This window comes from Variovorax sp. WS11, assembly GCF_010499245.1.
Taxonomy (GTDB): Bacteria; Pseudomonadota; Gammaproteobacteria; order Burkholderiales; family Burkholderiaceae_C; genus Variovorax.
In genome coordinates this window covers 1,432,701-2,332,977 of sequence record NZ_JAAGOW010000001.1, presented here as the reverse complement: position 1 = coordinate 2,332,977, position 900,277 = coordinate 1,432,701, and the positions used below count along the sequence as shown (strand labels likewise).

General features: G+C 67.5%; 821 protein-coding genes, 8 tRNA genes, 3 rRNA genes, 18 pseudogenes and 2 riboswitches (2 of these 852 only partly in view). Of the genes and pseudogenes, 492 read left to right on the top strand and 358 right to left on the bottom strand.

Annotated elements, in window-relative coordinates; genetic code table 11:
* From GXN78_RS11470 to GXN78_RS11460, 3 genes are all read right to left on the bottom strand, one after another.
* Positions 1–1,647, bottom strand: partial view of an ATP-binding protein gene (locus tag GXN78_RS11470; protein WP_239142821.1) — the 5' portion only. 372 nt of this gene lie to the left of the window's left edge; 1,647 of the gene's 2,019 nt are visible here — the first part of the coding sequence; it begins with the start codon at positions 1,645–1,647; the stop codon falls past the left edge of the window.
* Between the two features lie 71 nt (positions 1,648–1,718).
* On the bottom strand, positions 1,719–2,534 hold the full coding sequence (locus GXN78_RS11465; protein ID WP_106556127.1) for a carbon-nitrogen hydrolase family protein: 816 nt from the start codon (positions 2,532–2,534) through the stop codon (positions 1,719–1,721).
* 42 nt (positions 2,535–2,576) lie between these two features.
* Entirely contained in the window at positions 2,577–5,297 is a 2,721-nt protein-coding gene (locus GXN78_RS11460; protein ID WP_343231020.1) for a YhdP family protein, read from the bottom strand.
* On the opposite strand from GXN78_RS11460, the gene GXN78_RS42190 reads away from it, so the two are divergent.
* The 3 genes from GXN78_RS42190 (at position 5,245) to GXN78_RS11450 (ending at position 10,586) form a co-directional block, all read left to right on the top strand.
* Entirely contained in the window at positions 5,245–6,588 is a 1,344-nt protein-coding gene (locus tag GXN78_RS42190; RefSeq protein ID WP_343231025.1) for a hypothetical protein, read from the top strand. The genes GXN78_RS11460 and GXN78_RS42190 overlap by 53 nt on opposite strands.
* A 142-nt stretch (positions 6,589–6,730) precedes the next feature.
* Complete coding sequence (gene glnE / locus GXN78_RS11455) at positions 6,731–9,532, top strand: bifunctional [glutamate--ammonia ligase]-adenylyl-L-tyrosine phosphorylase/[glutamate--ammonia-ligase] adenylyltransferase (protein WP_106556129.1); 2,802 nt, start codon at positions 6,731–6,733, stop codon at positions 9,530–9,532.
* On the top strand, positions 9,525–10,586 hold the full coding sequence (locus tag GXN78_RS11450) for a septal ring lytic transglycosylase RlpA family protein (protein WP_106556130.1): 1,062 nt from the start codon (positions 9,525–9,527) through the stop codon (positions 10,584–10,586). Before glnE ends, GXN78_RS11450 begins: the two co-directional genes overlap by 8 nt.
* A gap of 7 nt (positions 10,587–10,593) precedes the next feature.
* Here GXN78_RS11450 and GXN78_RS11445 read toward each other — a convergent pair whose 3' ends face one another.
* Complete coding sequence (locus GXN78_RS11445) at positions 10,594–11,538, bottom strand: RNA polymerase sigma-70 factor (protein WP_106556131.1); 945 nt, start codon at positions 11,536–11,538, stop codon at positions 10,594–10,596.
* A gap of 53 nt (positions 11,539–11,591) precedes the next feature.
* Positions 11,592–12,449, bottom strand: coding sequence for a ferritin (locus GXN78_RS11440; RefSeq protein ID WP_106556132.1), 858 nt, complete (start codon positions 12,447–12,449; stop codon positions 11,592–11,594).
* 129 nt (positions 12,450–12,578) lie between these two features.
* Here GXN78_RS11440 and GXN78_RS11435 point away from each other — a divergent pair, with 129 nt between their 5' ends.
* The gene (locus GXN78_RS11435; protein WP_106556133.1) at positions 12,579–13,190 is read left to right on the top strand and encodes a glutathione peroxidase; all 612 of its coding nucleotides are present in this window, start codon (positions 12,579–12,581) and stop codon (positions 13,188–13,190) included.
* Positions 13,191–13,570: 380 nt separating this feature from the next.
* Here the strand turns inward: GXN78_RS11435 and GXN78_RS11430 are convergent, their stop codons facing one another.
* Positions 13,571–14,182 (bottom strand): glutathione S-transferase N-terminal domain-containing protein, encoded by a 612-nt coding sequence (locus tag GXN78_RS11430; protein ID WP_106556134.1) that lies wholly within the window; start codon positions 14,180–14,182, stop codon positions 13,571–13,573.
* Between the two features lie 107 nt (positions 14,183–14,289).
* Here GXN78_RS11430 and GXN78_RS11425 point away from each other — a divergent pair, with 107 nt between their 5' ends.
* The 6 genes from GXN78_RS11425 to GXN78_RS11400 all read left to right on the top strand — a co-directional run bounded on the left by GXN78_RS11425 (position 14,290) and on the right by GXN78_RS11400 (position 21,853).
* Complete coding sequence (locus GXN78_RS11425) at positions 14,290–15,447, top strand: YjgN family protein (protein ID WP_106556135.1); 1,158 nt, start codon at positions 14,290–14,292, stop codon at positions 15,445–15,447.
* A 19-nt stretch (positions 15,448–15,466) separates the two neighbouring features.
* Entirely contained in the window at positions 15,467–16,525 is a 1,059-nt protein-coding gene (locus GXN78_RS11420) for a M48 family metallopeptidase (protein ID WP_106556136.1), read from the top strand.
* A 37-nt stretch (positions 16,526–16,562) separates the two neighbouring features.
* Positions 16,563–17,951 (top strand): adenylosuccinate lyase, encoded by a 1,389-nt coding sequence (gene purB, locus GXN78_RS11415; protein WP_106556137.1) that lies wholly within the window; start codon positions 16,563–16,565, stop codon positions 17,949–17,951.
* Between the two features lie 98 nt (positions 17,952–18,049).
* Positions 18,050–19,132, top strand: coding sequence for a PepSY-associated TM helix domain-containing protein (locus GXN78_RS11410; protein ID WP_106556138.1), 1,083 nt, complete (start codon positions 18,050–18,052; stop codon positions 19,130–19,132).
* A 49-nt stretch (positions 19,133–19,181) separates the two neighbouring features.
* A complete protein-coding gene (locus GXN78_RS11405) occupies positions 19,182–21,266 on the top strand; it encodes a TonB-dependent siderophore receptor (RefSeq protein ID WP_239142820.1) in 2,085 nt (694 codons plus the stop codon).
* 26 nt (positions 21,267–21,292) lie between these two features.
* The gene (locus GXN78_RS11400) at positions 21,293–21,853 is read left to right on the top strand and encodes a YaeQ family protein (RefSeq protein ID WP_106556140.1); all 561 of its coding nucleotides are present in this window, start codon (positions 21,293–21,295) and stop codon (positions 21,851–21,853) included.
* A 20-nt stretch (positions 21,854–21,873) separates the two neighbouring features.
* Here the strand turns inward: GXN78_RS11400 and GXN78_RS11395 are convergent, their stop codons facing one another.
* A complete protein-coding gene (locus GXN78_RS11395) occupies positions 21,874–22,182 on the bottom strand; it encodes a DUF2007 domain-containing protein (protein WP_106556190.1) in 309 nt (102 codons plus the stop codon).
* 16 nt (positions 22,183–22,198) lie between these two features.
* Entirely contained in the window at positions 22,199–22,663 is a 465-nt protein-coding gene (locus GXN78_RS11390; RefSeq protein WP_106556141.1) for a DUF3717 domain-containing protein, read from the bottom strand.
* A gap of 416 nt (positions 22,664–23,079) precedes the next feature.
* Here GXN78_RS11390 and GXN78_RS11385 point away from each other — a divergent pair, with 416 nt between their 5' ends.
* From GXN78_RS11385 to GXN78_RS11375, 3 genes are read left to right on the top strand one after another with little or no spacing between them, the layout of a single operon-like run.
* On the top strand, positions 23,080–23,817 hold the full coding sequence (locus tag GXN78_RS11385) for a TerC family protein (protein WP_106556142.1): 738 nt from the start codon (positions 23,080–23,082) through the stop codon (positions 23,815–23,817).
* Between the two features lie 21 nt (positions 23,818–23,838).
* On the top strand, positions 23,839–24,303 hold the full coding sequence (locus GXN78_RS11380) for a hypothetical protein (protein ID WP_106556143.1): 465 nt from the start codon (positions 23,839–23,841) through the stop codon (positions 24,301–24,303).
* Positions 24,304–24,325: 22 nt separating this feature from the next.
* Complete coding sequence (locus tag GXN78_RS11375) at positions 24,326–24,679, top strand: phage holin family protein (protein ID WP_106556144.1); 354 nt, start codon at positions 24,326–24,328, stop codon at positions 24,677–24,679.
* 289 nt (positions 24,680–24,968) lie between these two features.
* On the opposite strand, the gene GXN78_RS11370 is transcribed toward GXN78_RS11375, so the two are convergent.
* From GXN78_RS11370 to GXN78_RS11360, 3 genes are all read right to left on the bottom strand, one after another.
* Positions 24,969–26,639: a relaxase/mobilization nuclease domain-containing protein gene (locus tag GXN78_RS11370; RefSeq protein WP_106556145.1), complete on the bottom strand. Its 1,671-nt coding sequence runs from the start codon at positions 26,637–26,639 to the stop codon at positions 24,969–24,971.
* Positions 26,636–26,947, bottom strand: a complete 312-nt coding sequence (locus GXN78_RS11365; RefSeq protein ID WP_106556146.1) for a MobB mobilization protein — start codon at positions 26,945–26,947, stop codon at positions 26,636–26,638. Before GXN78_RS11365 ends, GXN78_RS11370 begins: the two co-directional genes overlap by 4 nt.
* Before the next feature lie 942 nt (positions 26,948–27,889).
* Positions 27,890–29,446 carry a M48 family metalloprotease gene (locus tag GXN78_RS11360; RefSeq protein ID WP_106556147.1) on the bottom strand — a complete coding sequence of 519 codons (1,557 nt, stop codon included), beginning with the start codon at positions 29,444–29,446 and terminating at the stop codon, positions 27,890–27,892.
* Between the two features lie 56 nt (positions 29,447–29,502).
* Between GXN78_RS11360 and moaC the strand changes: the two genes are divergently transcribed.
* The gene (gene moaC / locus GXN78_RS11355) at positions 29,503–29,997 is read left to right on the top strand and encodes a cyclic pyranopterin monophosphate synthase MoaC (protein WP_106556148.1); all 495 of its coding nucleotides are present in this window, start codon (positions 29,503–29,505) and stop codon (positions 29,995–29,997) included.
* 6 nt (positions 29,998–30,003) lie between these two features.
* On the opposite strand, the gene GXN78_RS41150 is transcribed toward moaC, so the two are convergent.
* From GXN78_RS41150 to sucC (GXN78_RS11190), 35 genes and pseudogenes are all read right to left on the bottom strand, one after another.
* Complete coding sequence (locus GXN78_RS41150) at positions 30,004–31,041, bottom strand: Wzy polymerase domain-containing protein (RefSeq protein ID WP_343231019.1); 1,038 nt, start codon at positions 31,039–31,041, stop codon at positions 30,004–30,006.
* A gap of 719 nt (positions 31,042–31,760) precedes the next feature.
* Positions 31,761–32,198: a type IV pilin protein gene (locus tag GXN78_RS11345; RefSeq protein WP_106556150.1), complete on the bottom strand. Its 438-nt coding sequence runs from the start codon at positions 32,196–32,198 to the stop codon at positions 31,761–31,763.
* A gap of 20 nt (positions 32,199–32,218) precedes the next feature.
* Complete coding sequence (locus GXN78_RS11340; RefSeq protein ID WP_146163021.1) at positions 32,219–36,877, bottom strand: PilC/PilY family type IV pilus protein; 4,659 nt, start codon at positions 36,875–36,877, stop codon at positions 32,219–32,221.
* Entirely contained in the window at positions 36,874–37,428 is a 555-nt protein-coding gene (locus GXN78_RS11335; RefSeq protein WP_258186976.1) for a PilX N-terminal domain-containing pilus assembly protein, read from the bottom strand. Before GXN78_RS11335 ends, GXN78_RS11340 begins: the two co-directional genes overlap by 4 nt.
* Positions 37,429–37,430: 2 nt before the next feature.
* On the bottom strand, positions 37,431–38,345 hold the full coding sequence (locus GXN78_RS11330) for a PilW family protein (RefSeq protein ID WP_106556153.1): 915 nt from the start codon (positions 38,343–38,345) through the stop codon (positions 37,431–37,433).
* The gene (pilV, locus tag GXN78_RS11325; protein ID WP_181360526.1) at positions 38,342–38,926 is read right to left on the bottom strand and encodes a type IV pilus modification protein PilV; all 585 of its coding nucleotides are present in this window, start codon (positions 38,924–38,926) and stop codon (positions 38,342–38,344) included. The genes GXN78_RS11330 and pilV overlap by 4 nt, the downstream gene beginning before the upstream one ends.
* A 10-nt stretch (positions 38,927–38,936) precedes the next feature.
* Complete coding sequence (locus tag GXN78_RS11320; RefSeq protein ID WP_106556154.1) at positions 38,937–39,527, bottom strand: GspH/FimT family pseudopilin; 591 nt, start codon at positions 39,525–39,527, stop codon at positions 38,937–38,939.
* 254 nt (positions 39,528–39,781) lie between these two features.
* Positions 39,782–41,143: an IS1380 family transposase gene (locus GXN78_RS11315; protein WP_106561504.1), complete on the bottom strand. Its 1,362-nt coding sequence runs from the start codon at positions 41,141–41,143 to the stop codon at positions 39,782–39,784.
* 471 nt (positions 41,144–41,614) lie between these two features.
* Entirely contained in the window at positions 41,615–42,232 is a 618-nt protein-coding gene (locus GXN78_RS11310; RefSeq protein ID WP_106556155.1) for a sugar transferase, read from the bottom strand.
* Positions 42,232–43,395, bottom strand: a complete 1,164-nt coding sequence (locus tag GXN78_RS11305) for a DegT/DnrJ/EryC1/StrS family aminotransferase (RefSeq protein WP_106556156.1) — start codon at positions 43,393–43,395, stop codon at positions 42,232–42,234. Before GXN78_RS11305 ends, GXN78_RS11310 begins: the two co-directional genes overlap by 1 nt.
* Before the next feature lie 4 nt (positions 43,396–43,399).
* The gene (locus GXN78_RS11300; RefSeq protein ID WP_239142670.1) at positions 43,400–44,128 is read right to left on the bottom strand and encodes a class I SAM-dependent methyltransferase; all 729 of its coding nucleotides are present in this window, start codon (positions 44,126–44,128) and stop codon (positions 43,400–43,402) included.
* Positions 44,129–44,155: 27 nt separating this feature from the next.
* Positions 44,156–44,962, bottom strand: a complete 807-nt coding sequence (locus GXN78_RS11295; RefSeq protein WP_239142818.1) for a glycosyltransferase family 2 protein — start codon at positions 44,960–44,962, stop codon at positions 44,156–44,158.
* 46 nt (positions 44,963–45,008) lie between these two features.
* Entirely contained in the window at positions 45,009–46,277 is a 1,269-nt protein-coding gene (locus tag GXN78_RS11290) for a hypothetical protein (RefSeq protein ID WP_106556159.1), read from the bottom strand.
* A gap of 134 nt (positions 46,278–46,411) precedes the next feature.
* Complete coding sequence (locus tag GXN78_RS11285) at positions 46,412–48,004, bottom strand: hypothetical protein (protein WP_146163023.1); 1,593 nt, start codon at positions 48,002–48,004, stop codon at positions 46,412–46,414.
* The gene (pseI, locus tag GXN78_RS11280) at positions 48,001–49,056 is read right to left on the bottom strand and encodes a pseudaminic acid synthase (RefSeq protein WP_106556161.1); all 1,056 of its coding nucleotides are present in this window, start codon (positions 49,054–49,056) and stop codon (positions 48,001–48,003) included. Before pseI ends, GXN78_RS11285 begins: the two co-directional genes overlap by 4 nt.
* Before the next feature lies 1 nt (position 49,057).
* Positions 49,058–50,350, bottom strand: coding sequence for an MBL fold metallo-hydrolase (locus tag GXN78_RS11275; RefSeq protein ID WP_106556162.1), 1,293 nt, complete (start codon positions 50,348–50,350; stop codon positions 49,058–49,060).
* 5 nt (positions 50,351–50,355) lie between these two features.
* The gene (locus GXN78_RS11270; protein WP_106556163.1) at positions 50,356–51,255 is read right to left on the bottom strand and encodes a class I SAM-dependent methyltransferase; all 900 of its coding nucleotides are present in this window, start codon (positions 51,253–51,255) and stop codon (positions 50,356–50,358) included.
* Positions 51,252–51,959 carry a WbqC family protein gene (locus tag GXN78_RS11265; protein ID WP_164255418.1) on the bottom strand — a complete coding sequence of 236 codons (708 nt, stop codon included), beginning with the start codon at positions 51,957–51,959 and terminating at the stop codon, positions 51,252–51,254. Before GXN78_RS11265 ends, GXN78_RS11270 begins: the two co-directional genes overlap by 4 nt.
* Positions 51,960–51,970: 11 nt before the next feature.
* Entirely contained in the window at positions 51,971–52,495 is a 525-nt protein-coding gene (locus GXN78_RS11260) for a GNAT family N-acetyltransferase (protein ID WP_164255417.1), read from the bottom strand.
* Positions 52,488–53,525: a UDP-2,4-diacetamido-2,4,6-trideoxy-beta-L-altropyranose hydrolase gene (gene pseG, locus GXN78_RS11255; protein ID WP_106556166.1), complete on the bottom strand. Its 1,038-nt coding sequence runs from the start codon at positions 53,523–53,525 to the stop codon at positions 52,488–52,490. Before pseG ends, GXN78_RS11260 begins: the two co-directional genes overlap by 8 nt.
* On the bottom strand, positions 53,525–54,223 hold the full coding sequence (gene pseF / locus GXN78_RS11250; protein ID WP_106556167.1) for a pseudaminic acid cytidylyltransferase: 699 nt from the start codon (positions 54,221–54,223) through the stop codon (positions 53,525–53,527). The genes pseG and pseF overlap by 1 nt, the downstream gene beginning before the upstream one ends.
* A complete protein-coding gene (pseC, locus tag GXN78_RS11245; RefSeq protein WP_106556168.1) occupies positions 54,220–55,386 on the bottom strand; it encodes a UDP-4-amino-4,6-dideoxy-N-acetyl-beta-L-altrosamine transaminase in 1,167 nt (388 codons plus the stop codon). Before pseC ends, pseF begins: the two co-directional genes overlap by 4 nt.
* Positions 55,386–56,384 (bottom strand): UDP-N-acetylglucosamine 4,6-dehydratase (inverting), encoded by a 999-nt coding sequence (pseB, locus tag GXN78_RS11240; protein ID WP_106556169.1) that lies wholly within the window; start codon positions 56,382–56,384, stop codon positions 55,386–55,388. Before pseB ends, pseC begins: the two co-directional genes overlap by 1 nt.
* Before the next feature lie 9 nt (positions 56,385–56,393).
* Positions 56,394–58,352, bottom strand: coding sequence for a nucleoside-diphosphate sugar epimerase/dehydratase (locus tag GXN78_RS11235; RefSeq protein ID WP_181360527.1), 1,959 nt, complete (start codon positions 58,350–58,352; stop codon positions 56,394–56,396).
* Positions 58,353–58,412: 60 nt separating this feature from the next.
* Positions 58,413–60,158, bottom strand: coding sequence for an O-antigen ligase family protein (locus GXN78_RS11230; RefSeq protein WP_146163024.1), 1,746 nt, complete (start codon positions 60,156–60,158; stop codon positions 58,413–58,415).
* A gap of 64 nt (positions 60,159–60,222) precedes the next feature.
* Complete coding sequence (locus GXN78_RS11225; protein ID WP_106556172.1) at positions 60,223–60,687, bottom strand: pilin; 465 nt, start codon at positions 60,685–60,687, stop codon at positions 60,223–60,225.
* A 197-nt stretch (positions 60,688–60,884) separates the two neighbouring features.
* Complete coding sequence (locus GXN78_RS11220; protein ID WP_164255416.1) at positions 60,885–61,697, bottom strand: 3',5'-cyclic-nucleotide phosphodiesterase; 813 nt, start codon at positions 61,695–61,697, stop codon at positions 60,885–60,887.
* Between the two features lie 20 nt (positions 61,698–61,717).
* A complete protein-coding gene (locus GXN78_RS42185; RefSeq protein WP_308812401.1) occupies positions 61,718–61,972 on the bottom strand; it encodes a hypothetical protein in 255 nt (84 codons plus the stop codon).
* Between the two features lie 48 nt (positions 61,973–62,020).
* Positions 62,021–62,263: pseudogene (locus tag GXN78_RS42180) on the bottom strand (adenylate/guanylate cyclase domain-containing protein); the annotation flags it as partial.
* A 115-nt stretch (positions 62,264–62,378) separates the two neighbouring features.
* Positions 62,379–63,989, bottom strand: a pseudogene (locus GXN78_RS11215) (CHASE2 domain-containing protein); the annotation flags it as partial.
* A gap of 39 nt (positions 63,990–64,028) precedes the next feature.
* A complete protein-coding gene (locus tag GXN78_RS11210) occupies positions 64,029–64,682 on the bottom strand; it encodes an FHA domain-containing protein (protein WP_106556174.1) in 654 nt (217 codons plus the stop codon).
* Between the two features lie 53 nt (positions 64,683–64,735).
* Positions 64,736–65,566: a Stp1/IreP family PP2C-type Ser/Thr phosphatase gene (locus GXN78_RS11205; protein WP_106556175.1), complete on the bottom strand. Its 831-nt coding sequence runs from the start codon at positions 65,564–65,566 to the stop codon at positions 64,736–64,738.
* Positions 65,567–65,598: 32 nt separating this feature from the next.
* The gene (locus tag GXN78_RS11200; protein ID WP_106556176.1) at positions 65,599–66,282 is read right to left on the bottom strand and encodes a TerC family protein; all 684 of its coding nucleotides are present in this window, start codon (positions 66,280–66,282) and stop codon (positions 65,599–65,601) included.
* An 89-nt stretch (positions 66,283–66,371) separates the two neighbouring features.
* Positions 66,372–67,265, bottom strand: coding sequence for a succinate--CoA ligase subunit alpha (gene sucD / locus GXN78_RS11195; RefSeq protein ID WP_106556177.1), 894 nt, complete (start codon positions 67,263–67,265; stop codon positions 66,372–66,374).
* Between the two features lie 9 nt (positions 67,266–67,274).
* The gene (gene sucC / locus GXN78_RS11190; protein WP_106556178.1) at positions 67,275–68,441 is read right to left on the bottom strand and encodes an ADP-forming succinate--CoA ligase subunit beta; all 1,167 of its coding nucleotides are present in this window, start codon (positions 68,439–68,441) and stop codon (positions 67,275–67,277) included.
* A 196-nt stretch (positions 68,442–68,637) separates the two neighbouring features.
* Between sucC (GXN78_RS11190) and argC the strand changes: the two genes are divergently transcribed.
* Positions 68,638–69,567 (top strand): N-acetyl-gamma-glutamyl-phosphate reductase, encoded by a 930-nt coding sequence (argC, locus tag GXN78_RS11185; RefSeq protein WP_106556179.1) that lies wholly within the window; start codon positions 68,638–68,640, stop codon positions 69,565–69,567.
* A 21-nt stretch (positions 69,568–69,588) separates the two neighbouring features.
* Here the strand turns inward: argC and recX are convergent, their stop codons facing one another.
* On the bottom strand, positions 69,589–70,038 hold the full coding sequence (gene recX, locus GXN78_RS11180; protein WP_106556180.1) for a recombination regulator RecX: 450 nt from the start codon (positions 70,036–70,038) through the stop codon (positions 69,589–69,591).
* Between the two features lie 9 nt (positions 70,039–70,047).
* Positions 70,048–71,115, bottom strand: a complete 1,068-nt coding sequence (recA, locus tag GXN78_RS11175; RefSeq protein ID WP_106556181.1) for a recombinase RecA — start codon at positions 71,113–71,115, stop codon at positions 70,048–70,050.
* Positions 71,116–71,263: 148 nt separating this feature from the next.
* Between recA and GXN78_RS11170 the strand changes: the two genes are divergently transcribed.
* The 5 genes from GXN78_RS11170 (at position 71,264) to GXN78_RS11150 (ending at position 75,793) form a co-directional block, all read left to right on the top strand.
* Complete coding sequence (locus GXN78_RS11170; RefSeq protein WP_106556182.1) at positions 71,264–71,749, top strand: MarR family winged helix-turn-helix transcriptional regulator; 486 nt, start codon at positions 71,264–71,266, stop codon at positions 71,747–71,749.
* Positions 71,750–71,809: 60 nt separating this feature from the next.
* Positions 71,810–72,481 (top strand): response regulator transcription factor, encoded by a 672-nt coding sequence (locus GXN78_RS11165; protein WP_106556183.1) that lies wholly within the window; start codon positions 71,810–71,812, stop codon positions 72,479–72,481.
* A gap of 19 nt (positions 72,482–72,500) precedes the next feature.
* Complete coding sequence (locus GXN78_RS11160) at positions 72,501–73,949, top strand: sensor histidine kinase N-terminal domain-containing protein (RefSeq protein ID WP_106556184.1); 1,449 nt, start codon at positions 72,501–72,503, stop codon at positions 73,947–73,949.
* A gap of 1,219 nt (positions 73,950–75,168) precedes the next feature.
* Positions 75,169–75,435, top strand: coding sequence for a hypothetical protein (locus GXN78_RS11155; protein WP_164255415.1), 267 nt, complete (start codon positions 75,169–75,171; stop codon positions 75,433–75,435).
* Positions 75,407–75,793 (top strand): hypothetical protein, encoded by a 387-nt coding sequence (locus GXN78_RS11150; protein ID WP_164255414.1) that lies wholly within the window; start codon positions 75,407–75,409, stop codon positions 75,791–75,793. Before GXN78_RS11155 ends, GXN78_RS11150 begins: the two co-directional genes overlap by 29 nt.
* Positions 75,794–75,873: 80 nt before the next feature.
* Here GXN78_RS11150 and GXN78_RS11145 read toward each other — a convergent pair whose 3' ends face one another.
* From GXN78_RS11145 to GXN78_RS11135, 3 genes are read right to left on the bottom strand one after another with little or no spacing between them, the layout of a single operon-like run.
* On the bottom strand, positions 75,874–76,071 hold the full coding sequence (locus GXN78_RS11145; RefSeq protein ID WP_106558854.1) for a sporulation protein: 198 nt from the start codon (positions 76,069–76,071) through the stop codon (positions 75,874–75,876).
* 2 nt (positions 76,072–76,073) lie between these two features.
* On the bottom strand, positions 76,074–76,871 hold the full coding sequence (locus tag GXN78_RS11140) for a biotin--[acetyl-CoA-carboxylase] ligase (protein WP_106558855.1): 798 nt from the start codon (positions 76,869–76,871) through the stop codon (positions 76,074–76,076).
* Positions 76,872–76,873: 2 nt separating this feature from the next.
* A complete protein-coding gene (locus GXN78_RS11135) occupies positions 76,874–77,416 on the bottom strand; it encodes an SET domain-containing protein-lysine N-methyltransferase (RefSeq protein WP_106558856.1) in 543 nt (180 codons plus the stop codon).
* An 85-nt stretch (positions 77,417–77,501) separates the two neighbouring features.
* Here GXN78_RS11135 and GXN78_RS11130 point away from each other — a divergent pair, with 85 nt between their 5' ends.
* Positions 77,502–80,414: a DNA topoisomerase III gene (locus GXN78_RS11130; protein WP_106558857.1), complete on the top strand. Its 2,913-nt coding sequence runs from the start codon at positions 77,502–77,504 to the stop codon at positions 80,412–80,414.
* Positions 80,415–80,429: 15 nt separating this feature from the next.
* Positions 80,430–80,612, top strand: coding sequence for a hypothetical protein (locus GXN78_RS11125; protein WP_106558858.1), 183 nt, complete (start codon positions 80,430–80,432; stop codon positions 80,610–80,612).
* Between the two features lie 7 nt (positions 80,613–80,619).
* Here the strand turns inward: GXN78_RS11125 and GXN78_RS11120 are convergent, their stop codons facing one another.
* On the bottom strand, positions 80,620–81,501 hold the full coding sequence (locus GXN78_RS11120; RefSeq protein ID WP_106558910.1) for a type 1 glutamine amidotransferase: 882 nt from the start codon (positions 81,499–81,501) through the stop codon (positions 80,620–80,622).
* 170 nt (positions 81,502–81,671) lie between these two features.
* Here GXN78_RS11120 and GXN78_RS11115 point away from each other — a divergent pair, with 170 nt between their 5' ends.
* A complete protein-coding gene (locus tag GXN78_RS11115) occupies positions 81,672–82,730 on the top strand; it encodes a sugar phosphate isomerase/epimerase (protein WP_106558859.1) in 1,059 nt (352 codons plus the stop codon).
* A gap of 1 nt (position 82,731) precedes the next feature.
* On the opposite strand, the gene GXN78_RS11110 is transcribed toward GXN78_RS11115, so the two are convergent.
* A complete protein-coding gene (locus tag GXN78_RS11110) occupies positions 82,732–83,784 on the bottom strand; it encodes a S1C family serine protease (RefSeq protein ID WP_239142669.1) in 1,053 nt (350 codons plus the stop codon).
* 436 nt (positions 83,785–84,220) lie between these two features.
* Here GXN78_RS11110 and infA point away from each other — a divergent pair, with 436 nt between their 5' ends.
* The 4 genes from infA (at position 84,221) to GXN78_RS11095 (ending at position 86,500) form a co-directional block, all read left to right on the top strand.
* On the top strand, positions 84,221–84,487 hold the full coding sequence (gene infA, locus GXN78_RS11105) for a translation initiation factor IF-1 (RefSeq protein ID WP_068679401.1): 267 nt from the start codon (positions 84,221–84,223) through the stop codon (positions 84,485–84,487).
* 11 nt (positions 84,488–84,498) lie between these two features.
* On the top strand, positions 84,499–85,902 hold the full coding sequence (gene dbpA / locus GXN78_RS11100) for an ATP-dependent RNA helicase DbpA (RefSeq protein ID WP_106558861.1): 1,404 nt from the start codon (positions 84,499–84,501) through the stop codon (positions 85,900–85,902).
* A gap of 34 nt (positions 85,903–85,936) precedes the next feature.
* Positions 85,937–86,107, top strand: coding sequence for a hypothetical protein (locus tag GXN78_RS40805; RefSeq protein ID WP_181360622.1), 171 nt, complete (start codon positions 85,937–85,939; stop codon positions 86,105–86,107).
* A 69-nt stretch (positions 86,108–86,176) separates the two neighbouring features.
* Entirely contained in the window at positions 86,177–86,500 is a 324-nt protein-coding gene (locus tag GXN78_RS11095) for a hypothetical protein (RefSeq protein WP_106558862.1), read from the top strand.
* A gap of 13 nt (positions 86,501–86,513) precedes the next feature.
* Here GXN78_RS11095 and GXN78_RS11090 read toward each other — a convergent pair whose 3' ends face one another.
* Positions 86,514–86,750: a hypothetical protein gene (locus GXN78_RS11090; RefSeq protein ID WP_106558863.1), complete on the bottom strand. Its 237-nt coding sequence runs from the start codon at positions 86,748–86,750 to the stop codon at positions 86,514–86,516.
* 236 nt (positions 86,751–86,986) lie between these two features.
* Between GXN78_RS11090 and GXN78_RS11085 the strand changes: the two genes are divergently transcribed.
* The 4 genes from GXN78_RS11085 to GXN78_RS11070 all read left to right on the top strand — a co-directional run bounded on the left by GXN78_RS11085 (position 86,987) and on the right by GXN78_RS11070 (position 91,045).
* Entirely contained in the window at positions 86,987–88,015 is a 1,029-nt protein-coding gene (locus GXN78_RS11085) for a tripartite tricarboxylate transporter substrate-binding protein (protein ID WP_106558864.1), read from the top strand.
* Between the two features lie 97 nt (positions 88,016–88,112).
* Entirely contained in the window at positions 88,113–88,634 is a 522-nt protein-coding gene (locus GXN78_RS11080) for a tripartite tricarboxylate transporter TctB family protein (protein WP_106558865.1), read from the top strand.
* A 21-nt stretch (positions 88,635–88,655) separates the two neighbouring features.
* Positions 88,656–90,185, top strand: coding sequence for a tripartite tricarboxylate transporter permease (locus GXN78_RS11075; protein ID WP_106558866.1), 1,530 nt, complete (start codon positions 88,656–88,658; stop codon positions 90,183–90,185).
* Between the two features lie 23 nt (positions 90,186–90,208).
* Entirely contained in the window at positions 90,209–91,045 is an 837-nt protein-coding gene (locus tag GXN78_RS11070; protein WP_106558867.1) for a cytidylate kinase family protein, read from the top strand.
* Between the two features lies 1 nt (position 91,046).
* Here GXN78_RS11070 and GXN78_RS11065 read toward each other — a convergent pair whose 3' ends face one another.
* Complete coding sequence (locus GXN78_RS11065) at positions 91,047–91,655, bottom strand: Crp/Fnr family transcriptional regulator (protein WP_106558868.1); 609 nt, start codon at positions 91,653–91,655, stop codon at positions 91,047–91,049.
* A gap of 153 nt (positions 91,656–91,808) precedes the next feature.
* On the opposite strand from GXN78_RS11065, the gene oxc reads away from it, so the two are divergent.
* The 10 genes from oxc to pyk (GXN78_RS11015) all read left to right on the top strand — a co-directional run bounded on the left by oxc (position 91,809) and on the right by pyk (GXN78_RS11015) (position 102,466).
* Complete coding sequence (oxc, locus tag GXN78_RS11060) at positions 91,809–93,602, top strand: oxalyl-CoA decarboxylase (protein ID WP_239142668.1); 1,794 nt, start codon at positions 91,809–91,811, stop codon at positions 93,600–93,602.
* A gap of 25 nt (positions 93,603–93,627) precedes the next feature.
* A complete protein-coding gene (frc, locus tag GXN78_RS11055; RefSeq protein ID WP_106558869.1) occupies positions 93,628–94,890 on the top strand; it encodes a formyl-CoA transferase in 1,263 nt (420 codons plus the stop codon).
* 21 nt (positions 94,891–94,911) lie between these two features.
* Positions 94,912–95,352 (top strand): PAS domain-containing protein, encoded by a 441-nt coding sequence (locus tag GXN78_RS11050; RefSeq protein WP_106558870.1) that lies wholly within the window; start codon positions 94,912–94,914, stop codon positions 95,350–95,352.
* A complete protein-coding gene (gene frc, locus GXN78_RS11045) occupies positions 95,349–96,596 on the top strand; it encodes a formyl-CoA transferase (protein WP_106558871.1) in 1,248 nt (415 codons plus the stop codon). The genes GXN78_RS11050 and frc (GXN78_RS11045) overlap by 4 nt, the downstream gene beginning before the upstream one ends.
* A gap of 186 nt (positions 96,597–96,782) precedes the next feature.
* On the top strand, positions 96,783–97,112 hold the full coding sequence (locus tag GXN78_RS11040) for a hypothetical protein (protein ID WP_106558872.1): 330 nt from the start codon (positions 96,783–96,785) through the stop codon (positions 97,110–97,112).
* Positions 97,113–97,143: 31 nt separating this feature from the next.
* A complete protein-coding gene (gene sucC / locus GXN78_RS11035; protein ID WP_106558873.1) occupies positions 97,144–98,310 on the top strand; it encodes an ADP-forming succinate--CoA ligase subunit beta in 1,167 nt (388 codons plus the stop codon).
* A gap of 1 nt (position 98,311) precedes the next feature.
* Positions 98,312–99,211, top strand: coding sequence for a succinate--CoA ligase subunit alpha (gene sucD, locus GXN78_RS11030; RefSeq protein ID WP_106558874.1), 900 nt, complete (start codon positions 98,312–98,314; stop codon positions 99,209–99,211).
* Positions 99,212–99,218: 7 nt separating this feature from the next.
* The gene (locus GXN78_RS11025; protein WP_106558875.1) at positions 99,219–99,992 is read left to right on the top strand and encodes a fumarylacetoacetate hydrolase family protein; all 774 of its coding nucleotides are present in this window, start codon (positions 99,219–99,221) and stop codon (positions 99,990–99,992) included.
* A gap of 34 nt (positions 99,993–100,026) precedes the next feature.
* Entirely contained in the window at positions 100,027–101,037 is a 1,011-nt protein-coding gene (locus tag GXN78_RS11020; protein ID WP_106558876.1) for a 2-dehydropantoate 2-reductase, read from the top strand.
* Between the two features lie 10 nt (positions 101,038–101,047).
* On the top strand, positions 101,048–102,466 hold the full coding sequence (gene pyk / locus GXN78_RS11015; protein ID WP_106558877.1) for a pyruvate kinase: 1,419 nt from the start codon (positions 101,048–101,050) through the stop codon (positions 102,464–102,466).
* 36 nt (positions 102,467–102,502) lie between these two features.
* Here the strand turns inward: pyk (GXN78_RS11015) and GXN78_RS11010 are convergent, their stop codons facing one another.
* Positions 102,503–102,823 (bottom strand): type II toxin-antitoxin system RelE/ParE family toxin, encoded by a 321-nt coding sequence (locus GXN78_RS11010; RefSeq protein WP_106558878.1) that lies wholly within the window; start codon positions 102,821–102,823, stop codon positions 102,503–102,505.
* Positions 102,820–103,092: a YlcI/YnfO family protein gene (locus GXN78_RS11005; protein ID WP_106558912.1), complete on the bottom strand. Its 273-nt coding sequence runs from the start codon at positions 103,090–103,092 to the stop codon at positions 102,820–102,822. Before GXN78_RS11005 ends, GXN78_RS11010 begins: the two co-directional genes overlap by 4 nt.
* Positions 103,093–103,338: 246 nt before the next feature.
* Here GXN78_RS11005 and GXN78_RS11000 point away from each other — a divergent pair, with 246 nt between their 5' ends.
* Positions 103,339–104,268 carry a LysR family transcriptional regulator gene (locus GXN78_RS11000; protein WP_106558913.1) on the top strand — a complete coding sequence of 310 codons (930 nt, stop codon included), beginning with the start codon at positions 103,339–103,341 and terminating at the stop codon, positions 104,266–104,268.
* Positions 104,269–104,289: 21 nt separating this feature from the next.
* On the opposite strand, the gene GXN78_RS40800 is transcribed toward GXN78_RS11000, so the two are convergent.
* The gene (locus tag GXN78_RS40800; RefSeq protein ID WP_181360623.1) at positions 104,290–104,427 is read right to left on the bottom strand and encodes a hypothetical protein; all 138 of its coding nucleotides are present in this window, start codon (positions 104,425–104,427) and stop codon (positions 104,290–104,292) included.
* 277 nt (positions 104,428–104,704) lie between these two features.
* Between GXN78_RS40800 and oxlT the strand changes: the two genes are divergently transcribed.
* The 7 genes from oxlT (at position 104,705) to GXN78_RS10960 (ending at position 113,579) form a co-directional block, all read left to right on the top strand.
* On the top strand, positions 104,705–106,030 hold the full coding sequence (oxlT, locus tag GXN78_RS10995; protein WP_106558879.1) for an oxalate/formate MFS antiporter: 1,326 nt from the start codon (positions 104,705–104,707) through the stop codon (positions 106,028–106,030).
* A gap of 362 nt (positions 106,031–106,392) precedes the next feature.
* Positions 106,393–107,274 carry a LysR family transcriptional regulator gene (locus GXN78_RS10985; RefSeq protein WP_106558880.1) on the top strand — a complete coding sequence of 294 codons (882 nt, stop codon included), beginning with the start codon at positions 106,393–106,395 and terminating at the stop codon, positions 107,272–107,274.
* 208 nt (positions 107,275–107,482) lie between these two features.
* Positions 107,483–107,971, top strand: coding sequence for a formate dehydrogenase subunit gamma (locus tag GXN78_RS10980; RefSeq protein WP_239142667.1), 489 nt, complete (start codon positions 107,483–107,485; stop codon positions 107,969–107,971).
* Entirely contained in the window at positions 107,968–109,524 is a 1,557-nt protein-coding gene (locus tag GXN78_RS10975) for a formate dehydrogenase beta subunit (protein ID WP_106558882.1), read from the top strand. The genes GXN78_RS10980 and GXN78_RS10975 overlap by 4 nt, the downstream gene beginning before the upstream one ends.
* Before the next feature lie 23 nt (positions 109,525–109,547).
* Positions 109,548–112,415 carry a formate dehydrogenase subunit alpha gene (fdhF, locus tag GXN78_RS10970; RefSeq protein ID WP_106558883.1) on the top strand — a complete coding sequence of 956 codons (2,868 nt, stop codon included), beginning with the start codon at positions 109,548–109,550 and terminating at the stop codon, positions 112,413–112,415.
* A gap of 19 nt (positions 112,416–112,434) precedes the next feature.
* Positions 112,435–113,301, top strand: a complete 867-nt coding sequence (gene fdhD / locus GXN78_RS10965; RefSeq protein WP_106558914.1) for a formate dehydrogenase accessory sulfurtransferase FdhD — start codon at positions 112,435–112,437, stop codon at positions 113,299–113,301.
* Positions 113,302–113,327: 26 nt separating this feature from the next.
* Positions 113,328–113,579 (top strand): formate dehydrogenase subunit delta, encoded by a 252-nt coding sequence (locus tag GXN78_RS10960; protein ID WP_181360624.1) that lies wholly within the window; start codon positions 113,328–113,330, stop codon positions 113,577–113,579.
* Here the strand turns inward: GXN78_RS10960 and GXN78_RS10955 are convergent.
* Positions 113,576–113,866 carry a hypothetical protein gene (locus GXN78_RS10955; protein ID WP_181360625.1) on the bottom strand — a complete coding sequence of 97 codons (291 nt, stop codon included), beginning with the start codon at positions 113,864–113,866 and terminating at the stop codon, positions 113,576–113,578. The genes GXN78_RS10960 and GXN78_RS10955 overlap by 4 nt on opposite strands.
* Before the next feature lie 116 nt (positions 113,867–113,982).
* Here GXN78_RS10955 and GXN78_RS10950 point away from each other — a divergent pair, with 116 nt between their 5' ends.
* The 7 genes from GXN78_RS10950 (at position 113,983) to GXN78_RS10920 (ending at position 120,464) form a co-directional block, all read left to right on the top strand.
* Positions 113,983–114,759, top strand: coding sequence for a FadR/GntR family transcriptional regulator (locus tag GXN78_RS10950; RefSeq protein ID WP_106558884.1), 777 nt, complete (start codon positions 113,983–113,985; stop codon positions 114,757–114,759).
* Positions 114,760–114,912: 153 nt separating this feature from the next.
* The gene (locus GXN78_RS10945) at positions 114,913–116,226 is read left to right on the top strand and encodes an MFS transporter (protein ID WP_106558885.1); all 1,314 of its coding nucleotides are present in this window, start codon (positions 114,913–114,915) and stop codon (positions 116,224–116,226) included.
* 28 nt (positions 116,227–116,254) lie between these two features.
* On the top strand, positions 116,255–117,181 hold the full coding sequence (gene ltnD / locus GXN78_RS10940; protein WP_106558886.1) for an L-threonate dehydrogenase: 927 nt from the start codon (positions 116,255–116,257) through the stop codon (positions 117,179–117,181).
* Complete coding sequence (gene otnK / locus GXN78_RS10935; protein ID WP_106558887.1) at positions 117,178–118,452, top strand: 3-oxo-tetronate kinase; 1,275 nt, start codon at positions 117,178–117,180, stop codon at positions 118,450–118,452. The genes ltnD and otnK overlap by 4 nt, the downstream gene beginning before the upstream one ends.
* Positions 118,449–119,111 (top strand): aldolase, encoded by a 663-nt coding sequence (locus GXN78_RS10930; RefSeq protein WP_106558888.1) that lies wholly within the window; start codon positions 118,449–118,451, stop codon positions 119,109–119,111. The genes otnK and GXN78_RS10930 overlap by 4 nt, the downstream gene beginning before the upstream one ends.
* A gap of 21 nt (positions 119,112–119,132) precedes the next feature.
* Positions 119,133–119,948, top strand: coding sequence for a 2-oxo-tetronate isomerase (gene otnI, locus GXN78_RS10925; protein WP_106558889.1), 816 nt, complete (start codon positions 119,133–119,135; stop codon positions 119,946–119,948).
* Between the two features lie 294 nt (positions 119,949–120,242).
* Positions 120,243–120,464, top strand: coding sequence for a hypothetical protein (locus tag GXN78_RS10920; protein WP_106558890.1), 222 nt, complete (start codon positions 120,243–120,245; stop codon positions 120,462–120,464).
* A 78-nt stretch (positions 120,465–120,542) separates the two neighbouring features.
* Here the strand turns inward: GXN78_RS10920 and GXN78_RS10915 are convergent, their stop codons facing one another.
* Positions 120,543–121,220, bottom strand: a complete 678-nt coding sequence (locus GXN78_RS10915; protein WP_106558891.1) for a TetR family transcriptional regulator C-terminal domain-containing protein — start codon at positions 121,218–121,220, stop codon at positions 120,543–120,545.
* Between the two features lie 308 nt (positions 121,221–121,528).
* Between GXN78_RS10915 and GXN78_RS10910 the strand changes: the two genes are divergently transcribed.
* Positions 121,529–121,786, top strand: coding sequence for a hypothetical protein (locus GXN78_RS10910; RefSeq protein ID WP_106558892.1), 258 nt, complete (start codon positions 121,529–121,531; stop codon positions 121,784–121,786).
* A gap of 1 nt (position 121,787) precedes the next feature.
* Positions 121,788–122,564: a hypothetical protein gene (locus tag GXN78_RS10905; protein WP_106558893.1), complete on the top strand. Its 777-nt coding sequence runs from the start codon at positions 121,788–121,790 to the stop codon at positions 122,562–122,564.
* Positions 122,565–122,614: 50 nt separating this feature from the next.
* Here the strand turns inward: GXN78_RS10905 and GXN78_RS10900 are convergent, their stop codons facing one another.
* Positions 122,615–123,157, bottom strand: coding sequence for a GAF domain-containing protein (locus GXN78_RS10900; protein ID WP_106558894.1), 543 nt, complete (start codon positions 123,155–123,157; stop codon positions 122,615–122,617).
* 239 nt (positions 123,158–123,396) lie between these two features.
* Between GXN78_RS10900 and GXN78_RS10895 the strand changes: the two genes are divergently transcribed.
* A complete protein-coding gene (locus GXN78_RS10895) occupies positions 123,397–123,783 on the top strand; it encodes a VOC family protein (RefSeq protein WP_106558895.1) in 387 nt (128 codons plus the stop codon).
* Entirely contained in the window at positions 123,770–124,981 is a 1,212-nt protein-coding gene (locus GXN78_RS10890) for a geranylgeranyl reductase family protein (protein ID WP_239142666.1), read from the top strand. The genes GXN78_RS10895 and GXN78_RS10890 overlap by 14 nt, the downstream gene beginning before the upstream one ends.
* Before the next feature lie 12 nt (positions 124,982–124,993).
* On the opposite strand, the gene GXN78_RS10885 is transcribed toward GXN78_RS10890, so the two are convergent.
* From GXN78_RS10885 to GXN78_RS10845, 9 genes are all read right to left on the bottom strand, one after another.
* Positions 124,994–125,521, bottom strand: a complete 528-nt coding sequence (locus GXN78_RS10885; RefSeq protein WP_106558897.1) for an Rrf2 family transcriptional regulator — start codon at positions 125,519–125,521, stop codon at positions 124,994–124,996.
* Between the two features lie 136 nt (positions 125,522–125,657).
* The gene (locus GXN78_RS10880; protein WP_239142665.1) at positions 125,658–126,704 is read right to left on the bottom strand and encodes a tripartite tricarboxylate transporter substrate-binding protein; all 1,047 of its coding nucleotides are present in this window, start codon (positions 126,702–126,704) and stop codon (positions 125,658–125,660) included.
* Positions 126,701–128,107, bottom strand: coding sequence for a sensor histidine kinase (locus GXN78_RS10875; protein WP_106558899.1), 1,407 nt, complete (start codon positions 128,105–128,107; stop codon positions 126,701–126,703). The genes GXN78_RS10880 and GXN78_RS10875 overlap by 4 nt, the downstream gene beginning before the upstream one ends.
* Complete coding sequence (locus tag GXN78_RS10870; protein ID WP_106558900.1) at positions 128,088–128,753, bottom strand: response regulator; 666 nt, start codon at positions 128,751–128,753, stop codon at positions 128,088–128,090. The genes GXN78_RS10875 and GXN78_RS10870 overlap by 20 nt, the downstream gene beginning before the upstream one ends.
* Before the next feature lie 25 nt (positions 128,754–128,778).
* On the bottom strand, positions 128,779–129,798 hold the full coding sequence (locus GXN78_RS10865; protein ID WP_106558901.1) for a tripartite tricarboxylate transporter substrate binding protein: 1,020 nt from the start codon (positions 129,796–129,798) through the stop codon (positions 128,779–128,781).
* A gap of 103 nt (positions 129,799–129,901) precedes the next feature.
* Positions 129,902–131,530 (bottom strand): MFS transporter, encoded by a 1,629-nt coding sequence (locus GXN78_RS10860; RefSeq protein ID WP_106558902.1) that lies wholly within the window; start codon positions 131,528–131,530, stop codon positions 129,902–129,904.
* A gap of 30 nt (positions 131,531–131,560) precedes the next feature.
* Entirely contained in the window at positions 131,561–132,328 is a 768-nt protein-coding gene (locus GXN78_RS10855) for an amino acid ABC transporter permease (RefSeq protein WP_106558903.1), read from the bottom strand.
* Positions 132,329–132,408: 80 nt separating this feature from the next.
* A complete protein-coding gene (locus GXN78_RS10850) occupies positions 132,409–133,173 on the bottom strand; it encodes a basic amino acid ABC transporter substrate-binding protein (protein WP_106558904.1) in 765 nt (254 codons plus the stop codon).
* A 37-nt stretch (positions 133,174–133,210) separates the two neighbouring features.
* Positions 133,211–133,699 (bottom strand): Lrp/AsnC family transcriptional regulator, encoded by a 489-nt coding sequence (locus GXN78_RS10845; protein ID WP_106558905.1) that lies wholly within the window; start codon positions 133,697–133,699, stop codon positions 133,211–133,213.
* A 184-nt stretch (positions 133,700–133,883) separates the two neighbouring features.
* Between GXN78_RS10845 and GXN78_RS10840 the strand changes: the two genes are divergently transcribed.
* The 6 genes and pseudogenes from GXN78_RS10840 (at position 133,884) to GXN78_RS10820 (ending at position 143,481) form a co-directional block, all read left to right on the top strand.
* Positions 133,884–137,489 carry an indolepyruvate ferredoxin oxidoreductase family protein gene (locus GXN78_RS10840; RefSeq protein ID WP_106558906.1) on the top strand — a complete coding sequence of 1,202 codons (3,606 nt, stop codon included), beginning with the start codon at positions 133,884–133,886 and terminating at the stop codon, positions 137,487–137,489.
* A gap of 220 nt (positions 137,490–137,709) precedes the next feature.
* Positions 137,710–138,042: a preprotein translocase subunit YajC gene (gene yajC, locus GXN78_RS10835; protein WP_106558907.1), complete on the top strand. Its 333-nt coding sequence runs from the start codon at positions 137,710–137,712 to the stop codon at positions 138,040–138,042.
* Between the two features lie 47 nt (positions 138,043–138,089).
* Complete coding sequence (secD, locus tag GXN78_RS10830) at positions 138,090–139,970, top strand: protein translocase subunit SecD (RefSeq protein ID WP_106558908.1); 1,881 nt, start codon at positions 138,090–138,092, stop codon at positions 139,968–139,970.
* A 15-nt stretch (positions 139,971–139,985) separates the two neighbouring features.
* Entirely contained in the window at positions 139,986–140,936 is a 951-nt protein-coding gene (gene secF, locus GXN78_RS10825) for a protein translocase subunit SecF (RefSeq protein WP_106558909.1), read from the top strand.
* 131 nt (positions 140,937–141,067) lie between these two features.
* Positions 141,068–141,670: pseudogene (locus tag GXN78_RS41910) on the top strand (DUF1631 family protein); the annotation flags it as partial.
* Positions 141,571–143,481: a DUF1631 family protein gene (locus tag GXN78_RS10820; protein WP_275407582.1), complete on the top strand. Its 1,911-nt coding sequence runs from the start codon at positions 141,571–141,573 to the stop codon at positions 143,479–143,481. The pseudogene GXN78_RS41910 and the gene GXN78_RS10820, both read left to right, overlap by 100 nt.
* A 9-nt stretch (positions 143,482–143,490) precedes the next feature.
* On the opposite strand, the gene GXN78_RS10815 is transcribed toward GXN78_RS10820, so the two are convergent.
* The 3 genes and pseudogenes from GXN78_RS10815 to GXN78_RS10805 form a co-directional block, all read right to left on the bottom strand.
* Positions 143,491–144,000, bottom strand: a complete 510-nt coding sequence (locus tag GXN78_RS10815; protein ID WP_106560818.1) for a DUF494 domain-containing protein — start codon at positions 143,998–144,000, stop codon at positions 143,491–143,493.
* Between the two features lie 69 nt (positions 144,001–144,069).
* Positions 144,070–145,213: pseudogene (gene dprA / locus GXN78_RS10810) on the bottom strand (DNA-processing protein DprA).
* Between the two features lie 18 nt (positions 145,214–145,231).
* A complete protein-coding gene (locus tag GXN78_RS10805; protein WP_106560823.1) occupies positions 145,232–146,449 on the bottom strand; it encodes a LysM peptidoglycan-binding domain-containing protein in 1,218 nt (405 codons plus the stop codon).
* A 162-nt stretch (positions 146,450–146,611) separates the two neighbouring features.
* On the opposite strand from GXN78_RS10805, the gene def reads away from it, so the two are divergent.
* Genes def through GXN78_RS10780 form a run of 5 tightly spaced genes read left to right on the top strand, consistent with a single transcriptional unit; the run spans position 146,612 to position 149,694 of the window.
* Positions 146,612–147,145 carry a peptide deformylase gene (gene def, locus GXN78_RS10800; protein ID WP_106560817.1) on the top strand — a complete coding sequence of 178 codons (534 nt, stop codon included), beginning with the start codon at positions 146,612–146,614 and terminating at the stop codon, positions 147,143–147,145.
* On the top strand, positions 147,142–147,648 hold the full coding sequence (locus GXN78_RS10795; protein ID WP_106560816.1) for a hypothetical protein: 507 nt from the start codon (positions 147,142–147,144) through the stop codon (positions 147,646–147,648). The genes def and GXN78_RS10795 overlap by 4 nt, the downstream gene beginning before the upstream one ends.
* A gap of 8 nt (positions 147,649–147,656) precedes the next feature.
* On the top strand, positions 147,657–148,607 hold the full coding sequence (gene fmt / locus GXN78_RS10790; RefSeq protein WP_106560815.1) for a methionyl-tRNA formyltransferase: 951 nt from the start codon (positions 147,657–147,659) through the stop codon (positions 148,605–148,607).
* Entirely contained in the window at positions 148,607–149,347 is a 741-nt protein-coding gene (locus GXN78_RS10785; RefSeq protein ID WP_106560814.1) for an AzlC family ABC transporter permease, read from the top strand. Before fmt ends, GXN78_RS10785 begins: the two co-directional genes overlap by 1 nt.
* On the top strand, positions 149,344–149,694 hold the full coding sequence (locus tag GXN78_RS10780) for an AzlD domain-containing protein (protein WP_106560813.1): 351 nt from the start codon (positions 149,344–149,346) through the stop codon (positions 149,692–149,694). Before GXN78_RS10785 ends, GXN78_RS10780 begins: the two co-directional genes overlap by 4 nt.
* Positions 149,695–149,748: 54 nt before the next feature.
* Here GXN78_RS10780 and GXN78_RS10775 read toward each other — a convergent pair whose 3' ends face one another.
* The 3 genes from GXN78_RS10775 to GXN78_RS10765 are packed head-to-tail and all read right to left on the bottom strand — an operon-like array spanning position 149,749 to position 153,070.
* On the bottom strand, positions 149,749–151,389 hold the full coding sequence (locus tag GXN78_RS10775; protein ID WP_106560822.1) for an FAD-dependent monooxygenase: 1,641 nt from the start codon (positions 151,387–151,389) through the stop codon (positions 149,749–149,751).
* 8 nt (positions 151,390–151,397) lie between these two features.
* Positions 151,398–152,519: an alpha/beta fold hydrolase gene (locus tag GXN78_RS10770; protein WP_106560812.1), complete on the bottom strand. Its 1,122-nt coding sequence runs from the start codon at positions 152,517–152,519 to the stop codon at positions 151,398–151,400.
* The gene (locus GXN78_RS10765; RefSeq protein ID WP_106560811.1) at positions 152,516–153,070 is read right to left on the bottom strand and encodes a VOC family protein; all 555 of its coding nucleotides are present in this window, start codon (positions 153,068–153,070) and stop codon (positions 152,516–152,518) included. The genes GXN78_RS10770 and GXN78_RS10765 overlap by 4 nt, the downstream gene beginning before the upstream one ends.
* 90 nt (positions 153,071–153,160) lie before the next feature.
* On the opposite strand from GXN78_RS10765, the gene GXN78_RS10760 reads away from it, so the two are divergent.
* The 7 genes from GXN78_RS10760 to GXN78_RS10730 all read left to right on the top strand — a co-directional run bounded on the left by GXN78_RS10760 (position 153,161) and on the right by GXN78_RS10730 (position 160,655).
* Positions 153,161–154,069, top strand: a complete 909-nt coding sequence (locus tag GXN78_RS10760; RefSeq protein WP_106560810.1) for a LysR family transcriptional regulator — start codon at positions 153,161–153,163, stop codon at positions 154,067–154,069.
* Positions 154,070–154,155: 86 nt separating this feature from the next.
* Entirely contained in the window at positions 154,156–155,349 is a 1,194-nt protein-coding gene (locus GXN78_RS10755) for a phosphoglycerate kinase (RefSeq protein ID WP_106560809.1), read from the top strand.
* 95 nt (positions 155,350–155,444) lie between these two features.
* Entirely contained in the window at positions 155,445–156,893 is a 1,449-nt protein-coding gene (gene pyk / locus GXN78_RS10750; RefSeq protein WP_106560821.1) for a pyruvate kinase, read from the top strand.
* A 100-nt stretch (positions 156,894–156,993) separates the two neighbouring features.
* Complete coding sequence (fba, locus tag GXN78_RS10745; protein ID WP_106560808.1) at positions 156,994–158,058, top strand: class II fructose-bisphosphate aldolase; 1,065 nt, start codon at positions 156,994–156,996, stop codon at positions 158,056–158,058.
* A 175-nt stretch (positions 158,059–158,233) separates the two neighbouring features.
* The gene (locus tag GXN78_RS10740; protein WP_106560807.1) at positions 158,234–159,139 is read left to right on the top strand and encodes a phosphoribosylaminoimidazolesuccinocarboxamide synthase; all 906 of its coding nucleotides are present in this window, start codon (positions 158,234–158,236) and stop codon (positions 159,137–159,139) included.
* Positions 159,140–159,254: 115 nt separating this feature from the next.
* The gene (locus GXN78_RS10735; protein WP_106560806.1) at positions 159,255–159,920 is read left to right on the top strand and encodes a LuxR C-terminal-related transcriptional regulator; all 666 of its coding nucleotides are present in this window, start codon (positions 159,255–159,257) and stop codon (positions 159,918–159,920) included.
* Positions 159,921–159,998: 78 nt separating this feature from the next.
* Positions 159,999–160,655, top strand: coding sequence for a Crp/Fnr family transcriptional regulator (locus tag GXN78_RS10730; protein ID WP_106560805.1), 657 nt, complete (start codon positions 159,999–160,001; stop codon positions 160,653–160,655).
* Between the two features lie 18 nt (positions 160,656–160,673).
* Here GXN78_RS10730 and GXN78_RS10725 read toward each other — a convergent pair whose 3' ends face one another.
* From GXN78_RS10725 to GXN78_RS10695, 7 genes are all read right to left on the bottom strand, one after another.
* Positions 160,674–162,263, bottom strand: a complete 1,590-nt coding sequence (locus GXN78_RS10725) for an ABC transporter substrate-binding protein (RefSeq protein ID WP_106560820.1) — start codon at positions 162,261–162,263, stop codon at positions 160,674–160,676.
* A gap of 56 nt (positions 162,264–162,319) precedes the next feature.
* On the bottom strand, positions 162,320–163,873 hold the full coding sequence (locus GXN78_RS10720) for a S8 family serine peptidase (protein WP_106560804.1): 1,554 nt from the start codon (positions 163,871–163,873) through the stop codon (positions 162,320–162,322).
* A gap of 13 nt (positions 163,874–163,886) precedes the next feature.
* A complete protein-coding gene (locus tag GXN78_RS10715) occupies positions 163,887–164,222 on the bottom strand; it encodes a hypothetical protein (protein WP_146163197.1) in 336 nt (111 codons plus the stop codon).
* The gene (locus tag GXN78_RS10710; RefSeq protein WP_106560802.1) at positions 164,203–165,459 is read right to left on the bottom strand and encodes a phosphatase PAP2 family protein; all 1,257 of its coding nucleotides are present in this window, start codon (positions 165,457–165,459) and stop codon (positions 164,203–164,205) included. The genes GXN78_RS10715 and GXN78_RS10710 overlap by 20 nt, the downstream gene beginning before the upstream one ends.
* An 18-nt stretch (positions 165,460–165,477) precedes the next feature.
* Positions 165,478–167,274, bottom strand: a complete 1,797-nt coding sequence (locus GXN78_RS10705; RefSeq protein ID WP_106560801.1) for an adenylate/guanylate cyclase domain-containing protein — start codon at positions 167,272–167,274, stop codon at positions 165,478–165,480.
* A 154-nt stretch (positions 167,275–167,428) separates the two neighbouring features.
* Positions 167,429–167,872: an META domain-containing protein gene (locus tag GXN78_RS10700; RefSeq protein ID WP_106560800.1), complete on the bottom strand. Its 444-nt coding sequence runs from the start codon at positions 167,870–167,872 to the stop codon at positions 167,429–167,431.
* Between the two features lie 135 nt (positions 167,873–168,007).
* A complete protein-coding gene (locus GXN78_RS10695) occupies positions 168,008–168,928 on the bottom strand; it encodes a tetratricopeptide repeat protein (RefSeq protein ID WP_106560799.1) in 921 nt (306 codons plus the stop codon).
* A gap of 36 nt (positions 168,929–168,964) precedes the next feature.
* Between GXN78_RS10695 and purE the strand changes: the two genes are divergently transcribed.
* The 3 genes from purE to GXN78_RS10680 are packed head-to-tail and all read left to right on the top strand — an operon-like array spanning position 168,965 to position 171,688.
* Positions 168,965–169,507 carry a 5-(carboxyamino)imidazole ribonucleotide mutase gene (gene purE, locus GXN78_RS10690; RefSeq protein WP_106560798.1) on the top strand — a complete coding sequence of 181 codons (543 nt, stop codon included), beginning with the start codon at positions 168,965–168,967 and terminating at the stop codon, positions 169,505–169,507.
* A 2-nt stretch (positions 169,508–169,509) separates the two neighbouring features.
* Entirely contained in the window at positions 169,510–170,673 is a 1,164-nt protein-coding gene (locus GXN78_RS10685; RefSeq protein ID WP_106560819.1) for a 5-(carboxyamino)imidazole ribonucleotide synthase, read from the top strand.
* A gap of 10 nt (positions 170,674–170,683) precedes the next feature.
* Entirely contained in the window at positions 170,684–171,688 is a 1,005-nt protein-coding gene (locus GXN78_RS10680) for an L-threonylcarbamoyladenylate synthase (protein ID WP_106560797.1), read from the top strand.
* 3 nt (positions 171,689–171,691) lie between these two features.
* On the opposite strand, the gene GXN78_RS10675 is transcribed toward GXN78_RS10680, so the two are convergent.
* The gene (locus tag GXN78_RS10675; protein WP_106560796.1) at positions 171,692–173,041 is read right to left on the bottom strand and encodes a lipase family protein; all 1,350 of its coding nucleotides are present in this window, start codon (positions 173,039–173,041) and stop codon (positions 171,692–171,694) included.
* Positions 173,042–173,443: 402 nt separating this feature from the next.
* On the opposite strand from GXN78_RS10675, the gene ltrA (GXN78_RS10670) reads away from it, so the two are divergent.
* Positions 173,444–174,952, top strand: a complete 1,509-nt coding sequence (gene ltrA / locus GXN78_RS10670; protein ID WP_164255407.1) for a group II intron reverse transcriptase/maturase — start codon at positions 173,444–173,446, stop codon at positions 174,950–174,952.
* Positions 174,953–175,118: 166 nt separating this feature from the next.
* Here the strand turns inward: ltrA (GXN78_RS10670) and dacB are convergent, their stop codons facing one another.
* Positions 175,119–176,549, bottom strand: a complete 1,431-nt coding sequence (gene dacB, locus GXN78_RS10665) for a D-alanyl-D-alanine carboxypeptidase/D-alanyl-D-alanine-endopeptidase (protein WP_106561119.1) — start codon at positions 176,547–176,549, stop codon at positions 175,119–175,121.
* 76 nt (positions 176,550–176,625) lie between these two features.
* Between dacB and GXN78_RS10660 the strand changes: the two genes are divergently transcribed.
* The 9 genes from GXN78_RS10660 to GXN78_RS10620 all read left to right on the top strand — a co-directional run bounded on the left by GXN78_RS10660 (position 176,626) and on the right by GXN78_RS10620 (position 185,076).
* On the top strand, positions 176,626–177,612 hold the full coding sequence (locus GXN78_RS10660) for a DMT family transporter (protein WP_106561118.1): 987 nt from the start codon (positions 176,626–176,628) through the stop codon (positions 177,610–177,612).
* 5 nt (positions 177,613–177,617) lie between these two features.
* Positions 177,618–178,331 (top strand): tRNA (adenosine(37)-N6)-threonylcarbamoyltransferase complex dimerization subunit type 1 TsaB, encoded by a 714-nt coding sequence (gene tsaB / locus GXN78_RS10655; protein WP_239142664.1) that lies wholly within the window; start codon positions 177,618–177,620, stop codon positions 178,329–178,331.
* The gene (gene rimI / locus GXN78_RS10650) at positions 178,328–178,906 is read left to right on the top strand and encodes a ribosomal protein S18-alanine N-acetyltransferase (RefSeq protein WP_106561116.1); all 579 of its coding nucleotides are present in this window, start codon (positions 178,328–178,330) and stop codon (positions 178,904–178,906) included. Before tsaB ends, rimI begins: the two co-directional genes overlap by 4 nt.
* Positions 178,907–178,910: 4 nt before the next feature.
* The gene (locus tag GXN78_RS10645) at positions 178,911–179,642 is read left to right on the top strand and encodes a uracil-DNA glycosylase family protein (RefSeq protein ID WP_106561115.1); all 732 of its coding nucleotides are present in this window, start codon (positions 178,911–178,913) and stop codon (positions 179,640–179,642) included.
* Between the two features lie 44 nt (positions 179,643–179,686).
* Entirely contained in the window at positions 179,687–180,511 is an 825-nt protein-coding gene (gene pyrF, locus GXN78_RS10640) for an orotidine-5'-phosphate decarboxylase (protein ID WP_106561114.1), read from the top strand.
* 189 nt (positions 180,512–180,700) lie between these two features.
* Entirely contained in the window at positions 180,701–182,533 is a 1,833-nt protein-coding gene (locus tag GXN78_RS10635) for a DUF1800 family protein (RefSeq protein WP_239142663.1), read from the top strand.
* Between the two features lie 10 nt (positions 182,534–182,543).
* Positions 182,544–184,028: a DUF1501 domain-containing protein gene (locus GXN78_RS10630; protein ID WP_106561112.1), complete on the top strand. Its 1,485-nt coding sequence runs from the start codon at positions 182,544–182,546 to the stop codon at positions 184,026–184,028.
* 75 nt (positions 184,029–184,103) lie between these two features.
* A complete protein-coding gene (locus tag GXN78_RS10625; RefSeq protein ID WP_106561111.1) occupies positions 184,104–184,451 on the top strand; it encodes a GFA family protein in 348 nt (115 codons plus the stop codon).
* Positions 184,452–184,551: 100 nt separating this feature from the next.
* Positions 184,552–185,076, top strand: a complete 525-nt coding sequence (locus GXN78_RS10620; RefSeq protein ID WP_106561110.1) for a GFA family protein — start codon at positions 184,552–184,554, stop codon at positions 185,074–185,076.
* Positions 185,077–185,086: 10 nt separating this feature from the next.
* Here GXN78_RS10620 and GXN78_RS10615 read toward each other — a convergent pair whose 3' ends face one another.
* From GXN78_RS10615 to GXN78_RS10590, 6 genes are all read right to left on the bottom strand, one after another.
* Complete coding sequence (locus GXN78_RS10615) at positions 185,087–185,959, bottom strand: tripartite tricarboxylate transporter substrate binding protein (protein ID WP_164255412.1); 873 nt, start codon at positions 185,957–185,959, stop codon at positions 185,087–185,089.
* 116 nt (positions 185,960–186,075) lie between these two features.
* The gene (locus GXN78_RS10610) at positions 186,076–186,879 is read right to left on the bottom strand and encodes an enoyl-CoA hydratase/isomerase family protein (RefSeq protein ID WP_106561108.1); all 804 of its coding nucleotides are present in this window, start codon (positions 186,877–186,879) and stop codon (positions 186,076–186,078) included.
* Entirely contained in the window at positions 186,876–189,020 is a 2,145-nt protein-coding gene (locus GXN78_RS10605) for an acetate--CoA ligase (RefSeq protein ID WP_106561120.1), read from the bottom strand. The genes GXN78_RS10610 and GXN78_RS10605 overlap by 4 nt, the downstream gene beginning before the upstream one ends.
* A gap of 5 nt (positions 189,021–189,025) precedes the next feature.
* Positions 189,026–190,009: an MDR family oxidoreductase gene (locus GXN78_RS10600; protein WP_106561107.1), complete on the bottom strand. Its 984-nt coding sequence runs from the start codon at positions 190,007–190,009 to the stop codon at positions 189,026–189,028.
* 97 nt (positions 190,010–190,106) lie between these two features.
* On the bottom strand, positions 190,107–191,042 hold the full coding sequence (locus tag GXN78_RS10595; RefSeq protein WP_164255411.1) for a LysR family transcriptional regulator: 936 nt from the start codon (positions 191,040–191,042) through the stop codon (positions 190,107–190,109).
* Positions 191,043–191,137: 95 nt separating this feature from the next.
* A complete protein-coding gene (locus GXN78_RS10590; RefSeq protein WP_106561105.1) occupies positions 191,138–191,971 on the bottom strand; it encodes an IclR family transcriptional regulator in 834 nt (277 codons plus the stop codon).
* 126 nt (positions 191,972–192,097) lie between these two features.
* Between GXN78_RS10590 and GXN78_RS10585 the strand changes: the two genes are divergently transcribed.
* The 9 genes from GXN78_RS10585 (at position 192,098) to GXN78_RS10545 (ending at position 199,794) form a co-directional block, all read left to right on the top strand.
* Entirely contained in the window at positions 192,098–193,057 is a 960-nt protein-coding gene (locus GXN78_RS10585; RefSeq protein ID WP_164255410.1) for an MBL fold metallo-hydrolase, read from the top strand.
* Between the two features lie 25 nt (positions 193,058–193,082).
* The gene (locus GXN78_RS10580) at positions 193,083–194,741 is read left to right on the top strand and encodes an FAD-dependent oxidoreductase (RefSeq protein ID WP_106558472.1); all 1,659 of its coding nucleotides are present in this window, start codon (positions 193,083–193,085) and stop codon (positions 194,739–194,741) included.
* A 12-nt stretch (positions 194,742–194,753) separates the two neighbouring features.
* Entirely contained in the window at positions 194,754–194,960 is a 207-nt protein-coding gene (locus GXN78_RS10575) for a DUF2783 domain-containing protein (protein ID WP_106558473.1), read from the top strand.
* Positions 194,961–194,990: 30 nt separating this feature from the next.
* On the top strand, positions 194,991–195,947 hold the full coding sequence (locus tag GXN78_RS10570) for a tripartite tricarboxylate transporter substrate binding protein (RefSeq protein WP_106558474.1): 957 nt from the start codon (positions 194,991–194,993) through the stop codon (positions 195,945–195,947).
* A gap of 27 nt (positions 195,948–195,974) precedes the next feature.
* The gene (gene hmgA, locus GXN78_RS10565) at positions 195,975–197,288 is read left to right on the top strand and encodes a homogentisate 1,2-dioxygenase (protein WP_106558475.1); all 1,314 of its coding nucleotides are present in this window, start codon (positions 195,975–195,977) and stop codon (positions 197,286–197,288) included.
* On the top strand, positions 197,285–198,565 hold the full coding sequence (gene fahA, locus GXN78_RS10560; RefSeq protein ID WP_106558476.1) for a fumarylacetoacetase: 1,281 nt from the start codon (positions 197,285–197,287) through the stop codon (positions 198,563–198,565). Before hmgA ends, fahA begins: the two co-directional genes overlap by 4 nt.
* Before the next feature lie 61 nt (positions 198,566–198,626).
* Complete coding sequence (locus GXN78_RS10555; RefSeq protein WP_106558477.1) at positions 198,627–198,917, top strand: nucleotidyltransferase family protein; 291 nt, start codon at positions 198,627–198,629, stop codon at positions 198,915–198,917.
* Positions 198,918–198,935: 18 nt separating this feature from the next.
* Positions 198,936–199,247 carry a HepT-like ribonuclease domain-containing protein gene (locus tag GXN78_RS10550; protein WP_106558478.1) on the top strand — a complete coding sequence of 104 codons (312 nt, stop codon included), beginning with the start codon at positions 198,936–198,938 and terminating at the stop codon, positions 199,245–199,247.
* A 184-nt stretch (positions 199,248–199,431) separates the two neighbouring features.
* Complete coding sequence (locus tag GXN78_RS10545) at positions 199,432–199,794, top strand: response regulator (protein ID WP_181360602.1); 363 nt, start codon at positions 199,432–199,434, stop codon at positions 199,792–199,794.
* Positions 199,795–199,800: 6 nt separating this feature from the next.
* On the opposite strand, the gene GXN78_RS10540 is transcribed toward GXN78_RS10545, so the two are convergent.
* The 4 genes from GXN78_RS10540 to GXN78_RS10525 form a co-directional block, all read right to left on the bottom strand.
* Complete coding sequence (locus GXN78_RS10540; RefSeq protein ID WP_164255409.1) at positions 199,801–202,062, bottom strand: response regulator; 2,262 nt, start codon at positions 202,060–202,062, stop codon at positions 199,801–199,803.
* Positions 202,053–206,996: a HAMP domain-containing protein gene (locus tag GXN78_RS10535; protein WP_164255408.1), complete on the bottom strand. Its 4,944-nt coding sequence runs from the start codon at positions 206,994–206,996 to the stop codon at positions 202,053–202,055. The genes GXN78_RS10540 and GXN78_RS10535 overlap by 10 nt, the downstream gene beginning before the upstream one ends.
* 151 nt (positions 206,997–207,147) lie before the next feature.
* On the bottom strand, positions 207,148–207,594 hold the full coding sequence (locus GXN78_RS10530) for an acyl-CoA thioesterase (protein WP_106558482.1): 447 nt from the start codon (positions 207,592–207,594) through the stop codon (positions 207,148–207,150).
* Positions 207,595–207,661: 67 nt separating this feature from the next.
* Positions 207,662–208,576, bottom strand: coding sequence for a LysR family transcriptional regulator (locus GXN78_RS10525; RefSeq protein WP_106558483.1), 915 nt, complete (start codon positions 208,574–208,576; stop codon positions 207,662–207,664).
* A 132-nt stretch (positions 208,577–208,708) separates the two neighbouring features.
* On the opposite strand from GXN78_RS10525, the gene gtdA reads away from it, so the two are divergent.
* The 7 genes from gtdA to GXN78_RS10490 all read left to right on the top strand — a co-directional run bounded on the left by gtdA (position 208,709) and on the right by GXN78_RS10490 (position 216,206).
* Positions 208,709–209,782: a gentisate 1,2-dioxygenase gene (gene gtdA / locus GXN78_RS10520; protein WP_106558484.1), complete on the top strand. Its 1,074-nt coding sequence runs from the start codon at positions 208,709–208,711 to the stop codon at positions 209,780–209,782.
* Positions 209,783–209,863: 81 nt separating this feature from the next.
* Complete coding sequence (locus tag GXN78_RS10515; RefSeq protein ID WP_106558485.1) at positions 209,864–210,568, top strand: fumarylacetoacetate hydrolase family protein; 705 nt, start codon at positions 209,864–209,866, stop codon at positions 210,566–210,568.
* 31 nt (positions 210,569–210,599) lie between these two features.
* The gene (locus GXN78_RS10510) at positions 210,600–211,820 is read left to right on the top strand and encodes a 3-hydroxybenzoate 6-monooxygenase (RefSeq protein ID WP_106558486.1); all 1,221 of its coding nucleotides are present in this window, start codon (positions 210,600–210,602) and stop codon (positions 211,818–211,820) included.
* Between the two features lie 43 nt (positions 211,821–211,863).
* Complete coding sequence (locus GXN78_RS10505; RefSeq protein ID WP_106558487.1) at positions 211,864–212,823, top strand: tripartite tricarboxylate transporter substrate binding protein; 960 nt, start codon at positions 211,864–211,866, stop codon at positions 212,821–212,823.
* Between the two features lie 63 nt (positions 212,824–212,886).
* On the top strand, positions 212,887–213,846 hold the full coding sequence (locus tag GXN78_RS10500) for a tripartite tricarboxylate transporter substrate binding protein (protein WP_106558488.1): 960 nt from the start codon (positions 212,887–212,889) through the stop codon (positions 213,844–213,846).
* A 21-nt stretch (positions 213,847–213,867) separates the two neighbouring features.
* A complete protein-coding gene (locus GXN78_RS10495) occupies positions 213,868–215,214 on the top strand; it encodes an FAD-dependent oxidoreductase (RefSeq protein ID WP_106558489.1) in 1,347 nt (448 codons plus the stop codon).
* A 74-nt stretch (positions 215,215–215,288) separates the two neighbouring features.
* Complete coding sequence (locus tag GXN78_RS10490) at positions 215,289–216,206, top strand: acyl-CoA thioesterase II (RefSeq protein ID WP_106558490.1); 918 nt, start codon at positions 215,289–215,291, stop codon at positions 216,204–216,206.
* Positions 216,207–216,275: 69 nt separating this feature from the next.
* Here GXN78_RS10490 and GXN78_RS10485 read toward each other — a convergent pair whose 3' ends face one another.
* From GXN78_RS10485 to GXN78_RS10460, 6 genes are all read right to left on the bottom strand, one after another.
* Complete coding sequence (locus GXN78_RS10485) at positions 216,276–217,163, bottom strand: DMT family transporter (RefSeq protein ID WP_106558491.1); 888 nt, start codon at positions 217,161–217,163, stop codon at positions 216,276–216,278.
* Positions 217,164–217,198: 35 nt separating this feature from the next.
* Complete coding sequence (atpE, locus tag GXN78_RS10480; RefSeq protein ID WP_068684783.1) at positions 217,199–217,441, bottom strand: F0F1 ATP synthase subunit C; 243 nt, start codon at positions 217,439–217,441, stop codon at positions 217,199–217,201.
* A 139-nt stretch (positions 217,442–217,580) separates the two neighbouring features.
* Entirely contained in the window at positions 217,581–218,774 is a 1,194-nt protein-coding gene (locus GXN78_RS10475) for a tetratricopeptide repeat protein (RefSeq protein ID WP_106558492.1), read from the bottom strand.
* Positions 218,775–218,789: 15 nt separating this feature from the next.
* Complete coding sequence (locus GXN78_RS10470; protein ID WP_106558493.1) at positions 218,790–220,847, bottom strand: bifunctional metallophosphatase/5'-nucleotidase; 2,058 nt, start codon at positions 220,845–220,847, stop codon at positions 218,790–218,792.
* Positions 220,848–221,015: 168 nt separating this feature from the next.
* A complete protein-coding gene (gene uvrA, locus GXN78_RS10465; RefSeq protein WP_106558494.1) occupies positions 221,016–224,036 on the bottom strand; it encodes an excinuclease ABC subunit UvrA in 3,021 nt (1,006 codons plus the stop codon).
* 62 nt (positions 224,037–224,098) lie between these two features.
* On the bottom strand, positions 224,099–225,475 hold the full coding sequence (locus GXN78_RS10460) for a chloride channel protein (RefSeq protein ID WP_106558495.1): 1,377 nt from the start codon (positions 225,473–225,475) through the stop codon (positions 224,099–224,101).
* Positions 225,476–225,598: 123 nt separating this feature from the next.
* Between GXN78_RS10460 and ssb the strand changes: the two genes are divergently transcribed.
* Both ssb and GXN78_RS10445 read left to right on the top strand, forming a co-directional pair.
* Complete coding sequence (ssb, locus tag GXN78_RS10455; protein ID WP_106558496.1) at positions 225,599–226,135, top strand: single-stranded DNA-binding protein; 537 nt, start codon at positions 225,599–225,601, stop codon at positions 226,133–226,135.
* An 802-nt stretch (positions 226,136–226,937) separates the two neighbouring features.
* Positions 226,938–227,787 (top strand): annotated as a pseudogene (locus GXN78_RS10445) (polysaccharide biosynthesis protein); the annotation flags it as partial.
* Positions 227,788–227,809: 22 nt separating this feature from the next.
* On the opposite strand, the gene GXN78_RS10440 reads toward GXN78_RS10445, so the two are convergent.
* Entirely contained in the window at positions 227,810–228,274 is a 465-nt protein-coding gene (locus tag GXN78_RS10440) for an EVE domain-containing protein (protein ID WP_106558497.1), read from the bottom strand.
* Between the two features lie 103 nt (positions 228,275–228,377).
* Between GXN78_RS10440 and GXN78_RS10435 the strand changes: the two genes are divergently transcribed.
* Positions 228,378–229,358: an LLM class flavin-dependent oxidoreductase gene (locus tag GXN78_RS10435; RefSeq protein WP_106558498.1), complete on the top strand. Its 981-nt coding sequence runs from the start codon at positions 228,378–228,380 to the stop codon at positions 229,356–229,358.
* 39 nt (positions 229,359–229,397) lie between these two features.
* On the opposite strand, the gene GXN78_RS10430 is transcribed toward GXN78_RS10435, so the two are convergent.
* The gene (locus GXN78_RS10430) at positions 229,398–231,014 is read right to left on the bottom strand and encodes a wax ester/triacylglycerol synthase family O-acyltransferase (RefSeq protein ID WP_181360604.1); all 1,617 of its coding nucleotides are present in this window, start codon (positions 231,012–231,014) and stop codon (positions 229,398–229,400) included.
* 187 nt (positions 231,015–231,201) lie between these two features.
* On the opposite strand from GXN78_RS10430, the gene mnmA reads away from it, so the two are divergent.
* Positions 231,202–232,311 (top strand): tRNA 2-thiouridine(34) synthase MnmA, encoded by a 1,110-nt coding sequence (gene mnmA, locus GXN78_RS10425; RefSeq protein WP_106558523.1) that lies wholly within the window; start codon positions 231,202–231,204, stop codon positions 232,309–232,311.
* Between the two features lie 29 nt (positions 232,312–232,340).
* Here the strand turns inward: mnmA and GXN78_RS10420 are convergent, their stop codons facing one another.
* From GXN78_RS10420 to GXN78_RS42170, 4 genes and pseudogenes are all read right to left on the bottom strand, one after another.
* Complete coding sequence (locus GXN78_RS10420; protein ID WP_181360605.1) at positions 232,341–232,826, bottom strand: NUDIX hydrolase; 486 nt, start codon at positions 232,824–232,826, stop codon at positions 232,341–232,343.
* Positions 232,826–233,140, bottom strand: coding sequence for a DUF4019 domain-containing protein (locus GXN78_RS10415; protein WP_239142816.1), 315 nt, complete (start codon positions 233,138–233,140; stop codon positions 232,826–232,828). Before GXN78_RS10415 ends, GXN78_RS10420 begins: the two co-directional genes overlap by 1 nt.
* 140 nt (positions 233,141–233,280) lie before the next feature.
* Positions 233,281–233,424, bottom strand: a complete 144-nt coding sequence (locus tag GXN78_RS42175; protein WP_308812423.1) for a hypothetical protein — start codon at positions 233,422–233,424, stop codon at positions 233,281–233,283.
* Between the two features lie 295 nt (positions 233,425–233,719).
* A pseudogene (locus tag GXN78_RS42170) lies at positions 233,720–233,944 on the bottom strand (response regulator); the annotation flags it as partial.
* A 254-nt stretch (positions 233,945–234,198) separates the two neighbouring features.
* On the opposite strand from GXN78_RS42170, the gene GXN78_RS10405 reads away from it, so the two are divergent.
* The 5 genes from GXN78_RS10405 to GXN78_RS10385 all read left to right on the top strand — a co-directional run bounded on the left by GXN78_RS10405 (position 234,199) and on the right by GXN78_RS10385 (position 239,732).
* Positions 234,199–235,314, top strand: a complete 1,116-nt coding sequence (locus GXN78_RS10405) for a Re/Si-specific NAD(P)(+) transhydrogenase subunit alpha (RefSeq protein ID WP_106558499.1) — start codon at positions 234,199–234,201, stop codon at positions 235,312–235,314.
* Positions 235,315–235,341: 27 nt separating this feature from the next.
* Positions 235,342–235,668 carry an NAD(P) transhydrogenase subunit alpha gene (locus GXN78_RS10400; RefSeq protein WP_106558500.1) on the top strand — a complete coding sequence of 109 codons (327 nt, stop codon included), beginning with the start codon at positions 235,342–235,344 and terminating at the stop codon, positions 235,666–235,668.
* 2 nt (positions 235,669–235,670) lie between these two features.
* On the top strand, positions 235,671–237,158 hold the full coding sequence (locus GXN78_RS10395) for an NAD(P)(+) transhydrogenase (Re/Si-specific) subunit beta (RefSeq protein ID WP_106558501.1): 1,488 nt from the start codon (positions 235,671–235,673) through the stop codon (positions 237,156–237,158).
* Positions 237,159–237,256: 98 nt separating this feature from the next.
* Entirely contained in the window at positions 237,257–238,936 is a 1,680-nt protein-coding gene (locus GXN78_RS10390; RefSeq protein ID WP_106558502.1) for a long-chain-fatty-acid--CoA ligase, read from the top strand.
* A 13-nt stretch (positions 238,937–238,949) separates the two neighbouring features.
* Positions 238,950–239,732 (top strand): 5'-methylthioadenosine/adenosylhomocysteine nucleosidase, encoded by a 783-nt coding sequence (locus GXN78_RS10385; protein ID WP_106558503.1) that lies wholly within the window; start codon positions 238,950–238,952, stop codon positions 239,730–239,732.
* Here the strand turns inward: GXN78_RS10385 and corA are convergent.
* Positions 239,725–240,711, bottom strand: coding sequence for a magnesium/cobalt transporter CorA (gene corA, locus GXN78_RS10380; protein ID WP_106558504.1), 987 nt, complete (start codon positions 240,709–240,711; stop codon positions 239,725–239,727). The two genes, GXN78_RS10385 and corA, sit on opposite strands and share 8 nt — an antisense overlap.
* 212 nt (positions 240,712–240,923) lie before the next feature.
* Between corA and GXN78_RS10375 the strand changes: the two genes are divergently transcribed.
* The 4 genes from GXN78_RS10375 to hprK all read left to right on the top strand — a co-directional run bounded on the left by GXN78_RS10375 (position 240,924) and on the right by hprK (position 245,148).
* Positions 240,924–243,023 (top strand): ATP-dependent helicase, encoded by a 2,100-nt coding sequence (locus GXN78_RS10375; RefSeq protein WP_106558505.1) that lies wholly within the window; start codon positions 240,924–240,926, stop codon positions 243,021–243,023.
* 240 nt (positions 243,024–243,263) lie between these two features.
* Positions 243,264–243,593, top strand: coding sequence for a ribosome-associated translation inhibitor RaiA (raiA, locus tag GXN78_RS10370; protein ID WP_106558506.1), 330 nt, complete (start codon positions 243,264–243,266; stop codon positions 243,591–243,593).
* 93 nt (positions 243,594–243,686) lie between these two features.
* Positions 243,687–244,154, top strand: a complete 468-nt coding sequence (locus GXN78_RS10365) for a PTS sugar transporter subunit IIA (RefSeq protein ID WP_068681828.1) — start codon at positions 243,687–243,689, stop codon at positions 244,152–244,154.
* Between the two features lie 34 nt (positions 244,155–244,188).
* On the top strand, positions 244,189–245,148 hold the full coding sequence (gene hprK / locus GXN78_RS10360) for an HPr(Ser) kinase/phosphatase (protein WP_106558507.1): 960 nt from the start codon (positions 244,189–244,191) through the stop codon (positions 245,146–245,148).
* Between the two features lie 40 nt (positions 245,149–245,188).
* On the opposite strand, the gene fur is transcribed toward hprK, so the two are convergent.
* Positions 245,189–245,608: a ferric iron uptake transcriptional regulator gene (gene fur / locus GXN78_RS10355; protein WP_106558508.1), complete on the bottom strand. Its 420-nt coding sequence runs from the start codon at positions 245,606–245,608 to the stop codon at positions 245,189–245,191.
* A 91-nt stretch (positions 245,609–245,699) separates the two neighbouring features.
* Here fur and GXN78_RS10350 point away from each other — a divergent pair, with 91 nt between their 5' ends.
* The 4 genes from GXN78_RS10350 to GXN78_RS10335 all read left to right on the top strand — a co-directional run bounded on the left by GXN78_RS10350 (position 245,700) and on the right by GXN78_RS10335 (position 248,327).
* Positions 245,700–246,263, top strand: a complete 564-nt coding sequence (locus GXN78_RS10350) for an outer membrane protein assembly factor BamE (protein ID WP_106558526.1) — start codon at positions 245,700–245,702, stop codon at positions 246,261–246,263.
* Positions 246,264–246,347: 84 nt separating this feature from the next.
* Complete coding sequence (dapB, locus tag GXN78_RS10345) at positions 246,348–247,148, top strand: 4-hydroxy-tetrahydrodipicolinate reductase (protein WP_181360607.1); 801 nt, start codon at positions 246,348–246,350, stop codon at positions 247,146–247,148.
* 10 nt (positions 247,149–247,158) lie between these two features.
* Positions 247,159–247,857, top strand: a complete 699-nt coding sequence (locus tag GXN78_RS10340; protein ID WP_106558510.1) for a MotA/TolQ/ExbB proton channel family protein — start codon at positions 247,159–247,161, stop codon at positions 247,855–247,857.
* 17 nt (positions 247,858–247,874) lie between these two features.
* Positions 247,875–248,327, top strand: coding sequence for a biopolymer transporter ExbD (locus tag GXN78_RS10335; RefSeq protein ID WP_106558511.1), 453 nt, complete (start codon positions 247,875–247,877; stop codon positions 248,325–248,327).
* Between the two features lie 24 nt (positions 248,328–248,351).
* Here GXN78_RS10335 and GXN78_RS10330 read toward each other — a convergent pair whose 3' ends face one another.
* From GXN78_RS10330 to glgC, 3 genes are read right to left on the bottom strand one after another with little or no spacing between them, the layout of a single operon-like run.
* On the bottom strand, positions 248,352–250,823 hold the full coding sequence (locus GXN78_RS10330; RefSeq protein ID WP_106558512.1) for a glycogen/starch/alpha-glucan phosphorylase: 2,472 nt from the start codon (positions 250,821–250,823) through the stop codon (positions 248,352–248,354).
* A gap of 29 nt (positions 250,824–250,852) precedes the next feature.
* The gene (gene glgA, locus GXN78_RS10325; RefSeq protein ID WP_106558513.1) at positions 250,853–252,313 is read right to left on the bottom strand and encodes a glycogen synthase GlgA; all 1,461 of its coding nucleotides are present in this window, start codon (positions 252,311–252,313) and stop codon (positions 250,853–250,855) included.
* On the bottom strand, positions 252,310–253,599 hold the full coding sequence (glgC, locus tag GXN78_RS10320) for a glucose-1-phosphate adenylyltransferase (protein WP_106558514.1): 1,290 nt from the start codon (positions 253,597–253,599) through the stop codon (positions 252,310–252,312). The genes glgA and glgC overlap by 4 nt, the downstream gene beginning before the upstream one ends.
* Before the next feature lie 164 nt (positions 253,600–253,763).
* Between glgC and leuS the strand changes: the two genes are divergently transcribed.
* From leuS to gshB, 7 genes are all read left to right on the top strand, one after another.
* Positions 253,764–256,427: a leucine--tRNA ligase gene (leuS, locus tag GXN78_RS10315; protein WP_106558515.1), complete on the top strand. Its 2,664-nt coding sequence runs from the start codon at positions 253,764–253,766 to the stop codon at positions 256,425–256,427.
* Between the two features lie 8 nt (positions 256,428–256,435).
* On the top strand, positions 256,436–256,942 hold the full coding sequence (gene lptE, locus GXN78_RS10310) for an LPS assembly lipoprotein LptE (RefSeq protein ID WP_106558516.1): 507 nt from the start codon (positions 256,436–256,438) through the stop codon (positions 256,940–256,942).
* Positions 256,942–258,003 carry a DNA polymerase III subunit delta gene (gene holA / locus GXN78_RS10305; RefSeq protein ID WP_106558517.1) on the top strand — a complete coding sequence of 354 codons (1,062 nt, stop codon included), beginning with the start codon at positions 256,942–256,944 and terminating at the stop codon, positions 258,001–258,003. Before lptE ends, holA begins: the two co-directional genes overlap by 1 nt.
* An 88-nt stretch (positions 258,004–258,091) precedes the next feature.
* Entirely contained in the window at positions 258,092–259,384 is a 1,293-nt protein-coding gene (locus GXN78_RS10300) for a glutamate-5-semialdehyde dehydrogenase (RefSeq protein WP_106558518.1), read from the top strand.
* A gap of 101 nt (positions 259,385–259,485) precedes the next feature.
* On the top strand, positions 259,486–260,784 hold the full coding sequence (gene gshA / locus GXN78_RS10295; RefSeq protein ID WP_106558519.1) for a glutamate--cysteine ligase: 1,299 nt from the start codon (positions 259,486–259,488) through the stop codon (positions 260,782–260,784).
* 164 nt (positions 260,785–260,948) lie between these two features.
* Positions 260,949–262,817, top strand: coding sequence for a potassium transporter Kup (locus GXN78_RS10290; RefSeq protein WP_106558520.1), 1,869 nt, complete (start codon positions 260,949–260,951; stop codon positions 262,815–262,817).
* Between the two features lie 142 nt (positions 262,818–262,959).
* Positions 262,960–263,901 (top strand): glutathione synthase, encoded by a 942-nt coding sequence (gshB, locus tag GXN78_RS10285; RefSeq protein ID WP_181360606.1) that lies wholly within the window; start codon positions 262,960–262,962, stop codon positions 263,899–263,901.
* Between the two features lie 57 nt (positions 263,902–263,958).
* Here the strand turns inward: gshB and GXN78_RS10280 are convergent, their stop codons facing one another.
* A complete protein-coding gene (locus tag GXN78_RS10280; protein ID WP_106558521.1) occupies positions 263,959–264,969 on the bottom strand; it encodes an AraC family transcriptional regulator in 1,011 nt (336 codons plus the stop codon).
* 107 nt (positions 264,970–265,076) lie between these two features.
* Between GXN78_RS10280 and GXN78_RS10275 the strand changes: the two genes are divergently transcribed.
* Positions 265,077–265,289, top strand: a complete 213-nt coding sequence (locus GXN78_RS10275) for a DUF1289 domain-containing protein (RefSeq protein WP_106558522.1) — start codon at positions 265,077–265,079, stop codon at positions 265,287–265,289.
* A gap of 105 nt (positions 265,290–265,394) precedes the next feature.
* Here GXN78_RS10275 and ltrA (GXN78_RS10270) read toward each other — a convergent pair whose 3' ends face one another.
* A complete protein-coding gene (gene ltrA, locus GXN78_RS10270) occupies positions 265,395–266,903 on the bottom strand; it encodes a group II intron reverse transcriptase/maturase (protein WP_164255407.1) in 1,509 nt (502 codons plus the stop codon).
* A 402-nt stretch (positions 266,904–267,305) separates the two neighbouring features.
* On the opposite strand from ltrA (GXN78_RS10270), the gene GXN78_RS10265 reads away from it, so the two are divergent.
* The 5 genes from GXN78_RS10265 to GXN78_RS10245 all read left to right on the top strand — a co-directional run bounded on the left by GXN78_RS10265 (position 267,306) and on the right by GXN78_RS10245 (position 272,883).
* Entirely contained in the window at positions 267,306–268,955 is a 1,650-nt protein-coding gene (locus GXN78_RS10265; protein ID WP_106561417.1) for a fatty acid--CoA ligase, read from the top strand.
* A 351-nt stretch (positions 268,956–269,306) separates the two neighbouring features.
* Complete coding sequence (locus tag GXN78_RS10260; RefSeq protein ID WP_239142662.1) at positions 269,307–269,723, top strand: carboxymuconolactone decarboxylase family protein; 417 nt, start codon at positions 269,307–269,309, stop codon at positions 269,721–269,723.
* A gap of 37 nt (positions 269,724–269,760) precedes the next feature.
* Entirely contained in the window at positions 269,761–270,816 is a 1,056-nt protein-coding gene (locus GXN78_RS10255; RefSeq protein WP_106561416.1) for a 3-keto-5-aminohexanoate cleavage protein, read from the top strand.
* Between the two features lie 32 nt (positions 270,817–270,848).
* Positions 270,849–271,853, top strand: a complete 1,005-nt coding sequence (locus GXN78_RS10250) for a tripartite tricarboxylate transporter substrate binding protein (protein WP_106561415.1) — start codon at positions 270,849–270,851, stop codon at positions 271,851–271,853.
* A gap of 7 nt (positions 271,854–271,860) precedes the next feature.
* A complete protein-coding gene (locus GXN78_RS10245; RefSeq protein ID WP_106561414.1) occupies positions 271,861–272,883 on the top strand; it encodes a putative sulfate exporter family transporter in 1,023 nt (340 codons plus the stop codon).
* Positions 272,884–272,918: 35 nt separating this feature from the next.
* Here the strand turns inward: GXN78_RS10245 and GXN78_RS10240 are convergent, their stop codons facing one another.
* Both GXN78_RS10240 and GXN78_RS10235 read right to left on the bottom strand, forming a co-directional pair.
* Positions 272,919–273,683, bottom strand: a complete 765-nt coding sequence (locus GXN78_RS10240) for a class II glutamine amidotransferase (protein WP_106561413.1) — start codon at positions 273,681–273,683, stop codon at positions 272,919–272,921.
* A 27-nt stretch (positions 273,684–273,710) separates the two neighbouring features.
* Positions 273,711–275,157 (bottom strand): annotated as a pseudogene (locus tag GXN78_RS10235) (MFS transporter).
* Positions 275,158–275,278: 121 nt separating this feature from the next.
* Between GXN78_RS10235 and GXN78_RS10230 the strand changes: the two are divergent.
* Entirely contained in the window at positions 275,279–276,508 is a 1,230-nt protein-coding gene (locus GXN78_RS10230; RefSeq protein ID WP_106558965.1) for a putative zinc-binding metallopeptidase, read from the top strand.
* Here the strand turns inward: GXN78_RS10230 and GXN78_RS42165 are convergent.
* The 6 genes from GXN78_RS42165 to GXN78_RS10200 form a co-directional block, all read right to left on the bottom strand.
* Positions 276,403–276,768 (bottom strand): cysteine-rich CWC family protein, encoded by a 366-nt coding sequence (locus tag GXN78_RS42165; RefSeq protein ID WP_308812427.1) that lies wholly within the window; start codon positions 276,766–276,768, stop codon positions 276,403–276,405. The two genes, GXN78_RS10230 and GXN78_RS42165, sit on opposite strands and share 106 nt — an antisense overlap.
* Before the next feature lie 2 nt (positions 276,769–276,770).
* Positions 276,771–278,030 (bottom strand): 6-phosphofructokinase, encoded by a 1,260-nt coding sequence (locus GXN78_RS10220; RefSeq protein ID WP_106558963.1) that lies wholly within the window; start codon positions 278,028–278,030, stop codon positions 276,771–276,773.
* Positions 278,031–278,070: 40 nt separating this feature from the next.
* Positions 278,071–279,234, bottom strand: a complete 1,164-nt coding sequence (locus tag GXN78_RS10215; RefSeq protein ID WP_106558962.1) for an acyl-CoA dehydrogenase family protein — start codon at positions 279,232–279,234, stop codon at positions 278,071–278,073.
* Complete coding sequence (locus tag GXN78_RS10210; protein WP_106558961.1) at positions 279,231–280,031, bottom strand: enoyl-CoA hydratase-related protein; 801 nt, start codon at positions 280,029–280,031, stop codon at positions 279,231–279,233. The genes GXN78_RS10215 and GXN78_RS10210 overlap by 4 nt, the downstream gene beginning before the upstream one ends.
* Positions 280,031–281,209: an acetyl-CoA C-acetyltransferase gene (locus GXN78_RS10205; protein WP_106558960.1), complete on the bottom strand. Its 1,179-nt coding sequence runs from the start codon at positions 281,207–281,209 to the stop codon at positions 280,031–280,033. The genes GXN78_RS10210 and GXN78_RS10205 overlap by 1 nt, the downstream gene beginning before the upstream one ends.
* 130 nt (positions 281,210–281,339) lie before the next feature.
* The gene (locus GXN78_RS10200) at positions 281,340–281,651 is read right to left on the bottom strand and encodes a DUF2917 domain-containing protein (RefSeq protein ID WP_239142661.1); all 312 of its coding nucleotides are present in this window, start codon (positions 281,649–281,651) and stop codon (positions 281,340–281,342) included.
* An 83-nt stretch (positions 281,652–281,734) separates the two neighbouring features.
* Here GXN78_RS10200 and GXN78_RS10195 point away from each other — a divergent pair, with 83 nt between their 5' ends.
* Complete coding sequence (locus GXN78_RS10195) at positions 281,735–282,667, top strand: LysR substrate-binding domain-containing protein (protein ID WP_106558958.1); 933 nt, start codon at positions 281,735–281,737, stop codon at positions 282,665–282,667.
* Between the two features lie 6 nt (positions 282,668–282,673).
* Here GXN78_RS10195 and GXN78_RS10190 read toward each other — a convergent pair whose 3' ends face one another.
* A complete protein-coding gene (locus GXN78_RS10190; protein WP_239142814.1) occupies positions 282,674–283,279 on the bottom strand; it encodes a L,D-transpeptidase in 606 nt (201 codons plus the stop codon).
* Positions 283,280–283,354: 75 nt separating this feature from the next.
* Positions 283,355–283,657 (bottom strand): proteophosphoglycan ppg4, encoded by a 303-nt coding sequence (locus GXN78_RS10185; protein ID WP_106558957.1) that lies wholly within the window; start codon positions 283,655–283,657, stop codon positions 283,355–283,357.
* A 186-nt stretch (positions 283,658–283,843) separates the two neighbouring features.
* Between GXN78_RS10185 and GXN78_RS10180 the strand changes: the two genes are divergently transcribed.
* The gene (locus tag GXN78_RS10180; RefSeq protein WP_106558956.1) at positions 283,844–284,563 is read left to right on the top strand and encodes a ProQ/FINO family protein; all 720 of its coding nucleotides are present in this window, start codon (positions 283,844–283,846) and stop codon (positions 284,561–284,563) included.
* 75 nt (positions 284,564–284,638) lie between these two features.
* Here GXN78_RS10180 and GXN78_RS10175 read toward each other — a convergent pair whose 3' ends face one another.
* From GXN78_RS10175 to GXN78_RS10155, 5 genes are all read right to left on the bottom strand, one after another.
* Complete coding sequence (locus GXN78_RS10175) at positions 284,639–285,160, bottom strand: Rossmann fold nucleotide-binding protein (RefSeq protein WP_106558955.1); 522 nt, start codon at positions 285,158–285,160, stop codon at positions 284,639–284,641.
* Between the two features lie 188 nt (positions 285,161–285,348).
* Positions 285,349–286,113, bottom strand: coding sequence for an AAA family ATPase (locus GXN78_RS10170; protein ID WP_106558954.1), 765 nt, complete (start codon positions 286,111–286,113; stop codon positions 285,349–285,351).
* Between the two features lie 65 nt (positions 286,114–286,178).
* Positions 286,179–286,628: an SRPBCC family protein gene (locus tag GXN78_RS10165; protein ID WP_106558953.1), complete on the bottom strand. Its 450-nt coding sequence runs from the start codon at positions 286,626–286,628 to the stop codon at positions 286,179–286,181.
* A 23-nt stretch (positions 286,629–286,651) separates the two neighbouring features.
* Entirely contained in the window at positions 286,652–287,065 is a 414-nt protein-coding gene (locus GXN78_RS10160; protein WP_106558952.1) for a PaaI family thioesterase, read from the bottom strand.
* Positions 287,066–287,071: 6 nt separating this feature from the next.
* The gene (locus GXN78_RS10155; protein ID WP_106558951.1) at positions 287,072–289,249 is read right to left on the bottom strand and encodes a malate synthase G; all 2,178 of its coding nucleotides are present in this window, start codon (positions 289,247–289,249) and stop codon (positions 287,072–287,074) included.
* Between the two features lie 219 nt (positions 289,250–289,468).
* Here GXN78_RS10155 and hisC point away from each other — a divergent pair, with 219 nt between their 5' ends.
* The 5 genes from hisC to GXN78_RS10130 all read left to right on the top strand — a co-directional run bounded on the left by hisC (position 289,469) and on the right by GXN78_RS10130 (position 293,286).
* Positions 289,469–290,464: a histidinol-phosphate transaminase gene (gene hisC, locus GXN78_RS10150; protein ID WP_106558950.1), complete on the top strand. Its 996-nt coding sequence runs from the start codon at positions 289,469–289,471 to the stop codon at positions 290,462–290,464.
* Between the two features lie 38 nt (positions 290,465–290,502).
* Positions 290,503–291,459 carry a Bug family tripartite tricarboxylate transporter substrate binding protein gene (locus GXN78_RS10145; RefSeq protein WP_308812426.1) on the top strand — a complete coding sequence of 319 codons (957 nt, stop codon included), beginning with the start codon at positions 290,503–290,505 and terminating at the stop codon, positions 291,457–291,459.
* Between the two features lie 219 nt (positions 291,460–291,678).
* Entirely contained in the window at positions 291,679–292,110 is a 432-nt protein-coding gene (locus GXN78_RS10140; protein ID WP_106558949.1) for an Ohr family peroxiredoxin, read from the top strand.
* 116 nt (positions 292,111–292,226) lie between these two features.
* On the top strand, positions 292,227–292,655 hold the full coding sequence (locus GXN78_RS10135) for an Ohr family peroxiredoxin (protein ID WP_106558948.1): 429 nt from the start codon (positions 292,227–292,229) through the stop codon (positions 292,653–292,655).
* A gap of 166 nt (positions 292,656–292,821) precedes the next feature.
* On the top strand, positions 292,822–293,286 hold the full coding sequence (locus GXN78_RS10130) for a MarR family transcriptional regulator (protein ID WP_106558947.1): 465 nt from the start codon (positions 292,822–292,824) through the stop codon (positions 293,284–293,286).
* Positions 293,287–293,292: 6 nt separating this feature from the next.
* Here the strand turns inward: GXN78_RS10130 and GXN78_RS10125 are convergent, their stop codons facing one another.
* A complete protein-coding gene (locus tag GXN78_RS10125) occupies positions 293,293–294,033 on the bottom strand; it encodes an IclR family transcriptional regulator (protein WP_106558946.1) in 741 nt (246 codons plus the stop codon).
* A 120-nt stretch (positions 294,034–294,153) separates the two neighbouring features.
* Here GXN78_RS10125 and GXN78_RS10120 point away from each other — a divergent pair, with 120 nt between their 5' ends.
* Both GXN78_RS10120 and GXN78_RS10115 read left to right on the top strand, forming a co-directional pair.
* Positions 294,154–295,086 carry a hydroxymethylglutaryl-CoA lyase gene (locus GXN78_RS10120; protein WP_106558945.1) on the top strand — a complete coding sequence of 311 codons (933 nt, stop codon included), beginning with the start codon at positions 294,154–294,156 and terminating at the stop codon, positions 295,084–295,086.
* Positions 295,079–296,275, top strand: coding sequence for a CaiB/BaiF CoA-transferase family protein (locus GXN78_RS10115; RefSeq protein ID WP_106558944.1), 1,197 nt, complete (start codon positions 295,079–295,081; stop codon positions 296,273–296,275). The genes GXN78_RS10120 and GXN78_RS10115 overlap by 8 nt, the downstream gene beginning before the upstream one ends.
* A 30-nt stretch (positions 296,276–296,305) precedes the next feature.
* Here GXN78_RS10115 and chrA read toward each other — a convergent pair whose 3' ends face one another.
* Positions 296,306–297,667 (bottom strand): chromate efflux transporter, encoded by a 1,362-nt coding sequence (chrA, locus tag GXN78_RS10110; RefSeq protein WP_239142660.1) that lies wholly within the window; start codon positions 297,665–297,667, stop codon positions 296,306–296,308.
* A 58-nt stretch (positions 297,668–297,725) separates the two neighbouring features.
* Between chrA and GXN78_RS10105 the strand changes: the two genes are divergently transcribed.
* From GXN78_RS10105 to GXN78_RS10095, 3 genes are all read left to right on the top strand, one after another.
* On the top strand, positions 297,726–298,400 hold the full coding sequence (locus GXN78_RS10105; protein WP_146163112.1) for a hypothetical protein: 675 nt from the start codon (positions 297,726–297,728) through the stop codon (positions 298,398–298,400).
* 210 nt (positions 298,401–298,610) lie between these two features.
* A complete protein-coding gene (locus GXN78_RS10100) occupies positions 298,611–301,049 on the top strand; it encodes a hypothetical protein (RefSeq protein ID WP_146163111.1) in 2,439 nt (812 codons plus the stop codon).
* A 105-nt stretch (positions 301,050–301,154) separates the two neighbouring features.
* The gene (locus GXN78_RS10095; protein ID WP_106558940.1) at positions 301,155–301,934 is read left to right on the top strand and encodes a hypothetical protein; all 780 of its coding nucleotides are present in this window, start codon (positions 301,155–301,157) and stop codon (positions 301,932–301,934) included.
* 12 nt (positions 301,935–301,946) lie between these two features.
* Here the strand turns inward: GXN78_RS10095 and GXN78_RS10090 are convergent, their stop codons facing one another.
* The 3 genes from GXN78_RS10090 to GXN78_RS10080 are packed head-to-tail and all read right to left on the bottom strand — an operon-like array spanning position 301,947 to position 309,545.
* The gene (locus GXN78_RS10090) at positions 301,947–305,774 is read right to left on the bottom strand and encodes a filamentous hemagglutinin N-terminal domain-containing protein (RefSeq protein WP_106558939.1); all 3,828 of its coding nucleotides are present in this window, start codon (positions 305,772–305,774) and stop codon (positions 301,947–301,949) included.
* A 1-nt stretch (position 305,775) separates the two neighbouring features.
* On the bottom strand, positions 305,776–307,491 hold the full coding sequence (locus GXN78_RS10085) for a ShlB/FhaC/HecB family hemolysin secretion/activation protein (protein WP_106558938.1): 1,716 nt from the start codon (positions 307,489–307,491) through the stop codon (positions 305,776–305,778).
* Positions 307,488–309,545, bottom strand: coding sequence for a CHAT domain-containing protein (locus tag GXN78_RS10080; RefSeq protein WP_239142659.1), 2,058 nt, complete (start codon positions 309,543–309,545; stop codon positions 307,488–307,490). The genes GXN78_RS10085 and GXN78_RS10080 overlap by 4 nt, the downstream gene beginning before the upstream one ends.
* A 377-nt stretch (positions 309,546–309,922) precedes the next feature.
* On the opposite strand from GXN78_RS10080, the gene GXN78_RS41905 reads away from it, so the two are divergent.
* From GXN78_RS41905 to GXN78_RS10055, 5 genes are all read left to right on the top strand, one after another.
* Entirely contained in the window at positions 309,923–310,045 is a 123-nt protein-coding gene (locus GXN78_RS41905) for a hypothetical protein (protein ID WP_258187061.1), read from the top strand.
* A 68-nt stretch (positions 310,046–310,113) separates the two neighbouring features.
* Positions 310,114–310,545 (top strand): type II toxin-antitoxin system HicB family antitoxin, encoded by a 432-nt coding sequence (locus tag GXN78_RS10070; protein WP_146163110.1) that lies wholly within the window; start codon positions 310,114–310,116, stop codon positions 310,543–310,545.
* Complete coding sequence (locus GXN78_RS10065) at positions 310,542–310,775, top strand: hypothetical protein (RefSeq protein ID WP_106558935.1); 234 nt, start codon at positions 310,542–310,544, stop codon at positions 310,773–310,775. Before GXN78_RS10070 ends, GXN78_RS10065 begins: the two co-directional genes overlap by 4 nt.
* A gap of 84 nt (positions 310,776–310,859) precedes the next feature.
* Positions 310,860–311,333, top strand: a complete 474-nt coding sequence (locus GXN78_RS10060; RefSeq protein WP_106558934.1) for a PA2169 family four-helix-bundle protein — start codon at positions 310,860–310,862, stop codon at positions 311,331–311,333.
* A 134-nt stretch (positions 311,334–311,467) separates the two neighbouring features.
* A complete protein-coding gene (locus GXN78_RS10055) occupies positions 311,468–311,755 on the top strand; it encodes a hypothetical protein (protein WP_106558933.1) in 288 nt (95 codons plus the stop codon).
* Positions 311,756–311,833: 78 nt separating this feature from the next.
* On the opposite strand, the gene GXN78_RS10050 is transcribed toward GXN78_RS10055, so the two are convergent.
* Positions 311,834–313,054 carry an OmpA family protein gene (locus tag GXN78_RS10050; protein WP_164255406.1) on the bottom strand — a complete coding sequence of 407 codons (1,221 nt, stop codon included), beginning with the start codon at positions 313,052–313,054 and terminating at the stop codon, positions 311,834–311,836.
* On the bottom strand, positions 313,051–314,829 hold the full coding sequence (locus GXN78_RS10045; protein ID WP_106558931.1) for a serine/threonine-protein kinase: 1,779 nt from the start codon (positions 314,827–314,829) through the stop codon (positions 313,051–313,053). The genes GXN78_RS10050 and GXN78_RS10045 overlap by 4 nt, the downstream gene beginning before the upstream one ends.
* Positions 314,830–315,071: 242 nt before the next feature.
* Here GXN78_RS10045 and GXN78_RS10040 point away from each other — a divergent pair, with 242 nt between their 5' ends.
* From GXN78_RS10040 to GXN78_RS10020, 5 genes are all read left to right on the top strand, one after another.
* Positions 315,072–316,103, top strand: coding sequence for a LacI family DNA-binding transcriptional regulator (locus GXN78_RS10040; protein ID WP_106558930.1), 1,032 nt, complete (start codon positions 315,072–315,074; stop codon positions 316,101–316,103).
* A gap of 140 nt (positions 316,104–316,243) precedes the next feature.
* Positions 316,244–317,203, top strand: coding sequence for a tripartite tricarboxylate transporter substrate binding protein (locus tag GXN78_RS10035; RefSeq protein WP_106558929.1), 960 nt, complete (start codon positions 316,244–316,246; stop codon positions 317,201–317,203).
* Positions 317,204–317,214: 11 nt separating this feature from the next.
* Positions 317,215–318,549, top strand: a complete 1,335-nt coding sequence (gudD, locus tag GXN78_RS10030; protein WP_106558928.1) for a glucarate dehydratase — start codon at positions 317,215–317,217, stop codon at positions 318,547–318,549.
* A 23-nt stretch (positions 318,550–318,572) separates the two neighbouring features.
* On the top strand, positions 318,573–319,370 hold the full coding sequence (locus GXN78_RS10025) for an aldolase/citrate lyase family protein (RefSeq protein WP_106558927.1): 798 nt from the start codon (positions 318,573–318,575) through the stop codon (positions 319,368–319,370).
* Between the two features lie 12 nt (positions 319,371–319,382).
* Positions 319,383–320,267 (top strand): 2-hydroxy-3-oxopropionate reductase, encoded by an 885-nt coding sequence (locus tag GXN78_RS10020; RefSeq protein ID WP_106558926.1) that lies wholly within the window; start codon positions 319,383–319,385, stop codon positions 320,265–320,267.
* Between the two features lie 15 nt (positions 320,268–320,282).
* Here the strand turns inward: GXN78_RS10020 and GXN78_RS41900 are convergent, their stop codons facing one another.
* The gene (locus tag GXN78_RS41900) at positions 320,283–320,408 is read right to left on the bottom strand and encodes a hypothetical protein (protein WP_258187060.1); all 126 of its coding nucleotides are present in this window, start codon (positions 320,406–320,408) and stop codon (positions 320,283–320,285) included.
* 295 nt (positions 320,409–320,703) lie between these two features.
* On the opposite strand from GXN78_RS41900, the gene GXN78_RS10015 reads away from it, so the two are divergent.
* Positions 320,704–321,177 carry a PaaI family thioesterase gene (locus tag GXN78_RS10015; RefSeq protein WP_106558925.1) on the top strand — a complete coding sequence of 158 codons (474 nt, stop codon included), beginning with the start codon at positions 320,704–320,706 and terminating at the stop codon, positions 321,175–321,177.
* A gap of 18 nt (positions 321,178–321,195) precedes the next feature.
* On the opposite strand, the gene GXN78_RS10010 is transcribed toward GXN78_RS10015, so the two are convergent.
* Positions 321,196–322,632: a cytochrome P450 gene (locus GXN78_RS10010; protein WP_106558924.1), complete on the bottom strand. Its 1,437-nt coding sequence runs from the start codon at positions 322,630–322,632 to the stop codon at positions 321,196–321,198.
* A 63-nt stretch (positions 322,633–322,695) separates the two neighbouring features.
* Positions 322,696–323,349 carry a GNAT family protein gene (locus GXN78_RS10005; RefSeq protein WP_106558923.1) on the bottom strand — a complete coding sequence of 218 codons (654 nt, stop codon included), beginning with the start codon at positions 323,347–323,349 and terminating at the stop codon, positions 322,696–322,698.
* Between the two features lie 213 nt (positions 323,350–323,562).
* Between GXN78_RS10005 and GXN78_RS10000 the strand changes: the two genes are divergently transcribed.
* Together GXN78_RS10000 and GXN78_RS09995 are read left to right on the top strand one after the other, a co-directional pair.
* The gene (locus tag GXN78_RS10000; protein ID WP_106558922.1) at positions 323,563–325,107 is read left to right on the top strand and encodes a hypothetical protein; all 1,545 of its coding nucleotides are present in this window, start codon (positions 323,563–323,565) and stop codon (positions 325,105–325,107) included.
* Positions 325,104–328,880: an alpha/beta fold hydrolase gene (locus tag GXN78_RS09995; protein ID WP_106558921.1), complete on the top strand. Its 3,777-nt coding sequence runs from the start codon at positions 325,104–325,106 to the stop codon at positions 328,878–328,880. Before GXN78_RS10000 ends, GXN78_RS09995 begins: the two co-directional genes overlap by 4 nt.
* Here GXN78_RS09995 and GXN78_RS09990 read toward each other — a convergent pair.
* The 3 genes from GXN78_RS09990 to GXN78_RS40795 all read right to left on the bottom strand — a co-directional run bounded on the left by GXN78_RS09990 (position 328,849) and on the right by GXN78_RS40795 (position 333,952).
* Positions 328,849–331,467, bottom strand: coding sequence for a winged helix-turn-helix domain-containing protein (locus GXN78_RS09990; protein WP_164255405.1), 2,619 nt, complete (start codon positions 331,465–331,467; stop codon positions 328,849–328,851). The genes GXN78_RS09995 and GXN78_RS09990 overlap by 32 nt on opposite strands.
* Positions 331,468–331,594: 127 nt before the next feature.
* Positions 331,595–333,775 carry a catalase HPII gene (katE, locus tag GXN78_RS09985; RefSeq protein WP_106558919.1) on the bottom strand — a complete coding sequence of 727 codons (2,181 nt, stop codon included), beginning with the start codon at positions 333,773–333,775 and terminating at the stop codon, positions 331,595–331,597.
* Positions 333,776–333,811: 36 nt separating this feature from the next.
* Complete coding sequence (locus tag GXN78_RS40795) at positions 333,812–333,952, bottom strand: hypothetical protein (RefSeq protein WP_181360628.1); 141 nt, start codon at positions 333,950–333,952, stop codon at positions 333,812–333,814.
* A 297-nt stretch (positions 333,953–334,249) separates the two neighbouring features.
* On the opposite strand from GXN78_RS40795, the gene GXN78_RS09980 reads away from it, so the two are divergent.
* Positions 334,250–335,068 carry a transglutaminase family protein gene (locus GXN78_RS09980; RefSeq protein WP_106558918.1) on the top strand — a complete coding sequence of 273 codons (819 nt, stop codon included), beginning with the start codon at positions 334,250–334,252 and terminating at the stop codon, positions 335,066–335,068.
* Positions 335,069–335,071: 3 nt separating this feature from the next.
* Here the strand turns inward: GXN78_RS09980 and ligD are convergent, their stop codons facing one another.
* The 3 genes from ligD to GXN78_RS42160 form a co-directional block, all read right to left on the bottom strand.
* Positions 335,072–337,606 carry a DNA ligase D gene (ligD, locus tag GXN78_RS09975; RefSeq protein ID WP_106558917.1) on the bottom strand — a complete coding sequence of 845 codons (2,535 nt, stop codon included), beginning with the start codon at positions 337,604–337,606 and terminating at the stop codon, positions 335,072–335,074.
* A gap of 9 nt (positions 337,607–337,615) precedes the next feature.
* Positions 337,616–338,569: a Ku protein gene (locus tag GXN78_RS09970; RefSeq protein WP_106558916.1), complete on the bottom strand. Its 954-nt coding sequence runs from the start codon at positions 338,567–338,569 to the stop codon at positions 337,616–337,618.
* A 211-nt stretch (positions 338,570–338,780) separates the two neighbouring features.
* A complete protein-coding gene (locus GXN78_RS42160; protein ID WP_343231024.1) occupies positions 338,781–339,161 on the bottom strand; it encodes a hypothetical protein in 381 nt (126 codons plus the stop codon).
* Between GXN78_RS42160 and GXN78_RS09965 the strand changes: the two genes are divergently transcribed.
* Positions 339,061–340,110 (top strand): transposase, encoded by a 1,050-nt coding sequence (locus tag GXN78_RS09965; RefSeq protein ID WP_343231018.1) that lies wholly within the window; start codon positions 339,061–339,063, stop codon positions 340,108–340,110. The two genes, GXN78_RS42160 and GXN78_RS09965, sit on opposite strands and share 101 nt — an antisense overlap.
* Here the strand turns inward: GXN78_RS09965 and GXN78_RS09960 are convergent.
* From GXN78_RS09960 to GXN78_RS09940, 4 genes are all read right to left on the bottom strand, one after another.
* Positions 340,089–341,375, bottom strand: coding sequence for a hypothetical protein (locus GXN78_RS09960; protein WP_164255404.1), 1,287 nt, complete (start codon positions 341,373–341,375; stop codon positions 340,089–340,091). The two genes, GXN78_RS09965 and GXN78_RS09960, sit on opposite strands and share 22 nt — an antisense overlap.
* Before the next feature lie 512 nt (positions 341,376–341,887).
* Positions 341,888–342,571 carry a response regulator gene (locus tag GXN78_RS09950; protein WP_106561464.1) on the bottom strand — a complete coding sequence of 228 codons (684 nt, stop codon included), beginning with the start codon at positions 342,569–342,571 and terminating at the stop codon, positions 341,888–341,890.
* Positions 342,568–344,127 carry an ATP-binding protein gene (locus GXN78_RS09945; protein WP_106561463.1) on the bottom strand — a complete coding sequence of 520 codons (1,560 nt, stop codon included), beginning with the start codon at positions 344,125–344,127 and terminating at the stop codon, positions 342,568–342,570. The genes GXN78_RS09950 and GXN78_RS09945 overlap by 4 nt, the downstream gene beginning before the upstream one ends.
* 136 nt (positions 344,128–344,263) lie before the next feature.
* The gene (locus GXN78_RS09940; RefSeq protein WP_106561462.1) at positions 344,264–344,662 is read right to left on the bottom strand and encodes a hypothetical protein; all 399 of its coding nucleotides are present in this window, start codon (positions 344,660–344,662) and stop codon (positions 344,264–344,266) included.
* Between GXN78_RS09940 and bamA the strand changes: the two genes are divergently transcribed.
* Positions 344,661–347,078, top strand: coding sequence for an outer membrane protein assembly factor BamA (bamA, locus tag GXN78_RS09935; protein ID WP_164255403.1), 2,418 nt, complete (start codon positions 344,661–344,663; stop codon positions 347,076–347,078). The genes GXN78_RS09940 and bamA overlap by 2 nt on opposite strands.
* Here bamA and GXN78_RS09930 read toward each other — a convergent pair whose 3' ends face one another.
* The 5 genes from GXN78_RS09930 to GXN78_RS09910 form a co-directional block, all read right to left on the bottom strand.
* Positions 347,079–347,318, bottom strand: a complete 240-nt coding sequence (locus GXN78_RS09930; RefSeq protein ID WP_106560790.1) for a hypothetical protein — start codon at positions 347,316–347,318, stop codon at positions 347,079–347,081.
* A gap of 127 nt (positions 347,319–347,445) precedes the next feature.
* Entirely contained in the window at positions 347,446–348,498 is a 1,053-nt protein-coding gene (locus tag GXN78_RS09925) for a hypothetical protein (RefSeq protein WP_164255402.1), read from the bottom strand.
* Positions 348,499–348,553: 55 nt separating this feature from the next.
* Positions 348,554–348,907 carry a hypothetical protein gene (locus GXN78_RS09920; protein WP_106560788.1) on the bottom strand — a complete coding sequence of 118 codons (354 nt, stop codon included), beginning with the start codon at positions 348,905–348,907 and terminating at the stop codon, positions 348,554–348,556.
* A complete protein-coding gene (locus GXN78_RS09915; RefSeq protein WP_106560787.1) occupies positions 348,904–349,554 on the bottom strand; it encodes a HAMP domain-containing histidine kinase in 651 nt (216 codons plus the stop codon). The genes GXN78_RS09920 and GXN78_RS09915 overlap by 4 nt, the downstream gene beginning before the upstream one ends.
* 85 nt (positions 349,555–349,639) lie before the next feature.
* Positions 349,640–350,632, bottom strand: a complete 993-nt coding sequence (locus GXN78_RS09910) for a succinylglutamate desuccinylase/aspartoacylase family protein (RefSeq protein ID WP_106560786.1) — start codon at positions 350,630–350,632, stop codon at positions 349,640–349,642.
* Positions 350,633–350,723: 91 nt separating this feature from the next.
* On the opposite strand from GXN78_RS09910, the gene GXN78_RS09905 reads away from it, so the two are divergent.
* Positions 350,724–350,978: a hypothetical protein gene (locus GXN78_RS09905; RefSeq protein WP_106560785.1), complete on the top strand. Its 255-nt coding sequence runs from the start codon at positions 350,724–350,726 to the stop codon at positions 350,976–350,978.
* On the opposite strand, the gene rpe is transcribed toward GXN78_RS09905, so the two are convergent.
* Positions 350,968–351,666, bottom strand: coding sequence for a ribulose-phosphate 3-epimerase (rpe, locus tag GXN78_RS09900; RefSeq protein ID WP_106560784.1), 699 nt, complete (start codon positions 351,664–351,666; stop codon positions 350,968–350,970). The genes GXN78_RS09905 and rpe overlap by 11 nt on opposite strands.
* 51 nt (positions 351,667–351,717) lie before the next feature.
* Here rpe and apaG point away from each other — a divergent pair, with 51 nt between their 5' ends.
* The 7 genes from apaG (at position 351,718) to GXN78_RS09865 (ending at position 358,560) form a co-directional block, all read left to right on the top strand.
* Positions 351,718–352,113: a Co2+/Mg2+ efflux protein ApaG gene (gene apaG / locus GXN78_RS09895; RefSeq protein WP_106560783.1), complete on the top strand. Its 396-nt coding sequence runs from the start codon at positions 351,718–351,720 to the stop codon at positions 352,111–352,113.
* A 94-nt stretch (positions 352,114–352,207) separates the two neighbouring features.
* Positions 352,208–353,476: a cation:proton antiporter gene (locus GXN78_RS09890; protein WP_106560782.1), complete on the top strand. Its 1,269-nt coding sequence runs from the start codon at positions 352,208–352,210 to the stop codon at positions 353,474–353,476.
* Positions 353,477–353,630: 154 nt separating this feature from the next.
* The gene (locus GXN78_RS09885; RefSeq protein WP_106560795.1) at positions 353,631–354,749 is read left to right on the top strand and encodes a YbdK family carboxylate-amine ligase; all 1,119 of its coding nucleotides are present in this window, start codon (positions 353,631–353,633) and stop codon (positions 354,747–354,749) included.
* 16 nt (positions 354,750–354,765) lie between these two features.
* Complete coding sequence (gene thiL / locus GXN78_RS09880; RefSeq protein WP_106560781.1) at positions 354,766–355,734, top strand: thiamine-phosphate kinase; 969 nt, start codon at positions 354,766–354,768, stop codon at positions 355,732–355,734.
* Positions 355,735–355,876: 142 nt separating this feature from the next.
* Complete coding sequence (locus GXN78_RS09875) at positions 355,877–356,614, top strand: type IV toxin-antitoxin system AbiEi family antitoxin domain-containing protein (protein ID WP_106560780.1); 738 nt, start codon at positions 355,877–355,879, stop codon at positions 356,612–356,614.
* Positions 356,611–357,534, top strand: coding sequence for a nucleotidyl transferase AbiEii/AbiGii toxin family protein (locus tag GXN78_RS09870; RefSeq protein WP_106560779.1), 924 nt, complete (start codon positions 356,611–356,613; stop codon positions 357,532–357,534). Before GXN78_RS09875 ends, GXN78_RS09870 begins: the two co-directional genes overlap by 4 nt.
* A 108-nt stretch (positions 357,535–357,642) precedes the next feature.
* A complete protein-coding gene (locus GXN78_RS09865) occupies positions 357,643–358,560 on the top strand; it encodes an aspartyl/asparaginyl beta-hydroxylase domain-containing protein (RefSeq protein WP_106560778.1) in 918 nt (305 codons plus the stop codon).
* 144 nt (positions 358,561–358,704) lie between these two features.
* Here GXN78_RS09865 and GXN78_RS09860 read toward each other — a convergent pair whose 3' ends face one another.
* Positions 358,705–359,520: an isocitrate lyase/phosphoenolpyruvate mutase family protein gene (locus GXN78_RS09860; protein ID WP_106560777.1), complete on the bottom strand. Its 816-nt coding sequence runs from the start codon at positions 359,518–359,520 to the stop codon at positions 358,705–358,707.
* 109 nt (positions 359,521–359,629) lie between these two features.
* Here GXN78_RS09860 and GXN78_RS09855 point away from each other — a divergent pair, with 109 nt between their 5' ends.
* Entirely contained in the window at positions 359,630–359,833 is a 204-nt protein-coding gene (locus GXN78_RS09855; protein WP_106560776.1) for a hypothetical protein, read from the top strand.
* 3 nt (positions 359,834–359,836) lie between these two features.
* On the opposite strand, the gene GXN78_RS09850 is transcribed toward GXN78_RS09855, so the two are convergent.
* Positions 359,837–361,639 carry a hybrid sensor histidine kinase/response regulator gene (locus GXN78_RS09850; protein ID WP_106560775.1) on the bottom strand — a complete coding sequence of 601 codons (1,803 nt, stop codon included), beginning with the start codon at positions 361,637–361,639 and terminating at the stop codon, positions 359,837–359,839.
* Positions 361,639–362,253, bottom strand: a complete 615-nt coding sequence (locus GXN78_RS09845) for a response regulator transcription factor (RefSeq protein ID WP_106560774.1) — start codon at positions 362,251–362,253, stop codon at positions 361,639–361,641. Before GXN78_RS09845 ends, GXN78_RS09850 begins: the two co-directional genes overlap by 1 nt.
* Positions 362,254–362,443: 190 nt before the next feature.
* Here GXN78_RS09845 and GXN78_RS09840 point away from each other — a divergent pair, with 190 nt between their 5' ends.
* Both GXN78_RS09840 and yfcF read left to right on the top strand, forming a co-directional pair.
* On the top strand, positions 362,444–362,719 hold the full coding sequence (locus GXN78_RS09840) for a hypothetical protein (RefSeq protein ID WP_106560773.1): 276 nt from the start codon (positions 362,444–362,446) through the stop codon (positions 362,717–362,719).
* A gap of 75 nt (positions 362,720–362,794) precedes the next feature.
* The gene (gene yfcF / locus GXN78_RS09835; protein ID WP_106560772.1) at positions 362,795–363,412 is read left to right on the top strand and encodes a glutathione transferase; all 618 of its coding nucleotides are present in this window, start codon (positions 362,795–362,797) and stop codon (positions 363,410–363,412) included.
* A 14-nt stretch (positions 363,413–363,426) separates the two neighbouring features.
* Here the strand turns inward: yfcF and GXN78_RS09830 are convergent, their stop codons facing one another.
* Positions 363,427–364,341 carry a LysR family transcriptional regulator gene (locus GXN78_RS09830; RefSeq protein WP_106560771.1) on the bottom strand — a complete coding sequence of 305 codons (915 nt, stop codon included), beginning with the start codon at positions 364,339–364,341 and terminating at the stop codon, positions 363,427–363,429.
* A 93-nt stretch (positions 364,342–364,434) separates the two neighbouring features.
* Between GXN78_RS09830 and GXN78_RS09825 the strand changes: the two genes are divergently transcribed.
* A complete protein-coding gene (locus tag GXN78_RS09825) occupies positions 364,435–365,418 on the top strand; it encodes a tripartite tricarboxylate transporter substrate binding protein (RefSeq protein WP_106560770.1) in 984 nt (327 codons plus the stop codon).
* A gap of 4 nt (positions 365,419–365,422) precedes the next feature.
* The gene (locus GXN78_RS09820) at positions 365,423–367,084 is read left to right on the top strand and encodes an FAD-dependent oxidoreductase (protein ID WP_106560769.1); all 1,662 of its coding nucleotides are present in this window, start codon (positions 365,423–365,425) and stop codon (positions 367,082–367,084) included.
* Here the strand turns inward: GXN78_RS09820 and GXN78_RS09815 are convergent.
* Together GXN78_RS09815 and GXN78_RS09810 are read right to left on the bottom strand one after the other, a co-directional pair.
* The gene (locus tag GXN78_RS09815) at positions 367,078–368,049 is read right to left on the bottom strand and encodes an AraC family transcriptional regulator (protein ID WP_106560768.1); all 972 of its coding nucleotides are present in this window, start codon (positions 368,047–368,049) and stop codon (positions 367,078–367,080) included. The genes GXN78_RS09820 and GXN78_RS09815 overlap by 7 nt on opposite strands.
* A 2-nt stretch (positions 368,050–368,051) precedes the next feature.
* Positions 368,052–368,579: an OsmC family protein gene (locus tag GXN78_RS09810; RefSeq protein ID WP_106560767.1), complete on the bottom strand. Its 528-nt coding sequence runs from the start codon at positions 368,577–368,579 to the stop codon at positions 368,052–368,054.
* Between the two features lie 314 nt (positions 368,580–368,893).
* Between GXN78_RS09810 and GXN78_RS09805 the strand changes: the two genes are divergently transcribed.
* From GXN78_RS09805 to GXN78_RS09785, 5 genes are all read left to right on the top strand, one after another.
* On the top strand, positions 368,894–369,706 hold the full coding sequence (locus tag GXN78_RS09805; RefSeq protein ID WP_106560765.1) for a class I SAM-dependent methyltransferase: 813 nt from the start codon (positions 368,894–368,896) through the stop codon (positions 369,704–369,706).
* An 11-nt stretch (positions 369,707–369,717) separates the two neighbouring features.
* A complete protein-coding gene (locus GXN78_RS09800; protein ID WP_106560764.1) occupies positions 369,718–370,551 on the top strand; it encodes a methyltransferase domain-containing protein in 834 nt (277 codons plus the stop codon).
* Positions 370,552–370,621: 70 nt separating this feature from the next.
* The gene (locus GXN78_RS09795) at positions 370,622–371,440 is read left to right on the top strand and encodes a class I SAM-dependent methyltransferase (RefSeq protein WP_106560763.1); all 819 of its coding nucleotides are present in this window, start codon (positions 370,622–370,624) and stop codon (positions 371,438–371,440) included.
* A 63-nt stretch (positions 371,441–371,503) separates the two neighbouring features.
* Positions 371,504–371,992: a helix-turn-helix domain-containing protein gene (locus tag GXN78_RS09790; protein WP_106560762.1), complete on the top strand. Its 489-nt coding sequence runs from the start codon at positions 371,504–371,506 to the stop codon at positions 371,990–371,992.
* A complete protein-coding gene (locus tag GXN78_RS09785; RefSeq protein ID WP_106560761.1) occupies positions 371,985–372,689 on the top strand; it encodes a nucleotidyl transferase AbiEii/AbiGii toxin family protein in 705 nt (234 codons plus the stop codon). The genes GXN78_RS09790 and GXN78_RS09785 overlap by 8 nt, the downstream gene beginning before the upstream one ends.
* On the opposite strand, the gene GXN78_RS09780 is transcribed toward GXN78_RS09785, so the two are convergent.
* Complete coding sequence (locus GXN78_RS09780) at positions 372,682–374,133, bottom strand: FAD/NAD(P)-binding protein (RefSeq protein ID WP_106560760.1); 1,452 nt, start codon at positions 374,131–374,133, stop codon at positions 372,682–372,684. The two genes, GXN78_RS09785 and GXN78_RS09780, sit on opposite strands and share 8 nt — an antisense overlap.
* A 67-nt stretch (positions 374,134–374,200) precedes the next feature.
* On the opposite strand from GXN78_RS09780, the gene GXN78_RS09775 reads away from it, so the two are divergent.
* Genes GXN78_RS09775 through GXN78_RS09760 form a run of 4 tightly spaced genes read left to right on the top strand, consistent with a single transcriptional unit; the run spans position 374,201 to position 376,080 of the window.
* Complete coding sequence (locus GXN78_RS09775; RefSeq protein ID WP_239142658.1) at positions 374,201–374,761, top strand: phosphatidylglycerophosphatase A; 561 nt, start codon at positions 374,201–374,203, stop codon at positions 374,759–374,761.
* Positions 374,761–375,276, top strand: coding sequence for a CinA family protein (locus GXN78_RS09770; RefSeq protein WP_106560759.1), 516 nt, complete (start codon positions 374,761–374,763; stop codon positions 375,274–375,276). The genes GXN78_RS09775 and GXN78_RS09770 overlap by 1 nt, the downstream gene beginning before the upstream one ends.
* Positions 375,277–375,292: 16 nt before the next feature.
* Positions 375,293–375,778, top strand: coding sequence for a nuclear transport factor 2 family protein (locus tag GXN78_RS09765; RefSeq protein ID WP_106560758.1), 486 nt, complete (start codon positions 375,293–375,295; stop codon positions 375,776–375,778).
* Positions 375,775–376,080, top strand: coding sequence for a GNAT family N-acetyltransferase (locus tag GXN78_RS09760; protein WP_106560757.1), 306 nt, complete (start codon positions 375,775–375,777; stop codon positions 376,078–376,080). The genes GXN78_RS09765 and GXN78_RS09760 overlap by 4 nt, the downstream gene beginning before the upstream one ends.
* Before the next feature lie 8 nt (positions 376,081–376,088).
* On the opposite strand, the gene GXN78_RS09755 is transcribed toward GXN78_RS09760, so the two are convergent.
* The gene (locus GXN78_RS09755; protein WP_106560793.1) at positions 376,089–377,279 is read right to left on the bottom strand and encodes an MFS transporter; all 1,191 of its coding nucleotides are present in this window, start codon (positions 377,277–377,279) and stop codon (positions 376,089–376,091) included.
* A 37-nt stretch (positions 377,280–377,316) separates the two neighbouring features.
* The gene (locus tag GXN78_RS09750; protein WP_164255401.1) at positions 377,317–378,087 is read right to left on the bottom strand and encodes a YecA family protein; all 771 of its coding nucleotides are present in this window, start codon (positions 378,085–378,087) and stop codon (positions 377,317–377,319) included.
* 165 nt (positions 378,088–378,252) lie between these two features.
* Between GXN78_RS09750 and GXN78_RS09745 the strand changes: the two genes are divergently transcribed.
* Positions 378,253–379,167, top strand: a complete 915-nt coding sequence (locus GXN78_RS09745) for a hypothetical protein (RefSeq protein WP_106556984.1) — start codon at positions 378,253–378,255, stop codon at positions 379,165–379,167.
* Between the two features lie 6 nt (positions 379,168–379,173).
* Here GXN78_RS09745 and GXN78_RS09740 read toward each other — a convergent pair whose 3' ends face one another.
* A complete protein-coding gene (locus GXN78_RS09740; protein WP_106556985.1) occupies positions 379,174–379,581 on the bottom strand; it encodes a putative toxin-antitoxin system toxin component, PIN family in 408 nt (135 codons plus the stop codon).
* Positions 379,582–379,607: 26 nt separating this feature from the next.
* Positions 379,608–382,502, bottom strand: coding sequence for a C1 family peptidase (locus tag GXN78_RS09735; protein ID WP_106556986.1), 2,895 nt, complete (start codon positions 382,500–382,502; stop codon positions 379,608–379,610).
* Between the two features lie 254 nt (positions 382,503–382,756).
* On the opposite strand from GXN78_RS09735, the gene GXN78_RS09730 reads away from it, so the two are divergent.
* Positions 382,757–383,185: a CBS domain-containing protein gene (locus tag GXN78_RS09730; protein ID WP_106556987.1), complete on the top strand. Its 429-nt coding sequence runs from the start codon at positions 382,757–382,759 to the stop codon at positions 383,183–383,185.
* 7 nt (positions 383,186–383,192) lie between these two features.
* Entirely contained in the window at positions 383,193–383,759 is a 567-nt protein-coding gene (locus tag GXN78_RS09725; RefSeq protein ID WP_106556988.1) for a GNAT family N-acetyltransferase, read from the top strand.
* A 31-nt stretch (positions 383,760–383,790) separates the two neighbouring features.
* Here GXN78_RS09725 and GXN78_RS09720 read toward each other — a convergent pair whose 3' ends face one another.
* Positions 383,791–383,979: a hypothetical protein gene (locus GXN78_RS09720; protein WP_106556989.1), complete on the bottom strand. Its 189-nt coding sequence runs from the start codon at positions 383,977–383,979 to the stop codon at positions 383,791–383,793.
* Between the two features lie 362 nt (positions 383,980–384,341).
* Positions 384,342–385,586 (bottom strand): THUMP domain-containing protein, encoded by a 1,245-nt coding sequence (locus GXN78_RS09715; RefSeq protein WP_106557085.1) that lies wholly within the window; start codon positions 385,584–385,586, stop codon positions 384,342–384,344.
* Positions 385,587–385,694: 108 nt separating this feature from the next.
* Here GXN78_RS09715 and GXN78_RS09710 point away from each other — a divergent pair, with 108 nt between their 5' ends.
* The 6 genes from GXN78_RS09710 to GXN78_RS09685 all read left to right on the top strand — a co-directional run bounded on the left by GXN78_RS09710 (position 385,695) and on the right by GXN78_RS09685 (position 390,790).
* Positions 385,695–386,384: a response regulator transcription factor gene (locus GXN78_RS09710; protein WP_106556990.1), complete on the top strand. Its 690-nt coding sequence runs from the start codon at positions 385,695–385,697 to the stop codon at positions 386,382–386,384.
* Positions 386,384–388,282: a sensor histidine kinase gene (locus GXN78_RS09705; RefSeq protein WP_106556991.1), complete on the top strand. Its 1,899-nt coding sequence runs from the start codon at positions 386,384–386,386 to the stop codon at positions 388,280–388,282. Before GXN78_RS09710 ends, GXN78_RS09705 begins: the two co-directional genes overlap by 1 nt.
* A 157-nt stretch (positions 388,283–388,439) precedes the next feature.
* Complete coding sequence (locus tag GXN78_RS09700; RefSeq protein WP_106556992.1) at positions 388,440–388,718, top strand: hypothetical protein; 279 nt, start codon at positions 388,440–388,442, stop codon at positions 388,716–388,718.
* 221 nt (positions 388,719–388,939) lie between these two features.
* Complete coding sequence (locus GXN78_RS09695; protein WP_275407581.1) at positions 388,940–389,530, top strand: cytochrome b; 591 nt, start codon at positions 388,940–388,942, stop codon at positions 389,528–389,530.
* Between the two features lie 83 nt (positions 389,531–389,613).
* Positions 389,614–390,114 (top strand): YceI family protein, encoded by a 501-nt coding sequence (locus GXN78_RS09690; protein WP_239142813.1) that lies wholly within the window; start codon positions 389,614–389,616, stop codon positions 390,112–390,114.
* Between the two features lie 7 nt (positions 390,115–390,121).
* Positions 390,122–390,790 carry a YceI family protein gene (locus tag GXN78_RS09685; protein ID WP_239142657.1) on the top strand — a complete coding sequence of 223 codons (669 nt, stop codon included), beginning with the start codon at positions 390,122–390,124 and terminating at the stop codon, positions 390,788–390,790.
* A gap of 80 nt (positions 390,791–390,870) precedes the next feature.
* Here the strand turns inward: GXN78_RS09685 and GXN78_RS09680 are convergent, their stop codons facing one another.
* From GXN78_RS09680 to argS, 7 genes are all read right to left on the bottom strand, one after another.
* On the bottom strand, positions 390,871–392,475 hold the full coding sequence (locus tag GXN78_RS09680; protein ID WP_239142656.1) for a phospholipase D family protein: 1,605 nt from the start codon (positions 392,473–392,475) through the stop codon (positions 390,871–390,873).
* Between the two features lie 2 nt (positions 392,476–392,477).
* Positions 392,478–394,067 carry an RNA polymerase factor sigma-54 gene (gene rpoN / locus GXN78_RS09675; RefSeq protein WP_106556995.1) on the bottom strand — a complete coding sequence of 530 codons (1,590 nt, stop codon included), beginning with the start codon at positions 394,065–394,067 and terminating at the stop codon, positions 392,478–392,480.
* A 14-nt stretch (positions 394,068–394,081) separates the two neighbouring features.
* The gene (gene lptB / locus GXN78_RS09670) at positions 394,082–394,861 is read right to left on the bottom strand and encodes an LPS export ABC transporter ATP-binding protein (RefSeq protein WP_106556996.1); all 780 of its coding nucleotides are present in this window, start codon (positions 394,859–394,861) and stop codon (positions 394,082–394,084) included.
* Positions 394,862–394,875: 14 nt separating this feature from the next.
* Positions 394,876–395,496 (bottom strand): lipopolysaccharide transport periplasmic protein LptA, encoded by a 621-nt coding sequence (lptA, locus tag GXN78_RS09665; RefSeq protein WP_239142812.1) that lies wholly within the window; start codon positions 395,494–395,496, stop codon positions 394,876–394,878.
* 194 nt (positions 395,497–395,690) lie between these two features.
* Positions 395,691–396,335 carry a thiol:disulfide interchange protein DsbA/DsbL gene (locus GXN78_RS09660; protein ID WP_106556998.1) on the bottom strand — a complete coding sequence of 215 codons (645 nt, stop codon included), beginning with the start codon at positions 396,333–396,335 and terminating at the stop codon, positions 395,691–395,693.
* Between the two features lie 84 nt (positions 396,336–396,419).
* Positions 396,420–397,145 (bottom strand): SPOR domain-containing protein, encoded by a 726-nt coding sequence (locus GXN78_RS09655; protein WP_106556999.1) that lies wholly within the window; start codon positions 397,143–397,145, stop codon positions 396,420–396,422.
* A gap of 14 nt (positions 397,146–397,159) precedes the next feature.
* Positions 397,160–398,845, bottom strand: a complete 1,686-nt coding sequence (gene argS / locus GXN78_RS09650) for an arginine--tRNA ligase (protein ID WP_106557000.1) — start codon at positions 398,843–398,845, stop codon at positions 397,160–397,162.
* Between the two features lie 130 nt (positions 398,846–398,975).
* Here argS and GXN78_RS09645 point away from each other — a divergent pair, with 130 nt between their 5' ends.
* Complete coding sequence (locus GXN78_RS09645; protein ID WP_106557001.1) at positions 398,976–399,386, top strand: PsiF family protein; 411 nt, start codon at positions 398,976–398,978, stop codon at positions 399,384–399,386.
* A gap of 67 nt (positions 399,387–399,453) precedes the next feature.
* Here GXN78_RS09645 and GXN78_RS09640 read toward each other — a convergent pair whose 3' ends face one another.
* The 10 genes from GXN78_RS09640 to GXN78_RS09595 all read right to left on the bottom strand — a co-directional run bounded on the left by GXN78_RS09640 (position 399,454) and on the right by GXN78_RS09595 (position 413,303).
* On the bottom strand, positions 399,454–400,275 hold the full coding sequence (locus GXN78_RS09640) for a FecR domain-containing protein (RefSeq protein ID WP_146163051.1): 822 nt from the start codon (positions 400,273–400,275) through the stop codon (positions 399,454–399,456).
* 12 nt (positions 400,276–400,287) lie between these two features.
* Positions 400,288–400,755: a hypothetical protein gene (locus GXN78_RS09635; RefSeq protein WP_164255399.1), complete on the bottom strand. Its 468-nt coding sequence runs from the start codon at positions 400,753–400,755 to the stop codon at positions 400,288–400,290.
* Positions 400,756–400,850: 95 nt separating this feature from the next.
* Complete coding sequence (locus tag GXN78_RS09630) at positions 400,851–402,884, bottom strand: filamentous hemagglutinin N-terminal domain-containing protein (protein ID WP_164255398.1); 2,034 nt, start codon at positions 402,882–402,884, stop codon at positions 400,851–400,853.
* Positions 402,885–402,897: 13 nt separating this feature from the next.
* Positions 402,898–404,520, bottom strand: a complete 1,623-nt coding sequence (locus tag GXN78_RS09625; RefSeq protein WP_106557004.1) for a ShlB/FhaC/HecB family hemolysin secretion/activation protein — start codon at positions 404,518–404,520, stop codon at positions 402,898–402,900.
* A 151-nt stretch (positions 404,521–404,671) separates the two neighbouring features.
* Positions 404,672–406,711 carry a fused MFS/spermidine synthase gene (locus tag GXN78_RS09620; RefSeq protein ID WP_106557005.1) on the bottom strand — a complete coding sequence of 680 codons (2,040 nt, stop codon included), beginning with the start codon at positions 406,709–406,711 and terminating at the stop codon, positions 404,672–404,674.
* 2 nt (positions 406,712–406,713) lie between these two features.
* On the bottom strand, positions 406,714–407,172 hold the full coding sequence (locus GXN78_RS09615) for a DUF2214 family protein (protein WP_106557006.1): 459 nt from the start codon (positions 407,170–407,172) through the stop codon (positions 406,714–406,716).
* Complete coding sequence (locus GXN78_RS09610; RefSeq protein WP_106557007.1) at positions 407,169–408,128, bottom strand: LysR family transcriptional regulator; 960 nt, start codon at positions 408,126–408,128, stop codon at positions 407,169–407,171. Before GXN78_RS09610 ends, GXN78_RS09615 begins: the two co-directional genes overlap by 4 nt.
* Before the next feature lie 110 nt (positions 408,129–408,238).
* A complete protein-coding gene (locus GXN78_RS09605; RefSeq protein ID WP_106557008.1) occupies positions 408,239–410,233 on the bottom strand; it encodes an ATP-binding protein in 1,995 nt (664 codons plus the stop codon).
* On the bottom strand, positions 410,230–411,228 hold the full coding sequence (locus tag GXN78_RS09600; protein WP_239142655.1) for an ABC transporter substrate binding protein: 999 nt from the start codon (positions 411,226–411,228) through the stop codon (positions 410,230–410,232). The genes GXN78_RS09605 and GXN78_RS09600 overlap by 4 nt, the downstream gene beginning before the upstream one ends.
* Before the next feature lie 191 nt (positions 411,229–411,419).
* On the bottom strand, positions 411,420–413,303 hold the full coding sequence (locus GXN78_RS09595; RefSeq protein WP_106557009.1) for a hybrid sensor histidine kinase/response regulator: 1,884 nt from the start codon (positions 413,301–413,303) through the stop codon (positions 411,420–411,422).
* 166 nt (positions 413,304–413,469) lie between these two features.
* On the opposite strand from GXN78_RS09595, the gene phnD reads away from it, so the two are divergent.
* The 5 genes from phnD (at position 413,470) to GXN78_RS09570 (ending at position 417,460) form a co-directional block, all read left to right on the top strand.
* Positions 413,470–414,570, top strand: a complete 1,101-nt coding sequence (gene phnD / locus GXN78_RS09590; protein WP_239142654.1) for a phosphate/phosphite/phosphonate ABC transporter substrate-binding protein — start codon at positions 413,470–413,472, stop codon at positions 414,568–414,570.
* A 7-nt stretch (positions 414,571–414,577) separates the two neighbouring features.
* Entirely contained in the window at positions 414,578–415,582 is a 1,005-nt protein-coding gene (locus GXN78_RS09585; protein ID WP_106557010.1) for a phosphate/phosphite/phosphonate ABC transporter substrate-binding protein, read from the top strand.
* Positions 415,583–415,842: 260 nt separating this feature from the next.
* Positions 415,843–416,499, top strand: coding sequence for a hypothetical protein (locus tag GXN78_RS09580; RefSeq protein WP_106557011.1), 657 nt, complete (start codon positions 415,843–415,845; stop codon positions 416,497–416,499).
* 287 nt (positions 416,500–416,786) lie between these two features.
* A complete protein-coding gene (locus tag GXN78_RS09575) occupies positions 416,787–417,254 on the top strand; it encodes a hypothetical protein (protein ID WP_106557012.1) in 468 nt (155 codons plus the stop codon).
* Positions 417,255–417,256: 2 nt separating this feature from the next.
* On the top strand, positions 417,257–417,460 hold the full coding sequence (locus GXN78_RS09570) for a hypothetical protein (protein WP_146163053.1): 204 nt from the start codon (positions 417,257–417,259) through the stop codon (positions 417,458–417,460).
* 47 nt (positions 417,461–417,507) lie between these two features.
* On the opposite strand, the gene GXN78_RS09565 is transcribed toward GXN78_RS09570, so the two are convergent.
* The 3 genes from GXN78_RS09565 to GXN78_RS09555 all read right to left on the bottom strand — a co-directional run bounded on the left by GXN78_RS09565 (position 417,508) and on the right by GXN78_RS09555 (position 420,619).
* Entirely contained in the window at positions 417,508–417,864 is a 357-nt protein-coding gene (locus GXN78_RS09565) for a VOC family protein (protein WP_204162212.1), read from the bottom strand.
* A gap of 46 nt (positions 417,865–417,910) precedes the next feature.
* Entirely contained in the window at positions 417,911–419,131 is a 1,221-nt protein-coding gene (locus tag GXN78_RS09560; protein WP_106557014.1) for a hypothetical protein, read from the bottom strand.
* Between the two features lie 195 nt (positions 419,132–419,326).
* The gene (locus GXN78_RS09555; RefSeq protein WP_204162211.1) at positions 419,327–420,619 is read right to left on the bottom strand and encodes an alpha/beta fold hydrolase; all 1,293 of its coding nucleotides are present in this window, start codon (positions 420,617–420,619) and stop codon (positions 419,327–419,329) included.
* 184 nt (positions 420,620–420,803) lie between these two features.
* Between GXN78_RS09555 and tssK the strand changes: the two genes are divergently transcribed.
* From tssK to GXN78_RS09450, 22 genes and pseudogenes are all read left to right on the top strand, one after another.
* A complete protein-coding gene (tssK, locus tag GXN78_RS09550; protein ID WP_106557015.1) occupies positions 420,804–422,135 on the top strand; it encodes a type VI secretion system baseplate subunit TssK in 1,332 nt (443 codons plus the stop codon).
* Between the two features lie 47 nt (positions 422,136–422,182).
* Positions 422,183–423,514 (top strand): DotU family type VI secretion system protein, encoded by a 1,332-nt coding sequence (locus tag GXN78_RS09545; RefSeq protein WP_106557016.1) that lies wholly within the window; start codon positions 422,183–422,185, stop codon positions 423,512–423,514.
* Entirely contained in the window at positions 423,511–427,116 is a 3,606-nt protein-coding gene (tssM, locus tag GXN78_RS09540; protein ID WP_106557017.1) for a type VI secretion system membrane subunit TssM, read from the top strand. The genes GXN78_RS09545 and tssM overlap by 4 nt, the downstream gene beginning before the upstream one ends.
* The gene (tagF, locus tag GXN78_RS09535; RefSeq protein ID WP_239142653.1) at positions 427,113–427,757 is read left to right on the top strand and encodes a type VI secretion system-associated protein TagF; all 645 of its coding nucleotides are present in this window, start codon (positions 427,113–427,115) and stop codon (positions 427,755–427,757) included. Before tssM ends, tagF begins: the two co-directional genes overlap by 4 nt.
* Positions 427,754–428,728, top strand: a pseudogene (locus GXN78_RS41140) (serine/threonine-protein kinase); the annotation flags it as partial. The gene tagF and the pseudogene GXN78_RS41140, both read left to right, overlap by 4 nt.
* Positions 428,729–429,180: 452 nt before the next feature.
* On the top strand, positions 429,181–429,633 hold the full coding sequence (locus GXN78_RS41135; RefSeq protein WP_239142811.1) for a DUF4384 domain-containing protein: 453 nt from the start codon (positions 429,181–429,183) through the stop codon (positions 429,631–429,633).
* Between the two features lie 54 nt (positions 429,634–429,687).
* Positions 429,688–431,331: an MltA domain-containing protein gene (locus GXN78_RS09525; RefSeq protein WP_106557019.1), complete on the top strand. Its 1,644-nt coding sequence runs from the start codon at positions 429,688–429,690 to the stop codon at positions 431,329–431,331.
* Between the two features lie 17 nt (positions 431,332–431,348).
* Positions 431,349–432,131, top strand: coding sequence for a hypothetical protein (locus GXN78_RS41130; protein ID WP_239142652.1), 783 nt, complete (start codon positions 431,349–431,351; stop codon positions 432,129–432,131).
* Positions 432,132–432,165: 34 nt separating this feature from the next.
* Complete coding sequence (locus GXN78_RS09515) at positions 432,166–432,723, top strand: type VI secretion system tube protein Hcp (RefSeq protein ID WP_106557020.1); 558 nt, start codon at positions 432,166–432,168, stop codon at positions 432,721–432,723.
* A gap of 33 nt (positions 432,724–432,756) precedes the next feature.
* Positions 432,757–433,578 (top strand): type VI secretion system accessory protein TagJ, encoded by an 822-nt coding sequence (locus tag GXN78_RS09510; RefSeq protein ID WP_106557021.1) that lies wholly within the window; start codon positions 432,757–432,759, stop codon positions 433,576–433,578.
* Positions 433,571–434,086, top strand: coding sequence for a type VI secretion system baseplate subunit TssE (tssE, locus tag GXN78_RS09505; protein WP_106557022.1), 516 nt, complete (start codon positions 433,571–433,573; stop codon positions 434,084–434,086). The genes GXN78_RS09510 and tssE overlap by 8 nt, the downstream gene beginning before the upstream one ends.
* 9 nt (positions 434,087–434,095) lie before the next feature.
* The gene (gene tssF / locus GXN78_RS09500; RefSeq protein WP_106557023.1) at positions 434,096–436,000 is read left to right on the top strand and encodes a type VI secretion system baseplate subunit TssF; all 1,905 of its coding nucleotides are present in this window, start codon (positions 434,096–434,098) and stop codon (positions 435,998–436,000) included.
* The gene (gene tssG, locus GXN78_RS09495; RefSeq protein ID WP_106557024.1) at positions 435,964–437,064 is read left to right on the top strand and encodes a type VI secretion system baseplate subunit TssG; all 1,101 of its coding nucleotides are present in this window, start codon (positions 435,964–435,966) and stop codon (positions 437,062–437,064) included. The genes tssF and tssG overlap by 37 nt, the downstream gene beginning before the upstream one ends.
* A 43-nt stretch (positions 437,065–437,107) precedes the next feature.
* A complete protein-coding gene (gene tssH / locus GXN78_RS09490; protein ID WP_106557025.1) occupies positions 437,108–439,804 on the top strand; it encodes a type VI secretion system ATPase TssH in 2,697 nt (898 codons plus the stop codon).
* Positions 439,776–440,963, top strand: a complete 1,188-nt coding sequence (locus tag GXN78_RS09485; protein WP_146163054.1) for a hypothetical protein — start codon at positions 439,776–439,778, stop codon at positions 440,961–440,963. Before tssH ends, GXN78_RS09485 begins: the two co-directional genes overlap by 29 nt.
* Before the next feature lie 20 nt (positions 440,964–440,983).
* Positions 440,984–442,402: a tetratricopeptide repeat protein gene (locus GXN78_RS09480; protein ID WP_106557027.1), complete on the top strand. Its 1,419-nt coding sequence runs from the start codon at positions 440,984–440,986 to the stop codon at positions 442,400–442,402.
* Between the two features lie 17 nt (positions 442,403–442,419).
* A complete protein-coding gene (locus GXN78_RS09475) occupies positions 442,420–443,793 on the top strand; it encodes a tetratricopeptide repeat protein (protein ID WP_164255397.1) in 1,374 nt (457 codons plus the stop codon).
* A 24-nt stretch (positions 443,794–443,817) separates the two neighbouring features.
* Positions 443,818–445,458 (top strand): annotated as a pseudogene (gene tssI / locus GXN78_RS41125) (type VI secretion system tip protein TssI/VgrG); the annotation flags it as partial.
* 1,243 nt (positions 445,459–446,701) lie between these two features.
* Complete coding sequence (locus GXN78_RS41120; RefSeq protein WP_106557030.1) at positions 446,702–449,308, top strand: DUF2169 domain-containing protein; 2,607 nt, start codon at positions 446,702–446,704, stop codon at positions 449,306–449,308.
* Positions 449,305–450,357: a pentapeptide repeat-containing protein gene (locus tag GXN78_RS09460; RefSeq protein WP_106557031.1), complete on the top strand. Its 1,053-nt coding sequence runs from the start codon at positions 449,305–449,307 to the stop codon at positions 450,355–450,357. Before GXN78_RS41120 ends, GXN78_RS09460 begins: the two co-directional genes overlap by 4 nt.
* Before the next feature lie 23 nt (positions 450,358–450,380).
* The gene (locus tag GXN78_RS09455; RefSeq protein WP_106557032.1) at positions 450,381–451,055 is read left to right on the top strand and encodes a DUF3540 domain-containing protein; all 675 of its coding nucleotides are present in this window, start codon (positions 450,381–450,383) and stop codon (positions 451,053–451,055) included.
* 9 nt (positions 451,056–451,064) lie between these two features.
* Positions 451,065–451,460, top strand: coding sequence for a DUF4150 domain-containing protein (locus GXN78_RS09450; RefSeq protein WP_106557033.1), 396 nt, complete (start codon positions 451,065–451,067; stop codon positions 451,458–451,460).
* A gap of 20 nt (positions 451,461–451,480) precedes the next feature.
* On the opposite strand, the gene GXN78_RS09445 is transcribed toward GXN78_RS09450, so the two are convergent.
* Positions 451,481–452,089 carry a hypothetical protein gene (locus tag GXN78_RS09445; RefSeq protein WP_106557034.1) on the bottom strand — a complete coding sequence of 203 codons (609 nt, stop codon included), beginning with the start codon at positions 452,087–452,089 and terminating at the stop codon, positions 451,481–451,483.
* A gap of 57 nt (positions 452,090–452,146) precedes the next feature.
* Between GXN78_RS09445 and tagH the strand changes: the two genes are divergently transcribed.
* Together tagH and GXN78_RS09435 are read left to right on the top strand one after the other, a co-directional pair.
* A complete protein-coding gene (tagH, locus tag GXN78_RS09440; RefSeq protein ID WP_106557035.1) occupies positions 452,147–453,763 on the top strand; it encodes a type VI secretion system-associated FHA domain protein TagH in 1,617 nt (538 codons plus the stop codon).
* Positions 453,764–453,795: 32 nt separating this feature from the next.
* A complete protein-coding gene (locus GXN78_RS09435; RefSeq protein WP_106557036.1) occupies positions 453,796–454,566 on the top strand; it encodes a PP2C family serine/threonine-protein phosphatase in 771 nt (256 codons plus the stop codon).
* A gap of 85 nt (positions 454,567–454,651) precedes the next feature.
* Here the strand turns inward: GXN78_RS09435 and GXN78_RS09430 are convergent, their stop codons facing one another.
* Genes GXN78_RS09430 through tssA form a run of 4 tightly spaced genes read right to left on the bottom strand, consistent with a single transcriptional unit; the run spans position 454,652 to position 458,323 of the window.
* Positions 454,652–455,137, bottom strand: a complete 486-nt coding sequence (locus GXN78_RS09430; RefSeq protein ID WP_106557037.1) for a type VI secretion system tube protein Hcp — start codon at positions 455,135–455,137, stop codon at positions 454,652–454,654.
* Between the two features lie 46 nt (positions 455,138–455,183).
* Positions 455,184–456,683 carry a type VI secretion system contractile sheath large subunit gene (tssC, locus tag GXN78_RS09425; protein ID WP_106557038.1) on the bottom strand — a complete coding sequence of 500 codons (1,500 nt, stop codon included), beginning with the start codon at positions 456,681–456,683 and terminating at the stop codon, positions 455,184–455,186.
* Between the two features lie 40 nt (positions 456,684–456,723).
* Entirely contained in the window at positions 456,724–457,242 is a 519-nt protein-coding gene (tssB, locus tag GXN78_RS09420) for a type VI secretion system contractile sheath small subunit (RefSeq protein WP_106557039.1), read from the bottom strand.
* Positions 457,243–457,291: 49 nt separating this feature from the next.
* Positions 457,292–458,323 carry a type VI secretion system protein TssA gene (gene tssA / locus GXN78_RS09415; protein ID WP_106557040.1) on the bottom strand — a complete coding sequence of 344 codons (1,032 nt, stop codon included), beginning with the start codon at positions 458,321–458,323 and terminating at the stop codon, positions 457,292–457,294.
* A 71-nt stretch (positions 458,324–458,394) separates the two neighbouring features.
* Between tssA and tssJ the strand changes: the two genes are divergently transcribed.
* Positions 458,395–458,922 (top strand): type VI secretion system lipoprotein TssJ, encoded by a 528-nt coding sequence (gene tssJ, locus GXN78_RS09410; protein WP_106557041.1) that lies wholly within the window; start codon positions 458,395–458,397, stop codon positions 458,920–458,922.
* A gap of 14 nt (positions 458,923–458,936) precedes the next feature.
* On the opposite strand, the gene GXN78_RS09405 is transcribed toward tssJ, so the two are convergent.
* Positions 458,937–460,013 carry a type VI secretion system protein gene (locus GXN78_RS09405; protein WP_106557042.1) on the bottom strand — a complete coding sequence of 359 codons (1,077 nt, stop codon included), beginning with the start codon at positions 460,011–460,013 and terminating at the stop codon, positions 458,937–458,939.
* A gap of 18 nt (positions 460,014–460,031) precedes the next feature.
* The gene (locus tag GXN78_RS09400; protein WP_106557043.1) at positions 460,032–461,354 is read right to left on the bottom strand and encodes a DotU family type IV/VI secretion system protein; all 1,323 of its coding nucleotides are present in this window, start codon (positions 461,352–461,354) and stop codon (positions 460,032–460,034) included.
* A 256-nt stretch (positions 461,355–461,610) separates the two neighbouring features.
* Here GXN78_RS09400 and GXN78_RS09395 point away from each other — a divergent pair, with 256 nt between their 5' ends.
* Entirely contained in the window at positions 461,611–462,291 is a 681-nt protein-coding gene (locus tag GXN78_RS09395; RefSeq protein WP_106557044.1) for a response regulator transcription factor, read from the top strand.
* A gap of 52 nt (positions 462,292–462,343) precedes the next feature.
* Here the strand turns inward: GXN78_RS09395 and GXN78_RS09390 are convergent, their stop codons facing one another.
* Positions 462,344–464,362, bottom strand: coding sequence for a hypothetical protein (locus GXN78_RS09390; RefSeq protein WP_106557045.1), 2,019 nt, complete (start codon positions 464,360–464,362; stop codon positions 462,344–462,346).
* Between the two features lie 348 nt (positions 464,363–464,710).
* On the opposite strand from GXN78_RS09390, the gene GXN78_RS09385 reads away from it, so the two are divergent.
* Complete coding sequence (locus GXN78_RS09385; RefSeq protein ID WP_164255394.1) at positions 464,711–465,253, top strand: hypothetical protein; 543 nt, start codon at positions 464,711–464,713, stop codon at positions 465,251–465,253.
* A gap of 291 nt (positions 465,254–465,544) precedes the next feature.
* On the opposite strand, the gene GXN78_RS09375 is transcribed toward GXN78_RS09385, so the two are convergent.
* Both GXN78_RS09375 and GXN78_RS09370 read right to left on the bottom strand, forming a co-directional pair.
* Positions 465,545–465,967 carry a DUF4902 domain-containing protein gene (locus GXN78_RS09375; RefSeq protein ID WP_164255393.1) on the bottom strand — a complete coding sequence of 141 codons (423 nt, stop codon included), beginning with the start codon at positions 465,965–465,967 and terminating at the stop codon, positions 465,545–465,547.
* 78 nt (positions 465,968–466,045) lie between these two features.
* A pseudogene (locus GXN78_RS09370) lies at positions 466,046–466,755 on the bottom strand (autoinducer binding domain-containing protein).
* Positions 466,756–466,855: 100 nt separating this feature from the next.
* Between GXN78_RS09370 and gph the strand changes: the two are divergent.
* The 7 genes from gph to GXN78_RS09335 all read left to right on the top strand — a co-directional run bounded on the left by gph (position 466,856) and on the right by GXN78_RS09335 (position 473,056).
* Complete coding sequence (gph, locus tag GXN78_RS09365; protein WP_258186996.1) at positions 466,856–467,560, top strand: phosphoglycolate phosphatase; 705 nt, start codon at positions 466,856–466,858, stop codon at positions 467,558–467,560.
* 95 nt (positions 467,561–467,655) lie between these two features.
* The gene (locus tag GXN78_RS09360) at positions 467,656–468,729 is read left to right on the top strand and encodes an NAD/NADP-dependent octopine/nopaline dehydrogenase family protein (protein ID WP_106557050.1); all 1,074 of its coding nucleotides are present in this window, start codon (positions 467,656–467,658) and stop codon (positions 468,727–468,729) included.
* Positions 468,719–469,726 carry a 3-hydroxybutyryl-CoA dehydrogenase gene (locus tag GXN78_RS09355; protein WP_106557051.1) on the top strand — a complete coding sequence of 336 codons (1,008 nt, stop codon included), beginning with the start codon at positions 468,719–468,721 and terminating at the stop codon, positions 469,724–469,726. Before GXN78_RS09360 ends, GXN78_RS09355 begins: the two co-directional genes overlap by 11 nt.
* Positions 469,723–470,526: an alpha/beta hydrolase gene (locus tag GXN78_RS09350; protein ID WP_106557052.1), complete on the top strand. Its 804-nt coding sequence runs from the start codon at positions 469,723–469,725 to the stop codon at positions 470,524–470,526. The genes GXN78_RS09355 and GXN78_RS09350 overlap by 4 nt, the downstream gene beginning before the upstream one ends.
* Positions 470,523–471,392 carry a zinc-binding dehydrogenase gene (locus GXN78_RS09345; protein ID WP_106557053.1) on the top strand — a complete coding sequence of 290 codons (870 nt, stop codon included), beginning with the start codon at positions 470,523–470,525 and terminating at the stop codon, positions 471,390–471,392. The genes GXN78_RS09350 and GXN78_RS09345 overlap by 4 nt, the downstream gene beginning before the upstream one ends.
* Positions 471,393–471,456: 64 nt before the next feature.
* Entirely contained in the window at positions 471,457–472,383 is a 927-nt protein-coding gene (locus GXN78_RS09340) for a pseudouridine-5'-phosphate glycosidase (protein WP_106557054.1), read from the top strand.
* A gap of 160 nt (positions 472,384–472,543) precedes the next feature.
* A complete protein-coding gene (locus GXN78_RS09335) occupies positions 472,544–473,056 on the top strand; it encodes a hypothetical protein (protein ID WP_106557055.1) in 513 nt (170 codons plus the stop codon).
* A 144-nt stretch (positions 473,057–473,200) separates the two neighbouring features.
* On the opposite strand, the gene GXN78_RS09330 is transcribed toward GXN78_RS09335, so the two are convergent.
* Positions 473,201–473,698 carry a MarR family transcriptional regulator gene (locus GXN78_RS09330; protein ID WP_106557056.1) on the bottom strand — a complete coding sequence of 166 codons (498 nt, stop codon included), beginning with the start codon at positions 473,696–473,698 and terminating at the stop codon, positions 473,201–473,203.
* Positions 473,699–473,836: 138 nt separating this feature from the next.
* Between GXN78_RS09330 and GXN78_RS09325 the strand changes: the two genes are divergently transcribed.
* The 22 genes from GXN78_RS09325 (at position 473,837) to GXN78_RS09220 (ending at position 498,845) form a co-directional block, all read left to right on the top strand.
* On the top strand, positions 473,837–476,020 hold the full coding sequence (locus GXN78_RS09325; RefSeq protein ID WP_106557057.1) for an indolepyruvate ferredoxin oxidoreductase subunit alpha: 2,184 nt from the start codon (positions 473,837–473,839) through the stop codon (positions 476,018–476,020).
* A 4-nt stretch (positions 476,021–476,024) separates the two neighbouring features.
* Positions 476,025–477,524 (top strand): indolepyruvate oxidoreductase subunit beta family protein, encoded by a 1,500-nt coding sequence (locus GXN78_RS09320; protein ID WP_106557058.1) that lies wholly within the window; start codon positions 476,025–476,027, stop codon positions 477,522–477,524.
* 21 nt (positions 477,525–477,545) lie between these two features.
* The gene (locus tag GXN78_RS09315) at positions 477,546–478,529 is read left to right on the top strand and encodes a PDR/VanB family oxidoreductase (RefSeq protein ID WP_106557059.1); all 984 of its coding nucleotides are present in this window, start codon (positions 477,546–477,548) and stop codon (positions 478,527–478,529) included.
* A gap of 14 nt (positions 478,530–478,543) precedes the next feature.
* On the top strand, positions 478,544–479,857 hold the full coding sequence (locus GXN78_RS09310) for an aromatic ring-hydroxylating dioxygenase subunit alpha (protein ID WP_106557060.1): 1,314 nt from the start codon (positions 478,544–478,546) through the stop codon (positions 479,855–479,857).
* A complete protein-coding gene (locus GXN78_RS09305) occupies positions 479,857–480,342 on the top strand; it encodes an aromatic-ring-hydroxylating dioxygenase subunit beta (protein WP_106557061.1) in 486 nt (161 codons plus the stop codon). Before GXN78_RS09310 ends, GXN78_RS09305 begins: the two co-directional genes overlap by 1 nt.
* 7 nt (positions 480,343–480,349) lie before the next feature.
* Positions 480,350–481,972, top strand: coding sequence for an AMP-binding protein (locus GXN78_RS09300; RefSeq protein ID WP_106557062.1), 1,623 nt, complete (start codon positions 480,350–480,352; stop codon positions 481,970–481,972).
* Between the two features lies 1 nt (position 481,973).
* A complete protein-coding gene (locus GXN78_RS09295; RefSeq protein WP_106557063.1) occupies positions 481,974–483,146 on the top strand; it encodes a thiolase family protein in 1,173 nt (390 codons plus the stop codon).
* 85 nt (positions 483,147–483,231) lie between these two features.
* Positions 483,232–484,482, top strand: coding sequence for an SDR family NAD(P)-dependent oxidoreductase (locus GXN78_RS09290; RefSeq protein WP_106557064.1), 1,251 nt, complete (start codon positions 483,232–483,234; stop codon positions 484,480–484,482).
* 1 nt (position 484,483) lies between these two features.
* Complete coding sequence (locus GXN78_RS09285; protein ID WP_106557065.1) at positions 484,484–485,296, top strand: cyclase family protein; 813 nt, start codon at positions 484,484–484,486, stop codon at positions 485,294–485,296.
* Positions 485,297–485,315: 19 nt separating this feature from the next.
* Positions 485,316–486,047 carry an SDR family oxidoreductase gene (locus tag GXN78_RS09280; RefSeq protein ID WP_106557092.1) on the top strand — a complete coding sequence of 244 codons (732 nt, stop codon included), beginning with the start codon at positions 485,316–485,318 and terminating at the stop codon, positions 486,045–486,047.
* A gap of 138 nt (positions 486,048–486,185) precedes the next feature.
* On the top strand, positions 486,186–487,343 hold the full coding sequence (locus GXN78_RS09275; RefSeq protein WP_106557066.1) for an ABC transporter substrate-binding protein: 1,158 nt from the start codon (positions 486,186–486,188) through the stop codon (positions 487,341–487,343).
* Between the two features lie 2 nt (positions 487,344–487,345).
* Entirely contained in the window at positions 487,346–488,488 is a 1,143-nt protein-coding gene (locus GXN78_RS09270) for an ABC transporter substrate-binding protein (protein ID WP_106557067.1), read from the top strand.
* Between the two features lie 31 nt (positions 488,489–488,519).
* A complete protein-coding gene (locus tag GXN78_RS09265) occupies positions 488,520–489,836 on the top strand; it encodes an aromatic ring-hydroxylating dioxygenase subunit alpha (RefSeq protein WP_106557068.1) in 1,317 nt (438 codons plus the stop codon).
* A complete protein-coding gene (locus GXN78_RS09260; RefSeq protein WP_106557069.1) occupies positions 489,833–490,297 on the top strand; it encodes an aromatic-ring-hydroxylating dioxygenase subunit beta in 465 nt (154 codons plus the stop codon). The genes GXN78_RS09265 and GXN78_RS09260 overlap by 4 nt, the downstream gene beginning before the upstream one ends.
* A 31-nt stretch (positions 490,298–490,328) precedes the next feature.
* Positions 490,329–491,492: an ABC transporter substrate-binding protein gene (locus tag GXN78_RS09255; RefSeq protein ID WP_239142651.1), complete on the top strand. Its 1,164-nt coding sequence runs from the start codon at positions 490,329–490,331 to the stop codon at positions 491,490–491,492.
* A 40-nt stretch (positions 491,493–491,532) separates the two neighbouring features.
* Positions 491,533–492,585 (top strand): branched-chain amino acid ABC transporter permease, encoded by a 1,053-nt coding sequence (locus GXN78_RS09250; protein ID WP_106557070.1) that lies wholly within the window; start codon positions 491,533–491,535, stop codon positions 492,583–492,585.
* Complete coding sequence (locus tag GXN78_RS09245) at positions 492,582–494,432, top strand: branched-chain amino acid ABC transporter ATP-binding protein/permease (protein WP_106557071.1); 1,851 nt, start codon at positions 492,582–492,584, stop codon at positions 494,430–494,432. The genes GXN78_RS09250 and GXN78_RS09245 overlap by 4 nt, the downstream gene beginning before the upstream one ends.
* On the top strand, positions 494,429–495,160 hold the full coding sequence (locus GXN78_RS09240) for an ABC transporter ATP-binding protein (protein ID WP_106557072.1): 732 nt from the start codon (positions 494,429–494,431) through the stop codon (positions 495,158–495,160). Before GXN78_RS09245 ends, GXN78_RS09240 begins: the two co-directional genes overlap by 4 nt.
* Positions 495,150–496,754: an ATP-dependent acyl-CoA ligase gene (locus tag GXN78_RS09235; protein ID WP_106557073.1), complete on the top strand. Its 1,605-nt coding sequence runs from the start codon at positions 495,150–495,152 to the stop codon at positions 496,752–496,754. Before GXN78_RS09240 ends, GXN78_RS09235 begins: the two co-directional genes overlap by 11 nt.
* Before the next feature lie 4 nt (positions 496,755–496,758).
* Positions 496,759–497,526: an SDR family NAD(P)-dependent oxidoreductase gene (locus GXN78_RS09230; RefSeq protein ID WP_106557074.1), complete on the top strand. Its 768-nt coding sequence runs from the start codon at positions 496,759–496,761 to the stop codon at positions 497,524–497,526.
* 39 nt (positions 497,527–497,565) lie between these two features.
* The gene (locus GXN78_RS09225) at positions 497,566–498,342 is read left to right on the top strand and encodes an SDR family NAD(P)-dependent oxidoreductase (protein ID WP_106557075.1); all 777 of its coding nucleotides are present in this window, start codon (positions 497,566–497,568) and stop codon (positions 498,340–498,342) included.
* Positions 498,339–498,845 carry a MarR family transcriptional regulator gene (locus tag GXN78_RS09220; RefSeq protein ID WP_106557076.1) on the top strand — a complete coding sequence of 169 codons (507 nt, stop codon included), beginning with the start codon at positions 498,339–498,341 and terminating at the stop codon, positions 498,843–498,845. Before GXN78_RS09225 ends, GXN78_RS09220 begins: the two co-directional genes overlap by 4 nt.
* Here the strand turns inward: GXN78_RS09220 and GXN78_RS09215 are convergent.
* Entirely contained in the window at positions 498,842–499,432 is a 591-nt protein-coding gene (locus GXN78_RS09215) for a chalcone isomerase family protein (protein ID WP_106557077.1), read from the bottom strand. The genes GXN78_RS09220 and GXN78_RS09215 overlap by 4 nt on opposite strands.
* Positions 499,433–499,712: 280 nt before the next feature.
* Here GXN78_RS09215 and trpE point away from each other — a divergent pair, with 280 nt between their 5' ends.
* From trpE to GXN78_RS09085, 26 genes are all read left to right on the top strand, one after another.
* The gene (gene trpE, locus GXN78_RS09210; RefSeq protein ID WP_106557078.1) at positions 499,713–501,215 is read left to right on the top strand and encodes an anthranilate synthase component I; all 1,503 of its coding nucleotides are present in this window, start codon (positions 499,713–499,715) and stop codon (positions 501,213–501,215) included.
* The gene (locus GXN78_RS09205) at positions 501,212–501,796 is read left to right on the top strand and encodes an aminodeoxychorismate/anthranilate synthase component II (RefSeq protein WP_106557079.1); all 585 of its coding nucleotides are present in this window, start codon (positions 501,212–501,214) and stop codon (positions 501,794–501,796) included. Before trpE ends, GXN78_RS09205 begins: the two co-directional genes overlap by 4 nt.
* 4 nt (positions 501,797–501,800) lie before the next feature.
* Positions 501,801–502,850: a low-specificity L-threonine aldolase gene (gene ltaE / locus GXN78_RS09200; RefSeq protein WP_106557080.1), complete on the top strand. Its 1,050-nt coding sequence runs from the start codon at positions 501,801–501,803 to the stop codon at positions 502,848–502,850.
* A complete protein-coding gene (locus tag GXN78_RS09195; RefSeq protein WP_106557081.1) occupies positions 502,843–503,505 on the top strand; it encodes a LysE family translocator in 663 nt (220 codons plus the stop codon). The genes ltaE and GXN78_RS09195 overlap by 8 nt, the downstream gene beginning before the upstream one ends.
* Before the next feature lie 17 nt (positions 503,506–503,522).
* The gene (gene trpD, locus GXN78_RS09190) at positions 503,523–504,548 is read left to right on the top strand and encodes an anthranilate phosphoribosyltransferase (protein ID WP_106557082.1); all 1,026 of its coding nucleotides are present in this window, start codon (positions 503,523–503,525) and stop codon (positions 504,546–504,548) included.
* A 13-nt stretch (positions 504,549–504,561) separates the two neighbouring features.
* Positions 504,562–505,362, top strand: a complete 801-nt coding sequence (gene trpC / locus GXN78_RS09185) for an indole-3-glycerol phosphate synthase TrpC (protein ID WP_106557083.1) — start codon at positions 504,562–504,564, stop codon at positions 505,360–505,362.
* Complete coding sequence (locus tag GXN78_RS09180; protein ID WP_106557084.1) at positions 505,359–506,063, top strand: uracil-DNA glycosylase; 705 nt, start codon at positions 505,359–505,361, stop codon at positions 506,061–506,063. Before trpC ends, GXN78_RS09180 begins: the two co-directional genes overlap by 4 nt.
* Before the next feature lie 137 nt (positions 506,064–506,200).
* A tRNA-Tyr gene (locus tag GXN78_RS09175) sits at positions 506,201–506,286 on the top strand.
* Between the two features lie 120 nt (positions 506,287–506,406).
* Positions 506,407–506,480: transfer RNA gene (locus GXN78_RS09170), tRNA-Gly, on the top strand.
* Positions 506,481–506,522: 42 nt separating this feature from the next.
* Positions 506,523–506,597: transfer RNA gene (locus GXN78_RS09165), tRNA-Thr, on the top strand.
* Between the two features lie 74 nt (positions 506,598–506,671).
* Positions 506,672–507,865 (top strand): elongation factor Tu, encoded by a 1,194-nt coding sequence (gene tuf / locus GXN78_RS09160; RefSeq protein ID WP_106561522.1) that lies wholly within the window; start codon positions 506,672–506,674, stop codon positions 507,863–507,865.
* Between the two features lie 15 nt (positions 507,866–507,880).
* Positions 507,881–507,956, top strand: a tRNA-Trp gene (locus GXN78_RS09155).
* Positions 507,957–508,099: 143 nt separating this feature from the next.
* The gene (gene secE / locus GXN78_RS09150) at positions 508,100–508,483 is read left to right on the top strand and encodes a preprotein translocase subunit SecE (protein ID WP_106559729.1); all 384 of its coding nucleotides are present in this window, start codon (positions 508,100–508,102) and stop codon (positions 508,481–508,483) included.
* Complete coding sequence (nusG, locus tag GXN78_RS09145) at positions 508,483–509,079, top strand: transcription termination/antitermination protein NusG (protein WP_106559730.1); 597 nt, start codon at positions 508,483–508,485, stop codon at positions 509,077–509,079. Before secE ends, nusG begins: the two co-directional genes overlap by 1 nt.
* Before the next feature lie 141 nt (positions 509,080–509,220).
* The gene (rplK, locus tag GXN78_RS09140) at positions 509,221–509,652 is read left to right on the top strand and encodes a 50S ribosomal protein L11 (protein WP_007831051.1); all 432 of its coding nucleotides are present in this window, start codon (positions 509,221–509,223) and stop codon (positions 509,650–509,652) included.
* Positions 509,653–510,354: a 50S ribosomal protein L1 gene (rplA, locus tag GXN78_RS09135; RefSeq protein WP_106559731.1), complete on the top strand. Its 702-nt coding sequence runs from the start codon at positions 509,653–509,655 to the stop codon at positions 510,352–510,354.
* A 292-nt stretch (positions 510,355–510,646) separates the two neighbouring features.
* Entirely contained in the window at positions 510,647–511,177 is a 531-nt protein-coding gene (gene rplJ / locus GXN78_RS09130; protein ID WP_106559732.1) for a 50S ribosomal protein L10, read from the top strand.
* 42 nt (positions 511,178–511,219) lie between these two features.
* On the top strand, positions 511,220–511,597 hold the full coding sequence (rplL, locus tag GXN78_RS09125; RefSeq protein ID WP_106559733.1) for a 50S ribosomal protein L7/L12: 378 nt from the start codon (positions 511,220–511,222) through the stop codon (positions 511,595–511,597).
* Between the two features lie 251 nt (positions 511,598–511,848).
* The gene (rpoB, locus tag GXN78_RS09120) at positions 511,849–515,973 is read left to right on the top strand and encodes a DNA-directed RNA polymerase subunit beta (protein ID WP_106559734.1); all 4,125 of its coding nucleotides are present in this window, start codon (positions 511,849–511,851) and stop codon (positions 515,971–515,973) included.
* Between the two features lie 19 nt (positions 515,974–515,992).
* Positions 515,993–520,231: a DNA-directed RNA polymerase subunit beta' gene (gene rpoC / locus GXN78_RS09115; protein WP_106559735.1), complete on the top strand. Its 4,239-nt coding sequence runs from the start codon at positions 515,993–515,995 to the stop codon at positions 520,229–520,231.
* An 83-nt stretch (positions 520,232–520,314) separates the two neighbouring features.
* Positions 520,315–520,908 (top strand): lema family protein, encoded by a 594-nt coding sequence (locus tag GXN78_RS09110; protein WP_106559736.1) that lies wholly within the window; start codon positions 520,315–520,317, stop codon positions 520,906–520,908.
* A gap of 29 nt (positions 520,909–520,937) precedes the next feature.
* Positions 520,938–522,311, top strand: coding sequence for a 16S rRNA (cytosine(967)-C(5))-methyltransferase RsmB (rsmB, locus tag GXN78_RS09105; RefSeq protein WP_106559767.1), 1,374 nt, complete (start codon positions 520,938–520,940; stop codon positions 522,309–522,311).
* Positions 522,312–522,321: 10 nt separating this feature from the next.
* Positions 522,322–522,924: a DUF4390 domain-containing protein gene (locus tag GXN78_RS09100; RefSeq protein WP_106559737.1), complete on the top strand. Its 603-nt coding sequence runs from the start codon at positions 522,322–522,324 to the stop codon at positions 522,922–522,924.
* Complete coding sequence (locus GXN78_RS09095) at positions 522,921–525,248, top strand: ATP-binding protein (protein ID WP_106559738.1); 2,328 nt, start codon at positions 522,921–522,923, stop codon at positions 525,246–525,248. Before GXN78_RS09100 ends, GXN78_RS09095 begins: the two co-directional genes overlap by 4 nt.
* Positions 525,249–525,313: 65 nt before the next feature.
* Positions 525,314–526,012, top strand: coding sequence for a response regulator (locus tag GXN78_RS09090; protein ID WP_106559739.1), 699 nt, complete (start codon positions 525,314–525,316; stop codon positions 526,010–526,012).
* Positions 526,013–526,090: 78 nt separating this feature from the next.
* Positions 526,091–526,166: transfer RNA gene (locus GXN78_RS09085), tRNA-Phe, on the top strand.
* 74 nt (positions 526,167–526,240) lie between these two features.
* Here the strand turns inward: GXN78_RS09085 and GXN78_RS09080 are convergent.
* Entirely contained in the window at positions 526,241–526,924 is a 684-nt protein-coding gene (locus tag GXN78_RS09080) for a GntR family transcriptional regulator (protein ID WP_204162210.1), read from the bottom strand.
* A 146-nt stretch (positions 526,925–527,070) separates the two neighbouring features.
* Between GXN78_RS09080 and GXN78_RS09075 the strand changes: the two genes are divergently transcribed.
* From GXN78_RS09075 to GXN78_RS09035, 9 genes are read left to right on the top strand one after another with little or no spacing between them, the layout of a single operon-like run.
* Positions 527,071–528,486, top strand: coding sequence for an FAD-binding oxidoreductase (locus GXN78_RS09075; RefSeq protein WP_106559740.1), 1,416 nt, complete (start codon positions 527,071–527,073; stop codon positions 528,484–528,486).
* Between the two features lie 2 nt (positions 528,487–528,488).
* Positions 528,489–529,034 carry a TRAP transporter small permease gene (locus tag GXN78_RS09070; RefSeq protein WP_106559741.1) on the top strand — a complete coding sequence of 182 codons (546 nt, stop codon included), beginning with the start codon at positions 528,489–528,491 and terminating at the stop codon, positions 529,032–529,034.
* Positions 529,031–530,308, top strand: coding sequence for a TRAP transporter large permease subunit (locus GXN78_RS09065; protein ID WP_106559742.1), 1,278 nt, complete (start codon positions 529,031–529,033; stop codon positions 530,306–530,308). Before GXN78_RS09070 ends, GXN78_RS09065 begins: the two co-directional genes overlap by 4 nt.
* Before the next feature lie 24 nt (positions 530,309–530,332).
* A complete protein-coding gene (locus tag GXN78_RS09060) occupies positions 530,333–531,358 on the top strand; it encodes a TRAP transporter substrate-binding protein (protein WP_106559743.1) in 1,026 nt (341 codons plus the stop codon).
* Between the two features lie 15 nt (positions 531,359–531,373).
* On the top strand, positions 531,374–532,153 hold the full coding sequence (locus GXN78_RS09055) for an SDR family NAD(P)-dependent oxidoreductase (protein ID WP_106559744.1): 780 nt from the start codon (positions 531,374–531,376) through the stop codon (positions 532,151–532,153).
* Complete coding sequence (locus tag GXN78_RS09050) at positions 532,150–532,950, top strand: glucose 1-dehydrogenase (protein WP_204162209.1); 801 nt, start codon at positions 532,150–532,152, stop codon at positions 532,948–532,950. The genes GXN78_RS09055 and GXN78_RS09050 overlap by 4 nt, the downstream gene beginning before the upstream one ends.
* Before the next feature lie 5 nt (positions 532,951–532,955).
* Positions 532,956–533,819, top strand: a complete 864-nt coding sequence (locus GXN78_RS09045) for an isocitrate lyase/PEP mutase family protein (protein WP_106559745.1) — start codon at positions 532,956–532,958, stop codon at positions 533,817–533,819.
* A 51-nt stretch (positions 533,820–533,870) separates the two neighbouring features.
* Positions 533,871–534,788, top strand: a complete 918-nt coding sequence (locus GXN78_RS09040; protein ID WP_239142650.1) for a dihydrodipicolinate synthase family protein — start codon at positions 533,871–533,873, stop codon at positions 534,786–534,788.
* A 4-nt stretch (positions 534,789–534,792) separates the two neighbouring features.
* A complete protein-coding gene (locus GXN78_RS09035; RefSeq protein WP_106559747.1) occupies positions 534,793–535,713 on the top strand; it encodes a ribokinase in 921 nt (306 codons plus the stop codon).
* Between the two features lie 5 nt (positions 535,714–535,718).
* Here the strand turns inward: GXN78_RS09035 and GXN78_RS09030 are convergent, their stop codons facing one another.
* From GXN78_RS09030 to GXN78_RS09015, 4 genes are all read right to left on the bottom strand, one after another.
* A complete protein-coding gene (locus GXN78_RS09030) occupies positions 535,719–535,943 on the bottom strand; it encodes a hypothetical protein (RefSeq protein WP_106559748.1) in 225 nt (74 codons plus the stop codon).
* Positions 535,944–536,033: 90 nt separating this feature from the next.
* A complete protein-coding gene (locus GXN78_RS09025) occupies positions 536,034–537,143 on the bottom strand; it encodes a phospholipase A (protein WP_239142808.1) in 1,110 nt (369 codons plus the stop codon).
* 47 nt (positions 537,144–537,190) lie between these two features.
* On the bottom strand, positions 537,191–537,619 hold the full coding sequence (locus GXN78_RS09020) for a hypothetical protein (RefSeq protein ID WP_106559750.1): 429 nt from the start codon (positions 537,617–537,619) through the stop codon (positions 537,191–537,193).
* Positions 537,616–539,727: a UvrD-helicase domain-containing protein gene (locus GXN78_RS09015; RefSeq protein WP_106559751.1), complete on the bottom strand. Its 2,112-nt coding sequence runs from the start codon at positions 539,725–539,727 to the stop codon at positions 537,616–537,618. Before GXN78_RS09015 ends, GXN78_RS09020 begins: the two co-directional genes overlap by 4 nt.
* Before the next feature lie 106 nt (positions 539,728–539,833).
* Here GXN78_RS09015 and GXN78_RS09010 point away from each other — a divergent pair, with 106 nt between their 5' ends.
* Entirely contained in the window at positions 539,834–540,844 is a 1,011-nt protein-coding gene (locus GXN78_RS09010; RefSeq protein WP_106559752.1) for an AEC family transporter, read from the top strand.
* A gap of 3 nt (positions 540,845–540,847) precedes the next feature.
* Here GXN78_RS09010 and GXN78_RS09005 read toward each other — a convergent pair whose 3' ends face one another.
* A complete protein-coding gene (locus tag GXN78_RS09005) occupies positions 540,848–541,489 on the bottom strand; it encodes a hypothetical protein (RefSeq protein ID WP_239142649.1) in 642 nt (213 codons plus the stop codon).
* A gap of 201 nt (positions 541,490–541,690) precedes the next feature.
* Between GXN78_RS09005 and GXN78_RS09000 the strand changes: the two genes are divergently transcribed.
* Positions 541,691–541,897, top strand: a complete 207-nt coding sequence (locus GXN78_RS09000; RefSeq protein WP_106559754.1) for a hypothetical protein — start codon at positions 541,691–541,693, stop codon at positions 541,895–541,897.
* 23 nt (positions 541,898–541,920) lie between these two features.
* On the opposite strand, the gene priA is transcribed toward GXN78_RS09000, so the two are convergent.
* The 5 genes from priA to GXN78_RS08975 all read right to left on the bottom strand — a co-directional run bounded on the left by priA (position 541,921) and on the right by GXN78_RS08975 (position 549,305).
* The gene (gene priA / locus GXN78_RS08995) at positions 541,921–544,026 is read right to left on the bottom strand and encodes a primosomal protein N' (RefSeq protein ID WP_106559755.1); all 2,106 of its coding nucleotides are present in this window, start codon (positions 544,024–544,026) and stop codon (positions 541,921–541,923) included.
* 368 nt (positions 544,027–544,394) lie between these two features.
* Entirely contained in the window at positions 544,395–545,501 is a 1,107-nt protein-coding gene (gene hemE / locus GXN78_RS08990; RefSeq protein WP_106559756.1) for a uroporphyrinogen decarboxylase, read from the bottom strand.
* 40 nt (positions 545,502–545,541) lie between these two features.
* Positions 545,542–546,234 (bottom strand): redoxin domain-containing protein, encoded by a 693-nt coding sequence (locus tag GXN78_RS08985; RefSeq protein WP_106559769.1) that lies wholly within the window; start codon positions 546,232–546,234, stop codon positions 545,542–545,544.
* Between the two features lie 94 nt (positions 546,235–546,328).
* On the bottom strand, positions 546,329–548,512 hold the full coding sequence (locus GXN78_RS08980) for a thioredoxin family protein (RefSeq protein WP_181360655.1): 2,184 nt from the start codon (positions 548,510–548,512) through the stop codon (positions 546,329–546,331).
* Between the two features lie 49 nt (positions 548,513–548,561).
* The gene (locus tag GXN78_RS08975) at positions 548,562–549,305 is read right to left on the bottom strand and encodes an alanyl-tRNA editing protein (RefSeq protein ID WP_106559757.1); all 744 of its coding nucleotides are present in this window, start codon (positions 549,303–549,305) and stop codon (positions 548,562–548,564) included.
* Between the two features lie 140 nt (positions 549,306–549,445).
* Between GXN78_RS08975 and GXN78_RS08970 the strand changes: the two genes are divergently transcribed.
* Positions 549,446–550,792, top strand: coding sequence for a sorbosone dehydrogenase family protein (locus GXN78_RS08970; RefSeq protein ID WP_181360656.1), 1,347 nt, complete (start codon positions 549,446–549,448; stop codon positions 550,790–550,792).
* 12 nt (positions 550,793–550,804) lie between these two features.
* On the opposite strand, the gene GXN78_RS08965 is transcribed toward GXN78_RS08970, so the two are convergent.
* Positions 550,805–551,815 (bottom strand): zinc-binding alcohol dehydrogenase family protein, encoded by a 1,011-nt coding sequence (locus GXN78_RS08965; protein ID WP_106559759.1) that lies wholly within the window; start codon positions 551,813–551,815, stop codon positions 550,805–550,807.
* Between the two features lie 100 nt (positions 551,816–551,915).
* Here GXN78_RS08965 and GXN78_RS08960 point away from each other — a divergent pair, with 100 nt between their 5' ends.
* On the top strand, positions 551,916–552,842 hold the full coding sequence (locus GXN78_RS08960) for a LysR family transcriptional regulator (RefSeq protein WP_106559760.1): 927 nt from the start codon (positions 551,916–551,918) through the stop codon (positions 552,840–552,842).
* Positions 552,839–553,657, top strand: coding sequence for a creatininase family protein (locus tag GXN78_RS08955; RefSeq protein ID WP_106559761.1), 819 nt, complete (start codon positions 552,839–552,841; stop codon positions 553,655–553,657). The genes GXN78_RS08960 and GXN78_RS08955 overlap by 4 nt, the downstream gene beginning before the upstream one ends.
* 15 nt (positions 553,658–553,672) lie before the next feature.
* Here the strand turns inward: GXN78_RS08955 and GXN78_RS08950 are convergent, their stop codons facing one another.
* Positions 553,673–554,302, bottom strand: a complete 630-nt coding sequence (locus GXN78_RS08950; RefSeq protein ID WP_106559762.1) for a YbhB/YbcL family Raf kinase inhibitor-like protein — start codon at positions 554,300–554,302, stop codon at positions 553,673–553,675.
* Positions 554,303–554,431: 129 nt separating this feature from the next.
* Here GXN78_RS08950 and GXN78_RS08945 point away from each other — a divergent pair, with 129 nt between their 5' ends.
* The 3 genes from GXN78_RS08945 to cutA are packed head-to-tail and all read left to right on the top strand — an operon-like array spanning position 554,432 to position 555,382.
* On the top strand, positions 554,432–554,677 hold the full coding sequence (locus GXN78_RS08945) for a GlsB/YeaQ/YmgE family stress response membrane protein (protein WP_106559763.1): 246 nt from the start codon (positions 554,432–554,434) through the stop codon (positions 554,675–554,677).
* A gap of 23 nt (positions 554,678–554,700) precedes the next feature.
* Positions 554,701–555,033 carry a hypothetical protein gene (locus tag GXN78_RS08940; protein WP_106559764.1) on the top strand — a complete coding sequence of 111 codons (333 nt, stop codon included), beginning with the start codon at positions 554,701–554,703 and terminating at the stop codon, positions 555,031–555,033.
* 16 nt (positions 555,034–555,049) lie between these two features.
* Positions 555,050–555,382 (top strand): divalent-cation tolerance protein CutA, encoded by a 333-nt coding sequence (gene cutA / locus GXN78_RS08935; protein ID WP_106559765.1) that lies wholly within the window; start codon positions 555,050–555,052, stop codon positions 555,380–555,382.
* Here cutA and GXN78_RS08930 read toward each other — a convergent pair.
* A complete protein-coding gene (locus tag GXN78_RS08930) occupies positions 555,373–556,047 on the bottom strand; it encodes a histidine phosphatase family protein (protein ID WP_106559766.1) in 675 nt (224 codons plus the stop codon). The genes cutA and GXN78_RS08930 overlap by 10 nt on opposite strands.
* A 221-nt stretch (positions 556,048–556,268) precedes the next feature.
* On the opposite strand from GXN78_RS08930, the gene GXN78_RS08925 reads away from it, so the two are divergent.
* From GXN78_RS08925 to GXN78_RS08915, 3 genes are all read left to right on the top strand, one after another.
* Entirely contained in the window at positions 556,269–560,507 is a 4,239-nt protein-coding gene (locus tag GXN78_RS08925) for an autotransporter-associated beta strand repeat-containing protein (protein ID WP_164255392.1), read from the top strand.
* Positions 560,417–560,941: a protocatechuate 3,4-dioxygenase gene (locus tag GXN78_RS08920; RefSeq protein ID WP_239142807.1), complete on the top strand. Its 525-nt coding sequence runs from the start codon at positions 560,417–560,419 to the stop codon at positions 560,939–560,941. Before GXN78_RS08925 ends, GXN78_RS08920 begins: the two co-directional genes overlap by 91 nt.
* A 309-nt stretch (positions 560,942–561,250) precedes the next feature.
* Entirely contained in the window at positions 561,251–562,219 is a 969-nt protein-coding gene (locus GXN78_RS08915; RefSeq protein ID WP_106561203.1) for a cupin domain-containing protein, read from the top strand.
* 12 nt (positions 562,220–562,231) lie between these two features.
* Here the strand turns inward: GXN78_RS08915 and GXN78_RS08910 are convergent, their stop codons facing one another.
* Genes GXN78_RS08910 through GXN78_RS08870 form a run of 9 tightly spaced genes read right to left on the bottom strand, consistent with a single transcriptional unit; the run spans position 562,232 to position 569,492 of the window.
* Positions 562,232–563,209 (bottom strand): threonine dehydratase, encoded by a 978-nt coding sequence (locus GXN78_RS08910; RefSeq protein WP_106561202.1) that lies wholly within the window; start codon positions 563,207–563,209, stop codon positions 562,232–562,234.
* A 2-nt stretch (positions 563,210–563,211) separates the two neighbouring features.
* Complete coding sequence (locus GXN78_RS08905; RefSeq protein ID WP_106561201.1) at positions 563,212–563,853, bottom strand: LysE family translocator; 642 nt, start codon at positions 563,851–563,853, stop codon at positions 563,212–563,214.
* Positions 563,853–564,539, bottom strand: coding sequence for a VOC family protein (locus tag GXN78_RS08900; RefSeq protein WP_106561200.1), 687 nt, complete (start codon positions 564,537–564,539; stop codon positions 563,853–563,855). The genes GXN78_RS08905 and GXN78_RS08900 overlap by 1 nt, the downstream gene beginning before the upstream one ends.
* Before the next feature lie 8 nt (positions 564,540–564,547).
* Complete coding sequence (locus GXN78_RS08895; protein WP_181360704.1) at positions 564,548–565,459, bottom strand: PhzF family phenazine biosynthesis protein; 912 nt, start codon at positions 565,457–565,459, stop codon at positions 564,548–564,550.
* Between the two features lie 5 nt (positions 565,460–565,464).
* Complete coding sequence (locus GXN78_RS08890; RefSeq protein WP_106561198.1) at positions 565,465–566,106, bottom strand: glutathione S-transferase; 642 nt, start codon at positions 566,104–566,106, stop codon at positions 565,465–565,467.
* 2 nt (positions 566,107–566,108) lie between these two features.
* Positions 566,109–566,747 (bottom strand): LysE family translocator, encoded by a 639-nt coding sequence (locus GXN78_RS08885; protein ID WP_106561197.1) that lies wholly within the window; start codon positions 566,745–566,747, stop codon positions 566,109–566,111.
* On the bottom strand, positions 566,744–567,958 hold the full coding sequence (locus tag GXN78_RS08880; protein ID WP_106561196.1) for a PLP-dependent aminotransferase family protein: 1,215 nt from the start codon (positions 567,956–567,958) through the stop codon (positions 566,744–566,746). The genes GXN78_RS08885 and GXN78_RS08880 overlap by 4 nt, the downstream gene beginning before the upstream one ends.
* On the bottom strand, positions 567,955–568,896 hold the full coding sequence (locus tag GXN78_RS08875; RefSeq protein ID WP_106561195.1) for a DMT family transporter: 942 nt from the start codon (positions 568,894–568,896) through the stop codon (positions 567,955–567,957). Before GXN78_RS08875 ends, GXN78_RS08880 begins: the two co-directional genes overlap by 4 nt.
* Complete coding sequence (locus tag GXN78_RS08870; protein ID WP_106561194.1) at positions 568,893–569,492, bottom strand: LysE family translocator; 600 nt, start codon at positions 569,490–569,492, stop codon at positions 568,893–568,895. Before GXN78_RS08870 ends, GXN78_RS08875 begins: the two co-directional genes overlap by 4 nt.
* Before the next feature lie 102 nt (positions 569,493–569,594).
* On the opposite strand from GXN78_RS08870, the gene GXN78_RS08865 reads away from it, so the two are divergent.
* Positions 569,595–571,022 (top strand): PLP-dependent aminotransferase family protein, encoded by a 1,428-nt coding sequence (locus tag GXN78_RS08865; RefSeq protein WP_106561193.1) that lies wholly within the window; start codon positions 569,595–569,597, stop codon positions 571,020–571,022.
* A gap of 9 nt (positions 571,023–571,031) precedes the next feature.
* Here the strand turns inward: GXN78_RS08865 and GXN78_RS08860 are convergent, their stop codons facing one another.
* Positions 571,032–572,786 (bottom strand): phospholipase D family protein, encoded by a 1,755-nt coding sequence (locus tag GXN78_RS08860; RefSeq protein WP_106561192.1) that lies wholly within the window; start codon positions 572,784–572,786, stop codon positions 571,032–571,034.
* A 77-nt stretch (positions 572,787–572,863) separates the two neighbouring features.
* Positions 572,864–574,762, bottom strand: a complete 1,899-nt coding sequence (locus tag GXN78_RS08855; RefSeq protein WP_106561191.1) for an ATP-binding cassette domain-containing protein — start codon at positions 574,760–574,762, stop codon at positions 572,864–572,866.
* Positions 574,763–575,414: 652 nt separating this feature from the next.
* On the opposite strand from GXN78_RS08855, the gene GXN78_RS08850 reads away from it, so the two are divergent.
* From GXN78_RS08850 to rrf, 3 genes are all read left to right on the top strand, one after another.
* Positions 575,415–576,956 (top strand): 16S ribosomal RNA (locus GXN78_RS08850).
* A gap of 464 nt (positions 576,957–577,420) precedes the next feature.
* A 23S ribosomal RNA gene (locus GXN78_RS08845) occupies positions 577,421–580,301 on the top strand.
* 118 nt (positions 580,302–580,419) lie between these two features.
* Positions 580,420–580,532, top strand: a 5S ribosomal RNA gene (gene rrf, locus GXN78_RS08840).
* Together the 16S, 23S and 5S rRNA genes form the textbook arrangement of a ribosomal RNA operon.
* A 156-nt stretch (positions 580,533–580,688) precedes the next feature.
* Here the strand turns inward: rrf and GXN78_RS08835 are convergent.
* The gene (locus GXN78_RS08835) at positions 580,689–582,380 is read right to left on the bottom strand and encodes an AMP-binding protein (protein WP_106557651.1); all 1,692 of its coding nucleotides are present in this window, start codon (positions 582,378–582,380) and stop codon (positions 580,689–580,691) included.
* A gap of 104 nt (positions 582,381–582,484) precedes the next feature.
* Between GXN78_RS08835 and GXN78_RS08830 the strand changes: the two genes are divergently transcribed.
* Complete coding sequence (locus GXN78_RS08830) at positions 582,485–583,372, top strand: alpha/beta fold hydrolase (protein WP_106557652.1); 888 nt, start codon at positions 582,485–582,487, stop codon at positions 583,370–583,372.
* Between the two features lie 12 nt (positions 583,373–583,384).
* On the opposite strand, the gene phhA is transcribed toward GXN78_RS08830, so the two are convergent.
* The 3 genes from phhA to hppD are packed head-to-tail and all read right to left on the bottom strand — an operon-like array spanning position 583,385 to position 586,239.
* The gene (gene phhA / locus GXN78_RS08825) at positions 583,385–584,254 is read right to left on the bottom strand and encodes a phenylalanine 4-monooxygenase (RefSeq protein ID WP_106557653.1); all 870 of its coding nucleotides are present in this window, start codon (positions 584,252–584,254) and stop codon (positions 583,385–583,387) included.
* 20 nt (positions 584,255–584,274) lie between these two features.
* The gene (locus tag GXN78_RS08820) at positions 584,275–585,084 is read right to left on the bottom strand and encodes a transporter substrate-binding domain-containing protein (RefSeq protein WP_106557654.1); all 810 of its coding nucleotides are present in this window, start codon (positions 585,082–585,084) and stop codon (positions 584,275–584,277) included.
* Positions 585,085–585,111: 27 nt separating this feature from the next.
* Positions 585,112–586,239, bottom strand: a complete 1,128-nt coding sequence (gene hppD, locus GXN78_RS08815; protein WP_106557655.1) for a 4-hydroxyphenylpyruvate dioxygenase — start codon at positions 586,237–586,239, stop codon at positions 585,112–585,114.
* A 153-nt stretch (positions 586,240–586,392) separates the two neighbouring features.
* Here hppD and GXN78_RS08810 point away from each other — a divergent pair, with 153 nt between their 5' ends.
* The 10 genes from GXN78_RS08810 to GXN78_RS08765 all read left to right on the top strand — a co-directional run bounded on the left by GXN78_RS08810 (position 586,393) and on the right by GXN78_RS08765 (position 596,891).
* Positions 586,393–586,866, top strand: coding sequence for an Lrp/AsnC family transcriptional regulator (locus GXN78_RS08810; RefSeq protein ID WP_106557656.1), 474 nt, complete (start codon positions 586,393–586,395; stop codon positions 586,864–586,866).
* Between the two features lie 110 nt (positions 586,867–586,976).
* Positions 586,977–587,705 carry a GNAT family N-acetyltransferase gene (locus tag GXN78_RS08805; protein ID WP_106557657.1) on the top strand — a complete coding sequence of 243 codons (729 nt, stop codon included), beginning with the start codon at positions 586,977–586,979 and terminating at the stop codon, positions 587,703–587,705.
* Between the two features lie 84 nt (positions 587,706–587,789).
* Positions 587,790–588,668, top strand: coding sequence for a transporter associated domain-containing protein (locus GXN78_RS08800; protein WP_106557658.1), 879 nt, complete (start codon positions 587,790–587,792; stop codon positions 588,666–588,668).
* On the top strand, positions 588,665–590,239 hold the full coding sequence (lnt, locus tag GXN78_RS08795; protein ID WP_106557659.1) for an apolipoprotein N-acyltransferase: 1,575 nt from the start codon (positions 588,665–588,667) through the stop codon (positions 590,237–590,239). Before GXN78_RS08800 ends, lnt begins: the two co-directional genes overlap by 4 nt.
* A 150-nt stretch (positions 590,240–590,389) precedes the next feature.
* Positions 590,390–591,460 carry a type II asparaginase gene (locus GXN78_RS08790; RefSeq protein WP_106557660.1) on the top strand — a complete coding sequence of 357 codons (1,071 nt, stop codon included), beginning with the start codon at positions 590,390–590,392 and terminating at the stop codon, positions 591,458–591,460.
* A gap of 128 nt (positions 591,461–591,588) precedes the next feature.
* Positions 591,589–592,494: a glycine--tRNA ligase subunit alpha gene (gene glyQ, locus GXN78_RS08785; protein WP_106557661.1), complete on the top strand. Its 906-nt coding sequence runs from the start codon at positions 591,589–591,591 to the stop codon at positions 592,492–592,494.
* Positions 592,495–592,497: 3 nt separating this feature from the next.
* Positions 592,498–594,651 (top strand): glycine--tRNA ligase subunit beta, encoded by a 2,154-nt coding sequence (gene glyS, locus GXN78_RS08780; RefSeq protein ID WP_106557662.1) that lies wholly within the window; start codon positions 592,498–592,500, stop codon positions 594,649–594,651.
* A gap of 12 nt (positions 594,652–594,663) precedes the next feature.
* Positions 594,664–595,239 (top strand): D-glycero-beta-D-manno-heptose 1,7-bisphosphate 7-phosphatase, encoded by a 576-nt coding sequence (gene gmhB / locus GXN78_RS08775; protein WP_106557663.1) that lies wholly within the window; start codon positions 594,664–594,666, stop codon positions 595,237–595,239.
* Entirely contained in the window at positions 595,239–595,994 is a 756-nt protein-coding gene (locus tag GXN78_RS08770) for a lysophospholipid acyltransferase family protein (RefSeq protein ID WP_106557664.1), read from the top strand. The genes gmhB and GXN78_RS08770 overlap by 1 nt, the downstream gene beginning before the upstream one ends.
* A gap of 12 nt (positions 595,995–596,006) precedes the next feature.
* Positions 596,007–596,891, top strand: a complete 885-nt coding sequence (locus GXN78_RS08765) for a SprT family zinc-dependent metalloprotease (RefSeq protein WP_106557665.1) — start codon at positions 596,007–596,009, stop codon at positions 596,889–596,891.
* Between the two features lie 7 nt (positions 596,892–596,898).
* Here GXN78_RS08765 and GXN78_RS08760 read toward each other — a convergent pair whose 3' ends face one another.
* The 6 genes from GXN78_RS08760 to GXN78_RS08735 form a co-directional block, all read right to left on the bottom strand.
* Entirely contained in the window at positions 596,899–597,669 is a 771-nt protein-coding gene (locus GXN78_RS08760; RefSeq protein WP_106557666.1) for an SDR family oxidoreductase, read from the bottom strand.
* A gap of 56 nt (positions 597,670–597,725) precedes the next feature.
* Positions 597,726–599,546 (bottom strand): hybrid sensor histidine kinase/response regulator, encoded by a 1,821-nt coding sequence (locus tag GXN78_RS08755; protein ID WP_146163074.1) that lies wholly within the window; start codon positions 599,544–599,546, stop codon positions 597,726–597,728.
* On the bottom strand, positions 599,539–600,171 hold the full coding sequence (locus GXN78_RS08750) for a response regulator transcription factor (protein WP_164255391.1): 633 nt from the start codon (positions 600,169–600,171) through the stop codon (positions 599,539–599,541). Before GXN78_RS08750 ends, GXN78_RS08755 begins: the two co-directional genes overlap by 8 nt.
* A gap of 100 nt (positions 600,172–600,271) precedes the next feature.
* A complete protein-coding gene (locus tag GXN78_RS08745; RefSeq protein WP_106557669.1) occupies positions 600,272–601,165 on the bottom strand; it encodes a pseudouridine synthase in 894 nt (297 codons plus the stop codon).
* 12 nt (positions 601,166–601,177) lie between these two features.
* Positions 601,178–602,503 carry a leucine-rich repeat-containing protein kinase family protein gene (locus tag GXN78_RS08740; protein WP_106557670.1) on the bottom strand — a complete coding sequence of 442 codons (1,326 nt, stop codon included), beginning with the start codon at positions 602,501–602,503 and terminating at the stop codon, positions 601,178–601,180.
* A gap of 55 nt (positions 602,504–602,558) precedes the next feature.
* Positions 602,559–603,620, bottom strand: a complete 1,062-nt coding sequence (locus tag GXN78_RS08735; protein ID WP_106557671.1) for an MBL fold metallo-hydrolase — start codon at positions 603,618–603,620, stop codon at positions 602,559–602,561.
* Between the two features lie 97 nt (positions 603,621–603,717).
* On the opposite strand from GXN78_RS08735, the gene GXN78_RS08730 reads away from it, so the two are divergent.
* The 7 genes from GXN78_RS08730 to iaaH all read left to right on the top strand — a co-directional run bounded on the left by GXN78_RS08730 (position 603,718) and on the right by iaaH (position 611,412).
* The gene (locus GXN78_RS08730; protein ID WP_106557672.1) at positions 603,718–604,113 is read left to right on the top strand and encodes a MerR family DNA-binding transcriptional regulator; all 396 of its coding nucleotides are present in this window, start codon (positions 603,718–603,720) and stop codon (positions 604,111–604,113) included.
* A 39-nt stretch (positions 604,114–604,152) separates the two neighbouring features.
* Positions 604,153–604,869: a carbonate dehydratase gene (gene can, locus GXN78_RS08725; RefSeq protein WP_106557673.1), complete on the top strand. Its 717-nt coding sequence runs from the start codon at positions 604,153–604,155 to the stop codon at positions 604,867–604,869.
* A gap of 16 nt (positions 604,870–604,885) precedes the next feature.
* Positions 604,886–606,697, top strand: coding sequence for a bifunctional isocitrate dehydrogenase kinase/phosphatase (gene aceK / locus GXN78_RS08720; protein ID WP_106557674.1), 1,812 nt, complete (start codon positions 604,886–604,888; stop codon positions 606,695–606,697).
* 24 nt (positions 606,698–606,721) lie between these two features.
* Positions 606,722–607,906, top strand: a complete 1,185-nt coding sequence (locus GXN78_RS08715; RefSeq protein ID WP_106557675.1) for an acetyl-CoA C-acyltransferase — start codon at positions 606,722–606,724, stop codon at positions 607,904–607,906.
* A 106-nt stretch (positions 607,907–608,012) separates the two neighbouring features.
* Positions 608,013–608,531, top strand: a complete 519-nt coding sequence (locus GXN78_RS08710) for a hypothetical protein (protein WP_106557676.1) — start codon at positions 608,013–608,015, stop codon at positions 608,529–608,531.
* Positions 608,532–608,698: 167 nt separating this feature from the next.
* The gene (locus tag GXN78_RS08705; RefSeq protein WP_106557677.1) at positions 608,699–609,829 is read left to right on the top strand and encodes an acyl-CoA dehydrogenase family protein; all 1,131 of its coding nucleotides are present in this window, start codon (positions 608,699–608,701) and stop codon (positions 609,827–609,829) included.
* An 89-nt stretch (positions 609,830–609,918) separates the two neighbouring features.
* Entirely contained in the window at positions 609,919–611,412 is a 1,494-nt protein-coding gene (iaaH, locus tag GXN78_RS08700) for an indoleacetamide hydrolase (protein ID WP_239142648.1), read from the top strand.
* Positions 611,413–611,444: 32 nt separating this feature from the next.
* Here the strand turns inward: iaaH and GXN78_RS08695 are convergent, their stop codons facing one another.
* Entirely contained in the window at positions 611,445–612,179 is a 735-nt protein-coding gene (locus tag GXN78_RS08695) for a LuxR family transcriptional regulator (RefSeq protein WP_106557678.1), read from the bottom strand.
* A gap of 99 nt (positions 612,180–612,278) precedes the next feature.
* Here GXN78_RS08695 and GXN78_RS08690 point away from each other — a divergent pair, with 99 nt between their 5' ends.
* From GXN78_RS08690 to GXN78_RS08670, 5 genes are all read left to right on the top strand, one after another.
* Positions 612,279–612,707, top strand: a complete 429-nt coding sequence (locus GXN78_RS08690; RefSeq protein ID WP_106557679.1) for a YchJ family metal-binding protein — start codon at positions 612,279–612,281, stop codon at positions 612,705–612,707.
* Positions 612,708–612,893: 186 nt separating this feature from the next.
* Positions 612,894–613,739: a DUF3047 domain-containing protein gene (locus GXN78_RS08685; RefSeq protein ID WP_106557680.1), complete on the top strand. Its 846-nt coding sequence runs from the start codon at positions 612,894–612,896 to the stop codon at positions 613,737–613,739.
* Between the two features lie 2 nt (positions 613,740–613,741).
* Positions 613,742–614,722, top strand: coding sequence for a VTT domain-containing protein (locus tag GXN78_RS08680; protein ID WP_106557681.1), 981 nt, complete (start codon positions 613,742–613,744; stop codon positions 614,720–614,722).
* 27 nt (positions 614,723–614,749) lie between these two features.
* Positions 614,750–614,856: riboswitch (TPP riboswitch) on the top strand.
* A 77-nt stretch (positions 614,857–614,933) separates the two neighbouring features.
* Entirely contained in the window at positions 614,934–616,817 is a 1,884-nt protein-coding gene (gene thiC, locus GXN78_RS08675; protein WP_164255390.1) for a phosphomethylpyrimidine synthase ThiC, read from the top strand.
* Between the two features lie 30 nt (positions 616,818–616,847).
* Positions 616,848–617,540: an HAD family phosphatase gene (locus GXN78_RS08670; protein ID WP_106557683.1), complete on the top strand. Its 693-nt coding sequence runs from the start codon at positions 616,848–616,850 to the stop codon at positions 617,538–617,540.
* 27 nt (positions 617,541–617,567) lie between these two features.
* Here the strand turns inward: GXN78_RS08670 and GXN78_RS08665 are convergent, their stop codons facing one another.
* A complete protein-coding gene (locus tag GXN78_RS08665; RefSeq protein ID WP_106557684.1) occupies positions 617,568–617,765 on the bottom strand; it encodes a hypothetical protein in 198 nt (65 codons plus the stop codon).
* Positions 617,766–617,839: 74 nt separating this feature from the next.
* On the bottom strand, positions 617,840–618,904 hold the full coding sequence (locus GXN78_RS08660; RefSeq protein WP_106557685.1) for an AraC family transcriptional regulator: 1,065 nt from the start codon (positions 618,902–618,904) through the stop codon (positions 617,840–617,842).
* A 134-nt stretch (positions 618,905–619,038) separates the two neighbouring features.
* Between GXN78_RS08660 and GXN78_RS08655 the strand changes: the two genes are divergently transcribed.
* The 18 genes from GXN78_RS08655 to GXN78_RS40790 all read left to right on the top strand — a co-directional run bounded on the left by GXN78_RS08655 (position 619,039) and on the right by GXN78_RS40790 (position 637,462).
* Positions 619,039–620,211, top strand: a complete 1,173-nt coding sequence (locus tag GXN78_RS08655) for an isovaleryl-CoA dehydrogenase (protein ID WP_106557686.1) — start codon at positions 619,039–619,041, stop codon at positions 620,209–620,211.
* Positions 620,212–620,240: 29 nt separating this feature from the next.
* Positions 620,241–621,944, top strand: coding sequence for an AMP-binding protein (locus tag GXN78_RS08650; protein WP_106557687.1), 1,704 nt, complete (start codon positions 620,241–620,243; stop codon positions 621,942–621,944).
* Positions 621,941–623,554, top strand: a complete 1,614-nt coding sequence (locus GXN78_RS08645; protein WP_106557688.1) for a carboxyl transferase domain-containing protein — start codon at positions 621,941–621,943, stop codon at positions 623,552–623,554. The genes GXN78_RS08650 and GXN78_RS08645 overlap by 4 nt, the downstream gene beginning before the upstream one ends.
* A 16-nt stretch (positions 623,555–623,570) precedes the next feature.
* Positions 623,571–624,080, top strand: coding sequence for a DinB family protein (locus GXN78_RS08640; RefSeq protein ID WP_106557689.1), 510 nt, complete (start codon positions 623,571–623,573; stop codon positions 624,078–624,080).
* Complete coding sequence (locus tag GXN78_RS08635; protein ID WP_106557690.1) at positions 624,077–624,865, top strand: enoyl-CoA hydratase/isomerase family protein; 789 nt, start codon at positions 624,077–624,079, stop codon at positions 624,863–624,865. The genes GXN78_RS08640 and GXN78_RS08635 overlap by 4 nt, the downstream gene beginning before the upstream one ends.
* 18 nt (positions 624,866–624,883) lie before the next feature.
* On the top strand, positions 624,884–625,546 hold the full coding sequence (locus GXN78_RS08630; protein ID WP_106557691.1) for a DUF4126 domain-containing protein: 663 nt from the start codon (positions 624,884–624,886) through the stop codon (positions 625,544–625,546).
* Between the two features lie 184 nt (positions 625,547–625,730).
* The gene (locus tag GXN78_RS08625) at positions 625,731–627,122 is read left to right on the top strand and encodes an adenosylmethionine--8-amino-7-oxononanoate transaminase (protein WP_106557692.1); all 1,392 of its coding nucleotides are present in this window, start codon (positions 625,731–625,733) and stop codon (positions 627,120–627,122) included.
* Positions 627,106–628,338, top strand: coding sequence for an 8-amino-7-oxononanoate synthase (gene bioF, locus GXN78_RS08620; protein ID WP_106557693.1), 1,233 nt, complete (start codon positions 627,106–627,108; stop codon positions 628,336–628,338). The genes GXN78_RS08625 and bioF overlap by 17 nt, the downstream gene beginning before the upstream one ends.
* Entirely contained in the window at positions 628,335–629,033 is a 699-nt protein-coding gene (gene bioD / locus GXN78_RS08615; RefSeq protein ID WP_181360575.1) for a dethiobiotin synthase, read from the top strand. Before bioF ends, bioD begins: the two co-directional genes overlap by 4 nt.
* Before the next feature lie 26 nt (positions 629,034–629,059).
* The gene (gene bioB, locus GXN78_RS08610) at positions 629,060–630,061 is read left to right on the top strand and encodes a biotin synthase BioB (RefSeq protein ID WP_106557694.1); all 1,002 of its coding nucleotides are present in this window, start codon (positions 629,060–629,062) and stop codon (positions 630,059–630,061) included.
* Between the two features lie 31 nt (positions 630,062–630,092).
* Positions 630,093–632,090, top strand: coding sequence for an acetyl/propionyl/methylcrotonyl-CoA carboxylase subunit alpha (locus GXN78_RS08605; RefSeq protein WP_106557695.1), 1,998 nt, complete (start codon positions 630,093–630,095; stop codon positions 632,088–632,090).
* A 10-nt stretch (positions 632,091–632,100) separates the two neighbouring features.
* Complete coding sequence (locus GXN78_RS08600) at positions 632,101–633,030, top strand: glyoxylate/hydroxypyruvate reductase A (protein WP_106557696.1); 930 nt, start codon at positions 632,101–632,103, stop codon at positions 633,028–633,030.
* A 27-nt stretch (positions 633,031–633,057) separates the two neighbouring features.
* The gene (locus GXN78_RS08595; protein ID WP_106557697.1) at positions 633,058–633,978 is read left to right on the top strand and encodes a hydroxymethylglutaryl-CoA lyase; all 921 of its coding nucleotides are present in this window, start codon (positions 633,058–633,060) and stop codon (positions 633,976–633,978) included.
* On the top strand, positions 633,978–634,469 hold the full coding sequence (locus GXN78_RS08590) for a YbaK/EbsC family protein (RefSeq protein WP_106557698.1): 492 nt from the start codon (positions 633,978–633,980) through the stop codon (positions 634,467–634,469). The genes GXN78_RS08595 and GXN78_RS08590 overlap by 1 nt, the downstream gene beginning before the upstream one ends.
* On the top strand, positions 634,466–634,723 hold the full coding sequence (locus tag GXN78_RS08585; RefSeq protein WP_106557699.1) for a DUF1289 domain-containing protein: 258 nt from the start codon (positions 634,466–634,468) through the stop codon (positions 634,721–634,723). The genes GXN78_RS08590 and GXN78_RS08585 overlap by 4 nt, the downstream gene beginning before the upstream one ends.
* On the top strand, positions 634,720–635,364 hold the full coding sequence (locus GXN78_RS08580) for a 2-hydroxychromene-2-carboxylate isomerase (protein ID WP_106557700.1): 645 nt from the start codon (positions 634,720–634,722) through the stop codon (positions 635,362–635,364). The genes GXN78_RS08585 and GXN78_RS08580 overlap by 4 nt, the downstream gene beginning before the upstream one ends.
* Positions 635,365–635,504: 140 nt before the next feature.
* The gene (locus tag GXN78_RS08575) at positions 635,505–637,199 is read left to right on the top strand and encodes an MFS transporter (RefSeq protein WP_106557701.1); all 1,695 of its coding nucleotides are present in this window, start codon (positions 635,505–635,507) and stop codon (positions 637,197–637,199) included.
* Between the two features lie 116 nt (positions 637,200–637,315).
* On the top strand, positions 637,316–637,462 hold the full coding sequence (locus GXN78_RS40790; protein ID WP_181360576.1) for a hypothetical protein: 147 nt from the start codon (positions 637,316–637,318) through the stop codon (positions 637,460–637,462).
* 95 nt (positions 637,463–637,557) lie between these two features.
* Here GXN78_RS40790 and GXN78_RS08570 read toward each other — a convergent pair whose 3' ends face one another.
* From GXN78_RS08570 to GXN78_RS08560, 3 genes are all read right to left on the bottom strand, one after another.
* Entirely contained in the window at positions 637,558–637,731 is a 174-nt protein-coding gene (locus tag GXN78_RS08570) for a hypothetical protein (RefSeq protein ID WP_164255389.1), read from the bottom strand.
* A 59-nt stretch (positions 637,732–637,790) separates the two neighbouring features.
* On the bottom strand, positions 637,791–638,354 hold the full coding sequence (locus tag GXN78_RS08565; RefSeq protein WP_146163075.1) for a hypothetical protein: 564 nt from the start codon (positions 638,352–638,354) through the stop codon (positions 637,791–637,793).
* 174 nt (positions 638,355–638,528) lie between these two features.
* A complete protein-coding gene (locus GXN78_RS08560) occupies positions 638,529–639,641 on the bottom strand; it encodes an ABC transporter substrate-binding protein (RefSeq protein ID WP_106557703.1) in 1,113 nt (370 codons plus the stop codon).
* Positions 639,642–639,814: 173 nt separating this feature from the next.
* Here GXN78_RS08560 and uvrA (GXN78_RS08555) point away from each other — a divergent pair.
* From uvrA (GXN78_RS08555) to GXN78_RS08545, 3 genes and pseudogenes are all read left to right on the top strand, one after another.
* Positions 639,815–645,777, top strand: a pseudogene (gene uvrA, locus GXN78_RS08555) (excinuclease ABC subunit UvrA).
* Positions 645,777–646,823, top strand: coding sequence for a histone deacetylase family protein (locus GXN78_RS08550; protein ID WP_106557705.1), 1,047 nt, complete (start codon positions 645,777–645,779; stop codon positions 646,821–646,823). Before uvrA (GXN78_RS08555) ends, GXN78_RS08550 begins: the two are co-directional and overlap by 1 nt.
* Positions 646,824–646,923: 100 nt before the next feature.
* A complete protein-coding gene (locus tag GXN78_RS08545) occupies positions 646,924–647,880 on the top strand; it encodes a tripartite tricarboxylate transporter substrate binding protein (RefSeq protein ID WP_106557706.1) in 957 nt (318 codons plus the stop codon).
* 6 nt (positions 647,881–647,886) lie between these two features.
* Here GXN78_RS08545 and GXN78_RS08540 read toward each other — a convergent pair whose 3' ends face one another.
* Entirely contained in the window at positions 647,887–648,732 is an 846-nt protein-coding gene (locus GXN78_RS08540) for a GNAT family N-acetyltransferase (protein ID WP_106557748.1), read from the bottom strand.
* Positions 648,733–648,807: 75 nt separating this feature from the next.
* On the opposite strand from GXN78_RS08540, the gene trxC reads away from it, so the two are divergent.
* Together trxC and GXN78_RS08530 are read left to right on the top strand one after the other, a co-directional pair.
* Positions 648,808–649,245 (top strand): thioredoxin TrxC, encoded by a 438-nt coding sequence (gene trxC, locus GXN78_RS08535; RefSeq protein ID WP_106557707.1) that lies wholly within the window; start codon positions 648,808–648,810, stop codon positions 649,243–649,245.
* 119 nt (positions 649,246–649,364) lie between these two features.
* Positions 649,365–650,201 carry a DUF4399 domain-containing protein gene (locus tag GXN78_RS08530; protein WP_106557708.1) on the top strand — a complete coding sequence of 279 codons (837 nt, stop codon included), beginning with the start codon at positions 649,365–649,367 and terminating at the stop codon, positions 650,199–650,201.
* 6 nt (positions 650,202–650,207) lie between these two features.
* On the opposite strand, the gene GXN78_RS08525 is transcribed toward GXN78_RS08530, so the two are convergent.
* Positions 650,208–651,080: an HAD-IIB family hydrolase gene (locus GXN78_RS08525; RefSeq protein WP_106557709.1), complete on the bottom strand. Its 873-nt coding sequence runs from the start codon at positions 651,078–651,080 to the stop codon at positions 650,208–650,210.
* 92 nt (positions 651,081–651,172) lie between these two features.
* On the opposite strand from GXN78_RS08525, the gene GXN78_RS08520 reads away from it, so the two are divergent.
* From GXN78_RS08520 to GXN78_RS08510, 3 genes and pseudogenes are all read left to right on the top strand, one after another.
* Positions 651,173–652,168 (top strand): ABC transporter ATP-binding protein, encoded by a 996-nt coding sequence (locus tag GXN78_RS08520; RefSeq protein WP_106557710.1) that lies wholly within the window; start codon positions 651,173–651,175, stop codon positions 652,166–652,168.
* 59 nt (positions 652,169–652,227) lie between these two features.
* Positions 652,228–653,004, top strand: coding sequence for an ABC transporter permease (locus tag GXN78_RS08515; RefSeq protein ID WP_106557749.1), 777 nt, complete (start codon positions 652,228–652,230; stop codon positions 653,002–653,004).
* A gap of 1 nt (position 653,005) precedes the next feature.
* Positions 653,006–653,804: pseudogene (locus GXN78_RS08510) on the top strand (ABC-2 family transporter protein).
* A 7-nt stretch (positions 653,805–653,811) separates the two neighbouring features.
* Here GXN78_RS08510 and GXN78_RS08505 read toward each other — a convergent pair.
* Positions 653,812–655,440, bottom strand: a complete 1,629-nt coding sequence (locus GXN78_RS08505) for a peptide chain release factor 3 (RefSeq protein ID WP_106557712.1) — start codon at positions 655,438–655,440, stop codon at positions 653,812–653,814.
* Positions 655,441–655,535: 95 nt separating this feature from the next.
* Positions 655,536–655,603: riboswitch (S-adenosyl-L-homocysteine riboswitch) on the top strand.
* A gap of 62 nt (positions 655,604–655,665) precedes the next feature.
* On the opposite strand from GXN78_RS08505, the gene ahcY reads away from it, so the two are divergent.
* The 4 genes from ahcY to GXN78_RS08485 are packed head-to-tail and all read left to right on the top strand — an operon-like array spanning position 655,666 to position 659,398.
* Positions 655,666–657,093 carry an adenosylhomocysteinase gene (gene ahcY, locus GXN78_RS08500; RefSeq protein WP_106557713.1) on the top strand — a complete coding sequence of 476 codons (1,428 nt, stop codon included), beginning with the start codon at positions 655,666–655,668 and terminating at the stop codon, positions 657,091–657,093.
* Between the two features lie 19 nt (positions 657,094–657,112).
* Positions 657,113–657,910, top strand: a complete 798-nt coding sequence (locus tag GXN78_RS08495) for a TlyA family RNA methyltransferase (protein WP_106557750.1) — start codon at positions 657,113–657,115, stop codon at positions 657,908–657,910.
* The gene (gene metF / locus GXN78_RS08490; protein WP_106557751.1) at positions 657,888–658,721 is read left to right on the top strand and encodes a methylenetetrahydrofolate reductase [NAD(P)H]; all 834 of its coding nucleotides are present in this window, start codon (positions 657,888–657,890) and stop codon (positions 658,719–658,721) included. Before GXN78_RS08495 ends, metF begins: the two co-directional genes overlap by 23 nt.
* Entirely contained in the window at positions 658,718–659,398 is a 681-nt protein-coding gene (locus GXN78_RS08485) for a septal ring lytic transglycosylase RlpA family protein (RefSeq protein ID WP_106557714.1), read from the top strand. Before metF ends, GXN78_RS08485 begins: the two co-directional genes overlap by 4 nt.
* 12 nt (positions 659,399–659,410) lie before the next feature.
* Here GXN78_RS08485 and rlmJ read toward each other — a convergent pair whose 3' ends face one another.
* On the bottom strand, positions 659,411–660,313 hold the full coding sequence (gene rlmJ / locus GXN78_RS08480; protein WP_106557715.1) for a 23S rRNA (adenine(2030)-N(6))-methyltransferase RlmJ: 903 nt from the start codon (positions 660,311–660,313) through the stop codon (positions 659,411–659,413).
* Between the two features lie 78 nt (positions 660,314–660,391).
* Here rlmJ and GXN78_RS40785 point away from each other — a divergent pair, with 78 nt between their 5' ends.
* From GXN78_RS40785 to mdtD, 6 genes are all read left to right on the top strand, one after another.
* The gene (locus GXN78_RS40785) at positions 660,392–661,075 is read left to right on the top strand and encodes a hypothetical protein (RefSeq protein WP_181360578.1); all 684 of its coding nucleotides are present in this window, start codon (positions 660,392–660,394) and stop codon (positions 661,073–661,075) included.
* 11 nt (positions 661,076–661,086) lie between these two features.
* Positions 661,087–662,316, top strand: a complete 1,230-nt coding sequence (locus GXN78_RS08470; protein ID WP_146163076.1) for a S1C family serine protease — start codon at positions 661,087–661,089, stop codon at positions 662,314–662,316.
* Positions 662,317–662,485: 169 nt separating this feature from the next.
* Positions 662,486–662,917 (top strand): 50S ribosomal protein L13, encoded by a 432-nt coding sequence (gene rplM, locus GXN78_RS08465; RefSeq protein ID WP_028249522.1) that lies wholly within the window; start codon positions 662,486–662,488, stop codon positions 662,915–662,917.
* 12 nt (positions 662,918–662,929) lie between these two features.
* Entirely contained in the window at positions 662,930–663,322 is a 393-nt protein-coding gene (gene rpsI, locus GXN78_RS08460; protein ID WP_106557717.1) for a 30S ribosomal protein S9, read from the top strand.
* Positions 663,323–663,453: 131 nt separating this feature from the next.
* A complete protein-coding gene (erpA, locus tag GXN78_RS08455) occupies positions 663,454–663,819 on the top strand; it encodes an iron-sulfur cluster insertion protein ErpA (RefSeq protein ID WP_106557718.1) in 366 nt (121 codons plus the stop codon).
* Between the two features lie 63 nt (positions 663,820–663,882).
* On the top strand, positions 663,883–665,304 hold the full coding sequence (gene mdtD / locus GXN78_RS08450) for a multidrug transporter subunit MdtD (RefSeq protein ID WP_106557719.1): 1,422 nt from the start codon (positions 663,883–663,885) through the stop codon (positions 665,302–665,304).
* A gap of 21 nt (positions 665,305–665,325) precedes the next feature.
* Here mdtD and GXN78_RS08445 read toward each other — a convergent pair whose 3' ends face one another.
* The 4 genes from GXN78_RS08445 to GXN78_RS08430 form a co-directional block, all read right to left on the bottom strand.
* Positions 665,326–665,640: a hypothetical protein gene (locus GXN78_RS08445; RefSeq protein ID WP_106557720.1), complete on the bottom strand. Its 315-nt coding sequence runs from the start codon at positions 665,638–665,640 to the stop codon at positions 665,326–665,328.
* The gene (locus GXN78_RS08440; protein ID WP_106557721.1) at positions 665,606–666,736 is read right to left on the bottom strand and encodes an IS630 family transposase; all 1,131 of its coding nucleotides are present in this window, start codon (positions 666,734–666,736) and stop codon (positions 665,606–665,608) included. Before GXN78_RS08440 ends, GXN78_RS08445 begins: the two co-directional genes overlap by 35 nt.
* A 71-nt stretch (positions 666,737–666,807) precedes the next feature.
* Complete coding sequence (locus tag GXN78_RS08435; RefSeq protein ID WP_106557722.1) at positions 666,808–667,923, bottom strand: anhydro-N-acetylmuramic acid kinase; 1,116 nt, start codon at positions 667,921–667,923, stop codon at positions 666,808–666,810.
* Positions 667,924–667,944: 21 nt separating this feature from the next.
* Entirely contained in the window at positions 667,945–669,294 is a 1,350-nt protein-coding gene (locus GXN78_RS08430) for a M23 family metallopeptidase (RefSeq protein WP_106557723.1), read from the bottom strand.
* Between the two features lie 158 nt (positions 669,295–669,452).
* Between GXN78_RS08430 and tyrS the strand changes: the two genes are divergently transcribed.
* Complete coding sequence (gene tyrS, locus GXN78_RS08425; protein ID WP_106557724.1) at positions 669,453–670,685, top strand: tyrosine--tRNA ligase; 1,233 nt, start codon at positions 669,453–669,455, stop codon at positions 670,683–670,685.
* A gap of 12 nt (positions 670,686–670,697) precedes the next feature.
* Here tyrS and GXN78_RS08420 read toward each other — a convergent pair whose 3' ends face one another.
* Positions 670,698–671,309 carry an OmpA family protein gene (locus GXN78_RS08420; RefSeq protein ID WP_106557725.1) on the bottom strand — a complete coding sequence of 204 codons (612 nt, stop codon included), beginning with the start codon at positions 671,307–671,309 and terminating at the stop codon, positions 670,698–670,700.
* On the bottom strand, positions 671,309–671,782 hold the full coding sequence (locus GXN78_RS08415) for a FecR domain-containing protein (protein WP_106557726.1): 474 nt from the start codon (positions 671,780–671,782) through the stop codon (positions 671,309–671,311). Before GXN78_RS08415 ends, GXN78_RS08420 begins: the two co-directional genes overlap by 1 nt.
* Before the next feature lie 136 nt (positions 671,783–671,918).
* On the opposite strand from GXN78_RS08415, the gene GXN78_RS08410 reads away from it, so the two are divergent.
* Together GXN78_RS08410 and dtd are read left to right on the top strand one after the other, a co-directional pair.
* Complete coding sequence (locus GXN78_RS08410; RefSeq protein ID WP_239142647.1) at positions 671,919–672,863, top strand: cation diffusion facilitator family transporter; 945 nt, start codon at positions 671,919–671,921, stop codon at positions 672,861–672,863.
* Complete coding sequence (gene dtd / locus GXN78_RS08405; RefSeq protein WP_106557727.1) at positions 672,860–673,300, top strand: D-aminoacyl-tRNA deacylase; 441 nt, start codon at positions 672,860–672,862, stop codon at positions 673,298–673,300. The genes GXN78_RS08410 and dtd overlap by 4 nt, the downstream gene beginning before the upstream one ends.
* Here dtd and ybeY read toward each other — a convergent pair.
* On the bottom strand, positions 673,294–673,746 hold the full coding sequence (ybeY, locus tag GXN78_RS08400; protein WP_106557728.1) for an rRNA maturation RNase YbeY: 453 nt from the start codon (positions 673,744–673,746) through the stop codon (positions 673,294–673,296). The genes dtd and ybeY overlap by 7 nt on opposite strands.
* Positions 673,746–674,693, bottom strand: a complete 948-nt coding sequence (locus GXN78_RS08395; RefSeq protein ID WP_106557729.1) for a PhoH family protein — start codon at positions 674,691–674,693, stop codon at positions 673,746–673,748. Before GXN78_RS08395 ends, ybeY begins: the two co-directional genes overlap by 1 nt.
* A 34-nt stretch (positions 674,694–674,727) precedes the next feature.
* Between GXN78_RS08395 and ruvA the strand changes: the two genes are divergently transcribed.
* The gene (gene ruvA / locus GXN78_RS08390) at positions 674,728–675,300 is read left to right on the top strand and encodes a Holliday junction branch migration protein RuvA (RefSeq protein ID WP_106557730.1); all 573 of its coding nucleotides are present in this window, start codon (positions 674,728–674,730) and stop codon (positions 675,298–675,300) included.
* 83 nt (positions 675,301–675,383) lie between these two features.
* Here the strand turns inward: ruvA and GXN78_RS08385 are convergent, their stop codons facing one another.
* The 7 genes from GXN78_RS08385 to GXN78_RS08355 are packed head-to-tail and all read right to left on the bottom strand — an operon-like array spanning position 675,384 to position 681,534.
* The gene (locus tag GXN78_RS08385; protein ID WP_106557731.1) at positions 675,384–675,659 is read right to left on the bottom strand and encodes a type II toxin-antitoxin system Phd/YefM family antitoxin; all 276 of its coding nucleotides are present in this window, start codon (positions 675,657–675,659) and stop codon (positions 675,384–675,386) included.
* A gap of 54 nt (positions 675,660–675,713) precedes the next feature.
* Complete coding sequence (locus GXN78_RS08380; protein WP_106557732.1) at positions 675,714–676,661, bottom strand: phosphatidate cytidylyltransferase; 948 nt, start codon at positions 676,659–676,661, stop codon at positions 675,714–675,716.
* Positions 676,662–676,670: 9 nt separating this feature from the next.
* Positions 676,671–677,354 (bottom strand): lysophospholipid acyltransferase family protein, encoded by a 684-nt coding sequence (locus GXN78_RS08375; protein ID WP_106557733.1) that lies wholly within the window; start codon positions 677,352–677,354, stop codon positions 676,671–676,673.
* A 26-nt stretch (positions 677,355–677,380) separates the two neighbouring features.
* Positions 677,381–677,815: a hypothetical protein gene (locus GXN78_RS08370; protein ID WP_106557734.1), complete on the bottom strand. Its 435-nt coding sequence runs from the start codon at positions 677,813–677,815 to the stop codon at positions 677,381–677,383.
* Positions 677,808–679,139: a phosphatase PAP2/dual specificity phosphatase family protein gene (locus GXN78_RS08365; protein WP_106557735.1), complete on the bottom strand. Its 1,332-nt coding sequence runs from the start codon at positions 679,137–679,139 to the stop codon at positions 677,808–677,810. Before GXN78_RS08365 ends, GXN78_RS08370 begins: the two co-directional genes overlap by 8 nt.
* Positions 679,136–680,899: a bifunctional alpha/beta hydrolase/class I SAM-dependent methyltransferase gene (locus GXN78_RS08360; protein WP_106557736.1), complete on the bottom strand. Its 1,764-nt coding sequence runs from the start codon at positions 680,897–680,899 to the stop codon at positions 679,136–679,138. The genes GXN78_RS08365 and GXN78_RS08360 overlap by 4 nt, the downstream gene beginning before the upstream one ends.
* Positions 680,900–680,916: 17 nt before the next feature.
* On the bottom strand, positions 680,917–681,534 hold the full coding sequence (locus GXN78_RS08355; protein ID WP_106557737.1) for a CDP-alcohol phosphatidyltransferase family protein: 618 nt from the start codon (positions 681,532–681,534) through the stop codon (positions 680,917–680,919).
* Positions 681,535–681,642: 108 nt separating this feature from the next.
* Between GXN78_RS08355 and ruvB the strand changes: the two genes are divergently transcribed.
* From ruvB to GXN78_RS08335, 4 genes are all read left to right on the top strand, one after another.
* Entirely contained in the window at positions 681,643–682,698 is a 1,056-nt protein-coding gene (gene ruvB, locus GXN78_RS08350; RefSeq protein WP_106557738.1) for a Holliday junction branch migration DNA helicase RuvB, read from the top strand.
* A 12-nt stretch (positions 682,699–682,710) separates the two neighbouring features.
* Entirely contained in the window at positions 682,711–683,640 is a 930-nt protein-coding gene (gene dmeF, locus GXN78_RS08345) for a CDF family Co(II)/Ni(II) efflux transporter DmeF (protein ID WP_106557739.1), read from the top strand.
* An 88-nt stretch (positions 683,641–683,728) separates the two neighbouring features.
* Positions 683,729–684,607, top strand: coding sequence for a UDP-2,3-diacylglucosamine diphosphatase (locus tag GXN78_RS08340; protein WP_106557740.1), 879 nt, complete (start codon positions 683,729–683,731; stop codon positions 684,605–684,607).
* Positions 684,608–684,618: 11 nt separating this feature from the next.
* The gene (locus GXN78_RS08335) at positions 684,619–685,821 is read left to right on the top strand and encodes a glycosyltransferase (RefSeq protein WP_239142646.1); all 1,203 of its coding nucleotides are present in this window, start codon (positions 684,619–684,621) and stop codon (positions 685,819–685,821) included.
* A 9-nt stretch (positions 685,822–685,830) separates the two neighbouring features.
* On the opposite strand, the gene GXN78_RS08330 is transcribed toward GXN78_RS08335, so the two are convergent.
* The 3 genes from GXN78_RS08330 to GXN78_RS08320 all read right to left on the bottom strand — a co-directional run bounded on the left by GXN78_RS08330 (position 685,831) and on the right by GXN78_RS08320 (position 686,916).
* Positions 685,831–686,034, bottom strand: a complete 204-nt coding sequence (locus tag GXN78_RS08330) for a hypothetical protein (RefSeq protein WP_146163077.1) — start codon at positions 686,032–686,034, stop codon at positions 685,831–685,833.
* A gap of 89 nt (positions 686,035–686,123) precedes the next feature.
* On the bottom strand, positions 686,124–686,357 hold the full coding sequence (locus GXN78_RS08325; RefSeq protein WP_106557743.1) for a hypothetical protein: 234 nt from the start codon (positions 686,355–686,357) through the stop codon (positions 686,124–686,126).
* A 112-nt stretch (positions 686,358–686,469) separates the two neighbouring features.
* Positions 686,470–686,916 (bottom strand): hypothetical protein, encoded by a 447-nt coding sequence (locus GXN78_RS08320; RefSeq protein WP_106557744.1) that lies wholly within the window; start codon positions 686,914–686,916, stop codon positions 686,470–686,472.
* Positions 686,917–687,237: 321 nt separating this feature from the next.
* On the opposite strand from GXN78_RS08320, the gene GXN78_RS08315 reads away from it, so the two are divergent.
* Positions 687,238–689,316 carry a TonB-dependent receptor gene (locus GXN78_RS08315; RefSeq protein ID WP_239142806.1) on the top strand — a complete coding sequence of 693 codons (2,079 nt, stop codon included), beginning with the start codon at positions 687,238–687,240 and terminating at the stop codon, positions 689,314–689,316.
* Positions 689,317–689,404: 88 nt separating this feature from the next.
* On the opposite strand, the gene GXN78_RS08310 is transcribed toward GXN78_RS08315, so the two are convergent.
* The 3 genes from GXN78_RS08310 to GXN78_RS08300 form a co-directional block, all read right to left on the bottom strand.
* A tRNA-Met gene (locus tag GXN78_RS08310) sits at positions 689,405–689,481 on the bottom strand.
* 33 nt (positions 689,482–689,514) lie between these two features.
* Positions 689,515–690,540, bottom strand: a complete 1,026-nt coding sequence (locus tag GXN78_RS08305) for a VWA domain-containing protein (protein WP_164255388.1) — start codon at positions 690,538–690,540, stop codon at positions 689,515–689,517.
* 350 nt (positions 690,541–690,890) lie between these two features.
* Complete coding sequence (locus tag GXN78_RS08300; RefSeq protein ID WP_164255387.1) at positions 690,891–691,088, bottom strand: hypothetical protein; 198 nt, start codon at positions 691,086–691,088, stop codon at positions 690,891–690,893.
* 123 nt (positions 691,089–691,211) lie between these two features.
* Here GXN78_RS08300 and GXN78_RS08295 point away from each other — a divergent pair, with 123 nt between their 5' ends.
* Together GXN78_RS08295 and GXN78_RS08290 are read left to right on the top strand one after the other, a co-directional pair.
* Positions 691,212–691,880, top strand: coding sequence for a sigma-70 family RNA polymerase sigma factor (locus GXN78_RS08295; RefSeq protein ID WP_239142645.1), 669 nt, complete (start codon positions 691,212–691,214; stop codon positions 691,878–691,880).
* Complete coding sequence (locus GXN78_RS08290; RefSeq protein WP_106559670.1) at positions 691,877–693,214, top strand: hypothetical protein; 1,338 nt, start codon at positions 691,877–691,879, stop codon at positions 693,212–693,214. Before GXN78_RS08295 ends, GXN78_RS08290 begins: the two co-directional genes overlap by 4 nt.
* Position 693,215: 1 nt before the next feature.
* Here GXN78_RS08290 and GXN78_RS08285 read toward each other — a convergent pair whose 3' ends face one another.
* The 4 genes from GXN78_RS08285 to GXN78_RS08270 are packed head-to-tail and all read right to left on the bottom strand — an operon-like array spanning position 693,216 to position 697,686.
* Entirely contained in the window at positions 693,216–693,995 is a 780-nt protein-coding gene (locus tag GXN78_RS08285) for an enoyl-CoA hydratase (protein ID WP_106559669.1), read from the bottom strand.
* A gap of 49 nt (positions 693,996–694,044) precedes the next feature.
* Positions 694,045–695,838, bottom strand: a complete 1,794-nt coding sequence (locus GXN78_RS08280) for a M61 family metallopeptidase (RefSeq protein ID WP_106559668.1) — start codon at positions 695,836–695,838, stop codon at positions 694,045–694,047.
* Positions 695,838–696,548, bottom strand: a complete 711-nt coding sequence (locus tag GXN78_RS08275; protein ID WP_106559667.1) for a DsbC family protein — start codon at positions 696,546–696,548, stop codon at positions 695,838–695,840. The genes GXN78_RS08280 and GXN78_RS08275 overlap by 1 nt, the downstream gene beginning before the upstream one ends.
* A 28-nt stretch (positions 696,549–696,576) precedes the next feature.
* Positions 696,577–697,686 carry an FAD-dependent monooxygenase gene (locus GXN78_RS08270; RefSeq protein WP_106559666.1) on the bottom strand — a complete coding sequence of 370 codons (1,110 nt, stop codon included), beginning with the start codon at positions 697,684–697,686 and terminating at the stop codon, positions 696,577–696,579.
* Positions 697,687–697,755: 69 nt separating this feature from the next.
* Here GXN78_RS08270 and GXN78_RS08265 point away from each other — a divergent pair, with 69 nt between their 5' ends.
* The 3 genes from GXN78_RS08265 to GXN78_RS08255 are packed head-to-tail and all read left to right on the top strand — an operon-like array spanning position 697,756 to position 700,467.
* Positions 697,756–698,640, top strand: coding sequence for an MOSC N-terminal beta barrel domain-containing protein (locus GXN78_RS08265; protein WP_106559665.1), 885 nt, complete (start codon positions 697,756–697,758; stop codon positions 698,638–698,640).
* A gap of 58 nt (positions 698,641–698,698) precedes the next feature.
* Positions 698,699–699,790, top strand: coding sequence for a redox-regulated ATPase YchF (ychF, locus tag GXN78_RS08260; RefSeq protein WP_106559664.1), 1,092 nt, complete (start codon positions 698,699–698,701; stop codon positions 699,788–699,790).
* Between the two features lie 2 nt (positions 699,791–699,792).
* Entirely contained in the window at positions 699,793–700,467 is a 675-nt protein-coding gene (locus tag GXN78_RS08255) for a glutathione S-transferase (RefSeq protein WP_106559663.1), read from the top strand.
* A 22-nt stretch (positions 700,468–700,489) separates the two neighbouring features.
* Here GXN78_RS08255 and GXN78_RS08250 read toward each other — a convergent pair whose 3' ends face one another.
* Positions 700,490–700,960, bottom strand: coding sequence for a YqaA family protein (locus tag GXN78_RS08250; RefSeq protein ID WP_106559662.1), 471 nt, complete (start codon positions 700,958–700,960; stop codon positions 700,490–700,492).
* A gap of 167 nt (positions 700,961–701,127) precedes the next feature.
* On the opposite strand from GXN78_RS08250, the gene dusB reads away from it, so the two are divergent.
* From dusB to purH, 3 genes are read left to right on the top strand one after another with little or no spacing between them, the layout of a single operon-like run.
* Positions 701,128–702,186, top strand: a complete 1,059-nt coding sequence (gene dusB, locus GXN78_RS08245) for a tRNA dihydrouridine synthase DusB (protein ID WP_106559661.1) — start codon at positions 701,128–701,130, stop codon at positions 702,184–702,186.
* 29 nt (positions 702,187–702,215) lie between these two features.
* Complete coding sequence (locus GXN78_RS08240) at positions 702,216–702,452, top strand: Fis family transcriptional regulator (protein WP_068683508.1); 237 nt, start codon at positions 702,216–702,218, stop codon at positions 702,450–702,452.
* Between the two features lie 7 nt (positions 702,453–702,459).
* Positions 702,460–704,037, top strand: a complete 1,578-nt coding sequence (purH, locus tag GXN78_RS08235) for a bifunctional phosphoribosylaminoimidazolecarboxamide formyltransferase/IMP cyclohydrolase (RefSeq protein ID WP_106559660.1) — start codon at positions 702,460–702,462, stop codon at positions 704,035–704,037.
* A gap of 55 nt (positions 704,038–704,092) precedes the next feature.
* Here purH and GXN78_RS08230 read toward each other — a convergent pair whose 3' ends face one another.
* The 3 genes from GXN78_RS08230 to GXN78_RS08220 are packed head-to-tail and all read right to left on the bottom strand — an operon-like array spanning position 704,093 to position 706,856.
* On the bottom strand, positions 704,093–704,596 hold the full coding sequence (locus tag GXN78_RS08230; RefSeq protein WP_106559659.1) for a hypothetical protein: 504 nt from the start codon (positions 704,594–704,596) through the stop codon (positions 704,093–704,095).
* A complete protein-coding gene (gene hemL / locus GXN78_RS08225) occupies positions 704,593–705,894 on the bottom strand; it encodes a glutamate-1-semialdehyde 2,1-aminomutase (RefSeq protein ID WP_106559658.1) in 1,302 nt (433 codons plus the stop codon). Before hemL ends, GXN78_RS08230 begins: the two co-directional genes overlap by 4 nt.
* A complete protein-coding gene (locus GXN78_RS08220; RefSeq protein ID WP_106559657.1) occupies positions 705,894–706,856 on the bottom strand; it encodes a bifunctional hydroxymethylpyrimidine kinase/phosphomethylpyrimidine kinase in 963 nt (320 codons plus the stop codon). Before GXN78_RS08220 ends, hemL begins: the two co-directional genes overlap by 1 nt.
* A 109-nt stretch (positions 706,857–706,965) precedes the next feature.
* Between GXN78_RS08220 and GXN78_RS08215 the strand changes: the two genes are divergently transcribed.
* The 6 genes from GXN78_RS08215 to GXN78_RS08190 all read left to right on the top strand — a co-directional run bounded on the left by GXN78_RS08215 (position 706,966) and on the right by GXN78_RS08190 (position 716,953).
* Positions 706,966–707,136 carry a rubredoxin gene (locus GXN78_RS08215; protein WP_007838397.1) on the top strand — a complete coding sequence of 57 codons (171 nt, stop codon included), beginning with the start codon at positions 706,966–706,968 and terminating at the stop codon, positions 707,134–707,136.
* Positions 707,137–707,214: 78 nt separating this feature from the next.
* The gene (locus GXN78_RS08210) at positions 707,215–707,613 is read left to right on the top strand and encodes a response regulator (protein ID WP_106559656.1); all 399 of its coding nucleotides are present in this window, start codon (positions 707,215–707,217) and stop codon (positions 707,611–707,613) included.
* A gap of 1 nt (position 707,614) precedes the next feature.
* Positions 707,615–707,980: a response regulator gene (locus tag GXN78_RS08205; RefSeq protein WP_106559655.1), complete on the top strand. Its 366-nt coding sequence runs from the start codon at positions 707,615–707,617 to the stop codon at positions 707,978–707,980.
* 28 nt (positions 707,981–708,008) lie between these two features.
* On the top strand, positions 708,009–708,539 hold the full coding sequence (locus GXN78_RS08200; RefSeq protein ID WP_106559654.1) for a chemotaxis protein CheW: 531 nt from the start codon (positions 708,009–708,011) through the stop codon (positions 708,537–708,539).
* A gap of 40 nt (positions 708,540–708,579) precedes the next feature.
* Positions 708,580–710,910: a methyl-accepting chemotaxis protein gene (locus GXN78_RS08195; protein ID WP_106559653.1), complete on the top strand. Its 2,331-nt coding sequence runs from the start codon at positions 708,580–708,582 to the stop codon at positions 710,908–710,910.
* Positions 710,911–710,926: 16 nt separating this feature from the next.
* Positions 710,927–716,953: an Hpt domain-containing protein gene (locus tag GXN78_RS08190; protein WP_106559652.1), complete on the top strand. Its 6,027-nt coding sequence runs from the start codon at positions 710,927–710,929 to the stop codon at positions 716,951–716,953.
* An 18-nt stretch (positions 716,954–716,971) separates the two neighbouring features.
* On the opposite strand, the gene GXN78_RS08185 is transcribed toward GXN78_RS08190, so the two are convergent.
* Positions 716,972–718,474, bottom strand: coding sequence for a deoxyribodipyrimidine photo-lyase (locus tag GXN78_RS08185; protein ID WP_106559651.1), 1,503 nt, complete (start codon positions 718,472–718,474; stop codon positions 716,972–716,974).
* Between GXN78_RS08185 and GXN78_RS08180 the strand changes: the two genes are divergently transcribed.
* From GXN78_RS08180 to GXN78_RS08145, 8 genes are all read left to right on the top strand, one after another.
* Entirely contained in the window at positions 718,473–719,072 is a 600-nt protein-coding gene (locus GXN78_RS08180) for a YqgE/AlgH family protein (RefSeq protein ID WP_106559650.1), read from the top strand. The genes GXN78_RS08185 and GXN78_RS08180 overlap by 2 nt on opposite strands.
* Positions 719,069–719,506: a Holliday junction resolvase RuvX gene (gene ruvX / locus GXN78_RS08175; RefSeq protein ID WP_106559649.1), complete on the top strand. Its 438-nt coding sequence runs from the start codon at positions 719,069–719,071 to the stop codon at positions 719,504–719,506. The genes GXN78_RS08180 and ruvX overlap by 4 nt, the downstream gene beginning before the upstream one ends.
* 71 nt (positions 719,507–719,577) lie before the next feature.
* Positions 719,578–720,078 carry a bifunctional pyr operon transcriptional regulator/uracil phosphoribosyltransferase PyrR gene (pyrR, locus tag GXN78_RS08170; RefSeq protein WP_106559648.1) on the top strand — a complete coding sequence of 167 codons (501 nt, stop codon included), beginning with the start codon at positions 719,578–719,580 and terminating at the stop codon, positions 720,076–720,078.
* Positions 720,078–721,040 carry an aspartate carbamoyltransferase catalytic subunit gene (locus GXN78_RS08165; protein WP_106559647.1) on the top strand — a complete coding sequence of 321 codons (963 nt, stop codon included), beginning with the start codon at positions 720,078–720,080 and terminating at the stop codon, positions 721,038–721,040. The genes pyrR and GXN78_RS08165 overlap by 1 nt, the downstream gene beginning before the upstream one ends.
* On the top strand, positions 721,037–722,308 hold the full coding sequence (locus GXN78_RS08160; RefSeq protein WP_106559646.1) for a dihydroorotase: 1,272 nt from the start codon (positions 721,037–721,039) through the stop codon (positions 722,306–722,308). The genes GXN78_RS08165 and GXN78_RS08160 overlap by 4 nt, the downstream gene beginning before the upstream one ends.
* A gap of 16 nt (positions 722,309–722,324) precedes the next feature.
* On the top strand, positions 722,325–723,068 hold the full coding sequence (locus GXN78_RS08155) for a lysophospholipid acyltransferase family protein (RefSeq protein WP_106559645.1): 744 nt from the start codon (positions 722,325–722,327) through the stop codon (positions 723,066–723,068).
* Positions 723,069–723,450: 382 nt separating this feature from the next.
* Positions 723,451–723,831: a hypothetical protein gene (locus GXN78_RS08150; RefSeq protein WP_106559644.1), complete on the top strand. Its 381-nt coding sequence runs from the start codon at positions 723,451–723,453 to the stop codon at positions 723,829–723,831.
* Positions 723,828–724,175 (top strand): hypothetical protein, encoded by a 348-nt coding sequence (locus GXN78_RS08145; protein ID WP_106559643.1) that lies wholly within the window; start codon positions 723,828–723,830, stop codon positions 724,173–724,175. The genes GXN78_RS08150 and GXN78_RS08145 overlap by 4 nt, the downstream gene beginning before the upstream one ends.
* A 39-nt stretch (positions 724,176–724,214) precedes the next feature.
* Here the strand turns inward: GXN78_RS08145 and GXN78_RS08140 are convergent, their stop codons facing one another.
* The 10 genes from GXN78_RS08140 to GXN78_RS08095 all read right to left on the bottom strand — a co-directional run bounded on the left by GXN78_RS08140 (position 724,215) and on the right by GXN78_RS08095 (position 736,102).
* A complete protein-coding gene (locus tag GXN78_RS08140) occupies positions 724,215–725,297 on the bottom strand; it encodes an NUDIX domain-containing protein (RefSeq protein WP_106559642.1) in 1,083 nt (360 codons plus the stop codon).
* 188 nt (positions 725,298–725,485) lie between these two features.
* On the bottom strand, positions 725,486–725,824 hold the full coding sequence (locus GXN78_RS08135) for a hypothetical protein (protein ID WP_106559641.1): 339 nt from the start codon (positions 725,822–725,824) through the stop codon (positions 725,486–725,488).
* A gap of 199 nt (positions 725,825–726,023) precedes the next feature.
* Positions 726,024–726,098 (bottom strand) — tRNA-Arg (locus tag GXN78_RS08130).
* A 33-nt stretch (positions 726,099–726,131) separates the two neighbouring features.
* Entirely contained in the window at positions 726,132–730,172 is a 4,041-nt protein-coding gene (locus tag GXN78_RS08125; protein ID WP_106559640.1) for a translocation/assembly module TamB domain-containing protein, read from the bottom strand.
* Position 730,173: 1 nt separating this feature from the next.
* Positions 730,174–732,063, bottom strand: coding sequence for a BamA/TamA family outer membrane protein (locus tag GXN78_RS08120; protein ID WP_106559639.1), 1,890 nt, complete (start codon positions 732,061–732,063; stop codon positions 730,174–730,176).
* A gap of 68 nt (positions 732,064–732,131) precedes the next feature.
* Positions 732,132–733,052 (bottom strand): 2OG-Fe(II) oxygenase, encoded by a 921-nt coding sequence (locus GXN78_RS08115; protein ID WP_106559638.1) that lies wholly within the window; start codon positions 733,050–733,052, stop codon positions 732,132–732,134.
* Between the two features lie 157 nt (positions 733,053–733,209).
* The gene (locus GXN78_RS08110) at positions 733,210–734,397 is read right to left on the bottom strand and encodes a VWA domain-containing protein (RefSeq protein ID WP_106559637.1); all 1,188 of its coding nucleotides are present in this window, start codon (positions 734,395–734,397) and stop codon (positions 733,210–733,212) included.
* 6 nt (positions 734,398–734,403) lie between these two features.
* Positions 734,404–735,012, bottom strand: a complete 609-nt coding sequence (locus tag GXN78_RS08105; RefSeq protein ID WP_106559636.1) for a GNAT family N-acetyltransferase — start codon at positions 735,010–735,012, stop codon at positions 734,404–734,406.
* A 5-nt stretch (positions 735,013–735,017) separates the two neighbouring features.
* Positions 735,018–735,263: a hypothetical protein gene (locus GXN78_RS08100; protein WP_106559635.1), complete on the bottom strand. Its 246-nt coding sequence runs from the start codon at positions 735,261–735,263 to the stop codon at positions 735,018–735,020.
* Positions 735,260–736,102, bottom strand: coding sequence for a MoxR family ATPase (locus tag GXN78_RS08095; RefSeq protein WP_106559634.1), 843 nt, complete (start codon positions 736,100–736,102; stop codon positions 735,260–735,262). The genes GXN78_RS08100 and GXN78_RS08095 overlap by 4 nt, the downstream gene beginning before the upstream one ends.
* Before the next feature lie 160 nt (positions 736,103–736,262).
* Between GXN78_RS08095 and GXN78_RS08090 the strand changes: the two genes are divergently transcribed.
* Positions 736,263–736,946: a c-type cytochrome gene (locus GXN78_RS08090; RefSeq protein ID WP_106559633.1), complete on the top strand. Its 684-nt coding sequence runs from the start codon at positions 736,263–736,265 to the stop codon at positions 736,944–736,946.
* A 64-nt stretch (positions 736,947–737,010) separates the two neighbouring features.
* Here the strand turns inward: GXN78_RS08090 and pcaG are convergent, their stop codons facing one another.
* The gene (gene pcaG / locus GXN78_RS08085) at positions 737,011–737,616 is read right to left on the bottom strand and encodes a protocatechuate 3,4-dioxygenase subunit alpha (RefSeq protein WP_106559632.1); all 606 of its coding nucleotides are present in this window, start codon (positions 737,614–737,616) and stop codon (positions 737,011–737,013) included.
* 19 nt (positions 737,617–737,635) lie between these two features.
* The gene (gene pcaH, locus GXN78_RS08080; RefSeq protein WP_106559631.1) at positions 737,636–738,364 is read right to left on the bottom strand and encodes a protocatechuate 3,4-dioxygenase subunit beta; all 729 of its coding nucleotides are present in this window, start codon (positions 738,362–738,364) and stop codon (positions 737,636–737,638) included.
* 101 nt (positions 738,365–738,465) lie between these two features.
* Between pcaH and GXN78_RS08075 the strand changes: the two genes are divergently transcribed.
* The gene (locus GXN78_RS08075) at positions 738,466–739,425 is read left to right on the top strand and encodes a LysR substrate-binding domain-containing protein (protein WP_106559630.1); all 960 of its coding nucleotides are present in this window, start codon (positions 738,466–738,468) and stop codon (positions 739,423–739,425) included.
* Here the strand turns inward: GXN78_RS08075 and GXN78_RS08070 are convergent.
* Positions 739,401–739,835, bottom strand: a complete 435-nt coding sequence (locus GXN78_RS08070) for a DUF1841 family protein (protein ID WP_106559629.1) — start codon at positions 739,833–739,835, stop codon at positions 739,401–739,403. The genes GXN78_RS08075 and GXN78_RS08070 overlap by 25 nt on opposite strands.
* Positions 739,836–739,898: 63 nt before the next feature.
* On the opposite strand from GXN78_RS08070, the gene GXN78_RS08065 reads away from it, so the two are divergent.
* The 15 genes and pseudogenes from GXN78_RS08065 (at position 739,899) to yjjJ (ending at position 754,889) form a co-directional block, all read left to right on the top strand.
* Entirely contained in the window at positions 739,899–740,849 is a 951-nt protein-coding gene (locus GXN78_RS08065) for a LysR family transcriptional regulator (protein WP_106559628.1), read from the top strand.
* A gap of 142 nt (positions 740,850–740,991) precedes the next feature.
* Complete coding sequence (locus GXN78_RS08060; protein ID WP_106559627.1) at positions 740,992–741,504, top strand: hydroxyquinol 1,2-dioxygenase; 513 nt, start codon at positions 740,992–740,994, stop codon at positions 741,502–741,504.
* A gap of 27 nt (positions 741,505–741,531) precedes the next feature.
* Complete coding sequence (locus GXN78_RS08055; RefSeq protein ID WP_106559626.1) at positions 741,532–742,539, top strand: hydroxyquinol 1,2-dioxygenase; 1,008 nt, start codon at positions 741,532–741,534, stop codon at positions 742,537–742,539.
* Positions 742,540–742,606: 67 nt separating this feature from the next.
* Positions 742,607–744,355, top strand: a complete 1,749-nt coding sequence (locus GXN78_RS08050; protein ID WP_106559625.1) for an FAD-dependent oxidoreductase — start codon at positions 742,607–742,609, stop codon at positions 744,353–744,355.
* The gene (locus GXN78_RS08045; protein WP_106559624.1) at positions 744,352–744,723 is read left to right on the top strand and encodes a c-type cytochrome; all 372 of its coding nucleotides are present in this window, start codon (positions 744,352–744,354) and stop codon (positions 744,721–744,723) included. The genes GXN78_RS08050 and GXN78_RS08045 overlap by 4 nt, the downstream gene beginning before the upstream one ends.
* Before the next feature lie 16 nt (positions 744,724–744,739).
* The gene (locus tag GXN78_RS08040; protein ID WP_106559623.1) at positions 744,740–745,216 is read left to right on the top strand and encodes a nuclear transport factor 2 family protein; all 477 of its coding nucleotides are present in this window, start codon (positions 744,740–744,742) and stop codon (positions 745,214–745,216) included.
* 51 nt (positions 745,217–745,267) lie between these two features.
* Positions 745,268–746,731 carry an aldehyde dehydrogenase family protein gene (locus tag GXN78_RS08035; RefSeq protein ID WP_106559671.1) on the top strand — a complete coding sequence of 488 codons (1,464 nt, stop codon included), beginning with the start codon at positions 745,268–745,270 and terminating at the stop codon, positions 746,729–746,731.
* A 22-nt stretch (positions 746,732–746,753) separates the two neighbouring features.
* Positions 746,754–747,728, top strand: coding sequence for a tripartite tricarboxylate transporter substrate binding protein (locus GXN78_RS08030; protein WP_239142644.1), 975 nt, complete (start codon positions 746,754–746,756; stop codon positions 747,726–747,728).
* A 19-nt stretch (positions 747,729–747,747) separates the two neighbouring features.
* Positions 747,748–748,762, top strand: a pseudogene (locus GXN78_RS08025) (maleylacetate reductase).
* A 48-nt stretch (positions 748,763–748,810) separates the two neighbouring features.
* A complete protein-coding gene (locus GXN78_RS08020) occupies positions 748,811–750,067 on the top strand; it encodes an ABC transporter substrate-binding protein (protein ID WP_106555908.1) in 1,257 nt (418 codons plus the stop codon).
* Positions 750,064–750,783, top strand: a complete 720-nt coding sequence (locus GXN78_RS08015; RefSeq protein WP_106555907.1) for an ABC transporter ATP-binding protein — start codon at positions 750,064–750,066, stop codon at positions 750,781–750,783. The genes GXN78_RS08020 and GXN78_RS08015 overlap by 4 nt, the downstream gene beginning before the upstream one ends.
* The gene (locus GXN78_RS08010; RefSeq protein ID WP_106555906.1) at positions 750,783–751,490 is read left to right on the top strand and encodes an ABC transporter ATP-binding protein; all 708 of its coding nucleotides are present in this window, start codon (positions 750,783–750,785) and stop codon (positions 751,488–751,490) included. Before GXN78_RS08015 ends, GXN78_RS08010 begins: the two co-directional genes overlap by 1 nt.
* 19 nt (positions 751,491–751,509) lie before the next feature.
* Positions 751,510–752,370, top strand: coding sequence for a branched-chain amino acid ABC transporter permease (locus tag GXN78_RS08005; protein WP_106555905.1), 861 nt, complete (start codon positions 751,510–751,512; stop codon positions 752,368–752,370).
* A gap of 10 nt (positions 752,371–752,380) precedes the next feature.
* On the top strand, positions 752,381–753,418 hold the full coding sequence (locus GXN78_RS08000) for a branched-chain amino acid ABC transporter permease (RefSeq protein ID WP_239142643.1): 1,038 nt from the start codon (positions 752,381–752,383) through the stop codon (positions 753,416–753,418).
* A 97-nt stretch (positions 753,419–753,515) separates the two neighbouring features.
* A complete protein-coding gene (yjjJ, locus tag GXN78_RS07995; RefSeq protein ID WP_308812398.1) occupies positions 753,516–754,889 on the top strand; it encodes a type II toxin-antitoxin system HipA family toxin YjjJ in 1,374 nt (457 codons plus the stop codon).
* A 16-nt stretch (positions 754,890–754,905) separates the two neighbouring features.
* On the opposite strand, the gene GXN78_RS07990 is transcribed toward yjjJ, so the two are convergent.
* The 3 genes from GXN78_RS07990 to GXN78_RS07980 all read right to left on the bottom strand — a co-directional run bounded on the left by GXN78_RS07990 (position 754,906) and on the right by GXN78_RS07980 (position 758,232).
* A complete protein-coding gene (locus GXN78_RS07990) occupies positions 754,906–756,093 on the bottom strand; it encodes a YncE family protein (RefSeq protein WP_106555902.1) in 1,188 nt (395 codons plus the stop codon).
* A 62-nt stretch (positions 756,094–756,155) separates the two neighbouring features.
* Positions 756,156–757,142 carry a dihydroxyacetone kinase subunit DhaK gene (gene dhaK, locus GXN78_RS07985; RefSeq protein WP_106555901.1) on the bottom strand — a complete coding sequence of 329 codons (987 nt, stop codon included), beginning with the start codon at positions 757,140–757,142 and terminating at the stop codon, positions 756,156–756,158.
* Between the two features lie 58 nt (positions 757,143–757,200).
* Positions 757,201–758,232, bottom strand: coding sequence for a LacI family DNA-binding transcriptional regulator (locus GXN78_RS07980; RefSeq protein ID WP_146163016.1), 1,032 nt, complete (start codon positions 758,230–758,232; stop codon positions 757,201–757,203).
* 214 nt (positions 758,233–758,446) lie between these two features.
* Between GXN78_RS07980 and GXN78_RS07975 the strand changes: the two genes are divergently transcribed.
* Genes GXN78_RS07975 through dhaK (GXN78_RS07940) form a run of 8 tightly spaced genes read left to right on the top strand, consistent with a single transcriptional unit; the run spans position 758,447 to position 765,628 of the window.
* Positions 758,447–759,787 (top strand): extracellular solute-binding protein, encoded by a 1,341-nt coding sequence (locus GXN78_RS07975; RefSeq protein WP_106555899.1) that lies wholly within the window; start codon positions 758,447–758,449, stop codon positions 759,785–759,787.
* Between the two features lie 23 nt (positions 759,788–759,810).
* Entirely contained in the window at positions 759,811–760,758 is a 948-nt protein-coding gene (locus tag GXN78_RS07970) for a sugar ABC transporter permease (protein WP_106555926.1), read from the top strand.
* Entirely contained in the window at positions 760,755–761,702 is a 948-nt protein-coding gene (locus GXN78_RS07965; RefSeq protein WP_106555898.1) for a carbohydrate ABC transporter permease, read from the top strand. The genes GXN78_RS07970 and GXN78_RS07965 overlap by 4 nt, the downstream gene beginning before the upstream one ends.
* Complete coding sequence (locus tag GXN78_RS07960) at positions 761,699–761,887, top strand: hypothetical protein (protein ID WP_106555897.1); 189 nt, start codon at positions 761,699–761,701, stop codon at positions 761,885–761,887. Before GXN78_RS07965 ends, GXN78_RS07960 begins: the two co-directional genes overlap by 4 nt.
* 1 nt (position 761,888) lies before the next feature.
* Entirely contained in the window at positions 761,889–763,001 is a 1,113-nt protein-coding gene (locus tag GXN78_RS07955; RefSeq protein ID WP_106555896.1) for an ABC transporter ATP-binding protein, read from the top strand.
* On the top strand, positions 762,988–764,019 hold the full coding sequence (locus tag GXN78_RS07950; protein ID WP_106555895.1) for an ABC transporter ATP-binding protein: 1,032 nt from the start codon (positions 762,988–762,990) through the stop codon (positions 764,017–764,019). Before GXN78_RS07955 ends, GXN78_RS07950 begins: the two co-directional genes overlap by 14 nt.
* Positions 764,016–764,648: a dihydroxyacetone kinase subunit DhaL gene (gene dhaL, locus GXN78_RS07945; RefSeq protein ID WP_106555894.1), complete on the top strand. Its 633-nt coding sequence runs from the start codon at positions 764,016–764,018 to the stop codon at positions 764,646–764,648. The genes GXN78_RS07950 and dhaL overlap by 4 nt, the downstream gene beginning before the upstream one ends.
* Positions 764,645–765,628 (top strand): dihydroxyacetone kinase subunit DhaK, encoded by a 984-nt coding sequence (dhaK, locus tag GXN78_RS07940; RefSeq protein WP_106555893.1) that lies wholly within the window; start codon positions 764,645–764,647, stop codon positions 765,626–765,628. Before dhaL ends, dhaK (GXN78_RS07940) begins: the two co-directional genes overlap by 4 nt.
* A gap of 62 nt (positions 765,629–765,690) precedes the next feature.
* Here dhaK (GXN78_RS07940) and GXN78_RS07935 read toward each other — a convergent pair whose 3' ends face one another.
* A complete protein-coding gene (locus GXN78_RS07935) occupies positions 765,691–766,116 on the bottom strand; it encodes a nuclear transport factor 2 family protein (protein ID WP_106555892.1) in 426 nt (141 codons plus the stop codon).
* A gap of 330 nt (positions 766,117–766,446) precedes the next feature.
* Between GXN78_RS07935 and GXN78_RS07930 the strand changes: the two genes are divergently transcribed.
* Entirely contained in the window at positions 766,447–766,719 is a 273-nt protein-coding gene (locus GXN78_RS07930) for a hypothetical protein (protein WP_106555891.1), read from the top strand.
* Between the two features lie 67 nt (positions 766,720–766,786).
* Positions 766,787–767,359, top strand: coding sequence for a transcription elongation factor GreB (gene greB, locus GXN78_RS07925; RefSeq protein ID WP_106555890.1), 573 nt, complete (start codon positions 766,787–766,789; stop codon positions 767,357–767,359).
* 3 nt (positions 767,360–767,362) lie between these two features.
* On the opposite strand, the gene GXN78_RS07920 is transcribed toward greB, so the two are convergent.
* From GXN78_RS07920 to GXN78_RS07905, 4 genes are all read right to left on the bottom strand, one after another.
* Positions 767,363–769,618, bottom strand: coding sequence for a bifunctional (p)ppGpp synthetase/guanosine-3',5'-bis(diphosphate) 3'-pyrophosphohydrolase (locus GXN78_RS07920; protein ID WP_106555889.1), 2,256 nt, complete (start codon positions 769,616–769,618; stop codon positions 767,363–767,365).
* Between the two features lie 93 nt (positions 769,619–769,711).
* Positions 769,712–769,915 carry a DNA-directed RNA polymerase subunit omega gene (gene rpoZ, locus GXN78_RS07915; RefSeq protein ID WP_106555888.1) on the bottom strand — a complete coding sequence of 68 codons (204 nt, stop codon included), beginning with the start codon at positions 769,913–769,915 and terminating at the stop codon, positions 769,712–769,714.
* Between the two features lie 31 nt (positions 769,916–769,946).
* The gene (gene gmk, locus GXN78_RS07910; protein WP_106555887.1) at positions 769,947–770,567 is read right to left on the bottom strand and encodes a guanylate kinase; all 621 of its coding nucleotides are present in this window, start codon (positions 770,565–770,567) and stop codon (positions 769,947–769,949) included.
* Between the two features lie 22 nt (positions 770,568–770,589).
* A complete protein-coding gene (locus GXN78_RS07905; protein ID WP_106555886.1) occupies positions 770,590–771,504 on the bottom strand; it encodes a YicC/YloC family endoribonuclease in 915 nt (304 codons plus the stop codon).
* 92 nt (positions 771,505–771,596) lie between these two features.
* Between GXN78_RS07905 and GXN78_RS07900 the strand changes: the two genes are divergently transcribed.
* From GXN78_RS07900 to GXN78_RS07865, 8 genes are all read left to right on the top strand, one after another.
* Positions 771,597–772,604 (top strand): serine/threonine-protein kinase, encoded by a 1,008-nt coding sequence (locus GXN78_RS07900; protein WP_106555885.1) that lies wholly within the window; start codon positions 771,597–771,599, stop codon positions 772,602–772,604.
* Positions 772,601–773,515: a PP2C family serine/threonine-protein phosphatase gene (locus GXN78_RS07895; RefSeq protein ID WP_106555884.1), complete on the top strand. Its 915-nt coding sequence runs from the start codon at positions 772,601–772,603 to the stop codon at positions 773,513–773,515. The genes GXN78_RS07900 and GXN78_RS07895 overlap by 4 nt, the downstream gene beginning before the upstream one ends.
* A 25-nt stretch (positions 773,516–773,540) precedes the next feature.
* On the top strand, positions 773,541–774,269 hold the full coding sequence (gene rph, locus GXN78_RS07890) for a ribonuclease PH (protein WP_106555883.1): 729 nt from the start codon (positions 773,541–773,543) through the stop codon (positions 774,267–774,269).
* 16 nt (positions 774,270–774,285) lie between these two features.
* Positions 774,286–774,885 (top strand): RdgB/HAM1 family non-canonical purine NTP pyrophosphatase, encoded by a 600-nt coding sequence (rdgB, locus tag GXN78_RS07885; protein WP_106555882.1) that lies wholly within the window; start codon positions 774,286–774,288, stop codon positions 774,883–774,885.
* Between the two features lie 80 nt (positions 774,886–774,965).
* The gene (gene hemW / locus GXN78_RS07880; protein ID WP_106555925.1) at positions 774,966–776,147 is read left to right on the top strand and encodes a radical SAM family heme chaperone HemW; all 1,182 of its coding nucleotides are present in this window, start codon (positions 774,966–774,968) and stop codon (positions 776,145–776,147) included.
* A 16-nt stretch (positions 776,148–776,163) separates the two neighbouring features.
* The gene (locus tag GXN78_RS07875) at positions 776,164–776,865 is read left to right on the top strand and encodes a TetR/AcrR family transcriptional regulator (RefSeq protein ID WP_106555881.1); all 702 of its coding nucleotides are present in this window, start codon (positions 776,164–776,166) and stop codon (positions 776,863–776,865) included.
* 35 nt (positions 776,866–776,900) lie between these two features.
* Positions 776,901–776,988, top strand: a tRNA-Ser gene (locus tag GXN78_RS07870).
* 550 nt (positions 776,989–777,538) lie between these two features.
* Positions 777,539–777,916: a type I restriction endonuclease subunit M gene (locus GXN78_RS07865; protein ID WP_106555880.1), complete on the top strand. Its 378-nt coding sequence runs from the start codon at positions 777,539–777,541 to the stop codon at positions 777,914–777,916.
* A gap of 18 nt (positions 777,917–777,934) precedes the next feature.
* On the opposite strand, the gene GXN78_RS07860 is transcribed toward GXN78_RS07865, so the two are convergent.
* Positions 777,935–778,264: a helix-turn-helix transcriptional regulator gene (locus tag GXN78_RS07860; protein ID WP_343231017.1), complete on the bottom strand. Its 330-nt coding sequence runs from the start codon at positions 778,262–778,264 to the stop codon at positions 777,935–777,937.
* A 995-nt stretch (positions 778,265–779,259) separates the two neighbouring features.
* Between GXN78_RS07860 and GXN78_RS07855 the strand changes: the two genes are divergently transcribed.
* The 6 genes from GXN78_RS07855 to GXN78_RS07825 all read left to right on the top strand — a co-directional run bounded on the left by GXN78_RS07855 (position 779,260) and on the right by GXN78_RS07825 (position 787,105).
* Entirely contained in the window at positions 779,260–780,573 is a 1,314-nt protein-coding gene (locus GXN78_RS07855; protein WP_146163015.1) for a hypothetical protein, read from the top strand.
* A 195-nt stretch (positions 780,574–780,768) separates the two neighbouring features.
* On the top strand, positions 780,769–781,653 hold the full coding sequence (locus GXN78_RS07850; RefSeq protein WP_106555877.1) for a hypothetical protein: 885 nt from the start codon (positions 780,769–780,771) through the stop codon (positions 781,651–781,653).
* 41 nt (positions 781,654–781,694) lie between these two features.
* On the top strand, positions 781,695–782,012 hold the full coding sequence (locus GXN78_RS07845; protein ID WP_146163014.1) for a hypothetical protein: 318 nt from the start codon (positions 781,695–781,697) through the stop codon (positions 782,010–782,012).
* A gap of 2,246 nt (positions 782,013–784,258) precedes the next feature.
* Positions 784,259–784,840 (top strand): hypothetical protein, encoded by a 582-nt coding sequence (locus GXN78_RS07835; RefSeq protein ID WP_106555874.1) that lies wholly within the window; start codon positions 784,259–784,261, stop codon positions 784,838–784,840.
* A 45-nt stretch (positions 784,841–784,885) separates the two neighbouring features.
* Entirely contained in the window at positions 784,886–786,058 is a 1,173-nt protein-coding gene (locus GXN78_RS07830) for a hypothetical protein (RefSeq protein ID WP_146163013.1), read from the top strand.
* A gap of 159 nt (positions 786,059–786,217) precedes the next feature.
* Complete coding sequence (locus tag GXN78_RS07825; RefSeq protein WP_146163012.1) at positions 786,218–787,105, top strand: hypothetical protein; 888 nt, start codon at positions 786,218–786,220, stop codon at positions 787,103–787,105.
* A gap of 21 nt (positions 787,106–787,126) precedes the next feature.
* On the opposite strand, the gene GXN78_RS07820 is transcribed toward GXN78_RS07825, so the two are convergent.
* Entirely contained in the window at positions 787,127–787,408 is a 282-nt protein-coding gene (locus tag GXN78_RS07820; RefSeq protein ID WP_146163011.1) for a hypothetical protein, read from the bottom strand.
* 597 nt (positions 787,409–788,005) lie between these two features.
* On the opposite strand from GXN78_RS07820, the gene GXN78_RS07815 reads away from it, so the two are divergent.
* Positions 788,006–788,716, top strand: coding sequence for a hypothetical protein (locus GXN78_RS07815; RefSeq protein WP_106555870.1), 711 nt, complete (start codon positions 788,006–788,008; stop codon positions 788,714–788,716).
* Between the two features lie 169 nt (positions 788,717–788,885).
* On the opposite strand, the gene GXN78_RS07810 is transcribed toward GXN78_RS07815, so the two are convergent.
* Entirely contained in the window at positions 788,886–789,284 is a 399-nt protein-coding gene (locus GXN78_RS07810) for a hypothetical protein (protein WP_146163010.1), read from the bottom strand.
* A complete protein-coding gene (locus GXN78_RS07805; RefSeq protein ID WP_146163009.1) occupies positions 789,274–789,669 on the bottom strand; it encodes a hypothetical protein in 396 nt (131 codons plus the stop codon). Before GXN78_RS07805 ends, GXN78_RS07810 begins: the two co-directional genes overlap by 11 nt.
* A gap of 863 nt (positions 789,670–790,532) precedes the next feature.
* Between GXN78_RS07805 and GXN78_RS07800 the strand changes: the two genes are divergently transcribed.
* Entirely contained in the window at positions 790,533–791,279 is a 747-nt protein-coding gene (locus GXN78_RS07800; protein WP_164255386.1) for a hypothetical protein, read from the top strand.
* A 456-nt stretch (positions 791,280–791,735) separates the two neighbouring features.
* Here GXN78_RS07800 and GXN78_RS07790 read toward each other — a convergent pair whose 3' ends face one another.
* Positions 791,736–792,908, bottom strand: a complete 1,173-nt coding sequence (locus GXN78_RS07790) for a YeiH family protein (RefSeq protein ID WP_258186968.1) — start codon at positions 792,906–792,908, stop codon at positions 791,736–791,738.
* 87 nt (positions 792,909–792,995) lie between these two features.
* On the opposite strand from GXN78_RS07790, the gene GXN78_RS07785 reads away from it, so the two are divergent.
* The 3 genes and pseudogenes from GXN78_RS07785 to GXN78_RS41105 all read left to right on the top strand — a co-directional run.
* Positions 792,996–793,934: a LysR family transcriptional regulator gene (locus GXN78_RS07785; protein WP_106555866.1), complete on the top strand. Its 939-nt coding sequence runs from the start codon at positions 792,996–792,998 to the stop codon at positions 793,932–793,934.
* A gap of 230 nt (positions 793,935–794,164) precedes the next feature.
* Positions 794,165–794,479, top strand: a pseudogene (locus GXN78_RS41110) (H-NS histone family protein); the annotation flags it as partial.
* Between the two features lie 42 nt (positions 794,480–794,521).
* Positions 794,522–794,659, top strand: a pseudogene (locus tag GXN78_RS41105) (H-NS family nucleoid-associated regulatory protein); the annotation flags it as partial.
* Between the two features lie 88 nt (positions 794,660–794,747).
* On the opposite strand, the gene nadA reads toward GXN78_RS41105, so the two are convergent.
* Positions 794,748–795,863, bottom strand: coding sequence for a quinolinate synthase NadA (gene nadA, locus GXN78_RS07775; protein WP_106555864.1), 1,116 nt, complete (start codon positions 795,861–795,863; stop codon positions 794,748–794,750).
* Between the two features lie 77 nt (positions 795,864–795,940).
* Positions 795,941–797,989: a TonB-dependent receptor gene (locus GXN78_RS07770; protein ID WP_106555923.1), complete on the bottom strand. Its 2,049-nt coding sequence runs from the start codon at positions 797,987–797,989 to the stop codon at positions 795,941–795,943.
* 1,095 nt (positions 797,990–799,084) lie between these two features.
* Here GXN78_RS07770 and GXN78_RS07765 point away from each other — a divergent pair.
* From GXN78_RS07765 to GXN78_RS07740, 5 genes are all read left to right on the top strand, one after another.
* Positions 799,085–801,055 (top strand): acetoacetate--CoA ligase, encoded by a 1,971-nt coding sequence (locus GXN78_RS07765; RefSeq protein ID WP_106555863.1) that lies wholly within the window; start codon positions 799,085–799,087, stop codon positions 801,053–801,055.
* The gene (locus tag GXN78_RS07760) at positions 801,052–802,218 is read left to right on the top strand and encodes a thiolase family protein (protein WP_106555862.1); all 1,167 of its coding nucleotides are present in this window, start codon (positions 801,052–801,054) and stop codon (positions 802,216–802,218) included. Before GXN78_RS07765 ends, GXN78_RS07760 begins: the two co-directional genes overlap by 4 nt.
* Positions 802,219–802,678: 460 nt before the next feature.
* Complete coding sequence (locus tag GXN78_RS07750) at positions 802,679–803,830, top strand: thiolase family protein (protein ID WP_106555860.1); 1,152 nt, start codon at positions 802,679–802,681, stop codon at positions 803,828–803,830.
* A 71-nt stretch (positions 803,831–803,901) separates the two neighbouring features.
* Entirely contained in the window at positions 803,902–804,354 is a 453-nt protein-coding gene (locus GXN78_RS07745; RefSeq protein ID WP_106555859.1) for a MaoC family dehydratase, read from the top strand.
* A gap of 369 nt (positions 804,355–804,723) precedes the next feature.
* Positions 804,724–805,593 carry an IclR family transcriptional regulator gene (locus GXN78_RS07740; RefSeq protein ID WP_106555858.1) on the top strand — a complete coding sequence of 290 codons (870 nt, stop codon included), beginning with the start codon at positions 804,724–804,726 and terminating at the stop codon, positions 805,591–805,593.
* Between the two features lie 499 nt (positions 805,594–806,092).
* Here the strand turns inward: GXN78_RS07740 and GXN78_RS07730 are convergent, their stop codons facing one another.
* A complete protein-coding gene (locus tag GXN78_RS07730) occupies positions 806,093–806,446 on the bottom strand; it encodes a DUF202 domain-containing protein (RefSeq protein ID WP_106555857.1) in 354 nt (117 codons plus the stop codon).
* A 205-nt stretch (positions 806,447–806,651) separates the two neighbouring features.
* Positions 806,652–807,038, bottom strand: a pseudogene (locus GXN78_RS41100) (formate dehydrogenase); the annotation flags it as partial.
* 246 nt (positions 807,039–807,284) lie between these two features.
* On the opposite strand from GXN78_RS41100, the gene GXN78_RS07720 reads away from it, so the two are divergent.
* Both GXN78_RS07720 and GXN78_RS07715 read left to right on the top strand, forming a co-directional pair.
* Positions 807,285–807,761, top strand: coding sequence for a hypothetical protein (locus GXN78_RS07720; RefSeq protein WP_106555855.1), 477 nt, complete (start codon positions 807,285–807,287; stop codon positions 807,759–807,761).
* Positions 807,762–807,939: 178 nt separating this feature from the next.
* On the top strand, positions 807,940–809,664 hold the full coding sequence (locus GXN78_RS07715; RefSeq protein WP_106555854.1) for a sigma-54-dependent Fis family transcriptional regulator: 1,725 nt from the start codon (positions 807,940–807,942) through the stop codon (positions 809,662–809,664).
* Positions 809,665–809,840: 176 nt separating this feature from the next.
* On the opposite strand, the gene GXN78_RS07710 is transcribed toward GXN78_RS07715, so the two are convergent.
* From GXN78_RS07710 to GXN78_RS07700, 3 genes are all read right to left on the bottom strand, one after another.
* Positions 809,841–810,992: an alpha-hydroxy acid oxidase gene (locus GXN78_RS07710; protein WP_106555853.1), complete on the bottom strand. Its 1,152-nt coding sequence runs from the start codon at positions 810,990–810,992 to the stop codon at positions 809,841–809,843.
* Positions 810,993–811,149: 157 nt separating this feature from the next.
* Entirely contained in the window at positions 811,150–812,031 is an 882-nt protein-coding gene (locus GXN78_RS07705) for a LysR substrate-binding domain-containing protein (protein ID WP_106555852.1), read from the bottom strand.
* A gap of 354 nt (positions 812,032–812,385) precedes the next feature.
* Positions 812,386–813,291, bottom strand: coding sequence for a LysR family transcriptional regulator (locus GXN78_RS07700; RefSeq protein ID WP_106555851.1), 906 nt, complete (start codon positions 813,289–813,291; stop codon positions 812,386–812,388).
* Positions 813,292–813,329: 38 nt separating this feature from the next.
* Here GXN78_RS07700 and GXN78_RS07695 point away from each other — a divergent pair, with 38 nt between their 5' ends.
* The 7 genes from GXN78_RS07695 to GXN78_RS07665 all read left to right on the top strand — a co-directional run bounded on the left by GXN78_RS07695 (position 813,330) and on the right by GXN78_RS07665 (position 821,327).
* The gene (locus tag GXN78_RS07695; protein ID WP_204162206.1) at positions 813,330–814,883 is read left to right on the top strand and encodes an AMP-binding protein; all 1,554 of its coding nucleotides are present in this window, start codon (positions 813,330–813,332) and stop codon (positions 814,881–814,883) included.
* Between the two features lie 17 nt (positions 814,884–814,900).
* Positions 814,901–816,313 (top strand): lactate racemase domain-containing protein, encoded by a 1,413-nt coding sequence (locus GXN78_RS07690; protein ID WP_204162205.1) that lies wholly within the window; start codon positions 814,901–814,903, stop codon positions 816,311–816,313.
* Positions 816,225–817,682, top strand: coding sequence for a LarC family nickel insertion protein (locus tag GXN78_RS07685; RefSeq protein ID WP_308812397.1), 1,458 nt, complete (start codon positions 816,225–816,227; stop codon positions 817,680–817,682). Before GXN78_RS07690 ends, GXN78_RS07685 begins: the two co-directional genes overlap by 89 nt.
* Positions 817,672–818,487 carry an adenine nucleotide alpha hydrolase gene (locus GXN78_RS07680; protein WP_106555848.1) on the top strand — a complete coding sequence of 272 codons (816 nt, stop codon included), beginning with the start codon at positions 817,672–817,674 and terminating at the stop codon, positions 818,485–818,487. Before GXN78_RS07685 ends, GXN78_RS07680 begins: the two co-directional genes overlap by 11 nt.
* Positions 818,480–819,172 carry a nickel pincer cofactor biosynthesis protein LarB gene (gene larB, locus GXN78_RS07675; protein WP_106555847.1) on the top strand — a complete coding sequence of 231 codons (693 nt, stop codon included), beginning with the start codon at positions 818,480–818,482 and terminating at the stop codon, positions 819,170–819,172. The genes GXN78_RS07680 and larB overlap by 8 nt, the downstream gene beginning before the upstream one ends.
* Positions 819,172–819,759: a HupE/UreJ family protein gene (locus GXN78_RS07670; protein WP_106555846.1), complete on the top strand. Its 588-nt coding sequence runs from the start codon at positions 819,172–819,174 to the stop codon at positions 819,757–819,759. Before larB ends, GXN78_RS07670 begins: the two co-directional genes overlap by 1 nt.
* 113 nt (positions 819,760–819,872) lie before the next feature.
* The gene (locus GXN78_RS07665) at positions 819,873–821,327 is read left to right on the top strand and encodes an aldehyde dehydrogenase family protein (protein ID WP_106555845.1); all 1,455 of its coding nucleotides are present in this window, start codon (positions 819,873–819,875) and stop codon (positions 821,325–821,327) included.
* 61 nt (positions 821,328–821,388) lie between these two features.
* On the opposite strand, the gene GXN78_RS07660 is transcribed toward GXN78_RS07665, so the two are convergent.
* From GXN78_RS07660 to GXN78_RS07620, 10 genes and pseudogenes are all read right to left on the bottom strand, one after another.
* Positions 821,389–822,276 carry a LysR family transcriptional regulator gene (locus GXN78_RS07660; RefSeq protein ID WP_106555844.1) on the bottom strand — a complete coding sequence of 296 codons (888 nt, stop codon included), beginning with the start codon at positions 822,274–822,276 and terminating at the stop codon, positions 821,389–821,391.
* 36 nt (positions 822,277–822,312) lie between these two features.
* Positions 822,313–823,224: a branched-chain amino acid ABC transporter permease gene (locus tag GXN78_RS07655; protein WP_106555920.1), complete on the bottom strand. Its 912-nt coding sequence runs from the start codon at positions 823,222–823,224 to the stop codon at positions 822,313–822,315.
* A 91-nt stretch (positions 823,225–823,315) separates the two neighbouring features.
* Positions 823,316–824,200: a branched-chain amino acid ABC transporter permease gene (locus tag GXN78_RS07650; protein WP_204162246.1), complete on the bottom strand. Its 885-nt coding sequence runs from the start codon at positions 824,198–824,200 to the stop codon at positions 823,316–823,318.
* A gap of 52 nt (positions 824,201–824,252) precedes the next feature.
* The gene (locus GXN78_RS07645; protein WP_106555842.1) at positions 824,253–825,467 is read right to left on the bottom strand and encodes an ABC transporter substrate-binding protein; all 1,215 of its coding nucleotides are present in this window, start codon (positions 825,465–825,467) and stop codon (positions 824,253–824,255) included.
* A 62-nt stretch (positions 825,468–825,529) separates the two neighbouring features.
* On the bottom strand, positions 825,530–826,288 hold the full coding sequence (locus GXN78_RS07640) for an ABC transporter ATP-binding protein (protein WP_106555841.1): 759 nt from the start codon (positions 826,286–826,288) through the stop codon (positions 825,530–825,532).
* The gene (locus tag GXN78_RS41095; protein WP_239142804.1) at positions 826,285–827,070 is read right to left on the bottom strand and encodes an ABC transporter ATP-binding protein; all 786 of its coding nucleotides are present in this window, start codon (positions 827,068–827,070) and stop codon (positions 826,285–826,287) included. Before GXN78_RS41095 ends, GXN78_RS07640 begins: the two co-directional genes overlap by 4 nt.
* 792 nt (positions 827,071–827,862) lie before the next feature.
* Positions 827,863–828,561, bottom strand: a pseudogene (locus GXN78_RS41090) (FAD/NAD(P)-binding protein); the annotation flags it as partial.
* A 516-nt stretch (positions 828,562–829,077) separates the two neighbouring features.
* On the bottom strand, positions 829,078–829,716 hold the full coding sequence (locus GXN78_RS07630) for a cupin domain-containing protein (protein WP_146163006.1): 639 nt from the start codon (positions 829,714–829,716) through the stop codon (positions 829,078–829,080).
* A gap of 28 nt (positions 829,717–829,744) precedes the next feature.
* The gene (locus GXN78_RS07625; protein WP_106555838.1) at positions 829,745–830,509 is read right to left on the bottom strand and encodes a TSUP family transporter; all 765 of its coding nucleotides are present in this window, start codon (positions 830,507–830,509) and stop codon (positions 829,745–829,747) included.
* 64 nt (positions 830,510–830,573) lie between these two features.
* Positions 830,574–831,893: an MFS transporter gene (locus tag GXN78_RS07620; RefSeq protein WP_106555837.1), complete on the bottom strand. Its 1,320-nt coding sequence runs from the start codon at positions 831,891–831,893 to the stop codon at positions 830,574–830,576.
* A 61-nt stretch (positions 831,894–831,954) separates the two neighbouring features.
* On the opposite strand from GXN78_RS07620, the gene GXN78_RS41085 reads away from it, so the two are divergent.
* Positions 831,955–832,269 (top strand): hypothetical protein, encoded by a 315-nt coding sequence (locus GXN78_RS41085; protein ID WP_239142640.1) that lies wholly within the window; start codon positions 831,955–831,957, stop codon positions 832,267–832,269.
* A gap of 56 nt (positions 832,270–832,325) precedes the next feature.
* On the opposite strand, the gene GXN78_RS07610 is transcribed toward GXN78_RS41085, so the two are convergent.
* From GXN78_RS07610 to GXN78_RS07600, 3 genes are read right to left on the bottom strand one after another with little or no spacing between them, the layout of a single operon-like run.
* Positions 832,326–833,366, bottom strand: coding sequence for a 2Fe-2S iron-sulfur cluster binding domain-containing protein (locus GXN78_RS07610; RefSeq protein WP_106555835.1), 1,041 nt, complete (start codon positions 833,364–833,366; stop codon positions 832,326–832,328).
* 18 nt (positions 833,367–833,384) lie between these two features.
* Positions 833,385–833,846, bottom strand: coding sequence for an aromatic-ring-hydroxylating dioxygenase subunit beta (locus GXN78_RS07605; protein ID WP_106555834.1), 462 nt, complete (start codon positions 833,844–833,846; stop codon positions 833,385–833,387).
* A 47-nt stretch (positions 833,847–833,893) separates the two neighbouring features.
* Positions 833,894–835,111 (bottom strand): aromatic ring-hydroxylating dioxygenase subunit alpha, encoded by a 1,218-nt coding sequence (locus GXN78_RS07600; protein ID WP_106555833.1) that lies wholly within the window; start codon positions 835,109–835,111, stop codon positions 833,894–833,896.
* A gap of 474 nt (positions 835,112–835,585) precedes the next feature.
* Between GXN78_RS07600 and aldA the strand changes: the two genes are divergently transcribed.
* The 5 genes from aldA to GXN78_RS41895 all read left to right on the top strand — a co-directional run bounded on the left by aldA (position 835,586) and on the right by GXN78_RS41895 (position 841,213).
* The gene (gene aldA, locus GXN78_RS07595; protein ID WP_106555919.1) at positions 835,586–837,022 is read left to right on the top strand and encodes an aldehyde dehydrogenase; all 1,437 of its coding nucleotides are present in this window, start codon (positions 835,586–835,588) and stop codon (positions 837,020–837,022) included.
* A 42-nt stretch (positions 837,023–837,064) separates the two neighbouring features.
* Positions 837,065–837,940: an acetaldehyde dehydrogenase (acetylating) gene (locus GXN78_RS07590; RefSeq protein WP_275407564.1), complete on the top strand. Its 876-nt coding sequence runs from the start codon at positions 837,065–837,067 to the stop codon at positions 837,938–837,940.
* A gap of 9 nt (positions 837,941–837,949) precedes the next feature.
* Positions 837,950–838,966: a 4-hydroxy-2-oxovalerate aldolase gene (dmpG, locus tag GXN78_RS07585; protein ID WP_106555832.1), complete on the top strand. Its 1,017-nt coding sequence runs from the start codon at positions 837,950–837,952 to the stop codon at positions 838,964–838,966.
* A gap of 498 nt (positions 838,967–839,464) precedes the next feature.
* A complete protein-coding gene (locus GXN78_RS07580) occupies positions 839,465–840,982 on the top strand; it encodes a CoA-acylating methylmalonate-semialdehyde dehydrogenase (protein WP_106555830.1) in 1,518 nt (505 codons plus the stop codon).
* A gap of 102 nt (positions 840,983–841,084) precedes the next feature.
* Positions 841,085–841,213, top strand: coding sequence for a hypothetical protein (locus GXN78_RS41895; protein ID WP_275407563.1), 129 nt, complete (start codon positions 841,085–841,087; stop codon positions 841,211–841,213).
* Here the strand turns inward: GXN78_RS41895 and GXN78_RS07570 are convergent.
* Positions 841,192–842,568 carry an IS4 family transposase gene (locus GXN78_RS07570; protein ID WP_106561512.1) on the bottom strand — a complete coding sequence of 459 codons (1,377 nt, stop codon included), beginning with the start codon at positions 842,566–842,568 and terminating at the stop codon, positions 841,192–841,194. The genes GXN78_RS41895 and GXN78_RS07570 overlap by 22 nt on opposite strands.
* Here GXN78_RS07570 and GXN78_RS07565 point away from each other — a divergent pair.
* From GXN78_RS07565 to GXN78_RS07505, 13 genes are all read left to right on the top strand, one after another.
* The gene (locus GXN78_RS07565; protein WP_239142639.1) at positions 842,539–843,552 is read left to right on the top strand and encodes a fumarate hydratase; all 1,014 of its coding nucleotides are present in this window, start codon (positions 842,539–842,541) and stop codon (positions 843,550–843,552) included. The genes GXN78_RS07570 and GXN78_RS07565 overlap by 30 nt on opposite strands.
* Complete coding sequence (locus GXN78_RS07560) at positions 843,546–844,232, top strand: fumarate hydratase C-terminal domain-containing protein (RefSeq protein WP_106555828.1); 687 nt, start codon at positions 843,546–843,548, stop codon at positions 844,230–844,232. Before GXN78_RS07565 ends, GXN78_RS07560 begins: the two co-directional genes overlap by 7 nt.
* Positions 844,233–844,275: 43 nt before the next feature.
* The gene (locus GXN78_RS07555; RefSeq protein ID WP_106555827.1) at positions 844,276–845,109 is read left to right on the top strand and encodes an amidohydrolase family protein; all 834 of its coding nucleotides are present in this window, start codon (positions 844,276–844,278) and stop codon (positions 845,107–845,109) included.
* A gap of 120 nt (positions 845,110–845,229) precedes the next feature.
* On the top strand, positions 845,230–846,369 hold the full coding sequence (locus tag GXN78_RS07550; RefSeq protein WP_106555826.1) for an iron-containing alcohol dehydrogenase: 1,140 nt from the start codon (positions 845,230–845,232) through the stop codon (positions 846,367–846,369).
* A gap of 128 nt (positions 846,370–846,497) precedes the next feature.
* Positions 846,498–847,943 (top strand): NAD-dependent succinate-semialdehyde dehydrogenase, encoded by a 1,446-nt coding sequence (locus GXN78_RS07545; protein WP_106555825.1) that lies wholly within the window; start codon positions 846,498–846,500, stop codon positions 847,941–847,943.
* Positions 847,944–848,152: 209 nt separating this feature from the next.
* Positions 848,153–848,404, top strand: coding sequence for a hypothetical protein (locus GXN78_RS07540; protein ID WP_106555824.1), 252 nt, complete (start codon positions 848,153–848,155; stop codon positions 848,402–848,404).
* Positions 848,405–848,471: 67 nt separating this feature from the next.
* Entirely contained in the window at positions 848,472–848,762 is a 291-nt protein-coding gene (locus GXN78_RS07535; RefSeq protein WP_106555823.1) for a hypothetical protein, read from the top strand.
* 1,014 nt (positions 848,763–849,776) lie between these two features.
* On the top strand, positions 849,777–850,889 hold the full coding sequence (locus tag GXN78_RS07530; RefSeq protein WP_106555821.1) for an ABC transporter substrate-binding protein: 1,113 nt from the start codon (positions 849,777–849,779) through the stop codon (positions 850,887–850,889).
* A gap of 25 nt (positions 850,890–850,914) precedes the next feature.
* Positions 850,915–851,778 carry an ABC transporter permease gene (locus tag GXN78_RS07525; RefSeq protein WP_146163005.1) on the top strand — a complete coding sequence of 288 codons (864 nt, stop codon included), beginning with the start codon at positions 850,915–850,917 and terminating at the stop codon, positions 851,776–851,778.
* On the top strand, positions 851,775–852,551 hold the full coding sequence (locus GXN78_RS07520) for an ABC transporter ATP-binding protein (RefSeq protein WP_239142638.1): 777 nt from the start codon (positions 851,775–851,777) through the stop codon (positions 852,549–852,551). Before GXN78_RS07525 ends, GXN78_RS07520 begins: the two co-directional genes overlap by 4 nt.
* 8 nt (positions 852,552–852,559) lie before the next feature.
* Positions 852,560–853,126, top strand: a complete 567-nt coding sequence (locus GXN78_RS07515; RefSeq protein WP_106555819.1) for an SCO family protein — start codon at positions 852,560–852,562, stop codon at positions 853,124–853,126.
* On the top strand, positions 853,123–853,335 hold the full coding sequence (locus GXN78_RS07510; RefSeq protein WP_106555818.1) for a hypothetical protein: 213 nt from the start codon (positions 853,123–853,125) through the stop codon (positions 853,333–853,335). The genes GXN78_RS07515 and GXN78_RS07510 overlap by 4 nt, the downstream gene beginning before the upstream one ends.
* 185 nt (positions 853,336–853,520) lie before the next feature.
* Entirely contained in the window at positions 853,521–853,958 is a 438-nt protein-coding gene (locus GXN78_RS07505) for a copper chaperone PCu(A)C (protein ID WP_106555817.1), read from the top strand.
* Between the two features lie 156 nt (positions 853,959–854,114).
* On the opposite strand, the gene GXN78_RS07500 is transcribed toward GXN78_RS07505, so the two are convergent.
* From GXN78_RS07500 to GXN78_RS07490, 3 genes are read right to left on the bottom strand one after another with little or no spacing between them, the layout of a single operon-like run.
* Positions 854,115–854,345, bottom strand: a complete 231-nt coding sequence (locus GXN78_RS07500; RefSeq protein ID WP_106555816.1) for a hypothetical protein — start codon at positions 854,343–854,345, stop codon at positions 854,115–854,117.
* Positions 854,342–854,554, bottom strand: a complete 213-nt coding sequence (locus tag GXN78_RS07495) for a hypothetical protein (protein WP_106555815.1) — start codon at positions 854,552–854,554, stop codon at positions 854,342–854,344. Before GXN78_RS07495 ends, GXN78_RS07500 begins: the two co-directional genes overlap by 4 nt.
* Positions 854,551–854,745 carry a hypothetical protein gene (locus GXN78_RS07490; protein WP_106555814.1) on the bottom strand — a complete coding sequence of 65 codons (195 nt, stop codon included), beginning with the start codon at positions 854,743–854,745 and terminating at the stop codon, positions 854,551–854,553. The genes GXN78_RS07495 and GXN78_RS07490 overlap by 4 nt, the downstream gene beginning before the upstream one ends.
* A 19-nt stretch (positions 854,746–854,764) precedes the next feature.
* On the opposite strand from GXN78_RS07490, the gene GXN78_RS07485 reads away from it, so the two are divergent.
* A complete protein-coding gene (locus GXN78_RS07485; RefSeq protein ID WP_239142637.1) occupies positions 854,765–855,658 on the top strand; it encodes an SOS response-associated peptidase family protein in 894 nt (297 codons plus the stop codon).
* Between the two features lie 367 nt (positions 855,659–856,025).
* On the opposite strand, the gene GXN78_RS07480 is transcribed toward GXN78_RS07485, so the two are convergent.
* Positions 856,026–856,292: a DUF3606 domain-containing protein gene (locus GXN78_RS07480; RefSeq protein WP_239142636.1), complete on the bottom strand. Its 267-nt coding sequence runs from the start codon at positions 856,290–856,292 to the stop codon at positions 856,026–856,028.
* Positions 856,293–856,297: 5 nt separating this feature from the next.
* Between GXN78_RS07480 and GXN78_RS07475 the strand changes: the two genes are divergently transcribed.
* Entirely contained in the window at positions 856,298–857,017 is a 720-nt protein-coding gene (locus GXN78_RS07475; protein WP_106555812.1) for a hypothetical protein, read from the top strand.
* A gap of 70 nt (positions 857,018–857,087) precedes the next feature.
* On the opposite strand, the gene GXN78_RS42155 is transcribed toward GXN78_RS07475, so the two are convergent.
* The 3 genes from GXN78_RS42155 to GXN78_RS07460 form a co-directional block, all read right to left on the bottom strand.
* Positions 857,088–857,582 (bottom strand): H-NS family nucleoid-associated regulatory protein, encoded by a 495-nt coding sequence (locus tag GXN78_RS42155; RefSeq protein WP_106555811.1) that lies wholly within the window; start codon positions 857,580–857,582, stop codon positions 857,088–857,090.
* Positions 857,583–857,949: 367 nt separating this feature from the next.
* Entirely contained in the window at positions 857,950–860,001 is a 2,052-nt protein-coding gene (locus GXN78_RS07465) for a HAMP domain-containing sensor histidine kinase (protein ID WP_164255383.1), read from the bottom strand.
* Complete coding sequence (locus tag GXN78_RS07460) at positions 859,994–860,656, bottom strand: response regulator (protein WP_164255382.1); 663 nt, start codon at positions 860,654–860,656, stop codon at positions 859,994–859,996. Before GXN78_RS07460 ends, GXN78_RS07465 begins: the two co-directional genes overlap by 8 nt.
* A gap of 181 nt (positions 860,657–860,837) precedes the next feature.
* On the opposite strand from GXN78_RS07460, the gene GXN78_RS07455 reads away from it, so the two are divergent.
* Together GXN78_RS07455 and GXN78_RS07450 are read left to right on the top strand one after the other, a co-directional pair.
* Positions 860,838–861,098 (top strand): hypothetical protein, encoded by a 261-nt coding sequence (locus GXN78_RS07455; RefSeq protein ID WP_106555808.1) that lies wholly within the window; start codon positions 860,838–860,840, stop codon positions 861,096–861,098.
* A 157-nt stretch (positions 861,099–861,255) separates the two neighbouring features.
* The gene (locus GXN78_RS07450) at positions 861,256–861,735 is read left to right on the top strand and encodes a hypothetical protein (protein ID WP_146163003.1); all 480 of its coding nucleotides are present in this window, start codon (positions 861,256–861,258) and stop codon (positions 861,733–861,735) included.
* Between the two features lie 592 nt (positions 861,736–862,327).
* Here GXN78_RS07450 and GXN78_RS07445 read toward each other — a convergent pair.
* From GXN78_RS07445 to GXN78_RS07395, 11 genes are all read right to left on the bottom strand, one after another.
* Positions 862,328–863,269, bottom strand: a complete 942-nt coding sequence (locus GXN78_RS07445; protein WP_204162203.1) for an HNH endonuclease — start codon at positions 863,267–863,269, stop codon at positions 862,328–862,330.
* A 248-nt stretch (positions 863,270–863,517) separates the two neighbouring features.
* Positions 863,518–865,788, bottom strand: coding sequence for a phage/plasmid primase, P4 family (locus tag GXN78_RS07440; RefSeq protein WP_106555807.1), 2,271 nt, complete (start codon positions 865,786–865,788; stop codon positions 863,518–863,520).
* A gap of 29 nt (positions 865,789–865,817) precedes the next feature.
* Positions 865,818–866,054: an AlpA family phage regulatory protein gene (locus tag GXN78_RS07435; protein WP_106555806.1), complete on the bottom strand. Its 237-nt coding sequence runs from the start codon at positions 866,052–866,054 to the stop codon at positions 865,818–865,820.
* Between the two features lie 110 nt (positions 866,055–866,164).
* Positions 866,165–866,914, bottom strand: a complete 750-nt coding sequence (locus GXN78_RS07430) for a hypothetical protein (protein ID WP_146163002.1) — start codon at positions 866,912–866,914, stop codon at positions 866,165–866,167.
* Between the two features lie 338 nt (positions 866,915–867,252).
* Positions 867,253–868,242 (bottom strand): hypothetical protein, encoded by a 990-nt coding sequence (locus GXN78_RS07425; protein ID WP_106555804.1) that lies wholly within the window; start codon positions 868,240–868,242, stop codon positions 867,253–867,255.
* Positions 868,243–868,653: 411 nt separating this feature from the next.
* Positions 868,654–869,529 (bottom strand): hypothetical protein, encoded by an 876-nt coding sequence (locus GXN78_RS07420; protein WP_146163001.1) that lies wholly within the window; start codon positions 869,527–869,529, stop codon positions 868,654–868,656.
* A 131-nt stretch (positions 869,530–869,660) separates the two neighbouring features.
* Positions 869,661–871,700, bottom strand: a complete 2,040-nt coding sequence (locus GXN78_RS07415) for a DUF3732 domain-containing protein (protein ID WP_106555803.1) — start codon at positions 871,698–871,700, stop codon at positions 869,661–869,663.
* Positions 871,697–872,173, bottom strand: coding sequence for a three component ABC system middle component (locus tag GXN78_RS07410; protein WP_106555802.1), 477 nt, complete (start codon positions 872,171–872,173; stop codon positions 871,697–871,699). The genes GXN78_RS07415 and GXN78_RS07410 overlap by 4 nt, the downstream gene beginning before the upstream one ends.
* Positions 872,170–873,387, bottom strand: coding sequence for an ABC-three component system protein (locus GXN78_RS07405; protein ID WP_106555801.1), 1,218 nt, complete (start codon positions 873,385–873,387; stop codon positions 872,170–872,172). The genes GXN78_RS07410 and GXN78_RS07405 overlap by 4 nt, the downstream gene beginning before the upstream one ends.
* A 134-nt stretch (positions 873,388–873,521) precedes the next feature.
* Positions 873,522–874,346, bottom strand: coding sequence for an abortive infection family protein (locus GXN78_RS07400; protein WP_106555800.1), 825 nt, complete (start codon positions 874,344–874,346; stop codon positions 873,522–873,524).
* Between the two features lie 478 nt (positions 874,347–874,824).
* Positions 874,825–876,063 carry an integrase arm-type DNA-binding domain-containing protein gene (locus tag GXN78_RS07395; RefSeq protein WP_106555799.1) on the bottom strand — a complete coding sequence of 413 codons (1,239 nt, stop codon included), beginning with the start codon at positions 876,061–876,063 and terminating at the stop codon, positions 874,825–874,827.
* Between the two features lie 230 nt (positions 876,064–876,293).
* On the opposite strand from GXN78_RS07395, the gene GXN78_RS07390 reads away from it, so the two are divergent.
* On the top strand, positions 876,294–876,689 hold the full coding sequence (locus GXN78_RS07390; protein WP_106555798.1) for a hypothetical protein: 396 nt from the start codon (positions 876,294–876,296) through the stop codon (positions 876,687–876,689).
* 207 nt (positions 876,690–876,896) lie between these two features.
* Complete coding sequence (locus tag GXN78_RS07385; protein ID WP_106555797.1) at positions 876,897–877,106, top strand: hypothetical protein; 210 nt, start codon at positions 876,897–876,899, stop codon at positions 877,104–877,106.
* Positions 877,107–877,149: 43 nt separating this feature from the next.
* Here the strand turns inward: GXN78_RS07385 and GXN78_RS07380 are convergent, their stop codons facing one another.
* Complete coding sequence (locus GXN78_RS07380; RefSeq protein WP_106555913.1) at positions 877,150–877,587, bottom strand: Lrp/AsnC family transcriptional regulator; 438 nt, start codon at positions 877,585–877,587, stop codon at positions 877,150–877,152.
* Between the two features lie 121 nt (positions 877,588–877,708).
* Between GXN78_RS07380 and ilvB the strand changes: the two are divergent.
* Positions 877,709–879,468 (top strand): annotated as a pseudogene (gene ilvB, locus GXN78_RS07375) (biosynthetic-type acetolactate synthase large subunit).
* Between the two features lie 7 nt (positions 879,469–879,475).
* Here ilvB and GXN78_RS07370 read toward each other — a convergent pair.
* Complete coding sequence (locus GXN78_RS07370; RefSeq protein ID WP_106555795.1) at positions 879,476–881,281, bottom strand: acyclic terpene utilization AtuA family protein; 1,806 nt, start codon at positions 881,279–881,281, stop codon at positions 879,476–879,478.
* Between the two features lie 184 nt (positions 881,282–881,465).
* Complete coding sequence (locus GXN78_RS07365) at positions 881,466–881,735, bottom strand: hypothetical protein (protein ID WP_106555794.1); 270 nt, start codon at positions 881,733–881,735, stop codon at positions 881,466–881,468.
* A gap of 197 nt (positions 881,736–881,932) precedes the next feature.
* Between GXN78_RS07365 and GXN78_RS07360 the strand changes: the two genes are divergently transcribed.
* Positions 881,933–882,454 carry a hypothetical protein gene (locus tag GXN78_RS07360; RefSeq protein ID WP_239142635.1) on the top strand — a complete coding sequence of 174 codons (522 nt, stop codon included), beginning with the start codon at positions 881,933–881,935 and terminating at the stop codon, positions 882,452–882,454.
* A gap of 36 nt (positions 882,455–882,490) precedes the next feature.
* Here the strand turns inward: GXN78_RS07360 and ureG are convergent, their stop codons facing one another.
* The 3 genes from ureG to ureE are packed head-to-tail and all read right to left on the bottom strand — an operon-like array spanning position 882,491 to position 884,439.
* Positions 882,491–883,141, bottom strand: a complete 651-nt coding sequence (ureG, locus tag GXN78_RS07355; protein ID WP_106555792.1) for an urease accessory protein UreG — start codon at positions 883,139–883,141, stop codon at positions 882,491–882,493.
* Between the two features lie 15 nt (positions 883,142–883,156).
* Entirely contained in the window at positions 883,157–883,846 is a 690-nt protein-coding gene (locus GXN78_RS07350; RefSeq protein ID WP_106555791.1) for an urease accessory UreF family protein, read from the bottom strand.
* A complete protein-coding gene (gene ureE / locus GXN78_RS07345) occupies positions 883,846–884,439 on the bottom strand; it encodes an urease accessory protein UreE (RefSeq protein WP_106555912.1) in 594 nt (197 codons plus the stop codon). The genes GXN78_RS07350 and ureE overlap by 1 nt, the downstream gene beginning before the upstream one ends.
* Before the next feature lie 78 nt (positions 884,440–884,517).
* Between ureE and GXN78_RS07340 the strand changes: the two genes are divergently transcribed.
* Positions 884,518–884,742: an AbrB/MazE/SpoVT family DNA-binding domain-containing protein gene (locus GXN78_RS07340; RefSeq protein WP_106555790.1), complete on the top strand. Its 225-nt coding sequence runs from the start codon at positions 884,518–884,520 to the stop codon at positions 884,740–884,742.
* A complete protein-coding gene (locus GXN78_RS07335) occupies positions 884,739–885,125 on the top strand; it encodes a type II toxin-antitoxin system death-on-curing family toxin (RefSeq protein ID WP_106555789.1) in 387 nt (128 codons plus the stop codon). The genes GXN78_RS07340 and GXN78_RS07335 overlap by 4 nt, the downstream gene beginning before the upstream one ends.
* A 10-nt stretch (positions 885,126–885,135) precedes the next feature.
* Here GXN78_RS07335 and ureC read toward each other — a convergent pair whose 3' ends face one another.
* The 4 genes from ureC to GXN78_RS07315 are packed head-to-tail and all read right to left on the bottom strand — an operon-like array spanning position 885,136 to position 888,084.
* Complete coding sequence (gene ureC, locus GXN78_RS07330) at positions 885,136–886,854, bottom strand: urease subunit alpha (protein ID WP_106555788.1); 1,719 nt, start codon at positions 886,852–886,854, stop codon at positions 885,136–885,138.
* Positions 886,855–886,857: 3 nt separating this feature from the next.
* Positions 886,858–887,163 carry an urease subunit beta gene (locus GXN78_RS07325; protein WP_106555787.1) on the bottom strand — a complete coding sequence of 102 codons (306 nt, stop codon included), beginning with the start codon at positions 887,161–887,163 and terminating at the stop codon, positions 886,858–886,860.
* On the bottom strand, positions 887,160–887,756 hold the full coding sequence (locus tag GXN78_RS07320) for a HupE/UreJ family protein (RefSeq protein ID WP_106555911.1): 597 nt from the start codon (positions 887,754–887,756) through the stop codon (positions 887,160–887,162). Before GXN78_RS07320 ends, GXN78_RS07325 begins: the two co-directional genes overlap by 4 nt.
* A 25-nt stretch (positions 887,757–887,781) precedes the next feature.
* A complete protein-coding gene (locus tag GXN78_RS07315; RefSeq protein ID WP_068681614.1) occupies positions 887,782–888,084 on the bottom strand; it encodes an urease subunit gamma in 303 nt (100 codons plus the stop codon).
* A 69-nt stretch (positions 888,085–888,153) separates the two neighbouring features.
* Here GXN78_RS07315 and GXN78_RS07310 point away from each other — a divergent pair, with 69 nt between their 5' ends.
* The 3 genes from GXN78_RS07310 to GXN78_RS07300 are packed head-to-tail and all read left to right on the top strand — an operon-like array spanning position 888,154 to position 893,455.
* Positions 888,154–891,726, top strand: a complete 3,573-nt coding sequence (locus GXN78_RS07310; RefSeq protein ID WP_106555786.1) for an ATP-binding protein — start codon at positions 888,154–888,156, stop codon at positions 891,724–891,726.
* Complete coding sequence (locus tag GXN78_RS07305) at positions 891,723–892,736, top strand: response regulator transcription factor (RefSeq protein ID WP_106555785.1); 1,014 nt, start codon at positions 891,723–891,725, stop codon at positions 892,734–892,736. The genes GXN78_RS07310 and GXN78_RS07305 overlap by 4 nt, the downstream gene beginning before the upstream one ends.
* 50 nt (positions 892,737–892,786) lie before the next feature.
* On the top strand, positions 892,787–893,455 hold the full coding sequence (locus GXN78_RS07300) for a hypothetical protein (RefSeq protein ID WP_239142634.1): 669 nt from the start codon (positions 892,787–892,789) through the stop codon (positions 893,453–893,455).
* Positions 893,456–893,582: 127 nt separating this feature from the next.
* On the opposite strand, the gene GXN78_RS07295 is transcribed toward GXN78_RS07300, so the two are convergent.
* From GXN78_RS07295 to GXN78_RS07265, 7 genes are all read right to left on the bottom strand, one after another.
* A complete protein-coding gene (locus GXN78_RS07295; protein WP_164255381.1) occupies positions 893,583–893,882 on the bottom strand; it encodes a hypothetical protein in 300 nt (99 codons plus the stop codon).
* 520 nt (positions 893,883–894,402) lie between these two features.
* On the bottom strand, positions 894,403–895,008 hold the full coding sequence (locus tag GXN78_RS07290; protein ID WP_106555784.1) for a hypothetical protein: 606 nt from the start codon (positions 895,006–895,008) through the stop codon (positions 894,403–894,405).
* A 79-nt stretch (positions 895,009–895,087) separates the two neighbouring features.
* A complete protein-coding gene (locus tag GXN78_RS07285) occupies positions 895,088–895,867 on the bottom strand; it encodes an NUDIX hydrolase (RefSeq protein WP_164255380.1) in 780 nt (259 codons plus the stop codon).
* Between the two features lie 176 nt (positions 895,868–896,043).
* Positions 896,044–898,161: a sodium:solute symporter family protein gene (locus GXN78_RS07280; protein WP_106557919.1), complete on the bottom strand. Its 2,118-nt coding sequence runs from the start codon at positions 898,159–898,161 to the stop codon at positions 896,044–896,046.
* 1 nt (position 898,162) lies between these two features.
* On the bottom strand, positions 898,163–898,420 hold the full coding sequence (locus GXN78_RS07275; RefSeq protein ID WP_106557918.1) for a DUF4212 domain-containing protein: 258 nt from the start codon (positions 898,418–898,420) through the stop codon (positions 898,163–898,165).
* A gap of 95 nt (positions 898,421–898,515) precedes the next feature.
* Positions 898,516–899,079, bottom strand: a complete 564-nt coding sequence (locus GXN78_RS07270) for a tetratricopeptide repeat protein (protein WP_106557917.1) — start codon at positions 899,077–899,079, stop codon at positions 898,516–898,518.
* The gene (locus tag GXN78_RS07265) at positions 899,070–899,366 is read right to left on the bottom strand and encodes a hypothetical protein (protein ID WP_106557916.1); all 297 of its coding nucleotides are present in this window, start codon (positions 899,364–899,366) and stop codon (positions 899,070–899,072) included. Before GXN78_RS07265 ends, GXN78_RS07270 begins: the two co-directional genes overlap by 10 nt.
* A gap of 169 nt (positions 899,367–899,535) precedes the next feature.
* Between GXN78_RS07265 and GXN78_RS07260 the strand changes: the two genes are divergently transcribed.
* Positions 899,536–899,922 carry a hypothetical protein gene (locus GXN78_RS07260; protein ID WP_106557915.1) on the top strand — a complete coding sequence of 129 codons (387 nt, stop codon included), beginning with the start codon at positions 899,536–899,538 and terminating at the stop codon, positions 899,920–899,922.
* A 19-nt stretch (positions 899,923–899,941) separates the two neighbouring features.
* Here GXN78_RS07260 and recJ read toward each other — a convergent pair whose 3' ends face one another.
* On the bottom strand, positions 899,942–900,277 hold the end of the coding sequence (gene recJ, locus GXN78_RS07255; protein WP_106557914.1) for a single-stranded-DNA-specific exonuclease RecJ. The gene runs 1,467 nt beyond the window's last position; only the last 336 of its 1,803 coding nucleotides appear in the window; its start codon lies off the right edge, out of view; it ends in the stop codon at positions 899,942–899,944.

Below are 900,277 nucleotides of genomic sequence, written 5' to 3'. Positions count from 1 at the left end.
GTCGCACAGCACGCGCGGCAGGCGCTCCTCGTAGTGCACGTCGACCCGCACGCCGAGCTTGCGCGCCTGCAGGCGCACCAGCGGCAGCACGGCGTCGATCAGGGTGTGCGGCGCGACCGCCTCGCGGATGCGGTCGCGGCGGCGCACGAAGTCGTGCACGCTGCGGATCACCTGGCCCGCGCGATCGGCCTGCTCGGCGATGCGGCGCACGGCCATCGCGACCTCGCCATGATCGCCGTGGTCGCCGCCGGAGGCACCGCGCAGCAGGTTGAGCGAGCCGCTGGCGTAGCTCGCGATGGCGGCCAGCGGTTGGGTCAGCTCATGGCTCAGCAGGGAGGCCATCTCGCCCACGGTTGCCAGCCGCGCGCTGGCCTGCAGGCGCTCCTGGCTGGCGCGCGAGAGCTCCTCGATGCGGCGCTGCTCGCTGATGTCGATGAAGGCGCTCATCCAGCCGGTCTGGGCGCGCTGCGCGTTGATCAGCGGCGCCTCGAAGATCAGCACCGGGAAGCGCCGGCCGTCCTTGTGCATGAAGACCGATTCGAAGCCCTCGCGCGGCGGCACGCCGCCGGCCATGCGCAGGGCCTGGCGCTGGCGGTATTCCTGCGCCAGCTCGGTCGGCCAGTAAGGGACGTCGCCGACGTGGTTCATCAGCTCCTCGGCGTTGAAGCCCACCATCTCGCAGAAGGCCGGGTTGACGTAGGTGATGCGGCCCTGCAGGTCGCGTGCGCGCAGGCCGGTGATGACCGAGTCCTCCATCGCCTTGCGGAAGGCCAGCGCGTCGGCCAGGTCGTGCTCGGCGCGCAGGCGGCGGCGCGTGTCGCGCGCCAGCAGCACCAGCACCGACACCAGCGCGATCGAGATCGCCGTGACCAGCGCTGTCAGCAGGTTGGGAAAGAGGTCGGGCGCGGCACGCCAGCCGTCCACGCGCAGCATCAACGCGGTGCCGGGCAGGTCGACCAGCTGCTGCGCGGTGAAGACGCGCGTGCCCACGCGGCGCGCCGCGCCGACGGCGACCAGGCGCGTGCCGTCGGCCTCGGTGAAGGCGACTTCCTGGCCGCGCGTGAGCGTGGGCGCGACCAGCTCGATCAGCGTGTCGCGCAGCGAATAGGTGGCCACCAGGTAGCCGCCGCCGTCGACCGGCAGGCACAGCTCCATCACTTCGAGGCCGCCGCTGGGCACGAAGGGGACATAGTGGCTCGGCGAGTAGGCCGACGCGCCGGCCTTGCGCGCGGCGGCGCAGGCGAGCGCGACGTCGGACTGGTCCGGGCCGCGGCTCCTGTCGTCGAACAACCGCTGGCGGTAGGGCGTGTCGACCGTTGCCAGCGGACGCAGCGCGGCGTCCCGCCATTCGACGCGCAGCCATTCGCGATGCTCGCGCAGCAGCGCCGCGGCCTCCGTCGGCCAGCGCTCGCGGTTCATGCCGTTGGCCAGCGAGGCGCGCAGGCTCTGGGCATTGCGCTGCAGGCCGCTGCGCAGGTCCGACACGGCATCGGCGGTGTCGCGGTCGAGCGCGGTCTGCACCTGCTCGACCTCGTGGCGACCGGCCAGCCACACCACGGTGGCCAGGAGCGCGATCACCAGCACGGCCAGGATCACCCACAGGAACCAGCGCTGCCACAGCGAATGCAGCCTGCGCAGCGAGCGCAGGCCGGCAAAGGCCCCGCGGACCGTTCTTGCGATGGGCAGCGTGGTCGAGGACACCGGCTTCAGAAGGTATTTCAGAGCACGCGATGCGAAAGCGCCGGCAGCTGCGTGCGCGCGCGCTCGATCTGCTGGGCGTCGAGCTCGAAGCTCACCACGCCCTCCTCGACGGCACGCTGCGCCACCACCTCGCCCCACGGGTTCACCACCATCGACTGGCCCCAGGTCTGGCGCCGGTTCTCGTGGGTGCCGCCCTGGGCGGGCGCCACCACCCAGCAGAGGTTCTCGATGGCGCGGGCGCGCAAGAGCACCTCCCAGTGGGCCGAGCCGGTGGTGTGGGTGAAAGCGCTGGGCACCAGCAGCAGCTCGGCGCCCCGTCGGGCCAGCGCGCGGTAGAGCTCGGGAAAGCGCAGGTCGTAGCACACGCTCATGCCGATGCGCCAGCGATGTCCGTCGCGCGAGGGCAGGTCGAAACAGACGGGCTCGGTGCCGGGCGCGATCACGCGGCGCTCGTCGTAGCGCTCGCGGCCGTTGTCGTAGAAGAAGAGGTGGATCTTGTCGTAGCGCGCCACCTGCTCGCCGTCCGGCGAATAGGCCAGGGAGCTGTTGAAGACGTGGGTCTCGTCGCCGGTCTCGAGCGGCAGCGTGCCGCCGACGATCCACAGGCCGAACTCGCGCGCGGCGTCGGCCAGGAAGCCCTGCACCGTGCCGGCGCCGGCGGTCTCGCGCAGGCCCAGCTTGTCGGTGTCGCGCGCGCCCATCATGCAGAAATACTCGGGCAGCACGGCCAGCTCGGCGCCACCGGCGGCGGCTTCGCCCAGCAGCGCATGGGCGCGGGCGAGGTTGGCTTCGCGTGCGATGGCCGAGACCATCTGGATGGCGGCGACTTTCATGAGGGGCTCCGTCTTTCTCTTGTGCGCGTGGTTCGTCGTTCGTCAGCGTACCGCGGGCGCGGGCGCAGCCGGCGTGCCCAGCGCTTCCGTCCGCGGGCGGCGCGGCACCTTGACGATCTTCGGATCGGCCCAGGTGCCGTCGATCTGGAACTCCTGCGTGGTGGCGGCGATGAGCGGGCGGCTCAGCACCATCTGCGCGAGGAAGGTGCCCAGGCCGATCGCGGGGTTGATCGCGGTCGCCACCAGTGCGGCGGTACCGGCGTTGATCTCGGGCACCACGACCACGCGCAGCGCCTGCGTCTCGCGCGCGATGTCGGCCGAGCCGTCCATCAGCACCGCGGCGTTGACGCCCTTCATCTGCAGGTTGTTGGTGCTGGCCACGCCCTGGTTGATCTTGGCGTCGCCACGCAGGAAGTCGAAGCTGAAGCCCTGGCTGAACACGTCGCGGAAGTCGAGCGTGAGCCGCCGCGGCAGCGCCTGCAGGCTCAGCACGCCGAGCAGCTTGGCGATGCCGGGCTCGGCCTTGAGGAACTGGCCGGCCTCGACGTCGACCTTCAGCTGGCCGCCCAGGCTGGGGTAGTCGAGCGCGAAGGGCGAGCCGCTCCAGTGCACCTGGCCCTCGAGGCGGCCGCGGCCGGCGCGCACCACGTCCTTCATGCCGAAGCGCCCGAGCAGGCCGCCGGCGTCGGTGATGTCCAGCTTGAAGTCCATGGTGGTGCGGCGCGGCTCGCCGCGCCCGCGCGCGCTGCCGCTTCCCGCGGGCGCGGCGGCCCAGGCGCCCTGCGCCGTGAAGCTGGCTTCGGGCGTCGTGAAGCTCAGCTTGTTGAGCCGCCATTCGCGCCCGGCGCCGCCGCGGTTCACGGCATCGATCTCGGCCCGGCCCAGCCGCCGGCCCAGTAGCTCGAAGTCGTCGACCTGGATGTCCAGCGCGGGCAGGTCGCCCGGCTGCTCGTCCAGCAGCGATTCGACCGCGGTGGCGGTGCTCGGCGCGATCTTCAGCCGCGCCAGCCGCGCATAGAGCCGCCCGGCCTGGGCACTGCGGTACTCGGCGTAGCCGTTGAGCTCGGCGGCGTCGATGTTGGCGCGCCAGAGCGTTCCCTCGCGGGTGCCGCCCATCACCACGTCGTGCAGCGTGCGCCCGCCGACCGCCAACTCCTTGGCCCGCACCACGAGCATGGTGGGCAGGTAGGACGAGGCATCGTCGCCGCCCTCGCTCGCTTCGGCCGGCTTGCCGGTGGTGTCGCCGAAGAGGGCCTGCCAGGCCGGCACGTCGATGCGCGCGAGCTGGATGTTGGCGAGCACGCCGCGCTCGGGCGCGGCCGCGGATTCGCCCGCGGACAGGCCGATGCCGATGCCGCCGCGCAGCACCCGGGCCTCGCCGCCGGAGATGTCGCGCACGTAGGAGGCCGAGCCGACGCGCCCCAGTTCGATCGAGAACCGGTCCTGCAGCAGCGGGGCGCCGCTCGCGCGGGTCTCGCGCTGCACGATCTTCTTTTCGATCGACAGCGGCATCGATTCTTCGGCCGGCTTGGCCAGCGGCGCGGGCAGCTGAAGGCCCAGGCCCTGCAGGCTGCTGGCCAGCGAGAACTCGGAGGCGCCGTCGCGCATCGAGAAGGACGCGGTGTAGGGCGTGCTGCCGGTGGCGTGCTTGGCCAGGCGCGCGAGCCAGTCGACCTCGCGCGCCGCGCGCAGGCCCTCGGCGCTGGCGCTGCCCTGGGCGCGCAGGCTCAGCTCCTGCGTGGCGCCCCAGCGGCCCGCGCCCTCGACGCGCACGGCCCCGCCGAGCGCGCGCGCCTGCACGCCGGCCAGCGAGAAGCCGCCTTCGGTGAAGTTCAGCGTGCCGCGCGCCTGGCCCAGGGTGGGGGTCTCGGGCAGGATCTGGATGTCGTTGTCGGCCAGCGCGACGCTGGCCTGCACCTTGGCCTTGTCCATGGCGGCCAGCGGCAGCTCCAGGCGCAGCCGGTAGTCGGCGTTGCCGGTGGCGCGGGCGCTCGCCAGCGTGGGGCCGGCCTCGCCCGCCAGCGGCGCTCCGGCGCGCAGCAGTTCGGCCAGCGGGCCCTTGGCCTGAGCGTCGACCTTGAGCAGCGGCGCATGGTGGTCCATGTCGGGGATCTGGGCCTCGGCCTTGAGGACCTCGATGCCGGGCGCGCCCGCGAGGCGCCCGCGGGCATTGCGCACCTGCATGCCCGAGCGCTCGAAAACCAGCTCGCCGGAGAGGCCGGTCAGGGCCGGCCAGTTCTTGCTCGACCCGGCCACCGGCGGCGCGTAGGCGTACTGCACGTCCGCCACGCGCGCGGCGATCCGGAAGTCGCCGCGCTTGGGGTCCTTGAAGGGCATGTCCCACAGGTCGCCCTTGACCTTGAAGTCCACCGCGCTGGCGATGCCCTTCTGCACCGCGTCGCGCACATAGTCGCGCGTTTCCTTCGGGATGTGCTGCGGCAGGTAGCGGAACACGCGGGTGCCGTCGGCGCGCGTCAGCTTGCCCTGCAGGTCCAGCACGCCGGGAAAGCGCGAGCGGCTGCTGGAGCTGGCGGGGTCGCTGGTGCGCCAGCTGGCCTGCGCCTCGCCCTCGGCATCGGCGTTGGCAAACCGGAGGCCCGAGACCTGCAGCTGGGACTTGTCGCCGTCGACCTTCCACACGAGCTGGGCGGACAGCTGGTCGATCGGGATCACCGGGTCTTCGAAGACGCCCGGGAAGTCGAGTGCGCCGTTGGCGATGGTCAAGGCGGCGCTGCCGCCGGCCTGGGTGGCGTCGAAGTCGATGGTGGCGCCGCGGATGCCAGGCGCGCCGGCCGGCGGTGTTGGCGCTGCCGCTGCGCGCCGCCGCAGCGGGCGGAGGAACGCGGCGCGGGGCCGGCGGGGCTGCGGGCGCGGTCTCGACGGCGGCCTGCGAAGCGACACCGAAGGCGCTGACGCGGCCACGCGCCTGGTACCTCTCGGGCGCGCCCAGGGCGCCCTGCCAGCTCGCATCGATGCGCTCGATCAGGCCGCGCGGCGCCAGGTCGTCGATCGTCTTGCGGGCCTTGTCGTCCAGCGGCAGCCGGTCGGCGATCATGGCCAGCGCCGCCAGGTCGAGCCGGTCGGCGCGCAACGCGCCGCGCTCGGCGATCCGGCCCTTCGCAGGCAGGTGCTGGAACCAGAGGTTGCCGCCCGGCCAGCGCATGCCGTCGGGGGTCTGGAACTGCAGGTCGGTGGTGGAGAACTCCAGGGCCTCCGGCGTCATGCGCCCGGCCAGCCGGCCGGTGACGGCGCGCAGCACCAGCGGCTCGAGCGACTTGCCCAGCGAGGCGTCCACGCTCAGCAGTGCCAGGTCGGCCGTGCCGCCGGCGATCTGGCCGTCGTCGACATCGGCCCAGACCCGCAGCGCGCCATTGCCTTCGCGGATGCGGGCGTCGAGCGTCACGTACTGGCCCAGCTGGCGGATGTCGATGCGCGGCAGCTCGGCGTAGGCCACGCCGTCCCAGCTGTGCCAGTTGCCGGTGCGCACCGACAGCAGGGGCTGGCGGAAGGCGCCGAGCAGCCTGAAGCGCTCGCCCCAGCCGGCCGGCGGCGTGGCGTCGAGGCGCATCGTGTGGCTGCGGGGGCCGTTGCGGGCGATGAACTGCACGTCGGACAGCAAAAGCGGCGGGGCGCCGCGGCTCTCGTCGGTCCAGCGCACGGTGCCGCCCCGGATCACGAACTCGCGCTGGCCGAAGAACCAGTCGGCCCCGCGGCCTTCGCCGGTGGTGTCGGTGTCCATGCTGAGGCCGGCCACGTGCAGCTTGCCGGCGGCATCGCGTCGCACTTCCACCGCGGGATTCTCGATGTAGAGCTGCTCGAAGTTCAGGCGCCACAGCGAGCGCGGCGAGACGCTGGCCACCACCCGTGCCAGGCGCAGGGCCTCGCGCTGCTGGGAGTCGTGCAGCACCACTTCGCGCAGCTCGAAGCTCGGAAACAGGGTACCGCCCTTGGCCGTGATGGAGCCGATGCGCACCGGTACCCCGATGGCCTTGCTGGCCTGCGCCTCGAGCGCGCCACGGTAGTCGCCGATTCGCGGCACAATCCACGCGTGTAGGACTAGAACTGACAGCGCAAGCAGCAGCCATGCACCGATCAGCAAACCCAACAACCAGCGTGCCGCCACAGCGGTGATCTTGAGCAGACGTGAAGGGGAAGACGTCGTGTCGTTCATTGAGGATCGCGCTGTGACGGGAATTATGACTGCGAGCCTCCCAACGGGTTCCACCGATACCCAGGCCGGCGCAGCGGATGCGCCGCACGTGCCGCCGCTCGCGGCCTCCTCGCGTTTCGTGCAACGCCTGCGGCGCCGCTATGCCGGCGAGCTGGCGCTGCTGCCGGCCGGCGAACCGCGGCGTCCCGGCATGGCGCAGGCCTACGCCGCGCTGCGCGAGCGCGGCGACAGCGTGGCCGATGCGCTGCGCATCGTGCGTCAGCTGGTGATGGAGCGGCTGATCACGCTGGACTGCGAACAGCAGGCACCGCTGGCGGTGGTCACCACCGCCGTCACCGAGCTCGCCGAGTTCGCCCTCGACGTCGCCTGCCGCGAAGCCTGTGCCGAGCTCGAGACGCAGCATGGCGCGCCGACCGGCCCCACGGGACAGCGCGCCCAGCTCTGGGTGGTGGGCATGGGCAAGCTCGGCGCGCGCGAGCTCAATGTGTCGAGCGACATCGACCTGATCTACCTCTACGACCACGACGGCGAGACCGCGGGCGATGCGCAGGGGCGCGCGCGGCTGGCCAACCAGGAATTCTTCTCGCGCGCCGTCAAGCGCATCTACGCGATGGTGGGCGACACCACCGAGCATGGCTTCGTGTTCCGCGTCGACCTCGCGCTGCGGCCCAACGGCAACTCGGGGCCCAGCGTGGTCTCGCTGGACGCGCTGGAAGAGTATTTCCAGGTGCAGGGCCGCGAATGGGAGCGCTTCGCCTGGCTCAAGAGCCGGGTGGTGGCGCCGCAGGGCGCGATTGCCGACGGCTCGGCCCACGCGCTGCGCGGGGCGGTGCTGCCCTTCGTCTTCCGCCGCTACCTGGACTACAGCGTGTTCGACTCGCTGCGCACCCTGCACCGGCAGATCCGCGAGCAGGCCGCGCGCCGCAGCGCCGGACGGCCCGAGCGCGCCAACGACGTCAAGCTCTCGCGCGGCGGCATCCGCGAGATCGAATTCATCGTCCAACTGCTGCAGGTGGTGCGCGGCGGCCAGTTCCCTGAGCTGCGCACCCGGCCCACGCTCGATGCCCTGCAGCGCCTGGCGCGCGCCAACCTGATGCCGCAGGAAACGGCCGATGCACTGGCCGCGGCCTATGAGTTCCTGCGCCGCGTCGAGCACCGCATCCAGTACCTGGACGACCAGCAGACCCATGTGCTGCCGGTGCAGGACGAGGACCTGCGCTGGATCGCGCACACGCTGGGCTACGAGGGGTGCTGCCCCTTCCTGGCGCAGCTGGATGCGCATCGCGAGTTCGTGGCCCAGGAGTTCGACAAGCTGCTGGGTGGCAAGAAGCAGCCCTGCACGCGCTGCAACGGCAAATCGGCCGGTGCCGCGCCGGCCGACCTGAGCGACCTGATCGAGGAGTTGCCTGCGCCCTTTGCCGAGCGCATCCAGGCCTGGTCCGACAGCCCGCGCGTGCAGGCCCTGCGCGACGAGACCCGCGTCCGCCTGCGCCAGCTGGTTCAGCGTACCGGCCAGTGGCTGCGCGAACCCGACGGCGATGCCGCGGGCCAGATCGCCCGCCACATCGACGGCGCGCTGCGCTGGGCCGAATGGATCGAGCCGCTGATGCGGCGCGAGAACTACATCGCCCTGCTGGTCGAGCGGCCGGCGGTGCAGGAGCGGCTGCTGCGCCTGCTGGGCTCGGCGCGCTGGCCGGCGCGCTACCTGATGCAGCACCCGGGCGTGATCGACGAGCTGGCCAGCCCCGAGATGCTGGCCGGGCGCTTCTCGGCCGCCGAGTTCGAGCGCGAGCTGGAAGCGCGCCACCTGGCGCTGCGCCAGACCGGCGAGGCCGACGAGGAGCGCCTGCTGAACCTGCTGCGCCACGCGCACCACGCGGAGCTGTTCCGCACGCTGGCGCGCGACGTCGAGGGCCACATCACGGTCGAGCAGGTGGCGGACGACCTGAGCGCCCTGGCCGACGCGGTGCTGCGCCTGACCGCGCGCTGGTGCTGGCCGCAGGTGCGCAACCCGCATCGCGAGGCGCCGCGCTTCGCGATCGTCGGCTACGGGAAGCTGGGCGGCAAGGAGCTCGGCTACGGCAGCGACCTGGACATCGTGTTCGTCTACGACGACGACGACGAGCGCGCCGGCGAGGTCTATGCGGCCTACGTGCGCAAGCTGATCAACTGGCTCACGGTGAAGACCCGCGAGGGCGACCTGTTCGAAATCGACACGGCGCTTCGGCCCAACGGCAACTCCGGCCTGCTCACCACCAGCTTCGACGCCTACGAGAAATACCAGCTGGGCCGCGGCAGCAACACCGCATGGACCTGGGAGCACCAGGCCATGACGCGAGCGCGCTTCGTGGACATGGCGACGGGGCCCGACGACAGCGCCGACTGCTCGCTGTGCGGTCGCTTCGACCGCATTCGCGAGGCGGTGATCACGGCGCCGCGCGATCGAGACGCGCTCAAAGCCGAGATCGTCGCGATGCGCGAGAAGGTGCGCGCCGCGCGGCCGGTGAAGGCCGACCGCTTCGACGTCAAGCACAGTCCCGGCGGCATGGTCGATGCCGAGTTCGCGGTGCAGTTCCTGGTGCTGTCGGAAGCGAAGACGCATCGCGAGCTGATCCCGAACGTGGGCAATATCGCCCTGCTGATCCGCGCCGAGGAGGCGGGCCTGCTGCCCGAGGGCATCGGCCGCAACGCCGCGTCGGCTTACCGCGAGCTGCGCCGCGTGCAGCACCGGGCTCGGCTCAACGAAGAGCCGACGCAGGTGCCGATGAGCGCGCTCGCGGCCGAGCGCGAGGCCATGCTGGCCTTGTGGAAGGCGGTGTTTGGCTAGCCCGGCCGGCACGCGCGCTCTCGCGCTGGTCGCCGGCGCGGTGCTGGCGCTGCTGGCCGGCTGCGCCAGCGGGCCGCGCGGCGGCTCCGGCATCGGGCGCGACGGCGCCGACGCGAACCCGCCCTCCGGCCTGGGCCAGGTCGCCGATGCCGAACCGCGCGTCGAATCCATCCGCGGCAGCGGCGGCACCAGCAAGCCCTATGCGGTGCTGGGCCGCTCCTACGTGCCGATCACCGACGACCGGCCATGGCGCGAGACCGGGCTGGCCTCCTGGTACGGCCGCAAATTCCACGCGCAATCCACAGCCAGCGGCGAGCCCTACGACATGTACGCAATGACGGCCGCGCACAAGACCCTGCCGCTGCCCAGCTACGTGCGCGTGCGCAATCCGGCCAACGGGCGCGAGGTGATCGTGCGGGTGAACGACCGCGGACCCTTCCACGAGGACCGCATCATCGACCTGAGCTACACCGCGGCCTACAAGCTCGACCTGCTGCGCGGGGTGGCGCCGGTGGAGATCGAGCGCATCACGAATGCGGACATCCGCGCGGGCACCTGGCGGCGCGGCGACACCGCGCTGGCGCAGGCGGCGCCGGGCGTGCCGCCGACGGCGCTGGCGGCGAGCCCCGTCGCGGCGCCGATCGCGTCCGAGGCTGTTGCGGTCGCCGTACCCGCGGCGCTGACCTCGCCCGTCGTGGCCATGCCGCGCGCGGAGGTGCGCGAGCTCGGCGCCCTGCCGCCGCTGGCGCCCGAGGCGGCACCGGCACCGGCACCGGCCGCCACCGACGAAGCCGCGCCGAGGTCGCTGTCCGCGGCCACATCGGGCTTCTGGGTTCAGCTGGGCGCCTTCAGCCAGCGCGACGGGGTCGAGCGCTTCCAGCAGCAAGTGGCCCGCAGCATGCCGGCGCTGGCCGGCGCGCTCAACGTGTTCGCGGAGCGCGGCACCTACCGGCTGCAGGCCGGGCCCTATGCCTCGCGCGACCAGGCGCGCGACACGGCCGAGCAGGTGCGCAACGGGCTGCAGCTGGCGCCGATGATCGTCGAGCGGCGCTGAAACGCAGTCAGGCCGGGTCTTCTTCGGGCGGTGCGGCCGTCCGCAGCGCCTCGAGTTCGGCCCGCGTGATGGCCCGCGCCGAGAAGCGCGCGGCAACGCGCTCCAGCTTTTCCGGATTGCGCTGCGTATGGATGCGCAGGATGCGCTCGCCGTCGGTCTCGATGGTCTGCACCGACTCCAGGGCGCCGTTGAAGAAGCGCAGCAGCCCCGGTTCGCCGTTGACCTCGGCAAGCTCCAGCCGCAGACCCTCGCCGAGCAGGCGGGGGACGGCGTGGAAGTACTGCGCGATGCGCTGGGCGCCGCGCAGCATCTTGCGGAACGCGGGCACCTTGCCGCCGCTGTCGCCGACCAGCTCGACGTCTTCCGCCAGCAGTTCCTTCAGCCGCTGCATGTCGCCGCTGCCGGCGGCCTGCGCGAAGCCTTGCAGCAGGCGCAGGTGGGCATCGCGGTCCACCGCGAAGCGCGGGCGCTCGTCCTGGATCTGGGTCTTGGCCCGGTGCACCAGCTGGCGGCAGGCCGCCTCGCTCTTGCCCAGGGTGCGGGCCAGGTCGGCGTAGTCGGCGTCGAAGACCTCGCGCAGCAGAAAGGCCGCGCGCGCCTCGGGCGCGAGGCGCTCCAGCACGGCCAGGAAGGCGACGGAGATGTTGTCGGCGCGTTCCAGCATCTGCTCGGGCGAGGCCGGCGCCTCGCCCACGAGCGGCTCGGGCAGCCAGGGGCCTTCGTAGTGCTCGCGCTGCAGCTTGGCGGCGCGCAGGCGGTCGATGGACAGGCGGGTGACCACCGTGACCAGCCAGGCCTCGGGGTTGTCCAGGGCGTCGACGGTGGCGTCGTTCCAGCGCAGCCATGCGTCCTGCACCACATCCTCGGCATCGGCCGGCGAGCCGAGCATGCGGTAGGCAATGCCCAGCAGGCGCTTGCGGTGGAGGTTGAAGGTGCGGGTGGAGGCGTCCATGTCGACGAGACGGGCGGGCCGCCCTTCCTGTGACGGCCGCACGCCGCGGGCGCTCAGGCGCCTTGGTATTCGGCCCTGGGGCCGAGGGTGGCCGAGATTTCCTTGCGGTATCGGTTGAGTTCCTGCACGGTCTTGAAGCTGCGGTTCATCAGCAGGCTCAGGTTGTGCAGGATGCGCTCGCCGACCTTGTTTTCCCAGACGGCATCGAACTTGATCTGCTTGTCCAGCCAGTGCTCCAGCCAGTCCGGATCGGGCACGCGGCTCTGGATGGTGTCGTTCGGGAACAGCGCCTTGTTGACGTGCAGGTTGGTCGGATGCAGGGCCTGGGCGGTGCGCCGGGCGCTGGCCATCAGCACGCCGACCTTGGTGAAAGCGGCGCGGGCCTCGTCGCCGAACTTCTCGAGCGCGCGCTTCATGTAGCGCAGGTAGGCGCCGCCGTGGCGGGCCTCGTCCTGGCTCAGGGTGGTGTAGATGTGCTTGATGACCGGCTCGGTGTGCCACTCGGCAGCCCGGCGGTACCAGTGGTTGAGGCGGATCTCGCCGCAGAAATGCAGCATCAGGGTCTCGAGCGGCGGCGCCGGGTCGAAGTCGAAGCGCACCTCGTGCAGTTCCTGCTCGGTGGGGGCGTGCTGGGGGCTGAAGCGCTTGAGGTATTCCATCAGCACCAGCGAATGCTTCTGCTCCTCGAAGAACCAGATCGACATGAAGGCGGAGAAATCGCTGTCGTGGCGGTTGTCGCGCAGGAACATCTCGGTGGCGGGCAGGGCGGCCCACTCGGTGATGGCGTTCATCTTGATGGTCTGGGCCTGTTCTTCCGACAGGCGGCTCGCATCGAAGGACTGCCAGGGAATGTCCTTGTCCATGTCCCAGCGGACGGATTCGAGCTGTCTGAAAAGTTCCGGGTAGAGCATCAATGACTTTCTGAACCGCGCGATTTTAGACGCGGGGTTTGGCGCCCTCGTGACAAGCGCGCGATGATGCGGTATAGACGCCCGCGCCACCGCCCCGGCCGAGCCCCTTTTTCACTCTTGGAAACCGCCATGCGACGCCCCCTCCGACGGCCTTTTGTTGCTCCCTTTTTTGCGGCCTTCGCGGCGGCCGTCTGCCTGCTGCCTGCGGCCGCGGGCGCCCAAGATGCCGCAAAGCCCGCCGCCACGGCGGCCCCTGCCGGCTGCCCGCCCATCCTGCAACACACCTTTCCCCGCCTGCAAGACGAGAAACCCCAGGCCCTGTGCCAGTACACGGGGAAGGTGGTGCTGGTGGTCAACACCGCAAGCTTCTGCGGCTTCACGCCCCAGTACAAGGGCCTGGAGGCGCTGGACAGCAAGTACCGCTCGCGCGGGCTGGTGGTGCTGGGCTTCCCTTCCAACGACTTCTCGCAGGAGACGGGCTCCAACAAGGAGATCGCGGAGTTCTGCGAAAGCACCTTCGGCGTGAAGTTCCCGATGTTCGCCAAATCGTCCGTGCGCGGCGCGGAGGCCAACGCCCTGTTCAAGGAGCTGGCGCAGGTCTCGGGCACGACGCCCAAGTGGAATTTCTACAAGTACCTGATCAGCCGCGAGGGCAAGGTGGTGGAGTCGTATTCGAGCATGACCTCGCCGGACGACCGGGCCTTCGTGCGCGACCTGGAGAAGCAACTCGGGCCGCAGTGAGGCTGCGGATTTGGCCGGCGCGGCGAGTGCGCGGGGTTCGTTCACAAACGCTTACCACTGGCCGGGGAACCGGCCTGCGCGGGCCGGGCTCTTATCGGTTCGGGTGTGCAAAAACCCGAGCGTTTTTCATGTTGCGAGGCCTTCCGGACGCCTGACGTCCGGTCGAAATCCCGAGGCGATTCTTCTCCTCCTCCCTCCCTCCCTCCTTCGTTTCGGGGCGCCTCGCAACATCTTTATCTCGCCCCCAGGTTGGCCCACTTCGTGTGGCCGCCCACCCCCTACCGGGGGCAACACCGGCGGCCCGGCAAAGCCGGTTCCGCGGTGTTCACCAACAAAAAGCCCCGCAGTGCGGGGCTTTTGCTTTGGGAGGTTCTGGCTGCTCAGGGGGCAGTGTCGGCGAAGCTGGGGCGCAGCATCAGCTTGTCGTAGAGCTTGCCGAGGTTCGGGTGCTCGCCGCGCCAGTCGATATCGGGGAAGCGGAAGCCGATCCAGCCGAGCGCGCAGCCGACCGAGATGTCCGACAGGCTCAGGTGGATGCCGCTGCAGAAGGGCTTGTCGCCCAGGCCCTTGGCCATGGCGCGGATGCCGGCCTCGACCTTGGCGCGCTGGCGGTCGATCCAGGCCTGGCTGCGCTCGCCGTCGGCGCGGCGGGCCCAGGTGGCCTCGAGGCGCCAGAGGACGCCGGCGTCCATCACGCCGTCGGCCAGGGCCTCCCAGGTCTTGACCTCGGCACGCTCGCGGCCGGGCTGCGGAATCAGCTTGCCGACCGGGGACAGGGTGTCCAGGTACTCGACGATCACGCGCGAGTCGAACATGGCCTCGCTGCCGTCCATGATCAGACAGGGCACCTTGCCCAGCGGGTTGGAACTGGCGATGGACGTGTCGTCGGACCAGACGTCCTCGATCACGAACTGGTAGTCGAGCCGCTTCTCGGCCATGACCACGCGCACTTTGCGCACATAAGGGCTGGCTGCGGATCCGATCAGTTTCATGCGGGCTCTCTCCCCCTGGGGGTCGTCGTTGTAGCGTTTTGATTCTAGGGGAAGGCGCGCAGTGCAGAATCCGGCATCCAAGCCAACGAGGGAGAAGGTAGGAGAACATGGTCACAGAAGCGCCTGCAGATACCGCGCCCGAGCGCCATCCGATCGAGTTCACGGCCAGCGGCAGCGAGTACTTCCGCATCTGGATCGTGAACCTGCTGCTCATCGTCCTCACCCTCGGCATCTACCTGCCCTGGGCCAAGGTGCGCAAGCTCAAGTACTTCTACAGCAACACCTGGGTCGGCGGCGACGCGCTGGACTTCCACGGCGAGCCGGCCAAGATGCTGCGCGGCACGCTGATCGCCGCCGGCTTCCTGATCGCCTATTCGGTGGGCAGCAACTTCTCGGGCTGGGCGGCACTGCTGGCGGCGCTGGCCTTCGTGGCGCTGTGGCCGGCCCTGTTCCGCGCGGCGATGCGCTTTCGGCTGGCCAACACCAGCTGGCGCGGCCTGCGCTTTCATTTCGCCGGCGACACCGCGGGTGCCTACGCCTGCATGCTGCCGCCCCTGGCGCTGGCCCTGCTGCCGGTGGCCCTGGTGGGGGCGATGGCCGGCGCGCCGGTGGAAGGCAAGCCACCCGCCCTGCCGGCGCTGGCCACCGGCGTGGTCGGCCTGGGCATGCTGGCCTTCATGGCGGGGCTGCCCTATTTCCTCTGGCGCGTGCGGCGCTACCAGCACGACAACTACGCCATCGGCCCGCTGCAGACCCAGCTCAAGGCCGACCTGGGTGTGCTCTACGGCATCTTCATCAAACTCATCGGGATCAGCTTCGTTGCCTTCGCAGTCATGCTGCTGGCGGGCGGCCTCTTCGCCTTCATCGGGCGCAAGAGCGGCACCGGCGCGGGCTTTGTGGTCGTGGCGGCGCTCATGGGCTTCGGCGCGATCCTGCTCATCAACATCCTGCCCAAGTCCTACCTGCAGGTCCGGCTGCAGAACCTGCTGTGGTCGACCACCGGCAACGAGGTGCTGCGCTTCGACAGCCGCCTGAAGTTCGGCAGCTACATGGGGCTGCAGTGCAGGAACTACCTGCTGATCTTCCTTACGCTGGGCCTCTACTGGCCCTTCGCGGTGGTGAACACGCGGCGCGCCCAGATCGAGGCGGTCGAGCTGCAGACCCGCATCGGGCTCGATCAGCTCAGCCAGGCGGCGGGACGGGAGGATCCGGGCGCCACCGGCGACATGGCGGCCGATCTGTTCGGGCTGGACATCGGCTTGTGAGCGCCGCACGGCCGGCGGCATGAGCTCAGCCCTGGAGGTCCGCTTCTTCGACGGCCGCAGCAGCCGGCCCCAGGCCGCGCGCCTGCACGCGCAGGGCGACGTGCTGACCATCGCGCCGGCGCCCGGCGAAGCTTTCGCGGCGTTCAGCGTGCCGCTGGCACCGCTGCGCTGGCCCGAGCGCACGCGCCACGGCGGCCGCCTGCTGCAGTTGCCGCAAGGCGCCAGCGTGCAGGCCCTCGATGTCGCGGCCTGGGACGCCTGGGTGGCCCAACTCGGCCGCGGCGAAAGCTGGGTGGTGCGCGCGCAGCAGAACTGGCGCGGTGTGGCGCTGGCCCTGGTGCTGCTGCTGGCTGCCACCGCAGCCCTGTACCAGTGGGGCCTGCCCTGGGTCGCGCGCGGCGTGACCGCGGCGGTGCCCACCAGCGTCGACGCGATGATCGGCGCCGAGGTGCTCGAATCCATCGACCAGTCGCTGCTGGCGCCCAGCACGCTGGCCCCGGAAGAGCAGGAGCGTCTGCGCCGCGCCTTCGCGCGGATGGTCCACGCTGCCCATCCGGAAGGCGCGCCGGCCTGGAAGCTGGAGTTCCGTCGCGCCCGCGACAAGCGCCTCGGGCCCAACGCCCTGGCGCTGCCGGGCGGCACCATCATCCTGACCGACGAGCTGGTGGAGCTGCTGCCGGGCGACCCCGACGCGGTCCTCGGCGTGCTGGGCCACGAGTTCGGCCATGTGCGGCTGCGCCACGCGATGCGTCAGCTGGTGCAGGCCTCGGCGATCGGCTTTGCGGTGTCGGTGGCCTTTGGTGATTACGGCACGCTGATCGGCAGTGCGCCGGTGCTTCTGGCCTCGCTCGGCTACTCGCGCGATGCCGAGCGCGAGGCCGATGCCGAATCGGTGCGGCTGATGCGCGCCGCCGGCATCTCGCCGCGCGTCATGGTCGCCTTCTTCGAGGCCATCGAGCGCTGGCGCGCCGGCCAGAAGCGCGCCGGGGTGGACGACGACGCCATCGGCCTGGCCTTCTCCTCGCACCCGGCCACGGCCGAGCGCATCGCCTTCTTCCGCGAGGCTGCGGCCAACTGAGATTGAAGGCCCCGGGGCGGCACCTAAAATTCAGGGCATGAGTTTCTCCACCGTCTCCGCCCTCTCCCCCCTTGACGGCCGCTACGCGGCCAAGCTCTCGGCCCTGCGGCCGCTGATGAGCGAACAGGGCTACATGCACCGCCGGGTCCAGGTCGAGGTCGCGTGGTTCATCGCACTGTCGGACTGCGGCTTCCCCGAGTTCAAGCCCCTCACCGGCGGCGCGCGCAAGTACCTGCTGGGCCTGGTCACCAACTTTTCCGAGGCCGACGCGGTCGCGATCAAGCAGATCGAGAAAACCACCAACCACGACGTGAAGGCGGTGGAGTACTGGATCAAGTCCAAGTTCGAGGCGCGGCCCGAGCTGCTCGCGGCCTCCGAGTTCGTGCATTTCGCCTGCACCAGCGAGGACATCAACAACACCAGCCACGCGCTGCAGATCCAGGCGGCGCGCGAGAAGGTCGTGCTGCCCGCGATCGACGGCCTGATCGCCACCCTGCGCGAGATGGCAGGCCGCTTTGCCGAGGTGCCGATGCTGTCGCGCACGCACGGGCAGACAGCCAGCCCGACCACCGTCGGCAAGGAAATCGCGAACGTGGCGGTGCGCCTGGCCAAGGCGCGCGAGCGCATCGCCGGCGTGGCGCTGCTGGGCAAGATGAACGGCGCGGTGGGCAACTACAACGCCCACATGGCGGCCTGGCCCGAGTTCGACTGGGAGGCCTTCAGCCGCAAGGTGGTCGAGACGCCCGCGCCGCTGGGCCTGGGCCTCGCCTTTCAGCCCTACAGCATCCAGATCGAGCCGCACGACTACATGGCCGAGCTCTTCGATGCGGTGGCGCGGATCAACACCATCCTGGTCGACTTCGCGCGCGATATCTGGGGCTACGTGGGCCTGGGCTACTTCAAGCAGCGGCTCAAGAAGGGCGAGATCGGCTCCTCGACCATGCCGCACAAGGTCAACCCCATCGACTTCGAGAATGCCGAAGGCAACCTGGGGCTGGCCAACGCGCTGCTGCGCCACCTGAGCGAGAAGCTGCCGATCAGCCGCTGGCAGCGCGACCTGACCGACAGCACCGTGCTGCGCAACATCGGCGTGGCCTTCGGCTACGCGGTGCTGGCCTATGCGAGCCTGGCGACCGGCCTGGGCAAGCTGGAGCTCAACGAGGAGGCGCTGGCCGAGGACCTCGAGGCCTCCTGGGAAGTGCTGGCCGAGCCGATCCAGACCGTGATGCGGCGTTTCGGCGTGCAGGGCGCGTACGAGCAGCTCAAGGAGGTCACGCGCGGCAAGACGGTGACCGCCGAGGCGCTGCACAAGCTGATCCGTTCGCTCGAGATCCCCGATGCCGAGAAGGAACGGCTGCTGGCCATGACGCCGGGCAGCTACACCGGCAAGGCGGCCGAGCTGGCGCGGCGGGCGCAGACCCTCTAGTCGCCTGCTCCCGGCATCTTCTTCTTCACCTTTGACAGCCAGCGCCGCGTTCGCGTCGGTGCAAGCCAGCAACCCATGAGACAGATCCGCCTCATCCCATGCTGCGCCCTGCACTGCGACGCCTCTGGCTCCAGGCCCATCGCTGGACGGCCCTCGGCCTCGGCTGGCTTCTTGCGCTGACGGCGCTGCTCGGCGCCGCGCTGGTCGTGGCGCAGCCGCTGGACCGCTGGGCCCATCCCCGGCTTTTTGTTTCGGAATCGGCCGGCAGCGCGCCGGCGGCGCCGCTCGAACCGGTGCGCCAGCGCTTGCTGCGCGAGTTCGGCCCGCGCACCGGCCTCACGCTGCGCCCGCCGCGCGAGCCGGGTGAGACGCTCTGGGTGCGCGTGCGCGGCAGCTGGAACGGCACGGTGTACCTGGATCCGGCCACCGGGCTGGAACAGGGCCGGCGCGGCGAGCACGAGGGCGCCTTCAACCTGCTGTTCGAGATCCACAGCTCGCTGCTGCTCGAGGACACGGGCAAGGCCCTGCTCGCGGGCGTGGCGCTCGCTTATGCGCTGCTGCTTCTTTCCGGCCTGGTGCTGTGGTGGCCGACGCGCTGGCCGCCCTCCTGGCGGGTCGAACTGCGCCGGGGCCTGGTGCGCGGGCTGTTCGACCTGCATCGCACCGGAGGGGCGCTGCTGGGGCTGCTGGTGCTGGTGTCGGTGCTGAGCGGCGCGTACATGGCCTGGCCGCCGCTGCGCGTCTTCGTGAGTACCCTGGCCGGGTCGGCCCCCACAGCGCCGCCCGCCGTGGCGAAGAGCGCTGTCGAAGGCCCACCGGGCACGCTCGACACGCTGGTCGAGCGGGCCCGGGAAGTCTTCCCGCGCCAACCGATCGGCTACATCCTCCTGCCGTCGCAGCCGACGCGGCCGGTGCAGGTGCGCTTCAGGCTGGACGACGACCCGCATCCCAACGGGCTGAGCTCGGTCTGGCTGCATCCGGTCAGCGGCGAGGTGCTGGGCACGCGCCGCTGGAGCGCGCTGGACCCGGGTGCGCGCGCCGTGGCCGTGATCTACCCCTTGCACACCGGCGCGCTCGGTGGGTCCGCGCACTCGGTGCTCACGGCACTGACCGGGCTGGCCCTCGGCGGCCTGGGTTTCAGCGGACTCTGGCTCTGGTGGCGCCGGCGCCGTCGTCGCTGAGCCTGCCCCCCTTTTTTCTTTTTCTTTTTCATCGATCTCCATGAGCACCATGCACACCCATCCCTTGCCCTCGCGCACTATCGTCGCCGCAGCTTGCGGCCTGATGCTCGCGATGAGCGCCGCAGCCCAATCGAGCGTGACGGACGCCGAGGCGCCGACGCTCGGCACCATCCAGGTCAGCGGCGACTGGCTGGGCTCGGGCCTGCAGAACAGCGTGCAGGGCTTTGCCGGCGCACGCACGCTGGTCCAGCGCCAGGCCATCTCCGACACCGGCGCGACCAGCATCGGCGACGTGATGCGCACCATCCCCGGCGTGCAGGTGACCGACAACTCCTCCAGCGGCGGCAGCGCGATCTCGCTCAACATCGGCGTGCGCGGGCTCGAAGGCCGCTACTCGCCGCGCTCGACCGTGCTGCTCGACGGCATCCCGCTGGCGGTGGCACCCTACGGCCAGCCGCAGCTGTCCTTCGCGCCGGTGAGCCTGGCCAACATCGAATCGATCGACGTGGTGCGCGGCGGCGGCGCGGTGCGCTACGGGCCGCAGAACGTGGGCGGCATCATCAACTTCCGCACGCGCGCGATCCCGAACGAGCCGCTCGCGGGCGATGTCTCGTTGCGCTACAACAGCTTCGGCGAGGGCGGGCACAGCACGCAGTACAGCACCTTCATCGGCGGCCAAGTCACCAAGGAACTGGGGCTCGCGCTGCTCTATTCCGGCTCCGAAGGCAGCGGCTGGCGCGACCACAGCAAGGAAAGAATCGACGACGTGGCGCTCAAGTTCCGCTACGAGCTGAGCCCCACTTCCGAGCTGTACGGCAAGTTTTCCTACTACGAGGCCAGGACCGAGGTGCCCGGCGGCCTGACGCGCGCCCAGTACGCGGCCGACCCTTTCCAGTCGCAGCGCACGCGCGATCTCTGGAGCGGGCGCCGCACCGGCATCGACCTGGGCTACCTCAACACGATCTCGGACACGCAGGAGTTCGAGCTGCGCGCCTTCTACAACGACAGCTTCCGCCAGAGCCTCCTGGCCAACAACTTCGACGCCAGCGCCACTTCGGTGAGCAACCAGCCGCGCAACTACGGCGTGCTGGGCATCGAGCCGCGCTACACGCAGCGCTTCGCCACCGGCAGCGTGACGCAGGACGTCAGCGTGGGCTACCGCTACATCCGCGAGCGCGCGGACGAGACCAACGTGAACATCAACCTGCGCACCGCGCGGCCGACCATCGCGCGCCGCTCGGAGAACAGCACCGACGCGCACGCCTTCTACATCGACGACCAGGTCGCCATCGGCCGCTGGCGCGTGACGCCCGGCGTGCGCTTCGAGCGCATCGAGACCGGCCGCGAAAACACGCTCACCGGCTACGGCGAGAGCGTGAAGAACAGCAAGTCGCTGCCCTCGGTCAACGTGGCCTATCTGCTGAGCCGCGAGCTGACGCTGTTCGCCAACTACAACACCTCCTTCGGCAGCATCCAGCATCTGCAGCTCAACCTGAACCCGCTGGGCAATCCGCTGATGCCGGAAGTGGCGAAGACGGTCGAGGCCGGGGCGCGCTGGAAGAGCGGCAACCTGTCGGCCGAGGCCACCCTGTTCAACATGCGCTTCGACAACCAGCTGCTGTTCGTCGGCAGCTCCAACTATTTCCTGAACCTCGGCGAGACGCGCCACGAAGGCTTGGAGGCCAGCGTCGACTACGCCTTCGACCGGTCGGGGCCGCTGGCAGGCTTCAGCACCTACGCGACGCTGACCAGCACGCGCGCCAAGCTGCGTTCGGGCAGCTTCGCGGGCAACGACGTGCCCTTCTACTCGCGCCACACCGACACCGTCGGCGCGCGCTACGCGATCGGCGACTGGAGCTTCAATCTCTCCAGCACGCACCAGTCGAGCCAGTTCGCGGACGAGGCCAACACGGCGGCGGAGAACGCGGCCGGCACGGTGGGCGTGATCCCGGGTTTCCGGGTCTGGAACGCGCAGGCGCGCTGGAAGATGCCCGGCAAGCGGGGCGTCGAAGTGGCGGTGGGCGTCAACAACCTGGCGGACAAGCGCTACTTCACGCGCACCACCGACACCAACGCCGGCAAGCTGGTGGGCGCGCCGCGCACGGTGTACGTGCAGGGCCGCATGATGTTCTGAGCCGCGCCGCCTACACTCGCGACCCCATGGCCCTCAAATCCACCATCTTCAAGGCCACCCTCGCGGTGGCCGACATCGACCACGGCTACTACGCCGACCATGCGCTCACGCTGGCACGCCACCCGAGCGAGACCGACGAGCGGATGATGATTCGGCTGGTGGCGTTGGCGCTCAACGCCTACAAGCTGCAGGACGTCTGCCAGGGCGACGGCACGCTGGCCTTCGGCGCCGGGCTGTCGAACCCGGACGAGCCCGACGTGTGGCTGCGCGACTTCACCGGCGCGGTGCGGCTGTGGATCGAGGTCGGACAGCCGGAGGACAAGCCGATCATCAAGGCCTGCGGCAAGGCGGACGAGACCATCGTCTACGCCTTCCACCATGCGGCCGAGGTCTGGTGGCGCGGCATCGAGAACAAGCTCACGCGGCCGCAGAACCTGGCCGTCTATCGCGTGCCGACCGCCGCCTCGCAGGCGCTGGCCGCGCTCGCGCAGCGCTCGATGCAGCTGCAGGCCACCATCCAGGAAGGCACGCTGATGCTGGGAGACGGCACGCACAGCGTGGACATCGAGCCGCTGCGCTGGAAGTAAACCCTTCTCGCAGGCCCTCGTCAGGCCTCGCGGGGCATCATCGCGCCGCAGCGCCAGCACTGCTCGAAGCCACCCTCGACCAGCTCGCCGCAACGGCACTGCCAGCGCCGCTGGGGCCGGTGCTGCAGGGCATCGAGCAACTGCTCGGCGCGGTCGAACTGCGCCTCGTCCTCGACCCAGATCTCGGGCAGGCACTGGTCGGGCGGCAGCTGTCCGGCGGCCGCGCCGAGGTATTCGCGCTGCACGGAGACCGCGACGCCTTCTTCCCGCAAGGCATCGGCCCAGAGGGTGGCGATCGCCAGGTTGGGGGCTTGCGCGAGGCGGCGCATGGCGCGTGTGCCCTGTTCAGCGCGGCAGCTCGGCCGCATCGGCCGGCACGGGCTCGTCGTCCGGCCAGGCGGGCTCGGCCTCGCGCGCGCGTTCGGCATAGCGGTTGAAGCGCCAAGCCTTGTCCAACATGGTGATGCGGCGCCAGGTGGCGCGCTTCTGGGCCGGCGTCATCGAGGGCCAGTGCTGCACCTCGTCGAAACTGCGGCCGCAGCCCTTGCACTCGTCGTCGCCCTGGCTGGTGGAGCAGATGGCGATGCAGGGGGTGTCGGGGGTGCTCTGGTACCAAGCCAGCCAAGCGTCCCAGGCCTTGGGCGGAAAGCCGACCTCATCGGCCTCGTCCTCGTGGTGGAACACCATCAGCGCGTAGACCTCGGCCAGCGCGCGCAGCTCGGGCGCGAGGGTGATGCCGTCGGGCGAGGGCTTTCTGTCGCGCCAGTAGTTGATGGCGGCCTCGATGTCTGTGATGTGGATGGCGGCCATGAGAGGTCTGAAAAATGCGGCTGGGCATCATAGTGCCGGCAAAATCCGGCGGCGGGTGAAGGTTATGCCTTGCTCTTAAATCGATAGCGTCCAATGCCCTCGCGGCGCAACATACCGGCGCTTTTTCTTTAAGCCCCGAGAAAAATCCGGTTGCCAGCCCGGGTGCCTCGATGCTCTAATCGCCCCCACGAAGGGGAGTAGCTCCCACCCGTCCTCCACGAGGGCGGACTTCGACAGGTCGTCAATACGAAGACAACACTTCCGGCCTGTCGGGCAGTTCACGCTGCCGAGCAAGACCTTCGATTAGAGCTCGCGCGGGTTCGATCGAAGCGTTTGCATGTCCGGGACCCCTGGGGTCCTCATTCAGCCGCTTGATCCGACTCGCATGGGATGAAGCATCACGAACAGAGGACTCTATGGAACAGTTCCTGACCCCCGAATTCTGGGTCGCCGTCGGTCAGATCATCATGATCGACATTCTTTTGGGCGGCGACAACGCCGTCGTCATCGCGCTGGCCTGCCGCAAGCTGCCGCCCGCGCAGCGCACCAAGGGCATTCTCTGGGGCACGGCGGGCGCCATCCTGCTGCGCGTGATCCTGATCTTCTTCGCGCTCACCCTGCTGGCCATCCCCTTCCTGAAACTGGCCGGCGCGCTGCTGCTGGTGTGGATCGGCGTCAAGCTGCTCGCACCCGAGCATGACGATGCGCACGGCAGCATCGCCGCCAGCGACAAGCTGTGGTCCGCCGTCAAGACCGTCATCGTGGCCGACCTGGTGATGAGCGTGGACAACGTGATCGCCATCGCCGGCGCCGCTCAGGGCGCGGGCCAGGGCCACCAGATGCCGCTGGTGATCTTCGGCCTGCTGGTGAGCATTCCGATCATCGTCTGGGGCAGCCAGCTGGTCATCAAGCTCATGGACCGCTTCCCGATCATCATCACGGCGGGCGGCATGCTGCTGGGCTGGATTGCGGGCACCATGGCCGTGACCGATCCCTCGGTGGTCAACCCCGCTGCCTGGACCTGGGTGCCGAAGCTGCCGCAGACCGACACGGTGCGTTACATTGCCGGTATCGGCGGCGCGCTGCTGGTGCTGGCGATCGGCAAGTGGGTGGCCATGCGCCGGCCCAAGCCGCACGACACCGCCACCGCCTGATCTCGCCAACAAGGAGCATCCATGGAAAAGATCATTCTGTATGTCGACGATGCGGCCTATGCGCGCGAGCTGCTCTCGCGGCTCACGCCGGAAGCGGTCGGCACGGGTGCCCGCCATTGGGTGCTGGTGGCCTGCGCTCCGCGCATGACGCATCGCATCAGCAAATGGGTGAGCCACAGCGCGCGTGAGAACTGGCGCAACAAGTGGCTGGCGAAGACGCAGGACCAGCTCCTGCCGCTGCTGCAGCTGGAGAACAGCCAGGTGACTTCAGTCCTGGCCAAGGGCCCGCTGGCCGAGCTGACGCAGCGCCTGAAGATGGAGCACGGCACCGCCCGCGTGATCGACGCCCGCCGCCCGAAGATCGGCGTGGACCTCGAGCCGGTGGCGCCGGACGTGCAGTCGCCCGGCCAGTCCGGCTGGGCCCTGCCCGGCGCGGTGCTCGGCATGGGCGCGCTGCTGGTGCTGGCCAACGAGCTGACCGACTGAGGCGCGCGCCGCAACCGGACGCATGCGCCTCGTCATCAAGTGGCTGCTCAGCGCGCTCGCGCTGCTGGCAGTGACCTACATCTACACCGGCGTGCAGGTGTCGAGCTTCACCTCGGCACTGATCGCCGCCGCCGTGATCGGCCTGCTCAACATGGTGGTGCGGCCGGTGCTGGTGGTGCTCACGCTGCCGGTCACCATCGTCACGCTGGGCCTCTTCCTGTTCGTGATCAACGCCCTGCTGTTCTGGGCCGCCTCGGGGCTTTTGCAGGGCTTCCACGTCAACGGATTCGTGGCGGCGCTGATCGGTTCGCTGATCTACTCGCTGCTGGGCCTGGTCATCGAGGCCGCGTTGGGTGGCATGTTCTTAAAGCGTTGACTTGCCCGTCGTTCAGAGCTCGGAAGAGCGTGGCGCATTCGAGTGCTCGCTTGAGATCTCAGCGCTGTGGCATTGGAGCAGACGCGTCAACGAGAACGAATCTTCAGCAGTTCGCTGGAAAGCCCCATAAGTTCGGTGGAGGTCACGCCTCTCGCACAGGGTTCCGCCGCGCATTCGCGGAAGGTCGTGCGCGGTAGCGCTCGGAACACCCAGGATCGTCGACAGTCAAAAGCGTGGACCTCTCTCGATCATCTCTTGATCATCAATTCCCTCTTCAGGTTCGGATTCGTCAATCGTTGCGGGTTCCAGCGTCTGACGCCCGAGAAAGTCTCTTTCTGCCGCTAGCTCGGTTGCGTATGCAAAAGTGCTGCTGGCATAGTCGCTCCAACTGAGCTCTTGGGCTTCTTGTGGGGGGCGCCCCCCAAGCGCAGCAATAGATCGCCCATTCGATTTCCGATGGCAAATGACCTGCTTCGAGCAACTGCGCCGCAATCATTGCATCCAGCTGCGAAGCGTCCACCTCGTTCATACGGCTCGATAGATCCTCTTGGCAATGGTAGTAGGCGCTAAAAATGGCGGCCTCTGCAGCTGTGGTCAATGCAGGGCGACCTTGGCGTAATCGCACAAATTTCTCCGTAGCTCGGATCGCAATTTCGCCACCCGTTCCGTGTACGGATCCAGAGGCCATATTTCCTGCGCGGCGGATCCAACAGCGCTCGCCTGCCAACCGAAACCGCCAGTCGTTCGCGGCTCTTTCGTTGTTCTGAGACCGCAACCACTCTTCAAATCCAGGAACAGGCGGATATCGGCGGCCCAATTCCGCGCGTTGGCGCCCTTGGTGTTTGTTAAGTTCCGCCCGCGCGCCGGCATGCTCAGTGGCCATCGCGCTGCGCAGTGCGTTGAGCAGAATGCCGTGGCCCTTCCAGTTCCTGCTTCCGAACAATGCCGCTCGTTCTTTCTTCTGGCTGGTTACGAGTTGCTTGCGTTCTATGTCGTGCTGCTGATGTTGAGCCCCAACTTGCACGGTTTTCACCTTCCGGCGGGAACTTATGGCTTGAGCATAAGAGCTCCAGAGTTTATCGTTCTCGCGCAATGGCTCAGGCGCACGCCCCACGGGTTGCGTGGCAGGGCAAGCCGCTCGGTAAGCGCCCAAGTGTGCCGACAGGGCGGGCAGATTAACCGCGCGCGCCACGCTAGAAAACTTGATGGCCACTTCGCCAACCCAGAGCAGGGCACCTCTCGCGTGCGGCTCATACCTGATGCCTTCTGCAGCTAACCGTTCATGCAACTGCTGCCAGCTAGTCGAAGACTTCAGAATCCATCCGCCGACCTCGATCGCGATTCGCACGGCCGATTTCTGACCAGTTCTTCCTTCAGCGTCCCTCCTCGCGGAGCTTGGCCCCTTTGACCTGTCCAAACTGGGCTCAACGCGCCCCAATAGACCGTTGGCAAGCATTTGATAGCGTCGATTTTCCTCGTGCGCCCAGCCCTGAGCGTGCTCGATTTTTGCGATTGCCCTGTGGGTTGCATCATGATCAAAGCCATCGTTCGGTTTTATGACTTTTAGGCAGTGCGGGTGAACGCGGTTCACGACGATGTGCAAATGGACGTTGTCGGTGTCCGTGTGCGCCCCGAAAATGCACTGATGCCCTGCCAGTCCTAGTTCATCGAGCAGGGCAGTGACGGCTCCCTCGAGATTTGCGGGCGTTGGCTGCTCGCTCTCCTGCCAAGAGAGCACATAGTGATTTATGGGATCCACAGATCGCACGGCCTCTTGGCTCAGCGCTATCATTTCCGCAGTTTGAGTGGCCGGAGCAGGACTGAGAAATCCGCGGGAACCAAGGTACGAACACTTTTCTGCCGCGTGTACACGCTCTCCACGCACGTATGCGACGAGCGCGGCAATACGTACTGATTTCGAGCTAGCTCTTCGCGGATTGGGAATTTTCTTGCCGATCATGGATTGGTAGTCCGCTCATCCATGTAGGTGATGACGGAACGAAGGGCGGAAGCAATATCGCCGCTGCATAGCTCACCGTCCCGTTCGAGAAGCTGCTGAAGGTGACTGCCCAAACGGCGCAACTCCTTGATAACCACTTGGTCTTCTCTAACGGCGACTGGTCTGCCGAGACAGCGCCGGCGCACGAGCGCACTCACAGTGAGGCTCGCCAAGTCGGCATCTTCACGGAGTTGCGACTTTTCGCTTCCTGTCAGCCTTACGTGAACCACTTGATCGAGTTGATCACCCTCGAGGGACTTGAACTTCATACTTCAAAATGTTGACTTCGACATGCCGGCTTCGTGAAGCGACTTGGTGCTTCAAAGACGGCAGCGCATCGTGTGTCACACGGTCCATCCTGTAACGGTAAGACCCTACACGTATGTCGCCTCTGAAGTCTAAGCTCCGAGGAGATTGGAGCTACGAATTTTTACAGTCACTCCGAAAGAGAGCCAAAAAAAATCGCAAGCCCCCGCACATGTTGCCTACACTTGTGCAACACAGAAGCAGAAGCCTATGGCAGCACCACACAAACTCACTACCAGTAAAGTCGCGGAACTGACAAAAAAAATGCGAGAACTTCCGTCGCTGGAGCCAGCGGAGGCCCTCAGCAGAGCGAAGGCAATAAAAAGTATGACTCGTGATATATTGGCTTTGCGAAAGCGAGGGTACAGCTATACGGCTATACGCGATTTTTTCACAAGTGAAGGAGTCGAGATCAAGGAGACGACGCTCCGGACATATGTGATGAATGCGAAGAGAAAGCCTGCGCAAACCGTTAAGCAGGAGAACACTCAACGGAGTGTTGACGTTGTGCCTATTCGTCCACCAACTTTACCGGCGCCATTGAGTTTTAAGGGCGTTCGCACAAGCACAGAAGCGCGTTGAATCTGCTTCAATGATGGGCTGCTAGAAGATAACAGGCAATTGCTAAGGAATGCTTTTGCCTGCTGCAACGAGAGGCTCAAAAAATGGACTTCTCGCGTGCCGGCTCATCTCAGGAATTGGACTACAGCAAATGTGGCTTCAGCGCTTGGGCCAGGAAAGCCTCTTCACACGCCCAGCCTGATGTGGTCGAAGGTGAACCGTCAACCTTGGCTTGAACCTGACCGAGATATGGGCGCGCGGTCTGAAAAATTCTATTCCCCGCCGCAATTCGTGGGGTGCGGGTTCAGCAGCCTTCCACGTCATCGGCCACCTACTCAGATGATTCATCTAAGAGGCGGCTCGGCCGCCTGCTCCTTGACCAGCACCTCGATCGCCCGCGCGCGGGTGTCGATGATCGAGGCCTCGTAGTGGTCGATGGGCGCTCCGCCCTTGTGCATGAACTCCTGCGCTGCCTTGAAGCGATCGCGCGCACCCGGATAGTCGAGCACCGCCACGTTGGCCTCGGCATCGGCTCGGATGGCGCGCAGCGTGTCGTTCTGCGCGCCGTAGAGGCGGCCCAGCATGCGCCAGGCCGTCGCATCGCGCGGATGCGACGCCACCCAGTCGCGCAACGGCGCCACCATCGGCTTCGGACTGCGGGTGGCGGCAGCAGCCTGCGCGACCAGCAGCATCTCGGGCCGGTCCTTGGCTTGCAGGTCGAGCAGCGTGGCCGCCTTCGGCGCGTCGTCGGCCGCGAGCTCGATCTCGGCCGAGAGCAGGCGCGCCAGCCGCGCGGCCGGCGCATCTTCCGACGTTCGCGCCACCAGCCGCTGCACCAGCGCGCGGGCGGACTTGTAGTCGCGCAGCTCGTTGGTCGCCAGGGCCGCCGCGTAGAGCGTTCCGGCCTGCTGCGCCGGCGTGCTGCGCGCGAATTCGCCGCTGCCGGCCGCGTCGATCCACAGCCGCAGCACGTCCACGCCGGGGCGCACCAGCACGCGGGCGCGGGCGGCGATCATCGCGTGGTCCATAGCCAGCGGCATGGTGACGCCGCTGCCCGGCCTGAACTGGTAGCGGCCCTGCATGTCGGCCACCCGCTCGCTGTTGAGCGGATGGCTGCGCAGGTAAGGGTAGGAGCCGTTGTCGTTGAGGCGCGAGGCGTACTGCAGCTTCTCGAACATCGCGGCCGCGCCCTGCGGCGCGTAGCCCGCCTGCGTCATCACGCCGAAGCCGATGCGGTCGGCCTCGCGTTCCATGTCGCGCGAGAAGCTGAGCTGGTTCTGCATGAAGGCCGCCTGGCTGCCCATCAGCACGGCCTGGCCGGCATCCCCGTTGCGGCTCTTGCCGGCGGCGATCATGCCGAGGATCATGCCGGCCAGCAGCAGCGGCATCTGCCGGCTCTGCTTGGCCATGATGCGCGAGATGTGGCGCTGCGTGACGTGCGAGAGCTCGTGGCCGAGCACCGTGGCGAGCTCGTCGCGGCTGCCGGTGACCGAGATCAGCCCGAGGTGCAGGCCCAGATAGCCGCCCGGCAGCGCGAAGGCGTTGATGCTGCGGTCGCGCCCCAGCAGCACGGTCCAGGCGAAGCGCTCGTCGAGCTCCGGCGTGAGATCGCCGCGCAGGCGCGCCGCTGCCAGCAGGCGCTGCCAGATGTCCTGCACGTACTCGGCCAGCACCGGGTCGTCGATGTAGTCGGGGTCGCGGTACAGCTCGCGCGCGATCTGGTCGCCGAGCCGGCGCTCGGCGCTGGCCGTCATCTCGCCGCCGTCGCCCATGCCCGGCAGCTGGGCGCGCGCCAGCGGCGGCATCGCGAGCTGACAGGCGATCAGGACAGAGGCGCAGAGCGTTCGCAACAGGGGCTTCGGCTTGCGGGTCGGAGGGGGAGAAGAGGTCCGGCGCAGCATGGCATGGGTCGATGGCTGGGCCTCGTATGATGCTTCACTCCGTGGAACGTTCAAGCATGAGTTCTCTTACCCATTTCGACGCCCAAGGGCAGGCCCACATGGTGGACGTGGCCGCCAAGCCGGCCACGCATCGCGTGGCAGTGGCAACGGGCCGTATCGAAATGCAAGCGGCGACCCTCGCACTGATCGAATTGGGCACAGCGAAGAAGGGCGACGTGCTGGGCATCGCGCGCATCGCCGGCATCCAGGCAGCCAAGAAGACCAGCGACCTGATCCCGCTGTGCCACCCGCTGGCGCTGACGCGCGTGGCGGTGGATTTCGCCACGGGCGAGGGCGGCGTGCCGCACGTGGTGTGTACTGCCACCGTCGAGACGGTGGGACCCACCGGGGTGGAGATGGAAGCCCTGAGCGCCGTGCAGGTGGCGCTGCTGACCATCTACGACATGTGCAAGGCGGTGGATCGGGGGATGACGATCAACGGCGTGCATGTGCTCGAGAAGCATGGCGGCAAGTCGGGGAGCTACACCGCGGCCCCGCCCGCCAAGGGCTGAAGCGCGCTACTCCGACGGATCGTCCATCGACTCGTGGTCGAGCCAGCGCGCGTAGTCGCGCGGGAAGGCGATCCGGAAGCGCGTGGCCTGTGCGATGGCCTCTTTGTCGCGGCCGAGCAGCGTGGCGCTGTCGATGAGCTTGACGATCACGCGCGGCTCCGGCGAGAAATGAAGAAGGCGCTGCGCCAGCGCATGCACCTCCGCTGCGTTGGCCCGGTCGACCGTCGTGAGCGCGAGCTCTGCGAACTTCACCTGGTTGGCGAAGAGCCAGGAGTCCTGCACCTTGGCCAGCGTGTCGTCGCGCCAGACCGGCAGGCGGTCTTCGCGAGCGAGATAGAGCTGGCTGGTGCGGGTGTAGTCCCAGGCGGCGTAGGCGACGATGGCGATCAGGGCGAGGGCGGCGGCCAGGGAGGGCGCGAAGGCCGTCCGGCCTTCCGGCGCGGGAGCTGCCTTGCTGGGCGGCGAGGGCCACAGGAACCCCAGGCAGAGGCCGAAGACGAGCTGGAAGGGCCCGTACCAGAGCGGATATTCGAGCAGGCTGTGGAGCACGATCACGCCGAGCAGGCCCCAGGCCATCAGCCGCGCCGGATCGGTCTCGCGCCAAGGCCGCGCGGCCAGCACCAGCCAGCCGAAGCCGCCGCAGATTATCAGCGCCGCCGGAATGCCCAGCTCGACTGCGAGGTGCAAGGGCAGGTTGTGTGCGTTGTCCAGGATCTCGGTGAAGCGCGGGCCCTGGTAGAGCGTGCTGTAGTGCGCGAAGCTCAGCTCGCCCCAGCCCCAGCCCGTCCAGGGATGCTGGGCGATCAGCTCGAGGACATTGGCCCAGAGCACGAGGCGGCTGTGGGCGTCGGGCGCGCCCTCGCGCAGGCGATGCATCATGCCTTCGACGCCGGCGCCCGCGAGCAGGGGGAGTAGCCAGGCGGCGAAGAAGTAGGCGGGGATAAGGGCAAGGAGCGCCCAGGGAGGTGGCAGGCGGGTGCTCGCCGTGTCTCCCTGGCGGGGATGTCTTTCGCGCCAGGCGAGGCAGGCGGAGATGCCGCTGATCAGCAGCAGCTGGAGCAGCCCGGTGCGCGAGGTCGAGGCGGCGAGGGCGAAGCAGCAGGGCTGCGGCGGGGATCAGTGCGAGGCGGGCGCGGTGGGTGGCGCTGCCGTGCAGCCAGAGCGCTGCGATGAGGGCAAGTGCTGTCAGGGTGGCGAACTGATTTGGTGTTGGCGGAGGTTGCCGTAGGCTCCGGCTGAGGTCGGGGGTGGTGGTCCAGGGGACGAGGGCGGCGGCGAGGCCGTAGTACTGGAGGAGGCCTAAGAGGGCGCTGAGGAGGCCGGCGGTGAGGAGGCCACACGCGATGACGGTCGGCCGGGCATCGGTCCCCGGGCGAGAGAGGCCGGCACCTACGCCCGCAGCGACAGCAATGACGCCCAGCCCTGCGCAGGCCGGCAACCACGCTCCGAGTTCGCTGTGGTGGATCAGGGCGATGGCAGTGACGGCGGCAGCCAGCCACAAAAGCAGGAGGCGCCGGGGCCATCGCGCCGGCACCCACAGCAGAAGCACCGCCACGCAGGCCCCTGAAGCAAGCAGTTGCCAGACGCTTGCTGAAGGCCCGGCAGCAAATGGGAACAGAAAGGGCGTGGCGACCGGCAAGGCCCCGAGCAAGGTCAGTGCCTTCGCGCGCGTCTCGGCCGCTGCGGAGCTATCGGAAACTGTCCGGTAGACGATCATCTGCCGGCATTGTGCCGGCCTGTCCGCAAGCTGTGCTCGCGCACCCTCAGTTGAGACACCTCGAGCCGGTGCCGCTGTAGGCCAATGCACCCGTATTGGTCTTGGTATATGAACCGCACGCATCCCCGTTCAGGGGGCCCGCGGTCGTCGGCGCTGCGGTGATGGTGTAGCCCGCGCCCGCATTCTGGATCGCGAGCGTGATGGTGTACCGCGTGGTGGTTCCCGCGGGCACGCCCGTGAAGATGCCGGAAAACACCGTGTTCTGGGTGTTCGCCGCGTTGTTGCTGTAGCGATTGTTCTCCGTATAGAAGCGCTCCAGCCAGCCCTCTGCCCTCAGCACCTCTGCGCGCGCCTCGGCCCGCTGGGATCGCCGGGTGTACTCCCGATAAGACGGGATCGCGATCGCCGCGAGGATCGCAACCACTGCCACGACGATCATCAGTTCGATCAGCGTGAAGCCCTTCAGCAGCTTCCGACTTTTCATACACGCGTTCATTTGCAACCTCAGCGATTCCTGAAGATTTCGCGCCAGGTCAGACGCCCGCTGGTACAGGCTCCGCAGCGTTCCACCGTCTTGAGCGTGCCGTCGCCGGCAGAGATGATCGAGCGGAAGAGGCAAAGACCCTGACAGAGGGGTGGAGGGCTACCGCCACCGCCACCACCACCACCGCCGGATGACGCGGGCACCCGGAACTGCCCGCCGCCCGAACCTTCGAAGTAGTTCAGGTTGCTCATGCCGATGGCACCGGTCGTGGTCACGCCGGGCACCGCTTGGTCGATCGCCGTTCCCGTGATCGGATTGAGCACCATGTCGAACGAGGTGCCGTCGTAGCGGCAGCCATCGGAAGTGGACGAGGGCGCAAGCGAGCGAACGTTGACCCGGGCCGTGTCTTCCGCGAATGGATTGAAGACGACGCCTTCCGAACTCACCGGAAGATTCGCATACCAGCCGAGCTTTCCAGAGGCATAAGAGACGGAGTTGCTCGTGATGTACCGAACGCCGTCGGTAAAGGAGATGGTCTGCTGCACGAGGTCCGTCTTGCCGGTCGTCAGGGTCGATGTCGTCCCAGGCTTGTCGTAGATGGCGTACATCGTGTTGGTGTAGACGGACGACATCGGGTAGTCGGTGCTCTCCAGCGACTTGCCGGTCGCGAAGAACAACTGGTAGCCGCCCGACGGATGCGGGAAGGGCACGATCGGCGTCGTGATGGGCTGCGGCACGGTCGTCGTGCCGACCACCGTGGTTGCCTTGTAGAGCGGAACGCCCACCCCTGCCGTCGTGTTGAACACCTTCCAGTTGGCCGGATCGGCGCTGCTGACGTCGAACTTCCAGACATTGCCCTTCAGGTCGCCCGCGTAAATGCGATCGATGGTGCCATCGTTGTTCGTGTCGATGGCGGTGGGAGACGCCAGCCCGTTGTCGGCACCGTCGCCGGTGACCACAGGCGTCAGGATCTTGATGTATTGCGTTCCGGCGGTCCAGGTGGTCGATGAAGCCGAGGTAGGGCCATCCGCAAAGATGATGAACAGCGCCGCCCTGCCGCTCGTGCTGTTGTAGCCGTTCCCATAGATGGCGGCCCACTTGCCATTGGCCATGTAGCCAGTCTGGAAAGGTTGCCCGTTCGAGCGGCCATTGGAGCGGCCCGTGATGTAGCCCATGTCGCTGTCCGCGGCCTCGGTGAACTCCCACTTGACCACGTCGCTCGGGCTCGCCTCGGACACCAGGTGGGGCTTGGTCACGTCGAGCGCGTACACGCCCCGCGCGCCGCGGCCGAACGCGCCGAAGAGGTAGGTCGACCACGTCGTCCCCAGCTTGATGTCGGCCGCCATCACGCTGCCGTCCACGGTCAGGCGGTTCGTGCTCTCGCCCAGGTTGAAGTCCTTGGCCGTGATGGCCGCAAGTTTCGAATAGGGCGCCGCCGTGCTGGTCGTATACATGGCGCGCGGAACGTAGGCAAAGAGCTCCCGGCCGGTGGCGCCATCGAATGCATGCAGCATGCCGTCGTTGGCACCCACGAAGACCGCGGTCCGGGCGTTGCCGCCGTTCGCGGTGGTGATGGTGGTTCGGAAGTCCCCATAGCCACCGCCGTATTGCGCGTTGGTATAGCCGGCCGACGGCGGGCCAACGTACCACGGCGTCGAGTTGATGATGGCGCCGAGCACGGTCGTAGGCCGGATTCGCAAGCCGCCGAGCGTTGTCTCCTTGCTGCTGTCGCCACGCAGCCAGTTCAGCCGATTGGTGCCGGCAGTGATACCCGCAGTGATCAGAGGATCGAGCGCAACGCCAGTGGACGGATTCGTGCTCAGCGCTGTCTTCTGAGCCGTGGACAGATTGGCCCAGCGGAAAGCAATGGGTGCGGTGGCGGAAAGCGAGAGAACCTTGCGCGTGGTGTTCCAGCCGGAACCGCCGGTGTCCACCGTCAGGCGCGCACCCGCATCCCAATCGGACGTGGTGTTGACGGTTCCGTCGCTGGCAAAGCTGTAGCGCAGGAACTGGCCGCTGGCGTCCGCGTCGACGTCGTCGCCGACCACCTTGGCCTTGATGCTGTGCGTACTGGAATACACATAGCCGCCAGCCTGGGTGCGTGATGTGGTCGCGGCCGCGGGCGCCGCACCGCCTGCGCGCAGGATGGTCGAGAAAATGTTGTTCAGCGAGCGTTCGAGCTCGGCGGGGTCGATGGCATAGAAGTAGTTGTCAGGAACGCCATCGCTCCCCACGGAACCATCGGACTTCTTTGCATCCCATGCGGCGGTCGGCAAGACCGAGCCGGAGGTGTAGCTGGGCGCCGCCGTGCGGTCGAACCCGCCGTACTTGGCCGCATACCACATCGGGTCTTGCAGCGCCTCGCCCGTAACACCCGTCATGCCGTACACGGCCGTGGTCTTCGCCTGCTGGGAGTTGCAATTGTTGCAACCGCCGGTCGCGTTGACGTTGGCAGCAGGCGTGACCAATCCACCAATGCTCACCGGGTCGGTGAAATCGGCGTCGTTGATCCCGGAGTGGAAGTGGACGCCGTCCTTGCCGTTGGTGCCCGCAATTGCATAGCCAAAGCCCAGGACGTAGGGCGTCGACTGGAAGGCTGCATAGGTGCTGACGCTGATGTTGCCGCTCGCGCTGACAGAGTATTCGAGCGTGCCCCACATGTCCTGGTCGTAATCACCGCCTTGTTCGGAGTCTTCCCACTGCACGATGAACTTGCCGTAAGTGGGCGTCTGCGAAACAACTCGGAAATCGACCAGCGCGCCGCCGCCACCCGTCCCGGAGAACAGGCGCATGGCCGGTTGAATGACGACGTACTTGCCCGCCTGATTGGGCACCGGAACCTTGATACGGGGCGTCGAAGTCGCCAGCGCGACGCCATAGGTATCCACCTTGAAGGCTCGCGTGTTGGAGGTGGGCGCAGTGATGTCCGTCCTGATGCGATTGGTATGCGCATACTGTGCCGCGCCAGCCATCTTGAAGCCGCCGTAGCCCGTCGGCGCCTCGGGACAAATCCCGGCGCTGGTTGCCAGCGCACTCATGGACTTGTCGTTGCACAGATTGTTGGTGTCCGTCGCCGTCCGGCCGATCGACCATTTCTTGCCGGTCGCGTAGAGACCTTCCGCAGTGCCGATGTCGTTCGTGCGCGAGGTGACGATGGCGTCCGTCAGCCCGGCGACGCCATTTGCGCTGGCCCACTGATCGTTGTCATAGGAGCTGACGCTGGCGTTGAAATTGATCACGCTCGAGCGCCGGCAGGTGCGATCGCCGAATGAAGCAACGGTCGATGAGGCAAAGGGGTCGGACCAGGTGGCGACCGTCAAACCCAGCGCGGCATCCTTGCCCCCGGTGGTATTGAAGGCCGAGGTTGCCGCCGATGCGCCTGCCAGGTAGCGAAGAGACTCGAGATACATCTCGCCGATCGGATTGCCCCAGCTTCCGCACTGTCCTTCCGTCAGGCCGATCAAGCCGAAATTGCAGTTGTCGCCACCACCGGCTGTATACGTTCCATCCTCGTAGTCATAGCCGTAGATCCGTAGCTTGTTCATCGTCGAGACGATGCCGTCGACCGCGTTGAACTGCCCGGTGTCGACGTTCACCTCGGGCGCGAAGGATGAAACATTCTTGCGCAGCACCCCGCCGGAGATGTTCTTGGAGTAGCTCCCCGTGATCAAGCCGAATGCGGCTTCGTTGCGCTCGCCGTACTTCTGCAGCAAGCCGACCGGCTTGTACACCCCCGACGGATAGAGCTTGCAGCGGCTGCCTTCGTCGGTGGTGAACGAGGCAACACCCGTCGCCGCGCCGTCGAGCCCGGTCCTGCAGACTTCGACCCTGAGGGTGTAGGTGCCCTTCGCCAGGCCCGTTCCGAGGCCATAGGTCGCGCGGGATGGGTTGCTGCCGGCCGCGCTCAGGCCTGTGATGGTGGAGTTGTTCCCGTTACTCGCGCCCTTGTCTTCCGACCAGTAGCACTGCCAACGCTCATTCGAGTTCCACAACGAGAAGTTGCCGTTCGCGACCAGCATGGCCGGCGGGCCAACGGGGTCGTGCGAGTAACGGTTCGTCGAGCCGTTGCGGAACGTGGCATTGCAAATCGTGATTTCGTTGGTTCCCGAGAACGGCGTCAGCTGCGCGATGTCGGTGTTGTTGTAGTACTTCGCGAACGCGTGAGCGTCGGTCGGCAGATGCGCGCGCTCGAGCACGGTCGATGTGTCGCTGTCCGTGCTCCGCATGCCGCCGTAGAGGATGCGTCGAACCACATCCATCCGGGTCATCGTTGCCCAGTTCAGGAAGTTGCCGCTCCACTCGTTGACGATCGCGCCACCATAGTTGCAGTAGCGCGTCGTCGAATTCACCTTCCGCGAGGGCACGTAGGTGTTGGCCACGGTGCTGTAGGTGTAGCAGCGTTCGCTGTCGAAGTAGCCGTAATAGCTGTAGGCGTGGCTGTACTGCGTCTCGATCGTCCCGTCGCCGTCGAGGTCGGAGAACTCGTTGTAAGCCTTGTAGGAAAGCTGATGGTCGCGCGACAGGTTGAGCATCACCATCGGAGAGCCCTTGGTCTCCGTGAGATACGGGGGCAGCGGCGTGAGATTGACCGCCTGCGTCGACGTTGCGATCAGGCTGCTTGCTGCGAGCAGAAGAGCGCCGATCCAGCGGCTCAACGACTGAAAGTTTCGAGCCATCATTTCAATGCCTTCACAGAGGTTTGCAGCATGACTTGAGTCGAGCTGTTGGCGCCGTAGCCAACGGCGGTCACGCGGTAGATAAAGGTTTCACCGAGCTTGAAGTACTCGATGAGGTATTGGGGCTGCTGCGAGACCACGGGCAAGGCAGTGGCCCCTGTATAGGTCCCATAGCTTGCCGCTCGGCCGGAGGTCGTCCAGTTGGCCTTGGTCTCCCAGACGGGCGCCGTGCTATTGGGCAGGCACAGGCCCAGCGCGCAGGTCGCGGCAAAAATGTCCGCCGCTTCCGGGGAGATGGGCGTGCTCCGGCAATTGGCGGCCACGCACGAGCCGTTGATGTCCTTCTCGGCATCCCGCAGCGCGGACTCCGCGGCCTGGAAGGCCAAGGTGCGGTCGGCCTCATTGCCGGCGATGCGGGCGGAGAAGGTCGAGCTTTGAATGGCCGTCACGCCGATCACGCTCAGGATGACCAGGAAGATCATGACAATGAAGAGCGAGATGCCACGCTGGCTCGATGGGCCGCCGACGCAGGGGCGAATCGAAGGGCTTGGCATTTTCATAGCGTGGCGGTGTTTCGCAGCGCGACCGTGGTACGAAGGGCGCGGTAGCTTTCGGATGAGCCGGCAGTGATGGCCGTTCCATAGCAATCGGTGAATTGGGTGGTGGTGTCGTTGCCCGATGCCTGCACCGTTCTCGCCAGCACGCACAACTCGATCGCCGCAACATCCTTCCATGCAGCGGCGGTCGTGGGGGGCGTCGTGCTGAGCTTGCCGGCCGCGGAGATGTAGCCGACGTAGATCTGCTCGATGCCCGGGACCAGCGGCTGGACTTGCAGGGCGACGGTGCCGAGGACGCCGTCGATAACAGCTGTGCTGTCAGAAACGCAGCTCAACTGTCCCATCGACTTGGTGCCGGAGGGCGTTTGAGCGGTCACGTACGAAACAAAAAAATAGGAACGCACCTCGTAGGTCTGGACGCCGCTCACCTGCTTGCTGGCCGCTGCCTCGTTGGTGCAACCATAGCCTTGCTGCTTGCCGGTCGACGAAGCGAACTGGTCCGTCTCGTAGCGGGAGAAGATGGAAGCGGACTTCCGCTCCCCTGTGGGGGTTGCGGTGCGGCACGCAAGGTTGGCAAGCGTCGTCGGCGCAGTCGCATTGGTGTAGCCGAACTCGCAACCCGCCAGCTTGTCTTCCAACGGCAGTTGGGGCCCCGGCGCCGTGGGATCCACCATGGCAAACCCGGAGCTCTGGATGTACTTGGTGAGCAGATCCAGTGCAAAGCGGCCGTTCTCTTCCATCTGCGAGTTTTCGGAGACGGCGTTGTAGGACTGCTTGGAGTACAGATAAACGGATGAGGCGATGATGACCAGGACCAATCCGATCGTGACGCCGACCATCAGTTCGATCAGCGTGACGCCGCGGTTCCGGCCGCGAGGGGAGCGAGGGGTTGGCATGAGCGGAGCCTTGATCAAGGGATGATCGTGAAGCGACGGCAGCGCACACCAGCCGGAGCCGATGCGGTATCGGGGCAGCAGTTGCGCCAGTTCAGCCCGGTCGTGGTTGCTGTGCAGGTCGCCGACGCATCCAGGGTGCCATCGGCTTTCAGAAAGTCCTTGTCGAAGTACAGCGCTGTGATGACGAACCCGTTCGTGATCGTCCCTGTGATCTGCATCGAGCCCTGAGGCAATGAGTCTTGCGCTTTCTGCAGCAGATCGGCGAGGTCGTCGGCAGCGACCTGCGCGGCCGTGCAGGCTGTCGTGGAGGTGCGGCAGTTCAACTTGGTCAAAGTCGCCGCTTTGCCTGTCGTGTAGTTGGCCGTGTATTGATAGTCGGCGTCGACCGCCTTGGGATTCGCTCGCACGCGCTCGCCGAAGTTGCCGGTGAATTCGGCGACGCGGTGGGTGGACCATGCCGACTTCTGGAACCCCAGGGCGCCGGCCTGCAGACCTGCGAGGCCGAGCAGCCCGAACGACATGATGAGGATGGAAACAAGCGCCTCGATCAGCGTGGCGCCCTGTTGGGATCTGGAGCGGTGCGGGATGCTCATGGCCATGTCCACATTCCTAGAAGTCGGGGCAGCTCGTCACGGTGTAGGCGGCGACGCGAACGCGACCGGCCTTGCTGACGCAGACCGTTCGCCCGAAGCGGGCTTGATAGGCTGAATCCGACGATTTGGCGTAGATCTTGAAAGACAGCGCCGTGCGGGCGAACCCTGCGCTGCCGAAGATCACCTTGCTGGCGGCGGCAGAGCTGTCGAAGCCCGTTTGGGCATCGCCCGGATCCACGGCCGCGATGGTCTTGAGCAAAACCTCCGTGGCGTCGCGATCGCCATTGCCGTTCTCATCCACAAAAGCCTGGATGTCGAGGGTGTTCCAGCCGGTTTGGGAAACGCATGCGATGGTGCTGGAATTCTTCGGGCAGATCACCACGTCCTGGTTCCGGACGATGGCCTCGCTTCGTGCATAGTTGACCAAGCCGATGAAGCCATTGACGTTCGTGGAGAGTCGATTGCCCACCAAGAAGTCGCTCATGCCGGGTAGTGCCAAAGTAAGCAGCAAACCCAGAACCACGATCGTCACAAGAAGCTCGACCAAGGTAAATCCCCTGGCGTAGCCAGACGCGCGGTTCCGGGCGAGTGAGGATTCGACAGACATGTGACGAATTCCTGAATCCGTGAGCCCCAATGCTCTGCGGACCGATCCCGGGTGCTTTGTCGCACTGTGACCGAGCCATTCGACTGCCCGATGCTTGGCGGTGCCGAGATCGACGCGATGAAGTCGTCGCCATCACGACTCGGCGATCGACTTGCGTTGAGATGGGTGCGACTGGCCCACGCCGCAACCTCGCTCGGATGCGATTTTCTGGATTCGTGAGTGCGTGAATGAGGCCGGTGATAGGCCGGCTGCGCTCAGCAGCTGGTCAGCAGTTCGCCGTGCAGCCGCTGGAAGGCCTTGGCCGCGCGATCGTTGGCGCCCAGCCCGAGGATGATGCGCCGGCCATGCTCGATGAGACGGCCGGCGCGGTAGATGAGTTCCTGCATCACCGTCTTGATGCGCCTGCGTTTGGCCGCATGGCGCACGGGCGCATCGGACCCCAGCAGCCCGGCCTGGCCCATCAGGCGCAGGATATTCATGGCCAGCGCGGCGAGCTCGCACACCAGGTAGTTGGTACTGAACTTGCCCGAGGGCAGCCGCTCCAGATCGAGGTCGGTCTTGAATTCGGAGTGGAACTGCTCGTGCGTGCCGTGGTCGGCGTACAGCGCGATGATGGCCTTCCCATCGAACTGTTTGGCGCTCAGGCTCGTGGTCCAGCCATCCAACGTGAGCTTGGGCTCGATCAACAACTGGCCCTGCGCATCGATGGTGCGCTCGGTCAGGCGCAGCACGCGGCGCAGCGGCCGCTCGATGCCTTCGATCTCCAGCGCCTGTTCCCACAGCGTCACACGTTTGCCCGCGCGGGGATGCTCCCAGAGCGTGGTGGCGTCGGCCTCAAGCCGCTCGGCCAGCGCCGCCACGTTGGTCGTGCGCGGGTTCCACTTGATCAGCCAGTCCAGCTGCGGCACACCTGCACGGTTGTACGACTCGATCTCGCGCATCAGCGCCGCCGAGTCGAAGCCGGAATCCAGGCGCGCCAGGATCGGCGCCTTCGGACCCGCCGCACTCAGGCGCTGCGCCATCGGGATCACACGCTCGAAGTTGAATTGCGTCTCCGACGCCGAATGCTGCACGCCGGGGCGCAGCGCCAACTCAAGGCAGAACCCGTGCGAGCCCAGGTACGCGGCCAGCGGGCAGTAGCCATCGACCCCCGTGTAGGTACGACCTACGCCGTCCTTGGCAGTGCCGCCGTTGTTCATGGCGAAGGTGTCCACGTCCAGCGCCAGCCAGCCGCAAGGCAAGACGCCATAGTCGACTCGCGCGCCGTACAGCAGCGTCTCGATCAGCGTCGGCAGGAAGTCAAACAGTTCGTCCGCGCGGGCGTCCATGCGCTGGCGCAGCGTCGGGCTGGAGGGCAACAGCTTGATGCCCAGCGCCTGCTTGAAGAAGGCATCGCCGCGGAAGTTCTCGATCGCATCGAAGTCGCTCTTGCCCTGTACCAGCAGGCCCAGGTAGCTGCGCAGAATGTCGCTGTTGGCAACGCCATTTCGAACGGGCAAGGCGTCATCGAGCTGCTTGAATACCGGTGCGAGTCGATTCAGATGATGACCCACCAGCGCCAGACCGGCTACCGGGGTGAGGTCGTAGTCGAGTTGCTTGACGATGAAGGGGCGCATTGAAGGGAATCGGATACTGCGTTTGCAACAGCAGCATGAACGCCCTGCACCTGTCTCGCGTTTACCAAACTACCTCGAATCGCCCGCACCCGCAGGGTGAATCACTTTCGCTCGTGAGCTCACGGATCCAGGGAATTGTCACGAAATCTGGCGAGTATTGAGTGCCGCTCAGCCGCCACGCGGGGCCGTTCGTCCGTTCGTCGATCAATTTGATTGTGGATGTGTTTGCGCTGCCGAGGCTTGGTAGGACTGAGTCTTACTGGGCGCAAGGACTGGGGCACTCACATCGTTACGCGGGGCCAAGGGGCTATTTGCACCGGACCGGTGCTGCATTGTTGCGTTGGTGCCTAGAGCCGATGGCCGCTGGGGTGGACCCGCTGGCTGCGACCAGACCAGAAGTCCAAACGGGGATCGAGGCTTCGCCTGCTCCATCGGTTGCGTCGGAGATCGATGCCCGCATTCCACGGCTCACTAGCCCGAGCGCCGTGGCGAACCTTTTGCAAAGATCGCGACCGCCGTCCGCCACACAATAACCAAATCGAGCAACAAACTCTGTTCCCGAACATACTGACAGCAATGCTCCAGCTTGGCCGGCAAGATCGCTCGGATATAGAGCTCCTCTGGATCTCCTACCGCAGCAAGATCCATGCTTTCGTTTCTGTAGGCGATCGAAGCAAGGTCTGTGATACCTGGCCTCACGCTCAAAATCAGGTCTCTTGTTTCGTTCGGGTACAGCGCGACATACCGTGGCACCTCCGGCCTTGGTCCGACCACACTCATGTGGCCAATCAGTACATTGACGAACTGCGGGAGTTCGTCGAGCTTGTAGCGGCGCAGGAATGTTCCTGCTCGTGTGATGCGCGGGTCGGCCCCAATCGTGATCTGCAGACCGCCCTCGGCAGGGTCAAATCGCATGGTTCGAAACTTGCAGATAAAGAAGGATCGACCTCGCAAGCCAACGCGCTCTTGTCGAAATAGGATGGAGCCACGCGAATCCAGTTTGATCCATAGCGCGATGCCTACAAGCAGCGGTGCCGCTATCACCAAGGCGCACAGCGCAAATATGATGTCAAACACCCGCTTGACCATCAGCCCAACGCCTCGTGCAATGCGGCAATCACCCGGTCTTGGTCCCCATCGGTCATCGCGGTGAAAAGGGGAATGCTCACCATCGACTGGTAAGCCGCGTCGGAGTGCGGAAACATCTCGGGAGCGAGCCGGTAGCGATCGCGCCAGTAAGGCTGGCGATGCAGCGGAATATAGTGCACGCTGGTGCCAATGCCACGCTCCGAGAGCGCCTGTATCAGTTCGTCTCGCGTTACCTTGGCAACTGAAGCTAAGCGAATGACATAGAGATGCCATGCGTGGACATCACCGTTCGAAGGATTCGCCGGAAGGATCAGCGGTAATGAGCGAAGCGCGTCGTGGTAACGCGCTGCCAAGTACTGTCGACGCTCGAGGAAACGCTGCAGCTTGGTCAACTGCACCAGCCCGATCGCAGCGGCAATGTCCGTGAGGTTGTACTTGAAGCCTGGAGCGATCACCTCGTAGTACCAGGAGGGAGCCTTTGACCGGAAGCGATCGAAGGCGTCGCGGTTGATCCCGTGCAGACGCATGACCTTCATGCGCTCGGCCAGAGCGCTGTCGCGGGTAACGACCATGCCTCCCTCTCCGGTCGTGATCGTCTTGTTGGCGTAAAAGCTGAAGACGGTGATGTCGGATCCCAATGTGCCGATCACTCGGCCACCAGAAGTGGCAGGCAATGCATGGGCCGCGTCCTCCACGATCTTCAGCCCACGCCTCTCGGCAAGTGCGAGTAGGCTTTGCATGTCAGCCGCCAAGCCGCCGAAGTGCACCGGGATGATGGCTTTGGTCCGCGGCGTGATGGCCGCTTCTGCCGCCGATACATCAATGCAGAGCGTGTCGGGATCGATGTCGACCAGTACCGTGTCTGCACCGAGATACCGCACCACTTCGGCCGTAGCGGTAAAAGTGTGAGTGGTCGTGATCACCTCGTCGCCAGGACCGATGCCCAACGCTTCGAGCGCAAGGTGTAGCCCAGCGGTGGCGGAATTGACCCCCATGCAATGCAGCGCCGGGTCGCCGAGGAAGGCAGCGAATTCGACTTCGAAACGCTTTGCTTTCGGGCCGGTAGTGAGCCAACCCGAACGCAGCGTATCGACCACCTCGGCGATCTCTTCCTCGCCAATTTCGGGTAGCGCAAACGGGAGAAATGGAAGGTGATTTGACATAGCGTCAATCTTTAGCGATCCAGCACAATGCATGTGTGCGCAGGAATGGCATGAGGTTGAAGAGATGATAGGCGGCAGGATGAAAACGGCAGACGCGGCGGCTGATCGGAGGTGCTAGTGTCACGCGGCGCATGGTCATGCGCCCGTTCGGAAACAGCGCCCTCACGCGCTGTACCGGCACTCCGCGCACGTCGCTGTTGGAAGGATTGCCATAGACGAAGTCGTACCACAACACCCCGCCGCCCGGGCGCACCCACGACCACATTCGATCGGCGAGGTCCTCCTGGAAGGCGTCGTCCAGCAACGAGGAAAACACGACGGACTGGAACACGATATCCCGGCTTGCGGGCGCCACGTCGGCCGTGCTGGCATCGCCTTCGTACACCTTCACTGCATCCGGCAGCCCAGCGCGTGCGCCGGCGACGCGCTCGGGCAACAGTTCAATGCCATAGAGGTTTTGCGGCGCAAAACCGAAGCGCAGGAAGTCAAGCAGGTGTCCACCGTAGCCGCAGCCTACATCCACCAATTTCAGGCCGCGCAGGTCGCCTTGCGTGTAGCCGCATACCGAGCCGAACATGAACAGCATTTCTCTTTGCCATTCCTGGGTGCTCAGCACCACTTCCGGGCGCAGGATGCTGTAGAGATCGCCCGGCTTTCTGCGCGCATAGCGCTCCGCAACCGCCAGCGCCTCGGCCTTCGGTTCGGGATCTAGGTCGTTCGGCATGGTTTCCATGGCTCGTGGTCTCACAGTGACAGTGCGCTACAGCATTCTGCGAATCAAGCGCAGGTAGATCGATGCGAGGAAATGCGTAAAAGTGTAGACGTAGGCCATCGCGCCCAAGCCCTCTCCCGACCTGAGACGGTATCTCTTCAGCATCGTTAGATGCCGCCCCACCATCTTCCACTTGTTTCCGGAGATTTGGTTGGCCTGCTGTCGATAGAAGACCAGCGGATGAATGATCTTGATGCTGAACGGCATATCCTCGTGGACGCGGATGAAGCAATCGGTGTCCTCGCGTGCCTTGTAGGTCGGCTCTTCGTTGAACGGGTGTCGACGCATGAACTCGCGGCTGGCGACGATGCTCGAAGTCGGCGTGCGGTACTTGAGCAACTGCTGCGTCAGCGTGACGCGGCCGATCGGCAGCGGAACCGGCGGCGGTTCGAAAACGACCTGATCGCCATCGCGAAAATCCTTCATCTGCGTGCTACACATCAAAGCGCCGTGTGCGTTCAATGCCTGCATCTGCAGTTCGAGCTTGCGCGGGTGCCAGAGGTCGTCGGCATCAAGAAAGGCGACCCATTCGCCGCGTGCCTCGACCAGGCCCAGATTTCGCGGCGCTGCGGGCGCGCCAGCATTTTTTTGCATCCGAATGAGCCTGATGCGTGGGTCGGTCCGAGCGTAGCTCTCGACAAGCTCGGCAGACCCATCCGTTGACTTGTCGTCGACTACCATCAACTCGAAGCTCGAATAGGTCTGTGCCAAAACCGACTCGATGGTCTCGGCGATGAACCGGGCTGCGTTGAAGCACGGAATGATGACCGAGACGTGAATTGACGATGTGGCCACAGCGTTCAAGGCCGCGCGATCCAAAAAATGAGTCTTTGCGGACGCATCATCCGTGTCTCGCTCGCCGCGATGCTTCCGCGGCTGTCACGTACGCACCGAGCGTCAGCAACGCAGCCAGCCAACTCACCTGGTGAAGTGTCATCGGCTCGACATTCCAGAATCGCACGAGACCCAGCCAGCCCAGCAGGCCGAACGCCATCGCGCAAACATTGAGCTTGAGCAGTTGTGCCTCGAGGCCGGCAATCAACAGGAAGCTCGTCCAGAAATCAGAGACGCGCAGTACAGCGATCGCGAGGAAGAGCGGAATCAGCGCACGCGCGTCGCCGTAGCGCGGATACCAGCGGTCAATTCCGTAGTCAAGTATCAAATACAGTGGAACGGCCGTCACGGCACCGACTATCAGGATGGCCATCGAGACGCGCAAGCAGACGCCGAACGCAACTCTGCATCCGTGTTCTGCAAAACGCCGCGCCAACAGAGGATAGACCGATGCATTGACTACCGCTTGGGCCGATTGGGAGATGGACAGCACGATCCAGGCGAAGGAGTAATGGGCAAAGCCCTCTACGTCAAGACGATCGGATGCCACCCAGCGGTCGGCGTTCAGCAACCCGAATCCAATGACCATGATGAGCATCATGGTCAAGGCTGAGTTCCAGCGTACGAGCCGCAGTCGGCGAATCGCCAGTAGATAGACTGCAAGCGACCCGAACCGAACGCGGGCGAGTGCGCACTGGAAGAAGCCCAGCGACAGTGCGATTGTGACCAAAGCATCGATGGCCAACGCCAGTTCTGCGGAGCCGGTCCAGAGCGCCGCGGCGACGCTCAATGCGAAGGCTGCAACTGCGCGGAGCAAGTTCTGAATCGCAAACCGAAGCACATCTCCTCGGCTCCGACTCTCGACAGTCGCAACCAGGAACCATTGCTGAGACACGCCGTGCAGCAAGCCGACACCCAGCAGGGCCGACGTCGTTCCTGAAGGCAGTATCTTGAACGCTATCCCCACCAGCGCAATGAGACCGCAGCCGAGCGCGATGAGATTGCACTGCGCCGCTCGCACGAGCCCCCGCAGTTCCTGACGTCGCACGAGATTCACCGGCCATTCGCGCTGCAGCATGGATTGCAGACCAAGAGAGCCAATCATGCAAAAAGTACTTGAGATGAGAATGCCGCCGCTAAATTCGGCAAAGGCGTGGACGTCAAGCAGCCGTGCCATTACCAGGATGCGCAACATCATCAGACCCATCGAGAGAGCCAGAAGCGGCACATACCAAAGTTGTCGGATGCGACTCGGCGACAGCAGGGGCAAGCGCATGGTCCGGGTTACGCACTCATCCGCAAGCCGTTCGGAGCGCGGCGGTCGTGCATCACGCCGTGATCGAACATGCGGATAGTGCGTGCTACCTCTGCATCGCCACAGTGTCGGAGGTTCCAGCGATCCATGATCAATCAACGATCGCCCACAGGCATGCGCTGCCGGATGGCGTCGAGCGGCTGAAAAGGGAAGCGTCGATTCAACGGCTGCAACGCGAGTTCGTGCGGCTCGAGCGCATCGAGTAGGCCCTGCCAGTCCCGCGCAGTGACGCGCGCCAGCACGCCGTCTTCGTCATGGGCATCGGATGCATGGGTCTCGTCGTCGGCGCGCAGCACGCCGCTGCGTAGTAGTTCGATGAATCGCTTTGGGTCGGCATCGAAGTCGTAACGGAAGCGGGTCGTCGCATCAGCCTTCACGGCCTCCGTGTACTGCGGCACGCGGTGGACCATGGTGTACGCGAAGCGTAAGGTCTGGCGTTGCAGGCGACGCTGCTCAGCGTGGCGCTCCGGCTCAGACAGGTCTGCGTGCATTCGTAGAGTCTGCAGTGCGGCGGGCGAGGTGGCGTCGTCGCGAATGCCCGCATCATTGAAGAACGACGGCGCGACGGCAATGACCTGCTTGCCGAGCATGCCCGCCTCGAGCACGGCGCTGCCATTAGCCACGACGAGGGCGTCACACTGTTCCATCAGCCCGAGTGTGCTTGCAGAGTCGCGGCTCGCAATCGTGTGGATGCCACGTTGCAAAGCCCATTGGCTGTAGTGTCGCTCGCTCTTCTCGCCACCGGCAACGCCAATACGTTCACCCCAGTTGGGGTGGCAACGCAGCACCAGGTCTTCTGGCGCGAGCTGCAGCCGTTCAATGATCGCGTCGTACGCGACAAGCGCGTCGCCCCAGGCCGAAGCCCAGTCCGGGTGTCCCCAAACCTCGTTGCGGCTGCTCGGAATCAACAACACGCGCCGCCGAGCCCCCGCGATCGGCCAGGTGCCGATCTTGGCGTCGACGTTATAGGCGCGCCATTCCTTCTGGTTGAGGCGCAGGAATCGGCGGGCCGCGTACGACGCCGCGCGAATCGCCTGGGCGTGCGTCAGCGGCCGGTCGCGCCATTCGCGCATCAGGCGGTGCAGTGACTGCAGCCCGAGGCAATGCTCATCCGGGTAGAGTTGCAGGCCGTCGCCGAACCAGGTGCGCTCGACGCTAACGACTCGCACGCCAAGCGACTTCGCCGCCTCGAAGATCGCGCGCGTGGCGTCCATCCGACCATTGAAGACGCAGACTGCGTCGAGCTGCCGGCTTTCAATCCAGCGACGCGCCGCGACGTAGCTCGTCTGCACCGTGGGGTACAAGCGCTCGACGCGCGACTGGAATTCGGCACTTGCGTAGTCCGTGTCGGACTCGAATCGACCCAGGGTGCTCGCGCTTGAGCGCGCCCATTCGATCGGCGCCGGCTGCATATCAGCGGCGCTGACCTTCATCATCTGCCCGATCGATGAGACGTTGCGCGCCGTGTATGAGCGAATGCCTCCGACGCGGCACTGCAGGCATTCCTGCCAGGCGGGGCGGCTTCGCAGCTCGCGCGTATAGCAGTTGTCGAGATCTGCATCGCAGGTGAGGAAGTGGGCCTCGTGTCCCGCCTTCTCGACCATGCGCGCGAGAAAGGCCAGATGCTCGACATGCGGACGCCACGAATAGATCGAGGTGAAGCCGATCCTCATCGTCCCCGGCGTCATTGAAGTGACTTCCAGCTCACCGGTGTGCCGAACTCGACGTCGCACGCAACGGTGCGACCGAGTACGGCATCCAGATATTTAGGTGCCAAGCCATAGCCTGGGCGGACGCTGCGCACTGCATCGGCGCTGATGGTTTCGCCCGCCTTCAGTGCCCTGACGAAATACAGAGAGCGGCGGAACTTGAGGTTTCCTGCTTCGCTCGGCTTACGGCTGTAGTCGATCTGACCGAGCGACTCCCACGCGGTGCGGCTATCGCGACAGAGCGCTGCCAACTCGGCTGGCTCGAGCGAGAAGCTGTCGTCTGGCCCGCCCCTCGATCGGTCGAGCGTGAAATGCTTTTCGATCAGCGATGCGCCGAGCGCAATGCTCGCCAGTGCAGTCGTGTTGTCGAGGGTGTGATCCGAAAGCCCGACCGTGAGGCCCCAGCGCGCGATCATGTCAGGGATCGTGCGCAAGTTGTAGTCGGCAGCCGGTGCCGGATAGCCGCTGACGCAATGCAGCAACGCGAGCTGCCTGCATCCGCCCGAACGCGCCGCTTCGACGGCCTCTCCTATCTCGTCAGCATCCGCCAGGCCAGTCGAAATGATCATCGGCTTGCCGGTCGCCGCGACATAGCGGATTAGCGGCAGGTCGATTGCCTCGAACGAGGCGATCTTGTAGGCGGGCGCGCCGAGTGATTCCAACAGATCTACGGCCGTGGTGTCAAAAGGAGAACTGAAAATCGTGAGTCCGCGCGCGTTCGCATGATCGAAAAGTGGCCGGTGCCATTCCCAAGGCGTGTGCGCCCAATCGTAGAGCTGATGCAGTGTGCGCCCCGCCCATGGGCCGCTGGTGATATGGAAATCGGGCCTGTCGCTGTCGAGCGTGATCGTGTCCGGCCGGTAGGTCTGGATCTTGACCGCGTTCGCTCCGGCGGCCTTCGCCGCGTCAATCAGTTGGAGGGCTACATCTAGACTGCCGTTGTGGTTCGCCGACATCTCGGCGATCACGAAGGGCGGGGCATCCGCGCCGATACGCCACCCGCCCAATTCAAATCCGGCTGTTGTCGCCATCTCAGACCTTCAGGAAGTTAAGCAGAACGTAAATGGTCGGGTCGTAGCGGTTGGGTCGACGTTCGTAGTCGAGGAACAGCGCCGCGTCGGCGATGTTCCACGACATGTGCCCGATGAGCAGCATCACCATCAAGGTGTCGCTTCCGGCTATGCGCAGGAACGGCTCCTCGATTGGCGCGTCGATGCGGGTCTCCGCAACATCAGGGCACGCGAGGTCGATCTCAAACCGACGACCGCTGTCGGTGAAGTCGAGTAGCACGCGGTAGGACGGGAAGGTCTTGCGTCGCTCTTGTACGTTCCACAGGCGCTCGCGCGCGTGGCCGACCAGCCGGTCGACGGCGACTGACGGGCCGAATGTGACGCGCTCATGGTCATACCTCTCTTCAGCCAACGCCTGTGCGATGTGGTGCTCACGGTCTTCATCGGTGAAGGTGCGGTATGGCTCGCCGGGCGTCAGTGCCCGCGACTCGAGATCGAACGCCTGCCCGGAGTTGAGCAGCACAAGGCGATCCTGCAGGTTGGCCTCGACCATTTTGGGTCGCACGACAGCCGGCGAGGCGCCGTGTGATACATATCGGTTGAGGTGTGCGCGCGACCCGCCGACAACATACTGGTCGGCGAACGGCATCACGAACGTCGGATCGATGCATTTGGCGGTGGCCACGAAGCTGGCGACACGTTGGTTGAGGATGCGGTCGCGCTCAGCCTCCTTTTGCGCGTCGGTGAGGTTAACGTAGCAAGACGGATAGCCGGAGCCGCCCGAGTAGGGCAGCAGTGCAAGGTCGATGTGCGAATAGTTCGCCATCAGGTAGCGAAGACCGTCCTCGTGAGGTTGGCAGTCGTTCGCGTTGAATACAACGCGGTCGCCCCATTTGATAACGATGGAAGAGTCGATCAGATAGGACATCTCGTTTGTCGGATCGGCCTCGATCATGTCGACAAACAGGTCTTCCGTGATCTGCAGGCCCTTGCGCGGCGGAACAAGATGCACCTTGGTGAAGCCGAAGTCATGCGAGCGCAGGAAGTTCGCCACGAAATTGGGCTGCCGATCCATGATGATGATCTCAGCGTCGCGGTTGATGCTGCGGATCGTGCCGGCCGAGCAGTGATCCTCGTGAATGTGCGAAATATAGACGTAGTCGAAACGTCCCAGGTCCTCAATGTGCGCAGTCACTGGCGGCCAGTGGAACCATGACCCGTGGAATATCCCGTCGTCGAGCCAGGGGTCGAACAGCATGCGCTTGCCGCGATGCTCGAGGATGGCCGTGGCGCCGCCGAGATTGATGATGCGCATGGTGCTCAAGCTTCCACTGATGCGTAAGCGATGACCTGGCGACCTAGGTCAACCCGAGCCAGCGCCTCGTAGAACGAGTGCAACTTGTCGGCCATGCCCATCGCGCGCAGGTTCATCTCGAACGCCATGCGGCGTTCGTGGCAGGCCCGGCCAAGCTTGTTGTCGCCGACATACCTGTCGCCCATCAACAGAAACATTTCTATCGGGAACGAGGCCTCCATGTGACGCACGGCATAGCCCGTGCCACGCAGTGCGTTGGCCAAGGTCGACGCGCTGAAGTAGTTGAGGTGGGCCGGCGGCGCAACCCACCACGGCGGTAGCCCGTGCAGCTTCTGCCCAGCGACTTGGAACGCATTGAACTCGTTGGGCACCTCGATAACCAGGAGCCCGGTGGGCGTCAGTACCTTGGATCGGATCTCCTCCATCACCCCGATGGGGTCGGCGAGGTGCTCGAGCACGTTCATCAGCGTGACGACGTCGAAGCGACGATCACCAAACACATCCATCCGCTCCATGCCTGCGCGTACGCACTCGAGGCCACGCGAGCGCACATAGTCCACCGCTTCGGGGGCCGGGTCGAAGCCGAAACACCTGGCGCCCTTCGACGCGAAGTACTGCATGGCCTGTCCCCAGCCGCAACCCACGTCGAGCAGCGACTGCCCGGCAAGCCGGCGGCCCGCCAGCCGCTCGATGGTGTCGACGATGTCCTGGCGGTGTGCGTCGTGGAAATCTCGATCGGCCTCCTGAACCTCAAGTGCCGAATTGTTGAAGGCCTTGTACTTCGCGCTGTAAAACTCCTCGGCATAAAAACGGGTGATGTCCTCAGCAGACGGTGTCGGGGACACCTGGAGGAAGCCGAACTGCGCGTGCGGCTCGACGGTGTACTTGCCGCTGGCGTCACTCATGGTTGCTCCTGCAATTCCCTCACGCACGGGGCGGAGGGGTGGATGTAGCGACTGGCGCCTTGCCAGCCGAGATGCGCGACGACGTCCAGGATCGACAAATGGCTGACGAAGGACGCGGCGCCGCGTTGTGGATAGGGCGTCGGATGGAAGTCATGCACCAGTAATCGCTGTGGCGCTCGGCTGACGAAGTCGTCTTTGCGCAGGTACTCGAGCGCCCCCGGAGGCGTCACATACTCGGTGGCGCCCATATGGGCGAGGATCGCGATCAACCGGTCCGTCCGAACGCCATCGATGCCGAGTTCGCTGCTGCGCAACGTCGGCGTCGCAATGCCCAATCGATCTCTCAGCCGGTCGAGGATGGCGATGTTGAGAGTTGCCAGACGCGCAAGTGCCATGTCGCCGAGAACGTCGACCGCTTCCCTCATGTTGGTGGCGAACTCGTGGCGCGCATAAGCCTGTTGCAGCAGCATCGCGTGCTTTCGCCGCCAGAGGCGCTGGTCGTCGATTCGTACCTGATGGATCGGAGCACCAAGGAAGTCCCGCAAGACCGGCACGGTGAGCCAGGACGGCTGACCGGCGACAAGCACGCGGTTGCGGTTTTGCCAGGTCGCACGCTCGTATTGCGCATCGTCGAGGTAGATGAACAGGTCCACCTCGGCCATCAGGTTGAGAAACCCGGCCCACGGCATGTAGGTTGGCTGCATGATTGCACACCTCATGACTCTGACCGTTCGCGCAGGCGGCGCCATTCATCGGCGAGCTGCGACCAGCGGTTCTGGCTGATGAATCTGCCGTCCGCTTGAATTGCATCGCGTTCGATACCTTCGAGAACAAATCCGTGCTTGCGGTACAGCGCCTCGGCCGCGAGGTTGTCGGCAAAGGTATGCAGCCACACGCGGTGCAGCGCGAGCGTTTCGAACCCGTGCGCCAGGGTCAGGCGCAAGGCCGTCTCGCCCAAGCCGCGCCCACGAGCTGCAGGCTCACCGATGTACATCTGGAAGTAACCCGAGCAGTGGCGGGCATTGACGTGCAGCAAGGTGTTGCCGCAATGCACACCTCGCGTATCGAGAATCGCCCAGATGTACGTGTCCGGCGATGCCTCGACCCATCGGCGGTGCGACTCGACGCTGATCGCTCCCCGAAAACCGAAAGTCGCTCGCAGCTCGCCGGAGTCGAGCCAGCGGACGGTTGTGGCATCGTGCTCAGGTCCGTAGGGCCGCAGGGTCGCCGTCTCAGTCAACGCCGTGCTCCATACTGGTGAGGCGACGTGCGATGCGGTCCACGCCGCGCCCGTCGACGGCAGCAACGCCGCGTGCACGCATGTCGGCAAGGGCGTCCCTGTCGTCCAGGAAGGCGGCAACTCCTGCGGTGAAGCGTGCAGCATCGAGATCCCACACGCTACCGAGGAATCGACAAAACTTTGCGTCGTCGAGGGCCCGTAGAACGGGAACTTGGTTCTCGGAAGTGGCGACGAGCGCCGACGCCAAGCCCACGCAGGCGCGCTCCCACGTTGCGGAGCCCGGACCGCCGACCGCCACATCACATGTGGCCATGTGTGCCGCCATATCGTCGACTTGCTCCTGCCAGTCCAGCCGCGCCGCGTGCCGCTGTCCAAGCGCTTGCATTGGCTTGAGATCACCGCGGCCGATCGCGCACACTTGAATGTCGGGGAACGCGTCGAGCAGCCACTGGCAGTACTGGGCGAGCCACCGCATCGCAGTGGCGCCGCTGCCAAAAAACACGTGCACGCGCCGGCGCTCGAAGCGAAGGCGCGCCGTATCGTGGTGAGCGGCAAACGTGTGCTTGAGCAGCGCAAAGCGCGTTCCCAGCAGCAACTCAGTGGGAGGCGGAACCAATCCCGCGTAGTTCGCACTGTCACGCCCGTAACCAGGGTCAACGAGGATGTCGCAGTCATGGGAGCGATCGGCTAGGTCGTCAATCACGAGCACGTTCCGCGCACGCTCGCGCAGTGAGGTCTCCCAGCGATCGTCGAGGCCATAGTGGTCGACGACGAGCCAGTCGCATTCGGATTCGAGCGCCCTGGCGCTGGCTTGCGCATCGTCCTGGGGAGAGGCACCTTCCGGCACGTTCAGCACGAGCAATGCGTGTGCGCGCTCGGTTAGTGCCTCGGTGATGACTGGATGAGCCTGGTTCACAAGAAACCTCACACGGCCGCCTAGCGCCGCCACGCGATCCGCCAAGGCGAGGCACCGTGTGAAGTGTCCGGCTCCGATGGAGTCGGAGGCATCCGTCCGGATCGCCATCCGCATCAGAGACCTTCCGACGCGAAGGCGCGGTGAAGCGCCTCCGCCAGATCCCAGTCTTCGGGTGTGTCGATGTCGACAACCCGATGGCGTGGCAGCACCACGGCGACCGATGTTCCCGAGGATAGCGGCGAGACGCCGGCGAGGAATGCGTCTCGCGTACCCCAGCAAAACTGGCCGGCGTCGTGATAGGCTGGCTCGAGGTCCTGAGAGCGTGCCGTGGCGTGGCTAGGCTCGAACATGGAAACAATGCCGTCGCTGCCCAGGCGCAGCGCGCGCTGGATCGGATGGCCGTAGCTGGCCACGCCAAAGGCGAACGCCGTGCCCGCACTCACGAGCCGTTCGTAGGCCTCACGCAATGTCGTGGGCTGCAATAGTGGCGCTGTGGGGTATATGCAGCAGATGTGATCGAACGCCGGACCTTGCGTCTCCATGGCTTGGACGGCGTGAGCGACCACGGCCATCGTGCCGGTGTGGTCGTCGGCAAGCGCCACAGGTCGCATGAAGGGTGTTTCGGCGCCTTCGGCACGGGCCACCGCAGCGATTTCATCGTCATCGGTCGACACGACGATGCGATTGAAGCAGCCACTGGCGCGCGCCGCGGCGATCGACCAGGCGATGATCGGCTTGCCGCAAAACGGCTTGATGTTCTTGTGCGGGATTCGCTTGCTGCCACCGCGCGCGGGGATGATAGCCAGCCTCATGACGCAAGCGCATTGCGCAAAGATCTGACAACGCGATCCTGCTGTGCAGAACTCAACGTTGGGAACATGGGGATGCTGATCGCTTCGCGGTAATAGGCCTCCGCCTGCGGAAAGTCCGCCCGCCGGACGCCCATCCGCTCATGATAAGGCTGGGCGTAGATTGGGATGTAGTGCACATTCACCCCGATGTCATCGGAGCGCATTGCTTCGAAGACCTCGCGGCGCGACCGATCGATGCGTTCAAGCTGGAGCCGAATGACATAGAGATGAAAGGCCGATCGGCCTTCAGAGCGCTGAACAGGCACCGAGACAGGCAACCCGGCGAGGAGTTCATCGTACCTCTTCGCCAGCCGATGGCGAGCTTCCACGCTCTCGTCCAGTCGCTGGAGCTGACTCAGGCCAAGTGCAGCCTGGAGATCAGTCATGCGATAGTTGTATCCGAGCTCTAGCTGCTCGTAGTACCACGGCCCGTCGGACTGGTGCACCATCCGCTGCGCGTCTCGCGTGATGCCATGGCTTCGGAACAGTGCCACCTTGCGCGCAAGCTCGGGGTCGTTGGTCAGCACCATGCCGCCTTCACCTGTGGTGATGATCTTGACGGGATGGAAGCTGAAGACGACAGCATCGCTGAACTCGCAATTGCCGATGGGACGCTCGCGGTAGCGAGCGCCAATTGCATGGGATGCGTCCTCGATGATTCGGAACCCATAGCGACGGGACAGCGCATGGATGGCCGACAAGTCGCAGGGCTGCCCCGTCATGTGCACCACAACGACAACCTTGGGCAGGGAGTTTGTGCCTTCGGCCTGCTGCAGCTTGCGGGCCAGCGCTTCCGGGCACAGATTAAAGGTCTCTCGGTCGATGTCGACGAAGTCGACCCGAGCCCCGCAATAAAGGGCGCAATTGGCTGACGCGACGAAACTGATCGGACTGGTCCAGAGCATGTCGCCGGCTTTCAGGCCCATGGCGAGACAGGCGGCATGCAGCGCCGAAGTCGCGCTGTTTAGCGCCACGGCATGGTGTGCATCGACGCGGTCAGCGACTGCGCGCTCGAAGGCCGGAACAACCGGTCCCTGTGTCAGGAATTCGGAGCGCAGAACGTCGGCAACCGCCTCGACATCGGCCGGCGTGATGTTCTGGCGACCGTAGGGAATGCTTTCCATCAGAACGCGCCGATCTTTTCGCGATTGGCCTCTATCCAGTCCTGCAACTCCCGAGTCGTCATCCATTGCGCATTGGTGTCGCTGGCATAGATGAACTCGTCGGATACCTTGCGGCCATCCTTGATGCGATACGGATCCGAGCTCCAATTGTGGATCGCCGGAAGCACCTTGAAATGCGCTTCGTATTCGTAGGTGTAGCGCGCGTCTTCAAGCCCGATCATCTGCTCGTGCAACTTCTCCCCCGGACGAACACCGACCACCTCGTGCCTGGCCAACGGGGCGACCGCCTGCGCAATGTCGACGAGCTTCATCGACGGGATCTTCTTCACGTAGATCTCGCCGCCTTCCATGTCTTCGAAGCCATGCCAGACCATTTCCACGCCTTGTTGAAGCGAGATCATGAAGCGCGTCATGCGGTTGTCCGTGATCGGCAGGATACCCCGGTCACGCAGCGAGAGGAAATAAGGGATTACCGACCCGCGGGATCCCATGACGTTGCCATACCGCACTACCGAGAAGCGCGTGTCGTGCGCGCCGGCATACGAGTTACCGGCGACGAAGAGTTTGTCCGATGCCAGCTTGGTCGCGCCGTAGAGATTGATCGGGCTGCTCGCCTTGTCTGTCGATAGTGCGACGACACGCTTGACCGCCTTGTCGATGCAGGCATCGATGAGGTTCATCGCGCCGTTGATGTTCGTCTTGACGCACTCGAAGGGGTTGTATTCCGCGGTCGGAACGATCTTGGTTGCAGCGGCATGGACAACGTAGTCCACGCCGTCGAGTGCGCGGTACAGCCGCTCGCGATCGCGCACGTCGCCGATGAAGAAGCGGACTCGAGGGTCGCCCTGGTACTTCTTGGCCATTTCCCACTGCTTCATCTCGTCGCGGGAGTAGACAATGATCTTTCTGGGGTTGTACCGCTCGAGCGTCATCGGCACGAAAGTCTGGCCGAACGAACCCGTGCCGCCGGTGATCAGGATCGATTTGTCAGAGAGCATCGTGATAGTTCAGTGCCGCGCCAAGGCCACTTCAGGTTGTTCGGCGACAGTATCCGGTCTCTCGGCAGTAGGCCGCGCGATGTAACCGGGAACCAAGGTGCGCAATGCGTCCACGATCGCGTCGCGTTCGCCGCTTCGTGCGGCTTCGAGCAATCTCTGGACCCTTTGCGAGCAAGTCGGCCATTCGACGAATTCCTCACGCGCCAAGATGATGCGCGGGTGCTCGGTCGGCATCGGATTCTCCCCGATCAGGAGTTCCTCGAAGCGCTTTTCTCCTGCACGAAGGCCAGTGAAGGTGATGCTGATATCTCCCGTCGGACGGAACTCGTCGCGCACCGTTCGCCCGGACAGCGTGATCATGCGCTTGGCGAGATCCACGATCTTCACCGGCGCGCCCATGTCGAGCACGAAAAGATCCCCACTGCGAGCCATCGCGCCCGCATACAGGACGAGTTGCACCGCCTCCGGGATCGTCATGAAGTACCGCGTCACTTCCGGGTCCGTCACGGTCACCGGCCCGCCATTGGCGATCTGGTCGCGAAACAGGGGCACCACGCTACCGCTGGACCCCAGGACATTGCCGAAGCGCACCATCGAGAAGCGCGTCTTTGGGAGTGACTTCGAGTGTTCGGCGTTTCCCTCGTCGAAGGGGCTGGCTCCACAGTCGGCAAGCGACTGCAGAATCTGTTCGGCGATCCGCTTTGTGGCGCCCATCACGTTGGTCGGCCTGACCGCCTTGTCGGTAGATACGAGAACAAAGCTATCGACGCCCCACTTAAGCGCCGCGCGGGCCAGGTTGAGCGTGCCCAGCACGTTGTTGATGACGGCCTCCCCCGGATTGGATTCGACCATGGGGACATGCTTGTAGGCAGCCGCGTGGTACACCGACGCAGGCTTGTAGGCGCGGCAGATCTCCGAAATGCGATCGAAGTTGCACACGCTCGCAAGCAGCGGGACGGTGCGCATCACGAGCCCGCTTCGCCTTACCAGCAATTCCAACTCCATGTGAATTCTGTACAGGGCGAACTCGCTGTGATCGACCAGCAGGATCTGGCTCGGGCCTTGCTGCACGATCTGGCGGCACAGTTCACTGCCGATGCTGCCGCCAGCGCCTGTTACCAACACCACCTGGTGCGCGAGCTTGCGTGCCAGCAATTGGGGATCGGGTGCGACTGGCGGCCGGCCCAGCAGGTCTTCAATATCCAGATCCCGGAAGTCCTGCACCGTCACGCGGCCACTGGCCAGGTCGGCCAGGCCCGGCAGCGTACGGATGCGGACCGGTAGCGCAGATAGATGCTCGATGATCTGGTTGCGCCTTTCGCGGCTGGCGCTGGGCAGAGCCAGCAAGATGTCGGTTACCGCGAATCTGCTAGCAAAAGCCGGCACGGCGGCTGGCGACATGACCGACACGCGATTGATGGTGCGCCCTGCCTTGTGCTCGTCATCGTCAATGAAGCCGAGCAGCGTGTACTGCTGGGCGCTGGCCAGAGCGGCGGCGGTCTGTGCGCCAGCGCTTCCCGCACCGTAGATCAACAAGCGGTTGGTCGTACGAGCGGAGTTGGCCGCCAGCCAGTGCCAGGCCACCGTCCGGCTCCCGGCGATCAGCAGCAAGAGAATGAGCGGCTGCAGGACGCTCAGGCTCCGGGGTATGCCTTCCCATAGATAGAGTGCAATCACCGCGGGAAGAAAGAGCAGGCCATAGATCGCAACGGCTTTGCTCGTTGCAAGGATCGCGGCCAAACCGGTGTAGCGAAAAATCGCGCGGTACAGGCCAAACTTCACGAAGACGGGAATCGACAGCAGAGGCGCGACGGCATACACCGCCCATTCCATCCCAACGGGCCGGTGCCAAGTATCGAGCCTCAGCGTGAACGCCATCCAGGTCGCAGCCACGGCGAGGCAGAGGTCGAGGCAGATCACGACCATGCGCTTGCGGGAACGGGACCACCCGAGAACGATTTCTTGCACTTTGCCTTCAGGCTGAGTTGGGACTTGTATGGGGCAAGCTCAAAGGGCCGTAGCCAAACGTTAAGGCGTGGTTGCCGATGTCGACGTGCCTTCTTCCGGTGGCCATTCGACGGCAGCCAATTGTGGATGCAACTGCCGCGCCTGTGCCCATCTGGCTGGCGCTGACTCGCATTGATCGCGTGGAACAATGCGGCACATCTTGATCAGCCAATCGCGCGCTTCGCGCGGGTGCTGGTTCAGTCCCAACAGGACAGCCAGTGCCATGAAGTTGCGAGAACTGGGCGCCGTCTGAATCACATTCCTTGCCCATTGCAGCTCAACTGAAGTGACACCGGCAGTTGGCTCAAACTTCATAAACCGCTGCACTTCGCGCAAATGGTTCAGTGCCAGCACGTCAGGTAGAGCGACGGGACCACTGTTCTTGATGCCCGCATTTTCGATCTGAAGTGACATGTAGGCAGCTTCCACCTTGAAATAATCGCGCAAAATCACACCCAATATCATGATGCAGAGGCACCAGGTGCCGAGCAAACAAAAGCGCCCGTTCCATTGGGGAGCTCGGGCTAGCTGCCAGATTTTCAGTTCGCTGTTTAGGGCACCCATTACCAAGCCGATGGGCAGCAGACAGTATGCATAGTGCAGTGGGTATTCCAGCATTGCGTGAATTCCAACCACCAACACCATCAGAAAATAGAGTGCTTCTGGTGTGCGACGCACGCGGCGCGCGGCAGTCACTACCCAAGCCAAAACACACGCGGTCAAAAAAATTCCGACGGGAATTCCTGCCCACAAAATGAAGTCGAGAAACAGATTGTGCGACTGTGCAAATGGGTAACTGATTGTCGGATGACTTGCGGCGACATTGACCTGTGCGGGCACCACCTCGTTCCAGCCGTAGCCAAAAATAGGGCGCTCCCATGCAGCATCCAATAGCATGCGCCAAACTTTGGGCCTGAGGTCACCAGCGAGGCGGTCTGTCATCGAAGCAGGTGATTCGAGCATCAGCAGCCGGCTAAGCGGTGGCACAACCGCCAGCACGATCCCATAGAGAATTGCCAACCCTGTCACGTAGACTTGCACGTGCGTACCGAGCCACAGCGCTCGCCACCACCACACAGCCAACACTAATGCAAGCAACCCAAGCGCACCGCTGCGCGACTGCGTGAGCGCCAAACCCAAGATGAGGAACGCGCCAAACTGCAGCGCTGCCATACGCCCTATGCTCCCCCGCCAGACACCCCAACCACCGGCAAGCAAGCCCCATAGCAATAGGGTCGCGAGCTGGTTTGGTTGGCCCATGTTGGCATAGGGCCGGGCACCATGGGCGCTGGACACCCAGACGTCCAAGGCTCCGTCGAGGGCAAGCCCCAGCCACTGTTGCAATTGCAGGCCCACTGAAACCATCGAGGCAATTCCGATGGCCAAGAAGATGATATCGCCCATCCAAATAGGCCGCCAACCCTGCCATTGCTGGCCGACCAACAGGGCCAACAATAGGCCGAGCAAATAGGTGCACGCAATCCATGCTTGCCCCACAAATGGCAAGAGACCGGCTGCATGCTGCAAGAAGGGCAATGGAACCAGAAGCGCAACGAGCAGAGTCAAGCGATGCCAAACCGGCCGCTGGCTCGCACGCACCAGCACCACAAGGCTTACCCCGCTAAGAACAACGGCAGACCAAGCATCGGAATGAAATGACGACCACGGCCGCCCGTGATTTGGCAACAGCCAGCACAACGATAGCAGTACGGCAGCCAAAACTGCCCACACCGGAGCAAGAGAAACCTGGGAGAAACGATTGGTCAAAGTATTGCTCACGAGACCAAGAAAAAAAGCCCCAGAAGGGGCTTTTTTCAGTCAAATTCGTTACTTAGATTCGGCACTCTGCGGGAACAAACTTGTTTTTTGTCGCGTCGGTAACTGCGCAAGTCCAAGTAATCGTGCCGCCAGGAAGCGTGTTCGCAGCCAAGGCCGCGCCATTCGCCCGCGGAGTCAGATTAAGCGTCAATCCGCCGGCATTGGTAGTTGTAACCATGACAATTTGACCGGTCGTTGCGCTCGTCGTCATGCTGCTCACGTTTTTCGTTGCGGACGCAGATGTAAAGTCAGCAACCCCGAGAGAAAGCGAAGAAGCAGTATTGGCGGCATTTTCTGCAACGGTCGCCTTGTTACCGGACGCCAAGACCAACGCTTCCGACACACGTGCACGCACCGTGTAGTCCTGATAAGCCGGCAGCGCCACAGCCGCCAAGATACCAATGATCGCCACAACGATCATCAGTTCGATAAGGGTGAAACCCTTTTGCACATTGCGTGCGATGGAACGACGGTTCATTCAAGAAACTCCTGGTTGGTTGAGGGGCCCGAGGAGGGCCCCCGGTGCGTTCAACCTTCCGCAGCATCCGTGCCACCCTCGTTGCGCCTGCTCGACGCAGTCAAACCGTCTAATAGTTCACGCTCGGCTTACGTCGTGTGACATAACCTGTTGCGGCTTTGGCACAGCGACTGACAAATTTTGTCAGTCCCCGACGCTCAAGTCAGACCTGCAGCACCCCGGCAGCCTCCAGCCACCGAATGTCCCACCCCGTCCACCCCGTGCATCTGCGACCCATCCGCCAGTGCAGCAATCTGGCTCATGATCTCCTCGGTCTCCGCCGGCTTGGTATGCGTGATGTAGATCGGGTAGTCCTTGTCGCCCGCGATGTGCGCCAATTCATCCGCCAGCGTCGCCGGCGACAGATGCAGGCTCCGCTTTGCCAGCGCCTGCTCCCGATTGCTGAACGCCGTCTCGATCACCAGCATCGCCACGTCCAACTGATTCACCCGCTGCCAGAACGCCGGATTCCGCTCGGTATCCCCGCTGAAAATCCAGTGCGGTCCGCCCTTGGCGCAGCGCACGGCGTAACCGCAAGCTGGCACCGTGTGAACAGCCGGCAGCACCTCGATGTTCTTGAGCGCCTGCGTTCCCAACTGGAGCTCCTGCCCGACCACGATGTCGTGGAAGCTCACGAAGGGCGCCTCAAGGCTCGGAATACTCGAAAAGTCCGGCCAGATCACGTTGTTGAACACATGGGTCCGCAGCGCCTCGATGGTCGCGCGCAGGGCATGCACGCGCAGCGGCTTGTTGCGGCGGCTGGCCACCGCGTCCAGCATCAGCGGGAGGGCGGCCACGTGGTCGAGGTGGGAATGGGTGAGCACCACGTCGTCGATGGCGCCCATCTCGTCGAGGCTCAGGTCGCCCACGCCGGTGCCGGCGTCGACCAGGAGGTCGCTGTCGACCAGGAACGAGGTCGTGCGGCAGTCCTTGGCGATGGCGCCCGAGCACCCCAACACGCGCACCTGCATTTTGCGAGACCCTCTATTTTCTATTTGCTGTCGAACCGGGTTGCGCCGTCCCAGTCGGGGTCCTTGGCCTGCAACGCCAGCGAGGCTAAACGCTCGGCATACAGCCGGTAAAGGACTTTTTTGGCATCGGCGGCGAGCAGAGGGGCCAGCAGGTCTTGCGCTTGATGCCAATCCTGCGCGCGGTAAGCGTCCAGTGTACGAGCCCAACGCTCAAGCGCCTCATGCGACCCCTCTGCCGCATCGCCCATGCGGCCCAGGGGCGTGAAGATGCGCACCGCCCGCGCCTTGCCCTTGACGCGTACCAGGTCGAGTTCCTGCCACGCGAATTCCGGGGCGGCGCCTTGCGTGGCGGCGCTGGCCACGATCTCGACGCCATAGTGGCTGCCCAGCCCTTCGAGCCGGGAGGCGAGATTGACCGCATCGCCGACCACGGTGTAACTGCGCCGCACGGCCGAGCCCATGTCGCCGACGCTCATGAGGCCGGTGTTGAGGCCGATGCCCACGCTGATCTCCGGCCGGCCGCTTGCGCGATGCGCGTCGTTGAGCTCCTGCACGGCGGCGGCCATCTGCAGGGCGGCCTCGACGGCCAGGGCCGCATGGCCGGGCGTGTCGACGGGGCGCGCCCCAGAAGGCCATGACGCAGTCGCCCATGTACTTGTCGACGGTGCCCCGGCGCTCGCTGATGATCCGGGTCAGGCGGCTGAAGAGGGCGTTCAAGAAGGCCTGCAGCTCGACCGGCGCCATCTGCTCCGACATCTGGGTGAAGCCGCGCATGTCGCAGAACATCACGGTGAGCTCCTTGCTCTGGGCCCGCATGCTGTAGCGCCGGGGGTCGGCGCGCATCTCGTCGACCAGCTGCGGCGGCACGTAGGTGCCGAACAAGCCGGCCAGGCTGCGGCTGGCGCGCGCCTCGACGAAGTAGCCCCAGCTCATGTTGAACGCGAAGGCGAGCGGCACCATGGCCAGTGCGGCGGCCATCGGCAGCACCAGGCCGGCGCCGAGGTAGAGCCAGGTGTTCAACCCGACCAAGCCTGCCCCGGTGGCCAGGGCCAGCAAGGCTGCCCGCGGCGCCGACAGCAAGGACAGGCCAAAGGCCAGCAGCAGCCCCGCGGCCAGCATCGTGACCAGCTCGTAGCCGGCGGCGTAGTCGGGCACGACGAGCAGCCGCCGGTCGAGCAGGCCGGAGATGATGTTGGCGTGCACTTCCACGCCAGGGAAGACGGCGTCTACAGGTGTGGAGCGCAAGTCCTGCAGCCCAGGGGCCGTGGCACCGACCAGCACGATCTTCCCCTTGAGTTCGCCGGGCGCCAGCGCGCCGTCCAGGACCTGGGCCGCGGCCACATAGCGAAAGGACCCGCCGCGCGCACCGCCGCGGCCGCGAAAGGGCACCAGCATGCTGGCGCTCTGGTCGACTGGCACCCGCAGGTGCGAGGCGCCCGCGCCGAGCAGCAGGGCTTCCAGCACCGGCGATTCGTCCGGGGAGGCGGCCGGCGCAAACACCGGCATGGGGGTCGACGGCGACCCGTCGATGAGGCGGTGCACCGCCAGCGCGAGCGATGCGTAATAGCCCGGGCGCGCCGCGGCGCCTTCGTAGCGCGCGAGCAGCGGCACCGAGCGCACGACCCCATCCTCGCGCGGGTCGAGCACGACATTGAAGAAGCCGCCCTCCGGTGCGGCCGTCGCCAGCTGCGGGATGTTGGCGCCGAAGGCGTTCCAGCCCGTGACGTCCTCGCTCTCCGGCGGAAAGACCTGGAGCGGCAGCGTCGGCGGCGGCAGCTTTCCGGTGGCGCGCGCCTCGGCGGTCTGGGTGAAGTAGTAGCCCAGCGCCACGCGCCGCCCGGCGAGCGCCTTCGCGAACAGGGCGTCGTGGTCCAGACGCGGCGCGAGGCGCTCGATCTCGGCGGCGAATTTCGGGTCGTCATGCCAGGGGCCGGCGGCCAACTGCCGCAGAACGGGCAGCCCCGAACTGGTGTCGGGCTCGGCGAAAAGCACGTCGAAGCCCAGCACGGCCGCCTGCTGCCGGCCCATCAGCTCCTCCGTGAGACGCGCCAGCTTGTCCCGGCTCCACGGCCATTGGCCGAGCTGGTGCAGGCTGGGCTCGTCGATGTCGACGATCACGATGCGGGGGTCGAGCGTGCCCGGCATGGTGGCGCGCAGCCGGGCGTCGTAGATGAACTGATCCAGCCGAACCAGCAGGGGGAGCCGCCAGACGCCCGCGGCGTGCAGCAGCGCGAGCAGTACGGGCAGCAGGGTGATGGCGATGCGGGCGCCGTGTCGCCGCAGTCCGTTCATTCGGGTGGGCGGGCGCGGCGGCGCTCGCGCTTCACGCGCTCAGCTGGCGACGAACTGCATCCGCGTGCCGCCGAGCTCGAGCACGTCGCCGTCCTGCAGGGCGACGGCCTCGTTGCCCAGGGGCTCGCCATTGAGCGCCGTGCCGCCATCGATCGGCGCTACCACGTAGCCGTGTAGGCGCCTCGTGACGGCCGCGACGGCGACGCCGGGCTTGCCGATGGTGGTGACGACCTTCTGCAGCGAGAGCTCGCGCCCGGCGCCGCTGCCCGAGAGCACGCGAATGACGGCCACGCCCGTGGAGCCGCCCAGCGGCGTATGGACGGTCGGCGCGGAAGACAGGGGAATGGGTTCCGAGGACGCAGCGACGATGGTCGGGCCGTGCCCGGTGGCGCCTTCGGTCGCGCCGCCGCCCACCAGGTAGCGAATCTTGTACTTGCCGACCTCGATCACGTCGTTGTGCTCGAGCGCCTGCTTCTTGACGGCACGCCCGTTGACGTAGGTGCCGTTGGTGCTGTTGAGATCTTCCAGGTAGACATCGCCGCCGATCATGTGCAGCACGGCGTGCTCGCCGCTGATGGCGAGGTTGTCGATCACGATGTCGTTGTACGGCCGCCGGCCCATCGTGGTGCGGTCCTTGGCGAGCGTCACTTCCTTGATGACGACACCGTCGATCGAAACGATCATTTTCGGCATGGCCGACTCCTGGATCTCATTTGTTGTATCACGGCTGTCACCTGCAGTGAATGCTAGTCCGAGCCTGGCGATCCGGATGCCTGCGCCGCGTCGCTCGAACTCGAACCGGCCCTGGCCAGGACAACCGAAATGTTGTCCTTGCCGCCATTCTCGTTCGCAGTTGCAACCAAAAGTGTTGCTTTTTCAGATAGCCCCGTTTGTTGTAACAAAATCGTGAAAAGCTGCCCATCGGGCACCATTTCGCTCAAGCCATCGGAACATAGCAGGAAAACGTCCCCCGCCTTCACGTTGTGCTCGTGCATTTCGAGTTCGACATGGCGTTCGATCCCCAGCGCCCGCGTCACCAAGTTGCGGTGCGGCGAGAGGCTGGCCTGCTCCGGCGTGATGGCGCCTGCGTCGAGCTGCTCCTGCAGCAGGGAATGGTCGCGGGTGAGCAGCTCCAGCTTGTCCTCCCGCAGGCGGTAGCAGCGAGAGTCGCCGATGTGGCCCACGATGACGCGCCGCGGGCCGAAAGCGGCCAGCACGAGCGTGGTGCCCATGCCCTGCAATTGCAGGTTGGCCACCCCGGCTTCCAGGATGGCGGTGTTGGCTTCGTCGGTGCCGGCCTGCAGCGCGCGCCGCACGGCCCGCGGGTTGGCGCTCGGCCCGGCGTGGGCGAGCCAGCGGCCGAAGCTCGCCTGCAGCAGCGCGACGGCCATGCCGCTGGCCACCTCGCCGCCGTTGTAGCCGCCCATGCCGTCGGCCAGCAGCACGAGGCCCAGCCCGGGGTCGTAGGCGATCGTGTCTTCGTTGTTGGCGCGCACCCGGCCGGGGTCGGTCAGGGCGGCGAAATCCCAGGCGAGCGAGCCGGTGTCGGGGGAAACGGATGCGCCTAGGTTCGCCATGAATCAGTCAAATTGGGGTCAGGGGGGCGCGATCATTGCACGGCCGAGGCCGCGCGCTGACGCTGCCACTTGCCGTAGGCCACGACGAAGACGGCACCGGCCGCCGCGCCGGCGTAGTGGAGCCAGGGGTCAGCCGCCAGCACACCGCTCAGGGCGACGTCGCTCACGATGGTCTCGCCGCCGACCCAGCCGATCAAGGCGGCGCCGAGCATGATGATGATGGGGAAGCGCTCCATGAGCTTGATCATCAGGGTACTGCCGAAAATCACCAACGGGATGCTGATGGCCAGGCCCAGCACCAGCAGCACCATGCTGCCTTGCGCCGCAGCGGCGACGGCGATCACGTTGTCCAGGCTCATCACCAGGTCGGCCAGCAGGATGGTCCGCACTGCGGCGAACATGCTGCCGTACTGCTTTTCCTCGCCGTCATCCTCGTCCTCATCCCCCAGCAACTGCACGCCGATCCATAGCAGGAGCGCGCCGCCCAGGATCTGCAGGTAGGGCAGTGCCAGCAGCTTGGCGGCGACGACAGCCAGCGCGATCCGCAGCACCACGGCGGCGCCCGAGCCCATGAGCACGGCCTTGTTCTGCTGTGCAGGCGGCAGCGAGCGGGCGGCCATCGCGATTACCACCGCGTTGTCCCCGGAAAGAATGATGTTGATCCAGACAATCTTGACGAGCCCGATCCAGAAGTCGGCAGTTTGCAAATAATCCATGTCTCTTTTCCACTGTTATGTATTGAAAAAGCGCCCGCAACGTGAATTGCGAGCGCTTTTCTTCTGGTGTGGACGGGAGGGCGGCGGCTTTAGATCTGTGCCTTGAGAAGCTTGCCGAGCTCCGAGAAGTTGCGAGTGATCTTGAAGCCGCTTTCTTCCATGATCGCGAGCTTGGCTTCCGCCGTGTCCGCGCCGCCCGAGATCAGGGCGCCCGCATGGCCCATGCGCTTGCCCGGGGGGGCGGTCACGCCGGCGATGAAGCCGACCACCGGCTTCTTCATGTGCTCCTTGCACCAGCGCGCGGCATCGGCCTCGTCGGGACCGCCGATCTCGCCGATCATGATCACGGCGTCGGTGTCGGGATCGTCGTTGAAGGCCTTCATCACGTCGATGTGCTTCAGGCCATTGATCGGGTCGCCGCCGATGCCCACGGCGCTGGACTGGCCCAGGCCGATCTCGGTGAGTTGCGCAACCGCTTCATAGGTCAGCGTGCCGGAGCGGCTGACCACGCCGATGCGGCCCTTGCGGTGGATGTGGCCGGGCATGATGCCGATCTTGATCTCGTCGGGCGTGATCAGGCCGGGGCAGTTCGGGCCGAGCAGCAGCGTTTCCTTGCCGCCCGCGGCGACCTTGGCCTTCATCCTGTTGCGCACTTCGAGCATGTCCCGCACCGGGATGCCCTCGGTGATGCAGATGGCCATGTCCAGGTCGGCCTCGGCGGCTTCCCAGATGGCGGCGGCGGCGCCGGCCGGCGGCACGTAGATCACGGAGACGGTGGCGCCGGTCTGCGTGGCGGCTTCCTTCACCGAGCCGAAGATCGGGATGTTGAAGATCGACTCGCCGGCCTTCTTCGGGTTGACCCCGGCCACGAAGCAGTTCTTGCCGTTCGCGTATTCCTGGCACTTCTCGGTGTGGAACTGGCCGGTCTTGCCGGTGATGCCTTGGGTGATGACTTTGGTGTCTTTGTTGATGTAGATCGACATGGCGGTTCCTTAGGCTTTCTTGACTGCTGCCACGACCTTCTGGGCCGCTTCCGCCATGGTGTCGGCGCTGATGATGGGCAGGCCCGAATCGGCTAGCAGCTTCTTGCCTTCGACTTCGTTGGTGCCTTTCATGCGCACCACCAGCGGCACCTGCAGGTTGACCGCCTTGCAGGCCGCGATCACGCCGGTGGCGATGGTGTCGCACTTCATGATGCCGCCGAAGATGTTGACGAGGATGGCCTCGACGTTCTTGTTCTTCAGCATGATCTTGAAGGCTTCGGTGACCTTCTCGGGGGTGGCGCCGCCGCCCACGTCGAGGAAGTTGGCCGGCTCGCCGCCGAACAGCTTGATGGTGTCCATGGTGGCCATCGCGAGGCCGGCGCCGTTCACCAGGCAGCCGATGTTGCCGTCGAGGCTGATGTAGGCGAGGTCGAACTTGCTGGCCTCGACTTCGGCGGCGTCTTCTTCATCGAGGTCGCGCAGGGCCACGATCTCGGGGTGGCGGAACAGCGCGTTGCTGTCGAAGTTGAACTTGGCGTCCAGGGCGACGATGTTGCCCTTGCTGTCGCGGTTGAGCGGATTGATCTCGACCAGCGAGGCATCCGTTTCCATGTAGCAGGTGTAGAGCTTCTTGAAGATGTCGACGGCTTGCGCGGTCGAATCGGCCGGAATGCCGATGCCGTCGGCGATCTGCTTGGCCTGCGCGTCGGTCAGCCCGTCCTTGGGATCGGCGAAGACGGTGATGATCTTCTCGGGCGAGGAGTGCGCGACTTCCTCGATGTCCATGCCGCCTTCGCTGGAGGCGATGAAGGCCACCTTCTGCGTCGCGCGGTCGGTCACGGCCGAGACGTAGTATTCCTTCTGGATGTCGGCGCCGTCCTCGATGTAGAGCCGGCGGACCTTCTGGCCTTCGGGGCCGGTCTGGTGGGTCTTGAGCTGCATGCCGAGGATGTCGCCGGCGAGCTTCTTGACGTCGTCGATGCTCTTGGCGACCTTCACGCCGCCGCCCTTGCCGCGGCCGCCCGCGTGGATCTGGGCCTTGACCACCCACACGGGGCCGCCGAGTTTCTGGGCGGCCTCGACCGCCTCCTGAACCGTGTATGCCGGGATGCCTCGCGGCACAGGCACGCCGAACTTGGCAAGAATTTCCTTGCCTTGGTACTCGTGAATCTTCATGAGGGTGTCTCTCGGGGACGAGGGGTTGGGGAACGGGAGATTTCGTGTTGCCCTCGGGCCACGGCGCGCGGGGGGTGACCGGGCGGAGGACAGCAGGCGACTGTATCATGGTGCGCCGCACCAACGGCGAGCGGCCGCTGTGGTCACTACGTAGTTTTTTCTTACGTCCTTTCCCAGGCAATCCGAGGCTTCCACCATGCCCAAGGTCTTCATCGACGGCGAGGCCGGCACCACCGGCCTCCAGATCCGCGAGCGGCTGCAGAAGATGCCGCAGGTCGAGCTCGTGAGCATCGCCCCCGAGCTGCGCAAGGACGTGGCCGCCAAGCGCGAGCTGATGGCGGGCGTCGATCTGGTGGTGCTGTGCCTGCACGACGATGCGGCTCGCGAGTCCGTCGCGCTCATCGACCAACTCGAAGGCCGGGGCCGCCGCCCCAAGATCATCGACGCCTCGACGGCCCACCGCACGGCCGCCGGCTGGGTGTTCGGCTTCCCCGAGCTGGTGGCCGGCCAGAAAGATGCCGTGGCCAAGGCCGAGCGCGTGGCCAACCCCGGCTGCTACGCGACCGGCGCCATCGCCATCGTCCGCCCGCTGGTCGATGCCGGCCTGCTGCCGGCCGACCACGCCATCGCGCTGCCCTCCGTCAGCGGCTATTCGGGCGGCGGCCGCACCATGATCGAGGCCTACGAAAAGGGCGAGGCGCCGCTGTTCGAGACCTATGCCCTGGGCCTCAAGCACAAGCACATCCCCGAGATCATGAAGTACACCGGCCTGACGCGTCGGCCCGTCTTCATCCCTTCCGTGGGCAACTTCAAGCAGGGCATGTTGGTGCAGCTGCCGCTGCATCTGGACGAGCTGCCCGGCAAGCCCAAGGCCGGCGATCTGCAGGAGGCGCTGGCGGCGCACTACGCGAAGAGCAACACGCCGGAGCAGTTCGTGAGGGTGCTGCCGCCAACCGAAGACGGCAAGCTCGACGCGCTGGGCCTCAACGACACCAACAACCTGGAGATCCGCGTGTTCCCGAACGAGGACCACCGCCATGCGGTCGTCATCGCCCGGCTGGACAACCTGGGCAAGGGCGCCAGCGGCGCGGCGGTGCAAAACCTCGAGTTGATGCTGGGGCTCTGAGCCCGCGGCGGCGAGGCGGGTTCAGTCCTCGAAGTCGTCGCGCAGCACCTTCGCAACCACACCGGCGGCGAAGCCGCGCGCCAGCATGAAGCGCATCTGCTTCGCGCGCTCGGCCGCATCCTGCGGCGGCGTGCCGAAGCGCTGCTGCCAGACCTCGCGGGCCCGCTGGAGCTCGCTGCCCGCCAGAGCGGCAATCGCATCGGCCACCGCCTCGGGCGCGATGCCCTTGTGCAGCAGTTCCTGCCGCACGCGCGCCGCGCCGTGGCGGGCCGCGCGCTGGTGCAGCACCGACTGCACCACCCTCGCCTCGCTGATGAAGTCCTTGGCGGCCAGCTCGTCGAGCGCGCGCGCCAGCGTGCCGGGCTCTTCCTCGTACTTGGCCAGCTTGCGTTCGAGCTCGCTGCGGGAATGTTCGCGTTGGCCGAGCAGGCGCAGGGCGCGGCCCTTGAGAGAAGGAGCGCTGGGGGCCATCACCGGTGATCAGCCCCCGGAAGCGGCCTCGCCCGCGTCCTCGGGCAGGAGCGGAATGCCCAGCGATTCGCGCACCTTGTTCTCGATCTCGCGCGAGAGCGACGGGTTCTCGCGCAGGAATTCGCGCGCGTTGTCGCGGCCCTGCCCGATCTTCTCGCCGTTGTAGGCGTACCAGGCGCCTGACTTGTCGACGATCTTGGCGGCCACGCCCATGTCGATGATCTCGCCCTCGCGGCTGATGCCCTCGCCGAACAAGATGTCGAACTCGGCCGTCTTGAAGGGCGGCGAGACCTTGTTCTTCACCACCTTGACCTTGGTCTCGTTGCCGATCGCCTCGTCGCCCTTCTTGATGGTGCCGATGCGGCGGATGTCCAGCCGCACCGAGGCGTAGAACTTCAGCGCATTGCCACCGGTGGTGGTCTCGGGCGAGCCGAACATCACGCCGATCTTCATGCGGATCTGGTTGATGAAGATGACCATGCAGTTGGTCTTCTTGATGGTGGCGGTGAGCTTGCGCAGCGCCTGGCTCATGAGCCGCGCCTGCAGGCCGGGCAGGGAGTCGCCCATCTCGCCCTCGATTTCGGCCTTGGGCGTGAGCGCGGCGACCGAGTCGATGACGATCAGGTCGACGGCACCCGAGCGCACCAGCGAGTCGACGATCTCCAGGGCCTGCTCGCCGGTGTCGGGCTGGCTGATCAGCAGGTCGGACAGGTTCACGCCCAGCTTCTGCGCGTACTGCACGTCCAGCGCATGCTCGGCATCGACGAAGGCGCAAGTGCCGGCCTGCTTCTGCATCTGGGCGATGACCTGCAGCGTGAGCGTGGTCTTGCCCGAGGATTCCGGCCCGTAGATCTCGATCACGCGGCCGCGCGGCAGGCCTCCGACGCCCAGGGCGATGTCCAGGCCCAGCGAGCCGGTGGAGACCACCTGGATGTCCTCCAGCGCCTCGCCCTCGCCCAGCCGCATGATGGTGCCCTTGCCGAACTGCTTCTCGATCTGGGCCAGCGCGGCCTGCAGGGCCTTGGCTTTTTCGGTGTTGGCGCCGGCGATGCTGGTGCCCTTGACGACTGCGTCCATGCGGAAAATCTCCTGGAGGATCAATAGGTTGTAGGGGATTCATCCAGACTGCTTTTAACAACAGCCTGGATGCCTGAACAGTAGTGTAGAGGTCGATGGGCTTGAGTAAACCCAATTTTTGGTCAGCTTGGCTTACTATCGACCACCGGTGACAGACCCTGCATTCTCGATCGACCCCGACGCCTGGCGCCAGACCCACCTGGGCCGCCTGCTGGGCCACGCCATGCGCCGCTTCGACGAACGCGTACTCGCCCTGATGGCGCACGACGCCGACGTGCCGCTCGCGCTGTCCAACCTCGCGGCGCGCGCGCAGGTGAGTGCTGCCCACATCCACATCACGCGTCATCTGGCGCGCGACGGCTCGCGCCTGACCGAACTCGCCGAGCGCGCGGGCATGACCAAGCAGGCGATGGGCAAGCTGGTGGATCAGTGCGAGGCCTGGGGCCTGGTGACCCGCGGCCCCGATACGCATGACGCCCGAGCCCGGCGCGTGCTGTTCACCGCCGACGGCCTGGCCTGGCTGGAGGCTTTCCGCAAGGCGGTGGCGCAGGCCGAGGGCGAGTTCCGCGCGAGCGTCGGCGACGAGATCGCCACCGTGGTTTCCATCGGGCTCGAAGCCTATGCGGCCGCCTAGAATCCCGAGGGGGAGACGGCCCGGCGGCCCGCGCAAGCCCGCCATCTCTGGAGACGCGGCATGCGAATACTGATTGCGGAAGACGACCAGGTGCTGGCCGATGCGCTGCTGCGCAGCCTGCGCACCTCGGGCTCGGCGGTGGACCACGTGGCCACCGGCTCGCAAGCCGATGCCGCGCTGATGACCAACAGCGAATTCGACTTGCTGATCCTCGATCTCGGCCTGCCCAACATGCACGGCCTCGAGATCCTCAAGCGCCTGCGTGCCCGCGGCTCGCAGCTGCCGGTGCTGGTGCTGACCGCGGCCGACAGCGTGGAGGAGCGCGTCAAGGGCCTGGACTACGGCGCCGACGACTACATGGCCAAGCCCTTCTCGCTGCAGGAACTCGAGGCGCGCGTGCGCGCGCTCACGCGGCGCGGCATGGGCGCGACCAGCAACTCCATCAAGCACGGCCCGCTGGTCTACGACCAGGCCGGCCGGGTGGCGACCATCGACGGCAAGATGATCGAGCTGTCGGCGCGGGAGCTGGGCCTGCTCGAGGTGCTGCTGCAGCGCGCCGGGAGGCTGGTCAGCAAGGACCAGCTGGTCGAGCGCCTGTGCGAGTGGGGCGAGGAGGTGAGCCTCAACGCGATCGAGGTCTACATCCACCGCCTGCGCAAGAAGATCGAGAAGGGTCCGATCCACATCGCCACCGTGCGCGGCCTCGGCTACTGCCTCGAAAAAATCCCCTGATCCGTCTTCAAAGCGCTCGGTGAAGCTCTTCCAGCGCGCGCAGCGCTCCCTCTTCGGCGAGATCCTCGATTGGATGCTCACGCCGCTCCTGCTGCTGGTGCCGGTGAGCATCGGCGTGACCTGGCTGGTGGCCCAGGGCATCGCCAACGCGCCTTTCGACCGCACGCTCGAATACAACATCCGCGCGCTGGCGAAGGAGGTGGACGTGACGCCGGGCAGCGAGCCCTTCGAGTTGACGCCCTCGGCGCGCGAGATCCTGCGCGCCCACGATGCGGACCACATCTACTTCCAGCTGCAGAACGGCGACGGCCAACTGCTCGCCGGCGATCGCGACGTGCCGGAGCCCAACACCGACGAGGTGCCCGCGCCGGGCGTGGTCTACCTGCACAACGGCGAGATGCACGGCCAGCCGGTGCGCGTGGCCTCGTTGTGGATCGCCGGCCCGTCGCCCGAGTCGCCCCCGGCCCTGCTGCAGCTGGCCGAGACGCGCGAGAAGCAGTCGGTGCTGGCCGGCGAGATCATCAAGGGCGTGCTGCTGCCCCAGTTTGCGATCCTGCCGCTGGCGGTGCTGCTGATCTGGCTGGCGCTGGTGCGCGGCATCAAGCCGCTGTCGGTGATCGAGGCCCGCATCCGCGAACGCCGGCCCGGCGACCTGAGCCCGCTGGACGAATCGCTGGTGCCGTTGGAGGTGGTGCCGCTGGTGCTGTCGGTCAACGACCTGCTCAACAAGCTCAGCGACTCCATCGGCACGCAGAAGCGCTTCCTGGCCGACGCGGCGCACCAGCTCAAAACCCCGCTGGCCGGGCTGCGCATGCAGGCCGACCTGGCGCAGCGCGAGGGGGCCAATGCCGACGAGCTGAAGCAATCGCTCAAGCAGATCGGCCGGGCGAGCGTGCGCGCCACGCACACGGTCAACCAGCTGTTGTCGCTCGCGCGCGCCGAGGGCAGCGGTGCCGCCGTGGCACGCCAGCCCTGCGACCTGGCCAAGCTCACCATCGAGGTGGTGCGCGAAGCCGTGCCGCGCGCCATCGAGAAGCGCATCGACCTCGGCTACGACGGGGCGGAGGCGGGCGCGCCGGGCGTGGTGCTGGAAGGCAATGCCACCCTGCTGAAGGAGCTTGTGCGCAATCTGGTCGACAACGCCATCAACTACACGCCCTCGGTGCCCGGCCGCCCGGGCGTGATCACCGCGCGCGTGCTGGGCGACCCCTTCGGCCGCATCATCGTGCTGCAGGTGGAGGACAACGGCCCGGGCATCCCCGAGAGCGAGCGCGAGCTGGTGTTCGAGCCTTTCTACCGCGTGCTGGGCAACGAGGCCGACGGTTCGGGCCTGGGCCTGCCGATCGTGCTCGAGATCGCTCGGCAGCACCATGCGACCGTCCAGCTGGAAGACGCCCACGCAGGCCAGCAGCCGCCGGGCGCACGTTTCAGCCTGCGCTTCGACGCCAATGGACAGGGGGATGACTAGGCCGAAGTTCCTCGGTCACCCTGCGGCCTTTTGGCCGGTAACCCCTTTGAAATCAACGAGTTGAGCGGCCTCATGTGTTCCAAAATGTAGGCATGTTATTTACTTGATATTAGCTTGTATTTGACCTATTAATGTAGGCATGCACATCCATGTCGTGCCGAATCGTGGCTCACCGCCCACCGTGCTGCTGCGCGAGTCCTACCGCGAGGGCTCCAAGGTCGGCAAGCGCACGCTGGCCAATCTGTCGAGCCTGTCGGCCGCGCAGATCGAAGCCATTCGAGCAGCCCTGCGCGGCGAGGCCTTGCAGCCGCTCACGCAGTGCTTGGAGATCACCGCGTCGCGTTCGCATGGCCATATGCAAGCCGTTGGCGAGGCTATGCAGCGGCTGGGCTTCGCCTCGGTGCTTGCCTCCAAGCCCTGCCGCGAGCGCGACCTGGTACTGGCCATGGTGGCCTCGCGCATCGCAACGCCGCATACCAAGTTGGCCACCACGCGCTGGTGGCACACCACGGCGACGCTGGCCGAGGACCGGTGTCGCCGACGCCGACGAGGGACGACCTGTACGCGGCGATGGACTGGCTGCTCGCGCGCCAGGCCACGATCCAGAAGAAGCTCACCGCGCGTCGCGAGGGGCCGGCGCCCTGGTGCTGTACGACCTATCGTCGAGCTACTTCGAGGGGCAGCAGTTGCCCCCTGGCCAGGCTCGGCTATAGCCCCGCGACGGCAAGAAGGGCCTGCTGCAGGTCAACTACGGCCTGCTCACCGATGAAGGGGCTGCCCGCTGGCCGTGTCGGTGTACGAGGGCAATGTGGCCGACAACCTGACCTTTGCTGCCTGAGGTCAACGGCTGCGCGAGGAGTTCGGCGTCGAACAACTGGTGATGGTGGGTGACCGCGGCATGATCTCCAACAAGGCGATCCAGGAGATGCGCGAGTCCGGGCGTGGGCTGGATCAGTGCGCTGAAGAGCGTCTCGATTCGCGCGCTGGTCGGGCAGCCACCTGCAGCTTGGTTTGTTCGACGAGCGCAACCTGCTGAACCTGGAGCTCGCCGGACTACCCGGGCGCGCCGGTGGCGTGCCGCAATCCGGAACTCGCCAAGCTGCGCACGCACAAGCGCGAGGACCGCCTCGCGCCGCCACCGAGGCCAATCTGCGAAAGATCAAGGCCCGGGTGGATGCACTCAAGCTGGCTGGGCGCGACGAGATCGGCTCGACCGCGCGTGGGCAAGGTCGTCAACCAGTACAAGGTCGCCAAGCACTTCGAGCTGGTGGATTGGCGACAACGCCTTCCCTTCGCGCAAGACAGACGCCATCGCTGCCGGGCGGCACTGGACGGCATTTACATCATCCGCACCTCGGTGCCAACGACGCAGATGGACGCGTCCCGGTGCGTGCGCAGCTACAAGGCGCTCGCCAACGTCGCGCGCGTTCCGCTCGCTCAAGACGATCGATCTGAAGGTGCGCCCGATCCACCACCGCACCGCTGATCGGGTGCGCGCGCACATCTTCCTGTGCATGCTGGCCTACTACGTCGAGTGGCACATGCGCGAGGCTTGGGCGCCGCTGATGTTCGCCGACACGGATCAACAGGCCAAGGCCGCGCGTGACCCGGTGGCGCCGGCTACGCGATCCAAGGCGGCGCTGGCCAAGGTGGCCCGCCACATGCTGGATGACGGCACGCCGGTGCATAGCTTCTCGACCCTCATGGCCGAACTCGCCACCATCGTGCGCAACACCTGTCGCACGCCCAACGCCGGGGCCGACGCGCCGACCTTCGAGGTGCTCACTACACCCAACGTGCAGCAGCAGCGAGCGCTCAACCTCATCCAGCAGATCCGGTTGTAGACAGAAGCCGGACTCCCGAACTCACGCCAAGTGCTTGTCGTGCAAAGGCAAACTCGCTCGACGGCTTCAGGAACTTCGGACTAGGGCTTGGCCCCCGCCGCGCTCTCGTCCTTGCGGATCTGCAGCAGCTGGGGCCGGATCTGCTGCTTCAGCCGCTCCGGCTCGCTCTGGCCCAGGCGCGCGGGCACGGTGCCGAACATCGCGAGCCCGCCGCGGGCCCAGGCGAAGTAGAGCAGGTTCGCCAGCAGCAGGAGGACGACGAGCGCGCGCAGCCGCATGATCAGCCCTTCGACGGCGCCGGCCGCACGCTGACCTCGGCGCTGGTGATGGTCTTCACGCCCGCGGACGTCTGCACCAGCAGTTCGCCGCCCCAGCCGACGCCGGCGCAGCGCCCTGTAGTGCCGTCGCTGAGCTGCACCTCGCGGCCGCGCAGGGTGTCGCGCGCGGCGAAGCGCTCGGCGAAGGGCACGAAACCCCGCTCGCCGAACAGCAGCACATGCGCCACCAGCGGCGGGATGATCTCGCGCAGCAGCTGGGGCGCGCTGGCGTCGGGGCGCCATTGCGCGAGCCACGCCGGCGGTGTGCTCATGCCCGTGGCCTCGCGCGCGCCGATGTTGATGCCGATGCCGATCACCAGGTAGCGCTCGGCCGCTCCGTCCTGCGGCAGGGCGGTCTCGATCAGGATGCCGCCGAGCTTGCGGTCTTCGACCCACAGGTCGTTGGGCCACTTGAGCGCGACGCGGAGCTGGTGCGAAGGGTCCAGGCTCTCCGCCACGCTCACGCCGACCGCGAGCGAGAGCCCCGACCAGTCGCGGGGCATCAGCGGCAGGCCCAGCGAGAAGGTCAGCGAGGCGGGCTCGCCCGCGTCCTGCGCGCTCTGCCAAGCCCGCCCCATGCGCCCGCGGCCGGCGGTCTGGCGCTTGGCGACCAGCAGCACCGGCAGCGCGCGGCCTTCGCGGGCGCGCCGCATCAGCTCGCTGCTGGTCGAATCGATCTCGTCGACGACCTCGACCGCCAGGCCCGGCAGCAGCGGGGCCACGGCGGCGGCGATGTCGTCTTCGAACCAGGGGGCGGCCATGGTCAGTGCTTGTCGTCCTTCTTCTTGGCCTTCTTGTCCTTCTTGGCCTTTTTCTTCTTCTTGTCCTTCTTCTCGTCGTCCTTGGGCGCGAGCAGGGTGCCGCGGCACTGGCCGGAGCCGCACCAGCAGGGGAAATCGGCCTTGAGCTTCTTCGTGTAGGGCTCGTCGATGATCAGGCCGTAGTCGTAGCTGAGCTCCTCGCCCGCCGCGATGTTGCGCAGCGCCTTGATGAAGACGCGCCCCTTGTCCTCGTCGGCCTCGCAGTTGGGCTCGCAGGAGTGGTTGATCCAGCGCGCGGCGTTGCCCTTGACCCCGCCGTCGATCACGCGCCCGTCATCGATGTGGAAGTAGAAGGTGTGATTGGGCTGGGAGGGGTCGTGGGGATGGCGCTTGAGCGCCTCCTTCCAGGTGATGAGCTCGCCCTTGTACTCGATCAGCGTCTCGCCCTCCGAGATGTGCTGGACGGCGAACACGCCGTTGCCGTGAACGCCGGAGCGTCGCGTCTGGATGCGGCGACCGCCGTTTGTGGGGGATTTGGAGGGCATCGCCGAAGTCTGTTAGTTTGAATATGTACGCATGCGCGTGCGCGTGCGCACGCGAGAAGCCGCAGATTGTAAGGATGAGTTGTTCATGAAGACCTTGGTAATTGCAGAGAAGCCATCAGTGGCGCAGGACATCGTGCGCGCGCTCACGCCGGTGGCCGGCAAGTTCGACAAGCACGAGGAACATTTCGAGAACGAGCAGTACGTCGTGACCAGCGCGGTCGGCCACCTGGTGGAGATCCAGGCACCGGAGGAGTTCGACGTCAAGCGCGGCAAGTGGAGCTTCGCCAACCTGCCGGTGATCCCGCCGCACTTCGACCTGAAGCCGGTCGACAAGACCAAGACCCGCCTCAACGCGGTGGTGAAGCAGGCCAAGCGCAAGGACGTGAGCCAGCTGATCAACGCCTGCGACGCGGGCCGCGAGGGCGAGCTGATCTTCCGCCTGATCGAGCAGTACGCTGGCGGCAAGGTCCCGCTGGGCAAGCCGGTCAGGCGCCTGTGGCTGCAGTCGATGACGCCGCAGGCGATCCGCGACGGCTTCGAGCAGCTGCGCACCGAGCAGCAGATGAAGGGCCTGGCCGACGCCGCGCGCTCGCGCTCGGAGGCCGACTGGCTGGTCGGCATCAACGGCACCCGCGCCATGACCGCGTTCAACTCGCGCGACGGCGGCTTCTTCCTCACTACGGTCGGACGGGTGCAGACGCCCACACTGTCGGTGGTGGTCGAGCGCGAGGAGAAGATCCGCAAGTTCGTGAGCCGCGACTACTGGGAAGTGCATGGCAGCTTCCTCGCCGAGGCGGGCACTTATCCGGGCAAGTGGTTCGACCCGACCTGGAAGAAGCCGCCGCCCGGACCCGACGGCCTGGCCGATCCCGAGCAGCGCGCCGATCGCGTCTGGAACGAACGCGAAGCCAAGGAAATCGCCGAGGCGGCCCGCGGCAAGCCGGCCAGCGTCACCGAGGAAAGCAAGCCCACCACCACGGCCTCGCCCCTGCTGTTCGACCTGACCTCGCTGCAGCGCGAGGCCAACAGCCGCTTCGGCTACAGCGCCAAGACCACGCTTGCCCTGGCGCAGAGCCTCTACGAGCGCCACAAGGCGCTGACCTACCCGCGGACCGACTCACGCGCGCTGCCCGAGGACTACCTGCCGGTGGTCAAGCAGACCATGGGCATGCTCGCCAACAGCGGCATGAAGCACCTCGCTCCCTTCGCCAGGCAGGCGCTGGACGACAACTACGTGAAGCCGTCGAAGCGCATCTTCGACAACGCCAAGGTCAGCGACCACTTTGCGATCATTCCCACGCTGCAGGCGCCCAGCGGCTTGTCGGACGCCGAGCAGAAGCTCTACGACTTCGTGGTGCGGCGCTTCCTGTCGGTGTTCTTCCCGAGCGCCGAGTACCAGGTGACCACGCGCATCAGCACGGTGGAGCAGGGCGGCAAGAAATACCCCTTCCGCACCGACGGCAAGGTGCTGGTCAAGCCGGGCTGGCTCGCCATCTACGGCAAGGAAGCCCAGGACGACGAGAAGGAAGACGACAAGGACGGCAAGCGCCTCGTGCCGGTCAAGCCGGGCGAGATCGTGCAGGTCGAATCGGCGGAGCTCAAGGCACTCAAGACCCGCCCGCCGGCGCGCTACTCCGAAGCGACGCTGCTCGGCGCCATGGAAGGCGCCGGCAAGACCATCGACGACGACGAGCTGCGCGAGGCGATGCAGGAAAAGGGCCTGGGCACGCCTGCCACGCGCGCCGCGATCATCGAAGGCCTGCTGGCCGAGAAGTACATGCACCGCGAAGGCCGCGAGCTGATCCCCACCGCCAAGGCCTTCCAGCTGATGACGCTGCTGCGCGGCCTGGGGGTAGAGGAGCTGTCCAAGGCCGAGCTCACCGGCGAGTGGGAATACAAGCTCGCGCAGATGGAGCACGGCAAGCTCAGCCGGGCCGCCTTCATGCGCGAGATCGCCGAAATGACGGAGCACATCGTCAAGAAGGCCAAGGAATACGACCGCGACACCGTGCCCGGCGACTACGCGACGCTGGCCACGCCCTGTCCCAACTGCGGCGGCGTGGTGCGCGAGAACTACCGCCGCTATGCCTGCACCGGCAAGCCTGGCCAGGAAGGCTGCGGCTTCTCCTTCGGCAAGTCGCCGGCCGGCCGCACCTTCGAGGTGGCGGAGGCCGAGCAGCTGGTGCGCGACAAGCACATCGGCCCGCTGGAGGGCTTCCGGTCCAAGGCCGGCTGGCCCTTCACCTCGGAGATCATCCTCAAGTACGACGAGGAGGCGAAGAACTGGAAGCTGGAGTTCGACTTCGGCGACGACAAGAACGGCGAGACTGGCGAGATCGTCGACTTCAGCGACCAGCATCCGCTGGGCCCCTGCCCGAAGTGCGGCGCGCGCGTGTTCGAGAACGCCAGCAACTATGTCTGCGAGAAGTCCGTGCCCACCGATGCCCAGCCCACGCCCAGCTGCGACTTCAAGACCGGCAAGATCATCCTGCAGCAGCCGGTGGAGCGCGCGCAGGTCGAGAAGCTGCTGGCCACCGGCAAGACCGACCTGCTGGACAAGTTCGTCTCGATGCGCACGCGCCGGCCCTTCAAGGCCTTCCTGGCCTGGAATGCGGAGGATGGCAAGGTGAGCTTCGAGTTCGAACCGCGCGATAGCAAGTTCCCGGCGCGCAAGAGCTTTGCCAAGGCGGCGCCGGCGGCGGCGAAGAAGGCCGCTGCACCGGCCAAGGCGAAGGCGCCCGCGGCGAAGAAGGCCGCCGCGCGCAAGCCCGCGGCTGGCCTGAAACCCAGCGATGCGCTGGCCGCGGTGATCGGCGCGGAACCTGTGGCGCGCACCGAGGTCATCAAGAAGCTATGGGACTACATCAAGGCCCATGGGCTGCAGGACCCGGCCAACAAGCGGGCCGTCAATGCCGACGCCAAGCTCAGGCCGGTGTTCGGCAAGGACCAGGTGACGATGTTCGAGATCGCCGGTATCGTGGGCAAGCACCTGAGCTGACGAAAGGAAAACCCAGTGAAGAAATTCGTTTCCGCCTTGTGCCTCGTCGCAGCGCTGGGCGCCGTCGCGGGCTGCGCCTCGTCGCCCGCGCCCGCCGGCGGCGAGCGCCCGACCATCGGCAGCAGCAGTGGCGTGACGGTGTTCGGAACCATCGATGCGGCCGTGAGCGGCACGCGCAACCGCTCCTCGCGCGACTAGCGCCGCCCTAGCGCATCAGCAGCGCCTGCCGCAGCAGCCGCGCCGCGCGGTTGCGGATGCGGCCCGGCGCGGTGCGCAGCGGCCCCCTCGGGCTCACCTTCGCGGTCGCGCAGGCCCACAGGAAGTCTTCCAGGATCGGCGTGTCGTCCACCGTCTCGGTGCTGCCGTACTTGTGGAATTCCGGATGCCACTGGGTGGCGGCGATGTAGCTGCGCCCGCGCCCGTCCTTGCGGCGGATGGCTTCGGGCACGTGGTCGGGAATGCTCCAGGCCTCGACCTCGAAGCCGGGCGCCAGATCCTTCACGCCCTGGTGGTGGATGCTGTTGACCCGCGCGCGCTCGATGCTCGGATAAAGCTTCGCCAGTCGCGAGCCGGGCGCGAAGCCGATCTGGTGGAAGTTCTGGTCGTAGGTCACCGGGTCGCGGTGCCGCAGCGCGTTCGGGTGCTGCGCCTCGATGTCCTGGTAGAGCGTGCCGCCGAAGGCCACGTTGATGAGCTGCAGGCCGCGGCAGACGCCGAAGATGGGCTTGCCGGCCTCCTCGAAGGCCTCGACCAGCGCGAGGTCGTAGAGGTCGCGGACGCGGTCGCCGACCCAGGCGTCCTTCAGCGGCACCTCGCCGTAGCTGCCGGGCCAGACGTCGGCGCCGCCGTGCATCACCACCCCATCCAGCCATTCCGCGTAGTGCGAGAGCTTGGTGTCGCCGCGCGCCGTCTCGCCGGTGGGGCAGGGCACCATGACCACCATGGCACCGGCCGACATCAGCCAGTGGGTGATCGACTGCTCGACGTACTGCAGCGTCTTGTTGGTGAACAGCGATCGCGCCGGGTCGGCGTGGGAAAAACAGGCGGACAAGCCGATCTTCAATCGGCCGGAAACGGTTTGTGGCATCGCGATCAAGGCGCCGCGCTGGGGCCGCGCGCCTTCGGTAACGGTACAAGCATTGTGAAACGTTCCAAAGCCCCTCGCAGTGGACAGCACACCCCGCTGCTGCGTCGGACAGCGCCGCGGGGATAGGATCGCCCTCTTTGGCGTGCGACTCGACACACAGGAGTGACCGAATGAAGATCATCCAGGGCCCGGCCATCTTTCTGGCCCAGTTCGCGGGCGATGCCGCTCCCTTCAACTCGCTCGACGCCATCGCGGGCTGGGTGGCGGGCCTGGGCTACAAGGGCGTGCAGATCCCGAGCTGGGACGCCCGTCTCTTCGACCTGCGCCTGGCGGCGGACAGCAAGACCTACTGCGAGGAAGTGCAGGGCACGCTGGCGCGGCATGGCATCCGGATCACCGAGCTCTCGACCCACCTGCAGGGCCAGTTGGTGGCCGTGCACCCGGCCTACGACGCCGGCTTCGACGGCTTCGCGGCACCCGAGGTGCGCAACGACCCGGTCAAGCGCCAGGCCTGGGCGGTGGAGCAGCTGCACCTGGCGGCCAGGGCCTCGTCGAACCTCGGGCTCACGGCGCACGCCACCTTCTCGGGCGCGCTGGCCTGGCCCTACTTCTACTCGTGGCCGCCGCGCCCGCCGGGCCTGATCGAGGAGGCCTTCGACGAGCTGGCGCGGCGCTGGCTGCCGATCCTCAATGCCTTCGACGATGCCGGCGTCGATGTCTGCTACGAGATCCACCCGGGCGAGGACCTGCACGACGGCGTCAGCTACGAGATGTTCCTCGAGCGCGTGGGCCAGCACCCGCGCGCCTGCCTGCTCTACGACCCCAGCCACTTCGTGCTGCAGCAGCTCGACTACCTGGCCTACATTGACCACTATCACGAGCGCATCAAGATCTTCCACGTGAAGGATGCGGAGTTCAATCCGACCGGCAAGCAGGGCGTCTACGGCGGCTTTCAGCCGTGGATCGGCCGGGCCGGCCGCTTCCGCTCCCTGGGAGACGGCCAGGTCGACTTCGGGGCCATCTTCTCGAAGATGGCGGCCTACGACTTCCCCGGCTGGGCGGTGCTGGAATGGGAGTGCTGCCTCAAGCATCCGGAGGACGGGGCGCGCGAGGGCGCGCAGTTCATCGCCGACCACATCATCCGCGTGGCCGACCGGGCCTTCGACGACTTCGCGGCCGGCGGCATCGACAGTGCTGCCAACCGCAGGATGCTGGGCATCCCGGGCTGAGTCAGATCCCCGCCGGCTTGCGCAGCGTCTTCATGCGGTCCACCGCATGGATGCGGACCTTGCGCGTCTCCGAGCCCTGCTGCACCGTGAGCTCCACCTCGGCGTCGGGCGCGGCCCGCTTCCAGAGCTGCTTGTAGAAGGCCTCCAGCGTGGCCACCTGGATGCCGTCCACCTCCAGCACCACGTCCCCCGGCTGGAGCCCGGCGGCCAGCGCCGGCCCCTGACGGTCGACGCGCACGATCTGCACATGCCCGTCGCGCTCCGAGGACGAGAGGCCCAGCCAGGGCCGGACGCTGGCGCGCGTGTGGCCGGTGGCCTGCATCTCGTCCAGCACCGGGCGCAGCAGCTCGACCGGCACGAACATGTTGCCCGGGATCACCCGCGGTTCCTGGCCCTCTGCCGCCTTCTCCAGCACGAACAGGCTGCCGATGCCCAGCAACTCGCCGTGCCGGTTGAAGAGCGGTGCCCCGCTGTGGTTGGGAACCGGCGGACTGGTGAAGAGGGCCGACTCGATGTGGTACTCCCAATAGCCCGAGAAGGGCCGCACGGCCAGCAGCCGGGTGAAGCCCACCTCGGTGCCGCTGTTGCTGCCGGTGGCGACCAGCAGCGGCTCGCCGGGGGCCAGGCCGCTCACGCCCGCGAAGGGCACCGGCGTGATGCCGCGCAGGGGCACCAGCGGCCGCAGCAGGCCGAAGCCGGTCGCCAGGTCGTAGGCGACCTGGCGCGCGGGCAGGGTGCGGTCGTCCTGCGTGATGACCTCGATGGTCTCGGCCTCGAGCAGCAGGTAGCCGATGGTGAGGATCAGCCCGTCGGGCCCGATCACCACGCCGGAGCCGGAGCGCCGCGCGCCCAGGCTGTCGGCCGAGGTCGCGCCCTCGGTCACGGTGACGCGCAGGGCGACCACCGCGTCGCCCGCACGCTGCAGGGCCTGGACCTGGGCATCGGGCCGGGGCGGCGAGGCGGCCAGGGCCAGCGGGACGGCGGCAAGCAGGAGCAGCCAGAAGATCCCGGCGACCAGCATCTGGAGCCGCCGGGACGATGCTCGATCTTTCATGGCCGCGCTCCTTGGAACGATGGTTGATGCGATGGTGCGCCGCAGGCCGGGCGCTCGCAAGCGCGTTTCGCGATGTCGTTCCGGCGGCCATGGGCTTTGGCTCTGGCCGTGACCGCGTCGAGCAACAGTCATGCCAGTCCGGTTAGAATGCGGGGTTCGCTTCGATGTCGACGAAGCATTTCGTCACTCCCCGGCCGACCTGGGTTCCTCAGGCTCTCTTTCGGCCGGCTCGCGCAGTGTGTTGGTGCGCCAGGCCGGGTGCCCATGAATGCCGCCACTGCCTTCGTACTCCATTGAAGCGAATAGAGCGCGCTGTCCGCTCCGGTGGGCGCCATATCCGGCGGGCCCGCGCCCTTCTCACTGTTTCAGGCGCAAGGCGGTGTCGCCTTGCGCAGGCGCCCGATTCGAATCATCCACGCAACATTCAGAGGTCCTCATGCCCAAGGAAGAACTGATCGAAATGAACGGTGCAGTCACCGAAGTGCTGCCCGACTCCCGCTACCGCGTGACCCTGGACAACGGTCATCAATTGATCGCCTACAGCGGCGGCAAGATGCGCAAGCACCACATCCGCATCCTGGCCGGCGACAAGGTGTCGCTGGAGCTCTCGCCCTACGACCTGACCAAGGGCCGCATCACCTTCCGCCACCTGGAGCGCCGCGGCCCGCCGCCGACCGGGGGCAACAACGGCCCGCGCCGCTGAGCAGCGCTGCCGTGACCGGTCCCGCCGTCGACTTTTCGACGTTGCCGCTTTCGCCGCCCACGCTGGCGAACCTGCGGCAGCTCGGCTACCTGCAGATGACGCCGATCCAGGCGGCCAGCCTGCCGGCGGCGCTGGCCGGCGCGGACCTCATCGCGCAAGCCAAGACCGGCAGCGGCAAGACGGCGGCTTTCGCACTCCCCCTGCTGGCGCGGCTCGACCCGCGCCGCTTCGCAGTCCAGGCCCTGGTGCTGTGCCCGACGCGCGAGCTGGCCGACCAGGTGACGGCCGAGATCCGCCGCCTCGCCCGGGCCGAGGAGAACATCAAGGTGGTCACGTTGTGCGGCGGCGTCGCGCTGCGCGGGCAGCTGTCCAGCCTGGCGCATGGTGCCCACATCGTGGTCGGCACGCCGGGCCGCGTGCTCGATCACCTGGAGCGCAGCAGCCTGCAGCTCGACGCCCTCTCCACGCTGGTGCTCGACGAGGCCGACCGCATGCTGGACATGGGCTTCCTCGACGACATCGCGACCGTCGTGCGCCAGTGCCCGAAGGAACGCCAGACCCTGCTGTTCTCTGCCACCTATCCCGAGGGCATCGCCAAGCTCGCCGCGCAGTTCATGAAGAACCCGCAGCAGATCGCCGTGGCGGCGCAGCATGAGGAGGGCCAGATCCGCCAGCGCTGGTACGAGGTGAAGGACAGCGAGCGCCTGCACGCCGTCGGCCTGCTGCTGAACAGTTTCCGTCCGCAAAGCACGCTGGCCTTCTGCAACACCAAGCAGCAGTGCCGCGACCTGGCGCAGGTGCTCCAGGCCCAGGGCTTCAGCGCGCTCGCCCTGTTCGGCGAGCTCGAGCAGCGAGAGCGCGACCAGGTGCTGGTGCAGTTCGCCAACCGCAGCTGCTCGGTGCTGGTCGCCACCGATGTGGCGGCGCGCGGGCTCGACATAGCGCAGCTCGAAGCCGTGATCAACGTCGACGTGACGCCCGACGCCGAGATCCATGTCCACCGCATCGGCCGCACCGGCCGCGCCGGCGCCGAAGGCCTGGCGCTCAGCCTCGCCAGCCTCGACGAGATGGGCCGCGTCGGCAAGATCGAGCAGTTGCAGGGCCGCGAATGCGAATGGCATCCGTTGGCCGAGCTGGCTTTGGCCGCGAACGACGCCGAAGGCCCGCTGCAGCCGCCCATGGCCACGCTGCAGATCACGGGCGGGCGCAAGGACAAGATCCGCGCCGGCGACGTGCTGGGCGCGCTCACCGGCGAGGCCGGCTTCACCCGCGAGCAGGTCGGCAGGATCAGCATCAACGAGTTCTCGACCTACGTGGCGGTCGACCGGCGCATCGCGAGCGAGGCCCTCCACAAGCTTTCGACGGGTCGCGTCAAGGGCCGGGCCGTCAAGGTCCGGCTGCTCGATGTGGCCTAATGTCGCCCTTTCCTCTTTTTTCACCGAGCCTTCCATGACCCAGAAGATCCGCACCGAGGCCGACCGCAAGGCCACCCCCCCGCCCGTTCCCACGTCCGGCTACACCCTGCCCAGGATGGGTGGCGGCCAGAAGGTGAGCCTGGAGCGCGGCACCGCGACCCGCAGCAAGAAGAACCCGGGCAAGCGGGCCAAGAAGGGCGGCTGAAGCCCGACCGGCTTTTTTCTTCACACGAACGACGCGCCTACGGGCGCGTTTTTCTTGGGGCGCCAGCGCATGTCCGACGACTACCAGATCCACATCCCGCCTTCCTTCTTCGCGCTCTACACCGATGCGCGGCAGCGCCTGGCCGAACCCATTGGCACCGTGCGGGAGCGCTACGAGGTCTGCGAGGACCTTGCCAACCACCTCGTCTCGCACGCACAGGTGCTGAACCATGTCGAGGTGCCGTCGGAGGCGGAGATCCTCACGCGCATTCATGACGGCCTGAGCACGCCCGAGGCGGGCGTGTCGGCAGCCGAAGCCCGCTGGATCGTCCGGCGGCTGGCTGAACTGCTCGGCTGGAACGGCGAGCCCTTCGAGCACCAGCCCGCCGATTAGGGTCTGGCCAGCCTCAGCGCAGCCCGACGCGCGAGGCGTGCCAGCGCAGCACTGCCGCACGCTGCGGGTCGGTGGCCTCGAGGCCGTTCGCGCGCTGGTGCAGCGCGCGCATCTCTTCGACTTCTTCGATGATCCTGCCGGGGCTGAACAAGGCGTCGAGCAGCACGCCGGCTTCGTCGGCCAAGGCCTTCAACGTGCCGATCAAGCCGCCGGATGCGCGCGAGCCTGACGAGCGTTCGAGGGCTGACATGCGGGAACTCCTGGATTGCGGATGGGATGGGGCGATCTTATAGGGTTTACCCGAGACCCCCATCTCGCCTCAAACGCAAGCCCCTTCGCGCGCCCATCGCGGGCTAACCCGGATACGGAATCTCAGAAAAGTTGACCATGGTCAAGCCGCCTTTCGCGGCCCGCGCGCAGCATTGCCGCACTGGGATTTCGACTGCGATGCCAAGCAAGAAGAGCGCAGATTCAACAGGAGACAACATGATCGAAAGCATCTTTACGCGCGCCCGGACCCGCGGCACCCAAGCCCTGGCCGCCGCCCTGCTGGCCCTGGCCGGCACCACGCCCGCACTGGCCTGGGAGCCGACCAAGCCGGTGGAGTTCGTGATCCCTGCCGGCACCGGCGGCGGGGCCGACCAGATGGCGCGCCTGCTGCAGGGCATCATCATCAAGTACAAGCTGATGAAGGAGCCGCTGATCGTCGTCAACAAGTCGGGCGGCGCCGGCGCCGAAGGCTTCCTCGCGGTGAAGGAGGCCAAGGGCGATCCGCACAAGATCATCATCTCGCTGTCGAACCTGTTCACCACGCCGATGGCCACCGGCGTGCCCTTCAACTACAAGGACATGACCCCGGTCGCCATGCTGGCGCTCGACCAGTTCGTGCTGTGGACCAACGCCGAGCAGCCCTACAAGAACGCCGGCGAGTACATCGCCGCGGTCAAGGCCGCGGGCCCGAACAAGTTCAAGATGGCCGGCACCGGCTCCAAGCAGGAAGACCAGATCATCACGGTCGCGCTCGAGAAGGCCACCGGCACCAAGTTCATCTACGTGCCCTTCAAGGGCGGTGGCGAGGTGGCGGTGCAGCTGGTGGGCGGCCACGTGAACTCCACCGTCAACAACCCGATCGAGGCGGTCGCCCAGTGGCGCGCCGGCAAGCTGCGCGCGCTGTGCGTGTTCGACGATGAGCGCATGCCCTTCAAGACCAAGGTCACCGACACCCAGTCGTGGAACGACATCCCGACCTGCAAGGAAGCCGGCGTGCCGACCAAGTACACCATGCTGCGCGGCATCTTCATGCCCGCCGGCGTGACGCCCGACCAGCTCGCCTTCTACGTGAACCTGCTGACCAAGGTGGCCGAGACGCCCGACTGGAAGGAGTACATGGAGAAGGGCGCCTTCAACCCGACCTTCATGACCGGCGACGCCTTCTCCAAATGGCTCGCGAGCGCCGAGGTCACGCACCGTACGCTGATGACCGAGGCCGGCTTCCTCGCCGCCAGCGCCAAGTAGCCAGGTAGCAGCGGCAGGGCGCCGCGCGCTCGCGCGGCCGGCTGGATGGCGGGAAGCCCGCCTCCGATCTTTTCTCGACACACACGATGGGGGCTCCATGGAGCACAACGAGAATTCCGACAGCGCGGTGCGCACCGGCGTGCGCACCAATATCGTCGAGGCGGTGGCGGCGGCCCTGCTGCTGATCATCGGCCTGGCCGTGGTCTTCGAGAGCCGCAAGCTCGGCGCGGGCTGGACCACCGACGGCCCCGGCGCCGGCTACTTTCCCTTCTACATCGGCGTGATCATCGTCGTCTCCGGCGCCGGCATCCTCTACCAGGCCCTGCTCGGCAAGAACCGGAACACCGAGGTCTTCGTCGATTCGGAGCAGTTGAAGCGCGTGCTGTCGGTGCTGGTGCCGGCCACCGTCTACGTGCTGGCCGTCACCTTCCTGGGCCTGTACGTCGCCTCGGCCATCTACATCGCGCTCTTCATGGTGGTACTCGGCAAGTACTCCTGGGTGAAGAGCGCGGGCATCGCGTTCGCCGTCAACGCGCTCTTCTTTCTCATGTTCGAAGTCTGGTTCAAGGTGCCGCTCTTCAAGGGCTCGCTCGATCCGCTTCGCTTCCTCGGTTACTGAACTTCACGGAGCGAACCCGAAATGGATGAAATCAGCGCCCTGCTGCAGGGCTTCGCCGTGATCCTGACACCCATGAACATCGTCCTGATGTTCGTCGGGATCATCCTGGGTGTGCTGATCGGCGTGCTGCCCGGACTGGGCGGCGCCAACGGCGTGGCGATCCTGCTGCCCCTCACCTTCACGATGTCGCCGACCTCGGCGATCATCATGCTGTCCTGCATCTACTGGGGCGCGTTGTTCGGCGGGGCGATCACCTCCGTGCTCTTCAACATACCGGGCGAGCCCTGGTCCGTGGCCACCACCTTCGACGGCTACCCCATGGCCCAGCAGGGCAAGGCCGGCGCCGCGCTCACCACCGCCTTCACCTCCTCTTTCGTCGGTGCCTTCCTGGCGGTGGTGATGATCACCTTCCTGGCGCCGCTGGTGGCCAAGTTCGCGCTCAAGTTCGGCTCGCCCGAGTTCTTCGCGGTGTACCTCCTGACCTTCTGCAGCTTCGTCGGCATGGGCAAGGGCTCGCCCTTCAAGATCCTGGCCTCGATGGCGCTGGGCTTCGCACTCGCCAGCGTCGGCATGGACACCGTCACGGGCCAGCTGCGCCTGACCTTCGGCCAGCCCGAGCTGATGCGCGGCTTCGACTTCCTGATCGCGGTGATCGGCCTGTTCGGCATCGGCGAGATCCTGCTGTCGATGGAGGAGGGCCTCAAGTTCTCCGGCAAGAGCGCCAAGATCGATCCCAAGGTAGTGCTGCAGACCTGGAAGCAGCTGCCGCAGTACTGGGTCACCTCGCTGCGCAGCTCGCTGATCGGCATCTGGATGGGCATCACGCCCGGGGGCGCCACGCCGGCCTCCTTCATGAGCTACGGCCTGGCCAAGAAGATGTCGAAGAGAGGTCCCAAGTTCGGCACCGGCGAGATGGAGGGCGTGGTGGCGCCCGAGACCGCGGCGCATGCCGCCGGGACCAGCGCGCTGCTGCCGATGCTGGCCCTGGGCATCCCGGGCTCGCCGACGGCGGCGGTGCTGCTGGGCGGCCTGCTGATCTGGGGCCTGCAGCCCGGGCCGCTGCTCTTCGTCGAGCAGAAGGACTTCGTCTGGGGCCTGATCGCCAGCATGTACCTGGGCAACGTCGTCGGCCTGATCGTGGTGCTGAGCACGGTGCCGCTGTTCGCCTCGATCCTGCGCATTCCCTTCTCGATCATCGCGCCGGTGATCATCGTGATCTGCGCGATCGGTGCCTACACCGTGCACAACGCGATGCTCGACATCTGGTTCATGCTCGGCTTCGGCGTGGTGGGCTACGTCTTCAAGAAGCTGGACTTCCCGCTGGCGCCGCTGGTGCTGGCCCTGGTGCTCGGCGACAAGGCCGAGGACTCCTTCCGCCAGGCCATGCTGGTGTCGCAGGGCGACGTCGGGATCATGTGGTCGAACCCGCTGGTCGGCAGCATCACCACGCTGGCGCTGACCATGCTCTTCTGGCCGCTGATCTCCAAGGTGCTGGCGATGATCAAGCCAAAAAAAGCTGACGAGTTCGCTGCCGAGCGGCCAGTGGACTGAACCCATCACAAGGAGCCTGACTCATGCCCGTCATCGCCATGACCCAGGAAATGGGTTCCCTCGCCAAGGACGTGTCGCTGCAGCTCGCCGACGCGCTCGGCTTGGCCGTGATGCGTCACGAGGCCATCGAGCGCGTGGCCGATCGCGCCCAGGTGTCGACCAGCCTGATCGGCCGCCTGCGCGACGGCAAGGCCGGCCTGGTCGAGCGCCTGACCACGGACAAGCGCAGTGTTGCGCTCTACACCGCGGAGGAGGTGTTCTCGCTGGCCGATGCCGGCAACGTGGTGCTGCGCGGCTGGGGCGCGACCTGCCTGTTGCGCCCGGTGCCGCACGTGGTGTGCGTGCGCATCACGCGTCCCCTGAAGAAGCGGGTCGAATGGCTGATGGCGCACCTGGACACCGACGATGCGGAGTTCGCCGAGGCCGAGATCCGCCGCAGCGACCATGCGCATGCCGCGCGCATGCACGAGCAGTTCGGCGTCACCTGGGGCGATCCGGTGCTCTACGACCTGGTGCTCAACACCGACCGCGTGTCGGTCGACAGCTGCGTCGAGCAGATCCGGCGCTTGGTCAACTGCCCTGAATTCGCCGAGACGCCCGCATCGCGCGCCCTGCTCGCCAGCATGGCGCTGGAGACGCGCGTGCGTGCCGCGCTGAAAGAGCATGCCGACACGCGCGACACCAGCATCACGATCCATGCGAAGGAAGGTGCGGTGGCGCTGCGCGGCATCGTGCTCGACGCCGAGGAACGCGAGCAAGCCGAGAACGTGGCCGCCGCGGTGCCCGGCGTTTCGGGCGTTGCCAATGAACTGAGGCTGATGACCAGCTCGCGCCGCTTTGCCTCGGCGAAGCAGACCTGAGTCAGATCTTTCCGCGCTTCTTCAGGCGGCTCAGGGTTTCCGCCGAGAGGTTGAGGTACGACGCCAGCTCCTTGCTCGGAATCCGATCCACCAGCTCCGGATGCTTGCGTATGAAGCGGTGCACCCGCCCCGGCGCGTCCAGCAGGTGCAGCGTGATGGTGTGCGCCATGATTTCGCTCATCCCGCGCATCACGCTGAACTCGAACAGCTCCTTGGCAGCCGGGCGGCGGTTGAGGAAGGCGATCCAATCCTTCAGCGGCAAGCTGGCCACCCGCGCCTTGGTCACGCAGACGATGCCGTAGGGCGTCGGCGTGCCCAGCCGCAGGGCGGCATAGCTGGTTTCCATGTCGAACTCGTCGGCGAAGCGCAGGATCATCTCCTTGCCTTCCGGGTTGCTCACCACCCGCTTGAGGATGCCGTCGAGGATGAAGTACTGCTCCATCTCCCGCACGCCCTGGTGCAGCAGGAAGTCGCCCTTGTTGCCGTCCACGATGGCGAGATGCGCCTCCAGCTCGGCGCGGTCGGATTCGCTCAGGTCCTTGAGCAGGATGTTCTGCCGGAGCTGCGCACGAATGATGTTCTTCTCCGGGTGGTGTTCCAACGAGGTCATGGGTTCGCGTCTTGCTCCGTTTCGCAACGACACAGGGTCTTCGCGGGGGTGTCGTTTTCCGGAAAGTTGACCCAGGTCAACGGCTGGCAGCCGGGGTCCAAATCATAGTCTGGGCACGGCCACCGGCCATTCCACACGATCAGAAGGAGAGACATGTCTTCAGTCATCACAGCCAGGCAGTCAGGCGCAAGCGCCGGCGACACGGCCGCACGCGCCCTTCACAGCGTCCCGCTCGACGACGCCGGGGAAGAATCCAAGCTCACCGACGGCTTCCACCTGGTCATCGATGCGCTGAAGCTCAACGACATCGACACTATTTTCGCGCTGCCCGGCATCCCGATCACCGACCTCACGCGGATGGCGCAGGCCGAGGGCATGCGGGTGATCTCGTTCCGCCACGAGCAGCATGCCGGCAACGCGGCGGCCGCCGCCGGCTTCCTGACGCAGAAGCCCGGCATCTGCCTCACGGTGTCGGCGCCCGGCTTCCTCAACGGCCTGACGGCACTGGCCAACGCCACCACCAACTGCTTCCCGATGATCCTGATCAGCGGCTCCAGCGAGCGCGAGATCGTCGACCTGCAGCAGGGCGACTACGAGGAGATGGACCAGCTCGCCATCGCCAAGCCCCTGTGCAAGGCGGCCTTCCGCGTGCTGCATGCCGAGGACATCGGCGTGGGCATCGCGCGGGCGATCCGCTCGGCACTCTCGGGCCGCCCGGGCGGCGTGTACCTGGACTTGCCGGCCAAGCTGTTCGCGCAGACCCTGGACGCCGCGGCCGGCAAGAAGTCGCTGATCAAGGTGGTCGACCCGGCCCCGCGCCAGATCCCGGCCGCCGACGCGGTGAAGCGTGCACTCGAGCTGCTCAAAGGCGCGAAGAAGCCGCTGATCCTGCTGGGCAAGGGCGCGGCCTACGCGCAGGCCGACGCCGACATCCGCGCGCTGGTCGAGAAGACCGGCATCCCCTACCTGCCGATGTCGATGGCCAAGGGCCTCTTGCCCGACACCCATGCGCAGTCGGCCGCCGCGGCACGCTCGTACGTGCTGCAGGAGGCCGATGTCGTGCTGCTGGTCGGCGCGCGCCTCAACTGGCTGCTGTCGCACGGCAAGGGCAAGACCTGGGGCCAGGAGAAGGGCGCCAAGCAGTTCATCCAGATCGACATCGCGCCGACCGAGATCGACAGCAACGTCGCGATCGCCGCGCCGGTGATCGGCGACATCGGCTCCTGCGTGGCGGCGCTGCTCGCCGGCATCGACGGCCAATGGGCCAAGCCGCCTGCAGAGTGGACCGGCGCCATCGCCGAGCGCAAGGACAAGAACCTGTCGAAGATGGCCGTCACGCTGGCCGCCCGGCCTTCGCCGATGAGCTTCCAGAGCGCGCTCAGCGTGATTCGCGACCAGGTCAAGGCGCGGCCCGATGCGATCGTCGTCAACGAAGGCGCCAACACCCTGGACTTCGCGCGCAGCATCGTCGACATGTACGAGCCGCGCAAGCGCCTCGACGTCGGCACCTGGGGAATCATGGGCATCGGCATGGGCTTCGCCGTCGCCGCGGCCGTGGTCACCGGCAAGCCGGTGATTGCCATCGAGGGCGACAGCGCCTTCGGCTTCAGCGGCATGGAGGTCGAGACCATCTGCCGCTACAACCTGCCGATCTGCGTCGTCGTCTTCAACAACAACGGCGTCTACCGCGGCACCGACGTGAACGCGAGCGGCAGCGCCGACGTGGCGCCGACCGTGTTCGTCAAGAACGCGCGCTACGACAAGCTGATGGAGGCCTTCGGCGGCGTCGGCGTGCATGCCACCACCGCCGACGAGCTGGAGAAGGCCCTGAACGAGGCCGTCGCCTCCGGTCGTCCGACCCTGATCAACGCCGTGATCGACGAGACCGCCGGCACTGAAAGCGGCCGCATCACCAGTCTCAATCCGAGCACGGCGAAGAAGAAGTAATCCCAGGCAAACCAGGAGCTATCACATGAGCAGCAGCAACAAACCACTCAACGGCATCAAGATCATCGACTTCACCCACGTCCAGGCCGGTCCCGCGTGCACGCAGATGCTGGCCTGGTTCGGGGCCGACGTCATCAAGGTCGAGCGCCCGGGCTCCGGCGACGTCACGCGCACGCAGCTGCGCGACATTCCGGATGTCGACGCGCTGTACTTCACCATGCTCAACAGCAACAAGCGCTCGCTGACGCTGGACACCAAGCAGCCCGAGGGCAAGGTCGTGCTGGAGAAGCTGATCCGCGAATCCGACGTGCTGGTCGAGAACTTCGGCCCCGGCGCGCTCGACCGCATGGGCTTCACCTGGGAGCGCATCCAGGAGCTGAACCCCAAGATGATCGTCGCCTCGGTCAAGGGCTTCAGCGACGGCCACCATTACGACGACCTCAAGGTCTACGAGAACGTCGCGCAGTGCGCCGGCGGCGCCGCCTCGACCACCGGCTTCTGGGACGGCCCGCCGACCGTGAGCGCCGCAGCCCTGGGCGACAGCAACACCGGCATGCACCTGGCGATCGGCATCCTCACCGCCATCATCGGCCGCCAGCAGACCGGCAAGGGGCAACGCGTCGCCTGCGCGATGCAGGATGCGGTGCTGAACCTCTGCCGCGTGAAGATGCGCGACCAGCTGCGCCTGGACAAGCTCGGCTATCTGGAAGAGTACCCGCAGTACCCGCACGGCACCTTCAGCGACGTCGTGCCGCGCGGCGGCAATGCCGGCGGCGGCGGGCAGCCGGGCTGGGTGCTCAAGTGCAAGGGCTGGGAGACCGACCCCAACGCGTACATCTACTTCACCGTGCAGGGCCACGCCTGGGCGCCGATCTGCGACGCCATCGGCAAGCCCGAGTGGAAGACCGACCCCGATTACATGACCCCCAAGGCGCGCCAGCCGCACATCACCCAGATCTTCGCCACCATCGAGGACTGGCTGGCCGACAAGACCAAGTTCGAGGCCGTGGACGTCCTGCGCAAGTTCGACATCCCCTGCTCGCCGGTGCTGACGATGAAGGAGCTGCTGCACGACGAATCGCTGCGCAAGAGCGGCTCGATCGTCGAGGTGAAAGGCCACAAGGAGCGTGGCAACTATTTCACCGTCGGCAGCCCGATCAAGTTCTCCGACCTGAAGCCCGAGATCACCCCTTCGCCGCTCCTGGGCGAGCACAGCGAGGAGGTGCTGGCCGAGCTGGGATACTCGAAGGACCAGATCGCGACCCTGCGCGAAGCCAAGGCCATCTGAGGCCGGAAAGGGAGAGGCGCCTTGCAATCGAACGTTGACTTGAAGCAGCTCGTCGAAGGCGCCGGCGATGCCATCATGGTGTGCGACGCCGAGGGCGCGATCGTGCTCTGGAACGCGGCCGCAGAGCGCATCTTCGGCTTCACCGAAGCCGAAGCCCTGGGCCGCTCGCTGGACCTGATCATTCCCGAGCGCCAGCGCGGGCGGCACTGGGACGGCTATCGCACCACGATGGCCACCGGCATCACCAAGTACGGCGCCGACCTGCTGCGTGTCCCGGCGCTGCACAAGGACGGGCACACGCTGTCGATCGCCTTCACCGTGTCGATGTTGTTCTCCGAGGATCGCAAGGTGACGGGTATCGTCGCGTTCGTGCGCGACGAAACGGCCCGCTTCGCTGAAGATCGCAAGCTGCGCGCCCGGCTGGCGGAAGCCGAGGCCCGGATCAAAGGAGACACACGATGAGCAAGGCCCTCGAAGGCGTCCGCATTCTGGACTTCACCCATGTGCAGTCCGGCCCCACCTGCACCCAGCTGCTGGCCTGGTTCGGCGCCGACGTGATCAAGGTCGAGCGCGCCGGCGAAGGCGACGCGACACGCGGACAGCTGCGCGACATCCCCGGCGTGGACAGCCTCTACTTCACGATGCTGAACCACAACAAACGCTCGATCACGCTGGACACCAAGAAGCCCAAGGGCAAGCAGGTGCTCGACACGCTGATCAAGACCTGCGACGTGCTGGTCGAGAACTTCGCGCCCGGCGCGCTCGACCGCATGGGCATCACCTGGAGCCATATCCAGGACCTCAACCCGCGCATGATCGTGGCCTCCGTCAAGGGCTTCGGGCCCGGCAAGTACGCCGACTGCAAGGTCTACGAGAACGTCGCCCAGTGCGCCGGCGGCGCGGCCTCGACCACCGGCTTCGAGGACGGCCCGCCGGTGGTGACCGGCGCGCAGATCGGCGACAGCGGCACCGGCCTGCACCTGGCGCTTGGCATCATGGCGGCGCTCTACCAGCGCAACACCACCGGGCGCGGCCAGAAGGTGCTGGCGCCGATGCAGGACGCCGTGCTCAACCTCTGCCGCGTGAAGATGCGCGACCAGCAGCGGCTGGAGCGCACCGGCACGCTGCACGAATACCCGCAGTATCCGGACGGCAAGTTCGGCGATGCGGTGCCGCGCGCCGGCAACGCCTCGGGCGGCGGCCAGCCGGGCTCGATCCTGCGCTGCAAGGGCTGGGAGACCGATCCCAACGCCTACATCTACTTCATCACGCAGGGGGCCGTGTGGCCGGCGGTGTGCAAGGTGATCGGGGAAGAGGGCTGGATCGAGGACGAGGCGTACGCCACGCCGGCCGCGCGCCTGCTGCACCTCAAGCCGATCTTCGCGCGCATCGAGCAGTGGACCATGACCAAGACCAAGTTCGAGGCCATGGACATCCTCAACCAGTACGACATTCCCTGCGGGCCGATCCTCTCGATGAAGGAGATCGCCGCGGACGAATCGCTGCGCGAGAGCGGCACCATCGTCGAGGTGGACCACCCGGCGCGTGGCAAGTACCTGACGGTGGGCAATCCCATCAAGCTGTCGGACAGCCCGACCGAGGTGACGCGCTCGCCGCTGCTCGGCGAGCACACCGAGGAAGTGCTGCGGCAGCTCGGCTACGGCACGGATGACCTGGCGATGCTGAAGGCGGAAGGCGTGATCTGAGGCCACGGGCCCTGCCTCCCGCAGGGCCTGCGACCACGGAAAACCACGCGCCCAATGCATAACTCATAGCGAATGATTTTAATAAAATACTTTCACTATTAATTATTGATCGATCACCCTACATTTTGAATGCGCCGAGCGAAATCAGTTGAAAACGCAGCGGCATTCAATTTGAAGGAGAAGCACATGGTCAATGATTTGCCAATTCAATATCGGAACGATGAAGTGGAACGGAACGCCTACAACGCGGCTTTCTATGAATTGGGCTTCAGGTGGTATTGGGACAGCCACACCTATTACGAATTGCTGGGCGCCAGCCAGGATGCGGGAGAGCGCATCTGCCACTACCTGCAGACCCGCCAGCCGCATCTCCTGAAGGCCTACGACGCGGCCTTCCTGGTCGAGGTCATCCAGCAGAAAAAGGCCAAGCACATCGAGCGCTGCGCCGCACCCGGCGCGGCGGCTTCCCGGTATTTCGACTGGGCCCAGGCGCACGCCAGCGAGCTCGGCGTCTGAAATTCGAATTAACCCAGCCGGCCTGAATGCCATGAACATCCACGAATACCAGGGCAAGGAGATGCTGCGCAAATACGGCGTGGCGACGCCCCGCGGGTTCGTCTGCCTTTCCTCCGACGAGGCGGCCGAGGCGGCCCTGCAGCTCGGCGGCGAGGCCTGGGTGCTCAAGGCGCAGATCCACGCCGGCGGGCGCGGCCAGGGCGGCGGCGTGAAGGTGGCGCGGTCGATCGCGGAAGTGCGGCAGCACGCCGGCCGGCTGCTCGGCATGCGCCTGCGGACGCCGCAGACCGGCCCCGAGGGGCGCCTGGTGAAGCGGCTGCTGGTCGAGGAGGGCGCCGACATCGGCCGGGAGTTCTACCTGGGCCTGGTGGTGGACCGCGAGGCGCAGCGCGTCGCCTTGATGGCCTCGAGCGAGGGTGGCGTGGACATCGAGACGGTGGCCGCCCATTCGCCGGACAAGATCCACAAGCTTTGCATCGACCCGGGCGCGGGCCTGCGCTCCGCCGAGGCCGATGCGGTCGCCCGCGGCATCGGAATTCCGGAGAAGGCGATCCCGCAGGCGCGTGCCCTGATGCAGAACCTCTACCGCGCCTTCGACGAATGCGATGCCTCGCTGGCCGAGATCAACCCGCTGGTGCTGACCGGCGACGGCCGCGTGCTCGCGCTCGACGCCAAGTTCGACTTCGATGCGAACGCGCTCTTCCGTCACCCGGAGATCGCCGCGTTGCGCGACCTCGACGAGGAGGACCCGGCCGAGGTCGAGGCCTCGAAGTTCGAGCTGGCCTACATCCCGCTGGACGGCAACATCGGCTGCCTCGTCAACGGCGCCGGCCTGGCGATGGCGACCATGGATGTGATCCGGCTCTACGGCGGCTCGCCCGCCAACTTCCTCGACGTGGGCGGCGGCGCGACGGCCGAGAAGGTGACCGAGGCCTTCAAGCTGATGCTGCGCAACCCCCGGCTCGCGGCGATCCTGGTCAACATCTTCGGCGGCATCATGAAGTGCGACCTGATCGCGCAGGGCGTCATCGCCGCCGCGCGCGAGGTCGGGCTCAAGGTGCCGATGGTCGTGCGCATGAAGGGCACGCGCGAGAAGGAAGGCCGGGCTCTGCTCGCGCAGTCGGGCTTGCCGATCGTGAGCGCGGACGACATGGCGGACGCGGCCGAGTTGGTCGTCGCTGCCGCAAGGAGCCGATGAGATGTCGATCCTCGTCAACCGCAACACCCGCGTGATCACGCAGGGCATCACCGGCAAGTCCGCGCGCTTTCACACCGCGATGTGCCGGGAGTACGGCAACGGCAGGAAGTGCTTCGTCGCTGGCGTGAACCCGCACAAGGCCGGCGAGTCGTTGGACGGCATCCCGGTCTACGGCACCGTCCGGGAGGCGAAGGAGCGCACCGGCGCGACCGTCTCGGTGATCTACGTGCCGCCGCCTTTCGCGGCCGCGGCCATCGACGAGGCGGTCGATGCGGGCCTCGACCTGGTGATCTGCATCACCGAGGGCATTCCGGTGCGCGACATGATCCGCACCCGCCACCGCATGCAGGGCCGCAAGACCCTGCTGCTGGGCCCCAACTGCCCGGGCCTGATCACGCCCGACGAGATCAAGATCGGCATCATGCCGGGCCACATCCACCAGCGCGGCCGCATCGGCGTGGTGTCGCGCTCCGGCACCCTGACCTACGAGGCCGCCAGCCAGCTCGCGGCCTTCGGCATCGGCCAGTCGACGGTGGTCGGCATCGGCGGCGATCCGGTCGGCGGGCTCGCGCACATCGACGTGCTGAAGCTCTTCAATGACGACCCGCACACCGACGCCGTGGTCATGGTCGGCGAGATCGGCGGCGACGCCGAGGAGCGCTGTGCGCGCTGGATCAAGGAGCACATGCGCAAGCCGGTGGTCGGCTTCATCGCCGGCGCCAGTGCGCCGCCAGGCAAGCGCATGGGCCATGCGGGCGCCATCGTCTCCGGCGGCCGGGGCACGGCGGAAGCCAAGCTGGCGGTGATGAAGGACTGCGGCATCCACGTCACGCGCAATCCGGCGGACATCGGGAAGCTGCTGGCATCGCTGGTCATTCCGGATTACCTACCTTTCGACTGAAAAAGACATGCAGCAATCGCAACGATGGATCCGCTTCGAACGCGCCGGCAAGACGGGCTTCGGCACGCTGGACGGCAAGCATGTGCGCGAGCACCGCGGCGACATGTTCGCTGCGCCCGAGCCGACCGGCAGCGTGTTGGCGCTGGACGAGCTCAAGCTGCTCACGCCCACCCAGCCCACCAAGGTGATCGCGCTGTGGAACAACTTCCACGCGCTCGGCGAGAAGCTCCAGCTGCCGGTGCCGGCCGAGCCGCTGTACCTGCTGAAGGCACCCAACTCCTTCCACGCCGCCGGCGAGCCCATCCGCAAGCCGCTGTGCGAGGGCAAGGTGGTGTTCGAGGGCGAGCTCGGCATCGTCATCGGCAAGACCTGCGCCGCGGTGCCGGAGGACAAGGCGCTCGACCGTGTGTTCGGCTACACCTGCGCCAACGACGTCACGGTGGCGGACATCCTCAACCGCGACGCCTCCTTCGCCCAATGGGCCCGTGCCAAGGGCTTCGACACCTTCTGCCCGATGGGCCCGGTGGTGGCCACCGGCCTCGACCCGGCGACGCTCACCGTGACCACGCTGCTCGACGGCGCGGCGCGGCAGCACTATCCCATCAGCGACATGCGCTTTTCGGTGCAGCAGCTGGTCAGCCTGATCTCCGCCGACATGACGCTGCATCCCGGCGACGTGATCCTGTGCGGCACCTCGGTCGGCGTCGGCTCGATGAAGCCCGGCAGCCTGGTCGAAGTCGAGATCAACGGCATCGGCAGGCTGAGCAACCGCTTCGGCTAGCGCACGGAGAGATTCAACACTTCCAAGGATCGACATGAAGATAGCAGTCATAGGCGCCGGCGCGATCGGCGGCCTGGTCGGAGCGAAGCTCGCACTGGCCGGCGAGGACGTCAGCTTCATCGTGCGGGGAGCGAACCTCGATGCCATTGCGACGAACGGCATCCGGCTCATCTCCGCCGAGGGCGAGGAGCAGGTGGCGCGCAACATGAAGGCCACCGACCGCTACGATCAGGCCGGCCCGCAGGACATTGTCATCCTCGCGATGAAGGCGCACCAGGTCGAGGCCGTGGCGAACGAGGTGCCCAAGCTCTTCGGGCCCGAGACCGTGGTGGTGACGATGCAGAACGGCATTCCCTACTGGTACTTCCACAAGCACGGCGGGCCGCTCGAAGGGAGCACGGTGAAGAGCGTCGATCCGCACGGCGTGGTCGCCACCAAAATTCCAGCCGCGCGGGTCATCGGCTGCGTGGTCTACCCCGCCTCGGAGCTCGTGGCGCCGGGCGTCGTGAAGCACATCGAGGGCGACCGCTTTCCCGTCGGCGAGCTGGACGGCACCTCGAGCGATCGCGTGCATCGCGTCTCGGCCTGCTTCGGCGAGGCGGGCTTCAAGGCGCCCGTGCTCGACAACATCCGCGCCGAGATCTGGCTCAAGCTGTGGGGCAACCTCACCTTCAATCCCATCAGCAGCCTGTCGCATTCCACGCTGGTCGACATCTGCCAGTACCCGCCCTCGCGCGAGCTCGCCGCCGCGATGATGCGCGAAGCGCAGGCGGTCGCGCACAAGCTGGGCATCGAGTTCCGCGTGTCGCTGGACAAGCGCATCGCCGGTGCCGAGAAGGTGGGCAAGCACAAGACCTCGATGCTGCAGGACGTGGAGGCCGGGCGCGCGCCCGAGATCGATGCGCTGGTGGGCGCCGTAGTCGAGCTGGCCCGGCTCACCGAGACCCCGACGCCGCACATCGACACCGTGTACTCGCTGGTCAAGCTGCTGGCGCGCACGATGGAAGGCCAGCGCGGCCGGGTGCGTCTCCACGAGATGGCCTGAAAGCTTCGGCATGAGACGCACCCGACGCGCCCGCATCGTCGCCACGCTCGGCCCGGCCAGCTCCGACGAGGCCGCCATCCGCGCCCTGTTCGAGCGCGGGGTGGATGTGTTCCGGCTCAACTTCAGCCACGGCACGCAATCCGACCATGCGCGGCGACTGGAAACCATCCGTGCGCTGGAGCAAGAGTTCGGCCGCCCGATCGGCGTGTTGTTGGACCTTCAGGGCCCCAAGCTGCGCCTCGGCACCTTCGATGGCGGACGCGTGCAGCTCGAGGCCGGCGCGCGCTTTCGCCTCGACATGGACCGCACGCCGGGCGATGCGCGTCGCGCGCCGCTGCCGCACCTGGAGATCTTTGCCGCGCTGCAGGACGGCACCGAGCTGCTGCTCGACGACGGCAAGCTGCGCCTGCGCGTGGAGCGCCATGGCGCCGACTTCGCCGAGACCACCGTGCTCGTCGGCGGGCCGATCTCGGACCGCAAGGGCGTCAACGTGCCCAGCGTGCTGCTGCCCCTCTCGCCGCTGACGCCCAAGGACCGCGACGACCTCGACTTCGGCCTCGCGCTGGGCGTGGACTGGGTGGCCCTGTCCTTCGTGCAGCGGCCCGAGGACATCGAGGAGGCGCGCGCCCTCATCGGCAGCCGCGCCTGGATCATGGCCAAGCTCGAGAAGCCGGCCGCGATCGAGCACCTGGAGGGCATCGTCGCGCTGTCCGACGGCATCATGGTCGCCCGCGGCGACCTCGGCGTGGAGCTGCCGCCCGAGCAGGTGCCTCAGTTGCAGCGCCGCATCGTGCGCGCCTGCCGCCAGGCAGGCAAGCCGGTGGTGGTGGCGACGCAGATGCTCGAATCGATGATTGCCGCGCCGGTGCCCACGCGCGCCGAGGTCTCCGACGTCGCCACGGCCGTGTACGACGGCGTGGATGCGGTGATGCTGTCCGCCGAATCGGCCTCAGGGCGATACCCGCTGGAAGCGGTCGCGATGATGGACCGCATCATCGCCCGCGTGGAGGCGGACCCTTCGTACCGCAGCGGGATCGACGCCACCCACGCCGCGGCGCAGGCGACCACCGCCGACGCGGTTTGCGCCTCGCTGCGCGACGTGGCGGCGCTGCTCTCGCCGGCCGCGACGGTGACCTATACCTCCTCGGGCTTCACCAGCCTGCGCGCCGCGCGCGAGCGGCCCGCGGTGCCGATCCTGAGCCTCACGCCCGACATCGTCAGCGCGCGCCGCATGGCGATGGTGTGGGGCGTGCATGCGGTGCTGGTGGATGACGTCCACGATGTCGCGGAGATGATCGAGTGTGCGTGTCGCACCGCGCGTACCGAAGGCTTCGCGCATCCCGGTGACCACGTGGTGGTCGTCGCCGGCCTGCCCTTCGGACAGTCGGGTACAACCAACCTGCTGCATGTCGCACGCATCCCGCGCTGAGGCCGGCGCGCCCTCGTCGCGGCGCAACTGAGTTCTTCAGTGGTAGTCGTCTTCGAGCTGATGTCGAACGGCCAGGATGGTGATGGTCGTTCCATCTTCAATTTCGTAGAGGACGACGTATCCACTGCTGCGAAATGGAATGACCAGTTCTCGCAGGAAAGGGCTTTGGCCAGCCTTCCGAAAGATGAAGGGAGCGCGGCACAGGTGGCTTTCGACCTCTGTGGTGATGGTGTCGATCGCGATTTGCGCAGCGTCGAAATCTTCGGCGGTCCGGGCACGGTGGAGCAAGAAATCGAAGAGACGGAGCAGATCGTCGCGGGCTGTGTTGGTGTAGCGAACCTCGAAGTCACCCTTCATCCAAGCACCTGCTTGCGGCGGGCATCGAGCCTGCGCTGAAGTTCCCCGTGCACAGCCGTCGCTGAGTGGTACATGCCGGTGCGCTTGGCGTCCTCGCTCGACTTCAAGCCGCGAGCAAGGAACTCGGCCTGCATCCGGCGGCGGTGAATGGTCTCGCGCATCGCCGTTTCGATCAGGCTCGTCAGCGTCTCGCCTTCACGAAGTACGCTCTCGGCCGCCTCGCGCAGTTCGGCCTCGACTCGAAGGGATGGGAAAGTTGCGGTCTTCATGATGGTAATGCGTTGCAAATGCGATTCGATGAGTGTACCGATGTTCTCCCCAGCAGGTACACATCGTGGGTGTCGGTTTGACGTATACGGCCAGATGGGGTGGCGTCAGGGCGTTTGTCGGCCGGCCGCGTCTTGCGCGGCTGACTGCTGTCGCTGCCCTGCCCCAACAGAGTGGCCACGGTCGTGCTTACCGTGCCCAGCGCAGAGCTGGACGAACTGGCGCGCTGGCGCGCTTACATTTCCCGGATGAAGAACGCGACCCTGCGCCAGTTGAAAGTCTTCGAGGCGGTCGCGCGGCTCCTAAGCTTTTCGCGCGCGGCCGAGGAGCTTCACCTGACCCAGCCGGCCGTCTCGACCCAGATCCGCAAGCTCGAGGAGCATGCCGGCAACGTGCTGTTCGAGCAGTTCGGCAAGAAGATCTACCTGACGCCGGCCGGCACCGAGCTGCTCGGGATCAGCCGCGCCATCATCCAGCAGTTCGAGACAGCCGAGCATGCGATGACGCAGTTCCAGGGCGTCTCGGGAGGCCGGCTCAACGTGGGCGTGATCAGCGCGGGCGACTACTTCTTTCCGCGCCTGCTGGTGGAGTTCGCCGGCCGCCATCGCGGGGTGACGCTGAACTTCACCGTCCACAACCGCGAGGGCCTGCTGACGCACATCGCCGAGAACCTCACCGACCTGGCGATCATGGTGCGGCCGCCCACCGGCATGGACACGGTCCACCAGGCCTTCGCGCCGCATCCCTATGCGATCGTCGCGGCGCCGGGTCACCCGCTGGTCAGCGCCAAGAGCATCCCGCTGGCCACGCTGATGCGCGAGCGCTTCGTCGTGCGCGAGAAGGGCTCCGACACCTGGCACTCGATGGAGGAGGGCTTCGGCGGCGACCTGCGCGGCCTCAACATCGCGATGGAGATCCGCAGCACCGAGACCATCAAGCAGGCGGTGATCGCCGGCATGGGCGTGAGCTTCCTGTCGGCGCACACCATCAGCCAGGAGCTGCGCGCCGGCAGCCTGCGCGTGCTCGACGTGCAGGGCTTTCCGCTGATGCTGAATTGGTACGTGGTGCATCTGCGCACCAAGCGCCTGCCGCCGGTGGCGCAGGCCTTCAAGGACTTTCTGGTGAGCGACGGCGCGGGGCTGATTGCGCAGATCGTGCCGCTCGATTCGACGAGTTGAGGGCCTTCGGACAGGCCCTTCTCAGCGCTGCAGTGCGGCGCGCGCGGCCTTGAAGAAGATCACGATGGGCATCGCGGCGACCAGTTCGCGCAGGAGGGTGGCCGTGCCGCTCGCGGGCGTCGTCTTGATCGAGGTGGGATTCAGGGCAGCGTTGCTCATCAGGAAAACTCCGGGAAGGGTTGGGAATGCGCTTGCCCGCGATTTTAGGGTTTACCCCTAACCGTGACAAACCCAATCGCATGCGACCGCATTGCGATGCGGGGCTTGCGCAACACCCTTCACTCGATGCCATGCGCATGTGACGCGCAGTGCTCGTGCATTGCGTTTCATGGGAACTTGACTGCGGTCAAGAGCGTTTGCGCCGCTCGGGCGGACAGTCGTTCCCACACCGGTCCGGCGTTTCGATTCCGTCGGGCCAACGACAACAGGAGACCTCATGACTCGGCCAACGACCACGATCGCCGGTGCCAATCCGGCGGTGTATTCCACGACGGCAACCTATGGCGCGGCAACGACCCGATCGCAGACCTACCGATGGGGCCAGCTGCTGATCGGCATCGTGTGCATGGCGATGATCGCCAACCTGCAATACGGCTGGACTCTCTTCGTCAACCCGATCGCCGACAAGCACGGCTGGAGCCGCGCCGCGATCCAGGTGGCATTCACGATCTTCGTGCTCACCGAGACCTGGCTGGTGCCGATCGAGGGCTACCTGGTCGACCGCTTCGGCCCGCGTCCGGTGGTGCTGGTGGGCGGCGTGCTGTGCGGCCTCGGCTGGGTGCTCAACTCGGTGGCCGCCTCGCTGCCGATGCTCTACATCGCGGCGGCGGTCGGCGGCATCGGCGCCGGCGCGGTCTATGGCACCTGCGTGGGCAATGCACTGAAGTGGTTTCCCGATCGGCGCGGCCTCGCGGCGGGCATGACCGCGGCCGGCTTCGGTGCAGGCTCGGCCATCACGATCATCCCGATCTCCGCGATGATCCATTCGCACGGCTACGAAGCGGCCTTTCTCTACTTCGGCATCGGCCAGGGCCTGATCGTCTTCCTGCTGGCCTGGGCGCTGACCCGGCCGCCCGAGCACGCAAAGGCTTCGGGCACCCGCAATGTGCAGCAGTCCCAGCGCGACTACGCACCCTCCGAGGTGCTGCGCTCGCCGGTCTTCTGGGTGATGTACGCGATGTTCGTGATGGTGGCGGCCGGCGGCCTGATGGCCACGGCCCAGCTCGCGCCGATCGCCCAGGATTTCAAGATCATCGACGTCCCGGTCAACATCATGGGCTTGGTGCTGCCCGCGCTGACCTTCGCGCTGGCCATCGACCGCGTGCTCAACGGGGTGACGCGGCCCTTCTTCGGCTGGGTCTCCGACAAGATCGGGCGCGAGCAGACGATGTTCATTGCATTCGCGCTGGAATCGGTGGGCATCCTGATGCTCTACCACTATGGCCACAACCCGATCCTCTTCGTCGTGCTGACCGGCATCGTGTTCTTCGCCTGGGGCGAGATCTACAGCTTGTTCCCCTCGACCTGCGCCGACACCTTCGGCGGCAAGTACGCGGCCTCCAACGCCGGCATGCTCTACACCGCCAAGGGCACGGCCTCGCTGCTGGTGCCGCTGTCCAGCGTCCTGGCCGCGGCCACCGGCAGCTGGCAGGCGGTCTTCATCGCCGCCAGCGCGGTCAACCTGATCGCGGCGCTGATGGCGTGGTTCGTGCTGCGCCCGATGCGGCGCAGGCATATCGAGCGGAGCCGGCAGCACGCCTAGTTTGGGCGTTCAGCGCAGGCCGATGCGCGAGGCGCGCGCGCGCAGCCAGGCGGCGCGCGCCGCGTTGCTGGGCTCGACGCGAATCGCGGCGAGGTGCAGGGCACGCATCTGCTCGACTTCCTCGATGAGCCTGCCGGGGCTCAGCAGGGCCTTGACGAACTCACGGACCTCTGCGGCCCCAGCGCGCGGGCCCGGGGATCGGCGGCGCCTCGCGCGCCGAAGGGTCGTTGAAGGATGGACATGGCAGTTCCTTTGGAAGACGGGACGATGCTTTGATCTTCGGCCGGCCTTTCCAATAAGTACAACGAGATTTATTGCCAGTTGAATGCAAAAATAATGCACTCAACAACGCGTGACGCGCCGTGGACATCAACCTGGCCCGGACCTTCCTCGAGATCGTGGAGACGCGCAGCTTCCAGCGCGCTGCCGAACGCCTGCACGTGACGCAGACCTCGGTCAGTGCACGCGTGCGGACGCTGGAGCAACTGCTCGGCCGCAAGCTCTTCGTGCGCAACAAGGCCGGCGCCACGCTCACCACGGCCGGCGAACAGTTCCTGCCGCACGCGACCACGCTGGTGCAGGTCTGGGCGCGTGCCCGCCACCAGGTGGCGGTGCCGACCGGCAGCCGCGCGGTGATCGCGATGGGCTGCGAGATCAGCCTGTGGGACCCGCTGCTGCTGCGATGGCTGCTGTGGATGCGCGCCGCCGATCCCGACCTGGCCCTGCGCACCGAAGTCGGCGAGCCGCTCGACCTGCTCGACAAGGTCGCCTCGGGCGTGCTCGACATCGCCGTCGCCTACGCGCCGCAGCAGCGGCCCGGCCTGCGCGTGGAGCTGCTGATCGAGGAGAAGCTCGTGATGGTCACCACGGCCAAGCGGCCCCGCGTGCCGCAGCCGGCGGACTACGTGTATGTCGACTGGGGGCCGGAGTTCGCGGCACAGCACGGCCTCGCCTTTCCGGAGCTGTCCAGCGCAGCGGTGATGGCCGGGCTCGGGCCGCTGGGGCGCGAGTACCTGCTGGCCGCCGGCGGCACCGGCTACTTCCGGCTCGACGTGGTGCGCGGGCACCTCGAATCGGGCCAGCTGAAGCGCGTGCCCGGCACGCCGGAGTTTCTCTACCCGGCCTATGCGGTCTATGCGGTGGGCGCCGATCCGCGCATCGTCGAGCCCGCGCTGGAGGGCCTGCGGCGGGTGGCGCGCGCGGAGCCCCGATCGATCCAGAGCCCTGTTTCCCCTCGAAATTGACCGGGGTCAAGGGTCGGACCGGCCGATTCATCGACATTGCCTCTGTCATGAATCCACAAACGACACCGGGACACCACGCAGCCGCAGAAGCGGCCGAGGCGCATTCGATTGCCTTCGCGAATCGCTTCATTCCCCGAATAAATTGGACCGGGCTTGCGGCATTCCCGACACTGACAGAGCACCCCCCGGTGCACCCACGATGAACGCCATGGAAAACACACTCGCCGCAACTGCCGCCGTGCGCGCCGTGCTGGTCCGCCGCATGGACGAGCCCGGCGCGCTGCTGCCCATCCTGCACGATCTGCAGGACACGCTCGGCCATATCCCCCCGGACGCCGTGCAGGAGATCGCCGGCGCCCTGAACCTCTCGCGCGCCGAGGTGCACGGCGTCATTACCTACTACCACCACTTCCGCACCGAGCCCGCGGGGCGCCACGTGGTCCGGATCTGCCGCGCCGAGGCCTGCCAGGCCATGGGCGCCGACGACCTGCTCGCGCACGCGCAGCAGCGCCTGGGCTGTGCCGCGCACGGCACCACGAAGGACGGCGCCTTCACCCTCGAGCCCGCCTTCTGCCTGGGGCTGTGTGCCTCCTCCCCCGCCATGGCGATCGACGACGAGCCGCATGCGCGCATGACGCCCCATGCCTTCGATGCGCTGATCCATGAGACCCAAGGCCTGCAGGAGTCGAAGCGATGAGCATCACCGTGTATGTGCCGCGCGACTCCGCGGCCCTGGCCGTGGGCGCCGATCGCGTGGCCCGCCGGATCGCCGAGGAGGCGGCGCGGCGCGGCCTCGACGTGCAACTGGTGCGCAACGGCTCGCGCGGCCTGTTCTGGCTCGAGCCGCTCGTCGAGGTCAGCACGCCTGCGGGCCGGGTGGCCTACGGACCGGTCACGGTCGCCGATGTAGCCGGCCTGTTCGATGCGGACTTCCTTGCGGCCGCCGCACACGCCCTGCACCTCGGCCTGACCGACGAGATCCCCTACCTGAAGCAGCAGGAGCGGCTCACCTTCGCTCGCATGGGCATCACCGACCCGCTCTCGCTCGCCGACTACGAGGCGCACGAAGGCTACGCCGGCCTGCGCCGCGCACTCGCGATGGCGCCTGCGGACATCGTGCAGCAGATCCTGGACTCGGGCCTGCGCGGCCGCGGCGGCGCGGCCTTCCCGGCCGGCATCAAATGGAAGACCGTGCTCGCCACGCCGGCGGCGCAGAAGTACATCGTCTGCAATGCCGACGAAGGCGACTCGGGCACCTTCTCCGACCGCATGACCATGGAGGGCGATCCCTTCATGCTGATCGAGGGCATGACGATCGCGGGCATCGCCACCGGCGCCACGCAGGGCTATGTGTACGTGCGATCGGAGTACCCCCACGCCATCGTCGCGCTGAACGCGGCCATCGCGCGGGCCGAGGCGGCCGGCTTCCTCGGCGACGACATCCTCGGCTCCGGTCGCGCCTTCAGGCTCGAAGTGCGCAAGGGTGCCGGCTCCTACGTCTGCGGCGAGGAGACGGCCCTGCTCGAAAGCCTGGAAGGCAAGCGCGGCATCGTGCGCGCCAAGCCGCCGCTGCCGGCCATCGAGGGCCTGTTCGGCCGGCCCACGCTGATCAATAACGTGATCACGCTGGCCAGCGTGCCGCTGATCCTGGCACGCGGGGCCGAGTTCTACCGCGACTTCGGTGTCGGGCGTTCCCGTGGCACGCTGCCGATGCAACTGGCCGGCAACATCAAGCACGGCGGTCTGGTGGAGAAGGCCTTCGGCGTCACGTTGCGCGAGCTGCTCTACGACTACGGCGGCGGCTCCGCCTCGGGCCGGCCGATCAAGGCCGTGCAGGTGGGCGGCCCGCTGGGCGCCTACCTGCCCGAATCGCAATGGGATCTGCCGCTGGACTACGAGGCCTACGCCGCCGTGGGTGGCACGGTGGGGCATGGCGGCATCGTGGTCCACGACGACACGGCCGACCTGTCGACGCTCGCGCGCTACGCGATGGAGTTCTGCGCCATCGAGTCCTGCGGCAAGTGCACGCCCTGCCGCATCGGCTCGACCCGCGGCGTCGAGGTGATCGACAAGATCCGTGCGGACCAGAACCGGCCGCAGCAGGTGATCCTGCTGCGCGACCTGTGCAACACCATGGTCCACGGCTCGCTGTGCGCGATGGGCGGCATGACGCCCTTCCCGGTGCTGTCCGCACTCGATCATTTCCCCGAAGACTTCGGCATCGTCGTCCCCGACCGCGAAGCCGCCTGAGCCAGGAAGAAGAGGAACAAGACATGCTGGACCATCTGGAGGAAACCGACTGGGGCACGCCGAAACGCGAGTCCGAGCGCGAAGTCACGCTCGAGATCGACGGCAACGAAGTCACCGTGCCGGCCGGCACCTCGCTGATGCGTGCGGCCGTGGATGCCGGCATCCAGGTGCCCAAGCTCTGCGCCACGGACAGCCTGGAGCCCTTCGGCTCCTGCCGGCTGTGCCTGGTCGAGATCGAGGGACGCCGGGGTTTCCCTGCCTCCTGTACCACGCCGGCCGAGGCCGGCATGAAGGTGCGCACCCAGACGCCGAAGCTGCAGGACCTGCGCAAGGGCGTGATGGAGCTCTACATCTCCGACCATCCGCTGGACTGCCTCACCTGCTCGGCCAACGGCAACTGCGAGCTGCAGGACATGGCGGGCGTCACGGGCCTGCGCAACGTGCGCTACGGCGAAGGCGGCGCGAACCACCTGAACAGCAAGAAGGACGAGTCGAATCCGTACTTCAGCTACGACCCGTCGAAGTGCATCGTCTGCAACCGCTGCGTGCGCGCCTGCGAAGAGACGCAGGGCACCTTTGCATTGACGATCAGCGGCCGCGGCTTCGAGTCGCGCGTCTCGCCGGGGCAGGATCAACCCTTCATGGAATCCGAATGCGTAAGCTGCGGCGCCTGCGTCGAGGCCTGCCCGACGGCCACGCTGCAGGAGAAGTCGGTGATCTGGCTCGGCCAGCCCGAGCACAGCGTCATCACCACCTGCGCCTACTGCGGCGTGGGCTGCGCCTTCAAGGCCGAGATGAAGGGGAACGAGGTGGTGCGCATGGTGCCGTGGAAGGACGGCAAGGCCAACGACGGCCATTCCTGCGTGAAGGGCCGCTTCGCCTGGGGCTATGCGACGCACCAGGACCGCATGCTCAAGCCGATGATCCGCAAGAAGATCACCGATCCCTGGCAGGAGGTCAGCTGGGAGGTCGCGCTGGGCTATGCCGCCGGCGAGTTCAAGCGCCTGCAGTCCCAGTACGGCAGGGACGCCATCGGCGGCATCACCTCTTCGCGCTGCACCAACGAGGAAACCTACCTGGTCCAGAAGCTGGTGCGCGCGGCCTTCGGCAACAACAACGTCGACACCTGCGCCCGCGTGTGCCACTCGCCCACCGGCTACGGCCTCAAGCAGACGCTGGGCGAATCGGCGGGCACGCAGACTTTCAAGTCGGTGGAGAAGGCCGACGTGATCGTGGTGACCGGCGCCAACCCGACCGACGGCCACCCCGTGTTCGCCTCGCGCATGAAGAAGCGGCTGCGCGAAGGCGCGAAGCTGATCGTGATCGACCCGCGGCGCATCGACATCGTGAAGTCACCTCATGTGCAGGCCGCGCATCACCTCCAGCTGAGGCCCGGCACCAACGTGGCGGTGGTCACCGCGCTGGCGCACGTGATCGCGACCGAGGGCCTGATCGCCGAGGACTACGTGGCCGAGCGCTGTGACCTCGCCTCCTTCGCCGAATGGCGCGCCTTCGTCTCGAAGGCCGAGAACTCGCCCGAGGCCACCGAAGCGGCCACCGGCGTGCCGGCCCAAGAGATGCGCGCCGCGGCGCGCCTGTACGCCACGGCCGGCAACGGCGCGATCTACTACGGCCTCGGCGTGACCGAGCACAGCCAGGGCTCGACCACGGTGATGGGCATCGCCAACCTCGCGATGGCCACCGGCAACGTGGGGCGCGAGGGCGTGGGCGTCAATCCGCTGCGCGGGCAGAACAACGTACAGGGCTCCTGCGACATGGGCTCCTTCCCGCACGAGCTGCCGGGCTACCGGCATGTGTCGGACAGCACTTCGCGCGCCTCCTTCGAGGCGGCCTGGGGCGTGCGTATCGACCCCGAGCCGGGCCTGCGCATCCCCAACATGTTCGACGCTGCGATCGGCGGCAGCTTCAAGGGCCTGTACTGCGAGGGCGAGGACATCGTGCAGTCGGATCCGAACACCCAGCACGTGGCGGCGGCCATGATGGCGATGGAATGCGTGGTGGTGCAGGACCTGTTTCTCAACGAGACCGCGAAGTACGCCCACGTGTTCCTGCCCGGCTCCTCATTCCTGGAGAAGGACGGCACCTTCACCAACGCCGAGCGCCGCATCTCGCGCGTGCGCAAGGTCATGCCGCCCAAGGCAGGCTATGCGGACTGGGAGGTGACGGTGAAGCTGGCGCAGGCGCTGGGCTATCCGATGGACTACCGCAGCCCCGAGGAGATCATGGACGAGATCGCCGCGTTGACGCCGACCTTCCGCGGCGTGAGCTACAAGCGGCTCGACGAGCTCGGCAGCATCCAGTGGCCTTGCAACGAGGACGCGCCCGAGGGCACGCCCACCATGCACATCGACAGCTTCGTGCGCGGCAAGGGCCGCTTCATCGTCACGCAGTACGTGGCGACCGACGAGAAGGTCACGCGCAAGTTCCCCCTGCTGCTCACCACCGGCCGGATCCTGTCGCAGTACAACGTCGGCGCCCAGACGCGGCGCACCGACAACAACCAGTGGCACAGCGAGGACCGGCTGGAAATCCACCCGCACGATGCGGAGGAGCGCGGCATCCGGAACGACGACTGGGTCGGCATCCAGAGCCGCGCCGGCGAGACGGTGCTGCGCGCCACGGTGTCCGAGCGCATGCAGCCGGGCGTGGTCTACACCACCTTCCACTTCCCGGAGTCGGGCGCCAACGTCATCACCACCGACAACTCCGACTGGGCCACCAACTGCCCGGAGTACAAGGTCACGGCGGTGCAGGTCATGCCGGTGATGCAGCCCTCCGCGTGGCAGCAGGAGTACAGCCGCTTCAACGAGACGCAGCAGGCGCTGTTGACGGCCGCGGCGCGCGACGACGCGACGGTCGGGGCCAAGTGACATGAATGACATGAATGCCATGAGCATGGCTGCCTTGCCCTCCTCCGTCACCTATGCCGACGCCCCGTCCTGCGAAGGCGCGATGCTGCTGCCGGTGCGCGGCGTGCGCGGCGGCCTGGCCTTCGCGGTGCAGGACTGGGTGGCGCAGGAAGTGCCGGTCGCGCTGGAGTTCAACGGCATCTCGCACGCGGTGATGCTGGCGACGCCGCTGGACCTGGAGGACTTCGCGCTCGGCTTCTCGCTGACCGAGGGCATCCTCGACGGTGCGCACGAGCTCTATGGCGTGGAGGCCGAGCCCTCGGCGCTCGGCATCACCGTGCGCCTGGACGTGGCCAGCGCCGCCTTCGCCCGCCTCAAGCAGAAGCGCCGCTCGATGGCCGGGCGCACCGGCTGCGGCCTGTGCGGCACCGAGAGCCTGGCCCAGGTGTCGCGCGAACTGCCGGTGCTCGCCGACGGCATGCGGCTGGAGCGCCGGGCGATCGCGCGGGCGATGTCGCGGCTGCAGGCGCAGCAGACCCTGCAGCAGGCCACCGGCGCGGTGCACGCGGCCGCCTGGTGCTCGGCTGAGGGCGAGGTGATGTTCCTGCGCGAGGACGTGGGGCGCCACAACGCGCTCGACAAGCTGGTGGGCGCGCTGGCGGCCGCCGAGGTCGAGGCTTCGGCCGGCTTCATCGCCGTCACCAGCCGGGCCAGCTTCGAGATGGTGCAGAAGACCGCCATGGCCGGCGTCTCGCTGCTGGCCGCCGTGTCGGCGCCGACGTCCTTCGCGGTCCAGACCGCGCAGCGAGCCGGTCTGACGCTGGTCGGCTTCGCGCGCAAGGACGATCTGGTGGTCTATTGCCTGCCGGAGCGCCTGGCGGCGGCACCGGAAGCCCTGGCTCATTGAACGAAGAGGAAGAAAGGCAGCAGCGCATGCACGACCCGACGGCGCAACTGGTCAAGATGGCCAACCAGATCGGCAGCTTCTTCCAGGCCCAGACGCCGGCCGATCCGGCTGCGGCCGCGCAGGCGGTCGCGGCGCATCTGAAGTCCTTCTGGGCGCCCAGCATGCGGGGGCAACTGATCAGCGAGCTCGATGCCGGTGGCGCCACGCAGCTGCTGCCGATCGTCGCATCGGCAGTTCGGAACCATCGGGCGAAGCTGCTGCGCCAGGCGTCGAGTTAGCTCGGGTGCGGGACGCTGGAATCCTCGTGCGCCTTGAGCAGTGATTCGTAGTAGAGGCACAGCGGCATGGCGATGAACACCATGCCCGCGACGTAGATGATCAGGCTCGTCACCGGGAAGTCGGCCCGTTCCCAGTAGGGGATGGAGGCGGCCGCGGCGCCGATGGCGATGAGCGCGATCACGGTCTTCAGGGCCCAGCCCATGAAGGTGGTCCACCGGTCGCCCGAAAGGGCATCGCGTGCGCAGTCCCGAGGGTCTTCGCCCTTGTCGCCCTTGTCTTGGTCCATGGTGTCTCCTTGGTGAGGCGCTGCCTCTGACCATGCCACGGGCTCGGACCCCGGTCAACCTGGAAGCCCCGCGGTCGGCGCTGCGCTAAAGTCGTACGACCCATTTCACACGACCCATGACGGCCCGCTTCCAGTCCATCACCCCCGGCGCCCGCTTGTCCGACCGGGTGGCCGATGCGCTCGCGGCCGAGATCAAGGCCGGGCGGCTGGTCGCCGGCGAGAAGCTGCCGACCGAGGCGGCCCTGGTGGAGCAGTTCGCCGTCAGCCGCACCGTGGTGCGCGAGGCGATCTCGCGGCTCAAGTCCCTGGGCCTGGTGGATTCCCGCCAGGGCAGCGGCATGTACGTGTGCGAGACGGGCTTCGCGCCGCTCAGCTTCGACGCGCGTTACGCCGGCTCGAAGACGGCAGTGATCCAGATGGTGGAAGTGCGGCGCGCGCTCGAAGCCGAAGTCGCTGCGCTGGCCGCGCAGCGGCGCACGCCGGCCGACGTGCGTCGCATCCGCAGCGCCGTGGCCGCTTTGGCGAAGGCGGTGCAGGCCGGCGGAGACGGGGCGGAGCAGGACGTGGCCTTCCACCGCGCGATCGCCGATGCCGCGCGCAATCCCTTCCTGCTGGACACGCTGCAGTACCTGGGCCAGTTCCTCTACGGTGCCACACGGGTGACCCGTGCCAACGAAGCACGCCGCGCGGATTTCGCGCAACAGGTCGCCGACGAGCATCGCGCCATCGTGGAAGCCATCGATGCCGGCGATGCCGCGAAGGCGCGCCTCGCCGCGGCGGGCCACATGGACGGCGCCATCCGGCGCATCGAACAGGCGGACCCGGCCTTCTGGCAGCAGGAGGGCGAGGCCCTCGCCCGTCCGCTTACTGGCGGACTGCCCGTCACCTCCTGATTCCGCGCGTCTGCCCGGCGGGCTCGCGAGGGCCGTGCTCGGGTTATCCCTTGGTTTTCACATGGGTCTTAAATTTGTATGATGACCATATGAGATGACAAGATCCGACGGCAATCCGGCCGTCGAGACCACATAACACCCGGAGACCTGCCAATGACCGCATCCATCCTCGCCGGCGCGAAGCCGGCCGACGACGACCTCGAGCGCCGCGCCTACGGCAAGGTGTTCTGGCGTCTCGTGCCCTTCCTCATGCTGTGCTACGTGATCGCCTACCTCGATCGCGTGAACGTCGGCTTCGCCAAGCTGCAGATGGGGCAGGACCTGGGCTTCAGCGAAACGGTGTTCGGGCTCGGCGCGGGCATCTTCTTCCTCGGCTACTTCCTGTTCGAGGTGCCGAGCAACCTGCTGATGAACAAGGTCGGCGCGCGCATCTGGATCGCGCGGATCATGATCACCTGGGGCCTGCTCTCGGCCTGCTTCATGTTCGTGAAGACGCCCACCAGCTTCTACGTTCTGCGCTTCCTGCTCGGCCTGGCCGAGGCCGGCTTCTACCCGGGCGTGATCCTCTACCTCACCCACTGGTACCCGGCGCACCGGCGCGCCAAGATCATCGCGGTCTTCATGTCGGCGATCCCCGTCGCGGGCATCTTCGGCAACCCGCTGTCGGGCTGGATCATGGATGCCTTCCACGGCGTCTCGTCGCTGCAAGGTTGGCAATGGATGTTCCTGGTCGAGGCGGTGCCGGCGGTGCTGATCGGGCTGGTCGTCCTGTTCTACCTGGACAACGGCATCGCCAAGGCCAAGTGGCTCGACGCGGACGAGAAGAAGCTGCTGGCGCGCGAGGTCGAGCTCGACCAGCAGTTCGGCCAGCGCGGCCCGCACTCGGTGGCCGGCGTGTTCAAGGACGCCCGCATCTGGTGGATGGCGCTGATCTACTTCAGCTTCGTCATGGGCCAGTACGCGCTGACCTTCTGGCTGCCGACGCTGATCAAGACCACCGGCGTCAAGGGCAACCTGAACATCGGCCTGCTGAGCGCGGTGCCTTTCCTCTGCGCCATCGTGGCCATGAACCTGTTCGGCCGCAGCGCCGACAAGCGCCGCGAGCGGCGCTGGCACCTGATCGTTCCCGCCCTCATGGGGGCCGTCGGCTTCATCGTCGCCGCCTCGTACACCCGCAACACCGCCGTCTCGCTGGCCTTCCTCTCGCTCGCCGCGGCCGGCGTGCTGACCTGCGCGCCGCTGTTCTGGTCGCTGCCCACCGCTTTTCTCTCGGGCACCGCGGCGGCCGCCGGTATCGCCGCCATCAACTCGGTCGGCAACCTGGCCGGCTTCGTGAGCCCCTACCTCATCGGCTACCTGAAGGACGCGACCGGCAGCACGCAGGTCGGCATGTATGTGCTGGCGGGCGCGCTCCTGGTGGGCGCCATCGCGGTATGGTTGACGCCGAAGCAACTCGTCAATCGCTGAGCCGGTTTTCGCACAAGGAGTTTTTCGCATGACTTCCACCATCGGCCTGATCGGCCTCGGCGCCATGGGCGGCGGCATGGCGCAGTCGCTGCGCCGCGCGGGCTTCGCGCTGAACGTATACGACGTGCGCGCCGAAGCGGCGCGGGCCTTTGCCATGGATGGCGGGAACGCCTGCGCCACCCTGGCCGAGCTGGGCGAGAAGAGCGAGGTCGTGGTCTGCGTCGTGGTCAACGCCGCGCAGACCGAGGCGGTGCTGTTCGGCGCCGACGGCCCCGACGGCGCGCCCGGCTGCGCCGCCTCGATGAAGCCGGGCAGCGTGTTCGTGATGTGCTCGACGGTGGACCCCAGCTGGTCGATCGCGCTCGAGGCGCGCCTGGCCGAGAAGGGCATCCTCTACATCGACGCTCCGATCTCCGGCGGCGCCGCCAAGGCCGCCAGCGGCGAGATGACGATGATGACCGCCGGCTCGCCCGAGGCCTACGCCAAGGCCGGCGCCGCGCTCGATGCGATGGCCGCCAAGGTCTACCGCTTGGGGGACCGGGCCGGCGCGGGCAGCAAGGTGAAGATCATCAACCAGCTGCTCGCCGGCGTGCACATCGCCGCGGCGGCCGAGGCCATGGCGCTGGGCCTGCGCGAGGGCGTGGATGCGGCCGCGCTGTACGAGGTCATCACGCACAGCGCCGGCAACAGCTGGATGTTCGAGAACCGCATGGCCCACGTGCTGGCAGGCGACTACACGCCGCTGTCGGCGGTCGACATTTTCGTGAAGGACCTGGGCCTGGTGCTCGACACCGCGCGCGCCAGCAAGTTTCCGCTGCCGCTGGCGTCCACTGCGCACCAGATGTTCATGCAGGCCTCCACGGCGGGCTTCGCGCGGGAGGATGACAGCGCGGTCATCAAGATATTTCCCGGCATCGAGCTGCCGTCGCGTTCCAAGCCGCTGGAGTCCTCATGAGCGGGAAGATCCTGCTCGGCTGCATCGCCGACGATTTCACCGGCGCCACCGACCTCGCCAACAACCTCGTGCGCGCCGGCATGCGTGTGGTGCAGGCCATCGGCGTGCCGGCCAAGCCGCTTGCGGCCGAGGTCGATGCTGTGGTGGTCGCGCTGAAGTCCCGCACCATCGCGCCGGCCGAGGCGGTGGCGCAATCGCTCGAGGCGCTGCGCTGGCTGCAGGCCCAGGGGGCGCGGCAGATCTACTTCAAGTACTGCTCCACCTTCGACAGCACGCCCGCGGGCAACATCGGCCCGGTGACGGAGGCGCTGATGGAGGCGCTGGGCTGCGACTTCACCATTGCCACGCCCGCCTTCCCGGACAACAAGCGCACCGTGTTCAAGGGCTACCTGTTCGCCGGCGAGGTGCTGCTCAACGAGAGCGGCATGCAGAACCATCCCCTGACGCCGATGACCGACCCCAACCTCGTGCGCGTGCTGCAGGCGCAGACGCGGCACCGGGTGGGACTGATCGACCACGCGGTGGTCGCGCGCGGCGCGCAGGCGGTGCGCGAGCGCATCGCGCAGCTCCGGTCGGAGGGCATCGGCATCGCGATCGTCGATGCGGTCTCCAACGACGACTTGCTGCGCCTCGGCCCGGCGCTCGCGGACATGCCGCTGGTCACCGCGGGCTCGGGCGTGGCGATCGGGCTGCCGGGCAACTTCGGGATCGCTCCCTCGTTCGCCGCCGGCGTGTTGCCGCCTGCGGGGGGCTTGCAGGCCGTGGTCTCGGGCAGCTGCTCGCTGGCCACCAACCGGCAAGTGTTGAGCTTCATCCAGGCAGGCCGCCCCGCGCTCGCGATCGATCCGCTGCGCATCGCCGCGGGCGTCGACGTGGCGGCCGAGGCGCTAGCCTGGGCTGCGCCGCTGCTGGCGGACGGGCCGGTGCTGGTCTACTCCACCGCCGAGGCCGGCGCCGTGAAGTCGGTGCAGGGCAGGCTCGGCGTCGAGGAGGCCGGCGCGATGGTGGAACGCACCATCGCCGAGATCGCGCGCGGGCTGGTCGCGCAAGGCGTGCGGCAACTGGTGGTGGCCGGCGGGGAGACCTCGGGCGCCTGCGTGCAGGCCCTGGGCATCGCGCAGCTGCAGATCGGCGCGCAGATCGACCCCGGCGTGCCCTGGTGCCATGCCCCGGCCGAGGCAGCGGGCGGCGCCGGGCTGCATATCGCGCTCAAGTCCGGCAACTTCGGCACCGACGATTTCTTCTTCAAAGCCTTTACAGTTCTCGAATGACCGAGAGCCAGGCGCGCGAAGAAATCTGCCGTATCGGCCGCAGCCTGTTCGAGCGCGGCCATGTGCATGCCACGGCCGGCAACATCAGCGTGCGACTCGACGACGGCTTCCTCATCACGCCCACCGACGCCTGCCTGGGCTTCCTCGATCCGGCGAAGCTCGCGCGGCTCGACGTCGACTTGAACCAGAGCGGTGGCGATCGCGCCAGCAAGACCATCGCGCTGCATGCCCGCATCTACGCCGCCGCCACGCGCTTCGACGCCGGCACGCGCTGCGTGATCCACACCCACAGCACGCATTGCGTGGCGCTCACGCTGGAAGCGCCGGGCGAGGAGCTGCTGCCGGCCCTCACGCCCTACTTCGTGATGAAGGTCGGCCATGTGCCCGTGATCCCCTACCACCGGCCCGGCGCGCCCGAGGCCGCCGAGCGGGTCGCGCAAACCATCGCGCGCTACGGCGCGGAAGGCACGCCGATCCGCGCCGTGATGCTGGAGCGCCTCGGCCCCAACGTCTGGCACGACACGCCTGCCGCGGCCATGGCCGTGCTCGAGGAGCTCGAAGAGACCGCCAGGCTTTGGGCATTGAACAAGCAGTCGGCCCAGCCGCTGGCACCACCACAGATCGACGAGCTGCGCCGTCATTTCGGCGCGCGCTGGTAAGAGAACGAAGGACACATCCCCATGCCCCGATTCGCCGCCAACCTCTCCATGCTCTATCCCGAGCTCGATTTCCTCGACCGCTTCGAAGCCGCCGCGAAGGACGGCTTCCAGGCCATCGAGTACCTCTTCCCCTATCCCTACGAGCGGCGCGAGCTGGCCGCCCGGCTCTCGGCCAACGGCCTGCAGCAGGTGCTCTTCAACGGCCCGCCCGGCGACTGGGACGGCGGCGAGCGCGGCCTGGCCTGCCTGCCGGGGCGCGAGGCCGAGTTCCGCGAGGGCGTGCTGAAGGCGCTGGACTATGCCGAGGCCCTGGACTGCCCCCGCGTGCATGTGATGGCTGGACTGGTGCCCTCGGACGTGGAGCGCGAGGCCGTGCAGCCCACCTACATCGACAACCTGCGCTGGGCCGCGGCCGAGGCCGCCAAGGCCGGGCGCGATCTGCTGATCGAGCCCATCAACACCCGTGACATCCCGCGCTTCTTCCTGAACCGGCAGGACCACGCGCACGAGATCGTCGACCTGGTGGGCGCGCCCAACCTCAAGGTGCAGATGGACCTCTACCACTGCCAGATCGTCGAGGGCGACGTCGCGATGAAGATCCGCAAGTACCTGCCCACCGGCCGCGTCGGCCATTTCCAGATCGCCGGCGTGCCTGAGCGCCACGAGCCCGACATCGGCGAGCTGAACCATCCCTACCTGTTCAAGGTGATCGATGAGGTGGCGGCGCACTGCGGCTGGGAAGGCTGGGTCGGCTGCGAATACCGGCCGGCGCGCGGCGCGGTGGCGCGGGGCAGCTCCGACGGTCTGGGCTGGCTGCGCGAGTTGCAGCGCGGCTGAAGCAGCAGCGGGGCCGCAGCCGCCCCATCGCGCCCAACCGCCGGTTGACGCGCGGCCGATGGCCGCTGCGAGCCTGCACGCTGCGCGGCAACAAGTTGGCGCGCAAATCTGGCGAATCGTGGCATTCCACACAACCAAGCCTCGCCTTTTTGCGTAATCCCCTGCAACGCTGAACCGCGCGGATCGTTATTCAAACGAGCCCGGCACGATTGATGCAAGGCAATCGGCAAGCGGGGATTCCGTGTCAGCTGTTTGATCCAGTCATCCATTTTTTGCCGCCCGCAGGAGACGACCATGTCGCACAGTTCTTCTTCGATGCAGACTGCAGCCGCGTTCGAGATCCGGTTCCAGTCGCTGTTCAACCAGGGCCGCGCGCTGGCCTTCCCGTGCGACAGCACGGGCATGGTCAACCTCGACGCGATGAGCGAGAGGGCCCGCAACAACTATCTCTTCGCCCGCGGGATGATCGGCCGCGAGTACGCGACGCCCTTCGTCCAGGCCCGCGAGCCTCATTGAGCTGGCAGTGACGAAATCGTCAAGCCGCTGACGCGATTTGACGATTTGATGAACCGGGCGTGCCGGCCGCCACCGCCGTCAGCGGACCCCGGCCGCCTTCAGCAGGAAATCGGTCACGTTTTCGGTCAGATAGCGGCGGTCCTTCTCGTTGCTCATGGAGGCGTCGCGAAAGAAGGCCACCTGGGCCGCATGGTCGGCGTAGAACTGGGTCGAGGCCCAGAGGTGGAAGAGGAAGAGCAGCGGGTCCACCGGGTCCATCAGCCCGCGCTGGGCCCAGTTCCGGATGACGGCGGCGGCCTGCTCGGTGCGCTGCCTGCTCGTCCCCATCATTTCCCGGATCGCCGGCGCCCCTCGCATCATCTCGGCAGTGAAGATCCGCGAGCGCAGCGGGTGATCGAAGGAGAACTGCATCCTGCGCTGGATCAACTCGGTCAGCACCTTGCGCGGACCCAAGGCCTCGTCGCTGAAGCCGAAGACGCCGATCCAGTCGTTGACGATGTCCTGCAGCACCTGGCGGTAGAGCGCCTCCTTGCTCTCGATGTAGTAGTGCAGCTGCGCCTTGGACAGGCCGGCCTTGTGGGCGATCGCCTGGGTCGAGGCCCCGGCCAGGCCATCGGCCGCGAAGACTTCGATGGCTGCCTGGTGGATCAGGCCCAGCATCTGCGTGTAGTTGCGCGCCCGGCCCCGGGTGGCGCCGGCGAGGGCTCCGCCGGTCGTGCTGGGGGCCGCCTTGGCGCGGAGACGTGTCGCATTCATGAGACAGGGCCTGTTCGTGGAGCGAGCTTGGGCAAATTATCCATTCGAGTAAAAAAGAGCTGTGATGATTTTTCAGCCGGATAAAGAGATCGAAGACAGATTTGCTCAATCGGTCAGTTTTGAGTCTCGGTTTCTTGAGCGTCCACCCAGCCGGGTGAACTGACAACGACGGGCGCATCAGGCGTTGTCCGACAAGGAGCGGGAAGCCTCTGGTCAACAAGGAAGACTTCCGCCAACGAAGGCTTTCGCGCGCTGCTCAGATCGACGACAGAGATGCGCCGGGACCTTGCTGCCGCCAGGAGTCCGCCATGAACATTCCCATGCCTGTGCAAGCGACCGCCGCCTGCGCCGCCATGACCGCAACCCGGCTGCGTGAAGCCGCGCAAGCGCAAATCGTCCGTTCCTTCCGCGCGCAACTGGGCGGCGGGCCCGAGCCGTCGGACGAGCAGCTGATCCTTTTCGCCCGTCTTGCGGTGTCCGAGGTGCGGCTGCGGCGCCGGCTCCTGGCGTCTGCTGCCTCGGCGGAACCGCAGGACGGCGAGACCGCCCTCCGCTGGGAGCGCTGACATGAGCGCCGCCGCGATCTTCCCCGAGCGGCAGAGGCCGCCGGCTGCCGTCGCCTTCGGCAGCCTGCTCGATCTGGCGCGCTTCCACGGCGAGCCCGCGGAAGGCGAGGTCTGCGAAGCCTGCCAGACCATTAATGCGCGTCACGCACGCTTCTGCAAGGGCTGCGACGGCAAGCTGCCCGCCTATTTCGCGACCGTCGACGGCGAGACCCATCCCTCGCCCCTGATGAGCGCGGGCGACGCCGAGGTGCGCCGCTCCCGCTACGCCGTCTTCGCGCTGATCGGTCTCTGGGGCACCGTGGCCGCGGTGGCGCTGATCCTGGCCCGTGGGCCGCGGGAGGCCGGTGTGCCCACACGCCCGCTGGCGCATGCGGCGCTGCCGGCGCCCATCGAGCGCACGGTGGCGCGGGTCGATCCCACGGCCACCGCCGAAACCGCGCGGGTCGCGCAGAGCCTCGTGCCGGTCGTTGCAGCGCCCTCCGATGCGGCGCCGGCCCTGCCACCCACGCCAGCCGAAGAGAATGCGCCCGAGGTGTCATCGGTAAAACCTCGCGCTGCGCGCACGTCCGCGCCGCCGACCCCGAAACCGGGCGCGGTGCGAACCGCCAACGCGGCGAGTCCCGTGGCACGCTGCGAGGGCCTCGCGTTCATCGGCCGCGCCGTATGCATGAACAACCAATGCGCGCGGCCGGAAATGCGGCGCAGCGCCCAGTGTGCCGAGACGGTACGGCAGCAGAGGCTCGGCGAAGCGCGGCGCAATCCGAAGCTGATGGGCTGATTCGCAAACTACCAAAAAGTAGCTGCGGTCGGGCTCGCGCTCCCGGGCCTTCAGCCCGCCGCTGCGTGCCCCGCCGCCTGCGCCAGCACCCGCGCCGTCGCCTGGGCCGCGACCTCCAGCCTCTTCACGTCGCGCTCGGTCAGGTCGACGGTGCGCTCGACCGCAAAGCCGCACAGCGTCCCGTAGATGCTGCCGTCCGGCATCACCACCGGCACGCTGATGTGGGTGCCGATGGGCTTGGTCACCTCGGGCAGGGGCTGCCGGGTGCGCAGAACGCGCAGGTCGTGGGCGAGATTGGGAACGCGGCCGTCGAGCACCTGCTGGCAGATGCTGTCTTCCATGGTGTGGGAGTCGCCGACGTGGATGATGCCCATGGACGGGGCGGTGGCGACATGCCGGAACACGCGGTGCCCGTCGACGAATTCGGAGACGAAGAAAACGTCCATCCCGAGCTGTTCGCGGATCAGCTCCAGCATCGAGGACAGGGCCTGCACCACCAGCGGGCCGTCGCAGTCGAGCGTGCCGATGGCCGGCCTGCCGCTTGCCGGTGGGTTGCCGTCGAACCCGATGTCGTCCCCGCTCCTGCTGCGCATGCTGATCCCTCAAGCCAGGCCCCATCGTAAGGCTTGAGAGCGAAATTCATTTCCTTCAATAAGTAAATCGCTGTCGGGTCCACGCAACTGTTCACGCTGGGCCGGATTCCCTGCGGGTGGGCACGCGGCGCGCCCGGCGCCGGATTCGGTGCGCGGCCTGCGTGCGCAGGTCTTACCATGGGCGCTCTTCGCTCGGCAAGTGCGCGGCACGGCCCTTGCCGCCCTCGTGGAGGAACACCATGCCCATCCAGCTCAATCACACGATCGTTCCGGCGCGTGATCCGAAGGCCTCCGCCGTCTTCCTGGCGGAGCTGCTCGGGCGCAACGAGCCCACCACCTTCGGGCCTTTCCATTGCGTGCAGCTCGACAACGGCGTCACGCTCGACTACATCCGCAGCGAGGAGCGGATCCCGATCGAGCACTACGCCTTCCTGGTGAGCGAGGAGGAGTTCGACGAGATCTTCGGGCGCATCCGGGCCCGAGGGCTCCGCTACTGGGCCGACCCCGGCCAGCAGCAGCCCGGGCGGATCAACCACCACGATGGCGGCCGCGGCGTCTACTGGGACGACCCCGACGGCCATCGGCTCGAGATCATCACCCGGCCGTACGGCAGTGGCCGCGCCTGACCCCGCCGATTGCGAGGTGCTGGTGGTCGGCGCCGGGCCGGCCGGCAGCGCCTGCGCGCAGACGCTGGCGCGCGCAGGGTTGGATGTGCTGCTGGTCGACCGGCAGGACTTCCCGCGCGAGAAGGTCTGCGGCGACGGACTGATCCCCGACGCCCAGCGCGCGCTCGCGCGCCTGGGCGTGCTCGATGCCGTGTTGGCGCGCGCCGCCGTGGCCAGCCATGTGGGCTGCGTGGCGCCGCGCGGCGGCCGGCTGGAGGTGCCCGCCAGGCTGGCGGTGCTGCCGCGCCGCGAGCTCGACGAGATCGTGCGCCGCGCAGCGCTCGAGGCCGGCGCGCGCTGGTTCGCGCCGGCGCGCTTCGAGGCGCCGCTGGCCGATGCGAACGGGCGCGTAGCGGGCGGGCGGCTTCGGCTCGCCGACGGCACCGCGCGCGAGCTGCGGGCGCGCTGGACCGTGCTGGCCACCGGCGCAGCGGCCCCGCCGCTGCTGGCCGCGGACATGTGCAGGCGGCGTGTGCCTAGCGGCGTCGCCTTGCGGGGTTACGTGATGAATGAGGCGATGGCCGGGAGGCTGCGTCAGCTCGAGGTCGTCTGGGATCGAGCGCTGCGGGGCGGCTACGGCTGGATCTTTCCGTGCGGCGGGGGCGTGTTCAACATCGGCGTCGGTTCGCTGAAAGGCGAGGGTGGCAGCGAGCCGGATCTCAACCTGCGCGAGCTCTTCGCCGCCTTCACGCGCGTCCACGCGCCGGCGCGCGAGCTGATGCAGGGCGGCCGCCTGCAGGGCGAGCCCAAGGGCGCGCCGCTGCGCTGCTCGCTCGAAGGGGCGCGCTGGTCGCGGCCCGGCCTGCTGGTGGCGGGCGAGGCGGCGGGCAGCACCTATTCCTTCACCGGCGAGGGCATCGGCAAAGCGCTGGAGTCCGGCATGCTCGCGGGCGAGGCCATCGCTGGAGCGGGGGCCGACGACGCTGCGGCAGGTGCGCGGTACGAGGCCGCCCTGACGGCGCTGCGGCCGCGCTTCGCGGCCTACGAGCACGCCAATCGCATCAACAACCACCCCTGGATCGCGGACTTCGTGATCTGGCGCGCCCGCCGCAGCCCGGGCATCGTGCGCCGGCTCAGCGGGGTGCTCGAGGAAAGTTACAGCCCCGGCCAGCTCGTCACGGCGCGCGGGCTGCTGCGCCTGCTGCTGCCGGTCAGCTGAAGCGCGGAGGGATCAGCGCTTGGTGGCGAGCGCGCGGCCCAGCGCGAACACCGAGTTGGGCGCGTTCACGCGCGGCCGCTTGGGGGGTGGCGTGGTGGCCGGCACGCGCCTGACGGCCGGGCCGTCATCGACCTTCACGCCCTTGGCCAGCTGTTCCATGACCAGGCTCTGCAGCGAGACCGAGTCCAGGAACTCCACCGTGCGGCGGTTCAGCGAGGCCCAGAGCTCCTCGGTGCTGCAGCGGCCGTCGGCGCCGGCATCGGGCTCGCTCTTTTCCGAAGGCTCGTCCTCGATGGAGAAGATGATGTCCGCCACCGTGATGTCGGCCGCCTTGCGGCCCAGCGAATAGCCGCCGCCGGGACCGCGGGTGGACTCCACCAGCTTGTGGCGGCGCAGCTTGCCGAACAGCTGCTCGAGATATGAAAGGGAGATGCGCTGCCGCTGGCTGATGGCAGCCAGCGTGACCGGCCCCGTGCGCTCACGCAGCGCCAGGTCGATCATGGCAGTAACTGCGAAACGGCCTTTGGTGGTGAGTCGCATGAAAAGACTTTCCTGTTTGTTGTGCGGTGCAGGCTGCTGTTGTCGTGGCAGGCGCAAGGGCCCTTGTTGTGCAGCGGATCATGCCTTGGGAGTGTGAGGCCCGGATTAGGTTCCCCGCCCTGGCAGAAGCCCGATGCTACCGCGACCAGCGCCGCAGGCCCAGTTCCCCGGCCAGGCGCTGGTAATCCTCGATGCGAAGGCGCACGAAATCCTCCAGCGCGGCGCCGGTGAGCGGCTCGAAGGGGTGCAGGCCATGGCGCTCGCGCAGCGCGGCATAGCCGGGGCTGGCGACCGCCTGCCGGAAGGCCTCGGTCCAGGCGCGCACGGCGCTTTCGGGGGCGTCGGCGCCGAGGTACAGGCCGCGCACGGTCAGCCAGACCAGCTCGATGCCCTGCTCGCGCGCGGTCGGTATGCCGGCCAGGGCGCCGGACAGCCGGGCCTCGGCCAGCACCGCCAGGATGCGCAGCGGCGCGCCGCCGGCCTGGGCCTGCAGCGCCTCGGCCGCGTCGCCCGGGAACACGTCCACATGCCGGCCCTGCAGCGCCGCCAGGGCGTCGCCGCCGCCCTCGAAGGCCACGAAGCGCATCGCCTTGTGATCGCGCCCGGCGGCGCGCACCAGCAGCGCGGCCTTGACCCAGTCCTGGCTGCCGACGGTGCCGCCCGCGCCGAAGGCCAGGCGCCCGGGGTCCTGGCGCAAGGCGGCGACCAGGTCGGCGAGCGTCCTGAAGGGCGCGTCGCGGTGCACGGCGATCACGCCGTAGTCGGTGCCCAGCGTGGCGATCCAGCGCACGGCCGAGGGCGAATGCGGCCCGAAGCGGCCCTGCGCCAGATTGAGCAGCGAGCCGCTGGAGAAGGCGACAAGGGTCGAGGGCCCGCCCAGGCGGCCGGTCGCGACGCGGTCGAAGGCCACGGCGCCGATGCCGCCGGGCAGGTAGCGGCGCGCCAGCGGCGGCCGCGCCGGCCGCACCGCCTGCAGGGCTTCGCGGGCGAGCATGCAGCTCAGGTCGAAGCCGCCGCCGGGCTTGGCCGGGACCACGCATTCGGCGGGGCCGTTCGAGGGATCGTCTTCCGCCGCCAGGGCGGTGCGCAGGGGCGTGCCGCCGAGGGCCGCGAGCGCGCATAGCACGCGCAGCGTTGCGCGGCGTGAGCGGGCAAAGGTGGGCACGCCTTGCATGGGGCTCATCTCATCCTCGGCCACCACAGGATGGCATGCAGCCCGCTGCCCGCCTCGCGCGCTTCCAGCCGCAGCGCACCTTGATGGCGCTCGGCGATCGCGCGCGCGATCGCCAGGCCCAGCCCCGAGCCGCCGCCGGCCGCGCGCTTGCCGCGCCGGAAGCGCTGGCCCAGCAGGGCGCGTTCCTCGGCGCTCAGGCCGGGGCCGTCGTCCTCCACGTTGAGGCTGAAGCCCTGCGCGTCGGCCGCGGCGAACAGGGTCACGGTGCCGCCCGCGGGCGTGTTGGCGATCGCGTTGGCCACCAGGTTTGCCAGCGCCTCGCGCAACAGGCCGCGGTCGGCCACTGCCGGAAATTCGGGCGCGGGCGTGTGGATACCGAGGTCGATCTGCTTTGCGCGCGCCTGCGGCAGGAAGTCCAGCGCCACCTCGCGCAGCAAGGCCGCCAGGTCCAGCGGCCCGGCTTCCAGCGCGGCGGTGTCGCTGCGGCCCAGCGCCAGCAGCTGCTGGGTGCTGCGGGTGGCGCGGCCGATCTCCGCGCCCAGCGCGCGCAGCGCGGCCCGCACCTGCTCGCCGTCCTGCTCGCGCTGGGCGTAGTCGGCCTGCATCTGCAACGTCGTGAGGTGGGTGCGCAGCTGGTGCGAGGCATCGTCGAGGAACTGCCGCTGCTGCGTCGCCAGCGCCTGGGTGCGCGCCATCTGCTGGTTGACTGCCGCCACCAGGGGCCGGATGTCGGCCGGCAGCCCGGCGTCGGCGATCGGGGCCAGGTCCTCGGGCCTTCGGGTCTGCACCTCGCGTGCCAGCCGCGCCAGCGGGCGCAAGGCGGCGGCCAGCGCAGCGGCGGTGCTGCACACCAGCAGGGCCAGCACCAGCGCATCGCGCAGCGCCGCGCGGCGCACGAAGCGGCGCGTGAATTCCTGGCGCGAGCGCGTGCTCTCGCCCACCTGCACGAGCACGCTGCGCGCCTCGCTGCCGGCCGGCGCCTGCTCCAGCGCGCGCCGGTAGGCGGCGAAGCGCACCGGCTCCTTGAAGTAGGGTGCGTCGTAGAACACCGGCACGCCGCTCGCGAGCGTGCCCGGCGGCGCGGGCAGGTCGGCACTGCCCAGCTCCACCAGCCCGTCGGAGGTGGCGACGCGGAAGAAGACCTGCCCGCTCGCGGTGAGCTCGAAGAACTCGAACATGCGATAGGGCAGCTCCACCGACAGGCCGCCCGAGGCGGTCGAGATGTTGGCGTCGATGGATTTGAGCGCGCCCAGCAGCGAGCGGTCGTAGGCGGCATCGGCGGCCTCGAGCGCGTCGTGCCGCGTCATCCAGAGCTCGAGCGCGGTCACCGCCACCAGCACCGGCAGCAGCAGCCAGGCAAGGCGCTGCCACAGGCTGGCCTCGCGCAGCCGCTCAGGCCACTTCCAGCGCATAGCCGAGACCGCGCAGCGTCGTGATGCCCACGCCGCGCCCGTCGAGCCGCTTGCGCAGGCGGTGGACCAGCACCTCGACCGCCTCCGGCTGCACGTCCGCCTCGTCGGAGAACACGCGTTCTAGGATCTGCTGCTTGGAGAAGGGCTCGCCGCTGCGCTGCACCAGCACGCGTAGCACGGCCTGCTCGCGCGGCGTCAGCGGCAGCGGCTCGCCGTGCAGCAGGAACTGGCGGCGCGCGGCGTCCCAGGCCAGCGGTCCGCAGGCCAGGCGCGGATGCTCGATGCCGCGCGCCCGCCGCACCAGCGCATGCAGCCGGGCTTCCAGCTCGGCCAGCGCGAAGGGCTTGGCGAGGAAGTCGTCGGCGCCGGCGTTGAGGGCGCGCACCCGCTCGTCCACCGAGTCGCGCGCCGTCAGGATCAGCGCCGGCAGCCGCTGGTCGCGGGCGCGCAGGCGTTGCAGCACCGTATGGCCGTCCAGGCCGGGCAGGCCAAGGTCGAGCACCAGCGCATCGTGGTCGTGCTGCTGCAAGGCGCGGTCCGCCAGCCGGCCGTCGTCCACCCAGTCGACCTGGATGCCGGCATGCTCCAGCGCCTTGCAGAGCCAGGTGCCCAGCGTGTGTTCGTCTTCGGCGAGCAGGATGCGCATGCCGGGATGCTATGCGCGGACGACGTCAATCGGGCTTGATGTTGGCCCGGGTGATGACCTTCTTCCAGCGCGCCTGCTCGCCGGCGATGAACTTGGCGAACTGCTCGGGCGTGTCGCCTATCGCCTCGGCGGCGTCGCCCTTGAGCCGCTCCATCGCGGCCGGCGCCTTCACCGCCTTGATGGTTTCGCCCGACAGCTTGGCCAGATTCGCGGCCGAGAGGTTCGCCGGCGCGAGCAGGCCGTACCACTGCGTCATTTCGAAGCCGGGGAAGCCCTGCTCGGCCACGGTGGGCACTTCGGGCAGCTGCGGCAGCCGTGCCGACGAGCCGGTTGCAATGCAGCGCAGCTTGCCGGCCTTGATGAAAGGGAGGACCGCCGCCGCGCCGATCGCCGAGGCGTCGAGCCGCCCGGCCATCAGGTCGGTCAGCATCGGGCCGGTGCCGCGGTAGGGCACGTGCAGCATGAAGATGTTGGCCGTCATCTTGAGGTACTCGAAGGCGAGGTGGCCGGCGCTGCCGTTGCCGGCCGAACCGTAGCTGAGCTTGCCGGGTTTGCCCTGCGCATAGGCGATCAGCTCGCGCAGGTTCTTCGCCGGGACGTCGGGGTGCACGACGTACAGGCTGGGCACCTTGGCCAGCAGGCTGACCGGCTTGAAGTCCTTGTTGGCGTCGTAGGGCAGCTTGTCGAAGATGTAGGGGTTGACGGCCAGCGTGCCGATGTGGCCGAGGATCAGCGTGTGCTGGTCGTCGCTGCGCGCCACCTCGGCCATCGCGATGTTGCCGGCGGCGCCGGGCTTGTTCTCGACGAACACGTTCTGGCCCAGCGTGCGCGAGAGCTCGGCCGCGACCGAGCGCGCCACGATCTCCGAGCTGCCACCCGGCGCGAAGGGCACGACGAAGCGCACCGGCTTGCTCGGCCAGGCCGCCTGGGCCCGGGCGCCGTGCGGCCAGAGGGCGGTCAGGCTGAGGGCGCCCGTCAGGCCCAGCAGGCGGCGGCGCGTGGCGGCGGAAGCGGGCGCGGGCCCGGCGAGTTGCGGATCGTTCATGCTTGTCTCCATCGCTGTGGTTCGAAAGGCGCCCATGCTGCCGGCGACAAGCTTTCGGGAAGCTGTCAGCCCTAGGACGCCGGCAGCCCTTCCTCCAGCAGGATCAGCGCCGCACCACGTAGCGCGTCACCACCGGCAGCGTCTCGCCCTGGTGGAAGGCCAGGCGCCGGTCGCGCAGCGCCATGTCGGCGGCGGTGGCGCGGTGGAAGCGGCGCAGGTGCTCGGTCCAGGACTCGTCGACGACTTCCTCGATGTAGCGGCCCGGCTCGGCGATGTCGTGCAGCAGCTCCCAGCCGATCGCGCCTTGGCTCAGGCGGGTGCGGCGGGTCTGCTGCATCACCACGTGGAAGGCGGCGGCGCGCGCCGGGTCGATCAGGTATTCGACGGTGACCACCACGCGGCCGTCCTCGTCCGGCGCCTCGGCCGGCGGGCCCTTGACCCAGCCCTTGCGGGCGGGGGTGGTGTCGTCGTCCTCGCCGACGCCGTCGGTCACGTAGCGAAGCGCCAGCAGCATGAAGGCGGTGCCGCTGACCGCCGCGATGCTGAGGGTGATGGAAAGCGAGGAGAGCTCCGCCACCTGGCCCCAGATCGCCGCGCCGAAGGCGCTCGCGCCCATGATCGCCATCTGGTAGATGGACATGCCGCGGGCGCGCACCCAGTCGGGCAGCGCCAGCTGGGCCGAGACCGAGAGCGAGTTCGCGACCGTGATCCAGGCCATGCCGCCGACCACCATCGCCGGCACCGCGATCCAGGCGCTGGGCGCCACGGCCATCACGGCGGTGGCGGCGGACTGCAGCAGCGTGCCGCGGATCACCAACTGGTCGCGCGCCAGAGCCTGGCGCAGGCGCGGCAGGAACATCACCGCCACGATCGCGCCGGCGCCCATGGCGGCCAGCAACAGCGTGAAGGTGCCGGCCCCGCCGCCGCGCAGGTTGCGCGCGAGCAGCGGCAGGAGCGCCAGCAGCGCGGTCGAGTGCAGGAAGAAGATCGAGATGCGCGTGAGCACCGCGCGCATGCGCTGCGACTGGCGCACGAACTGCACGCCGACCCGCATCGCGCTGATCAGCCGCTCGCGGCCCAGCGGGTTCGGCTTGTGCTCGCGCCGCCACCGCAGCACGATGAAGCCCGAGACCACGCACAGTACCGCGTTGAGGCCGAAGACCCAGACCGTACCCGCGCTCGCGATCAGCGTGCCGGCCAGCAGCGGCCCGACGATGCGCGAGGCGTTCATCGCCAGCCCGTTGAGCCCGAGCGCCGCCGGCAGGTGGGTGCGCGGCACCAGCTCGGGCACGATGGCCGAGAACACCGGCCAGCGCAGTGCCAGGCCGATGCCGTTGGCGAAGGTCAGGGCCAGCAGGAGCGGCGCGCTCATGAGATCGAGGACCACGGCAGTGCACAGCACGATCGCGGCACCGGCCAGCCAGAACTGGGTGGCGACCAGCCAGCGCCGCCGGTCCAGGATGTCGGCCAGCGCGCCGCTGGGCAGTCCCAGGAGGAACACCGGCAGCGTGGAGGCCGACTGCACCAGCGCGACCCACATCGGCGAGGTGGTCAGCGAGGTCATCATCCAGGCCGCCGCCACGTCGTTCATCCACATGCAGATGTTGGCGACCAGCCAGGTGCTCCACAGCATGCGGAACACCGGCAGCTTGAGCGGCTCGAAGGGCCCGATGCGCGGCGGCTGCGCGCGCTTCGGGGCGACGGGGGTTTCCTCGGGCGAAATCGGTGGCATGTGCCGCTATTGTCCGGTCGCCGGCGGCCCTCAGCCGCGATCGCTACGTGCCAGCCGGTATTCGAGGCGGCGCAACAGGGTCGTGAGTGCCAGCGTCATGAACCAGTAGACCACGGAGATGGCCAGGTAGGGCTCCCAGTAGCGCGCGTAAGCGCCGGCCACGGTGCGGGCGGCGTAAGCCAGTTCGGCCAGGCCGATGGCCGAGACCAGCGAGGTGTCCTTGAGCAGCGCGATCGCGTTGTTGCCGAGCGGCGGCAGCATGCGCCGGAAGGCCTGCGGCAACACCACATAGCGCATCACCTGCGCATGGGTGAAGCCGAGCGAGCGGCCGGCATCGACCTGGCCGCGCGCGATCGACTGGATGCCGGCGCGGAACACCTCGGAGATGTAGGCGGCCGAGTTCAGCGTGAGGGCGACGATGCCGGAGATCAGGGCGCCGTGCTCCTGCTTCAGCGTGCGCGCGAGATCACCGGTCACGATGAGGCCGGTGGCTGGATGGATGAACAGCGGCATCACCGCGAAGTGGATCAGCAGGATCTGCACGAACAGCGGCGTGCCGCGGAAGAAGCTCACGTAGACGGTCGAGGGCCAACGCAGGAAAAAGCGCGCCATCCACGACCAGGGCGCGTGGCGTGCATTGGCCAGGCGGGCCAGCGCGAGGCACAGGCCCCAGCTGGCGCCAAGCAGCACGCACAGCACCGTCATGCGCAGCGTCATCCAGGCGCCTTCGATGAACAGGCTCTTGTATTCGAGCAGGATGTCGACCCGAAACCAGCCAAACCACACGATCGGTTCCATCGAACCCCTCCTCCAAAGTCGTTGTCAATGGAAAACGGCCGCGTGCGGCGGCCGTGATCCTCGTGCGCGAGCCGCCGGACTCAGCGTGCGCCGGGGTCCTTGTCGAACCACTTCTTGTAGATCGTGTTGTAGCTGCCGTCGGCTCGGATGGCCGCCAAGCCGGCGGCGAGCTTGTCCTGCAGCGCCTTGTCGCCCTTCTTCACCACGATGCCGAAGGCCTCTTCGGGGAAGGACTTGTCGTCAACGGTCTTGAGGGCCGGATTCTGGGCCACGCGATAGGCGATCACGCCGTTGTCGCCGACGGCCGCGTCGACGCCGCCGCCGGCCAGCTCGGAGATGATCAGCGGCGTGCTCTCGAAGCGGCGCAGGTTGGGATTGGTCTTGCCGAACTCGCGCGAAACCACGTCGTCGGCGGTCGAGGCATTGACCACGGCGATCTTCTTGCCGGCCAGGTCCTTCAGCGAGGTCACGCTGCTGGCCTTGGGCACCGCGATCAACTGCTTGGCCGCGAAGTAGGGCGGCGAGAAGTCATAGCTCTGCTTGCGCTTGTCGTTGATGGTGACGCCCGAGATGATCAGGTCCACGTCGCCGTTGTTGAGCGCCGCGAAGATGCCGCTCCAGGGCGTGTTGACCAGCTTGATCTTCAGGCCCTGATTCTTGGCGATGGCGTTGATGATGTCGATGTCGAAGCCGACGATCTGCTTGTCCTTGTTCTCGAAGGCGAAAGGCGCGTAGGTGGCGCTGGAGGCCACGGTCAGTTCGCGGTTCTGCGCATTCGCGCCGAGGGCGAGCGCGGCGGCGAACAGGCCGAGCGAGAAGGAGAGCGTGCGGCGGAAACGGTTCATTCTTGATGTCCTTCTGGGCTGGCAGGGGTCGCCGATTCTAGGTCTTGGTCTTCTTCGCCAGATGGCCCAGCGGCAGCGCGCGGCTGGCCTTGACCTCGCCGAGCGAGAAGCTGGTGTGCAGGTCCTTCACGTTGGGCAGATGCATCAGGCTGTTGAGCGCGAAGCGCGAAAAACCGTCCAGGTCCTCGGCCACCACCTGCAGCTCGAACATGCCGGTGCCGCTGATGTAGTGGCAGGCCACCACCTCGGGCAGCTTGCGGATCGCCTCCTCGATCTTGCGCGTGACCTCGCCGGTGGCGCGATCGGTGTCCAGGCGCACGAAGGCCAGCACGCCCAGGCCGATCTTGTGGCGATCGATCTCGGCGTGGTAGCCGCGGATGTAGCCGGCTGCCTCCAGCGCGCGCACCCGGCGCCAGCATGGTGCGGCCGACAGGCCCACGCGCTGCGCCAGCTCGGCGTTGGTGAGCCGCGCATCGGCCTGCAGTTCTTGCAGGATGGCGAGGTCGAACTTGTCAATGCTTTCCATAGGAGGGCATCTTAAGCAAGATCCTTTCAAAAAGGGGGCTTGAATGGGCAAAGAACGCAAACACCTATCAAGGCGCCAGGCATACACTTTGCGAGCATGATGGCTGCGGGGAGTGTTCCTACCCGATCGCCTCGCCCCCCACCAACCGCCACGCCCACAAGGCACAGCCACGGAGACAACGACGATGAACGCACCGCTGCCAGAGCACATTCGCAAGGCACTCGAAACGGTCACGCTCGACGACAAATATTCACTGGACTACGGCCGCGCCTTCATGAGCGGCGTCCAGGCCCTGGTCAAGCTGCCGATGCTGCAGCGCCTGCGCGACCAGCAGGCCGGCAAGAACACGGCAGGCTTCATCAGCGGCTACCGCGGCTCGCCGCTCGGCGGCTACGACCAGGCGCTGTGGAAGGCCAGCAAGTACCTGAAGGAACAGCACATCGTCTTCCAGCCGGGCGTGAACGAGGAGCTCGCCGCGACCGCGCTATGGGGCACGCAGCAGCTGGGCTTCGCGCCGCCGGGCACCAACAAGTACGACGGCGTGTTCGGCATCTGGTATGGCAAGGGGCCGGGCGTGGACCGCTGCTCCGACGTCTTCAAGCACGCCAACATGGCCGGCACCACGCCCTGGGGCGGCGTGATCGCGGTGGCCGGCGACGACCACATCTCCAAGAGCTCGACCGCGGCGCACCAGAGCGACCACATCTTCAAGGCCTGCGGCACGCCGGTCTTCTTCCCGACCAACGTGCAGGAGATCCTGGACCTCGGCATCCACGCCTTCGCCATGAGCCGCTTCGCCGGCATCTGGTCGGGCATGAAGACGATCCAGGAGATCGTCGAGTCGAGCGCCACCGCGATGATCGACCCCGAGCGCGTCGAGATCGTGATGCCCACCGATTTCCAGATGCCGCCCGGCGGCCTGCACATCCGCTGGCCGGACCACGCGCTGGAGCAGGAAGCGCGGCTCATGCACTACAAGTGGTATGCCGCGCTGGCCTACATCCGCGCCAACCGGCTCAACCACAACGTGATCGAAGGGCCCCACGACCGCTTCGGCATCATGGCCAGCGGCAAGGCCTACAACGACACCCGCCAGGCCCTGATCGACCTGGGCCTCGACGACGCCGCCTGCCGCCAGCTGGGCATCCGGCTGCACAAGGTGGCGGTGGTGTGGCCGCTCGAAGCGCAGCTCACGCGCGACTTCGCCACCGGCCTGCAGGAGATCCTGGTGGTGGAGGAAAAGCGCCAGGTCATCGAGTATCAGCTCAAGGAAGAGCTCTACAACTGGCGCGCCGACGTGCGGCCCAACGTGGTCGGCAAGTTCGACGAGGGCGAGGTGCATGAGGCCGAGGGCTATTCGGGCGGCGAATGGTCGATGCCCAATCCGACGGCGCACACGCTGCTGCGTGCCAACGCCGACCTGAACCCGGCGCTGATCGCCAAGGCCATCGCCAAACGGCTGAAGACGACTGGCATCTTGGCTGCGGCCGGCGCGGACATGGCGGCGCGCATCGACGCCCAGCTCGCCATCCTCGAGGCCAAGGAGCGCGCGATGGCGGCGCCGCAGACCGTCGGCGTAGCCGATGCCGCGCGCCAGCCCTGGTTCTGCTCCGGCTGCCCGCATAACACCAGCACCGTGGTGCCGGAGGGCTCGCGCGCGATGGGCGGCATCGGCTGCCACTTCATGGCGACCTGGATGGACCGCTCCACGATCGGCTTCACGCAGATGGGCGGCGAGGGCGTGCCATGGGTGGGCCAGCAGCCCTTCACGACCGATCCGCACATCTTCGCCAACCTCGGCGACGGCACCTACTTCCACAGCGGTCTGCTGGCGATCCGCCAGAGCATCGCGGCCGGCGTCAACATCACCTACAAGATCCTCTACAACGACGCCGTCGCCATGACCGGCGGCCAGCAGGTCGGCGAGCGGCCCGAGGGCCACTCGGTGCTGCAGATCGCGGAGAGCCTGCATGCCGAGGGCGCGGTCAAGGTTGTGATCGTGACCGACGAGCCCGAGAAGTACGAGGGCGTGAACGTGCCCGGCCAGGACGTGAAGGTGCGCCACCGCGACGAGCTGGACGAGATCCAGCGCGAGTTCCGGGCGATCAAGGGCACGACCGCCATCATCTACGACCAGACCTGCGCCACCGAGAAGCGCCGCCGCCGCAAGCGCGGCACGGCGGTCGATCCGGCCAAGCGCGTCGTCATCAACGAGCTGGTCTGCGAGGGCTGCGGCGACTGCAGCGTGAAGAGCAACTGCCTGTCGGTGGAGCCGCTGGAGACCGAGTTCGGCCGCAAGCGCACGATCAACCAGAGCACCTGCAACAAGGACATGAGCTGCCTCAAGGGCTTCTGCCCCAGCTTTGTCACGGTGGAAGGCGGGCAGCTCAAGAAGAAGGCGAAGAACAAGGCGTCCACGCCGGCCGAACTGGGCGCACTGCCCGATCCGGCGCTGCCTTCGCTGGCCGGCGGCAACGTCTGGGGCATCGTGGTCGCCGGCGTCGGCGGGACCGGCGTGATCACCATCGGCCAGCTGCTGGGCATGGCGGCCCACATCGAGGGCAAGGGCATCGTCACCCAGGATGCGGCGGGCCTGGCGCAGAAGGGCGGCGCGACCTGGAGCCATGTGCTGATCGGCGACACCCAGGACGATATTCGCACCACCCGCGTGGGCACGGCCGCGGCGGACCTGGTGCTGGCCTGCGACCCGCTGGTCAGCGTCAACGCCGAGACCATGGCGCGCATGCGCGAGGGCCGCACGCACGTGGCGCTCAGCAGCCACAGCACCCCCACTGCGTCCTTCGTGCGCAACGCCAACTGGCAGAACCCGCAGGAGGCCTGTGCCGCCGAGATCGCGCGCGCCGTCGGGACCGCGGGGCTGGGCGCCTTCGACGCCGATGCCGCCGCGACCTCGCTGATGGGCGACACCATCTACGTCAATCCGATGATCCTGGGCTATGCCTGGCAGAAGGGCTGGATCCCGCTCGAGCATGCTTCGCTGATGCGCGCCATCGAGCTCAATGCGGTCGCGATCGACAACAACAAGGCCGCCTTCGAATGGGGCCGTCAGGCGGCGCAGCGGCCGGAAGATTTGCGCAAGCGCGTCTCGCCCGGACAGGTCGTCGAGTTCAAGAAGCGTGACACGGTCGAGAGCCTGGTGGCGCGCCGCGTCGAGTTCCTCACGGCTTACCAGAACGTCGCCTATGCCGGGCAGTACAAGGCCTTCGTCGCCAAGGTGCAGCAGGCCGAGGCGGCGCTGGGCAAGACCAGCCTGGCCGAGACGGTGGCGCGCTACCTGTTCAAGCTGATGGCTTACAAGGACGAGTACGAGGTCGCGCGCCTGCACAGCGACCGCAGCTTCCTCGATCGCGTCGAAGGCATGTTCGAGGGCGACTACAAGCTCAACTATCACCTCGCTCCGCCGATCATTGCCCACCGCAATGCCAAGGGCGAGCTGCAGAAGCAGAAGTTCGGCCCGGCGATGCTGACCGGCTTCCGCCTGCTCGCGAAGCTCAAGGGCCTGCGCGGCACGGCGCTCGATCCCTTCGGCCGCACCGAGGAACGCAAGACCGAGCGCGCGCTGATCGGCGAGTACCGCGCGAGCATCGAGGAGCTGCTGTCCGGCTTGAATGCCGGCAATCATGCGCTGGCCCTGGAGATCGCGAGCCTGCCCGAGCAGATCCGCGGCTATGGCCATGTGAAGGAGCGCAACCTCAAGGCGGCGCGCACCCGCTGGGCCGACCTGATGGCCAAGTGGCGCGACCCACAGGGCGCCCGAGCGGCAGCCTGAGCTCCCGCCGGGGCCGTCCGGCGCGGCGGCCCTGAAAGCCCTGCCCGGCCTGCCGGCTTAGCGCCGGCGGGCCGGACGCCGCCGAATACAATGCGCGATGCTGTGCGGGGCCCGGCCCCGCTTTAGTGCGCCTGTTCCATGGCCCGTGCCATGCGCTGCGCGGAACCGCGAACCCCGCCGGGGTGCGCGCTCATACCTTCCTCTCTTGCTGGAGACTCCCTTGTTCATTTCCTCCGCTTTCGCCCAGACCGCGCCCGCTGCTGCCGGTGGTGGCGACATGATGTCCTCTCTCGGCAGCATGCTGCCGCTGGTGTTGATGTTCGTGGTGCTGTACTTCGTGATGATCCGTCCGCAGATGAAGCGCCAGAAGGAGGCGCGCACCATGATCGAGGCGCTGGCCAAGGGCGACGAGGTTGCGACCGCCGGCGGCCTGCTCGGCAAGATCACGCAGATCGGCGAGCAGTACCTGACGGTCGAGATCGCCAAGGGCGTCGAGGTGCAGCTGCAGCGCAGCGCGGTCGTGCAAGTGCTGCCCAAGGGCGCGATTAAGTAGGGCGATAACGCGGGTGCTGCGCATCCGCGTCCTTCGAGGTTGACTAGATGAACCGTTACCCGGTCTGGAAGTACGCGATCATCGTCGTCGTGCTGCTCGTGGGGCTGATCTACGCCCTGCCCAATTTCTTCGGCGAGGCGCCTGCAGTGCAGGTGTCTTCGGGCAAGTCGTCCGTCAAGATCGACGCCGGCACCCAGAGCCGCGTGGCGGAAGCGCTGAAGGCGGCCGGCCTCGCGCCGGACCTGATCACGCTCGACGCCAACTCGGTACGGGCGCGCTTCGCCACCACCGACGACCAGCTCAAAGCGCGCGACGTGCTGCAGCGCACGCTGGTGCCTGACCCGAACGATCCGCCCTACGTGGTGGCCCTCAATTTGGTGTCGCGCTCGCCGTCCTGGCTGGCCGCGCTGCGCGCCTACCCCATGTACCTGGGCCTGGACCTGCGCGGCGGCGTGGACTTCCTGCTGCAGGTCGACATGAAGGGCGCCATCGACAAGAAGGCCGAATCCTTCGCCAACGACCTGCGCTCGGGCCTGCGCGACAAGAACGTCCGCGGCGCCGCGGTCACGCGCAACGGCCAGACCATCGAGGTGCGCTTCCGCGACGCCGCCGCCCTGGAGGCGACCAAGGCACTGATCCAGGACCAGTTCACCGACCTGGCGACCACCGACAGCCAGGAAGGCAACGAGTGGCGCCTCACGGCCACCATCAAGCCCGAGGCGGCGCGCCGGCTGCAGGATGCCGCGCTCAAGCAGAACATCACCACGCTGCACAACCGGATCAACGAACTGGGCGTGGCCGAGCCCGTGATCCAGCAGCAGGGCCTGGACCGCATCGTGGTGCAGCTGCCGGGCGTGCAGGACGTGGCCAAGGCCAAGGACATCCTGGGCCGCACCGCCACCCTCGAGATGCGCCTGGTGGACGAGTCCGCCGAGGGCCGCGCGGCCGAGACCGGCAGCGGCCCGGTGCCCTTCGGCTCCGAGAAATTCCTCGACCGCGAAGGCCGCACCGTCATCGTCAAGAAGCAGGTGCTGGTGACCGGCGAGAACCTGACCGACGCCCAACCCGGCTTCGACTCCCAGACCCAGCAGCCCAAGGTCGACCTGACCATGGACGCCAAGGGCGGCCGCATCATGCGCGACGTCAGCCGCGAGAACTTCCGCAAGCGCATGGCGATGCTGATCTTCGAGAAGGGCAAGGGCGAGGTGCTGACGGCCCCGTCGATCAACGGCGAGCTGGGCAACCGCTTCCAGATCTCGGGCTCGATGAACGTGGTGGAGGCCAACGACCTCGCGCTGCTGCTGCGCGCCGGCTCGCTGGCCGCGCCGATGGAGATCATCCAGGAGCGCACCATCGGCCCCAGCCTGGGCGCCGACAACATCCAGAAGGGCTTCGACAGCGTGATGTACGGCTTCGCCGCGATCATGGTGTTCATGTGCGTGTACTACATGCTGTTCGGCCTGTTCTCGTCGATCGCGCTGGCAGTCAACCTGCTGCTGCTGGTGGCCATCCTGTCGATGCTGCAGGCCACGCTCACGCTGCCCGGCATCGCGGCCATGGCGCTGGCGATCGGTGTGGCCATCGACTCGAACGTGCTGATCAACGAACGCGTGCGCGAGGAGCTGCGCAACGGCGCCTCGCCGCAGGCCGCCATCCACGCGGGCTACGACCGCGCCTGGGGCACCATCCTGGACTCCAACGTCACCACCCTGATCGCCGGCATCGCGCTGCTGGCCTTCGGCTCCGGGCCGGTGCGCGGTTTCGCGGTGGTGCACTGCATCGGCATCGTTACCTCCATGTTCTCGGCCGTGTTCTTCTCGCGCGGCCTGGTGAACCTCTGGTACGGCCGCAAGAAGAAGCTCAAGAGCCTGTCCATCGGCACAGTCTGGAAGCCGGACGCCGACAAGGCCGCGGCCGGCGCCAAGTAAGGGAGCACAAGAAACATGGAGTTCTTCCGAATCCACCGCACGATCCCGTTCATGCGCTACGCGCTGGTGCTGAACGCGATCTCCGTCCTCACCTTCCTGCTGGCGGTCTTCTTCCTGTTCCACCGCGGGCTGCACCTGTCGGTGGAGTTCACCGGCGGCACCGTCATGGAGGTCGCCTATCAGCAGTCGGTCGACGTCGGCAAGGTGCGCGAGACCATCGCCAAGCTCGGCTATGCCGACGTGCAGGTGCAGAACTACGGCACCTCGCGCGACGTCCAGATCCGCCTGCCGGTGCAGAAGGGCCAGACCTCGGCCCAGCAGAGCGAGCAGGTGATGGCGGCGCTCAAGGCGGTCGACGCCAGCGCCAACCTGCGCGGCAACGAGTTCGTCGGCCCGCAGGTGGGCGAGGAGCTCACCACCAACGGCCTCAAGGCGCTGGGCATGGTGGTGGTCGGCATCATGATCTACCTGGCCTTCCGCTTCGAGTGGAAGTTTGCGCTGGCCACGGTTCTGGCCAACCTGCACGACGTGATCATCATCCTGGGCTTCTTCGCCTTCTTCCAGTGGGAGTTCTCGCTGGCGGTGCTGGCGGCGGTGCTGGCGGTGCTGGGCTACTCGGTCAACGAGTCGGTCGTGATTTTCGACCGGGTGCGCGAGAACTTCCGGCGCTACCGCAAGATGTCGACCCGCGAGGTGATCGACAACGCCATTACTTCCACCATCAGCCGCACCATCATCACCCACGGCTCCACCCAGCTGGTGGTGTTGTCGATGTTCTTCTTCGGCGGCCCGACGCTGCACTACTTCGCGCTGGCCCTGACCATCGGCATCCTGTTCGGCATCTATTCATCCGCCTTCGTCGCGGCGGCGATCGCGATGTGGCTGGGCGTGAAGCGCGAGGACCTGGTCAAGGCAACCCCCAAGCAGGGCGATCCGGACGATCCGAACGCCGGCGCCACGGTGTGAACGGCACGGGGCTTGCCCCTGCCGCTGCGGATTCGGGTTGCCGAGCAGCATCCGGTACCCTTGTGCGGTTACGCTTCGCGATGCAAGCTCGGACTTGTTGAAACGTATTAATTGCCGTCCTCGCCCTTCCCATGATCTCGCGGTCCCCCGCCTCCTCCCAGCAGCTCGCCCGCGAGACCCGTGAGCGCTTCGTCGCCGCCACCGAAGGAGCGATCGTCCCGGTCGCCAATGCAGTGCGCGAACGTCTCGCGGCGCTGGCCGGGATGACCGCCAGCGCGCGCGACATGCAGCAGCATCGCGACGACTACCTGGCCTTTCAGGCCCAGGGCTCCAACTGGGTGCCGATGTCGCGGACCGCGTGGCGCAAGGCGCTGGGGGGCAGCACGCAAGGCGGCCCAACGGGTGGCCTGCGCCTGGAGCTGATCGGCGACGAGGTGGTGGAGACCAGCATCCTGTCCTCTCGCCTGGCGCAGTCGATCCAGGACAAGGCCCAGTTCGAGCTCAACGACCTGCGCCTGCGGATCCAGCACCTGGAGGGCACTGCCGAGCTTGACGCCAAGGACGTGCTCAAGCCCGAGGCGCTGGCCCGGACCCTGGTCGACCAGTGGCTGGCCGTGGGCCTGAGCCGCGAGACCTGGGCCCGGGTGCAGGACATCGTCCAGCAGCGCCTGGTCGAGGTGGTCGTCGCAGCCTACAAGGATGCCAATGCCTTCCTGATCGAGCGCGGGGTGATGCCCGAGATCGACCTCAAGAGCTTTGTCAAGCGCACCGGCAGCGTCAATTCGGCGCCAGCGGCGCTGGGCGGCAGCTTCGCGCACGCCTCGCAGGCCGGCACCACCCTGCCCGGCGTCGGCGGCGCGGCCCGCGCCATGCCGGGCGGCTTCGGCGCGCCGCCGGGCAGTTTTGCGCCAGCGGCGATCGGCGTCGGCCGCGGGCCGGGCCAGGTGGGCGGCGACACCCTGGTCGCCACCGGCGGCTCCCCGCTGGTGTTGGCACGCCAGCGCGCCCAGGGCGTGCTGCTCAATCTCAAGCGCTTCGTGACGGCCCGGATCGGCGGCGACCTGAGGCACTGCTCGCCGGGGCCTGCCCGGCGGCCGCCGCCAGGGCGGAGAAGAAGAACTGGTTCGGAGGCGGTGGCTTCTTCCAGTCGGCGTCGGGCGCGCCGGCCTTCGCCGCGGCCATTGCCGACGCCGAGGCGGCCTACCAGGTGATGGCCTCGCAGTACGTGGTCGGCGACGAGGCAACGGCCATCCATCAGACCGCCGCCGAGTTGCGCCGACGCACCAGCGAGCTCAAGAAGAAGGCGCCGACCACGGCCGACAAGGCCACGGTCGAGATCGTGGCGCTGATGTTCCAGGCCATCCTGGCCGAGGAGCGCATCCCTTTCTCGGCGCGCGTGTGGTTCGCGCGCCTGCAGATGCCGGTGCTGCGGGTGGCGATTGCCGAGCCGGAGTTCTTCGGCACGCTGCAGCACCCGGCGCGGATGCTGATCGACCGCATGGGTTCCTGCGTGATGGGCTTCGATGCCGCCGCCATCTCGGGCAGCGCGCTCGAGGGCGAGATCCGGCGCGTGGTGCAGGTGATCGAGCAGTACCCCGAGACCGGCCAGCGCGTCTTCAAGCTGGTGTTCGACGAATTCGTCGCCTTCCTGAACAAGTACCTGACGCAGAGCGACGCCACCCAGCGTCTGATGAGCGTGGCGCAGCAGGTCGAGCAGAAGGAGACGATGGCGATCCAGTACACCATCGAGCTGCGCAAGATGCTCAACGACATGCCGGTGCGCGAGGAGATCCGCGAGTTCTTGTTCAAGATCTGGGCGGAAGTGCTGGCCATCGCCGCCCTGCGCTACGGTGCCCAGGACGAGCAGACCGTCACCCTTAAGCGCGCGGCCTCCGACCTGGTGTGGGCCGCCAGCGCCAAGCCCAACCGCAACGACCGCGCCCGCGTGATCCAGGACCTGCCCCAGCTGCTGCAGCGCCTGCGCCAGGGCATGAGCCTGCTGGGCATCGAGGGCGAGCCGCAGGAGGCGCAGATCAAGACCATCGGGTCGACGCTTTCCGATGCCTTCCTCTCCAAGACCGAGGCCATCCCGCCGGCCAAGATCGAGGCCATGGCCAAGCGCCTGGCCAACCTCGAGGACTTCGTCACCGACGAGGGCGATGCCACCGACCTCCCGCTGGACGCCGCCAGCATCGAGCTTCTGCTCGGAGTGGATGCCGCCTCGCTCGAGATCGTGCCCGACACCGGCAACAAGGTCGGCGAGGACATGCTCCAGTGGGCGCACGAGCTGCAGGTGGGCACCTGGTTCATGCTCGACCACAACGACCGGGTGAGCCAGGTCCAGTTCGTCTGGCGCAGCGAGCGCAAGCAATTGCACCTGTTCGCCTCCAGCGATGGGCGCAGCTTCCTGATTCAGGTGGGGCGGCTGGCTTCCTACCTGCAGGCGGGGCTGCTGGTGCCGGCCGAGGAAGAGACGCTCACGGTGCGCGCCACCCGCGAGGCGCTGGCCAAGCTGGACGCGAATCCCGAACGCCTCTTGAACTGAGCGCGGGGCTCAGTGCGCGACGCGATTCAGGGTGTCATCGCAGAGCTCATCCAGCACCAGCGCATCGGGCTCGATGCCGGTGCTCCAGTGGACCATCAGCACGATGATCTTGAGCTCGTCCAACTCCAACGGATCGCCCGTGGTGGCCATCGCGCGCTCGACCACGATCTCGCGCAGGCCGGCCGGCAGCACGCCCGAGGACTCGAGGAAGCTGATGAAGCCCAGGCACTCTGCGCCCAGGTGCTCTTGCTCGGCCCTCGAGTAGACACGCATCGACCCGGGTGATTGGGGCAGCGCGGTTGGGCCTTCCAGGCCCACCGTGGCGCTGGTGCCGTCGGCATGGCGAGTGAGGTGGATGCCTTGCGTGGCGAGGCTCAAGCCGTCGAGCCAGTGCAGGGCGTCGCGGATCTCCTGCGGGTCGAAGCCCTGTGCGCTGAGCTTGCGGCCCAGCTGGCCGGACTCGGGGCAGGCATCGCCGCGCCAATAGTTTTCGTACACGTACACGAGCACTTCGAACATGGGCCCAATATAGCCCAGCTCGGCGTCGGTGCGGTTGCGTTGTCGGAATGCAGTGCCGGAGCGACGCACTCAGCCTTGGGCGATTTGCTGAAACAGGCCGCCGGGCAGCCGGGCCACGCAACCGGCCAGCTCCAGCTCCAACAGCTGAACCTGCAGCGCGGCGACCGGATGGCCGGTGCGCGCGCACAGCGCGTCCAGGCTCACCGGGTCGTGGCCCATGGCCTGCAGCAGGCCTCCGGAGGGCGAGGCGGGCTCGTTCTGCGGAGCTGGCGCTGGCGCGGGCGGAGGGGCGGCCGCATCGAAGCGCAGCTCCTCGAGCACATCGCTCACCGTCTCGACCAGCTTGGCGCCCTGGCGGATCAGGGCGTGGCAGCCGCGCGACTGCGGCGAATGGATGGATCCGGGGATGGCGAACACCTCCCTGCCCTGCTCGCTGGCGAGCCGTGCGGTGATCAGCGAACCCGACTGCAGCGCCGCCTCCACCACCAGCGTGCCGCGCGACAGGCCGGCGATGATGCGGTTGCGCTTTGGGAAATTCTGGTTGAGCGGCGGCGTGCCCAGCGGGAACTCGCTCACGATCAGCCCGCGCTCGGCGATGCGCTGCGCGAGCGCGCGGTGCCGGGCGGGGTAGACGCGGTCCAGCCCCGTGCCGACCACCGCCACCGTCGACGGCCAGAGCGGGTCGATTGCGGCATCCAGCGCGCCTTCGTGGGCCGCGCCGTCGATGCCCAGCGCCAGCCCCGACACCACCGCGATCCCAGCCTCGCCGAAGGCCCGTGCGAAGGCGCGCGCGTTCGAGACGCCCTGCGGCGTGGGGTTGCGGCTGCCCACCATCGCGACGCTGCGCGCCAACTGCGCGAGCTCGAGCCGGCGCCGGCCCGATCAGGTAGAGCATCAAGGGCGGATCGGCCATCTCGAGCAGAGAGGCCGGATAGGCAGCGTCCCCCAGCGTGAGGATGCGGTGCGTCGCGCCCTGCGGCTCGATGCCCTGAAGCCATTCGAAGGTGCGGTCGAGCAGGGCGCCGAGCTCGTCCGGCGGCTGCAGCAAGGCGTTGGCCTGCGCTTCGGGCACGATCTGCCGGAGCGCCCCGGCCGGTTGCGCGAAGACCTCCGAGGGAAGGCCGAAGGCCGCCAGCAGTCTGCGCGCGGCCGTGTTGCCGATGGCCGGCGTCAGCGTGAGCCGCAGCCAGCCTGCGAGTTCGTCACGTTCCACGCGACGGTCGGGCCGGCGTCAGGGGTTGATCAGCAGGTCGCCGATGCGGGGTGCGTCGTTGATCTCGAGCACCAGCGCGTAGGAGACCCGCTCGAAGGGACGGAACACCATCAGAAGGCCGATGCGCTCGTTCGGCAGCTTCAGCATCTCCTTGGCGGCCCCGGTCTTGTCGATGATGGTGTCGCCGTTCTTGAGGATGGCCAGCACATGGCCGTTCTCGATGCCGTCGATGGTGCCCTTGTTGATGGCGACCACCTGGTTCTGGGCCGCGAACTGCACCGCGTTGCCGTAGACCGAGACGATGCGGCCGTCGGCGATGGTGTGCGCCGGAGCGCGCGGCACGTAGCTCAGCAGCTGGCGCGGCGGCTCGGGCAGCAGGCGGTCGCCGGCTCGGATCTCCTCGCGGGCGGCGCTGATGTCGATGGTGGCCGGCACCGGATACACGACCTCCTTGCCCTCCACCTCTTCCTTGACGCTCGATTCGCCGCGCTGCAGCTGGGCCTTGCCCACGTATTGCGCCTCGTAGCCGAGGATCTCGCCCGTGCCCGGGTCCTTCAGCGGGGTCGCGTTGCGGAAGACGCGGTAGGTCCGGATCGGGCCGGGCGCTTCCATCAGCGGCGCGTTGGGTTCGCCGCGCGCATAGGCTCGGTCGCCGCGCGCCAGCACCACGCGGCTGTCGTTGCCGGCCACGATGCGTGGCGCGATCGCCAGCGTCTCGGCGTCGACCACCACCGGCTCGGCAAGGAAGGGCTCGATCACGCTGGGGTTCAGCGTGGGAAGCGCCATGTCCGACAGGGACTCGTAACGCGTGCGCGGGGACAGCTTGATGGTGCCGCCCTCCGGCATGCCGCTGCCGCCGCGGCGCAGCGCCAGGCGGGCGCGGCCGCCGCTCTTGTCGAGATAGAGCACCTGCCCGGGGTAGATGCGGTGCGGGTTCTGGATCTCGCCCATGTTCATGCCCCACAGCTCGGGCCAGCGCCAGGGGCTGCGCAGGAAGAGACGGGAGATGGCCCACAGCGTGTCGCGCGGCTTGACCGTGTACTCGTCGGGGGCGTTCGGCGCCAGCTCGGACAGCGGGACGCCGGCCTGCGCGGTCTGCTGCGCGGTGCCGCGCTGCTGAGGCGTGACGGGATAGTTCTGCGCCTGCGCCGTTGCGCCCAGGCCCGCCATGGCGATCGCCGCCAGCGTGGCGAGAAGGTTCGGACGCAGGCGGTTGTTGATGCGATGTTTCTTCATGGTCGGATGGTGTGCGCGCACGGGGCCCGGGAGGGCGTACGAATACTCACAATTTGAAACCAATTTTGCGCTGAAGCCCTTGATCGGGCAACGTTTATCAAGTCGCGGGACCTCTGGGCGTCGCGGAAATGGCGAAAATAACGACAATTTTTCCTCCCGTTCATGGCCAAAAGAACCATCCTGAGCTATCCCGACCCGCGCCTGCACAAGGTGGCCAAGCCGGTGCAGGGCGTCGATGCACGCATCAAGACCCTGGTTGCCGACATGCTCGAAACCATGTACGACGCCAACGGCATCGGCCTTGCGGCCACCCAAGTCGACGTGCACGAGCGTCTGGTCGTGGTCGACGTATCCGAGGAGCGTAACGAGCCCCTGGTTTTGATCAACCCCGAAATCGTCTGGGCCAATGATGAAAAAGTCCTCAATGAGGAAGGATGTCTCTCGGTTCCCGGCATTTACGACGGCGTGGAGCGTTCCACCGCCGTGCGCGTCACGGCACTCGACGCCGAGGGCGAGCTGCGCACCATCGAGGCCGAGGGCCTGCTGGCCGTCTGCATCCAGCACGAACTCGACCACCTGCTGGGCAAGGTGTTCGTCGAATACCTCTCGCCCCTGAAGCGCAACCGCATCAAGAGCAAGCTGCTCAAGCAGCAGCGCGAGGACCAGCGCCTCGACCAGCGGGAAGGCCGGCGTTGACCCTCGCCCTGCGCCCCGGCCCGGCTGCGCTGCTTGCGGCAGCGCTGCTGGCCGGTTGCGCCGGCGAGCCGACGCGCCTCGCCATGGGCAGCTCGCGCGACCAGACCTTGCGCGAGCTCGGCGCGCCGACGGCCGTCTATCCCCTGTCCGGCGGCGGGGAGCGCCTGCAGTACTCGCGCGCACCGGCCGGCTTCGAGGTCAACAACGTCGACCTCGACGCAGGCGGCCATGTGGTCTCGGTCACGCAGGAACTCGACGAGCGCCTGTTCGACCGAACCATCCAGCCCGGCGTCGGCCGTTGGCACGTGGCCGACGTGCTGCGCATCTACGGCCGACCTTTCGAGGTCACGAAGGTGAGCTCGTTCGACGGCAACATCTGGACTTGGCGCTACAAGTGGCAAAACACGCCACGCCTGCTCTACATCTACGTCGATCCCACCGGCGTGGTGCAGCGCTACCACACGGGTGACGACCTGATGCTCGAATTGCTGGCGCCGCTGTGAGGGGCCGCATGAAGGTCGCATTCGCGGGCACCCCCGAGTTCGCCCGCGTCGCGCTGGAGGCGATCGCCGCGGCCGGTTTCGAGATCGTGCTGGTGCTGACGCAGCCCGACCGCCCCGCGGGCCGCGGCATGAAGCTGCAGGCCTCGCCGGTCAAGCAGTTCGCCCTCGCCCGCAACTGGCCCGTGGCACAGCCGCGCAGCCTGCGGCTGGACGGCAAATACCCGGAGGACGCGGTCGCGGCGCGTGCCGCCATCGTCGACGCCGGGCTCGACGTCATGGTGGTCGCGGCCTACGGCTTGATCCTGCCGCAATGGGTGCTCGATGCGCCGCGGCTGGGCTGCCTCAACATCCATGCCAGCCTGTTGCCGCGCTGGCGCGGGGCGGCGCCCATCCACCGCGCCATCGAGGCCGGCGACGAACAGACCGGCGTCACCATCATGCAGATGGACGCGGGCCTGGACACCGGCGACATGCTGCTTGGCGAATCGCTCGCAATCGGCGAGGACAGCACCGCGCAGCTGCACGACCGGCTGGCCGCGCTGGGTGGCCGGCTGATCGTGGACGCGCTGAAGCATGCGGAGGCCGCAACGCTGCGCCCCGAGCCCCAGCCCGCCGAAGGTGTGAGCTACGCGCACAAGGTCGAGAAGCAGGAGGCGCAGATCGACTGGACGCAGGCGGCCGCGACCATCGTGCGCCGCATCCGTGCCTTCGATCCGTTCCCGGGCGCCAGCAGCACCGTGGACGGCGAGACCCTCAAGCTCTGGGCCGCGCGGGTCCAGCCGGAGCCCTCGACGGAGCCGCCCGGAACGGTGCTGGCGGTCAACCCGACCGGCGTCGCCGTGGCGGCCCAGGATGCGATCGTGGTGCTTACCGAACTGCAGCGCGCCGGCGGCAAGCGCCTGCCGGTGGCCGACTTCCTGCGCGGCTTCGACCTGAAGCCCGGGCAGGTCTTCGGCTGATGTTCTTTCTCTCGTCAATCCGCCGCCTCCCCGAGTTCCGCCAGGGCGCGCGCGACATGTCCTCGGTCGCCTTGGGCACCGGCGCCTGGGGCCTGATGACCGGCGTGGCGATGGTCAAGGCGGGCATGAGCGTCTTCGAGTCGGTCGCGATGACGCTGCTGGTCTATGCCGGCAGCTCGCAGCTGGCGGCCATCCCGCTGCTGATCGCCGGCGCCCCGGCGTGGGTCATCCTGGCCACCGGCTTCTGCGTCAACCTGCGCTTCGTGGTGTTCAGCCTGCACCTGCGGCCCTATCTGATGCACATGCCGCGCTGGCGCCGCATGACGCACGGCTACCTGACGGCCGACATGACCTACGCCTTTTTCACCCGGCAGTACGCGCAGCCGCCCGCCAACGCGGCCGAGGAGCGCGCGCAGGAGGCTTATCTCACCGGCAACTACTTCGTGGTCTGGTGCTCGTGGATGGGCATGAGCGTGCTCGGCGTCCTGCTCGCGAACCTGATCCCGCAAAGCTGGGGGCTGGGCTTCGCCGGCGTGCTCTGCCTCGTCGCCGTGGTCTGCTCGATGGCGACGACGCGGCTGCGCATTCTCGCGGCATTGATCGCGGGCGTGACCGCCGTGGCGGCCTACGCGCTGCCCTTGAAACTCAACATCGTGGCCGGCATCGGCGTGGCGGTGCTGTTGTGCTTCTGGCTCGAGAAGCAGTTCGGGCTGGACCCCGACGCGGAGGACGATAAATGACCCTGGGCAGCGGCGGCACCACCGATCCCTGGACCATCGCCGTGATCGTCGGCCTGGCCTGCGTGACCGTGCTCACGCGCTGTTTCTTCTTCATCCTCGACCGTCCCTGGGGCCTGCCCGACTGGGCGCACCGCGCACTGCACTACGCCCCGGTGGCCGCGCTCGCGGCGGTGATCATTCCCGAGATCGTGATGGCGCAGGGCCACCTGATCTCGACCTGGCAGGATGCGCGCCTGTACGGCGCGGCGGCCGGCGCCGCCTACTTCTTCCAGCGCCGCGGCGTGCTGGGGACGATGCTGGCCGGCATGGCGGTGTACCTGCCGCTGCATCTGGGCCTGGGCTGGTGAGCTGGCGCCGTCCAGAGGCTCGCGGTCGCGCTCGCGGGTGATTCCTGGGGCCCCTCAGCCGTGGGCCAGGGCGGTGTGGACAGCGGCGGCGATGGCCGCCGGCGTGGGATCTTGCAGCAGCGCGGCGCGGTAGGCGTCGGGACGAATCAGGCAGAGGCTGCCGGGCGCGTGCGCGCCCAACTGCGTGCCCAGCGCGTCGTCGGACTCGAGCGTAGGCAGGCCGCTGTCGCCGCCGATCGCGACGAGCTGCAGCGGCAGAGACGCGGCCGTGTCGGCCACCGCCTGGACCTGCTCGCGCGTCGGCGCGAACCACAGCCCGAGGCAGTGCGTGCCTTCGGCCAGCAACTGCATCAGGGTGCAGGGTCTGCCGTCGCGCCAGCGCAGCGGCAGGTTCTGCACGCTGCGTGCGCCTTCGAGCAAGTGCCTGCCCGCCGGGTAGTCGTTGGCCACCGACATGCGCCCCGTGTTCACCAGCGCGCGCGCAAACGGATAGCGCGGGGCGAGCGCGAGCACGGCGCGGCGTATCGTGTGCTCGGCCTGCGAGCGGGGCGCAAGGAAGCGGGCGGTGCGGCTGGTGACCTTCAGGTTCTCGGCCGCGGCGGGCCGGCGCTCGGCATCATAGGTGTCGAGCAGCGCCTCGCCGGCCAGGCCCTGCGCGACCAGCGAGAGCTTCCAGCCCAGGTTGGCCGCGTCCTGGATGCCGGTGTTGCCGCCACGCGCGCCGAAGGGGCTCACCACATGCGCTGAATCGCCGATGAAGAACAGGCGTCCATGGCGGAAGCGGTCGAGCAGGTGGTCGCGGTAGCCGTACGGCCCGATCCAGACGAACTCGAACTCCACGCCCGGCCCGAGCTGCTCGCGCAGCCGTGCGCCGGCCACCTCCGGCTTGCTGATGTAGGCCGTGTCGCAGTCCTCGGGCATCTGGTAGTCGATGCGCCAGACGCCGTCGGCCATCAGGTGCTGCCACACTGCGCGGCCCTCGTTGAACGGTGCGTCGACCCAGGTCCAGCGCTCCACGGGCAGCGGCTTCCTGAAGCGCACGTCGCTGATGCACCAGCGGTCGGTGCTGCGCGAGACGTGGGCGTCCAGGCCCAGCTGCGCGCGGATGGGGCTGCTGGCGCCGCTCGCATCGATCAGGTAGCCGGCCTCGATGGCGTAGGCGCCGGCCGGCGTCTCGATCTCGACGCGAACGCCTTGCTCGCCCGGCTCGATGCGGGTCACCCGGTTCTTCCACCGCAGATCGACCACGCCCAGTTCGAGGAGGCGGTCGACCAGGAACCATTCGAGGTAGAACTGCTGCAGGTTGATGAAAGGCGGCTGCGCAGAGACGCTGCTCGCCTGCAGATTGAAGTTGTAGACCTCGGTCTCGCCCGAGAAGGTGCGGCCGAAGGACCAGGTGATGCCCTTGTCCGCGATGCGCTGATAGATGCCCAGCCGCTCGAAGATCTCCAGGCTCTTCTGTGCGTAGCAGATGCCGCGCGAGGACGCGCCGCGCACGCCCACGGTGTCGTCCTCGTCCAGCAGCACGGCGGGCACTCCGCGCTTCGCCAGGTCGCAGGCCAGCGTCAGGCCGGCGGGCCCCGCGCCGACGATGATGATCGGATGGCGAACAACCGCGTCGCTGCCAAGCTCGGGCGGCGGCACGAAGGGCCAGTGCGGCAGCTGGTACTCGGGGGTGAAGTGGAATGCTTCCACGGCTGTGCTCACAGCGCTTGGGCCCATTCGGCGATTGCGTCAGCCGCGCGCGGCACCAGCTCGGGCTGGCCGGCGAGGTAGTGGTTGCCACCGACGATGTCGACATTGCGTATGCGTTCTCCGCCGGCCTTCATCCACGCATCGCGCGTACTCGGGAAGGTGGACTGGTCGGCCGTGTAGGTCAAGAGCAGCTTGGGGCAGGTGGTTCGGGCGAGATTCGACGGACCGTCGGCCTGCGAGCGCGAGGACCATTGCGACAGGAAGGCTGTCAGCGAGGTCGTGCGGCCCATCGCGTTCGCCGAGTAGTTGACCTGCCGCGCATCGCCCCAGACGCTGCCGGGTGCTCGGTCGTTGGCGTCGATGGAGAGGTCCACGCAGCGCGGATCGGCGTGCGTGCGGTAAACGACGAAGGCCTGGTCGCGCGGCGCACCGGGCGTGCTGCGCAGCAGCCGCAGCCGTTCCAGCGCCCAGGCCTCCAGCCGGTCGAGGCGAGCCTTCTGCGCGGCGCCGAAGCGGGAGAGGAACTCGGCGCTGTAAGGCGCGCGATGGCGCGCGTCGTACATGTCGAGCTCGGGGTCGACCGAGAGCAGGTCGTGCTCGTCGGTGACGGACGGATCGATCCAGTCGCGCATCAGCTTCGAGCGGCCCTGGTGCGCCGCGCACAGCGCGATGCCGTCGGCCGGCGGCAGGTCGTCCGAATGCAGATGCGTGGGGTCGCCATCGGGGAAGTGGTGGGCGGTGAGCTTCTCGGCCTGCGCCTGGTAGAAGCTGGCAAGCGCTGCGCCGCCCGAGTTGCCGATCAGCACCACCTTTTCGTAGCCCAGGCCGCGCAGGAACTGCACGCCCGCGCCCAGGTCCTGGATCGCGCGCTCCATCAGCAGCACCGTGTCGTTGCCCATATAGCGTGAGTTGAGGCCCATGCAGCAGATCCCGCGCTCTGCCAGCGGCGCGATCAGGTAGTGGCCCATGAAGTTGCTCGTGGGATGCATTACGATCGCGGCGATCTTCTTGCGGCTGGCGGGCGCGCGGTAAGCGCCGTAGATGCGCGGGCGCAGCATCTGCAGGCCCGACTGGCTCTCCATCGCCGCGCCGGGCTTGACGTCGATGACGGCGAGTTGCAGCTGCGTCATGCCGCCGCCTTTCCGCGCAGTTCCGCCTTGCGCAGGGTCCATGCGTCCAGCTCGGCGTGCGCGCGCCGCGCATGCGCCTCCATCTCGGCCAGCGGCACCGTGGGCGTGGTCAGCTCCACCCGGATGCCATTGGGGTCGAAGAAGTAGATCGACTCGATGATGTGGTGGTCGGTCACGCCCAGCACCTCGACGTCGGCCGATTCGAGCCGAGCCTTGGCGGCACGCAGGTCGGCCACCGAATCCACCCGCAGTGCGATGTGGTTGACCCAGGCCGGCGTGTTGGGCGAGGGCAGGGCGGCCGTGTCGTCGCCCAGGTCGAAGAAGGCGATGTACGAGCCGTCGCGCATCTGGAAGAAGATGTGGACGTAGGGGCAGTACTCGCCGGTGCTCGGCACATGGTCGCTCTTGATCACGTGCACCAGCGGCAGGCCCAGCAGGTCCTCGTAGAAGCGGCGCGTTTCCTCGCTGTCGCGGCAGCGCCAGGCAAAGTGATGCAGGCCGCGCACGGGCACGGGGGATGGGGCGAGCGGCACGGTCTCGGCAGGGGGCATGGCATGTCTCCGGAAGGAACAGGCCGGATTGGGCCTTTGTTCTTCTTATGATTCAATCGAAATAAATTCATCGATTGATGAAAAATGGCAATGAATCTCACCCTGCGCCAGCTGCGCGCCTTCGACGCCGTGGCCGAGACCGGCAGCTTCACCGCCGCCGCCGCCCGCCTGCATCTCACGCAATCGGCGCTGAGCGTGCTGGTGCGCGAGCTGGAGCGCGAGATGGGCGTGCAGCTCTTCGACCGCCACACGCGGCGCGTGCTGCTGTCGGAGGCCGGCCGCGCCTTCCAGCCCTCGGTGCAGCGCCTGCTGGCCGACCTGGCCGGCGCGGTGGCCGGCGTGACCGAGTTGCGCGACCAGAAGCGCGGCCTGCTGCGCCTGGCCGCACCTCAGCTGATGGCCTGCACGCTGATGCCGCGCGTGATCGCGGTCTACCGCGCGTGCTATCCGGACATCGAGGTGCGGCTGGCCGACACCCTGCCCGAGCACCTGCTGACGGGCCTGGCCTCGGGCGAGGCGGAGCTGGCGGTGGGGCAGGACGTGGAAGTGGATCCCGCCGCGGTCGAGCGCCGCACCCTGTTCCGCGATCGTCACTGGCTGATCTGCCCATCGGACCATGCGTTTGCCCGCCGGCGCAAGGTGCGCTGGAGCGAGCTCGGGCCCTACACCTTCATCGCGCCCACGCGCGACTTCCGCCAGCGCGTGCTGCCCGAGCTGGAGGCCGATGCGCGCGCCTTCCTGCTGCGGGCCTCGACGCAGGAGGTGTCGTACATGACGACTGCGCTCGGCATGGTGGCCTCGGGCCTGGGGCTCACGGTCTGCCCGACCTACTCGGCCTCGCTGGTGCGCGCGCATGGGCTGCAGATGGTCAAGCTCGACCGACCCGACTTCCATCGCGAGGTCTGCGTGTACGTGGCGGCGCGGCGTTCGCTCTCGCCGGCGGCGGCGGGCTTTGTCCAGATCCTAGAGCGTTTCGCGCAGCCCGGGCTTGCGGGCTGATACAGGGCGCCCCGCGGCCAAACCTACAATCGCCCTTCGCCTTTTTCGAGGCGCCCTCCCTCGCTTCCATCCTCTCGCTCCTACCCATGAACGTCCTTCGATTCACCGACCTCGCAGCGCAAGGCAAAGTCGCCGGCCAGCGCGTGTTTATCCGAGCCGACCTCAACGTGCCGCAGGACGATGCCGGCAACATCACCGAAGACACGCGCATCCGTGCGTCGGTGCCCTGCATCCGGCAGGCGCTGGATGCAGGCGCGGCGGTGATGGTCACCTCGCACCTCGGTCGCCCCACCGAGGGCCAGTTCAAGCCTGAGGATTCGCTGGCGCCGGTCGCCAAGCGCCTGGGCGAGCTGCTGGGCCGCGAGGTGCCGCTGGTGCCGAACTGGGTCGACGGCGTACAGGTCGCGCCGGGCGAGGTCGTGCTGCTGGAGAACTGCCGCCTCAACAAGGGCGAGAAGAAGAACGACGAGGCCCTGGCGCGCAAGCTGGCGGCGCTGACCGACATCTACGTCAACGACGCCTTCGGCACTGCGCACCGCGCCGAGGCCACCACCTACGGCATCGCCCAGTACGCGAAGATCGCCTGCGCCGGCCCGCTGCTGGCGGCCGAGATCGATGCCATCACCAAGGCCCTGGCCAACCCGAAGCGGCCGCTGGTGGCGATCGTCGCGGGCTCCAAGGTCAGCACCAAGCTCACCATCCTCAAGAGCCTGGCCGACAAGGTCGACCAGCTGATCGTGGGCGGCGGCATTGCCAACACCTTCATGCTGGCTTCCGGGCTCCCGATCGGCAAGTCGCTGGCCGAGCCCGACCTGCAGGACCAGGCCCAGGCCGTGATCGAGGCCATGCGCGCGCGCGGCGCCGCGGTGCCGATCCCGGTCGACGTGGTCACCGCCAAGAGCTTCGCCGCCGACGCGCCCGCCACGGTGAAGGCCGCGAACGCGGTGGCCGAGGACGACCTGATCCTCGACATCGGCCCGAAGACCGCGGAGATCCTCGCTGCCCAGCTGCGCGAGGCCGGCACCATCGTGTGGAACGGCCCGGTGGGCGTGTTTGAGTTCGACGCCTTTTCCAAGGGGACGGAAGCCATCGCGCGCGCCATCGCCGACAGCAGTGCCTTCTCGATCGCCGGCGGCGGCGATACGCTGGCGGCGATCGCCAAGTACGGCATCGAAGACCGGGTCGGCTACATCTCCACCGGTGGCGGCGCCTTCCTCGAAGTGCTGGAGGGCAAGACGCTTCCGGCTTTCGAGATCCTCGAAAAACGAGCGGCCGGCTGAGCCCAACGCGGGAGGCGCCGGAAATCGCGCCGGCGGGGCTATCGCCGGGCTCGAAAAGTGTATACAGTATGGAATACAAACCGGAGACCCGCAGCATGAGCACGACCCGCCCTCCCCGCCACGCCACCAAGATCGTCGCCACGCTCGGCCCGGCCTCGAGCACGCCCGAGCTGCTCGAGCAGATGATCAACAACAAGGTCAGCGTGGTGCGGCTCAACTTCAGCCACGGCACGGCGCAGGACCACATCAACCGCGCCACCATGGTGCGCGAGGCGGCGCGCAAGGTGGGCCGCGAGGTGGCGATCATGGCCGACCTGCAGGGCCCGAAGATCCGGGTGGGCAAGTTCGCCGAGGGCAAGGTGTGGCTGGAGCCGGGGGCGAAATTCGTCCTCGACGGTGCGCGCACCGAGCTGGGTGACGTCGATGCCGTCGGGCTGGACTACAAGGACCTGCCGCGCGACGTGAAGGCGGGCGACAGCCTGCTGCTGAACGACGGCCTCATCGTGCTCACGGTCGACGCCGTCAAGGGCGAGGCGGTGCACACCACGGTGCGGCTGGGCGGCGAGCTCTCGAACAACAAGGGCATCAACAAGCAGGGCGGCGGCCTCACGGCGCCGGCGCTGACGGCCAAGGACATGGAGGACATCAAGACCGCCATGAGCTTCCAGGCCGACTACGTGGCGGTGAGCTTCCCCAAGAACGCCACCGACATGGAGATGGCGCGCCAGCTGTGCAACGTGGCGGCGGCCGAGTTCGGCCACAAGCCGGGGCTGATCGCCAAGATCGAGCGCGCCGAGGCCATCCCCAAGCTCGAGGAAATCCTCCGCGCCAGCGACGGCATCATGGTCGCGCGCGGCGACCTCGCGGTCGAGGTGGGCAACGCCGCCGTGCCGGCGCTTCAGAAAAAGATGATCCGCATGGCGCGCGCGATGGACAAGGTGGTCATCACGGCGACGCAGATGATGGAGTCGATGATCAGCAACCCGGTGCCCACCCGCGCCGAGGTGAGCGACGTGGCCAACGCGGTGCTCGACGGCACCGACGCCGTGATGCTCTCGGCCGAGACCGCCTCGGGCCGCTATCCGCTGGAGACGGTGCAGGAGATGAGCCGCATCTGCGAGGCCGCCGAAGCCGCCGAGGACCTGCAGCTGGACGCCGATTTCAGCGGCCAGGCCTACAGCCGCATCGACCAGTCGATCGCCATGGGCGCCCTCTTCACCGCGCACCACCTCGGCGCCAAGGCGATCGTCGCGCTGACCGAATCGGGCTCCACCCCGCTGTGGATGAGCCGCCACCGCGCCCACATCCCGATGTACGCCCTGACCTCGCGCCTGGCGACCCAGCGCAAGATGGCGCTCTACCGCAACGTGCGCCCCCTGCTCATGGATGCCGAGAGCGACCGCGACACGGCGCTGCTCCAGGCCGAGGCCCACCTCAAGAAGCGCGGCATCGTGCAGACCGGCGACATCTACGCCATCACCTGTGGCGAGCCGATGGGCGCCCCGGGCGGCACCAACATGCTGAAGATCTGCCGGGTGGGTTGAGGCGCAGCCGTGCCGAACGGGGCGTCGGAGCCGTCCGACAGGGGTGCTCAGTAGAATCGCGGTAGTTTTTACTTCTTAATCTTCCCCGCGAGGTACACCCATGGCACTTGTCTCGATGCGCGAACTGCTCGACCACGCCGCGGCCAACGGCTACGGCATCCCGGCCTACAACGTCAACAACCTGGAACAGGTGCAGGCCGTGATGGAAGCGGCCAAGGAAACCGGCGCACCGGTGATCCTGCAGGCCAGTGCAGGCGCACGCAAGTACGCGGGCGAGCCCTTCATCAAGCACCTCATCCTGGCGGCCGTCGAGGCTTACCCAAACATTCCGCTGGTCATGCACCAGGACCACGGCCAAAGCCCCGACGTGTGCCAGGGCGCGATCAACCTGGGCTTCTCCTCGGTGATGATGGACGGCTCGCTGGAAGGCGACGGCAAGACCATCGCCAGCTACGACTACAACGTCGACGTCACCCGCAAGGTGGTCGACATGGCGCACAAGGTCGGCGTGACCGTGGAAGGCGAGCTGGGCTGCCTGGGCTCGCTCGAGACCATGAAAGGCGACAAGGAAGACGGCCACGGCACCGACGCGACCATGACGCGCGAGCAGCTGCTGACCGACCCGGAGCAGGCCGCGGACTTCGTCAAGAAGACCCAGCTCGACGCCCTGGCCATCGCCATCGGCACCAGCCACGGCGCGTACAAGTTCACCCGCAAGCCCACCGGCGACATCCTGGCGATCGACCGCATCAAGGAGATCCACCGCCGCATCCCCAATACCCACCTGGTGATGCACGGCTCGTCCTCCGTGCCCCAGGACCTGCTGGCCATCATCCGCCAGTACGGCGGCAACATGAAAGAGACCTACGGCGTGCCGGTCGAGGAGATCCAGGAAGCCATCAAGTACGGCGTGCGCAAGATCAACATCGACACCGACATCCGCCTGGCGATGACCGGCGCCGTGCGCAAGTTCATGGCCGAGAACCCCGAGAAGTTCGACGCCCGCGAATGGCTCAAGCCCGCGCGCGAGGCCGCCAAGCAGATCTGCAAGCAGCGCTACATCGAGTTCGGCTGCGAAGGCCAGGGCGCCAAGATCAAGGGCGACACCCTGCAGGTCGTCGCCGCCAAGTACGCCAAGGGCGAGCTGGCGCAAGAAGTGCTCTGATCTCATCGCCTTCCTGCGGAAGCCACCCTCGCGGTGGCTTTTTTCATCGCCGGGCCGCCCCAAGATGAAAAACCCCCTCGGGGGGCAGCGACCACACGAAGTGAGGGAGCGTGGGGGCCATTTTTCACGCGCACAATCTCGGTCGTCCCCCGTTTCCGCTGTTCCATCACCCGCCATGACCACCGTCCACACTTCCTCCATCCAGAGCCTGCCCCTGCTCGCGCGCGGCAAGGTGCGCGACAACTACGCGGTCGGCGAGGACCGCATCCTGATGGTCGCGAGCGACCGCCTCTCGGCCTTCGACGTGATCATGGGCGAGCCGATCCCGGGCAAGGGCGTGATCCTGACGCAGATGGCGCTGTGGTGGTTCGACCGGCTGGGCCACCTGTGCCCCAACCACCTGACCGGCGAGGCGCCCGAGAGCGTGGTGACGGCGGCCGAGGTGCCCCAGGTCCGCGACCGCTCGATGCTGGTCAAGCGCCTCAAGCCGATCCCGGTCGAGGCGGTGGTGCGCGGCTACCTCGCGGGTAGCGGCTGGAAGGAATACCAGGAGAGCCGTTCCGTTTGCGGTGTGCCGCTGCCCGAGGGCCTGGGCAATGCCAGCAAGCTGCCGCTGCCGATCTTCACGCCCGCAGCCAAGGCGGCCGCGGGCGCGCACGACGAGAACATCAGCTACGAGCGCGTGGTCGAGGTGGTCGGCCCCGCGCTCGCGCAGCAGATCCGCGACACCAGCATTGCGATCTACGAGGCGGCCGCCGCCATCGCGTTGACCAAGGGCATGATCATTGCCGACACCAAGTTCGAGTTCGGCCTCGACGAGGCCGGCACCCTGGTCCTGATGGACGAAGTGCTCACCCCCGACAGCTCGCGCTACTGGCCCATCGAGGGCTACCAGGCGGCGCTGGCTGCCGGCGCCAACCCGCCGAGCTACGACAAGCAGTTCGTGCGCGACTGGCTGGAGGGTGTCAAGGTCAACGGCAAGCCCTGGGACAAGACCCCGCCGGCGCCGCGGCTGCCCACCGACGTGATCGAGAAGACGGCCGCCAAGTACCGCGAGGCGCTGCAGCGGCTGACCGGCTGAAGCCTCTCGGGGCCGCAGGACGTGAATAAATCACAAATCCGCCGGCAATAGTCACCGCCCGGCGAAGCCACGATTTCGCACACTTGTCCTCATTACAACGGATGAGGAAAGTGCCATGAACCTGATTGCCGAACTGCTCGCTCCCCCCTGCGAAGCCCGCGCCGATAGGCCCACGTCAGACTCCCTGCAAGCCGGCCTGCTGGCGCGCGTGCTCGACGAAATGGACCACGGCCTGCTGCTCGTCGACCTGAGCGGCCGTATCCTGCATGCCAACCGGCCGGCGCGTCGCGAGCTCGTGGGCGGGCGCGCGCTGCGGGATGTCGATGGCACCCTGTCGGCGGCCCAGCCTGCCTGGCAGGCCAAGCTGCGCCAGGCCCTGAAGGACGCGGAGCGCGACTGCCGCAGCATCGTGGAGCTCGACCCCGAAGGCGAGACGCTTTCGCTGGCCTTCGTGCCGCTGGCCGTGCTGCACGCCACCGCGGCGGTCGACGCCGTGCTGATCATCTGCAGCCGGCGCTCGAGCTGCGAGACCCTCACGGTGCAGATGTTCGCCCGTGCCAAGCGCCTGACGCCGGCGGAGCAGGCCGTGCTGACGCAGCTGTGCGCGGGCCGCGGCGCCCAGGAGATCGCCTGCGAGCAGGGCATTCGCGTCTCCACCGTGCGCACCCACATCAAGAACGTGCGGCAGAAGACCGGCCGCGGCAGTGTCCGCGAGATCGTCCGCGAGCTCTCGCGCATGCCGCAGATCGTCTCTTCGCTGCGGCTGGTGGGGCAGGACTGAACAGGGTGCGCGCGCGGGCGGCTCGCCCGCCGCGTCGGCGAGTCGCGCCGGGAGGGATGCGGGCCGTATAGTCCGCGCATGCCGCTGAAGCCCGCTGCACCCCGCGCCGACCCCCTCGCCGAACTGCCGCCACAGATCCAGAAGCTCGCGGCGCTCGGCGTGCAGCGCCGCTATCGGAAGCACGCCATGCTAATCGAGGAAGGCGACCAGGGCGGCACTGTCTACATCGTGCTCTCGGGCCGGCTGCGCGCCTTCGTCTCCGATGCGAGGGGCCGCGAAGTGACGCTGGGCTTGCACGGGCCGGGCGAATACGTGGGCGAGATGTCGCTTGATGGCGGGCCGCGCTCGGCCAGCGTGCAGGCGATGGGGTCGACGCTGTGCGCGGTGGTGACGCGCGAGACCATGCTGCGGCACTTGGCACTCGATCCGGAGCTGGCACGCGAACTGATCATTCGACTGATCCGACGGGCCAGGCTTGCGACGGAGAGTGCGCGCAGCATGGCGCTGCTCGACGTTTACAGCCGGTTGCGGCTCCTGCTCGAGGGACGGGCCGAGGCGCAGGCCGACGGCACGCGGGTCGTCATCGAGCGGCTCACCCATCAAGCCATCGCCAGCGAGATCGGGTGCTCGCGGGAGATGGTGAGCCGGTTGCTAAAGGATCTGGAAAATGGCGGCTACCTGCTTGTGCAGCACAGGACCCTGATATTGCAACGACCCTTGCCACAACGCTGGTGAGGGCGTCACTCCGGTTCGTCAGCTTCCGCCGGGAGGCTTGATGGTGATCCATGGCCATTCCAGCCAGTTGTCCGCGCGGTGGACCACGTCCACATTGCTGCGCATCGCCCAGGGAATGACCTGACGATGCAAGGGAATGTGATGGACCTGAGCGTTATGTTCCAGAAGCGCCGACTTGATGAGCAATTCGCGCTTGGCCGGGTCCGCTTCGTTGGCAGATGCCACGGCTAGCTCGTCGAGCCTGTTATTGCTGTATCCACCGAAGTTGTAATAGCCCACGCCGCCTTCGCCACGCGAGCGCAGAACCGGCGTGAAGGTGGCTTCGGCGTCGGTGATCGCGCTACCCCAGCCCAACAAATACATCGAGACATCCTGCTTCTCCAACTTGGCAAAGTAGAGAGTTCGAGGCTGCGCCTTCACTGTGACTCGAACGCCGACTTGGGCCCACATGCCTGCCAGGGCGACGCAGATTCTCTCGTCGTTGATGTAGCGATTGTTGGGGCAGTCCATGGTGACGTCGAAACCGTCGGGATAGCCCGCTTCTGCCATGAGAGCGCGAGCGCGGGGCGGATCGAATGGAAGTCTCGCCTCGATCTCCGGACCATTGAAACTGCCCAGTGGTGATGGCGTGATGGAGCCGGTTGGCAGGGACTGTCCTCGCATCAGTCTGGATCGGAGGCCCTCGATGTCGACAGCGTGGTACAGGGCCCTGCGAACTCGGAGGTCCTTGAAAGGGTTCCTGCCTTTGACGCCGCTGTAGAGCAACTCGTCGCGCTGCTGGTCCATGCCCACGAAAATGATCCGGTTCTCGACGCCGTCCTTGACCTTGATCCCCGGCGTGCTACGCAGGCGGTCGATGTCCTGCACAGGCGGATCCAGTACGAAATCGAGATGGCCCGAGAGCAACGCTGCCGACCGCGTCGGGTCGCTTTTGATCGGCGTGTAGATCACCTCTTGGACATTTCCGTCGAAATGGCCCCACCAGTTGTTGTTGCGCTTGTAAACAGTCTGTACGTCCGGCTGACGCGAAACGAGAGCGAATGGACCGGTCCCGTTCGCGTGCAGCGCCGTATGCCTGGCTTCCTTGTTCTTGAAGTCCTGCGGGTCGCGAGCGTCATGCTTTTCACACCAGACTTTGCTCATGATCGGGACCAGGCTGGCGTGCTGCAGAAAAATGGGATTGACCCTGGCGAGCTGGAACTCGATGGTCTGAGCGTCGACCTTGCGCGGCTCCCCCAGGCCCATCGCCGATGATCGGATGCCGGAACTCGCTGTCTTGGCCCGCGCGACCGAGAAGATCACATCGTCCGCATTGAAGTCGGTACCGTCGTGGAACTTGACGCCTTCGCGGATGACCATGCGCCACACTGTGGGGCCGGTCTGCTGCCAGGAGACGGCCAAAGCCGGAGCCAGGCCCAGATCCTTGTCACGTTTCACCAGCGTTTCGTAGACCTGACCGTTCATCGAATTGGTGAGCAACTCATTGTGAGAGTGCGGGTCCATTGTTTGGGGATCGCCTTGAGCAGCCCAGTGGAGTGTTTGCGCAAGAGCGCCGGTCGTGGCAACCAGCAATGCAAAAGCCAGGACAGTTCGCGTGCCGGTCCGCATGCCGCTGGCGAGAGGTGAGCGAACCCAGACACGGCGACTCCAGAACTCGAACATGGCTAGATCCGTTTCTCGGCGACTAGCATCCGAGTGACCACGGCAGCGGCCATGCTGGTGCCACTGAGCCGGCTTCCGTAGCCGATGACAGCCGCCGCGGCCAAGCCTGGCTCGGCGGGGCTCTCGTCGCTGATGGCCAATATGTCAGGGCGGGCCTTGGCAATCCCCTTCACCGAACTGCGAAGGTTCCGCGATGTCGGAAAGCAACGCAACGGCCCCTGACCGGAATAGGACGCTTCCCCGCCACCCAGACCCATGCCGACTATTCCCCCGACGATCACCGTCTGCTGCCCGTGGGCGATGCTGTTGAGCGTCCCGGTTTCATTCGAGTGCTGAAATCGGGCTTGTCGGGGAGAGCCGCCGGAGCCGAAAACCGGGTCATCGCGCTCGCACCACGCGTTGACCGTCACAGGCTCCGTACCCGTGTTGCGTATTTCGAAGGTCCAATCGCCATAAGGGGCGGGGGCACGATTTCCGAGCGGGCCTGTCGGCGCCACCGCCACCAGAATCATTCGACCGTTAGGGCTCTGACATACACGTTCGGGCGCAACGACCATGGCGATCAACTCATTGTTTTCCTCAATGCGTGCCATCTGCCCGACTTCTATCCAGCCGTCCTGCGCAGCAGGCCATGCTTCTTGAGGCTTGCTCACGCGGATCTGGCAGTCGTGCGGGTTGCCGGCCGTGTCGAGCCAGATCTCTATGAATTGAGTGGTTGGGTTGTGTGGAATGTTCTGCCAGATGATCTTTTGTAGCTCGTCCTTGCCTACTTCGAGCCGCATGTGCAGGTCCTGATTGCGCGAGTTGCCGGCCGGAATCACGATGTCCGTGCTGCCGCCTCGCGCGCGGCGTGCTTCGATGGCGTCGTCGAGCGCGCGCTCAAGCAGCGAGGATCCGTCGTGCGGTCCGGCGTTCGATCCGTAGCTCAGGTTGATGGTCACGGCGGCATGGTCCGCGGCACGGCTGAAGATGTAGCGAATCGCATCCACCACTTGGGCGCGCAAGAGGCCTGCGGTCTGCCGGCCGTTGAAGTGACGCGGCAACTGGACGAACACGATGTCCTCGTCTGTAGGGGGAGGAGCGGGCATCTTGCCCGGTGGCAGGAGGGGGTCGGGGTAGCCTGCTGCAAGGTCCATCACATGGGTGCCATGGGTGGTGGCTGCGTTCAAGGCTCCGTAGCCGGAGTCGGCATAGCATCGACGTTGGTCGACCTCGCCCTCCTTCACGTACTGGGCGATGAAATCGCCGAGACGCAGTCCTTCTTCTGCGTCGCTGGGTGGCCAGTCGCGCAAGACCTCCGCGCCATAGCCAAAGCATTCAGGGGTTCTCCACGCGGGCGGCCGCAGCCCAGAGCCGCTGGCGCCTGCTCGATTGCCCTCTGGGGTTCCTTCCTGGTCCCACAGTGCGAAGACGCGCGTCTCTGGCCCAGCCCCGGCATCCTGCAGGCATCGTCGGAACTGAGGATGGGCAAAAGCACAACCGAAGTCGACGAAGCCGATGATGTTGGGGCAGGTCGAGCGAATCGACGTCGGCGCATGTGTAGCGCTGGTGACCATTCCGGGCCTCGTTTCAGGGGCTGGCGAAGGGCAGGCTCAATTCCCACCGCGCCTCGTATTCGGAAGCAATGGTCCGCGTCTTTGCAAGCGCGTCGTTGCCGAGCCGCTCGTACGCCGTGAAGTACTTGGAACCGCAGCCATCAGCATCCAAAGGAACTCGGACTCCTGCGTCCCGCAACTTTTTGATCATCTGTCGCGTTCGTTCGGCATCCTCCGGACCTTCGATCAGTATCGGTACCTCGTTCTCCTTGTTCAGGGGCAGATCCGCGAAGTCGGTGCCGACCGCCCAAAAAAAATAGGGGTCCACCATGCCATTCGCCAATTCGCGATCATGGGTTGGCTTGTACATGCGGCGTCCCTCCTGCCTCTTTCGCGGCGTTCACTCTCGGCGCGCTCGCTCGCCTCTTTCGCTTCTGCGAGTGCGTCAGTGCAGGGCCGGCAGCCTTTGTCTTGCCATGACGCAAGGGGCGGTAGCCGAGCTCTTCGAGCTCATTGGCGGCTCGGGCCCACAACTCCGCCAGGGTCGGATTGAAGGCCAGCGGCGAGGGGATGGCCTTACCAACGAGATCCTTAAGGTCAAGGTCTGCGTTCATCAGAGCTTGGCTGTCGCTGGCATCGAACTGGCGCGATTGCCACATGGTGCCCGTGCAGCGAGCAGCCACGTATTCCGCCAGCGTCACACCGAGCAATCGGCCTGCAATGCCGTCGACGGGATAGTGGAGGCCTGCGAAGACCCTGTTTTCCGCAATCCGAAGGGCCTGCTGCTGAAGGGCCTGGCTCATGTCGTCACCGTCTTGCAGCGAGAGCAACGACTTCATGAGACGTGCAAACATGAAGGCCTCGGTCGCGTGGCCGCTGGGAAAGGCTGCCCATCCCGGTACCAGGAGAATCGGCTGGATCCGAGGTGAAAGTTCGTGCGGTCTTGGAACGGCGAACGCGTGCTTGAAGCGGTGCACCACCTGCATGCCGAAATGCAATGAAGTGCCGACGAGTTCCCACGTCCAGGGGGTGCGCCAAGGGCTGAGTGGAACGACAGTGCTCCAGTATGGAACCTGTGGCACCGTTTGAGTCAGGATCTCAGGCGCCCTCTTGCGCCGCAGATCTGTTCGCGTATGCGCTTGAACCTTGCTGAGTTGAGCATCGAACACGTCTCGCGTGGGTCGGCCGATGGAAATGAGGGGCCGCTCCACATATTTGCCCGCCGCTTGTCGATCGACGTGCAGAAGCTGCGCAACAGGACGGTCTGGCTTCATTTCGGCGATCAATTGCAGACCGCACTGCAGTTCCTGCGAGCAAATATGCGCCCGCACTTCGGGTTGCCACCAGCCCAGCCGCCGTTGATTCCTCAACGCCGGCAACTGACCCGGCTGAAAATCTCCATACCGCTGCACGGCTGCCGCCCCTGGGGATATCGATTGCTCGCCCTGTGCGTTGAGCAGTCCATCTGTCAGCAAGGGTTCGCCAAGCAAGCCCGACAGCGCCGCGATGCCTGCAACTCCGGGCCTTCCCCCCAGATTGGACATGGAGCTCATGCTGGACATCGAACTCATGCTCGACATCGACGACATGCTGGAAAGTTCACTCATGGACCACCTCCGAGTTCATCACAAGCTCTTTGGCTCACCTGTCGGTGCGCCGGCGCGCAGCAACGCATCCGCATAGATCTGCGCATGTGGATGACCCTGCCCTGGATAGCGATCCAGGTACTTGGTCACGTTGAATCCAGGCTCCAAGCGCATCATGGACGCGATCGTGTTGTGGGCACCCACTATGTCACCAGTCAGCACCTGTGCAATCCCCAATACGCGGTAGGTCGCGGTGTGGCACTGGTTGGCTCGCAGGGACCGCAGGCACAGCTGGATGGCCTGCTCATGCCGTCCGGCCGAGAGCATGGCCGCTGCCGCAAGCGAATCGAAGTAGTATTTCAGCGGGTCGAACGGTGATAGAGCGAGTGCGTTCTCAGCGGCTCGAGCCGCCTCGCTGCCCCGCCCTTGCCAGGACAGCAGGGTACCCATCAGCAGCCATGCCAGCGGCTCGTTGGCATTGAGTGCAAGTGCCTTCTTGTACCGGGCTTCTGCCTCATCCAGATTCTTCTGAAAGAGGCCCGCGACCAGTCCACTCATTGCATGCGCCAAAGCGCACTGCGGTGCATTCTCGACCGCCCGGCGCGCGAGTTCAGCCGCTCGTTGATGGTCTTCAGAGGGATTCGGCGACAGCCCGCGGATGACGCGCAGTACATGCCACTTCACGAGCCATGAGATCGTTTCACCCGAAGTCGGATGTCTTTCCGCGAGAGTCCCCAAGATGCGATAGCCGTCATTGAAGCCGTTTGGTGAAGACCGATGCAGGCCGACGATTCCGCTGAGCAGGAGCGAATAGCTCTGAAGGGTCGGCAGTGGCTTGATCAGTGCGGCTTGAACTTCGGAATCGAGAATGGCCTTGTGACAGCCGGCAGCCACTGAATTGCACAGCTCGCTCTCTTTTTCCAGCAGATCCGCGAGATCACCCGACACCCTGGCGCTGTCCAGGACATCCCCGGTGGCGGCCTTGGCCAACTCGGAAGTGAGGAGAATGCGGCTATCGTGCACCGCGTAGCTCCCCGAGAGGACGTAGTCGGCACCGAGATGGCCTTGCACCTCCTGGGCGCTCATCGGACGGTCTCTGAACGCGGTAGTGGACAGGCGGGAGATGACCCTCAGGTCCGCGGTTCGGCTCAACTGGCCGATGACGCCGTCGGCGATGAGCTCTCCGATTGCGAAGTGATCCGGCGCATTGCTGCGTGATTGGAATGGGATTACTGCGATCGTCGCCTTCAGGGGCGTGGCGTAGTCCCTCCTTGCAATCACGACGGGCTGCTGCCCGGCTGCGCCCAGACGCCAGACTCTGACAGGCTCATCGAGGTGCTTGAGATAACACTCCCCCAGATCCTCCAAGGTCCCGTCCAGGCCGTCCGTCAGGCTGTCCCTGACCTGCGCGGTCAGCACCGTCTCGCCAGGCCCCGCGAGTGTCGCAATACGCGCCGCGAGGTTGACGCCCTTGCCGTAGATGTCATGCTCGTCCGCGTAGACCTCTGCGCTATGCAGGCCTACGCGCAAAAACATGGGCGTCGGCAGCCCGTCGCAGGCTGTCCTCATCCACGCATGCATGGCCAGGGCGACGGCGGCGGCTCGCGGCGCCGTGTTGAACTCAAGCATGAGGCCGTCACCGAGGCTCTTCACCATGCGGCCTCCCGTGTCGGGCGTCAGTAGGCGGCTCACATGGGCGACGAATGCCCGCCACTGCGTGATGACGCCGGCCTCGTCGCGCTGCATCAGGCTGACAGATTCGACCAGGTCTGCGACCAGCACCACGGTGGGATGGTGCGGCAGACCAAGGGTCGCGCCCGGCGCGGCGATCAGCATTTGTGGATTCGCGCTCAAGTTCCTCCTCGATGGGTGCAGAACCTGCTGGAGCGAGCCCCAGGGGGGCCGGCGTCGCAGTGACGCGGCGGCGCCTGATGTTACGGCGAGTCAGTCATTAGCACTACATGTTTTTGGGCGCTGCGAGGGGCCGCGGCTATCGCGCCGCACTCCCGTTACTCAGCGTCGCCACCGTCCGCCCGCTCGCATCCAGCAGCGACAGCCTCGAACTCCCCTGAAGCCGGTAACTGGCCGTGGCCTGCAACGCCGCGAAGAACTGGGTCTCGTTGATGGTGCTCGCCTCGTTGGGACAGGCCATGCGCGTCGCGCCAAGCTGGCGCACCCGCAGCGTGCTGCCGCTGCGCTCGTAGGTGCCGGTGACGCGATTGCAGCCGCCCGAGCCGCTCACCCGTCCGCTGCTGCGGTCGAACTGGATCTGGGCGTTGCGCCGCGGATCGCTGCTCGGCTCGATCAGCTCGCTGCCCAGCTGCTCCAGTTGCCAGACCGGTCCTTCGATCGGCTCGTCCAGGTTGATGCCGCTGCCGCAACCGCTCGCCAGCAAGGACGCGAACAGGGCCGTCGTCAAGAAGAGAAAGCGCATGGCCGGACTTTTCCTTTGCAACATATCGAAACCCGCCAATCGTATGTCAGCCCGTTCAGTGCGCCAACGCCACGCCCGGCCGGCTCATCTGCTTCGTCGATGCCAAAGATAAGCCTGCGCTCACTTTGTCGCTAGCTAGCTCAGCACCACGCTGCTGAGGCGGCGGCGGTAGGTCGCCACCGTCGGATCGTCCGGCGGGATCTGGCCGTCCGCCACCTTGGGCTTGGGCGGCTCGATGAGCTCGAGGATCGCGATGTAGGTCTTGCGCGCCAGCTCCTCGTTCCAGCTCTTGTCACGCATCAGGATGTCGAGCAACTCGTCCATCGCGTCGGTCCAGCGCTGCGCGGCCATCAGCAGGCGCGCCCGGTCGAAGCGGGCCTGGAAGTCGCGCTTGTTGGCGGCGATGCGCGACTCGGCGTCGGCGATCGTCGGGGCCGCGCCCGTGGCCGGCGCCGCGAAGTCGATCGCATCCATCCAGCGCTGCAGGGCGTCGAGGCGGCGCACCGCCGGCGCCTTGGCGATGACCGGCGCGAAGGCGACCTTGGCATCGTCGATGCGGCCTTCCTGCAGCAGCAGCTTGATGTAGTCGAAGCGCGCGTCGTCATTGGCCGGGTCGGTTGCGACCGCATGCTGCAGCCGCTCCAGCGCGCCCTGGGTGTCGCCTTCGGCCAGCGCATCCTGCGCGGCCTCTTCATGCTCGGCGGCCTCGAGCTCGTCCTGGCCCGGTACGTGCTTGTCGAGGAAGGCGCGGATCTGGTCGGCGGGAATCGCGCCGACGAAGCCGTCGACCGGCTGGCCGTCCTTGAACATCACGCAGAAGGGGATGCTGCGCACGCCGAACATCTGGCTCAGCTGCTGCGAGATCTGCGGCACCTTGTCGGCGTCGAGCTTGGCCAGCGTGAAGCGCCCGCCATACTCGACTTCGAGCTTCTCGAGCACCGGCCCGAGCTGCTTGCACGGCCCGCACCATTCGGCCCAGATGTCGAGCAGCACCGGGGTGGTCATCGAGCCGTCGATCAGCTCGGTCTGAAAATTTTCGAGGGTGATGTCGATCATCGCGGGAAGCTGAGGGTGAAACGTAAAATTGAAACCATGAAGCAAGCCATACAGGTCGGCGTGGTGATGGGCTCGAACTCCGATTGGGAGACGATGCGCAACGCGGTCGAGATTCTCCAGCAATTCGGCATCGCCCACGAGGCGCGGGTGGTCTCGGCCCACCGCATGCCCGACGAACTGTTCGCCTACGCCGAGCGCGCCGCCCCGCGCGGCCTGGCGGCCATCATCGCCGGTGCGGGCGGGGCGGCCCACCTGCCCGGCATGCTGGCGGCCAAGACCACAGTCCCCGTACTCGGCGTGCCGGTCGCGAGCCGCCACCTGCAGGGCGTGGATTCGCTCTACAGCATCGTGCAGATGCCCAAGGGCGTGCCGGTCGCGACCTTCGCCATCGGCAATGCCGGCGCCGCCAACGCCGCCCTGTTCGCGGTCGCGATGCTGGCCGTGACCGATCCGGCGCTGCGCGAGCGGCTCGACGCCTTCCGCGCGAAGCAGACCGAGGCCGCGCAATCGATGACGCTGCCGCCGCCCGATGCGCAGGACGTGTCGCCCTTCTCGCCCCAGGGCGGGGGTGCGTTGTGAGCGTGATCCTGCCAGGCTCCACGCTCGGCGTGGTGGGCGGCGGGCAACTGGGCCGCATGTTCGCGCATGCAGCCCAGCGCATGGGCTACCTCGTCGCGGTGCTCGACCCCGATGCCGACAGCCCCGCCGGGCGCGTGAGCCACCATCACATCCACACCGACTATGCCGACGTCGACGGCCTCGCCCGGCTCGCCGGCCTGGCCGATGCGATCACCACCGAGTTCGAGAACGTGCCCGCGCCTTCGCTGGAGCATCTCGCGGTGGCCCGGCCCGTGCGGCCGGCCGCCGCCGCGGTGGCGATCGCACAGGACCGCGTCCGGGAAAAGAGCCACTTCGTCGGCTGCGGCGTGGACTGCGCGCCCTACGCGGTCATCGAGTCGGCCGAGCAGGTCGTGCTGGTTCCGCCCAACCTGCTGCCCGGCATCCTGAAGACCGCGCGCCTCGGCTACGACGGCAAGGGCCAGCAGCGCGTGAACACCCGCGAGGAGCTGGCCGCGGCCTGGGACCGCGCCGGCCAGGTGCCCTGCGTGCTCGAGAAGCTGCTGCCGCTGGACTACGAATGCTCCGTCATCGTCGCGCGCGGCCAGGACGGCCAGGTCGTGCACTTCCCGCCTCAGCGCAACCTGCATCGCGGCGGCATCCTCGCCGTGACCGAGGTGCATGCGGACAACGTCCCCGAGGCGGCCGGGCGGCTGGCGGTCGAATCGGCCGTCGCGATCGCGGAAGGCCTCCAGTACGTCGGCGTGCTGTGCGTCGAGTTCTTCGTGCTGGCCGACGGCGCGCTGGTGGTCAACGAGATGGCGCCGCGCCCGCACAACAGCGGCCACTGGACCCTGGATGCCTGCGACGTCTCGCAGTTCGAGCTGCAGGTGCGCACCCTCGCCGGCCTGCCGCTCAACGCGCCGCGCCAGCACAGCCCCGCGCTGATGCTGAACCTGCTGGGCGACCTGTGGTTCCCGGACGACGACTCGAAGCCCGTCGAGCCGCGCTGGGCCGACGTACTCGCCCTGCCCGGCGCGCACCTGCACCTCTACGGCAAGACCGAGGCGCGCCGCGGCCGCAAGATGGGGCATCTCACGATCACAGGCGGCAGCATCGACACGGTTCGCGGCACGGCCGACTTCGCCGCCGCGCTGCTGGGGCTGCCGATCCCCTTGTCTGAATAAGCCAGGCGCGATGACAGTTCGCGACGGCCGCACGCCCGATGCCATCCAGGAAGCCGCGCGCGTGCTGCGCGCCGGCGGCCTGGTCGCCTTTCCGACCGAGACCGTCTACGGCCTGGGCGCCGACGCGACAAGCGACGATGCCGTGGCCGGCATCTTCAAGGCCAAGGGCCGGCCCAGCAACCATCCGCTGATCGTGCATGTGGCGGCCGGCGCCAAGGGCACCGAGTCGCTGTCGCGCTTCGCCCAGCCGCTGCCGCCCTTCGCGCAGAAGCTGGTGCAGGCCTTCTGGCCCGGCCCGCTGACCCTGATCGTCACACGCCAGCCCGGCGTCGCTGCGGCCACGGCTGGTGGGCAAGACACGATCGGCTTGCGCTGCCCGGCCCACCCGGTGGCGCAGGCCCTGCTCGTGGCCTGTGCCGAGCAGGGTGTGCCCGGCGTGGCAGGCCCCAGCGCCAACCGCTTCGGCCGGGTGAGCCCGACCACCGCCCAGCATGTCCAGCAGGAATTCGGCGACGAACTGCTGGTGATCGATGGCGGGCCTTGCGAGGTAGGCATCGAATCGACCATCGTCGACTGCAGCCGCGGCCAGCCGGTGCTGCTGCGCCCGGGCGCGATCACCCGCACCCAGATCGAGGCCGCCTGCGGCGAGCCGCTGCGCGACAGGCACGAGCTCGCGGCACCCGACCCGCGGGCCTCCGGCACGCTGGAGGCCCACTACGCGCCCACCGCCAAGCTGCGGCTGATGGAGGCCAAGGCACTGCAGGCCGGCCTCGACGTGCTGGGCGCCAATGCCGCGCACCTGGCCGTGTGGTCGCGCAGCCTGCTCAAGAGCCGCTCGCAGCGCGTGCTGCTTCGGCGCATGCCCGACGACGCCGCGGCCGCCGCCCAGCAGCTGTTCGCAGTGCTGCGCGCCTTCGATGCCGAAGGCGCCAAGCTGATCTGGGTCGAGACCCCGCCCGCCGGCCCCGAATGGGAAGGCGTGCGAGACAGGCTGCAGCGCGCTGCTGCAGCCTGAGCCTTACTTCACCGTATCGAAGAGCGCCCTGGCCCGCACGTGGCAGAAGGGCGGCTCGTAGGTGCCGTGATAGGCGCCGAAATAGGTGGCGTAGGCGGCCGTGGTCGGATCGGTCGGCGCCTTGCCGCCCGGCCCGTAGGTCGCCTGGATCTGCGCATCCACGTCTACCGTCGTGACCGTGGTCACGCCGCGCGCATCGAAGTCCGCCTTCGCCGCCACCATGTGCAAGGCCGGCGGCACCGTGGGATCGCCGGCGCCGCCGCACAGCAGCGTCTTGGCGCGCGGGCTCCAGCCCAGCAGGTCGTTCTTCTTGGCATCCAGGAACAGCGTGTTGTTCGGGTTGGTCTGCACATCGGTGAGGAAGGCGCTCTGGAATACCGCATCGCGCGCCTGGTTGGGCGTCTCGCCGTTGGCGCCGGGCAGGGCGCCGCTGGTAACCAGCGTGGTGTAGTTCAGCGTCGGGCTCGGCAGCAGGTTCTCGATGTAGCCGGCATAAGGCTGCTTGTAGACCGTGTTCACGTCGGTGTAGATGTCGCCGTATACCTTCTGGTAGGAGTTCACGATGAAGGGCACGAAGAACTGGTAGCCCGCGATCGCCTGCGTGAGCTTGAAGGACCCCGAGAGGTTGTAGGGCCCGGCCAGGTGCGCGCCGGCCACCACGTTGAACTCCGAGGCGTTGTCGCGCTCGGCGGCACGGTGCGCGGCCATCGAGGAATGGCCGCCCTGCGAGTAGCCGGTGAACATCACCTTGCCCGACAGCGAGCCGCCCGCGCTGACCGCCGCGGAACGGGCCGCCCGCACCGAGTCGAGCACCGTGCGTGCTTCCGAGTCGGCATGCAGGTAGGGGTGGTAGGGGAAGGTGGACTTGGCGTAGCCCAGGTAGTCGGTGGCCACCACCGCATAGCCCTGGGCCGCATACATCGCGGTCAGCATGAAGGTCTCCGGGTCCTGCGGATTGACCAGCGTGCGCGGCTTCTGCACGTCGGTGCCCTTGGCATACGCCACCAGCGGCGCTGCGTTGCCGCAAGTCCCCGCCGGCATCAGCAGCACGCCCGAGGCGTTGGTCACCTCGCCCTTGGGGCCCACGGTGCTGTAGTTGAGCGAGATCACGTTGACGTCGCACCTGGCCTTGCCGCTGAGCGCCTGCAGGCCGCTCTGGGCGCTGCCGCCGTCGATCTGCGCCGTCGTCAGCGTGGTCACGATGACGGGCGGCTCCTTCAGTGCGCCGGTACCGGGCCCGGTGGTCCCGGTGCCGGTCCCGATGAAGGCGAAGCCGCCGCCATCGCCGCCGCCGCCGCAGGCAGTGAGCAGGCTGGCGGCCACGATGGCGCTCAGAAGGTGCAGACGATTCATGCGTGTCTCCGGTGCGCCGGTCAAAACCGGCGAGGTGTTGTGAATGAAAGAGTCATACGTTGAAGGCTTAGCCAGCTACGGCGGCCCCGAGTCATGCGTACACATTCGTGAGGGTGTGGGCGAAGCGTTGACAGGGGTACGCGCGGGCCGGGTATCGAGCCGCGTAATACATGCCCCGCGGCGAGAGCTGCGGGTGGTCCGGGGTGCCGAGGTTGTCGGAGAAAGCCGAAGGCCACACCGATGCTGCCGCTTTGGCGAGGCGGCATCGGACCCCGCGCGGTCAGAGACCCCGCGCACGCGCGGAAACACCTCGCACGGGAACCGGGAGATCCCGCGTCCTTCTGCGCAGCGCTGGGAAGCGCTGGCTGCAGAGCGCATCGTGAAGCCCAAGGGCGTACGACGATGAGCCACGGGCGCGGGAAGTCGGACTGCTGCGTAGTACCGAAGAAGCTGCCGAACAAGGCCGCGGGGGAAGCCCCTGCGGCGGCGGAGGCGGTGGAGGGAAGGCGGCAGGCCAAGGGCAATGCCATCGCGGCGCGCATGTCCCGCAGATCGGTGCGGGTCTATGACATGGGAACCGCGCTCGATGGCATACGACAGACGGCAAAGGGCCGTCGTGGTGCGAGGTTCACTGGACTGCTGCATCACATCTACGCGGTCGAGCGCCTGCGGGCGGCCTACCTTGCGCTCAAGCGCGATGCGGCCGCCGGGGTGGACGGCCAGACCTGGCAGACGTACGGGCAGGACCTGGAGGGCAACCTCCTGGAACTGTCCGAGCGGCTGGCCCGAGGGGGCTACCGGCCCCAGCCTGTCAAGAGGGTGTACATCGACAAGGCCGACGGCAGCAAGCGCCCGCTGGGCGTGCCGGCGCTGGAGGACAAGCTCGTGCAGCGCGCCACGGTCGAAGTGTTGAACGCCATCTACGAGCAGGACTTCCTCGGGTTCAGCTACGGCTTCAGGCCCGGCAAGAGCGCGCACAACGCGCTGGATGCCGTGGCGGTAGGTGTGAGCAGCAGACGAGTGAACTGGATACTCGATGCGGACATAGCCAAGTTCTTCGACACGATCGAAAGGGACTGGCTGGTGAAGTTCATCGAACACCGCGTGGCTGACGCGCGCGTGGTGCGGCTGATCAAGAAATGGCTGCACGCGGGCGTGCTGGAAGACGGCAGGCTGACGCAAAGTGAGTTGGGTACGGTTCAGGGTGGGAGCATCAGCCCGCTGCTGGCCAACATCTACCTGCACTATGCGTTCGACCTGTGGGTCAAGCAGTGGAGGGGGCGCCATGCCCGAGGCGACGTGATCGTCGTGCGCTACGCCGACGATTGGGTTGCCGGGTTCCAGTTCCGCGACGATGCCGAGCGCTTCCAGCGCGCGGTGGCCGAGCGGCTGGGCCAGTTCGGGCTGAAGCTGCACCCCGAGAAGACGCGGCTGATCGAGTTCGGGCGCTTCGCCCGCGAGAACCGACGCCGCAAGGGACAAGGCAAGCCGCAGACCTTCGACTTCCTGGGGTTCACGCATTGCTGCGGGACGACGAGGAAGGGCCACTTCATGGTCCTGCGACTCACCAGTGCCAAACGCCTGCGAGCCAAACTGCAGGTGGTCAAGCTCGAACTCAGAAGGCGCATGCACCAACCCATCCCGGAGCAGGGCCAGTACCTGCGGGCGGTGGTGACTGGGCATGCGCGCTACTTCGGCGTGCCGTGCAACGGCGCGCGGCTGAGGGCATTCCGCTTCCAGGTCGTCGGGTTGTGGCACCGCACGTTGTGCCGCCGCAGCCAGCGCCACGACCTGCCTTGGCGACGCATGTATCGCTTGATGGCGCACTGGCTGCCTGTTCCGACCATCTGCCACCCTTACCCGAACCAGCGTCTGATCGTCACGACCCAAGGCAGGAGCCGTATGCGGTAGCTCCGCACGTACGGATCTGCGGAGGGGGTGCTGGGTGACTGGCATTCCTACTCCTACTACTGTTTGTTGTCGGTGAAGAGGCGCACGATCCTAGGCCCGCCCTCCCCGAAGCAAGACAAGGGAAACCCCAAGCCGCAGCGGCGCTCCAGTCGCCTAGGCGACGCGCTCAGTTGTCCTGCGCCGCCCAGTCGACCAGCGCATCGAAGGCCGGCCGCGCGGCGCCCGCGCTGCCGTGGTTCGCGATCGCGACCACCACCCAGCGCCGGCCGCTCGCGCCATGCACATAGCCCGCGATGGCCGCCGAATCGCGCAGGCTGCCGGTCTTCAGGTGGGCCGCGCCGCCGGAGCGCAGCGTGCGCTTGCGCAGCGTGCCGTCCACGCCCATGGCCGGCAGCGAGGACGCCAGCTCGGGCATCAGCGGCGAGCGCCAGGCCACCTGCAGCATCTTCGCGAGCGCCGCCGCGCTGATGCGCTCCTCGCGCGACAGGCCCGAGCCATTGTCGAACACCGGCTGACCCTCGCCCGTGCCGATGCGCTCGTTCCACCATTGGCGCAGCGCGGCGCGCGCGCCCTCCAGCGTGCCGCGCTTCTTCTGCTGCAGCCCGAGCGTGAGGAACAGCTGCTGCGCCATCACGTTGTTGCTGTACTTGTTGATGTCGCGCACCACCTCGGCCAGCGGCGGCGACTCGAAGGCGAAGGCCGGCTTGAGCCCGGCCGGCACCGGGCCCTCGCGCACCTGCCCCTTGAGCCTGGCGCCCATTTCGGCCCACATCCCGCCGATCGCGCGCACCGCATAGCTGCGCGGCTCCGCATAGGCCACCGCCCAGGTCTTCTCGCCGCAGGCGGCCGGGTAGCTGCCTGCGAAGCCCATGCGCGCCGGGTCGCCGAAGGCCGGCGCCAGCGCGGCGCGCCAATCGCCGCACTCGCCGGCGGACAGCGGCACCGTCGACTGCGTGCTCACGCCGCTCAGGAAGGGCTCGAAATTGACCTGCGCCGTCTGCCCGTCGCGGTTCGGCTGGAAGGTCATGACGACCGACTTGAAATTGATCAGCAGCGCATCGGGCGAGGCGTTGTAGGGCCGCTGGCCCTCGCCGTCGAAGGCGGCCGGATCGGTCTCGGCCACTTCGAAGGCGCTGCGGTCCAGCACGATGTCGCCGGCAATGGTGTGGATGCCCAGCCCCTGCACCCGCCGCAGCAGCAGCCACAGGCGCTCCAGCACCAGCTTGGGGTCGCCCTGGCCCTTGATGTAGAGGTTGCCCGCCAGCACGCCGTCGCGCACCGGCCCGTCCACGTACACCGGCGTGGTCCAGGTGAAGGCCGGCCCCAGCAGGTCGAGCGCGGCGTAGGTGGTGACCAGCTTCATGACCGAGGCCGGATTGACGGGCACCTGCGTGCGCCAGGCCAGCCGCGGCGGGCGCGCTGCGTCGGCATCGGCCACCAGCATCGTGACGGCCTCGCGCGGCACGCGGGCCCGGGCCAGCGCGGCCTCCACCTCGGGCGGAAGCGTCTGGGCCAGGGCGGGCGCCGAAGCCAGCGCGGCGAGCAGGAAGAAGAGGCGGACGGCGCGCTGCGCCAGGAGCTTCGGGGCGGGAGGCATCGCGCGATTATCCCGAGCCCAAGTCTCCATAGGCCCTGGGCAGCGCGGTGCATGGCCGGCCCGGGATAATCGCGCGATGCCCGCCGCTCCCCGTTTCTCCCCCCGTACCCTCGGCATCGGCGCGGCGATCGTCACCGTCCTGGTCTGGACGGCCTTCATCGTCATCGCGCGGGCCTCCGCCGGCCGCTCGCTGACCCCCTTCGACATTGCCTTCGCGCGCATCTGCGGCGCCAGCCTGGTGCTGGTGCCCTGGGGCGCCTGGCTGGTGGCGCGGGCGCGCCGCAGCGATCCGGCGCAGGGCTCGCTCTTCGGCCTGTCGCCGGTCCCGCTGCGCGCCACCGTCGTGGCCGGCCTCTTCGGCGGCCTCGCCTATGCCCTGCTCGCCTACAGCGGCTTCTTCTATGCGCCGGCCACCCATGCCTCGGTGCTGATGCCCGGCAGCCTGCCGCTGTGGACGGCGGTGCTCGCGGCCGTGGTGCTGCACGACCGCCTGACGCCGGCCCGCGTGTGCGGTCTCGCGCTGATCGTGCTGGGCGACCTGCTGGTCGGCGGCGCCAGCCTGCTGCACGCCTTCGAGGGCGGGCAGATCTGGAAAGGCGACCTGCTGTTCATGAGCGCCGCCTTCTGCTGGGCCTGCTACAGCGTGACGGCGCGGCGCCACGGGCTCGAGGCGGTGCGCGCCACCATCGCGATCACCGTGTTCGCCTTCCTGGCCTACGTGCCGGCCTATGCGCTGCTGGCCGGGCTCGGCGTGGCGGGGAGCCGGCTGGCCAGTGCGCCGCTGGGCGAGATCGCCTTCCAGATGCTGTTCCAGGGCGTCGGCTCGGTCGTCATTTCGGGCATCACCTTCACCCGCATGATTCAGTACTTCGGACCGGTGCGCTCCACCATGATCACCGCGCTGGTGCCGGGCCTGTCGGCGCTGGGGGCGGTCGTCTTCCTGGGCGAGCCGATGCACTGGAACCTGATCGCTGGCCTGCTGCTTGTCACCGCGGGCATCCTGTTCGGCGTGCAACGCATGCGCCCGGCCGGCGTGGCGACGGCCGCCGTCGCGCGAGGGTGATGGGAATGTCGGCAGAAACGAAGCTCCTTGCCTTCGACACTAGCACCGAGGCGCTGTCGGTCGCGGTGCGTCGCGGCGACCGTGTGTTCTCGCGCAGCGGGCCCGGCGGCGCGCAAGCGTCGAGCAGCCTCATCCCGCTGATCCAGGACCTGCTGACCGAAGCCGGCTTGGCCATGGCCGAGCTCGACGCCATTGCCTTCGGCCGCGGGCCCGGCTCCTTCACCGGCCTGCGCACCGCCTGCTCGGTCGCGCAGGGGCTGGGCTTCGGCGCCGGCGTTCCGCTGCTGCCCGTCGACACCTTGCATGCCGTGGCCGAGGAAGCGCGCCACCGCTTCGGCGCCACGCGCGTGGTCGCGCTGCTCGATGCGCGCATGGACGAGCTCTATGCCGCCCACTACGACTTCAACCAGCCCGCCCAGGCCGCCGAACCCGATACCGAGCCTCGGCTGATGTCACCCGAGCAGGTGTACGTACCGCCGGGCTGGGTGCTCGCCGGCAACGTCTTCTCTGCCTACGGCGAGCGCCTGCCGGCCGCCGCGGCGCGCCACGAGGCGCTGCCCGGCGCCGAGGCGATGCTGAGGCTGGCCCCCGAATTGCTTGCTGCCGGACGGGCGGTTGCGCCGGCGCAGGCGTGGCCGTTGTATGTTCGCGATAAAGTCGCACAAACCACGCAAGAGCGCGCCGCCTTCAAGGCGGCGCAAGCCCCACAGTCCTCATGAGTGCAGTCCTGCAGCCGCGTGAAGCCCGCCTCGAACCGATCACGGTCGAGCGGATCGCGGCCGTGTGCACCATCGAACGCAGCGCCTACACCCATCCCTGGACGCCGGCCAACTTCAGCGATTCGCTGGTCGCCGGCTACCACTGCCAATGCCTGGTGGCCCCGGCCCTGCCGTCCGGCGACCCGGCGCCGTCGCGGCGGCCGCGCGCGCTCTGGGGCCGGCCGGCGGCTCAGATCGGCGGCGAGACGCTGATCGGCTATTTCGTCGCCATGAAGGGCGTCGACGAGGTGCACCTGCTCAACATCACCGTGGCCCCGGCCTTCCAGGGCCAGGGCTGGGCGCCGCTGATGCTGGAAGCGCTCTCCGGCTGGTCGCGCGGCCAGAACGCCCAGTGGCTCTGGCTCGAGGTGCGGGCCAGCAACCTGCGGGCGATGGCCATCTACGAGCGCCAGGGCTTCCGCCGTGTGGGCGTGCGCAAGGGCTACTACCCGGCCGAGGGCAACGCACGCGAGGACGCGGTGGTGATGAGCCTGCGGCTGAATGAATCGACCAGCGCCTGGGGCACCTTGAAGTAAAGACATGGAAGGCACGCTGAACCTGGACGCGCGGCAACGCGCGATGCTCGACGAGATGGGCATCAAGCTCTTCTGGCCGGCTGCGGTGTCTGCCGCGGCGCCCGCCGCGGCGCCGGTGGCGGCGGACGCGCCTTCGCCCCGCACCGCGCCCGAGCAAGCTGCCGCTGCGCCGGCACCGGTGTCCGCGCCACCGATCGCAGCCCGCCCCTCGGCCGTCCCCTCCGGTGCGAGCGTGCTGATCGACGCGCCGCGCCTTCTCTACGGCTCCGAAGCGGCGGCGGGGAGCGGCTGGCTCATCGTCGCCGACATGCCGCCCGAGCTCGATGGCCGCCATGGCGAACCCTTCGCCGGCGAGGCCGGCCGCCTGTTCGAGGCCATGCTGCGCGCGCTGCAGTTGCAGCTCGGCGCCGTGCCCGTCCACCTGATGCGCACCCACCGCGGCGTGGCCTCGGGCCAGCCGGGCAGCCCGCGCCCCATCGCCGACGCCTTTGCCGAAGCGGCGCCGGCCGCGCAGGTGGTCCTGGCCATGGGACCGCTGGCCGCGCAGAGCCTGCTGCAAAGCACCGAGCCCCTCGGCCGCCTGCGCGGCGAGCCGGCGCGCATCGCCGTGCCGGGCTGGGAGGACGTGCCGGTGGTGGTGACGTACCACCCGGCCTACCTGCTGCGCAATCCGGCCGACAAGGGGCGCGCCTGGGTCGACCTGTGCCTGGCCGCCGCCCAGTTGCCGCAGAGCTGAAGAGCTAAAGGCTAAGAAGGGGCGGGCGCCTAGAATTCCGCCCCATGATCTTCCTGGACAAGCTGCGCGCCGCCGAGCGCCGCAACGGCTCGCTGCTGTGCGTGGGCCTCGACCCCGAACCCGCCAAGTTTCCCGCCCGTCTGAAGGGCGACGCCGGCAAGATCTACGACTTCTGCGCCGCCATCGTCGATGCCACGGCCGACCTGGTGATCGCCTTCAAGCCGCAGATCGCCTACTTCGCCGCGCACCGCGCCGAAGACCAGCTCGAAAAGCTCATGGAGCACATGCGCCGCAACGCGCCGCAGGTGCCCGTCATCCTCGACGCCAAGCGCGGCGACATCGGCTCCACCGCCGAGCAGTACGCGCGCGAGGCCTTCGAGCGCTATGGCGCCGATGCGGTCACGCTCTCGCCCTTCATGGGCTTCGATTCGGTCGAGCCCTACCTGCGCCACGAGGGCAAGGGCGCCTTCCTGCTGTGCCGCACCAGCAATCCCGGCGGCGACGACCTGCAGGCCCAGCGTCTCGCCGGCGTGGAGGGCCAGCCTTTCCTGTACGAACACATCGCGAAGCTGGTCCAGGGGCCCTGGAACCTGAACGGCCAGCTGGGCCTGGTGGTCGGCGCCACCTATCCGGCCGAGATCGAGCGGGTGCGCGCGCTGGCGCCGACCGTGCCGCTCCTGATCCCCGGCGTCGGCGCCCAGGGCGGCGATGCGGTCGCCACCGTGCGCGCGGGCTGGCGCGCCGATGCGCCAATCGTGGTCAATTCCTCGCGCGCCATTTGTTACGCGTCGGCCGGCGAAGACTTCGCCCAGGCCGCCCGGCATGAGGCCATTCGTACTCGCGACGGTCTCGAGCAAGCGAAGAACTGAGACGACCTTCCTCGGCGCCGCCGAGAAACAATTGTGTCCTGATGACAGAAAAAGTCACATTTCAGAACAATTGTTGTCCTTGCTTCTGCCTTTAAGCTCCTGCGCGGCCGGTTGGGGGCCGGCATGGCACTTGCCTCGAAGGGCACGGCGTCACAGCGCCGAGGAGCGAGGAACACATGGTGGAAGACATTGCGACCGGTCGCGTCGAAGCGACCGACGTGCCGTTGCGCGCGCCCGGAAACGCACGCGGACGGCCCCGAGGCTGCGCCGCGCAACCCCCTGCCGCTGGCGGTTTCACTGGCCGCCGCGGCCGCGCCTCGCAGCCTGTGGTGGCGGCGGTGGTGGTGGCGGTGGCGGAGGCGTCTTCGCCGGTTCCGGCAAGCGGCAGCGGCGACAACCATCCAGGCCGGCAGCCTGACACCGCTGGCCAGCACGCCGAGCGCGCAGACCTACGTCTACACCCAGGCCAAGACCGACGACGAGGCCGCGCGCTTCCTGCTGCAGGCGCAGTTCTCCGCCTCTGAGGCCGAGATCGCCGCCGTGCGTGCCCAGGGCTACCTGCCCTGGCTCGGCGCGCAGATGGACCGGACGCCCACCGAGACCGGGTGGGCCTGGGTCGCCGGCAAGCCCTACGACACCGTCAACAGCGACGACATGATCTGGAGCCAGCTCATGACCTCGGCCGACGGCGCGCGCAAGCGCATGGCGCTCGCGCTGTCGGAGATCTTCGTGGTCTCGGCCAACGACATCAGCTCCAACTGGACCGCCCACATGTTCGCCCAGTACTGGGACATGCTGGTCGCCGGCGTCACCGGCAACTTCCGCCAGCTGTTGGAGAACGTGTCGCTCAACCCGGCGATGGGCTACTACCTCAACACCAAGGGCAACCAGAAGGAGAACGCCCAGGGCCGCCAGCCGGACGAGAACTACGCCCGCGAGGTCATGCAGCTCATGAGCATCGGCCTGTACCAGCTCAACGCCGACGGCTCGGTCCGGCTCGGCGCCGACGGCGCGCCGCTGGAGAGCTACACGCAGGACGACGTCACCAACCTGGCGCGCGTGTTCACCGGCTACGACCTCGACATTCCCTCGGCCGAGCGCAGCGCCTTCACGCCGCCGGGCCAGAGCTTCACCATCGAGAGCAATGCCTGGACCACGCGCCCGATGGCCCTCACCGCCTCGCGCCACTCGATGCTGGAGGCCAAGTTCCTCGGCACCACCGTGCCCGCCAACACCGAGGGCAAGGCCGCCCTCAAGACCGCGCTGGACACGCTGTTCAACCATCCCAACGTCGGCCCCTTCATCGGCCGGCAGCTGATCCAGCGCCTGGTCACCAGCAACCCGAGCACCGCCTACGTGAAGCGCGTGTCCGACGTCTTCGCCGACAACGGCGCCGGCGTGCGCGGCGACATGAAGAGCGTGTTCGCCGCAGTGCTGCTGGACAACGAGGCGCGCAGCCCCGCGGGTCTCGCCGACCCGAACTTCGGCCACCTGCGCGAGCCGATGCTGCGGCTGGTGCAGTGGGGGCGCACCTTCGGCGCCAGCTCGGTGGCCGGCACCTGGAAGATCGGCAACCGCTCCGACGCGGCCAGCTCGCTGGGCCAGAGCCCGCTGCGCTCGCCCTCGGTCTTCAACTTCTTCCGCCCCGGCTATGTGCCGCCGTCCAGCGCGATGGCGAGCGCCAAGCTGGTCGCGCCCGAGTTCCAGCTGGTCAACGAGACCAGCGTGGGCGGCTACCTCAACTTCATGCAGAACGTGGTGCCCAACGGCTTCAACAGCAAGGACGTGATCGCGAGCTACGCCGCCGAGAAGGCGCTGGTGCTCGACCCGGCCGCGCTGGTGCGCCGCCTTAACCTGCTGATGGCGGCCAACCAGCTCGACGCCGACACGCTGGCGCTGATCAACAACGCCCTGGCCACCCCGGCCGTCACCGCGGCCAGCAGCGACACCCTCAAGAACAATCGGGTCTACGCCGCGGTGCTCATGGTGATGGCCGCGCCGGGCTACCTGATCCAGAAGTAAGGAAAGCGCGATGCACCTGATCGATCCGAAGGCCCACACCCGCCGCGCCTTTCTGCGCCGCTCCGGGCAACTCGCCATGGCCGGCAGCGCGCTGCCCTTCGCGCTCAACCTCGCCGCCATCGGCGAGGCGGCCGCGCAGGCCGCCCCCGGCGACGACTACAAGGCGCTGGTGTGCGTCTTCCTGTTCGGCGGCAACGACTACGCCAACACCGTCGTCACCTACGACGACCCCAGCTACAACGCCTACAGCGCCATCCGCGGCGGCGGCGCCGGCCAGACCGCTGGCGGCGTCGCGCTGGCCAAGGCCGATCTCGCGCCGACCCTGCTCAGCCCGAGCACGGCCCTGGCCGACGGGCGGCAGTACGCGCTGCACCCGTCCATGACCGCGCTGGCGGGGCTCTTCAACACCGATGCCAAGATGGCGGTGCAGCTCAACGTCGGCCCGCTGGTGGTGCCGCTCACGCGCGCCCAGTACAACAGCGGCAACAAGAAGCTTTATCCGGTGCCGCCGAAGCTGTTCTCGCACAACGACCAGCAGTCGACCTGGCAGTCGTCATCGCCCGAGGGCTCGACCGTGGGCTGGGGAGGCAACATCGGCGACCTCGTGCTCACGCAGAACAGCAACTCGCTGTTCACCTGCATGTCGGTCTCGGGCAATGCGGTGTTCCTGTCGGGCGACACGGCCCTGCAATACCAGGTCAGCACCGGCGGCGCGGTCAAGATCGGCAGCGTGACGGGCGGCAACGTGTACGGCTCGAGCTCCGTCAAGGCGGCGATGGCGCAGCTGGTGCAGCAGGCGCGCGGTCATGCGCTGGAGAACGAATACAACAAGGTCACCAAGCGCGCGGTGGACGCCGAAGGCGCCATCACCTCGGCCATCGGCGGGGCATATGCCTTCGGCGCGTACCCCGCCACCACCTTTCCCGATACCGGCCTGGGCAGGCAGCTCGCCATGGTGGCCCGCCTGATCCGCGGCCGCGCAACGCTCGGCACCAAGCGCCAGGTGTTCTTCGTCTCCATGGGCGGCTTCGACCTGCACGACAACCTGATCGCCAACCAGCCCGGCCTGATGAAGCAGCTGAGCGATGGCATGACGGCCTTCTACCGCGAGATGGTCGTGCAGGGCATGGGCGACAAGGTCACCGCCTTCACTGCCTCCGACTTCGGCCGCACGCTGGCCTCGAACGGCGACGGCTCCGACCATGGCTGGGGCGGCCATCACTTCGTCGTCGGCGGCGCGGTGAAAGGCAAGCAGATCTACGGCACGCCGCAGGTGGTCAGCATCAACAACGACTCGAAGCTGGCCGGCTACGACGGGCATGTGGGGCAGGGGCGGCTGATTCCTTCCACCTCGGTCGACCAGTACGGCGCCACGCTGGCGAGCTGGTTCGGTGTGCCGGCGGGCGACCTGGAGAACATCCTGCCGAACCTCAGGAACTTCGGCGGGAACGTCAACGGGATCAACTATCCGAAGAACATCGGTTTCATGGTTTGAGGCCGGCGGCCTACAGGCGGTGCGCCGCGCGTTGCGCATACTCCGCGGTCCGCACATCTTCTTTTGGAGGCAACGATGAAACACCAAGGCAGCTGCCACTGCGGCCGGATCGCCTTCGAGGTCGAGGGCGAGATCCAGGGCGCCATGGCATGCAACTGCTCCATGTGCCAGCGCAAGGGTTCCCTGCTGTGGTTCGTGCCCCACGACAAGCTCGAGCTCAAGACCCCGCCCGAAGACATGAGCACCTACTTGTTCAACAAGCACGTGATCTCGCACCGCTTCTGCCCGGTCTGCGGCATCCACCCTTTCGGCGAGGGCACCGACCCCAAGGGCAACAAGATGGCGGCCATCAACATCCGGTGCCTCGAGGGCATCGACCTCGAATCGGTGCCGGTGCAGCATTTCGACGGTCGCTCCAAGTAAGTCCGGCCCGGCTCGGGGCCGACTCGCGGCTCCGGGCGCGGCGGCGGCGCGAAGCCGCCATTTGCCTTTCGTCCGCGGCCGCGCCACAGTACGGCGCACCATGACGACCGATCCCTTCCCGCTCGAAGGCGGCTGCACCTGCCGCTCCGTGCGCTACCGCATGAGCACCCGCCCGCTGTTCGTCCACTGCTGCCATTGCCGCTGGTGCCAGCGCGAAACCGGCAGCGCCTTCGCCCTCAACGCGATGATCGAAGCGGACCGCTTGCAGCTGCTGCAAGGCGAGGTCGAACTGGTGCTCACGCCTTCGCTCAGCGGCAAGGGCCAGAAGATCGCGCGCTGCCCGCACTGCCGGGTTGCGCTGTGGAGCCACTACGCGGGCGCCGGCGACGCCGTGTGCTTCGTGCGCGTCGGCACCCTCGACATGCCGGACCACCTGCCGCCCGACATCCACATCTTCACGATGTCCAGGCAACCCTGGGTCCAACTGCCGCCCGGCGTGCCCGCGGTGCCCGAGTACTACCGCAGCGCGGAGCACTGGCCGGCCGAGAGCCTGGAACGCGCCCGCGCCCTGAAGGCCGCGCGCGCTGCCGCGAAGTCGCAACCCGCCGGGGCCGACAAGGGCTGATCGCCGCGATTCACTCGATCGTGATGTTGGCCGTGCGCACGATCTCCGACATGCGCCGCGTCTCCTTGTGCACGAACGACTTGAACTCCGCCGCATCCATCTCCTTCGGCCGCAAGCCCTGCTCCTCGACCTTCCTCCGGATCTCCGGCTCGCGAAGCGCCGCATAGAAGGCCTGTCGCATCTTCTCGGCGAGCGCAGCCGGCGTCTTGCCGGACACTATGAAGCCGTACCAGGACGTGAACTCGGCGCCCTTCAGGCCTGCCTCGGCCAGCGTGGGCACGTCCGGCAGCAGCGGGCTGCGCTGCGCGCCGGTGACCGCGATGACATTCAGCTTCCCTGCCTTGGCCATGTTCGCCGCGTTCTGCACGAAGGTGAAGGTCATCGGCACCACGCCCGCCACCACATCGTTCAGCGCCGGAATTCCGCCCTTGTAGGGGACGTGCAGAAGATCCACGCCCGCCGCCATGCGGAAGCGCTCACCGGCGAGGTGCGTGCCCGCGCCGTTGCCGCCCGAGCTGAAGCTGAAGGTCCCGGGCTTTTCCTTGATGCGCGCCAGAAGCTCCTGCAGGGAACGCGCGTTCACCGACGGATGCACGACGAGCGCGAACATCTCCTCGCCGATGTAGGCGAGCGGAGCCAGATCCTTCTCCGCATCGAAGGGCAGCGACTTGAAGAGGCTCGGGTTGACGGCGATCGGCCCGGCGGCGCCGACCAGCACCGTGGCGCCATCCGCCGGCGCGGCGATCACGTACTCCGTGCTGATGTTGCCGCTCGCGCCGGGCCGGTTCTCCACGATGAAGGGCTGGCCGAGCCTGCGCTGCAGGTTCTCGGCGACCATGCGCGCCACCGAATCGGTCGGGCCGGGGCCGGGCGTATAGGGCACGACGATCCGGACGGCCTTCTCAGGCCATGCAGGCGCCTGGGCCGAAGCGCCCGAGGTCGCGAAGCAAAGGGTTGCGCAAATGCCAAGGGCAGCAAGGATTCGCATGGCAAGGCCTTTCAGGCAAAGCGGGCGTCGCGCCACTTGAAGGCGGCCTTCAGGCCATCCTTCGCGGCCACCTCGAAGAATTCGCGTCCTTCCTGCGACTCGGACATGTGGACCAGTGCGAACATCTCGGCGCCGTAGTCCATCGTCGACTGGTAGCCGCGCAGGTCGTAGGCCCGGTTGATGCATTGCTTGTTCATCTGCATGGCAGGCGGCGCGATCATCGCGAAGCGCATCGCGAGCCGGTGCGCCTCGGCCATCAGCTCCGCGGCGGGCACCACGCGGTTGGCCAGGCCGATGCGCACCGCCTCCTGCGCATTCACGCGGTCGCCGGTGAGCAACAGTTCCTTGGTCTTCTTCATGCCCAGGACCCAGGGCATCACGGCCAGCGGCGGCGCCGACTGGAACTGGATCTCCGGCTCGCCGAACTCCGCGCCATCCGCCGCGAGCGTGATGTCGCACACCATCGACAGTTCGCAGCCGCCGCCCAGGCAGAAGCCGTTGACCGCCGCGATGACGGGCAGACGCGAGCGCCAGATCCGCTCCCAGGTGTCGTTGCCGAGCTTGGCGTGGTCGCGCCAGTCCTTGACGGTCCTGAAAGGCTGCTCGCGCGGGCTCAGGTCGAAACCGGCGCTGAAGGCGCGGCCGGCGCCGGTGATGATCAGCGCGCGCACGGATTCATCGGCCTCCAGTCTGTCGAGCGCATGCTGCATCTCGATCAGGATGGCATCGTCGAGCGCGTTCATCTTGTCCGGCCGGTCGAGCGTGAGCGTCGCGATCCATCGGTCGATGCTCAGTTGGATGTTCTGGTATTTCATGGGTGTGCTCCTGGAGTTTGCTGAACGCGAGAGGGGTTGCGAAGGCCAATCCATGCATCGAGCACGCATGCGCCCGATGGAAGGACCGCGACCGGGTTGAGATCGACGGCTTCAATGCAGTCGCCATACAGCTCGCCGATCGCCGACAGTCGGGCGACGAGCGCTTCGAAGGCCGCGCGATCGGCCGGCGGCGCACCGCGAAAGCCATCGAGCAGCTTCGCCGCCCGTGTCCGGTCGACCAGCGTGCGTGCGCTGGCGGCGTCGACCGGCACCAGCATCAGGCTGCTGTCGCGAACCAGCTCGACGAACACGCCGCCGCTGCCCACGACCACCGCATGGCCGAACGGTGCCTGGTGCGACAGGCCCGCGATCATCTCGACGCCGCCCGTCACCATCTCCTGGATCAGAACGCCGTCGATGCGCACGCCGGGCGCGCGTTGCCGCACCGTCGCCGTCATCGCCTCGAAGGCAGCGCGCACCGCCGCTTCGGTCGCGAGCCCGAGATGCACGCCGCCGGCTTCGGTCTTGTGGACGATGTCGGGCGAATCGATCTTCATGGCCACCGGAAAGCCGATCGCGGCCGCCTCGTGCGCGGCCTGCAGCGCATCGCCGGCCCGCGCCTCGCGGGTGACGCGAATGCCGTGGTCGCCGAGGAAGCGCTTGGCCTCGTACTCGGACAGGGGCTGGCCGCTCGCCAGGCGCCGGCGCCACACCGGGTCGGCATCGAAGGGCGCGGGCGCAGCGGCCGCGGCGGGCGTGTGCGAATGCCATTCGACGAAGTGGCGGATCGCCGCGAGCGCGGCGCGCCCGCCTTGCAAGGCGGCGACGTCGGTGCCCGCCAGCGGCGCGACCGTCGTCGGATGAAAGCCCCCCGCCACGTTGCTGTAGAAGACGATGGGCTTCTGCGCATCGCGCGAGAGCTCCGCCGCCGCGCGTGCCAGCCTTCCGTAGTTGTGCGCCGCCAGCGGGCTCAGGCCCGGCGGGCAGTCCTGCGACACCGCCAGCATCGCCACGCCGGGGTCGTCGAGCAGGATGCGCATCGCCTGCGCGTACATGTCCGGGTTGCCGATCGAGGTGCCTGTGGCATCGAGCGGATTCCCGGGCGTGGCATAGGAGGGCAGGCACTCGCGCAGGCGCGCGAGCGTCGCACTGCCGAGCGGCGCAAAGCTCAGGCCCGCCTCCTGCCCCAGGTCGCAGGTGAGCGCGACTTCGCCGCCGCTGATGTTGATGACGGCCACGCCATCGCCGGCCGGCCGCTTCGTGGCCTGGGCCATGAGGGCGCAGGTCTCGATCAGCGTGTCCATGTCGTCCACCAGCACCACGCCCGCGCGCCGGAAGAAATCGACGGCAGCCGCATGCGAGCCCGCCAGCGAGCCCGTGTGCGCCGCGGACGCCGCGGCGCCGGCCGAAGAGCGGCCGACCTTCAGCACGACGACCGGCTTTCCTGCCGCGCGCATGCGCTGCGCCGCGGCCGCGAAGCGTGCGGGATGCCGCACCGATTCCATGAACATCGCCGCCACGCGCGTTCCGGGGTCCGCGGCAAAGAAGTCGAGGTAGTCGTCCACGTCGAGCACGGTGGCATTGCCCACCGAGACCACATGGCTCAGGCCCAGCCGGCCCGTGCTGGAGAGCGCGACGCAGGCCGAGCCCGAATGCGATGCCACCGCAACGCCGCCGGCCAGCGGCGGTTGCGGCAGCGGCGCGCTGTACAGCGCGACGCCTCCCTGCACGTTGCTCAGGCCCAGGCAGTTGGGGCCGCACACGAGCAGGCCGGTGCGCTCGCACAGCACCGCGAGCCGCGCCTGCAGCCCGGCGCCGGCTTCGCCGGTTTCCGCGAAGCCGCTGGCGAACACCACGGCGGCGCGAACGCCGCAGGCCGCTGCTTCCTCGAGTGCGTCGATCACCTTGTCGGCGGACAGCGCGACCGCGACGCAGTCGGGCACTTCCGGCAGGCCGCGCAGGCCGGAGAAGCAGCGCAGTCCTTCGACTTCCAGTGCCGTCGGATGAACCGGAAAGATGCGCCCGCGGTAGCCGGTGGCCACCAGGTTCTTCATGACCCGGTTGCCCAGGGACTCGGGCCGCTCCGAGGCGCCGAGCACGGCGACCGACGCAGGCCGCATCAGGGGCGTGAGATCGCGCATCGCCTTCATCCCTCCACCCGCACCACCGTGCGGCCTCGCACCTGGCCCGCCAGCAGCGCCGGCGCAAGCCCGATCGCTTCGTCGAGCGTCACTTCGCGGGAGATCGCCTCGACGCGCTCGCGTTCGAGTTCCTCCGCGAGCTGCTGCCAGGCGGCGAGCCTGGCTTCGCGCGGCGCCATCACCGAATCGATGCCGATCAGGGTCACGCCGCGCAGGATGAAGGGCGCGACGCTGCCGGGCAGGTCCATGCCCTGCGCCAGGCCGCAAGCCGTCACCACGCCGCCGTAGCGCGTCGTGGCGCAGGCGTTCACCAGCGTGTGGCTGCCGACCGAGTCGACCACGCCGGCCCAGCGCTCCTTGCCGAGCGGCTTTCCGGGCGCCGACAGCGTTGCGCGATCGATCACCTCGGCCGCGCCGATGCGCTTCAGGTAGTCCGCTTCGGAGGCGCGGCCCGTCGACGCGACGACGCGAAAGCCGCGCCCCGCCAGCAGGCTGATCGCGACATTGCCCACGCCACCCGCGGCGCCGGTGACGAGAATCTCGCCGTCGTCCGGCCGCACGCCCGCGCGCTGCAGCGCCTGCACGCACAGCATGGCGGTGTAGCCCGCGGTGCCGATGGCCATCGCGGTGCGGGCATCCAGGCTGGCCGGCAGCGGCACCAGCCACTCCCCCTTCAGCGCCGCACGCCCGGCGAGGCAGCCCCAATGCGTCTCGCCGGCGCCCCAGCCGTTGAGGATCACGCGGTCGCCGGCTTTCACGTGCGGATGCGAGCTGTGCTCCACGACCCCCGCGCCGTCGATGCCCGGCACCATCGGCCAGCGGCGCACCACCGGCGCCCGGTCGGCGATCGCGAGCGCGTCCTTGTAGTTGAGCGATGAATACTCGACGCGCAGACGCACGTCGAAGTCGGGAAGCTCGGCGTCGTCGAGTTCGCGCACCGACGCGTCGAACTCGGAGCCGTGCCGCTGGAGCACGATGGCTTTGAACATGGATTCGTCCTTTCAGGGCACGAATCTATAGACGCTCAATGCCTCCAGCAATTGCCGAATAGTTCGATTTGTGTTCTCGCAGCGAGAACACAAACCATCAAGGGCCGGCCTCGTCCTTCAGTGCGCTTTCCATCTGCGCGATCATCGCCAGCGCCGCGCCGGAGAGGTGCCGTCCCTTGCGCGCACAGCACGCCAGCACCTGCGGACCGATGAGCGCTTCCCGGATCGGCACGAAGGCGGCGCCGCGCCGCGCATGCGCGTGGTGGAACAGGTGCTGCGTCAGGATCGCGATGCCGACGCCGGCCTCCGTCGCGCTGCGCATGATCTCGTAGGAGTTGGTCGTGAGCACGACGCGCGGCTTGATGCCGGCGCGCGCGAACATCTGGTCCAGCGTGGCGCGCAGCGCGAGCGAGGCGTCGGGCATCACCAGGTCGTAGGCCGCGCACTCGCTCAAGCGGATGGACTTCCGCTTCGCCAGCGGATGCGTGCGCGGCACCATCACGCCGCTTTCGACGTTGCGCTTGACCAGCACCTCCAGCCCTGCATTCAGCTGCGGATTGAAGGCCAGTGCGAAGTCGATCTCGTCCTCCTGCACCAGCTCGACCAGGCGGCTCGAGTTGCCGACCGTGATGCGGTAGTCGATGTCCGGATGCGCCTTCTTGAAGCCCAGCAGCAGGTGGGGCAGCAGCTCGCGCCAGATGCCTTCGTTGACGCCGAAGTTGACGGTTCCGCGGTGCAGCCCCCGCAGTGCATCGAGCTCGCTGCTGGCGGCCGCGAGCTCGCTCATCGCGCGCTTGACGTGGTGCAGGAAGATCTCGCCCGCCGCGGTGAGCCGAAGGCCGCTGCGCCCGCGTCCCCGCTCGAACAGCAGGATGCCGACCTGGTCTTCGAGGTGCTTGACGTGGCGGTTGATGGCCGACACCGCGATGTGCGTGTGCTCCGCCGCCTGCCGAAACGATCCGGCCTTGGCGACCTCGTAGAAGTAGCGCAGCGCGGCCGGATGCTTGAGGGAAAGAGCAGTTTCGTGGGGCACGGGGACCTCGGCGGGGTGGCAGGCGGACAGCCGGAATCTAGCGCGAGTGCGGGAGGTCCGAGGCGGCCCGGCGCGCTGGGGTCCAGCGCCTGGCCTCAGCGCCGGGCCGCGCCCAGCCGCTGCGAGACCTCGCCGGCGCAGCGCTTCAGCGCCTGCGCGACCGGGCCCTCCCAGCTCGCATCGAAGATCGCCGTGGTGCCGATCGACGTGATCGCCAGCGCGATCGCGCCCGTGTGGTCGAAGACCGGCGCCGACATCGCGCTCACGCCCGGCACGATCTCGCCATCGGAGCGGCTCATGCCGTGCTCGCGCACCGCATGCAGCTGCGCCTCGAAGCTCTTCCAGTCCGGCAGCGGGGGCGCCGGCGGCATGCCCACGTGGCGCGCGGGCTCGGCGATGCTGCTCTTTTCGCGCCGCCGCTCTTTCTCCAGCATGCGCTTGACCTCCTCGGGCGGCAGGTAGGCGCCGAACAGCCGGCCCGAGGCGGTGCTGGTCAGCGAGAACACCGTGCCGTGCCGCATGCTCATGTGCAGCGCGGCCGGCGACTCGGCCACCCGCACGATGGTGGCGCCGCGGTCGCCCCACACGGCAATGGCGGTGGTATGGCCGATCTCCTCGACCAATGCCGCCACCAGCGGCGTGGCGACGTGCACCGGGTCGGCCTGCTGCAGGCTGATCAGCCCCAGTTGCAAGGCGAGCGGACCGAGCAGATAGTGGCCGCTGGAACGGTCCTGCTCGATCAGCCCCAGCCGGCTGAAGCTGACCAGGTAGGGATGCGCCTTGGCGGGCGACATCTCGGCCTCGCGCGCGAGGTCCTTCAACGCCATCGGCCGGCCGTGGTGCACCAGGGCACGCAGCAGTTGGCCGCCCACCTCGATGCTCTGGATGCCGCGCTGCGCGCGGTCGCTGCTGCTGTCGTCCGTGGCCATGACCCTGTTCCCGCGTTCGTTAATGCAGAAAGCATTAGACATGATCCGAATCGCCCACTACACTCCGCGTCATTCGTTCAGAGCAAATTAATTCGGTTTAGACGAATTTTTTCCAGGAGACCCCCGATGAGCCAGACCAAGGTATTCGCCAGCCAAGCCGACCTCGAAGAAAAGAAGGTCACTTTCAGCCAGATTTCCGAGCACGCCTGGGCCTACACGGCCGAGGGCGACCCCAACACCGGCATCGTCATCGGCGACGACGCCGTGCTGGTGGCCGACACGCAGGCCACGCCCGCGATGGCGCAGGACGTGATCCGCCGCATCCGCGAGGTGACCGACAAGCCCATCAAGTACGTGGTGCTCACCCACTACCACGCCGTGCGCGTGCTCGGCGCCAGCGCCTACGGGGCCGAGCACATCCTCGCGAGCCAGGACACGTATGACCTCATCGTCGAGCGCGGCGAGCAGGACAAGGCCAGCGAGATCGGCCGCTTCCCGCGCCTGTTCGCAGGCGTCGAAACGGTGCCGCCCGGCATGACCTGGCCGACCATGACCTTCACCGGCAAGATGACACTGTGGCTGGGCAAGCTCGAAGTGCAGCTGCTGCAGCTCGGGCGCGGCCACACCAAGGGCGACACCGTCGTGTGGCTCCCGCAGGAGCGCGCGCTGCTGTCGGGCGACCTGGTCGAGTTCGGCGCCACGCCCTATGCCGGCGACGCCTACTTCAAGGACTGGCCCAAGACGCTGGACAACCTCGCCGCGCTGCAGCCCAAGGCGCTGGTGCCCGGCCGCGGCGCCGCGCTGACCACGCCCGAGGACGTGGCCAAGGGCCTGACGGAAACGCGCGACTTCATCGCCGATGTGTACGCCAGCGTGCAGAAGGGCGTCGCTGCGGGCAAGGACCTGAACGCGGTCTACAAGGACACCTTCGCCGCGCTCAAGCCCAAGTACGGGCACTGGGTGATCTTCGACCACTGCATGCCCTTCGACGTGACGCGCTGCTACGACGAGGTCACGAAGCATGCCGATCCGCGCATCTGGACCGCCGAGCGCGACGTCGAGATGTGGAAGACGCTCGAAGGCTGAGCCCCCACAGAACCCGGAGACCAGCATGAAGCTGAACGACCTCGCGTCGGTCCGCGGGGAACCGCTCGACTACCAGAAGCTCACCTTCGACTACGTCCGCCATGCCGACCAGGCCGCCGCCACCCCGGTGCGCCACCCGGTGGTCGTGGTCGGCGCCGGCCCCGTCGGCCTCGCACTCGCCATCGACCTCGCCCAGCAGCAGATCCCCGTGGTCCTGCTCGACAACGACAACCGCCTTTCGACCGGCTCGCGCGCGATCTGCTTCGCCAAGCGTTCGCTCGAAGTCTTCGACCGGCTCGGCTGCGGCGACCGCATGGTCGACAAGGGCGTGTCATGGAACGTGGGCCGCGTCTTCTTCCGCGACGAGCAGATCTACGAATTCGACCTGCTGCCCGAGCAGGGCCACGAGCGGCCGGCCTTCATCAACCTGCAGCAGTACTACGTCGAGGGCTACCTGGCCGAGCGCGCCGCCGCCCTGCCGCTGATCGACATCCGCTGGAACAACAAGGTGGTCGGCGTCGAGCAGCACGAGGACCACGCACTCCTGAGCATCGAGACGCCGGACGGCAGCTACCGCCTCGCGGCCGGCTACGTGGCGGCCTGCGACGGCTCCCGCTCCAGCGTGCGTCAGCTCATCGGCCAGGAGAGCAAGGGCCGCATCTTCAAGGACCGCTTCCTGATCGCCGACGTCAAGATGAAGCTCGCCCGGCCGGCGGAGCGCTGGTTCTGGTTCGACCCGGAGTTCCACCGCAACCAGAGCGTGCTGCTGCACATGCAGCCCGACAACGTCTGGCGCATCGACTTCCAGCTCGGCTGGGACGCCGACCCGGAGGAAGAGAAAAAGCCCGAGAACATCGTCCCGCGCGTCAAGGCGCTGCTCGGCGAGGACGTGCAGTTCGAGCTCGAATGGGCCAGCGTCTACACCTTCGCCTGCCTGCGCATGGACCGCTTCCGGCATGGCCGCGTGCTGTTCGCCGGCGACTCGGCGCACGGCGTCTCGCCCTTCGGCGCACGGGGCGCCAACTCGGGCGTGCAGGACGCCGAGAACCTGGCGTGGAAGCTGGCGGCCGTGCTGCGCGCCGACGCGCCGGACGCGCTGCTCGACAGCTACGCCACCGAGCGCGAGTACGCGGCCGACGAGAACATCCGCAACTCGACCCGCGCCACCGACTTCATCACGCCCAAGAGCGAGGTGAGCCGGCTGTTCCGCGACGCGGTGCTGGCGCTGGCCAAGCGCCACGGCTTCGCACGCACGCTGGTGAACAGCGGCCGGCTCTCGGTGCCGGCCACGCTGCACGGCTCGCCGCTCAACACGCCCGATGCGGATGCCTTCGGCGGCCGCATGGTGCCCGGCGCCGTGGCCGCGGACGCGCCGCTCGCCCTGGCCGGCGGACGCAGCGGCTGGCTGCTGCGCGAGCTCGGCGGCAACGCCTTCACCGCGCTGGTGTTCGGCGAAGGCGAAGCGGCGGAAAGCAGCGCCCGCGCCATTGCCGAGGCCGACGACGCGCTGCGTGTGCTGCGCGTGCCGCTCGCCGAGGCGAATGCGCTGGCCGCGCAACGCTACGACGCGCAGCCCGGCACCGTCTACCTGCTGCGGCCGGACCAGCACGTCTGCGCCCGCTGGCGCGCCCCGGCGCCGTCCGCCATCCGCGCCGCGCTGGCGCGTGCCCTTGCCAAAGCCTGAAGGAGAAGCGCCGTGCCGCAAGCGACAACGCACCACCTGATCACCGACTCCCACCTCGATGCGCCGGACGACTTCTACGAAGCGCTGATCGAGGCGCACCAGGGCCTTTCCACCGACGAGAGCCATGCCTTCAACGCACGCCTGGTGCTGCTGCTGGCCAACCACATCGGCGCCATGCCGGTGCTGCGCGAAGCCCTCGACGCAGCGCGCGGCAGCTGATTCCATCCATCCAGATCCACCGGAGACACCATGATTCGTTCCACCCTCGCCGGCCTCGCGCTGGCCGCCGCCAGCCTCGTTGCCGCCGCCCAGGACGGCAAGCCCATCGAATGGGTGGTCGGCTATGCCGCCGGCGGCGGCTCCGACTCGGTGGCGCGCGCCACCGCCGAGACCATGAGCAAGAGCCTGGGCGCGCCCATCGTCATCAACAACAAGCCGGGCGCGGCCACCAACATCGCGGCCGAGTACGCGGTGCGCGCCAAGGACGTCGAGCACACCCTGCTGACCGCCGACTTCGCGACGCTGGCGGCCAACCCCTTTCTCTTTACCAAGCTGAGCTACGACGCCGAGAAGAACCTCAAGCCGGTCGGCCTGCTGGCCCGCTTCCCGCTCGTGCTGGTGGTCGGCCCGCAGGTGCCGGCGAGCAACTGGAAGGAGTTCGTGGCCTGGGCCAAGGCGCAGCCGGGCGGCGTCAACTACGGCTCGGCCGGCGTCGGCAGCCCGCACCACCTGGCGACCGAGCTGCTGCGCGAGAAGGCCGAGCTCAAGCTCACCCACGTGGCCTACCGCGGCGCGGCGCCGGCCATGCAGGACGTGCTGGGCGGGCAGGTGCCCTTCATGCTGGTCGACACGGCCAGCGGCAACCAGTTCGTGCAGGCGGGCAAGGTCAAGGCCATCGGCGTGGCCAGCGCGAAGCGCATCGCCTCGCTGCCCAACGTGCCCACGCTGATGGAGCAGGGCCTGGCCGGCTACGAGGCCTATGCCTGGCAGGGCCTCACCGTGCCCTCCGGCACGCCCGACGCCACGGTGGCACGCTATGCCAAGGCGCTGCAGGAGGCGCTGGCCTCGCCCGCGGTCAAGGCGCGCTTCGACGCGCTCGGCGTGGAAGGCCTTCCCGGCTCGCCGGCCGACATGGCAAGCTATGTGAAGGCCGAGCGCGAGCGCTGGGGGCGCCTCATCAAGGCCAACAACATCCGCGTCGATTGAAGACGCCGGATCCAGAAAAGGAAGCTCATGAGCAGCACCGACGCATTGCGCTACCAGAGCGGCTTCGGCAACGAATACGCCACCGAGGCCGTCCCCGGCGCCCTGCCGCAGGGCCGCAACAGCCCGCAGCGCGCGCCCTTCGACCTCTACCCCGAGCTGATCTCGGGCACCGCCTTCACCGCGCCGCGCCACGAGAACCGGCGCAGCTGGATGTACCGGCGCCAGCCCTCGGTGGTCTCGGGCCGCTACGAGGCCTATGCGCAGCCCGCCTGGCAGACCGGGGCCGACCGCAGCATCGCGCTGGCGCCCGAGCCGATGCGCTGGCACCCCTTGCCCTTCAGCGGCGCCGAGGCCGACTTCGTCGACGGCATGCACACCCTGGCCGCCAACGGCGATGCCGAGGCGCAGTGCGGCCTGGCCGCCCACGTCTATCTCGCGAGCAAGTCGATGGCGCGCCGCGCCTTCGTCAATGCCGACGGCGAGCTGCTGGTCGTGCCGCAGCAGGGCCGGCTGGTCATCACCACCGAGATGGGCGTGCTCGAGGTCAAGCCCGGCGAGATCGCGCTGCTGCCGCGCGGCGTGGTGTTCAAGGTCGCGCTGCCGGACTCGGAAGCCGGCGCGGGTCCTTCGCGCGGCTACGTCTGCGAGAACTACGGCGCCCAGTTCCGCCTGCCCGAGCTGGGCCCGATCGGCTCCAACGGCCTGGCCAACGCGCGCGACTTCCAGGCCCCCGTGGCTGCCTTCGAGACCGAGACCGGCGGCTACGAGCTGGTCAAGAAATCTTCCGGCCGCCTGTGGCGCGCGCCCATGAAGCAGTCGCCCTTCAACGTGGTCGCCTGGCACGGCAACCTGGCGCCGGTGAAGTACGACACGGCCCACTTCATGACCATCGGTTCGATCAGCTTCGACCACCCGGATCCGTCGATCTTCACCGTGCTGACCTCGCCCTCCGACACGCCCGGCACCGCCAACTGCGACTTCGTGATCTTCCCGCCGCGCTGGCTGGTGATGGAGGACACCTTCCGTCCGCCCTGGTACCACCGCAACCTCATGAGTGAGTTCATGGGCCTGGTCTACGGCGAGTACGACGCCAAGCCCGGCGGCTTCAAGCCCGGCGGCGCCAGCCTGCACAACGCGATGGTGCCGCACGGCCCGGACGAGGAGGCCTTCGAGAAGGCCAGCGGCGCGGACCTCAAGCCGCAGAAGCTGGACAACACGCTGGCCTTCATGTTCGAGAGCCGTTACCGCTTCATTCCCACCGCCTGGGCCCTGCAGAGCCCGGCGCTCGACAACGACTACGCCGACTGCTGGGCCGGCCTCCAGGACAAGTTCAAGCCATGACCACATCGAACGCCACCCACGACCCCCAGCTGCGCAGCTGGGTCGCATCGGCCAACCAGGCCGGTTGCGATTTCCCGATCCAGAACCTGCCCTTCGGCCGCTTCCGTCCGGCCGGCAGCGCCGAGGCCTTCCGCATCGGGGTCGCGATCGGCGACCAGGTGCTGGACCTGAAGGCCACCGGCCTCATCCACACCGAGGACATGAACGTGTTGATGGCCAAGGCCCCCGCCGAGCGCCAGGCCTTGCGTGCCGCCATCTCCGCCGGCCTGGCCGAGGGCAGCGCGCAGGCGGCCGAGTGGGCCAAAGTGCTGCTGGCCCAGTCGGCCGTCGAGATGACGGTGCCTTGCCGCATCGGCGACTACACCGATTTCTACACGAGCGTCCACCACGCCACCACGATCGGCAAGCAGTTCCGCCCCGACAACCCGCTGCTGCCCAACTACAAATGGGTGCCGATCGGCTATCACGGCCGCTCCTCCTCGATCGGCGTCAGCGGCAGCAGCTTCAAGCGGCCGCGCGGCCAGACCAAGGCGCCCGACGCCGAGGTCCCGAGCCTCGGGCCCTCCAAGCGGCTCGACTACGAATTGGAACTCGGATGGTTCATCGGCCAGGGCAACGCACAGGGCGAACCGATCGACATGGATCGCGCCGAGTCGCACCTGTTCGGCGTCGCGCTGTTCAACGACTGGTCCGCGCGCGACATCCAGGGCTGGGAATACCAGCCGCTCGGCCCGTTCCTCTCGAAGAATTTCGCCAGCACCCTGTCGCCCTGGATGGTGACGATGGAGGCGCTGGCGCCCTTTCGTGCGGCGTTCGAGCGAGCGTCCGGCGATCCGCAGCCGCTGCCGTACCTCGACTCGTCCGCCAACCGTGCCCAGGGCGCCCTGTCGATCACGCTCGAGGTGCTGCTGCAGACCGCGAAGATGGGAGAGGCCGGCGAGGCGCCTGTGCGCCTGTCGGGCACCAACACCACGCGCGCGGCCTACTGGACGCCGGCGCAACTGGTCGCGCACCACACCGTCAATGGATGCAACCTGCAACCCGGCGATCTGCTGGGGTCGGGCACGCTGTCCGGTCCCAACGCCGACGAGGCGGGTTCGCTGATGGAGCTGACAGGCAGCGGCAAACAGCCTGTCGTGCTGCCCAACGGCGAGCGCCGCAGCTTCCTGGAGGACGGCGACACGCTGATCCTGCGCGGCTGGTGCGAGCGCGAAGGCGCGGTGCGCATCGGGCTGGGCGAGGTCAGCGGGACGGTCGAGGCGGCGCGCGGGACCTGAGTTTGCTTTTCGGCACCTGACGAGATAGAGATACGATGAAGATCTTATTGTCGGAGAACGCATGAAGCCTTCTGAAGCCTTGGCCTCGAATCGTGCCGCGATTCGGCATGTGGTCGAGTCTCATCGCGCCTGCAACGCTCGGGTGTTCGGTTCCGTGTTGCATGGCCAGGACACGGACAGCAGTGACCTCGACATCCTCATTGACCCGACACCTGAGACAACGCTGTTCGACATCGGCGCTATCCGCCATGAGCTGGGCAAGCTGCTGGGCGTGCAGGTGGACGTGCTGACGCCCAATGCCTTGCCCGACAACTTCCGGGCCAAGGTGCTCGCGGAGGCTTGTCCGGTATGACCCGCGATCAGCAATGACATGGATCAGGTGGCGTTCCTGAACAACCAGTTGGTGCAGGACGCTGTACTCCGCAACTTCGAGATCATCGGCGAGGCCAGCAACAACATCTGGAAGCACTACCCCGAGTTCGCGACTGCCCACCCTGAATTGCCGCTGTCTTTCGCCTACGAGATGCGCAACGCCGTTGCCCACGGCTACTTCAAGGTGGACTTTGAAATCGTCTGGAAGACGATCCACCGCGATCTTCCTGGCCTGCACTCACGGATTCAGGAGGTGCGGGCCCTCAAACCGGGCAATCAAGACATCGTTGAGACGGGGCGCCCGGGGTAGGCCACCGAGTGGCTGGCCGGTTTCGTTTCTGGGCGACCCGGTTGCACGCAATCAGTTTTCGCCTGCATTCCCCCCGTAACGGACAACCTGCAGGCGTCGCGCCGTAGCCGGACGGCGCCTTTTCCTACGCAGCGCCGCAGGGCGGCTGCCCATACTGATTTGCCTGCTTTTGGGGGAGCTTCCCGTGAACGTGCTCATCGTCGACGACAACAGGGCCGCAGCCGACCTGCTGCGCGAACTGCTGACGCTGCAGGACCACGAGGTGCAATGCAGCTACTGCGCGCAGGACGCGATGGACGCCGCCGCCGCCACCCCTTTCGATGCGGCGCTGGTCGACTTGGTCCTGCCCGATTTCTCCGGCGCCGAGTTGGCGCGGCGCATGCGCGCCGGGGCCGCCGGCAAGTCCCTGCTGCTGGTGGCCGTGTCCGGCTACGGCAAGGAAGACGCCGGCGACGCCGCGGCGCCTGGCCTGTTCGACCACCACCTGCAGAAGCCCATCGATTTCGAGGTGCTGGACCGCATCCTGGCGACCGCCACCGCCCGATAGGGCCTGCTACGACGCGGCCCTCGAGGGCTGCCGGTTCCCGGCGCCGCCCTGGGCGCGCTGCCCGGACCACTGCCGGATGCAGCCCAGCAGGGTCTCCGGATCGGCCGGCTTGACGAAGTGGTGGTCGAAGCCCGCGTTGTGCGCGGCCTGTCGATCCTCGTTCTGCCCATAGCCCGTCACCGCGATCAGCAGGGCGCCGGCCAGCTCGGGCATGGCGCGCATCCGGCGCGCGACCTCGTAGCCGTCCACCAGCGGCAAGCCGATGTCCAACACCACCACCACGGGACAGTGCGCGCTCGCAGCGGCGAGCGCCTCCTCGCCGTCGTGGGCGGTGCGGACCGCGTGGCCTTCCAGTTCGAGCATCGCGGCGATGCCGGTTGCCGCGTCGTGGTTGTCGTCGACGACCAGGATGCGCAGAGCCTCGACGCGGTGCGCCCCCGCGGCCTCTTGCGGCAAGGCCTGGCCGGCGGCCGGCGCCACCGTGCCGACACGCGGCAGCCGCAGCCGGAACTCGGAACCCCGGTCCCGGCCCTCGCTGAAAGCCTCGATCCGGCCGCCATGCATCTCCGTCAGCCGCCGCGCCAGCGTCAGGCCGACGCCCAGTCCGCCCTGGGCGCGGTCGAGGCCGCGCTCGCCCTGCTCGAAGAGATCGAAGATGCGCGGCAGCAGCTCGGCATCGATGCCGATCCCGTTGTCGCGCACCGACAGCATGATGTCTTCCTCCTCCAGCCAACAGACCAGCTCGATGCCGGTGCCCTCGGGGCTGTACTTGGCGGCGTTGTGCAGCAGGTTCGCGATCACCTGCGTGAGCCGGGCCATGTCGCCGAGCAGCCAGGCCGGCTGCTGCGGCACCACCACCTTCAGGGCCTGGCGGCGGCCGTCGATGAAGGGCTGCACCGTCTCCACGCTCTGGGCGACGACGGCGTTCAGGTCCAGGGTCGCGTGCTTCAGCACGATCTTGCCCTGGCTGATGCGCGCCACGTCCAGCAGCTCCTCGATCAGGCGCGTCAGCTGCTTGAGCTGCCGCTCGGCGATGTCGAGCGCCCAGGCCACCTTGGGATGGGGCGCCGCGACGCGGCGGATCACCTGCACCGCGGTGTGGATGGGCGCCAGCGGGTTGCGCAGCTCGTGCGACATCATCGCCAGGAACTCGTCCTTGCGCCGGTTGGTGCGCTGCAGCTCCTCTTGCGCGGCCTGCCGCTCGAGCATCTCGCGCTGCAGCACGAGGTAGAGGCGGGCGTTCTCGAAGGCTGTCGCGGCCCGCGCGGCCAGCTCGCCGAGCAGGCCGGCCTCGGCGGCAGCGCGCTCGATCGCACCGCTGCCGGCGATGAGCACCGCGCCCAGCATGCGCTCGCCGAAGATCAGCGGCACCACCTGCGCCGAACGCAGCGGCGGGAAGGCGTCGCCCGCGGCCGCGAGGCCGAAGTCCGCGGGGACCAGCGCCGCCAGCGCTTCCTCGTCCAGGCGGACGGACTGCCGCCCCTGCGCCGCATCGCGCAGCGCGCCGCGCAGGCGCTCGTGCAGGCGGGCTTCGGGGCCGGTCGACAGCTGCAGCGGCGCGCCGCCGGACGGCTGCGCCGCGGCCAGCATCTCGCCGGCGCCGAGGTCGGCATCGAGCAGCAGCACCACGGCCAGCGGCGCCAGCTCGGGGACCAGCAGCTCGACGAGCTGGTTCATCGCCACCGTGATCTGCAGCGAGCCGCTGAGCACGCGGCTCGCATGCGCCAGGAAGGCCGAGCGGCGGTCGTTCTCCTCGGCGACGCGGCGCGCCGCCTGTGCCGCCATCACCGCCGCGCGCGCATCGGCCTGCCGCCGCACCTGGCGCCGCATCTGGTGGAGCGCGACGAAGACCGAGACCTTGCTGCGCAGGATCTCCGGCACCACCGGCGACAGGATGTAGTCGACCGCGCCCAGCGAATAGCCGCGCGCGGTCTGCATCTCGTCGGCGTAGGAGGTGATGAAGATGATCGGGGTGTGCCTGCAGCGCCGGTGCTGGCGGATCAGCGTCGCGGTCTCGAAGCCGTCGATGCCGGGCATGTTGACGTCCAGCAGGATCACCGCGAACTCGCGCTGCAGGATCTCGCGCAGCGCGTCGGCGCCCGAGCGCACCAGCACCAGGTTCTGGCCCAGCTCCTCGAGCACGGTGCGGAACACCAGCAGCTTCTCGGGCAGGTCGTCGACCACCAGGATGTCGGCCTTCTCCACGGCCGTGCCATCGGGCTCCGGGTCCGGGTCTTCGGGCGGCAGGGCGAGGTCGTCTATTTGCACAGCCACCCCCGCAGGACCATCAGCAGGTAGGCCGTGTCCACCGGCTTCGACAGGTAGTCCCAGGCGCCGGCCTCGATGCATTTCTCGCGGTCGCCCTTCATGGCCTTGGCCGTCACCGCCACCAGCGGCAGCTGCTTGCCGCGCGGCAGGCGGCGCAGCTCGCGCATGGTCTGCATGCCGTCCATCTCCGGCATCATGATGTCCATCAGCACGATGTCGATGGTGTCGTCCTGCTGCACCAGGCGGATCGCGTCGCGGCCGTTCTCCGCCGACACGATATGCATGCCCTGCGCGTCCAGCACGGCCGCCAGCGCGAAGATGTTGCGCATGTCGTCGTCGACGATCAGCACCTTGCGGCCCGCCAGCGAGCCGGCGGCCTGGTGCATCGCCTCCACCGCGCGCCGCTCGGGCTCGGACATGCGGGCCATGCCGCGATGCAGGCAGAAGGCGGTGGCATCGATCAGCGCTTCGAGCGAGTCGGCGATCCGCGGCACGGCGCCGCCCGGGCCATGGTCCCAGCCGGGCACGGGGCCGTCGGGGCCGTAGAGCAGCACCGGCAGCTGCCGGGTGGTGGCGGGGCGCCCTTCCACGAACTCGGCCACGTCGCGCCGGCCGAGGCCGGGCAGGCGGCCGTCGGTCGCGAGGGCATCGATGTCGTTATGCGCCAGGGCGCCGCGGGCCGCATCGGCGCTCTCCGCGATCACGATCTCGACCTGGTCGGGCGGCAGGGCGGCGACATAGCTGTCGCGCAGGGCCGAGGGCGGCATCGCGACCAGCAGCCTGCGGGCGGGTGCCTCGACGAAGCGGTGCAGCTCGCCCAGCGCCGCATCCACCTCGTCGATCGACTGCAGCGGCTTGGCCAGGAAGCCGATGGCGCCGGAGGCCAGGGCCCGCTCGCGCGAGTCGTCCGTCGAGACCACGCAGACGGGGATGTGCCGCGTCGCCAGGTCGGCCTTCAGCCGCTCCAGGATGCGCCAGCCTTCCATGTCGGGCAGGTAGATGTCCAGCGTGATGAGCATCGGCCGGTGGTCGCGCGCCAGCGCCAGGGCGCCCGCGCCGCTGGCGCTCACCAGGCCCTTGAAGCCGGCGCGCCGCGCCGCGTGCAGCAGCATCCGGGCGAAGCCGAGGTCGTTCTCCACGACCAGCAGCACCTTCTCGCCCGGCAGGATGCTGTCGCGGTCGTCGTCGGCGATGTTGAGCGAGGACAGCAGCTCGGCCGTGGCTTCGGCCTCGGCCGGCGGCGCGGCCACCGGCTCGCCGGCGGGCGCGCTGCGCCGCGCCGGCCTGCGCGCTTCGGTCCGTGCTTCGGCGGGCTGGGCCGGTCCGGCCGCGGCGGGGCGGCCCAGGCGGGCGCCGCGCGGCGAGCTGTAGCTTTGCGGCAGGTACAGCGTGAAGGTGCTGCCCTGCGCCGGCACGCTCACCAGGCGGATCTCGCCGCCCAGCAGCCGCGCCAGCTCTCGGCTGATCGCCAGGCCCAGGCCGGTGCCGCCGTACTTGCGGGAGGTGGAGCCGTCCGCCTGCTGGAAGGCCTCGAACACGATCTGCTGCTTGTCGGCGGAGATGCCGATGCCGGTGTCGGTGACCGAGAAGGCCATCACCCGCCCGGCGCGGTTGAGGCTCTCGTTGTCCGCGGACCAGCCGCCGTCCACCGAGGACACCGTCATGGCCACCGAGCCCTGGTGCGTGAACTTGAAGGCGTTGGACAGCAGGTTCTTGATGATCTGCTGCAGCCGCTTGACGTCCGTCACGATGGTCTCGGGCAGCGGCCCCGCGGCGCGGATGTCGAAGTCCACATGCTTGGCCTCGGCCACGTGGCGGAAGCTGCGGTCGACCGAACGCTGCAGGTCGTCCAGCCGCAGCTCGCTGAGCTCCACCGCCACCGTGCCCGACTCGATCTTCGACAAGTCCAGGATGTCGTTGATCAGCATCAGCAGGTCGTTGCCCGAGAGGTGGATGGTCTTGGCGAACTCCACCTGCCGGGCCGTCAGGTTGCCCTCGCTGTTCTTGCACAGCTGATCCGACAGGATCAGCAGGCTGTTGAGCGGCGTGCGCAGCTCGTGCGACATGTTGGCCAGGAACTCGGACTTGTACTTGGAGGTGAGCGCGAGCTGCTCGGCCTTTTCCTCCAGCGCCTGGCGGGCCTGCTCCACCTCCTGGTTCTTGCGCTCCACCTCCTGGTTCTGGTGCACCAGCAGGCGCGCCTTCTCCTGCAGCGCCTCGTTGGTCTGCTGCAGCTCCTGCTGGCGGCTCTGCAGCTCCTCGGCCAGCGACTGCGACTGGGTCAGCAGGTCCTCGGTGCGCATGTTGGCCGAGATCGTGTTGATCACGATGCCGATGGACTCGGTCAGCTGGTCCAGGAAGGCCTGGTGCGAGGGATTGAAGCGCTCCAGCGAGGCCAGCTCCAGCACGCCGCGCACCTCGCCCTCGAAGATCACGGGCAGCACGATCACGTCCATGGCCGCGCCCTCGGAGAGCCCGGTGGCGATGCGGAAGGCCGTGCTCGGCACGTTGGTCAGCAGGATCTTGGTCTTCTCGACCGCGCACTGGCCGACCAGGCCCTGGCCCAGCTCGATCTCCTTGCCGTGCGCGTGCTGGCCGCCCGAGGCGTAGCTGGCGAAGAGCTTCAGCTTCGGCGTGCTGCCCGTGGTGGTCAGCAGGTAGAACTCGGCCTGCTGCGCGCCCACCACAGGCGCCAGCTCGGACAGGATCAGCTGGCCCACGGTCAGCAGGTCCTTCTGGCCCTGCAGCATGCGGCTGAACTTGGCGAGGTTGGTCTTGAGCCAGTCCTGCTCGGTGTTCTTCTGCGTGGTGTCCTTCAGGTTGCGGATCATCTCGTTGATCGTGTCCTTCAGGGCCGCGACCTCGCCGCGCGCTTCCACCGTGATGGAGCGCGTCAGGTCGCCCTGCGTCACGGCGGTCGCCACCTCCGCTATGGCACGCACCTGGGTCGTCAGGTTGGCGGCCAGCTGGTTCACGTTCTCGGTCAGGCCCTTCCAGGTGCCGGCGGCGCCGGGCACCTTGGCCTGGCCGCCCAGCTTGCCCTCCACGCCCACCTCGCGCGCCACGGTGGTCACCTGGTCGGCGAAGGTGGCCAGCGTGTCGGTCATGCTGTTGATGGTCTCGGCCAGCGCGGCGATCTCGCCTTTGGCCTCCACCGTCAGCTTCTGCTGGAGGTCGCCGTTGGCCACGGCGGTCACCACCTTGGCGATGCCGCGCACCTGGCCGGTCAGATTGCCGGCCATGAAGTTGACGTTGTCGGTCAGGTCCTTCCAGGTGCCCGAGACGTCGCGCACCTGGGCCTGGCCGCCCAGCTTGCCCTCGGTGCCCACCTCGCGCGCCACCCGGGTGACCTCGGCGGCGAAGGAGGAGAGCTGGTCCACCATGGTGTTGATGGTGTTCTTCAGCTCGGAGATTTCGCCCTTCACGTCCACCGTGATCTTCTTGGAAAGGTCGCCGGCGGCCACCGCGGTCGTCACCTCGGCGATGTTGCGCACCTGGCTGGTCAGGTTGCCGGCCATGAAGTTGACCGACTCGGTCAGGTCCTTCCAGGTGCCGGCCACGCCCTGCACGTCGGCCTGGCCGCCCAGCTTGCCCTCGGTGCCCACCTCGCGGGCCACCCGTGTCACCTCGGCGGCGAAGGAGCGCAGCTGGTCGACCATGGTGTTGACGGTGTTCTTGAGCTCGAGGATCTCGCCTTTCACGTCAACCGTGATCTTCTTGGAGAGGTCGCCGGCGGCCACGGCCTTGGTCACGTCGGCGATGTTGCGCACCTGAGAGGTCAGGTTGCCGGCCATGAAGTTCACCGACTCGGTGAGGTCCTTCCAGGTGCCGGCCACGCCCTGCACGTCGGCCTGGCCGCCCAGCTTGCCCTCGGTGCCCACCTCGCGTGCCACGCGCGTCACCTCGGCGGCGAAGGAGCGCAGCTGGTCGACCATGGTGTTGACCGTGTTCTTGAGCTCGAGGATCTCGCCCTTGACGTCCACCGTGATCTTCTTGGAGAGGTCGCCCGCGGCCACCGCCTTGGTCACGTCGGCGATGTTGCGCACCTGCGAGGTGAGGTTGCCGGCCATCGAATTCACCGAGTCGGTCAGGTCCTTCCAGGTGCCCGAGACGCCCTCGACCCGCGCCTGCCCGCCCAGCGAGCCCTCGGTGCCCACCTCGCGCGCCACCCGCGTCACCTCGGAGGCGAAGGAGCGCAGCTGGTCGACCATGGTGTTGATCGTGTTCCGGAGCGTCAGGAACTCGCCCTTCACGTCCACGTCGATCTTCTTCGACAGGTCGCCCTTGGCCACCGCGGTGGTCACGTCGGCGATGTTGCGCACCTGGTCGGTCAGGTTGCCGGCCATGGAGTTGACGGAGTCCGTCAGGTCCTTCCAGGTGCCGGCCACGCCCTTGACCTTGGCCTGGCCGCCCAGCTTGCCCTCGGTGCCCACCTCGCGCGCCACCCGCGTCACCTCGGCCGAGAAGTTGCCGAGCTGGTCGACCATCTTGTTGATGGTCTTGGCGGTGCGCAGGAACTCGCCCTCCAGCTGGCGCCCGTCCACTTCCAGCGCCATGCTCTTGGAGAGGTCGCCCTGGGCGACGGCGCCGATCACGCGGGCGACCTCGGTGGTGGGGTGGACCAGGTCATCGATCAGCGCGTTGACGCATTCGACCGATTCGCCCCAGAAGCCGCGGGTTTCGCTGAGGACCGCGCGTTGCTTGAGCTTGCCCTCCTTGCCGACCACCTGGCGCAGCCGAACCAGCTCGGCGGCCAGCGTCGCGTTCTGCTCGACCAGGTCGTTGAAGACATCGGCCACCTTGCCGGACAGGCCGGTCCAGTGCAGCGGGAGACGGACCTTCGCGTCGCCCTTGCGAAAGCGGGTCAGCGCATCCAGCAGGATGGCCATCTCCTCGAGCGACCCCGTCGCGATGGATTTGTCCAGCACGTTCATCTCTCTCGCCTCCGGTCGTTATCGGGTAAGGGTCGCGGTAGATGCTGCCCAGCCAGGGCTTGCCGGGGCAGTGTATCGACCGCCGTCCCGAAACGGCGTCAGACGAGACGTACAAGGATTCCCGGCGCCGAGCGCGCGGGAAGGCGCCGAATCAGATGCCGGAGGCGGCGCGGGAGGCTTCCAGGTGCGCCTTGGCCCGCGCCGCCAGCGTCTTGGCCTCGTCGGTGGCGGGCACGTAGGGCGCGATCGGCAGCGGCCGGCCGTGCGAATCGACCGAGACGAAGACGATCAGGCACTCCGCCGTCTTCTGCATCTCGCCCCCCTTCATGTCGCCGCTGCGCACCTCGACCGCGATGTTGATGCTGCTGTTCCCGGTGTAGGCGAGCTTGGCCTCGACCTCGACCAGGTCGCCGATCATGATGGGATGGTGGAAGCGGATGCTGCCGATGAAGACGGTCACGCAGTAGCGCTTGGACCAGCTGGTCGCGCAGGCGTAGCCGGCCTCGTCGATCCACTTCATGACGGTGCCGCCGTGGACCTTGCCGCCGAAGTTGACGGTGCTGGGTTCGGCGAGGAAGCGCAGGGTGATGGAGCTCATGGCGGCCTCGAAGGGGGTGGAAATCGTAGGAATCGTGGGGATCGCGGGAAGGGCGCGATGGCGCCGATTATGCGAGGCCCGCCGCCTGCCCCGGGCCGAAAAGCTGGGCCACCGTGCGCCGCAGCCACGCATTGCCCGGATCGGCATGGAAGCGCTCGTGCCAGTGCTGCTTGACCGCGTAGGGCGGCAGCGCGAAGGGCGGCTCCAGCAGCTTCACCGGCTCCTGCGTGACCAGCACCTCGCCCAGGATGCGCGGCACGATCACGATCAGCTCGGTGTGGGCGACGATGCGCGCCACGCTCAGGAAGCTGGACAGCGCCACCACCACGTTCCGCCTCAGGCCCAGCCGCGCGATGGTCTTGTCGACGATCGCATGGCCGGTGCCCGAGGAGGAGATCACCGCATGCGCCTCGGCCTCGAAGCGCTTGCGGGTGAGCCGCTCGCCGATGCGCGGATGGTTGCGCGCCGCCACGCAGACGAAGTTCTGCTTGAAGAGCGTCTGCTGGTAGAAGCCCGCGTCCAGCTGCGGCATGAAGCCCACCGCCAGGTCCACCTCGCCGTCGGCCAGGCGCCGCCCGCTGTCGGTCGAGATGATCTCGGTTTCGAGATGCACGCCCGGCGCCGTGCGGCGCAGGTGGTCGAGCAGGCCGGGCAGCAGCACCACCTCGCTGATGTCGGTCATGCAGATGCGGAAGTTGCGCTGCGCCCGGCCGGGGTCGAAGCTGCTGCGGCTGCCGCGGGCCTGCTCGATCTGCGACATCGCCTCGCGCACGTGCGGCAGCATGCGCTGGGCGTAGGGCGTGGGCTGCATGCCCTGCGCGGTGCGCGCGAACAGCCGGTCGTCGAAATGCGCGCGCAGCTTGTTGAGCATGGTGCTGGCGGCCGCCTGCGCCATGCCGAGCCGCTCGGCCGCCTTGGAGACGCTGCCGGTTTTGTAGATCTCGTCGAACACGGTGAGCCATTCGAGATCGAGCTTGGCCATGGGATGTCCTTCTTCGGTTCGGCCACCATTATCCGAAAACGAGATGCGAAGTATTGGCTACAGGGCTTGAGGAAATAGTGGTCGCGCCCAACAATGCACCCCAAGGCGCAGAACGCCTGGAGACACGACCCCATGAACACCGCCCCCCAGACCCCCGCGCACGGCAACGCCGCCGAGCGCCGCGACTACTACGAACGCATCCGCCCGCTGAACCTCACGCCCCTGTGGGAATCGCTGCACGCCCTGGTGCCGCGCGAGCCGCAGACGCCCTGCGTGCCGGCGCTGTGGCGCTACGACGAGATCCGCCCGCTGCTGATGGAGTCGGCCGCGCTCATCACGGCCGAGGAGGCGGTGCGCCGAGTGCTGGTGCTGGAAAACCCGGCGATCCCCGGCCGCTCCTCGATCACCCAGTCGCTCTATGCCGGCCTGCAGCTGATCATGCCGGGCGAGGTCGCGCCCTCGCACCGCCATGTGCAGTCGGCGCTGCGCTTCATCGTGGACGGCAAGGGCGCCTACACCACGGTGGGGGGTGAGCGCACCACCATGTACCCGGGCGACTTCATCATCACGCCCTCGTGGGCCTGGCACGACCACGGCAACGAGGGCATCGAAGGCGTGGCCGAGCCGGTGGTCTGGCTGGACGGCCTGGACATCCCGATGCTGCGCTTCTTCGACGCCGGCTTCGCCGAGAACGACGACGCCAAGGTGCAGCACGTGGCCCGGCCCGAAGGCAACAGCCTGGCGCGCTTCGGCCACAACATGGTGCCGGTGCGGCATGACCACGTGGCGCCCACCTCGCCGATCTTCAACTACCCGTATGCGCGCAGCCGCGAGGCGCTGGCCCAGCTGCAGAAGCAGGAGGCGCCGGACGCCTGGCTGGGCCACAAGCTGCGCTACGTCAATCCGCTGACCGGCGGCGCGCCGATGCCGACCATCGGGACGAACCTGCAGCTGCTGCCCAAGGGCTTTGCCGGCAAGACGCATCGCGCGACCGATGGCACGATCTACAGCGTGGTCGAAGGGCGCGGCACGGCCGAGATCGGCGGCCAGCGCTTCGACTTCGGCCCGCGCGACACCTTCGTCGTGCCGTCGTGGGCGCCGCTGCGGCTCTCGGCCGCGGAAGACGCCGTGCTGTTCAGCTTCTCCGACCGTCCGGTGCAGCTCGCCATGGGCGTGCTGCGCGAGGCCTTCCTGCAGGACGCCTGAGTTCGCGCCGCCCGCACGGCGGCACTCTCTTTTTTCCCTTTTTTTCTTGAACCACATGCCGCCCCGCGGCAGGAGCCAGCCATGTCCTATGTCGTCACGCCGCCGGCCACCGTCGGCCTTCCCATCGTCGGTTCGTCCGACCTGTTCCCGGTGCGCCGCGTCTACTGCGTCGGCCGCAACTACGCGGCCCATGCGCGCGAGATGGGCTTCGACCCCGACCGCGAGCCGCCCTTCTTCTTTTGCAAGCCCAACGACGACGCCTCCATCGTGCCGGTGCCGGCGGGCGAGACGGTGGGCATCCCCTACCCGGACCAGACCGTCAATTACCACTACGAGGCCGAGCTGGTGGTGCTGATCGGCCAGGGCGGCCGGAACATCGCGGTGGAAGACGCCGCCAAGCACATCTACGGCTACGCGGTCGGCCTGGACATGACGCGCCGCGACCTGCAGATGAAGATGCGCGAGCAGGGCCGGCCTTGGGAGATCGGCAAGGCCTTCGATTTCTCGGCACCCATCGGGCCGGTGCGCAAGCTCGCGGATGCGGGCGAGATCGCCGGCGGCGCGATCGCGCTCGAAGTGAATGGCGAGACGCGCCAGAAGAGCGACATCCGCAACCTGATCTGGTCGGTCAACGAAGTGATCGCCAATCTGTCGACGCTGTTCGCGCTGCAGCCCGGCGACCTGATCTTCACCGGCACGCCCGAGGGCGTTGGCCAGGTGCAGCGCGGGCAGACGATGAGCGTGCGCATCGACGGCCTCGATCCGATCTCGGTTCGGATCGATTGAATTCCTGAGCCATCGCGACAGGAGACAAACCATGAGCACCCCACGACAAGAGAAGCCCTCCGTGCTGCTGGTCGGCGGCGGCATCGGCGGCATGGCGGCAGCGCTGGCGTTGGCGCGGCTGGGCATGACCATCGACCTGCTGGAGCAGAGCGCCGCGATCGGCGAGATCGGCGCCGGCCTGCAGCTGGGCCCCAACGCCTTCGCCGCGCTCGATGCGCTGGGCGTGGGCGAGGCCGTGCGGCGCGGCTCGGTGTTCACCGACCGGCTGGTGATGATGGACGCGGTGGACTGCAGCGAGGTCGCCTCGGTGCCGGTGGGTGAAGCCTTCCGCGCGCGCTTCGGCAATCCTTATGCGGTGAGCCACCGCGCCGATCTGCATGGCGCGATCCACGAGGCCGTGAAGCAGCATCCGCTGATCCGCTTCCACACCTCCGCCCAGGTCGAGCAGCTGGACATCGGCGAGCGTGGCGTGACTGCGGTGACGCGCGACGGCCGGCGCTTCCAGGCCGACGCCATCGTCGGCGCCGACGGCGTCAAGTCGGTGGTGCGCAGCAAGCTCATCGGCGATGCGCCGCGGGTCTCGGGCCATGTGGTGTATCGCGCCGTGGTGCCGGCCGCCGACATGCCCGAGGACCTGCGCTGGAACGCGCCCGTGGTCTGGGCCGGCCCCAACTGCCATCTGGTGCACTACCCGCTGCGCCACGGCGAGCAATACAACCTGGTCGTGACCTTCCACAGCCGCTACGACGAGACCTGGGGCGTGACCGACGGCAGCAAGGAGGAGGTGCTCTCCTACTTCGAGGGCATCCATGCCCGCCCGCGCCAGCTGCTGGACCGGCCCACCTCCTGGCGCCGCTGGAGCACGGCCGACCGCGAGCCGGTCGCCAGCTGGAGCCGGGGCCCGGCCACGCTGCTGGGCGATGCGGCCCATCCGATGATGCAGTACCTCGCGCAGGGCGCCTGCATGGCGCTGGAGGATGCGGTCACGCTGGGCGCTGCCGTCGAGGCCTGCGACTTCGACCTGCCCGCGGCCTTCCAGCTTTACAGCGATGCCCGCGTGGCACGCACCGCCCGCGTCGTGCTGTCGGTGCGCGAGATGGGCCGGCTCTACCATGCCAAGGGCGTGGAGCGGCTGGTGCGCAACAGCCTGTGGGTCGGCCGCACGCCGGAGCGCTTCTACGATGCGGTCGAATGGCTGTACGCGTGGAACCCCGCGCACTGTCTCGCCGACGCGCAGGGCGCCACAGGCTGAACCGCACATTGCATTTCAACGACATCCACGGAGACAAGTCCTCATGAAGCCCATCCTCTCGCTGATCGCCGGCGTCCTCGTCACCACCGGCGCCTGGGCCCAGGCCGACTACCCCAGCAAGCCCGTCACCCTGGTCACGCCCTTCGCTGCCGGCAGTGGCCCCGACGCGGTGCTGCGCCTGGTGGCCGATAAGCTCGGCCGCCTCTGGAACCAGCGCGTGGTGGTGGACAACAAGCCCGGCGGCGGCGGCTTCATCGCCATCGAGCAGGCGCGGCGCGCGGCACCCGACGGCTATACCCTGCTGCAACTGGACAGCGAGCACATCGCCGCGCTGCCCCATCTCTACAAGTCGCGCAACTTCGTGACCCTGCAGCATTTCGACCCGGTGGCCTCGCTGTTCCGCACGCCCTTCTTCGTCGCGGTGCCCACCGATTCGAAGTGGAAGAACATGACGGATCTGGTCGCCGCGGCCAAGGCTGGCCCGGTGAGCTACGGCTCGTGGGGCGTGGGCAGCCCGGGCCACCTGGGCGCGCAGCAGTTGGAGGCGCTGACCGGCGTACAGATGCAGCACGTGCCCTACCGCGAGGTCTCGCAGCTCTACGCCAACGTGGGCTCGGGCGAGGTGCCCTGGGCCTATGCCAGCATCCCGTCGAGCCAGGGCATCTACAAGGCCGGCAAGCTGCGCTACATCGCGGTGGCCGCGCCGAAGCGCATTCCGCAGATGCCCGACGTGCCCACCATGGCCGAGGCGGGCGGGCCGGCGGGGCTGGAGGTGAATTCCTTCGTCTCCATCCTCACGCCCAAGGGCGTCTCGCCGGCGATCCAGTCGAAGATCAACGCCGACGTGGCCAAGGTCATCGCCGACCCCGAGATCCGCGCCCGCTTCGACACCTTCGCCTTCGAGCCGCTGGCCTGGTCGCCCGAGGAGATCCGGCGCCAGGCCGAGGCCAAGTCCAAGGTCTATGGGGAGCTGGTGAAGCGGGGGAACATCAGCCTCGAGTAACACGTGGTCACAGCTCGGCTTTATCCTCGGGCTCTCCCTTTCACTTCGCATCTCGTCCATCCAATGCATCTGTCCAAGAGAGCTCTCCTGATCGCCGCCTGTGCGCTGCCTCTGGCCGCCGGTGCCCAGGCCACCTGGCCCACCAAGCCCGTGCGACTGGTCGTCGGATTCCCCGGCGGCTCCACGCCCGACATCGCCGCGCGCACCATCGCCGAGCCGCTGGCCAAGGCGCTGGGCCAGCCGATCGTGGTCGACAACAAGCCCGGCGCCTCGGGCAACATCGCGGCCGACCAGGTGGCCAAGGCGACCGACGATCACACCCTCGGCGTGGTGATCAACGGCAACCTGACCTCGTCGAAGATGCTCTATCCGAAGCTGCCCTACGACCCGGGCAAGGACTTCACCTACCTCTCGCTGCTGACCACCGCGCCGCTGGTGCTGGTGGCGCAGAACAGCCTGCCTAGCGGCGCGGCCTTTGTCGACGCCGCGCGCAACAGCGCAGACAAGTGGAGCTACGGCTCGGTGGGCGTCGGCTCCGTGGGCCACCTGGGCATGGAACTGCTCAAGAGCCGCGTGCCGGGCCTGAAGGCAGTCCACGTGCCCTACCAGGGCAACCCGCAGGTCATGACCGACCTGATCGGCAACCAGATCCAGATGGCGCTGATCCCCCCCGGCATCGCCATGCCCCAGGTCAAGGCCGGCAAGGTGAAGGCCATCGGCCTCACCAGCGGCCGCAGCACGCTGGTGCCGGAGCTGCAGCCGCTGGCCGATGCCGGCGTGAAGGACTTCAGCCTCGAGGTGTGGACCGCGCTGCTGGGCCCGGCCAATCTTTCCAAGCAGGCGCAGGAGCGCATCACGCGCGAGCTGGCCGTGGTGATGAAGTCGCCGGAAGTGCGCCAGAAGCTCTTCGAGCAGGGCTGGCAGGCGGTGGGCACCTCGCCCGACGGCATGCGCACGCGTGTGAAGGAAGAGGCCGCCGTGATGACCAAGATCATTTCGACGCAAGGCATCAAGATTCAGTAGCCCTTGTTCAGGTTTCACCAAATGACTTCGACCCTTCGTGAACCGGCGCGCGATCTCCCCATCTTCGGCGAGTACGACGTGGTCGTGGTCGGCGGCGGTCCTGCCGGCATTGCGGCGGCGGTGAGCGCGGCGCGCCACGGCGCGCGCACGCTGCTGGTAGAGCGCTACGGCTTCCTCGGCGGCATGGGCACGGCGGGCGGGGTGACCAATTTCGCCGGCCTCTACGGCAAGCGCGGCGGCGAGATGACGCAGCTGGTACACGGCGTGGTCGGCGAGCTGCTGGCGCGCATCGATGCGCTGGGCGGGCTCAACAAGCCGCAGGACGGCATGCAGGGCCGCATCCGCGTGCGCTCCTACGACACCTCGGTCTACAAGTGCGCCGCCGACCAGCTCCTGCTCGATGCCGGCGTCGAGCTGCTCTTCCATGCGCTGGCCGCGTCGGTCGTGATGGACGGCGCGCGCATCGCCGCGCTGGTGGTCGAGACCAAGTCGGGCCGCGTGGCCCTGCGCGCCAACGCCTTCATCGACGCCAGCGGCGACGCCGACGTGGCGGCCTTCGCGGGCGTGCCCTTCGCGGTCGGCGACGGGCAGGGCAGCGGGCTCTTTCCCTCCACCATGTTCCGCGTCGGCCACGTGGACGCGCCGCGCGCGCTGGCCGCGGTGGGCGAGTTCAAGGCCATCAACGAGCTGATGGCGAAGGCGCTCGAGCGCAGTCCCGAGGCCTACCGCTTCCCGCGCGAGGGCGCGATCCTGCGGCCGCAGATCGATCCGCGCGAATGGCGCGCCAACGTCACGCAGATCCGCAACGCCAGGGGCGATGCGATGAACGGCGTGGATGCGCGCGAGCTCAGCGAGGGCGAGATCGAGGGCCGGCGCCAGATCGGCGAGTACTTCCGCTTTCTCAAGGCCGAGGTGCCGGGCTTCGAGCAGTCGGCCATCGTCGAGATCGCGCCGCAGGTGGGCATTCGCGAGACGCGGCGCATCGAGGGCGCCTATGCGCTTTCGGGCGAGGACATCCTGTCCTCCGCGCGTTTCGACGACTGCATCGGCATCAACGCCTGGCCGATGGAGATGCACGCCGCCGGCAAGATCGAATGGGCCTTCCCGCGCGACCAACAGCGCACCTACAACCAGCTGCCCTGGCGCATGCTGGTGCCGCGCGGCGTCGACAACCTGCTGGTGGCCGGCCGCTGCGCCTCGATGACGCACGAGGGCCAGTCGGCCGCGCGCGCCAGCGGCGGCTGCTTCGTGATGGGGCAGGCGGCGGGCACGGCGGCGGCTTCGCTGGGCGCTTCGCGCTTCGCCGAGGTGGATGTGGCGGCGTTGCAGAAGAGGCTGGCGGCCGACGGCGTCGATCTGGATCGCTGACAGCCCGGAGACACACGGCGGGCAGGCTCTTTGCTATCGTCGATGGTTCCTGTTTGCCGCGAACCGCCCCCACGATGACCGATCCCGCCACCGCCGCCCGCCTCGTCGGCGAGCTTGTAGCCCTGATGCAAATGCAGCCGCTGGGCGAGGACCGCTTCCTCGCGCAGAGCGAGGACATCGGCACCCCGGCCGTGTTCGGCGGCCAGGTGCTGGGCCAGTCGCTGGTGGCTGCCAGCCGCACGGTGGGCGCCGACCGGCCGGCGCATTCGATGCATGCCTACTTCCTGCTGCCCGGCGAGCATGCGCCCATCGAGTATTCGGTGGACCGCGTGCGCGACGGCCGCAGCTTCACGACGCGGCATGTGGTGGCGCGTCAGCGCGATCGCATCATCTTCGAGATGTCGGCCTCTTTCCAGACGGTGGACGAGGGCATCGAGCACCAGCTGGAGATGCCCGTCGAGGCCGGCCCCGAGGGCCTGCCGAGCGAGCTGGAGCAGCGCCACGCGCTCGGCGACCGGCTGCCCGAGCGCTGGCGCAACGCCGCCCTGTCGCCGCATGGCATCGAGTACCGCCGCGTCGATCCCGACGACCTGCTCGATCCGGCGCCGCGACCGTCACAGGCTGCCCTCTGGATGCGCGCGATCGCGCCGCTGCCCGACGACCCGGTCGTGCACCGCGCGCTGCTGGCCTATGCGTCGGACCACGGCCTGCTGCGCGCCGCGATGCTGCCGCATGGCCTGAGCTTCATGAGCGGCCGGGTTCGCCCCGCCAGCCTCGACCACGCGATGTGGTTTCACCGCGATTTCCGGATGGACGACTGGCTGCTCTACGTGATCGATTCGCCCAGCGCCGGCGGTGCCCGCGGCTTCTGCCGGGGCAGCCTGTTCACGCGCGACGGACGGCTGGTGGCGTCGACGGCACAGGAAGGGATGCTGCGGGTGCTGCCCGAGGGAAGCCCCTGGTCGACGGCGGGCGGCGCGGCGCCGATCTGAGCGCTACGCGCCGTAGCGAGCACCCTCGCGAGTCAATGCACGAGCCGGGCTGAGTCCCGGCCTACTTCCTCAGTCGCCGCCGGCCCGGGCCGGCCACAGCACGGAGGCGATGGCCACCATCATCAGCACCACTGCGGCCCAGTCCTGCCAGTAGACGGTCTCGCCCAGCCACAAAGCGCCGCTGAACACGCCCAGCACCGGGATCAGCATCACGCTGAGCGTGGAGGCCACCGGTGGCAGGCTGCGCGCGAGGTAGAACCAGACCGCATGCGCAAAGCCGAAGATGAGCACCGCATTGAAGAGGATCGCGCCCCAGGCGGCCGTGTTCGGCGCGCGCCACTGCGGGCGTTCGAACAGCAAGGTCAGCAGGCTCGTCACCACCGCGGTGAGCGCCGTCATCCAGAACGAAAGCGTGAGCGTGGGCAGCTCGATGCGCGAGTGCCGCAGCAGCTGTGTGCCCAGCGCCCAGGTGGCCGCCGCCATCAACGCCAGCGCAACGTAGCCGGGCCGCCCCGCGAGGTGCGTGAGCTCGTGCCACAGCAGCAGCGCCACGCCGAGCGTGCAGGCGCTCACGCCCAGCCACCCGCGCCGCGTCAGCGTGGCGGAAAAGAGCATGGCGCCGATCACGGCCGAGAACACCGGCATCGTGTAGCCCAGGATCGCCGCGCGTCCGCTCGACAGCGCCTTCACGGCGAGGATGATGCAGGCGTGCCAGACGAACATGTTGGTGGCCGCCAGCCACAGCAGCTGCGGCCAATGCCGGCGCGGCACGCGAAACGGCACCTTCATCGCCACCAGCGCCAAGGCCAGCACCGGCAGGCCGAGCCAGAGCGAAAGGCTTCGAAAGGCCAGCGGCGGATAGTCGGCCACCCCCAGCTTCATCACCGGCCAGTTGATGCCCCAGATCAGGGTCAGGGGAACGAGCAGGGCCAGCTGGCGCAGGGTAAAGGCGTGCATGGGCCGGGATTGTGGCCTGCACGCCTGCAGCTTCTTCAGCGGAAGGGATTCGCCGTTGCGAACCAGAGGCCGATGCCGGTGGCGATGATGAAGGCGCCGTCGGTGACGCCCGCGATCAGGAAGAACAAGGTCTGCAGCTGGTCCTTGAGCTCGGGCTGCCGCGCCGTGCCTTCCAGCAGCCTCGACCCGACGATGCCGATGCCGATGCAGGAGCCCACGGCGGCGATGCCGATGAGAAGCGCGACGGCGAGGGGGAGGATGTCGAAGCCTTGGGTCATGATGCTCTTTCGTGGCCTTGGGAGTTGGGCCTGGTGACTGCCGGAACCCCCTTGGCTCCGGCTTGCCTCCACTGTCGCCGAGGGGGTGCGCGGCGTCGATGACCTCGGAGGTCATGGCGGCTGGCGTACGTCGCGTACTTCAGCGCAGGGCGATGACCTGGAGCGCGAGGCGCAGCGCGCTTTCGTAGGCCTGGTCGGCGGGCAGCGTGCCGGAGGGCCGGGCGGGCGCGGCGGGGCTGGCCGCATCCGGCGCCGAGGTGGGCGTCGCGATGCCCGGGAGGTCCTGCCAGCGCGAGGCGGGCAGCATCACGGCCTCGCGCTCGACGCCCGGCAGTGCGATGCCTGCGAGTCGCCCCTGGGCGTCGAGCACCGGCCCGCCATGCGGTCCGTCGGCCAGCTCGATGCCCAGGCGCCGAAGGCCGTTGCTCGGGAGCGCACCGAAGAAGCCCTGGCTGAGCCACGGCCACGCGGGAGCGGCGCTGCTCGATTCGGCATATTCGACCGCGAAGCCCGGACTCCCCGCGAAGGGCTCGCGCGGCGCCACGGCGAGCGAGGGCGGCGGCTCCAGCGCGGCGTCGAGGCGCAGCAGCGTGACGCCGAAGGCCTCCAGAACCTTCGAGTTCTCATCGACCCGCGCCCGGGTGGTCTGCCCCAGGCCGTTGCGCACCCACAGCATGCCGGAGGGCGCCGAGCGCACCGCGGCGTTGGGCACCAGGGCCAGCGTTCCATCGCGGATCAGCACGCCGCTGGAGACGATGCGCGCCGTCTCCGGAATCGCGTCCTGCCCTGGCGCCATCACGGCCTGCGGGGCCAAGCGATGCGGCGTCTGCAGCAAGGCGCCCGCCGCCATCGGCCGGGGCGTTGCGAACGCGCGGCGGACCTCGAGCGATACGGGGTCTTGCGGCGAGCGCTCGAGCGTCTCGTTCAGTACGCGCTCGGCGAACGCACCCTGGCCGCCGGCCCCCAGCAGCCACGCGTACAAGGCGCCGGCCGAAGGCGACTCGCGGTGCGTGCCGGCGGTATGCGCACAGAAGGCGAGCGCGCGACGGTACTGCCCGGCCTGCAGGTAGGTCCGCACCAGGCCCATCTCGGTGTCGGGCGCGTGCAGCATCATCGCGGCACGGTCGAAGCTCTCGTTGGCCGCGGCGGCGTCGCCCCGCGCGAGCTCCGACTCGGCGCGGCGCAGCAGGGCCGTGCGGGCGTCCATCAGCGCCGGATCGTTCACGCGAAAGTCCGTGATCGATGCCGCGGAGCGCGGCGGCGTGGCCGGCTGTGCAAAGGCCTGCGTGCCGGCCAGGCCCAGCGCGATGCAGGCGGCTGCGATTCGCTTCAAGCTCGAACCGTCAGGTCAAGGCAGCTGCGTGATGCGCGGGATCGCCAGGGCCGGCAGCGCCGGGTCGTAGGCGGGCTTCGGCGCCTTGTAGCCGGCGTTGAGGTAGGCGGTGAGCGCATCGATGTCCTGCGCGCCGCCGAGCACGTTGGTGCCACCCAGCAGCACCGTGAAGCCGTCGCCGCCGGTGGCCATGAAGTTGTTGACGGTGACCCGGTAGGTCTTGGTCAGGTTCAGCACCTGGCCGTTGGCCACGAGGGTCTCCGGCGCGCCGGTCACGGCCGGCGGCGTCACGGTGACGTCGGTCGGCGTCAGCACCACGTCGAGGATCTTCGAGCAGGGCGCGGCGGCTGCGCTCCACGAATACTTCAGGCCGTTCGACACCTGCATGATGCGCTGCTGCACCTGGCCCTGGCAGCCGACGAACTGCTGCTCCAGCAGGTTCTTGATCTGCAGCGCGGTCAGCGTCATCGTCACCAGGCTGTTGCCGAAGGGCTGCACCGTGAAGGCGTTGCCGTAGGTCACGTTGTACGGGTAGCCGGCGCCGGCGATCGCGAAGCCGGGGTTGCGCACGCCGCCGGCGTTCATGAAGGCCATCACCGCGCCGCCGAGGGCGGGCGGCTGCGTGGCCTGCAGCTGGGCGTCGGCGATCAGGCTGCCGGCCGGCATCTCGCCGGCGCTGTTCGCGGAGTTGGGCAGCGGCGCGGCGATGGTGCCGATCACCGCGTTGGCCAGCGGCGACACCAGCGCGTTGTAGCCCTCGACGATGTTCTTCACGCTGGGATCGGTGGCGATCGCGTTGTTGATCGCCACGTCCGTGCGGTCCACCAGGCGGTTGGTCGGCAACACCGACAGCACCTTGTGCGATTTGGGATGGAAGCTGATGTCGATGTCGGTCAGGATCCGGCCGAAGGCGCTCGCGCTCGTGACCGGGATCAGGCGGCCCTGGCTGTTCGGCAGCCCGGTCGGGCGCGGCGTGCTGACGGCCGTGCCGTTGACGTTCTTCACGTCGACCGTGTTGGCGGAGCAGTTGTAGGCGGCGTGCGTGTGGCCGCTGATCACCAGGTCGACACCGTTGCGCAGGCGCTTGACGATGTTCGCGATGTCGGAGTCGGTGCCGTCGGCGTTCTTCAGGTTGCCGTCGCAGCCGTTGATGTCGCCCACGTTCGGGCTGGTCTGGAAGCCGCCCTGGTGCACCAGCACCACGACCGCATCGACGCCCTGCGCGCGCAGGCGCGGGATCAGCGCGTTGACCGTGTCGGCCTCGTCGCGGAACTCGAGGCCGGCGACGCCGGTCGGGGTGACGATGGCCGGCGTGCCCTTCAGCGTCATGCCGATGAAGGCCACCTTCACGCCGCGGAAGTTCTTGATGCCGTAGGCCGGCAGCAGGGTGCGGCCGGTCGCGGTCTCGAACACGTTGGCCGACAGCCACTTGAACCTGGCGCCGTCGAAGGTGCCCGGTGAATTGGAGCCCAGGCCCTTGCAGCTGTTCGGGTCGGGGACGCTGTTGGTGAGCTTGCAGCCGCCGTTCTGCAGGCGCTTCAGTTCCACCGAACCCTTGTCGAACTCGTGATTGCCGACGGCGTTGAACTCGACGCCGATCCTGTTCAGCGTCTCCACCGCGGGCTCGTCGAAGAACAGGGCCGAGATCAGCGGCGAGGCGCCGATGAAGTCGCCGGCGCCGACGACCACGTTCAGCATGTTCTGGGACTTCAGCTTGGCCACATAGGCCGCCAAGTACTCGGCGCCGCCCACCGCCGGGCGCTGCGCCGCGGGGACCACGGTGTTGATCCCGAAGGTGCCGGGCGACTGCAGGTTGCCGTGGAAGTCGTTGAAGCCGATGACCTTGACCTTGATGGGCTCGCGCGGATGGCCGTGGTGGCCGCGATCGTGGTCACGGTCGTCGTCGTCGCGATCATGGCCGTGGTCGTTGCGGTCATGATCGTCGCGGTCGTTGGCGGCGACGATGATCTTCCCCGGCTCGTCCGGACGGGCGCGGGCGATGGTGGATGTCAGGCCGATGCCGGCGGCAACGGCAGTCAGTGCGCAGCTCAGCGCCAGGCGGCGGATCGTCATGGCAAGGCCCTCCAGGTCGTTGGAATCGAATCGCGGGACAGCGAGTCCGCCCAGGCGCCGATCGCGCGAGGGACTCGGGTGCACCGCGGAACTATCGATGTACCTGGTGACGGGTCTGTGACGGCGCCGAAGCGCCGAACCGCCGACGGGGCGCGGAGCCGGCGTGCCTCAGCCGGGCAGCAGCCGCTTCAGGTAGTGCCCCGTGTAGCTCGCCTCGTTGGCCGCCAGTTCCTCCGGCGTGCCCGCGCCCACCACCGTGCCGCCGCCCGCGCCGCCTTCAGGGCCCATGTCGATCAGCCAGTCGGCGGTCTTGATGACGTCGAGGTTGTGCTCGATCACGACGATGGTGTTGCCTGCGTCGCGCAGCTGGTGCAGCACCTTCAGCAGCAGCTCGATGTCGGCGAAGTGCAGGCCGGTGGTCGGCTCGTCGAGGATGTAGAGGGTGCGGCCGGTGTCGCGTTTGCTGAGCTCCAGCGCCAGCTTGACGCGCTGCGCCTCGCCGCCCGAGAGCGTGGTCGCGGACTGGCCCAGCTTGATGTAGCTCAGGCCCACGTCCAGCAGCGTGCGCAGCTTGCGCTCGATGGTGGGCACGGCCTTCAGGAACTCGTAGGCGGCCTCCACCGTCATGTCCAGGATCTGCGCGATGTTGCGGCCCTTGTATTGGACCTCCAGCGTCTCGCGGTTGTAGCGCTGGCCCTGGCAGACCTCGCAGGGCACGTAGACGTCGGGCAGGAAGTGCATCTCGACCTTCACCACGCCGTCGCCCTGGCAGGCCTCGCAGCGGCCGCCGGCGACGTTGAAGCTGAAGCGCCCGGGGCCGTAGCCGCGCTCGCGCGCGGTGTTGGTCTCGGCCATCAGCTCGCGGATCGGGGTGAACAGGCCGGTGTAGGTGGCGGGGTTGCTGCGCGGCGTGCGGCCGATGGGCGACTGGTCGACGTTGATGACCTTGTCGAAGTACTCGATGCCCTCGACCGCCTCGTGCGCGGCCGGTTCCTCATGGGCGCGGTAGAGGGTGCGCGCAACCGCGGTGTAGAGGGTGTCGTTGACGAGCGTGGACTTGCCCGAGCCCGAGACGCCGGTCACGCAGGTGAAGAGGCCGACGGGGAAGGCCACGCTGACGTTCTTCAGGTTGTTGCCGGTGGCACCGACCACGCGAATCTCCTGCAGGTCGGTCTGCGTCGCGAGATGGGCGGCCTCGCGCGCCGCGCGTCGCTCGGCTGCCGGGCTCGTGGGGAAGCGCGAGGCCTTTTTCGGCTCGGCGGCGTCCGGCTTGGCAACCACCGGCAGCCAGGGGGTGCGGCGCTTGGGCACGGCGATTTTCCTGGCGCCCGAGAGGTACTGGCCGGTGAGCGATTCGGGGTGGCCCGCGACCTGCGCGTAGCTGCCCTGCGCCATGACGCGCCCGCCATGCACGCCGGCGCCTGGGCCCATGTCGATCACGTGGTCGGCCGCATGGATCATGTCCTCGTCGTGCTCGACCACGATCACGCTGTTGCCGATGTCGCGCAGGTGCTTGAGGGTGCCGATCAGCCGGTCGTTGTCGCGCTGGTGCAGGCCGATGCTGGGCTCGTCCAGCACGTACATCACGCCGGTGAGGCCGGAGCCGATCTGCGAGGCCAGGCGGATGCGCTGCGCCTCGCCGCCCGAGAGGGTTTCAGCGCTGCGGTCCAGGCTCAGGTAGTTCAGGCCCACGTCGTTGAGGAACTTGAGCCGCAGGCCGATCTCGCGCACCACCTTGTCGGCGATCTCGGCCTTTGCGCCCCGCAGATGCAGCTGCTGGAAGTACGCCAGGCTCTCGCGCAGCGTCGCGCGGCTGATCTCGTAGATCGCCATGCGCCGCGTGCCGCTCTCCGATTCGTCGGCCAGGAACACATGGCGCGCTTCGCGGCGCAGGCGCGTGCCGCCGCAGTCGGGGCAGGGCTGAAGATTGCGAAAGCGCGAGAGGTCCTCGCGCACCATGGCCGAATCGGTTTCGCGGTAGCGCCGCGCCATGTTCGGGATCACGCCCTCGAAGGGGTGCTTGCGCACCAGCTTCTTGCCGGCCTGCTGGCCGCTTTCCATGGTGTAGCTGAACTTGATCTCTTCTTCCGCCGAGCCGTGCAGCACCGCCTGCTGCACCGAGGCGGGCAACTCTTCGAAGGGCGTGTCGACGTTGAACTTGTAGTGCTTGGCCACGCTCTCCAGCATGCTGAAGTAGTAGCCGTTGCGCCGGTCCCAGCCCTTGATGGCGCCGCTGGCCAGGCTCAGCGATGGGAAGGCCACCACGCGCTGCGGATCGAAGAACTCGCGGTGGCCCAGGCCGTCACAGCTCGGGCAGGCGCCCACCGGCGAGTTGAAGGAAAAGAGGCGCGGCTCGAGCTCGGCCAGCGAGTAGTGGCAGATCGGGCAGGCGAACTTGGCGTTGAAGAGGTGTTCCTTCGCGCTGCCGTTCTCGTGCATCTCGAGCGCAATCGCGCGGCTCTCGGCCAGGCGCAGCGCGTTCTCGAAGCTCTCGGCCAGGCGCTGCTGCATGTCGGGACGGGCGCGCAGCCGGTCGATCACGACGTCGATGTCGTGCTTCTCGGTCTTCTTGAGCTTGGGGAGGTCGTTGTACTCGTAGGTCTGGCCGTCGACGCGGAAGCGCACGTAGCCCTGGGCCTGCATCTCGGCGAAGAGCTCGAGGAACTCGCCCTTCTTCTCGCGGGCGACGGGGGCCAGGATCATCAATCGGGGCTCGTCGGGGATGGCGAGCACTGCATCCACCATCTGGCTCACGGTCTGCGCCTGCAGCGGCAGGTCGTGGTCGGGGCAGTAGGGCGTGCCGGCGCGCGCGTAGAGCAGGCGCAGGTAGTCGTGGATCTCGGTCACCGTGCCCACGGTGGAGCGCGGGTTGTGGCTGGTTGCCTTCTGCTCGATGCTGATCGCCGGCGACAGGCCCTCGATCAAGTCGACGTCCGGCTTGTCCATCAGCTGCAGGAACTGGCGCGCATAGGCCGACAGGCTCTCGACGTAGCGGCGCTGCCCCTCGGCGTAGAGGGTGTCGAAGGCCAGGCTGGACTTGCCCGAGCCCGACAGGCCGGTGATCACCACCAGCTTGTTGCGCGGGATGTCGAGGTCGACGTTCTTGAGGTTGTGGGTGCGCGCGCCGCGGATGCTGATGCGCTGCTGGGCGAGCGCGGTGCCGAGGTAGGCGCCGCTGGCGCTATCCATGAGGGTGGAATTCACTGGACGGTCGTTTCTGGACAACCGAGCATGATAAATCCCCTGGGATTTCAGGGCACGCGGGCGGTTTCGGTGGGCGGCTGCGGGGATTCGGATGGCGCCACCACTGGCGAGGGCGAGCCGATAGCGGCCGCCACCATGTACTCAGCCAGCGACTCGTACAGCGGCCGGCTGATCATGCGCGACAGCAGGCTGGCGAGCATGGCCGAGGCCATCAGGCTCAGCACCATCGAGTGGCCGTCGACCATCTCCATCACGATGATGAAGGCCGTGAGTGGGGTCTGCGTCACCGCCGCCAGGAAGCCGGCCATGCCCAGGGCGATCAGCGCCGGGCCCAGACCGGCGCCGGTGAGCTGCGAGATGCTGTTGCCGATGCCCGCGCCGATGGTCAGCGCCGGCGCGAAGATGCCGCCCGGCACACCGCACCAGGCCGTCAGCCAGGTGGCGATGAACTTGAGCAGGGTGTGCAGCGGCGAGAGTTCCTCATGGCCCGTCAGCATGCCCTTCACGGTGTCGGAGCCGGCGCCGAAGGTGGCGCCGCCCGTGACCAGACCGATCACCGCGATCAGCAGGCCGCCCACGGCGGCAAAGCGCAGCGGCCAGCGAGCGCGAGCCTGGTTCAGCCGCCCCGGCGCACCGGTCAGCGAGGCAGCCAGCAGGCGCGAGAACAGCCCGCCCGCCACGCCGCTCGCCAGCGTGACCGCCAGCCCCGGACCCACGGCTGACCACCCCAGGTCCGGCACCCGGATGACCCCGAAGTAGCTGAGATTGCCGAACATCGAGACCGCCACCAGGCCGGCCAGCACGATGGCGGTGATGATCAGGCCGCTGGCGCGCGTTTCCAGCCGCCCATAGAGTTCCTCGATGGCGAACACCACGCCCGCGAGCGGTGCATTGAAGGCAGCCGCGATCCCGGCCGCGCCGCCCGCGACCAGCAGCGCGCGTGCATCGATGGTGGAGGCCGGCGAAAGCCAGCGCCGCGCATGCTGCATCACACCGGCAGCCACCTGCACGGAAGGCCCTTCGCGGCCGATCGACAGGCCCGCCGCCAGGCCGGCGACCGCCAGCCCGATCTTGGCGACGGTGAGCCGCAGCGACACCAGCCGGCCGCGGCGCTCGGGCGGCAGCGCCGGATGCAACGCGGCCTTGACCTGCGGAATGCCGGAGCCGGCCGCCCCGGGAAACCACCGGCGCGTGGCCCAGACGATGGCGACCGTGAGGGCTGGCGTCCACAGCAGCACGGCCCAGGGCTGCGCCTGGTGCAGCCGATGGAACAGGCCGAAGGCCCGGTCGCTCGCGAGCGTGAAGCCGACCACGAACAGGCCCGCAGCCACCGCATAGGCCAGCACGATGGCGCGATCGAGCCAGAGACGGCCGCTGGAAAGCTCGGCGCGCAGGTTCTCGAGGAAGTCGGGTTCGCGGTTCATCGGAGGCGGCCCATTCTCGCAGCAGGGTTGGCGACATCCGCCAGCAAGACGGATGCCGGCCTCGTTGCGGCACAATGTCCCGTTTTCCGTCTTCAGTCCATTCATCACCCAGGGGCAGCACATATGGCATCGGTCAACAAAGTCATCCTCGTCGGCAACCTCGGGCGCGACCCCGAAACCCGCACCTTCCCGAGCGGTGACCAGATCTGCAACGTGACCCTGGCCACCACCGACAAGTGGAAGGACAAGCAGAGCGGCGAGATGCGCGAGGCTACCGAGTGGCACCGGCTGGTGTTCAACGGCCGGCTTGCTGAGATTGCCGCGCAGTACCTGCGCAAGGGCTCGCAGATTTACGTCGAGGGCCAGATTCGCACGCGCAAGTACACCGACAAGGACGGCGTCGAGAAGTACGCCACCGACATCCGCGTCGACCAGATGCAGATGCTGGGCAGCCGCCAGGGGCAGGGCGCGCCTTCGGGCGAGGACGATGGCGGCTATGGCGGTGGTTATTCGCAGGGTGGTGGTGGCGGCGGCGGTGGCGGCTACTCGCGCCCGCCCGCCGCGGCACCGCGCGCACCCGCCGCGTCGCCGGCTCCACGCCAGGCGCCGGCCAAGTCCTCGTCAGGTTTCGACGACATGGACGACGACATCCCTTTCTGACGAGATCCTTCCAGGTCGCCTCAAAGGCGCAGGGCTTGACGGCCCTGCGCCTTTTTTGTTTTTCCCCTTCGGCCGATCGAAGCCCAGGGGTTGCGAGTCGTCGTGAAGTAGTTGCAAGCAAGCGGGCGCAGGCCTTCGCAGATCCTGATGAATTGTCGCGGCAATTGTTTCCGGCGATGACTCTTCAGCACCATACGCATCGCTGGCTACAACCCTTACCAACCCGCGATGATTCAGCTTTTCCGATGCGCATTGATCTGCACGGCCGCAGCCCTGAGTGGCTGCGCGCTCGCACCGGGTGCGAACTTTGGTGCGACTGTCGCGGGCCCGTCGGCAAGTCTCAACCAGTCCCCTGACGCCGCAGATTTGCCGCCGCCCGGGGCATTGCAAAGCATTACACCCGAACTGATCCGCCGCCAACGCGCGGGTCAGGCCACCGTGGTGGGCTCGGATGTCAAGCGGCTGTTCGGTGTTGCGCAGCCGTACCGCATCGGCAGCGGTGACATCCTGAACATCGTCGTGTGGGACCACCCCGACCTGGCCCTCGCGCCGGCAGGCTCCCTCACCACGGACGCCGTCACCGGCTCTCCCATCAGCAACGGCTACAACGTGGCCGCAGACGGCACGATCCAGTTTCCCTACGTGGGCAGCTTCAAGGTGGGTGGGCTCACCGAGACGGAAGTGCGCGACCGCCTGATTGCGCGTCTCGCCAAGTACTTCGCCGAGCCGAAGATCACCGCCCGCATCCAGTCCTATCGGGCTGGCCGGGTGTACGTCGATGGGGAGGTGCGCGCGCCCGGTCTGGCATCCGCACACCGTCTACCATGCCGCGGCCTACAAGCACGTGCCCCTGGTGGAGCACAACCCGGCCGAGGGGGTTCGCAACAACGTGTTCGGCACGCTGATCACGGCCGGGGCCGCGTCCGCGCACGGCGTGCGCGATTTCGTGCTCATCAGCACCGACAAGGCCGTGCGGCCCACCAACATCATGGGCTGCAGCAAGCGCCTGGCCGAGATGGGCCTGCAGGCCCTGGCGGAGCAGGCGGCACGGCGGCCCAACGGCACGCGCTTCTCGATGGTTCGCTTCGGCAATGTGCTGGACTCCTCGGGCTCCGTGGCGCCCCTGTTCCGCCAGCAGATTCGCAACAGCGGTCCCATCACGCTGACGCACCTCGACATCACCCGCTACTTCATGACCATTCCCGAGGCTGGTGATCCAGGCAGGAGCGATGGCGAGCGGCGGCGATGTGTTCGTGCTGGACATGGGCGAGCCGATCAGGATCGTCGATCTCGCCCGCCGCATGGTCGAGCTCTCCGGGATGACCGTGCGGGACGCCGACAACCCGGCCGGGGACATCGAGATCCGGGTGGTCGGCCTGCGCCCCGGCGAAAAGCTCTACGAAGAGCTGTTGATCGGCGACAACCCGATGCCCACCTTGCACCCGCGCATCCTGAAGGCGCGCGACGATTTCCTGCCCTGGGGCGAGCTGTCGCCGCAACTGGAGCGCTTGAAGGCCGCACTCGAGATCAACGACGCGCCTTCGATCCGGCAGCAGCTGCAGCACATGGTGCTCGGCTATCGGCCGCGCGGGGAGGTGGTGGACTGGGTCCACCTCGAGCAGCGCGCCGAGCTCGCCGTCGTCGCGGTCTGAGGCGATCGAGGGCCGCCGCCCCTCAGGCCAGCATCTTGTCCACGATCAGATGCCAGTGCACCGGATCGACCGGCGTGATCGACAGTCGATTGCCCCGGCGCAGCACCACCATGTCCGCCAGCTCGGGTGTCGCGCGCATCTCTGGCAGGCCCAGCAGCCGGGTCTTGCGCAGCGCCTGCACGTCCAGCAGTACCCAGCGCGGATGCTCGGGCTTCGATGCCGGGTCGTGGTAGGGCGACTCGGGATCGAACTGCGTCGGATCGGGCCGGGTGCCGGAGGCCACGCGCGCGATGCCCACGATCCCCGGCTGCGGGCAGCTCGAGTGGTAGAACAGCACGCCGTCTCCCACCTGCATCTGCTTGGCCATGTAGTTGCGCGCCTGCCAGCCGCGCACGCCGGTCCAGGGCACGGTGGCATCGGGCGCGGCCAGCGCGTCGTCGATCGAGCAATCGTCGGGTTCGGACTTCATCAACCAGAAATTGGACATGGCGGTATCAGCTTCGGTGGATGGCGATAGCGCGCGTTTTATCAGAACCCGGAATTCGCCTGCGCCAGCACGACCATCGCGATCAGGCCATGATGCCGCGACCATGGTGCCCTTCTCCATCCTCGACCTCTCCCCCATCACCGAAGGCAGCGACGCCGCGCAGTCCTTCCGCAATTCCCTCGGCCTCGCCCGTCATGGCGAGAAGCTGGCTTACCGGCGCTACTGGCTGGCCGAGCACCACGGCATGCCGGGCATCGCGAGCGCGGCCACGGCGGTGCTGCTGGCCCACATCGGTGCCGGCACCTCCACCATCCGCATCGGCGCCGGTGGCGTGATGCTGCCCAACCATTCGCCGCTGGTGATCGCCGAGCAGTTCGGCACGCTGGAGTCGCTCTACCCGGGGCGCATCGACCTCGGCCTCGGGCGGGCCCCGGGCTCCGACCAGCGCACTGCGCGGGCCTTGCGGCGCGACCTGCAGTCCGATGCCGACCAGTTCCCGCAGGACGTGGTCGAACTGATGGACTTCATGGCCAAGGAGCCGCAGCAGGTGGTGCGCGCGGTGCCCGGCATGGGGCTGGAGGTGCCGGTGTGGATCCTCGGCTCCAGCACCTTCGGCGCGCAGCTCGCGGCGCACCTGGGCCTGCCCTATGCCTTCGCGTCGCATTTCGCGCCGCAGCAGCTGATGCAGGCGATTCGCCTCTACCGCGACACCTTCAAGCCCTCGAAGCAGCTCGCCAAGCCCTATGTGATGCTGGGCTTCAACGTGTTCGCGGCGGAGACCGACGAGGAGGCCGAGTTCCGCTCGAGCTCCTGGCAGCAGGCCTTCGTCAACCTGCGAAGCGGCCGGCCGGGCCGGCTGCCGCCGCCGGTGGCGAACTACCGCGCGCGCATCGGGCCGGCGGAGAACGCGCTGCTCGACTCGGTGCTGTCCTGTGCGGCGGTGGGGTCGAAGGAGACGGTGCGGGCAGGGGTGAAGGCCTTCATCGAGCGGACGGGAGCGGATGAGCTGATGATCACCTCGCAGGTGTTCGATCACGAGGCGCGCTTGAAGTCCTACGAGATCCTGGCTGCGCTACGGGATTGACTCCCTCTCCCAGGAGAGAGGGAGCAAATCCGGGAGTGCTCAGTTCAGCGCAGCGGCGCGCTTGGAGGCGGTGGCCTTGTGTGGCGCCTTCGGCGTCGCGGGGCGCACCGCCTTTGCCGCGACCTTCTTCTTCGCCACCACCTTCGTTGCCGCCCGCTTCTTCGCGGGCGCCTTCGGCACGGCGGCAGCGGCCGGTGCAGCCACCGGCACGACGGCGGGCGCAGCAGCCGCAGCCTGCGCCGCGTTCCCCATGATCAACCCGAACAGCTTCTTGTGCTCGGCCACCACATGGTCCCCCAGGTCCGCCACGTCCGGCACCGCGCGCCGGCAAGCCGTGAGGCCGAACTCGAGCGCGCCGTTGTAGCTCTGCACCGTCATGTTCAGCGCGAGCCCGTGGCCCGGGATCGAGACCGGGAAGTAGGCCGCCACCTTGGCCCCCGCGAAGTAGAGCGCGAAGGACGGCCCGGGCACGTTGGAGATCGCCACGTTGGCCGCCGGCGGCAGCTTGTCCGCCAGGCCCGAGCGGCCGTAGAGCGAGGCCAGCCCGGACATCAGCGAGGGCACGCCCAGCGAGGGGAAGTCCGTCGGGATCGCTGCCTTGACGTTGCCGGTGAGCTTCTTGCCTTCGCTGGAGGACTCGTGGATGGCCGCCAGCCGCTCCAGCGGATCGGCGATGTCGGTGGCCAGGCTCACCAGCATCACCGAAACCTGGTTGTTCAAGTCCGTGTTGCCCTCGCTGCGCAGAGACACCGGCACGCCCGCGATCAGCGGCTTGGCCGGCTTGCAGCCGTAGTCGGCCAGGTAGCGCCGCAGCGCGCCGGCGCAGATGGCCAGCACGATGTCATTGAGGCTGGTGTCGGTGGCCTTGGACATCTGCTTGACCTCGGCCAGCGACACGCTGCGCGCGGCGAAGGAGCGCTGGTTGGTGATGGAGACATTGAGCGGCGTCCGCGGCGCGGTCCGCAGCGCCTTGGGCAGCTCGAAGGCGCGCTGCCCCGTGCTTTCGGACACCGGCATCAGCACGTTCGTGATGGCCTTGGCCGTGGCCGGGATCGACTGGATCAGCTTCACGTACTGCTGCACCGCGTTGCTCAGCGCGGCCGTGGCCAGCTCGGCCATGCCCAGCTGCGATGAATCGGGCCGGCGCGTCACCCGCGGGGCTTTCACCGGTGCCGGCGTCTCCGAGATGTCGAACAGCGCCTTGGCCACCGCGACTCCGGCCTGGCCGTCGATCGCGGCGTGGTGCATCTTGCTGTAGAGCGCCACCTGGCCGGTCTGCAGGCCCTCGATGATGTGCATCTCCCACAGCGGGCGGCTGCGGTCCAGCAGCGAGGAATGCAGTCGCCCGACCAGGCGCTCGAGCTGCGCCAGGGTGCCGGGCCGCGGCATGATCACGTGGTGGATGTGGTGGTCCAGGTCCAGGTCGTCGTCGTCCACCCACACCGGGTTGGCGAGGTCGAAGGGCATCATCGCCAGCTTGCGCACGAACACCGAGGCCAGGTGCAGGCGCCCGCTCAGGTACTTCTTGGCGTCTTCGGCGAAGTCGCCCTCGTAGCCGGGCGGCAGGTCGATCAGCTGAAGGCTGCCCACGTGCATCGGCGACTCGGGGGTTTCGAGGTGCAGGAACGAGGCGTCCATGCCGCTGAGGTGATCCATGCGTGTCTCCTGGGTGGCGCTTTCCGCGCGCGCCCGCGTTGTTGTGCTTCCGGTCGGCGTTGCAGTGTGAACCTCGGCGCTGCTTCTTTCAACTCGATGAAGACCCGCAGGCGACGCGCGTCGCTCCACGCTCCGTGATTACCCGGACACGGGCACCGGCATGACCGGCCTGGGACAATCGCCGCCCATGGAAAAGCAGCGCATCGTGGTGGGCCTGAGCGGCGGGGTGGACTCCGCGGTCACGGCGCACCTGCTCAAGCAGCAGGGCCACGAGGTGGTCGGTATCTTCATGAAGAACTGGGAAGACGACGACGACAGCGAGTACTGCTCGTCGAACATCGACTTCGTCGACGCTGCCAGCGTGGCCGACGTGCTGGGCATCGAGATCGAGCATGTCAACTTCGCGGCCGACTACAAGGACCGCGTCTTCGCCGAATTCCTGCGCGAGTACCAGGCCGGCCGCACGCCCAACCCCGACGTGCTGTGCAATGCCGAGATCAAGTTCAAGGCCTTCCTCGACCACGCGATGCGCCTGGGTGCCGAGAAGATCGCCACTGGCCACTACGCCCGCGTGCGCTTCAACGCCGCGAGCGGGCGCCACGAGCTGCTCAAGGGGCTCGACCCCGCCAAGGACCAGAGCTACTTCCTGCACCGCCTGAACCAGCAGCAGCTGGCGAATACGATGTTCCCCGTGGGCGAGCTGCACAAGACCGAGGTGCGCCGCATCGCCGACGAGATCGGGCTGCCCAACGCGAAGAAGAAGGATTCGACCGGCATCTGCTTCATCGGCGAGCGGCCCTTCCGCGAGTTCCTCAACCGCTACATCTCGAAGGAGCCGGGCCCGATCCGCGACGAGCGCGGCCGGCGCATCGGCGAGCACCAGGGCCTGAGCTTCTACACCCTGGGCCAGCGCCAGGGCCTTGGCATCGGCGGCCTGAAGTCCAAGGGCGCGCAACGCGGCGCCGGCGACCATGCGCCCTGGTTCGTCGCGCGCAAGGACATCGAGAGCAACACGCTCTGGGTGGTGCAGGGCCACGACCATCCCTGGCTGCTGTCGCCGGCGCTGGAGGCCGACGATGCCAGCTGGGTAGCGGGCGAGGCACCCGACGCCGGCGCCTATGCGGCGAAGTCGCGCTACCGCCAGGCCGATGCCGGCTGCGTGCTGGGCGAGGGCGCCAACGGCGCGTTCCGGCTGGCCTTCGCCGAGCCCCAGTGGGCGGTGACGCCGGGGCAGTCGGCGGTGCTTTACGACGGCGAGGTCTGCCTGGGCGGCGGGGTCATCTCGCGGGCCGGCTGAGCCTGACCTTCGGAACGGCCGGGCGAGGCTCAGGCCTCGTCCTCGCCGGCCACCGAGGCATGCACGTGGATGAGGTCCAGCGGGTGGCGATGGCCCGCAAGATAGTCATCCACGCACTGCAGCAGCAGCGGGCTGCGATGCCGTTCGCGGCTCGCGCGCAACTCGTCGGCCGTCATCCACAAGGTGCGCACGATGCCGTGGTCCAGCGCACGGCCCGGCTCCAGAGCACCCAGCGTGCCGCAGAAGGCGAAGCGCATGTAGGTGGTGTCCTCGCCCCGCGCGCCGCGCTGGCGCGCCATGTAGATGCCCACCAGCGCGGTTGGCGTGAAGCGGTGCGCGGTTTCTTCCAGCGTCTCGCGCGCACAGCCTTCGGCTGGCGACTCGCCCGGGTCCAGATGGCCGGCGGGCGAGTTCAGCCGCAGGCCGTCGCTCGTCTCTTCCTCGACCACCAGGAAGCGGCCGGCCTGCTCGATCACCGCGGCGACGGTGACGTTGGGCTTCCACCGATGCGCCATCAGCGCAGTACGTAGCCCGAGAAGCGCCAGACCCGGTCGTCGCCCAACTGGAAGGTCACCAGCTCGCGCACGGTGGCGTTGGCCTTGTTGGCGAAGCGGGTCTCGTATTCGACGCTGACGTACTGGCCGGCCAGATCCTGGTTGCCCTCGCCGACCACCTGCCGGTTGATCGCGACCCAGGTGCGCTGCTGCGCGGCACCCAGCGGCGCGCGCGCCTTGGTGACCTGATTCACGAAGTCGTCGCGGCCCACGCGCTTGCGGGCGGCCGGCGTGGCGCCGTCCCAGAGCTCGCCGGTCTTGTTCTGGTCGATCATCTGGATCGCCTGCAGCCCGCCGCGCACCATGTCGCTCGGCTCGACGTCCTGCGCGAATGCGAACTGCAGCCAGCTGCCCAGCAGCGCGGTTGCCAGCAGGCTTCGAATCATCTTCTTCATCGTTTCCACTCCTTGGTTGATCATTCTGCTGCGCCTGCCAGGGCACAGGGCAAGCCGGCGACCTCGTCGGGGAGAACCTCCAGCCGGTAGCCCATGCCGTACACCGAGGCCAGCACCATGCCATTCTCGGGGCGCAGCGCCAGCCGGACGCGCAGCCGAGACACATGCGTATCGAGCGAACGTGAACCGGTACCCAGTTCCTGGCCCCAGATGGCCGTGCTCGCGCGACAGCAGCCGGCCGATGTTGCGGAACAGGAGGAGTGCCAGCTCGTACTCGCGCTGCTTCAGCCGCACCGGTTCTCCGTGCAGGCGTACCGTTCTGGTGAGCGGGCAAAAGTGATAAGGGCCGTAGGCCAGCTCTCTTTCGAAGCGGGTCGGGTAGGCCCGGCGCAGCAGGGCCTGCACGCGCGCCTGGAGCTCGGCGCTGCCAAGGGGCTTCACCATGAAGTCGTCCGCGCCGGCCAGCAGCGCCGTGGCCATTCGGGTCTTGTCTTCCGGGGCGGCCGTGAGGAGCAGCGGGAGCCGGTTGCCGAAGCTCTCGCGCAGCTTCCGGATGACCTCGATCCCGTCGACATCCGGCGGTCGCCAATCGAGGACCAGCAGGTCGAAGACCTCGTCGCGGAGTCCGCGCAGCAAGGACTTGCCGTCGGCAAAGCCGTGGCACTCGTGGCCGATCACCGCCATCACGCGCTGAATCGACTCGATCTCACGCGGCTCGTCGTCGAGCATCGCTATTCGCATGGCAACCCCCTGAAGATTTTTTGCTTCTTGGTCCACGCCGCCGGCCATCTGGGCGCCGGTCGTGCGCGGAGTGCGAATGTACAGGAAGTGGATGTGGGTGGGGAAGGGGGCTGGTGCGGGACAGCGCGAACGGCCTGCTGTTGTCATCTTCATGTAAGCTCGGCGCGAATTCCAACGCTGCCCCGAGGAGAAACCCCATGCTGATAGGCGTGCCGGCCGAAACCGTGCCCGGCGAAACCCGAGTGGCCGTCACACCCGAGACGGCCAAGAAGCTTGTCGCGCAGGGGCACACCGTGCGCGTGCAATCCGGCGCCGGCATCACTGCCGCCATCACCGACGCCGCCCTCCAGGCGGCCGGTGCCGAGATCACCGATGCCGCGGGCGCCTTCGCCTGCGAGCTCGTGCTCAAGGTGCGCTCGCCCTCCGATGGCGAGGCCGCGCTCATGAAGCCCGGCACCGCGGTGGTGGGCATGCTCAACCCCTTCGATGCCGAGGGCCTGCAGAGGCTCGCGGCCGCGGGCCTCACCTCCTTTGCCCTGGAGGCCGCCCCGCGCACCACCCGCGCCCAGAGCATGGACGTCTTGTCCTCCCAGGCCAACATCGCCGGCTACAAGGCCGTCATGATCGCCGCGGACAAGTACCAGCGCTTCTTCCCCATGCTGATGACCGCCGCGGGCACCGTCAAGGCCGCCCGCGTGGTGATCCTGGGCGTCGGCGTGGCCGGCCTGCAGGCCATCGCCACCGCCAAGCGCCTGGGTGCCGTCATCGAAGCCTCGGACGTGCGTCCCTCCGTCAAGGAGCAGGTCGAATCATTGGGCGCCAAGTTCATCGACGTGCCCTACGAGACCCAGGAAGAGAAGGAAGCCGCCGAAGGCGTCGGCGGCTATGCGCGCCCCATGCCACAGAGCTGGATGGACCGCCAGAAAGTCGAAGTGGCCAAGCGCGTGGCCGCCGCCGACATCGTGGTCACCACCGCGCTCATTCCCGGCCGCGCCGCGCCGGTGCTGGTCACCGAGGAAATGGTGCGGGCCATGAAGCCCGGTTCGGTGATCGTCGACATGGCCGCCCCGCAAGGCGGCAACTGCCCGCTGACCGAGGCCGGCCGCACCGTCATCAAACACGGCGTCACGCTCGTGGGCGAGACCAACCTGCCCGCCCTGGTGGCCGCCGACGCTTCCTCGCTCTATGCACGCAACGTGCTCGACTTCCTGAAGCTCGTGCTCCCCAAGGAGGGCGGCTTCAAGATCGATCTCGAGGATGACATCGTCGCCGCCTGCCGCATGACGCAGGACGGCCAGGTCACGAAGAAGTAAGCCAGCAAGCAAGCGAGGAGAAGCCCCATGGATCCCGTGTCCCACACCGTCATCAACCTCATCATCTTCGTGCTGGCCATCTACGTGGGCTACCACGTGGTCTGGACCGTCACGCCCGCGCTGCACACGCCCCTGATGGCGGTGACCAACGCCATCTCGGCCATCGTCATTGTGGGCGCCATGCTGGCGGCCGCGCTTACCACCAGCTGGCTGGGGAAAGGCATGGGCGTGCTGGCCGTGGCCTTGGCCGCGGTCAACGTCTTCGGCGGCTTCCTGGTCACCCGGCGCATGCTGGAGATGTTCAGGAAGAAGGACAAGAAGGCGGCGGCGCCCGCCAAGGCGGAGGGCCACTGACCATGTCGATGAATGTCGTCACTCTGCTGTACCTGGTCGCCAGCATCTGCTTCATCCAGTCCCTCAAGGGCCTGAGCCATCCCACCACCTCCATCCGCGGCAACCTCTTCGGCATGGTCGGCATGGCCATTGCCATCCTGACCACCGCCGCGCTGATCGTGCAACTCTCCGGCGGCAAGGCCCAGGGCATGGCCTGGGTGCTGCTGGGCTTGGTGGTGGGCGGTGGCTACGGCGCCTACCGGGCCAAGACGGTCGAGATGACCCAGATGCCCGAGCTGGTGGCCTTCTTCCACAGCATGATCGGCCTGGCGGCGGTCTTCATCGCGGTCGCCGCGGTGGTCGAGCCCTGGGCCTTCGGCATCACGCCGCCTCCGGTGGCAGCGGAGATCGGCGCCAACACGCCCGAGGGCGCGTACGTGGTCGACGGCCTGGCGCGCTTCGCGATTCCCGCGGGCAACCGGCTGGAGCTGTTCCTGGGCGCGGCCATCGGCGCGATCACCTTCAGCGGCTCGGTCATCGCCTTCGGCAAGCTCTCGGGCAAGTACAAGTTCCGCCTGTTCCAGGGCGCGCCGGTGCAGTTCAAGGGCCAGCACATGATCAACCTGGTGCTGGGGCTGCTGACCATCGGCCTGGGACTGGTGTACATGGCCACCGAGAGCTGGACGGCCTTCTTCCTGATGCTGCTGCTGGCCTTCGTGATGGGCGTGCTGATCATCATCCCGATCGGCGGGGCCGACATGCCGGTGGTGGTGTCGATGCTCAACAGCTATTCGGGCTGGGCGGCCGCGGGCATCGGCTTCAGCCTGAACAACGCGATGCTGATCGTGGCCGGTTCGCTGGTGGGCTCCTCGGGTGCGATCCTGAGCTACATCATGTGCAAGGCCATGAACCGGTCCTTCTTCAACGTGATCCTGGGCGGCTTCGGCGGCGAGACGGCCGCGGCCACGGGCGGGTCGAAGGAGCAGCGGCCGGTCAAGAGCGGCAGCGCGGACGACGCGGCCTACATGCTGAGCAATGCCGACACCGTGATCATCGTGCCCGGCTACGGCCTGGCGGTGGCGCGTGCCCAGCACGCGGTCAACGAGCTGGCCGAGAAGCTCACCCACAAGGGGGTGACGGTGAAGTACGCGATCCACCCGGTGGCCGGGCGCATGCCCGGGCACATGAACGTGCTCCTGGCCGAGGCCGAGGTGCCCTACGACCAGGTCTTCGAGATGGAAGACATCAACGGCGAGTTCGCGCAGGCCGACGTGGCGATCATCCTGGGGGCCAACGACGTGGTGAACCCGGCCGCGCTCACCAAGGGCACGCCGATCTACGGCATGCCGATCCTGGAAGCCTACAAGGCCAAGACGGTGATCGTGAACAAGCGCTCGATGGCTGCGGGTTATGCCGGGCTGGACAACGAGCTGTTCTACATGGACAAGACCATGATGGTCTTCGGCGACGCCAAGAAGGTGGTCGAGGACATGGGCAAGGCGATCGAGTAAAAAGAAAGAGGAGCGCCAAGCGCCCGCCGCCCGGTGCCATCGAGGCCGGGCGGCGTTTTCGTGAGCAGAAACCAGAATTCGTTCGAGGAGACAGATCCATGACAGACCGCCCCTGGCTCAGCAGCTACCCGCAAGGCGTGCCGGCCGACATCGATGCTTCGCGCTATGCCTCGCTGGTCCAACTCATGGAGGAGAGTTTCTCCAGGTTCGCCGACCGCACCGCCTACAGCTTCATGGGCAAGGACCTGGGCTACGCCGAGGTCGACAAGCTGAGCCGCGCCTTCGCCGGCTACCTGCAGGGCCTGGGCCTGGCCAAGGGCGACCGCGTGGCGGTCATGATGCCCAACTGCCTGCAGTACCCGATCGCGGTCTGCGGCATCCTGCGCGCCGGGCTGATCCTGGTGAACGTGAATCCGCTGTACACGCCGCGCGAGCTGGAGCACCAGCTCAAGGATTCGGGCTCCAAGGCCATCGTGATCATGGAGAATTTCGGCAACACGCTGCAGCAGTGCATCGCGGCCACGCCGGTCAAGCATGTGGTGCTGAGCGGCATGGGCGACCGCCTCGGCCTGTTGAAGGGCGCGCTGGTCAACTACGTGGTGCGCAACGTCAAGAAGATGGTGCCCGAGTACAGCCTGCCCGGCGCCGTGCGCTTCAACGATGCGCTGGACAAGGGGGCGGGGCGCAAGCTGCAGCCGGCGCCCATCGGGCCCGACGACGTCGCGGTGCTGCAGTACACAGGCGGCACCACCGGCGTCTCCAAGGGCGCGGTGCTGCTGCATCGCAACGTGATCGCCAACGTGCTGCAGTCCGAGGCCTGGAACGACCCCGTCATGCAGAAGGTGCCGGCCGGCGAGCAGCCCACCAGCGTGTGCGCGCTACCGCTCTATCACATCTTCGCCTTCACCGTGAACATGATGCTGTCCATGCGCACCGGCGGCAAGCTGATCCTGATCCCCAATCCGCGCGACATCCCAGCCGTGCTGAAGGAGCTGTCGAAGCACACCTTCCACAGCTTCCCGGCGGTCAATACGCTCTTCAACGGGCTGGCCAACCACCCGGACTTCAACACCGTCAACTGGAAGAACCTCAAGGTCTCCGTCGGCGGCGGCATGGCGGTGCAGGGCGCGGTCGCCAAGCTCTGGCTCGACAAGACCGGCTGCCCGATCTGCGAGGGCTACGGCCTGTCGGAGACCTCGCCCTCGGCCACCTGCAACCCGACCACGAGCACCGCCTACACCGGCACCATCGGCGTGCCGCTGCCCAGCACCTACCTGAAGCTGCTGGACGACGACGGGCGCGAGGTGCCGGCCGGCCAGCCGGGCGAGATCGCGATCAAGGGCCCGCAGGTGATGGCCGGCTACTGGCAGCGTCCCGACGAGACCGCCAAGGTCATGACGGCCGACGGCTACTTCAAGTCCGGCGACGTGGGCATCGTCGACGAGCGGGGCTACTTCAAGATCGTCGACCGCAAGAAGGACATGATCCTGGTCTCGGGCTTCAACGTGTACCCGAACGAGATCGAGGAGGTGGTGGCGCAGGTGCCGGGCGTGCTCGAATGCGCGGCCGTCGGCATCGCCGACGACAAGACCGGCGAGGCGGTCAAGCTGGTGATCGTCAAGAAGACCCCGGATCTCACCGATGCCCAGGTGCGCGAGTTCTGCCGCGCCAACCTCACCGGCTACAAGCAGCCCAGGGTGATCGAGTTCCGCACCGAGCTGCCGAAGACACCGGTGGGCAAGATCCTGCGTCGCGAACTGCGCGACAGCAAGAAGTAGGGGGGCATCTGCCGTGGCGGCGCCGGTCGCGATCGTGGCTGCCATGCAGGAAGAGCTGGGCGCGCTGCTCGCCGCGATGCCCGACGAGCGGCGCGTGCGTGTCGCCGGCCGCGATTTCTGGGTCGGGCACCTGCAGGGCCAGACCGTGGTGGCGGTGCTGTCGCGCATCGGGAAGGTCGCGGCGGCCACCACCGCCACCGTGCTGCTGGAGCGCTTCGGCGTGCGCGCCATCGTCTTCACCGGCGTGGCCGGCGGGCTGGCGCCCGGGGTGCGGGTGGGCGATGTGGTGGTGGCGAGCCGGCTGCTGCAGCACGACCTGGATGCCTCGCCGATCTTTCCCCGTTACGAGGTGCCCCTGACCGGGCACGCGCGCTTCGCGACCGACACCGCCATCAGCGATGCGCTGGCGGCCGTGGCCGAAGGGCTGCTGCGCGATCCGATTGCCTTGCTGGGTCAGCAGGTGGTCGACGACTTCGGGCTGCATGCGCCGCGCCTGCACCGCGGCCTGGTAGTCAGCGGCGATCGCTTCATCGCCCGGGCGGTCGACAGCGAGACGCTGCGCCACGAGCTGCCCGATGCGCTCGCCTGCGAGATGGAAGGGGCCGCGGTGGCGCAGGTCTGCCACGACTTCCGCGTGCCCTTCGCTGCGGTGCGCACGATCTCGGACCGCGCAGACGACCAGGCCCATACCGATTTCATGCGCTTCGTCTCCGCGGTGGCGAGCCGCTACAGCCTGGCGCTGATGAACGGCTGGCTGGCCGGGCTGCCCGGCGCGCAGGTGGACGAGGCTACTTGAGCCAGCCGCGCCGCCGGAAGTACCACATCGGCACCAGCGCGCTGGCGATCATCAGCACGATCGCGTAGGCGTAGCCGTAGCCCCATTCCAGCTCCGGCATGAGCTTGAAGTTCATGCCGTAGACGCTCGCGATCAGCGTGGGCGGCAGCAGCGCCACGCTGGCCACCGAGAAGATCTTGATGGTCTTGTTCTGGTTGATGTTGATGAAGCCCACGGTGGCGTCCATCAGGAAGTTGATCTTGTCGAACAGGAAGGCCGTGTGGTTGTCCAGCGACTCGATGTCGCGCAGGATCTGCCGCGCCTCCTCGAACTGGTCGGCGTTGAGCATGCGGCTGCGCATCATGAAGCTCACCGCGCGGCGCGTGTCCATCACGTTGCGGCGGATGCGCCCGTTCAGGTCTTCCTGGCGGGCGATGGCGGCCAGCACCTCGCCGGCCAGCTCGTCGCTCACGTTGCCTTCCAGCACCTTCTTGCCCGCGACTTCCAGCTCGTCGTAGATGTTCTCCAGCGAGTCGGCCGAGTATTCGGCGTCGGCGTCGAAGAGCTTCAGCAGCACTTCCTTGGCGTCCTCGATCAGCCCCGGCGCGCGGCGTGCACGCATGCGCAGCAGGCGGAACACCGGCACGTCCTCGTCGTGGATCGAGAAGAGCACGCCGCGGCTGCGCAGCTCGGTGTTGTGCTGGTTGAGGATGAAGGCCACGCGCACCGAGCGCGGGTTCTCGTCGTCGTCGATCAGGAAGTCGCTGCGCACATGCAGCTCGCCGTTGTCTTCCTCGTAGAAGCGCGCCGACTCCTCGATGTCCTCGTCCATCGCATCCTCGGGGATGGACAGGCCGTAGTACTGCTTGATCCAGCGCTTTTCTTCCAGCGTGGGCGATTCGAGGTCGACCCAGATCGGCTGGAATTGCGACAGTTCCTCGAGCGCCTCGATTTCTTCCTGGACGAGGCGCCCGTTGGCGAGCGTGAAGATGTTGAGCATGGCTCACTCCCGGGTGGTGCTTGTGGCGGTGGGCGAGGGGTGGGGGCGCTTTCAAATCCCCGGCCAACGACGCGCGTCACAGGGGAGTTGAAAGCTGCCGAGGCGGAACGGTTTCCATCCGAGTCTCCGGTTGCAGCGAGGCGCGATTATGTCACCGGCCTCTTGCATTTTCCTGATGGGATCTGGATGGATATCCAGTAAAGTGGCGCCCGATGTCCAGCGTCGCGATCCCCGTCCCCCTGCGCCAGGAAGAGCGTCTTGCCGCGGTCCTCGCCGAGCTCAACGAGGCGCAGCGCGCGGCCGTCGAGCATGGGACCGGCGAGGCGCAGCCGGACCCGCGGCCGCTGCTCGTGATCGCCGGCGCCGGCTCGGGCAAGACCAGCACGCTGGCGCACCGCGTGGCCCACCTGATCGCACGCGGCGCCGATCCGCAGCGCATCCTGCTCCTGACCTTCTCGCGTCGCGCGGCGCAAGAGATGGAGCGGCGCGCCGGCCAGGTCCTCGCGAAGGTGCTCGGGCTGCGCTCGGAGGCGCCGCCGGCGCTGCCCTGGGCCGGCACCTTCCATGGCGTCGGCGCCCGGCTGCTGCGCGAATACGCGGCACAGATCGGCCTCGACGCCAGCTTCACCATCCACGACCGCGGGGATGCCGAGGACCTGATGGGTCTGGTGCGCAGCGACATCGGCCTGGCCGCCATGGAGCGCCGCTTCCCGCGCAAGGGGACCTGCCTCGCGATCTACTCGCGGGTCGTCAACAGCGGCGCGCCGCTCGCCGAGGTGCTGGCGCAGGCCTTCCCGTGGTGTGCCGAGTGGGAGGCCGAACTCAAGCGCCTGTTCGGCGCCTACGTCGAGGCCAAGCAGGCGCAGCAGGTGCTCGACTACGACGACCTGCTCCTGTACTGGGCCGAGATGGTGGCGGAGCCCGTGATCGCGGCACAGATCGGCGCGCGCTTCGACCACGTGCTGGTCGACGAGTACCAGGACACCAACCTGCTGCAGGCCGCCATCCTGCGCGCCCTCAAGCCTGACGGCTGCGGCCTCACCGTGGTGGGCGACGACGCCCAGGCCATCTATTCCTTCCGCGGTGCGACGGTGCGCAACATCCTCGACTTTCCCGGCCAGTTCACGCATCCGGCGCGCATCGTCACGCTGGAGCGCAACTATCGCTCGACCCAGCCCATCCTCGACGTCTCCAACGCCGTGATCGCGGCCGCTGCCGAGCGCCATGCCAAGACCCTGTGGACCGACAAGCCCTCGGTGGGCCGGCCGCAGCTGGTGCTGGTGCCCGACGAGGCCCAGCAGGCCCGCTTCGTGGCCGAACGGGTGCTCGCGCACCGCGAGGGCGGGCTGGCGCTGAAGTCGCAGGCGGTGCTGTTCCGCACCTCGAGCCACAGCGCGGCGCTCGAGCTCGAGCTGGCGCGGCGCAACATCCCCTTCGTCAAGTACGGCGGCCTCAAGTTCCTCGAGGCCGCGCATGTGAAGGACCTGCTGGCGGTGCTGCGCTTCGCGCAGAACCCGCGCGGGCGCATGGCGGGCTTTCGCGTGACGCAGCTGATCCCCGGCATCGGTCCGGCCACGTCGACGCGGCTGCTCGATGCGATGGCCCAGGCGGAGGACCCCGGCGCCGTCGTGCAGACCTTCCAGCCGCCGGCCGCTGCGAAGGAGGAGTGGGCGCGCTTCGCGGCCATCTATGCGCAGCTGCGTGCTCCGGAACTTGCCTGGCCGGCCGACATGGAGCTCGCCCTGCGCTGGTACCTGCCGCACCTGGAGCGGCTGCACGACGATGCCGGCCTGCGCCGTGGCGATGTCGAACAGCTGGCGCGGCTGGCCTCGGGCTATGCCTCGCGCGAGCGATTCCTCACCGAGCTCACCCTCGATCCGCCCGAGGCCACCAGCGACCGGCCCGGCCCGCCCCTGCTCGACGAGGACTACCTCATCCTCTCCACCATCCATTCGGCCAAGGGGCAGGAATGGCGCTCGGTGCATGTGCTCAACGTGGTCGATGGCTGCATCCCCGCCGACGTGGCCCAGGGCGCGCAGGAGCTGGAGGAGGAGCGGCGACTGCTCTACGTCGCCATGACCCGTGCGCGCGACCACCTGCACCTGATCGTGCCGCAGCGCTTCTACGTCACCCAGCAGGCAGTGCGCGGGGACCGGCATCTCTATGCCGGCCGCACGCGCTTCATCACGGCGGCCGAGGCCCGGGGCTTCGAGCAGCTCACCTGGCCGCCGCCGCCCGAGCGCGCCCCCGCCGTGCCGCCGCCCGCGGCCGTCATCGATCTGCAAAAACGCCTGCGCGCCGCCTGGCGCTGAGCGCAGCGCGCGGTCTTTAGCACTACAAAATTCATAGCGTCCGGGCCATGACCCCAGGGCCGTGCGGGGGTTTGCGCCCAGAGGGATTGCAATTCGATGACAGCATGGGCATAGTGAACCGAAGCTTCCCGTCTCTCTCCCTCTCCCTCTCTTCCCCACCCCCATTCGTTTTCGCCGGCCAGGCTTCACCTCCATGAAGCAGGGTCTTTTTCCCCAACCGTCAGTTCCAGGAGGTCATTCATGAATTTGACGATCAGCGGTCATCACCTCGACGTCACCCCCGCGCTTCGCAATTACGTCACGAGCAAGTTGGACCGAATCACCCGCCACTTCGACCAAGTGGTCGATATCAAGGTGATCCTCACGGTGGAAAAGCAGAAGGAAAAGGAAGGGCGCCAACGGGCCGAATGCAATATTCACGTCAAGGGCAATGACATGTTCGCCGAGTCGAGCCACGCTGATCTCTACGCCGCCGTCGACCAGTTGGTCGACAAGCTCGACCGCCAGGTCGTGCGCCACAAGGAGTCCCTCAAGAACCACTTCCACGCAGCGCCGAAACGCGTGATGTAGTGCCACCTCGGGCAAACACTCTTGCGGGCCGCCTTCGGGCGGCCCTTTGCTTTTTGCCGGGCGGGTGCATAATCGCCCCCGCCCTGCCCCAACATGAACCGACTCGCGTCCATCCTGCCGCCCGCTCAAGTCCTCGTGAGCGTTGACGCCACCAGCAAGAAACGAGCTTTCGAAGAAGCGGGCTTGCTGTTTGAAAACCTGCATGGCCTCGGCCGCGCCCTCATCACCGACAGCCTGTTCGCCCGCGAACGCCTGGGCTCCACCGGTCTGGGGCACGGCGTGGCCATCCCGCACGGCCGCATCAAGGGCCTCAAGTCGCCGATGGCCGCGGTCTTCCAGCTGGCCAACCCGATCGGCTTCGACGCCCCGGACGAACAGCCGGTGGTGCTGCTGATCTTCCTTCTGGTGCCCGAAGCGGCCACTCAGAAACATCTTGAAATACTATCCGAGATCGCCGAACTGCTGAGCGATGCCGGCCTGCGCGAGCAGATCAAGTCGAGCAACGACGCCGCCCAGCTGCATGCCCTGATCGCAGGATGGCAATCGGCCCAGGTCGCTTGAAGCGCGCGTTTCGTCGTCCGGGACCGTCTGGCGCATGAAGCCGACCGTCATCAGCGCCGACGCGATGTTCGAGGAGTTCCGCGGGTCGCTCCGCTGGGAGTGGCTCGCCGGCCTGGGCGCCTCGGAGCGCCAATTCGATCCCGGCGTCATCAGCCGCGCCCAGTCGGCCGCCGACCTGGTCGGCTACCTCAACTACATCCATCCGTACCGCGTGCAGATTCTCGGCGCACGCGAGGTGGCCTACCTCACGCGCGGCTCGCCCGACGACTGCGTGCGGCGCATCGCCCGCATCGTGACCCTGGAGCCGCCCATGCTGGTGCTGGCCGACGGCCAGACGGCGCCCGACCAGCTGCTGTCGATCTGCGAGCGGGCGCAGCTGCCCCTGTTCGCGACGCGGGAATCCTCCGCCTTCGTGATCGACCTGTTGCGCGCCTACCTGTCCAAGCATTTCGCCGAGCGCACCTCGATGCACGGCGTGTTCATGGACATCCTCGGCCTGGGCGTGATGATCACGGGCGAGTCGGGGCTGGGGAAGAGCGAGCTGGGCCTGGAGCTGATCTCGCGCGGCAACGGCCTGGTGGCCGACGACGCGGTCGACCTCTACCGCATCAACCAGGCCACGCTGGAAGGGCGCTGCCCCGAGCTGCTGCAGAACCTGCTGGAGGTGCGCGGCATCGGCTTGCTGGACATCCGCGCCATCTTCGGCGAGACGGCGGTGCGTCGGAAGATGCGGCTCAAGCTCATCGTGCACCTGGTGCGGCGCGACAGCTTCGAGCGCGACTACGAGCGCATGCCCTCGGCGCCGCTGACCCAGGACGTGTTGGGCATCCCGGTGCGCAAGGTGATCATCCAGGTGGTGGCCGGCCGCAACATCGCCGTGCTGGTGGAGGCGGCGGTGCGCAATTCGATCCTGCAGCTGCGGGGTATCGACACCTACGCCGACTTCGTGGCGCGCCACCACAAGGCGATGGAAGGCGCACGGGAGGATGACTAGGCGACTAGGCGACTAGGCGACTAGGCGACTAGGCGGGGCTCTAACGCTTGCTTGCGCAGTCGGCACACAGGCCGTACAGCGACATCGCGTGGTCCTGCAGGATCCAGCCCTTGTCCTTCGAGATCATCTGCTGGCGGCGCTCGATCTCGGCGTCGTAGAACTCCTCGACCTTGCCGCAGCCGGTGCACACCAGGTGGTCGTGGTGCTTGCCCTCGTTGAGCTCGTAGACCGCCTTGCCGCTCTCGAAGTGGCTGCGCTCGAGGATGCCCGCCTGCTCGAACTGCGTCAGCACGCGGTAGACCGTGGCCAGGCCGATGTCGGAATGCTCGTTGAGCAGCACGCGGAAAACGTCTTCCGCGGTCATGTGGCGCTGGCCGCCGTTCTGGAAGATCTCGAGGATCTTGAGGCGCGGCAGCGTGGCCTTGAGGCCGGTGTTCTTGAGTTCGTCGATATTGGCCATGATGGTTCCTGCGCCCGTCCCTGCGAGGGCCCACAAAGGGCCAGCCGCTACAATGGTCCGATCATATCGCTTGCCCTCCTGGCCCTTTTCCATGCCTGAGTTTTCCCAAAGCCGCCTCTGGCTGCTCGTCGGCGCCGTCGCCGCCACGCTGAGCCTGGGGGCCTGCAGCAGCTTCACCGAGCGCTCGCGCAGCGCACTCAGCGCCATCACCCCCTACAAGGTCGAAGTGGTGCAGGGCAATTTCGTTTCGAAGGAGCAGGTCGAGCTGCTCAAGCCCGGCATGCCGCGCCAGCAGGTGCGCGAGATCCTCGGCACCTCGCTCCTGACCGACGTGTTCCATTCCAACCGCTGGGACTACGTCTTCACCATCCGGCGGCAGGGCGTCGAGCCCCAGCAGCGGCGGCTGACGCTGTTCTTCAACGGGGAGCTGCTCGACCGTTTCGAGGGCGACCCGATGCCCAGCGAGCAGGAGTTCGTCGCTGCCGTCGATGCCCGCGGGCGCGCCGGCAAGGTGCCGGTGCTGGAAGCCACCGAAGACCAGCTCAAGAAGTTCGAGCCGGGCAAGGACAAGGGCAAGGAGGCTGAAACCGAGAGCTCCTCCGCGTCCCTGCCGCCGCTGCCCCCCAGCTATCCGCCGCTCGAAGCGACGCGCTAGCACGCCGATCCGCCGGCCGCACCGGCCGGCATCTCACGAAGGTTCCCTCGCGTGACCGATTCCTCTTCTTCCTCCGCACCGGCGCTGCGCCGCATCGCCATCGCCGGCGCCTCCGGGCGCATGGGCCACATGCTGATCGAGGCCGTGCGCGAAGCCCAGGACTGCCGCCTGGCCGGCGCCCTCGACATCGCGGGCAGCCCCGCGCTCGGCAGCGACGCTGCCGCCTTCCTCGGCGCCGCCAGCGGCGTGCCCATCGTGTCCGACCTGCGCACCGGCCTGCAGGACGCCCAGGTCCTGATCGATTTCACCCGCCCCGAAGGCACGCTGGCGCACCTGGCGGTGTGCCGCGATCTGGGCGTGCAGGCCGTGATCGGCACCACCGGCTTCAGCGAGGCGCAGAAGGCCGAGATCGCCTCCGCCGCCAAGGACATCGCCATCATGATGGCGCCCAACATGAGCGTGGGCGTCAACGTCACCTTCAAGTTGCTGGAGATGGCGGCCAAGGCCCTGTCCACCGGCTACGACATCGAGATCATCGAGGCGCACCACCGGCACAAGGTCGATGCGCCCTCGGGCACCGCGCTCAAGATGGGCGAGGTGATCGCCGGCGCGCTGGGCCGCGATCTCAAGGACTGCGCGGTCTACGCGCGCGAGGGCATCACCGGCGAACGCGACCCGTCCACCATCGGCTTCGCCGCCATCCGCGGCGGCGACATCGTGGGCGACCACACGGTGCTCTTCGCCGGCACCGGCGAGCGCATCGAGATCACCCACAAGTCCGCCAGCCGCGCCACCTACGCGCAGGGCAGCCTGCGCGCGGTGCGCTTCCTGGCCGAGCGCAAGACCGGGCTGTTCGACATGTTCGACGTCCTCGGGCTGCGTTGACCTCCCCCGCATGACGATCCTGGAGCTGCTCACCCACGGCGATGGCGTCAGCCGCTCCGTGGCTGCGCTGCTGCTGCTCATGTCGGTGGCGAGCTGGGTCGTGATTCTCTGGAAAGCCTGGCTGCTGCGCGGCGGCACGCACGACGTGGTGCGCAGCATCGCGGCCTTCTGGCAGTCGGCTTCGCTGGGCGACGCCGAGCAAAGGCTGCGCAGCTTCGACCGCGCGGCCCTGGTCTGGCCGGCGGTGAGCGCGGTCCGCCAGCTCGGCGCGCAGCCCGATCCCGCCACGCTCGGCGGCGCGGTGGCCCGCGCCCAGCGCCTCACGCGGGTGCTGCGCGACGCCCTGCATGCCGCCCTGCGGCGCCTGCAGTCCGGGCAGATCCTGCTGGCCACGGTCGGCGCCACCGCGCCCTTCGTCGGCCTCTTGGGCACGGTCTGGGGCATCTACGGCGCGTTGACGGGCATAGCCGGCGAGGCCGGCGGCTTCACCATCGACAAGGTGGCCGGCCCGGTGGGCGAGGCGCTCATCATGACCGCCTTCGGCCTGGCGGTGGCCATTCCGGCCGTGCTGGCCTACAACGTGTTCGGCCGCGTGGTCAGCCGCATCGAGGCCGAGCTCGAGGGCTTCGCGCACGACCTGCTGGGCGCCCTGGGCGAAGACCCGGCGCGCGAGGCGCCGCTGCCGCCGGCCCGGGCGATGCCCGCGTAGCCGGCCTGGACGCTTCCATGGCCTTCGGTCGCACCTCCCTCGGCAGCAGCGCCACCGGCGGCCGCGCGATCGGCGCCGGCGGGCAGCGGCCGCTGTCGGACATCAACGTCACGCCGCTGGTGGACGTGATGCTGGTGCTGCTGGTCATCTTCATCATCACCGCCCCACTGATGGCCAGCTCGATCAAACTCGACCTGCCACGCACCGATGCCGGCCAGCCGACCGACACGCCGAAGTTCGTGAGCCTCTCGGTCGATGCCGCCGGCGGGCTCTTCCTCAACGACCAGCCCGTGACGCCCGAGGAGCTCGCGGCCCGGCTCCAGAAGGCCGCCGCCGACAGCCGCGACACCGAGGTCCAGCTGCGCGCCGACCAGACCGTCCCCTACGGCCGGGTGGTCGAGCTGATGGGCATCGCGAACAAGGCGGGCCTGAGCCGCATCGGTTTCGTGACCCAGGCGCCGGCCAAGTAGCCGCCCGTCACGGACCCGCCGGGATCAGCCCAGCCTGACCGGCCGGGTATGCCAGATCTCGTGCGCGTACTGCGCGATCGTGCGGTCCGACGAGAAGTCGCCCATGCCCGCCACGTTGAGGATCGCCATGCGCGTCCACGCGTCGGGATGGCGATACAGCGCGTCGACCTTGTCCTGCGTCTTGACGTAGCTCGCATAGTCGGCCAGCAGCAGGTACGGGTCGCCCCAGTTCACGAGGGCCTCGTAGATTTCCTGGTAGCGCGCCGGCTCGGCAGCCGAGAAGACGCCGTCGCGAATGCTGTCCAGCACGCGGCGCAGCTGCGGGTCGGATTCGTAGATCGTGCGTGGCTGGTAGCCGCCGGCGCGGATCTCGGCCACCTCGGGCGTGGTGTTGCCGAAGATGAAGATGTTCTCCGCGCCCACGCTCTCGCGCATCTCGACGTTGGCGCCATCGAGCGTGCCGATGGTCAGCGCACCATTGAGCGCGAACTTCATGTTGCCGGTGCCGGAAGCCTCGGTGCCGGCTGTCGAGATCTGCTCGGACAGGTCGGCCGCCGGCATGATGACCTCTGCCAGGCTCACGCTGTAGTTGGGCACGAACACGACCTTCAGCAGCTCGCCCACCCGATCGTCGTTGTTGACCACCTGCGCCACGTCGTTGATGAGACGCACCACGAGCTTGGCCATGTGGTAGGCCGAGGCGGCCTTGCCCCCGAACACCACCACGCGCGGCACGTGGTGTGCCTGCGGCGCGTGCAGGATGCGGTGGTAGCGCGTGATCACATGCAGCACGTTGAGCAGCTGCCGCTTGTACTCGTGCATGCGCTTGACCTGGACGTCGAACATGGCGTCGGTGTCGACGACGATGCCCAGGTTCTGCTCGATCCAGTTGGCCAGGCGCAGCTTGTTCTCGCGCTTGGCATGGCGAAAGGCGCGCACGAAGGCCGGCTGCTGCGCCATCGGCCTCAGCGCTTCGAGCTGCGACAGCTCGCGCCGCCAGCCGCGGCCGATGCGCAAGTCGAGCAGGGCCGCCAGCGGCGGATTGGCCTGCGCCAGCCAGCGACGCGGCGTCACGCCGTTGGTCTTGTTGTTGAAGCGCTCCGGGAAGAGGCGCGCGAAGTCCGCGAAGATCGACTGCTTCATGAGCTCCGAATGCAGGGCCGAGACGCCGTTGATCGAATGGCTGGCCAGCACTGCCACATAGGCCATGCGCACGCGCCGCTCGCCGGACTCGTCGATGAGCGACATGCGCCGCATGAGCTCCACGTCGTGGCCGTTCGCGTGCGCCACGACGTGGAGGAATCGTGCGTTGATCTCGAACAGGATCTGCAGGTGGCGCGGCAGGACGCGCCCCAGGATCTCGACCGGCCAGGTCTCCAGCGCCTCGTGCATCAGCGTGTGGTTGGTGTAGCTGAACACCTTCTGGGTGTGGGACCATGCCGTGTCCCACGACAGCCCGTGCTCGTCGATGAGCAGGCGCATCAGCTCCGGGATCGCCAGGACGGGGTGCGTGTCGTTGAGGTGGATGCTGATCTGCTTGGACAACGTGTCGAAGCCGGTGTGGTTGCGCAGATGGCGGTGCAGCATGTCCTGCACGCTGGCGCTGACGAAGAAGTACTCCTGGTGCAGCCGCAGCTCGCGCCCCGAGGCCGTCGAGTCGTCCGGGTAGAGCACGCGCGAGACGTTCTCGGAGTGGTTCTTGCTCTCGACCGCCGCCATGTAGTTGCCGCGGTTGAAGGCCGACAGGTCGATCTCCTCGGTGGCGCGCGCCGACCACAGGCGCAGCGTCTGGGTGGCCTGCGTACCGTAGCCCGGGATGATGGTGTCGTAGGCCATCGCCAGCACGTCATGCGTGTCGATCCACTTGGCCGCGTCGTGGGAGGCGCCCTTGCCGTCGAGGCGGTGGACATGGCCGCCGAAGCGCACGCGGTAGGTCACCTCGGGGCGCTGGAACTCCCAGGGGTTGCCGCGCGTGAGCCAGTAGTCGGGCGTCTCGACCTGCTGTCCGTCGACGATCCGCTGCCGGAACATGCCGTACTCGTAGCGGATGCCGTAGCCCATCCCCGGCACCCCGAGCGTGGCCATGGAGTCGAGGAAGCAGGCCGCAAGCCGCCCAAGGCCGCCGTTGCCGAGCGCGGCGTCGGGCTCGCGCTCGGCGAGCGCCTGGATGTCGACGCCGAAATCGGCCAGCGCCTCCTTCACGGTGTCCTGCAGCTCCAGCGCGAGCAGGGCGTTGGTGAAGGTGCGCCCGATCAGGAACTCCATCGACAGGTAGTAGACCCGCTTGAGTTTCTGGGTGTATTGAGCGCGCGTCGTCGCCATCCAGCGCTCGACGAGCTGGTCGCGCACCGCCATTGCGGTTGCGTGCAGCCAGTCGTCGGGGCTGGCGGCCACGGGGTCCTTGCCGACCGCGTAGATCAGCTTGTTGGCGACGGAGCGCTTGAAGGCGGCGACGTCGCGGTCGGGATGGTCGTACGAGAATTCGGCGAGGGACATGATTCGGAGATTGGGGTGGTGTTTGTCGCTCAGGCCAGCGCCTGGGCATAGATGTCGAGATAGCGGGCGGCCGCGCTGCCCCAATCGGCAGGGCGGCGCATCGCGCTGGCGCGCACCGCGTCCCAGTCCGCCGGGCGGCGGTAGAGGGCGAAGGCGCGGCGCAGCGCGCGCCCGAAGCCGTCGGCGTCGAAGCTGTCGAAGCAGAAGCCGGTGGCCCGGCCGTCGGCCATGTCTTCCAACGTGGCATCGACGACCGTGTCGGCCAGGCCGCCGACGCGACGCACCAGCGGCAGGCTGCCGTACTTGAGGCCGTACATCTGCGTCAGGCCGCAGGGCTCGAACAGCGAGGGCACCAGGGTCACGTCGCCGGCGCCGAAGAGGCGGTGCGCGAGCGGCTCGCTGTAGCCCAGCGTGACGCTGACCGACCGCGACGCGGCCGTGGCCTGTTCGCGGAATGCGCGCTCCAGCCCGGCATCGCCGCTGCCGAGCAAGGCCAACTGGCCTCCCTGCGCCAGCAGGGCGTCGAGCCCGCCGAGCACCAGGTGCAGGCCCTTCTGCTCGGTCAGGCGGCTCACGACCACGAAAAGCGGCGTCTCGGCCTCCGGCGCGAGCCCGAGCTGCGCCTGCAGCGCCGTCTTGCAGCGCATCTTGCCGGCCAATTGCCCGGGCTCGAAGCGGTGCGGCAGGAGCGCGTCGGTCGCCGGGTTCCAGACCTGGTCGTCGACCGCGTTGAGGATGCCGCTGAGAACGCCGGTGCGGCGACGCAACAGGCCGTCCAGCCCGCAACCCTGCTCGGGCGTCTGGATCTCGCGGGCGTAGCTCGGACTCACGGTGGTGATGCGGTCGGCGAAGCCCAGGCCGCCCTTCATGAAGGAGAGCTGGCCGTGATACTCCAGGCCATCCATCCCCCAGGCGGTAGCCGGCAGGCCGAGGTCGGCGAAATCCCAGGGCGCGAACAGCCCCTGGTAAGCCAGGTTGTGGACCGTGAAGACGCTGCCGACGCGCGGATGCCCGTGGCGGGGCGCGAACGCCATGTAGGCCGGCGCCAGGGCGGCATGCCAGTCGTGCGCATGAACCACCTGGGGCTGCCAGGCCGCATCGAGCCCGTGGGCGATGCGCGCCGCGGCAAAGCCCAGCAGCGCGAAGCGCCGGTGGTTGTCCCCGTAGGGCTGCCGCTGCGCATCCTCGTACGGATTGCCCGGGCGGTCGTACAGCCACGGCGCGTCGATCCAGTAGGCCTGGAGGTCCGGCGCGCCTTCGGTCCTGATGCGCCCGAGGCGCAGGCGCACGCGCTCGCCCCAGGGAGCCGCCAGCTCCGCCACCTGGACCGCGTCGGCAACGCCATCCCGGATCGCCGGAAAGCCCGGCAGCAGCACCCGCACGTCCTGCTCTGCGGCCAGCAAGGCCCGCGGCAGCGCGCCGGCAACATCGGCCAGGCCACCGGTCTTGAGCAGCGGGAACAACTCGGCGCTGACCTGGAGGATCCTCATTCGAGCCGCTTCAGCATCTCGCGCGTGATCAGCACCACGCCGCCTTCGGTGCGCTCGAAACGCGCCGCGTCGGCCGCCGGATCCTCGCCGACGACGATGTCCTCGGGAATCACGCAGCCGCGGTCGATCACGACCTTGCGAAGCCGCGCGCCGCGGCCCACCTCGACGTCCGGCAGCAGCACCGCCTCCTCGATCCTGCAGAAGGAATGCACCCGCACACCCGAGAACAGCACCGAATCCTTGACGTGCGAGCCGGACACGATGCAGCCGCCCGAGACGATGGTGTTGACCGTCATGCCATGCTTCCCGTCGCGGTCGAGCACGAACTTGGCCGGCGGCAGCTGCCGCTGGTAGGTCCAGATGGGCCAGTCGGTGTCATAGATGTCGAGTTCGGGGGTGATCGAGGCCAGATCGAGGTTGGCAGCCCAGAATGCATCAATCGTGCCGACGTCGCGCCAGTAGGCTTTGGCGTCGCTGCCGTGGCGCGCGCGCGTCACGCAGGACATGCCGAAGGGGTGCGCCGCCGCCCGCCCCTGGGAGACCGAGCGCGGGATGATGTCCTTGCCGAAGTCATGGCTGGAGGCCGGGTCGGCGCTGTCTTCCTCCAGCAGGCGGTACAGGTACTCGGAGTCGAAGATGTAGATGCCCATGCTGGCCAGCGCGACATCGGGCTTGCCGGGCATGGCCGGCGGGTCGGCCGGCTTCTCGAGGAAGGCGGAGATCCTGCGTTCGCCGTCCACCGCCATCACCCCGAAGGCGACGGCTTCCATGCGGGGCACCTCGATGCAGCCGACCGTGCACCCCCGCCCATGCGCGACGTGGTCGCCCAGCATGATCGAATAGTCCATCTTGTAGACGTGGTCGCCGGCCAGCACGACCACGTAGTCGTGCGGCGTCGAGCGGGTCTGGATGATGTCCAGGTTCTGGTAGACCGCGTCGGCCGTGCCGCGGTACCAGTGCTCCTCGCCGACGCGCTGCTGGGCCGGCAGGACGTCCACCATCTCGTTGAGCTCGGCGCGCAGAAAGCTCCAGCCGCGCTGCAGGTGGCGCATCAGGGAGTGCGACTTGTACTGGGTGACCACCGCCATGCGCCGGATGCCCGAATTGAGGCAGTTGGAGAGCGCGAAATCGATGATGCGGAATTTGCCGCCGAAGTACACCGCCGGCTTGGCCCGGCGGTCGGTCAATTGCTTGAGGCGGGAGCCCCGTCCGCCTGCCAGCACCAGTGCAATGGTGCGGCGAACGAGCTGGTGGGCCTGAAGATTCGGTTGCGTGCTGCTTTCCATCTCTTGCCTCCGTCGTCTTTGTCGTCGGTGTGCCAGCCTAGCATTTCTGGCGTGTTCGTGGCTGCTTCGCTGCCTGGGTTCGCAGCCGGACGCCGCCCCGGCGCCGCAGCCGCGATAATCCGCCTTCCCCCGGCCAGCCGATGCCGGGCTGTTGTCGAAGTCCCATGAACCCCAGCTACAAACCCAGCGATGTCGAGTCGTCCGCCCAGGCGGCCTGGACGGCCGCCGATGCCTACCGCGTGACCGAGGACGCGAAAAGGAAGAAGTACTACGCCTGCTCGATGCTGCCGTACCCCAGCGGCAAGCTGCACATGGGCCACGTGCGCAACTACACCATCAATGACATGCTCACGCGCTACCTGCGCATGAGCGGCTACAACGTGCTGATGCCGATGGGCTGGGACGCCTTCGGCCTGCCGGCCGAGAACGCGGCGCTCAAGAACGGCGTTCCCCCGGCCAAGTGGACCTACGAGAACATCGGCTACATGAAGGGCCAGCTCCAGGCCATGGGCCTGGCGATCGACTGGAGCCGCGAGATCGCGACCTGCGATCCCAGCTACTACAAGTGGAACCAGTGGCTGTTCCTCAAGATGCTCGAGAAGGGTATCGCCTACCGCAAGACCCAGGTGGTCAACTGGGACCCGGTCGACCAGACCGTGCTGGCCAACGAGCAGGTGATCGACGGCAAGGGCTGGCGCACCGGCGCGACCGTCGAGCGGCGCGAGATTCCCGGCTACTACCTGAAGATCAGCGACTACGCCGAGGAACTGCTCGACCACACCCAGCACAAGCTGCCGGGCTGGCCCGAGCGCGTCAAGCTGATGCAGGAGAACTGGATCGGCAAGAGCGAGGGCGTGCGCTTCGCCTTCCCGCACGACATCAGGGACGAGAAGGGCGAGCTCATCCAGGGCGGCCGCATGTACGTCTTCACCACGCGGGCCGACACCATCATGGGCGTCACCTTCTGCGCCGTGGCGCCGGAGCATCCGCTGGCCCTGCACGCCGCGAAGCTGGACCCCAAGGTCGCCGCCTTCGTCGAGGAATGCAAGAGCGGCGGCACCACCGAGGCCGAGCTGGCGACGCAGGAGAAGAAGGGCGTGCCCACCGGCCTGCACGTGCGCCACCCGATCACCGACGAGCCGGTGCCGGTCTGGGTCGGCAACTACGTGCTGATCGGCTACGGCGACGGCGCCGTGATGGGCGTGCCGGCGCACGACGAGCGCGACTTTGCCTTCGCCAACAAGTACGGCATCGAGATCATCCAGGTGGTGCTGGTCGACGACGAGCCGCACTTCGACTACCACCGCTGGCAGGACTGGTACGGCGACAAGCAGCGCGGCGTGACCATCAACTCCGACAACTTCAGCGGCATGTCCCATGCCGAGGCGGTCAAGGCGGTGGCGCATGCGCTGGACCTGAAGGGCCTGGGCGAGATGCAGACCACCTGGCGCCTGCGCGACTGGGGCGTGAGCCGCCAGCGCTACTGGGGCACGCCGATCCCCATCATCCACTGCGATGAGCACGGCGCGGTGCCGGTGCCCGAGAAGGACCTTCCGGTGGTGCTGCCCACCGACTGCGTGCCTGACGGCTCGGGCAATCCGCTGCACAAGCACGAAGGCTTTCATGCCGGCGTGGTCTGCCCCGTCTGCGGCAAGCCCGCGCGGCGCGAGACCGACACCATGGACACCTTCGTCGACAGCGCCTGGTACTTCATGCGCTACTGCGATCCGAAGAACGACCAGGCCATGGTCGCCGAGGGCGCGAAGTACTGGATGCCGATGGACCAGTACATCGGCGGCATCGAGCATGCGATCCTGCACCTGCTCTACGCGCGCTTCTGGACCAAGGTGATGCGCGACCTCGGGCTGGTGAAGGTGGACGAGCCTTTCAGCAAGCTGCTCACGCAGGGCATGGTGCTCAACCACATCTTCTACCGGCGCAACGAGAAGGGCGGCAAGGAGTACTTCCCGCCTTCGGAGGTGACGCAGGCGCTGGACGCGCAGGGCCGCATCACCGGCGGCACGCTGGCCGACGGCACGGCGGTCGAGTACGGCGGCGTGGGCAAGATGGGCAAGAGCGAGCGCAACGGCGTCGACCCGCAGGACCTGATCGAGAAGTACGGCGCCGACACCGCGCGCCTCTACACCATGTTCACCGCGCCGCCCGAAGCCACGCTGGAGTGGAACGACGCCGCGGTGGAGGGCAGCTTCCGCTTCCTGCGCCGGGTCTGGAACTACGGCGTTGCGCTCGGCACGGCACAGGCGGCCGTGCCTGAAGGCACCGAGATCGACATCGAGACGGTCGATCCGCGCTCGGCCTTCGGCAAGGAAGCCAAGGCGCTGCGCCGCGAGGTGCACACCGTGCTGCGGCAGATCGACTACGACTACCAGCGCATGCAGTACAACACCGTGGTGTCGGGCGCGATGAAGCTGCTGAACGCGCTGGAGGGCTTCAAGTCCGACGGCAGCCCGGGCGACCGGGCCGCCGTGCGCGAAGGCTTCGGCATCCTGCTGCGCTGCCTCTACCCGGCCACGCCGCACGTCACGCATGCGCTGTGGCATGCGCTCGGCTACGACAAGCTGCACGGCGCGCTGCTCGACGCGCCCTGGCCGGAGGTCGATACGGTCGCGCTCGAGCAGGACGAGATCGAGCTGATGCTGCAGGTCAACGGCAAGCTGCGCGGCTCGCTGCGCGTGCCGGCCAATGCGACCAAGCCGGAAATCGAGAAGATCGCGCTGGCGAGCGAGGCCTTCGTCAAGCACGCCGAAGGTGCCACGGCCAAGCGCGTGATCGTGGTGCCCGGGCGGCTGGTCAACGTGGTGATATGACAGTGGACATGAACAGATCCTTCCCCCGGCGCCGCGCCCTGCTCGCCGGCGCGGCAGCCACGCTCTTGCTGGCCGGCTGCGGCTTCCAGCTGCGCCGCGCGCCGGACTTCGCCTTCAAGTCGCTGGCGGTGCCGGGCAAGTCGGCCTATGTGGTGGCGCTGCGCCGGCAGTTCCGCGCCGCCGGCAACGTCGAGCTGATACCCGAGGAGGAGAAGGAGCGGGCCGAGGCGATCCTCGACGTCCTGTCCGAGACCCGCGGCAGCGCCGTGCTCTCCACCAACTCGTCCGGCCAGGTGCGCGAGCTGCAGCTGCGCCTCACGATGCGCATCCGGCTGCGCACGCCCGGCGGCAAGGAGCTGCTGGGCCCGATCGTGATCGAGCAGTCCCGCGACATCACCTACAACGAAACCGCCGCCCTCGCCAAGGAAAGCGAGACCGAGCTGCTGTACCGCGACATGCAGGCCGACATCGCCCAGCAGACCCTGCGCCGGCTCGCGGCCGTCAAGAGCCTCTGATGCAGCTCGCGGCGGCCCAGCTCGAGGCCCACCTGCAGAAGGGGCTGAAGCCGCTCTACGTCATCCATGGCGACGAGCCGCTGCTGGCACAGGAGGCGGCCGACGCGATTCGCGCGGCGGCGCGGCAGCAGGGCTACACCGAGCGCAGCTCCTACACCGTGGCCGGCGCTCATTTCGACTGGAGCGCGGTGCTGGCGGCCGGCGGCTCGCTGAGCCTGTTCGCCGACCGGCAGATCGTCGAGATCCGCATCCCCTCGGGCAAGCCGGGCAAGGACGGCAGCGCCGCGCTGCAGCAGATCGCCGAGGCCGCCGTGGGCAACGACAGCACCCTGACGCTGGTCCTGCTGCCGCGGCTGGACAAGGCCACGCGCACCGGCGCCTGGTTTGCCGCGCTCGAGACCCATGGCGTCACCTTGCCCGTCGAGACCATCGAGCGTGCCGCGCTGCCGCAGTGGATCGCGCAGCGGCTGGCACGCCAGGACCAGCGCGTGAAGGGCGGCGAGGAGGGCCAGCGCACCCTGCAGTTCTTCGCCGACCGCGTGGAGGGCAACCTGCTGGCCGCGCACCAGGAGATCCAGAAGCTCGCGCTGCTCTACCCCGCGGGCGAGCTCGGCTGGGAGCAGGTCGAGGCCGCGGTCAACAACGTGGCGCGCTACGACGTCTTCAAGCTCTCCGAGGCGGTGCTGGGCGGCAACCCGCAGCGGGTGGCGCGCATGCTCGACGGCCTGCAGGCCGAGGGCGAGGCCGAGGTGCTGGTGCACTACACGCTGGCCGAGGACATCCGCGCGCTCAAGCGGGTGAAGGACGCCATGTCGGCCGGCCGCCCGCTGCCCATGGCGCTGCGCGAGAACCGCATCTGGGGCCCGCGCGAGCGTACCTTCGAGCGCGTGCTGCCGCGGCTGGACGATCGCGCGCTGGCCCGCCTGCTGCGCGCCGCCCACGTGGTCGACGGCATCGTCAAGGGCCTGAAGCAGCCCGACTGGCCGGCCAGCGGCTGGCAGGCGCTGCAGCGGCTGGCGCTGATGCTGTGCCGGGCCTGCGCGGTGCCGGCGCGCGGTTGAAGCCGTCCGCCCGGCGTTGCTTTTTCAGGAACCCGGCGTTTCCATGCGCCGCCCAGTCCTGCGGGCCTCGCGTGGGAAAATGCCGTGCATGAACGCCTTCAACGTCAACGAACACATGCAGGCCCTGGGGCTGCAGGCCAAGACGGCCTCCGCCCGGATGGCGAAGGCCCCCGCGGCGACCAAGAACCAGGCGCTCAAGGCGCTGGCGCGGCGCCTGCGCGAGAGCGCCGAAGCCCTGGCACCCGCCAACGCGCGCGACATCGAACGCGCCCAGGCCGCCGGCCTCTCGGCCCCGATGGTCGACCGCCTCAAGCTCACGCCCAAGGCCATCGAGACCGTGGCGCTGGGCTGCGAGCAGCTGGCCGCCATGCCCGACGTGATCGGCGAAGTCATCGGCATGCGGCAGCAGCCCAGCGGCATCCGGGTGGGCCAGATGCGGGTGCCGATCGGCGTCTTCGGCATGATCTACGAGAGCCGGCCCAACGTGACCATCGAGGCCGCCAGCCTCGCGATCAAGAGCGGCAACGCGGCCATTCTGCGCGGCGGCTCGGAGGCCATCGAGTCGAACAAGGCCCTGGCCGCGCTGGTGGGCGAGGCGCTGGCCGAGGCCGGCCTGCCGGTGGAGGCGGTGCAACTGGTGCAGACCACCGACCGCGAGGCCGTGGGCCGGCTCATCGCCATGCCCGAGTTCGTGGACGTGGTCATCCCGCGCGGCGGCAAGGGCCTGATCGAGCGCATCAGCCGCGAGGCCAAGGTGCCGGTGATCAAGCACCTGGACGGCAACTGCCATGTCTACGTCGACGACACGGCCGAACTCGACATGGCGGTGCGCATCGTGGACAACGCCAAGACGCAAAAGTACAGCCCCTGCAACGCGGCCGAGGGCCTGCTGGTCGCGGCCTCGATGGCCGAGAGCTTCCTGCCCGAGATCGGCGTCATCTTCGCGGCCAAGGGGGTCGAGATGCGCTGCGACCCCGCCGCTGCGCGCATCCTGCGGGCCGAGGGCGCGCTGCCCCCGGGCGCCAAGGTGGTCGACGCGGTCGAGTCCGACTGGTCGGAGGAGTACCTGGCGGCCGTCATCAGCATCAAAGTGGTGGAGGGCGTGGACGAGGCCATCGCCCACATCAACCGCTATTCCAGCCACCACACCGACGCCATCGTCACTCGCGACCACATGCACGCCCAGCGCTTCCTGCGCGAAGTCGACTCGGCCAGCGTGATGGTCAATGCCAGCACGCGCTTCGCCGACGGCTTCGAGTTCGGGCTGGGGGCCGAGATCGGCATCAGCACCGACAAGTTCCATGCGCGCGGGCCGGTGGGGATCGAGGGGCTGACCTCGCTGAAGTACGTGGTGCTGGGGCAAGGCGAAGTTCGGAGCTGACGAAGGGCCGCGAGCAGGCGCTTGTCATCCTGGCGGGCGCCCTCAAATCCTACAATTCCACTCCACCTTTCGTCGCAGAACACGCATAACAAGGCCGCCTCATGGTTCCCCACCTCGTCACCGCCCTGACCGGCCCGATCAACGAACTGGAGCAGCGCATCCTCGACTCCATGCCGGCCATCGAGCGCTGGTTCCGGCTCGAATGGATGGAGCACACGCCGCCGTTCTACAGCTCGGTCGACATCCGCAATGCCGGCTTCAAGCTGGCGCCGGTCGACACCAGCCTCTTTCCGCGCGGCTGGAACAACCTCACCGACGAGATGCTGCCGCTGGCGGTGCAGGCCGCGCAGGCCGCCATCGAGAAGATTTGCCCCGAGGCGCGCAACCTGCTGGTGATCCCCGAGAACCACTCGAAGAACACCTTCTACCTGGCCAACGTGGCGCGGCTGGTGCGGATCTTCCACATGGCGGGGCTCAACGTGCGAGTCGGCTCCATCGACCCGGCCATCAAGTCGCCCAAGAAGATCGAGCTGCCGCACGGCGAGAGCGTTTGCCTGGAACCGGTGGTGCGCAGCCGGCGGCGCCTGGGGCTCAAGCACTTCGACCCCTGCACCATCCTGCTCAACAACGACCTGTCGGCCGGCACGCCGGGCATCGTCGAGGACCTGCACGAGCAGTACCTGCTGCCGCCGCTGCATGCGGGCTGGTCGGTGCGCCGCAAGAGCAACCACCTGCACAGCTACGAGGAAGTGTCCAAGCGCTTCGGCAAGCTGCTGGGCATCGACCCCTGGCTGATCAACCCCATGCACGCGCGCGCCGGCGGCGTCGACCTGGCGGAAGGCAAGGGGCTGGACGTGCTCACCAGCCACGTCGATGCGCTGCTCACCAAGATCCGCCGCAAGTACAAGGAATACGGCATCAACGAGAAGCCCTTCGTGGTGGTCAAGTCGGACAACGGCGCCGACCCCATGGGCGTGATGACGGTGCGCGACGTGAAGGACCTGGAGGCCTTCAACCATCGCGCACGCACCCGCGGCGCCGCCGCCAACGACGAGGTGCGTGCCTCGGGCGACCTGATCGTGCAGGAAGGCGTGCTGACCAACGAGCGCGTGCACGACGGCGTGGCCGAGCCGGTGGTCTACATGATGGACCGCTACGTGGTCGGCGGCTTCTACCGGGTGCATGCGGAGCGCAGCCCCGACGAGAACCTCAACATCCCAGGCGCCAGCTTCGTGCCGCTGGCCTTCTCGGAGAGTGCGCACTTACCGCAGCCGGGCGCCAAGCCTGGCGCGAGCGCCCCCAACCGCTTCTACATGTACGGGGTGATCGGCCGGCTGGCCATGGTGGCGGCCAGCTATGAAATGGAAGCCACCGATCCCGACGCCGAGACGTACGAATGATTTCTTAATCGCCCCGGTCTTGCGGCGGGTCCGGGTGGCGGCAAAATAGCGACCCCACAGCAACGCAAAACCCCGAGGGCGGAGGGCAACGCGGCGGGCCGCATGAGGCCGTCGAGGCGCCGGGGCGTGAAGATCACGCCGCACACCCTTGTGCATCGATTTCCGTGTCCCCCACCAAATCCTCTTCCGCCGCGCTGATCCTCGCGGCCATTGGCGTCGTCTACGGCGACATCGGCACCAGCGTCCTGTATGCGGTCAAGGAGGTGTTCGGCCACGGCCATGTTCCGTTCACGGTCGAGAACGTCTACGGCATCCTGTCGATGTTCTTCTGGACGCTGACGGTGATCGTCTCGCTCAAGTACGTGGTGCTGGTGCTGCGCGCCGACAACGAGGGCGAGGGCGGCCTGGTCGCGATGCTGGCGCTGGCCTCGCAGGCGGTGGTCGACAAGCCCCGGCTGCGCAACGTATTGCTGGTGGTCGGCATCTTCGGCACCTCGCTGTTCTATGGCGACGGCGTCATCACCCCTGCCATCTCGGTGCTGTCGGCGGTCGAGGGCCTGGAGGTGGTGTCGCCGCACTTCAAGCACTACGTGATCCCGATCACGCTGGTCGTGCTGTTCTGCCTGTTCGCGGTGCAGAAGCACGGCACCTCGGGCATCGGCCGTTTCTTCGGGCCCATCACGCTGGCCTGGTTCTTCGTCATCGCGCTCCTGGGCGTCTCGCAGATCGTCACCCACCCGTCCATCCTCAAGGCCGTCAGCCCGCACTTCGCGCTGCGCTTCATGTGGGACAACCCGGGCACCAGCTTCATCATCCTGGGCGCGACCGTGCTGTGCGTGACGGGGGCGGAGGCGCTCTACGCGGACCTGGGCCATTTCGGCAAGCGGCCGATCCGCGTCGCCTGGTTCTCGGTCGTGATGCCGGCGCTCACGCTCAACTACTTCGGGCAGGGCGCGCTGCTGCTGGAGAACCCGGCGGCGGTGAGGAACCCCTTCTTCATGATGGCGCCCGAGTGGGCGCTGATCCCGCTGGTGCTGATGGCCACCGCGGCCACGGTGATCGCCTCGCAGGCGCTGATCACGGGCGCCTTCAGCGTCACGCGCCAGGTGATCCAGCTGGGCTACCTGCCGCGCCTGAACATCGAGCACACCAGCGTGCGTGCCGCGGGGCAGATCTACATCCCCTTCGTCAACTGGGGCCTGTTCGTCGCCATCGTGCTCGCGGTGGTCATGTTCCGCTCCTCCAGCAACCTGGCCGCGGCCTACGGCATCGCCGTCACCACCGACATGCTGATCACCACGGTGCTGACCTTCTTCGTGATCCGCTACGCCTGGAAGTACCCGCTGGCGCTGTGCATCGCGGCGACCGGTGCCTTCTTCGTGGTCGACTTCCTGTTCTTCGCCTCCAACCTGCTCAAGCTGTTCGAGGGCGGCTGGTTCCCGCTGCTGATCGGCGGCTCCGTCTTCATGCTGATGCTGACCTGGAAGGAAGGCCGCCGCCTCATGGGCCAGATGCAGATGGCCGAGGCCATCGACCTGCGCGGCTTCCTGGACTCGGTCTTCGTCAATCCGCCGGCGCGGGTCGACGGCACCGCGGTGTTCATGACCGCCGAGCCCGGCGTGGTGCCCAATGCGCTCCTGCACAACCTCAAGCACAACAAGGTGATGCACGAGCAGAACCTGTTCGTCACCGTGCGCAACCACGAGGTGCCGTGGATCCCGATGGACAAGCGCATCGAGATGGAGGCGCTCGGCCACCACTGCTGGCAGGTGATCGTGCACTACGGCTTCAAGAACGACGTCGACCTGCCGCGCGCGCTCGAGCATGCGCGTCTGCGCGGCTGCCAGCTGGAGCCGATGACCACCAGCTACTTCCTCTCGCGCGACGTGGTCATTCCCACGCTCGGCAGCGGCATGGCGCCGTGGCGCGAGAAGCTGTTCGCCCAGATGCACCACAGTGCGAGCGGTGCGGCGGGCTTCCTGGGCTTGCCGAACAACGCGGTGGTGGAGCTCGGCTCGAAGATCGAAATCTAGCCAACCCCCGGGCCATGCAGCTCCCAGGCCGCAAACCCTTCGCCGGCAAGGACATCGCACCTGCCTGCAAGATCAAGCAAGACGCCCGGGCCGCAGCGGCAGACGCGGCTCGCCCTTCATCGAACGCTGGAAAGACATCCTGATGCACATCCTCTTCATTGCCGATCCGCTCGAGCAGTTCAAGATCTACAAGGACACCACCTTTTCGATGATGCGAGAGGCGCAGCGCCGCGGCCACAAGCTCTCGGCCTGCGTGCCGCAAGACCTGACCTGGCAGCGCGGCCACCCCGTCATCGCGAAGGTGCGCGAGATCACGCTGACCGGCGAAGCGGCCTGGTTCCGCGAGGAAGCCGTGATCGAGCGCCCCCTCCAGGCCTTCGACGTGGTGCTGATGCGCAAGGACCCGCCCTTCGACGCCGAATACATCTACGCCACCCACCTGCTCGAGCAGGCCGAGCGCGAGGGCGCGCGCGTGATCAACAAGCCGCGCTCGCTGCGCGACCATCCCGAGAAGCTCGCGATCATGGAGTTTGCGGAGTACACCACGCCCACCCTGGTCACGCGCGATGCGGCCGCGGTGCGCGCCTTCCATGCCGAGCACCAGGACATCATCCTGAAGCCGCTGGACGGCATGGGCGGCATGGGCATCTTCCGCGTGCGGGCCGACGGGCTGAACCTCGGCTCCATCGTCGAGACGCTCAACAAGAACGGAGCGCAGACGATCATGGTGCAGCGCTTCGTGCCCGAGATCACGCAGGGCGACAAGCGCATCCTGGTGATCGGCGGCCAGGCCGTGCCCTACAGCCTGGCGCGCATCCCCCAAGGCAGCGAGGTGCGCGGCAACCTCGCCGCCGGCGGCAAGGGCGTGGCGCAGCCGCTGACGGAGCAGGACCGGCGCATCGCCGAGGCCATCGGCCCGGTGCTCAACGAGCGCGGGCTGCTGCTGATCGGGCTGGACGTGATCGGCAACTCGCTCACCGAGATCAACGTCACCAGCCCGACCTGCTTCCAGGAGATCACGGACCAGACCGGCTTCGACGTGCCGGCGATGTTCATCGACGCGCTCGAGGCCGAGCTGCGCTGAGCCGCTGGCGGGCGCCCAGGCCACGGGCCACGCGCGCCAAAGGGTCACCCTCCTTCGCTAGTATTTTGTTCGGCTCCCTGCACGGCGCCGCCGACCTGCGACCTCGCCAAACTGCTGCTTGTACCAACGAGAGAAAGCGCTGAGCGCCGAGAAGCCCAGCAGATCGGCCACCTGCGACAGGGGGCGCGTGCCGTCGTCGATGTACTGCGCTGCCAGCTCGCGCCGGATGGTGTTCATCACCTCGGTGAATGTCGTTCCTTCACGCAGGAGCCGCCGATGCACCGTGCGCCGGTCGACGCCGAGTTGTTGCGCCACCTGGTCGATGGAGCACTGGCCTGAAGGCAGCAGCACGAGCAGGATGTTGCGCACGCCATCGACCGCGTTCATGCTGCCCGATCCACCGGTGGCATCGAGAAGCTGCCGCGCATAGCGCGCCATCACCGGATCGGCCATCGGATTCGGTGCATCCATGTCGCGCGTGGTGCAGACGAGCCCGTTGAAGTCCTGTCCGAAGTCGACGGCATGGCCGAACATGCGAATGTGCAGGCTCGGATCGCGCGGCGGTGCGTGCGCGAAGCACACCCGCAATGGGTTCCACGTCGGGCCGAGGAAAAACTTGAGACTGCGGAACATGACGCCGACAAGCAGCTCCATCGCTTGCCGCGATGAGCCGGCGTGGCCGACCAGCAACTCGTCCCGGATCACTGCAATGCCTTCCGCCTCGTCGAGCCTCATGAAGAGCGATTCGTTCAGCATGCGGCTGTATCGCACCAGCGCACGCACGACGCGCCGCACTGTGGGTTCCTCGCGCACCACCAGCGCCACCGGCCCGAGGTTGGACAGGAGCCGCGTTTCGGCCATGCGCAATCCGAAGTTGTCCAGGCCGCTGGCAATCGCCGAGGCCTCCAGCAGGGCTCGCACCGCGTCGCTCGGAATGCGCAGGTCGGGATCGTGCAGGCAGGCCGGGCTGAGCCCCACATCCGCCAGCAAGACCAGCGGATCGAGTCCGGCCGATCGCGCCACCTCGGCGTAGTGGGTCAGGCTGGCGCTGCGAACGAGGCTCGACATGGGGTTGGTACCAGGTGTCCCGTCAGGTTAAATGCACGTCCCCGTTCGTCAATCGGCGTATCCCCCCAATCGAAACAATCAGCCGTCGCAGCTACCCGCTGATCCCGATGAGCCCATTCAAACCCATTGCCGACCCTTGCATCAATGTTTGCAGGATGGACCTGGACGGAAGGTTCTGCCAGGGATGCAAGAGAACCCAGCTGGAAATCGGCGGCTGGGCACGGATGACCGAGCAGCAAAGGGCCGACGTTGCCACCTTGATCGAGCAGCGCGTGGGCCGGAGGGTCACGCTCGACGCGACGGTGCGGGCGGCTCCATAGACCGGCGTTTGCCACGCGCCATTCGAAAACCAACCCCTGTGACGAAAAGTAGGAGTAGGAATGCCAGTCACCCAGCACCCCCTCCCCAGATCCGTACGTGCGGAGCTACCGCATACGGCTCCTGCCTTGGGTCGTGACGATCAGACGCTGGTTCGGGTAAGGGTGGCAGATGGTCGGAACAGGCAGCCAGTGCGCCATCAAGCGATACATGCGTCGCCAAGGCAGGTCGTGGCGCTGGCTGCGGCGGCACAACGTGCGGTGCCACAACCCGACGACCTGGAAGCGGAATGCCCTCAGCCGCGCGCCGTTGCACGGCACGCCGAAGTAGCGCGCATGCCCAGTCACCACCGCCCGCAGGTACTGGCCCTGCTCCGGGATGGGTTGGTGCATGCGCCTTCTGAGTTCGAGCTTGACCACCTGCAGTTTGGCTCGCAGGCGTTTGGCACTGGTGAGTCGCAGGACCATGAAGTGGCCCTTCCTCGTCGTCCCGCAGCAATGCGTGAACCCCAGGAAGTCGAAGGTCTGCGGCTTGCCTTGTCCCTTGCGGCGTCGGTTCTCGCGGGCGAAGCGCCCGAACTCGATCAGCCGCGTCTTCTCGGGGTGCAGCTTCAGCCCGAACTGGCCCAGCCGCTCGGCCACCGCGCGCTGGAAGCGCTCGGCATCGTCGCGGAACTGGAACCCGGCAACCCAATCGTCGGCGTAGCGCACGACGATCACGTCGCCTCGGGCATGGCGCCCCCTCCACTGCTTGACCCACAGGTCGAACGCATAGTGCAGGTAGATGTTGGCCAGCAGCGGGCTGATGCTCCCACCCTGAACCGTACCCAACTCACTTTGCGTCAGCCTGCCGTCTTCCAGCACGCCCGCGTGCAGCCATTTCTTGATCAGCCGCACCACGCGCGCGTCAGCCACGCGGTGTTCGATGAACTTCACCAGCCAGTCCCTTTCGATCGTGTCGAAGAACTTGGCTATGTCCGCATCGAGTATCCAGTTCACTCGTCTGCTGCTCACACCTACCGCCACGGCATCCAGCGCGTTGTGCGCGCTCTTGCCGGGCCTGAAGCCGTAGCTGAACCCGAGGAAGTCCTGCTCGTAGATGGCGTTCAACACTTCGACCGTGGCGCGCTGCACGAGCTTGTCCTCCAGCGCCGGCACGCCCAGCGGGCGCTTGCTGCCGTCGGCCTTGTCGATGTACACCCTCTTGACAGGCTGGGGCCGGTAGCCCCCTCGGGCCAGCCGCTCGGACAGTTCCAGGAGGTTGCCCTCCAGGTCCTGCCCGTACGTCTGCCAGGTCTGGCCGTCCACCCCGGCGGCCGCATCGCGCTTGAGCGCAAGGTAGGCCGCCCGCAGGCGCTCGACCGCGTAGATGTGATGCAGCAGTCCAGTGAACCTCGCACCACGACGGCCCTTTGCCGTCTGTCGTATGCCATCGAGCGCGGTTCCCATGTCATAGACCCGCACCGATCTGCGGGACATGCGCGCCGCGATGGCATTGCCCTTGGCCTGCCGCCTTCCCTCCACCGCCTCCGCCGCCGCAGGGGCTTCCCCCGCGGCCTTGTTCGGCAGCTTCTTCGGTACTACGCAGCAGTCCGACTTCCCGCGCCCGTGGCTCATCGTCGTACGCCCTTGGGCTTCACGATGCGCTCTGCAGCCAGCGCTTCCCAGCGCTGCGCAGAAGGACGCGGGATCTCCCGGTTCCCGTGCGAGGTGTTTCCGCGCGTGCGCGGGGTCTCTGACCGCGCGGGGTCCGATGCCGCCTCGCCAAAGCGGCAGCATCGGTGTGGCCTTCGGCTTTCTCCGACAACCTCGGCACCCCGGACCACCCGCAGCTCTCGCCGCGGGGCATGTATTACGCGGCTCGATACCCGGCCCGCGCGTACCCCTGTCAACGCTTCGCCCACACCCTCACGAATGTGTACGCATGACTCGGGGCCGCCGTAGCTGGCTAAGCCTTCAACGTATGACTCTTTCATTCACAACACCTCGCCGGTTTTGACCGGCGCACCGGAGACACACATGAACGCAAATCTCATCGCCCCCACGCCGTCGGCGTACGCGTACCCATTGCTCATCAAGCAATTGCTGGTCAACTCGCTGAGCCTGTACGGCGACCAGGAGATCACCTATCGCGGCGAAATGCGCTACAGCTTCCGCGAGTTCCGCCAACGCATCGGCCGGCTCGCGTCGGCGCTGGGCGCGCTGGGCACCCGGCACGGCACCACGGTGGCCGTCATGGACTGGGATAGCCACCGCTACCTGGAAAGCTACTTCGGCATTCCGATGATGGGCGCAACGTTGTTCACGGTGAACGTGCGTTTGTCGCCGCAGCAGATCCTTTACACGCTGAACGATTCGGAGGCCGAGATCGTGCTGGTGCACGCGGATTTCGTGCCGATGCTCGAGCAGATCAAGGACGGGCTCAAGGGCGTGCGCCACATTGTCGTGATGGCAGACGGCCAGCCCGTGCCGCAGACGGCACTGCCGCTGGCGGGCGAGTACGAGAACTTGCTCGGGCAGGCCTCGCCCGAATTCGAGTTCCGCGACCTCGACGAACAGACCAAGGCGGCAACCTTCTACACGACCGGGACCACGGGCGACCCGAAGGGCGTGAGCTATAGCCACCGCGACATCGTCCTGCATGCCCTGGTCGCGGCCACGAGCCTGGGTGCGCAGAAAGACGGCCAGCGCCTGCACCGCGAAGACGTCTACATGCCCATCACGCCGATGTTCCACGTGCTCGCCTGGGGCCTGCCTTACGTCGCCGTCATGCTGGGTCTCAAGACGGTTCTGCCGGGCCGCTACGTGCCGGAGCTCCTCCTGAAACTACGCCAGTCGGAGCAGGTCACCTTCTCCCATTGCGTCCCGACCATCCTGCAAATGCTGTTGCAGGCGGCACCCCAGGATGGCGCGCCGGACCTCTCGGGCTGGAAGATGATCATCGGCGGCTCGGCGCTCTCCCCCGTCCTGTGCGAGGCGGCGCTCGCCCGCGGTCTCGATGTGTTCGCCGGCTACGGCATGTCGGAGACCGGCCCGATCGTGTCGCTGGCACAGCTTCCGCCCGGATTCAAGGCTGCCGATCCGCGCGAGGAGGTGCGGATGCGATGCTCGCCCGGTCGTCCCGTGCCGCTGGTGGACTTCCGCATCGTCGACGAAAAGATGCGCGACATGCCGCGCGACAGCAAGAGCCAGGGTGAGATCGTCCTGCGCGCGCCCTTTCTCACGCAGGGCTACTTCAGGAAGCCCGAAGCGTCCGAGGAACTGTGGGCGGCAGGCTATTTGCACACGCAAGACATCGCGCTCATGACGCCGGCCGGATTCGTCCAGATCGTCGATCGCATCAAGGACGTGATCAAGACCGGTGGCGAGTGGGTCTCCTCCATCGAGGTGGAAGGCCTGATCGCCGAAGTACCTGGCGTTCGGGAGTGCGCCGTGATCGGCGTGCCCGACGCGAAGTGGGGCGAGCGGCCCATGGCCTTCGTCGTTTGCAAGCCCGGCATGGAACTCGAGCCGAGCGCCATCTGCGAACGACTTATGGGACATGTCGAATCGAAGCGGATCAGCAAATTTGCCGTCCCGGACACGGACCGCATCGCCTTCATCTCCGAGATCCCGAAGACAAGTGTCGGAAAGATCAACAAAAAGGCGCTGCGCGAGCTTTCGGCCTGAGCTGATTGATGAACGTCCCCAACAAAGAGCGCACCAAGAGCATCGGCGGCGAGGAGCTGCTGCTGCCTGACCAACTCCGGCGATAACTCGAGCCGCCTCTGTTTCCGTGGCACCGAAGACCTCGGCGGTGGCCTGGCAGCCAGATTTGAAGCCACCCGACGAAAGCCGGGTGGCTTTTTTTCTGAGCGTCATTCGTCCGACACGGCGCAACGGTTTTAGGCCCCGCGACGCAACCCGAATGGGCTTTCCCGCATGTCCCGGAATGGCAAGTCGGTGTCTCCATCAGTCAACTGGAAAAACGACCCGACGCGCAAACTTCTTCCCATCCCGGAGACACAAGGAACCCAAGCAATGAACGCACCCGACAAGCCAGCGCCCAGCACCCCGGCGTGCGACCGCATGCGCAGCAGCGGCAATTGGAACCCCAACTGGGAGCCCTTTGCCAAGCTCGATCCGGAATGGACCGAGAAATTCATGTCGATGGCCATCGCACCGATCGCGTCGGGCGTGCTCGACGCCAAGACCGTCGAATTCCTCTCGATCGCCGTCGACGCCTCGTGCACCCACATGTATGGGCCGGGCGTGCGCCGCCACATCCGCAAGGCGCTCGACCTGGGCGCGACGCAGGAGGAAATCGCCGCAGTACTCCAGTGCGTGAGCGTGCTGGGCATCCACACGATGAGCCTGGGCGCACCGATCCTGCTCGAAGAATTGGCCGCGCACGCCGAACGCCAGGGCCCGTCCGCCAGCGACCACACCCCCACCTGACCCCACTCAACCCAGCTCACATCCAACGGAGACAAACATGCACTTCCTCGACGATTCCCTCTTGCCCGAAAACCAGCGGAAACTGGTGATCCAGGTCGCGCCCTACGGGCCCCAATGGGCCGCCAGCGATTCCGACGACATCGCCGTCACGATGGACCAGCAGGTCCAGAAGGCCGTCGACTGCTGGAACGCCGGCGCCACCGTGCTGCACGTTCACGTGCGCGAGGACGACGGCAAGGGCAGCAAGCGCCTGTCGAAGTTCAACGAGATGCTGGCGCGCCTGCGCGAAGCCGTGCCGCAGATGATTCTGCAGGTCGGCGGCTCGATCTCGTTCGCGCCCGAGGACGATGGCCAGGCGGCGAAGTGGATGACCGACGACACGCGTCACATGCTGGCCGAGCTCGACCCCCGGCCCGACCAGGTCACGGTGGCGATCAACACCCAGCAAATGAACGTGATGGAGCTGATGACCGAGGCCGACGTCGCGGGCACCTCGCTCGCCAACCCGACGCTGCAGGCCGCCTACCGCGACATGATCGTGCCCTCCAACCCATCGTGGCACGTCGAGCACATCCGCCGCCTGGTGGCCAAGGGCATCCAGCCGCACTTCATGATCGGCAACATGACGGGGCTCGAAAGCCTCTTGCGCCTGGTGCGCCGCGGCGCCTACAGCGGCCCGCTGGTCCTCAACTACGTGGCCATCGGTGGCGGCTCGGCAGGCCTGCATCCGGCCGACATGCTGGAATTCGCGCGCCGCACGCCCGATGGCGCGGTGCTCACGCTCGAGACACTGAATCGCCACATCTACCCGATGAACGCGATGGCCATCGCGATGGGCATGCACGTGCGTGTCGGCATCGAGGACACCCTGTTCGGGCCCCGCGGTGAACGCATGAGCTCGGTGGCGCAGATCGAGATGATGGTCCGCCTGGCGTGCGAGCTCGGCCGCGAAGTGGCCACCGGCGCCGAGGCGCACAGCATCTACGGCATCGGCGAGTCCTGGGCCGGCACCGACGAGGCGCTGGCGCGCCTGGGCCTGCCGCCCAACCGCGTGCCGGGCCAGCGCGGCGTGCCGATGCGCGCCATGGCCTGAGCCCGAATCTCGTCCAACACAAGGAGACACACATGAAGAATGCGATGACACCTTTCGGTCGCGCGCTGCGCGATGGCCTGCTGCTGACCGGCGCCGCGCTGGCGCTGTTGCTGGTCGCCCCCTCGGCATGGGCGCAGGGCTTTCCCCAGAAACCCGTGCGAGTGCTCGTCGGCGCGCCAGCCGGCGGCACCTCCGACATGGTTGCGCGCATGGTCGCCGAGGGACTGGCGCCGCTGCTCGGCCAGCCGGTGGTGGTCGAGAACAAGCCCGGCGGGCTGGGCGCCATCGCGATGCAGGATCTGCTGTCGTCGCCACACGACGGCCATACCCTGATCGTCGCGCCCAACGCGCTGGTGAGCGAGGTCCCGCACACGCTGAGGCCGAAGTACGACCCGTTCAAGGACATCACGCCGCTCGCCGAGCTGGCGCGCAGCGGCCTCGTGCTGGTGAGCAACCCGTCGCTGCCCGCGAAGAACCTGAACGAGCTGATCGCCCATGTGAAGGCCAACCCCGGCAAGATCAGCTACGCGTCCTACAGCGCGGGCACGCTGTCGCATGTCCTGGGGATGCAGATGAACGAGGTCGCCGGTCTGGAGATGAGCCATGTCGGCTACAAGGGCTCGCCGCCCGCGCTGGTGGACGTGATGGGCGGTCATGTGCCGCTGATGTTCGACGGCGTTGCGACCTCCCTGCCGATGATCAAGGGCGGCAGGCTGAAGGCCCATGCCGTCAGCGCGCCGAAACGCCTGAGCGTCCTGCCCGAGGTGCCGACCTTTACCGAGCTCGGCTTCCCGCAGCTCGAGGCGATCGGCTGGATCGGACTGTTTATCGCGTCCGACGCGCCCGCAGCCGCGCAACAGAAGCTGCGTGAGGCGACGCTGAAGGTGTTGCAGCAGCCGCAGCTGCGCGAGCGTTTGAGGGAGCTCGGCCAGGAAGTCGGCCAGCCGCTCACTTCGGACGAGTTGTCCGCCGGCCTGCGCAAGGACTCCGCTCGCGTCGGCGAGGTTCTGCGCTCGGTCAACTACAAGCCCGAGTGAGCGCGGCATGAACTCTCTGACGGCGACCGGCTGGCGCGAGCCCGCGCGCACGAACTTCCACGGCATCCTGGTGTCGGTGGTGGTGGCAGTGGCCTCCATCTCGCTGGCCGAGCACTACCACGTGTCGGCGATGCTGTTCGCGTTGCTGCTCGGCATGGCACTGAACTTCCTGTCGACCGAGGCCCGCTGCGCTGCCGGCATCCGGTTCTCCGCCAGCACGCTGCTGCGCATCGGCGTCGCGCTCCTCGGCGTACGCATCACGCTTGGGCAGATCACGGCGCTGGGCGCGCTGCCGATCGCGATGGTCGTGGGCTCGGTGGCACTGACCATTGGCTTCGGCATCCTGCTGGCGCGCCTGATGGGCTACCGAACCCGCTTCGGCGTCCTGACGGGCGGCGCGGTGGGCATCTGCGGCGCCTCGGCGGCGATGGCGATCGCCGCGGTGATCCCCACCCATCCCGAGGACAGCGCGAAAGAGCGCGCCACCATCTTCACGGTCATCGGCGTCAGCACGCTCTCCACGGCCGCGATGGTGCTCTACCCGATGATCGCCACGGCGCTCGGCTTCGGCCGCGAGCACGCCGGCGTCTTCCTGGGCGGCACCATCCACGACGTGGCGCAGGTGGTCGGCGCGGGCTACGGCATGTCGAAGGAAACGGGTGACGTCGCGACCATCGTGAAGCTGCTGCGGGTGGCGATGCTGCTGCCGGTGATCCTGGTCATCACGCTGGCGTACCGCAAGCAGCATGCCGGCTCGTCCGATGCGCCGAAGCCGCCGCTGCTGCCCTGGTTCGTGGTGGCCTTCGCGCTGATCGTCGCCGTCAACAGTCTCGGCCTGATTCCCGCAGTGGTGCAGCAAGCGCTGCAGACGCTGTCGACCTGGCTGCTGGTGGTTTCCATGGCGGCGATCGGCATGAAGTCTCACCTGAAGGACATTGCCACCGTGGGCGTCAAGCCGATCGTGCTGATGGTGAGCGAAACCGCATTCCTCGCGATCCTGGTGGCCGCGTTCATCGACCTGGCCCGCTGAGTCGACCTGGCGAGGTGCGCGCCGATCGACACCCCTCAGGACCTGCGCTGCCCGTCGACGAAGACCGCCAGTTCGCCGGGCGCGAAGGCGGTCCAGGTCTCGTTGACGGTCAGCGGCGCGGTCACCACCACCGCCACGCGGTCGTCCGGGGTGGTGTGCTGGGCGAAGTCGATGGACAGGTCTTCGTCCGACAGCTCGGCCGTCAGGAAGGGATGGCGCCGCTCGATGTACCAGAGGTTCGTCGACGCGTGCGACCACAGCGCCTGTCCGTTGGAGAGCATGAAGTTGAAGCTGCCGTGGCGCAGGAAGCGCGGCGCCAGCTCGCGCAGCGTGAGCGTCAGCTCATCGACCGTGGGCACGTCGGCGTGCGACTTGGCCAGCTCCTGCATGATCCAGCAGAAGGCATGTTCGCTGTCGGTGCTGCCCACCGGGTGGAAGTTGCCGTGCAGGCGCGGGCGGAAGTCCTTCAGGTCGCCGTTGTGGGCGAACACCCAGTAGCGCCCCCACAGCTCGCGCACGAAGGGATGGCAGTTCTGCAGGTTCACCGCGCCCTGCGTGGCCTTGCGGATGTGGGCGATGACGTTGCGGCTCTTGATCGGGTAGCGCCGGATCAGCTCGGCCACCGGCGACTCGCAGGCCGGCTGGTGGTCGACGAAGTGCCGCAGGCCCCGGTCCTCGAAGAAGGCGATGCCCCAGCCGTCGGCATGGTGGTCGGTGCGCCCGCCGCGCTGCGCGAAGCCCGAGAAGCTGAAGGTCACGTCCGTCGGCGTGTTGCAGTTCATTCCGAGAAGCTGGCACATGCGGGTGATTAGAACGCAGCCAAGGGCTCAAGGCTCGCGCTTTTCCCGGAGTTGCCAAGCCGCGCAGATCGCCAATGCGCACAGCCCGGCCAGCAGCATGAACACCTCGTCGAAAGCCGCCAGCCGCGCCGTGCTGGTGGCGGCGTTCGCCAGCGAATCGCCATGCGCGGCCAGCCGCCATTCGAGCACGATCGCGCACAGGCTCACGCCGGCGGCGCCGCCCAGCATGCGCAGGAAGTTGATCGCGCTGGCCCCCTGCGGGATCAGCGGCTTCTCCAGCGGGCGCATCGACCCCAGGTTGAGCGAGGGCAGGATGAAGCCCCACCCGCCCGATCACCGCAAAGACCGCCAGCAGCCAGATGGCGCTGTCCAGCTGCAACACCAGCATCAGCGCGAAGGAGGCAGCCAGCAGCGCCAGGCCGATGCACACCAGCAGCCAGGTCGGATGCCGGTCGGCCAGCCGGCCGACGCCCGCGATGGTGAAGGCCAGCACCAGCCCGGCCGGCAGCAGGATGGTGCCCACGTGCGAGGCCGACAGATGCAGCCCGACCTGCATGTAGACCGGCAGCAGGTAGGTCGAGCCGAACAGCGCCGTGCCGTAGATGAACGCCACCACGCTGCCCATCGCGAACTGCCGGTGGTGGAACAGCGCCAGGTTCATCAGCGGCGTGCCGCCCGCAGCCGCGACGCGCCGCTGCCAGGCGATGAAGGCGCCGAAGGCCGCCCCGGCGCCGGCCAGCAGCGCCGCCGCCTGCAGCGGCGTATCGCCCCGCAGCTCGACCAGGCCGTTCAGCAGGCACAGCGTGCCGACCGTGCCCAGCGCCAGCCCGCCCCAGTCCAGCGCCCCGCTGCGCGCGGCAGTGACGCCTCCCGGCGCGGTGACCGGCACGAACTTGTAGGCCAGCCAGATCGAGGCGACGCAGAAGGGCACCACCATGAAAAAGATCGAGCGCCAGCCGAACAGGTCGACCAGCACGCCGCCGATGCTGGGCCCCACGGCCGGTGCCAGCACCACGCCCATGCCGAAGATGCCGCTGGCGCGGCCCTGCTCGTGCGGCTCGAAGGCGCGCAGGATGATGATGGCCGGGATCGGCTGCACCACCCCGGCCGCCAGCCCCTCGGCCACCCGCGCGGCCAGCACCAGCGGGAAGTGGTTGGCCAGGCCGCCGCTGATGCCGCCCGCCAGCAGCAGCACCATGGTGCCCACGTAGGTGCTGCGGTAGCCGTAGCGCGCCAGCAGCCAGGGCGTGGTGAGCATCGAGACCGTCATCGCCACCATGAAGCCCGAGCTGACCCACTGCGCGCGCTCCTGCCCCAGCGAGAAATAGTGGCTCATGCCCGGGATCGCCACGTTGACGATGGTGGAGGACATGATCGAGGCCATGACCCCCACCATCACCGAGAAGAGCAGCAGCCAGCGGTAGCGCGACCCGTAGCGGGCGCTGAGGGAGAGAGGCGGGGGCGTGTCGATCATCGTGGGGCAGCCTGTTCGGGCTGTCCTACAAGGATACGGGCATTGCACGGCCGGCCGCCGCGGCGGCCGCCTCGACAATGGCCCGTCGTTCTTCCGCAGGTCACGCAAAGAGAAGAGAGACATGGAATCCGCCATCGACGAGAAGACAACCACCGGCACCGAGGCCGCGCCCACGCTCGCCGCCGAGCTGAAGGCGCCGACGGTCACCCGCGCCTACCAGTGCCAGTGCGGCCGGCCGGTGTTCCTGCGCAACAGCCAGTGCCTGGCCTGCCACACGCCGCTCGGCTACGTGGTCGACCATCTGGGCGTGGTGCCGCTCGCCCCCGACACCCGCGAGGGCGCCGAGCCCGATACCTTCACCCTCTTCGGAGACCCTGACGGCAAGGCCTACCGCCGCTGCGCCAACCTGCTGACGCCCGGCGCCTGCAACTGGATGGTGCCGGCGCCGCGCGAGGGCGACGATCCGTCCTTCAACACCGACGGGCTGGTGCCCGGCCTTTGCCTGGCCTGCAGCGTCACGCGCACCATCCCCGACCTCTCGATCGAGAGCAACGGCGAGCTGTGGCGCAAGCTGGAGCTGGCCAAGCGCCGGCTGGTCTCGCAGTTGCTCGCGCTCGAGCTGCCCGTGGTCACGCGCCTGGCCGATCCGGTGCATGGCCTGGCCTTCGACTTCCTCGGCAACCTCCCGGGCGGCCCGCACGTGATGACCGGCCATCAGATGGGCGTGATCACCCTCAACGCCGAGGAGGCCGAGGACGCGGTGCGCGAGCGCATCCGCGCCGAGATGCGCGAGCCCTACCGCACGCTGGTGGGCCATTTCCGCCACGAGATCGGCCACTACTACTGGGACCTGCTGGTCCACCCCACCCACTGGCTCGAGCCCTTCCGCGAGCTCTTCGGCGACGAGCGCGCCGACTACGCGGCGGCGCTGCAGGCGTACTACGAGAGCGGCCCGCCGCCCGACTGGGCCAACCGCTTCGTCACCAGCTACGCGAGCTCACATCCGTGGGAGGATTGGGCCGAGACCTGGGCCCATTACCTGCACATGGCCGACACCGCGGACACCGCCATGAGCTTCGGCGTCGACGCGCAGAACGTGGAGCTCACCAGCGACCTGTTCGAGCTCTCGGACCTGTGGCAGCCCGAGCACCCCGAGGCCGGCGAGTTCCTCGACTTTCTCAACGGCTGGGTGCGGCTGACCAACGTGCTCAACGAACTGTCGCGCAGCATGGGCCAGCCCGACTACTACCCCTTCGTGCTGCCGCGCGTGGCGGTGGGAAAGCTGCAGTTCATCCACGAAGTGATCTCGGAGCAGCGCGCCGGCTCGCGCGACCCCACCCCGGAGCGATAGGGCTTACTCCCTCTCCCAGGGGGAGAGGGAGTTAAAACGGGCTCCGGAGCAACTGCATCCATAGCGCAGCGCGCGCAGATGCAGGCCAGGCCCCGTGCCTCGGGCGGCACGCGCGCAAGTGCCTCACGGCTGACGCCGGCCTGCATGCACCAGCAGGGCCTCTGCGCCTGCCCGGTCTCGCGTTCGAGCTCGATCGCGCAGCGATTGGCTTCGCCGCACACTGGGCAGCGCGAGGCGTCGAGGCTCGGCTTCGCGCCCATCATCACTTTGCGATCTCGAAGGCCGGCAGCTTCTTCTCGACCGGATGGTTCTGCAGCGTCACGTACACCGGCAGCCCGTCGCGGTAGGCGGGATAGTCCTCACCCTGGATCAGCGGCAGCAGATACGCACGTCCCTTGTCGCTGATGCCGTAGCCGTCGGGCGAGATGTAGTCGCGCGGCATGAACTTCTCGGCATTGGCCACCTGGTCCAGCGGCGCGCTGCCGATGCGGTAGGCATACGGCGTGTCGGAGGTGCGTTCGATGGTCGGCATCACCGAGTTCTTGCCTTCGAGCGCAAGCTCCACGGCACGCTGCCCGAGTTCGTAGGCCTGCCGCGCGTCGGTGGCCGAGGCGATGTGGCGCGCCGAGCGCTGCAGGTAGTCGGCCACCGCCCAGTGGAACTTGTAGCCCAGCGCCTCCTTCACCATCTGCGCCACCACCGGCGCCGCGCCGCCGAGCTGCGCGTGGCCGAAGGCGTCCTTGCTGCCCTGCTCGGCGAGGAAGCTGCCGTCGGGATGGTGCGCGCCTTCCGACACCACCACCGTGCAGTAGCCGTGGTGCTTGACCAGTGCATCGACCCGCGCCAGGAAGGCCGGCTGGTCGAAGGGGATCTCGGGGAACAGGATCACGACCGGGATGCCGTGGTCCGCCGCCAGCCCGCCGGCCGCGGCGATCCAGCCCGCATGGCGGCCCATCACCTCCAGCACGAAGACCTTGGTCGAGGTCGCGGCCATCGAACGCACGTCCAGCGAGGCCTCGAGCGTGGACACGGCGACGTACTTCGCGACCGAGCCGAAGCCGGGGCAGCAGTCGGTCAGCGGCAGGTCGTTGTCGATGGTCTTGGGCACATGGATGGCCTGCAGCGCATAGCCCATCGACTGCGACAGCTGGCTCACCTTGAAGCAGGTGTCGGCGGAATCGCCGCCGCCGTTGTAGAAGAAGTAGCCGATGCCGTGGGCCTTGAAGACCTCGATCAGCCGCTCGTACTCGCGGCGGTTCTTCTCCAGCGACTTGAGCTTGTAGCGGCAGGAGCCGAAGGCGCCCGCGGGCGTGGTGCGCAGCGCCGCGATGGCCTCGGCCGATTCGAGGCCGGTGTCGATCAGGTCCTCGGCCAGCGCGCCGAGGATGCCGTTGCGCCCGGCATAGACGGTGCCGATGCGGTCGGCGTGCCGGCGCGCGGTTTCGATCACGCCGGCCGCCGAGGCGTTGATCACCGAGGTGACGCCCCCGGACTGGGCATAGAAGGCATTGAGGGTAGGCATGCGGGCATTCTCCCGCAGGCCCCCGCCGGATGCCAGCGCTTCAGCGCCCCGGCAGCCCCATGGCCCGCGTGATCACCTCCTTCATGATCTCGTTGGTGCCGCCATAGATGCGCTGCACCCGCGCATCGGCATACGCGCGCGTCACCGGGTACTCCCACATGAAGCCGTAGCCGCCGTGCAACTGCACGCACTCGTCCATCACCTTGCACTGCAGGTCGGTGGTCCAGTACTTGGCCATGCTGGCGGTGGCGGTATCCAGCTTCTGCTCCATCAGAAGCTCGATGCACTTGTCGACGAAGACCTGCGCCACCTGCACCTCGGTCTGAAGCTCGGCCAGCGTGTAGCGCGTGTTCTGGTAGGCGCCCACGGGCTGGCCGAAGACCTTGCGGTCCTTGACGTAGGCGACGGTGTGGTCGATCGCCGCCTGCGAGGCGGCCACCGCGCTGATCGCGATCTGCAGCCGCTCCCAGGGCAGCTGTTCCATCAGGCAGACGAAGCCGCGGTTCTCCTGCGCTTCGCCGCCGAGCAGGGCGTCGGCCGGCAGGTGCACGTCGTTGAAGAAAAGCTCGGAAGTGTCTTGCGCCTTCAGCCCCAGCTTCTTCAGCCGCTGGCCCTTCTCGAAGCCCGGCATGCCACGCTCCACCAGGAACAGGCTGGTGCCCTTGGCGCCGCCCTCGGGGTCGGTCTTGGCGACCACGATCACCAGGTCCGCATGCCAGCCGTTGGTGATGAAGGTCTTGCTGCCCGAGAGCCGCCAGCTGCCGTCGGGCTGCTTGAGCGCCGCGGTGCGCACGGCCTGCAGGTCGCTGCCGGCGCCGGGCTCGCTCATCGCGATGGCGCCCACCATCTCGCCGCTCGCCAGCTTCGGCAGGTAGTTGTTCTTCTGCGCCTCGGTGCCGTAGTGCAGGATGTACGGCGCCACGATCTCGCTGTGCAGTCCGAAGCCGACGCCGGTGAAGCCCCGCGCCCACAGCTCCTCGAACTGGATCACCGAATAGAGCAGGTCGGCGCCCGCGCCGCCGTGTTCCTCGGGCAGCGACATGCAGAGAAAGCCGTTCTCGCCGGCCTTGTTCCAGAGCGCCCGGTCGACATAGCCGTGCGATTCCCAGTCCTCGTGGAAGGGCGCGATCTCCTTGTCCATGAAGCGGCGGAAGCTGTCGCGAAAGGCCTCGTGGTCGGGGGTGAAGAGGGTGCGTTCGATCATGCTTGTCTCCCCGGAAATTCCGGCGCGCGCTTCTGCAGGAAGGCGGCGACGCCCTCGGCGAAGCTGGGACGGTTCAGGAGCTCGCGCTGGCGCTCGCTTTCGTAGTGCAGCTGCTCGGGCAGGGTGTGGCGCGCCGACGCCTCGAAGGCGCGGCGCGCCTCGATCACCGCATGCGCGGGCAAGCGCGCCAGGCGCTGCGCGAGCTGCTGCGCCTCGAGCAGCAGCACATCGTCTTCCACGCAGGCCCAGATCAGCCCCCACTGCGCCGCGCGTTCGGCGCCCAGGCGCTCGTCGAGCAAGCTCATGCCCATTGCGCGCGCCGGGCCCACCAGCCGCGGAATGATCCAGGTGCAGCCCAGGTCCGGCACGATGCCGAGCTTCGGCAGGAAGGACAGGTAGAAGTAGGCGCTCTTCGCCGCGATCGTCACGTCGCCGGCCAGCGCGAGGCCCACGCCGGCGCCCGCGGCGGCGCCGTTGACCGCGCACACCACCGGCACCGGCAGCGCGCGCAGCTCCTCGATCAGCGGGTTGCTCACCGACTGCATCCACTTCGCCGTCTGGTCGCCCAGCGTCTCGTTGGCTTCGGGCGGGCGCATCGCGCTCAGGTCCGCACCCACGCAGAAGGCCTTGCCGGCGGCGGTGAGGACCACCGCGCGCACGCCGCGGTCCTCGCGCACGCGGGCAAGCGCTGCGCGCAGCTCGTGCTGCAGGTCGAGCGCGATCGGGTTGAGCTTGGCCGGCAGGTTCAGCGTCAGCGTCGCCAAGCCTTCTTTGGCTTCCCAGAGGACGGCGGCCATCAGAGCCGCTCCACGATCGTCACGTTGGCCATGCCGCCGCCTTCGCACATGGTCTGCAGCCCATAGCGCTTGCCGCGCTGGCCCAGTGCGTGGACCAGCGTGGTCATGAGCTTGGTGCCCGAGGCGCCCAGCGGATGGCCCAGCGCGATCGCGCCGCCGTTCACGTTGAGCCGAGCCGGGTCGGCGCCCAGCGCCTGCAGCCAGGCGATGGGCACCGGCGCAAAGGCTTCGTTGACCTCGTAGAGATCGATGCCCTCGATCTTCAGGCCGGCCTTCTGCAGTGCGCGCTGCGTGGCGGGAATGGGTGCTTCCAGCATGATCACCGGGTCGTGGCCCAGCACGCTCATGTGATGGATGCGCGCAAGCGGCTTTACGCCCAGCGCCTTCAGCCCGCGTTCGTTGACCACCAGTACGCCGCTGGCGCCATCGCAGATCTGGCTGGCCGTGGCGGCGGTGCAGCGGCCGCCCTCGGCGATCAGCTTCACGCCGGCGATGCCCTCCAGCGTGACATCGAAGCGGATGCCTTCGTCCACGGCGTGCATCTCGCCCGCGGCGCTGCCGTCGGCGAGGCGCGCCTCGACCGGCAGGATCTCGCCGGCGAAGGCGCCCTCGCGGGTCGCGGCGATCGCGCGCCGGTGGGTCTCGAAGGCATAGCGGTCCAGCGCCTCCTTCGTGATGCCGTAGTTCTTCGCGATCATCTCGGCGCCGGTGAACTGGCTGAACTCCACGCCCGGGTAGCGGCGCTGCATGGCCGGGCTGGTGTAGCCACCCAGGCCCGCCTTGGCCGGCAGCGCGTTGGGCGTGAACATGGGCACGCGCGTCATGCTCTCGACGCCGCCCGCGATCACCGCGTCCATGCTGCCCGACATCACGGCCTGCGCCGCGAAATGCAGTGCCTGCTGCGAAGAGCCGCACTGCCGGTCGACCGAAGTGCCGGGCACCGATTCGGGCAGCTTCGACGCCAGCACCGCGTTGCGCCCCACGTTGCTGGCCTGCTGGCCGACCTGGCTGACGCAGCCGAGGATGACGTCCTCCACCGCCGCCGCGTCGATGCCGCTTTTCGCGACCAGTGCGTCGATCACCTGTGCCGCCAGGTCGGCCGGATGCCAGCCCGCCAGCCTGCCGCCGCGGCGGCCGCCGGCGGTGCGCGTCGCGGCCACAATGTATGCCTCTGCCATGTGATGTCCTTGTCCGGGGAAGAAAAAGCCATGGCCGGCGCAACCAAAAGCAAAACGCCGTCACCTGGGGTGACGGCGTCGCTGCGTCAGGGCCACGAGCGTCGATGGTTCAACGCCCGGGGCTGCAAGGTCAAGCCGGGGACATCCCGTGGGGCCAGAGTCGCCAAGGCGACCGCGCGGGCTCTTCCCGCACCGGCAGCGCCGCGGGCCGCGAGCCCGAGACGGTGATGCACGAGGGCTCGAGCGCCGACACCAGCATGCGCCGGTGCTGGTCGCCTTCGAAGCGCTCGCCCGGTGCCAGCACGATGTCGCGCGGATCGTGGTCCAGCGTGACCCACACGCTGCCGCTGCGGCATTCGATGCCCACGCCGGCGGCGTCGGGCAGGGTGAAGATGGTGCGCTTGGCCAGGCTCAGGTGGAAACGGCTGGTAGCGGTGTTCATGGCGGACTCCTTTTGCATTCGGCTCTGGAATGAATATAGTGAGCCAGAGAGCCGTAGTCACACGGTCAAATGGAACTCGTAGCATGCGTGTAGAGAATGCGAAACCCCTGCCCGCGGGCGCCGAGCTGCCGCCGCTGGAGCTGCTGCGCAGCTTCGAGGCCGCGGCCCGCACGCTGAGCTTCACGCAGGCGGCGGGCGAGCTCTTCCTCACACAATCGGCCGTCAGCCGGCAAATCCAGCAGCTCGAGGCCAGCCTGGGCGTGTTGCTGTTCGAGCGCCGCCATCGCGCCCTGGCGCTGACCGAGGCCGGCGCCGTGCTGCAGCGCGCGGTGGTCGAAAGCCTGGAGCGGCTGCGCGACGCCACCGCCCGGCTGCGGGCGGCACCGATGCTGCGCCAAGTTGCGATCACCTGCACGCCGGGCTTCGCTTCCTTCTGGCTGATCCCGCGGCTCTCCCGCTTCACCGCGGACCATCCGCGGGTCGACGTGCGGCTGTCGGCCACGCTGGAGGTGCTGGACCTGGAGCGCAGCCGCATCGACGTGGCGGTGCGCTTCGTGCCCATCGAGCGCGGCACCGGGCCCGCGCTCTTCGAGGAGTCCGTGATCCCGCTGTGCGCGCCGAGCATCGCCGGGCAGCTGCGCTCGCCCGACGACCTGGTCGACCAGACGCTGCTGACCATCGATGTGCCCAAGCACAGCGAGGCTCCCACGGTCGACTGGGAGCCCTGGCTCGAGGTGATGGGGCTCACCGAGCTGCGCATGAAGAATTCCTTGCGCTTCACCCAGTACACCGACGCGGTCGGGGCCGCGGTGGCCGGCCAAGGCGTGGTGATCGGCCGCCTGCCGCTGCTGCGCGATCTGCTGGAGAACGGGAGCCTGGTGGCGCCTTTCGGCACGGATGTGGCTTCGCGCCGGGCCTATTTCATCGAGAGCTCGCGCCGCGCGGCCGGGAATGCGGATGCGCAGGATTTCGTGCGCTGGCTGCGCGCCGAGGCCGAGGCGGCGCAGCGATCTTGAGCGCCTTCAGTGCGGGTCGGCCGCGAACTCGAACAGCGCGCCAACCGGCCCGCTCTCGGGCAGCACATAGACCACGCCGCGCGCGGCACCGACGACGGGCTTGAGCTGCGCGTCGTAGAAATCGGCCGGCACGTTGATGCAGCCGTAAGAGATTCGGTTGTCGTCGACGCCGGGCGACGCCAGGCGTTCCAGCCGGCGCTCAGCCGGATTGGTGGCGCGCACGCGGTGCATCGAGACCGCTGCGCCGTAGTCGATCCAGGTAATGTCCTCGCCCTGCAGGTTGCGTCCCGGCTCGGACACGAAGCGGCCGGCCGGTGTGATGCGTTCTTCGGGGCGGATCTCCGACATCTGGCGCTCGCCGATGCCGGGCACCGAGCGATCGCCGTGGGCGAGCCCCAGCAGCACCGGTGCCGTGCCGCGCAGGCGGCCATCGGCGCCGAAGACAAACACGCGCGCCTGGCGCTTGTCCACCACCGCGAAGGGGCGCTGCACGCTGTCGCCCGAGGCCACCGCGCGCTGGGCGAAGCGCTGGATGTCTGGTGGCGTTTCAGGCGCGGCCGAAGCGGCGCACGCCGCGAGGCCGAGGAGGGCTTGCGCGAGCAGTTTCTTCATCATCGGGGCATGGGCTCAGGGCGGCACGAAAGAGCCGGGCACGCGGCCCGGCTGCTTGCTTGGGTCGCCAAGTCCTCAGTTGCGGTCCGCGCGGGCGGGGCGCATCGGCTCTGTCGTCTGCGGTTGCGCCGCTGGCGTGCTGCTGGTGTCGGGGGTCGTCGAGGGCATGGCCGCGGGCGCCTGGCTCGGGGTCGTCGTGCCGGGGCTTGTGCTCTGGCTGGGGCTGGCCTGGGCTACGGTGCTCGATTCCATCGGGGTGCCGGCCTGGCTCTGCTGTGTCGTGGCGGGCGGTGAGACCGTCGGCGCCGTGCTCTGGGCAAAGGCGAAGCCACTGGCGCCCAGGGCTAGGACGGCGAGAAGATGCTTGCGTGCGTTCATTGATGACTCCTTGAGGGTGCTGAGGTGCAAAGGGAAATGCCGGCTCGGTGACCGACTGCGTCCAACTTAGGCGCTCCGTTTGCGCCTGCCGGGTCGGTGGTCGGCGCGGCGTCCTGTAGGAGCGAGACCACGAGGGTCCGGCGCGGCATTACAGTCCGGGCAACCGTTTTGCAGAAAAAAGCTTCGATGACCGACACCGTTCCCGCACCGACCGCCGCCGAGAAGGAAGGCACCCCCGCACGCCGCAAGAAGAAGACCCAGGCCCGGCAGGCCCAGGCGCCGAAGGGCGCGCCATCGCCGGCACGCAAGGTGAATCCTGTGCTCGAGCGCCTTTTCGAGCTCTATCCGAAGATGTTCGGCGCGCGCTTCCTGCCGCTCAAGCTCGGCGTGTTTGAGGACCTGCTGGCGCTGCACCCCGACGAATTCAAGCGCGAGGACCTGAAGATCGCGCTCGGCCTGCATGCGCGCTCGACCCGCTACTTGGAGGCCGTGGCTTCGGGCAAGCAGCGCCATGACTTGAACGCCGTGCCGGTCGACCCGGTGGCCCCCGAGCATGTGCACCACGCCATCCTCGAGGTGTTCCGCCGGCGCCAGGCGCGCAGCGCCGAAGACCTGCGCCCGCAGCTGCGTGCGCGCCTGATGGAGGCCATCGAGGCCTCGGGCCTCTCGCGCGAAGACTACATGCTCGTCGTGCGCAGCAACGACGAGACCGCCAACGCCGTGCTCGACGAGGCCTTCGCCGAGCTGGGCGCGCGCAACGCCAAGCGCGAGGCGTTGCGCCGGGCCTTCGAGGCCAGCGGGCGCAGCGTCGCCGAGTTCGCGGAGATGTACGGGATGGATCCGGCGGAGGTGAAGCGAACGCTGGCCGCCGCGCGAGCGCGTCCCGAGACCTCGGACCCCGTTTGACTTCCTCTCCCTTTGGGAGACGGCGGGGGTAAGGGCACCGGCCCTTCGATCGGCCCTGAGCGCTTCATGCGCCCGCTACGGAGCCCGAACCAGACCCAGGCCCCGGAGCTGGGCCTCGAGCTCCGCGACCGAGCCCCAAGGCAGGATGGGTGAGTTCTGCCGCTCATCCGGAGGATTCGACGGCAGTGCATCGGACCAGCCGCCGCAGCCCACCAGCGGCAGCAACGGCCGCTTGTGGAGCCAGGCCAGGCAGACTTCGGAGATCGTGCCTGCTCGCCCGCCGATGACGATGCATGCGTCTCCGGCAAGCGCCATGAGCAGGTTGCGTGCATCGCCCATGCCGCAGGGGATGACCACCGTCGCAGGCCAGTCCGGCGGAGGCATCTCATCGGGCGGGACGATGCTGAGCACCAGGCCGCCGGCCTCGATGGCGCGCTCTGCGGCGACCTTGGTTGCCGGGCTTCCGCAGCCACTGACGACGGTGATGCCAAGGCGTGCCAGCAGCGCCCCGGCTTCACCTGCCAGCTCATGGGCAGCAGAGCCAGGTTCGGCGCTGCCGAGAACGCAGACCTGGGGGCGGCGGTGCGAGGGAGTCATGTGCGGAGTTCCGTTGCAATTCGGGACCCGGATTGTCTACGCCGCTGCCAAGCGGCGGCTCAGCCGTCGGAAGGCGCAGGCGCGACTTGGCGACGAGCGTTGAGAGGCGTCACTGCGCGAGAGCCTTTGCATTCAATGCATGTTCGAAGAGGCTGATCGCCTTCTGTCATGTCATCGCTCGCCACGGGTCAGGCGTCATCTGGTTCGCGCTCGAAAAGGACGCGCAGCATTCTCGCCGGATCGGCGAGAAAGTCCCGCGTCACTTGAAAGTGCTCGGTGTCTTCGTACGCTATCGGCGCAATGCCATCGCTCGCCAACTGATAGATCCGGGCATCGGGATAGGCCATCAGGATCGGGGAGTGTGTGGCGATCACGAACTGCGATCCATCGAGTATGAGGTCGTGAATGCGTGAGAGCGCTGCGAGCTGGCGCTGAGGCGACAGGGCAGCCTCAGGCTCGTCAAGCAAGTACAGGCCTTGGCCGCCGAAGCGGTTCGTGAGCAAAGCGAGGAAAGACTCCCCATGCGACTGCTCGTGAAGCGACCGACCACCGTAGGAACTGATGACCGGCGGTCCGAAGGATGGTTCCTCGTCGAGTCGCTCGATCTCTGTTGCGACATTGAAGAAACTTTCGGCGCGCAGAAAGAAGCCGTTGCGAGGCCGCCGAATGCCTTTGGCTACGCGAAGGAATTCGTGCAGCTCGGAGTGAGATGCTCTCGTACCGAATGCAAAGTTCTTGGTGCCGCCTTCCGGATTGAAGCCGAGCGACACAGCGATGGCCTCGAGCAGCGTTGACTTGCCGGATCCGTTCTCGCCGACGAGAACCGTCATTTTTGGATGCAACTCCAAGCGGTCGAGGCCCTTCACCGCGGGGAGGCTGAACGGGTAGCGATCGAAGGACGCGACCCTGTCCCGGAGCAGGGTGACGTGACTGACGAACGGTGTCGTGATCATGACGGCCAACGTGCTTCAGGCAGATGCTGCCAGCTTCAACCCGATGATGCTTGTGATGGCACCGCCTACGTGACGTTGAGGACCTCATTGGCAAGGCGGGTCAGATTCTGCTCGTTGGCTTCGGCCACGACGCCCGCTATACGCTCCTTGTGAGCCGGGGTGTCGAACACTTGCCGCCAGCCAACCAGGGTCTTGTTTCCCTGAGGCGTGAAGGTGATCGTCATCAAGAAGTGGTGGTCCTCGGAGAGGTGATCGAGTACCAGCCGCTCCGGCGCCACGACCTCGATGAAGACGTTCTCGTTTGGATAGTCGGCGCCGTCGGGCCCATGCATGACGAAGCGCCAATGGCCACCGGGCCGAAGCTCGAAGGTCTGGAAGGTGCTGGTGAACCCGTTGGGACCCCACCACCGGGCGAGGTGTTCGGGTTCGGAGAAAGCCTTGAAGACGCGCTCGCGCGGCGCATCGATGAGCCGTGAATGGATGAACGCTCGCTCGTCGGTTGATTCATTGCGCATACGTGGAGACCTCGTGTCGTGGCTCATGTTGCCCGTGCCGGAATGGAATACGTCCCCACGGCATGGGCAACGATGTCGCTGCGCCCCTCCGAGTACAGGCTGACCTCGCCCACCGCCAGGGAGCGCCCCAGCTTGATGAGCTTGCACACGCCGATGACGCGTGCCCCCGCCTCCGGCTTGCGAAGGAAGTTGATGTTCAGACTGGTCGTCACCGTCAAGGGAACGATGCCGATCTCAGCGAGGATCGCAACGTAGAGCGCCACGTCGGCCGTGGCCATGAGAACGGGCCCGGAGACCGTGCCTCCGGGCCGCAACTCGGCGGGGCCCACCTCGTGAGCCACGGTCGCGCCGGCATTGCCGGCTTCGAGGACAGCGCACTTCGTTTGCGGAAACTCGCGTGCGATGAAGGCTGCGATTTCTTCCCTGGTGGCCGGCATGGCGCGTCAGGCCTGCCCGGCCTTCACCTTCAAGCGCCACGCATGCAGCAGCGGCTCGGTGTACCCGCTCGGCTGCTCCACGCCCTTGAACACCAGCTCCTGCGCCGCCTTGTACGCCGCCGAGGTGCCGAAGTTGCCGGCCATGTTCTGGTAGAGCGCATCGCCTGCGTTCTGCTGGTCCACCACCGCCGCCATGCGCTGGAAGGTGGCGTCGACCTCTTCCTTCGTGACCACGCCGTGCAGCAGCCAGTTGGCGATGTGCTGGCTGGAGATGCGCAGCGTCGCGCGGTCTTCCATCAGGCCGATGTTGTGGATGTCCGGCACCTTGGAGCAGCCCACGCCCTGGTCGATCCAGCGCACCACGTAGCCGAGGATGCCCTGCACGTTGTTGTCCAGCTCCTGCTGGCGCTCCTGCGCCGTCCACTTCGCCTCGGCTGCGACGGGCACCTTCAGCAGGTCGGCGAGGATGTTGTCGCGCTCCGCATCGGCGTCGATCTTCTCCAGCTCCTTCTGCACCTCGGCCACGTTCACGCGGTGGTAGTGCAGCGCATGCAGCGTGGCCGCGGTGGGTGAGGGCACCCAGGCGGTGTTGGCGCCTGCCTTCGGGTGGCCGATCTTCTGCTCGAGCATGGCGGCCATCAGGTCCGGCATGGCCCACATGCCCTTGCCGATCTGCGCCTTGCCGCGCAGGCCGCACGAGAGGCCCACCAGCACGTTGTTCTTCTCGTAGGCCTGGATCCAGGGCGTGGTCTTCATGTCGCCCTTGCGCAGCATCGGGCCGGCGCGCATCGCGGTGTGCATCTCGTCGCCGGTGCGGTCCAGGAAGCCGGTGTTGATGAAGGCCACCCGCGCCGCCGCCTCGGCGATGCAAGCCTTGAGGTTGACGCTGGTGCGGCGCTCCTCGTCCATGATGCCCAGCTTCACCGTGTTGGCCGGCAGGCCCAGCATCTGCTCGACACGGCCGAAGAGCTCGCTGGCGAAGGCCACCTCGGCCGGGCCGTGCATCTTGGGCTTCACGATGTAGACGCTGCCGGTGCGCGAGTTGCCCTTGCGCTTCAGGTCGATCGTGGCGATGGTGGTGGTGATCACCGCGTCCATGATCCCCTCGGGGATCTCCTTGCCCTCGCCGTAGAGGATGGCCGGGTTGGTCATCAGGTGGCCGACATTGCGCACGAACATCAGCGAGCGGCCGTGCAGCTTGACCGGCTGGCCGCCGGCGCCGGTGTACTCGCGGTCCGGGTTCAAGCCGCGGGTGATGGTCTTGTCGCCCTTCTTCACGTCCTCCGTCAGCGTGCCCTGCAGGATGCCGAGCCAGTTGGAATAGGCGAGCACCTTGTCCTGCGCATCGACCACCGCCACCGAGTCTTCCAGGTCGAGGATGGTGGACAGCGCGGCTTCGAGCACCACGTCGCTGATGCCCGCGGCGTCGGTCTTGCCGATCGGCGTGTTGCGGTCGATCCGGATGTCGAGATGGATCCCGTTGTGCCTGAGCAGCACCGAGCCCGGCGCCGCCGCGTCGCCCTGGTAGCCGACGAACTGCGAGGGGTTCGCCAGCGGCGTGCTGCTGCTCTGCAGCGCGACCATCAGCTGGCCGTCCTTGACGGCGTAGCCGGTCGCATTCTTGTGCGAGCCGTTGGCCAGCGGCGCGGCCTGGTCCAGCACCTCGCGCGCGAACTCGATCACCTTCGCGCCGCGCGCCGGGTTGTAGCCCTTGCCTTTCTCGGCGCCGCCGGTCTCGGGGATGACGTCGGTGCCGTAGAGCGCGTCGTAGAGCGAACCCCAACGCGCATTGGCAGCGTTCAGCGCATAGCGGGCATTGAGGATCGGCACCACCAACTGCGGGCCGGCCTGCAGCGCGAGCTCGGCGTCGACATTGGCCGTGGTGGCTTTCACGCCCTGGGGCTGCGGCAGCAGGTACCCGATCTTTTCGAGGAAGGCGCGGTAGGCCGGCATGTCCGTGATCGGGCCGGGATGGGCCCGGTGCCAGGCGTCCATCTCCGACTGCAGCCGGTCGCGCTCGGCCAGGAGCGCGATGTTCTTGGGCGCGAGATCGCCGACGATGGCGTCGAAGCCCTTCCAGAAGACATCGCCGGCGACGCCGGTGGCCGGCAGCACCTGGTCTTCGATGAAGCGATGGAGCTCGGTGGCGACCTGGAGGCCGTGGACGGTCGTGCGGGCGGTCATGGTTATCTACTCCTTGAATTCAAGACGGAAGAATGCAGTCGGTGACTTTATTCGATACCTCGTTGATGAGTAAGAGCCTCAGGAGCGATTGATCAATGACCAAATTGGAGGTAATCGTCCGCGCCGAGGCCGGCAAGGGCACAAGCCAAAGGGTAGGCCCTGATAGGCAGTCTGCAAGCGCTCCATACATTTAACTTCTTAAATAAATCGGCCCTCGCGATGATCCTGCTGGCTTCCAACGAAAACCCGCTCGGCATGCCCGAGTCCGCGCGCCGCGCCGCGGCCGCCGCGCTCCAGGGCGCGGGCAACTACCCCGACAGCAACGGCACGGCGCTCAAGCACGCGCTGTCGGCGCGGCTCGACGTGCCGGCCGACTGGCTGGTGCTGGGCAGCGGCTCCAGCGAGATCCTCGAACTCGCGGCCCAGGTCAGCGTGAAGCCGGGCGAGCATGTCGTCTACTCGCAGTACGGCTTCGTGGTCTACGGGCAGGCGGCCGCGCATGCCCATGCGCGCAGCACGGTGGTGCCCGCGCAGGACTTCGGCCACGACCTCGGCGCCATGCGCGCTGCCATCGGCGAGGACACGCGGCTGGTCTTCGTCGCCAATCCCAACAACCCCACCGGCACCTTCATCGAGGCCGACGCACTGCTCGCCTTCCTGGAGTCGGTGCCGCCTCAGGTGACGGTGCTGCTCGACGAGGCCTACGGCGAGTACCTCGCGCCGGGGCAGCGCTACGACAGCATCGCCTGGGTGCGGCGCTTCCCCAACCTGATCGTCGCGCGCACCTTCTCCAAGGCCTATGGGCTGGCCGGCCTGCGCATCGGCTACGGCGTTGCCCAGCATGCGCTGGCGGCGCGGCTGAACGTGCAGCGGCCGCGCTTCAACGTCAGCACGCCGGCGCAAGCCGCGGCGGCGGCGGCGCTGGGCGACGGAGCCTTCCTGGCGCGCAGCTACCAGCTCAATATCGCCGGACGCGCGCGGCTCGAGGCGGGCTTGCACGAGCTTCGCCTCGCCTCGATCCCCTCCGCGGGCAACTTCCTGATGGCGCAGGTCGGCGAGGGCCGCACCGTGCATGCACGCCTGCTGGCCGCCGGCATCGAGGTTGCGCTGCTCGACAACTACGGCCTGCCGCACTGGCTGCGCATCACGGTCGGCCTGCCCGAGCAGAACGAGGCCGTGCTGGCCGCGCTGCGCGACCACGCGCCCGCGCGCTGAACGCAGAAGAGACCGAACAACAACCCGAGGAGACCGTCTTGATCAAACGCCGCCACTTCGCTGCGCTCGCCGCCGGCGCGCTCGCCATGCCCCTGGCCCTGGCGCAGGAGCGCAACACCCGCATCCTGGTCGGCTTCCCGCCCGGCGGCTCGGCCGACGTGGTGGCGCGCCTGCTGGCCGACCGGATGCGCGTTTCGCTCGCGCAGAACGTGATCGTCGACAACAAGCCGGGCGCGGCCGGCCGGCTGGCGCTGTCGGAGCTCAAGCGTTCCGTGCCGGACGGCAGCACGCTCATCTTCTCGCCCAGCGGCGCGATGGTGATCCATCCCTGGCTCTATGCGAACCTGGGCTACGACACTGCGAAGGACTTCACCCCGATCTCGCTGGTCAGCACTTTCGACTTCGCGGTGACCGCCGGGCCCGGCGCGCCGGCGGGCGACCTCAAGACCGTGCTGGCCTGGATGAAGGCCAACCCCTCCAAGGCCAACTACGCGACCTCGGGCGCCGGCACCGTGCCGCATTTCGCCGGCCTGCTGCTCTCGCAGGCGGCCGGCGTGCCGATGACGCATGTGGCCTACCGCGGCGGCGCGCCGGCCGCGCAGGACCTGATCGGTGGGCAGGTGCCGCTGATGGTGGATACGGCGGTCGAGACCATCGAGCACCACCGCGCCGGCAAAGTGCGCATCCTGGCCGTCACCGGCGCGCAGCGCAGCAAGGCGCTGCCGGATGTCCCCACGCTCAAGGAGTCCGGCATCGATATCACGGCCGACGCCTTCTTCGGGCTCTACGGCCCGCCCGGAATGCCGCCGGAGCTGGTGCAGCGCATCGACCGCGCCGTGGCCGACGCATTGCGCGCGCCCGAGATCCAGGAGCGCATCTACAACCTCGGCCTGGTGCCGGCGCATGCCGGGCCGGCCGAGTTGGCGGCCGTCCAGGCGGCGCACCTGAAGCGCTGGGAAGCGCCCATCAAGGCTTCGGGCTTCAAGGCGGAATAGATCGCCTATCTCGCCCGGGGTCGTGCCGCACGTGAAAAGGGCGCAGCCGGCCTGTGACAAATTACCGTGGATTCAGCTCGCTCGTGCGTATCATCCATTCCATCGCATCCGCTGCACTCGTATGCGATTAGCTGATACTCTGATATGATAGATAAATCGCATGCGATCATAGCGCATACGTTTTTGACAATCTCACCACCTCAACTTCAAGGAACCATCATGAGCAAAATCGAAAAAGTCCTCCTCTCGGGCAAGACCCACACCCGCGTCAGCGGCCCTGGCGATCGCGTCGACCTCCGGCTCTCGTCGCCCGGCGACGCGAACCCCGCGCACGTGTTCTCGGCCGTCCAGGCGCACCCGACCGCGGAGCAGCTCTTCGCGGGCGCCTGGTCCGCTTGCTACATCTCGGCGATCGGCCTGGTGGCCAAGCAGAAGAAGGTCGCGCTGCCGGCCGATCTCTCTGTCGACATCCAGGTCGACCTGGGCCAGACCGGCAAGGCCTACTTCATTCAAGCGCGCTTCGATGTCCGCGTGCCGGGTGTGGCGCAGGAGGTGGCCGAGGCCCTCGCACACGAGGCGCACGAAATCTGCCCGTACTCGAAGGCCGTGCACGGCAACATCGACGTGGCCCTGAACGTCGTCGGCTCGTGAATCAGACGCGGCATTCACGTCCATTTCCAAGCTTCTCCATCTCCATGATGTCGCATGCGATGTAATCGCATTCGTTGTTTAACGTCAGCCTCTCCCAACCTTAAGGAAAACAACCCATGAGCAAGATCGAAAAAGTCCTGGCCTCAGGCAAGACCCACACCCTCGTCAGCGGCCCTGGCGACCGCGTCGACATCCGGCTCTCGTCGCCCGGCGACGCGAACCCCGCGCACGTGTTCTCGGCCATTCAGGCGCACCCGACCGCGGAGCAGCTCTTCGCGGGCGCCTGGTCGGCTTGCTACATCCTGGCGCTCGGCCTGGCGGCCAAGCAGAACAAGGTGGCGCTGCCGGCCGATCTCTCGGTCGACATCCAGGTCGATCTGGGTCAGACCGGCAAGGCCTACTTCATTCAAGCGCGCTTCGATGTGCGCGTGCCGGGCGTGGCGCAGGAAGTCGCCGACGCCATCGCCCACGCGGCGCACGACATCTGCCCATACTCGAAGGCCGTGCACGGCAACATCGACGTGGCGCTGAACGTCGTCACCTGACGCCCTCCGCGTTCTGACCTGAACAGCCCCGCAGACACGGTCTGCGGGGCTGTTGCTGCAGCAGACGCCCGGAACTGCGGAAAGGGTTCGCATTCTTGCGATACGATCGCATGCGATTTATAGTTCAGCTCAGACGAGACGCGGGTCTCCGGCAAAGAGGACGCAAATGAAATCCACCGACAAGACAACCATCCCCGAGGATCTGAAGCTCTCGGACTACCTGTGCTTTGCGGTCTACTCCGCGAACCTGGCCTTCGGCAAGGCCTACAAGCCGCTGCTCGAGAAGCTTGGGCTGACCTACACCCAATACATCACCATCGTCGCGCTCTGGGAGCAGGACGATCAGACCGTCGGCAGTCTGGGCGAAAAACTGTTTCTCGAATCGAACACGCTCACGCCGATCCTGAAGAAGCTCGAGGCCATGGGCTATGTGGAGCGGCAGCGCGATCCTGCGGACGAGCGCCAGGTGCGAATCAGCGTGACCAAGAGCGGTCGACGGCTGCGCGAGAAGACCAGGGAAGTGAGCCTCGCCCACGCGACGGGCCTGGCGCCGGACGAGTTCGTGCGATTGCAGAAGACGATCGTGACGATGCGCAACAACCTCATCGAGTCGGTGCATGCCGGGGAATGACGGGCCCTAGACCCGTCCCGTGAGCCCCCGCGCGGCCTCGCGCACCGGACCGATGTGCCGCTCGTCGTAGCGATGCGCCGGCATGGTCAGCGTGAGCGCCGCGGCCAGCTGGCCATCGGCATGGAACACCGGCGCCGAGATGCCTCCCAACTCGGCCGAGCGGTCGCCGACCATTGCGCAGTAGCCCTGTGCGCGGATGGCGTCGTAGAGCTTGCGCTCCTTCGCGCCGCGCGGGCGCTCGGCCTCGGGTCCGAAGGCGATCAGGATGCGCGCACCTGAACCGCGATCGTTGGGCAGCAGGTCGCCGGCGCGCACGTGGTCGCGCACCACGTGCGGCGAGTCGACGCGGTAGAGGCAAAGCCGCGCCCAATGATCGCCCTGCGCCTGCCGCACGTGGTAGGCCGCACTCTCTCCGGTGACCGCGACCAACTCGCGCAGCACCGGCGGCACGATGCGGTCGAGCGAGAGCGAGGCCGCGTACAGGCCGTGCAGCCGCGCGATCTCCATGCCCAGCGCATAGCGGCCGTCTTCCTGCCGGCGGATCAGGCGCGCGTGCTCCAGCGAGGCGAGCAGGCGCAGAACGGTGCTCTTGTAGAGCTGCGTGCGCTCGGCGAACTGCGCCAGGCTCAGCGCCTCGTCGCCGGCCTGGAAGGAAGACAGCAGGCTCAGCGCGCGGTCGACCGCTGCGGCCCCGCCGGGCGCGGCGTTGAGATCTGAGACCGACTCGGTCTGGGCTTTGCGTGGCATGGGTCTGGCTTGACAGTCGAGGGGGCTGCGTGGTCTAATTCTGTAACACAGAATTTAGTTCTGTTAGATAGAACTGTCAAGTTCATGCCTCCCCAAGACCTTCCCCAGGAGACAAGCCCGATGCCAAGCCCCGATGTGCTGATCAGCGAGGTCGGCCCGCGCGACGGCCTGCAGTCCGTCAAGGCCACGATGCCCACGGCCGACAAGTTGCGCTGGATCGATGCCCTCCACGCCGCCGGCGTGCGCGAGATCGAGGTCGCCTCTTTCGTCCCGGCCCGCCTCCTGCCGCAGATGGCCGATGCCGCCGAGGTGGTGCGCCATGCCGTCACGCTGCCCGGCCTCACCGTCATGGCGCTGGTGCCCAACCGCAAGGGCGCCGAGGCCGCGCTCGCCGCCGGCGTGCACAAGCTCACCATGCCGGTGTCGGCCAGCGTTGCCCACTCGCTGGCCAATGTGCGCAAGACGCGCGAGGAGATGGTCGAGGAGGTGCGCGCCATCGCGCAACTGCGCCGCGAGATCGCGCCGCACGTCAAGCTCGAGGCCGGCATTTCCACCGCCTTCGGCTGCACGCTGCAGGGCGAGGTGCCGGAGGACGAGGTGATCCGCCTCGCCGTGCAGTGCGTGGCAGCTGGAGCCGACGAATCGGGCCTGTCCGACACCGTCGGCTACGCCAACCCGGCCCAGGTGCGGCGGCTCTTCAGGCGCCTGCGCACCGAGTTGGGCGACAAGGCCGGCGCGGCCCACATGCACAACACCCGCGGCCTCGGCCTCGCCAACTGCCTCGCGGCCTACGAGGAGGGCGTGCGCACTTTCGATGCCTCGCTCGGCGGCCTGGGTGGCTGCCCCTATGCGCCCGGCGCTTCAGGGAACGTGGTGACCGAGGACCTGGTCTTCATGTTCGAGGCCATGGGCGTCGCCACCGGCATCGACATCGCCAAACTCATCGCGGCCCGCGCGCCGCTCATCGCCGGCTTGCCGGGCGAACCGGTCTACGGCATGACGCCCGAGGCCGGGCTGCCCAAGGGCTTCGTTCAAGGAACTGCACATGTCTGACAGCACGGAGAAGCAACTCCCCTACGCCGGCGTCCGCGTCGTCGAGTTCACCCACATGGTGATGGGCCCCACCTGCGGCATGCTCTTGGCCGACCTCGGCGCCGAGGTCATCAAGGTCGAGCCCATCGAGGGCGACGCCACGCGGCGCCTGTTGGGTTCCGGCGCCGGCTTCTTTCCCACCTTCAACCGCAACAAGAAGAGCATCGCGCTCGACCTCAAGCAGCCCGAGGGCGTGGAGGCCGCGCTGCGCCTGATCGCCGGCGCCGACATCGTGAGCGAGAACTTCAAGCCCGGCACCATGAAGAAGCTGGGCCTGGACTACGAGAGCCTGAAGAAGCTCAACCCGCGCCTCATCTACGTGAGCCACAAGGGCTTCCTGCCCGGCCCCTACGACCACCGCACCGCGCTCGACGAGGTGGTGCAGATGATGGGCGGCCTGGCCTACATGACCGGGCGCATCGGAGACCCGCTGCGCGCCGGCACCAGCGTCAACGACATCATGGGCGGCATGTTCGGCGCCATCGGCGCGATGGCCGCGCTGCGCCAGCGCGAGCAGACCGGCGAGGGCTGCGAGGTGCAGTCGGCGCTGTTCGAGAACAACATCTTTCTGGTCGCGCAGCACATGATGCAGTTCGCGGCGACGGGGAAGGCGGCCGATCCGATGCCCAGCCGCATCTCCGCCTGGGCGGTGTACGACGTCTTCACCGTCAAGGACGGCGAGCAGATCTTCCTGGCCGCGGTCAGCGACAAGCAGTGGACCATCTTCTGCAAGGCCTTCGGCCTCGAGGACATGTTGGCCGACCCGCGCCTGAAGACCAACAACGACCGCGTGCTCGCGCGCGACTGGATGATGCCCGTGCTGCGCTCGCACCTCGCCGGCTACAGCGCGGCCGAGCTCAGCGCCGTGTTCGAGAAGAATGAGCTGCCCTTTGCGCCCATCGCCAAGCCGCACGAGCTCTTCGACGACCCGCACCTCAACGCCACCGGCGGCCTGGCGCCGGTGCGCATGAACGACGGCAGCGAATCGAAGGTGCCGCTGATGCCCTTCACCCTGGCCGGCGAGCGGCCGGGCATCCGGCTGCAGCCGCCGCTGCTGGGCGAGCACACGGGCGAACTGCTGCGCGAGGCCGGGTATACCGATGACGACATCGCGGGGCTCACGCAACGGGGGATCGTTGCGGGGCACTGAGGTTCGGAAAGCGGTCATCCCTACCCGCATTCAGCCCCGGCCCAACGTGACGGCGAGCCCAGCCAGCGCACAGGCGCCGAGGAGCGGCATCACGCCGATTTTGAAGCGGAAGAGGGCGACGGCCGCGGCCACGGCGATGAGGGCGGACACCCCATCGAAGCGGCCGGTGAAGCCCTGCGGCCACAGCACGTGGTAAGCGAAGAACAGCGCCAGGTTCAGGATGACTCCCACCACCGCCGCGGTGATCGCCGATAGGGGCGCGGTGAAGCCGAGCTTGCCGTGCGTGGCCTCGACGAGGGGACCGCCGGCCAGGATGAAGACGAAGGAGGGCAGGAAGGTGAAGAAGGTGACGACGGTGGCTGCCAGCGCACCGCCGAGAAAGAGCGCCTCGGGCCCAAGCACCTGCCGCAGCCAGCCGCCGACGAAACCCACGAAGGCCACCACCATGATCAGCGGTCCCGGCGTCGTCTCGCCGAGCGCCAGGCCATCGATCATCTGCGCGCCCGACAGCCAGTGGTGCTGCTCGACCGCGCCCTGGTAGACATAGGGCAGCACCGCGTAGGCGCCGCCGAAGGTCAGCAGCGCCGCCTTGGTGAAGAACCAGCCCATCTGCGTCAGCGTTCCCTGCAGGCCCTGCGTCGCGACGAGCGCGCCCATGGCCACCGCCCACATCCCGACTCCGACGGCCAGCAGCCTTGCCAGCCGGCCGCGCGAGAAGCGCGCGTGAGGCGGTGTCGGCGTGTCGTCGTCGATCAGCGCCGGCCCGTAGCGCTCCTGTCCGTTCCCGTGGCCACCGCCGAGCGCGAAGACCGCGGGTGCGCGGCGCGCGCCGAAGTGGCCGATCAGCCCGGCCGCGACGACGATCGCGGGAAACGGCGTGTCGAACGCGAAGATGGCCACGAAGGCCGCCGCCGCGATGCCCCACATCCAGGGATTCCTGAGCGCCCGCGTGCCGATGCGGTGCGCCGCGTGCAGCACCAGCGCCGTGACGGCCGGCTTGATGCCGTAGAAGAGGCCGGCCACCACCGGGACGTCGCCGAAGCGCAGGTAGATCCATGACAGCGCGATCAGGATGAACAGCGAGGGCAGCACGAACAGCGCGCCCGCGACGATGCCGCCCCAGGTCCGGTGCATCAGCCAGCCGATGTAGGTGGCCAGCTGCTGGGCTTCGGGGCCGGGCAGCAGCATGCAGTAGTTCAGCGCATGGAGAAAGCGCTTCTCGCTGATCCATCGGCGGCGCTCCACCAGCTCGGTGTGCATGATCGCGATCTGCCCTGCCGGCCCGCCGAAGCTGATGAAGCCGAGCTTGAGCCAGAAGCGGAAGGCTTCGGCGAAGCCGACGCGGGCGGGTGGGGCGATCGCTTCGTCCACCTTGTCCGGAACGGCGCTCACGAGGCGTGCCCCGCCAGGGGCGCTTCTGCCTCGCTTGGACCGGGGCGGCAATTCATCCTTGGGGGGCATCGACGTCTCATGGCTCTCCGATTTCAGGCTGGATCAGGGCACGCATCATGGATCGCGGCCTTCTTCGCCGAGTCACGTCATCTTCCGCCGTGATGGAACCAAAGCGAAAGATCCGTTACTCAGCGGCATAACCATTCCCCAGAGGAGCGACACCAAGATGACGGCTCTATTAGGTCACAGCCTCGATTTGTATCTTGCTTCGATCCAGCAGGCGCCAACGTGCGTCAGCGTCGAGGGCAGCCTCGTGTTCGAGGCGGAAGGGCGCCTGCAGGTCCACGCCGCCATGCTGCCGGACGGCCGGGTCGAACTGTTCGCCGGCGCAGGCTACGTGCGCGCCGAGTTGCTGCAGGCCGTCGTGGAAGCCGACGAGGATCGCGACTTCGACGAAGACGAGCCGCGCCACGTGCAGGACATCATGGCGCGTTGGACGGGCGAAGGTGCGCACTGGGCTGTCGACGTTCATCGACAGACGGGCTTGCTGACCTTGTCCATGATCCTTGCGGCCATCCCCGGCGATCCGGGCGAATGGGCCGGGGTGATGGATGCATTCAAACGAACCGGCGAGTCGTGGACCGTCCGCCTCCATCCCGAGCCACCCGATCCGTTGCCGCACGCCGGCGTCGGGCTGGCCGAGATCGGCTGGGGCGCATTCCTGCGCTGCTGAGCTCAGCAGAAGCCGGCTTGCTTGCAAGCGCTTCACATTTCCAACTTACTCAGATTGGCAATTACCGTGAACCGGAACCGTTTCTCCACGCTATTTGGGAAGAGGCAAAGCGTTGTCCCGACCGAGTCGGCCGAATCGACCAAGCGTTCAACAGTCGAGACAAGCCCTCTGCCAGTCGTTTCGCCACGGCAGGGCAAAGGCGGAACGCATGTGACCAAACCACTTCCGTTTCTGACGAAAAAGGATTGCGCCGGTCAATGGGGGCGTGTGCAGTCGCTGCTGGGACAGGTCACCGGCGTGAAGATCGTGGGCGACCGCATCGTTGTGCTTTCGAGGCTTGGCGAGAAGGGACTGGACCACGTTGCCGAAGCCATCGTCATCCTCGTGGACGCGGATCGCCTCGTGGCAGCATGCACAGTTTTTCGTATGTGCGAGCCGTCGGTGCGCCTCAAGCTGCTGAAGCTGTGTGGAAGCGAGCGCGTCAACCGTTGGAGGAGCAGCGATGATCCACAAGTCTGCAAGCCCCTGGACAGGGCGCTGGACGCCGCGGCCCACGAAGCGTTGGGCAGCAAAAAATATGGCGAGGTGCGCGGCCTGTGGCCGTGGTGCTCGCCAGCGACAAGGAAGGGCGTGGCGACGTTGCTTCCACGGCTCACCGTGCAGATGCTCAGCAAGCTGAGCGGCGACGAGCTCGTCGAGGCCGTGCGCCTGACGCTGGAATGCGGTCGGGAGCTGGGTACGGCCAAATGCCTCGTGGAAATCCCCTTGCTCCTATCGGTCGTCGACGAGCTCAAAACCACCAATCCGCTAAACACGAATCTTCCCCGCGCAGCGACGATGATGTCCATGATCTGTCTCGCCGTGGACGAGCTATCGCCTGGCGCAGACGAAGGTGAACTCAAGGAATTCGCCGCCAAGCTGAAAGGCATGGCTCGGCTGCCGGAACTGACACGCGACCTGGTCAACGGCTGCCCGGACATCGTGCGAGACGAAGTCCTGCGCGTTGCAGTGGTGCAGGCGGCGGCGAAGGAGTCCCCTGGCGTGTGCGTGACCCACCTGCTTGGGCTTGCAGCGTTGAGCGACCAGCTCGGCGAAAGCGACGCCGACCGGCTGAGATTCCACATCATGAGCGCGGTGAGCAGGCTGCTTGTGCGGTGGGACGAATCGGTCTATCAGGCCCACAAGGGCGCGCTCCTGGTGGTCCTGGCAACGCAGGATCGAATCCCGAGGGGCCGCTTTCTGAGTTCGGTAGTAGGCAAGACCGGCAACACGGTCGAAAAGCCTGCAGACACGCTCATCCAGTTCGCCGACGACTTTCGGCGAGCTGTCGACACTGATGACTTGCGCACGGCCGCGCTTCTCATTCGTGACTGGCCGTACCCGGAGTTCGGCAACCCGGCACGCGAGAGACTTTCCGAGGCCGTGATCGACAAGCTCGCAGTGGCCGGATACAAGGCCGAGCTGCGGCCTTTCAGCTTCATGGTGCTGGCAGAGATGAGCACGGATGTCGAGCAGGAAGAGCAGCGTTCGGTCGCGCTGCAGATGGCCGTGGTGCTCGCCGCGACCGGCGACCCGGAATGCTCGCAATTCGCCGGCACGATTCTTTCAATCGTCTTTCCGATGCCGGAAGACCCGCAGTGGGCCATCCAGTGGATAGTCGGAGAGCCCAAACCGGACATCGTCGGCGCAATCCCCACGCTGATGATCAATGCGTTGCCGCTGCTCTGCACGGCCGAGCTTTCCCCGGAGCTCGACGTCGTTTTGAAGATGGATGAGGGTCAAAAGCTGGTCGCGGAAGCCGCGATGGACGGCTTCTTGAACGGCAAATGGAACAACGCCAACAAAGCCTTGTTGTTCAACGCACTCGCGCATCGCGTCGACCTGGGTCCCGCTTTGCCGGCAATCAAGACCACAGTGCGGCTTGAGGATGGTGGAAAAGCTCGTATCGAGCAAGTCTTGGACGGGCGGCCGTTGACCGCCTTGAAGGAGTTGGAAGGTTGGAGAATGTTTTTCAACCTCTCTGCTGGCCAAGTCCAGCACGTCCATCCGTGGGCCCGCGGGTGGAGATTTTTGTGGATCATGCTCGCTACGAAGACCGCATTCTTGAAAGAACCCATGTTCATGATGGGAGCGATTGCGATCGATGCTGCCGCCGCAGACGGACTGCGCGGCGGGGCGGATGAACTGTTGCATCGATTGAAGTTCCCCTGGGCTCAGGAGGCCCTGGATGCCATGCTACAAATTCAAGTGGATGACAAGCCTTTGCTGTCGGACGACGACTTGCAAAACGTCTTGCGCGCCATGCTGAGCGACGAGCAACTGGGACGCGACATGTTCATATGGATGGGACAAGTCGATGATCCGATCAGAAAGGTGGAGCTGCACGCGGAAGCGGCACAAGCGCTCATCAGCCTTGCGGGCGATTCGTCTCCGTGCAGGTTCTATCCGAAGCGTCGTGCCGACCATGCCGTAGGCGAAATGGTGCGCATGTTCGAGTTCCGCCTGCGCTTCCTGAATATCGGCAAGGACGTCGAGACGAAGATGAACAAGGACGCCAAGACGAAGGCGGGCAAGAAAGCGTGGCGTGAAATCTCGTCGATGTTTCCCCCCAGCCGACGCGAGATGGAACCAGGCCTTGGCCAGGACTAACACAGGCTCGCGGATCGCCCGGTGGGCATCACGTCCGGCGCATTCCTGCGCTGCTGAACGCAGCACCACCTTCCCGTCCCCGCCGCCACAGCCCACAATGCGCCGATGCTCGACTCCTCCGCCCTGAAGAACATTCGTCCCTTCATCGCGACGCCGAGCTACGGCGGCGCGCTCAGTTCGATCTACGTGCGCAGCCTGCTCGGGCTCGTGAATCTGGCCTGGACCCACGGCTTCGCGATGCAGACGCGCTTTCTCGACGGCGACAGCCTGATCCCGCGCGCACGCAACCGGCTCGCGGCGGAATTCCTGGCCGATGCGCGCTGGACCCATCTGTTCTGGATCGATGCCGACATCGGCTTCGAGCCCGAGGCCGCGCTGCGCCTGCTGCTGGCCGGGCGCGAGGTGGTGGCCGGGGTCTATCCGGTGAAGAGCGAGGGCTGGCCGGCCGAAGGGCTGCACGCGCCGTTGCCGGCCGGTACCACGCGCGAGCAGTTCGAGGCGGCACATGCGCGCTTTCCGGCCAATGCCTTGCAGGCGCCTGGCGCGGTGGACGAGGACGGCTTCCTCGAAGTGCTGGACGCACCCACCGGCTTCATGCTGATTGCGCGCAGCGTGCTCGAGCGGATCGCGGCGGCCTGTCCCGAACTGCGCTACACGCCCGACGCGCATCCCGATGACCCGGCCTCGCGCGCCTGGCCGCACTACCGCTTCTTCGATGTCATGGCCGAACCCGGCAACGGGCGCTACCTGAGCGAGGACTACGCCTTCTGTCGGCGCTGGCAGGCGGTGGGCGGCAAGGTGTTCGCCGATGCGCGCTCGCGCCTGGCGCACCAGGGGCTGCGCACCTACACCGGGGACTTCGGCCGCGCGCTGGCCCGGCGATGAGCTCGCGCGGAATCAGAAGTCCCCACACCCATTGCGCCGCTCCGTATCGATGCAGTTCGTGAGATTGGGCCGCGAGCGCACGCGCGACCATTCGCGCGCCAGCACGTCGCCGCCCTGCGCGGCACGGTCGCCTTCCAGCGGTCCGGTGGCCAGGCAGATGGGCGTCGGCCCGATGTTGCGGTCATAGAGCCAGGTGCTCGGGTTGTCGCGCACCAGGTCGGGCTTGATCAGTTCCACCAGCCCGCCCACCGTGAGCACGCCCGGCACCACGGTGACCGCGTAGCCCTCGGCCGAGCTGAAGCTGCCGTTGATCGGGTACGTGCCCCTCAAGCTGAAGGTCGTGGCCGGGCTGCTCAGCGTGCCCGCGAAGCCCGCCCCGGTGTCGCCGAGGATCAGGCCCGTGATGCTGTAGGTGAACAGCGGATTGGGAAAGCCGCCGGGCCGCGCTACGCTGTGGACCAGCACCGTTGCCGCGGGCTGCTGCGCGTAGATGAAATGGTTGTCGGCGGCCGTCACCGTTACCGTGCACAGGCCCAAATAGGCACAGTGGTAGAGGTTGGGCAGCAGGCCCGAGCCGAACAGCCCGCCGCGGCTTTCGCCGACCCAGGTGTCGGCCCACACGCGCCAGGGCGCGCCGGTGATGGTGTAGGCGCCCAGGTTCTGGAAGCGCGCAGCCGCCACCAGGTCGGTGCTGGTGGTGCTCGTGACGTCGGTGCCGAGCGAGAGGTCGCCGCTCAGCGTGCGCACCAGGACCCGGCCGGCGCTCACGGTCGTGCCGAACACCGGCTGCGCCAGGTTGGTCGCGGCATTGAAGCTGGTGACCACGGGCGAGCTCAGCGCCAGCGCATCGGCGTCGGTGTATTCGAAGCGCCCGGCCGCGCCGCCGCCGAGCACGGCGACGTTGTTGCCCGGCTGGGTGAGCAGCACATTGCCGCCGCTGGAGCGCGCCAGCAGCGCGCCGGCCGTGATGGCCGTGCCCGCGGCCTGCGTGATGTCGCCCGCGCTCAGCAGGCCCAGCTGCGGCGTGGACACGGGTGCAGCGAGGCGGATGTTGCCGCCTCCGCCGTTGTGCAGCGTGAGCGCCGAGGCCAGCGCCAAGGGCCCCACCACGGTGATGTCGGCCGCGTGCGTGTCGCTGCCGGCCACCAGCGTCGGCGTGGTGATCAGCCCGAGCTCGGCGGCCGAGACCGCGAAGCCGGTGTTGACGGTGCTGCCGATGGTGATCGGCAGGTCGGTTCGGTCGAGCGCGTTGCCTGCGAGGTCGACGCCGCCCGGCCGCAGGTCGAGCGCATTGCCGGCGTGCACCGTGTCGCCGATGACCAGCGCATCGGTACTGCCATCGTTGACTGCGCGCAGCACCACGTTGTGGCTGCCGTCGATCTGCCCGCCCGGCCCTGAGGTGGTCGACGCCGGGGGCGCGATGTTCACGCCGGCGCCGATGCCGTCGTACTGCCCGGTCACGACGATGTCGCCGCCGCCGGTGGTCTGCAGCAGCGCGCCGTCCTGCAGCAACACGCCCGAGCCGGCCACCGGGCCGCCTGCCAGGCGGCGGCCGGTCACCGTGATGTTGCCGCTCGCGGTGCGCAGCGTCTCGCTGTTGATCTCGACGCCATGTCCCGGGGCTCCCGCGACGTTGGTGTTGAAAGTGCCGATGCCGGTCACGGAGATGTTGCCGCTGGTGGTGCTGAGCGTGCCGACGCTCTGGAAGTTCTCGAGCCGCACGCCGCTGCCCGTGCTGTGGCTGCCGAAGATCGAGATGTCGCCGGTCGCGGTGCTAATGGTGCTGTTCTGCAGGTAGACCGCGCCGACGCTGGTCTGGAAGGTATCGCCGAGAGTGCTGATGCCCCGCAGCTGCACCGCGCCGCCCAGGCCCGCGTCGCTGCCGCCGGTGTACGCGCCGGGCACGCCGGGCGTCAGCTGCTGGTTGCCGGTGCGTGTGTCGATCAGCGCCGTCGTCAGGCAGATGCTGCACATGCCGTTGCTGGCATTCGCCCACGCGCCATGCATCACGACGTTGCCGCCGTTGCTGTAGATCGCACCGCTGTAGCTGACCAGGCCGCCGCCCACTGCGGCGCCGGCGCCATTGACGTCGGCGTTGAAGATCACGTTCAGCGGATCGCCGATCGAGGCGATCACCGAGGCGGTATTCCCGCGCACGCTGCGGTGGGCATCCAGCTGCAGGGTGAGGGGGCCCTTGTTGCCCGTGTACTCGATCTGCACGTCGTCCATGACGATGTCGCCGAGGAACGCCGATCCGACGCCCGGGTCTCCGGTGGTGATGCGCACGCTGGTGCCGCCGTTGAGCGCCGCGTTGATGTCGCCGTCCTGAATGGTCGACGTGGCGACCGGCACGAAGGGATTGCCGGTCAGGGTGCCGGAGGCGGCGCCGTTGACGATGGTGACATCGAAGGGATCGACCATCCACTGGCCGGCCGTCCCGTTCGGCGCGGAGGCATCGGTGCTCAGGCCCGCGAGGTCGATGCCGCCGTTGTTGTCGCCGGCGGGCACGGCATAGCCACCGGAGGTCTCGATGAAGCCGCCGTTGCCGCCGGCCGGCCCTCCCCGCGCCGCGATCGTGCCGTAGGCGCGCAGCGTGCGCTCTCCCAGCAGGCGGATGTCGCCGCCGTTGCCGGCGATCGTGGCATCGGCGCTGATGCGGCTGCCGGCGGCAACCGCGATGGCGCCGGTCTGCGCGTTGCCGCCCACCGCCGTGGCATGCAGCCGGATGCGCCCGCCGCCCGCCGCGCCGCTGGCGTCGACGATGCCGCTGTCGTTCGGCAGCGGAACCAGCGCGGCCGCCACCGGCGGCACGTAGGGCTGCAGCAGGACGGTGCGGCCGGTGACATCGATCGTGCCGCCCTGCAGTCCGGATTCGTTGCCCCTGGCCGAGAGCAGGCCGCCGTTGATGGTGACGCCGCCCGCCGAACTGCCGCTGTCGAGCACGATCTCTCCGTTGCGCGATGACAGCGTGTCGGCGCGCAGCACGCCTCGGTTGTTGACCACGCCCTGCCCCACCTCGCTGCCACCGGTGGTCATCAGCACCACGCGGCCGCCGTCGGCCTGCACCAGGCCGTTGTTGCTCACGCTGCCGAAGAGGCCCGGCGAGACCTTGAAGGTGGTGAGGCCGTCGCCCGCGAAATCGACCGTCACCGTGTCGGCCGACACCAGCGCGGCCGTGCCGCCCTGCGCCACCATGCTGCCGCTGTTGCCGGCGCTCCCGCCGATCAGCGCGACGGTGCCGCCGCCGACGGCGGTGATGCTGCCGCGGTTCTCGACCGTGCGCAGCACGTTGCCCTCTTGCTGGAACACCAGCCGCTCGCTGCCGCCCATGAAGTCCGCGTCGCTGGTGCCCATCTTGAGCGTGGAGGCGACCAGCCCGCCGACGTTGACCGCCGAGCCGCTCGCGAACAGCACGCCGTTGGGGTTGACCAGGAACACGCGGCCGTTGGCGGTCATCGAGCCGGCGATGGTGGAGAGGTCGTTGCCGGTCACGCGGTTGAGCAGCACGCTGCGCGGGCCCGCCTGCTGCGCGATGTTGACGGCGTTGCCCGGCCCGATCGAGAAGCCCTGCCAGTCGATGATGGCGCGCGCCGTGCCCTGCGTGATCGGCAGGATGGTGCCCGCGGCCGAGGGCACGCCGGCGGCCGTGATCGGCAGGTTGCCCGGCCCGCTGCCCACTGCCACGGTGCCGCCGCGCACGATGAAGTTGTTCCACGTCGGCAGCTGCGCCAGGGCGGGCGCCGCGACGCTCATGCAGGCCAGGGCCAGCGCGACCGGGCGCAAGGGGAAATGCGCAGGCCGTGTGCGCTCGGCTCGCCTCGGCTTCGGTTGGGAGTTCATGTCAGAAGGCCTTCTGTGCTTGCACGTAGAGCCGTGGATTGCGGCCGCCGCCGTCGGTCTGTGCCGGCCGGGTGCCGTCGCGCCAGGCGAGCGTCGCGTTGATGGAGAAGTTGCCGGGCCGCGACCATGAGACGCCGACGCCGTAGCCCCGCAGGCTCAGCTTGTTCTCGCCATCGAAGAGGGTGGGATCGCGCGTGAGCTTGCCGCGGGCCGCGTCGTAGAACACGAAGGGCGTGAACTCTTCGTTGTAGGACCAGCGCCATTCGACCGTGCCGATCCAGCCCTCGTCGGCCAGCACCTCGCCCGAAGGGTAGGCCCGCACCGCACGGGCGCCACCGAGCGCCAGCTTCTCCGAGGCATCGAGGTTCTTGTTGGCCCACTGGCCGCCCACCGAGAGAAACAGCGAGTGCCGCGGGATGATCGACTGCAGCCGCGAGAACAGGAAGCTCGCCTTGGTGAAGCCGCCGTCGGTGCGATGGCCGCCGATGCCCTGGTCGAAGGCCAGGGTCTGCGGATCGCGGATGTCGAGCTTGCCGTGGTAGAGCGTGCCGGAGCTCGCCCAGTAGCCGCCGCCCAGCATCTCGTCGCGCCGCTCCCAGGACCAGCCCAGGCCGAGGCCGCGGATGCGCTTGTCGGAGGTGAGGTTCACCGCTCCGAACTCGTCCTCGAGTTTCTTGTGGTCGGCCGACAGGCGCAGGAACAGGTTCTGCTGGCGCTGGCGGATCAGCGGGTAGTTGAGCGAGACGTCGAACACATCGGCGCGGCCTCGCGCATCCAGGTCGGCGAACTGGCCGCCCAGCTCGTAGCGCACGCGCGCCAGGCCGATGCCGGCGCGCAGGCCGCTCGCGCCGATGGGCGCCTCGTAGGAAGCGCGACCGAACCAGAGGCCGTCGTCCGACACCATCGCGCGCAGATCGAGGTTGTCGCCGATGCCGGCCGGGCTGAGCCAGCGCGCCGTGCCGCCCACGCGGTAGCGGCCCGACTCCTTGGTGCCGTGGTTGTCGGCCTCGGCGCTGAAGACCCAGCGCGGGCCGGCCGCAACCTCGACCGTCAGGTCGGTGGTGCCGGGCTGGGTGCCTTCCTGCAGGCCGGAGGAGACGCGAATGCCGGGCTGGTCCGACAGCAGCAGCATCGCGCGCTCGTAGCGCTGGCCGTGGATCGCCTCGCCGGACTGCACCGGCGCGAGGAAGGCGCGCACGCGTTCCTCGCTGATGGGCGCATCGGGGGCGACCACCACCTCGACCTTGCCGAGCCGGCCTTCGATCACGCTGATCTCGACCACGCCGCCCTGCACCGTCTGCACCGGCACGACGGCCTGCGCGAGGAAATAGCCGCGCTCGCGGTACCTGGCGGTGATGGCCTGCGCGAGCGACTCCAGGTCGGCCAGCGTGACCTCGCGGCCGATGTAGGGGCGCGTGATGGCCTGCAGCTCCTCGCTGCTGAGCGCCCGCGCTCCGTTGAGCCGCAGGTCGTTGAGCCGGAAGCTGGCCACCGGCGCGGGCGGCGCCGGCAGGCCCTGCGGCGCGGCGGGTGCCTGGGCCACGGGGCGGTCGCAGCTGCCGCACGGGTCCTTGGTGGGCGCGAGCGTGACGGGCGCATCGCCGGCTGCGTGGACACGCGAGGCGGCCAGCGCCAGCGCCACCACCACGAGCGACGAGGCGGCGAGTGCGACAGGGCGGATCTGCGAGGGCCTCGACCGTGCGTTCGCCCCCCTCATGCCGGGCTCCCCACCTTGAGCCGCCAGTTGCCGATCAGGTTGAACGGGGCCCAGAAGAAGGGATGCGACATGCGGGGTTCCTTCAATACGGCCAGCTGCCCGGCCTGCATGGCCTGCTGGATGTCCCTGCCCTTGGCCAGTTCGGCGTAGAGCGTGCCCATCAGGATGGCGGTGGCGTCGTCCGAGACCGGCCACAGCGAGGAGATCAGGCTGCTGGTGCCCGCCGACAGAAAGGAGCGTGTGAAGCCCAGCACCTCGTCGCCCTGCGCGACGCGGCCCAGGCCCGACTCGCAGGCCGAGAGCGTGACCAGCGCGCTGCCCTGCATCGGCAGGCCCAGGATCTCGTGCGCCTCCAGGAAGTTCTGCTTGCCGTCCTCGTTGGCCAGCAGGATGCGCGAATAGAGCGGGTCGACCTGGTCGGCCTCGGCATGGGCGGCCACGTGCATCAGCGGCGCGCGCGCGGCGACGTCGCGGAACTGCGTCTTGGTGGCGGCAGCGCCCATGTAGACGCTGTTGCGCGGGAACAGCCGGGCCAGCTGCTTGACCTCGGTCTCGGCGCCCGGCAGGTCGTACTTGTCCTCGATGCGTGGATTGCCGAAGGCGGTGAGCACTGCTTCAACGCGGGGCGAGCGCTGCGCCAGCTGCACCGCGATGCTCATCGACGGCGCGACGGAGACCGGGTGGGTCTCGATCAGGTAGCGGCCGTCGACGCGCAGCGCCTGGAAGGGCAGGTAGTGCAAGGGGCCGTGCGGCACGATCACCAGGCGCTCGCCGGCCTTCAGGCCCAGCGGGCCGATCAGCGCGGCGCCCAGCTTGTCGGCATTGCCGATGGCGGCGCGCCGCCCGCGCACCACCGAGTTGCGGAAGGTCTCGACCAGCTCGATGAGGTCGTCGCGCTTGATCGCGATGCTCTTGGCCTCGATGCCGGTCGGGCTCACCACCCAGGCCTGCAGGCGGTCGGGCAGCGCATGGAACTGCAGCACGCGCTCGTCCGGCGCCAGCGTGCGCTGCAGCGTCGCCAGGTCCACCGTCGCGGCCGCCTCGCTGTTCAGCCGCGCCCGGCCGCGCACCGCGTCCAGCAGCGCGCGCGAACGGCTGCGCTCGCTGAGCTCGAAGGCCTGGCGTGAATCGCCCACATCGCTGTAGAGGCCGACCCCGCGCTCGAACACCGACTGCAGGTCGGAGAACAGGCCCATCTTGAATTCCTCGCTGCGGAACTTCGCGCGCACCGCATCGACGCTGCCGAGCGCGCGGCCCACCGCGTCGGCCGCCGCCTGCTTCTGCCCCAGCGCAAGCTCGCTGCGCGCCACGCCGTCCCAGGCCCAGAGCCGGTAGTAGCCGCTGTCGGTGCCGACGGCGCGCGTGGTCAGCTGCATGTAGAGATCGCGCGCCTCGGCCGGCTTGTTCTCGGCCAGCAGCAGCCGCGCGCGGGTGCGCTCCAGCTGCGCGGCCAGCGGCGCCTCGCGCGGCGTCGGCAGTGTGCCGAGCAGCTGCCGCGCGCGCGAGGTATCGCCCGATTCGATCAAGGCATTGACCAGCGAGGACTGCACCAGCGGCGCGTAGCGCTCCGAGCTGTTGGCCAGCGCGGTCTCGTAGGTGGCGACCGCGCCGGCGTAGTCGCCGCGCCGCGTCTGCACGTCGCCGATGACCTTGTTCGCCGGCCCGACGACGAGCTTGGGGTCGCGGGCCTCATGCTTAAGCGCTTCGCGCGCGAATTCCTCGGCCTTCTCCAACTGGCCGGAATAGCTGTAGACGATGGCGAGGTCGCGGTTGGCCATCGCGAGCAGGTTGGGGTCGCGCGTGGTGTTGGCCAGGTGCAACGCCTTGCTCGCCGCCCGCACGCTCTGGCGGAACTCGCCCGCCTCGGCCAGCGCCACGGCCTGGCTGCAGTACTGGTAGCCCGAGAGCTTGGGACTGTCCTGCCCGTAGAGCAAGGCGCCGTCGTTGCTGAGCGCGAGCAGCGTGTCGGTGTCGGCAAGCCGCGCCTGTTCCTGCTTGCTGGCCGCGGCCTCGGCATCGGGCGCCTGTGCCAGCGCCCATGGGCCGCCAAACAACGACGCGATTCCGAGAGCTCCTGCGCCGATCCACCTGCGCGCAAGGTGCGCCCGTCCGAACCCCGAAAGACTTTGCATTCGACCCCCGCGCGCGGTCGTCGCGGCCCGCGCTCGCGTGCCGCCGACGCGCGAAGTGCGCGCCCCTCAGACCTCGTCGGGGGCGAGTCTAGGAGGGGGGTGGGGGGCAGGCTATTCGCAATACGGTCTAGCGCGAAGGGAGTAGGCGTGGGCTTCGCCTATCATTTCGCGCCGCGCCCTTTGGGCAATGGCCGCGAAACTCAGCGTCAACGGCCTTGGGGCCTAGCGTCCTCGATGCTCCGGCCCGCTCGTCCGCACAGGGCTTTCCAAACGGACGTTTTCGTCCGAGAATTGAACAAGTGACCGGCAACGAATTCATCCGCAAATTGAAGATGCTCGGAAAGGCGCGACGAGTGCGCGTAACGTTGAATGCTTCGCGCGGCAAAGGAAGCCATCAAACGCTTTATTACGGCGCGGCTTGAAGACCGGCATGTTCCATGCAATGTGCAGCCAGCTCGGAATCAAACCAAGCGACCTGTGAGGTGCTCCAATGAAACGCTTCCAATATCCCGTATTGCTCACGCCGGCCGAAGAGGGTGGTTTTGTCGTCACCTCTCGTGACCTGCCCCAACTTGTCACGCAGGGCGAGGACGAGCATGACGCGCTGGCACAAGCAGCCGATGCAATGGACGAGGTGTTCGCCACCTACATGATCAATGGCATCGACTTTCCCGAGCCGAGCAAAGCCCGGCGTCACGAACGGCTGGTCGCTCCGCCGGCCGAAACAATGGCGAAAGCTGCGCTGTGCGTGGCGATGCGAGAAGCGGGCATCAGCAAGATGCAACTGGCCAAGCAGCTCGGCGTGAATGAGAAGGAGGTGCGCCGGCTGCTTGACCCGCACTACGGTTCGAAGCTCCCCCGCATTGCCGAAGCGATTGGCCTCCTTGGCCAGCGGCTCGTGATCGGTCTGGAACCGGCATGACCAGGAGACGTCCCGCGCCGCTGACCCGCAGCTACACGAAGACCGTGAGCGCCCGGGCTCATCGCGACCCGAGCTTCGTTGAGGCGCTGCTGAGGGAAGCAGCTTCGGCGCATGCGCAAGGCGAGTTGGAGGTCGCGTTCTTGCTGGTGCGAGATCTGTACCCGGGCAACGGCCTGCGGCCTGAGCCGCGCGGGCGGCACCGCCCTACAGGCGCCGTCAGGCGAGGCTGACGCGGCGGGCGCCTCAGCCCTCAATCATGAAAGCACCAGCAAGCGTTCCCGCGTCGGGGACCGCTGATTCCAAGGAGTACTTTCATGGCAGTGGATACCGAAGTCCTGGCCGCCGGCGAGGTGGTGGACATCCTGAACGACCTGCTCGAGAACGCGCGCGACGGCGAATACGGCTTTCGCACCTGCGCGGAGGAGGTGAAATCGCCCGAGATGAAGCGCTTGTTCAGCGACCGCGCCTCATCCTGCGCGCAAGCTGCCAGCGAGCTCTCGCAGCTGATCCAGGCGCAAGGCGGCAAGCCGGCCCAGGGCGGCACCACCACCGGCGCGATGCACCGCGGCTGGGTGCATGTGAAGGGGATGGTGGGCGCCAACAGCGATCTCTCGATGCTCGAGGAATGCGAGCGCGGCGAGGACGCGGCCATGGCGCGCTATCGCAAGGCCCTGAAGTACAACCTGCCGGCCGATGTGCGTGGCGTGGTCGAGCGGCAGGCGGCCGGCGCGCAGCGCAACCACGACCAGGTGAAGATGCTGCGCGACCAGGCGCGCGCCCGCAGCTGAGTAAGGAGGAGGCCGCCCAGGCCGGGCGGCCTCCTCAAGATGAAGGATCCAGGCGGCAAAATTAGACCAATGGCCAGTTCCGCACGGGCCGCCTGCTCGCCAGAATCGCCCCAGCGAACTCTGGGAGAACAGCAATGCAACCTGCCGTCGAAATCACGAAACGCGGCGAGCGAAACTTCAACTCGTACATCGGCATCGGCGATGGCACCCGTCGCTATGCGCGCGAAGGGCTGCCCACGGTGGCCCAGTGCCTGCAGGATGCGGCGGCCGCCCTGGGCCGCGAATTCAGCTATGCCACCGTCAGCTTCGACAACATCGTGATCGGCAGCTATCCGGTCGCGGTCATGGAACACCGCGCAGTCGAGGTGGCTGACGAGCTGCTGGTGAAGCTGTCGAACCGGCGCGTGCGCTACGTTGCCTGAGCGCCCCCGCGCGGCGGGGGGCGGCAGCGCAGGGCCATTCGGCGCAGGCCAGGTCCTCGCGCATGAAGACCGCGGCGCTCAGCCGCAGCCCACGATCCTGAACTCGACCCGGCGGTCCAGCGCGTCGACCGCGTCGTCGGTGCCGCTGCCGATGATGTTCTCGCGAAAGCCTTTGCCGCTGGTCTTGGTGCGATCGCTCAGCTCCATGGCTTCGCCGATGAGCCGCTGCCGGATGTAGCGCGCCCGCTGCACCGACAGCGTGTCGTTGAAGGCCGCCGGGCCCGTGCGGCTGGTGTGGCCGACGATGTCCATGCAGACATTGGCACCGGCGCTGGCCTTGGCGATCTCGCGCAGCCACATGGGGTAGGGGCCGCTGACCTTGGCGTCGGACCAGAAGGCGGTACCGCCCGGATTGAACAGGAACTTCACGCCCAGCTGCTGCTGGGCGATGCCGTAGGCGACGATCCTGCCGAATGCCTGCTCGGCCTCGGCCGTGCGGCCCAGCTTGGCCGAGCTCAGGTAGATGCCGTTGAGCACGCGCAGCTGGGCGTCGCTGGCCGTGCCGCCGGCGGCGCTGTTGTACTGCGTCAGCGCGTCCTGGTAGCGCTCGGCGTTGTAGTGCGTGGTGGCGTCCTTGATCACCGGTGCGACAGCGATGCGCTCCAGGTAGTACGGGTCGGCCCGCTGGCCCGCCGGCGTGGCGGTGGTGCGCACGTAGCTTTCGATGATCGGGTCCTTGAGGGGCACCGGCGTGTCCTGGTAGTAGGGCAGCGGCGTGTGGTCCAGCCCGTCGTCGCGCGCCACCACCGAGGACTGGGCCACCACCATGCCGCTGGCCAGCTCGGTCAACGCCAGGTCGATGCGCAGCGGGCTGCGCGCCTGCTCGACCGACAGCCGCGTCATGGTGCCGGTGAGCAGGTAGCGGGCCTTGGCCAGGTTCGCGCGGTGGAAAGGCAGGATCTCCATCGACTCGTGCTTCGAGCCGATGCGCTCGCTGACCCGCTCCTGCAGCTGCTGCGTCGCGACGGTCTGCTGAGCGCTGCGGGCATCGATCATCGGGTCGAGCACCACGCCGCGCTTGGCGCTCATCCGCGCGATCAGGGCCGGCTGCTTCGGCGTCTGCATGACCAGCCCGTCGGTGGCCTGGGCGACGGCCTGGTCGAAGGGCAGCTCGGCCTTGGAGGGCGGCGGCGGCGCGGAGGTCGCGCAGCCGGCCAGGCCGGCGAGGCCAGCCACGAGCAGCAGGACGGCGGACAGGGACAGGGCCCCGCGGCAGCGGGTGAAGGTCGAGGTCATCATTCGCATCCCTTTTTCAGAACGGCCGCCTCCCCGGCGCCCAGAGGTTCGAGTGAGGCGCGCAGCAGCAGCTCGCTGCAATGGCCGTTGCGAGCCGGCGCGGCCTCGGCTACCACGCTGATCGGCGGCTCGGCCGCCGGCATGCGCGTCTCGCGCCGGGCCGGCCGCGTCGGCTCCATGGGCTGGCGCGACGCCTGGACTGGAGCGCGCGACGCCTTGGCGGACAAAGGATCGACGCGCGCCGGTGCAGCTGCGACGGCCGGCAGCGCAGCGCGGCCAGGCGATGGCAAGGCCTCGACGATCGCGGCAGGCTCCGGTGCATCCAGCGGCGCCGATGGCACGGCGACAACGCGCAGGGGCTGCACCTGGGCCGGCGCAGGTGCCGGTGTCGCCGGTGGGATCGCTGCCACCCGCACAGTAGGGGCCGTGGGCGCCGCAACCGCAACCGCAGCCGCGGCCGCCGGCGCTACCGCGGCCGTCGCAGGCAAGGTGGCCAGCACGGCCATCGGCGGTTCTGTCCGGGTCGGATCGCCGATGCGGTAGTGCCCGGCGGTCACCAAGCCGACCAGCACGGCCGCCGTCGCCGCCAGCGCCGGGAGCTTGAAGCGGTTGCGGCGCGCCGGCGTCGTGCGCGGGCGCGGCGGCATCGCCGCAAAGAACTGGACTCTGGACATTGGCGGCCGGGCGATCGCAGGCACGAAACTCCGGGCCGAGGCGTGCAGCGCCGGCGCCTTCGCAACCTCCACCGCCGGCGGCTCGCTGGGCGCGCAGGCCGCGGCATCGCCGCCCGTCTCGCACGCCGGGGCATCGGCGCCCATCCGGGCCGCGAACTCGGCCGCGCTCTGCGGGCGGTCCTGCGGAAGCACCGACAGCGCCGCGTCGATGACGGTCACGAAACGCTCGCCATAGCGGCCGTGCGCGAGTTCGCGCAGCGGCTGCAGGGGGTCGTCCGGCATGCGTTCCATCGACGAGATCGGCGGCTGTCCGGTGATCGCGGCATACACCACCGCCGCCAGCGCATACAGATCGGTCCAGGGCCCCTGCCGCATCGAGGCGAGTTCGCCGTACTGCTCGATGGGCGTGAAGCCGGGCTTGAACACCACGGCCGACGACTGCCCGGCGCTGTCGATCACGCGCCGCGCGGCGCCGAAGTCCAGCAGCACGGGGCCGGTGTCGGTGAGCAGGATATTGTCGGGCGCGACGTCGCGGTGGAAGCAGCTCAGCGCGTGCATCGTGCCGAGCGCGTCGAGCAGCGGCCGCAGCCACGCGCGCAGCTCGGCCTCCTCGGGGGGGCGCCCCAGCTCGGCCAGCGCGTGTGCCAGCGTCGGGCCCTGGTAGTAGGGCATCGCCATGTAGGCCGTGCCGTTGTCTTCCCAGTGCTGCAGCACGCGCACCAGCGAGGGGTGGTCGAAGCGAGCCAGTATGCGCGCTTCGTTGACGAAGGCGCGCAGCCCGATGCGGAAGCTGTCCTGGTGGCGCGGCGACTTGACGACCACCGCGTTGGAGGCGCTGGCGCGTGCGGCCAGCACGGCCGGCAGGTATTCCTTGATCGCGACGTGGCACTCCTGCACGTGGTCCCAGGCCAGGTAGACGACGCCGAAGCCGCCTTCGCCGATCGGCCCGACGATCTCGTAGTCGTGCAGGCGCAGGCCTTCGGGCAGGGCGCGCGCGCCGTCGCGTTCGAACTCGGCCCAGCCAGCCTGCTGCGTGGGCCAGTCGCTGCTCACGGTCGCTGGGTCGGGCGCGACGGGCAGGGTAAGGGTGGCAAGGCTGTCCATGGCATTCAGGCCGCGCCGACCGGCCGCCCGCTCCGATTGCAAGCCCCGAGTCGCGTGATGTAGATCTGCTTGGCCATGGCGTCCGATCCCCTAGGTGAGCATTGACTCTACTGCGTGTTGCAAACAGAAGCATTCACCAGAAGCACTAGCCGAAAGGAGGCTCCGGCGCCACCCGACCCTCGTCGCCAAGCCTGTGCAGCAGCGCATGACGGTAGCGCTATCGCCGCTCTAGAATCGCCCGAATGAAAGCCGAGGCTCCTCCCGCACGCCGCAGCCGCCGTGGCAGCGGCGCCGTCACGCTGCACGACGTGGCCAAGCTGGCCGGCGTCGCGCCCATCACGGCGTCGCGGGCGCTCAACACGCCGGCCCAGGTCTCGCCCGAGGTGCTCAGGAAGGTGACGGATGCCGTCGCCCGCACGGGCTACGTGCGCAACGTGATGGCCGGCGGGCTGGCCTCGACGCGCAGTCGGCTGGTGGCCGCGGTCGTGCCGACGATCGCCGGGCCGGTGTTCCTGCAGACCGTGCAATCGCTCACCGAGGCGCTGGCCGAGCACGGCTACCAGCTGATGCTGGGCCAGAGCGGCTATGCCGAGTCGCGCGAGGACGCGCTGCTCGAAGCCATCATCGGCCGCCGGCCCGACGGCATCGTGCTGACCGGCATCCTCCATTCGGCCGAAGGCCGGCGGCGCCTGCTGGCCGCCGGCATCCCGGTGGTCGAGACCTGGGACCTCACGCCCACGCCGCTGGACATGCTGGTGGGCTTCTCGCATGCCGAAGTGGGACGCGCGGTGGTCGATTTCCTGCACGCCAAGGGCCACCGCCGACTGGCGGTGGTTGCCGGGGATGACGAACGCTCGCGGCGGCGCCATCAGGCGTTTTGCGACGCGGCCCGCGCCGCCGGCCTGCCCGAGGTGCCGCTGATCTACGTCCCCGCGCCGACCACGCTCGGGAGCGGGCGCCGCGCGCTGGGCGAGTTGCTCGCCGGCACCCCTAGCATCGATGCAGTGTTCTGCAGCTCCGACCTGCTCGCCCTGGGCGTGATGACCGAGGCCCAGGCGCGCGGCATCGCGGTGCCGCAGCAGCTGGCCGTGGTCGGCTTCGGCGACCTGGAGTTCGCGGCCGACCTGCATCCAGCCCTCAGCACGGTGCGCATCGACAGCACAGCCATCGGGCGACAGGCGGCGCGTTTCATCGTGGAGCGCGCCGAGGGGCGCGCGGTGGCCGAGCGGGTGGTGGACATCGGCTTCTCGATCGTCGAGCGGGCCAGCGCCTGATCCGTAGAAACCCTTAGCAATTGGCACTTGACGTCGAAAACGGTAGCGCTACCATTCACGTCATTCCACGGTAGCGCTACCACGCGTCCGCGCCCAGGTGGAGATCCTCCCCTTTTGATATTTTTCCGGAGACAAGCCCAATGAAGAAACTGCTCGGCGCCCTAGCCATCGGCCTGACGGCCTGCCTCGCCCAAGCCCAGGAATGGCCCCAGAAACCAGTGACGCTGGTTGTCCCCTTCCCGGCCGGCGGCTCGACCGACATGGTGGCGCGCGCCATCACCCCCAAGCTCGCCGAGAAGCTCGGCCAGCCTTTCCTGGTGGACAACAAGGCCGGCGCCACCGGCACCATCGGCGCGACCCAGGTCAAGCGCGCCGCCGCGGACGGCTCCAGCTTCCTGGTCACCTCGCTCGGGCCGCTGGTGATCGCGCCGCACCTGATCAAGGGCCTGCAGTACGACGCGCTGAAGGATTTCGACCTGATCACCGTGGCGGTGCAGGCGCCCAACGTGCTGGTGGTGCCGGCCAACTCGCCGCACAAGACGGTGGCCGACGTGATCGCCCACGAGAAGAAGAACCCCGGCAAGACGACCTTCGCTTCCTCCGGCAACGGCTCCAGCGATCACCTCACGGCCGAGCTGTTCTGGCAGGAGACCGGCACCACCGGCCTGCATGTGCCCTACAAGGGCGGCGCGCCGGCCATCACCGACCTGCTCGGCGGCCAAGTCGAGGCGTCCTTCCAGAACGTCAACGCGGTGTTCCAGCACATCAAGAGCGGCAAGCTCAAGGCGCTGGCGGTGACCGGCGCGAAGCGCTCGCCGGTGCTGCCCGACGTGCCCACCATGGCCGAAGCCGGCGTGAAGAACGTCGAGGTGTATTCGTGGCAAGCCATCGTCGCGCCGAAGGGCCTGCCCCCGGCCGTGCGCACCAAGGCCAGCGAGGCGATGGTGGCGGCGCTCAACGAGCCGGCGGTCAAGCAGCAGTTCAACTCCATCGGGCTCGAAGTGGTCGGCAACACGCCGGCCCAGTTTGCAAGCTTTCAGAAACAAGAGTTTGATCGCTGGAAGAAAGTCATCGAGACCGGCAAGATCACCATCGATTGATTGAGGCCCCCATGTCCAACAACACCACCCCCGTCATCACCGAACTGCGCGCAATCCCGGTCGCCGGCCGCGACAGCATGCTGCTCAACCTGAGCGGCGCCCACGGCCCCTTCTTCACCCGCAACCTGCTGGTGCTGACCGACAGCGCCGGCCGCACCGGCGTCGGCGAGGTGCCCGGCGGCGAGAAGATCCGCCAGACGCTGGAAGACGCGCGCGAGCTGGTCGTCGGCCAGCCCATCGGCGCCCACCAGCGGGTGCTGCAGCAAGTGCAGAAGAAGTTCGCCGACCGCGACAGCGGCGGCCGCGGCCTGCAGACCTTCGACCTGCGCACCACCATCCATGCGGCGACGGCCATCGAGGCCGCGCTGCTCGATCTGCTGGGCCAGCACCTGGACGTGCCGGTGGCCGCGCTGCTCGGCGAGGGCCAGCAGCGCGAGGCGGTGGAGATGCTTGGCTACCTCTTCTACGTCGGCGACCGCGACAAGACCGACCTGCCGTACGCACGCGAGGCCGATGCCGCCGACGACTGGTCGCGCCTGCGCCACGAGAAGGCGATGACCCCCGAGGCCATCGTGCGCCTGGCCGAGGCGGCCAAGGCCCGCTACGGCTTCAACGACTTCAAGCTCAAGGGCGGCGTGCTGCGCGGGGACGAGGAAGTCGATGCCGTGGTCGCGCTGCACGAGCGCTTCCCCGAGGCGCGCGTGACGCTCGACCCGAACGGCGGCTGGCTCCTGAAGGATGCGATCCGCCTCGGCCAGCGCATGCGCGGCGTGGTCGCCTATGCCGAGGACCCCTGCGGGGCGGAAGAGGGCTTCTCCGGCCGCGAGGTGATGGCAGAGTTCCGCCGCGCCACCGGCCTGCCGACCGCAACCAACATGATCGCCACCGACTGGCGGCAGTTGAGCCATGCGCTGGCGCTGCAGTCGGTCGACATCCCGCTGGCCGACCCGCATTTCTGGACCATGGCCGGCTCGGTGCGCGTGGCCCAGAGCTGCCGCGACTGGGGGCTGACCTGGGGCTCGCATTCCAACAACCACTTCGACGTCTCGCTCGCCATGTTCACGCACGTGGGGGCCGCGGCGCCGGGGCGCGTGACTGCCATCGACACGCACTGGATCTGGCAGGACGGCCAGCGCCTCACCAAGGAGCCGTTGAAGATCGAAGGCGGCCTGGTGCAGGTGCCGAAGAAGCCCGGGCTGGGCGTCGAGCTGGACATGGCCGAGGTCGAGAAAGCGCACCAGCTCTACAAGCAGCATGGCTTGGGCGCGCGCGACGACGCGGCCGCGATGCAATATCTGATCCCCGGCTGGACCTTCGATCCGAAGCGCCCCGCCTTCGTCCGCTGACCCACCCTCCTGAAGGAAGCCCCATGAGAGAGAACCGCCTGCGCACGCTGTGGAAGTCCGGTGGGGCCGCCGTCAACGGCTGGCTCGCCATCCCCAACGGCTTCTCGGCCGAGACCATGGCCCACCAGGGCTGGGATTCGCTGACCATCGACCTCCAGCACGGCGTGGTCGACTACCAGGCCATGGTCGGCATGCTGCAGGCCATCTCCACCACCGACACGGTGCCGGTGGTGCGCGTGCCCTGGCTCGATCCGGCCGCGCTGATGAAGGCGCTGGACGCCGGCGCCTACGGGCTGATCTGCCCGATGGTCAACACGCGCGAGGAAGCGCAGCGCCTGGTGGCCTACACCCACTACGCGCCGCGCGGCACGCGCAGCTTCGGCCCGGTGCGCGCCCTGCTCTACGGCGGGGCCGACTATCCGCAGCAGGCGAACGACACCATCGTCACCTTCGCGATGATCGAGACCGCGCAGGCGCTGGACAACCTGGACGACATCCTGTCGGTCGAGGGCCTGGACGCGGTCTACATCGGCCCCTCGGATCTTTCGCTGGCACTCGGCTGCCGCCCGGTCTTCGACGACGTGGACCCGCCCGTGGCCCAGGCCATCGACCACATCCTCGAGCGCGCCAAGGCCCATGGGCTGGTCGCCGGCATCCACAACGGCACGGCCGAGGGCGCGCTGGCCCGCGTCGCCAAGGGCTTCCAGTTCGTCACCGTGAGCTCGGACGCGCGCCTGATCGCCGCCGGCGCCCAGCAAGTATTGGCCAAGATGCGCGCCACGCCGCCGAGCGCGACGCCCTCCAACTCCTCCACCTACTGAAAGGACATCGACATGAAGATCGGATTCATTGGCCTGGGCATCATGGGCGCGCCGATGGCGCAGAACCTGATGCAGGCCGGCCACGAGATGATCGTGCGCACCCGCAGCAAGGTGCCGGATGCGCTGAAGGGCGCCACCGTGTGCAAGACCAATGCCGACGTGGCGCGCGCGGCCGAGGTGGTGATCCTCATGCTGCCCGACACGCCCGACGTCGAACAGGTGCTTCTCGGCGAGGAGGGCGTGGCGGCCGGCCTGTCGAAGGGCAAGCTGGTGATCGACATGAGCTCGATCTCGCCCATCGACACCAAGCGCTTCGCCGCGAAGATCAACGCGCTGGGCTGCGACTACCTGGACGCGCCGGTCTCCGGCGGCGAGGTGGGCGCCAAGGCCGCCAGCCTGACCATCATGGTGGGCGGGCCCGAGGCCGCCTTCGAGCGCGCGAAGCCGCTGTTCGAGAAGATGGGCAAGAACATCACCCTGGTCGGCGGCAACGGCGACGGCCAGACCACCAAGGTGGCGAACCAGATCATCGTGGCGCTGAACATCGCCGCGGTGGGCGAGGCGCTGGTGTTCGCGAGCAAGGCGGGCGCCGATCCGGCCAAGGTGCGCCAGGCGCTGATGGGCGGCTTCGCGGCCAGCCGCATCCTGGAGGTGCATGGGGAGCGGATGATCAAGCGCACCTTCAACCCGGGCTTCCGCATCGCGCTGCACCAGAAGGACCTGAGCCTGGCGCTGGCCGGCGCACGTTCGATGGGGGTGTCGTTGCCGCAGACGGCTTCGGCCGCGCAACTGATGCAGTCCTGCGCCGCGCACGGCTGGGACCAACTGGATCACTCGGCCCTGGTCAAGGCGCTCGAGCAGATGGCGGCGCACCCGGTGGCGCCGGACGGGGAGTAGACGCGGCGGGTCGCGTCAGCCGCGCAGGTACGACAGCGCGAAGAGGATGGCGGCCAGTGCGATCCCGGCGCGGGTGATGTAGGTCCCGAGCTTGGCGGCGACCGGGTCTTGCGGCTGAAGGCTGGCGTGTTTGGTGTCCATGGCGTCGAACTCCCAGAGAGAAGATGCGATGTCATGCTAGGCCCGAAGTGCGCGCTTGCCTATCCGCCGAACGGCCCACCGGCCGATTGGCCTGGCGCCAATCGTGCAATGCGTCACCATTGCGCAACAAGCTTGCCATCTGCGCCCGCAGGTACGGGGCTGGCGCGCCCGGCGACAGTGCTTGTCAGGCGCGCGGCGTGCGCCTTACATTCGGGCCAGCTCATGAGGATCGGTATCGGATGATGACTGCGCGACTGATCGATCAAGCCAAGGGCAAGGACGCGAGGCAGGTCGCATGACGAGCAGCCAAGCCCAGCCCGACGCGAACGCCTTCGAAGGGGAAGCACCCGGCCTGCTGTTCGGCCTGGCGATGCCCATGGCGCGCGCCATGGCCCTGCGCGGCGAGGCCATCGGCCACGACCGGGCCCGGATCCGCATGCACTACCAGGCTGAACAGACCAACAGCCGCGGCGACGTGCATGGCGGCGCCATCGCATCGCTGCTGGACTGCACCCTGGCGGCCGCCGTGCGCTCGCACGATCCCGCCGGCTTCGGCGTGGTCACCATCGACCTCACGCTGCACTTCGTCTCGGCCGGCGGCGGCGACTTGGTCGCAAACGCCCATTGCGACCGGCGCGGGCGCTCCATCAGTTTCGCGCGCGGTGAAGTCCACACCGAGGATGGCACGCTGGTGGCGATGGCCACCGGCACCTTCACGCTCCTGGCGCGGGCCGCCGCGGCGCCCGCGTCGAACGCAACCGGTGCGTGACGGTGTGAACGAAGTGCGCTAACTGCGCGCTCGCAGCTGCAGCCTCAGTCCCACCGGCGACATCGTGAACGCCAGCCGCTCCTGCACGTCCGTCCCGTCGGCGTTCGAGACATCCGCGATGTCGAATGTGCGCAGCAGCATGGCGGCCACCATCTTCATCTCCGACAGCGCGAGGTAGCGGCCGGGGCAGGTGCGCGGCCCGGCGCCGAAAGGCATGGCGACGCGCTTGGCCGAGCCCGCGGCCCGGCCCGGGCCATCCCCGGCGAGCCAGCGTTCAGGCCGGAAGGCCTCAGGGTCGGCGAAATGCGCGGCATTCACGGCCCCGGGGCGCATCAGGCACATCACCGGCGTGCCGGCGGGCACTGCCACGCCGCCCACCACCGTGTCGCGCACAGCCTCCTGGATGAGGAGCGGGGCGACCGGCTTCAGCCGCATCGTCTCGTGTGCGCAGGCTTCCACGAAATCGAGCTGGCCCAGCTGCTCGTGGCTGGGATGGGCCTCGGTGCCGAGCACGCGGCGCACTTCCTCGGCGGCCCGTTGCGCGGCCTCGGGATGGCGATGCAGCAGCCAGATCATCCACGCCAACGTGTTGGCCGTCGTGTCCTCGCCGGCCAGCAGCATGGTCAGCATGTTGCCGGAAACGTCTTCGTCGGTCAGGTCGGAGCCGGGCCGGTCGCGTTCGGCGACCATGGCTTCGATGAGGTTGCGCGGGTGCTCGCGCAGTTCAGGCTCGTCGGCGAGCCGCTGCCGCGCGGCGGCAATGAAGCCGTTCACGGCGCCGTGTACCGCGGCCAGGTCCGCTTCCACCGCCCGGTCGCGCCGCGTCAGCCAGCGCGGCAGCGGCGACAGCACGCGCTTGGCCAGCGCGGGCAGCAGCTTGTCCAGGTGCTGCTGGATCACCTCATCGTCCGACTCCAGCGTGTTGATGTCCGTGCCGAACGCCAGGCCCGCCGTCACGTCGACGGTGTAGCGCATCAGGTCGGCCTGCAGGTCGATGGCCTGTCCGGCCTCCATGGCCCGGCGCCAGCGGCCCTCGAAACGCTGCGTGACCTTCACCAGCGTGGGATGGAAGGCCTTGATGTGGGTCGGGTCCAGGCCGCGCAGCACCATGGGCCGGTGCCGCCTCCATTCGTCGCCGTTGACGGTGAACAGGCCATTGAAGCCGAGCGAGCGGGCCGCCGCGTTGAGCTTGGCGCCGCGCTGGAATCCGTCGGGCCGGTCGCGCAGCACCGCGGCGACCGTCGCCGGGTTGGAGATGACGACGAACTCGCGGGAGGCGATGCGGAAGCGGTAGATCTCGCCGTGCTCGCGCGCCCATTGCTCGACCTTCTGGTGCAGGCGCTCGCGCTCGATCTGGAGGGCGTTGCCCAGCACGGGCAGCCCGCGCGGCCCCGGCAGCTCGCGAATGCGCCGCACGGGTGCGCCCGCACGCGGTCCATCGGTGGTGATCGCCATGTCGGTCCCTTCGTGCGCCGGCGCGCCAAAAGCGCGGCATCTTATCTCGGCCCGCAAGGCCGTTCAGAAGCCGAACTGGAAGAACTGGTTGCTCAGCCAGCGCCGCAGCACGTCCACGGGCCGCGGCGCGGGCGCCTCCGGCATCCGCGCGACCACGCTGCGCTCCATGTGCAGCACCGGCCGATCGGCCCCTTGCGGGCCTGCGACGAAGCCCATGCGCTGCATGAAGCGGATCGCCCGGCGGTTGGAGGAAGGCACCTCGCAGACAAGCCGGCGCAGGCCGGCATGGCGCGCCGAGTCGAGCAGCAGATCGAGCAAGTGGTCGGCCAGCCCCTGGCCCTGCCAGGTGTCGCCCACGATGAGCGTCAGGTCCGCGCAGTCGCCCTGAGCGCTGACCTCGTAGCGCGCCTCGCCGATCACCTCCTCGTCGTGATCCAGCCGGAGCGTCGCGACGAAAGCGACATGGCGCACGCCATCCACGTTGACCAGGTCCACCAGCATGGCCGGCGAGCAGATCCCCAGGCCGCGTCCGAAGCGCTCGCCGCGCGAGGCGGCCGGCAGCCTGGCGACGAAGGCGCCGAAGCGTCTCGCGTCGTCGGAGCGCACGGCGCGGATCTGGGCGGGCGCGCCGTTGCGCAGCCGCACGTGCCGGGGCACTCCCACGGCACGACGCGTCGCGGCGATGGCTGCAGCCGGGCTGGTGTTCACGTTGGGCATGGGCTCTTCCGTTGGCTTGGTGAAAAAGGAACGCAAGCATCTCGCGCCGGGCCCCGTCCGGTCCTTAAGTACTACTGAAGCGTTCTGAAGTCCGCTTCAGGCTGCCGCCGACGCACGAATTCAGAACGTTTAAGGGCCGCATTCATGATTCCGCGGCTGCCTTCGGCGACAGTTCGGCACGGGCCCCGCCGGGTCCGACCGACCCTAAGAGCCATGGCCCTCAAAGCACCGCGTTATGTCTGCCTGTCCGACCTCCACCTCGGCGCGGCCTACAGCATCCTGACCTACGCCGACGCGCAGGGACGGCCCGACCCAGGCCGCCCCAGCGACACCCAGGTCGCCTTCGGCAGCGCCTTGCGCGAGCTGCTGTCCACCATGGACGGCCCGCCCCCGACCCTGATCCTGCTGGGCGACGTGCTCGACATGGGCCTGTCGCCGATGGGCGACGTGGCGGCGGCCTTCCGCTGCTTCGTGGAGACGGTGATGCAGGACGGCGGCCGTCCGGTGTTCGCCCCGCGCGTGCTGTACGTGCCCGGCAACCACGACCACCACCTCTGGCGCATCGCGCAGGACCAGCAGTTCCAGGACGCGCTGCAGCAGGGCCGCGTCGAGGACGACCTGATCAAGCACACCGCGCTGTTCGACCCTGCGGGCGAAGAGGCCGAGGCCTCCCGGATCGGCTCGGCGATGCTGACGCGGCTCGCCGCCGGCTGCCCGGGCCTGGCCGACGCGCGGGTGGACATCGCCTACCCCAACCTCGGCCTGCTGGATGCGTCGCGCAAGCGCTGCGTGGTGCTGCACCACGGGCACTACATCGACCCGATGTACCGGGTGATGACGATGCTGAATGCGCAGGCCCCGGGCCGCAGCGCCGGACGCAACCCCGCCGCCGTGACCGTCTCCGACCTGGAGGGCCAGAACGGCGCCTGGGTCGACTTCATGTGGTCCGATCTCGGCAGCTCCGGCCTCACCGGGGCCGGCGCCGGCAAGCTCTACGAGGTGATGCGCGATGCCGCCGCATCGCACGACTTCTCGCAACGGCTGGCCGCCTTGCTGGTGGCCAAGCTCGACCAGAACTTCGGCATGAGCGGGAGCACGGACGTGTTCCAGGGCGTCACGGTCAGTCAGCTCGTGCTTGGCGCGCTCGACGCCACGCTGGGCCGGGGTGCCGAGTCGCAGCGCGACGGCTATGCCGAGGTGATGAGCACCGACGACGTGGCGGACCTGCGCTGGTACCTCTCGGGGCCGGTGAAGCTGCAGCTCGAGCAGGCCGGGCTCCAGCCCTCGGAGCTGGATTTCAGCTTCGTCTTCGGCCACAGCCACAAGCCTTTCGAGGACGAGCTGCCGGTGCCGGGCTACGACCGGCCGGTCGGCATCTTCAACACCGGCGGCTGGGTGATGGACCAGCCCACCATGACCAGCACGCAGGGCGCTTCGGCGATGTTCATCGACGATGCGCTGAACATCGCATCGCTGCGCCTGTTCAACGATCCGGTGAATGGGCGCGTGCCCCCTGTGCATGCCTGCGGCATCGGCGGCTTCCGCGACCGCGACAACCCGATGCTGGCGGCGCTGGCGGCCGGCATCGAACGCAGCGCACCGGCCTGGGAGGCGTTCTCGCGCCACGCGCAACAGGCCACGCAGAGCCGCGCCACGCTGCTGCTCGACGAATTCTTCACCGCTTCGGTTTCGGTGATTGCGGACGCACGGGCCGGGATGGCAGCCCGGACCAGGACGACGGCGAGGACCAAGGCATGACGATGAAGCCCATTTCCCGCCCCCTCGGCGAGATCGCCTCGCATTACACGGTGGTCGTGGTCGGTTCCGGCTACGGCGCCGGCGTGGCGGCTTCGCGCCTCGCGCGGGCCGGCCAGACGGTCTGCGTGCTGGAGCGCGGCCGCGAGATCCTGCCCGGCCAGTTCCCGAACGACATCGCCACCGCGCAGGCCGACATGCAGATCGACGGTGCGCGCGGCAAGCTCGGCGCGGCCGACGGCCTGTACAACCTGCACCTGAACGACGACATGCTGGCGATGGTGGGCTGCGGCCTGGGCGGCACCTCGCTGATCAATGCCAACGTCGCGCTGGAGATCGACCCGCGCCTGTTCGACGCCACGCCCTGGCCGGCCGAGTTCCGACGCGACCCGAAGCTGCTCGACCCCTACATCGCACGGGCCCGGAAGATGCTCGACCCCTCGCCCTATCCCGAGGATTCGAAGGACTTCCCGCCGTTGAACAAGCTGCTGGCGCTGCAGAAATCGGCCGCGACGATGAAGAAGCCGTTCAAGCGCCCGCCGATCGCGGTGAACTTCGTCGACCAGGTGAACCCCTTCGGCGTGGAGCAGCCGCGCTGCAACCTGTGCGGCGATTGCACCAGCGGCTGCAACGTGGGTGCGAAGAACACCACGCGCATGAACTACCTGCCCGACGCGCATGGCCACGGCGCGCAGATCTTCACCGGCGCGCGGGTCAGCCATGTCGAGCGCGACGGCGCGCGCTGGCGCGTGTTCTTCGACGAGGTCGTCCTGCGGGGCGCCGAAGGCCCGGCCGCACAGGGGAACGCCGGCCGGCGCAGCGTCACTGCCGACGTGGTGATGCTCGGCGCGGGCGCCCTGGGTTCGACCGAGATCCTGCTGCGCTCCAAGGCGAAGGGCCTGCCGCTGTCGGACCGCGTCGGCCAGCGCTTCTCCGGCAACGGCGACGTGCTCGCGCTGGGCTACAACAGCTACTGGCAGTCCGGCACCGACGCGCAGGGCCAAGCGGTCCAGCGCAACATCAACGGCGTGGGCACGGGGCGCAACGAGGTCGCGCCGGCCAATCTGCCGGGGCCGTGCATCACCGGCGTGATCGACATGCGCCAGACGCCCGAGGTGGGCGACGGGCTGGTGATCGAGGAGGGCGTCATCCCCGGCGCCCTGGCCCCGTTGCTGACGCCGGCCCTGTTCTTCGCCGACGCGATGCTGGGCGGCGAGTTCGCCTACGGCGCCTCGCAGGCCAAGCCCCGCCTGCTCGATGCGCAGGCCCTGGGCGAGGCGGTGCAGAGCGATCCCGGCAGCCTGACCCGCCTGGCCTACACCGGCGCGGTGGCCCGCACGCAGACCTACCTGGTGATGAGCGTGGACGAGGCGGCCGGCCGCCTGCACCTCGAGGAAGACCGGCTGCGCATCGATTGGCCGAAGGCCGGCGCCAGCCCCACCATCGTCAAGGACGACGCGTGGCTCCGAGCCGCGAACGACGCCATCCAGGGCCAGTTCATCCCGAACCCGCTGTCCAGCGAATCGCTCGGCCGCAAGCTGATCACCGTGCATCCGCTCGGCGGCTGCGGGATGGGCGACAGCGCGGGCGAGGGCGTGGTCAACCACCAGGGCCAGGTGTTCTCCGGCAACGAAGGCGAAGCGGTGTACGAGGGCCTGTACGTCTGCGACGGCGCGGTGCTGCCGGGCGCGGCCGGCGTGAATCCGCTGCTCACCATCAGTGCGCTGGCCGAGCGCACCTGCCAGGCGCTGTGCGACGCCCGGGGCTGGGCGATCGACCTCGGCCTCCAGCCGCGCCAGGCCTTGCCGGCGGGCGGCAGCGCATCCGCATCCCCCGCAGCACTTCCCGCCGCGCCGCCTTCGGGCCTGCTGGAGCGGATGGCGCGCGAGATCTCGTCGATCGCGCACGACGCCGAAGCGCTGCTCCAGAACGCGACCGGCCATCTCGAAGCGGGCGCCATCGAGCTGGCGAAGCACGCGATCAAGCTGCTGATCGAGAAGGACCCGGCGCTGCTCAGCCCGAGCTTCCAGTTCACCGAGACCATGCAGGGCTGGATCAGCACCGAGGCGGTGGTCGCGCGCCCCGACACGGCACGCCGCATCGCCGACGACTACGAAGTCGCGAGCGCCTGGGGCCGTGTGCGCAACCAGGCGATGCGCTTCGAGCTGACCATCCAGACCCACGACCTCTACCAGATGGTCACGGACCCGACCCACGCCGCCACCATCTCCGGCACCGTCACCTGCCCGGCGCTGTGGCACGAGCCGATGCCCGTGCAGAGCGGCGTGTTCCACCTGCTGCCGGCCGACGCGCAGCGGGTGGAAACCTGGACCATGACCTACGAGATGATGCTGCAGCGCGGCGACTCGCGGCTGCGCTTCAAGGGCCACAAGGTGCTGCACCAGCGGCCCGGGTCCTCACCGTGGACCGACACCACCACGCTGTTCGTGCGGGTGCACGACGCGGAAAGCGCCCAGAGCCCGCTGGTCGCGCAGGGCATCCTGACGCTCGACCTCGAAGACCTTCTACGGCAGGCCTTCTCCATCCGCCTCGAGCCGCCGACGAACCTGCTGGGCGCGCTGGAGCAGCAGGTGCCGGCGGCGCGTGACGCCATCAACGCCGTGTACTTGGCCAAGTTCGGCGGCTTCTTCGGCACGACGCTGTTCCGCGCCTACGGCGGCCTGCTGGCGGACCTGAACAACTTCCCGGCGCTCGATCTCCCCCAGCTGCAGCGGCGCGCATTGCGCGCACCGGTGCCGGTGGCGCACAGCGTGGACGTCGGCGATGGCTTCAAGATCAAGCTCACCCGCTATGCCGGCGGCGCCCGCGGGCCGGTGGTGCTGGCGCCGGGCTTCTCGGTGCGGGCCTCCTCCTTTGCCACCGACACGGTGGAGCAGAACCTGGTGGAAGCGCTCTGCGCGCGCGGATACGACGTGTGGCTGTTCGACTACCGGGCCAGCGCCGACTCCGGCAGCCCGATCGCTCCCTTCACCATCGACGACATCGCCCGCATCGACTGGCCGGCCGCGGTGCGCTTCATCCTCGAGACCACGGGCGCGCCGGACCTGCAGGCGATCGCGCATTGCGTCGGCTCGATGAGCCTGCTGATGGCCCTGCTCGACGGCATGACCGGCGTGCGCTCGATCGTCTCCTCGCAGCTGACGCTGCATCCGGTGACCAACTGGCTCAACTACGCCAAGGCCGACCTCGGTCTGGCCCGGCTGCTGGAAGGCTATGCACCGCTGGAGGACCGCTTCGACTGCGTGCCCGGCACCACCGACCTCGACCGCGAGATCGACACGCTCGCCTGGAAGGTGCCCGTTCCCGACGGCGAGGAATGCAAGAACCCGCTGTGCCGCCGCGTGTTCTCCATCTTCGGCCCCTCGTACACGCATGCGCAGCTGAACAACGCCACCCACACGGCGCTGGCGGAAATGTTCGGCTGCGTGTCGCTGCGCCCCTTCGAGCAGTTGAGCCTGATGATGCAGCAGGCCAAGGCGGTGGACAGCGAGGGGCGCGACGTCTACGTCGTGCCGGAGAAGGCAAAGCGGCTTGCGCTGCCGATCAGCTTCGTGGCGGGCGCCGGCAACGAGCTCTTCTTTCCGGAGACCTGCATCCGCACGCAGCGCTGGCTGTCGGCCTTCAACGACCCGGCCCTCTACACGCGCCACATCTTCGACGGCTACGCCCACATGGACCTGTTCATCGGGCGCGATGCGGCGCGGGACGTCTTCCCCTACCTCATCACGCAGCTCGAGCGTGCAGACCCGCGTTGAGAAGGTGCTCACACACCAGCGCCACGACGGCGTCCTCGTCGAGCCCGGCCCCTTCGAGGCGCCAGACCTCGACGCTGGCCGCCGGGTGCGCGCTGCCGATGAGCGCCATGGCAGCCGTCATCGTGCGCTCGTCGCTGGGCGAGCGGCGCTCGCCGCGCCGCTGGCGCGCGGCGTCGTCGCAGCCGACCAGCAGCGCGGCCTCGCGCAGCCGGCCCTGGCGCGCCGCCAGCAGCGCCAGCATGCCGGAGAAGTGGCGCAGCCCCAACGAGCGGCGGCAATGCGGCAGGCTTCGCAGCACCTGGGCCCGGGCCGCCTCGAGCGCGCCCTGGCCGGTCAGCGCATGCGCGTACCAGTTCAGCGCGAAGGCCATCATCTGCGCATCGGCCAGTGGCGAGCGCTGCAGATGGTCGATGAGCCCGCGGAACTGGGCCACCGCTTCGTCGACGTGCCCCAGTTCCTGGTGCATCGCGGCCAGGTTGTTGAGCACATGAAACAGCGTGCGCGCGTTGCCCTCCGAGCGCACATGCGGCAGCGCCTGGGTAAAGGCCGCCAGCGCCTGGACCGGCTGGTCCTGGTAGCGCCGCACCATGCCCGTGCAGTACAGCAAGGTGCCCTTGAAGGCGCGCAGCCCGGGCTGCTCGACCAGCTTGCGGCATTGCGCCAGCCTGCGCTCGGCGCCCTCGAAATCGCCGCTCACGGCGGCCACGTAGGCGCTCGAGCACAGGCTGAGGGCCAGCAGGCCGTCCGGCGGCTGCCGCTCGAAGATCTCGCAGGCCCGGTCGAGCAGCTGCACGCGCCGCTGCACGCCGATGCCGCCATGCAGCCCGACCAGCGCCAGGCCCAGGCTGAACTCGGCCACCACCTGCGCCGGCGTGGATTCGTCGATGAAGGGCTCGGCCATCAGCATCCAGCGAAGGCACTCGGGGTAACGGCCGGCCTGGTACATCAGCACGGCGGCGACGTTCACCAAGTCGAGCGCCACGGCGGCATCGCCACCGGGGCCGCAGGCCCATTCGATCGCGCTGCGCAGGTTGTCGATCTCGGGCGTGCAGGCCAGCACCCACTGGTCCACCGTTTCGGCGGCTTGGCGCCCCGCATAGACGCGACGGTCGAGCGCCGCGTGCATGCAGTGCGCATGCCATTGCCGCAGGGTGTCCCATTCGCCGGCCGCCTCGAGCTGCTCGCGGGCGTAGGCGCGGGCCGTCTCCAGCAGGCGGTAGCGAGGCACCGGACCGGCATCGACCACGACAATCGACTTGTCGACCAGGTTGCCAAGATGATCCAGCACGGCCCAGATGTCGATGTGCTCGTCGCACGCCACCTGCTGCGCCAGTTCGAGGCCGAAGCCGCCGACGAACACGCCGAGCCGGCGGAACACCTTCTGTTCGTCCGGGCTCAGCAGCGCATGGCTCCAATCGAGCGTGGTGCGCAAGGTGCGGTGGCGCGTGGGGGCGTCGCGCACGCCGTTCTTCAGCACGTGCAGGCGCTGGGCCAGGTGCTGCCGCACGCCCTGCACGCCCAGCAGCGGCACGCGCGCCGCTGCGAGCTCCAGCGCCAGCGGCAGGCCGTCGAGCTCGCGGCAGATGTCGACCACCGCGCCCAGGTTGCCTTCGTCGAGCCGGAAGTTCGGCTGCAAGGCGCCGACGCGCGCCACGAACAGGGCCACCGCGCCGTGCGTCGCCGCATCGGCCAGCACGGCATGGTCCGGCACGGCCAGGGCGCCGAGCCGGAGCGGCCGCTCGGTGGCCAGCTTCAAGGGCTCCTGGCTGGTGACCAGGACATGCAGTTTCGGCACGGCATCGAGCAGGTCGCTGACCAGCGTGGCCACGGGCTCGATCAGGTGCTCGCAGTTGTCCAGCACGAGCAGTTCGTGGCCGCGCAGGCGCTCGGCCAGCTCGACGCTCGCGTCGGCCCGCCCCGGCAGATGGATGCCCAGGGACAGCGCCACCGCGCCAGGCAGGGCGGCCGGGTCCGAGACAGAGGCCAGCTCCACCATCCAGGCGCCGTCCCGGAACTCGTGCGCCACCTGGCGGGCGACGGCGCGCGCCAGGCTGGTCTTGCCGATGCCGCCCGGCCCCAGCAGGCTGAGCAGCCGATGCTGCTGCACCAGCTCGCGCAGCATCGTCTGCTCGGCATCTCGGCCCAGCAAGGGGGGCAGCAGGGCGGACAGGTTGCCGGTGTCCGAGCGCAGCGCCCGGACGGCGGATGAAACGGGAGCGGCCCTGGGGCTCGGTGCAGGCGTGGCAGTTCGCGCGGTGGCGCCCGCAGCCGATGCGGGAAGGGCGTCCAGCGCGGCCGCGAAGCGATAGCCCCGGCCCGGGATCGTGACGATGGCCTTGGGCCCCAGCAGCTTGCGCAGCGCGCTCACGTGCACCTGGAGGTTGTTTTCTTCCACCACCACGTTCGGCCACACCATCTCGAGGAGCTCGTTCTTGGTCAACATCCGCTCGCGATGCGCGATCAGGGCCGAAAGCACATCGAAGGCCCGGGCTCCCAGAGTGGCGGGCTGGCCTTCTACCAGCAGTTGCCGGGTGGAAGGATGCAATTCGATGTTGTCGAAGCGGTAGATCGAATCATTGGGAAGCACTAGCGACCTCAAGCGGTATTAACACTGGCAAACCCAGGGTTGTAACCGCGTCGGTCGAAAGTAACAACTCCGGTAACAATTTTTGCCGAAGTCCCGTGCCGGGCTGCCCGCGGCGCGGCGCGTGAGTTTAGGCCGGAACGGCGTCGATATTCACCCGATCCCAATGCCGGTGCTTGGCGATCGCCGCGATGAAGTCATGCGCGATCTTCAGGGCGGCGGTGTTGTCGCCCAGGTTGGTGGTCGGCGTCGAGGCCACCACCACGCCGGCCGGGTAGGCCTTGGCGTCGCCGCCGATGCCCAGCGTGGCCAGCAGCTGCACGCCCTCGCCCACGGTGCAGACGGCCTTGCAGTGCTTGAAGGCCTCGAGCACGAAATGCACGGCGTCGCCGTTGTGCGCCAGCGCCTCGGCACCCGGCGCGCCGGCCGGCACCAGCACGGCGTCGAACATCACGGAGGGCGTGTTCTGGAAGGTGGCGTCGACCTCCAGCTGCCGCCGGGACGCGCTGGTGACCGTGCCCAGCCGCGGCCCCACCACCTTGCACTGCGCGCCGGCCTGCTCGAGGGCCTCGCGGATCGGCTTGAGCGAGGCCGAGTCGATGCCGTCCATCGCCAGGATCGCGACCTGGCGGGTCTTGATCGAGCCGTCGCCGCTGTCGACCATGCGCAGCGCCGCCGATTCCTCGATCGGCAGCTTCATCCGGTGCTCGCGAAAGCCCGCGCGGCCGGCGGCCGCCTTCGGGTCGGGCGCGCCGATGCCCAGCGGCTCGGCCACGCGGCGCGCCAGCTTCTCGTCGACATGCGCGAGGTTGTCGACCATGCGCTGGCGTATGGTCGGCGCCGTCACCTTCGAGAGCTCGAAGCGGAAGGCCGCGATGATGTGCTCCTTCTCGGCCGCGCTCTGGCTGTTGAAGAACAGCCGCGCCTGGGTGAAGTGGTCGTCGAAGCTGGGGCTGCGGCGGCGCAGCTTGGGCGTCTCGATTTCCTCGGGGAAGGACTGGAAGCCGGCGCTGCCGCCATCGATGCGGAACTCCTTGCCGTCGTTCAGCGAGTGCGGCTCGTAGGCCACGTGGCCGCGCGCGATGGTCTGGCGGTGCATGCCGTCGCGCTGGAAGTTGTGGAAGGGGCACACGCTCTTGTTGATCGGCAGCTCGTGGAAGTTGGGCCCGCCCAGCCGCGAGAGCTGCGTGTCGGTGTATGAGAACAGCCGCCCCTGCAGCAGCGGATCGTTGCTGAAGTCGATGCCGGGCACCACGTGGCCCGGATGGAAGGCGACCTGCTCGGTCTCGGCAAAGAAGTTGTCGGGGTTGCGGTTGAGCACCAGCCGCCCGATGCGCTGCACCGGGACCATCTCCTCGGGAATGAGCTTGGTCGGGTCCAGCAGGTCGAAGGGCAGCGAATGCTCCTTTTCCTGCGGAATCATCTGCACGCCCAGCTCCCATTCGGGGAAGTCGCCGCGCGCGATCGCCTCCCACAGGTCGCGGCGGTGGAAGTCCGGGTCCTTGCCGGCGATCTTCTGCGCTTCGTCCCAAGCCAGGCCGTGGATGCCCAGCTTGGGCTTCCAGTGGAACTTGACGAAATGGCTCTCGCCGCGCGCGTTGACGAAGCGGAAGCTGTGGACGCCGAAGCCCTCCATCATCCGCAGGCTGCGCGGAATGGCGCGGTCCGACATCGCCCACATCAGCATGTGCGTGGTCTCGGGCATCAGCGAGGCGAAGTCCCAGAAGGTGTCGTGCGCGCTGGCCGCCTGCGGCATCTCGTGGTGGGGCTCGGGCTTGACGGCGTGGATCAGGTCGGGGAACTTGATCGCGTCCTGGATGAAGAACACCGGGATGTTGTTGCCCACCAGGTCGTAGTTGCCCTCGCGCGTGTAGAACTTGACGGCGAAGCCGCGCACGTCGCGCACCGTGTCGGCCGAGCCGCGCGAGCCGGCCACGGTCGAGAAGCGCACGAAGACCGGCGTCTTGACCGAAGGGTCCTGCAGGAAGTCGGCCGAGGTGAACTGCGACATCGACTTGTAGACCTCGAAGTAGCCGTGGGCAGCCTCGCCGCGCGCATGCACCACGCGCTCGGGAATGCGCTCGTGGTCGAAGTGCGTGATCTTCTCGCGCAGGATGAAGTCTTCCAGCAGCGAAGGGCCGCGCACGCCGGCCCGCAGCGAATTGTGGTTGTCGGGGACCTGGACGCCCTGGTTGGTCGTGATCCGCGGCGCGTTCTCGGCGGTGGAGGCCGCCAGCTGTTCCTGCTTGTCGTTGCTGCCGTTGGCCGGCTTGGCGCGGCGGCTGCCCGCGGTCTTGTTCGTTGGCGTCATCGGGAGTTCCTTTGGTGTTCCCGGGGCGCCCCGGCATCAGCCGGCATCGAAGAAGACGTCCAGGGCGTTGACCACGACCGCCAGGGCGACGATGCCGGCCACCGCGGCCACGGTCCAGACGATGACATCGTCGAACCAGGGAGCATCGAGGACGCTGAGCAACGAGGAAAGCTCCATGATTCGCTCCGTGTCATTGTGGTTGGCAGGTCGCTGGGTCGCGGGTCGGGAGGCACGGCCGGCAGTGCGGCCGCGTGCAATGCTTCAGCTTAGGCGGCACGCGGCAGACACCCCGTAGTGGCCGCACGCCGACGTCTGTGGGAAGGGCCAGCGGTCGGCGGTAGGACCGCACTGACGGATTTGAAGGGCGGCCTACGCGCGTTCGCGCGCCGGCCCACGCACGGTTCTTGCGTCGCACCTTAGGATTCATCGTCGCTCGCGCTCCGCGCCCACACCTTTCCACGCCACACCCACCCCATGCTCATCCGAATCGGCTACGACATCGAACTCGGCGTGAGCCCGCCGACCGCCCTGATCTACATGCTGCAGGTGCACCCCTCGCGCGCCGGCGACGTCGTCGGCGGCGAGAACATCACCATCAGTCCGCCGCTCGCGACCGACTTCTACAGCGATGCCTTCGACAACCAGTGCGCACGCGTGCGCGTGCCCGCCGGCGTTACGCGGCTGCGCCTGCGCAACGAGGCGCAGGTCTTCGACACCGGCTGGCCCGACGCGGTCGACCTCCGCGCGGTCGAACACACGCCGGACCAGCTGCCGGTGGAGACCCTGCGCTTCCTGCTGCCCAGCCGCTACTGCGAGGTCGACGGCGAACTGCTGGCCTTCGCCTGGCGCAACTTCGGCCAGGTGCCCAAGGGCTGGCCGCTGGTGCAGGCGATCTGCGACTATGTGCACCAGCACCTGGTCTTCGACTATCCGAGTGCGCGTCCCACGCGCACGGCGCTGGAGGCCTGGCATGAGCGAAGGGGCGTGTGCCGCGACTTCACGCACCTGGCGATCACGCTGTGCCGCTGCATGAACCTGCCGGCGCGCTACGTCACCGGCTACCTGGGCGACATCGGCATCCCGCCGGTGCCCTACCCGATGGACTTCAGCGCCTGGTTCGAGGTCTACCTCGGCGACCGCTGGTGGTCCTTCGATGCGCGCCACAACAAACCGCGCATCGGCCGCATCATGATCGCGCACGGCCGCGACGCGGCGGACGTGCCGATCACCATGGTGTTCGGGGAGCACACGCTGGAGCGCTTCGAGGTGGTGACCGAGGAAGTGGCGGGCTGAGGCTCAGGGCGCATCCGGCGGCGCGTAGCCCAGCCTCTTCATCGCCGCCGCCACCCCCTTGCGACTTTTCTCCATCGCCGCCCACGGCTTGTTGCCCACGGCCAGGCGCTCGCCGATCGTGCGCACCGTCCATTGCGCGGCGTTCTGCAGCATCGGCAACTCGTCCCATTCGATCGGCACGGAGACGCCCAGGCCCGGCCGCGAGCGCACGGACCAGGCGCTCACGGTGGTGGCGCCGAAGCCGTTGCGCAGGTAGTCGACGAAGATCTTGCCGACGCGGTTGCGCGGGCCGCTCTTGGCGACGAATCGCTGGGGGATGGTCTCGGCCAGGTGGATCACCATGGCCTGCGCGAATCCCTTGACCGCATCCCAGTCGTAGTGCCGCCGTATCGGCACCACCACGTGCATGCCCTTGCCGCCGCTGGTCTTGACGAAGGCGGGCAGTGCCAGCTCGTCGAGCAGGGTCCGCACCAGCAGGGTGGCCTCCTGCATCGTCGCCCATTCGACGCCTTCGCCGGGGTCGAGGTCCAGCGTGATGCGGTCGGGCCGGTCGATGGCGCCGGACGTGGCGTTCCAGGTGTGCAGCTCCAGCACGTTCATCTGCGCGGCGGAGAGCAGCCCCTGCACGCTGTCGATCTGCAGCAGCGGCTCGTGATCGGGGTCGAGCGCGGGGTCCAGCAGCTTCACGCCCTGCATCTCGTTCTTGCTCGCATGCTTCTGGAAGAAGAGCTCGCCGCCCACGCCCTCGGGCGCACGCACCAGCGCGACCGGACGGCCCTTCAGGTGGGGCAGCATGAGCTCGCCCACCTGGTCGTAGTAGGCGACCAGCTCGCCCTTGGTGACGCCGCTGGTCTTGTCGATCACGCGCTCGGCGTGGGTGATGTTCAGTTCCTTCATCGCGGGGCTCGCTCGTTGGGCCTGTCGGATGGCTGCCGGGGGCTGCGCCTGCTCGCGCCGGATCTGCGACGCGGGCTTGTCGCTGCGCAGTCCCTGGAACACGGCCTGGCGCACCCGGCCGTCGCGCGTCCATTCGCCGAAGGCGATCTCCGCCACCAGCTTCGGCTTGACCCAGTGCGCCTCGACGCCCGCGGGCCGCTTCTCGAAGGGGCATTCGTCGCTCGCCAGACGGTCGAGCTTCGCCTTGATGTCCGCCAGCCGGCCGGTGTCGAAGCCGGTGCCCACGTTGCCGCAGTACTGCAGCCGGCCCTCGTTGTCGTACACGCCCAGGAGCAGCGAGCCGAAGCCGGTGCGCGAGCCTTTCGGGGCCGTGTAGCCGCCGATCGCGAATTCCTGGCGCCGCTGGTTCTTGAGCTTGATCCAGTCGGGCGAACGGCGCGACACATAGGCCGAGCCCTTGCGCTTGCCGATGATGCCCTCGAAGCCCAGGTCCACCGTGGAGGCCAGCAGCTCGCGCGGCGTGGCATCGAACGCCTCGGAGAGCCGCAGGCCGGCCGGCGGCTTCTTGCCCAGCAGCTGCACGAGCCGCGCCCGCCGCTCTTCCACCGGCAGCGCGCGCAAGTCCTCGCCGTCGAGGAAGGGCGCATCGAAGAGCCAGTACACGATGTCGGCCGTCGCGCGGCGGTCGAAGGCGTTCTGCAGCGCCTGGAAGTCGGGCGCGCCGTTCTTGCCGGCCACCACGATCTCGCCGTCGAGCCAGGCCGAGCGCGTGGACAGCTTGGCCAGCGCCTTCGCCAGCGCCGGCAGCTTCGATGTCCAGTCGTTGCCGTTGCGCGTGATGCACTGGACTTCGTCGCCTTCGATGCGGGCCAGCACGCGGTAGCCGTCGAACTTGAGCTCGTAGAGCCAGTCGTCGGGCACGGGGGGCGGCGACGAGGCCAGGGTCGCGAGCTCCGGCTCGAGGCGCTCGGGCAACGCGGCCCGGCGGGGCTTCGGTGCCGCGGCCTTGCGAGGCGCGGGCGGCGTGGCGGGTTCGGCCTTGCGGCCGTAGGTCACGTCCGGTGGGTGGTCGACGTCGCGGCCGGTCAGCACGCTGTCGGGCTCGGCCTCGACGACGTCGTAGTCCGCGAGCGGCCGCGCCTCCGCGTCCTGCTCCTTGATCAGCAGCCAAGGCTCCTGCTTCTCGCCCTTGCCGCGCATGCGCACCAGCGTCCAGTGGCCGCGCAGCTTGTCGCCGTGCAGCTCGAACTTGAGCTTGCCCTCGGCCAGGCCGCGGCGCGCATCGCCCTCGGCCTCCCATTCGCCGCGGTCCCAGACGATCACGGTGCCGGCGCCGTACTGTCGGGGCGGGATGGTGCCTTCGAAGTCGGCATAGGAGACCGGATGGTCCTCCACATGCACCGCCATGCGCTTGACCGAGGGATCGAGGCAGGGCCCCTTGGGCACGGCCCAGCTCTTGAGCGTGCCATCGAGCTCCAGGCGGAAGTCGTAGTGCAGCTGGCGGGCGTGGTGCTTCTGCACCACGAAGGCATGGGCGCCGCGGCTCGCGCGGCCGACCTGGCGCGGCTCCGGCGTCTTCTTGAAATCGCGCTTGCGGCGGTAGGGCGCCAGCGCTTCGCTTGCACGGGGCCTGCTTGCCACGGCCGTGCCTCAAGCCGCCTTGCGGCGCGCTGCCGCCTTCCGGGCTGGGGCGCGCTTGCGGGCCGCGCGCTTGGCGGCCGGCTTGCGCGCCTTGGCGGGCGCTTCCTCGTCGGCCTCTTCGTCAGCACTCGCCGCCTTGCCGCCCTTGCGCAGGCTGCGCTGCAGCAGCTCGGTGAGGTCCAGGATCTTCGCGCTCGGGCGTCCTTCCTGCTCTTCCACCGGGCCGAGCTTGGCCACGGCTTCGGTCTTGCCGGCCTCGATCTTGCGGTCGACCAGGCGCAGGATCTCGTCCTTGAAGGAGTCCTTGAAGGACTCGGGATCCCAGTCCGAGCTCATGTCCTCGACCAGCTCGGTGGCCATCTTGATCTCGCGCTCCGCGAGGCCGGCCTTCTTCGCGTTCTCGGCGGGCAGCGGCAGGTCCTTCCAGGGGCGGATGTCGGCGCCCCAGCGCAGCAGGTTCAACACCAGCCCCGGGCCGACGGGCACCAGGGCCGCGAGGTGCTGCTTGGTCTGGATCACCACTCGCGCCACGCCGATGCGGCCGGTGCGCTCCAGGGTTTCACGCAGCAGCGCGTAGACCTTGCCGCCGCGGTTGATGGGCGCCAGGTAGTAAGGCCGCTCCAGGTAGACGAAGGGAATGCTGTTGGACGGGACGAAGGTCTCGATCTCGATAGTCTGCGTCATGCGCGGATAAGCGTCGGCGATCTCCTTGTCGCTCAGCACCACGTACTGGCCGTCCTCGACCTCGACGCCCTTGACGATCTGCTCGCGCGCGATCTCCCTGCCCGTCTTCTTGTTGACGCGCTTGTAGCCCACCGGGTCCATGCTGCGCTTGTCGAGCCAGTCGAAGTCGATGCTGTGGTCGACGGTGGCGGCGTAGAGCGCCACCGGGATATGGACCAGGCCGAAGCTGATGGCGCCCTTCCACAGGACGCGCGGGGCGGGGGTCTTGGATGCGGGCATGGCGATTCTCCGGGAGGCACCTTAGGGTGAATGGCACTTACTTTGGGCCGCTGAGCCGTCGGCGAGGCGTAAGTGCTTGATTGCAAAGGGAGGGTGGCTGACCCTGGATCGATAGGATGGTTGGTTACGAAGCATCCAAACCATCTCACCAAAGGCCAGCCAGCATGGATCGTAAAGCCCGAAGCGATTTGCATCAACGCCGCAGAGGCATTCAACGGCGGGCACGCACGACCGAGGCGGTGGAGTTCTTCAACATCCTGACGAGCCCGCAGTTGCTCGAGACGACCGAAGCGCTGCTGCCCGAGCATCGCGAGCGGCTGTATCCGCCGACGGTGACGCTGTCGATGTTCATGCGCCAGACGCTGGAGGCCGATGGCTCATGCCAGAAGGCGGTCAATGGCTGGGCGGCGCAGCGCGCGGCCGACGGGTTGAGCGCGTGCAGCGTTCGCACGGGCGCGTATTGCAAGGCTCGCCAGCGCTTGCCCTTGGAGATGGTCACGGCGCTCACACAGCAAACGGGGCGCGAGCTGAGCGCAAAGGCGTTGGCGCCCTGGAAGTGGCGAGGCCGCGCGGTCAAGTTGGTGGACGGCACGGGCCTGTCGATGCCCGACACGCCCGGAGAACCCAGGCGGTGTATCCGCAGCCCAGCACGCAGGCACCGGCGTGGGCTTCCCGCTGGCGCGGCTGGTGGCGGTGATCTGCCTGGCTACTGGAGCAGCCCTGGACGCGGCGATTGGCCCGTGCCAGCGGCAAGGGCAGCGGAGAACTCCGCGCTGGTGCGCCGCCTGCTCGAAGGCTTTGGCGCGGGCGATGTGATGCTCGCCGACGCTGTACTGCAACTACTTCCTGATCGCCGCGCTGCTGGACAAGGGCGTGGACGTCGTGTTCGAGCAGCACGGAGCGCGGATCACGGACTTCCGCCGCGGCCAGCAGTTGAGCACGCGCGATCACATCGTTGCTGGCCCAGGCCGGCGCGTCCCGAGTGGATGACACACGAGCAGTACGCGCGCGTGCCCGAGGACATCATGCTGCGCGAAGCCAAGGTGGGCCACCAGGTGCTGGTCACCACGCTGCTGGAGCCTCGAGAGGTGAGCAAGAGTGATCTGTCGGCGCTCTACGCACGCCGCTGGAACGTCGAGCTGGACCTGCGAAACCTCAAGACCACCACGGGCATGGAGGTGCTGAGCTGCCAGACGCCGCAGATGAACGAGAAACAGATGTGGGTGCACCTGCTGGCCTACAACGTGATCCGGCTGCTGATGGCGCAGGCCGCTTGCAAGGCCGGCGTCGATCCGCGCGGCCTGAGCTTCAAACACACGGTGCAACTATGGACGGAGTGGACCACGCGCGGACTATGCGCCGCGAAGGACAACCAGCGGCTGTTCGCATTGATCGCTCAATCCAAAGTCGGCCACCGCCCAGGGCGCATCGAGCCGCGAATGCGAAAGCGACGGCCCAAACCGTACCCATGGCTGAAGACGCCGCGCGAGCAGGCCCGTCGACATGTGCAGCGACACGGTCACGCGTGCAGGCCAAAGTAAGTGCCATTCACCTTAGGGTGGCTTGGCCGGCACACATGTAGGAACGCGGCGGGCCCCCGCGTCAGGGCCGGCCGTTTACGCGGCGCCGAAGCCGTAGAGCTCGGCCGGGTTGCCGACGAGCATGCGTCGGTGTCTGTGTTCGTCGCCTTCGAAGCCGCCGTTCGAGCATTCCGGTAGCGGCGCAAAACTATTCCTTGGACGATCCTTCGTTGAGGCGTGCATGGCTTCACCTCCAGCCAGCGAGCGACGCAAGGTGCGCGCAGTTCGTCGATGTCGCCAGGCCATTTTTCAGGCAGCAGATCGGTGAGTTCAAGCGCCGCGAAACTGAAGGGCAACCCGCGGTAAGTGAAAAGGAACAATACCGCCGCCAGACGTGCGGCCTGGATGTCCCGCGGCGCCGGGCTCAGCCGCAGCGCTCGACTCACCCGCAGCAGCGTCTCGGCAAGAGACTGCAGCGCACCTGACGGGAGAGTGGCGACATAGTCCACCATGCCGTGGAATGAAGCTTTCTCTTTCAACTCCACGAGGTGCATTGATTCACTGCCATTGCCGCTGCTCTCCCCGTAATCGCGGAATCCCTGCGCGAGCACAGTGCCGGAGTCCTCCTGGCGCCGCCGCTGCGGGGCAGGGATGCGGAAACTTGGTGAAATGGCTTTCGAAAGCCCAGGCCTACCGCTCTGAATGCACTGTGGCTTTTCTTCTACAAAGGTCCAGGCTCGCCGCTCGCCGAACTGCCCAGGCGCCGAGGAATCGACGCCGCGCTCCTGCTGCGCGCGGGAGAATTGCGGCGGCCGGGGATGCAGGCTTTCGTGATACACGTGGCGCAACTGCTCGGGTGACCACTCATCCGCGATGGCGCCACTGCTCTTGGGCGCGGTTTCCTCCGTGCGCCGCCGCTTGCTCGAATGGAGTTCCTGGTCCGGGAGAGGCGGCAACTCACGAGGTGCATATTCGAGTTCGTCTTCATACGAGGGTTCGTCTTCCGCGGGAATGAGAGGCCTTAGGCTTAGGTGCGAAGGCACATACGGCAGACGTGGCGGAAACCAGGGCTGACCTTCGCTCGGCACGAATTCCACGACGGGCTCATGAGTGGGAATCGCGGTGGGCAAGACATACCCCTGCACATGATGGGCGCCGACGCCAGCCGGCAACCCTGGAACATAAACGACTGGGAGCTGATGGTGCTGCTGCCGTGTCGCGCCCGGGTCGGGATGCCGCGAGACAGGCGTCGCCCAGCCGGAGCGGTTGAAAGTGCCCTTATCCATGGGCCGAACGCGACGGTGAATCGATGGCTGATACCAAGACATGCTCCTCGTGTTGTCTCCGGCAAGCACACCGGCCGTTCTTGGTAACGCATTTGTGCCGAGGGTTCCACTCGCCGGCGCCCGAGGAGCGCGACCTCAGTGCGCGCCATCGGGCCGCGGCACCAGCCGGCCGTCGGGGCCGCGCTCGCAGGTGCCGGCGAGCATGTCGCCGCGCCGCCCCGGCATCTCGAGCGCGCGCCTTCAGGCTTTGCCGGCGCAGAGCTCGAAGGGCCTCGGGCGGCGGACCGCGCGGTACGCCACGGGCGGCATCGCCCGCCGGGGCCGGGGCCACATCGCTTGGGGCGGGGGCGGCCCGTGGGGCGGCAGCGGGGAGCAGCATGATGCAGCCGCTCAGGCCGGCTGCCAGTGCGAGGGAGGCCAGGGCAGGGGATCGTTCTCATGGGGGCGTCCTCCGAATCAGGTCGGCCCAGTGTGTGGGCCGACTTGGGAGAAAGCTGGGAGGCGCGCGCCGCTCAGTCGAGCGGCGTTTCGAAGGCGAAGCCCACGCCGTAGACGGAACGAATCCAGTCGTGCGAGGGATCGGCCGCGGACAGCTTGCGCCGCAGGTTCTTGATGTGGCTGTCCACCGCGCGTTCGGAGACGTCGGCATCGTCGTCGTAGGCCAGCTCCAGCAGCCGGGCGCGCGAGAAGATGCGTCCCGGGTGCCGCGACATCGCCTGCAGCAGCCGGAACTCGCGCCGCGTCAGGTTCAGCGGGACGCCGCCGAGCGTCGCGCGCCAGTGCGCCTCGTCCAGCACCACCGGGCCCTCGGCCTTGCCGGCGGCCGCTGCCAGGCCCTCCGCGCGCCGCAGCACGGCGCGCACGCGGGCCACCACCTCGCGCGGCGAGAAGGGCTTGCACACATAGTCGTCGGCGCCCAGCTCCAGGCCCAGCAGGCGGTCGACCTCCTCGATCCGCGCGGTGAGCATGATGATCGGGTGGTGGGTGTGCACGCGGGCCTGCCGCAGCACGCTCAGGCCGTCCAGCCCGGGCAGCATGATGTCGAGCAGGCTCAGGTCGGGCGGCGCCTCCAGCATGCGCGCCAGCGCCGTGCGGCCGTCGGCCACATGCTCGGTCTCGTGGCCGGCATGGCGCAGGTAGTCCTGCAGCACCGAGGCGATGTCGGCTTCGTCCTCGACGATCAGAATGCGGCTCACTGACTGGTCTCCAGGGGAAGCCAGAACGTGATCCGCAGGCCGCCCAACGGCGAGGCCGAGGCATCGATCTCGCCGCCGTGCGCCTCGACCATGGTCCGGCAGATCGACAGGCCCAGGCCCGAGCCGCCGAGTGCGCGGCTGCGCGAGCCTTCGGCGCGGAACAGGCGCTCGAAGACCAGCGGCAGCTCGTCGGGCGCGACGCCCGGGGCGCTGTCGTCGAAGCGCAGCACCAGACGCTGCGCGCCGGCGCTGCCTTCGACCGTGGCGCCGATGCGCAGCATGCCGTCCTCGTCGGTGTAGGAAAGGGTGTTGTCGAGCAGGTTCATGAACACCTGGTGCAGGCGCTGGGCGTCGCCTTCGACCATCGGCTGTGATTGTGCGGCCAGGGCATCGACCTGCGCCACCTCCACCGCGATGCGGCGCTGCACGAAGCGATCGCGCGTCGCGGCCAGGGCCTCCTTCAGCAGCGCGAGCGGGAACACGGGCGCGCGGGTGATCGATTCGGCCTGCGGCTCGCGCATGCTGCTGCGCAGGTCCTCGACCAGCTGGTTGAGCCGCATGACCTGGCGATGCAGCCGCAGCGCAGTGCGGTCGTCGAAGCTGCGCACGCCGTCCTGCAACGCCTCGATCTCCGCGCGCATGGCCGCCAGCGGGGTGCGCAGCTCGTGCGCCACGTCGGCCAGCCAGGCGCGGCGCGAGGCTTCGACCGTATCCAGGCGCTCGGCCATGTCGTTGAAGGTGCGGCCGAGCAGGGCCAGTTCGTCCGAGCCCTGCACCTGCACGCGGGTGCCGAGCTTTCCGCGCGCCACGTCCTGCGCCCCTTGCGTGAGCGCGTCGATGGGGCTGAGCCAGCGCCGCGCCAGCAGCCACGAGAGCAACAGGGCCAGGGCCAGGCCCACCACGCCCGTCAGCGCGATGAAGCCCGACTGGCGGGCGACGAAGGCACGATCGGCCTCGCTGTCGAGGCCCTCCATCGGCGCCAGAACCAGCTGGCCGATCTCGATGTTCCCGCGCTTGATCGGCAGATGGGCGGCCGAGGCCGGGTCGACGGTGGCGCCGACGACGCGCTTGCCGTGGGCGTCGATCACGCCAAGCCGCCGGAACATCGAGTTGGCCACCTCCCGCAGGCCGCCAGGGAACATCCAGGGCGGCGGAGGCGCCAGGTTGCGCCGGGGGGGCAGCAGTTCCACCATCGGTGGCGGATCGGCGCCGTCGCCGGGCGGCGGCTCGGGGCGAGGCCCTCGGGCATACCAGGGCGGCAGGCGCGCGTCCTCCGCGTCCTGTCCCTCGGTGCGGGGCAGGCCGGCATCGCCCATCTGCAGCCGGCGCCAGGTCTCCTCGCTGTTGCGCAGCTTGTCCCAGTTGCCGTTGCCCGCGTAGTGCTCCTGCAGCAGCTTCGTCAGCCACTCCATGCGCCGGATCTCGATCTCCGCCAGGTAGGGGCCGAGGCCGCGCTGCAGCGCGAAGATCGAGAAGCCCGCCCAGATCAGCAGCAGCGCGACCAGGAGCGCGGCCAGGGCGAAGAAGATTTTTCGGGTGAGCGTCAGGCGTGGCATGGGAGGGGCGGTCGGCGCAAGGCCGCATTCTGCGACACGCACTTGCGCGCCCCGGCGAGCGGCGATGCCATGTGCGAGATGAAGCGCGGAGGAAGACAGAGCGGACGGCCGGGTGCTCGCGACGGATGGCAGCGGCTCAGCGCTGCTCGGCGCCCTGGCGCCGGCGCGCGCGACGCTCGCGCAAGAGATCGACCAGCGTCCACGCATGCGCCACCAGGACGAGGAGCACGCTGGCCACCATCAGCCCCTGCTCGAAGCCGTCGCGGGCGCCGCGGTCCCCCTCCGGCTCGCCGAAGAACAGCAGGCCGAGCACGGCCGGCGGAAGCACCAGCAGGGCGACGATGGCGCCGACGCTGCCGAGGCGGGCCCTGCGCGGGCGCGGCACTGCGTTCGCGCGCGGCGCGGGGTCGACGGGTAGGCCCATGGGATCGAGCAGAGTCCTCATGCCCTGGATGATCGCGAGCGAATTGGTAGAAATGATGGAGCCGCGGGCGCTCACATTTCCTCCGAAGTTGCGGCCGACCATCGCGGCCATGAATGAGCGATCCCGCATCGCGCCCGGCCTCGCGGCCGTGGCGCTGGCCGCCGTGCTGGGCACGGCCATCCCCGCCGCCTGGGCCATCGAGCCCTTCACGGTGCGCGACATCCGAGTCGAAGGCCTGCAGCGCATCGAGCCCGGCACCATCTTCGCCTCGCTGCCCTTTCGTGTAGGCGACACCTACAACGACGAGCGCGGCTCCGCCGCCATCCGCGCCCTGTTCGACCTGGGCCTGTTCAAGGACGTGCGCATCGACGTCAGCGGCAACGTCCTGGTGGTCATCATCGAGGAGCGTCCCACCATCGCCGACGTCGACTTCGTCGGCACCAAGGAATTCGACAAGGCAGCCCTGCAGAAGGCCCTGCGCGAAGTGGGCCTGGCCGACGGCCGCCCCTACGACAAGGCCCTGGCCGACCGCGCCGAGCAGGAGCTCAAGCGCCAGTACATCAGCCGCAGCCTCTACAACGCCCAGGTGGTGACCACCGTCACCCCCATCGAGCGCAACCGCGTCAACCTCACCTTCACCGTCACCGAGGGCGACGCCGCGCGCATCCGCGAGGTCCACATCGTGGGCAACAAGGCCTTCAGCGAGGGCACCCTGCTCGATCTGTTCGACCAGGACTCCGGCGGCTGGATGAGCTGGTACACCAAGAGCAACCAGTACTCGCGCGCCAAGCTCAACGCCGACCTGGAGACCCTGCGCTCCTACTACATCACCCGCGGCTACCTGGAGTTCCGCATCGACTCCACCCAGGTGGCCATCTCCCCGGACCGCCAGGACCTGAGCATCACGGTGAACCTCACCGAGGGCGAGAAGTTCGTCGTTTCCGGCGTCAAGCTGGAGGGCAACTACCTGGGGCGCGACGACGAGTTCAAGTCGCTGGTGACCATCCGTCCGGGCGAGCCCTACAACGGCGAGCAGGTCACCGAGACCACCAAGGCCTTCACCGACTACTTCGGCACCTTCGGCTATGCGTTCGCGCGGGTGCAGGCCGAGCCGGAGATCGACCGGGTGAACAACCGCGTCGCGCTGACCCTGAAGGCGGAGCCCTCGCGGCGGGTGTACGTGCGGCGGGTGGCGGTCGGGGGCAACAACAAGACGCGCGACGAGGTGATCCGGCGCGAGTTCCGCCAGTACGAGGCCTCGTGGTACGACGGCGACAAGATCAAGCTGTCGCGCGACCGGGTGGACCGGCTGGGCTTCTTCACCGACGTGAACGTGGAGACGCAGGAAGTGCCGGGCTCGCCGGACCAGGTGGACCTCGCGATCAATGTGACGGAGAAGCCCACCGGCAGCCTCCAGCTCGGCGCGGGCTACTCGAGCACCGACAAGATTTCGCTGAGCTTCGGCATCACGCAGGAAAACGTGTTCGGCTCCGGCAACTACCTCGGGCTGCAGATCAACACCAGTTCCTACAACAAGACCATCTCCCTCACGGCGACGGACCCCTACTTCACGAAGGACGGCATCTCCCGCACGCTGAACGTCTTCCACACCGTGACGCGCCCCTACTACGAGGCCGACGGCAACTACAAGCTGGTCAGCGAGGGCGGATCGGTCAAGTTCGGCGTGCCCTTCGGCGAGCTGGACACGGTGTATTTCGGCGCGGGGCTGGAGCGCTATGTCTTCACGCCGGGCAGCAACGGCAGCTACACGCTGGTGAACGGCAGCTATGTCTACACGGCCACGCCGCAGGCCTACCTCGACTACTTCGAGTGCACGGGCACGGCGCCGAGCGTCACCTGCGCTAACAACAGCCGCTTCGCCGTGCCCTTCACCATCGGCTGGTCGCGCGACGATCGCGACAGCGCGCTGGTGCCGACGCGCGGGCGGCTGCAGAGCGCAAACGTCGAGCTGGGCGTGGGCAAGGACTTGCGCTACATGAAGAGCGGCTACCAGTACCAGCAGTACTTCCCCCTGTCGAAGCAGTACACGCTGGCGATCAACGGCCAGCTGGGCTACGCCCGGGCGCTGGGCGACACGAGCTTTCCGATCTTCAAGAACTTCTATGCGGGCGGGCTGGGTTCGATCCGCGGCTTCGAGCAGAACTCCCTGGGGCCGCGCGACGCGGTCACGGCGGGCGCGCTCGGCGGTACGCGCAAGGCCATCTTCAACATGGAGTTCAGCACGCCATTCCCCGGCGCCGGCAACGACAAGACGCTGCGGCTCTACGGTTTCTTCGATGCGGGCAACGTGTTCGCCGAACGCACGAGCGGCTTGACGGATGCGCAGTGGCGCGCGCAGAACAGGATTCGCACGTCGGCGGGCATCGGGATCAGCTGGATCTCGCCGCTCGGGCCGCTGCGCCTGGCCTATGCGATTCCGATCACCTACCAGAAGCAGGACGACGCCAACGGCATCGCCGCGGACCGGATCCAGCGGGTGCAGTTCCAGATCGGGACGTCGTTCTGACTAACGCGCGCCTCGTCCCTGTCCGCCCCTGCGACCGGGGTAGGCGGGGCCGGCCCGCACGGGCGTCGGCAGCTCCGCCTCGTAGACGACCGGGAATCCCAGGGCTTGCTTCTCGACGCTCTCGATCGGCACCGTCGCGTCTGCCGGCACGGTCACGTAGACCGCCCAGCGACCATCGGTAGTGGTGGTGATCCCGGCTTGCGTGACCTGCGGGTCGTTGATGGTTTCGGCGACGGTCATGAGGCGCTCGGGAGGCTCCGGAGTGCGGGGCTCCCCCGGGCGATGTAGGCGGGCGGGCTTCATGGATCGATCCTAGGCTTAGCCAAGGATCTTACGCGCTGGTCGGCGGGCTCGTGACCGCGTGCGCTTAGACAGGGTGCACGTTGAAGCGTGCGCAGGCCACGGAGACATCGCAGGCGGTGGTGGTAACGCCATCGCCGGCAAACAGCAGCGCCACCGGACGGCCCGAGGCTTGGTCCAGGATCACCGAACCCGAATCGCCGGGGTTGCTGAACGGCAGACCACCATTGCCTGTGATGGTGATCGCGTTGTCGAAGGTGGCGATGATCGGGGCCTGCTGCGTGCCGTAGTTCACCTGGACTCCGCGCACGCGTATCGCACGGATCATGCCGCCCGTGACGCCGGTGGTGCGGCCCGCCTTGGTCACGACCATGCCGGGCCGCGGCGCCAGCAGGTGCGGCGTGTACTTCTTGATGTTGAGCATGCTGCCTGTCTTGACCTTCTTCGGCTCGGTCACGACGGCGATTGCTGCATCGATCACGTTGCGTGGCTGCGACCCGGGCGCCGGGAACAGGATTGGCTCGAACGAACTGAGCGTCGCGATCGTGTCCGCTGCACCAGCCGAGAAAGGCTGCGTGAACGGGGTGCCAATCGGGAAGCGATTGACATTGGCGAGCACATGGTTGTTGCTCAGGATGAACAGCGGGCCCGCGCCGTCGCCGCCGCGCACGAAGCAGCCGAGGGTGCCGACGAATTTGCCGCCCAGCGGCCCGATCTCGACCCCGGCCGGCACCGGCCGATGACGCGCCTGGTGCTGCGCGGGGTTCGCGATGGCGGCGGCCACGCTCTTGCGGGCCGCGGCGCGATCGAACGCGACCTGGATCGGCAGATGCTCGACATCGACGCTCACGCCCTGCATCGGCTTGCTGAGTACCGGCACGGAGGCGGCCGATTGAACGGAGGGGACGTCGAACATATAGACCTTGACGACGAATTCGCCGTCGCCTCGAATGCCCACGCCGGTCGCATGCACATGGGTCAAGGGATCGGCGCTTGCTTCGCCGGCCTGGGCACGGAATGCCATCGCCTGGGCACCGGGAACCGCTACGCTCATCTGCGATTGAACCAACTCGGCTCGAAATTCCTCGAGTGCTTCGAGTGCTTCACCAAACGTTGCCATCACGCGCTCCTAGAGGTTGGGGACGACGCGAAGCTACGCCGGCCCGCCTCGTGCGTCATCCTTCGGCGAGATGAGAGCTGCGTGTGCAGCCGGCTGTGCCCAGCTCTGCATCGACCGTGCGCGCGCGCACGGTCGCGGACGGCTTCGCGCTGGAGCGTATGCCCTCTGGCGCCGCCGCAGCCCGCCCGCTTGCCAAGATCGGCGCCAGCGTACCGGCCGCCGCGCTCCTCTCGGCCTGCTCGCGGGCCTCGCAGCGGGCCCCGTCCCAGCTCGCAACCAGGATCGCAGCGATGAAGCACAAGCCCGCGATCCAGGGCAGCGCGGCCTCCAGGAGCCGGTCCCCATCGGGCAGCTCTTCCACCGCCGGGCCGAGCGCAAAGGCCGGCCGATGCAGCTCGCCGCCCCTCATGACAGCGTCCCCCGATTCACGGCGGCCTGCGCGGCCTGGTGGATGTCGCCGGCAGCGGCCAGGGGCATGCGCAGTGTGAGCCCCATCCCGCCCAGCGCCGAGGGTGCGGCATACAGGCGGCCGCCGAGGCGATCGACGATGCGCCGCACCAGCAGCACGCTGGCGCGCAGCTCACCCTCCTGCGCGGCGAGCGCCTGCCGGGCGGCGAGGAGGCGGTCGAAGAGCGCCGCCAGGCAGGGCTGATGCCCCGACGCCAGGCTGGAATCCATGAAGCTCACCACCGCCTGGCCGTTCTCGCGGCGTGCCAGCGTCTTCAGCACGCCGCCGCGCGGCATGGCGTCGCAGGCGAGGCGGACGATGTGCCCGAAGGCCTGCCGCAGCTCGCCCGGGTCCGCCCACACGCCGAGCGCGAGCTCGGGCAGCCGGTGCTCGAGCTCGATGCCGGCCGCGCGCAGCATCGCGCCGCAGGAACGGGACATGTCCTCGAGCGGCGCCCGAAGGTCGAGCCAGCGGCGCTCGACGGGCTCGGTGTCCTCCGGGAGGATGGGGCCGGCGGGGCGCGGCCGGCGTGCCGCAAGCGCGCGTGGCAGCGCGACGAGAGAAAAGCTCAGGCCGAGCCCGAGAACGACGGCACGCGAGAGTTCCATGAAGAAGACCTCCGAAGGATGATGGCCCGATGCTGGCCGCCAAATACGGAGGAATCTGGGAACGCGCCGGTCGCGGCGCCGCGCTTCAGGCGCCGGGCCGGCGCAGGTCGCGCTCGCTCTCGATGGCGAAATAGAACCACTCGGCGCCGGGCAGCGCCTCCGCGTTCGGGAACACGATGAAGCCGTCGCGCTCGGCCGCCAGCACCCTGCCGTCGGCGCGCACGCCGATGGGCTCCCCCTTCGCCACCGGGTCGAAGGTGGCCCATTCGCGCACGAACTGGTCCTCTTCGCTGTCGCGATCCGTCACGCTGACCAGCCGCAGCAGCGAAGGCGCCGCCGGCGGCTTGGCCTGCGGATCGGGCGCGACCATGCCCAGCAGGCGCAGCGCCGCATGGATGGCGCGGCGCGCGACCTCGGGCGCCGCCGGGTCCTGGTGCTGGCCGCATTCGAGCGTGACGCCGTAGCCGCCGCGGCTGCGCATGTATTCGTTGGTCCCCCAGCCGAAGGCCAGCGCGGCCTCGTCGGCCGGCTGGCCGCCGGCACGCTGCGCCAGGCCGGCCGCGTAGATGTCGAGCCAGCCCTCGACGACGCGCGGCGTGCCCATGTGCAGCGCGAGCAGCCCTTCCTCGAACGCGCGAGCGAAGGGTTCGAGCGTGCCGACGTTGTCGCGCGGGCCGATCATCGCGAAGGCCTCGCCCGCGCTCTGGAAGGAATGCAGGTCCAGCAGCACGTCGTGGCGCTCCAGCAGCGGGCACAGCAGATCGGTGATGCGGGCCTCGTAATCGGCCGGCGCTTCGCCCGCCGGGGTGGGCTTGAACAGGCGGTTGAGGTTGCGTTCGCCCTCGCGCCGCATCAGTCGGCGCGCCAGCGGGTTGGCCACCGGCACCAGGGTGAGCTCGCCGCGCAGCACCTGCAGCGCGCCGCTGTCAAGTTCGGCCAGGGTGCGCTCGATGCCCGCCGTGCCGCAGGTCTCGTCGCCGTGTACCCCGCCCAGGACGATCAGCCTCGGCCCGGGCTCGAGGGAAGTGAATCCGTGGATGCGAAGAAGGTCGGGGACTGGTGGCTGCTGCTCGCTCATCTCGCCGCTGATCCTACAGGGCGGCGCATGGCGGTCCTACCGGGCTTTCCGCGATGCCGTGCCACAAGCAGGAATGACCAAGGAGCAAGCAATGGCCAGCAAGAAGGCGCCCGCGAAGACCGACCCGCTGAAGGACGCCGGCGGCGGCAAGACCAAGGTCGGACAGGGCGGCGAATCCGCGCCGCGCCTGCCGCACGAGCGCGACCAGTCCTCGGACAGCCAGCAGAACCAGGGCGGCTCCGCCGAGCAGGGCCGCAAGGGCATGGAAGACGTGGAGCGCGGCGTGGTCGACACCGACCGCGGCCCGGTGGCCGACCGGGTCTACAACGAGAAGCTCAAGCGCTAGCAGCCTTGAGCTGCGCGCGCATCTCGGCGATCACGCCCGCGTAACTCTTCGCATTGAAAATCGCGCTGCCAGCCACAAAGGTGTCCGCGCCGGCGCTGGCCACGCGCGCGATGTTGTCGGTCTTGATGCCGCCGTCGACCTCCAGGCGGATGTCGCGCCCGCTGGCCTCGATGCGCTTGCGGGCGAGCTCGATCTTGCGCAGGGCCGAGTCGATGAAGCTCTGACCGCCGAAGCCCGGGTTCACGCTCATGATGAGGATCAGGTCGATGTCGTCGATCGCCCAGTCCAGCGGCTCCAGCCCGGCGCCCGGGTTGAACACCAGCCCCGCCTTGCAGCCGGCCGCCTTGATGGCCTGGATGCTGCGGTGCGTGTGGGGCGAGGCATCGGGGTGGAAGCTGATGTAGTCGGCGCCCGCCTGCGCGAAGGCGGCGGCCAGCGCGTCCACCGGCTCGATCATCAGGTGCACGTCGATCGGCACCGGCGTGCCGCCGGCCGTCTTCGCGTGCGGCTTGAGCGCCTGGCACACCATGGGGCCGAAGGTGAGGTTCGGCACGTAATGGTTGTCCATGACGTCGAAATGAATCCAGTCGGCACCGGCGGCGATCACATCGCTCACTTCGGCGCCGAGGCGCGCGAAATCGGCCGAAAGGATGGAAGGGGCGATGCGAAAGGTGCTGCTGCTGCTCATGGGGGCGAATTGTCGCAGGCTGTTCCTTCACCAATTGTTAACATCGCGCCGATGTCCAGCCCTCCGATCAACATCCAGGTGGAGCCACGCTACCTGCCGGACCAGTCTTCTCCCGAAGACCGGGTCTATACCTTCGCTTACACGATCACCGTGACCAACACGGGCCGCGTGGCGGCGCAGTTGATCGCGCGGCACTGGCTCATCAACGACGCAAGCGGACAGACGCAGGAGGTCAAGGGCCTCGGCGTGATCGGCCAGCAGCCGCTGCTGGCGCCCGGGCAGTCCTTCCGCTACACCAGCGGATGCCGGCTGCAGGCGCCCAGCGGTACCATGCATGGGAGCTACTTCTTCGTGACCGAGCGCGGCGAACGCTTCGACGTCGCGATTCCCATGTTCGTGCTGGAAGCCGACACGGGCGGCGCCCCCGTCTCGCGCGTGCTGCACTGAACGCAAACCTTCTTTCCCGAGCCATGAACGCCCTGTGCGCTCTGCTCGACGCGCGATGCCTGCCCGGCGCTCGCGTCCCTAACAGATTGGCCTGATGAGTTCTTTCATTACCAACGACCTGCTGGGCTTCTGGTCCGAGTGGCTGCGGCCCTCGGCGGGCTTGCCCACCGTGCTGTGGTCGCTGCTGCTGGCCGCCGCGGCCGCGGCCGGCCACCTGGTGCAACGCTATGCGGGCATGCCCAAGGTGGTCGGCTATTCGATGGTCGGCACCGTGGTCGGCCTGGCCGGCTTCGAGGGCGTGATGTGGCCGCTGCAGGGCATCAGCCTGTTCCTGCTCGAGCTCGGCGTGGCCATCGTGCTGTTCGAGGCCGGCGGCCGGCTGCCGCTGCGCTGGTTCCGCCACAACCCGATGGTGCTGGTGCAGAGCCTGCTGGAAGCCACGCTGACCTACTTCTTCGTGTTCTGGGTGCTGCACTGGATGGACGTGCCCGACCCGGTGGCCAACCCGATCGCGCTGATGGCCGTCGTGGCCTCGCCGGCGGTGCTGAGCCGGGTGGTGATCGACACCCGCGGCTCCGGCCCGGTGACCGAGCGGGCGCTGACGCTGGCCACGCTCAACACCTTCTATGCGCTGACCCTCGGCTATGCGCAGGCCGGGCTGATCGAGCGTGCGCCGCTGGGCCTGTTCCAGAAGCTCTATCCGGTGGCAGTGGTGCTGGGCCTGTCCTTCGTGGTGGGCGCGCTGATGGCGCTGTCGCTGCGCTCGGCCCTGCGCGTGATGAGCCCGACCAGCGAGAACACCTCCATCCTGCTGCTCGCGATCATCGCGGCCGGCGCCGCGCTGGCCGCGCACCTGGGCGGCTCGGCCCCGCTGGCGGCGCTGATCGGCGGCGTGCTGCTCAAGGCCCTGCATCCCAAGCCCTGGGTCTGGCCGCGGCAGCTGGGCACCGCCGCCTCGCTGCTCACCATGCTGATGTTCGTGCTGGTGTCCGTGGTGGCGGCCCAGGCCGACTGGAGCCTGCCCATCGCCAGCGTGGTGCTGGCCGTGATCGCCGTGCGCACGGTGGCCAAGATCGCCGGCGTGGCGATCGCCAACCCGGGCAGCGGCGCGAGCTGGCGCCAGGCCCTGTGGGTGGGCTGCGCGATGGCGCCGCTGTCCTCCATCGCGCTCCTGATCACCTCCGGCTTCGTCACCGCCTCGCCGCTGCTGGGCGCGATGATCACGCAGATCGCCCTGCCCGCGATCCTGCTGATGGAGGTGCTGGGCGCAGTGCTCGCTACCGTCGCCATCCACGGCGCCGGCGAGAGCTCCAGGCCCTGGATGCCCGAGGCCTTCAGCATCACGGAGGAGACGCAGCGATGAGCGCAGCGCCGGGCCGCCCCAAGCAAGCTGGCGCCCCCTCGGGGGGCAGCGATGACACGAAGTGCAGAGCGTGGGGGTCGATATGAGCGTCTTCAACGCCGGCCTGCCGCCTGAGGGAACGCCGCCCGTGCCCGACTCCCCCGAGGGCCGCGTGCTGCCGCTGGAGCCCTTCAACAAGTCGGTCGCCCTGTCGCTGGGCGTCGAGCTCGAGCTGCAGCTGGTCAACACCCACGACTACGACCTCGCGCCCTATGCCGAGGACATGCTGCGCCTGATGGCCCAGACCCCGCTGCCCGGCAGCGTGGTGCCCGAGATGACCTCGAGCATGATCGAGATCTCGACCGACATCTGCCACTCGGCCAAGGACGTGGTGGCGCAGCTCACGCCCATTCGCGACGCGCTGGTGAAGAACGCCGACAAGCTCAACATCGCGGTGGTGGGCGGCGGCACGCATGCCTTCCAGCAGTGGCACGAGCGCCGCATCTACGACAAGCCGCGCTTTCGCGAGCTGTCGGAGCTCTACGGCTACCTGTCGAAGCAGTTCACCATCTTCGGCCAGCATGTGCACATCGGCTGCCCCGATGCCGACGGTGCCCTGCTGATGCTGCACCGCATGTCGCGCTATATCCCGCACTTCATCGCGCTGTCGGCCTCCTCGCCCTTCGTGCAGGGGCAGGACACGCAGTTCGACTCGGCGCGGCTCAACTCGGTGTTCGCCTTCCCCTTGTCGGGCCGCGCGCCCTTCACGCTGTCCTGGAAGGAGTTCGGCAACTACTTCGAGCGCATGACCCGCACCGGCGTCGTGCGCAGCATGAAGGACTTCTACTGGGACATCCGGCCCAAGCCCGAGTACGGCACCATCGAGATCCGCGTGTTCGACACGCCGCTCACGGTGGAGCGCGCCGCGGCGCTGGCCGGCTACGTGCAGTCGCTGGCGGCCTGGTTCCTGCAGGAGCAGCCTTTCACGCCGACCGAGGACGACTACCTGGTCTACACCTACAACCGCTTCCAGGCCTGCCGCTTCGGCCTGGACGCGCTCTACGTCGACCCGGCCACCGGCAGCCACATGCCGCTGCGCGACCACATCCTCATGACCATGACCCAGCTCGAATGGCACAGCGAGGCGCTGGACGCCACCCAGGCCCTGGGCCAGCTGCGCACCAGCGTGGAGGCCAACCGCAACGACGCGCGCTGGCTGCGCGAGCGCCAGGCCAAGGAGCGGCTGCTGGCCGAGGTGGTGCGGCAGGCGGCCATGCGCTTCCGCAACGGCTGAGAAGCCGAGAACGACGATGGGCGAGTTCGACCTCATCGAGCGCTACCTCAGGCGCCCCGCCACGCGCTCGCCGCTGGGCGTGGGCGACGACTGCGCGCTGCTGGCGCCCGCGCCCGGCATGCAGCTGGCCGTGTCCACCGACATGCTGGTGGAGGGCCGTCATTTCCTCTCCACCGTCGACCCGGGGCGCCTGGGGCACAAGGCGCTCGCGGTCAACCTCAGCGACCTGGCCGCCTGCGGCGCGAAGCCCCTGGCCTTCACCCTCGCGCTGGCGCTGCCGGCCATCGACGAGGCCTGGCTCGAGGCCTTCTCGCGCGGCCTGTTCGCGCTGGCCGATGCGCATGGCTGCGAGCTGGTCGGCGGCGACACCACGCGCGGGCCGCTCAACCTCTGCATCACTGTGTTCGGCGAGGTGCCGGCCGGCGCGGCGCTGCTGCGCTCCGGCGCGAAGCCGGGCGACGAGCTCTGGGTCAGCGGCACGCTGGGCGATGCGCGCTTGGCGCTGGAGGTCTTTCGCGGCACCCTGGCGCTGCCGCCCGAGGCCTTCGAACAGGCGCGCCGGCGCATGGAGCAGCCCGAACCGCGCGTCGCGCTGGGCCAGGCGCTGCGCGGCATCGCCAGCGCCGCGGTCGACCTGAGCGACGGGCTGGTCGGCGACCTCGGCCACATCCTCGCCGCCAGCGGCGTGGGCGCGACGGTGGATGCCGATGCCGCCTGCGCCCTGATCGGCATCCCCGCCGCAGCCGCGCTGGATCCGGCGCTGCGCCGCACCTGTGCGCTGGCGGGCGGCGACGATTACGAGCTGCTCTTCGCCGCGCCGCCCGCCGCCGCGGACGCCGTGCTTGAAGCCGGGCGGCTCAGTACGACGCCGGTCGCGCGCATCGGGCGTATCGAGGCGGCGCCGGGGTTGCGCATCGTCGATGCCCAGGGCGCGTCGATTGCGCAAGCTTTCGCGGCCTTCGATCATTTCCAGGCAAAGGCGTAGCTCGCTGGCCGGGACAGGCACGACGCAGAGCCCAGCGGCGGGCGGTCGAGTTTGAGTTTGTGTTGGTTATCGTAGTTTCGCTACGACAACTCAGGCAAAACGAAATCTTGCACGCGCTTGGAAATATCAAAATAATCGTAGCTTGACTACGATAAAACGATCAAAACTAAATTCTCTGCTGACGCAGGTTCCCAGCGGCACGCCCGTGACCAGCGAAGATCTGGCCCTGGAAGGCGTCTCTGCCGACTTGGCAGTTCACTACGTTCGCGCAGGGTGGCTCAAGCGTCTCGCGCGTGGCGTGTACATGCGTCCCGACGCTGCGCTGCAGCGCGACCCCAGCCTGTGGCTGCTCCAGCGCCAGATCCCAGGCCTCCACGTCGGCGGTAAGACCGCGTTGGACTGGCATGGTGTGCGCCACTATGTTTCCCAGGTCCCCAAACTGCAGCTCTATGGCTTGAAGTCGGCCAGACTGCCGGCGTGGTTCACCGACTCCTTCCCCGCGGAATATCGCCGCAAGCAGCTCTTCAGCAGTGACGCGACCGGCATGAAGCACGTCGGCCCCTTCGAGGGCCGCGCAAACGGGCCGAACGTGTCCTCCCCCGAGCGTGCGTTCCTGGAGCTGATGAGTGAAGTGGGCGTGCGGCAGCCGCTGGCCGAAGCGCGCGAGTTGGCTGAAAGTGCTTACGGCCTTCGCGCGTCGGTCCTTGGCGAGCTGCTGCGAGAGTGCACGAACGTGAAGACGGTTCGCCTGTGCCTGCAGCTCGGGCGAGAGCTCACCCTGCCCTGGGCAAAAAAGCTGGACCCGGCAAGCCTGCCGGCCGGCGCCGATCGACCCTGGGTCTCTCGAACCAACGAAGGGCTGCTGGTCCTCAAGAAGTGAACGACATCTACCTCAAGACCGCGCGCCTGCTGACCCAGGTCGCTCCGTTCGTCCTTGCCGACGACACTTTCGCCCTCAAGGGCGGCACCGCCATCAACCTGTTCGTGCGCGACATGCCGCGCCTGTCGGTGGATCTCGACTTGGTCTTGCCGGACCACACCTTGTCCCGCGCCGCAGCGCTCAAGCAAATCAAAGCGTCGCTTGGGCGAGCTGCCGACCAGCTGAAGTCGAAGGGGTTTCAGACGCATCTCGCCGGCGCACCCGATGCGGGCGAGACAAAGCTTCTGGTGAAACGAGACGGAATCGAAGTCAAGATCGAGGTGAACTACGTGATGCGTGGCACCGTCAGGCCTGTCGCGATGGCGGGGCTGACGGCCAAGGCGCAGGAGATCCTTCAGGTCGATCTCGAAATCCCGGTGGTTTCGCTCGACGACGTCTATGGCGGGAAGCTTGTCGCAGCGATGGACCGGCAGCATCCGCGCGATCTCTTCGACGTGATGCACCTGTTGACCAACGGCGGCATCACCGACGGTATTCGGCGTGCGTTCGTCGTGTACCTAGCAAGCCACAACAGGCCGATCCATGAGGTCTTGTTCCCGCCGCTGCACGACGTGACCTACGAGTTCGAGGCCAACTTCAAAGGGATGACCACCGAGCCGGTCGAACTGGATGCGTTGCTCGCTGCCCGGAGACAGATGATCGCCACCCTGCACGAAGAGCTGGATGTGAATGAGCGAGCCTTCCTCATGTCCCTGGCCAACGGCGAACCGGACTGGAGCCGGATGGGCGTGGGCCATCTCAATGCATTGCCGGCGATTCAGTGGAAGCTGCACAACCTGGCGAAGCTGAAAGAGGCAAACCCGGCAAAGTTCAAGGAGCAGTCGCAGGAACTGGCCGAGAAGATTGCGGCGCTCGAGTGATGTGCAGGAGGTCGGCCTTCCCAGGCCGAGGCTGCGCGCCGTGCGCGATTCGGCGAGAATTCCAGGTTCCGCTTCATCCCGGCGACGACCCCAGTCTCGCCCGCATCGATGTCCAGCTTCCTGTCCTACAAACTCCTGATCCCCCTCGTCTTCCTGGCCTCCGGCCTCTACGTGCATTTCCGCGGCCAGGTGCGGCACCGGATCGGCCGGCAGTTGAGCGACCACTCGACTTTCCTCGCGCCGCTCAACGTGCTGATGTACTGGTTTTCGTCGGTGCCCTCCAAGCCCTACATCGACGTGAAGCAGTTCCCGGAGCTCCAGGTGCTCGAACAGAACTGGCAGACCATCCGCGACGAAGGCCTGGCGCTGTTCGACGAGGGCCACATCAAGGCGGCGGCGGGCTACACCGACATTGGCTTCAACTCCTTCTTCCGCACCGGCTGGAAGCGCTTCTACCTCAACTGGTACGGCGACTTCCTGCCCTCGGCCAAGGGCCTGTGCCCAAAGACCACCGAACTGCTCGCAGGCATTCCCTCCGTGCGTGCGGCGATGTTCGCCATCCTGCCGCCGGGCAGCACGCTGGTGCGGCACCGCGACCCCTTCGCCGGATCGCTGCGCTATCACCTGGGCCTGAAGGTGCCGCAGGATGCGCCGAGCTGCCGGATCTTCGTCGACGGCCAGTCCTACTACTGGAAGGACGGCGAGGCGGTGATGTTCGACGAGACCTACATCCACTACGCCGAGAACCTTACCGACGAGACCCGGCTCATCCTGTTCTGCGACATCGAGCGCCCGCTCAACAACCCGATCGCGCGCTGGATCAACCGCGAGATCGGCTGGCGCATGATCAAGGCCGCCGCCACGCAGAACGAGGAGGGCGAGCCGATCGGCGGGCTGAACAAGGCCTTCGCACAGGTCTACAAGATCCGCGTGCTGGGCAAGCGTCTGAAGGCCTGGAACAAGCCCAGCTACTACCTGGTCAAGTGGGCGATCTTCGGCGGGCTGTTCTACTGGCTTTTCTTGTGAGCGGCTGGGCTTCTGAGCGGCCGCGCGCAGCGTCGCCGACGCACACCGCCCCCGCTCACCCGGCAAGCAGTTCAGCGATGCGCTGATCGCCTGGTCGCGCACCGCCTCGAATCCGAGCGGCCGCGCCGCCCGGCGCTGAACCGGTCAGCGCATCAGGCCGTTGAGCTCCACGCCCGAGGCGGCATCGGCGAACCCGTCGAAGCGCCCTTCCTGCAGCGTGCGGGCCGCGCGCATGAAGCCGCCCCAGGCCGCGCGCGCCAGCGCGCCGCCGACGCTGACGCGCCGCACGCCCAGCGCGGCGATGTCCTGCAGCGTGAACTCGCTGGTGGCGCCGACCAGCAGGTTGACCGGCTTGGGCGCCACCGCGGCGACCACCGCCGCGATCTGCTCGCGGGTTCGGATGCCGGGGGCGTAGAGGCAGTCGGCGCCAGCCTCCGCATAGGCCTTGAGCCGGGCGATGGTGTCCTGGAGGTCGGGGCGGCCCTGGAAGAAGTTCTCCGCCCGCCCGACCAGCAGCGTTTCGCCGCCCTCCTGGTCGATGGCCGCGCGCGCGGCGCGCAGGCGCGCCACCGCTATGTCGATGTCGTACAGCGGATGGTCCGCATCGCCCGTCGAGTCCTCGATCGACAGCGCAGCGACGCCGGTGTCGATGGCCATGCGCACGCTCTGGGCGACGCCTTGCGGATCGGCGGCGAAGCCGCTCTCGAAGTCCGCGTTCACGGGCAGCTCGGTGGCGGCGACGAGCTCGCGGAGGTGGGCCAGGATCTGCGCGCGCGAAAGGGCGCCGTCGGCATGGCCGCGCGACCAGGCGAAGCCGGAGCTGGTCGTGGCCAGCGCCTGGAAGCCCAGGCTTTGCAGGAATCGTGCGCTGCCCAGGTCCCAGGGGTTGGGCAGCACGAAGCAGCCCTCGGCGTGGAGCTGGCGGAAGAGGGCGCGCTTTTCGGCGACGGTACGGGTCATGGAAACCTCGGCTTGAGAGGAGGGTGGTCGGTTTTCGGATGAAGGCCCGCCCCGGGTTATAGAGCCGCGCGGCGGCGGCGGGCCCGCGGAACTACTGCAGAATACCCGGATGAACTGGCTCGCATCCCTCTCCATCGCTTTGCTCATCGCCGGCTGCGGGGTGCCGCCCAACCAGGTCGTCCCGCTGCGCGACGGCACGCTGCGTGCCATCACCTACGTGCAGGCCGGCGACCATTGCCGGGAGAAGGGGTTGACCGCCCGCATGCTGGGCAAGGCGCCGGCGGAGCAGGGCGTGCTGTTTCGCTGCGAGTGAGGCTCAGGCCCGGCGCATTTCGAGCCCCGCGAAAGAGGAATCGAGCTCGCGCCCCATCAGCACCGCGCTCATCGCCCGGTAGAGCTGGCTGGGCAGCACCGGCTTGTGCAGCAGCGGCACGCCGGTCGCGCGCGCCTCGCGCAGCCGCTGCGGCGCGGTGTCGCCGGTGATCAGCAGTGCCGGCAGGTCCGCGCCGAACTCCGCGCGCAAGGCCGCGATGGCCTCGGCGCCGGTGCGCAGCTCGCGCAGCCGGTAGTCGCTGATCACCAGGCCCGGGCGGTGCGCACGCGCCAGGGCCTGCGCTTCCTCGATGGAGTCGGCCACGTCGCAGACGCAGCCCCAGGCGCCGAGCAGCTGGCGCATGCCGGTGCGCACGGATTCGTCGTCGTCGATCACCAGCACGCGCAGGTCGAACCCGCGCGCCGAGCCCGGAACCGCTTGGGCGGCGCCTTCGGCCACCACCCCGGCGCGCGCCGCAGGCAAGGCCAGCCGGAAGACGCTGCCGCGCCCCGGCGTCGACACCAGCGCGAGCGGCTGCCCCAGCGCCCGTGCCAGGCCCTGTGCGATGGCCAGGCCCAGGCCCAGGCCCTTGCGGCGGTCGCGCTCGGCGTTGCCCAACTGGTGGAACTCGCGAAAGATCGCCTGGTGCTGCGCGGGCTCGATGCCGATGCCGGTGTCCCACACCTCGATCAGCATCTGCTCGCCACGCGCGCGGCAGGCGACCAGCACGCCGCCCTGCTCGGTGTAGCGGATCGCGTTCGACACCAGGTTGCGCAGGATCAGCGCCACCAGCGCCGGATCGGAGCGCACCGCCGCGTGGGTCTCGCGCGAGCGGTAGACGATGCCCTTGGCATCGGCCTGCGGCGCCAGCTCGTTCTCGATCTTGTTGAGCAGAGGCTGCAGCGGGAAGACCTGCATCTGCGGCTCGACCACGCCGGCCTCGATGCGCGAGAAGTCCAGCAGCGTGTCGAGCATCTCGGCCGAGGCCTGCCAGGTGGCGCGCGCGTTGGCCAGCGCGTCGTACTGGTCGGCCGAGAGCTTGCTGCGTGCCAGCACCTCGAGGAACAGGCCCTGCGCGTGGATCGGCTGGCGCAGGTCGTGGCTGGCAGCTGCGAGGAAGCGGGACTTGGCGAGGTTGGCCTCCTCGGCCGTGCGGTGCGCGGCCTGCGCATGCTCGGTCTCGATGCGCAGGCGCTCGATCAGCTCGTGGTTCTCGAAGCGCAGCCCGATGGCCCGGCGCGCCGCGCGCGAGCCGTTGCGCGCCTGCCCCACCAGGGCCGCGCTGTAGATGATCGCGGCCACCCCGAGGGCGTCGTAGGCCGGGTCGCCCATCGTCCACAGCTTGGAGCCGAGCACGATCAGCTCGGTGGCGCCGAAGATGATGAATGCCGGAAAGATCGGTGCCAGCGAAGACATGGAGCTGCCGGCGACGCCCGCCAGCACTGCCAGCACCAGCACGTTGCCGGCCATCGTGGTGGTGCCCAGTGCGGCCCAGGCCAGGGAGCCCCAGGCCGCGCCGTCGATGAGGTTGAGCACCAGCTTGCGCATCAGCAGCCCGCGTGCGCTCGCGGGACTGATCTCGGTGGCGAGCAGCCGCCGTGCATCCCGGGCGAGGTAGAGCTTGATCAGGATGATGACGCCGGCCCAGGCCCGCATCGCGAGTGCGTTGGATTCGTTGGAGAGCACCCAGACCAGCAGCAGCGCCAGCAGGATGGTCGGGATCACCGAGGCGCCGATGTTGCCCAGCTGCAGGCGCAGCTGTTCCACCAGCATGCGGTCCTCGGGCAGGCGCGACGCCTTCACCATCAGGCCACGAGCCCGCGCTGCCGCGCCGCGAAGCCGGCTTCGGAACGGCTGGAGACCTGCAGCGCCGCCAGCACCGCCTGCACATGGCCGCGCACGGTGTTCTCGGACAGGTTGAGGCGCCGGCCGATGAGCTTGTTGGACAGGCCCTGGCACATCAGGTCGAGCACCTCGCCCTGGCGCGGCGTGAGCAGCGGCTGCGAGCCCTCGCCGCACGCGCCCGCCGGCAGGCCATCGGCCGCCACGGGCAAGCCCTGGCGCAGCTGGCCGATCACCGCCAGGATCTTGGCGGCCGGTTCGGCCTTGGAGACGAAGGCGGCGGCGCCGCGCTCCATGGCCAGCCGGACCTTCTGCGGCGAGACCTCCGAGGACAGGATCACCACCAGCGCCTGCGGCCACTTGCGCCGGACCAGCGCGATGCCTTCCAGGCCGTTGAGCCCGTGCAGCTGGATGTCCAGCAGCACCAGCGCCGGCTCCTGCATCGAGGTGCGCAAGGCCTCCTCGAGCGAGGCGGCCTCCGCCACCTCCAGATCGCCGATGCCGGCGGCAAGCACCATGCGCAGCCCGCTGCGGAACAGCGCATGGTCGTCGACGAGGAGGATGCGGGGCGGCAGCATGGAGGCAAACAGACAGGGAGGCAGACAGGCAGAAAGGCAGGCAGGCGGCAGGGCAGGGGAGCGTCCAGGCATTCTGCCCAAGTCCCCCCTCTCTGCGCCCGGTCCAATTGGACTATTTACGCAATCCGGCGCAGCGGCGACCATCAGGCTCCCAACAATTTCACGCTCCTGTCCCTTCGCCCGCAGTCGAATGAAGCCCCTGGTCGAAATCCAACGCGTCGGATCGAACGCCTTCAGCTACCGCATCAGCGCCTTCGTCGCCGGTGCGGGGCCGGCGGGCGACAGCGGCACCTACGATTCGCTGGCCTATTGCCTGTTCGACGCCGGCGCTTCGCTGGGACCCTATTTCGCGAGCGTGGAACTCAATGTGAACGGCCTCTTCGTGGGCTCTTACCCCATCGACGCGCTGTGCCGCCACCCCAAGCGGCTGGCGCAGCGCATCCAACAACATTTCCAGCCGGCCTGAGCGCGGCGCGCCCGGCGGCACCGGCGGTCGCCGGATGCGCTATGGTCGCAGCCTCCCGGCCACCACGGAAAAGTCATGCTGCTGTACGTAGATTCCCAGTTCGCATCGCCTTACGCCATGTCCGCCTTCGTGGCGCTCAAGGAGAAGGGGCTCTCCTTCGACGTCGAGGCGCTCGATCTCGGTGCCGGCGCAAACCAGGCCCCATCGTTCGCAGGCGTCTCCCTGACGCGCCGCGTGCCCACGCTGGTCGAAGGCGACTTCGCGCTGTCCGAATCCTCGGCGATCGCCGAGTACCTGGACGAAGTCTTTCCCGGCCCGCTGCTCTTTCCGCGGCACCCCCGATCGCGGGCCCGCGCGCGGCAGGTGCAGGCCTGGCTGCGCAGCGACCTGGGGCCCCTGCGGCAGGAACGGACCACCGAGGTCGTCTTCTACGGACCGGTTTCGCGGCCGCTCTCGCCGGCGGCGTTCGATGCCTCCCAGAAGCTCATCGCGGTCGCTACCAAGCTGCTGAGCCATGGTGGGGACCACCTGTTCGACCAATGGTCCATCGCCGATGTCGACCTCGCGCTGATGCTCAACCGGTTGATCCTGAATGGCGACGAGATGTCGCCGCGCCTGGCCCGCTATGCCAAGGCGCAATGGGCACGGCCTTCGGTCCAGCTCTGGGTCCAGCGGCCGCGCCCTGCGCTGTAACGAGGGCGCCCGGCTCAACCCTTCTTCAACGCCCGCTGCAGCGTCTCGATGAAACTGCGGCTTGCCGCCGACAGCGAGCGGCCCCGCTTGGTCACCACGAAGACGTCGCGCGACACGCGCGGCGCCGTCAGGCTGCGCACCACCAGCGCGGCATCGCCCGCCGCCCGGGCAAAGGCCGAGGGCATGATCGACGGCCCCATGCCGCTGGCCGTCATCCACAGCGCGGTCGACAGGAAGGACACCTCGTTGACCACGTCGAGCGCCACGCCGGCCTGCGCGGCCGTGGCGTCGATCAGGGGCCGGATGCCGTAGCCCGGCCGCACGGTGATGACGGGATGGCCGGCCAGGTCGGCCCAGCGCACGGGCTTCTTGCTTCCCGCCAGCACGTGGCCGCGCGCGCAGACCAGGCTTAGATGGTCGCGCATCAGCGTCTGGGTCTCGACCTCGGCGCCGGGCCGCTCGGGCGTGCCGATGCCGAAGTCCACATGCTCGCCGAGGATGCGCGGGACGAACTGGTCGGGCGCGCAGTCGTCCACCACCACGCGCACGCCCGGATGCGCCTCGCCGAAGCGGCGGATCGCGTCCGGCAGCAGGAAGGAGGCGAGCGTGGGCGTGATCGCCAGGCAGATGCGGCCGCGCTGCAGCTGCGCGAGCTCGCGGAAGTCGGCCGAGAGCGAATCGACGTCGCGCAGGATGCGCTCGGCCGCGGGCAGCATTTCGTTGGCCGCCGCAGTGGCCTGCAACGAGCGCGTGGTGCGGTCGAAGAGCCGCGTGCCCAGCCCTTCCTCGAGCTGCCGGATCAGCATGCTGACCGCCGACTGCGTGACGAACAGCTTCTCGGCCGCCGCGCTGAGCTTGCGCAACTGATGCACCGCGACGAAGGCGCGCAGCTGGCGGATGGTGGGGCTGAACTTGGGCAGAGGATTCATCAGGTCGAATCATATTTCGTTCGGAATTTATTGATTTACGAATGAATGGCGCTGCCGTCCAATGCGTCCCGGAGACATCGACAAGGAACACGCATGAAGACACTCGCCCGCGCCCTGGGCCTGCTCGTCGCGGCCGCCGCGCTGCTCGCCGGACCCGCGCGCGCCCAGGCGCCCGCCGACTTCCCTCACAAGCCGATCCGCGTGATCGTCACCTTCCCGCCCGGCGGCAGCGCCGATGCGGTGGTGCGCATGCTGGTGCCGAAGCTCAACGACAGGCTCGGCCAGCCGGTGGTGGTGGACAACCGTCCCGGTGCCGGCGGCAACGTCGGGCTCACGGCGGTGGTCAAGTCGCCGGGCGACGGCTACACGCTGGGCGTGGGCGCGGCCGGGGCGCTGTCGGCCAACAGCAGCCTCTATGCGCAGATGCCCTTCGATCCGCAGAAGGATCTCAAGCCGGTGGCCATGCTGGCCGCCATCCCCTTCGTGATCGTGGGCCATCCCTCCATCGGCGCGAAGACGCAGGCCGAGCTGCTCGCGCTGGCGCGCGCGCAGCCGGGCAAGCTCTCGATCGGCCACGGCGGCAACGGCACGGCCATGCACCTGTCGGCCGCGCTCTTCGCGCAGATGGCGGAGGTGAAGCTGGTGGAGGTGCCCTACCGCGGCTCCGGCCCGGCGGCCGTCGACGCGATGGCGGGCCAGATCCCGCTGGCGGTGGTGGACCTGCCCTCGTCGCTGCAGCAGATCAAGGCCGGCAAGCTGCTCGCCTTTGCGGTGAGCAGCCCGCAGCGCCTCCCCATGCTGCCGGAGGTGCCGACGGTGGCCGAGGCCGGGCTGCCCGGCTACGACTCCACAGGCTGGTTCGGCGTGGTGGCGCCGGCCGAGACGCCCGCGCCGATCGTGGCGCGCCTGAATGCCGAGATCAACGCCGCGCTCAGGGACGAGCAGATCCAGGCCGCCATGCGCAACCTCGGCGTGGAGCCCGCGCCCGGCACGCCCAAGGCCTTCGACGACTACATCCGCGCCGAAACAAAAAAATGGGCCCAAGTCATCAAGGCCGCCAACATCAAGCTGGATTGAGGACATGCACGAACAGGAAGAACTGAAGGCCGACGTCCTGGTCGTCGGCGCCGGCCCGGTGGGCCTGACGCTGGCAATGGACCTGGCCTCGCGCGGCGTGAAGGTGCTGGTGGCCGAGACGCGCCGCTATGCCGAGCCGCCCAACGTCAAGTGCAACCACGTGGCGGCGCGCACCATGGAGCAGTTCCGCCGCCTGGGCGTGGCGCAGAAGCTGCGCGATGCGGGGCTGCCGGCCGACCATCCGAACGACGTGGTGTTCCGCACCAGCGTGACGGGCATCGAGCTCACGCGCATCCCCATCCCTTGCCGGCGCGACCGCTACACTGAGACCGAGGGCCCGGACGCCTGGTGGCCCACGCCGGAGCCGCCGCATCGCATCAATCAGCTCTTCCTGGAGCCGATCCTGCTCGAGCACGCCGCCGCGCTGCCGAACGTGCGCATGCTCAACCGCACGCAGGTGGGCGACTTCGAGCAGGACGCCGACGGCGTGACGGCCGATGCCACCGACCTCGACACCGGCGACACCCGCCGCATCCGCTGCCGCTACCTGGTGGGCTGCGACGGCGGCAGTTCGGGCGTGCGCAAGCGCATCGGCGCGAAGCTGGAAGGCACGGCCGTGATCCAGCGCGTGCAGTCGACCTACATCCGCGCGCCGCAGCTGCGCGCGCTGATCCCCGGCAAGCCGGCCTGGTCCTACTACTCGGTCAATCCGCGCCGCTGCGGCACGATGTTCGCCATCGACGGGCACGAGACCTGGCTGGTGCACAACCATCTGAATGCCGAGGAGCCGGAGTTCGATTCGGTGGACCGCGACCGCTCGATCCGCGAGATCCTCGGCGTGGGCGAGGACTTCGACTACGAGGTGATCAGCAAGGAGGACTGGGTGGGCCGCCGGCTGGTGGCCGACCGCTTCCGCGAGCGCCGGGTGTTCATCGCCGGCGACGCGGCGCACCTGTGGGTGCCCTACGCGGGCTACGGCATGAATGCCGGCATCGCCGATGCGATCAACCTCTCGTGGCTGCTCGCGGCCTGCGTGCAGGGCTGGGCCGACGAACGCATCCTCGATGCCTACCAGGCCGAGCGCCAGCCGATCACGGAGCAGGTCTCGCAATTCGCGATGGACCATGCGCAGAAGATGATCCGCGCGCGCCGCGCCGTGCCGAGCGACATCGAGGCGCCGGGGCCCGAGGGCGATGCGCTGCGCGCCGAGATCGGGCGCGAGGCCTATGACCTGAACATGCAGCAGTTCTGCTGCGCCGGCCTCAACTTCGGCTACTTCTACATGCGCTCGCCCATCATCGTGGCCGACGGCGAGCCGGCACCCGCCTACACCATGGGCGACTTCACGCCCTCCACCGTGCCGGGCTGCCGCGCACCGCACCTGTGGCTGGCCGACGGGCGTTCACTCTACGACGCCTTCGGCCCCGGCTACACGCTGCTGCGCTTCGATCGCCGCGTCGAGATTGGCGCGCTTGAGAAGGCGGCCCGCGAAGCGCGCTTGCCGCTCGCGGTGCTCGACGTGGACGCCAGGGAGATCCCGCGTGCCTACCGCCATCGCCTGGTGCTGTGCCGCGCCGACCAGCATGTGGCCTGGCGCGGCGATCGCGTGCCGGCGGACGCCGTGGCCTTGGTGGCTCAGCTGAGGGGCGTCGCGCCGCCTCAGTGAACCACCGGGCGCGCCGATCGATTGCGCCGCCACGCCGCCGGCGGGCAGCCGTACTCGCGCCGGAAGGCGCGGCTGAAGGCGGTGTCGGTCTGGTAGCCCACGTCCTCGGCGATGCGCGCCAGCGGCGCGTTGCTGCGGCACAGCAGGTTGGCGGCCAGCAGCATGCGCCACTGCGTGAGGTACTGCATGGGCGCGGTGCCCACCAACTGCTGGAAGCGCTCGGCCAGCACCGAGCGCGAGCTGCCGGCCGTGCGCGCCAGCTCCTCCAGCGTCCAGGCCTGGGCCGGGCGGCTGTGCAGCGCGGTGAGGGCGCTGCCCACGATGCGATCGCCCATGCCGGCCAGCCAGCCGGTGCGGCCCTCCCCCTGCTCGCTGGTGTACAGGCGCAGCACCTCGATGAACAGCAGCTCGGCCAGCTTGGCCAGTACGCCGGCGCCGCCGGGGCGCGGCGAGCGCGCCTCGGCCAGGGCATAGCGCACCGAGCTCTCCAGCCAGATGCCGGCATTCGATCCACGCACGTTGACGCGCAAGAGCCGCGGCAGCCCCGCGAGCAGCAGGCGCGCCAGCCGCGCATCGCAGGCCAGGTAGCCGCAGACCAGGCGCGTGGTCGCACCGCCGCCGCCGTAGGCCAGCATGCGCGGGCGACGCGACAGCACTTCGTCCAGCCGCGCGCCGGTCGCCGGCGGCAGGCCGGGCTCGGAGGTCATGCGGTGCGCATCACCCTGCGGGAAGATGATCGCGTCGCCGGCGACCAGGCGCATCGGCGGTTCGCCGGCCAGCTCGACGAAGCACTCGCCTTCGGTGATCAGGTGGAAGATCACCACCCGCTCCGCGCCCGGCTCCAGGAAGGGCGCAGCGGCGTCGGCGCTCGGCGACTGGTAGCACCAGGGCGCGGTGAAGCGGCCATGGATGAAGATCGCGCCCACCAGGCGCACGACACGCAGGACTTCGGACAGCGCGTCCATGCTCAGGCCACCTCGACCTGCAACGCCAGCGGCGTTGCGTTCTGGGTCGCGTTGGGGATGGGCGAGCGCCGCACGCCGGCCTCGGCCAGCGCGCGCAGGCGCTCCGGCGAGACCCCCTCGGCGGCGATGCGCACCTGCAGCTGCATGTCGCGCGGCCCGGCGTAGATCTCGTGGCCGTCGGCGCCTGCCATGCCGATCACGCCGCGCGTGTCGGACCGGCTGCTCACGCGGACCTCGAGCGTGCCCAGCGCGATGCCCTCGGCCGCCGCGGACATCACGATGGAAGTGGCGGCGCAGGACGCGATGCCGGCGCGGAACAGCCAGCCGGGCGTGACGCGGTCGCCGCTGCCGCCGAGCTCGCAGGGCATGTCGGTCAGCATGGCGGTGCCGTTGGCGTGGGTGGATTCGACGCGCACGCCGCCCTGCCAGCGGGCGGTGGCCGGCGCGTCGTCGTGAAGGCCCATGTCGGGGCGGCGCTCCAGCGCCGCTTCCGCGCGCTGCATGGCCGCAGCGATGTCTTGCATGCTCATGTCCGTTGCTCTCCGGGTCGGCCGAGGACGATGCGGAAATTGTGGGCGCCTGGCCCCCGGAGGCCAACTAGGCCGAACAGCCGATGCCTTCGCGCAGACGCTGGGCCAGCAATCCCGGACGCTGCGCCAGCTCCACGGCCGCCAGCGCACAGTCGAGGACGATCGGGCAAGCACGGGCGACGCAGGGGCAGGACGCGGCGGCCCGCGCGGTGGTCCAGTAGCGGCAGGACGGGAGCCGGGGAGCGGCCACCGTCCGTTCCAAGCCCGCAGACCCTTTGCCGGACCCCCGGCCCATCCCCAAGGAGCCATTCGCCATGAACGCACCCGTCGATCTCAACGCCGTCAAGTCCCGCCAGCAGGCGGCCTGGTCCAGCGGCGACTACGCCATCATCGGCACCACGCTGCAGATCGTCGGCGAGCAACTGGCCGAGGCCTGCGACCTGCGCTGCGACGAAGCGGTGCTCGACGTCGCGGCCGGCAACGGCAACGCCACGCTGGCGGCGGCCCGCCGCGGCTGCAGGGTCACCTCCACCGATTACGTGGCCGGCCTGCTCGACCGCGGTGCCGAGCGTGCCAAGGCCGAGCGCCTGGAGGTGAAGTTCCAGGCCGCCGACGTCGAGGCCCTGCCTTTCGACGACGGAAGCTTCGACGCCGTGCTTTCCACCTTCGGCGTGATGTTCGCTCCCGACCATGCGAAGTCCGCCGCCGAGATGCTGCGCGTGTGCCGCCCGGGCGGCCGCATCGGCATGGCCAACTGGACGCCCGAGGGCTTCATCGGCCAGATGTTCAAGACCCTGGGCCGGCACCTGCCGCCGCCCGCAGGCGTGCAGCCGCCCTCGCTGTGGGGCACCGAAGCGCACCTGCGCACGCTGTTCGGCGACCAGGCCGCTTCGATCCAGGCGACGCCGCGCCTCTTCAACTTCCGCTACCGCTCGGCCGCGCATTTCATCGAGGTGTTCCGCACCTGGTACGGGCCGGTGCTCAAGGCCTTCGCCAGCCTGCCGCCGGACAAGGCCGTGGAGCTGGAGAAGGACCTGGGCGAGCTGCTGAACCGCCTGAACCGGGCCGGGCCGGACTCGCTGGTGGTGCCCAGCGAATACCTCGAAATCGTCGTCACCCGTCGCTGAGTCTCCGAGCCATGGAGCCGCGGCTGCAGCGAAGGATCCAGCGCTACGGCTGGGACCTGGCGGCCGCCGTCTACGAGCCGCGCTGGCAGGCGCAGCTGGCCCCCGCGCACGAGGCCCTGATAGCGCTCGCCTCGCCACAGCCGCAGGAACGCGTGCTCGACGTGGCCTGCGGCACCGGCCTGGTCGCGCTGGCCGCGGCCGAGGCGGTGGGCCCGCAGGGCCATGTGCTCGGCACCGACCTGTCCGATCACATGGTCGATGCGGCGCGGCAGCGCGCCGCGCAGCGCGGCCTGCGCCAGCTCGGCTTCGCGCGCATGGACGCGGAGCAGCTGGCGCTGCCCGATGGCGGCTTCGACCTGGCGCTGTGCGCGTTGGGCCTCATGTACGTTCCCGACACCGCACAGGCCCTGCGCGAGATGCGGCGCGTGCTGCGTCCGGGCGGCAGGGTGGCGCTGGCGGTCTGGGGCGAGCGGGCGCGCTGCGGCTGGTCGGCGCTGTTCCCCATCGTCGATGCCGAGGTCCGCAGCGAGGTGTGCCCGCTCTTCTTCCGCCTGGGGCAGCAGGACGCGCTGGCCCGCGAGTGCACCGAGGCGGGCTTCGAGTGCATCGCGCAGCAGCGCATCGCGAGCACGCTGTGCTACGCCGATGGCGAGGAGGCCTGCATCGCAGCCTTCGCCGGCGGGCCGGTCGCGCTGGCCTGGTCGCGCTTCGGCGACGAGACCCGCGCGCGCGTGCAGGCCCGCTACCTCGATGCGATCGAGCCGTGGCGCCAGGGCGGCGGCTACCGCATCCCCGGCGAGTTCGTGATCGTGACGGGCGCGGCGCCGGCACATCCCTCCCGCTGAGGAGGGCGCCGCTTGCAGAAAGCGCGGCCCGGTCGGACCATGGGCGCCAGCGCCGACCCAGGAGACGCGAATGAACGAAGGCTTTCGCGATTTCGAGCACGCGGGCTGGACCGACCCCGAGGTCTGCGCCGCCTATGACCGTCACCTGGCCAGCCTGACGACGCAGTCCATCGGCGCACTCCTCGACGCCGCCCGCGTGGGCGCCGGCAGCGCGGTGCTGGATGTGGCGACGGGCGCCGGCTATGCGGCCGCCGCCGCGCTGGACCGCGGTGCCCGGGTCACCGGCTGCGACTTCTCGGCCGAACAGGTGCAAGCGGCGCGCCGACGCTATCCGGAGCTGCGCTTCCTCGAAGCCGATGCCGGGCAACTGCCCTTTGCGGACGCCGCCTTCGACGCAGTGGTGTGCAACTACGGCGTGCTGCATTTCCCGGAGCCCGAGCGCTTCTTCCGCGAGGCCTGGCGCGTGCTGAAGCCCGGCGGACGCCTGGCCTTCACCGCCTGGGACGCGCCCGAGCGGACGAAGCTCTATGGCGCCGTGCTCGGCGCCATCGCACACTGCGGCGCGATGGACGTGGGCCTGCCCGCCGGGCCGAACATGTTCCAGTTCGCCGACCGCTCGGCCTGCGCGCAGGCCATGGCTTCCGCCGGCTTCGAGGACTGCACGGTCCGTTCGGTTGCACAGACCTGGCGCCCGGCTTCCGGCGAGCAGCTGCTCGCTGCCGTGAAGACCGGCACCGTGCGCATGCGTGGCACCCTGGCCCGGCAGCGCGACGCGAACGCCGGCGCCATCGACGAGGCCATCCTGGCGGCGCTCGCGCCGTGCCGGAGCGGGCAGGGCTACGAGGTGCCGATGCCGGCGGTGCTCACGGCGGCGAAGCGACCTTCATGAAATCATTAAAAACGTTTCTCATTCTTGACATTTCATCGATTTTGTCAACAATGAGAAACGTTTATGCCAGCCTCCGGTCCTGATCTCACCGCCCAATCCGCAGGTGCCCTGTCCGCCATCGGCGCCACGGTGCGGCGGCGCCGCAAGGACCTGGGCATCAGCGCCGTGGCCGCGGCCGAAGCGGCCGGCATCTCGCGCGTGACCCTGCACCGGATCGAGAAGGGCGAGCCGGCGGTCACCATGGGCGCGTATCTGCGGGTGCTCGTGGCGCTGAGCCTCCAAGTGGCAGTCCTGCCGCAGGAGGAGGCTGTTGAGCCTCACGAAGCAACGCGCCGCGAAGGCTGGCTTCCCGCACGCGTCCGCATCGCCGACTACCCCTGGCTCAAGGAACTCGCCTGGCAGGTTCACGGGGCGCAAGAACTGACGCCGCGCGAAGCCCTGGGCATCTACGAGCGCAACTGGCGGCACGTCGACCCCGCCACACTGTCCGCAGCCGAGCGCGAGCTGGTCGATGCCCTGCGACTGGCACTCGGGAGCGATCCGGTTGTTTGAGCGGCAGCATCACCGCCGCGTCGCGCAGGTCCTCGAGGCGCTCGACGGGCCGCAACTGCGCGCACGAGCTTGCCTGTTCGGAGGCGGCACCGCCATCGCACTGCGCTTCGGCGAGTACCGCGAATCGGTGGACATCGACTTCCTCGTGTCGGACCTCGGGGCCTACCGCGAGCTTCGGCAGGCGCTGACCGGCATCGACGGACTGGCAACCCTCCAACGGGCAGGGGCCCGGCCGCTCGAGTTGGTCGGCGAGCTGCGCGCCGACCAGTACGGCATCCGCACACGCGTGCGCGTCGATGAGCAGCCAATCAAGCTCGAGATCGTGTTCGAGGCACGCATCGCGCTGCAGGCACCCGGCAAGACCGATGAAGTCTGCGGCGTGCCCACGCTCACGCCTGTGGACATGGCCGCGAGCAAGCTGCTCGCCAATTCCGACCGCTGGCCCGACGACGGCGTGTTCAGCCGGGACCTGATCGACCTCGCGATGATGAAGCCGTCCTTGGCGTTGCTGCGCCAGGCCGTTGCCAAGGCCGAGGGCGCCTATGGCGCTGCCGTGCGCCGCGACCTGCAGCGGGCCATCGACCGCATGCAGGCGCGCACGGGGTGGCTGGAGCGCTGCATGAAGATCATGGGCATGGCGGGCACGCAGGCGCAGGTGTGGCAGCGCATCCGGGCGTTGAGGCGGGTGCTCATCTGAGCTGCGTCGATGCGGCAACAGGCGCAAAAGAGGTGATGGCCTCCAGCAGCCCCGGCAGCCGGGCGGCGGCCTGCCTCGCGCCGGCCTTGTAGCGCTGCAGCAGCGCCTGCCGGTCGGCATCGTCCTCCCTCACGGCGTGGACCAGCGCGGTCATGCTGTCCAGGCGCGAATGCGCCACCCATTCCATCAGGCCCGGGTGCTTGCCCCAACGCTGGCGGTTGCCTAGGGAGACAACCCACACCCGGATCCAGTCGGCCGGCACCACCGGCGTCGGGACGACTGCGCACAAGGCGTTCTTCTCGGCCTGGTCGGCGAAGTGGCTTTCCACATACGCGATCAAGGCCGCACTGAAGACCGGCTGGCAGCTGCGCACCATCAGCAGGTTGATGCGGCCGCCGTCGAAGATAGGCAGCGCGGGCGCCGCCGTGATTCCGGCGGCGCTGCAATCGACGACCAGCCAGCCGGGCTCGATCTCGTGGCTGCCCTGCTCGAGGACGATGCGCGCCGCCTCGATCGCCTTCACGCGCCCGAGGCGCACGATGTTGCGGATGCGGCGCAGCTCGCGCAGCTCGGCCTGCGTGACGGTGGCGCAGCGGTACATGGTGGGCTCGACCGCCGGGTCGAGCCGCAGCAGTTGGCCTTGCGCCTCGAGCCGCGCGAACAGGTCCGGGACGGAGGTCGCCGTGGCGATCGCGTCGAACTGGGCGACCAGGCTTCCGATCGCCTGGTCGAAGAAGTCCATGTGAGGCTGGAAGTTGGCACGGTCGAGCAACCAGGCATCGCGCGGCGCGATCCAGCAGATGCGCTCCGGATCGACGCCGTTCTGCAGCAGCCACAGGCAGGCGTCGATGCCGGTCTTGCCTGCGCCGACCACCACATAGCCTGGCTCGGCACGGCGGATGCGGGACAGGTCGTTGACAGGCACGCAGCGCACGCCGGGCCCGAGCGCATAGGCTGGGCGATGGGTGGAAGGGACTGCCGTGCGGGCGTGGGTGGCGTCGACCACCTTGCGGCGCGCCGCCACCGTCCAGCGCTGGCCGCTCACGATCGAGCGGACGTGGTGCTCGCTGCCGGGGCTCATCTCGCCCTCGCACATCGGGAAATAGCGCACGCGGCCCGAGGGCAGGAAGCGCTGGTTCATCACCTGGTCGTAGTAGTCCAGCACCTCGGCGCCGCCGGCCAGTTCGTAGAGGCCCTGGTTGAGGCCGGCGCTGTCCTTCGTGCCGCTGCCCAGCGTGCGCGAATTGACGCCGTAGAGCACCGAAGGCGCATGCAGCCGCACGAAAGGATAGGCATCGTTCCAGTGCCCGCCGGGCCGGTGGTGACGGTCCACCATCACGATGCGGGCGTCATCGGATTCGGACAGCAGCGTGTCCGCGAAGGCCATGGCCGTCGCACCGCTGCCGACGATCAGGTAGTCCGTCTCGATGGGGCTGGGCGTCATCTGGCCTCCTGCGTGGTGGATGTGCGCGTTCGATGGCAACGCGCATCTTGGGCGACACTGTCGTTCCATGCAATCCGCCTCTCCCTCCGGCGCCATGCCGATCCCGCCCGTGCCGCGCCCCACGCTGCGCTTCATGCTCGCCCACCCCGCGCACCTCATCGCGCTGGGCTTCGGCGCCGGCCTCGCGCCGCGCGCGCCCGGCACGGTGGGCACGCTGTGGGCCTGGGCCGCCTTCGTGCTCATGCAGCGCTGGCTGTCGACTGCGGCCATCGGGTGGATCATCCTGGCCTCGCTGCCCATCGGCTGGTGGGCCTGCACCGTGGCCGCGCGCCACATGGCCATCGCCGACCCCGGCGCCATCGTCTGGGACGAGGTCGTCGCCTTCTGGCTGATCCTGTGGCTGGTGACGCCGGCCGGGCTGCTGGCACAGCTCGTGGCCTTCGCGCTGTTCCGCCTCTTCGATGCCGCCAAGCCGGGCCCGGTGGCCTGGGCCGACCAGCTCTTCAAGCAACGCCGGGCGACGCCCGCCACCATGTCGTGGAGCGCAGCGGGCTTCGGCATTTTGTTCGACGACCTGGTGGCGGCCTTCTGCACGCTGCTGGTGATCGCCTTCTTCCGCGCCTGGTGATGCCCATGAACGACGCTTCCTCTGAATCCGAATCCGACACGCCCGCGCTGGTGCTCCAACTGGCCGAGCTGTTGCAGCAGCAGGGCCGGATGATGGCCACGGCCGAGAGCTGCACCGGCGGGCTGATCGCGGGCGCCTGCACCGATCTGTCGGGCTCCAGCAACTGGTTCGAGCGCGGCTTCGTCACCTACTCGAACGCGGCCAAGACCGAGCTGCTGGGCGTCGACGCGGCGCTGATCGCGGCCGAGGGCGCCGTCAGCGAGCCGGTGGCGCGCGCCATGGCCGAGGGCGCGGTGGCGCGCTCGCAGGCGCAGGTCGCGGTGGCCGTGACCGGCGTGGCCGGTCCGACCGGCGGCAGCGCCGAGAAGCCGGTGGGCACCGTGTGGTTCGGCTGGTCGGTGGCAGGCTGCCTGCGCACCGAGCGCCGGCGCTTCGATGGCGACCGGGCCGCCGTGCGGGCGGCGACGGTGCATCACGCCTTGCAGACGCTGCTGACGTTGTTGCGCGCGGCCTAGGCTACGATTCCCGCCCATGCGCAACGAAGACACCATCCAGCGCCTCTACGAGGCTTTCGCCAGGCTCGACGCCGACACCATGGCCGCCTGCTATGCGCCGGATGCGCGCTTCGACGACGAGGCCTTCTCGCTGAAGAACGGCCGCGAGGTCGGCGCCATGTGGAAGATGCTGTGCGAGGCCACGCGCGCCAAGGGCGCCGATGTCTGGAAGCTCAGCTGGCGCGACGTGCAGGCCGATGGCGCCACCGGCCGTGCCCACTGGGATGCGCACTACCGCTTCAGCGCCACCGGCCGCATCGTCGACAACGCGATCGACTCCGAGTTCGGCTTCACGCCCGAGGGCCTGATCGCCACCCAGCGCGACCGCTTCGACTTCTGGGCCTGGTCGCGCCAGGCGCTGGGTCCGCCGGGCCTGCTGCTGGGCTGGACGCCGATGCTGAAGAACAAGGTGCGGGCCGGCGCCGCAAAAAATCTGGCCGCCTACATGGCGCGCATGCCATGACGATCACCATCACCAACCATCCCGAGAAGCATCGCTACGAGGCGGCCATCGACGGGCAGCTCGCGGGCTACTGCGAATACAACCTGCTCACGAACGCGGTGATGTTCACCCACACCGAAGTGCTGCCCGCCTTCGAGGGCAAGGGCGTGGGCTCGGCCATCGCGCGGCATGTGCTCGACGACGCGCGGGCCCAGGGCACGCCGGTCATCCCCGCCTGCCAGTTCATCGCCGGCTACATCCGCAAGCACCGCGAGTACGTGGACCTGGTGCGGCCGGAGACGCAGCGCGCCTTCAAAATCTAGGACTGGATTCAGGGCTTGCGGGCCACCGCGCCGGGCGGCGCCGGCAGCCAGGCAAAAGCTGCACATCCCGCCACCAGCAGCGCAGCGATGACCGCCAGCACAGCGGTGTAGGCCTCGACGCCCTGCGACTGCGCCACCGAAGCCGCCACGCCGGTGAGCCACTGCATCAGCGCCACGCCGAGGAACATGGCCATGGTGAACACCGCCATCGCGCGGCCGGTGAGCGCGGCCGGGTAGGCCACCCGCACGTCGGCGTACTCCCAGACGATGAAGCCCGACAACAGGCCGACCAGGATCGCGCACGCGATGTCGATCCAGGCCGCGTGGAAGACGCCGATGGCGGCGAACAGAGCCGCATAGACCGCGCAGCAGGCCACGATGCGCCGCCGGCGCGCCGGGCCGTCGCGGTCCAGCCGGCCGAACAGCGGCGGCCCGAAGAGCGAGACGACCGACACGATCAGCGCGACGTTGCCGCTCTGCACCAGCGAGTAGCCGTAGCGCTCGATCAGCAGCGGCCCCAGCCACAGCCCGCGCAGCGAGATGAAGGCCGCGTAGGTCACGGCGCCCAGCAGCAGGATGCCCAGCGTGTGTGGCATCGCGAACAGCACGCCGAATTGGCGCAGCGCGGCAAACAGCGATTCCTTGGGTCGCGCCGCTTCGCGCGCCGGCTCGCGCACCCACAGCAGGATGCTCAGCCAGGCCAGCGCCGAGGCCGCAGCCAGCACCGCGAAGCCCATGCGCCAGGAGCGGGCCTCGACCAGCCACGCGAGCGGCGTGCCGGTCAGCAGCATGCCCAGCCCGCCGATGCCCAGCACCAGCCCCGAGACCGAGGCGAAGCGCGCCGCCGGGAAATGCCGCGCGATGAACACCGTGCACACCAGGAAGGCCGGCGCGCAGCCGACGCCGATCAGCACCTGGCCGGTGATCAGCAGCGCAAAGTTGGTCGACAGCGCGGACAGCAGCGCGCCCGCGATCGCCAGCGGGAAGGCCGTCAGCACCGTGCGTCGCACGCCGTGCAGGTCGATGCCGACGCCCATGAAGAGCTGCATGGCGCCGAAGGCGAAGTGGAAGGAGCCGGAGAACAGGCCCAATGCCTGCGCCGAAAGCCCGAACTCGGCCTGCAGCGGCCCGGCCATGATCGCGCCCACGGTGCGGTAGGCCTGGCTCAGCGCGAAGGCGGTGCACAAGGTCAGCACCATGGCCCAGGCGCTGCGGGCCGGGAGCGTCAGGCTGGTCTCAGCCGGCACCGTGGCACTTCTTGAACTTCTTTCCGCTGCCGCAGGGGCAGGGGTCGTTGCGGCCCGGAGCCGCTTCCTTGCGCACGGTCTCCACCTTTGGGCCCATGCTGCGCCAGAGCCGGCGCAGGTCGTACACGGCCCAGATGGCATCGCCGAATTCGTCCACCCGCTGCTGGCTCACGCTGGGCGGGCCATCCTCGCTGTACATCGAGAGCGTGGGCTTGCCGCGGTCGTCCTCGGTCAGGGCGACGATGGCGTTCAGCGCCTCGTCGAGGATGGCGGCCGCCTCCCTGTCGCGCGGCGGGGTCCATTCCTCGGGCCAGTTCTCCACCGCGTACATGAAGCCCAGCGCCCAGACCTGGGCAAAGGAGGGGACGTCCTCGTCGGCGATCTCGCCTCGCTCTTCTTCCGGCAGGGCCGCGACGGCGCCGCGCGTGTCCAGCACCTCGGGCTGCCAGGCGCGCTCGTCGTCGAGCGATTGCACCTCGGCGTCCAGGCCCTCTTCGGTCTCGCGCCAGCGCCGCTTCCAGCGCCAGGCGAATTCCATGTGCTGCGCCGGCACGAAGCTCTCGCCCAGCAGCACCGGCCAGTATTCGGCGGGCTCGACCGGGCGGCGCATGCACACCAGCGCCGCCATGAAGCCCTCGCAGAACTCCCATTGCGGGGTTTCCTCGTCGTGCTGGCGCATGGCGTCGAGCGCCTGGTCGAGGGCGTCGAAATCGTCGGGGCCGAGGGAGCGTGGTCGGGGAGGGGCTGGGGTCGTGGTCATGGCAATGCGGCGGCAGCCCCTATGATGCAACAAGCGCCCCGGGAGACCCGTCATTTCAGCACCTCTGCCTTCGTCGCTTCCGACACGCGACTTCCGACCTTCGGCCGGCACCGCCTCCGATCCCGCCTCGCCGGCCGGCCGGGCGCAACAGGCAGTCCTGGCCCCATGAACGTTGCGAAACGCGGCACGCGCGTGCAGTCGCGCAAGGGCGTGGCATCGGCGCCTGCACCCCTGGAAGCCGGCCCGGCCCCGCTGGAGCCCGGCGATTACGCGGAATTCCTGCGCGCCATGCTGCCGCAGCAGCAGAAGGCGGTGGCCAGCCACCGGCTCGGCAGCGAGCGCGTCTGGCTCAAGAAGGCGGGCCCGCCGCACGGCAAGCTGGGCTACCACCTGATGGCGATGGTGGCCGGCCTGCTGCGGCTGGACGTGCTGACGCCGGTGCCCAACCTCGGCGGCGAGGCCGCCATCGCCACCGAGGCGCGCCGCCTGCGCGCCCTCGGCGCGGCCGGCCTGCGCGTGCCGGCGGTGCTGGCCCAGCAACCCGACGGCCTGCTGATCTCCGACCTCGGCGAAAGCGGCCGGCCGCCGGTGGTGCTGCAGGAGCGGCTGGACCATGCCGCTGCCATCGGCCCGAGCGCACTGCTCACGGTGTGGCACGAGGGCCTCGACGCCATCGCCAACGTCCACGCGCATGGCACCTACCTGAGCCAGGCCTTCGACCGCAACCTGGTGCAGTGCCCCGACGGCACCATCGGCTACATCGACTTCGAGGACGACCCGGGCGAGGTCCTGACCCTGGCCGAATGCCAGGTGCGCGACTGGCTCAGCTACCTGCACTCCACCGCGATGCTGGTGCGCGCCGCCTCGGCGGGCGCGGCCGGCACGCACTGGCATGCGGCGCTGGCCGATGCCGGCGACGAGGTGCGCGAGCGGCTGGCGCTGGCGGCGCGGCGCATGCGCTGGCTGCGGCATCTGCCGCCGGGGCGGCGCTGGGGCCGGGACACGCAGCGTTCGCGGGCGGTGGCGCGGCTGCTGTGGCGCTGGTATTGCAGCGATACGGCGCCGCCGACACGGCGGTAGCCGGCGTCAGCCGTCGGGGATGGCGACCTCGACGCCCAGGCGCGCGAGCGGCCCGCGCATCTCGAGCAGCGCGCGGTCCTTGCTCAACAGCTGCGCGCGCTGCGCCACCGCGAGGTCGATGAAGATCTGGTCGTCAGGGTCGCGGCACAGGCAGGGCGCGCGGGCGGGCTGCTCGTCCACCGGATGCACGCGCCGGTCGAAGGCTGCGAGCACGCCCTCCGCATCGCGGCCGTTGCGCGCCAGGCGCGCGGCCACCAGCGGGTAGTCGAGCACGCGCGCCAGCTCTTCGCGCATCGCGGCGGTGGCGATCCATTGCAGTTCGCCCAGCTCGAGCGCGGCGAGCAGCGCTGCGCAGCCCGGGTCGTCGAAGACCAGCAGGTCGAGGGCGATGTTGGTGTCGATGACGGTGCGCATGGACGGGGATGCTAAGCCGCCGTTCGTCAGAAGCCCCGCAGATCATCCACCGCCAGCGCCAGCTTCGCACCGGTGATGCGCTCGAGCGTGCGCGTCATCAGCGCGACGTCGTTGTCGAAGCCCCCATGCGTCGCCGCCTGCAGCACCGGCTGGCCGCCAGCATCGAGCGCCACCTCGATGCGCGCGCCCTGCACGCGTCGCGTGCGGGCCTCGAGCTTCACGGCCTTGGCGGCCTGGCGCCAGACCGCCAGCGCCTCGCCGGTGTCGGAGGAGCCGTCCCAGCCCGAGTAGCTCTCGTCGTTGACGCGGTCCAGGCCCAGGATCGGCGTGTGCAGATCGGCCTCCAGTGCATTGGAGACCAGATACAGCAGCGACTTGCGGTAGATGGGGCCCACCGTGTCGCGGCGCTCGACCTCGTCCGTGAGCAGTTCCAGGTGCAGGCGCTCCATCAGCGCCGCGTCGCCGGCATAGTGGCGGTTCGCGAAGGCTACGGAGCAGGCCGGGGCATAGAGGTTCACCGAGGCGACGCGCTCGCTGAGTCCCCCATCGCGGCCGGCGCGCTTGCGTGCGGCCAGCGCCGTGAGCAGGTGGCCGATGGCGATCGCGCCGGCCGAGTGGCCGACCAGGTGCAGCTCGAACTGCGCACCCCAGTTGCTGCCCAGCGCCTGCATCGCATCCAGCAGCAGGTCGCCGCCGCGCCGTTCGGCGAAGGCCAAGCCGGCGTTCTCCTTCATCTCGCTCCACAACGGCCGTGCCGCAGGGCGACCGACGCTCTTCTCGACCAGCAGGTCGGTCTGCTCGCTGAACCACTCGCCGAAGCCGGCGCGGGCCGGCTCGCGCCGGAAGGCGTCTGCGATGAGGTTCGCCACCGATTCGAGAAAACCCGTCTTCCACACCAGGAACAGCGGATAGCAGCCATTGCCGGTGAAGTAGCGGCCCATGGCGCTGGCGCGCTTGATCGCCTCCTCCTCGCTGTTGAGCCCCCCGTGCACGTAGAGCACCAGACGCTTGCGCGCGGCCGCCGCCTGCCTGCGGAACCAGTCGTCCGGCAGCACGCAGGCCTGCTGCTGCAGCTTGCGCGGCGGCTCGTCTTCCGTGAGGTAGCGGCTCACGCGGCCGTCGTTGCCCAGGACCACGCTGTGCTGATAGGCCAGGCCGGTGTCCCACCACTTGCTGCGGTCCGCGCCGGTGAGGCCTGCGGCGCCGCTGCCGCCCACGGCCAGCCGGCCGGCGATCACGCCGGGCACGCCCAGCGAGACCACCCAGGCGTCCATCGCATGCGCCAGCCAGTCGAGGTAGCCCAGCACCGCGAAGCCGCCGGCACCCCAGTTCTTGCCCCAGGAGTTCTGCAGGATGAAGCCCTGCGCATTGAAGCCGATCAGGGCGAAGGCATGGCCCCCGGTCTCGGAGCGGCGGCCGTCGAAGGCGATGAGCGGCAGGTCCGCATGGCGCTTCGGCGCCGGCGTGATCGGCACCGCGTCCCAGCCCGGGTGCGTGAAGGCCGAGACGAAGACCGCGCGGTGCTGCGCGATCGCGGCCTGCACGTCGGTGATCGAGCGGGTGTCGATGCGGTAGTAGATGCCCAGCGTGTTCTGCGCCGCCCGGCTCGCGTAGCCGTAGGTGGCGGGGTTCGCTTTCTCGGGCAGGTAGGGCCAGTCCGGCTCCAGGCAGACGCCGTGGTTGAACCAGCCCTTGAGCGCGCCGCGGCAGCTCGAGCCCTCGTAGTTCTCGCCCTCGTACTCGTCGTGCCGGCGCGCCAGCGTGTAGAGCATGCGCGGGCTCACCGAATCCATCTTGGGCGGCAGGCTGGCTTTGACCCAGCGCAGGTAGTTGATGACGCAGCTCAGCCCGAAGCCGGTGCAGGCGCCCTCTCGCCCCTGGTCCAGGATCAGGCCGGCTCGGGTGTAGGCCGGCAGGTACTGGCGCACTTCCTCCTGCGGCGGGTACTCGTCGGGCAGGCTGATCGCGCTCGGCTGGAACAGGCGGTCGCGCAGGTCGGCGGCGTCCTTGCGCGTGCGCGAGACGGTGGAGCGGTGCGAGGGCGCCTCCTCCTCGGCAGCGGCGGCGGCAGCCGTACCGCGCCGGGCACCGCCCGCGCCCAGGCGCGCCGCGGGCCACACGGCGGCGGCGCGCTCGAACACGTCCTTGAAGCGATCGAGGCCATGCACGCCGCCGTTGACCAGCCGGCGGGCCTGCGCGAAGTCGCCGCCGTGGATCGCCTGGCGGAACTTTGTCGCCTTGTCCGAGAGATAGAGCGCCAGCAGCACCGCCGCGACTTCCGGCGCGTTGGCCCGGTCCGGCACAGCCTCGAGCGGCACGCCGATGCGCTGGCCGTATCGGGTGTAGTTGTCCTTGCCGGTCAGCTGCACGAAGCCGCGGCCGCGGTAGCGCTCGCCGTCGCCGGGCCGGCTGTTGCCGAGCGCGGCGCGCGTGTCGTACAGGCTGAAGGGGGCGCCGCCCGGCGGCGTGTTGAACTTGGAGGGCGCCTCCGCGATCGGCACGAAGCCCTCGGTCTCGGCGCGGATGGTGCCCAGGGCGCCCAGGATCATCGGGCGGTCCGTCAGCTCCGCGACGCCGAGAGCCGCCTCGATGTAGGGCAGGTAGCGCGCGATGTTGGCCGGCTTGGTGGCCGGGAACAGCCGGCTCACGTTGCCGACGTTGAGCGTGAGTTCGAACTTGCCCGCGTCGATCGCGATCAGGTCCAGCAGCAGCTGGCAGCGCGGCCCGACCACGCCGTCGCCGATCAGGCCGACGCCGGCTTGCCAGCGGCGGATCGCGCCGTCGAAGTCCTCGTCGATCGGCGTGCCGGAGGCCTGGAGGGAGGGGAACAGCTTCGCGTCTTCGCCCAGCGCCTTGGCGAGCGCCCGGCGCAGCCGCTCGACATCGTCGCTGGCGCTTCCCTTGCTCATCAGGATGTGCATCGCTGCTCCTCGGGCGGCGGGGGGTGTCCGCCGCGCGAGGCATGGTGCGGCGCGCGCCGGCCGCTGTCCATCCGCCGAACCGGCTAGTACGTCGGCTGGGGGCGGCGTCCCAGGCCGTCGGCCGCTGCGCATTGCCCCCGCCGGCAGGACGTGCATTGCCGCGGGGATGTCGCGCGCAGCGTCTAGGATGGGGGTGCTGGCGCGGCCCTTGCGTGGGCCGCAGGCGATTCACCGTTCTTCGGGAGCTGCGATCCATGAAACCTGTCTCCGAACTGCTCAAGCGCCGCAACTCGGCCGTCTGGCGCATCGAACCCGGCGCCACCATGTTCGACGCGCTGGAGGCGCTGGCTAGCCACGAGGTCGGCGCGCTGATGGTGATGACGCACGACAAGCTGGTCGGCGTGATCTCCGAGCGCGACTACACGCGCAAGGTGGCGCTGCAGGGGCGCAACTCGAAGGAGGTGCTGGTCGCCGAGCTGATGACGCCCGACGTGCTGACCGTGACGCCCTCCACCCGCACGCGCGAGTGCATGGCGCTGATGAGCCAGAAACGCATCCGCCACCTGCCGGTGGTGGACGGCGACCGGGTGGTCGGCATGATCTCGATCCGCGATTTGATGGACGACATCATCGCGGACCACGAAGAGACCATCGAGCAGCTGCGCAACTACATCCAGAGTTGAAAAAGGCGTGAGCGAACCCGCCGTCGAACTGGTCTGGCCTGCGCGCAAATACCTTCCCGGCTACGTCGCGGCGCTCGAGCGCGGCTGGTCACCCAACAACCTGCGGCCCGAGGCGGGGTTCGAAGAGCTGGCGCAGATCCGGGCCGACCCCGCGCGCTTCCTCGAAGGCCTGGTAGACCGCGAGGCCAAGGGGTCGCCGGTGGCCCTGCCGGACGGCACCGTCGTGCCTCGCCTGCCGGGCTATCGCCGCTGGATCTGGGATGGCGAGCTTTGCGGCAGCATTTCCCTGCGCTGGCAGCGCGGCAGCAACGCCCTGCCTGCGTATTGCCTGGGCCACATCGGCTACGGCGTGGTGCCATGGAAGAGCGGCCGGGGCCGTGCCACGCAGGCGCTGCGGCTGATGCTGGGCGAGGCCCGCACCGAAGGCCTGGCCTATGTCGAGATCACCACCAGCCCCGACAACCTGGCCTCGCAGCGGGTGATCGCAGCCAACGGCGGCGTTCTCCTCGAGGCGTTCGTCAAGATGCCCGAGCTGGGCGGCACGCCCGAGCTGCGCTTCCGGATCGATCTCTGAGGGGCTCGCTCCCGGTCTGCTGCCGAGTTCTTCAGCGCTGCGGGGCCTGTGTCGACTGCTGCGACAGCAGGAAGAGCCGGATGCGCCGGCAGGGCCACAGGCCGCTGCGGTCCAGCGACTGGGCCTGGTCCAGCGCGCTCTCCTTCTCGGCGGGGCTGGGCGATGAAGTCACCCGATCACGCGCGTGATCGGGCGGATGGGCATTCGTCCGTTGGCACATGACAAGGCTCCTTCGCGCTGAAGGGCCGCGCGACATGAACGGCAAGCCAGGCTGCGGCCGCGCGCGTCGATGCAGGCATGCACCGATCGCCGCAAACCTCAGCGACGAGAAACGGACCGGGAGGGAGGAAGAGATCGCTTGTCGGAGACAACAAACGTCACGCTGCAGCGGCTTCGGCACGCAGCGCGGGAAGCTGCGCTACTGGGGTGCCGAATGTGCCGCACCTGCCGAGGTACGCATCACATCACTGATCCAACTGGCACTGTCCACGCACGAGGCTCCGAAGTAAAAGATGCGGAATTGTTGCTAAGCAACATGATCGGGTCAACCGAGGGCGCGCGTGCCCCTCCATTCTGTGTGCTTTAAGCAACCGCCTTGCTGCGCGCCGAGCCCGCCACCATGTCGAAGCGGAACAGGCGGCATTCGATCGGTCCGTTCCACATCGGCACGCGGCGCGATTCCTTGAGCCGCATGCGCTTGGGCAGCTGCAGGTCGGGCGTGAGCACCCAGGCGGTCCAGCCGGCGTAGTGCTTCTTCCAATGGCTCGCGAGCTGCACGAAGAACTCGCCGCCGTCCTCGGTCTGCGCCTCCTCTCGGCTGCTGCGGCTGCCGCGGCCGTCGCGGGCCACGCCGCCGACCTCGATGCGCTCGCCGTAGGGCGGGTTGAGCACGATCACGCCCGACTCGGCCGGCGGCATGCGCTGCAGCGCGTCGCCGCCGCGCAACTGCACGGCGCCGGCGACGCCCGCGCGCTCGGCATTGCGCTCGGCGAAGTCGACCATGCGGTGCGACACGTCGGAGCCGAAGATGACGGCCGCCGGCGCCTGCTTCACCGCGGCCCGCGCCTCGGCCTTGAGCTGCGACCACACGTGGGCCTGGAAGGGCAGCAGCTTCTCGAAGCCGAAGCGCCGCTGCGCGCCCGCTGCGATGCCCTGCGCAAGCTGCGCGGCCTCGATGGCGATGGTGCCGCTGCCGCAGCAGGGGTCGTAGAGCGGCGCCTGCGAGACCTCGCCGCGCTCGGGGTTCCACCAGCCGCTGGCGGCCAGCATGGCGGCGGCCAGGGTCTCCTTCAGCGGCGCGTCGCCCTTGTCCTGCCGCCAGCCGCGCTTGAAGAGCGGCTCGCCGGACATGTCGATGTAGAGGGTGCAGTGTTCCGTGTCGAGGTGCGCGAAGACGCGCGCGTCGGGCCACTGGGTCTCGATGCTGGGCCGCACGCCGTTCGCCTTGGCGCGGAAGCGGTCGGCGATTGCGTCCTTGATGCGCAGGGTCGCGAAGTTGAGGCTCTTGAGCGGGCTGTGCTGGGCCGTGGTCTCGATCTTGAAGGTGTTCTTCGGCGTGAACCAGAGCTCCCAGGCCACGTCGCCGGCGATGGCATAGAGGTCGTGTTCGCTGCGGTAGGGCGCATGGGCCAGCTCGATCAGCACGCGCTGCGCGAGGCGGCTGTGCAGGTTGAGCTTGAGCGCCTCGCGCCAGTCGGCGCGCACGCGCACGCCGCCGCGCAGGACCAGGAGCTCGTCGCCGGCGCGGCCGGTCAGTGCATGCACCTCCTGGGCAAGGAAGTCCTCCACGCCGGCGGCGCAGGGCAGGAAAAGGGAGAGATCGTTCATGGCGGGGATGGCCGGCCAGTATCCCATGCGCCCCGTACCGCGTTTGCGCTATGGCCGCGCGCGACCCCGGTGGGAAAATCCCCCAGTCGCATTGCCACAGGGGCTGCCATGACCACCAGCGTGCTGATCGTCGAAGACACACCCGAGTTCATGCGCCGCTTCTCGGATGCGGTGCTGGCCGATCCGGGCCTCGCCCTCGCGGGCGTGGTGGGCACCGGGCGCGCGGCGATCGCAATGCTGGACGCCCAGCCGCCCGACGTGATGCTGGTCGACCTGGGCCTGCCCGACATCGACGGCGTGGAGGTGATCCGCCACGCGGCGCGCCACCATCCGCAGTGCGACGTGCTGGTGGTCACCATGTTCGGTGACGACCAGCACGTGGTGGACTCGATCGAGGCCGGCGCCACCGGCTACCTGCTGAAGGACGCCGGCGCCGGGCCCATTGCCGCCAGCATCCACGAGTTGCGCGCCGGCGGCTCGCCCATCAGCCCCAGCATCGCGCGGCGGGTGCTGGCGCGCTTTCGCATCAGCGCGGCGCCCACGCCGTCCACGCCGGCCGCACCGGCCGCACCGGCCCTGCAGCCGACGCCCAAGGACGCCACGCCCTCGCCCTTGACGGAGCGCGAGACCGAGATCCTGCGCCTGGCCGCCAAGGGCCTGAGCTTCGAGACCATCGGCGAGCTGACCGAGATCTCGCCGCACACCGTGGTGGCGCACGTCAAGAAAATCTACCGCAAGCTGGCCGTGCATTCGCGCGGCGAGGCGGTCTACGAAGCGAGCCAGATGGGGCTGCTGTGATGCGTCGCCCCGGCGCGCGGGCGGCCGGGTTGGCGCTGGTCTTTCTGATCCTGGCCTGCCTCGCAGGCGGCGCGCGGGCGGCGCTGCAGTCGCCGCGGCAGGCTGCCGTGCTCGCGGCGCCCGCGGTCGAGCGCTCGCCCCCGCCGCCGGGCGCCGCCTGGCGGCCGGTGACCCTGCCCGACGACGCCGGATACTCGCGCCCCTCGCTGGCGCGGGCACCGGCGTGGTACCGCGTCGGCTTCGACTACCCGGACGATCCGGTCCGCCAGACGCAATGGGCCGTCTATGTGCCCTACTTCTACGACGGCGGCGAGATCTGGCTCAACGGCAGCCTGATCGGCAGCGTGGCGGAGCGCAGCGCGGCGGTCCATGCGCGCACCTACAGGCCGCAGACGGCGCTGCTGCCCGCCTCGCTGCTGCGCCCCGGCCACAACGAGCTGGCGATCCGCGCGGCGCTGCCGAGCGACTATCCGCTGCGCTTCGCGCAGCTCAGCATCGGCCCGCGGGACGAGATCCAGCCGCTGCACAACCAGCGCATGTTCTGGGTGCGCACGGTGCCCGAGCTCACGGTGCTGGTGTCCGTGCTGGTCGCCGGTTTCGTCGCCTTCATCTGGTGGCGCCGCCCGAGCGAGTCGCTCTACGGCCTGTTCGGCCTGGCGGCCGTGCTGTGGGCGGTGCGCACCATGACCTTCCTGATCGACGCCCTCCCCATCGGCCTTTGGCAGTGGTGGCGGGTGCTCTACCAGTGCGCAACGGGCGGCTTCGTGATCGTGATGGCGGTGTTCACGCTGCATTACGCGGGCATGCGCCGCCCGTGGCTGGACCGCGCGCTGGTCGCCTACGGGCTGGTGGGACCGCTGTGGTTCGCGCTCGGCGGCTTCGCGGCCGAGCAGGCCATCGCGCGCTGGTGGCTGGGCGGCATGGTGGGGGTGGGGCTGCTGATCATCGCGGTCGCGGTCCGCTACGCACGGCGCCGCGGCACGCTGACGGCGGCGGCGCTCTCGGCCGTGATGGCCTTCGCGGTGCTGGTGGGCATCCACGACTACCTGCTGACCTGGGACCCGCGCCTGCTCGGGCGCTTCTTCCCGGAATGGACGGGCCACCGCATCCACCTGCTGCACTACGGCTCCAACACCCTGCTGGTGGCGATGGGTGCGCTGCTGACGGCGCGCTTCCTGCGCACTCTGCATTCGCTGGAGGAGCTCAACCGCACGCTGGAGTCGCGGGTGGCCGACCGCGAGCGCGCCCTGGCCGCCAACTACGCGCGCCTGGCCGCGCTGGAGCGCGAGCATGCCGCCGCGGAGGAGCGCCAGCTGATCATGCGCGACCTGCACGACGGCCTGGGCTCGCAGCTCTTCACCTCGCTGTCGCGGGTGGAGCGCGGGGACATGGACGAGGGCCAGATCGCGGTCACGCTGCGCGCCTGCATCGCCGACATGCGGCTGGCGCTGGACGCCCTGGCCTCCGGCGAGCACGACCTGGGCGCGGCCCTGGGCAACTTCAGGTTCCGCTGGGAGGCGCAGCTGCTCGCGGCGGGCGTGCGCTCCGGCTGGGACATCGACCTGCCGGAGGACGGGACCACGCTCTCGCCGCATGCCGCGCTGCAGCTGTTGCGAGTGGCGCAGGAGGCGCTGACCAACGTGCTCAAGCACGCCCACGCCACGCGGGTCGAGGTGAAGCTGCGCCGTGCCGGGGAGATGCTGGAGATGGAGATCGAGGACAACGGCCGCGGCCTGGGTGCCGAGCCTGGACGGCAGGGCGGCGGCCATGGCCTGCACAACATGCGCTCGCGGGCCCAGCGGCTGGGCGGCACGCTCGATCTGCGCCCGACGGCTGCGGGCGGCTGCCGCGTCGTGCTTTGCCTGCCGATGACGGTGCCTGCCGCGGCGACGGCCTGAGCGCCGCCGGCTCGCCCGAAGGCGCTCGCCCTCGGCACCGCCCTCCCGCGATTGCGGGACGCCCGGCGCGAATGCGGAATTCTTCACGGAGCGCTTCCCTTCTAGATTGCATCCATGCGCACGTCGCGCGTCTCGATGGAGCAAGGAAGGAATCGCCATGCAACCGCAACCGCATCCGCACACCGCCTTCGTCAACCGGCCGGCCCGCCGGCGCAGCCGCATGCAGCAGTTGCTGCTCGGCTCCGTCGCGCTGGCGGCGGCGTTGCTCGCGGTGCTGGTCCTGCTCGGCCACTGGCAGGCCGAGGCAAGCCCTCCCACCGCGCTCACGGTCGCGTCGCCCGCGCCCGCCGGCAGCGGGGACCCCTCGGTCCCGGCCGCCAGCGAGGCGCTGCGCAACGCCCCGCCGGTGCCGGACGAAGCGGTGAGTACCTTCTGAGCACCTCGCCATCGAAGGAAAGATCGCCATGATGAAGACGCTGGAAAACCCCGAGCTGCACGACGCCCCCTGGCTGGTGGTGCCCTTCGTGCTGATGCTGGTGCTGGGCCTGGGCCTGCTGCTGATCGCGCGCTGGAGCATCGGTTAGGCGCAGCGGGCGGAACGGGCGCTCGGGCAGCGCCCGTAGCCTTATGCTCTGCCCATGCCCGCCGAGCCGCTGAATCCCAGGCCGCAGCCGCCCCCGCGTCCCCGCCCAGCGCTACGGCGCGGTGGCGATGACGCTGCACTGGCTGCTCGCGCTGATGATCGTCGCTTCCTTCAGCGCCGGCCTCTACATGACGGGACTGCCCTTCTCGCCGCAGCGGCTCAAGCTCTTCAACTGGCACAAGTGGGCCGGCATCACCATCCTGGGGCTGACGGCGCTGCGGCTGCTGTGGCGCCTGTCGCATCCGCCGCCGCCGCTGCCGCCCTGCATCGTGGAGGCCATGCCGGGCTGGCAGCTGGTGGCGCACCGCGGCACGCACCTGCTGCTCTACCTGCTCTTCTTCGCGGTGCCGCTGGCCGGCTGGGCCTACAGCTCGGCGCTGGGCTTTCCGATCGTCTGGTTCGGTGTCGTGCCGCTGCCGGACTTCGTGCCGGTCGACAAGGAATTCGCCGAGGCGGTGCTGAAGCCGCTGCATCACGGCGCCGCCTACGCGCTCGGCGCCGTGGTGCTGCTGCATGCGGCGGCGGCGCTCAAGCATCACTTCGTCGACCACGACGGCCTGATGGACCGCATGTGGCCTTTTTCGCGCCAGGGACACGCCCGATGAGCCTTCTTCGCCCCGCGTGGCGCGCCCTGTGCATGGCCGCGCTGAGCCTCGCTTCGGCCGCCGTCGCGGGCGGCGTCGAGCCCATGGCCCAGCTCGCGCCGGGCTACAGCCAGATCGGCTTCGTCAGCAAGCAGATGGGGGTGCCGGTCGAGGGCCAGTTCCGCAAGTTCGATGCCCAGATCGCCTTCGACCCGAAGAAGCCCGAGGGCGGCACCGTGGCGCTGCAGATCGACATGGCCAGCGCCACGCTGGGCGTGCCGCAGAGCGATGCCGAGCTGCCCAAGGCGCCGTGGTTCGACACCGCGCGCTTCCCCAAGGCCAGCTTCCAGTCCAGCGCGATCAAGGGCCTGGGGGGAGGGCGCTTCGACATCGCCGGCCGCTTGACGATCAAGGGCCATACCCAGGAACTCGTGGTGCCGGTGACGATCACCCAGTCGGCAGACCGCTCGACCGCCACCGGAAGCTTTACGATCCAGCGCCTCGCCTTCAAGGTCGGCGAGGGCGAATGGACCGACACCTCGATGGTCGGCGACGAAGTGCAGGTGCGCTTCAAGCTGGTCCTGACGGGCCTGCGTCCACTTTGACTTTGCCATGCAAGCACCCAACGCCATGCCCCAGCCCGCCACGATGATCATCCAGTCCGTTGCCGCCGCCGCGCTGGCGGCCTCCGCATTCCTGGCCGCCGCGCAGACCGCGCCGGAAATGGCCGCCCAGCCGGCCGGCGGGCCGGTCAAGGGCGCGAGCTACGTGGTCGACCCCACGCACACCTTCGTGATGTACGAGATGGGCCACTACGGCACCACCACCAACCGCGGCCGCTTCAGCACCAAGGACGGCACCATCAAGATCGACGGCACGGGCAAGAGCGGCAAGATCGACATCACGATGGACATCAGCTCGATCAACACCGGCGTCGACCTGCTCAACCGCCACGTGCTGAGCAAGGACTTCTTCAACGTCGCCGAGTTTCCGGTCGCCCGCTTCGTGGCCGACAAGATCGACTTCAGCGGCGACAAGGTGACCGAGGTCGACGGCTCGCTGACGCTGATGGGCCAGACCAAGCCGGTCAAGCTCAAGGCCAGCCGCTTCGGCTGCTACCTGAGCCCGCTGATCAAGCGCCAGGTCTGCGGCGGCGACTTCGAGACGACGGTGGCGCGCAGCGAATGGGGCATCAACTGGGGCATTCCCTTCGGCTTCGAGGACAAGGTGCGGCTCTTGGTGCAGGTGGAGGCGGTGAACATCACGGGCGGGCCGAGCTGAGCCCGAGGCCCGGGCGGGGGTGGTCACAGTTTGTGACCACCTCGGACTTCTCAGCGATCATCACCCGCAGCCTGCGCACCTTACAACAGGCTCTCCGGCGCCAGCGGCGCCAGGATCTCCAGCATCACGCGGTCCCAGACGGTGGAGTCGGGCTCGCTGGTCAGCACCTGCTCGACACCCGCCTCCTCGCTGACCCATTCGATCCGCTCGGTGCCCGGCGCGAAGCGCACCTTGTAGGCGCCCTGCTGCTTGAGCACCTCGATCAGCTTGAGCACCTGCTGCGCCATCTCGCGGCTGAAGATGATCAGCCCGATCTCGGTGTTGTGCACGTCGGAGCGCGGGTCGAAGTTCATCGAGCCGACGAAGAGCGTGCGCCCGTCGATCACGGCCGACTTGGCGTGCAGGCGCCCGATTTGCGTGCCGAAGAGGCCCAGGCGCACGCTGCGCCGGGTGCGCTGCGAACTGAGCTCGTAGATCTCGGCACCGAGCTTGAGCATGTCTTCGCGGTAGCGCCGGTAGCCGGTGTGCACCACCGGCTCGTCGGTGGCGGCCAGCGAGTTGGTGACCACGCTGATCTTCATGCCGCGTCCGCGCACCTCGCGCATCGCCTCCAGCCCGCCCTTGCCGGGGATCAGGTAGGGCGAGACGATGGTCACGTCGGAGCGCCCGCGCCGGATCTGTTCGATCACGTTGTAGCGCACGCTGTCGACGTCCAGCAGCGGAATGCCGCCGTAGCTCACCTGCTTGCCGATCACGCGCTCGGGCGAGTCGGCGTAGGCCTCGGCCCGGGTCCAGATGAGGTCGAGCTTGCCGGCCTTGAGGTCCTCCACGATCGGGCTGTAGCCCAGCACGTCGTTGGGCGCGGGCGGGCGCGGGGGCGGCGTGGTCTGCGGGCTGGTCGCCTCCTCGAAGCGGCGCTGGCGCTCCTCGCGCGGCACGGCGGAGGCGACCAGGGTCTCGATCGGCCGCACGTACTCGCTGTTCCAGTACTGGTCGAACAGGCTCGCCAGCCGCGGGATGAGGGCGCCCGCGACGAAGGTGTCGAGGTCGATGAAGTTGGCGCCGGCCGTCTGCGTGAAGTACTCGTTGCCGATGTTGCGCCCGCCGGCCACCGCCATCGCGCCGTCGGCGATGAAGAGCTTGTTGTGCATGCGCCGGTTGACGCGGCTGAAGTCGAAGAGCGAGGCCGAGAAGCGCCTGAGCATGCTGCCGCGCCCGGCCGGGAAGGGGTTGAAGAGGCGCAGCTCGAGGTTGGGCGTGGCAGCCAGGGCGAGCAGCAGCTCGTCGTCGCCCGAGGTGTAGAGGTCGTCCATCAACAGACGCACGCGCACGCCGCGCCGGGCCGCGTCGCGCAGCGTGCGCAGCAGATAGCGGCCGGTCTCGTCGTTGTGGATCTGGTAGTACTGCACGTCCAGCGTGCGCTCGGCGCGGCGCGCCAGCTCGAGCCGGGTATTGAGCGCGAAGTCGCCGCCCGGCATGAGGCGGAAGCCGCTCAGGTCGGGGTCGGGCTGCGTGCTCTTCGCGATGCGGCCCAGCGTGGTGTCGGGGGAGAGCGGCACGGCCTTCGAAGGCGTGCGCTCGAACTCGGCAGGCAGCATGGCGCAGCCGCTGGCCAGGAAGAGCACCGCCATCAATGCCAGGCCCAGACGCATCCACTGCGGCCAGCGACCCGGCAGGGCGTTCATTGCTACAAGGCCTTGCGCAGGTTGGCGGGGGCAATGCGCAGCGCCTCGCGGTACTTGGCCACGGTGCGGCGCGCGCACTCGATGCCCTGCTCCTTGAGCATCTCGGAGACCTGGCTGTCCGACAGCGGCCGCTTCGCGTCCTCGGCGCTCACGAACTGCTTGATCAGCGCACGCACCGCGGTGCTGGAGGCGTTGCCGCCGGTCTCGGTGCCCAGCGCCGAGCCGAAGAAGTACTTGAGCTCGACCGTGCCGTAGGGCGTGGACATGTACTTGGCGGTGGTCACGCGGCTGATGGTGGACTCGTGCAGGCCCAGCTCGTCGGCGATCTCGCGCAGCACCAGCGGCCGCATGGCGAGCTCGCCGTGGACGAAGTAGTTCTTCTGCCGCTCCACGATGGCGTTGGAGACGCGCAGGATGGTGTCGAAGCGCTGCTGGATGTTCTTGATGAACCAGCGCGCCTCCTGCAGCCGCTGCGACAGCGCCTGGCTGCCCTCGCCCTTGTGGGCTTTCAGCGCGCCGGCGTAGATGTCGTGCACGCGCAGCCGCGGCATGACCTCGGGGTTGAGCATGACGCGAAAGCGGGCGCTGGTGCCATGGCCGATGCGCGTGACGATCACGTCGGGGACGACCACGTTGCGCTCGACGTCGACGAAGCGGCGCCCCGGCTTGGGCTCCAGCCGGGCGATCAGCTGGAGGGCTGCGCGCACCTCCTCCTCGTTGCTGCGGGTGAGCGTGGCCAGGCGCTTGAAGTCGCGCTTGGCGAGCAGCTCCATCGGGTGCTTGCAGATCGCGATGGCGGTGCGGCGCACCTGCACCTCTTCCTCGGTGTCGTCCTCTTCCTGCTCTGCGCGCAGCTGGATGGTGAGGCACTCGGCCAGGCTGCGCGCGCCGACGCCGACCGGCTCCAGGCTCTGCAGCAGGCCCAGCGCGACCTGGAAGTGGTGCACCAGCTCGTCGAACTGGTCGTTGTCGTCGCCGGCCAGGCCCGAGGCCAGGGCCGGCAGCGAGTCCTCGAGGTAGCCGTCGTCGTTGAGCGACTCGATCAGGAAGCGCAGCGCGGCGCGGTCGTTCTCCTCCAGGCGCAGGGACAGCGCCTGGAGGTGCAGGAAGGACTGCAGCGACTCCTGGCTCCTGGCCAGCTCGGTTGCATCGGGGCGCTCGTCGTTGCCGAGGTTGTTGGCCCGCGCCGGGGCATCGCCGCCCCATTCGCTGTCGTCCGGCGCCAGGTCGACGGAGCCGTCGCCTTCCCAGTCGGGCTCGCTCTCGGGGCCTTCGGCGGCTGCGGCCGTCTCGCTGTCGGCGGGGGAGGCCGGAGCGCTGTCGGCAGGGGCCGGGGCCGGCCCGGCGACGAACTCGCTCTCGCCTTCGGCCTGGCGGTCGTCATCGCGCACTGGCGCATCGGCGGATTCGAGCCCGAACTCCTCGCGCGGGGCTTCGTCGGCGGTGCGCTCCAGGAAGGGGTTCTCGTCGAGCATCTGCTCGACCTCCTGGCTCAGCTCGAGCGTGGACAGCTGGAGCAGCCGGATCGACTGCTGCAGTTGCGGCGTGAGCGCCAGGTGCTGCGAGACCCGCAGCGAGAGCCCTTGCTTCATTGGATGACCGGCCCTTACATCCGGAAATGCTCGCCGAGGTAGACGCGTCGCACCTCGGCGTTGTCGACGATCTCAGAGGGCGTGCCTTGTGCCAGCACATGCCCGTCGCTGATGATGAACGCGTGATCGCAGATGCCCAGCGTCTCGCGCACATTGTGGTCGGTGATGAGCACGCCGATGCCGCGCTCCTTCAGGAAGTTGATGATCCGCTGGATCTCGATCACCGCGATCGGATCGATGCCGGCGAAGGGCTCGTCCAGCAGGATGAAGCGGGGCTGGGTGGCCAGCGCGCGCGCGATCTCGACGCGGCGGCGCTCGCCGCCCGACAGCGCCAGCGCCGGCGAATCGCGCAGGTGGTCGACGCGCAGGTCGTGCAGCAGCTCGCTCAGGCGCTCCTCGGTGCGCTGCTTCGACAGGGGCATCGGCCGGCCGTCCCCGTTCGGCTCGCGCTGCAGTTCGAGCACCGCGCGCACGTTCTCCTCGACCGTCAGCTTGCGGAAGATCGAGGCCTCCTGCGGCAGGTAGCTCAGGCCCATGCGGGAGCGGCGGTGGATCGGCATGTGCGCGATCGGCACGCCGTCGATGCTGATCTCGCCCGCATCGGCCCGCACCAGGCCGACGATCATGTAGAAGGAGGTGGTCTTGCCGGCACCGTTGGGACCCAGCAGGCCCACGACCTCGCCCTTCTCGACGCCCAGCGAGACGTCCTTGACCACCTTGCGGCTGCCGTAGGTCTTCTGCAGGCCGCGCGCCTCCAGGCGGCTGTTCAGCACGTCGTTGCGGCCGTTGAGCATGCTCCGGTCCTCCGTCACTTGCGCTCTTCCCCGCCGAGGGTGGTGCTCGAGCGCAGGCCGGTGCCGCTCGCGGGTGCCGGCGCCGGCGCCGCGGCAGGGGCCGCAGCCGCCGGCCGGGTGCCGGCCGCGGGCGCCGAGGCGGCCGCCTTGGGCGTCAGGATGGCCCGCACGCGCCCGCCCTGCGGCGCCGCCACGCCCGCGTTGGGCGGCAGCGAGGAGCCGTTGACGGTGAAGGTGTCGTTGCTCTGGTCGTAGACGATCAGCGGCCCGCTGCTCTCGTCGTTGACGGTCGCGCCGTAGAGCCGGCGCATCACCGCGCGGCGGATGAACTTCACGTTGTCGGCGCGGCTGTCGTACTCGATGACCTCCGACTCGCCCTCGATCCACTCGTCGGTGCCGGCGTCGCGCTTCTGCTTGTAGTAGGCCAGCTTGCCGGGCGCGGCCGTGACCACGCCGTACTGGTAGCCGTCCGGGTCCTGCCGCACGTCGATGCGGGTGCCGCGGATGATGATCGTGCCCTTGGTCATCACCACGTTGCCGGTGAAGACGCTGGTCTGCTTGAGGTCGTCATAGCGCATCGCGTCGGCTTCGATGTTCATCGGCTTGGTGCGGTCCGCCTTCTCGGCCTGCGCCATCGGCACCAGGCCGGCCAGCACCAAGGCGAATACGAAAGCACGACAGCGGCGGTTGGGGCGAGGGGAAATAGGTAACGAAGTCATAAGGCACGAAACTTGCTGGCGGATTGTATGCGGCCTCATCGACCGGACTTCGATCGCCCGGATGAAAAAGCCCGCCGAAGCGGGCTTTCCTACGGGGGAGAGGGGCGGTCTCAGGCGCTCTTGCGCGCTTCGCCGATCAGGAAATCGGTGACCTGCAGGGCGCGCTCCATGCTCTTCGCGAGGTCGCCGTCGACATACCAGCGCCCGGCGATGCCGATCGAGGGCACGCCGGCCACCTGGTAGGCGTCCTGCAGCTGCTTGGCGCGCTGGATCTTGCTCGCCACGCTGAAGGACTTGTATTGCTCGGTGAACTTGGCCTTGTCCAGGCCGTTGGCCGCGACCCAGTCGATGATCTGCTGCTCGCCTGAGAGGTTCTGGCGCTGCTGGTGGATGGCGTTGAACACCTTGAGCTGGTATTCGTCGACCTTGCCCATGGCCTCGAGTGCGTAGTAGAGCTTCTGCTGCGGCTGGAAGCTGGCCTGGAAGGCGACCGGCACGCGCTTGAAGGCCACGTGCGGCGGCAGCTTCTTGATCCAGGCCTCGAGGGTGGGCTCGAAGGCGTTGCAGTGCGGGCAGTTGTACCAGAAGAACTCGATCACCTCGACCTTGCCGGCCGGCGCGTCGACCGGCACGCGCTTGTCGAGCACTGCGTAGTCGGTGCCGGCCTTGGGCCCCAGCGTCTGCGCGTGGGTCGGGGTCATCAGAGGAAGCAGCCCCAGCGAAGTGGCGGCCAGCGAAAAATCACGACGTTTCATGTGTAAGGTTCTCCTGTGCGCCTGACAGAGCCCGCGATGCCGCCGGAGTTCCCGGGGACGGCGCGAGCGCGAAAAGAGGATGGCTCAGCGCTGCACGCGCACCAGGGCCGATTCGAGGCCGCCGCCGTCGAGCCGTTCCTTGAGCCGGTCGGCATCTTCCTTCTTGTTGAAAGGCCCCGCACGCACCCGGTAGACGGTGCGGCCGGCCTGCTCGCGCTCGGTGACCCGCGCCTCCACGCCCATCAGCGAGAGCCTGGCGCGCTGCGTCTCGGCATCCTCGGGGGTGCGGAAGGCGCCGGCCTGCACGAAGTACATGAAGGGGTCGCTGGCGCTGGGCGTCGCGGCGGCGGTGGTGGTGCCAGGGCCGGCGCCCGAACGGGCCCGCGCGAGATCGCCGATGGGGTCGCTCGACGGCGGCGACGCGTTGGCTTCGGCCGGCACGGGCGGGCGCGCGGCTCGCTGTTGTTGTTGCTGCTGCTGCTGAGCGGTCGGAGGGACCACCACCGGGGCCGGCGCGGTCTGCGGGACGCCGGGTGCCGCGGCGGAGGGCTGCGGCGCCACGGGGGCGGCCGGCGGCTCGGGCGGACGCACGGCGCCGGCCTTGCCGGCCAGGGGGGCGTTGGGGTTCCAGTCGCGGTTCTTGCGCGCCTCGGCCTCGTCCTGCTCGGGGCCTCCGCGCTGCGTTTTGGTCATGAAGGGGATGGGCACCTTGGTCACGTAGACCGCGATGCCCAGCGCCACGCCCAGGCCCAGCACCAGCCCGACGATCAGGCCGATGACGATGTTGCCGCTTTGTCGTCTTGTAGTCATGTGGAGGGTAGCAATCACATCTTGCGCGGCGCGCTCACGCCGAGAATCGCGAGGCCATTGTGCAGCACCTGCGCGGTGGCGGCGACCAGCGCCAGGCGGGCCCGCTTCACCGGCTCGTCGTCGACCAGGATGCGCTCGGCGTCGTAGTAGCTGTGGTAGCTGGCGGCCAGCTCGCGCAGGTAAAAGGTGACGTCGTGCGGCGCGAAGTCCTGGGCCGCGGCGGCCAGCATGTCGGGGTACTTCGCCAGCATCAGCAGCAGGGCCTGGGCGGCCGGGCTTTCGAGCGGCGAGAGGTCGGCCTGCGCCAGCGTCGCCACGTCGCCGCCCCAGGCCGCCAGCACCGAGCAGATGCGCGCATGGGCGTACTGCACGTAGTAGACCGGGTTGTCGTTGTTCTGCGCCAGCGCGAGGTCGATGTCGAAGGTGTACTCGGTGTCGGGCTTGCGGCTGAGCAGGAAGAAGCGCACGGCGTCGGTGCTGGTCCACTCGATCAGGTCGCGCAGCGTGACGTAGCTGCCGGCGCGCTTGCTGATCTTGACCTCCTCGCCGCCGCGCATCACGCGCACCATGGTGTGCAGCACGTAGTCGGGGTAGCCGGAGGGGATGCCTTCGCCCGCGGCCTGCAGGCCGGCCCGCACGCGCGCGATCGTGCCGTGGTGGTCGGTGCCCTGGATGTTCACCACCTTGTGGAAGCCGCGCTCCCACTTGGCGATGTGATAGGCGACGTCGGGCACGAAGTAGGTGTAGCTGCCGTCGCCCTTGCGCATCACGCGGTCCTTGTCGTCGCCGTAGTCGGTCGACTTCAGCCACAGCGCGCCGTCCTGCTCGTAGGTCTTGCCGGCTTCGACCAGCTTCTTGACCGTGGCCTCGACCCGGCCGCTGGTGTAGAGGCTGGACTCCAGGTAGTAGTTGTCGAAGCGCACCTGGAAGGCCTTGAGGTCCAGGTCCTGCTCGTGGCGCAGGTAGGCCACCGCGAACTGGCGGATCGAGTCGATGTCCTCCACGTCGCCGCTGGCGGTGTATTCGCGATCGTCCGAGCGCACCGTCTTCTTCGCGTTGAAGTCGTTGGCGATGTCGGCGATGTACTCGCCGTTGTAGGCCTGCTCGGGCCATTGCGGATCGCCCGGCTTGAAGCCCTTGGCACGCAGCTGGGTGCTGGTGGCGAGGGTCTGGATCTGCACGCCGGCGTCGTTGTAATAGAACTCGCGCCACACCTGCGCGCCCTGCGTGGCGAGCAGGTTGCAGATGGCGTCGCCCAGTGCGGCCTGCCGGCCGTGGCCCACGTGCAGCGGGCCGGTGGGGTTGGCAGAAACGAATTCGACCAGCACGCGCTCGCCTTCGCCATCGCGTTTGGCGGTCTCGCGGCCGAAGGCCTCGCCGGCGGCCAGCACCTCGCGCACCACCTGCTGCTTGGCAGCAGTCTTCAAGCGGATGTTGAGGAAGCCGGGGCCGGCGATCTCGATGGCATCGACCCACTGCTGGAAGGCGGGCGTGGCGCGCAGCGCGGCGCTGATGTCCTCGGCCAGTTCGCGCGGTTTGCGTGCGAGCGGCTTGGCGAGTTGCATGGCAGCCGTGCAGGCGAGGTCGCCGTGGGCCGCGACCTTGGGCGATTCGAAGACCGCCTTGGCGCCGGAGCCGGGGGAAAGGGATTCGAGCGTGTTCGCGAGCGCCGCGAGCAGCTCCTGTTTGACCAATAGCATCGCGGGATTTTACCGGGGGCAAACCCGGCCCCCGGCGGCAGCGGTCATCCTCCGTACGGCAGCAGCCGTTAGCAAGGGCGGCCCCGGCCCGGGGCCCCTGTCACAACTCACCTCAGAGGACACCCACACCATGAAGAAGCTTCTCTCCCTGATGGCCATGGCCGCCTGTCTTTCCGTCGGCGCGGCGCATGCGCAGGACAAGGCCGCTCCGGCCGCTCCCGCGACGCCGGCGGCTCCCGCCGCCAAGGCCGCTCCCGCCGCCAAGGCCGCTCCCGCTCCGGCGATGCCTGCCACTCCGGCCACGCCCGCCGCCAAGGCCCCGACCGCTCAGCAGAGCAAGATGGCGACCTGCAACAAGGACGCCGCAGACAAGAAGGGCGATGAGCGCAAGGCCTTCATGAAGACCTGCCTCTCGGCCAAGCCGGTGACGCAGCAGGACAAGATGAAGACCTGCAATGCCGACCCCAAGGCCAAGGCGCTGAAGGGCGACGAGCGCAAGGCCTTCATGAAGGAATGCCTCTCCGCCAAGCCGGCCGCCTGAGCGGCGCGGCAAGCTGATAAAGAAAAGCCCCGCAGGCTTCGGCCTGGCGGGGCTTTTTTCCTTGCGCTCAGCGCACTTCGCAATCGACGGCGTTGTTCTTCGCGCCGCTGTTGCTGGCGGATCCGCCGGTGGTCGGGATTGAAAAGGTTGCCGGCAGAGTGAATTGAAGTCCGGGATTCTTCGGCAACATCGCCGGCGGCTGCGCGAAGTTGGGCGTGTACCCAAACTGCCCGGGCGAATAGCTTTGCGAGCCGCCCTTGTTCGACATATTGATGAGGCCGTCGATCACTTGCACATAGAGGCCTGGCAGGAGCGCGCTCGACGCGGACGGCGGGCGTGGCGCCGAAGGAATCTGGACCTGCGCCACCTTCTCCCAGACAGGCAGCGCCACCTCCGCATCGCTTTGCACCGGGCTGGGGGCCAAGGCCAGGCTGGCCTGCGCATACGCGCGCCGCGCCAGGGCGACGGCGGGATCCGGCCGGTAGAAGAGATTGAAGCTGCCCGTGCCGGCATCGACCGTGGTGTCGCCCGCCTCGATGACCAGGCGGCCGGCGCCGGGGGCTGGACCGGCGAGCACCTGCAGTTGACCTTCCGCCAGATCGAGCCGGGCCACACTCGCGATCTTCAGCCGGGTATGGGGGCCGAGCACGGCCTGGCGGCCATCGGCCAAGCCGATGCGAACGTAGGTGTCCTGCTCGCTGGTGAGGGTGTCGCCCACTTCGACGACGGATTGCGGCGACAGCACTTTCAGCACGCCGTCGGCCTTCACGGCCATCACGAAGCCGCTCAGCTGCGTCAGCTGGCCGGCCGGCGTGCCGGCGCCGGCCTGTGCGCCGAAGAGCGAGAGCGCGGCCAAGAGGGATGCGAGGACAGGGGAATGGAGGTTCATGGTCTGCCCCGGTTAGTTGCAATACATCTTCTTGGTCGGTTCGTTCTTGACGCTGCCCTTCGCGTCCAGCGAGGTCGCGTCCTTCTTGTCTTCTGACTTGTCGACCGGCTTCGACACCGTGGCGCTGACGCTGTTGATGATGTCCGTGGTCGTGTTCACCGCCTGGCTCACGGGTTCGGCGATGGCGTCCCGTACCGGTGGCAGCACCACCGCACAGCCGGCCGCGGTTGGATTGGCAAGGCAGACATTCACCGGAGGCAGCACGACCGAACAGCCCGGCAAGGCGGGGGTCGCGTTGCAAGCGGCGAGGTTCGGGAGCACGGCCGAGCATCCCGCCGTCGAGGGTGCAGCGATGCATTGCGACAACGACGGCAGCACGGCGGAACACCCCGCCCGCGCAGGAATGGCGGTGCAAGTGCTCAGGCTCGGCAGGACCACGCTGCATCCGGCCGTCGCGGGCGCACTGGTGCAGGCGGCCATGCTGGGCAGCACCGTGGCGCAGCCGTCCAGGGCCGGGTCGGCGATGCCATGCGCTCAGCGTGGGCGGTGCAGGCGCAGGGGGGAGGGGGTCGTTGTCACCGGGGCGGCAACACGACCGAGCAGCCGGCGATGGCCGGATTTTCCTGGCAGACCGCCAGCGTCGGCAGCACCGCGGTGCAACCGGCCAGCGCCGTGTCGGCCATGCAGTCTGCCAGGGAGGGGCGCAGCACGATGCCCTGCGCCGTCACCCGGCCGCTGATCGAATCCACGGTGGACTGGTTGTCGAAGGTCGCTGCCGAGGCCAACACGATGTTGCCGGCCTGCGAACTGACCGGGCTTTGCAGCGTCAGGTCGCCTGCGACGTCGATGTCGATGGGCCCGTTGCCCAGCGAAGTGATGCCGGCTTCCGGGCCGGCATTGCCGATGATCAGCGGCGCGCTGCTGCTGCTGCGAAAGTTGAATCCGCCGGCCCCGTTGGCAAAGCCGGCCAGCCGCTGCACCTGGTTGCCCGCATGGCCGAGGTTGACCGAACCCGTGTCCGCGCGCGCCGACAGCGTCACCACGGTGATGGGCGCAGTCTGGTCGATGTCGCCCGAAGCCGTGCGCAGCTCGAGCCGGCTGCCGGGCCCGCCGCTGATGGCCCCGTTGATGCGGATGCCTGCGTTGGCATGGAGCGCCAGGCTGGTGTCGCTGGTCCACGTCACGGGGTCGACCACCTGGATGATCCCCGCGCCCGTGCCCGCCGCGTTGTCGGTGGTCACGACCACCATGCTGGTGGCGAGCGCGGCCTGCAGGGTGGCCACGCTCAGCAGCGAATCGCCCACGGCGCCGCTGGCGACGAAGGTGGAGGCCGAACTGTCGGTGCCCACCATGCCCGCGCCGGTGGCACTGGCCTGGTCGTTCGCGATGTAGATGTTGGTCGGGTCCAGCAGCAGGGTGCCGGTGCGGCCGTTCGGCGCGCGCGTATCGACGCGGCCCCGCATGTCCAGCGCGTGGCCCGAGGTCTCGATGAAGCCGCCGTCGCCCGAGCGGGCGCCGCCCCGGGCGCTGATGCTGCCGTAGACGCGCGTGATGCCGTCGGACCAGGCGATCACCTTGCCGCCGTTGCCGGATTCGATGGCGTCGGCGCGGATGCTGGCGTCGGCCGACACATAGACCTGCTTGGCATTCGCGACGGCCGGGTTCTGGCCGCGGTAGTCGCCGCCGGCCAGCACGGTGCCGCCGCCGGCATTGCCGCTCGCGTCCACGCGCGCGTTGCCCGTGAGGCCCACGCGCTCACCCAGCAGGTGGATGGTGCCGCCGGCGCCCGTGCCGGCGCCGGTGGCGCTGGTCAGGCTGCCGGCCTCCAGCAGCAGGTCGCCGCTCGCCTTCAACACGATCTGCCCGCCGGCGCCCACCGTCGCGCTGTCGGCGCTGACCAGGCCGCGCTGGTTGACCAGGTTGCCGTAGATGCCGATGCGCCCGCTCTGCGCCACGATCTGGCCCAGGTTGACGGCCTGGTCCTGCGGCGCGCTGACCACGACGTGCAGGGCCGGGTTGGCGCTGTCGGCCAGCTTCACGCTGCGCCCCGCGGCCAGCACCACGTCGCCGCCGGGCGACTGGATGAGGCCGCTGTTCTGGACATCCGGCGCGATCAGGACCACGTGGCCGCCGTCCGGCGTCGTGATCCGGCCCCGGTTGGCGACGCGTCCCGCCACCGCGCCGGCGCTGAAGTTCATCTTGCCGGCCAGGAAATCGCTGTTGGAGATCGCCAGGCTGGACGCCACCAGCCCGTTCACGTCCACCCGCGAACCCGCGCCGAATAGCACGCCGTTGGGATTGACCAGGAAGACGCGGCCGTTCGATTCGAGGGCGCCCAGGATCAGCGAGGGCTCCTGGCCCGTGATGCGGTTGAGCACCGTGCTGGTCGCGCTCTGCTGGACGAAGCGCGTGACTTCGCCCGCCGCGATCGAGAAGCCGGGCCACTGGATGATGGTGCCCGGGGTGTTGGTGATCGAGCGGACATTGCCCAGTTGCTGGAAGCTGGCCTGGCCGTGGACGACGGTCTGGGCACCGGCGCCGCCGGCGCCGGCGAGCATGAGCACGGCGGCCAACAGGCCCCGTGCGGTTCGTGCGTGCGTTGCTTTCATTTTTTCCTCGGCGTCAGTAGGAAACCGACAGGGCGACATGCACCCGGCTGTCGCCGGACGCGCGCACGCCACCGCCGTCGAGCACGCGGGCGTAGTCCACTTGCAGGCTGGCGCGCCGGTCCATGGCGAAGCGCAGCCCCAGGCCCGCGCTGGAGATGGACGTGCGCTTCTCTTCGCCGGGCAGCGCCTTGTTGCGCGACACGTGGGCGGCGTCCACGAAGGCCAGCGCGCGGCACTGCACCACGAAGGCACCCGTGGCCGGGCACCAGTTGGGCGTCTGGAATTCCACGCTGGCGAACTGGCCCTGGTCGCCGGCGACCTCGCGCTCCAGGAAGCCACGCACCGAGCTTGCGCCACCGGCGCCGAACTGCTCGCCGGGAACGAGTGCCGAGCGGGTGGCCTGGCCGTTGAACTGCAGGCGCAGCTGCCAATCGTCCGCCAGCCGCCGGCTGTAGGCAGCGCCGTAGCGCAGGATGCGGTAGCTGGCCGAGGCGCCGGCGCGCTGGCGGGCGAAGTCCTCGCTGCCGCCGTTCGATCCGCCGGGAATGTTCTGCAGGCCCGTGAGCTGGAGCCCGAGCACCGCATCGGGCAGCGCCAACTGGCCCGAATAGCCGAGCGACAGCGGATGGACCGTGACCTCGCCGCCCAGCTGCGCGCCCTCGAGCTCGATGTCGTTCTTGTAGGCCCGCCAGTCGATGCCGTAGATCAGGGTGGAGCTCAGGTCGCCCCATTGCGGCAGGCTCTGGTTGTAGCGCGCGCCCAGCACCGTTCCCTTGCCGCTGACCTGCAGAGGCAGCACGCCGGCCGTCAGCGTGCCGGAGTTCACGTCCGAATGGCTGGCGAAGAAATCCAGCGAATCGCCCAGCCCATACAGCGGCACGTGGTAGCCCGCGCCGAACACGCTCAGCTTCGACGGCTTTTCGGCGGAGGTGACGTACTGCAGGCTCGCGACGTGGTCCAGGCCAAAGAGGTTGGCGTGCTGGAAGAGCGTGCTCAGGCGCGTGCGGCCGATGTCGGCGTTGCCGGTGTTGTCGGCGGCCAGGCCGATCCGCCAGGGCTTGTCTTCGGCCACGCGGACCACGGCGTCGACCTGGTCGGGCTGCTCGGCACCCTGCAGCGCCAGCGTGGTCTGCTTGGCGGGGTTGGTGTTGGCCACCTGCAGGCTCGCCGAGATGTCGCGGATGTTGGGGGTGGCGCCTTCCTTCAGTGCCGGCAGGCTGGCGCGGATGTTGGCGGTCGAGAAGCCCTGGTTGCCCTCCACCGTGACGCGGCCGATGCGCGGCTCGATCACCTTGACGCGCACCACGCCGTGGGCGAGCTCCTGTTCGGGCAATTGCACCAGGACCACGCTGTAGCCGCGCCGGCGGTAGGCCTGTTGCAAAGCTTCGACCGCGCGCCGCAGGTCGCCGAAGTTGCGTGCCGGCCCTGCAAAAGGAGCGAGCACGTGTTCGACTTCTGCGCCGGGCAGCAGGCTGTTGCCCTCCACGGCGAAGCGGGCAATGGCAAATCGTGGTCCGCTGCTGGCGGCCTCTTCCGCTGCCTGAACGGCAGGGACGGCAGGGACGGCAGCCGAGATGGCCGCGAAGATCAGGAACATCCGAGCGCGCAGCCGTTGCCCGCTTTTGGTTTTTCTCATGGGGCCTCCCGCGAGCGCAGCGGATGGAAGTTGGTTGTTGGCGCTGCGCGGGGTTATATCCCGGCAAGACGCAAGGCCGGGGCGCAGGACCTTCGATAGCGCAGCCTCGTGTGACTAATGCCCGCAATCGGGCAGAGCAACGCGGCGCGTCCTACCTGAGCACGCTGAACAGGTTGTTGAAGTCGTCGGTCCACGGCGCCAGGTCCGCGGCCGCCTCGTGCTGCGTGGCGGCGCTGCGCACCGGCTCGCGCTCGAGCGCCTGCGGATCGCGCGCCACCAGCATCCAGATGCTGCGCTCGACATCGACTTCGTCCGGCGTGTCGTCGATCAGCGCCGTGTGCAGGCCGCGCACCTGCGCCAGCTTCGCCACCACGGTGTCGAGACGGAGGTAGCGGTTGGAGACATGGAAGGCGATGACGCCGCCGGGCTTCATGTGGCGCAGGTAGATGTCCATGGCCTGCACCGTCAGCAGGTGCGCCGGCACCGAGTCGGCCGAGAAGGCGTCCACGGCCAGCACGTCGAAGCCCTGCGGCGCTTCGCGTTCGAGCGCCAGGCGGGCGTCGGCGAGCACGCGCTCGATGCGCGCGTCGCTGTCGCGCAGGTAGCTGAACTCCGTGTCGGCCAGATCGAAGACGCGCGGGTTGATCTCGTAGACGCGGTAGACGTCCCCCGGCCGGCCGTAGGCGGCCAGCGTGCCCGCGCCCAGGCCGATGAGCCCCACGCGGCGCGGGCCGGCCGGCGCCGCCTCGATCGCGCGGCCGACGCCGGAGCTGCTGCTGTAGTAGGAGCCGGGCCAGCGGCGGTTCGCGGGCGACAGGTACTGCTCGCCGTGCAGCGTCGCGCCGTGGTAGAGGCGCCGCACCCGGTCGTCGGGCAGGATGCCCGAGTCCACCACCATCATCGCGCCGTAGAAGTTGCGGTCCATGCGCCTGGCGCGCGCGTCGTCGCGCAGCTCCTCGGCCAGGAACCAGCCGCAGCAGGCCGCCATCGCCAGCGATGCAAGCACCCCCATGCGCCGGTGGCGCCACACCAGTGCCGCGGCGAGCGCGCACAGCACCAGGCCGATGCCCAGCTCGTAGAAGGTCGGCAGCACATGGGGCGCGACCAGGCCGACCAGCGCACCGCCGGCCGCGCCGCCCAGCGAGAGCATCAGGTAGAAGCGCGTGAGGTACGACGGCCCCGGACGCAGGCGCGCCGTCTCGCCGTGCAGGCACAGGCACAGCAGGAACAGCCCGACCAGGTAGATCGGCAGGCCGGTGCGCAGGTGCGAGCCGATGCTGTCCTGCAGTCCGTAGGCGCACAGCGCCAGCATCGCGGCCGTGAGCGGCAGGACCACCGCACGGCGGTACCAGCGGTCGCTTTCGAAACTGAGGATGAAGGTCAGCAGGTAGACCGACAGCGGCAGCACCCAGAGGAAGGGCACCGGCGCCACGTTCTGCGTGACATGGTTGGTGACGGCCAGCAGCAGCCAGGAGCCGAGCGCCGGCAGCAGCAGCCACAGCAGCTGGTCGATGAGGCGCGGCTTCGTCTCCGGGCTGGCCGCGGGCGCCGGCGCGTCGCCGGACGGCGCCACGACCTGGATCGCCGCCGGCCAGCGCCCGGCGACGTAGAACGCGGTGGCGCTGCACAGCAGCACGAACACGCCGTAGCCCGCCGACCAGGCCCAGGCCTGCTGCTGCACCGTGCTGTGCGGCTCGATCAGCACGGGGTAGCAGAGCAGCGCCGCCAGCGAGGCCAGGTTGGACAGCGAGAAGTAGCGGTACACCTGCGCGCCCCACGGCGTGCGCGTGATCCAGGCCTGCACCAGCGGCCCGGTGGTGGACAGCAGGAAGTAGGGCAGCCCGATGGTCGCGACCAGCAGGCCGAGGATGCGCAGCGTCGGCTCCTCGCCGCCGCCGGGCTTCCAGGACGCGTCGGCCAGCACCGGCATGAAGGCCAGGCTGGCCAGCAGCAGCGCGCCATGCACCTTCGCCTGCGTGCGCGGCTGCAGCCGGCGGGAGATCCAGTCGGCATAGGCGTAGCCGGCCAGCAGCGCGACCTGGAAGAACACCATGCAGACCGACCACACCGCCGCCGAGCCGCCGAACCAGGGCAGGATCTGCTTGGCGACCAGCGGCTGCACCAGGAACAGCAGGAAGGCGCTGAGGAAGATGGTGCCGGCGAACAGCGCCTTGATGGACGCCGGCTGCACGGCTAGCCCCTTGCCCCGAAGCCGCGCGCCAGGAACACGGCCACCAGCGGGATCAGCGCGATCAGGTGCGCCTGGATCATCACCAGCTTGCGCGTCTTCTTGACATCCGCCGCATCGGGCAGCGAGCCGCTGGAGCGCACTGCCTTGCGCCAGCGGAAATACGTGAGCGTCGGGAAGATCGAAAGCACGCCGACGATGATGAAGAGCCCCAGCTTCACGTGCAGCAGCGGGTTGGTCCAGTACCAGGCGGTGCCCTTCATGCCCCACCAGGTGCGCGCCAGGCCGGTGGCGAGCACGGCGATGGCTGAGATGCCGTAGACCATGTCCACCTTGGCGATGCGCTCGACCGCCGCTGCATTGAGCCATTCCACGCGGCACAGCGCGGCCTCGCTCGAGATGAAGACCACCATCGTGAGGATGGCCAGGAAATGCACGTACGCAAGGATCGCTTCGAGGGTCATCTTGTTTTTTCCGGGGAAGTCGCAGGCGCAGCGATTGTGCCGCCCCAGAACTCCGGCCGTGCATATTGCGCCTTCAAAAAATCCAGCCACAGCCGCACCCGCAGCGCCAGGTGCTTGCGCTGGGGAAAGACGGCATAGATGCCGTTGGGCGGCGCCGCGAAATCGTCGAGCAGCGGGACCAGCAGGCCGGCATCGATCTCGGCCTCCACCTCCCAGGTGCTGCGCCAGGCGATGCCGTGGCCGGCCAGGCACCAGTCGTGCAGCACCTGGCCGTCGGAGCAGTCCAGCGGGCCGGTGGGGCGCAGGTAGATGACCTCATGCTCGCCGTTGGCGCCGGGCACCCGAAAGGCCCAGCCGCGGGTCTGCGAGGCATCGCTGGAGAGCGTCAGGCAGGCGAAGCGCGCCAGCTCGTTGGGATGGCGCGGCGCGCCGTGCCGGCGGATGAATTCCGGCGTGGCCACGCAGCGGCGGCGGTTGTCGGCTAGGCGCATGCTGACCAGCGAGGAATCGGGCAGGTCGCCCACGCGCACCGCGCAGTCATAGCTCTCGCCGGCCACGTCGATCACGCGGTCGCTCAGGTTCAGCGAGATCGTCACCTCGGGATGCAGGTGGTGGAAGCGCGGCACCAGCGGCGCCACGTGGCGCCGGCCGAAGCCCGCCGGCGCCGTCACCCGCAGGTGGCCGCTGGCCTTGACCCCGCCCGCGCTCACGCTGGCCTCGGCATTGGCGAGCTCCACCAGCAGGCGCTGGCAGTCCTCGAGGAAGGCGCTGCCCTCGTGGGTGAGAGTGATGCGGCGCGTGGTGCGCACCAGCAGCTTGACGCCCAGCCGCTCCTCCAGTGCGTCGAGGCGCCGGCCCATGATCGCCGGCGCCACGCCCTCGGCCTTGGCGGCGGCCGTGAGGCTGCCGCGGGTGGCGATCGCGACGAAGGATTCGAGCTGCTTGAGGCGGTCCATCGGCGGGGATTATGCGGAGCGCCGGGTTCGGGGACGCCATGTCCTTGGACATGGCAAACCTCGAGCGACCACGCGGCAGCTCGAGTGACGCGACAGACCTGAGGACCGGCTCAGGAAGCCATGCGCCCGGCGCGCCGCGTCGACAGCAGCGCGCGCAGCTTGGCCGGCGCCACCGGCTTCGTCAGGAGGGTGACGCCGCCCTGCCGCAGCCGCTGCAGCGCCTCGGGCCCCGTGGCGCCCGAGACCAGCACCGCGAGCGCGTGGGGCTGCAGGCGCCGCGCGGCCTCGATCACTTCCATGCCGTCCTCGGCGTCGGCCAGCTGCAGGTCGCACAGCAGCACGTCGAAGCGCGTCTCCGAATCTGCAAGACGGCGCGTCGCTTCGCTGCCGCTGGCCACGCATTCGACTTCGCAGTCCCATTGCGTGAGCAGCGCCCGGGTGGCGTCGAGGATGGCCGGATCGTCGTCCACCACCAGGCAGCGCAGCCCGGCCAGCGGCGAGCTGGCCACCGGCTCCGGTGCCGGCGGCGGCACGTCGCGCGGATCGGCGCCAGGCAGCTCCAGCGAGAAGGTGCTGCCGGCCTGCAGCGCCGAGCGCAGCGCGATCCGCGTGCCCAGCAGCGCGGCGATGCGGGCGCAGATCGCCAGCCCGAGGCCGAAGCCCTGACGGCGATCGCGCTCGGTGTTCGCGACCTGGTAGAACTCCTCGAAGATGCGCGCCTGGTGAATCGGCGCAATGCCCACGCCGTTGTCGCGCACTTCGATGCGCACCTGCCCGCCGCGGCGCCGCGCCGCCACCAGCACCGTGCCCTCGGCCCCGCTGTGGGTGATCGCGTTGCCCACGAGGTTGCCGATGATGCGCAGGAGTAGGGCGGGGTCGGAGCGCACCGCGAGCCCGCGGTCCCGCCACACCAGCCGCACCTGCGAGGCGGCGGCGCGCGCCGCGTGCTGGGCGCCGAGCTGGTCGAACAGCATCGCCAGCGAGACGTTGCCGATGGCCGGCGTCAGCACCTGCGCGTCGAGCCGCGAGATCTCGAGCAGGTCGTCGAGCAGCACGCCCATGAACTCGGCGCCTTCCTGCAGCCGCAGCACCGCAGGGCGCTGCGTTGCGCTGGCGGTGGGCAGCAGGCCGTCGATGAAGAGGCCCATGGCGTGCAGGGGCTGGCGCAGGTCGTGGCTGGCCGCTGCGAGGAAGCGGGCGCGCGAGAGTGCGGCCTGTTCGGCCTCGGCCATGCGCTGCAGCGCGACGGCGGTGGCGACGCGCACCTGCTCATCGCTCTGCTGGCGGTTGCGCTGCAGGCGTTCGGCCAGGCGGTTGATGTCGTGCGCGAGGTTGGCGAGCTCGTGCTGCCCGCTGCGCGCCTCGTCCTCGCCGTCGGCCGGCGCCTTGCCGCCGCGCGTGACGACGTTGCAACGCGCATCGAAGCGGCCGGCCTCCAGCGCGGCCACGGTGCGCGAGATGCGGCGCAGCGGCTGTGCGACCGTGCGCGCCGTGTGCCGCACCCAGGCCCAGGCCGCGATCAGCGCAATCATCGCGATGCCGATGCCCGCCATCAGCGAGCGCGTGCGCTCGTGCGCGTAGGCCGTGGTGTCGCGGAAGGCCTGCACCAGGCCGATGGGCTTGTCGCCGGCGGCGGTCGCACCCTCGGGTGCGAAGGCGCTGGCCTTCGAGGCCTCGCGCAGCGTCACCGGCGCGGTGAACATGCGCAACTGCCCCATGGGCGCGGCCTTGGAGCCGGCAGTGACAAACACGCCGGCGCTGTTGCTGATCTCCACCCGCGTGACCTGGCCGCCGCGCAGGGCCGCGTTGGCCACGTTCTGCAGCGCGGGCAGGTCGCCGGCATAGAGGCTCAGGTCGGACATCGCGGCCACCTGGCGCGCCACCGCCTGGCCCTCGGCATTGAAGGCGGCTTCCAGCGTGTCGAGGCGGCTGTGGGTGAACCAGGCGGTGAGCGCCAGGGCCACGGCCGCGCAGGGCACCACGCCGAGCCGGAACAGGTCGCGCTGCAGGCTGCCGCCGACCACCACCGCCCGGCCGTCGGCGGCGGGTTCGGAGGGGCGTGCGGCGGTGGGCAAGGCCAGGCCGTGGCTGGTGGAGTGGGTCATCGGGCGGCGGTCACCCGCTCGGTCAGCTCGCGCTCCTCGGGCACGCGCAGGCCCAGCCCGCGCGCAACGGTGGCGTTGACGCGCACCGTGGAAGGCGTCGCCGCCTCCACCAGCACGCCGCCCGCGACCGGGCCCATGGCCAGCTTCTGGCCGAGCGCGCGCGCCTGCTGCGCGAGCTGCCCGGGCGTGGAGACCGCGGCCGCGAGTCCGCCGGAACGCACCAGCCCGTCGCTGGTGCCGAACACCGGCAGGCCGGCGGTGGCGCCGGCGCGCAGCACCGAGAGGGTGGCGGCCTGGCTGTCGCCGATCAGGTCGGGCAGCACCATCAGCGCGTCGCTGCGCGGCACCAGCACGCGCAGCACCGAGGCCAGCGACGTGGCATCAGGCGCGTACTCGACCTGCAGGTCCCAGCCCTGGGCGGCGCGCTGCAGCTCGCGCACGATCGGCTCCGATTCGGCAGTCGCCACCACGCCGAGCCGGCGCTTTTGCGGCAGCAGGGCATCGATGAGCACGAGCTGGTCGGCCATGGCGGGCTCGCGCAGCAGCACGCCGACCTGGCGGTCGCCGCGCTTGAGCGCGGGGCTGGCCTTGAGGCTTTCGTAGTCGAGACGGCTGAGCATCGCGAGCACCAGCGGATCCTGGCCGGGGCGCTCGATCGCGCTGCGCGCCGCGGCCACGCCGACCGCCATGGTGACCGGCACGTTCACCGGGACGCTGGGCCGCAGGCTGCGGGTGCGCACGCCGGCGTTCGCGCGCTCCTCGCCGGTGGCGACCCGGTCGGCGGGCAGGCCGTCGGCGGGCAGGCGCACCAGCTCGAAGCGGCTGCTCGCGTCCTGCGATTCGCGCAGCAGGCGCACGAATTCCGCGTGAGCGGGGTTGTCGTCGGCCAGCAGCACCGTAAGCCCGGCTGCCTGGGCGCCGGCGGCGAACGCGGCCGCGCAGAGTACGCCCGCGATGGTACGCAACCCCCGAAGGAGCGCTGAGGAAGGATTCACGAGCATGAACTGCACCGTTGTGGTGATGAAGCCAATGTACGGACGCGGCTGTCTCCGCGCGATAAGGCAGAGGGCTTAGGTCGAACCGCGGGCGGGCGGATTGCGCTGCTGGATGGCACCCGCTCGCGGCCGCTCGGCCTATGCCTTATTTCGTATGCGGCCCCGGAGGGGAGCGGCGCCGGCCGATTCGCTCAGGCCGCGGTCTGGCGCACCGCCGCCAGCTGCGCGCCGATGGCCTGCCGCAGCAGCTTGGGCGACACCGGCTTGTAGAGCACGGCCACCCCCGCGCTGGCGACCTCGCGCAGGCGGTCGGGCTTGGTCTCGCCGGTCACCAGCAGGCGCGCGGTAGCCGCGCCGATGCCGCGCGGATGGCGCTCCAGGGCGGCCAGCACGTCCAGGCCGTTGTCGCCGCCCTGCAGCAGCAGGTCGCTCACCACCAGGTCGGGCGGCCGGTCCCAGCTGTCGGCAAAGGCCAGCGCCTCGGCGCGCGTCTGCGCGGTCATCACCTCGGCGCCCCAGTTGCTGAGCACCACCTGCAGTCCTTCGAGGATGGTGCGCTCGTCGTCGATCACGAGGGCGCGCACGTCGTGCAGGCTGGGCTCTTCGTCGACGCCCAGGGTGGCCGGCAGCGCGCCCGGCGCCGGCAGCGCAGGATCGGCACCGCGCACCATGACGCGCACGCAGGTGCCCTTGTGCGGCCGCGAGCTCAGCTCGACGTGGGTATTGAGCAGCGCCACCAGCCGCTGCACCGTGGCCAGGCCCAGGCCCATGCCCCTTGCGTCGCGGCCCTGGCGCGGCTGCGGCTCGACCTGGTAGAACTCCTCGAAGACGCGCGACTGGTGGTGTTCCGCGATGCCGACGCCGGTGTCCACGACGTCGATGCGCACGCCTCGCCCGCGCCGGCGCGCGCCGACCAGCACGCCGCCTTCGGTGGTGTGGCGCAGCGAGTTCGACACCAGGTTGTTGAGGATGCGCGAGAGCATCACGTAGTCGCTGCGCACCCACAGCTCGGTCTTGCGCACCACCAGCCGCAGATTCTGCTGCTCGGCCACCGGCCGGAAGTTGCGGCTGATCTCGTCGAACAGCTGGTCGAGCGGAAAGTCTGCCCACTGCGGCTGCAGCACGCCGGCATCGAGCTGCGAGAGGTTGAGCAGGCCCGAGAACAGGCGGTCCAGCGAATCCACGCATTCGCGGATGTGGCCGATGCGCTGCAGGCGCACCGGGTCGGTCTCGCCGTTGGCCAGGCCGTCGGAGAACAGCGTGAGCGCGTGCAGCGGCTGGCGCAGGTCGTGGCTGGCGGCGGCCAGCAGGCGGGTCTTGGCCTGGCTCGCCACCTCCAGCTGCTGGTTCTTGCTGGCCAGCTCGGCGGTGGCGTTGGCGATGCGGCTCTCGAGCATGGCGCGGCTTTCCGACAGCGCGGCGGCCGCCTCGTTGAAGCCGTGCTGCAGCCGCCGCACCTCGGCCGTGCCCTCGACCGCCACCTGCACTTCCTCGCCGGCGCCCAGGCGGTCCACCGCCTCGCCCAGCGCCTGGATCGGCGCGCTGATGCGGCGCGCCGCCCACCAGCCGGCCAGCCCAACGCCCACCAGGCTTGCGCCCAGCACCAGCACCACGTTGAGCCAGACCGAACGCTTGGCACGTTCCACCGCGTCCAGGCTGATCTCCACCATCACCTTGCCGGCGTGCTTGCCGTCGTCGGCGACGATCGGCGCCACCACCTGCAGGCCTTCGCCGCGCTGGCGGTCCTGGGTCTCGGAGTTGGCCAGGATCTCGCCGTCATCGGACCAGATCTGCACCTGCTGCACATGCGGCTGGTAGCTGCCGGACTGCGCGGTGCGCTGCATCGCGCGGCGGTCCATGCGCTGCAGCTGCGACTGGGCCACGGTGGCCACCTGCAGCGCCACGGTCTGGGCGTTGGCACGCATCAGCTCGGTCACGTTCGCGAGGTGCTGGCGCGTCAGCACGGCGATCGCGCCCAGCGTGGCCACGGTGGCGGGCAGGAGCGCCAGCAGCACCAGCTGCTGGGCCAGCGTCAGGTGCACCAGCAGGCGCAGGGCACGGAAGGGCCAGTTCATCGGCGTATCAGCGGGACGCCGGCACGGGGCCGGGCTCCGACTGAAGTACATGTCCAGAGGAAAATGTCACGGAATCTGCCAAAGTTGGTTTCTAATTGTGTTCTCGACTGAACAGCTTTGACCAGCCCGTTGCCGGAGTTCCCAGCCCAACGTGTTCCAGAAGAAGATGCAGGTCCCCGTCCATGGCGCCGATGGTGCTTCTTTCGTCCTATTCGTCCGCCCCGCCGCCGAGCGTCTGCGCATGATGGCACGGCGCGTGCTCGCGCTGCTGTGGCGCTGCGTCCTGGCCGCCTTGCTGGGCCTCGCGTTCGCGGCCCCGATGCAGACGGCCTCCGCTGCGGACGAGGCCCCGCTGCGTTTCGGCATCCTGCCGCTGGGCGGCGCCTTCGAGTCGCGCAACGACTGGGAGCCGCTGCTGGCAGACCTCAGTCGCGCCATTGGCCGGCCGGTCAGCGTGCTCTCGGTCAACTCCTACGAAGCGCTCGAGCAGGCCATCCAGCGCGACCAGGTCGACATGGCCTTCCTGTCGGGGAAGATGGCGCTCGACACGGTCACGCAGCGCCGCATGAGCGTGGTCGCCCAGGTCACGCGCCACGACGGCCTGCCGGGCTACCGCGCGCTGCTGCTCACACGCAAGACCGGGCCCCGCACCACGCTCAAGGGCCTGCTGGCCGAGCCCGAGCGCTGGCGCCTGGCGCGCGGCGAGAGCCGCTCGGTGTCGGGCTTCATCGTGCCGCAGCTGCAGCTCTTTTTGCCCAACCACATCGCGATGGAGACCCGCTTCGCCAGCGAGGTGGTGGGCACGCACCAGGCCACCGCCCTGGCCGTGGCCAACGGCGAGGCCGACGTGGCGACCAACAACACCGCCGACTTCGAGCGCTTCAAGCTCCAGTTCCCGGCCGAAGCCGAGCGCCTGCAGGTGATCTGGGAATCGGAGCTGATCCCGCATGCCCAGATCGTCGTGCGGCGCGAGTACGGCCCCGAGTTCCAGAAGAAGGTGCAGGCTTTCCTGGTCGAGTACGCGCGCGGCAAGGGCCCGCGCGGCGACGCCGAGCGCGCCGTGCTCAAGTCGCTGCACGACCTCGCGGGCTTCGTGGCGGCCGACAACAGCTCGTTGCTGCCGGCCGCCAAGCTGGCCTACCAGCTGGCGCGTCAGAGCGCGATGAGCGCTCAATGGGTCAACGAAGCCGCGCGGCAGGCGCGGCTGCAGCGCATCGAGAACGGGTATGCCGAGCAGACGGCGGCCTTGCGCGGCAACGGGCCCTGAGGCCGGCATGCGGCGGCGCTTCCTGTGCGCGTCGGCGCTGCTCGCCGTGCCCGCGGCCGCATGCTTCGCCCAGGGCGCGTCCACCGACGCGGCCGTCCCTCTGCGCTTCGGCGTGCTGCCGATCGGCGGCGCGGTCGAATCGCGCGAGAGCTGGACGCCGCTCCTGGGTGACCTGAGCCGTGCGCTGGGCCGGCCGGTGAGCGTGCTGTCCATGAGCTCCTACGAATCGCTGGACCAGGCGATCCGGCGCGGCGAGGTGGACTTCGCCCTGCTGTCCGCCAAGCTGGCGCTCGATGCCGTCGTGCAGCAGCGGATGAGCGTGGTGGCGCAGGTGAAGCGCCATGCCGGCCTGTCCAGGCATCGCGCCGTGCTGCTCGCGCGCAAGACCGGCTCGCACCACGCGCTGGGCGATCTGCTGGCCGCGCCCGAGCGCTGGCGCCTGGCGCGTGGCGACAGCCGCTCGGTGTCCGGTTTCATCGTGCCCCAGCTGGAGCTCTTCGCGCCCCACGGCATCTCGATGGAGCGCTTCCAGAGCGAACTGCTCGACACCCACCAGGGCACCGCGCTGGCGGTGGCCAACGGCGATGCCGACGTGGCCACCAACAACACCACCGACTTCGAGCGCTTCAGGCAGCAGTTCCCCGTCGAGGCCGCCCGGCTGCAGGTGATCTGGGAATCGAGCCCCACGCCGCCGGCGCTGTTCGTGATGCGGCGCGACCAGCCCGCGGCCCTGCAGAAGCGGCTGCAGGACTTCCTGACGGGCTACGGCCAGGCCAGGGGCCCGCGCGGCGATGCCGAGCGCGAGGTGCTGAAGCAACTGCACGCGCCGTTGGGCTACGTGGTCGAGGACAACAGCGCGCTGCTGCCGACCGCGACCCTGGACTACCGGCTCGCCCGGCAGCACGCGCTCAACGCGAAATGGGTCAACCCGGCCGCGCGCGAAGCCCGGCTCGAGCGCATCGAGCGCAGCTACGCGCAGCAGGCGGCCGCGCTGCGCGGTACAGCGCCCTGAGCGCGCCGCGACCGCGAAGCCCGCGCGGGCGCAAGAATTGATCAGATTCTTTCCTCGTGCTTTGGACCAAAATGCGCGGCCTCGCAACCAGAGCGAGCAGGGCAGGCCATGCAATCCAGAGTCGGCACGGGGCACACCCCCGGCACCACACAAATCCATCACCAAAGCCTTGGACGCGCGCGCCCGTCCATGAGCCATGCCTGCCCCGGCGCTATCGGCTTCATCGGCGCCCTCCGGCACTTCTTCCAGGAATACCTTGCATGACTATCGAATTCATCGCCCCGTGGCTCCTCCCCTCCGTGCTCAGCGCGATCACCATTGCGGCCGTCGTCCTGGGGCGCCGCAGGCACCGCCATGCATGGCTGCTCGACCTGTCGGCTCAAGCCGGCTGGAATGTCTACATCGTCGCCGCATCGGCCTGGGGCTTTCTGCCGCTGAGTGCCACGCTGACTGTCCTCTATTGGCACGACCGCCTCCGGTCGAAGCGCAAGGACGACTGCGAGAGCGAGGCTCGCGACGAGTGGAAGGACACGGTGATGGACGCCCTCGTTACGAGCGCGGCCTTCCGCAAGGAGCACGAAAGCGATCCCGAGAAGGCATTGACCGCACTGGTGAAGATGACAACCTGCATGGCGCTGGACCCGGCCATCTCGATCGAGGCCGAGGCCCTGGTGCAGCGAGGCCGCGACGAAGTCAACGGCAAAAGCGACATCACGGTGTCGCCGCCTGTTCATCTCCTGCAAGCGTTCGGCCAGCTCAAGCCGCTGCCCGAGACGACCGCCAAGCCCATCCGGTCCGCCAGCGTCCATCGCCGCGAGATCGGCATCGAGTGGGAAGACACCGGCGTGCCGGGCATCGAAGTGACGGAAATCGCTTCGTCAGCCCCTGCACCTTGGAGCACGCTCGCTGCGGCCTGAGGTGCCGCCAGGCGAGGCGAAGCGCGCCACCCGCCCAAGGCATGGATGGGTGCGCGCGTCTCTCAGCTTCCGTTATCACAAAGGTTCTAAGCGAACCCTTAGGCCATCTCCGCATGGCTGAGCATTCGGTCACAAGAATCTAAAGAATTCTCGCGCGCCGCCCACAAACAGGCAGTGGGTAACCAGAATCCGTCCCGCCAAAAAGAAGAAGGAACGGATGTGATGAATTCAAGGGGAGGCCGCGGGCCTGCGGCCCGTCAGAGCCTGCGCGTGTGGAAGCGCAAGACATGGGCGCTGGCTCTGCCGGCCACATCACCGCCGCCGGAAGCATCCTCAACGATGGCGGCCGCATCTACGCAGGCGGTGCCATCCAGCTCGATACCCCGCAGGTCAACAACAACGGCGGCTCCCTCACCTCGACCACCTTGTCCGCCAGCGGTCCGAGCTTCAGTAACGTGGGCGGCACCGTCAACGTCGCCCAGGGCTTCAGCGCCAATGTCGATCGCTTCGACAATACCGGCGGAACCCTGCGCGCAGGCAGCCTGCAGATTGCGAGCACGGGCGACCTGGTCAACACGGACGGCAAGCTCGAGAGCAACGGCGATGCGAGCCTGAGCGCCGGCGGCTCGCTGGACAACGCCCGAGGCAGCGTCTCCGCGGCCAGTGCATTGACTGAACACAGCCCGTCTGCTCTATCTCCGTGGAGGTCGTTGAGCAATACGCCAGATCAATCGAACGCGGAGAACGACCCGTAGTCGTGACGGCATCGGTGCACAAGGCATGGTCAGAATTCATCATTGACGGTCACCACAACCTCGCTGCATATCTCATGGCGGCTGTTCCGATAAGGCGACTTTCCATGATCAGGCTGAACAGTCCACAAGTGGAACTCGGGACGGCATTGGCGTTCTTGCCCGAGGCAGGTGCGCTGCGCGAACACCTGCAAAGGAACAAGACCTGATCGCTACGAGCCGTTTGGCGCGAATTTATTGGAAGGATGGATGAATCTCAAAGGCTCTGTATCACCGCCATGATGTTCCCCTCCGTATCCTTGAACCAAGCCGCCTTCGCTCCGCCCTCGTTCAAGATCCCGTTCGCATCCTGCCCCGGCATCTTGTAATCCTCGAACACCACCCCGCGCTTCTTCAGCTCGGCCACTTCGCTCTCGATATCCGCGACCTCCCAGAAGGCCTGGCTGGCCTGCGAGGTGCCTGCATTCGGCGTCGGGTACAGGAAGCAGCTGGTGCCGCCGGCGCAGTCGTAGACCACCCCACCGGCCGTTTCCATCTTGGGCTTGAACCCCAGTTTCTGTTCATAGAACTGCCGCGCGCGAGCGACGTCCTTCACGGGGATGTAGGCATACATCGGGGATTGTTGAAGCATGGCTTTCTCCTTTGGTTCGTTCGCTCGTTCATTTCTCGGTTCGCGCGTGCACGGCTTCGCCGACGCGGCGCACCGTCTCGACGGGCCTGCGCGGACTGTGCGTCACCTCGCGTGTGGGCACGCCGATGCGAAAGCAGAAGGTGGGCAGTCCACCGTTCAGAAAGAGCTGCTGCTCGACGGCCCTCTGCATCTTCGGCTCGTGCCCGAGCTGGCGTTCGCGGCAGATGCGTTCCGGGATCTGGTTCATCGGCTGGCAGGCCAGCCCCCGCAGCGTCGCCGCCAGTTGAAGCCGCTGCCAGGCGCGCCCGATCTGCAGCGAGACCACGTCGTCCAGCAGGCGATGCGCCGGAACGACAAAGAGGCCGAAGTGCGCGGCCGTCGCCAGCTGCACGTGGCGCGTGTTCTTGAGCCACACGGAATGGGCGGACTGCTCCGAGGTCTGCGGGACCAAGCGCGCCAGGGTTGCGAGCCACGGCGCCAGCCCCTGCGTCTGCATCGTCAGGCCGTCGCGGCGCGCATCGATCAGCGTCTGGTCCTGCCGGTACCAGCGCGCGCTGTCGTGGCTCATCGGCGCGTCCGCGATGATGTCCTGCGTCGCCTCCAGCGTGAGCGCGCCGAAGCGCCGGGCCTCCTCGCTCTTGCTGGGCAAGAAGACGAGCTCGTGGTCGCCGGTGCCCGCGACCTCGGCTTGAAGCGCATCCAGGGCCTCGTCGTCGATTTCGCCCGCGAGCGCGTAGGGCCCGCGGTCGGTGCGGCGCCTGACGATCGCGGCCTCGAGCCGGTGCGTCACCGCCTCGGGCGCCGGCGTCAGCGTCACCCGCGCCGCAAGCTCACGGCTCGACGACGGCCGCAGCGCGATTTCGGTCGCCAGCCCCGCCCCCGGCGCGGAAATCGCCATGTTCTCCAGCGCGCAGCCGATCCCGATGAACATCTCGCGCTCGTAAGGATCCATCGCGCCGAGCGCCCGCTCGAAGTCCGCGTGAACCAGGATCTCGCCCGGCCCCACGGTGAAGCGCCAGGGCTGCGAGTTGTGCGGGCTTGCCGCGAGCACGGCCGCCGCGACCAGCCGGTCGGCGCCGGCATGCGCATGGGTTTCGAACGCGCGCCAGGCGTCGAGCGACTTGTCCTCCGCACGCAGGAGGCCCTGGCGATAGGCCCGGTACGAAATGCCGCCGGCCGCAGCCAGCGCGGCAACGGCGGAGAACCATCGGAGCGCCGGATGCGCCGAGGGCAGGGTCTTGGCAGACATGGGGCCTCCGTGTCTCGAGATGAAGACGGGTTGTGACACGCGGCGGGGCATGGTGTCTGTCGGCCTCGTCCCACAAGAGCCAAACACCCCCCGAAAAGGCCCTCCCGCGACCGGGCAGCCGGCGGGGTGATGGTGCTGCTGGGTCTCAAGCTGGTGGCGGGCCGCGCGACAGGCCTGACAGCCGGCGGCGGCTCGTCACGGCGCTGCAATTTGCGCGAGGTAGCGTTCCATCGCCGGCGCCCACAGCGACCGGTCCAGATAGATCGAGTGCCCATCCAGCCCCGGCGGCGGGGCGTAGCTTTCGAAGGCGCCGCGCCCGCCCGCCTCGATGAAGGCATCGAAGTTCCTGCGGCTGTGGCGCAGCGCGTAGAACGGGTCCTTGTCGCCGTAGAGCCACAGCGTGGGCTGCGCAAAGGCAGCTCCGCGCCTGAAGATCACCGGGTTGACCGCATCGGCCTGCGAGCATCGGTCACCCACCCAGCCGCCCACGAAGTTCACCACGCCCCGGAACCAGTCCGGGTGCGCGCCGGCATAGGCGACGGAGAGAATGCCGCCGCGCGACACGCCGCCGATCAGCAGACGTTGCGGGTTCACGTCGGCGCGGGACCGCACATGCGCCATGACGACATCGAGATCCGCCACCGCGCGGTCCAGGCCGGGAATCGCGAGTTCTGGCCGGCAGGCATAGCGCGAGCGGTCACGCTCGAAGCCCTCGTCGTACAGCCCGTCGGACTGGCCGCGCCCGCGCCGCTGCGGAAACAGCACCTGCCAGCCCTTGTCCACGAAGTAGCGCGCCACCTCGGGCGCGGTCCACGTGAGCAGGAACCATTCGGGCTTGTCGCCCGTACCGGTGGAGCCGTGGTTGAAGACCAGCGTCGGGTAGGGGCCCGGCCCGAGCGGCTGGTAGACCACCATCTCCAGCGTCTGCGGCCGGCCGTCCTCGGTCCAGGGCGTGGGCACGCGCTCGACGCGGCGGGTGTACGTCGGATTCAACGGCTTCTGCGTCAGCACGCCAAAAGACAGCAGCTGGGTGTCGGGCCGCCACAGCGATATCTCCATGTCGCCGCTGCCCTCGCGCAGGCGCAGCAACAGCTTGGCGCCGGTACGCAGGCGCAGCCGCAGCTCGCCGCCTTCGAATTCGCCCACGGCACGGTCCGTGATCAAGCCCTGCCAGGCATTGGCGCCCGCATAGACCACTGTCGCCTCGCGTTCGCCGACTTGCTCGACCGCGATGCGCACGTCGCACTGCGCACGCGGGCAGGCCCAGCCCTGCCACAGCCCGCTGAAGCGGGCCTTGTCCGGCGCCAGCGCGGGATCGGGCGACCGCACGGCCACGTCGGCCGGCAGCACCGCGGGCACCGGGCTTTCGGACAGCGCGGGTTCGAAGACCGCGATGGATGGCGGCCACGCCGTCTGCGCCGCCGCCGTGGCGCTCGCGCAAAGCATCCAGCCCCCCGCCACCAGCACACGCCAGATTGCTGCCCGCATTCGTCTTCCTTGTTCGTGACCGCGCAATGTAACCGCCGATGCGGCCTGCAAGCCCTCCAATAGCCCCTTCGCACTAGACCATCGCCCGCCCCTAGGCCATTAGCCAGATTTGCCTCGCCTCCCCCGCGCCGGAAACTAGATGTTTCCTTTCCGGCGGGGCCCCCCCGCCATCGACGGAGCGCGGATGAGTTGGCGAACTAAAGTGGTTTGGAGCGAGGGGATGCTGCTGCAGCCCCAGCATCTGCAGCAAAGCGAGCGCCATGCCGACCATGCGCGGCACCTGCTGTTGCGGACCACCACGCCCTATGCCTGGGGCTTTGCCGAGCTGGAGATCGACGCCGCCGCGCTCACGCTCGGCAAGCTGGCGCTGGTGCGCGCGGTGGGCGTGTTCGGCGACGGCACGGTGTTCGACATGCCGGCGGTCGACCCCCTGCCCGAGCCCATCGACATTCCCAATGCGATGCGCGACGAGGCGGTGGTGCTGGCCCTGCCGCTGCGCCGCGCGGGCGCACGCGAGGCCGATGCCGAGGCCTTCGAGGACCTGGTGCGCCACCGCGTGCTCGAAACCGAGGTGCCCGACTCCAACACCGCCGGCGAGCGCACCGCCACGCTGCAGCTGGGCGCGCTCAATGCCCGCCTGCTGCGCGCCGGCGACGCCACCGACGCCTGGACCACGCTCAACGTCGCCCGCGTGGTCGAGCGCCGCACCGACAACCAGGTGCAGCTCGACCGCGTGCTGCTGCCGCCGCTGCTCGACGTGGCCGGCCATGCCGTGATCCGCGGCTGGCTCGACGAGCTGCTGGGCCTCTTGCGCCAGCGCGGCGAAGCGCTGGCCGGGCGCATGACGCAGGGCGGCACCGGCGGCGTGGCCGAGATCGCCGACTTCCTGCTGCTGCAGACCGTCAACCGCAACGAGGCGGTGTTCGCGCATCTCGCCAAGAGCGCGATGCTGCACCCGCAGCGTTTCTTCGAGCTGGCGCTGGCGCTGGCCGGCGACCTCGCGAGCTTTCGCGATGCGCGCCGCGTGGCCCGCTTCGCACCCTACGTCCACGACGACCTGGCGATGAGCTTCAAGCCGCTGATGGACGACCTGCGACGCAGCCTTTCGATGGTGCTGGAGCAGTCGGCCATCCGCATCGACCTGCACGACCGCAAGCACGGCGTGCGCGTGGCGCTGATCCCCGACGTGGAGCTGCAGCGCAACGCCACCTTCGTGCTCGCGGTCAACGCGCAGATGCCCGGCGAGGCGCTGCGCGCGCGCTTTCCCACGCAGGTCAAGATCGGCCCGGTGGAGCGCATCCGCGACCTGGTCAACCTGGCGTTGCCGGGCGTCACGCTGATGCCGCTGCCGGTGGCGCCGCGGCAGATCCCTTTCCACAGCGGCGCCAACTACTTCGAGCTCGAGACGCGCAACAGCGACCTGTGGCGCCAGCTCGAGCAGTCGGGCGGCATGGCGATGCACATCGCGGGCGACTTCCCCGGACTGGATCTCGCCTTCTGGGCGATTCGATCATGACTGCGCAAGCCTTCGTGCGCTGTTAGCAAGACACAAGGTGCAGCACCATGACGACACCTGACCCCTTCGCTGCCTTCGAGTCGGAGCGCACGGTCATCAAGCCCAAGCCGCGCGGGCCGGGCGGCGCAGCCCCGATGCCGCCGCCCGCACCCATGGGCGGCGGTGGCGCCGAGCCGCTGCCGGCCGAGGTCGCCGATCTGGGCCTGCTCAATCCGCTGGTCTCGGCCGCCGGCAAGCTGCTGGTGCTGGTGGGCCAGCTGCGCAACATGGTCCATGCGCCCAACGTGCCGGCGCTGCGCGCATCGACCGCCGATGCGGTGAACCAGTTCGATGCCGCCGCGCGCCGCACAGGCGCCGCCAACGAGTCGGTGCTGGCCGCGCGCTACGTGCTGTGTACCGCGCTGGACGAAGCCGTGGCCAACACGCCCTGGGGCGTGCAGGGCGGCTGGAACAAGCAGAGCCTGCTGGTGCAGTTCCACAACGAGACCTGGGGCGGCGAGAAGGTGTTCCAGCTGCTGGCGCGCCTCGCGCAGGACGTGCCCACGCATCGCCAGTTGCTGGAGCTGATCTACAGCGTGCTGGCGCTGGGCTTCGAGGGCCGCTACCGCGTGCTGGAGAACGGCCGCGCCCAGCTCGACAGCGTGCGCCAGCGCCTGGCCGAGCTGATCGCCAAGGAGCGCCCGCCGGTCGAGGCCGAGCTCTCGCCGCACTGGCGCGGGCAGGGCGCCGGCACGGTGCGGCTGCGCGAGTCGCTGCCGATGTGGGTGTTCGCGGCCGGCTTCGCGCTGCTGTTGGCGCTGGCCTGGTTCGGCTTCAGGCTCACGCTCAACCAGCGCTCCGACGCCACCTATTCGGCCGTCTCCAGCCTGCGCGTGCCCAACGTGCAGATCGCGCCGCCGGCCATCCTGTCGAAGTCGCCGCGGCTTGCCAAGTTCCTAGAAGCGGAGATCAAGCAGGGCCTGGTCACCGTCACCGACGAGGCCGACCGCAGCACCGTACGGCTGCGCGGCGACAGCTTCTTCGGCTCCGGCAGCGCCGACCCGATGGCGCAGTCGCTGCCGGTGCTCAACCGCATCGGCCAGGCGCTGGCCGAGGTCAAGGGCGAGGTGCTGATCACCGGCCATTCCGACAACCAGCCGATCCGCTCCATGCGCTATCCCTCCAACTGGCATCTCTCGGCCGCGCGCGCCGACGCGGTGAAGGGTGCGCTCTCCACCCTGGTCGACCCGGCCCGCATGCGTTCCGACGGCAAGGCCGATGCCGAGCCCGTCGCCGCCAACGACACGCCGGCCAACCGCGCGCGCAACCGGCGGGTGGAGATCGTGCTGCTGAGCCCGCCCGAGCGCGTCGCCGCCGAGCTGTCGGAGGTCAAGCGATGATCAAGAAGCTCTTCGGATGGCTGTTCCATCCCGTGCTGCTGACGCTGCTGGCGCTCATCGTCGTCGCGCTGCTGATCTGGTGGATCGGCCCGCTGGTGCGCATCGGCGAGCTGGTCCCGCTGGACAGCGAGCTCTCGCGCGCGGTGCTGATCGGCGCGATCGTGCTGCTGGTGCTGCTGCGCGCCGCCTGGCGCCGCTGGCGCGTGCGCAAGGCGAGCCAGCACCTCACCGACGGGCTGATGAGGGCGCCCGCCGCGCCGGCTGCCGCAGGCGAGGACGGCGGCGAGCGCAAGGTGCTGGACGCACGCTTCACCGATGCCGTCGCCACCCTCAAGAAGATGCGCCTGCACGCCGCCGGCCGCAAGCCGGGCTGGCGCGACTGGCTTTCGCTCTCGGGCGGCAGCTATCTCTACGACCTGCCCTGGTACGTCTTCATCGGCGCGCCGGGCGCGGGCAAGACCACCGCGCTGGTCAACTCGGGCCTCTCCTTCCCGCTGGCCGAGAAGTTCGGCCCCGGCGCCATCCGCGGCATCGGCGGCACGCGCAACTGCGACTGGTGGTTCACCGACGACGCGGTGCTCATCGACACCGCCGGCCGCTACACCACCCAGGACAGCCACCAGACCGAGGACAAGGGCGCGTGGGAGAGCTTCCTCGGCCTGCTCAAGAAGGTGCGCCCGCGGCGCCCGCTCAACGGCGTGTTCCTCACCGTCAGCGTGCAGGATTTGCTGTCGCACAACGCCGAGCAGCGCAGCACGCTCGCGGCCTCGATCCGCGCGCGCCTGCTGGAGCTCGACGCCAAGCTCGCCACCCGGCTGCCGGTCTATGTGCTGGTCACCAAGAGCGACCTGCTCTACGGCTTCGGCGAGTATTTCGCGGACCTCGGCAAGGAGCAGCGCGCGCAGGTCTTCGGCTTCACGCTCCCGGCCGAGGAGGGCGCGGTGGTCGACGAGAAGGGCCTCACCGCCGCCTTCCATCGCGAGTTCGGCCTGCTGCACGGGCGCGTCAACGACGCGCTGATCCAGCGCATGCAGCGCGAGACCGACGGCACCCGGCGCGCCGCGATCTTCGGCTTCCCGGCCCAGTTCGGCTCCATCGAGCCGCTGCTCGCGGACCTGCTGGAGCAGGTCTTCACCGGCTCGCGCTTCACCCAGCCGCCCTGGGTGCGCGGCGTCTACTTCACCAGCGGCACGCAGGAGGGCAGCCCGATCGACCGCGTGATGGGCGCGCTCTCGCGCAGCTTCGGGCTGGAGCGCGCGATCCTGCCGCCGCAGAAGAGCAGCGGGCGCAGCTACTTCCTCACCTCGCTGCTGCGCGACGTGGTCTTCCCAGAGCAGCGCCTGGCCGGCGCCGACGTCAAGCTGGAGCGCCGCCGCCATGGGCTGCGCGTCGCCGCGCTGGCGGCGATGACGCTGGTCACGCTCGCCCTGCTGGCTGGCTGGGGCTGGAGCGGCTGGCGCAACCTCGAGTACCTGAAGGCCGTCGATGCGCGCATCGCGCCCGCGCGCCAGCAGCTCGCCGCGCTGCCGGCGCGGGTGCAGAACCTGGTCGAGGTGGCGCCGGTGCTGCAGGGCCTGCGCAACATCTGGAAGGTGCCCGAGAACCGCGAGGGCGACGAGCCCCTGTCGATGACGCTCGGCCTCTACCAGGGCAACAAGCTGGACGCCGCCGCCATGCTGTCGCATCAGCGCGCGCTCAACGAGGTCTTCCTGCCGCAGCTGGCCAAGCGCATCGAGGACCAGCTGCGCACCGCGCAGAAGGACAACCTCGAGTTCACCTACGAGGCGCTCAAGACCTACCTGATGCTGCACCAGCCCGACCGCTTCGACCCCGAAGCCCTGAAGGCCTGGATCACCCTCGACTGGGCGCGCAACCTCGACCGCGGCATCCCCGAGGACCAGCGCAAGCTGCTCGAGGACCAGCTCGACGTGCTCATCGCCCAGGGCCCGCCGCGCTCGCCGCTCAAGATGGACGAGGCGCTGGTGCGCAACGTGCGCGCCGTGCTCGCCAGCTACCCGCTGGAGCAGCGCGTCTTCAGCCGCCTGAAGCGCCAGCGCCTGGGCAAGGACATCCCGCCCTTCAGCGTCGCCGCGGCCGCGGGCCCGGCCGGCCCGCTGGTCTTCGAGCGCGCCAGCGGCAAGCCGCTCGCCGATGGCGTGCCCGGCATGTTCACCTACGACGGCTACCATAAGCGCTTCCAGAACGAGGTGACCGTGGTCACCGGCCTGCTGGCCACCGAGGACCCGTGGGTGCTGGGCCAGGAGCGCGGCGCGGCCGACCGGCTGCGCGACGCCGCCGCCCTGGGCGCGCTGACCGACCGCGTGCGCCGGCTCTACCTCGAGGAATACGCGAAGGTGTGGGAGGCCCTGCTGGCCGACGTGCGCCTGGTGCGCGCCACCGGCCTCGAGAAGAACATCGAGAACGCGCGCATCCTCTCGGGCGTGGGCTCGCCGCTCGCGAGCTTCCTGCGCGCGGTGGTCAAGGAGACCACGCTGACGCCGGCCGAGCAGCAGGGCAAGGACGTGGTCACCAAGGCCAGCGAGACGGTGCGCAACACCCGCAAGGGCCTGGAGGAGCTGTTCGGCGGCGACCCCAACAAGCAGGTGGCCGCGGGCAAGCGCATCGAGAGCATCGTCGACGACCGTTTCGCCGACCTGCGCCGCCTGGTCAGCTCGCCCACGCCGGGCGGCCCGGCGCCCATCGACGACACGCTCAAGCTCTTCAACGAGGTCTACGTGTATCTGACGGCGGTCGACACCGCGGTCAAGAACCGCAGCTCGCCGCCCCCCGGCGACGTCGCGGGCAAGCTCAAGTCCGATGCCGGCCGCCTGCCCGAGCCGGTGCGCTCGATGGTCGAGAACCTCAGCCAGTCCGGCGCCACCCAGGCCCGCGTGGCCGAGCGCGGCAGCCTGAGCCTGGACCTGCGTCCGGTCACCGAGTTCTGCAAGAGCGCGATCGCCGGGCGCTATCCCTTCGTCAACAGCAGCAAGCGCGACGTGCTGCCCGAGGACTTTGGCCAGATGTTCGGCCCCGGCGGCCTGATGGACGAGTTCTTCCAGAAGCGCCTGGCCGCGCTGGTCGACACCAGCACCCGGCCCTGGCGCTACAAGCCGGTGGCCGAGCAGGGCGCGATCACGGCACAGGCCATCGCGCAGTTCGAGCGCGCCGCGCGCATCAAGGAGATCTTCTTCCGCGCCGCCGGCCGCACGCCCGCCATGCGGCTGGACTTCAGGCCGGTGGAGATGGATGCGGGCATCACCCAGTTCATCCTCGACGTCGACGGCCAGCTGGTGAAGTACGCGCACGGCCCGGTGGTGCCGATGGCCGTGCAGTGGCCCGGCCCCAAAGGCACCAACCAGGTGCGGGTGCAGGTCAGCCCGCCCTCGGCCAGCGGGCCCTCGGGCACGGCGGTCGACGGGCCCTGGGCCCTGTTCCGCGTGCTCGACGAGGGCCAGCTCGAAGCCGGCGACGCGCCTGAGAAGTTCTTCATCACCTTCCAGATCGGCGCGCGCAAGACCCGCTTCGAGGTCACGACCAACAGCGTGCAGCATCCGATTCGCCTGCGTGAACTGCGCGAGTTCGCTTGCCCGGAGGGCTTGTGACTGAGGATGACGGCTCGACCACCGCCCCGGGCTGGTTCGGCAAGCTGCCCGGCATGGGCGACTTCGCCCAGCGCCGCATGCCGGAGCTGTTCCGCGAACCTTGGGACCGCTGGCTGCAGAACGGCCTGGCCAAGCTGCGCGCGCGGCGCAGCGACTGGACCGAGCGCTACCTCAGGGCGCCGCTGTGGTGCTTCGTGCTGAGCGAAGGCGTGATCGACGGGCGCAGCTGGCTCGGCGTCCTGATGCCTTCGGTCGACGGTGTCGGGCGCTACTTCCCATTGACTCTGACGGCTGAGCTGGTCTCTTCGCGCACCGAGCTGCAGGGCGAGGTGTTGGCGCGCACGCGGCGCTGGTGGACCCTGGCCGCCCAGGCCGCGCTCGAGGGGCTGGAGCATGACCTCGATGCGGAGCGTTTCGATGCGCGGCTCCAGGAGCTGTTCGCCGGCGACGCGGCCGAGGAAGACACCGGCGAGCACCCGCCGCTGGCACTGCCGGAGGTCGGCCACTCGCTGTGGTTCACCGATCCCGGCGCCGAGCGCGGTCTCGGCATGACCAGCCATGGCTTGCCCCAGGACGAGCAGTTCGAGTCGCTGTTCGGCTTCGGCACCGAGCCGGGTGTGCGCCAGGAGGCGGGGCCATGAGCGAGCAAAACCCCTCCTCGCGACCCGTGCCGCCCGGCGACGACGACCCGACGCAGGTCATCACCGGCCGCCCGTCCGCCGCGCCCACGCCGGACGAGGGCGCGACCATCATCACCGGCGGCGGCCCCACCGTGCCGCCCAGCCAGACGCCGACCCTGGCGGCCGCCTCGCGCACGACATCGATCAGCAACGAGCAGGCCGGCCTGCTCCCCATCGGCAGCCGGCTCGCCGAGTTCGAGGTCACGCGCATCGTCGGCCAGGGCGGCTTCGGCGTGGTCTACGAGGCCTGGGACCCGACGCTGGAGCGCGTGGTCGCGATCAAGGAGTACCTGCCCAGCTCGCTGTCCACCCGCCAGGGCGACGGCACCGTCACCCCGCTGTCGGAGCGGCACCGCGAGACCTTCGACCTGGGCATGCGCAGCTTCATCAACGAGGCGCGGCTGCTGGCCCAGTTCGACCATCCCTCGCTGCTCAAGGTCTACCGCTTCTGGCAGGAGCGCGGCACCACCTACATGGTGATGCCCTTCTACCGCGGCGACACCCTGCGCCAGGCGCTGCACGCGCTGCCGGGCGGCGCCGCCGAGGGCTGGCTGCTGCACATCATGGACGGCGTGACGCAGGCGCTGTCGGTGATGCACGCGGCCCACTGCTACCACCGCGACATCGCGCCCGACAACATCATCCTGCTCGAGGGCTCGGGCCGGCCGGTGGTGCTGGACTTCGGCGCCGCGCGGCGGGTGATCACCGACAAGACGCAGGCCATCACCGTCATCCTCAAGCCCGGCTACGCGCCGATCGAGCAATACGCCGAGATGCCCGACATGGCGCAGGGCGCCTGGACCGACGTCTACGCGCTCGCGGCCGTGATGCACGTGGCGGTGAGCGGCCGCGCGCCGCCGCCGTCGGTGGCGCGGCTCTTGTCCGACAGCTACGTGCCGCTCTCGGGCAACGAGGCGCTGCGCCAGCGCTACAGCCCCGCGCTGCTCGCGGCCATCGACGCCGGCCTGGGCGTGCGGCCCGAGTCGCGCCCGCAGTCCATGGCCGCGCTGCGCGAGGCGCTGGCGCTGGATGGCGGGGTGACGGTGATCCGGCCCCCGGCCGCGCCCTCGCGCGCCTCGACACGCGGTTCGCTCCCGCCGCCGCACGCACCCGCACCCGCGGCATCTGCCAAGGGCAAGGGCGCGGCCCTGGCAGGCGTGGCCGCGGTGGCTGTGCTGGCCGCGGCCGGCGGATGGTGGTGGTGGCAAGGCCGCGCCGGCAGCGGTGCCGATGACGGCAGGCCCGGTGAGCACCGCGCCGGCGCCGCCGGCCGAAGTCGCGCAGGCGCCCGCACCGCCGCCCCCACCACCGCCGCCCCCCGCCAGGGCGCACGCCGGCCGAGTCGCTGCAGTCGCTGGCCGAGGGCGCCGCGCCGGGCTTCGAGGTGGCGGCGAGCCCGCGCAAGAGCGAAGTCGCGATCGGCAAGGACAAGCTGGGCTTCGAGCTGCGCAGCAAGCGCGAGGGCTTCGTCTACGTCTACCTGCTGTCCAGCGGCGGCGAGATGTTCCTGCTCTTCCCCAACCTGCTGGACAAGTACAACAAGATCGCCGCCGGCCAGAGCCTCACGCTGCCGCGCGCCTCCTGGCCGATGGACGCGGGCGGGCCGGCCGGCGTCAACCAGTTCGCGGTGCTGGTCAGCGAGCACGAGCGCGACTTCGGCGGCTCCGGCATGCAGAGCGAGGGCGTGTTCCCGCAGTTCCCGCTGCCGGTGCTGGCGGCCCTCGAATCCGCACGCGGCAGCGGCCCGCCGCCGCTGCTGGGCAAGCCCGTGTGCGCCCCCAACACGCCTTGCAAGGACGCCTATGGCACGGCCTTCTTCAAGATCACCGAGAAGTAATCGTCTTCAGGCCGTGGGCCCTTGCGCCCGTTGCCTTCGGATCAGGAGTCCTCCATGACACAAGCAGCCCTCGCCCTCTCTCTTTCGACGCTGCGCAGCGCGCCCGCACGCTGGGGCGGTGCCGCCATCGGCGCGGCCCTGCTGGCGGCCTGCGGCGCCATGCCGGGCCCCGGCACCGGCCCGGGCGCCGCGCCGGCGGCCCCCGTGGTCGCTGCGCCCGCGCCTGCTCCGGCACCGGCCGCCACCGAGTCTGCCTCGTCGCCCTCGAGCGCGCGGCCCCCCGCCGCGCCCGGCGGCGCCAGCGTGGCCGGCCAGGCCCGCACCTTCTCCACCCAGCTCGCCACCTACACGGCGGTCGGCTTCGACACGGTGCCCGGCTGGGGCCGCGACGACTTCGCCGAGAGCTGGCCGGCCTTCCTCGGCAGCTGCAAGGTGCTGACCGGCCGCGGCGCCGAGTGGCGCCAGATCTGCCAACGCGCCGCCACGGTGGACGCGAAGAGCAACCCGGCCATCCGCGGCTTCTTCGAGCGCGAGTTCTCGGCCTACCAGATCCGCGACGACGACCGCCGGCCCGACGGCGTGGTCACCGGCTACTTCGAGCCCGAGATCGCCGGCAGCCGCAACTACGCGCCGCCCTACATCTACCCGGTCTACGGCCAGCCCGAAGACATGCTGTTCGCCGACGCGCGCAAGCTGCCGCCCGGCAGCGGCACCGTGGCCGCGCGCGTGGAGGGGCGCAGCGTGGTGGTGCAGCAGGGCCTCTCGACGCGCGACATGGGCGCGCCGGGCCTCTACGCGCTCGACCTCTCGGGCATCACGCGCGACACGCTGGATCGCAAGGTCCGCCTGCGCATCGAGGGCAAGCGCCTCCTGCCTTACTACACGCGCGAGGAGATCGAGACCAAGGGCGCGCCCAACGCCCGCGTGCTCGCCTTCGTGAGCAGCGCCACCGCGCTCTACGAGATGCAGATCCAGGGCTCGGGCCGCATCCGCCTGCCCAGCGGCGAGGTCGTCCGCGTCGCTTATGCCGAGCAGAACGGCCAGCCCTTCCGGCCCACGATCGCGCAGTCGTCCTCGGGCAAGGCGCTCAGCCGGGTGAAGACGCGCGGCCTCGGCGTGGAGCTCGAGCTGGACGACGGCGACGACGAGGTCACCGACGGCGCGGTGATCCGCACCCGCGGCTTCACGCTGGCCCTGCCCGCGGCCAGCGGCGCGGTGGTGGTGCCGGGCCGGCGTGCCACCAGCCCGGTGCTCGGCTCCGGCATCAAGGACCCGAGCTACGTCTTCTTCAAGGAAGCCATCGGCGCCTCCGGCGGCCCGGTGGGCGCCTTCGGCGTGCCCTTGCAGGCCGGCCGCTCGATCGCGGTCGACCCGCGCGCCACGCCGCTGGGCTACCCGGTGTTCGTCTCGACGCGCACGCCCGACAGCGGCGCGCCGATGCAGCGCCTCACCATCGCGCAGGACACCGGCGGCGCCATCCGCGGCGCGGTGCGCGCCGACTACTTCTTCGGCAACGGCCAGCAGGCCGCGACCCAGGCGCGGCGCATGAAGGAGCGCGGGCAGCTCTGGATCCTGTTGCCGCGCGGCCTGGCGGTGGCGGCGGCCACCACCTCCACGATCCGCACGCGCGGCGCGGCGGTGGGCGCGGATCTGCCGCAGTGCCTGGTGCCGCAAGAGGACGCCTGCGTCGACGACTGAGTTCAGCGACAAGCGCAATGCAGGACACCCAGCTCAAGGCCGACCTCTGGCCCCCGCTCAGCCTGATCCGCAGCACCCTCGCCGGCGCCGGCGATGCCGCGGCGGGCGAGGCCCTGGTGCCGGCCGGTGCCGAACCCGCGCCCTCGCGCGCTTCCGACGCCAGCCTGTTGCTGCCGCTCACCGAGCTGGCCCGCCGGCGCGAGGCCGTGGCCGCGCGCGCCTTCCCTGCCCGCTGGGCGCCGGGCCGCCTGGTGAGCGTGCTGCATGAGGGCCGCCTGCTCGGCGTGCTGCTCGACAAGTGCCTGCACGACAAGCTGTGGCGCGGCTGGATGGCCGCCAGCGAGGCCGACTGGGCCAGCGCCTACGACGTGCTGCTGGAGCCCGGCGACGAGCCCTTCGAGCCCATGTTCGGCCTGATCCAGACCTGGAACGTGATCACCCTCGAGCAGCGGCCGCAGCTGTGCGCGCGCGTGCTGGGCGAGCTCTCGGACACGCGGCTGGCGGCCGTGCGCGCGGTCCACGACGAATGGGCCGTGCAGCAGCCGCTGGCGATCGCGCCCGAGCCCGGCCGCATCGCGCTGCGCACCGCCGGCGGCGTGTTCTCGGTGCTCTCCGGCACGCCGCTGGGCGTGGACGACCCGCGCTCCGAGTACCAGGGCCTGTACCTCGAAGCCGCCACGCGGCTGGCAATCCAGCTGCAGGCCGCGACGAAGCCCGGCACCCTGGCGCTCGCGGCGCCGGTGGCCGAGGGCTGGTGGTCGCGCCTCGCCGGCTGGGTTCGCCGAACCGCGGCGAAATAGCTCAGTCATTCATTCATTCACCGAGGAGAAGAAGATGTCTTGGACGATCGACGGCACCCTGGACCCCGACGAGGCCCTGCGCCTGCTGGACCATATGTCCGGCGCCAGCGACAACGACTTCGCGATGCTCATCGAGAACAAGGGCGCGGTCGTCGAGGGCGAGTCCGCGCGCCAGTACGAGGACGGCAAGCAGCGCATGGACATCGCGGGCTACGCCTACCTGGCCGAGGTCGTCACCCCGCCGGGCGCCAGCAAGGGCAAGGTGCGCAGCCACAGCCTGATCGTGGTGCGCAACTGCGATGCGGCGACGGCCTCCATCGCCAGCCTGATGAAGAACCAGGACAGCGACATCAAGGTGGAGCTGTCGGTCTTCAAGGCCGGCGGCGATTCGTCCAAGGACATGCAGCCCACGCTCGAGATCGTGCTGGAGGGTGCGCGCATCGACACCCATTCCATCCTGACCGGCGGCACGCCGCGCCGGCCCTGCGAGATCCTGTTCTTTCGCTACCGCAAGATCGAGATCCGGTCCGCGGCACAGAAGGGCACGGGCCAGCGCGGCGCCGTGCGCAGCTGCGTCATGAATGCTGAATGAATGAATGAATCCCCGGCTCACGAAAGACACCCCATGACCCAATCCGCCGAACTCCTGCAAGCCGCCGACCCTGCCGGCGCCCTCAAGGCCCTGAGCGAGGAGGTGCGCGCCAAGCCGGGCGACGCCAAGCTGCGCGTCTTCATGGCGCAGCTGCTGTGCGTGCTCGGCCAGTGGGAGCGCGCGCTCAACCAGCTCAACGTCGCGGCCGAGCTCGATGCGCTGGCCGTGCCGATGAAGCAGGTCTACGGCGAGGCCATCCGCTGCGAGGGCCTGCGCGCCGAGGTGTTCGCCGGCACGCGCACGCCGATGGTCTTCGGCCAGCCCGACGAGTGGCTCGCGCTCTTGATCGAGTCGCTGCTGCGCCAGGGCGCCGGCGATGCGGCATTGGCCGAGGACCTGCGCACGCGCGCCTTCGACGCCGCCCCTGCCACGCCGGGCACGCTCGACGGCCAGCCCTTCGAGTGGCTGGCCGACGCCGACATGCGCCTGGGCCCGGTGCTGGAGGCCTTCGTGAACGGCCGCTACTACTGGATCCCCTTCGCCCGCCTGGCGCACATCAAGTTCGACCCGCCCGAGGACCTGCGCGACTGCGTGTGGCTGCCGGCCCACCTGCAGTTCGAGAACGGCGGCGAGACCCTGGCCCTGGTGCCCACGCGCTACGAGGGCACGCACGCCTCTGGCGATGGCGCGCTGCAGCTCGCGCGCAAGACCGAGTGGCGCGAGCTGCGGCCCGAGGTGTGGGCCGGCTGGGGCCAGCGCATGCTCGGCGGCGACGACGGCGAGGAGCACGCCATGCTGGACGTGCGCGAGATCCTGTTCTCGGCAGCGGCGCAGCAAGAGCCGGCCCATGGCTGAGCAGATCGCCCAGGAGCGCCTGCAGCCTTCGCTGCTCGACCGGCTGATCGACAACGCGCCCACCGAGCAGCGCGAGAGCGACGACAAGCGCACCCTGACCCGCCAGGCCCTGCGCCAGGCGATGCTGCGCGACCTGTCGTGGCTGCTCAACGCGACCGGCTACGGCCTGCCCTTCGACGACAAGCGCTATCCGAATGCGGCGCGCTCGGTACTCAACTACGGATTGCCTATGCTGTCCGGCCAGTTCACGTCGTCCATTCAGCGTGTCAGCATGGAACAGGCTCTGAAGAACGCCATCCTGCAGTTCGAGCCCCGCATCCTGCCTCGCACACTCGAAGTGGAACTCGTCATGGAAGGCTCGGCACTCGATTCCCACAACCGCATCGGCCTCCAGATACGCGGGCTGCTCTGGGCCCAGCCGGTGCCGCTGGAGTTCCTGATGCGCAGCCGGATCGATCTGGAAGAGGGACGCATCGAGATCGAAGACGTGGCGCTTCCGCAGCGATAAAGAGCGCCGATGGACCCGCGCCTGCTGACCCTGTACGAACAGGAACTGCGCTACTTCCGCGAGAGCTCGGGCGAGTTCGCGCGCGCCTTTCCGAAGATCGCGCACCGCCTGGGCATCGAAGGCCAGGATGTCGCAGACCCCTATGTCGAACGGCTGATCGAGGCCACAGCCTTCCTGGCCGCGCGCGTCGGCCTCAAGCTCGACGCGGAGTACCCGCGCTTCACCGGCCACCTGCTGGACATCGTCTATCCGCAGTTCATGGCGCCGACGCCTTCGATGATCGTGGTGTCCCTGGCCATCGACCCCGACGACGCCAACCTCGCCGGCGGCCCCACGCTGCCGCGCGGCAGCGGCCTGCGCGCGCGCCACGCCGTGGGCCAGAACACGCATTGCGAGTTCCGCACCTCGCGCGCGCTGCGCGTCTGGCCCGTCGAGGTGCAGCGCGCGCAGTACTTCACCTATGCGCCCGACCTGCCGCTGGCCCAGCATCCGCAGTCGCGCGAAATCCGCGGCGGCCTGCGCATTGCGCTGCGCGCCACCGCGGGCCTCAAGTTCAACCAGATCGCACTCGACGAGCTGCTGATCCACTTCGGCGGCGCCGAGGACGTGGCCTGGCAGCTGCACGAGTGCATGCTCGGCAAGCCCCTGGGCGTGCTGGTGCAGCCGCTGTCGGCGGGCGGCGTGGCGGCCGGGGCCGCGGCCGGCGCGGTGCGGCAGCTCCCTGCGAGCGCGGTCCAGCCCGTGGGCTTCGAGGACGACGAGGCGCTGCTGCCCGTCACCGCCACCGGCTTCTCGGGCCACCGGCTGGTGCAGGAGTACTTCGCCTTCCCGCAGCGCTTCCAGTTTGCGCGCATCGTGGGCCTGCAGCGCGTGCTGTCGGCGATGGCGGTGAGCGAGGTCGAGCTGGTGGTGCTGTTCTCGCGCGGCGATGCGGCGCTGGAGAAGCTCGTCAGCGCCGACAACGTGCAGCTGCACTGCGTGCCGGCGATCAATCTCTTCAGCAAGCGGCTCGACCGCGTGACGGTGAACGAAGGCGTGAGCCAGTTCCACCTGGTGCCCGACCGCACGCGGCCGCAGGACTTCGAGGTCCACACCGTCACCGAGGTGATCGGCCACGGCAACCCGGCCGGCGCCGACACCACGCCGGAGCTGGCCTTCCTGCCCTTCTACGCGGCCTTCCACGGCAGCCGCCACAGCCACCCGGCCTACTTCACGACCACGCGCGAGCCGCGCATGCCCTCGGCCCGGCAGCGCACCGAGGGCCATCGCAGCAGCCACATCGGCTCCGAGGCCTACATGCAGATCGTCGACCCGCAGCAGGCGCCCTATGCGGGCTCGCTGCGGCAGCTGGCCGTGAGCGCGCTGGTCACCAACCGCGACCTGCCGCTCCTGATGCCGCTGGGCCGCGAGAACGACTTCGACTGCATCGACGCTTTCCCGGCGCAGCGCGTGCGCATGGTGCGCGGGCCTTCGCGCCCCGTCTCGCCGGTGGTGAACCACGGCCTGGGCTGGCGCGTGATCGACCACCTGGCGCTCAACTACCTGTCGCTCGCCGACAGCTTCGCGCAGCAGGGCGCGGCCGCGCTGCGCGAGATGCTCATGCTCTACGCGGTGCACGGCGACGAGGTGCGGCAGGGCCAGGTGCGCGGGCTGCTCTCGGTGCGGTCGAAGCCGGTGGCGCGGCGCCTGCCGCTGGCCGGGCCGATCGCCTTCGGCCGCGGGCTGGAGGTCACGCTCGAGGTCGACCGCAATGCCTTCCATGGCCACAGCGCCTTTCTCTTCGGCGCCGTCATGGCGCGCTACCTGGCGCGGCATGTGGAGGTCAACCACTTCGTCGAGACCGTGCTCACCGTGGCAGGCCGCGGCGAGATCATGCGATGGAGGCCGCTGTGCGGGGCACGCCCGATCCTGTGATCCCCGCGGCCGCCGGCGCGCGGCGACCCGGCAGCGTCGGCCAGCACCTGCAGGCCTGCGGCGAGCAGCCCTGGGCGTATGACTACTTCGCGCTGATGCGCCGGCTCGAAAGCATCGCCGCCCCTGCGCCGCGCTGGGGCCGCGCGCTGCTGCCGGGTGCCGAGCCGGTGCGGGTCGGCCAGGAGCCTTCGCTGTCCTTCGCGCCCGCCAGCTTCAGCCGCTTCGAGCCCGCGGGCGCCCATTCGCCGCCGCGGCTGCGCCAGCATTTCTTCGGCTACCTCGGGCCCAACGGGCCACTGCCGATGCACCTGAGCGACTTCATCCGCGAGCGCACCATCAACCACGGCGACCCGACCTGGCTCGCCTTCCTCGACACCTTCTCGCACCGCTTCTCGCTTTTCTTCTATCGCGCCTGGGCGCAGGCGCGCCCGGCGGTGGGCCTGGACCGGCCGCAGGAAGACGGCTTCCGCCGCCAGGTGGGCGCGCTGGTCGGCATCGGCACTCCCGCGCGGCAGCAGCGCGACGAGATCCACGACGACGCGCGGCTGCATTTCTCGGGCCGCCTGCTGCGACAGGTGCACAACGCCGAGGGCGTGGAGGCCGTGCTCGCCAGCTACTTCGGCGTGCCGGTGCGGCTCGAGCCCTGGGTCGGCCACTGGATGCCGCTGCCCGAGGAGGAGCTCACCCGCCTGGGCCGCGGCGAGGCCTCGCGCTCGCTGGGCATGGGCGCGATGCTGGGGCGGCGCGCGTGGGACCGCCAGCACCGCGTGCGCCTGCACCTGGGGCCGCTCGACTTCGAGCAGTACCGCATGTTCCTGCCCACCGGCGACGGGCGTCCCGCACTGCGGCGCTGGATGCAGCAGCTGCTGGGCGACGAGCTGTACTGGGACGCCGAGCTGATCCTGCAGAAGGAAGAGCTGCCCTCCGCGCGCCTCGGCACGCTGAAGGGCAATGCGCCGCGCCTGGGCTGGGTCTCGTGGCTGGGCCGCGAGCGGCGCGCGCGCGACGCGGCCGATGTCCGTATCGACGGCGATGCGCCGATGGGTCGCACCGCACTTCAATAAACAAACCCCGGGGGGCGTCCGTCATGCACACGAGGAGAAACTCATGAGTGAAATCAGCCGTACGGCCTTGTTCGGCAAGCTCAATTCGCTCGCCTACAAGGCGATCGAGGGCGCCACGGTGTTCTGCAAGATGCGCGGGAACCCGTATGTGGAGCTGGAGCACTGGTTCGCCCAGCTGCTGCAGTCGCAGGACTCCGACCTGCACCGCGCGATCCAGCACTACGGGCTGGACATCTCGGTGATCGCCAAGGACATGACGGCCGCGCTCGACCGCCTGCCGCGCGGCGCCACCGCCATCAGCGACTTCTCGCCGCACATCGAGAACGCGATCGAGCGCGCCTGGACCTACGCCACCCTGCAGTTCGGCGAGGCTCAGGTGCGCACCGGCTATCTGCTGGTGGGCATGCTCAAGACCCCCAGCCTGCGCAACCCGCTGCTGGGCATGTCGAAGCAGTTCGAGAAGGTCAAGGTCGAGGACCTGGCCGACAACTTCGCGAAGATCTGCGACCCCTCGCCCGAATCGAAGATGCGCGCGCAGGACGGCACCGGTATGGGCAGCGGAGCCCCAGGTGAAGACACCGGCGCGATGGCCCCCGCCGCCATGGGCAAGGGCGATGCGCTCAAGAAGTTTGCTGTCGACCTCACGGAGAAGGCGAAGAAGGGGGAGATGGATCCGGTGACCGGGCGGGACGAGGAAATCCGCCAGATCGTCGACATCCTGATGCGGCGCCGTCAGAACAATCCGCTGCTCACGGGCGAAGCGGGCGTCGGCAAGACCGCGGTGGTGGAAGGCTTCGCGCAGCGACTGGCGCGTGGCGACGTGCCCCCGCAGCTCAAGGAGGTGAAGCTGCTCACGCTGGACATCGGCCTCTTGCAGGCCGGTGCCAGCATGAAGGGCGAATTCGAGCAACGGCTGCGGCAGGTGATCGACGAGGTGCAGGCTTCGCCCACGCCGATCATCCTGTTCATCGACGAGATCCACACGCTGGTGGGCGCGGGCGGCGCGGCCGGCACCGGCGACGCGGCCAACCTGCTGAAGCCCGCGCTCGCGCGCGGCAACCTGCGCACCATCGGCGCCACCACCTGGGCCGAGTACAAGAAGTACATCGAGAAGGACCCGGCGCTCACGCGGCGCTTCCAGGTGGTGCAGGTGCCCGAGCCCGACGAGACCAAGGCCATCCTGATGCTGCGCGGCGTGGCCAGCGTGCTGGAGAAGCACCACCGCGTGCAGTTGCTGGACGAGGCGATCGAGTCCGCGGTGAAGCTGTCGCACCGCTACATCCCCGCGCGCCAGCTGCCCGACAAGGCGGTGAGCCTGCTCGACACCGCCTGCGCGCGGGTGGCGGTTTCGCAGCACGCGATGCCGCCGGAGGTGGAGGACTGCCAGCGCCGCATCGAGGCGCTGACGGTGGAGCAGGAGATCATCGGTCGCGAGGAGGCGATCGGCATCGACGTGAGCAAGCGCTCGGCGCAGGTGCAGTCGCTGCTGGCCGAATCGAAGGCGCAATTGGAGAAGCTCGATGCGCGCTGGAAGGAAGAGAAGGGGCTGGTCGACCGGCTGCTGACGCTGCGGGCGCAGCTGCGCGAAGGCAACAAGCCGGTGGATGCGGCGACGGCCGAGGGCGCCGCCTCGGACCGCACCGCACTGCTGGCCGAACTGCACGAGCTGCAGGCGAAGATCAGCAGCGTGCAGGGCGAGTCCCCGCTGATCCTGCCCTCGGTCGATTCGCAGGCCGTGTCCTCGGTGGTGGCCGACTGGACCGGCATCCCCGTCGGCCGCATGCAGCGCAACGAGATCGAGACCGTGCTCAACCTCCCCAGGCTGCTGGGCCAGCGCGTGATCGGCCAGGACCACGCGATGGAGATGATCGCCAAGCGCATCCAGACCGCGCGCGCCGGCCTGGACAACCCGGGCAAGCCGATCGGGGTCTTCATGCTCGCCGGCACCTCCGGCGTGGGCAAGACCGAGACCGCGATCGCGCTGGCCGAGGCCCTGTACGGCGGCGAGCAGAACATGATCGTCATCAACATGAGCGAGTACCAGGAGGCGCACACCGTGAGCTCGCTCAAGGGCGCACCGCCCGGCTACGTGGGCTACGGCGAGGGAGGGGTGCTGACGGAAGCCGTGCGCCGCCGCCCTTACAGCGTGGTGCTGTTGGACGAAGTGGAGAAGGCCCACCCCGACGTGCACGAGCTGTTCTTCCAGGTCTTCGACAAGGGCTTCATGGAAGACGGCGAAGGCCGCAGCATCGACTTCAAGAACACGCTGATCCTGCTGACCACCAACGCCGGCACCGACCTGATCGCCAGCCTGTGCAAGGACCCGGAGCTGATGCCCGACCCCGAGGGCATGGCCAAGGCGCTGCGCGAGCCGCTGCTCAAGATCTTCCCGCCCGCGCTGCTGGGCCGGCTGGTCACCATCCCCTACTACCCGCTGTCCGACGAGATGCTCGGCAAGATCGTCGAGCTGCAGTTGAAGCGCATCAAGAAGCGGGTGGAGGCGCGCTACCAGATCCCCTTCGAGTACGGCGACGACGTGGTGAAGCTGGTGGTGAGCCGCTGTACCGAAAGCGAATCGGGCGGCCGGATGATCGACGCGATCCTCACCAACACGATGCTGCCCGACGTCAGCCGCGAGTTCCTGAACCGGATGATGGAAGGCAAGCCGATCGAAGGGGTGCGCGTGGGCGTTGCCGATGGCAACTTCAGCTATGCGTTCGATGCCGGGGCACCGCAATGATCACGTCGAAGCCGAAGCCCGAGAACGCACGCTCGCCAGCCAGAAGAAGGGAGATCACATCATGCCTTTAGCCAGTCAGGAAACGGTCAATCGCGTCACGAATGTTCTCTTGAACGGCACCCACCAGATGAAGCAGGCGGTCCTGCGCTCGACGCCGATCGCTCCGCCTCACGGTGATGTGTCGATGTTCACGAACGCGCAGCTCAGGGGTGGGGCGTTCGGCGACAAGATGAAGCTCACCCAGGTGGACGACATGATTCGCTTCATCAAGCTCGGCCCGGTGGAGCGTGACTTTGTGGGTGCGCTGACCTTTGTCACGCAAACGCCAGCCCAATTGCCGAGCGTCGCGTCGCGGCTCGGCTGGGTGCCGTGCTGGTTTCTGCCCTGGTTCAGCGGCAAGATCCTGAAGCTCAAGATTTCGGACGTTGCCACCAGTCCGGTGATCAACTTTGCCGGTCTCGGCATCGCTCCGGTGGCCAATCCCAGCTTGTTTTTCACTGCCGGCATCAATGGCTGCTCGGTGTTTGCGATCGGCGCGGCCGCGACCCCAAGCCTGTACCACGGTGGTGTCGACCCCGGCTCCGGCGTGGCGATGCCGCTCTTGGTCAACGAAACCACCGAGGCCGCATGGCGCCGACTTCTGGGGCGGGGCGCCACGGTGAAATTCGTGGGCTCGGTGGGCAAGTCCGATTACATCAGCGAGCTGAATCCAGCGGCTGCCGACGACACCGATCGCCTGAGGTACAAAACCTTCAAGACCACGACGCTGGCCCAGCAGCTGGAGCAGCGGCTCGAGGTCAATCCCAACCTCACCAAGCTAACGGTGATACCTTGGGGAGCGGTTTTCGGCTTGCGCGACGGGGCGGGCCATTGGGGCTTTACGCTGGTCAAGCATGCCAGCGCGACCGCGAGGAAAGTCACGATCATCACGAAGAAGCGCCTGTTTCGCAGCGACAAGGTCACTCGGCTCGAGCGCGGTGAAATACGGCCTTCGGCGTCGGTGGTGAGGGATGCCCACGGCTTTGTCGATCTCACCGATCCCGGAACTATTCTCGCGGAGCAGGACCACGCGACCTGCGTGTGCCTCGGGTATAGCGAGTTCTTTCCGGGTGCCGGAGCCGCCGTCGTCAGGAACTTGGCAAACACCCAGATTTTTTGAGTCGAAGACGACACGGACTTATGCGCCACAAGAAAACGCTCGCGCCTGGGGCCGAGGAGGCCACCGCCCCGCGGGAGCGCCGCTTCACGATCGAGCAGGCGTTCGAGATTGCGCAGACCGTGCACCGCGACGGCCGGCCGGCCGAAGCCGAAGGCATCTACCGCACCGTGCTGCAGGCCCGGCCGGAACATGTCGCCGCGCTGGGTGCGCTGGGCGTGGCGCGGCACCAGCAGGGCGACAACGGCGAGGCACTGCAGTTGATCCGCCGTGCCCTCGCGCTCGCGCCCGGCGAGCCCGGCATCTGGAACAACCTGGGCAATGTGCTGCTGGAAGCCGGCCAGGTCGACGCCGCGGCCGATGCCTACGAGCAGGCGGTGCGCCTGGCGCCGGATCTGGTCGAGGTCTACAACAATCTCGGCGTGCTGCGGCGCGCGCAGGGGCGGCCCGTGGAGGCCGAGGCGGCCTACCGCCGCGCCATCGCGCTGAACCCGAGGTTCGCCGATGCGCTGTCCAACCTGGGCCGTCTGCTCAACGCGCTGGAGCGCACCGACGAGGCGCTGGTGGTGCTCTGCGAGGCGGTGCTGCTCAAGCCCGATCACATCAAGGCGCGCCATGCGCTCGGCATGACCTACTGCATGGCCGGCCGCGTGCCGGAGGCCGCGCAGGTGTACCGCGACTGGCTTGCCGAGGAGCCCGACAACCCCGAGGCCCGGCACCATCTCGCAGCCTGCTCGGGCGATGCCGTGCCCGAGCGCGCCGCGGATGCCTACGTCGAGAAGGTGTTCGACGGTTTCGCCGAGAGCTTCGAGTCCAAGCTGGCGCACCTGCACTACCGCGCGCCGCAGCTGATCGAAACGGCGGTGGCCGAACGGCTCGGCGCGCCGCAGCGCGCGCTTGCCGTGCTCGACGCCGGCTGCGGCACCGGCTTGTGCGGCCCGCTCCTGGCGCCCTATGCACAGCGGCTGGAGGGCGTGGACCTGTCGCAGGGCATGCTGGCCAAGGCCGAGCACCGGCAGGTCTACGACGCGCTCGCCAAGGCCGAGCTCATGGCCTTCCTGCGGGACGCGGCGCCGGCCCGCTACGACCTGATCGTCTCGGCCGACACCTTGTGCTACTTCGGCGAGCTGCAGGGCGTCTGCGACGCGGCCGCGCGGGCCTTGCGGCCGCAGGGCTGGCTGTTCTTCACCGTGGAGGCCCTGCTCGGCGACGGCGCGGGGGGCTTCCAGCTCCATCCGCACGGTCGCTACAGCCATCGCGAAGCCTACCTGCGCGAGGTGCTCGCGGCCGCCGGCCTGGCGGTCGAGGGGTTGGAGCGCGCGCAGCTGCGCATGGAAAGCGGCAAGCCGGTGGAGGGCTGGGTGGTGTCGTGCAGGAACGAGGCGCCCGGCGGCGGGGCGGAACCGGTGGGACTTCCAGGTCACTCACTGTCGTCCCGATGACAAGGAGCAAGACGCCGATGAGCCACCCATCCCATTCGATCGACCCAGCGACGCCGCTGGCCGAAGCACCGGACCTCGAGCTGGAATTCGCCCAAGCGCGGGAACTGCACAACGCAGGCAGTCTCGACGAGGCAGAGCGGGCCTACGGGCGCATCCTCGCGGTGGTGCCGGACCATGCCGAGGCGCTGCATTTCCAGGGTCTGGCGGTGCATCAGCGTGGCGACCATGCGCGGGCGATCGAGCTGATCCGCGCGGCCATCGCGCTGAACGGCGAGCAGTTCGGCTGGTACAGCAATCTCGGCAACGTGCTGCTGCTGAGCGGCCAGAAGGACGCGGCTGCCAAGGCCTTCGAGCAGGCGCTGCAGCTGGCGCCGGAGCGCGCCGACATTCACAACAACCTGGGCGTGCTGCGGGGCGAGCAAGAGCGCTTCGAGGACGCGGAGTCCGCCTTGCGCCGAGCCATCGCACTCGACCCGGCGAGTGCAGAAGCCCATGCCAATCTAGGGCGCGTGCTGCTGCGCCTGGTGCGCAATGACGAGGCACGGCGTTGTCTGGAAGAAGCCCTGCGCCTGAAGCCCGATCTCGCGATTGCGCGCCCCTTGCTGGCCATGGTCTATCGCAGGCTCGGACAGCTGGACGCGGCGGCGCAGGTCTATCGCGACTGGCTGGCGCGGGACCCCGGCGACCCGACGGCGCTCCATCATCTCGCCGGCTGCTCGGGCGAGGCCGTGCCGGAACGCGCCGCCGACGCCTACGTGGAGCGCACCTTCAATGCCTTTGCCAACACCTTCGACGACACGCTGGCGCGGCTGGACTACCGCGGGCCGGCGCTGGTCGCCGAGGCCGTGGCGCAGCACCTGGGTGAGCCGCGGCGCACACTGGACGTGCTGGATGCCGGCTGCGGCACCGGCCTGTGCGGGGCGCTGATCGCACCGTACGCGCGGCGCCTGGTCGGGATCGACCTGTCGCAGCGGATGCTGGACAAAGCGCAACTGCGGCAGGCCTACGACATGCTGGAGAAGGACGAGCTCTGCGCCTTCCTGGAGAACGCGGAACCGGCTTCCTGCGACCTCATCGTCTCGGCCGACACCCTGTGCTATTTCGGCGAGCTGGGCGCTGTCTTCCGTGCGGCGGCGAAGGCCCTGCGGCCGGCCGGCTGGCTGGTCTTCACCGCCGAGGCCTCTGACGACGAGGAAGGCGCGGGCTTCCGCCTCCACCCGCACGGCCGCTACAGCCATCGCGACAGCTACCTGTGCGCGGTGCTCGCGGATGCGGGCCTGGCGGTCGACGGCCTGCAGCCCGCGCAGCTGCGGATGGAGGCCGGCAAGCCGGTGGAGGGCTGGGTGGTCTCATGCAAAAAAGAAGCACCTCGTTCGTCCTCTCCGGACTAAGGCGACAAAGCAGAAAGCGAAGCCATGGCTGAAGATATCCAGTTCACCATCAAGAGCGACTCGCCGGTCAACGGCGAACTGATGTTCTGGAGCGTGGTGGGCCACGAGGGACTTTCCCGGCCCTCGGTGTACGAGCTGTCGGTGCTGTCGAAGAATCAGCAGATCGACGCCAAGGACATCCTCGGCCGCGCCTTCGACGTGGCGATCGAGTTCCTGGACGAAGGCGGCGGCAAGCACGAGCGCCACTGCGAGGGCCATGCGGTGCGCTTCATGCGCACCTCGCAGGTGGGGCGCTACTTCGAGTACCGCATCCAGCTGCGCTCCTGGTTCTGGCTGCTGAGCAAGCGCCAGAACTCCTGGATCCAGCAGGACAAGCCGGTGCTCGACGTGCTCGATGCGGTGTTCGAGGACAGCCCGGTCAAGCGCTTCAAGAAGGTCAAGAGCGAGAACGTGATCGGCACGCACAACGCCCGCCGCTACTGCGTGCAGTACCAGGAAAGCGACTACGCCTTCCTCTCGCGCCTGCTGGAGGACGAGGGCATCTACTACTGGTTCGACGCGCACGAGGCCCCCGGCACCATGCACCTGGCCGACAGCAGCGACGTGGCGCACCAGAAGCTGCCGGTGACCGACACGCTGAAATGGATCGAAGACGCCGCGGGCGAAGGGCGCTTCAACGAGATCACGCGCTGGATCAGCGCCAGGCGCTTCGACACCGGCAAGCATTCGACGCGCGACAGCGACTTCAAGGCCATCAAGAAGAAGCTGGGCGCCGACATGGACGCCGCCGACACGCACGAGCTGGCCAACCTCGAGGTCTTCGAGTTCCCCGGCGGCTACTTCACCAGCGACGATGCCGACAAGACGGCCAAGATCCGCGGCGAAGAGCTGGTGGCGCGGCGTGACCGCCAATGGGCGCTGACCTCCTGGCCCGACGTGGCGGCCGGCCGCAGCTTCAGCTACGAGGGCGACCCCGACGGCACGCGCGACGGCGACTACGTGATCGGCGCCTGCACCTTCATCGTGACGCACCCGGGCTACGAGGCGCTGGAGTTCCGCGAGAAGCCGCGCACCGTCGGCCAGCTGCTGGAGGAGGCGCTGGCCGACGACGCCGTCAATGCCGACACGCTCGGCGTGCTGCACGAGCTCTTGGACGACACGCCGCAGATGCGCACCGGCGAGCGCGGCATCTGCACCTTCCTCTTGACGGTGTTCCCGCTCGATGCGCCCTTCAAGCCGCCCCGGCTCACGCCGCGCGTGACCATGCCCGGGCCGCAGTCGGCGATCGTGGTCGGCCCCAAGGGCGAGGAGCTGCATGTGGACGAGCACGGCCGCGTGAAGGTGCACTTCCACTGGGACCGCAGCGAGAAGCGCAACGAGAAGTCCACCTGCTGGGTGCGCGTGTCGCAGCCCTGGGGCGGCAAGGGGTGGGGCGGCTACTTCATCCCGCGCATCGGGCAGGAGGTACTGGTCGACTTCCTCAACGGCGACGTGGACCGGCCCGTCATCGTGGGCAGGCTCTACAACGACGAGCAGTTCATCCCGTACAAGTCGCCTACGCAAAGCGGCTTCAGGACGCGCTCGACGCCGGGCGGCAATGCCGGCAACTACAACGAGATCATGTTCGAGGACAAGAAGGGCGGGGAGATGCTGTCGATCCACGCCGAGCTGGACATGAGCCGGAGCGTGGAACGCGACGATTCCACCAGCGTGGACCGGGACCAGTCCATCACCGTCAAGCGCGACCAGACCAGCCTGGTGGACCGCGACCGCAAGCACACGGTGACGCGCAACGACACCAACATGGTGGTGGTGGACCAGAAGAACACCGTCAAGGGAGCGCAGAACAACCAGGTGGTCGGCAACCGCACGAGCTTCATCGACGCCAACGACGCGCTCACCGTGGGCGGCACGAGCACGGTCGACGTGGTGGGCGCGCGCAAGACCACGTACCGCGCCGGCGAGGCGCATACCGTGGTGGGCAACCAGACGGTGTCGGTGACGGGCAAGCTCACCTACAAGGCGGCCTCGATGAGCTTCGAGACCGCGCACATCGACTGGATGGTCACGGGCTCCAGCTCCAAGAACATCACGGTTCCGACCGGCCCGCTGAACCTGATGGCCAACAAGATCAAGCTGATGAGCAACACCGGCATCGAGATGATGTCGGTCGGCAACATCGACCAGACGGCCATCGGCTCCAACACCACCATCCTGGGGCCCAACACCAGCGGCTACATCGGCACCAACAGCGAGGCCAACCTGGGCATCAACCGCTCCACCTTCATGGGGCTGAGCATCGAGAACGCGCTGGCGCTGGCCATGAGCAACAACGGGGGCGTGTTCATCGAGAACACGCTGGGAGTGAAGCTCGTCAACTGCGTAGCGCCGGAGATCAAGTCGATCTCCACCGCCGACGTCAACCTCACGCCGCTGAAGACCATTTCGCCCGGCGGCGGCGGCGGGCCCGCCACGGGTGCCGCGGTGGCGGGCGCGCTGGGCGCGGTGGCCGGCGCAGGGAGCGCCTTCGCCGACATCGGCGCGACGCTCACGCAGTACGCCGATGCGGCGCAGGCCCTGACCGAGGCTGCAGCCGAGGCGCAGGCGGCCGGCATGACCGGCCTGGCGGGGCGCCTGAGCTCGCTGGCGATGCTCACCAACATGCGGCGCAACCACGGGATCCTGGGGGCGGTGCCGGTGGTGGGCACGGGCTTGCAGGTGTTCCTGGAGATGTTCACCGGCGGCGATGCCATCGGCACCGGACAGCTGGCCGGCGAGGGCGCCACGACCAATGCGGATGGCTCCCCCGTCGCGTCGCCCGCCACGCCACCGAGCACCGGCGGCGGCGCGGGTGGTTCAGGCGGCGGCGGTGGTGGCGGTGGCGGCGGCGGAGGCGACCAGCGGCCTCATGCAAGTCCTCAAGCCTCAGGCGCTCGGACTGTCGACGCGCCCCATCGAATTCCGCAAGCGCTTCGGCCTGTGCGTCAGCGCCTATCTCCACCTGCCCTTCGACCAGGGCGAACGCGGCACCCTGTGGGCCGAGCAGTCGATGTGGGCTTTCGTGGCCAGGGAGATGGCGCAGCCGATGATCGACGAGGGCGTGTCCAAGCTCACGCCCGAATTCCTGGTGCACGGCCAGGCGCATCCGCCGGCCGGCCAGCCCGCCCACCAGAACGCCTGTGCCGTGCGGGCCCGCGTGGGCGGGTGCGAGAAGACCGTGCTGGTCTTCGGCGACCGCAACTGGAATGGCGACCATCCCGGCGCACCCGCCCCCTTCGCCTCGATGCCGCTGGACTGGTCGCGCGCCTACGGTGGCGCCGATTTCCCGTCGAACCCGGCCGGCCGCGGCCGCCTGGCACAGGATGGCGTGCTGCCGCTGCCCAACCTCGAACTGCCGGGCGACAGGCTGCGGCACCCCGACCAGGCCATTGCGCCGGCCGGCTTCGGTGCGCTCGACCCGATGCATCCGCAACGCGTGGCCTTGCGCGGCACCTACGACGCGAACTACATGGAGCAGCACGCGCCCGGCTTCGCGCCCGACACCGACTGGCGCTATTTCAACCTGGCTCCGTCCGACCAGTGGATGGACACGCCGCTGGTGGGTAACGAGTCTTTCTCCTTCCACCACATGCATCCGACGCGGCCGCTGCTCGAAGGCCGCCTGCCCGGGCTGCGCGCGCGTGTCTTCGTCGGCTATGCCATGCCCGAGGGCGAACCCAAGATTCGCGAGGTGCCGCTGCGCCTGACCACGCTGTGGTTCTTCCCGCATGCCGAGCGCTGCATCGCGATCTTCCAGGGCCTCGCCGAGATCGGCACCGACGATGCGTCCGACGTGGCCAGCCTGCTCGGCGCCGTCGAGCGCCTGGGCCAGGCGCGCGACGATGCGCACTACCTGCAAGCGGTCGCGCGCCGCGCCCACCCCACGCTGGGCGCCATCTATTCGCTGATCGACAGCGACCTGCTGCCCGAAGGCATCGCGACCGCGGACCCGGCGGGGGAGGAAGCCAAGGCCCCCTTCGCCATGGAGGGCCTGCAGGGCAAGGCGCAGTACCGGCGCGCCGAGCTCGACGTGGAGATGGCGCGCGACAAGGTGCGCGCCATGGGCAAGGACCCGGACGCGCTGGGCATCCGCATGCCGCCGCCCGAGCCGCTGCCCACGGGCGACGCCTTGCCCGCTTACCTGGAGGCCAAGCTCAAGGAGGCGCAGCTGCAGCAATGGGCTGCGGTGGACGACGCGCTCAGCCTGCTCGAGAAAGGGCTGGCGACGGCGGCGGCCAAGGGCGTGCCGCTGTCCGAGCTGAGCCATCGCGGCCCGCCGGCCTTCAGTGCGCCGGCGCAGCTCGCGCAGATCCAGGCCGCCTCGAAGGACCTGAAGCCGCCACTCGAACTGCCGCCGCTGGTGCGCAAGCTCTACATGCTCCAGGAAACGCACCGTGCCGGCTACCTGCAGGCCGCGCACGTGCAGCCGCCGGCCCACCCGATGCCTGCGGCCGAGGCCGCGGGCTTGCGCGACGAGGTGGCGCGGGCGGTGAAGGCCGGCATCCGGTGCTTCTTTTCCGCCGACTTCACCGGCGCCGATTTCTCCGGGCTGGACCTGCGCGGCGTGGACTTTCGCGAGGCCTGGCTGGAAAGCGCGGACTTTCGCGGCGCCAATCTGTCGGGCGCCAAGTTCCAGAGTGCCGTGCTCGCGCACGCGAAGCTGGATGGCGCGACGGCCATCGGCACCGATTTCCGCAAGGCCAATCTCGGCCGCGCCCGGCTGGCCGGCGCGGTGTTCGATGGCGCAGACTTCTCCGACGCGATGCTCATGCGCTGCAGCTTCGCCGGCACGCAGGCCCGCCGCGCCCGCTTCACCAAGGCCAATCTGCTCGAAACCACCTGGGGCGAGGCCGACTGGAGCGAAGCCGACCTGGAGGGCCAGACCTTCTACAAGCTCGACCTGCAAGGCATGCGCTGGCCGGGCGCGCGCCTCTTGTCCTGCAACTTCATCGATTGCGAGCTGACCGGCCTGGACATGCGCGCCGCGGTGCTGGAAGGCACCACCTTCGTCAATTGCCGGCTGGACGGCGTGATGATGGGCGGGGCGAAGGCGGCCGGCGCGGTGGCGGTCAAGGGCTGCAGCCTGGCGCGCGCGGACCTCAGCGAGGCCGACTTGCGGCGGTTCAACTTCGGCGGCAGCGAGCTGGGTGGCGCGCGGCTGGTGCGCGCGCTGCTGGCCGGCGCCAACCTGTCCGGCGCCCGCCTGCGAGGCGCCGACCTGCGGCTGGCCCTTGCCCAGGGCGCGTTGCTGCGCCGCGCCGACTGCGCCGGCGCCAATCTCTCGGGCATCGACCTGCGCGACGCGATCCTGCAGCATGCCGACCTGCGCGGCACCGACCTGCGGCGCGCCAACCTCTTCGGTGCCGACCTGGCCCGCGTGCGCCTGGACGGCGCCACGCGGCTCGACGGCGCGCTGCTCACCCGCGCGCGCACCTGGCCGCGCCTCACCCGCGAGCAGCAGGAGTCCATGCCATGACGCCGCTGCTGCTCACGCTGGCCGTTTCCATGGGCGAGACCCTCGAGGGACAGGACCTGAGCAAGGGCGCCTACGCGCGCCTGGGCCTGGGCGGCGGCGTGTTCACCCGCGTGAACCTGGCCGAGGCCGACCTGCGCGGTGCCGACCTGCGCGAGGCGGTGTTCGACCAGTGCGACCTGCGCGGCATGCTCGCCACCGGCGCGCAGATGCGCCGCGCCGTGTTCAACCGCTGCCTGCTCGATCATGCCGACCTGCGCCGCTGCGACCTGCACGGCGCGGTGTTCGCCGAGTGCGACCTCGTCCATGTCCAGCTCTCCGACGCAATGCTGGCCATGGCCACCGTGTCGAAGTGCAAGCTCGATCACGCGGTGCTGCGCGCCGTCTGCCTGGATTCGGCGCTGCTGAGCCAGTCCTCACTGCTCGATGTGTGCCTGGACGACACCAGCTGGCAATACACCACCACCAGCGAATGCGACCTCACGCAGCTGAGCTGGGTGGGCGCGCGCATGCTGCGCAACAACTTCTTCCGCACCTCGCTGAAGAACAAGTCCTTCGACGGCCTGCATCTGGAGGGCTGCCAGTTCTCCTTTGCCGACCTGGCGGGCGCGGACTTCAGCGGCGTGGGCCTGCGCCAGTGCAACTTCCAGGGTGCGCAGCTCGACGGCGCGCGCTTCGTGCAGGCCGGCGCGCCGGCCTCGCTCTTTTGCGACGCGGCCGGCGCCGGCGTGGACTTCAGTGGCGCCGATCTGCGCCAGGCCTTGTTCACCGGCGCGCGCCTGCCACGGTCGCGCTTCAACGGCTGCCAGCTGCACCAGGCGCATTTCGCCGGCGCGGTGCTCGGCGGCGCACAGCTGCAGAACGCCGAATTGACCTATGCCGACTTCCGGCATGCCGACTTGAGCGGCGCGGACCTGCGCGGCGCCCGCATGACGCGCACCGTGCTGCACGGCAGCCTGACCGAAGAGGCGCTGATGAGCGACCGCGCCAGCGCGATCGAGACCGACCCCGAACTGCTGGCGGCCGAACGCTGGCAGCCCCTGGCCGCATGAGTTTTTTCCGCGAGGCTATCCCCATGAACGAACCTCTTTCCTCTTCCGTTCCCGCCCGCAAGCGCCGCCGCGCGCCCGCCGCGGCTGCGGCCCCGGACCAGCCCCTGGCCGGCCAATGGTGCGTCGGCACGGTGACCGAGGCCGAGGGCGGCGCGCTGGTCGTGCAAAGCGGCAGCCTGCGCCTGCCGGCCACGCGCGCCGCGAGCTGCCTGCTGGCGCCGGCCGCCGGCGACAGCGTCGCCTGCCTGCGTGTCGCGCCACGAGAAACCTGGGTGCTCGCGGTGCTCCAGCGCGAAGAGGGCGTGCCGCAGGTGCTGCAATGCGATGGCGACACGCGGCTGGAGGTCAGAGGCGGCACGCTCGCGCTGAATGCGGCGCGCATCGAGCTGCGCACCGAGGCGCTGGACGCCAGCGCGCGCCGCACCACGCTGGCCACCGACAGCGCCGACCTGGTGGCCCGGCAACTGAGCCTGGTGGCCTCGCGCATCAAGCTGGTGGGCGCGCTGCTGTCGAGCGTGGTCGACCGGGTGGAGCACTTCAGCAAGAACTACCTGCGCCACACCGACGGCATGGACAAGGTGAGTGCCACGCACGTCGAAGTGCAGGCGCAGCAGCTGATGCGCCTGGAGGGCGAGCATGCGCTGGTCAACGGGCGCGAGCTGGTCAAGGCGCGCGGCGCGCAGATCCACTTCGGCTGAGGACCGGGCATGTTTGCGAATTGCCAGATCATGGGCACCGACATGGGCTTTCCCGACGTCTGCCTGACGCCGGCCGCGCCTTCACCCATCCCGGTGCCCTACCCCAACATCGCCATGGGACCGATGGCCATCCCCAACTGCCCCACCATCCTCGTGATGGGCGGGCCCGCGCACAACCTGGGCACCACCATTCCGATGACCAACGGCGACAACGCCGGCGTGCTGCTGGGCGTGGCTTCGGGAACGGTGATGGGGCCGAGCCGCCACCTGACCGGTGCGTTCACCGTGCTGCTGCACGGCATGCCGGCGACGCGGCTGACCAGCAGCTCGCTGCAGAACAGCACCAACTGCCCTGGCGTGCGCACCGTGCCGAGCCAGACCCTGCTGCTGCTGCTGGCGCCATGAGCTTCACGCCCCTGTGCACACTAGGGCTTGCGCACGTCCCACTCGCGCGCGACGTCGTCGCTGCTCTTGGCCGCACGGAAGTAGCGCGTGGGGCTGCGCTTCCAGTCGGCGCGCAGCACGCGCTCGGCGAATTGCTGGATCTCGCCCAGCGACGCGTCCACCGGACGCTCGCGCTCGCGCCCGTCGGTCGTCACCTCGCGCACCTGCCCGCCCTGGAACTGCACGCGCATCACCAGCGGCCTGGCCGCCGGGTAATAGCAGCGCTGGCCGCTGTAGACACCCGTGATCTGCTCGCCGGAGGCCAGCACGATGTCGTATTCGAGGAGGTTCGACTTGGAATTGTTGCCCGGTCCGTAGCGGCAGCGCGCCACCACCTGCGAGATCTCCTGCAGCCACCGGCGCGCCTGCTCGCCCGCCTGCGGCAGCAGGCCGGGCAGCACCGCCGGGTCCATGCCGGCGATCTCGCGCGCGATCGCGCTGTTGATCAGTTCCGCCAGCTTGGGACTGGGCATGTCGCCCGGCTGTTCGGGCGTGCGGCCGGTGCAGGCGGAGAGGTAGGCAGCGAGGGACGCCAGGATCATGATGTGGACCTTGAAGCTCAGCACGGGAGATCGAAGCATGGCAGCCATTAGACGATCGATCAGGTCGTATCCTCAAGTCTCGACAAGACCGGAGGGAGTCGTTTCGTGATCCGCATTGCCGTCATTTCCCATCAGGGCGCGCCCGCGGTGCGCAAGCTGGCCGCGCAGTTCGGCGCCGATGGCGGGACCATCGGGCGCGCGCCCACCAACGCACTGGTGCTCGACGACCCGGACCGCACCGTCTCGCGCGTGCATGCGCAGGTGCTGTGCCGCGATGGCCGCTTCTTCATCGTCGATCGCGGCAGCAACCCGATGTTGTGCAACGGGCACCCGCTGGGTGCGGGCCACGAGGCCGCGCTGTCCCAGGGCGACCGGCTGGTGATCGGCGGCTTCGAGCTCGTGGTGGAGATGCTGTCTTCGCAGCATGCGCCGGCTGCCGCGGCACCTGCACCTGCACATGGGCATGTCCCTGCGCAGGCGGCGCTGCCCACCGACGACGATCCCTTCGCCGATCTGCTGGCCGGGCTTGGGCCGGCGGCGCCCGCGGCCGCGCCGGCGGCGATGCAGGCGCCGGCACCGGCCGGTCTTTTTCCCGATCCGCTCGGCGCCGGGCGGGCGCCATCCGCGTCGGCGGACGATCCCTTCGCGGACCTGCTCGCGCCCTCCGCGCCCGCGTCGGGCGGGGCGGCCGCACCTGCGCGCGGCCTGCCGCTGGACGACTTCTCGGACCTCGGCCTGTCGGCCTCCCCCAAGAGCCCGGGGATCGACGAGCTCTTCGGCATCGGCGGTTCAGGCGGCGGCGATCCGCTGGCCAGCTCGCCGCTCGGCGACCCCCTGCGCCAGCCCAACACCGCCTCGGCGGCCGATCCGCTGGCCGCACTGCAGGGCACGGCGGCGTCGGCGGCGAAGCCGCGCAGCGACCATCTTCCGGTCGGCCAGTTCGCGTACACGCCGCCGCGCGAGGTGGCGCCTCCACCTCCAGTCGCGCCGCGCTTCGACGACATGACCGGCGAGGCGATCCGGGCCGCGCCCGTGGCGCCCGTGGCGCAAGCCGCACCTCCCGCTGTGACGCCCGCCACGACGCCCGTGGCGCAAGCGGCGCCTCCGGCCGCAACGCCGGCGGCCCCGCCCGATGCGCTGCTGGCAGCTTTTCTGCGCGGCCTCGGCAGCACGCACCAGGCACCGCAGCAGCTGACGCCGGAACTCATGGAACGCATCGGCGTGCTGCTGCGCTCGGCCACCGAGGGCACGCTGCAGCTGCTGCTCACGCGCCAGGAGTTCAAGCGCGAGCTGCGCGCCGAAGTCACGATGATCGCGGCCCAGGCCAACAACCCGCTCAAGTTCTCGCCCACGGCCGAAGTCGCGCTGGCGCACCTGCTGGGCCCCGGCATGCGCGGCTTCTTGCCGGCCGAGGCCGCGATGCGCGATGCCTTCGACGACCTGCGCTCGCACCAGTTCGGCGTCATGGTCGGCATGCGCGCGGCCCTGGCGCAGGTCATCGAGCGCTTCGCGCCCGCGGAGCTGGAAAAGAAGATCGCCGCCAGGTCGGCGCTCGACAGCTTGTTCGCCGCCAACCGCAAGGCCAAGCTGTGGGACCAGTTCATCGCGCTCTACGGCGGCATTGCGAGCGAGGCGGAGGACGATTTCCACGCCCTGTTCGGCAAGGCCTTTCTCGAGGCCTATGAGGCGCAGATGGCGCGGCTGAAGTCCGGCGGCAGTTGATCCAAAAAAGAACCAGGAAGAGGAGAGGGCCCGTGGAAATCGAGATCGTCACCCTGTCGAGGCAAGGCAGCCGGCGCTACAACGAGGATGTCTTCGGGCAATGGAACGACGGCCGCTTCGTCGCCTGCCTGGTGGCCGACGGCGCGGGCGGCCATGGCGGTGGCGACGTCGCGGCCGCCATCGCCCGCGGCAGCGTGCTGGACGGCTTCGCGGCCTGTCCCGGGCTCGACGCGGAGCTGCTGCGGGGCCTGGTCGCGCGCGCCAACTTCGACATCGTGGCGCGCCAGGCCGAAGGCGGCAAAGTGGCCGACATGCGCTCGACCGTGGTGCTGGCCGCCATCGACCTGCACGAGCACCTGATCGCCTGGGCCCACAGCGGCGACAGCCGCGCCTACCTGTTTCGGGGCGGGGCGCTGGTGGCGCGCACCACCGATCACAGCCTGGTGCAGCAGATGGTGGCCGGCGGCATGATCGACGAGGAAGGCGCGCGCCTTCATCCGCAGCGCAACATGCTGCTGTCGGCGCTGGGCTCGATGGTGGAGCCGCCGGAGATCACCGTGTCCGCGCCCATGCCCCTGGCCGAGGGCGACGCGCTGCTGCTGTGCAGCGACGGCGTCTGGGAGCCGCTGGGCGACGAGGTCCTGCGGGAGACGCTGCAGGCCTCGCCGACGCCGACCCGGTGGGTCGAGCAGCTGGACGCGCACATCAGGGCGCTGGCCAAGCCGGGCCAGGACAACTACACCGCCCTGGCCCTGTGGGCGCATGCGGACGACGAGACGACGCGGCCGATGCCTGAGAGTTGAGGCTGCTTGAACGCAGACATCCGGACGTGTTCAGCGTCCGGACGTCCGTTCCCGGCCAGCCGGCCGGCCGGCCCGCCTCGGAGGGTCAGCCGTAGGCGACGTTTTCCGAGATGTTCCAGGCCGCGGTCTTCACACCTTCGCCGCCGCCCTTCTTGGTCTGCGGGTCGTACTCGAACTTCACCTTGGCGAAGTTGAGGGTGACGTTCTCGGTCAGGCGGTCCTCGCCGCCGCTGCCGCCGGTGCTGACGCTGGTGACGATCAGGTCTTCCATCGTGATCTTGATGTACTCCAGCGGGTCGTCGCCGGCCTTGCGCACCACCAGCACGGCCTTGTCGTAGTGCGTGCCCTTGCAGCAGGCCAGCAGCAGCGCGTGGGAGGCCGCGTCGACGTACTTGGTGAAGGACAGGTCCTGGACGCTCACCTTGCCGGCGCCGCCGCCGGACCCCACATGCGTGGTGCCGCTTTGCGACGCACCCCAGCTCCAGGCCAGGACGTCGATGTCTTTCTTGTGCTTGGCATCGACCGACTCGCCGTCGACGGGACCGATCTTGATGAACATGTCTACAGCCATGATGTGCGCCTTTCAGTTGGGACGTGGATGAGTGGTGGTTGGAAACTTATTTCCCGCCCTTGGCGGACGGCAGCCTCGACACCAGCCGAAGCGACACGGTGAGCCCTTCGAGCTGGTAGTGCGGACGCAGGAAGAACTTGGAGCTGTAGTAGCCCGGATTGCCCTCCACCTCCTCGACCACCACCTCGGCCGCGGCCAGCGGCTTGCGGGCCTTGGTTTCCTCCGACGAGGTGGACGGGTCGCCGTCGACGTAGTTGGTGATCCACTTGTTGAGCCAGCGCTCCATGTCGGCCTTCTCCTTGAAGCTGCCGACCTTGTCGCGCACGATGCACTTCAGGTAGTGCGCGAAGCGGTTGCAAGCGAAGAGGTAAGGCAGCCGCGCCGCAAGGTTGGCGTTGGCGGTGGCGTCCGGGTCGTCGTACTCGGCCGGCTTGTGCAGCGACTGGGCGCCGATGAAGGCAGCGAAGTCGGAGTTCTTGCGGTGGATCAGCGACAGCAGCCCGGCCTTCGACAGCTCGGCCTCGCGCCGGTCGCTGATGGCGATCTCGGTCGGGCACTTCTGGTCGACGCCGCCGTCGTCGCTCGGGAAGGTGTGCAGGGGCAGGTTTTCCACCGCGCCGCCGGACTCGATGCCGCGGATGCGCGAGCCCCAGCCGTAGAGCTTGTACGAGCGGTTGATGTTGGTGGCCATCGCATAGGCCGCGTTGGCCCAGGCGTACTTGCTGTGGTCGGAGCCCGAGACGTCTTCCTCGAAGTCGAACTCCTCCACCGGATTGGTCTTGGCGCCGTAGGGCGTGCGCGCGAGGAAGCGCGGCATGCACAGGCCGATGTACTTGGAGTCGTCGGATTCGCGCAGGCTGCGCCAGCCGGCGTACTCGGGCGTGGAGAAGATCTTGGTCAAGTCGCGCGGGTTCGCGAGCTCCTGCCACGACTCCATCTGCATCAGGTTGGAGCTGGCGCCGGTGATGAAGGGCGCATGCGCCGAGGCCGCGATCTTGGCCATCTCGCCCAGGAGCTCCACGTCGGGCGGGCTCTGGTCGAAGTGGTAGTCGCCGACGATCGCGCCGAAGGGCTCGCCGCCGAACTGCCCGTACTCCTGCTCGTAGACCTTCTTGAACATGGGGCTCTGGTCCCAGGCCGCGCCCTTGAACTTCTTCAGGGTCTTGTGCAACTCCTTCTTCGAGATGTCCATCACCCGGATCTTGAGGTTCTCGTCGGTCTCGGTGTTGTTCACCATGTAGTGCAGGCCGCGCCAGGCGCTCTCGAGCTGCTGGAACTCCTCGTTGTGCAGGATCTTGTTGACCTGCTCGGTGAGCTTGCTGTCGATCGCGGCGATCATGGCCTGGATGGACTTCGTCACGTCCTTGCCGATGATCTGCGTGTTGGCCAGCGCCTGTTGCGCCAGCGTGAGGACGGCGGCTTCGACCGCGCTCTTGGCTTCGTCGCTGCGGGGCTTGAACTCCTTCTGCAGCAGCGACGCGAAGTCGCTCCCTTCGTATGCGACGTCCTTCAGTGCGCTCTGCTGGTCGAGTGCTTCGGTGGCCATGGTGCTTTCTCCTCGTGTTCGAATGGGGTGGGTTCGAGCTTCAGGCGGCCGGCGTGCCGGTGTCTTCTTCCGGCTTCTTGCTGGCGGCCAGCGTCTTGAGCAGCTCGGGGTTGTCCAGCACCTTGGCCAGCAGCTCCTCGGCCCCGCCCTTGCCGTCCATGTAGGTCACCAGGTTCGACAGCTGGTTGCGCGCCTCGAGCAGCTTGTTCAGCGCATCGACCTTGCGGGCCACCGCGGCGGGCGAGAAGTCGTCCATGTTCTCGAAGGTGATGTCGACCTTGAGCTCGCCCTCGCCGGTCAGCGTGTTGGGCACCGAGAAGGCGGCGCGCGGCTTCATGGCCTTCATGCGGGTGTCGAAGTTGTCGACGTCGAACTCCAGGAACTTGCGGTCGCCCACCGGCGCCAGCGGATCAGCCGGCTTGCCCGAGAGGTCGGCCAGCACGCCCATCACGAAGGGCAGCTGCACTTTCTTTTCTGCACCGTACAGCTCCACGTCGTACTCGATCTGGACCCGTGGCGCCCGGTTGCGGGCGATGAATTTCTGGCTGCTCTTGGACATGGACGTGCTCCTTGCGAGGGGTAGGTGGGAGGACCGCGCGACGCAGGCCCTATTCGGTGACCTGCTTGCCGGTCACGGTCTCGATGGTGTCCAGCGCGTTGGGCGCCAGATCGGCCATGATTTCGAAGAAGCTCACGCCGATGAGCTTCTTGGCACGGGCGATCAGCAGCGGCGCGGGATTGCCCGGCTCGGCCTGCTGGAGGTAGTGGATAACGCGGTCGAGGGTCTGCAGCGCGTCCTGCCGGGTGCGGATCTCGCCGGGTGCGGCGGCGCGTGCGCTGCCGGTGGTGCCCGGTTCCGCGCCATCGGCTGCCTCGGCGCCGGCCTCGTCGGACTGCGGCGGCGGCGCCACCGCGGCGGCGGCTTTGCCGAGCACGTTGGCGATCGCGCGCAACGGCGCCAGGTCGATGGAATCGGCGCGGCCGGTGCGCTCCACGATCAGCGACTGCAGGCGCGTGACCAGCGCGGGCGCTTCCATCAGCGTCTGCAGCAGCTCGGGCGCCTCGGCATGGATGCTCTCCAGCCCGCCCTGGATCTGCGCCGCGGTGTAGCCGGCCTCGGCGCCGGTCGGGGCCAGCGCGTTGTGCGCGATCGCGATGTCGCGCACGCGGATTGCACCGATGCCCCGCGCCGTGCCGATGCTGGCGTCGTACAGGTCGCGAAGCACCATGCCTTCGTCGGTCAGCGGGGCCAGCGCGTTGAGGCGCATGGTGGGGTCGTTGTCGTCGTCGGCATCCAGCTTTGGATGTATGCCTTCCCAGTAGCGGTCGAGCAGGCCCGTGAGCAGGCGCAGGCCCATGGCGAAGCCGGCCACGCCCTGCGTGCGGGTGCCGGCGCGCAGCAGCAGCACGGCCGCCCGGGCGTCTTTGGTGCGTCCGAGCACCGCCTGGGCTTCCTGGGCCACGGCGCGCCACTCCGGCTCGACGGCGGGGATCACCGTGTCGCCGAACTGCTGCTCGGGCTTGCCCTGCGCAGCCGCCTCCAGCGCGGTGAAGGCCGGGTCGTACTCCAGATCGTCGCCGCAGGGCGAGGCTTCGCTGACGGGAGCCTGCAGGGCATCGACGAGTTCAGGTGTCAGCATGTTGCCTGTTCGAATTGACTGTCGATAATCAAAGATGCCCTTGCACGGGTCAATGCAACGAAGGAAATAGCATGAATGAGCCCGGTACACACCGTTCGCCCTATGGACGACTCTCGAATGCGGGGGCTCGGCGGCGGTTTGCCAGGTTCGGCCTCCTGCTGTGCCTCGTCGGGGCCGCCGGGTGTTCGAGCCCGCCGCCGCCGCCGAAGCCGATCACCACGCCGGTGGCGATGACGCTGGTGGCCGGCGCCGATGCCAATCCCGACGCGCGCGGCCGGGCCTCGCCGCTCACGGTGCGCGTCTATGCGCTCAAGACCAGCGGTGCCTTCGAGTCGGCCGACTTCTTCTCGCTCTTCGAGAAGGACCAGGCCACGCTGGGCGCGGAGATGGTGCAGCGCGAGGAGATGCTGCTGCGCCCCGGCGACAGCAAGAAGCTCGAGATGACGCTGGCCGCCGACATCAAGGCCATCGGCGTGATGGCGGCCTACCGCGACCTGGATCGCGCGCGCTGGCGCGAGGTGAAGGTGGTCGAGCCCGGCAAGGCGCTGGTGCTGACCACCACCTTCGGCGCGCGTCAGATCCGCATCGAAACCAAGTAGCGCTCCCCCATCGGTCATCGGGCCAGCGGCTGATCGGTCGGCAGGAAGCGCTGGAACAGGTCGGTGACGAACGCGGACTGGTCGCTGTCCTCCGGGGCCGCCACGAGATAGAGGCCGCGCCAGCGCGCAACCGCATGGCCGCCGCGCGTGGGCACGAAAAGCTGCTGCGCGAAGGCGCGCAGGCCGGGCTGCAGGGCGCGCACCTGTTCGACGAAAGCATGGATCGCCAGGCGGCGCGCCGGCTCCGGCTGCCTGCGCAGCAGGCCCATGCGCAGGGCATGCAGCCGCAGCGCCAGGGGCTCGAACAACGCATCGGGGCGGGCCGCGGCGGCCGAGGTGTCGGGCAGGCGATGGCCCAAAGCTTGGGCGCGCGCCGCAGAGGGCAGGGCCTCGCGCAGCACCTCGTAGCCCGCCAGCCGCTCCAGGCCGGTCACGAGCAGATAGACCGGCAGCTGCAGCCGCAAGAGCTCCGCCGCCTCGTCGACGCGCCGGCGCAGGCGTGCCGCATCGGCAGCGAGCGCCTGCGCATCGCCCAGCAGGCGGGCCGCGCTCACGCAGACCACGATGCCGTTGAGCGGCAGGCGCTCGCGCTGATCGGCCAGCGCCAGCAGCGCCTGGTACCAGCGGCTGCGCTCGCGCGGCGTGGCGGGCTCGTGCACCGCGGCAGGACGGGCCTCGATGGCGACCATCGACGGCAGGAAGCGCCAGCGCCAGAAGTCATCGCCCTCGGCTTCTTCCACCTCCTCGCGCGCCGCCGCGGCCATCAGCGCAGGTATGCCGGCGTCTTCGTCGCCGATGAACAGCAGCCAGGGCAGGTCGTAGAGCGGCTGATGCAGCGCGCGCAGCGAGGGCGAGCGCAGCAGCCGCTCGCGCGCACGCGCGACCGCGGCGCGGGGCTCGGCGAGGGGGGCGGGCTCCGAGTGTTCCGAGTGTTCCGAGGGTGTGGCCAGCGCCTCGATGCGCCGGCGAAGCAGGCGCCGCCGCGCGAAGTAGCGCGAACCCAGCATGAACCACCACAACGCGAGCAGCCCGGCGAGGCACAGTGCCAGCAAGGCGCCGTAGTGGGCGGGCAGCGGGTACAGGACGTTCATGCGGTTCCGGCGCGCGGCTCAGCGCGAGACGGTTTCGAGGAACACGAAGTCGGCGATCGGCCGGCCCGCCGCTTCGCTGGTGGCCAGCGATTCGCGCAGGCGCTGCAGGTAGGCCGAGGCCAGCTCGAAAGGCGGGGTGTCGCCGGCGTCGGCCAGCGGCGTGGTCGACGACAGGGCGGTGATCAGCACCGTGCCGAAGGGCGGGCTCACCAGCCAGCTCGAGGGAATGTCGCGGCCCAGTTCGATGGCCTCGCCCGGGCGCATCGGCTGCGGGCCGCGGTTCGCATGCAGGTGCATGACGGCGCCGTCGGCCGTGTAGTAGTCGACCCGCAGGTAGCCTTCGTTGTCCGCATTGGTGACGCGCACCACCACCGTGTCGCCTTCGCGCAGCCGGCCCTCGCGCGCGGTGAACGCGGCGACCTTCAGCCGCTGCCGCTTCTCCTGGTTGCGCGCCTGGTAGGGCTTGAGGATGGCCACCACCTCGCAATGGGGCCAGATGCGCAGCCGCAGCGCGAAGTTCGCGGACCCCACGCCGGGCATGGCGCGCACCTCGCGCTCCACGCGCGCCATGTCCTCCGCGGTCGGGACGAAGCCGCTGACGCGTGCCGTGCCGTCATCGCTCGCCGCGACAGTCAGGTCCGCGCAGGCGAAAGCCTGCAGCCGCTGCTCGACGCGCTGGGCCAGCGTGGGCGAGGGCGCGCGCGCGCCCAGCATGGACCACAGCAGGTAGGCCAGCGGAATGAGCAGCGCCATCGCGCCGGCGGTGCGCAGCAGCGCGCGCTCGCGCCGCTCCGGCACGCGCGGGCCCGGCGGATCGACCATGCCGTAGGGCTGCGGCGTGATGCGCTCCTCGGCCAGCGCATCGAGCGCCAGCGGGCGCACGGGCAACTGCCGCCCGTGCAGCTCCTTGAGCTTGCCGAGCTCGCCGTCGTCGCCGCGCTCGAAGTAGTACTGGCCCTTGAAGCCGTGGGCCAGCGCGTGCCAGTAGATCTCGCGCACCTCGCCGTCGTCCGGCTGCAGGGCCGACAGGTGATGGAAGAACTCGCTGTGCGCGTTGTTCGAATTGAAGAGCCGCACCTGCAGCGGCGTCGCGCCGGTGGGCCTTGCCGGGTGGCGCGCAATCACCTCGTCGAGCCAGGCGACGATCGCGAAGGAGGCCGATTCGATGTGAGCCGCCGAACTGCCTGCCGCGAGGGCCGCGTCACGGGCCTGGTCGAGCAGCTGGAGCGCGCGTTGCTGCGCGGCTTCGGGCGCGGGAGCGGCCCGGCCGGCCGCGATGGCGGCATCGAGCTCGAGGCCGAAGGTGAACAGCGTGCTGAAGCAGTCGAACAGGCGAGCCATGAAGCGCTCGCGCTATTCTTCGGTGGCAACGGGAGCCTTGGGTTTGCGCCTGTCTCGATGGCACATGCCTGTGTCCCTGTTGAAGCGGTGGATCTTGGATTCATTCTTTCAATGCCCCTGGGGGGCGGCCATACCGCTTGGGGACTATGTCGTTCGTGGAGCCGGCGAGCCTTGCCGTGCCTGGCGATCCGTTTTATCTTTCGTGTTACTTGTCGACTTGACTGCGTGTACTACGCTTAATCTTTTAAGGCCCGCCATGAAAATCCTGATCGCCGATGACCACAGGCTCGTCATCGAGGCGGTCAAGGCCAAGCTGTCCGAGATCGAGCCGGGCATCGAGTTCGTTCTGGCGATGAGCGTCGACGAACTGCTCGCCCGCGCCTCCGACGACATCGATTTGGCCGTGATCGATCTCAACATGCCCGGTGCCGAGGGCCAGGCCCATGTGGACGAGATCCGGCGCCGTCATCCGGCCGTGCCGGTCATCGTGCTCTCGGGCTACGAGGACCCGGCCATCATGCGCAGCGCGCTGGAGCGCGGCGTGCTGGGCTTCATTCCCAAGGCCTACTCGCCCGAGGTCATGCTGTCGGCCGTGCGGCTGGTGCTGGCGGGCGGCGTCTACGTGCCGCCGATGCTGCTGTCGGCGGTGCCACCGGGCGTGGTGGCCGGCGTGCCGCCCGGTGCCGGCGAGGCCGCGCAGCGTGCGTCTTCCGCTGCCACGGCGCAAACCCTCGATCACTTGCGCACGGTGCTCACCGAGCGCCAGGTCGAGGTGCTGCAGCTGCTGTCGCAAGGCAAGCCCAACAAGCTGATCGGGCGCGCGCTCGGCATCAGCGAAGGCACCGTCAAGATCCATCTGGCGGCCATCTTCCGCGCGCTCAACGTGCGCAACCGCACGGAGGCGGTGGTCGCGGCGCAGTCGCTGACCGAGGCCTGAGTCTCGCTTTTTTGCGGCTGACATTGCGCTGCCGTTGCCGGCGGGCGCTGTCTCAGAAGCGCAAGGTCAGCAGGTGCGGCAAGCGCGGAATCGCCACGGCCCGGCCCGTGCGCAGGGCCTCGCGATAGACGTGCAGAAGTTGCCGCTGGAACAAGCTGACCTCGTCGGCCGGCCAGCCCTCCACGTAGCGCGCCTGAAGTTCCACCGCCGCGGCCCAGTCCCCTTGCTCGAAACGATAGCGCGCCAGCGCCATGATGCCGTTCGGATGTTCGGCCGTCCACGCGGGCACTTGGTCGAGCCATCCCTGCACTTCGTGAAGCGCGCGATCTTCGCAAGCGAGCCAGGCAGCCGCAAGGCAGGCGTTGGAGCGAACGATGCCGACCGAAGAGACCGCCATCGTTTCGCGAAGCATCCGCCAGGCCTGTTGCCGATCGACGCGCGCATGGGCCAGCGCGGCGCTGAAGAACTCGGCGAAGCCGTAGAGGCAAGTGCCTTCGTAGAAGCGCCGGTTGGCGCCGATCTCGGCGATCAGCTCGCGCGCCAGGTCGTAGCGGGCGCCGGCGATGGCGAGGCCCGTGTTCATGGGGATCGCAACGCTGAGCCAGAGATGCCGTGCCTCGTGCCCGAGCTCGCGCACGCGCTCCATGCGCTGCAGCGCTTCGCCGATCCGGGCGCTGCGCCAGTGCAGCCAGGCGTCGGTCAGCTGAGACAGGAACCGGCCGGCCCGGGACTGCTGCATCGACGGCGATCCGAGCTTGGCCTGCGCCTTTTTCGCGGCCGCCTGGTTGCCCGCGTAGCTGTGCACCATCAGCTGCAACGCGAGCGTGAGCGCATGTCGCACCGGTGTGCCGGCCAGCTTGGCGCAGTCCACGGCTTCGTCGATGGCCACCGTCGCATCGTGCATGCGCCCGGCATCGCGGTAGATGATCGCGATCCGGTGCAAAGTGCGCGCGAGGTCTGCATGCTGCGGGAGCGGGTTGCGGCTGAGCTGCGCCGAGCGGTGCAAGCTCTCGAGCGCGGGCGCCGCCTGGCCGCGCAGGTGTGCGATGACGCCTTCCTGCCGCAGGCATTGCGCCGTGAGGCGATCATGGTTGCCACCTTGCGCCACGGCGAGCACGCGCCGGCCGATGCTTTGCGCGAGCTCGAACTCGCGCTCCGCGATCGCCAGCTCGCAGCGCTCCAGCAGCACCGCCGCCTTGAGGGCATCGTCGCCGTTCGATTCGAGCAGCGTCAGGGCCTGGTGGATGAGGGTCCGGGCGAGTTCGTTTTTTTCGAGCGCGCGGTAGTAGGCGGCGAGTGCGCGCAACACGCGCGCCTGCGTGGCGACGTCGGCCGACGCGGCTGCGCGCGCCAGCAGGTGCTGTGCCTTCGACGGGGTTTCCGGGTGTTCGATCGCGGCCAGGCTTTCGACGTGCTCCACGTCCATTTCGAACGCATGCGGCTCTGAAGCGACGCATACCTGCAGGTAGTCCTGCGCCATCTGGTAGCGCTGCTCCCGGGCTGCGTGCATGGCGCGGGTGAATGCCTCTTTCGCGAAGCTGTCGATGGGGATGCGCGCCGGCGCCTTGCTGGCGCGTGCGGAAGACAGCCTCCGGCCGAGTGCGACGGTCAGCTCCGTCAGGTCGTTGCCGCGCAGCGGGGTGGCGTCGTCGAGCCGCATCTCGCCATGCAACTGCCAGCGCAGCTCGAAGCCGTTCTCGCAGGAATGAACCTGAACCGCGATCACGGCTCGGGCGCCGATGGCGCGCACCTGCTCGATGGCGCGGTTGCCCGGAGGCCTGTCGCCGCCTCCCTTGAGCGCGGTGACCACGTCGACGAGGGGCAGCACGGAGAGCCCTTGCTGCGTACCGAGCTCTCGGTTCAGGAGCGCCGCCAGGCCGAACTCGACCCACACCAATGCATCCCGGCCCGTGCGATTGTGAAAAGGAAGCGCGGCGACCGTGAGCACCCGGTCCGATTCGGAACGTTCCGGGGGCGCGGGCTGCGCCGCCGCATCGAGAGAGGCGCCGAATTCGCGCGCCGGAGGAAGCGAGGGGGAGTGCGGTGCCCCGATCATCGTGGACAGTGACATGGAACCACAATCAGAAAGAAGCCACTTCGTTCGCCGCTGAAAGCTGCGGGCCGGTGGAGGAGCCCCTTGTTTCGTTTGCGGCTGGCAGATTAGGCCTCCAGGCGGGGCGCGGCTGACCCGACGCGACAATTCATCAGGTTGTCGGCCCCCCGGCGATCGCGTCGGCGACATGACCGATGCCTGCGCCTCGCAGATCGCGCTCACCCGATCGCTCGCGGCCTTGTTTCGTGGAGGACTTGGGAAACCCTTGCTTCTCCCCCTGCGCAATCCTGATCAATTGTCACAACCCGGCCACACGACTTTTGTTGATCGGCACTATCGCAATCCTTAAGTCTTACATCCCGCGTGATGGCGGCACAAGAAGCCCCTGTGTTACAGCTTCTTGCGAGCGCTGACACGCAATCGTTGGAGTTCAATGACATGTCTGCCGGAAATGAACTGCGTCGACGCGTGGTCGTGCTCGACCCGATCCTTCGCTCGCGTGAGCACATGCGTCGCGCCATCCGGGCGCTGGGCCATGCGCCGCTCGTCTTCAATGACCTGGAGGAACTGAGCCAGCTGCGCGGCAAATTGCTGCGCTGCTCGGCCCTCTGTGTGGGACTGCCGCCCAACCCGGGCGACCAACAGCTCTGGGTCCGCGCCGCCAGAAGCCTGATCGGTCGCGACGTGCCCTTGCTCTTCCTGGCGCGAGAAAACCCCGTGAAGGCCACCGAGACCTTGCGCTGCACTGCGGGAGACGTGGTCCTCGCGGCGCCTATTTCTTTTGCGGACGTCCACAAGGGCATGAAGGCCTTCCTTACGCAGCACGGCCACCATGCGCGCGAGCGGCTTCATCGCATCGTTGGCGATGCGGGACGGCCGATCGGTGCCACGGGGAGGAACGGCCCTTAGTTGGGGACGTTCGATGTGTTGTTGAGTTCGATCCAGCATGCGAAGAGGGGGTCCGATCGATCAAACTCATCCAGTTCGAGGCCGGCTTGCGTGGCCAAGTCCCAACCTAGGGTTTCGACGAATACCTTGTGCCGGTATTGAGCGAGCCCGACGAGAACTTCGTCGGGTAGCTCGTGTGATGTGCCTGTAGTGAATTCCACCCTGACTCCTTTGTAGTGGGTGGTATTTCACCCAAATCGGAGGCGGATGGAAACTACCAATGTTGGTAGGACAACCTCACCCACGAAAGAGTTAGTGGCCGGAACCGCAGGCGTATCGAAGGAGCAGGGCAGTCCGTAGCGGCTCGGCCCATGCGAGAGTGTCCACCCACTCGGCAAGGCGATGCAGGTTGCGTTGCCATGGGAGGTCGCGCCGGTCCTCGTTGACCAGCAGCACATTGGTGAAAGGAAGGCTCAGGCGATGCCATCGGACCTGCCCGGGGATGCAGCGGATCTCCCAGTCCCAGCCCAGCGTCACGGGCGACCCCTCTGCATCGATCCATTCCGTGTAGCCTGTGATCGTGGTGGGGCGACCGCATGCCTGCAGCATGGGCAGGAAGGGCTCTTCGTAGATGCCCGACATCAGGTGTGTCAGCTGCAGGGTTCGCAGTGCCGGAGTCGGAAGCCGCAGCAGGCCGTCGGGATGCGCCGGCGCATCAAAGGCGGGATTTCTCAATGGGCGTACTCCGTGGATCTCTGTGGCTGCGCCCTTGGGCTGGATAGCGCGAGAACCCGGTGACGCTCGATCGCTATGTCAATTGAGCAATCCGAGCATCGCAGCTCTCACGACGGCGGCTGTCTTGTTAGCGGCGCCGAGTTTAGCGGTGGCATTGCTCACATGAAAGTTGACCGTATCGACGGAGATGGCGAGTATTTGCCCGATTTCGCTCGATGTCTTCCCGTCGGCAGTCCATTTCAGCACTTCGAGTTCGCGGATAGTCAACTTCTCCTCGACCTCGCACAGCTTGGGCAAGAGAGCACGGGTGAAGGCCAAATGCGCAACATTGACCAGCCATCGCATCCTTGGCTCCTTGACCTGGAGTTCATGCGCCGAGAGATCCTCGCCTGAACGCGCCAAAGTGGCATGCCACCAACGCCATTGGCGTCCAGGCTTGACTGAGCCCAGCCGACGCGTATGCCGCAGGATTGCGCCTCCGCCCACAGCTGCGGTGTGGACGCGAATAGCTCGTCGCTCCAGACCACGGGCGTCTGGCTGCGCCGGCCATGCTGGACCGTGGGATCGGTGGCGACGTAACCAGCTTCATGGTAGCGCTCGGCCCATGCGCTCGGATAGTCGAACAGGGTCAGAACTCGGGGATTCGACAGTGGAAACGGGAACCGGATCCCATAGGCGCAGTATTCGAAGCCCAGCCCGCGCGCAGCAGCAATGATTTCGTCAAAGATCTCCTGCTCGCTGGGCGCGACAGCGACGATGCGCAGCAAATCTTCTTGCCAGTTTTTCATAGTGCGCCTCGCAAGGACCTCTGGATGCAAAGAGTTTGCCAGTCAGCGTCACTCGCCAATGCTCCCGGGGCAGAATAAATCACGATTCTGGAGATCTAGTTTGCATTCCCCCAACCTTGCGGCCCTGCGCCGTTCCCACCTCGAGGCAGCCATCGTCGATCTCGATGGAACGATGGTCGACACACTCGGCGACTTCGTCGTATCGCTCAACCGCATGCTCGACGAGCTCGCCTTGCCGCCGATCACTGCCGAGGCGATCGGCCAGATGATCGGCAAGGGCTCCGAGCACCTGATTCGCTCTGTGTTGCGCCACGTGCGCGACGATCGCCCGGCCGATGCCGCGCTATTCGATGCAGCCTGGCCTCGCTACCAGCACCACTATCTCGCTATCAACGGCCAGCATGCGCCGATCTATGCCGGCGTCGTCGAAGGGCTGGCCGCGTTGCGTGCGCGGGGCCTGCGCCTCGCCTGCCTGACCAACAAGCCCATCGCCTTCGCGCGCCCGCTGCTGGTGGTCAAGGGCCTGGACGGCTACTTCGAGCATCTGTTCGGCGGCGAAGCCTTCGAGCGCAAGAAGCCCGATCCGCTGCCGCTCCTGAAGACCTGCGAGGCGCTGGGCAGTGCGCCCGCCCGCACGCTGATGGTCGGCGATTCGAGCAACGACGCGCAGGCGGCGCGCGCCGCCGGCTGCCCGGTGGTGCTGGTGAGCTATGGCTACAACCACGGCCAGCCGGTGCGCGAGGTCGACGCCGACGGCTTCGTCGATTCGCTGGCCGAGCTCGATGGCTTGCTTGGGGCGGGTTGACGATAGTTGACAGTCAAATTGATGAAAAGTAATGTATTGGTCAGCCCGCCGGTCTGCAGATCGGCGGCCCGTGGCCCCACAACACTTTTTGCTCTATGAACATCGCGATCCTGGGCGGCGGCCATGGCTGTTATGCCGCCGCTGCCGACCTGTCCGAAGCCGGCCATTCGGTGCGCCTGTGGCGCCGTGATGCCGATGCGCTGGCGGCCGTGCGCCAGGCCGGCTCCATTTGCCTGAAGGACGCGCGCGGCACACGCGACGTGCCCATCGCAGTCGCGACCGCCGACATCGGCGAGGCCTTGCGCGGCGCCTCGCTGATCGTGATTCCGACGCCCGCCATCGCGCAAGAAGACATCGCTCGTGCCATGGCGCCGCACCTGGTCGACGGCCAAGTGGTGTTTCTGCCGCCCGGCACCTTCGGCAGCTTCGTGATGGCGCGCATCGTGAAGCAGGCCGGCAACCGCGCCGACGTGGCCTGGGCCGAGACCGGCACGCTGCCTTACCTCGCGCGCAAGCATGGCGAGCGCGAGGTCAACGTCACCATTCGCGCGATCCGCCTGCCGACCGGCGTGTATCCGGCGCGCAAGGAGCGCGAGGCGCTGGAGGTGATTCGCGCGGCCTACCCGAGCGTGCACGGCTGCGGCGATGCGCTCTCGGGTGCGCTGATGAATGCCGGGCCGATCATCCATCCCCCGCTGATGGTGATGAATGCCGCGCCGCTGCAGCACTTCGAGCGCTGGGACATCCACAACGAGGGCACGCAGCGCGCGGTGCGCGACGTGACCGACCGGCTGGACCAGGAGCGCATCGCGGTGCGCGAGGCCTTCGGCCAGGGCGCGCCGCACTATCCGCTGGCCGACCACTACAACAACGACCAGTGGATGTACGGCGATGCCCACAAGCAGCTGGTGAAGTCGGGCGACTGGCGCGAGAACATCGATCTCTACGCGCACCGCTACATCACCGAGGACACGGAGCTGGGCCTGGCCTTCCTGGCTTCGGCAGCGCGCCATGCGGGCGTGGATGCGCCGATCGCGCATGGCCTGCTGGCCATCGTCGGCGGCTTCCTCGGTCGCGACCTGCGTCAAGGCCCGCGCACTTTCGAGGCGCTAGGCCTGGCTGGTCTGGACCAGGCCGCGCTGAAGAAGAGGCTGCACGATGGCGAATGAGGTCGCCTCAGCGCCGCGCTTCGCCGCTGTCGGCGCGGGCCGCATGGGGCGCGGCATCGCCATTGCCTTCGCCTACGCGGGCCACCGCATCGCGCTGGTCGACTTGCGCGTGCGCAGCGACGAAGCCTGGCAGAAGCTGCGCGCCGAAGCGCGAGCCGAGATCGAGAGCAGCCTCTCGGGCCTGGCGCAACTGGGCGTGCTCGATGCGGCGCAAGTGCCGGCGATCGCAGCGCGTGTCGAACTCGTGCCCGCCGCCGACGCGCCGCGCGCGCTGTCCGCGGCCGAGCTGGTGTTCGAAGGCGTGCCCGAAACGCTGGAGGCCAAGCGCGAGGCCTTCGAGCAGATCAACCGCCACTGCCGCGAGGACGCCATCCTCACCTCCACCACCAGCAGCATCCTGGTCACGCAGATCGCCGCGCTGGTGAAGAGGCCGGAGCGCTTCCTCAACATGCACTGGCTCAACCCGGCCTACGTGATCCCGGTGGTGGAGTTGAGCTGCCACCCGGGCACCGATGCCGCGGTGCTGGCGCGCACCAAGGCGCTGATGGAAGCGATCGGCAAGCTGCCCGTGGTGTGCGGCCCGACGCCTGGCTACATCGTGCCGCGGCTGCAGGCGCTGGTCATGAACGAGGCCGCACGGATGGTCGAGGAGGGCGCGGCCACCGCGGAGGAAATCGACAAGGCCACGCGCTACGGCCTCGGCCTGCGCTTCGCCGCACTGGGCGTGGTGGAGTTCATCGACTTCGGCGGCGCCGACATCCTGCACCACGCGAGCCGCGAGATGTCGGGCTCGATCGATCCCGCGCGCTATGCGGCGCCGGCCATCCTCGACCGCATGATGGAAGAGGGCCGGCTGGGCCTGAAGAGCGGCAGCGGCTTCTACGACTACGTGGGCCGGGACGTGGGCGCCTACCGGCGCGATGTGCTGGCGCGCACGCTCGGCATGTTGAAGCACGCCGGGCTGTGGCGCCCGCCCGCCGACGGGACGCAGCCATGACGAAGATCCGCCGCGCCTTCGCCGATCTGTCGGTCGGGCAGGTCCACTACGCGAGCTGCGGCGATCCGCGTGCCGAGACGGTGCTCCTGCTGCACCAGTCGCCGCGCAGCTGGGCCGAGTACCGCCATGTGCTGCCCCTGATCGGGCGCCGCTTCCGCGCGGTGGCGATGGACACCGCAGGCTTCGGCGATTCCGATGACGGCGGCGTGCCCGCGAGCATCGAGCAATGGGCGCGCGTGGCCGTCGAGTTGCTGGACGCGCTGCGCATCGCCCGCGTGCATGTGGTGGGCCATCACACGGGCGGCGTGATCGCGGTCGAGCTGGCGAGCGCCTTCGCTGCGCGCGTGCATGGGCTGGTGCTGTCGTCGACGCCGTACACCGACGCCGCTTTCCGCCGGGCGCGGGCCGAGCGCCCGCCCATCGACGACGTGGCGATGAGCGGCGACGGCAGCCATCTTGCGGCCTTGTGGCAGAAGCGCCTCGGCTTCTACCCGGCCGGGCGGCCCGAGCTGCTGGAGGCCTTCGTGCTGGACGCGCTCAAGGTGAGCGGGCGCATGGAGGAGGGTCACCGCGCCGTCGCGGCCTATCGCATGGAAGAGCGCATCGCGAAGGTGCGGCAGCCCACGCTGATCGTGCGCGCCACCGACGATCCCTTCGCCGCCCCGCATGCGCAGGAGCTGAAGGCGCACATCCCGCAGGCCTGCATCGTCGACATCGAGGGTGGCATGGTGCCGCTGCCCGACCAGATGCCCGAGGCCTTCGCCGACGCGGTGCTGTCTTTCCTGGAGTCGCTGTCGTGAAGGCTGTGCGCATTCCCGGCTTCGGCGCCGCGCCGGTGCTGGAGGCGCTGCGCGACCCGCAGCCACGCCCGGGCCGGACGATCGTGCGCATGGCCGCAGCCACCGTGGGCCATATCGATCGGACGGTCTGGAACGGCGCCTTCCTCAAGCATCCGCCGCTGCCCTACATCCCCGGCGTCGAGGCCGCGGGCACCGTGGTCGCGAGCGAACGCCATGCGCCCGGCCAGCGCGTGTGGGTGCGCGGCAGCGGCCTGGGCACGACGGAGGACGGCACCTGGTGCGAGCTGATCGACGCGCCCGACGAGGCGCTGGGCTTCTTGCCCGATGGGCTCGATATGGCGCTCGGCGCCGCCTTCTTCTCGCCCTGCATCTCGGCCTGGGTCGCGCTGCACGAGATCGCGAAGCTGCAGGCCGGCGAGCGCGTGCTGGTGACCGGCGCCACCGGCGCGGTGGGATCGATGACGGTGCAGCTCGTGCGCGAGGCCGGCGCCATCGTGCTCGCTCGCACGGAGGACGCGCAGCAGCAGCCCGTCGACCTGCTGGTCGACACCGTCGGCGGCCCGGTGCTGGAGGCTGCCTTGCCCTGCGTCGTGCCCGGCGGCCGCGCGGTGCTGGTGGGCTACACGGCGGGCAACACGCTGCCCTTGAACATCGCCCATTTCCTGCAGCGCGACGTGGCGCTGTTGCCGCTCAACATGTTCGGGCGCGAAGCCGCCGGCCGCGCCGCCGTGCCGGCCTTGCTGGCGCGGCTGGCGGACGGAAGGCTCACGCTCGAAGTGAAGCGCTTCGCGCTCGGCGAGGCGGCGAGCGCGCTCGAATGGATCACGCAGCGCGGGCATCGGGGCCGGGCGGTGCTGGTGCCCTGAGGAGGGTGCGTGGGGCCAGGATCTAAGATCATTGCGCCCGCATCGCCCAGGAGAACGCATCGACATGGACAACCCGCTTGCCCAATCCTGGCTCGCCCTGAGTGCGCCCGTGGCTGCCGCGCGCGCCGCCGGGCGGCCCCTCGTGGCGCTGGAGTCGACCATCATCGCGCACGGCATGCCCTACCCGGAGAACGTGCGCACGGCGCGCGAGGTGGAGGCAGCGATCCGCAGCCTGGGTGCCGAGCCCGCGACCATCGCGCTGATGGGCGGGCGCATCCGCATCGGGCTGTCGGACGATGAACTGGAGCTGATCGGCCGTTCAGACCAGGCGCACAAGGTCAGCCGGCGCGACTTGCCGGCGGTGCTCGCGAGCGGCGAGCTCGGCGCCACCACCGTGGCCGGCACCATGATCTGCGCGGCGCTGGCCGGCATCGAGGTCTTCGTCACCGGCGGCATCGGCGGTGTGCATCGCGGTGCGGCGCAGAGCTTCGACGTCTCGGCCGACCTGCAGGAACTGGCGAAGACTTCGGTGGCGGTGGTGTGCGCCGGCGCCAAGTCGATCCTGGACCTCGGGCTCACGCTGGAATACCTGGAGACGCATGGCGTGCCGGTGCTCAGCTGCGGGCAGGACAACTTCGCGGCCTTCTACACGCGCGACAGCGGCTTGCGCGCTGACTATCGCCTGGACGATGCGGATGCGCAGGCCCGCTTCATCCGCACCAAGTGGAGCCTGGGCCTCGCCGGCGGCGTGGTGCTGAGCACGCCGGTGCCGGAAGCCGCGGCCATGCCGCGCGAGGAGATCGACGCGATCACCGACCAGGCTCTTGCCGAGGCCGCGGCGCAGGGCATTGCCGGCAAGGCGGTCACGCCTTTTTTGCTGTCGCGCATCAAGGCGCTGACGGGCGGGCGCAGCCTGGCGACCAATATCGCGCTCGTGAAACACAACGCCGAGGTGGGCGCGAGGCTGGCCCTGGCGTTGGCGTGCGTGTAAGCGCCTTGCCGCCAGGACTCCTGACATTCGTCTTCGTGCTGGAGACAAATGCTTTTATCTATGAGAGCTTTCATTTCTCTCTCTTTCTCGCTAACTTGCTTCGCGGGCTCGAATCTGGCTAAGGTCATCGCCCTCCGACAACTCATCGATAAGACTGAATATGGATCTCGAACTTCCAAGCAAGCTTCACAAAGCACTTGAGCGTGAAGCGTCTGATGCGGGGCGAAGCCTGCACGCACACGTCATTGAGAAGCTGGAGTCGGTCACGCCACCTATCGAGGCAGTGACGCGCGACGTGATCACGGCTGGGCTGCCCAAACTGGTCGCCTTCCTGTCACGAGTGCCAGGCGTGGAGGTCCTTTCATCGGATTCAACTCCGGACGCCTTTTGGTGGGTGAAACTGAACCTCGATCTCGACCACTCACTGGCCTGGCATGTGGTTCAGGAACTTGGCTTCGTTCTGAACTACATATCCCTTGAAGAACAGCTACCCACTGTTTTCAAGCCGGTTTCGCCTCCTCCTTATATGAATGGCGGTCCAAAGGACTTCCTTTCATGGATCATTGAACCAACTCACAACTACATCGACCCGGCGTGGATAGCAGAAGCGCTCGAAGGTCGCCTGCCTGAACCAGTCGAAGATCTGGCCCAGTGGGACTCAGATGACGAATAGACTTGACGGGATGACTGCAGTCGCAGTTCCGCACGTTCGCGGTATCCGCCCCCCAATCTAAGGGGTCTGGCGCCGGCGGTGTTGCCCCTCGAGGCAACGGATTCAGGATGTGGCTTTCAGTCGCAGTCGTGCGCGGCGAAGCCGCTACGCCTGCGAGTCCTCTTCCGCCTCATCCACCTCCCCCGCCGCACCGGCGTGCAGCTCGATCATCTGCCGCAGCGTCGTCTTCAACTCCTCCGCTCGCAGCAGGCCAAAGGGCTCCAGCACCCGCCGCTCGTGCTCGCGCGCCAGGTCCATCAGCTGCTCCACCGTCTTCGCGCCCTTGCGCGTGATGCGCACCAGCGTGATGCGCCGGTCACTGTCGTGGGGCAGGCGCTCGACCTGGCCCTTGGATTCCATGCGGTCGAGCAGGCGCGTGACTGTCGGCTGCTTGGTCACCGTGACCTGCGCCAGCTGGCCGATGCTGACCGCCTCGCCCCCGGCCAGCGAGGCCATCACCCGCCACTCCGACACCGAGAAGCCGTGCTGGCGCGCCACCACGTGGAACTCCGACGAAATGAGCTGGCTGGCCTGCGCCAGCAGCGCCGGCAGGTAGTCGTCGACGAAGCGCAAGGCCTTCTTCTTAGAAGCGGCAGTGGCCATGAAGCGTCCCCTCGGCTGCACCAGGCACGCAGCTTGCGTGTCTAGGGTTATTCATGATTGTGGATACATTCACTTGTGAACATTATAGAGACCATGCAATGAGGCGGCTCCCACGCCGTCACGGAAAGAAACAGAACCATGGCTGAACGATCGTTCGTCGAGGAAGTAAAGAAGCTCCGGCTCGCCGAAGGCGAGGTGTTCCGGGGTGAGGGCATTCTGGCAGTCACCAAGGCACTGCTCGAATCGGGTGTTTCCTATGTCGCCGGCTACCAGGGCGCGCCCATCTCGCACCTGATGGACGTGCTGGCCGACGCCCAGGACATCCTGGCCGAGCAGGGCATCCGCTTCGAAAACAGCGCCAGCGAGGCCACGGCGGCCGCCACGCTGGCCGCCTCGGTTAACTACCCGCTGCGTGGCGCCGTCACCTTCAAGGCGACGGTGGGCACCAACGTGGCCTCCGACGCGCTGGCCAACCTGGCCTCGGGCGGCGTGACCGGCGGGGCGCTCGTCATCGTGGGCGAGGACTACGGCGAGGGCTCCTCGATCATGCAGGAGCGCAGCCACGCCTTCGCGATGAAGTCGCAGATCTGGCTGCTCGATCCGCGGCCCAACCTGCCCTCCATCGTCGATGCGGTGAAGAAGGGCTTCGAACTCTCCGAGGCCAGCCACACGCCGGTGATGCTGCAGCTGCGCATCCGCGCCTGCCATGTGCACGGCCAGTTCGTGGCCGGCGCCAACCGCCGGGCCGACTTCACGCTGAAGGACGCGCTGGAGAACCCGCAGCGCGACGTCAGCCGCATCGTGCTGCCGCCGGCCAGCTTCGTGCACGAGCAGGAGAAGGTGAAGGAGCGCTGGCCTGCCGCGGTTCGCTTCATCGAGGAGCACAAGCTCAACGAGTTCTTCTCGGAAGATGCCGACGACATCGGCATCATCGTCCAGGGCGGCAGCTACAACACCCTGCTGCGCGCGCTCGAGCGCCTGGGCCTGGCCGATGTCTACGGCCACACGCAGGTGCCGCTCTACGTGATGAACGTGGCCTACCCGCTGGTCGACAACGAGGTGTTGCGCTTCTGCATGGGCAAGCGCGCGGTGCTGGTGGTGGAAGAAGGCCAGCCCAACTTCGTCGAGCAGAACCTCGCGACCATCCTGCGCCAGGCCGGCTCCACCACCGCGCTGCACGGCAAGGACATGCTGCCCGTGGCGGGCGAATACACGGCGGCCGAGTTGCTCAAGGGCGCCCGCGCCTTCGGGGAGCGCTACGGCCGGCTGCAACCCTTGCCTGTGCCCGCGCCGGTGCGCAAGGTGATCCCGCTCAAGGAAGTCGCCGAGATCGGCGTCGACGCCGCACCCGAGCCCGCCCTGCCGCTGGGCGACAGCGTGCATGCGCGCCCGCCGGGCTTCTGCACCGGCTGCCCCGAGCGGCCGATCTTCAGCGCCATGAAGCTGGTCGAGCGCGAACTGGGCCCGCATCACGTGAGCGCCGACATCGGCTGCCACCTGTTCTCCATCCTGCCGCCCTTCAACATCGGCAACACCACCATGGGCTACGGCCTGGGCGGCGCGGGCGCTGCGGCGCTCAATGCGCCGGCGGGCAAGCGCGCGATCTCGATGATGGGCGACGGCGGCTTCTGGCACAACGGCCTCACCAGCGGCGTGGCCAACGCGGTCTTCAACAAGAGCGACAACCTGACCATCGTCGTCGACAACAACTACACGTCGGCCACCGGCGGGCAGGACATCCTTTCGTCGAAGGCGCAGAACGCAACCCGCAGCACCGGCCATGCGATCGAGCGCGCGGTGCGCGGCGTGGGCGTGAAATGGGTGCGCACGATGCGCCGCACCTACGACGTCGCCGGCATGCGCGACGTGATCAAGGAGGCGCTGACGACGAAGCAGAAGGGCCCCAAGGTCCTGATCGCGCAGTCCGAGTGCATGCTCAACAAGCAGCGCCGCGAGAAGCCGCTGGTGCGCAAGGCCATCGCCGAAGGCAAGCGCATGGTGCGCGACAAGTTCGGCGTCGACGAGGACACCTGCACTGGCGACCATTCGTGCATCCGGCTGTCGGGCTGCCCGTCGCTGTCGATCAAGACCAACCCCGATCCGCTGCGCGTCGATCCCGTCGCCACCGTGCTCGACAGCTGCGTGGGCTGCGGCAACTGCGGCGATGTGTCGCATGCCGCCGTGCTCTGCCCCTCTTTCTACAAGGCGCAGATCGTCAGCAACCCGACGGGCTGGGACCGCTTCCGCCAGCGCGTGCGCGCAGGCGTGATCGGCTGGCTCCAGCGCGGCGAGGCGAAGCGCCGCGCGGCCTATGCGTTCTGAAACGATGACCACCGCTCAACCTATCAAGATCGCGATCCTCGCCATGGGCGGCGAGGGCGGCGGCGTGCTGGCCGACTGGATCGTCGACATGGGCGAGGCCAACGGCTATGTCGCGCAGACCACCTCGGTGCCGGGCGTGGCCCAGCGTACCGGCGCGACCATCTACTACGTCGAGCTCTATCCCGAAGCGCAGGCCGATGCCGACGGCGGCCGGCCCGTGCTGGCGCTGATGCCGCTGCCGGGCGACGTCGACGTGGTGCTGGCCTCGGAGCTGATGGAAGCCGGCCGCGCGGTGCAGCGCGGGCTGGTCACCCAGGACCGCAGCACGCTCATCGCCTCCACCCACCGCGTGTATTCCATTGCCGAGAAGAGCGCGATGGGCGACGGCCGCGTCGACAGCGCCCAACTGCTGGCGCACGCGGACAAGGCCGCCAAGCGCTTCATCCGCTTCGACATGGCGCAGGCCGCCGAGGCGGCGGGCAGCGTGATCAGCGCGGTGCTCTTCGGCGCGCTGGCCGGCTCCGGCGTGCTGCCTTTCAGCCGTGCGCAGTTCGAGGCCACCATCGAGCGCGGCGGTGTCGGCGTCAAGCCCAGCCTGAAGGCCTTCGGCGCCGCTTTCGTGCGGGTCCAGGGCGCGGCGGAAGAAGCGGTGTCCATCCCCGCACCGAGCGCGCCGCCGCAGCCGAAGCATCCCGCGGTGCGTGCGCTGGTCGAGCGCGTGCAGCGCGACTTCGCGCCGACGCTGCACCCCGTGCTGTTCGAAGCCGTGCGGCGCCTCATCGACTACCAGGACACCGACTACGCCGGCCTCTACCTCGACCGCATGGCCGCGATCGCCGCGCTGCCCGCGGGCGAGGACCATCGCCTGCAGCGCGAGACCGCCCGCCACCTGGCGCTGTGGATGTCCTACGAGGACACGGCCCGTGTCGCCGCGCTCAAGACCCGCGCCTCGCGCTTCGAGCGCGTGCGCGGCGAGGCCGGCGTGCAAGAGGGCCAGCTGCTCGCGATCAACGAATACATGCACCCGCGCCTGCAGGAGATCTGCGAGACCCTGCCCGGCGGCCTCGGCCGCTGGCTGATGGGCTCGGGCTGGCCGCGCCGCCTGGTGGAGCGCATGACCCGCAAGGGCCGCGTGATCCGCACCAGCTCGCTGCGCGGCTACCTGATGCTCTCCACGGTCGCTGCCATGAAGCGCTGGCGCCACAGCACCACCCGCTATGCCGAGGAAAACGGCCGCATCGAGGAATGGCTGCAGCGCATCGCCGGCACGGCCGCGCAGCATCCGGAGCTGGCGGTCGAGCTCGCCCAGTGCCAGCGCCTGGTCAAGGGCTACAGCGACACCCACGAACGCGGCCTGCGCAACTACGACACGCTGATGGCCGCCTTTCAGCGGGCGGGCGCTCGCATGGCGCCGGCCACGCTGCGCGAGCTGCGCGATGCGGCGCTGGCCGATGAACAGGGCCACCAGCTGCGCGCCATGCTGGCGCGGCATGCGCTGGCCTGAACTGCAACGAGAGAGACACGCATGACTGCCACGCTTCAACTGCGCGTTGCCGAAGCCCAGGAGCTGAACCCGCTGATTCGCAGGTTCGTCCTGCGCGCCGACGATGGCCGCGCGCTGCCGGGCTACAGCGCCGGCGCCCATCTCCGCATCCAGGTCGAGCTGCCCGATGGCGCGAAGGACTGGCGTCACTACTCGCTGATCAACTTCGCCACCGAGCGCAACGCGACGAACGCGCCCACGCAGTACGTCATCGCCGTGCGCAAGGAGGCCGAGGGCCGCGGCGGCTCGCGCTTCATGCACGAACGGCTGAAGGAGGGCGAGCTCGTCACCATCGAGCCGCCGAAGAACGACTTTCCGCTGCACACCGGCCCCGGCGGCACGGTGCTGGTCGCGGGCGGCATCGGCATCACGCCGCTGGCCAGCATGGCCGCGCGCCGGCGCGCCGAGGGCGAGCCCGTGCGCCTGCACTATGCCGGCCGCAGCCGCGAGCTGATGGCCTTCCTGCCCGAGCTGCAGGCGCTGCTGGGCGATAACCTGCGCGTGCATGCCGACGCCGACGCCGGCACGCCGCTCGACATCGACGCGGTGCTCGACGACGTGCCCGCCGGCGATCGTCTCTACGTCTGCGGCCCCAAGGTCATGCTCGACGCCGTGCTGGCCCGCACCCAGGCGCGCGGCTGGGAACACGACCGCGTGCACTTCGAGCTCTTCACCACGACGGTCGCCGAGGAAGGCGACCAGCCTTTCGAGGTGGAGCTCGCCCAATCCGGCCAACGCTTTACGGTGCCCGCTGATCAGAGCATCCTCGACTGCCTGATCGAGCATGGCTGCGACCCGATGTACGACTGCAAACGCGGCGAATGCGGCGTGTGCACGACGCCGGTGCTGGAAGGCGAGATCGACCACCGCGACTACGTGCTGAGCGCGCGCGAGAAGGCCGAGGGCAACGTGATGCAGATCTGCATCTCGCGCGCCAAGGGGCCAAAGCTGGTCCTCGACATCTGAAGGAGAGCACAACGATGACTTCCTACCGAGGCAACCCCGAGGCCGTGCGCGCCCTGGTGCAGAACGATCGCGTGCACCGCGACCTCTACATCAGCCAGGACCTGTTCGAGCTGGAGCAGGAGCACTTCTTCGCCAACACCTGGAACTACGTCGGCCACGAGAGCCAGCTGCCCAAGTCCGGCGACTACATCAGCAACGAGATCGCCGGCCGCCCCCTGATCGTTGTGCGCCACAGCGACGGCTCGCTGCGCGCGATGATGAACCGTTGCGCCCATAAAGGCTCGCGCCTGGTGAGCGCGCCCTGCGGCAACACCGGCAAGTTCTTTCGCTGCCCCTACCACGCCTGGACCTTCAAGACCGACGGCTCGCTGCTCGCGATTCCGCTGAAGAACGGCTACGAGGGCACGCAGCTGCACGAATGCGAGTCGGCCAAGGGCCTGACCACCATCCGCAACGTGCGCAGCCACCGCGGATTCATCTTCGTCAAGATCAACGACGTCGGCGCGGACTTCGAGGAATACTTCGGCGACTCGCTGAGCTCCATCGACAACATGGCCGACCGCTCGCCCGAAGGCGAGCTGGAGATCGCCGGCGGCTGCCTGCGCTTCATGCACCAGTGCAACTGGAAGATGTTCGTCGAGAACCTCAACGACACTATGCACCCCATGGTGGCGCACGAGTCCTCCGCCGGCACCGCCAAGCGCATGTGGTCCGACAAGCCGGCCGACGAGCCGAAGCCCATGGCCATCGAGCAGTTCGTGCCCTTCATGTCGGACTACAAGTTCTTCGACGACATGGGCATCCGGACCTACGACAACGGCCACAGCTTCACCGGCGTGCACTTCAGCATCCACAGCAAGTACAAGGCGATCCCCGAGTACGACGACGCGATGAAGGCGAAGTACGGCGAGGAGCGCACCGCGCAGATCCTGGGCATGGCGCGCCACAACACGGTGTACTACCCCAACCTCACGATCAAGGGCGCGATCCAGGCGATCCGCGTGGTCAGGCCGATCGCGGCCGACAAGACGCTGATCGAGAGCTGGACCTTCCGCCTGAAGGGCGCGCCGCCCGAGCTGCTGCAGCGCACCGCCATGTACAACCGGCTGATCAATTCGCCCTTCTCGGTGGTCGGCCACGACGACCTGCAGGCTTATCGGGGCATGCAGGCCGGGCTGCACGCGACGGGCAACGAGTGGGTGAGCCTGCACCGCAACTACGACCCCGAGGAGCTGAAGGGCGGCGAGATGACCACCGGCGGCACCAACGAATTGCCGATGCGCAACCAGTACCGCAGCTGGGCCCGCTACATGACGGAGACCATGTGATGAGCAACACTGTCACGCGCCAGGACCTGATCGACTTCGTGGTGCAGGAGTCGCGCCTGCTCGACGGCAAGCGCTACGAGGAGTGGAACTCGCTCTTCACCGACGGTGCCTATTACTGGATACCGGCCGTGCCGGACCAGGAGGATGGCCTCAACCACTGTTCGCATCTCTACGAGGACAAGCTCTTGCGCGACCTGCGCATCGAGCGCCTGAAGAGCCCGCGCGCGTTCTCGCAGCAGCCACCCAGCCGCTGCCACCACCTGCTGCAGACGCCCACCGTCGAGGTGTTCGACGAGGCGGGCAATGCCTTCGTGGTGCGCACCGAGTTCCACTACACCGAGTCGCAGGGCGACGAGCTGCAGTTCTACGTGGGCACCTTCTTCCACCACCTGACGCAGGTGGACGGCCGGCTGCGCATGACGCTCAAGCGCGTGAACCTGCTCAACTGCGACGCCGCGCTGCCGGCCGTGCAGCTCTTCATCTAGGGACGAGATGCACACCACGGTCCATCAATGCTTCGCAGCCACCGCGGCGCGCACGCCGGATGCGGAGTTCCTTTTCACGGAGTCGGTGACGGCGAAGGCCTACGGCATTGCGCCCGGCGCCATCCGCTGGGGCGAGGCCGCGGCCGAGGTCGAGCGCCTGCGCGCCGCGTACGCGGAAGCCGGCTACGGCCACGGCCACCGCGTCGGCCTGCTGCTGGAGAACCGGCCCGCCTTCCTGCTCCATTGGCTCGCGCTCAACGCGCTGGGCGTGAGCGTGGTGCCCATCAATGCCGAGATGCGCTCGGCCGAGCTGGTCTACCTGATCGGCCACAGCGAGATCGGCCTGGCCGTGACCCTGCCCGAGCGAGCCGCCGACCTGCGCGCCGCCGCCACCCAGGCCGGCATCGGCTTCGAGACCATGGGGCCTGACGACGCGGTGCCCGCGGCGAAGACCGCGCCGCCGCGTGCGCCCGAAGCGATCGGCCCCGACACCGAATGCGCGCTGCTCTACACCTCCGGCACCACCGGCCGGCCCAAGGGCTGCATCCTGGGCAATGCCTACTTCCTGCGCGCGGGCGAGTGGTATGCCGCGCTCGACGGCGTGTGCGGCATCCGCCGCGATGCCGAGCGCGTGATCACGCCGCTGCCGCTCAACCACATGAACGCGATGGCGTTCTCGACCATGGTGGTGCTGGTGGCCGGCGGCTGTCTGGTGCAGCTCGACCGCTTCCACCCGAAGACCTGGCTGGCGAGCGCACGCGAGAGCCGCGCCACCATCGTCCACTACCTGGGCGTGATGCCGGCGATGCTGCTGGCCGCGCCGGAGTCGGCGGCCGACAAGGATCATGCGATCCGCTGGGGTTTCGGCGCCGGCGTGGACCGCAAGAACCATGCGCCTTTCGAATCGCGCTTCGGCTTCCCGCTGGTGGAAGCCTGGGCCATGACCGAGACCGGCGCCGGCGCCTGCATCATGGCCAACCGCGAGCCGCGCCTGGTGGGCACGAGCTGCTTCGGCCGGCAGCAGGACTATGTCGAGCTGCGGCTCGTCGACGACGAAGGCCGGGACGTCCCCGCCGATGCGCCCGGCGAGCTGCTGGTGCGCTCCGTCGGCGACGACCCGCGGCGCTATTTCTTCTCCGGCTACCTGAAGGACGAGGATGCCACGCGCGAGGCCTGGGCCGGCGGCTGGTTCCATACCGGCGACCTGGTGCGGCGTGATGCCGAGGGCAACTTCTTCTTCGTCGACCGCAAGAAGAACGTGATCCGCCGCAGCGGCGAGAACATCTCGGCGGTGGAGGTCGAGAGCGTGCTGAACCAGCATCCGGCGGTGAAGACCTCCGCTGTCGCCGCCACGCCCGACACCGTGCGCGGCGACGAGGTGCTGGCCTGCATCGTGGTGCGCGAGGAGGTCGATGCGTCGCAGCACGCCGAGATCGCGCAGAGCATCGTCGAGCATGCGCTGGCGCAGCTGGCCTACTACAAGGCGCCCGGCTATGTCGCCTTCGTCGATGCATTGCCGCTGACGGCATCGCAGAAGATCCAGCGCGGGCAGCTGCGCGAGCTGGCGCACGGCCTGCCGGGCCTGGCGCACTGCATCGACACCCGCGCGATGAAGAAGAGGCAGGCCTGAGATGGCGCGCAATCGGCTTTCCTACGAAGGCGTCGCGGTGGCGGTGCCGGTGACCGTGCCCTACGTGCGCTACTCCACGCGCAGTGCGCATTGGTTCATCGGCCAGGCGTTCGAAGCGCTGGTCAAGGCCAGCGGCGTGGCCAAGGAAGACATCGACGGCCTGTGTCTCAGCAGCTTCTCGCTGGCGCCCGACACGGCCGTTGGCGTGACGCAGCACTTGGGCCTCTCGCCGCGCTGGCTGGACCATGTGCCCACCGGCGGCGCCTCGGGCGTGATGTGCCTGCGCCGCGCGGCGCGCGCGGTGCAGGCAGGCGATGCCGAAATCGTGGCCTGCGTGGGCGCCGACACCAACCATGTCGATTCCTTCCGCCTGACGCTGGGCAGCTTCAGCAACTTCGCGCGCGATGCGAGCTACCCCTACGGCTCGGGCGGACCGAACTCGATCTTCGCGATGATCACCGCCAACTACATGCGCACCTACGGCGCGAAGCGCGAAGACTTCGGCCGCATCGCGGTGGACCAGCGCACCAATGCGCTGGGCAATCCGAACGCGATGTTCAAGAAGCCTCTCACGCTGGACGAGTACATGAGCGCACGGCCGATCTCCGAGCCCATCCATTTGTTCGACTGCGTGATGCCTTGCGCCGGCGCCGAGGCCTTCCTGGTGATGAGCGAGGCCCGAGCCCGCGACCTGGGCCTGCCGCATGTGGTGATCCGCGGCGCAATCGAACGCCACAACGCCTATGCCGAAGACCCGGTGATGGTGCAGGGCGGCTGGCGCAAGGACCGCGACGACCTCTATGCGCAGGCCGGCGTGAAGCCCGCCGAGCTCGACTTCGTCCAGACCTACGACGACTACCCGGTGATCGTGATGATGCATTTCGAGGACCTGGGCTTCTGCGAGAAGGGCGAGGGCCCGGCCTTCGTGCGCGAGCACACCATGACCTTCGACGGCAGCTTTCCCAACAACACCAGCGGCGGCCAGCTCTCGGCCGGGCAAGCCGGCGCAGCGGGCGGCTTTCTCGGCATGGTGGAGTCGATCCGCCAGCTCACGGACCAGGCCGGTCCGCGCACCGTGCCCGATGCCAAGCTGGGCCTGGTCGCGGGCTTCGGCATGGTCACTTACGACCGCTGCCTGTGCACAGGTGCGGTGATTCTGGGGAGACCAGAATGAACAACCCCCACGTTTGCCGCTGCGCGGCTGCACTGCCCCCCGAGGGGGCCGCGCGCCTGCCTTGGGGCGGCCCGGCGGAGGCGCGATGACCATGCCCCTGATGCGCCCCAAGCGCAAGAACCCCGTGCTGCGCACGCGGCAGATGAACCTGCCGCCCGGCTCGCGCGGCCGCATTGCGCTCGGCATGACGGCCGCCGCCGCCGAGGGCCGCTTCGAGCTGCAGACCTGCGAGGACTGCGACACGGTGCAGTACCCGCCGCGCGAGGCCTGCCACAAATGCCTGTCGTCGCGCCTGCACTGGCGCGGGCAAAGCGGCGAGGGCGAGCTGCTCGCCACCACCACGCTGCACCACAGCAATGACCTGTTCTTCCGCGAGCGCCTGCCCTGGCGCCTGGGGCTGGTGCACCTCGACAGCGGACCGACGCTGATGGTGCACATGCACGGCGAGGTCGGCGATGCGCCGGCGCGCGTGCGCGTGGGCGCACGGCTGGACCGCGCGGGACAAGCCGTACTCATTGGATTTCCGAACGAAGGGAGTGCCCATATGGCCGACGACAAGATGCTGCGCGAGATGACCAGCGATCCGAAATTCCGCAAGGCGCTGGTGACCGACGGCAAGACCGAGGTGGGGCAGGCCATCGTGCGTGCCCTGGTGAAGGCCGGCGCCGACATCGTCTGGGTCGGCCATGCCGAGCCCTGGAAGAAGCTGGGCGGGCTGGAGGACATCACGGCCCTGCCGCAGGTGACGCTGGTGCCGCTGGACCTCACCAACGGCCGCTCGGTCAGCGAGCTGGCCGGCGAGATCGGCGGCAAGGTCGACATCGTGATCAACAACGCCGAGGTGCATCGCACCTTCGGCATCGGCGCGCGCCGCGGCACCGACGTGGCCAAGGCCGAGATGGACATCAACTACTTCGGCCTGCTGCGCCTGGCGCAGGAGTTCGGGCCCGCGCTCAAGGGGCGCTCGGCCGATGGCGTGACCGGCGCCACGGCCTGGGTCAACCTGCTGTCGATCTACGCGCTCGCGAACTTCCCGCCGCACGGCACCTTCAGCGCCTCCAAGGCGGCGGCGTACTCGCTGGCGCAGTGCCTGCGCGCCGAGATGCGGCCGGCCGGCATCCGCGTGATCAATGTGTTCCCGGGGCCGATCGACGACGAATGGAACCAGCACCTGCCGCCGCCCAAGGTGGCGCCCAGCGCGCTGGCCAACGCGATCGTGAAGTCGCTGCGCGACGGCGTCGAGGACGTGTACCCGGGCGACGTGGCGCAGGAATGGCTGGAGCGCTGGCGCGACAACCCCAAGGTGCTCGAACGCGAGCTCGCAGCTGGAGGCTGAAATGACGACGACAACCGAACCGATGTCCACCGCCGAGATCCTCGGCAGTCTGGTGAGCGCCATGGCCACCGGCCGCATCCGCGTGATCGACCTCACGCAGACGCTGACGCCCGAGTTCCCGCAGATCGCGCTGCCGCCCGAGATGGGCCAGTGCTGGCCCTTCCGCATCGAGGAGGTGTCGAAGTACGACGAGCGCGGGCCCGGCTGGTACTGGAACAACTTTTCCTGCGGCGAGCACACGGGCACGCACTTCGATGCGCCCATTCACTGGATCTCGGGCCGCGATCTGCCGAACAACTCGGTCGACACCATTCCCGTGCAGCACTTCGTGGCAGCGGCCTGCGTGATCGACTGCTCGGAGCAGGTGAAGGCCGATCCCGACTACCTGATGACGGTGGAGGACATCGAGCGCTTCGAGGCGAAGCACGGCCGCATCCCGAAGGGCGCCTGGGTGCTGATGCGCACCGACTGGTCGCAGCGGCAAGACCCCGAGGCCTACCAGAACTTCGATGAGACCGGCCAGCACACGCCAGGCCCGAGCGCCGAGGCGGTGCGCTTCCTGGTCGAGCAGCGCGACGTGCTGGGCTTCGGCTCCGAAGCCATCGGCACCGATGCGGGCCAGGGCTACCACCTGCGTCCGCCGTACCCCTGCCACTACTTCATGCACGGCGCCGGCCGCTACGGCCTGCAGTGCCTGAGCAACCTCGACCTGCTGCCGCCCACCGGCGCGGTGCTGATCTGCCCGCCGCTCAAGATCGAGAAGGGCAGCGGCAGTCCGCTGCGGGTGCTGGCGCTGGTGGGCGATGCCGCTTGAGCCGCACAAGGAGAGCACCATGAACCTCACGCATCCCGTCGTCGCCGTCACCGGCGGCAGTGCCGGCATCGGCAAGGCGATCTGCGCGGACCTGCTCGCGCAAGGCTACGAGGTGGTGTCGCTGGCGCGCCGCCGATGCGAGATCAACCACCCCAAGCTCTACAACATCGAGGTCGACCTGATGGACCGCGCCGCGACCGCGCAGGCCGCGCGGGAGATGGCGAGCCGCTTCGAGGTGAGGACCGTGGTGCACAACGCCGGCGTGATCCGCCCGGCACTGCTGCCCGAGGCCAAGCTCGAGGACCTCGACGCCCTGGCCCAGCTGCACCTGGGCTGCGCGATCCAGCTGGTGCAGGCCGCGCTCCCCGCGATGCGGGCCGAGCGCTTCGGCCGGGTGGTGCTCCTGTCCTCGCGCGCCGCGGTGGGCCTGGCCACGCGCACGAACTACTCGGCCACCAAGGCCGGCATGCTGGGCATGGCGCGCACCTGGGCGCTGGAGCTGGCGGCCGAGGGCATCACGGTCAACGTGGTGGCGCCGGGGCCGATCCGCACCGACATGTTCTACGACGTGGTGGAAGCCGGCAGCGAGAAGGAACGGCAGCTCGCCGCTTCGGTGCCGGTGCAGCGCCTGGGCGAGGCGGCCGACGTGGCGCGCGCCGTGCGCTTCTTCGTCGACCCGGCCAACGGCTTCATCACCGGCCAGGTGCTCTACGTGTGCGGCGGCACCAGCGTGGGAAGTCTCGCGCTGTAGCGGTGCATCGCGCGTCTTTTACTCGAAACCCCTCGTTGCCGCCCTTGTCATCGCACCGTCGTCTCGCTAGTATTGTTTAGGTCTAAACATTTCAGAAATCATCTTCAGGCCTTATCCCAACCTTTCTGGAGGATCGTCATGAGAGTTGCAAGCCCCATCCGCGCCCTGGCGGGCATCGTCCTCGGCATCGGCGCGCTGAGCGCCGCGAGTGCCTGGGCGGCCGACTACAAGGTCGGCTTCATCACCTCGCTGTCGGGGCCGGTGTCCTCGCTGGGCATTCCCTACGACAAGGGCATGAAGGCCGCGCTGGCCTACAAGTCGGAGATCGGGGGCCGCAAGATCCAGCTGGTGCAGCTCGACGACGCCTCCGATCCGTCGACCGCCGCGCGCAACGCGCGCAAGATGATCGACGAGGACAAGGTCGACGTCATCATCGGCACGGCCGGCTCGCCCGGCGCGCTGGCCATCGCCGCGGTGGCGCGCGAGACCAAGACGCCGCTGATCTCCATCGCCAATGCCAACCTGCCGGGCGAGGAAGGCGCGTGGATGGTCACGCTGCCGCAGCCCGCGCCGCTGATGCTGAACGCGGTCGTCGAACAGATGAAGAAGTCCGGCGTGAAGACCGTGGGCTACATCGGCTTCTCCGACGCCTGGGGCGACCTGGTCTACGACGCGCTCACCAAGAGCGCGCCGGCCGCCGGCATCAAGGTGGTGAGCAACGAGCGTTATGCGCGCGCCGACGCGTCGGTCACCGGCCAGGTGCTGAAGATCGTGGCGCTGCGTCCCGACGCGGTCATCACCGGCACCTCGGGCACGCCGGGCGCGCTGCCCTACCTCGCGCTCTCGGAGCGCGGCTACAAGGGCCAGATCTACGGCATGCATGCGCTGATCAACCCCGACTTCGTGCGCGTGGGCGGCAATGCGGTCGAAGGACTGCTGGCGCCCACCGGCCCGGTGATCGTGGCCGAGCAGCTGCCCGACTCCAACCCGATCCGCAAGACCTCGATGGACTTCCGCGCGGCCTACCAGAAGGCCAACGGCGCAGCGCCCACCGACGCCTTCTCCGCCTACACCTTCGACGCCTGGCTGCTCTTCCTCGACGCGGCGCAGCGCGCCAAGGGCGAGCCCGGCACGTCGGCCTACCGCGTGGCGCTGCGCGACGCGATCGTCAGCACCAAGGAGCTGGTGGGCACGCACAGCGTCTACAACTTCAAGCCGGACAACCGCTATGGGTCGGACGAGCGTTCGCGCGTCGTGGTCAAGCTCGAAAAGGGTCAATGGAAGCTGGTCCCCTGAACATGAAGAACATCGCACGTCTCATCGGCCTCACGGCCATCGCCCTGGCAGCCGCACAGGCCACGGCGGCCGATCTCAAGATCGGCTTCATCAGCTCGCTCTCCGGCCCGATCTCGGCGCTCGGCATCCCCTACGAGAAGGGCATCCGCGCGGCCATTGCAGAGCATCCGATGCTGGCCGGCCGCAAGGTCGAGCTGATCGTGCTCGACGACGCCTCCGACCCCACCACCGCCGGGCGCAATGCGCGCAAGCTGGTGGTCGAGGACAAGGTCGACGTGCTCATCGGCACCTCGGGCGTTCCCAGTGCGATGGCCATTGCGGCCGTGGCGCGCGAGCTCAACACGCCGCTGATCTCGCCCACGCCGGTCACCATCCCCGGCCCCGAGGGCGCGTGGACGGTGACGGTCTCGCAGCCCTTCCCGCTGATGGTCGCGGGCGTGGTCGAGCGCATGAAGAAGTCCGGCGTGAAGACGGTGGCCTTCATCGGCTTCTCCGACGCGCTGGGCGACCTGGCCTACGACTCGCTCGTGAAGAGCGCCGACGCCGCGGGCATCAAGGTGGTGGCCAACGAGCGCTATGCGCGCGCCGATTCCTCTGTCGCGGGCCAGGTTCTCAAGATCGTCGCCGCGCGGCCCGATGCGGTCTTCGCCGGCAACTCCGGCACGCCCGGCGCCTTGCCCTACCTGGGCCTCGCCGAGCGCGGCTACAAGGGCCAGATCTACGGCACGCACGGCCTGATCAACGCTGACTTCGTGCGCGTCGGCGGCGCCTCGATCGAGGGCCTGCAGGTGCCCAGCGGCCCGGTGCTGGTGGCCGACCAGCTGCCGGCCGACAACCCGATCAAGAAGGTGTCGATGAACTTCCGCAGCGCCTACCAGAAGGCGCATGGCGCAGTGCCGACGGATGCCTTCTCCTCCTACACCTACGACGCCTACCTGCTGCTGGCCGATGCCGCCTCTCGCACCAAGGGCGAGCCCGGAACCCCGGCCTATCGCACGGCATTGCGCGATGCCATCACGAGCACCAAGGAGCTGGTGGGCACGCACGGTGTCTACAACTTCAAGCCGGACAACCGCTACGGTTCCGACCAGCGCGCCGTGGTGGTGGTACGCATGGAAAAGGGCCAGTGGAAGCTGGTGCCCTGACGCCCTGCTCACGACGCAAGCCGCCCCTGCCATGAACAGCTACCGCGACCGTCCCGACGCCATTCGCGCGCTGGTCCAGGAGGACCGCGTGCACCGCGACCTCTACCTCAGCGACGAGCTGTTCGTGCTCGAGCAGGAGCGCTTCTTCGCCAACACCTGGCTCTACGTGGGCCACGCGAGCCAGGTGCCGAACGCCGGCGACTACTGGGCGCTGGAACTGGCGGGCAGGCCGGTGATGATGGTGCGCCTGGCCGACGGTGCGGTGCGCGTCTTCTACAACCGCTGCGCGCACAAGGGCAGCCGCCTCGTCACGGACGAGAGCGGCAACGCCGGCAAGTTCTTCCGCTGCCCCTACCACGCCTGGACCTACAAGCTCGATGGCGCGCCGCTCGCGATTCCGCTCAAGTCCGGCTACGAGGGCACGCGCCTGAAGGAATGCGAATCGGGCCAGGGCCTGGTCGAGCTGAAGAACACGGCCGTCTACCGCGACTTCGTGTTCGTGCGCCTGTCCGAGCACGGCCCGGGCTTCGAGGACTACTTCGGCGAGGTGCTGGGCGCCATCGACAACATGGTCGCGCGCTCGCCCGAGGGCCGGCTCACGGTGGGCGGCGGCGTGCTGCGCAACATCATCCATTGCAACTGGAAGATGTACCTCGAGAACATCAACGACACGGTGCATCCGATGTCCACGCACGAGTCGGCCACGCAGGCGGCCGATGCGCTGTGGCAGGGCCGCGCGCCCGAAGAGCCCAAGCCGATGGCGATGGAGCAGATCCTGCCCTTCGGCTCGGGCTATGACTTCTTCGACAAGATGGGCGGGCGCGTGTTCGCCAACGGGCACAGCGTGCTGGGCATCAACTTCAGCATCCACTCGAACTACGCCCAGCTGCCCGACTACGAGGCCGCGATGCGCGAGGCGCACGGCGCCGAGCGGGCGATCGAGATCCTGCAGCGCTCGCCGCAGAACTCGGTGCTGTTCCCCAGCCTTTCGGTCAAGGGTTCGCCGCAGGCCATCCGCGTGATCCGCCCGCTGGCCGCGAACCGCACGCTGATCGAGGCCTGGAGCTTCCGCGCGGCCGGTGCGCCGGACCTGCTCTTCGAGCGTGCGATGACCTACAACCGGCTGGTGTTCTCGCCCATGTCGGTGGTGGCGCACGACGACGTGCACCTGTTCGAGAGCATGCAGTTGGGACTCAAGGGCGAAGGCAACGAATGGGTGAGTCTGCATCGCAACTTCGACCCCGCCGAGCTCTCGCAGAACACGATCAGCACCAACGGGACCAACGAACTGCTGATGCGCAACCAGTTCCGCGCCTGGGCCAAGTACATGACGGAGCCTTCGGCATGACGCAGGCGCAGGACTTCGTCGCCCACGAGGCTGCGCTGCTCGATGCCGGCCGCTTCGACGACTGGCTGGCGCTCTTTGCCGAGGACGGCCACTATTGGGTGCCGCTGCAGGGCGCCGCGCAGGCCGATCCGCTCTCGCACAACTCCATCGCCTACGAGGACCGGCTGCTCCTGCAGCTGCGCATCGAGCGCCTCAAGAACCCGCGCGCCCATTCGCAGCATCCCAGGAGCCACTGCCAGCATGTGCTGCAGCGCTCCGTGATCGAGCACGACGACGAGCGCGGATTCGCGCTCTCCACGCCCTTCATCTACGTGGAAGCGCGCGGCGAAGACCAGGTGCTGCTGGCCGGCACTTGCCGCCACCTGCTGGTGCGCCACGCCGAAGGCTTCCTGATTCGCCAGAAGCGCATCGACCTGCTCAACGCCGGCCGTGCGCTGCCCGCCATCCAGTTGTTCATCTGATCCATCCCACCCACTTTCCAGGAGCCACGACATGACGAAGAGCCCGATGCTGAAGACCCTGACGCGCACTGCGTTGGCCACGGCCCTGGCCGCCGGATTCGCGACCGCCGCGCTCGCGGCCGATCTCAAGGTGGGCCTGAGCGTCTCGCTGTCCGGCCCCAACTCCTCTTTGGGCGTGCCTTACGCCAAGGGCATGCAGGCCGCGCTGGCCTACAAGGGCGAGGTCAACGGCCGCAAGATCCAGCTGATCGTGCTCGACGACGGCTCCGACCCGACGACCGCCGGCCGCAATGCGCGCAAGCTGGTGGACGAGGAGAAGGTGGACGTGCTGATGGGCACCTCCGGCGTGCCGGCCGCGATCGCGATGGCGCAGGTGGGCCGCGACGCCAAGGTGCCGATGATCGGCCTGACGCCGATCCAGCTCGATCCGGCCGAGAACGGCTGGGTCTTCACCGTGGCGCAACCCACGCAGCTGATGATCGACGCGGTGGTCGAGCGCATGAAGAAGGACGGCGTCAAGACCGTGGGCTACATCGGCTTCTCCGATGCCTGGGGCGACCTGGTCTACAACGCGCTGATGAAGGCGGCGCCGGCGGCCGGCATCAAGGTGCTGGGCAACGAGCGCTATGCGCGCGCCGACGCCTCCGTCACCGGCCAGGTGCTCAAGCTGCTGGCCATGAAGCCCGACGCAGTGATGACCGGCGGCGCCGGCACGCCGGGTGCGCTGCCCTTCCTGGCGCTGAGCGAGCGCGGCTTCAAGGGCCCGATGTATGGCCAGCACGGCCTGATCAATCCCGACTTCGTGCGCGTGGTCGGCGGGGCCGGGCAGGGCGCGCTGATGCCCACCGGGCCGGTGATCGTGGCCGAGCAGCTGCCGAACGACTACCCGACCAAGAAGATCGCGATGGACTTCCGCGCCGCCTTCCAGAAGGTCAACAACGCGCCCACCAGCGATGCCTTCTCGGCCTACTCCTTCGACGGCTGGCTGGTCTTCACCAATGCCGCGGCGCGGGCCAAGGGCGAGCCGGGCACGCCGGAGTTCAGGCTGTCGCTGCGCGATGCGATCGCCAGCACCAAGGAAGTGGTGGGCACGCACGGCGTCTACAACTTCAAGCCGGGCGATCTCTACGGCGTGGACCAGCGCGCGCGTGTGATCGTGAAGCTCGAGAACGGCCAGTGGAAGCTGGCGAACTGAAGCCAGTGCGCAGCAGCGGAACCAAGCGGAGGACTTCTCAATGACACCCGACGTGGCACTGATCCTGGGCATCGATGGCCTGGCGAACGGCGCCGTTTACCTTCTGGCCGGGCTGGGGCTGGTGCTGATCTTCTCGGTCACGCGCGTGGTCTTCGTGCCCTTCGGCGACGTCGCGGCCTTCGCCGCGCTCACGCTGGCCGCCTTCGAAACCGGGCGCGTGCCGCCCACCATCGGCATGGTGCTGGTGCTCACGGCGCTCGCGCTGGCGACCGAGGTCGGCAGCCTGCTGCGGCGCGGCGAGACCGGGCGCATTCCCAAGGCCCTGCTGGGCTGGGGCGTGCTGCCGCTCGTCCCCTGCCTGCTGGCCTGGCTGGCGAGCCGGCCGGGCGTGCCGGCGCCGGTTCACATCGCGTGCGCGGTGCTGCTGGTGGTGCCGATCGCGCCGCTGCTCGCGCGCGTGGTCTTCCAGCCCATCGCCGATGCCTCGGTGCTGGTGCTGCTGATCGTCTCGCTGGCGCTGCACTTCCTGCTGTCGGGCCTGGGCCTGCTGTTCTTCGGACCCGAAGGCTCGCGCACGCAGCCCTTGGCGAGCGGCTCGCTGCCGCTGGGCGACGGCTTCACGGTGAGCGGGCAGGTGATCCTGATGGTGGCCTCGGCGGTCGTGCTCAGCGGCCTGTTCTTCCTGGTGTTCGAGCGCACGATCGCCGGCAAGGCGCTGCGCGCCACCGCGGTCAATCGCGTGGGCGCGCGGCTGGTCGGTATCCGGCCGGCGCGCACGGCGCTGCTGGCCTACGGCTGCGCCTCGCTGCTCGCCGGCCTGATCGGCGTGCTGATCGCGCCGGTCACCACCATGTACTACGACTCGGGCTTCATCATCGGGCTCAAGGCCTTCGTGGCCGCGATCATCGGTGGGCTGGTGAGCTATCCGATGACCGCCATCGGCGCGCTGGCGGTGGGCGTGGTCGAGAGCTTCGCTTCCTTCTGGAGCGGGGCGCTGAAGGACGTGATCGTCTTCAGCCTGCTGATCCCGGTGCTGATGCTGCGTTCCTTCCTCTCCGTGCATGAAGAGGAAGAAGAGGAGGTGGACCAATGACTACCGCACAAACGACCGAAGCTGCCGTCGCGGTGGAGCGCGGCGCCGTGGCGGGTACGCCTGCGAAGCGCCTGCCCCGGCGCCTGCTGTGGATCGGGCTCGTCGTCGTGGTGCTGGCGCTGGTGCCGCTGCTGGCAGGCAACTTCACCGTCTCGCTGCTCAACGACATCGGCATCGGCGCACTGGTGGCGCTGGGCCTGGTGCTCTTGACCGGCATCGGCGGAGCGACCTCCTTCGGGCAGGCGGCCTTCGTCGGCATCGCGGCCTATGCGACGGCCTGGCTCAGCACCGCGCAGGGGCTGTCGCCCTGGATCGGCCTGGTGTTCGCCCTGGGCCTGACCGGGCTCTCGGCGCTGGCCATCGGCCTGCTGACGCTGCGGCTGGGCGGGCACTTCCTGCCGCTGTCGACCATCGCCTGGGGCCTGTCGATCGCGATGCTGTTCGGCAATGTCGATGCGCTGGGTCGCCACACGGGCCTGTCGAACATTCCGGCGCTCACTATCGGCACCTTCTCGCTGGCCGATCCGCGCGCCATCTACTACCTGATCTGGGTCCTGGTCGGCCTGGCGATGCTGTTCAGCCACAACCTGCTGCAGTCGCGGCCGGGCCGCGCGATCCGCAGCCTGCGCGGCGGCGCCATCCTGCTGGCCAGCGTGGGGGCCGATGCCTACCGCGTGCGGCTCACGCTGTTCGTGACGGCCGCGCTGTTCGCGGGCCTCGCGGGCTGGCTCTATGCGCACATGAACCGCTTCGTGAGCCCCTCGCCCTTCGACGTGCGCGCCAGCATCGAGTACCTGCTGATGGCGGTGGCCGGCGGGCTCGGCCACCTGGCCGGTGCACTGGTCGGCTCGGCGCTGGTGCTGATCCTCAAGAATGGGCTGCAGGACGTGCTGCCGCTCTTGACGCAGCGCGCCGGCCAGCTGGAGGCGGTGGCCTTCGCGACGCTTTTCATCCTGCTGTTGCACTTCGCACGCGGCGGGCTGATGGGCTTCGTGCGGCGCTGGACCCACAAGCGTGCGCGCTCGCACGCGCCGCGCGAAGCCATGGCGCCGGTCGCGCCGCTGCCGCACCGCACGCTGCCCGAGCGCGGCTCGCTGGTCCTCTCGGTCACCGGCGCGGTCAAGCGCTTCGGCGGGCTGGTGGCGGTCAACGATGTGAGCTTCGAAGTCAAGGCCGGCGAGATCATGGGCCTGATCGGCCCCAACGGCGCCGGCAAGTCGACCATGTTCAACCTGCTGACCTGCACTGCGCCGATGACGGCCGGGCAGGTGCGCTTCCTCGGGCAGGACATCGCCGGCATGCCGCAGCGCAAGGTCGCGCGGCTGGGTTTGGCGCGCACTTTCCAGCACGTCAAGCTGCGCCCGCACATGACGCTGCTGGACAACGTTGCGCTGGGTGCGCATGCGCGCACGAGCGCGGGCGTGCTCAAGGCGGGCCTGCGCCTGGACCGCGGCGAGGAGCGCCAGATCCTGCAGGAGGCGCAGCGTCAGCTGGACCGCATAGGCCTGGGTGACCGCGCGCACGAGCTCGCGGGCAGCCTGCCGTTGGGCACGCAGCGCATCCTGGAGATCGCCCGCGCGCTGGCGGCCGACCCGGTGCTGCTGGTGCTCGACGAGCCGGCCGCCGGCCTGCGGCGCAAGGAAAAGATGGCATTGGGCGACCTGCTGCGCAAGCTGCGCGAGGAGGGCGTGACCATCCTGATCGTCGAGCACGACATGGACTTCGTGATGAAACTGGTGGATCGGCTGGTGGTGATGAACTTCGGCTCCAAGCTGGTCGAGGGCGTGCCCTCGGCGGTGCGGGCGGACGAGCGGGTGCAGGCGGCTTATCTGGGGAGCGTCGTATGACAGCGATGCTTGAAATAGGAGACCTTCATGTGTCGTACGGGCAGGTCGATGCCGTGCGCGGCGTCTCGCTGAACCTGGAGCACGGCCAGATCATCTCGGTGATCGGCCCCAACGGCGCCGGAAAGACCACGCTGCTGGCCGCGGCCATGGGCCTCTTGCCGTGCAAGGGCGTGCTGCGCTTCGAGGGCGAGGACCTGCACGGGCTCGACGTCGAGGCGCGCGTGGAGCGCGGCCTGTGCCTGGTGCCGGAAAAGCGCGAGCTCTTCGGCGAGCTCAGCGTGCTCGACAACCTGCAGCTGGGCGCCTTCGGCAGCAAGCTGCGCAGCGATGCGCTGAAGAAGCGGCTGCAGTCCGTCTACGACCGCTTCCCGCGCCTGGCCGAGCGCCGCGCCCAGCGCGCCGACACGCTCTCGGGCGGCGAGCGGCAGATGCTGGCGGTGGGCCGCGCGCTGATGTCGGCGCCGCGCCTGCTGATGCTCGACGAGCCCAGCCTGGGGCTCGCGCCGCTGATCGTGCGCGACATCCTGGCCATCGTGCGCAAGCTGCGCGAGGACGGCGTTTCCATCCTGCTGGTGGAACAGAACGCGCGCGCCGCGCTGGAGAGCTCGGACCACGGCTACGTGCTGGAGACCGGCGAGATCGCGCTCACCGGCGCTTCGCAGGAGCTGGCCAGCGATCCGCGCGTGCAGGCGACCTACCTCGGCGGGGGCACGAGCGATGACGACTGAGCTGCCTGTCAGCCCGCTGCCTCCGGCGCAGCGCACGCTGCCCGCGATGCTGGAGCACCAGGCGGCGCGCTTCGGCGAGCGGCCGCTGCTGCGCATCGCAGGGCGGTCGTGGACGCACGGGGATGCGCTGCGTGCCGCGAGCGGCCGCGCCGCGGCACTGGCGCAGGCCGGCGTGCAGCGCGGCGACCGCGTGGCCGTGATGAGCAGCAACCGCATCGAGTTTCTCGAGGTCTTCCTCGGCTGCGGCTGGCTGGGCGCCGCGATGGTGCCGATCAACACCGCCTCGATGGGGCCGCAGGTCGAGTACTTCCTGCGCAACAGCGATGCGAAGCTGCTGGTCATCGAGGCGGCCTTCGTCGAGCGCCTGCTGGCGACGGACTTGGCGCGCCCATCGCTGCGGGAGATCTGGGTGTTGGACGCGGGCGCCGGCGACGGCGCAGGGCCGGGCGTGCGCACGCTGCCCTATCCCGCGGCGCGGGAAGCCCTGCCGCCGGCCGCGATGCAGCCGGGAGATCCGTTGGCCATCCTCTACACCTCCGGCACCACCGGGCCGGCCAAGGGCGTGGTGTGCCCACACGCGCAGTACTACTGGTGGGGCGTCAACAGCGCGGACGTGCTCGGCGTGGGCGCCGAGGACGTGCTGTGCACCACGCTGCCGCTGTTCCACATCAACGCGCTCAATACCTTCGCGCAGGCAGCGATCACCGGCTGCGAAGTGGTCTTCGAGTCGCGCTTCTCGGCTTCCGGCTTCTGGGCCTCGATGCGGGCCTCGGGCGCCACGGTGGTCTACCTGCTGGGCGCGATGGTGCCCATCCTGCTGGCGCAGCCCGAGGGCCCCGGCGAGCGCGACCACCGCGTGCGCGTCGGGCTCGGGCCCGGGGTGCCGGAGTCGGCGGGCCGGGCCTTCCTGGAACGCACCGGCGTGCGGCTGCTGGAAGGCTACGGTTCCACCGAGACCAACTTCGCGATCGCCACCGCGCCCGATTCGCCGCGCGGCGGCGTGATGGGCTGGCTCAGGCCCGGCTTCGAGGCGCGCGTCGCGGACGAGGACGACGTCGCGCTGCCCGACGGCGAGGCCGGTGAGCTGCTGCTGCGCGCCGACGAGCCCCATGCTTTCGCGAGCGGCTACTTCAACATGCCCGAGAAGACGGTGGAGGCCTGGCGCAACCTGTGGTTCCACACCGGCGACCGCGTGGTGCGCGAGGCGGACGGGGCCTTCCGCTTCGTCGACCGCATTAAGGATGCGATCCGGCGGCGCGGGGAGAACATCTCTTCCTTCGAGGTCGAGCAGGTGCTGCTGAGCCATCCAGGCGTCGCCGCCTGCGCGGTCTATCCCGTGCGCTCCGAACTGGCCGAAGACGAGGTGATGGCCGCGCTGGTCGCGCGCGAGGGGCAGTGCATCGAACCGGCCGAGCTGCTCGCCTTCTGCGAAAGCCGGCTGCCGTACTTCGCGCTGCCGCGCTACGTGGACCTGCTGCCCGAGCTGCCGCGCACCGAGAACGACAAGGTGCAGAAGTACAAGCTGCGCGAGCGCGGCGTCACGGCGGTCACCTGGGACCGTGGGCCCGGCGGGCGGCCGCCGGCCAAGGGCTGAAGCCATGGCAACGGCTGCTGCGCTGTTCTCGCTGGCCGGACGCTCGGCCTTCGTGACCGGCGCGGGCCGAGGGCTCGGTGCGGCCATTGCGCGTGGTCTGGCCGAGGCTGGGGCGCGGGTGATGCTTACCGATATCGAGGAGGCGGCAGTCGAGGCGGCGGCGGCCGGCCTGCGCGAAGCGGGCCACGAAGCCCTCGCCATGCCGCTCGACGTGCGCGACGAGGCGGCCTTCCAGCTGTGCTTCGACACCGCCGTGCAGCGCTTCGGCGGCGTCGACGTGATGGTGAGCAACGCCGCACGCACGCCGTCGACCTCGCTCTGGGACATCGGCGCCGAGGAATGGGACGAGGTCCTGGCCGTCAACCTGCGCGGCAGCTTCTTCGGCTGCCGTATCGCCGGGCGCCACATGCGCGAGCGCGGCGCGGGCCGCATCGTCAACCTCGGCTCGGTCGCCGGGCAGCAGGCCAGCGTGGCCACCGGCGTTCACTATGCGGCTTCGAAGGCGGGCGTGATCGCGCTGACCCGCGCCTTCGCTCAGGCGCTCGCGCCGCACGGCGTCACCGTGAATGCACTGGCGCCGGCCGCGGTGCGCAGCCCGCTGGTCGATGCGATGGACGAGGCGCGGCAGCGCACGCTGGCCGCCGGCATCCCGCTCGGGCGCTTCGGCGAGCCGGAAGAGGTGGCCGCGGCGGTCGTCTACCTGGCCTCGCCGGCCGCCGCCTTCATGACCGGCGCCACGCTGGACCTCAACGGCGGGCGGCTGATGCGCTGAGGCGTCCACTAAAATGATTCAGGACTAAACAATACAGGTATGCAAGCAACTCCATTGACTGGCCGCCACGCGCTCGTGACGGGCGCCGCCCGCGGCATCGGCGCCGAGATCGCGCGCACCCTGGCGGCCGAGGGGGCCGTGCTGACCCTGCTGGGGCGCGACCGCGCGGCGCTGCTGCGCGTCGCGGACTCGCTGCCGGGCAGCGGCCATGGCGTGGTGACGGCCGACGTGGCCGACCCCGAAGCCGTGCCCGCGGCCTTCGCGCAGGCGCGCGCCGAGCGCGGGCCAGTCGCGATCCTCGTCAACAACGCCGGCGCGGCCGAGAGCGCGCCCTTCCTGAAGACCTCCGTCGCCCTGTGGCAGCGCATGCTCAACGTCAACCTGACCGGCAGCTTCCTCTGCGCCCAGGCCGCGCTGCCCGGCATGCTGGAGGCGGGCTGGGGCCGCATCGTCAACATCGCGAGTACAGCTGGGCAGAAGGGCTATGCCTATGTCAGCGCCTACACGGCGGCCAAGCACGGCGTGATCGGCCTCACCCGCTCGCTGGCGCTGGAGGTGGCGCGCAAGGGCGTGACGGTGAATGCCGTCTGCCCCGGCTACACCGACACCGACATCCTGCGCGACAGCGTCAGCAACGTGGTGGGCAAGACCGGCCGCAGCGAGGCCGATGCGCTGGCCGAGTTCGCGTCCGTCAATCCGCAGCGCCGCATCGTGCAGCCGGCCGAGGTGGCGGATGCGGTGCGCTGGCTGTGCGGCGAGAGCGCGGCTTCGGTCACGGGGCAGTCGATCTCGGTCTCGGGCGGCGAGGTCACATGAAGCAGAACGACGCGTCCCATGCGCTCCTGAGCGATGCGCAGGAGCTGGGCCACGAGGCGCGCGCCGGCACCGGCGACCATGCGGTGCTCAAGCTGTGGCTGCGCATGCTGGCCAGCACCACGCAGATCGAGGCTGAGATCCGCAAGCGGCTGCGCGAGAACTTCGACATCTCGCTGGCGCGCTTCGACTACATGGCGCAGCTCTTTCGCTACCGCGAGGGCCTCAAGATGCGCGTGCTCTCGCGCTACCTGATGGTCACCGGCGGCAATGTCACCGGCCTGACGGACGAGCTCGAGCGCGAAGGCGTGGTGCAGCGCTCGCCCAGCCCGGAAGACCGTCGGGCCTGGATCGTCAGCCTGACGCCCAAGGGCCGCCGCAGCTTCGAGGCCATGGCCAAGGCGCACGAGGAATGGCTGCTGGAGCTGTTCGCTGGGCTGGACGAGAAGGCGGTGCAGCAGCTGTACGCGCAGCTCGGGGCGCTGCGCGTGCACTTGGTGAGTTAGCTCTTTCCGAGCAACGCGTCCTTCAGTTTCCAGTCGGCCGGCGCCGGGCCGAGCCAGATGCGCATCAGTGCGTTGAAGAAGGCCTGTTCCTTGATCGGTTCGCCCTGGGCCGTCTTGTTGACCGAGATCACGGTGCCGGTGCCCGGCAGCCAGTCGATGGTGAAGCTGTCGCCGGGCTTCAGCTGCTTCTGGTCGGAGAAGATCTGGCTCATGCGCAGCAGGCCGGGAATGAGCTGCGACATCTCGGCCTTGGGCGAGTTGTCTTCCACGCCGCGGGTGAAGAGCTTGCCGAGCTCGTTGGCATCGATCTCGCGCAGCATGGTGATGGTCATGCGCTTGGCGCCTGTCGCCGCCAGCACGTCATCGGGGGTCGAGGCCTTCTGCCCCAGGTAGAGGCCGGCCGTGTAGACCTTGAACACCGCCTTGTAGCGCACCCCGGCGCCATTGAGTTGCAACTTGCTGCCCTTGAGCTCGAGAGCGTCGTCGAGCTTGATGCCGGCCACATCGACCGGGGCGGCGCTCGCTGCGAGCGCGGCCAGGGCGAGGACATGGAGCGCCAGCAGGCGCTGCAGGGCGGTGCGATTCATCGGGTCTCCTCTGGGTAAAAATAATAAGTGCCCGACTGTATCTTTTTGTATTGCCGATGTCGCTGGGATAAACTCACGCTTCCATGTTCATTCATCACGTCATTCAGACAGGTCAAGGCGGCCGGGGAGCCTGGCCTTGGCGCACGCCATCGTTGCAGCCTGTTTGATTGCACGGCGCACGCCGTGCGCCCACGGCCGAGGTCCCTGTCGACCCGGCCACCTCTCATGTGAATGACACCGGCGACCACGTGGCGTCGCCGGCCGACGGAGACCCCACCCCGTGATCACCGAACTCGAATTCAAGAGCCTCAGCGCGCAGGGCTACAACCGCATCCCGCTGATGGTCGAGGCCTTTGCCGACCTCGAAACCCCCCTGTCCCTCTATCTCAAGCTGGCCCACGCCAAGGAGGGCGGCCGCCACAGCTTCCTTTTGGAATCGGTGGTGGGCGGCGAGCGCTTCGGCCGCTACAGCTTCATCGGCCTGCCGGCGCGCACCTTGCTGCGCGCCAGCGGCTTCGGCGCCGGGGCGCTGACCGAGGTCGTCACCGGCGGCAAGGTGGTCGAGGAGGCGCGGGGCAATCCGCTGGACTTCGTCGCGGCCTACCAGAAGCGCTTCAAGGTGGCGCTGCGGCCCGGCCTGCCGCGCTTCTGCGGCGGCCTGGCCGGCTACTTCGGCTACGACACCGTCCGGCACATCGAGAAAAAGCTCGAGCACAGCTGCCCGCCCGACACGCTGGGCTGTCCCGACATCCTCCTCCTGCAATGCGAGGAGCTGGCGGTGATCGACAATCTCTCGGGCAAGCTCTACCTGATCGTCTACGCCGACCCGGCGCAGCCGGAGGCCTATGCCAACGCCAAGCGGCGCCTGCGCGGGCTGCGCGAGCAGCTCAAGTATTCGGTCAGCGCGCCGCAGGTGCGGCCGACCCAGGCGCATCCGCCCGAGCGCAGCTTTGCCAAGGCCGACTACCTCGCGGCGGTGGAGCGCGCCAAGGAACTGATCGCGGCCGGCGACTTCATGCAGGTGCAGGTGGGCCAGCGCATCAGCAAGCGCTACACCGAATCGCCGCTCTCGCTCTACCGCGCGCTGCGTTCGCTCAACCCCTCGCCCTACATGTACTACTACGACCTGGGCGATTTCCACGTGGTGGGTGCCTCGCCCGAGATCCTGGTGCGCCAGGAGCACACGGGCGAGGGCGAGCAGAAGATCACCATCCGACCGCTGGCCGGCACCCGCCCGCGCGGCGCCTCGCCCGAACTGGACAAAGCGGCCGAGCAGGAGCTGCTCAACGACCCGAAGGAACGTGCCGAACATGTGATGCTGATCGACCTGGCGCGCAACGACATCGGCCGTATCGCCAAGACCGGCAGCGTGAAGGTGACCGAGGCCTTCGCCATCGAGCGCTACAGCCACGTGATGCACATCGTGAGCAACGTCGAGGGCACCTTGAAAGACGGCATGACCGCGATCGACGTGCTCAAGGCCACCTTCCCGGCCGGCACCCTGACGGGCGCGCCCAAGGTGCATGCGATGGAGCTGATCGACCAACTGGAGCCCACCAAGCGCGGGCTCTACGGCGGCGCCTGCGGCTACATCAGCTACGCGGGGGACATGGACGTCGCGATCGCCATCCGCACGGGCATCGTGAAGGACCAGATGCTGCACGTGCAGGCGGCGGCCGGGGTGGTCGCCGATTCGGTGCCGGAGTTGGAGTGGAAGGAAACGGAGGCGAAGGCAAGGGCCTTGCTGCGCGCCGCTGAACTGGTCGAGGAGGGCCTGGAATGAAGCTGCTGATGATCGACAACTACGACAGCTTCACCTACAACCTCGTCCAGTATTTCGGCGAGCTGGGCGCGGAGGTGGAGGTGCATCGCAACGACGAGATCACGGTCGAGGAACTGGGCGAGCGCATCGCCGCCGGCGTCGGTCGGCTGGTGATCTCGCCCGGACCGTGCTCGCCGGCCGAAGCCGGCATCTCGGTCGAGGCGATCAAGCAATTCGCCGGCAAGCTGCCGATCCTCGGCGTCTGCCTGGGCCACCAGGCGATCGGCGCGGCCTTCGGCGCTCGCATCATCCGTGCGCAGCAGCTGATGCACGGCAAGACCAGCGAGATCACGACCACGCGCGAGGGCGTGTTCACCGGGCTGCCCGAGAAGTTCGTGGTCAACCGCTATCACTCGCTGTCCATCGAGCGCGACTCGTGCCCCGGCGATCTCAAGATCACCGCCTGGACCGAGGACGGCGAGATCATGGGCGTGCGCCATGCCGGCTTCGAGCAGGCGGTGCGCATCGAGGGCGTCCAGTTCCATCCGGAATCCATCCTGACCGAGCACGGCCATGCCATGCTCAAGAACTTCCTGGAGTGAAGCGATGAGCCATCCCCTGGTCGACCTGCGCAGCGATACCGTCACCCGGCCCACTGCGGCGATGCGCGCAGCCATGTTCGAGGCCCCACTGGGCGACGACGTGTTCGGCGACGACCCGAGTGTCAACGCGCTGCAGGCGCAGATCGCCGAGATGCTGGGTTTCGAAGCGGCGCTCTTCGTGCCCACGGGGACGCAGAGCAACTTCTGCGGAATCCTCGCCCACTGCCAGCGCGGCGACGAGTACATCGTGGGCCAGATGGCGCACTGCTACCGCTGGGAAGGCGGCGGCGCGGCGGTGTTCGGCAGCGTGCAGCCGCAGCCGCTGGACCACCAGCCGGACGGCACGCTGGCGCTGAAGGATATCGAGGCCGCCATCAAGCCCGATGACGCGCACTTCGCCCGCACCCGCCTGCTGGCGCTGGAAAACACGCTGGGCGGCAAGCTGCTGCCCTTCGACTATGTCGAGCAGGCCACGCAGCTCGCGCAGCGCAAGGGCCTGGCCCGCCATCTCGATGGCGCGCGGCTCTTCAATGCCGCGGTCGCGCAGGCGGCACAGCGCGGCACCGATGCGCGGGCCGAGGCACGGCGCATTGCGGGTTGCTTCGACAGCGTCTCGGTCTGCTTCAGCAAGGGGCTCGGCGCGCCGGTGGGGTCGGCACTGTGCGGATCGCGCGAGCTGATCGCGCGGGCCCACCGTATCCGCAAGATGGCCGGCGGCGGCATGCGCCAGGCCGGCATGCTGGCGGCCGCCGCGTCCCATGCGCTGCAGCATCACATCGATCGCCTCGCAGAGGACCACGCGCTCGCACGCCGCCTGGCCGAGGGCCTGGCCGGGATCGAGGGCCTGAAGGTCGAGGGGCCGCAGACCAACCTGCTCTTCGTCGACCTCGTGGGCGAGGCGCAGGCGCGATCGGCCGAGCTGCTGGCGCATCTGAAGGGCCAGGGTGTGCTCGCCACGGGCCTGTACCGCCTGCGTTTCGCCACGCACCTGGACGTCGATGCCGCAGGGATCGACCGCGCCATCGCCGCCATCCGGAGCTTCTTCCATGCCTGACGCACATTCCCTGCTGCTCTTCGTCGCCGCCGGCCTGCTGTTGAACCTGACGCCTGGCCCCGACGTGCTCTACATCGTGACCCGGTCGCTGCGTTCGGGCGTGCGCGCCGGCATCGTGGCAGGCCTGGGCATCACCGCGGGCTGCTTCGTGCACATCGCGGCCGCCGCGGTGGGCGTGGGCGCGTTGATGGCAACCTCCACGGCGCTGTTCACGGCGCTCAAGTGGGTCGGAGCGGCCTACCTGCTGTGGGTCGGCGTGCGCATGCTGGCGTCGCGCATGCCGGAGGAGGATCTGCTGCCGGTCGAGGGCGCGCATGAGCGTGCCGACCTCAAGAGCGTGTTCCTTGGCGGCTTCTGGACCAATGTGCTCAACCCGAAGGTGGCGCTGTTCTTCCTGGCTTTCGTGCCGCAGTTCATCGCGCCCGAGACGGCCAACAAGCCGCTGGCTTTCCTGCTGCTCGGAACGCTGTTCAACGTCAATGCGATCTTCGTGAACGTCGGCTGGGCATTGCTCGCAGGATGGACCGCGCGCCGCGTTGGCGCGGTACGGCGCGGCATGCACTGGCTGGAGCGCGGCGCGGGCGCCCTGTTCATCGGCTTTGGCATCCGGCTTGCGCTCGCGGAGAATCCGGGGCCGGTCCCGTCCGTTCACTAACCCAGGGAGACTTCACCATGCCCATCACCCCCCAGGAAGCCCTGCAGCGCACCATCGAGCACCGCGAGGTGTTCCATGACGAGATGCTGCACATCGTGCGTCTGATCATGAGCGGCGAATGCTCGCCGGTGATGATGGCCGCGCTGATCACCGGCCTGCGCGTCAAGAAGGAAACCATCGGCGAAATCACCGCCGCCGCGCAGGTGATGCGCGAGGTCTCGACCAAGGTGCCGGTGGCCGACACGCGCCACCTGGTCGACATCGTGGGCACCGGCGGCGACGGCTCGCACACCTTCAACATCTCGACCTGCTCGATGTTCGTGGCCGCCGCGGCGGGTGCCAAGGTCAGCAAGCACGGCGGGCGCAGCGTGAGCAGCAAGTCCGGCAGCGCCGACGTGCTGGAGTCGCTGGGCGTCAACATCAACCTCAAGCCCGAGCAGATCGCGAAGTGCATCGCCGACGTGGGCATCGGCTTCATGTTCGCGCCCAACCACCACCCGGCGATGAAGAACGTGGCGCCGGTGCGCAAGGAGCTGGGCATCAAGACCATCTTCAACATCCTGGGGCCGCTCACCAATCCGGCCGGCGCGCCGAACATCCTGATGGGTGTGTTCCACCCCGACCTGGTCGGCATCCAGGTGCGCGCGCTGCAGCGGCTGGGCGCCGAGCATGCGCTGGTGGTTTACGGACGCGACGGCATGGACGAGATCTCGCTCGGCGCCGCCACCATGGTCGGCGAGCTGAAGAACGGCGAGGTGCGCGAGTACGAGCTGCATCCCGAGGACTTCGGCTTCGCGATGTCGAGCAATCGCACGCTGCGCGTGGAGACGCCCGAGCAATCGAAGGCGATGCTGCTGGGCGTGCTGGACAACCAGCCCGGGCCGGCGCGCGACATCGTGATCCTCAATGCGGGCGCCGCGCTCTATGCGGCCGACCTGGTCGACTCGATGGCAGGCGGGATCGCGCGTGCCCGCGCGGCCCTGGAATCGGGCGCGGCGAAGGCCAAGCTGGCCGAGCTGGTCCAGGCGACCAATGCGGGTTGAGGAGGCGGGAAGCATGTCGGACATCCTCGAGAAGATCGTCGCCGTCAAGCGGGAGGAGGTGGCCGCGGCGGTCAAGAAGCGCTCCCTCGAAGCGATCCGCTTCGATGCCGAGAGCCGGATGCTCACGCGCGACTTCACCGGCGCGCTGCGAGCCAAGATCGCGGGCGGCCAGGCGGCGGTGATCGCGGAGGTCAAGAAGGCCAGCCCGAGCAAAGGCGTGCTGCGTGCCGACTTCGTTCCGGCCGACATCGCGCAGAGTTATGCCGAGGGCGACGGCGCCGTCAGCGCAGCCTGCCTCTCGGTGCTGACCGATCGCCAGTTCTTCCAGGGCGGCGTCGACTACCTCAAGCAGGCGCGTGCCTCCTGCGAGCTGCCGGTGCTGCGCAAGGATTTCATCGTCGACGCCTACCAGGTCTACGAATCGCGCGCCATTGGCGCCGACGCGATCCTGCTGATCGCGGCCTGCCTGGACGACGCGCAGATGCGCGAGTTCGAGGCGATCGCGGCGGGGCTGGGCATGGCGGTGCTGGTCGAGGTGCATGACGCGGCCGAGCTCGAGCGGGCGTTGAAGCTGCGCACGCCGCTCATCGGGGTCAACAACCGCAACCTGCGGACCTTCGAGGTCTCGGTGCAGACCACCCTCGATCTGCTGCCGAGGGTTCCTGCGGATCGCCTGCTCGTCACCGAGTCCGGCATCACGTCGCGTGAGGATGTGGCGAAGCTGCGCGCCGCCGGCATCCATGCCTTCCTGGTGGGTGAGGCCTTCATGCGTGCGGACGAGCCGGGCGAGGCATTGGCCGCCCTGTTCCGATGAGCGCGCTGTCCACCCAGCTGCAGAGCAGCGATCCGGCCGATTGGCCGGTGGCTTCGGCCTGGCAGCCCCTGGTCGACGAATTCTTCGGCTCGCCGGCCGGGCTGAAGCTGGTCGATTTCCTGCACGAGCGGCTGAAGGCCGGCGCGGCCATCTTTCCGCCGCGCCCGCTGCGCGCGCTCGAGCTCACCCCGCCGGACGCAGTGCGCGTCGTGATCCTGGGCCAGGACCCGTACCACGGGCGCGGCCAGGCAGAGGGGCTGGCCTTCTCGGTGGCGCCGGGCGTGGCCCTGCCGCCCTCGCTGCGCAACATCTTCAAGGAACTGGAGCGCGACCTGGGCACGCCGCCGCCGCGATTCCCCGAGCCGGGTGGCAGCCTGGTCAAGTGGGCCGCCCACGGCGTGCTGCTGCTCAACACCTGCCTCACCGTGGAGGAAGGCCAGCCGGCCAGTCATTCGGGCCGCGGGTGGGAAGTGCTGACCGATGCCGTGATCCGGCACGTCGCTCAGGGCGAGCGCCCGGTGGTGTTCATGCTGTGGGGCTCGCATGCGCAGAGCAAGCGCGCGCTGATCGACAGCCGCCGTCACAAGGTGCTGACCGCCAACCATCCTTCGCCGCTGTCCGCCCTGCGCCCGCCAGTGCCCTTCATCGGCTGCGGGCACTTCGGCCAGGCGCGGGCGTGGCGTGAGGCCCAGGGCCTTTGATTGATCCGGGTGAAATCATGCAGGCAGCTGGCGTGTGCGGAGGCGTTTCGATGGGGCTGCCCGTCGCGCCGCCGCGACCGGGCCCCATCCCTGTCATCGACCTGACCTGCCAACCGTGCTATATTTCGAGGTTCGCCGGAGAGGTGGCCGAGTGGTTAATGGCAGCAGACTGTAAATCTGCCCTCTTACGAGTACGCTGGTTCGAATCCAGCCCTCTCCACCAGCGAAGAACGGATTTTGCAGAGCGTTTGAATGACGGGTTTCGGTGCAAAGCTGGAAGGCGAAAGCGCAGAACCCGGACCGTGCTTCGGTGCGGCCCTGGCTAGAGGGGTTGCACCGCGATGCGGGAGTAGTTCAATGGTAGAACCCTAGCCTTCCAAGCTAATGACGCGGGTTCGATTCCCGTCTCCCGCTCCAAGAATCCGGTTCGACGCGAGGCGCAGGTTTTTTGAGTATTTCGCCCATTTGGCTCAGTGGTAGAGCACTCCCTTGGTAAGGGAGAGGTCGCGGGTCCGATTCCCGCAATGGGCACCAGTCTTGGGGTTGCAGCCGGCCGGTTGCAACCCCATGTCAGTGTGTTGATCTAGTTATTTTTCGGAGTCGAGAAAATGGCAAAAGGAAAATTCACCCGCACGAAGCCGCACGTGAACGTGGGCACGATCGGTCACGTGGACCATGGCAAGACCACCCTGACGGCGGCCATTGCGACCGTGCTGTCGGCCAAGTTCGGCGGTGAAGCCAAGGCCTACGACCAGATCGACGCGGCGCCTGAAGAAAAGGCGCGCGGCATCACCATCAACACCGCGCACGTCGAGTACGAGACGGCCAACCGCCACTACGCTCACGTCGACTGCCCCGGCCACGCCGACTACGTCAAGAACATGATCACCGGTGCCGCGCAGATGGACGGTGCCATCCTCGTGTGCTCCGCCGCCGACGGCCCCATGCCCCAGACCCGCGAGCACATCCTGCTGGCGCGCCAGGTGGGTGTGGGCTACATCATCGTCTACCTCAACAAGTGCGACATGGTCGACGACAAGGAGCTGCTGGAGCTCGTCGAGATGGAAGTGCGCGAGCTGCTCGACAAGTACGAATTCCCCGGTGACGACACCCCCATCATCCACGGCTCGGCCAAGCTGGCCCTGGAAGGCGACAAGGGCGAGCTCGGCGAAGGCTCCATCATGAAGCTGGCCGAGGCCCTGGACACCTACATCCCCACGCCCGAGCGCGCTGTGGACGGCACCTTCCTGATGCCCGTGGAAGACGTCTTCTCCATCTCCGGCCGCGGCACGGTGGTGACCGGCGCCGTCGAGCGCGGTGTCATCAAGGTCGGCGAGGAAATCGAGATCGTCGGCATCCGTCCGACCCAGAAGACCACCTGCACCGGCGTGGAAATGTTCCGCAAGCTGCTCGACCAGGGCCAGGCGGGCGACAACGTCGGCGTGCTGCTGCGCGGTACCAAGCGTGAAGAAGTCGAGCGCGGCCAGGTGCTGTGCAAGCCCGGCTCCATCAAGCCCCACACCCACTTCACCGCCGAGGTGTACGTGCTGAGCAAGGACGAGGGCGGGCGTCACACGCCGTTCTTCAACAACTACCGTCCGCAGTTCTACTTCCGCACGACCGACGTGACCGGTGCGATCGAGCTGCCCACGGACAAGGAGATGGTCATGCCCGGCGACAACGTGTCCATCACGGTGAAGCTGATCAACCCCATCGCCATGGAAGAAGGCCTGCGCTTCGCCATCCGCGAGGGCGGCCGCACCGTGGGCTCGGGCGTCGTGGCGAAGATCCTCGACATCTAACGACAGATTTCGCGGAGGGGTATAGCTCAATTGGCAGAGCGTCGGTCTCCAAAACCGAAGGTTGTAGGTTCGATTCCTACTGCCCCTGCCACCCGAAGGTGGCGTTGAGAAATCCCGTCGCGAAACCGGCGGGCTGAGGAAACCCGAAGAGCCCGTCATGACCTGGCGGGCTTCGGCGTCTGGAAAGACGCCATGAATTGAAGAGGCCGCAAGGCCACAGGAACAAAGCCCAGGATGGCTACTTCTCAAATCGAAACCGTGAGCACCGGCGCAGACAAGGCCAAGCTGGCAGTGGCTGTCGTGCTGGCGGTGGGCGCCATCGTGGCGTTCTATCTGCTCTCGCGCCAGGGCGCGCTCGTGCAGTGGGCCGTCCTGCTGGTGGGCCTGGCGGCCGCCGTGGGCGCGTTCGCGAGTTCGGAGAACGGTCGCCAGTTGTGGGCCTTCGGCCGCGATTCGTGGCGCGAGGTCAAGAAGGTCGTGTGGCCGACCCGCAAGGAAGCCATCCAGATGACGGCCTATGTGTTCGCCTTCGTCGTGGTCATGTCCATCTTCCTCTGGCTCACGGATAAGACGCTCGAATGGGTGTTTTTCGACCTCATTCTGGGCTGGAGAAAATGATGACTGACGAAGCTGTCGACACAACGCCGGAACAAGCACCCCTGCTGGCGCCGCCCACCAACCCAGACCTGCGCTGGTACGTGGTGCATGCGTACTCGGGCATGGAAAAGGCCGTGGAGCGCAATATCACCGAGCGCATCAATCGCGCCGGCATGCAAGACAAGTTCGGCCGCATCCTGGTGCCGACCGAGGAAGTGGTCGAGATCAAGAACGGCCAGAAGCGCACCACCGAGCGCCGCTTCTTCCCGGGCTACGTGCTGGTCGAAATGATCATGGACGACGAGAGCTGGCACCTGGTGAAGCACACCAACAAGGTGACGGGTTTCGTTGGCGGCGCGAAGAACCGGCCGGCCCCCATCTCGCAAAAGGAAGTCGAGGACATCGTCTCCCAAATGCAGCAGGGCACCGAGAAGCCGCGTCACAAGGTCGAGTTCATCGTGGGCGAGTTCGTGCGCGTCAAGGAAGGCCCGTTCACCGACTTCAACGGCACGGTCGAGGAAGTCAACTACGAGAAGAGCAAGGTGCGCGTGTCGGTCATGATCTTCGGCCGCGCGACACCTGTCGAACTCGAATTCAGCCAGGTCGAAAAGACCTGAACAAGGCCAGGTGTCCTGGCCTCGTATTTGTGTGGTTTCCTGCTCCCCCGACTCGGCAGGAAACGTCAATCGAAGAGTCGTCAACCCCCGGGGAGCTGCGGCCGAGAAGGCCAAGGCGCTATGACCCGCAAGGAGTAAAGCATGGCGAAGAAAATCGTCGGCTTCATCAAGCTGCAAGTGCCAGCTGGTAAAGCCAATCCGTCGCCGCCGATCGGCCCCGCACTGGGCCAGCGCGGTTTGAACATCATGGAATTCTGCAAGGCGTTCAACGCGCAGACCCAGGGCGTCGAGCCCGGCCTGCCGCTGCCGGTGGTCATCACCGCGTTCGCCGACAAGAGCTTCACCTTCATCATCAAGACGCCGCCGGCGATCACGCTGATCAAGAAGGCCATCAAGCTCGAGAAGGGTTCCGCACGTCCGCACACCGACAAGGTCGGCAAGATCACGCGCGCGCAGCTCGAGGAGATCGCCAAGGCCAAGATGAAGGACCTGACCGCCGCCGATCTGGACGCCGCGGTCCGCACCATCGCCGGCTCTGCCCGCTCGATGGGCGTGAATGTGGAGGGCGTGTAAATGGCCAAGATCACCAAGAAACAAAAGGCGCAGGCAGGCAAGGTCGACAGCAACAAGCTGTACCCGCTCGTCGACGCGATTGGCATCGTCAAGGAAGCCGCCACCGCGAAGTTCGATGAGTCGATCGACGTGGCCGTGCAGCTCGGCATCGACGCCAAGAAGTCCGACCAGGTGGTGCGCGGTGCCGTCGTGATGCCCAACGGCACCGGTAAGACCAAGCGCGTGGCCGTGTTCGCCCAGGGCGCCAAGGCCGAGGAAGCCAAGGCCGCCGGCGCCGACATCGTCGGCATGGACGACCTGGCCGCTCAAGTGAAGGCTGGCGACATGCCCTTCGACGTGGTGATCGCCGCGCCGGACGCGATGCGCGTGGTCGGTGCACTGGGTCAGATCCTGGGCCCCCGCGGCCTGATGCCGAACCCCAAGGTCGGCACCGTGACCCCCGACGTTGCCACCGCCGTCAAGAACGCCAAGGCTGGCCAGGTGCAGTTCCGCGTCGACAAGGCCGGGATCATCCACGGCACGATCGGCCGCCGTTCGTTCGATACCGACAAGCTGCAGGGCAACTTGGCTGCATTGATCGAGGCGCTGGTCAAGGCCAAGCCGGCTTCGAGCAAGGGCATCTACCTGCGCAAGGTGGCCGTGTCGTCGACGATGGGTGTGGGTGTCCGCGTGGACACGCAGACCATCTCGGCCCAGGGCTGAGGCGCATGAAAGCGGGCCCTGCCTCGGCAGGGCCCCGAAGAGATCGGCCCCGTTGTCTGTCAAAGGGCGGCGGGGCGATGTGGTGGGTCGAGGCGGCGCGCAAGCGCTGTCCCGGGCCATCCAAGACCGCTGGCGTGCAGGAGGGCCTGCACTTAATCGCCTCGACCTTCGCGAGGCAGCCAGCGCAGATGGCGATCCCGCTGCAAGGAATCCGTTTCCGAAACAGTTGGTCGCTGCATGAAGCGCGTCCCGAGGCCTCCGAGCCGAAGGATGCATTGAAAAGGAGTAGACCTTGAGTCTGAATCGCAGTGAGAAAGAAGCGGTCATCAGTGATGTGACCAGCCTCGCCGCAAAAGCTCAAACGCTCGTGATGGCGGAATACCGTGGCATCACGGTCGCCGACATGACCCGTCTGCGCAACGATGCGCGCAGCAAGGGCGTGACCCTGAGTGTTCTCAAGAACACCCTGGCACGCCGTGCTGTCGCTGGTAGCGCGTTCGAAGTCGTCGGGGACCAGATGACCGGTCCGCTGATCTATGGCTTCTCCGAGGATGCCGTGGCCGCCGCGAAGGTGGTGGCCGATTTCGCGAAGACCAACGACAAGCTGGTCATTCGCGGCGGCGCCTTCGGTGGCAAGGCCCTGGACGTCGAAGGCGTGAAGCAACTGGCCAACATCCCTTCCAAGGAAGTGCTGCTGGCGCAACTGCTGGGCTTGATGCAGTCCCCGATCTCGCGCACGGCCCGTGTCCTGGCCGCGCTCGCCGAGAAGCGTGGTGGCGGCGAAGCCCCGGCCGAGGCTGCGGCCGAAGCCCAAGCCGCCTGAGCTTGCTTTTGAAAATTTCAACCCAATTGTTAGGAACCCCAAATGGCATTCGATAAAGACGCATTTCTGACCGCGCTGGACAGCATGACGGTCCTGGAACTCAACGACCTGGTGAAAGCCATCGAAGAGAAGTTCGGCGTGAGCGCCGCAGCCATGGCCGCCCCGGCCGCCGGTGGTGGCGGTGCCGCTGCCGCTGCCGTCGAGGAAAAGACCGAGTTCAACGTCATGCTGATGGAAGCCGGCGCGAACAAGGTTTCCGCGATCAAGGCCGTGCGCGAAATCACCGGCCTGGGCCTGAAGGAAGCCAAGGACCTGGTGGAAGCCGCTCCCAAGGCCGTGAAGGAAGGCGTGGCCAAGGCCGACGCCGAAGCGATGAAGAAGAAGCTGGAAGACGCCGGCGCGAAGGCGGAATTGAAGTAATTCAGTTCCCACGCAGGGCTGGAGTGTGCCGAAAGGCCCTCCAGCCTTTGCCGCTTTCAGAGCGCACCCAAAAGCCGGCCAAGACCGAGGCGGTTTTTGAGTGTCTTCTGACCCCGACTGCAGAAGACCCCTTGGTTCGGGTGATGTGCAACGCATCACTGTCCGCCAACGGCTGGTAGTGGCCAGCCGCCAAGCAGTGGCGCGAAAGCGCTGCTGACAAGTCGCTGAAGATCTCAAGCTCCGGAGCTCTCATGGCCCAAACGTCCACGTACAGTTACACCGAACGCAAGCGCATCCGAAAGAACTTCGGCAATCGCGACAGCGTCGTCGAAATTCCCTACCTGCTCCAGATGCAGAAGGACGCCTACACCGCGTTCCTGCAAGCAGGGATCCCGCCCCAGAAACGCACCGTGGAAGGCCTGCAGGCCGCATTCGACGCCGCTTTCCCCATCGTCTCGCACAACGGTTTCGTGGAGATGAAGTTTCTCGAGTACAACCTCGCGAAGCCGGCGTTCGACGTGCGCGAGTGCCAGACCCGCGGCCTGACCTTCGCCTCGGCCGTGCGCGCCAAGGTGCAGCTGATCATCTACGACCGCGAGTCCTCGACCTCGCAGTCGAAGGTGGTCAAGGAAGTGAAGGAGCAGGAGGTCTACATGGGCGAAGTGCCGCTCATGACCGAAAAAGGCTCCTTCATCATCAACGGCACAGAGCGCGTGATCGTCTCGCAGCTGCACCGCTCGCCGGGCGTGTTCTTCGAGCATGACAAGGGCAAGACGCACAGCTCGGGCAAGCTGTTGTTCTCGGCCCGCGTGATCCCCTACCGCGGCTCCTGGCTGGACTTCGAGTTCGACCCGAAGGACATGCTGTACTTCCGCGTCGACCGCCGCCGCAAGATGCCGGTGACGATCCTGCTGAAGGCCATCGGCCTGAACCCGGAATCGATCCTCGCGAACTTCTTCGTCAACGACAACTTCCGCCTGATGGACAGCGGCGCGCAGATGGAGTTCGTCTCCGAGCGCCTGCGCGGCGAAGTCGCGCGCTTCGACATCACCGACAAGTCGGGCAAGGTCGTGGTCGCCAAGGACAAGCGCGTCACCGCGCGCCACACGCGCGAGCTCGAGCAGACGGACACCACGCACATCAGCGTTCCGGAAGACTTCCTGGTCGGCCGCGTGCTGGCACGCAACATCGTCGACCCCGACTCCGGCGAGATCCTGGCCAAGGCCAACGACGAGCTGACCGAGGCGCTGCTGAAGAAGCTGCGCGCCGCCGGCGTGCAGGAGCTGCAGGCCATTTACACCAACGAGCTCGACCAGGGTGCGTACATTTCGCAGACCCTGCGCATCGACGAGACGGTGGACGAGTTCGCCGCGCGCGTGGCCATCTACCGCATGATGCGCCCCGGCGAGCCGCCGACGGAAGACGCGGTGCAGGCCCTGTTCCAGCGCCTGTTCTACAACCCCGACACCTACGACCTGTCGCGCGTCGGTCGCATGAAGTTCAACGCCAAGGTCGGCCGCGACGAGTCGACCGGCCCGATGGTGCTGACCAACGAGGACATCCTCGCCGTGGTCAAGATCCTGGTGGACCTGCGCAACGGCCGCGGCGAAGTGGACGACATCGACCACCTCGGCAACCGCCGCGTGCGCTGTGTCGGCGAACTGGCCGAGAACCAGTACCGCACCGGCCTCGCCCGCATCGAGAAGGCCGTCAAGGAGCGTCTGGGGCAGGCCGAGCAAGAGCCGCTGATGCCGCACGACCTGATCAACAGCAAGCCGATCTCGGCCGCGCTGAAGGAATTCTTCGGCGCCTCGCAGCTGTCGCAGTTCATGGACCAGACCAATCCGCTGTCCGAGATCACGCACAAGCGTCGCGTCTCGGCCCTCGGCCCGGGCGGTCTGACGCGCGAGCGTGCCGGCTTCGAAGTGCGCGACGTGCACGTCACGCACTACGGCCGCGTGTGCCCGATCGAAACGCCTGAAGGCCCGAACATCGGCCTGATCAATTCGCTGGCGCTGTACGCCCGCCTGAACGAGTACGGTTTCATCGAGACGCCGTACCGCCGCGTGGTGGACGGCAAGGTCACGAACGAGATCGACTACCTGTCGGCCATCGAGGAAGGCAAGTACGTGATCGCGCAGGCCAACGCCGCGCTCGACAAGGACGGCCGCCTGACGGGCGACCTGGTGTCGGCGCGCGAAACCGGCGAATCGATCCTGGTCTCCGCCGAGCGCGTGCAGTACATGGACGTGTCGCCGGCGCAGATCGTGTCGGTGGCCGCCTCGCTCGTGCCCTTCCTGGAGCACGACGACGCGAACCGCGCGCTGATGGGCGCCAACATGCAGCGCCAGGCGGTGCCCGTGCTGCGTCCAGAGAAGGCTTTCGTCGGCACCGGCATCGAGCGCGTCTCCGCGATCGACTCCGGCACGGTGGTCACGGCCACCCGCGGCGGCGTGGTCGACTATGTCGATGCCACCCGCATCGTGGTGCGCGTGAACGACGCCGAAGCGGCGGCAGGCGAAGTCGGCGTGGACATCTACAACCTGATCAAGTACCAGCGTTCGAACCAGAACACGAACATCCACCAGCGTCCGATCGTCAAGCGCGGCGACACGATCGCCAAGGGCGACGTCATCGCCGACGGCGCCTCGACCGATCTGGGCGAGCTGGCGCTGGGCCAGAACATGCTGGTCGCGTTCATGCCCTGGAACGGCTACAACTTCGAAGACTCGATCCTGATCAGCGAACGCGTGGTCGCCGAAGACCGCTACACCTCGATCCACATCGAGGAACTGGTGGTGATGGCGCGCGACACCAAGCTGGGCGCGGAAGAAATCACCCGCGACATCCCGAACCTGGCCGAGCAGCAGCTCAACCGCCTGGACGAATCCGGGATCATCTACGTCGGCGCCGAAGTGCAGCCCGGCGACACGCTGGTCGGCAAGGTCACGCCCAAGGGCGAGACCACGCTGACGCCTGAAGAGAAGCTGCTGCGCGCGATCTTCGGCGAGAAGGCCTCCGACGTGAAGGACACCTCGCTGCGCGTGGACCAGGGCTCGCAAGGCACCGTGATCGACGTGCAGGTGTTCACCCGCGAAGGCATCCAGCGCGACAAGCGTGCCCAGCAGATCATCGACGACGAGCTCAAGCGCTTCCGCCTCGACCTGAACGACCAGCTGCGCATCGTCGAGGCCGACGCCTTCGACCGGATCGAGAAGCTCCTGACCGGCAAGGTCGCCAACGGCGGCCCGAACAAGCTGGCCAAGGGCAGCAAGCTCGACAAGGCGTACCTCTCGTCGATCGAGAAGTTCCACTGGTTCGACATCCGCCCGGCGGAAGACGAGGTGGCCTCGCAGCTCGAGTCGATCAAGAACTCGCTGGAGCAGACGCGCCACAGCTTCGACCTCGCGTTCGAAGAGAAGCGCAAGAAGCTCACGCAGGGCGACGAGCTGCCCGCGGGCGTGCTGAAGATGGTCAAGGTCTACCTGGCCGTCAAGCGCCGCCTGCAACCCGGCGACAAGATGGCCGGCCGCCACGGCAACAAGGGTGTGGTGTCGAAGATCGTTCCGGTCGAGGACATGCCGCACATGGCTGACGGCACGCCGTGCGACATCTGCCTGAACCCGCTGGGCGTGCCCTCGCGGATGAACGTCGGGCAGGTGCTCGAGGTGCATCTGGGCTGGGCCGGCAAGGGCGTGGGCCAGCGCATCGGCGACCTGCTGCAGGCCGAGGCCAAGGTGGCCGAGCTGCGCCAGTTCATGGACAAGCTCTACAACGGCTCGGGCCGCAAGGAAGACCTCGCCAAGCTGAGCGATGCCGACGTGCTCGAGATGGCCGGCAACCTGTCGACCGGCGTGCCTTTCGCGACGCCCGTGTTCGACGGCGCCTCGGAAGAGGAAATCCGCGGCATGCTGCACCTTGCCTATCCGGACGAGATCGCCAAGGCCAAGGGCCTGACCGCGACGCGCACGCAGGCTTACCTGTACGACGGACGCACGGGCGACCAGTTCGAGCGTCCGGTCACGGTCGGCTACATGCACGTGCTCAAGCTGCACCACCTGGTGGACGACAAGATGCACGCCCGTTCGACCGGTCCCTACAGCCTGGTCACGCAGCAGCCGCTGGGCGGCAAGGCGCAGTTCGGCGGCCAGCGGTTCGGGGAAATGGAAGTGTGGGCGCTCGAAGCCTACGGCGCCGCCTACGTCCTGCAGGAAATGCTGACCGTGAAGTCCGACGACGTGCAGGGCCGCACCAAGGTCTACGAAAGCATCGTCAAGGGCGAACACTCGATCGAAGCCGGCATGCCGGAATCGTTCAATGTGCTGGTCAAGGAAATCCGTTCCTTGGGCCTCGACATTGAACTTGAACGCTCGTAAATAGAAGGGGAAAGAGTCAATGAAATCGCTACTCGACCTGTTCAAGCAATTCACGCCGGATGAGCATTTCGATGCCATTCGCATCGGCATGGCCTCGCCCGAGAAGATCCGTTCGTGGTCTTTCGGCGAGGTGAAGAAGCCCGAGACCATCAACTACCGGACCTTCAAGCCCGAGCGCGACGGTCTCTTCTGCGCCAAGATCTTCGGCCCGATCAAGGACTACGAGTGCCTGTGCGGCAAGTACAAGCGCCTCAAGCACCGCGGCGTGATCTGCGAGAAGTGCGGCGTCGAAGTCACGCAGACCAAGGTGCGCCGCGAGCGCATGGGCCACATCGACCTGGCCGCGCCTTGCGCGCACATCTGGTTCCTGAAATCGCTGCCGTCGCGCCTGGGCCTCGTGCTCGACATGACGCTGCGCGACATCGAACGCGTGCTGTACTTCGAAGCCTACGTGATCACCGACCCCGGCATGACCCCGCTGAAGAAGTTCGGCATCATGTCCGAGGACGACTACGACGCGAAGCGCAAGGAATACGGCGACGAGTTCATCGCCAAGATGGGCGCCGAAGGCATCAAGGACCTGCTGATGGGCATCGAGCTCGACAGCGAGATCGAAAGGCTGCGCGGCGACCTGACCGGCTCCGAAGTCAAGGTCAAGAAGAATTCCAAGCGCCTCAAGGTGCTGGAAGCCTTCCGCAAGTCGGGCATCAAGCCCGAGTGGATGGTGCTGGACGTGCTGCCCGTGCTGCCGCCGGACCTGCGTCCGCTGGTGCCGCTGGACGGCGGCCGCTTCGCGACCTCCGACCTGAACGACCTCTACCGTCGCGTCATCAACCGCAATTCGCGTCTGCGCCGCCTGCTCGAGCTGAAGGCGCCGGAGATCATTGCGCGCAACGAGAAGCGGATGCTGCAGGAGGCTGTCGACAGCCTGCTGGACAACGGCCGCCGCGGCAAGGCCATGACCGGCGCGAACAAGCGTGCGCTCAAGTCGCTGGCCGACATGATCAAGGGCAAGAGCGGCCGCTTCCGCCAGAACCTGCTGGGCAAGCGCGTCGACTACTCGGGCCGTTCGGTCATCGTGGTGGGCCCGACGCTCAAGCTGCACCAGTGCGGCCTGCCGAAGCTGATGGCGCTCGAGCTGTTCAAGCCCTTCATCTTCTCGCGCCTGGAAGCCATGGGCATCGCGACCACCATCAAGGCCGCGAAGAAGGAAGTTGAATCCGGCACGCCGGTGGTGTGGGACATCCTGGAAGAGGTGATCAAGGAGCACCCGGTGATGCTGAACCGCGCACCGACGCTGCACCGCCTCGGCATCCAGGCCTTCGAGCCGATCCTGATCGAAGGCAAGGCGATCCAGCTGCACCCGCTGGTTTGCGCGGCCTTCAACGCCGACTTCGACGGCGACCAGATGGCCGTACACGTGCCGCTGTCGGTGGAAGCGCAGATGGAAGCCCGCACGCTGATGCTGGCCTCCAACAACGTGCTGTTCCCGGCGAGCGGCGAGCCCTCCATCGTGCCCTCGCAGGACGTGGTGCTGGGTCTTTACTACACGACGCGCGAGCGCATCAACGGCAAGGGCGAAGGCCTGGTCTTCTCCGACATCGGTGAGGTCCAGCGCGCGCTCGACGCCGACGTGGTGGAGCTGACCGCCAAGGTCAGCGTGCGCATCAAGGAGTACACGAAGGACAAGGACTCGGGCGAGTTCACGTCCAGGATCGAGCTGGTCGACACCACCGTCGGCCGTGCGCTGCTGTCCGAGATCCTGCCGAAGGGCCTGCCGTTCTCGAACATCAACAAGGCGCTGAAGAAGAAGGAAATCTCCAAGCTCATCAACGCCTCCTTCCGCAAGTGCGGCCTGAAGGAGACCGTGGTCTTCGCCGACAAGCTGCTGCAGAACGGCTTCCGCCTGGCGACCAAGGCCGGTATCTCGATCGCCATCGACGACATGCTGGTGCCTTCCGAGAAGCACGGCATCATCGACCGCTCCGCCAAGGAAGTGAAGGAGATCGAGCAGCAGTACGTCTCGGGCCTGGTCACCGCCGGCGAGCGCTACAACAAGGTGGTGGACATCTGGGGCAAGGCCGGCGACGAGGTGTCGAAGGTCATGATGTCCAAGCTCTCGAAGGAGAAGGTCATCGACCGCCACGGCAAGGAAGTGGAGCAGGAGTCCTTCAACTCCATCTACATGATGGCCGACTCGGGCGCCCGCGGTTCCGCCGCGCAGATCCGCCAGGTGGCCGGCATGCGGGGCCTGATGGCCAAGCCGGACGGCTCGATCATCGAGACGCCGATCACCGCGAACTTCCGCGAAGGCCTGAACGTGCTGGAGTACTTCATCTCCACCCACGGCGCCCGGAAGGGCCTGGCCGACACGGCGCTGAAGACTGCGAACTCCGGCTACCTGACGCGTCGCCTGGTCGACGTGACGCAGGACTTGGTCGTGATCGAGCAGGACTGCGGCACGATGGACGGCACCGTGATGCGCGCCATCGTCGAAGGCGGTGAAGTGATCGAATCGCTGCGCGAGCGAATCCTCGGCCGAACCGCCGCCGAAGACGTGCTGCACCCCGAGACGCGTGCCGTGCTGGCCAAGGCCGGCGACATGCTGGACGAAGACGTGATCGAAGCGCTGGAAAACGAGGGCGTCGACGAGGTCAAGGTGCGCACTGCGCTCACCTGCTCGACCCGCTTCGGCCTGTGCGCAAAGTGCTACGGCCGCGACCTCGGCCGCGGCGGCCTGGTCAATAACGGCGAGGCGGTCGGCGTGATCGCGGCGCAGTCGATCGGCGAGCCCGGCACGCAGCTGACGATGCGGACCTTCCACATCGGCGGCGCAGCCTCGCGTGCGGCGGTGGCGTCGAGCGTCGAGGCCAAGTCCAACGGCGTGATCGGCTTCAACGCCACGATGCGCTACGTGACCAACAGCAAGAACGAGCTGGTGGTGATTGCACGTTCGGGCGAGATCGTCATCCATGACGAGCACGGTCGCGAGCGCGAGCGCCACAAGGTGCCCTACGGCGCCACCCTGGCGGTCAAGGCCGACCAGCAGGTCAAGGCTGGCCACGTGCTGGCCAACTGGGACCCGCTGACGCGCCCGATCATCACGGAGTTCGCCGGCAAGACCAAGTTCGAGAATGTCGAGGAAGGCCTCACGGTCGCGAAGCAGGTCGACGAGGTCACGGGCCTGTCCACCCTGGTGGTCATCGATCCGAAGCGCCGCGGCGCGGCCAAGGTCGTGCGCCCGCAGGTGAAGCTGATCGACGTCGCCGGCAACGAGGTGAAGATCCCGGGCACCGACCACTCGGTGACCATCGGCTTCCCCGTCGGTGCGCTGGTGCAGGTGCGAGACGGCCAGGACGTGGGCCCCGGCGAAGTGCTGGCGCGCATTCCGGTCGAAGGCCAGAAGACCCGCGACATCACCGGCGGTCTGCCGCGCGTGGCCGAGCTCTTCGAAGCCCGTTCGCCCAAGGACAAGGGCATGCTGGCCGAGATGACCGGCACCGTGTCCTTCGGCAAGGAAACCAAGGGCAAGGTGCGGCTGCAGATTACCGACCCGGACGGCAAGGTCTGGGAAGAGCTGGTGCCCAAGGAGAAGAACATCCTGGTGCACGAAGGCCAGGTGGTGAACAAGGGCGAGTCGATCGTCGACGGCCCGGCCGATCCGCAGGACATCCTGCGCCTGCTGGGCTCCGAGGAACTGGCGCGCTACATCGTGGACGAGGTGCAGGACGTGTACCGCCTGCAGGGTGTGAAGATCAACGACAAGCACATCGAGGTGATCGTTCGCCAGATGCTGCGCCGCGTCGTGGTCGAGAACCCGGGCGACGCCAACTACATCGCCGGCGAGCAGGTCGAGCGCAGCGAGATCCTCAACACCAACGACGCCCTGCGCGCCCAGGACAAGCTGCCCGCGACCTACACCAACCTGCTGCTGGGTATCACGAAGGCATCGCTCTCGACCGACAGCTTCATCAGCGCCGCTTCGTTCCAGGAAACGACGCGCGTGCTGACCGAAGCCGCGATCATGGGCAAGCGTGACGAGCTGCGCGGCCTGAAGGAGAACGTCATCGTCGGCCGCCTGATCCCCGCGGGCACCGGCATGGCCTACCACCAGGCACGCAAGGTCAAGGACGCGATGGACGAGGCCGAGCGCCGAGCGATCGCCGAAGCGGAAGCCGCCGAACTCTCCGGCAGCGCCTCCGCCTCGGTCGAGGACGCGAGCACGGTCGATGCCAGCGAGGGCGCTGCGACCGAATAACTGGTCAGCATCGACTGCATGACCGGTCTCGAACGCCCCCCTTCCGCCCGCGGATCGGGGGCTTTTTTCTTGGGGCGAAACCCATGAGCGGCGTGCCGGAGTCGCTTCCGTGGTGGATCCTCGGCGCGGTGGCGCTCTTCTGGTTCGTCGGCGCCTACAACCGCATCGTGCGACTGCGCTCGGGGGCCCTGCAGGCCTATGCGGCGCTCGATGCGGCGCTGGTGCGGCAGCTCGATTTCGTGCAGGCGCGCCTGGCCGAGGGGGGCGCGACGGCGCAGGTTCCGCACGGCCCCGGCCGTGAGGATGCCGCGCTGCAGGCGTCTGCCGCCCAGTTGGTCACGCTGCTGGCGGCCACGCGCCTGAAGCCGCTCGACCCTGCCGGCATCGCGGCGCTGGCGACGGCGTTGCACGTGATGCTCGGTGCCTGGCAGCGGCTGCATCCCGATGCGGTGGTCAGCTTCGAGGCCGACGGTACCCTGTCTCGGCCCGCCCCCCTCAACGGCCGGGACGACAGCCCCGCGGCGCCGATCGCCTGGCCCGAGCCCTCGGCCGCCGCCGAGATCGCGCGCAACCAGTTCAACCAGGCGGTGGCGCACTACAACGCGGCCATTGCCCAGTTTCCTGCGGTGCTGGTGGCGTGGATCATGCAATTGAGACCGGCGGCGCCTTTGCGCTGACATCGCTTTTGCTCATCATCGATTCCAAGTTGACAGACTCTTCAGACTCTCTTCACGCCTCGGAGGCCCTCGGGCCGCCGCTCTGGCGCCAGTTGCAGCTCACTGCCGTCGCGCTGGCCGCGATCCGCGGCGGCGTCTCCGGCACCGTGGCCTTCGACGCCGTGCCGCCGGCCCTGAGGCCGGGGGTGCAGGCGCTGGGCTTCCAGGTGCTGCGCTGGCTCGGGCGGGCCGAGGCCCTGCGCCGGCAACTGGCCAAGCGCACGCCGCCCCCGGCGGCCGATGCCTTGCTCTGCACCGCCCTGGCGCTGGCCTGGGATGCCACGCAGGCCCCCTACGAGCCCTTCACGCTGGTCGACCAGACGGTCGAGGCCGCCAAGCGCAATCCCGGCACGCGCGCGCAGGCCAGCTTCGTCAACGCCTGTCTGCGCCGCTTCCTGCGGGAGCGCGAGGAACTGGTGGCCGCCACGGACCGCGAGCCGGTCGCGCAATGGAACCACCCGCGCTGGTGGATCGAGCGCCTCCGCCGCGACCATCCGCGCGACTGGCAGCGCGTGCTGGCGGCGGACAACACGCAGGCGCCGATGACGCTGCGGGTCAACACCCGCCAAGGCGACCGGCCTTCCTACCAGGCGGCGCTGGTGACCGCGGGCCTGCAGGCGGTCCCGGTGGCCGCGGCCGGATTGCAGCTGCTGCGCGCCCGGCCGGTGCAGGAGCTGCCGGGCTTCGCCGAGGGGCATTGCTCGGTGCAGGACGCCGCCGCCCAGCTCGCTGCGCCGCTGCTGCTTGACGGCCTGCTCGGCGCCGCGCCGGATGCCGGGCCCGTGCGGGTGCTCGACGCCTGTGCGGCGCCCGGCGGCAAGACGGCCCACCTGCTCGAACTGGCCGGGCCCGACGCCATCGAGCTCACCGCGCTCGAGGTCGATGCTGCGCGCAGCCGCCGCATTGACGACACCCTCGCGCGGCTCGGCCTGCGTGCCAAGGTCGTGGTGGCTGATGCCGGCCGGCCGAAGGACTGGTGGGACGGCCACGCCTTCGACGCCGTCCTGCTCGACGCACCCTGCACCGCCTCGGGGATCGTGCGCCGGCATCCCGACGTGCGCTGGCTGCGGCGCGAGAGCGACACCGAACAACTGGCGTTGCTGCAGGCCATGCTGCTGGCAGCGCTCTGGCCCCTGGTGCGGGAGGGCGGGCGCCTGCTCTATTGCACCTGTTCGGTTTTTAGAGAGGAGGGTGCGCACCAGATCGATGCGTTCCTTGCGCACAACACCGACGCCCGTTTGCTGCCCTCGCCGGGGCATTTGCTGCCGCAAAGCGGGGGGATTGCCCGTGGCGTCCCGGACAATGCCTTGGGTGACCACGACGGCTTTTTCTACGCCTTGCTCGAAAAGCAACCTCTCCGCTGAAGGCCGCGGAATGGGATGGCTGGCCGCCCTGCTGGTGCTGGCCTGCCTCCTGGCCTGCTGGCCCGCAACGGCGCCGGCGCAGTCCGGCAAGAGCGCGTCGGTCAGCCAATTGAAGCTCGAACAGGCGGACGATGGCATCTATCTCAACGCCCAGGTGCAGTTCGAACTGCCGAACCTGGTCGAGGAGGTGCTCGACAAGGGCATCGCGATCTATTTCGTCGCCGAGGCCGAGCTCTACCGCGAGCGCTGGTACTGGACCGACCAGAAAGTCGCCCAGGCCACGCGCCACATGCGGCTCGCCTACCAGCCGCTCACGCGGCGCTGGCGGCTCAATGTCTCGCCGGTGCCGATCACCAATTCGGGTTTCGGCGTGTCGCTGAACCAGAATTTCGATACCCTCTCGGAAGCGCTCGACGGCGTGCGGCGCGTGGCCCGGCTGCGGCTCGGCGACATCTCCGAGATCGGCGAGGAGGGCCCCCACCCGGTGAGCTTCCGCTTCCGCCTCGACACCTCGCAACTGCCGCGGCCCTTCCAGATCGGCGTGGTCGGCCAGGCCGACTGGAACATCTCCGTCGAGCGCAGCGCGCGCTTGTCGCTGGAGAAGATGAAGTGAGCAAGGACTCTCGCGCTGGCGCCGGCAGGTCGTCGGCAGCCAGTCGCGCCCGCGCAACCCGCTGGGCCATCGGTGTCAGTGCCTTCCTGGTCACGGCGGTCGGCCTGGTGCTGATGTTCCTGCTCGCCCAGTCCACCAACAACCGCGAGCTCTACGAACGCAATTACGCGCGCCTGTTCGGCATCAACGTGGTGGTGGCGGTGGTGCTTTCGCTGGTGCTCGGCTGGGTCGCCTTTCGCCTGCTGCGGCGGCTGCGCCAGGGCAAGTTCGGCAGCCGCCTGCTGATCAAGCTGGCCGCCATCTTCGCCCTCGTGGGCGTTGTTCCCGGCGCGCTGGTGTACGTGGTCTCCTATCAGTTCGTGGCGCGCTCGATCGAGAGCTGGTTCGACGTCAAGGTCGAAGGCGCGCTGGACGCCGGCCTGAACCTGGGACGCGCCACCCTCGACTCGCTGTCCGACGATCTGGTGAGCAAGGTGCGAAGCGCCAGCACCCAGCTCGCCGACGTGCCCGACGCCAGTGCCGGGCTGATGCTCGAGCGCATCCGCGACCAGTTGGGTGCCACCGACGTGGTGCTCTGGACCGGCAACGGGCAGCTGATCGCCGGTGCGGGCGCCTCGCGCTTCCAGCTCAATCCCGAGCGGCCCTCGCCGCAGCAGCTGCGCCAGGTGCGGGCAGACCGCGCCATCGCCCACATCGAGGGACTGGACGAGAGCCCCGCGCCCGGCAGCACGGTGCCGCCGCCGGCCAGCGTGCGCGCCCTCGCGCTGGTGCAGCGGCCGGGCTTCGACTTCGGCACCGAGCCGCGCTTCCTGCAGGTCACGCAGCCGCTGCCGCCGGCAGTGGTGGCCAACGCGCTGGCGGTGCAGGAGGCCAATCGCGAGTACCAGGAGCGGGCGCTGGCGCGCGAGGGCCTGCGCCGCATGTACATCGGCACCCTCACGCTGTCGCTCTTCCTCGCCGTGTTCGGCGCGGTGCTCCTCGCGGTGCTGTTCGGCACCCAGCTCGCGCGGCCGCTGCTCGTGCTGGCCGACGGGGTGCGGCAGGTCGCAGGCGGCGATCTGCGGCCCACCGCGGTGGTGCAGGGCAGGGACGAGCTCGGCGGCCTCACGCGCTCCTTCGCCGTCATGACCCAGCAGCTGGCCGAGGCGCGTGCCGCGGTCGAGAAGACGCTGGGCGAGCTCGATGCGGCGCGCGCCAACCTGCAGACCATCCTCGACAACCTGACCTCGGGCGTGATGGTGCTGGACCCGCGTGGTGTCGTGCTGTCCACCAACCCTGGCGCCACGCGCGTGCTGCGCGCGCCGCTTGCGGCCTATGAGGGCCAGCCGCTGGTCGATGTGCCCGGGCTGGCCGAGTTCGGGCAGGCCGTGCAGCAGCAGTTCGACGACTTCGAGGTCGAGCACCTGCAGCATGGCCTCGACCATTGGCAGCATGCCTTCGAGTTGCGTACCAGCGGCGAGGGCCTGTCGCAGGACGCGGTCAACATCGTCGCGCGAGGTGCGCAGCTGCCGGGCGAGGCTCGCTTGCTGGTGTTCGACGACATCTCCGAGATCGTGTCGGCCCAGCGCGCCCAGGCCTGGGGCGAAGTGGCCCGGCGCCTGGCGCACGAGATCAAGAACCCGCTCACGCCCATCCAGCTCTCGGCCGAGCGCCTCGAGATGAAGCTCAGCGGCAAGGTCGCGCCCGCCGAAGAGGCAATACTGGCCAAGTCGGTCCGGACCATCGTCGACCAGGTCGACGCGATGAAGCGCCTGGTCAACGAGTTTCGCGACTATGCGCGGCTGCCGGCGGCGGACCTGAAGGCGGTCGACCTCAATGCGCTGGTCGCCGACGTGCTTCAGCTTTACGCCGCGGAGAGCGCGCCCATCACGCTGCTCTGCGAGCTCGACGAGCGCTGCCCGCCGATCCGCGCCGACGCGCAGCAGATCCGCCAAGTGATTCACAACCTGTTGCAAAACGCGCAGGACGCCGCCGAAGTCGCAGCCCACGGCAGCGGGCGCCCAGGCGAAGTTGTCATCCGCACGCGGCTGGCCGACTCGGGCCAGCGCGTGCGGCTCACGGTGCAGGACAGCGGGCCCGGCTTTGCCGAGAACATCCTCAAGCGCGCCTTCGAGCCCTACGTCACGACCAAGACCAAGGGCACCGGACTCGGGCTCGCGGTAGTGAAGAAGATCGCCGACGAGCATGGCGCGCGGATCGAACTTTCCAATCGCGTCGTCGATGGGGCTGTGGCGGGGGCACAAGTCTCGCTATCATTCGCGTTGGCCGGCGAGGCGCAGGGAGCGCTCGCTCACGCCAAAGACTCGACATCGTCCGTCGCCTGAGCGTTTGCACGTGCAGCGGCGGGTCGGCAAGCGAACCCCATACCGGCGCATAAACACAAGCATTCATGGCAAACATCCTCGTGGTCGACGACGAGCTGGGCATTCGGGACCTGCTCTTCGAAATTCTGAACGACGAAGGCCACAACGTGGAGCTCGCGGAAAACGCGGCCGAGGCCCGTGCCGCCCGGCAGCGCGCGCGCCCCGACCTCGTTCTGCTCGACATCTGGATGCCTGACACCGACGGCGTCACGCTGCTCAAGGAATGGTCCACCGCCGGTCTGCTGAGCATGCCGGTGATCATGATGAGCGGCCACGCCACCATCGACACCGCGGTCGACGCCACGCGCATCGGCGCCTTTGCCTTCCTCGAGAAGCCCATCACGCTGCAGAAACTGCTGAAGGCGGTCGAGCAGGGATTGGCGCGCGAGAGCGCACGCCGTGCTGCCGCCAGCGTTGTGCCGACGACCGCGAACAACCTTGCTACCGTGGTCACCACGATGGGCGAGAACGCGCTGGTGCCTGCGGCGCCGCAGGGCCCGGCGATCGACACGGGCCCGCAGGCCATGCAGAGCTTCGATCTCGACCGGCCGCTGCGCGATGCGCGCGACGGCTTCGAGAAGGCGTACTTCGAATTCCATCTCGCGATGGAGAACGGATCGATGACCCGCGTGGCCGAGAAAACAGGCCTCGAGCGCACGCATCTCTATCGCAAGTTGAAGCAACTCGGCGTCGATCTGTCGAGGGGCCGTCGCGGCACTGTATAATCGCGGGCTGCACACAAGGCGCGCTAGCTCGGTTGAGTCTCACGACACCAACTGATTCGTCAGCAGTCTTGGGTACATGGCCCGGTAGCTCAGTTGGTAGAGCAGCGGATTGAAAATCCGCGTGTCGGTGGTTCGATTCCGCCCCAGGCCACCAGTCTTCATGCGCCCCAGCGCCCGATAGGGTTCTGGGGCGTTTCTACATCCGCCGTCGATCGCCCTCTGGACGCCTCATGCAGCAGCACGCGACTTGAGGCTGGCGACGTAGCTGTTTCGCGTGCCTGTAACGTGCGTGCGCATCAGCGCCTCGAACTCCGCAAATTCACCCGCGCGGAACAGCGCCAGCAACTTCGAGTGCTGCTCGAAGCCGGCAGCGCGCAGCACGTCCGCCGGCGCGGACAGGTGCGTGCGCAGCGTCGCGATCTTGGTTGCGGCGGTGGCGTAGGCGGCCTGCATGTACGGATTGCCGCAATGCTCGAAGAAGGCTTCGTGCAGGCGCGTGTCCGCGCGGCCGTAGCGCACCGCGTCGCGTGCGGCGCGCGCCTCCTCCATCTCGCTGATCGCGGCCTGCAGCGACGCGGCGGTGGCTTCGCGCGCGTTCCGGTACGCAAGTTCGGCCGCGCGCGGCTCGAGCAGACAGCGGAATTCGCAGATGGCGGCAATGTCGGCTTCGGTGGGTTCGAACACATAGCTGCCGCGTTGGGGCCGGATCACGACCAATCCCGCCAGTTGCAGCTGATTCAGCGCCTCGCGCACCGGCGTACGGCTCACGCCGAAGGAACTGGCCAGCGTCTCCTCCGGAATCATCTCCCCCAGCGCGAACTCGCCGTCGATGATGGCCTCGCGCAGGCGCTGCGCCACCAGCGTCGCGAGGGACTTCGGGGCTTCGATCTTGAGTCGGTTGGATGGGGGCACGGTGCTGTAGAGCTGAAAAAGAGTCGGTTCGGGCAGTCAGGGGCTTATAGCCGACCTCCGAAGGCAGCAACAGTTCGTATAAATACTAGTGCCTTAGTGCCTTACATACAAGATGATTCGCCGGTCGCTCCCAGTCCCGAAGAATCATGACGCCCCTCTCTTCCGCTGCCGTCCCGCCAAGCCTTCTGGCATTGCGCGAGCAACTCGGCGCTTCCGCAGTGCTCTTCGGCGACGAGGTGCCGCAGCGCAACCGGAACGACTGGAGCACTCAGCCGCCCACGCTTCCGCTGGCCGTCGTGCGGCCCGTCGATGCGGCGGGCGTCTCCGCTGCACTGGTGGCCTGCCGCGAGGCCGGCCTGCCGGTAGTGCCGCAGGGCGGGCTCACCGGCCTGTGCGGCGGCGCCCGGCCCGAAGACGGCTGGGTGGCGCTGTCGCTGGAGCGCATGGTCGGTATCGAGGAGATCGACCCGGCAAGCGCCACGATGACGGTGCGCGCCGGCACGCCGCTCGAGCTGGTGCAGCGCGCCGCGGCCGAAGCCGGCTTCTACTTCGCGCTGGATCTCGGCGCGCGCGGCTCCTGCGCGATCGGCGGCAACCTGTCGACCAATGCGGGTGGCAACCGCGTGATCCGCTACGGCATGGCGCGCGAGCTGGTGCTCGGCCTCGAGGTCGTGCTGCCCGACGGCACGGTGATGACCAGCCTCAACAAGATGCTGAAGAACAACGCCGGCTACGACCTCAAGCACCTGTTCATCGGCAGCGAGGGCACGCTGGGCATCATCACCCGCATCGTGCTGCGCCTGCATCCGCAGCCGGGTTGCACGCTGTCGGCGCTGTGCGCCTTGCCCGACTACGACGGCGTGGTGCGCCTCCTGGGCGCCGCGCGCGCCGGACTGGGGCCACTGCTCTCGGCCTTCGAGGTGATGTGGCCCGACTACTGGCAGGTGGTGACCGAGCGGGTGGGCGTGCGCGACCCGCTCGCCGCTGGCACCAGGCACAGCCACTACGTGCTGGTCGAGGTCCAGGGAACCGACGAGGCCATCGACGGCCCGCGCTTCCAGCGCTGGCTCGAGCGCTTGATGGAGGAGGGCGCGCTGGCCGACGCGGCAGTCGCCCAGTCGGTGGCCGACACGCAGTCCTTCTGGGCGCTGCGCGATGCCTGCGCGGAGTTCTTCCCCACGCTCGGGCCTCATGTCTCCTATGACGTCGGCATGGCGGTGAAATCGATGGACGTCTACGTGCGTGCCTGCAAGGCCGCACTGGCCGCACGCATCCCCGGCTGCGAGGCTGTCTATTACGGCCACATCGGCGACGGCAACCTGCACCTGGTGGCCTGGGTCCCGGGCCTGTCGATCGAGCATCAGCCCAAGGAGGCGATGGACGAAGTGATCTATGGCCTGGTGCGCGAGTTCGGCGGCACGGTGTCGGCCGAGCACGGCATCGGCACGGTCAAGAAGCGCTGGCTCGGCCATGCGCGCAGTCCCGAGGAGATCGCGCTGATGAAGACGCTCAAGGCCGCCCTCGATCCCGCGGGCCTGCTCAACCCGGGCAAGGTGGTGTGAGCATGGCCGCCGTCTTCGTCGACCGCGTGTTCAAGGGCATCGAGGCGGTGCTCGCGGCCTTGCTGCTGGGCATGGTGCTGATGGTGTTCGGCAACGTGGTGCTGCGCTACGCCTTCAACTCGGGCATCCAGGTGTCGGAGGAGCTGTCGCGCTTCTTCTTTGTGTGGCTCACCTTCATCGGCGCCATCGTCGCGATGCGCGACGGCACCCATCTGGGCATGGACGGCTTCGTCACCCGCCTGTCGCGGCGTGGCAAGCTTGCCTGCCTGGCGGCCAGCCAGACCATCGTGCTGGTCTGCTGTGTCATGCTGTTCTGGGGCACCTGGCAGCAGCACGAGGTCAACGCCACCACCAAGGCGCCGGTCACCGAGATCTCCATGATCTGGGTCTTCGGCATCGGCTACTTGACCAGCGTGGCCATCGGCGCTCACGCCTTGCATGCGCTGTGGCGCATCGCCACCGGCCGCTTGCGCGACGACGAACTGGTGCAGGTCACGGAGAGCGAGGAGATCCCGCACGACGCCGCCCACACGGGAGCACGGCCGTGACGATCGCCGTTTTCACGCTGTCGCTGCTCGGCGCCATGATGTTGGGCGCGCCGATCGCCTTCGCCCTGCTGATCTGCGCCGGCGCATTGATGGTCGCCCAGGGCCAGATCGACACGACCATCCTGTCACAGAAGCTGGTGGAGGGCGCGGACAGCTTCCCGTTGCTGGCCATTCCCTTCTTCATCCTGGCCGGCGAGCTGATGAACGCCGGCGGCATCTCGCGGCGCATCGTCAACTTCGCGCTGGCCTGGGTCGGCCATTTGCGCGGCGGCCTCGGGCTGGTGGCGATCTTCGCCTCGGTGGTGATGGCGGCGATCTCCGGCAGCGCGGCCGCCGATGCCGCGGCCATCGGCGCGATGCTGATCCCGATGATGCGCCAGGCCGGCTACGACGTGCCGCGCTCGGCCGGCCTCATCGCGGCCGGCGGCGTGATCGCGCCGGTGATCCCGCCCTCGATCGGGCTGATCGTGTTCGGCGTCATCGCCAACGTGTCGATCGGCAAGCTGTTCCTGGCCGGCATCGTGCCGGGGCTGATGATGGGCGCGTCGCTGGTCATCGCCTGGATGTGGGTGGCGCGGCGCGACAAGGTGAGCGTGCAGCCGCGCCAGCCGATGGCCGCGCGCGGCCGCGCCGCGGTCGACGGCTTCTGGGCGCTCCTGATGCCGCTGGGGATCATCGGCGGGCTGAAGTTCGGCGTGTTCACGCCCACCGAAGCCGGCGTCGCCGCCTGCGTCTACGCCTTCGTGCTCGGCGCCCTCGTCTACCGCGAACTGAACCTGCGCCAGTGCTACGGCCTGCTGGTGGCGGCCGCGAAGAGCACGGCCGTGGTCGTGTTCCTCATTGCCGCCGCGCTGGTGTCGGCCTGGCTGATCACCACCTCCGAGGTGCCGGCGCAGGTGGCCGCCATGCTCGAGCCCCTCATGGGCAACAAGATCCTGCTGATGCTCGTGATCATGGTCATCGTGGTGATCGTCGGCACCGCGCTCGACTTCGCTCCCACGCTGATGATCCTCACGCCCGTGCTCATGCCGGTGGTCAGGCAGGCGGGCATCGACCCGGTGTACTTCGGCGTGCTGTTCATCATGAACAACGCCATCGGCCTCATCACGCCGCCGGTGGGCATCGTGCTCAACGTGATGTGCGGCGTGGCCAAGATCTCGATGAAGGAGCTGATGCGCGGCCTGTGGCCCTTCCTCTGGGCCGAGCTCATCGTGCTGTTGCTGCTCGTGCTCTTCCCTTCGCTGGTGCTGGTGCCGCTGAAGTGGCTGAGCTGATTTTTACAAACAAGGAGACCTCCGATGCCGATCCATTCCCGCCTTTCCCGCCTTTCCCGCTTCGCCGCCGTGGCCCTGGCCGCCGGCCTGGCCGCCGGTGCTGCGCAGGCCCAGTTCAAGGAGCGCAACTTCCGCGTCTCCAACGGCGTGAGCAAGGAACACCCGATGGGCAACGGCCTGGCGAAGATGGGTGCCTGCACGCTCGAGAAGAGCGGCGGCAAGATGAAGATCCAGGCCTTCTGGGACGGCGCGCTCGGCAGCGACCTCACCGGCACGCAGAGTGTGCGCACCGGCTCGCTCGACATGGTGATCACGTCGACCGCGCCCGTGGTGTCCATCGTGCCGGCGCTGGGCGTCTTCGATCTGCCCTTCCTCTTCAACAACGCCGGCGAGGCCGACAAGGTGCTCGACGGCAAGGTCGGCGACTGGTTCTCCGCCAAGCTGCCGGCCGTCGGGCTGGTCAACCTCGCCTGGTGGGAGAACGGCTTTCGCCACACGACCAACTCGAAGCGGCCGATCACCAAGGTCGAGGATTTCGACGGCGTGAAGATGCGCGTGATGCAGAACACCATCTTCCTCGACACCTTCAAGACCCTGGGCACCAACGCCGTGCCGATGGCCTTCACCGAGGTCTATTCGGCGCTCGAGACCAAGACGGTGGACGGCCAGGAGAACCCCTTCACCAACATCGAGAACATGAAGTTCTACGAGGTGCAGAAGTACCTCACGTTGACCAAGCACGCCTACAGCCCGACGCTGGTGCTGTTCTCCAAGAAGATCTGGGACACGCTCTCGCCGCAGGAGCAGGACGCGCTGCGTGAATGCGCGGTGCAAGGGCGCGACGAGCAGCGCCGCGCCAACCGCGCGATGGAAGCGCGCAGCGTCGACAACCTCAAGGCCAAGGGCATGGCGGTCAACGAGATCGCGCCGGCCGAGATGCAGCGCATCCGCGAGCGCTCGAGCGTGATCTACGAACGGCACGCCAAGGCCATCGGCGACGAGGCGATCACGATGGTCTCCTCCGAGCTCAAGCGCATCCGCGGCAACTGAGCAAAGGAATTCACGATGAGTCTTTCGGGAAAGGTCGCCTGGGTCACCGGTGGCGGAAGCGGCATCGGGCTGGCTGGTGCCACGCAGCTGGCGCAAGCGGGCTGTCGGGTCGTCGTCTCCGGGCGCGAGGCGCCCAAGCTCGACGCGGCCATCGAGGCTGCCGAGCGCCTGGGCGCGCCACGCGGCTCGATCTCGGCCGCGCCGCTGGACGTGGCGGATGCCCGCGCCGTCGCGGCCGTTGCGCAGACCATCGAGGCCGAACTCGGGCGCGTCGACATCCTCGTCAACAGCGCCGGCATCAATTTCCCCAAGCGCTACTGGTGCGAGACCGACGGGCCCACCTTCGACCAGGTGGTGGCCGTCAACCTGAACGGCGCCACCTATTGCACCCTCGCGGTGGCCAAGGGCATGCGCGCGCGCCGCGAGGGAACGGTGATCAACGTCGCCTCCTTCGCGGGCTGGCACTACGAGTACCTGACCGGCCCCGCCTACACCGCCAGCAAGGCCGCGCTGATGGCGCTCACGCACTCCTTCAACATCGAGGAGTGCGTCAACGGCTTGCGCGCGACCGCGCTGTGCCCGGGCGAAGTCGCCACGCCGATCCTGAAGAAGCGGCCGGTCCAGCCGAGCGAGGCCGACAAGGCGCGCATGCTGCAGGAGGCCGACCTGGGGCGCACGATCCGCTTCATTGCCGAGATGCCGCCGCACGTCTGCATCAACGAGCTGGTGATCTCGCCGGTGTGGAACCGCACCTACGTCGCGGGCGAGGCGCTGCAGCGCAAGGTGGCGGCATGACGCAGGCTGCGAGCGTGGGGCCGGTGGTGGCCATCACCGGAGCGGGGCAGGGCATCGGCCGCGCGCTGGCGCGGGCCTTCGCCCGGCAGGGCGCCCGGGTGGTCGTCTCCGACATCGATGCCGCGTCCTGCGCGTCCGCGGCGAGCGAACTGCAGGCCCTCGGCGTGCCGGCCGACGTGACGAATGCCGAGCATTGCGCGGCGCTGGTCGAGCGCGTGGTCGCGGTGCACGGCCGCCTCGACGTGATGATCTGCAACGCCGGCATCATGCAGCTGAAGCCGCTGCTCGAACTGGACGGCAAGGACTGGGACCGGATGCTCGGCGTCAACGTCAAGGGCAGCTTCCTCACGCTGCAGGCCGCGGCGCGGCAGATGCTGGCGCAGCCGCCGCTGGCCGAAGGTCGGCCGCGCGGCAAGATCCTGCTGATGGCGTCGATCGCCGGCCGCAGCGGCGCCGGCCCGATCGCGGCGGTGATCCCGCACTACCGCGCCAGCAAGGCGGCGGTGATCAGCCTCACCCAGTCGGCGGCTGTCGCCTTCGCGCCGCAGATCACCGTCAACGCGATCTGCCCCGGTCTGGTGGAAACCGACATGTGGCAGCGCATGGACCGCGACTGGAGTGCGCTGCAAGGCGTGCCCCGGGGCCAGGCGTGGCAGCAGCGCGTGGCCGCGGTGCCCATGGGCCGGGCGCAGACGCCGGAAGACGTGGCCGACTTGGCGATGTTCCTCGCCTCGCCCGCGGCGGACTACATGACGGGCCAGTCGATCAACATCGACGGCGGCCTGATGATGAACTGAGGCCCATGCATTCCGCACTGTCCCTGAAGGCCCTGCTCGCCGGCGCTTCCATCGTCGAGGCACCGGGCGCCTACGACGCGCTGAGCGCGCGGCAGATCGAGCGCGCCGGCTTCCCGGCCGTCTACATGACCGGCTTCGGCGCCACCGCGTCGCGGCTGGGCCAGCCCGACATCGGCCTCATGACGCAGACCGAGATGACCGGCCACGCGCGCGACATGGTGCGCGCCGTCGGCGTGCCGGTCATCGCCGATGCCGACACCGGCTACGGCGGTCCCTCGAACATCGAGCGCACGGTGCGCGAGTACGTCCAGTCCGGCGTGGCCGCCATCCACCTCGAGGACCAGGTGGCGCCGAAGCGCTGCGGCCAGATGGCCGGCATCCGCCTGATCGACGCGCGCGAGAACGAGCGCCGGCTGCGCTGCGCCGTGGCCGCACGCGGTCACGATCCCATGCTGATCATCGGGCGCACCGATGCGCTGCCTGCCGCCGGCATCGACGAGGCGCTGGCGCGCGCCCGGCGCTGGCAGGATGCGGGCGTGGACCTGGTCTTCGTCGACGGTATCAAGAAGATCGCCGAGGTCGAAGCCGTGGCGCGGCACCTGCCGGGGCCGAAGATCGTCTCCATCGTCGACGGCAACGAGACCACCGCGCTGCGCGCGGCCGACCTGCAGGCCATGGGCTTCGCCGTGGTGCTGTACGCGGTGACGGCGCTCTTCAGTGCAGCGCTCGCCGTCGAGCAGGCGCTCGCGCGCCTGCGGCAGGACGGCACGCCACGCGATGTGCCGACGCTCGCCTATGCCGACTTCACCCGGATCGTCGGCCTGCCGGCACACCAACGGCTCGACGAACAATTTGGTTCCGAAGGCTGAAGCGCGTTCTCTCTCTGGCCCCTTGTCTTCCCATCTGCGAAAGTCCCGATCTTGAACTCCGTCACTTCCGTTTGCTATTCCGGCATCTGGCCCGCGCTGCTGACCCCGCTCGACGAGAAGCTCGGCGTCGACATTCCGCGCTTCGCCTCCCATGCGCTGCGCCTGCTCGACGCCGGCTGCACCGGCATCACGCCCTTCGGCACCACCGGCGAAGGCCCGTCCTTCAGCGTGGCCGAGCGCATGGACGCGCTGGCCGGGCTGGTGGCACGCGGCGTGCCGGCCGGGCGCATCCTGGCCTCCACCAGCTGCGCCGCGCTGCCGGATACGCTGGCGCTGACCCGGCACGCGGTCGAGCTGGGCGCCTACGGCTGCCTGCTGCTGCCGCCCTTCTTCCTGAAGGGCGTGTCCGACCAGGGCGTGATCGATGCCTACCGCTGGATCATCGACGGCGTCGGCGACACGCGGCTGCGCGTGGTGCTCTATCACATCCCCCAGGTGGCGGGCATCGGCCTGAGCCATCACGTGATCCGCACCCTGAAGACGCTGTACCCGGAGAGCATCGTGGGCCTGAAGGACAGCGGCTGCCAGCGCGACGCTTCGCTGGCCTACGCCGAAGCCTTCATGCCGCCGATGCAGGTGTGGGTGGGCAACGAGCCGGACCTGCAGACCCTGGCCGCGCGCGGCAGCCTCGGCGCGGTGAGCGGCATCGCGAACGTCATGCCGCGCCTGGTGCAGCGGCTGGTGAAAGGCTCCGGCGAACCGGCGGTGGACCAGGAGCGCGTGCTCGCGCTGCTGCAGATCCTCGGCGGCTATGGGCTCACGGCCGCCTTCAAGGGCGTGATGGCGCTGCTCGACGATGCACCGGGCTGGATGCGCGTGCGCCCGCCGCTGGTGGCGCTGGGCGCGGCCGAATACGAACGGCTGGCCGCGCAGTTGCGCGCCTTCGGCATCGATCGCACGCGGGACTGAGCGCATGGCTGCCAGCGTGGTCTGCATCGCCAGCTGGAATGCCGATCTCGTGTCGCGCATTCCACGGCCGCTGGCGCGGGGCGAAACGCTGCTCGCCGACGGCTTCGAGATCAGCCCGGGCGGCAAGGGGTCGAACGCCGCGGTGGCCGCGGCGCGGCAGGGTGCCGCAGTGGCCGTGGTGGCGCGCATCGGCGATGACGAGTTCGGGCGCATGGCGCTCAGCCTGTGGCACGCCGAAGGCATCGATGTGGGCCATGTGGACATCGCCGCCGGCGAGCGCAGCGGCGTCGCGCAAATCCACGTGTTCGACGATGGCGACAACGCCATCGCCGTCTTCCCCGGCGCCGGTGCCGGCCTGGACGCGGTGCATGCCCGGGCCGCGGCCGGCACGATGGCGGTATGCCGGGTGGTGATGGCCTCGTGCGAGGTGCCGCTGGCCTGCACGCTCCAGGCTTTTCGGCAGGCGCGTGCCCTTGGTGCGCTGACCCTGCTCAACCCGGCGCCGGCCATGCCCTTGCCCGACGAGCTGTTGCCGCTGGTCGACGTGCTCACGCCCAACGAAGGCGAACTGATGGCCTTGGCCGGCCCCGGCGCGGCCTCCATCGACGAGGCCGCAGCGCTGCTGCTCGCCCGCGGCGTGGGGGCCATCGTGGTCACGCTGGGAAGCGCCGGCTGCCGACTCTATCGTCGCGGCGAGGCGCCGCGAAACGAGCCCGGGCATCGCGTGCCGGTGGTGGACACGATCGGCGCGGGCGACACCTTCACCGGCGCCCTGGCCGCTGCGCTGGCACGCGGCGAGTTGCTGCACCCGGCGATGCGCCGCGCCAACGCTGCGGCCGCGCTTTCGGTGCGAGGCCGCGGCGCGATCGGCGGCATGCCTCGGCCGCGCGAAGTGAGCGCGCTGCTCGCCGACCGCGCCGCCTAGAAGCGCTACCGCGCCGGCAGCTGGATCACGTTGCAGCTGCTTCCGCCGCCGCTGCCGTACTCCACGCGGCACACCAGGATGCGATTGCGCGCGGCATCCAGCATCCAGGCCACCGAGGAATCGCCGGTTCCGGAGACGCCCAACGGGATCAGCGGCGAGGCCGGCGGCGGCGCCGCATGGACGGAACCGATGAACGCGAGCGCGATCGTCGCCAGGAATTTCGCAGGCATGGCAGCTCCTTGTGCAGGGGTGGGGCGAGCACTATGGTCCACGCGCTCCCCCGGCGCAATCGGCGCCCGGCGACCGGCCGCGAGATCGCTTCAGAAGTCGACCAGGCTCAGCCCGATGCTGAGCACCGCGCGCTTGCGGTTGTAGTCGACCAGCGTGTCGCCGTAGCCGTAGAACAGCTGCGTGTGGAAGCGCAGGTTGCTCCGGCTCGAGTTGCCGATGGGCTTGAGCCACTCGAGCCGGATCGATCCGCGGCCGCTGTCGCGCAGGTTGTTGCGCAGCGTCATGGCCAGCGTGTTCCCGCTGTCGACGTTCCAGCGGCCGGTGATCTCGGCGCGGCCGATGTAGTTCGAGATGTCGGGGTTGTCGTCGTCCACCGCGCTTTCGTGCACGCGCTTCCAGATGCGCCCGGTGATCGTGAAGCGGTCGTCCAGCTCCACGCCGCCCATCAGGTAGAGCCGGTTCCAGCTGCGCGAGTAGGGCAGGCTCTGGCCATTGGACTGGTGCACCAGCCCGACGCCCGCATAGCGCCAGCGCCAGCCGCCCGGCAGCCGGTAGTCCGTGGGGTAGACGTACATCAGCTCGGGTTCGTGGTCGGTGCTGCGGAAGGGCCGCGAGATGGCGCCGTTGAAGATCTGCCAGGTCGACTGCTGGCTGTAGCCGAACCACAGCGAGTCCTTCTTGACCGGGTCGTCCTGCGTGAGCATGCCCTGGGCGAGCTTGGTGCGCACCGACAGGCCGATGCGCATCTCGTTGGCCTGGTAGGGGATGAAGGTGCCGGTGTGGCCGGCCGAGGGCGAGGTCGGGGTGTCGGGCTTGTGGTTGGCGGTCGCGAAGGACACGTTGAGCGGCCGGTAGCCGCGGAAGCTGAAGGTGCCGCAGTCGCTGCCATTCTCGAGCTCCCAGAAGCGCGAGAGCGCGGAGTACTGGGTGTCGCGGCAGCCCTCCTCGGTCGCGACCGAGACCACGCGCGTGGCCGGCACGGCGGCGTCCACCGGCGCGGGCGGCTGCGTGGTGGCGAGCACCGGCGGCGGCGCCGGCACCTGGGCGGCCGGCAGCGTCTGCTGCTGGGCCCAGCGGTCGAAGCAGGCCAGGCGCGCTTCCTTGTCGTTCGCGAGCCGCTGGCACTGCTGCCAGGTCAGCGCCGCGTCGGCCAGCGGGCTCGCCGGCTTCGGCGCGGGCTGGGCTTGCGCGAGCCCCATGCCGAGGCCGGCAAGGAGCGCTGCGATAGGGGTGATGCGTGTGTTCTTCATTGCCAACTGCCAGTCTTGTTCAGCACGAAGGGGTGCGTGCTGTCGTCGGACGCGTTGCGCCACGTCCCCTTGAATTCCTTGCCGCAGGAGCCCGGCTGCAGCTCGCCCAGCCAGTTGCCGCTGATGGCGCGGCCGTCCAGCGACTCGTCGATGTTGAGCAGGCCTTCGTCGTCGATGTCGCCCGCGAGCTGCGCCACCGAAGGCGGCCTGCTGCCACGCTCGCGCGTGATGGTGCCGCGCACGCCTTCGTACTCGGGATGCTTCGCCAGCTGCACGCGCGCGATGCCGGGTTCGCCCTCGATGCGCGCCTCCCACTGACCATAAAGTGCGCCCACCGGCAGCTCGCGGCCGTTCGCGGGACAGGCCGGCTGGGCCAGGGCGGCGCCCGCGGCCAGGCCCAGCGCCAGAATCAGCGGGCCCTTCATGAGCCTGCCGCGGCCGCTGCTGCTGCTGCTGCTGCCGCCGCCGCGTTGTCCTGGGCCTTGCGCGCGAACTCGGCGCGCAGGGCCTTGAGCTTCTCGCGCGGATCTTCCTTGATGGTCTTCTTGTCGAGCGCCATCTCGGTGATGAAGCGGCTGGGCTGCGCCGGCACCATCTCGCGGCCCTGCTTGCGGCGCTTGGTCCAGCTCACGGCCAGGCTGCGCTGCGCGCGCGTGATGCCGACGTACATCAGGCGGCGCTCCTCCTGCAGGCGCTGCAGGGTCTCGTCGCTGACCTTCAGCTGGCGGCCGCCGTCGTCCTCGAGCTTGAAGGGCAGCAGGCCCTCGTTGACGCCGATCAGCATCACGTGCGGCCACTCCAGGCCCTTGGACGCATGCAGCGTGGAGAGCGTGACCACGTTCTGGTCCTTCTCGCGCTCGCTGATGGTGGAGAGCAGCGAGATGGTCTGCGCCACTTCGAGCAGGCTCTTGCGCTCGTTCTCGACCGTGGCGCCGGAGGCGTCCGCGATCTGCCCGCCGCAGCGCTGCGACATCCAGTCGCAGAACTCGAGCACGTTGGTCCAGCGGCTGGCCGCGGCCTGTTCGCTCTCTTCGCCGTCGTAGAGGTGCTTCTCGTATTCGATGTCCTTGAGCCAGTCGGCCAGGAAGGCGCGCGCATCCTCGGCGCCCATGGTGCGGCGCGCGCGGTATTCGAGGTCGTTGATGTAGCGGCCGAACTCGTGCAGGCCTTCCATTCCCCGCTTGGCCATCACGCTGGGCAGGGAGGGCGAGAACAGTGCCTCGAACAGGCTCAGCTTGTACTGGCTCGCGAAGGTGCCGAGGCTGGCCAGCGTGGTGTGGCCGATGCCGCGCTTGGGCGTGGTCACGGCGCGCAGGAAGGCCGGGTCGTCGTCGTTGTTGACCCACAGCCGGAACCAGCCGCACAGGTCCTTGATCTCGGCGCGGTCGAAGAAGCTCTGGCCGCCCGAGACCTTGTAGGGGATCTGCGCGCGGCGCAGCGCCTGCTCGAACACGCGCGCCTGGTGGTTGGCGCGGTAGAGGATGGCGAAGTCGCGGAACTCCTTGAACTGCTGGCCCTGCGTGGTGGCCTCGCCGCCGCGCAGGCTCTGGATGCGCGCCACCGCGCGCTCGGCCTCGTGCGCCTCGGTGTCGGCATCGACCACGCGCACCGGCTCGCCCTCGCCCAACTCGCTGAACAGCGTCTTGGGGAACAGCTTGGGGTTGGGGCCGATCACGTTGTTGGCCGCGCGCAGGATGGCGCTGGTGCTGCGGTAGTTCTGCTCGAGCTTGATGACCTTGAGCATGGGAAAGTCCACCGGCAGCTTGCGCAGGTTGTCCAGCGTGGCGCCGCGCCAGCCGTAGATCGACTGGTCGTCGTCGCCCACCGCGGTGAAGCGGCCGCGCTGGCCTACCAGCGCCTTCAGCACCTCGTACTGCGTGGCGTTGGTGTCCTGGTATTCGTCGACCAGCACGTGGCCGAGGGCTGCCTGCCACTTGGTGCGCACGTCCTCGTGCTGCTGCAGCAGCTTGAGCGGCATGCCGATCAGGTCGTCGAAGTCCACGCTCTGGTAGGCGACCAGGCGCTCCTCGTAGCGCGCCATGATGCGCGCCGTGATGCGCTCGTTGTCGTCGGCGGCCTGGGCCTCGGCCTGCGCGGCATTGAGGCCCATGTTCTTCCACTTGCTGATGGTCCACTGCCAGATGCGCGCGGTTGCGGCATCGGTGGTGCCGCCGGCATCCTTGAGAATCTTGGTGACGTCGTCGCTGTCGAGGATGCTGAAGGCCGGCTTCAGGCCCAGCACGGCGCCGTCCTCGCGCATCATGCGCACGCCCAGCGCATGAAAGGTGCAGACCACCACCTTGTTCGCGTCGCGCCCGATCAGGCCCTTGGCGCGCTCGCGCATCTCGGCCGCCGCCTTGTTGGTGAAGGTGATGGCCGCGATGCGCTTCGGTTCCACCCCGGCCTGGATCAGGCGCGCGATCTTGTGCGTGATGACGCGCGTCTTGCCCGAGCCCGCGCCGGCGAGCACCAGGCAGGGGCCATGAAGGTAGTTGACCGCTTCTTGCTGCGCGAGATTGAGACCGGAGGACATGAAGGGGAGGGGAAGGGGGGCGCAAAGCGGGCAATGATACGGGGCCGGCGTTATGCAAGGCTGTGTGAAAGCTGTGTCGCCATGTGCCAGGGCGACAATTGCCCGCGTGCTGCACATCCTCGCCGTCACCCTCCCTTTTTTCGCCTTGATTGCGGCCGGCTATGCGGCGGCACGCAGCGGCGCGTTGCCGCTGGCGGCGATTCCGGGCCTCAACGCCTTCGTGCTCTATTTCGCGCTGCCCTGCATGCTGTTCCGCTTCGGTGCGGGCGCGCCGATCGCACAGCTGCTCGATGCCGGCGTGGCGTTGGTGTGGGGCACTTGCGCGCTGCTCGTGGTCGGCGCCACGGTGGGGCTGGCGCGCCGCCAGGGCCTGGCCTGGAACGACGCGGCCTTCGGCGCGCTGGTAGCCGCCTTCCCCAACACCGGCTTCATGGGGCTGCCGCTCCTGATCGCCATCCTGGGCGCGCAGGCGGCCTCGCCGATGATCATCACCATTGCCTTCGACCTGGTGCTGACCTCCTCGCTGTGCATCGCCCTGTCGCGCCTCGACGGGGCCGGTGCGCAGGGCGCGGCCCGGGCGGCGCGGCAGGCGCTGCGCGGCATCGTGCAGAACCCGATGCCCTGGGCCATCCTGCTCGGCGGGCTGGTCTCAGCGACCGGCCTCGCGCTGCCGGGGCCGGCGGAGCGCACGATCGCGATGCTGGGCGACGCCGCCTCGCCGGTGGCGCTGTTCACCATCGGCGCCGTGCTGGCCCGCTCGGCCCTGCTGGCGCGCGAGCATCGCGCCAGCGCGCGCGTGGCCGAGGCCATGGGCAGCGGGACGCCGGGGCCTTTGCCGGCGCGGACTGCCGACCTGCTGTCGGTGGCCGTGACCAAGATGCTGGCGCATCCCTTGCTGGTTTACGGGGTGGCGCGCGCCGCCATGGCGCTGGGCCTGCCGCTCGAGCGCAACGCGCTGGTCGCCATCGTGCTGGTGGCCGCGCTGCCGAGCGCGAGCAACGTGGCCATGCTGGCCGAGCGCTTCGGCGCCGACAGCGGGCGCATCGCGCGCATCATCCTGTGGACCACCGTGGCGGCCTTCTTCAGTTTTCCGCTCGCGGTCGGCTGGGTACGTTGAGCTTCAGGGCGTGAGCACGCCGAGCTTGTAGGGGTCGGCGTCGGACAGCAGCTCGCAGCGCGAGGTGTCGTGCCCCTGCGTGCCGTCGCAATAGAAGCTGTTGTAGACGCGGCCGAAGAGGGTGGGCGTGGAGGTGAAGAGCACGCCCTGACCGGGCTGCCAGCGTTCCCTGGGTGCGCCCGCGGGCTCGGGCTCGGCCGGCGCCGCGGTGAATTCGGCCAGGGTCTTCTGCGCCTCCTCGCCGCGCCAGCGGCTGGCGAGTTCCTCGGGGCGGGGCCGCGCGGCCACCGGGATCAGCAGGCCGTTGACCTGGAATCCGCGCCCGAAGCGGTGCTCCTTGCCGGCCAGGAAGGCATAGGCGCAGGCGGCGTGGCACTGGCCCTTCATCTCCGTGTCGACGCCGCTGGCGCGGATCGCGCGGGCGTATTCGCCGGCCGCCTCGGCCGTGCCGCCGAGGGAGTCCTCGAACACCACCGTGCGCACCTTGCCGCTGCCGAGCTGCTCGACGAAGCGCTGGACGGCACTGCCGTCGAGCATGCCGCTGACCAGCAGGCGGTTGCCTTCCAGCTCGATCTCCGCCGCCTGCACGCTCCAGCTCACGCCCGCCAGAGCCACACCCCCGAGGACCATCGACCAGCTTTTCACGCCAGGACCTTCCGTTGCGGCCCGTTCAGGGCCATGTCAGAGCTTCGACGTCGATTTCGAGCGGCGTCAACCCATGTTTCAGAATATTGCCTACACACCCCCGGCGGCTATTGGCTGATAGTGCTAGCTATACCGTTCGACTAATTCTTCTGTTTGCAAATGCCCTGCTAAAGTGGCGTCAAAACCTTGGGGGAAACTGCCATGACGACTTGGATGCGCTGGATGCTGTGGGTGGCATGCCTTGCCACGGTGGGTTGGCTTTGGCACGCGGGCGCCCTGAGCGCCGGCACGGCGCTCGCGACGGGCGCCGCCAGCCTTCTTCTCTTCGTCTGGCGCAGCCACCACCGCAGGCGCCGCACGGCCTTGCAGTACATCGAGATGGGCAAGCAGCCGATCGGGCTGCACTGAAGCTCGCCGGGCCGTCGCCCGGTTCAGATGCTGTGGGGGTCGACGTCGACCAGCCAGCGGATCACCCCTTTACCTTCGGGCTGCTTGCGCAGCCCGTGCAGCAGCGGCTGCCAGGCCGCAAGCAGGCGCTGCAGCGCGGCGCGCGAAGCGCTCTCGACCAGCAGCTGCGCCCGTTCCACATTGGCCACGCGCTGCATTGCATGCGGCACGGCGGAATAGCGGGTCACTTGCTGCGCACCCTCCAGCCCCTCGGCCGCCGCGCCGGCGGCATTGAGGAAGCCCTGCGCCGCCTCCTGCGTGCGGGCGTCGGCGCGCAGCAGGGCCTGGAAGGCGAAGGGCGGCATCCCGGCGGCCGAGCGCTCCTCCAGCTCGCGCTGGGCGAAGGCGGGGTAGTCATGCCGGCGCAGGGCGGCGAAGAGGGCGTGCTGCGGGTGGTGGGTCTGGATCCACATCTCGGCGGTCGTTCCCTGCGCCAATAGATAGGCCGCATCCCGCCCCGCGCGCCCCGCCGATTGCATGAGCAGGCCGAACAGGCGCTCGGGCGCGCGGAAGTCGCTGGAGAAGAGCGCCCCGTCGGGGTTGGCCGCCGCCACCAGCGTGATGCGCCGGAAGTCGTGGCCCTTGGCGATCATCTGCGTGCCCACCAGCACGTCGACCTCGCCGGCATGCACCGCCGCCAGCTGCGACTCGAGCGCGCCCTGCCGGCGCGTGCTGTCGGCGTCGATGCGCGCGATGCGCACCGGGCTGCCGTCGGGCCGCTTCACGCCGGCGAACAGTTCGCCCAGGTGTTCCTCCAGCCGCTCCGTGCCGCGGCCCACCGGGGCGATGTCGGGGTTGCCGCAGGCCGGGCAGGCGCGCGGCACGCGCTCGGTGAAGCCGCAATGGTGGCAGCGCAGCGTGCGGTCGATCTTGTGGAACACGCGGAAGGCGCTGCAGTGCGGGCATTCGCTCTTCCAGTCGCAGTCGCCGCAGGCCAGCACCGGCGCGTAGCCGCGCCGGTTGAGGAACACCATGCTCTGCTCGCCGCGCGCCACCCGCTGGCCGATGGCGTCGAGCAACGCGGCGGACAGCACGGTTCGCGGCGGCTGCAGGCCCATGTCGACCAGCCGCACCGTGGGCAGCGCCGCGGTGCCGATGCGCGAGGGCATCGCCAGGCGCAGGTAGCGCCCACCGCCATCCTCGCCCGCGGCCGGCCGGCTCTGGTGCCAGCTCTCCAGGGAGGGCGTGGCCGAGCCCAGCATCACCTTCGCGCCCTCGCGCCGGCCTCGCCAGACGGCCAGGTCGCGGGCCGAGTAGCGCGCGCCTTCCTGCTGCTTGTAGCTGGGGTCGTGCTCCTCGTCGACCACGATCAGCTTGAGCGCGGGCATCGAGGCGAACACCGCCATCCGGGTGCCCAGCACGATGCGCGCCGCCCCGCCGTGCGCCGCCAGCCAGCTGGCCAGGCGCTGGGGATTCGTCATGCCGCTGTGCAGCGACACCACGGCGCCGCTGCCGAAGCGGTCCTTGAAGCGCGCCTCCAGCTGTGGCGTCAGATTGATCTCGGGCACCATCACCAGCGCCTGGGCCTCCGGCTCGCGTTCGAGCAGCGCCGCGACGGCCTGGAGGTAGACCTCGGTCTTGCCGCTGCCGGTGCTGCCGAAGAGCAGGAAGGGGCCGCTTTCGGCGTCGAAGCGCGCCAGGGCCTGCGCCTGCTCGGGGGTCAGCGCCGGGCCGCCGGGGGATGCTGCAGCGGCGGCGGGCGCTGCCTGGCGCTTGAGGCGCCGCGCCAGCTGCACCGTGCTCAGGTCGCGCAACTGGGGCGGCAGCGCGGCCAGCGCGATCTCGCCCAGCGAGCGCTGGTAGTAGCGGGCGGCAAAGGCCACCAGGTCGCGCCAGCCCGCGCTCAGCGGCGGCAGGGCATCCAGCACGGCGGCGATGGGCTTGAGCTCCACCGGCGCCGCCGCTTCGTCCTCATCGTCCTGCACCCCGGCGGGCTGGCCCGACCACACCACCCCGAGCACCTCGCGGCGGCCCAGCGGCACCCGCACCAGTGCGCCAGGCGCGACAGGCTGGGGGCTGGCGTAGCTCAGTACATCCCCTAATGCGCTGTGCGCCGGAGTCTGAACGGCGACTTCGAGACGCCAGTTCAAGACACCCTTCCGTTCGGGCCGATGGTTAAAGGAACTTGGAGCAAAGCAGCCTAAGTCGTTGATTTGCCAGCGCTTTGAAAGCCATCCAGAGTTACTGTGGATAACTTTGTTGATATCGGGGCTCGAAGCGCTGCCAGCCCTTGAGAATCAAGGCTCCTGCTGGAATGCCCGCAAAAAAAGCAAAACTCAAAATCCATATGAATCAATAACTTAGCGGCGCTATCGCTTTAGGAGCGGGGGCGGTGGACCCTCAGATGATTTTTCGCTCCGCTACCATGGTTTTGTGCATAAGTCAGTCCGTCCTCACCATTTTCGAACTTGACAAACGCGCGACCCGCGATCTCAGGTGCTTACAAGCCATAACGGCCTCAGAGGCCGCGCAGGGCGCGGGACTGCGCGTGGACCGCGGCCACCAGCGCGGCGACGTGGTCGGGTGGGGTGAACTGGCTGATCCCATGCCCCAGGTTGAAGATGTGGGTCGGTCCGCTCGACGAGGGGTCGCAGTGCGGACGGCCGAAGGCCTGCAGCACCTTCGCGACCTCGGCCTCGATCCGCTCGGGCGGGGCGAACAGCACGTTGGGATCGATGTTGCCCTGCAGCGCCTTGCCGCCCTCACCTTCGCCCACCAGCGTGCGAGCGCGGCCGAGGTTGACGGTCCAGTCCAGGCCCAGCACCTCGCAGTCGAGCGCGCGCATGGCCTCCAGCCAGAGGCCGCCGCCCTTGGTGAAGACGATGCGCGGCACGGGCTGGCCGTCCGCGCCCTGGCGCTGGAGCTGCGACAGCACACGGGCGGTGTAGGCCAGGCTGAAGTCCTGGAACGCGCCGTCGGCCAGCACGCCGCCCCAGCTGTCGAAGATCATCACGGCCTGCGCGCCGGCGTCGATCTGGGCGTTGAGGTAGGCCGCCACTGCATCGGCATTCACCGCGAGCAGGCGGTGCATGAGGTCGGGGCGGCTGTAGAGCAGGCTCTTGACCAGGCGGTAGTCGCTCGAGCCGGCGCCCTCGACCATGTAGCAGGCCAGCGTCCAGGGGCTGCCGGAGAAGCCGATCAGCGGCACGCGGCCGTCGAGGGCGCGGCGGATCGAGCCCACGGCGTCGAAGACATAGCGCAGCTTGTCCATGTCCGGCACCTCGAGCGCGCCGATGGCCGCCTCGTCGCGCACCGGCCGCGCAAAACGCGGGCCCTCGCCGGCCTCGAAGGACAGGCCCAGGCCCATCGCGTCGGGCACCGTGAGGATGTCGGAGAACAGGATCGCCGCGTCGAGCGGATAGCGCGCCAACGGCTGCAGCGTGACCTCGGTGGCGTAGTCCACGTTGGTCGCCAGCCCCATGAAGCTGCCGGCCCGGGCCCGCGTCGCCACGTATTCAGGCAGGTAGCGCCCGGCCTGGCGCATCAGCCAGACGGGCGTGTGATCGGTGGCCTGGCGCCAGCAGGCGCGCAGGAAAGTGTCGTTCTTCAGGGGGGCGAAAGGCATCCCGCGATTGTCGCAGGGGCCTTCGCCGCGGGCCGCGCGTTCAGGCTTTGTACTTGATCGAGCAGCCGTAGGGCTTGGTCGTCGCCGCGCTGATCGGCTTGCCGCCGAAAGCCTCGCCGAGGGCCTGGTTCACGTAGTTGGTCGCGGTCTTGATGTCCTCGGTGCGGGACGAGGCGATGCTGTCGATGCCGCCGGCATACACGAGCACTCCCTTGGGATCGATGATGTAGAGGTGCGGCGTGGTGCGCGCGGCATAGGCGCGGCCGATCACGCCGTCCTCGTCCATCAGCACGGCCGTGGGGGCGGCCGCCTGCTCCTTCATCCAGGCATCGAGCGCGGCCGGCTTCAGGTAGTCGCCGGCGGCGCGCTCGGTGGAATTGACGGACAGCCAGACCACGCCCTTCTCGGTCGCGGCCTTCTGGGTGGCGGGCATGTTGCCGCTGCCATAGTGCTTGCGCACGAAGGGGCAGCCCGGGTTGGTCCATTCGAGCACCACGAACTTGCCGGCGAAATCGGACAGCCGGTGCTGCTTGCCGGCGGTGTCGACGGCGACGAAATCGGGCGCCCTCTGGCCGACGGCCGGCGCGGCTGCAGCGTGGGAACCCATCAGGAAGGTGGCGCCGAGGGCCACGGCGGCGGCCATCACGGCGCGGCGGGAGGCTCGGCTCAGGGCAGCGCGCGCCTGGCGCGCGGCGCGGTAGGAACGCGAGTCTGCGGTTGACGATGAGGGCATGGTCAGCTTGAACTCCACTTGCAAAAAATCAACGACCGCGACAGCTTAGAACGCTTTCTTCACCTGCTTGTGACAACCCGTAGAGGGGCAGGGGTCAAAGTTTCGCCAGCGCTTCGCTGACCTCTTCCTTGCTAAGGATTTCGGTCAGCACCACCGGCGTTCGGCCCGGCGCCATCAGCACATAGGCCGGCACGCCGCTGCGGCCGAGCGCGGTCAGCGCGGCGGTGATCTCGGGGTCGCGGCGGGTCCAGTCGGCGCGCAGCATGGCGACCTTCTTCGCATCGAACTCGGCCAGCAGCACGGCATCGGCCAGCGTGCTGCGCTTGTTGTATTGACAGGTGACGCACCAGGCGGCCGTGAAGTCGACGAACACCGGCCGCCCTTCGGCCGCGAGCTCGCTCACGCGCGCGGGCGACCAGGCCTGCCAGCGCTCGCCGGCCGAGGCGGCCATGGCAGGCGCTGCGCTGCGCACCACGTTGCCGCCGATCGCACCCGCCAGCACCGCGGTGACCGCGATCAGCGCGCTGGCCAGCACGATGCGGGTGCGACCCCGCAGGGTGAAGGCCCAGACGACCGCCGCCAGGCACACCAGCAGGCCCAGCAGCGCGCCCGCGCCGTCGATGCCGCTTTGCTGGCCCAGCACCCAGACCAGCCAGGCCACCGTGGCGAAGATCGGGAAGGCGAGCAGCCGGCGCAGGATGTTCATCCACGGCCCGGGCCGCGGCAGCAGGCGCGCCACGCCCGGCACGAATCCGGCGGCCAGGTAGGGCAGGGCCAGGCCGAAGCCTAGCGCCGCGAAGATCAGCAGGGCCTGCGCGGCCGGCAGTCCGATCGTGAAGCCCATCGACGCACCCATGAAGGGAGCGGTGCAGGGCGAGGCGATCACCACCGCCAGCACCCCGGACAGGAAGTCGTTGGCCATCGGATGCCGCACCTGGGCGCTGCACACCGAGGAGGGCGCGAGCATGCCGAACTCGAACAGGCCCGCCAGGTTGAGCCCGATCAGCGTGAAGAGAGCGGCCAGCACCGCCACCACCGCGGGCGACTGCAGCTGGAAGCCCCAGCCCAGTTCCGCGCCCGCCGCTCGCAGGGCCAGCATCGCGGCCCCGAGCGCCAGGAAGGACAGCATCACGCCGCCCGTGTAGGCCACGGCGGCCATCCGGTGCCCGGCGTCGTCGTCGGCACGCCGGGTGAAGCCCAGCACCTTGATCGCCAGCACCGGGAACACGCAGGGCATCAGGTTGAGCAGCAGCCCGCCGAGCAGGGCGCCCAGCAGCGCGGCAACGAAGCTGCCGCTGGGTTGCGGCGATGCGGGCGCGGTGTTGGACTCCAGCGCGGCCCGCAGGGCCGGCGAAACCTCGGCGCGCGCGGCCACGGCCGGCCAGGTGCCGCTGACCGGCGCCTCGGCGCGCCAGGCTGCGGGCTGGCCCGCCTTCCGGTCGGCCTCGGCCAGGGCGACCACCATCGGCATCGTGCCGGGGCTCGCGCTACGCTGCTCGGCCAGCGGCACGCTGGCGGTCCAGGTGTCGCCGTCCCAGGCTTGGGTCCAGTCCTTGCCGAGGACGGCCGCGGTGTGGATCACCTCGCCGGTTTCCGGGAAGAAGTCCAGCGTCTTGCCGCGCGCGGCGGCCGGCAGGCCGTCGAGCCGGACCTGGAGCTTCTGGCCCTCGATCGCGATCGATCCGGGCTTGGCCAGGGGCTCGGGCCGGGCGGCCAGCGCCGCGTCGAAGGCGTTCTGGTGCAGCGCCGTGGAGCCCTGGACCGGCAGTTTGAGCAGGAACTCCCCGTCCTCGGGGATGCATTCCTTGCGGCAGACCAGCCAGGTGGCCTTGAGCTTGATGTCCAGCGCCTCGGCGCCGGCGAGGCCGGCCGGCGGCTTGAAGTCGGCCGCCACCGTGAGTGGCACCGGCAGCAGCACGGTGCCCTCGTACCCGTAGTTGGCCAGGGTGCCGATCGGAATCTTCTTGGGCGCCGGCCAGGCGATCTCGCCGGCCGTCACGCCGGCCGGCAGCGACCAGGCCAGTTCGGTCGGGAGGCCGGAGTCGCCGGCGTTCTTCCAGTAGGTGTGCCACTCGGGCTGGTGCGTGATCTGCAGCCCAACCCAGACCGGTGCGCCGGCCGAGACGCCCTGCGGCGCCTGGGCGATGAGCTCTGCGCGCACATGCGGGGTGCTGACGACGGGCCCGATGCGGGAAGCCAGCTGGGCCGCTGCCGGCAGGCTGGCAGCGAGGGTGGCGGCCAGGAAGGCTGCGCCGCGGAGGAAGGAGAAGAGGGCCATGCCGGTCAGTCGGAGCGTGCTTGCGGGGCGAAGTTCCGGGCCAGCGGGCTCAGGCCGCCCACCCCAGCACCACCCGGCGGGTCTTGGCGCTCTTCTTCTCGATCTTGGTGACGACCACCGGGCCGATCTCGCGCGTATTCGCCACATGGGTCCCACCGCAAGGCTGGAAATCGATCGCCTCGGCCTCGCCGATCCGGACCGTGCGCACGGTGCCGGTGCCGCGCGGCGGCTGCACGCTCATGCTCTTGACCAGCGCGGGATTGGCGTCGAGCTCTTCGTCGGTGATTGCGCCCACGGCCAATGGATGCCCGGCCGCCACCAGCCGCGCCAAGCCGGCGCTGAGCGCCTCCTTGTCCAGCGGGTCGGTCATGTGGAAATCCAGTCGCGCGTAGTCGGGCGTGATCGAGCAGCCGTCGACCGGCTGCGGCACCAGGTGGCAAAGCAGGTGGGTCGCGGTGTGGAAGCGCATCAGCTTGTGCCGGCGGTCCCAGTCGATGCGGGCCGTCACGGCATCGCCGGCCTTCAGGTCCGCCAGCAGCCCGGCCTGGTCCGGCGCCGGCACGTGAGCGATCGCCTTCGTCGGCCGGCCCTCGGCATCCTTGGCCTTGCGGGTGTCGGCGATCGCCAGCGCCCGTCCGTCTGCCAGCACCAGCTGCCCGCTGTCGCCGGCCTGGCCGCCGCCCAGCGGATAGAACACCGTGCGGTCGAGCACGATGCCGGCCTCGTCGATGCGCAGGACGCGGGCCTCGCACTCGCGCAGGTAGGCGTCGGAGCGGAACAGGTCGTCGGTCATCGCCCGATGGTAGCGGGGGCGCCGCGCCGGGGTGCGCCCACGCCGGAAAGCGCCCACAGCCGACAGCCTGGGGTTGTGCCGGCGGGATCATTCGTGGCAAAGCCGCGGGCTTCGCGGCTGCGCATGAAGGATTCATGGCGATGAAGCGATCCAGTCATTTTTCTGCAGCCACTGCCGCGCTGGCGGTGGCCCTGTTGCTGGCGGCGTGTGGCGACACCGCCAAGCTGCCGCCCGAGGCCGGCATCGGCCCCACGCCCCAGCTGCCCGCGCCCAACAAGACGCTGATCCCCACCGTCCGCGTCGCGCCCGCGGTCGGCTGGGGTGACGCCGCCGGTCCGACGGCGCCGAGCGGCTTCGTCGTGACGGCGCTGGCCCGCGGCCTGGACCATCCGCGCTGGGTCTACACCCTGCCCAACGGCGACGTGCTGGCGGTCGAGAGCAACAACCCGCCCAAGCCCGAAGGAGCGAAGACGGGCGGCGGCGGCCCGGTCGGCTGGATCAAGTCGCGGGCCTTCGGCATGTTCCAGAAGCGCGCAGGCGGAGGGGTGCCGAGCCCCAATCGCATCACCCTGCTGCGCGATGCCAATGGCGACGGCACCGCCGAAGTGCGGCAGGTGTTCATGCAGAACCTCAGCTCGCCCTTCGGCGTCGCGCTGGTCGGCAACGAACTCTTCATCGCCAATGCCGACGCGCTGGTCAAGGTGCCCTATGCCGAGGGCCAGACGACGATCACTGCCACGCCGACAAAAGTGACCGACCTGCCGGCCGGCATCAACCACCACTGGACCAAGAACGTGATCGCCAACCGCGACGGCAGCAAGCTCTATGTGACGGTGGGCTCCAATAGCAACGTCGGCGAGAACGGCCTGGCCGCCGAGGAGGGCCGCGCGGCGATCTGGGAAGTCGACGTCAAGAGCGGCGCCAAGCGCCTGTTCGCCGGCGGCCTGCGCAATCCCAACGGCCTGGGCTGGGAGCCCGATACCCAGGTGCTGTGGACGGTGGTGAACGAGCGCGACGAGATCGGCAGCGACCTGGTGCCGGACTACCTGACCTCCGTGAAGGAGGGCGCGTTCTACGGCTGGCCCTGGAGCTACTACGGCGGCCATGTGGACGCGCGCGTCGAGCCGCAGCGCCCGGACCTGGTGGCCAAGGCGGTGGTGCCCGACTACGCGCTCGGCTCGCACGTGGCGCCGCTGGGGCTGGCCTTCTCGCATCCGCGCGGCATGCCGCCGGAGTTCGCCAGCGGCGTCTTCATCGGCGAGCACGGCTCATGGAACCGCAAGCCGCTCTCGGGCTACAAGGTGGTGTTCGTGCCCTTCATCGGCGGCCGGCCCAGCGGGCCGCCGGTGGATTTCCTGACCGGCTTCCTGAGCGCGGACGAGAAGGCCCAGGGCCGGCCCGTCGGCGTCGCGCTGGACAGGAGCGGTGCGCTGCTGGTGGCCGACGATGTGGGCAACACCGTCTGGCGCGTGGCGCGGGCGCGGTAGTCGAAGGGCGCGTCAGAAGCCCGCCAGAACGACCTTGCCCTGCGCCTTGCCGCTCTCGATCAGCGCATGGGCCTTCCGCAGGTTGGCGGCATTGATCGTGCCGAAGCTCGCGTTGGCCGTGGTGCGGATGCGCCCCGCATCGACCAGCGCGGCAACTTCCGCCAGCAACGCGCCCTGCCGTGCGAGATCGGGCGTCCCGTAGCTCGAGCGCGTGAACATCAACTCCCAGTGCAGCGAGATGGACTTGCTCTTGAGCGGCATGGCGTTGAAGACCTTCATGTCATCGATCACCGCCAGCCGGCCCTGCGGGCGCAGGCTCTCGATGATCTGGGGGTAGTGCTGCTCGGTCTGCGTCAGGCTCGCCACCATGTCCACCGGGCCGATGCCGGCGGCCTTCAGCTCGGCGGCGAGCGGCTTCGCATGGTCGATCACCGCATGCGCACCCAGCGCCAGGCACCAGGCGCGCGTCTCGGCGCGCGAGGCGGTCGCGATCACGCGCAGCTGCGTGAGCTGGCGTGCGAGCTGTATCAGGATCGAGCCGACGCCGCCGGCGCCGCCCACGATCAGCAGCGTCTCCCCGGCGCCGCCGTTCTTCGGTACGCCGAGCCGGTCGAACAGCAGTTCGTAGGCCGTGATCGTGGTCAGCGGCAGGGCCGCGGCCTGCGCATCGTCCAGGCTCGTGGGGGCGAGCGCCGCGATGCGTGCGTCCACCACGTGCAGCTCGCTGTTTGCGCCGGGGCGGGTGATCGCGCCGGCGTAGTACACCCGGTCGCCGGGCGTGAAGCCGGTCACCGAGGCGCCGGCCGCTTCGACCGTGCCGACGGCGTCCCAGCCCAGCACCTTGGCCTGGCCCGCCTCGGGCGCGACGCCCTTGCGCACCTTGGTATCGACCGGATTGACGGAGATCGCTTTCACCCGGACCAGCAGGTCGTGCTCGCCCGCCGTGGGCGCGGGGAGCTCGAGGTCCTCGAGCGCAGCGGGATCGTCGATGGGGAGGGAGTGGCGGTAGCCGACGGCTTGCATGGAGGGTCCTTGGATGAATGGGTCCCGATGAAGGGAGTGGCAGGACTGTAGGTATTCCGTTTTGGTTTGATAAGCTGGCCCGATAGCGGATCAGTTTCAAATGAAAATTGAAAACCTCGCGGACCTCCACGTGCTGTTGCACACGGCGCGCGGCGGCACGCTCACGGCTGCGGCGCGAACCCTGGGCCTGACACCGGCCGCCGCCAGCGCGGCACTCAAGCGGTTGGAGGCGCAGCTGGGCGCGCGCCTGTTCGAGCGCTCGACCCGCGCCATGCGGCTGACGCCCCAGGGCCAGACCCTGCTGGACTACGCGAGCCGTGCCTTCGAGCTGCTGGCCGAGGGCGAGTCGCTGGTGACCGCTGATCGCGGCGCGCTCGTCGGCACGCTGCGCCTTGCTGCCCCTTCGGACCTGACGCGCAGCGCGCTGCTGCCTTGGCTGGACGAATTCCTGGAAGCCCATCCGGGCTTGCAGCTTGCGCTTTCGGTGGGCGACCGGCCGCTCGACGTGACGCGCGACGAGGTCGATGTGGCGCTGCGCTACGGCGTGCTCGCCGACTCGCGGCTGGTGGCGCGCAAGCTGGCCGATTCGCGGCCGGTGCTCTGCGCCGCGCCGTCCTACCTGCGGCGTCACCCGGCCCCACAAGTGCCGCAGGACCTGCTGGAGCACAACTGCCTGACCTTCCATCGCAGCGGCCGGCGCCAGCGGCTGTGGCGCTTTGCGCGCAATGGCCAGTGGACGGAGGTGCGGGTGGACGGGGACCGCATCGTCGACGACGCTTCGCTGGCACGCCAATGGACGCTCGACGGCCGCGGCATCACGCTCAAGTCGGCCTTGGATGTGCGGCACGACGAGGCCGCAGGGGCGCTGATGCGTCTGCTGCCGGACTGGGAGACCGAGCCTTATCCACTGCATGCGCTGCTGCCCAGCGGCCGCTTCGTGCCCGCTCGGGTGCGGGCGCTGGTCGACTTCCTGGCTGCGAAGTTCGCGGCGCTGCCGTCGCCGGGCGGCCCTAAGATTGCTGGATGACCCTTCCCCGCAGCCGCTTCTGGTCCCAACTCACGACACGCGACTTCGCCGCGCTCGACCCGGCAACGGCCGTCGCGGTGCTGCCCCTCGGCGCGACCGAGCAGCACGGGCCGCACCTGCCGCTGGGCGTGGATTCGACGCTGGTCGACGGCATCGTGGCCGCAGCCGTGCCGCTGCTGCCGGCCGAGCTTCCCGTGCTCTTCCTGCCCAGCCAGGCGATCGGCCTGAGCCCCGAGCACGCGAGCTTCCCCGGCACGCTGACCCTGTCGGCCGAGACGCTGATCCGGCTCTGGCGCGAGATCGGCGCCGGCGTCGCGCGCGCCGGCGTGCGCAAGCTGGTCTTCTTCAATGCCCATGGCGGGCACACCGGCGCGATGGAGATCGTGGCGCGCGAACTGCGCGCGGCCCATGGGCTGATCGTCTATAGCGCGAGCTGGTTCAACCTGCCGCTGGGCGAGGCCGGCGCGCAGTTCAGCGCCGAGGAGCACCGCTTCGGCGTGCATGCGGGCGAGATCGAGACCTCGATGATGCTGGCGCTGGCGCCGGCGCAGGTGGACATGCAGGCGGCACGCGATTTCGGCTCGAGCTCGCGCCAGCGGGCGGCTGACTACCCGCTGCTCGGCAACGGCAAGAGCGCCCGGCTCGGCTGGGCCATGGAGGACTACAACACCGAGGGCGCCGCCGGCAATGCGGCCGCGGCGAGCACGGAGAAGGGGCGGGCGGTGGTCGAGACCGCGGCGCGCCAGCTCGCCTTGCTGCTGGCCGAGGTGTCGCGCTTGCCGCTGGCGACCGCGCACACCGGGCCGCTGCCTTAGAGAAGAAGGAGGCGCTCAGCCCGCGACCGCCGGGCCGCCCGGCGCAGTGTCCTGGATCTTGATCGTGCCGTCGGGCCGCTCGCAGGTGCCGATCAGCAGGCCGCTGGCCACCGCGTGGCTGCGCAACTGCTCCATCACTTCGTCGCGCCCCGGCGTGGCCGAGAATGCCGGCGCGCTGTCCAGCGCGAAGACCTGGAACGCATAGCGGTGCACCCCGTGCCCCGGCGGCGGGTCGGGCGGCAGCCAGGCGGCCTGAAGGTAGGAATTGCGCCCGGCGTGCAGGCCGGTGCCGGCGTTGTCGGCGCTGGGGAAAGCGGCTTCCGGCAGGTTGCCGTCCTCCGCCGGCAGCCCGACCGCGATCGCATGGACCAGCGGATGGGGCGTGGGCGAATCGGCATCCTCCACCACCAGCACCAGCGATGCCGATCCGGCCGGCACCCCGGTCCATTGCAGCGGGGGCGACAGGCCCTCACCGTCGGCCGTGTAGCGCGGCGGCAGGGGCGCATGGTCGGCGAAGGCCAGGCTGCCCAGGGTGATCGAGGCCATGCCCTGGCGCAGGCCCAAGGTGTTGAAGGCGATTTCGTCGAGGCCGGCACGCACGCCGTGCAGCGCCTGGCCGATGGCTTCGGGGAGCTTCTCGAGCATGCCGCGGGTATAGCGCGCGACCCGCAGGCGGCGTGTAGGACACGAGAGCGGCGCGGGGCTCCGCTATCATGAATCGGGCCGGCGCCGCCGGGCGGCTCCTGTCCCTCTCCCACCCACACAAGGAAGCGTATGAGCATCGTCTGGACCATTCTGATCGGCTTCGTCGCGGGCCTGGTGGCGCGCGCCATCAAACCGGGCGACGATTCGGCCGGCTTCATCGTGACCACCTTGATCGGCATCGCCGGCTCGCTGATCGCGACCTATCTGGGCCAGGCCATGGGCTGGTACCAGGCGGGGCAGGGCGCAGGCTTCATCGCCTCAGTGGTGGGCGCGATCGTGCTGCTCTTCATCTGGGGCCTGCTCAAGCGCAAGTAGAAGACAAGGAAGCGAGGGCGGCGATGGGCCGTCGATCCAGGGCGCACCACCATGTCTACGTCGTCGAGCTCGACGACCGGGTCTGGAACATCGGCCGCTTCCGGCGCGCCAATCCCGATTACCGCCTTGGCCAGCCTTTCGTCTATGTGGGCATGACGGGGCTGGATCCCGACGTACGCTTCGACAAGCACAAGGCCGGCATCCAGGCCAACGCCTTCGTGCGTGACTACGGCCTCAGGCTGCTGCCGACGCTTTACGCCGTGTACAACCCGATGCCCTACGAGGCGGCGCGCGAGATGGAAGTCGAGCTCGGCATCGCACTGCGAGAAGCCGGCTACGGCGTCTGGCAAGCCTGAACCCCCGGAGACATCCATGGACCACCCCGCCTGCATCGTGATGACCACCGCCAGCACCGAGGACGAGGCCGAAGCGCTCGCCGTCGCCATCGTCGAGGCCCGGCTCGCCGCCTGCGTGCAAGTGGAGCGCGTGCGCAGCTTCTATGTCTGGCAGGAGAAGCTGCACCGCGAGCCCGAATGGCTGCTGTTGATCAAGACGCTGGCAGCCCGCTTCCCGGCGTTGGAGGCCTTCATCCGCGAGCGCCACAGCTATGAAACGCCGGAGATCCTGCAGGTGCCGGTCGCGGCCGGCTCGCCGGACTACCTGGGCTGGCTGGCCGCCGGCAGCACCGGCCCCGATCAGGCGTAGGTCACCCAGTCCTCGTAGGCCGGGCCGTCGAGGTGCGGCAGCGTGTTGTAGGTCACCAGCATGTGGCGCTTGGGCGTGAAGGCGAACTCGGTGACGGCCGTATTGCGGATGCGCAGGTTGAGCTCGATCGTGGTCTCGGGGCTGGTGCCCAGCACATGGCCCACCGCGGTGCTGATCGGCCCGCCGCTGGAGACCACCAGCACGCGGGCACCGTGGTGCTTGCCGCGCACATGGTCGAGCGCCGTGGTCACGCCGGCCAGGAAGTCGACGTAGCTCGGCATGCCCACGGGCGCGGTGCGGCCCTGCATCCAGGCGCCCAGGCCATCGCGCAGCAGCCGGAAGTGATGGCGGTACATCTCGGGCGAGTCGGGCTTCTGCAGCTTTTCCGGATGGATGGTCGCGATGACGGCATCCGCGTCGTACTCGTTGAGCCCCGGCCAGGGCAAGACGTCGTCACGCACCAGGCCCAGGCCCTCGGCGATCCCCTCCCAGGTCTGGCGGTGGCGCTTCAGCGTGCCGGTGATGACCGCGTCGAACTGCATCCCGCGCTCGCGCCAGTACTCGCCCAGGCGCCGCGACTGCCGTCGGCCGAGCTCGCTGAGCTGGTCGTAGTCGTCCGCGCCGAAGCTGGCCTGGCCGTGACGCACGAGATAGAGGGTTCCCATGGGCGGAATTCTGCCGGGGCGCACCGCCCGAGGCCGTCACGGCCGTGACCGTTGCGCTCGCGCATCGCCCGCGCATTTGCGTGAAATAAGCAACGATTTTTGTAAGTGGATGAATCCTAAAGTGTTCATTGTGTAAGAATGCAAACTTTCGTTGACATTGCCGCGCCAGCCCTTCCACGCCGCAATGCCGCTTCATCCACCGGAGAGGGACTGCACAGAACATGAACAAGACTTATCGGAGTGTCTGGAACCACGCGCTTGGCGCCTGGGTCGCGGTGTCGGAAATCACCGCGGCGCGCGGCAAGCGCGCGAGCGGCCTGGCCACCGTGCTGGTGGCGGCGGGCCTGAGCGTGCTGGCGACCTCGGGCGCCGCGCAGACCGTCAACTACAACGACGGCGACAACCTGGGGGCGACCATCGACACCACGCCGTCGGACGTGACCCTCAACAGCCTCGGCGCGGGCACGGCGACGCAGAGCGGCGCCATCAGCGGGGCCAACGGCATCATCAAGACCGGTGCCGGCATCGTCGTGCTGAGCGCTGCCAACACCTACCAGGGCGCCACGACGATCAACGTGGGCACGCTGCAGGTGAGCTCGGATGCCAACCTGGGCACGGGCGGCGGCATCGTGTTCGGCGGCGGCACGCTGCGCCTGGGCGCCGACAACTTCGCGAGCGGCCGCGCCATCGCGCTGGGCGCCACCGGCGGGACCATCGATGTCGCCGGCACCAGCGGCAATACGCTCACCGGCCAGATCACGGGCAGCGGCGTGCTCACGCTGCGCAACACCGGCACCAACACCCTGGGTGCAGAAACGCAGCGCCTGACCCTCGACAACGCCACCAGCAACTACACCGGCGGCACCGTGCTGCAGGGCAACGGGACGAGCGGACGCCTGAACGTCTGGACGCACACGGCGGGCTCCTTCGGCACCGGCCCGATCACCCTGCTCGAGAACGCCGAAGTGCGCTTCCAGGACGGGGCCGCGAGCGCCGGCAACCTGAGCATCTCGGTGCTGGCCAACACCAACGTCAACGGCAGCAACAGCGGCGTCCAGTTCCAGGGCGGCGCGCAGGGCGGCACGGCGACGATCAACACCAACGGGGAGGGCTCCTACGTCCTCTTCGGCAGCGGCGGCTCCAACGCGCAGCAGGCCACCCTCAACAACAACGGCGGGCGCGTGATCTTCCAGGAGACCAGCTCCGGCGGCAGCGCGACCATCAACAACAACGGCGGCGCCGTCCAGATCTCGAACACGGCGGACCTGAGCGGCGCCACCGTCGTCAATAACAACGACACCGGTAACGGCCTGACCGGCCAGGTCTACGTCAACGGCATGACGACGGGCACGCCCGCCAGGGTGGGCTCCCTGTCGGGCTCGGGGAATGTCGTGCTCGGCGACGCCACGCTGGAAATCGGGGCGCTGGGCAAGAACGACACCCTCAGCGGCGTGATCGCGAGCACCGGCCCGGGGCTCTTCGACAGCGGGAGCGGCATCTACATCAATCCCGTGTTGGGCGCCGGCAGCGGCTCGGTGGTCAAGGTCGGCGCGGGCACCCTGACCCTCACCGGCGACAACACCTACACCGGCGGCACCACCATCAGCGGCGGCGCGCTGCAACTGGGCAACGGCACCGCCAGCGGCAGCGTGCTGGGCGCCATCACCAACAACGCGTCGCTGATCGTCAACCGCTCGGACAACTACGCGCTGGCCAACCAGATCACCGGCTCGGGGACATTGACGCAGGCCGGCACGGGCACCACGACCGTCACGGCGGTCAACGGCTACACCGGCGGCACCGTCCTGAACGCAGGCGGGCTCACGGTCGCAAGCGGCGCCACGCTCGGCAGCGGCGCGCTCACGCTGCGCGCCGGCACGCTCGGCACCACGGCGGTCAACCAGGTCCTGCCCAATGCCGTCGTCCTCGACGGCAGTGCCAGCCTGGCGCCCAACGGGTCCATGACCTGGAGCGGCCCGGTCACGCTGAGCACCAGCTCCACGCTGACCATGGTCCCGGCGCAAGGGGCGCTCACCTTCGGCGGCGGCATCGGCGGCGCCGGCGGCATCACGCTCGACGCGAGCGCGGCCGGCTCTTTCGGCAGCTTCAACTACCAGGCCGCGAACAACTACGGCGGCACGACCACCGTGCAGGGCAACGCCGCCCTGCTCGTGAATGGGGCCGGCAACGTTCCGGGCGACCTCCTGGTGAACGGCAACGGGACGGTCTTCGCGGATGGCAACAACCGGCTGTCGCCGGCGGCCAACGTCACGGTCAATTCGGCCGGCAACACGGTGAACGGGCAGGCGCAGCCTGGCCTGCTCCTGCTCAACGCCACCCAGACCGTGGCTCAGCTCAACGGCAGCGGCACGGTCGGCCTCGCCGGTTCCGAGCTGACGGTCGGCGCCGGCAGCTTCTCCGGCTCGATCGCCGACAGCCCGGCTTTCTCGGCGAGCCCCGGCTCGCTGGTCAAGGCGGGCACCGGTACGCTGACCTTGTCGGGCTCCAACACTTACACCGGTAGCACCACCGTCGCCGGCGGCACCCTCCAGGCGGGCGCCGCCAACACCCTGAGCGCCGCCTCGGCGCACAGCGTAGCCGCGGGCGCCACTCTCGACCTGGCGGGCTTCAGCCAGAGCATGGCCTCGCTGAGCAACGGCGGCACGGTCTCGCTGGCCGGCACGACGGCGGGCACCACGCTCACAATCAACGGCCCCTATGTCGGCAACAACGGCACGCTGCGCCTGGGCACGGTGCTCGGCGTCAGCGGGCCTTCCGATCGCCTGGTGCTCAACGGTCCCACGGCTGTCGCCAGCGGCAGCACCACCCTGCAGATCACGAACCTCGGCGGCCTCGGCGGCCAGACCGTGGGCAACGGCATCGAGGTGATCACGGCGTTGAACGGCGCCACCACCACCGCGCAGACTACCAAGAGCGCCTTCGCGCTCGGTGGCGTGGGTCACGTGGATGCGGGCGCCTTCGAGTACCGGCTGTACGCTGCCGATGCGGTGGGCGCCGGCGAGAACTGGTATTTGCGCTCGGATGTGATTGCGTCGCCGCCTCCTCCGCCCCGCCGCCTCCCGCGCCGCCGGCACCTCCAGCTCCCCGGCGCCTCCCGCGCCACCGGCTCCTCCGGCACCGCCCGCGCCCCCGGCACCACCACCGGCGCCCGCACCTGCACCGGCACGCGTGGCGGTCACGGCCTACCGCGCCGAGGCCTCGATGCTGTCCGCCCTGCCGTCGCAAATGCGCGGCGCCGACATGGCGATGGTCGGCAGCATGCGCACCCGCATGGGCGACGACGACGCCAGCGGCCGTGCGATGGCCAGCCTGACGCCGGTGCCCGGAGCGCTCTCGACCGAGCGCCGCGCCTGGGCGCGCGCGGTCTACAGCGACCTGGACATCCGCCAGTCGGGCGTGGTCAATCCCTCGACACAGGGCCACGTCGCCGGCGTCCAGGCAGGAACCGATCTCTACGTCTCGCAACTGGGCGACTGGCGCGCCGGCATCTATGCCGGCACCCTCGACGGCAATGCCGACCTGAGCGGCTTCGCCAGCGGCCTCTACCGCACCGTGGGCAGCACGGACCTGCGCGCGCGCTATCTGGGCGCCTACGCCAGCTACGCCAACGCCACTGGCTTCTATGTCGACACCGTGCTCCAGTACGGCTCGCAGCGCTACACGATCCGTCCGCTCGGCGGCTTCGCCGCGTCCGGCAAGGGGAACAGCCTCACCGCCGCGGTCGAAGTCGGCCAGGCCTTCGCGCTCAGCGGCAACTGGACCTTCGAGCCGCAGGCGCACCTCAGCTACCGCCGGGCCAAGGTCGACGACCTCCTGATCTCCGGCGCGCTGGTGCAGCAGGACGACGCCAGCGGCTGGACCGCCGGCCTGGGCGTGCGCGTGAAGGGCGACTTCGCGACCTCTGCGGGCCGCCTGCAGCCTTACGGCCGGGTCGGCGTCATCCACGCCAACGACGCGGGCGACACGGCGCGCTTCATCAACGGCGGCGTCTCCACGCCCATCGCGAGCTCGAGCAGCTACACCTCCGTCGAACTCGCGGCGGGCGCCACGCTGACGCTGAGCAAGACCGTGAGCGTGTACGGCGAGCTCGGCAAGGTCTTCAGCACCGGCGGCGACACGCGGGTGAAGTCCTCGATCCAGGGGGCTGTGGGCGTGCGCGTGCGCTGGTAACGAGAAAAGATCGCGGCAGGGCGCGGAACTCGGGCGCTGCCGCCGGCTCCCACCGCCCATGGCTGCGCCGACCTCCTCCCTCTCCCCCGGTCTTCTCCCCCGGCGCGCCGTCGCCGCAGCCTTCGTCGCGGCGCCGGTGCTCTGGCTCGGCGCCCGTGCGCAGCCGCAGCCCAAACGCATCGCCACCCCTTCGCAGACCGAAGGCCCCTTCTACCCGGTCAAGCTGCCGGCCGACAGCGACAACGACTTGCTGCGCAACGGCACGCTGAGCTACCGCGGCGGCCAACCCGCCTCAGTCGAGGGCAGCGTGACCGACCTCGATGGCCGACCGCTGCGCGGTGCCCAGGTCGAGATCTGGCAGTGCGATGAGGGCGGCCACTACCACCACCCGGGCGACGGCGACCGTGCCGACACCGCCTTCCAGGGCTTCGGCCGCGTGGCCGTCGATGCCGAGGGCCGCTGGCGCTTTCGCACCATCCGCCCCGTGGCCTACAGCGGCCGCACCCCGCATATCCACGTCAAGGTCAAGCTGGGCGGGCGCGAGCTGCTGACCACGCAGCTCTACGTGGCCGGCGACCCGGGCAATGCGCGCGACTCCCTGTGGCGCAACCTGCCGGAGCCGGCGCGCGAGGCGGTGACGGTGCCTTTCGAACGGGCGTCGGACGGCTGGCAGGCGCGCTTCCCGATCGTCATCGCCATCTGAACGCGAGCCCCCGGCGCGGCCAGCGCTGCCCGGACGGCCACTGGGACGCCGATGCGACCTTGGCGTCACGCGCTCGCGTCCCTCACAGCACATCGATGGGCATATGTAGTAAATAGTATTAGATATTTCTCGACACACCGAGATATGAATAATACTATTTACTACCTTTTGGCGCGGTCCGGCGGCCGAGCCTTAGGGGGACCGACCTCCGGCCGCACGCGCGGCTCGAGGCGGAACCAGAAGCCGCGCTGCAGCCCTTGCAACTGCAGCCGGCGTTCCGTTTCCGCTGGAAGAAGGAACGGAGGAATCATGAACGAGACCGACAGCGCGGCTGGAGTTCAGACCCTGAACTATCGCGTGTGGGCGGACGATCCAGCACGCTTCTCCACGCACAAGATCGCGGCCTTGCATCACAACTTCCACGAGCACCCGCTTTTCCAGGTGGCCGAGCTCGCCCAGTTGGCAAAGGAGCTCGTGCCCTTCGACCAATGCCGGTTCATCAGGCCGGGCATCTCGCAAGCTTCCTGCTTCACGCACGACAGCCGGCATCCTGACGGCCGCAGCATCGACGAGGTGTTTGGACGCATCGAGGAACCGGGTTCCTGGGTCGCCCTCTACAACATCGAAGTCATTCCTCGCTACGCGAGCTTGCTCGCCGGCATCGTCGGCACCATGCGACCCTATGTCGAGCGGGAGCAACCCGGCATCTTCAATGTCAATGGCTTCGCCTTCATTTCGGCGCCGCCTTCCGTGACGCCATTCCACATCGATCGCGAGAACAACTTCTGGCTGCAATTGCACGGTCGCAAGACCATGAACGTGTGGGACCACACGGATCGAGTCGTGGTGGCAGCCGACGCGGTCGAGGAGTTCATCGTCCGACATTCGCTGAAAAAAGTGCGTTTCAAGGAAGAGTTCCGGGCGCGCAGTCACCAGTTCGAGACCCAACCGGGAGACGCCATCTATTTCCCGAGCACGTCGCCGCACATGACGAGTTCAGACCGCAGCTGGACGCAGCCCGGGAACGGCTTGTCGATCTCGATCGGCGTGACTTTCTACACGTCGGTGACACGCAGGATGGCACGCGTCCATCAAATCAACAGGCTCTTGCGGAAGGTGGGGATGTCGCCCGAATTTCCCGGTGGATCGCCGGTCATGGATGGGCTCAAGGCGCCTGTGGGCGAGATGGTCGGCATGGCCCGTTCCTCGCTCTCGCGCGCGCTCGCCCCCATGCGCGGCGTCAAGCTCGCTGCCAAGGCGCCGCCGGGCTCTTTCTAGCTGGCCCGGCGCTCAGGCGGCCTGCGAGAGCACCTGCGCGAACATCGCGGCATCGACGTTGCCGCCGGTCAGCGCGACGCCCACCGACTTGCCCGCCCAGCGCGTGCGCTGCTGAATCAGGGCCGCCAGCGCGGCGGCGCCGGCGCCCTCGGCCACGTTGTGGGTGTCGGTGAAGAGCACACGCATCGCCTCGGCCACTTCCTGGTCGCTCACCGCGACCACGTCGTCGGCCTCGCGCCGCAGCACCTCCAGCGCCTCGGGCACGGGTGTGCGGCAGGCCATGCCGTCGGCCAGCCGCGTACTGACCGGCGATTCGAGCGCCCGGCCCGCGCGGAAGGAGTCGAGGTAGGCGGTCGCGTGTGCCGAGACCACGCCCACGAGCCGCGTCGACACGCCGCAGTGCGCGCGCGCCGCGGCCGCGGCTGCGAAGCCCGAGCCCAGCCCGATCGGCACGAACAGCACGTCCGGCGGCCCGCCCGGCGCCGTGGCCAGCGCCTCGAAGAACTCCACGTAGGCGGTGGTCACGCCGCGTACCAGTTCGCGATGGAAGGAGGGCACGCGGTGCAGGCCCTGCGCCTCGGCTAGGTGCCCTGCATGCTCGCTGGCGGTCTGGAACTCGTCGCCGTGCTCGACCAGCGTGACGCCCAGCGCCCGCATCGCGGCGTTTTTCTCGACCGAATTGCCGTGCGGCACCACGATGGTCGCGTCCAGCCCGTGGCGCCGCGCGGCGAAGCCGACCGATTGGCCGTGGTTGCCGCGCGTGGCGCTGATCACGCGGCGCACGGCGGGCTGCTCGCGCGCCAGCATTTCGAAGTAGGTGAGCCCGCCGCGCACTTTGAAGGCGCCGGCCGGCGTGTGGTTCTCGTGCTTGGCCCAGACCGTGCAGCCCAGGCGCTGCGCCAGCAGCGGCCAGGCGTACTGCGGCGTCGGCGGCATCGCCGCGTAGACGGTGCGGCGCGCGGCCTCGATCTCTTCCCGGGTGAAGCGCATGGTCAGCGGCGCTCCGGCAGCGCGATGCGCACGGCGAGCGCGGCCAGCACGCTGCCCATCACGTAGCGCTGGGCGCGCAGCCAGCCTTCGCTGCGCGACAGGAAGGCCGTGAGCCGGGCGGCGCTGAACACCAGCAGCACGTTGACGGCGCCGCTCACGCCGATCTGGACCGCGCCCAGCATCAGGCTCTGCAGCAGCACCGCATCGCGCTCGGGGTGCAGGAACTGCGGGAAGAAGGAGAGGTAGAACATCGCCACCTTGGGGTTCAGCAGGTTGGTGAGGAAGCCCATGCTGAACAGCTTGGCCGGCGGGTCCTCCGGCAGCAGGCGCGCCTCGAAGGGGGCGGTGCCTCCGGGCTTGACGGCTTGCCAGGCGAGCCACAGCAGATAGGCCGCGCCGGCAAGGCGGATGGCGTCGAAGGCGAAGGGCACTGCGATCAGCAGCGCCGTGAGGCCCAGCGCCGCAGCCATCAGGTGCACCACGAAGCCCAGCAGCACGCCGGCCAGCGACATCAGCCCCGCGCCGCGGCCCTGGCACAAGGTGCGCGAGACGCAATAGATCATGTTGGGGCCGGGCGTCAGCACCAGCACCAGCGCGGCGAGCGCGAACAGGGCGAGTTCGGAGAGGTGGAGCGGCAGGTTCATCAGATCCCCTTGGAATCGAGCGTGACGGTGCCGCGCGGCGTGTCGAACACCGCGCGCAGGCTGGGGGCGCCGGCAGTCAACGGCGTGTCGGCGAGCCCGATGGCTTGCAGCGCCTGCGCCAGGTCGACGGCGCGCGGATGCGACAGCGCCAGCGAGCGCAGCCGGATGCCGGAATCGGCCATGCTGTCGCTGGGATGCGCCGCACCCCAGGCGATCAGCGTGGGCAGCGTGCCGTAGAAGAGCCGCTGGCCGTCGTCGCGCACCGTGATGCGCCAGTCGAGGCGGCCGGCCGGCGTGTCGCGCGAGGCCTCGATCAGGCGGCCGCGGTCGATGCGCTGGCGTGCCAGCGCCTGGACGGCGGCGTCGGCGTCGGGCACCTCGACCACGAAATGCACCAGCTGGGGTCCCCGGCGCGCCAGCGTGGCCTGGAGCTCGGCATCGTCGAGGTCGAACCAGCGGTGGAAGGTCGCGGGCCGGGTCGGCTTCTGCTGGGGATCGATCGCGATGATCTCCAGGTAGGCGCGCGGGAAGTCTGCCGTCGCAATCTTCAGCAGGCGGTTGTGCGTGCCCATCAGCGAGTGCATTCCGCCCGGGCCGGGCGCGACGCCGAAGGTGGCTTCGCACCAGGCCACGCCTTCGTCCAGGCTGCGGGCGGCGATCACGAGGTGGTCGATGCGCGCGGGCATGGTTCCTCCTAGAGGGTGAGCTTCCCGTCGATGCAGGTGACGGAATCGCCGCCGACCCAGACCTGGCCCTCGGCATCGCGCGTGACGTGGACGCGGCCTGCACGGCCCAGGCACTGGCCCTGCGCCGCGAGGTAGCGCTCGGGTAGGTGGCCTTCGGGGATCAGCCATTGGGCGAGGCTGGCGTTGAGGCTGCCCGTCACCGGGTCTTCCTCGATGCCGACCGGCGCGGCGAAGGCGCGCACCTCGAGGCCGACATCTTCGGCATCCGCACGCGCGAAGGCACGCGCCTCGCGGTTGGAGCGCGAGATCAGCGGGGTGGCCGGGTCCTCGTCCCGGGGGGGAATGCCGGCCACGCCCACTTTCTGGCCGAGCTCCTTGAGCAGGCGGTGGTCGGGCTTGAGCGCGAGCACCGTGTCGGCGTCGGTGAGCAGCAGGCCCAGCCACACGGGGCCGTTGTCCAGCAGCTGCGCGGCCACGATCTGCTGCGCCCGCAGGCCGAGCGCGCCGGCCACCTTGGCCAGCAGCGAGGGGCTGGGCGCGCTGCGCCGGGAGGGCGGCGCCGCAAAGACCAGGCGCTCGCCCTCGTGCCGGATCGGCACCAGGCCCTGGGCGCATTGCTGCACGATGCGCCCGCTGGTCTTGGGCCGGCCGCCGGCCTCCAGCCAGGCGTGGCAACTGCCCAGCGTCGGATGGCCGGCGAAGGGCAGCTCGCCGCCGGGCGTGAAGATGCGCACGCGGTAGTCGGCCGAGGGCTCGGTGGGCGGCAGCAGGAACGTGGTTTCCGAGAGGTTGGTCCACTTGGCGAAGTCCTGCATTTCGGCGTCGTCCAGGCTGGTGCCGTCGAGCACCACCGCGAGCGGGTTGCCGGCGTAAGGCTTCGCCGTGAAGACGTCGACTTGCTTGAAGGGGCGGGTTTTCATGGCTGTCATTCCAGGGCGAGGTCGAGCACGCCGCGCGCGCCGGCGCGGCTGCGCAGGTCGGCGAACCAGCGTTCGACGTGCGGCCAGCTGGGCCGCGTGTATTCGGTCTGTGGCAGGCCGAACCAGCGATGCGCTTCGCAGCCGACCGGGATGTCGGCCATGGTGAAGTGCTCGCCGAGCATGTAGGGACGGGTGGCGAGGTGCGCATCGAGCAGCGCGAACAGCGGCTCGGTGGCGCGCACCGAGTGCGCGATCACGGCCGGGTCGCGCTGGTCGGCGGGCGTGCGGATCCATTGCCTGAAGGCGCCGGCGCTGACCGGGTTGAGCGTGGTCTGCTGCCAGTCCATCCAGCGCTCGGCATCGAAGCGCGCGGGCAGCGGCTCGGGGTAGAGCTTGCCCGGCGAATGTTTGGCGCAGAGGTAGCGCACGATGACGTTCGATTCCCAGAGCGTGACCCGGCCTTCGCCCTCGCCGTCGTCGATGGCGGGCACCAGCGCATTCGGGTTGAGCGCGAGGTATTCCGGCGTCTGCACGATGCCGAACCTGCCGCCCGCCTCGGTGCGCTGGAAGTCGAGGCCGAGTTCCTGCGCGCACCACACCACCTTGCGCACGTTGATGGAGCTGATGCGCCCCCAGATGTTGAGCATGTTCAGAATCCCTTCGTGGGGCGGTCGATGAGCAGAAGACGAAGCGCGAGGCCGGCCATCACCGTGGCCAGCACGCCGCGCTGGAAGCCGGCGGCGCCGCGGCGATGCTGCAGCCAGCGGCCGATCATGCGGCTGCAGGCGCCCAGCACCGTATTGAACAGCAGTCCGGCCAGGGAGAGCGTGACGCCCAGCATCGCCAGCTGCGCCGGCACGCTGCCGCGCGCCGGATCGACGAACTGTGGCAGGAACACCATGAAGAAGAGCAGCGCCTTCGGATTCACCAGGTTGTTGAGCCAGGCGCGCCGCAGCACCTGCGCGAAGCTGGCGCGTCCGGCCTGCCCCGACAGGTCTGCGCGGCCCGATCGGAGCGCCTGCCAGGCGAGCCACAGCAGGTAGAGCGCGCCCGCATAGCGCAGCAGGTCGAAGGCGGGCGGCCAGGCCGCCACCAGCGCGGTGACGCCGGTTGCGGCGCAAAGGGTATGGACCAGGTCCGCCGCGGCAATGCCCAGGCCCGCCGCAAAGCCGGCCCGCGGCCCGAGCGCGATCCCGTGCGAGAGCACGAAGGCCATGTTGGGCCCGGGCGAGAGGAACAGCGCCAGCACCGCCACCAGGAACAGCGAAAGCGTGCCGGGCTCGATCATGCCGCGCTGCCGGCCAGCTGGCGCTGGACCTCGGCCGCGGCCCTGTGCGCCAGCTGCTCGCGCACCGCGTCAGCGAGGGCGGCGATCGCGGTGTCGATCTCCTCGGCGCTGGCGGTCACGAAGGACAGGCGCAGCGTGCGCGGGTCGCCGGTGCCGGCGTAGAAGGGCGTGCCTGGCACGAAGGCCACGCCGCGCTCCACCGCCTGGGGCAGGAGCGCCGCCGCGTCCAGGCTCTCGGGCAGGCGCAGCCACAGGAACATGCCGCCGGCCGGCTTGTTGAAGCTCACGCCCAGACCCTGCATTTCGCGCTCGAGCGCGGTGAGCATCGCGTCGCGCTGGCGCTTGTAGAGGGCGCGGATGGTCGGCACATGGCGGTCGAGGAAGCCGTCTTTCATGACCTCCGCCACCATGCGCTGGTTGAAGCTGGGGCTGTGCAGGTCGGCCGCCTGCTTGGCCTGCAGCAGCTTGGGGAAGATGGCCTTGGGTGCCACCAGGAAGCCCAGCCGCAGGCCCGGCGCCAGGATCTTGGAAAAGGAGCCCAGGTAGATGCAGCCGTCGGGGTTGCGGGCGGTCAGCGGCAGCGGCGGCGCCTCGTCGAACCAGAGGTCACCGTAGGGGTTGTCCTCGACGATCGGCAGGCCGGCCTCCGCCGCGGCGGCGGAGACCGCAGCGCGGCGCGCCTCGGTCATCGAGCGGCCAGTGGGGTTCTGGAAATTGGGCAGCAGGTAGACGAAGCGCGCGTCCTTCGCCTTGGCCTTCAGGTCGTCGACCACGACGCCCTCGTCGTCGCTGGCAACGCTCACGGCCTCGGGCTCCATCGGCGAGAAGGCCTGCAGCGCGCCCAGGTAGGTGGGCGTCTCCACGAGCACGCGGCTGCCGGGGTCGAGCAGCACCTTGGCGATCAGGTCCAGGCCCTGCTGCGAGCCGGTGGTGATCAGGATCTGGGCCGGATCGACCGGCCAGGGCAGCATGGCCGCGACCGCTTCGCGCAGCGGTCCGTAGCCTTCGCTGGCCGCATACTGCAGCGCGGCCTGGCCGTCCTTGTGCAGCACCTCGGCGCAGGCTTCGGCGAAGGCGCTGATCGGGAAGGTCTTGGGCGAGGGCAGGCCGCCGGCCAGGCTGATGATGCCGGGACGCTCGGTGACCTTGAGGATTTCGCGGATCACCGAAGGGTTCATCTTTTCGGCGCGGGCGGCGAGTTTCCAGTTCATGTTGTTTCCTTTGGATGGACGAGTCGTTGTGATGATGCGGCGGCGGGGCGCGCCTGCGAAAGCTTCTTGCCGGCGACCACGGTGGCCACCACCGCCGCCGCGAAGCCGAGCGTGACGAGATCGAGCGGCTCGCCCAGGAGCGGCACGGCGGCGAGGATCGAGAGGTAGGGCTGCAGCAGCTGGGTCTGGCTCACGCGCAGCGCTCCGCCCATGGCGAGGCCGCGGTACCAGGCGAAGAAGCCCACCCACATCGAGAAGACGCCGACATAGACGAAGCCCAGCCAGGAAGAGGTCGCGACCGGCTGCTCGGGCCACAGCCACAGCGCGCCCGGCAGCGTGATCGGCAGCGCCATCACGCAGACCCAGCAGATCACGCGCTCCGCGCCCAGCGCCGGCGTGACCTGCGCGCCGTAGATGTAGCCCAGCGAGGCGGCGAACACGGCGCCCACGAGCAGAAGATCGCCCCAGGCGAAGCCGAGCTGCTGCTCGCCGGCACGCAGCACCGAGAACACGATCACCAGCGCGCTGCCCGCCAGCGCACACAGCCAGAAGCCGAGCCTTGCGCGCTGGTGCAGCACCCAGGCCGCGCAGGCCGCGGTCACCAGCGGCAGCAAGGCGGTGATCACCGCCGCATGGCTGGCGCTGACGATGCGCAAGGCAAAAGCGAGCAGCAGCGGAAAGCCGATCGCATTGCCCAGCATGGCCATGCCGAGGGGCTTCCACTGGTGGCGTTGCGGCCGCGGCGAGCGGGTGGCGAGCAGGAAGATCACCGACAGCAGGCCCGCCAGCGCCGCCCGGCCCAGGGTCAGGAACCAGGGCGAGAGCTGCGGCGCCGCCTGCGTGCCGGTGGCCAGCCGCGTCATCGGCAGCGTGACCGCGAAGAAGGCCACGCCGAGCACGCCCAGCCACATGCCGAGGGTTTCGTCCTTGATCTTCATACGCTGGCCATCCACCAGGCAGTGAGCACCAGCACGGCGGCCATGGCGCGGTTGAACCAGAGCAGGCGCTGCCCGTGCGCGAGCCAGTTGCGCAGCAGGGAACCCGCGAGCGCGTAGGCGAAGTTGCTGGTGAAGGCGTAGACCAGCATCACCGGCGCCACGATGGCGAAGCGCCGCAGCGCGTCGGGCTGGCCCGCGATCCAGGTCCCCACCAGCGTCAGCGCCAGCAGCCAGGCCTTGATGTTGACGAACTGCAGCATCACACCCTGGCGGAAGCTGACGTGCAGCTGCTTGCCGTCGGCCTGGCGCATCGTGGCACTGCCGCTGAGCTTCCAGGCGAGCCACAGCAGGTAGGCGATGCCGAAGGCCTTGATGGCCCAGCGCAGCGAGGGCGCCGCCATCACCAGCGCGCCGATGCCGGCGGCGCACAGGCCCAGCAGCAGCGTCCAGCCCACCGGCACGGCGACGACGAAGCGCATCGCCCGCGGGAGGCCGCCGTTGGCCGCGAGCGCGGTCGACAGCGTGGTGTTGGGTCCGGGCGAGAAGCTCATCGCCGTGGCCAGCGCCAGCAGCGCGGTGAAATCTTGCCAGGTCATGGCACACACTCTAAACTGATGACCATTACAGTACCGATACAGATTGCCGAACATGACTCGAGCCTGTATCGGTCAGATCGTCGACACAGAGCACACACGCGCATGCTGACACGAACCTCCACCCAGTCGTTGACGGAGCAGCTGGCCGGCCGCTTTGCCGAGCGGATCCGCACGCGCCTGCTGGCGCCCGGGGCGCGCCTGCCCTCGGTGCGCGAATGCGCGCGGCAGCAGGGCGTGAGCCCGCACACGGTGGTCGCGGCCTATGACCAGCTGCTGGCGCAGGGGCTCGTCGAAGCACGCCGCCAGCGCGGCTTTTTCGTGCGTGACGCGATCGCGGCCCAAGCAGGGCCGGCGCTGGCGACCCTGGGTCCGCTGGCCGAGCCGCTCGCGTCGCAGCCTGTACCGGCGGACGCGAGCACGCTGATCCGCGGCATGTTCCACCGCCCCAGCGACAAGCCGCAGCCGGGCATGGGCGTGTTTCCCGCGGAGTGGCTGGAGTCGCCCTTTACTGCCGCCGCCGTGCGGCGCATGACCAGCACCCGGGCGCTGCAGGACTTCTCGCTGCAATACGGCGAGCCCGCGGGCGACAGCGGTCTGCGGCGCAGCCTGGCCGCCAAGCTCGCCAGCATCAACGTGCCGGCCGGCGCGGACCAGATCGTGACCACGGTCGGCGCCACGCATGCACTCGACATCGTCAGCCGCACGCTGCTGCGCCCCGGCGATCCGGTCATGGTCGAGGAGCCCGGCTGGGCGCTGGAGTTCGCGCGCCTCGAGATGCTGGGCATGCGCATCCTGCCGGTGCCGCGCAAGGCCGACGGACCCGACCTGGAGGTCATGGAGCGCTACTGCAATGCAGGGGACGGCCACAAGCCCAAGCTCTTCGTGAGCGTGAGCGTGCTGCACAACCCGACCGGCTACAGCCTGACGCCGGGCAGCGCACACCGGGTGCTGCAGCTGGCCAACCAGCACGGCTTTCACATCGTCGAGGACGACACCTACAGCCACCTGGCGCCGGAACACGCCACCCGCCTGTGCGCACTGGACGGGCTTCAGCGCACCGTGTACGTGAGCGGCTTCGCGAAGATCCTCGCGCCCAACTGGCGCATCGGCTTCCTCGCGGCCTCGCCGGAGCTCGTGGGCCGGATGCTCGAGACCAAGCTGCTGGCCACGCTCACCACGCCGTCGCTCTTCGAGCGAGCGCTCGCCTGGTGCATCGACCAGGGGCAGCTGCGGCGCCACGCCGAGCGCGTGCGCCTGCGCCTGGATGGCGCGCGCGGGCGTACGGTGAAGCTGGCGCTGGCGGCCGGCTGCACGCTGGCTTCCGAGCCGGCGGGGCTGTTCGGCTGGGTGGACACCGGCGTCGACACCGATGCGCTCACTCAGCGCATGCTCGACGAGGGCTACCTGCTCGCGCCCGGCTCGCTGTTCCACGCCCGGCGGCCGCCGAGCACCTTGATGCGCATCAACTTCGCGACCGCGCAGGACGCCACTTTCTGGAAGGTGTTCGTGCGAGTACGGGCGCAGCTTTGAGGGTGCGCCTCAGAGCAGCCTGTCAGGTGCGAAGGGGCCGAACAGCCTGAGGAGCAGGCGCAGGCCGGCGCTCGCGTCCGGCTCGGTCGTGCTGTCCTCCAGGCCGCTGTTCTGCGGTGCGCGCCAGACCAGGCGGCCGTTGCTCTGCTCGACGCGCCAGGAGCCGGTGTTCATCGCGGTCTCGATCTGGCCGGCGGCGGCGCCGCAGAGCTCGTTGCTGCGGATCAGCAGTGCGATCTCGGTGTTCTGCAGTTGCGAGCGCAGATCGAGGTTCATCGATCCGACCACCAGCAGCCGCCCGTCCATCACCAGCACCTTGGAATGCAGCATCGAGCGGGATTCGCCCGGCGTGCTGCCGCTGCCGTTGGAGCCGAAGGCGCTGCCCAGGCCGGCCTGTTCGCTGCGCAGCTCGTACAAGCCGATGCCCATCGCCAGCAGTTCTTCGCGATGCCGCGCGTAGCCGACATGGGCCACGGGCGCGTCATTGGAGGCGAGGGAATTGGTCAGCACGCGAATCCTGACGCCGCGGGCCAGTGCCGAGGCGAACGCCTTCTTCATGTCCGGGCCCGGCACGAAGTAGGGCGAGATGATCAGGAGCTCGCGCTGGGCCTGGCCGATCAGCTGGAGCAGCCCTTCGACCACCGTGTCGCCATTGGCGGCGGCATCGGCTGCGCCGTCGAGCGAGCCTCGGGGCGCCGCGCCTGTCCGGCGCTGACCCTGTTGCGCCACCACGAGGCCGGGCGCCTTGCCGGTGCCGGCCACGCCGCGCGGCGTGTCCGCCGGGATCTTGGCCGGCTTGTCGACCAGCACCACGGCGGGTGCCCAGACGAAGCTGGCCGTGCGCAGGTCCATCGGCTTCTCGTCCCAGGCGCGGTTCTGCTGCTCGGCCGTCGGCGCGGCGTTGCGCGGCCGCGGCTCGCCGTCGGGCGGCCGGGCAGCGCCCGTGTTCGTTTCCTTGTCGCGCTCGCTGCGCGCTTCATCGCGCAGCGCATCGAGTTCCTTCGGTGTCACCAGCGATTGAACGGGATAGGCGCGCTCGTTGTTCCAGTAGGCATCGAAGCTGCGCGACAGGTCCTGCACGATCGGGCCGGCCGCCAGAACGTCCATGTCCACGAAGTTGCCCGCCTGGGCATTGCCGAAATAGGCGTCGCCGAGGTTGCGCCCGCCCGTCACCCCGAGAACGTTGTCGGCGATGAAGAGCTTGTTGTGCATGCGTTGCTGGATGCGTGAGGCGTCCTCGACGGCGTTGAACATCCGGGCCAGGCTCGAACCGCGCGGGCCGGGTACCGGATTGAACATCCGCATCTCGATGTTGGGCACGAAGGCAAGGCGCATCACCAGTGCATTGCGGCCGGTGCTGTGGAAGTCGTCCAGCAGGACCCGCACGCGCACCCCGCGACGGGCCGCTTCGCGCACTGCGGCTAGCAGGCGTCCGGTGCTGGCGTCGGCATGGATCGCGTAGTACTGCAGATCGAGCGTCTTCTGCGCACCCTCGGCCAGCGCGAGGCGGCTGCCGTAGGCGGCCGGCGGTCCGTCGAGCAGCATGAAGCCGGACTCGTTGCGCGCCGAGGCGGCTTGGCGGCGCTGCTGGACCAGGGCCGCCAGCGGCGTGCCGGAGGGGGAGGCGAGCGCGGTGGATACCGGCCTGTGCACGTTCTGCGGAAGTTCGGCGCAGGCCGACAGAAAGAGGAAGGCCGAGAACAGGGCCGCGCCGCAGCGTCGCCATGCGGTCGCGGAGGGATGGAAGGCCTTCAATGAAATCATGTAGCCCGATCGGAGCCTGGACCGGCTCTGTATAGCGCAGCCGCGGCCCGTTGTGCGTCGGACGAAGGCGCCGTCGGCTACCCCTGTCGTGCCGAATCGAGCTCTTCCCAGCGCTCCATCGCCGCCAGCAATTCCTCGTCGACCTGCGCGTGGCGTTGCGCGAGCTCGGCGGCGCGCGAAGCCTCGCTGGCGTAGATCGCGCCGCCGTCGAGTTCCAGGACTTCGGTGATGCGCTTCTGCTCCTCCTCGAGTTCGGCGATCCGTGCGGGCAGGGTCTCGAACTCGCGCTGCTCCTTGTAGCTGAGCTTTCTGCGCGTTCCCGGGCGCGGGGCCGCCGCCGGCGCTGGGGGCGCTGCCACGGGTGCGGGCGTGGGTGAATCCGGGGCGCTCTGGGCGGCGATCTCGCGAGCGCGCTTGGACTGGGTCATCCAGTCTTCCACACTGCCTTCGTATTCGCGCCAGAGGCCGTCGCCTTCGAAGGCGACGATGCTGGTCACCACGTTGTCGAGGAAGGTGCGGTCGTGGCTCACCAGGAAGACAGTGCCGTCGTAGTTCTGCAGCAGATCCTCGAGCAGCTCGAGCGTGTCGATGTCGAGGTCGTTCGTCGGTTCGTCGAGCACCAGCACATTGGCCGGGCGCGCGAACAGGCGCGCGAGCAGCAGGCGGTTGCGCTCGCCGCCGCTCAGTGAGCGTACCGGCGAGTGTGCGCGCGCCGGCGAGAACAGGAAGTCGGCGAGGTAGCTCTTGACGTGCTTGCGCTGGTTGCCGATCTCGATCCATTCGCTGCCCGGGCTGATGAAGTCCTCCAGCGTGGCATCGAGCTGCAGCGCGTCGCGCATCTGGTCGAAATAGGCGACCTGCAGATTGGTGCCGCGGCGGATCTTGCCGCTGTCCGGCTCGAGCTCGCCGAGGATGAGCTTCAGCAGCGTGGTCTTGCCGGCGCCGTTCGGTCCCAGCAGGCCGACCTTGTCGCCGCGCAGAATGGTGCCGCTGAAGTTGCGGATCACGGTCTTGGCCCCAAAGGCCTTGGTCGCGCCCGTCAGTTCCGCGACGATCTTCCCGCTGGACTGGCCGGAAGCCACGTCCATGTTGACGCTGCCGAGCACTTCGCGCCGGGCGGTGCGCCGGGCGCGCAGCGCCTCGAGACGATTGATGCGGCTCTGGCTGCGGGTGCGGCGGGCCTCCACGCCCTTGCGGATCCAGACTTCCTCTTGGGCAAGGAGCTTGTCGGCCTTGGCACTGATGATCGCTTCTTGGGCGAGTTGCTCCTCCTTTTGCGCCAGGTACTGCTCGAAGTTGCCTGGATAGGAGCTGAGCTTGCCGCGATCCAGCTCCACGATGCGGGTCGCCACGCGGTTTAGGAAGCTGCGGTCGTGCGTGATGGTGACGACGCTGCCCTTGAAGTCGATTAGCAACTGCTCGAGCCATTCGATCGAGTCCAGGTCAAGGTGGTTGGTTGGCTCGTCGAGCAGCAGCACGTTGGGCGCGGCCACCAGAGCCTGTGCGAGGGCCACGCGCTTGCGGGTCCCGCCCGAGAGCTCGCCCACGCGCGCGCTGCCGTCGAGGTGCAGGCGATGCAGGGTCTCCTCGACGCGCTGCTCCCAGTTCCAGGCGTCGAAGGCTTCGATCTGCGATTGCAGCGCGTCGAGGTCGATGCCCGGGGCTCCGGAGAGATATTGCTCACGAAGAGCGATGGCATCGGCCAAGCCGGTGCTGGCGGCCGTGAACACGTCGGCGTCCAGGTCCAGTTGGGGATCCTGGGCCACGTACGCGACGCGCAAGCCCTGCTGGGCCTGGAGCGTGCCGTCGTCGGGCTTCTCCAGTCCGCCCAGGATTTTCAGAAGGGAAGACTTGCCTGCGCCGTTACGGCCGATCAAGCCGATGCGCTCGGATTCGAGAAGCGAGAAGTCCGCATGATCGAGTAGCGGGACGTGTCCGAACGCCAACTGTGCGTCGAGGAGTGTGATGAGTGCCATGTGGCGCGGATTATCGGAGCGGCTGTCGATGGCCTTGGCGGAAGCCCCGGCGGGGGCGCCCTGAAGGAGATGAGGGTCGACATGTGCCGTTCAGTTTTCGATGCCGATGTTGCGAGGCAAGAACTTGGCATATACTCGTGGGCTCTGCTGAAAACGACATCACTTTGCGCTTCAAGGAAGCGCCGAGAGAGTCGGAAGAAAGCAGGCCTCGAAAGTGGCGGGTCTTTAAAAACCGTGTCATAATCGAGGGCTCCGCTCAAGACGGCAGGCAGTTGAAGCTCTCAGGGGGGTTTTGCTGGCTGTGGTGGTGGGTGGGTGAGGGGTTTTGGCGGGGGCCGAGTTGATCGAGAGGTTGGCGGGTTCTTAAAAAAAATAAAAAACTTCAAAAAAGTTTGGTGGTTCTTCAAAAACCGTGTAATTAATCTAAGGCTTCGCTGATCGCAGCGAGGTGAGCAAGAAAGGCACAGGGATGTGTCGGGCTTGCGGGGATCGTTAAAAATATACAGCCGATAAGCGTGGGCGTTTGAGGCGAATGGCCAAGTTCTTCGGAACGAAGCCTTTCAGGCTTTAAATGCTCATGAGAATAGAAGTGAAGTTCACTTCAATTCCGTTTTTATGAGTTTGTCTCGCGAGAGACGTTAAATTCAAGATCGAACTATAGAGTTTGATCCTGGCTCAGATTGAACGCTGGCGGCATGCCTTACACATGCAAGTCGAACGGCAGCACGGGAGCAATCCTGGTGGCGAGTGGCGAACGGGTGAGTAATACATCGGAACGTGCCCCAATCGTGGGGGATAACGCAGCGAAAGCTGTGCCGGATGGTTGCATGAGATCTACGGATGAAAACATAAAAGGGGACCGCAACCCTTGCGCGAATGGACGGCCGATGGCAGATTAGGTAGTTGGTGAGGTAAAGGCTCACCAAGCCTGCGATCTGTAGCTGGTCTGAGAGGACGACCAGCCACACTGGGACTGAGACACGGCCCAGACTCCTACGGGAGGCAGCAGTGGGGAATTTTGGACAATGGGCGCAAGCCTGATCCAGCCATGCCGCGTGCAGGATGAAGGCCTTCGGGTTGTAAACTGCTTTTGTACGGAACGAAAAGGCTTTCTCTAATAAAGAGGGCTCATGACGGTACCGTAAGAATAAGCACCGGCTAACTACGTGCCAGCAGCCGCGGTAATACGTAGGGGCAAGCGTTAATCGGAATTACTGGGCGTAAAAGCGTGCGCAGGCGGTTTCTTAAGACAGTTGTGAAACCCCGGGCTCAACCTGGGAACTGCATCTGTGACTGCATTGCTGGAGTGCGGCAGAGGGGGATGGAATTCCGCGTGTAGCAGTGAAATGCGTAGATATGCGGAGGAACACCGATGGCGAAGGCAATCCCCTGGGCCTGCACTGACGCTCATGCACGAAAGCGTGGGGAGCAAACAGGATTAGATACCCTGGTAGTCCACGCCCTAAACGATGTCAACTGGTTGTTGGGTCTTCACTGACTCAGTAACGAAGCTAACGCGTGAAGTTGACCGCCTGGGGAGTACGGCCGCAAGGTTGAAACTCAAAGGAATTGACGGGGACCCGCACAAGCGGTGGATGATGTGGTTTAATTCGATGCAACGCGAAAAACCTTACCCACCTTTGACATGTACGGAATTTGCCAGAGATGGCTTAGTGCTCGAAAGAGAACCGTAACACAGGTGCTGCATGGCTGTCGTCAGCTCGTGTCGTGAGATGTTGGGTTAAGTCCCGCAACGAGCGCAACCCTTGTCATTAGTTGCTACATTTAGTTGGGCACTCTAATGAGACTGCCGGTGACAAACCGGAGGAAGGTGGGGATGACGTCAAGTCCTCATGGCCCTTATAGGTGGGGCTACACACGTCATACAATGGCTGGTACAAAGGGTTGCCAACCCGCGAGGGGGAGCTAATCCCATAAAACCAGTCGTAGTCCGGATCGCAGTCTGCAACTCGACTGCGTGAAGTCGGAATCGCTAGTAATCGTGGATCAGAATGTCACGGTGAATACGTTCCCGGGTCTTGTACACACCGCCCGTCACACCATGGGAGCGGGTTCTGCCAGAAGTAGTTAGCCTAACCGCAAGGAGGCCAGCCGCCGAAGGCAGGGTTCGATGATTGGGGTGAAGTCGTAACAAGGTAGCCGTATCGGAAGGTGCGGCTGGATCACCTCCTTTCTGGAAACAATGCCGTTCAAACGGAATATAACACTTATGGGTTTATAAACAGAACGTTTCGGCCATGGGTTGTTTGGTTTTGAACCGTCTTGATCATTCGTTGGTTCGAGCCCAACTAGACCCAAACTAGATAACAGTAGACATTAGCTCATGGGAGAGCACCTGCTTTGTAAGCACAAGTTCGATCCCGTCATCCACCAACACCGTGATTCATTTAACGAGAGTGCGAGGCTTTTTGTTGTTGATCGAGATTGTTCGGTCAATCGGCTGTTCTTAAAAAATTCATAGAGCACTGATGGAAACCGATGAAGGTTTAGTGCGGACCGTGCCATCAGCAACAAGAATTTTTGATTGCTGTCAAATGAACTTTTGATCGAAGAATTCGAGCTGTGAAGACCATAACGCACAGGTGAAAGGTGACATATTCTTGATGGGCTTATCCATGAAGAAACGTCAAAGTTATAGGATATGAATAAGGCATGTGGTGGATGCCTTGGCGGAGGCGACGAAACGTGATAGCCTAAGATACCGGGGAGTGGCAAAGAAAGCAAATCCGGAGATTCCCTGAATGGGGAAACCCGGCGAAAGGTATCGCATGATGAATACAAATGCGAGGCGAAGAGGTGAACTGAAACCTCAGTTGAGGAAAAGACATCAACCGAGATTCCGAAAGTAGTGGCGAGCGAAATCGGAAGAGCCTGTTAGTGATAGCACACAAGACTTAACGGAACGGCTGGAAAGGCCCGCCATAGGAGGTGACAGCCCCTGTACGTGAAAAAAAGACGTTCTGGGTGGATCCTGACGAAAAGTAGGGCGGGAACACGAGAAATTCCTGTCGGAAGATGGGGGGACCATCCCCAAGGCTAAATACTCTCAGTGACCGATAGTGAACCAGTACCGTGAGGGAAAGGCGAAAAGAACCCGGAGGGGGAGTGAAAAGATCCTGAAACCGCATGTTTACAAAAGTCGGAGCCCGTTAACGGGTGACGGCGTACCTTTTGTAGAATGGAACCGGCGACTTACGATTCAGTGCAAGGTTAACCAGAAGAGGGGAGCCGTAGAGAAATCGAGTCCGAATAGGGCGTCCAGTCGCTGGTCGTAGACCCGAAACCAGGTGATCTATCCATGTCCAGGATGAAGGTGCAGGTAACACTGAATGGAGGTCCGAACCGACGCAGTGTTGAAAAGTGCAGGGGATGAGGTGTGGGTAGGGGTGAAATGCCAAACGAACCTGGAAATAGCTGGTTCTCTCCGAAAACTATTTAGGGTAGTGCCTCAGGTATTAGTCTTGGGGTAGAGCACTGTTTTTGGACTAGGGGGTCATGGCGGGTTACCAAACCAAGGCAAACTCCGAATACCAATGACTTATCCTTGGGAGACAGAGCACCGGGTGATAACGATCCCGAGTCGAAAGGGAAACAACCCAGACCGCCAGCTAAGGTCCCTAAAATACGTTAAGTGGGAAAGGATGTGGGAAGGCTAAAACAACCAGGATGTTGGCTTTAGAAGCAGCCACCATTTAAAGAAAGCGTAATAGCTCACTGGTCGAGTCGTCCTGCGCGGAAAATGTACGGGGCTAAACGTAGTCACCGAAGCTGCGGGACTGTTTTCGAACAGTGTGGTAGGAGAGCGTTCTAAAGGCTGTGAAGGCCAGTTGTAAAGCGACTGGAGGGAGCGCTTAGAAGTGAGAATGCCGGACATGAGTAGCGAAAGAGGGGTGAAAAGCCCCCTCCGCCGAATGCCTAAGGTTTCCTGAGGAAGTTCGTCCGGCGTAGGGTGAGTCGGGACCTAAGGCGAGGCCGAAAGGCGTAGGCGATGGAAAACAGGTTGATAATATTCCCACCTCCGACCATTTGAGCAATGGGGGGGACGGAGGAGGATAGGGGGTCATCCGGGTATTGGATATCCCGCGTCCAAGGAGTTAGGCTGGGAAATAGGCAAATCCGGTTTCCCATACCGAGGCTGAGCTGTGATGGCGAGAAATATAGTAGCGAAGTTCATCTGAACGAGGTTCCAAGAAAAGCCTCTAGCGAGGTGAGAGGTGACCGTACCGCAAACCGACACTGGTAGGCGAGGAGAGAATCCTAAGGTGATCGAGAGAACTCTCGTTAAGGAACTCGGCAAATTGACACCGTAACTTCGGAAGAAGGGGTGCCCTGTTAGTGTGCAAGCCCGAACAACGGAGCATGAACGGGTGCAAAAATCGGTGGCAGGCGACTGTTTATTAAAAACACAGCACTCTGCAAACACGAAAGTGGACGTATAGGGTGTGACGCCTGCCCGGTGCTGGAAGATTAAATGAGCGGGGGCGCAAGCGAAGGTTGATTGAAGTCCCAGTAAACGGCGGCCGTAACTATAACGGTCCTAAGGTAGCGAAATTCCTTGTCGGGTAAGTTCCGACCTGCATGAATGGCGTAACGATGGGCACTGTCTCCTCCTGAGACTCTCCGGTGAAATTGAAGTGTTTGTGATGATGCAGGTTCCCCGCGGAAGGACGGAAAGACCCCATGAACCTTTACTGTAGCTTTGTATTGGACTTTGAACAGATTGTGTAGGATAGGTGGGAGGCTTTGAAACCGGTCGCCAGCTTCGCATGGAGCCAACGTTGAAATACCACCCTGGTGTGTTTGAGGTTCTAAACCTAGGTCCATTATCTGGCGGGGGGACAGTGCATGGTGGGCAGTTTGACTGGGGCGGTCGCCTCCCAAAGCGTAACGGAGAGAGTTCGAAGGTTCCCTAGAATGGTTGGAAATCGTGACGATAGTGCAAAGGCATAAGGGAGCTTAACTGCGAGACTGACAAGTCGAGCAGGGACGAAAGCAGGACTTAGTGATCCGGTGGTTCTGCATGGAAGGGCCATCGCTCAACGGATAAAAAGCTACCTGGGGATAACAGGCTTATACCGCCCAAGAGTCCACATCGACGGCGGGTTTGGCACCTCGATGTCGGCTCATCTCATCCTGGGGCTGTAGTCGGTCCCAAAGGGTTGGGCTGTTCGCCATTAAAAGAGGTACGTGAGCTGGGTTTAAAACGTCGTGAGACAGTTCGGTCCCTATCCGTCGTGGGCGCTGCAAATTTGAGGAAGCCTGTCCTTAGTACGAGAGGACCGGGATGGACACACCTCTGGTGTATCGGTTGTTCACGCCAGTGGCATCGCTGGGTAGCTAAGTGTGGAAGAGATAACCGCTGAAAGCATCTAAGCGGGAAACTCGTTTCAAGATGAGATCTGCCGGGGCCTCGAGCCCCCTGAAGAGTCGTTCTAGACCAGGACGTTGATAGGTCGGGTGTGGAAGCGCAGTAATGCGTTAAGCTAACCGATACTAATTGCTCGTGCGGCTTGACCCTATAACTTTGATCAGCATGATCAAGGTGTTATGCCAAGTGACGCAGTCAAAACCAAAAGCTGATTCCCAACTCTATGAATTCGTTGTGCTGACCAACCTCAGCACAGCAACCCTTTATGCCTGATGACCATAGCGAGGTGGTCCCACTCCTTCCCATCCCGAACAGGACAGTGAAACGCCTCAGCGCCGATGATAGTGCGGGTTCCCGTGTGAAAGTAGGTCATCGTCAGGCTCTTACAGCCCCAAAAAGCCCAACCAGACATGGTTGGGCTTTTTGCTTTTGGAATGCGAAGCGCCCGCGGGCAACGTCGGACGGAGGCTTGTTGATCGCGGCCGTCAGTGGGTACTGTCGATGCCGCGCTCGCGCGCAACTGCGCGGCGAGCGTGTTCAAGCCGTCGCACCGGGACGCAACTGCCGCCGCAAAATCTTGCCGACGTTCGTCTTCGGCAGGCTGTCCCTGAACTCGATGTGCTTGGGCCGCTTGTAACCGGTCAGCTGGTCATTGCAGTAACGCATCACGGCATCTTCGGTCAACGTGGTATCCCTGCGCACCACAAAGACCTTAATCGCCTCGCCCTGCTTCTCGTCTGGCACCCCGATCGCCGCGCACTCGACCACGCCGGGGCACAAGGAGATGACGTTCTCGAGCTCGTTGGGGAACACGTTGAAGCCGCTCACCAGGATCATGTCCTTCTTGCGGTCGACGATTCGGCTGTAGCCGTCCTCCTGCATGACCGCGATGTCGCCGGTGCGCATGAAACCATCGGCGGTGAACGCCGCTGCGGTCTCCGCGGGCTGGTTGTAGTAGCCGACCATCACGTTGGGCCCCTTGATGCAGAGCTCGCCCGCCTCGCCGGGTGACAAGGAGCGCCCTTCGTCGTCCTTGATTGCGATCTCGATGCTCGGCAGGGGCAGGCCGATGGTGCCGGTGAAGGCGGTGTTGGAGACCGGATTGTTCGTGCCGATCGCGCAGGTCTCGCTCATACCCCAGCCTTCGATCATCGGGCAGCCCGTGGCTTCGAGCCACTTGCGGGCCGTGCCTTCGGAAGCGGCCATGCCGCCGGCCTGGGAGACGAAAAGCGTGGAGAAGTCGACGGTCTTGAATTCCGGATGCACCAACAGTGCGTTGAACAAGGTGTTGACCGCCGGCAGCATGTGAAAGGGCCGTTTCTTGAGCACGGAGATGAACTTGTCGAAGTCGCGCGGATTGGGGATCAGTGTGAGATGCGAACCTTGCCGAATGGCGAGCAGGCACAGTGTCAGCGCAAAGATGTGATAGAGCGGCAGCGCCGCAATGCTGTTGACCTTCGACAGGTCGCCCGCCCGCTCCAGCGCCGGCGTGAACCAGGCCTCGGCCTGCAGTGTTGCTGCGACGATATTGCGGTGCGTCAGCACGGCCCCCTTCGAGAGCCCGGTGGTGCCGCCGGTGTACTGCAGGAAAGCGATCGAATCCAGTGTGCTGGTGTCGGGGCCGAGCGTGCGCCCCTTGCCTTCCGCAATTGCCTTGGGAAAGGGCGTCACGGTCCGCCCCTTGTCGAGCGGCAGCTTGTAGGGCGGCACCATTTTCGCGAGGTGCCGCACCGCCAGCGTGATCCAGGTGCCGTAGAGTCCGCCGAGCAGGTCGCCCATCGACGCGACCACCACATGCTTGATCGGCGTCTGCTCGATCACCTGTTCGAGCGTGGCGGCGAAGTTCTCGAGGATGATAATCGCCGTCGCGCCGGAGTCCTTCAACTGGTGCTCGAGCTCGCGTGCTGTGTACAGCGGATTGACATTGACGCAGGTGTACCCCGCGCGCAGCACCCCCGCCATAGTGACGGCGAACTGCGGCACGTTAGGCAGCATGATGGCCACCCGTGCGCCGGGCTCCAGGCCTCGCGACTGGAGCCAGGCACCGAGCGCCCCGGACAGCTCGTCGAGCTCCGCGTAGCTCATCCACCGCTCCATGCAGACCGAGAACGGCCGGCTCGCGTAGCGCTGGAAGGACTCCTCGAACATATGGCGCAGCGAACGGTACTGCTCCGGGTGCACCTCCTGCGGCACACCGGGCGGATAGCTCTTCAAAACGGCTGATTGCATGCGATCTCCTTTGGCGCGGATTGTCGAATCGAGCTTGGCGATGCCACCAGCGGGCTTGTCCTAGGGTCGTGCCCGATCCTGTCGCGCATGCGATAGTCGGTCGCATGGTCGCGCATCTACAGCAATGCATCGTGCTGGTCTGGCTGCTGGCCGCGATCATGTGGACCAGCGTTTGGTGGCCGCATTGGCCCTTCGTAGCAGCGGGCGGGCTGCTGGTCCTGGGCCTGGGCCATGCCGTCTTCCTGGCGCTGGAGCTCATGGCCAGCTACCACGTCAGCGGCCGGGATCCCTTGAGCCGCGCGACGGTCATGCAATGCGTGCGGGCCTGGCTCGCCGAAAGCCGGACGGCTCTGCAGGTCTTCTGCTGGCAGCAGCCATTCCGCTCGCGCGCCGTGTCCGATCATCTGCCGGAGGGCAGTCGTCGCCGCGGCGCGGTGCTGATTCACGGCTTCCTCTGCAACCGTGGCTTCTGGAACCCCTGGCTACGTGCGTTGCATGCGAGGAACCATGCCTTCGTGGCTGTCAATCTGGAGCCGGTCCTCGGCCCGATCGAGCTCTATGTGCAGAGCATCGACGAAGCGATCTCGCGCGTGACTGCGGCCACGGGGCGGCCGCCCGTACTGATCTGCCACAGCATGGGCGGCTTGGCGGCTCGCGCCTGGCTGCGCGGTGCCGATGCGACGCGCGTGCATCGCATCGTGACCATCGGCACGCCGCACCGGGGAACCTGGCTGGCGCGCTTCGGCCGTACCGCCAGCGGGCGCCAGATGCGAATCGGCGGCGAATGGATGCGGCAGATGGAGAGCGAATGCGGCAGCACACGCCAAGTCGCGTTCACCTGCTGGTACTCGAACTGCGACAACATCGTGTTTCCCACCTCGACGGCCACACTCCCGGATGCCGATAACCGGCTCGCGCCGGGCCGTGGACATGTGGAGATGGCCTTCGTCCCAGGCCTGCGACAGCAGACCCTCGCCTTGCTCGAGGACTGAGGAGCGCGCAGCTCAGATAGAGGATTCGCCCGGCAGGAGCACGCCGGGCTCGATGTCCGGCCGCGTGGCGAGCGCGTCGTAGAGCGGCGTGAAGTCCGGTGCCGTCATCTCGAACAGCTGAGCAAAGCTGTCGATCACGAAGTAATTGGCTTGATAGGTGTCGATCTTGTAGCGCGTGCGCATGGCCCGCAGCAGGTCGAGCGGCAAGCGCTGTGGCTCCTCGCTGCGCACCGCATGCCGTAGCTCGCCGACCGAACTCAGGATGCCCGCGCCGTACGCACGCACGCCCTCGGCCTGACGGATGAGCCCGAACTCGACCGTGTACCAGTAAAGCCGCGCGAGCTTTTCGCCGGCGCCCAGGTCATGCGCCTTGATACCGCCCTGCCCGTAGCGCTGCACGTAGTCCGCGAAGGTCGGGTCGAAGAGCATCGGCACATGGCCGAAGAGATCGTGGAACACGTCGGGCTCGACGATGTAGTCGAACTCCTCGGGCTTGCGGATCCAGTCCGTGACCGGGAACTTGCGGTTCGCCAGCAGCGTGAAGAAGGGCAGCTCCGGGATCAGCCCCGGCACCGCGACGATCTCCCAGCGTGTTGCCTTGTAAAGCCGCTCGTTGATCTCGTCGAAGCGCGGAATGCGGTCCTTGATGCCGAGCAGGGGTAGCGATGCGATGAAGGCATTGCACGCCAGCCCGGTCAACTGCGCGGCCTGCCGCTCGTAGAGGCGCCGATAGGTGTCATGGTCGGCCGGCGTGTAGCTGCCCCAGTCCTGCGGGCAGGTGTAATCGGCCAGCACCGCGCCATCGCGCGAATAGTCGCCGCGCGGCGGCCGGTCTGATTGGCCGTAGACGGCGGGCATGACCGCACCTGAAGGCGTCTCCATGGGAAGCTCCAATTGGGTTGTTACTTGAGCCAGCGGTCCATCACGCGCTGGAACTCGCCACCGGCCTGTGCCAGGTGCAGCCACTGGTCGACATAGGCCTTGAAGGCGATGTCGTCGCGCGGCAGCATCCAGGCCATCTCGCCGTACTGCAGCGGCTTGTCGGGATTGACCGCGCAAAGGCCCGGCTTGAGCTTCTGCTGCGTGATCGCCTCGGCCGCCTCGGTCACGAAGACATCGGCGCGGTTCCCGAGGATCTCGTCGAAGATCGTCACGTTCTCGCCGTGCATCGTGAGCTTGGCGCGCTTGAAGTTGGCGCGCGCGAAGCGCTCGTTGCTGCCGCCGGGGTTGAAGATCACCCGCACCTCGGGTTTGTCGATGGCGGCCACGCTCTGGTATTTGGCGACATCGGCGCAGCGCGCGATCGGCGTCTTGCCGTTGACCATGTAGGGCGCGCTGAAGAACGCGCGCTTCTGCCGCTCGGTGGTCACCGAGACGCCGCCCACCGCGAGATCGCACTTGCCCGCGGCAAGGTCGGGCAGCAGGTTGGCCCACGTCGTCTTGATCCACTCCGGCTTCGCATTGAGGCTGCCGCTGAAGCTCGTCATCAGGTCGACGTCGATGCCTTCGTAGCTCGCATCGGTCTTCTGAAAGCTGAAGGGCTTGTAGTCGCCCGGCGTGCAGATGCGCAGCACGCCCGCCTTCTGCACCGCATCGAGATGCGATGCCGCCGTGCTCTGCGGCTGCTGCTGCGCATTCATCGCGCAGCCGACCAGCGCGAGGACCGCAGCCGCGATCGATGACGAGCGACTCCAAAAGCCGAGACGACGCATTCCTTACTCCTGTGTGTGATGGAGCAACTATTGTGCGGCGCTCAACACCCCGCGGCGAATCTGGTCGAGCTCGATGCTTTCGAACAGCGCCTTGAAGTTGCCGTTGCCGAAGCCGTCGTCACCCTTGCGCTGGATGAACTCGAAGAAGATCGGCCCCAGCTGGTTCTCGCTGAAGATCTGCAGCAGCAGCGCGTCCTTCTTGCCGTCGATCAGGATCTTGCGCTTCTGCAGTTCGTCGATGCTTTCGCCGTGGCCCGGGATGCGCTTGTCCACCAGCTCGTAGTAGGTGTCGATGGTGTCGAGCAGCTTGACGCCGCTGGTGCGCAGCGCATCGACCGTCTTGTAAAGGTCGTCCGAGCCCATCGCGATGTGCTGGATGCCTTCCCCGCGATAGAGGTCCAGGTACTCCTGGATCTGGCCGGCCTGTTCCTTGCCTTCCTCGTTGATCGGGATGCGGATCTTGCCGCAGGGGCTGGTCATCGCCTTGCTCTTCACGCCGGTCACCTGGCCTTCGATGTCGAAGTACTTGATCTCGCGGAAGTTGAAGAGGCGCTCGTAGAAGTCCGCCCATTCGTTCATGCGGCCGCGGTGCACGTTGTGCGTCAGATGGTCGATATAGGTCAGGCCGTTGCCTTCCGGCGCCAGCGCCTGCTGCGCCGTCAGGCCGGGCAGCGCCTCGAAGTCGACGTCGTAGAACCCGATGTTGCCGATGTCGCCGGGCTGCGCACCGTTCTTGCCGCGCCAGCGGTCGACCAGGTAGATCAGACTGTCGCCGATGCCCTTGATGGCGGGGATGTTCAGTTCACCGGGCCCGGCCTTGTCGGCAAAGCCCCAGGCGCCGAGCGAGATGGCGCGCTCGTAGGCGGCCTTGGCGTCCTGCACCCGGAACGCGATGGCGCAGACGCTGGGGCCGTGCTGGCGCGCGAAGCGCTGGGCGAAGGAATCCGGCTCGGCGTTGACGATGAAGTTGATCGTGCCCTGGCGGTACAACAGAACGTTCTTGTGGCGGTGCTTGGCCACCGCCTTGAAGCCCATGCGCTCGAACACCTCGCCCATGGCGGCCGGATCGGGTGCGGCGTATTCGATGAATTCGAAGCCGTCGGTGCCCATGGGGTTGTCCCAAGGGGTGAAGGCGGGGGCGTCGGCGGTGCTCATGGGTGTCTCCAGGGAAGGTGGGCGGGGATGTTCAGTGTGGCGCTCGGGCTGCGCCGGCCACGTGTGGAACTGTAAGAGCGCAACCCCTCATGATTTCAGCGTTATCAGGCCTAAGGTGAAGGCGAAACGCATGAAAACTGTGAAAATTGAGAAATGAGCGCACTCGACAAGCTGGATCGATTGATTTTGCGCACGCTGCAAAGCGACGGTCGCGCCACTTATGACCAACTGGCCGAAGAGGTCAGCCTCTCGCCGAGCGCGGTGCTGCGGCGCGTCCGGCGGCTGGAGGAAAGCGGCGTCATCGACCGCTACGTGGCCTTGGTCAAACCCGAGGCAGTGGGCCTGGGCCTCACGGCGTATCTCAACGTCCGACTCGAAAAGCACACCGAAACCCATAAGCGCAACCCCATGGACCTGTTCCGCGCCAGCGTCCAGACCTGGCCGGAGGTGGTGGAATGCGCCGCGCTGACGGGAGAAATGGACTATTTGTTGCGCGTCGTCGTCGCCGATATGGCGCACTACAGCCGTTTCATCATGGACACGCTGCTCAAGCACCCCAGCGTGCAAGACTGCAAGACCAGCTTCGTGCTGGACCGGGTCAAAGCCACGACGGCCGTGCCGATATAGCAACGGGGGCGCCTATTTTTCCCTACGGGATGCCACAAAATGTATTCTTATGGATTACTTTTTTATCCATGCTCGCTTGTTGATTAAGGGGAAACCCTTATATTGGAGCCATGCATACCGCCAAGGCCCTCTTCAAAGCCTCGCTCGGCATCGGTTCCTTCCTGAAAGCACCCATGGTTGAAGCCCAGCCGCGTCGCGCGCCCGCTCCCGCCCCCGTGATGGTGCCGATCCGCTCCATCGGTCCGCGCGAGCGCGAGCGCATCGCCCAGCACCTGCTGGCCCTCAAGCCCCACGACCGCTACCTGCGTTTCGGCTATGCCGCCTCCGACGAGCAGATCCAGCGCTACGTCGACGGCCTCGATTTCGACCGCGACGAACTCTTCGGCATCTACAACCGCCGTCTCGATCTGATCGCGATGGCCCATCTGGCCTTCGCCCCTGACGACCAGCTCAAGGACTGCGCCGAATTCGGCGTCTCGGTGGCCGAGCACGCCCGCGGCCGCGGCTATGGCGCACGTCTGTTCGAGCGCGCGGTGGTGATGGCCCGCAACGAGGGCGTGGGCATGCTCTTCATCCACGCGCTGACCGAGAACACGGCCATGCTCAAGATCGCGCGCAATGCCGGCGCCACCGTGGTGCGCAGCGGCTCCGAATCCGAAGCCCACCTGCAGCTGCCCGACGCCACCTTCGACAGCCGCATGAGCGAAATCGCGCTGGAGCACTACGCCGAGGTCGATTTCCAGCTCAAGACGCGCGCCAAGCAGTTCTGGGCCTTCCTGGCCACCGTGCAGGAGATCCGCAGCGGCGTGCGCGCCGCCCGCGAGCAGTCCTCGCCCTGAGCTCCCTCGGCAGGCGACCGGCGGGCGCACGCGTCACCGGCGGGTTCCGGTATCCTTGTGATCCCCCAACTCCGCCCTCCCGCAGTGGCTGACCCTCACCCCGAACGCGTGCCCGCTGAACGCGAAGACAAGCGCAGTTTTCTGCAGAAGCTCGCCGAGTTCATCCATCCCGGACCGGACTCGCGCGACGAGCTGATCGAAACCCTCGCCGATGCCGAGGACAACGACGTGATCGGCGCCGAGTCCCGCGTCATGCTCGAAGGCGTGCTGCGCATGGCCGACATGAGCGCCGGCGACGTGATGGTGGCCGCGCCGCGCATGGACCTGATCAACATCGACGCGTCCTTCGAATCGCTGCTGAACCTGGTGATCGACACCGCGCACTCGCGCTTCCCCGTCTACGAGGGCGAGAAGGAAAACATCATCGGCATCCTGATGGCGAAGGACCTGCTCAAGCTGCAGCGCGCCCCGGGGCTGAACATCCGCGCGCTGCTGCGTCCCGCCACCTTCGTGCCCGAGAGCAAGGGCCTGAACGACCTGCTGCGCGAGTTCCGAGGCAACCGCAACCACCTCGCGATCGTGATCGACGAGTTCGGCCGCGTGGCCGGGCTCATCACCATCGAGGACGTGCTGGAGCAGATCGTCGGCGAGATCGAGGACGAATTCGACATCGCCGAGGACGAAGGCGACATCTTCGGCCTGGCCGACCGCACCTACCGCGTCTCCGGCGACACGCCGATCGAGCGCGTCGCGGAGGCCTTCGGCATCGTCTTCGACGAGGAGATGTTGAGCGAGGACTTCGACACCATCGGCGGCCTGATCGCGCACGAGATGGGCCATGTGCCCAAGCGCGGCGAGCACTATGCGCTGGGCGCCTTCGACTTCGTCGTGCTCCACACGAAGGGCGGCGCGGTGCGCTGGTTCAAGGTCTCGCCGGCGCGCGGCGACGACGCGGCCGATTGAAAACGCTGGCGCGCGCGCTGGGCTTCGGACTCGCGGGGCTCGCGCAGGCCGCGTCGATCGCGGCTCCCTGGAACGGCCAGCCCCTGTGGTGGCTGCAGCTGATCTCGCTGGCGGTGCTGGCCTGGCAACTCGACGCGCTGCGGGAGCGCACGCACCCGCGGCCCGCGTGGCGAAGCGCGGCGCTCTACGGCTGGCTGTTCTCCACCGCCTGGCTGTGCGGCACCTTCTGGTGGCTCTTCGTCTCGATGCACACCTACGGCGGGCTTGCCGCGCCGCTGGCCGCGATCGCCGTGCTGGCGCTGTCCGCGGCCCTGTCGCTGTACTACGCCGCCGCCGCAGCCTTCTACGTGGCCTTCGCGCCCGTGCATCGGGCCGGCGCGGTCCTTCTGTTCGCCGCGGCCTGGACGCTGGCTGAGCTGCTGCGAAACAGCCTGTTCACCGGCTTTCCCTGGGGCGCGGGCGGTTACGCCCATGTGGATGGCCCGCTCTCGGCCTATGCGCCATGGCTCGGCGTGTACGGCGTGGGCGCGGTCGCGGCGGCGATCGCGACGCTCCTTGCAGCTGTGCTGCGCGCCGCACGGGGCGGGAAGCGGGCGATGGCGCTCGCGCTGGCGCTGGCGCTGGTCCTCCTCGGTGCGCCCGCGCTTGTCGCCGCCGTTCGCAGCGCACCCGACGACGCGGCACTTTCGCGCGGCCGGCTGGAGCTCGCGTTGCTGCAGGGCAATATCCCGCAGGACGAGAAGTTCATCCCCAGCGGCGGCATCGCCACCGCGCTGCAGTGGTATGGCGAGCAACTGCAGCGTGCCACCGCGCCGCTGGTTATAACGCCCGAGACCGCGCTGCCCCTGTTGCCCACGCAGCTACCGCCCGGCTACCTGGACGCCATCGCGGCGCGCTACGCCAACAGCAAGCAGACCGCCATCGTGGGCCTGCCGCTGGGCGATGGCCGCGTCTACACGAACACGGTGCTGGGCTTCGGGCCCGGGCGCAGCACGCCCTACCGCTACGACAAGCACCACTTGGTGCCCTTCGGCGAATTCGTGCCGGGCCTGTTCCGCTGGTTCACCGACATGATGAACATCCCGCTCGGCGACTTCCAGAGCGGCGGCCTCGCGCAGCCGCCGCTGATGTGGCAGGGCCAGCGCATCGCGCCCAACATCTGCTATGAGGACCTCTTCGGCGACGAGATCGGCGCCAACTTCCGCGATGAGGCGCAGGCGCCCACCGTGCTGCTCAACGTCAGCAACATCGCCTGGTTCGGCGACACGGTTGCGATCGACCAGCACCTGGCCATCTCGCGTATGCGGGCGCTGGAGTTCCAGCGGCCAATGGTGCGCGCCACCAACACCGGCGCCACCGCGGTGATCGACCACCGAGGCCGCGTCACGCACGCCCTGCCGCGCCTCACACGCGGCGTGCTGGTGGCAAGCGTCGAAGGGCGCTCCGCGCTCACGCCCTATGCGTTCTGGGTCTCGCGCTTCGGATTGTGGCCGCTGTGGGGCCTGGCGCTGGCGATCATGGCGGCCGCGCCGTTTTTCACGCAGCGGCGGGCCAGCCGAGCCGCCGCCTGACGTCTGATCAGAACGCGTCGGCGGAAACGCGGGCGTCCGGCCGCCGGCATCGCCGCATGCGCAGGAAGCATTTCAGGCCTGTGACGGCGGCCCGGGCTTCCGGTATCGTCCCTGCGCTTCGTGAAATTCTTCACGCCAACAGGAGCCTCCATGTTCTTTGCCCCCCGCTTCCGTGCCTTCGCGGCCGTCGCGGCGCTGACTGCCGCCGCAGCCGTCGCCCATGCCCAGCAGGCCTTGCCCAACGTCGTGATCCTGGCCACCGGCGGCACCATCGCCGGCGCCGGCGCCTCGGCCGCCAACAGCGCCACCTACGCCGCCGCCAAGGTGCCGGTCGACAAGCTGATCGCCGGCCTGCCCGAGATCTCCAAGGTGGCCAACGTCCGCGGCGAACAGGTGTTCCAGATCGCCTCCGAGAGCTTCACCAACGACAACCTGATGGTGCTGGCCAAGCGCGTTTCGGCCCTGTCCAAGCAGGCCGACGTGGACGGCATCATCATCACCCACGGCACCGACACGCTGGAAGAGACCGCCTATTTCCTGAACCTGGTGGTGCGCACCTCCAAGCCGATCGTCGTGGTCGGCTCGATGCGCCCGGGCACCGCCCTGTCGGCCGACGGCGCGCTCAACCTGTACGACGCCGTCAACGTCGCCGCCAGCAAGGACGCGTCCGGCAAGGGCGTGCTGGTGACCATGAACGATGAGATCCAGAGCGGCCGCGACGTCAGCAAGGTGGTCAACATCAAGACCGAGGCTTTCAAGAGCCAGTGGGGCCCACTGGGCATGATCGTGGAGGGCAAGAACTACTGGTTCCGCGCGCCGGTCAAGCGCCACACCACGCAGTCCGAGTTCAACATCGACGAGATCACGGCGCTGCCGGCAGTCGACATCGTCTACGGATACGGCAACGTGCCCGCCACGGCGATCGACGCCTTCGGCAAGAGCGGCGCGAAGGCGCTCGTCCTCGCCGGCACCGGCAACGGCTCGGTGGCCGACCGCATCGTGCCCGTGCTGCAGAAGCTGCGCAGCGACGGCGTGCAGATCATCCGCAGCTCGCGCGTGTCCGACGGCTTCGTGATCCGCAACGCCGAGCAGCCCGACGACAAGTACGACTGGGTGGTGGCGCATGACCTGAAGCCGCAGAAGGCGCGGATCCTGGCGATGGTGGCGCTCACGAAGACCAACGATCCGAAGCAACTGCAGCGGATCTTCTGGGAGTATTGAGCCCCGGGGCTTCCCACTTCCCCTCGACGGCCGCAGCGGCGCAAGCCCTGCGGCCGTTGTCATGTCCGGGCGCTCTTAAAATGCCCGGTTCGCCGCGTCGAGGACTCGATCGGCCACCAAGCCCACCCATGCTCACCTTCCAACAAATCATTCTCAAGCTGCAGTCCTACTGGGACGCCCAGGGCTGCGCGCTGCTGCAACCCTACGACATGGAGGTGGGGGCCGGCACCTCGCACACCGCGACCTTCCTGCGCGCGCTCGGCCCCGAGCCCTGGAAGGCCGCCTACGTGCAGCCCAGCCGGCGGCCCAAGGACGGCCGCTACGGCGAGAACCCGAACCGCCTGCAGCACTACTACCAGTACCAGGTCGTGCTCAAGCCGGCGCCGGCCAACATCCTCGAGCTCTACCTGGGCTCGCTCGAGGCGCTGGGCTTCGATCTCAAGAAGAACGACATCCGCTTCGTCGAGGACGATTGGGAGAACCCCACGCTCGGCGCCTGGGGCCTGGGCTGGGAGGTCTGGCTCAACGGCATGGAGGTGACGCAGTTCACCTACTTCCAGCAGGTGGGCGGCATCGACTGCCGGCCCATCACGGGCGAAATCACCTACGGCCTGGAGCGGCTGGCCATGTACATCCAGGGCAAGGAAAGCATCTTCGACCTGGAATGGGCGCCCGGCATCAGCTACGGCGACGTCTATCACCAGAACGAGGTTGAGCAGTCGACCTACAACTTCGAGCACAGCGACGCCGATTTCCTCTTTACCGCCTTCGCCGCGCACGAGAAGCAGGCCAAGCACCTGATGGAACAGAAGCTCGCGCTGCCGGCCTACGAGCAGGTGCTCAAGGCGGCCCACAGCTTCAACCTGCTGGATGCGCGCGGCGCGATCAGCGTGACCGAGCGCGCCGCCTACATCGGCCGCATCCGCAACCTCGCGCGCAGCGTGGCGCAGAGCTACTACGAGAGCCGCGAGCGCCTCGGCTTCCCGATGGCGCCGCGCGAGTGGGTGGCCGAGATGACGAAGAAGGCGGCCTGAGCAATGAGTACCCATAACAACCTGCTCGTCGAGCTCTTCGTCGAGGAACTGCCTCCCAAGGCGCTCAAGAAGCTGGGCGATGCCTTTGCCGGCGTGCTGCGTGACCAGCTGGCAGTCCAGGGCCTGGTCGATGCGGGCTCCGTGCTGACGGCTTATGCGTCCCCGCGCCGCCTGGCGGCTCACCTCACCCATGTCGGCGCGCAGGCCGCCGACCGCGCGGTCTCGCAGAAGCTGATGCCGGTGACCGTCGGGCTCGATGCGGCCGGCCAGGCGACGCCGGCGCTGCTCAAGAAGCTGGCTTCGCTGGGCGCCGACGCCGCGGCCGTGCCTGGCCTGCGCCGCGCGATGGACGGCAAGGCCGAGGCCCTGTTCTTCGACAGCAGCGCCAAGGGCGCGACGCTGGCCGAGGGCCTGCAGAAGGCGTTGGCCGAAGCCATCGCGAAGCTGCCCATCCCCAAAGTCATGAGCTACCAGCTCGAATCCGGCTGCGCGCTGCCCGGCTGGACCAGCGTGAGCTTCGTGCGCCCGGCGCACGGGCTGGTCGCGCTGCATGGCGATGTCGTGGTGCCGGTCGAAGCCCTGGGCCTGCAGGCCGGGCGCGAAACCCATGGCCATCGTTTCGAGGCCCAGCGCGACCCGATCGTGCTGCGCGATGCCAACAGCTATGCGGTGCAACTGGAAGAAGAAGGCGCTGTGATCGCCGGCTTCGAGGCGCGCCGCTCCGAGATCGCGCGCCGGCTGGCCGAGGCGGCGCTGTCGGCCGGTGCCGGCGCGCAGCCGATCGACGACGACGCACTGCTCGACGAAGTCACCGCGCTGGTCGAGCGCCCCAACGTGCTGGTCTGCGAGTTCGAGCGCGAGTTCCTCGGCGTGCCGCAGGAATGCCTCATCCTCACGATGAAGGCCAACCAGAAGTACTTCCCGCTGCTCGACGCCGCCGGCCGGCTCACGAACAAGTTCCTGGTGGTCAGCAACATCCGCCCCGGCGATGCCAGCGCGGTGATCGGCGGCAACGAGCGCGTGGTGCGCCCGCGCCTGGCCGATGCCAAGTTCTTCTTCGACCAGGACCGCAAGAAGTCGCTCGCCTCGCGCGTCGAGGCCCTCGGCAAGGTGGTCTATCACAACAAGCTCGGCACGCAGGGCGAGCGCGTGGAGCGCGTAATGCGCATCGCGCACGCCATCGGCGAGCAGCTGGGCGCGGCTTCGGGCGATGCCGCGCTGGCCCCGCATGCCGTGCAGGCGGCGCAGCTCGCCAAGGCCGACCTGGTGACCGACATGGTCGGCGAGTTCCCCGAGCTGCAGGGCATCATGGGGCGCTACTACGCGCTGCACGACGGCCTCGACCACGCCGTGGCCGACGCCATCGAGGACCACTACAAGCCCCGCTTCGCCGGCGACGCACTGCCGCGCGGCCCCGTGGGCATCGTGGTCGCCCTGGCCGACAAGCTGGAAACCCTGGTGGGCATGTTCGGCATCGGCAACCTGCCGACCGGCGACCGCGACCCCTTCGCGCTGCGCCGCCATGCGCTGGGCGTGATCCGCATGCTGACCGAGCGCCACCTGTCGCTGGACCTGCGCGCCCTGATCGGCCAGGCCCACGCCGCCTTCGGCGCGCCCAAGGCCGGCGACCATCCGCTGGCCGACCCGACCGATGCGTTGGAGGCCTTCATCTACGACCGCCTGGCCGGCAGCCTGCGCGAGCAGGGCGCCAGTGCCCAGGAGGTCGAGGCGGTGCTCGCGCCCGCGCCGCAGCGCCTGGGCGAGGTGCCCAAGCTCCTGGCGGCGGTGCGCGCCTTCGCCGCCTTGCCCGAAGCGCCGGCGCTGGCCGCGGCCAACAAGCGCATCGGCAACATCCTCAAGAAATCGCCCGAGGCCGATGCGCATGTGAGCGAGCTGCTGCTGCAGGCGCCGGCCGAGAAGGCGCTGCACGCCGCGATGCAGAAGGTCGTGCCCACCGCCAATTCGCAGTTCGACGCCGGCGACTACACCGCCTCGTTGCAGACGCTGGCCGCGCTGCGGGAGCCGGTCGATGCCTTCTTCGACGACGTGATGGTCAATGCCGAGCAGTCCGACCTGCGGCTCAACCGCCTGGGGCTGCTGATGCTGCTGCACCGGGCCATGAACCGGGTGGCGCAGCTGGAGCGGCTGGCCGCCTGATCGAGGCACCCCATGAAAATCGTCATCCTCGACCGCAACGGCACGCTCAACGTGCACCGCGAGGACTTCGTCAAGAGCGACATCGAATGGACGCCGCTGCCCGGCGCGCTGGAGGCGGTGGCGCGGCTCAACCATGCGGGCTGGCATGTGGTGATTGCCTCCAACCAGTCCGGCTTGGGGCGCGGGCTGTTCGACATGGCTTCGCTCAATGCCATGCACGCCAAGATGCACAAGATGCTGGCGGCCGTCGGCGGGCGCGTGGATGCGGTGTTCTACTGCCCGCACAGCCCCGACGAGAACTGCGAATGCCGCAAGCCCAAGCCGGGCCTGTTCCTGCAGATCGCCGAGCGCTATGGCGTGGACCTCGCTCACGTGCCGACGGCCGGCGACAGCCTGCGCGACATGCAGGCCGGCGCCGCCGCCGGCTGCGAGCCGCACCTGCTGCTGACCGGCATGGGCGCGGCCTGCCGCGGCATCCCCCTGCCGCCCGAATACCCGCCGAACACCCGCGTGCACGAAGACCTGGCGGCCTTCGTCGACTTCCTGCTGGAACGCGAAGAGCGCAATGCCTTGAACGTGGCCGTCTGATGTCCCTTCTCCGATCCATCGTCCACGCCCTGTGGATGCTCGTCACCGTGGTGCCATGGGGCCTGATCATGGTGGTCAGCTCGCTGTGGAAGCGCGGCGTGCCGTTGTACTGGATGGCCGCGCGCTGGCTCGGTTGGGCGATCGGCGGCGCCCGGGTACTGCTGGGCATCGAAACGCGCGTCACCGGCATGGAAAACTTGCCCCAGGACAAGCTCGCCGGCTGCGTCCTGCTGGTGAAGCACCAGTCGACCTTCGAGACCTTCCTGATGCCCACGCTGATGCCGCATCCGCTGGCCTATGTGTTCAAGAAGGAACTGATCTACGTGCCTTTCTTCGGCTGGGCCATGGCGCGGCTGGACATGATCCACATCGACCGCAGCCAGCGCACCCAGGCCTTCAACAAGGTGGTGGCGCAGGGCCGCGCCCTGCTGGCCCAGGGCATCTGGATCATCATGTTCCCGGAGGGCACGCGCATCCCGCGCGGGCGGCAGGGCATCTACAAGACCGGCGGCACGCGGCTGGCCTGCGAGACCGGCGTGCCGGTGATCCCGATCGCCGTGACTTCGGCCAAGGTCTGGCCGCGCAAGGCCTTCGTCAAGCATCCCGGCGTGGTCGATGTCTCGATCGGCCCGGCGATCTCCAGCGTGGGGCGCAAGCCCGACGAGCTGATGCGCGAGGTCGAAGCCTGGATCGAGGCCGAGATGCGCCGGCTCGACCCCGAAGCCTACGTTTCGGCGGAGACGGTGTCGGCCTGAGGCTCGAACACCATGCGCAATCTGCTGCAGTTCACGCTCGACCTGTTCGACGCGCCGGTGCCGCCACCGGCGCCGCCCGTGCCCACGCCTGCAGACAGCGCCGCGCCGCCCGCAATTCCCCTGGCCGACGCCATGAGCCCGGCCAGCTTCGTCCATCCGCGCGCCACGCGCGAGCTCACGCTGGGCAACGCCCGCGTGGCCTACGAGTTCAATCGCGGCAAGCGGCGCACCATCGGGTTCATCGTCGGCGCCGAGGGGCTGACGGTGCGCGCGCCGCGCTGGGTGCCGCTGCGCGACGTCGATGCGGCGGTGAAGGAGAAGGCCGACTGGATCCTGCGCAAGCTCGCCGAAACGCAGCAGCGCCATGCCAAGCTGGAGGCGGCACGCATCGAGTGGCGTGACGGAGTGAGCTTTCCTTTCCTGGGCGAGCCGGTGGTGGTGCAGCTCGATCCGCGTCACGGCTTCGAGGGCGTGGGCGCCATGCTCGATGCGGGCGCGGGCGGGAAGACGCGCGTGCTGCGCCTCGCGCTCGCGAACAACGCCGCCGCGACCCAGATCCGCGATGCCGCGCAGGCCTGGCTGATGCGGCAGGCGCGGCGCATCTTCACCGAGCGCCTGGACCACTTCGCGCCGCGCCTGGGCGTGACCTGGCACAAGCTGACTTTGTCGAACGCCTCGACGCGCTGGGGCAGCGCCAGCGTTGACGGCGCGATCCGCCTGCACTGGCGCCTGGTGCATTTCCGGATGCCGGTGATCGACTACGTGGTCGCCCACGAGTTGGCCCATCTGCGCGTGATGGACCACAGCCCGCGCTTCTGGGAAACGGTGGAGAGCGTGGTGCCGGACTATGGGGATTTGCGGCAGCAACTCAAGGACCAGCCGGTGCCCAAGTGGTGAGTGCGCGCTATCGCGCGTGCGTCACGCCCCCATCGACCACCAGCGTCGACCCCATCACATAGTCCCCCGCCCGCGAGGCCAGGTAGATGGCCGCCGCCGCCATGTCCTCCGGCTCGCCGATTCGCCCGGCCGGGATGCGGCCCTTGATCTCCTCGCCGTGGTCGCGTGCGTCCTTGTTCATGTCGGAGGCGAAGGCGCCCGGCGCGATCGCGCTGACGACGATGCGCTCCTGCGCCAGGCGCAGCGCCATGCGGCGCGTGAGCTGGATCAGGCCGGCCTTGCTCGCCGCATACGAGTAGGTTTCCTGCGGATTGACCGAGATGCCATCGATCGAGGCGATATTGATGACCTTCGCCAGGTGATCCGTGGCCGCCTTCTTGAGCATCGGCGTCAGCGCCTGGGTCAGGAAGAAGGGTGTCTTGAGATTGAGGTCGACCACCTTGTCCCAGCCGCTCTCGGGGAACTCGTCGTAGGGCGCGCCCCAGGCGGCGCCGGCATTGTTGACGAGGATGTCCAGCGTGCCTTCGTGCTTCGCATAGGCGGCGACCAGGGCCTTCGCGCCTTCGACCGTCGACACGTCGGCCGGCAGCGAGACGCAAGGGCCGAAGGCCGAGAGCTCCTTCGCCGTCCGGTCGCAGGCCTCGGCCTTGCGCGCCGAGATGTAGACGCGCGCGCCCTGGGCCAGGAAGCCTTCGGCGATCATGCGGCCGATGCCGCGCGAGCCGCCGGTGATCAGGGCCGTGCGGCCCGCGAGAGAGAAGAGTCGGGTGGTGTCCATGCGGGTTGTCTCCTGAGGTGCGAGACAAGCTTAGTGCGCGTGGGCACCGTAGGGCGTCACTTAGGCGCCACTGCGTCCGATGCTTCCTCGTCCAGCGCCAGCACCACCTCCTGCAGCGTGCGCGCGAGCCGGTCGCCGTCCAGCGGCTTGTGCAGGATGCGCGCCGCCACGGTCGAGAACTCGCGGAAGCGCGAGGGCGCGGTCTCGCCGGTCACGATCACCGCCGGCAGCAACGGGCGGCGCCAGCGCACGCGCTCGATCACGTCCAGGCCGGTTTCCTCGCGCAGGCGGTAGTCCACCACCATGACGTCGGGCTCGAAGCCCTCGGCCAGCGCCTGTTCCGCCTTGGCGCCGCTCGCCACGCCCTTGACCGACCAGCCCAGCTGGTGCAGGTAGGTGCACATCGCGGACAGCACCTCGGCCTCGTCGTCCACCAGCAGCACTGCCAGCCGCGTGCCGTCGAAGGAACGCGCCAGGGCGGTCGCGACTTCGGGATGGCTTTCGTCCATCGGCGCGGCGGGGGCGATGTGCAGGGCGAAGGTGGTGCCGCGGCCCGGCTCGCTGTCCAGTCCGATCTCGATCTTCAGCAGATCGGCCGTGCGCCGCACGATCGCCAGGCCGAGGCCCAGGCCCTGGCTGCGGTCGCGCGAGGGATTGCCGATCTGGTAGAACTCCTCGAACACCCGCTCGCGCTCGCTCTCCGGGATGCCGGGGCCGGTGTCGCTCACCCGCACCAGCACCCGGCCGTCGGCGGCGGCTTCGGCCGACAGCGTCACGCCGCCGCGGGTGGTGAACTTGATCGCGTTGTTCACCAGGTTGCCGACGATGCGGATCAGCTGGTCGGCGTCCGTCAGCCCCCAGAGCGGCGTCTCCGGCGCCGCGACCTTGAGGAAAAGCCCCTGCTGCGCCGCCAGCGCGGCGTACTCGTCGCGCGAGGCGCGCAGCACAGCGCCGATGTCGTGCGGCGCGAACTTGGCCTCGATGGTATGGGCGTCGAGGCGCGAGATGTCCAAGAGGCCGTCGAGCAGACCGCTGCTCTGGTGCAGCGCGCTCCCGATGCCGCGGCTCACCTCCTTGAGCAGCGGATCGGGCGAGCGGCGTGCCAGGATGTCCAGCGTGGTCGCATTGATCGACAGCGCGTGCAGCGGCTGGCGCAGGTCGTGGCTGGCGGCTGCGAAGAAGCGGGTCTTGGCCTCGCTGGCGGCGGTGGCGCGGTCGCGCTCCTGGCGCACGACCTCGGACAGCAGGGCGTTGTCGTCGAGCACGTTCATGAGCTTGTGCAGCATGCGGCCCTGGTCCCGAACGGTGGCAAGCAGCATGAAATACACGAGCACGATGCCGGCCGCGAACATGTAGCCCACCGCGCTGCCGCGCCAGGCCCAGCCGCCGGCGAGACAGCAGAAGGTGAGGGTGCAGAAGCCGACGAAGGCGCGCTGCGAGCCGGCGACCGAGGCGGCGCCGATGGTGCAGCCGGCCATCAGCACGGCGGCCACGGCCATCGGCGCGAAGTCGCCGGGTGCGTAGAAGGCGAAGGGAACGATGCTCGCGGTCGACACACCGTTGAAGTCGAAGCCGCGCAGCAGCCGCGGCAGGTACTGCAGCTGGACCTCGGGCTCGACGCGCTCCACCGCCAGCCCCAGGCGCCAGCGATACACCATCACGGCGCCGGTCAGCACCAGCCAGATCCACGGCCAGAGCTCCACACCCTGGCGCCAGACGATGAAGGCCACCAGGATGTAGCCCAGGTAGTTGAGCGGCAGGCGCCGCGAGTACTCCAGGATCAGCTGCAGCCGGCGCTCCAGGATGCGCCGCCCGATCCGCGCCTCGCGCGAGGCCCCGGCCAGCGGCATCGGCGCCGATGCGGAGGTCTCAGTCAATGCGCACGCCCTCGCGCGAGGCCTGGTAGGCGGCTTCGGTCCTGTTGCGCACGCCCAGGGCCGTGTAGACGGCGGTGAGGTGGGCCTTGACGGTGGATTCGGCGATGTCGAGCTGGCGCGCGATCAGCTTGTTGGGCAGGCCGCGCGCGGCCGCGCGGTAGACGTCCATCTGACGCGGGGTGAGGCCGGCGAGCCGCGGGTCGTGGCCCGCCGCCGCGGTGCTTTCCACCGCCGGCGGGGGCGCCGCGTTGAGGGTTTCCAGCGGCAGGAAGATGCGGCCTGCCAGCACCTGCTCCAGGGCCGCGACCATCATTTCCGAGCTGTATTTCTTGGGGATGAAGCCGGCCGCCCCCAGGTCCACAGTGTTGCGGATCATCGTGGCGTTGGTGTCGCCCGACAGCACCACGATACGCGCCATGCAGCCGGCGTCGCGCAGGCGGCGGATCGATTCCTCGCCGTTGCAGTCGGCCAGGTGCCAGTCCAGCAGCACGAGGTCGAACTCGGCCAGTTCCACCAGCTTGATGGCATTGCTCATTTCGCCGGCGGTTTCCACGCGCAGCTCGGGCACCAGGACGCTCAGCAGGTTCTTCATGCCCTGCAGGAACATCACGTGGTCGTCGATCATCAGTACGTTCATCGGGACCGAGTATTCATCAGAACCGGGCCGGATTGAACGGGCTAAGACTTTGGTCGAAGCGGGTTTGTCGGGAGCGACGAGGACTCGTTCACAGGGCGAGCGAGCGGGGGCTTTCGAAGGCGCGCGGCCGCCCGTCGAGCGGATCGCGAAAAGCCAGCGACTTGGCCAGCAGCTGCAGCGGCCGCTCGAAGTCCTCGATGCCCTCGGGCAGCAGCGTGGGGTAGAGGGCGTCGTCGCGGATCGGCAGGCCCAGCGCGGCGCAATGCACGCGCAGCTGGTGGCGGCGGCCGGTCACGGGCGACAGACGCAGCCGGGCCCAGCCGTCGCGGGCCTCCAGCAGCTCGAAGCGGGTCTCGGCATTGGGCTCGCCGTCCACCTCGCGCATGCGCATGAAATGGGTGTCGTCCACCAGGCGGCTGCGGCGCACGTCGGGCAGGGCCGGCGTACCGCGCCAGGGCACGATGGCCTCGTAGTGCTTGGTCACGGCGCGCTCGGCGAAGAGCGCATGGTAGGCATGGCGCGTGGTCGGCTGCACCGAGAACAGCACCACGCCGGCGGTCTCGCGGTCGATGCGGTGCAGGGGCGCGAGCTGGTCCAGGCCCAGCTTGCGCTGCAGGCGTACCAGCAGGCTCTGCTGCACGTACTTGCCTACCGGCGCCACGGTCAGGAAATGCGGCTTGTCCACCACGAGCAGGTGCTCGTCGCGGAACAGCACCGTCTCCTCGAAGGGCACGGGCCGCTCGTTGTCGAGCGAGCGGTAGTAGAAGACGTGCAGCCGCGCCTGGTAGGGCCGCGTCGGCGTGACGAGGATGCCGTGCTGGTCCACCACCTCGCCCGCCCGGATGCGCGCTTCCCAGGTGGCGCGCGGGATGGCCGTGAAGCGCTCGACGAGGAATTCGACGATGGTGGGCCAGGGGCCCGTCGGCAGCGCGACCCGGCTCGGTCCGACGCCGTCGCGGGTGGGAAGCGGCGCGGCGGCCATGGCGGGCGGGCCTCAGGCGGCGGCCAGGGCCGCGGCGATCTCGGCGAGCAGGGGGCGTGCGCCGGCCTCGGGCTGGGTGCAGCGCGCCTGGAGGTCGGCCCATCGCGCCAGCGTGGCGCTCTCCGAATCGTCCGCAGGCTGGCAGCGCGATTGCAGCTCCTCCAGCAGCAGCCCGAAGGCGCGCGCTTCGATGCGCTGCAGCGCCAGCGCCTGGTCGGGCTGGTCCGGCGGCAGGAAGGAGGCAGCGCCGAAGTCGCCCAGCAGGCCGTTGCCCTCGCCGTCCCACAGGATGTTGTGTGCGTAGAGGTCGCCGTGCAGGATGCCGTGGGCATGCAGCTGCGCGGCGGCCGACGCGATGCCGCACGCCAGGCGCCGGGCGGTCGCCAGCGGCCAGGCGGCGTCTTCGGCATAGACGTCGCGGGTGCAGGAGTCCAGGCTGGGCGGCCCGGCCAGGTTGCGAAAGCGCGGGTCCACCAGGGCCAGCACCAGGCCGGACGTGCCTTCGGGGTGGTCCTGGATGCGGCCCTCGACCGCGATCAGGCTCGGATGCGCGCCGGCGGCGATGCAGGCGGCCATCTCGCTGTGCGGCCAGCCGTCGCTGGTCACGGCGCCCTTGAACAGCTTCACGGCCACGGGCCGAACGTTGCCGTCTTGCTGCGCCCAGTCGGCGCGATGGATCACGCCGGAGGCGCCTTCGCCCAGCTTGTCGTGCAACGACAGGCGCCGCCACTCGACCGCTGCAATGGCCGCTGCTTCCACCGCGGCCGTCTCGGCCCGGTCGTCGAAGGGGTTGCCGGCGAAAGCCAGCCAGGCGAGGCGGGGCAGGGCGGGCAGCCAGTCGGGCAGGGCCTCGAGGCGGTTGGCCGAGATGCGCAGCAGCTCCAGAGCGCGGCAGGCGGCCAGCTCGGCCGGCAGAACCTGGAGGCGGTTGCCGGCGAGCATCAGCTTCTGCAGCCGCGTGCAGCGGCCGATGGCGGAGGGCAGCGCGTCGATCTCGTTGTCGGTCAGGATCAGCCAGCGTAGCGCAGGCGGCAGCGATTCGGCCGGCACCGTCCGGATCCGGTTGGCCTTGAAGCCGACCATGTCGAGGCTGCCGCACCGGCCCAGCGCAGCGGGCAGCTCGGTGAAGCGGTTGTTCGAGCAGAAGAGCACGCGCAAGCGGTGCAGGCGGGCGAGGTCCTCGGGCAGAGCCGACAGGTCATTGCCCGAGAGGTCGAGCTCCTCCAGCGTGTCGGCCAGCCCGAAGATCTCCCGCGGAAACTCGGTGAGGCCGCAGCGCAGCGCAAGCCGTCGCGCTCCCGCCAGCTGCCCGCTGCGCAGCTGGTCCATTGTGTTCATTGGAGTACCTTCGCCTTCGGCTGCGTGCTATTCGACTTGGGAGCGGCCCGGCGTCTCATGCAAAGACGCCGAAGCGCCAGACGCCATCCTCGCCCTTGCGCCGCTGCAGCTGTCCCTCGAACCACAGCAGGTGCAGGTGCGCCACGGTCTCGCCCAGGGCGAAGGTGGTCTGGTGCACGTCGAGCGCACGCTTGAACAGGATCGGCAGCCCCTCGGCGCCGCTCAGCGGCCGGGTCGTGCCGGCCTCCAGCAGCTCGGCCAGGCGGTCGCGGTGGTGGTCCTGCAGCTGCTTCACGCGCTGGTGGATGCCGGTAAAGGGCTTGCCGTGCGAGGGCAGGCCGAGTGCGTCGGCCGGCAGCGCCTTGAAGCGGTCGATGCTGTCGAGGAACAGGCGCAGCGGGTTGGCCTCGGGCTCGCCCGCATGCACGCTCACGTTGGTGGAGATGCGGGGCAGCATCATGTCGCCGCCCAGCAGGGCATTGAGCTCTTCGCAGTACAGCGAGATGTGCTCTGGCGCATGGCCGTAGCCGCTGATGCAGCGCCAGACGCGCCCGCCGATGCGCACCTCGTCGCCGTCGAGCATGCGCACGAAGCGCGACGGCACCGAGGGCACCATGTTGGCGTAGTAGTTGGTGCGCCCGCGGATGACGGCCAGCGCCTCGGCATCGGCCAGGCCGTGCGAGACGAAGAAGTCCGCCGCCGCCTCGCCGCCGGCCAGCGTGTCGCCGCTGCTGGTGAGCACGCGCGCGACGTGGTAGTCGGTCGAGCTGATCCACAGGGGCGCGTTCCAGCGCTGGCACAGCCAGTCGGCCAGGCCGATGTGGTCGGGGTGCATGTGCGTCACGATCACGCGCAGGATCGGCAGGCCCTCGAGCTCGTTCGCGAAGACCTGCTCCCATTGCGCGCGCGAGGCCTCGTGCGCGATGCAGCAGTCCACCACGGTCCAGCCCTCCACGCCGTCGATGCTGTCGCGCAGCAGCCAGAGGTTGATGTGGTCGAGCGCGAAGGGCAGTGCCATGCGCAGCCAGCGCACGCCCGGGGCCACCTCGAAAGTCCGGCCCGGAGCCGGCAGCGTGTCACCGTGGGGGTAGTGGAGTTCGCGTTCGAGCAAGTTCATGTAGGATTGACGTTAACGTAAACGTCATGGGGAAGACCCATCATTGTAGGCAGTCAGGCCCGAAGCTGCTGTCACCCGCGCAATCCCCACCGAACGCATGTCTTCGCAGACCTTCACCATCGGCGAGCTCGCCAGGGAATTCGACCTCACCACGCGGGCGATCCGCTTCTACGAGGACATGGGCCTGCTCGCCCCCGAGCGCGCCGGGCAGCAGCGCGTCTACACCGCGCGCGACCGGGCTCGCCTGACCCTCACGCTGCGCGCCAAGCGTCTGGGCCTGAAGCTGAACGAGGCCAAGGAGATCCTCGACATGTACGACAGCCCGCGCGACACCGTGCCGCAGCTGCAGCGCTTCCTCGGCGTGCTGGGCGGTCACCGGGCCCAGCTCGAGGCGCAGCTGGAGGAGTTGCAGGCGAACATCGCCGAAGTCCGCGCGCAGGAGAAGCAGGCTCGCGCAGCGCTGGCGCGCGCCGGCAAGCCCAAGATCCGCTGAGCATCCACGCTTCATTTCAATCACCATCCCCGGAACACCATGGACAACACGCCCGACAACCTGGAGGATCTCTTCGCCCACAACCGCACTTGGTCGGCGCGCATGGAGCGCGATCGCCCCGGCTTCTTCACCAGCCTGGTGAAGCAGCAGACGCCCAAGTACATGTGGATCGGCTGCTCCGACAGCCGCGTGCCCGCCAACCAGATCACCGGGCTGGAGCCGGGCGAAGTGTTCGTGCACCGCAACGTCGCCAACATCGTCGTGCACTCCGACCTCAACGCGCTGTCGGCGATCCAGTTCGCGGTCGAGCGGCTCAAGGTCCAGCACATCATGGTGGTGGGCCACTACGGCTGCGCAGGCGTCAAGGCGGCGCTCGAGGGCGCGCGCATCGGCCTGGCCGACAACTGGATCCGCCACATCCAGGACGTGCGCGACCGCCATCGCGTGCTGCTCAATTCCCTGCCGGAAGAACTGCGCGCCGATGCCTTGTGCGAGCTCAACGTGACGGAGCAGGTGGTCAACGTGGCGGTCAGCACCGTGATGGAGGATGCCTGGAGCCGCGGGCAGGCCGTGTCCATCCACGGCTGGGCGTTCGGCGTACACGACGGGCTGCTGCAGGACCTGGGCATGACGATCAACGCCATCAAGCCGGTCGAGTCCCTGTACAAGGCTGCGGTGCAGCGCATCCGCTACAAGTGGAGCAAGCGGGCCGAGGAGCCCCAGACCGATGCCGACCCCGCGCAAGCCGAGCCCTGAGGCCTGAGCCCTGCCCATGTTCCCGCAGCGCCTCGATTCCCCGCTCGCCTATGACATCGCCAAGGCGATGCGCGACGGCTTCGATCGCCACTACCGCCTCTTCCGCGCCGAGTCGGCGCGCGCCAAGCACCGCTTCGAGACCGCCGACTGGCATGGCCAGCAGCGGGCGCAGCGCGAGCGCATCGAGTTCTACGACCTGCGGGTGAGCGAAGCCGTGGCCCGACTCGAGAAGGAGTTCAAGGCCGGCGAGCAGCCCATGGACGTCTGGCACCAGGTCAAGCTGCACTTCATCGGCCTCTTGGTCGACCACCACCAGCCCGAGCTGGCCGAGACCTTCTTCAACTCGGTCACCACGAAGATCCTGCACCGCGCCTACTTCCAGAACGACTTCATCTTCGTGCGGCCGGCCATCAGCACCGAGTACATCGAGCCGCGCGGCGCGCCCACCTACCGCGCCTACTATCCCGAGCAGCACACGCTGGCCGACACGGTCGGCCAGCTGCTCGAGGACTACGCGCTGCAGGGCCGTTACGCCGACATCCGGCGCGATGCCGAGCGCGTCGCCGCGGCCATCCTCGGGCGCTTCCACCAGGTCAAGCTGCGCGCCAACTTCCAGCTGCAGGTGCTGTCGGGGCTCTTCTATCGCAACAAGGGCGCCTACGTGGTGGGCAAGATCATCAACGGCTTCATCGAGCTGCCCTTCGCGCTGCCGATCCTGCACGACCGCGCCGGCAAGTTCTACATCGACGCCGCGCTCTTCGGCGAGGAAGACCTGCAGATGCTCTTCAGCTTCGCGCGGGCCTACTTCATGGTCGACATGGAGGTGCCATCGGCCTATGTGCAGTTCCTGCGCTCGCTGATGCCGAGGAAGCCGCGCGCCGAGATCTACAACGCCCTCGGGCTGGCCAAGCAGGGCAAGACGCTCTTCTACCGCGACTTCCTCTATCACCTGAACTACTCGACAGACCGGTTCCGCACCGCGCCCGGCATCAAGGGCATGGTGATGCTGGTGTTCGACCTGCCCTCATTCCCCTACGTGTTCAAGCTGATCAAGGACTTCTATCCGCCGCAGAAGGACACCACGCGCGAGCAGATCAAGAGCAAGTACATGCTGGTCAAGCAGCACGACCGCGTGGGCCGCATGGCCGACACGCTGGAGTACAGCGACGTCGGCTTCCCGCTGGACCGCTTCGAGCCGGGGCTGATCGAGGAGATCAAGCAGTTCGCGCCCAGCCAGCTCGAGATCGGCGACCGCGACGGCAACGGGGAGATGGAGGTGGTGCTCAAGCATGTCTACATCGAGCGCCGCATGATCCCGCTCAACATCTACCTGCAGGAGGCCTTCGACCAACTGGAGCATCCCGAGCATGCCCACCGGGCGGGCAAGCAGCTGGAGCACGCAGTCATCGAGTACGGCAATGCCATCAAGGACATGGTTGCGGCGAACATCTTCCCCGGCGACATGCTGTGGAAGAACTTCGGCGTCACGCGCGGCGGCAAGGTGGTGTTCTACGACTACGACGAGATCGAGTACCTCACCGACTGCAACTTCCGCCGCGTGCCGACCCCGGTCCACGAGGAGGACGAGTTGAGCGGCGAAGTCTGGTATTCGGTCGGCCCGAAGGACGTCTTCCCCGAGACCTTCGGCCCCTTCCTGCTCGGCAACCAGGCGGTGCGCGAAGCCTTCATGGCCCACCATGCCGACCTGCTCGACGCCGCCTTCTGGCAGAGCCACAAGGAGCGCATCCAGGCCGGCCAGATGCTCGATGTTTTCCCCTATGACGAGGCGCAGCGCTTTCAGCACGATGGCCACGCGCCGTACTTTTGAAATCAACTTGAAAAGGAGCACTTCATGTCCGAATCCATCGTCATCGTCGGCGCCGCGCGTACCCCCATGGGCGGCTTCCAGGGCGACTTTTCTTCCCTTGCCGCGCACGACCTGGGCGGCGTGGCCATCAAGGCCGCCGTCGAGCGCGCGGGTATCGCACCCGACACGGTCGGCGAGGTGCTGTTCGGCAACTGCCTGATGGCCGGCCAGGGCCAGGCGCCGGCGCGCCAGGCGGCCTACAAGGGCGGCCTGCCCGACAGCACGGGGGCCGTCACGCTCAGCAAGATGTGCGGCTCGGCCATGAAGGCCGCAATGCTGGCGCACGACCTGCTGCTCGCGGGCACGCACGAGGTGATGGTCGCCGGCGGCATGGAGAGCATGACCAACGCGCCCTACCTCATGCTCAAGGGCCGCGGCGGCTACCGCATGGGCCACGACCGCATCTTCGACCACATGATGCTCGACGGCCTCGAAGACGCCTACCAGCCCGGCCGCTCCATGGGCACCTTCGGCGAGGACTGTGCGGCCAAGTACAAGTTCACGCGCGAGCAGCAGGACGCCTTCGCGATCGCCAGCGTGGAGCGCGCCAAGGCCGCCACCACTTCGGGCGCCTTCAAGGCCGAGATCGCGCCGGTCCTGGTCAAGGGCCGCGGCGGCGACACCCTGGTCGAGATCGACGAGGGCCCGGGCAAGGTCAAGCTCGACAAGATTCCCAGCCTCAAGCCGGCTTTCAAGAAGGAAGGCGGCACCATCACCGCCGCCTCCAGCTCCTCGATCAATGACGGCGCCGCGGCGCTGGTGATGATGACCGAGAGCACCGCGAAGAAGCTGGGCGCCAAGCCCATCGCGCGCCTCCTCGGCCATGCCACCCACGCGCAGCAGCCCGAGTGGTTCTCGACCGCTCCGGTCGGCGCGGTGGCCAAGCTCTTCAAGAAGACCGGATGGGGCGTGAAGGACGTGGACCTGTGGGAGGTCAACGAGGCCTTCGCCGTCGTGCCGATGGCGCTGATGCACGAGCTCGACGTCTCGCATGCAGTGGTCAATGTGCACGGCGGCGCCTGCGCGCTGGGCCATCCCATCGGCGCCAGCGGCGCGCGCATCATGGTCACGCTCATCCATGCGCTCCAGCAAAAGGGCAAGAAGCGCGGCGTCGCCACCCTGTGCATCGGCGGCGGCGAGGGCACGGCGGTCGCGCTCGAACTGGTCTGAAACAGGCGGGCACGATAACTGCAGATACAGCACCGCGAAGGCGCTGACCATCGGCAAGGGGCGCCTCGTTCGATGCGCAACTTTCCGATGCTGGAGTTTTTTGTCTATGCCCTCACCGATCTCGCAGGCCCAGTTCAAGAAGCTTCGCCTGCTGTTGGGTCAAGGGCGCGTCGCATCGGTCTACAGCTACCTCGCGGACCGCGGCTTTCACTATGCGTGCTGGGCGGCGGGCGATGTCGGCAGCGACGCCGCGGCCCAGGGGTACGGCGGTACGGTGCCCGGGCTGCGCCTGGAAACGGCGCAGGGCCTGAAGGCGAGCGAGCTAACGCAGATCCGGCTGGCCATGGCCTGCGGCTACCTCGACGCCCTGAGCCTGCAATTCGAGCAGGGTCCTCTGGTCAGCCGCGACGTCACTGCGGAGGAAACCGCCGAATTCCATGGCGAGGTCTTTCGCATCCATTTCCTCGGCCTCAACGACTGGTCTCTTCACATCCCCTTCGAGCAGCAGGAGAAGGCCGGCGGCCTCGAGGCGGTCGAGCGCTACTGGCAGGGCGTGCTGCGCACCTCGGCGCAGCTGAACGCGCGAGCCATTGCCCGGGCCGCCGCGGCCTTGCTGGCCGCCTGACGCAATCCCGCACGGGTTGACACTTTTTGCCGTTTTTCGGCGGCCTGTGACATTTCTTGGCCAGCGGCGGGCGCGGGCCGGGCAGGGCGAGCGCTCCCTAGAATGACGGATTCCCCACTCTCGGAGACATCCTTTATGCCCCCGGCCTTCGCCATCAAGGAGTCGCCATGCTGCTGACCCCCGACCAGGAAGCGATCCGCGACGCGGTGCGCGCCTTCGCCCAGGCCGAGCTCTGGCCGAACGCCCCGCGCTGGGACCGCGAGCACCTCTTTCCGAAGGAAGCCCACGCGGGCCTGGCGGCGCTGGGCGCCTACGGCATCTGCGTGCCGGAAGAGGACGGCGGAGCCGGCCTCGACTACCTCACGCTGGCCCTCGTGCTGGAAGAGATCGCGGCCGGCGACGGCGGCACCAGCACCGCCATCAGCGTTACCAACTGCCCGATCAACGCCATCCTCATGCGCTACGGCAACGCACAGCAGAAGAAGAAATGGCTGCAGCCGCTGGCGCAGGGGCAGATGCTGGGCGCCTTCTGCCTGACCGAGCCGCAGGCCGGCAGCGATGCCTCTTCGCTGCGCACCACCGCGCGCAAGGACGGGGACGGCTGGGTGATCGACGGCGTCAAGCAGTTCATCACCAGCGGCCAGAACGGGCAGGTGGCGATCGTGATCGCCGTCACCGACAAGGGCGCGGGCAAGCGCGGCATGAGCGCCTTCATCGTGCCCACCGACGCGCCGGGCTACACCGTCGCGCGGCTGGAGGACAAGCTGGGCCAGCACTCCAGCGACACCGCCCAGATCAACTTCGACGCCTGCCGCATCCCGGCCGAGAACCTGATCGGGCAGGAAGGCGAGGGCTACAAGATCGCGCTCGGCGCGCTGGAGGGCGGCCGCATCGGCATCGCCGCGCAGAGCGTGGGCATGGCGCGCAGCGCCTTCGAGGCGGCACTGGCCTATGCCAAGGAGCGCCAGGCCTTCGGCGGCCCGATCTTCGAGCAGCAGGCCGTGGGCTTCAGGCTGGCGGACTGCGCGACCCAGCTCGAGGCCGCGCGCCAGCTGATCTGGCATGCGGCCAGCCTGCGCGACGCCGGGCTGCCCTGCCTGAAGGAAGCGGCCATGGCCAAGCTGTTCGCCAGCGAGATGGCCGAGCGCGTCTGCAGCGCTGCCATCCAGACGCTGGGCGGCTACGGCTACGTCAGCGACTTCCCGCTGGAGCGCATCTACCGCGACGTGCGGGTGTGCCAGATCTACGAAGGCACGTCCGACATCCAGAAGCTGCTCATCCAACGCGCGCTGGCTTGACGCGCTGCTGGGCTGTCATCGATACGGATGACAGACAAGCACGGCGCGGCGGCGCACCATGGAACCTTCGTTCCACGGAAGCGTCCGCCATGCCCATCGACCACCGAGTCCCGTCCGTCCGCGCCGCAGCGCTCGCCCTGTGCGCGGCCGCCTTCGCTTCGTCCGCGAGCGCGCAGGGCGCGCCGCTGGACATCGCCACGCTGACGGCGAGCGAAGCCGCACAGCGCCTCTGCACCGGCTCGCTCACCAGCGAGCAGCTGGTGGCGGCCTACCTCGCCCAGGCCAAGGCCAAGCCGCAGCTCAATGCCTTCATCACGCTGGACGAGGCCGGCGCCATGAAAGCCGCGCGGGCTGCCGATACGGCGCGCCGGCGCGGCGGTGCCTGCAAGCCGCTGGGCGGGCTGCCGGTGGCGATCAAGGACAACATCCAGGTCCAGGGCCTGCCGGTCAGCGCCGGCACGCCCGCGCTCAAGGGCTTCGTGGCGAGCGCCGACGCGCCGGTGGTCGTCAAGCTCCGCGCGGCCGGGGCCGTGGTGCTGGGCAAGACCCACATGCACGAGCTGGCCTTCGGCGTCAGCGGCTACAACCCGGCCTTCCAGACCGGGCCCGACGTGGGCGTGCGCAATGCCTACGATGCGACGCGCGTCGCCGGCGGCTCCTCCTCGGGCAACGGCGCGGCGCTGGGTGCGCGCATGGCGCCGGCCGCGCTGGGCACCGACACCGGCGGCTCGGTGCGCATTCCCTGTGCCTTCAACGGCTGCGCCTCGCTGCGTCCCACCGTGGGCCGCTATTCCCAGCAGGGCATCGTGCCGATCTCGCACACGCGCGACACGGCCGGGCCGATGGCGCTCTCCGTGGCTGACCTGGCGCTGCTGGACCGCGTCATCGCCGGCGGCGCGCCGGTGGTGCCGGCGGATCTCAAGCGCGTGCGGCTGGGCGTCGCCAAGGGCTTCTACGCCAACCTCGACGAGGACACGCGCGCGGCCACCGATGCGGCGCTGGCCAAGCTGCGCGGCGCGGGCGTCACGCTGGTCGACGTCGACATGCCGAAGCTGGCCGAGCTCAATGGCGCCGTCAGCTTCCCCGTCGCGCTCTACGAGATCCATGACGACCTCGCGGCCTACCTGCAGAAGTACCGCGCCGGCGTCGACATCCGCCAGGTGGCCGCGGGCATCGCCAGTCCCGACGTCAAAGGCACCTTCGAAGGCCTGGTGCTGCCGCGCAAGCTGCCGGCGGCGCAAGGCGTGGTCGATGCCAAGCCGGCCTACGACAACGCGATGCGCAAGGCGCGGCCGGCGCTGCAGAAGCTCTATCGCGACACCTTCAAGAAGCACCGGCTCGACGCGCTGGTCTTTCCCACCGTGCCGCGCGTGGCGCTGGCCGCCACGCCCGAGTCCAGCAGCATCGAGAACTTCAGCCTCTTGATCCAGAACACCGACCCCGGCAGCAACGCCGGCATCCGGGGCTGCACGTTGCGCCGGACTGGGCGCCACGAGCGGTCTGCCCGTGGGGCTGGAGCTCGACGGCCGGCCGGCAGCGATCGCCGGCTGCTGGCGGTGGGGCTGGCGGTCGAGGGGTGCTAGGCGGCTGCCTGTGCCGGCCAAATAGGGGCAGCTCAACGCCCCGGCACCCACGCCGCCAACGCCGAGCGCCGCTCGATGCCCAGCTTGGCGAAGATGCGCCGCAGGTAGGTGCGCACCGTCGGCACGCCGACGCCCGCGCGCCGCGCGATCTCCTTGTCGGTCAGCCCTTCGCATACCGCGTGCGCCACCTGCTGCTCGCGCGTGCTCAGGCTGGCCCAGGCCGCCTCGCGTGCGGCGGCGGGCGAGGCCTTTCGCTGCGCGCGCTGCAAGGCGCCGATGAAGGCCGGCTCGATCAGGTCCAGCAACTCCGCCTCGTGCGCGCCGAAGTCTCCGCGCCCGCGCCGCCGCCAGATCCGAAGGTCGCCCAGTGCGCGCTCGCCGTCGAAGGCGTGCAGGTTCATGCCCCAGTGCAGGCCGTCGCGCGACAGGAAGTCGTTGAAGAATGCGGTGCGCATCAGCGCGCGCTGCGGCATCACCTCGGTCACGCGGGTGGCACGGCGGCGCGCTTGCAGCACGAAGGTGATGGGGTCATGGTGCTGATGCCACTGCGCATAGCGGTCGAGGTTGTCGGCCTCCATGTTCAGCGCGACCCGCTTCCCGAAAGTCCCGCTTTCCGCATCCCACACGAAGGAGGCGAACTGGTCCGCCCGCAGCAGATCCAGCAGTGCCCAGCCCATGCGTTCGCGGATTTCGCGCTCGCCCTGGTCCTGTGCGAGCAGCGCGAAGATGCCGCACAGCGCCTGCTGTTCCGTAGCCTTCAGGTACATGGCCGTTCTCCTCGTCCTTGCCGAGCCTAGGCTGCGAGCAAGCATCGCGCCATCGGGCGATTCAGGGTTGCACAATGCGCGCACCCGCGTAAGCCCTCGATGCCCAGATCCGCACCCGATCCTTGCCCCTGCGGCCGCCGCGACCCCCGCGGCGCCGTGCTTGCCTATGGCGGCTGCTGCGGCCGCTACCTGGACGACTTCGCGCGCACCCCGGCTCCGGACGCCGAAACGCTGATGCGCTCGCGCTACACCGCCTTCGTGCGGGAACGGGCCGACTACCTGCTGGCGACCTGGCATCCCTCGCACCGCCCGGAGCGCCTGGACTTCGAGCCCGGCGTGAAATGGCTGGGCCTGGAGGTGCGCGCCCATGTCGAGCGCGATGCCCACCATGCCGAAGTCGAGTTCGTGGCCCGCCAGCGCAGCCGCTCGGGCGCAGCCACCCGTCTTGGGGAGCGCAGCCGCTTCGTGCGCGAGGAGGGGGAGGGCCGCCTCCTCCGTTGGTACTACCTCGACGGGGTGATGCGCTGAATCGGCGCTGCGCTTTCAATACTCAGACTGCCTGATCGAGCCTGGCTTTCTTGCTACGGATTCGATAGCAAGGCGGGGCATTGTGCGCAAATCGGAGACAGTCCGATTCCTTTTGGCTACTTTATCCGCGGCGCCTCGGGCCCCACACTCCTTCCAGTCTCAGAGAAATACCGCACCGAGGGCACCATGGCGACGAAGTACAGCACGATCATCATCCCGACCGCATCCCGTTGGATCGGCGCGATGCTGGCCGCGCCGATTGCCGCCTTTGCCCTCTGGCTGGTCGCGCCGGCTGCCCATGCCGACGAACTCACGGTCACCCCCTTCTCCAGCGCCCGTGGTGGCCAGGCGCCCCAGCCGTGGCGCTTCACCAGCCTGCCCAACAAGACGCCGACCCGCTTCGAGGTGATCCAGGAGGGCGCGCAGAAGGTGCTGAAGGTCGAGGCCGACCAGTCCTACGGCAACCTCGTGCACGCCACCCGCGTGCCGCTCAACCCCTCCACCACGCTGGCCTGGCGCTGGCGCGTCGACACCTTCGTGGAAGACGCCAACCTGCGCACCCGTGCCGGCGACGACGGCGCCGCCAAGCTCTGCGTCTTCTTCGACTTTCCGGCCGAGCGCCTGTCCTTCGGCGAACGCACCCGCCTGGCGCTCGCGCGCCGCACCACCGGCGAAGAGGTGCCCAGCGAAGCGCTGTGCTACGTGTGGGACAAGAAGGAAGCCAAGGGCACCTCGCTGGTCAACGCCTTCACCCAGCGCATGCGCATGGTGGTGCTCGAGTCCGGTCCCGCGGCCGACAAGGCGGCCTTCGTGAGCGAGCGCCGCAACCTGCTGGCCGACTACAAGCGCGCCTTCGGCGACGAGGCCGGCGACACCCTGCCCGACGTGGTGGCGGTCGCGGTCTCGGCCGACGCGGACAACACCCAGGGCCACGGCTTGGCCTATTTCACCGACATCGACCTGCGCAGCTTCGCGACGACGCGCAGCGCCGGATTCGTGCTACCGCCGGCGCGCGCCGGCTCGGCGGAATAGCGATGAACGATCTCGTCGCTCTTCTCTCCGCGCAGGGCGCCGCCGTGGTCTTCCTGGCCACGCTGGCGACCCGCCTGGGCGCGCCGGTGCCGGCTGCGCCTTTTCTGATCGTCGCCGGCGGGCTCGCCGTCGGTGGACAGCTGTCCTTCATCGCCGTGCTGCTGGCCGCCGTGCTCGGCAACATCCTCGGCGACGGCGCCTGGTTCCTGGCCGGGCGCCGCTGGGGCTACCGCGTGATGCGCTTCCTCTGCCGCATCTCGCTGTCGGCCGACACCTGCGTGCGGCGCAGCGAGTCCATCCTCGGCCGCTGGGGCGGCCTTTCGCTGATCGCGGCCAAGTTCGTGCCGGGCGTCTCGGTGGTCGCGCCGCCGATGGCCGGCGCGCTGGGCATGTCGAACACGCGCTTCATGGCCTACGAAACGCTGGCGGCGCTGATCTGGGCGCTGGGCTTCCTGGCGCTCGGCGGGCTGTTCCATGGCGCGATCCAGGACGTGCTGGCGGTGATGTCCAGCGTCGGCCTCACGGCCACGCTGGTCGGCACGCTGCTGCTGGCCGCCTTCGTCGCCTGGCGCTATCGCGAACGCCGCATCGCGCGGCAGGTCGAGGATATCGAGCACGTCGAGGTCGGCGCGCTGCGCGAGGCCCTGGCGGTTGGCGCGCGCCTCATGGTGGTCGACCTGCGCTCGGTCGAAACGCGCAAGATCGACGACCGGGCCGTGCCAGGCGCCGTCGGCATCACCTATGGTGAACTGGACGATCGCCTGGCCGAGCTGCAGGCCGCGCGCGAGCTCGTGGTGTTCTGCGACTGTCCGAACGACGAGACCGCCATCGCCGCCGCGCGACTGCTGTCCAAGGCCGGCCTGCCGCGCGTGCGCGTGCTCGCCGGCGGCATCGCAGCCTGGGCCGCTGCCGAGGCGCTGGATTCGGAGCCCGCCCCGCTCGACGCCGACGTGCCGCCGGCCGCCGCCGCACATCCCGCTTGATCCCTTTCCCGCACGGGGCCTAGAATCGGTCCCGCTCCGGGGTGCACGCGCGATGCGTACTGAGATGGCCAAGCGGCCGAACCCGCGAACTTGATCTGGTTCATACCAGCGTAAGAAGAGCTGCGACTCCCCGGCCACGGAACCCTCCCATTTCCGCCGCGCCGATCCGGAGCGATCGCGGAGCACCCATCCAACCGAAGGAGTGCCCCGCATGAATGCCCCTGACAAGTTCGCCTCGCTGCTCACGCTGACGCGCGAGCCTTTCCCCGCGTCCACCAAGAGTGCCATCGCGAGCCCGCGACGCCCCGACATCCAGGTGCCGGTGCGCGACGTGCTCCTGACCAACGGCGAGACCGTCTCGCTCTACGACACCTCGGGCCCGTACAGCGACCCGTCGGCCGACATCGACGTGCGCCGCGGCCTGCCCAGCGTGCGCGGCGGCTGGATTGCCGAGCGCAACGATACCGAGGCCTATATCGGCCGCATCCGCCAGATGCTCGACGACGGCGCCACCCATGCCGACCGCGATGCCCAGAAGCTCGCCGAGCTGCGCGCCGCCGCCTCGGGCCTGCAGCGCCAGCCGCGCCGCGCCTCGCCCGGCCGCAACGTGAGCCAGATGCACTACGCGCGCCGCGGCATCGTCACGCCCGAAATGGAGTACGTGGCCCTGCGCGAGAACGGCAAGCGCGAATGGATGGCCGAGTACCTGGCCGACGCCGCACGCGAGAAGCGGCTCGCCGGCAACCCGATGGGCGCGCAGATCCCCAAGCTCATCACTCCCGAGTTCGTGCGCGACGAGGTGGCGCGCGGCCGCGCCATCATCCCGGCCAACATCAACCACCCCGAGGTGGAGCCGATGGCGATCGGGCGCAACTTCCTGGTCAAGATCAACGCCAACATCGGCAACTCGGCCGTCACCTCCAGCATCGAGGAAGAAGTGGAAAAACTGGTGTGGGCGATCCGCTGGGGCGCCGACAACGTGATGGATCTTTCCACCGGCCGCAACATCCACACCACGCGCGACTGGATCGTGCGCAACAGCCCGGTGCCCATCGGCACGGTGCCGATCTACCAGGCGCTCGAGAAGGTCGGCGGCGTGGCGGAAGACCTCACCTGGGAGATCTACCGCGACACGCTGATCGAGCAGGCCGAGCAGGGCGTGGACTACTTCACCATCCATGCCGGGCTGCGCCTGCCCTTCATCCACCTCACCGCCGACCGCCGCACCGGCATCGTCTCGCGCGGCGGCTCGATCATGGCCAAGTGGTGCATCGCGCATCACCGGGAGAGCTTCCTCTACACGCACTTCGAGGACATCTGCGAGATCATGAAGGCCTACGACGTGAGCTTCTCGCTCGGCGACGGCCTGCGCCCCGGCTGCGGGGCCGACGCCAACGACGAGGCCCAGTTCGCCGAGCTGCGCACGCTGGGCGAGCTCACGCAGATCGCCTGGAAGCACGACGTCCAGACCATGATCGAAGGCCCCGGCCACGTGCCCATGCACATGATCCAGGCCAACATGGACGAGCAGCTCAAGCACTGCCACGAGGCGCCCTTCTACACCCTGGGCCCGCTGACCATCGACATCGCGCCGGGCTACGACCACATCGCCAGCGCCATCGGCGCCGCCATGATCGGCTGGGCCGGCACCGCGATGCTGTGCTACGTCACCCCCAAGGAGCACCTGGGCCTGCCCGACCGCGAGGACGTGAAGCAGGGAATCATCGCGTACAAGATCGCGGCCCATGCCGCCGACGTGGCCAAGGGCCATCCGGGCGTGCGGGCGCGCGACGACGCGCTGTCCAAGGCCCGCTTCGAGTTCCGCTGGCAGGACCAGTTCAACCTCGGCCTGGACCCCGACACCGCGCGCGAATTCCACGACGAGACCCTGCCCAAAGACTCCAGCAAGGTGGCCCATTTCTGCTCCATGTGCGGGCCGAAGTTCTGCTCGATGAAGATCACGCAGGAGGTGCGCGAGTACGCTGCCGCGCGTGGCCTGGCCGCGGAAGAGGCGGTGGTCGACGGCATGGCGGGCAAGTCGGCCGAGTTCGAGGCGGCGGGCGGGGAGATATACATCCCGATCCAGCCGAGCTAAAGGGGGCGGGGCGGTTGATAGGATCGCCCCATGCCTTCCATCCCCTTCGACGCCGTCCTCTTCGATTGCGACGGCGTGCTCGTCGATTCCGAACCCATCACCAACCGCGTGCTCGCCGAGATGCTCGGCGAGCTCGGCTGGCAGCTCACGCTGGAGGAGGCGATGCGCACCTTCACCGGCAAGGCCGTCAAGGACGAGACGGCGCTGATCGAAACCATGACCGGCTTCACCGTCACCCCCGACTGGCTGGCCGAGTTCAGGGAGCGGCGCAATGCGGCGCTGGACCGCGAACTGGTCGAGATCGCCGGCGCGCCCGCCGCGGTGCGCAGCCTGCACGCGAGCACCGCCGGCCGCATCGCCTGTGCCTCGGGCGCCGATCGGTACAAGGTCCGGCTGCAGCTGGAGAAGATCGGCCTGCTCGACGCCTTCGAGGACCGCATCTTCAGCGGCCACGAAACGCCGCGCTCCAAGCCGGCGCCGGACGTCTATCTGGCCGCGGCGGCGGCCCTGGGCGTGGACCCGGCGCGCTGCGCGGTGGTGGAGGACACGGTGACCGGTGCCACGGCCGGTGTTGCTGCCGGCGCCACGGTTTTCGGCTACAGCCCCTCCGACCTGGGCCACAGCGGGCCCGAGGCGCTGCGTGCGGTGGGGGTGGCCCATGTGTTCGGCGACATGGCGGAACTGCCGGCTTTGCTGGCGGGGTGGCGCGGCGCTTCGGTCTGAGGGGGAGGGGAGGGAGCAAGACCGGGGTCAGTCGCGACGCTCGGTCGCGGCCTTGGCCAGCGCGGTCAGCGACTGGGTCATGGCTTGAGCGCGGGCGGACCAGAAACGGGCGATGAGCTGGCCGGCGTTCTTTTCGACGTTGGGGTGGATACACGAGCGCCCCGAAGTGGCGGCGAATTCGATCAGCGCCGCGTATTCGGAAGTGTCGGTGTCGGGAATGTGCATGCCTCGATCCTAGGGCGAGAAAGCGCGCCCGGAGTCCTCAGGAGGAGGGAGGGCCGGAGCAGCGCCGAACTTTGTCACGGATTGTCCTCGCCAGGCAAGCCATCCGTCGCGACTGTTGCGCCTGCGCGCCGGAATGCGCCGGGCGTCACGCCGGCCCAGGCCCGGAAGGCCCGCGAAAAACTTTTCTCATTGCGAAAACCCACCGCCAGCGCGATCTTCTTGATCGGCCGCTCGGTGCGGCGCAACTGCTCGGCCGCCTGCTCGTGGCGTACCGCGTCCTTGAGCTGCTGCAGCGAGACGCCTTCCTCCAGCAGCTGGCGGTGCAGCGTGCGGGCCGACACGTTCAGGATCTGCGCCAGCGACTCGGCCGTCGCCGCCTGCCGGCCATGGGCGCGCAGCAGCTCGCGCACGCGCTGGCCCAGCAGCCGGTCGCGCCGGTACTGCAGCACCGTCAGCGGCAGGGCGCGCCGCAGCATCGTCCGCAGCGCCTGCTCGTCGCGCCGCAGCGGCAGCGCCAGGTAGCGCTCGTCGAAGCTGTAGCTGGCGGCTTCGGCGCCGAAGTGGAGCTCGCCGCCGAACATCAGCGGATAGGCATCGCGATGCGGCGGCGCCTCGAAGGGAAAGCGGGCCGCGCGCAGCGACACCCGCGAATCGATGACCCAGGAGGCATAGCCGTGCAGGAAGCGCAGGTTGGAGACCAGGCAGAACTCGCGCAGCGCGCCGAGCGCCACACGCTCGCGGATCGCGACGGTGGCCACGCCGCCCGCCACCTTGAGCTCGAGGGCGATGTCCTCGGTCAGCAGCCGGTGGTGGCGGCACCAGCGCCGGATGGCCACGCCGAGGTCGGGCGAGCTCAGCGAGGCGCGGCACAGCATGCCGTAGGTGCCCCAGGGCAGGCGGCGGCTGAACCAGCCCAGTGCCTCGTCGTCGAGTTCCTGCATCGCGTAGCCCGACAGCGTTTCGAACTGGGCCGCGGTCACGCGGGCCTGCTCGTTCCCCAGGTCTTGCGGCGCAATCTGTGCCTGTGCCAACGCCCGGGAAGGGTCCTTTCCGTAGCGCTCGTAGCCCCGCACGATCGCTCTGACGAAGGCCATGGGCGTGGCGGCACGGCCGGCGGGCTTGAGGGGCGAGGAGCTCATGAAAGGGCGCGAAGCAGATGGCGCAATATGCAACCATTGTGACGCCAATTGCAACGGAGGCCGGCGTAAGCTGCGACTGCCCGCGCGGGATTTTTCCGGCGCACGAGTCGAACCCGCATCCAAGGAGACACCCCATGCATGATCCCGGCCTCAATTTCGACCTCGGCGAGACCATCGATTCGCTGCGCGACGCGGTGGCCGACTTCGCCGCCCACGAGATCGCGCCGCGCGCCGCCGAGATCGACCGCGAGAACCTCTTCCCCCACGACCTCTGGAAGAAGCTCGGCGAACTGGGCCTGCACGGCATGACGGTGAAGGAGGAATACGGCGGCACCGAGCTGGGCTACCTGGCGCACGTCGTGGCCATGGAGGAGGTGTCGCGGGCCTCGGCCTCGGTGGGCCTGTCCTACGGCGCGCATTCCAACCTCTGCGTCAACCAGATCCACCGCAACGGCAGCGAGGCGCAGAAGAAGAAGTACCTGCCCAAGCTCGTGAGCGGCGAGCACGTGGGCGCGCTGGCCATGAGCGAGCCCAACGCAGGCTCCGACGTGGTCAGCATGAAGCTGCGCGCCGAGAAGAAGGGCGACCGCTACGTGCTCAACGGCGGCAAGATGTGGATCACCAACGGCGGCGACGCCGACACCCTCGTCATCTACGCCAAGACCGAGCCCGAGATGGGCGCGCGGGGCATGACGGCCTTCATCGTCGAGAAGGGCTTCAAGGGCTTCTCGGCCGGCACCAAGCTCGACAAGCTGGGCATGCGCGGCTCCAACACCTTCCCGCTCTTCTTCGACAACTGCGAGGTGCCCGAGGAGAACGTGCTGGGTGGCGAGGGCATGGGTGCCAAGGTGCTGATGAGCGGCCTCGACTACGAGCGCGCGGTGCTCTCCGGCGGCCCGCTGGGCATCATGGCCGCCTGCATGGATGCGGTTCTGCCCTTCATCCACGAGCGCCAGCAGTTTGGCCAGAGCATCGGCGAGTTCCAGCTGATGCAGGGCAAGCTGGCCGACATGTATTCCACCTGGCAGGCCACCCGCGCCTACGTCTACGCGGTGGGCAAGGCCTGCGACCGCAAGGACCATGCGCGCACCTTCCGCAAGGACGCGGCCGGTGCCATTCTCTATTCGGCCGAGAAGGCGACCTGGATGGCCGGCGAGGCGATCCAGGCGCTGGGCGGCGTGGGCTACACCAAGGAATTTCCGGTCGAGCGGCTGTGGCGCGATGCCAAGCTGTACGAGATCGGGGCGGGGACGAGCGAGATCCGGCGCATGCTGATCGGCCGCGAACTGTTCGCTGAGACGGCCTAGGGTTGGACTTCATTCCCTCAGGAGACGATATGGCTTTGACTGAGAGCCTCGACCGCGGCCCCACCGATGTCCCGCTGATCGAGCAGACCATCGGCGACTTCTTCGACGACATGGCGCGGCGCCAGGGCGATCGCGATGCGCTGGTCAGCGCGCACGAGCAGCGGCGCCTGAGCTACCTCGAGTTGCAGCGCGAAGCCGACCGCCTCGCCAGCGCGCTGCTGGCGCTGGGCCTCGGCCCCGGCGACCGTGTCGGCATCTGGTCGCACAACAACGTGGCGTGGTTGCTGATGCAGCTCGCCACCGCCAAGGTCGGCATCGTCCTGGTCAACATCAACCCCGCCTACCGCACCTCCGAACTCGAATACGCGCTCAACAAGGTGCGCTGCAAGGCGCTGGTCACGATGCAGCGCTTCAAGACCAGCGACTACGTCGGCATGCTGCGCGAACTGGCGCCCGAGCTCGCGAGTGCCCAGCCCGGCGCGCTGCAGGCCGCCCGCCTGCCGCAGCTGCGCACGGTGGCCTGGATCGACAAGCCCGGCGAGGGCGAGGAACTGGCGGGCCTGATGCGCTTCTCTGCCCTGCTCGAGACGGGCAAGCCCGACGACCCGCGCGTGCCCGCGATCGCCAAGGCCCTGAAGGCCACCGACCCGGTCAACATCCAGTTCACCAGCGGCACCACCGGCTTCCCCAAGGGCGCGACGCTGACCCACCGCAACATCCTCAACAACGGCTTCTTCATCGGCGAGTGCATGAAGCTCACGCCCGAAGACCGGCTCTGCATCCCGGTGCCGCTCTACCACTGCTTCGGCATGGTGCTGGGCAACCTGGCCTGCCTCACGCATGGCGCCACCATCGTCTACCCCAACGACGGCTTCGACCCGCTGACCGTGATGCAGACCGTGCAAGCCGAGCGCTGCACCGGCCTGCACGGCGTGCCCACCATGTTCATCGCCGAGCTCGACCATCCGCGCTTCAAGGAGTTCGATCTCTCGACGCTGCGCACCGGCATCATGGCCGGCTCGCCCTGTCCCACCGAGGTGATGAAGCGAGTGGTCGACCAGATGCACCTCTCCGAGATCACCATCGCCTACGGCATGACCGAGACCAGCCCGGTGAGCTGCCAGAGCTCCACCGACACGCCACTTTCCAAGCGCGTCTCCACCGTTGGCAAGGTGCAGCCGCACCTCGAGATCAAGATCGTCGACCCCGAGACCGGCGCGATCGTCGCGCCCGGCGTCTCGGGTGAGTTCTGCACCCGCGGTTACTCGGTGATGCACGGTTACTGGGACGACGAGGAAAAGACCCGCGAGGCCATCGACGTCGAGGGCTGGATGCACACCGGCGACCTCGCCACCATGGACACCGAGGGCTACGTCAACATCGTCGGCCGCATCAAGGACCTGGTGATCCGCGGCGGCGAGAACATCTACCCGCGCGAGATCGAGGAGTTTCTCTACCGCCATCCGAAGATCCAGGACGTGCAGGTGGTCGGCCTGCCCGACAAGAAGTACGGCGAGGAGCTGTGCGCCTGGATCATCCCCAAGCCGGGCCAGGCCCTCACGGCCGACGAAGTGCGCGAGTTCTGCAAGGGCCAGATCGCGCACTACAAGGTCCCGCGCTACATCGAGTTCGTCAAGGAGTTCCCGATGACCGTGACCGGCAAGATCCAGAAGTTCAAGATCCGCGAGGCCATGAAGCAGCAGCTGGGCCTCGGAGAAGAAAAAACAGCATGAGCAAACTCGAAACCAAACTCAACGCACGCTCCGCCGAATTCCAGGCCAATGCCTCGGCCATGCGTGCCCTGGTCGACGACCTGCACGCGCAGTTCGCCAAGGTCGAGGCCGGCGGCGGCGAGGCCGCGCGCAGCAAGCACACCGCGCGGGGCAAGCTGCTGCCGCGCGACCGCGTGGCGCAACTGCTCGACCCGGGCACGCCCTTCCTCGAGATCGCGCCGCTCGCCGCCCATGCGATGTACCACGGCGCAGCGCCCGGCGCGGGCCTGATCGCCGGCATCGGCCGCGTGAGCGGGGTGGACTGCATGGTCGTGTGCAACGACGCCACCGTGAAGGGCGGCACCTACTACCCGATGACGGTCAAGAAGCACCTGCGTGCCCAGGAGATCGCCGAGCAGAACCGGCTGCCCTGCATCTACCTGGTGGACTCGGGCGGCGCCAACCTGCCGAACCAGGACGAGGTCTTCCCCGATCGCGATCACTTCGGCCGCATCTTCTACAACCAGGCCAACATGAGCGCCCAGGGCATCGCGCAGATCGCGGTGGTCATGGGCTCCTGCACGGCAGGCGGCGCCTACGTGCCGGCGATGAGCGACGAGTCGATCATCGTCAAGGAGCAGGGCACCATCTTCCTGGGCGGCCCGCCGCTGGTGAAGGCGGCCACCGGCGAGGTGGTGACGGCCGAGGACCTGGGCGGCGGCGACGTGCACACGCGGTTGTCGGGCGTGGCCGATCACCTGGCGCAGAACGATCTGCATGCGCTCGCGCTGGCTCGCACCGCCATCGAGAACCTCAACGCGAGGAGCAGCCAGGCCGCGGTCGGCGAACCCAAGGAGGTTCGCGCGCCGGCCTTCGCGCCGGAAGAGCTCTACGGCGTGATCCCCACCGACACCCGCAAGCCCTTCGACGTGCGCGAGATCATCGCCCGCATCGTCGACGGCAGCGAGTTCCACGAATTCAAGGCCCGCTTCGGCGCGACGCTCGTGTGCGGCTTCGCCGAGATCGAAGGCATGCCGGTGGGCATCGTGGCCAACAACGGCATCCTCTTTTCCGAGTCGGCGCAGAAGGGCGCGCATTTCATCGAGCTGTGCTGCCAGCGCAAGATCCCGCTCGTGTTCCTGCAGAACATCACCGGCTTCATGGTCGGGCGCAAGTACGAGAACGAGGGCATCGCGCGCCACGGCGCCAAGATGGTGACGGCCGTGGCCACCGCCAACGTGCCCAAGTTCACCATCATCATCGGCGGCAGCTTCGGCGCGGGCAACTACGGCATGTGCGGCCGCGCCTACTCGCCGCGCTTCCTCTGGATGTGGCCCAACGCGCGCATCAGCGTGATGGGCGGCGAGCAGGCCGCGAGCGTGCTGGCCACCGTCAAGCGCGACGGCATCGAGGCCAAGGGCGGGCAATGGAGCGCCGAGGAAGAAGAAGGCTTCAAGGCCCCGATCCGCCAGCAGTACGAGCAGCAGGGCCACCCCTATTACGCCACCGCGCGGCTGTGGGACGACGGCATCATCGACCCGGCCGACACGCGCCGCGTGCTGGCGCTGGGCCTGGCCGCGGCGCGCCACGCGCCCGTGCCCGAGCCGCGCTTCGGCATCTTCCGCATGTGACACCGAGGAGACGAGCATGTCCTTGCCGAACTACTTCGCGAGCCTGGGGCGCTACCACGTGTGGGCCACGAACAAGCTGCTCGCGTCCAACCTGAAGAACCTGTCGGACGCCGATTGGCGCCGCGATTGCGGCCTCTTCTTCCGCTCGGTGCACGGCACGCTCAACCACCTGCTGGTGGCCGACAACCTCTGGTACGCGCGCTTCGCCGAAGGCCGCTCCCCGCGCATCCCGCTCGACACCGAGCTGCACACCGACCGTGCGGCCGTGTGCGAGGCGCTGGCGCAGGCGGTCACGCGCTGGAGCCCCTGGCTCGCCACGCTCGCGCCCGAGCGCTACGACGGCGAGCTGGCCTACACGCGCAACAACGGCGAGCAGGTACGTATCCCCTTCGCGCCGGCACTCGGCCACGTGTTCAACCATGCGACCCACCATCGCGGCCAGGTCACGGCCGCGCTCACCGGCATGGTGCAGCCCGGGCCCGAGCTCGACTGGGTCTACCTTCTTCAACAGGAAGCAAAGCAATGAAGTTCACCACGCTGGAGCTCGTCCTCGAAGGCGCCGTCGCGCGCATCTGGCTTAACCGGCCCGAGCTGCGCAACGCCTTCGACGAAGTCGTCATTCACGAGCTGAGCGAGGCCTTCTCGCAGGCCGGCGCCGCGAGCGAGGTGCGCGTGATCGTGCTGGGCGCCCACGGCCCGGCCTTCTGCGCCGGCGCCAACCTCAACTGGATGCGCCGCGCGGCCGAGTTCACGCACGAGCAGAACCTCGCCGATGCGGGCGGCCTGGCCGAGATGCTGCGCACCATCCACGAGAGCCCGAAGCCGGTGATCGCGCGCGTGCAGGGCGACACGTATGCCGGTGGCATGGGGCTGGTGGCGGCCTGCGATGTCGCGGTGAGCGTGGACACGGCCTGGTACTGCCTGAGCGAAGTGAAGATCGGCCTGATCCCCGCGACCATCAGCCCCTACGTGCTGCGCGCCATGGGCACGCGCGCCGCGCAGCGCTATTTCCTCACCGGCGAGCGCTTCAGCGCGGCCGAGGCGCATCGCATCGGCTTCGTGCACGAGGTGGTGGCGGCCGATGCGCTCGATGCGAAGGTGGCCGAGATCGTGAAGGCCTTCACCGGCGCCAGCCCGGCGGCGGTGCGCGCCTGCAAGCAGCTGATCGCCGACGTCGCGGGCCGCGAGATCGACGATGCGCTCATCGAGAAGACCGTGCAGGGCATCGCGGACATCCGCGCCAGCGAGGAAGGCCGAGAAGGCGTTCAGGCCTTCCTGCAGAAGCGCAAGCCCTCCTGGATTTCCGGCTGAGCCCTTCGGCGCCGCACCATGGACACCCTCGACCTGCCTCAGTTGCTCGCCCTGTCCGCCGCCATCGGCTGGGCCAGCGGCGTGCGCCTGTACCTGGTCGTGCTGCTCACCGGCCTGGCCGGCTACCTGGGCTGGGTGCCCCTGCCGGGCGGGCTGCAACTGCTGGCGCATCCGGTGGTGATCGCGGCCAGCGGCTTCATGGTCTTCATCGAGTTCTTCGCCGACAAGATCCCCGGCCTCGACTCGCTCTGGGACATGGTGCACACGGTGATCCGCATTCCCGCGGGCGCCGCGCTGGCGGCCAGCGTGTTCGGGGCCGACCATGCGGTGATGGCGATCGTCGCCGCGCTGCTGGGCGGCAGCTTCGCGGCCACGGCGCATGTGGCCAAGGCCACCACGCGCGCCGCCATCAACACCTCGCCCGAGCCCTTCAGCAATGTGGGTGCTTCGCTGGTCGAGGACGGCCTGGTCCCGGCGGGGCTGTGGCTGGCGGTGGCGCATCCGCTCGTGTTCCTGCTGTTGTTCGTCGTGCTGCTGGCGCTCTCCGTCTGGCTGATCCGCAAGAGCTGGCGCTTCCTGCGCGCTCTCTTCGGTCGGCTGGCGCGCATCTTCAGCGGCCGCCCCGACCCCGGCGTGACGCCGGCCTTTCGCCTGAACAGGCGCGAGGACGGGCAGCTTTGATTTTTTTGTAACAGCACGGGCGGCAAGAAGCCGGACCGTTGCGCGACGTTGAGGCAAAGATGATTCGTACGGCAGCGAACGTCGCGCAAGCGGCGTGCATCTCGCAGGCAACCGCCGCATTGCGGCGCTGCGCCGCCCTGCCTACGATGCGCGGCCCTAGCCTTAACGAACGAGGAACATCCGCGTGCTGAGTCCTGCTTCTCCAACCCCACCCGCCGCATCGCGCAATGCCGACTGGCAGCAGCGCAGCCGGCGCCATGTGTGGCACCCCTGCACCCAGAGCATTCGCCTGGAGGCAGTGCCGCCGCTGCCGATCGCGCGCGGCGAAGGCGTCTGGCTGATCGACCATGACGGCCGCCGCTACCTGGACGCCACCAGCTCCTGGTGGGTCAACCTGTTCGGCCATGCGCACCCGGCCATCAATGCCGCGCTCAAGGAGCAGCTCGACACGCTGCCGCACGTGATGCTGGCGGGCTGCACGCATGCCCCGGCGGTCGAACTGGCCGAGCGTCTGTCCGCCCTGACCGGCGGCGCGCTGGGCCACTGCTTCTATGCCTCCGACGGCGCCTCGGCGGTGGAGATCGCGCTGAAGATGAGCTTCCATGCCTGGCGCAATGCGGGCCGGGGCGGCAAGCGCCGCTTCGTGGCGCTGCGCCAGGGCTACCACGGCGAGACCCTGGGCGCGCTGCATGTGACCGACGTCGCCGTCTTCCGCGATGCCTATGCGCCGCTCTTGGGCGAAGCGCATCTGGTGCCTTCGCCCGACGCACGCGGCGCGCTGCCGGGCGAAGACGCCACCGCCGTCGCGCGCCGTGAGGCCGATGCCCTCGGCGCGCTCCTCGCCGAGCAGCACGACAGCATCGCCGCCGTGATCGTCGAGCCGCTGGTGCAGTGCGCCGCCGGCATGGCGATGCACGACCCCGAGTACCTGCGCCTCGTGCGCGCCCTGTGCGACCGCTACGGCGTGCACCTGATCGCCGACGAGATAGCAGTGGGCTGCGGACGCACCGGCAGCTTCTTCGCCTGCGAGCAGGCCGGCATCTGGCCCGACTTCCTGTGCCTGTCCAAGGGCATCAGCGGCGGCTACCTGCCGCTGGCGCTGGTGATGGCGCGCGAGGCCATCTACCAGGGCTTCGTCGATGCCGACGTGGCACGCAGCTTTCTGCATTCGCATTCCTACACGGGCAATGCGCTGGCCTGTCGCGCGGCGCTGGCCACACTCGAGCTGTTCGAGCGCGAAGACGTGCTGAACCGCAATCGCGCCCGGGCTGCGCGCATCCTGCAGCGGTTGCAGCAAGGGCTGGGCACACGCCCGGTCGCGCACCTGCGCCAGCGCGGCATGATCTCCGCCTTCGACGTGCGCGAGCCCGGCGAGCGTTTCGCCGAGCGCTTTCATCTGGCCGCGCGCGACCAGGGCCTGCTGATGCGCCCGATCGGCGGCACCGTCTACCTGATGCCGCCCTACGCCATCGCCGACCACGAGATCGATCGCCTTGTCGAGGGCACGCTCGCCACCCTGGACGCGGTCGCCGCGCCGCATGCTGCCCGGGAGGTCCGCGATGTCGCGCTTGCTTGACCGCCTCCAGCACGAGATCGCGACGCTGGACGCGCAGGCTCTGCGCCGCCGCCGGCTGATCGCCGAGACGCCCTGCGCGCCCGAGCAGCTTCTCACGCTGGCTGGCGCCGCGGCGCCGCGCAGCATGCTGGCCTTCAGCAGCAACGACTACCTCGGCCTGGCCGTGCATCCGGCCCTGGCGGCCGCGCTGGCCGAAGGCGCGTCGCGCTACGGCGCGGGCAGCGGCGGCTCGCACCTGATCCTTGGCCACTCGCGCGCGCATGCGCAGCTCGAGGAGCGCTTGGCCGGCTGGATGGCGCCGCACATCCCCGAGGCGCAGAGCCTGTTCTTCTGCACCGGCTACATGGCCAACCTCGCGGTGCTGTCCGCGCTCGGCGGCGCCGAGGCGGTGATCTTCTCGGAGACGCTCAACCATGCCTCGCTGATCGACGGCGCGCGCCTGGCCAAGGCGCGCGTCGAGCGCTATGCGCACTGCGACGTGCAGGCGCTCGATGCGCAGCTCGCGGCCTGCGATGCGCCGGTCAAGCTGATCGTCAGCGATGCCGTGTTCAGCATGGACGGCGACATCGCACCGGTGGCCGGGCTGCTGGCACTGGCCGAGCGCCACGATGCCTGGCTGGTGCTGGACGATGCGCATGGCTTCGGCGTGCTGGGCGCGCGAGGCCACGGCGTGCTGGAAGAGGCGGGTCTTCGCTCCGAGCGGCTCGTCCTCATCGGCACGCTCGGCAAGGCGGCCGGCGTGTCGGGCGCCTTCGTGGCCGCGCATCGCACCGTGATCGACTATCTGGTGCAGCGTGCGCGGCCCTACATCTTCACCACCGCCGCGCCGCCGGCCATCGCCCATGCGCTGCTCGCCAGCCTGGACCTGATCGAAGGCGAAGAGGGGGCACAGCGCCGAGCGCAGCTGCGCGCCCGCATTGCCCAACTGCGCGCGGGCCTGCAGCGCGTGCTGCCCGCCGACGGCAGCGCCTGGCTGGCGGATTCGCCGACCGCGATCCAGCCGCTGATCGTGGGCGACAACGCGCGCGCGATGCGGCTGTCGGCGCAGCTCGACGGCCTTGGGCTGCGGGTCGGCGCGATCCGGCCGCCCACCGTGCCGGCCGGCACGGCGCGGCTGCGCATCGCGCTGTCGGCCAGCCATGGCGAAGGCGACGTCGCGCGATTGGTCGATGCGCTGGGGCAGGTGCTGGCGCAGCCGTGGAAGGAGGCCGCATGACGATGCACTGCTTCGTCACCGGCACCGACACCGGCGTGGGCAAGACGCTGGTCAGCAGCGCCATGCTGTCGTCGTTGGCGGCGTCGGGCCTGCGCGCAGTCGGCATGAAGCCGGTGGCCGCAGGCCTGGACCTCATCGACGGCACTTGGCGCAACGACGACGTCGAGCGGCTGCAGGCCGCCGGCAATGTCGAAGCCCCGCTCGCACTGCGCTGCCCCTACCTGCTGCGCGCCCCGATGGCACCGCACCTGGCGGCACGGGAAGAGGGCGTGCACATCGCGCTGCAACCCCTGCTGTCGGCCTACGCGCAGCTCGCACGGCAGGCCGATGCGGTGGTCGTCGAAGGCGTGGGCGGCTTTCGCGTGCCGCTGGCCGACGACTTCGACAGCGCCGATCTCGCTTTGGCCCTGGGGCTGCCCGTGGTGCTCGTGGTGGGGCTGCGGCTCGGCTGCCTCAACCATGCGCTGCTCACGGCCGAGGCGATCCGCGCGCGCGGCCTCGTGCTCGCCGGCTGGGTCGGCAGCGCCATCGATCCGCGCATGCTGGCCCTCGACGACAACCTGCAGACCCTGCGCGCGCGCCTGGATGCGCCGCTGCTCGGCGTGGTGCCGCATCTGGCCTCGCCCGAGGCGGCCCTCGCTGCGCGCCATCTCGACCTGCGCGCGCTGCGCAGCACCGCGGCGCTGGCCGCCTGAACCGGACACAGGAACTCTTCTTTCTCATGGAACACAGCATCAGCTTCATCGACCGCAAGGCTACGGCCTCGCAGCAGCACGCCCTTCCTGCCGGCGCCGAGTGGCGTGTCGACAGCATCGCGGCCCTCTTCGAGCTGCCCTTCAACGACCTGCTGTTCCGCGCGCAGCAGGTGCATCGCGCGAACTTCGACGCCAACACCGTGCAGCTCTCCACCCTGCTGTCGATCAAGACCGGCGGCTGCGAGGAGGACTGCGGCTACTGCCCGCAGAGCGCGCACCACGACACCGGCCTGAAGGCCGACAAGCTGATGGCGCTCGACGACGTGCTCGCCGCCGCCCAGGCCGCGAAGGACCACGGCGCCACCCGCTTCTGCATGGGCGCGGCCTGGCGCAGCCCGAAGGAACGGCATCTGGAGCCCGTCATCGAGATGGTGCGCGGCGTCAAGGCGCTCGGTTTGGAGACCTGCGTGACCCTCGGCATGCTCGAGGCCGAGCAGGCGCAGCGGCTGGCGGACGCGGGCCTGGACTACTACAACCACAACCTCGACAGCGCCCCCGAGTTCTACGACAAGATCATCACGACCCGGACCTACCAGGACCGCCTCGACACCCTGGGCCACGTGCGCGACGCGGGCCTGCATGTGTGCTGCGGCGGCATTGTCGGCATGGGCGAATCGCGGCTGGAGCGTGCCGGCCTGATCGCGCAGCTGGCCAACCTCGACCCGTACCCCGAGTCGGTGCCCATCAACAACCTGGTGCAGGTCGAGGGCACGCCGCTGGCCGGCACCGAGCCGCTCGACCCCTTCGAATTCGTGCGCACCATCGCCGTCGCCCGCATCACCATGCCGAAGAGCATGGTGCGCCTGTCGGCCGGGCGCGAGCAGATGGACGAGGCGCTGCAGTCGCTGTGCTTCCTCGCCGGTGCCAATTCGATCTTCTATGGCGATCGCCTGCTGACCACTGCCAACCCGCAAGCCGCGAAGGACCGCGCGCTGCTGGAGCGGCTCGGGATGCGAAGCGACGCCTGAACCCCACCCCCCAAGAAGGAAAGCCGAGCCCATGTTCAACAAGATCCTGATCGCCAACCGCGGGGAGATTGCCTGCCGCGTCGCCGCCACCGCGCGCCGCATGGCCATCCGCACGGTCGCCGTCTACTCCGACGCCGACGCGCACGCCAACCATGTGCGCGCCTGCGACGAGTCGGTGTACCTGGGCGGCAGCGCACCCAAGGACAGCTACCTGCGCTGGGAGAAGATCCTGGAGGCTGCCAAGGCCACCGGCGCGCAGGCGGTGCATCCGGGCTACGGCTTCCTGAGCGAGAACGAAGACTTCGCCCGCGCCTGCGCCGAGGCCGGCCTGGTCTTCATCGGCCCGCCGCCGTCCGCCATCCAGGCCATGGGCCTGAAGGCCGAGTCCAAGCAACTGATGGAGAAGGCCGGCGTGCCGCTGGTGCCCGGCTACCACGGCAAGGACCAGGACCCGGCGCTGCTGGCGCGCGAGGCCGAGCGCATCGGCTACCCGGTGCTGATCAAGGCCAGCGCCGGCGGCGGCGGCAAGGGCATGCGGGTGGTCGAGAAGCACGCCGACTTCGCCGCTGCGCTCGCCTCCTGCCAGCGCGAGGCCATCAACAGTTTCGGCGACGACGCGGTGCTGGTCGAGAAGTACGTGCAGCGACCGCGCCACATCGAGATCCAGGTCTTCGGCGACACGCAGGGCAACTACGTCTACCTGTTCGAGCGCGACTGTTCGGTGCAGCGGCGTCACCAGAAGGTGCTGGAGGAAGCGCCGGCGCCGGGCATGACGGAGGCCATGCGCCGCGAGATGGGGGAGGCGGCGGTGGCGGCGGCGCGCGCGGTGAAGTACGTGGGCGCGGGCACGGTGGAGTTCATCGTCGAGCAGCGCAATGACGGCTCCATGAACTTTTTCTTCATGGAGATGAACACGCGCCTGCAGGTGGAGCATCCGGTGACCGAGGCGATCACCGGCCTGGACCTGGTCGAGTGGCAACTGCGCGTGGCCTCCGGCGAGCCGCTGCCCCTGAAGCAGGAGCAGCTGCAGATCAACGGCCATGCCATCGAGGCGCGTATCTGCGCCGAGAACCCTGACAACAATTTCCTGCCTGCCACCGGCCAGCTCCGCGTCTACCGCAAGCCCAACGCCACGGCCTTCCAGCGCAGCCGCGTGCGCATCGACGACGGCGTGCGCGAGGGCGATCCGATCTCGCCCTTCTACGACTCGATGATCGCCAAGCTGATCGTGCACGGCACGACGCGCGAAGAGGCGCTGGCACGGCTCGACCAGGCGCTGGCGCAGATGCACATCGTGGGTGTCGCGACCAACGTGCAATTCCTCCGGGGCATCCTGCGCACCGACTCGTTCGCCCATGCCAAGCTCGACACCGCGCTGATCGAGCGCGAGCGCGCGGTGCTCTTCGACCGGGAGCCGCTGGGTCTGCCGCTGGCAGCGGCGTCTTCCATCGTGCGCACGTTGATCGCCGAGCGGTCTTCGGCCGCGCCCTCGGAGCCCTACGCGCGCCGCGACGGCTGGCGCGGCTTCGGCGAGTACCAGCGCCGCTTCGACTTCGAGTTCCGCGGCGAGGCGCAGCAGGCGCTCCTGAGCTACCGGCGCGACGGCAGCCTGTGGCTGCAGGTCGGCGGCGTCGAAGGCGCGCTCGCGACCGGCGAGTTCCCCACGGGCGAGATCGAGCTGCAGTTCAACGGCCTGCGGCGCACGCTGAACGTCTACGAGGAAGGCGCCACGACCCATGTCTTCGCGCCCGAGGGCGCGACCCGCATCGTGGCGCTGGACCGCATGGCCCATGCCGGCGACACGCACGCCGATGCGGGCCGCCTCACCGCGCCCATGCCGGGCAAGGTGGTGTCCTTCGCCGTCAAGGCCGGCGACAAGGTCAGCCGCGGCCAGGCGCTGGCCGTGATGGAGGCCATGAAGATGGAGCACACCATCGCGGCGCCGGCGGACGGCACCGTGGAGGAGCTGCTGTACGTGCCCGGCGACCAGGTGGCCGAGGGCGCAGAGCTGCTGCGCATTGCGGCTTAAGCTTGCGGGCATGCGAATCACCGTCTGCCTCACCGACAACCGTCCCGACGCCTGGATCGAGGGGCTGCGCGCTGCGCTGCCCGGCGCCGACGTGCAGAACTGGACGCCGGGCGCGCCGCAGGCCGACCATGCCGTGGTCTGGTCGCCGCCGCAGTCCTTCATCGACGAGCAATCGGGGCTGCGCGGCATCTTCAACATCGGCGCGGGCGTCGATGCGCTGCTCAAGCTCAGGCTGCCGCCCCAGGCCCTGGTCGTGCGCCTCGACGACGCCGGCATGTCGGTGCAGATGGCCGAGTACGTGTGCCATGCGCTGATCCGCCATTTCCGCGAGTTCGATCTCTACGAGGCCGACGCGCGCGAGGGCCGCTGGGGCTTTCGCAAGCCGCGCGAGCGCGAGGACTTCCCCGTCGGCGTGATGGGCCTGGGCGTGCTGGGCGAGCGCGTGGCGAAGGCCATCGCGCAGTTCGAGTTCCCGATCAACGGCTGGAGCCGCTCGCCCAAGGCGATCGAGGGTCTGCGCTGCTTCGCGGGCGAGGAAGAGTTCGACGCCTTCCTCGGCGCCACCCGCGTGCTGGTCAACCTCTTGCCGCTGACCGAGTCCACGCGCGGCATCCTCAACCGCGAGACGCTGTCGCGCCTGAACGGCGGCAAGCCGGGCGGCTACCTGATCAACGTGGCGCGCGGTGCGCACCTGGTCGAGGCCGAGCTGATTCCGCTGCTCGACAGCGGCCAGCTCGCCGGCGCGACCCTCGATGTCTTCGAGGTCGAGCCCTTGCCCGCCGAGCATCCCTTCTGGCGCCATCCGAAGATCACGGTCACGCCGCACGGCTCGGCACGCACGGTGCGCGGCGCCTCCGTCGCGCAGATCGTCCGCAAGATCCTGGCGATCGAGCGCGGTGAGCCCGTCGCCGGCGTGGTCGATCCGAAGCGCGGATACTGAAACTTGCCCCTCACGAGAAGCCAAGCCATGAAACTCCCACCCCGCGTCAAGCTCGTCGACGTCGGCCCGCGCGACGGCCTGCAGAACGAAAAGCAGGCGGTGCCTGCCGAGGTCAAGATCGGCCTGGTCCATCGCCTGCAGGAGGCTGGCCTGAAGGAGATCGAGGTCACCAGCTTCGTCAGCCCCAAGTGGGTGCCGCAGATGGCCGACAACGCGGAGGTGATGCGCGGCCTCCGGCGCCAGGCCGGCGTGCGCTACTCGGTGCTCACGCCCAACATGAAGGGCTTCGAGGCGGCCATCGCCGCGCCGCGCGAGGAGTGGCCCGACGAGATCGTGGTCTTCGGCGCGGCCAGCGAGGCCTTCAGCCAGAAGAACATCAACTGCTCGATCGCCGAGAGCATCGAGCGCTTCCGGCCGGTGGCCGAGGCGGCGCGCGAGAAGGGCATCCATGTGCGCGGCGCCATGTCCTGCACGGTGGGCTGCCCCTACGAGGGCGAGATCGCGCCCGAGCGCGTCGGCATGCTGGCGAAGCTGATGAAGGACATCGGCGTGCAGCACGTCGGCGTGGCCGACACCATCGGCGTCGGCACACCCCTGAAGGTGCGGCGCGCGCTGGAAGCGACGCTCGCGCACTACGGCATCGACGACATCTCGGGCCACTACCACGACACCTACGGCCAGGCCCTGTCCAACACGCTCGCCAGCCTGGAGCTGGGCGTGTGGCAGTTCGACACCTCCGTCGGCGGCCTGGGCGGCTGCCCCTTCGCCAAGGGCGCGACCGGCAACGTCGCGACCGAGGATGTGGTCTACATGCTGCATGGCATGGGCATCGAGACCGGCATCGATCTCGACAAGCTCATCGACGCCGGCGTCTACATCAACCAGGCGCTGGGACGCGAGCCGAACTCGCGCGTCTCGAAGGCCATCCGCACCAAGAGGGCCGGCTGATGTGCGGCGCCGAAGTCAATGCATTCCCCGAAGGCGTGCAGCGTGTCGCGCGACTGCTCCAGCACCGGGGCCATCCACATGCCCCGCGCATGCTCGACAACGCCTGCCGCACCGCGCAGCAGGCGGCCGATGCGCTCGGCATCTCGGTGGCGCAGATCGCCAAGAGCATCGTGTTCCGCCGCAAGAGCGACGAGGCGGCGGTGCTGGTCGTGACTTCCGGCGACAAGCGGGTGGACGAGAAGAAGGTCGAGGCGCTGGTCGGCGGCAAGCTGGGCCGCGCCGATGCCGACTTCGTCAAGCGCACGACCGGCTTCTCGATCGGCGGCGTCTCGCCTTTCGCGCATGCCACGGCGCCGGTGATGCTGATCGACCGCGAGCTGTTCCGCTTCGACGAAGTCTGGGCGGCGGCCGGCCATCCGCATGCGGTGGTGCAGCTGCGCCCGCAGGAGCTCGAGGCGTTGACCGGCGCGCCGGTCGCGGACGTGGTGTGAGCGGGGATGCACTCCATCCCCTGGCGGATCGCGCCGTCGCCGCGCGCAACGCGGCACGCGACGTGCCTTCGCCCTGCATTTCCATCTGCCGCATGGATCCGGCCAGCGGCTTCTGCGAAGGCTGCCTGCGCACCCTCGACGAGATCGCCGCATGGAGCGGCATGGACGATACGACCAAGCGCAGCGTCTGGCGGGCCATCGAGCTGCGCGCGGATGCGGGCTTCCTGAATAACGCGGGAGAAGACCGGCCATGAAGCACATCACCTTCCATCTGGACTTCATCTCGCCCTACGCCTACCTGGCCTTCGAGCAGCTGCCGCAGGCGCTCGAAGGGCTGAGCTACAGCGTGGCCTACCGGCCGGTATTGCTGGGCGCGCTGCTGAAGCACCATGGCCAGCTCGGGCCGGCCGAGATCGCGGCGAAGCGGGCCTGGACCTACCGCCACGTGCTGTGGCTCGGCCAGGCGCACGGCATCGCGATGGAACTGCCGGCCTCCCATCCCTACAACCCGCTGCCGCACCTGCGGCTCGCGCTCGCCACCACCACGGACGGCGACATCAATCGCCACGTCGCCGAGACGATTTTTCGCGATGTCTGGCAAGGCGGCGGCGAGGCGGGCGATGCCGCACGGCTGGCCGCGCTCGCGGCGCGGCTGCGGCTGCAGCGCGATGCCGGCAGCGACGAGGTCAAGGCCCGTCTCAAGGCCAACACCGACGAGGCCATTGCGCGCGGCGTCTTCGGCGTGCCCACCTGCGAGGTCGACGGCCACCAGTTCTGGGGCTTCGACGGCCTGGCCATGCTGCGCGACTATCTGCGCGGCAACACCTGGTTCGACGGCCCGGACTGGGAGGGCGCGCCCCGGCGCCCCGCACTGTTGCGCAGCAGTAATCGCTGATTTCTTACAGCTTGAAACGCGCCCTGCGGGTTTCACCTTAAATCGTCAGCATCGGTTCAGTTTCGCGAAAGCCCTGGGTCAGTCGCCGCTCCAAGAATCCACCACGCCCCACGCCGTGGGATTAATTAGGAGACGACTCAATGGCAGCCACACTTGATTCACGGGGAGCGCCACTCAGCGCCCCCCGTCCCATGTCCGCGGAGGAGAAGAAGGTCATCTTCGCTTCGTCGCTCGGCACCGTGTTCGAGTGGTACGACTTCTATCTCTACGGTTCGCTGGCGGCGATCATCGCCAAGCAGTTCTTCAGCGGCCTGGATGCCGGCGCGGCCTTCATCTTCGCGCTGCTGGCCTTCGCGGCCGGCTTCCTGGTGCGGCCCTTCGGCGCCATCGTGTTCGGCCGCCTGGGCGACATGATCGGGCGCAAGTACACCTTCCTGGTCACCATCCTGATCATGGGCCTGTCGACCTTCATCGTCGGCCTTCTGCCCAGCTACGCCACCATCGGCGTGGCAGCGCCGGTGATCCTGATTGCGCTGCGCATGCTGCAGGGCCTGGCCCTCGGCGGCGAGTACGGCGGTGCCGCCACCTACGTGGCCGAGCATTCGCCGCACGGCAAGCGCGGCGCCTACACCTCGTGGATCCAGACCACGGCCACGCTCGGCCTGTTCCTGAGCCTGATCGTGATCCTCGGCGTGCGCACCTGGCTCGGCGAGGAAGCCTTCGGCGCCTGGGGCTGGCGCGTGCCCTTCCTGGTCTCGATCGCGCTGCTCGCGATCTCGGTGTGGATCCGCCTGTCGCTGTCCGAATCGCCGGCCTTCCAGCGGATGAAGGCCGAGGGCAAGACCTCGAAGGCGCCGCTCGCCGAATCCTTCGGCCAGTGGAAGAACCTCAAGATCGTGATCCTGGCGCTGATCGGCCTGACCGCCGGCCAGGCTGTGGTGTGGTACTCGGGCCAGTTCTACGCGCTCTTCTTCCTGACGCAGCAGCTCAAGGTGGACGTCACCACCGCCAACCTGATGATCGCGGCCGCGCTGCTGATCGGGACGCCCTTCTTCGTGATCTTCGGCACGCTGTCCGACAAGATCGGCCGCAAGCCGATCATCATGGCCGGCTGCCTGCTGGCCGTGGTGACCTACTTCCCGGTCTTCAAGATGCTGACCGAGTACGCCAACCCCGACCTGGCCAGGGCCCAGGCCAGCGCCGGCGTGACGGTGACGGCCGACCCCAAGTCCTGCTCCTTCCAGGGCAACCCGGTGGCGCGCGAGATCGACTTCAAGAGCTCCTGCGACATCGCCAAGCGCTACCTAGTGCAGAACTCGGTGAGCTACGACAACGTCGAAGGCGCGCCCGGCTCCAATGCCGTCGTCAAGATCGGCAACAAGACCGTGGAGGCGCCGATCGGCAACGTGGTCAACCACAAGTTCGACGAGGCCACGGCCAAGCAGATCGCCGCCTTCAAGAAGGGCGTGGCCGACGACCTGAAGGCCGCGGGCTACCCGGCCAAAGCCGACCCCGCCAAGATGAACAAGCTGATGGTGGTGGTGCTGCTGACCTATCTGGTGATCCTGGTCACCATGGTCTACGGCCCGATTGCCGCCATGCTGGTCGAGCTGTTCCCGACGCGCATCCGCTACACCTCGATGAGCCTGCCGTACCACATCGGCAACGGCTGGTTCGGCGGCCTGCTGCCGACCACCGCCTTCGCGATCGTGGCCTCCACCGGCAACATGTACAACGGCCTCTGGTACCCGATCATCATCGCGGGCATGACGCTGGTGATCGGCACCCTGTTCATCCGCGAGACCAAGGACGTCGACATCTACGCCAACGACTAGAGTTCGCCTGCCGAGCTGATCGGAGCAAAGGGCCCCGGCCCTTTGTTCAACAAAGAGGCCTCGTGCCGTGTCCATGGCGCGAGGCTTTTTCGTTGAACATCCAGGAGATTCAGACCATGTGGAAATTGGCCATCGGCTTCGTCATCTTCGCTGCCATTTCGCTCTTCGTGCTCATGCAGGCGGGGGACAAGGCCGACATGTCGGGCGAGAAGCACGGCGGGGACGCCACGCACGCGCCGGAGCCGGCAAGCGCCCCGAAGTAGCGCTTGCCGCGCGAGGCGGAGGGCCCAATTTCGACCCGCCATGGATGCGCCTACTGCGAACTCCCACAGTTGATGAGGGCGAGCTGCGGGGCGTTTCAGACAGGGTTCCAGCCCTTGCCGAAATCCTGGTCTTCGCCATCACTCGTTGAGCCAGATGTTTCGCTATCACTCGTTGGATCCGGTATTTCGGGCTTCGCCGGAAACACCGGATGGTCGACGACCGCGATGGAACATCCTCCTGCGCCATTGGCGATGGGGTACTTGATCACGCACGGGTCACCGGGCCGTGGATCATGTCCTAGACACTCCTTCCAAGCCATTGCGACGATCAGGGGGGCAGATCATCACTGTCCGGCCAGGCCTTGTCGATCAGGACGAAGGCATGGTGGATGTCAGTCGCGCCTTGAGGATAGGGGCCCGAAAGACCGGTATCGACGAACCACTTTTGCACGTCCTTGTTGTTGCAGTTCAGAACGTTGGCCGCGTGCGCCGCCTGCGTGATTCGCAGCAATGCAGGATTCTCATGTGAACTGGCATAGCCGGTGGGTGGCGGCGCCGCATCCCCTGCCTCGGCGACTTGGACATACAACCCACGCCCACACATTCCCACGCCAAGTCCCGCTTTCATGCCTGGTCCGGTGCCGACATCGGCAATTCCTTGTGCGCCCTCCTGTGTCGTTGCCCAGTGATAGAAGGTGACATCACGACCGAGCGGTTTGGCCATGTCCACGAGCGCATCGCGGATCAGCCTCAGATTTGTCTTGTCCTCATTGTTGTCGACGTCGAACTCATAAATTGGCTTGGCAAGTTCGATTGGCGTCGATGGTCGCTTGGCCGAGGCAGTGCTGACATTGCCGACGAAGTTGGGTAGATGTGTCTGTATAGGCCGCATAGTCCTTCTCCAGCAGGGCTGCCGAGGTGGTCGGCTCGCACCAATGCGAGCTCAACTTTGAGTAACGCGGTTGCGCGCAGCGGTTCCCTTGCAACCTGCTAGACCCGGTCCGGGTGTGCTTTGCTTCACGCCGTCCTGCATTGGGCATCTGCACCAAGGTGGCTGCCGCCCCGGTCAGCGCTTGAACTTCCCGTCGCTGATGATCGAAAGATCGGCGAAGTCGATGCCCGAGTGGTCCTGCGGCGAGTAGCTCACCGCTAGGCCGCCGCCGAGGTCGAAGTCGCGGAGGCCCTCGAGCGCGGCGATCACCTTGGCGCGGTTGGGCTTCGGGCCTGCACGCCGCAGTGCCTCGACCAACACCTTGGCCGAGGCGAACCCCTCCAGCGCGGCCGGCGAGAGCTCGTTCTGGCCCTTGGCGCGCGCGAGCCCCAACGCTTCCTTGACCATCGGCTGGCCGATCGAGCGCTCGTTGGGAAAGACCTGCGTGACGATCACGCCGCGGCTGGCATCGCCCAACTGCTTGATGAAGCCGGACGAGGCGTTGTTTGAGAGCGTGACCACCTGGGCCGCGGAGCCCCCGGCGCGCAGTGCCTTGACGCCCTCCACCACGGCCGTGCCGGAGCCGATCCAGACCACGGCTTTTGCCTCGCCGGCCATGATCTTCGGCACGATGGACGCGTAGTCGGGCTTGTCGCGGTCGGCCGGCACGATCACGGCGGGCTTGGCCTTGCCCTTGTCGAACCCCTTCATCGCGCCTTCCAGAGCATCCTGGCCGAAGGAGTCGGTGACATGAACCACCGCGATGCGGTCGACGCCGATGGTGAGCAAATGGGTCACGGCCTTCTCGGCCTCGCGCTGGTAGGACGAGCGCACGTTGAAGACGTGCCGCTGCACAGGCTGGTGCAGGACCATGGCGCCGGTGGAGGGGCCGATCAGTGCCACGCCATGCTTGTCGAGCACGGGAATGATGGCCTGCGAATGGGGCGTGCCGCGGCTCATGAAGAGTGCCACGGCCTTCCTGTCCTCGATCAGCACGCGCGCGTTCTCGGCGGCGCGCTTGACGTCGAAGCCGTCGTCCATGCGCAGCACCTCGACCTTCTCGCCGTGAATGCCGCCCTGGGCATTGACGGCATCGATCACCAGCTGGGCGCCCGCGATGGTCTCGTTGACGCTGGCGGCCACCGAGCCGGTGATGCCGGCGGTCTGGCCGATCAGGATCTGGCCGGAGGCGCCGAGGCTGGCGAGCGCCAGCAAGCCGGCGGTGCAGAGCACGCGCATCTTGTTCATGGGAGTGGGTTCGGGAGAAGGTGGAGGGGAGCGAACGAAAAAGCCTCTATTTGTTGCCGAATTGATGCTTCGGCCTTATCCGTGGAAACCCCTGCCCCGCGCTAGGCCATGTGACGCTTTGCACGAAGCTGCGCCCTGGTTCCTAGAATGTCTGCCCCATTCCCAAGGCACTCATGACACAGGGCTCCATCCGGATACGCGGTGCGCGCCAGCACAACCTCCAGAACCTCGACCTCGACATCCGCACCGGCGAGATGACCGTGGTCACCGGCCCGAGCGGCTCGGGCAAGTCGAGCCTGGTGTTCGACACGCTCTATGCCGAGGGCCAGCGGCGCTACGTCGAGACCTTCTCGGCCTATGCGCGGCAGTTCCTCGACCGCATGGACAAGCCGGCGGTCGACAAGGTGGAGGGTGTGCCGCCCGCCATCGCCATCGACCAGACCAACCCGGTGCGCTCCTCGCGCTCGACCGTCGGCACCATGACCGAGCTCAACGATCACCTGAAGCTGCTGTACGCGCGCGCCGCGCAGCTCTTCGACCGCGAGACGGCGCTGCCGGTGCGGCATGATTCGCCGGATTCGATCTATGCCGAGCTGGTGGCCAGGGCGGCGGCGGCCGGGGATCCGCGCGTGGTGCTCACGTTTCCGGTTGAGCTGCCGGCCGGCACCAGCGCCGACGAGGTGGCCCAATGGCTGTCGGCCAGCGGCTTCACGCGGGTGCAGGGCGAGCGCCAGGTCGCCACGCCCACGGGGCCGCGCAAGGTGCTGGACGTGGTGGCGGACCGCTTTCGCATGGCCGGCGCCGAGCGCTCGCGCGTGATCGAGGCGATCGAGGTGGCGCTGAAGCGCGGCAGCGGGCGGCTGACCGTGCATGCTTTGCCGGCGGAAGAAGGTGGCGAGCCGGAGGTGTGGAAATTCTCGACCGGCCTGCACTGCCCCGAGAGCGACATCCGCTACGCGGACCCGATCCCCTCGATGTTCTCCTTCAACTCGGCGGTGGGCGCCTGCGAGACCTGCCGCGGCTTCGGCCGGGTGATCGGGGTGGACCTGGGCCTGGTGATCCCCAACGACAAGCTCACGCTGCGCGCCGGCGCGATCAAGACCATCCAGACGCCGGCCTGGAAGGAAGCGCAGGACGACCTGATGCGCCATGCCGAGGCGGCGGGCATTCCGCGCGACACGCCCTGGAACAAGCTCACGCCCGAGCAGCAGGCCTGGGTGATCGAGGGCTCGCCGCACTGGAACGGCAAGTGGAACCAGCAGTGGTACGGCGTGCGCCGCTTCTTCGGCTACCTGGAGAGCAAGGCCTACAAGATGCACATCCGCGTGCTCTTGTCCAAGTACCGCAGCTACACGCCGTGTCCGGCCTGCGGGGGAGCGCGGCTCAAGCTGGAGAGCCTGCTGTGGCGCATCGGCAGCAAGCAGGACGCGGATGCGGTGCTGGCGCCGGCGAAGCGCTTCATGCCGGTGGGGGTGAAGTGGTCGCGGGAGCAGCTGGAGGCGCTGCCGGGGTTGTGTCTGCATGACTTGATGCTGTTGCCGATCCAGCGCTTGAGACAGTTCTTCGATGGGCAGCTACCCTCACCCCAACCCTCTCCCGCAAGCGGGAGAGGAATGCCAACAGCGGGCGGGGAGTTGCTCCCTCTCCCGCTTGCGGAGGCAGGGGGTGAGGTGAGACCCAGGCCCTCAAGCTCCTCTTCGAAGAAATCACCACCCGCCTGCGCTACCTGCACGATGTCGGCATCGGCTACCTCACCCTCGACCGCCAGAGCCGCACCCTGAGCGGCGGCGAGGTGCAGCGCATCAACCTCACGACCGCGCTCGGCACCTCGCTGGTCAACACCCTCTTCGTGCTCGACGAGCCCAGCATCGGCCTGCATCCGCGCGACATGAACCGCATCACCGAGGCGATGCTGCGCCTGCGCGACGCCGGCAACACGCTGGTGGTGGTGGAGCACGACCCTGCCGTGATGCTGGCCGCCGACCGCGTGATCGACATGGGCCCGGGCCCCGGCGCGCGCGGCGGGCAGATCGTGTTCGACGGCGACACCGGCGCGCTGCGCCATGCCGACACGCTGACCGGCCAGTACCTGGGGGGGCGCAAGCAGATCGGCATGGGCTTCAAGCGCATGGTGAGCGACAACACGGCGCGCCTCATCCTCGAGGGCGTGCGCGAGCACAACCTGCGCGACATCACGGTCGAGTTCCCGCTGGCTCGGCTGGTGTGCGTGACCGGCGTCAGCGGCTCGGGCAAGTCGACGCTGATCCAGGACGTGCTGGCCCCCGCGCTGATGCGCCATTTCGGCCGATCCACCGAGTCACCCGGCGCGCACGACCGGCTGCTCGGCGCCGATCATCTGAGCGACGTGGTCTTCGTCGACCAGTCGCCGATCGGCAAGACGGCGCGCTCCAACCCCGCGAGCTACGTGGGCGCGTGGGACGCGATCCGCGAGATCTTCGCCACCGCAACGCTGTCGCGGCAGCGCGGCTACACCGCCTCGAAGTTCAGCTTCAACAGCGGCGACGGGCGCTGCCCGACCTGCGGCGGCTCGGGCTTCGAGCATGTGGAGATGCAGTTCCTCTCCGACGTCTACCTGCGCTGCCCCGATTGCGACGGCAAGCGCTACCGCCCCGAGATCCTGGAAGTGAAGGTCGAGCGCGGCGGGCGCGGCCACAACGTGGCCGACATCCTCGAGCTCACGGTGGCCGAGGCCGCCGCGCTGTTCGCCGGCGACCGCGAGGTGCTGCGCGTGCTGCAGCCCATCGTCGACGTCGGCCTGGACTACGTGAAGCTCGGTCAGCCGGTGCCCACGCTCTCGGGCGGCGAGGCGCAGCGCCTCAAGCTGGCGGGCTTCCTGGCCGAGGCCGCGAAGAACGGCAGCGCCAGCAAGCAGCCGCTGGCGCGCAAGGGCACGCTGTTCCTGTTCGACGAGCCGACCACCGGCCTGCACTTCGACGACATCGCGCGCCTGATGCGCGCGCTGCGCAAGCTGCTCGATGCCGGCCATTCGCTGGTGGTGATCGAGCACAACCTCGACGTGATCCGCGCCAGCGACTGGCTGATCGATCTCGGCCCCGAAGGCGGCGAGGGCGGCGGCCAGGTGGTGGCGGTGGGCACGCCCGAGCAGGTGCGCGAGAACCGCGCTTCGCTGACCGGCGCCGCGCTGGTCGACTACGACCTGGCCATCGGGCCTGGCGCCTACAAGGTGGCGGAGCGCGCCGCGCGCTCGTATGCGGCGCGCGCGCTGCAGCAGCAGGCGCCCGGCCGCGATGCGATCCAGATCGTCCATGCGCGCGAGCACAACCTCAAGAACCTGTCGGTCGACATCCCGCGCGGCAAGTTCAGCGTGGTGACCGGCGTCAGCGGCTCGGGCAAGTCCACGCTGGCCTTCGACATCCTGTTCAACGAAGGGCAGCGCCGCTACCTCGAATCGCTCAATGCCTATGCGCGCAGCATCGTGCAGCCGGCCGGCCGGCCTGAGGTGGACGCGGTCTACGGCATCCCGCCCACGGTCGCCATCGAGCAGCGGCTGTCGCGCGGCGGTCGCAAGAGCACGGTGGGCACCACCACCGAGGTGTGGCACTTCCTGCGCCTGCTCTACGTCAAGCTGGGCATCCAGCACTGCATCCACGACGGCGCGGCGGTGCAGCCGCAGACGCCCGACAGCATCGCGGCGCAGCTGCTGAAGAACTTCCGCGGCCAGCACATCGGCCTGCTGGCGCCGTTGGTGAGCAACCGCAAGGGCGTCTACACCGAGCTGGCCGACTGGGCGCGGCCGCGCGGCTTCACGCACCTGCGGGTGGATGGCGAATTCCTGCCGACCACCGGCTTCCCGCGCATCGACCGCTTCAAGGAGCACACCATCGAGCTGCCGGTGGCCAGCCTCGACGTGGAGCCGACGAAGGAGGCCGAGCTGCGCGAGGCCCTGGCACGCGCGCTGGAGCACGGCAAGGGCGTGGTGCACGTGCTGAGCGAGCTCACCGGACTGCGCGGCGCCATGATGGCGGGCGTGCCGACCGCGGGCATCGGCCGCGTTCATGTGTTCTCCACGCTGCGCGCCTGCCCGGTGTGCAGCACCAGCTATGCCGAGCTCGACCCGCGGCTGTTCTCGTACAACAGCAAGCATGGCTGGTGCCCGGACTGCGTGGGCACCGGCGTCAAGCTCACGAAGGACCAGCGCAAGGTCTACGACGATTCGACGATGGCCGCGGACAACCGCGGGCGGGAGCAGACCTTCGCGGAGCCTGAAGTGGAGGACGTGGGGGATGTGGTGTGTCCGACGTGCCAGGGGATGCGGCTGAATCCGATGGCGCGGGCGGTGGTGTTCGCGGGGGATGCTGGAGGGGCGAGTGAGCCAAGCCCGTCCGCGAGCGAGGTCGACCCCGATCTGCTCCCTCTCCCGCCTGCGGGAGAGGGCTGGGGTGAGGGCGGCATCGCCATCACGCAACTCGCGAGGATGAGCGTGACCGACATCCGCATCTGGTTCGACCACATCGCCTTGACCGGCAGGCAAGCCGAGATCGCACGCGACCTGGTCCCCGAGATCAGGAGCCGTCTCGAATTCCTCGAGGAAGTCGGCCTCGGCTACCTCACCCTCGACCGCGGCGCGCCCACGCTCTCCGGCGGCGAGGCCCAGCGCATCCGCCTCGCGGCGCAGCTGGGCAGCAACCTGCAGGGCGTGTGTTACGTGCTGGACGAGCCCACCATCGGCCTGCACGCGCGCGACAACCAGATCCTGCTGGACGCGCTGCACAAGCTGGGCGAGAAGGGCAACACGCTGGTGGTGGTGGAGCACGACGAGGACACCATCCGCCGCGCCGACCACATCATCGACATCGGGCCCAGCGCGGGCAAGCGCGGCGGGCGGCTGGTGGCGGAGGGCAGCGTGAGCGATCTGGAGGCGGCGAACGAGTCGCAGACGGGGCGCTACCTGCGCGATGCGATCAAGCACCCGCTGCAACCGCGCCGCGCGGTCTTGCTCTCTCCCTCGGAGGGGGAGGGAGCCCTGCGCTGGCTGACCGTTCGCGGCGCCAACCTGCACAACCTGCAGGACGTCACCGTGACTCTGCCGCTGAACCGCCTGGTCACCGTCACCGGCGTCAGCGGCTCCGGAAAATCCACGCTCGCGCGCGACGTGCTGCTCGCCAACGTCCACGCCATCGTCGTGCAGCGCATGACCAAGGCCGGCCGCGACGCCGACGCCGCCGGCAAGCGCCCCAAGTGGACCGGCTGCAGGGCGGTCGAAGGCTACGAGCCCATCGACCGCGTGCTCGAGGTCGACCAGACGCCCATCGGCAAGACGCCGCGCAGCTGCCCCGCCACCTACATCGGTTTCTGGGACACCATCCGCAAGCTTTTCGCCGACACGCTGGAAGCCAAGGCGCGCGGCTACGGCCCCGGCCGCTTCAGCTTCAACACCGGTGAAGGCCGCTGCCCGGGCTGCGAGGGCGCGGGCGTGCGCACCATCGAGATGAGCTTCCTGCCCGACGTGAAGGTGCCCTGCGAGGTTTGCCATGGCGCGCGCTTCAATCCCGAGACGCTGGCCGTGAGCTGGCGCGGGAAGAGCATCGGCGACGTGCTGCAGATGGAGGTGGACGAGGCGGTGGAGTTCTTCGCCGCCATGCCCAACATCAGCCATCCGCTGCAGCTGCTGAAGGACGTGGGCCTGGGCTACCTCACCCTGGGCCAGCCCTCGCCCACGCTCTCGGGCGGCGAGGCGCAGCGCATCAAGCTGGTGACCGAGCTCAGCAAGGTGCGCGACGACGTCACCCGCCGCGGCAACAAGGCGCCGCACACGCTCTATGTGCTCGACGAGCCGACCGTGGGCCTGCACATGGCCGATGTGGAGAAGCTGATCCATGTGCTGCACCGGCTGGTGAACGGCGGCCACAGCGTGGTGGTGATCGAGCACGATCTCGACGTCATCGCCGAGGCCGACTGGCTGATCGACCTCGGCCCCGAGGGCGGCGACGGCGGCGGCCGCGTGGTGGCAGCCGCGCCGCCGGAGGAGGTGGTGCGGCTGCGCACGCACACCGGCGTGGCGCTGGCGCCGGTGCTGGCGCGCGGCGCCGTGCGGCACGAGGTGCTGCAGTTGCCGGTTCAGCCGCCACCGGTCCCGATGCGGAAAGAGGCCTGATGCGCACCTTCTACAACGACCACCACGCGCTGCACCACGGCAAGGTCGAGATGTTCCGCGGCGAGCTGGTGCCCTGCTTCGAGGTGCCGGCGCGTGCGGACTACGTGCTGGAGGAACTGAAGCGGCGCCGACTCGGTGCCATCGACACGCCCGCCGAGGTCGACGAGGCCGCGCTGGCCCGCGTGCATGCGCCGCGCTACCTCGACTTCCTCGCCGGTGCGTGGGACGAATGGGTCGCCCTCGATCCGGCCAACGCGCAGCGCGACGCGCTGCCTTCCTACTGGCCGATCCGCAGCTTCCGCCATGACGTGCTGCCCGCCAGCTTTCCGGCGCGCATGGGCTTGTTCTCCTACGACGCGGGCACGCCGCTCACCGCCGCCACCTGGGCCGCGGCGCGTGCCGGTGCCGGCTGTGCGCTTGCGGCGGCCTCGCATGTGCTCCAGGGCGAGCGCGCCGCCTTCGCGCTGACGCGCCCGCCGGGCCACCATGCGGGCGCCGATTTCTTCGGCGGCTACTGCTTCCTCAACAACGCGGCCATCGCGACACAGGCGCTGCGCGACGCCGGCGTCGATCGCGTGGCGGTGCTCGACATCGACTACCACCACGGCAACGGCACGCAGGCGATCTTCTACGAGCGCGCCGACGTGCAGTTCACCAGCATCCACGGCGACCCGCACACCGAATACCCCTACTACCTGGGCTACGCGGACGAGCAGGGCGCCGGCGCCGGGCTGGGCTTCAACCGCAACCTGCCGCTGGCGCGTGGCACCGGCTTTGCGGCGTGGCGCGAGGCGCTGCGTTCCGCGCTCGCCGGCATCGCCGCCTTCAAGCCCGGCGCACTGGTGGTCTCTCTGGGGCTCGACACCTTCGAGGGCGATCCGATCGCCGGCTTCAAGCTGGCCACTCCCGACTACCTGCGCATCGGCGAGGACCTGGCGCGCGCCGGGCTGCCGACCGTGTTCGTCTTCGAGGGCGGCTATGCGGTGGCCGAGGTGGGCGTCAACGCGGTCAACGTGCTCGAGGGCTTCATGCAGCAGGCCGCCTGACGCTCCTGCGACAGGCCAGGGGTCGGCCCCGATTGCCCGGACCACGGCCTCGCGGCCAAATGGCGGGCCTTTCCTTTCCTTTCTGTTCTGGAGCTGTCCCATGTTTCGCCGTTCCCTCCTGTGTGCCGCCCTCGGCCTGGCCGCTGCCGCCGCTGCGCACGCCCAGAGCTTCCCCGCCAAGCCGATCAAGCTCCTGGTCGCCTTCCCGGCTGGCGGCCCCACCGACATCACGATGCGCCAGCTGGCCGAGAACGCCTCGAAGATCCTCGGCCAGCCGATCGTGGTCGAGAACAAGCCCGGCGCCGGCGGCACGCTGCCCGCGCAGGCGCTGCAGACCGCGCAGCCGGACGGCTACACCGTCGGCCAGACCCCGCTCGGCGTGTTCCGCCTGCCCTACACCACCAAGATCACCTGGGACCCGGTGAAGGACATCAGCTACGTGATCAACGTCACCGGCTACGCCTTCGGCATCGTCGTGCCGGCCGACAGTCCGTTCAAGACCTGGAAGGACTTCGTGGCCTATGCCAAGGCCAATCCCGGCAAGCTGACCTACGGCTCGACCGGTAATCTGACCAGCCCCCACCTCACCACCGAGCTGGTCGCGCAGAAGGCCGGCATCGAGCTGCAGCATGTGCCCTACAAGGGCAGCGCCGACCTGATGCTGGCGGTGCTCAGCGGCCAGCTGATGGCCGCGGCCGACAGCACCGGCTTCGCGCCGCAGGTGGAGGCCGGCAAGCTGCGCGTGCTCAACACCTGGGGCGAGAAGCGGCTGGCCAAGTTCCCGGATGCACCGACGCTGAAGGAGCTGGGCTACGACATCGTGCAGAGCTCGCCTTTCGGGCTCGGCGCGCCCAAGGGCACGCCGCCGGAGGTGGTGAAGAAGCTGCACGACGCCTTCAAGCAGGCGATGGAAGAGCCGAGCTACGTGGCGGCGCTCGGACGCTACGACATGCTGCCCAACTACATGAGCACGGCCGACTACACGAAGTTCGCCCAGGCCACCTTCACGCGCGAAAAGGCGCTCATCGAGAAGCTGGGGCTGGGCAAGCCGCAGTGAGCGCGGCTAGCCGAGTTCGAAGCTCGTGATGCCGTAGACCCGCTGCAGCTCGCAGGCGGGGGCCGGGCCTGCGTACATGCGCGCGGTCTCGAAGACGCTGCGCAGGCCCTGCGCCTGCGCCAGCGCCACGGCGCTGTCGTTGGGCAGCGGCACGTCGAGGTACACCGTGTCGCCGGCCGGCACTGCGGCGCACAGCGCGGCGTACAGGGCGCTTGCGATTTTGGGCGAGTCCGCCAGCAGCGGGCCGATCTTGTGGCCCTCGCGGCAGCGGCGGATCAGGCCCCATCCCGCCAGCTTTCCATCTGCGAGCCAAGCCAGGCCGGTGGCGTCGGGCATGGCGGTCCAGCAGCGCAGGAAAGCATCGCGCGGTGCCGGGAAGACGCGACGGTCGTCGGCACACAGCGCAGCGAAGTCGATGTCGGCGAGCGGCACGATCGGCCCATCCGCGCCGGGCGTCGCGGCACCGGCCGTGCCGGCCAAGCGGACGTTGTTCCAGGCCAGCGCGAAGCCGCTCTTGCGGTAGTTGTCTTGCTGCGCGGGCACGCCGTCGAGGCCCACGACCTGGCCCGACAGCCGCTTCATGCCCGCCGTCCAGAGGCGAAGCCCGATGCCGCGCCCGCGCCACGCCGGCAGCACGATGTACAGCCCGATGAAACCGAAGCGTCCGGCGTACGAGACGGCGGAGATGCAGCCCACCGGCTCGCCGCCGCATTCGGCGACGAGAAAGCCATCGGGATCGGCCGCGTGGAAGCAGGTGGCGTCGTGCAGGCCGGGGTTCCAGCCTTCGCGCGCCGCCCACTCGACGGCCATCGCGACCTCGTGGCGGTGCATGGTGCGGATCGTGCATTCCATGCGCGGCATTGTCGCGCGGCTTGCATTCGTCGCAGCCGGCCCCAGTTCCCCAGAATGACCGCGCCGGAGTCCTCGATGAACGAATCGCTGCACGTCGTTTGCCCCCATTGCCACACCACCAACCGCGTGCGCCAGGCGCAGCTGGGCAGCGCGCCCGACTGCGGCAGCTGCCATCGCCCGCTCTTCGGCGGCCACTCGACCGCGCTGGACCAGTCGGCCTTCGAGCGTCACATCGGCCGCAACGAGATCCCGGTGCTGGTGGACTTCTGGGCGCCCTGGTGCGGCCCCTGCCGGCAGATGGCTCCGGGCTTCGAGCAGGCGGCGGCGCAGCTCGAGCCGCAGGTGCGGCTGGCCAAGGTCGACACGGAGGCCGTGCCGGCGCTGGCGGCGCGCTTCAACATCCGCAGCATCCCCACCCTGGCCCTGTTCCGCGGCGGCCGCGAGATCGCGCGCCAAGCTGGCGCGATGGGCGCGGCGGACATCGTTCGCTGGACGCGGGCGCAGCTGGGCTGAGCCTTCGTCCGCGAACGCTCGCGCAGATCGCGCGAACGTGGCATGCGTCACACGGCGGACACGCCGCGCTTCGGAGCGCGATGTGACAATCCGGCAATCTTCCTGGAGGGGGTGCCTGCATGTTTGCTTCTATGCGTCGGATTGCACCGGCGAGTCGATCCCTGGCCGCCCTGGCCTGTCTGGTGCTCCTGGCCGGCGTGGCTGCCGCGCAGGCGCCCGAAGCCCCGCCCGAGCCCGGCGAGCTCCCGGTCCACAAATGGGTGGTGCCGCCACCCAGCTGGTCGCCCGAGGCTCATTTCACCAATCTCAAGGACGGCGCCACGCTCGAGTCGCCTTTCGTGGCGCGCTTCGGGCTGTCGATGCGCGGCATCGTGCCCGCCGGCCACAGCGCCGGCCATGCGGGGCATCACCACCTGCTGATCAACCAGCCGCTGCCGCTGGACTTCAAGAAGCCGCTGCCCTTCACCGAGCAGTACATCCATTTCGGCAAGGGCCAGATGGAGACGCTGGTCGACCTGCCGCCGGGCAGCTATTCGCTGCGCCTGGTGCTGGCCGACCAGGGCCACATTCCCTTCTTCGTCTACAGCAAGCCGCTGCGGCTCACGGTCAGCCGGCAGAACAAGGGCGTCGCGCCGGCCAGCCTGCTGGGCGAGCCGCGCATCGAGGTCCTGAGCCCGGCCGATCGCGCGACGGTGCAGCTGCCGCTGCGCATCCAGCTGCACGCGAGCGGCTACAACATTTCGCACGCCGCGCCCAAGCTGCCGGACACGGGGCATTTCCGGCTGACGCTGGAGCGCCCGGGGCAGAAGGCGGAAGTCATCGAGCTCGACGGCGGCCAGACCGAGTTCTGGCTCCGGCCACCGAAGGGCAGCTACAGCGCCCGGGTCGAGCTGCTGAGCAACAGCAATGGCGCGACGATGGCCCGCGCCAGGCCGGTGGGCTTTACCGTGCCCTGACGGCGCTCACACATCGGGCCGGATGTTCGGGTCGATGCTGCCGGCCCGGCGCGCCCGGAGGATGGCGGCCGCGACTTCGGCGAAGCCGGCACCGCGCTCGCTGGGCGCCACGTAACGCGGCAGATGCGACAGCGCGGCCTCGAAGCGGCGCACGTTGGCCACGCCCACGCTGTGGGCGAAGTGCTCGAACATCAGCGCGTCGTTGGTCGAGTCGCCTACGTAGGCCCAGCGCTGCGTCTCGTCGTCGAGCGAACGGCCCCAGAGCTCGCGCACGATCCAGCGGGCGCCTTCCAGCTTGTTGTGGTCGCCCCACCAGCCGTTGACGTGGATGCTGCTGACGGTGGCGTGCATGCCCTCGCTGCGCATCAGGCCGGCCACCTGCGCGATGGTCGCATCGTCGAGCTGCGTGAACTCGCTGTGGTCGATGGCGATGTCGCATTCCCGCCCGGCCGAGTCGGTAGCGCGCCGGGCCGCGGGGATCTCGCGCTCGATGCGCGCGAGCACGGCCTGCATGCGCTCGAAGTTGCGCGCGCGCGTGGCGGCATCCTGCTGGTAGCGCTTCTCGATCCGGCCCTCGGCCGTGCGCACCAGGGCGACGGCGCCGTTCTCCGCCACGATCGCATCGACCGGCCAGACGCCGGCGAAGGGCTCGCTCCAGCCGACCGGCCGGCCGGTGATGGCGACCAGGTTCAAGCCTGCCGCGTGCAGCGCGTCCATGGCCTGGAGTGCATCGGGCGTGATGGCGCCCTCGGTGGTGAGCGTGTCGTCGATGTCGGTGAACACGCCCACGAGCGCGCTGCGCGCGGCCGCGTCCCATTGGGCCAACGACAACAGGTGCTGGGGCTGGGGCGAGGAGGGCGGGGAATGCGGCGAAGTCATGGCAAGGAATCCTCGAGGAGCCGCGATCCTACCGGCGCTTTCGTGTAGCATCCCGCCCCCGCCGCGCTATCGAGCCCGATGCGGCGCCTTCCATGCCCCACATCCTCGTCGACCAGCTCCGCAAGACCTACCGCATTTCCGAGCGCGACCCCGGCGTGATGGGCGCGCTGCGCGGGCTCGTTTCGCGCCGCCATCGCACGGTGGCGGCGCTGTCGGGCGTGTCCTTCTCGCTCGAGCGCGGCGAGCTGCTGGGCTTCATCGGGCCCAACGGCGCGGGCAAATCGACCACCATCAAGATCCTCGCGGGCATCCTGCGGCCCGACGGCGGGCGCGTGGAAGTCGACGGGCGCGACCCCTTCGCCGACCGCGAGCGCCACGTGGCGCGCATCGGCGTGGTCTTCGGCCAGCGCACGCAGCTGTGGTGGGACCTGCCCGTGGGCGACGGCTTCGACCTGCTGTGCGACATCTACCGCGTCGACCCGGCGCGCTACCGCCGCACGCGCGACGAGCTGGTCGCGCTGCTGCACCTGGAGCGCGTGCTCGATCAGCCGGTGCGGCAGCTGTCGCTGGGCCAGCGCATGCGCGCGGAGATTGCCGCGGCGCTGCTGCACGAGCCCGACATCCTGTTCCTTGACGAGCCGACCCTCGGGCTCGACGCACCCTCGAAGCTGGCCGTGCGCGACTTCGTCCGGCGCGCCAACCAGGAGCGGGGCACCACCGTGCTGCTGACCACGCACGACATGCACGACATCGAGGCGCTGGCCCGGCGCGTGATCGTCATCGGCCACGGCCGCGTGCTGGCCGACAGCCCGGTCGAGGCCTTGCGCGCGCTGGTGATGGCCGAGCGGCGGCTGGTGGTCGACTTCGCGCAGGATGCCGAGTTGCCCGCGCAGGTGTCCGGCGCCCGGGTGCATTCCCGCGACGGGCAGACGCTGGTGCTCGACTTCGACCCGGCGGTGACCACGGCGCCCGCGTTGATCGCGCGCATCGCGGCTGCGCATGCGGTGGAAGACATCCGGCTCGAAGGCCTGGCGATCGAGGCCGTCATCGCGCGCTTCTATGCGATGCATGGAGCGGCCGAAGCGTGACGAAGCTGCGCGAACTCGCGCGCCCCTACGTCGCGGCCTTCGCGTCGCGCTTCCTGCAGATGCTGCAGTACCGCACCGCCGCGCTTGCGGGCTTTGCCACGCAATGCTGGTGGGGCGGGATCAAGGTGATGGTGCTGGCCGCGTTCTACGGCGGCGCGTCGATGGCGGGAACGCCGATGTCGCTCGCGCAGGCGGTCAGCTACACCTGGCTCGCGCAGGGGCTGCTCGCGCTGCTGCCCTGGCTAGGCGACCCGGAGGTCGCGCTGGCCGTGCGCACCGGCGCTGTGGCCTACGACCGCCTGCGGCCGGTGGACGCCTACGCGCTCTGGTTCGCGCGCAGCGCGGGCTGGATCGCGGCGCGCGTGTTGCCGCGCGTGGCGCTGATGGCGGCCTTTGCGGCCATCGCGCTGCCGCTGGCCGGGTTGGGCGACTGGGCCTGGCAGCCGCCGGCAGGCTTCGCGGCTGCTGTTGCGTTCCTCGCATCGGCCGTGCTCGCGCTGCTGCTGTCCGCGTCGATGGTGATGCTGCTCAACATCGCGGCGGCCGCGGCGCTCAACGAGCGCGGCATCAACGCGCTCGCGGCCCCGGTCGTCATCGTGTTCTCGGGCAACCTGCTGCCGCTGGCGCTGCTGCCCGACGCGTGGCAGACCGCACTCCTGCTGCAGCCCTTTGCCGGCGTGGTCGACATTCCCGCGCGCCTGTATTTCGGGCTGATGGGCGGCGCGCAAGCGCTGGTGGGGCTGGGGCTGCAGTGCTTCTGGCTCGTCGCGCTGGTTGCGCTCGGGCATCGGGCCATGGACCGCACCATGCGCAAGCTGGAAGTGCAGGGCGGCTGACATGGGCTCGCTCGCGCTCTTTCTTCGCCTCGTGAAGGCCTCGCTCCTCGGGCAGGCGCGCTATCCGGCCTCGGCCTTGATGCTGACGCTGGGGCAGTTCCTTGCCACCGGCATCGAGGTGATCGCCGTGTGGGCGCTGTTCCATCGCTTCGGCGACGTGCAGGGCTGGACCCTCGGCGAGGTGGCGGTGTTCTACGGGCTGGCGAACTGCATGTTCGCCATCGCCGATGCGCTGGGGCGCGGCTTCGACGTGCTGGGGACGGAGTTTCTGCGGACCGGGGCTTTCGATCGCCTGTTGCTGCGCCCGCGTCCGCTGGCGCTGCAGCTGATGGGGCACGACGTTCGCGTGAGCCGTCTGGGCCGGCTGATGCAGGGCGTGGCGGTGCTGGCCTTCGGCACGGTGCAGGCGGGCGTGGCCTGGACGCCGGAGGCGGTGGCCGTCGCGCTGTTCGCGCTGGCCGGCGGCGTGGCCTTGTTCCTCGGCATCCTGGTGCTGCAGGGCACGCTGGCGTTCTGGACCGTGGAGAGCCTGGAGATCGCCCACGTGCTGACCTATGGCGGCGTGCAGGCCGCGCAATACCCTTTGGCGCTGTATGCGCGGTGGTTCCGGCGCGTGCTGACCTTCATCGTGCCGCTGGCCTGCGTGGCCTACTACCCGGTGCTGGCGATCCTGGGAAGGCCGATCCGCTGGGGCGCTGGGTGGGCAGCATGGTGTCGCCGCTCGCGGGCTTCGTGTGTCTCGCGGCGGCTTCGTGGCGTGGCGCTTCGGGCTGCGCCACTACGCTTCGACGGGCAGCTGAGCCTGCGTCAGCCGGCGCTCTGCAACGCCAGTCCTGCGTGCTCCCGCAGCGGATGGAAGTGGATCTTCGGAAAGCGCTCCTGCGCCAGCCGCACGTCGTACGGCGAGGTGCACAGGAAAGCCAGCGTGTCGGCCGCGTCCTTGGCCATGCGCGCCGGGTAGGCGTTGACGAACTCGCGCAGCTCGGCCGGGGTGTCGGCCGTGATCCAGCGCGCGCCCGTGTACTGGCAGCCCTCGAGCCGCACGTCGGCGTCGTATTCGGCCTTCAGGCGGTGCTGCACCACTTCGAACTGCAGCTGGCCGACGGCGCCCAGCAGCATCGGGCCGCCGACCTCGGGGCGAAACACCTGGATCGCGCCTTCCTCCCCGAGCTGGGCCAGGCCCTGCTGCAGCTGCTTCGTTCGCAGCGGGTTCTTCAGGATCACGGTCATGAAGAGCTCGGGCGCGAAGAAGGGCAGGCCGGTGAATTGCAGGCTCGCGCCGTCGGTGATGGTGTCGCCCAGCTGCACGCCGCCATGCGTGGTGAAGCCTACGATGTCGCCCGCGTAGGCCTCCTCGACCGCCTCGCGGCGCTGGCTCATGAAAGTCACGACGCTGGTGGGCCGCAGTTCCTTCGCGGTGCGCTGCACCTTGAGCTTCATGCCCGGCGTGTACTTGCCCGAGGCCATGCGCACGAAGGCGATGCGATCGCGGTGATTGGCGTCCATGTTGGCCTGCACCTTGAAAACCACGCCTGCGAAATCCTTGTCCTCGGGCCGGATTTCCTTCACCACCGGCTGGCGGTTGACCACGGTGGTGCTGGTGCGCGATCGCGGCGAGGGCGCCAGGTCGACCAGGGCGTCGAGCACTTCCATCACGCCGAAGTTGTTGACGCCGGAGCCGAAGAACACGGGCGTCTGCTTGCCTGCCAGGAAGGCCTCGCGGTCCCAGGTGGGCGAGGCGCCGGTGGCCAGCTCCATGCTTTCCATGGCGCTCTCGAAGTCGGTGCCGAAGCGTTGGGTCAGCGTCTCGCGCTCGGTCAGCGCGAGGGTCTCGAAGTCCTGCGGCAGGCGCTCGCTGCCCGACTCGAACACCGTCATGGCCTGCGTGCGCAGGTTCATGATCCCGCGGAAGGTCTTGCCCTGGCCCACGGGCCACGTCATCGGCACGCAGGGCATGCCGAGCTCGCGCTCCACCTCGTCGAGGATGTCGAGCGGCTCGCGCACCTCGCGGTCCATCTTGTTGACGAAGGTGATGATCGGCGTGTCGCGTTGGCGGCAGACCTCGATCAGCCGGCGCGTCTGCGCCTCCACGCCGTTGGCCGCGTCGATCACCATCAGGGCGGAGTCGACCGCGGTGAGCACGCGGTAGGTGTCTTCGGAGAAGTCCTTGTGGCCGGGCGTGTCCAGCAGGTTGATCACGTGCTCGCGGTAGACCATCTGCATCACCGAGCTGGCCACCGAGATGCCGCGCTGCTTCTCGATCTCCATCCAGTCGGAGGTGGCATGGCGCGAGGCCTTGCGCGCCTTCACCGAGCCGGCGATCTGGATCGCGCCGGAGAAGAGCAGCAGCTTCTCGGTCAGCGTGGTCTTGCCGGCGTCGGGGTGGGAGATGATCGCGAAGGTGCGGCGGCGGCGGGTTTCGGAGGCGAATGACATGGGGAGGCGGGAATCAAAAGCGGCCGCAGATGCCGGCCGAACCCGCAATTATCGATGCCGGTGGCGTTCGGGCGCCGCTCGGGTAAAATCCGCCGCTTCCGAGGAGCGTTGCAGCGCCGCCAGGCGTGAGGCTCGGATCCCATCGCAACCACGCTCAACCGCTGTTCTCGCGGTGAGTTCTTCCCCCGACCGCAGCGGCATCATTCAAACTTGTTTGGAGCCAACATGAGCGCTGTTCTCAAATCCACCGCCGACCAGGCGATCGCCGACCTGTCCCTTGCCGCCTGGGGCCGCAAGGAAATCAAGATTGCCGAAACTGAAATGCCCGGCCTGATGGCCATCCGCGACGAGTTCGCCAAGAGCCAGCCGCTGAAGGGCGCGCGCATCACCGGCTCGCTGCACATGACGATCCAGACCGCGGTGCTGATCGAGACCCTGCAGGCCCTGGGCGCCACCGTGCGGTGGGCCTCGTGCAACATCTTCTCCACCCAGGACCACGCAGCCGCGGCCATCGCGGCCGCCGGCACGCCGGTGTTCGCGATCAAGGGCGAATCGCTGGAAGACTACTGGGACTACACCCATCGCATCTTCGACTTCGGCCCCAAGGGCGCAGCCGGCGAAGGCCCGAACATGATCCTGGACGACGGCGGCGATGCCACGCTGCTGATGCACCTGGGCCAGAAGGCCGAGAAGGACCAGGGCGTGCTGGCCAATCCGACCAGCGACGAGGAGCGCATCCTCTACGCCGCGATCAAGGCCAAGCTGGCCGTCGACGCGACCTGGTACACCCGCAAGTCGGCCGAGATCATCGGCGTGACCGAGGAGACCACCACCGGCGTGCACCGCCTCAACGAGATGAGCGCCAAGGGCACGCTGCTGTTCCGCGCGATCAACGTGAACGACTCGGTGACCAAGAGCAAGTTCGACAACCTCTACGGCTGCCGCGAATCGCTGGTGGACGGCATCAAGCGCGCCACCGACGTGATGATCGCCGGCAAGGTGGCGGTGGTGGCCGGCTATGGCGACGTGGGCAAGGGCTCGGCCCAGGCCCTGCGCGCACTGAGCGCCCAGGTGTGGGTGACCGAAATCGACCCGATCAACGCGCTGCAGGCCGCGATGGAAGGCTACCGCGTCGTGACCATGGAATACGCGGTCGACAAGGCCGACATCTTCGTCACCACCACCGGCAACAAGGACGTCATCACGCACGACCACATGGCCGCGATGAAGAACCAGGCGATCGTCTGCAACATCGGCCACTTCGACAACGAGATCGAGGTCGCCTCGCTCGAGAAGTACGAGTGGGAAGAGATCAAGCCGCAGGTCGACCACGTGATCTTCCCGGACGGCAAGCGCATCATCCTCTTGGCCAAGGGCCGGCTGGTGAACCTGGGCTGCGGTACGGGCCATCCGAGCTACGTGATGAGCTCCTCCTTCGCCAACCAGACCATCGCCCAGATCGAGCTCTTCACCAAGCCCGACGCCTACCAGGCCGGCAAGGTCTACGTGCTGCCCAAGCACCTGGACGAGAAGGTCGCGCGCCTGCAGCTGTCCAAGCTCGGCGCCCAGCTCACGGTGCTGACGGATGCGCAGGCCGCCTACATCGGCGTCGACAAGAACGGCCCCTACAAGCCGGACACCTACCGCTACTGATCGGGAGCCGCGCCGCATCGTGCGCGCCGACCAGTTGCTCGTCGAACGCGGCCTGGCAGCCTCGCGCTCGCAGGCCGTGCGCCTGATCGCGGGCGGCCTGCGCTGGCGCGACGGTGCGCGCTGGCGCACGGTGGGCAAGAACGCCGAGGACCTGCCCGTGAATGCCGAGCTGGAACTGCTCGACGCGGCCGAGGCGCGCTATGTGTCGCGCGGCGGGCTCAAGCTCGAGGGCGCGCTGGCCGCGGCGAGCATCGATGCTCGCGGTAAGCGCTGCCTCGATGTCGGCCAGTCGACCGGCGGCTTCACCGATTGCCTGCTGCAGCAGGGCGCTGCGCATGTGGTGGGTGTCGATGTCGGGCATGGCCAGTTGCATGCGCGGCTGCGCGGCGATGCGCGCGTCACCGCGGTCGAAGGCGTCAACGCACGCGCGCTCGATGCCTCGGCGTGGGCTGCGGCATCGCCGGCAGACACGCAGTTCGACCTGATCGTCGGCGACCTGTCCTTCATCTCGCTCACGCTGGTGCTGCCGGCCCTGCTACCCTTGCTCGCCACGACGGGCGAACTTCTGATGCTGGTCAAGCCTCAATTCGAACTGCAACCGGCACAGATCGGCAAGGGCGGCATCGTGCGCGATGCCTCGCTCTATCCGGTGGTCGAGCAGCGCCTGCGCACGGCCTGCGACGCGCTCGGCCTGCAGGTGCGGGGCTGGTTCGACAGCCCCATCGCGGGTGGCGACGGCAACCGCGAATTCTTCATTCATGCCGCTTTCGCGAGCGGCCCACCAGGAGCCGGCCGTGCGCCTTCCGTTGAGCTTTGAGTTTTTTCCACCCAAGACGCCCGAAGGCGTGGCCAAGCTGCGCGCCGTGCGCCAGCAGCTCTATGCGCGCCAGCCCGAGTTCTGCTCGGTGACCTATGGCGCCGGCGGCTCCACGCACGATGGCACCTTCGGCACGGTGCGCCAGATTTTGGAAGAAGGCGTTGATGCGGCCTGCCACTTCTCCTGCATCGGCGCGACCCGCGCAACGGTGCGCGAACAGCTGAAGGAGCTGAAGGCGATGGGCGTCAAGCGGCTCGTGGCGCTGCGCGGCGACCTGCCCAGCGGCTACGGCATGGGCGGCGAGTTCCATTACGCGAGCGACCTGGTCGCCTTCATCCGCGAAGAGACCGGCCGTGACTTCCACATCGAGGTCGCCTGCTATCCCGAGGTGCATCCGCAGGCGCGCTCGCCCGAGGCCGACCTGCAGGCCTTCGCGGCCAAGATCCGCGCCGGCGCCGACTCGGCGATCACGCAGTATTTCTTCAGCCCCGAGGCCTACTTCCGCTTCGTCGAGGAGGCCCGCAGGCTGGGGCTCGACACGCCGATCGTCCCGGGCATCATGCCGATCACCAGCTCCACGCAGCTGATGCGCTTCTCCGATGCCTGCGGCGCCGAGATCCCGCGCTGGATCCGGCTGCGGCTGCAGGGCTTCGGCGACGACACGGCGTCCATCAAGGCCTTCGGCCTCGATGTGGTGACCGAGCTCTGCGCGCGCCTGGCCAGCGGCGGCGCGCCGGCGCTGCACTTCTACACCATGAACCAGTCGGTGGCGACGCTCGCGTTGCTGGAGCGGCTGGGCTGGGAAGGATGAGGGGGGCCTGGCTCGCCAAAGGGCTCGCGCTGGTTCTGGCGGCCGCCGCGCTGGCCGCCTGCACCACCCCGCCGGCACCGCCGCCTTCGACCGGCGAAAGCGGGACCGGCCTGCGCCCGCTGGCACGCCAGCTCGTGCTGCCGCCCGGCGCACCGCCGCGCTCCCAGGTGCCATCGGTGCTCTACGACCTCGCGGGGTCGGGCACGTCGGAGGACGACGGCGTGCCGGGCGATGCGGGGCCGCGCGAGATCTTCGAGCGCGGCGGCGCCTCCTGGTACGGCATTCAGTTTCACCAGCGCAAGACCGCCAACGGCGAGCGCTTCGACATGACGGAGATGACCGCCGCCCACAAGACGCTGCCCTTCAACACCCGCGTCTGCGTGCGCAGCCTGGTCAACGGGCGCGAGGTGCTGGTGCGCATCAACGACCGCGGGCCCTACTCGGCCGGGCGCATCATCGACCTCAGCCGCGCCGCGGCGGATGCGCTGGGCATGCTGGGGATGGGGATCAAGCAGGTGGCGCTGTCGATCGTGGACAAGAACACGACGCGCTGCGGCGACACGGCGATCGACCCCGCGGCGATCGATGCGCCGCCGCCGCAGGCCGCGGCCGTAAAGCCGGCCAGGAACTCCACGCCCCGGCGCACCCGCGAGGTGCCGGCGCGCCTGCGGCGCTAAGACCGGTGTGGCTCAGCCGCCGTGGTCGAGCGAGAAGGCGGCGTGGCGGTCTTGCGCGAGGCGCTTCGCCATCTGCGGCAGGGCAGCCTCGAGCTGGGCCTTCAGCGTGAAAGGCGGGTTGATCAGGAACATGCCGCTCGCGGGCAGCCCCGGCCGGTGCGTGGCGCCGGTCGCGTCGGTCAGGATCTTGCTCGACTTGACGGTCAGCGTTGCGTGCAGCCAGGGCTTGCCGGCCTTGGTGGCCAGCGTCTTGAGGCGGCGCGGCAGGTCGTGCGACTCGGGCCGCGGAATGATCGGATGCCAGATCGCGTAGGTGCCGGTCGCGAAGCGCTTGAGTGCCTCGGCCACGAAGTCGAGCACGCGCCCGTAGTCGCTCTTTATCTCGTAGCTCGGGTCGCACAGCACCAGCGCGCGGCGCGAGGGCGGCGGCAGGAACTTGGTGGCGCTGCCGAAGCCGTCCTCGTGCAGCACAACGATTCGGCGGCCGGCCTCCAACTGGGCGATGTTGGCGCTCAGCGTGCGGGAATCGGTGGGATGCAGCTCGAAGAGCTTGAGCTTGTCGTGGTCGCGCAGCAGGTGCTGCACGATGAAGGGCGAGCCGGGGTAGATGCGCGCGCCGCCCTTGGGATTGAAGTCGCGCACCACCGCGAGGTAGCGCGCCAGGGCGTCGGCGAGCGGTGCCGCATCGGGCTGGGGCTGGGTCTCGGAGACCAGCCGCAGCACCCCTTCGGCCGCTTCGCCGCTGGTGCCGGCGTAGTCGCCATCGAGCCGGTACAGCCCGGCGCCGGCGTGGGTGTCGACCACCGTGAGGGCGGTGTCTTTCTCGAGCAAGTGCTCGAGCGCGGCAATCAGCACCGTGTGCTTGAGCACGTCGGCGTGGTTGCCGGCATGGAAGGCGTGGCGGTAGCTGAACATGAGAAATAGTGCCTGGAAGAAGAACGGGTTACGGCTAGACTCTCGCGCCGTTACAACCAATAACAGAGGGATCGAGGAATGCGAGGAGCCAACTGGCGATTTTGGGGCCTGTGCGCATGCGCGGGCGTTCTGTCTATTCTGACGGGCTGCGCCTCCGTCACGCACGGCACCACCCAATCGATCAAGATCGAGACGCTCACCCCCGGTGGCCAGGTGGTCGACGGCGCGGAATGCAAGGTTGCCAACGACAAGGGCGAGGCGCTCGCGCTGTCCGGCCAGAGCGTGCCGGTGCGGCGTTCGGGCGGCAATCTCTCGATCCATTGCACGCAGGCCGGGCAGGCCCCGGCGGGCGGACAGGCGGTGTCGCGCGTGAACGGGGGCATGGTGGGCAATATCCTGATCGGCGGGCTGATCGGGGTGGCCATCGATGCCGGCAACGGGTCGGGCTTCAACTATCCGAGCTGGATGCAACTGGTCTTCGGCGAGCAGCGCTACTTCGATCGGAGTGCGCAGCAGGGCGATCAGGCCATGGCGGGCGTCGTGCTCGGCACGACCCAGGTGGCCGCCGCGGCGCCCGCGGCTGCGGCACCCAGGAAGGAGCCTGAAAGCACTGCCGATCGCATTCCTCCGGCGCCGCAACCGGCGCCCGAGCCCGTGCCCGTCGCGCGCGCGCCTGCGGCGCCGCCTCCCGGCCCGGGCGCTGTGCCGCCGGCGCGGGTCTCCATGGACGACCTCAACGCCTTGCTGCCGGCAAAGCCGTGACGCGCGCGAGCATGATCCGGGCCGCCCTGTGGCTGGGTGGCGCCCTCGCCGCGGGGAGCGCGCAGGCGCTGGAGCCCGAGGCGCTGTTCGCCAAGGTGTCGCCCGGTGTCTGGACCGTGCGCACCTTCGACGCTCAGGAGCGTCCCCTGCGCGGAGGCAGCGCCGTGGTGGTGGGGTCCGGCCGGCTGGTCACCAACTGCCATGTGCTGGCCAAGGCGAGCAGCGTGGTGATCCGGCGGGACAACGTGAGCTACGGGGCCGCGCTCGAGTTTCCCGATGTGGAGCGGGATCTGTGCCAGATCAAGGTTGCCAATTTCCGCGAGCCAGCGCTCTCGATCGCGCCGGCGGGCTCGGCGCGGGTCGGGCAACGGGTCTACGCCATCGGCAGCCCGCGCGGGCTGGAGAACACGCTCAGCGAAGGCATCCTGTCGGGCCTGCGCGGCGGCGATGAGGGCCAGCTGCTGCAGATCACGGCTGCCATCTCTGCCGGCTCCAGCGGCGGCGGGCTGTTCGACAGCGAAGGGCGCCTGCTGGGCATCACGACCTTCGGCACGCGCGAGGCGGGCAGCCTCAACTTCGCCGTGCCCGCCGAATTCGTCGCAGAGATTCCTGCCCGCGCACAGGCAGCGCTGGCCCGGCGGCCGCGCCTGGAGGAGGGCGCAGGGGGCAGGCCGGCAGAGGCGCGCAGGCCGGGCGAGCCGCTGCGCGCCGGCGATGCCCTCGAATACGTGCGCGTCGACCATCTCACCGGCAACCGGTCGCCGGTCGTGTATCGGCTGGATCGCATCACGGGCGATGAGCTGTTCTTCAACATGGGCGGACGCGTCGAAAAGGCGGATGGGCGAGTGGTCTCGGTGACTTCGCCGATCGGCGGCATGTTCGATTCCTCCTCGCCGCCGGGCGGCTGGGGCCGCAAGGACGTGAAGCCGGGCATGCGCTGGCACATGGACTTCGTGGGGAGCACGGCACCTCGCTACCGCCATGAACTGGATGCCACGGTCTTCGGCGAGCGGACGATGCGCGTCGATGGGGCCGACATTCGGGTCTTGCAGATCGTCTACACGGGCTGGATCTATGCCGCGGCCGGCGCCGGGGCTGCCACCAGCGGCACACGCTTCGATGCCACGGCTTGGTACTCCAACGAGCTCGGACGCGTCGTGCGCTTCGAGGCCGAGCACCGGGCGTTCAACAATCCGGTCAGCACCAGGGAGTCGATAGAGTTGGTCCGCATCCTGCGCTAGCGCCGCCGGCCCATTTGCCTGCCCATTCTCTTTTTTCATATAATGGCAAGCTTCGCAGCGAACGAGCGGCCCCGCGGCGGAGCATTTCACCCCACCTAAGAGATTCCCGTCAGAGGAACACCGACCGTGGAAAAGGGCCCACCAAACCACTTCCTTCCAAGGAAAACTCATGACCAAAACGTTCAGCGCCAAGCCCGCTGACGTGACGCACGAGTGGTTTGTGATTGACGCGACCGACAAGGTCCTCGGACGAGTAGCCAGCGAAGTTGCTCTCCGTTTGCGCGGCAAACACAAGGCCATTTACACGCCTCACGTCGATACCGGTGACTTCATCGTCATCATCAACGCAGCCCAGCTGCGCGTCACCGGCGCCAAGCCGCTTGACAAGGTGTACTACCGCCACTCGGGCTACCCGGGCGGCATCACGGCCACCAACTTCCGCGACATGCAAGCCAAGCATCCGGGCCGCGCCCTGGAAAAGGCCGTCAAGGGCATGCTGCCCAAGGGTCCGCTGGGCTACGCCATGATCAAGAAGCTCAAGGTGTACGGCGGTGCAGAGCATCCGCATACCGCCCAACAGCCCAAAGTGCTGGAACTCTAAGGAGCCTTGAGAATGATTGGTGAATGGAACAATGGCACCGGCCGTCGCAAATCGAGCGTCGCCCGCGTGTTTCTGAAAAAAGGCTCCGGCAAGGTCACGGTCAATGGCAAGGACATCACCGAGTACTTCGGCCGCGAGACCTCGATCATGATTGCCAAGCAACCGCTCTTCCTGACCGGCAACGTCGAGACCTTCGACATCATGGTCAACGTGGCAGGCGGCGGTGAATCGGGCCAGGCCGGCGCGACGCGCCACGGCATCACCCGCGCGCTGATCGACTACGACGCATCGCTCAAGCCGGTGCTGAGCCAGGCCGGCTTCGTGACCCGCGACGCCCGCGAAGTGGAGCGCAAGAAGGTCGGCCTGCATTCTGCACGCCGCCGCAAGCAGTTCTCGAAGCGCTGATCGGTCCGCCGATTGCTTTGGGCTTATTGCTCGCACTGCCAAAAAGCCGCCCTCGGGCGGCTTTTTGGTTATTGCAGTAGCATCTTTCCGTTGGCCGCCCCGTTCGGCCTCTCCACAGGAGTCCTCTTTCCATGAGTGCCGTTGCCGAAAACGTTCAAACCCAGATGCCCGACCCGATCGTCTTCACGGACAGCGCAGCCGCCAAGGTGGCTGACCTGATCGCCGAAGAGGGCAATCCCGACCTCAAGCTGCGCGTCTTCGTTCAGGGCGGCGGCTGCTCGGGCTTCCAGTACGGGTTCACCTTCGACGAGATCGTCAACGAGGACGACACGACCATGACCAAGAACGGCGTGTCCCTGTTGATCGATGCCATGAGCTACCAGTACCTGGTCGGCGCCGAGATCGACTACAAGGAAGATCTGCAAGGTGCCCAGTTCGTGATCAAGAACCCCAACGCCACCAGCACCTGCGGCTGCGGATCCAGCTTCTCGGCCTGATGGCGTGAGCGCCAGACAAGGAGCCGCCTTCGGGCGGCTTTTTGCTGCCTGTCGTTTCCCCCCATGAGCACCTCCGTCTCCACGCGCAAGAGCCTGCTGTGGCTGGTCGCGGTCGGCTTCTTCATGCAGACGCTGGACGCCACGATCATCAACACCGCCCTGCCGGCCATGGCCGCGAGCCTGGGCGAGAGCCCGCTGCGCATGCAGTCGGTGGTGGTGGCCTATTCGCTGACGATGGCAATGCTGATCCCGGCCTCCGGCTGGATCGCCGACCGCTTCGGCACCCGGCACGTGTTCTTCGCGGCGATCGTGCTGTTCGTGCTCGGCTCGGTCGCCTGCGCGCTGTCGCGCAGCATCGGTCCGCTGGTGGCCGCGCGGGTGCTGCAGGGGCTGGGTGGTGCGCTGCTGCTGCCGGTGGGGCGGCTGGCGCTGCTGCGCACGGTGCCGCGCGCGGAGTTCCTGGCCGCCATGAGCTTCGTGGCCATCCCGGGGCTGATCGGCCCGCTGCTCGGGCCCACGCTGGGCGGCTGGCTGGTGCAATACGCCTCCTGGCACTGGATCTTCCTGATCAACGTGCCGGTGGGGCTGGCGGGCTGCGTCGCCACACTGAAGCTGATGCCGGATCTGCGGGCCGTGCAGCAACGGCGCTTCGACAGCCTGGGCTACGCCCTGCTGGCCTTCGGCATGGTCGCGGTTTCGCTGGCGCTCGACGGCGTCTCGGGGCTGGGCCTGCGGCAGGCCGGCGTGCTGCTGCTGCTGGTGTTCGGCTTCGCCAGCATCGCCGCCTACTGGCTGCATGCGCTGCGGCGCACCGACCCGCTTTTCGACCCTTCGCTCTTCGGCATCCCGACGCTCGGTATCGGCCTGCTCGGCAACCTGTTCTCGCGCCTGGGCAGCAGCTGCATGCCCTTCCTGATCCCGCTGCTGCTGCAGGTCTCGATGGGCTACACGCCGCTCAGGGCGGGGCTGATGATGCTGCCGATCGCGCTCGCCGGCATGGCGATGAAGCGGGTGGCGACGCCGCTGATCATGCGCTTCGGCTATCGGCGGGTGCTGGTGGTCAATACCGTGCTGGTCGGGCTCACGATGGCCAGGTTCGGCCTGTCCGCGCCGGCGCAGCCGGTGGTGCTGCACATCCTGCAGCTTGTGGCCTTCGGTGCGGTCAACTCGCTGCAGTTCACCGCGATGAACACCGTGACCTTGCGCGACCTCGACGAGGCCATGGCCAGCAGCGGCAATGGTCTGCTGTCGATGGTGCAGATGCTGGCGATGAGCCTGGGCGTGGCGGCTGCCAGCGCGGTGCTCGCGGGTTACTCGGAGGTCTTCGGCAGCGCCAACAACGTCCTGGCGACGCTGCATGCCTTCCAGGCGACCTTCGCGACCATGGGCCTCATCACCGTGGCCTCGGCCCTGATCTTCTGGCACCTGCCGCCGCATGCGCGGACCGTGCAGCCCGACCAGCCCGAGGTCTCGGGCCAGCACTAGTACGACATCCCGTAAATGGCTTTACGTAATAGGCTCGAAGTATGGGCCGAGCAGAGAGACAACCAAGTCGGCAACCGTGGCGAGGTCCCCAATGGCGGGCAAGGGCTCCCATCGGCCGGTGTGGCTGCGGAATGCGGCTGAGTAGGAGTTGCGCGCGAGCTCGGTGAGGCGTGCGATAGTGTCAAAGCTGTCGTCATTGTCGTCACCGCCATCTCTGTGCATCTGGATCAGCAGATGTTTGCCGTAGGGCTTGACGCGGGCGCGCTGATGACCGGTGAGCGTGGCGAGTTGGCGCTCGAGCTCAGCGGCCCTTCTTTGTACTTCGAACGTTGGCATGGTGTTTGAACCTCAGAGGTTCGCCGGTTTGTAGCTCAAAGCCGGCGAATGTCCATTTGAACGGCTGGGGCGCCTGGTTGCGTTGCGCCATGAAGGCTTCGGTGCGCTCGCGCAATTGTGCGATGGACGAATGACTGGCGTTGCGCAGGACGCGGCGCGCATAGATGCCGAACAGCAGCTCGATCTGGTTGACCCAGCTCGCATGCAGCGGCGTGAAGTGAAAGACAAACCGGTGATCGTGTCGGGCGTTGAAGTCGTCCCACACGGCCTGCGCGCGGTGGGTGTTGAGGTTGTCCCACACGATATGAACTCGCCCCTTCGGATGAGAAAGCGCGACCTGTTCCATGAAGGCCACGAGGTCGGCTTGGGTGCGCCGATCCGTACAACTTCCCATCACGCGCCCCGAATGCACGTCCAGGGCGGCGATGAAGGCTTGGGTGCCGTGGCGGACATACTCGAACTCGCGCCGCCGCGCACGCCCGCGCGCCGGTGCGCGGTCCGCGTACTTGCGCTCGATGGCCTGGATCCCGGTCTTCTCATCGACCGACAGCACTACCGATCCCTTGGGTGCCTGACGGTACAGCGCGCAGATCGCGTTGACCTTCTGGCGGAACTGCGGGTCCGGGCTGTGCAGCCACTGCCGCACACGGTGAGGTCGCAAGTCGCCCGCCTGGAGAATGCGTTGCAGGTGGCTGCGGCTGATCTGCGTGACCACGCCACGCTCCACAGCACGCTCGACCAATTCGTCCAGCGTCGGTGTAGCGCGTCCCTGCGTCTGAGCCGGCTCGCACGCCAGTGACAGCAACTCCAGCCGCTGCGAAGCGCCGATGCGCCGGGGTCGTCCGGGCCGTGCCACCTCGTCCAATCCCTTGAGTCCTTGCCGGGCCAATCGAGTGCGCCAATGAGACACGGTCTGCACTGAAACGCCAACTGCCTCTGAGATCGCCGTCGTCGACGCCCCTGCGTGGCACATCAACGCGATCTGCGCTCGAACCACTTGGCGCTGCTCGGCGGTACCTCGATGGGTCAATAGTTCAAGGGTCTTGCGATCTTCTCGCGACAGCTTGATCGCCTGCGCTTGTCGTCCTCGACTCATGCACCCGAGACTACCTCACATCCAATATCAATGAAAGCTATTTACAGGATGTTGTACTAGAGCGTGGCGACTCAGGCCGGGTAGATCGCGCCCAGCACGCGCGCCCCGCGCGCGCCCGTGACGCTCGCGAGGTTGCCGGATTCGCGGCGCATCGTGCTGCGCGCCAGCCAGGCGAAGGCGGCCGCCTCGACCTGCTGGGGCGGCAGGCCGCGCTCGGCCGAGGAGAGCACCTGCATCGCGGGTAGCAGGGCGCGCAGGCGCGTCATCAGGTGGTCGTTGAGCGCGCCGCCGCCGCAGACGATCAACAGGCGGATGCCCTCGCCATGGCGCTGCAGCTCGGTGGCGCAGACCAAGGCCGTCAGCTCGGCCAGCGTGGCCTGCACGTCGGCCGGCTGAGCTGCGGCGCCGCCCAGGCGCGTGGCCAGCCAGCTTGGATTGAACAGGTCGCGGCCGGTGCTCTTGGGTGGCGACTTGGCGAAGTAGGCGTCGGCCAGACAGCGCGAAAGCAGGTCGGGCAGCACGCGACCGGTGGCGGCCCAGCGGCCGCCGGTGTCGAAGGGCTGGCCGATGTGGCTCTGGCACCAGTGGTCGAGCAGCGCGTTGCCGGGGCCGCAGTCGAAGCCCAGCACCGTGCCTTCGCCCGCCGGCAGCAGGCTCAGGTTGGAGATGCCGCCGATGTTGAGCACCGCCACGGCCTGCTCGCCGCGGGCGAACAGCGCCCGATGGAAGCCCGGCACCAGAGGGGCGCCCTGGCCTCCTGCCGCGAGGTCGCGGCTGCGGAAATCGGCCACCACGCAGATGCCGGTGAGCTCCGCGACCAGCGAGGGATTGTTGATCTGCAGGGTGTAGCCGACGTCGTCGAATTCGCCGGGCCGGTGTCGCACGGTCTGCCCGTGCGCGCCGATGGCGGTCACGGCCGCGTGGGAGGTGCCGGTGTCGGCAAGGAGTTGCTCGACCACGCCCGCATAGACCCGCGCGAGCCCATTGCCGGCCAGCGCGGCGCGGTGCAGCTCGTTGTCGCCGCCGAGGGAGTTGAGCGCCATCAGCTCGGCGCGCAGCGAGACCGGGAAGCTCGCCGTCGCATGGGCGCGGACGGCGATGCGCCCGCCGGAGAAGTCGGCCAGGACGCCGTCGACGCCGTCGAGCGAGGTGCCGGACATCAGGCCGATGAAGAGTTCTTCAGCCATGCCGCAGCGATGCGATTGCGCCTAGTCGGCGCTGGCCTGGACGACGGAGAAGGCGGCCGCGAGCTCGGTGCGGGTGGCCAGCGCCAAACGCTCGAAAGCCGGGCGAGCGCCCGCCGAGATCGGTGCTCCGCCTTCCTGCTGGGCGATCGTCGAGGGGTCGTGGTACTCGCCGTTGATCCGGAACTCGAAGTGCAGGTGCGGCCCCGTGGCCCAGCCGGTCGAGCCGACGGCGCCCACGCTCTGCCCCTGGGTCAGGGTCTGGCCGGCCTTGACGTCGATGCGGCTGAGGTGCGCATAAGCCGTCTGCTGGTTGTTGCGGTGATTCACGATCACGATGTTGCCGTAGCCGTTCTGCGTGCCCGCGAACTCCACCGTGCCGTCGCCCACGGCGCGCACCGCGGTGCCGGTGGGTGCCGCATAGTCGACGCCGTTGTGCTGGCGCCAGCTGTTGAGGATCGGATGCATACGCATCGCGAAACCGCTCGACACGCGCGTGAACTCGACCGGCGAGCTCAGGTAGGCGCGGCGCAGGCTGTCGCCGCTGGGCCGGTAGTACGCGCCCTTCTGGCCGGGCTCCTGGAACCACAAGGCCTGGTGGAGCTTGCCGTTGCTCTCGAACTCCGCCGACAGCACGCGGCCGCTGCGCAGCGTCTGGCCGTCGGCGTCGAAGGTTTCGTAGACCACGGCGAAGCGGTCGCCCTTGCGCAGCGCGCGGAAGTCGACGTCGCCCGAGAAGATGTCGGCGAGCTGGCTGGCCACCGTATCGGGGATGCGCGCGTCGTCGGTCGCGGCGAACAGCGAACTGCGCACGATGCCGCTGGCCAGACGGGTGCCGGGGGTCAGGGCGTCGGTCTCGGTCCGGGCGCGGAAGCTGCCGCCGACCTTTTCGACCACCAGGCGCTTGAAGCCGCCGTCGCCGTCGGGCATCCAGCGGGCGCTGAGCTTTTGGAGGCTGTTATCTTGCGTGGCCTCGGCCGTGACGGTGCGGCCGGCGCGGCCGAGCAGCGCCATGCGCGCTTCGGCATTGCCGCGCACGAAGGCGGCCGCGGCATCGTCGGCAATGCCCAGGCGCCGCAGCAGCGCCTCGGCGGTGTCGCTCGAGCGCGTGATCTCGGTGCGGAAGAGGGTGAAGCCATGGGTGTCGAGCGCTTCGACCTGGTCGGCGAAGGCGAGCGGCTTGACCGCCTCGAACACCTGCTGGACGGGGAGCTCGGACGCATCGGGCCCGAGCGAGGCGACGGCGAAGGCGCCACCGCCGGCGGACAGCAGCAGGGCGGCGATGGCCGCCGTGATCTGCCGGGGGTATGTCCGGAATGTATAAGCCACCCGGGAAGCAAGCGCCTCCTCGGCGGCCAAAATGCCCTTGATCAAACTACGAATTCCAGCTCAGGTTCTGCAAATCCGCGCTGCAAGGGGGCCGTGTCGGGACGGGCGGCAGGGCGGTGCGGGAAGCGCCGCTTAGAATCCGGCGCTTGAAAAAGTCGGGCTGAGTATAGCTTCTGACATACGGAAATCTGCCGCAATAATTCATGAAAACGGGTTTTGTTACATCCACAAGTCTGTCCGATGGTGTAGGACGAGCCCTCGAAATTTCGCTTCGTGGGACTGATGAGTTGTTGCCCCAGGATGAGTGGGTGAAAAAGCTCCAGCGCTCGGAGGCCACCGGCCAGCCGCTGCGCATCAAGCTGGGCCTCGACCCGACTGCCCCGGACATCCATATCGGCCACACGGTGGTGCTCAACAAGATGCGCCAACTGCAAGATCTGGGCCATACCGTGATCTTCCTGATCGGCGACTTCACCACCACCATCGGCGACCCCTCGGGCCGCAACAGCACTCGGCCGCCGCTCTCGCGCGAGCAGATCGAGGCCAACGCCCAGACCTACTACCGGCAGGCCAGCCTGGTGCTGGACCCCTCGAAAACCGAGATTCGTTACAACTCCGAGTGGAGCGACCCTCTGGGCGCGCGCGGCATGATCCAGCTGGCCGCCAAGTACACGGTGGCGCGGATGATGGAGCGCGACGACTTCAGCAAGCGCTTCAAGGCCGGCCAGTCGATCTCGGTGCACGAATTCCTCTACCCGCTGATGCAGGGCTACGACTCGGTGGCGCTCAAATCCGACCTCGAGCTCGGCGGCACCGACCAGAAGTTCAACCTGCTGGTCGGACGTCATCTGCAGCAGGAGTACGGCCAGGAGCCACAGTGCATCCTCACCATGCCGCTGCTGGAGGGGCTGGACGGCGTCGAGAAGATGTCGAAGAGCAAGAACAACTACATCGGCATCAGCGAGGACCCCAACACCATGTTCGCCAAGGTGCTGTCGATCTCGGACACGCTGATGTGGCGCTGGTACACGCTGCTGTCCTTCCGCTCGCTGGCCGAGATCGCGGCGCTGAAGGCCGAGGTCGAGGGCGGGCGCAACCCGAAGGACGCCAAGGTCGCGCTGGCCAAGGAGATCACGGCGCGCTTCCACAGCGCGGCCGCGGCGGAGGCGGCGGAGCAGGACTTCATCAACCGCAGCAAGGGCGGCGTGCCGGACGAGATCCCGGAGCTTTCGCTCCCGGGCGCGCCGCTGGGCATCGCGCAGCTGCTCAAGCAGGCGGGCCTGGCGGCCTCGACCTCCGAGGGCAACCGCCTGATCGACGGCGGCGGCGTGCGCGTGGATTCCAGCGTGGTGAGCGACAAGGGGCGGAAGCTGGATGCCGGCACCTACGTCGTGCAGGTGGGCAAGCGCAAGTTCGCCCGCGTGACGATCAGCTGAACGGCCCGCGCCTCAGCGGACCTCGATGGCCACGCGGCGGTTGCGGGGCTCGTCGACCTCGTCGGCCGTCGGAATGGCCAGGTCGCGCTCGCCGCGGCCTACCACCTCGACCCGGTGCGCCGGGAAGCCTCGCGCCAGGAACAGCTGCCTGACCTGGTCGCCCCGGCGCCGCGACAGCTCGTCGTTGCGGGTCGGGGAGCCGACGGTGTCGGTATGTCCCGTCACCACGATTTCGCCGCCGCTGCGCGCCAGCGCCGCCTTGAGCGCCTCGTTCATCGCGATCTGCGAGGAGCCGGTGAGGACCGCGCCGCCGATGTCGAAGTAGACCGTGTAGTTGAGCACCGGCGGGGGCAGCAGCTCGAAGAGCGCCGGGTTCTCGGTTCGCAGCCGGGCCGGATCGGCCTGGTCGAGCACCGGGGCGCCGCGGGCCTTGGCCGTCGCGCGCTGGTAGGGCTCGGACAGCGTCCGTTCGTCGTCGTTGTTGGCGCGCACGATCACGGACGAAGGCGTGCCGTCCGCCTGCGGCAGCAACACCACGCGCGTGGTGGGAGGCGCGGAGCAGGCCGCAAGCAGCACGGCCGACAGGGCGGTGGCGAGAAGGGCGAGGCGGCGGCGCTGCACCATCACGGCGTGGCGTCCGCCTGCACGATGAAGTCCGTGCCCCGGATGCCGATGGTGGCGGTCTGGGTCTCGACGCGCACCGCATCGGGCTGCGTCTTGCCGATCAGGCCGGTGACCATGCGCATCGACCCGCGCAGCAGCGAGACCAGCAGGCCGCCGTCGCGCGTGGTCGAGTCGAAGTGGAACTGCTTGAGATCGAGCCGCGACGAGGGCCCCACCACCATCATCGTGCCGTCGCGCAGCACCAGGCTGGCGGCCGAGTCGGCCTCGGTCTGCAGGCGCTCGATGGGCGCGATGGGATCGCCGGCCTGCGCAGGGCGTGTGACGCCGTCGGCACCCAGCAGCAGAACCTTGCCGCGTACCGACTTGAGGATGCCGGCGTGCTCCGCGCCGATGGGCGGCGTGGCCGTCGCGTCGGCGGCAGGGGCCGTCTGCGCCAGCGCACCGGCGCCGGACAGGAGGAGGCCAGACAGCATCGTGGCAAGGCATTTATTAGTCATTATTGGTTGCAGCAAAAGTTCTCGATTTGCCGGCGGATGGTACGCGACGGGGAGCCGCACCTGCTGGCCCCGATAATCGGCCTCCCGCTGCGGCGCCCTGTCTGATCGCTTCTTGTCGTCCCTGGTTCCTTCTCCGTCGTCCGGGGCGCTGAGCCCGAAACTGCTGCTGCGCATCTCGATCGCGGTCGCGCTGATCACCATCGTGTTGAAGGGCGTGGCCGGCTGGCTCACCAATTCCATGGGCCTGATCTCCGACGCCATGGAGTCCTTCGTGAACCTGGCGAGCGCCATGTTCGCGCTCGCGATGGTCACGATCGCCGCGCGGCCGGCCGACGCGGACCATCCCTATGGCCATCACAAGGCCGAGTACTTCTCCTCGGGCTTCGAGGGCATCCTGATCTTTGCCGCGGCCGCCGCCATCCTGTGGGCCGCGGTCGTGCGGCTGCTCTCGCCCGAGCCGCTGCAGCAGCTGGGCTGGGGCCTGGCGCTCTCGGTGCTGAGCTCGGCGCTGAATGCGGTGCTGGCGCTGGCGCTGTTCCGCGCCGCGCGCACCCATCGCTCCATCGCGCTCGAGGCCGATGCGAAGCACTTGATGGCCGACGTCTGGACCTCGGCCGGGGTGGTGGTGGGCATCGTCGCGGTGTGGCTCACGGGCTGGCTGTGGCTCGACCCGGTGCTCGCGATCGGCGTGGCGCTCAACATCGCGCGCGAGGGCGTGAAGCTGGTCTGGCGCTCGTCGCAGGGCCTGATGGACGAGGCGCTTGACCCCGAGGCGCAAGCCTTGCTCCACGCCGCGCTGGAGCATTTCGCCGCCAGCGTGCCAGAGGGCCGGCAACTGCGCTTCGACGACATCGTCACACGCCGGGCCGGTCAGCGCCGCTTCGCCGACCTGCACATGCATGTGCCGGGCGACTGGACGCTGCAGCGCGCCGCGAGTTTGCGTGACGCCCTCGAGCAGACGCTGATGGATGCCGTGCCCGGGCTGCGCGTGACCATCCAGCTGCTGCCGCTGGGCATGGAGGCGCGCGCGACGCAGATCGAGGAGACGACCTCGTGAAGGCGCTGCTCCAGCGGGTCGCCGAGGCGCGCGTCGACATCGCGGGACAGACCGTCGGCGCCATCGGCCCCGGCCTGCTGGTTTTGCTGTGCGCCGAGCGCGGCGACGGCGAGGCGCAGGCGGACCGGATGCTGGCGAAGATCCTGAAACTGCGCATCTTCTCCGACGAAGCCGGCAAGATGAACCGCAGCGTGCAGGACACGGCCGGTGGCCTGCTGGTGGTGAGCCAGTTCACGCTGGCGGCCGATGCCAGCGGCGGCAACCGGCCCAGCTTCACCCAGGCCGCGCCGCCCGACGAAGGGCGGCGGCTCTACGAGTACTTCGTCGCGCAGGCGCGCGTCGCGCATCCCGAGGTCGCCACCGGAGAGTTCGGGGCGGACATGCAGGTCAGCCTGGTGAACGATGGGCCGGTCACCATCCCGCTGCAAATTCAGTAGGGGTTCTTGATCCCGAGGCCCGCGAGGATCTCGATCTCGCGCGCCTCCATCGCCTCGGCGTCGGCCTCGCCCGTTTCGTGGTCCCAGCCCTGCGCGTGCAGCGTGCCGTGCACCAGCAGGTGGGCGTAGTGGGCGGCGAGGGTCTTGCGCTGCTCCTTCGCCTCGCGCGCGACCACCGGCGCGCACAGCACCAGGTCGGCCATCACCACGGGGCGCTGCGCATAGTCGAAGGTCAGCACATTGGTCGCGTAGTCCTTGCCGCGGAACTCGCGGTTGAGCTGCTGGCCTTCCTCGGCATCGACGATGCGCACGGTGATCTCGCCGTCGGCCTCGAGCGCATGGCGGATCCAGCGCGCGACGCGGTGGCGCGGCAGTGCCGCGCGATGGCGGGCCACCTCGCGAAAGCGCGCGAACTGCAGCGAGAGCGACAAGTCGGCCAGCGCCATCAGCGAGCGCTCGCGCGTTTGCGCGCGCCGTCGTAGGCATCGATGATGCGGGCCACCAGCGGATGCCGCACCACGTCGGCACTCGTGAAATGCGTGATGGCGATGCCGTTGACCCGCCTGAGCACCCGCTCGGCATCGATCAGGCCGCTCAGCTGCTGCTTGGGCAGGTCGATCTGGCTCACGTCGCCGGTCACCACCGCCTTGGCGCCGAAGCCGATGCGCGTGAGGAACATCTTCATCTGTTCGGGCGTGGTGTTCTGCGCCTCGTCGAGGATGATGAAGGCGTTGTTGAGCGTGCGCCCGCGCATGAAGGCCAGCGGCGCGATCTCCAGCGTGTTGCGCTCGAAAGCCTTCTGCACGCGGTCGAAGCCCATCAGGTCGTACAGCGCGTCGTAGAGCGGGCGCAGGTAGGGGTCGACCTTCTGCGTCAGGTCGCCCGGCAGGAAGCCGAGGCGCTCGCCGGCCTCCACCGCCGGGCGCGTGAGCACGATGCGCTGCACCGCGCTGCGCTCCAGCGCATCGACCGCGCTGGCCACGGCCAGGTAGGTCTTGCCGGTGCCGGCCGGGCCGATGCCCAGGGTGATGTCGTGCTCGGCGATGTTGTGCAGGTAGACGCTCTGATTGGGCGTGCGCGCGCGCAAGTCGGTGCGGCGCGTGGCCAGCGTGATCGCGCCGTCCTCGGCTTCGCCCAGCGTGCTGTCGCCGGCCAGCGTGAGCTGCACCACGGCCGCATCGATGGGGCGCTGGGCGATCTCGTAGAGGGCCTGGAGCACCTCCATCGCGCGCTGCGCATTCACCTTGTGGCCTTCGATCTTGAACTGCTCGTGCCGGTGCGCGACCTTGACGTCCAGCGCTTCCTCGATGCGGCGCAGGTGCCCGTCCAGCGGCCCGCAGAGGTGGCTCAGGCGGGTGTTGTTGGGCGGGGCGAAGGTGTGTCGCAGAATCACGCGGATTTCATTTTCAAAAGCGAAAAGGGCACCCATGATAGGCAAACTCACCGGCATCCTCGCCGAGCGCAATCCGCCGCAGGTGGTGGTGGACTGCAACGGCGTCGGCTACGAGGTCGACGTGCCGATGAGCACTTTCTACAACCTGCCCTCGACGGGCGAGCGCGTCTCGCTGCTCACCCACTTCGTCGTGCGCGAGGACGCGCAGATCCTCTACGGCTTCGGTACCGCCGAGGAGCGCGCCACCTTCCGCCAGCTGATCAAGATCTCCGGCGTGGGGCCGCGCACGGCGCTGGGCCTGCTGAGCGGCATGAGCGTGGGGGAGCTGGCGCAGGCCGTCACGCTGCAGGAGGCGGGGCGGCTGGTGAAGATCCCGGGCATCGGCAAGAAGACGGCCGAGCGCCTTTTGCTCGAGCTCAAGGGCAAGCTGGGCGCCGACATCGGCGCACCCGCGCATGCCGCCACCGATGCGCAGGCCGACATCCTGCAGGCGCTGGTCGCGCTGGGCTACAGCGACCGCGAGGCGGCGGCGGCGCTCAAGGCGCTGCCGAAGGATGTGGCGGTGGGGGAGGGCATCAAGCTTGCATTGAAGGCGCTGGCGAAATAGGCAGCCCCTATTTGAAGTGCGACGGAGGGGGTCGTCATGCACGTCGAACAAGCCAAAGTTATCGCCATCCGGCGTTCCCGCTATCAGTCGGTGGCGCGGTTCGCGCGCAGTCGGGTCGCGACCTCAGCCGCTGACTTGATCTTTCCGGCGGCCAGCTCCTGGTTGCCCAGCGCCAAGGTCTTCAGGAGCGCAAGTGTTTCTTGGGTTTCCTCGAACGAGGCGACGTCTTGCAGGACCGCCTTGGCTTCCCCGTTCTGGGTGATGACCAGCGGCTCGCGCTGGCCGGCCAACTGCGCGAGAACCTTGGCCGTGTTGGCTCTGAGGTAACTGATCGGCTTGACTTGAGACGAGTAGCGCATGGCGAAGCTCCAAGTGACGAACAAGACTGAAGATGGTCGTTACCTGCTCATCAGCTAAGGCACCCACCAGAACCGCAGCGCATGGAAGTAGATCGGCGCCGCAAAAATTACCGAGTCGAGCCGGTCCAGCATGCCGCCGTGGCCCTCGATCATGGTGCCCCAGTCCTTGACGCCGCGGTCGCGCTTGATGGCCGACATCACCAGGCCACCGAAGAAGCCCATCACGCAGATGGTGAGCGCCATCAGCGCCGCCTGCCATGGGTTGAAGGGCGTGGCCCAGTAGAGCGCCGCGCCCAGCGCGGTGGCGCTGGCGACGCCGCCGACCAGGCCTTCCCAGGTCTTCGAGGGCGAAAGCTCGGGCGCCACCTTGCGCTTGCCGAAGAGCTTGCCCCACACGTACTGCAGCACGTCGCTTCCCTGCACCACGATCACGAGGAAGGCGATCAACAGCAGGTTGCGGCCCTCGAAGCCGGGGATCGGCAGCGTGAGCAGCGCCGGCACGTGGCTGATGCAGAACACGCAGACCATCAGCCCCCACTGCACCTTGGACGTGCGCTCCAGGAAGCGCTTGGTGTCGCCACCCACGGCCGCGAGGATGGGCAGCACGAGGAAGGCGTAGACCGGAATGAAGATCGCGTAGAGGCCGTACCACTCGATCCAGATCAGGAAGTACTGCACCGGCAGCGCCACGAAGAAGGCCAGCGCGATCGCATGGTGGTCGCCGCGGCGCGTGTAGGCCAGGCTCATGAATTCGCGCAGGGCATAGAAGGAGATCAGGTAGAAGAGCACGATCACCCCGCCCTTGCCGAGGGCGAAGGCCAAACCGATCACGGCGACCATCACCCACCAGGCGTTCACCCGCGCGTTGAGGTTGTCGATCACCGAATGGGGCTGGCCCTGCGCGACGCGCCACTTGAGCAGCGCACCGATGGCCGAGGCGAGGATCAGGACGCCGGCGACGCCGCCGAACAGCATCCAGGTGGCATGGGTGGAAGCGGTCATGGCGCTCGATCAGTGTTCTTCACGGTCGTATTCGGGCTGAAGGTCGAGCATTGCGGCCCGCGCCCGCGCGATGAACGCGGCCTTGTCTTCACCCTCGGCCAGCGTGATCGGCGCGCCGTAGCGCACCGTGCAGGCCAGCGGCACCGGCACCAGCATGCCCTTGGGCAGCACGCGCTTGAGGTTCTCGATCCACACCGGCACCAGCCGCACCTGCGGGCAGGCGCGCGCGAGGTGGTAGAGGCCGCTCTTCAGCGGCAGCAGCACCTCCTCGCCGATGTTGCGGGTGCCCTCGGGGAACATGATCAGCGAGTCGCCGGCCTGCAGCGCCTCGGTCATCTGGTCGACGGGGTTGAGGGCCGCCTGGCTGCCGGGCGCGGCGCTGCCGTCGCGGCGGATCATCAGGGCGTTGAACACGTCACGCCCGATGAAGCGGCGCAGCGCCGAGGCCTCCCAGTAGTCCTGTCCGGCCACGGGGCGCGTGAGGGCGCGCAGGTCGGGCGGCAGCGTGGCCCACAGCAGCACGAAGTCGCCGTGGCTGGTGTGATTCGCGAAGTAGAGGGTCTGCTCGGCCTTGGGGCCCGTGCCGCTCCAGATGGCGCGCACGCCGGTCAGCAGCTTGGCGAAGAGCACGATCAGCCAGGCCGAGACAACGGCGGCCGCCTGGCGCGGCAGGCCGGGGGCGGGAGAACTCATGAACGGGGCTCCTTGCGATCCATGGCTCAGCGCGAGTCCTGCATCGCGAGCGCCATGGCGAAGATGACGGTTTGCGCAATCACCGCGATGCCGTGGCGCTGCATGAGTTGCCGGGCGCCGAGCACGCGCCCGGCCAGGGGCCGCGTGCCGTCCGTGCCGCGGCGCAGGCCGAGCGTCGCGAGTGCGTGGTCCATGGCGGGCTTCGAAGCGATCGTGCTCCGGGCCAGCCCGTCGAACAGTGCCGCGTCGAGCTGCACGCGCAGTGCCAGGTAGCGCTCGGGCAGGCCGATCAGCGCGACGGCGGCGAAGGCGGCCCAGGTGGCCGAAGGCAGGGAGCGCCCGGTCAGCGCCAGCACCAGGCCCGAGATGAGGGAGAGCGCGAGGCCCCACAAGGCCAGCGCGCTGCCGGCCCGGAGCAGGCCGGCAGTGGTGGCGCACAGGGCGCGGTCGTCGTCATTCATGGCGTACCTTCCCGGAAGTCAGCTGGTCCAGCAGGGCGAGCCAGCCTGCGCGCAGCACGATCTGCGGCCGCGCCTGGCGTACTGCCGCGTGCGCCGTGGCCAGGGTGCCGGCCGCGCCATGCAGGCCCAGCCAGGCGACGACCGAGGCCGCGCTGCGCGAGAAGCCCAGCGCGCAGCAGACCCAGACGGGCTGGCCGGTGCCGCGCAACCCTTCGATCACCACGGCCGCGCGTCGCAGCTGCGTGGCGGCCGGCAGCGCGAGATCCAGCATCGGCACGCAGCGGGCGCCGGGCACGGGCGGCAACTGCAGCTCGGCGCACAGGCCGAGCAGCCGGGGGCGGCCCGCCGCTTCCCATTCGGTCAGGCTGGGCCGCCGGCCCAGTCGCAGGCCCGGCGCGACTTCGACCGAGGCCGGCAGGCCGCGCGTCCAGAGCCGGGCGCTGAGGGCGGCGCCAAGGCGATAGGGTGCGAACAGCCAGCGCGCGCTCCAGTGCATGCGGCCATGGCGGTCCATCCGGAAGCCGCGGGGGCCGAAGCCCGCGTAGTTGAGCGCCACCAGCGCCAGTGCCGCGGCCGGCCAGGCCAGCCACAGCGCCGGGCCCTGGAGGCTCAGCGCGACGGTGAGGAAGAGCAGGGCCCCGGCGGCGTAGCAGCCCGCAAGCTTCCAGCGCTGCGGATCGCGCGCGACCCGCCACGCGCGCGGCAGCGCCACCACGCGCTCCAGCGGCCAGAGCCACACGCAAATCAAGCCCAGCAGCGCGCCGGTCGGGATGTCGATGAAATGGTGCTGCCAGGTGCTGAGCACCGAGGCGCAGATCGCGAAGGCCCAGAGGTGCAGCACGATGCGCGCCCAGGGCGCGTGGATCAGGCGCCGGTAGAAATCCCACAGGATCACGGCCAGCGCGATGTGCAGCGAGGGCGCCTGGTTGAAGGGCTGGTCGAAGCCGCGCAGCGCGTTGAACAGGAAGGCCGGCGCACCCTCGACGGCGGGCTGGCCGAAGCTGAAGCGCAGCGGCCAGAGGATGAAGCAGGCGACCGCCACCGCCTGCGCCGTCAGCAGCCGCGCCGCATGGCGGTCCAGCACGTGGCGGTCGCGCGCGAGAAAGAGCGAGAGCGCGTAGAAGGCGTTGATGGTCCAGTAGGGGAAGATGGTCCAGGGCCAGAAGGGCAGGCTGCGTTCCCACTCGAAGACCAGCACCGGCACCTGGGCGCGGGTCGAGGCCCACCAGTTCGCGAAGCCGTAGCTGGCATAGAACAGCGGGCCCAGCAGCGCCAGCCAGCCGGCGGCGCGTTTCCAGGGGCGAGGACGAGGCCGCCTCGTCATGGCCCCGTGCGCACCGCGAGCGAGACGGTGAAGATCCCCCACTCGTCGATGCGCTGGTCGATTTTGCGAAAGCCCGCGGCCTCGACCAGCTGGTCCATTTCGGCCTGCGTGCGCCGGCGCATCACCCAGGCCTGGCCCTGGCGGTGGCTGGTGAGGGCGCGGGCAATCATCTCCAGCTGAGGATGCCAGGGCTGGCCGGTGTAGACCAGGTAGCCGCGGTCCTCGACCGCGTCGCCCACGCCGGCCAGCGAGCGGCTCACCATCTCGTTGTCGGGGAAGAGCTCGTACAGGCCCGAGACCACCGCGAGCGTGGGCCGCGGCGTCACGCTCGCCAGGCTCATGCGGTCGAAGGCATCGGCCTGCACGAACTGCGCGCTGCCCTGCAGCTCCTTCTCGGCGATCAGCGCGCGGCCGTCGCGCACGTTGATGTCGCTGTAGTCGCGCAGCAGGATCGAGCTTGCCTTGACCGGGCTGGCCAGCACGGCGTCGAGCACGTAGCGGCCGTGGCCGGCGGCAATGTCCATCAGGCGCACCTCGCGGTGCTGCTCGGCCAACAGCTCCATGGCCTTGCGCAGCAGTTCCTCGACGTGCAGCTTGCGCTGGCGGATGCCGCGCCAGCCGATGGAATCCAGGTAGGTCCGATCGACCATCCGGCCCAGCGGGCCGGCGCCCTGCGCCTGGTTGCGATACACGTAGTCCAGCGTGCTGCCCGAGTCGAAGCCCGTTTCGTGGCCCAGCTCGACGCCACGCGACAGCAGGCCGCCGAAGCGCAGGCTCGCGCGCGTGAGCGCCCAGTACGCGCCGCGCGGAGACAGCGCGGGCAGCGGCTCGGCCAGCGCGCGCGACTCGTCGGCGGTCGCGCCGCTCAGGTGCGCGCCGCGCAGGTCCACCGGCGGCGGGGGCTGGTCGAACAGTTCCAGCACGAAGTCGCGAATGGCCTTCACGGCAGGGCCGCGGTCCTTCTCGCCCAGCGTGTCGTGGAAGAAACCGGGCAGCTCCAGCTTGCGCTTGACCGCGCTGCCGAGCCGGTCGAAGAAGTCGTGCTGGGGCTGGCGATGCACCACCCAGTCGGCGCCGGAGATCAGCAACTGCGTCGGCAGCGTGATCGCATGGGCATCTGCCACCACGCGCTCGGCGGCCTCGTAGAGTCCCAGCAGGATGTTGACGGCGATCGGGCGCGAGATCAGCGGGTCGCTCTTGTAGCTGGCGATGCGCGCGGGGTCGTGCGTGAGGAACTTCGCCTTCACGTAGCTGTTGACGAAGAAGAGGCCGCGCAGCTTGTGCATGAGCGCGAGCCCGGGGCGCGCGAAGGGCACGTAGAGCTTCACCCGGAAGGCCGGCGAGGCGAGGGTGAGCCCGCGCACCCTTGGCGCGTAGTCGTGGGCCCAGGTGGCGATCAGCACCGCGCCCACGCTCTGCGCGATCACGTGGATGTCTTCGGGCGGCACGCCGTGCGCGCTGCCGATGTGCTCGATGAAGGTCTGCACGTCGCGCACGGAGGTCGCGAAGCCGGGGCTGAAGCCGCGCTGCCCCGGCGAGCGGCCGTGGCCGCGGGCGTCCCAGGCGAAGAAGTCGAAATCAGGCAAGGCCAGCTCGTCCACCAGGTGGGCCATGCGCGCGCCGTGCTCGTGGCCGCGGTGGAACAGCACAACGGCGCCGCGCCGCGCGCCGCCGGTCGCGGGCCAGTGCCGGTAGAACAGCGAGACGCCGTCGTGTGTCTGGAATTGATGTTCTTGTGGCACGCGGGGGGTGTCGCTCATGATGGGTTCGGGTCTCCTCAGCTGTGCGATGCGGCGCCGGCCTCGGCTAGCGCGCGACGGATGCGATTGACGATGGTCCATGCCACCAACAGGGCCAGCAGCGGCATGAGCCCGGCGCTCCAGGCCGGCAGTGGCCCGCCGAGCGCGACATACAGGCCCAGCGCGCCGAACACGAAGGCGCGGTCGCTCTTGCCGAGCGGGCCGTCGTAGCGGCGCGAGGCGCCCACCGTGGGGCCCAGCGCGCCGGTGAATTCGGACAGGCCTGCCAGCACGATCACGGCGCCGACCCAGAAAGGGCTGAAGGGCGCGACCAGCGCGAAGGGCAGGTAGAGCGCGGCGTCCGAGAGCACATCGGTCAGCTCGTTGAGAAAGGCGCCGAGCGCGCTTTGCTGGCCGTGCTCGCGCGCCAGCATGCCGTCGATGGCATTGAAGGCCATGCGCAGGAACATCCACAGCGGGATCAGCGCGAAGGCGGCCGCGGAAGGCGCGGCAAAGAAGAGCCACAGGCCGAGCGCGACCGAGACGACGCAGGCCGCGACCGTGACCTGATTGGCCGTCACGCCCATGGCATGCAGGCGCCGGACCAGCGGGCGCAGCAGGGCCTGGAATCGCGGCTTCAGCTCGTAGATGGACACGCTCACCCTCCTCGGTGGCGCATTCTGCCGCAGGGGCGCCCGGCTCAAGCAGCGAGCCAGTCCTCGGCCAGCCGTTCGGCCGACTAAACTGTCCGTCCAGCCTACGCCATGACCATCCAGACCGACGACTTCGCCCCGGCCCCGCAACGCGTGGTCTCCGCCGCACCGGCCTCGCCCAACGAAGAGGCGATTGAGCGGGCGCTGCGCCCCAAGCTGCTCGACGAATACGTCGGACAGGCCAAGGTGCGCGAGCAGCTGGAGATCTTCATCGGCGCTGCACGGCACCGCGCCGAGGCGCTCGACCACGTGCTGCTCTTCGGCCCCCCGGGCCTGGGCAAGACCACGCTGTCGCACATCATCGCGCACGAGCTGGGCGTCAACCTGCGCCAGACCTCGGGCCCGGTGCTCGAGAAGCCGAAGGACCTGGCCGCGCTCCTGACCAACCTCGAGCGCAACGACGTGCTCTTCATCGACGAGATTCACCGCCTCTCGCCGGTGGTGGAGGAAATCCTCTACCCCGCGCTGGAGGACTACCAAATCGACATCATGATCGGCGAGGGTCCGGCCGCGCGCAGCATCAAGCTGGACCTGCAGCCCTTTACCCTGGTCGGCGCCACCACGCGCGCGGGCATGCTGACCAATCCGCTGCGCGACCGCTTCGGCATCGTGGCGCGGCTGGAGTTCTACACGGCCGAGGAGCTGGCGCGCATCGTGCGCCGCAGCGCCGGCCTGCTCGGCGTGCCGACGGACGACGCCGGCGGGCTGGAGATCGCGCGCCGCTCGCGCGGCACGCCGCGCATCGCCAACCGCCTGCTGCGCCGGGTGCGCGACTACGCGCAGGTCAAGGGCGACGGCCGCATCACCGAGGCGCTGGCGCACAAGGCGCTGGCCATGCTGGACGTCGATCCGCAGGGCTTCGACCTGATGGACCGCAAGCTGCTGGAGGCCGTGATCCACCGCTTCGACGGCGGCCCGGTCGGCCTGGACAACATCGCGGCCAGCATCGGCGAGGAGCCGGGCACCATCGAGGACGTGATCGAGCCCTACCTGATCCAGCAGGGCTACCTGCAGCGCACGCCGCGCGGGCGCATCGCCACCCTGGCGGCCTACCGGCACCTGGGCGTCGCCGCGCCGCAGCGCGACGGCGACATGTTCGGCCAGTGAGGGCCCTTCCCCATGCACAGCCATGACCTCAGCAGCTGGAAGCACGAGCACCGCTTCCAGGAGGACAACCGGGCCGCCGAGCGCAGCACGCGGCTGGTGATGTGGATCACCGCGGCCGCGATGGTGCTGGAGATCGGTGCCGGCTGGTGGTTCAACTCGATGGCGCTCCTGGCCGACGGCTGGCACATGAGCTCGCACGCGGTGGCGATCGGGCTCAGCGCCTTCGCCTATGCGGCGGCGCGGCGCTACGCCGGCGACCGGCGCTTCGCCTTCGGGACCTGGAAGATCGAGGTGCTGGGTGGCTTCGCGAGCGCGCTGTTCCTGCTCGGCGTGGCGGCGCTGATGGTGGTGGGCTCGCTCGAGCGACTGTGGTCGCCTGCGTCGATCCACTACCAGGAGGCGATCGTGGTGGCGGTGCTGGGGCTGACGGTCAACCTGCTTTGCGCGTGGCTGCTCGGCGGAGCGCATCACCACGGCGGGCATCAGCAAGACCATGGCCACGACCTGAACCTGCGCTCCGCCTACCTGCACGTCGTGGCCGATGCCGCCACCTCGGTACTCGCCATCCTGGCGCTGGCCGGCGGCTGGCTCTATGGCTGGGCCTGGCTCGACCCGCTGATGGGCATCGTCGGCGCGGTGCTGGTCGCGAGCTGGGCGCGCGGCCTGCTGGTCGACACCGGCAAGGTGCTGCTGGACCGCGAGATGGACCACCCGGTGGTCGAGGAGATCCGCGAGGGCGTGGAGCAGGGCCTGGCGGATTCGGAGACCCGCATTGCCGACCTGCACGTGTGGCGCGTGGGCCAGGGCGCTTATGCCTGCGCGATCACCGTTGTCACGCATTCGCCCGCGCTGACGCCGGACGATGTGCGGGCCACCTTCGCGATGCACGAGGAAATCCGGCACTCGACCATCGAGATCCACCGCTGTCACGCGAGCGCGTGACGCCTGGCCGCAACGCGCGCGGCCCTGTCACCGAAGCTTCACTGCGCCGCCATGGCGCCGTCATCCGCCCTGGCGACGATGACCCCCCATGCAACGCGATGACGCCTTTCTCCGTGCATGGCGCGACACGGCCGAAGCCTCCCCCGGTGCGGAGGAGGACGACTCCACTCGTCCGCCCCAGCGCTATCGGACCCTCTGGATCTCCGACTTGCACCTGGGCACGCCCGGCTGCCAGGCCAAGGCGCTGCTCGACTTCCTGAAGCACACCGAGTGCGAGACGCTGTTTCTGGTCGGCGACATCATCGACGGCTGGCAGCTGCGCCGCCACTGGTACTGGCCGCAGGCGCACAACGACGTCATCCAGAAGCTGCTGCGCAAGGCGCGCAAGGGCACGCGCGTGATCTTCATCCCGGGCAACCACGACGAGTTTGCCCGCAAGTACCTGCACCACAACTTCGGCGGCATCGACGTGGCCGAGGAATGGATCCACGAGACCGCCGACGGCCGCAAGCTGTGGGTCATGCACGGCGACCTGTTCGACGGGGTGATCCAGTGTGCCAAGTGGTTGGCCTACGTGGGCGATTCGCTTTACGAGTTCACGCTCAAGCTCAACCGCCACCTCAACTCGCTGCGCGCGCGCATGGGGCTGCCCTATTGGTCGCTGTCGAAGTACCTGAAGCTGAAGGTCAAGCGGGCGGTTAGCTATGTGGGCGATTTCGAGGGCGCGGTGGCGCGCGAGGCGCGCAAGCGGGGCATGCAGGGCGTGGTCTGCGGCCATATCCATCATGCCGAGCTGCGGGACATCGACGGCATCCTCTACGCCAACGACGGCGACTGGGTCGAGAGCCTCACGGCATTGGCCGAGCATGCCGATGGGTCGCTCGAGATCCTGCACTGGGCCGAGCACATGCCGGTCGAGACACGGGTCGGCCGCGCGGCTTCACGGCACGAGCCGGCGCACGCATGACGGGCGCGGTCTTGACGAATCCGCCCCCTGCGGCCCACCGAACCGTCGACCTGGTGTACTTCAACGCCGGCGGCGGGCACCGCGCCTCCGCGCTGGCGCTCGAGGCGGCGATCCAGCGCGCAGGCCTGCCGTGGACCGTGCGGCTGGTCAACCTGCGCGAGGTGCTCGATCCGAACGACGGCTTTCGCAAGCTGACCGGCATGGACCCGGAGGACGTCTACAACAAGCGGCTCGCCCGCGGCTGGACGCTGGGACTGACGCACGAGCTCAAGGTCCTGCAGGCCGTGATCCGCTGGGCCAAGCCGAAGCTGGTGCGCCCACTGCAGCAGCACTGGCTGGCGACCGAGCCCGACATGGTCGTGTCGCTGATCCCCAACTTCAACCGCTCTCTCTACGAGTCGGTCGCCACGGCGCTGCCGGGTGTGCCCTATGTGACGGTGCTCACCGATCTGGCCGACCATCCGCCGCATTTCTGGATCGAGAAGGGGCAGGACCAGTACTTCGTCTGCGGCTCGACCAAGGCCGTGCAGCAGGCGCGTGCGGCGGGGTATGCGCAAGACCGCATCCATGCGACCTCCGGGATGATGATCCGCTCGGCCTTCTACGAGACCCAGCCGATCGATCGCGCCGAGGAGCGCCGCCGCCTGGGGCTGGACCCGGACCGCCCGACCGGCCTGGTGCTGTTCGGCGGGCAGGGCTCCAAGGCGATGATCGGCATCGCCAAGCGTCTGCCCGACATGCAGCTGATCCTGGCCTGCGGGCACAACGAATCGCTGGCCAAGGCGCTGCGTGCGCTACCGGCCCAAGCGCCGCGGGCGGTGCTGGGCTTCACGCCCGACGTCGCGCACTACATGCAGCTGTCCGATTTCTTCATCGGCAAGCCGGGGCCCGGCAGCGTCAGCGAGGCGGTGCAGCTGCATCTGCCGGTGATCGTGGTGTGCAACAGCTGGACCCTGCCCCAGGAACGCTACAACGCCCAGTGGGTGCGCGAGCAGGGCGTGGGCATGGTGCGCTCGAGCTATGCCAAGGTGCCCGGCGCGGTCGAGGAACTGGTGCGCGATCTCGACCGCTATCGCGCCGCCACGCGCAAGGTGCACAACCGTGCGGTGTTCGAGATACCGGGCATCCTGCAGGGCATCCTGACGCAGGCCGAGGCGCGGGTGGCTGGCGAGCTGCCGATCCCGGAGGCAGCCGTGCTGTCCGGACAGCGCTGAGGGGGCGCTTCAAGCGCCCTGGACCAGGCCCATCGCCAGCCTGAGGGCCTCGACCACCACGGCGCCCACCGTCACGCCGACGGCGAAGCGCAGCCACGACCAGTTCCGGCGCACCGGCTCGTGCGTCAGGTGCGCGGGGTTGAGCGCCGCGAGCCTGCTGCTGTCGGACTCTTCCTGGGACCCTTCCCCATCGGGCGGTCGACGAAAAATCATGTAATACATACTAACTACATCATGAGCCATGGCTCACGCTGAAAAGTAATACTGATTTCTAATTTTTATCTGAAAAGGAGAACTTAGGTTCAAATATTTGAGTTAGCATCGGCCGCAAGTCGCAGCCCGCGCTGCGCGGTGGAACCGAGGGACTCAAACATGAAGAAGACAGCGTGGATGGGGATCGCAAGCCTGGCCTTGGCGCTGGGCTTGAGCGCCTGCAAGAGCAACGGCACGGCAGCAACGGCGCCGGCAGTCAGCGTGCCGGTGAGCGCTTCCGGCGTTTCGACTCCCGTGACGGCGACTTGGCGGCCTGCGGACAAGACTGCCGAGTTCCTCAGCGCGTTCCGTCCCCAGGAATAGTCCTGCGCCGGTGCGGCGCGCCCGACTCCCGAGCCCGCTTCCAGCGGGCTTTTTCACGCCTGTGCTGCTTGCTCAGTGCGCGTTGCCCTGGACTCTTCGGGCGGAAGTGCCATGGCGACGGTGCCTGCCAGGGGACTGTGGGCGCCGGGCGGGCGCCGGCCAGGCGCCCGTGTGTTCGGCCGCCAGCCAGTTGATGTGATCCTGCCGCTTGAGGGCGAGCTCCACCGCGGCCCGGACCTGGGCCCGGCGTCGAGCGATCCTGGCCAGCGGCGTGGTCACGACCAGTCCTGCCAGCGAGGCGAAGGCGGCGATCAGCGCGGTCACGGTCAGCAGCAGCTGCAGGTCGTGCAGGTCGAACTCGCCGGCGCCTGCCGCCGGCACGGCCGTGAGCGGCAGTGCAGGCGAAGGCGGGAAAGCGAGCTCGATCCAGACGAGCGCGAAGACCAGCACCATCGCCAGCACAAAAGTCCAGGCAAAGAATCGCTGATAGCTGTTGTGGACGGGGGCGGGGGAATCCATCGTGCCCTCCGGCAAATGACGGTGCTCGATGGTGTGAGGGGGCGGGCGAAAGGGTGTCGGACAAGGCGCACGACGCTTGCCGGAGCATGGCCAAGTTACTGGGGCGGGCGAGGCGGCGGAGCGGTGCGGGCGCCATCCACCCAATTTCTCCCAGATTTCAAACGAGAATAATTCCCATTTAACTCACCAGAGGTCAACGTTGTCGAACGCAAGATTGACGGACGGCGCCGCCCGCGGCGCCCGCCCGACGCCAGAACCCGCCCTCCCACCTTTTCCAAACGCTCGACACTGGGCCTGCACGCCGGCGCGACGCTCCTCGTGCTGTGGGCCGCCACCCAGGCCGGCCGCGCCCAGGCCCAGGAGGCCACGGGCAAGGAAGCCGCCTTGCCGACGGTGACCGTGACGGCCGAATCGCAGGATCCGAAGCCCCAGCACCTCGACGCGCGGGTGAACGGCGGTGCCCTCGGCGCGCGGACGCAGCTCGACACGCCGTTCTCCACCACCGTCGTGAAGAGCGAGGACCTGGCGGAGCGCCAGGTGTCGAAGCTCGGCGACGTGTTCGCGCTCGATGCCTCGGTCTCCGACAACAGCGGCGCCTACAGCGCCTGGGCCAGCTATCTCACGGTGCGGGGCCTGCCGCTGGACTGGCAAAACGCCTATCGGATCGACGGCAAGCCTTTCCTCAGCTATGCGATCACGCTGCCCTATGAACACTTCGAGCAGATCGAACTGTTGAAGGGCTTGTCCGGCTTCATGTACGGCTTCGGGTCGCCGGGCGGCATCGTGAACTACGTGACCAAGAAGCCGACCGACCAGCCGGTGAGGAGCATCGATGTCGGCTACAAGTCCGACAGCGTGTGGAGCGAGCACGTCGACCTCGGTGGGCGCTTCGGCGCGGACGACCGCTTCGGCTATCGGCTCAACGCCACGCACGAGGAGGGCAAGACCTTCAACGACGGCGGCATTCGCCGCGATTCGGTGTCGCTGGCGCTCGACGCCAGGCTGACGCACGACCTCAGCTGGAATTTCGACACGCTCTACCAGAAGCGCGTTTCCACGGACCAGACCCCGTCGATCTACACCGGCGGCTATGTCGGCACGCGCCTGCCCAGCGTGGTGCGCAGCGACAACCAGGATCTCGTCGGCGGCGGGCAGCACCTCACGACCGACCTGAAGTTCTACTCGACGGGGCTCCAGTACAAGCTGTCACCCGACTGGACGCTCAGCACCAGCTACAGCCACAGCAGTTCGACGCGCAGCCGCAATGAAGGCATCCTCTTCCTGCAGGACGCGAGCGGCAACTACGACGACTACCGTTCCGACACCCGCGAAGGCCATCGCTTCGACCAGTGGCAGGCCATGGCCGAAGGCCGGCTGCGCACCGGCGCCATCGAGCATCAGCTGACGCTGGGCGCATCCTGGCAGAAGCAGATCAACGACTACAGCAGCAACGGCATCTACCAACTGGTCGGCACCGGCAACATCTTTGGCCGGAACAGCAACGACTACGCGAGCGCGACGGACTTCTCGCTCTATCGCAACAGCGACATCACACAGCGCGCGATCTTTGCGAGCGATACCGTGAAACTGTCCGAGCAATGGTCGGTGCTGGCGGGCCTTCGCAACACCGACTACCAGCAGAACGGCTACGGCATCGCCGGGGACAAGTCCTCCGAGTACGCGAAGAACGGCGTGGTCACGCCGACACTCGCGCTGATGTTCAAGCCCGCGCCCGACACCACGCTCTACACGAGCTACGTCGAGTCGCTCGAGCCGGGCAGCACCGTCGGCAATCTCTACGCGAACGACGGCGAACTGCTCAAGCCGTTGAAGAGCAAGCAGTACGAGCTGGGCATCAAGACCGATCGCGAACGCTGGAGCGGCACGGCCGCGCTGTTCCGCATCGAGCGCGGTGCCGAGTACGCCAACAGCGCTAACGTGCTGGTGCAGGATGGCCAGTCCATCTACCAGGGCCTCGAACTCGCCGCCTCCACGCGGCTCGGATCGCACTGGCAGATCGGCGGCAACCTGATGTTCCTGGACAGCTCTTACCGGCGCGGCAGCAGCAACGTGGGCAACCGCGTGGCGGGTGCGCCGAACTTCGTGGCGACGGCGCAGGTGTCCTACACAGTGCCGCAGGTCCCGGGCCTCAAGCTGTCGGCGGACGCGAAGTACACGGGCGGCACCATGCTCGACGCATCGAACCAGCTGAAGCTTCCCGGCTACGCCATCGCCAATATCGGCGCGAGCTACGCGACGCGCATCGGCGGCCACGACACGACCTTCCGCGTCGCGGTCAACAACCTGACCAACAAGCGCTACTGGGAATACCAGTACGACAACTACATCAAGCCGGGCGACCCGCGCACCTTCAGCGTGAGCGCCAAGGTGGACTTCTAGCCCCGCCGGTGATGGGGGAAATCCCCCTGGCAGACGCCGCGACATGAAAAAAGCCTGCTATCGATCTGATAGCAGGCTTTCTTTTGGATGGTGGCTCTTCACGGACTCGAACCGCGGACCTGTGGATTATGATTCCATCGCTCTAACCGACTGAGCTAAAGAGCCGAGCCCAAAATTATAACCCGGCTTGTCAAAGCCTCAACCCGCCTTCGGCAGTTTCGCGAGTTCTTCGCTCACAAGCCGCACGACCAGCCGGTCCAGCGTCTGCACCGAATAGTTGCTCACGTCGTGCACCGTCTCGCGCCCGGGCCCGCTGGCCGGGTTGCGCGCCTCCCGGTAGGTCAGGAACACGAAGCGCCCGCCGGTGTACTGCGCGATCTGGCGCTGGATGTACTCCCCCTGCTTGTCCAGCCCGCTCGCGCCCACGCTGAACACCTTGATGCCCTTGCCCAGCGCGACCATCATGTCCTCGTCGTACTGCGGCCCGCCGTAGTCCAGGTGCGGCGGCGCGTCGGCCAGCAGCACCACCATGCGCGTCGCGCCGGTGCCGCGCCAGCTCAGCCGATGCACCGTCTCGTGCAGCGCCTCGTTCATCGCCTCGGGATAGTCCCCGCCGGCGTTGGCCTGCAGCGCGTCGAGCACGGACTGGAAGGCGCCCAGGTCGTTGGTGAAGTCATGGCGGCGCACCAGGAATTCATCGCCGCGGTCGCGGTAGGCCACCAGGCCGAAGCAGGTGTCGGGCCGGCTCGGCAGCCGGGCCACCTCGTTGGCGATGCTGCGCAGGCTGGCCTTGAGCTTGCCGATCTCGTCGCCCATGGAGCCGGTGGCATCGATCAGGAAGACCAGGTCCAGCCGAGCCCGTTGCGGGGCTGCCGTCTCGTCGATCACCAGGTCGACGGCGCTTTTCTGGCCGCGGCGCAGGAAGGTCGTGCCCTGCTGCCCGTTCTTGCGCACGGCCACTTCGTAGACCGCGCTGCCCGAGGGATCGAAGGCCCGGGGATGCAGCCAGGCGCGACCCGCCGCGTCGGTACGCGCCCACATGGCGGCACCGCTCGCGGCCTGCACCGCCACCTCGGCATCGGGCACCGGATCGCCGCGCCGGTTGCGCACCTGCAGCAGGTAGCGCTCGCTCACATCGCGTTCACGGTGAGCGACCTGTGTGCGCTGGCGGAACTGCAGGTAAGTGCTGAAATCGGCGTTGTCGTCCACCATGCCGGCAGTCACGATTTCCTGGACCAGGCGTGGGCGCTGGCTGGGTTGCGGGCTGGGTGCGGGCGAAGCGCAAAGCGGGACACCGCCTCGGCCTCAGGCGACGCGCTTCCGGCGGCGGCTGATGGGGGCGGGCTGGCGGGCGCCGGCATCGCGGCCGCGGCATCCGCCGAAGCCTCGCCGGGCGCCATCCGGCGAGCCCGCTCCTCGCAGGCCAGCGAGAGCAGCCTGCACCGTAACCGCCCGCGGCGGCCGGCAACTTCGTCGCGCTGGCCCGCCACGCGGCCCGGCGTCTCGAAAGGTCTGGACCGGGCGTGCACGGTGCGTGGCCAGAGGCGCCTCGAAGTTCGGCACCGTGCGCGCCATCACCGGGCTGGGCCACTGCTGCTGACGGGAAGCTCGGCGGCTCGGGCTGCGGCGCACGGCGTGGGCCAGCGCGTGGTGCCGGGCGCGATCTCGGTCGCGCTGCAGGCGCTCAGCAGGAGCTGGGCGCACAGCAGCACGGCGAGCAACACTGGAAGAGGCAGGAAGGGGCGAAATGGGCGGAAGGGGCAGGAGGTCATCAGCGGCTCCGGTTGTGGATGCAGGCTGATACGGCGAGCAGCCGCTGCGGGTTAACGCGGGACATTTTTGAGCTATCTAACCCGCACCGCCGTCGCCCGTAGAAGAAAAGTGAAAATCTGCCGATGCTTGCGCCACCCGCCGCTGAACCCGCCCTCCACGACACCATGCCGGACGACCAGCTGATGCTCGCCTACGCCGATGGCGACACGGGCGCCTTCGACGTGCTCTATGCGCGCCACGAGAGCGCGCTGTTCCGCTTCGTGCGGCGCCTCATGGGCATGCGGCTGGCGTCCGAGGTCGACGAGGTGTTCCAGGAGACCTGGATGCGCATCATCGTGGCGCGACAGGGCTTCTCGCCGCAGGGCGCGAGCTGGCGCACCTGGGCCTTCACCATCGCGCACAACCTGGCCATGGACCGCCTGCGCCTGAGCGGGCGCGAAGTCGCCTTCTATGCCCACGACGAGGACGGTGACGGCCTCGAAGCCGCGCGCCTGTTCAGCCGCGGCCTGCTGGGTGGGGGCGGGGCGTCTTCCGAGGCCGCGCATCCCTCGGCCGAGGAGCAGGCCTTCTGGCGCGCCGCCGGCCGGCGCCTCCTGGCCTGCCTGGACGAGCTGCCCGACGAACAGCGCTCGGCCTTCCTGCTGCACCACGAGGAGGGCTTCACGGTGGAGCTGATGGCTGAGACGCTCGACATCAATTTCGAGACGGTCCGCAGCCGCCTGCGCTACGGGCTCAAGAAGCTGCGCGGCTGCATGGAGCGCTACCTGGTGGTGCTGGAGCGTCGGGCATGAGCAGCACATTGAACGACGACAAGGGCGAGCTGCGCGACGAGGCGCTGCATCGCGCACTCCTGAACGCGCCGGACCACACGGCGGCGCCGAACTGGCGCCTGCGCAAGGCGATCCTCGACCATGCGCACGACGCGGTGACGCCCTTTGCGGCGGCGGCCCAGCCGGAGGCGGCGGAGCGGCCGCGGTGGCAACGCTTACTGGGCCTGGGCGGGCAGGGCGGTGGTGCGCGCATGCCCTGGAACGCCGCCTTTGCGACCGTGCTGGTCGGCGTGCTGGTGACCGTGCTTTGGCAGCGCGAGCCTGTGCCCGGCGCGCGGCCCGACAGAGACGCGCAGGTCAGCGCTCCCGCGCAGCGCAGCGAAGCGCCTGCAGCGCCGGCATCCCCGCCACCGGCCGCGCCTGCGGCGACGCCCGCACCGCCACCTCAGGCGGCAGAGCGCGCGCTGCCATCGAGCCAGGACATCGCGGGCGGGCCGGCTCCTGTGCCGGAGGCGCCGGCGGAATCTGCCACGGCCCCGGCGAAGGGCGCACGCCCCTCGCGTCCGGCGGAACGTCCTGCACCTACCCCGGCACCCTCCGAGCTGGCGCGCCGGCAAGCTGACGAGGCCGCGCTGTCCGCATCCACCGCCGCAGCCGCGAAGGAGGCGAGAAAGAAGGAAGCCGCTGCGCCCGCAGGCCAGCCCGCGCCTGCGCCTGCTGCTGCGCCGCCGGCGCCGGCCGGCGCCGCGCCTCGCGGGTCGCTCTCCGAGCGGACGCGCAGCGAAGAAGAGAGCGCTTCCAGACAGCGATTTGCCGCGCCGGCGGGTCCTGCGACCGTCGCGGGCTCCGCCCGCGACGCCGCCGAGCCCGCGCGCGAAGGGCGCGCCGCTGCGCCGCCCACTGCCGCGCCACCCGCGCCCACTGCATCGCCCGAACCGCCCAGCTTCTCCGCGCTCTCGCAATGGAGCCGCATCACCATCACGCAGCGGGGCGGCGCGAGCCGCACCCTGTCGCGTTCGGAGGCACAGGACCTCAGCGCCCTGCTGGGGTCGGCCGCGATCTCGGCGGTCGGCGCGCAGCCGCTGGCGGGCACGCCCGAATGGCGGGTCACGCTGGAGCGCAGCAACGGCGATGTGATGGCGACCTTCGAGCTGGGCCGCAACCAGGTGCGCTGGCGCGAGGGGCGCGGGGCGGCGGCGACGGGGATGCCCTCGGCGTCGTCGCTGGCCGCCTTGCGCGAGGCCTTGCAGCACGCGGTGGAGCCGCCGGCGCAGCCATCGTCACCGCCCCAGTGGCAGTTCAAGCCGCAGCCGCCGGCCGAGCCCGAGCCGGCGCCGGCCGCACCGAGCCGCTAGCTCATTCGTGCTTGAAGGCCGCCTTGCGCTTGTTGACGAAGGCGTCCATGCCTTCCTTCTGGTCGGCGGTGGCGAAGAGCGCGTGGAACAGCCGGCGCTCGAACATCACGCCATCGGAAAGCCCGCTCTCGAAGGCGCGGTTGACCGACTCTTTGGCCGCCATCACCGCCACCTGCGAGAAGTCGGCAATGACGAGCGCGGCGCCCAGCGCCTCGTCCATCAGCTTGTCGTAGGGCACGACGCGGCTCACCAGGCCCGAGCGCTCGGCCTCCGCCGCGTCCATCATGCGGCCGGTCAATGCCATGTCCATGGCCTTGGACTTGCCCACCGCGCGCGGCAGGCGCTGCGTGCCGCCGGCGCCGGGAATCACGCCCAGCTTGATCTCGGGCTGGCCGAAGCGCGCGTTGTCGGCCGCGATGATGAAGTCGCACATCATCGCCAGCTCGCAGCCGCCGCCCAGCGCGAAGCCGCTCACCGCTGCGATCACCGGCTTGCGCACGCTGCGGATGGTCTCCCAGTTGCGCGTGATGTAGTCGCCTTTGTAGACGTCGGTGAAGCTGTAGCTGGCCATGGCGCCGATGTCCGCGCCCGCGGCGAAGGCGCGCTCGCTGCCGGTGACGACGATGCAGCCGATGGCCGGGTCGGCGTCGAAGGCCTTGAGCGCATCGCCGAGCTCGGTCATCAGCGCATCGTTGAGCGCGTTCAAGGCCTTCGGCCGGTTCAGCGTCACGATGCCGACCTTGCCGGCTTCGGTGCGGACTTCGATGTTCTCGTAGCTCATGGGGGTCTCCTTGAAGGGAACAAATCGGGAACAGCGCGTCGACGCTGTTTTACTGCGGTGCCAGCCAGCGCGCGATCTTCGCGGGATCCTGCGCGGCCAGCCGCCATGTGGTGACGCCGGTCGGCAGCGTGAGCGGCAACCGAAGCAGCCGCCGGTCGCGCGCCACCAGCGCGGTGATCTTCTTGAGCGGCCCGAGGTAGAGCCCCAGGTCGTCGAGCCGGGCGATGCGCCAGCCCTGTGCCGGACGGCCCTTGGCGGCGGCCAGCTCGATGCCGATCCATTCGTCGTTCGCCGAGAAGCCGGCCTGCTCGGCCGCACTGCCGCGCAGCACCATCTTGACCTGCACGCTGCCGCCGGCCTCCGCCACGCGCAGGCCCAGTTCCTGGGCGCGCTGCGCCGGATCCTCGTTCGCGGCGACGCCGTGCCGGCCCAGCAGCTCGGCCAGCGGCAACTCCTCGGTCGAATGGACCCAGCGGGCGATCTCGTCGGAGTACGAGCGGCCGCCGACGGCTTCGAGCGCCGCGGCGAAGTCGGCCTCGCCCACCGGCCCGCCGCCGCTGCGCTTCCACAGGAGCCGCATCACGTCGTCGAGCGAGACCTGGCCTTCGGCGCGCAGCGTCAGGTCGAAGCACAGCGCGACCAGCGCGCCCTTGGTGTAGTAGCTGATGGTGGTGTTGGCCGTCTGCTCGTCCTGCCGGTAGTACTTGACCCAGGCGTCGAAGCTGGCCTGCGCCACCGACTGCACATGGCGGCCCGGCGCCTGCAGCACCTGGTTGACGGTCTTGTTGACGAGGCGCAGGTAGCCCGCGTCATCCAGGCGGCCCGCGCGGCGCAGCAGCAAGTCGTCGTAGTAGCTGGTGAAGCCTTCGAACAGCCACAGGAGCTGCGTGTAGTTCTCCTGGCCATAGTCGTAGCGTTCGAACTCGGCTGGGCGCAGCCGCTTCACGTTCCAGGTATGGAAATACTCGTGGCTGACCAGGCCCAGCAGCGTCGTGTAGCCCTCGGCCTGCTTCTTGAGGCCGAGCTGCGGCAGGTCGCGCCGCGTGCAGATCAGCGCGGTCGAATGGCGGTGCTCGAGTCCGCCGTAGCCGTCGTCCACGGCGTTGAGCATGAAGACGTAGCGGTCGTGCGGGGGCTTGGGCCCGCCGCGCTTGCCGATCTTGGCGCCGTGCCAGAAGCGCATCTGCGTCTCGCAGATGGCGCGGGTGTCGGCGATCAGCCGCTCGCCGTCGAAGGAGGGCGGCGCGCCCGCGATCACGAAGCGATGCGGCACGCCGCAGGCCTCGAACTCGGCACTCCAGAAGGCGCCCATCTCGACCGGGCTGTCGGCCAGCTCGTCGTAGTTGGCGGCGAGGTAGCTGCCGAAGCCCTGGCGGTCGGCCTTGGCGGGCTTCAGCGCGGTGGCGCAGGACCAGCGCTCTTCATTCGGCGAGCGCGCGGGCGCGACGATCTCGATGCCGTGCGGCTCATCGGCCTGGCCCTCGACGCGCAGGCACAGGCTGGTGCCGTTGAAGAAGCCGCGGGCGCCGTCCAGCCAGGCGGTGCGCACCGAGTTGTCGAAGGCGCAGACCTGGTAGCGCAGCTCCAGCGGCTTGCCCGGAACGCAATCGATCTGCCAGCTGTGCTTGTCGAGCTGCTGCACGGCGAGCTTGCGCCGGCCCTGGCTCGCCTGCAGCTGCTGCAGGTTCTTCGAGAACTCGCGCACCAGGTAACTGCCTGGAATCCAGACCGGCAGCGAGACGCGCTGACGTGCGGCAGGCCCCTCGATGCGTAGCGTGATGGCGAACAGATGCGCGTTGCGATCCGCGCATTCCACGCGGTAGTGAATGGCCGGCCCCGCCATCAGTTGATCGCGGCGAGTTGCTTCTCGACCTGCGCTGCGGGGATCGCTCCCGGAGCGCGCGTGCCGTCGCTGAAGATCAGCGTGGGCGTGCCGGTGATGTTGTACTTCTGGCCGAACTCGCGGTTGCGGGTGAGCGCGGCGGTGTCGCATTCGGCCGCCTCGGGGGCGACGCCGCGCTGCATCCAGTCGGCCCAGGCCTTGGCCTTGTCCTTGGCGCACCAGATGTTGCGCGACTTGGTCACCGAGTCCGGCCCCAGCACCGGGTAGAGGAAGAGATGGATGGTCACGTTGTCGACCTTGGCCAGGTCGCGCTCGAACTGCTTGCAGTAGCCGCAGTTCGGGTCCTCGAAGACCGCGAGCTTGCGCTTGCCGTTGCCGCGCACGATCTTGAAGGCGTCTTTCACCGGCAGCTTGTCGAAGGCCACCTCGCTGAGCTTCTCGACGCGCTCCTCGGTGAGGTTGCGGCGCGCCTTGACATCGATCAGATTGCCCTGCAGCAGGTAGTTGCCCTGCTCGTCGGTGTAGAAGATCTCGAAGCCGTTGATGCGCACTTCGTAGAGCCCCGGCATCGGTGCCTTGCGGATCTCGTCGATCTTGGCGAACTGCGGGATGCGCGCGGCCAGGTTCTGGCGGATCTCGGCTTCGCCGGCCATGGCGCCCAGGCTGGAGCCGAGTGCGAGCGCGGCAAGAAGTGCGGATGCGGGTTTCATGATGGTGGTCTTGCTTGCGGAATTCAGTTCATGCCAGGCCCATGGCCTGCTTCGCGACCCAGTTCTTGATGAGCCGCGTGCGATCGAAGCCGCGCATGCCCCAGTTGCGCAGGGCGGGCAGCGGGTCGGCGCTGTGCGCAAAGAGCTGCTGCAGGCCGTCGGTGGCGAGGCTCATGGCCAGCACCTCGGCCCGACGCGAGCGTTCGTAGGCGCGCAGCAACCGGGCGTCGCCCACGCTGCGCCAGTAGTCGCGGTCCTTGATCACGTTCGCCAGCGCAGCGGCATCGGCCAGGCCCAGGTTGAGGCCCTGGCCCGCCAGCGGATGCACCGTGTGCGCCGCGTCGCCGGCCAGCGCCCAGGCATTGCCGTCGGCGAGCCGGCCGGTCCAGCGGTCGGCGATGGCGCGCTGCAGCGGCCATGAGGCGCGATCGCTCACCATGCGCAGCGCGCCCAGCGCGCCATGGCTGGCCTCGTGCAAGGCAGTGTTGAACTGGTCGGCCGTCAGCGCGAGCAGTTCGGGTGCACGCAGCTGATCGACCGACCACACCAGCGCAAGCTGCTTGTCTTGCATCGGCAGCAGCGCGAAGACTTCGCCCCGGTCGTTGAACCACTGGCGCGCGGCGCCGTCGTGCGGCTCGTCGGCGACCAGGCGGGCGGCGATCGCGTGCTGCGGATAGCGCGTGACCTCGTAGCGCACGCCCAGCGTCTCGCGGGTGGCGCTGATGCGGCCTTCGCAGACCACCGTGAGCGGCGCCTGCACGGGCTCGGCCACGATGTCGATGCGGGACTGGAAGCGCACGGCGTCGGTAAGCTGTTGTTCCAGCGCCGGCACGTCGACGATCCAGGCCAGCGCCTCCACCTTCTGCCGCGCGGCGTGGAACTGCACGCGCCCGCCTTCGTCGCCATGCACCAGCATCTCGCGCACCGGTGTGGCATGCGGCGCGTCGGGCCAGCCGCGCAGGGATTCGAGCAGCGTCTTCGAGGCCGCGTTGAGCGCGTAGGCGCGGACGTCCTGCTTGTCTGTCGCAGCGGGGGGCGCCACGAGCGCCACGCGCACGCGTTCGCGCGCCAGCAGCAGCGCCAGCGTCCGGCCGACGATGCCGGCGCCGCGAATGCAAACCTCGGGAGGAAGGGCCATTGGGGCATTGTAGGAGGCCGATGTGCCCGCCGGTGCGGGACAATCGCCCCCTTCAGCCAAGGACTCCCCGTGACCGTTCCCGCCGACTTCGACCTCCAGGCCACCATCGCCCGCCTCTTCGTCTACCCCATCAAGTCCTGCGCCGGCGTCGAGCTGCCCGAGGCGCTGCTGACCGAGACCGGCCTGGAATTCGACCGCGCCTGGATGGTGGTCGACGCCGAGGGCGAGTTCGTCACCCAGCGCGAGTTGCCGCGCATGGCGCTGATCCGTCCGCAGATGAAGCATTCGGAGATGGTGCTGCGCGCCCCCGGCATGCTGGCGCTGCACATCGCCTTCGACCGGGTCGAGCAGCCGGTGCGTGTGCGGGTCTGGAAGGACGAGGTGGCCGCCTACGACATGGGCGACATTGCGGCCCAGTGGTTCAGCGACTTCCTGTCGCAGCCCGGCCGCCCGCAGAAGCTGCGGCTGGTGCGCTTCGATCCCGAGCAGAAGCGGCTGTCGAACATGAAGTGGACCGGCGGCGCCGCGGCGCAGAACCAGTTTTCGGACGGCTATCCCCTGCTGGTGGCGAGCGAGGGCTCGCTGGCCGAGCTCAATGCGCGGCTCGCCGCGCAGGGCCATGCGGCGGTCGGCATCGAGCGCTTCCGTCCCAACATCGTGCTGGCCGGCATCGAGGCGCACGACGAGGATCGCGTGGAGATGCTGTATGTGGGCACCGGCGAGGGCGAGGCGCAGCTGCAGCCGGTGAAGCCCTGCACGCGCTGCCCCATTCCCGACATCGACCCGGCGACCGCCGAATCCGGTCCCGAGGTCGGCGACACGCTGCGCACCTACCGTGCCGATCCGCGCGTCGATGGCGCCATCACCTTCGGAATGAACGCGATCGTGCTGCAGGGCATCGAGCACATGCTCCGGCGCGGCCAGCCGGTCGGCGCCAACCTGCGCTTCGAGTGAGGGCGAATCGGCGCGCCTAGAATCCCCGCTTCCCCCAAAGCATCCTGAAAGTCCCGCCATGAGTCTCCAGTGCGGCATCGTCGGCCTGCCCAACGTCGGCAAGTCCACCCTCTTCAACGCCTTGACCAAGGCTGGCATCGCGGCCGAGAACTATCCCTTCTGCACCATCGAGCCGAACATCGGCGTGGTCGAGGTACCCGATACCCGGCTGGGTCAGCTGGCCGAGATCGTGAAGCCGGAGCGCGTCGTGCCGGCCATCGTCGAGTTCGTCGACATCGCGGGCCTGGTGGCCGGCGCCAGCAAGGGCGAAGGGCTGGGCAACCAGTTCCTGGCCCACATCCGCGAGACCGACGCCATCGTCAATGTGGTGCGCTGCTTCGAGGACGACAACGTGATCCACGTGGCGGGCAAGGTCGATCCGATCTCCGACATCGAGGTGATCCAGACCGAGCTGTGCCTGGCCGACCTGGCCACCGTCGAGAAGGCGCTGCAGCGTCACAACAAGACCGCGCGATCGGGCGACAAGGAGGCGATCAAGCTGGTCGCGCTGCTCGAGAAATGCCAGGCCGCGCTCAACGACAACAAGCCGGTGCGCACGGTCGAGTTCAGCAAGGAAGACAAGCCGCTGATCAAGCAGTTCTCGCTGATCACCGCCAAGCCCGCGATGTTCGTCGGCAACGTGGCGGAGGATGGCTTCGAGAACAACCCCTTCCTCGACCGCCTGCGCGAGTACGCGGCCGCGCAGAACGCGCCGGTCGTGGCCATCAGCGCCAAGATCGAGTCCGAGCTGGCCGACATGGACGAGGAGGACAAGAAGATGTTCCTCGCCGAAATCGGGCAGGAGGAGCCGGGCCTCAACCGGCTGATCCGCGCGGCCTACAGCCTGCTGGGCCTGCAGACCTACTTCACCGCCGGCGTGAAGGAAGTGCGCGCCTGGACCATTCACATCGGCGACACCGGGCCGCAGGCGGCCGGCGTGATCCACACCGATTTCGAGAAGGGCTACATCCGCGCGCAGACCATCTCCTTTGCCGACTACATCGCCTACAAGGGCGAGCAGGGTGCGAAGGATGCCGGGAAGATGCGGGCCGAGGGCAAGGAGTACGTCGTCAAGGACGGGGACGTGATGAACTTCCTGTTCAGCGCCTGAACATGATCACGGTCCACCACCTCAACAACTCCCGCTCGCAGCGCGTGCTGTGGCTGCTCGAAGAGCTCGAGCTGCCCTACGAGATCGTGCACTACCAGCGCGACCCGAAGACCATGCTCGCGCCGCCCAGCCTGCGCGCGGTGCATCCGCTGGGCAAGTCGCCCGTGGTGACGACGACGGACGGGCTGGTGCTCGCGGAGTCGGGCGCGATCCTGGAGTCGCTGATCGAGCGCCATGGCAACGGCCGCATGGCGCCCGCCGCAGGCACGTCCGAGGCGCTGCGCTACCGCTACTGGATGCACTATGCCGAGGGCTCGGCGATGCCGCCGCTGCTGCTCAAGCTGATGTTCGACCGGATCGAGAAGGCGAAGATGCCCTTCTTCGCCAAGCCGATCGCGAAGGGCATCGCGAGCAAGGCGAAGGCGGCCTTCATCATGCCCAACATCACGAACCACCTGAACTTCATGGAAGCCGAGCTCGGCAAGAGCGAATGGTTTGCTGGCGCTGACTTCTCCGGCGCCGACATCCAGATGAGCTTTCCGGTCGAGGCTGCGGTGGCGCGTGGCGGGCTCGATGCGAAGCGGCCGAAGCTGATGGCCTACCTCGAGCGCATCCACGCGCGGCCTGCGTACCAGCGCGCGCTGGAGCGCGGTGGACCTTACGGCCTGCTGAGCTGAACCGGGTGCGCGGGCGGCGCACTCAGTTCGGCCAGATGTAGAGGAGTGCCACGGTCATCGTGACGTAGCGCAGGAACTTGCCGATCGCCATGTAGAGCACGCAAGGCCAGAAGGAAAGCTTCAGCCAGCCCGCAACGGCGCAAAGCGGATCGCCCACCAGAGGGAGCCAGGCCAGCAGGCAGGCCTTGGGCCCCAGTCTTTCGAGCCAGGTCAGCACACGCATGTGATGCTTCGAGTGCGAGTACTTGTCTGCCACCTGGTGCGCGGCATAGCCCATCCACCAGTCGACGATGCCGCCCAGCGTGTTGCCCGCGGTAGCGACACCGACCGCAGGCCAGAACAGTTCGGGATTGAGCTTCAGCAGGCCGAAGAGCGCCGGCTCGGAGCCGACCGGCACCAAGGTGGCCGACACGAAAGCGGCGATAAACAGGGTGCTGAGCCCGAATTGCGGCAGTGCCAGAAGCGCCAGTAATGAGTCGAGCCAAGCTTGCATGTGCGCTGCAGTATAGAAACATGCGGCGATATGCGGCGAGGTCGTATAGGTCTTCGAAGCGCGGCGACCCGCCGACAAAAGTGCAAATCGTTGCAGCGGCGGCTTCGCGGCACCGCTACAATCGTGCCTCATTTTTCAGCAGCCCCCGGCGCTCGCCACTTTCCTCCATGACCCTGCAGATCGGCAACATCGTGCTGGAGAACCGTCTGTTCGTCGCGCCCATGGCGGGTGTGACCGACCGGCCCTTCCGCATGCTGTGCCGCGAGCTCGGTGCCGGCTATGCGGTGAGCGAGATGGTCACGTCGCGCAAGGAGCTGTGGAACTCGCTCAAGACCTCGCGCCGTGCCAACCACGAGGGCGAGCCGGGCCCCATTGCGGTGCAGATCGCCGGCACCGATGCGGCCATGATGGCCGAGGCCGCGCAATACAACATCGAGCGCGGCGCGCAGATCATCGACATCAACATGGGCTGCCCGGCCAAGAAGGTCTGCAACAAGTGGGCCGGCTCCGCGTTGATGCGCGACGAGCCGCTGGCCCTCGAGATCGTCGAAGCGGTGGTGCGTGCCGCGGCGCCGCGCGACGTGCCGGTCACGCTCAAGATGCGCACCGGCTGGAGCGAGGACCATCGCAACGCGGTCGCGCTGGCGCGGCGCTTCGAGAGCGCGGGCGTGCGAATGCTCACCGTGCATGGCCGCACGCGCGAACAGGGCTACAAGGGCGAGGCTGAGTACGACACCATCGCCGCGGTCAAGTCGGCAGTGCGCGTGCCGGTGGTCGCCAACGGCGACATCGACTCGCCTGAAAAGGCGCGCCAGGTGCTGGCGCTCACTGGCGCCGATGCGCTGATGGTGGGCCGCGCCGCGCAGGGGCGGCCATGGATCTTTCGCGAGATCGCGCACTTCCTCGCGACCGGCACGCAACTCGCGCCGCCGCTGGTGGCCGAGGTGAGTCGCTTGCTGCTCGAGCATCTGCAGCAGCACTACGCGCTCTACGGCGACTACAGCGGCGTGCGGACCGCACGCAAGCACATCGGCTGGTACGTGCGCGACCTGCCGGGCGGCGAGCAGTTCCGCAGCGAGATGAATGCCATCGAGGATTGCGACGCGCAGTGGCGCGCGGTCGCGGAGTTCTTCGACGTGCTGGCGGCACGGATGGACCGCATTCCGCCCGACGAAGGCGGCAACGCGCGAACGCCCAGCGACGAGCAGGCCGACGCGTTGGCATGACATGAACAAGAAAAGAAGAGCAGAGGGCCATGAGCAAGAAACACATTGAAGACTGCGTGCGAAGCAGCCTGGACAGCTACTTCCGCGATCTGCGGGGCACCGAGCCCGACGGCATGTACGACATGCTGGTGCGCGTGGTCGAGAAACCCCTGCTCGACGTCGTGATGACGCGGGCCGAGGGCAACCAGTCCAAGGCGGCCCAATGGCTGGGCCTGAACCGCAACACCCTGCGCAAGAAGCTGGTCGAACACAAACTTTTGAAATAAGCCCCACATGGCACTGACCGCACTGATTTCCGTTTCCGACAAGACCGGCATCCTCGAATTCGCGCAAGCCCTGCATGGCCTGGGCGTCCGCTTGCTGTCCACCGGCGGCACCGCCAAGCTGCTGGCCGACGCCGGCCTGCCGGTCACCGAGGTGGCCGAACTCACCGGCTTCCCTGAAATGCTCGACGGCCGGGTGAAGACCCTGCATCCCAAGGTGCATGGCGGCCTGCTGGCGCGGCGCGATGTGCCGGCGCACATGGCGGCGCTCGCGCAGCACGGCATCGACACCATCGACCTGCTGGTGGTCAATCTCTATCCCTTCGAGGCCACGGTCGCCAAGCCGGGCTGCACGCTGGAAGATGCGATCGAGAACATCGACATCGGCGGTCCCGCGATGGTGCGCAGCGCCGCCAAGAACTGGAAGGACGTGGGCGTGCTGACCGACGCCTCGCAGTACCCGCAGGCGCTGGCCGAGCTGAAGGCCGAGGGCCAGCTCAGCCGGAAGACGAAGTTCGCCTTCTCGGTGGCCGCCTTCAACCGCATCAGCCAGTACGACGGCGCGATCAGCGACTATCTCTCCGGCCTGCAGGAGGACGGCACGCAGGCGCTGTTCCCGGTGCAGAGCAATGGCCGATTCGTCAAGCTGCAGGACTTGCGGTACGGCGAGAACCCGCACCAGCAGGCCGCCTTCTACCGCGACCTGTACCCGGCGCCCGGCTCTCTGGTGAGCGCGAAACAGTTGCAGGGCAAGGAGCTCAGCTACAACAACATCGCCGATGCCGACGCGGCCTGGGAATGCGTGAAGAGCTTCGACACGCCGGCCTGCGTGATCGTGAAGCATGCGAACCCCTGCGGCGTGGCGATCGGAAAGGACGCGCACGAGGCCTACTCCAAGGCCTTCAAGACGGACCCGACCTCGGCCTTCGGCGGCATCATCGCCTTGAACCGGCCGCTGGACCGCGCCGCTGCGGAGGCGATATCGAAGCAGTTCGTCGAGGTGCTGATGGCCCCGGGCTACGCGCCCGAGGCGTTGGAGGTCTTCAAGAGCAAGGTCAACGTGCGCATCCTCGAGATCGCGCTGCCGCCCGGCGGCAAGTCGGCCTGGGAGCAGGGCCGCAACGCGGTCGACGTCAAGCGCATCGGCTCGGGGCTGCTCATGCAGACCGCGGACAACCGCGAGCTGTCGATCGAAGAGCTCAAGGTGGTGACGAAGAAGCAGCCGACGCCGCAACAGCTGCAGGATCTGCTGTTCGCCTGGAAGGTCGCGAAGTACGTCAAGAGCAATGCCATCGTGTTCTGCGCCGACGGCATGACCATGGGCGTGGGCGCGGGCCAGATGAGCCGACTCGATTCGGCGCGCATCGCGAGCATCAAGGCGCAGCATGCGAACCTGTCGCTGCAAGGCACGGCGGTGGCGAGCGATGCCTTCTTCCCGTTCCGCGACGGGCTGGACGTGGTGGTGGATGCCGGCGCGAGCTGCGTGATCCAACCCGGCGGCTCGATGCGTGATCAGGAAGTGATAGCTGCCGCGGACGAGCGCGGCGTGGCCATGGTGTTCTCAGGCGTGCGGCACTTCCGCCACTGAGCCCGTCCGGCGCATGGCGAGAAAAAGGCGTCTCGTGCCGCCTTCTTCTTTTTTCCTATTCGCCGCCGAAGCGGTACTTCAGCTGGAAGCTGATCGCGCCGTAGAGGCGGTTCTTGATCGTCGGCACGTAGGCGATGTTGAGCCCCCAGTTCTTGCCTTCGATGGCTGCCGTGGGAATGAGCGCCGGGAACCAGTTGCCGTTGCGGTAGTTCGGGTAGCCGTCGAAGCCGCCCACCACCGCGCCGAATCGCACGCCGTGAAACTCGAAGGGCAGCACGTACAAGCCGAGGTAATGCGACTGGCGCCGGTCGCTGTTGTGGAGGGTGCCCAGCGTGACGCGGTACACATCGTTCAACGGGTACTCGAAGCCCAGGCCGGGGTTCTTGTTTTGCAGGCCCTTGTCGCCGTCGAAATGCGCCGAGTAGAAGCCGACGTTGATCCACGTCTTTTGGACGTCGAAGGGCTCGTCGAAGCTCGGCAGTGCGAAGCTCGCGGACTGCGCCAGCGCCAGGCCCGGAAGAAGAATGCTCAGGGCCGGCAGCAGACGCAGGGGCTTCATTTCGGTGGCTCAGTCTTTCCGAAGATCTGGCGGGCAGCTTCGATGGTGGCAGCGATGTCCTCGTCGCTGTGGGCGGCGCTGACGAAGCCGGCTTCGTACAGCGCGGGCGCAATATACACGCCGCGATCGAGCAGGCCGTGGAACAGCGCATTGAACCTGGCGTTGTCGGTCGTCATCACGGCGCCATAGTTCTGCGGCAACGCATCCATGAGGAAGAAGCCGAACATGCCGCCCTCGTTGTCTGCGCTGAAAGGCTGGCCCTCGGCGGCCGCAGCGGCCTTCAGTCCCTCGACCAGCGCGCGGGTCTTCTTCGAAAGCGCTTCGTAAAAGCCCGGCTTGGCGATTTCCTTGAGCGTCGCCAGGCCGCAGGCCGTGGCAACAGGATTGCCCGACAACGTGCCGGCCTGGTAGACCGGGCCCAGCGGCGCCAACTGCTCCATGATCGCGCGCGGCCCGCCGAAGGCCGCCAGCGGCATGCCGCCGCCGATCACCTTGCCCAGCACCGTGAGGTCGGGCCGAATGCCCAGCACGCCCTGGGCGCCATGCAGGCCGACGCGGAAGCCGGTCATGACCTCGTCGAACACCAGCAGCGCGCCGTACTGCGTGCAGAGCTCGCGGCAGCGCTGTGCGAAGGCCGCGCTCGCGCGCACGAAGTTCATGTTGCCGGCAATGGCCTCGATCATCAGGCCGGCGATCTCGTGGCCGTGCAGCGTGAAGGCTTCCTCCAGCTGCGCGAGGTTGTTGTACTCGAGCACCAGGGTGTGCTGCACGACCTCGGGCGGCACGCCGGCCGAGGTCGGGTTGCCGAAGGTCGCAAGGCCGGAGCCCGCCTTGACCAGCAGCGCGTCGGCATGGCCGTGGTAGCAGCCTTCGAACTTGATGATGTACTTGCGCCCCGTGGCGCCGCGCGCCAGCCGCAGCGCGCTCATCGCGGCCTCGGTGCCCGAGCTCACGAGGCGCACCATCTCCATCGAGGGCACGAGCGCGAGGATGGCCTCGGCGAGCTCGATCTCGCGCTCGGTCGGCGCGCCGAATGAGAAGCCCTCGGTCACGGCGCGCTGCACGGCCTCCACCACCGCGGGATGGCCGTGGCCCAGGATCATCGGCCCCCAGGAGCCGATGTAGTCGATGTAGCGCTGGTCGGCAGCGTCCCAGAAGTAGGCGCCCTGGGCGCGTTTCACGAAGCGCGGCGTGCCGCCGACGGCCCGGAAGGCGCGTACCGGCGAATTGACGCCGCCGGGGATGACGGCGCGGGCGCGCTCGAAGAGGATGCTGTTGGGGTCGGTGGCGCTGGGCATCAGTGTCTTGTGTCGTGTGGGGGCAGGGCGAAGTCGACGGGGGTGGCGGACTCTTCATTTTCGGCGTCCTCCTCCTCGGGCTGGGCCCAGAAGAGGCGGTCCGGCAGGACATGGCCCATGCCCGGGCGGAAGCCCGCATCAAGGCAGCGGTCCATGTAGCTCAGCGCCTCGGTGGCGGCGGCGGCCAGGTCGGTGCCGCTGGCCAGGAGCGCAGCCAGCGCGCCCGAGAGCGTGTCGCCGGCGCCGGTGAACACGGCGTCGAGCCGCTCGTATTTCTCGCTGGCGAGTACCGACTGCGGCGAGGCCAGGACGTTGTCGAAGTACTGGTCGGGCAGCACCATTCCCGTCACCAGCGTGTAGGGCACGCCCACCTCGCCGGCGGCGCGCGCGATGTCGCGTGCGGTGGGCGGGCGCTCGCCGGCCCAGTCTGGCAGCAGCCAGCGCCACAGCGTGCTGTGATTGCCGACCAGCACCGTGGTCTGCGGCAGCACCAGTTCGCGGAAGGCGTCGAGATAGGCCTCGATCTGCGCGTCCTCCCACCAGGAGAGATTGGGCATGTAGGCGACCACGGGGACTTCGGGGTAGTCGGTCGCGGTCTCGGCCACGGTGCTCAGGTTCTCGGGAGAGCCCACGAAGCCCACCTTGATCATCTGCACCTCCACGTCCTCGAGAATGGTGCGCGCCTGCTCGGCGACGGCCTCTTCGTCGAAGGGGAAGTGGTCGAAGATCTCTGCGGTGTCGCGCGCATAGGCGCCGGTGACGACCGGCAGCATGTGGGCACCGACCGAGGCGATGGCCACGGCGTCGCAGGCGAGCCCGCCGGCACCGCTGGGGTCGCTGGCGTTGAAGACCAGCACGCAGGGCGGATTCGGTTCGCTCTCGGCGCTGACTTCGTCGCTGGTGGGGTCGGTAAGATCGCTCACTTTGTGGCCTTGCTCCGGCGGTAATAAGGAAGTTGTCATACGCAGCGGGGCTCGGCAGATGGTGGCGTATCTGAGACGCTTATCACGCGATTTTGAGATACGTTTGGATACGATCGTTGCATTCTATGAACAGGGACTTTAAGCTGCGATGAATACGAAAACCTGGATGTGCCTGATTTGCGGGTGGATCTATGACGAAGCGGTGGGGGTGCCAGAGGATGGTATTGCGGCCGGCACGGCATGGGCAGATGTTCCGATGAATTGGACCTGTCCCGAATGCGGGGCGCGCAAGGAAGACTTCGAGATGGTTGAAATCTGAAGCATGGCATAGGGCCGTGCTTCTTGGCGCCCCACGAGGGGCGTTTCGGTCTTAGAGTGTCATAAAGGAGCGGCGAGAATGAGCTCGAACGGATCCGGTTACAAGGTTCTCGTCATCGACGACAGCAACACCATTCGGCGCAGCGCCGAAATCTTCCTCAAGCAGGGCGGCCACGAGGTGCTGCTGGCGGAGGACGGTTTCGACGCGCTGTCGAAGGTCAACGACCACAAGCCGCACCTGATCTTCTGCGACATTCTCATGCCGCGCCTCGATGGTTACCAGACCTGCGCCATCATCAAGCGCAACGCCCATTTCTCCAATGTCCCCGTCGTGATGCTCTCGTCCAAGGACGGCGTGTTCGACAAGGCGCGCGGCCGCATGGTCGGCTCGCAGGACTATCTCACCAAACCTTTCACCAAGGACCAACTGCTGCAGGCGGTGCAGCAGTTCGGCGTCGTTTCGCAGGAAGTGCAGTAATATGGCCATTCGCAAAGTGCTCGTCGTCGACGACTCCAAGACCGAGTTGATCTTCCTGACCGATCTTCTCCAGAAGAACGGCTTCTCGGTGAAGACTGCCGAGAATGCCGAGGACGCCATGCGCCGCCTCGAGGAAGAGCAGCCCGACCTCATCCTCATGGATGTCGTGATGCCGGGCCAGAACGGCTTCCAGCTCACCCGTGCGATCGCGCGCAACCCGCAGTACGCTTCGGTGCCCATCATCATGTGCACCAGCAAGAATCAGGAAACCGATCGGCTCTGGGGCATGCGCCAAGGTGCTCGCGACTACATCGTCAAGCCGGTGAATGCGGCCGAGCTGATCGCCAAGATCAGCGCGCTGGCCTGACCGTCGGCTTTTCTTTTTTCTCTCGTTCATGGCCAACCGCGACGCCCTACGCGCTTTCCAGTCCCGGCTTGCCAGCCGCCTGCAGGCGGCCCGCACCTCGGGTGTGTCCGCCTCCTGGCTCGCGGTAGAGGCGGGCGAGGCGAAATACCTGTTCCCGCTCGGGCATGCCGGCGAGATCTTCCCCTGGACTCCGCCGCAGGCGGTGCCCTATGCACAGCCCTGGTTCCTGGGCGTCGCCAACCTGCGCGGCGGCCTTTACGGCATCGTCCAGCTGTCCACCTTCGCTTCCCGCGAGGCTGCGCCCGCCGGCGGCGATTCGGCGCGAGCCCAATCGCGCCTGGTGGCGCTCAACGAAATGCTCGAAGTCAACTGCGCCCTGTTGATCGACCGGCTGGTGGGTCTGCGCGGCGTGGAAGCCTTCACCGAATCGCAGGCGCCGGACGGCGACGCCCCAGCCTGGCTGGGGCATTCGTACACCGACGCAGCCGGTGAGCGCTGGCAGGAAATCAACCTGCAGGCGCTGTCGCAGCAACCGCAATTTTTGAGTATCGGCGCCTGAGTGCAGCGCCTTGCACCGACCATTACCTGAAGGACCGACCGTGAGCTCGATCGCCGACAAGTTCAAGAAATTCCTGCCTGCGGGTGGCGACACCATGCGTGTCGACAGCGGGTCGACGTTGTCCCTGGATGGCGCCGAAACCTTGCAGCCGCCCGAGGAAAAGACGGTGCGCATCCGACGCGATTCGACGGCCGAAACACCGGAGTCGGTGGTTCTCGCAATGGACGCCGCCAACGACCAGTCCCCGGCTGTCACGATCGACAACGACCCCGTGCTGTCCGAGACCCCCGGCGCCGCCCCCTCGCAACCGGCGGCCGGCGGCGGTTCGCTGCGCTCCAACCCCGCGCGCCAGCAGCGCGTGCTGGCGATCGTGCTCGCCGCGGTGGTGCTGTTGCTGCTGCTGGTGGCAGGCTCCGCCATCCTGCGCGCCGAACGGCTGGCGCAGCAGGTCGCCTCCACCGGCCAGTCGCTGATGCAATCGCAGCGCCTGGCCAAGTCGGTGTCGCAGGCGCTCGTGGGCAACGTGCCGGCCTTCACCGAGGTCAAGGAGAGCGCGGACGACCTGACGCGCCGCGTCCAGGGCCTGGCCAATGGTGACGACGCGCTCAAGCTGGAGCGCGTGGGCAGCCAGTACGAAGCCGAGCTCGGCAAGATCACGCCGCTGGTCGAGCGTGCCGACAAGAGCGCCAAGGCCGTGCTGGCCCAGCAGAAGATCCTGACCCAGGTCGGCACCGCGCTGCGCGACATCAACCGCCAGTCTTCCGACCTGCTCGAAATGACCGAGACCGTGGCCTCGCTGAAGATGCAGCAGAACGCCACGCTGCCTGAGATCTCGGCCGCCGGCCAGTTGGTGATGCTGACGCAGCGCATCGGCAAGTCGGCCAACGAGTTCCTGACGGTCGAGGGCGTGAGCCCCGACGCCGTGTTCCTGCTCGGCAAGGACCTGAACACCTTCCAGGAAGTCACGCGCGGCCTGCTCGAGGGCAATGCCCAGCAGCGCCTGCCGGGCACGCGCGACGCGCAGACCCGCCAGCAGCTCGAGGCCATCCTCAAGACCTATGAGCAGACCCGCACGCAGGCCGGCGCCATCCTGGGCAACCTCCAGGGCCTGGTGGCGGCACGCGAGGCACAGGCCGCGATCCTGGCCGACAGCGAGCCGCTGCGCACCTCGCTCAGCGACCTGCAGGAAAAGCTCTCGGCGCGCACCGGCCTCGGCGCCGGCACGGTGGTGATGCTCTTCGTGCTGTCGCTGGCCGCCCTGGCGCTGGCCGGCGCGATCGGCTTCGTGCAGGTTCGCGAGGGCCGCGAGCGTGCACTGGCCGCCGAACGCGAGCGGGTCGCCGCTGAACGTGCCAGCGAGGACGCGGGCCGCGTCAACGCCGCCAACCAGGCGGCCATTCTGCGGCTCATGAACGAACTGCAGACGGTGGCAGAAGGCGACCTGACGCAGGAAGCCACCGTGACCGAGGACATCACCGGCGCCATCGCCGACTCGGTGAACTACACGGTTGAAGAGCTCCGACTGCTGGTGGGCAACGTGCAGAACACGGCCACCCGCGTGGCGCAGACCACTTCGCAGGTGGAAAGCACCTCGACCGAGCTGCTGGCCGCCTCGACCGAGCAACTGCGCGAGATTCGCGAGACCGGCCAGTCGGTGCTGACGATGGCCGAGCGCATCAACGGCGTGTCCTCGCAAGCGCAGGAATCGGCCACGGTGGCCCGCCAGTCGCTGGAGGCCGCGTCTTCGGGCCTGCAGGCCGTGCAGAACGCGATCGGCGGCATGAACTCCATCCGCGATCAGATCCAGGAAACCTCCAAGCGGATCAAGCGCCTCGGCGAATCGTCCCAGGAGATCGGCGAAATCACCGAGCTGATTTCGGACATTACCGAGCAGACCAACGTGCTGGCCCTGAACGCCGCCATCCAGGCCGCGTCCGCCGGTGAAGCCGGCCGCGGCTTCTCGGTGGTGGCGGAAGAAGTGCAGCGCCTGGCTGAACGCTCCGCGGACGCCACGCGCCAGATCTCGGCGCTCGTGAAGGCCATTCAGACCGACACGCAGGATGCGGTGGGCGCCATGGAGCGCTCCACGCAGGGCGTGGTTGAGGGGGCCAAGCTCTCCGACAACGCCGGTACCGCGCTGTCCGAGATCGACCGCGTGTCGCGCCGTCTCGCCGAACTGATCGAGCAGATCTCGCAGTCCGCGTCCCGCGAGGCCGATTCGGCCAACGTGGTGGCTGCCAACATCCAGCACATCTTCGCCGTGACCGAGCAGACCGGCGAAGGCACGCGCACCACCGCCCAGCAGGTGCGCGAGCTCTCGCACATGGCCGAGGAACTGCGCCAGTCGGTAGCCCGCTTCAAGATTGCCTGAACCCCGAGCACCCAACGTGTCGACCCAAAGCCCCGCCACCGCCCCGAAAGCCGGTCACGCGCCGGCCCATGAAGATCTCGGGCCGCTGGCCTGGGTGCTCGGAGAAATCCAGAAGTCGCTCGACAACGCCAGCAAGACGCTGAAGCGCTTCGCGCGCGAGTCCGGCGGCAGCGTCGAGGCCGACACCGCGCCCTTGCGCCTGGCCCGGCAGCAGCTGCACCAGGCCGTCGGCGCGCTGCAGATGGTGGGGCACTCGGCTCCCGCGCTGGTGCTGGGGGCGATGGAGTTCGCCGTCCAGAGCTTCGTCACCGAGCCGGCGCGCTGCACCGAGGCCGCGGCCCAGAAGATCGACCGCGCAGGCTTCGCCGTCGCCGATTTCCTCAATGCGCTGCTGGGGGGCAAGACCGTGTCCTCGGTCGCCCTGTTCCCTCAGTACCGCGACGTGCTCGAGCTGGTGGGCAACGAGCGCGTGCATCCGGCCGACCTCTGGGACATGAACTGGCGCTGGGCCGAGATCAAGCCCTCGCCCACGCAGACCGCGATGGTGTACGACCCCGCGGTGCGCTCCAAGCTCGACCGCGAGGTGCTGAAGATCGTCAAGAACGGCGACGACCACGCCGCACGCCGGCTCCAGGCCCTGTGCCTGAGCCTGGGCCGCGGCGCCTCGGTGCCGCGGGTGGCCAGCTTCTGGACGCTGGCGGCCGGCTTCTTCGAGGCGCTGGCGCTGGCGTTGATCCCCGCCGACGCCCACGTCAAACGCGCGGCCTCGCGCGTGCTTTTGCAGTACGCCACCCTGGCGCGCGGCGACAACACCGTCTCCGACCGCCTGGGCCAGGACCTGCTGTTCTTCTGCGCCCAGGCCGTGCCCGGCGCGCGCGACGAGGCCGCCACGCTGCGCGCGGTGCGCGTCGCCTGGGGCGTGGCCAACGAGCAGAAGGTCGACTACACGATCGAGCAGTTTGGCCGCTTCGATCCACAGGTGCTGATGCAGGCGCGCAAGCGCATCGAGAACGCCAAGGAGATGTGGTCGGCGCTCTCGGGCGGCGATGTCTCGCGCACACGCCAGGTGGCTGACACCTTCGTCCAGCTCGGCGAGTCGCTGCAAAAGCTGCATCCCCCCAGCCAGCCGATGGTGCAGGCACTGAACAACGCGGTCGATGCCTCCATGCGCTCGGGCCGTCCGCCGGCCACCGAGCTGGCGATGGAGGTCGCGACCTCGGTGCTCTACCTCGAGGCCGCTTTCGAAGACCTCGATCCGCACGATCGCCAGCTGACGGCGCGGACCGTCCAGCTGGCCGGCCGCATCGAGCGCGCGCGCGAAGGCGGCCGCTCGGAGCCGCTCGAGTCCTGGATGGAGGAGCTCTATCGCCGCGTGAGCGACCGCCAGACCATGGGCACCGTGGTCGGCGAGCTGCGCAGCCACCTCAGCGAGCTCGAGAAATCGCTCGACCAGTTCTTCCGCCGGCCGACCGAGAAGGGCCTGCTGCGCACCGTGCCGACGCAGCTGCTGCAGATGAAGGGCGTGTTCTCGGTGCTCGGCCTTGAGCAGGCCGCCCAGACCGTGCACCGCATGCGCGAGAACGTCGACCGCCTGCTGGCGGAGGAGCCGTCCGCCACCGACGCCAAGGACTTCGACGCGCTCGGCAACAACCTGGGCGCGCTGGGCTTCCTGATCGACATGCTGAGCTACCAGCCGGCGCTGGCCAAGCGTCTGTTCGTGTTCGACGCCGAAGCCGGCGAGCTCAAGCCGCTGATGGGCCGCCAGGCCGCCGAGGCGGCCGCGCCCGAGGTGGCCGCGTCCGGCTCCTTCGCCTCGGCCTCCGGGCCTGTCTCGGTCACTGATTCCGTGCTCAGCGTGGAGGAAGTCGATGCCCAGATCGCGGCCAAGCTCGCCGCGCTGGCGACGCCGGCGCGCAAAGCACCGCCGCCGCCGATCGAGGAGGTCCGTCGCCCGGCCGCGAGCTGGACCGCCAAGATCACGGGCCCGGCGCCACTGGAGGCCCTGCCCGATACCGAAGTGCGGGAGCTGGAGGAGGACGATCTCCAGAACATCTTCCTAGACGAGGCCCGCGAGGTGCTGCACAACGGCTTGGCCGCCGTCTCGGCGCTGGGCTCGCGCCCGGACGACAACGGCGAACTGACCGTGCTGCGCCGCGCCTTCCACACGCTCAAGGGCAGCTCGCGCATGGTCGGGCTGATGGATTTCGGCGAAGCCGCCTGGTCCTTCGAGCAGGTGCTCAACACCTGGCTGGCCGACCAGCGTCCGGCGACGCCCGAACTGCTCGCCGGCACGCGCCGTGCGCTGACCGACTTTGCGAAATGGGTCGAAGCCATCGCCGCCAACGAGCCGCACGGCTGGCAGTCCGCGCCCTTCTGCAGCGTGGCGGAATCGCTGCGCACCGGGGAGCCGATCGCGCCGCACGCCCCTGTGGCGGATGCCGACACGCTGGTCGCGGCAGCGCGTCACATCGCGGCCGAGGAGACCTGGGTCGAGGCCAAGGTCGTGCCCGAGGCGCAGCCCGAGCTCCAGCCACTGCCCCTGCCGGACCTGCCCGACCTGGACCTGGGACCGCTGACCTTCGACGCGCCGGAATTCGAACCGTCGGCTGTCCAGCCCGAACCTGCGAGCGCCGGGGCACCGGAACAGCCCGCTGCCGACGACGATTTCGCCTCGACCGACTTCCTGGACTTCGACAGCAAGCCCACGCCACTGGTCGAAGAGCCGCAACTGCCTGCCGAGGTGGAAGAGATCGACTTCCTCGAGACCGCGCACGTGAGCATCGAGCCCGCGTTGCAGATGCCGGCCGACGAGCCGCCCGTCGCTCTGGACTCGCATTCGCTTCCCGTGCCGCTGCTGAAGGAGGCGTCGGTCGAAGAGTCCCCACGCGAACCCTTGCCGGAGCTCTCGCTGGAACTGCACCTGGAGCCGGCGACCGAAGGCCCGACCGAGGAACCGCAGATCGAAGCGCAGGTCGAGGCGGAACCGGAGGTGCTGGCCGCCGCGCCCGTGGAGGTGCCGGAGCCCGCAGCTGAGCCGCAGTCCGAATTCAACCCCGAGACCGCGCCCGAACCCGAACCCGAACAGCTCGCAGAGCCCTCGGCGTTTGCCGCGGCGATCCCCGTCGACAGGCTGCCCGTCCCTGGCGCCGACGATCAGGTCAAGGTCATCGGGCCGCTGCGCATCGGCATCGCGCTTTACAACGTCTACCTGGTCGAAGCCGACGAGTGGTCGCGGCAGCTGGCCCATGAGGTCGGCGAGTGGGCACTCGAATCGAACCAGCGCGTGCCGGAATCGGCCATCAACCTGGCCCATTCTCTGGCCGGCAGTTCGTCGACCGTCGGCTTCCAGGGCCTGTCGGACATGGCGCGTTCCTTCGAGGCCGCGCTACAGCACCTGTACATGCAGGGCCGCGGCACGCCGGCGCAGGGCGTGGTATTGGTTGCGGCAGCCGACGAGCTGCGCCGCCTGCTGCACCAGTTCGCGGCCGGCTTCCTCAAGGAACCCGCCGACGCGACGCTGCAGGCACTGCGCGAGGTGGCGGCGTCGCCCATGCCGCTCGAGATCGGCGATACCGCCGCAGGCACTGTCGTGGCCGCGCCGCGCCCCGGCAGCGGCGACGTGTCGCTCGACGAGGGCGAAGACGCAATCGACGTGGCCGATGCGGTCGACGTCGACCTGTTCCCGATCTTCGAGGAGGAGGCGGCAGAGCTGCTGCCGCAGCTGGGCACCGCGCTGCGCGAATGGTCGCAGCACCTGGACGACCCGGCGCCGCGCGCCGCCACGCTGCGCACGCTGCACACGCTCAAGGGCAGTGCCCGGCTGGCCGGCGCCATGCGCCTGGGTGAGCGCGCCCACCGCATGGAGTCCGAGATCGAGGCCATCGGGTCCTCGGGCGCCGATCGCGCCTCGGTCGAACAGCTGCTGACGCGCTTCGATGCGTTGCAGGCCACCTTCGATGCGCTGCGCGCGGCCGACAACGCGATGCAGAGCGAGCTGGCACAGCGGGCCGTTGCCGCACCGGCTCCGGCGCCCGTCGTCGAGGTGCGCGCCGAAGCGCCGGAAGCGGACGCCGCCGAGCCCGACTCGCCGACGGCCGGCCAAGTTATCGAAGAAGGGTCGCGCCCCGCGCTGCCGATGCCCTCGCCCTCGGCGCTCACGCCGCTGCGCCCGCTCTCCAGCCAGGCGGTGCGCATCCGCACCCACCTGCTCGACCGCCTGGTGGCGCAGGCCGGCGAGGTCATCATCACCCGCTCGCGCCTGGAGGCCGAGCTCGGCCAGCTGCGCAGCTCGCTCGGCGACCTGACCGGCAACCTCGACCGCCTGCGCCAGCAGCTGCGCGACATCGAGGTGCAGGCCGAGAGCCAGATGCAGTCGCGCCTGGCACAGGCCAAGGATTCGCAGCAGGGCTTCGATCCGCTCGAGTTCGACCGCTTCACGCGCGTGCAGGAGCTCACGCGCATGATGGCCGAGTCGGTCAACGACGTGGCGACCGTGCAGCGCACGCTGCAGAAGACCGTGCAGGCGACGGAAGACGACCTCAGCGCCCAGGCGCGCCAGACGCGCGAACTGCAGCGCGGCCTGCTGCGCACGCGCATGGTGGAGTTCGAGGGCATTTCCGAGCGCCTCTACCGCGTGGTGCGGCAGGCCTCCAAGGACACCGGGAAGCAGGTGCGCCTGGACATCGTCGGCGGCAGCATCGAGATGGACCGCGGCGTGCTGGACCGCATGACGCCCGCCTTCGAGCACCTGCTGCGCAACTGTGTCGCGCACGGCGTCGAGGATGCGGCGGCGCGCGAGAAGGCCGGCAAGGAGCCGAGCGGCCTGATCGCCATCGAGCTGCACCACGAGGGCAACGACGTCTCGGTGAGCTTCCGCGACGACGGCGCGGGGCTCAACCACCGGCGCATCGTCGAGCGCGCACGCGCGCTGGGCCTTATCGCCGCAGACCACCAGCCGAGCGAGGACGAGACAGCCGAGCTGATCTTCACCCCCGGCTTCTCGACCGCCGAGCAGGTGTCCGAGCTGGCCGGCCGCGGGATCGGCATGGACGTCGTGCGCGCGCAGGTCGCCGCGCTCGGCGGCCGCATCGAGATCCAGAGCAAGCCAGGCGAGGGCACGCAGTTCAAGCTCGTGCTGCCGCTGACCACGGCCGTGACGCACGTGGTCATGCTGCGTGCCGGTGCCACCTCGATCGGCGTGCCGTCGAACCTGGTGGAGCTGGTGCAGCGCGCCGGAGCCTCCGAGCTCGAGGCCGCTTACCTGGAGCAGCGCTATCCCTTCGGCGGCGACCAGGTGCCCTTCTTCTGGGCCGGTGCTCTGCTGCAATCGTCCGCGCGCAGCGAGCGCGGGACGGCCAAGACCAACACCATCGTCATCGTGCGAAGCGCGGCCCAGCGGGTGGCCCTGCACGTGGATGAAGTGCTGGGCAACCAGGAAGTGGTGGTCAAGAACCTCGGTCCGCAGCTCTCGCGGCTGCCGGGCATGGCCGGCATCTCGGTGCTGGCTTCCGGTGCGGTCGCCCTGATCTACAACCCCGTGGCCTTGGCCGCAGTGCATGGCGAGCAGGCGCGGCAGTTCCAGGCCAGCGGCGCATCGGCCGCCGGCTCGGCGCGCGGCGCGGACGCCGTGGTGGCCCCGACGGCGCCGCCGCAGATCCCGCTGGTGCTGGTGGTCGACGACTCGATCACCGTGCGCCGCGTCACGCAGCGCCTGCTGCAGCGCGAAGGCTACCGCGTGTCGCTGGCGGCCGACGGCCTGCAGGCGCTCGAGCGCCTGCAGCAGGAGCGGCCGGCGGTGGTGCTGTCGGACATCGAGATGCCGCGCATGGATGGCTTCGACCTCGCGCGCAACATCCGCGCCGACGCTTCGCTGGCCGGTCTGCCGATCATCATGATCACCTCGCGCATCGCGGAAAAGCACCACGACCATGCGCGCGCGCTGGGCGTCAACCACTACCTCGGCAAGCCCTACGCGGAAGACGAGCTGTTGCGGCTGGTGCGCCACTACACCAGCGCCGAGGCGCCGCAGGCGATGGCGGCCTGATCGGGCCCGGGCGGCGCTTCAGGCGCCGCCCTTCCTTCCACCCTTCGCCTCGCGCACCACGGCATAGCGCTGCAGCGTGCGCTCTCGCGCTTCGGCGTGGTCGACGATCGGCGCCGGATAGCTGTCGCCCAGCCGCACCCCGGCCGCTTCCAGCTCCAGCGGCGCCGCGGTCCAGGGCGCATGGATGCTCGTACCCGGCAGCTTCGCCAGCTGCGGCAGGTAGCGGCGGATGAACTTCCCTTCGGGGTCGAAGCGCTCGCTCTGCGTGACCGGGTTGAAGATCCGGAAGTAGGGCTGCGCATCGCAGCCGCTGGAACTGGCCCACTGCCAGTTGCCGTTGTTGGACGCCAGCTCGAAGTCGTTGAGCTGCAGCGCAAAGTAGCGCTCGCCGCGCCGCCAGTCCAGGCCCAGGTCCTTGCAGAGGAAGCTGGCCACGACCATGCGCAGCCGGTTGTGCATGTAGCCGCTCTGGTTGATCTGCGCCATCGCGGCATCGACCAGCGGGTAGCCGGTGCGTCCGCGGCACCAGGCCTCGAAGAGCGTGTCGGCGTGCTTGCCGTGGTGCCACTGGATCCGGTCGTACTCCGGCCGGAAGCTCTTGCCCTCGCCGACCTGGGGGTGGTGCGCGAGGATCTGGAAGAAGAAGTCGCGCCAGATCAGTTCCCCCAGCCAGGTCGAGGCTCCGGCGTCGCCTTGCAGCGAAAGCTGGTGCGCCACGCCCGCGAGCTGCCGGACCGAGACGGTACCGAAGCGCAGGTGCACGCCGAGGTAGCTGGGGCCGCGCACGGCCGGATAGTCGCGCGCGTGGTGGTAGCGGTCGATGCGCTGGAAGAAATCTTCGAAGAGCGCCCCGCCGCCCTGGCTGCCAGTCGGGATCTCCAGGTCGGAGAGGTTGCTCTTCCCGAAGCCGATCTCGGCCAGCGCCGGTACTGGCGAGCGGTAGTTGGCGGGCGCGGGCGCCAGCGCATCGGCATGGCTGCGCACGGGGTAGGGCTTCAGGTAGAAGGCATCCACCTTGGCCAGCCAGGCGCGCTTGTAGGCGCTGAACACGGTATAGGGCTGGCCGGTCTTCGTCAGCAGCTCGTCGCGGTCGAAGACGGCCTGGTCCTTGTAGGTGTGGAAGCTGATGCCGCTGTTGGCCAGCGAGCCCAGAATCTTGGCGTCGCGCGCCAGCGCCTCGGGCTCGTCGTCGCGGTTCGCGAACACCGCCTGCACTTCCAGGGCGCGCGCGAGCGGCGCGATCTCGTCCTCGGCCACCGCGTGGCGCACGCTCAGCCCGCCGCCCAGGCCGCGCAGCTCGGTCTCCAGCTCGACCAGCGATTCGCGGATGAATTCCACGCGCCGGTCCGCGCGCGGCAGCGCATCGAGGATCGCCCGGTCGAAGACGAAGACGCAGAGCAGTTGCCGACAGGCCCGCAGCGCGTGGTAGAGCGCTGCGTTGTCGTCCACCCGCAGGTCGCGGCGGAACCACATGAGGCCCTTGGCGTAGGTCTTGTCGGCGGCCAGTAAAATCGGCGGCATGGCCTCCGATTCTGCCCCGATGAACCTCACGCATCACTTCCTGATCGCGATGCCGGGTCTGACGGACAAGGCCTTCAGCCGCAGCGTGGTCTACCTCTGCGAGCACAGTGAGCGCGGCGCGCTCGGCCTGGTGATCAACAAGCCCAGCGACATCAACCTCGGGGTGCTGTTCGAGAAGATCGAGCTGCGCCTGTCGCGCCCCGAGCTCGGCAGCGCGCCGGTGTTCCAGGGCGGCCCCGTGCAGACCGAGCGCGGCTTCGTGCTGCACGAGCCGGTGTTCGGGGAGGGCGAGAAGCCCAACGAGTCGGTCTACGCCTCGACCATGACCATTCCCGGCGGCCTGGAAATGACCACCTCCAAGGATGTGCTGGAGGCTTTGGCCACCGGCGCCGGGCCACGCAAGGTGCTGGTGTCGCTCGGCTACGCCGCCTGGGGCGAGGGCCAGCTGGAATCCGAACTGGCCGAGAACAGTTGGCTCACCGTGGGCGCGGATCCGGAGGTGATCTTCGACACGCCCATCGAGCAGCGCTACGACAAGGCCCTGTCGCTGCTGGGCCTGCTGGCCTGGACGCTGTCGCCCGAAGCGGGGCATGCATGAGGGGTCCGGCAATGCCCGACAGCGCTGCCCCTCCTGCTTCCGTTCCCTCCCATTTTCAAAGCTTCCTGGCCTTCGACTTCGGGCAGAAGCGCACAGGCGTTGCGAGCGGCAATCGGCTGTTGCGAAGCGCGACGCCGCAAGCCACCATCCGGGCCGAAGGCGACGCCCGCTTTGCGCAGGTCGAGGCGCGTATCCGCGAATGGCAGCCCGACGCGCTGGTGGTGGGCGTGCCCTACCACCCGGATGGCGCGCCGCACGACAACACTCGCGCTGCCCAGCGTTTCGCGCGCCAGCTGAAGGGCCGCTTCGGCCTGCCGGTCTACGAGGTCGACGAGCGCTACAGCACCACCGAGGCCCTGGCCTCGGGCGCGCGCGATGCCGACGCGGCGTCGGCCTGCATCATCCTTGAACAGTTTCTGAGGAACCTCCCGTGAATACGATTCCGAGCAACGAAGGGCCGCCCCGAGGGGCGAGCGCCTCCCCGGGGGGCAGCGAGCACACGCCAGTGCCGAGCGCGGGGGGCCTGAATGCCGAAGCGCTCTACCTTGAGCTGCTGAGTGGCGTGACGCCCCTGGTCCGCCCGGATACGCGCCTGGTCGGCGTCACCTCCGGCGGCGCTTGGCTGGTCGAGCGGCTGCAGAAGGACCTGGGCCTGCCCGGCACCCCCGGCATCATCTCCTCCGCCATGCACCGCGACGACTTCGCGCGCCGCGGCATGGCCGCGAGCGCGCAGACCTCGCTGCCCTTCGACGTGAACGGCGCCGACGTGCTGCTGCTCGACGACGTGCTCTACACCGGCCGGACCATCCGTGCGGTGCTCAACGAGCTGTTCGATTTCGGCCGGCCGGGCTGCGTGCGGCTCGCGGTGCTGGTCGACCGCGGCGGTCGTGAACTGCCGGTAGCGGCGGACTTCGCGGCTGCGCGGCTCGAGTTGCCGGCTGCGCAGTCGCTCGCGCTTGCGCGCGACGACAAGGGCGTTTTCAGCTTCCAGGTGGAGCAAGCCTGATGCTTTACAAACGCAACCCCCAGCTCAACAAGAACGGCGAGCTGATCCACCTGCTCTCGATCGAGGGCCTGCCCAAGGCCATCCTCACGCAGATCCTCGACACCGCCGCCAATTTCACCAGCGTGAGCGATCGCGAGGTCAAGAAGGTGCCGCTCCTGCGCGGCAAGAGCGTGTTCAACCTCTTCTTCGAGAACTCCACGCGCACGCGCACCACCTTCGAGATAGCGGCCAAGCGGCTGTCGGCCGACGTGATCAACCTCGACATCGCGCGCTCCTCCGCGAGCAAGGGCGAGTCGCTGCTCGACACCATCGCCAACCTGAGCGCGATGGCCGCCGACCTGTTCGTGGTGCGGCACAGCGAGTCGGGCGCGCCCTACCTGATCGCGCAGCACGTGGCGCCCCATGTGCACGTTGTGAACGCCGGCGACGGCCGCCACGCGCACCCGACCCAGGGGCTGCTCGACATGTACACGATCCGCCACTACAAGAAGGACTTCGCCAACCTCACGGTGGCGATCGTCGGCGACGTGCTGCACTCGCGCGTGGCGCGCTCCGACATCCACGCGCTCACCACCCTGGGCTGCGCCGAGGTGCGGGTGGTCGGCCCCAAGACGCTGGTGCCGGGCGACATGGCGCAGATGGGCGTGCGCGTGTGTCACACGCTCGAGGAGGGCATCAGGGACTGCGACGTGATCATCATGCTGCGCCTGCAGAACGAGCGCATGAGCGGGGCACTGCTGCCTTCGTCGCAGGAATTCTTCAAGACCTACGGCCTGACGCCCGAGAAGCTGCAGCTCGCCAGGCCCGATGCGATCGTGATGCACCCGGGCCCGATCAATCGCGGGGTCGAGATCGACTCGGCGGTGGTCGACGGGCAGCAGAGCGTGATCCTGCCGCAGGTCACTTTCGGCATCGCGGTGCGCATGGCGGTCATGAGCATCGTGGCAGGTAACGAAGCATGAGAATTCTGATCACCAACGGTCGTGTCATCGATCCGGCCACCGGCCTCGACAAGCAAGCCGATGTGGCCATCGCCGGCGGCAAGCTGCTCGCCATCGGCAGCACGCCGGCTGACTTCAACGCCGAGCGCATGCTCGATGCGCAAGGTTGCCTGGTCGTGCCCGGCCTGGTCGACCTGGCCGCGCGCTTGCGCGAGCCCGGCTACGAGCACGAGCGCATGCTGGAGAGCGAGATGGCCGCGGCGGCGGCCGGCGGCGTGACCAGCCTGGTCTGCCCGCCCGACACCGACCCCGTGCTCGACGAGCCCGGCCTGGTCGAGATGCTCAAGTTCCGCGCCGAGAAGATGCGCAGTGCGCGCCTGTTCCCGTTGGGCGCACTGACACGCGGCCTGAAGGGCGAGGTGCTGACCGAGATGGCCGAGTTGACCGAGGCCGGTTGCATCGGCTTCAGCCAGGCGGATGTCCCGCTGAACAACACGCAGGTGCTGCAGCGCGCGCTGCTTTACGCCAGCACGTTCGGCTACACGGTGTGGCTGCGGCCGCAGGACCGCGACCTGGGCCAGGGCGTGGCCGCCAGCGGCCCGCTCGCCACGCGCCTGGGCCTGTCCGGCGTGCCGGTGGCGGCCGAGACCATCGCGCTCTTCACCATCATCGAGCTGATGCGCGCCACCGGCGCGCGCGTGCACGTGTGCCGCCTGTCGAGCGCCGCCGGCGTGGCGCTGGTGCGCGCGGCCAAGGCGGAGGGGCTGCCGCTCAGCTGCGACGTCAGCATCAACTCGCTGCACCTGGCCGATACCGACATCGGCTACTTCGACAGCCGTGCGCGGCTCAATCCCCCGTTGCGCCAGCAGCGCGACCGCGATGCGCTCTCGGCGGCGCTGGCCGACGGCACGATCGACGCGCTGGTGTCCGATCACACGCCGGTGGAGGCCGACGCCAAGACCCTGCCCTTCGCCGAGAGCGAGCCGGGCGCCACCGGGCTCGAGCTGCTGCTGCCGCTGGCCCTGCAGTGGGGCGAGCAAAGCGGCGCCGGGCTGCTGCGCGCGATCGAGGTGGTGAGTGCTGCACCGGCGCGGCTCATTGGGGCCGCCGAAGCAGGGCGCCTGGCGCCGGGCGGGGCGGCCGATCTCTGCGTCGTCGATCCCGCGCTCGAATGGCAGGTGTTGCCCGAGGCGCTGCGCAGCCAGGGCAAGCACACCCCCTTCGGTGGTTATGCCTTGCGCGGGAAGGCGCGCCACACGCTGGTCGGCGGCCGGCTGGTCCACGGTTGAGGTCGAACGCCGCCCGATGCAGTCCTTGTCCGCGGTCCTGAAGCTCGTAAGCGCGCTGGCCCATGCGCATGTCGGCTGGTGGACCATCCGCTCCAAGTTCCCGAAGCTCTCCCAGGCCGAACGCGAGCAGCAGGTGCAGGCGTGGGCGGCGCGGATGCTCGCGATCATGGGTGTCCGCCTGGTGGTCCAGGGCACGCCGCCCGGGGGAGGGCCGGTTCTAGTGGTGAGCAACCATGTGTCCTGGCTGGACATCCTCACGGTCCATGCGGCGCGGCACGTGCGCTTCGTCTCCAAGTCGAACGTGCAGGACTGGCCGCTGATCGGCACCCTGGCCAACGGGGCCGGCACCCTCTACATCGAGCGCGAGCGCCGGCGAGACGCGCTGCGCGTGGTGCACAGCATGACCGAGGCGCTCAGCGGGGGCGACGTGATCGCCGTGTTTCCCGAGGGCACCACCGGCGACGGCAGCACCTTGCTGCCCTTCCATGCCAACTTGCTGCAAGCCGCCATCTCCTCGGGCGCCCCGGTGCAGCCGATGGCCCTGCGCTTCACTGATGCCGCCAGCGGGGAAACCAGCCTGGCGCCGCGCTACATCGACGATGACAACCTCGCCACCTCGCTGTGGAAAGTGCTGAAGGCGCCGCCGCTGCTCGCGATCGTGCGTTTCGGCGAGCCCCAGCCCTCCTGGGGCCGCGACCGGCGCGCCTGGGCGCTTTCGTTGCACGCGGACGTGCAGGCCTTGTGGCGGGAGACGCACTGAAGCGGACGGCCAAAAAAACAGCGCCCCGCAGGACGCTGTGCAACGGCGCCAGGGGCGCCGGGGAGGAGGAAACTGTTGGGTCCGTTCTATGCGGGATTCAGCAGGAAGGTCGAAAGACCTTAAGTCCTTTTGGACTGCAGTGGATGCAGCTTAGCGGCCGGTCCCGCATCTTTCCTGCCGGAGAAGGCAATGCGCTTGCGTGGGTCGCGACCTACAGAGGGCAGACGGCGACCCAGCCCGAGGATGCCTCGAACGCCCCAATCGTGAAAGATTCGCCTGTTCCCGCGGGCGGACGTCCCATGAATCTCACCAATTGTTGCGAGCTGTCTCCCGCGCAGGCTGTGGCCGGCATCATCCCGCTCACTCAGCGATTGGACGAGCCATGGACACACTTCTTCTGGTAATTGCCATCAACTTTCTTGTCGTGCCTTTTCTTCAGGAGGCGGAGGCCCAGGGCCGCCAGCTTCAGCGCTTCCCCGGCTTCGTTCGGATCCTGCGTCTCGCGCATGTGCGCAGGTCGCACTGGCTGCGGCCCTTCTGCATCGCCGCCTTGCTCTTTCTGGCCTTTGCCGTGCTGCGAGCGCAGAGTGGGCAGGTGGAAGGCCTGACCGTGGTGGTCCACTTCACCATCATGCAATTCGTGCTGTGGACGGTGGTATCCCTGAGCGTGCGCAAGCCGGCCCACGCCCCATCCCATGCCGGGACATCGGTCGACGAACTGCCCGGCCGTCCCATCGCCACACTGCTGCCGCGGCGGTCATGAAACCGGTCGGCGGATGGCGCGTGCCGGCATGTCGGTCGCTGCTTCTGCTGCCCCTCGTCGTGCTGTTCGGCTGCCAGTTCCGCAGCGAGCCGCGGCCGCTGTCATCCGAAGCACTGCCTCCGCCCGCCTTCATCGATGCACCCGCGCGTTGCACAGCGGCGCGCGCCCGCTTCGGGCTGGGCCGGCGCATCAATATGCCCCTGCTCGAGGAAATGCGCCTGCGCACTGGCGCGCGCGTTGCGCAAGCGGTGCTGGCGATGGATGCACAGACGCCCTTCGACGCCGCCCGCCTGATCGTGGAAATCGAGGAAAACGGCCGCGTCATGGGCGTGCGCTGCGCTTAGTCGGCACGCGGGCCGCCGGAATCCTCAGGAGAGAGCGTGTCAGGCGCCGATGAGGGGGCGCGGCAACAGGCCCAGGAAGTGGTCGAGCATCTGGAAGTGGTCGTCCAGGAGCTGGTCCTCCAGGCCGGACAACGCCTCAATCGGTATCCATTCAGCAGCGGCCGCGTCGTCGTCCGCGCGCACGCCGGGCAGCGTCTGCCGGTCGCCCAGGTCGAAGAAGTGCCCGTGCGTGATGGTGCGGCCGCGCTGGCTGCGATCAGGGCGATCGAACACCTCGGTGCTGGCGAGGCAGGCGAGCAGCTCGGCGGGCGGCAGGTCCAGGTGCGTCTCCTCCTCGAGCTCGCGCAGCGCGGATTGCAAGGTCGTCTCGCGCGCTTCCAGGAAGCCGCCCGGCACGGCGCGCAACCCCTTGCCGGGCGCATGGCCGCGGCTAATCAGCAGCACGTGCCCGCCGCACTTGACGACGCAGTCCACCGTGACCAGCACCACCGGGTAGGGCGCCACCGACCAGGCGGCGTCGTGCTGGCGCAGGAGCTCCCACTCTTGCGCCAGAGCCGCATGCAGAGGCGTCTCCATCCAGGGGCGCAAGTGGGCGAGCGTAGCAGCCGGCAGTGCGCGTGCCAGCACCTCGGGTGCTTCCTTTGCGTCACCGAAGATCGCATCGCGCACGGTGGCCGCGCTCGCGCTGTGCACGCGCGGCTCGGCCTGCAGCGTCCAGCCATCGAAGCCGTGAAGGTAGTCGCGCGTCGCATCCTTCACATGACCGACCAGTACCGTCCCGGCGGCGGTTGCGGGCGCCGCGCCCTGTTCCGCGAGCGCCGCATCGATGGCCAGGCGCACTTCTGCGAACCAGCGCTCCTCGTCGAAGTGGTCGCGCATGGGCACGAAGCACACGCGCTGTCGGTCCGTCTCGGCGAGCGCCAGGCGGATCATCTCTGCGCGCTCCTGCCACGTGAAGGGGTTCTTCGGCGAGCGCGCCAGGAAGGCCGAGCCGATCACCACCACGACGCGCGGCGCCGCATCCAGCGCCTTTCGCAGCAGCGTATGGTGGGCGTTGTGGAAGGGTTGGAAGCGGCCGATGAGAACGGCGAGCTCGTGCGTGGCGGGAAGGCGTGCGGTCATTGTGGGGAAAGCGGTGGCTTGGCTTGCCATTCTGGCCGGATATCAATCCAGGACGTCATCTAGAAGCGGATCAGCATGACCAGAATGAAGCCGGCCCACAGCACATGGACGTCGTAGACCTTCAGGCGCCCCGGGTTGCGCAGGAGTGCCCTTGATCCGGATCCGGTGCAGTCGCTGCGGCTTCCCTTCTATTCGAGCGCGCCGAAGGCGCTGCCGATCATCGGCGAGCGAGCGATTCTTCTTGACTCCTGGCGAAGGCTGCTCACCCACAGCCGCGCGTGGCGTTGTTCGCGGCTCTCGAACGGGCCGGTAAACCGACGGATCGCGGGGCTCTCGATGGCGGCGATCGTCATCCAGTCGGTGGTTCCGAAGGACGGCGATTCGCTGCTTCGCTCGACGAGGGTGGGGCGCAGCGCCAGGATCCATTCGGTCGGAATGTTGGGGTCGGCATCCAGTATTCGCAATGCGATCTTTGCCGCCTTGGGGCTGAGCGTTTGTACCTTGCGAAGGTGAAAGTCCGAGTCCATCGCGCGGCTCCTTCATGGCTTTGGGTAGAGCGGGCGTATCAATATACAGGGAAAAGTAAGTTGATGTGAAAATTTCACATCCGGATAACCAAGTGCAAGCGCCGAGCCAGCGGTCAGCTGGTCGCCAACGCGTCAAGGTCTTGGGTTCTGAAGGAGGGGAGGCTGCGCGACGCACGAATGGGAAACCATCGTCGGCGACTGGTGCCCTCGACAGGAATCGAACCTGTATCTGAGTCTTAGGAGGACCCCGTTCTATCCATTGAACTACGAGGACGAAAGCGGTGGCGACTTTACCAGTTCGTCACGGTCAGTCGTATTTCACGGTGTAGATCAGGTCGATGCCGCTTTGCTGGCCGGCCTGACCGCGCAGCGTGAGGCGGCGCGTGAGGTCGTAGAAGACGAACAGCGAACCCAGCGTGCCCGACAGGCTGCGCTCGTAGGTCAGATAGAAATCCTTCGACAGGCGCTTGCCCACGGTGACCGCCGATTCGCGCACGTCGCCACCGCTGCTCGGCCCCTTGAAGCCGATCTCGTCCAGCCCGAAGCGGCTTGCCAGTCCGCCGCCCGGGCTGCCCGACCCGAGCCGCCCCAGCAGTGCCAGCGCGGCCTGCTGCAGCAGCAGCGATTCGCCGCCGCTGGTGGCCGAGGCGCGGCCCAGCACCACCCATGACAGCGTCTCCGCGTCCGACAGCGCCGGCTCGGAGTACAGGCGCACGCGCGGCGACTGCGCAGTGCCGGTGATCTGCACGCCGGCGCGCTGCGAGATGTTGGGCCGGATCGCGAGGACGTCGAGCGCCGGATTGTCGTAGGGGCCGTTGAAGCGGGCGATGCCGGTCTCCACGTCCAGCCGCTGGCCATAGGCACGGTACTGGCCCTTCACGGTGCGCACCTCGCCGGTGATGCGCGGGGGCGCGTTCAGCGCGGTGCTGCGGATGTCGAGCTTGCCTTCCAGCCGCGTCGTCAGGCCCCGCCCCTGCACGGCGAAGTCGTCGCCGAGGTCGAAGCCGATTGCGATGTCCGGCGGCTTCGCGGTCTGCGCCTTGGCGGCCTGCGCGTCCTCGCTGGCGGCCCGGCGCTTCGCGGCTTCGGCCTCTTCGCGGTCCTTGGCGGCCGAGCGCACCACCACGTCGCTGCCGAGGCTGGGCGCGCTCTCGTCGGGCAGGATGATCACGGCACGGTCGGTCTTGAGGTCGCCGCGCACGCTGAACTGGCCGTTGTCCAGCCTCGTCTGCAAATCGCCCGAGAGCGTGACCTGGCGGTCGGTGCGCACCAGCACGCGCAGCGCGCGCAACTGGGTCTGCATGGCCATGCGGATGCCGGTGCCGCTCGCGGGGGCCGCGCCCCAGCTCAGCTCGCCGCGCGCCGACAGCGTGCCGCCACCGGCGGCGGCCGCGCTGGCCGCGGTGCTGACGTTGCCGCTCTGGCCCGGGATGCGCGTGCTGCTGCCTGCGCCGCCCTTGAGCGTGAACTCCGTGATCTCGATGCGTTCGCCGGTCAGCGAGGCGCGCAGGCGCCCGTCGCGCAGGTCCAGCCCCTCGACCATCGCACGCAGCGCGAGCTGGTCGGCCGACAACGTGCCGTTCCACCGCGGCAGCGCACGGTTGCCCGAGAGCGTGGCGTCGGCCTCCAGCGTGCCGGCCACGCGCCAGCCGGGCGGCGCCAGGATCGACCAGACTCCGAGGTTGGGCAGCCGCGCCGTCACGCGGCCGGCGAGCGGCGCGTCGGGCGCCCATTGCCAGCCGTCCGCGTGGTGCAGCACGCGGGTGCTGGCTTCGGCGCGGATCTGGCCGGCGCGCTCGCTGTCCCAGGCCAGGGTGGCGCGCACGGTGTCGCCCTCGGCGTCGAGCCCGAGCTCGGCCTGGCGCAGGCCGGCCGGGGTGCTGGCGCCTTCGGCGGCCGCGTTCATCTTGCGCTCGCTGGCGGTGCCGGTGCCGCGGCTCTCGATGCGCGTGACCAATGCGGCCTCGCCGGCCTGCACGCGGATGTCGCCGCTGGCGCGCGCGAGCCGGACGCGCGCGCGCAGCGCGTCGCCGGCGTCGATGTCCCAGTCGCCGTCGAACAGCAGGTCGCCGCTGAGGCCCATCTCGGCCAGCGTGGCGCTGCTGCCCATCGCCTCGGCCCAGGCCATCGGCAGGCCCTTCAGGCGGCCCTGCGAACGCAGGCGGAACGCGCGGGTCTGCGCCGTGCCGCTGTGGCTGTAGCGCAGCGGCTCCCACTCGATGCGCACGGTGCCCGGCACCGGGCCGCGCAGCGTGGCAGCGGCGGCCGAGGCCTCCACCTCGAGGCGGCCGGCGTTGCCGCTCTTCAGGGTGGCGGCCAGCGTGCGATCCAGCTCCAGTGTCCAGGGCCCGGGGCGCTGGGTGTCCTGCGCCTGCAGCCGCAGGCTGGCGATCGAGGCGCGCCATTGCCTCGCGCGTTCCAGCCCGCCGCTGGCATGCGTGTCGAGCGTGAGCTTCTGCGTGCCGCTCATGGCTTCGCCCTTGAGTGCCAGCGTGGCCTGGGCGAGGCTGCCGGCCAGCTCGGCCCGCAGTTCGCGCAGCTGAAGCTCCGTCGCCGGACCGTTGGCAGGCGGTGCCAGCCTGAGTGCCAGGCGGGGGACGGCGAGCGTGGCCTTGAGCGTCGGCTCGGCGCTGCCGCGGGCAGCCGGCTCGCTCGCGTTCTGCAGCCGGCGCTGCACGGCCTGCCAGCCGCCCTGCCAGGCGGCGTCGAGCTGTGCGCTGCCCTCGGCACTGCCGCCCGCGAACACGGCCGAGAGCTCGGGCAGGCCTTCCACCCAGCGCTGCAGGGTGGCGGCATCGTCGACGCGGGCCTGGAGCTCGCCGCTGCCGCTGGCCGGCGCGATGCGGCCCTGCAGCCGGGCATTGCCGCCCGGCATCACCAGCTTGAGATCGCCGCTGCCGGCCTGCTCGGCGACGCGCAGCTGGAGCTTGCCTTCGAGGCTGGCGTTGGCCGCCTCGATGCGCAGCGTGCGCAAGTCCAGCACCTCGGCTTGCCACTGGCCGCGTGCCAGGGCGCGATCAAGCCGCAGGCCCTGCAGCGCCTTGCTGCCGGCGCCACCCCCGGCCTGCAGCGCGACGTCGAAGAGCAGCGCCTCGCCGCGCTGCTCGGCGGTGAGGCTTCCGCTCACCGGTGCGCCCGCCAGCTCGCTGTGCAGCGCGCCGGGGCGCACGCCGCGCACCCGGGCGCGCGCCTGCCAGGGCGCCGGCGCGGGGCTCCAGCGGCCCTCCGCCTCGATGCGGCCTCCGCCGGCGCGCACCGTGGCCTCGGGCAGGGTCCAGGTGCTGCCGTCGAAGCTGGCGTGGGCCTGGACCTGCTCGATGGGCAACTGGCCGCTGTCCCAGGGGCCGGGCTTTGCATTGCGGATGTCGGCACGGGCCTGCCAGACCGTGCTGCCGCCGGGTGCGCTGCCGTCGGGGCCGGCCTCGATCTCGCCCGTCAAGAGCGTGCTCGGCGCCCCGGGCCACAGGACGGCCGCGTCGACGTTCCGAAGCTGCGCCTTGGCGTCGATCACGGGCTGCGGCTGCCAGGGCGCGATGTTGGCCTGCAGCTGCGCCTCCATCGGCGCTCCGGCGCCGGGCTCGGCGGGCTTCAACTGAGCTGCCACGGCCAGCCGAGCATCGGCGGTCGCGAGCGTGCCCTTGGCGCTGGCCTCGGCCAGCACCTCGATGCTGCGGCCTTCGGTCAGCGGCGCGCGCACCCGGCCCTCGAGCGCGGCGTCGAAGGCCATCGGCGCCGGACCTTGCAGCGTGACCCGTGCGCCGTAGTGGCCCTCGGCGATGTCCACGCCCTCGACCACGAGCTGGTGTTCGTCGCCGGCGTAGCGATAGCGGCCCGACAGCTTGTCCGCCTGGAGCGCAGGCGGGCCGGCCCAGCGCAGTTCGTCGATGCGAAAGGGCAGCTCCACCTCCACCGGCAGCACGATCGGCGCCAGTGGCTCGATGGGTTTGTCCTCCACCGGCCCGCGGCGCTCGATCAGCAGCCGCGCCGCATGCACCTCGCCGAGCTGCACCTTGCGCTTCAACAAGGGTGCGAGCTGCCAGCCGATGTCGGCCTCGTGCACCTCCACCGCCAGGCTCTCGCTCTGCCAGCGCAGCCAGCCAATGCGCCCGCCGGTGCGCAGCGAGCCGCTGACCTCGCGGCTTTCCAGGCTCTGGCCGGCGGGCAGGTAACGCGCCGCCCGCGCCAGCGCGAAAGCCAGCGACTGATTCGAGCCCAGCCACCACCAGGCGCCGGCCGTGAGCGCGCCCACCAGCAGGACCAGGACGAGCAGGCTCCAGGCCAGGGCGCGCAGGGCTCGCCGGCTGCGCGAGCGCACGGGCGTGGGGGAGGGTTGTGCGTCCGGCTGCATGTCAGAAGGTGAAGCCCAGCCGCAGGTGCAGTCTGAACTTCTTCGTGTCGACGCCGTAGGCCACGTCGGCCTGCACCGGCCCTACCGGGCTGCGCCAGCGCGCGCCCACGCCGATGCCGACCTTGGTCTTGAGGTCGCCGGGCCGGTCGGCGACGGCGCCGGCGTCGATGAAGACGGCGCTCTCCCACTCGGTCAGCTTGCCCTGGTAGACGAAGGGCCGCTGCCATTCGACGCTGGCCACGGTCATGTAGCGGCCGGCGACGATCTGGCCATCGGTGCGCTGGGTGCCGATCTCGCGGTAACCATAGCCGCGCACGGTGGTGTCGCCGCCGGTCAGGAACATCAGGGTGGAAGGGATTTGCGCTCTGTCCTTCGCGGTCACCGCGCCCGCTTCCGCGCGCAGCTGGAGGCGGCTGCTGCGCGCCGCGCTGGCGCTGTCGTCCTTGTCGGCCCAGCCGAGCGGCACGATGCCGAGCCAGCGCCCGTAGACGCGGGTGAAGGGCAGGTGCTCGCCGGTCAGCGTGTAGCCGGCACCGAGCTCCAGCGCCAGGCCATGGCCGCGCGTCGGCACGCCCGCGTCGTCGAAGTAGCGCCCGGTCCAGCCCCAATTGACCGACAGCGCCGAGGCCGACGGCGGGACGTTGACGCCGCGGTTGCGCGCATAGTCGTACTGCAGGAAGTAGGTGTAGTCGATGTGGTCGCTCGACTTGCCCAGGCCGCCGCGCAGCCGCCCGCTGTCGACCTCGTAGCTGCCGGAGGTCTCGCTCTTGAGCTGACCCGCGCCGAACCAGCGCCAGCCCTTGTCGTCGGGCACGGCGTTCCATTCGGTGCCCAGCGACTGGGTTTCGCGATCGACCGAGAGCTTGGAGACGGCGCGCCAGCCCAGCAGGGGCATGCGGTTGTGGATGTGGTCCAGCGACAGCCGCGGCCCGCTGTCGGTGGTGAAGCCGACGCCCATCACCACTTTCTGCAGCGGTGCCTCGCGCACCTGGGCGATGACGGGCGCCCACAGCGGGTTGCTGCCGTCGGTGTCCAGCGTGAGGAAGACCGAGTCGTAGTAGCCGCTGCTGGCAAGGCGCTGCTGCGCATCGAGCAGCTTCTGCTGGTCATAGTCGCTGCCGGTAGGGACGCGTGCGATGCGGCGAGCGGCGTCGGCGTCGTAGCGCTCGCTGCCGCGCACTTCCAGCGGGCCGAAGCGGTAGGCCGGGCCAGAACGGTAGTCGACGTGCAGCCGGGCCTGACCGCGGTCGGCATCGATCTCGGCGCGGCTCAGCGCCACGCTGCCGGTCGGAAAGCGCTTGGCCGAAAGGCTGCGCAGCGCGGCCGACTTGGCGTTGTCCCAGCCGAGCTGGGTGAAGACCTGGCCGGTGCGCAGCGGCCAGTCCTTGCGGATGGCCTCGCGCTGGACCTCGGCGGTGGGGTCGCTTGCGATCGGTCCGCTGAAGTCGATCTGCACCTGGTGCACTCGCGTGGGCTCGCCGGGATCGACCGTGATGCGCACCTCGCGCGGCGCCTTGGCCTCGGGCGTCTCCTGCAGCTCCAGCGTGAGCGTGGGCGTGAAATAGCCGAGGGTCCCGAGCAGCTCGCGCGCATTGCCTTCGGCCGCCACCATGAGGCGCGAGAGCTCGGCCGCGCCCAGGTCGTCGATCTGGCGATAGCGCTGGATCTCCAGGTTGCGCTCGAGGTACTCGCGCACCGTGTCGGGCGCCTTGACCGACACGCTGAAGGCTTCGCGCGCGCCGGCCGGCTTCTCGCCGCCGACGGGCTTGGCGCCCGCTTCGGTTTCGGCCGGCTCGCTCTTCGGCAGCAGGCTGCAGCCCTGCAGCAGCAGGCCTGCACAAAAAAACGCCGGCATCCACGCCGGCGCGAGCAACCGAAACACCCTGAGCATGCGGCCATTTTGACAGCAGGCCCGGTGGGGCCCCCGTAGGCGGGAGCCGCGGCGAGCAACTCAGAGGCTCAGGCCCGGCCGGTGACCTTCCGTGCCAGCAGCCAGACCACCGGTGGCGTGATCATGCGCGCGAGGGCCTTGGCCCGGTCCATGCGGTGCATCTTCATGAAGACCGAGGCCGATTCGTCGCCGTGCTGCTTGCCGGCCAGCGGGCTGCTGTAGTAATAGGCGGCGACCGAACGGCGCGGGCGGTCGTCCGGTGCCTGCAGCGGCTTGGTGTGCCCGTGGTAGCTGATCGGGCCGTGCGGCAGCAGGATGGTGCGGCCGAACTCGGGCTGCACGGTGGTCACGCAGCGGTCGTGCTTCTTGTCCCAGAGCTCCAGGCCCGAGCCCCAGTCCGGGTTCCATCCCTTGTTGAGGTAGGTGATGAAGACCATCTCGTTCTTCAGCCCGAGGTGCCGGTGGCGGTTGAAGTCTCGGTGCACGGCGAAGGTCGCGCCGGTGCGGCTTTCGTGCAGACCGCCGCCGAACAGCTTGGGGTCGGGCAGCAGGTAGGGCACGCCGGTCAGGGACGAAAGCCAGTCGATGAACCACCCGGAATGGAGGATGTCGAAGTACAACTGGGTCGCCGGGCCCAGCGTCGGCCCGAGCACCGAGCGGCGGGTCGATTCGTAGCGGCTCTTGACCTCGGCCCAGCAGTTTCCGGGCTGGGCATCGAATTCCTCGGCCACCAGGTCCAGCAGAGCCGGGTTGAACAGGTTCTCCAGCACCAGGTGCGGGAAGGGAGAGGCGGCCATCAGCGCGTTGCGCAAGCGATCGCGCTGAGCCGGCGAGAAAAGGGCGCGATCGACCAGCTCGGCGCGCGGCAGCTGCACGCCGCGGATGCTCACGTAGTCGCCCGGGGGCTGAAAGCGCGGATCCTGCTCCGCCGCGGGCAGGGGTTGCTCGAGAACCGGCGGATCGAGCGGCAGCGAAAGAACGGCAGACATGGCAACACCTCCTGCGGACCAGCGTCAACGAAACGCCTTATTTGAATCCTTAGGTGTTAACTGTAACTCGGCGTCTCCGAGTTGTGACAACTTTTTTCGCAATAGCCCGCCCCGAAAACGCTAACACCTCCAGCCTAGGCCGCGTGTCAGAGGCCGCCTACTTGGAGAGCAGCCTCATGGCCTCCTCGAGGCCCTTGAGTGTCAGCGGGTACATGCGGTGGGATACGAGTTGTTGCATGACCGCGATACTTTGGCGGTATTGCCAGACGCCCTGGGGCTCGGGGTTGATCCAGGCGAACTTGGGGAAGGCATGGGTCAGGCGCTGGATCCATTCGGCGCCCGCCTCCTCGTTGTTGTATTCGACGCTGCCGCCCGGCTGCAGGATCTCGTAGGGGCTCATGGTCGCGTCGCCGACGAAGACCAGCTTGTAGTCCTTGTTGTACTTGCGAATGATGTCCCAGGTGGCGAACTTCTCCGAGAAGCGCCGCCGGTTGTTCTTCCACATGAAGTCGTAGACGCAGTTGTGGAAATAGTAGAACTCCAGGTGCTTGAACTCGGTCTTGACGGCCGAGAACAGCTCCTCGACGCGCTGGATGTGCTCGTCCATGGTGCCGCCCACATCCATCAGCAACAGCACCTTCACGTTGTTGTGGCGCTCGGGCCGCATCTTGATGTCGAGGTAGCCGGCATTGGCGGCCGTCTTGTGGATCGTCTCGTCGAGGTCCAGCTCGTCCTCGTGGCCTTCCCGCGCGAACTTGCGCAGGCGCCTGAGCGCGATCTTGATGTTGCGCGTGCCCAGCTCCTGGCTGTCGTCGTAGTCCTTGTAGGCGCGCTGGTCCCACACCTTCACCGCGCTCTTGTTCTTGCCCGCGCCGCCGATGCGGATGCCCTGCGGGTTGTAGCCGCCGTGGCCGAAGGGCGAAGTGCCGCCGGTGCCGATCCACTTGCTGCCGCCCTCGTGGCGCTCCTTCTGCTCCTCGAAGCGCTTCTTGAGCGTCTCCATGAGCTCGTCCCAGCCCATCTTCTCGATCTTGGCTTTCTCCTCGGCCGTGAACTCGCGCTCCAGCGTCTTGCGCAGCCAGTCGAGCGGCACTTCCTTGGTGAAGTCGGTCACCAGTTCCACGCCCTTGAAGTAGGCGGCGAAGGCGCGGTCGAACTTGTCGTAGTGCTTCTCGTCCTTCACCAGCGCGGTGCGCGAGAGGTAGTAGAAGTCGTCGAGGCCGAAGGCGCCTTCCGAGTTCGGGCCGACCACGTCGGCCTGCAGCGCCTCCAGCAGGCTCAGGTATTCCTTGACGGACACCGGCAGCTTGGCCGAGCGCAAGGTGTAGAAGAAGTCGATCAGCATGGCGAATCACTCCCGGGTTTCAGGGCGCGGCTTGTCCAGCAGGTAGAGCAGCTGGGCCCGCACCTCGGGCCACTCGCCCGAGCGCAGGCTGTACATCACGGTGTCGCGGACGGTGCCGTCGCGGCGCAGCGCATGGCCGCGGATCACGCCGTCCTTCCGGGCGCCCAGGCGCTCGATGGCGCGCTGCGACGCATGGTTGAAGTTGTCGGTGCGCCAGCCCACCACGTGGCAGCCCAGCGTGTCGAAAGCGTGCGTCATCATCAGCAGCTTGCAGGTGGTGTTGACGTGCGTACGCTGGCAGCGCCCGGCGTACCAGGTGTAGCCGATCTCGACGCGCTTCACCGCGGGCAGGATGTCGTGGTAGCTGGTCGACCCGAGCACCGCGCCGCTGGTCTCGTCGGTCACGGCGAAGGCGAAGCGGTGGCCGGCCTCGCGCGCGGCGAGTGCCGTCTCGATGTAGGCGCGCGTTTCCTGCGGCTCGGGTACCGAGGTGACGCGGATCTTCCACAGCTCGCCGTCGGTGGCGGCGGCGCGCAGGCCGTCCTCGTGGTCCAGCGCCAGCGGCACCAGCGCGACGCCGCGCGACCTCAGCGTGACCGGCTCGACGAATGCCATCTTCCTCAACTCCTCGGTGAACCGTACTTTCGCGTGAACCAGGCCCGCGCGAGCTGCGCGCCGGCGCCGCCGCCCAGGCCGATCAGCAGGATGCCGAAGACGGCACTGTTGCTGTAGCCGCCGGGGCTGAAGGCATCGAGCCCGAGCGCCAGGCCGAGCCAGCGGCCCAGGAGCGCGCCCACGATGAACAGGACCGCCTGTGCCAGGCCCAGCAGCATCAACTGGCGAGTGGACGGACGGCCTTGGCTCATCGGTTGTGGCGTTGCACGAACACCAGCTTCTCGAACAGCGTCACGTCCTGCTCGTTCTTGAGCAGCGCGCCCACCAGCGGCGGGACCGCGACCTTGTCGTCCTTGCTCTGCAGCGCCTCGAGCGGGATGTCCTCCGCCACCAGCAGCTTGAGCCAGTCCAGCAGCTCCGACGTCGATGGCTTCTTCTTCAGGCCGGGCAGGTTGCGCACGTCGTAGAAGGTCTTCATGGCCGAGGCCAGCAGCTCCTGCTTGAGATTGGGGAAGTGCACCGCCACGATGCTCTTCATGGTCTCGGCATCGGGGAACTTGATGTAGTGGAAGAAGCAGCGGCGCAGGAAAGCGTCGGGCAGCTCCTTCTCGTTGTTCGAGGTGATGAAGACCACCGGCCGGTGCTTCGCCTGGACCAGCTCGCGCGTCTCGTAGCAGTAGAACTCCATGCGGTCGAGCTCGCGCAGCAGGTCGTTCGGGAATTCGATGTCGGCCTTGTCGATTTCGTCGATCAGGAGCGCCACCGGCTCATCGGCAGTGAAGGCCTGCCACAGCACGCCCTTGACGATGTAGTTGTGGATGTCCTTCACGCGCTCGTCGCCCAGCTGCGAATCGCGCAGCCGGCTCACCGCGTCGTATTCGTAGAGGCCCTGCTGGGCCTTGGTGGTCGACTTGATGTGCCACTGCAAGAGCGGCAGCCCGAGCGAGCCCGCCACTTCTTCCGCGAGCATCGTCTTGCCGGTGCCGGGCTCGCCCTTGACGAGCAGCGGGCGCTTGAGTGCGATGGACGCGTTGACCGCGAGCATCAGATCCTGTGTGGCGACGTAGTTGTCGGAACCCTTGAATTTCATGGATGGCGTAGAGCAGAGGGGGTGGATGAAGGACCCAACATTCCATTCATCTGCGTCGCGCAATGCGCCCGAGTGCCTCACGCACGGGGCTGCCGGGAGCCCCCGCATATAATCAAATGTTGACTAGAAAACCAGTTTTCCACGAGATTGTGCGCGCAAAATGAACAAGTTGTTGTCCACGGTGTTTGCCCTCGCTGTCGCTTGCGTGACGGTCTCCGCCCAAGCCCAGAAGATCACGGGCAATGCCGAAAACGGCTCGAAGAAGGTGGCCATGTGCGTCGGCTGCCACGGCATCGTCGGCTACCAGGCCAGCTTTCCTGAAGTTCACAAGGTCCCGATGATCGCGGGCCAGAGCGCCACCTACATCGCCTCGGCCCTCACGGCCTACAAGGGCGGCGACCGCAAGCATCCCACCATGCGCGCCATCGCCGACTCGCTGAGCGAGCAGGACATCGCCGACGTTGCGGCCTACTACAGCCAGCTCGGCGTGCAGGAAGGCGATGCCCCGCCGGCAGCCGTTGCCAAGCAGCCCAGCGAGCGCGTGCAGGCCCTGATCTCGCGCGACAAGGACAACGCCTGCACCAAGTGCCATGGCGCCAACTTCAACACCCCGAACGATGGCACGGTCGCCAAGCTGGCCGGCCAGCACGCCGACTACCTCTACGTCGCCCTCAAGTCCTACAAGACCGAGAAGAACATGCAGATCGGTCGCTCCAACGGCGTGATGAGCGGGCAGGCCAAGAAGTTCAGCAACACCGAGCTGAAGGAGCTGGCCAGCTACATCAGCTCGCTGCCCGGCGAATTGAAGACGGTGCCGGACTCGAAGCTCCACCACGCCAGGTAAGAGCGGTATCGCTCAAGAAGAAAGCCCGCTGCAAGCGGGCTTTCTTCTTTGGGTCGTGCCCTGCTCAGACGTCGAAGAACACCGTCTCCTGGGCACCCTGCATATGGATGTCGAAGCGATACGTCACCTGCCCACCCGTCTCGCTGCGCTGCGCGATCAGCGTCTGCCGCCGCTCGGCCGGCACGCTGGCCAGTACCTTGTCCTCGGCATTCGCCTTCGCCTCGTCGCCGAAGTAGATGCGCGTGAAGGTGTGCAGCAGCATGCCGCGCATTAGCACGATCACGTTGACGTGCGGCGCCTCGCCGGCCGATTCGGCGCCGGGCTTGACGGTGTGGAACACGAAGCGCTTCTGCGCATCGGTGCCTGTGCCCGCGCGGCCGAAGGCGCGGAAGCCGATGGCCTGCGCATCCTCCACCGACCGCGGGTAGGCGCCGGTGCCGTCGGGCTGGCTGACCTCCACCAGCGCATCGTCGATCGGCTTGCCGTCGCCGTCGATCACCCGGCCCTCGATGCGGATGCGCTCGCCGCGTGCGTTGTCCAGCGCGAGCACCGCGTCGAAGGGCTGGTCGAAGTCGTAGCCGTACTGGGTGGCCGCGAGGCCGTAGGCGAAGTAGGGGCCGACCGTTTGCGAAGGGGTCTGGCCGAAGTTGGTTTCGAGTGCGCTCATCATGGTGCGTGTCTCCTGTGCTTCAGCGGGTTTCGAAAGGCGTCTCGTCGGCGCCGCGCAGCACCATGTCGAACACGTAGCCGAGCGCGTAGCCTTCTTCCGTGACGTCGAGGCTGAAGTCGGCGACCAGCCGGTTGCGCACCTTTTCCGGTGTGCCGGTGATCATCGGGTCGTACTGCATCAGCGGGTCGCCGGGAAAGTACATCTGCGTCACCAGCCGGCTCGCAAAATGCTCGCCGAACAGCGACAGGTGGATGTGCTGCGGCCGCCACGCATTGGGATGGTTGCCCCACGGATAGGCGCCCGGCTTGATGGTGAGGAAGCGGTAGCGGCCCTCGTTGTCGGTGAGGCAGCGGCCGGCGCCGAGGAAGTTGGGGTCCAGCGGCGCGTCGTGCTGGTCCACCTTGTGCACATAGCGGCCGCAGGCGTTGGCCTGCCACAGCTCCACCAGCGTGTTGCGCACCGGGCGGCGGCGCTCGTCGAGCACCTGGCCGGTGAGGATCATGCGTTCGCCCAGCGGCTCGCCGTTCCTGCGCGCGTTGCGGGTGAGGTCGTTGTCCAGCTCGCCGATGCTGCTGTGGCCGTACACCGGCTGGCGCAGCTCGCCCAGCGAAGCCTTCAGCGGGATCAGCGGCTGCGTCGGCCCGCGCTTGGCGGTCGACCTGTAGCCGGAGTAGAGGTAGGAAGGGTGGCTGGGCCAGTCGCGCGGCGTCAGGGTGGGCAGCGCGCCGTCTTGCGGGGAAGAGCTCATGAACTTGTCTCCGGGTTCGTGGGGGATGGCGTTACTGTATTCATGCGCATTGCTGATGTAAATTGACGTTCTTGCGATTTTTCATAAGCATTGGTAATTGAATGGCCGCCAAGTCCGAAGCCTTCCTGCGCGGTGTGCAGCTCAGGCACCTGCGCTGCCTGGTGGCGGTGGCGCAGGAGCGCCATCTGGCGCGCGCCGCCGAGCGGCTGGCCCTGAGCCAGCCGGCGGTGTCCAAGACCCTGGCCGAGCTCGAGGCGCTGGCCGGCGCCCGGCTGGTGGAGCGCGGCAGCGCGGGGCGGCGCGGCATTCAGGGCTTCACCGTCGCGGGCGAGCAGTTGCTGGCGCATGCGCTGCGCGTGCTGGAGGCGCTCGATGCCAGCGCCGAGGCGCTGATGCCCGCCTCCGGGGTGCGCCTGCAGCGCCTGCGCATCGGCGCGCTGCCCAGCGTGGCGCCCTCCCTGCTGCCGGCGGCGCTGGCTGCGCTGCGCGAGCGCTTGCCCCAGGTGCAAGTGCTGGTGCAGACCGGCGCCAACGCACTCTTGCTCGATGCGCTGCGTGCCGGCGAGCTGGACCTGGTGGCCGGCCGCATGAGCGATCCGCAGCTGATGGCCGGCCTCACCTTCGAGCTGCTCTACACCGAGCCGCTGGCCTTGGTCGCGCGCGCCGGCCATCCGCTGGCGGGCGCTGCGCCTTCGGTGCAGGAGGTGTTGCACTATCCCCTGGTGATCTACAGCGAGGGCACGATCCCGCGCCATCACACCGAGAGCTTTCTGTCGGGCCTCGGCCTGCGCCTGCCCGCGCATGGGACGCAGACGCTGGACCTCTCGGTCGCGCGCGCGCTTCTGCTGCGCTCGGATGCCGTGTGGTTCACGCCCGTCGGTGCGGCGCGCGACGACCTCGCCGGCGGCCAGCTGGTGCGCCTGGCGGTCGACACCGCGGGCACCGAGGAGCCGGTGGGCTTGCTGCTGCGCAGCGATGCCGAACCCTCGGCCGCGCGGCAGGCGCTGATCGCCTTGCTGCGCGAGAGCGGCGCGGATCAGTCGCGCGTGGCGCGCCGCTGAACGCAGGCCACGTAGGCCTCGCCGTCGGGCGGGCGGCCGGCGCGCTGGCTCTCCCACATCATTTGCCCGAGGCACTCCATCGCCTCGTGGTGCGCCTGCAGCAGCGAGTCGCGGCGCGCGGCCAGCAGCTCGACCGCCTGGCGGATGCCGCGGGGCTGGTCGATGGAGCACTGCTCGCTGATCGACAGGTGCATCGACAGATGCAGAAAGGGGTTCTCGCGTCCGTCCTTGCCGTCGTAGACGCGGGCCACCGCCGCGTCGGCATCGCCCAGGTCGGCGTGGTACTCGGGGTGCTCGTCGATCCATCGGCTGGCGATGATCTCCAGCGCCTCCATCGGCAGGCCCTGCCGGCTCTTGGCGTAGACGTCGCAGAAGAAGCGGCGCACTTCTTCCTGGGTGGGATTGAACATGGGCGAGAGGTTAGCACCGCCCCCAAGGGCGCATGTCGCGTGCGGCCGCTACATTGCGAAGCCATGGACCGCCTAGAAAACATAGAGACATTCGTCCGGGTCGCGCAGACGCAGAGCTTCGCCGAGGCGGCCCGGCAGATGCGGGTGGCCAAGTCGGTGGTCACCACCCGGGTCAAGCAATTGGAGGAGCACGTGGGCGCGCCGCTCTTCCACCGCAGCACGCGCGTGGTGCGGCTCAGCGACGTCGGGCAGGCCTTCCTGCGCGACTGCACCGAGCTCGTGGGCCGGGCCAACGACGTCATGGACCAGATGCGCGGCGCGCGCGCCGGCCCCACGGGCACGCTGCGCATCCATGCGCTGACCGGCTTCGTGCTGGGCCATCTCGCGTCGGTGCTGCGCGCCTTCCAGGCCAGCTATCCCGACATCCACCTCGAGCTGATCGTGAGCGATGCGGTGGTCGATCCGGTCAAGGCGGGGGTGGATTGCGCGCTGCAGATCTTTCCTGCGGCCTCCACCGAGCTGGTGTCGCGCCCGTTGTTCCCGGTCCGCCGCGTGTTCTGCGCCACGCCCGAGTACCTGCGCGCCAACGGCACCCCGCAGACTCCGCGCGAGCTGCACAAGCATCGGCTGGGCCTCTACTCCGGCTACCCGAGCCGCGACCGGTGGACCTTTCATCACGAGAGCGAGCAGGTGACGATCTACATGACCGCCGCGCTGCTCACCAACAGCGTGCACCTGCTGCGCGAGTACGCGCTGGAGCACGCCGGCATCGTGTGCCTGCCCACGCTGGTGGCGGGCGATCCGATCCTGCGCGGGGAGTTGAAGGTGGTGCTGCCGGAGCATCAGCTGTCATCGTTCTCGCTCAACGCGGTCTATGCGGGCACCTCGCGCAACGCCTTCAAGCTCAAGCTTTTCATCGAGCACATCACGGCGGCGTTCACGCGGGTGGCGCCTTGGGATGCGGAGATGGTCGAGCGGGGTTTGTTGCCGGCTGAATTGGTGGCCGACGTTTAGGCCTCATCGGGAAAACCCTGCCGATTGACCGCATTCGGCGAACAATGCGGCCCGCTTTTGATCCCTACCGAAGGTGCTCCCGGCTTCCTACAGTTCGTTCCATCGCAGCACCGCTGCAAGGACGACCTCAGGAGACAAGCCCATGACCGCCACCGCCTACCAGACCCGCTTCGGATCGCTCAAGAGCTACGACAAGGGCCACGTCGAGCCCATCGCCGACGACGTCAAGCACTACGCGATGTCCAACTGCTTCGACATCGCCAGCAAGAGCAAGCCCTACGAGAAGGTCGTGTTCGGCCAGAACCAGATCTACGTGCTCGAGACCCTGCGCGCCGAGGGCAGCTCGCCCTGGTACACCTGCGCGCACGACGAGTTCGCGCTGGTGATGGACGGCGAGGTCGAGGTCCACCTGGTCAAGCTCGATGCTTCCCAGGCCGTCGGTGACGCGGAGAAGAACGGCGCCGTGCTCGTCAAGGGCGAACCCAAGGGCCAGAAGATGGGCTGGATGAAGCTCACGCGCGGTCACCAGGGCCTGCTGCCGAAGAACACCGCCTACCAGTTCCGCGCCCCCGGCGAGCCCGGCGTCATCGTCCTGCAGACCTGCAAGGGCGAACTCTCCATCGAGAAGTGGGCCGACATCTGCCAGACCCACTGAGCCCAAGCCAAACCAGAGGACAAAGCCATGAACGCACCCGCAGAACTCGCCAACGTCATCGCGTCGCAACCCGACGCCACGCTCGGCTACAAGGCATTCACGCTCGGCAGCTTCGGCTTCCGTCGCGACGAGTACTTCGCCCACATCACCTGGAAGACCCGGGACGGCCGTCCGATGAGCCACACCCTGGACGTCGGCAACTACTTGCGCGCCCTGATGCGCGATGTCGCCTGGGGGTTCTTCTACGGCTGGGTCAACTTCGACGACGTGGTCGGCACCGTCAACCACTACCAGTCGGTCGACCTCTACGCCGGCAGCTACAACGGCACCATGAAGGAGGCCGGCATCGACCTGCTGGAGAACTTCCCCACCGCGCAGATCCGCGCCACCTTCGAGGCCATGCTCGACGACTGGACCAACGAGAGCTTCGACCCCTTCGCCGCGCCGCAGGAAACCGGCTCGCCCTACGGCCGCAAGAAGGGCAGCAACACCGCCAAGATCACCCGGGCCCGCGAGCTCGCGAAACGCTGCGTCGGCCTGAAGGACGACCTGCGGCTGCGCAGCGACGACACCGGTGCGCCCGTCAACCGCGCCTTCGCCGACGTGCCGCAGGGCCAGCCCGAGCTGCATCCCGAGCCCGGCTTCGAGAACGAGGTGCATGCCTTCAACCTGTTCGGCTTCCTGAGCCGCTCGCAGGTGACGTGGAACCCGAGCTTCACCTCCGTCGTCAAGCACAGCTTCATGTGCCCCACCACCGAGGAGCACATCCTGCCGATCATTCACGGCAACGACCGCGTCGAGTGGTTCTTCCAGATGACCGACGAGATCCACTGGGACTGCGGCGACAAGAACACCGGCCGCCCCATGGCCCGCGTGATCATGAAAGCCGGCGACATGGCCGCCATGCCCGCCTACTGCCGCCACCAGGGCTTCAGCCCCAAGCGCTCGATGCTGCTGGTGTGGGAGAACGGCTCGCCGAGCCTGGTCTACGAGATCCAGAAGGGCGAGAGCCCCGAGATCCCGGTGAGTTTCTAACAGGCGATAACGCGCGCACCTGCGGCGCGTCCTTCCGAGCTTCGCTTCTTTCCAGAGGAGACAACAAATGGCAGACCGCATCCGGTCCGATGCCGGCGCAGCTTCGCGCCGGCGATTCATGCAGCAAGCCGGCGCAGGCTCGGCAGCCGTCGCGGCAGCGACCCTGGGGCTCGGGGCACAAGAGGCCGACGCGGCCACGGCCCCCGCGTTCGACGCCACCTACGACATCGTGGTCGCCGGCAGCGGCGCCGGCGGCCTGGCCTCGGCGCTGTTCGCCCGCTGGCAGGGCAACAGCGCCGTGATCCTGGAGAAGGCCGGCAGCATCGGCGGCACCACCGCCAAGGCCGCCTTCTGGTACTGGGTGCCGAACAACGAGGCCATGAAGAAGGCCGGCATCGCCGACCCCAAGCCCGACTTCCTGAAGTACGTCGCGCGGCTGTCGAACCCGCAAGGCTACGACCCCGGCCACCCGCGCTACGGCTTCACGCAGTGGGAGTACGACATGTGCTCCGCCTTCTACGACAGCGCCTCGCCAGCCGCCGAACTGCTGGCGACCAAGGGCGCGCTGCCTTACCGCCATGTGGCCGACGTGCCCGACTACTTCGCCGAGCTGCCCGAGGACAAGGCGCCCAAGGGCCGCGTGCTGGTGCCGAAGGAAGCGATCCCCAGCATGTCGGACGGCGGCCTGGTGGCCGTGCGCACCATGTCGACCAAGGCGCGGCAGGAGGGCATCCCGATCCGCACCGGCATGCGGGTCACGAAGCTCCTCCAGGACAAGAGCGGCCGCGTGATCGGCGTCGAGGCCAGGGACGAGCTCGACGCCACCGTGCGCCTGCGCGCCCGCAAGGCCGTGATCTTCGCCACCGGCGGCTTCACCCACAACGTGGAGCTGCGCAAGAACTTCCTCAACGGCCCCATCTTCGGCGGCTGCGCGGCACCGACCAACGAAGGCGACTTCGTGCCGATCGCCGGCGCGCTGGGGGCACAACTGCGCAACATGAACTACGCCTGGACTTGCCCGATCCCGCTGGAGAAGGCGATCGCCAAGGACGGCTCCATCTCCGGCATGTTCTCGGTGGCCGGCGACTCGATGCTCTTCGTCAACAAGTACGGGCATCGCAACGTCAACGAGAAGCTGCAGTACAACGAGCTGGCCCAGACCTTCTTCGAATGGGACGGCGCCAAGGCCGAGTACCCCAACCTCGTGCGCATCGCGATCTGGGACCAGCGCTCGCAGCAGAATTCGGCCAGCGCCGAGTACGGACGGCTGATCGTGCCGCCCGGCACCGACGACCGCCATGTGATCAAGGGCGCGACGCTGGCCGAGCTGGCGCGCGCCATCGACGAGCGCTTCGTCAAGTACGCGAGCGCCATCGGCGGCGCCCGGCTGGCGCCCGAGTTCCTGCCCAACCTGCAGGCGGCCATCGCGCGCTTCAACCAGTTCGCGAAGACCGGCAAGGACCTGGACTTCCGCCGCGGCGAGCGCGTGGTGGAACAGCTCTTCAACGGCGACGTGAAGGCCGAGCCCGGCCGCAGCAACCCCACGATGTGGCCGCTGGCCGACACCGGCCCGTACTACGCGGCGCTGGTCGTGGCCGGCACGCTGGACACCAAAGGCGGCCCGAAGACCGACACCCATGGCCGCGTGCTCGACGCCCGCGACCAGCCGATCCCCGGCCTCTACGGCGTCGGCAACTGCGTGGCCTCGGCCTCGGGCCGCGCCTACTGGGCCGGCGGCGCGACGCTGGGGCCGATCATCGCCTTCGCCTACCGTGCGGCGAACGCGGCCCATGCAGAGGGCAGGAGCGCCGCATGAGGACCGCGCTGCTGCTTCCGCTCGCTGCCTTCCTCGTGCTCGCCGCGAACCACGCGCAGGCCCAGTCGCCCGGCCAGCGCCTGGCCCAGAACGCCTGCACGCAATGCCACAGCTTCGGCAAGGGCGAGCCCAACGGCGTGGGCCCCAACCTTTACGGCCTGCTCGGCAAGCCCGCCGCGGCCAGCCCCGGCTTCACCTATTCGAAGCAGTACCTCGACGCGATGAAGGGCAAGTCCTGGGACCGCGCGCTGCTCGACAAGTGGCTCGCCGACTCCCAGGCCGTCGCGCCCGGCAGCACGATGGCCTATTTCCAGGACGACCCGAAGAAGCGCGCCGCGCTCATCGAGTACATGCAGTCACTCAAGTGAAAGAAGGAGACCCACCATGGCCCTCACCCGTCAAACCATGACCGACGAGCAACGCAAGTCGGTGGCCCTCGAATACCTCAAGGCCTACGACAACGGTGGCGTCACCTCCACCGGCGGCTCCATCCTCGACCTGTTCGCGAGCGATGCGCAGGTCTACTTCCCCAAGTGGGGCCTGGCCAACGGCAAGGACGAGATCGGCAAGCTTTTCGGCGAGGTCGGCAGCCGCGGCAAATCCATTCGCCACGACTACGCCGGCTTCAACTGGATCTTCACCGGCTCCGACCTGTTCGCCTGCGAAGGCACGAGCCACGGCGAGCATGCCGATGGACCCTGGCGCGCCGGTGTGCCGGAGTGGGGCGCGGGCCGCTGGTGCGATGTGTTCGAGGTGCGCGACTTCCTGATCCAGCGCTGCTTCATCTACCTCGATCCCGACTACGCGGGCAAGGACACGGCCCGTTATCCCTGGCTGGCCGGCCGGGGAACCGACAACTGAACCATCATGAACCTCGCAGACATCCAGCAGGCCGCCGGCCTCAAGACGCCGATCCGTCACCAGCTCTTCATCGACGGCCGCTTCGTCGATGCCGAGTCGGGCGAGACGCTCGCCACGCTCAACCCGCACGACAACTCGACCATCGCCGAGGTGGCACTGGCCGGCAAGGCCGACATCGACAAAGCGGTCGCCGCCGCGAAGCGCGCCTTCCCGGCCTGGAGCCGCATGGCCGCGGCCGACCGCGGCCGCATCCTGCTCAAGCTCGCGGACCTGATCGAAGCCAACGCCGAGGAGCTGGCGCGACTCGAATCGCTGGACACCGGCCACCCGGTGCGCGATTCGCGCGCGCTCGATGTACCGCGCACCGCGGCCTGCTTCCGCTACTTCGGCGGCATGGCCGACAAGTTCCAGGGCGAGACCATTCCAGTGGAGGCCGGCTTCCTCAACTACACGCTGCGCGAGCCGGTGGGCGTCGTGGGGCAGGTGGTGCCGTGGAACTTCCCGCTGATGTTCACCAGCTGGAAGATGGCGCCCGCGCTCGCGGCCGGCAACTGCATCGTGATGAAGCCGGCCGAGATCACGCCGCTGAGCTCGCTGAAGATCGTCGAGCTGATGGCCGAGGCGGGCATGCCCGAGGGCGTGGTCAACATGGTGCCGGGCCTGGGCGGCGTCGCCGGCCAGTACATCGCCGAGCATCCGGAGATCGCCAAGATCGCTTTCACCGGCAGCACCGCGACCGGCAAGCGCATCGTGCAGGCGAGTGCGGGCAACCTCAAGAAGGTGCAGCTGGAGCTGGGCGGCAAGGGCCCCAACATCGTGTTCGAGGACGCCAACCTGCAGGCCGCCATCAATGGCAGCGCCTGGGCCATCTTCCACAACCAGGGGCAGGCCTGCATCGCCGGCTCGCGCCTGATGCTGCACGAGAAGATCGCCGATGCGTTCCTCGAGAAGTTCATCCCGCTGGCGCAGTCGATCCGGCTGGGCAACCCGCTCGACGACGCCACCGAGATGGGCCCGCTCACCAGCGCCCAGCATCGCGAGCGCGTGCTGAGCTACGTCGAGGTCGCGAAGGGCGAGGGCGGCGAGGTGCTCGTGGGCGGCAAGTCGCCCGGCGGCGAGCTGGCGCGGGGCTGCTACGTGGAGCCGACGGTGGTGCGCGCCCAGTCCTTCCGCGACCGCGTCGCGCAGGAGGAAGTCTTCGGCCCCTTCGTCACCGTGCTCACCTTCAAGGACGACGAGGAGGCCCTGCGCATTGCCAACGGCACCGACTACGGCCTCGGCAGCGGGCTGTGGACCACCAACCTGCAGCGCGCGCACAAGATCGCGCGCGACCTGCATGCCGGCATGGTCTGGATCAACAGCTACAAGCGCGTGAACCCGGGCTCGCCCTTCGGCGGCGTGGGCCAGAGCGGCTACGGGCGCGAGATGGGCTACGACGCGATGCGCGAGTACACCCAGGTCAAGAGCGTGTGGGTCAATGTCGACGCGCAGATCCCGCCGCACTTCGTGCGCTGAACCAACCCTGAAAGAAGAAAACGTGACTTCGCTTGCAACCCGACTCCTTGCCGCGTGCAGCCTGGCCCTGGCCGCCGTCAGCGCAGCCCATGCCCAGCAGCCCTGGCCCAGCAAGCCGGTGCGCGTGGTGGTGGCATTCCCGCCGGGCGGCATCGTCGACACCGTGGCGCGCCAGCTGCAGCCACGGCTGCAGGCCGCTCTGGGACAGCCGGTCATCATCGACAACCGCGGCGGCGCCGGCGGAACGGTGGGTTCGGCAGAAGTCGCCAAGGCCGCGCCCGATGGCCACACGCTGCTGATGGTGTTCGACAGCTATGCCACCTATCCGCTGGTCTATCCCAAGCTCAGCTTCGACATCGCGAAGGACCTGCAGCCGGTGACGCAGATCGCGAGCAATCCGCTGGTGCTGGTGGTCAATCCCAAGGTGCCGGCCAACGACTTCAAGAGCTTCGTCGGCCTGCTCAAGAACAAGCCGGGTCAGTTCAACTATGCGAGCGTCGGACCCGGCTCGAGCAACCATCTGACGGCCGAGCTCTTCAAGGCGCAGACCGGCACCTTCGTGACCCACATTCCATACCGCGGCGGCGGCCCCGCGCAACAGGATCTGCTGGGCGGACAGGTCGAGATGATGTTCCTATCCGCGGTTCTGGCGCAGCCGCATGTGAAGGCCGGCAAGCTGCGCGCATTGGCGCAGACCGGGGCGCAGCGCGTGTCCGCCTATGCCGACACACCCACCGTGGCCGAGAGCGGCTATCGCGACTTCCAGGTCAATTCGTGGGTCGGCCTGCTGGCCCCGACAGGCACCCCGCGCTCCGTGGTCGATCGGCTGCAGGCCGAGGTGCGCAAGATCGTGACCGATCCTGCCTTCGACCAGCGCCTGCGCGAGCAGGGCCTGACCGGCATCGCGAGCACGCCCGAGCAGTTCGCCTCGGCGCTGCGGACCGAGCAGGACAAGTGGACACGCCTGGTGCGCGAGCGCAACCTCAGCTTGGAATAGCAAGCAAACAGGGGCCACGATGCGCGACTTCATCTACACCAGCCAGCCGCAGTGCGTGGTCTAGGCGCGCCCTGGTGCTCTCGACGCCCGAGCAGCGCGCCCAGGCCGAGCGCGTGGCCGAGCTGCTCGGCCCCCAGGCCGCCGGCATCTTCGACCGGGCCGTCATGCATGTGCCGATCGAGACCGCCCGCGAGGCCCGCGAAGTCGCACGCAAGCTCCACGCCGACTGCGCCGTGGCCATCGGCGGCGGCTCCACCACCGGCCTGGGCAAGGCTATTGCGCTCGACTCGGGCCTGCCCATCCTGGCCATTCCCACCACCTACGCCGGCAGCGAGATGACGCCCATCTACGGCCTGACCGAGGCCGGCCTCAAGAAGACCGGCAAGGACTTCCGGGTACTGCCGCGCACCGTGATCTACGATCCCGAGCTCTCGCGCACCCTGCCCGTGGGCCTGAGCGTGACCAGCGGCATCAACGCCATCGCCCATGCGGCCGAGGGCCTGTATGCGCAGGACAGCAACCCGGTGATGGACCTGATGGCCGAAGAAGGCATCGCCGCCATCGCGCGGGCGCTGCCGGCGATTCGGCGCAGCCCCGAGGACATCGAGGCGAGGTCCGATGCGCTCTACGGCGCCTGGCTGTGCGGCAGCGTGCTGGGCAACGTCGGCATGGCGCTGCACCACAAGCTGTGCCACACGCTGGGCGGCAGCTTCAACCTGCCGCATGCGGAGGTGCACACGGTGGTGCTGCCGCATGCGATCGCCTTCAATGCCGAGGCGGCGCCGGGCGCGATGCAGCGCATTGCAAGAGCCCTCGGCACGGCGGACGCGGCGCAGGGCCTGCAGGCGCTGGCACGCGACAACGGCGCGCCGATCGCCTTGAAGGACATCGGCATGCAGGAAGCCGACCTGGACCGTGCCGCCGATCTCGCAGTGAGCAATCCCTACTGGAACCCGCGCCCCTTCGGCCCGGCCGAGCGCGGCGCCATCCGCGCGCTGCTGCAGCGCGCCTACGAGGGCGCGCCGCCCGCCTGACGCCATCACGCTGGTTTGTGCAAGAAGAGAACGACGAAGGAGACCACCATGACACTCAACCGCAGACAGTTCACCCAGGCCGCAGCCGCCCTCGCGGCCGGCAGCGCCGCGCCGCTCGCGTTCGCTGCCGACACGCTCAAGATCGGCTACGTCTCGCCGCAGACCGGCCCACTCGCGCCTTTCGGCGAGGCCGACAAGTGGGTCATCGACCAGATGAAAACCGCCTTCAAGGACGGGATCAGCGTCGGCGGCAAGAAGTACGCGGTGCAGATCGTGCTCAAGGACAGCCAGTCCAATCCCAACCGCGCGGGCGAGGTCGCCAACGACCTGATCCTCAAGGACAAGGTCGCGCTGGTGCTCACCGCGGGCACGCCCGAAACAGCCAACCCGGTGAGCGATGCCTGCGAGCTCAACGAGGTGCCCTGCGTTTCCAGCGTGGTGCCCTGGCAGCCCTGGTTCTTCGGCCGCAAGGGCGATCCGGCCAAGGGCTTCGCCTGGACCTACCACCTCTTCTGGGGGCTGGAGGACGTCATCGCCAACTTCACCAACGGCTGGAAGACGGTCAGCACCAACAAGAAGGTGGGCGGGCTGTTCCCCAACGATGGCGACGGCAACGCCTGGGGCGACAAGGAGCTCGGCTTTCCGAAGCCGCTGTCGCAGATGGGCTTCACGCTCACCGACCCCGGCCGCTTCCAGAACGGCACACAGGATTTCAGTGCGCAGATCGCGGCCTTCAAGCGCGACAACGTCGAGATCGTGACCGGCGTGGTGATCCCGCCGGATGCCAAGACTTTCCTCACGCAGGCGCGGCAGCAGGGCTTCAAACCCAAGGTCATCACGCTGGGCAAGGCGCTGCTGTTCCCGGGCGCGATCGAGGCGCTGGGCGAGCTGGGCTACGGCTTGTCCACGGAGGTGTGGTGGAGCCCTTCTCATCCCTTCACGTCGAGCCTGACCAAGCAGAGCGCGAAGTCGCTGGCCGAGGCCTACGAGGCCGGTGCGAAGAAGCAGTGGACGCAGCCGATCGGGTTCGCGCATGCCTTGTTCGAGGTCGCCTCCAACGCGCTCTCGCGCGCCAAGTCGACCAAGGCCGGTGACGTGCGCGACGCGGTCGCCGCGACCTCGCTCGACACCGTGGTCGGGCCGGTGAAGTGGGGCGGCCAGGGGCCCTTCAAGAACGTCAGCAAGACGCCGCTGGTGCTGGGGCAGTGGAACAAGGGCCAGAAGTACAAGGTCGAGCTGAGCATCATCAACAACGAGGCCGCGAAGAACATCCCGGCCACGGGCACGCTGCAGCTACTGTCATGACGCTCCTCGCGCTGCACGGCGTGCGCAAGTCCTACGGCGCGCTCAAGGTCACCGACGACATCACGCTCGCGGTGGCCGAGGGCGAGACCCTGGGCATCCTCGGGCCGAACGGCGCGGGCAAAACCACGCTGTTCAACCTGATCTCGGGCGACGTGCGCGTCGATGCCGGGCGCGTGGAGTACGAGGGGCGCGACGTCACCGGCCTCAAGCCGCACCAGCGCTGCCATGCCGGCATCGGCCGCAGCTACCAGGTGCCGCAGCCCTTCGGGAACATGAGCGTGTTCGAGAACCTGGTCACGGCCGCCTGCTTCGGCGGTGGGCAGGCCGAGCGCGAGGCCTGGCACACCGCGCAGGAGGTGCTGGCCGAGACCGGGCTGATGGCACATGCCAACAAGCCGGCCGGCGGGTTGACCCTGCTGGACCGTAAGCGGCTGGAGCTGGCACGCGCACTCGCGACTCGGCCCAAGCTGCTGCTGCTGGACGAGATCGCGGGCGGGCTGACCGAGCCCGAGGCCCGGCTGCTGGTGGAGGAGTTGAAGCGCATCAAGGCGCGCGGCGTGACCATGATCTGGATCGAGCATGTGGTGCATGCGCTGCTGTCGCTGGCCGATCGGCTGTTCGTCATCAACTTCGGGCAGAAGCTGGCGGAGGGCGAGCCGCGGGCGGTGATGGGCGATGCGGAGGTGCGGCGGGTCTACATGGGAATGGAAGCATGATGAACGCGCTGCTCGAAGCCCAAGCCCTCCAGGCCTTCTACGGCGATGCCCAGGCTCTCTTCGGCATCGACATCTCCCTCGCCCAGGGCGAGCTGGTCGCGATCATCGGCGCCAACGGCGCGGGCAAGTCCACGCTGCTCAAGTGCCTCACGGGCCTGGTGCGCGCCCCCCGCGAGGCGGTGCGCTTCAAGGGCGAGACCATCGGCGGCCTGCCGCCCGGCGAGATCGTCAAGCGCGGCCTCGCGATGGTGCCCGAGGGCCGGCGCCTCTTCCCCAGCCTCAGCGTCGAGGAGAACCTGCTGATCGGCGGCCTCTCGGGCCGCAAGGGCCCATGGAACCTGCAGCGCCTCTACGGTCTCTTCCCCATCCTGGCCGAGAAGCGCCACAACCCCGGCACCGAGCTCTCGGGCGGCCAGCAGCAGATGGTGGCACTGGGCCGCGCGCTGATGAGCAACCCCGAGCTGCTGCTGTGCGACGAGCTCTCGCTCGGCCTGGCGCCGATCGTGATCCGCGAGATCTACGCTGCCATGCCCGCCATCACCGGCGAGGGCATGACGGTGGCAATCGTCGAGCAGGACCTGACCATGGCCCAGCGCGTGTCGCAACGCATCTACTGCCTGCAGGAGGGCCGCGTCTCGCTTACCGGCCGCTCCGACGCGCTCTCGCGCGAGCAGATCTCGCAGGCCTATTTCGGCGTCTTGGAATGAAGGCGAGGCCCGCCACACCATGATCGAAATCCTCCTCCAAGGCATCCTCCTCGGCGGCCTCTACACGCTCTTCGCTCTCGGCCAGTCGCTGATGTTCGGCGTCATGCGCCTCACCAACACCGCGCAGGGCGACTTCATCATCCTCGGCGCCTTCGCGGTCGTCGCCGGCACCACGCTGGCCGGCGGCGCGCCCTTCGCCGTCGCGCTGGCCGTGCTGCCGCTGGCCTTCGGCTTCGGCTACGCGCTGCAGCGCTACGTGCTCAACGGCACGCTCGGCAAGGACCCGCTGCCCTCGCTGGTCGTGACCTTCGGGCTCTCGATCGTGATCCAGAACCTGCTGCTGGAGCTGTTCTCGGCCGACCCGCGATCGATCGAGACCGGTGGCCTCAACACGCAGGGGCTCGCGCTCGGCGACTCGCTCTCGCTGGGCGTGCTGCCGCTGGTGATCCTCGCGATCGCGGTCGCCGCCACCGCCGGGCTGCAATGGCTGTTCGCACGCACCGCGCTGGGCCGCTCCTTCCGAGCCGTGTCGGACGATCGCGAGATCGCCGAGCTCATGGGGCTGGACGCGAAGAAGGTCTATGCCTTCGCCACCGCCATTGCCTTCGTGCTGATCGCCGTGGCCGGCGCCCTGCAGGGCATGCGCACCACGGTTTCGCCCTCGGACGGCCCGCTGCTGCTGCTGTTCGCCTTCGAGGCCGTGATCATCGGAGGCATGGGCTCTTTCTGGGGCACGCTGGCCGGCGCGATGATCCTGGGCATCACGCAGCAGATCGGCTTCCGGCTCGATCCGGGCTGGGGCATCTGGGTCGGCCACATCGTGTTCCTGATCGTGCTGGTGCTCCGGCCGCAGGGGCTGTTCCCCAAGACGCGAGGCTGATGCGATGACCTTGAACCCACCCCTCGCCGCGGCCACCCCGCCTGCGGCCTTCGACGTGGTGCGCAGCACCGCCGCCAGCCGGGCCGCGCTCGGCGGGGCCGTCGCGCTTGCCTTGCTCGCCGCCACGCTGCCCTTCTGGGGCGAATCGAGCTGGATGCGCGAGTTCGTCGAGATCGCCTGCTACCTCATCTTCGCGATCATGTGGAACCTGCTCGCCGGCTATGGCGGCATGGTCAGCATCGGGCAGCAGGCCTTCTTCGGCTTCGGCGGCTACGTGATGCTCATGCTGGGCAACTTCGCGGGCGTGAATCCATTCATCGCGATTCCCCTGGGCGCACTGGCCGCGGCGCTGGTCGCGGTGCCGGTGTCCTTCGTCGCCTTCCGGCTCTCGGGCGGCTACTTCGCCATCGGCACCTGGGTGATCGCCGAGGTGTTTCGCCTCAGCTTTGCCAACGTGTCGGCCGTCGGCGGCGGCTCCGGCACCACGCTGACGGCGCTGCGCGGCATCGAGCGTGCGACGCGCGAGAGCGTGACCTACTGGATGGCGCTGGCCTGTGTGGTGGCCGCCATCGCGCTGGTCTATCTGTTCCTGCGCAGCAAGCGCGGCCTGGCCCTGCTCGCGATCCGCGACAACGAGGTGGCGGCCGAGTCGCAGGGCATCCCGGTGGTGCGCATGAAGCTGGCCGTGTATGTGGTGGCGGCCTTCGGTGCGGGCCTGGCGGGCGCGCTCTATTTCGTCGGCAACCTGCGCATCAGCCCCGACGCTGCCTTCAGCGTGAACTGGACCGCCTTCGCGATCTTCATGGTGGTGATCGGCGGCATCGGGCGCATCGAGGGGCCGCTGGTGGGGGCGCTGATCTTCTGGGCGCTCAACAAGTTCTTGAGCGACTATGGGACCTGGTATCTGCTGGGATTGGGGCTGCTGGCGATCGTTGTGACGATCTTCTTCAAGCAGGGGCTGTGGGGGTATGCGCAGCAGCGCTGGGGGTGGTCGCTGTTTCCGACGCAGCGGGTGCTGGTGCATGGCGAGCGCATCCCGAGTCGTTGAGTGCAGTTTGACGATGAAATTTATTCGGATTACTATTCGCTAATCTATTCACTTCGTCGACTCCTCAAACGAAAATTGAGGATCTCAATCTATTCACATGAGCGACCTTACGGAGCGCGTTCGCCAAACGCTCCAGGCGGGCGGTGCTGCCCGCAGCCCTGAACTGCAGCAGGTGACCGGGGCCAGCCAGGCTTCCATTTCGCGCGCCCTGGCGCCGCTGCTTGCCGCGGGCGAGGTACTCAAGGTCGGGCGAGCAAGAAACCAGGCCTATGTCATGCCGCGCCGTGTGGAAGGTGTGGGCACCACCGGCACGGTTCCGATCATGAAGGTGGACGGCATCGGCAAGGTCTCGGAATTCGGCACGCTGATCCCGTCCATGCGCGGCCGATGCTGGGTCGAGGAGTTCGATCCGCCTCTCGCGCAACTGCATGACGGTCTCCCCTGGTTCCTGACCGACATGCGGCCCCAAGGCTTCCTGGGGCGTGCGTTCGCGCATGCCCGGAAGGACCTGCGCCTGGCCGACAACCCCGAGCATTGGACGGACGATGACGTTCTCAAGGCGCTGTGCCAGGCGGGCGAGGACTTGCCGGGCAACCTGGTCATCGGTGCGCAGTCTTTCGAGCGCTTCATGCACGCACCGCCGGCCGATCGAGTGCCTCCCAGCAGCTATGCCGAGCTGGCCGAGGCCGCGATGCATGGCGCGCTGCCCGGATCTTCCGCGGGCGGCGAGCAGCCCAAGTTCTGCACCGTCCGGGAGGACGGCCAGCCCGTGATCGTCAAGTTCTCGCCTGCCGGCGGCTCCGCGCCCGAACGCCGGTGGGCGGATCTGCTGACGTGCGAGCACCTGGCCCTGGAGACGCTGAACGAGGCCGGCGCGCCCGCGGCGAAGACGCGCATCTTCAGCGGTGGCGGCCGTACCCTGCTTGAAGTGGAGCGCTTCGACCGCACGCCGCGCGGCCGAATCGGCATGGTCTCTTTGCTGGCCTTCGACAGCGAATACATCGGCCACATCGACAACTGGGCCGCCACCGCCGAGCGCATGAGCACCCGCGGCCTGATGCGCCCGAGCGATGCCGACCGGCTCCGGCTGTTGGAGGCGTATGGGCAACTGATCGGCAACACCGACCGGCACTACGGGAATATCTCCCTCGTCATCGATCCTTCGGGCAACTGGATCCTGGCGCCGGCCTACGACACCCTCCCCATGATCTATGCGCCCGTGGCGGGCGAGCTCGTGTCGCGCGAGGACTTCAACCCGGGCAAGCTGGCGCCCACGGCAGACACGCTGCGGGTGTGGGACCAAGCCAGGAAACTCGCCATCGCGTTCTGGCGCAGCGTGGCCGCGGAGAAGCGAATTTCTAGCGCGTTCCGTCAGACGGCCAGGCGGCACGCACGCAGCCTGGAGGCGCATGAACAACCGCGGCAGCCCGGCGCGCGCGAGCCGGTCTTCCAGCGGGAACGGCCGAGTTGACTTGGGTCGGCGACGCTCAATGCGTGAGCCGCCCCCGCATCGCCGCCGGATGCCCCGCCAGCCCGAAGGACTTCCCGGTGGGCACCAGCGTGTCGCCCTCCACGCGCAGAATCGTGATGTCCTGGTCGATGAAGTTGCCGACGTACAGGTACTTTCCGTCGGCGCTGAAGACCGCGCCCTCGGGCAGGCCGCGCACCTCGATCTCGTTGGTGCGCGTGACCTTGCGGCCGTCGATCTTCAGGCCCACCACCGAGCCGTTGCGGTTGTAGAAGTAGGCGTTCTTCGCCGAGTTGCTGCCGCGCAGCAGCACGGCCACCGCGAACTTCCCCGTGGGGCTCACGGCCAGGCCTTCGGGGCCGTCGCCGACTACCACCTTGTCGATCACGCGCGGCGGTTTCGCCTCGAGATCGATCACGCTGACCGTGTCGATCTGGCCGTCGGAGGCGCCGGAGTTGCCGTTGTCGGCGGTCAGCGCGAGCCTGCCGTCGGGCGTGACGTCGACGTTGTACGGCCACAGTCCGGCCGCGAAGTCCAGCTTGTTGTAGGTCACCTTCTCGCCCTCGATCTCGAGCATCGCGACCTTGTGGTTCGGGAACTTGGTGGCCAGCGCGCGCCGCCCGTCGGGCGTGAAGCGCACGTGCGAGACCGACTCGCCCATGGCCACGGTGTCGATCAGCGTGAGCTTCTGGCCTGCGATGCGCAGCACGCTGATGGCGTTGTCGGCCCGATTGGCCACCAGCGCCAGCGTGCCCGCGCGATTGATCGATAGGCCCGAGGGCTGCCGGCCGACGACGATCGTGTCGATCAGCTTCGGCGGGTTGGCCGCGAGGTCGATCACGAACAGGCGGTTGTCCGGCACTTGGCGGCGCACGCCGTTCTCCTCCACCACGTTGAGCGAGTTGGCGACCAGCGCCAGCTTCTCGTCGGCCGTGATCGCGAGGTTGGTCGGCGGGCCGGCGATGGTGTTGTCGAGCGGCAGCGTGACCAGGCTGCGCGGCGCCAGCGGGTCGCTGCCGATGTCGATCACCTGCACGCTGTCGCGGCCGTGGGCGCCGAGCTGCACGGCGCCCGCGTCGTTCCAGGACTGCTTCTCGTCGTTGGCCACCAGCAGGAGCTGGCGCTGGGGTGTCGAGGGCGCCATGCCGGCGCAGCCCGCCAGCGCAACCAGGGCGAGCGAGGTGAAGCAAAGGGAGCGAAGGCGCATGGTGTTGTCTCCATTGTTGTTCGCGAGGATTCGCCGGCGCATCGTAGCCGGCCAGGCGCCGGCTACCAACGCAGTGCGGGCGTATGCACAGGCGCATCCCACAGCCGCTTGGCCTCCTCGTCCAACGCCGTGACCGTCAGCGAGGCACCGGCCATTTCCAGCGAGGTCGTGTGGTTGCCCACCAGCGTGCGCGCCACCGCCAGGCCTTCGGCGGCCAGCCGCCGGCGCGCATGGTGCTGCAGCAGGTAGAGCTCCATCAGCGGCGTGCCGCCCAGGCCGTTGACATGCAGCAGCACGTCGCGGCCGCGCGCGAGCGCGAGGTCCTTGAGGATGGGGTCGAGCAGCAGGTCCACGATCTCGACCGCCGGCGCGAAGGGCAGGCGTTGCCGGCCCGGCTCGCCATGGATGCCGACGCCCATCTCCATCTCGTGCTCGCCGATCTCGAAGGTGGCCACGCCCGAGGCCGGCACGATGCAGCTGTCGAAGGCCACGCCCATGGAGGCGGTGCAGCTGTTGATGCGGTCGCCCAGCGCCTTGCACTCGAACAGGTCGGCACCGGCCTCGGCCGCTGCGCCGACCATCTTCTCGACGATCAGCGTGCCGGCCACGCCGCGCCGGCCGCTGGCGTGCGTCGAGTGGTCGATGGCGACGTCGTCGTCCACCACCACCATCAGGTGGTCGAGGTCGACCAGCATGTCGCTGGCCATCTGGAAATTGAGGCGGTCGCCGGCGTAGTTCTTGACGATGAAGAGCACGCCGCGGCCGGCGTTGACGCGGTGCGCCGCAGCCATCCACTGGTCGGGCGTGGGCGAGGTGAAGACCTGGCCCGGGCAGGCCGCGTCGAGCATGCCGCGGCCCACATAGCCCGTGTGCAGCGGCTCATGGCCCGAGCCGCCGCCGGACACCACTGCCACCGCGTCCTGCTTGGGCGTGCGCCGGCAGACGAAGGTGGGGTCGAACTCGACGGCGAGCAGCGCCTCGTGCGCCGATGCGAGGCCCGACAGGCTCTCGACGACCGCATCGTCGACATAGTTGATGAATTTCTTCATCGCAGGTCCTCGCGGGGCGAAGGTGAAGGGAGCATGGTCGGGCGATCGTGCGCGGCTGTCATGCGAGGTTCTCCGCAGTGAGGATGTCGACCCGCGGGTTGCTGACCGCCAGCGCGCCGCGCACCCCTTCGCACAGGGCACGCAGCACGCGCGCAGCGGTGGTCACGGCGTAGTGCACGTCCTGGTGCAGCACGAAGGTCAGCGCGCCGGAGATCAGCAGGGTGCGGTGCATGTCGAGCAGGTCGTGGGCGACCATGCCCAGCGAGGCGTCGTAGCCGTGCTCGGCCAGCGCGCGATGCACGCCATGGCTGCCGGGCCCGATGTTGTAGACGGCCGTCAGCCGGCCGCCGGTGGCCGTCGGGTCGAGCGCCTCGCGCGCGCGGCGGTAGGCCTCGTCTTCCGATTCGGGCATGTCGTCCACGCGCAGCAGCCTGGCGCCGGGGAAGCGTTCCTGCAGCACCTGCGCGAAGCCGATGCCGCGGTCGATCTCCGCGGCGTAGCGCGTCGCCGGCGACAGCAGCGCGCAATAGCCCTGGCCGGCCGGCGCCTCGCGCCCGAGCAGCAGGCCGGCGGTGCGCCCGGCGGCGCGGTTGTCGGCGCCGATGAAGGTCTCGCGCATCGAACCCGCAACGTCGGAGAACAGGGTGACCACGTGCACGCCGTTGCGCACCAGCTCGTTGACGGCCAGCTTCACGGCCGGCGTGTCGGGCGCGAGCAAGGCGATGCCGTCCATATCCGCCAGCCGCGCCAGTTCCTCGGCGAAGGCGCCGGCATCGTGGGCCGCCAGGCGGCGCGTCACCTCGGTGATGTGCTGGTGGCGGAAGTCGCCGGCCGCCTGCGCGACCACGCGGTCCACCAGGTCGAAGAAGCCGCGCCGGGTCGAAGGCAGCACGAAGGCGAAGCGGTAGCTCTCGGTGGAACGCGGCCGGCCCCGCATCGGCACGGCGCCGCCCAGCTCCTTCATCGCGTCGCGCACGCGCTGCACGGTGACCGGATTGACGCCGGGGCGGCTGTTCAGCACGCGGTCGACGGTGGCGGTGCTGACGCCGGCGGCCTCGGCGATCTGGGTGATGGTGACGGAAGTGGCCAAGTGCGGAAAGCGCCTCAATAAATCAATCAGGAGTGTCGCCGAACTCCCATGGATGGCGCACCGGGCTATCCCGGGCTCGCCAGCCCCTGCTTGGCAGGATCATAAGGTCCTAGGGTTTGCGTTGATTGATTTATTTATTGCCATCTTTATTCTTCAATCGAATCCCCATCGCGGCGAGCGCCGCTGCCCTCTGACCAACCTAGGAGATGAGCAAATGAAGCGGATGACCCAACGAGCGACTCTTGGCGCGGCGCTCTTCGCCGCGCTGGCACTGGCCACGACCAGTGCCGCGCAGGCCCAGACCAAACAGCTCACGCTGTGCTGGGCGGCCTGGGACCCGGCCAATGCGCTGGTGGAGCTGTCGAAGGACTTCACCGCCCAGACCGGCGTGCAGATGAAGTACGAGTTCGTGCCCTGGCCCAACTTCGCGCAGCGCATGCTCAACGAGCTCAACTCCAAGGGCAAGCTGTGCGACCTGCTGATCGGCGACAGCCAGTGGATCGGCTCGGCCGCCACCGAGGGCCACTACATCAAGCTCAACGAGTTCTTCGACAAGAACGGCATCAAGATGGGCGACTTCATGCCCGCCACCGTCGAGGGCTACTCGACCTGGCCCAAGGGCACGAAGAACTACTGGGCGCTGCCCGCGATGGGCGACGCGGTGGCCTTCACCTACCGCAAGGACTGGTTCGCGCGGCCCGAGCTGCAGGCCGAGTTCAAGAGCAAGTACAACCGCGAGCTCGCCCCGCCCACCACCTGGGACGAGTTCAAGCAGATCGGCCAGTTCTTCCAGAACCGCACCATCGACGGCAAGAAGGTCTACGGCGCGGCCCTCTACACCGAGCGCGGCTCCGAGGGCATCACCATGGGCGTGACCAACGTCCTGTACGCGCACGGCATGCAGTACGACAACCCGAAGAAGCCGTACGACATGAAAGGCTTCATCAACGGGCCCGAGGCCGTGGCCGGACTCAAGTTCTACAAGGAGCTGTTCGACTGCTGCACCCCGCCCGGGCATTCCAATGCCTACATGACCGAGGACCTCGACTCCTACAAGTCGGGCCAGGTCGCGATGCAGATGAACTTCATCGCCTTCTTCCCCGGCATCGCGAAGGACCCGAACGTGGGCGGCGAGAAGACCGGCTTCTTCACCATGCCCAAGGCGAAGATCGCTGCCGCGCAGCTCGGCGGCCAGGGCATCTCGGTCGTGAAGTACTCCGACAAGAAGGACCTGGCGCTCGAGTACATCAAGTGGTTCGCGCAGCCCGCCGTGCAGCAGAAGTGGTGGGACGCGGGCGGCTTCTCGTGCCACAACGCGGTGCTGTCCAAGCCGGGCTTCGAGAAGAGCACGTCCTACGCGCCGGTGTTCCTCGACTCGATGAAGATCGTCAAGGACTTCTGGCAGGAGCCCAGCTACGCCCAGCTGCTGCTGGCGATGCAGAAGCGCACGCATGACTACGTGGTGGCCGGCAAGGGCACGCCGCAGGAGGCGATGGACGGCCTGCTCAAGGACTGGACCGAGGTCTTCAAGGAAGACGGGAAGATCAAGCCTTGAAGCGCGACACGGCGGGCCCCAGCATGAGCGCCATCTCTCTGGCTACGGCGGTTCGCGCGGAGCCTGTCGAGGCCCCCGCCGTGCGGCTGGCCCAGGGCCTTTCCGACCGAGCCCTCGCCTGGCTCTTCGTCGGCCCGACCATCCTGCTGCTGCTGGCCTTCAACATCTTCCCGCTGGTCTGGACGATCTGGCTGTCCTTCACCAACTACCGCGCCAACCGGCCCGGCGCCGACGTGCTGTGGGTCGGCCTCGGCAACTACTCGCGGGTGCTCAACGACGAGGCGATCTGGGAGAACATGCGCGCCACCGCGCACTTCCTGACCTGCTCGATCACGCTGCAGCTGCTGCTGGGCTTCGGCCTGGCGCTGATGCTCAACCGGCGCTTCAGGACCCACAGCTTCTGGAGCACCGCCATCCTGCTGCCGATGATGCTGGCGCCCGCGGTGGTCGGCACCTTCTGGAAGTACTTCTTCGAGCCGCAGTACGGCATCTTCAACTACATCGTCAACTTCTTCGGCGGCCGCGGCAGCTTCACCATGCTGGGCGACACGCAGCTCTCGCCCTGGGCCATCGTGCTGGTCGACACCTGGATGTGGACGCCCTATGTGATGCTGCTGCTGCTGGCCGGCCTGCGCTCGATCCCGCCCTACCTCTACGAGGCCGCCGAGATCGACCGTGCCAGCGAGTGGACCAAGTTCTGGCGCATCACGCTGCCGATGGTGATGCCCTTCATCGTCCTCGCGGTGCTGTTCCGCCTGATCGAGAACTTCAAGATGTTCGACCTGGTGGACCAGCTCACCAACGGCGGGCCGGGCTCGGTGACCGAGCTGGCCTCGATCAAGCTCAAGCGCGAGGCCTTCGAGAAATGGCGCACCGGCTACAGCTCGGCGCTGGCCATCATCCTCTTCGTGGCCATCTACGGGCTCTCGCTCGTGACGGTGCGCTTTCTCGACCGGGTGAAGCAGCGATGAAAAACACCGTGCACAGTCCGCTGGACCCGACGCCGCGTGCCAAGGCCTTCGCCGGCATCGTCGTGATCGGCTATGCGCTGATCTCGCTGATCCCGCTGGTGTGGATCCTGATGACCAGCTTCCGCACGCCGCAGGATGCGATCGCCTACCCGCCTCAGGTGCTCACCCAGCCCTCGCTGATCGGCTACGTCAACCTCTTCACCACCCGCTCGCGCGTCGGCGCGCAGGAACTGGCAGCGCTGCCCCCGCCGGCCACCTGGTACGAGGGCCTGGTGCGCGAGCAGCAGATGATCCTGGCCGGCCCCTCGCGCTTTGCCGACCGCTACCTCAACTCGGTGCTGATCGGCTTCGGCTCGACCTTCCTGTCGGTGGTGCTGGGCACGCTCGCGGCCTACGCCTTCTCGCGCTTCCGCGTGCCGGGCAAGGACGACCTGCTGTTCTTCATTCTGTCGACACGCATGATGCCGCCCATCGCGGTGGCCATCCCGGTCTACCTGATGTACCGGGCGGTCGGCCTGTCGGACACGCACCTGGGCCTGATCCTGCTGTACACGGTGGTCAACCTCTCGCTCGCGGTGTGGCTGCTCAAGGGCTTCATGGACGAGATCCCGCGCGAGTACGAGGAGGCCGCCATGGTCGACGGCTACACCCGCTTCCAGGCTTTCGTGAAGGTGGTGCTGCCGCAGGCCGCCACCGGCATCGCCACCACCGCCATCTTCTGCCTGATCTTCGCGTGGAACGAGTACGCCTTCGCGCTGCTGCTCACCAGCGGCACGGCGCAAACCTCGCCGCCTTTCATCCCGACCATCATCGGCGAGGGCGGCCTCGACTGGCCGGCCATGGCCGCGGGCACCACGCTGTTCCTGCTGCCGGTGCTGGTGTTCACCGTGCTGCTGCGCAAGCACCTGCTGCGCGGCATCACCTTCGGAGCCATACGCAAATGAAGCAAATGAATGTGCCGACCCGACGCTGGTTCGCCCGTTCGCGCTGGGAGCCGGCCAGCATGGTCCTGATCGGGCTGGGCCTCGCGATGCTGATGCAGCCCTGGTCGCTGGACATCTACAGCTGGTCCTTCGCCGTGCTGCTGGCCGGCGTGGCCGGCTACACCGTGGCCGGAAAGCTGCACTGACATGGCCGAGATCCGCATCCGCCACCTGCACAAGCGCTTCAGCGACTTCGTCGCCGTGCGCGACTCCACGCTGACGCTGGAAGACGGCAAGTTCGTCGTCCTGCTCGGCCCCTCGGGCTGCGGCAAGACGACCACGCTGCGCATGCTCGCGGGCCTCGAGTTCCCGACCTCCGGCTCCATCACGCTGGCCGGCCAGGACGTGACCTACCTGCGCCCGCGCGAACGCGACATCGCGATGGTGTTCCAGCTCTTCGCGCTCTACCCGCACCTGGGCGTGCGCGGCAACCTCGAGTTCCCCCTGCGCAACGAAGGACTCCCGCGCGCCGAGATCGACCGCCGCGTGGCCGACGTGGCCGCCATCCTGCGCATCGAGCACCTGCTGGGCGCGCGCGTGGGCGGGCTCTCGGGCGGCGACCGGCAGCGCGTCGCGCTGGGCCGCGCCATCGTGCGCCAGCCCCAGGCCTTCCTGATGGACGAGCCGCTGGGCACGCTCGATGCCGAGTTCCGCGAGCTGATGTGCGTGGAGCTGCGCAAGCTGCACGCACGCCTCGCCACCACCACCGTCTTCGTCACCCACGACCAGAACGAGGCGATGGCGCTGGCCGATCACATCGTGGTGATGGACCGCGGCGAGATCCTGCAGTCCGACACGCCGGGCGGCATCTACAACGCGCCGAGCTGCATGTTCGTGGCGCGCTTCATCGGCCGGCCGCCGATGAACTTCCTGCCCGTCGCCGGCGCGGTGCGTGCAGGAGACGTAGCGGTGTCGCTGGCCGGCGTGCGCGTGGCGGTGCCGCGCACCCAGGCCGATGCGGCCGCCGCCGTGCTCGGCGTGCGGCCGGAGCATGTGCGCATGGGCGCGCAGGGGGAGGGGTTGGCCGCCGAGGTGCGCCACGTCGAGTATTTCGGCTCGCACTGGATCGCCGAGCTCGCCACCGCGGCCGGCACGCTGAAGGCGGTGGTCCACAAATCGCAGCGCCCGGTGCCGGGGGAGCGCGTCGCCGTGGCCTTCGACACCGCGCGCGTGGTGCTGTTCGACGCCGCCACCGAGCAGCTGCTCGCCAGCGCCGACAAGCGCCAACACGCTGAGGGACCGTGCCATGGCCAGCATTGAACTGAGTGGTGTGAGCCGCGCCTTCGGCGAGGTCAAGGCCGTGAGCGAGCTGAGCCTGCACGTCGCCGACGGCGAATTCCTGGTGCTGCTGGGCCCGAGCGGCGCGGGCAAGACCACCACGCTGCGCCTCGTCGCCGGCCTGGAGCGGCCTGACGCCGGGTGCATCCGCATGGACGGCCGGGACGTCACCGACAGTCTCCCTGCAAGCCGCGACTGCGCCTTCGTCTTCCAGCAGTATTCGCTCTACCCGCACCTGAGCGTGTTCGACAACCTCGCCTTTCCCCTGCGATCGCCCCTGCGGCGCAGCGAACCGGCCGAGGTCAGGCGCCGCGTGGAGGAGGTGGCGGCCCTGCTGCACATCGAGGCCAAGCTCGCGCGCCGCGCCACCGAGCTCTCGGGCGGCGAGATGCAGCGCGTGGCGATCGGCCGCGCACTGGTGCGCCGGCCGCGCGTGTTCCTGATGGACGAGCCGCTGTCCTCGCTCGACGCCCAGCTGCGCGAGGAGCTGCGCGTCGAGCTGCGCCGGCTCCAGCGCAGCACCGGCGCCACCGTGATCTACGTGACCCACGACCACGTGGAGGCCACCACCATGGCCGATCGCATCGGCATCCTCGAGCGCGGCGTGCTGCAGCAGCTCGGCACGCCGCTCGAGGTCTACGGCGATCCGCGTACCTTGCCGGTGGCGCAGCGCCTGGGCTCGCCGGCCATCAACGTGCTGCCGGCGCAGTGGTTCGAGGGCCGTATGCCTGCCGGCACCGCACATGTGGCGATCCGGCCGGAGGACGTGCGGCTGTCGCCCGAGGGCGAGGCCGCGGGCTTCCGCGTCATCGAGTGTTCGCTGGTGAAGCACCAGCTGGTGGCCGAGCGGCAGGGCGTCGAGGTGCACGCGCGCGTGATGCTCGACCAGCCGCTCGCGCCGGGATCGCCGGCGCGCTTCGGCTTTCCGGCCGAGCGCTGTCTTTTCTTCGACGCTGCCGGTCGCCGCCTGGCGGGCGCAGCACATCCGGGAGGCCTATGAAGACGCAACACATCATCGAGGCGGTGGAGGCCGTGCAGGCGGCCATCCTCGCCAACGAGAGCCAGATCGAGTCGCTGGACCGCGCCATCGGCGACGGCGATCACTTCATCAACGTGCGGCGCGGCTGTGAGGTGCTGATGGGCCTGCGCGGCGAGATCGCGCCGCTGCCGCCGGGCGAGGCCTTCGGCAAGATCGGCATGAAATTGCTGTCCACCATCGGCGGCGCCTCGGGGCCCCTCATCTCGAGCTTCTTCATCGCGATGGGCAAGAGCCTGGCCGGCATCGCCGAGCCCGACCGGGTGCAGTTCGCCGCCGCCTTCGCCGTCGGCGTCGAGGCCATCAAGAGCCGCGGCAAGGCCGACCTGGGCGAGAAGACCATGCTCGACGTGCTGATCCCGGTGTCGCGGCTGCTGCAGCGCCTGGCCGAGCAGGGCGCGCCGCTGCCCGCGCTGTGCGGGCAGCTCGCGGCCGAGGCGCATCGCAACATGCTCGCCACACGCGACATGACCGCCACCAAGGGGCGTGCCTCCTTCCTCGGCGAACGCGCCATCGGGCACATCGACCCCGGATCGAAGACCTGCGAGGTCGCCATCGCCGCGGTCTGCGACACCCTCAAGGAGCCGGCATGAAGAAGTTCGTCAACGAGGTGGATTCGATGCTGCGCGAGTCCCTGAGCGGCCTGATCGAGGCGCACCCGCAGCTGTTGCGTGTCGAGTTCGAGCCCACCTTCGTTGCCCGGCGCGAGCGTGCCCCGAACAAGGTGGCGCTGATCTCCGGCGGCGGCTCGGGCCACGAGCCGCTGCATGCCGGCTTCGTCGGCCGCGGCATGCTCGACGCGGCCTGCCCGGGTCAGGTCTTCACCAGTCCCACGCCCGACCAGATGTTGGCCGCAGCGGCCGCGGCCGACACGGGCCGGGGCGTGCTCTTCATCGTCAAGAACTACGCCGGCGACGGCATGAACTTCCAGATGGCGGCCGAGATGCTGGAGACGGAGAACGCCACCGTGCTGGTCAACGACGACGTGGCGGTCGAGAACTCCACCCACACCACTGGCCGCCGCGGCGTGGCGGGCACGCTGGTGGTCGAGAAGATGGTCGGTGCGCTGGCCGAGCAGGGCGCGGCGCTGGCCGAGTGCAAGGCGCTGGGCGACCGCGTGAACGCGGCGACCGCCTCGATGGGCGTGGCCTTCACCAGCTGTACGGTGCCGGCGGCGGGGCGGCCCACCTTCGACATCGGGCCCGACGAGATCGAGATCGGCGTCGGCATCCACGGCGAGCCGGGCCGCCGGCGCGCGGTCCACATGCCGGCCGACGAGATCGTGCGCACGCTGCTGGACGCGATCCTGGGCGACCTGAAGCCGCAGCGCGGCCGGCAGCTGCTGCTGCACGTCAACGGCTTCGGCGGCACGCCCCTGATGGAGCTCTACCTCCTGCACCACGCGGCCAACCGGCGCCTGAAGGCCGAGGGGCTGGCGCCGGTGCGCTCGCTGGTGGGCAACTACACCACTTCGCTGGAGATGGCCGGAGCCTCGCTGACCGTGACCTTGCTGGACGACGACCTGTTGGCGCTGTGGGATGCCCCGGTGCATACGGCGGCGCTGCGCTGGTAAGCGGCGTTCGACCGCACGGGCGCACGAAAGCCGGTTCGCGCAATGCCGTACCGGCGCAGCCTCTACGTTGTCGCAGCCTGCGCGGCGATGGTGTCGTAGAACTCCATGAAGTCCACGACCTTGCCGTTGCGAAGGCGATGCACGTCGGCCTTGGGCGACCTCATGATCTTGCCGGTGCCGCGGTGCTTCCATTCGCAGCTGCCCAGCATCACGACGCGATCGCCCTGGGCGATGAATTCGTCCGCGTTGTAGCTGAGCAGTTCCCAGTCCTTGCCCAGCTCCTGGAAATAGTTCTGCACTTCGTCCTTCGAGCGGCAGGCCCGGGTGAATTCCATGCCGGCAGCGCCTGCGGCCAGCGAGCGCCACTGCACGTCGTCCGAGAGCAGCGCCATCCAGCAGGAGACGCCCTCGCAGTCGGCCTTGGACTGGTTCCAGAACGCATAGCCCTTCTTGAGCAGCGCCACGTTGTTGCTCTCTTCTTCGGTCATGAGTGCCTCCGGTTCTACGGTTCTTCTTCCACGGAAAAGCGGACCGCGTCGCCCTGCGGCCGCCAGCGACTGAGGATCCGCGCATCTTGCGCCGGCTTCGGCGGAATCCGCAATCGGCCTTTGGACAGATGCCGCCGCGCTGCCTACTCGCTTGCACGCCGGCCGACGCGCGCAGGTGGATATGTCGCAGGCAGGCCACTGAAGGCCGTGCTCTTTTGCACGCTTTGCCCGCTTCCGTGCATTCCGGACGCGTGGCGTGACTTCCGCCACTTCCGCGCGCCGCCGTGCGGGCGTTCAATGACCTGACCCGCCTTCCATCCGAGGCTCCTCATGTTCACTACCCTGTTGAGCTCCTGCATCCGCATCTGGCGCCGGTCCCCGAGACGGCGCCAGCGCCTGTCCGTCTTCGCACAGGCGCACGGCCAGACCATGCTGTTGGACTGCCAGCGGCATCCGCGCGGCTGGTCGGGGGTGGTGAAGATCCGCGAGGCCTCCCAGGAGCGCGTCGTCCATGTTTGCACCGAGCTGCGCGCGACGGTCGACGATGCGCTGGGCGATGCCGAGAACGATGCGCAGCGGCTGGTGCTGATGTTCGTGCAGTGAGGACTCGCGATGGTCGTTTTATCAACTCGTGTAATGTTGTGCTCTTGTGGGAACTCAGCTTCAGGCCATGAGCAAGGCATTCACCAAAGAGAACGATGCGGACGACGACGATGACGGCGCCGCCGGCATTCCACCGCTGCCCGCCGGGGGCAAGAACTACATCACGCCGCAGGGCTATGCGCGTCTTCGCGACGAGCTGCTCGAATTGATGGACGTCGAGCGGCCCAAGGTGGTCGAGGCCGTTCACTGGGCGGCCAAGAACGGCGACCGGTCCGAGAACGGCGACTATCTCTACGGCAAGAAGCGCTTGCGCGAGATCGACCGGCGCATCCGCTTCCTGACCAAACGGCTCGAAGTGGCCGAGGTGACGGACCCCTCGGTCCACCATGGCCGCGACCAGATCTTCTTCGGTGCCACCGTCCGCTACGCAGACGAGACCGGCGACGAGCGTGAGCTGACCATCATGGGCATCGACGAGGCCGAGAGCGCACAGGGCCAGGTGAGCTGGATCTCCCCGATCGCCAGGGCCCTGCTCAAGGCGCGCGAAGGCGACGTGGTCAAGCTGGCGACGCCCGGGGGCGTGCACGAGATCGAGGTGTTGTCGGTGAGCTATCCGCCGCCGTCGCCCGCGGCGGGCTGACGCTCAGGGCGCCGGAACGGTCCGCGCGGCGGCAAGTACTGAGGGGGTGCGCCGCGCCGCCCGCAGCACGGCCTCGAGGTGGGTGCGGTCGCGCACCGCGATCACGAAGCGCAGGTCGGTGGAGTCCTGCGGCGTCTCATCGGCCATCTCCACGTGGGTGATGTCGGCTTCGGCATCCGCCAGCGTGGCGGCGACGCGTGCCAGCACGCCCTTGTCGTTGCGCACGGTGATCACGACGCCGGTCTCGAAGGGCCGCACCGGTTCGTCCGCCCATTCGACGGCGAAGAAGCGTTCGCTGTCCTTGTGCCGCAGGCGCTGGCCGACGCCGCAAGCGTCGGTGTGCACCACCAGGCCTTCGCCGTGGCCGAGGTAGCCCACGATCGGGTCGTCGGGAATGGGTCGGCAGCACAGCGCGAAGCGTACCGAGGAGTTCTCGCTGCCGTCCAGCGTGACGGCACCTTGCGAGACGGCCTCGTGCGCGGTGAAGCGCTCGCGGCTCAGCATCAGCGCATCGGGCTTCTCGCCGCGTTCCGCCAGCAGCGCCATCAGCCGCTTGGCAACGATGGTCGCGATCCGCTTGCCCAGGCCGATGTCGGTCAGCAATTCGGAGCGGCTGCGGTTCCCGGTGAAGCGCAGCAGCTTCTCCCAGATCTGCTGGTGCTCCTCGTTGTCTTCCGGCAGGTTGCCGAGGCCCTCGGCGCGCAGCGCCTGCGCCAGCAGCTTTTCGCCCAGGCCTTCCGACTCGGCATGCGCGAGGGTCTTGAGGTAGTGGCGGATCTTCGAGCGCGCGCGGCCGGTGCGCACGAAGCCCAGCCAGGCCGGGTTGGGCGTCGAGACCGGTGCCGTGATGACCTCCACCACATCGCCGTTCTTGAGCTCGGTGCGCAGCGGGACCTGGTCGCCGTTGATGCGCGCAGCCGAGGTGTGATCGCCGATGTTGCTGTGGATGGCATAGGCGAAATCGACCACCGTCGCGCCGCGCGGCAGCGCCAGGATCTGGCTCTTGGGCGTGAAGACGTAGACCGCGTCGGGGAAGAGGTCGACTTTGACGTGGTCCCAGAACTCGGCGGCGTCGCGCGTCTCGTCCTGGATGTCGAGCAGGGACTGCAGCCACTTGGTGCCCAGGCGGTCGCCGGTTGCCGCGCTCGGCTCGGCCGCCTTGTAGAGCCAGTGGGCGGCCACGCCGGACTCGGCGACCACGTGCATTGCCTCGGTGCGCAGCTGGAACTCGACGCTCACGCCGGCCGGCCCCACCAGCGTGGTGTGCAGCGACTGATATCCGTTGAGCTTGGCGATCGCGATGTGGTCCTTGAACTTGCCCGGCAGGGGCTTGTACATCTGGTGCAGGATGCCCAGCCCGGTGTAGCAGGCGATCACTGTCGGCACGATCAGCCGGAAGCCGTAGATGTCGGTCACCTGGGCGAAGCTCAGGTGTTTTTCTTCCATCTTGCGGTAGATGGAGTAGAGCGTCTTCTCGCGGCCCGCGATGCGCACGCTCATGCCGGCCCCGGCGAAGGCGATTTCCAGTTCCTGCTGTACCTTCTGGATCAGGTCGCGGCGCCGGCCGCGGGCCTTGGCGACGGCCTTCGCGAGAATCGCGTAGCGCCAGGGCCGCAGGTGGCGGAAGGACAGGTCCTGCAGTTCGCGGTAAGTCTGGTTGAGCCCGAGCCGATGCGCGATCGGTGCGTAGATCTCGAGGGTTTCGCGCGAGATGCGGGCCCATTTCTCGCGCGGCGCGTCCTCGAGCGTGCGCATGTTGTGCGTGCGGTCCGCCAGCTTGACCAGGATGACGCGCACGTCGCGCGCCATCGCCAGCAGCATCTTGCGAAAGGACTCGGCCTGGTTCTCCTCGCGCGTGTTGAAGCGCAGCTTGTCCAGCTTGGTGAGGCCATCGACCAGTTCCGCCACCGGGGCGCCGAAGCGCTCGATCAGCTCCGATTTGGTGACGCCGCAATCCTCGATCGCATCGTGCAGCAGGGCAGCCATCAGCGCCTGCGCGTCGAGCTTCCACTCCGCGCACTGCGCGGCCACTGCGATCGGGTGGGTGATGTAGGGCTCGCCGCTGTTGCGCAACTGGCCCAGGTGGGCCTCGTCGGCGAAGCGGTAGGCGCGGCGCACCTGCTCCACATCCTCGGCGCTCAGGTAGTCGAGGCGATCCGTCAGCGCGGCGAAGCTGGCGGCAGCCGCGTTCAGCGCCGCCGGACTCGGCCGGGGCGTGCCTTTGGGGGCACCGGACTGGGACTTGACAACCGCGCTCATGCTTGTCACTTTAGCTTGGCGGCTGGCTCGATGTGTTTGTGCAACAAAAAAGCACCGCGTCGCGGTGCTTCTTTGTTGCAGGTGTGCGTCAGCTCAACCGGGGACCTTCTTGAGCATTTCGAGGCCGATCTTGCCTTCCGCGATCTCGCGCAGAGCCGTGACGCCCGGCTTGTTCTTGCTCTCGATCTTCGGTGCGTGGCCCTGGCTCAGCATGCGCGCACGATAGGTGGCGGCCAGCACGAGCTCGAAGCGGTTCGGGATCTTTTGCAGGCAATCTTCGACGGTGATACGGGCCATGGTGGTCTTTCGGCTTACAGGCGGGGAGGGGTCAGGGAATGTTCAGCGCGGCGAAGGTGTCGGCCCGCGCCCGGCGCTGTGCGGAGTACCGGAGCCGCTGAGCGTGGACAATCGCCTTCAGGTCGAAAAGTGCGCGCTCAAATAACTCGTTGATTATAACGAAGTCGAATTCGTTGGCGCGTGCCATCTCTTCCGCGGCGTTCTGCAGCCGCAGCTCGATGACCTCTGCGCTGTCCTCGCCGCGCCGTTCGAGCCGGGATCGCAGTTCTTCCCAGCTCGGCGGCAGGATGAAGATCGTCACCGCGTTGGCGAAGGTCTTGCGGATCTGGATCGCGCCCTGGAAATCGATCTCCAGGATGACGTCCGCGCCCTTGGCGATGCGGTCCTCGATGGCCTTCTTCGAGGTGCCGTAGCGCTGTCCATGCACATGCGCCCATTCGACGAAGGCGTCGGCGGCGACCATCGCGTCGAATTCCGCATGGGGAACGAAGAAGTATTCGCGGCCGTGCTTCTCCTGGCCGCGCGGCGGGCGCGTGGTATGCGACACCGAGGGCTGGACCGCGGAGTCGAGCTCCATCAAGGCCTTGACCAGGCTCGACTTGCCGGCGCCGCTCGGCGCGGCCACCACGAAGATATTGCCGGGGTAATCCATTCGCGCGTTCCCTGTTTCCCTGTTATTCGATGTTCTGCACCTGCTCGCGCATCTGTTCGATGAGCACCTTCATGTCCACGCCGATGCGGGTGAGCTCGAGCGTCGCCGACTTGGAGCCCAGCGTGTTGGCTTCGCGATGCAGTTCCTGGATCAGGAAGTCGAGCCGCTTGCCGATCTCGCCGCCCTTCTTGACCAGCCGCTCGATCTCGTCTAGGTGCGAGCCCAGGCGCGTGAGCTCTTCCGCGACATCGATGCGGATCGCGAAGGCGGTGGCTTCGGCCAGCGCGCGGTCCTGCGCCGCCTCCGGCGGGGTGCCGCCGCTCGCGCCCAGTGCTTCCTGCCAGCGTTCGAGGAAGCGGTTGCGCTGCTGCTCGACCAACTGGGGGACCAGCGGCAGCGCCTGCGCCACCAGGGCGCGCAGCTGGGCCAGGTGGTCCTGCAGCATCTTGGCCAGGCGTGCGCCTTCGCGTTCGCGCGAGGTCATCAAGCCCTTGAGCGTCTTTGCCGCCAACTCGGAAAGTTCTGGGCCCCAGTCGCTCCTGGCGCTGGTGTCGCCGGCCGCCAGGCGCAGTACGTCGGCCACGCTGAGCTCGCGGGCCGTGGGCAGCCAGGCGCGGATGCTGTCCTGCAGCCCGTTGAGCCGTTGCAGCAGCTTGGTCGAGGGCTCGCCGATGCCGCCCGCGGCGCCGCTCTCGATCGCAGCGCGCAGCTCGACCTTGCCGCGCTTGAGCTGCCCGGTCAGCAGCTCCCGCAGCACGGGCTCGTGCTGGCGCAGCTCTTCGGGGAGCTTGAATGTGAGGTCGAGAAAGCGGCTGTTGACCGAGCGGATCTCGACTCCGAGCCGGCCCGCGCCGACGGTTCGCGGCTCGGCATCCGGGTGACCGCTGCCCGCGGCGCTCTGGCCGCTGGCATAGCCGGTCATGCTGTAAACTGGCATCGCGCCTCGCTCTTGAATTGGTGTGCACGCCCCGAGACAACGGCACCGCCTTCGCTTGCCGCACCTCCGCCTTCGGGCGAAACTCCCGGATTATGTCAAAGGTCAAACCTTCGCCCTTGCTGCCCGACACGGTCATTGGCGGTTATCGCGTCGTGCGTCGCATCTCCGCTGGTGGATTCGGTGTGGTTTATCTTGCCGTCGACCACAGCGGTCAGCAGGTCGCGATCAAGGAATACCTTCCCTCCTCGCTGGCCACGCGCGGCACCGGCGAACTCTGCCCCCAGGTGCCACCCGAGAAGCTATCGCTCTATCGCCTGGGGCTCAAGAGCTTCTTCGAAGAAGGGCGCTCGCTCGCTCAGATCTCGCATGCGTCGGTGGTCAGCGTGCTCAACTTCTTCCGGGAGAACGAGACCGTCTACATGGTCATGAACTACCTGGAGGGCGCCACCCTGCAGGACTTCATCGTGACTGCGCGCGACCTCAAGAAGCAGAAGGTCTTCCGCGAATCCACCATCCGCTCGCTGTTCGACGAGATCCTGCGCGGGCTGCGCATCGTGCACCAGCACAAGATGCTGCACCTGGACATCAAGCCCGCAAACATCTTCGTGACCGATGACGACCGCGCGGTGATGATCGACTTCGGCGCCGCGCGCGAAGTGCTCTCCAAGGAAGGCAACTTCATCCGCCCGATGTACACGCCCGGCTTCGCGGCTCCCGAGATGTACCGCCGCGATTCGTCGATGGGCCCGTGGACCGACATCTACGCCATCGGCGCCTGCATCTACGCCTGCATGCAGGGCTATCCCCCCAACGACGCGCCTCAGCGCATCGAGAAAGACCGGCTCGGCCTGTCGCTGTCGCGCCTGCGCGGCATCTATTCCGACAACCTGATCGAGGTGGTCGAGTGGTGCATGTCGCTCGACCCGCTGTCGCGCCCGCAGTCCGTCTTCGCGCTCCAGAAGGAGCTCAGCCGCGAGGGCGAGCGCCGCTACACCAAGCTCACCGTGAGCGAGAAGGTGCGGCTGTCGATCGACAACATGCGCTCTTTCGAGAAAAAAGGCCTACCCAAAGCGGCGGCTCCGACAACGCGACCGGCATGAAATTCTCCGTCTTCCAAGTCAGCCGCAAGGGCGGTCGTCTCAAGAACGAAGACCGCATGGGCTACTGCTACACGCGCGAGTCGGGCCTTTTCGTGCTGGCCGACGGCATGGGTGGGCATCCCGAAGGCGAGGTGGCCGCCCAGCTGGCGCTGCAGACCATTGCGGCGCTCTATCAGCGCGAGGCGCGGCCGGTGGTGAAGGATGTGAAGGCCTTCCTCACGGCGTCCGTGATGGCCGCACACCAGCAGATCATGCGCTACGCCGGCAACAAGGGCATGCTCGATACGCCCCGCACGACGGTGGTGGCGGCTGTCCTGCAAGGCACCACTGCGACCTGGATCCATTGCGGCGACTCCCGGCTTTACGTGATTCGCGACGGCGAGATGCTGATGCGCACGCGCGACCATTCGCATGCCGAGCGGCCGCGGCCCGGCGGCGCGACGGGCGCGGACGTCGTCAACCGCAACCTGCTGCTGACCTGCCTCGGCTCGCCCACCACGCCCCTGTTCGACATCTCCCCCCCGCTGCAGCTGCAGCGCGGCGATCGCATCATGCTGTGCTCCGACGGCCTGTGGAGCGTGCTGGACGAGAGCCTGATCGTGCGCACGCTGTCCTCCGGCAAGCCGGTGTCGGACGCCGCGCCCGATCTCGCCGAGATGGCCTTGCGCAACGGCGGCACCCACAGCGACAACGTGACGCTGATCGCGCTCGAATGGGAAACGCCGGACGCGCCGGGCCAGACCCGCGGCGTGTCCACCGACAGCATCAGCGATGGCGTCTTCGCCTCCACCATCCAGGCGGGCATGCCCTCCGACAGCGAGCTCGACGACCTCGACGAGGACGCCATCGAGCGCTCGATCGCCGAGATCAACGAAGCCATCAAGCGCTCCTCTGCCGCGCGCAAGTCCTGATCCTTCTTCTTTTTCTTGGGTTGACATGACAGTTTTCGTACGAAGCGGCGACCGTGCCGCCGACCAGCTGCGTCCCGTTCGCATCACGCGCGGCTTCACCATCCATGCCGAGGGCTCGGTGCTGATCGAGTTCGGGCAGACGCGCGTGCTCTGCACCGCCTCGGTCGAGGAGAAGGTGCCGCCGCACAAGCGCGGCAGCGGCGAGGGCTGGGTCACGGCCGAGTACGGCATGCTCCCGCGCGCCACCCACACGCGCAGCGACCGCGAGGCCGCACGCGGCAAGCAGAGCGGCCGCACGCAGGAGATCCAGCGTCTCATCGGCCGCTCGATGCGCGCCGTCTTCGACCTGGCTGCCCTCGGCGAGCGCACCATCCACCTCGACTGCGACGTGCTCCAGGCCGACGGCGGTACCCGCACCGCGGCCATCACCGGTGCCTTCGTCGCGGCGCAGGATGCGGTCAACACGCTGCTGGCGGCCGGCACTCTCGCGGCTTCGCCGATCCGGGGCCATGTGGCCGCGGTTTCCGTCGGCATCGTGCAAGGCACGCCGCTGCTCGACCTCGAGTACGTCGAAGATTCCGCCTGCGACACCGACATGAACGTGGTGATGACCGGCGCCGGGCATTTCGTGGAAGTGCAGGGCACGGCCGAAGGGGCCGCCTTCTCGCGCGAAGAGATGAATGCGCTGCTGCTGCTGGCCGAGAAGGGCATCGCCGAGCTCACGGCTCTGCAGGCGCAGGCGCTGGCCGGCTGATGGAGCGACGACGTCGATGAAGCTGGTCCTGGCCTCCAACAACGCCGGCAAGCTCGCCGAGCTGCAGCAGTTGTTTGCGCCGCTCGACATTGCGCTGGTGCGCCAGGCGGAGCTCGGCGTCGGCGAGGCAGATGAGCCCTTCTTCACCTTCGTCGAGAACGCGCTGGCCAAGGCGCGGCACGCCGCGGCGGCCACCGGCCTGCCGGCGATCGCCGACGATGCGGGCCTCTGCGTCGAGGCCTTCGGCGGCCTGCCCGGCGTGGCCACCGCCTACTACGCCACGCGCTTCGGCTACGAGAAGGGCGACGCCAACAACGTGCGCGCACTGCTCGAGCAGATGGCTGGGATCGACAATCGCCGTGCCGCGCTGGTCAGCACGCTGGTGGCGCTGCGCAGCCCCGAGGACCCGGAACCGCTGATCGCCGTCGGCCGCGCCGCCGGCCAGATCACCCGCGAGCCGATCGGCGAGAACGGCTTCGGCTTCGACCCGGTGATGTGGCTGCCGCAGTTCGGCAAGACCTTCGCCCAACTGCCGCCCGAGCTGAAGAACGCCCACAGCCATCGGGGCCAGGCAGCGCGCGCGATGCTGGCCCTGATGCGGGAGCGCTGGCTGTGAGCCTTGCCATCCCGATCGCCGACGAGCGTGCACAGGTGCGCGGCGACGGCGCGGAGCGGGCGAACGACGTGCTGCACTGGATGCGCCCCGGCCCGCTGCAGCTGTCGGCGTTGCCGCCGCTCTCGCTCTACGTGCATCTGCCCTGGTGCCTGCGCAAGTGCCCCTATTGCGACTTCAATTCGCACGAGTGGCGCAGCGATGGCGGCGAGGCGCCGCTGCCCGAGCAGCGCTACCTGGATGCGCTGATCGCCGACCTCGACGCGGCCCTGCCGCTCGTCTGGGGCCGCAGCGTGCACAGCGTCTTCATCGGCGGCGGCACCCCCAGCCTGTTCTCGCCGGCCTCCATCGACCGCCTGCTCGGCGACCTGCGGGCCCGGCTCAGGCTGGCGCCCGAATGCGAGATCACGCTGGAGGCCAATCCGGGCACCTTCGAGCGCGACCGCTTCCGCGGCTACCGCGCCGCCGGCGTCACCCGGCTGTCGGTCGGCGTGCAGAGCTTCAACGACGCGCATTTGAAGGCGCTCGGCCGGGTGCACGACCGTGCCCAGGCCATCGCGGCGGTCGAGGAAGCGGCGCAGGCCTTCGACACCTTCAACCTCGACCTGATGTACGCGCTGCCGGGCCAGACGCCCGACGAGCTCGACGCCGACCTGACGCAGGCGCTGGCGCTCGCGCCGCCGCATCTGTCGGTCTACCACCTGACCATCGAGCCCAACACGTATTTCGCCAAGTTCCCGCCGGTGGTGCCGGAGGATGACGTGGCCTACGCCATGCTCGACCGCATCACCGAGCGTACGGCGCAAAGCGGCCTGGAGCGCTACGAGGTCTCTGCCTATGCGCGGCCCGGCCACCACTGCGTCCACAACACCAACTACTGGCAGTTCGGCGACTACCTCGGCATCGGGGCCGGCGCGCACAGCAAGCTGAGCTTTGCGCATCGCGTCGTGCGGCAGGTGCGCTTTCGCGAGCCGCGCCTCTACATGGACAATGCGCTCGCCGCTCGCGCGGTCGCGCAGAGCGACGAGGTCGGCATTGCCGAGCTGCCTTTCGAATTCATGCTCAATGCGCTGCGCCTCAAGGAAGGCTTCACGCTGGCGCAGTTCGGCGAGCGCACCGGCCTGGCCATCACCGCCATCCAGCGCGGGCTCGAGGAAGCCGAGCGCAAGGGCCTGATCGAGCGCGATCTCGCACGCGTCTGGCCCACCGTCCGCGGCTTCGACTTCCTGAGTGACCTGCAGGCCATTTTTCTTTCCGACAGCTGAGACAATCAGCGCTGCCATGCCGACCCGAACCTTGCCGGAAGAAGAAGTCACCAAGCGCCGCTCGCGCGGACGGCCCAGCCCCGAACAGGCGGTGGCGCTGCGCGAAGCTTTCCTCGGCGCGGCGCTGAAATCCTTTCTCGAGCACGGCTATGCGGCCACCAGCATCGAAGCCATCGCGCGCGATGCAGGCGTGGCCAAGATCACGATCTACCGCCAGTTCGAGAACAAGGAAGCCCTGTTCCGCGAGGTCGTGCATCGCGCCGTCAGCAGTGCCCGCGAGACGATGCAAGCCACACTGGTGCGCTCCGGCGCCGACGAAAGGCAGGTGCTGCTGGACCTGGTCGAGCGCATGTACCTGAGCGCAACCGAAGCGCAGACCCTCGCGCTGCTGCGCCTGGTGATCGCCGAGGCCGTGCGCTTTCCGGAACTTGCGAAGTCGCTCTACGCCGAGAACAGCTATGTGCTCGCGCCGGTGGTCGAATACCTCGGCGAGGCGCATCGCAGCGGCACGTTGCACGTACCCGATGCCGAGCTGGCGGCGGTGCAACTCTCGACCCTGGCCTTCGGCGGCGTGCGCTTTTTCATCTCCAAGCCGCTGGCTGGTCCTGAGGAGCGCCGCGCCTGGGCCGAGGGCGTGGTCGATCTGGTGCTGCGGGGCTGGATGCCTGCGCCCGCGGGCACGGCAGGCGACGGCCAGGCACCGGACGCCAGCGACTAAAATCCCTCGGCGCTCGTGCAATGCGGGCGCGTTCCGGAGAGTTGGGTGAGTGGTTTAAACCAGCAGTCTTGAAAACTGCCGACGGGCAACCGTCCGTGAGTTCGAATCTCACACTCTCCGCCAATAGGCTCGTTTTTACGGCCGTTTTCAGGGTTGTTTGCCTACTAACCCCACTTTTTACCCCCTTTTTTTGTTTTGCACGGAGCTGGACGCCAATGCGCCGCGTTGCACCCTCCGGCGGTGGCGCCTTGGCCCAAGCCCAACAGCGCCCCGGCACCCCTTCGCGCCCGGTAACCACCCGCGCTCCCAGCCCGCGGCCCCGGGGCTAAGCCCCGCCGGTACGGTCGCCCAGCGGCCTCACCGTGGGCCCCGGCGGGGCCCCAGCGCCTTGCCGCCCCTTGCTGCCGCCCCCGCGATCGCATGAAAGTTCTGATTTCGCATTGTGGTATATTAAACCCGGGTAAAGCACGCCGGCACCAGCCAGGCAAGCCGCTGCCCGCCTGCAGCTGCAGCGTGCCTGCAGCTGCCGCAGCCGCAAGGTGCGCCGGATTTGCCGGTAGCACCTGCGGCTGTTTTTCTTTCCGACCCACCGCATCCACGTAGCAAATCGCTTGCGCATCCGAAGAGGGCACAGGCGAGCTGCCGCATGGGCGCTTCCTTTCCTGGAGCTCTTATGACCTATCTATTCCGTGTTCTCCTCAAGCCCAAGGGCCCTCCGCTCTTTCAGCTGGGCCGGCTGGTGGCGACGCCAGGCGCCATCGAGTTGATGGTGCTCACCGAGACAAGCCCGCTCGAACTGGCGGCCATGCACGTTGCCGGCGACTGGGGCGAGTGCGATCCCGAAGATGCCCAAACCAACAACGAAGCCGTGAAGCATGGCGCCCGCGTCATGTCTGTCTACCGGTTGCCGCTTATCAAGAAAGATCAAGCCGAAGGGACCGGCGAGGGCGCGGCGCCAGATGGCCCGATAGCGATCGAAGATGACCGCATATGGGTCATCACCGAGGCTGACCGCAGCGTCACAACCTTCTTACTGCCCGAGGAGTACTGAGCAATGTCGATCGAATGCCTACCTACGTGTCCGCCTCACGGCAGCACGAGTAACAGCAGTGCGCGGCACACGAAGGACAGTCGGATCAAAGCCTCGCTCCTTGGCCAAGTGAGGGCTCATGAGCTCGTGGGCAGGGATGTGGAGGGCCTTGGCCAGCACTTCGATGTTGTCGACGGAAATGTTGCGAATCCCTTGTTCGAGACTGCTGATGAACGTCCTGTCCAACCCAGATTCGAGCGCCAGACGGTCCTGCGACAAGCCCAGCTGAATGCGCGCCATACGCACATTTGTAGCGAACACCAACCGAAGACTTCTACCGGGCGTTTTACCGGCGCGAGGACCAACCATTGCACACATGGTCCGTTTTTGATGGATTTGAAGCCACGGTGTTTGAATATCATTAGCGTTGCGCCGTTTTCCAGCCGAGCGGCTCCCGCCGACGAGGCCCAAGCAACTTGGTGTCGCCTAAATGGATACTCAAACACATCATTAAGAGGGTTCATGAACTTTCTCAAGCACGCAATGAGCACTGCCAATGTCAGCTTCCGTCGAGTTCTCTTGGGCAGTGCGCTGAGTGTGTGCACGCCGTTTGTGCAAGCGGCTGCTGCAGGACACTACGCTGGCACGCTCACCTGTGGCCCGTCGTTGGCCGGGCCGCCAGAAGCAGCGTTCATTGCTCCCGCGGCCGTCAAGGTCGAGGGGGACACGGCGACTTGGACACGCGAGACGCCGAGCATGCGCGAGGTGGTGCCCGTTTCGTTGGTCAACGACACCGCTGTGCTCGATGGCTTCGGGGGCAGTGTTTCAGCTGCGACCCGTCAGGGTTTCTGGGATTGGAGAGTTCGTGGACGACTGACGTTCTCCCCCGGCGGCGTTGTAGGTCCGGTTGAGCTACTGAGCAAAGATGGCAACACGGTTCAACGGCGATGTAGCTTCGCCACGGCTCCGCTTCCGGCCGCGCGGTCAGCGACGGTCAAGCCGTCGGCGCCGGCCGCGCTGCCATCGGCCTCTTCAGCCACAACTGCGCCGGCTCCAATGCTTGCCCCCGCGCAGGCGCCTGCCGCTGCCGTCGTCCTCCCGCCAGTTTCACCGACGATCCAACGCCCTGATGACTCGGGCTCGGCAACGCTGCGCGAGGGAGAACTGCGTCAACGTGAGGAAGCTCTGGCGCAGCGCGAGCGATCCTTGGTTAAGCGCGAACGCGCACTGTCACAGGCTACGAAGCCCGTAGTAATCCCGCCTTCAACGAGCGTTCCCAGGGTGCCAGCGCCGACGCCCTCGTTGCAGCGCAAATCCAATCCGCCCGCGCCTTCAGCTCAAGGCGACATCTGACCGAACCCAAAATGAACATTCAACTCAAACTCACACGCGTTGCCACGGTGGCTGCCGGCTGTGCCGTTGCAGTACTGCTCGCTGCCTGTTCACCCGAAGCGCCTCCGTGCACAGAGGCCTCTGCCTTGGAGGCTGTCCGCGACATCGCGTTGCAGCAGATCGAAGAAAAGCTTGGCGCTGAGGCCAAGCCTCAAGAGTTGGCGTCCTTCACTTTGGAAGGCGCTCACCTCACCGGCTACGACGAGAAGCTCAAGGTCCGCTCGTGCTCTGTGTCGCTTGACATGAAGCTTAGTGCCGAGCGTCAGAAGGAGGTGAGCGAAGCCATGCCAAACTTTGAGCGGAACGCGGCGTCTCTCCTGGGCAGCGCAATGCGCGCCGATGCAAAAGTGCAGCAAATAATCAGCGACTGGACGCAGTTCCTGATCTGGAATGGCGGTCCACTCGGCACAGGCCCCATTCTCAGCAAGATCGACTACCGCATCCAACGTCAGGAGGGCGGTAAGGACTTCCAGGTCGTAGCACGGATCGATCCCGCCGGCGTAGTGCCCTTACTCAGAACTGCCGGCTCGATTGCCGCGGCTCAGAGGCAGCAAGCCGAGAGCCGTGCCAAGGTGGAACAGGTCGCTGCAGCCCGCAAAGCTGAGATCGATCGACTTTCGGCCAGCGGCAAGTGGCGCAAGCCGGTTTACGTCTATAGCTTCGCCGGCAACAACTGCTACGCCCGCAATCGCTTCTGCTTCGAAGGCCGGGACAGCCTGCAGTCGGAAGATCGCACGAACTACGAGATCGATCTGGCCAAGGTTAGTCCTGAGCAACGTGGCATCTGGAAGCAGTTCCACGATACGCAGCAGCCCATCTGTTTAGTCAATATCCACCGAGCGGACACTCCAGCCGTGCTAACGGCGCAAGGCTGGTCTACGTTCAAGAACGAAAATGGCGAGCTCGTTGACTGCTTGCCTGGTGCGGAGAACACGGACTGGAATGCGTTGGTAAGCAAGGCCCCGCAGGCGCAGTCAGGGCCTGCAAAGGCTGTGGCGGCTGCGGTCCCTGCGTCCGCCACCCAGCCGCCCGTGTCCGGGACGCTGGCAAAAGAAGCAGCGCGAAACCTAAGCGCTGTCATACAGCGCTACGCACCCTGTGGCAACGAGGCAATGTGCCTCTACACCGCCCGCGCAAACAAGGTCTTGATGAACATCGCTGCTTTGAGCAAGCAGGACATCGCGCTGATAGACGATGCGATCAAAAGCCGAGAGCCGCTCTGCTTAAGAGACGTTACCCAAGCAGGCGGCGAATATGCCGCAGAGGGCGTCACGCTGCACTGTTAACCGCCGGACGGCGTCGAAGGCACGGTTGGTGCCTGTCCCTGTCCCACCTCTTCTCATAGCAGCGCGTTCCCGACGCGCTCGCGGCCTAGACGCCGCACTGGCCGATGCGCTGGTGCGGCGTCTTTGCTTCGTCCGCCTCGTTGCGAGCCGCGCTTGATCGCAAGGCTACCTCCGGCATTTTCGGAAGGAACTTTCATGACACTCAGCATTGACTCTTCAGGGCCACAGAACGAACCAGTGCGCCTGATCGGCATTGGGAGCAAGGCCGCAACATTCATTCAACAGCTTTGCGGCAACGCTCCGGATCCGCTGGCGCCGCTTCTGGTCGACCATTCGGCTTGGATGGAGGCCGACGGTCGGCCAGGTGGCGTTGACTTTACGAGCGTGGTATTTCTATTCGTCGTCATCGGCGCCGACGCGACCAAGAAGGAAGTCGGCGACGCGGCACTGCTGGCTTGGCGAGCCCATCTCAACGCCGTGTCCACCATCGGTGTATTTCTAGTGGGCGAAGGGGAGAGCGGTACGCTAGCCCGCCCGACTCGAGTTTCGAACTCAGCGCGCGAATCAGAGGAAGCTTTAAGGCAACTGGTGGATGGCTGCATAGATCTGGAGCCAAGCCAAGTCACCGACGGTCTGGAGAGCCTGCGCTGGCTGTGCACCACCTTGCGCGGCCTAGCCCGGGAGGGGGTGCTCATTCTTGAGCCGGCTTGGGACCTCAATGACGTGCTTGAAGTTCTGGACCTGCCAGGGGCAGCATTGAGTCTGGCGACCCGCACAGTGGGGGAGGGCCTGCCTATCTCCCTCGCTGTGGCGCAAGCACTGGACGACCTGGAGGACAGCGGCATCGAACTGGAGTCGGCAAACGGAATCCTGTTGGTGCTGTGGCAGTCGACTAAGTGGCGGCTCACGGTTCAAGAGGTCCAGAGGGCTAGTCGGTGCGCTGCCAGCGCACTTGGGCAAGGCGGCTTGCATCTTGTTCTAACGGCACGCGCCGGCAAGCTCTGGGAGGGCGTGGGGGCGTGCGCAACAGTTGTTGTAAGCCGCCAGCGCAGCTTCCCGAAGCTGGAGCGCCCGATATGAATTGGTGGACTTGGCGCGGCCGACATCGCAGGCAGCCGCCGTTGTTCCAGCTCGGACGCGTCTGTGTTTCTGAGCCGGCGCGCTTGGCACTTCACCACGCCGACGTGCCGCTGGGCGACCTGCTCATGCGCCACCAACACGGCGACTGGGGGCGGATCGACGCCCTGGACGTACGGCAGAACGCTTTAGGGCTGCGGCTGGGACTTAGGTTGCGTTCCTCGTACACGCTCCGGGCCAACCCGCCCGATCCGGACGCCAGCGTCACCGTCTGGGTGATCACCACACCAAACCGCAAGACCACAACGGTTTTCCTTCCGAGAGAGATCTTTGATGACACGAGCAACGACCACAACGACTAGGAAGCGCTCGCGCGATCGGGTCAGCAGCTATCTGGCCAGCGCATTGGCAGCGAACACGGTGACCGCGTACTTGTCGGACCTCCGCCATTTCCGAGCCTGGGGCGGCCGCATTCCTGCTACTTCTGAGATGGTCGCGCGCTATGTGGCGGATTGTGCGGGCGGGCTCAAGGCCAGTACGCTCACGCGCCGGCTGGCAGCAATCTCGAGTGCGCACATGGCAGTCGCGAGGGAGTCGCCGGTCAGATCTGATCTCGTCAGGAGAACGATGCGTGGCATTCAGCGAATACACGGTACGGCCGTCAAGCAGGCTACGCCTGTGTCGATCGAAATGCTGCGTGCTATAGCACGGCCGAGGCCGGACATGGAAGCCCTGCGGGATCTGAGGGATCGCGCCCTGCTACTGCTGGGCTTTGCAGGCGGATTCCGGCGCTCAGAGCTGGTGGGGCTCAGGCCGATGGACCTGCGCTTCACCCGTGAAGGTCTGATCGTAAATCTGCCGCGGTCGAAGACAGATCAACGGGCGAGGGGACGGCTCGTAGCGATCCCAAGAGGACGCGGTCGCACATGCGCCATCTGGACATTGACTCGATGGATACGGGCGCTTCGCGCGCGTGACCCAGAAGGCGCAAGCAACCCCTTGTTCAGGAGCATCGATCGACATGGCAATCTGCAATCGAGACTCACGGCAGCATCCGTAGGACCGATCCTCAAGCAGCGTCTTGCGTCGTGTGGCTTTGATCTGCGCGGGATCTCCGCGCATAGCTTGCGGGCTGGGCTGGTGACGGCCGCTGCGCTGGCAGGTTCACCCATTTGGGCAATTCAGCGGCAGACCGGACACCGATCGGAGCGCACCGTGCATCGCTACGTTCGCGGGCTCTTGCCCTTCGAGCGAAACGCATATGGCGCAATTGTGCGGACGACTACCTAGAGCAAAGGAAGGCCCGTCATCGGATCCCCGTTGCGGTGAGCGACGTGCAACGCTCAATGCCTGACCTTGCCCAAGGGCAGCAGTAACGCACTCAATCTGGGCTACGAAACGGTGCGCCGTCGTCGTTATGAGGTGCCGCTGCAGCTCCGGAAGAGTCACGCCGCCTGTGCACCCGGGACCACCAATGTGGACAACCCCCGCAATCTTGCGAAGAGCGTGACGGTGGAGTGAAGCGGATCCGCAACGCAGTGGTGTGAATCGTTCGAATAGATGACGCTTCTTACGCGGAGATTCTTGAGTTTCTCGTTCGAATAGAACCTGATTCGCATAGAGCTGGTCGCGAGCCCAGACGTTTGCGGAAGTACATCCGTACTACGTCTGGGATGCCTTCTGGCAGCAGGATGGAGCATCCGGAATAAAAACGCCTGGCACCGCCTGGAAGCACGCCTCTACCTGGTCGCAGGATCTGCTGCTCGGGCAACTGCGCCATTGTTTCGGCGTCGAGGGCCGGCGACACGGCAGCGGTCCTTCAGGCGCTTGCGCGAGATACCGACGTAGCGGATCTTCGAAGCGCTGATCTTTCACGGCCAGTGCTGGAAGCACATCCAACGCGAGAGCAGTACGGCGTGATGAAACACAATAAAGTTCGTCGGAAAGAATAAAGTCCGCCGCTGCGAAGCAGCAAAGTCAGCCGCGTGCGCACTGGGTGCGGGCGCTATTGCGGGTGGGTGCCGCGCGGCGTCCAAGTCGGCTGAAGCCCGGACCCGTTCACGCGAGGAGACGCGAGCCACGGCAAACTGCGGACTGAGGCCGCGCTCTTGCTGTTCTCATGCAACAGAACTCCGTCGTTCGCCGGCAGGCAACCGCTACAACCGTTTTAGACTGGTTGCGGTCAGTCGATGCGGGCGACGTGCATGACTTCTTCAGGCCTGGTAGTGGAAATTAATGGCGGTGGCTAGATGGCTTCGACCCGCGCTGTTGGATACGAGCGTGCTAGTCAAGCCTCGAACCGCCACCCTGCCGGTGAAGGGAATCGAACCTCCCCGTCTTGACCGCTTGCCCTAGGGAACCTGCACTGCGTCAGGTGCGCCGGGCGCTCCGTGTTGACACAGTGCCCAAAGTGTACTCGTCTCCATGCCGACATCCCGAGAACACCGAACGGAGCTATGGTCTGTCGATTCGCACTGTGTCACGGGCGTCCTGGGCTCTGGGTCGACACAATCTGAAGCGGCGGAAATCCACGGCACAATCCGTTGCACTTTGCTGTCGACTGCGCTCGGCCGCCCAATCAGAAACCAGAACGCAAGGCCAAGGAACCGTGACAAGCTTCGACAACTTCCGATTTCTTAACCCGGAAAGCGCCGACTTGGCGCGTGAGTTGGTCGATGCCTCAGAGCGTCAACGATCAGCCTTCTCATCGTTCAGCAATGCATGGATGGCATTCAACGGTTGGATGGAGTGCGTGACTGAGGCAGAGACCGATGCAGCAATGATCACAGCCTTGGCCGATCATCGTCGGGTCGGCGACGCATACACAGACCTACTGCGTAACGACTCAGAGTTCGAGAAGGACGTGATGACATTCGCAGCGATGCTCCCTGTCTTGAATGTCCGCGATGTGCGTCGCAAACTGGGTCGAGATGCATTCTTGAAATGGGATCGAGCTGAACTCTTAGATGAAGTGTCCCGTGCTACCGTCAAGCATCAGCCAGTAGGTTGGGTCAAGGGGAGCGTACCTACTTGGCCTCAAATCTTGCGTGCCATGTACGCAGTGCGCTGCAACCTCTTTCACGGCTCTAAGTCATCGGAAAATAGTCGAGACCATGCGATCGTAGTGGCATGCGAACGTATTCTGCGACGGTTTATCGACCGGACGAAATGCTTCGAGTGGCATGACTGAGGCCGCTTCCCCAGGGGGTCTATGATTATGCCGAAGACCTATGCAATGCTTGACGATGACGGTCAACCGTTGGATGCCCACGTATCGTTCCGCAAGGGGGGCGTGATCCTGCATAGCAGGGGCGGCACGAAGGGTAAGAACGCACAGAACGCAGACTACGCGGCGGGATTGCGAGTGGTTCTCAGCCGCCTGAAGAGCGCTCAGGTTGCCATCCGTGGGGCTTGGGTTGACAGCAACACCGTGCAAACGTTGCCCCTGTCAGAGCGCGAGATTCTGTCGGGCGCGGATGGCGGGCTTGAAGTCGCCGAGATGCAACGATTGCTGACGACGCGAATGAAGACCGTTCGCGCCGACCCAAGCTCAAACGCGAGCGGCGGCAACTCGACACGGCGCATCTTGATTCAAACCACCTTCGCGGGGTCGACGACAGCCTTCGCATCCATGTTGCGGTGCCGTCCGACTGACATTGACAACGGAAGCGACGAGCGGCTGCCGCTGGAGGACCTCGACAAGGTCACCCCCGAGCACGTGTGGAATGCAGTCCAGCAGTTTGTCGCTGGCGGAGTAAAGCATGCCTTCGGCCCGTCCACTAACTATGACCTCATCGCGGATGACGGAAGCCGTCACCCTCCGAAGGCCGTCTTCGGCGTTGCTCTTTCGCTGGCTCTCGCAGGTTTCGAGGTCCTCCCGCGACACTTTGCTGCGGGCGAAGGGTCGGCAAGCTTCCGTCTGTTAAGGGCGGCGGACTTCGAGATTGTCCGAAAGGATGGCGCATCGGAAGCACCAGTGGACCCTGAAGCCTTAGCTTGGCGTGAGGGCGAACGAAGGCTCGTGGCTCATCGTGCAGGCGAGCGGGGGCGAGGTTTGGCCAGAGCGAAGAAGGACCAGTTCATCAAAGAGCATGGTCGATTGTTCTGTGAAAGCTGCGGGGAGGAGCCTGTGAGAAGGTTCGGCACGCCCCATGCGGAGGCATGCATCGAAGTTCACCATGCCTCAGTTCAGGTAAGCGAGATGAAGCCTGGTCATCAAACGACCCTCGCCGATTTGGAATGTCTTTGTGCAAATTGCCATCGTCTGGTGCATCGACGGATCGCTAAAGGGGAGTTGATTCCGGGGGATGACAAAAACCCAGCGTCGTCCGAGGCAGGGCAACAGCAAGCTAGCGAGGCAGAACCTGCGGCCCTTGCGAATGCCAATGACGTCTCCGCCAGCGCCTAACGGTCCGCCTCACGAACGCTCGTGACTGCGGTCACGAAGGGCTTTAGCAGCCCGGCATAGTCACCTTCGACTTCCGCTTGGTCCCATGGTCAAGCGGTTCCTTGGCGTTCTGATAGCCCGAGTTAAAGTGCGCTCCACAACAATTTGAAGGGCAAGTCCTTGGCAACACTAGAAGTCCGACGCGAGGTTGACCGGTTCGTCCTCTACTTCGACACACCACGGCAGGAGATCAGTGCCTATGCGCTCGCCACGGCACTCGTCGGACTGGCGGACGCAGTGCGAGAGGCCAATGCGATTGTCAATCCTGGTTATCTCGTCGAAGTTGTAGTCGAGACGTTGTCCGACGGCAGCTTCAAGGCAACGGTCAGGACGATCTTCACCAAAGCAAAGAACCTGTTCTCGCATCAGGCGGTTCAGGCTGTTATCTGGGGCATCGTTGCGACGCACATCTACGAGAAAGCAATAAAGACCGATGTCCCCCCGAAGATTACTGTCACTGAAACGCTCGTCACGATCGAGATCGGCAACGAAAAGATCATCGTGCCAAAGGACGTTTATGAGGCTAAGAAGCAGGTAGAGCGGTCTGAGCGTTTCAAGAACGCATTGGGCAAGGTCTTCGATGCAGCTGCATCGGATCCGAACATCGAGGGAATAGCAATAGCGGAGGATCCTGGGCGCGGGCGCCCCCCGCTCATAGTGCCCCGAGAGAAATTCGCGCTGTTCCAGACCGAACAGCCGGTTGACGAATCTACCCGCGAGATCATCGAAATCACCCATGTCGAGATCTCCCGAGCAATCCTTGAGCGCGGCAAGCGTCGCTGGGAGTTTTTCTGGCGAGGCGTCAAGATCGCCGCCCCGATCCTCGACCAACGTTTCTTCGACCGCTTCTTCGCGCACGAGATCATGATCGCGCCGGGTGATTCGTTGGAGGTCGCACTTCGAATCATCCAAGAGAAGAATCCCGACTCCGGCATCTACGTCAACGTCAAATACGAGATCGATGAGGTCTACCAGCATGTGCCGCGCCTCAAACAGAAGACCCTCTAACGCATCGAGGTCCGCCAGCCCTCACTGGCACCTCAAGGCGAACTGGCGATCCCGCGCATCCTTGCGCAGCTGCCGCAACCGATCCTGCCGCAATGCCGAGAGGGGCTGCCGCGCCTCCGAGTCGTAGGCACGCACGGCGGCATCCAGCATCCCGCACACGTCGCTTGTCCGGTCCACGTTCTGCGCGACCCGCAGTTCGTGCGCCAGGAGCTGCTGCGCAGCGATCCGGTTGGACTGATGGGCCGCGTCACGTTCTCCTGCAGTCATGCAATCAGCGAGGTTGAGGTCTGGCAGGACGGTCATGGCAGCGGCCTGCGAGCCGGCTGGGCAAGCGCCATCGGAGTAGCCGGCGACTCCTTGCGGTCCAACGCACTTGATGAGCCGCTCGGTCCTTCGGGTTTCTTGAGGCGTCACGACGGAGGTGGGACGCGAGGAGACGGCGTGTGCGCCCGCTGGCGTGGTAGTGGAGACCTCGGGCCTCACTGAGACCGCTGGAGGCGCCAAGGGCCTCGTGGCGATCCAAGCGACCCCCAGGACTCCCATGACCACCGAGCCGCGCACCAGCCAGCCTGAAGACCTCGACGTCCGGAGGTTGCGCTCCCAGTCGGTCATGGGGTCGCGTGAGGAGTCGAAGGGGTCACGGCGGTCTTCAGATTGCATACCGTCCAAGTCTCAAGGATAGACGGGCCGATGAGCATGGCGGCCGAGGCTTTGATCGCGCCTCCGTGAAGTTTTTGGCAACCGTGCGGGGCGACAGGTCTGGAGCAGACGAGGTAGCTTGAGCAAACGACTTATGGGTGACACCTGTGAGCACGCGGTTATCCTGCCACGATCCTATTCTGGTCAAGTATTTTCGACAGCCCGCTCACTATGTTGCTCAAACCTGAAATCGACCCATACATGACGCTGATGCAGTGGTATCCCTTCAAGGCCTCGCCATCTGCTGAGTTGTTGCGGGCGTATGCCGACGATGTCAACGCGCAGGTTAAGCAATCCATAGAAGCCTACCGATACGACTCAGAGGAGGAGGATGTTGAGACGGATGACTATCCGCCGCAGGTTAAAACCGTCCGCCACCACCGTGGCCTAGACGATGAATCATGGGACCTACACGATGTGTTCGAGGACTATTTCCCCAACTTGCAACGTGCGTCGGCGGTCATTACGCTGTTCGCATTCTTCGAGCGCGAGCTAGAGGACCTGTGCAATCTCATACAGTCCATCGAGGGCTACGGAATGAATGTCCGTGATGTCCACGGAAGCGGCATTGAGCGGGCAGTGACGTACCTGGAAAAGGTGTGCGGCATCGACACCTACAGGGGTTCCAAAGAGTGGGCGGAGGTAAAGGCAATCCAACTTGTCAGGGGAACACTTGCGCACGGGGGGCGGGCTGATCTCGAGCAGCACAAGAAGCTGAAAGATGCGATTGACGCATCGGAACACCTGAGCTACTCCGACGAGCTCAAGGTGGCCCCGGATTACGCAGGCTATGTCATCGCAGCGTTTTCGAGGTATTTCGCCGTCCTCCACCGCAGCATCAAAGAGGTCTACCAGGCCAAGCTCGCCGCCCGCCCTAAACGCCCCTTAGTTGCGGCTTTGGGCAAGCCCTGAAGGGCTCAGCATCGCCAAGTGCCTTGGCGGTAGGCGAGCCGCCTATGCCGATTCCTCATCGAAATAGTCGCTGTCGAACTTGGGGACCTTAACAGTTCTGGCGGTAACTCCGACCTCGTGATCGCCGCGCACCGGAGCGCGGCGTAGCTCCTGAACGGCTGACAACTCCCTATAGCTTTGTCCTTACGCTTTTGACGAGGTGACGAACTTCCTTTAGCAACTGCTCAGCCTTCGCAGGCGTGATTTGATCCTCAGGGCTAAGAATTGTGCCGTCCGCCAACTCCTCGGGGTAAAGAAACCTGTTCCTCATCGGCGCCAGCCGCACGGCAAGCAGTGCCACAGTTTTGCCTAGGCCAACTTGCTTCGCCGCATGCTGGAAGCGCTTGATCTTTGTCGGATGAGTAACAGTCTTGCCCATATCAAGGCCAACATGTACTCCAAGGGCAGAGCCAGACGACTCAAACGCATGATAGGCAAGGAAGCTGGCTTTCTCATGTGTTCCAGCAGAGAGAGCGGCGTCGCCCGCATCTATTGATCGTTCGGCTACTCGAATAAATCTAGTCTTCATGACTGGGCTCGCGAGGAATCAAGATGCCCCGATCGGCAAACTGCCTGTACAGAGCTGGTGAAAGCTCTTCGATACGATCCTTGAATCTTGCAAAGATTGGGTCGAGGATCGGAAGCACCTCTGACTGCATGAAGAATTCAGCCAGTGGTGGGGCAAGGGCGTCGATAGCCGCGTACGGGGTTTGGTGAGTGTGGAATGCGTTCAGTCGCACAAACGCCGGTCGAGCGTGGCCCCGGTTTGATGCAACAGCTACGATGTCATCGACATAACGCAGCCTTCGCTCATGATGCTTGAGGAAGTAAGGGATTTCCGACAGAACCGGAAGCGCGCGAAATTCGGTTGCATCGATTGGATCGGTGATTCGGTACCTTGTGACGAGTGGCATGAGCGGGCTCAACTAAGTCTTGAAGTCGCGGCGAAGGTCCGATTCTGGCCGGAATGCGAATTCAGCGGTGCAATTCAAGTGCTCGTTCTGTACTTGTCATCAAGTTTGACGATGGCGGAGCGGAGCCATCTGTTCGCTAGGTTTCGCAGAAGTATGACGACTCCTCCCTCGATCAGCCATTCGGCGTGCCGAGCGCATCGCAGGACCGGTCCATCGCTGCCGGGCGAACACGAAGCGCCCAGATCCGCCGGGCCGGGTACTAGGCGCTGGCTGCGCTGGCCATGATTGCGGACGGCCCGAAGGGTGCTTATGCTCGCGAGGGTTGTCGCCACTCGGTTTACCCATCGTGCCGCGGCGTTTGGCTCACTCCTAGCGGAGATTGACCGTGATACAACCGCTCGTGGCACGCCACATCCAAAGGGGTGGCCCGAGGATCGCGTATTTCAAGTACTAAGGTAATTGTGGACAACACCAAGGACTTCCGGGAGATTGCCCACTCTGGGGGACAAATCACCTACACGTTCGAACCCAACAACTCTGGCGGTCACTCGCTGTATCTCCGCGTTCAATTTAGCCGCCCAAACGCGATGGCGATGGTTGGCGTCTATGCGCTGCCTCCAGGTATTCCCGTCGGGGCCATGGAGATAAGAGGGCTGGGCGAGCCAACTACTCCCCCTCCGCTCCCAAATTGCGTCCCTATCATGGTCGTGTCGGACAGTGAGGGTCGATTCGGTCACAAGTGCCCAGCATGCGGCGGCTACTGGCGAAGCGGACCGTGGCCGAACGTCTGCCCGTACTGTGCAACTCAAGCGCGTGGGATTGATTTCTTGTCGGATGCGCAACGTCGCTACGTTGAGCACTGCGTGGCAATGCTGGACCAGGCCATGGCGCAAGACGCCGGCTCTACGACCATAGACATGGATGCAGTCGCGGATGCTACTGCGAGCGCCGGAGAGAAGCCGGCGTTCTACGTTTCCGAACAGAGCCAGCAGCGCAAGTTCGCCTGCGGTGCGTGTGACGAGTTCAATGACATCCTCGGCAGATTTGGGCACTGCTCCCGTTGTGGGACTCGCAGTGATCTCGCTGACTTCGAGGGTCGCTCCATCGTTGAAATTCGTGAGCGCCTGAAAGCAGGTGACGCACCTGACAGCGCCGTGCGAGATGCAGTGGCTGCGTTCGACTCGTTCATCGCGCAGTACGGCAAGCAACTTGCCCAACTCGTGCCCATGACGAAGCAGCGGAAGGCTAGGCTGACCGGAAAGGCGTTCCACGACCTCAAGGAGGTTCGGTCAACATTCTCAGACTGGTTCGACATCGACGTTTGCCGAGGCATGCCGGACGCAGAAATCAATAAGACTCAGGTGATGCTTCGACGCCGCCACCTGTATGAGCACAACGGCGGTGAGGTCGATCAGCGCTACCTCGACGAGAGCGGCGACACGACGGTCAAGTTGAAGCAAGTAATCCATGAGAGCGCTGAGTCCGCTCATGCGTTATTGGGTTCACTGATGAAGATGGCGAAGAACGTCCATACTGGGTTTCATGACCTGATCCCTCCGCTGGAGGGACCGATCAAAGCGTTCGCTGACCAGACCGCGCACCGTCGTTAGTTGGCGGCAGGTGTGAGGAGCAACTGATCCTGACCTGCGTTTGATTCGTTCGCGGACTCTATCGGAGCCAGCTTTGAGTCGTTCGCCGCCTGAAACATATCGACCTTCTACTGGGCCTCTTCGATGCGGCGGCAGGCAATCTCGAAGTAGTCGGGGTCGCACTCGATTCCGATGACGCTGTGGCCAATCTGAACGGCAGCGATTCCGGTTGTATCGGACCCGATGAATGGGTCTATGACGGTGCCAGATGCATATGGCACGTAGCACCGGAGCCTAGCGTCTGAGCGACCAAAGAGCGGTGGGGTGCAGTCGCTGCGCTCACCGATGCGAAGGACCGAAAACGCTGCACACCTGCCGTACGACGGTCGCTTCGGTCGGAGCATCGGTGTCTGAAACGGACGAGATCGAGGAGATCATCGCCAGTCTGGATGCCCAGGATTACGTGACAAGGACCGGTCAAATCAGCAGCGCGGTGATGCCTGCATTGATGGCGAAGCCACCGCACACCAGCCAGGCGAAGAGGACCGCCCCCAGCGCCAGAGGCTTGATGCCGGCCTTGCGGATGGCTGAGACGTGGGTCGTCAGGCCCAGACCGGCCATGGCCATCGCGAGCAACACTGTGTCGATGTCGATCACTTGCTTGACCACTGCGACGGGTAGCGGTGCGAGCGAGTTGAGTCCGGCCACGGCCACGAACCCCAAGGCAAACCAGGGAATGACCATGCCGCCGTGCCGCGTGGCGTTGCATTGACCTTCACCGCAGACCGCATCTGCGTCGTTTGCACTTGCACGCGACAACCAGCCCGACAGAAAGATCAGGAACGGTGCCAGCATCATCACCCGCACCATCTTGGCGATCACGGCGGTGTCTGCGGCCTCCTCTCCGATGGCGCGGCCTGCGGCGACTACCTGCGCGACTTCGTGGATGGTCGAGCCAGCGTACACACCGTAGGCGTTTGGTGACAGTTCTACAAGTTGATGGTGCGTGATCAGGTGATACAGCACCGGATACAAGAACATCGACAGCGTGCCGAACACAACCACCGTCGCGACCGCGACCATCACTTGCTCGGCGCGGCCGCGCACGACCGGCTCCGCGGCCATCACTGCCGCGGCACCGCAGATCGAACTGCCGGCGCCGATCAGCATGGCCGTCCTGCGGTCGAGGCCGAACACCCGTGTACCGAGGAAGTAAGCCAGCGCGAAGGTGCTGCATAGCACTGTGGCGTCAATCGCCACGCCGGTCCAGCCCACGTTGCCGATGTCCTGGAAGGTCAGACGCATCCCGTATAGAACGATGCCGAGGCGCAGCAGATTGGCTTTGGAGAAGGTCACGCCAGCACCGGTCATCGCTCCGATTCCCGGATAAATTGTGTTGCCGACCACCATGCCCAGCACGATGGCCAACGTAAGTGCGCTGATGCCGTTGGATTGCAGCCAGTCGATCTGGCTCATATGGATCGACGCGAATGCGAGAACGCCAGACAGCGCGAGGCCAGGCACCAACTGGCGCAAACGTCGCGATGCAGACGCGGCCCATTTCACCGCGGTGGCGGGTGTGTCAGGCAGGTGTTTTGTGGGGGTCACGCTGTGCATCGAGTTCCTGATCGCGTCGGTTTCGGATGGCATGGGCCGACTTTGGACCGGCGCGTCCTATCCAGCAAACGGATAGTTCAGCTATAACCTAGCTATGAAACAGGTAAAACAGCCACTCTGATGCGATTGACGTTGCGTCAGCTCCTCATCTTCACCGCGGTGGCCGATACCGGAAGCACCACCGCAGCGGGTGAACGCATCTCTCTTTCTCAGTCAGCCACCAGCGGCGCGTTGAACGAACTCGAAAGCCTGCTCGGCGCGCAACTGTTCGATCGCATCGGCAAGCGGTTGCAGCTCAACGACAACGGCCGCGCGCTGCTGCCTCAGGCCAGGGCGCAGCTCGACGGGGCCCAGGAGATTGAATGCATGTTCGGCCTTGGAAGCGCAGGATCTCCGGCCGCCGCTCTGGTCACACGTCTACGTGTGGGCGCCAGCACGACGATCGGCAACTACGTGCTACCAGCGCTGGTGGCTGGCTACCGGAAGGAATGGGCCGGAGCGGCAGTGGATCTGGTCATTGGCAACACTCGCGACGTTGCGGACGCAGTGATCCGTCTCGAGGTCGACCTGGGTCTGGTCGAGGGGCCTTGTCGCGAGGCGGAGCTTCGTGTCGTGCCTTGGCTGGAGGACGAACTGGTCATCGTGGCTGCGCCGATGCATGCGCTGGTAGGCGATGCAGGGGCACGCGTCCCGCTGAAGGCCTTGCGTCAGGCGCACTGGCTTTTGCGCGAGCCGGGTTCGGGCACCCGCGAGGCTGTGGAGCACGCGTTGCTGCCGCACCTGCACCATCTGCACGGCGACATGCAGTTAGGCAGTACCGAAGCGATCAAGCAAGCGGCGGCCGAGGGTCTTGGGCTGGCTTGTCTGTCGCTGTGCGCGGTCCAGGACCTTGTGACGTTGGGCAGACTAGTGGTGTTGCCCACCACGTTGCCCCGCCTGGCGCGCCGCTTCTATCTGATTCATCACGGACAGAAACGTTTTTCCGGCAACCTGCAGCGCTTCGTAGCGCACTGCCAAAGACTGGAGCGATGGCCGCCGAAGCACCATTCGAAGAGGTAGCTTCGCCGCTGCGTCGACGCGAACTCGCTCAGCAAGGAGAGCGCGCGAGGCTCGTCGGTCGCTCTGTGCTGATAGCCCAGAATGTGAGGGCACCTGGGATTCAACGACTTGGTCGTAGTCGTCAAATGAGATGTGGCAAGGTGGACGACTCTGGCGGATCTACACAGGAATGGAGAATCTCTTAGTCATTCGACTACAGTTCAATCCATCCCACATCTTGGATCAGGTCGATGACTCAGAGCTACAAGCAGATTCAGAAGAAGATCGAGACTCTCCAGCGCCAGGCCGAGAAGCTTCGTGCGCAAGAGGTCGATGGCGTGATTGCTCGTATCAAGACGGCTATCACGCACTACGGACTCACCGCCGAGCAGTTGGGTTTCGGAGCAATGGCCAGCGGTGTGATGACGAAGGCCAAAGCGGAAAAGGCAACGCCCGCCCGGTCGGCGAAATACAGCGACGGCCAGGGCAATTCATGGTCAGGCATGGGAAAGCGCCCGTACTGGCTGCGCGACGCACTCGCTGCCGGCAGGACTCTCGAGGAGTTCGCGACGGGCGGCGCGTCTTCGAAGCCGAAGGGCCCGAAGCTCAAGACTTCGAAGAAGCGGAAATCGAATGTCGCCTACCGTGATCAAGCCGGCAATGTGTGGTCTGGCATGGGCCCGCGTCCGCGCTGGTTGAAGGAGGCGCTGGACGCGGGAAAGACACTCGAAGAGATGGCTGGCTGAACGCGGCAACTGCTCTCATCGCTGGCACTGGGCTATTCCCGCCGAACACCCCCTGGGCGTTTTGCGAGAAGGAAACGGTCATTGGCGCCTATGTCGCCCCGATGCCGGCCACCAGGCTGCCGGCCGCCTGGCCGTTCTTCAGCCCGGCCGTGAAGGCCAGCATGCGGTCGATCGGCACGCGGGCGCGCAGGCCCAGCGCAGGGTCGACATGGATCTCGCCGGCACCCGTTTCGAGCACGCGCGCCAAGTCGGCCAGGCCGTTCATCGCCATCCAGGGGCAATGCGCGCAGCTCTTGCAGGTGGCGCCGTTGCCGGCGGTGGGCGCCTCGATGAAGATCTTGCCGGGATTGAGCGTGCGCAGCTTGTGCAGCATGCCGTTGTCGGTGGCCACGATGAACTCGGTGGCATCCAGGCGCTGCGCCGCGTTCAAGATGCCGGAGGTCGAGCCCACCGCGTCGGCCAGCGCGACCACGTCGGCCGGCGCCTCGGGATGCACCAGCACCTTGGCCCGCGGATGGGCCTTTTTCAGCAGCTCCAGCTCGAGCGCCTTGAATTCGTCGTGCACGATGCAGGCGCCTTCCCAGCTCACCATGTCGGCGCCGGTCTCGCGCCGGATGTAGTCGCCCAGGTGGCGGTCGGGCGCCCAGAGGATCTTGCGGCCCTGCCCGGCGAGCGCGCGCACCACGTCGAGCGCGCAGCTCGAAGTCACCAGCCAGTCGGCGCGCGCCTTCACGGCCGCGCTGGTGTTGGCGTAGACGACCACGGTGCGGTCCTGGTGCTGGTCGCAGAAGGCGCTGAAGGCATCGGCCGGGCAGCCGAGATCGAGCGAACAGGTGGCGTCGAGATCGGGCATCAGCACGCGCTTTTCGGGCGACAGGATCTTGGCCGTCTCGCCCATGAAGCGCACGCCGGAGACCACCAGCGTCTTCGCCGCATGGTCGCGGCCGAAGCGCGCCATCTCGAGCGAATCGCTCACCAGGCCACCGGTTTCCTCGGCCAGGTCCTGCAGGTCGGGATGCACGTAGTAGTGCGAGACCATCACCGCATTGCGCTCGCGCAGCAGGCGGCGGATGCGCGCCTTCAGCGCTTCGCGTTCGGTCGGCGCGGGTTCGGGCGGGACGCGGGCCCAGGCATGGCGCGTGTCGCAGGCGGCGCCGGCTTCGGCCGGCTGCTCGTAGTCAACGCTGATGACTGCTGATGTCATGAATTGCGATTCCGATCATGCGTCAAATCGATCACCTTGAGGTCTTTGGTGAGTGCGCCTGAAAAGTCTGGCTTCCTTCAGAAGGTCCACCGTGCACTAACACGCGCGCTGCGTGGCTCCATCGGATGGATGTGCCTGCCATCGATGCTGCCGCCGCAGTCACCGCGCGCCACCTCCCCCGCGGTGCACGAAGCATAGAAGTACTCGATGTCGTTGCCATTTCTGCCCGCCAGGTTGAACACGTCGAGGCCCAGCGTCAAATGCTTGTTGATCGCATACCGGACACCGAAATTCAGCAGGGTGGTCGAGCGTGACCGCACGGTGTCGAGCGTGTCGAGCGCGCGCGGGCCCATGTAGCGCAGGCGCAGCGACGTTGTGAGCGGTCCGTCGGTATAGGTGACGCCGGCAGCGAAAACCCGTTCCACCGCGTTGTCGACGTAGTTGCCTTCGCCCTCGGGCGCCCGGCCGCGAAGGCGTGCGCGAGAGAGCGCGGCATCGGCCTCCAGCCGCCAGTGCGAATCGACTTTCCAGCGCATGGTCGCTTCCAGGCCTCTGCGGCTGCTGGCCCGGCCGGGCTCGGTGCTGCCCGCATCTCCGACGTACATCAGCTCCGAGTTGAGCCTGAGCTGCCACAGCGCTGCGGTGAACGTAAAGCTCTCGTCGGGTTGAAAACGCCACCCGATCTCGGCACCACGCCCCTTCGCCAGCGCAGGCACGCGATCCGCAGGCAGGCCGCTTTGCGGATCGACGTTGATGGTGGCGCCTCGCACGTCGTTGCTGTGAAAGCCCACGCCGGCATTCAGGTACAACTCATGCGCCGGCGTGAGCGTAAAAGCCAGCCCGGCCTTCGGGCTGGCGAGCGAATCGTGGCCGCTGCCACTGTTTAGGGGGCCATAAATCGGCTCGCGCCCGTTGACTTCGTAACGCAGCATGTCACCGCGCAGGCCCACATAGCCGCGCCAGCGCTCGCTGAAGTTCAGCAGTTGCTGCGCATAGACCGAGAACAGGTCCTGCGAGACTTTGTCGTTGCGTACCGTGGAAATGCGCTCGCGCGCCACGGTGTTGTAGAGCCCGACCTCGGTGATTCGGTCACCGCGCCATTGCCCACCGAAGCTCAGGGTACCGTCGAGTCCAACGATCCTGTTGGGCCGGCTGTGCGAGGCCTGCGCGCCGAAGACGCGGCGGCGGTCGGTCTGCTCGAACTGGTCGCCCTGCTCGGGGTTGTTTAGGAAGTATGTGAAATCGGAGAACAGGTCGAAGCGGTAGTCGATGGCGTAGGCGCTGATCTGTGTCTGGCCTTCCGGGCTGTTGTCGAACCACTTGCCCGATAGGCTGATCCGCCGCGTCCTCCCGCCGTCGGTGGTGTTGAGAGAGCCGAAGCGCGAGAGCTCGCCGCTGTCGACCAGGCGCTCGGGAATCTGGTCAGTCGAGTTCCATCGGCTCTGGTATGCCATACCGGTGATGCTGATGCCGCGCACGGGCGATCCCTGCCAATAGCGCAGAACCAAGTTGGCCTTGCGAAGACGTTCGGGCGTGTTCCAGGGACCGTTGTTGCCTTCCAGCTCGACGGCTCCCAGCCAAGTCCGGTCCTGCACCGTGCGCGAGCCGGCCGCTACCAGGCGGCGAAAGTTGTTCGCCCCGAGCATGACTTCAGCGAAAGGTGCGTCCAGTGCACTCACGTAGTCAAGCGATGCGCTGCCCGCCAGCGAAAAGTCGCCGCCATCCGCGAAGTACGGCCCCTTGCGATAGCGCACGCCGGACACGAGATCGGGAATCAGGAAGTTCAGGTCGGCGAAGCCCTGGCCGTGCCCGTGCGTGGGCATGTTGACCGGCATGCCGTCGACCGTGACAGCGAAATCGGTGCCGTGGTCGAGATTGAATCCGCGCAGGAAGTACTGGTTGGCCTTGCCGTCGCCCGAATGCTGCGTCGCAACGACGCCGGGCACGGCTTCGACGATGTCGCCCGGCCGCAGCTTGGGGCGACCCTGAAACGATTCCTTCTCCGCCGCACCTTCGCTGGCGCTGTCGGCCGAACCGATGGTCGCGTCACGCGGGCCCTGAATCTCCACCTCGGGAAGGTGCCCGTCCTGCGCCCAGGCGGGAGCGCCGGCGAGCACGGCTGTCATGAACAACCCAGGGCAGCTTGGAAGGATGACGCACACGGTCGTTGCTATGTCACGGAAGTTCTGAGGCGTCCTGAGTAGGGTGTGTGCATCTGACCCGAACAAATTCGCTTTGGATGTTTGGAGGCTGCGGCGCGCGGGCCTCGACCTGCGACAGCAATGCATGCAAATTCCGAACCAGCTGCTTGAGGCACTGAACAAACAGTATGCAAGCGACGTAGTGGTCGACGCAGACCGCGCGGCTCGTCGTCGATTGCTCTGCGCATGTATTAGGCAGAACGAATTTAAAGGCGTACTAGCAAAGCCGAGCAGAGCTCGGCTCGGTTCCACGGGAACCCGGTCTATTAGCTTCAGGCTCTAGCTTTGAGGCCAGCATACGAAGCCGACATGGCGATTGCCGATTCGCGCCCCTTGAACTGGAAAGCCCCATGAGGTGAGACAAGAAAACGCAGATTCGAGGAACCGCGTCACATGGAAACACCTGTCGCGCCTAATGTGTGGCATTTGGAAACAGGCTCACTTAAAGATCGCGGCTTGATTGCATGGAGTGTTGAACTGTCGATCCGACGTTAGAGCACAAGCCGCAGCGGCACGCAGTTTGCGATCAGCTTGCGCGCCACGGTTGAGTGACCGTGTATCGCACCCCAGTCTTGACGAGTTCTGGCATGAGCTTCTGGGTACTTTGTCTTCCTCAATGCCCGTGGAACCTGGGCACGCGACCGTGATAGTCGAACCAATTCGTTCGATCGCCGCATTGACTGAGTAGTGTTGCGCCGGCGCGAGGGTCAATGGTTCGAATGCGATTGGTAGCTGAACTTGCAGCGTGCTCCCGTGTGGGTCTTGCGGGGCCTCGCCCTACGAGTTGGCGGTCCGAACTGGGGTCTTCGGGAGTTGCGGGCGGCCTGAGGGGCGGTGCGTTTGGTTGAGGCTCGCGCAAGCCACCGCGCTGTTCCAAGTTCGACCGCACGTCTTCTAACATCTTGAGGGTTTTTACTTATCGTCAAACAATTGCCTAATACTGACATAAATATATCATTTCGACACATCAAATCTGCCGGCGTCAAGCGCCGAACTGTCTTCCCAACTTACTGAGATCACATGTCCCAAGTACGTCCCCGCCAGATCTGGAGCCCCCACCCGGCTGAAGCTCGCAACAGTGCGCTTGGCCAATTCGCAAAACGCCAAGGGTTCGGCATCGACGAATACGACGCGCTTTGGAGTTGGTCGGTATCGCGTCCAGCCGAGTACTGGTCGGAGGTTTGGAAATACGCTGGGCTGCAAGGCTCGACAGGCAAGGGCGGCTTGACTAGCGCTGAAGACATGGCGACGGTGCGCTTTTTTGACGACGGGGAGGTCAACGTCGCGGAGAACCTGCTCGCATCGCCAGGCGGGCGCGTGGCAGTTATCGAAGCCGGGGTCGAGGGTGTGCGTCGCAGCTGGACATTCGCTGAGCTACGTCAGCATGTTGAGTCGGTTGCCGAGTGGCTTCGCAGCAGCGGAGTGGGGCCTGGAGACGTGGTAGCCGCGGTTCTGCCCAACCGCGTCGAAGCCGTCGTGTCTTTCCTGGCTTGCACTGCCGTGGGGGCTGTCTGGACGGCGTGCGCATCAGAGTTGTCGGGCGACGCGATCCTGGACCGCATCGGGCAAGTCGAACCCAAGATTCTCTTCGTGTGCTATGAGTACTTCTATAACGGAAAGAAGTTTGAATTCAAAGAGGTAGCGGACAGGCTCGTCGCAGCGTTGCAGACCCTCCAGGCCGTTGTAGTGGTGGGTCGCGATACCGATGTCCAACTAAAGGCTTCGGACGGGTGCAACGTGGAGCACCTACGGTATTGCACGGTCGCTGAGCGAGCTGGGCATTTCGAGTGGAAGCGTTTCGCATTCAATAGTCCGGCCCTCATCATGTACACCTCCGGCACGACCGGAAAGCCGAAAGCCATGGTGCACTCTGGCGGAGGTGTGCTGTTGAAGCTCACCAGCGAGCATGCCTTCCATGTTGGAGCAGGCGAGGGCGACGTCATGTTCTGGTACAGCAACATCGGGTGGATGATGTTCCTGTGGCTCGCCTTTGCGTTGGTCCGGGGAACCGCCATCGTGCTCTATGAAGACGCAGCGATCCCAAATGGCGCAGACGGACCCGACCTCGGTACCCTGTGGCGGATCGCCGAGGCGGCAGGCGTCACCGTGATGGGCGTCAGCCCCAGCTACATCTCCGCGATGGCAGATGGAGGCTATTCGCCGAAGGACAGTCACAAGCTGGGGCGCCTTCACACGATTCTGGCCGCGGGCGCTCCGGTTAGTGCCGAGCAATTCGAGTGGATACATTCAAACGTATCCGCTTTGGCGCGGTTTAGCCCGATTTCGGGAGGGACCGAGCTGATGTCCGCCTTTGTGGGCGGGTCACCGCTCCATTCTGTAAGAGCCGGCGAAATGAGCTGCAGGTGTCTCGGGATGGCGGTCAATGTCTTCGATGAGCACGGTGTCCCTGTGGTGGGCCGCAAGGGCGAGTTGGTGTGTACCGAGCCGTTCCCTTCGATGCCGCTGACCTTTGTGGGTGCCAACGGAAATGCACGCTACCGGGCGGCGTATTTCGAGCATTTCCCGAAGGTGTGGACTCACGGCGATTTAGCAGAACTCACGATCTCTGGAGGGATCGTGATCTATGGACGCTCCGACACCACGCTCAATCCAGGAGGCGTCCGTATCGGCACGGCCGAAATCTACCGTCCTCTGGCTGATATCGGTGCCGTTGAGGCAGCCGTGGTCTTCGGAAGGCCGGTCAAAAACACCGAGGAGATCGTGTTGTGCGTAAAGCTTTCGGACGGTCGACATCTGGACAAGGAACTGGCTGCGGAAATCCGAGCAGCCCTACGAAAAAAGGCCTCGCCCAGGCACGTCCCGCACGCGATCTATCAGGTCGATGCGGTGCCGCTCACGCACAACGGTAAGCCCATTGAGGCAGCAGCGAAGGCCGCCGCGACATCGGCCGACATCAGTCGATTCACGGCGCTCTGCAATCCAGAGTGCCTGGGTCAGTTCTCCAATCTCAGGGAGGCCGACGCTTTATGACTCGCACCGGACGCGGCTCTGCGCCTGATGCATCCATCGTTGGAGTCGGCGAGATCAAGTCGCTGCGGCGCACTACCAACGAAACAACCTTGGGGCAGATTGCGCTCGCTTCCAGGTTGGCGCTGCTCGATGCAGGCCTTGGGCCAGAGGCGATCGATGGTTTGCTGGTTGGACCGCAGCTGGGTGAAACCCCGATGCACGTACCTGCCACCGTCGCCGAGTACCTGGGGCTGCGGCTGCGCATGGCCAATGTGGTTGACCTCGGCGGCGCCAGCGCCGCCGGCATGATCTGGCGCGCCTCGGCCGCCATTGCGTCAGGTATGTGTGAGGCAGTGCTCTGCGTCCTCGGGAACATTCGACCACCAGCGTTGGCAAAAAACCGCAATCCAATTCGTGAATTCGACGTGCCCTTTGGGGCCAGTGGCGCCAACATCACCTACGCAATGATTGCGCAGGCGCACGTCGATCGATACGGCACAAGCGCCGAAGACATGGCGGAGATCGCCGTGAGGGCGAGGCAGAACGCGCAGCTGAATCCAGATTCGATCTTCTATGGACATCCCATCAGCATCGAGGACGTGCTTGCCTCGCCGATGGTCAGTGAGCCACTTCACAAGCTCGACATAACCATGTCCACAGCTGGCGGCGGGGCAGTGGTGGTCGTCTCGCCTGAGCGGGCGCGGAAGATGGGCGTGCCATCTGCGCGGTTCCTGGGCGCGGGCGAATGCATCACCCATCGCGCGCTAAGCCAGGCTCCGGAGTACACCACGGGTCCGCTACGGCAGGCAATGGCCGATTCCCTCAAGCAAGCTGGCGTGCGAGCGAATGATCTAGGCCTTTTGTCGCTTTACGATTGCTATGGCATCGTTGTGGGCATCACGCTCGAGGACCTGGGCGTTTGCAGACCCGGCGAGTTCGGGCGCTGGACGCGCGACCACGATTTCTCGCACACCGGGGACGTGCCGCTTAACACCCACGGCGGTCAACTCGGCGCCGGGCAAGCCGACTTGGCTGGTGGAATGAGCCATGTGATCGAAGCAGTCCGCCAACTCCGAGGTGACGCGGGGACGCGGCAGATCTCCGACCCCAGGATCGCCCTCGTCACCGGCAACGGAGCAACCTTGAGCGAAGCAGTCGCCTTGGTACTTGGGAGCACCACATGAAGCACGAGGCCGACGCAGTCGATTGGGCGACTCTTGCTGTTCCCCCGCCCACACCGACTTCCTCGTCTTTGGCTTACTGGGCCGCCGCCGCTGCCGGTCGACTCGAACTTCAAAGGTGCGGCGTTTGTCGCCGACTGGCCTCCTACCCACGGGAGATTTGCCCGTATTGCTGGGGCAAGAACCTGGCTTGGGAAGTGGTAAGCGGGCATGCCCATGTTCAGACCTTCACGCGCGTGCATCAAGTCGGACATCCAGGTTGGCGAAACGCTGTCCCCTATGTGGTCGCACTGGTTCGTCTCGTGGAGGGGCCTGTGATGTTGACCCAATTGCTTGCCGAAGAACGGCCGCTCTATGTCGGTGCAACATGTCGCGTCGCGTTCACCAAGGTGGGAGATTGGACGCTCCCGTTCTTCAGGCTAGTCGATGAACCGGAACCCGCTCGACTAAAGGCAGAAGCTATATGAACAAAGAACATGCTTACCTGATTTCAGGGGTGAGAACGCCATTCGGCCGACTCAATGGCCGCTTGTCGGAATACTCGGGGCTCGATCTTGGCATCATGGCGATCAAAGAGCTGGTGCGCCGATATGACATCACGACGCAATCGGACGGTGCCATTCTTGCGATGGTGATGCAGGCGGGCCAGACCGCCAACCCGGCCCGGGCGATGATGCATCGATGCGGAATCGGCCATATCCCGGCGACTACTCTTAACGCAGCTTGCCCTGCCGGAATCGATTGCGTGGTGGACGCCGCGCGGCGCGTCGAACTAGGCGAGGGTGGTCTGTACCTGGTTGGCGGGATAGATTCCAACAGCGGCGCTCCCACGCTGCAAGGCCGTGGAGCGGAGCCGGTAAGCGGCGTGGATCACTCGCTGACGTGCGCTGTCAGCGGCCTCTCGATGGCCGCGCTGGCCGACCTTACGAACGCCGAGTTGGGAATCGGGCGTGAGGCGCAGGATCGCTGGGCGCTCCTCTCGCAGACAAGGGCTGCCGCGGTCGACTTCACTGCGACGGGCGAACTCTTCCCAATCATCAGCCAGGGGTCGGAGTTCAACCGGGACGAGGGCATACGCCCAGCGTCCAGTCTCGCGAAACTCGCGGCGCTCGACCCTGTGATGAGAGATAAAGGCAGCGTCACCGCGGGCAACGCATCGCAGATTGCCGATGGAGCCGCTGTGGGTCTGGTGGGTTCCATGCACGTCGCCGAGAGGGCTCAAGCCGAGCCGCTGGCGCGAATTGTGAACTGGGGCTACTCCGCCGGACGCGACGGGGCGTTGCACCTGCAGCCAGCACAGGCGTCGCGCGCGCTGCTCGCCCGCGCCGGGCTCAAGGCTTCCGATATCGACCTCTGGGAGATCAACGAAGCGTTCGCCGGTGTTGTTCTTGCCAGCATGGCCGACCTGAACATTCCAGCGGAAATCGTCAACCCGAACGGGGGTGCCATCGCATTGGGACATCCGAACAGCGCGACGGCTTTTCGTCTTGTTGTGACCCTGGCGCATGAACTCAGACGCCGTGGGTTGCGCCGAGGCATCGCTACCTTGTGCGGTGCCGGGGGCCAAGGCATTGCCTTGCTGATCGAGAACCAGCGCATGGGACACGCGAGTTAAAAAGTTCATTAAGTTCACCCACACCCCCGGGCCGCGAGCCCGATCTGCAACTCGTCGATACGGAGATCATCATGACCACGGAAGCAAAACAGAACGACCCCTGGGCAAGAACCCGCAACGGCAAACCCGTTGTCGGTGCTATCGCCCGCCGCAAATACACCGTAACCCAGGCGGATACCGATGCGTGGGCCAGGATCAGCCAGGATTTCAATCCACTGCACTTCGACGAGGCGGCCGCCAAGGAATCCATCTTTGGCGAACGCGTCGGACACGGCGGCGTGATGCAGGCGGTTCTTCATGGCCTGCTGGCCACGGAGGTACCAGGCCCCGGGACGGTTTTCCTCAACAGCGAGATGCGCTTTCAGAAACCCGTGCGCATTGACGAAACCATCGAAGGCGAGGTTGAAGTTCTTGAGGTGCGGGACGATAAGCCGATCTGCAAGATGGCGCTGAAGGTGACAAGGTCGGACGGGCTCGTTTGCCTGTCCGGAACCGGACTGCTCTTCACGTCGCACCTGGGCTGAAACTCCAGCGACGCGAAGGACGTGAGTGAGGATTCGGCGCCGAGGTGACAAGGTCGCGCGGTGAATGCGCTGCGGGCAGTCACGCCGGCCTGGAACGTCTCCCTCTGCTCGGGAGTGCGTGATTCTGACGACATTGCTCGACGGCATGGGCCGACCGAGCGGCCTCGTGGCACCTTCGTTGTTGCGTCACCGTCGCCGTAGACGCCTCGGCGCGGTCCTGGCCTGCGTCGGAACCGACACGGGCGAGTTGGAATCCGTAACGATCAGGTGAATAGAATAACTCGACGACCAACCAAGCACAGCAACATCGACGGTTGGTCGACAGTTGCGGACTGGATTCCGCATGCCGATCGAGAAGGCTTTCAAGATATGAAGCAGGACAGTGCGAGGGCCCAAAGAAAACCGATACCTTCGGGCAAGAGGGCGGCGGCCGGCGAGGAGACAGCTGCTGTTGGGTCGTTATCGCGAGGATTGCAGATCGTCGATGTTCTTACGTCCGCCCAGAACTGCCTTACTCTGTCCGAAGTTGCCGCGCAGACAGGGCTTGATACCAGCACCACGCTCAGGCTCCTTCATTCGCTGAGCGAGCGCGGGTATGTTGTGCGCGATGACTCCAAGAAGCGCTATCTCGCGGGCCCTCGCGCGCTTTCTCCGCTGCCGTTGTTCCATCCATTGACCACGTTCAGGAGGGAGGCGGAACCGGTGCTGAGATCACTTGTGCAGAGGACCGGCCAAACCTGCGCGCTTGTTATTTTCGTGGGTAATGAACGCTTGGTGGTCGATTTCTTCCGCGGCAACGAACCGCTCTCTCCCTACTACGACACGTGGCTTCGAACCCCGCTGCACGGGACCGCCTCCGGCAAGCTACTACTGGCTTGGCTTCCGGCCGCGGAGCGCGAGCTGTTGATAGGAACGGGTCCGTACGAAGCGCACACTGAAGCCACCATCACCGACCCTGCAATTCTGAGTGCGCAACTTGAAATCGTTTTCCGCCAAGGGCATGCAGTGGCGCGCGGCGAGGCCTTTCCAGACTTTGTCGCGATCGCAGCGCCATTAATGATGCCCGTTCACAGCCGCCCTATGGGTTGCGTGATTGTCTCTTCGACAAGAGAAATGCTGCCTCAGAAGGACGAGGCTGAGAGCATCACGAGCGCGAAAGCTGCGGTTGCACTGCTCATGAATACTTCGCCTAGCTTGCAAGTTCTTAAGCACTGGACCGCGCGCGGAGAGCGGCGGTAGGGCGAGTTCCTCCATCCCGTCTAATCCCGCTGCGGCCTCGGCAAGCAGGCGAAGCGCCTTTCGATACTCAATTAACTGTGAGCAGGTGTGTTCCGCTCCGCTTCCAAGCCAGTGATTCCGGCCTGATCTGCGAACTTCAAAAGTTCAACGCAGGAAGATTGAGGCGATTGCGGTGGCGCAGGCGACCATTGTCAAAATCGCCACCATGGCCGTGGCAAGTGCAGAAGGCGGGCAAGGGCTTCTGCCGTCCAGGAGCCTGCGCCGACGTCTGACGCCGTATGCGATCGCGACTCCCGCGGCGATCAGAAGTGCGAAAGCCAAGGCTGTGATGGGGGCTCTTCCGTTCGCCCAGCCCGCGCGTAGCGCGACTAATGCGTTGACCCAGATTGCCAGGCCCGTGCGGCTCCAGGCCAGCGCCGTACGTTCAGCCTGCAGGCCCGCGTCCCGTGGCCGCAGAGACGGATCGTCCAGATGAAGAGGGCTCACTGGCAGTGCGCCTTCATTGCCGAAGGAGTAGCAACGCGATCGCCGCGGCGACGCCAAGAATGCAAATTGAGATCAGCGGAATGGCCATCGTGCCAGGCAACTTGCGCGTGTGTCGCATAGCGATTTCGTTCGCGCGCCACCGCAGGTACGCCATGGCGCAGAGCAGGGCTGCAAGCAGGCTGAGCGCGATGGCGAGACATACAACGACGACGTGGGGGGCGAGTTTTGTCGAGAACTGGTCGAGAAGAATGCCACCTGCAAGCAGCGCGAGCGCAGTTCGAATCCACGCGAGAAACGTACGTTCGTTGGCTAAGGAGAACCTGTAGTCCGGCTCCTCTCCCTCGCGGCGCCACTGCGGCTCACGCATCTCAGATTCCTTGGCTTCCGGTTATAGGGCACAACCTGGAAGTAGAGGTTCTGCGGATGCTGCGCCTGCGCGGTGAAGAATCAGCGTTTGGCCAGGAGGCCGGGCATCCGCACCGAGAACGCGTGCACGGTGGCCGGCGCCGAGTGCCGCTCGTGGCCCAGTGCAGCAGCAGCGCCGCCAGCGCAAAGGCCGCGGCGCTCTTCTCCGAGCAGAAGCCGTCCTGCGCTGTGTAGTTGGGCGTGTCGAACTGGCCCGTGACCGCCTGCATGTCGAAGGCCCGCTCCCAGCCGATGGGCTCGAAGTTGCCGGCGCCGCGTTCGCTGCCGGCTTTGCGCAGAATGGGCTGCGTGAGCCACTCCGGCGACACCTGGTTCATGATGCCGAATGAGCCCTTGGCGCAGATCCCGCCATGGTTCAGCGGATGGGTCGAGTTGCCGTCGATGTGGCGCACTTCGCCGTCGCGCAGGTGCGCGCGGATGCTGCAGCGGTAGGCGCACACGTAGCAGGCGATGGTCCTGACCTCGATGTCGGCCGTCGGCGTGGGTGATGCCAACGGATCGTGGATCAGCTCGCGCGAGAGGAAGTTGAACAAGGCGCTGGATCCGTGGGTTTTGAGATATTGTTCAGCCATGATAGGGTTTGAACTCTGATCAAAAAAGCAGGTAATTCAGATCATCGTGACTGATAAAAGCGATCATCGTTCACGCTTCACGCTTCACGCTTCACGCTTCACGCTTCACGCTTCACGCTTCACGCTTCACGCTTCACGCTTCACGCTTCACGCTTCACGCTTCACGCTTCACGCTTCACGGCGCCTGCTTGAGGTGTTCGCGGCCGCTTGCAATCGGCCACCGGCAAGGCGCTGGCCAACCTGGAGGCCGCGCTTGGCGCGCAGCTGATCCCGCGCATCGGCCGCACGCTGCTGGCCGGCTCGGTCTCGCTGATGGTCGATGCGGCGGAGCTGCAGGCTGTGTTTTTCACCGACCAGCAGGCGCCGCCGCGCATCGCGGCCAGCTCCACCGCCGGCGAATACCTGCTGCCAGATCGTGCTGCGCTGGAAGCAGGACAACCCGCAGGCACGGGCGCGGCGGATCATCGGATCATCGGCAACGGTACCTACGTGATCGCCTCGGTGGGCGGTTCATCGAGGGCCGGCAAACCCACGTCTTGCTTGCGCTGGCCGCAGGTGCCGGCCTTCCTCGTCCGCGACCACCTTAGTGAAAGCGTGGGTCAAAGGTGGCGAGCGATGCGCTACCATGGAAACCCACTAGCGGAGACAAGGTTTGCCCACGGGAAATCATCGAGCGAACACTAATCCAGCTACCGCGGAAGTCGTTCGAGCTTCTTGGGAGCGATCTGCCGCCGCAGGTTTGAGCCCAGCGGTAGCAAGCCCGCCACGGGTTCTGTCTCAGACGGAATTCCAAGCGGCGGTTGAGCGCAACAGGGGTCTTTTAAGGTATGCGGAGGCATCAGTCGAGAACACGTACGAGCAGATGGCCGGTACCGGTAGCGTCGTTCTGTTTGCCAATGCAGAAGGGGTAATCCTCTGCAGGAAGGGTGACGCAGATTTCATGACAGGACCGCATGGGCGCTTTTTCGTGCCTGGCGCGAGCTGGGTGGAAAAAACGGCGGGAACGAATGCGGTTGGCACCTGCATTGCCACACGCACATCAGTAACCGTAGATACGGGCGAGCACTACTTGCATCAATTCCGCACCCTCTGCGGCGCGGCTGCGCCGATCTACAATTCTTCCGGTCATCTGGCGGGCGTTCTTGCCGCCTACGGCACGACGCCAGCGGCTCACTCACATACGCCCGGGTTCATTCGCACGGTTGCTGTAATGATCGAGAATCGCAGGCTCGTTCACGAGATGTCGAGTGAGATCGTTATCCACTTTCATTCAGTGGCCGAGTACATCGGGACGATCAAGCAGGGGATCGCCGTTTTCGATAGAGACGGCAAGCTTCTCGGCTCTAACAGTGCAGCGCGCACGATCCTTCGCATAGATGCCGAGAAACTTGCAGATACGCGTTTTAATGACGTGTTTGACAACGCCTTACCGCTACCCCGGATAGTTGACAAAGCACAGGCCTTAGGCAGCGGAGTTTTCCCGATCTTGCTAGCTGACGGCCGTGAGGTATCTCTTGTCGTCAGTGTCGGCGCACGCAGTCATCCGACATCTGCTCTAACGAACACACCTGGGAAGGCGGCGGCAGAGCCGGGTCAAGCGCGTCCTGGTCGCAGTGGCGTGAATGTACTGCTCAAAGATCTGGACCTCGGCGACCCGCTGATGCGACGCGCAATCTCTAAGGCGTCGATGATTCTCGGCTCGGATATTCCGCTTGTCATAGAGGGCGAGTCTGGAGTCGGCAAGGAAGTCTTCACGGCGGCATTCCACAATTCTGGTCCGCGTCAGCATGGACCCTTCGTAGCTGTCAACTGCGCAGCGATCCCGGAAGGTCTGATCGAGTCAGAGCTGTTCGGATACGAAGAAGGTGCGTTCACAGGCGCAAAGAAAAAAGGCTATCAAGGGAGACTCATACAGGCCAACGGGGGCACACTTTTTCTTGATGAAATAGGTGATATGCCGCTGGCTTTGCAGGGGCGCCTGTTGCGTGTCCTTCAGGAGCGGCAGGCCACTCCACTAGGCAGCGCGAGAAGCGTGCCTCTAGACTTATCTCTCGTGTGCGCGACGCATCGGACGTTGCGCGCCGAAGTTGAAGCGGGGCGTTTTCGAGAAGATCTTTACTATCGGCTAAATGGCCTTCGGGTTCAGCTACCCGCACTGCGTCAGAGACAGGATGTCGCTCAGCTAATCAACTTGATGATCAGCGCAGAGAGCGGCGGTCGGAGAATTGAACTGGACCCAGAGGTGTGGCAGGCGCTTCTTAAGCACCCCTGGCCCGGCAACATCCGGCAGCTTCAGATGGTTCTGCGCATTTCGCTTGCAATTCTCGGCTCGGAGACTCAGCTTACTCTTCAGCATCTTCCAGACGAATTCATGCAACTGGAGGAGCCTGACAGGGATTCTTCGCCGGCGACTCACGGACCTACGGACGGAAATTTGGCGAGCATCGAACTTGAGGCGATTCGCAAGGCGGTCACTGCCTCGGATGGCAATCTGTCCAAAGCAGCTCGAGCTCTCGGCATCAGTCGCAAGACGTTGTATCGGAAGCTGGGCAAATTGCCGGCATCCCCAGGCGGCAAGGCGCATTGACACGTCGCACTCCTCACAAGTCGGCTGCCCGACACACGCAGGCCGTGCTCGGGTTTTAGAAGCGCAGACTCATGCCGGCAGAAAGAGAAAACCGCTGCTCAGATCGTCAGTCTCTTCATGGCGGGAAGTAACAGCTTCCGGAAGTGCCGAGGTCTTAATGGTTGTGTAGGCGAGCCTTAGGTGGGAAAGGTGCCGGGGAGAAGGATGCGCTTGTCTACATCGCGGATATCTGTGTGACCACAAAAGGCCATCGTGATGTCAAGTTCCTTCTGGATGAGCTGCAACGCACAGGCCACGCCTGCCTCGCCCATGGCCCCAAGGCCGTACGACATGGCCCGGCCAATCATTGTGCCCCGAGCGCCCAGCGCCCAAGCCTTGAGTACGTCCTGTCCGCTGCGTATGCCGCCGTCCACCCATACCTCGGTCCTGGATGAGACTGCGTCAACGATTGGCGGCAGCGCCTCGATGCTCGATGGTGCGCCATCAAGTTGCCGACCGCCGTGATTACTTACGACGATCGCATCGGCCCCGACCTCGACGGCGAGTCGCGCATCCTCAGCAACCATGATTCCCTTGAGGATCAGCTTGCCGCCCCACTGCCTCTTGACCCACTCGACATCTGCCCAAGAAAGGGTTGGGTCAAACTGCTCATTGGTCCAGGCCGAAAGCGAGCGCATATCGCTGACGCCTTGCACGTGGCCAACCAGATTGCGAAAGGTGCGCCGCTTCGTGCTCATCATCCCCAGGCACCAAGCGGGTTTGGTCGCCAAGTTGACGATGTTCCTTAAGGTCGGTCGAGGCGGCGCTGTCAGACCATTCTTGAGGTCCTTGTGGCGCTGGCCGATGACCTGGAGGTCGAGGGTAAGAACAAGGGCGCTGCATCGCGCATCGCGAGCGCGCTCGATCATGCGCGACATTGCTTGCCGATCGCGCATCATGTAAAGCTGGAACCAGAAGGGGGCAGTCGTGTTTTCCGCAACGTCTTCAATGGAGCAAATGCTCATAGTTGAGAGGGTGAATGGAATGCCGAACTTTTCCGCCGCACGCGCGGCGTGAATTTCTCCGTCAGCGAACTGCATGCCAGTCAAACCGACCGGCGCGATGGCGACCGGCATTTTTGCCGCTTGTCCGACCATCGTGATGTCAGTTCTCCGCCCGTCCATGTTCACCGCGACACGTTGGCGCAGCTTGATTGACTTGAAATCATCAGTGTTTGCGCGGTAAGTTGTCTCTGTCCACGAACCCGAATCCACGTAGTCGTAGAACATGCGCGGAACTCGTTTTTTGGCAAGGGCACGGAGGTCCTCTACGGAGGTGATGGTTTGCATTGGATGAGCCGTTTCAACGAGAAGGAAACACATTGAATGGGCCATACGACGGACCCGTTTCTACAATGTAGTCAACTGGACCTCGTGCAGCGTGAAGAGATTTCTACTCGCCGTGAAAGTTGCTCAGAGCGCTTCTTGCGTTAGCGAGGCCAGGGCTTCAGTCGCGAAGTGACCGTCGCAGCCACTCAATAAATGCGGCGCATTCCCACCGGTCCAGCGTGCCGGGCTTCCAACACAGGAAATAGTCGTTGGGGGAGCGCACGCGCTTGCGCGATAGTCTGACCAACCGGCCGCTGTCGAGCCAGGCTTGACCCAATCTAAGTCGCATGAGCGCGACGCCAAGCCCGGCCACCGCAGCGTCCAGAACTAAGCCTAGATCGTTGAACTGTGTACCGGAACGAGGTTCGGGTTGGAGGATCCCGCAAGCTCGAAACCAAGTTCCCCATGGTTCAAGGGGAGAGGGGATCAAATGAGCTCGCGCTACAACCTCCTGAGTTGCGAAACTATCGAGGGGTCCTGTCTCGTGCAGATATTCAGGGCTGCAGACCGGACATACGTCGTCGGACAGAAGGTGCGTAGATTCACTGCCAGCAGGCGGGCCGACTCCAAAGGTTAGTTCGATGTCAGCATCTTCGTGAGTGGACTGGCGGCCCGGGATGGCAACCTGCAAAATCAGCTCGATCTCGGGGAACTCATGGCGAAAGAGTGCCAATCGTGGCAGCAGCAGCTGGCGCGAGAACGTCGGCGTGACTGCCACTCTCAGTCGCGTCGGCATCGCATCTTGGTGTCGCCGGCCAGGCACCTGCGCCAGACCTTTTAGCGCCTCTTGCACCCGAGGCAGATAGTCGGCACCTTCGGCGCTAAGGCTGAAGTCGGAACGCACAAAAACCTTGCATGCGAGATGAGCCTCCAACTGCCTGATGCGATGGCTCACCGCGCTTGGTGTGACGTTCAACGCTTGCGCGGCCAGCGTGACGCTGCGCAGGCGTGCAAGCGATTCGAAGGCGAGCAAACACTGGATTGGGGGAATGCGGGGCATGCCGCCTATTGTGTCCGCGCGCAGCGGCGCGGGCCAGCTGACATTTCGTCCTTGGGCAGACTACAGGCGCGCCTGGGTTCCGACGGTCGCCCGTTGCGGTTTCCTTTCTGAACTGTCCGAGTAATGATTGCTCGGCCCGCTGAGTGGACAACAAGCTCTTCCACCTAAAACAGGCTGAGAACGGCAACGACACCACGTCAGTGGCTCCGCGCAAAGTCGCGATCACTCCCGGCGACGACCACGACATTTTCGCAGATGTTGAGTTGCGGCCTTGCGCGCCTATGCTTAGGTGGTGAATCCAGCCCCGATGTGCCGCTGATTGACCCACCGCAGACCCTCTCGCGCGGCACCTCTCTACCGTGTATCGCCGTCCAATTCGCCTCGGGAGGCGGAGGCTGCCTTCGCAGCGTGTGCGATCGCTGGCTCCATGACCGGGACGCGGTCGGTGCGATGGACTAGATAGATCGGCACGCGCGCCATGGCAGGAGTGGTTTTCAGCACGACTAAACGTCCTTCAGCGATCTGGTTGCCAAGGCAGCGGCGCGGTAGCAACGTGACGCCGAGGCCGGTCGTGGCGAGTTCCGCGAGGACGTTCATGGTGTTGCACGAGGCAGCCGCGATGACGCTCGTTCCGGCGTCGCGGAACCATTGCTTGAGTACCGGAAAGTGATGTGAGTCCTCCGGCATCATCAGGATTGGCCACCTCTTCAGTTCGGCAGGCCCGAGGGTCTCGTCTGGCACGCCCAGCGATGGCGCCGCCATCCACACGAATTCGTCATGGCCAAGTAGCGTCTGGTGCAACGATGCGTCGCTGACCGCGCCGGTTACGACGGCGAGGTCTAAATGTCCGCTTCGCAGGCGGTCCATGAGCACGCGTGTGAGGGAAATGTCGAGGTGAAGGCTCACGTTCGGGTGGCTTGCCCTGAGACTCTGCACCATTCGCGGCAGCCAAGTACTGGCGACCACATCAACGACGCCGAGCCGCACGGCTCCTGTAAGCGCCGTTGGATCCCGTAGTGTGCGAGTCAGTGAAGACGTGAATTCCACCAAATGCTGCGCGTGCTCAAAGAGTTCGCGCCCCTTTGGGGTGACCTGCGGGCGACGGAAGCTTCGGTCGAAGAGCTCGGTCCCGAGGTGACGCTCGAGATCCTTGATCCGAGCCGAGATGGTCGACTGTGAAGCGTGGAGCGCTTCTGCCGCAGCGCTGAAGCTACCGAGTTCGACTACGCGCACAAAGGTCTCAATTTGCTTGATGTTCATCAGTTTTTGAAGACGTCGTCAACTCATCGGATTTTGCGATGGGATACCAGCGGGAAATGTCGTTTTTTCTTGCCCCCATCTCACTTCTAAACTTCCCCGGCAAATGGAGCAAGCAAGATATGAAAGAGACATCATTGGCAGGGGGTTTGCTCGACAACTCGCTCGGCGGTTCCGTAGCGCTGGTGTTTGAGGAAGAAGTATGGTCCTACGCCGAGGTAGACGCGCTGGCCAACCGTTTTGCGCGGCACTTTCTTGCATCAGGACTGGAGCGCGGCGACCGGGTAAGCTTTTTCGTGGGCAACGACGCACTACTGGTTGGCGCGTACTTCGGCGCCTTCAGAGCCGGCCTGGTGGCCAACCCCATCAATACGCGGCTAGCTCCGCCTGAGATCGCATACGTCCTTCAGCATGCCGCGAGCCGGTACGTGGTAGTCGGCTGCGAGCTTCTTCCGACTCTGCAGAACGCGCTCCCGCTGCTGTCTCATCAGCCCGAACTACTGGTGCTACGCGGATCAGGCGAGCCTCTGCTGGCTGATGTGTCGTACGCGCCTACTGATGTGCCGCTGGATGCAGACGATGGCGCGCTGCTCATCTATACGTCCGGCACTACCGGCAATCCGAAGGGCGTTCTACTCACACATAGCAATGTGGTGTCGGCTACCAGGATCGTTCAGGAGAACTTCGGTATCACCCGTGCTGACCGCACTCTCTGCGTAATGCCGCTTTTCCACACGAACGCGTTGATGTTCAGCCATCTCCCGTTCCTCGCCAGCGGCGCGACGGTGATATTGCGCCGGCGATTCAGCGCCTCCCGATTCTGGGATGAGTGCTTGAGATACGGTTGCACGTCAGCTAGCGTCTCCCCGAGCATCCTTGCGCTGTTGATGGAGCATCAGGACAAGGGGCCGGCGATGGGCGCCAGCGGGCTACAGTTCATCATGGTGGCATCGGCGCCGACGCCGGTAGCTCTAGCCGAGCGCTTCGAAGAACGATTCGGCCGCGGCTTGCTCCTAGAGGCATATGGACTGACAGAGAGCACCGCTGTGACCACAATGAACCCGCTCGTAGGTCGCCGAAAATTTGGTTCCATCGGTAAGGTGCTCCCTCCTCAGGAACTGTGCATCATCGATGGTGAGATCGCACTGCGCGGGCCGACGCTCACGCGGGGGTATTTTAGAGATGAAGAGAACACAAGGCGCGCCTTCTCTTCGGGCTGGTTTCTTACAGGGGACTTGGGCTCCATCGACGCTGAGGGCTTTGTGACCATCGTCGGCCGCAAAAAGGAGATGATTCTGCGCGGTGGTGAGAACATAGCGCCGCTTGAGGTTGAGGAGGCGGCCCTGCGTCATTTCGCGGTGCGACACGCTGCAGCGGTCGGCCTACCTGATCCGATCTGGGGCGAGGTCGTTGGTCTGTCCGTAGTCTGCGATTCTCCGGTCTCTGCCGAGGAGATTGTCTCCTTTCTGAGAACGCAGCTCAGCGATTTCAAGGTGCCGGAGCACGTGGTCTTTGTCCAGGAGCTGCCACGCAACGCACTCGGCAAAGTGGTGCGTTTAGCCGTGCGGGATGCATTCGCGATCGAGGCCAAATGAGCGCGAAAGGACCCGACGTGAACGCCACCAAAAGCGTATCGGTTGACTACGGCGACCGCAAGCTGACGATCGAAGTGCCCGAGTCGGCCGTCATAGCCGAGTTCAATGACCCGCCTTTCCTGGACGATCCGGCGCAGGCTGTGCGCGAGGCGCTTGCCAAGCCGAGCGGGCTGCCGCCACTGGCGGAAATGGCGCGCCCAGGTATGCGCGTGGCAATCGCTTTTGACGATATCACGCGACCAGCGAACGTTGCAACCACCATTCTTCCGCGCATCGTGGATGTGCTCGAAGCTGCCGGTGTCGACGAGCGCGACATCGTTTTCATCAATGCTTGCGCCAATCATCGCAAGAACACGCGATCTGAACTCGCGAATCATCTAGGTCCGGAGATTTTTGAGCGCTTTTGGCCGCGAGGCCAGATCGTCAATCACGACTGCGATGATCCGGCGGGCCTGCGCTATTTCGGTGTTACGGAAGGCGGTCGCGTTGTCGAGCACAACAAGACCTTCTTTGATGCCGACCTTCAAATCTATCAGGGCAACGTTGCGGCGCAGCCCTGGCGCGGCTTCACTGGAACGGGCGCCTTGATTGGACTTGCTTCGACTCGAAGCATTGCGTCACACCACAGCTTGAACTCGATACCACAGCATGTCGCAGAATCGCGGGCCGGCCAATCGAAGCCCAAGCCCATGGGCATGAAGCCGGAGATGAGTGCCTTCCTCGAGACCGCGACGGGCAAGCCAGTGTTCTACGTCAACGCCATCGCCGGCACGCAAGGCCGCATCATCGACGTCTTTGCCGGCCACGCCAACCAGATTACCAAACCCGCTTGGACGCGCGCAGAGCAGATCTTCAGGTGCGATGTGCCGCAAGCAGACGTGCTGATCATAGGCTTGGCTCAAACCTATGCCTATGGCCACTCCAACAACGCGCTGGTCGCAACCGTGGGTGCCCTGGTGCCGCCGCGGTTCTCGCCGGGAATTCCGATCCTTCGCGAAGGCGGCGTCATCATTGCATTGTCGCCAAGCAACGGCATGATCGATCCTAGGCACTTTCCGTCTTACCAGGAAGCAGTCGATCTCTACGGCCGTTACCACAACATGCGGCCGCTTGTGGATCATGAGGCGGAGTTCGCTGCTCGACCGGAATACCTGCATGCCTATCGACATGGCTACGGATACCCTGCGCTGCATCCTTTCTGGCTCCTCTATGAAATGGAGTACGCGCTAGAGAGGGCGGGCGCCGTGTACCTCGCTGGCGTCTCCAACCCGGGCGCCTTCCGTGACCTGAGCCTGACGCCGGTAACAGATTTCCAGAAGGCCTGGCAGCTTGCGCGCAAGCATGTGGGTCCAACGCCACGAGTGGTCGTCGCCCCCACATTCTGGAGCCGCCCACGGTTCAAGTTCGCAGTCGAAGCGGGGCAGGGTTAGCATGTCGATACCCCAGTCGACAAGGGTTCACCTCGACGCCGTTGGAGGTGTCGCAGGCGATATGTTCGTAGCTGCGGTCTCCGGAGCATTTCAGGAGTTGCAGTTCCCTCTTCTGGAATGCCTCTCGCGGCTGTCATTGCCGGTGCCGGCACGGGCACGGTTCGTAGCTCACTCAGATCATTCGCTGAGCGGCCAGCGTTTCGAGGTTGTGCAGAGCGAAGCGCCTAGCCTCGTGGCTGAGCCGTGCGCCCACGCGCATCACGTATCGCATACGCACGGGCACCGGGACGGACACGCTGGCTCGCACGCCGCGGATGATCGGTATCAGCGCGCCGGGCATGTGCGCCATTCGGCAATAGTGCGCTGGATTGGAGAGGCGCCACTGTCAAAAGCCGTCCGTGAACACGCCGTTGCCATTTTTGCCGCGCTTGCCAACGCGGAGGCTGCAGTTCATGGCGTTGAGCCCGAAGCCGTCGAGTTCCACGAAGTCGGTGCCTGGGATTCCATCATTGATATCGTTGCCGCGGCATTCCTTATTGACGCCGTAGGACCTGCGAAATGGACGATCGGAGCATTGCCGCTCGGCGGAGGCACAGTTCGCACTGCGCACGGCGTGATGCCCGTACCTGCGCCCGCGACTATGTACCTCTTGCGTGGCATGCCGGTCGTCGATGATGGTGTGGGGGGAGAGCGTGTCACGCCTACGGGCGCCGCGATCCTGCGCCACCTGAGCACGCGCGGAACTGAGGGCGACTTCGTTGGCGAAGCGATGACCGTTGGAGCCACTGGATTGGGCTTTGGTTGCCGCAAATTGGAAGGCCGTGCAAACGTGCTGCGCTGCACCGTTTTCAGCGCCGTATCCGCCATGGGCGCACCCGTTGCAAACGACCTCGTCCACCGCATTGACTTCGACGTCGACGACCAGTCCGCCGAGGATCTGGCTGTCGGTTTGGACCGGCTTCGCGCACATAAGGATGTACTACAGGTCGTGCAAATGCCCGTCTTCGGCAAGAAAGGGCGCCTGGGTTCACGCATCGAGCTGTTGACACGTGACGGTTGTGTCGACGCAGTGGTCGAGGAATGCTTCTTGGAGACCACCACGATTGGCCTCCGATTGCAGAGGGTCGGACGGTACACGCTCGTGCGCAATGGGACCAGCGTGTTGGCGAGAAGGGGGGGCGACCCCGTGCGCGTCAAGATCTGCTCGCGCCCAGGCATGGAGACGGCCAAAGCAGAAATGGACGACCTGGCGCACGTCGATGGAGGCCATGCAAGTCGTGATCGCGTGAGGCGTCTCTCGGAAAGCCAAGCGCTCGGTCGTTGCGGGGAGCCCATCACCAACACCCTGGAGGATCCCAATGGAAACTGATGCAGCCATCTCGTGCTTGTCCGATGTTCTGAACGGCTTCGGCGCTATGGCTGTCGCCGTCAGCGGCGGTGTGGACAGCATGACGCTGGCGACCTTTGCGGGCCGACATGCGCGTGCCCGAGTCACGATGTTTCATGCAGTTTCTGCCGCGGTACCCCAGGCGGCGACTGAACGCGTGCGCGCTCTTGCTGCAGCCGAAGGCTGGTCGCTGCAGGTAATCAGCCCGGGTGAGCTCCAGCAGGAAAAGTACGTCGCCAATCCTGTTGATCGTTGCCTGCACTGCAAGCGCGCGCTTTATGGGACGATCCGGCCCTACACGAAGGCCCAGATCGTTTCCGGCGCCAATATGGATGACCTCGGCGATTTTCGGCCCGGACTCACAGCGGCGGCAGAATCGGGCGTACGGCATCCGCTTGTTGAGGCAGGGATTGGCAAGGCTGGCGTGCGCGGGATAGCTCGCCACCTTGGCCTCGCAGAGATTTCAGAATTGCCGGCCTCACCTTGCCTTTCGAGTCGCGTTGAAACTGGCGTGCGCATTTCGACGCAGATGCTGCACCGCATCGATGCGGCCGAGCAGATCGTTCGGGCGCATACTTCAGCGCGCGATGTTCGCTGCCGAGTGCGCGCGGCGGGCGTTGTAGTCGAGCTCGACGGCGAGGCGCTCGCCGCTCTCTCCCCTGCGGCGCGTGTCGCCATGGCACAACGTGTACGGGATCGATTCGCCGATTCAGCGATGCTTGGCACTCTACCTACGTTCGAGCCTTACCGAACGGGCAGTGCCTTCTTGAAGGCGCGTGATGATTGAGCACGGCATCCAGCTCGACAAGGACCGTCGAGCACGGCTCGGGTTTGACGAGGCGATCTACGCTGCGGGCAAGAGCGGCGAGCAACTTGAAGCGCTGATTGGCGAGGCCGTCGAGAGCGCTTCGTCTCGACTCTTCACGAGGCTTGGACCTCAGCAGTTTGAAGCGTTGCCGTCGCTGCACCAGGACGCATTGGACTATGACGTTCTGTCCCGCACCGGCATTGTCAATGGCTCCTGCATCGTTGTGAAGGACGTGCCGGTCGCCGTGCTGACTGCTGGCAGTTCCGACCTACCGGTCGCACGCGAGGTGCTCCGGACGCTCGAATACCACGGGTGCCGCGCGATGTCCGTGAACGATGTGGGTGTAGCCGGGCTCTGGCGCTTGCTGTCGCGCGTTGACGAGCTGCGCCGAATGTCGGTGCTCGTAGTCGCTGCTGGCATGGAGGGCGCTTTGGTTAGTGTGGTCGGCGGGCTACTGCCGGGGGCGGTGATCGCACTCCCGACTTCGGTCGGCTACGGAGTCTCGGCGGGGGGGCGCACTGCTCTGCATGGCGCGCTGGCGAGCTGCGCGCCGGGCGTGCTCGTTGTCAACATCGACAACGGCTATGGCGCTGCGTGTGCGGCACTTCGCATCCTGCAAGCGGCACGGCCGTCAGCAGATCAAGTCTTGAGAGGAACCCATTGATGCAACGCTCCGAGTTCTATATTCGCTTCCTGGTTTTCGCGGCGCTGGCCATCGGCGCTGTGCCAGCATGGGCGCACGCCGGTCACGCCGACATAGAAGGTTTCGTTCACGCTGCCATGCACCCATGGACGGGCGTAGACCATGTGCTTGCAGCTTTAGCGTGCGGAATGGTTGGAGCACACGTCGGCGGTCGCGCCGGCGCAACGGTGTTGTGCGCATACATCGCTGGGCTTGTGGCTGGATCATTGCTCAATGGATCGGGACCTGCGTGGCTTGTCGAGGTTGCGCTGGGACTCTCTGTCGCAACGATCGGAGTATTGCTGCTTCGCCCTGCCATGACCGGCGCCCGTTTCGCCGTGGCCACGGCGGCGGGTTTCGCCGTTTTCCACGGGTTTGCACACCAAATGGAGGTAGGGGGCCAAGCGCCGTTCTTCGCTACTGCTGCCGGTTTTACGCTTTCCACTGGTGTGCTGCTGCTAGCTGGCTTCGGCCTGCAGCGAGCACTTCGGGTTCTCGGCGTCGCACGAGGCGCCGTGGCTTGGCCGCTCGCAGCAACCGGGGCATTGTTGGTCCTTAGGAGCTATTAAGTCCAGGCGAAGTGCCCCGCGGCAGTGCCTGATTCGTGCGGTCGCACCCCGCCACGTCGTGCCGCGGCAATGCCAGTTTGCAGTTCATGACTACCTCATAGCCAACGACGACCATGGCACATTCCGCATTTCACTCAACCCCCACCGGCCCTATCGCCGAGCTCGTGGCCCGCTCCCACGCGGCCCAGCGCATCTACGAAACCTGGTCGCAGGAGCAGGTCGACACCGCGGTCGTCGCCGCCGGCTGGGCCATCATCGAGCCGAAGCGCAACCGCGAACTCGCCGAGCTGGCCGTTGCCGACACCGGCGTCGGCAACGTCGAAGACAAGGTACGCAAGAACTACCGCAAGACCTTCGGCCTCTTGCGCGACCTGCGCGGCGCGCGCTCGGTCGGCGTGATCGCGGAAGATCCCGCGCGCGGCATCGTCGAGATCGCGCGGCCGGTGGGCGTGGTGTGCGCCATCACGCCGTCGACCAACCCCAGCGCGACGCCGGCCAACAAGATCATCAACGCGCTCAAGGGCCGCAACGCGGTGATCGTCGCGCCCTCGCCCAAGGGCTGGTCGACGGCCGCGCGGCTCGTCGAATTCATCCATGCGCAGTTCGACCGCATCGGCGCGCCGCGCGACCTGGTGCAGCTGCTGCCGGCACCCGTCAACAAGCAGGCCACGGCCGAGCTCATGCGGCTGTGCGACCTGGTGGTGGCGACCGGCTCGCAGGCCAACGTGCGCGCGGCCTACGCGAGCGGCACGCCTGCCTTCGGCGTGGGTGCGGGCAACGTGGCCGGCATCGTCGACGAAACGGCCGACGCGGCGCTGGCGGCGGATCGCATCCTGCTGTCGAAGACCTTCGACAACGCGACCAGCTGCTCGTCGGAGAACAGCCTGGTGATCGTCGATGCGGCGCGCGCGGCCATGCTGGCTGCGCTCGAGGACCGCGGCGCGGTCATGCTCGGTGCCGAGCAGAAGGCGGCATTGCAGGCGCTGATGTGGCCCGAGGGCAAGCTCTCGGCCGCGGTGATCGGCAAGTCGGCGCGCGAGATCGCCGAGCGCGCGGCGGCTGAGGACACGGCGGGACGCGCCGCCTGGCTCGCGATCGCCGAGCGCAATCCGCGCATCCTCATGGTGGCCGAGGACGGCATCGGCCACGAGCATCCGTATTCAGGCGAGAAGCTGAGCCCTGTGCTCGCGATCTATACCGCGCGCGACTTCGACGAAGCGGCAGGCATCGTGGAGCGCATCTACGCCTACGAAGGCGCCGGCCACTCGGTGGGGCTGCACAGCGCCACGCCCGAGCGCGCGCTGCAGCTCGGGCTCACGCTGCCGGTGTCGCGCGTGATCGTCGACCAGGCGCACTGCATCGCCACCGGCGGCAGCTTCAACAACGGGCTGCCCTTCTCGCTCTCGATGGGCTGCGGCACCTGGGGCAAGAACAGCTTCTCCGACAACATGAACTACCGGCACTACCTGAACATCACGCGCGTGTCGCGGCCGATCGCCGAACGGGTACCGAGCGAGGAAGAGATCTTCGGCGACTACTTCGCGCAACATGACGTGAGGAGCCTATAGCGCGCGGTTCAATGACCTCTCCGGCAAGGTGATCGGACCATTGCGTGGCGACCTGCGGCCGTTACCCGGAGATCTCCTGTCGCCGCTCGTCCACCAATGACTCGATGACTCGTGCAACGGCCTGAGCCCTGGCCAAGTACGCATGCTCCCGGGGCAAGACCAGCCAGTAGTCGCTGGTGAACACGAGGTCAGGGAGCACGTGAACCAGGCGCGAATCCTTGGAAGCGATGAACTGAGGAATTGGGGCAATCCCCACGCCTGCCGCGGCCGCTTGCCAGATAGCTGTGATATTGGTGGACTGTACACGCACACTCACTGGCAGTGCATCATGGACCGCGCGGAGCGAGGCGACGTCCATCAGGCGGTCCACGTACCAGATCAGTGTATGGCGTGCGAGGTCGTCAACGCTGCGGATCGGAGGCGCATCGCGCAGGTACGCCTTCGTCGCGTAGAGGCGCAGAACAAACGGGGTTAGATGCCGCTTGATGACGCGTGCACTATCTGTCGGCTCTTCGAGTGTCACGGCCAGATCGAAGTCGCGAATGGTGAGCGGTAGATGGCTGGTCGCGGTAATGATCTCTACGGTGAGATCGGGGTTGGCGCGGCGCAATGCGCCAAGCGCCGGCGCAAGAAGAAATGCACCGAACCCGTCCGGACAGGCTACGCGGACGCGACCGTGGAGCAATGTTCCGCGCCGTCCGATCGCATCGTGCGCCGAGACCAGCGCTGCTGCTACTGACTCTGCCGGCTCCACCAAAAGGCCGCCCGAAGGCGTCAACTCCCAACCCTGCGACGTCCGGTCGAAGAGTCGCTGGCCCAGCGAGTGTTCCAGCGAGGAGATTCGTCGTCCCACGGTCGTGTGGTCGACGCGGAGTTCGTCCGCAGCCAGATTAAGTCTGCGATGCTTTGCGACTGCGAGGAAGTAGCGAAGATCGTCAGCGGAAATCACCAGGCACTCATCCCGCGCAAGATTCTCGTCCGCGCCTCATAGCGGCTTTTTAAGCCAGTGCGCGATCTCGCCGATCACGCCGCGGCGAAAGGCCAGCACACAGACAACGAATATCACGCCTTGCACGACGGTGACCCAGGCGCCGAGATGGGCAAGGTAATTTTGCATGGTAATGATGACCGCTGCGCCAACGACGGGGCCAAATAGAGTGCCCATTCCGCCAACCAGGGTCATGAGGACGGCCTCACCAGACATCGACCAGTGTGCGTCGGTAAGCGACGCAAGTTCGAACACGATCGCTTTCGCCGCGCCAGCGAGGCCCGCGATGCCGGCTGACAACACGTAGGCAAGCAGCTTGTAGCGGTCTGTGTCGTAGCCGAGCGAAACCGCACGGATTTCGTTCTCGCGGATTGCCACGAGCACCTGACCGAATGGCGAGTTCACGATGCGCCAGATCAAACCGAAGCCGCCAATGAAAATTGCGAACACAAGCACATACATCGCCCTCAGGTCGTTGAGGTCCACGAGCCCAAACAAATGGCCGCGCGGCACCTTTTGGATTCCGTCTTCTCCGCCTGTGAAGGGCGCCTGCAGGAAGATGAAGAACACCATCTGCGCCAGCGCCAGCGTGATCATCGCGAAGTAGATGCCCTGGCGTCGGATCGCCAGCATGCCGGTGGCAGCACCGAGTGCTAACGACGCGGCCGTGCCCGCCAGGATCGCCAGTTCAGGCGTCAGGCCCCAAACCTTGGCCGCATGGGCCGCCACATAGCCGCCGCTTCCGAGGAACATTGCATGCCCGAACGATAGGAGGCCTCCGAAGCCTATCAACAAGTTGAAGGCGCACGCAAATAGCGCGAAGCACATCACGTTCATCAGAAAGACGGGATAGATCGCCATCGGCGCGAGGGCGAAGAACGCGACCATGAGTATGAATGCTAGGCGCATCGGCGTCCAGTTGGCGAACGGTACGGGCGTCGACGCAGCCGCTGACGGCGTTAGTTGGGTGGGATTGATCGCCATGGCGTTCTCCGGTGAATCACTTCTGGGTGCCGAACAAACCGGCGGGCTTGAGTAACAGTACGATAGCCATGATCACGAAGATCACAGTATTAGAAGCCTCGGGATAGAAGACCTTTGTCAGCCCCTCGATCACGCCGAGGCTGAAACCCGTGATGATCGATCCCATGATCGAACCCATTCCTCCGATAACTACGACTGCGAACACGACAACGATCAGGTCGGCGCCCATCTGAGGATTTACTTGATAGATTGGTGCCGCCATCACGCCTGCCAACGCACCAAGACCGACGCCGAACCCATAGGTCAATGTCACCATCCGGGGGACATTGACGCCGAAGGCTTGCACCAACGGTGCGTTCTCGGTTGCTGCCCTCAGGTTTGAGCCAAGCCGAGTTCGCTCAATCACTATCCAAGTCGTCAGGCAGATCAGTGCGGAGGCACCGATTACCCACGCGCGGTAGTTCGGTAGGAACATGAAGCCCAAGTTCTGGCCGCCCGAGAGCTGCGATGGGATCGCGTAGGGCATGCCCGTGGATCCGTAGTAGTTGCGAAAGAGCCCCTGAATGATTAACGCCAGTCCGAAGGTCAATAGCAGGCCGTAGAGGTGGTCGAGCTTGTACAGCCGCGAAAGCATCCAGCGCTCGATCAGGACGCCCGAGAAGCCCACCACGAGCGGCGCGATCAAGAGCGCCCACCAGTAGCCGACACCTAGCTTGTTGAGGAGCAGATAGGCGACAAACGCGCCCATCATGTACTGCGCTCCATGAGTGAAGTTAATGATGTTCAGCAAGCCGAAGATCACCGCGAGCCCAAGAGACAGCAGCGCATAGAACGAGCCGTTGATCAGGCCGATGAGCAGTTGGCCGAAAACAGCCTGGGAGGGAGCACCGAAGATATCCATCATCGTCTTTCCGAGACACCGGGCCGGCGCGCGCCGCCCCGAATCTCCAAAATTATTTGACCAGAGGGCATTCGCCTTGATCCAGCGGACGGAAGGCCTGATCGGCGGGAATCGTTGCGCGGATATGGTAGTAGTCGTAAGGCGCCTTCGATTCGCTAGGCTTCTTCACTTCCACCAGGTAGACCGGATGAATCTTGCGGCCGTCGACGCGCACGGTGCCCTTGCCAAAGAGCGGATCGTCAGTCGGCGTTTCCTTCATCTTCGCGATCACCTTGGTCCCGTCGTCCGTCTTTCCTGCCTGGATCGCCTTCAGGTAGTGCAGCACCGCGGAGTACACGCCGGCCTGCGAGGACGAGGGGTACTTACCGCCGTTTCGCAGCGCAAAGCGCTTGCTCCATGCGCGTGTCTGGTCGTTGAGGTCCCAGTAGAACGTTTCTGCGAAGCCCAGTCCCTGCGCCGACTGCAATCCGATGCTGTGGATGTCCGATATGAACACCAGCAGCCCGACAAGCTTCTGCCCGTCTTTGCCAATCCCGAACTCGGCGGCCTGTTTGATTGCATTGCTTGTGTCACCACCGGCGTTGGCCAAGCCAATAATCTTGGCTTTCGATGCTTGAGCGCGAAGCAGATAGGATGAGAAGTCCTGAGTGTTCAATGGATGACGCACCTTGCCGAGCACCTTGCCGCCTGCTTTAACGACTACGGCCTCGGTATCTCGCTCAAGGGAATGGCCGAAGGTGTAGTCGGCCGTTAGAAAAAACCAAGAGTTTCCACCATCTTTGACGACCAGATTCCCCACTCCGTTGGAGAGCATCCATGTGTCGTAGTTCCAATGCACGGTGTTGGGCGAGCACGCCTTTCCGAAGAGATCCGCGCTGGCAGACCCGGTGGAAAGAAACGCTTTGCCTTTTGCTCGTGCGATCTCGCTAACTGCGAGCGCAACAGATGAAGTGGGCACGTCTACAATTGCGTCGACCTTGTCGGTGTCGTACCAGGTGCGTGCGATGTTCGAGCCCACGTCAGGCTTGTTCTGATGATCAGCGGACACAACCTCAACTTTCATTCCTTTGGCCTCGGGCCCGAAATCCTCTATAGCCATTCGTGCCGCGACTGTCGATCCCGGCCCCGTGATGTCGGAGTAGACGCTCGACATGTCATTCAACACGCCGATCCTGACAACTCCGTCTGAGATCTGCGCGTGTGCCAGTCCCCAGGTGCATGCCAGCGTGGCAGCAGCGGCCATGAGAGAGGAAGGTTGAAGTTTCATGTTGTCTCCTATTGCCGTGCAAGCGGCGGGTAATTGTGAATTGAGGTAGCGGGAAATGGAGCTTAGATACCGAGGTAGCTGCACATAATCTCGGTCTTCGTGTGTAGTTCGTCGGCGCCGAAGCCCTCAACGATTCGGCCGTGCTCCATGAGGTAGAAGCGGTCGGCTAGTGGCGCAGCGAAACGTGAGTTCTGTTCCACCATCACGATCGTGTAGCCTCTTTCGCGCAGCATGTGTATCGTGCGGGCGAGTGTTTGCACGATCACCGGCGCAAGGCCCTCCGATATTTCGTCCAGTAACAGCAATCTGGCGCCGGTCCGCAGGATGCGTGCAACTGCAAGCATCTGCTGCTCCCCACCCGAGAGGCGCATCCCGGGGCTAGTGCGGCGCTCCTTGAGGTTGGGGAACATCTCGTAGATCTCTTCAAGCGACAACCCGCCCTTGCCGCCGTCTAGCGACGGCGGAAGGAGTAGGTTTTCTTCACATGAAAGGCTGGCGAAGATGCCTCGCTCCTCGGGGCAGTAGCCGACGCCCAGGCGAGCAGTACGGTGCGGCGGCAGTCCACTGACCTCGACTCCCCCAATACGGATCGAACCGTGCCGGCGTCCGACGAGGCCAAGAATCGCTCGCAGGGTCGTTGTCCGCCCGGCGCCGTTGCGTCCGAGAAGCGCTATGACCTCGCCGCGACGTACCGAGAGGTCCACGCCATGAAGGATGTGCGACTCGCCATAGAAGGCATGCACCTTCTCCAGGCGGAGCACTTCGTCGCCTGTCGATCTTCTGACGCTGAGTGGTCGGCTAGCCGTAGCAGCGGTATTCATTGATGCACCCCCAGCGCCTCTGCACTTTGTCCCATGTATGCCTCGAGAACCAGTGGATTCTTGGAAACCGCGGCGTACGCCCCTTCCGCGATGACCTGCCCACGTTGCAGCACGCTGATGGTGTCGGCGATACTTTCGACAACGCTCATGTTGTGCTCAACCATCAGCACGGTGCGATCGGCAGCGACCTTGCGAATCAACTCGGTGACGAGATCTACGTCCTCGTGGCCCATGCCCTGCGTTGGCTCGTCGAGCAGAAGCAACTCCGGATCGATTGCTAGCGTAGTTGCGATCTCGAGCGCACGCTTGCGTCCGTACGGCAGCTCGGCGGTCACCCAGTTGGCGAAAGTCAAGAGGCCAACGGTGTCTAGTAGCTCCAACGCACGCGTGTTAAGGGCATCCAACGAACGACCAGATTTCCAGAAGTGAAAGGACCCGCCTTTCGCCCGCTGCAAGCCTATGCGCACGTTCTCAAGCACAGTCAAGTTGGGGAAAGTCGCTGAGATCTGGAACGATCGTACGATCCCGCGCCTTGCGACCTGGGCGGGCTTCTCGTGCGTAATGTCTCGCCCATTGAAGAGGATCTGCCCGCGGGTCGGAGTCAGGAACTTGGTCAGCAGGTTGAAGAACGTCGTCTTTCCGGCGCCGTTGGGGCCGATCAGCGCGTGGATGCTGCCTCGCTGGACTCGCAACTCCACGCCGTCGACGGCGACAAAGCCTTTGAACTCTTTGACCAGCCTACGAGTTTCGAGTATGTAGTCGTCTCTTACTGATTTCGTCATAGCACGTGACCGTTCCTTGCCTGTGTCTGAGAGCGAGGCGAGCATGTTCGGGATGGCACGGTGGATCTGCGCAGCGATGAAAAGCGCGCCAACGGGATCGCCGAACGTGCCCAGCGTAGGGGGTCCGACTACGCGAACGGAATCGTGTGGGCGGCCATCACTGCCAATCGCGCGACACGCGGGGTCAACGGCAAAGCCGAGACCGCTTCTGTCAGCGCTGATGATTCCCGCGCGAAGAAGCGCCGCGAGAAATGGGTTGTCCCGCATGCCGGCCGCTGGGTCGAGTCCGGTGCAATTGACCACCGCATCGACGTACAGGATCTGTTGGTTGCGTGTATCTCTGTCAATGAGAGACACTTGAATCTGTCCGCCCGCTTCTTGGGTGACCGAGCGCAGCCGCGCGGCCTGAAATTTGATGCGTCCCTGCATCTCGGCCTCGCGGACCATCGCTTCGTTCTGAGGCGGCGCGCGAAAGCGGTGTGCATCCCACCAGGGACGAAGGCGCTTTAGGAAGCGTCTTTTCTCGACAGGGTGGAGCCCGGGCCAAACTTGCCATACGACGTCGCGCAATTCATCGAACGCGAAATACCAACTGTGGCCGTTTGCCTCCAGTTCCTTGATGCGATGACGAAGGGCGCGCAGAAGGCTGCGAACGGTCGGCGGACTGCCGGCGGCCAGGATGAAAGGTGCCAAGGGCGCATTGACACGGTCAATTGGACTACCGGCTACACGCCCGGATTCAGACGATCGCTTCGGCGGACTAGACCGCGGCCGCAGTCCACGCCGCGAAATCACGGTAATCGCGCCTTCATGGCCCGAACGAATCAGGGTAGACAGGATATCGAGCGCGGTGAGCCCGCTGCCAACTACCAGCACGCGTGCCGATTTCGGGATGGCGCGTACTTGTTCGAGATCCGTCGGCACAGCGACGACCGCCGGGTTTGCATTCAACGCCGCGCCGAACTCGCCCGGAAGGCGCGGCGGCGTATTGCCCGTCGCTACCACCAGCAGGTCCGAGACGACGACATGGCCCTTTGCTGTCCTAATCTCGATCGATCCGGCGGCTGTGTATGCGTCGGTCGCGAGGTCCTGCAGATGATGGATTGTCGAACCTGTCGGCCACGCCGAATGTGCGCGGACCGTTTGCGCAACGAACGCGCCGAATTCCTTGCGGCGGACGTATAGCGTTCCATCGGCAGCAATGGCGTTTGGATCGTGCTCCGCCACGCGCTGCTCGGCGCACCAGCGTTGAAAGTCCTCAGGGTATGCAGGATCAATCAAATGCATATCCGGTGTTGCGTTCAACCGATGGTCTGGATCGTCGGCTGAGTGGGCCAGACCACCGCCAACTTCAGTTCGCGGTTCCACAATCGTGATGGCGAGCGGTACTCGACTGGCGCGCACCAGCTGAACCGCGGTAGCCGCGCCGCTGTATCCGCCGCCAACAATGGTGACTCGCCGTGGCACCGCAATTGAAGTGTTTGAGCTCATAGGGATTCCGACACTCAAGCCATCCGCGATGTAAAGCGCATCGCGGCCCCCCACAGATACGAAGTGCGGCTGGCCGCATCAACATCTATCGGCGCTGGAACCATCAAGTGGTGAGAGAACTCAGGATCGCTGCACAGAGATTCGGCGGGCTCGAAAATCCAAGTCTGACGGAGTCGTGGGTATGAGATTGCCATGTGTGTTCAATGTGAATTTCGGAGACCACTCGAGGAAACTTTATCGGGCGTTGATGAATGTCACAATGACCAGTGTCGCAGTCGCACGTGCAAGAACGCACGTCGAGAAGACTTTGAACATGCACGCTGCTCGCTTCGTCCATCTCAGAAGAGGTCTCGACAGTTGGTCTGGGAACTCTTGCAGGGTCGACTCGCTAAAGAGTTGCCGTGTACGACATCTATCGAGACCTTTCCAATACGGTCAAGGCAGACGATCCCATTCCAACGGCGGGAACTGCTCGGCTTGACATCGCTCAACAAGGGTTGATCCAGACGATTCTGGTCACTGGGCGGTGGACTGCCTAGTCGCTTCCAGAACAATGACATGATGCCGAATAGCCTCCATCACCATCAGCTCAGCCATTCTCCCGGCGATAATTGAACTTCCCGGTCGGTTTGAGCCGAGCTCGACCACACAAGCCCTCATCAGAGCCTGCAACCAGGTTGTTACCGCTGAGCCACTCCTAATGTGAAGCAGCTTCGGCATTTCTTGAAGCAGCGACGAGGCGAAGAACTCGTCGCTCTCGACGTAGCCGAAGACCAACCTTGCAGATTCCACTGTGAAGACACTTGGCGACTCCAATTGGGACATATGCTCCCCCACCGAGGGCGACTGTCCATCTCTCGATACCAGAAGCCCCGTGGTGTCAGGGATCGGAAACAGCGTTAAGTCTCCCGGTGACAGCTCAATCGGTTCGATCCCGGGCAGCCAGGTGACGCACTTGCCCTCTGTCACGAGATGGAAAGCCATCACGCGCCTAGAGGCTGGATCGGGCGTCGCCTTGGCCGCACGCGTCACCGGCGGCAAGTAGCATTGTTTCCCTGAATCCGATTCAATAAAGGATGCACCCTGGAGCCGAACCGTGAGCAGCATCTTCGAAAGTGCATCCATAGGTTCCGTTCCTTCATCGTCGTCATTCAAGGTGCATCCCTAGAACAGCGACCCTTCTTCAACCCCACGCCGTTGCGAGAACGCCTAGCCCCATCGCGGAGAGCAGGACAAACGCGGCCCGTCGCATGGAGAGTTCGGATAGGCGTGGCGGAAACCGAACGAAGAATGCGGTCGTAAGCGCTACTATTGGTAGAGAGATCAAGCCAAGGTAGAGCGCATCGGTCCCCACACTTCCGCTCACGGTCAGGATGCAGAGACGTATGAATGCGACCAGCCCGAAGATGCCGAGCAATGTCAGGCGGACCTGCTCTAGTGCTATCGGTTGGACGTAGAAGTGGCAGATAACTGGTGGCCCTGGGATGCTGAACATTCCTCCCAGGAAGCCGCCCATGGCGCCCGCAGCCACAAAAGAGCCCGGCGACGAGATGGCTTTCCTAGGCTTCGGCTGCACGTACAACGCCGCGCCAGCGATGATCACTACCAAACCAAGAATGAGTTGAAGGAGGTGCGCATTGCTCGCGCTGAGCGTGTTCAGTACCCAGACGCCAACAGGCACGCCGGGTACGAGCCCAATGAGCGTTCGCACCAAAAGCTTCCGGTTCAGTAGGTGAGTGTTCCCCCGCAACGCGAGCGCTGAGTTCACCAACGTCATGATGTTTATTGCGGTCGCTGTCGTTTCTACGCTGGCAAGGTGGAACACCACGGCGGCGCCCAGGACAAAGATGCCCAATGCGAAGCCGGTGAATGCCTGCAAGTAGCTGCCGATCCCCACAAAGCAGAGGAACGCGACTATTGCCGTCCAGTCGTGGCCGATAAGTTGCATGGCAGCGCTTGAGGTGATTCTGCGGAGGCAAAGAGGTTACGGTGCGCCTTGCCCACGCGACGATCTATGCAGTCCTCGCTCCGGAAAGGCGAGTTGATCGTGCTAATTCGCCGCGGTTCAGCGCCAAGATCGCGCCAAGCGACAGCGCTACACAGACCAAGACCAAGACCGAGATGGGCCAAGTCCCATACTGTGGGAGCACCGCCGTGGCGAACAGTGGGACCAAGCCGCCAACAATCGTGGCCGCCTGGCTTCCCAAGGAGATGCCGGTGTAGCGGAGCTGCTCGGGGAACTGTTCGGTGAAGTAAGCTGGCAATACGGCCCACATCACCCATAGTGGCGTTGCCATCATCAGCATAGCGACCCACACCCATTTTATCTCGCGAAGATCGAGGACCGTAAAGAAAGGGAATGCCACAGCGACGGTCACAAGACAGCCGACAACCAGGATAGTCTTCTTCCCAATCCGATCGGACAGTGATCCAGCAAACAGAATCACGAGCGTGAGGAAGAGGGTCACGACCACCACGCCCAGCAGCACCATCGACCGGTCGAGCTTTAGCACTGATGTCGCATAGTAGGTGAGGAACACCCACACCGTATAGAAGGGTACAGTGATGGCGCCCAGGTAGACCAATGCAGTACAGATGACAACCTTCGGATGATCTCGCAGCACCTCCACGATCGGGTATTTGGCGATCTTGCCGGCCTCCTGCACACTGCGGAATGCCGGAGTCTCGGTGACCTTCATGCGAATGTAGAGCCCTGAGATCAACATGACGATGCTGAGAAGGAATGGCACGCGCCATCCCCAAGCCAAGAAGTCCTCCTTTGAGAGGTAGTACGAAGCAATAAAGAGCACCACTGTGGCGAGGGCTAGGCCAACTGTGGCACCCGTCTGTACGACGCTCCCAAAGAAGCCTCGCCGACGCGGTGGCGCGTACTCGACTGCCATAAGGACCGCACCGCCCCATTCGCCGCCAAGCGCGACCCCCTGGAGGAAGCGACACACCGTAAGAAGGACCGCAGCCCACAAACCGATCGATTCGTATGTCGGCAAGAGTCCGATCGCGAAGGTAGAGCCTCCCATCAGCGTAAGCGTGGTAATGAGCATCGTCTTACGACCGATGCGGTCACCAAAGTGCCCGAAGATCACGCCACCCAATGGTCGTGCGACGAAGCCCACGGCAAGTGTTGCGAAAGACGCGAGGGTACCGGCCACCGCGGAATACTTGGGAAAGAACAGTTGGCCGAAAACCAATGCCGCCACGAAACCGTATAGAAAAAAGTCGTACCACTCCATGACCGTTCCGACCATGCTCGCAGTCGCTACGCGGCCGGGCGTTACGGGCGTATCGTCCGTGTCTTGATGTCTATTGACCATTGTCATCTCCTCGTCTACCGACGCTGTGGGGTTGCGATATCGCGCTTCTATGAACACTGGGATGGCGCGTCCGGATGCACCGCGCCGCTGGAACCTACCGTTGCTACGGTTTCTTTTCTGGGTCAACGAAGATCGACTCTCCCTCGATTTCGACTTTGTAGATTGTGAGTGGGCATTCGGCGAGCCCGACGGCTTCACCGGTTTCTACCTTCCATTGCCACAAGTGCTGATGGCACGTCAGGACCTCCCCGTCGAACATCCCTTCGTCAAGATCCACCTCCTGGTGTGGACAGACTCGATTACACGCGTGGTAGCGGTCCTCGACGCGCAGCAGTACGATGCGCGCGCCCCCGGGCAGATCGAAGCCGGACATTGAGCCAGGCTCGAGGTCCTGGCGATTGCAGACGAATTGGCGAGCCATTTCTGATACCTTCAGTTGAACTTGTCGAACGAGATGCTCTTTGGACTGAGCTTCCCCTGAAGAATCAGACCGCGCATCGCCGCATCGACGGCCGGAGGAGGGCCCGCGAGGAACGCATGGACTTCGCTGAGCCTGCCCGCCATCCGCTTCAGGGCGACTTCGTGCACACACCCCTGTTCGAAAGAAAGCTCCGGATGGTGCTCGACGAGCTCGCCAGGCACGGCTTCGTCAGAGAGGCAGATCACGATCTCAAGTGCGGTTCCAGAAGCCCGCCCAAGTTCGGCGAGACGCTCCAAGAAGAATGCATCACGCGTTGAGCGGACGCCGAAGAAGAAGTGTCCACTTCTCCCTAGGAAGTACGAAAGTGACGACGCTCTCGAAAGCATGGACATCATCCCAGCCACTCCACTTCCGCCTGAAATGCACAGCAGGTTCTTCTGTTCTGCCGGGGCAAAGACGGCTTGTCCCAATGGTCCGACGACGCTTACTGACGTCCCTACGGGATCGTTGCCGAAGAGTGCTGCAGAAAGCGCGCCATCGGGCTTCTTCTTGATGAGAAGCTCTATCCGTCGCGAGTCGCGCTCGAAGTTTACGATTGAGTATGCGCGGTAACCGTCGAGTCCCGGGATGCTGACAAGAACGAACTGTCCTGCCTCGTAGTTCATCGGAGAATCGAGCAAGATATCCCAGGAAGCCACGTCATGCGTGAGAAGCTCCCACCGAGCAATGATCCCGCGGGCTACGAACGGTTGAACTGATTCCGGTACGGCGTTGTGGACGGTCTCCGCTACTTCGAGCACGCAGTCGCTCCGCGGCGCGCATTGGCATAGCAGGATCTGGTCTTGATCGCGAAACCCCTTCTTTCCGGGAGCTGTCGGCCACAAGTCTTCGACGGATCCGCTTCTCACGCGCGCCTTGCAGGTGCCGCATGTTCCGCTCGCGCATGCGTATGGGAGTGAAACGCCTCCGCCCAGCCCTGCCACCAGCAAGCTTTTGTTGGCTTCGGCGCTGAACTCGTGCCGAGCATCCCGGGAGTGGACTGTGATCTTCATGATGCTATGGAATCAGGCTCAGAAGGGGACGTGGTAGCCCTTGCCGAGCATGCGGGTATCAAGCCGCACCTCGCGGTCTATCAGAGCGAACCTGCCGTTTTCCTGCAAACCGATTTCATCGATGTACTTTCCGATGGCCACAAGCGAAGTCGTTCCGCCTTGCGATTCGGTTCGGAATACCTGGAGATTGGAGCCCACTCTCCAGGCGTCTGCAGCCCTCTGTTCGACCAAAAAGATCGAAAAGTGGCGAGTCAATGGTGTTCGATCCATGTTCTGTTTAGGAAGAAGATCAAGCAGATCCTTCATTCCCCGCTTGTTCTTTTCGAGCCAGGTCATGTCCTTGCGAATTTCCGGGCTGTAGGCAGTGATGCGATAGCGAAAGCTTTCGCCGCACAGCTCCAGATAACCCTTGTAGTCATCTCGCTCAAGCGTCATGCACGACTTGGCGATCAATTCACGAATGGCGTGTTCCGTTTCCATTTCTGTCTTTCCGATCAGCGCTGCTGGTTGAACTTAATAGTGCGAGATCACAACTCGTTGAAAGGATCGGAGGACTTGCGACCCATGCGCTCGCTCCACTCTTTGTAGAAGTGGCGCATGCCGACTTCGTCATGGATCTTGTTGTTCTCGACGCGAGCGTGAAGAATCACCGGCGCTTCAGTGCGGTCTGATAGCGCTCGCCCCTGGCCGTATGCGCCCATTAAGTCTTCTGGCAGATTGCGACCGAACGGACCCCAGATGGAGTTGTGCATCCGAACCCGTTCGGCTCGTTCGTCTGGCGTGTCCGACTTCAAACCCAGCCCGCGGTACTCGATGCACAGCTTGTTCGGGCCGAGTGGAAGCACGGTGTCCAATCGAAACGCAGGCGCACGAATGTTGAAGGTCGCACCGGGGAACAGATCGATCAAGGCCCAACGATTTGGGCCGAGGCCAGGCCAGCCAAGCTTTTGGGTCTCATGCCCCTTCATCGCGTCATATTTCAGCGTCATGTCCGTAACCTGAGCGTGGCCGCCTTGAAACGTCTTGAACTCTCGGTCGAAGTAGCCGGGCTGGAGCATGCCGGTCACACGATTGTGGTAGTGCATGTAGTCGTGGTACAGCTCCAGGTTCGTGTCGTGCCACAGTTTGAAGTTGCCCTCAACAATGGCTCGGTGGTAGTGGAATACCTCAAGGGGCTCGGCCAGCATGTCCGCGAGTGGATCGAGCGCGCCATGGAGAAAGTCGCTTAGGGACGAAGCTGTGTCGTCCACGTTGACCCAGACAAAGCCGCCGTGCGCCACCTCGGAACGGTACTCGCGCAGGCCGTAGTCGCATTTGGAAACTCGGTCCTGATAACCCTCTTTTTCCCGCGGGATATCGATACAGTTCCCCTTCGCATCGAAAGACCAGGCGTGGAAGATGCAGGTGATCCGCTTGGGGCCGCCCGAGGCGCTGGCGCCGCGGATAGAGCCAGAGGCCTCGTGTAGCAAAAGATTACTGCGGTGGGGGCAAATGTTATTGAACGCGTGAATTTTCTGGTCCTCGTCACGCACGATGATGATGTTGTGACCGCCAGGATGGTCGAAGAGCCGATAGTCGTACGGCTCAGGCAGTTCGCTTTCGTGACATGCAATCAGCCAGCTCTTATCGAAAATGTTCGACTGCTCTTCTTTGAATATGCCTTCGTCCGTGTAGATCCTTGGATCCACATACTGCGACGTGGGAAGTTCCGGCCGCCGGGTCCATTCCAAGCTATTGCGCGACATCTTTTCTCCTTAAGTGGGGTCGACAGGTAGGCTGCTTTGCCCATTTCCGCACGTTCCATGCCTGCGCGTGCTGTCTTCGTACAAACCCTAATAGAACGGCTTCAATTCGGGCTATAGCGAGGGGTTTCCCGGGTGAGATCCCAGGGTGACGCCAGCAGCAGAGCTGTGCCTGGGTCATTAGGAAACACCTGTATTCGCAGAAGGTGTGGCGTTGGTAAACACCTGGCCCGGACAAAAACGCGGGCTAGGTCCCAACGGAGCGGTTGGCGCTCTCGAGCCCCAGAGGAATCGCGTCTCAAGCGCTTAGATGGTTCCTCTGAAAGCTTGTGGCACGCACTTTGCGGTAGCCCGATCACTAACAGCGATTTGACGCAGTTGGATCGTGGTTGAAATGCGCCCACCGCATTGGACGCCACGCATCACCAGGCACTAGGAGACGGTGCGCCTGACTATTCATACCAAAAGGAGCATGTGGTGACGAAGGAATATAGGAATTTCATCAATGGCGAGTTTGCAAGCTCGACCTCGGCATCCAGCCTATCGGTACTCAATCCGTCGACGAACGAGACGCTTGCTCGTGTGCCAAGTTCGGACATTGCAGAGGTGGACGCCGCTGTTGCCTCCGCACGGGAAGCGCAGCTGGGATGGGAACGGCTGCCCGCAATCCAGCGGGCTAACTACCTTCGTCAGATTTCAAAGAAAGTTCGCGAGCATAGGGATCGTCTCGCTGAACTGATCACCCGGGAGCAAGGCAAGGTTCTCGGTCTGGCGCAGGTCGAAGTCGATTTCACCGCCGACTACATTGACTACATGGCCGAATGGGCTCGCCGGATCGAAGGCGAGGTCATAACCAGCGATAGGCCGAATGAAACGATCCTGTTGTTGCGCAAGCCGATCGGCGTTGTGGCCGGCATCCTGCCGTGGAATTTCCCCTTCTTCTTGATCGCCCGCAAGCTCGCGCCGGCGCTCGTGACCGGGAACACGATTGTGATCAAGCCCAGCGAAGAGACGCCGCTTAACGCCTTCGAATTCGCCCAACTTGTCGCGGAGTGTGATCTCCCGCCGGGTGTGTTCAACCTGATCGGAGGAGGGCGGGAAACTGGCGCGGCCCTGGCTGGTCACCGCGGCGTTGACCTGGTTTCTTTCACCGGCAGTGTCGGAACCGGTGTCCACATCATGCGAGCCGCGGCCGAGAACCTCACCCGTGTCAATCTGGAGCTCGGCGGCAAGGCGCCGGCCATCGTGCTGGCGAGTGCGGACCTGGATCTCGCCGCCAACGCGGTGTATCAATCGCGCATCCTTAACACCGGTCAGGTCTGCAACTGCGCCGAACGCGTATACGTAGAGCGCTCGGTCGCTGGCGCGTTCACGGACAAGGTCGTCGCTTTGATGAAGGCGACCACGTACGGCGATCCGCTCGCGGACCGTTCCGTGTCCATGGGCCCCCTGATCAGCGCGGCGCAGCTTTCAAAGGTGTCCTCTGCTGTCGAGCAGGCGCGCAAGCAAGGTGCGCAGGTAGTCTTGGGTGGCAGGGCTGCAGATCGTGACGTGGGCCATCACTACGAGCCCACCGTGCTTGCCGATTGCAGCCATGAGATGGACATCATGCGGACGGAAACGTTCGGCCCGGTGCTTCCCATTCAGACGGTCGATTCGTTGGATGAGGCGGTGAAGTACGCCAATGACTCCGAGTATGGCCTCACGTCGTCGATCTTCACCAACGACCTGAACGCCGCAATGCATGCTTGCCGTGAGCTGAAGTTCGGCGAAACGTACGTGAATCGGGAGCATTTTGAAGCGATGCAAGGCTTCCATGCAGGACGGCGAAAGTCAGGCATCGGCGGCGCAGACGGCAAACACGGTCTCTACGAGTACATGGAAACGCAAGCGGTCTACCTGCAAACCAAGTAATGGCGAAGCAACCGACGCCCATACCACGAAGAGGATGCCTCGATGAATAGCATGCACACGCCAATTCCGGTCGCGATCCTCGGATCGGGAAACATTGGTTCGGACCTGATGTACAAGATCCGCCGCAACCCGATGTTCGACTTGCGATTGGTGGCGGGAATCGATCCCTCCTCCGAAGGCCTTGCTCGAGCCCGGGAACTCGGACACCGAACTTCGACAGACGGTGCTGAAGCTGTTCTCGAGGAGAAGGGAGTTCGCATCGTCTTCGACGCGACATCGGCGCGCGCACACAAGGGGAATGCTCCTCGTTTTGCGGAAGCCGGGATCTTCGCGATCGATCTCACACCGGCAAAGATGGGCCCGAGCGTCGTACCGTGCGTCAATATGTCAGACGGGTTTGACGCGATGAACGTGAACTTGATCTCATGCGCTGCACAGGCAACGGTTCCTATTGTTTTCGCCGTTTCCCGGGTAGCAGGGGTGAAGTACGCGGAGATCGTTGCGACAGTCTCCAGCCGCAGCATCGGCCCCGGCACGCGACAGAACATCGAAGAGTTTACGTTGACCACGCAGCGTGCCTTGTCTCAGGTCGGTGGCGCAACACGAGGCAAGGCGTTGGTTGTCATCAATCCTGCCGATCCGCCGGTGATCATGAGGAACACTGTCTACACCGTGCTGGAAAGAGCCGCCGAACCGGAGGCCGTCAGAAAGTCTGTGTTCGACATGGTTCGCCAAGTGCAGGCCTATGTACCCGGGTATCGATTGACTGTCGAACCTTTCGATCGCGGCGATCACTTCATGATTGGCGTCGAGGTTGAGGGTGCGGGTGACTTCCTGCCGACTTACTCAGGCAATCTGGACATCATCAATGCCGCGGCCGTGGCTGTCGCGGAACACTACAGCGCAACGATCAACTAGGAATTCGCGATGACAAGTATCACTTTCGTCGATGTTACGTTGCGCGATGGCAATCATACGTTCCGGCATCAATTCACTCCGCAGATTGTTGAGGCGACTGCCGCGGCGCTCGACGCGGCGGGCGTTGACATCATTGAGGTGGGGCATGGGGACGGTCTCGGGGGGAGTTCCCTTCACGTCGGGAAGGCTCCTGCGACCGATCGCCAACTGCTCGAGGCCGCATGTCGCAGTGCGCGTCGTGCAAAAGTGGCCATACTGATGCTGCCTGGCTTTGGCTTGTTCGCGGATCTCGAGATGGCTGCAGAAGTCGGCGTAAAAGTGGCCCGCATTGCGACGCACTGCACCGAAGCCGATGTTACTGAACAGCATATCAAGAGGGCCAAAGATCTCGGTATGTTCACAGTCGGCTACCTCATCTCTGCGGGCATGGCCTCGCCGGAGAAGCTTGCAGAGGAGGCGCGCAAACTGGAGTCCTATGGTGCCGACTACGTGAACCTTGCGGAGTCGCAAGGCCATCTTGTGCCGAAGGAGGTAGCGCAAAGAGTCAGCGCCGTTCGAAATGCGATTCAGGTCCCGATCGGATTCCACCCGCACAACAACCTCGGCCTTGCGATAGGAAATATCCTGGCTGCAGTGGACGAAGGCGCGACATTCATCGACGGAAGCCTGAAGGGTTTTGGCGGTGGCGCAGGCAACGCCCAGACCGAAGTTGCCATCACGGCGCTCAAGCGTGCGGGACACAAGGTCAACGCTGACATATTCGGGATCATGGACGCTGCAGACGTCTTTGCCCATCAAGTGGCGCCTCAGCCTATGCCGGTCATCGACAACAATTCGCTGCTTATGGGATATGCGAATGTCTATGGTGGCTACGCCTATCCGGTCAAGCATGCTGCAGAGCAGTACGGCTGCGACCCGCGGGAACTGGTGTTGCGCCTGGGGGAACGCAAGGTCGTCGCTGCTCAAGAGGACGTCGTTGTCGAGGAAGCGCAGCGTCTGGCGCTGTTGTCGAGAAAGGCGGCGTAGCTATGGACGCGTTGGCCTTCGCTCACCGGGTTCCCTGCTGGGGTCCTTTCCCGCCCGGCGCACCCAGTCGGACGCATATTTGTCTTGGCTCTCCAGAGGCCAAGCGTTTCGCAAGTCACCAGAGTCTTCTTCTCGTCCATCCCGGTCGAAGGGTCCGCGCGTCGCCATATCTGGCTGCTTAGGGGAATAGATATGGCACTCCTCATATTTCGTATCGCCTTCTCCTTGTCTGACAGATTGAAGAGCTGGGGGGTGCTGCATCGCTCTCAGCTTCTTGAGAACTTCCAGTTTGTTGCCTGCACGGCGGAGTTCGGCTTGATCTTTGATGGGCCTGCATCGAAGTTGTAGCTGCCAGTTCAACACCCATTCGAATCCGTTTCGTCGAAACGCTGTCGGCAAGCTGTTCCACTATTCAGAACCATTCACCCCAGAGCGGCGCGAGGCGAGATGCGCCATGTTCCCCGCAAGCAAGCCACTTTAGACACCCACCAGATCGCTATGCAAGTAACCAAAACACCAATCGGCCACTTCATTAACGGCCACATTGTCGCCAACACCTCTGGCCGTGCGCAGGACGTGACCAACCCAGCCGCGGGCATGGTGACCGGCGCGGTCGGGCTGGCAAGCGCCGCCGAGGTGTGCGAAGCGGTAGCCGCTGCGCAGGCCGCGTTTCCAGGTTGGGCGGATACGCCGCCAATCCGCCGCGCCCGGGTGATGTTTAAGTATTGGGGGCTGCTGAACAAACACAGGGACGAGCTCGCCCACCTGATCACCGCCGAGCACGGCAAGGTCTTCACTGACGCGCAGGGCGAGGTCGCGCGCGGCATCGACATCGTCGAGTTCGCCTGCGGCATCCCGCAGCTGCTCAAGGGCGACTACACCGACCAGGTCTCCACCGGCATCGACAACTGGACCTTGCGCCAGCCGCTCGGCGTGGTGGCCGGCATCACGCCCTTCAACTTCCCGGTGATGGTGCCGATGTGGATGTTCCCGGTCGCCATCGCGGCCGGCAATACCTTCGTGCTCAAGCCCAGCCCGACCGATCCGAGCCCCTCGCTGCGCATGGCGGAGCTGCTGAAGGAGGCAGGCCTGCCCGATGGCGTGTTCAACGTCGTGCAGGGCGACAAGGAAGCGGTCGACGCGCTGATCGAGCATCCCGACGTCAAGGCCATCAGCTTCGTCGGCTCGACGCCGATCGCCAACTACATCTACGAGACCGGTGCGCGCCACGGCAAGCGGGTGCAGGCGCTGGGCGGCGCCAAGAACCACATGGTGGTGATGCCCGATGCCGACATCGACCAGACGGTGGACGCGCTGATCGGCGCCGGCTACGGCTCCGCCGGCGAGCGCTGCATGGCGATCAGCGTGGCGGTGCTGGTGGGCGACGCGGCCGACAAGATCATGCCGAAGCTGATCGAACGCGCGAAGACGCTCAAGGTGCTCGACGGCGAAAACCTCGCGGCCGAGATGGGCCCGATCGTCACGCGCGCGGCGCACGAGCGCATCACCGGCTACATCGCGCAGGGCGAGAAGGAAGGCGCGAAGCTGCTGGTCGACGGCCGCCGCTTCGATGCCAGTCAGGTGGGCGACGGCTGCACCGGCGGCTTCTGGATGGGCGGCACACTGTTCGACCACGTCACGCCCGAGATGCGCATCTACAAGGAAGAGATCTTCGGCCCGGTGCTCTCCTGCGTGCGCGTGCCCGACCTCAAGGAAGCGGTGGAGCTGGTCAACGCGCACGAGTTCGGCAATGGCGTGGCCTGCTTCACGCGCGACGGCAACGTGGCGCGCGAGTTCTCGCGCCGCGTGCAGGTCGGCATGGTGGGCATCAACGTGCCGATCCCTGTGCCGATGGCCTGGCACGGCTTCGGCGGCTGGAAGAAGAGCCTGTTCGGCGACATGCACGCCTACGGCGAAGAGGGCGTGCGCTTCTACACCAAGCAGAAGTCGATCATGCAGCGCTGGCCCGAGAGCACGCCCAAGGGCGCCGAATTCGTGATGCCGACGGCGAAGTAGGGCAGCGTGTAATCGAACCTCTAAACGACCAGATTGACCGAGAACTCCTCTCATCGCCGGCCAAGCCGGCCCGCAGAACAAACGAGCACAAGGATCCTCACGATGAAGATACCCATCCAGAAGGTAAGCGAAGCCGCACTGGAAATCATGAAGCGAGCTGCGATCGAGATTCCAGTCGACTACAAGAATGGCATTAAGGAGAATGGCACTTACTTTGGCCTGCACGCGTGACCGTGTCGCTGCACATGTCGACGGGCCTGCTCGCGCGGCGTCTTCAGCCATGGGTACGGTTTGGGCCGTCGCTTTCGCATTCGCGGCTCGATGCGCCCTGGGCGGTGGCCGACTTTGGATTGAGCGATCAATGCGAACAGCCGCTGGTTGTCCTTCGCGGCGCATAGTCCGCGCGTGGTCCACTCCGTCCATAGTTGCACCGTGTGTTTGAAGCTCAGGCCGCGCGGATCGACGCCGGCCTTGCAAGCGGCCTGCGCCATCAGCAGCCGGATCACGTTGTAGGCCAGCAGGTGCACCCACATCTGTTTCTCGTTCATCTGCGGCGTCTGGCAGCTCAGCACCTCCATGCCCGTGGTGGTCTTGAGGTTTCGCAGGTCCAGCTCGACGTTCCAGCGGCGTGCGTAGAGCGCCGACAGATCACTCTTGCTCACCTCTCGAGGCTCCAGCAGCGTGGTGACCAGCACCTGGTGGCCCACCTTGGCTTCGCGCAGCATGATGTCCTCGGGCACGCGCGCGTACTGCTCGTGTGTCATCCACTCGGGACGCGCCGGCCTGGGCCAGCACACGATGTGATCGCGCGTGCCCAACTGCTGGCCGCGGCGGAAGTCCGTGATCCGCGCTCCGTGCTGCTCGAACACGACGTCCACGCCCTTGTCCAGCAGCGCGGCGATCAGGAAGTAGTTGCAGTACAGCGCGTCGGCGAGCATCACATCGCCCGCGCCAAAGCCTTCGAGCAGGCGGCGCACCAGCGCGAGTTCTCCGCTGCCCTTGCCGCTGTACGGGCCAATCGCCGCGTCCAGGGCTGCTCCAGTGGCCAGGCAGATCACCGCCACCAGCCGCGCCAGCGGGAAGCCCACGCCCGGTGCCTGCGTGCTGGGCTGCGGATACACCGCCTGGTTCTCGGGCGTGTCGGGCATCGACAGGCCCGTGCCGTCCACCAACTTGACCGCGCGGCCTCGCCACTTCCAGGGCGCCAACGCCTTTGCGCTCAGCTCGCGCCCCGTTTGCTGTGTGAGCGCCGTGACCATCTCCAAGGGCAAGCGCTGGCGAGCCTTGCAATACGCGCCCGTGCGAACGCTGCACGCGCTCAACCCGTCGGCCGCGCGCTGCGCCGCCCAGCCATTGACCGCCTTCTGGCATGAGCCATCGGCCTCCAGCGTCTGGCGCATGAACATCGACAGCGTCACCGTCGGCGGATACAGCCGCTCGCGATGCTCGGGCAGCAGCGCTTCGGTCGTCTCGAGCAACTGCGGGCTCGTCAGGATGTTGAAGAACTCCACCGCCTCGGTCGTGCGTGCCCGCCGTTGAATGCCTCTGCGGCGTTGATGCAAATCGCTTCGGGCTTTACGATCCATGCTGGCTGGCCTTTGGTGAGATGGTTTGGATGCTTCGTAACCAACCATCCTATCGATCCAGGGTCAGCCACCCTCCCTTTGCAATCAAGCACTTACGCCTCGCCGACGGCTCAGCGGCCCAAAGTAAGTGCCATTCGCATTAAGGAAGCCCAGAAGACGGAGACAGGCAAGCTGCCGCGCTTCGTCATCCATGCGATGCAGGACAACTGGGAGGCCGCCGATGAAGACCGACGCCCAATGTGCGCAGATACCGGCCTGCCCCGCTACTACGTCAAGGTCGGCAACGATGCCTCGGTCGAATCGGGATTCGTCGCCGTTGAACACGCCCTGCGAAAAGCAACGTCCGACGCGACCCAACTTGTCCCATTGCGTCCGAATCGGGTTCATCCTCTTTGGCGCACGGACCACAACAACAATGTGGGCATCAACGCGCCCGAGATCGAGTATTCATTCGAGCCCGATGCCGACTGGATCGACATCACCACTGTCCACAAAGGTGGATTGTTTGGCACCGACTACCGCATGCTGTTTCCAGGAGATGGTATCGACGGCATAAAGCGCTTTGTGCTCGACACGCTGATCGCCTTCGGTAAACGCGGCCTTGCCTGTCAGCCAGCGATAGTCGGCATCGGTCTCGGAGGATCCAAGGACACTTGCATGCAGCTGGGCAAGCAAGCCGCCTGCCTGCGCATAGTTGGCGACCGGAACCCAGATCCGAAGATTGCCGAGTTGGAGCTTGAGTTGAAGAAACTTGGAAACTCGATTGGCATGGGCGCCATGGGTTTCGTTGGCTCCTCCATGGTGGTCGACTGCCACATCGAGGTCGGCTACACCCACACCGGGGGCATGCCGATCAGTATTCATACGTTCTGCCTGTCGTCGCGCCGGGCCACGGCGCGCATCCATCCGAACGGCAAGATCGAGTACCGCACCGATCCTCTGTGGTTCACACCCTATATGCGTCGGGAGACAGTCGAATGGTAGACAACAACGAAACTGATGAAATCAAGGTGTTTCATCTCAACCTGCCCGCGACAACGGAAGACATCTCGAAGCTCGAGCTTGGTTCCGCGGTCTACCTCAACGGCGTGGTCTACACGGCGCGTGAAGGTGTTTACAAAAAGGTGCTTGAGAACGACGTTCCTCTTCCGCTGGATCTGAGATCCATAAGCAACGTCAACTTCCATTGTTCTCCAGCGGCCGCACCAAACGACCAGGGAGGCTACAACGTCGGTGCTGTGACCGCCACCGCAAGCTTCCGCTTCTCGAAGTGGATTCCGGGTTGGCTCGAGCGCACAGGCGCGCGTATCCTGATCGGCAAGGGCGGGATGCCTGCTGAGGACTACAAGAAGATCCTGGCGCCGGGCGGGGCCATCTATCTCACCACCGTAGGATACGGAACGGGTGCGTTGCTGGGCCGTGGAATCAAGCGAGTACGTGACGTCTTCTGGCTGGATGAGCTTGGCATTGCACAAGCGATGTGGTTGTTCGAAGTCGAGAACTTTGGGCCGTTCATCGTCGAGAGCGACCTTCAGGGCAACTCGTTGTTCGCGCAGCACGGCGAGGTAATCAACGCCGGAATCGAGAAGCTGTATGCCGGTCTCAAACCGCCAGCGCTTCATCGATATGGCGAGACGGATGACCGCCGCAATGAAGTGATGTAGACGGCTCCGTACGACGCACTTCAGCAATCTCGGAACTCACAGCATGATCATTGATTTTCGGATCCGTCCGCCGGTGGGCGGATTTCGCGAGACCCTTATGTACTCCGCGGGGGAGCGCCGCGATGGCTTCACTAGAGCCGTCGGCTTCGAACCGTCGATTGCCGCGCAGAAGCAATCCATGGAACTGCTCCTTCAGGAGATGGACCAATCCAAGGTCGATCGCGGGGTGGTCGTGGGGCGTCTCGCCGGAACCTTGGGCAGCGTTCCGAATGAGCACGTGCGGAGGATCGTCCAGGAGCACCCCAACCGATTTATTGGAGCGGCATCCATCGACCCGACGTCGAGAATCGGTGCCTGTAAGACGATCGACGAAGCGCTGGAAGCGGGCTTTAAGCTGATCAACATCGAACCTGGTTCATATCCTATTCCGATGTATGCAGACGACCGGCGGCTCTATCCCATCTACGCCCATTGCGAAGACCGTCAGGTCCCCGTGATCATGATGGTGGGCGGGACCGCGGGGCCGGACTTGAGCTATTCCGATCCCATCCGTACGGACCGTGTCCTTGCAGACTTTCCAAACCTCAAGGTTGTCGTCGCACATGGTGGCTGGCCATGGGTCACCGAGATCCTCCACATCGCCTTTCGCCGTACCAACCTGTACTTGTCGCCTGATATGTACTTCTCGCGGATGCCAGGTTGGGAACAGTACGTCACCGCGGCCGACACGTTTCTCTCCGATCGGATGCTTTATGCAAGCTCATTCCCGTTCTGCCCTGTCAAGGCCTACAAGGATTGGTTTGAGACCCTGCCCATCAAGCCCGAGAACCTGGCCAAGGTAATGGGCGAGAACGCCAGGCAGTTGCTCGACATCTGACGATTCGGAGTTCAAAAGTAAACCGGTACGCACACGGCTTCAGCAACATCGAGAAGCAAGGCGTCATGTTGGCGCTTCCTGGACCTAAGACCACACAATCAACTGAGACTAAACAACCCCATGGCCCTCATCAACTACATCACCCAGATCCAGATCGACTTCGGCGCAGTACAACTGCTTGCACAGGAGTGCGATCGCATCGGCATTCGCCGCCCGCTGATCGTCACCGACGTCGGCGTCCGCGCCGCAGGCGTGCTTGACCGCGTGACCGCTCATCTTGGAGCCGGACGCGACTTCATTGTGTTTGATGCCACGCCATCGAACCCCACCGAGCGCGCGGTGCGCGCCGCTCTCGCCCTCTATGTCGAGAACCAGTGCGACGGCATCGTCGCTGTCGGGGGCGGTTCTCCGATTGACCTGGCTAAGGGCGTCGCCGTTTGCGCCACGCACAAAGGACCGCTAGTGTCTTTCGCCGCGATCGAAGGCGGCATGGCGCGCATAACCGCAGCGACGGCTCCTGTGATCGCCGTGCCCACCACCGCCGGCACCGGCAGCGAGGTTGGCCGCGGCGCGGTCCTGATCCTGGACGACGGCCGAAAGGTCGGCGTGATCTCTCCATTTACCGTGCCGCGCGTTGCCATATGCGATCCCGAGCTCACGCTCGGCCTGCCCCCCATGCTGACCGCGGCCACCGGCATGGACGCCATCGCGCACTGCATGGAGACATTCATGGCGCCGGCGTTCAATCCGCCGGCTGACGGCATCGCGCTCGATGGGCTGCGCAGGGCTTGGAAGCACATCGAGACTGCGACGCGCACTCCGAGTGACAGAGAGGCTCGCCTGAACATGATGAGTGCCTCGATGCAGGGCGCGCTCGCGTTCCAAAAAGGCCTTGGCTGCGTGCACAGTCTGAGCCATGCGCTGGGCGGTCTCATTCCCCGCTTGCACCACGGAACGCTCAACGCGATCCTGCTGCCCGCCGTCATCCGCTTCAATGCCGAGGCACCCTCGATGCGCAAGGATGAGCGCCTGGCGCGGATGGCGCATGCCATGGGCCTGGGCGGCGCCGACGACGTGGCGCCCGCTGTGACTGCGATGAACCAACGGCTCGGATTGCCGAGCGGCCTGACTGCGATTGATGTTTCCCCCGACATTTTTCCGCAGATTATCGAACGTGCACTCAAAGACCACTGCCATAAGACCAACCCGCGCGAAGCAAGCCCAGGCGACTATGAGGCAATGCTGCGTTTATCGATGTAGGTCTCGCTGGCCTCAGAAAACGCACCGCCGAAAGACAAGCCGATGAAAAGACGCCATCGATCTAGTACCTCGTCGGCTGGCAGCGCTCCAGGTATGCCGAGAACTATTCAATCTTCCAAGGAAATGACATGACTACGAACACCTATCCCGACACCCGCCTGCTAATCGCCAACGAATGGTCCGATGCGCTGAGCGGCAAGACCATCGACGTGGTCAATCCGGCGACGGGCAAGGCGATCGGAAAGGTTGCCCACGCCGGCATCCCTGACCTTGACCGCGCGCTAGCCGCGGCGCAGCGCGGCTTCGAGGCGTGGCGCAAGGTGCCGGCCATCGAACGCGCGACGACCATGCGACGTGCCGCCGCGCTGGTGCGCGAGCGCGCCGCCGACATCGCTCGCATGCTGACGCTGGAACAGGGCAAGCCTTTCGCTGAAGCCCGGGTCGAGGTGCTGGCCGGCGCCGACATCATCGAATGGTTTGCCGACGAGGGCCGTCGTGTCTATGGCCGCATCGTGCCGTCACGCAACCTGGCGGCGCAACAACTGGTCCTGAAGGAGCCGTTGGGCCCGGTGGCCGCTTTCACTCCATGGAATTTCCCGATCACCCAGATCGTGCGCAAGCTCGCCGCAGCGCTGGCTAGCGGCTGCTCGTTCCTCGTGAAGGCGCCCGAGGAAACGCCTGCCTCGCCAGCGGCGCTGCTGCAGGCGTTCGTGGATGCCGGCGTGCCCGCCGGCACGATCGGTCTCGTGTTCGGCAATCCGGCAGAGATCTCCAACTATTTGATCCCACACCCGATCATCCGGAAGGTTACCTTTACCGGCTCGACCCCTGTGGGCAAGCAACTGGCCTCGCTGGCCGGCGCGCATATGAAGCGGGCCACCATGGAGCTGGGCGGACATGCGCCCGTGATCGTGGCCGAGGACGCGGACGTGGAACTGGCGGTGAAGGCGTCTGGCGGCGCTAAGTTCCGCAATGCCGGGCAGGTCTGCATTTCGCCGACCCGGTTCTTGGTGCACAACAGCATCCGCGACGAGTTCGCGCGTGCAATGGTGAAGCATGCTGAGAGCCTAAAGATTGGGGACGGCCTAAGCGAGGGAACCACGCTCGGCCCACTTGCTAACCCGCGGCGGCTGAGCGCGATGGCCAAGTTGCTCGAGGACGCACGTGCCTCTGGCGCGACCGTGGCGACCGGTGGCGAGCGTATCGGCACCGACGGCAACTTCTTCGCACCGACGGTGCTGACGAATGTGTCGCTGCAAGCCGATGTGTTCAACAACGAGCCCTTCGGCCCAATCGTTGCCATTCGTGGCTTCGACACGCTCGGGGAAGCGGTCGCGGAGGCAAATCGCCTGCCGTATGGGTTGGCAGGGTTTGCCTTCACCCAGTCGGTCAAGAACGTGCACCTTTTGTCGCAGCAGCTAGAGGTAGGCATGCTCTGGATCAACCAGCCGGCCACGCCCACGCCCGAGATGCCTTTCGGCGGTGTAAAGGATTCGGGCTACGGCTCTGAAGGTGGGCCCGAGGCTATGGAGCCGTACTTGGTGACTAAGGCGGTGACGATCATGAGTGCATAGGCTTGACCGCCGGCCGGAGCGGCGCCGCTACATTGACGCGGCCGCTTCCGCCGATGATTAGCCGATGGATATCGTCAGAAAGCCTGCATGTTAAAGCCCGAGATCTGCTCAATCGTTGTCGAGATGGTAAGGCTGAAGCGGCGCGCGTATGCGCATACCGGCTGACACCGAGTGTTCGTCACAACGATCTCGGTAGGAGGTGGAAATACATGACTACTATATTCACCAAAGGCAAGGAACGGAACGACTTCTTCCTCGATCTTGTCGACTTTAAATGGCTCATGGCCGGCGTGGGCTGGTGGGTCGATTTGTCGCGTCTGCAGAGCGACAGGATTTACATCGAAGAGTGCCTGCAGCGTGCCCTGAAGAGTGACTCCGAGTTGCTGCGGGAGCGCTGCGTCGAATTGCTGGGCTTGCGGCCTGGCTTGGATACGTTTCGAGAGCAGCTTCGTAGAGCCTAAACGGTTTGAAGTAGCGGCGTTAAAGACGTGGGTTGAACGGCTCAAAGCAAACTCAGTATCGCGACGCGTGAAGAAGCTGGCCTCCCTCGTGCTCCTCCTGGCAATGGCGTTTCCCTGCGCGGCGGAGTCTGGCGGGGGAACAAGCAGTGCCACAGCCAACATCAAATTCACCGTGGAGGTATCGCCGGTTTTCAAGGTTCTGAGGACGACGCCTGCCGTGGATGGCTACGAGTACCGGATCTGGACAAACATAAAGTCGGTTGTGATCGACGGGAAAGAGTATCGATTCAACGGAGTTGGCGAGGCGATCGTATTTATACCGTCCTCGAAGGGCGGCTTTATTGTTCATGGGCTGTAGCCGCATTGCGTCGTGAGTCCCGACGGCTCGCGGCCGCTGCGGCATGTTTCTCGAATACCGCGGCCGAGCCTGACACATCTGCCGCACGTTCAAGCCGCGATACGCCGCCTGTAGCGCTCGGGCGGCGGAGCGCACGCAATGCGCACCGCTAGCCGTTGATTGCGATGGCCTGCTCGACTGAATGCCTGCCGACGGAAGCGCTGTGTTCTGCGAAGCGAAGTCGAGTAGGAACAGGTCGGTCGCTTCAGCGGACACGCCTCACGCTCGTCAAGCGAGCGAATATCAGCGGCTGGTCCGGGTCACCCCCGCGGAGCCGTTCGCGGCGGCTCGCCATGACCTCTTCGCGGGCGCCTGCGGAAGTAGGGAGGCCGCATCTGGCCTGAACATGTGCGGCTACCTGCCCGACGTGCGGACTCTCGAGCGCGTGCTTTCAACCAGCCCGTCCCGGCCATAACGGCCCTTGAAGCTCTAAGTGCAAACCCTAACGTCTGGGCCAAAACTTGCTTCTAGTGGGAAAGACGCGTGGTCGCACATTCAGCCAACAGGTGAAACGTCGGGCACTGTTTCACTTCGAACCACATGTGGGCCATGAAACGTGTCGTTTGGAAACACCTGCCCGAACAGTCGGGCCCTCCAAGGCTGAGGAAACTGCCTTTCCGGCGCGTTTTCATTGATTGGGTCAGGAGGGCGTGCACTGGCATGCACATTGCGTTGAGCTTCGCAGACGCCGCGATCACGCGGCTTGAACTACCGAATCTCAGGAGTATGCGCGGTGACAACGTACTACCGGATCTCATCAACGGCGACGTCCTCGAGATATCACATCCAGACTGGATGCTCGACCGCCGATGCGCATCAAGATGCCAAGTCACCGAGGGTTCGATGACGACCCTAGACCAGCCGTAAAGAGCGTCGCTTGTCATAGCGGCCGCCCGAGATGAAGGCTCGACGTGTGGCTCGGTCCACGGTGAGTCTGGAGTGCGCTTCCCTAATAACCCATGAAAGAGAGACATCATGAAATCCACGCAATCGGCGCGCAGTGCAATCGAAGACGCCGGCAGGCGGCACTTTGTAAGGACGATGAGCAAAATCATGGGCGCCGGGGTGTCGCTTGGTGCCATTCCAATGGGCTTGATGGCGCAGGGTACGTCAGGCGCGCTTCAAGACAGTATCGGGGTTGGCTGGCTTCGGCTCGCGTGCACAGGGCAGTCCTTCGTGGGTGACGGAGCAGGCCATGGCGCCTGGCAGCAGCTGATGGTGCGCAATGAGATGTTCAACGCAGGAGCGGAAGCGATCGAGGCTCTTTCCGCAGGGGCCCTTGATTCAAGCTACCTGGGCGTCACGCCTGCGATCGCTGCCATTACGCGCGGCATGCCAGTAAAGATCTACACGGGAGGCCATATGCGTGGCATGGGTCTCGTGACGTTGGGCAGTTCACCCATCAAATCAGTCAAGGACCTGCGCGGCAAGACCGTTTCCACACTGGGCCGTGGCTCTCTACCTGACATGCAGTTGCGCGTCACTGCCAGAGAGCATGGGCTAGATCCAGACAAGGACTTCAATCTAGTGACTCTGCCGTCTGCGGATGCCATCAATGCGCTTGCGAAGGGTTCAGTCGATGCCCTTATGAACTGCCCGGAATGGCCCCAGGTCGCGCTAACAACGATCAAGGGGTCTCAGCTAGTGGCAAGCGACGCGAACGGCACCCTTTGGCATGGCCCAAATACTCAATGCGTCGTTGTTATCGTGAAGTCGGCGCTGGCGACGTCAAAGCCGCGGGTGCTCAAGAAGCTGCTCCACGTCCATGTCAAGGCAAGCCGGACGATGATTGCCGAATCCGCCAAGTCCGCGGAGATTATCTCGAAAATGGAGGGCGCACCGCTTGAGGCGACAAAGCTAGCACTTAGCCACATGCATATCACGCCAGTTCCAAGCATCGACTCTTTAACGAAGTGGCGGGACAAGATGGTGGAGTTTGGCTTCATTCCGAAGAAGGCAAAGATGAACGACATCGTTGACCTGCGGCCGTTGCGTGAAGTTTTGGTCGAAACCGATGAGAAGCAATGGCTCGCAGATCTCGACAATGAGATCAAAGTCCTGGAAGAAATGAAGCGCCGCGAAGGCTGATGAATCTACCCATCGGAACACCAACGTGAATACATCAGAACTCCGAATCCCGGCGGCGGCTTCGTCAAAGCGGTCGGGAATTGCAAACGCAGCAACTGCCCTGGCCAGGCGTCGTTTCCTGGTAGTGATTCCGCTCATTGTTATCTGGGAACTTGGCGCATATTTCGGCGCGACCGGGACGGCCCTTCCAGCCTTCTCCACGGTTGTCGAAACATTCTTGAGGGGGCTGTTTACCCTACCGGGCGCAGGCCCCTACGGCGGCCCCGGTGATGTGCCGATTCTCTTCTACCAAGCTGGGAGCAGCTTGGTGCGCGTGGGAGCTGGCTTTGGCTTTGCAGTGTTGATTGGGATTCCACTGGGATTCGCGATGGGCTACTTCAAGACCGCCAACAGCAACTTGGACCCCATCATCTCAACGTTGCGGCCGATACCACCGATCGCATGGATCCCACTCGCCATTCTTTGGTTCGGACTTGGAATGAAGCCGACCATCTTCATCATCTTTATCGGAACACTTTTCCCAATTGTGCTCAACACACAGCAGGGGGTTCGTGGCGCTTCGCGCCGCCTCACAGAATTCGCCTTGGTGCTTGGCGCAAGCAGAGGTCAGATCCTGCGGAAAGTCATCGTTTACGAAGCGTTCCCATCGGTGATCACAGGCATGCGGGTCGGATTCGGCATCGGTTGGATGTCGGTCGTCGCCGCAGAGATGATTGCCGCGAAGAGCGGTCTGGGATACCTCATCATGACCGCGCGCTGGGTCTTCGCAACGGACATGGTGCTCGCCGGGATGCTAATGATTGGCCTGATCGGTTTCGGCGGAGATCTGGTGTTACGTTCGATCGAAGCGAGATTCATGCGCTGGCGCGCGGCAATGGTGGTTTCATGATGTCCAACTCAGATTACTTGTCAATTCGTGGTCTTGGTAAGACCTTCACTGCGGCCTCGGGCCAGCGGCATGTTGCGGTGGGGGAGGTGGACCTGAGCATCGGTGAGCACGAGTTTGTCTCGATTATTGGCCGCAGCGGTTGCGGCAAGTCGACCATTCTTCGGATGGTTGCAGGATTGGAGCCCTGTGAACAGGGTCGTATCGAGCTTGATGGACGACAGGTCAACGGACCTGCCGCGGAGCGCGGGCTGGTGTTCCAGGAGTACGCGTTGTTTCCTTGGCGCACAGTCAGCGAAAACATCGGCTTTGGACTTGAGATCCGAGGCTTACCAAAGGCTGAGATCATCTCGACGGTTTCGAAGTTTGTGATGATGATTGGCCTCAATGGCTTCGAGAACTCTCTACCCTGGGAGTTGTCTGGTGGCATGCGACAGCGCGTTGCGATTGCGACCGTGCTAGCTAACAATCCCAAGATGCTTCTTATGGACGAGCCATTTGGTGCGCTTGATGCTCAGACTCGGCTCACCATGCAGTTCGAGCTGTCACGGATCTGGATGGAAACGCGCAAGTCGGTGCTCTTTATTACGCACTCGGTGGAGGAGGCGGTTTACTTGTCGCAGCGGGTCGTCGTGATGAAGGCAAAGCCGGGGGCCATCCAGGAGATCGTAGACGTAGACCTGCCGTTTCCGAGGGATATTGCTTCTAAGGGGTTCAACGACATGCGGACTAAGCTGCTGAATATGTTGCTGGACCCAGTGACGGGTGCCCATTAGGAGTCGCGATGAAGCTGCTCTTGAGACTAATTGGGCTGTTGCTGTCATTGTCCGCAATCTCCGTGTCAGCCGGCTTTGCAAACGTTGACCTGTCGGAGGCACGCTGCTGTACGAAGTTGTCGCTTTCGGACGCGCAAGGCGTAAAGCGTTCTCTCAATGACTATCGCGGCAAGGTCGTTGTGGTTACGTTTGGCTTCACACAATGCCCGGACGTGTGCCCGACAACTCTGCAGGCTCTGGCTGAAACAATGAGCCTTTTAGGTGAGCAGAGCAAGAACGTGCAGGTACTTTTCGTCACGCTCGATCCCCAGCGGGACACTCCGCAGATTCTGTCGAAGTACGCACCTTCGTTCAATTCGTCTTTTGTTGCTCTGCGAGGTTCCGATGCAGAGACCAACCTAGCGGCGGGGGAGTTTCGAGTGATATTCCAACGTGTGCTCGGCACTACGAAGGGCACTTATTCGATTGATCATTCGGTCGGCGTGTATGTGCTCGACAGAAACGGAAAGGCACGGGTTTTCGCACGTTCGGCAGATCCAAAGAAGCTCGCTTCCGACATCGCACAGCTCTTATGAATAAGAACAAGGCGGCTCTTGAGAGCCGGAGTGTTTCCAGGGCGCCCATCAGGAATGAGGAGGAGTGGGTGATCGTGGGTAACTGCTTTGGTCCGATAGCTATTCCCAAGAGCGAAGTCGATGCGTTCTACCGCGGCAGCCGCGTTTTTCTCGTCTGGGGGCTAGTTGCCGCCGTGCTGCTTGCTTCGGTCGTTGCGCTGTTCGCGTGATGCGTCTTGAGAGGCGTGTCGATTTGCTCCGTAGTCAACTACATCGGGCGGCTCAGTTCCTGGAAATTGATACCGCTTCTCTTCTTCGGCACCTGAATCGGACTCACACTATGAACCCCGTCTCAACCGTTGGTATCGCCACTAGGCGACTTCTAGTTGCCGTCGCATGCTGTGTAGGTCCACTCATGGTCCACGCGCACGAATATTCCGCCGGGGCTCTCAAAATAGTTCACCCGTTTGCTGCTGTTTCCCCTCCAGGAGCCACCAGTGGGGCCGCGTTCATCGTGCGTATCGAGAACGCTCGTCCAGAGCAGGACCGGCTCATCCGAGCCACTTCGCCGATTGCATCGCAGGTGCTCTTGCACCAGCACGAGACTACGAGCAACGGCGTGATGAAGATGCGCGAAGTTGGCTTTATCTCAGTTGAAGGAGGCGCAAACACGAACCTGGGGAGGGATTCTGGTTATCACTTGATGCTTCACAAACTACAAAAGCCACTTGTGGCCGGTGACAAGTTTCCAGCCACGCTTTATTTCGAGAGGGCTGGGCCCGTTGAAGTTCATTTCGCCGTCACGCCCTCCGCATCCGGGTCAGCGGATAAGGTCCAGCACCACAAACACTAGTCGATTCCGCCATTCCTTTGGAAAGGGTGACTCTGAATCAGGGCGGCGAGAGCGCGACCATTCATCGCCATACGCGGGTCGAAGAGTTTGGGAAACGTTTCGATGGTCCTAGGTTTTCTAAAGTTGTGGTCATCTTGTCCCTGTATGGGCGCGTCGTCAGGAAGGGGCTGGCGAACGAACGACTTCGACAGGCCCGATCCCGCTGTAGACGATCTCGCCGTTCTTGAGTGACGTCACAGTCCACCGCTCGCCCGGCGTCACCTTGTAGTCGCCAAGGTCCAGTGGCAGCTCTCGCTCCTCATGGATGCCCAGGCCCAACCAGGATGGCATGCGCAATAGCGTTGGGCTGCGGGGGAAAAGTTCTTGGGTGGGTTCGAGTGGGTTCATGCTTCGCCGATATTGCCTTCGTCGTCCCACGCTTCCCGAGCCACCCCAACCGGATCACGGTTCACGTTCCGGCGATAGACCTCTTCAGCCAGATCCAAGACCTGGTGAGGGTCGGCTAAGCCTTCCGCCAACCTGCACCACTCGGCCAAGAAGGCGTGCTGCCACCTGAACCACGGGTCGTTCGCCAACTTCGCTAAGACATCGTTCATCTCAGGATCTTCATCTGCCATTCCTGCAACACCCAGGCTTGCTCGTGCTTCTCTAGTCCGACGACGCGGATCTCATCGCCCAGCACCGAGGTCACCCGCGGCTCATAGAGATGCGGGCCGCTCTCGTTTTCCGTGCCGCTCAGAAACAGGACCACCACCATCCGGTCTTCCGCGGTCTTGCGCATGCTCAAGAGCGTGCCCTGATACTCCTTGGGCTTCTGGTTCCACGTGAGGGATCGGCCTCCAATCCGTCTCTGCGAAACTCTGACTCTCATACTGTATAAATATACAGCCTCAACTGTCGCAGAATCCGACGAATCTGCTACCAGTTCGGAGACGGCCATTTGCAGCCACTATCAGGCGGAGAAGCGCCGCAAACAGCTTGAGAAGCGGTTCGGGCTCAAGCTCCCGCCCGACTGGGAGCCGCCGCCTGGAGGGCTGCACATCTACCCGACGCAGATGGCGCCATTCATCCGCCGCCCGCCCGAGCGCGATTCAGGCGACGACGCGGTGCCGGATTTCGAGATTGTGGAGGGCCACTTTGGCTTGCTCCCCGGATTCGCTAAGGACGCCGGCTATGGCAAGAACACGTACAACGCCCGGAGCGAGACCGTGGAGCAGCTCGCCAGCTTCAAGCAAGCATGGTCCCAGGCGCGGCACTGTATCGTGCCGTGCGAGGCCATCTACGAGCCCGACTGGCGAACCGGGAGCAACATCCCCACCCGGTTCACCGCGGCCAATGACGAGACGCTCGGCGTCGCAGGCCTTTGGGCGCCCTGGAAGAACCCGCAGACCAGCCTCTGGGAACTGAGCTTCACGATGCTCACGATCAATGCGGACACGCATCCGCTGTTCAAGGAAATGCACCGGCCGGATCCGCAGCGCCGTCCCGAGCAGCAGGACAAGCGCATGGTGGTGATCCTGCCCGAGGCGCAGTATGAGGAATGGCTCGATGCGCCGGTAGAGCGCTCGCGCGACTTTCTGAACCAGTTCCCGGCGGAACGCCTGGTGATGACGCCCGAGCCGCTGCCGCCGAAGGTCCCGAAGCCCAAGCCCGAGCGCGCGCAGCCGAAGGTGCCACCTGCCCAGACTTCACTTTTCTGATCCCTCATGACGATGACGTTGCACGTGCCAGGAGCCAGTCCGGCAGAAATCGCCCGAGGCCTCGCTGCGGCGTACGCGGTCCTGGCGAGGGTGGGTGTGACACCGCTGCAGGCTGCCGAGGCGCTGTTCAAGCGGGATGGGTGGGCGGCCCTGGGCTACCCCGACGGTGGGCAGCCGTCTCCGATTGAATTTGCTGCTGCCGACGCCTTCGATGTGGCGGAAGAGGCGGCCATCCTGGCGTGTTGTGCGGGTTGGGCCTCAGTGCCTGACGACGCCAACCTGCGAGTCTTACCGGACGAGGCGTCGTAGCCGCCCGTTGTCCAGCGCTTTCTTCGGATCGCCCGACGCATAAACGGGCATGGCTGCTTCACTTCTTCAGGTACTCACGGACCTTCTCGGCCGAGTTGCCAAGGGTCCTCACCGCCGCGCGTAGCTGCTCTTCCGTGCAGCCAAGGCTCTTGGTCCAGTCGCGCACTTCGCGGTCTTGCTCGAACGAAAGCAGCCTCCGGTCGGCGCCGGTCTCCTTTGGGTCGCCTGCCATATTTGACTCCAGGATCGACGGATACGGATTGGCCCCCCGCTCTGCAGCGGCAAGGCGTTGAATGACGTTGAACCTGTCGACCCGTGAAGGCATGCGCCATGTTGCGTCTTCTGCTGACAGAAAATTTCCCGTGCCACGGCGACCGTGGGGGCATGCCCAACCTCAAAGAATTAAAGCCCATGCTGCTAGACGAGCGACCTTTGGACGTTGAGGAGCCAGGCTGGATCTACGAGATCAAGTTCGACGGCTCGCGCCTGATGGCGGAGTTCGGCGATGGGAAGTGCGAGCTACGTACCGGGGAGGGCGCCGACGCCACCAAGTGGTACCCCGAGATTGCTGGGGCGCTGGCAGCCATCAAGGGCGGTCCCTACGTCACCGACGGCCAAGTATGCGTGCTTAACGAGATGGGGCGCAGCGACTTCGCTCGACTTCAGATTCGCGCGCTACGTCGAGGCTGGTACGAGGGTGCGGACTCGGTGGTCTATTGCACCTTCGACCTCTTGATTGACGGGTTGGCAGACCTCACAGAGCTTCCGCTTGTCGAACGAAAGGCGCGCTTGGCCAAGCTGCTCAAGGACCCTATGCCCAGCGTGATCTACGTCAACCATTTCGACAACGAGGCGCACGACATTAACATCATCGTCCGCGACGCGGTGGTGCCCTTCGAGCTAGAAGGTCTGGTCGCGAAGAGGAAGAACAGCGTCTACACGCCCGGCGCGCGGACCCGCGACTGGGTGAAGATGACGAGGAAGGGCGCGATGCCCGCGCAACGCCTTAAGCACGGGCCGACAAGCAGGGACATATCGATCGGCCCTTAGGCGGCATTGCGAAGCCAATGGCGGATTCCGCTGCAATACCCACATCGGTGCGCCTGAGCTCCAGCCGTGATTAGCCACCCATCTCCTCAAGTGTCTTTCCGGCGTCCAGCGCCTCTTTCAACCATCGCGGCCGCGGGCCCATGCCCGACCAAGTATTGCCAGCCTGATCGCGATAGACGACTTTAGACTTTCTCGTCTTTGACGCCTTGAGCTTTGCGCTCTTCGGCTTTGGAGGCGCGACGCCAGTCGCGAACTCTTCGAGCGTCCTGCCGGCAGCGAGTGCGTCGCGCAGCCAGTACGGGCGCTTTCCCATGCCTGACCATGAATTGCCCTGGCCGTCGCTGTACTTCGCAGACCGGGTGGGAGTCGCCTTTCCCGCTTTCGCCTTCGTCTTCACACCGTTGGCCGTTGCTCCAAAGCCCAATTGCTCCGCAGTGAGCCCGTAATGTGCAATGGCCACCTTGATGCGTGCTATCACTCCATCGCTCTCCTGCGTGCGAAGCTTCTCAGCCTGGCGCTGAAGAGTTTCGATTTGCTTCTGGATCTGCTTGTAGCTTTGAGTCATTGATCTAAATTCCAAAATGTAATGAAGACCCAACTGTATTCTCATTGGCGAGCGATGCAAAAGCTGGTCCGACATCTGGAGGTTCGGGACCCGGGGAGCATGAAACCTGACCCTCCATAACGCCCACTTATGGTGGGTTGGCGGCCAATTCGAGGCCGTATTGGCATTCGCGGTCCGGCGTCTTGAGGTCGTCCTCACGTTATGCATTCTCGTCTGCCATTCATGATTTCGCGTGGGCCTGTATTGGACGGCTCCGGCCTGGCTTGCAGCAGCCGCCCGCGCGCTCCGGTCCAAGCCGCTTCTCAGCTAACCGTCAGACATTGCGGGCACAGTCCTGCTGCTCGGCTCATTGATGGATCGAACTCCCTCAAGATTCTGCGTCCCGCCTATCAAGGGGCAACCGAATCTCAAACGTGACGCCCTCATCTCGATTGCTGACGGAAATGGCTCCCCCCATCTTTGCGAGGTACGTCTTGGCGACGAATAGGCCTTGACCTGTCTGTTCGTCTTGCTTCTTGTCGGATACGCCGTAGTCGAAGATGTGCTCGATCAAATTGGACGGAACTTGCGGGCCTTGGTTGTGAAAAGACATTTGCGCGGTCACGCCGATCACTTGAAGCTGCAGGATGATCGGGGTGCCTTGAGGGCGGTAGCGACGTGCGTTGTCGAGGAGGTGACTGACCACTTGCTCTAGCCCGCCCTCGTCAGCTCGCACCGTGGCGGGCCCTTTGCCGATGTACACCACGTTCTCAATGCCAACAACGGGTGCGTTGCGGGCCACTTTCTTTAGGAAGTCATCAAGGTCCAGCGTATCCAACTCAAAAGTCGTTGAGGCAATTGCCTCTTCGGCAGAATCTTTGCCGTACAGGCGACTAAAGGCCGCGATCATTCGGTCCACGTACGATCGGCCTTCGCTGTCCGACGCATGCACGGCTGAAAGCCCTTGCAATGGTGACCGCAATTCGTGACCGATTGCACGCAGTATGCGCCGCTCGTTCTCGACGCGAATCGTCTCGCGATGAACGTCTGCACTGATCCGCTGCAACAAGCCATCGATGCCGGAGGCCAATACCCCGAGCTCGTCTCTTCCTCGTAGATCGCTGAAGTCGAACTTCTCAATGCTACCGTCCGCTCGTACCGCCCTGGCCACCGTGGCTGTGCGGCGCGTGATCAGCAGTACCCTGCGCAGAACGCCCACCTCGATGGCGATGTATGCGGCGACCATCGCGCCGAGCATCAGAGCCACGTAGAGGCTCAGATGCGCCGCGCTCTTCGCGACTTCATCCCGAATTTCATACAGCTGCAGTTTCTCCCGGACTTCGTAAGTTGCGCCATTCGAGCTGAACTGAACAGAGCCGTCATACTTGTCCCCCATTGGATCATCCTTTAGGGGAAGAAGCCTCATGAGTCGATCAGCAATGTCAACCCCGGTTTTCTCCTCAAGCTGTCGATCATGGGTGATTGCGAACAGGAACTGTCGATCACCGACTCGACCAATGCGGTTAACTTCGACTTCTTCTTCTGGCCTAATGTGCGCTCTCAGGTCAAGTTTTATCGAACTTGCGCTTCGCATCCGATTGTCAGAGTCGAACAGTGGCACAGCCGTGCTAGGTCCCGGGGCCATGACCCTCACTCGCAATGAAAGGCGCGAGCGAGACGGAGGCGGTCTTTGCTGATCGGTCACATAGCCGGCATCCCATTCGCTGCGTGGGATATACATTCCGTATAGCCATTGGCGCAAGCAGCCTGGATGGGCGGCTTGACCGCCGACGCAATCGCCACGCGCAATCCAGGCAGTCTCGAAAGCAGGTCTCGCCCGGTCTGCGTATCCCCTTGCACTAATGAAATAGCCCCTCATCTCGAGCGCTTGCAGGCGCTTGTCTTTCTCTTGTTCTCGTTTCTGTACGGGCACGGTCCAGCTTCTTCGCTTACTGTCTACCGAGAGATCGACAAGCAAGCGGTGAGCTTCATGGAACCTTTCGACGTGAGGCGTAAGTTCCTTCGCGTTGAAGGTGCCGACCACGTAGATCCGCCCGTCAGTACCCCCTGTAGCGTAGCCTTTGGGGACTGCCACGCAAACTGAGCCCTTGCCCGGGACATCCTCGAGACACGCCCCGAGCAGTGGCAGAACCTTCGCTGGCTCGTCAATGGCATCGAATTGAGACGGAAGCTCTGGTGGTATCAAACTGGTCAGATTCAGACGCTGCGGATCCTTCAAGAGGAGTTCGCCGGCCGGTTTGAGCAGTACGTTCGTGACATGCCGCATCCGGTTCTGATGGTCTGTGCGTGCACTGAGGTAGCTGATCTGCCGCTGGTCGCGCAACGCGAAGAACAGCAACAGACCCAGTCCGATGATCAGCACCAGGAACGACATCCGGATGATCAGGCGCATCCGGCGGCGGGCAAAAGCGTCAATCATTCTCGAGCTCTTCCCATCGGTAGCCGACAAGGTACTCTGATTTGATGCACGTGAAGGATGAATCGACATCTTTGATCCTTCTTCTGATTCGGCTTATGTGCGTGTTAACCGAGTCCGCTTCGCCGGACGTGAGTAACTTCGTCAGTTCATCGCGGCTAACGACAGGATTTGGATCGTGGCGGCGGCTGTGCAGGCGTTCCACGATGTCCCGCTCAGTGGGCGTGAGTCTGACCAGCTTGCCCTTCCAATACCACTTCTTCCGTTCTGTGTTGTTGACCTTGAGATGGCTTTCGGGGCGATCCTGCAGTGCTCGGCGGACCTTCTGCATGACTTCGCTTTGCGTGTACGGTTTGCAGATGTAGTCGTAAACCTTCATGGCATACATGCTCGCCCGTGCCTCCTCGTCACCGCGACCCGAGATGATGATGACGCGCACGTGCTCAGCTATAGCGTGTCTCACGGCGTAGCCGGCGTGCTTGTTCGGAAGCAGTTCGATGTCAAGCGTGATGAGGTCGTAATCCTCTTGGCGTACCGCCTGGATCGCATCGGCCTCGTTGTACCAAGCGTCGATGCGTGCCCCTGGGTACTCCGCGGCAATCCACGATTGCAGCTGACGGTTGACCGGTGGTTCATCTTCGATCACGGCGACTAGCATGGCTTCTCCTTCGAAGGGAAGCACATTTTGTTGCTTTTGGCAGACCTTCGCCATTGGGAAGATTACGAATTCGTAAGGTGGCTGACGGAAGTGCCCCCGAGATGGCGGGTTTGTTGCCGTTGCATGCGAGAAACTTCTTCCACTGCAAGACGCAGTGCCAACCCATCAAAGGAGCATCGCCGTGAACATTCGTAGCCACATCGCCGCCATCCTCGCAATTGCCGCCGCCTTCAGTGGCGGGCACGCCTTCGCCCAGATCACGGGCTCGCGTACCTACGACCGCGACACCACGGTGCGCGTCCATGGACCGGCTGACTACCAGCACACCTACAAGAGTGGTCAAAGCGAGTCCAACTTCCGAGTCCCCTCCGGCAAGACCGAGACGCTGAAGGTGCAGTCTGGTGATCGCATCACCCAGTCCCGTAGCACTCTAAACCGATAACGCAGCGCGTCGCCGAAGTCCTTTGGGCTTCGGCACGCACCATTTATCTCTTGGAGGTCATTATGAAGTTCCTCGTCACTCTCTACGGTCCTGCTGGCTTTGACCGACAAGGCAACCCCTGCAACTTGCAGTGTCGTATGACCAAAGGAACACTGAGATGACCACACGCCACTTCAGCGTCGCCGTTTCCAATTCAACTTCGAAGGAGAATGCAGCTATGTTCAACCGCAAAAACGCGATCGCTTTGCCCGCGATCTTGCTCGCTTTGCAGAGTGGGAGCGCTTCTGCCCTATCGTGCGCGCCCCCTTCGGTAATGTTTTCCACCAAGGATGGATTCCTGGGAGGCAACTCGGCTTTGCTAAGCAGCGATTTTGGTCGGATCAGCGATGTCGACCGTCAGGGTAACTTTCAGATTCCCAACAAGTGTCCTGATTACTTGCACCCGGACCTCACCTGGCTGAGCGACAACTTTCGCTGGAAATGGGGGGACAAGAGCGCGGCGCCGATCAAGTCGTCTGATTGGCTTGGGCGCAAGCTTCAACTCGACGGCCGCCTGGGTGTGAATGTTCCAAGGACCGTGGATTACTCGTACTTGGCTGGGTCTAGCCCACTCAATGAAGGCAATTCTTGGCGATAGCGTCGCCTGGGCTTTGACAGATGACACCTTGCGTCGTTGCCTTCTCAGCCGCACCACGCGGAGCGCAATGACTAAGGGTGGCAACATTACGTGGAACTCGAACACAGAGCAGGCATCGGGCGTCGTCTGGCATACGATGGATCCGATGCCCCTACCCAACATCAAAGCCAATGCCCTGAGTATGAGCGCCTTGTCCACAGAAAAATAGGCGAAGGAGTGGTAGCCGAGCTTCCAGGGCGCCGCGGGCGCCTGCCGCGGACGATCCTTTGAAGGTCGATGCTTGGAAGATGGAGGTGACTCTCATAAAGGTCCGCCGTTGAATATTAATGCGCAGGCGCCACGCCCGCATGGCCGTTCGATGAGTGAAGGCAACACTATTTTCGGTCCATGGACCAAGTTATGCATTTCGAGATGAAGACTTAGCCGCAGCAGTCCACGAGCGCATGCCGGGCCAACTCCATAGCCCCGGAACCGACACAACCACTCGCATCGTCTGGCATGGGAGCACCGAGGCGCACGGAAATCGCGGCCCTCTCGCGGTACGGACGAATGAACTTCAGCGGGCACGGCAGAGACCGCCACGTGCAGTGCTTCATTCTCCGGGTAGTGGAGCAACGAAGTGCCATTTGAGGTGGTCGAGGAGCTCTTCGATCGACAGCGCCGATTTTCGACGGTGAAGCATGGAATGGCAGTTAGGACACACCGGGCGCAGATCGTTCTCTGGATCCAACTCGTACGATTCGCCAATCGTGTGAATCGGTCGGAGATGGTGGACGTGGATAAATCCTTCACCGAGCTCGCCGTATGCCGCGCCGAAGTCGAACGAACAGACGACGCATGCGATGCCCCACCTGCTAATGCAGCGTGGCTTGGCAGCGGAATCGCGCTCGTAGGCGTTGACTGTAACCTGCTTCTTTGCGCCTTCGACGACCCTCGACGGCTCCACGAATTCGTCCGCATATTCTGGGGTGGGCTCGAGTTCGTCGAACAGCGGCGCAAGGAATGCTGTTAGCCGTGGCTCCACGTTTGCGCCGATATTCTGCTGGGGCTTGAGCCCGCGCAGCCAGTCCAGACCGCGCGCGGCCATCAGATGCGAAATGTTCTGCATGCGGCGCTCGAAAGCGCCTGGAACCCGATCGAAACGCACACTGAGTTGTCGGTAGTATGTCGCTTTGACGAATGGGGTGCCAGTCGCGACTAATGACAACATCTCTCTGTAGCAATCTACCGTGGCACTCAGCTCTTCATCCGTCCAATCACGGGCGGACCGCGCCTCTGTGGTGCCGTCTGTAGATGCGCGGTGAGCAAGGACGCGCTCGCGTTCATCTATTTCATCAACCTTGAAGCCCGGCTTCGCATCGCCTGCCTCAAGGTTCATCGGAAACTGAATGCCAAGCGCGTTCGTCGACTCGCGAACGACCTCAATCTCTCTCCGGAGCAGCCTGCGCAGATCTTCGAGGCTGCCTTCGAACCGGGAGTCTGTAGGGCCTTGCTCGTCGCTCTTTAAAAGACGCGCCGATGCCGCTTTCTTCAAGCGCCCATCTGATCTTCGTATTCGAACCACGCGCCCGTGCTTGCTTGACAGTCCTGGAATCCAGAATGATGTTTGGTCTTTAGGCGCCGGCGAACCAGGCGGCGGGTTCGTAGTAAGTCCCGGGAAGAGTGCCGCGATCGCCTTTACCAAGCTGTCATGGTTCATGGCCGCAGCATAGGCTATCCGCTGGCGACTTGGGAAAGCAGCGGATCGCTCATATCACCCACTTATGGGGGCCACTGGCTCTTTTAGCCGCTGCGACGGCCTGGCAGCGGATTGACGAGGCGCAGCCCCTCGAAGAAGCTGCCGCTGCTGCGGCGCTTGTGCGCAAAGCCCTTCTTCTCCATGCGCAGCGGGAACTCCCTGTTGGACAGCGGCTTTTGCTTGGCTCCGCGGGAGTACTGGACGTAGCTCGCGTAGGCGTCGCTCGCGGCAATGCGGGAGTCACCATCGAGTCGGCAGCATTCGTTGACCCACGCCTGGACCGAGTCGGCACTCGTCTTCAACGCCTTTCGACAGTCGCTCACCGCCTTGCACGTGCCCAGGCCGTTGTGCGCATACTCCGCCGCCCCGCTCAACAACCACAAAAGGATGCCTGCGTGCTCGGTCTCCAGCAGCTGGTCCAGTTCGCGGTTCGCCTTCTTGCCCCGGAAGTTGGCCGTGAATGGCAGCGGTACCAGGCGGCGCCACATCGCGGCGTCGCTGGCCTCGATCTCCGGCATCGAATTGGTCGAGATCCATAGCTTGCCCGGTGGCGTGAACGTCACCAGCTCGCCATAGTTCGGTCGCGCCGACAGTTCGTCGCCGCCGGCGAACTGCTTCACGAACGCCGCATCCAGACCGCCGCTGCTGGGCAACTCCGTGCAGATCACGAAGCGCGCCTTCTGCAGCGGCGCCAATGCCGGGCTCGGCGAATTGGGGTTGCCTGAATATGCGCGAGATAACACGTTCGGCGCCACCGAGTGGGCGTACTGACCCAGTACCGCCTTGATTGTTCGCATCAGCACCCCCTTGCCATTGCCGCCAGGACCGATCACCAAGAAGAACACCTGTTCCTTCGCCAGTCCGAACAGCGAATAGCCCAGCGCACGTTGAAGGTATCGCACATATTCGGCGTCGTCTTGGACCACCTCCAGAATGAACTTGTCCCAGAGTGGACAGGTCGCCTTCGGTTCGTAGTTCACGGGAGCACGGTATGACATCCAGTCAGCCGGCGTGGCGGGGCGCCACAGGCCGCTGTTCAATTCGACCACGCCATCTTTCAAGGCCAGCAGGTTGGGGACACTGTCGAACGCGCCCGCGTCGATGTGCATGCCGGGCAGTAACTGCGCATGGTTCACGATCGCCTTCAGGCCCGAGGCGTTGCGAAAACTGCGCAGGCCCTCTACGGAGGCGCCGCCGCGCGCCAAGCTGAACGTCGCCACCATCTCGCGTGCTGCCATCTGTGGTCGGTGCGGGCCAGGCACCCACAGCGTGCCGTCAAATGCATACCAAGAAAATGCGCGTGGATCGAAGCGCAGCGTTTGGGCGTACAACAGGCAGAACTGCTCGGCCAACGACGACTCGTCAAAATTCCGTTTCGCGTCGGGCTCCTGCTCCAGCTTGGCCAGATGGAACAGCGTACCCAGAGTCACGCCGCCGCCCGCCTTGAATCCGTCCCACGTGCTGCGCTGTGTCGCGGCATCGTATTTGGCGGATTTCGCCGACCAGTCGCTCCAGGTCCTGAAGCCAGCATCGGATGCGTCCCAGCTATGCAAGGCCATCCCCACGTGCAGCCACACTTTGCGGTCGTCAGCAGGAATGGTCGCCAGTGCAGCAGCGACGCTCTCGCGCTCATTCACCCCTGAAATAACTGGCTGCATTGGCCCCGAAGTGTTTGGGGCAGGGTGCTCCGATGGGGGATTTGTGGGCTGGGTCCGTGCCCTCTCAGGAAGATCAATCTGCAAACCCAGGCCGTCGATCAGAGCCTGTAGCTTTCGCGGTTTAGCGTTCGCCGTGATGTGGATGATCTTTGCCGGATCTGTACCCGGGTACTTCGGGTTGAAGGTGCCGGGCATCCGCATGACCCGGCTGATGTCGCACACGCTGCGGTCGGTGTCGAAGCGCTCGGCCAAGGCTTTCTGAATACCAGGGAAGCCTTCGATGGAACAATCCTCGACCAGCCAGTATGCGTGGAACTTCGTGGGTGATGAGCGCACGATCAAGTCCGGCGCGGGCCGAAGACCGCGCATTTCCTTGGCCGTCAGTGTGCCGTCATCCTTGTCGATGAACACGGCGTTGACCTTAACGAAGTTTTCTTTGGTGCGCTTGCCCTTCTTGCTGCTGTTGATGGCCATGCAAACGCTCTGCCCTGCGGCGTTCGCTTCCACGATCTGCGCGTCGAAGTCGCTGCCAATGCGGCTATAGCTCGTTTGCGGCAGAGGGCCGGCATCGTCCTTCTGGAAGAAGACGAAGTGCGTTGCTTTGTCGCCATGGAAGAACTTCTTGAACTTGATTCGAGTGCTTTTCTCGGCACGCAAGGCCTTTCGGCGAGATGCTTGGCTCACGTTCAGCGGCCCTCGACCAGAGTTTTCGCCGCCGGGTGCTGGAGGCGTGCATCGCGTTCTTTGACACGAGCCGCAAGGTAGGCGGCGACCTCAGTCTCGACCCACGCAACAGTACGCGGCCCGGTGGGCACGGGGGCGGGAAATTCACCCGCCTTGATGCGATTGAAAAGGGTGGATCTGGACCAGCCCGTGAGGGCGATGACCGCGGGTCGGCGGATGAGGTGAAAGGTCGATGCCATCGAAGTACTCCTTGGTGTGTTGGCAGCCAGCAAGGCGCTGGAGGCGCAACTCTCCCAAGGAAGGCACTTCGGGGAAATCGAAGTCGATTTGACTTCGATTGACAGGCGAGCTAGTCTTTGTTAGCCGATTCGCGATGGCTCAAGAGCAATTGGAGCTGAGTCCGAATGGCATCGGCGCCCAGGCCGGGTACTTTGAGGTCATCGAGCAATTCATGTCTGATCTCGTCGAGCGAATCGGGCGTCAGCGCGCCATACTCGCGCTCAATAAAGCGAAGCACCAGCGTTTGCAGGTTGTTGTTCATTCGCCCAACAATCGACTTCGTCTGGTCTCGCTTTAGCGCAGGAAAGGGAATCAATTGATCAACTGGCCCCGCGCCTTCCGCATACCAGCTTGTCGAAATTGGCAAATTGGCAGTTGACGCTTCCAAGCCACTTACTTCCAGAGGCAAATCGCTATATTTCCTCCGCAGGACCGAAAATGCGCTGTTGACATCGACGTACTGGTCCTCCAGATCCTCTGCCAGCTCGCCGCCCGGATGGTTGGGGAAGTAAAGAATGAGACCGGCTTCCCTGTTTGTTGTCAGATTTGCCTTGATGTAGCGCAGACGTTCACGAAAGAGATTGCGAAATTTTCCGCTTTTTCCCCAGAGGTTTTCATGCACCGAAGTAATGGGTCGAACGTGCAAGCTGATCATGATGATCAGCCATATTTTCATTGCGCGATGACCATGAAACTCCTGCACTTTTCTCGCAAACCCCAACAAATCACTATCTAGTACGCTTGCTTCTTGAGCATCTGACGTCTGAGATTCTGATTCTGCGTTCTGAGTATAGGCATGCTTCTCGTCGGTGACAGGCATCCCAGATCTGGAGCTAGAGCTAGAGTTGATGTTGAAGGGGTTGTGGGCTGGCATTGGCGGACGAGGACCTAAATGATGAATTTTGAGGGTCTGCCTCGCCTTCCCCGAGGAGAGGGTGGCGGCAGTGTCGGCTTTTTTAAATATATAAAAAGAAAAAGCGTGCCGGGGGTAAGGGCTACCAAGTCGGAAGAGTGCCTACACTGCCTACACCAGACAAATAGGAGACTCCCCAGGACAGGGTGTGAGCAGCAAACACGAGATCCGTGATCACGTCTCTGTCTCAACTGGTGGAAGGATAGCTAGTTCAACATCTCCAGTTGCTCTTGATGCACTGGATCTTAGGTCACCTTGGTCGACGATCCGTAGCGAACCATGCATTGATAGCCATCTGCTGGTTCAAATTCGATGCGGAGTTCGCGCTTTTCATTTTGATCCTTGCGTGGATCGTTGCGCAATCTCCTATTGCTGATGATTTTCGGTACTACGGCCTTAAGCCAAACTTCCACCGGTGGTAGGCTGATGAATTGATTGAAAATCTTGATCAATTCTCGATCTTCGCTGCTTATCATCACTTCGGCTGGTGTTGAGGTTCTTTTCAGCAAATCATCCAATGCCGCGGCGGCTGCCACCAAGCGGCAGCGCGGGTTCGAGATTTGCTCCTCGCGCCCATGCACTCGCTTGAGGTCGAATACCTCCACTGCGTCGCCGAGCGCCCGATGCTCCTCTTTTGTGAAAGACACATCGCTGCGAAACGCAATAACCTCGTTCATGTGCGTGGCAATAGCACGTGCCCTCATCGAATAGGCGAATAAGGTATTTAGGGCACCGACGTAGCCGTGCTGTGGATCGTTGCCGTTAAAGTTCCCGCGCAGAATCTCGCGGCCTTCCATTTCCAGAACGAACTCCAGATGCCAGCCTTCGCCGAGCATCTTGTAGAGGGTCACCAGCTTGTCGTGATAGGGAAGCGATCGAATGTCCCGGCCGTCCCATTGCGCGATATCAGCCCAGAACTGACCGTCGGTCAGAGATGCTCCATCGTCGAAGAGCTTCCGGAACGAGGCCTGCAGAATGCCTCCGCAGTTGCTTCCAGCAAAGGTCATCGACTTGCGTCCCACCTTGATGGTGCCCGGCATGTCGTCGAACGCGCTCACCTGACTGGTATCCGGCTCGCTGAGCCTCAGCTTGAGCAGGGCGGGCACTTCCCGCGGCGTGACGGTCAGCGTCCCGGCCTCGGCTGCGGTCGTGGCGACGATGTAAGCCAAGAGCGGCGAGCCATCGATCGCCAATTGGTTCGCTGCCATTGTCACAGGCATGCCGTGGTCAAACATCGATCGCAGGCCTCCCAGAGTGTCTGGGCCTAACTGACCGGGGCCGGGCGCGGCAGTCGCTCGACGGCAAGCGGGATTCGAACAACGCAAGCCGACGCGGTTGCGCAACCGCTCGATCACTGTGGCCGGAAAGTTTTCTGTGCGCGATCTCGCCATGATGACTAGTTCAACTGGCTGAAGAACCGGTTGCGGGGCGGACTGGAGCCCCTACTCCGTCGCAAGAAACGCCGCGCTATCACTGAAGTATGGAAACTTGCGCCAGTCATCGCGATTGGCCCACGACGTACAACCGCCGTTTGGCACAGCTCGCAGCGACGGTCAGAAGATTGGGCCTCTGCGACCCACTGCTTCGCACCCGGCCTACTTGGATTGCCACCCAGGACCAAGATCACCACATCAGACTCCTTCGGGTCAGGCACTACGAAAGTAGGCGATAAGGGAACGGAAGTATTTAGCCGAAGGCGGACTGCCCTGCGCGTCCGGAAACTGTGCACGAAAGGCTTTCTCCTCCGAAGTATGTCCAGCGTAAAATGTCTTGTCCCATGCGTGGTAATTCAGGAGTCCTTCTACCGCTCCGATATGAGCTGAGCGTAGATGGTCTTCAATGGCACTTACGCAGTCATCAACTACACCAAGCCAGCGTTGGAGGCGTTCCTCGGCAAGGCGCTGAACGGGCAACGGTTTCAACAGTAGCGGACTCCGGTACTCATGGATGAGGCGGCCAAAAGAGTGACCAACGCCATTCCGCAATTTCCGAATAGCGTCAAGCTCGCTGACGTTCTTTTCGAGGGTGGCCGGCACTGTTCCAAAGAGACTTCTGTACTTTCTGACCCGATCCGACCAAGCCCCTTTGGTCAGGCCCGTGATGTGTTCAGATAGATCCGGGAGAGCCTCTCGCTTAACGAGGCTGAGGCCGTCAACTGCCCTTGGCGAGGAGATTAGAACACCGGGATCGGAGGTGAGAGCCAAGGTACCAACCGCGTGGATGTAGGTCTCCAAATATCCACACAGCGCCACCAGCGCATTCAACCGAATCCAGTTCTGACTTTCCTTGAACTGAGATTGCCACTTCTGAGCGGAAGATGCAATGCGCCTCGCGTTTGCCGGCGGAATCTTAAGGATGGCCGTTAAGTCATCCGTGCCGTGCGTTGCGCCTACGGTCGCCATAGCGTGATTCGCCGCCGCCGCCTGACTCCAGTACAGGTCGTTGAGTTCAGTGTGGTGCTTCTTGAAAACAGCATACGGCCAAGTGCGGGGCCAGGCGCATTGCCAGCGGTCAAAGGACATTGGTTCTTATTTCTTTTTCTGAGTCTTGGCTGAACGTCGACTCCCGAATTGCGAGTTGTCGACCCCGACCGTTGGCAGTCATCGCGGAGACATGCATTTCAAGCTCCTGCAGTCATGTCGATGCCTTTCCGCTATCTGGAGTCCGGGCGGCGCTTCCAGTATTTAGGGATCAGTGCATTTCCCGATGCACGTGTCCAACGCTCCTTGGTGGCGCGCACGTACCGGGGGTCGTCCACAAAATAGGCGTGCTCCAACAAAAGGACCTGCATACCCCTGCGCGCCTCGACCTCCTTGAAGAGGAAGTCGATGTGCTGGCGCATGGCTTGAAAATCCTCATCGACCAAGCTGATTGGAACTACATCGCGCCCCCTCTGGTCCTCAGCAGACTCCGGGTCGTCCTGGGGGTCGAAGGCGGCCTGTGCAGCGTCATCAGTCTGCTCTTCTCCTCTGTTCGGAAAATAGGGGCGACTGAGTTGATCTAGCACAAGCAGTCCTGGCACGGGGCGACGTTCATTTTCGAAAAATCGCTGCAAACCAAAGGCAAATGCGACATGCACGGCTAGATAGTTTTGGTCCGATCCCACGTCCGCCATTGACAGAATGGCGCCACCGGGGCCTGGTTCGACGACGCTGACCTGCGGCTCCCGCGCGGAGAACTGCAGTTCCGCGTCCACGCATGGTTCTTCCTTTGGAAGCTCGGCGAACGCCTCGGAGGCGAATCGAGATACTGTCGCTTCCGCGCGCTGCAAACGTATGCGCCGGCTGTCGTTGTCTACCTGGGCTTCCAGTGCAGCAATCTCATCGCGCAGCCCGCTCAGATCCTTGCCGGGACGAAGCAGTTGATCATCCAACGTTTCGAGAAAGAAGCTGGCCTTGCCTCGAAAATGTGCCTGCACCTGTGCCAAATCGGCCAGTCGTTTGCCTTCCTGGATCTGGCTTAGGGCGGAAGCGATGCTGGCGTCGAGTTCTCTCAAGGTCGAACTGAGTTCCATGATCTTGTCGGCCAGCGTGCCAACCCGCGCGTCCAGCTGCGGCCGAATACGACCAACTTCGCTGCTCTCCGCGCGGATCATTTCCAAAGATGATTTCAAGGCCTGCGCCGCAGCCGCGCCTGCTTCGGTGTCCGCCTCGCAGACGGGGCACGTCGATGGCAAATCGAGCAGCTTCAAGTGTTCGGCAATTCGGAGCTTGTCATACTGACGGCTGACTGCGCTCTGGAAGCCATGCGATTCGTTGGCGGCTGCGGTCATTGCGCGATGTTCCCGTTTGGTCTGATTGAGCTCGCTCAGCACCGCGCGCCGCCGCTCGTTCAGCGTGCCCAACTCACCCTCGCTAGGGTACTGGACCGAGCCCACATTGGCGTGCAGTGCCTCCCGGATCAGCGTTAGTAGCTCGATTTCGTCCGCCTGAGCGGGCGGCTCAGGTGCAAGCCCAATCTGACGCGCCTCTGTCAGTAGGATACGAGCCCGCTGTTTCACCAGCGTGTCGTTGGCGCGCCGAGCGTCCTCGCGAGCTGTCTCAATTTCCAATGCCTTGCGCGCCTGCCGCAGACGGCGCTCAGCGGCGGCTGATGCTTCTGTGCTGACCCCCAGGAAATACGGCATGGTTGCGACAATCCCGCTGGCTTTTCGGTTGTCATCCAATCCGTGCAGAAGCACCGTCTCGCTGTCGATGACTTCCTTCGTCACGAACACGTAGGGCGTAACGTGGCGCACCGTCGCGCGGTCGCGCGGTTCGCGCCCCGGCACTAACTGGAGCCCTTTTTCCTGGTCCCCAATGCCAAAGGCGCGCTCCAACATTGCTTTGGCCGCATCGACGGTGGTGCGGCCTTCGAACTGATCGATGCGACGCGGCACAGACAGACCCCGACCAGAAGTGAAGAACATATGGTCGCTCGTTCGCTGGCCCACTGGCGGCACGAGTCGGCCAACGATCAACTCGTCGCGGCCGCGCAGCCATTTGACTCCGACCGCTAAACAATGGCGTTTCACGTACACCGGCAGTTCGCAACGAGAGGAGCCAAGGCAGTAGTCCAGCGCCTTGATCACGGCCGACTTGCCTGTTCCCGAAGCACCGGTGATTACATTGACCTGGCCCACGTCTAACTCAATGTCGCGGAATGCCCCATCAAGCCCTATGAAAAAAATTCTCTCAACGTTCCATCGCGTCATACGGACACCCCCATTGCTTCGATCACGGCGCGCGCGGAGCCGGCTCCGGAGAACCAACTACCAAGCAGCCGGGCCCGCTTAAGCGCGCTGCCAGCTATCCCGGCGACCACCGCCGGGGGCATTTTTGTGTTCGCTGAAGCGATTGAGGCCTCAGCTTCGAGACGCAACAGGCCCGCGATGCAGCCAAAGCGTATCGCCTCGGTGGTCACCGCCAGAGTGGCATTCACCCGTCCGGAGAGGCCAGACAGCACACGTGGGCTACGCTCAAGCCACACCAGCAGGCCCGTACTCTTGTTGCATCCCTCAAAAGTTGCCGCTAAGTCCTCCGACAGTGCGATCGGAAGCACCAAGTAAGCCGTGACTAACGCGGCCTTGCGTTCCAAGTGCTGTTGATGCGCCTCACAGAATTGAGCGAGCACAACAGCGCAGAACGCGGGATTGGTCTCGGCGTGGATGTCGTGCGCTACCTTCATGCGGTCTGTCCCAGCAAGTCCTTGAACTGCGGGTGCCACCCAACCTGCAATTCGATGGCTAGCACTTGGTAGGTGCCGCGCACGTAGTAGCTCGCGCTCCAATTGTTGGCGAAAGGACGCACCTCGGTGTGCGCGACTTCGTACGACCACCGCAGCAACTGATGGCCTGACTTGCGCTTGTTCGCATCGTCACATCCTTCGCAATCCTCGACCATGCGCTCATGCCTGTCACGCCAGGCTTCCTGCAGCACCTTGTCGTACAGGTCAATGCGCACTGCCATGTCGAGGCGTGCCGAGCACCACTTGTGCCGCTGAGCCCGCGCACGCCACTCCTCGCGCACCGCAACCCGAACGTCGCTGCGCGTTCCACCTACGAGTTCGATTTGCCTTGCGATCATGGAGTTCGGTTCATGGTCATCGGGCTGTAGCGCCGTTTCGAAGTCAGGCAACAGTTCATCCCGCTCGATCTCGCCTGCGAGCTCGGCGATCTTCTGTTGGACTTCGATCTTTCCGATGAAACGTTCGCGCTTACCGCATAGGGTAAAGATCACCTGCAAATCCCACCATTCGATAAGGCGCACGCAGATTGCGGGGCGTTTGTCGGGGGGGAAATTCACCAACTGGGCAGTGATGTCATCGGAAATGGCAGCGATATTGCTCGCACCAGGGCGCACGGTCATTCTGGCCAGCAAGGCTTCCTGCCTGGGTTTGCCTAGTTGCAGGAACGCGGTGCAGCCTGCAATTCGGTCCCCGTGCGGCAGTGGCAGGCTGCTTGACACTCGCGCAGCCTCGTGCTCCTGAACCACTCGTTGTGCTTCCAGCACGAGCAAGGCGCGCAACGGGCCTCGGTCGGCGGTTTCATCGAGCAAGACCGCGAGGGCATCTTTTGCGCCCAGCGGCGCAACCGTGACGAGCTGAAATCGGGTTTCTTCCAGCACCAGTCGCGGCAGAACGTCGATCCAAGCTTTAAAGGTGCGCCATAGGGCCCGCGAGGCCAACGTGACCGCCGAAGGCTTGGCCGCTATGGAGTGCTTAAGCTGGGCAAGCAGGGGTTCTCCGTTGGAGACGACCTCGACGTCGTCGAGGCGCTCCAGGCAGACCGCTGCGTCGTCATGCGGTTGCTCAAGGACTGCTCGCAATGCGTAGAGAGATTGAAAATAGAAGCCAAGCGCCGCGCCTTCCGCGGAGTGGCTTCCTGATTCTTTATTGCTCATCGCCTCTCTTTCAGTCACTACTTGCGGCGGTGCCGCGCAAATGTGGCAGGACTAGGACTGCTGCACCTCGATCGCGTTTGCGTGTGGGAGCCGCGGGAGCCGCGGGAGCCGTGACTGCGCGACGGATTCACGGCCTAGCTGCGCGCGTGCACATCGAGCATCCGCTCAGCAATCGTGCCCATGAACTGCACCGCCGCGCGGCCTTCGCCAGTCGTGATTGTTGAAACCCAAGGCCGGCCGTGCCCGCTGCCCAGCTTGTTGCGCATGCCGTTGATCGAACAAGCCAATGCGAACATCGCGCGCTCTGCCTTGGCTTGTGGTGGCTCGTTTGGCTCGACCGGATGTTGCGGCGTTGCAAGCTTGAGTGCAACAAATGCCATGCCCAGCAGCGCCTCGAAGTTGGCGCGTTGGGGATAGCTGCCGTTGCGCTCCATCAAGATGTGAGCGGCGGTGGCCTCAAGCAAGTCCTTGCTTGTCCCGGAAAGTAGTGCTGCGTCTTCCGCGCCGCGCTTGGCGCGGCGGACATACGCTTGGAGGGCTTGGGAAAGTGCCGTGCCTGAGAGGTTTTCCAGGACTTGCGGCAATAGTTCGCCGTCTTCGCTGAGAGTGCAACCCTCTGCTGCAAAGCAACTCACCGCGTTGGCGATGGTTTCCGCTCCGACATAGTTGGTTGAACTGGGGCGAAAGCCGCCACAGGCGCGCAGCGATGCCAGTAGCGCAGTCACTAGGGCCTCGCCACCCGCGAAGTTGGTCTCCATCGCCGAACTCAGCGTACTGCGAATCCGCTTGGCTTTTCCGACGTAGGTTTGGCCTTGGGTTTTCGGATCGTGCGACTGTAAGCCGGCTCGGTTGATCAAGAATTCAAGATCGGAATGACTGGGTGCGCGTGTCTCGGTTTGGGCGTCGTCGACCAAGCGAGCAATCGCATGGATGACCGAGTCAGTCAGTGGAGCGGCCATGGGCAAGTCTATAGTCGTTGGGGTCTTGGCCGTTTTGCTAGAGCAGCGGCTTTTGCGCTTGATCGAGCGTTGGCGGCTCGGTTACTGCGCCCGTGGGATTTGGAGCTGGAGTTGCAGTGTGTCCGCTAGGCGGCACGACTTGCTCGTCCGCAATCGTGATAGGCAACGTGGTTCGCTTGATGCCCACGAAATCCGCGAAAACACCCAAGATCGAGCGAGCCTCAGCCGACCGGCGCGACCTGCGTATTGAATGTTTTCAAGGCGGCCCGCGCCCTGGAACGATTCGATGCTCTTAGATTGCGCGAGCAGCCACGCACCCTTGGTGGTGTTGTCCATTCTTGTTGTCCTCGTGAGTCCTCTTTCCGCGAGGGACTATATCTTGAGGATCGACGCGGTCTCTCCGGTGCAGAGGGACGAGTTCACAGGTTCAAGCGGAACATTTCGGGGAGGAAGGGGGGAAGTAATGCGAAAGGACTGCTCAGAGGGCGGCGCTAACGTAGTCTGCCCAATCCTGCATCAACTGCAGCCGCCTTGCCACCATGTCGCTGCGTGCATAGGCCCGCACGGTCTGATCGCCAACGACGTGTGCCAACGCAAACTCAAGCATCTCGGCGGGGTACTGCGTGGCCTCCATGCCCCAGGTCCGAAAGCTTGCGCGGAACCCGTGCATGGTGTACGGCAGTTCGAGACGACGGAGCAACTGCGTGAAGACCATGTCGCTGTAAGGCCTGCCCCCTGGATTCGGAAACACCAGTTCCAGGCTCTTACCGTCTGCTGCTGCTTCGACGCTTTCGGCCTGCAGCGCGCGGGCCTGTCGCAACACCGCCCTGGCTCTCTTCGACAACGGCACCTTGTGATCTCGCCCGGCCTTCATACGCTCGCCCGGTACGGTCCAGTGGGTCAGGTGGGCATCGAACTCGGACCACCGCGCCCCGCGCACCTCGCCGGAGCGGGAGGCCGTCAGGACGATGAACTCGAATGCAAGTTGCACCATCGGCGTGGCCGTGCTGGCCCGCACCTTCGACATCAGGTCGCCGACCTGAGCATACGGGCAGGAACTGTGGTGCACGACCTTCCGGGCGCGGTCATTGGCTCCGAGCGCCAGCTTCACCTGCGCCCAGAACTCGCCATCTACACCAGTGCAGTAGTCCTTGGCCGCCCCATAGTTGATGACCGTTCGAATCCGCTGAAACACCCGGCTGGCGGTTTCCGCCTTGGTCTTCCAGATCGGGGTCAACGCCTTGAGCACTTCGGCTTTCCCGACTTGCTGGATGGGCAGCTTGCCAAACTTTGGGAAGACGTATTCCTTGAGCGTGTTGATCCACTGGGCACCGTGCTTGACGTTCTTCCAGTTGTCGGCATGCGCCTTGTGGTATTCCTCCGCGCAGGCCTGAAAGGTGACGCTGGCCTGCGCGGCCTGAGCCTCGGCTACAACCTGCGCCGCTTGCGCCTTGTTGCGGTGGTCGATGGGGTCGATGCCTTGGGCGAGTAGGTCGCGGGCCTGCTGGGCGCGGTCGCGTGCGCGGGCCAGCCCAAAGTCGAGGAGGGAGCCGAGGCCCATTTCGCGGGTTTTGCCGCGTATGGTGTAGCGCAGTAGCCAGGAACGGCTGCCGCCCGGGGCCACCTGCAGGTACAGGCCCCGGCCGTCCAGGTAGTAGCCTGGGCCCTTGGTTTTGGCCCGGACGGCCGTGTCGGTTAGCTGGTGGTGTTGGGTCATAGGGCGGGGCAGAATTTACCCCCTAGTTTACCCCCTTTATGTGTTGTGCTCGCGTGCGCGTTGCTGGGCGTCATTGCACCTTATGTGGCCTGTAGGCTATTGTTTATAAACAGTTTTTGTACTTTGATGGTTGCCTTTGTATGCTGTTGCAGTTAGGATGAGGCGGCCACACTCTCCGCCAGTTGGGCATCCAGGATCGGGAGGCCTGACGCGGCTTCAATGAGGTGAGCATGGCATTCCTGGACTCGCGTTGGTTCCGAGCATTCTTCGCTGCGGCATTCGGCATCGCCGTGTTCGCGGTTGTCGTCACGGGTTGGTGGGCCTCCACTTACATGATTCCGGTTCGACAGGTGAGGGACGCGGTGCAAGAGAAGCTGGGAGGCGGGGAGCCGGCGACGTTCGAGCAGGTGATCTTCAACAAGGCAACGCGTGTCGGATGCGGCTATGCCATCGTGAAGAATCGCGCGGGCGCAGGCACGGAGAGAACGCACTTCATCCTGTTTCCCAATGGAGAGCTTGCGCTCGCCCCGGCGGACACGACGGAAGGCGATGCGGCGCAGCAGATTGCCGCGCTTGAAAAGCAGGCTCGCTACGCGGCCCTGATCGTGTCGAACTGCACGAGTTGAGCCGGACTCTCTGAGGACCGGCCCAGACCGGCTGCGCTCAAAGGAACCACCGCATCAAGGCCTATTGACTGGCGCGGCGGCACCAGCGGACTCATAATGCCTTCCCGCGGCCGTGCCGGGGCCGCGTTTTCCAGCGATGAAGTGCTGCGTCGCACCGACGCATAGCCAAGGGTCTTCGTTTCCCGGCGCTCTCAAGAGGACGACCACATGAGTTCATTGCAGAAGCTGCTGCCGGCCTGTGAGCCGGCGCGCAGCGAGGCCCTGGCACTGCTGGCCAAGGCCCATCACGTCCCGCGGCACCTGGTCAAGGGCATTGCGAAGCGCGGCCTGAGCGCGGTGGGCATGCCGCAGCAGCAGCAACAGCAGGAGTCCGCACAGGGACCTCAATCGCCGGACGCTCCGCTCCAGCCCAGCTGATCTCCTCCCTCCTTCGACTTTGCCCGCGCAGCGCGCCCTGGTTTCAGATCAGCGGCACGCTGGCTTCCTTGAGCACGCGCAGCACGAAGTGCGACTGGCTGTGGCGAATGCCGGGAATCTTGTAGAGCTTCTCGCGCAGGAGCCGCTCGTAGTCGCGCGTGTCGCGCACCGCGATGCGGATGTAGTAGTCGTAGTCGCCTGAAACCAGATACGCCTCCTGGATCTCCGGGATGCTGGCCAGCGCGCGGCCGAATTCGTACAGCGTCTCGTCGCTGTGGCTCTCCAGCGTGAGCTGCACGATCACCGAATCCTGGTAGCCCAGCCGGGCCGCGTCGACGTCCACCGTGTAGCGCTTGATGACGCCGCTGGCCTCCAGCTTCTTGATGCGGCTCCAGCAAGTGGTGGCCGCCAGGCCGACCTCGGCACCGATCTCCTGGAGCGTCTTGCGCGAGTCGTGCAGCAGCACGCGCAGGATCGCCATGTCGATCTTGTCGAAAAATTCTTCGGTGCCTGGCGGATTTTTGCGATTGGTCTTCAAGGAAACTGCTGGATTCGTCCAAAAAACGAAGCACATTCTGCATCAATGTCGGAAGAATCGACGCATGCAAACCCTCGCTCCCACGCCCGCGCTGCTCGGCTTGCGCAACGGTGCCCAGGCCCTGCTCCAGACGCTCGTCGAATGCGGCGTCGACACGATCTTCGGCTACCCCGGCGGCGCCTCGCGCTGCCGCTCTACGACGCGCTCTTCGGCGAGCCGCGCCTGCGCCATGTGCTGGTGCGGCACGAGCAGGCGGCCGTCCATGCGGCCGAGGGCTATGCGCGCAGCACCGGGCGGGTGGGCGTGGTGCTGGTGACCTCGGGGCCCGGCGTGGGCAACACGATCACGGGGCTGCTCGATGCGATCAGCGATTCGGTTCCGCTGCTGTGCATCAGTGGCCAGGTCGCGACCGCGGTGATCGGCACCGATGCCTTCCAGGAGAGCGATGCGCTGGGCATGTCGCGGCCGGTGACCAAGTGGAACCACCAACTGCGTACGGCTGAGGAGATCCCGTCCCGGGTTCGCTTGGCGCTGGAGATCGCTGCCGGCGGCCGGCCGGGGCCGGTGCTGCTCGACGTGCCCAAGGATGTGCAGCAGGCGCTGCTCGGGAATGAGGCGGTCGTGCCCGTGACGGCGCGCCGCTACCGCAGCGGCGCCGATGCCCGACTGCCGCAGGCCAGCCTGGAGCGCGCGGCCGACCTGCTGTCCACCGCGCGCCGGCCGGTGCTCTACGGCGGTGGCGGCCTGGTCAACGCCGGGCCGGCCGCCTGCGAGGCTTTCTCGGCACTGGTGCGCCGGCTCGACGCACCCTGCACCCTGACGCTGATGGGCCTGGGCGCCTTCCCGGCCTCCGACCCGCGCTTTCTCGGCATGCTGGGGATGCACGGCACGCTGCAGGCCAACCTGGCCATGCACGAGGCCGACCTGGTGCTCTGCGTCGGCGCCCGCTTCGACGACCGCGTGACCGGCAAGCTGGCCGAGTTCTGCCCGCAGGCGCGCAAGATCCATATCGACATCGACCCGGCGAACATCAACAAGGTGGTCAAGGTCGACGTGCCGATGGTCGGCGATTGCGAGGCGGTGCTGGAGTCGCTGCTGCGCATGCCGGCGCTCGATGGCCTGGCGCCGGAGCGCCTGGCGCCTTGGTGGAAGCGCATCGAAGGCTGGCGCGCTCGGCGCTGCCTGGACTTCGCGCCGCGCGCCGATGCGATCCTGCCGCAACAGCTGATGGCCTCGCTGCAGCAGGCGCTGGCGGGTCGTGACGCGATCGTCTCCACCGACGTGGGCCAGCACCAGATGTGGGCTGCGCAGCACCTGCGCTTCGAGCGCCCGCGCCGCTGGCTGACTTCGGGCGGCGCCGGCACCATGGGCTACGGCCTGCCGGCCGCGATCGGCGCGCAGATCGCGCACCCCGGGGCGCTCACCGTCTGCGTGAGCGGCGATGCCTCGGTGCTGATGAACATCCAGGAGCTCTCCACCGCCGTGCAGCACCGCGCGCCGGTGAAGCTGGTGCTCTGCAACAACGGCTACATGGGCATGGTGCGCCAGTGGCAGGAGCTCAACCACGGCAACCGGCTGAGCCACAGCTGGAACGAGGCGCTGCCCGACTTCGTCGCGCTGGCGAGGGCCTTCGGCTGGGGCGCGCGACGCGTCGCCGATCCGGCTGAACTGCCCGATGCGCTGGCCGAATGCCTGGCCAGCAGCGGCGCCTTCTTCCTCGACGTGCAGGTGGTGGCGCAGGAAAACTGCTTCCCCATGATCCCCGCGGGCCAGGGCCACCACCGCGTGATGCTGGCCAAGGACTGCTGGTACGAGGAGGTCTGAGGCCGGTTCAGAGCGTTTGCGCGATCGAGCTCGGCACTTCGATCTCCATGTCCAGCAGCATCTGCGCCATGCCCTTGCCGAGCGGGTCCATGCGCATCGAGGACGGCCCGCCACCATCGAGGGCCTCGTGCATAAGGAGGTTCATCGCGGCGATGCCCGGCAGATGGAAGCGCTCCACCCGGCCGCGCACCAGGTGCGCAAACCAGGCCTGCACGGCCTCCGGTGTCACCCGCGCCCACAGCAGCGGCAGCCACTCGGGCCGGCGCGCGACCAGGCCGATGTTCGAGAGGTCGCCCTTGTCGCCGCTGCGCGCCCAGGCCAGCTGGACGAGGCGCACGGGCTGCGTGGGCTCGCCCTCGTCGGCGAAGGGCGCAGGCGCGGCGATCGGCGGTGTCGCGGTGTCGTCGGGCGGCGCCGCAACGGGCACCGCATGGCGCTCGCCGTCGAGCACGAAGCCGGCCTGCACCGCCGCCTTGTCCAGCAGGAAGGCAAAGGGCTTGACCAACGGCGACACCGAAGGCCGCCCGCCGCCCGGCCCGGTGGTGCCCGGCGCCCAGGAGGTGCCCGCGGGCGCGATCTCGCGCGCAAACATCTCGAGGGCCGCTTTCTGAGGATGGTCGGCGACCACCCGCATCATCACCTCGCGCGACGCCTGCGTGCGCGCATGCGGGCCATAGAGCGACTCGGCGCCGATCACCTCGACATGGGTCGCGGTGAAGGGCGGCGCACCGCTCTCGCGCAGGATGCGGCCGGTGCGCTCGAGGATCGCCTCGGCCGTGCGCTGCGCCTTCTTCCCCGCATCGATGCCGACGATCACCAGGCTGCCGGCGCAGCGGAAGCCATCGAGCTGCGTGGCCGAGACCTTGTAGTGCGCACCCGGCGCACGGCCCTTGGCGGCGCTGACCCCCACGCGGTCTTCGCCGCGCTGCTCGATCGCGACCTCGCGGAAGTCGCAGCACACGTCGGGCAGCCGGTAGGCGCCGGGGTCGCCGATCTCGTAGAGCAGCTGCTCGGCCACCGCCGCGCGGATCACGCGGCCGCCCGTGCCCTCGGGCTTGGTCACGATGAAGCTGCCGTCTGCGTGGCACTCCACGATCGGGTAGCCCATGTTCGCCCAGTCGGGAATCTCCTCCCAGTCGGTATGCAGGCCGCCGGTGGCCTGGCAGCCGCACTCGATGATGTGGCCGGCCAGGCTGCCGGAGGCCAGCAGGTCGTAGTCCGCGGCTCCCCACCCGAATTCATGCATCAGCGGCCCCAGCGTGACGGCGCTGTCCACGCATCGCCCGGTGATCACGACGTCGGCGCCTGCGGCCAGCGCGGCGGCGATGGGCTGTGCGCCGACGTAGGCGTTGGCACCCAGCACCCGCGCCGGCAGCGCCTCGCCCGTGGTCATGTCGCACACGCCGCGCTCGCGCAGCACCGGCATCTGCGCGGCGACGTCGTCGCCGTCGACCACCGCGATGCGCAGGGCGATGCCCTCGCTCTCGGCCAGCGCGCGCAGCGCGGCGGCGCAGCCCTGCGGGTTGATGCCGCCCGCATCGCTGACCACCCTGATCCCCTGGCGCTTGACTTCGGCGAGCACAGACTTCATCGCGATCTCGACGAAGTCGGTCGCATAGCCCAGCTCCGGCTTTTTCGCGCGCGCAGCGGCCAGGATCGCCATGGTCGTCTCGGCGAGGTAGTCGAACACCAGGTAGTCGAGCCGGCCTTGGCGCACCAGTTGGGGCGCGGCCACCATGCTGTCGCCCCAGAAGCCCGAGGCGCCGCCGATGCGGACGGTTTTCTGCGAAGCGCTTGGCGTGATGGGAGGCATGAAGCAGTACTCGGCTGGAGCGGGTGGCCCAGCTGGGCAGCTTAGCGAGAGGCTGCGCACCTGGCTTGCGCCAACTCGCTGCGTTGGGGTGGGCGGGTTGCTTCTGTGCCGATGCCGCTATTGATGAAGCGCGATTCCTCGCGGCGCACCTCCGGTGCCACGCGCGTTGCTTGCGAAGCCCGGGCTAGTAGCCGCTCGGCTGGAAGTCCGTGCTTCGCAGGCAGATTTCCACCCGCGGGTTCTCGCGGTAGCGGGCCGTGGCCAGCGCGTCGATGGAATCGGCGTTCCGGTCGTAGGTGCGCACCAGCTCCGTTTCGCCGTCGGGTGCGTGGAAGCGGGCGTGCAGCGCTTCTTCGTCGATCCTGGCGATGATGCGGGCCCCGTCATACCCGTCGGGGTAGATGGCGAACTGGACGCTGCCGGCTGCGGGAAGGAAGATTGCTTCGGAGGCCATAGGAACTTTGGTATTCGTATGGGCAGTATCGGATTTCTTGGTTGAGCAAAAAATAGGCCTGAAGGCGTATATGCCTTACAGGGTGTGACGTATTTCACATTCCCAGGCCTTTGAAGACAAGCGGAGCAAACCCTCCGAGGCGCCGAACTTCCGGCAGGGCTGCGGGTCAGACCGGGCTTTGCTTCCCGTCCTCCCTCATGCGCTGCCTCTCCGTTCACCGATCGATCCGCCTGCTTCTTCTTGCCGCTCTCCTCGGCCCTGCTGCCGGTGCCGCGCAGGCCCAGGAGCTGCCGCCCGGCGTACGCCTGGGCATGGCGGCCGAGGACCTGCAGGCAGCGCTGCCCGGGCTGGAGCGCGTGCAACGGCCGCAGCGCCTCTCCGGCGGCCTCTCGGGCCTTTGGCGCGGGGCGCCGGCATCCGTCGCCGGCCTGCTTTTCGAGCCGGTCTACTACCTGGCCGGCGGGCAGTTGCGGCGGGTGGAATGGGTGGCGGCCGCGCAGGCGGCGCCCGACCTCGGGGCGGCGGCCTTTGCCGAGCTGGTGGCCTGGGGCCGCGGGCAGTTCGGTCCGGAGCTGGCCTCCAGCGACCCGGGCAGCGCCTATGCGGCGTGGGTGCAGGGCGAGGTCGACGTCTATGCCCAGCATGTCAACAACGCGCGCGGCGCCAGCGTGCGCCTGGTCTACAAGGCGCGGCAGCTCAAGGACGCGAGCGAGCTCTGAAGAAGCTGCGAACAGCTTCTGAAGCGTTCTGCGGCCTCAGTGTTCCGCCAGCATGCCGCGCTCCTCGATGAAGGCGACGACATCGGCCAGCCCCTCCCTGGTCTTGAGGTTGGTCATCACGAAGGGCCGCTGCTTGCGCATGCGCTTCGTGTCGGCCTCCATCACGCCCAGGTCGGCACCCACGTAGGGCGCGAGGTCGGTCTTGTTGATCACGAACAGGTCGCTCTTGGTGATGCCGGGGCCGCCCTTGCGCGGGATCTTCTCGCCGGCCGCGACGTCGATCACGTAGATCGTGAGGTCGCTGAGCTCGGGGCTGAAGGTGGCGGCCAGGTTGTCGCCGCCGCTCTCGACGAAGACCACGTCCGCATCGGGAAACTCGGCCAGCATGCGGTCGATGGCCTCGAGGTTGATCGAGGCATCCTCGCGGATTGCGGTGTGCGGGCAGCCGCCGGTCTCCACGCCCATGATGCGCTCGGCCGGCAGCGCGCCGGCCACCGTCAGCAGGCGCTGGTCTTCCTTGGTGTAGATGTCGTTGGTGATGGCGATCAGGTCGTACTTGTCGCGCATCGCCTTGCAGAGCATCTCCAGCAGCGTGGTCTTGCCGGAGCCGACCGGCCCGCCGATGCCCACGCGCAGGGGCGGCAGTCTCTTGGTGCGGTGGGGGATGTGGTGCAGGGCGGAGCTCATGATGGTCGGTTCGGATCAGCTTCTGAAAAGGCGCGAGTACTGGGTTTCGTGGCGCGCCGACAGCACGGCGAGCATGGGAGAAAAAGCCTGGCGCTCATCATCCGCCAGCGCAAGGGCCCGGTCCACTGCCGGGGGGATTTCGGCGGCCAGGCGGCCGAGGATGCGCTGGCCCGCGCTCTGGCCCAGCGGCACGGCCTTGACCGCGGCGGCTGCCATGTTCTCCGCCCAGCCGAAGGCGAAGGCCAGGCAGGCGTCGCGCACGGGTGCCTCGGTGCGGCTGGCGGCGAAGGCAAAGGCGATCGGGTAGCTCGCGGGCAGGGTGTCGAAGATGGCGGCGGCATCGGCGTGCCGCAGCTTGAGCCATTCGACGAAGGAGCGGCCCATTTGCTCGGTCTGCAGCCGGAACTCGGCCGATTCGCGGGTCTGGAACACCCAGTCGTTGAGCTCGCGGAGGCGCGCGAGCTCGCTGCTGCGCCAGGCGGGGATGGCCTGCGCAACGATGGCCAGGTCGCTGCGTGCAAGGCTCAGGTGCAGTTGGCCGGCCAGCCATTCGCAGGCGCCTTCCTCGTTGCCGATGCCGGCCCATTCGATGGCGGCCTCCAGGCCCTCCGAGTAGGAGAAGCCGCCGACCGGCAAGGCCGGCGAGGCCAGCCAGATCAACTGCAGCAGGCTGGCCGCGGGCAGGGCACCCGGCGCGTCAGCCATCAGTGCGAGTGGCCGTGGCCATGCGCGTGGTCGTGCGAATGGGCGTGGTGCTCATGGCCGTCGTCGTGCGAGTGTGGCGCGGCATAGGCATCCGGATGCAGCACCGGCCCGACCGGCGCGGCGCCGTGCGAATGGCCTTGCGTGCCGTAGGCGCCGCCTTCGGGCTCGAAGGCTTCCTCCGCCTCGCGCACGATCAGGTGCATCGATCGCAGCATGCCGGCCAGCACATGGTCAGGCTCGATCTTCAGGTGGTCGGGCTTGAGCTCGATCGGTACATGCCGGTTGCCCAGGTGGTAGGCCGCACGCATCAGGTCGAAGGGCGTGCCGTGCTCGCTGCAATGCGTGATGACCAGCACCGGCTGCTTCGCCGCGATCACCTTGACGAGCGAGCCGTCTTCCGCCACCAGCACGTCGCCGCCGCGCACCAGCGTGCCGCGCGGCAGGAACACGCCCAGCTGGCGGCCTTGGGAATCGGTGGCGTCGAAGCGGCTTTTCTGACGCACGTCCCAGTCGAGTTCGACGGTGGCGGCGCGCTTGAGCAGCACCGGCGCGAGGCCGCCGCCCTGGGGCATGAGTTTGTTGGCTGTGAGCATGAACAAAATGGAAAATGGCTTGAGATAACAGTTGTTCGCCGATAACATAACAACTGTTATAACTTCAGTGGGGCTCGTATGTCGGCACTTAAATTGACGCAGATCGGCAATTCCGTGGGCGTTATCTTGCCCAAAGAGGTCCTGGCCCGCTTGAAGGTTGAAAAGGGGGACACGTTGTTCCTGACGGAAGCGGCTAACGGTGTGATGCTCACTCCCTATGACCCGGACATGGAAGAGCAGTTGAAGCTGGGACGCGAGTTCATGCGCGAGTTTCGCGATACCTTCCACCAACTCGCCAAGTGAGCGTATGGCGCTGGGTCGACCAGCATTCGCTCATCTTGTTGCACGGTGAGAGCCTCGCCGAGCACGGCGGCGCATCGGGCTTGCGCGACGAGGGACTGCTTCAGTCCGCATTGGCTCGACCACGCCATCTCGTTGCCTATGGTGAACCCGATCTTGCCGAGTTGGCAGCAGCCTACGGAATCGGGATTGCCAAGAATCACCCTTTCGTCGACGGCAACAAGCGCGCAGCTCTCCTTGCCGTCGGCTTGTTCCTTGCGCTCAATGGATGGCGATTGAATGTCGCCCAGGCTGAAGCGACCCTTGTGATGTTCGAAGTCGCGGCAAGTGCGATCGACGAGCAAGGGTTTGCTGCCTGGGTTAGGGACCATCTGAAGGAACGCTGAGCCGGCCAGCTCAGAACAGAAAATACCGCTGCGCCATCGGCAACACCACCGCCGGATCGCAGGTGAGCAACTGCCCATCCGCCCGCACCGCATAGGTCTGCGCATCGATCTCCATCTTCGGCGTGTAGCCGTTGTGCACCATATCCTGCTTGCGCACGCCGCGGATGTTCTTCACCGCGCTCAGGGTCTTGGCCAGTCCGTAGCGCTGTCCGATGTTCGCGGCCAGGCCGGCTTGCGAGACGAAGGTCAGCGAGCTCTTCGCCAGCGAACCGCCGAAGGCCCCGAACATCGGCCGGTAGTGCACCGGCTGCGGCGTCGGGATCGATGCGTTGGGGTCGCCCATCGCGGCCATGGCAATCGTGCCGCCCTTGAGGATGGTGAAGGGCTTGACGCCGAAGAAGGCCGGCTTCCACACCACCAGGTCGGCCCACTTGCCGACCTCGACGCTGCCCACCTCGTGCGAGATGCCGTGCGAGATGGCGGGGTTGATCGTGTACTTGGCCACGTAGCGCCTGGCGCGTGCGTTGTCGTTGCGGCCGCCGTCCTCGGGCAGCTTGCCGCGCTGGGCCTTCATCTTGTGTGCGGTCTGCCAGCAGCGCAGGATCACCTCGCCCACCCGGCCCATGGCCTGGCTGTCGGAGCTGAACATGCTGATCGCGCCCAGGTCGTGCAGGATGTCCTCGGCCGCGATGGTCTCCTTGCGGATGCGGCTCTCGGCGAAGGCCAGGTCCTCGGGGATACCGGCGTCCAAGTGGTGGCACACCATCAGCATGTCGACATGCTCGTCGAGCGTGTTGACGGTGTAGGGCATCGTCGGGTTGGTGGAGGAGGGCAGGAAGTTCGCCTCGCCCACCACGCGCAGGATGTCCGGTGCATGGCCACCGCCCGCGCCTTCGGTATGGAAGGCGCAGATCCCGCGGCCCTTCACCGCGGCGATGGTGTTCTCGACAAAGCCCGACTCGTTCAGCGTGTCGCTGTGGATCGCCACCTGCGTGTCAGTGGCGTCGGCCACGTCCAGGCAGTTGCTGATCGCGGCCGGCGTGGTGCCCCAGTCCTCGTGCAGCTTGAGGCCCATCACGCCGGCCTCGATCTGCTCGTTGAGCGCGGCCGGCAGGCTCGCATTGCCCTTGCCGAGGAAGCCGAGGTTCATCGGAAAGGCGTCGGCCGCCTGCAGCATGCGCTCGATGTGCCAGGGGCCCGGCGTCGCGGTGGTCGCGAAGGTGCCGGTGGCCGGGCCGGTGCCGCCGCCCAGCATGGTGGTGATGCCGGAGGCCAGCGCCTCCTCGATCTGCTGCGGGCAGATGAAGTGGATGTGGCTGTCGATGCCGCCCGCGGTGACGATGTTGCCCTCGCAGCTGATGACCTCGGTGCCCGGCCCGATGACGATGTCCACGCCCGGCTGCACGTCCGGATTGCCGGCCTTGCCGATCGCCACGATGCGCCCGCCCTTCAGGCCGATGTCGGCCTTGACGATGCCCCAGTGGTCGAGGATCAGCGCGTTGGTCATGACCGTGTCGACGACGCCCTCGGCGCGTGTGCGCTGCGATTGCGCCATGCCGTCGCGGATGGTCTTGCCGCCGCCGAACTTGACCTCCTCGCCGTAGCCGCCGGCGCGCAGGGTGTAGTCCTCCTCGACCTCGATCACCAGGTCGGTGTCGGCCAGGCGCACGCGGTCGCCGACGGTGGGGCCGAAGATTTCGGCGTAGGCACGCCGGCCAATGGTTGCCATGTCCTAGAGCTTTCCTTGAACCAGTCCGCGAAAGCCGTAGACCACCCGGTCGCCGGCGAAGTCCACCAGTTCGACCGTGCGCTGCTGCCCCGGCTCGAAGCGCACCGCGGTGCCCGAGGCGATGTTCAGGCGCATGCCGCGCGCGGCCTCGCGGTCGAAGTCCAGCGCGCCGTTGGTCTCGGCGAAGTGGTAGTGCGAGCCGACCTGGATCGGCCGGTCGGCCGCGTTGCGCACGACCAGCGTCAGCGTGCGGCGACCGGGGTTGAGGGTGTGATCGCCCTCGTCGGTGATCAGTTCGCCGGGGATCATGCGAGGCCGCCGAGCAGGGCGACGCCGAAGATCGCGACGGCCGCGCCGGCGACGCGCGGCATCCAGCGATGGCCGTGGCGCAGTGCCCAGCCGATCGCGATGCCGGCGGCATGCAGCAGCACCGTCGCGGCCAGCATGCCGGCCAGCGTCAGCGCGGCGCCCGATTCGCCGGCCAGTTCCTGCCCGTGCGCGACGCCATGGAACACCGCGAACACGCCGACCAGCGCCGCCGCGGCCAGCGCCGGCAGCCGCCGCTGCGTGAAGACCAAAAGCCCCAGCACCAGCAGCGAGGCCGCGATCATGGGCTCCACCGCCGGCAACTGCACGCCCGCCAGGCCCAGCAGGGCGCCGGCCAGCAGCATCAGCGCAAAGCCCAGCGGCGCCCACAGCAGATCGGGCCAGGCGCGGCGCGCGGTGAGCGCGCTCCACAGGCCCACCGCGACCATCGCGGCGAGGTGATCCGGCCCGGTCAACGGATGCAAAAGGCCGGCGGCCAGGCCGTGGTGCAGGCCGGCATCGGCGCCGGTGTGGGCGGCCGCGGCCATTGGCAGCGCGGCGATCAGGAGCAGGGGGGCTTGGCGAAGAAGGCGCATGGTCATGGTGTGTGTGGCTTGTTGTTCAGACGATGGGCTGGTGGACCGTGACGAGCTTGGTGCCGTCCGGGAACGTGGCCTCGACCTGGATGTCCGGAATCATCTCGGCCACCCCCTCCATCACGTCGGCGCGCGACAGGATGCTGCGGCCCTCGCTCATCAGCGCGGCCACGGTCTTGCCGTCGCGCGCGCCTTCCATCACGGCGGCCGAGATCAGCGCCACCGCCTCCGGATAGTTGAGCTTGAGCCCGCGTGCGCGGCGCCGCTCTGCCAGCAGGGCGGCGGTGAAGATCAGGAGCTTGTCTTTTTCGCGCGGTGTCAGTTCCATGGGCGGGGTCGTATCGCTTTGTTGGGCGGCCATTATGGGCAGCCCCGGGGCATTGCAACAGTCGTGCCGATGGCACGGAACCTGCACCTGGGCGATGTGGACCCGACCGCCGTTCCTCCGCTCGCCAGCGACGAAGCGCCGCAGCGCATCGTCAAGGTCCGGCGCGACTACAACAGCTGGGTGGCGCGCGAGACGCTCGAGGACTACGCGCTGCGCTTCACCCCGCAGCGCTTTCGCCGCATGTCGGAATGGCGCGTGGCCAGCACGGCCTTCGGCGGCGCGGCCTCCTTCCTGATCCTCGAGGCGGTGGGCGCCACGCTGCTGGTGCAGTACGGCTTCGTCAACGCGGCCTGGGCCATTCTGGCGACCGGGCTGATCATCTTCCTGGCCGGCCTGCCCATCAGCGTCTACGCCGCGCGCTACGGCGTGGACATGGACCTCCTCACCCGCGGCGCCGGCTTCGGCTACATCGGCTCCACGCTGACCTCGCTGATCTACGCCTCCTTCACCTTCATCTTCTTCGCGCTCGAGGCCGCTGTGATGGCCTATGCGCTGGAGCTGGCGCTGGGCATTCCGCCGGCCTGGGGCTACCTGGTCTGCGCGCTGGTGGTCATTCCACTGGTCACGCACGGCATCTCGGCCATCAGCCGGCTGCAGGTCTGGACCCAGCCCATCTGGCTGTTGATGCTGGTGGTGCCCTTTGCCTATGTGCTGGTGCGCGATCCTGGTGCGTTCGCAGGCATCGTGCACTACAACGGCCTCAAGCCGGGCCAGATCGGGTTCGACCTGCACCTCTTCGGTGCTGCGCTCACCGTCGGCATCGCGTTGATCACCCAGATGGGCGAGCAGGCCGACTACCTGCGCTTCATGCCGGTCCGCACCGCCGCCAACCGCGGCCGCTGGTGGGCCAGCGTGCTGGCGGGCGGGCCGGGCTGGGTGGCGCTGGGCGTGCTCAAGATGCTCGGTGGTGCGCTGCTGGCCTACCTCGCCATCGGCCACATGGTGCCGCCCGAGCGCGCGGTGGACCCGAACCAGATGTACCTGGCCGCCTACGAGTACGTGTTCCCGCAGTACGGCTGGGCGGTGGCGGCCACGGCGCTGTTCGTGGTGATCTCGCAGCTCAAGATCAACGTCACCAACGCCTACGCCGGCTCGCTGGCCTGGAGCAACTTCTTCTCGCGCGTCACCCACAGCCATCCGGGGCGGGTGGTGTGGGTGGTGTTCAACGCGCTGATCGCCTTCATGCTGATGGAGATGAACGTGTTCGAGGCCCTGGGCGACGTGCTGGGCCTGTACGCCAACATCGCCATCGCCTGGATGATGGCGGTGGTGGCCGACCTTGTGGTCAACAAGCCGCTGGGGCTGTCGCCGCCGGGCATCGAGTTCAAGCGCGCGCACCTGTGGGACATCAACCCGGTGGGCGTGGGCGCGATGGCGCTGGCCTCGGTGCTGTCCATCAGCGCGCACCTGGGCGCCTTCGGCCGGACCGCGCAGGCCTTCTCGGCGCTGATCGCGCTCGGCACGGCCTTCGCCGCGGCGCCGCTGATCGCCTGGGTCACGCGCGGCAAGTACTACATCGCGCGGGTGTCGGGCGAAAGCGGCGCCGCCGCCTTCGCGCCGGCCACCGGGCAGCGCGCGGTGCGCTGGGCGCGAGTCGAATCGGAAGCCGGCAGCTATCGGCGCCTGAGCACCCAGCGCTGCGTGATCTGCGAGCGCGACTACGAAGGCCCCGACATGGCGCACTGCCCCGCCTACCAGGGCGCGATCTGCTCGCTGTGCTGCACGCTCGATGCGCGCTGCGGCGACCTGTGCAAGCCCGAGGCGAGCCTGTCGGCGCAGTGGTCGGGGGCGTTGCGCTGGCTGCTGCCGCGCCGCGTCTGGCCCTATCTCGATACCGGCCTCGGACACTTCCTGCTGCTGATGCTGATCGTCGTGCCCCTGCTGGCTGCGGTCTTCGGCGTGCTCTACCAGCAGGAGCTGCGCGGCGTCGCCGAGAGCGCGCTGACCGACATGGCGCAGTCCACCGCGTCCCTGCGCTCCGGCTTCCTCAAGGCCTACATGGCGCTGCTGCTGATCGCCGGCATCGTCGCCTGGTGGCTGGTGCTGGCGCACCAGAGCCGCAAGGTGGCGCAGGAGGAATCGAACCGCCAGACGCGCTTGCTGATGCGCGAGATCGAACTGCACCGCCAGACCGACCGCGCACTGCAGGCGGCCAAGCAGACGGCCGAGCAGGCCCGCGAGCAGGCGGACCAGGCCAACCAGGCCAAGAGCCGCTACATCAGCGCCATCAGCCACGAGCTGCGCACGCCGCTCAACAGCATCCTCGGCTATGCCCAGCTCATGGGCGAGGACGCGGCCGTGCCGCCGCACCGGCGGCAGGCGGTGGCGGTGATCAAGCGCGGCGGCGAGCACCTGCTGTCGCTGATCGAGGGCACGCTGGACATTGCCCATATCGAGGCCGGCAAGCTCACGCTGCATGCCCGGCCCATGCAGTTCGCCGAGCTCATGACCGAGCTGGCCGACATGTTCGAGCTGCAGGCGGCCGAGAAGGGCCTGGCCTTCCGCTTCGAGCCCGAAGGCGACCTGCCCGAGCTGGTGCGGGCCGACGAGAAGCGCGTGCGGCAGATCCTCATCAACCTGCTGGGCAACGCGATCAAGTTCACCGCCAGCGGGCGCGTCACGCTGCGCCTGCGCTATGCGCGCGAGTTCGCGGCCATCGAGGTCGAGGACACGGGCCCGGGCATGTCGTCCGAGGAACTCGGCCGCATCTTCGAGCCCTTCGCACGCGGCGCGAGCGCGGGCCCGTCGGCGCCGGGCGCGGGCCTGGGCCTGACCATCGCGAAGATGCTGATCGACCTGATGGGCGGCGAGATGAAGGTGCAGAGCGCGCCCGGCGCCGGCTCGCTGTTCCGCGTGCGCCTGTTCCTGCCGCGCGTGCACCAGACCCCCGGCGCGGGCATTCGGCGCGTCGCTGCGGCGCCGGCGCCGCGCCCGCGCCGCGGCTACGAAGGCCCGCGACGGCGCCTGCTGGTGGTCGACAACGAGGAGGCCGACCGCGAGCTGCTCGTGCAGCTGCTGGCGCCGCTGGGCTTCGAGCTGCGCACCGCCGCCAGCGGCCACGATGCGCTCGACCTGGTGGCGGCCGGCTGGCATCCGCACGCGATGTTCGTCGACCTCGCGATGCCCGGCATCGACGGCTGGGAGACCATCCGCCGCGCCCGCGCGCTCGGCCTCGCCGAGGCGCAGGTCGCGATCGTCTCGGCCAACGCCTTCGACAAGCGGCTGGACAACGACGTCGGCATCGCGCCCGAGGACTTCTTCGTCAAGCCGGTGCGCCACAGCGAGCTGCTCGACTGGCTGGAGCGCCGCCTGGCCCTGCGCTGGACCGACAGCGCCGCCGCCGCGCAGCCGGCCCCGGCCGAGCCCGCAGGCGCGCTGCCCGAGGCCGCGCGCCTGCGCACGCTCGGTGACGCGGTGGGCCTGGGATACTTCCGCGGCATCATGAACGAGCTCGACGCCATCGACGCCGCCCAGCCCGAGTGCGCGGCCTGGACTGCCGCGCAGCGCACGCTGGCGCGCCAGTTCCACTTCGAGGCCATGAGCCGTGCGTTGACCGCGGCCGAAGGCGGAGTGCTCGAATGAGCCAAGAGACCCCGCCGCCCCTGGTCCAGAGCCTGCGCGAGCACGCCGGCACCGGCGACCTGGTGCTGATCGTCGACGACGTGCCCGACAACCTCGCCGTGCTGCACGACGCGCTGGACGAATCCGGCTACGCCGTGCTGGTCGCCACCAGCGGCGAGCAGGCGCTGCAGCGCGTCACCCAGGCCCGGCCCGACATCGTGCTGCTCGACGCGATGATGCCGGGCATCGACGGCTTCGAAGTCGCGCGCCGGCTCAAGGCCGATGCCGCGACGGCCCACATCCCTATCGTCTTCATGACCGGCCTCACCGAGACCGAGCACCTGGTGGCGGCACTGGACGCGGGCGGCGTCGACTACGTCACCAAGCCGATCAAGCCGAAAGAAGTGCTGGCGCGCATGAACGTGCACCTGCAGGGCGCGCGCCGCGCGCGGCAGGCGGCGCAGCAGGCCGGCCAGGCGCGCAGCGCGCTCGATGCCTTTGGCTACGCCAGCTTCACCGTGCGCATGCCCGAGGGCCGGCTGATCTGGCAGACCGCGCTGGCGCGCGAGCTGCTGCAGCGCTACTGCGCAAGCAGCGCGCCGGCCACGCCGCCGGCGGTGCTGGAGTGGCTGCACCGGCACCTGCCCGATGCACGGCAGCGCCAGATCGAGCCGCCCGTGCTCGCCATCGCGCACGGCGCCGCGACGCTCAACCTGCGCCTGCACCAGCAGACCGGCCAGGACGAGGCCGGCGACGACTGGCTGATCATCATGCGCGAGGTCTCCGACTCGGCCGTCATCGAGGCGATGAGCCTGAGCCTGAAGCTCACCGCCCGCGAGGCCGAGGTGCTCTACTGGGTGGTCAAGGGCAAGACCAACCGGGACATCGGCGAGATCCTCGGCAGCAGCCCGGCCACGGCCAAGAAGCACCTGGAGCGCGTGTACGTGAAGCTGGGCGTCGAGACGCGGACCGCGGCAGCGGGCGTGGCGATCAAGCGCATCCGCGAGCTGCAGCCGCAGTTCGAGTTGTGAGGGTCTGTGCGCGGATGAACTGACACGGGTCGCTCCTAGAATCCGCGGCCATGATCCGACGCGCACTGGCAGTCCTGTTTTGGCTGGCCGCGGTTTCCGCCCAGGCCGGCGGCCATTTCGATGTGGACGACGCGGGGACGCTCGATCCGGGCCAGTGCCAGTACGAGCTCTGGGGCACCCGCGTGCGCAGCGAGGACGCCACGTTGTGGCACCTCGGGCCGGCCTGCCGCGTCGGGCCGGTCGAGCTGGGGCTGAACCTCGATCGCATCTCGGTGCCCGGCGATGCGGTCCATGTGCTCGGGCCGCAGCTCAAGTGGACCTTCCTCGGCCAGGAGCCCGAGGCGCGCTGGAGCGCGGCCGTCTCGATGGGCTTCTCTTCCCAGCTGCCGCGGCGCGGCGGGCGCACCGGCGGGCAGTTCGTCGTTCCGGTGACATGGCGCGCCACCGGCAGCCTGATGGTCCATGCCAACCTGGGCGCCGACTGGGCCATCGGCAGCGGCACGCGCACCGGCCGCGGCGGCCTGGCGGGGGAGTGGGCGCTGAACGACACGGTCTCGCTGATCGCGGAACGCAACCGCGCCTTCGGCCTCTGGACCTCGCGCGTCGGGGCGCGCGTCAGCATCACGCCGCTGATCAGCATCGACCTCAGCGCGGCGCGCACCGGGCCGGGCGGCGTGCGGAGCTTCTCGGTCGGGCTGAACCACGAGTTCGGGCGGTGAACCTGCCGCCCTGCCGAGATACTGCGACCGATAGTTGTACTGCCAAATTTTGGCGGCGCAGTATAACTATCGCCACAGCTTCCGAACCCCCTCTTCGAGGACCGAACTTCGCGCCCGGGTCGGCCAGTTAGCGGCTGGGACTCGGCTCCAGGACCTTGAAGTCGAAGAACGCCGTCGAGGCGTAGGCCGTTTCGGAGATCTCGCTGACGGCGGGTGCCGGCGCCGAGAAATCGAGGAAGTCGGTGGGCGCGAACGCGCTCTCGTGCTGGGCCTTCAGCTGTGCGTGGCGTTCCTTGGCATTGGCCCGCAGCCGGGCCAGGTCGGCCCGGACCTCCTCGAGCGAGCGCACGCCGGAGTGGCTGCCGGCGCCACCTTCGCAGCGGCAGGGCGGCGGCAACGGGCGTTCGGAACGGGAATCGGGAGCCACGACCGGGGCGGGGCTGGCTGGTTCAGAACCAGGACGTACCGGCGCAGCGTCATGGCGCACTGGCGTCGGCGCCTGAGTTTGCGTGGCAGTGGCAGTGGCAGTGGCAGTGGCAGGGCGGCGGGAAGCACCAGCGAATCCTGCGGGACAGGCGTCGCGATGCGCGCTACGGGCTTTTCCACGCTCGCAGCAGTTGCGGTCGGCTTCACCGCACGCACCAGCGGCGGCGTCACCCGGGGCGCATGCGCGTGGTCGCGCTCGCAGGCCGGACCGCCGGCGAACGCCATGCGATGCGCGGCGCGTCGTTCCGTCTTGCGCTTTCCGCTGAAAGCCGCCGGCAGGCCACCCAGCAGCGCAAGGATCTGGCCGAGAAAGCGGTTTGCAATCATCGTGTCGCCCTAAAGTGTTGTTGGCGCGATTGTGTGCGGGGCAGAGTGAGGTCGAATGGGCTACATCTCGCAGATTCCTACGATCCTGCGTAGAACCGCACGAAGGCGCGCTAGAAAGTGTTTGCCGGGCCTGGTCAGCCGCTGACCAGCGCGCGGTAGTCCCGCCGCGTCGCCGGCGCCACCGAATCCACCAGTTGCGCGTAGGGGGTCTTGTGCCGTGCCAGCATGCGCGCCGAGGCGACCGCCCTGGAGCGGCAATACCAATGGCAGGTGTGCTGCATGAGGAACAGCTCGGCCGACATGGTGTAGGCCTTGCTCTTGGGCGCCTGCTGCAGGCTGTTGGCTGCGGCATCGGCGATGCCGCGGGCGTGGATGGCGAGGGCGCGGCGCATGTCGAAGCTGCGCGCCGGGAACAGGCGGTCGGCGAAGGGCAGGGCAAGCGGCAGCGTGCTCACGCGTGCCTCGGCGTCCCCGACCCGCGCGAAATCGGCGGTGAAGCGCTGGAACTGGCCGACCAGCGTTTGCTCGGTTGTGTCGAGCAGCTTCCAGATCTGCTCGCGCCGCGTCGGGTCGTTCTCGCCGAGGCAGCGCAGGTACCCCTCGGTCAGGTTCTCCATCAGCGTCTCGATCTGATAGCGGCCCAGGTGGCCGGCCAGCAGCGCGATGCGCTTCTTCTGTTCGCGGGTCTTCTGCAGGTAGGCGGCGAGCAGGAGCAGAGCCGCCAGGGTGAGGAATTCCATGAAATGTGTCCGGGCAGCGATGCAGCAGCAGGGGAGTGTAGTGAGCGGGTGCCAGTCCAATGATTCAGTGGACTACTCCTCACTGCCACAGGTCGTCGAAGCCGCCGGGCGGCTCCAGCCGCTTGCCGCGCAGCACCAGGCGCAGCGGCCCCGGCATCACGCGGACGCGTTCGGGATGCAACGCGTCGCCGGGATAGGCGGTGGCGCGGTGGCCGTCGATCTCGAAGGTCAGCGGGCGCACGACGCAGGGCGCGCGGGCTTCCGCCTCGGCCATCATGGCGTCGACGCTGGCGTGGCGCGCGAGGTGCGCGAGGCTCATGATCTGCGGCGCCGCGAGCGCGATCTCGCCCTGCCAGTAGCGCTCCAGTGCGGCGCGCGGATGCAGCCAGGCGCTCAGCACGGCCTCGTGGTCGTCGTGCCGCGGCTCCTGGCCCTCCGGCGCGCGAGCGATGAAGAAGCGCGTGTCGAAGCGCTTGCCCGGCGAGTGCAGGGCGTTCAGCGGCGTGATCCAGCGCGACCAGGGCCGCATGGCACGGGTGGCCAGGCGCACGCCGAGGCGGCCCAGCAGGTCGTTGAAGGCCAGGCCCTGGGCGCCCAGTGCAGCGGCCTGCAGGGCGCCTGGGCCGTCGAGGCCCTCGGCGAGCAGCAGCCCGCATTCCTCGAAGACCTCGCGCACGGCGGCAACGTGGATCGCGGCCGCAGTGGCGGGGTCGATGTCGGGGTCGCCGAGCAGCGCGTGCAGGCGTTCGGGCGGCTCGTCCAGGTGGGCCTGCGCATCGAGCTGCGCGTCAGCTGCGTCGACCTTGCCGCCGGGAAACACGTAGGAGCCGCTGTCCGACAGCATTACGGCGTTGATCATCAGCACTTCGGGGCCCAGCGAGGCTGTCGCGGCAGAGGAGCACGGTGGCGGCGGGCGGATGGGATGGCGTAGGGGCCCCCGCCGGAACTTGCTGCATGAGGGGACTTTCTCCTCAGTTTGAGCAAGCGCGCGCGCAACGCGCCATGAGCGGCGCGTTGCGGGGGTTCAGTGCTACCTCAGGCCCGCTTGAGATCCGGATAGCGCACGTGCTCCACCAGTTCCTGCGTCTCCTTCTTCGGCTCGCCGGTAAGCAGGCTCACGATGATGATTACCGCGAAGCCGACCGGCACGCCGAACAGGCCCGCCGAGATCGGCTGGATGCCCCACCACAGCTCGATCGGGCTGGTCACCCCGAAGACGCTGCGCATCCACGGCTGGGTCGTCGCCATGTAGTAGAAGGTCACGCCCAGGCCGGCCAGCATCCCCAGCGAGGCGCCCCAGCGATTGGCGCGCTTCCAGAAGATGCCGAGCACCAGCGCCGGGAAGAAGGCTGCCGCCGCGAAGGAGAAGGCCGCCGACACCAGGAACAGGATGTCCGCCGGCTTCTGCGCCGCCACCGCCGCCGCGCACAGGGCCACCACCAGCAGCAGCGCCTTGGACAGCGCGACGCGGCGCGAGGTCGGCGCGTTCGGGTCGATCATCTTGTAGTAGAGGTCGTGCGACAGCGCGTTGGCGATCGTGAGCAGCAGGCCGTCCGCGGTGGACAGCGCCGCTGCCAGGCCGCCGGCCGCCACCATGCCGGAGATCACGTAGGGCAGCCCGCCGATCTCGGGCGTGGCCAGCACGATGATGTCGCCGCCGATCTTCATCTCGCTGAGCTGGAAGATGCCGTCGTTGTTGACGTCCGACACCGAGAGCAGCGACGGATCGACCTTGGCCCAGTTGGCGATCCAGGCCGGCAGCTCGTTGAAGGGCGTGCCCACCAGCACGTTGAAGACCTCGAACTTCACCAGCACCGCGAGTGCCGGCGCGGTGAAGTACAGCAGGAAGATGAAGAACAGCGACCAGGTCACCGACTCGCGCGCCTCCCGCACCGAGGGCGTGGTGTAGTAACGCATCAGGATGTGCGGAAGCGCGGCCGTGCCCACCATCAGGCAGAAGACCAGCGCGAGGAAGTTGCGCCTCGATTCGTCGAAGGTCTTCCGCGCCGCGGCGTCGCCGTTCGGGTCGCCCGCATAGATCTGCGCGTGGTTGGGCATGCCGGCCAGCGGCCTGGCCTGGGCCTCGTTGGAAGCCTTCGCCGCAGTCCACGCCTTCCGGGCCGAGGCTTCGTCCTTGGGCACGGCGGCCATGGCCTTCTCGGCCGCCGTGATTTCGGTCGACGGCGCATTGGCGGCCTGCAGGTCGGTCACCTTCTTCGCGGCCGCCGACCGTTCCGTGGCGAGCGAGCCGGGCAGGCCCTTGACCTTGGCGTCGAACTCCGCCGCCCGGGCCTTGAAGATGGCGGCGACCTCCAGCTCCTTGGGGTCGGCACGCAGTTCGTCGCCGCGCTTGGACACCTTCTCGAGCTGATAGCCGTACACCGCCTGCGGAACCGGCACGCCTGTCTGCTTCACCGACAGCCAGATCACCGGCACCAGGTAGGCAATGATCAGGATGATGTACTGCGCGACCTGCGTCCACGTGACCGCGCGCATGCCGCCGAGGAAGGAGCACACCAGGATGCCGCCCAGGCCGACGAAGATCCCTATCTCGAAGGCCAGGCCCGAGAGCCGGGTCGTGATCAGGCCGACGCCGTAGATCTGCGCCACCACGTAGGTGAAGGAGCAGAGGATGGCCGCCACGATGCCGATGAAGCGCGGCAGGTTGCCCTCGTAGCGCGCGCCCAGGAAGTCGGGAATGGTGAACTGCCCGAACTTGCGCAGATAGGGCGCCAGCAGCAGCGCCACCAGGCAGTAGCCGCCGGTCCAGCCCAGGATGAAGGCCAGGCCGCTGAAGCCCGTGAGGTAGAGCGTGCCGGCCATGCCGATGAAGGAGGCCGCGCTCATCCAGTCCGCCCCGGTGGCCATGCCGTTGTAGACCGCCGGCACGCGCCGCCCGGCGACGTAGTACTCGGCTGCGTCGGTGGTGCGGCTCATGATGCCGATGCCGGCATACAGCCCCACCGTGGCGAACAGGAAGATGAAGCCGATCCAGTTTCTGGGCAGGCCTGCCTGCTCGAGGATCGCCAGCAGGATGATGAAGGCGATGAAGCCGCCGGTGTACCAGCCGTACACCTTGTTGAGCTGCTTCTTGAATGTGCGCTTGTCGGCGCCGGAGACGCTGGCGCCGTGATCGAAGCTGATGTCGGCCATGTCAGATCTCCTCGGCAACGCCGTGTTCCTGGTCGAGGCGATTCATGTATCGCGCGTAGAACCAGATGATCAGCACGTAGACGATCAGCGCCCCCTGCGCCGCGACCCAGAAGCTGAACGGCCAGCCGAAGAAGGTGAAGCTCAGGTCGCGCGCGAAGTACCCGATCACGAAGGTCACGAAGAACCAGACCCCCAGCAGGATGGCGGTGATCCGGAGGTTCTTCTGCCAATAGTGGCGCTGTGTTTCCGTCAGTTGCATCGCATGTCTCCTTGTTGGCTCTCGTTCTCGTTCGCTCCGCCGGGCCATGCGACCCGGCGGTCCCAGCGGCGCTGCCTCATGGGCAGGCGCCACATTCACGACGCGAGACCGGTCTCGCGTTCCAGTTGAGCGGCGATCCTGGGCTCGAAGCCCTGGAGATGGCGGATGATCTTGCGGGCCTCTTCGGGCTGGCGGCGGTCCATGTGCACGCGGGCCAGCTGGTACCAGCCGTAGGGGCTCATGGGTTGCAGTTCGGTGTTGCGGCGCAGCGCTTCGGCAGCCTCGTCGTGGCGGCCTTGGCGAATCAGCGCGAGGCCCAGGCCGTACCAGGCCCGGTCGAGCTTGGCGTCGAGCGCCAGGGCCTGGCGGAAGGCGGTCTCCGCCTCCTGGACCCGGTCGGCCTCCGCGAGCAGGAAGGCCAGGTTGAACCAGGCGCCGGCGCCGTGTTCCGGATGCGCCTCCACCAAGTGCCGCGCGTCCTCGATGGCCGCATCGCGCCGCCCGAGCTGCGCGCGCAGGTAGCTGCGGCTCGACAGCGCGTAGGCATCATCGGGCCAGCGGGCCAGCATCGCATCGAAGACCGCCTCGGCCGATGCGGATCGGCCCAGCAGCAGCAAGGCGACCGCACGCAGCTTGAAGCGCCAGTAGCTCATCGGCATGCCTGCACTCCAAGTTGCAGACACAGGTTGATCTTGGCGATGGTGGCCACCAGCCACACCGACAGCAGCGCCAGGAAGGCGGCCAGCGGGATGTGCCGGTCGAGCACGAAACGGGGGGTGATGATGCGCACTGCCTTGACGACGGGGCTCGTCAAGGTCTGAAGGAGGCGATACAAGAAATTGCCGTCGCGCTTGCTTCCTGCCAGCAGCCCGAGCAGCCATTGGCCCACCATCGCCAGCAGGGCGATCTCGGTGATCAGCTTGACGGAAGTCGCGAGAAGCAGCACGTCACCTCCAAGGTTCGGCGCAATGCCTCGATTCTTGCAGGGCAGCTTACTAACTTCTTACAAATTCACATCATTGCCGACCATCCTGCTCGGTGCTTACCCTCTGTTGCGCCGCAGCAGCGCGAGGGGAAGATGGTTCCCAACAGGGCCTCAGCGAAGGGGTAGCTCGATGAATGCCGCACGGACGATCCGTCGCCTGGGCTTTCGCAAATGGTACGAGCGCGAGCTGCTCCAGAGCCATATGCATCTGGTCCTGCTGCTGCTGAGCACCCTCGGCCTGCTGGGCAGTGCGGAAGCCTACAGCCGGCACTTGTCGATGGGGTCGCAACTGGACGTGCTGGCCTGTGCAGCGGCAAGCGCGGTCATCGGCGTCTGGGCGCTGCGGCGCTACCTGTACCTGCTCGCCCATGCCGAATTCGTGGCCGACCAGGCCGTGTGCCGCGGCTGCGATACCTACGCGAAGTGGGAGGTCGAGGAAAGCGCGGAGGACCCGGCCGGAGCGCGGCTGCGCGTGCGCTGCCGGCGCTGCGGACATCGCTGGCTGATCGAGCCCTGAACGCCGCCGCGCCGGCGACTCAGATCTCGGCGCCTTCCACCAGGAAGCGCACGCGCCGCACCCCTTGCCATTCGTCCGCGTCGAGCCGGAAGGCGATGACCACGCGCGGCGGCAGCGGCTCGGTGTGGCCGAACCAGATGCCGTCCACCGGCTGCCCCTTATGCCGCAGCTTGAGCGCGAGATGCTTCTCGCCCACCAGCCGCTGCGAGATCACTTCCACCTCCTCGCTGAAGGTGGGCGGCGCGAAGCCCTGGCCCCAGACCTCGCGGTGCAGGGTGTCGACCAGGTCGACCCGCAGGTACTCGGGCGCCAAGGGGCCGTCGGTGTCCAGGCGGCGCGTCAGCGACGCCGCATC

What these genes read in the sequence shown, in the direction of transcription:
- GXN78_RS11465 (WP_106556127.1), bottom strand. Translation starts at nt 2,534, where the DNA reads ATGAAAGTCGCCGCCATCCAGATGGTCTCGGCCATCGCACGCGAAGCC.
- glnE (WP_106556129.1), top strand. Translation starts at nt 6,731, where the DNA reads ATGACTGCGAGCCTCCCAACGGGTTCCACCGATACCCAGGCCGGCGCA.
- GXN78_RS11445 (WP_106556131.1), bottom strand. Translation starts at nt 11,538, where the DNA reads ATGGACGCCTCCACCCGCACCTTCAACCTCCACCGCAAGCGCCTGCTG.
- GXN78_RS11440 (WP_106556132.1), bottom strand. Translation starts at nt 12,449, where the DNA reads ATGCTCTACCCGGAACTTTTCAGACAGCTCGAATCCGTCCGCTGGGAC.
- GXN78_RS11435 (WP_106556133.1), top strand. Translation starts at nt 12,579, where the DNA reads ATGCGACGCCCCCTCCGACGGCCTTTTGTTGCTCCCTTTTTTGCGGCC.
- GXN78_RS11430 (WP_106556134.1), bottom strand. Translation starts at nt 14,182, where the DNA reads ATGAAACTGATCGGATCCGCAGCCAGCCCTTATGTGCGCAAAGTGCGC.
- GXN78_RS11425 (WP_106556135.1), top strand. Translation starts at nt 14,290, where the DNA reads ATGGTCACAGAAGCGCCTGCAGATACCGCGCCCGAGCGCCATCCGATC.
- GXN78_RS11420 (WP_106556136.1), top strand. Translation starts at nt 15,467, where the DNA reads ATGAGCTCAGCCCTGGAGGTCCGCTTCTTCGACGGCCGCAGCAGCCGG.
- purB (WP_106556137.1), top strand. Translation starts at nt 16,563, where the DNA reads ATGAGTTTCTCCACCGTCTCCGCCCTCTCCCCCCTTGACGGCCGCTAC.
- GXN78_RS11410 (WP_106556138.1), top strand. Translation starts at nt 18,050, where the DNA reads ATGCTGCGCCCTGCACTGCGACGCCTCTGGCTCCAGGCCCATCGCTGG.
- GXN78_RS11405 (WP_239142820.1), top strand. Translation starts at nt 19,182, where the DNA reads ATGCACACCCATCCCTTGCCCTCGCGCACTATCGTCGCCGCAGCTTGC.
- GXN78_RS11400 (WP_106556140.1), top strand. Translation starts at nt 21,293, where the DNA reads ATGGCCCTCAAATCCACCATCTTCAAGGCCACCCTCGCGGTGGCCGAC.
- GXN78_RS11395 (WP_106556190.1), bottom strand. Translation starts at nt 22,182, where the DNA reads ATGCGCCGCCTCGCGCAAGCCCCCAACCTGGCGATCGCCACCCTCTGG.
- GXN78_RS11390 (WP_106556141.1), bottom strand. Translation starts at nt 22,663, where the DNA reads ATGGCCGCCATCCACATCACAGACATCGAGGCCGCCATCAACTACTGG.
- GXN78_RS11385 (WP_106556142.1), top strand. Translation starts at nt 23,080, where the DNA reads ATGGAACAGTTCCTGACCCCCGAATTCTGGGTCGCCGTCGGTCAGATC.
- GXN78_RS11380 (WP_106556143.1), top strand. Translation starts at nt 23,839, where the DNA reads ATGGAAAAGATCATTCTGTATGTCGACGATGCGGCCTATGCGCGCGAG.
- GXN78_RS11375 (WP_106556144.1), top strand. Translation starts at nt 24,326, where the DNA reads ATGCGCCTCGTCATCAAGTGGCTGCTCAGCGCGCTCGCGCTGCTGGCA.
- GXN78_RS11370 (WP_106556145.1), bottom strand. Translation starts at nt 26,639, where the DNA reads ATGATCGGCAAGAAAATTCCCAATCCGCGAAGAGCTAGCTCGAAATCA.
- GXN78_RS11365 (WP_106556146.1), bottom strand. Translation starts at nt 26,947, where the DNA reads ATGAAGTTCAAGTCCCTCGAGGGTGATCAACTCGATCAAGTGGTTCAC.
- GXN78_RS11360 (WP_106556147.1), bottom strand. Translation starts at nt 29,446, where the DNA reads ATGCTGCGCCGGACCTCTTCTCCCCCTCCGACCCGCAAGCCGAAGCCC.
- moaC (WP_106556148.1), top strand. Translation starts at nt 29,503, where the DNA reads ATGAGTTCTCTTACCCATTTCGACGCCCAAGGGCAGGCCCACATGGTG.
- GXN78_RS11345 (WP_106556150.1), bottom strand. Translation starts at nt 32,198, where the DNA reads ATGAAAAGTCGGAAGCTGCTGAAGGGCTTCACGCTGATCGAACTGATG.
- GXN78_RS11340 (WP_146163021.1), bottom strand. Translation starts at nt 36,877, where the DNA reads ATGATGGCTCGAAACTTTCAGTCGTTGAGCCGCTGGATCGGCGCTCTT.
- GXN78_RS11335 (WP_258186976.1), bottom strand. Translation starts at nt 37,428, where the DNA reads ATGCCAAGCCCTTCGATTCGCCCCTGCGTCGGCGGCCCATCGAGCCAG.
- pilV (WP_181360526.1), bottom strand. Translation starts at nt 38,926, where the DNA reads ATGGCCATGAGCATCCCGCACCGCTCCAGATCCCAACAGGGCGCCACG.
- GXN78_RS11320 (WP_106556154.1), bottom strand. Translation starts at nt 39,527, where the DNA reads ATGTCTGTCGAATCCTCACTCGCCCGGAACCGCGCGTCTGGCTACGCC.
- GXN78_RS11315 (WP_106561504.1), bottom strand. Translation starts at nt 41,143, where the DNA reads ATGCGCCCCTTCATCGTCAAGCAACTCGACTACGACCTCACCCCGGTA.
- GXN78_RS11310 (WP_106556155.1), bottom strand. Translation starts at nt 42,232, where the DNA reads ATGGTCAAGCGGGTGTTTGACATCATATTTGCGCTGTGCGCCTTGGTG.
- GXN78_RS11305 (WP_106556156.1), bottom strand. Translation starts at nt 43,395, where the DNA reads ATGTCAAATCACCTTCCATTTCTCCCGTTTGCGCTACCCGAAATTGGC.
- GXN78_RS11300 (WP_239142670.1), bottom strand. Translation starts at nt 44,128, where the DNA reads ATGGAAACCATGCCGAACGACCTAGATCCCGAACCGAAGGCCGAGGCG.
- GXN78_RS11290 (WP_106556159.1), bottom strand. Translation starts at nt 46,277, where the DNA reads ATGCGCTTGCCCCTGCTGTCGCCGAGTCGCATCCGACAACTTTGGTAT.
- GXN78_RS11285 (WP_146163023.1), bottom strand. Translation starts at nt 48,004, where the DNA reads ATGACGCCGGGGACGATGAGGATCGGCTTCACCTCGATCTATTCGTGG.
- pseI (WP_106556161.1), bottom strand. Translation starts at nt 49,056, where the DNA reads ATGGCGACAACAGCCGGATTTGAATTGGGCGGGTGGCGTATCGGCGCG.
- GXN78_RS11275 (WP_106556162.1), bottom strand. Translation starts at nt 50,350, where the DNA reads ATGCGCATCATCAATCTCGGCGGCGCCACGGCCATCCTCGAGCATCGC.
- GXN78_RS11270 (WP_106556163.1), bottom strand. Translation starts at nt 51,255, where the DNA reads ATGAGTGACGCCAGCGGCAAGTACACCGTCGAGCCGCACGCGCAGTTC.
- GXN78_RS11265 (WP_164255418.1), bottom strand. Translation starts at nt 51,959, where the DNA reads ATGCAGCCAACCTACATGCCGTGGGCCGGGTTTCTCAACCTGATGGCC.
- pseG (WP_106556166.1), bottom strand. Translation starts at nt 53,525, where the DNA reads ATGCGGATGGCGATCCGGACGGATGCCTCCGACTCCATCGGAGCCGGA.
- pseF (WP_106556167.1), bottom strand. Translation starts at nt 54,223, where the DNA reads ATGAGGCTGGCTATCATCCCCGCGCGCGGTGGCAGCAAGCGAATCCCG.
- pseC (WP_106556168.1), bottom strand. Translation starts at nt 55,386, where the DNA reads ATGGAAAGCATTCCCTACGGTCGCCAGAACATCACGCCGGCCGATGTC.
- pseB (WP_106556169.1), bottom strand. Translation starts at nt 56,384, where the DNA reads ATGCTCTCTGACAAATCGATCCTGATCACCGGCGGCACGGGTTCGTTC.
- GXN78_RS11225 (WP_106556172.1), bottom strand. Translation starts at nt 60,687, where the DNA reads ATGAACCGTCGTTCCATCGCACGCAATGTGCAAAAGGGTTTCACCCTT.
- GXN78_RS11220 (WP_164255416.1), bottom strand. Translation starts at nt 61,697, where the DNA reads ATGCAGGTGCGCGTGTTGGGGTGCTCGGGCGCCATCGCCAAGGACTGC.
- GXN78_RS11210 (WP_106556174.1), bottom strand. Translation starts at nt 64,682, where the DNA reads ATGCCGAAAATGATCGTTTCGATCGACGGTGTCGTCATCAAGGAAGTG.
- GXN78_RS11205 (WP_106556175.1), bottom strand. Translation starts at nt 65,566, where the DNA reads ATGGCGAACCTAGGCGCATCCGTTTCCCCCGACACCGGCTCGCTCGCC.
- GXN78_RS11200 (WP_106556176.1), bottom strand. Translation starts at nt 66,282, where the DNA reads ATGGATTATTTGCAAACTGCCGACTTCTGGATCGGGCTCGTCAAGATT.
- sucD (WP_106556177.1), bottom strand. Translation starts at nt 67,265, where the DNA reads ATGTCGATCTACATCAACAAAGACACCAAAGTCATCACCCAAGGCATC.
- sucC (WP_106556178.1), bottom strand. Translation starts at nt 68,441, where the DNA reads ATGAAGATTCACGAGTACCAAGGCAAGGAAATTCTTGCCAAGTTCGGC.
- argC (WP_106556179.1), top strand. Translation starts at nt 68,638, where the DNA reads ATGCCCAAGGTCTTCATCGACGGCGAGGCCGGCACCACCGGCCTCCAG.
- recX (WP_106556180.1), bottom strand. Translation starts at nt 70,038, where the DNA reads ATGGCCCCCAGCGCTCCTTCTCTCAAGGGCCGCGCCCTGCGCCTGCTC.
- recA (WP_106556181.1), bottom strand. Translation starts at nt 71,115, where the DNA reads ATGGACGCAGTCGTCAAGGGCACCAGCATCGCCGGCGCCAACACCGAA.
- GXN78_RS11165 (WP_106556183.1), top strand. Translation starts at nt 71,810, where the DNA reads ATGCGAATACTGATTGCGGAAGACGACCAGGTGCTGGCCGATGCGCTG.
- GXN78_RS11145 (WP_106558854.1), bottom strand. Translation starts at nt 76,071, where the DNA reads ATGCGGCTGCGCGCGCTCGTCGTCCTCCTGCTGCTGGCGAACCTGCTC.
- GXN78_RS11140 (WP_106558855.1), bottom strand. Translation starts at nt 76,871, where the DNA reads ATGGCCGCCCCCTGGTTCGAAGACGACATCGCCGCCGCCGTGGCCCCG.
- GXN78_RS11135 (WP_106558856.1), bottom strand. Translation starts at nt 77,416, where the DNA reads ATGCCCTCCAAATCCCCCACAAACGGCGGTCGCCGCATCCAGACGCGA.
- GXN78_RS11130 (WP_106558857.1), top strand. Translation starts at nt 77,502, where the DNA reads ATGAAGACCTTGGTAATTGCAGAGAAGCCATCAGTGGCGCAGGACATC.
- GXN78_RS11120 (WP_106558910.1), bottom strand. Translation starts at nt 81,501, where the DNA reads ATGCCACAAACCGTTTCCGGCCGATTGAAGATCGGCTTGTCCGCCTGT.
- GXN78_RS11115 (WP_106558859.1), top strand. Translation starts at nt 81,672, where the DNA reads ATGAAGATCATCCAGGGCCCGGCCATCTTTCTGGCCCAGTTCGCGGGC.
- GXN78_RS11110 (WP_239142669.1), bottom strand. Translation starts at nt 83,784, where the DNA reads ATGAAAGATCGAGCATCGTCCCGGCGGCTCCAGATGCTGGTCGCCGGG.
- infA (WP_068679401.1), top strand. Translation starts at nt 84,221, where the DNA reads ATGCCCAAGGAAGAACTGATCGAAATGAACGGTGCAGTCACCGAAGTG.
- GXN78_RS40805 (WP_181360622.1), top strand. Translation starts at nt 85,937, where the DNA reads ATGACCCAGAAGATCCGCACCGAGGCCGACCGCAAGGCCACCCCCCCG.
- GXN78_RS11095 (WP_106558862.1), top strand. Translation starts at nt 86,177, where the DNA reads ATGTCCGACGACTACCAGATCCACATCCCGCCTTCCTTCTTCGCGCTC.
- GXN78_RS11090 (WP_106558863.1), bottom strand. Translation starts at nt 86,750, where the DNA reads ATGTCAGCCCTCGAACGCTCGTCAGGCTCGCGCGCATCCGGCGGCTTG.
- GXN78_RS11085 (WP_106558864.1), top strand. Translation starts at nt 86,987, where the DNA reads ATGATCGAAAGCATCTTTACGCGCGCCCGGACCCGCGGCACCCAAGCC.
- GXN78_RS11080 (WP_106558865.1), top strand. Translation starts at nt 88,113, where the DNA reads ATGGAGCACAACGAGAATTCCGACAGCGCGGTGCGCACCGGCGTGCGC.
- GXN78_RS11075 (WP_106558866.1), top strand. Translation starts at nt 88,656, where the DNA reads ATGGATGAAATCAGCGCCCTGCTGCAGGGCTTCGCCGTGATCCTGACA.
- GXN78_RS11070 (WP_106558867.1), top strand. Translation starts at nt 90,209, where the DNA reads ATGCCCGTCATCGCCATGACCCAGGAAATGGGTTCCCTCGCCAAGGAC.
- GXN78_RS11065 (WP_106558868.1), bottom strand. Translation starts at nt 91,655, where the DNA reads ATGACCTCGTTGGAACACCACCCGGAGAAGAACATCATTCGTGCGCAG.
- oxc (WP_239142668.1), top strand. Translation starts at nt 91,809, where the DNA reads ATGTCTTCAGTCATCACAGCCAGGCAGTCAGGCGCAAGCGCCGGCGAC.
- frc (WP_106558869.1), top strand. Translation starts at nt 93,628, where the DNA reads ATGAGCAGCAGCAACAAACCACTCAACGGCATCAAGATCATCGACTTC.
- frc (WP_106558871.1), top strand. Translation starts at nt 95,349, where the DNA reads ATGAGCAAGGCCCTCGAAGGCGTCCGCATTCTGGACTTCACCCATGTG.
- GXN78_RS11040 (WP_106558872.1), top strand. Translation starts at nt 96,783, where the DNA reads ATGGTCAATGATTTGCCAATTCAATATCGGAACGATGAAGTGGAACGG.
- sucC (WP_106558873.1), top strand. Translation starts at nt 97,144, where the DNA reads ATGAACATCCACGAATACCAGGGCAAGGAGATGCTGCGCAAATACGGC.
- sucD (WP_106558874.1), top strand. Translation starts at nt 98,312, where the DNA reads ATGTCGATCCTCGTCAACCGCAACACCCGCGTGATCACGCAGGGCATC.
- GXN78_RS11025 (WP_106558875.1), top strand. Translation starts at nt 99,219, where the DNA reads ATGCAGCAATCGCAACGATGGATCCGCTTCGAACGCGCCGGCAAGACG.
- GXN78_RS11020 (WP_106558876.1), top strand. Translation starts at nt 100,027, where the DNA reads ATGAAGATAGCAGTCATAGGCGCCGGCGCGATCGGCGGCCTGGTCGGA.
- pyk (WP_106558877.1), top strand. Translation starts at nt 101,048, where the DNA reads ATGAGACGCACCCGACGCGCCCGCATCGTCGCCACGCTCGGCCCGGCC.
- GXN78_RS11010 (WP_106558878.1), bottom strand. Translation starts at nt 102,823, where the DNA reads ATGAAGGGTGACTTCGAGGTTCGCTACACCAACACAGCCCGCGACGAT.
- GXN78_RS11005 (WP_106558912.1), bottom strand. Translation starts at nt 103,092, where the DNA reads ATGAAGACCGCAACTTTCCCATCCCTTCGAGTCGAGGCCGAACTGCGC.
- GXN78_RS11000 (WP_106558913.1), top strand. Translation starts at nt 103,339, where the DNA reads ATGAAGAACGCGACCCTGCGCCAGTTGAAAGTCTTCGAGGCGGTCGCG.
- GXN78_RS40800 (WP_181360623.1), bottom strand. Translation starts at nt 104,427, where the DNA reads ATGAGCAACGCTGCCCTGAATCCCACCTCGATCAAGACGACGCCCGCG.
- oxlT (WP_106558879.1), top strand. Translation starts at nt 104,705, where the DNA reads ATGACTCGGCCAACGACCACGATCGCCGGTGCCAATCCGGCGGTGTAT.
- GXN78_RS10980 (WP_239142667.1), top strand. Translation starts at nt 107,483, where the DNA reads ATGGAAAACACACTCGCCGCAACTGCCGCCGTGCGCGCCGTGCTGGTC.
- GXN78_RS10975 (WP_106558882.1), top strand. Translation starts at nt 107,968, where the DNA reads ATGAGCATCACCGTGTATGTGCCGCGCGACTCCGCGGCCCTGGCCGTG.
- fdhF (WP_106558883.1), top strand. Translation starts at nt 109,548, where the DNA reads ATGCTGGACCATCTGGAGGAAACCGACTGGGGCACGCCGAAACGCGAG.
- fdhD (WP_106558914.1), top strand. Translation starts at nt 112,435, where the DNA reads ATGAGCATGGCTGCCTTGCCCTCCTCCGTCACCTATGCCGACGCCCCG.
- GXN78_RS10960 (WP_181360624.1), top strand. Translation starts at nt 113,328, where the DNA reads ATGCACGACCCGACGGCGCAACTGGTCAAGATGGCCAACCAGATCGGC.
- GXN78_RS10955 (WP_181360625.1), bottom strand. Translation starts at nt 113,866, where the DNA reads ATGGACCAAGACAAGGGCGACAAGGGCGAAGACCCTCGGGACTGCGCA.
- GXN78_RS10950 (WP_106558884.1), top strand. Translation starts at nt 113,983, where the DNA reads ATGACGGCCCGCTTCCAGTCCATCACCCCCGGCGCCCGCTTGTCCGAC.
- GXN78_RS10945 (WP_106558885.1), top strand. Translation starts at nt 114,913, where the DNA reads ATGACCGCATCCATCCTCGCCGGCGCGAAGCCGGCCGACGACGACCTC.
- ltnD (WP_106558886.1), top strand. Translation starts at nt 116,255, where the DNA reads ATGACTTCCACCATCGGCCTGATCGGCCTCGGCGCCATGGGCGGCGGC.
- otnK (WP_106558887.1), top strand. Translation starts at nt 117,178, where the DNA reads ATGAGCGGGAAGATCCTGCTCGGCTGCATCGCCGACGATTTCACCGGC.
- GXN78_RS10930 (WP_106558888.1), top strand. Translation starts at nt 118,449, where the DNA reads ATGACCGAGAGCCAGGCGCGCGAAGAAATCTGCCGTATCGGCCGCAGC.
- otnI (WP_106558889.1), top strand. Translation starts at nt 119,133, where the DNA reads ATGCCCCGATTCGCCGCCAACCTCTCCATGCTCTATCCCGAGCTCGAT.
- GXN78_RS10920 (WP_106558890.1), top strand. Translation starts at nt 120,243, where the DNA reads ATGTCGCACAGTTCTTCTTCGATGCAGACTGCAGCCGCGTTCGAGATC.
- GXN78_RS10915 (WP_106558891.1), bottom strand. Translation starts at nt 121,220, where the DNA reads ATGAATGCGACACGTCTCCGCGCCAAGGCGGCCCCCAGCACGACCGGC.
- GXN78_RS10910 (WP_106558892.1), top strand. Translation starts at nt 121,529, where the DNA reads ATGAACATTCCCATGCCTGTGCAAGCGACCGCCGCCTGCGCCGCCATG.
- GXN78_RS10905 (WP_106558893.1), top strand. Translation starts at nt 121,788, where the DNA reads ATGAGCGCCGCCGCGATCTTCCCCGAGCGGCAGAGGCCGCCGGCTGCC.
- GXN78_RS10900 (WP_106558894.1), bottom strand. Translation starts at nt 123,157, where the DNA reads ATGCGCAGCAGGAGCGGGGACGACATCGGGTTCGACGGCAACCCACCG.
- GXN78_RS10895 (WP_106558895.1), top strand. Translation starts at nt 123,397, where the DNA reads ATGCCCATCCAGCTCAATCACACGATCGTTCCGGCGCGTGATCCGAAG.
- GXN78_RS10885 (WP_106558897.1), bottom strand. Translation starts at nt 125,521, where the DNA reads ATGCGACTCACCACCAAAGGCCGTTTCGCAGTTACTGCCATGATCGAC.
- GXN78_RS10880 (WP_239142665.1), bottom strand. Translation starts at nt 126,704, where the DNA reads ATGAGCCCCATGCAAGGCGTGCCCACCTTTGCCCGCTCACGCCGCGCA.
- GXN78_RS10875 (WP_106558899.1), bottom strand. Translation starts at nt 128,107, where the DNA reads ATGCGCTGGAAGTGGCCTGAGCGGCTGCGCGAGGCCAGCCTGTGGCAG.
- GXN78_RS10870 (WP_106558900.1), bottom strand. Translation starts at nt 128,753, where the DNA reads ATGCGCATCCTGCTCGCCGAAGACGAACACACGCTGGGCACCTGGCTC.
- GXN78_RS10865 (WP_106558901.1), bottom strand. Translation starts at nt 129,798, where the DNA reads ATGAACGATCCGCAACTCGCCGGGCCCGCGCCCGCTTCCGCCGCCACG.
- GXN78_RS10860 (WP_106558902.1), bottom strand. Translation starts at nt 131,530, where the DNA reads ATGCCACCGATTTCGCCCGAGGAAACCCCCGTCGCCCCGAAGCGCGCG.
- GXN78_RS10855 (WP_106558903.1), bottom strand. Translation starts at nt 132,328, where the DNA reads ATGGAACCGATCGTGTGGTTTGGCTGGTTTCGGGTCGACATCCTGCTC.
- GXN78_RS10850 (WP_106558904.1), bottom strand. Translation starts at nt 133,173, where the DNA reads ATGAACCGTTTCCGCCGCACGCTCTCCTTCTCGCTCGGCCTGTTCGCC.
- GXN78_RS10845 (WP_106558905.1), bottom strand. Translation starts at nt 133,699, where the DNA reads ATGGAAAGCATTGACAAGTTCGACCTCGCCATCCTGCAAGAACTGCAG.
- GXN78_RS10840 (WP_106558906.1), top strand. Translation starts at nt 133,884, where the DNA reads ATGAACGCACCGCTGCCAGAGCACATTCGCAAGGCACTCGAAACGGTC.
- secD (WP_106558908.1), top strand. Translation starts at nt 138,090, where the DNA reads ATGAACCGTTACCCGGTCTGGAAGTACGCGATCATCGTCGTCGTGCTG.
- secF (WP_106558909.1), top strand. Translation starts at nt 139,986, where the DNA reads ATGGAGTTCTTCCGAATCCACCGCACGATCCCGTTCATGCGCTACGCG.
- GXN78_RS10815 (WP_106560818.1), bottom strand. Translation starts at nt 144,000, where the DNA reads ATGTTCGAAGTGCTCGTGTACGTGTACGAAAACTATTGGCGCGGCGAT.
- GXN78_RS10805 (WP_106560823.1), bottom strand. Translation starts at nt 146,449, where the DNA reads ATGAAGAAACATCGCATCAACAACCGCCTGCGTCCGAACCTTCTCGCC.
- def (WP_106560817.1), top strand. Translation starts at nt 146,612, where the DNA reads ATGGCCAAAAGAACCATCCTGAGCTATCCCGACCCGCGCCTGCACAAG.
- fmt (WP_106560815.1), top strand. Translation starts at nt 147,657, where the DNA reads ATGAAGGTCGCATTCGCGGGCACCCCCGAGTTCGCCCGCGTCGCGCTG.
- GXN78_RS10785 (WP_106560814.1), top strand. Translation starts at nt 148,607, where the DNA reads ATGTTCTTTCTCTCGTCAATCCGCCGCCTCCCCGAGTTCCGCCAGGGC.
- GXN78_RS10780 (WP_106560813.1), top strand. Translation starts at nt 149,344, where the DNA reads ATGACCCTGGGCAGCGGCGGCACCACCGATCCCTGGACCATCGCCGTG.
- GXN78_RS10770 (WP_106560812.1), bottom strand. Translation starts at nt 152,519, where the DNA reads ATGACGCAGCTGCAACTCGCCGTCATCGACGTCAAGCCCGGCGCGGCG.
- GXN78_RS10765 (WP_106560811.1), bottom strand. Translation starts at nt 153,070, where the DNA reads ATGCCCCCTGCCGAGACCGTGCCGCTCGCCCCATCCCCCGTGCCCGTG.
- GXN78_RS10760 (WP_106560810.1), top strand. Translation starts at nt 153,161, where the DNA reads ATGAATCTCACCCTGCGCCAGCTGCGCGCCTTCGACGCCGTGGCCGAG.
- GXN78_RS10755 (WP_106560809.1), top strand. Translation starts at nt 154,156, where the DNA reads ATGAACGTCCTTCGATTCACCGACCTCGCAGCGCAAGGCAAAGTCGCC.
- pyk (WP_106560821.1), top strand. Translation starts at nt 155,445, where the DNA reads ATGAGCACGACCCGCCCTCCCCGCCACGCCACCAAGATCGTCGCCACG.
- fba (WP_106560808.1), top strand. Translation starts at nt 156,994, where the DNA reads ATGGCACTTGTCTCGATGCGCGAACTGCTCGACCACGCCGCGGCCAAC.
- GXN78_RS10740 (WP_106560807.1), top strand. Translation starts at nt 158,234, where the DNA reads ATGACCACCGTCCACACTTCCTCCATCCAGAGCCTGCCCCTGCTCGCG.
- GXN78_RS10735 (WP_106560806.1), top strand. Translation starts at nt 159,255, where the DNA reads ATGAACCTGATTGCCGAACTGCTCGCTCCCCCCTGCGAAGCCCGCGCC.
- GXN78_RS10730 (WP_106560805.1), top strand. Translation starts at nt 159,999, where the DNA reads ATGCCGCTGAAGCCCGCTGCACCCCGCGCCGACCCCCTCGCCGAACTG.
- GXN78_RS10725 (WP_106560820.1), bottom strand. Translation starts at nt 162,263, where the DNA reads ATGCGGACCGGCACGCGAACTGTCCTGGCTTTTGCATTGCTGGTTGCC.
- GXN78_RS10720 (WP_106560804.1), bottom strand. Translation starts at nt 163,873, where the DNA reads ATGGTCACCAGCGCTACACATGCGCCGACGTCGATTCGCTCGACCTGC.
- GXN78_RS10715 (WP_146163197.1), bottom strand. Translation starts at nt 164,222, where the DNA reads ATGTACAAGCCAACCCATGATCGCGAATTGGCGAATGGCATGGTGGAC.
- GXN78_RS10710 (WP_106560802.1), bottom strand. Translation starts at nt 165,459, where the DNA reads ATGAGTGAACTTTCCAGCATGTCGTCGATGTCGAGCATGAGTTCGATG.
- GXN78_RS10705 (WP_106560801.1), bottom strand. Translation starts at nt 167,274, where the DNA reads ATGCTGATCGCCGCGCCGGGCGCGACCCTTGGTCTGCCGCACCATCCC.
- GXN78_RS10700 (WP_106560800.1), bottom strand. Translation starts at nt 167,872, where the DNA reads ATGCGCTTTCTCTTCTTGACGACGGCCCTGTTCGCGTCCTTGCTGGCG.
- GXN78_RS10695 (WP_106560799.1), bottom strand. Translation starts at nt 168,928, where the DNA reads ATGATCGACATCACCCTCGAAAATTTTCAGACCGAGCTGATCGACGGC.
- purE (WP_106560798.1), top strand. Translation starts at nt 168,965, where the DNA reads ATGAAGCAAGCCATACAGGTCGGCGTGGTGATGGGCTCGAACTCCGAT.
- GXN78_RS10680 (WP_106560797.1), top strand. Translation starts at nt 170,684, where the DNA reads ATGACAGTTCGCGACGGCCGCACGCCCGATGCCATCCAGGAAGCCGCG.
- GXN78_RS10675 (WP_106560796.1), bottom strand. Translation starts at nt 173,041, where the DNA reads ATGAATCGTCTGCACCTTCTGAGCGCCATCGTGGCCGCCAGCCTGCTC.
- ltrA (WP_164255407.1), top strand. Translation starts at nt 173,444, where the DNA reads ATGAGCCACGGGCGCGGGAAGTCGGACTGCTGCGTAGTACCGAAGAAG.
- dacB (WP_106561119.1), bottom strand. Translation starts at nt 176,549, where the DNA reads ATGCCTCCCGCCCCGAAGCTCCTGGCGCAGCGCGCCGTCCGCCTCTTC.
- GXN78_RS10660 (WP_106561118.1), top strand. Translation starts at nt 176,626, where the DNA reads ATGCCCGCCGCTCCCCGTTTCTCCCCCCGTACCCTCGGCATCGGCGCG.
- tsaB (WP_239142664.1), top strand. Translation starts at nt 177,618, where the DNA reads ATGTCGGCAGAAACGAAGCTCCTTGCCTTCGACACTAGCACCGAGGCG.
- rimI (WP_106561116.1), top strand. Translation starts at nt 178,328, where the DNA reads ATGAGTGCAGTCCTGCAGCCGCGTGAAGCCCGCCTCGAACCGATCACG.
- GXN78_RS10645 (WP_106561115.1), top strand. Translation starts at nt 178,911, where the DNA reads ATGGAAGGCACGCTGAACCTGGACGCGCGGCAACGCGCGATGCTCGAC.
- pyrF (WP_106561114.1), top strand. Translation starts at nt 179,687, where the DNA reads ATGATCTTCCTGGACAAGCTGCGCGCCGCCGAGCGCCGCAACGGCTCG.
- GXN78_RS10630 (WP_106561112.1), top strand. Translation starts at nt 182,544, where the DNA reads ATGCACCTGATCGATCCGAAGGCCCACACCCGCCGCGCCTTTCTGCGC.
- GXN78_RS10625 (WP_106561111.1), top strand. Translation starts at nt 184,104, where the DNA reads ATGAAACACCAAGGCAGCTGCCACTGCGGCCGGATCGCCTTCGAGGTC.
- GXN78_RS10620 (WP_106561110.1), top strand. Translation starts at nt 184,552, where the DNA reads ATGACGACCGATCCCTTCCCGCTCGAAGGCGGCTGCACCTGCCGCTCC.
- GXN78_RS10610 (WP_106561108.1), bottom strand. Translation starts at nt 186,879, where the DNA reads ATGAAATACCAGAACATCCAACTGAGCATCGACCGATGGATCGCGACG.
- GXN78_RS10605 (WP_106561120.1), bottom strand. Translation starts at nt 189,020, where the DNA reads ATGCGCGATCTCACGCCCCTGATGCGGCCTGCGTCGGTCGCCGTGCTC.
- GXN78_RS10600 (WP_106561107.1), bottom strand. Translation starts at nt 190,009, where the DNA reads ATGTTCAAAGCCATCGTGCTCCAGCGGCACGGCTCCGAGTTCGACGCG.
- GXN78_RS10590 (WP_106561105.1), bottom strand. Translation starts at nt 191,971, where the DNA reads ATGGCCACGGACGACAGCAGCAGCGACCGCGCGCAGCGCGGCATCCAG.
- GXN78_RS10585 (WP_164255410.1), top strand. Translation starts at nt 192,098, where the DNA reads ATGAGCCAGACCAAGGTATTCGCCAGCCAAGCCGACCTCGAAGAAAAG.
- GXN78_RS10580 (WP_106558472.1), top strand. Translation starts at nt 193,083, where the DNA reads ATGAAGCTGAACGACCTCGCGTCGGTCCGCGGGGAACCGCTCGACTAC.
- GXN78_RS10570 (WP_106558474.1), top strand. Translation starts at nt 194,991, where the DNA reads ATGATTCGTTCCACCCTCGCCGGCCTCGCGCTGGCCGCCGCCAGCCTC.
- hmgA (WP_106558475.1), top strand. Translation starts at nt 195,975, where the DNA reads ATGAGCAGCACCGACGCATTGCGCTACCAGAGCGGCTTCGGCAACGAA.
- fahA (WP_106558476.1), top strand. Translation starts at nt 197,285, where the DNA reads ATGACCACATCGAACGCCACCCACGACCCCCAGCTGCGCAGCTGGGTC.
- GXN78_RS10555 (WP_106558477.1), top strand. Translation starts at nt 198,627, where the DNA reads ATGAAGCCTTCTGAAGCCTTGGCCTCGAATCGTGCCGCGATTCGGCAT.
- GXN78_RS10550 (WP_106558478.1), top strand. Translation starts at nt 198,936, where the DNA reads ATGGATCAGGTGGCGTTCCTGAACAACCAGTTGGTGCAGGACGCTGTA.
- GXN78_RS10535 (WP_164255408.1), bottom strand. Translation starts at nt 206,996, where the DNA reads ATGAACGTGCTGGACAAATCCATCGCGACGGGGTCGCTCGAGGAGATG.
- GXN78_RS10530 (WP_106558482.1), bottom strand. Translation starts at nt 207,594, where the DNA reads ATGAGCTCCATCACCCTGCGCTTCCTCGCCGAACCCAGCACCGTCAAC.
- GXN78_RS10525 (WP_106558483.1), bottom strand. Translation starts at nt 208,576, where the DNA reads ATGGCCAAGCTCGATCTCGAATGGCTCACCGTGTTCGACGAGATCTAC.
- gtdA (WP_106558484.1), top strand. Translation starts at nt 208,709, where the DNA reads ATGAACACCGCCCCCCAGACCCCCGCGCACGGCAACGCCGCCGAGCGC.
- GXN78_RS10515 (WP_106558485.1), top strand. Translation starts at nt 209,864, where the DNA reads ATGTCCTATGTCGTCACGCCGCCGGCCACCGTCGGCCTTCCCATCGTC.
- GXN78_RS10510 (WP_106558486.1), top strand. Translation starts at nt 210,600, where the DNA reads ATGAGCACCCCACGACAAGAGAAGCCCTCCGTGCTGCTGGTCGGCGGC.
- GXN78_RS10505 (WP_106558487.1), top strand. Translation starts at nt 211,864, where the DNA reads ATGAAGCCCATCCTCTCGCTGATCGCCGGCGTCCTCGTCACCACCGGC.
- GXN78_RS10500 (WP_106558488.1), top strand. Translation starts at nt 212,887, where the DNA reads ATGCATCTGTCCAAGAGAGCTCTCCTGATCGCCGCCTGTGCGCTGCCT.
- GXN78_RS10495 (WP_106558489.1), top strand. Translation starts at nt 213,868, where the DNA reads ATGACTTCGACCCTTCGTGAACCGGCGCGCGATCTCCCCATCTTCGGC.
- GXN78_RS10490 (WP_106558490.1), top strand. Translation starts at nt 215,289, where the DNA reads ATGACCGATCCCGCCACCGCCGCCCGCCTCGTCGGCGAGCTTGTAGCC.
- GXN78_RS10485 (WP_106558491.1), bottom strand. Translation starts at nt 217,163, where the DNA reads ATGCACGCCTTTACCCTGCGCCAGCTGGCCCTGCTCGTTCCCCTGACC.
- atpE (WP_068684783.1), bottom strand. Translation starts at nt 217,441, where the DNA reads ATGACCCAAGGCTTCGACATCCTCCCCCTCGCCGTCGCGCTTCTCATC.
- GXN78_RS10470 (WP_106558493.1), bottom strand. Translation starts at nt 220,847, where the DNA reads ATGACGATCCGCCGCCTGGCGCTGAGCTGCGCACTGACTGCCGTTGCC.
- uvrA (WP_106558494.1), bottom strand. Translation starts at nt 224,036, where the DNA reads ATGGATAGCGCCAGCGGCGCCTACCTCGGCACCGCGCTCGCCCAGCAG.
- GXN78_RS10460 (WP_106558495.1), bottom strand. Translation starts at nt 225,475, where the DNA reads ATGAACCGCGAACCCGACTTCCTCGAGAACCTGCGCGCCGAGCTTTCC.
- ssb (WP_106558496.1), top strand. Translation starts at nt 225,599, where the DNA reads ATGGCATCGGTCAACAAAGTCATCCTCGTCGGCAACCTCGGGCGCGAC.
- GXN78_RS10440 (WP_106558497.1), bottom strand. Translation starts at nt 228,274, where the DNA reads ATGTCCAATTTCTGGTTGATGAAGTCCGAACCCGACGATTGCTCGATC.
- GXN78_RS10435 (WP_106558498.1), top strand. Translation starts at nt 228,378, where the DNA reads ATGGTGCCCTTCTCCATCCTCGACCTCTCCCCCATCACCGAAGGCAGC.
- GXN78_RS10430 (WP_181360604.1), bottom strand. Translation starts at nt 231,014, where the DNA reads ATGGATCACCTCAGCGGCATGGACGCCTCGTTCCTGCACCTCGAAACC.
- mnmA (WP_106558523.1), top strand. Translation starts at nt 231,202, where the DNA reads ATGGAAAAGCAGCGCATCGTGGTGGGCCTGAGCGGCGGGGTGGACTCC.
- GXN78_RS10420 (WP_181360605.1), bottom strand. Translation starts at nt 232,826, where the DNA reads ATGGCGCATCGGTGGAAGCCCAACGTCACCGTCGCCGCGGTGATCGAG.
- GXN78_RS10415 (WP_239142816.1), bottom strand. Translation starts at nt 233,140, where the DNA reads ATGATCGACCAGAACAAGACCGGCGAGCTCTGGGACGGCGCCACGCCG.
- GXN78_RS10405 (WP_106558499.1), top strand. Translation starts at nt 234,199, where the DNA reads ATGCTGATAGGCGTGCCGGCCGAAACCGTGCCCGGCGAAACCCGAGTG.
- GXN78_RS10400 (WP_106558500.1), top strand. Translation starts at nt 235,342, where the DNA reads ATGGATCCCGTGTCCCACACCGTCATCAACCTCATCATCTTCGTGCTG.
- GXN78_RS10395 (WP_106558501.1), top strand. Translation starts at nt 235,671, where the DNA reads ATGTCGATGAATGTCGTCACTCTGCTGTACCTGGTCGCCAGCATCTGC.
- GXN78_RS10390 (WP_106558502.1), top strand. Translation starts at nt 237,257, where the DNA reads ATGACAGACCGCCCCTGGCTCAGCAGCTACCCGCAAGGCGTGCCGGCC.
- corA (WP_106558504.1), bottom strand. Translation starts at nt 240,711, where the DNA reads ATGCTCAACATCTTCACGCTCGCCAACGGGCGCCTCGTCCAGGAAGAA.
- GXN78_RS10375 (WP_106558505.1), top strand. Translation starts at nt 240,924, where the DNA reads ATGTCCAGCGTCGCGATCCCCGTCCCCCTGCGCCAGGAAGAGCGTCTT.
- raiA (WP_106558506.1), top strand. Translation starts at nt 243,264, where the DNA reads ATGAATTTGACGATCAGCGGTCATCACCTCGACGTCACCCCCGCGCTT.
- GXN78_RS10365 (WP_068681828.1), top strand. Translation starts at nt 243,687, where the DNA reads ATGAACCGACTCGCGTCCATCCTGCCGCCCGCTCAAGTCCTCGTGAGC.
- hprK (WP_106558507.1), top strand. Translation starts at nt 244,189, where the DNA reads ATGAAGCCGACCGTCATCAGCGCCGACGCGATGTTCGAGGAGTTCCGC.
- fur (WP_106558508.1), bottom strand. Translation starts at nt 245,608, where the DNA reads ATGGCCAATATCGACGAACTCAAGAACACCGGCCTCAAGGCCACGCTG.
- GXN78_RS10350 (WP_106558526.1), top strand. Translation starts at nt 245,700, where the DNA reads ATGCCTGAGTTTTCCCAAAGCCGCCTCTGGCTGCTCGTCGGCGCCGTC.
- GXN78_RS10340 (WP_106558510.1), top strand. Translation starts at nt 247,159, where the DNA reads ATGACGATCCTGGAGCTGCTCACCCACGGCGATGGCGTCAGCCGCTCC.
- GXN78_RS10335 (WP_106558511.1), top strand. Translation starts at nt 247,875, where the DNA reads ATGGCCTTCGGTCGCACCTCCCTCGGCAGCAGCGCCACCGGCGGCCGC.
- GXN78_RS10330 (WP_106558512.1), bottom strand. Translation starts at nt 250,823, where the DNA reads ATGTCCCTCGCCGAATTCTCGTACGACCATCCCGACCGCGACGTCGCC.
- glgA (WP_106558513.1), bottom strand. Translation starts at nt 252,313, where the DNA reads ATGAGGATCCTCCAGGTCAGCGCCGAGTTGTTCCCGCTGCTCAAGACC.
- glgC (WP_106558514.1), bottom strand. Translation starts at nt 253,599, where the DNA reads ATGGAAAGCAGCACGCAACCGAATCTTCAGGCCCACCAGCTCGTTCGC.
- leuS (WP_106558515.1), top strand. Translation starts at nt 253,764, where the DNA reads ATGAACCCCAGCTACAAACCCAGCGATGTCGAGTCGTCCGCCCAGGCG.
- lptE (WP_106558516.1), top strand. Translation starts at nt 256,436, where the DNA reads ATGAACAGATCCTTCCCCCGGCGCCGCGCCCTGCTCGCCGGCGCGGCA.
- holA (WP_106558517.1), top strand. Translation starts at nt 256,942, where the DNA reads ATGCAGCTCGCGGCGGCCCAGCTCGAGGCCCACCTGCAGAAGGGGCTG.
- GXN78_RS10300 (WP_106558518.1), top strand. Translation starts at nt 258,092, where the DNA reads ATGAACGCCTTCAACGTCAACGAACACATGCAGGCCCTGGGGCTGCAG.
- gshA (WP_106558519.1), top strand. Translation starts at nt 259,486, where the DNA reads ATGGTTCCCCACCTCGTCACCGCCCTGACCGGCCCGATCAACGAACTG.
- gshB (WP_181360606.1), top strand. Translation starts at nt 262,960, where the DNA reads ATGCACATCCTCTTCATTGCCGATCCGCTCGAGCAGTTCAAGATCTAC.
- GXN78_RS10280 (WP_106558521.1), bottom strand. Translation starts at nt 264,969, where the DNA reads ATGTCGAGCCTCGTTCGCAGCGCCAGCCTGACCCACTACGCCGAGGTG.
- GXN78_RS10275 (WP_106558522.1), top strand. Translation starts at nt 265,077, where the DNA reads ATGAGCCCATTCAAACCCATTGCCGACCCTTGCATCAATGTTTGCAGG.
- ltrA (WP_164255407.1), bottom strand. Translation starts at nt 266,903, where the DNA reads ATGAGCCACGGGCGCGGGAAGTCGGACTGCTGCGTAGTACCGAAGAAG.
- GXN78_RS10265 (WP_106561417.1), top strand. Translation starts at nt 267,306, where the DNA reads ATGAACGCAAATCTCATCGCCCCCACGCCGTCGGCGTACGCGTACCCA.
- GXN78_RS10260 (WP_239142662.1), top strand. Translation starts at nt 269,307, where the DNA reads ATGAACGCACCCGACAAGCCAGCGCCCAGCACCCCGGCGTGCGACCGC.
- GXN78_RS10255 (WP_106561416.1), top strand. Translation starts at nt 269,761, where the DNA reads ATGCACTTCCTCGACGATTCCCTCTTGCCCGAAAACCAGCGGAAACTG.
- GXN78_RS10250 (WP_106561415.1), top strand. Translation starts at nt 270,849, where the DNA reads ATGAAGAATGCGATGACACCTTTCGGTCGCGCGCTGCGCGATGGCCTG.
- GXN78_RS10245 (WP_106561414.1), top strand. Translation starts at nt 271,861, where the DNA reads ATGAACTCTCTGACGGCGACCGGCTGGCGCGAGCCCGCGCGCACGAAC.
- GXN78_RS10240 (WP_106561413.1), bottom strand. Translation starts at nt 273,683, where the DNA reads ATGTGCCAGCTTCTCGGAATGAACTGCAACACGCCGACGGACGTGACC.
- GXN78_RS10230 (WP_106558965.1), top strand. Translation starts at nt 275,279, where the DNA reads ATGGAATCCGCCATCGACGAGAAGACAACCACCGGCACCGAGGCCGCG.
- GXN78_RS42165 (WP_308812427.1), bottom strand. Translation starts at nt 276,768, where the DNA reads ATGGGCGCGAAGCCGAGCCTCGACGCCTCGCGCTGCCCAGTGTGCGGC.
- GXN78_RS10220 (WP_106558963.1), bottom strand. Translation starts at nt 278,030, where the DNA reads ATGCCTACCCTCAATGCCTTCTATGCCCAGTCCGGGGGCGTCACCTCG.
- GXN78_RS10215 (WP_106558962.1), bottom strand. Translation starts at nt 279,234, where the DNA reads ATGATCGAACGCACCCTCTTCACCCCCGACCACGAGGCCTTTCGCGAC.
- GXN78_RS10210 (WP_106558961.1), bottom strand. Translation starts at nt 280,031, where the DNA reads ATGGCCGCCGTCCTCTGGGAAGCCAAAGAAGGCTTGGCGACGCTGACG.
- GXN78_RS10205 (WP_106558960.1), bottom strand. Translation starts at nt 281,209, where the DNA reads ATGGCAGAGGCATACATTGTGGCCGCGACGCGCACCGCCGGCGGCCGC.
- GXN78_RS10200 (WP_239142661.1), bottom strand. Translation starts at nt 281,651, where the DNA reads ATGAACACCGCTACCAGCCGTTTCCACCTGAGCCTGGCCAAGCGCACC.
- GXN78_RS10195 (WP_106558958.1), top strand. Translation starts at nt 281,735, where the DNA reads ATGCGTGTAGAGAATGCGAAACCCCTGCCCGCGGGCGCCGAGCTGCCG.
- GXN78_RS10190 (WP_239142814.1), bottom strand. Translation starts at nt 283,279, where the DNA reads ATGAAGAAACTGCTCGCGCAAGCCCTCCTCGGCCTCGCGGCGTGCGCC.
- GXN78_RS10185 (WP_106558957.1), bottom strand. Translation starts at nt 283,657, where the DNA reads ATGAACGCACGCAAGCATCTTCTCGCCGTCCTAGCCCTGGGCGCCAGT.
- GXN78_RS10180 (WP_106558956.1), top strand. Translation starts at nt 283,844, where the DNA reads ATGACCGACACCGTTCCCGCACCGACCGCCGCCGAGAAGGAAGGCACC.
- GXN78_RS10175 (WP_106558955.1), bottom strand. Translation starts at nt 285,160, where the DNA reads ATGACTCCCTCGCACCGCCGCCCCCAGGTCTGCGTTCTCGGCAGCGCC.
- GXN78_RS10170 (WP_106558954.1), bottom strand. Translation starts at nt 286,113, where the DNA reads ATGATCACGACACCGTTCGTCAGTCACGTCACCCTGCTCCGGGACAGG.
- GXN78_RS10165 (WP_106558953.1), bottom strand. Translation starts at nt 286,628, where the DNA reads ATGCGCAATGAATCAACCGACGAGCGAGCGTTCATCCATTCACGGCTC.
- GXN78_RS10160 (WP_106558952.1), bottom strand. Translation starts at nt 287,065, where the DNA reads ATGCCGGCCACCAGGGAAGAAATCGCAGCCTTCATCGCACGCGAGTTT.
- GXN78_RS10155 (WP_106558951.1), bottom strand. Translation starts at nt 289,249, where the DNA reads ATGACCGCCCGCACGACCGTCCACGGCCTCCAGGTCGCCACCGAGCTC.
- hisC (WP_106558950.1), top strand. Translation starts at nt 289,469, where the DNA reads ATGATCCTGCTGGCTTCCAACGAAAACCCGCTCGGCATGCCCGAGTCC.
- GXN78_RS10140 (WP_106558949.1), top strand. Translation starts at nt 291,679, where the DNA reads ATGAGCAAAATCGAAAAAGTCCTCCTCTCGGGCAAGACCCACACCCGC.
- GXN78_RS10135 (WP_106558948.1), top strand. Translation starts at nt 292,227, where the DNA reads ATGAGCAAGATCGAAAAAGTCCTGGCCTCAGGCAAGACCCACACCCTC.
- GXN78_RS10130 (WP_106558947.1), top strand. Translation starts at nt 292,822, where the DNA reads ATGAAATCCACCGACAAGACAACCATCCCCGAGGATCTGAAGCTCTCG.
- GXN78_RS10125 (WP_106558946.1), bottom strand. Translation starts at nt 294,033, where the DNA reads ATGCCACGCAAAGCCCAGACCGAGTCGGTCTCAGATCTCAACGCCGCG.
- GXN78_RS10120 (WP_106558945.1), top strand. Translation starts at nt 294,154, where the DNA reads ATGCCAAGCCCCGATGTGCTGATCAGCGAGGTCGGCCCGCGCGACGGC.
- GXN78_RS10115 (WP_106558944.1), top strand. Translation starts at nt 295,079, where the DNA reads ATGTCTGACAGCACGGAGAAGCAACTCCCCTACGCCGGCGTCCGCGTC.
- GXN78_RS10095 (WP_106558940.1), top strand. Translation starts at nt 301,155, where the DNA reads ATGCTCGACTCCTCCGCCCTGAAGAACATTCGTCCCTTCATCGCGACG.
- GXN78_RS10090 (WP_106558939.1), bottom strand. Translation starts at nt 305,774, where the DNA reads ATGAACTCCCAACCGAAGCCGAGGCGAGCCGAGCGCACACGGCCTGCG.
- GXN78_RS10085 (WP_106558938.1), bottom strand. Translation starts at nt 307,491, where the DNA reads ATGAGGGGGGCGAACGCACGGTCGAGGCCCTCGCAGATCCGCCCTGTC.
- GXN78_RS10070 (WP_146163110.1), top strand. Translation starts at nt 310,114, where the DNA reads ATGAAACGCTTCCAATATCCCGTATTGCTCACGCCGGCCGAAGAGGGT.
- GXN78_RS10065 (WP_106558935.1), top strand. Translation starts at nt 310,542, where the DNA reads ATGACCAGGAGACGTCCCGCGCCGCTGACCCGCAGCTACACGAAGACC.
- GXN78_RS10060 (WP_106558934.1), top strand. Translation starts at nt 310,860, where the DNA reads ATGGCAGTGGATACCGAAGTCCTGGCCGCCGGCGAGGTGGTGGACATC.
- GXN78_RS10055 (WP_106558933.1), top strand. Translation starts at nt 311,468, where the DNA reads ATGCAACCTGCCGTCGAAATCACGAAACGCGGCGAGCGAAACTTCAAC.
- GXN78_RS10050 (WP_164255406.1), bottom strand. Translation starts at nt 313,054, where the DNA reads ATGATGACCTCGACCTTCACCCGCTGCCGCGGGGCCCTGTCCCTGTCC.
- GXN78_RS10045 (WP_106558931.1), bottom strand. Translation starts at nt 314,829, where the DNA reads ATGGACAGCCTTGCCACCCTTACCCTGCCCGTCGCGCCCGACCCAGCG.
- GXN78_RS10040 (WP_106558930.1), top strand. Translation starts at nt 315,072, where the DNA reads ATGAAAGCCGAGGCTCCTCCCGCACGCCGCAGCCGCCGTGGCAGCGGC.
- GXN78_RS10035 (WP_106558929.1), top strand. Translation starts at nt 316,244, where the DNA reads ATGAAGAAACTGCTCGGCGCCCTAGCCATCGGCCTGACGGCCTGCCTC.
- gudD (WP_106558928.1), top strand. Translation starts at nt 317,215, where the DNA reads ATGTCCAACAACACCACCCCCGTCATCACCGAACTGCGCGCAATCCCG.
- GXN78_RS10025 (WP_106558927.1), top strand. Translation starts at nt 318,573, where the DNA reads ATGAGAGAGAACCGCCTGCGCACGCTGTGGAAGTCCGGTGGGGCCGCC.
- GXN78_RS10020 (WP_106558926.1), top strand. Translation starts at nt 319,383, where the DNA reads ATGAAGATCGGATTCATTGGCCTGGGCATCATGGGCGCGCCGATGGCG.
- GXN78_RS41900 (WP_258187060.1), bottom strand. Translation starts at nt 320,408, where the DNA reads ATGGACACCAAACACGCCAGCCTTCAGCCGCAAGACCCGGTCGCCGCC.
- GXN78_RS10015 (WP_106558925.1), top strand. Translation starts at nt 320,704, where the DNA reads ATGACGAGCAGCCAAGCCCAGCCCGACGCGAACGCCTTCGAAGGGGAA.
- GXN78_RS10010 (WP_106558924.1), bottom strand. Translation starts at nt 322,632, where the DNA reads ATGGCGATCACCACCGATGGACCGCGTGCGGGCGCACCCGTGCGGCGC.
- GXN78_RS10005 (WP_106558923.1), bottom strand. Translation starts at nt 323,349, where the DNA reads ATGCCCAACGTGAACACCAGCCCGGCTGCAGCCATCGCCGCGACGCGT.
- GXN78_RS10000 (WP_106558922.1), top strand. Translation starts at nt 323,563, where the DNA reads ATGGCCCTCAAAGCACCGCGTTATGTCTGCCTGTCCGACCTCCACCTC.
- GXN78_RS09995 (WP_106558921.1), top strand. Translation starts at nt 325,104, where the DNA reads ATGACGATGAAGCCCATTTCCCGCCCCCTCGGCGAGATCGCCTCGCAT.
- katE (WP_106558919.1), bottom strand. Translation starts at nt 333,775, where the DNA reads ATGACGCCAACGAACAAGACCGCGGGCAGCCGCCGCGCCAAGCCGGCC.
- GXN78_RS40795 (WP_181360628.1), bottom strand. Translation starts at nt 333,952, where the DNA reads ATGGAGCTTTCCTCGTTGCTCAGCGTCCTCGATGCTCCCTGGTTCGAC.
- GXN78_RS09980 (WP_106558918.1), top strand. Translation starts at nt 334,250, where the DNA reads ATGCTCATCCGAATCGGCTACGACATCGAACTCGGCGTGAGCCCGCCG.
- GXN78_RS09970 (WP_106558916.1), bottom strand. Translation starts at nt 338,569, where the DNA reads ATGCCCGCATCCAAGACCCCCGCCCCGCGCGTCCTGTGGAAGGGCGCC.
- GXN78_RS09965 (WP_343231018.1), top strand. Translation starts at nt 339,061, where the DNA reads ATGGTCACGGCGCTCACACAGCAAACGGGGCGCGAGCTGAGCGCAAAG.
- GXN78_RS09960 (WP_164255404.1), bottom strand. Translation starts at nt 341,375, where the DNA reads ATGGATAAGGGCACTTTCAACCGCTCCGGCTGGGCGACGCCTGTCTCG.
- GXN78_RS09945 (WP_106561463.1), bottom strand. Translation starts at nt 344,127, where the DNA reads ATGCCACGCCTGACGCTCACCCGAAAAATCTTCTTCGCCCTGGCCGCG.
- bamA (WP_164255403.1), top strand. Translation starts at nt 344,661, where the DNA reads ATGAATGAGCGATCCCGCATCGCGCCCGGCCTCGCGGCCGTGGCGCTG.
- GXN78_RS09940 (WP_106561462.1), bottom strand. Translation starts at nt 344,662, where the DNA reads ATGGCCGCGATGGTCGGCCGCAACTTCGGAGGAAATGTGAGCGCCCGC.
- GXN78_RS09930 (WP_106560790.1), bottom strand. Translation starts at nt 347,318, where the DNA reads ATGACCGTCGCCGAAACCATCAACGACCCGCAGGTCACGCAAGCCGGG.
- GXN78_RS09925 (WP_164255402.1), bottom strand. Translation starts at nt 348,498, where the DNA reads ATGGCAACGTTTGGTGAAGCACTCGAAGCACTCGAGGAATTTCGAGCC.
- GXN78_RS09920 (WP_106560788.1), bottom strand. Translation starts at nt 348,907, where the DNA reads ATGAGGGGCGGCGAGCTGCATCGGCCGGCCTTTGCGCTCGGCCCGGCG.
- GXN78_RS09915 (WP_106560787.1), bottom strand. Translation starts at nt 349,554, where the DNA reads ATGGAACTCTCGCGTGCCGTCGTTCTCGGGCTCGGCCTGAGCTTTTCT.
- GXN78_RS09910 (WP_106560786.1), bottom strand. Translation starts at nt 350,632, where the DNA reads ATGAGCGAGCAGCAGCCACCAGTCCCCGACCTTCTTCGCATCCACGGA.
- GXN78_RS09905 (WP_106560785.1), top strand. Translation starts at nt 350,724, where the DNA reads ATGGCCAGCAAGAAGGCGCCCGCGAAGACCGACCCGCTGAAGGACGCC.
- rpe (WP_106560784.1), bottom strand. Translation starts at nt 351,666, where the DNA reads ATGAGCAGCAGCAGCACCTTTCGCATCGCCCCTTCCATCCTTTCGGCC.
- apaG (WP_106560783.1), top strand. Translation starts at nt 351,718, where the DNA reads ATGTCCAGCCCTCCGATCAACATCCAGGTGGAGCCACGCTACCTGCCG.
- GXN78_RS09890 (WP_106560782.1), top strand. Translation starts at nt 352,208, where the DNA reads ATGAGTTCTTTCATTACCAACGACCTGCTGGGCTTCTGGTCCGAGTGG.
- thiL (WP_106560781.1), top strand. Translation starts at nt 354,766, where the DNA reads ATGGGCGAGTTCGACCTCATCGAGCGCTACCTCAGGCGCCCCGCCACG.
- GXN78_RS09865 (WP_106560778.1), top strand. Translation starts at nt 357,643, where the DNA reads ATGTCCAGCTTCCTGTCCTACAAACTCCTGATCCCCCTCGTCTTCCTG.
- GXN78_RS09860 (WP_106560777.1), bottom strand. Translation starts at nt 359,520, where the DNA reads ATGACCCGTACCGTCGCCGAAAAGCGCGCCCTCTTCCGCCAGCTCCAC.
- GXN78_RS09855 (WP_106560776.1), top strand. Translation starts at nt 359,630, where the DNA reads ATGAACTGGCTCGCATCCCTCTCCATCGCTTTGCTCATCGCCGGCTGC.
- GXN78_RS09850 (WP_106560775.1), bottom strand. Translation starts at nt 361,639, where the DNA reads ATGGTGAAGGCGTCGCGCCTGCCCGAGGACCGCATGCTGGTGGAACAG.
- GXN78_RS09845 (WP_106560774.1), bottom strand. Translation starts at nt 362,253, where the DNA reads ATGCTGCCGCCCCGCATCCTCCTCGTCGACGACCATGCGCTGTTCCGC.
- GXN78_RS09840 (WP_106560773.1), top strand. Translation starts at nt 362,444, where the DNA reads ATGAAGCCCCTGGTCGAAATCCAACGCGTCGGATCGAACGCCTTCAGC.
- yfcF (WP_106560772.1), top strand. Translation starts at nt 362,795, where the DNA reads ATGCTGCTGTACGTAGATTCCCAGTTCGCATCGCCTTACGCCATGTCC.
- GXN78_RS09830 (WP_106560771.1), bottom strand. Translation starts at nt 364,341, where the DNA reads ATGAATCCTCTGCCCAAGTTCAGCCCCACCATCCGCCAGCTGCGCGCC.
- GXN78_RS09825 (WP_106560770.1), top strand. Translation starts at nt 364,435, where the DNA reads ATGAAGACACTCGCCCGCGCCCTGGGCCTGCTCGTCGCGGCCGCCGCG.
- GXN78_RS09820 (WP_106560769.1), top strand. Translation starts at nt 365,423, where the DNA reads ATGCACGAACAGGAAGAACTGAAGGCCGACGTCCTGGTCGTCGGCGCC.
- GXN78_RS09815 (WP_106560768.1), bottom strand. Translation starts at nt 368,049, where the DNA reads ATGGACGCGCTGTCCGAAGTCCTGCGTGTCGTGCGCCTGGTGGGCGCG.
- GXN78_RS09810 (WP_106560767.1), bottom strand. Translation starts at nt 368,579, where the DNA reads ATGAGCATGCAAGACATCGCTGCGGCCATGCAGCGCGCGGAAGCGGCG.
- GXN78_RS09805 (WP_106560765.1), top strand. Translation starts at nt 368,894, where the DNA reads ATGAACGCACCCGTCGATCTCAACGCCGTCAAGTCCCGCCAGCAGGCG.
- GXN78_RS09800 (WP_106560764.1), top strand. Translation starts at nt 369,718, where the DNA reads ATGGAGCCGCGGCTGCAGCGAAGGATCCAGCGCTACGGCTGGGACCTG.
- GXN78_RS09795 (WP_106560763.1), top strand. Translation starts at nt 370,622, where the DNA reads ATGAACGAAGGCTTTCGCGATTTCGAGCACGCGGGCTGGACCGACCCC.
- GXN78_RS09790 (WP_106560762.1), top strand. Translation starts at nt 371,504, where the DNA reads ATGCCAGCCTCCGGTCCTGATCTCACCGCCCAATCCGCAGGTGCCCTG.
- GXN78_RS09780 (WP_106560760.1), bottom strand. Translation starts at nt 374,133, where the DNA reads ATGACGCCCAGCCCCATCGAGACGGACTACCTGATCGTCGGCAGCGGT.
- GXN78_RS09775 (WP_239142658.1), top strand. Translation starts at nt 374,201, where the DNA reads ATGCAATCCGCCTCTCCCTCCGGCGCCATGCCGATCCCGCCCGTGCCG.
- GXN78_RS09770 (WP_106560759.1), top strand. Translation starts at nt 374,761, where the DNA reads ATGCCCATGAACGACGCTTCCTCTGAATCCGAATCCGACACGCCCGCG.
- GXN78_RS09765 (WP_106560758.1), top strand. Translation starts at nt 375,293, where the DNA reads ATGCGCAACGAAGACACCATCCAGCGCCTCTACGAGGCTTTCGCCAGG.
- GXN78_RS09760 (WP_106560757.1), top strand. Translation starts at nt 375,775, where the DNA reads ATGACGATCACCATCACCAACCATCCCGAGAAGCATCGCTACGAGGCG.
- GXN78_RS09755 (WP_106560793.1), bottom strand. Translation starts at nt 377,279, where the DNA reads ATGGTGCTGACCTTGTGCACCGCCTTCGCGCTGAGCCAGGCCTACCGC.
- GXN78_RS09750 (WP_164255401.1), bottom strand. Translation starts at nt 378,087, where the DNA reads ATGACCACGACCCCAGCCCCTCCCCGACCACGCTCCCTCGGCCCCGAC.
- GXN78_RS09745 (WP_106556984.1), top strand. Translation starts at nt 378,253, where the DNA reads ATGAACGTTGCGAAACGCGGCACGCGCGTGCAGTCGCGCAAGGGCGTG.
- GXN78_RS09740 (WP_106556985.1), bottom strand. Translation starts at nt 379,581, where the DNA reads ATGCGCACCGTCATCGACACCAACATCGCCCTCGACCTGCTGGTCTTC.
- GXN78_RS09735 (WP_106556986.1), bottom strand. Translation starts at nt 382,502, where the DNA reads ATGCACATCCTGATGAGCAAGGGAAGCGCCAGCGACGATGTCGAGCGG.
- GXN78_RS09730 (WP_106556987.1), top strand. Translation starts at nt 382,757, where the DNA reads ATGAAACCTGTCTCCGAACTGCTCAAGCGCCGCAACTCGGCCGTCTGG.
- GXN78_RS09720 (WP_106556989.1), bottom strand. Translation starts at nt 383,979, where the DNA reads ATGTGCCAACGGACGAATGCCCATCCGCCCGATCACGCGCGTGATCGG.
- GXN78_RS09715 (WP_106557085.1), bottom strand. Translation starts at nt 385,586, where the DNA reads ATGAACGATCTCTCCCTTTTCCTGCCCTGCGCCGCCGGCGTGGAGGAC.
- GXN78_RS09710 (WP_106556990.1), top strand. Translation starts at nt 385,695, where the DNA reads ATGACCACCAGCGTGCTGATCGTCGAAGACACACCCGAGTTCATGCGC.
- GXN78_RS09705 (WP_106556991.1), top strand. Translation starts at nt 386,384, where the DNA reads ATGCGTCGCCCCGGCGCGCGGGCGGCCGGGTTGGCGCTGGTCTTTCTG.
- GXN78_RS09700 (WP_106556992.1), top strand. Translation starts at nt 388,440, where the DNA reads ATGCAACCGCAACCGCATCCGCACACCGCCTTCGTCAACCGGCCGGCC.
- GXN78_RS09690 (WP_239142813.1), top strand. Translation starts at nt 389,614, where the DNA reads ATGGCCCAGCTCGCGCCGGGCTACAGCCAGATCGGCTTCGTCAGCAAG.
- GXN78_RS09685 (WP_239142657.1), top strand. Translation starts at nt 390,122, where the DNA reads ATGCAAGCACCCAACGCCATGCCCCAGCCCGCCACGATGATCATCCAG.
- GXN78_RS09680 (WP_239142656.1), bottom strand. Translation starts at nt 392,475, where the DNA reads ATGAACGCCCTGCCGGGTCGCTGGCCGCAGTGGATGCGTCTGGGCCTG.
- rpoN (WP_106556995.1), bottom strand. Translation starts at nt 394,067, where the DNA reads ATGAAGCAAGGGCTCTCGCTGCGGGTCTCGCAGCACCTGGCGCTCACG.
- lptB (WP_106556996.1), bottom strand. Translation starts at nt 394,861, where the DNA reads ATGCTCAACGGCCGCAACGACGTGCTGAACAGCCGCCTGGAGGCGCGC.
- lptA (WP_239142812.1), bottom strand. Translation starts at nt 395,496, where the DNA reads ATGGCGCAGGCCGAGAAGGCGGACCGCACCAAGCCGATGAACATCGAA.
- GXN78_RS09660 (WP_106556998.1), bottom strand. Translation starts at nt 396,335, where the DNA reads ATGAAACGTCGTGATTTTTCGCTGGCCGCCACTTCGCTGGGGCTGCTT.
- GXN78_RS09655 (WP_106556999.1), bottom strand. Translation starts at nt 397,145, where the DNA reads ATGACTACAAGACGACAAAGCGGCAACATCGTCATCGGCCTGATCGTC.
- argS (WP_106557000.1), bottom strand. Translation starts at nt 398,845, where the DNA reads ATGCTATTGGTCAAACAGGAGCTGCTCGCGGCGCTCGCGAACACGCTC.
- GXN78_RS09645 (WP_106557001.1), top strand. Translation starts at nt 398,976, where the DNA reads ATGAAGAAGCTTCTCTCCCTGATGGCCATGGCCGCCTGTCTTTCCGTC.
- GXN78_RS09640 (WP_146163051.1), bottom strand. Translation starts at nt 400,275, where the DNA reads ATGAACCTCCATTCCCCTGTCCTCGCATCCCTCTTGGCCGCGCTCTCG.
- GXN78_RS09635 (WP_164255399.1), bottom strand. Translation starts at nt 400,755, where the DNA reads ATGGCCGCCTGCACCAGTGCGCCCGCGACGGCCGGATGCAGCGTGGTC.
- GXN78_RS09630 (WP_164255398.1), bottom strand. Translation starts at nt 402,884, where the DNA reads ATGAAAGCAACGCACGCACGAACCGCACGGGGCCTGTTGGCCGCCGTG.
- GXN78_RS09625 (WP_106557004.1), bottom strand. Translation starts at nt 404,520, where the DNA reads ATGAGAAAAACCAAAAGCGGGCAACGGCTGCGCGCTCGGATGTTCCTG.
- GXN78_RS09615 (WP_106557006.1), bottom strand. Translation starts at nt 407,172, where the DNA reads ATGACCCTCGAAGCGATCCTTGCGTACGTGCATTTCCTGGCCATCCTC.
- GXN78_RS09610 (WP_106557007.1), bottom strand. Translation starts at nt 408,128, where the DNA reads ATGGACCGCCTCAAGCAGCTCGAATCCTTCGTCGCGATCGCCACCCGC.
- GXN78_RS09605 (WP_106557008.1), bottom strand. Translation starts at nt 410,233, where the DNA reads ATGACCCACTCCACCAGCCACGGCCTGGCCTTGCCCACCGCCGCACGC.
- GXN78_RS09595 (WP_106557009.1), bottom strand. Translation starts at nt 413,303, where the DNA reads ATGAACTGGCCCTTCCGTGCCCTGCGCCTGCTGGTGCACCTGACGCTG.
- phnD (WP_239142654.1), top strand. Translation starts at nt 413,470, where the DNA reads ATGCAGGTCCCCGTCCATGGCGCCGATGGTGCTTCTTTCGTCCTATTC.
- GXN78_RS09585 (WP_106557010.1), top strand. Translation starts at nt 414,578, where the DNA reads ATGCGGCGGCGCTTCCTGTGCGCGTCGGCGCTGCTCGCCGTGCCCGCG.
- GXN78_RS09580 (WP_106557011.1), top strand. Translation starts at nt 415,843, where the DNA reads ATGACTATCGAATTCATCGCCCCGTGGCTCCTCCCCTCCGTGCTCAGC.
- GXN78_RS09575 (WP_106557012.1), top strand. Translation starts at nt 416,787, where the DNA reads ATGGGCGCTGGCTCTGCCGGCCACATCACCGCCGCCGGAAGCATCCTC.
- GXN78_RS09565 (WP_204162212.1), bottom strand. Translation starts at nt 417,864, where the DNA reads ATGTATGCCTACATCCCCGTGAAGGACGTCGCTCGCGCGCGGCAGTTC.
- GXN78_RS09560 (WP_106557014.1), bottom strand. Translation starts at nt 419,131, where the DNA reads ATGTCTGCCAAGACCCTGCCCTCGGCGCATCCGGCGCTCCGATGGTTC.
- GXN78_RS09555 (WP_204162211.1), bottom strand. Translation starts at nt 420,619, where the DNA reads ATGCGGGCAGCAATCTGGCGTGTGCTGGTGGCGGGGGGCTGGATGCTT.
- tssK (WP_106557015.1), top strand. Translation starts at nt 420,804, where the DNA reads ATGAGTTGGCGAACTAAAGTGGTTTGGAGCGAGGGGATGCTGCTGCAG.
- GXN78_RS09545 (WP_106557016.1), top strand. Translation starts at nt 422,183, where the DNA reads ATGACGACACCTGACCCCTTCGCTGCCTTCGAGTCGGAGCGCACGGTC.
- tssM (WP_106557017.1), top strand. Translation starts at nt 423,511, where the DNA reads ATGATCAAGAAGCTCTTCGGATGGCTGTTCCATCCCGTGCTGCTGACG.
- GXN78_RS09525 (WP_106557019.1), top strand. Translation starts at nt 429,688, where the DNA reads ATGACACAAGCAGCCCTCGCCCTCTCTCTTTCGACGCTGCGCAGCGCG.
- GXN78_RS41130 (WP_239142652.1), top strand. Translation starts at nt 431,349, where the DNA reads ATGCAGGACACCCAGCTCAAGGCCGACCTCTGGCCCCCGCTCAGCCTG.
- GXN78_RS09515 (WP_106557020.1), top strand. Translation starts at nt 432,166, where the DNA reads ATGTCTTGGACGATCGACGGCACCCTGGACCCCGACGAGGCCCTGCGC.
- GXN78_RS09510 (WP_106557021.1), top strand. Translation starts at nt 432,757, where the DNA reads ATGACCCAATCCGCCGAACTCCTGCAAGCCGCCGACCCTGCCGGCGCC.
- tssE (WP_106557022.1), top strand. Translation starts at nt 433,571, where the DNA reads ATGGCTGAGCAGATCGCCCAGGAGCGCCTGCAGCCTTCGCTGCTCGAC.
- tssF (WP_106557023.1), top strand. Translation starts at nt 434,096, where the DNA reads ATGGACCCGCGCCTGCTGACCCTGTACGAACAGGAACTGCGCTACTTC.
- tssG (WP_106557024.1), top strand. Translation starts at nt 435,964, where the DNA reads ATGGAGGCCGCTGTGCGGGGCACGCCCGATCCTGTGATCCCCGCGGCC.
- tssH (WP_106557025.1), top strand. Translation starts at nt 437,108, where the DNA reads ATGAGTGAAATCAGCCGTACGGCCTTGTTCGGCAAGCTCAATTCGCTC.
- GXN78_RS09485 (WP_146163054.1), top strand. Translation starts at nt 439,776, where the DNA reads ATGCGTTCGATGCCGGGGCACCGCAATGATCACGTCGAAGCCGAAGCC.
- GXN78_RS09480 (WP_106557027.1), top strand. Translation starts at nt 440,984, where the DNA reads ATGCGCCACAAGAAAACGCTCGCGCCTGGGGCCGAGGAGGCCACCGCC.
- GXN78_RS09475 (WP_164255397.1), top strand. Translation starts at nt 442,420, where the DNA reads ATGAGCCACCCATCCCATTCGATCGACCCAGCGACGCCGCTGGCCGAA.
- GXN78_RS41120 (WP_106557030.1), top strand. Translation starts at nt 446,702, where the DNA reads ATGCAAGTCCTCAAGCCTCAGGCGCTCGGACTGTCGACGCGCCCCATC.
- GXN78_RS09460 (WP_106557031.1), top strand. Translation starts at nt 449,305, where the DNA reads ATGACGCCGCTGCTGCTCACGCTGGCCGTTTCCATGGGCGAGACCCTC.
- GXN78_RS09455 (WP_106557032.1), top strand. Translation starts at nt 450,381, where the DNA reads ATGAACGAACCTCTTTCCTCTTCCGTTCCCGCCCGCAAGCGCCGCCGC.
- GXN78_RS09450 (WP_106557033.1), top strand. Translation starts at nt 451,065, where the DNA reads ATGTTTGCGAATTGCCAGATCATGGGCACCGACATGGGCTTTCCCGAC.
- GXN78_RS09445 (WP_106557034.1), bottom strand. Translation starts at nt 452,089, where the DNA reads ATGGCTGCCATGCTTCGATCTCCCGTGCTGAGCTTCAAGGTCCACATC.
- GXN78_RS09430 (WP_106557037.1), bottom strand. Translation starts at nt 455,137, where the DNA reads ATGGCTGTAGACATGTTCATCAAGATCGGTCCCGTCGACGGCGAGTCG.
- tssC (WP_106557038.1), bottom strand. Translation starts at nt 456,683, where the DNA reads ATGGCCACCGAAGCACTCGACCAGCAGAGCGCACTGAAGGACGTCGCA.
- tssB (WP_106557039.1), bottom strand. Translation starts at nt 457,242, where the DNA reads ATGTCCAAGAGCAGCCAGAAATTCATCGCCCGCAACCGGGCGCCACGG.
- tssA (WP_106557040.1), bottom strand. Translation starts at nt 458,323, where the DNA reads ATGCTGACACCTGAACTCGTCGATGCCCTGCAGGCTCCCGTCAGCGAA.
- tssJ (WP_106557041.1), top strand. Translation starts at nt 458,395, where the DNA reads ATGAATGAGCCCGGTACACACCGTTCGCCCTATGGACGACTCTCGAAT.
- GXN78_RS09405 (WP_106557042.1), bottom strand. Translation starts at nt 460,013, where the DNA reads ATGAACGTCCTGTACCCGCTGCCCGCCCACTACGGCGCCTTGCTGGCA.
- GXN78_RS09400 (WP_106557043.1), bottom strand. Translation starts at nt 461,354, where the DNA reads ATGGCTCGCCTGTTCGACTGCTTCAGCACGCTGTTCACCTTCGGCCTC.
- GXN78_RS09395 (WP_106557044.1), top strand. Translation starts at nt 461,611, where the DNA reads ATGAAAATCCTGATCGCCGATGACCACAGGCTCGTCATCGAGGCGGTC.
- GXN78_RS09390 (WP_106557045.1), bottom strand. Translation starts at nt 464,362, where the DNA reads ATGTCACTGTCCACGATGATCGGGGCACCGCACTCCCCCTCGCTTCCT.
- GXN78_RS09385 (WP_164255394.1), top strand. Translation starts at nt 464,711, where the DNA reads ATGGCGGCACAAGAAGCCCCTGTGTTACAGCTTCTTGCGAGCGCTGAC.
- GXN78_RS09360 (WP_106557050.1), top strand. Translation starts at nt 467,656, where the DNA reads ATGAACATCGCGATCCTGGGCGGCGGCCATGGCTGTTATGCCGCCGCT.
- GXN78_RS09355 (WP_106557051.1), top strand. Translation starts at nt 468,719, where the DNA reads ATGGCGAATGAGGTCGCCTCAGCGCCGCGCTTCGCCGCTGTCGGCGCG.
- GXN78_RS09350 (WP_106557052.1), top strand. Translation starts at nt 469,723, where the DNA reads ATGACGAAGATCCGCCGCGCCTTCGCCGATCTGTCGGTCGGGCAGGTC.
- GXN78_RS09340 (WP_106557054.1), top strand. Translation starts at nt 471,457, where the DNA reads ATGGACAACCCGCTTGCCCAATCCTGGCTCGCCCTGAGTGCGCCCGTG.
- GXN78_RS09335 (WP_106557055.1), top strand. Translation starts at nt 472,544, where the DNA reads ATGGATCTCGAACTTCCAAGCAAGCTTCACAAAGCACTTGAGCGTGAA.
- GXN78_RS09330 (WP_106557056.1), bottom strand. Translation starts at nt 473,698, where the DNA reads ATGGCCACTGCCGCTTCTAAGAAGAAGGCCTTGCGCTTCGTCGACGAC.
- GXN78_RS09325 (WP_106557057.1), top strand. Translation starts at nt 473,837, where the DNA reads ATGGCTGAACGATCGTTCGTCGAGGAAGTAAAGAAGCTCCGGCTCGCC.
- GXN78_RS09320 (WP_106557058.1), top strand. Translation starts at nt 476,025, where the DNA reads ATGACCACCGCTCAACCTATCAAGATCGCGATCCTCGCCATGGGCGGC.
- GXN78_RS09315 (WP_106557059.1), top strand. Translation starts at nt 477,546, where the DNA reads ATGACTGCCACGCTTCAACTGCGCGTTGCCGAAGCCCAGGAGCTGAAC.
- GXN78_RS09310 (WP_106557060.1), top strand. Translation starts at nt 478,544, where the DNA reads ATGACTTCCTACCGAGGCAACCCCGAGGCCGTGCGCGCCCTGGTGCAG.
- GXN78_RS09305 (WP_106557061.1), top strand. Translation starts at nt 479,857, where the DNA reads ATGAGCAACACTGTCACGCGCCAGGACCTGATCGACTTCGTGGTGCAG.
- GXN78_RS09300 (WP_106557062.1), top strand. Translation starts at nt 480,350, where the DNA reads ATGCACACCACGGTCCATCAATGCTTCGCAGCCACCGCGGCGCGCACG.
- GXN78_RS09295 (WP_106557063.1), top strand. Translation starts at nt 481,974, where the DNA reads ATGGCGCGCAATCGGCTTTCCTACGAAGGCGTCGCGGTGGCGGTGCCG.
- GXN78_RS09290 (WP_106557064.1), top strand. Translation starts at nt 483,232, where the DNA reads ATGACCATGCCCCTGATGCGCCCCAAGCGCAAGAACCCCGTGCTGCGC.
- GXN78_RS09285 (WP_106557065.1), top strand. Translation starts at nt 484,484, where the DNA reads ATGACGACGACAACCGAACCGATGTCCACCGCCGAGATCCTCGGCAGT.
- GXN78_RS09280 (WP_106557092.1), top strand. Translation starts at nt 485,316, where the DNA reads ATGAACCTCACGCATCCCGTCGTCGCCGTCACCGGCGGCAGTGCCGGC.
- GXN78_RS09275 (WP_106557066.1), top strand. Translation starts at nt 486,186, where the DNA reads ATGAGAGTTGCAAGCCCCATCCGCGCCCTGGCGGGCATCGTCCTCGGC.
- GXN78_RS09270 (WP_106557067.1), top strand. Translation starts at nt 487,346, where the DNA reads ATGAAGAACATCGCACGTCTCATCGGCCTCACGGCCATCGCCCTGGCA.
- GXN78_RS09265 (WP_106557068.1), top strand. Translation starts at nt 488,520, where the DNA reads ATGAACAGCTACCGCGACCGTCCCGACGCCATTCGCGCGCTGGTCCAG.
- GXN78_RS09260 (WP_106557069.1), top strand. Translation starts at nt 489,833, where the DNA reads ATGACGCAGGCGCAGGACTTCGTCGCCCACGAGGCTGCGCTGCTCGAT.
- GXN78_RS09255 (WP_239142651.1), top strand. Translation starts at nt 490,329, where the DNA reads ATGACGAAGAGCCCGATGCTGAAGACCCTGACGCGCACTGCGTTGGCC.
- GXN78_RS09250 (WP_106557070.1), top strand. Translation starts at nt 491,533, where the DNA reads ATGACACCCGACGTGGCACTGATCCTGGGCATCGATGGCCTGGCGAAC.
- GXN78_RS09245 (WP_106557071.1), top strand. Translation starts at nt 492,582, where the DNA reads ATGACTACCGCACAAACGACCGAAGCTGCCGTCGCGGTGGAGCGCGGC.
- GXN78_RS09240 (WP_106557072.1), top strand. Translation starts at nt 494,429, where the DNA reads ATGACAGCGATGCTTGAAATAGGAGACCTTCATGTGTCGTACGGGCAG.
- GXN78_RS09235 (WP_106557073.1), top strand. Translation starts at nt 495,150, where the DNA reads ATGACGACTGAGCTGCCTGTCAGCCCGCTGCCTCCGGCGCAGCGCACG.
- GXN78_RS09230 (WP_106557074.1), top strand. Translation starts at nt 496,759, where the DNA reads ATGGCAACGGCTGCTGCGCTGTTCTCGCTGGCCGGACGCTCGGCCTTC.
- GXN78_RS09225 (WP_106557075.1), top strand. Translation starts at nt 497,566, where the DNA reads ATGCAAGCAACTCCATTGACTGGCCGCCACGCGCTCGTGACGGGCGCC.
- GXN78_RS09220 (WP_106557076.1), top strand. Translation starts at nt 498,339, where the DNA reads ATGAAGCAGAACGACGCGTCCCATGCGCTCCTGAGCGATGCGCAGGAG.
- GXN78_RS09215 (WP_106557077.1), bottom strand. Translation starts at nt 499,432, where the DNA reads ATGAATCGCACCGCCCTGCAGCGCCTGCTGGCGCTCCATGTCCTCGCC.
- GXN78_RS09205 (WP_106557079.1), top strand. Translation starts at nt 501,212, where the DNA reads ATGAAGCTGCTGATGATCGACAACTACGACAGCTTCACCTACAACCTC.
- ltaE (WP_106557080.1), top strand. Translation starts at nt 501,801, where the DNA reads ATGAGCCATCCCCTGGTCGACCTGCGCAGCGATACCGTCACCCGGCCC.
- GXN78_RS09195 (WP_106557081.1), top strand. Translation starts at nt 502,843, where the DNA reads ATGCCTGACGCACATTCCCTGCTGCTCTTCGTCGCCGCCGGCCTGCTG.
- trpD (WP_106557082.1), top strand. Translation starts at nt 503,523, where the DNA reads ATGCCCATCACCCCCCAGGAAGCCCTGCAGCGCACCATCGAGCACCGC.
- trpC (WP_106557083.1), top strand. Translation starts at nt 504,562, where the DNA reads ATGTCGGACATCCTCGAGAAGATCGTCGCCGTCAAGCGGGAGGAGGTG.
- GXN78_RS09180 (WP_106557084.1), top strand. Translation starts at nt 505,359, where the DNA reads ATGAGCGCGCTGTCCACCCAGCTGCAGAGCAGCGATCCGGCCGATTGG.
- tuf (WP_106561522.1), top strand. Translation starts at nt 506,672, where the DNA reads ATGGCAAAAGGAAAATTCACCCGCACGAAGCCGCACGTGAACGTGGGC.
- secE (WP_106559729.1), top strand. Translation starts at nt 508,100, where the DNA reads ATGGCTACTTCTCAAATCGAAACCGTGAGCACCGGCGCAGACAAGGCC.
- nusG (WP_106559730.1), top strand. Translation starts at nt 508,483, where the DNA reads ATGACTGACGAAGCTGTCGACACAACGCCGGAACAAGCACCCCTGCTG.
- rplK (WP_007831051.1), top strand. Translation starts at nt 509,221, where the DNA reads ATGGCGAAGAAAATCGTCGGCTTCATCAAGCTGCAAGTGCCAGCTGGT.
- rplA (WP_106559731.1), top strand. Translation starts at nt 509,653, where the DNA reads ATGGCCAAGATCACCAAGAAACAAAAGGCGCAGGCAGGCAAGGTCGAC.
- rplL (WP_106559733.1), top strand. Translation starts at nt 511,220, where the DNA reads ATGGCATTCGATAAAGACGCATTTCTGACCGCGCTGGACAGCATGACG.
- rpoB (WP_106559734.1), top strand. Translation starts at nt 511,849, where the DNA reads ATGGCCCAAACGTCCACGTACAGTTACACCGAACGCAAGCGCATCCGA.
- rpoC (WP_106559735.1), top strand. Translation starts at nt 515,993, where the DNA reads ATGAAATCGCTACTCGACCTGTTCAAGCAATTCACGCCGGATGAGCAT.
- GXN78_RS09110 (WP_106559736.1), top strand. Translation starts at nt 520,315, where the DNA reads ATGAGCGGCGTGCCGGAGTCGCTTCCGTGGTGGATCCTCGGCGCGGTG.
- GXN78_RS09100 (WP_106559737.1), top strand. Translation starts at nt 522,322, where the DNA reads ATGGGATGGCTGGCCGCCCTGCTGGTGCTGGCCTGCCTCCTGGCCTGC.
- GXN78_RS09090 (WP_106559739.1), top strand. Translation starts at nt 525,314, where the DNA reads ATGGCAAACATCCTCGTGGTCGACGACGAGCTGGGCATTCGGGACCTG.
- GXN78_RS09075 (WP_106559740.1), top strand. Translation starts at nt 527,071, where the DNA reads ATGACGCCCCTCTCTTCCGCTGCCGTCCCGCCAAGCCTTCTGGCATTG.
- GXN78_RS09070 (WP_106559741.1), top strand. Translation starts at nt 528,489, where the DNA reads ATGGCCGCCGTCTTCGTCGACCGCGTGTTCAAGGGCATCGAGGCGGTG.
- GXN78_RS09060 (WP_106559743.1), top strand. Translation starts at nt 530,333, where the DNA reads ATGCCGATCCATTCCCGCCTTTCCCGCCTTTCCCGCTTCGCCGCCGTG.
- GXN78_RS09055 (WP_106559744.1), top strand. Translation starts at nt 531,374, where the DNA reads ATGAGTCTTTCGGGAAAGGTCGCCTGGGTCACCGGTGGCGGAAGCGGC.
- GXN78_RS09050 (WP_204162209.1), top strand. Translation starts at nt 532,150, where the DNA reads ATGACGCAGGCTGCGAGCGTGGGGCCGGTGGTGGCCATCACCGGAGCG.
- GXN78_RS09045 (WP_106559745.1), top strand. Translation starts at nt 532,956, where the DNA reads ATGCATTCCGCACTGTCCCTGAAGGCCCTGCTCGCCGGCGCTTCCATC.
- GXN78_RS09035 (WP_106559747.1), top strand. Translation starts at nt 534,793, where the DNA reads ATGGCTGCCAGCGTGGTCTGCATCGCCAGCTGGAATGCCGATCTCGTG.
- GXN78_RS09030 (WP_106559748.1), bottom strand. Translation starts at nt 535,943, where the DNA reads ATGCCTGCGAAATTCCTGGCGACGATCGCGCTCGCGTTCATCGGTTCC.
- GXN78_RS09025 (WP_239142808.1), bottom strand. Translation starts at nt 537,143, where the DNA reads ATGGGGCTCGCGCAAGCCCAGCCCGCGCCGAAGCCGGCGAGCCCGCTG.
- GXN78_RS09020 (WP_106559750.1), bottom strand. Translation starts at nt 537,619, where the DNA reads ATGAAGGGCCCGCTGATTCTGGCGCTGGGCCTGGCCGCGGGCGCCGCC.
- GXN78_RS09015 (WP_106559751.1), bottom strand. Translation starts at nt 539,727, where the DNA reads ATGTCCTCCGGTCTCAATCTCGCGCAGCAAGAAGCGGTCAACTACCTT.
- GXN78_RS09000 (WP_106559754.1), top strand. Translation starts at nt 541,691, where the DNA reads ATGACGACTTGGATGCGCTGGATGCTGTGGGTGGCATGCCTTGCCACG.
- hemE (WP_106559756.1), bottom strand. Translation starts at nt 545,501, where the DNA reads ATGCCTTTCGCCCCCCTGAAGAACGACACTTTCCTGCGCGCCTGCTGG.
- GXN78_RS08985 (WP_106559769.1), bottom strand. Translation starts at nt 546,234, where the DNA reads ATGCCCTCATCGTCAACCGCAGACTCGCGTTCCTACCGCGCCGCGCGC.
- GXN78_RS08980 (WP_181360655.1), bottom strand. Translation starts at nt 548,512, where the DNA reads ATGGCCCTCTTCTCCTTCCTCCGCGGCGCAGCCTTCCTGGCCGCCACC.
- GXN78_RS08975 (WP_106559757.1), bottom strand. Translation starts at nt 549,305, where the DNA reads ATGACCGACGACCTGTTCCGCTCCGACGCCTACCTGCGCGAGTGCGAG.
- GXN78_RS08970 (WP_181360656.1), top strand. Translation starts at nt 549,446, where the DNA reads ATGAAGCGATCCAGTCATTTTTCTGCAGCCACTGCCGCGCTGGCGGTG.
- GXN78_RS08965 (WP_106559759.1), bottom strand. Translation starts at nt 551,815, where the DNA reads ATGCAAGCCGTCGGCTACCGCCACTCCCTCCCCATCGACGATCCCGCT.
- GXN78_RS08960 (WP_106559760.1), top strand. Translation starts at nt 551,916, where the DNA reads ATGAAAATTGAAAACCTCGCGGACCTCCACGTGCTGTTGCACACGGCG.
- GXN78_RS08955 (WP_106559761.1), top strand. Translation starts at nt 552,839, where the DNA reads ATGACCCTTCCCCGCAGCCGCTTCTGGTCCCAACTCACGACACGCGAC.
- GXN78_RS08950 (WP_106559762.1), bottom strand. Translation starts at nt 554,302, where the DNA reads ATGCTCGAGAAGCTCCCCGAAGCCATCGGCCAGGCGCTGCACGGCGTG.
- GXN78_RS08945 (WP_106559763.1), top strand. Translation starts at nt 554,432, where the DNA reads ATGAGCATCGTCTGGACCATTCTGATCGGCTTCGTCGCGGGCCTGGTG.
- GXN78_RS08940 (WP_106559764.1), top strand. Translation starts at nt 554,701, where the DNA reads ATGGGCCGTCGATCCAGGGCGCACCACCATGTCTACGTCGTCGAGCTC.
- cutA (WP_106559765.1), top strand. Translation starts at nt 555,050, where the DNA reads ATGGACCACCCCGCCTGCATCGTGATGACCACCGCCAGCACCGAGGAC.
- GXN78_RS08930 (WP_106559766.1), bottom strand. Translation starts at nt 556,047, where the DNA reads ATGGGAACCCTCTATCTCGTGCGTCACGGCCAGGCCAGCTTCGGCGCG.
- GXN78_RS08925 (WP_164255392.1), top strand. Translation starts at nt 556,269, where the DNA reads ATGAACAAGACTTATCGGAGTGTCTGGAACCACGCGCTTGGCGCCTGG.
- GXN78_RS08915 (WP_106561203.1), top strand. Translation starts at nt 561,251, where the DNA reads ATGAACGAGACCGACAGCGCGGCTGGAGTTCAGACCCTGAACTATCGC.
- GXN78_RS08910 (WP_106561202.1), bottom strand. Translation starts at nt 563,209, where the DNA reads ATGCGCTTCACCCGGGAAGAGATCGAGGCCGCGCGCCGCACCGTCTAC.
- GXN78_RS08905 (WP_106561201.1), bottom strand. Translation starts at nt 563,853, where the DNA reads ATGAACCTGCCGCTCCACCTCTCCGAACTCGCCCTGTTCGCGCTCGCC.
- GXN78_RS08900 (WP_106561200.1), bottom strand. Translation starts at nt 564,539, where the DNA reads ATGCCCGCGCGCATCGACCACCTCGTGATCGCCGCCCGCAGCCTGGAC.
- GXN78_RS08895 (WP_181360704.1), bottom strand. Translation starts at nt 565,459, where the DNA reads ATGAAAACCCGCCCCTTCAAGCAAGTCGACGTCTTCACGGCGAAGCCT.
- GXN78_RS08890 (WP_106561198.1), bottom strand. Translation starts at nt 566,106, where the DNA reads ATGCTCAACATCTGGGGGCGCATCAGCTCCATCAACGTGCGCAAGGTG.
- GXN78_RS08885 (WP_106561197.1), bottom strand. Translation starts at nt 566,747, where the DNA reads ATGATCGAGCCCGGCACGCTTTCGCTGTTCCTGGTGGCGGTGCTGGCG.
- GXN78_RS08880 (WP_106561196.1), bottom strand. Translation starts at nt 567,958, where the DNA reads ATGAACTGGAAACTCGCCGCCCGCGCCGAAAAGATGAACCCTTCGGTG.
- GXN78_RS08875 (WP_106561195.1), bottom strand. Translation starts at nt 568,896, where the DNA reads ATGAAGATCAAGGACGAAACCCTCGGCATGTGGCTGGGCGTGCTCGGC.
- GXN78_RS08870 (WP_106561194.1), bottom strand. Translation starts at nt 569,492, where the DNA reads ATGACCTGGCAAGATTTCACCGCGCTGCTGGCGCTGGCCACGGCGATG.
- GXN78_RS08865 (WP_106561193.1), top strand. Translation starts at nt 569,595, where the DNA reads ATGCTGACACGAACCTCCACCCAGTCGTTGACGGAGCAGCTGGCCGGC.
- GXN78_RS08860 (WP_106561192.1), bottom strand. Translation starts at nt 572,786, where the DNA reads ATGATTTCATTGAAGGCCTTCCATCCCTCCGCGACCGCATGGCGACGC.
- GXN78_RS08855 (WP_106561191.1), bottom strand. Translation starts at nt 574,762, where the DNA reads ATGGCACTCATCACACTCCTCGACGCACAGTTGGCGTTCGGACACGTC.
- GXN78_RS08835 (WP_106557651.1), bottom strand. Translation starts at nt 582,380, where the DNA reads ATGCAATCAGCCGTTTTGAAGAGCTATCCGCCCGGTGTGCCGCAGGAG.
- GXN78_RS08830 (WP_106557652.1), top strand. Translation starts at nt 582,485, where the DNA reads ATGGTCGCGCATCTACAGCAATGCATCGTGCTGGTCTGGCTGCTGGCC.
- phhA (WP_106557653.1), bottom strand. Translation starts at nt 584,254, where the DNA reads ATGGAGACGCCTTCAGGTGCGGTCATGCCCGCCGTCTACGGCCAATCA.
- GXN78_RS08820 (WP_106557654.1), bottom strand. Translation starts at nt 585,084, where the DNA reads ATGCGTCGTCTCGGCTTTTGGAGTCGCTCGTCATCGATCGCGGCTGCG.
- hppD (WP_106557655.1), bottom strand. Translation starts at nt 586,239, where the DNA reads ATGAGCACCGCCGACGCCCCCGCCTTCACCCCTTGGGACAACCCCATG.
- GXN78_RS08810 (WP_106557656.1), top strand. Translation starts at nt 586,393, where the DNA reads ATGAGCGCACTCGACAAGCTGGATCGATTGATTTTGCGCACGCTGCAA.
- GXN78_RS08805 (WP_106557657.1), top strand. Translation starts at nt 586,977, where the DNA reads ATGCATACCGCCAAGGCCCTCTTCAAAGCCTCGCTCGGCATCGGTTCC.
- GXN78_RS08790 (WP_106557660.1), top strand. Translation starts at nt 590,390, where the DNA reads ATGTTCTTTGCCCCCCGCTTCCGTGCCTTCGCGGCCGTCGCGGCGCTG.
- glyQ (WP_106557661.1), top strand. Translation starts at nt 591,589, where the DNA reads ATGCTCACCTTCCAACAAATCATTCTCAAGCTGCAGTCCTACTGGGAC.
- glyS (WP_106557662.1), top strand. Translation starts at nt 592,498, where the DNA reads ATGAGTACCCATAACAACCTGCTCGTCGAGCTCTTCGTCGAGGAACTG.
- gmhB (WP_106557663.1), top strand. Translation starts at nt 594,664, where the DNA reads ATGAAAATCGTCATCCTCGACCGCAACGGCACGCTCAACGTGCACCGC.
- GXN78_RS08770 (WP_106557664.1), top strand. Translation starts at nt 595,239, where the DNA reads ATGTCCCTTCTCCGATCCATCGTCCACGCCCTGTGGATGCTCGTCACC.
- GXN78_RS08765 (WP_106557665.1), top strand. Translation starts at nt 596,007, where the DNA reads ATGCGCAATCTGCTGCAGTTCACGCTCGACCTGTTCGACGCGCCGGTG.
- GXN78_RS08760 (WP_106557666.1), bottom strand. Translation starts at nt 597,669, where the DNA reads ATGGACACCACCCGACTCTTCTCTCTCGCGGGCCGCACGGCCCTGATC.
- GXN78_RS08750 (WP_164255391.1), bottom strand. Translation starts at nt 600,171, where the DNA reads ATGATCGACGACCACGTGATGTTCCTGCAGGGCATGAAGAACCTGCTG.
- GXN78_RS08745 (WP_106557669.1), bottom strand. Translation starts at nt 601,165, where the DNA reads ATGGCCGCCGCGCCGCTTCCCACCCGCGACGGCGTCGGACCGAGCCGG.
- GXN78_RS08740 (WP_106557670.1), bottom strand. Translation starts at nt 602,503, where the DNA reads ATGAACACAATGGACCAGCTGCGCAGCGGGCAGCTGGCGGGAGCGCGA.
- GXN78_RS08735 (WP_106557671.1), bottom strand. Translation starts at nt 603,620, where the DNA reads ATGAACTTGCTCGAACGCGAACTCCACTACCCCCACGGTGACACGCTG.
- GXN78_RS08730 (WP_106557672.1), top strand. Translation starts at nt 603,718, where the DNA reads ATGTCTTCGCAGACCTTCACCATCGGCGAGCTCGCCAGGGAATTCGAC.
- can (WP_106557673.1), top strand. Translation starts at nt 604,153, where the DNA reads ATGGACAACACGCCCGACAACCTGGAGGATCTCTTCGCCCACAACCGC.
- aceK (WP_106557674.1), top strand. Translation starts at nt 604,886, where the DNA reads ATGTTCCCGCAGCGCCTCGATTCCCCGCTCGCCTATGACATCGCCAAG.
- GXN78_RS08715 (WP_106557675.1), top strand. Translation starts at nt 606,722, where the DNA reads ATGTCCGAATCCATCGTCATCGTCGGCGCCGCGCGTACCCCCATGGGC.
- GXN78_RS08710 (WP_106557676.1), top strand. Translation starts at nt 608,013, where the DNA reads ATGCCCTCACCGATCTCGCAGGCCCAGTTCAAGAAGCTTCGCCTGCTG.
- GXN78_RS08705 (WP_106557677.1), top strand. Translation starts at nt 608,699, where the DNA reads ATGCTGCTGACCCCCGACCAGGAAGCGATCCGCGACGCGGTGCGCGCC.
- iaaH (WP_239142648.1), top strand. Translation starts at nt 609,919, where the DNA reads ATGCCCATCGACCACCGAGTCCCGTCCGTCCGCGCCGCAGCGCTCGCC.
- GXN78_RS08695 (WP_106557678.1), bottom strand. Translation starts at nt 612,179, where the DNA reads ATGTACCTGAAGGCTACGGAACAGCAGGCGCTGTGCGGCATCTTCGCG.
- GXN78_RS08690 (WP_106557679.1), top strand. Translation starts at nt 612,279, where the DNA reads ATGCCCAGATCCGCACCCGATCCTTGCCCCTGCGGCCGCCGCGACCCC.
- GXN78_RS08685 (WP_106557680.1), top strand. Translation starts at nt 612,894, where the DNA reads ATGGCGACGAAGTACAGCACGATCATCATCCCGACCGCATCCCGTTGG.
- GXN78_RS08680 (WP_106557681.1), top strand. Translation starts at nt 613,742, where the DNA reads ATGAACGATCTCGTCGCTCTTCTCTCCGCGCAGGGCGCCGCCGTGGTC.
- thiC (WP_164255390.1), top strand. Translation starts at nt 614,934, where the DNA reads ATGAATGCCCCTGACAAGTTCGCCTCGCTGCTCACGCTGACGCGCGAG.
- GXN78_RS08670 (WP_106557683.1), top strand. Translation starts at nt 616,848, where the DNA reads ATGCCTTCCATCCCCTTCGACGCCGTCCTCTTCGATTGCGACGGCGTG.
- GXN78_RS08665 (WP_106557684.1), bottom strand. Translation starts at nt 617,765, where the DNA reads ATGCACATTCCCGACACCGACACTTCCGAATACGCGGCGCTGATCGAA.
- GXN78_RS08660 (WP_106557685.1), bottom strand. Translation starts at nt 618,904, where the DNA reads ATGAGCTCCTCGCCCCTCAAGCCCGCCGGCCGTGCCGCCACGCCCATG.
- GXN78_RS08655 (WP_106557686.1), top strand. Translation starts at nt 619,039, where the DNA reads ATGCATGATCCCGGCCTCAATTTCGACCTCGGCGAGACCATCGATTCG.
- GXN78_RS08650 (WP_106557687.1), top strand. Translation starts at nt 620,241, where the DNA reads ATGGCTTTGACTGAGAGCCTCGACCGCGGCCCCACCGATGTCCCGCTG.
- GXN78_RS08645 (WP_106557688.1), top strand. Translation starts at nt 621,941, where the DNA reads ATGAGCAAACTCGAAACCAAACTCAACGCACGCTCCGCCGAATTCCAG.
- GXN78_RS08640 (WP_106557689.1), top strand. Translation starts at nt 623,571, where the DNA reads ATGTCCTTGCCGAACTACTTCGCGAGCCTGGGGCGCTACCACGTGTGG.
- GXN78_RS08635 (WP_106557690.1), top strand. Translation starts at nt 624,077, where the DNA reads ATGAAGTTCACCACGCTGGAGCTCGTCCTCGAAGGCGCCGTCGCGCGC.
- GXN78_RS08630 (WP_106557691.1), top strand. Translation starts at nt 624,884, where the DNA reads ATGGACACCCTCGACCTGCCTCAGTTGCTCGCCCTGTCCGCCGCCATC.
- bioF (WP_106557693.1), top strand. Translation starts at nt 627,106, where the DNA reads ATGTCGCGCTTGCTTGACCGCCTCCAGCACGAGATCGCGACGCTGGAC.
- bioD (WP_181360575.1), top strand. Translation starts at nt 628,335, where the DNA reads ATGACGATGCACTGCTTCGTCACCGGCACCGACACCGGCGTGGGCAAG.
- bioB (WP_106557694.1), top strand. Translation starts at nt 629,060, where the DNA reads ATGGAACACAGCATCAGCTTCATCGACCGCAAGGCTACGGCCTCGCAG.
- GXN78_RS08605 (WP_106557695.1), top strand. Translation starts at nt 630,093, where the DNA reads ATGTTCAACAAGATCCTGATCGCCAACCGCGGGGAGATTGCCTGCCGC.
- GXN78_RS08600 (WP_106557696.1), top strand. Translation starts at nt 632,101, where the DNA reads ATGCGAATCACCGTCTGCCTCACCGACAACCGTCCCGACGCCTGGATC.
- GXN78_RS08595 (WP_106557697.1), top strand. Translation starts at nt 633,058, where the DNA reads ATGAAACTCCCACCCCGCGTCAAGCTCGTCGACGTCGGCCCGCGCGAC.
- GXN78_RS08590 (WP_106557698.1), top strand. Translation starts at nt 633,978, where the DNA reads ATGTGCGGCGCCGAAGTCAATGCATTCCCCGAAGGCGTGCAGCGTGTC.
- GXN78_RS08580 (WP_106557700.1), top strand. Translation starts at nt 634,720, where the DNA reads ATGAAGCACATCACCTTCCATCTGGACTTCATCTCGCCCTACGCCTAC.
- GXN78_RS08575 (WP_106557701.1), top strand. Translation starts at nt 635,505, where the DNA reads ATGGCAGCCACACTTGATTCACGGGGAGCGCCACTCAGCGCCCCCCGT.
- GXN78_RS40790 (WP_181360576.1), top strand. Translation starts at nt 637,316, where the DNA reads ATGTGGAAATTGGCCATCGGCTTCGTCATCTTCGCTGCCATTTCGCTC.
- GXN78_RS08565 (WP_146163075.1), bottom strand. Translation starts at nt 638,354, where the DNA reads ATGCGGCCTATACAGACACATCTACCCAACTTCGTCGGCAATGTCAGC.
- GXN78_RS08560 (WP_106557703.1), bottom strand. Translation starts at nt 639,641, where the DNA reads ATGAACAAGATGCGCGTGCTCTGCACCGCCGGCTTGCTGGCGCTCGCC.
- GXN78_RS08550 (WP_106557705.1), top strand. Translation starts at nt 645,777, where the DNA reads ATGCGCACCTTCTACAACGACCACCACGCGCTGCACCACGGCAAGGTC.
- GXN78_RS08545 (WP_106557706.1), top strand. Translation starts at nt 646,924, where the DNA reads ATGTTTCGCCGTTCCCTCCTGTGTGCCGCCCTCGGCCTGGCCGCTGCC.
- GXN78_RS08540 (WP_106557748.1), bottom strand. Translation starts at nt 648,732, where the DNA reads ATGGAATGCACGATCCGCACCATGCACCGCCACGAGGTCGCGATGGCC.
- trxC (WP_106557707.1), top strand. Translation starts at nt 648,808, where the DNA reads ATGAACGAATCGCTGCACGTCGTTTGCCCCCATTGCCACACCACCAAC.
- GXN78_RS08530 (WP_106557708.1), top strand. Translation starts at nt 649,365, where the DNA reads ATGTTTGCTTCTATGCGTCGGATTGCACCGGCGAGTCGATCCCTGGCC.
- GXN78_RS08525 (WP_106557709.1), bottom strand. Translation starts at nt 651,080, where the DNA reads ATGACTTCGCCGCATTCCCCGCCCTCCTCGCCCCAGCCCCAGCACCTG.
- GXN78_RS08520 (WP_106557710.1), top strand. Translation starts at nt 651,173, where the DNA reads ATGCCCCACATCCTCGTCGACCAGCTCCGCAAGACCTACCGCATTTCC.
- GXN78_RS08515 (WP_106557749.1), top strand. Translation starts at nt 652,228, where the DNA reads ATGCTGCAGTACCGCACCGCCGCGCTTGCGGGCTTTGCCACGCAATGC.
- GXN78_RS08505 (WP_106557712.1), bottom strand. Translation starts at nt 655,440, where the DNA reads ATGTCATTCGCCTCCGAAACCCGCCGCCGCCGCACCTTCGCGATCATC.
- ahcY (WP_106557713.1), top strand. Translation starts at nt 655,666, where the DNA reads ATGAGCGCTGTTCTCAAATCCACCGCCGACCAGGCGATCGCCGACCTG.
- GXN78_RS08485 (WP_106557714.1), top strand. Translation starts at nt 658,718, where the DNA reads ATGAGGGGGGCCTGGCTCGCCAAAGGGCTCGCGCTGGTTCTGGCGGCC.
- rlmJ (WP_106557715.1), bottom strand. Translation starts at nt 660,313, where the DNA reads ATGTTCAGCTACCGCCACGCCTTCCATGCCGGCAACCACGCCGACGTG.
- GXN78_RS40785 (WP_181360578.1), top strand. Translation starts at nt 660,392, where the DNA reads ATGCGAGGAGCCAACTGGCGATTTTGGGGCCTGTGCGCATGCGCGGGC.
- GXN78_RS08470 (WP_146163076.1), top strand. Translation starts at nt 661,087, where the DNA reads ATGATCCGGGCCGCCCTGTGGCTGGGTGGCGCCCTCGCCGCGGGGAGC.
- rplM (WP_028249522.1), top strand. Translation starts at nt 662,486, where the DNA reads ATGACCAAAACGTTCAGCGCCAAGCCCGCTGACGTGACGCACGAGTGG.
- rpsI (WP_106557717.1), top strand. Translation starts at nt 662,930, where the DNA reads ATGATTGGTGAATGGAACAATGGCACCGGCCGTCGCAAATCGAGCGTC.
- erpA (WP_106557718.1), top strand. Translation starts at nt 663,454, where the DNA reads ATGAGTGCCGTTGCCGAAAACGTTCAAACCCAGATGCCCGACCCGATC.
- mdtD (WP_106557719.1), top strand. Translation starts at nt 663,883, where the DNA reads ATGAGCACCTCCGTCTCCACGCGCAAGAGCCTGCTGTGGCTGGTCGCG.
- GXN78_RS08445 (WP_106557720.1), bottom strand. Translation starts at nt 665,640, where the DNA reads ATGCCAACGTTCGAAGTACAAAGAAGGGCCGCTGAGCTCGAGCGCCAA.
- GXN78_RS08440 (WP_106557721.1), bottom strand. Translation starts at nt 666,736, where the DNA reads ATGAGTCGAGGACGACAAGCGCAGGCGATCAAGCTGTCGCGAGAAGAT.
- GXN78_RS08435 (WP_106557722.1), bottom strand. Translation starts at nt 667,923, where the DNA reads ATGGCTGAAGAACTCTTCATCGGCCTGATGTCCGGCACCTCGCTCGAC.
- tyrS (WP_106557724.1), top strand. Translation starts at nt 669,453, where the DNA reads ATGAAAACGGGTTTTGTTACATCCACAAGTCTGTCCGATGGTGTAGGA.
- GXN78_RS08420 (WP_106557725.1), bottom strand. Translation starts at nt 671,309, where the DNA reads ATGGTGCAGCGCCGCCGCCTCGCCCTTCTCGCCACCGCCCTGTCGGCC.
- GXN78_RS08415 (WP_106557726.1), bottom strand. Translation starts at nt 671,782, where the DNA reads ATGCTGTCTGGCCTCCTCCTGTCCGGCGCCGGTGCGCTGGCGCAGACG.
- ybeY (WP_106557728.1), bottom strand. Translation starts at nt 673,746, where the DNA reads ATGGCGCTGGCCGACTTGTCGCTCTCGCTGCAGTTCGCGCGCTTTCGC.
- ruvA (WP_106557730.1), top strand. Translation starts at nt 674,728, where the DNA reads ATGATAGGCAAACTCACCGGCATCCTCGCCGAGCGCAATCCGCCGCAG.
- GXN78_RS08385 (WP_106557731.1), bottom strand. Translation starts at nt 675,659, where the DNA reads ATGCGCTACTCGTCTCAAGTCAAGCCGATCAGTTACCTCAGAGCCAAC.
- GXN78_RS08380 (WP_106557732.1), bottom strand. Translation starts at nt 676,661, where the DNA reads ATGACCGCTTCCACCCATGCCACCTGGATGCTGTTCGGCGGCGTCGCC.
- GXN78_RS08375 (WP_106557733.1), bottom strand. Translation starts at nt 677,354, where the DNA reads ATGAGTTCTCCCGCCCCCGGCCTGCCGCGCCAGGCGGCCGCCGTTGTC.
- GXN78_RS08370 (WP_106557734.1), bottom strand. Translation starts at nt 677,815, where the DNA reads ATGAATGACGACGACCGCGCCCTGTGCGCCACCACTGCCGGCCTGCTC.
- GXN78_RS08365 (WP_106557735.1), bottom strand. Translation starts at nt 679,139, where the DNA reads ATGACGAGGCGGCCTCGTCCTCGCCCCTGGAAACGCGCCGCCGGCTGG.
- GXN78_RS08360 (WP_106557736.1), bottom strand. Translation starts at nt 680,899, where the DNA reads ATGAGCGACACCCCCCGCGTGCCACAAGAACATCAATTCCAGACACAC.
- ruvB (WP_106557738.1), top strand. Translation starts at nt 681,643, where the DNA reads ATGACCATCCAGACCGACGACTTCGCCCCGGCCCCGCAACGCGTGGTC.
- dmeF (WP_106557739.1), top strand. Translation starts at nt 682,711, where the DNA reads ATGCACAGCCATGACCTCAGCAGCTGGAAGCACGAGCACCGCTTCCAG.
- GXN78_RS08340 (WP_106557740.1), top strand. Translation starts at nt 683,729, where the DNA reads ATGCAACGCGATGACGCCTTTCTCCGTGCATGGCGCGACACGGCCGAA.
- GXN78_RS08330 (WP_146163077.1), bottom strand. Translation starts at nt 686,034, where the DNA reads ATGATTTTTCGTCGACCGCCCGATGGGGAAGGGTCCCAGGAAGAGTCC.
- GXN78_RS08320 (WP_106557744.1), bottom strand. Translation starts at nt 686,916, where the DNA reads ATGGATTCCCCCGCCCCCGTCCACAACAGCTATCAGCGATTCTTTGCC.
- GXN78_RS08300 (WP_164255387.1), bottom strand. Translation starts at nt 691,088, where the DNA reads ATGACCTCCTGCCCCTTCCGCCCATTTCGCCCCTTCCTGCCTCTTCCA.
- GXN78_RS08295 (WP_239142645.1), top strand. Translation starts at nt 691,212, where the DNA reads ATGCTTGCGCCACCCGCCGCTGAACCCGCCCTCCACGACACCATGCCG.
- GXN78_RS08290 (WP_106559670.1), top strand. Translation starts at nt 691,877, where the DNA reads ATGAGCAGCACATTGAACGACGACAAGGGCGAGCTGCGCGACGAGGCG.
- GXN78_RS08285 (WP_106559669.1), bottom strand. Translation starts at nt 693,995, where the DNA reads ATGAGCTACGAGAACATCGAAGTCCGCACCGAAGCCGGCAAGGTCGGC.
- GXN78_RS08280 (WP_106559668.1), bottom strand. Translation starts at nt 695,838, where the DNA reads ATGGCGGGGCCGGCCATTCACTACCGCGTGGAATGCGCGGATCGCAAC.
- GXN78_RS08275 (WP_106559667.1), bottom strand. Translation starts at nt 696,548, where the DNA reads ATGAAACCCGCATCCGCACTTCTTGCCGCGCTCGCACTCGGCTCCAGC.
- GXN78_RS08270 (WP_106559666.1), bottom strand. Translation starts at nt 697,686, where the DNA reads ATGGCCCTTCCTCCCGAGGTTTGCATTCGCGGCGCCGGCATCGTCGGC.
- ychF (WP_106559664.1), top strand. Translation starts at nt 698,699, where the DNA reads ATGAGTCTCCAGTGCGGCATCGTCGGCCTGCCCAACGTCGGCAAGTCC.
- GXN78_RS08255 (WP_106559663.1), top strand. Translation starts at nt 699,793, where the DNA reads ATGATCACGGTCCACCACCTCAACAACTCCCGCTCGCAGCGCGTGCTG.
- GXN78_RS08250 (WP_106559662.1), bottom strand. Translation starts at nt 700,960, where the DNA reads ATGCAAGCTTGGCTCGACTCATTACTGGCGCTTCTGGCACTGCCGCAA.
- dusB (WP_106559661.1), top strand. Translation starts at nt 701,128, where the DNA reads ATGACCCTGCAGATCGGCAACATCGTGCTGGAGAACCGTCTGTTCGTC.
- GXN78_RS08240 (WP_068683508.1), top strand. Translation starts at nt 702,216, where the DNA reads ATGAGCAAGAAACACATTGAAGACTGCGTGCGAAGCAGCCTGGACAGC.
- purH (WP_106559660.1), top strand. Translation starts at nt 702,460, where the DNA reads ATGGCACTGACCGCACTGATTTCCGTTTCCGACAAGACCGGCATCCTC.
- GXN78_RS08230 (WP_106559659.1), bottom strand. Translation starts at nt 704,596, where the DNA reads ATGAAGCCCCTGCGTCTGCTGCCGGCCCTGAGCATTCTTCTTCCGGGC.
- hemL (WP_106559658.1), bottom strand. Translation starts at nt 705,894, where the DNA reads ATGCCCAGCGCCACCGACCCCAACAGCATCCTCTTCGAGCGCGCCCGC.
- GXN78_RS08220 (WP_106559657.1), bottom strand. Translation starts at nt 706,856, where the DNA reads ATGACAACTTCCTTATTACCGCCGGAGCAAGGCCACAAAGTGAGCGAT.
- GXN78_RS08215 (WP_007838397.1), top strand. Translation starts at nt 706,966, where the DNA reads ATGAATACGAAAACCTGGATGTGCCTGATTTGCGGGTGGATCTATGAC.
- GXN78_RS08210 (WP_106559656.1), top strand. Translation starts at nt 707,215, where the DNA reads ATGAGCTCGAACGGATCCGGTTACAAGGTTCTCGTCATCGACGACAGC.
- GXN78_RS08205 (WP_106559655.1), top strand. Translation starts at nt 707,615, where the DNA reads ATGGCCATTCGCAAAGTGCTCGTCGTCGACGACTCCAAGACCGAGTTG.
- GXN78_RS08200 (WP_106559654.1), top strand. Translation starts at nt 708,009, where the DNA reads ATGGCCAACCGCGACGCCCTACGCGCTTTCCAGTCCCGGCTTGCCAGC.
- GXN78_RS08180 (WP_106559650.1), top strand. Translation starts at nt 718,473, where the DNA reads ATGGCCTCCGATTCTGCCCCGATGAACCTCACGCATCACTTCCTGATC.
- GXN78_RS08185 (WP_106559651.1), bottom strand. Translation starts at nt 718,474, where the DNA reads ATGCCGCCGATTTTACTGGCCGCCGACAAGACCTACGCCAAGGGCCTC.
- ruvX (WP_106559649.1), top strand. Translation starts at nt 719,069, where the DNA reads ATGAGGGGTCCGGCAATGCCCGACAGCGCTGCCCCTCCTGCTTCCGTT.
- GXN78_RS08165 (WP_106559647.1), top strand. Translation starts at nt 720,078, where the DNA reads ATGCTTTACAAACGCAACCCCCAGCTCAACAAGAACGGCGAGCTGATC.
- GXN78_RS08160 (WP_106559646.1), top strand. Translation starts at nt 721,037, where the DNA reads ATGAGAATTCTGATCACCAACGGTCGTGTCATCGATCCGGCCACCGGC.
- GXN78_RS08155 (WP_106559645.1), top strand. Translation starts at nt 722,325, where the DNA reads ATGCAGTCCTTGTCCGCGGTCCTGAAGCTCGTAAGCGCGCTGGCCCAT.
- GXN78_RS08150 (WP_106559644.1), top strand. Translation starts at nt 723,451, where the DNA reads ATGGACACACTTCTTCTGGTAATTGCCATCAACTTTCTTGTCGTGCCT.
- GXN78_RS08145 (WP_106559643.1), top strand. Translation starts at nt 723,828, where the DNA reads ATGAAACCGGTCGGCGGATGGCGCGTGCCGGCATGTCGGTCGCTGCTT.
- GXN78_RS08140 (WP_106559642.1), bottom strand. Translation starts at nt 725,297, where the DNA reads ATGACCGCACGCCTTCCCGCCACGCACGAGCTCGCCGTTCTCATCGGC.
- GXN78_RS08135 (WP_106559641.1), bottom strand. Translation starts at nt 725,824, where the DNA reads ATGGACTCGGACTTTCACCTTCGCAAGGTACAAACGCTCAGCCCCAAG.
- GXN78_RS08125 (WP_106559640.1), bottom strand. Translation starts at nt 730,172, where the DNA reads ATGCAGCCGGACGCACAACCCTCCCCCACGCCCGTGCGCTCGCGCAGC.
- GXN78_RS08120 (WP_106559639.1), bottom strand. Translation starts at nt 732,063, where the DNA reads ATGCTCAGGGTGTTTCGGTTGCTCGCGCCGGCGTGGATGCCGGCGTTT.
- GXN78_RS08115 (WP_106559638.1), bottom strand. Translation starts at nt 733,052, where the DNA reads ATGTCTGCCGTTCTTTCGCTGCCGCTCGATCCGCCGGTTCTCGAGCAA.
- GXN78_RS08110 (WP_106559637.1), bottom strand. Translation starts at nt 734,397, where the DNA reads ATGCTGATCGACTTCTTCTACACCTTGCGCTCGGCCAAGCTGCCGGTG.
- GXN78_RS08105 (WP_106559636.1), bottom strand. Translation starts at nt 735,012, where the DNA reads ATGGCATTCGTCGAGCCGGTCACGCTGAGGTCGCGCGGCGTCGCGCTG.
- GXN78_RS08100 (WP_106559635.1), bottom strand. Translation starts at nt 735,263, where the DNA reads ATGAGCCAAGGCCGTCCGTCCACTCGCCAGTTGATGCTGCTGGGCCTG.
- GXN78_RS08095 (WP_106559634.1), bottom strand. Translation starts at nt 736,102, where the DNA reads ATGAAATTCAAGGGTTCCGACAACTACGTCGCCACACAGGATCTGATG.
- GXN78_RS08090 (WP_106559633.1), top strand. Translation starts at nt 736,263, where the DNA reads ATGAACAAGTTGTTGTCCACGGTGTTTGCCCTCGCTGTCGCTTGCGTG.
- pcaG (WP_106559632.1), bottom strand. Translation starts at nt 737,616, where the DNA reads ATGATGAGCGCACTCGAAACCAACTTCGGCCAGACCCCTTCGCAAACG.
- pcaH (WP_106559631.1), bottom strand. Translation starts at nt 738,364, where the DNA reads ATGAGCTCTTCCCCGCAAGACGGCGCGCTGCCCACCCTGACGCCGCGC.
- GXN78_RS08075 (WP_106559630.1), top strand. Translation starts at nt 738,466, where the DNA reads ATGGCCGCCAAGTCCGAAGCCTTCCTGCGCGGTGTGCAGCTCAGGCAC.
- GXN78_RS08070 (WP_106559629.1), bottom strand. Translation starts at nt 739,835, where the DNA reads ATGTTCAATCCCACCCAGGAAGAAGTGCGCCGCTTCTTCTGCGACGTC.
- GXN78_RS08065 (WP_106559628.1), top strand. Translation starts at nt 739,899, where the DNA reads ATGGACCGCCTAGAAAACATAGAGACATTCGTCCGGGTCGCGCAGACG.
- GXN78_RS08060 (WP_106559627.1), top strand. Translation starts at nt 740,992, where the DNA reads ATGACCGCCACCGCCTACCAGACCCGCTTCGGATCGCTCAAGAGCTAC.
- GXN78_RS08055 (WP_106559626.1), top strand. Translation starts at nt 741,532, where the DNA reads ATGAACGCACCCGCAGAACTCGCCAACGTCATCGCGTCGCAACCCGAC.
- GXN78_RS08050 (WP_106559625.1), top strand. Translation starts at nt 742,607, where the DNA reads ATGGCAGACCGCATCCGGTCCGATGCCGGCGCAGCTTCGCGCCGGCGA.
- GXN78_RS08045 (WP_106559624.1), top strand. Translation starts at nt 744,352, where the DNA reads ATGAGGACCGCGCTGCTGCTTCCGCTCGCTGCCTTCCTCGTGCTCGCC.
- GXN78_RS08040 (WP_106559623.1), top strand. Translation starts at nt 744,740, where the DNA reads ATGGCCCTCACCCGTCAAACCATGACCGACGAGCAACGCAAGTCGGTG.
- GXN78_RS08020 (WP_106555908.1), top strand. Translation starts at nt 748,811, where the DNA reads ATGACACTCAACCGCAGACAGTTCACCCAGGCCGCAGCCGCCCTCGCG.
- GXN78_RS08015 (WP_106555907.1), top strand. Translation starts at nt 750,064, where the DNA reads ATGACGCTCCTCGCGCTGCACGGCGTGCGCAAGTCCTACGGCGCGCTC.
- GXN78_RS08010 (WP_106555906.1), top strand. Translation starts at nt 750,783, where the DNA reads ATGAACGCGCTGCTCGAAGCCCAAGCCCTCCAGGCCTTCTACGGCGAT.
- GXN78_RS08005 (WP_106555905.1), top strand. Translation starts at nt 751,510, where the DNA reads ATGATCGAAATCCTCCTCCAAGGCATCCTCCTCGGCGGCCTCTACACG.
- yjjJ (WP_308812398.1), top strand. Translation starts at nt 753,516, where the DNA reads ATGAGCGACCTTACGGAGCGCGTTCGCCAAACGCTCCAGGCGGGCGGT.
- GXN78_RS07990 (WP_106555902.1), bottom strand. Translation starts at nt 756,093, where the DNA reads ATGCGCCTTCGCTCCCTTTGCTTCACCTCGCTCGCCCTGGTTGCGCTG.
- dhaK (WP_106555901.1), bottom strand. Translation starts at nt 757,142, where the DNA reads ATGAAGAAATTCATCAACTATGTCGACGATGCGGTCGTCGAGAGCCTG.
- GXN78_RS07975 (WP_106555899.1), top strand. Translation starts at nt 758,447, where the DNA reads ATGAAGCGGATGACCCAACGAGCGACTCTTGGCGCGGCGCTCTTCGCC.
- GXN78_RS07970 (WP_106555926.1), top strand. Translation starts at nt 759,811, where the DNA reads ATGAGCGCCATCTCTCTGGCTACGGCGGTTCGCGCGGAGCCTGTCGAG.
- GXN78_RS07965 (WP_106555898.1), top strand. Translation starts at nt 760,755, where the DNA reads ATGAAAAACACCGTGCACAGTCCGCTGGACCCGACGCCGCGTGCCAAG.
- GXN78_RS07960 (WP_106555897.1), top strand. Translation starts at nt 761,699, where the DNA reads ATGAAGCAAATGAATGTGCCGACCCGACGCTGGTTCGCCCGTTCGCGC.
- GXN78_RS07955 (WP_106555896.1), top strand. Translation starts at nt 761,889, where the DNA reads ATGGCCGAGATCCGCATCCGCCACCTGCACAAGCGCTTCAGCGACTTC.
- GXN78_RS07950 (WP_106555895.1), top strand. Translation starts at nt 762,988, where the DNA reads ATGGCCAGCATTGAACTGAGTGGTGTGAGCCGCGCCTTCGGCGAGGTC.
- dhaL (WP_106555894.1), top strand. Translation starts at nt 764,016, where the DNA reads ATGAAGACGCAACACATCATCGAGGCGGTGGAGGCCGTGCAGGCGGCC.
- dhaK (WP_106555893.1), top strand. Translation starts at nt 764,645, where the DNA reads ATGAAGAAGTTCGTCAACGAGGTGGATTCGATGCTGCGCGAGTCCCTG.
- GXN78_RS07935 (WP_106555892.1), bottom strand. Translation starts at nt 766,116, where the DNA reads ATGACCGAAGAAGAGAGCAACAACGTGGCGCTGCTCAAGAAGGGCTAT.
- GXN78_RS07930 (WP_106555891.1), top strand. Translation starts at nt 766,447, where the DNA reads ATGTTCACTACCCTGTTGAGCTCCTGCATCCGCATCTGGCGCCGGTCC.
- greB (WP_106555890.1), top strand. Translation starts at nt 766,787, where the DNA reads ATGAGCAAGGCATTCACCAAAGAGAACGATGCGGACGACGACGATGAC.
- GXN78_RS07920 (WP_106555889.1), bottom strand. Translation starts at nt 769,618, where the DNA reads ATGAGCGCGGTTGTCAAGTCCCAGTCCGGTGCCCCCAAAGGCACGCCC.
- rpoZ (WP_106555888.1), bottom strand. Translation starts at nt 769,915, where the DNA reads ATGGCCCGTATCACCGTCGAAGATTGCCTGCAAAAGATCCCGAACCGC.
- gmk (WP_106555887.1), bottom strand. Translation starts at nt 770,567, where the DNA reads ATGGATTACCCCGGCAATATCTTCGTGGTGGCCGCGCCGAGCGGCGCC.
- GXN78_RS07905 (WP_106555886.1), bottom strand. Translation starts at nt 771,504, where the DNA reads ATGCCAGTTTACAGCATGACCGGCTATGCCAGCGGCCAGAGCGCCGCG.
- GXN78_RS07900 (WP_106555885.1), top strand. Translation starts at nt 771,597, where the DNA reads ATGTCAAAGGTCAAACCTTCGCCCTTGCTGCCCGACACGGTCATTGGC.
- GXN78_RS07895 (WP_106555884.1), top strand. Translation starts at nt 772,601, where the DNA reads ATGAAATTCTCCGTCTTCCAAGTCAGCCGCAAGGGCGGTCGTCTCAAG.
- rph (WP_106555883.1), top strand. Translation starts at nt 773,541, where the DNA reads ATGACAGTTTTCGTACGAAGCGGCGACCGTGCCGCCGACCAGCTGCGT.
- rdgB (WP_106555882.1), top strand. Translation starts at nt 774,286, where the DNA reads ATGAAGCTGGTCCTGGCCTCCAACAACGCCGGCAAGCTCGCCGAGCTG.
- hemW (WP_106555925.1), top strand. Translation starts at nt 774,966, where the DNA reads ATGCGCCCCGGCCCGCTGCAGCTGTCGGCGTTGCCGCCGCTCTCGCTC.
- GXN78_RS07875 (WP_106555881.1), top strand. Translation starts at nt 776,164, where the DNA reads ATGCCGACCCGAACCTTGCCGGAAGAAGAAGTCACCAAGCGCCGCTCG.
- GXN78_RS07865 (WP_106555880.1), top strand. Translation starts at nt 777,539, where the DNA reads ATGACCTATCTATTCCGTGTTCTCCTCAAGCCCAAGGGCCCTCCGCTC.
- GXN78_RS07860 (WP_343231017.1), bottom strand. Translation starts at nt 778,264, where the DNA reads ATGGTTGGTCCTCGCGCCGGTAAAACGCCCGGTAGAAGTCTTCGGTTG.
- GXN78_RS07855 (WP_146163015.1), top strand. Translation starts at nt 779,260, where the DNA reads ATGAACATTCAACTCAAACTCACACGCGTTGCCACGGTGGCTGCCGGC.
- GXN78_RS07850 (WP_106555877.1), top strand. Translation starts at nt 780,769, where the DNA reads ATGACACTCAGCATTGACTCTTCAGGGCCACAGAACGAACCAGTGCGC.
- GXN78_RS07830 (WP_146163013.1), top strand. Translation starts at nt 784,886, where the DNA reads ATGCTTGACGATGACGGTCAACCGTTGGATGCCCACGTATCGTTCCGC.
- GXN78_RS07820 (WP_146163011.1), bottom strand. Translation starts at nt 787,408, where the DNA reads ATGACCGTCCTGCCAGACCTCAACCTCGCTGATTGCATGACTGCAGGA.
- GXN78_RS07815 (WP_106555870.1), top strand. Translation starts at nt 788,006, where the DNA reads ATGACGCTGATGCAGTGGTATCCCTTCAAGGCCTCGCCATCTGCTGAG.
- GXN78_RS07810 (WP_146163010.1), bottom strand. Translation starts at nt 789,284, where the DNA reads ATGAAGACTAGATTTATTCGAGTAGCCGAACGATCAATAGATGCGGGC.
- GXN78_RS07805 (WP_146163009.1), bottom strand. Translation starts at nt 789,669, where the DNA reads ATGCCACTCGTCACAAGGTACCGAATCACCGATCCAATCGATGCAACC.
- GXN78_RS07790 (WP_258186968.1), bottom strand. Translation starts at nt 792,908, where the DNA reads ATGCCATCCGAAACCGACGCGATCAGGAACTCGATGCACAGCGTGACC.
- GXN78_RS07785 (WP_106555866.1), top strand. Translation starts at nt 792,996, where the DNA reads ATGCGATTGACGTTGCGTCAGCTCCTCATCTTCACCGCGGTGGCCGAT.
- nadA (WP_106555864.1), bottom strand. Translation starts at nt 795,863, where the DNA reads ATGACATCAGCAGTCATCAGCGTTGACTACGAGCAGCCGGCCGAAGCC.
- GXN78_RS07770 (WP_106555923.1), bottom strand. Translation starts at nt 797,989, where the DNA reads ATGACAGCCGTGCTCGCCGGCGCTCCCGCCTGGGCGCAGGACGGGCAC.
- GXN78_RS07765 (WP_106555863.1), top strand. Translation starts at nt 799,085, where the DNA reads ATGTCCCAAGTACGTCCCCGCCAGATCTGGAGCCCCCACCCGGCTGAA.
- GXN78_RS07760 (WP_106555862.1), top strand. Translation starts at nt 801,052, where the DNA reads ATGACTCGCACCGGACGCGGCTCTGCGCCTGATGCATCCATCGTTGGA.
- GXN78_RS07750 (WP_106555860.1), top strand. Translation starts at nt 802,679, where the DNA reads ATGAACAAAGAACATGCTTACCTGATTTCAGGGGTGAGAACGCCATTC.
- GXN78_RS07745 (WP_106555859.1), top strand. Translation starts at nt 803,902, where the DNA reads ATGACCACGGAAGCAAAACAGAACGACCCCTGGGCAAGAACCCGCAAC.
- GXN78_RS07740 (WP_106555858.1), top strand. Translation starts at nt 804,724, where the DNA reads ATGAAGCAGGACAGTGCGAGGGCCCAAAGAAAACCGATACCTTCGGGC.
- GXN78_RS07730 (WP_106555857.1), bottom strand. Translation starts at nt 806,446, where the DNA reads ATGCGTGAGCCGCAGTGGCGCCGCGAGGGAGAGGAGCCGGACTACAGG.
- GXN78_RS07715 (WP_106555854.1), top strand. Translation starts at nt 807,940, where the DNA reads ATGGCCGGTACCGGTAGCGTCGTTCTGTTTGCCAATGCAGAAGGGGTA.
- GXN78_RS07710 (WP_106555853.1), bottom strand. Translation starts at nt 810,992, where the DNA reads ATGCAAACCATCACCTCCGTAGAGGACCTCCGTGCCCTTGCCAAAAAA.
- GXN78_RS07705 (WP_106555852.1), bottom strand. Translation starts at nt 812,031, where the DNA reads ATGCCCCGCATTCCCCCAATCCAGTGTTTGCTCGCCTTCGAATCGCTT.
- GXN78_RS07700 (WP_106555851.1), bottom strand. Translation starts at nt 813,291, where the DNA reads ATGAACATCAAGCAAATTGAGACCTTTGTGCGCGTAGTCGAACTCGGT.
- GXN78_RS07695 (WP_204162206.1), top strand. Translation starts at nt 813,330, where the DNA reads ATGGGATACCAGCGGGAAATGTCGTTTTTTCTTGCCCCCATCTCACTT.
- GXN78_RS07685 (WP_308812397.1), top strand. Translation starts at nt 816,225, where the DNA reads ATGTGGGTCCAACGCCACGAGTGGTCGTCGCCCCCACATTCTGGAGCC.
- GXN78_RS07680 (WP_106555848.1), top strand. Translation starts at nt 817,672, where the DNA reads ATGGAAACTGATGCAGCCATCTCGTGCTTGTCCGATGTTCTGAACGGC.
- larB (WP_106555847.1), top strand. Translation starts at nt 818,480, where the DNA reads ATGATTGAGCACGGCATCCAGCTCGACAAGGACCGTCGAGCACGGCTC.
- GXN78_RS07670 (WP_106555846.1), top strand. Translation starts at nt 819,172, where the DNA reads ATGCAACGCTCCGAGTTCTATATTCGCTTCCTGGTTTTCGCGGCGCTG.
- GXN78_RS07665 (WP_106555845.1), top strand. Translation starts at nt 819,873, where the DNA reads ATGGCACATTCCGCATTTCACTCAACCCCCACCGGCCCTATCGCCGAG.
- GXN78_RS07655 (WP_106555920.1), bottom strand. Translation starts at nt 823,224, where the DNA reads ATGCGCCTAGCATTCATACTCATGGTCGCGTTCTTCGCCCTCGCGCCG.
- GXN78_RS07650 (WP_204162246.1), bottom strand. Translation starts at nt 824,200, where the DNA reads ATGGATATCTTCGGTGCTCCCTCCCAGGCTGTTTTCGGCCAACTGCTC.
- GXN78_RS07645 (WP_106555842.1), bottom strand. Translation starts at nt 825,467, where the DNA reads ATGAAACTTCAACCTTCCTCTCTCATGGCCGCTGCTGCCACGCTGGCA.
- GXN78_RS07640 (WP_106555841.1), bottom strand. Translation starts at nt 826,288, where the DNA reads ATGAATACCGCTGCTACGGCTAGCCGACCACTCAGCGTCAGAAGATCG.
- GXN78_RS41095 (WP_239142804.1), bottom strand. Translation starts at nt 827,070, where the DNA reads ATGACGAAATCAGTAAGAGACGACTACATACTCGAAACTCGTAGGCTG.
- GXN78_RS07625 (WP_106555838.1), bottom strand. Translation starts at nt 830,509, where the DNA reads ATGCAACTTATCGGCCACGACTGGACGGCAATAGTCGCGTTCCTCTGC.
- GXN78_RS07620 (WP_106555837.1), bottom strand. Translation starts at nt 831,893, where the DNA reads ATGGTCAATAGACATCAAGACACGGACGATACGCCCGTAACGCCCGGC.
- GXN78_RS41085 (WP_239142640.1), top strand. Translation starts at nt 831,955, where the DNA reads ATGGCGCGTCCGGATGCACCGCGCCGCTGGAACCTACCGTTGCTACGG.
- GXN78_RS07610 (WP_106555835.1), bottom strand. Translation starts at nt 833,366, where the DNA reads ATGAAGATCACAGTCCACTCCCGGGATGCTCGGCACGAGTTCAGCGCC.
- GXN78_RS07605 (WP_106555834.1), bottom strand. Translation starts at nt 833,846, where the DNA reads ATGGAAACGGAACACGCCATTCGTGAATTGATCGCCAAGTCGTGCATG.
- GXN78_RS07600 (WP_106555833.1), bottom strand. Translation starts at nt 835,111, where the DNA reads ATGTCGCGCAATAGCTTGGAATGGACCCGGCGGCCGGAACTTCCCACG.
- GXN78_RS07590 (WP_275407564.1), top strand. Translation starts at nt 837,065, where the DNA reads ATGAATAGCATGCACACGCCAATTCCGGTCGCGATCCTCGGATCGGGA.
- dmpG (WP_106555832.1), top strand. Translation starts at nt 837,950, where the DNA reads ATGACAAGTATCACTTTCGTCGATGTTACGTTGCGCGATGGCAATCAT.
- GXN78_RS07580 (WP_106555830.1), top strand. Translation starts at nt 839,465, where the DNA reads ATGCAAGTAACCAAAACACCAATCGGCCACTTCATTAACGGCCACATT.
- GXN78_RS41895 (WP_275407563.1), top strand. Translation starts at nt 841,085, where the DNA reads ATGAAGATACCCATCCAGAAGGTAAGCGAAGCCGCACTGGAAATCATG.
- GXN78_RS07565 (WP_239142639.1), top strand. Translation starts at nt 842,539, where the DNA reads ATGCAAATCGCTTCGGGCTTTACGATCCATGCTGGCTGGCCTTTGGTG.
- GXN78_RS07570 (WP_106561512.1), bottom strand. Translation starts at nt 842,568, where the DNA reads ATGGATCGTAAAGCCCGAAGCGATTTGCATCAACGCCGCAGAGGCATT.
- GXN78_RS07560 (WP_106555828.1), top strand. Translation starts at nt 843,546, where the DNA reads ATGGTAGACAACAACGAAACTGATGAAATCAAGGTGTTTCATCTCAAC.
- GXN78_RS07555 (WP_106555827.1), top strand. Translation starts at nt 844,276, where the DNA reads ATGATCATTGATTTTCGGATCCGTCCGCCGGTGGGCGGATTTCGCGAG.
- GXN78_RS07550 (WP_106555826.1), top strand. Translation starts at nt 845,230, where the DNA reads ATGGCCCTCATCAACTACATCACCCAGATCCAGATCGACTTCGGCGCA.
- GXN78_RS07545 (WP_106555825.1), top strand. Translation starts at nt 846,498, where the DNA reads ATGACTACGAACACCTATCCCGACACCCGCCTGCTAATCGCCAACGAA.
- GXN78_RS07540 (WP_106555824.1), top strand. Translation starts at nt 848,153, where the DNA reads ATGACTACTATATTCACCAAAGGCAAGGAACGGAACGACTTCTTCCTC.
- GXN78_RS07530 (WP_106555821.1), top strand. Translation starts at nt 849,777, where the DNA reads ATGAAATCCACGCAATCGGCGCGCAGTGCAATCGAAGACGCCGGCAGG.
- GXN78_RS07520 (WP_239142638.1), top strand. Translation starts at nt 851,775, where the DNA reads ATGATGTCCAACTCAGATTACTTGTCAATTCGTGGTCTTGGTAAGACC.
- GXN78_RS07515 (WP_106555819.1), top strand. Translation starts at nt 852,560, where the DNA reads ATGAAGCTGCTCTTGAGACTAATTGGGCTGTTGCTGTCATTGTCCGCA.
- GXN78_RS07510 (WP_106555818.1), top strand. Translation starts at nt 853,123, where the DNA reads ATGAATAAGAACAAGGCGGCTCTTGAGAGCCGGAGTGTTTCCAGGGCG.
- GXN78_RS07505 (WP_106555817.1), top strand. Translation starts at nt 853,521, where the DNA reads ATGGTCCACGCGCACGAATATTCCGCCGGGGCTCTCAAAATAGTTCAC.
- GXN78_RS07500 (WP_106555816.1), bottom strand. Translation starts at nt 854,345, where the DNA reads ATGAACCCACTCGAACCCACCCAAGAACTTTTCCCCCGCAGCCCAACG.
- GXN78_RS07495 (WP_106555815.1), bottom strand. Translation starts at nt 854,554, where the DNA reads ATGAACGATGTCTTAGCGAAGTTGGCGAACGACCCGTGGTTCAGGTGG.
- GXN78_RS07480 (WP_239142636.1), bottom strand. Translation starts at nt 856,292, where the DNA reads ATGCCTTCACGGGTCGACAGGTTCAACGTCATTCAACGCCTTGCCGCT.
- GXN78_RS07475 (WP_106555812.1), top strand. Translation starts at nt 856,298, where the DNA reads ATGTTGCGTCTTCTGCTGACAGAAAATTTCCCGTGCCACGGCGACCGT.
- GXN78_RS42155 (WP_106555811.1), bottom strand. Translation starts at nt 857,582, where the DNA reads ATGACTCAAAGCTACAAGCAGATCCAGAAGCAAATCGAAACTCTTCAG.
- GXN78_RS07465 (WP_164255383.1), bottom strand. Translation starts at nt 860,001, where the DNA reads ATGATTGACGCTTTTGCCCGCCGCCGGATGCGCCTGATCATCCGGATG.
- GXN78_RS07460 (WP_164255382.1), bottom strand. Translation starts at nt 860,656, where the DNA reads ATGCTAGTCGCCGTGATCGAAGATGAACCACCGGTCAACCGTCAGCTG.
- GXN78_RS07450 (WP_146163003.1), top strand. Translation starts at nt 861,256, where the DNA reads ATGACCACACGCCACTTCAGCGTCGCCGTTTCCAATTCAACTTCGAAG.
- GXN78_RS07435 (WP_106555806.1), bottom strand. Translation starts at nt 866,054, where the DNA reads ATGGCATCGACCTTTCACCTCATCCGCCGACCCGCGGTCATCGCCCTC.
- GXN78_RS07430 (WP_146163002.1), bottom strand. Translation starts at nt 866,914, where the DNA reads ATGCCTGTCACCGACGAGAAGCATGCCTATACTCAGAACGCAGAATCA.
- GXN78_RS07425 (WP_106555804.1), bottom strand. Translation starts at nt 868,242, where the DNA reads ATGTTTGACCACGGCATGCCTGTGACAATGGCAGCGAACCAATTGGCG.
- GXN78_RS07420 (WP_146163001.1), bottom strand. Translation starts at nt 869,529, where the DNA reads ATGTCCTTTGACCGCTGGCAATGCGCCTGGCCCCGCACTTGGCCGTAT.
- GXN78_RS07415 (WP_106555803.1), bottom strand. Translation starts at nt 871,700, where the DNA reads ATGACGCGATGGAACGTTGAGAGAATTTTTTTCATAGGGCTTGATGGG.
- GXN78_RS07410 (WP_106555802.1), bottom strand. Translation starts at nt 872,173, where the DNA reads ATGAAGGTAGCGCACGACATCCACGCCGAGACCAATCCCGCGTTCTGC.
- GXN78_RS07405 (WP_106555801.1), bottom strand. Translation starts at nt 873,387, where the DNA reads ATGAGCAATAAAGAATCAGGAAGCCACTCCGCGGAAGGCGCGGCGCTT.
- GXN78_RS07400 (WP_106555800.1), bottom strand. Translation starts at nt 874,346, where the DNA reads ATGGCCGCTCCACTGACTGACTCGGTCATCCATGCGATTGCTCGCTTG.
- GXN78_RS07395 (WP_106555799.1), bottom strand. Translation starts at nt 876,063, where the DNA reads ATGACCCAACACCACCAGCTAACCGACACGGCCGTCCGGGCCAAAACC.
- GXN78_RS07390 (WP_106555798.1), top strand. Translation starts at nt 876,294, where the DNA reads ATGGCATTCCTGGACTCGCGTTGGTTCCGAGCATTCTTCGCTGCGGCA.
- GXN78_RS07385 (WP_106555797.1), top strand. Translation starts at nt 876,897, where the DNA reads ATGAGTTCATTGCAGAAGCTGCTGCCGGCCTGTGAGCCGGCGCGCAGC.
- GXN78_RS07380 (WP_106555913.1), bottom strand. Translation starts at nt 877,587, where the DNA reads ATGGCGATCCTGCGCGTGCTGCTGCACGACTCGCGCAAGACGCTCCAG.
- GXN78_RS07370 (WP_106555795.1), bottom strand. Translation starts at nt 881,281, where the DNA reads ATGCCTCCCATCACGCCAAGCGCTTCGCAGAAAACCGTCCGCATCGGC.
- GXN78_RS07365 (WP_106555794.1), bottom strand. Translation starts at nt 881,735, where the DNA reads ATGGCCTCCGAAGCAATCTTCCTTCCCGCAGCCGGCAGCGTCCAGTTC.
- GXN78_RS07360 (WP_239142635.1), top strand. Translation starts at nt 881,933, where the DNA reads ATGCGCTGCCTCTCCGTTCACCGATCGATCCGCCTGCTTCTTCTTGCC.
- ureG (WP_106555792.1), bottom strand. Translation starts at nt 883,141, where the DNA reads ATGAGCTCCGCCCTGCACCACATCCCCCACCGCACCAAGAGACTGCCG.
- GXN78_RS07350 (WP_106555791.1), bottom strand. Translation starts at nt 883,846, where the DNA reads ATGGCTGACGCGCCGGGTGCCCTGCCCGCGGCCAGCCTGCTGCAGTTG.
- ureE (WP_106555912.1), bottom strand. Translation starts at nt 884,439, where the DNA reads ATGCTCACAGCCAACAAACTCATGCCCCAGGGCGGCGGCCTCGCGCCG.
- GXN78_RS07340 (WP_106555790.1), top strand. Translation starts at nt 884,518, where the DNA reads ATGTCGGCACTTAAATTGACGCAGATCGGCAATTCCGTGGGCGTTATC.
- ureC (WP_106555788.1), bottom strand. Translation starts at nt 886,854, where the DNA reads ATGGCAACCATTGGCCGGCGTGCCTACGCCGAAATCTTCGGCCCCACC.
- GXN78_RS07325 (WP_106555787.1), bottom strand. Translation starts at nt 887,163, where the DNA reads ATGATCCCCGGCGAACTGATCACCGACGAGGGCGATCACACCCTCAAC.
- GXN78_RS07320 (WP_106555911.1), bottom strand. Translation starts at nt 887,756, where the DNA reads ATGCGCCTTCTTCGCCAAGCCCCCCTGCTCCTGATCGCCGCGCTGCCA.
- GXN78_RS07315 (WP_068681614.1), bottom strand. Translation starts at nt 888,084, where the DNA reads ATGGAACTGACACCGCGCGAAAAAGACAAGCTCCTGATCTTCACCGCC.
- GXN78_RS07310 (WP_106555786.1), top strand. Translation starts at nt 888,154, where the DNA reads ATGGCACGGAACCTGCACCTGGGCGATGTGGACCCGACCGCCGTTCCT.
- GXN78_RS07305 (WP_106555785.1), top strand. Translation starts at nt 891,723, where the DNA reads ATGAGCCAAGAGACCCCGCCGCCCCTGGTCCAGAGCCTGCGCGAGCAC.
- GXN78_RS07300 (WP_239142634.1), top strand. Translation starts at nt 892,787, where the DNA reads ATGATCCGACGCGCACTGGCAGTCCTGTTTTGGCTGGCCGCGGTTTCC.
- GXN78_RS07290 (WP_106555784.1), bottom strand. Translation starts at nt 895,008, where the DNA reads ATGGAATTCCTCACCCTGGCGGCTCTGCTCCTGCTCGCCGCCTACCTG.
- GXN78_RS07285 (WP_164255380.1), bottom strand. Translation starts at nt 895,867, where the DNA reads ATGATCAACGCCGTAATGCTGTCGGACAGCGGCTCCTACGTGTTTCCC.
- GXN78_RS07280 (WP_106557919.1), bottom strand. Translation starts at nt 898,161, where the DNA reads ATGGCCGACATCAGCTTCGATCACGGCGCCAGCGTCTCCGGCGCCGAC.
- GXN78_RS07275 (WP_106557918.1), bottom strand. Translation starts at nt 898,420, where the DNA reads ATGCAACTGACGGAAACACAGCGCCACTATTGGCAGAAGAACCTCCGG.
- GXN78_RS07270 (WP_106557917.1), bottom strand. Translation starts at nt 899,079, where the DNA reads ATGCCGATGAGCTACTGGCGCTTCAAGCTGCGTGCGGTCGCCTTGCTG.
- GXN78_RS07260 (WP_106557915.1), top strand. Translation starts at nt 899,536, where the DNA reads ATGAATGCCGCACGGACGATCCGTCGCCTGGGCTTTCGCAAATGGTAC.